The 652,593-nt window shown below is 69.1% G+C and carries 632 protein-coding genes, 18 tRNA genes, 2 other RNA genes, 3 pseudogenes and 1 riboswitch (1 of these 656 running past the window's edge); of the genes and pseudogenes, 435 read left to right on the top strand and 220 right to left on the bottom strand.

Annotated elements, in window-relative coordinates; translation table 11 throughout:
- Positions 1–268: 268 nt before the first annotated feature.
- On the bottom strand, positions 269–2,941 hold the full coding sequence (locus AB6V29_RS04020; protein WP_267786820.1) for a phosphoenolpyruvate carboxylase: 2,673 nt from the start codon (positions 2,939–2,941) through the stop codon (positions 269–271).
- Between the two features lie 384 nt (positions 2,942–3,325).
- Between AB6V29_RS04020 and AB6V29_RS04015 the strand changes: the two genes are divergently transcribed.
- Together AB6V29_RS04015 and hisS are read left to right on the top strand one after the other, a co-directional pair.
- Positions 3,326–3,943 carry a MazG family protein gene (locus AB6V29_RS04015; protein WP_307317976.1) on the top strand — a complete coding sequence of 206 codons (618 nt, stop codon included), beginning with the start codon at positions 3,326–3,328 and terminating at the stop codon, positions 3,941–3,943.
- Between the two features lie 136 nt (positions 3,944–4,079).
- Positions 4,080–5,327 (top strand): histidine--tRNA ligase, encoded by a 1,248-nt coding sequence (gene hisS / locus AB6V29_RS04010; RefSeq protein WP_369357171.1) that lies wholly within the window; start codon positions 4,080–4,082, stop codon positions 5,325–5,327.
- A 66-nt stretch (positions 5,328–5,393) separates the two neighbouring features.
- On the opposite strand, the gene AB6V29_RS04005 is transcribed toward hisS, so the two are convergent.
- The gene (locus tag AB6V29_RS04005) at positions 5,394–6,251 is read right to left on the bottom strand and encodes a helix-turn-helix transcriptional regulator (protein WP_369357142.1); all 858 of its coding nucleotides are present in this window, start codon (positions 6,249–6,251) and stop codon (positions 5,394–5,396) included.
- Between the two features lie 127 nt (positions 6,252–6,378).
- Between AB6V29_RS04005 and AB6V29_RS04000 the strand changes: the two genes are divergently transcribed.
- From AB6V29_RS04000 to AB6V29_RS03950, 11 genes are all read left to right on the top strand, one after another.
- Positions 6,379–7,824 (top strand): MFS transporter, encoded by a 1,446-nt coding sequence (locus AB6V29_RS04000; protein WP_369357140.1) that lies wholly within the window; start codon positions 6,379–6,381, stop codon positions 7,822–7,824.
- A 98-nt stretch (positions 7,825–7,922) separates the two neighbouring features.
- A complete protein-coding gene (locus tag AB6V29_RS03995; RefSeq protein WP_369357139.1) occupies positions 7,923–8,732 on the top strand; it encodes an SGNH/GDSL hydrolase family protein in 810 nt (269 codons plus the stop codon).
- Between the two features lie 213 nt (positions 8,733–8,945).
- The gene (locus AB6V29_RS03990; protein WP_369357137.1) at positions 8,946–9,746 is read left to right on the top strand and encodes a cytochrome c oxidase assembly protein; all 801 of its coding nucleotides are present in this window, start codon (positions 8,946–8,948) and stop codon (positions 9,744–9,746) included.
- Between the two features lie 31 nt (positions 9,747–9,777).
- Complete coding sequence (locus tag AB6V29_RS03985) at positions 9,778–10,455, top strand: O-methyltransferase (protein WP_369357136.1); 678 nt, start codon at positions 9,778–9,780, stop codon at positions 10,453–10,455.
- A gap of 97 nt (positions 10,456–10,552) precedes the next feature.
- Positions 10,553–11,833 (top strand): phosphopyruvate hydratase, encoded by a 1,281-nt coding sequence (eno, locus tag AB6V29_RS03980; RefSeq protein WP_210074229.1) that lies wholly within the window; start codon positions 10,553–10,555, stop codon positions 11,831–11,833.
- A 172-nt stretch (positions 11,834–12,005) separates the two neighbouring features.
- Complete coding sequence (locus tag AB6V29_RS03975) at positions 12,006–12,623, top strand: septum formation initiator family protein (RefSeq protein WP_369357134.1); 618 nt, start codon at positions 12,006–12,008, stop codon at positions 12,621–12,623.
- Between the two features lie 45 nt (positions 12,624–12,668).
- Entirely contained in the window at positions 12,669–13,187 is a 519-nt protein-coding gene (locus AB6V29_RS03970; protein WP_210074231.1) for a DUF501 domain-containing protein, read from the top strand.
- Positions 13,184–14,539, top strand: a complete 1,356-nt coding sequence (locus AB6V29_RS03965) for a S8 family serine peptidase (protein ID WP_307317543.1) — start codon at positions 13,184–13,186, stop codon at positions 14,537–14,539. Before AB6V29_RS03970 ends, AB6V29_RS03965 begins: the two co-directional genes overlap by 4 nt.
- Before the next feature lie 8 nt (positions 14,540–14,547).
- Entirely contained in the window at positions 14,548–15,939 is a 1,392-nt protein-coding gene (locus tag AB6V29_RS03960) for an NAD(P)/FAD-dependent oxidoreductase (protein WP_307317973.1), read from the top strand.
- 186 nt (positions 15,940–16,125) lie between these two features.
- A tRNA-Leu gene (locus AB6V29_RS03955) sits at positions 16,126–16,198 on the top strand.
- A gap of 110 nt (positions 16,199–16,308) precedes the next feature.
- Positions 16,309–16,878: a LemA family protein gene (locus AB6V29_RS03950; RefSeq protein ID WP_115917600.1), complete on the top strand. Its 570-nt coding sequence runs from the start codon at positions 16,309–16,311 to the stop codon at positions 16,876–16,878.
- Positions 16,879–16,917: 39 nt separating this feature from the next.
- Here AB6V29_RS03950 and AB6V29_RS03945 read toward each other — a convergent pair whose 3' ends face one another.
- Positions 16,918–18,159, bottom strand: a complete 1,242-nt coding sequence (locus tag AB6V29_RS03945) for a winged helix-turn-helix domain-containing protein (RefSeq protein ID WP_369357131.1) — start codon at positions 18,157–18,159, stop codon at positions 16,918–16,920.
- A gap of 70 nt (positions 18,160–18,229) precedes the next feature.
- Between AB6V29_RS03945 and AB6V29_RS03940 the strand changes: the two genes are divergently transcribed.
- Together AB6V29_RS03940 and ilvA are read left to right on the top strand one after the other, a co-directional pair.
- The gene (locus AB6V29_RS03940; protein ID WP_210074237.1) at positions 18,230–19,420 is read left to right on the top strand and encodes an AI-2E family transporter; all 1,191 of its coding nucleotides are present in this window, start codon (positions 18,230–18,232) and stop codon (positions 19,418–19,420) included.
- Positions 19,417–20,646: a threonine ammonia-lyase gene (gene ilvA, locus AB6V29_RS03935; RefSeq protein ID WP_210074239.1), complete on the top strand. Its 1,230-nt coding sequence runs from the start codon at positions 19,417–19,419 to the stop codon at positions 20,644–20,646. Before AB6V29_RS03940 ends, ilvA begins: the two co-directional genes overlap by 4 nt.
- 132 nt (positions 20,647–20,778) lie before the next feature.
- Here ilvA and greA read toward each other — a convergent pair whose 3' ends face one another.
- Together greA and AB6V29_RS03925 are read right to left on the bottom strand one after the other, a co-directional pair.
- Complete coding sequence (gene greA / locus AB6V29_RS03930) at positions 20,779–21,270, bottom strand: transcription elongation factor GreA (protein WP_103210960.1); 492 nt, start codon at positions 21,268–21,270, stop codon at positions 20,779–20,781.
- A gap of 104 nt (positions 21,271–21,374) precedes the next feature.
- Positions 21,375–21,770: a DUF4307 domain-containing protein gene (locus tag AB6V29_RS03925; RefSeq protein ID WP_267786838.1), complete on the bottom strand. Its 396-nt coding sequence runs from the start codon at positions 21,768–21,770 to the stop codon at positions 21,375–21,377.
- Positions 21,771–21,833: 63 nt separating this feature from the next.
- Between AB6V29_RS03925 and AB6V29_RS03920 the strand changes: the two genes are divergently transcribed.
- A complete protein-coding gene (locus tag AB6V29_RS03920; RefSeq protein ID WP_210074243.1) occupies positions 21,834–22,109 on the top strand; it encodes a hypothetical protein in 276 nt (91 codons plus the stop codon).
- A gap of 87 nt (positions 22,110–22,196) precedes the next feature.
- Here AB6V29_RS03920 and AB6V29_RS03915 read toward each other — a convergent pair whose 3' ends face one another.
- Positions 22,197–22,889, bottom strand: coding sequence for a hemolysin III family protein (locus AB6V29_RS03915; RefSeq protein ID WP_369357168.1), 693 nt, complete (start codon positions 22,887–22,889; stop codon positions 22,197–22,199).
- 164 nt (positions 22,890–23,053) lie between these two features.
- On the opposite strand from AB6V29_RS03915, the gene AB6V29_RS03910 reads away from it, so the two are divergent.
- Both AB6V29_RS03910 and AB6V29_RS03905 read left to right on the top strand, forming a co-directional pair.
- Positions 23,054–23,827, top strand: coding sequence for an isoprenyl transferase (locus AB6V29_RS03910; RefSeq protein ID WP_267789395.1), 774 nt, complete (start codon positions 23,054–23,056; stop codon positions 23,825–23,827).
- A 280-nt stretch (positions 23,828–24,107) separates the two neighbouring features.
- Complete coding sequence (locus AB6V29_RS03905) at positions 24,108–25,394, top strand: PhoH family protein (RefSeq protein ID WP_210075308.1); 1,287 nt, start codon at positions 24,108–24,110, stop codon at positions 25,392–25,394.
- Between the two features lie 386 nt (positions 25,395–25,780).
- On the opposite strand, the gene AB6V29_RS03900 is transcribed toward AB6V29_RS03905, so the two are convergent.
- The 7 genes from AB6V29_RS03900 to xseA are packed head-to-tail and all read right to left on the bottom strand — an operon-like array spanning position 25,781 to position 32,273.
- Positions 25,781–26,437, bottom strand: coding sequence for a response regulator transcription factor (locus AB6V29_RS03900; protein WP_210074244.1), 657 nt, complete (start codon positions 26,435–26,437; stop codon positions 25,781–25,783).
- Positions 26,434–27,849 (bottom strand): cell wall metabolism sensor histidine kinase WalK, encoded by a 1,416-nt coding sequence (locus AB6V29_RS03895; protein ID WP_267786842.1) that lies wholly within the window; start codon positions 27,847–27,849, stop codon positions 26,434–26,436. The genes AB6V29_RS03900 and AB6V29_RS03895 overlap by 4 nt, the downstream gene beginning before the upstream one ends.
- A gap of 49 nt (positions 27,850–27,898) precedes the next feature.
- Positions 27,899–29,293, bottom strand: coding sequence for a class II fumarate hydratase (locus tag AB6V29_RS03890; protein ID WP_369357128.1), 1,395 nt, complete (start codon positions 29,291–29,293; stop codon positions 27,899–27,901).
- A 32-nt stretch (positions 29,294–29,325) separates the two neighbouring features.
- Positions 29,326–30,000, bottom strand: a complete 675-nt coding sequence (locus tag AB6V29_RS03885) for a carbonic anhydrase (RefSeq protein ID WP_210075310.1) — start codon at positions 29,998–30,000, stop codon at positions 29,326–29,328.
- An 8-nt stretch (positions 30,001–30,008) separates the two neighbouring features.
- Positions 30,009–30,641 (bottom strand): DUF4245 family protein, encoded by a 633-nt coding sequence (locus AB6V29_RS03880; protein WP_307317529.1) that lies wholly within the window; start codon positions 30,639–30,641, stop codon positions 30,009–30,011.
- Positions 30,641–30,868 carry an exodeoxyribonuclease VII small subunit gene (locus AB6V29_RS03875; RefSeq protein ID WP_210074251.1) on the bottom strand — a complete coding sequence of 76 codons (228 nt, stop codon included), beginning with the start codon at positions 30,866–30,868 and terminating at the stop codon, positions 30,641–30,643. The genes AB6V29_RS03880 and AB6V29_RS03875 overlap by 1 nt, the downstream gene beginning before the upstream one ends.
- A gap of 10 nt (positions 30,869–30,878) precedes the next feature.
- Positions 30,879–32,273 (bottom strand): exodeoxyribonuclease VII large subunit, encoded by a 1,395-nt coding sequence (xseA, locus tag AB6V29_RS03870; RefSeq protein WP_369357125.1) that lies wholly within the window; start codon positions 32,271–32,273, stop codon positions 30,879–30,881.
- 65 nt (positions 32,274–32,338) lie between these two features.
- Here xseA and AB6V29_RS03865 point away from each other — a divergent pair, with 65 nt between their 5' ends.
- Genes AB6V29_RS03865 through AB6V29_RS03845 form a run of 5 tightly spaced genes read left to right on the top strand, consistent with a single transcriptional unit; the run spans position 32,339 to position 35,825 of the window.
- Positions 32,339–33,400 (top strand): 4-hydroxy-3-methylbut-2-enyl diphosphate reductase, encoded by a 1,062-nt coding sequence (locus AB6V29_RS03865; RefSeq protein WP_210074255.1) that lies wholly within the window; start codon positions 32,339–32,341, stop codon positions 33,398–33,400.
- Positions 33,397–33,981 carry a DUF6264 family protein gene (locus tag AB6V29_RS03860; protein WP_369357123.1) on the top strand — a complete coding sequence of 195 codons (585 nt, stop codon included), beginning with the start codon at positions 33,397–33,399 and terminating at the stop codon, positions 33,979–33,981. The genes AB6V29_RS03865 and AB6V29_RS03860 overlap by 4 nt, the downstream gene beginning before the upstream one ends.
- Positions 33,982–34,036: 55 nt before the next feature.
- The gene (locus AB6V29_RS03855) at positions 34,037–34,540 is read left to right on the top strand and encodes a sigma-70 family RNA polymerase sigma factor (RefSeq protein WP_369357121.1); all 504 of its coding nucleotides are present in this window, start codon (positions 34,037–34,039) and stop codon (positions 34,538–34,540) included.
- Entirely contained in the window at positions 34,537–35,235 is a 699-nt protein-coding gene (locus AB6V29_RS03850) for a zf-HC2 domain-containing protein (RefSeq protein ID WP_369357119.1), read from the top strand. The genes AB6V29_RS03855 and AB6V29_RS03850 overlap by 4 nt, the downstream gene beginning before the upstream one ends.
- Positions 35,236–35,279: 44 nt before the next feature.
- Positions 35,280–35,825, top strand: a complete 546-nt coding sequence (locus AB6V29_RS03845) for an MOSC domain-containing protein (RefSeq protein ID WP_369357117.1) — start codon at positions 35,280–35,282, stop codon at positions 35,823–35,825.
- Positions 35,826–36,010: 185 nt separating this feature from the next.
- Here the strand turns inward: AB6V29_RS03845 and fbaA are convergent, their stop codons facing one another.
- The gene (gene fbaA / locus AB6V29_RS03840; RefSeq protein WP_210074264.1) at positions 36,011–37,039 is read right to left on the bottom strand and encodes a class II fructose-bisphosphate aldolase; all 1,029 of its coding nucleotides are present in this window, start codon (positions 37,037–37,039) and stop codon (positions 36,011–36,013) included.
- Between the two features lie 177 nt (positions 37,040–37,216).
- Between fbaA and glpX the strand changes: the two genes are divergently transcribed.
- A complete protein-coding gene (gene glpX / locus AB6V29_RS03835; protein WP_210074266.1) occupies positions 37,217–38,206 on the top strand; it encodes a class II fructose-bisphosphatase in 990 nt (329 codons plus the stop codon).
- Between the two features lie 475 nt (positions 38,207–38,681).
- On the top strand, positions 38,682–38,891 hold the full coding sequence (locus AB6V29_RS03830; RefSeq protein WP_210074268.1) for a UDP-N-acetylmuramyl pentapeptide phosphotransferase: 210 nt from the start codon (positions 38,682–38,684) through the stop codon (positions 38,889–38,891).
- A 57-nt stretch (positions 38,892–38,948) separates the two neighbouring features.
- Here the strand turns inward: AB6V29_RS03830 and AB6V29_RS03825 are convergent, their stop codons facing one another.
- Both AB6V29_RS03825 and AB6V29_RS03820 read right to left on the bottom strand, forming a co-directional pair.
- On the bottom strand, positions 38,949–40,274 hold the full coding sequence (locus tag AB6V29_RS03825; RefSeq protein ID WP_369357116.1) for a DNA recombination protein RmuC: 1,326 nt from the start codon (positions 40,272–40,274) through the stop codon (positions 38,949–38,951).
- Positions 40,275–40,328: 54 nt separating this feature from the next.
- Entirely contained in the window at positions 40,329–40,922 is a 594-nt protein-coding gene (locus tag AB6V29_RS03820) for a 3'-5' exonuclease (protein ID WP_369357114.1), read from the bottom strand.
- 267 nt (positions 40,923–41,189) lie between these two features.
- Here AB6V29_RS03820 and AB6V29_RS03815 point away from each other — a divergent pair, with 267 nt between their 5' ends.
- From AB6V29_RS03815 to AB6V29_RS03770, 10 genes and pseudogenes are all read left to right on the top strand, one after another.
- Positions 41,190–41,939: a class I SAM-dependent methyltransferase gene (locus tag AB6V29_RS03815; protein WP_369357112.1), complete on the top strand. Its 750-nt coding sequence runs from the start codon at positions 41,190–41,192 to the stop codon at positions 41,937–41,939.
- 40 nt (positions 41,940–41,979) lie between these two features.
- A complete protein-coding gene (gene ychF / locus AB6V29_RS03810; RefSeq protein ID WP_369357110.1) occupies positions 41,980–43,071 on the top strand; it encodes a redox-regulated ATPase YchF in 1,092 nt (363 codons plus the stop codon).
- A gap of 151 nt (positions 43,072–43,222) precedes the next feature.
- Positions 43,223–43,420 (top strand): hypothetical protein, encoded by a 198-nt coding sequence (locus AB6V29_RS03805; protein ID WP_369357109.1) that lies wholly within the window; start codon positions 43,223–43,225, stop codon positions 43,418–43,420.
- Between the two features lie 99 nt (positions 43,421–43,519).
- Positions 43,520–44,614 carry a hypothetical protein gene (locus AB6V29_RS03800; protein WP_369357107.1) on the top strand — a complete coding sequence of 365 codons (1,095 nt, stop codon included), beginning with the start codon at positions 43,520–43,522 and terminating at the stop codon, positions 44,612–44,614.
- A 1-nt stretch (position 44,615) separates the two neighbouring features.
- Positions 44,616–45,065 carry a hypothetical protein gene (locus tag AB6V29_RS03795; RefSeq protein ID WP_369357105.1) on the top strand — a complete coding sequence of 150 codons (450 nt, stop codon included), beginning with the start codon at positions 44,616–44,618 and terminating at the stop codon, positions 45,063–45,065.
- On the top strand, positions 45,062–45,598 hold the full coding sequence (locus tag AB6V29_RS03790; RefSeq protein WP_322476077.1) for a hypothetical protein: 537 nt from the start codon (positions 45,062–45,064) through the stop codon (positions 45,596–45,598). Before AB6V29_RS03795 ends, AB6V29_RS03790 begins: the two co-directional genes overlap by 4 nt.
- A gap of 42 nt (positions 45,599–45,640) precedes the next feature.
- A pseudogene (locus AB6V29_RS03785) lies at positions 45,641–45,775 on the top strand (DUF933 domain-containing protein); the annotation flags it as partial.
- 154 nt (positions 45,776–45,929) lie between these two features.
- Positions 45,930–46,097: a hypothetical protein gene (locus AB6V29_RS03780; protein WP_322476076.1), complete on the top strand. Its 168-nt coding sequence runs from the start codon at positions 45,930–45,932 to the stop codon at positions 46,095–46,097.
- Positions 46,098–46,146: 49 nt separating this feature from the next.
- Entirely contained in the window at positions 46,147–46,557 is a 411-nt protein-coding gene (locus tag AB6V29_RS03775; RefSeq protein WP_369357103.1) for a hypothetical protein, read from the top strand.
- 23 nt (positions 46,558–46,580) lie between these two features.
- The gene (locus AB6V29_RS03770) at positions 46,581–47,402 is read left to right on the top strand and encodes a hypothetical protein (RefSeq protein ID WP_369357101.1); all 822 of its coding nucleotides are present in this window, start codon (positions 46,581–46,583) and stop codon (positions 47,400–47,402) included.
- A gap of 7 nt (positions 47,403–47,409) precedes the next feature.
- Here the strand turns inward: AB6V29_RS03770 and AB6V29_RS03765 are convergent, their stop codons facing one another.
- The 3 genes from AB6V29_RS03765 to AB6V29_RS03755 all read right to left on the bottom strand — a co-directional run bounded on the left by AB6V29_RS03765 (position 47,410) and on the right by AB6V29_RS03755 (position 50,472).
- Positions 47,410–48,348, bottom strand: a complete 939-nt coding sequence (locus tag AB6V29_RS03765; RefSeq protein WP_369357099.1) for an ADP-ribosylglycohydrolase family protein — start codon at positions 48,346–48,348, stop codon at positions 47,410–47,412.
- A gap of 25 nt (positions 48,349–48,373) precedes the next feature.
- A complete protein-coding gene (locus AB6V29_RS03760; RefSeq protein ID WP_369357097.1) occupies positions 48,374–48,916 on the bottom strand; it encodes a hypothetical protein in 543 nt (180 codons plus the stop codon).
- Positions 48,917–49,164: 248 nt separating this feature from the next.
- Positions 49,165–50,472 (bottom strand): D-alanyl-D-alanine carboxypeptidase family protein, encoded by a 1,308-nt coding sequence (locus tag AB6V29_RS03755; protein WP_369357095.1) that lies wholly within the window; start codon positions 50,470–50,472, stop codon positions 49,165–49,167.
- Positions 50,473–50,625: 153 nt separating this feature from the next.
- Here AB6V29_RS03755 and AB6V29_RS03750 point away from each other — a divergent pair, with 153 nt between their 5' ends.
- Together AB6V29_RS03750 and AB6V29_RS03745 are read left to right on the top strand one after the other, a co-directional pair.
- A complete protein-coding gene (locus tag AB6V29_RS03750) occupies positions 50,626–50,796 on the top strand; it encodes a CsbD family protein (RefSeq protein ID WP_103210933.1) in 171 nt (56 codons plus the stop codon).
- 113 nt (positions 50,797–50,909) lie between these two features.
- A complete protein-coding gene (locus tag AB6V29_RS03745; RefSeq protein ID WP_307455406.1) occupies positions 50,910–51,878 on the top strand; it encodes an aldose 1-epimerase family protein in 969 nt (322 codons plus the stop codon).
- A gap of 65 nt (positions 51,879–51,943) precedes the next feature.
- Here AB6V29_RS03745 and AB6V29_RS03740 read toward each other — a convergent pair whose 3' ends face one another.
- The gene (locus AB6V29_RS03740; RefSeq protein ID WP_210074305.1) at positions 51,944–52,354 is read right to left on the bottom strand and encodes a glucose-6-phosphate dehydrogenase; all 411 of its coding nucleotides are present in this window, start codon (positions 52,352–52,354) and stop codon (positions 51,944–51,946) included.
- A 172-nt stretch (positions 52,355–52,526) separates the two neighbouring features.
- Here AB6V29_RS03740 and AB6V29_RS03735 point away from each other — a divergent pair, with 172 nt between their 5' ends.
- Both AB6V29_RS03735 and AB6V29_RS03730 read left to right on the top strand, forming a co-directional pair.
- A complete protein-coding gene (locus AB6V29_RS03735) occupies positions 52,527–53,933 on the top strand; it encodes an SPFH domain-containing protein (protein ID WP_369357092.1) in 1,407 nt (468 codons plus the stop codon).
- 12 nt (positions 53,934–53,945) lie between these two features.
- On the top strand, positions 53,946–54,770 hold the full coding sequence (locus tag AB6V29_RS03730; RefSeq protein WP_369357090.1) for a DNA-formamidopyrimidine glycosylase family protein: 825 nt from the start codon (positions 53,946–53,948) through the stop codon (positions 54,768–54,770).
- Positions 54,771–54,916: 146 nt separating this feature from the next.
- Here the strand turns inward: AB6V29_RS03730 and AB6V29_RS03725 are convergent, their stop codons facing one another.
- Positions 54,917–55,465, bottom strand: a complete 549-nt coding sequence (locus tag AB6V29_RS03725) for a type 1 glutamine amidotransferase domain-containing protein (RefSeq protein ID WP_307317483.1) — start codon at positions 55,463–55,465, stop codon at positions 54,917–54,919.
- Between the two features lie 138 nt (positions 55,466–55,603).
- Here AB6V29_RS03725 and AB6V29_RS03720 point away from each other — a divergent pair, with 138 nt between their 5' ends.
- On the top strand, positions 55,604–55,744 hold the full coding sequence (locus AB6V29_RS03720; RefSeq protein WP_210074312.1) for a hypothetical protein: 141 nt from the start codon (positions 55,604–55,606) through the stop codon (positions 55,742–55,744).
- A gap of 148 nt (positions 55,745–55,892) precedes the next feature.
- Here the strand turns inward: AB6V29_RS03720 and AB6V29_RS03715 are convergent, their stop codons facing one another.
- Complete coding sequence (locus AB6V29_RS03715) at positions 55,893–57,386, bottom strand: MDR family MFS transporter (protein WP_369357088.1); 1,494 nt, start codon at positions 57,384–57,386, stop codon at positions 55,893–55,895.
- A 195-nt stretch (positions 57,387–57,581) separates the two neighbouring features.
- On the opposite strand from AB6V29_RS03715, the gene AB6V29_RS03710 reads away from it, so the two are divergent.
- Positions 57,582–59,522: an ABC transporter ATP-binding protein gene (locus AB6V29_RS03710; RefSeq protein WP_369357087.1), complete on the top strand. Its 1,941-nt coding sequence runs from the start codon at positions 57,582–57,584 to the stop codon at positions 59,520–59,522.
- Between the two features lie 218 nt (positions 59,523–59,740).
- Here AB6V29_RS03710 and AB6V29_RS03705 read toward each other — a convergent pair whose 3' ends face one another.
- The 6 genes from AB6V29_RS03705 to AB6V29_RS03680 are packed head-to-tail and all read right to left on the bottom strand — an operon-like array spanning position 59,741 to position 66,179.
- Positions 59,741–60,637 (bottom strand): glycosyltransferase family 2 protein, encoded by an 897-nt coding sequence (locus AB6V29_RS03705; protein WP_369357085.1) that lies wholly within the window; start codon positions 60,635–60,637, stop codon positions 59,741–59,743.
- The gene (locus tag AB6V29_RS03700; protein WP_369357083.1) at positions 60,634–61,764 is read right to left on the bottom strand and encodes a cysteine desulfurase family protein; all 1,131 of its coding nucleotides are present in this window, start codon (positions 61,762–61,764) and stop codon (positions 60,634–60,636) included. Before AB6V29_RS03700 ends, AB6V29_RS03705 begins: the two co-directional genes overlap by 4 nt.
- Positions 61,761–62,618 carry a carboxylating nicotinate-nucleotide diphosphorylase gene (nadC, locus tag AB6V29_RS03695; protein WP_369357082.1) on the bottom strand — a complete coding sequence of 286 codons (858 nt, stop codon included), beginning with the start codon at positions 62,616–62,618 and terminating at the stop codon, positions 61,761–61,763. Before nadC ends, AB6V29_RS03700 begins: the two co-directional genes overlap by 4 nt.
- Positions 62,612–64,105, bottom strand: a complete 1,494-nt coding sequence (gene nadB / locus AB6V29_RS03690) for an L-aspartate oxidase (RefSeq protein WP_369357081.1) — start codon at positions 64,103–64,105, stop codon at positions 62,612–62,614. Before nadB ends, nadC begins: the two co-directional genes overlap by 7 nt.
- Complete coding sequence (gene nadA, locus AB6V29_RS03685) at positions 64,102–65,433, bottom strand: quinolinate synthase NadA (RefSeq protein WP_369357080.1); 1,332 nt, start codon at positions 65,431–65,433, stop codon at positions 64,102–64,104. Before nadA ends, nadB begins: the two co-directional genes overlap by 4 nt.
- Positions 65,434–65,444: 11 nt before the next feature.
- A complete protein-coding gene (locus AB6V29_RS03680; protein ID WP_267786877.1) occupies positions 65,445–66,179 on the bottom strand; it encodes an NUDIX domain-containing protein in 735 nt (244 codons plus the stop codon).
- Between the two features lie 130 nt (positions 66,180–66,309).
- On the opposite strand from AB6V29_RS03680, the gene AB6V29_RS03675 reads away from it, so the two are divergent.
- From AB6V29_RS03675 to AB6V29_RS03640, 8 genes are all read left to right on the top strand, one after another.
- Positions 66,310–67,485: a MarP family serine protease gene (locus AB6V29_RS03675; RefSeq protein WP_267786878.1), complete on the top strand. Its 1,176-nt coding sequence runs from the start codon at positions 66,310–66,312 to the stop codon at positions 67,483–67,485.
- A 157-nt stretch (positions 67,486–67,642) separates the two neighbouring features.
- Positions 67,643–67,939: a hypothetical protein gene (locus tag AB6V29_RS03670; RefSeq protein ID WP_369357078.1), complete on the top strand. Its 297-nt coding sequence runs from the start codon at positions 67,643–67,645 to the stop codon at positions 67,937–67,939.
- A complete protein-coding gene (locus tag AB6V29_RS03665) occupies positions 67,936–69,765 on the top strand; it encodes an alpha/beta hydrolase (protein WP_369357076.1) in 1,830 nt (609 codons plus the stop codon). The genes AB6V29_RS03670 and AB6V29_RS03665 overlap by 4 nt, the downstream gene beginning before the upstream one ends.
- An 88-nt stretch (positions 69,766–69,853) precedes the next feature.
- Complete coding sequence (locus tag AB6V29_RS03660) at positions 69,854–70,243, top strand: hypothetical protein (RefSeq protein ID WP_369357074.1); 390 nt, start codon at positions 69,854–69,856, stop codon at positions 70,241–70,243.
- A 60-nt stretch (positions 70,244–70,303) separates the two neighbouring features.
- A riboswitch (glycine riboswitch) is annotated at positions 70,304–70,398 on the top strand.
- Between the two features lie 161 nt (positions 70,399–70,559).
- Complete coding sequence (gcvT, locus tag AB6V29_RS03655; RefSeq protein WP_369357072.1) at positions 70,560–71,693, top strand: glycine cleavage system aminomethyltransferase GcvT; 1,134 nt, start codon at positions 70,560–70,562, stop codon at positions 71,691–71,693.
- Positions 71,690–72,064, top strand: a complete 375-nt coding sequence (gcvH, locus tag AB6V29_RS03650) for a glycine cleavage system protein GcvH (RefSeq protein WP_210074337.1) — start codon at positions 71,690–71,692, stop codon at positions 72,062–72,064. The genes gcvT and gcvH overlap by 4 nt, the downstream gene beginning before the upstream one ends.
- A complete protein-coding gene (gene gcvP / locus AB6V29_RS03645) occupies positions 72,061–74,940 on the top strand; it encodes an aminomethyl-transferring glycine dehydrogenase (protein ID WP_369357070.1) in 2,880 nt (959 codons plus the stop codon). Before gcvH ends, gcvP begins: the two co-directional genes overlap by 4 nt.
- 208 nt (positions 74,941–75,148) lie before the next feature.
- The gene (locus tag AB6V29_RS03640) at positions 75,149–76,831 is read left to right on the top strand and encodes an ABC transporter substrate-binding protein (protein WP_307317457.1); all 1,683 of its coding nucleotides are present in this window, start codon (positions 75,149–75,151) and stop codon (positions 76,829–76,831) included.
- Positions 76,832–76,834: 3 nt separating this feature from the next.
- On the opposite strand, the gene AB6V29_RS03635 is transcribed toward AB6V29_RS03640, so the two are convergent.
- Positions 76,835–77,689, bottom strand: coding sequence for a CPBP family intramembrane glutamic endopeptidase (locus tag AB6V29_RS03635; RefSeq protein WP_369357068.1), 855 nt, complete (start codon positions 77,687–77,689; stop codon positions 76,835–76,837).
- 164 nt (positions 77,690–77,853) lie between these two features.
- Here AB6V29_RS03635 and AB6V29_RS03630 point away from each other — a divergent pair, with 164 nt between their 5' ends.
- The 10 genes from AB6V29_RS03630 to typA all read left to right on the top strand — a co-directional run bounded on the left by AB6V29_RS03630 (position 77,854) and on the right by typA (position 91,818).
- Positions 77,854–79,473 (top strand): ABC transporter substrate-binding protein, encoded by a 1,620-nt coding sequence (locus AB6V29_RS03630; RefSeq protein ID WP_307317454.1) that lies wholly within the window; start codon positions 77,854–77,856, stop codon positions 79,471–79,473.
- A 164-nt stretch (positions 79,474–79,637) separates the two neighbouring features.
- Complete coding sequence (locus AB6V29_RS03625) at positions 79,638–80,567, top strand: ABC transporter permease (RefSeq protein ID WP_103210912.1); 930 nt, start codon at positions 79,638–79,640, stop codon at positions 80,565–80,567.
- A complete protein-coding gene (locus AB6V29_RS03620; protein ID WP_210074345.1) occupies positions 80,557–81,504 on the top strand; it encodes an ABC transporter permease in 948 nt (315 codons plus the stop codon). The genes AB6V29_RS03625 and AB6V29_RS03620 overlap by 11 nt, the downstream gene beginning before the upstream one ends.
- Positions 81,501–83,165 (top strand): ABC transporter ATP-binding protein, encoded by a 1,665-nt coding sequence (locus AB6V29_RS03615; RefSeq protein ID WP_307317450.1) that lies wholly within the window; start codon positions 81,501–81,503, stop codon positions 83,163–83,165. Before AB6V29_RS03620 ends, AB6V29_RS03615 begins: the two co-directional genes overlap by 4 nt.
- Before the next feature lie 38 nt (positions 83,166–83,203).
- Entirely contained in the window at positions 83,204–83,752 is a 549-nt protein-coding gene (locus AB6V29_RS03610) for a PH domain-containing protein (protein ID WP_369357064.1), read from the top strand.
- A 221-nt stretch (positions 83,753–83,973) separates the two neighbouring features.
- Entirely contained in the window at positions 83,974–84,954 is a 981-nt protein-coding gene (locus AB6V29_RS03605; RefSeq protein WP_210074350.1) for an ABC transporter permease, read from the top strand.
- 1 nt (position 84,955) lies between these two features.
- Positions 84,956–85,879 carry an ABC transporter permease gene (locus AB6V29_RS03600; protein ID WP_307317445.1) on the top strand — a complete coding sequence of 308 codons (924 nt, stop codon included), beginning with the start codon at positions 84,956–84,958 and terminating at the stop codon, positions 85,877–85,879.
- A 16-nt stretch (positions 85,880–85,895) separates the two neighbouring features.
- A complete protein-coding gene (locus AB6V29_RS03595) occupies positions 85,896–88,064 on the top strand; it encodes an ABC transporter ATP-binding protein (RefSeq protein WP_307317970.1) in 2,169 nt (722 codons plus the stop codon).
- A gap of 4 nt (positions 88,065–88,068) precedes the next feature.
- Positions 88,069–89,748 carry an ABC transporter family substrate-binding protein gene (locus tag AB6V29_RS03590; RefSeq protein ID WP_369357062.1) on the top strand — a complete coding sequence of 560 codons (1,680 nt, stop codon included), beginning with the start codon at positions 88,069–88,071 and terminating at the stop codon, positions 89,746–89,748.
- Between the two features lie 156 nt (positions 89,749–89,904).
- Positions 89,905–91,818 carry a translational GTPase TypA gene (gene typA / locus AB6V29_RS03585; protein WP_210074354.1) on the top strand — a complete coding sequence of 638 codons (1,914 nt, stop codon included), beginning with the start codon at positions 89,905–89,907 and terminating at the stop codon, positions 91,816–91,818.
- Between the two features lie 311 nt (positions 91,819–92,129).
- On the opposite strand, the gene AB6V29_RS03580 is transcribed toward typA, so the two are convergent.
- Positions 92,130–92,681, bottom strand: coding sequence for a helix-turn-helix domain-containing protein (locus AB6V29_RS03580; RefSeq protein WP_210074356.1), 552 nt, complete (start codon positions 92,679–92,681; stop codon positions 92,130–92,132).
- A gap of 65 nt (positions 92,682–92,746) precedes the next feature.
- Here AB6V29_RS03580 and AB6V29_RS03575 point away from each other — a divergent pair, with 65 nt between their 5' ends.
- The 5 genes from AB6V29_RS03575 to dapC are packed head-to-tail and all read left to right on the top strand — an operon-like array spanning position 92,747 to position 95,699.
- Entirely contained in the window at positions 92,747–93,463 is a 717-nt protein-coding gene (locus tag AB6V29_RS03575) for an AzlC family ABC transporter permease (RefSeq protein WP_369357060.1), read from the top strand.
- Positions 93,460–93,774 carry an AzlD domain-containing protein gene (locus AB6V29_RS03570; RefSeq protein ID WP_210074358.1) on the top strand — a complete coding sequence of 105 codons (315 nt, stop codon included), beginning with the start codon at positions 93,460–93,462 and terminating at the stop codon, positions 93,772–93,774. Before AB6V29_RS03575 ends, AB6V29_RS03570 begins: the two co-directional genes overlap by 4 nt.
- Positions 93,775–93,819: 45 nt before the next feature.
- Positions 93,820–94,218, top strand: a complete 399-nt coding sequence (locus tag AB6V29_RS03565; RefSeq protein WP_210074360.1) for a DUF6113 family protein — start codon at positions 93,820–93,822, stop codon at positions 94,216–94,218.
- Positions 94,219–94,271: 53 nt separating this feature from the next.
- Positions 94,272–94,592, top strand: a complete 321-nt coding sequence (fdxA, locus tag AB6V29_RS03560; protein ID WP_307317433.1) for a ferredoxin — start codon at positions 94,272–94,274, stop codon at positions 94,590–94,592.
- A gap of 3 nt (positions 94,593–94,595) precedes the next feature.
- Positions 94,596–95,699, top strand: coding sequence for a succinyldiaminopimelate transaminase (gene dapC / locus AB6V29_RS03555; protein WP_267786911.1), 1,104 nt, complete (start codon positions 94,596–94,598; stop codon positions 95,697–95,699).
- Between the two features lies 1 nt (position 95,700).
- Here the strand turns inward: dapC and AB6V29_RS03550 are convergent, their stop codons facing one another.
- From AB6V29_RS03550 to AB6V29_RS03525, 6 genes are read right to left on the bottom strand one after another with little or no spacing between them, the layout of a single operon-like run.
- On the bottom strand, positions 95,701–97,434 hold the full coding sequence (locus AB6V29_RS03550) for an ABC transporter ATP-binding protein (RefSeq protein ID WP_369357057.1): 1,734 nt from the start codon (positions 97,432–97,434) through the stop codon (positions 95,701–95,703).
- The gene (locus tag AB6V29_RS03545) at positions 97,431–98,999 is read right to left on the bottom strand and encodes an ABC transporter transmembrane domain-containing protein (RefSeq protein ID WP_369357056.1); all 1,569 of its coding nucleotides are present in this window, start codon (positions 98,997–98,999) and stop codon (positions 97,431–97,433) included. The genes AB6V29_RS03550 and AB6V29_RS03545 overlap by 4 nt, the downstream gene beginning before the upstream one ends.
- Before the next feature lie 50 nt (positions 99,000–99,049).
- Positions 99,050–99,853 (bottom strand): ABC transporter ATP-binding protein, encoded by an 804-nt coding sequence (locus tag AB6V29_RS03540; RefSeq protein WP_210074368.1) that lies wholly within the window; start codon positions 99,851–99,853, stop codon positions 99,050–99,052.
- On the bottom strand, positions 99,850–100,941 hold the full coding sequence (locus AB6V29_RS03535; RefSeq protein WP_267786914.1) for an iron chelate uptake ABC transporter family permease subunit: 1,092 nt from the start codon (positions 100,939–100,941) through the stop codon (positions 99,850–99,852). Before AB6V29_RS03535 ends, AB6V29_RS03540 begins: the two co-directional genes overlap by 4 nt.
- Positions 100,938–101,993 carry an iron ABC transporter permease gene (locus tag AB6V29_RS03530; RefSeq protein ID WP_210074372.1) on the bottom strand — a complete coding sequence of 352 codons (1,056 nt, stop codon included), beginning with the start codon at positions 101,991–101,993 and terminating at the stop codon, positions 100,938–100,940. Before AB6V29_RS03530 ends, AB6V29_RS03535 begins: the two co-directional genes overlap by 4 nt.
- 7 nt (positions 101,994–102,000) lie before the next feature.
- On the bottom strand, positions 102,001–103,056 hold the full coding sequence (locus AB6V29_RS03525; RefSeq protein ID WP_307317418.1) for an ABC transporter substrate-binding protein: 1,056 nt from the start codon (positions 103,054–103,056) through the stop codon (positions 102,001–102,003).
- A gap of 82 nt (positions 103,057–103,138) precedes the next feature.
- On the opposite strand from AB6V29_RS03525, the gene AB6V29_RS03520 reads away from it, so the two are divergent.
- On the top strand, positions 103,139–103,975 hold the full coding sequence (locus AB6V29_RS03520) for an AraC family transcriptional regulator (RefSeq protein ID WP_307317415.1): 837 nt from the start codon (positions 103,139–103,141) through the stop codon (positions 103,973–103,975).
- Between the two features lie 343 nt (positions 103,976–104,318).
- A complete protein-coding gene (locus AB6V29_RS03515) occupies positions 104,319–105,614 on the top strand; it encodes a citrate synthase (protein WP_115918874.1) in 1,296 nt (431 codons plus the stop codon).
- 668 nt (positions 105,615–106,282) lie between these two features.
- Here AB6V29_RS03515 and dapD read toward each other — a convergent pair.
- Positions 106,283–107,203: a 2,3,4,5-tetrahydropyridine-2,6-dicarboxylate N-succinyltransferase gene (gene dapD / locus AB6V29_RS03510; RefSeq protein ID WP_267786920.1), complete on the bottom strand. Its 921-nt coding sequence runs from the start codon at positions 107,201–107,203 to the stop codon at positions 106,283–106,285.
- Between the two features lie 42 nt (positions 107,204–107,245).
- Between dapD and dapE the strand changes: the two genes are divergently transcribed.
- From dapE to AB6V29_RS03495, 3 genes are all read left to right on the top strand, one after another.
- A complete protein-coding gene (gene dapE / locus AB6V29_RS03505; protein WP_309668649.1) occupies positions 107,246–108,322 on the top strand; it encodes a succinyl-diaminopimelate desuccinylase in 1,077 nt (358 codons plus the stop codon).
- Positions 108,319–109,542: a hypothetical protein gene (locus tag AB6V29_RS03500; RefSeq protein ID WP_267786923.1), complete on the top strand. Its 1,224-nt coding sequence runs from the start codon at positions 108,319–108,321 to the stop codon at positions 109,540–109,542. The genes dapE and AB6V29_RS03500 overlap by 4 nt, the downstream gene beginning before the upstream one ends.
- 93 nt (positions 109,543–109,635) lie before the next feature.
- Positions 109,636–109,806 (top strand): DUF3117 domain-containing protein, encoded by a 171-nt coding sequence (locus AB6V29_RS03495; RefSeq protein ID WP_074615842.1) that lies wholly within the window; start codon positions 109,636–109,638, stop codon positions 109,804–109,806.
- Positions 109,807–109,870: 64 nt separating this feature from the next.
- Here AB6V29_RS03495 and AB6V29_RS03490 read toward each other — a convergent pair whose 3' ends face one another.
- Positions 109,871–110,506, bottom strand: a complete 636-nt coding sequence (locus AB6V29_RS03490) for an O-methyltransferase (protein WP_210074385.1) — start codon at positions 110,504–110,506, stop codon at positions 109,871–109,873.
- A 72-nt stretch (positions 110,507–110,578) separates the two neighbouring features.
- On the opposite strand from AB6V29_RS03490, the gene AB6V29_RS03485 reads away from it, so the two are divergent.
- Entirely contained in the window at positions 110,579–110,950 is a 372-nt protein-coding gene (locus tag AB6V29_RS03485) for a Sec-independent protein translocase TatB (protein WP_210074387.1), read from the top strand.
- Between the two features lie 254 nt (positions 110,951–111,204).
- On the opposite strand, the gene AB6V29_RS03480 is transcribed toward AB6V29_RS03485, so the two are convergent.
- The 3 genes from AB6V29_RS03480 to AB6V29_RS03470 are packed head-to-tail and all read right to left on the bottom strand — an operon-like array spanning position 111,205 to position 114,196.
- Positions 111,205–112,353 carry an Mrp/NBP35 family ATP-binding protein gene (locus AB6V29_RS03480; RefSeq protein WP_369357051.1) on the bottom strand — a complete coding sequence of 383 codons (1,149 nt, stop codon included), beginning with the start codon at positions 112,351–112,353 and terminating at the stop codon, positions 111,205–111,207.
- Positions 112,350–112,877 (bottom strand): DUF1003 domain-containing protein, encoded by a 528-nt coding sequence (locus AB6V29_RS03475; protein ID WP_210074399.1) that lies wholly within the window; start codon positions 112,875–112,877, stop codon positions 112,350–112,352. The genes AB6V29_RS03480 and AB6V29_RS03475 overlap by 4 nt, the downstream gene beginning before the upstream one ends.
- The gene (locus AB6V29_RS03470) at positions 112,877–114,196 is read right to left on the bottom strand and encodes a CBS domain-containing protein (protein WP_369357048.1); all 1,320 of its coding nucleotides are present in this window, start codon (positions 114,194–114,196) and stop codon (positions 112,877–112,879) included. Before AB6V29_RS03470 ends, AB6V29_RS03475 begins: the two co-directional genes overlap by 1 nt.
- A gap of 71 nt (positions 114,197–114,267) precedes the next feature.
- Here AB6V29_RS03470 and AB6V29_RS03465 point away from each other — a divergent pair, with 71 nt between their 5' ends.
- Together AB6V29_RS03465 and AB6V29_RS03460 are read left to right on the top strand one after the other, a co-directional pair.
- Positions 114,268–115,017, top strand: coding sequence for a general stress protein (locus AB6V29_RS03465; protein WP_369357047.1), 750 nt, complete (start codon positions 114,268–114,270; stop codon positions 115,015–115,017).
- Positions 115,014–115,682 (top strand): alpha/beta family hydrolase, encoded by a 669-nt coding sequence (locus tag AB6V29_RS03460; protein ID WP_267786929.1) that lies wholly within the window; start codon positions 115,014–115,016, stop codon positions 115,680–115,682. Before AB6V29_RS03465 ends, AB6V29_RS03460 begins: the two co-directional genes overlap by 4 nt.
- A gap of 5 nt (positions 115,683–115,687) precedes the next feature.
- Here AB6V29_RS03460 and AB6V29_RS03455 read toward each other — a convergent pair whose 3' ends face one another.
- From AB6V29_RS03455 to AB6V29_RS03445, 3 genes are all read right to left on the bottom strand, one after another.
- Positions 115,688–117,463, bottom strand: a complete 1,776-nt coding sequence (locus AB6V29_RS03455) for a gamma-glutamyltransferase family protein (RefSeq protein ID WP_369357045.1) — start codon at positions 117,461–117,463, stop codon at positions 115,688–115,690.
- Positions 117,460–118,923, bottom strand: a complete 1,464-nt coding sequence (locus AB6V29_RS03450; protein ID WP_369357044.1) for an aminopeptidase P family protein — start codon at positions 118,921–118,923, stop codon at positions 117,460–117,462. Before AB6V29_RS03450 ends, AB6V29_RS03455 begins: the two co-directional genes overlap by 4 nt.
- A gap of 168 nt (positions 118,924–119,091) precedes the next feature.
- Positions 119,092–120,123, bottom strand: coding sequence for an endonuclease/exonuclease/phosphatase family protein (locus AB6V29_RS03445; protein ID WP_369357042.1), 1,032 nt, complete (start codon positions 120,121–120,123; stop codon positions 119,092–119,094).
- Between the two features lie 87 nt (positions 120,124–120,210).
- Here AB6V29_RS03445 and AB6V29_RS03440 point away from each other — a divergent pair, with 87 nt between their 5' ends.
- Complete coding sequence (locus tag AB6V29_RS03440; protein WP_210074410.1) at positions 120,211–121,071, top strand: PHP domain-containing protein; 861 nt, start codon at positions 120,211–120,213, stop codon at positions 121,069–121,071.
- Positions 121,072–121,637: 566 nt separating this feature from the next.
- On the opposite strand, the gene AB6V29_RS03435 is transcribed toward AB6V29_RS03440, so the two are convergent.
- On the bottom strand, positions 121,638–123,092 hold the full coding sequence (locus AB6V29_RS03435; protein WP_267786933.1) for a DEAD/DEAH box helicase: 1,455 nt from the start codon (positions 123,090–123,092) through the stop codon (positions 121,638–121,640).
- A 150-nt stretch (positions 123,093–123,242) separates the two neighbouring features.
- On the opposite strand from AB6V29_RS03435, the gene AB6V29_RS03430 reads away from it, so the two are divergent.
- Positions 123,243–123,959, top strand: a complete 717-nt coding sequence (locus AB6V29_RS03430) for a ferritin-like fold-containing protein (protein WP_210074414.1) — start codon at positions 123,243–123,245, stop codon at positions 123,957–123,959.
- A 108-nt stretch (positions 123,960–124,067) separates the two neighbouring features.
- Here AB6V29_RS03430 and AB6V29_RS03425 read toward each other — a convergent pair whose 3' ends face one another.
- Complete coding sequence (locus tag AB6V29_RS03425; RefSeq protein ID WP_369357041.1) at positions 124,068–124,355, bottom strand: hypothetical protein; 288 nt, start codon at positions 124,353–124,355, stop codon at positions 124,068–124,070.
- Between the two features lie 10 nt (positions 124,356–124,365).
- Positions 124,366–124,590 (bottom strand): DUF3107 domain-containing protein, encoded by a 225-nt coding sequence (locus AB6V29_RS03420; protein WP_144835131.1) that lies wholly within the window; start codon positions 124,588–124,590, stop codon positions 124,366–124,368.
- 186 nt (positions 124,591–124,776) lie between these two features.
- Between AB6V29_RS03420 and AB6V29_RS03415 the strand changes: the two genes are divergently transcribed.
- Positions 124,777–127,923, top strand: a complete 3,147-nt coding sequence (locus AB6V29_RS03415) for an ATP-dependent helicase (RefSeq protein WP_369357040.1) — start codon at positions 124,777–124,779, stop codon at positions 127,921–127,923.
- A complete protein-coding gene (locus tag AB6V29_RS03410) occupies positions 127,920–131,207 on the top strand; it encodes a UvrD-helicase domain-containing protein (RefSeq protein ID WP_369357039.1) in 3,288 nt (1,095 codons plus the stop codon). The genes AB6V29_RS03415 and AB6V29_RS03410 overlap by 4 nt, the downstream gene beginning before the upstream one ends.
- A gap of 233 nt (positions 131,208–131,440) precedes the next feature.
- Here AB6V29_RS03410 and AB6V29_RS03405 read toward each other — a convergent pair whose 3' ends face one another.
- Positions 131,441–132,934 carry a phosphotransferase gene (locus tag AB6V29_RS03405; protein ID WP_369357038.1) on the bottom strand — a complete coding sequence of 498 codons (1,494 nt, stop codon included), beginning with the start codon at positions 132,932–132,934 and terminating at the stop codon, positions 131,441–131,443.
- Between the two features lie 107 nt (positions 132,935–133,041).
- Here AB6V29_RS03405 and nudC point away from each other — a divergent pair, with 107 nt between their 5' ends.
- Positions 133,042–133,953: an NAD(+) diphosphatase gene (gene nudC, locus AB6V29_RS03400; RefSeq protein ID WP_267786940.1), complete on the top strand. Its 912-nt coding sequence runs from the start codon at positions 133,042–133,044 to the stop codon at positions 133,951–133,953.
- Positions 133,950–135,701, top strand: a complete 1,752-nt coding sequence (locus AB6V29_RS03395) for an ATP-dependent helicase (protein ID WP_369357036.1) — start codon at positions 133,950–133,952, stop codon at positions 135,699–135,701. Before nudC ends, AB6V29_RS03395 begins: the two co-directional genes overlap by 4 nt.
- A gap of 791 nt (positions 135,702–136,492) precedes the next feature.
- On the opposite strand, the gene AB6V29_RS03390 is transcribed toward AB6V29_RS03395, so the two are convergent.
- Positions 136,493–137,983: a zinc-dependent metalloprotease gene (locus AB6V29_RS03390; protein WP_267786942.1), complete on the bottom strand. Its 1,491-nt coding sequence runs from the start codon at positions 137,981–137,983 to the stop codon at positions 136,493–136,495.
- A 127-nt stretch (positions 137,984–138,110) separates the two neighbouring features.
- Between AB6V29_RS03390 and AB6V29_RS03385 the strand changes: the two genes are divergently transcribed.
- Together AB6V29_RS03385 and AB6V29_RS03380 are read left to right on the top strand one after the other, a co-directional pair.
- Positions 138,111–139,238, top strand: coding sequence for a PDZ domain-containing protein (locus tag AB6V29_RS03385; RefSeq protein ID WP_369357034.1), 1,128 nt, complete (start codon positions 138,111–138,113; stop codon positions 139,236–139,238).
- Between the two features lie 48 nt (positions 139,239–139,286).
- Complete coding sequence (locus AB6V29_RS03380) at positions 139,287–142,232, top strand: UPF0182 family protein (protein ID WP_369357032.1); 2,946 nt, start codon at positions 139,287–139,289, stop codon at positions 142,230–142,232.
- 570 nt (positions 142,233–142,802) lie between these two features.
- On the opposite strand, the gene AB6V29_RS03375 is transcribed toward AB6V29_RS03380, so the two are convergent.
- Genes AB6V29_RS03375 through idi form a run of 7 tightly spaced genes read right to left on the bottom strand, consistent with a single transcriptional unit; the run spans position 142,803 to position 148,390 of the window.
- Positions 142,803–143,696 (bottom strand): prenyltransferase, encoded by an 894-nt coding sequence (locus AB6V29_RS03375; protein ID WP_307317367.1) that lies wholly within the window; start codon positions 143,694–143,696, stop codon positions 142,803–142,805.
- Positions 143,693–144,007, bottom strand: a complete 315-nt coding sequence (locus AB6V29_RS03370) for a lycopene cyclase domain-containing protein (protein ID WP_307317364.1) — start codon at positions 144,005–144,007, stop codon at positions 143,693–143,695. Before AB6V29_RS03370 ends, AB6V29_RS03375 begins: the two co-directional genes overlap by 4 nt.
- Complete coding sequence (locus tag AB6V29_RS03365) at positions 144,004–144,354, bottom strand: lycopene cyclase domain-containing protein (protein WP_369357031.1); 351 nt, start codon at positions 144,352–144,354, stop codon at positions 144,004–144,006. Before AB6V29_RS03365 ends, AB6V29_RS03370 begins: the two co-directional genes overlap by 4 nt.
- Before the next feature lies 1 nt (position 144,355).
- A complete protein-coding gene (crtI, locus tag AB6V29_RS03360) occupies positions 144,356–145,912 on the bottom strand; it encodes a phytoene desaturase family protein (RefSeq protein WP_210074437.1) in 1,557 nt (518 codons plus the stop codon).
- The gene (locus tag AB6V29_RS03355) at positions 145,909–146,778 is read right to left on the bottom strand and encodes a phytoene/squalene synthase family protein (protein WP_369357029.1); all 870 of its coding nucleotides are present in this window, start codon (positions 146,776–146,778) and stop codon (positions 145,909–145,911) included. The genes crtI and AB6V29_RS03355 overlap by 4 nt, the downstream gene beginning before the upstream one ends.
- The gene (locus AB6V29_RS03350) at positions 146,775–147,842 is read right to left on the bottom strand and encodes a polyprenyl synthetase family protein (protein WP_307455284.1); all 1,068 of its coding nucleotides are present in this window, start codon (positions 147,840–147,842) and stop codon (positions 146,775–146,777) included. Before AB6V29_RS03350 ends, AB6V29_RS03355 begins: the two co-directional genes overlap by 4 nt.
- Positions 147,839–148,390 (bottom strand): isopentenyl-diphosphate Delta-isomerase, encoded by a 552-nt coding sequence (idi, locus tag AB6V29_RS03345; protein ID WP_210074443.1) that lies wholly within the window; start codon positions 148,388–148,390, stop codon positions 147,839–147,841. Before idi ends, AB6V29_RS03350 begins: the two co-directional genes overlap by 4 nt.
- A 111-nt stretch (positions 148,391–148,501) precedes the next feature.
- Here idi and AB6V29_RS03340 point away from each other — a divergent pair, with 111 nt between their 5' ends.
- A complete protein-coding gene (locus tag AB6V29_RS03340) occupies positions 148,502–148,933 on the top strand; it encodes a MarR family winged helix-turn-helix transcriptional regulator (protein WP_369357026.1) in 432 nt (143 codons plus the stop codon).
- On the opposite strand, the gene AB6V29_RS03335 is transcribed toward AB6V29_RS03340, so the two are convergent.
- The 7 genes from AB6V29_RS03335 to AB6V29_RS03305 form a co-directional block, all read right to left on the bottom strand.
- A complete protein-coding gene (locus AB6V29_RS03335; protein ID WP_369357024.1) occupies positions 148,917–149,582 on the bottom strand; it encodes a formylglycine-generating enzyme family protein in 666 nt (221 codons plus the stop codon). The two genes, AB6V29_RS03340 and AB6V29_RS03335, sit on opposite strands and share 17 nt — an antisense overlap.
- The gene (locus AB6V29_RS03330; protein WP_369357022.1) at positions 149,579–150,499 is read right to left on the bottom strand and encodes an SMP-30/gluconolactonase/LRE family protein; all 921 of its coding nucleotides are present in this window, start codon (positions 150,497–150,499) and stop codon (positions 149,579–149,581) included. Before AB6V29_RS03330 ends, AB6V29_RS03335 begins: the two co-directional genes overlap by 4 nt.
- A 49-nt stretch (positions 150,500–150,548) precedes the next feature.
- Positions 150,549–151,037 carry a hypothetical protein gene (locus AB6V29_RS03325; protein WP_369357020.1) on the bottom strand — a complete coding sequence of 163 codons (489 nt, stop codon included), beginning with the start codon at positions 151,035–151,037 and terminating at the stop codon, positions 150,549–150,551.
- 133 nt (positions 151,038–151,170) lie between these two features.
- Positions 151,171–151,683 carry an LPXTG cell wall anchor domain-containing protein gene (locus AB6V29_RS03320; RefSeq protein ID WP_307317340.1) on the bottom strand — a complete coding sequence of 171 codons (513 nt, stop codon included), beginning with the start codon at positions 151,681–151,683 and terminating at the stop codon, positions 151,171–151,173.
- Between the two features lie 220 nt (positions 151,684–151,903).
- Positions 151,904–153,733 (bottom strand): DUF4012 domain-containing protein, encoded by a 1,830-nt coding sequence (locus AB6V29_RS03315; RefSeq protein ID WP_369357018.1) that lies wholly within the window; start codon positions 153,731–153,733, stop codon positions 151,904–151,906.
- A gap of 54 nt (positions 153,734–153,787) precedes the next feature.
- The gene (locus tag AB6V29_RS03310; RefSeq protein ID WP_369357016.1) at positions 153,788–155,287 is read right to left on the bottom strand and encodes a polysaccharide biosynthesis tyrosine autokinase; all 1,500 of its coding nucleotides are present in this window, start codon (positions 155,285–155,287) and stop codon (positions 153,788–153,790) included.
- A 153-nt stretch (positions 155,288–155,440) separates the two neighbouring features.
- Positions 155,441–156,061, bottom strand: a complete 621-nt coding sequence (locus tag AB6V29_RS03305) for a low molecular weight phosphatase family protein (protein ID WP_369357014.1) — start codon at positions 156,059–156,061, stop codon at positions 155,441–155,443.
- 204 nt (positions 156,062–156,265) lie between these two features.
- Between AB6V29_RS03305 and AB6V29_RS03300 the strand changes: the two genes are divergently transcribed.
- The gene (locus AB6V29_RS03300) at positions 156,266–156,934 is read left to right on the top strand and encodes a lysostaphin resistance A-like protein (RefSeq protein ID WP_369357012.1); all 669 of its coding nucleotides are present in this window, start codon (positions 156,266–156,268) and stop codon (positions 156,932–156,934) included.
- Between the two features lie 123 nt (positions 156,935–157,057).
- On the opposite strand, the gene AB6V29_RS03295 is transcribed toward AB6V29_RS03300, so the two are convergent.
- The 9 genes from AB6V29_RS03295 to AB6V29_RS03255 all read right to left on the bottom strand — a co-directional run bounded on the left by AB6V29_RS03295 (position 157,058) and on the right by AB6V29_RS03255 (position 167,190).
- Complete coding sequence (locus tag AB6V29_RS03295) at positions 157,058–158,062, bottom strand: polysaccharide pyruvyl transferase family protein (RefSeq protein ID WP_369357010.1); 1,005 nt, start codon at positions 158,060–158,062, stop codon at positions 157,058–157,060.
- 30 nt (positions 158,063–158,092) lie between these two features.
- Positions 158,093–159,280, bottom strand: coding sequence for an oligosaccharide flippase family protein (locus AB6V29_RS03290; protein ID WP_369357009.1), 1,188 nt, complete (start codon positions 159,278–159,280; stop codon positions 158,093–158,095).
- Positions 159,277–160,596, bottom strand: a complete 1,320-nt coding sequence (locus tag AB6V29_RS03285; protein ID WP_369357007.1) for an O-antigen ligase family protein — start codon at positions 160,594–160,596, stop codon at positions 159,277–159,279. The genes AB6V29_RS03290 and AB6V29_RS03285 overlap by 4 nt, the downstream gene beginning before the upstream one ends.
- Positions 160,596–161,540, bottom strand: coding sequence for a hypothetical protein (locus AB6V29_RS03280; RefSeq protein ID WP_369357005.1), 945 nt, complete (start codon positions 161,538–161,540; stop codon positions 160,596–160,598). The genes AB6V29_RS03285 and AB6V29_RS03280 overlap by 1 nt, the downstream gene beginning before the upstream one ends.
- 211 nt (positions 161,541–161,751) lie before the next feature.
- The gene (locus AB6V29_RS03275) at positions 161,752–162,837 is read right to left on the bottom strand and encodes a glycosyltransferase family 4 protein (protein ID WP_369357004.1); all 1,086 of its coding nucleotides are present in this window, start codon (positions 162,835–162,837) and stop codon (positions 161,752–161,754) included.
- Positions 162,837–163,592 (bottom strand): glycosyltransferase, encoded by a 756-nt coding sequence (locus AB6V29_RS03270; RefSeq protein WP_369357164.1) that lies wholly within the window; start codon positions 163,590–163,592, stop codon positions 162,837–162,839. Before AB6V29_RS03270 ends, AB6V29_RS03275 begins: the two co-directional genes overlap by 1 nt.
- A gap of 275 nt (positions 163,593–163,867) precedes the next feature.
- Positions 163,868–164,932 (bottom strand): glycosyltransferase, encoded by a 1,065-nt coding sequence (locus AB6V29_RS03265; protein ID WP_369357002.1) that lies wholly within the window; start codon positions 164,930–164,932, stop codon positions 163,868–163,870.
- The gene (locus AB6V29_RS03260) at positions 164,932–166,053 is read right to left on the bottom strand and encodes a glycosyltransferase (RefSeq protein ID WP_369356997.1); all 1,122 of its coding nucleotides are present in this window, start codon (positions 166,051–166,053) and stop codon (positions 164,932–164,934) included. The genes AB6V29_RS03265 and AB6V29_RS03260 overlap by 1 nt, the downstream gene beginning before the upstream one ends.
- Positions 166,054–167,116: 1,063 nt before the next feature.
- Positions 167,117–167,190, bottom strand: a tRNA-Met gene (locus tag AB6V29_RS03255).
- A 406-nt stretch (positions 167,191–167,596) separates the two neighbouring features.
- On the opposite strand from AB6V29_RS03255, the gene AB6V29_RS03250 reads away from it, so the two are divergent.
- Positions 167,597–168,403, top strand: a complete 807-nt coding sequence (locus tag AB6V29_RS03250; protein ID WP_369356995.1) for a carbon-nitrogen hydrolase family protein — start codon at positions 167,597–167,599, stop codon at positions 168,401–168,403.
- 717 nt (positions 168,404–169,120) lie between these two features.
- On the opposite strand, the gene AB6V29_RS03245 is transcribed toward AB6V29_RS03250, so the two are convergent.
- Positions 169,121–170,326 carry an aminotransferase class I/II-fold pyridoxal phosphate-dependent enzyme gene (locus AB6V29_RS03245; RefSeq protein WP_369356993.1) on the bottom strand — a complete coding sequence of 402 codons (1,206 nt, stop codon included), beginning with the start codon at positions 170,324–170,326 and terminating at the stop codon, positions 169,121–169,123.
- A 148-nt stretch (positions 170,327–170,474) separates the two neighbouring features.
- On the opposite strand from AB6V29_RS03245, the gene AB6V29_RS03240 reads away from it, so the two are divergent.
- On the top strand, positions 170,475–172,007 hold the full coding sequence (locus tag AB6V29_RS03240; protein WP_369356991.1) for a S1C family serine protease: 1,533 nt from the start codon (positions 170,475–170,477) through the stop codon (positions 172,005–172,007).
- Positions 172,008–172,082: 75 nt separating this feature from the next.
- Here the strand turns inward: AB6V29_RS03240 and AB6V29_RS03235 are convergent, their stop codons facing one another.
- Complete coding sequence (locus AB6V29_RS03235) at positions 172,083–173,426, bottom strand: aminoglycoside phosphotransferase (protein ID WP_369356989.1); 1,344 nt, start codon at positions 173,424–173,426, stop codon at positions 172,083–172,085.
- A gap of 77 nt (positions 173,427–173,503) precedes the next feature.
- Positions 173,504–174,442: a hypothetical protein gene (locus AB6V29_RS03230; RefSeq protein ID WP_369356987.1), complete on the bottom strand. Its 939-nt coding sequence runs from the start codon at positions 174,440–174,442 to the stop codon at positions 173,504–173,506.
- Between the two features lie 262 nt (positions 174,443–174,704).
- On the opposite strand from AB6V29_RS03230, the gene AB6V29_RS03225 reads away from it, so the two are divergent.
- Genes AB6V29_RS03225 through AB6V29_RS03215 form a run of 3 tightly spaced genes read left to right on the top strand, consistent with a single transcriptional unit; the run spans position 174,705 to position 178,738 of the window.
- Entirely contained in the window at positions 174,705–176,882 is a 2,178-nt protein-coding gene (locus AB6V29_RS03225) for an ATP-binding cassette domain-containing protein (protein WP_369356985.1), read from the top strand.
- Positions 176,883–176,893: 11 nt separating this feature from the next.
- Positions 176,894–178,420, top strand: coding sequence for a hypothetical protein (locus AB6V29_RS03220; protein ID WP_369356983.1), 1,527 nt, complete (start codon positions 176,894–176,896; stop codon positions 178,418–178,420).
- Positions 178,421–178,471: 51 nt separating this feature from the next.
- The gene (locus AB6V29_RS03215) at positions 178,472–178,738 is read left to right on the top strand and encodes a DUF3039 domain-containing protein (RefSeq protein WP_056230575.1); all 267 of its coding nucleotides are present in this window, start codon (positions 178,472–178,474) and stop codon (positions 178,736–178,738) included.
- 137 nt (positions 178,739–178,875) lie between these two features.
- Here AB6V29_RS03215 and AB6V29_RS03210 read toward each other — a convergent pair whose 3' ends face one another.
- Positions 178,876–180,201 carry a nicotinate phosphoribosyltransferase gene (locus AB6V29_RS03210; RefSeq protein ID WP_369356981.1) on the bottom strand — a complete coding sequence of 442 codons (1,326 nt, stop codon included), beginning with the start codon at positions 180,199–180,201 and terminating at the stop codon, positions 178,876–178,878.
- Positions 180,202–180,618: 417 nt separating this feature from the next.
- Between AB6V29_RS03210 and murI the strand changes: the two genes are divergently transcribed.
- From murI to AB6V29_RS03185, 5 genes are all read left to right on the top strand, one after another.
- Positions 180,619–181,437 carry a glutamate racemase gene (gene murI, locus AB6V29_RS03205; protein WP_267787002.1) on the top strand — a complete coding sequence of 273 codons (819 nt, stop codon included), beginning with the start codon at positions 180,619–180,621 and terminating at the stop codon, positions 181,435–181,437.
- Positions 181,438–181,472: 35 nt separating this feature from the next.
- Positions 181,473–182,198: a ribonuclease PH gene (rph, locus tag AB6V29_RS03200; protein WP_210074494.1), complete on the top strand. Its 726-nt coding sequence runs from the start codon at positions 181,473–181,475 to the stop codon at positions 182,196–182,198.
- A gap of 1 nt (position 182,199) precedes the next feature.
- Positions 182,200–182,796 carry an RdgB/HAM1 family non-canonical purine NTP pyrophosphatase gene (gene rdgB, locus AB6V29_RS03195; protein ID WP_369356979.1) on the top strand — a complete coding sequence of 199 codons (597 nt, stop codon included), beginning with the start codon at positions 182,200–182,202 and terminating at the stop codon, positions 182,794–182,796.
- Between the two features lie 80 nt (positions 182,797–182,876).
- On the top strand, positions 182,877–183,794 hold the full coding sequence (locus AB6V29_RS03190; protein WP_210074498.1) for a cation diffusion facilitator family transporter: 918 nt from the start codon (positions 182,877–182,879) through the stop codon (positions 183,792–183,794).
- Positions 183,795–183,851: 57 nt separating this feature from the next.
- Positions 183,852–184,553, top strand: a complete 702-nt coding sequence (locus AB6V29_RS03185) for a GNAT family N-acetyltransferase (RefSeq protein WP_369356978.1) — start codon at positions 183,852–183,854, stop codon at positions 184,551–184,553.
- 15 nt (positions 184,554–184,568) lie between these two features.
- On the opposite strand, the gene AB6V29_RS03180 is transcribed toward AB6V29_RS03185, so the two are convergent.
- On the bottom strand, positions 184,569–187,001 hold the full coding sequence (locus tag AB6V29_RS03180; protein WP_369356976.1) for an ATP-dependent DNA ligase: 2,433 nt from the start codon (positions 186,999–187,001) through the stop codon (positions 184,569–184,571).
- A gap of 181 nt (positions 187,002–187,182) precedes the next feature.
- Here AB6V29_RS03180 and AB6V29_RS03175 point away from each other — a divergent pair, with 181 nt between their 5' ends.
- Complete coding sequence (locus AB6V29_RS03175; protein WP_369356974.1) at positions 187,183–188,064, top strand: Ku protein; 882 nt, start codon at positions 187,183–187,185, stop codon at positions 188,062–188,064.
- Here the strand turns inward: AB6V29_RS03175 and AB6V29_RS03170 are convergent.
- Together AB6V29_RS03170 and AB6V29_RS03165 are read right to left on the bottom strand one after the other, a co-directional pair.
- A complete protein-coding gene (locus AB6V29_RS03170) occupies positions 188,061–188,810 on the bottom strand; it encodes a DedA family protein (protein WP_210074507.1) in 750 nt (249 codons plus the stop codon). The two genes, AB6V29_RS03175 and AB6V29_RS03170, sit on opposite strands and share 4 nt — an antisense overlap.
- 48 nt (positions 188,811–188,858) lie before the next feature.
- Positions 188,859–188,940, bottom strand: a tRNA-Leu gene (locus AB6V29_RS03165).
- 127 nt (positions 188,941–189,067) lie between these two features.
- Between AB6V29_RS03165 and AB6V29_RS03160 the strand changes: the two genes are divergently transcribed.
- Complete coding sequence (locus tag AB6V29_RS03160; RefSeq protein ID WP_369357162.1) at positions 189,068–190,087, top strand: NADPH:quinone reductase; 1,020 nt, start codon at positions 189,068–189,070, stop codon at positions 190,085–190,087.
- Positions 190,088–190,174: 87 nt separating this feature from the next.
- Here the strand turns inward: AB6V29_RS03160 and AB6V29_RS03155 are convergent, their stop codons facing one another.
- Positions 190,175–191,413 carry an MFS transporter gene (locus tag AB6V29_RS03155; protein WP_369357160.1) on the bottom strand — a complete coding sequence of 413 codons (1,239 nt, stop codon included), beginning with the start codon at positions 191,411–191,413 and terminating at the stop codon, positions 190,175–190,177.
- A gap of 71 nt (positions 191,414–191,484) precedes the next feature.
- On the opposite strand from AB6V29_RS03155, the gene prfB reads away from it, so the two are divergent.
- The 4 genes from prfB (at position 191,485) to smpB (ending at position 195,218) form a co-directional block, all read left to right on the top strand.
- A complete protein-coding gene (gene prfB / locus AB6V29_RS03150; protein ID WP_210074509.1) occupies positions 191,485–192,594 on the top strand; it encodes a peptide chain release factor 2 in 1,110 nt (369 codons plus the stop codon).
- Positions 192,595–192,719: 125 nt separating this feature from the next.
- Complete coding sequence (gene ftsE, locus AB6V29_RS03145; RefSeq protein WP_369356972.1) at positions 192,720–193,742, top strand: cell division ATP-binding protein FtsE; 1,023 nt, start codon at positions 192,720–192,722, stop codon at positions 193,740–193,742.
- The gene (gene ftsX / locus AB6V29_RS03140; RefSeq protein ID WP_210074513.1) at positions 193,739–194,656 is read left to right on the top strand and encodes a permease-like cell division protein FtsX; all 918 of its coding nucleotides are present in this window, start codon (positions 193,739–193,741) and stop codon (positions 194,654–194,656) included. Before ftsE ends, ftsX begins: the two co-directional genes overlap by 4 nt.
- Before the next feature lie 85 nt (positions 194,657–194,741).
- A complete protein-coding gene (smpB, locus tag AB6V29_RS03135; RefSeq protein WP_094734236.1) occupies positions 194,742–195,218 on the top strand; it encodes an SsrA-binding protein SmpB in 477 nt (158 codons plus the stop codon).
- A gap of 21 nt (positions 195,219–195,239) precedes the next feature.
- Here the strand turns inward: smpB and AB6V29_RS03130 are convergent, their stop codons facing one another.
- On the bottom strand, positions 195,240–195,893 hold the full coding sequence (locus AB6V29_RS03130; protein ID WP_369356970.1) for an SIMPL domain-containing protein: 654 nt from the start codon (positions 195,891–195,893) through the stop codon (positions 195,240–195,242).
- A gap of 148 nt (positions 195,894–196,041) precedes the next feature.
- Here AB6V29_RS03130 and ssrA point away from each other — a divergent pair.
- Positions 196,042–196,411: a transfer-messenger RNA gene (ssrA, locus tag AB6V29_RS03125) on the top strand.
- A gap of 84 nt (positions 196,412–196,495) precedes the next feature.
- On the opposite strand, the gene AB6V29_RS03120 is transcribed toward ssrA, so the two are convergent.
- Positions 196,496–197,035: a YaeQ family protein gene (locus AB6V29_RS03120; RefSeq protein ID WP_369356967.1), complete on the bottom strand. Its 540-nt coding sequence runs from the start codon at positions 197,033–197,035 to the stop codon at positions 196,496–196,498.
- A gap of 82 nt (positions 197,036–197,117) precedes the next feature.
- Between AB6V29_RS03120 and AB6V29_RS03115 the strand changes: the two genes are divergently transcribed.
- Positions 197,118–197,372 (top strand): hypothetical protein, encoded by a 255-nt coding sequence (locus AB6V29_RS03115; protein WP_307317257.1) that lies wholly within the window; start codon positions 197,118–197,120, stop codon positions 197,370–197,372.
- 19 nt (positions 197,373–197,391) lie between these two features.
- On the opposite strand, the gene AB6V29_RS03110 is transcribed toward AB6V29_RS03115, so the two are convergent.
- Together AB6V29_RS03110 and AB6V29_RS03105 are read right to left on the bottom strand one after the other, a co-directional pair.
- Positions 197,392–197,958, bottom strand: a complete 567-nt coding sequence (locus tag AB6V29_RS03110; protein WP_307317255.1) for a hypothetical protein — start codon at positions 197,956–197,958, stop codon at positions 197,392–197,394.
- Positions 197,958–198,782, bottom strand: a complete 825-nt coding sequence (locus AB6V29_RS03105) for an inositol monophosphatase (protein WP_369356965.1) — start codon at positions 198,780–198,782, stop codon at positions 197,958–197,960. The genes AB6V29_RS03110 and AB6V29_RS03105 overlap by 1 nt, the downstream gene beginning before the upstream one ends.
- A gap of 103 nt (positions 198,783–198,885) precedes the next feature.
- Here AB6V29_RS03105 and AB6V29_RS03100 point away from each other — a divergent pair.
- Positions 198,886–198,958, top strand: a tRNA-Lys gene (locus AB6V29_RS03100).
- Between the two features lie 64 nt (positions 198,959–199,022).
- Here the strand turns inward: AB6V29_RS03100 and AB6V29_RS03095 are convergent.
- Positions 199,023–199,340 carry a hypothetical protein gene (locus AB6V29_RS03095; protein WP_307317250.1) on the bottom strand — a complete coding sequence of 106 codons (318 nt, stop codon included), beginning with the start codon at positions 199,338–199,340 and terminating at the stop codon, positions 199,023–199,025.
- 151 nt (positions 199,341–199,491) lie between these two features.
- The gene (locus AB6V29_RS03090) at positions 199,492–200,406 is read right to left on the bottom strand and encodes a hypothetical protein (protein WP_369356964.1); all 915 of its coding nucleotides are present in this window, start codon (positions 200,404–200,406) and stop codon (positions 199,492–199,494) included.
- Positions 200,407–200,565: 159 nt separating this feature from the next.
- On the opposite strand from AB6V29_RS03090, the gene AB6V29_RS03085 reads away from it, so the two are divergent.
- Positions 200,566–201,105 (top strand): NUDIX domain-containing protein, encoded by a 540-nt coding sequence (locus AB6V29_RS03085; RefSeq protein WP_369356962.1) that lies wholly within the window; start codon positions 200,566–200,568, stop codon positions 201,103–201,105.
- Here AB6V29_RS03085 and AB6V29_RS03080 read toward each other — a convergent pair.
- The 4 genes from AB6V29_RS03080 to AB6V29_RS03065 form a co-directional block, all read right to left on the bottom strand.
- The gene (locus tag AB6V29_RS03080) at positions 201,086–201,508 is read right to left on the bottom strand and encodes a hypothetical protein (protein ID WP_369356960.1); all 423 of its coding nucleotides are present in this window, start codon (positions 201,506–201,508) and stop codon (positions 201,086–201,088) included. The two genes, AB6V29_RS03085 and AB6V29_RS03080, sit on opposite strands and share 20 nt — an antisense overlap.
- Positions 201,509–201,718: 210 nt before the next feature.
- A complete protein-coding gene (locus AB6V29_RS03075) occupies positions 201,719–202,960 on the bottom strand; it encodes an MFS transporter (RefSeq protein ID WP_369356958.1) in 1,242 nt (413 codons plus the stop codon).
- Positions 202,957–203,484, bottom strand: a complete 528-nt coding sequence (locus AB6V29_RS03070) for a MarR family winged helix-turn-helix transcriptional regulator (protein WP_369356956.1) — start codon at positions 203,482–203,484, stop codon at positions 202,957–202,959. The genes AB6V29_RS03075 and AB6V29_RS03070 overlap by 4 nt, the downstream gene beginning before the upstream one ends.
- Positions 203,485–203,532: 48 nt before the next feature.
- A complete protein-coding gene (locus AB6V29_RS03065; protein WP_210074537.1) occupies positions 203,533–204,315 on the bottom strand; it encodes an IclR family transcriptional regulator in 783 nt (260 codons plus the stop codon).
- 103 nt (positions 204,316–204,418) lie between these two features.
- Here AB6V29_RS03065 and AB6V29_RS03060 point away from each other — a divergent pair, with 103 nt between their 5' ends.
- Genes AB6V29_RS03060 through AB6V29_RS03050 form a run of 3 tightly spaced genes read left to right on the top strand, consistent with a single transcriptional unit; the run spans position 204,419 to position 207,026 of the window.
- Entirely contained in the window at positions 204,419–205,189 is a 771-nt protein-coding gene (locus AB6V29_RS03060; protein ID WP_369356954.1) for a CoA transferase subunit A, read from the top strand.
- The gene (locus AB6V29_RS03055) at positions 205,189–205,842 is read left to right on the top strand and encodes a 3-oxoacid CoA-transferase subunit B (RefSeq protein WP_307317237.1); all 654 of its coding nucleotides are present in this window, start codon (positions 205,189–205,191) and stop codon (positions 205,840–205,842) included. The genes AB6V29_RS03060 and AB6V29_RS03055 overlap by 1 nt, the downstream gene beginning before the upstream one ends.
- Positions 205,839–207,026: an acetyl-CoA C-acetyltransferase gene (locus AB6V29_RS03050; protein ID WP_369356952.1), complete on the top strand. Its 1,188-nt coding sequence runs from the start codon at positions 205,839–205,841 to the stop codon at positions 207,024–207,026. The genes AB6V29_RS03055 and AB6V29_RS03050 overlap by 4 nt, the downstream gene beginning before the upstream one ends.
- 73 nt (positions 207,027–207,099) lie before the next feature.
- Here the strand turns inward: AB6V29_RS03050 and AB6V29_RS03045 are convergent, their stop codons facing one another.
- Entirely contained in the window at positions 207,100–207,354 is a 255-nt protein-coding gene (locus tag AB6V29_RS03045; RefSeq protein ID WP_210074544.1) for a hypothetical protein, read from the bottom strand.
- A gap of 144 nt (positions 207,355–207,498) precedes the next feature.
- Between AB6V29_RS03045 and AB6V29_RS03040 the strand changes: the two genes are divergently transcribed.
- From AB6V29_RS03040 to AB6V29_RS02995, 10 genes are all read left to right on the top strand, one after another.
- Positions 207,499–208,989 (top strand): trehalose-6-phosphate synthase, encoded by a 1,491-nt coding sequence (locus AB6V29_RS03040; RefSeq protein WP_369356951.1) that lies wholly within the window; start codon positions 207,499–207,501, stop codon positions 208,987–208,989.
- Entirely contained in the window at positions 208,986–209,765 is a 780-nt protein-coding gene (otsB, locus tag AB6V29_RS03035) for a trehalose-phosphatase (protein ID WP_369356950.1), read from the top strand. The genes AB6V29_RS03040 and otsB overlap by 4 nt, the downstream gene beginning before the upstream one ends.
- 64 nt (positions 209,766–209,829) lie before the next feature.
- Positions 209,830–211,548 (top strand): dihydroxy-acid dehydratase, encoded by a 1,719-nt coding sequence (ilvD, locus tag AB6V29_RS03030; RefSeq protein ID WP_210074548.1) that lies wholly within the window; start codon positions 209,830–209,832, stop codon positions 211,546–211,548.
- Between the two features lie 45 nt (positions 211,549–211,593).
- Positions 211,594–213,402: an acetolactate synthase large subunit gene (locus AB6V29_RS03025; RefSeq protein WP_210074551.1), complete on the top strand. Its 1,809-nt coding sequence runs from the start codon at positions 211,594–211,596 to the stop codon at positions 213,400–213,402.
- A 1-nt stretch (position 213,403) separates the two neighbouring features.
- Positions 213,404–213,913: an acetolactate synthase small subunit gene (gene ilvN / locus AB6V29_RS03020; protein ID WP_150957382.1), complete on the top strand. Its 510-nt coding sequence runs from the start codon at positions 213,404–213,406 to the stop codon at positions 213,911–213,913.
- A 68-nt stretch (positions 213,914–213,981) separates the two neighbouring features.
- The gene (ilvC, locus tag AB6V29_RS03015) at positions 213,982–215,007 is read left to right on the top strand and encodes a ketol-acid reductoisomerase (RefSeq protein WP_056230637.1); all 1,026 of its coding nucleotides are present in this window, start codon (positions 213,982–213,984) and stop codon (positions 215,005–215,007) included.
- A gap of 143 nt (positions 215,008–215,150) precedes the next feature.
- Entirely contained in the window at positions 215,151–215,693 is a 543-nt protein-coding gene (locus AB6V29_RS03010) for a DNA polymerase III subunit gamma/tau (RefSeq protein WP_307317227.1), read from the top strand.
- Positions 215,690–216,028 (top strand): bacitracin resistance protein, encoded by a 339-nt coding sequence (locus AB6V29_RS03005; RefSeq protein ID WP_267787059.1) that lies wholly within the window; start codon positions 215,690–215,692, stop codon positions 216,026–216,028. Before AB6V29_RS03010 ends, AB6V29_RS03005 begins: the two co-directional genes overlap by 4 nt.
- 318 nt (positions 216,029–216,346) lie before the next feature.
- Positions 216,347–217,951 (top strand): phosphoglycerate dehydrogenase, encoded by a 1,605-nt coding sequence (serA, locus tag AB6V29_RS03000; protein WP_369356947.1) that lies wholly within the window; start codon positions 216,347–216,349, stop codon positions 217,949–217,951.
- A gap of 113 nt (positions 217,952–218,064) precedes the next feature.
- Positions 218,065–218,268 carry a hypothetical protein gene (locus AB6V29_RS02995; RefSeq protein WP_210074559.1) on the top strand — a complete coding sequence of 68 codons (204 nt, stop codon included), beginning with the start codon at positions 218,065–218,067 and terminating at the stop codon, positions 218,266–218,268.
- Here AB6V29_RS02995 and AB6V29_RS02990 read toward each other — a convergent pair.
- Positions 218,265–218,807 (bottom strand): TetR/AcrR family transcriptional regulator, encoded by a 543-nt coding sequence (locus AB6V29_RS02990; protein ID WP_307455182.1) that lies wholly within the window; start codon positions 218,805–218,807, stop codon positions 218,265–218,267. The two genes, AB6V29_RS02995 and AB6V29_RS02990, sit on opposite strands and share 4 nt — an antisense overlap.
- A 78-nt stretch (positions 218,808–218,885) precedes the next feature.
- Between AB6V29_RS02990 and AB6V29_RS02985 the strand changes: the two genes are divergently transcribed.
- The 5 genes from AB6V29_RS02985 to AB6V29_RS02965 all read left to right on the top strand — a co-directional run bounded on the left by AB6V29_RS02985 (position 218,886) and on the right by AB6V29_RS02965 (position 225,304).
- Complete coding sequence (locus AB6V29_RS02985; protein ID WP_369356945.1) at positions 218,886–220,424, top strand: MFS transporter; 1,539 nt, start codon at positions 218,886–218,888, stop codon at positions 220,422–220,424.
- Between the two features lie 24 nt (positions 220,425–220,448).
- Entirely contained in the window at positions 220,449–221,498 is a 1,050-nt protein-coding gene (locus AB6V29_RS02980) for a 3-isopropylmalate dehydrogenase (protein WP_369356944.1), read from the top strand.
- A gap of 54 nt (positions 221,499–221,552) precedes the next feature.
- On the top strand, positions 221,553–222,659 hold the full coding sequence (locus tag AB6V29_RS02975) for a branched-chain amino acid aminotransferase (protein ID WP_210074566.1): 1,107 nt from the start codon (positions 221,553–221,555) through the stop codon (positions 222,657–222,659).
- Between the two features lie 619 nt (positions 222,660–223,278).
- Complete coding sequence (locus tag AB6V29_RS02970) at positions 223,279–224,046, top strand: fumarylacetoacetate hydrolase family protein (protein WP_307317213.1); 768 nt, start codon at positions 223,279–223,281, stop codon at positions 224,044–224,046.
- On the top strand, positions 224,039–225,304 hold the full coding sequence (locus tag AB6V29_RS02965) for an MFS transporter (protein WP_369356942.1): 1,266 nt from the start codon (positions 224,039–224,041) through the stop codon (positions 225,302–225,304). Before AB6V29_RS02970 ends, AB6V29_RS02965 begins: the two co-directional genes overlap by 8 nt.
- Positions 225,305–225,377: 73 nt before the next feature.
- On the opposite strand, the gene AB6V29_RS02960 is transcribed toward AB6V29_RS02965, so the two are convergent.
- A complete protein-coding gene (locus AB6V29_RS02960) occupies positions 225,378–226,466 on the bottom strand; it encodes an aminotransferase class V-fold PLP-dependent enzyme (RefSeq protein ID WP_369356940.1) in 1,089 nt (362 codons plus the stop codon).
- A gap of 80 nt (positions 226,467–226,546) precedes the next feature.
- On the opposite strand from AB6V29_RS02960, the gene AB6V29_RS02955 reads away from it, so the two are divergent.
- The 6 genes from AB6V29_RS02955 to AB6V29_RS02930 all read left to right on the top strand — a co-directional run bounded on the left by AB6V29_RS02955 (position 226,547) and on the right by AB6V29_RS02930 (position 231,159).
- Entirely contained in the window at positions 226,547–227,509 is a 963-nt protein-coding gene (locus tag AB6V29_RS02955; protein ID WP_369356939.1) for a LysR family transcriptional regulator, read from the top strand.
- Between the two features lie 10 nt (positions 227,510–227,519).
- Positions 227,520–229,028 carry a glutamate--tRNA ligase gene (gene gltX / locus AB6V29_RS02950; RefSeq protein ID WP_369356937.1) on the top strand — a complete coding sequence of 503 codons (1,509 nt, stop codon included), beginning with the start codon at positions 227,520–227,522 and terminating at the stop codon, positions 229,026–229,028.
- A 310-nt stretch (positions 229,029–229,338) separates the two neighbouring features.
- Positions 229,339–229,410 (top strand) — tRNA-Gln (locus AB6V29_RS02945).
- Positions 229,411–229,522: 112 nt separating this feature from the next.
- Positions 229,523–230,434, top strand: a complete 912-nt coding sequence (locus AB6V29_RS02940; RefSeq protein ID WP_369356936.1) for a PHB depolymerase family esterase — start codon at positions 229,523–229,525, stop codon at positions 230,432–230,434.
- A gap of 27 nt (positions 230,435–230,461) precedes the next feature.
- A complete protein-coding gene (locus AB6V29_RS02935) occupies positions 230,462–230,644 on the top strand; it encodes a hypothetical protein (RefSeq protein WP_267787071.1) in 183 nt (60 codons plus the stop codon).
- 92 nt (positions 230,645–230,736) lie between these two features.
- Positions 230,737–231,159 (top strand): hypothetical protein, encoded by a 423-nt coding sequence (locus tag AB6V29_RS02930; protein WP_210074582.1) that lies wholly within the window; start codon positions 230,737–230,739, stop codon positions 231,157–231,159.
- Positions 231,160–231,174: 15 nt separating this feature from the next.
- Here the strand turns inward: AB6V29_RS02930 and AB6V29_RS02925 are convergent, their stop codons facing one another.
- Genes AB6V29_RS02925 through AB6V29_RS02915 form a run of 3 tightly spaced genes read right to left on the bottom strand, consistent with a single transcriptional unit; the run spans position 231,175 to position 234,043 of the window.
- Positions 231,175–231,948: an ABC transporter ATP-binding protein gene (locus AB6V29_RS02925; RefSeq protein WP_369356934.1), complete on the bottom strand. Its 774-nt coding sequence runs from the start codon at positions 231,946–231,948 to the stop codon at positions 231,175–231,177.
- Positions 231,945–232,949 (bottom strand): iron ABC transporter permease, encoded by a 1,005-nt coding sequence (locus tag AB6V29_RS02920; protein WP_267789402.1) that lies wholly within the window; start codon positions 232,947–232,949, stop codon positions 231,945–231,947. The genes AB6V29_RS02925 and AB6V29_RS02920 overlap by 4 nt, the downstream gene beginning before the upstream one ends.
- A gap of 47 nt (positions 232,950–232,996) precedes the next feature.
- Positions 232,997–234,043 carry an ABC transporter substrate-binding protein gene (locus tag AB6V29_RS02915; RefSeq protein WP_369356933.1) on the bottom strand — a complete coding sequence of 349 codons (1,047 nt, stop codon included), beginning with the start codon at positions 234,041–234,043 and terminating at the stop codon, positions 232,997–232,999.
- Between the two features lie 202 nt (positions 234,044–234,245).
- Here AB6V29_RS02915 and AB6V29_RS02910 point away from each other — a divergent pair, with 202 nt between their 5' ends.
- Genes AB6V29_RS02910 through AB6V29_RS02895 form a run of 4 tightly spaced genes read left to right on the top strand, consistent with a single transcriptional unit; the run spans position 234,246 to position 238,375 of the window.
- Entirely contained in the window at positions 234,246–235,031 is a 786-nt protein-coding gene (locus tag AB6V29_RS02910; protein ID WP_210074589.1) for a DeoR/GlpR family DNA-binding transcription regulator, read from the top strand.
- Positions 235,028–235,993, top strand: a complete 966-nt coding sequence (locus AB6V29_RS02905) for a 1-phosphofructokinase family hexose kinase (protein ID WP_369356932.1) — start codon at positions 235,028–235,030, stop codon at positions 235,991–235,993. Before AB6V29_RS02910 ends, AB6V29_RS02905 begins: the two co-directional genes overlap by 4 nt.
- 18 nt (positions 235,994–236,011) lie before the next feature.
- On the top strand, positions 236,012–238,078 hold the full coding sequence (locus tag AB6V29_RS02900; RefSeq protein WP_369356930.1) for a fructose-specific PTS transporter subunit EIIC: 2,067 nt from the start codon (positions 236,012–236,014) through the stop codon (positions 238,076–238,078).
- Between the two features lie 27 nt (positions 238,079–238,105).
- A complete protein-coding gene (locus AB6V29_RS02895) occupies positions 238,106–238,375 on the top strand; it encodes an HPr family phosphocarrier protein (protein ID WP_055836516.1) in 270 nt (89 codons plus the stop codon).
- Positions 238,376–238,545: 170 nt separating this feature from the next.
- Here the strand turns inward: AB6V29_RS02895 and AB6V29_RS02890 are convergent, their stop codons facing one another.
- Positions 238,546–239,184 carry an MBL fold metallo-hydrolase gene (locus tag AB6V29_RS02890; protein ID WP_141377205.1) on the bottom strand — a complete coding sequence of 213 codons (639 nt, stop codon included), beginning with the start codon at positions 239,182–239,184 and terminating at the stop codon, positions 238,546–238,548.
- Positions 239,185–239,371: 187 nt separating this feature from the next.
- Between AB6V29_RS02890 and AB6V29_RS02885 the strand changes: the two genes are divergently transcribed.
- Positions 239,372–239,447, top strand: a tRNA-Glu gene (locus AB6V29_RS02885).
- 982 nt (positions 239,448–240,429) lie between these two features.
- On the opposite strand, the gene AB6V29_RS02880 is transcribed toward AB6V29_RS02885, so the two are convergent.
- The 6 genes from AB6V29_RS02880 to AB6V29_RS02855 form a co-directional block, all read right to left on the bottom strand.
- Positions 240,430–240,903 carry a hypothetical protein gene (locus AB6V29_RS02880; protein ID WP_267787077.1) on the bottom strand — a complete coding sequence of 158 codons (474 nt, stop codon included), beginning with the start codon at positions 240,901–240,903 and terminating at the stop codon, positions 240,430–240,432.
- The gene (locus AB6V29_RS02875) at positions 240,900–242,306 is read right to left on the bottom strand and encodes a hypothetical protein (protein WP_369356929.1); all 1,407 of its coding nucleotides are present in this window, start codon (positions 242,304–242,306) and stop codon (positions 240,900–240,902) included. Before AB6V29_RS02875 ends, AB6V29_RS02880 begins: the two co-directional genes overlap by 4 nt.
- A 3-nt stretch (positions 242,307–242,309) precedes the next feature.
- On the bottom strand, positions 242,310–242,594 hold the full coding sequence (locus tag AB6V29_RS02870; RefSeq protein WP_103208846.1) for a WXG100 family type VII secretion target: 285 nt from the start codon (positions 242,592–242,594) through the stop codon (positions 242,310–242,312).
- Between the two features lie 146 nt (positions 242,595–242,740).
- Complete coding sequence (locus AB6V29_RS02865; protein WP_369356927.1) at positions 242,741–242,914, bottom strand: WXG100 family type VII secretion target; 174 nt, start codon at positions 242,912–242,914, stop codon at positions 242,741–242,743.
- Between the two features lie 277 nt (positions 242,915–243,191).
- On the bottom strand, positions 243,192–244,253 hold the full coding sequence (locus AB6V29_RS02860) for a DUF4349 domain-containing protein (RefSeq protein WP_369356925.1): 1,062 nt from the start codon (positions 244,251–244,253) through the stop codon (positions 243,192–243,194).
- Positions 244,250–244,804, bottom strand: coding sequence for an RNA polymerase sigma factor (locus AB6V29_RS02855; RefSeq protein WP_369356924.1), 555 nt, complete (start codon positions 244,802–244,804; stop codon positions 244,250–244,252). The genes AB6V29_RS02860 and AB6V29_RS02855 overlap by 4 nt, the downstream gene beginning before the upstream one ends.
- A gap of 177 nt (positions 244,805–244,981) precedes the next feature.
- Here AB6V29_RS02855 and AB6V29_RS02850 point away from each other — a divergent pair, with 177 nt between their 5' ends.
- Positions 244,982–246,049, top strand: coding sequence for a TerC family protein (locus tag AB6V29_RS02850; RefSeq protein ID WP_307461062.1), 1,068 nt, complete (start codon positions 244,982–244,984; stop codon positions 246,047–246,049).
- 13 nt (positions 246,050–246,062) lie between these two features.
- Here AB6V29_RS02850 and AB6V29_RS02845 read toward each other — a convergent pair whose 3' ends face one another.
- Complete coding sequence (locus AB6V29_RS02845; RefSeq protein WP_369356922.1) at positions 246,063–247,376, bottom strand: LLM class flavin-dependent oxidoreductase; 1,314 nt, start codon at positions 247,374–247,376, stop codon at positions 246,063–246,065.
- Positions 247,373–248,683: an O-acetylhomoserine aminocarboxypropyltransferase/cysteine synthase family protein gene (locus tag AB6V29_RS02840; RefSeq protein WP_369356920.1), complete on the bottom strand. Its 1,311-nt coding sequence runs from the start codon at positions 248,681–248,683 to the stop codon at positions 247,373–247,375. The genes AB6V29_RS02845 and AB6V29_RS02840 overlap by 4 nt, the downstream gene beginning before the upstream one ends.
- A 306-nt stretch (positions 248,684–248,989) precedes the next feature.
- Between AB6V29_RS02840 and leuC the strand changes: the two genes are divergently transcribed.
- The 6 genes from leuC to AB6V29_RS02810 all read left to right on the top strand — a co-directional run bounded on the left by leuC (position 248,990) and on the right by AB6V29_RS02810 (position 255,368).
- Positions 248,990–250,471, top strand: coding sequence for a 3-isopropylmalate dehydratase large subunit (gene leuC, locus AB6V29_RS02835; RefSeq protein WP_267787082.1), 1,482 nt, complete (start codon positions 248,990–248,992; stop codon positions 250,469–250,471).
- Position 250,472: 1 nt separating this feature from the next.
- Positions 250,473–251,069, top strand: a complete 597-nt coding sequence (gene leuD / locus AB6V29_RS02830) for a 3-isopropylmalate dehydratase small subunit (RefSeq protein ID WP_369356918.1) — start codon at positions 250,473–250,475, stop codon at positions 251,067–251,069.
- 62 nt (positions 251,070–251,131) lie between these two features.
- Positions 251,132–252,505: a UDP-N-acetylglucosamine 1-carboxyvinyltransferase gene (murA, locus tag AB6V29_RS02825; RefSeq protein WP_094736418.1), complete on the top strand. Its 1,374-nt coding sequence runs from the start codon at positions 251,132–251,134 to the stop codon at positions 252,503–252,505.
- Between the two features lie 5 nt (positions 252,506–252,510).
- Entirely contained in the window at positions 252,511–253,251 is a 741-nt protein-coding gene (locus AB6V29_RS02820) for a 1-acyl-sn-glycerol-3-phosphate acyltransferase (protein WP_094736419.1), read from the top strand.
- On the top strand, positions 253,241–254,383 hold the full coding sequence (locus tag AB6V29_RS02815) for an NAD(P)H-dependent glycerol-3-phosphate dehydrogenase (protein WP_369356915.1): 1,143 nt from the start codon (positions 253,241–253,243) through the stop codon (positions 254,381–254,383). Before AB6V29_RS02820 ends, AB6V29_RS02815 begins: the two co-directional genes overlap by 11 nt.
- A complete protein-coding gene (locus AB6V29_RS02810) occupies positions 254,283–255,368 on the top strand; it encodes a D-alanine--D-alanine ligase family protein (protein WP_210074613.1) in 1,086 nt (361 codons plus the stop codon). The genes AB6V29_RS02815 and AB6V29_RS02810 overlap by 101 nt, the downstream gene beginning before the upstream one ends.
- A 109-nt stretch (positions 255,369–255,477) precedes the next feature.
- Here the strand turns inward: AB6V29_RS02810 and AB6V29_RS02805 are convergent, their stop codons facing one another.
- Positions 255,478–255,987 (bottom strand): DUF3515 family protein, encoded by a 510-nt coding sequence (locus tag AB6V29_RS02805; protein ID WP_307317174.1) that lies wholly within the window; start codon positions 255,985–255,987, stop codon positions 255,478–255,480.
- Positions 255,988–256,012: 25 nt separating this feature from the next.
- On the opposite strand from AB6V29_RS02805, the gene thiL reads away from it, so the two are divergent.
- The gene (thiL, locus tag AB6V29_RS02800) at positions 256,013–257,017 is read left to right on the top strand and encodes a thiamine-phosphate kinase (protein WP_369356913.1); all 1,005 of its coding nucleotides are present in this window, start codon (positions 256,013–256,015) and stop codon (positions 257,015–257,017) included.
- Positions 257,018–257,020: 3 nt separating this feature from the next.
- Here the strand turns inward: thiL and AB6V29_RS02795 are convergent, their stop codons facing one another.
- Positions 257,021–257,587: an RsmD family RNA methyltransferase gene (locus AB6V29_RS02795; RefSeq protein ID WP_210074620.1), complete on the bottom strand. Its 567-nt coding sequence runs from the start codon at positions 257,585–257,587 to the stop codon at positions 257,021–257,023.
- A gap of 81 nt (positions 257,588–257,668) precedes the next feature.
- On the opposite strand from AB6V29_RS02795, the gene AB6V29_RS02790 reads away from it, so the two are divergent.
- From AB6V29_RS02790 to AB6V29_RS02745, 10 genes are all read left to right on the top strand, one after another.
- Entirely contained in the window at positions 257,669–259,843 is a 2,175-nt protein-coding gene (locus AB6V29_RS02790; protein WP_369356911.1) for an ATP-dependent DNA helicase RecG, read from the top strand.
- Positions 259,844–259,884: 41 nt separating this feature from the next.
- Positions 259,885–260,382 (top strand): pantetheine-phosphate adenylyltransferase, encoded by a 498-nt coding sequence (coaD, locus tag AB6V29_RS02785; RefSeq protein ID WP_103208883.1) that lies wholly within the window; start codon positions 259,885–259,887, stop codon positions 260,380–260,382.
- A 231-nt stretch (positions 260,383–260,613) separates the two neighbouring features.
- Positions 260,614–261,108 (top strand): DUF177 domain-containing protein, encoded by a 495-nt coding sequence (locus AB6V29_RS02780; RefSeq protein WP_103208886.1) that lies wholly within the window; start codon positions 260,614–260,616, stop codon positions 261,106–261,108.
- Positions 261,109–261,110: 2 nt separating this feature from the next.
- Entirely contained in the window at positions 261,111–261,320 is a 210-nt protein-coding gene (rpmF, locus tag AB6V29_RS02775) for a 50S ribosomal protein L32 (RefSeq protein ID WP_013586329.1), read from the top strand.
- A 10-nt stretch (positions 261,321–261,330) separates the two neighbouring features.
- Positions 261,331–262,023 carry a ribonuclease III gene (gene rnc, locus AB6V29_RS02770; protein WP_267787088.1) on the top strand — a complete coding sequence of 231 codons (693 nt, stop codon included), beginning with the start codon at positions 261,331–261,333 and terminating at the stop codon, positions 262,021–262,023.
- The gene (gene mutM / locus AB6V29_RS02765; protein ID WP_267787089.1) at positions 262,016–262,906 is read left to right on the top strand and encodes a bifunctional DNA-formamidopyrimidine glycosylase/DNA-(apurinic or apyrimidinic site) lyase; all 891 of its coding nucleotides are present in this window, start codon (positions 262,016–262,018) and stop codon (positions 262,904–262,906) included. Before rnc ends, mutM begins: the two co-directional genes overlap by 8 nt.
- A gap of 98 nt (positions 262,907–263,004) precedes the next feature.
- The gene (locus tag AB6V29_RS02760; RefSeq protein ID WP_369356905.1) at positions 263,005–263,292 is read left to right on the top strand and encodes a hypothetical protein; all 288 of its coding nucleotides are present in this window, start codon (positions 263,005–263,007) and stop codon (positions 263,290–263,292) included.
- Positions 263,292–265,112, top strand: a complete 1,821-nt coding sequence (locus AB6V29_RS02755; protein WP_369356904.1) for an alpha/beta hydrolase — start codon at positions 263,292–263,294, stop codon at positions 265,110–265,112. Before AB6V29_RS02760 ends, AB6V29_RS02755 begins: the two co-directional genes overlap by 1 nt.
- A 26-nt stretch (positions 265,113–265,138) precedes the next feature.
- Positions 265,139–265,639: a hypothetical protein gene (locus AB6V29_RS02750; RefSeq protein WP_369356902.1), complete on the top strand. Its 501-nt coding sequence runs from the start codon at positions 265,139–265,141 to the stop codon at positions 265,637–265,639.
- The gene (locus tag AB6V29_RS02745) at positions 265,636–265,920 is read left to right on the top strand and encodes a WXG100 family type VII secretion target (RefSeq protein WP_369356901.1); all 285 of its coding nucleotides are present in this window, start codon (positions 265,636–265,638) and stop codon (positions 265,918–265,920) included. Before AB6V29_RS02750 ends, AB6V29_RS02745 begins: the two co-directional genes overlap by 4 nt.
- A gap of 42 nt (positions 265,921–265,962) precedes the next feature.
- Here AB6V29_RS02745 and AB6V29_RS02740 read toward each other — a convergent pair whose 3' ends face one another.
- Positions 265,963–267,042, bottom strand: coding sequence for a GNAT family N-acetyltransferase (locus AB6V29_RS02740; protein ID WP_369356899.1), 1,080 nt, complete (start codon positions 267,040–267,042; stop codon positions 265,963–265,965).
- A 67-nt stretch (positions 267,043–267,109) separates the two neighbouring features.
- The gene (locus AB6V29_RS02735; protein ID WP_267787094.1) at positions 267,110–267,397 is read right to left on the bottom strand and encodes a hypothetical protein; all 288 of its coding nucleotides are present in this window, start codon (positions 267,395–267,397) and stop codon (positions 267,110–267,112) included.
- A 454-nt stretch (positions 267,398–267,851) separates the two neighbouring features.
- Between AB6V29_RS02735 and smc the strand changes: the two genes are divergently transcribed.
- The 8 genes from smc (at position 267,852) to AB6V29_RS02695 (ending at position 277,399) form a co-directional block, all read left to right on the top strand.
- Entirely contained in the window at positions 267,852–271,403 is a 3,552-nt protein-coding gene (gene smc / locus AB6V29_RS02730; protein ID WP_369356897.1) for a chromosome segregation protein SMC, read from the top strand.
- Between the two features lie 4 nt (positions 271,404–271,407).
- On the top strand, positions 271,408–272,280 hold the full coding sequence (gene ftsY, locus AB6V29_RS02725) for a signal recognition particle-docking protein FtsY (protein WP_210074646.1): 873 nt from the start codon (positions 271,408–271,410) through the stop codon (positions 272,278–272,280).
- Between the two features lie 69 nt (positions 272,281–272,349).
- Positions 272,350–272,850: a DUF2004 domain-containing protein gene (locus AB6V29_RS02720; protein WP_103208919.1), complete on the top strand. Its 501-nt coding sequence runs from the start codon at positions 272,350–272,352 to the stop codon at positions 272,848–272,850.
- Between the two features lie 4 nt (positions 272,851–272,854).
- Positions 272,855–273,283: an MSMEG_6728 family protein gene (locus tag AB6V29_RS02715; RefSeq protein ID WP_369356896.1), complete on the top strand. Its 429-nt coding sequence runs from the start codon at positions 272,855–272,857 to the stop codon at positions 273,281–273,283.
- A gap of 196 nt (positions 273,284–273,479) precedes the next feature.
- Positions 273,480–274,523 (top strand): iron-siderophore ABC transporter substrate-binding protein, encoded by a 1,044-nt coding sequence (locus AB6V29_RS02710; protein WP_267787098.1) that lies wholly within the window; start codon positions 273,480–273,482, stop codon positions 274,521–274,523.
- Positions 274,513–275,556, top strand: coding sequence for a FecCD family ABC transporter permease (locus AB6V29_RS02705; protein ID WP_369356895.1), 1,044 nt, complete (start codon positions 274,513–274,515; stop codon positions 275,554–275,556). Before AB6V29_RS02710 ends, AB6V29_RS02705 begins: the two co-directional genes overlap by 11 nt.
- Entirely contained in the window at positions 275,553–276,584 is a 1,032-nt protein-coding gene (locus AB6V29_RS02700) for an iron chelate uptake ABC transporter family permease subunit (protein ID WP_267787100.1), read from the top strand. Before AB6V29_RS02705 ends, AB6V29_RS02700 begins: the two co-directional genes overlap by 4 nt.
- Positions 276,581–277,399, top strand: a complete 819-nt coding sequence (locus AB6V29_RS02695; RefSeq protein ID WP_369356893.1) for an ABC transporter ATP-binding protein — start codon at positions 276,581–276,583, stop codon at positions 277,397–277,399. The genes AB6V29_RS02700 and AB6V29_RS02695 overlap by 4 nt, the downstream gene beginning before the upstream one ends.
- A gap of 81 nt (positions 277,400–277,480) precedes the next feature.
- On the opposite strand, the gene lipA is transcribed toward AB6V29_RS02695, so the two are convergent.
- Complete coding sequence (gene lipA, locus AB6V29_RS02690) at positions 277,481–278,515, bottom strand: lipoyl synthase (protein WP_369356891.1); 1,035 nt, start codon at positions 278,513–278,515, stop codon at positions 277,481–277,483.
- The gene (gene lipB / locus AB6V29_RS02685) at positions 278,512–279,150 is read right to left on the bottom strand and encodes a lipoyl(octanoyl) transferase LipB (protein ID WP_369356889.1); all 639 of its coding nucleotides are present in this window, start codon (positions 279,148–279,150) and stop codon (positions 278,512–278,514) included. Before lipB ends, lipA begins: the two co-directional genes overlap by 4 nt.
- 63 nt (positions 279,151–279,213) lie before the next feature.
- On the opposite strand from lipB, the gene AB6V29_RS02680 reads away from it, so the two are divergent.
- Both AB6V29_RS02680 and ffh read left to right on the top strand, forming a co-directional pair.
- Positions 279,214–279,762, top strand: a complete 549-nt coding sequence (locus AB6V29_RS02680) for a TetR/AcrR family transcriptional regulator (RefSeq protein WP_267787104.1) — start codon at positions 279,214–279,216, stop codon at positions 279,760–279,762.
- Positions 279,763–279,814: 52 nt separating this feature from the next.
- The gene (gene ffh, locus AB6V29_RS02675) at positions 279,815–281,359 is read left to right on the top strand and encodes a signal recognition particle protein (RefSeq protein ID WP_210074668.1); all 1,545 of its coding nucleotides are present in this window, start codon (positions 279,815–279,817) and stop codon (positions 281,357–281,359) included.
- 32 nt (positions 281,360–281,391) lie between these two features.
- Here the strand turns inward: ffh and AB6V29_RS02670 are convergent, their stop codons facing one another.
- Positions 281,392–282,117: an SGNH/GDSL hydrolase family protein gene (locus AB6V29_RS02670; RefSeq protein ID WP_267787105.1), complete on the bottom strand. Its 726-nt coding sequence runs from the start codon at positions 282,115–282,117 to the stop codon at positions 281,392–281,394.
- A 50-nt stretch (positions 282,118–282,167) separates the two neighbouring features.
- Complete coding sequence (locus AB6V29_RS02665; protein ID WP_369356887.1) at positions 282,168–283,331, bottom strand: glutamate--cysteine ligase; 1,164 nt, start codon at positions 283,329–283,331, stop codon at positions 282,168–282,170.
- 224 nt (positions 283,332–283,555) lie between these two features.
- On the opposite strand from AB6V29_RS02665, the gene rpsP reads away from it, so the two are divergent.
- Genes rpsP through trmD form a run of 4 tightly spaced genes read left to right on the top strand, consistent with a single transcriptional unit; the run spans position 283,556 to position 285,543 of the window.
- Complete coding sequence (gene rpsP / locus AB6V29_RS02660; protein ID WP_056230889.1) at positions 283,556–283,969, top strand: 30S ribosomal protein S16; 414 nt, start codon at positions 283,556–283,558, stop codon at positions 283,967–283,969.
- Between the two features lie 5 nt (positions 283,970–283,974).
- Positions 283,975–284,205: an RNA-binding protein gene (locus AB6V29_RS02655; protein ID WP_369356885.1), complete on the top strand. Its 231-nt coding sequence runs from the start codon at positions 283,975–283,977 to the stop codon at positions 284,203–284,205.
- On the top strand, positions 284,205–284,852 hold the full coding sequence (rimM, locus tag AB6V29_RS02650) for a ribosome maturation factor RimM (RefSeq protein ID WP_369356883.1): 648 nt from the start codon (positions 284,205–284,207) through the stop codon (positions 284,850–284,852). The genes AB6V29_RS02655 and rimM overlap by 1 nt, the downstream gene beginning before the upstream one ends.
- Before the next feature lies 1 nt (position 284,853).
- Complete coding sequence (gene trmD, locus AB6V29_RS02645; RefSeq protein WP_210074679.1) at positions 284,854–285,543, top strand: tRNA (guanosine(37)-N1)-methyltransferase TrmD; 690 nt, start codon at positions 284,854–284,856, stop codon at positions 285,541–285,543.
- Positions 285,544–285,759: 216 nt separating this feature from the next.
- Here trmD and map read toward each other — a convergent pair whose 3' ends face one another.
- Positions 285,760–286,542 carry a type I methionyl aminopeptidase gene (gene map, locus AB6V29_RS02640; protein WP_210074681.1) on the bottom strand — a complete coding sequence of 261 codons (783 nt, stop codon included), beginning with the start codon at positions 286,540–286,542 and terminating at the stop codon, positions 285,760–285,762.
- Between the two features lie 118 nt (positions 286,543–286,660).
- Between map and AB6V29_RS02635 the strand changes: the two genes are divergently transcribed.
- From AB6V29_RS02635 to AB6V29_RS02565, 15 genes and pseudogenes are all read left to right on the top strand, one after another.
- Positions 286,661–287,152, top strand: a complete 492-nt coding sequence (locus AB6V29_RS02635; RefSeq protein WP_307317120.1) for an MFS transporter permease — start codon at positions 286,661–286,663, stop codon at positions 287,150–287,152.
- A gap of 186 nt (positions 287,153–287,338) precedes the next feature.
- On the top strand, positions 287,339–287,686 hold the full coding sequence (gene rplS, locus AB6V29_RS02630; protein WP_267787110.1) for a 50S ribosomal protein L19: 348 nt from the start codon (positions 287,339–287,341) through the stop codon (positions 287,684–287,686).
- Positions 287,687–287,830: 144 nt separating this feature from the next.
- Positions 287,831–288,580: a signal peptidase I gene (lepB, locus tag AB6V29_RS02625; RefSeq protein WP_267787111.1), complete on the top strand. Its 750-nt coding sequence runs from the start codon at positions 287,831–287,833 to the stop codon at positions 288,578–288,580.
- The gene (locus AB6V29_RS02620) at positions 288,577–289,230 is read left to right on the top strand and encodes a ribonuclease HII (protein WP_369356882.1); all 654 of its coding nucleotides are present in this window, start codon (positions 288,577–288,579) and stop codon (positions 289,228–289,230) included. Before lepB ends, AB6V29_RS02620 begins: the two co-directional genes overlap by 4 nt.
- Positions 289,231–289,315: 85 nt before the next feature.
- Complete coding sequence (locus AB6V29_RS02615; RefSeq protein WP_055836674.1) at positions 289,316–289,639, top strand: DUF2469 family protein; 324 nt, start codon at positions 289,316–289,318, stop codon at positions 289,637–289,639.
- Positions 289,640–289,731: 92 nt separating this feature from the next.
- Positions 289,732–290,094: a YraN family protein gene (locus tag AB6V29_RS02610; protein WP_369356879.1), complete on the top strand. Its 363-nt coding sequence runs from the start codon at positions 289,732–289,734 to the stop codon at positions 290,092–290,094.
- A pseudogene (locus AB6V29_RS02605) lies at positions 290,091–290,342 on the top strand (magnesium chelatase domain-containing protein); the annotation flags it as partial. The gene AB6V29_RS02610 and the pseudogene AB6V29_RS02605, both read left to right, overlap by 4 nt.
- Positions 290,343–290,360: 18 nt before the next feature.
- Complete coding sequence (locus tag AB6V29_RS02600; RefSeq protein ID WP_369356877.1) at positions 290,361–291,866, top strand: recombinase family protein; 1,506 nt, start codon at positions 290,361–290,363, stop codon at positions 291,864–291,866.
- A gap of 31 nt (positions 291,867–291,897) precedes the next feature.
- A complete protein-coding gene (locus AB6V29_RS02595; protein WP_369356875.1) occupies positions 291,898–292,944 on the top strand; it encodes a DUF262 domain-containing protein in 1,047 nt (348 codons plus the stop codon).
- The gene (locus AB6V29_RS02590) at positions 292,944–293,558 is read left to right on the top strand and encodes a hypothetical protein (RefSeq protein WP_369356874.1); all 615 of its coding nucleotides are present in this window, start codon (positions 292,944–292,946) and stop codon (positions 293,556–293,558) included. The genes AB6V29_RS02595 and AB6V29_RS02590 overlap by 1 nt, the downstream gene beginning before the upstream one ends.
- A 465-nt stretch (positions 293,559–294,023) precedes the next feature.
- A complete protein-coding gene (locus AB6V29_RS02585) occupies positions 294,024–294,350 on the top strand; it encodes a hypothetical protein (RefSeq protein WP_369356872.1) in 327 nt (108 codons plus the stop codon).
- A gap of 127 nt (positions 294,351–294,477) precedes the next feature.
- Entirely contained in the window at positions 294,478–294,765 is a 288-nt protein-coding gene (locus AB6V29_RS02580; protein WP_369356870.1) for a hypothetical protein, read from the top strand.
- Positions 294,752–296,041 carry an AAA family ATPase gene (locus tag AB6V29_RS02575; RefSeq protein WP_369356869.1) on the top strand — a complete coding sequence of 430 codons (1,290 nt, stop codon included), beginning with the start codon at positions 294,752–294,754 and terminating at the stop codon, positions 296,039–296,041. The genes AB6V29_RS02580 and AB6V29_RS02575 overlap by 14 nt, the downstream gene beginning before the upstream one ends.
- A 454-nt stretch (positions 296,042–296,495) precedes the next feature.
- A complete protein-coding gene (locus tag AB6V29_RS02570; protein WP_369356867.1) occupies positions 296,496–296,747 on the top strand; it encodes a hypothetical protein in 252 nt (83 codons plus the stop codon).
- A gap of 523 nt (positions 296,748–297,270) precedes the next feature.
- Entirely contained in the window at positions 297,271–298,224 is a 954-nt protein-coding gene (locus AB6V29_RS02565; RefSeq protein WP_369356865.1) for a hypothetical protein, read from the top strand.
- A gap of 205 nt (positions 298,225–298,429) precedes the next feature.
- On the opposite strand, the gene AB6V29_RS02560 is transcribed toward AB6V29_RS02565, so the two are convergent.
- Positions 298,430–299,434 carry a hypothetical protein gene (locus tag AB6V29_RS02560; protein WP_369356863.1) on the bottom strand — a complete coding sequence of 335 codons (1,005 nt, stop codon included), beginning with the start codon at positions 299,432–299,434 and terminating at the stop codon, positions 298,430–298,432.
- Between the two features lie 150 nt (positions 299,435–299,584).
- On the opposite strand from AB6V29_RS02560, the gene AB6V29_RS02555 reads away from it, so the two are divergent.
- The 4 genes from AB6V29_RS02555 to AB6V29_RS02540 all read left to right on the top strand — a co-directional run bounded on the left by AB6V29_RS02555 (position 299,585) and on the right by AB6V29_RS02540 (position 303,824).
- The gene (locus AB6V29_RS02555; RefSeq protein WP_369356861.1) at positions 299,585–300,892 is read left to right on the top strand and encodes a YifB family Mg chelatase-like AAA ATPase; all 1,308 of its coding nucleotides are present in this window, start codon (positions 299,585–299,587) and stop codon (positions 300,890–300,892) included.
- The gene (gene dprA, locus AB6V29_RS02550; RefSeq protein ID WP_369356860.1) at positions 300,889–302,046 is read left to right on the top strand and encodes a DNA-processing protein DprA; all 1,158 of its coding nucleotides are present in this window, start codon (positions 300,889–300,891) and stop codon (positions 302,044–302,046) included. The genes AB6V29_RS02555 and dprA overlap by 4 nt, the downstream gene beginning before the upstream one ends.
- A 56-nt stretch (positions 302,047–302,102) precedes the next feature.
- Positions 302,103–303,092 carry a tyrosine recombinase XerC gene (locus AB6V29_RS02545; protein WP_369356857.1) on the top strand — a complete coding sequence of 330 codons (990 nt, stop codon included), beginning with the start codon at positions 302,103–302,105 and terminating at the stop codon, positions 303,090–303,092.
- A gap of 114 nt (positions 303,093–303,206) precedes the next feature.
- Positions 303,207–303,824, top strand: a complete 618-nt coding sequence (locus tag AB6V29_RS02540; RefSeq protein ID WP_307317111.1) for a DUF3060 domain-containing protein — start codon at positions 303,207–303,209, stop codon at positions 303,822–303,824.
- A gap of 7 nt (positions 303,825–303,831) precedes the next feature.
- Here AB6V29_RS02540 and AB6V29_RS02535 read toward each other — a convergent pair whose 3' ends face one another.
- Positions 303,832–304,329 carry a murein hydrolase activator EnvC gene (locus tag AB6V29_RS02535; protein WP_267787117.1) on the bottom strand — a complete coding sequence of 166 codons (498 nt, stop codon included), beginning with the start codon at positions 304,327–304,329 and terminating at the stop codon, positions 303,832–303,834.
- 315 nt (positions 304,330–304,644) lie between these two features.
- Here AB6V29_RS02535 and rpsB point away from each other — a divergent pair, with 315 nt between their 5' ends.
- The 9 genes from rpsB (at position 304,645) to AB6V29_RS02490 (ending at position 311,410) form a co-directional block, all read left to right on the top strand.
- Positions 304,645–305,523, top strand: a complete 879-nt coding sequence (gene rpsB, locus AB6V29_RS02530) for a 30S ribosomal protein S2 (protein ID WP_210074704.1) — start codon at positions 304,645–304,647, stop codon at positions 305,521–305,523.
- Positions 305,524–305,676: 153 nt separating this feature from the next.
- On the top strand, positions 305,677–306,504 hold the full coding sequence (tsf, locus tag AB6V29_RS02525; RefSeq protein WP_103208967.1) for a translation elongation factor Ts: 828 nt from the start codon (positions 305,677–305,679) through the stop codon (positions 306,502–306,504).
- 144 nt (positions 306,505–306,648) lie between these two features.
- Positions 306,649–307,368, top strand: coding sequence for a UMP kinase (gene pyrH / locus AB6V29_RS02520; RefSeq protein WP_210074706.1), 720 nt, complete (start codon positions 306,649–306,651; stop codon positions 307,366–307,368).
- A 75-nt stretch (positions 307,369–307,443) separates the two neighbouring features.
- Positions 307,444–307,998 carry a ribosome recycling factor gene (frr, locus tag AB6V29_RS02515; RefSeq protein ID WP_210074708.1) on the top strand — a complete coding sequence of 185 codons (555 nt, stop codon included), beginning with the start codon at positions 307,444–307,446 and terminating at the stop codon, positions 307,996–307,998.
- A 5-nt stretch (positions 307,999–308,003) separates the two neighbouring features.
- Complete coding sequence (locus AB6V29_RS02510) at positions 308,004–309,056, top strand: phosphatidate cytidylyltransferase (RefSeq protein ID WP_369356854.1); 1,053 nt, start codon at positions 308,004–308,006, stop codon at positions 309,054–309,056.
- Positions 309,053–309,628: a DivIVA domain-containing protein gene (locus AB6V29_RS02505; protein ID WP_210074711.1), complete on the top strand. Its 576-nt coding sequence runs from the start codon at positions 309,053–309,055 to the stop codon at positions 309,626–309,628. Before AB6V29_RS02510 ends, AB6V29_RS02505 begins: the two co-directional genes overlap by 4 nt.
- A gap of 235 nt (positions 309,629–309,863) precedes the next feature.
- A complete protein-coding gene (locus tag AB6V29_RS02500; RefSeq protein ID WP_369356853.1) occupies positions 309,864–310,391 on the top strand; it encodes a transglycosylase SLT domain-containing protein in 528 nt (175 codons plus the stop codon).
- Positions 310,392–310,400: 9 nt separating this feature from the next.
- Positions 310,401–310,688, top strand: coding sequence for a hypothetical protein (locus tag AB6V29_RS02495; protein WP_210074716.1), 288 nt, complete (start codon positions 310,401–310,403; stop codon positions 310,686–310,688).
- Entirely contained in the window at positions 310,688–311,410 is a 723-nt protein-coding gene (locus AB6V29_RS02490; RefSeq protein WP_210074718.1) for an alpha/beta hydrolase, read from the top strand. The genes AB6V29_RS02495 and AB6V29_RS02490 overlap by 1 nt, the downstream gene beginning before the upstream one ends.
- Positions 311,411–311,413: 3 nt before the next feature.
- On the opposite strand, the gene AB6V29_RS02485 is transcribed toward AB6V29_RS02490, so the two are convergent.
- On the bottom strand, positions 311,414–312,490 hold the full coding sequence (locus AB6V29_RS02485) for an AI-2E family transporter (RefSeq protein WP_210075358.1): 1,077 nt from the start codon (positions 312,488–312,490) through the stop codon (positions 311,414–311,416).
- A 169-nt stretch (positions 312,491–312,659) separates the two neighbouring features.
- Between AB6V29_RS02485 and AB6V29_RS02480 the strand changes: the two genes are divergently transcribed.
- Together AB6V29_RS02480 and AB6V29_RS02475 are read left to right on the top strand one after the other, a co-directional pair.
- Entirely contained in the window at positions 312,660–314,471 is a 1,812-nt protein-coding gene (locus tag AB6V29_RS02480) for a glycosyl transferase (protein WP_369356850.1), read from the top strand.
- Positions 314,468–315,418: a tetratricopeptide repeat protein gene (locus AB6V29_RS02475; RefSeq protein ID WP_369356849.1), complete on the top strand. Its 951-nt coding sequence runs from the start codon at positions 314,468–314,470 to the stop codon at positions 315,416–315,418. Before AB6V29_RS02480 ends, AB6V29_RS02475 begins: the two co-directional genes overlap by 4 nt.
- A gap of 135 nt (positions 315,419–315,553) precedes the next feature.
- Here AB6V29_RS02475 and glgB read toward each other — a convergent pair whose 3' ends face one another.
- From glgB to glgX, 3 genes are all read right to left on the bottom strand, one after another.
- Positions 315,554–317,692, bottom strand: coding sequence for a 1,4-alpha-glucan branching protein GlgB (gene glgB / locus AB6V29_RS02470; protein ID WP_369356847.1), 2,139 nt, complete (start codon positions 317,690–317,692; stop codon positions 315,554–315,556).
- Positions 317,689–319,656: a maltotransferase domain-containing protein gene (locus AB6V29_RS02465; RefSeq protein WP_369357158.1), complete on the bottom strand. Its 1,968-nt coding sequence runs from the start codon at positions 319,654–319,656 to the stop codon at positions 317,689–317,691. Before AB6V29_RS02465 ends, glgB begins: the two co-directional genes overlap by 4 nt.
- Positions 319,657–319,841: 185 nt before the next feature.
- On the bottom strand, positions 319,842–321,920 hold the full coding sequence (gene glgX, locus AB6V29_RS02460) for a glycogen debranching protein GlgX (protein WP_369356845.1): 2,079 nt from the start codon (positions 321,918–321,920) through the stop codon (positions 319,842–319,844).
- 46 nt (positions 321,921–321,966) lie between these two features.
- Here glgX and AB6V29_RS02455 point away from each other — a divergent pair, with 46 nt between their 5' ends.
- The 3 genes from AB6V29_RS02455 to ligA all read left to right on the top strand — a co-directional run bounded on the left by AB6V29_RS02455 (position 321,967) and on the right by ligA (position 326,765).
- On the top strand, positions 321,967–323,151 hold the full coding sequence (locus AB6V29_RS02455) for a cysteine desulfurase family protein (protein ID WP_369356844.1): 1,185 nt from the start codon (positions 321,967–321,969) through the stop codon (positions 323,149–323,151).
- Between the two features lie 9 nt (positions 323,152–323,160).
- Positions 323,161–324,258 carry a tRNA 2-thiouridine(34) synthase MnmA gene (gene mnmA / locus AB6V29_RS02450; protein ID WP_369356842.1) on the top strand — a complete coding sequence of 366 codons (1,098 nt, stop codon included), beginning with the start codon at positions 323,161–323,163 and terminating at the stop codon, positions 324,256–324,258.
- Positions 324,259–324,323: 65 nt separating this feature from the next.
- Entirely contained in the window at positions 324,324–326,765 is a 2,442-nt protein-coding gene (gene ligA / locus AB6V29_RS02445) for an NAD-dependent DNA ligase LigA (RefSeq protein WP_369356841.1), read from the top strand.
- Positions 326,766–326,824: 59 nt separating this feature from the next.
- Here ligA and AB6V29_RS02440 read toward each other — a convergent pair whose 3' ends face one another.
- Both AB6V29_RS02440 and AB6V29_RS02435 read right to left on the bottom strand, forming a co-directional pair.
- Positions 326,825–327,325 carry a hypothetical protein gene (locus AB6V29_RS02440; RefSeq protein ID WP_369356839.1) on the bottom strand — a complete coding sequence of 167 codons (501 nt, stop codon included), beginning with the start codon at positions 327,323–327,325 and terminating at the stop codon, positions 326,825–326,827.
- 132 nt (positions 327,326–327,457) lie between these two features.
- Positions 327,458–329,137: a long-chain-fatty-acid--CoA ligase gene (locus AB6V29_RS02435; RefSeq protein WP_369356837.1), complete on the bottom strand. Its 1,680-nt coding sequence runs from the start codon at positions 329,135–329,137 to the stop codon at positions 327,458–327,460.
- A gap of 73 nt (positions 329,138–329,210) precedes the next feature.
- Here AB6V29_RS02435 and gatC point away from each other — a divergent pair, with 73 nt between their 5' ends.
- The 7 genes from gatC (at position 329,211) to AB6V29_RS02400 (ending at position 335,392) form a co-directional block, all read left to right on the top strand.
- Positions 329,211–329,510 carry an Asp-tRNA(Asn)/Glu-tRNA(Gln) amidotransferase subunit GatC gene (gatC, locus tag AB6V29_RS02430; protein ID WP_210074739.1) on the top strand — a complete coding sequence of 100 codons (300 nt, stop codon included), beginning with the start codon at positions 329,211–329,213 and terminating at the stop codon, positions 329,508–329,510.
- The gene (gatA, locus tag AB6V29_RS02425) at positions 329,507–331,027 is read left to right on the top strand and encodes an Asp-tRNA(Asn)/Glu-tRNA(Gln) amidotransferase subunit GatA (RefSeq protein WP_369356835.1); all 1,521 of its coding nucleotides are present in this window, start codon (positions 329,507–329,509) and stop codon (positions 331,025–331,027) included. The genes gatC and gatA overlap by 4 nt, the downstream gene beginning before the upstream one ends.
- Positions 331,027–332,544, top strand: coding sequence for an Asp-tRNA(Asn)/Glu-tRNA(Gln) amidotransferase subunit GatB (gene gatB / locus AB6V29_RS02420; protein ID WP_267787129.1), 1,518 nt, complete (start codon positions 331,027–331,029; stop codon positions 332,542–332,544). Before gatA ends, gatB begins: the two co-directional genes overlap by 1 nt.
- Positions 332,545–332,664: 120 nt before the next feature.
- Complete coding sequence (gene dinB / locus AB6V29_RS02415; RefSeq protein WP_369356832.1) at positions 332,665–333,921, top strand: DNA polymerase IV; 1,257 nt, start codon at positions 332,665–332,667, stop codon at positions 333,919–333,921.
- Between the two features lie 101 nt (positions 333,922–334,022).
- Positions 334,023–334,343, top strand: a complete 321-nt coding sequence (locus AB6V29_RS02410) for a hypothetical protein (protein ID WP_369356831.1) — start codon at positions 334,023–334,025, stop codon at positions 334,341–334,343.
- Positions 334,306–334,911 carry a hypothetical protein gene (locus AB6V29_RS02405; protein WP_369356829.1) on the top strand — a complete coding sequence of 202 codons (606 nt, stop codon included), beginning with the start codon at positions 334,306–334,308 and terminating at the stop codon, positions 334,909–334,911. The genes AB6V29_RS02410 and AB6V29_RS02405 overlap by 38 nt, the downstream gene beginning before the upstream one ends.
- Positions 334,912–334,936: 25 nt before the next feature.
- On the top strand, positions 334,937–335,392 hold the full coding sequence (locus AB6V29_RS02400) for a hypothetical protein (RefSeq protein ID WP_369356827.1): 456 nt from the start codon (positions 334,937–334,939) through the stop codon (positions 335,390–335,392).
- Positions 335,393–335,404: 12 nt separating this feature from the next.
- Here AB6V29_RS02400 and AB6V29_RS02395 read toward each other — a convergent pair whose 3' ends face one another.
- From AB6V29_RS02395 to AB6V29_RS02370, 6 genes are all read right to left on the bottom strand, one after another.
- The gene (locus AB6V29_RS02395; RefSeq protein WP_267787133.1) at positions 335,405–335,887 is read right to left on the bottom strand and encodes a DUF2017 family protein; all 483 of its coding nucleotides are present in this window, start codon (positions 335,885–335,887) and stop codon (positions 335,405–335,407) included.
- A complete protein-coding gene (gene clpS, locus AB6V29_RS02390) occupies positions 335,884–336,192 on the bottom strand; it encodes an ATP-dependent Clp protease adapter ClpS (protein ID WP_307317068.1) in 309 nt (102 codons plus the stop codon). The genes AB6V29_RS02395 and clpS overlap by 4 nt, the downstream gene beginning before the upstream one ends.
- The gene (locus tag AB6V29_RS02385) at positions 336,183–336,524 is read right to left on the bottom strand and encodes a metallopeptidase family protein (RefSeq protein ID WP_267789405.1); all 342 of its coding nucleotides are present in this window, start codon (positions 336,522–336,524) and stop codon (positions 336,183–336,185) included. Before AB6V29_RS02385 ends, clpS begins: the two co-directional genes overlap by 10 nt.
- Before the next feature lie 177 nt (positions 336,525–336,701).
- A tRNA-His gene (locus tag AB6V29_RS02380) sits at positions 336,702–336,777 on the bottom strand.
- A gap of 36 nt (positions 336,778–336,813) precedes the next feature.
- Positions 336,814–337,440, bottom strand: coding sequence for an oligoribonuclease (orn, locus tag AB6V29_RS02375; RefSeq protein WP_267787135.1), 627 nt, complete (start codon positions 337,438–337,440; stop codon positions 336,814–336,816).
- Between the two features lie 35 nt (positions 337,441–337,475).
- Positions 337,476–337,551, bottom strand: a tRNA-Arg gene (locus AB6V29_RS02370).
- Between the two features lie 101 nt (positions 337,552–337,652).
- On the opposite strand from AB6V29_RS02370, the gene AB6V29_RS02365 reads away from it, so the two are divergent.
- The gene (locus tag AB6V29_RS02365; protein WP_210074742.1) at positions 337,653–337,862 is read left to right on the top strand and encodes a methyltransferase; all 210 of its coding nucleotides are present in this window, start codon (positions 337,653–337,655) and stop codon (positions 337,860–337,862) included.
- Positions 337,863–337,903: 41 nt separating this feature from the next.
- Here AB6V29_RS02365 and AB6V29_RS02360 read toward each other — a convergent pair whose 3' ends face one another.
- Positions 337,904–338,512 carry a YitT family protein gene (locus tag AB6V29_RS02360; RefSeq protein WP_369356824.1) on the bottom strand — a complete coding sequence of 203 codons (609 nt, stop codon included), beginning with the start codon at positions 338,510–338,512 and terminating at the stop codon, positions 337,904–337,906.
- Between the two features lie 61 nt (positions 338,513–338,573).
- Here AB6V29_RS02360 and AB6V29_RS02355 point away from each other — a divergent pair, with 61 nt between their 5' ends.
- A complete protein-coding gene (locus tag AB6V29_RS02355; protein ID WP_369356822.1) occupies positions 338,574–339,992 on the top strand; it encodes a PLP-dependent aminotransferase family protein in 1,419 nt (472 codons plus the stop codon).
- Between the two features lie 52 nt (positions 339,993–340,044).
- Here the strand turns inward: AB6V29_RS02355 and AB6V29_RS02350 are convergent, their stop codons facing one another.
- Positions 340,045–340,302: a hypothetical protein gene (locus AB6V29_RS02350; RefSeq protein ID WP_210074748.1), complete on the bottom strand. Its 258-nt coding sequence runs from the start codon at positions 340,300–340,302 to the stop codon at positions 340,045–340,047.
- Between the two features lie 205 nt (positions 340,303–340,507).
- Between AB6V29_RS02350 and AB6V29_RS02345 the strand changes: the two genes are divergently transcribed.
- From AB6V29_RS02345 to AB6V29_RS02330, 4 genes are all read left to right on the top strand, one after another.
- Positions 340,508–341,041 carry a single-stranded DNA-binding protein gene (locus tag AB6V29_RS02345; RefSeq protein WP_369356820.1) on the top strand — a complete coding sequence of 178 codons (534 nt, stop codon included), beginning with the start codon at positions 340,508–340,510 and terminating at the stop codon, positions 341,039–341,041.
- A 91-nt stretch (positions 341,042–341,132) separates the two neighbouring features.
- Entirely contained in the window at positions 341,133–341,630 is a 498-nt protein-coding gene (locus tag AB6V29_RS02340) for a hypothetical protein (protein WP_369356818.1), read from the top strand.
- Positions 341,631–341,686: 56 nt separating this feature from the next.
- Positions 341,687–343,366, top strand: coding sequence for an energy-dependent translational throttle protein EttA (gene ettA, locus AB6V29_RS02335; protein ID WP_369356816.1), 1,680 nt, complete (start codon positions 341,687–341,689; stop codon positions 343,364–343,366).
- 10 nt (positions 343,367–343,376) lie between these two features.
- Positions 343,377–343,904, top strand: a complete 528-nt coding sequence (locus AB6V29_RS02330) for a thioesterase family protein (RefSeq protein ID WP_267787140.1) — start codon at positions 343,377–343,379, stop codon at positions 343,902–343,904.
- A gap of 136 nt (positions 343,905–344,040) precedes the next feature.
- Here the strand turns inward: AB6V29_RS02330 and AB6V29_RS02325 are convergent, their stop codons facing one another.
- Positions 344,041–344,910: an acyl-CoA thioesterase gene (locus AB6V29_RS02325; protein WP_369356813.1), complete on the bottom strand. Its 870-nt coding sequence runs from the start codon at positions 344,908–344,910 to the stop codon at positions 344,041–344,043.
- A gap of 53 nt (positions 344,911–344,963) precedes the next feature.
- Here AB6V29_RS02325 and AB6V29_RS02320 point away from each other — a divergent pair, with 53 nt between their 5' ends.
- Positions 344,964–345,632 carry a hypothetical protein gene (locus tag AB6V29_RS02320; protein ID WP_210074759.1) on the top strand — a complete coding sequence of 223 codons (669 nt, stop codon included), beginning with the start codon at positions 344,964–344,966 and terminating at the stop codon, positions 345,630–345,632.
- A gap of 171 nt (positions 345,633–345,803) precedes the next feature.
- A complete protein-coding gene (locus tag AB6V29_RS02315; protein ID WP_369356811.1) occupies positions 345,804–346,640 on the top strand; it encodes a cation-transporting ATPase in 837 nt (278 codons plus the stop codon).
- Here the strand turns inward: AB6V29_RS02315 and AB6V29_RS02310 are convergent, their stop codons facing one another.
- From AB6V29_RS02310 to pepN, 5 genes are all read right to left on the bottom strand, one after another.
- A complete protein-coding gene (locus tag AB6V29_RS02310) occupies positions 346,641–347,090 on the bottom strand; it encodes a globin (RefSeq protein ID WP_267787143.1) in 450 nt (149 codons plus the stop codon).
- Complete coding sequence (locus tag AB6V29_RS02305) at positions 347,087–348,331, bottom strand: mechanosensitive ion channel family protein (protein ID WP_267787144.1); 1,245 nt, start codon at positions 348,329–348,331, stop codon at positions 347,087–347,089. Before AB6V29_RS02305 ends, AB6V29_RS02310 begins: the two co-directional genes overlap by 4 nt.
- Positions 348,332–348,397: 66 nt before the next feature.
- Complete coding sequence (locus tag AB6V29_RS02300) at positions 348,398–349,198, bottom strand: ABC transporter permease subunit (RefSeq protein ID WP_267787145.1); 801 nt, start codon at positions 349,196–349,198, stop codon at positions 348,398–348,400.
- The gene (locus AB6V29_RS02295; RefSeq protein WP_267787146.1) at positions 349,195–350,106 is read right to left on the bottom strand and encodes an ABC transporter ATP-binding protein; all 912 of its coding nucleotides are present in this window, start codon (positions 350,104–350,106) and stop codon (positions 349,195–349,197) included. The genes AB6V29_RS02300 and AB6V29_RS02295 overlap by 4 nt, the downstream gene beginning before the upstream one ends.
- Before the next feature lie 132 nt (positions 350,107–350,238).
- Positions 350,239–352,788 carry an aminopeptidase N gene (pepN, locus tag AB6V29_RS02290; protein ID WP_369356807.1) on the bottom strand — a complete coding sequence of 850 codons (2,550 nt, stop codon included), beginning with the start codon at positions 352,786–352,788 and terminating at the stop codon, positions 350,239–350,241.
- A 126-nt stretch (positions 352,789–352,914) separates the two neighbouring features.
- Between pepN and AB6V29_RS02285 the strand changes: the two genes are divergently transcribed.
- The 5 genes from AB6V29_RS02285 (at position 352,915) to AB6V29_RS02265 (ending at position 357,908) form a co-directional block, all read left to right on the top strand.
- The gene (locus AB6V29_RS02285; protein ID WP_369356805.1) at positions 352,915–354,102 is read left to right on the top strand and encodes a ferrochelatase; all 1,188 of its coding nucleotides are present in this window, start codon (positions 352,915–352,917) and stop codon (positions 354,100–354,102) included.
- A gap of 89 nt (positions 354,103–354,191) precedes the next feature.
- Entirely contained in the window at positions 354,192–354,734 is a 543-nt protein-coding gene (locus AB6V29_RS02280; RefSeq protein WP_369356803.1) for a ribose-5-phosphate isomerase, read from the top strand.
- The gene (locus AB6V29_RS02275; RefSeq protein WP_267787148.1) at positions 354,734–355,726 is read left to right on the top strand and encodes an Fpg/Nei family DNA glycosylase; all 993 of its coding nucleotides are present in this window, start codon (positions 354,734–354,736) and stop codon (positions 355,724–355,726) included. Before AB6V29_RS02280 ends, AB6V29_RS02275 begins: the two co-directional genes overlap by 1 nt.
- Before the next feature lie 65 nt (positions 355,727–355,791).
- On the top strand, positions 355,792–356,418 hold the full coding sequence (locus AB6V29_RS02270; protein WP_369356801.1) for an FMN-binding negative transcriptional regulator: 627 nt from the start codon (positions 355,792–355,794) through the stop codon (positions 356,416–356,418).
- Positions 356,415–357,908 carry an amidohydrolase gene (locus AB6V29_RS02265; RefSeq protein ID WP_369356798.1) on the top strand — a complete coding sequence of 498 codons (1,494 nt, stop codon included), beginning with the start codon at positions 356,415–356,417 and terminating at the stop codon, positions 357,906–357,908. The genes AB6V29_RS02270 and AB6V29_RS02265 overlap by 4 nt, the downstream gene beginning before the upstream one ends.
- Positions 357,909–358,036: 128 nt before the next feature.
- On the opposite strand, the gene AB6V29_RS02260 is transcribed toward AB6V29_RS02265, so the two are convergent.
- Positions 358,037–358,522, bottom strand: a complete 486-nt coding sequence (locus AB6V29_RS02260) for a Dps family protein (RefSeq protein ID WP_210074780.1) — start codon at positions 358,520–358,522, stop codon at positions 358,037–358,039.
- A gap of 353 nt (positions 358,523–358,875) precedes the next feature.
- On the opposite strand from AB6V29_RS02260, the gene AB6V29_RS02255 reads away from it, so the two are divergent.
- A complete protein-coding gene (locus tag AB6V29_RS02255; protein WP_369356796.1) occupies positions 358,876–359,445 on the top strand; it encodes a gamma carbonic anhydrase family protein in 570 nt (189 codons plus the stop codon).
- A gap of 37 nt (positions 359,446–359,482) precedes the next feature.
- Positions 359,483–359,842: a hypothetical protein gene (locus tag AB6V29_RS02250; protein WP_369356794.1), complete on the top strand. Its 360-nt coding sequence runs from the start codon at positions 359,483–359,485 to the stop codon at positions 359,840–359,842.
- Positions 359,843–359,881: 39 nt separating this feature from the next.
- Here the strand turns inward: AB6V29_RS02250 and AB6V29_RS02245 are convergent.
- Positions 359,882–359,955, bottom strand: a tRNA-Gly gene (locus tag AB6V29_RS02245).
- A gap of 193 nt (positions 359,956–360,148) precedes the next feature.
- Between AB6V29_RS02245 and AB6V29_RS02240 the strand changes: the two genes are divergently transcribed.
- From AB6V29_RS02240 to AB6V29_RS02200, 9 genes are all read left to right on the top strand, one after another.
- A tRNA-Pro gene (locus AB6V29_RS02240) sits at positions 360,149–360,222 on the top strand.
- 73 nt (positions 360,223–360,295) lie between these two features.
- On the top strand, positions 360,296–361,798 hold the full coding sequence (tig, locus tag AB6V29_RS02235) for a trigger factor (protein ID WP_369356792.1): 1,503 nt from the start codon (positions 360,296–360,298) through the stop codon (positions 361,796–361,798).
- Between the two features lie 162 nt (positions 361,799–361,960).
- Positions 361,961–362,449 carry a tetratricopeptide repeat protein gene (locus AB6V29_RS02230; protein WP_307460771.1) on the top strand — a complete coding sequence of 163 codons (489 nt, stop codon included), beginning with the start codon at positions 361,961–361,963 and terminating at the stop codon, positions 362,447–362,449.
- 77 nt (positions 362,450–362,526) lie between these two features.
- A complete protein-coding gene (locus AB6V29_RS02225; RefSeq protein ID WP_174799692.1) occupies positions 362,527–363,114 on the top strand; it encodes an ATP-dependent Clp protease proteolytic subunit in 588 nt (195 codons plus the stop codon).
- Between the two features lie 23 nt (positions 363,115–363,137).
- The gene (locus AB6V29_RS02220; RefSeq protein ID WP_267787155.1) at positions 363,138–363,800 is read left to right on the top strand and encodes an ATP-dependent Clp protease proteolytic subunit; all 663 of its coding nucleotides are present in this window, start codon (positions 363,138–363,140) and stop codon (positions 363,798–363,800) included.
- 362 nt (positions 363,801–364,162) lie between these two features.
- Positions 364,163–365,431: an ATP-dependent Clp protease ATP-binding subunit ClpX gene (gene clpX, locus AB6V29_RS02215; protein ID WP_267787156.1), complete on the top strand. Its 1,269-nt coding sequence runs from the start codon at positions 364,163–364,165 to the stop codon at positions 365,429–365,431.
- A 42-nt stretch (positions 365,432–365,473) separates the two neighbouring features.
- On the top strand, positions 365,474–365,833 hold the full coding sequence (locus AB6V29_RS02210; protein WP_369356789.1) for a hypothetical protein: 360 nt from the start codon (positions 365,474–365,476) through the stop codon (positions 365,831–365,833).
- Between the two features lie 2 nt (positions 365,834–365,835).
- A complete protein-coding gene (locus tag AB6V29_RS02205; protein WP_369356787.1) occupies positions 365,836–366,399 on the top strand; it encodes a hypothetical protein in 564 nt (187 codons plus the stop codon).
- A gap of 22 nt (positions 366,400–366,421) precedes the next feature.
- The gene (locus AB6V29_RS02200) at positions 366,422–366,931 is read left to right on the top strand and encodes a GNAT family N-acetyltransferase (protein ID WP_369356785.1); all 510 of its coding nucleotides are present in this window, start codon (positions 366,422–366,424) and stop codon (positions 366,929–366,931) included.
- 51 nt (positions 366,932–366,982) lie between these two features.
- Here the strand turns inward: AB6V29_RS02200 and AB6V29_RS02195 are convergent, their stop codons facing one another.
- Complete coding sequence (locus AB6V29_RS02195; RefSeq protein ID WP_369356783.1) at positions 366,983–369,034, bottom strand: M3 family metallopeptidase; 2,052 nt, start codon at positions 369,032–369,034, stop codon at positions 366,983–366,985.
- Positions 369,035–369,113: 79 nt separating this feature from the next.
- Here AB6V29_RS02195 and AB6V29_RS02190 point away from each other — a divergent pair, with 79 nt between their 5' ends.
- Both AB6V29_RS02190 and AB6V29_RS02185 read left to right on the top strand, forming a co-directional pair.
- Positions 369,114–369,710 carry a helix-turn-helix domain-containing protein gene (locus tag AB6V29_RS02190; RefSeq protein ID WP_369356781.1) on the top strand — a complete coding sequence of 199 codons (597 nt, stop codon included), beginning with the start codon at positions 369,114–369,116 and terminating at the stop codon, positions 369,708–369,710.
- Complete coding sequence (locus AB6V29_RS02185) at positions 369,707–369,919, top strand: hypothetical protein (RefSeq protein WP_267787162.1); 213 nt, start codon at positions 369,707–369,709, stop codon at positions 369,917–369,919. The genes AB6V29_RS02190 and AB6V29_RS02185 overlap by 4 nt, the downstream gene beginning before the upstream one ends.
- Before the next feature lie 211 nt (positions 369,920–370,130).
- On the opposite strand, the gene AB6V29_RS02180 is transcribed toward AB6V29_RS02185, so the two are convergent.
- The gene (locus tag AB6V29_RS02180; RefSeq protein ID WP_115918078.1) at positions 370,131–370,379 is read right to left on the bottom strand and encodes a hypothetical protein; all 249 of its coding nucleotides are present in this window, start codon (positions 370,377–370,379) and stop codon (positions 370,131–370,133) included.
- Positions 370,379–372,946, bottom strand: coding sequence for a valine--tRNA ligase (gene valS, locus AB6V29_RS02175; RefSeq protein WP_369356778.1), 2,568 nt, complete (start codon positions 372,944–372,946; stop codon positions 370,379–370,381). Before valS ends, AB6V29_RS02180 begins: the two co-directional genes overlap by 1 nt.
- A gap of 520 nt (positions 372,947–373,466) precedes the next feature.
- On the opposite strand from valS, the gene AB6V29_RS02170 reads away from it, so the two are divergent.
- The 8 genes from AB6V29_RS02170 to ndk all read left to right on the top strand — a co-directional run bounded on the left by AB6V29_RS02170 (position 373,467) and on the right by ndk (position 384,551).
- A complete protein-coding gene (locus AB6V29_RS02170) occupies positions 373,467–375,080 on the top strand; it encodes an ABC transporter substrate-binding protein (protein WP_369356776.1) in 1,614 nt (537 codons plus the stop codon).
- Positions 375,081–375,108: 28 nt separating this feature from the next.
- The gene (locus AB6V29_RS02165; RefSeq protein ID WP_369356774.1) at positions 375,109–376,086 is read left to right on the top strand and encodes an ABC transporter permease; all 978 of its coding nucleotides are present in this window, start codon (positions 375,109–375,111) and stop codon (positions 376,084–376,086) included.
- Entirely contained in the window at positions 376,083–376,925 is an 843-nt protein-coding gene (locus AB6V29_RS02160; protein ID WP_369356772.1) for an ABC transporter permease, read from the top strand. Before AB6V29_RS02165 ends, AB6V29_RS02160 begins: the two co-directional genes overlap by 4 nt.
- Entirely contained in the window at positions 376,922–378,469 is a 1,548-nt protein-coding gene (locus AB6V29_RS02155) for a dipeptide ABC transporter ATP-binding protein (RefSeq protein WP_369356770.1), read from the top strand. Before AB6V29_RS02160 ends, AB6V29_RS02155 begins: the two co-directional genes overlap by 4 nt.
- 465 nt (positions 378,470–378,934) lie before the next feature.
- A complete protein-coding gene (gene ileS / locus AB6V29_RS02150) occupies positions 378,935–382,372 on the top strand; it encodes an isoleucine--tRNA ligase (RefSeq protein ID WP_369356768.1) in 3,438 nt (1,145 codons plus the stop codon).
- Positions 382,369–383,721: a folylpolyglutamate synthase/dihydrofolate synthase family protein gene (locus AB6V29_RS02145; protein ID WP_369356766.1), complete on the top strand. Its 1,353-nt coding sequence runs from the start codon at positions 382,369–382,371 to the stop codon at positions 383,719–383,721. Before ileS ends, AB6V29_RS02145 begins: the two co-directional genes overlap by 4 nt.
- Positions 383,718–384,131 (top strand): DUF4233 domain-containing protein, encoded by a 414-nt coding sequence (locus AB6V29_RS02140; RefSeq protein ID WP_307460724.1) that lies wholly within the window; start codon positions 383,718–383,720, stop codon positions 384,129–384,131. The genes AB6V29_RS02145 and AB6V29_RS02140 overlap by 4 nt, the downstream gene beginning before the upstream one ends.
- A 3-nt stretch (positions 384,132–384,134) precedes the next feature.
- Positions 384,135–384,551, top strand: coding sequence for a nucleoside-diphosphate kinase (gene ndk / locus AB6V29_RS02135; protein ID WP_210074824.1), 417 nt, complete (start codon positions 384,135–384,137; stop codon positions 384,549–384,551).
- 242 nt (positions 384,552–384,793) lie between these two features.
- Here the strand turns inward: ndk and AB6V29_RS02130 are convergent, their stop codons facing one another.
- Together AB6V29_RS02130 and AB6V29_RS02125 are read right to left on the bottom strand one after the other, a co-directional pair.
- Positions 384,794–385,390 (bottom strand): vitamin K epoxide reductase family protein, encoded by a 597-nt coding sequence (locus AB6V29_RS02130; protein WP_307316996.1) that lies wholly within the window; start codon positions 385,388–385,390, stop codon positions 384,794–384,796.
- A 145-nt stretch (positions 385,391–385,535) separates the two neighbouring features.
- Positions 385,536–385,943 carry a hypothetical protein gene (locus AB6V29_RS02125; protein ID WP_267787172.1) on the bottom strand — a complete coding sequence of 136 codons (408 nt, stop codon included), beginning with the start codon at positions 385,941–385,943 and terminating at the stop codon, positions 385,536–385,538.
- Between the two features lie 516 nt (positions 385,944–386,459).
- Between AB6V29_RS02125 and AB6V29_RS02120 the strand changes: the two genes are divergently transcribed.
- Positions 386,460–389,039, top strand: a complete 2,580-nt coding sequence (locus AB6V29_RS02120; RefSeq protein ID WP_369356763.1) for an Rne/Rng family ribonuclease — start codon at positions 386,460–386,462, stop codon at positions 389,037–389,039.
- A 71-nt stretch (positions 389,040–389,110) separates the two neighbouring features.
- On the opposite strand, the gene AB6V29_RS02115 is transcribed toward AB6V29_RS02120, so the two are convergent.
- Complete coding sequence (locus AB6V29_RS02115; RefSeq protein ID WP_369356762.1) at positions 389,111–389,386, bottom strand: DUF4031 domain-containing protein; 276 nt, start codon at positions 389,384–389,386, stop codon at positions 389,111–389,113.
- Between the two features lie 214 nt (positions 389,387–389,600).
- On the opposite strand from AB6V29_RS02115, the gene rplU reads away from it, so the two are divergent.
- The 10 genes from rplU (at position 389,601) to AB6V29_RS02065 (ending at position 397,603) form a co-directional block, all read left to right on the top strand.
- Positions 389,601–389,909 carry a 50S ribosomal protein L21 gene (gene rplU / locus AB6V29_RS02110; protein WP_055836929.1) on the top strand — a complete coding sequence of 103 codons (309 nt, stop codon included), beginning with the start codon at positions 389,601–389,603 and terminating at the stop codon, positions 389,907–389,909.
- Between the two features lie 18 nt (positions 389,910–389,927).
- Positions 389,928–390,188, top strand: coding sequence for a 50S ribosomal protein L27 (gene rpmA, locus AB6V29_RS02105; RefSeq protein ID WP_055836932.1), 261 nt, complete (start codon positions 389,928–389,930; stop codon positions 390,186–390,188).
- Between the two features lie 93 nt (positions 390,189–390,281).
- Entirely contained in the window at positions 390,282–391,826 is a 1,545-nt protein-coding gene (obgE, locus tag AB6V29_RS02100; RefSeq protein ID WP_307316987.1) for a GTPase ObgE, read from the top strand.
- Positions 391,823–392,668, top strand: a complete 846-nt coding sequence (proB, locus tag AB6V29_RS02095) for a glutamate 5-kinase (RefSeq protein ID WP_267787174.1) — start codon at positions 391,823–391,825, stop codon at positions 392,666–392,668. The genes obgE and proB overlap by 4 nt, the downstream gene beginning before the upstream one ends.
- Complete coding sequence (locus AB6V29_RS02090; RefSeq protein ID WP_369356757.1) at positions 392,665–393,924, top strand: glutamate-5-semialdehyde dehydrogenase; 1,260 nt, start codon at positions 392,665–392,667, stop codon at positions 393,922–393,924. The genes proB and AB6V29_RS02090 overlap by 4 nt, the downstream gene beginning before the upstream one ends.
- Positions 393,925–393,974: 50 nt before the next feature.
- Positions 393,975–394,199 (top strand): hypothetical protein, encoded by a 225-nt coding sequence (locus AB6V29_RS02085; protein WP_210074846.1) that lies wholly within the window; start codon positions 393,975–393,977, stop codon positions 394,197–394,199.
- Between the two features lie 10 nt (positions 394,200–394,209).
- Positions 394,210–394,806: a nicotinate-nucleotide adenylyltransferase gene (gene nadD, locus AB6V29_RS02080; protein ID WP_210074848.1), complete on the top strand. Its 597-nt coding sequence runs from the start codon at positions 394,210–394,212 to the stop codon at positions 394,804–394,806.
- A complete protein-coding gene (locus AB6V29_RS02075; protein ID WP_369356755.1) occupies positions 394,803–395,888 on the top strand; it encodes a hypothetical protein in 1,086 nt (361 codons plus the stop codon). Before nadD ends, AB6V29_RS02075 begins: the two co-directional genes overlap by 4 nt.
- The gene (gene rsfS, locus AB6V29_RS02070; RefSeq protein WP_210074852.1) at positions 395,885–396,265 is read left to right on the top strand and encodes a ribosome silencing factor; all 381 of its coding nucleotides are present in this window, start codon (positions 395,885–395,887) and stop codon (positions 396,263–396,265) included. The genes AB6V29_RS02075 and rsfS overlap by 4 nt, the downstream gene beginning before the upstream one ends.
- Positions 396,266–396,355: 90 nt before the next feature.
- Entirely contained in the window at positions 396,356–397,603 is a 1,248-nt protein-coding gene (locus AB6V29_RS02065; RefSeq protein ID WP_369356753.1) for an LCP family protein, read from the top strand.
- A 280-nt stretch (positions 397,604–397,883) separates the two neighbouring features.
- On the opposite strand, the gene AB6V29_RS02060 is transcribed toward AB6V29_RS02065, so the two are convergent.
- The 5 genes from AB6V29_RS02060 to AB6V29_RS02040 all read right to left on the bottom strand — a co-directional run bounded on the left by AB6V29_RS02060 (position 397,884) and on the right by AB6V29_RS02040 (position 401,502).
- Positions 397,884–397,956: transfer RNA gene (locus tag AB6V29_RS02060), tRNA-Ala, on the bottom strand.
- 40 nt (positions 397,957–397,996) lie between these two features.
- Positions 397,997–398,905: a 3-methyladenine DNA glycosylase gene (locus AB6V29_RS02055; protein WP_307316978.1), complete on the bottom strand. Its 909-nt coding sequence runs from the start codon at positions 398,903–398,905 to the stop codon at positions 397,997–397,999.
- Positions 398,902–399,612, bottom strand: a complete 711-nt coding sequence (locus tag AB6V29_RS02050; RefSeq protein ID WP_267787180.1) for an SOS response-associated peptidase — start codon at positions 399,610–399,612, stop codon at positions 398,902–398,904. The genes AB6V29_RS02055 and AB6V29_RS02050 overlap by 4 nt, the downstream gene beginning before the upstream one ends.
- A 172-nt stretch (positions 399,613–399,784) precedes the next feature.
- Complete coding sequence (locus tag AB6V29_RS02045) at positions 399,785–400,816, bottom strand: App1 family protein (protein ID WP_210074856.1); 1,032 nt, start codon at positions 400,814–400,816, stop codon at positions 399,785–399,787.
- Between the two features lie 5 nt (positions 400,817–400,821).
- A complete protein-coding gene (locus AB6V29_RS02040; protein WP_210074858.1) occupies positions 400,822–401,502 on the bottom strand; it encodes a DedA family protein in 681 nt (226 codons plus the stop codon).
- Positions 401,503–401,544: 42 nt separating this feature from the next.
- On the opposite strand from AB6V29_RS02040, the gene pabB reads away from it, so the two are divergent.
- Positions 401,545–402,783 (top strand): aminodeoxychorismate synthase component I, encoded by a 1,239-nt coding sequence (gene pabB, locus AB6V29_RS02035; protein ID WP_369356751.1) that lies wholly within the window; start codon positions 401,545–401,547, stop codon positions 402,781–402,783.
- 65 nt (positions 402,784–402,848) lie between these two features.
- Positions 402,849–405,422, top strand: a complete 2,574-nt coding sequence (gene leuS / locus AB6V29_RS02030) for a leucine--tRNA ligase (protein ID WP_369356749.1) — start codon at positions 402,849–402,851, stop codon at positions 405,420–405,422.
- A gap of 85 nt (positions 405,423–405,507) precedes the next feature.
- Here leuS and AB6V29_RS02025 read toward each other — a convergent pair whose 3' ends face one another.
- The gene (locus AB6V29_RS02025) at positions 405,508–406,005 is read right to left on the bottom strand and encodes a DUF2087 domain-containing protein (RefSeq protein WP_307460683.1); all 498 of its coding nucleotides are present in this window, start codon (positions 406,003–406,005) and stop codon (positions 405,508–405,510) included.
- A gap of 107 nt (positions 406,006–406,112) precedes the next feature.
- On the opposite strand from AB6V29_RS02025, the gene AB6V29_RS02020 reads away from it, so the two are divergent.
- The 3 genes from AB6V29_RS02020 (at position 406,113) to holA (ending at position 410,191) form a co-directional block, all read left to right on the top strand.
- Entirely contained in the window at positions 406,113–406,814 is a 702-nt protein-coding gene (locus AB6V29_RS02020; RefSeq protein ID WP_369356747.1) for a helix-hairpin-helix domain-containing protein, read from the top strand.
- Positions 406,815–406,888: 74 nt separating this feature from the next.
- Positions 406,889–409,144 carry a ComEC/Rec2 family competence protein gene (locus AB6V29_RS02015; RefSeq protein WP_369356746.1) on the top strand — a complete coding sequence of 752 codons (2,256 nt, stop codon included), beginning with the start codon at positions 406,889–406,891 and terminating at the stop codon, positions 409,142–409,144.
- Positions 409,145–409,153: 9 nt separating this feature from the next.
- Positions 409,154–410,191, top strand: coding sequence for a DNA polymerase III subunit delta (gene holA / locus AB6V29_RS02010; protein ID WP_369356744.1), 1,038 nt, complete (start codon positions 409,154–409,156; stop codon positions 410,189–410,191).
- Between the two features lie 72 nt (positions 410,192–410,263).
- Here holA and AB6V29_RS02005 read toward each other — a convergent pair whose 3' ends face one another.
- On the bottom strand, positions 410,264–411,040 hold the full coding sequence (locus tag AB6V29_RS02005; protein WP_369356742.1) for an alpha/beta fold hydrolase: 777 nt from the start codon (positions 411,038–411,040) through the stop codon (positions 410,264–410,266).
- A complete protein-coding gene (locus AB6V29_RS02000) occupies positions 411,040–411,567 on the bottom strand; it encodes a phenolic acid decarboxylase (protein ID WP_369356740.1) in 528 nt (175 codons plus the stop codon). The genes AB6V29_RS02005 and AB6V29_RS02000 overlap by 1 nt, the downstream gene beginning before the upstream one ends.
- Before the next feature lie 61 nt (positions 411,568–411,628).
- Here AB6V29_RS02000 and AB6V29_RS01995 point away from each other — a divergent pair, with 61 nt between their 5' ends.
- The gene (locus AB6V29_RS01995; protein WP_369356739.1) at positions 411,629–412,078 is read left to right on the top strand and encodes a MarR family winged helix-turn-helix transcriptional regulator; all 450 of its coding nucleotides are present in this window, start codon (positions 411,629–411,631) and stop codon (positions 412,076–412,078) included.
- A gap of 105 nt (positions 412,079–412,183) precedes the next feature.
- On the opposite strand, the gene rpsT is transcribed toward AB6V29_RS01995, so the two are convergent.
- Positions 412,184–412,444, bottom strand: a complete 261-nt coding sequence (gene rpsT / locus AB6V29_RS01990; RefSeq protein ID WP_210074874.1) for a 30S ribosomal protein S20 — start codon at positions 412,442–412,444, stop codon at positions 412,184–412,186.
- 119 nt (positions 412,445–412,563) lie between these two features.
- Positions 412,564–413,286 carry an alpha/beta fold hydrolase gene (locus tag AB6V29_RS01985; protein WP_369356736.1) on the bottom strand — a complete coding sequence of 241 codons (723 nt, stop codon included), beginning with the start codon at positions 413,284–413,286 and terminating at the stop codon, positions 412,564–412,566.
- Positions 413,287–413,373: 87 nt separating this feature from the next.
- Here AB6V29_RS01985 and lepA point away from each other — a divergent pair, with 87 nt between their 5' ends.
- The 15 genes from lepA to AB6V29_RS01910 all read left to right on the top strand — a co-directional run bounded on the left by lepA (position 413,374) and on the right by AB6V29_RS01910 (position 428,700).
- Positions 413,374–415,218, top strand: a complete 1,845-nt coding sequence (gene lepA, locus AB6V29_RS01980; RefSeq protein WP_210074878.1) for a translation elongation factor 4 — start codon at positions 413,374–413,376, stop codon at positions 415,216–415,218.
- Positions 415,219–415,243: 25 nt separating this feature from the next.
- A complete protein-coding gene (locus tag AB6V29_RS01975) occupies positions 415,244–415,888 on the top strand; it encodes a DUF1990 family protein (RefSeq protein ID WP_369356734.1) in 645 nt (214 codons plus the stop codon).
- The gene (hemW, locus tag AB6V29_RS01970; RefSeq protein ID WP_267787191.1) at positions 415,888–417,105 is read left to right on the top strand and encodes a radical SAM family heme chaperone HemW; all 1,218 of its coding nucleotides are present in this window, start codon (positions 415,888–415,890) and stop codon (positions 417,103–417,105) included. Before AB6V29_RS01975 ends, hemW begins: the two co-directional genes overlap by 1 nt.
- A gap of 84 nt (positions 417,106–417,189) precedes the next feature.
- Positions 417,190–418,230 (top strand): heat-inducible transcriptional repressor HrcA, encoded by a 1,041-nt coding sequence (gene hrcA / locus AB6V29_RS01965; RefSeq protein WP_267787192.1) that lies wholly within the window; start codon positions 417,190–417,192, stop codon positions 418,228–418,230.
- Positions 418,231–418,292: 62 nt separating this feature from the next.
- Positions 418,293–419,417 (top strand): molecular chaperone DnaJ, encoded by a 1,125-nt coding sequence (dnaJ, locus tag AB6V29_RS01960; RefSeq protein WP_267787193.1) that lies wholly within the window; start codon positions 418,293–418,295, stop codon positions 419,415–419,417.
- A gap of 2 nt (positions 419,418–419,419) precedes the next feature.
- Positions 419,420–420,154 (top strand): 16S rRNA (uracil(1498)-N(3))-methyltransferase, encoded by a 735-nt coding sequence (locus AB6V29_RS01955; RefSeq protein WP_369356732.1) that lies wholly within the window; start codon positions 419,420–419,422, stop codon positions 420,152–420,154.
- A 147-nt stretch (positions 420,155–420,301) separates the two neighbouring features.
- Positions 420,302–420,649, top strand: coding sequence for an HIT domain-containing protein (locus tag AB6V29_RS01950; protein WP_307316954.1), 348 nt, complete (start codon positions 420,302–420,304; stop codon positions 420,647–420,649).
- Positions 420,650–420,698: 49 nt separating this feature from the next.
- Complete coding sequence (locus AB6V29_RS01945; protein WP_369357156.1) at positions 420,699–421,721, top strand: PhoH family protein; 1,023 nt, start codon at positions 420,699–420,701, stop codon at positions 421,719–421,721.
- Entirely contained in the window at positions 421,718–422,185 is a 468-nt protein-coding gene (ybeY, locus tag AB6V29_RS01940) for an rRNA maturation RNase YbeY (protein WP_210074894.1), read from the top strand. Before AB6V29_RS01945 ends, ybeY begins: the two co-directional genes overlap by 4 nt.
- Positions 422,182–423,492, top strand: a complete 1,311-nt coding sequence (locus AB6V29_RS01935; protein WP_369356730.1) for a hemolysin family protein — start codon at positions 422,182–422,184, stop codon at positions 423,490–423,492. Before ybeY ends, AB6V29_RS01935 begins: the two co-directional genes overlap by 4 nt.
- Positions 423,489–424,382, top strand: a complete 894-nt coding sequence (era, locus tag AB6V29_RS01930) for a GTPase Era (RefSeq protein WP_267787197.1) — start codon at positions 423,489–423,491, stop codon at positions 424,380–424,382. The genes AB6V29_RS01935 and era overlap by 4 nt, the downstream gene beginning before the upstream one ends.
- Before the next feature lie 70 nt (positions 424,383–424,452).
- Positions 424,453–425,400: a zinc-binding alcohol dehydrogenase family protein gene (locus AB6V29_RS01925; RefSeq protein ID WP_369356729.1), complete on the top strand. Its 948-nt coding sequence runs from the start codon at positions 424,453–424,455 to the stop codon at positions 425,398–425,400.
- Positions 425,397–425,990 carry a GNAT family N-acetyltransferase gene (locus AB6V29_RS01920; protein WP_369356727.1) on the top strand — a complete coding sequence of 198 codons (594 nt, stop codon included), beginning with the start codon at positions 425,397–425,399 and terminating at the stop codon, positions 425,988–425,990. The genes AB6V29_RS01925 and AB6V29_RS01920 overlap by 4 nt, the downstream gene beginning before the upstream one ends.
- 138 nt (positions 425,991–426,128) lie before the next feature.
- Positions 426,129–427,889, top strand: a complete 1,761-nt coding sequence (gene leuA / locus AB6V29_RS01915) for a 2-isopropylmalate synthase (RefSeq protein WP_369356726.1) — start codon at positions 426,129–426,131, stop codon at positions 427,887–427,889.
- A gap of 22 nt (positions 427,890–427,911) precedes the next feature.
- A complete protein-coding gene (locus AB6V29_RS01910; protein ID WP_369356725.1) occupies positions 427,912–428,700 on the top strand; it encodes a methyltransferase domain-containing protein in 789 nt (262 codons plus the stop codon).
- A gap of 21 nt (positions 428,701–428,721) precedes the next feature.
- Here the strand turns inward: AB6V29_RS01910 and AB6V29_RS01905 are convergent, their stop codons facing one another.
- The gene (locus AB6V29_RS01905) at positions 428,722–429,420 is read right to left on the bottom strand and encodes an SDR family oxidoreductase (RefSeq protein ID WP_369356724.1); all 699 of its coding nucleotides are present in this window, start codon (positions 429,418–429,420) and stop codon (positions 428,722–428,724) included.
- Positions 429,421–429,488: 68 nt separating this feature from the next.
- Between AB6V29_RS01905 and AB6V29_RS01900 the strand changes: the two genes are divergently transcribed.
- The gene (locus AB6V29_RS01900) at positions 429,489–430,028 is read left to right on the top strand and encodes a TetR/AcrR family transcriptional regulator (RefSeq protein ID WP_369356722.1); all 540 of its coding nucleotides are present in this window, start codon (positions 429,489–429,491) and stop codon (positions 430,026–430,028) included.
- A gap of 46 nt (positions 430,029–430,074) precedes the next feature.
- Entirely contained in the window at positions 430,075–430,857 is a 783-nt protein-coding gene (locus AB6V29_RS01895; protein ID WP_369356720.1) for an MOSC domain-containing protein, read from the top strand.
- Positions 430,858–430,878: 21 nt separating this feature from the next.
- On the opposite strand, the gene AB6V29_RS01890 is transcribed toward AB6V29_RS01895, so the two are convergent.
- Positions 430,879–431,577: a trimeric intracellular cation channel family protein gene (locus AB6V29_RS01890; RefSeq protein WP_267787204.1), complete on the bottom strand. Its 699-nt coding sequence runs from the start codon at positions 431,575–431,577 to the stop codon at positions 430,879–430,881.
- A 298-nt stretch (positions 431,578–431,875) separates the two neighbouring features.
- Between AB6V29_RS01890 and AB6V29_RS01885 the strand changes: the two genes are divergently transcribed.
- From AB6V29_RS01885 to AB6V29_RS01845, 9 genes are all read left to right on the top strand, one after another.
- Entirely contained in the window at positions 431,876–432,451 is a 576-nt protein-coding gene (locus tag AB6V29_RS01885) for a hypothetical protein (RefSeq protein WP_369356718.1), read from the top strand.
- Positions 432,452–432,514: 63 nt separating this feature from the next.
- Entirely contained in the window at positions 432,515–433,243 is a 729-nt protein-coding gene (recO, locus tag AB6V29_RS01880) for a DNA repair protein RecO (protein WP_267787206.1), read from the top strand.
- A complete protein-coding gene (locus AB6V29_RS01875; protein WP_369356716.1) occupies positions 433,240–434,043 on the top strand; it encodes an isoprenyl transferase in 804 nt (267 codons plus the stop codon). The genes recO and AB6V29_RS01875 overlap by 4 nt, the downstream gene beginning before the upstream one ends.
- 49 nt (positions 434,044–434,092) lie before the next feature.
- Positions 434,093–434,776, top strand: coding sequence for a DsbA family protein (locus AB6V29_RS01870; RefSeq protein WP_267787207.1), 684 nt, complete (start codon positions 434,093–434,095; stop codon positions 434,774–434,776).
- 91 nt (positions 434,777–434,867) lie between these two features.
- Positions 434,868–436,022 carry a tRNA dihydrouridine synthase DusB gene (gene dusB, locus AB6V29_RS01865; protein ID WP_267789410.1) on the top strand — a complete coding sequence of 385 codons (1,155 nt, stop codon included), beginning with the start codon at positions 434,868–434,870 and terminating at the stop codon, positions 436,020–436,022.
- Complete coding sequence (locus tag AB6V29_RS01860) at positions 436,012–437,346, top strand: deoxyguanosinetriphosphate triphosphohydrolase (protein ID WP_369356714.1); 1,335 nt, start codon at positions 436,012–436,014, stop codon at positions 437,344–437,346. The genes dusB and AB6V29_RS01860 overlap by 11 nt, the downstream gene beginning before the upstream one ends.
- Entirely contained in the window at positions 437,346–439,184 is a 1,839-nt protein-coding gene (gene dnaG / locus AB6V29_RS01855; protein WP_267787209.1) for a DNA primase, read from the top strand. Before AB6V29_RS01860 ends, dnaG begins: the two co-directional genes overlap by 1 nt.
- Before the next feature lie 56 nt (positions 439,185–439,240).
- Entirely contained in the window at positions 439,241–440,014 is a 774-nt protein-coding gene (locus AB6V29_RS01850) for an ATP-binding cassette domain-containing protein (RefSeq protein ID WP_369356712.1), read from the top strand.
- Between the two features lie 62 nt (positions 440,015–440,076).
- Positions 440,077–440,152, top strand: a tRNA-Asn gene (locus AB6V29_RS01845).
- A gap of 193 nt (positions 440,153–440,345) precedes the next feature.
- On the opposite strand, the gene AB6V29_RS01840 is transcribed toward AB6V29_RS01845, so the two are convergent.
- Positions 440,346–441,962, bottom strand: coding sequence for a serine/threonine-protein kinase (locus tag AB6V29_RS01840; RefSeq protein WP_369356710.1), 1,617 nt, complete (start codon positions 441,960–441,962; stop codon positions 440,346–440,348).
- A gap of 263 nt (positions 441,963–442,225) precedes the next feature.
- Here AB6V29_RS01840 and AB6V29_RS01835 point away from each other — a divergent pair, with 263 nt between their 5' ends.
- The 6 genes from AB6V29_RS01835 (at position 442,226) to AB6V29_RS01810 (ending at position 448,625) form a co-directional block, all read left to right on the top strand.
- Complete coding sequence (locus AB6V29_RS01835) at positions 442,226–444,562, top strand: acyltransferase family protein (RefSeq protein WP_369356708.1); 2,337 nt, start codon at positions 442,226–442,228, stop codon at positions 444,560–444,562.
- 44 nt (positions 444,563–444,606) lie between these two features.
- Positions 444,607–445,539: a glutaminase A gene (glsA, locus tag AB6V29_RS01830; protein WP_369356706.1), complete on the top strand. Its 933-nt coding sequence runs from the start codon at positions 444,607–444,609 to the stop codon at positions 445,537–445,539.
- Between the two features lie 55 nt (positions 445,540–445,594).
- Positions 445,595–446,212 (top strand): SRPBCC family protein, encoded by a 618-nt coding sequence (locus AB6V29_RS01825; protein WP_307460604.1) that lies wholly within the window; start codon positions 445,595–445,597, stop codon positions 446,210–446,212.
- On the top strand, positions 446,209–446,877 hold the full coding sequence (locus AB6V29_RS01820) for a DUF4166 domain-containing protein (RefSeq protein WP_369356704.1): 669 nt from the start codon (positions 446,209–446,211) through the stop codon (positions 446,875–446,877). The genes AB6V29_RS01825 and AB6V29_RS01820 overlap by 4 nt, the downstream gene beginning before the upstream one ends.
- Positions 446,878–446,946: 69 nt before the next feature.
- Positions 446,947–447,321 (top strand): tRNA-dihydrouridine synthase, encoded by a 375-nt coding sequence (locus tag AB6V29_RS01815; protein ID WP_210074937.1) that lies wholly within the window; start codon positions 446,947–446,949, stop codon positions 447,319–447,321.
- Complete coding sequence (locus AB6V29_RS01810; protein WP_369356702.1) at positions 447,321–448,625, top strand: glutathionylspermidine synthase family protein; 1,305 nt, start codon at positions 447,321–447,323, stop codon at positions 448,623–448,625. The genes AB6V29_RS01815 and AB6V29_RS01810 overlap by 1 nt, the downstream gene beginning before the upstream one ends.
- Before the next feature lie 24 nt (positions 448,626–448,649).
- Here the strand turns inward: AB6V29_RS01810 and def are convergent, their stop codons facing one another.
- On the bottom strand, positions 448,650–449,216 hold the full coding sequence (def, locus tag AB6V29_RS01805) for a peptide deformylase (RefSeq protein WP_210074941.1): 567 nt from the start codon (positions 449,214–449,216) through the stop codon (positions 448,650–448,652).
- Positions 449,217–449,257: 41 nt separating this feature from the next.
- On the opposite strand from def, the gene AB6V29_RS01800 reads away from it, so the two are divergent.
- Complete coding sequence (locus AB6V29_RS01800; protein WP_267787217.1) at positions 449,258–450,220, top strand: DMT family transporter; 963 nt, start codon at positions 449,258–449,260, stop codon at positions 450,218–450,220.
- A 568-nt stretch (positions 450,221–450,788) separates the two neighbouring features.
- On the opposite strand, the gene AB6V29_RS01795 is transcribed toward AB6V29_RS01800, so the two are convergent.
- The 5 genes from AB6V29_RS01795 to AB6V29_RS01775 are packed head-to-tail and all read right to left on the bottom strand — an operon-like array spanning position 450,789 to position 453,781.
- On the bottom strand, positions 450,789–451,244 hold the full coding sequence (locus AB6V29_RS01795) for a hypothetical protein (protein WP_267787218.1): 456 nt from the start codon (positions 451,242–451,244) through the stop codon (positions 450,789–450,791).
- Positions 451,241–451,498: a hypothetical protein gene (locus tag AB6V29_RS01790; protein WP_267787219.1), complete on the bottom strand. Its 258-nt coding sequence runs from the start codon at positions 451,496–451,498 to the stop codon at positions 451,241–451,243. Before AB6V29_RS01790 ends, AB6V29_RS01795 begins: the two co-directional genes overlap by 4 nt.
- Positions 451,499–451,539: 41 nt before the next feature.
- Positions 451,540–451,905: a YbaB/EbfC family nucleoid-associated protein gene (locus tag AB6V29_RS01785; protein ID WP_267787220.1), complete on the bottom strand. Its 366-nt coding sequence runs from the start codon at positions 451,903–451,905 to the stop codon at positions 451,540–451,542.
- 2 nt (positions 451,906–451,907) lie between these two features.
- Entirely contained in the window at positions 451,908–453,494 is a 1,587-nt protein-coding gene (locus AB6V29_RS01780; RefSeq protein ID WP_369356700.1) for a hypothetical protein, read from the bottom strand.
- A complete protein-coding gene (locus AB6V29_RS01775; RefSeq protein WP_307316904.1) occupies positions 453,491–453,781 on the bottom strand; it encodes a hypothetical protein in 291 nt (96 codons plus the stop codon). The genes AB6V29_RS01780 and AB6V29_RS01775 overlap by 4 nt, the downstream gene beginning before the upstream one ends.
- 135 nt (positions 453,782–453,916) lie before the next feature.
- On the opposite strand from AB6V29_RS01775, the gene AB6V29_RS01770 reads away from it, so the two are divergent.
- Positions 453,917–453,990: transfer RNA gene (locus AB6V29_RS01770), tRNA-Ile, on the top strand.
- Between the two features lie 60 nt (positions 453,991–454,050).
- Here AB6V29_RS01770 and AB6V29_RS01765 read toward each other — a convergent pair.
- From AB6V29_RS01765 to AB6V29_RS01735, 7 genes are all read right to left on the bottom strand, one after another.
- Positions 454,051–454,413, bottom strand: coding sequence for a hypothetical protein (locus AB6V29_RS01765; protein WP_307316900.1), 363 nt, complete (start codon positions 454,411–454,413; stop codon positions 454,051–454,053).
- Between the two features lie 437 nt (positions 454,414–454,850).
- On the bottom strand, positions 454,851–455,669 hold the full coding sequence (locus AB6V29_RS01760; protein WP_210074962.1) for an SDR family oxidoreductase: 819 nt from the start codon (positions 455,667–455,669) through the stop codon (positions 454,851–454,853).
- 145 nt (positions 455,670–455,814) lie between these two features.
- Complete coding sequence (locus AB6V29_RS01755) at positions 455,815–456,837, bottom strand: CNNM domain-containing protein (protein ID WP_369356698.1); 1,023 nt, start codon at positions 456,835–456,837, stop codon at positions 455,815–455,817.
- Positions 456,834–458,237: a hemolysin family protein gene (locus AB6V29_RS01750; protein ID WP_307316891.1), complete on the bottom strand. Its 1,404-nt coding sequence runs from the start codon at positions 458,235–458,237 to the stop codon at positions 456,834–456,836. Before AB6V29_RS01750 ends, AB6V29_RS01755 begins: the two co-directional genes overlap by 4 nt.
- A 169-nt stretch (positions 458,238–458,406) precedes the next feature.
- Positions 458,407–459,162 carry a hypothetical protein gene (locus tag AB6V29_RS01745; protein ID WP_369356696.1) on the bottom strand — a complete coding sequence of 252 codons (756 nt, stop codon included), beginning with the start codon at positions 459,160–459,162 and terminating at the stop codon, positions 458,407–458,409.
- Complete coding sequence (locus tag AB6V29_RS01740) at positions 459,159–459,593, bottom strand: DUF6114 domain-containing protein (RefSeq protein WP_369356694.1); 435 nt, start codon at positions 459,591–459,593, stop codon at positions 459,159–459,161. The genes AB6V29_RS01745 and AB6V29_RS01740 overlap by 4 nt, the downstream gene beginning before the upstream one ends.
- An 11-nt stretch (positions 459,594–459,604) precedes the next feature.
- Complete coding sequence (locus AB6V29_RS01735) at positions 459,605–460,201, bottom strand: DUF6230 family protein (RefSeq protein ID WP_210074971.1); 597 nt, start codon at positions 460,199–460,201, stop codon at positions 459,605–459,607.
- Positions 460,202–460,312: 111 nt separating this feature from the next.
- Here AB6V29_RS01735 and AB6V29_RS01730 point away from each other — a divergent pair, with 111 nt between their 5' ends.
- Together AB6V29_RS01730 and AB6V29_RS01725 are read left to right on the top strand one after the other, a co-directional pair.
- Positions 460,313–460,930, top strand: a complete 618-nt coding sequence (locus AB6V29_RS01730; RefSeq protein WP_267787228.1) for a TetR/AcrR family transcriptional regulator — start codon at positions 460,313–460,315, stop codon at positions 460,928–460,930.
- Between the two features lie 135 nt (positions 460,931–461,065).
- Positions 461,066–461,401 (top strand): ATP-dependent DNA ligase, encoded by a 336-nt coding sequence (locus tag AB6V29_RS01725; RefSeq protein WP_210074975.1) that lies wholly within the window; start codon positions 461,066–461,068, stop codon positions 461,399–461,401.
- A gap of 14 nt (positions 461,402–461,415) precedes the next feature.
- Here AB6V29_RS01725 and AB6V29_RS01720 read toward each other — a convergent pair whose 3' ends face one another.
- Together AB6V29_RS01720 and AB6V29_RS01715 are read right to left on the bottom strand one after the other, a co-directional pair.
- Positions 461,416–462,843 (bottom strand): ATP-binding protein, encoded by a 1,428-nt coding sequence (locus AB6V29_RS01720; protein WP_369356692.1) that lies wholly within the window; start codon positions 462,841–462,843, stop codon positions 461,416–461,418.
- Positions 462,840–463,514, bottom strand: a complete 675-nt coding sequence (locus AB6V29_RS01715; protein WP_369356691.1) for a response regulator transcription factor — start codon at positions 463,512–463,514, stop codon at positions 462,840–462,842. Before AB6V29_RS01715 ends, AB6V29_RS01720 begins: the two co-directional genes overlap by 4 nt.
- Positions 463,515–463,659: 145 nt before the next feature.
- On the opposite strand from AB6V29_RS01715, the gene AB6V29_RS01710 reads away from it, so the two are divergent.
- From AB6V29_RS01710 to AB6V29_RS01700, 3 genes are all read left to right on the top strand, one after another.
- Positions 463,660–464,196 (top strand): hypothetical protein, encoded by a 537-nt coding sequence (locus tag AB6V29_RS01710; protein ID WP_267787231.1) that lies wholly within the window; start codon positions 463,660–463,662, stop codon positions 464,194–464,196.
- A 76-nt stretch (positions 464,197–464,272) separates the two neighbouring features.
- Positions 464,273–465,142 carry a hypothetical protein gene (locus AB6V29_RS01705; RefSeq protein ID WP_307316878.1) on the top strand — a complete coding sequence of 290 codons (870 nt, stop codon included), beginning with the start codon at positions 464,273–464,275 and terminating at the stop codon, positions 465,140–465,142.
- A 159-nt stretch (positions 465,143–465,301) separates the two neighbouring features.
- Entirely contained in the window at positions 465,302–465,805 is a 504-nt protein-coding gene (locus AB6V29_RS01700; RefSeq protein ID WP_210074985.1) for a DUF3145 domain-containing protein, read from the top strand.
- Positions 465,806–465,960: 155 nt separating this feature from the next.
- Here the strand turns inward: AB6V29_RS01700 and AB6V29_RS01695 are convergent, their stop codons facing one another.
- From AB6V29_RS01695 to aceE, 6 genes are all read right to left on the bottom strand, one after another.
- Entirely contained in the window at positions 465,961–467,199 is a 1,239-nt protein-coding gene (locus AB6V29_RS01695) for a beta-ketoacyl synthase (protein ID WP_210074987.1), read from the bottom strand.
- A 68-nt stretch (positions 467,200–467,267) separates the two neighbouring features.
- The gene (locus AB6V29_RS01690; protein ID WP_022880558.1) at positions 467,268–467,516 is read right to left on the bottom strand and encodes an acyl carrier protein; all 249 of its coding nucleotides are present in this window, start codon (positions 467,514–467,516) and stop codon (positions 467,268–467,270) included.
- A 68-nt stretch (positions 467,517–467,584) separates the two neighbouring features.
- Positions 467,585–468,589, bottom strand: coding sequence for a beta-ketoacyl-ACP synthase III (locus tag AB6V29_RS01685; RefSeq protein ID WP_267787234.1), 1,005 nt, complete (start codon positions 468,587–468,589; stop codon positions 467,585–467,587).
- Positions 468,586–469,506, bottom strand: coding sequence for an ACP S-malonyltransferase (locus AB6V29_RS01680; protein ID WP_369356687.1), 921 nt, complete (start codon positions 469,504–469,506; stop codon positions 468,586–468,588). Before AB6V29_RS01680 ends, AB6V29_RS01685 begins: the two co-directional genes overlap by 4 nt.
- Before the next feature lie 82 nt (positions 469,507–469,588).
- Positions 469,589–470,809 carry a PucR family transcriptional regulator gene (locus AB6V29_RS01675; RefSeq protein WP_369357154.1) on the bottom strand — a complete coding sequence of 407 codons (1,221 nt, stop codon included), beginning with the start codon at positions 470,807–470,809 and terminating at the stop codon, positions 469,589–469,591.
- 76 nt (positions 470,810–470,885) lie between these two features.
- Positions 470,886–473,612 (bottom strand): pyruvate dehydrogenase (acetyl-transferring), homodimeric type, encoded by a 2,727-nt coding sequence (aceE, locus tag AB6V29_RS01670; protein ID WP_307316871.1) that lies wholly within the window; start codon positions 473,610–473,612, stop codon positions 470,886–470,888.
- Positions 473,613–473,863: 251 nt separating this feature from the next.
- Here aceE and AB6V29_RS01665 point away from each other — a divergent pair, with 251 nt between their 5' ends.
- Positions 473,864–474,559: a hypothetical protein gene (locus AB6V29_RS01665; RefSeq protein ID WP_369356685.1), complete on the top strand. Its 696-nt coding sequence runs from the start codon at positions 473,864–473,866 to the stop codon at positions 474,557–474,559.
- Positions 474,560–474,562: 3 nt separating this feature from the next.
- Here AB6V29_RS01665 and AB6V29_RS01660 read toward each other — a convergent pair.
- Positions 474,563–474,635: transfer RNA gene (locus AB6V29_RS01660), tRNA-Val, on the bottom strand.
- Positions 474,636–474,898: 263 nt separating this feature from the next.
- On the opposite strand from AB6V29_RS01660, the gene AB6V29_RS01655 reads away from it, so the two are divergent.
- The 4 genes from AB6V29_RS01655 (at position 474,899) to AB6V29_RS01640 (ending at position 478,236) form a co-directional block, all read left to right on the top strand.
- A complete protein-coding gene (locus AB6V29_RS01655) occupies positions 474,899–475,627 on the top strand; it encodes a zinc ribbon domain-containing protein (RefSeq protein WP_307316867.1) in 729 nt (242 codons plus the stop codon).
- A 12-nt stretch (positions 475,628–475,639) separates the two neighbouring features.
- Positions 475,640–477,346, top strand: a complete 1,707-nt coding sequence (locus tag AB6V29_RS01650; protein ID WP_369356684.1) for a bifunctional 3'-5' exonuclease/DNA polymerase — start codon at positions 475,640–475,642, stop codon at positions 477,344–477,346.
- A 37-nt stretch (positions 477,347–477,383) separates the two neighbouring features.
- Positions 477,384–477,750, top strand: an RNA gene (gene rnpB / locus AB6V29_RS01645) — RNase P RNA component class A.
- A gap of 195 nt (positions 477,751–477,945) precedes the next feature.
- Positions 477,946–478,236 (top strand): hypothetical protein, encoded by a 291-nt coding sequence (locus AB6V29_RS01640; RefSeq protein ID WP_210075002.1) that lies wholly within the window; start codon positions 477,946–477,948, stop codon positions 478,234–478,236.
- A gap of 77 nt (positions 478,237–478,313) precedes the next feature.
- Here the strand turns inward: AB6V29_RS01640 and ppgK are convergent, their stop codons facing one another.
- Complete coding sequence (ppgK, locus tag AB6V29_RS01635; RefSeq protein WP_369356682.1) at positions 478,314–479,099, bottom strand: polyphosphate--glucose phosphotransferase; 786 nt, start codon at positions 479,097–479,099, stop codon at positions 478,314–478,316.
- Between the two features lie 96 nt (positions 479,100–479,195).
- Between ppgK and AB6V29_RS01630 the strand changes: the two genes are divergently transcribed.
- The 3 genes from AB6V29_RS01630 to AB6V29_RS01620 are packed head-to-tail and all read left to right on the top strand — an operon-like array spanning position 479,196 to position 483,766.
- Positions 479,196–479,399, top strand: coding sequence for an SPOR domain-containing protein (locus AB6V29_RS01630; RefSeq protein WP_210075006.1), 204 nt, complete (start codon positions 479,196–479,198; stop codon positions 479,397–479,399).
- 25 nt (positions 479,400–479,424) lie between these two features.
- On the top strand, positions 479,425–480,765 hold the full coding sequence (glnA, locus tag AB6V29_RS01625; protein WP_210075378.1) for a type I glutamate--ammonia ligase: 1,341 nt from the start codon (positions 479,425–479,427) through the stop codon (positions 480,763–480,765).
- Between the two features lie 10 nt (positions 480,766–480,775).
- Positions 480,776–483,766, top strand: a complete 2,991-nt coding sequence (locus AB6V29_RS01620) for a bifunctional [glutamine synthetase] adenylyltransferase/[glutamine synthetase]-adenylyl-L-tyrosine phosphorylase (RefSeq protein WP_369356681.1) — start codon at positions 480,776–480,778, stop codon at positions 483,764–483,766.
- A 46-nt stretch (positions 483,767–483,812) separates the two neighbouring features.
- On the opposite strand, the gene AB6V29_RS01615 is transcribed toward AB6V29_RS01620, so the two are convergent.
- Positions 483,813–485,513 (bottom strand): long-chain-fatty-acid--CoA ligase, encoded by a 1,701-nt coding sequence (locus AB6V29_RS01615; RefSeq protein WP_369356680.1) that lies wholly within the window; start codon positions 485,511–485,513, stop codon positions 483,813–483,815.
- An 88-nt stretch (positions 485,514–485,601) separates the two neighbouring features.
- Here AB6V29_RS01615 and AB6V29_RS01610 point away from each other — a divergent pair, with 88 nt between their 5' ends.
- Genes AB6V29_RS01610 through AB6V29_RS01600 form a run of 3 tightly spaced genes read left to right on the top strand, consistent with a single transcriptional unit; the run spans position 485,602 to position 487,115 of the window.
- Positions 485,602–486,444 carry a GNAT family N-acetyltransferase gene (locus AB6V29_RS01610; RefSeq protein ID WP_369356679.1) on the top strand — a complete coding sequence of 281 codons (843 nt, stop codon included), beginning with the start codon at positions 485,602–485,604 and terminating at the stop codon, positions 486,442–486,444.
- Complete coding sequence (locus tag AB6V29_RS01605; RefSeq protein WP_369356678.1) at positions 486,441–486,776, top strand: hypothetical protein; 336 nt, start codon at positions 486,441–486,443, stop codon at positions 486,774–486,776. Before AB6V29_RS01610 ends, AB6V29_RS01605 begins: the two co-directional genes overlap by 4 nt.
- A 27-nt stretch (positions 486,777–486,803) precedes the next feature.
- Positions 486,804–487,115 (top strand): DUF2277 domain-containing protein, encoded by a 312-nt coding sequence (locus tag AB6V29_RS01600; RefSeq protein ID WP_369356677.1) that lies wholly within the window; start codon positions 486,804–486,806, stop codon positions 487,113–487,115.
- 361 nt (positions 487,116–487,476) lie between these two features.
- On the opposite strand, the gene AB6V29_RS01595 is transcribed toward AB6V29_RS01600, so the two are convergent.
- Positions 487,477–487,914, bottom strand: coding sequence for a helix-turn-helix domain-containing protein (locus AB6V29_RS01595; RefSeq protein WP_369356676.1), 438 nt, complete (start codon positions 487,912–487,914; stop codon positions 487,477–487,479).
- Here AB6V29_RS01595 and AB6V29_RS01590 point away from each other — a divergent pair.
- On the top strand, positions 487,865–488,419 hold the full coding sequence (locus AB6V29_RS01590) for a helix-turn-helix domain-containing protein (RefSeq protein WP_369356675.1): 555 nt from the start codon (positions 487,865–487,867) through the stop codon (positions 488,417–488,419). The genes AB6V29_RS01595 and AB6V29_RS01590 overlap by 50 nt on opposite strands.
- Before the next feature lie 7 nt (positions 488,420–488,426).
- Here AB6V29_RS01590 and AB6V29_RS01585 read toward each other — a convergent pair whose 3' ends face one another.
- Both AB6V29_RS01585 and AB6V29_RS01580 read right to left on the bottom strand, forming a co-directional pair.
- Positions 488,427–489,497, bottom strand: a complete 1,071-nt coding sequence (locus AB6V29_RS01585) for a tyrosine-type recombinase/integrase (protein WP_369356674.1) — start codon at positions 489,495–489,497, stop codon at positions 488,427–488,429.
- Entirely contained in the window at positions 489,472–490,185 is a 714-nt protein-coding gene (locus AB6V29_RS01580) for a helix-turn-helix domain-containing protein (RefSeq protein ID WP_369356672.1), read from the bottom strand. The genes AB6V29_RS01585 and AB6V29_RS01580 overlap by 26 nt, the downstream gene beginning before the upstream one ends.
- 125 nt (positions 490,186–490,310) lie before the next feature.
- On the opposite strand from AB6V29_RS01580, the gene AB6V29_RS01575 reads away from it, so the two are divergent.
- The 8 genes from AB6V29_RS01575 (at position 490,311) to AB6V29_RS01540 (ending at position 495,635) form a co-directional block, all read left to right on the top strand.
- A complete protein-coding gene (locus tag AB6V29_RS01575; protein WP_369356670.1) occupies positions 490,311–490,484 on the top strand; it encodes a hypothetical protein in 174 nt (57 codons plus the stop codon).
- A 1-nt stretch (position 490,485) separates the two neighbouring features.
- Positions 490,486–491,421, top strand: coding sequence for a hypothetical protein (locus tag AB6V29_RS01570; RefSeq protein WP_369356669.1), 936 nt, complete (start codon positions 490,486–490,488; stop codon positions 491,419–491,421).
- A gap of 3 nt (positions 491,422–491,424) precedes the next feature.
- Positions 491,425–491,802 carry a helix-turn-helix domain-containing protein gene (locus tag AB6V29_RS01565; protein WP_369356667.1) on the top strand — a complete coding sequence of 126 codons (378 nt, stop codon included), beginning with the start codon at positions 491,425–491,427 and terminating at the stop codon, positions 491,800–491,802.
- Positions 491,799–492,251 carry a hypothetical protein gene (locus AB6V29_RS01560; RefSeq protein ID WP_369356666.1) on the top strand — a complete coding sequence of 151 codons (453 nt, stop codon included), beginning with the start codon at positions 491,799–491,801 and terminating at the stop codon, positions 492,249–492,251. The genes AB6V29_RS01565 and AB6V29_RS01560 overlap by 4 nt, the downstream gene beginning before the upstream one ends.
- 494 nt (positions 492,252–492,745) lie before the next feature.
- Positions 492,746–493,336 (top strand): hypothetical protein, encoded by a 591-nt coding sequence (locus tag AB6V29_RS01555; protein ID WP_369356665.1) that lies wholly within the window; start codon positions 492,746–492,748, stop codon positions 493,334–493,336.
- A gap of 88 nt (positions 493,337–493,424) precedes the next feature.
- Complete coding sequence (locus AB6V29_RS01550; RefSeq protein WP_369356663.1) at positions 493,425–494,258, top strand: Rha family transcriptional regulator; 834 nt, start codon at positions 493,425–493,427, stop codon at positions 494,256–494,258.
- Positions 494,255–494,671 (top strand): DNA translocase FtsK, encoded by a 417-nt coding sequence (locus tag AB6V29_RS01545; RefSeq protein WP_369356662.1) that lies wholly within the window; start codon positions 494,255–494,257, stop codon positions 494,669–494,671. Before AB6V29_RS01550 ends, AB6V29_RS01545 begins: the two co-directional genes overlap by 4 nt.
- Positions 494,664–495,635, top strand: a complete 972-nt coding sequence (locus AB6V29_RS01540; RefSeq protein WP_369356661.1) for a hypothetical protein — start codon at positions 494,664–494,666, stop codon at positions 495,633–495,635. Before AB6V29_RS01545 ends, AB6V29_RS01540 begins: the two co-directional genes overlap by 8 nt.
- Positions 495,636–495,943: 308 nt before the next feature.
- On the opposite strand, the gene AB6V29_RS01535 is transcribed toward AB6V29_RS01540, so the two are convergent.
- Positions 495,944–496,159, bottom strand: a complete 216-nt coding sequence (locus AB6V29_RS01535; RefSeq protein ID WP_369356659.1) for a hypothetical protein — start codon at positions 496,157–496,159, stop codon at positions 495,944–495,946.
- Positions 496,160–496,269: 110 nt separating this feature from the next.
- Here AB6V29_RS01535 and AB6V29_RS01530 point away from each other — a divergent pair, with 110 nt between their 5' ends.
- From AB6V29_RS01530 to AB6V29_RS01500, 7 genes are all read left to right on the top strand, one after another.
- The gene (locus tag AB6V29_RS01530; RefSeq protein WP_369356658.1) at positions 496,270–496,554 is read left to right on the top strand and encodes a hypothetical protein; all 285 of its coding nucleotides are present in this window, start codon (positions 496,270–496,272) and stop codon (positions 496,552–496,554) included.
- 11 nt (positions 496,555–496,565) lie between these two features.
- Entirely contained in the window at positions 496,566–496,874 is a 309-nt protein-coding gene (locus AB6V29_RS01525) for a hypothetical protein (protein ID WP_369356656.1), read from the top strand.
- 271 nt (positions 496,875–497,145) lie between these two features.
- Positions 497,146–497,382 carry a hypothetical protein gene (locus AB6V29_RS01520; RefSeq protein WP_369356655.1) on the top strand — a complete coding sequence of 79 codons (237 nt, stop codon included), beginning with the start codon at positions 497,146–497,148 and terminating at the stop codon, positions 497,380–497,382.
- Positions 497,383–498,610: 1,228 nt separating this feature from the next.
- Positions 498,611–498,967 (top strand): hypothetical protein, encoded by a 357-nt coding sequence (locus tag AB6V29_RS01515; protein WP_369356654.1) that lies wholly within the window; start codon positions 498,611–498,613, stop codon positions 498,965–498,967.
- A gap of 2 nt (positions 498,968–498,969) precedes the next feature.
- Positions 498,970–499,200, top strand: a complete 231-nt coding sequence (locus AB6V29_RS01510) for a hypothetical protein (protein ID WP_369356652.1) — start codon at positions 498,970–498,972, stop codon at positions 499,198–499,200.
- The gene (locus AB6V29_RS01505; RefSeq protein WP_369356651.1) at positions 499,197–499,385 is read left to right on the top strand and encodes a hypothetical protein; all 189 of its coding nucleotides are present in this window, start codon (positions 499,197–499,199) and stop codon (positions 499,383–499,385) included. Before AB6V29_RS01510 ends, AB6V29_RS01505 begins: the two co-directional genes overlap by 4 nt.
- Positions 499,386–499,514: 129 nt before the next feature.
- Complete coding sequence (locus tag AB6V29_RS01500) at positions 499,515–500,093, top strand: hypothetical protein (RefSeq protein ID WP_369356650.1); 579 nt, start codon at positions 499,515–499,517, stop codon at positions 500,091–500,093.
- 10 nt (positions 500,094–500,103) lie between these two features.
- Here the strand turns inward: AB6V29_RS01500 and AB6V29_RS01495 are convergent, their stop codons facing one another.
- Entirely contained in the window at positions 500,104–500,340 is a 237-nt protein-coding gene (locus AB6V29_RS01495) for a hypothetical protein (RefSeq protein WP_369356649.1), read from the bottom strand.
- 12 nt (positions 500,341–500,352) lie between these two features.
- Here AB6V29_RS01495 and AB6V29_RS01490 point away from each other — a divergent pair, with 12 nt between their 5' ends.
- From AB6V29_RS01490 to AB6V29_RS01380, 23 genes are all read left to right on the top strand, one after another.
- A complete protein-coding gene (locus AB6V29_RS01490; RefSeq protein WP_369356647.1) occupies positions 500,353–501,606 on the top strand; it encodes a hypothetical protein in 1,254 nt (417 codons plus the stop codon).
- 13 nt (positions 501,607–501,619) lie between these two features.
- A complete protein-coding gene (locus AB6V29_RS01485; protein WP_369356646.1) occupies positions 501,620–502,891 on the top strand; it encodes a hypothetical protein in 1,272 nt (423 codons plus the stop codon).
- Positions 502,888–504,144, top strand: a complete 1,257-nt coding sequence (locus AB6V29_RS01480) for a head maturation protease, ClpP-related (protein WP_369356645.1) — start codon at positions 502,888–502,890, stop codon at positions 504,142–504,144. The genes AB6V29_RS01485 and AB6V29_RS01480 overlap by 4 nt, the downstream gene beginning before the upstream one ends.
- Before the next feature lies 1 nt (position 504,145).
- Entirely contained in the window at positions 504,146–504,511 is a 366-nt protein-coding gene (locus AB6V29_RS01475) for a DUF2190 family protein (RefSeq protein WP_369356644.1), read from the top strand.
- Between the two features lie 11 nt (positions 504,512–504,522).
- On the top strand, positions 504,523–505,437 hold the full coding sequence (locus AB6V29_RS01470; protein WP_369356643.1) for a hypothetical protein: 915 nt from the start codon (positions 504,523–504,525) through the stop codon (positions 505,435–505,437).
- A complete protein-coding gene (locus AB6V29_RS01465) occupies positions 505,437–505,745 on the top strand; it encodes a hypothetical protein (protein ID WP_369356641.1) in 309 nt (102 codons plus the stop codon). The genes AB6V29_RS01470 and AB6V29_RS01465 overlap by 1 nt, the downstream gene beginning before the upstream one ends.
- 21 nt (positions 505,746–505,766) lie before the next feature.
- Positions 505,767–506,126, top strand: coding sequence for a hypothetical protein (locus tag AB6V29_RS01460; protein ID WP_369356639.1), 360 nt, complete (start codon positions 505,767–505,769; stop codon positions 506,124–506,126).
- Complete coding sequence (locus AB6V29_RS01455; protein ID WP_369356637.1) at positions 506,123–506,485, top strand: hypothetical protein; 363 nt, start codon at positions 506,123–506,125, stop codon at positions 506,483–506,485. Before AB6V29_RS01460 ends, AB6V29_RS01455 begins: the two co-directional genes overlap by 4 nt.
- Before the next feature lie 16 nt (positions 506,486–506,501).
- Positions 506,502–506,792 carry an HK97 gp10 family phage protein gene (locus AB6V29_RS01450; RefSeq protein WP_369356635.1) on the top strand — a complete coding sequence of 97 codons (291 nt, stop codon included), beginning with the start codon at positions 506,502–506,504 and terminating at the stop codon, positions 506,790–506,792.
- Entirely contained in the window at positions 506,789–507,208 is a 420-nt protein-coding gene (locus AB6V29_RS01445) for a hypothetical protein (RefSeq protein ID WP_369356634.1), read from the top strand. The genes AB6V29_RS01450 and AB6V29_RS01445 overlap by 4 nt, the downstream gene beginning before the upstream one ends.
- A 49-nt stretch (positions 507,209–507,257) precedes the next feature.
- Positions 507,258–507,836 (top strand): hypothetical protein, encoded by a 579-nt coding sequence (locus tag AB6V29_RS01440; RefSeq protein ID WP_369356633.1) that lies wholly within the window; start codon positions 507,258–507,260, stop codon positions 507,834–507,836.
- Between the two features lie 91 nt (positions 507,837–507,927).
- On the top strand, positions 507,928–508,314 hold the full coding sequence (locus AB6V29_RS01435; protein WP_369356632.1) for a hypothetical protein: 387 nt from the start codon (positions 507,928–507,930) through the stop codon (positions 508,312–508,314).
- Positions 508,311–508,682: a hypothetical protein gene (locus AB6V29_RS01430; protein WP_369356630.1), complete on the top strand. Its 372-nt coding sequence runs from the start codon at positions 508,311–508,313 to the stop codon at positions 508,680–508,682. Before AB6V29_RS01435 ends, AB6V29_RS01430 begins: the two co-directional genes overlap by 4 nt.
- Positions 508,683–508,691: 9 nt before the next feature.
- Positions 508,692–512,348 carry a tape measure protein gene (locus tag AB6V29_RS01425; RefSeq protein ID WP_369356628.1) on the top strand — a complete coding sequence of 1,219 codons (3,657 nt, stop codon included), beginning with the start codon at positions 508,692–508,694 and terminating at the stop codon, positions 512,346–512,348.
- Complete coding sequence (locus AB6V29_RS01420; protein WP_369356626.1) at positions 512,348–513,298, top strand: hypothetical protein; 951 nt, start codon at positions 512,348–512,350, stop codon at positions 513,296–513,298. Before AB6V29_RS01425 ends, AB6V29_RS01420 begins: the two co-directional genes overlap by 1 nt.
- A gap of 11 nt (positions 513,299–513,309) precedes the next feature.
- Entirely contained in the window at positions 513,310–514,425 is a 1,116-nt protein-coding gene (locus AB6V29_RS01415) for a hypothetical protein (RefSeq protein WP_369356625.1), read from the top strand.
- A complete protein-coding gene (locus AB6V29_RS01410) occupies positions 514,425–515,351 on the top strand; it encodes a hypothetical protein (protein WP_369356623.1) in 927 nt (308 codons plus the stop codon). The genes AB6V29_RS01415 and AB6V29_RS01410 overlap by 1 nt, the downstream gene beginning before the upstream one ends.
- The gene (locus AB6V29_RS01405; RefSeq protein ID WP_369356621.1) at positions 515,351–516,349 is read left to right on the top strand and encodes a hypothetical protein; all 999 of its coding nucleotides are present in this window, start codon (positions 515,351–515,353) and stop codon (positions 516,347–516,349) included. The genes AB6V29_RS01410 and AB6V29_RS01405 overlap by 1 nt, the downstream gene beginning before the upstream one ends.
- Entirely contained in the window at positions 516,346–516,756 is a 411-nt protein-coding gene (locus AB6V29_RS01400) for a hypothetical protein (protein ID WP_369356619.1), read from the top strand. The genes AB6V29_RS01405 and AB6V29_RS01400 overlap by 4 nt, the downstream gene beginning before the upstream one ends.
- A gap of 3 nt (positions 516,757–516,759) precedes the next feature.
- A complete protein-coding gene (locus tag AB6V29_RS01395; RefSeq protein WP_369356618.1) occupies positions 516,760–517,254 on the top strand; it encodes a hypothetical protein in 495 nt (164 codons plus the stop codon).
- Positions 517,254–517,556 carry a hypothetical protein gene (locus AB6V29_RS01390; protein ID WP_369356616.1) on the top strand — a complete coding sequence of 101 codons (303 nt, stop codon included), beginning with the start codon at positions 517,254–517,256 and terminating at the stop codon, positions 517,554–517,556. The genes AB6V29_RS01395 and AB6V29_RS01390 overlap by 1 nt, the downstream gene beginning before the upstream one ends.
- A 44-nt stretch (positions 517,557–517,600) precedes the next feature.
- Positions 517,601–517,987: a hypothetical protein gene (locus AB6V29_RS01385; RefSeq protein WP_369356615.1), complete on the top strand. Its 387-nt coding sequence runs from the start codon at positions 517,601–517,603 to the stop codon at positions 517,985–517,987.
- 93 nt (positions 517,988–518,080) lie between these two features.
- The gene (locus AB6V29_RS01380; protein ID WP_369356614.1) at positions 518,081–519,715 is read left to right on the top strand and encodes an SGNH/GDSL hydrolase family protein; all 1,635 of its coding nucleotides are present in this window, start codon (positions 518,081–518,083) and stop codon (positions 519,713–519,715) included.
- A 323-nt stretch (positions 519,716–520,038) separates the two neighbouring features.
- Here the strand turns inward: AB6V29_RS01380 and AB6V29_RS01375 are convergent, their stop codons facing one another.
- The 3 genes from AB6V29_RS01375 to AB6V29_RS01365 form a co-directional block, all read right to left on the bottom strand.
- Positions 520,039–520,305 (bottom strand): hypothetical protein, encoded by a 267-nt coding sequence (locus tag AB6V29_RS01375; protein WP_369356612.1) that lies wholly within the window; start codon positions 520,303–520,305, stop codon positions 520,039–520,041.
- A gap of 46 nt (positions 520,306–520,351) precedes the next feature.
- Positions 520,352–520,681 carry a hypothetical protein gene (locus tag AB6V29_RS01370; protein WP_369356610.1) on the bottom strand — a complete coding sequence of 110 codons (330 nt, stop codon included), beginning with the start codon at positions 520,679–520,681 and terminating at the stop codon, positions 520,352–520,354.
- Positions 520,682–520,752: 71 nt separating this feature from the next.
- Complete coding sequence (locus AB6V29_RS01365; RefSeq protein ID WP_369356608.1) at positions 520,753–521,160, bottom strand: hypothetical protein; 408 nt, start codon at positions 521,158–521,160, stop codon at positions 520,753–520,755.
- A 69-nt stretch (positions 521,161–521,229) separates the two neighbouring features.
- Here AB6V29_RS01365 and AB6V29_RS01360 point away from each other — a divergent pair, with 69 nt between their 5' ends.
- Positions 521,230–521,772 carry a hypothetical protein gene (locus tag AB6V29_RS01360; protein ID WP_369356606.1) on the top strand — a complete coding sequence of 181 codons (543 nt, stop codon included), beginning with the start codon at positions 521,230–521,232 and terminating at the stop codon, positions 521,770–521,772.
- Between the two features lie 635 nt (positions 521,773–522,407).
- Here the strand turns inward: AB6V29_RS01360 and AB6V29_RS01355 are convergent.
- Complete coding sequence (locus tag AB6V29_RS01355) at positions 522,408–522,551, bottom strand: hypothetical protein (RefSeq protein WP_369356604.1); 144 nt, start codon at positions 522,549–522,551, stop codon at positions 522,408–522,410.
- Positions 522,552–523,351: 800 nt separating this feature from the next.
- Here AB6V29_RS01355 and AB6V29_RS01350 point away from each other — a divergent pair.
- A complete protein-coding gene (locus AB6V29_RS01350; RefSeq protein WP_369356603.1) occupies positions 523,352–523,537 on the top strand; it encodes a hypothetical protein in 186 nt (61 codons plus the stop codon).
- Positions 523,538–524,096: 559 nt separating this feature from the next.
- Here AB6V29_RS01350 and AB6V29_RS01345 read toward each other — a convergent pair.
- From AB6V29_RS01345 to AB6V29_RS01335, 3 genes are read right to left on the bottom strand one after another with little or no spacing between them, the layout of a single operon-like run.
- Complete coding sequence (locus tag AB6V29_RS01345) at positions 524,097–524,342, bottom strand: hypothetical protein (protein WP_369356601.1); 246 nt, start codon at positions 524,340–524,342, stop codon at positions 524,097–524,099.
- Positions 524,339–525,262, bottom strand: a complete 924-nt coding sequence (locus AB6V29_RS01340) for a hypothetical protein (protein ID WP_369356599.1) — start codon at positions 525,260–525,262, stop codon at positions 524,339–524,341. Before AB6V29_RS01340 ends, AB6V29_RS01345 begins: the two co-directional genes overlap by 4 nt.
- 36 nt (positions 525,263–525,298) lie before the next feature.
- On the bottom strand, positions 525,299–525,565 hold the full coding sequence (locus AB6V29_RS01335; protein ID WP_369356597.1) for a hypothetical protein: 267 nt from the start codon (positions 525,563–525,565) through the stop codon (positions 525,299–525,301).
- Between the two features lie 384 nt (positions 525,566–525,949).
- Here AB6V29_RS01335 and AB6V29_RS01330 point away from each other — a divergent pair, with 384 nt between their 5' ends.
- Complete coding sequence (locus AB6V29_RS01330; protein ID WP_369356595.1) at positions 525,950–526,561, top strand: hypothetical protein; 612 nt, start codon at positions 525,950–525,952, stop codon at positions 526,559–526,561.
- 188 nt (positions 526,562–526,749) lie between these two features.
- Here AB6V29_RS01330 and glnA (AB6V29_RS01325) read toward each other — a convergent pair whose 3' ends face one another.
- Positions 526,750–528,174, bottom strand: a complete 1,425-nt coding sequence (glnA, locus tag AB6V29_RS01325; protein ID WP_103209374.1) for a type I glutamate--ammonia ligase — start codon at positions 528,172–528,174, stop codon at positions 526,750–526,752.
- Positions 528,175–528,307: 133 nt separating this feature from the next.
- On the opposite strand from glnA (AB6V29_RS01325), the gene AB6V29_RS01320 reads away from it, so the two are divergent.
- Complete coding sequence (locus AB6V29_RS01320) at positions 528,308–528,736, top strand: RDD family protein (RefSeq protein ID WP_369356593.1); 429 nt, start codon at positions 528,308–528,310, stop codon at positions 528,734–528,736.
- Between the two features lie 56 nt (positions 528,737–528,792).
- Here AB6V29_RS01320 and AB6V29_RS01315 read toward each other — a convergent pair whose 3' ends face one another.
- Positions 528,793–529,503 carry a DUF4191 domain-containing protein gene (locus AB6V29_RS01315; protein ID WP_210075018.1) on the bottom strand — a complete coding sequence of 237 codons (711 nt, stop codon included), beginning with the start codon at positions 529,501–529,503 and terminating at the stop codon, positions 528,793–528,795.
- A gap of 117 nt (positions 529,504–529,620) precedes the next feature.
- On the opposite strand from AB6V29_RS01315, the gene AB6V29_RS01310 reads away from it, so the two are divergent.
- Entirely contained in the window at positions 529,621–530,628 is a 1,008-nt protein-coding gene (locus AB6V29_RS01310) for a hypothetical protein (protein ID WP_369356591.1), read from the top strand.
- Positions 530,629–530,645: 17 nt separating this feature from the next.
- Here AB6V29_RS01310 and sucB read toward each other — a convergent pair whose 3' ends face one another.
- From sucB to AB6V29_RS01295, 3 genes are read right to left on the bottom strand one after another with little or no spacing between them, the layout of a single operon-like run.
- Entirely contained in the window at positions 530,646–532,361 is a 1,716-nt protein-coding gene (sucB, locus tag AB6V29_RS01305) for a 2-oxoglutarate dehydrogenase, E2 component, dihydrolipoamide succinyltransferase (RefSeq protein WP_369356589.1), read from the bottom strand.
- A gap of 53 nt (positions 532,362–532,414) precedes the next feature.
- Positions 532,415–533,788, bottom strand: a complete 1,374-nt coding sequence (gene lpdA / locus AB6V29_RS01300; protein WP_369356587.1) for a dihydrolipoyl dehydrogenase — start codon at positions 533,786–533,788, stop codon at positions 532,415–532,417.
- On the bottom strand, positions 533,785–535,251 hold the full coding sequence (locus AB6V29_RS01295) for a leucyl aminopeptidase (RefSeq protein WP_267787250.1): 1,467 nt from the start codon (positions 535,249–535,251) through the stop codon (positions 533,785–533,787). The genes lpdA and AB6V29_RS01295 overlap by 4 nt, the downstream gene beginning before the upstream one ends.
- Before the next feature lie 84 nt (positions 535,252–535,335).
- Here AB6V29_RS01295 and AB6V29_RS01290 point away from each other — a divergent pair, with 84 nt between their 5' ends.
- From AB6V29_RS01290 to AB6V29_RS01280, 3 genes are all read left to right on the top strand, one after another.
- The gene (locus AB6V29_RS01290) at positions 535,336–536,262 is read left to right on the top strand and encodes a PAC2 family protein (protein ID WP_210075029.1); all 927 of its coding nucleotides are present in this window, start codon (positions 535,336–535,338) and stop codon (positions 536,260–536,262) included.
- Positions 536,263–536,521: 259 nt separating this feature from the next.
- On the top strand, positions 536,522–537,844 hold the full coding sequence (locus tag AB6V29_RS01285; protein WP_210075030.1) for an RNA polymerase sigma factor: 1,323 nt from the start codon (positions 536,522–536,524) through the stop codon (positions 537,842–537,844).
- On the top strand, positions 537,841–538,539 hold the full coding sequence (locus AB6V29_RS01280) for a coenzyme F420-0:L-glutamate ligase (protein WP_210075033.1): 699 nt from the start codon (positions 537,841–537,843) through the stop codon (positions 538,537–538,539). The genes AB6V29_RS01285 and AB6V29_RS01280 overlap by 4 nt, the downstream gene beginning before the upstream one ends.
- Before the next feature lie 174 nt (positions 538,540–538,713).
- On the opposite strand, the gene AB6V29_RS01275 is transcribed toward AB6V29_RS01280, so the two are convergent.
- Positions 538,714–539,736 (bottom strand): sugar-transfer associated ATP-grasp domain-containing protein, encoded by a 1,023-nt coding sequence (locus tag AB6V29_RS01275; protein ID WP_210075035.1) that lies wholly within the window; start codon positions 539,734–539,736, stop codon positions 538,714–538,716.
- A 44-nt stretch (positions 539,737–539,780) separates the two neighbouring features.
- Here AB6V29_RS01275 and AB6V29_RS01270 point away from each other — a divergent pair, with 44 nt between their 5' ends.
- Together AB6V29_RS01270 and AB6V29_RS01265 are read left to right on the top strand one after the other, a co-directional pair.
- Positions 539,781–540,431 carry an alanine racemase C-terminal domain-containing protein gene (locus tag AB6V29_RS01270; protein WP_369356584.1) on the top strand — a complete coding sequence of 217 codons (651 nt, stop codon included), beginning with the start codon at positions 539,781–539,783 and terminating at the stop codon, positions 540,429–540,431.
- Positions 540,428–541,471, top strand: a complete 1,044-nt coding sequence (locus tag AB6V29_RS01265) for an alanine racemase (protein ID WP_369356582.1) — start codon at positions 540,428–540,430, stop codon at positions 541,469–541,471. Before AB6V29_RS01270 ends, AB6V29_RS01265 begins: the two co-directional genes overlap by 4 nt.
- Before the next feature lie 58 nt (positions 541,472–541,529).
- Here AB6V29_RS01265 and AB6V29_RS01260 read toward each other — a convergent pair whose 3' ends face one another.
- Complete coding sequence (locus AB6V29_RS01260; RefSeq protein ID WP_115918381.1) at positions 541,530–541,751, bottom strand: hypothetical protein; 222 nt, start codon at positions 541,749–541,751, stop codon at positions 541,530–541,532.
- Between the two features lie 162 nt (positions 541,752–541,913).
- Here AB6V29_RS01260 and AB6V29_RS01255 point away from each other — a divergent pair, with 162 nt between their 5' ends.
- Positions 541,914–543,986 carry a type IIA DNA topoisomerase subunit B gene (locus tag AB6V29_RS01255; protein ID WP_369357152.1) on the top strand — a complete coding sequence of 691 codons (2,073 nt, stop codon included), beginning with the start codon at positions 541,914–541,916 and terminating at the stop codon, positions 543,984–543,986.
- Between the two features lie 285 nt (positions 543,987–544,271).
- On the opposite strand, the gene AB6V29_RS01250 is transcribed toward AB6V29_RS01255, so the two are convergent.
- Positions 544,272–546,734 carry a DNA topoisomerase (ATP-hydrolyzing) subunit A gene (locus AB6V29_RS01250; protein WP_369356580.1) on the bottom strand — a complete coding sequence of 821 codons (2,463 nt, stop codon included), beginning with the start codon at positions 546,732–546,734 and terminating at the stop codon, positions 544,272–544,274.
- Between the two features lie 71 nt (positions 546,735–546,805).
- On the opposite strand from AB6V29_RS01250, the gene AB6V29_RS01245 reads away from it, so the two are divergent.
- Entirely contained in the window at positions 546,806–547,933 is a 1,128-nt protein-coding gene (locus AB6V29_RS01245) for an alkaline phosphatase family protein (protein ID WP_307316823.1), read from the top strand.
- Between the two features lie 88 nt (positions 547,934–548,021).
- Here the strand turns inward: AB6V29_RS01245 and sepH are convergent, their stop codons facing one another.
- Entirely contained in the window at positions 548,022–549,050 is a 1,029-nt protein-coding gene (gene sepH / locus AB6V29_RS01240) for a septation protein SepH (protein ID WP_307316821.1), read from the bottom strand.
- A gap of 221 nt (positions 549,051–549,271) precedes the next feature.
- On the opposite strand from sepH, the gene AB6V29_RS01235 reads away from it, so the two are divergent.
- Positions 549,272–549,565 carry a DUF4193 domain-containing protein gene (locus tag AB6V29_RS01235; protein ID WP_055837222.1) on the top strand — a complete coding sequence of 98 codons (294 nt, stop codon included), beginning with the start codon at positions 549,272–549,274 and terminating at the stop codon, positions 549,563–549,565.
- Here the strand turns inward: AB6V29_RS01235 and AB6V29_RS01230 are convergent.
- Positions 549,540–550,031 carry a DUF3093 domain-containing protein gene (locus AB6V29_RS01230; protein WP_210075047.1) on the bottom strand — a complete coding sequence of 164 codons (492 nt, stop codon included), beginning with the start codon at positions 550,029–550,031 and terminating at the stop codon, positions 549,540–549,542. The two genes, AB6V29_RS01235 and AB6V29_RS01230, sit on opposite strands and share 26 nt — an antisense overlap.
- Before the next feature lie 12 nt (positions 550,032–550,043).
- Here AB6V29_RS01230 and dut point away from each other — a divergent pair, with 12 nt between their 5' ends.
- The 5 genes from dut (at position 550,044) to dxs (ending at position 556,977) form a co-directional block, all read left to right on the top strand.
- Positions 550,044–550,499: a dUTP diphosphatase gene (gene dut, locus AB6V29_RS01225; protein WP_369356577.1), complete on the top strand. Its 456-nt coding sequence runs from the start codon at positions 550,044–550,046 to the stop codon at positions 550,497–550,499.
- Positions 550,496–551,134 (top strand): DUF3710 domain-containing protein, encoded by a 639-nt coding sequence (locus AB6V29_RS01220; RefSeq protein WP_369356576.1) that lies wholly within the window; start codon positions 550,496–550,498, stop codon positions 551,132–551,134. The genes dut and AB6V29_RS01220 overlap by 4 nt, the downstream gene beginning before the upstream one ends.
- Entirely contained in the window at positions 551,131–551,886 is a 756-nt protein-coding gene (locus AB6V29_RS01215) for a DUF3159 domain-containing protein (protein ID WP_369356574.1), read from the top strand. The genes AB6V29_RS01220 and AB6V29_RS01215 overlap by 4 nt, the downstream gene beginning before the upstream one ends.
- Positions 551,887–552,019: 133 nt before the next feature.
- Positions 552,020–554,860: an aconitate hydratase AcnA gene (acnA, locus tag AB6V29_RS01210; protein ID WP_307460476.1), complete on the top strand. Its 2,841-nt coding sequence runs from the start codon at positions 552,020–552,022 to the stop codon at positions 554,858–554,860.
- A 167-nt stretch (positions 554,861–555,027) separates the two neighbouring features.
- A complete protein-coding gene (gene dxs / locus AB6V29_RS01205; protein ID WP_369356571.1) occupies positions 555,028–556,977 on the top strand; it encodes a 1-deoxy-D-xylulose-5-phosphate synthase in 1,950 nt (649 codons plus the stop codon).
- A 240-nt stretch (positions 556,978–557,217) separates the two neighbouring features.
- Here dxs and AB6V29_RS01200 read toward each other — a convergent pair whose 3' ends face one another.
- The 4 genes from AB6V29_RS01200 to AB6V29_RS01185 form a co-directional block, all read right to left on the bottom strand.
- Positions 557,218–559,356 carry a 3-hydroxyacyl-CoA dehydrogenase NAD-binding domain-containing protein gene (locus AB6V29_RS01200; protein WP_369356569.1) on the bottom strand — a complete coding sequence of 713 codons (2,139 nt, stop codon included), beginning with the start codon at positions 559,354–559,356 and terminating at the stop codon, positions 557,218–557,220.
- Complete coding sequence (locus tag AB6V29_RS01195) at positions 559,353–560,561, bottom strand: thiolase family protein (RefSeq protein ID WP_210075059.1); 1,209 nt, start codon at positions 560,559–560,561, stop codon at positions 559,353–559,355. The genes AB6V29_RS01200 and AB6V29_RS01195 overlap by 4 nt, the downstream gene beginning before the upstream one ends.
- 71 nt (positions 560,562–560,632) lie before the next feature.
- Positions 560,633–561,829: an HRDC domain-containing protein gene (locus AB6V29_RS01190; RefSeq protein ID WP_267787261.1), complete on the bottom strand. Its 1,197-nt coding sequence runs from the start codon at positions 561,827–561,829 to the stop codon at positions 560,633–560,635.
- Positions 561,822–562,412 (bottom strand): DUF3000 domain-containing protein, encoded by a 591-nt coding sequence (locus AB6V29_RS01185; RefSeq protein WP_210075064.1) that lies wholly within the window; start codon positions 562,410–562,412, stop codon positions 561,822–561,824. The genes AB6V29_RS01190 and AB6V29_RS01185 overlap by 8 nt, the downstream gene beginning before the upstream one ends.
- Before the next feature lie 25 nt (positions 562,413–562,437).
- Here AB6V29_RS01185 and AB6V29_RS01180 point away from each other — a divergent pair, with 25 nt between their 5' ends.
- Entirely contained in the window at positions 562,438–563,643 is a 1,206-nt protein-coding gene (locus tag AB6V29_RS01180; protein ID WP_369356566.1) for an alpha/beta hydrolase family protein, read from the top strand.
- 33 nt (positions 563,644–563,676) lie between these two features.
- Here AB6V29_RS01180 and AB6V29_RS01175 read toward each other — a convergent pair whose 3' ends face one another.
- Both AB6V29_RS01175 and AB6V29_RS01170 read right to left on the bottom strand, forming a co-directional pair.
- On the bottom strand, positions 563,677–564,117 hold the full coding sequence (locus tag AB6V29_RS01175) for a SufE family protein (RefSeq protein ID WP_267787264.1): 441 nt from the start codon (positions 564,115–564,117) through the stop codon (positions 563,677–563,679).
- A gap of 34 nt (positions 564,118–564,151) precedes the next feature.
- Positions 564,152–565,054, bottom strand: a complete 903-nt coding sequence (locus tag AB6V29_RS01170) for a sulfurtransferase (protein WP_210075070.1) — start codon at positions 565,052–565,054, stop codon at positions 564,152–564,154.
- 118 nt (positions 565,055–565,172) lie between these two features.
- Between AB6V29_RS01170 and zapE the strand changes: the two genes are divergently transcribed.
- The 6 genes from zapE (at position 565,173) to AB6V29_RS01140 (ending at position 570,315) form a co-directional block, all read left to right on the top strand.
- A complete protein-coding gene (gene zapE / locus AB6V29_RS01165) occupies positions 565,173–566,210 on the top strand; it encodes a cell division protein ZapE (RefSeq protein WP_369356564.1) in 1,038 nt (345 codons plus the stop codon).
- A 165-nt stretch (positions 566,211–566,375) separates the two neighbouring features.
- On the top strand, positions 566,376–567,650 hold the full coding sequence (locus AB6V29_RS01160) for an ammonium transporter (RefSeq protein WP_267787267.1): 1,275 nt from the start codon (positions 566,376–566,378) through the stop codon (positions 567,648–567,650).
- Between the two features lie 73 nt (positions 567,651–567,723).
- Entirely contained in the window at positions 567,724–568,239 is a 516-nt protein-coding gene (locus AB6V29_RS01155; RefSeq protein ID WP_267787268.1) for a type II toxin-antitoxin system PemK/MazF family toxin, read from the top strand.
- 132 nt (positions 568,240–568,371) lie between these two features.
- On the top strand, positions 568,372–568,752 hold the full coding sequence (locus AB6V29_RS01150; protein WP_267787269.1) for a hypothetical protein: 381 nt from the start codon (positions 568,372–568,374) through the stop codon (positions 568,750–568,752).
- Positions 568,742–569,062, top strand: a complete 321-nt coding sequence (locus AB6V29_RS01145) for a type VII secretion target (protein ID WP_210075081.1) — start codon at positions 568,742–568,744, stop codon at positions 569,060–569,062. Before AB6V29_RS01150 ends, AB6V29_RS01145 begins: the two co-directional genes overlap by 11 nt.
- The gene (locus tag AB6V29_RS01140) at positions 569,062–570,315 is read left to right on the top strand and encodes a hypothetical protein (protein ID WP_369356561.1); all 1,254 of its coding nucleotides are present in this window, start codon (positions 569,062–569,064) and stop codon (positions 570,313–570,315) included. Before AB6V29_RS01145 ends, AB6V29_RS01140 begins: the two co-directional genes overlap by 1 nt.
- 205 nt (positions 570,316–570,520) lie before the next feature.
- On the opposite strand, the gene AB6V29_RS01135 is transcribed toward AB6V29_RS01140, so the two are convergent.
- Positions 570,521–570,593, bottom strand: a tRNA-Val gene (locus AB6V29_RS01135).
- A gap of 152 nt (positions 570,594–570,745) precedes the next feature.
- Between AB6V29_RS01135 and AB6V29_RS01130 the strand changes: the two genes are divergently transcribed.
- The 6 genes from AB6V29_RS01130 (at position 570,746) to AB6V29_RS01105 (ending at position 574,340) form a co-directional block, all read left to right on the top strand.
- Positions 570,746–570,818, top strand: a tRNA-Gly gene (locus AB6V29_RS01130).
- Between the two features lie 66 nt (positions 570,819–570,884).
- Positions 570,885–570,955 (top strand) — tRNA-Cys (locus AB6V29_RS01125).
- A gap of 27 nt (positions 570,956–570,982) precedes the next feature.
- Positions 570,983–571,057 (top strand) — tRNA-Val (locus AB6V29_RS01120).
- Positions 571,058–571,552: 495 nt separating this feature from the next.
- Positions 571,553–573,352, top strand: a complete 1,800-nt coding sequence (locus tag AB6V29_RS01115) for a PPOX class F420-dependent oxidoreductase (protein WP_369356559.1) — start codon at positions 571,553–571,555, stop codon at positions 573,350–573,352.
- A gap of 171 nt (positions 573,353–573,523) precedes the next feature.
- Positions 573,524–573,907 carry an ATP-dependent DNA ligase gene (locus AB6V29_RS01110; protein ID WP_267787322.1) on the top strand — a complete coding sequence of 128 codons (384 nt, stop codon included), beginning with the start codon at positions 573,524–573,526 and terminating at the stop codon, positions 573,905–573,907.
- Between the two features lie 7 nt (positions 573,908–573,914).
- Positions 573,915–574,340 (top strand): TIGR03618 family F420-dependent PPOX class oxidoreductase, encoded by a 426-nt coding sequence (locus AB6V29_RS01105; protein ID WP_267787323.1) that lies wholly within the window; start codon positions 573,915–573,917, stop codon positions 574,338–574,340.
- 4 nt (positions 574,341–574,344) lie between these two features.
- On the opposite strand, the gene AB6V29_RS01100 is transcribed toward AB6V29_RS01105, so the two are convergent.
- Positions 574,345–575,496: an SLC13 family permease gene (locus tag AB6V29_RS01100; protein ID WP_369356556.1), complete on the bottom strand. Its 1,152-nt coding sequence runs from the start codon at positions 575,494–575,496 to the stop codon at positions 574,345–574,347.
- Positions 575,497–575,578: 82 nt separating this feature from the next.
- Here AB6V29_RS01100 and thrS point away from each other — a divergent pair, with 82 nt between their 5' ends.
- Together thrS and AB6V29_RS01090 are read left to right on the top strand one after the other, a co-directional pair.
- Positions 575,579–577,564, top strand: coding sequence for a threonine--tRNA ligase (gene thrS / locus AB6V29_RS01095; RefSeq protein WP_307316784.1), 1,986 nt, complete (start codon positions 575,579–575,581; stop codon positions 577,562–577,564).
- Positions 577,565–577,671: 107 nt separating this feature from the next.
- Positions 577,672–578,184, top strand: coding sequence for an HIT domain-containing protein (locus AB6V29_RS01090; RefSeq protein WP_307317952.1), 513 nt, complete (start codon positions 577,672–577,674; stop codon positions 578,182–578,184).
- Between the two features lie 57 nt (positions 578,185–578,241).
- Here the strand turns inward: AB6V29_RS01090 and AB6V29_RS01085 are convergent, their stop codons facing one another.
- Complete coding sequence (locus AB6V29_RS01085; RefSeq protein ID WP_307316782.1) at positions 578,242–579,222, bottom strand: RICIN domain-containing protein; 981 nt, start codon at positions 579,220–579,222, stop codon at positions 578,242–578,244.
- Positions 579,223–579,664: 442 nt separating this feature from the next.
- Here AB6V29_RS01085 and AB6V29_RS01080 point away from each other — a divergent pair, with 442 nt between their 5' ends.
- Entirely contained in the window at positions 579,665–580,270 is a 606-nt protein-coding gene (locus AB6V29_RS01080; protein WP_369356554.1) for a hypothetical protein, read from the top strand.
- Positions 580,271–580,276: 6 nt separating this feature from the next.
- Here the strand turns inward: AB6V29_RS01080 and pdxY are convergent, their stop codons facing one another.
- The gene (gene pdxY, locus AB6V29_RS01075) at positions 580,277–581,128 is read right to left on the bottom strand and encodes a pyridoxal kinase PdxY (RefSeq protein ID WP_369356553.1); all 852 of its coding nucleotides are present in this window, start codon (positions 581,126–581,128) and stop codon (positions 580,277–580,279) included.
- Entirely contained in the window at positions 581,125–582,465 is a 1,341-nt protein-coding gene (locus AB6V29_RS01070; RefSeq protein WP_369356551.1) for an aminotransferase class I/II-fold pyridoxal phosphate-dependent enzyme, read from the bottom strand. The genes pdxY and AB6V29_RS01070 overlap by 4 nt, the downstream gene beginning before the upstream one ends.
- A 116-nt stretch (positions 582,466–582,581) precedes the next feature.
- On the opposite strand from AB6V29_RS01070, the gene pdxS reads away from it, so the two are divergent.
- From pdxS to AB6V29_RS01020, 10 genes are all read left to right on the top strand, one after another.
- Positions 582,582–583,466 carry a pyridoxal 5'-phosphate synthase lyase subunit PdxS gene (gene pdxS / locus AB6V29_RS01065; RefSeq protein WP_210075101.1) on the top strand — a complete coding sequence of 295 codons (885 nt, stop codon included), beginning with the start codon at positions 582,582–582,584 and terminating at the stop codon, positions 583,464–583,466.
- Positions 583,456–584,073 carry a pyridoxal 5'-phosphate synthase glutaminase subunit PdxT gene (pdxT, locus tag AB6V29_RS01060; protein WP_369356548.1) on the top strand — a complete coding sequence of 206 codons (618 nt, stop codon included), beginning with the start codon at positions 583,456–583,458 and terminating at the stop codon, positions 584,071–584,073. The genes pdxS and pdxT overlap by 11 nt, the downstream gene beginning before the upstream one ends.
- Before the next feature lie 10 nt (positions 584,074–584,083).
- Positions 584,084–584,842 carry a YebC/PmpR family DNA-binding transcriptional regulator gene (locus AB6V29_RS01055; protein WP_210075105.1) on the top strand — a complete coding sequence of 253 codons (759 nt, stop codon included), beginning with the start codon at positions 584,084–584,086 and terminating at the stop codon, positions 584,840–584,842.
- 48 nt (positions 584,843–584,890) lie between these two features.
- Positions 584,891–585,493, top strand: a complete 603-nt coding sequence (gene ruvC / locus AB6V29_RS01050; RefSeq protein ID WP_369356546.1) for a crossover junction endodeoxyribonuclease RuvC — start codon at positions 584,891–584,893, stop codon at positions 585,491–585,493.
- 9 nt (positions 585,494–585,502) lie between these two features.
- Positions 585,503–586,123: a Holliday junction branch migration protein RuvA gene (gene ruvA, locus AB6V29_RS01045; RefSeq protein ID WP_369356544.1), complete on the top strand. Its 621-nt coding sequence runs from the start codon at positions 585,503–585,505 to the stop codon at positions 586,121–586,123.
- Positions 586,116–587,162, top strand: coding sequence for a Holliday junction branch migration DNA helicase RuvB (ruvB, locus tag AB6V29_RS01040; protein ID WP_056231660.1), 1,047 nt, complete (start codon positions 586,116–586,118; stop codon positions 587,160–587,162). Before ruvA ends, ruvB begins: the two co-directional genes overlap by 8 nt.
- A gap of 80 nt (positions 587,163–587,242) precedes the next feature.
- Positions 587,243–587,686, top strand: a complete 444-nt coding sequence (gene yajC / locus AB6V29_RS01035) for a preprotein translocase subunit YajC (protein WP_210075113.1) — start codon at positions 587,243–587,245, stop codon at positions 587,684–587,686.
- 47 nt (positions 587,687–587,733) lie between these two features.
- Complete coding sequence (gene secD / locus AB6V29_RS01030) at positions 587,734–589,443, top strand: protein translocase subunit SecD (RefSeq protein WP_210075115.1); 1,710 nt, start codon at positions 587,734–587,736, stop codon at positions 589,441–589,443.
- Positions 589,443–590,429, top strand: a complete 987-nt coding sequence (gene secF / locus AB6V29_RS01025; protein ID WP_210075118.1) for a protein translocase subunit SecF — start codon at positions 589,443–589,445, stop codon at positions 590,427–590,429. The genes secD and secF overlap by 1 nt, the downstream gene beginning before the upstream one ends.
- A gap of 100 nt (positions 590,430–590,529) precedes the next feature.
- A complete protein-coding gene (locus AB6V29_RS01020; protein WP_267787331.1) occupies positions 590,530–592,779 on the top strand; it encodes a bifunctional (p)ppGpp synthetase/guanosine-3',5'-bis(diphosphate) 3'-pyrophosphohydrolase in 2,250 nt (749 codons plus the stop codon).
- 8 nt (positions 592,780–592,787) lie between these two features.
- Here the strand turns inward: AB6V29_RS01020 and AB6V29_RS01015 are convergent, their stop codons facing one another.
- The 3 genes from AB6V29_RS01015 to AB6V29_RS01005 form a co-directional block, all read right to left on the bottom strand.
- Positions 592,788–593,330, bottom strand: a complete 543-nt coding sequence (locus tag AB6V29_RS01015; RefSeq protein WP_369356541.1) for a hypothetical protein — start codon at positions 593,328–593,330, stop codon at positions 592,788–592,790.
- 64 nt (positions 593,331–593,394) lie between these two features.
- Positions 593,395–594,660, bottom strand: coding sequence for a DUF349 domain-containing protein (locus AB6V29_RS01010; RefSeq protein ID WP_369357150.1), 1,266 nt, complete (start codon positions 594,658–594,660; stop codon positions 593,395–593,397).
- A gap of 492 nt (positions 594,661–595,152) precedes the next feature.
- Positions 595,153–595,470 carry a dioxygenase gene (locus AB6V29_RS01005; RefSeq protein ID WP_267787333.1) on the bottom strand — a complete coding sequence of 106 codons (318 nt, stop codon included), beginning with the start codon at positions 595,468–595,470 and terminating at the stop codon, positions 595,153–595,155.
- A gap of 81 nt (positions 595,471–595,551) precedes the next feature.
- On the opposite strand from AB6V29_RS01005, the gene AB6V29_RS01000 reads away from it, so the two are divergent.
- The 11 genes from AB6V29_RS01000 (at position 595,552) to AB6V29_RS00950 (ending at position 607,730) form a co-directional block, all read left to right on the top strand.
- Entirely contained in the window at positions 595,552–596,955 is a 1,404-nt protein-coding gene (locus AB6V29_RS01000) for a replication-associated recombination protein A (RefSeq protein ID WP_369356540.1), read from the top strand.
- Between the two features lie 186 nt (positions 596,956–597,141).
- Entirely contained in the window at positions 597,142–597,771 is a 630-nt protein-coding gene (rpsD, locus tag AB6V29_RS00995; protein ID WP_056231683.1) for a 30S ribosomal protein S4, read from the top strand.
- Between the two features lie 154 nt (positions 597,772–597,925).
- Positions 597,926–598,360 carry a hypothetical protein gene (locus AB6V29_RS00990; protein WP_369356538.1) on the top strand — a complete coding sequence of 145 codons (435 nt, stop codon included), beginning with the start codon at positions 597,926–597,928 and terminating at the stop codon, positions 598,358–598,360.
- 62 nt (positions 598,361–598,422) lie between these two features.
- Positions 598,423–601,092 carry an alanine--tRNA ligase gene (gene alaS, locus AB6V29_RS00985; protein ID WP_369356537.1) on the top strand — a complete coding sequence of 890 codons (2,670 nt, stop codon included), beginning with the start codon at positions 598,423–598,425 and terminating at the stop codon, positions 601,090–601,092.
- Positions 601,089–601,562, top strand: a complete 474-nt coding sequence (gene ruvX, locus AB6V29_RS00980; protein WP_210075131.1) for a Holliday junction resolvase RuvX — start codon at positions 601,089–601,091, stop codon at positions 601,560–601,562. Before alaS ends, ruvX begins: the two co-directional genes overlap by 4 nt.
- 625 nt (positions 601,563–602,187) lie before the next feature.
- Entirely contained in the window at positions 602,188–603,531 is a 1,344-nt protein-coding gene (gene mltG / locus AB6V29_RS00975; protein WP_369356534.1) for an endolytic transglycosylase MltG, read from the top strand.
- Complete coding sequence (locus AB6V29_RS00970; protein WP_369356532.1) at positions 603,525–604,364, top strand: shikimate dehydrogenase; 840 nt, start codon at positions 603,525–603,527, stop codon at positions 604,362–604,364. Before mltG ends, AB6V29_RS00970 begins: the two co-directional genes overlap by 7 nt.
- Positions 604,365–604,368: 4 nt before the next feature.
- On the top strand, positions 604,369–605,595 hold the full coding sequence (gene aroC, locus AB6V29_RS00965; RefSeq protein ID WP_210075137.1) for a chorismate synthase: 1,227 nt from the start codon (positions 604,369–604,371) through the stop codon (positions 605,593–605,595).
- The gene (locus AB6V29_RS00960) at positions 605,582–606,124 is read left to right on the top strand and encodes a shikimate kinase (RefSeq protein WP_210075139.1); all 543 of its coding nucleotides are present in this window, start codon (positions 605,582–605,584) and stop codon (positions 606,122–606,124) included. Before aroC ends, AB6V29_RS00960 begins: the two co-directional genes overlap by 14 nt.
- Positions 606,121–607,197, top strand: a complete 1,077-nt coding sequence (gene aroB / locus AB6V29_RS00955) for a 3-dehydroquinate synthase (protein WP_267787341.1) — start codon at positions 606,121–606,123, stop codon at positions 607,195–607,197. Before AB6V29_RS00960 ends, aroB begins: the two co-directional genes overlap by 4 nt.
- On the top strand, positions 607,194–607,730 hold the full coding sequence (locus AB6V29_RS00950) for a GNAT family N-acetyltransferase (RefSeq protein ID WP_369356530.1): 537 nt from the start codon (positions 607,194–607,196) through the stop codon (positions 607,728–607,730). The genes aroB and AB6V29_RS00950 overlap by 4 nt, the downstream gene beginning before the upstream one ends.
- A gap of 239 nt (positions 607,731–607,969) precedes the next feature.
- On the opposite strand, the gene AB6V29_RS00945 is transcribed toward AB6V29_RS00950, so the two are convergent.
- The 3 genes from AB6V29_RS00945 to AB6V29_RS00935 form a co-directional block, all read right to left on the bottom strand.
- Entirely contained in the window at positions 607,970–609,289 is a 1,320-nt protein-coding gene (locus tag AB6V29_RS00945; protein WP_210075144.1) for an MFS transporter, read from the bottom strand.
- 14 nt (positions 609,290–609,303) lie between these two features.
- Positions 609,304–610,197: a shikimate dehydrogenase gene (locus AB6V29_RS00940; protein ID WP_267787343.1), complete on the bottom strand. Its 894-nt coding sequence runs from the start codon at positions 610,195–610,197 to the stop codon at positions 609,304–609,306.
- A gap of 145 nt (positions 610,198–610,342) precedes the next feature.
- Positions 610,343–610,975, bottom strand: coding sequence for a TetR/AcrR family transcriptional regulator (locus AB6V29_RS00935; RefSeq protein ID WP_210075148.1), 633 nt, complete (start codon positions 610,973–610,975; stop codon positions 610,343–610,345).
- A gap of 62 nt (positions 610,976–611,037) precedes the next feature.
- Between AB6V29_RS00935 and AB6V29_RS00930 the strand changes: the two genes are divergently transcribed.
- The 37 genes and pseudogenes from AB6V29_RS00930 to AB6V29_RS00750 form a co-directional block, all read left to right on the top strand.
- Entirely contained in the window at positions 611,038–612,855 is a 1,818-nt protein-coding gene (locus AB6V29_RS00930) for a TIM barrel protein (protein ID WP_369356527.1), read from the top strand.
- A gap of 13 nt (positions 612,856–612,868) precedes the next feature.
- Positions 612,869–613,327, top strand: a complete 459-nt coding sequence (locus AB6V29_RS00925) for a type II 3-dehydroquinate dehydratase (protein ID WP_369356526.1) — start codon at positions 612,869–612,871, stop codon at positions 613,325–613,327.
- A gap of 72 nt (positions 613,328–613,399) precedes the next feature.
- Complete coding sequence (gene efp / locus AB6V29_RS00920; protein WP_056231743.1) at positions 613,400–613,960, top strand: elongation factor P; 561 nt, start codon at positions 613,400–613,402, stop codon at positions 613,958–613,960.
- Positions 613,961–613,962: 2 nt separating this feature from the next.
- A complete protein-coding gene (nusB, locus tag AB6V29_RS00915; RefSeq protein ID WP_267787346.1) occupies positions 613,963–614,373 on the top strand; it encodes a transcription antitermination factor NusB in 411 nt (136 codons plus the stop codon).
- Positions 614,374–614,614: 241 nt separating this feature from the next.
- Positions 614,615–617,563: a DEAD/DEAH box helicase gene (locus AB6V29_RS00910; RefSeq protein ID WP_369356525.1), complete on the top strand. Its 2,949-nt coding sequence runs from the start codon at positions 614,615–614,617 to the stop codon at positions 617,561–617,563.
- Positions 617,564–617,633: 70 nt separating this feature from the next.
- Positions 617,634–618,179, top strand: coding sequence for a hypothetical protein (locus tag AB6V29_RS00905; protein ID WP_369356523.1), 546 nt, complete (start codon positions 617,634–617,636; stop codon positions 618,177–618,179).
- 97 nt (positions 618,180–618,276) lie between these two features.
- Positions 618,277–619,860, top strand: a complete 1,584-nt coding sequence (locus AB6V29_RS00900; RefSeq protein ID WP_369356521.1) for a Rieske 2Fe-2S domain-containing protein — start codon at positions 618,277–618,279, stop codon at positions 619,858–619,860.
- Between the two features lie 3 nt (positions 619,861–619,863).
- A pseudogene (locus AB6V29_RS00895) lies at positions 619,864–620,272 on the top strand (VOC family protein).
- 219 nt (positions 620,273–620,491) lie between these two features.
- Entirely contained in the window at positions 620,492–621,022 is a 531-nt protein-coding gene (gene pyrR, locus AB6V29_RS00890; protein WP_210075161.1) for a bifunctional pyr operon transcriptional regulator/uracil phosphoribosyltransferase PyrR, read from the top strand.
- Positions 621,019–621,987 carry an aspartate carbamoyltransferase catalytic subunit gene (locus AB6V29_RS00885; RefSeq protein ID WP_210075163.1) on the top strand — a complete coding sequence of 323 codons (969 nt, stop codon included), beginning with the start codon at positions 621,019–621,021 and terminating at the stop codon, positions 621,985–621,987. The genes pyrR and AB6V29_RS00885 overlap by 4 nt, the downstream gene beginning before the upstream one ends.
- Complete coding sequence (locus AB6V29_RS00880) at positions 621,984–623,306, top strand: dihydroorotase (protein ID WP_369356518.1); 1,323 nt, start codon at positions 621,984–621,986, stop codon at positions 623,304–623,306. The genes AB6V29_RS00885 and AB6V29_RS00880 overlap by 4 nt, the downstream gene beginning before the upstream one ends.
- A complete protein-coding gene (locus AB6V29_RS00875) occupies positions 623,303–623,806 on the top strand; it encodes a hypothetical protein (RefSeq protein ID WP_369356516.1) in 504 nt (167 codons plus the stop codon). The genes AB6V29_RS00880 and AB6V29_RS00875 overlap by 4 nt, the downstream gene beginning before the upstream one ends.
- Complete coding sequence (gene carA, locus AB6V29_RS00870) at positions 623,803–624,975, top strand: glutamine-hydrolyzing carbamoyl-phosphate synthase small subunit (protein ID WP_369356515.1); 1,173 nt, start codon at positions 623,803–623,805, stop codon at positions 624,973–624,975. Before AB6V29_RS00875 ends, carA begins: the two co-directional genes overlap by 4 nt.
- Entirely contained in the window at positions 624,968–628,255 is a 3,288-nt protein-coding gene (gene carB / locus AB6V29_RS00865) for a carbamoyl-phosphate synthase large subunit (protein WP_369356513.1), read from the top strand. The genes carA and carB overlap by 8 nt, the downstream gene beginning before the upstream one ends.
- Positions 628,252–629,112 carry an orotidine-5'-phosphate decarboxylase gene (gene pyrF, locus AB6V29_RS00860; protein WP_369356511.1) on the top strand — a complete coding sequence of 287 codons (861 nt, stop codon included), beginning with the start codon at positions 628,252–628,254 and terminating at the stop codon, positions 629,110–629,112. The genes carB and pyrF overlap by 4 nt, the downstream gene beginning before the upstream one ends.
- Positions 629,105–630,010, top strand: coding sequence for a guanylate kinase (gmk, locus tag AB6V29_RS00855; RefSeq protein WP_369356509.1), 906 nt, complete (start codon positions 629,105–629,107; stop codon positions 630,008–630,010). Before pyrF ends, gmk begins: the two co-directional genes overlap by 8 nt.
- Positions 630,011–630,138: 128 nt before the next feature.
- A complete protein-coding gene (locus tag AB6V29_RS00850; RefSeq protein ID WP_369356508.1) occupies positions 630,139–630,966 on the top strand; it encodes an ABC transporter ATP-binding protein in 828 nt (275 codons plus the stop codon).
- Positions 630,963–632,006, top strand: a complete 1,044-nt coding sequence (locus AB6V29_RS00845; RefSeq protein ID WP_369356506.1) for an aliphatic sulfonate ABC transporter substrate-binding protein — start codon at positions 630,963–630,965, stop codon at positions 632,004–632,006. The genes AB6V29_RS00850 and AB6V29_RS00845 overlap by 4 nt, the downstream gene beginning before the upstream one ends.
- Complete coding sequence (locus tag AB6V29_RS00840) at positions 632,003–632,857, top strand: ABC transporter permease (protein WP_369356505.1); 855 nt, start codon at positions 632,003–632,005, stop codon at positions 632,855–632,857. Before AB6V29_RS00845 ends, AB6V29_RS00840 begins: the two co-directional genes overlap by 4 nt.
- A gap of 103 nt (positions 632,858–632,960) precedes the next feature.
- Entirely contained in the window at positions 632,961–633,215 is a 255-nt protein-coding gene (rpoZ, locus tag AB6V29_RS00835; RefSeq protein ID WP_055837405.1) for a DNA-directed RNA polymerase subunit omega, read from the top strand.
- 116 nt (positions 633,216–633,331) lie between these two features.
- The gene (gene metK, locus AB6V29_RS00830; RefSeq protein WP_267787360.1) at positions 633,332–634,525 is read left to right on the top strand and encodes a methionine adenosyltransferase; all 1,194 of its coding nucleotides are present in this window, start codon (positions 633,332–633,334) and stop codon (positions 634,523–634,525) included.
- 76 nt (positions 634,526–634,601) lie between these two features.
- Positions 634,602–636,584, top strand: coding sequence for a primosomal protein N' (locus tag AB6V29_RS00825; protein ID WP_369356502.1), 1,983 nt, complete (start codon positions 634,602–634,604; stop codon positions 636,582–636,584).
- Positions 636,585–636,634: 50 nt separating this feature from the next.
- Positions 636,635–637,552, top strand: coding sequence for a methionyl-tRNA formyltransferase (fmt, locus tag AB6V29_RS00820; RefSeq protein WP_307316688.1), 918 nt, complete (start codon positions 636,635–636,637; stop codon positions 637,550–637,552).
- Positions 637,549–638,919, top strand: coding sequence for a transcription antitermination factor NusB (locus AB6V29_RS00815; RefSeq protein ID WP_369356500.1), 1,371 nt, complete (start codon positions 637,549–637,551; stop codon positions 638,917–638,919). Before fmt ends, AB6V29_RS00815 begins: the two co-directional genes overlap by 4 nt.
- 85 nt (positions 638,920–639,004) lie before the next feature.
- Positions 639,005–639,676 carry a ribulose-phosphate 3-epimerase gene (gene rpe, locus AB6V29_RS00810; protein WP_210075188.1) on the top strand — a complete coding sequence of 224 codons (672 nt, stop codon included), beginning with the start codon at positions 639,005–639,007 and terminating at the stop codon, positions 639,674–639,676.
- Positions 639,677–640,306: 630 nt separating this feature from the next.
- Complete coding sequence (locus AB6V29_RS00805; RefSeq protein ID WP_094732978.1) at positions 640,307–640,570, top strand: phosphoribosyl-ATP diphosphatase; 264 nt, start codon at positions 640,307–640,309, stop codon at positions 640,568–640,570.
- Positions 640,571–640,616: 46 nt separating this feature from the next.
- On the top strand, positions 640,617–641,459 hold the full coding sequence (hisG, locus tag AB6V29_RS00800; protein WP_210075190.1) for an ATP phosphoribosyltransferase: 843 nt from the start codon (positions 640,617–640,619) through the stop codon (positions 641,457–641,459).
- On the top strand, positions 641,459–642,223 hold the full coding sequence (gene hisF, locus AB6V29_RS00795) for an imidazole glycerol phosphate synthase subunit HisF (RefSeq protein WP_267787364.1): 765 nt from the start codon (positions 641,459–641,461) through the stop codon (positions 642,221–642,223). The genes hisG and hisF overlap by 1 nt, the downstream gene beginning before the upstream one ends.
- Positions 642,220–642,558 carry a phosphoribosyl-AMP cyclohydrolase gene (gene hisI / locus AB6V29_RS00790; protein WP_210075193.1) on the top strand — a complete coding sequence of 113 codons (339 nt, stop codon included), beginning with the start codon at positions 642,220–642,222 and terminating at the stop codon, positions 642,556–642,558. Before hisF ends, hisI begins: the two co-directional genes overlap by 4 nt.
- Positions 642,558–643,145: a Trp biosynthesis-associated membrane protein gene (locus AB6V29_RS00785; protein WP_210075195.1), complete on the top strand. Its 588-nt coding sequence runs from the start codon at positions 642,558–642,560 to the stop codon at positions 643,143–643,145. The genes hisI and AB6V29_RS00785 overlap by 1 nt, the downstream gene beginning before the upstream one ends.
- 241 nt (positions 643,146–643,386) lie before the next feature.
- On the top strand, positions 643,387–643,617 hold the full coding sequence (locus AB6V29_RS00780) for a DUF6704 family protein (protein ID WP_103209588.1): 231 nt from the start codon (positions 643,387–643,389) through the stop codon (positions 643,615–643,617).
- Complete coding sequence (gene trpC / locus AB6V29_RS00775) at positions 643,617–644,396, top strand: indole-3-glycerol phosphate synthase TrpC (protein ID WP_307316677.1); 780 nt, start codon at positions 643,617–643,619, stop codon at positions 644,394–644,396. The genes AB6V29_RS00780 and trpC overlap by 1 nt, the downstream gene beginning before the upstream one ends.
- The gene (gene trpB, locus AB6V29_RS00770) at positions 644,393–645,736 is read left to right on the top strand and encodes a tryptophan synthase subunit beta (protein WP_369356498.1); all 1,344 of its coding nucleotides are present in this window, start codon (positions 644,393–644,395) and stop codon (positions 645,734–645,736) included. Before trpC ends, trpB begins: the two co-directional genes overlap by 4 nt.
- Positions 645,733–646,524, top strand: a complete 792-nt coding sequence (gene trpA, locus AB6V29_RS00765; RefSeq protein WP_369356496.1) for a tryptophan synthase subunit alpha — start codon at positions 645,733–645,735, stop codon at positions 646,522–646,524. The genes trpB and trpA overlap by 4 nt, the downstream gene beginning before the upstream one ends.
- Before the next feature lie 10 nt (positions 646,525–646,534).
- Positions 646,535–647,539 carry a prolipoprotein diacylglyceryl transferase gene (lgt, locus tag AB6V29_RS00760; protein ID WP_369356494.1) on the top strand — a complete coding sequence of 335 codons (1,005 nt, stop codon included), beginning with the start codon at positions 646,535–646,537 and terminating at the stop codon, positions 647,537–647,539.
- 52 nt (positions 647,540–647,591) lie between these two features.
- Positions 647,592–652,169, top strand: coding sequence for a glutamate synthase large subunit (gene gltB / locus AB6V29_RS00755; protein ID WP_210075205.1), 4,578 nt, complete (start codon positions 647,592–647,594; stop codon positions 652,167–652,169).
- Positions 652,162–652,593: the 5' end (the start) of a glutamate synthase subunit beta gene (locus AB6V29_RS00750; protein ID WP_369356492.1), read on the top strand. Its footprint extends 1,035 nt past the window's final position; only the first 432 of its 1,467 coding nucleotides appear in the window; the start codon lies at positions 652,162–652,164; the stop codon falls past the right edge of the window. Before gltB ends, AB6V29_RS00750 begins: the two co-directional genes overlap by 8 nt.

Here is a 652,593-nt window from a genome sequence, read left to right as displayed (position 1 = left end):
CGCATGTGAGCCTGCCGCGTGCTCGCTACCTGTGGTTGCGTGCCATCCACGGTGACGGGGCTGGCCATGCCCCGGCCCTCGTCTCGTCGACATTCTCCACTCATCCTCCGCGCCGCGGGTGCGTTCGATCGAGGCACACGCGAGGTCGTTCGCGTCGTGGTTCGCCGACGGGTTCGGACCGGTGGAGCACCTCGAGGAATCGCCTCGTCAACGCAGAACGCGCCGGCTCCCGCGAGGGGAGCCGGCGCGTTCTGCGAGGGATCTTGTCTCAGCCGGTGTTCTGCAGACCGGCCGCGACTCCGCTCACCGAGAGGAGCAGGAGGCGCTGATGTTCCGCATCCGGAGTCGGGTTGTCGGCGTCCGCGTCGCGGAGGGCGCGCAGAGCTCGCAGCTGAAGCAGCGAGAGGGCGTCGACGTAGGGGCTGCGCATCTTCACCGCACGCTGGAGGATCGGCTTGTTGCTCAGCAGATCGCCGCCGGTGATGCGCTCGACCCACGACCGCGTCAGAAGCATCTCGTCCATGACGAGCTGAGCGAGATCGTCTCGATCGCCGAGAGCGAGGTAACGGCGCGCGATGCGCTCGTCGGCCTTCGCGAGGCTCATCGCCACGTTGTCGATCATCGTGCGGAACAACGGCCACTGCTCGTACGCGTCACGGAGACGTTCTTCGTCGCCGACGGCCTGGAGCGCGGTGCCGAGACCGAACCAGCCGGCGAGGTTGATGCGCGCCTGCGTCCATGAGAACACCCACGGGATGGCGCGGAGGTCCTCCAGGGACTCGACCGACAGACCGCGGCGGGCGGGGCGGGATCCGAGGGCGAGATGTCCGAGCTCTTCCATCGGCGTGACGGTGGCGAACCACGGCGCGAAGCCGGGCGCCTTCACCAGGGCGAAGAAACGCTCGCGTGAGGCGACGTCCATCGTGCTCGCCACATCCGCGAACGCTTCTGCCGCGCCGCGATTGCGTCGTTCGATGGAGGGAGAGGATGCCGTCAGTACGGCAGCCGCCACCTGGTCGATGTGACGCATCGCGATATCGGCGTCGCCGTAACGGGCGAAGATGACCTCGCCCTGCTCGGTGAGCTTGAACCGGCCGTCGACGGAGTGCGGGGGTTGCGCGAGGATGGCGGAGTTCGCCGGTCCGCCACCACGGCCCAGAGCACCACCGCGACCGTGGAAGAGCGTCAATTCGATGCCCTCCGCCTCAGCCCACGTAGAGATCTCGGCCTGCGCCTCGTACAGCGCGAGGTTGGCTGCGACGGGGCCGACGTCCTTCGAGGAGTCGGAGTACCCCAGCATGACCTCGAGGCGTCTGCCGGTGGCATCCAGTCGGCTGACGAACGAGGGGTGCGAAACGATCTCGGCAAGGATGCCGGGGGCCGCCTGCAGGTCGGCGAACGTCTCGAACAGCGGGATCACGTCGAGAACGGGGAGGGCTTCGCCGGGGCCCACCGCGTAGGTGGCCAGCTCGTGCACATTCGCCAGGTCTTCGGCCGACTGGGTGAACGAGACGATGTAGCGACCGGCGGCGCGGGGGCCGAATCGCTCCTGGACGTATGCGATCGAGCGGAAGACCTCGAGCACCTCGTCGGTCTGCTCGCTCCGCGCGCCGCCGGATCGGAGTTCCTGGAGCACCTTACGGTGCACGGCGGAGTGCTGGCGCACCTCGAGTTCGGTGAGGTGGAAGCCGTACGTCTCGACCTGCCAGACGAGACGCTGGAGGGACCCGTACGCCTGACGGGCGGCGCCAGCGGCGACCAACGAGTCCTGCACCAGGCGCAGGTCCGTGAGCAGGTGCTCGGGGTCGCGGTAGGCCAGGTCGGCGTTGCGCGTGCGCGTCGCGGCGATCTTGCGTGCGAGCAGCAGCAGGATCCGGCGGTGCGGCTCGTCGGGCGAGCGCTCGGCGATCTCGGCCGCGGCGTCCTCGTCGGCGGCGCGCAGACGGTGCCAGAGAGCGATCAGAGCATCGCTGGGCGGGGTGCTCTCGGCATCCAGCGTCAGACCTCGGCCCACACGCTGAGTGGTGCGTTCGAGCCCGAGCAGGACGTGCTCGCTCGCGATCGCCGCGGCTTTGCGGGTGACGGATGCCGTGACGAAGGGGTTGCCGTCGCGGTCGCCGCCGACCCAGGAGCCGACGCGCACGAACGGCTTCACGATCGGGGCGCGGGATCCGGCGTTCTCGCCCTGCAGGATGTCGTCGATGCGGCGGTACACACGGGGCACGGCGGTGTACAGGGTCTCGTCGAAGACCGACATGACCGAGCGGACCTCGTCGACGGGCGAGGGCTTCTCGCGCCGCAGAGGAGCGGTGCGCCACAGCGTGTCGATCTCTTCGAGCATCCGGCGTTCCGTGCGACGGCTCTCGGTTCCTCCCTCGGAGGCGTCGTCGTGCTCCGAGAGCAGCTCCGAGAGGCGCCGGATGCTGGTCGAGATGGCGCGACGGCGGGCCTCGGTGGGGTGGGCGGTGAAGACCGGGTGGAAGCGGAGGGCCTGGAGACGCGCGAGCGCGGTCTCTTGGCCCACCTCGGTCGCGAGACGCTCGAAGGCGCTCGCGATGGTGTCGGGAACGCCGCTGCGCGACGGTTGATCGCCGCGCTCTCTCAGCACGCGTACGCGCTGGTGCTCTTCGACGAGGTTGACGAGGTGGAAGTAGGCCGTGAACGCCCGCGCCACTTCGTCGGCTCGCTCGATCGAGAAACCGTCGGCGATCGCGGCGGCGCGTTCGAACGCCTCGGGCGTTTCGTCGGTGTAGGCCTGGATCGTCGCCGAGCGCAAGCGCTCGACGTCGTCGTACAGTCCGGGGGAGCCGCTCTCCTGAAGGACGCGGCCGAGGAGCGATCCGAGCAGGCGCACGTCGGCGCGCATCTGCTCGGGGAGCTCCTGGCCCGCTTCGAAGCGGCCCACGAGGTCGATGGCCTCGGTCGGGGTCAGTTCACGCACACGCCCCAGATTATCGGCGTCGAGCGTGCACCGATTCACGTGTAACGGCATGCGTCGGTTTCGCGCGCCGAACTCCGGAGTTTCTCCGGTCGCGAGGCGTCAGGACCGCAGCAATCGAGGCGACGGGGGCGTGGCATCCGGAAATCTCCGGCTTCAACGACGCACCGAGGGGCGTTACGGGGAGGAAGCGCGTCCGGGCGACGGGTCGCGCATCGACGGCCGGGGGCGTTCACTCGGCGAGAAGCCGGCGGAGCAGATGACCGCATGGCAGATGCCGGGGGGGCGTGAGCGTCCTCCCGGGGGATACTCGTGGCGAGCGGTGCCGTCCGGCCCGCGGAGGGAGGAACCGTGAGTGACGACGCCCTGCGGGAGGCAGCCGAGACAATGCGCGCGGTGCGCGAACGCTGCGCCTGGACCCAGACGATCGACCACCGCGACCTCGTGCCGTACCTGGTCGAGGAGAGCGCGGAGGTCATCGACGCGGTGGAGTCCGGCACGCGCGCCGACCTGCGCGAGGAACTCGGCGACCTGTTGTGGCAGGTGCTGTTCCACGCGGAGATCGCCGCGGGACACGCGAGCGACCCCTTCGACATCGACGACGTGGCTCGGGGACTCACCGAGAAGATGGTGCGGCGGCATCCGCACGTATTCGCGGATGCCGTGGCATTCACACCCGAGGAAGTCCTCGTGCACTGGAACGCGGCCAAGGCGGCCGAGAAGAGCACACGCACCAGTGTGCTCGACGGGGTCAGCGACCACATGCCCGCCCTGGCCCTGGCGCAGAAGCTGGTGGGGAAGGCGGCGCAGGTGGGGGCGCAGGCGCCGCCGCATCGTCTGGCGGACCCCGTGAGCGAGGCCGAATTGGGCGACGCTCTGTTGACTCTCGTGCAGCTTGCTCGCGCCCGAGGCTGGGACGCCGAACGCGCGCTGCGGGAGCGTCTGCGGACACTGCGCGCCGAGGTGCGCGCGGCCGAGGGACGCGGCGAGGCCGCGTCGGGGTAAGTGATTCGCGGGCGGTGAGTGGCTGTCGTCGGCGTCTCGGCCCCCGGCCGCGCCGCCGCGGAAACAGGGCCCGCGCGGAGCATCGCCCCGACCCTGGAACAATGGACTCGTGGCATCCGTGAACCCGCCGCGCGGCATGCGCGACTTCCTCCCCGCAGACAAGGCCCGCCGCGAGCGCGTGCTCGCCGTCATCCGCGAGCGTTACCGCGCGCACGGTTTCGACGAGATCGAGACCCCGGTCATGGAGGATTACGACCGCCTTCACGCCGGCCTCGGCGGCGACAACGAGAAGCTCTCGTTCAGCATCCTCAAGCGGGGGATGGATGCCGACGGCATCCGCGCCGCCGCGGATGACCAAGCGGCGCTCGCCGATCTCGGCTTGCGCTACGACCTCACGGTCCCGCTCGCCCGGTTCTACGCAACCCACCGCGCGCAGCTGCCGACGGTGTTCCGGTCGGTTCAGATCGCACCGGTGTGGCGCGCCGAGCGGCCCCAGAAGGGGCGTTACCGCCAGTTCATGCAGTGCGACATCGACATCATCGGCGACGCGTCGGCGCGGGCCGAAGCCGAGCTCATGATCGCGAGCCTCGACGTGCTCGACGCGCTCGGGCTCGTGGGCGGATCGATCCGCGTCAACGATCGTCGCGCTCTCGACTCGATGCTGGACGTGTTCGGCTTCGCGCCGGACCAGCGACCGGGCGTTCTCATCACGATCGACAAGCTCGACAAGGTGGGTCCCTCGGGAGTCGTCGCCGAGCTCCGCGGACGCGGCGTGAACGCGTCCGCCGTGGACGCCTTCGCGGCGTACCTCGACCGTCCCGCGTCGGTCCCGTCGTTCGATGAGGCAGGCATCCGCGCCACGTTGCCCGACGGCATCCCCGACGAGATCGTCGCTCACCTCGTCGACCTCGGCGACACCGTCGCCGCGGCACGCGGTGGAGAGGTGCCGCTCGTCTTCGACCCCTTCCTGGTGCGGGGCATGGGCTACTACACCGGCACGATCTTCGAGCTCGCCCACCCGAGCGTCGACTACTCGCTGGGCGGCGGTGGACGCTACGACGGCATGATCGGCCGCTTCCTCGGCCAGCAGGTGCCGGCTGTCGGCTTCTCGATCGGCTTCGAGCGCATCGTCGACCTGCTGCCCGAGACCGGCAGCGAAGGCGAGCGCTCCGTGGTCCTCGTGCACGACCGCGATGTGCCGTTCGCCCAACTGCTGTCGCTCAAGACGGCCCTGATCGGCGGGGGAGCGCGCGTACGCGTCGAGCAGCGGCCGAAGAACATGAAGGCCCTGCTCGAGCGCTCCACCGCCGACGGCTACGCGTCGTTCGCGACCGTGAACGTCGATACGACGCCCGAGACGCTGGAGATCAAGCCGCTCTCGTGAGAGCGGGAGGTCGACGGATGCCGGGACCCCGACGCCGCTGAGCGCTCCGGGTCTCGCGGGCCGGCGTCAGGCCACCGCGCTGATCAACGCCTCCGTCGGGCTCTCGGCGGCGAGGCGTTCCAGGCGCGCCGCTGTCTCGGCATCCCGCGGAGAGAACCACACGACGCGAGAGCCGAGTCCGTCGTCGATCCACAGGCTCGACATCTCCAGGTGCAGTTCGCCGACGCGGGCATGCAGGAGGTGCTTGTTGGCATTGCGCTCGCCCCCGACGTCGCCCAGACGCCAGAGCTCGGCGAAGCGCGGGGACTCTTCTTCGAACTCGGCGATGAAGCGCTGCCACGAGGGCTCTTCGTGGTGGCGGCCGTAGGCGGCGCGGAGGCGCGCCGCGATCCGCCGCTGAGCGTGGTCGAGGTCGACGTGCGAGCGCTGCCACTCGGAGTCGGTGAAGAGCAGCACGGCGCAATTGCGTCGCTCGGCCGGCATGTCGTCGAGGTCGTCGAAGAGGTACCGATAGGCGCGGTTGTATGCGCGGATGTCGAAACGCGCGGTTTGCACGGCCGCGGGGTAGGGCAGGAGCTTCTCGAGCAGGTCGAGGTGGGTCGCACCGACGCAGTGCCGCGCCTCGCGGTCTGGCACGGGGAGGTCGGCGAGGGCGAACAGGTGATCGCGCTCGTCGTCGCTCAGGCGGAGCGCGCGGGCGATGGCTGCGACGACCTGGGCGGACGCCGCGATCGGGCGACCCTGTTCGAGCCAGGTGTACCAGGTGAGGCCGACTCCGGCGAGTTGGGCGACTTCTTCGCGGCGAAGGCCCGCGACGCGGCGCCGTGTTCCCTCGGGCAGCCCGACGTCGGCGGGACGCAGGCGCGCTCGCCGACTGCGCAGGAACCCCGCGAATTCGGCGCGGACATCGTCGGATCGAGTCACGGCATCCCTCCCTCTCCGGCGATCATAGGACGGGCGTGCGACCTCCCGCCCGCCGCAGGGGAGTGCTGGCAGTACCAGGATGAGCGCACTCCTGGTACCAGGATGGATCGATCTCCATGCTGGCACCATGACGACTTCCGCACACCCCGCCTCGGGGACCGCCCCCGTGCCGATCCGCCCGGGAACGGTCGTCGAGGTACCCACCTGGCGTTATCTCGGCTTCCTGCTCGGCCCCGGCGTGGGGACGTTCGCCTTCAACGCGGTGACGGTGATCCTGCCGACCCTGCGCGAGCGGTTCGGCGCCGGGGATGTCGCCCTCGAACTCGTGATCGCGGGATACGGCATCCCCTTCGCCGTCCTGCTCATCCTGGGCGGGAGGCTCGGTGACCGCTTCGGTCGGCACCGGCTGTTCGTGGTGGGGATGGCTCTGTTCCTCGTCTCCGCGGTCGCGTGCGCTCTCGCGCCCTCCATCGAGACGCTGATCGCCGCCCGGGTGGTGCAGGGTGTCGGCGCAGCGCTGTGCACGCCGCAGGTGCTCGCGACGATCCAGGCGACCTCGCAGGGCGCCGCCCGCACGCGCGCGATCGCCGCGTTCGGGGCGAGCGGAGGGATCGGCGCAGCCGTCGGTCAGGTCGCGGGCGGTGCCCTGGCGGCGCTCTCCTTCGGTCCGGTCGAGGGGTGGCGTGCCGTGTTCGTGGTCGTCGCCCTCATCGCCGTCGCCGCGATCGCCCTCGCCCCCCTGGCGCCGCGCTCTCGCGCGCACGAGGTCGTCGCGATCGACCTGGTCGGCACGGCGGCGCTGGGACTCGGCATCCTCGCCGCCTCCGTCGCCTTGACCTTCGGGCCGGTCTGGAACTGGTCGTGGCCGGTGGCGGTGGCCCTGGTGATCGCGGCCGTGTCCCTGGTGGCGATGTGGAAGCACCAGAACGCGATCGAGCGATCCGGACGGGTGCCGCTGCTGCCGCCGAGCGTGCTGAGGCTGCGTCCCCTGCAGTTGGGCCTCCTCGCCGCGGGTCTCTTTTTCGCGGGGTACTCGGCGCTGCTGTACGTCTTCCCGCGAGCCGTCGAAGCGGGGGGACTGAGCTCGCTCGAGGCCGGGATGGCGTTGCTGCCCTTCGCCGTGGTGTTCGCGGGCGTCTCACTCGCCGTCGCGCGCATCCAGGCTCGGCTCGGTGACTCGACGCTCGTCCTCGGCGTTTCGGTGCAGATCGTCGCGCTCGCGGGGATGGCCGCGACCCTCGTCTTCGCGTGGGGGAACGACATCGGTCTGTGGCTGCAGCCCGCTCTGGTGCTGCTCGGAGCGGGTCAGGCGCTCATCTTCTCGCCGTTGACCCAGCTCGTGGTCCGCGAGGTTCCGGTCGAGGCCGCCGGCCTGTCGGGCGGCATGTTCAGCACCGCCCAGCAGCTCGCCCTGTCGTTCGGTGTCATCGTCATCGGCGGTGTCGTCACCCTCACCGGTGTCGGGGGCCGAACGGAGCTGCTCGCGGGACTCGCCCTCGACATCGCGCTCGCCGTGGCGGTGCTCGTTCTCGCCATGGCGCTGCGCGCGCGGGGGCGCCGCGTGTCGCTCTAGCTCGACGGCACCGTTCCGGTCGATGCCAGGAAGCCGCCGTCGTCCGAGCGTCACGGCCCGGCCACCCGGCGTTCACCGCGGGCGGGTGTCATCGGAGGATGCGCGCGCGTCGACCGGTGACCCTGACGGCGGCGTCCGTGGTGGCGCTCGCCGGAGCGGGGGCGGTGGGACTGCGCACCCTCATCACCCGACAGGCCGCGATCGCCCGTCGCCGCATCGGCAAGCCCCTCGGCGAGCAGGCGCTCGATGCTGACCGGGTGTGGCGACGGAAGAAGCACCCGGGCGAGCCGGTCGAGCTGCTCGTGCTCGGTGACTCGATCGCCGCGGGGCTCGGCGCTGGCCACCGGCGCGACACGCTCGGGGCGCGGCTCGCCAAGGGCATCGCTCGAGAGGCAGGGCGACCGGTGCGCCTTCGCACCGCCGCGGTGGTCGGATCGGAGACCTCGGCCCTCGCTGCACAGGTGGCCTCGCTCCCCCCGGAGTATCGGCCGGATGCCGCCGTCATCGTCGTGGGCGGCAACGACGTGACGCACCGGATCCCGGCATCCCGTTCGGCGGGGCAGCTCGAACACGTCGTGCGCGCCCGCGGCGTGCCCGTCGTGGTCGGCACGTGCCCCGACCTCGGCACCCTGCGCGCGATCCCGCAGCCGCTGCGCGCGCTCGCCGCCCGGTCGTCTCGGCAGCTGGCCGCGGCCCAAGCGACCGCCGTTCACCGTGCGGGCGGCCGGGTGGTCGGGCTCGCGCGCGCCGTGGGGCCGGTGTTCGCGGAGCGCCCCGACGAGATGTTCAGCGTCGACCGCTTCCACCCCAGCGCCCTCGGGTACCGCCGAACGGCGGAGGCGCTGCTACCCGCCGTGCTGGCAGCACTCGAGCAGGCCCGGGCGCCGGAGGACGCCGGCCGCGGCTGACCTGCCCGGGGCGTGCCGAACTCCTGAGTCGCGCATCGGACGCGCGGCCCCGGCGTGCGCGCCCGGCCGCCGAGGCGCCGCGCGCGTCGGAGTCTCCGGAGTTCGGCCCGCCCCGATCCCCGGCAGACGCATAGCTCTCGGATCTACCGTTCTTCCACGCCTCCCATCGAAGTCTTCCTCAGCACCTGGCGCGCCGATCCGATCACGCTCGGCGTGCTCTTCGTCGCATCCTCGGCCTATCTCCTCGGGGTTCGGCGCGTTCGCCGTCGCGGGCAGCGGTGGCCGGTGCTGCGCACAGTCGGTTTCTTCGCTCTCGGATTGCTGCCCTACGCGGTGATCGAGCTCGGGTTCTTCGGCGTCTACTCGTCGGAGCTGCGCTGGGCGTTCTCGACGCGCGTCGCCCTGCTCATCTTCGCGATCCCCGCAGGCATCGCCGCCGGGCGCCCGCTCGATCTCGTCCCGTCGCGCCTCCGGGAGCGCTTCCTCGCCTCGCGCCTGACGCGGGTCTTCGGCAACGCCATGGTCGCCACGGTCGTGATCGCCGCGGTGTTCTGCCTGTTCTTGACGCCGGCCGCCGGCATCCTGCGCGTGAATCCCGTCGTGGAGGCGTCGCTCGGGATCGTCGTGCCCCTCGTCGGGCTCGCGATGGTGCTGCCGATGATGGCTCTCGGCGCCGTCCACACGGGCACGTTCATCGCGATCGAATTCCTGCTCGCGTTCGTCGAGCTGCTCATCGACTCCGTCCCCGGGCTTCTCCTCCGGCTCAATGACAACGTGCTGGATCTGGTTCCGGATGCCGCGCGATCGGTGTCGTGGTGGCCGTCACTGCTGCACGACCAGCACCTCGCGGGCGACATGATCTGGTTCATCGCCGAGTTCGCCGACGTGCCGATCCTCGTCATCCTCATGATCCGGTGGATGCGCAGCGACCGTGTGGAAGCGAAGGGCTTCGACGACCTCTCCGACGAGGAATACGACGAGATGACCCGCGCGCATCTGCGCGGAGAGCGTTGACCGACTCCTCTCACGCCGTCAGGCTGGGGGAGTGCCCACCCCCGAAGACGTCGACGCCTTCCTGACCGAGACCCTGGTCGGGGCGGACCCCGCGGGAGAGTCCGTTCTCGCGGCCCAGCACGACGCGGGATTGCCGGCGATCGAGGTCGCCCCCGTGAACGCGAAGTTCCTGCATCTGCTCACACGCATCGCCGGTGCACGCCGCGTGCTCGAGATCGGCACGCTGGGCGGATACTCCACGCTCTGGTTCGCGCGGGCCGTGGGGGCGCAGGGGCGGGTCGTGACGATCGAGGCCGAGCAGGTGAACGCCGAGATCGCGCAGCGCAACCTCGAACGAACCGGCGTCGCGGACCGGGTCGAGGTCCTCGTGGGTCGCGGTGCCGACGTTCTGCCGACGCTGCAGGGCCGGGAGCCCTTCGACCTCGTCTTCATCGACGCCGACAAGGAGTCGAACGAGCTGTACCTCGACTGGGCCGCACGTCTCGGGCGGTCGGGAACGGTTGTCGTGCTCGACAACGTCGTGCGCGGGGGCGACGTCGCCGACGCCGACACGGTCGATGCCAAGGTTCGGGGCGCTCGCCGCGGCATCCTCATGCTCGGTTCCGATCCCCGCTTCGACGCCACGGCGCTGCAGACCCTCGATCGCAAGGGGTGGGACGGGATTGCCCTCGCCATCGTGGTGGATCCGGCGGACACCGACTCGGATTGACACAGCGGCTCACGAGTGTCGGAGCCGGTCACTAGACTCGACCACGGACCGATGTCGCTCCGCCCCCTCCCACTCAAGAACCAACGAGGAGTCCTTCGTGGCACTTATCGAGGCTGTCAACGCGCGCGAGATTCTGGATTCGCGCGGTAACCCGACCGTCGAGGTGGAGGTGCTCCTCGACGACGGAATCGTCCAGCGGGCCGCTGTCCCCTCCGGCGCGTCCACCGGAGCGTTCGAGGCCTACGAGCTGCGCGACGGCGACAAGAGCCGCTACAGCGGCAAGGGCGTCCTCAAGGCCGTCGCCGCGGTCGTCGACGAGCTGGGCCCCGCCATCGAGGGCGTCGAGGCCAGCGAGCAGCGCATCATCGACGAGATCCTCATCGAGACCGACGGCACCGAGAACAAGTCGCGCACCGGCGCCAACGCCATCCTGGGCGTCTCGCTGGCTGTCGCCAAGGCCGCCGCCGACAGCGCCGACCTTCCCCTGTTCCGCTACCTGGGCGGTCCCAACGCGCACCTGCTGCCCGTTCCGCTGTTCAACGTCATCAACGGTGGCGAGCACGCCGACAACGGCATCGACTTCCAGGAGTTCTTCCTGGCCCCCATCGGAGCCGAGACGTATGGCGAGTCCCTCCGCTGGGGTACCGAGGTCTACCACGTCCTCAAGGGCGAACTGAAGTCCGCGGGGTACAACACCGGACTCGGCGACGAGGGCGGCTTCGCCCCCGACCTGCCCAGCAACCGCGAGGGCCTCGACTTCCTGATCCGCGCGATCGAGAAGGCCGGCTTCACCCCGGGCAAGGACATCGCCGTCGGCCTCGACGTCGCCGCGACCGAGTTCTACAAGGACGGCGTCTACACCGTCGAGGGCAAGGAGTGGAGCGTCGACACCCTCGTCGACTACTTCGCCGATCTCGTCGCGAACTTCCCGATCGTCACCATCGAAGACGCCCTCGCCGAGGACGACTGGGACGGCTGGAAGAAGCTGACGGATGCCATCGGCTCCAAGGTGCAGCTTGTCGGCGACGACCTGTTCGTCACCAACCCGAAGCGCCTGCAGCAGGGCATCGACCTCGGCGTCGCCAACTCGCTGCTGGTCAAGGTGAACCAGATCGGCACGCTGTCCGAGACGCTCGATGCCATCTCGCTGGCGACCCGCTCGGGCTACACCTCGATGCTGTCGCACCGCTCGGGCGAGACCGAAGACACCACGATCGCCGACCTCGCCGTCGCCGTCAACGCCGGCCAGATCAAGACCGGCGCCCCCGCGCGCAGCGAGCGCGTCGCCAAGTACAACCAGCTGCTCCGCATCGAGGAAGACCTCGGCGACGCCGCGGTCTTCGCGGGCCGCTCGGCGTTCCCCCGTTTCAAGGGCTGATCGTCTGACACACGAAGAGGGGGAGCCGGCTGGCTCCCCCTCTTCCGTCGTTCCGCTCCCTTTTGGCTGAGCGGACGCCGAGCCCCCGGCGCGTCCCCGGGAGCCCTTATCGCCGCGACGTAGAATCGCCTGCGGTTCGAGATCCGATCCGGGTGACGAGGGAAGGGATGCCGTGCAGCGACCGACACTGCCTCCTCGACGCCCCGTGGCATCCGAGGCCCCGAAGGCGGCGAAGAAGACCCCGAAGAGCGCGCCGAAGACGACGACCCGACCGGTGCGCTCCTCGGCCCGGCCGACCGTCGAGGAACGCCGCGTCGACGTGCGCGAGTGGCTCGGACGCGTCCGCATCTCGGGTTTCGTCGTGATCATGCTCGGGCTCGTGGTGCTCGGCACCTTCGTGCTCGTGCCGACCGTGGGCACCTACATGGACCAGCGTCAGCAGATCCAGGCGCTCCGCAGCGCCGTGCAGCTGAGCCAGTCCGAGGTCGCCGATCTGCAGACGCAGCGCGACCGGTGGTCCGACCCCGCGTACATCCGGACGCAGGCACGCGAGCGCCTCGGCTACACCTTTCCCGGCGAGGTCGTCTACCTGATCGACAACGACCTTCCGGCTTCAGCAACCCCTCAGGAGCAGGACGACGTCAGCGGCGACGTGGGCCAGACCCGCACCGACTGGATGGCGCAGCTCGTGCGCTCGCTCACATCGTCGGCGGCGACACCCGTTGCGGTTCCCGATGTCACGGTCGGCGTTCCCGACCCGACGCCCGCGCCGGACGCGCCGGCGGGCTGACGCGGGCTCGGCGGGCTGTCGGAGACGCCGGGTACCCTGGAGGCGATGACTACCGCAACGCTCCCTCCCGCCTCCGACGCCGACGTGGCCGTGCTTCGATCCCAGCTCGGCCGTGTTCCGCGCGGAGTCGTGGGAATCGCTGCGCGCTGCGTGTGCGGCAATCCGACGGTGGTGGCGACCTCGCCGCGGCTCGACGACGGAAGTCCGTTCCCCACCTTCTACTACCTCACCCACCCCGCCGCGACTGCCGCGATGTCGGTGCTCGAGGCGGGCCACGTCATGAAGGAGTTCTCGGACGAGCTCGCCGAGGACGAAGAGCTGCAGCAGCAGTACCTCGCGGCGCACGAGGCGTACCTCCGCGACCGCGCCGCCTACGGCGAGCCCGAGGAGATCGCGGGCATCTCGGCCGGGGGCATGCCCACGCGCGTGAAGTGCCTGCACGCTCTCGCGGGTCACGCGCTGGCGGCGGGCCCCGGCGTCAACCCGATCGGCGACCGCGCCCTCGCGCGCGGCACCTGGTCGCCCGAGCGGTGCCAGTGCGAAAGCCCCGGGACCGGCGGATGAAGCGCGTCGCCGCCGCCGTGGCATCCGTCATCGTGATGACGCTGCTGTCCGGCGCGACGGCGATGCCCGCGATGGCCACGACGGTTCCCGCATCGGCCTCGCCCCAGGCACCGACGAACCCCGTGCCGGAGGATCCCACGGACTCGGTCCGTGCCGGCGAGTACTGGATCGACCAGTACGGCGTGCGCGAGGCATGGAAGACCACCCGCGGCGCAGGCCAGAAGATCGCGGTCATCGACACCGGTATCGGACGCGGTCCCGCCGAGTTCAACGGGGCGGTCGTCGGCGGAACCGACGTGTCGGGCGTGGGGGCCTCCGATGGACGCACCCCGGTGGGGGCGGTCGACGCCAACCACGGCAGCTGGGTGGGCTCGCTCGCCGCAGCCCGCGGGACCGGCAACGGCCGCGGCATGATCGGCGTCGCGCCCGAGGCCGAGCTGCTGTCGATCTCGGTCGGGTTCGGAGCCTCGAGCGCGAAGCCCTTCACGGACCAGATCGCGGATGCCATCCGCTGGGCGGTCGACAACGGTGCGACCGTCATCAACATGTCGTTGACGACGAACACTCTCGACTGGGACACCAGCTGGGACACGGCGTTCGAGTACGCCTTCGACCACGACGTGGTGATCGTGGTGGCCGCCGGCAACCGGGGGAGCGGCACCGACCGCGTGGGGGCCCCGGCTACCATCCCCGGCGTGCTGGCCGTCGGCGGCGTCGATCCGACCGGCGCGGCGAGCAATGACGCGTCGACCCAGGGCATCACGATCGGTCTCTCCGCCCCGAGCGAGCGGCTCATCGGCGTCTCGGCGGACGGTTCGCTGGTGCAGTGGAACGGTACGAGCGGCGCGGCTCCCATCGTCGCCGGTATCGCGGCCCTCGTTCGCGCCGCGCATCCCGGAATGGATGCCAACAACGTCCTGAACCGCCTGATCCAAACGGCGAAGCCGGCTGCCGGCGCGTCGGCTCGTCCCGACAAGCTGTACGGCTACGGCCTGGTGGATGCCGCGGCCGCGGTGTCGGCGCGGGTCGAGACCGTATCGGAGAACCCGCTCGGGAGCTTGAAGGAATGGATCCGTCTGTATCGACGTGCGGATTCGCAGCCCTCGCCCGAGCCGACCTCGACGCCGGTGGTCATCCCGCCGCTCCCGCCCGTCGAGGCGGCGCCCGCTGCGGGCTCGCCCCTGCTGCCGTCTCGCGATAGCGTGCTCTACGGGTCGCTGCCGCTCGGTGCTGCCACACTGGCCGCTATAATGATTGCGCTCGGTGTCACTGCTGCTGCCCGGCGAATCCGACAGGCGCGCGCCTCCCGCGAGCCGAGCCGCACCACAAACGAGGAGTCCCTCACATCGTGACCACAAACGTGCCCAGAATCCTCATCGTCGGTGGGGGCTATGCAGGTTTCTACACCGCCTGGAAGCTCGAGAAGCTGCTCGGCCGAGGCGAGGCCGAAGTCACGCTCGTCGACCCGCTGCCGTACATGACGTACCAGCCCTTCCTCCCCGAGGTCGCTGCGGGCGAGATCGAGCCCCGCCACGTCGTGGTCGGCCTCCGCCGCCACCTCAAGCGCACCACGGTCATCGCCGGCAAGGTCACGGGCATCTCGCACGCCACCAAGACCGCGACGATCACGCCGATCGCCGGTGACGACACCTTCGAGCAGAGCTACGACCACATCGTCGTCACCGCCGGTGCCGTCTCGCGCACCTTCCCGATCCCCGGCATCGCCGACAACGCGATCGGGCTCAAGACCATCGAAGAGGCCGTTGCGATCCGTGACCGCCTCACGTCGAACTTCGACAAAGCGTCGGTCCTTCCCGCCGGTCCCGAGCGCGACCGTCTGCTGACCGTCGTCGTCGTCGGTGGCGGCTTCGCCGGTATCGAGGTCTTCGCCGAGCTTCGCGCCTACGCGTCTTCGCTGCTCAAGCAGTACCCGACGCTGGCATTCGATGACACGCACTTCCACCTCATCGAAGCCATGGGCCGCATCATGCCCGAGGTCTCGCAGAAGACGAGCGAGTGGGTTCTCGCCGACCTCGCGAAGAAGGGTGCCTTCGTGCACCTCGACACGCAGGTCAAGGGTGCCGTCGATGGCGTCGTCGAGCTGTCGACGGGCGAGAACCTGCCGACCGACCTGATCATCTGGACCGCCGGCGTCATGGCCAACCCCACGGTCGTCCGCGGCAGCGACCTGCCCGTCGAGGAGCGCGGTCGCATCCGCACCCGCCCCGACCTGCGTGTCGGTACCGATGAAGAGATCGTCGAGGGAGCCTGGGCCGCCGGTGACGTGTCGGCCGTGCCCGATCTGTCGGGTGGCGGCGTGGGCGGCTTCTGCGTTCCGAACGCCCAGCACGCGGTCCGCCAGGGCAAGCTCATGGCGAAGAACCTCGTGGCCGTGCTCCGCGGCGAGGAGCCCAAGGAGTACAACCACAAGAACCTCGGCGCCGTCGCCGGCCTGGGTCTGTACAACGGCGCGTTCCAGTCGGGCAACATCGCCCTGACCGGTCTGATCGCCTGGTTCGCACACCGCGGCTACCACGGTCTCGCTATGCCCACGTGGGAGCGCAAGTTCCGCGTGATCGGCGACTGGATGCAGAACTTCGTCCACGGCCGCGAGGTCGTGTCGCTCGAGGCCGTGCAGAAGCCTCGCGCAGCCTTCGAGGAGTTCGCCGCTCGCCCGCGTCCGGCCGCTCCCGCCGCCGAGACGCCCGCAGCTCCGGTCGAGAAGAAGGCCGAGCCCGTCGCGGCCAAGTAAGACTGTCCGTTCCGAGACCCTCGCGCCCTTCCGGGTGCGGGGGTCTCGGCGTTCCCGGGGCGTCAGGTGCCGTCGTGCGGAGCCCGGGACCGCGAGGCCGGGCGTTGGCATCGGCGGTCGACGTGTCTCCGCTGTTCTCCGCGGGACGGTCGACGGGCGACACCCGCGATACGGTGGAGGGCACGGGCCCCCGTAGCCCAATGGCAGAGGCAGGCGACTTAAAATCGCTTCAGTGTGGGTTCGAGTCCCACCGGGGGTACCCATCTCCTCTTGCGTGCGCATCGCCTGGGAGTACCTGTCTCCACCCGTAACGCGGCGCGACCCGCCGTTACAATGGAGGGCAATCTTCCGAACGGAGTGTGGGGACTTATGTGGGAGTGGCTCGTACCGGTCATCGTGATCGTCGGCATTCTGGTCATCGCTGGCATCTACCTGTGGGCCACCTACAACAGCCTCGTCGCGCTCAATGTGCGCGTCGACGAGGCGTGGAGCGACATCACGGTTCAGCTCAAACGCCGCGCCGACCTGCTGCCGAACTTGATCGAGACGGTGAAGGGCTACGCGGCGCACGAGAAGGCCGTGTTCGAGAACGTCACGCGCGCTCGGGCCGAGACGCTGTCGGCGCAGAGCCCCGCCGAAGCCGGTGTCGCTGAAGGACACATGCAGCAGGCGCTGAAGTCGCTGTTCGCAGTCGCCGAGGCGTACCCGCAGCTCCAGGCGAGCCAGAACTTCCTGCAGCTCCAGCACTCGATCGTCGACACCGAGGACAAGATCCAGGCATCGCGCCGGTTCTACAACGGCGGCGTACGCGAGTTGAACACCAAGATCAAGGTGTTCCCGAACAACCTCTTCGCCCGTCAGCTCGGCTTCCACGAGCGGGAGTTCTTCGAGGTCATCGACGGCGCAGCGATCGCCGAACCGCCACGCGTGCAGTTCTGAGTCAACGCGCCCCCTCCGCTTCGGCAGAGGGGGCGCGTTTCAGTTGACGCGACCGTCGGGGTGTTCGTGCCGCTCGGCGCGCAGGGCCCCGGCCAGATCTTCCGCCGCGTCGCCCCACCGCGAGACCGTGACGCGGTCGAGGCCCTGCCAGCGCGCCGCCGTGAGCAGCTCCGCGGCGAGGCGCTCGGCGGCGTTCGACGGCGCCCCGCGCTCCCACCACGCGGACTGAACGCGCAGAGCGCGTGACGCGCGGTCGGCCTTGAGATCGATGCGTCCCACGACGTCGTCTCCCACGAGGACGGGCAGCGAGTAGTAGCCGAAGCGGCGTTGCGGCGCGGGGGTGTAGATCTCGATGCGGTAGTCGAAGTCGAACAGCCGCTCGGCGCGGTCGCGGAACCACACCACGGGGTCGAACGGGGTGAGGATGGCTGCGGCATCGACCTTGCGCGGCCGGGCGGCGTCGCGGTGCAGCCATGCCTTGGCCGGTCGACCGGCGACCTGCCAGCCCTCGACGGAGACGGGGATGAGTTCGCCGGCGTCGACCAGATCGTGGATGCCGGCCATCACCGCCGGTCGATCGCGGATGCGCCAGTAGTCGGCGAGGTCGGCCGCCGTGGCGACGCCGTACGCGATGGCGGCGCGACGCACGAGCTCTCTGATCGCCTCGGCGCGGGGAACGGAGGTCTCGAGCGCCGCCGGTGGAAGGACACCGGAGACGAGGGCGTAGCGCCGCTCGAAGCCGCGCCGGCCGGCGATGGCGACATCGCCGAACAACCAGAGGCGCTCCAGGCCGTTCTTGACGTCGTCCCACCCCCACCAAGAGCCGCGAGAGCCGCTGCGGGCGTCGTGTTCGATCTCGGCGGGACGGAGTGGACCGCGGTCGGCCAGCTCGTCGCGCAACCACCGCAGAAGAGGCTGGTTCGCCTCGGCCCACGCGTCGCGCTCGTACTTGGCCCGGAGCTCGTCGCGACGGAACTGCAGCAGGGGCCAGTCGTCGACCGAGACGAGGGATGCCACGTGCGCCCAGGATTCGACCCATTTCGGCCTGCGCGAGAAGGCGAGCTTGTCGAGCAGTGCGGGGTCGTAGCCGCCCAGTCGCGCGAACAGGGGCATGTAGTGCGAGCGGGAGAAGACGTTGACGGAGTCGATCTGCAGGATGCGCATGCGCTGCAGCGCACCGGTGATCTGACGCGTTCCCACCGTGGCGGGGCGCGGCCGGGCGAAGCCCTGAGCCGCTAGGGCGATGCGGCGAGCGTCGGCGCGGCGGAGCGTCGTGGTCATGCGTTTCACCGTACCCACACCCTCCGACATCGCCGCCAGAGCGCAGTCGGCGCGGCGGTAGGCTGGCGGGATGAGCGGAACCGGTCCCGACGAGCGAGGGTCCTTCCTCGACGCCCTCAAGCGGCGCACCGTGTCGAGCGACCTGCAGCCGCCCGTCCCACCGGGTCTGCGGCAGGCGACGGCGTACGCGTGGCGGTTGCTGGTGATCGCCGCGGCGCTCGCGGTGGTGATCTTCGTCGTCATCCAGCTGAAGCTGCTGGTGATCCCGCTGCTGGTCGCCGTGCTGATCTCGGCACTGGTGTGGCCCGGTTTCTCTTTCCTGCTGCGGCACCGCTGGCCGAAGTGGCTCGCCATCATCGTCACGGTGCTGGGCACGCTCGCGATCATCGCGGGTCTGGTGTGGGTCGCCGTGTGGCAGATCTCGCGGCAGTTCGGGTCGGTGCGCAAGCAGACCGAGGCATCCGTCCAGCAATTCCGCGAGTACTTGATCAGCGGCCCCCTGCATCTGAGCGCTCAGCAGATCGACGACGGGCTCACGCGGGCGGGGACCTTCCTGCAGCAGCAGGGCGAGGTCATCTGGACCGGGGCCCTCACGATCGGCTCCACCATCGGGCACGTCGCGACCGGCGTGCTGTTGACGCTCTTCATCCTGCTGTGCCTGCTCGCCGACGGGGGCGGCATCTGGCGGTGGACGACGCGCCTCTTCCCGCGCGCCGCCCGACCAGCGGTCGACGGTGCAGGTCGAGCCGGCTGGCGGACCATCAAGAGCTACGCCCGCACCCAACTGCTCGTCGCGACGATCGACGCGATCGGCATCGGTCTCGGCGCCTTCCTGCTCGGCGTGCCCCTGTCGATCCCGATCGGTGTGCTCGTCTTCCTCGGCGCGTTCATCCCGTTCGTCGGCGCGGTCGCGACCGGGGCGCTCGCGGTCTTCATCGCCCTCGTCTACAACGGCCCGCTCATCGCCCTGTTCATGCTCATCGTCGTCCTCGGGGTACAGCAGTTCGAGAGCCATGTGCTCCACCCGATCCTGATGGGCTCGGCCGTCAAGGTGCACCCTCTCGCGGTGGTGCTCGTCGTCGCAGGAGGCGCGATGATCGGCGGCATCGCCGGCGCCCTGTTCGCGGTGCCCCTCGCCGCATTCGTCAACGTCGTCGCCGTCTACCTCAGCACGAAAGCGTGGAAGCGCGACGGTGAGACCCTGGCATCCCCGGATCTGATCTGGCGGACCGTCCCGCGCGAGCGCGGAAGGAGATCATGAACGACACTCCCACCCTGGCCGAGTTCGAGGATGCCGCGCAGAACCTGCGCGGCATCATCACGCGAACGCCCCTCGACGAGTCGCTGCACCTGACCGAGCTCCTCGGTGTGCCGGTCAACCTCAAGCTCGAGAACCTGCAGCGCACCGGATCGTTCAAGATCCGCGGAGCGACCTACCGCCTGTCCCGTCTCACCGAGGAGGAGCGGGCGCGCGGGGTCGTCGCAGCGTCCGCGGGTAACCACGCGCAGGGCGTGGCGCTCGCCGCGCAGCAGCTCGGTATCGCAGCCACGATCTTCATGCCCCTGGGTGTTCCGGTCCCCAAGCTCCTCGCCACGCGCGGATACGGTGCCGAGGTGATCCTCGAGGGCGCGACCGTCGAGACGCCGCTGCGCCTCGCCGCCGAGTTCGCCGAGCGCACGGGTGCCGTGCTCATCCACCCCTTCGACCACCGCGACATCGTCGTGGGGCAGGGGACCCTGGGCCTCGAGCTCGTCGAGGACATGCCCGATCTCGAGACGGTCATCGTCGGCATCGGCGGGGGAGGGCTCGCCGCGGGAGTCGCCGCCGCCGTGAAGGCGCGTGCCGCAGCCGAGGGCCGAGCGGTGCGCATCATCGGCGTGCAGGCGCACAACTCCGCCGCCTACCCCTCGTCGCTCGCCGCGGGGTATCCGATGCAGGTCGAGACCACCCCGACGATCGCCGACGGCATCGCGGTCGCCCGCCCCGGCGACCTGCCGTTCGAACTCATCCGGCAGTACGTCGACGAGGTCGTGACTGTCACCGAGGACGACATCGCCCGCGCGCTGCTCGTGCTCCTCGAGCGCGCCAAGCAGGTCGTCGAGCCCGCCGGAGCCGTGGGCGTGGCGGCGATCCTCGCCGGCAAGGTGAAGGCCAGCGGCCCCACGGTGACGATCCTCTCGGGCGGCAACATCGACCCCCTCCTGTTGCAGCGGGTCGTGGCGCACGGGCTCTCGGCATCCGGTCGCTACATGTCGCTGCGGATCCCGCTGCCCGACCGCCCGGGCCAGCTCGCCCGGGTATCGGAACTGCTCGCAGGCGTCGGCGCGAACGTCATCGAGGTGCTGCACACCCGCCACGGACAGGGCCTGCAGATCAGCGAGGTGATTCTCCAGCTCAGCGTCGAGACACGCGGTGAGGAGCATCGGGCGCTGGTGATCGCGACGCTCGAGAACGCCGGGTTCATCGCGACCGTCGTTCCGAACTGACGCGTCAGGGCCTCGACCGGGAGGCTGGTCGAGGCGCGTCCAGCGTGGTCGCACGGCCCGGCCGCGGCGGTCCGGAAACACCGCGAGCCGCCCACCCCGGCAGCGGGGGAGCGGCTCGCGAACGAAGGCGGGTTACTGACCCGAGTAGGTCTCGACCTTGACGACCTCGACCTGGATCTCTTTCCCGTTGGGCGCGGTGTACGAGCCCTTGTCGCCCTCTTTGAGGCCCATGACGGCCGTGCCGAGAGGCGAGGCCTCGCTGTAGACGTCGAGCTCGGAGTTGGCCGCGATCTCGCGGTTGCCGAGCAGGAACTTCTCTTCGCCGCCGGCGACGATCGCCGTGACGACGGTGCCCGACTCGACCACGCCGTGGCTCTCGGGCGCCTCGCCGACCTTCGCGTCTTTCAAGAGAGCCTGGAGGGTGCGGATGCGCGCCTCCTGCTTGCCCTGCTCGTCTTTCGCGGCGTGGTAACCGCCGTTCTCCTTGAGGTCGCCCTCTTCGCGCGCGGCCTCGATGCGCTTCGCGATCTCTTCGCGGCCCGTGGTCGAGAGGTGCTCCAGCTCGCTGTGGAGGCGGTCGTAGGCGTCTTGCGTGAGGAACGTCACCTGAGCGTCGTTGGACACGGGTACTCCTTCGTCGAGGCGCTGACGGCGGTGTCTGCAGCCGTCGGCGGGGGATATGTCGAACGCCCCGGCATCGAGCCGGGGCGCGTCGTGATTCCGCGAGTTTACGGCACCCAACAGGCGTTGACAAAACCTGTGGTCGCCAACGACAGGGTCGGAATCGTTTCCGTGAAGGCGCGAGATGCGTCGTCGGATGCCGGGTACTGCACCACCCTCCAGCCCACGGTGCCGTGGTCCTCGTCGCGGGCCTCGAGGGCGCACGCGACCGGTTCTCCCACAGGGGCGGTGATCTGGAAGCTGCTCGAGACGGTCTTGTCGTCGATGACGGTGAAGCCGGTGTCGGTGGCGGTCACCGAGGCGGCGCTGTTCGTGAACGTCGTATAGCCGAGATACCCGATGGCGCCGAGGGCGAGCACCGCGACGATCGCCCAGCCGACGATGCGTCGCCGGGGCGAACGCGTACGCCCGTACCGGTCGTCGAGCAGGGCTTGCGTCGTCATGGTCTCCCCGGGCTTTAGGCTGGAGTACCAGGCTACGCGCTTCCGTCCGGACCGAAGGACTCCATGCACTCCGTGATCGTCGCTCTCGCGACCACACCCTCCCCGGTCGTCACGCCCGACGAATCGATCGTCACCCCCGGGCCGCTCGGCTTCGCCGCAATCGCTTTCATCGGCATCGCCGTGTTTCTCCTGGTATGGGACATGTTGCGTCGTATCCGCCGCGGTCGTTACCGCGAAGAGGTCAACGCCGAACTGGATGCCGAAGAACAGGCGCGCGCGGCTCAGGACGCCACCACGACCGACGACCAGGACATCGACCCGGCCGCTCCCCGCAACTGACTACCGGTCGTGAGGGGGCGGCATCCGGTATCGGTCGCCCGATGTCGACGTGTCGTGCCGAGGGCCTGAGCAGCCGCGTCGAGTCGTTCAGCCTCCGTGGTACGCCGGAGCGAGAGCGATGAGCAGGCACGCCGTCCAGTGGCAAAGAAACGCCAGCACGGTGCACACGTGGAAGATCTCGTGGAAGCCGAAGTGCCCGGGCCAGGGGTTGGGCTTCTTGAGCGCGTAGACGATCGCACCCCCGGTGTAGAGCAGGCCGCCCACGACGACCAGCACCATCATCGCGACGTTCGCCGCGAGCAGGTCGCCCAGATACATCACGGCCGCCCACCCGAGCGCGAGATAGAGCGCGACGTAGAGCCAGCGCGGCGCGTTGATCCAGAAGACGCGGAACAGGATGCCGAGGATCGCCCCGCCCCACACGATCGACAGCAGCAGCACGGTCTTCTGTGTCGGGAGAGCCAGCACGGCGAGGGGCGTGTAGGTCCCCGCGATCAGCAGCAGGATGTTCGCGTGGTCGATGCGCTTGAGCACCGCGAGGGTCCGGGGCTTCCAATGGAAGCGGTGGTACAGCGCCGAATTGCCGAACAACAGCATCGATGTAGCCATGAACACGGCTGCGGCCCACTTGCCCGCGGTCCCCTGCGCCAGGGCGATCAGCACGATGCCGGCGGCGATCGCGACGGGGAAGGTCGCGGCGTGGATCCAGCCGCGCCAGGTGGGCTTGAGATCGACCTGCGCGCCCACGGCGCCCGCTTCCAGAAGGGGGAGCTGGGGCATGTCGGGGCCATCTGCGGGGGGCGAGCTCGTCACGACTCCGACCCTACGTCTGCGAGCATGCTTCGCGCGGAACATGGGGAATCCGCTCACCGTTCCCCCAGGGAGGATGACCCGTTTCCGAGGTCGAGGCAGCCTCGACGCGGTAGCGTAGGCGCGTGGCGCGCATGCGGAAGAACGAGGGGCGGGGACCGCTCTACCGTCTCTACATCTCGCGCCTTCGCCGTCGCATGCCGGCCACCGTGCCGCACCACGTCGCCATGATGATCGACGGCAACCGCCGGTGGGCGCGTCAGCTGGGCTTCGACAGCGCGGCGCACGGTCATCGGGCCGGCGCCGCGAAGATGCACGAGTTCCTCCGCTGGTGCGACGACCTCGGTATCGAGGTCGTGTCGCTGTACCTGCTGTCGAACGACAATCTGGTCAAGCGCGACAGCCAGGAGCTGCAGGATCTGCTCGAGATCATCGCCGAACTCGCCGCCGAACTGTCGCACGAGCCGAATTGGCGGGTCAAGCACGTGGGGCGGGCCGAGGGGCTGCCCACCGAGCTCGCCGAGGTGCTGCACGAGGCCACGGAGCGTACGCGCGGCCACGACGGACTGCACGTGAATCTCGCCGTCGGCTATGGCGGGCGTAGCGAGATCGTGGATGCCGTGCGCTCGATCATCGCGAAGCACGACCAGTCGGGCGGGTCTCTCGAGGAACTCGCCGCGAGCCTCACGCCCGAGCAGATCGGGGAGCACCTGTACACGGGGGGACAGGCCGATCCCGACCTCGTGATCCGCACCTCCGGTGAGCAGCGCCTCAGCGACTTCCTGCTCTGGCAGTCGGCGCACTCGGAGTTCTACTTCGTCGAGGCGCTCGGCCCCGACCTGCGCGAGGTGGACTTCCTCCGCGCGATCCGCGACTTCGCGGCGCGCGATCGCCGCTTCGGACAGTAAACGATCTCGACGACGGGATCGGCGTGAACATGCTGTTTACGAACTCGTCACTTTCGCGGCGTGTTAACGACCCCGGGTGGTGTCGACGGGCCGTACGGTGATCTCATCGGACACGGAGTCCGGTCGAGTCGACCTTCGGATCGCGACTCGTGACCCACAGGTCGACTCGTGAAAACCGGGTGAACACCCGGGTCGGGAGTGGGTTGTGACTGCACGAGCACCGTACGACCAGCATCACGTCGTCGAGAGCACCGAGTCCGAAGCGGGAGTCGATCAGGCCCTGCGCACGTACGTCCTGGACACCTCCGTCCTGCTGAGCGATCCGCGGGCGTTCTTCCGCTTCGCGGAGAACTCGGTGGTGATCCCCGTCGTGGTGATCACCGAGCTCGAGGGAAAACGTCACGACCCCGAGATCGGGTATTTCGCCCGCCAGGCGCTCCGTCACCTCGACGAACTCCGAATCGAGCACGGCCGCCTGGACTTCCCCGTCCCGGTCGGCACCGGTGGCACCCTTCGCGTCGAGCTGAACAACACCGACCAGCAGGTACTGCCCTCGGGCATGCGCACGGGTGGCAACGACAGCCGCATCCTGGCCGTCGCGATGAACCTCGCCCAGGACGGCGCCGAGGTCACCGTGGTGTCGAAGGACCTCCCGATGCGGGTGAAGGCGGCATCCCTCGGACTGAGTACCGAGGAGTATCTCGCCGAGCAGGCCATGGATTCCGGTTGGACCGGAATCGCGTCGATCGATCTATCGGGCGACGAGATCTCCGATCTCTACGAGACCGAGGTCGGCGTCAGCGAGGTGGTGAAGGGCCTGCCGATCAACACCGGACTCGTCATCCACTCCGAGCGCGGCTCGGCGCTCGGCCGTGTCACCGGCAAGGGGGAGTACCGCCTGGTGCGCGGTGATCGCGACGCCTTCGGACTGCACGGCCGGTCCGCCGAGCAGCGCATCGCCCTCGACCTGCTTCTCGACCCCGAGGTGGGCATCGTCTCGCTCGGGGGTCGTGCCGGTACGGGCAAGTCGGCGCTGGCGCTGTGCGCCGCCCTCGAGGCCGTGCTGGAGCGTCAGCAGCAGAAGAAGATCATCGTCTTCCGACCGCTGTTCGCCGTGGGCGGGCAGGAGCTGGGTTACCTTCCCGGCGATCAGGCCGAGAAGATGGGTCCCTGGGGCCAGGCGGTCTTCGACACCCTCGGCTCGGTCGTGTCGGGCAACGTCCTCGAAGAGGTGCTCGCGCGGGGTCTGCTCGAGGTTCTCCCGCTCACGCATATCCGCGGTCGTTCGTTGCATGATGCTTTCGTCATCGTCGACGAGGCGCAGTCTCTCGAGCGGAACGTCCTGCTCACCGTGCTCAGCCGCATCGGCCAGAACTCGCGCGTGGTGCTCACGCATGACGTCGGGCAGCGCGACAACCTGCGCGTCGGTCGCCACGACGGTGTCGCCTCGGTGATCGAGACGCTGAAGGGCCACGGCCTCTTCGGCCACGTGACGCTCACGCGGTCCGAGCGTTCGGCCATCGCAGCCCTCGTGACGGAGCTGCTGGAGGCGGGCGAGCTGTCGTAACGGTGACGGAAGAGGGGCCGGGATGCCGTGGCATCCCGGCCCCTCTTCCGTGATGTGGGAGCGACACGGGCATGCCCGGGTCGAAGCGGTTTGCGTTCGCGCTCAGAACGGCGGGGTACGCATCGTTCGACCAGGCAAATCCGGGTGCGGCGGCGCCGGCGCCTTGATGAGAGGGTTCTCATTTTGGGCTCTCCGCCTTCTCACGATGGCCCGTCAGAGTAGAGCCATCGACGAGGGAGACCTCGTCACCCGCCTCGGCGGTTCCCCCAGGAAAAACACGAGAACGTCACGTGCAGGTCACCGCTCTTCGGGTGAGTCGGAAGACCACAGTGAGCGTCTCCCCAAAACCCCCGGTTCCCCCGCCGGGGGTTTTCGGGTTGTACGCGTCATTCCCAGCGATAACCCGCGCCGCGCACGGTGACGATATGGGATTGGCCGATCTTGGCCCTCAGATAGCGCACGTACACGTCGACGACGTTCGACGAGGGGTCGAAGTCCATTCCCCACACGCGGCTCAAGAGCTGCTCACGGCTGAGCACCTGACCGGCATGGCGGATGAACTCCTCGGCCAACGAGAACTCCCTCGCGCTGAGATCGATCTCCCGGCTGCCGACGGTGGCCCGCCGGGCGAGCACGTCGAGCGAGACGTCACCATGTGCCACGGTCATCGGGCCGACGGTGACGGGTTCTCGCATGCGCGAACGCACCCGGGCGAGGAGCTCGTCGAACTTGAACGGCTTGGCGACGTAGTCGTTTGCGCCGGCGTCGAGCCCGTCGACCGTATCGCGCGTGCTCGTGCGGGCGGTGAGCATGATGACGGGGATCTGCGAGCCCTGCCCACGGAGGCTCCGCAGCACCTCGAAGCCGTCCATCGTCGGTAGGCCGACGTCGAGCAGGACGAGGTCGATGTCGCCTGACAGGGCGGTGTCGAGAGCCTCGGCGCCGTCGGAGATGATGAGGGTCTGATACCCGGCGGCCTCCAGCCCCTTCGAGACGAACGCCGAGATGCGTTCCTCGTCTTCCGCGATGAGGATGCGTGTCATCCGGTGGCCTCTCTCTGCATGACGACGTCACCGGCGCGCACGGGCGTCGGTAGCTCAGCGGGGGACTGCGCCCCGGTCACGGGGATGTGCAGGGCGACCGTCGCGCCGCCGCCGGGGGTGTCACCGACGGTGCAGTGCCCGTCGTGTGCCTTGGCGATGGCATCCACGATCGACAACCCGAGCCCCGATCCGTCTACCCCGCGCCCCGTCGACAGGCGGTCGAAGCGGCGGAACACGCGGTGGCGGGCGGCGGGGGGAATGCCGGGGCCGTGATCGCGCACCCACAGGTGCGCCGTGACGTCGTCGGCGGTGCTGCCGATCTCGATCGGAGTGCCCTCGGGGGTGTACTTCGCCGCGTTGTCGGCGAGCTGCAGCCAGGCCTGCACGAGGCGATCTGCGTCGCCGTGGATGCGCACGCGCGCGCGCTGCTCGACGGTCCACGTGTGCCCCGGGATCGCGCCCGCGAGTTCCGCGACGCGGTCGGTGAGGGCTCCCACATCGATGACCGCGGCCTCGAGCGCTCCGCTCTCGACATCGGCCAGGGTGTCGATGTCGTCGACGAGCCGGGCGAGGCGGTCGAGCTCGGCGATGCCGAGGTCACGCGTCTCGGTCACGTCGTGGGGGTCGGCCGGGTCCATCATCTCGAGGTGGCCCCGGACGATCGTGATGGGGGTCTTCAGCTCGTGCCGCACGTCGTCGAGCAATTGCCGCTGCGCGTCCACGGACATCGCCAGTCGATCGAGCATCGAGTTGACCGAGGTCGTCAGGTCGGAGATCTCATCGTTGCCGTGCGCGCGCAAACGCATGCCGAGGTCGTCGATGGTGATGGCGTCGGTGGTGTCGCGCAGGCGCCGGAGGGGCGAGAACAGGCGCCCCGTGACGAACCAGCCGGCGACGGCGACCAGCAGCAGTACCACGAGCCCCGAGACCCCGTAGGTGAGCGTCGAGAGCGTCACCAGTTCCATGCGCTGGTCGATGGAGATGACCTGGACGGCGACTCCGTCTCGCGTCTGCACCGCGGCATACAGCACGGGTCCGTGGGTGCTGTCGACGCGGCCCCGGTCGTTGCCGAGACTGATCTCATCGGCGAGGGATGCCACGAGTGCGGCGTCGTCGCCGATCGACAGCCCCGGTGGGGACGGCGTACTCGCGAGTACTCGACCCCCGTCGAGCGCCACGGTGCCGTCGGTCCGGCCGGGAACGGCCGCGGCGACGAGCGTGGCGGCATCCTGGCTGCTCGTCGACAGGGTCGAGACGAATCCGTCGAGCTGGCGCTCGGCGTTGGCCACGACGCGCTCGCTCTGCACGAGGAACGTCACGCCGCCGGCGATGATCATGCCGAGCAGCACGACGCCGAGGATCGCGCCGAGGAAGCGCACGCGCGTCGAGACGGGTCTCGTCGTGCGGCTCATCCTCTGATTATGGCGCGCCTCGGCGTCGTGGTTGTGCGGGTGGGGGTGATCAGCCCGGGTGGGTCATCGACAGCAGGTCGAGTTTGGCGTCGAGAACCTCTTCGGTGATCTCGCCGCGCTCGACGTAGCCGAGGTCGACGACCGCCTCGCGTACCGTGATGCCCTTGGCGACCGCGTGCTTCGCGATCTTCGCCGCGGCCTCGTAACCGATGACCTTGTTCAGCGGGGTGACGATCGAGGGGGACATGCCCGCGAACGCCTCGGCGCGCGCGACGTTGGCCTCGAGACCGTCGATGGTCTTGTCGGCGAGGACCCGCATGGCGTTCGAGAGCAGACGGATGGACTCCAGGAGCGCGGTGCCCATCACCGGGATGGCGACGTTGAGCTCGAACGAGCCCGAGGCGCCCGCCCATGCGACGGTCGCGTCGTTGCCGATGACCCGCGCGCACACCATGAGCGTCGCCTCGGGGACGACCGGGTTGACCTTGCCGGGCATGATCGAGGAGCCCGGCTGCAGGTCGGGGATGTGCAGCTCGCCCAGACCGGTGTTGGGGCCGGAGCCCATCCAGCGGATGTCGTTGTTGATCTTGGTCAGCGAGACCGCGATCGTGCGGAGGGCGCCGGATGCCTCGACGAGACCGTCGCGGTTCGCCTGGGCCTCGAAGTGGTCCTCGGCCTCGGTGATGGGCAGCTGGGTCTCGGCCGCGAGCAGCTCGATGACCTTCTGCGGGAAGCCGAGGGGCGTGTTGATGCCGGTGCCGACCGCCGTGCCGCCGAGGGGGACCTCGCCGACGCGGGGGAGCACGGACTCGACGCGCTCGATGCCGAGGCGCATCTGGCGGGCGTAGCCGCCGAACTCCTGGCCGAGGGTGACGGGGGTGGCGTCCATGAGGTGGGTGCGGCCCGACTTCACGATGCCCTTCCACGCCTCGGCCTTGGTCTCGAGCGCCGCCGACAGGTGCTGGAGCGCCGGGATCAGGTCGGTGATGAGCGCCTGGGTGACGGCGATGTGCACCGAGGTGGGGAAGACGTCGTTCGACGACTGCGAGGCGTTGACGTGGTCGTTGGGGTGGACCGTGTCGCCGAGGATACGGGTGGCCAGGGTCGCGAGCACCTCGTTCATGTTCATGTTCGAGGAGGTCCCGCTGCCGGTCTGGTAGGTGTCGACCGGGAAATGTGCGTCGTGCGTGCCGGTGATGACCTCGTCGGCGGCCTGGGCGATGGCGTCCGCGATGTCTCCGTCGAGGGTGCCGAGCTCTTTGTTGGCGAGGGCGGCGGCCTTCTTGATGCGCGCGAGGGCGGCGATCTGCGTCGACTCGAGGCCCGAGCCCGAGATGGGGAAGTTCTCGACCGCGCGCTGCGTCTGCGCGGCGTAGAGGGCGTCCTTGGGTACCCGCACCTCACCCATGGTGTCGTGTTCGATGCGGTACTCGATGTCGGTCACGTCGTCGTTCCTCCGGGTCGTTCGTTCGGTTGTCAGATGCGGGCGTCTTCGACCCGAGGGTCGTCGACGCGGGGGTCGTCGACATCGCCCACGATGACGACGGGGAAGGCTTCGCCCTCATCGAGGCGGTAGTTGGCGCCGACGACGGCGGTACGACCCTCGGCCACGGCTTCGCTGATCAGCTCGGACGCGCGCAGCAACTCGCCCACCGTGTGACGGAGGTGCTCGCGGCCCACGAGTTCTGGGTCGACGACGTCGGGGAGGTGGCCGTCCACGGCGGAGGCTCGCTGGACGCGGCGCACGGCCGGGACGATGGGCGCGATCTGCCGCCAGATGTAAGCGGGGAGGGTCGGGGCGTCGACGCCCGTGCTCTCGATGGCCGCGCCCACCGCCCCGCAGGCGTCGTGCGCGAGCACCACGATGAGGGGAACCTCGAGCACGCCCACGGCGTACTCGAGGCTGCCGATCACCGAGTCGGAGATGACCTGACCGGCGTTTCGCACGACGAAGAGATCGCCGAGGCCCTCGTCGAAGATGATCTCGGCCGCGAGGCGCGAGTCGGAGCACCCGAAGAGTGCGGCCGTCGGATGCTGCGAGCTCGCGAGCTCGGTGCGACGTTCGACGTCTTGGCGCGGGTGCGCGGGGGCGCCGGAGACGAAGCGCTCGTTGCCCTCCACCATCTGCTGCCAGACCTGACGGGGAGTCATGCGCTCGCTCACGGAATCTCTCTCAACTGCTCGATCTGAGACGTGACGGACGAGGCCGCCAACGCTGCGGTCTCGGGGGCGGCGTCGCCGTAGACGAGAACGTAGTCGGGCCCGGCCGGGGTGGCGAGGGCATAGTCGATGTTCCCGGTGCCGGAGGGATTCGACGGGCGGTACACGTTCCACGTGATGCCGTCGATCTCTGTGGTCTCGGTGCTACGGGTGCCGTCGAGCACCTGAGCGACCCACGTCTCGTCGGCCTCGAAACCCTGCGCGACGCGGAGGAAACCGCTCTCGCCCGAGCGAACGTAGACCATGGTCCACGCCTCGGTGCCGCCGACGCCCTCGGTGCTCGCCTGGTTGACGCGCCACCCGTCGCCGAGGGAGGGGGAGAGCACCGGTCGACCCAGGTCGCTCTGCATCTCGGACGCGAGGGCCGAGACGTCGATGTCGGGGCGGGGGGCCGGCTCGCCGCGAGGGACGGCCGCGACCACGATCAGCACCACACCGACGGTGACGATGAGCGCCGCGATCAGATTGCGGAAGGTCTTGCTGGAGCGGTACCGACGCGAGGACTCGGCCTTGCGGTCGGCCGCCTCTTGCGGGGTCTCGGGTCGGCCGAGGTGGGCGACGACGCGAGCCATCAGTCGTCACCCTCGCCGCGGGCGGCGTCGAGGCGACGCTTCGCGCCGAGCAGCCATTCCTCGCAGCGGGCGTAGAGCTTCTCGCCGCGTTCCCACAGTGCGAGCGACTCTTCGAGGGTCGGGGCGCCCTGCTCGAGCTCGGCGACCACGCGCACGAGTTCGTCGCGGGCCTGCTCGAACGACAGGTTCGCGACGTCGACGGCGGGGCCGGGGGTCGTCGCGGTCATGGCATCCATTCTAGGCGCGCCCCGCCGACACCCCGTCGCCGGGTGCCTCGTCGTCGAGCGGACGATCGACGGATGCCGAGGATTCGGCCGGCTCCGCGCTCTCACGGCTGCGGGTCGCGGCTCCGTGGACGACGGCGTCGGGGACGCCGCCCTCCGAGCGGGCGGTCAGCGTTCCTTCTTCGATCGTGAGTCGCAGGGCGGTGCCGGCGGGTGCCTGGGCCGCGTCGCGCAGGACCGAGCCGTCGGGCAGCTGGGCGATCGCGTAGCCGCGGGCGAGCGTCGCCAACGGCGAGAGCGCGCGCAACCCCGCGCCCAGTTCGCTCGTGCGCCGCCGCTCGGCCTCGATGCGGCGGTCGACGATGTCGCGCCCGCGGTTCGAGAGCATCCACAGCTCCTGGGCGCGGGAGGTGAGCATGGAATGGGGAGTGCGCAGGGCCGGTCGCGAACGAATCTGCTCGAGCTGCGCGATGTCGTGCAGCACGCGTTGGGTGAGACGCCCCGTGAGCCGGGCGCGCAGCTGCGAGACGAGCGCCCGCTGCTCGCTCACGTCGGGCACCACCCGCTTGGCGGCGTCGGTGGGCGTCGAGGCGCGCACGTCCGCGACCTCGTCGAGGAGCGGCCGGTCGTTCTCGTGCCCGATGGCGCTGACGACGGGAGTGGATGCCGCGGCCACCGCGCGCAGCAAGCGCTCGTCGCTGAAACCGAGCAGCGTTTGCGGGTCTCCGCCGCCGCGCGCGATCACGATCACGTCGACCTCGGGGTCGGCATCCAGGATCTTCAGGGCCGCGAGGGTCTCGGGGACGCACCGGTCGCCCTGGACGGCGGCGTGCTGGGTGCGAAAGCGCACGCGAGGCCAGCGGAGCTCGGCGTTTCGGTGGACGTCCTTCTCGGCGTCGGAGTTCTCGCCCGTGATGAGACCGATGCAGTGGGGGAGGAACGGCAGCTTCTTCTTGCGCACCGGGTCGAACAGGCCCTCGGAGCGCAGCTGGACACGGAGGCGCTCCAAGCGCTCGAGCTGTTCTCCGAGCCCCACGTGCCGCATCGCCGAGATCGCGAACGAGAAATCGCCGGTGCGGGGGAAGTAGTCGGCCTTCACGCACGCGACGACGTGGTCGCCCACCTTCAGGTCTTTCGGCAAGCGGTTGAGGGTGCTCGACCAGATGCGGAAAGCGACCGTCGACTCGGTGCCGAGGTCTTTGAGGCGCCCGAAAACGTTGCCACCGCGGCGGTTGAACGAGGTGATCTCGCCCTCGACCCAGACCGAGCCCCAGCGCTCGATGAAGCCGCGGATCGTGTCGTTCAGTCGCGACACCGACGTGGGGGCGTCGGTGCTCGAGTCGCGGGGGTGCACGCTGTCGGCGGGCGGGGCCTGGCCCGCGATGGTCTCGGGCTGAAACGAAGTCATGGTCTCCGGAGGGTCGAGGGGGGCGGTTCGGCCGGTGCTCAGGGGCGTCCCGGTAGAATCGAGGGGTGAGCTCACCTGCCGTCCACCTGCCCGTTCCCCGTATCCCGGGTCGACGCGGGCGGCTCCAGGATATCCCCGTGAAGGGCCAGAAGAAGGTGCTGCTGGCGGCGCCCCGAGGCTACTGCGCCGGTGTCGACCGCGCGGTCATCGCCGTCGAGAAGGCCCTCGAGCGTTACGGCGCCCCGGTCTACGTGCGCAAGCAGATCGTGCACAACATCCACGTCGTGACCGAACTCGAGAAGAAGGGTGCGATCTTCGTCGAAGAGGTCGACGAGGTTCCCTCGGGCGCCCACGTCGTGTTCAGTGCCCACGGTGTGTCGCCGGCCGTCGTGTCCGCGGCATCCGACCGGGGCCTGCAGGCGATCGATGCGACGTGCCCGCTCGTGACCAAGGTGCACCGCGAGGCCGTGCGCTTCGCCCGTGACGACTTCGAGATCCTGCTGATCGGTCACGAGGGGCACGAAGAGGTCGAGGGCACGGCCGGCGAGGCCCCCGAGCACGTGACGGTGGTGAACTCTCCCGACCACGCCGACACCATCGAGGTGCGCGACCCCTCGAAGGTGGTGTGGCTCTCGCAGACCACGCTGTCTGTCGACGAGACGATGGAGACCGTGCGGCGCCTGCGCGAGCGCTTCCCGCAGCTGCAGGATCCGCCCTCCGACGACATCTGCTACGCCACTCAGAACCGGCAGGTCGCGATCAAGAAGGTCGCCGTCGGTGCGGACCTCGTCATCGTGGTGGGTTCGGCGAACAGCTCCAACAGCGTCCGGCTGGTCGAGGTCGCCCTCGAGCACGGCGCCAAGGCCGCCTACCGTGTCGACTACGTCGACGAGGTCAAGCAGGAGTGGCTCGAGGGAGTCGAGACGGTCGGCGTCACCAGCGGCGCCTCGGTCCCCGAGGTCCTGGTGACCGAGGTGCTCGACGAGCTCGCGGGAGCGGGCTACCGCGATATCGAAGAGGTGCGCACCGCCGAGGAAGACCTCATCTTCTCGCTCCCCAAGGAGCTGCGGCAGGATTCCAGCGGCAAGCGCGACGAGCGCGCGCTGGGCGGCCGGGGGCGCGCGTGAGCGACGCCGAGCCGCGCACTCCGGCCGACGAGGCCCGCCCTCGTCCGCAGTACGGCGAATACGCCACCCCCGAAGAGCAGCGCGCGCGCATCCGGCGTCCCGAGGTGACCGAGGCCCTCGAGGCCGGCGTAGCCCCGCAGCCGGAACCGGTCGTCGAACAGCGTGCCGCGGCGAAGCCCTCGCCGATGCCCGTCCCCACCACCCGCGGCGGGCAGATCGACCGGATCGTGACGTTCGGCCTGCTCATCTACGGTCTGTTCTCGGTCGTCACCAGCATCATCCAGCTGCTCAACTTCCCCGAGTACGCGAACAACTTCGCCCGGGTCTTCCGGGTCGATGCGACGTTCACGAACCTCACGGCCGGATATCTCTGGGGCGCCGCGGCCGCGGCCGTCACCGGCATCGGATGGCTGCTCACGGCGATGTTCACCTGGCGGTCCATGAAGCGCGGGCGTATCTCGTTCTGGATCCCCATCGTCGGGGCGCTGGTCAGCACGGTCATCGCCGCCGTCCTGTCTCTGGTCGGCATGGCGAGTGATCCGCAGTTCTTGTCGGCCGTCATGGGCAGCGTCTCGAACTGAACCGTTCTGCGCGGCATCCCGTGTTCCTAGAAGAAGAGGGAGAGGGGATGCCGCGGTGCGAGACGAACACGCGCAGCTGACCGCGCTGTACGACGCGCACGCGACCCCCGTCTGGCGCTACGTCGTGAGCCTCACCGGTGATCACGCGGGAGCCGACGATCTCGTACAAGAGACGCTGCTGCGCGCTTGGCGGACGCCTCGGGTGATGAGCGACGATCCCGCGAAGCTGCGGTCGTGGATGTACACCGTCGCCCGCAACCTCGTCATCGACGAAGCGCGCAGCGCGCGGCGTCGGCACGAGCATCCGGTCGACGAACTGCCCGAGGTCGTCCGCGACGACGACACCGACGCGATGTTCGACGCCCTCCTCGTGGAAGAGGCGCTCGCCACCCTGACTCCTGACCACCGCGCCGTCATCGTCAGCGCTTACTACGGTGGGCGCAGCGTCGCTCAGGCCGCCGAGGAGCTCGGCATCCCGGCCGGAACCGTCAAATCGCGACTGCATTACGCGGTGCGGGCATTGCGGCTCGCGCTGCAGGAGAGGGGGGTGACCCGATGAACGACGAACACGATCGCCTGTCGATGTCAGACGGCGCCTACGTGCTGGGGGCCCTGTGTGCCTCGGACCGCGCCGAATTCGAGGCTCACCTGGCGGTGTGCGCCGAATGCCGCGCGTCTGTGGCCGAGCTCGCTCCCACCGCGGGCCTTCTTTCCCGGCTTTCCCCCGAGCGGGCTCGAGCGCTCAGCGCGACGACCGGACCTATTCCGCTGGCCTCACCCGACCCGGCTCTGCGGGGACGCGTCGTCGAGGCCGCCCGACGTCGTCGCACGCGCCGCGTGGCAGTGTGGACGCTCGCGGCATCCATCGCCCTGGTCGCCGTCGCGGTGCCGAGCGTCTTCGCCGTGAACAGTGCGGTGCAGCAGTCCTCGGGGACGGTCTATGCCCTCGACGACGTGGCCGGCGCGCCACTCGAAGCCTCGGTCAAGCTCACGTCGGCGCCCTGGGGCACTCGCATCGACCTCGTCTGCCAGTACACGGGGCAGGTGCTCGACGCCCCTCCGGGCGACTGGCCCTACGCTCTCGCGATCACCGACGACTCGGGCACGACGAGCGTGCTCTCGACCTGGCGCGCCGACCCGGGCTCGACCACCGAGCTGAGCGCCGGCACCGACCTCTCCGCCTCCAACATCGGTGCGGTCGAGATCCGATCGCTCGACGGCGACACCGTCGTGATGCGGCGGGAGTTCGAGTGACCCGCTCGTCTGCCCGTCGTCCTCCGACGATCTAGCATCGATCCATGCCTCACCTCGTTGCCGTCTGCGCCGTCCACAGCCTGCACCCGGATTCCGGATCCGTCGGGGTGACGGCGATCGACAAGCGCGCCATCGAGGGGAGCGTGCGCGTCGGCAAGCTCGGCATCCGCTCCGACGTGCAGGCGAGTCGAAAGCACCACGGCGGGCCGGACAAGGCGGTCTACGCCTACGCCGAGGAAGACGCGACGTTCTGGGAGCGTGAGCTGGATCGCGAGCTGCATCCCGGCTGGTTCGGCGAGAACCTGCGCATCGCGGGACTCGACGTCAATGGTGCGCGTGTCGGCGAGATCTGGCGCATCGGCGACACCGTCGAGGTCGAGGTGACGATGCCGCGCACCCCGTGCGCGACCTTCGCGCGATGGGTCGGCGGCTCGACGGCGCGGGGCTGGGTGAAGCGCTTCTCCGACGAGGGGCGGCTCGGCGCGTACCTTCGGGTCCGTCGCGCGGGCGACGTGCGAGCCGGGGATGCCATCGAGGTGCTGTCCTCGCCCGAGGGGGCGCCCACCGTGCTCGAGGTGTACCGGAGCTGAGCCGCGTCGTCTCACGGGTGGTCGGCGCGCCGAGACGGCATTTCGCTGACAGTTCGGTTGCAGCCTGACGCCGGATCGTCAGCGAGATGCTTTTTCGCCGGACCGAAACGCCCGGCCCGGGGCTCGGCATCCGGAAACGACGAACGCCCCGGCTCGAGCCGGGGCGTTCGCGCAGACGTGTTCGGTCAGTGCTGGGACTGGCCGTACGAGCCGAGCTGCTTCGTGGCCTCGACCACGCGGACGGCCATCGCCGACTCGGCGACCTTGCCCCAGGCGCGGGGGTCGTAGAGCTTCTTGTTGCCGACCTCTCCGTCGAGCTTGAGCACGCCCTCGTAGTTCGAGAACATGTAGCCCGCGATCGAGCGCGTGAAGGCGTACTGGGTGTCGGTGTCGATGTTCATCTTCACGACGCCGTTGGCGACCGCGAGGGCGATCTCTTCGTCGGTCGAGCCGCTGCCGCCGTGGAACACGAGGTCGAGGGGCTTGGCGCCGGTGCCGAACTTGGCGGCGATGCCCTCCTGGATCTCACCGAGCAGCTCGGGGCGGAGCTTGACGCCACCGGGCTTGTACACACCGTGCACGTTGCCGAAGGTGAGGGCCGAGATGTAACGACCGTTCTCGCCGAGACCGAGGCGCTCGACGGCCTTGGACACGTCAGCGACGGTCGTGTAGAGAGCCTCGTTCGAGCCCTCGTGCTGCACGCCGTCTTCTTCGCCGCCGACGACGCCGACCTCGATCTCGAGGATGGCGTTGATGTTCTTCATGCGGGGAAGGAGCTCCGCCGCGATGTCGATGTTCTCGTCGAGAGGAACGGCCGAGCCGTCCCACATGTGCGACTGGAAGATCGGGTTGCGGCCGGCCTTGACCTCTTCCTCAGAGGCTTCGAGCAGCGGCAGGACGAAGCCGGGCAGGGCGTCCTTGGGGCAGTGGTCGGTGTGGAGGGCGACCGTGATGGGGTAGTTCTTCGCGACCTCGGTCACGTACTTGGCGAATGCGAGAGCTCCGGTGGCGCGGGCCTTGACGGTGTGGCCTGCGAAGTAGTCGGCACCGCCCGTGGTGACCTGCAGGATGCCGTCGGAGCCGGCCTCGGTCAGGCCCTGGAGCACGGAGTTGATGGTCTGCGAGCTCGAGACGTTGATCGCGGGGTACGCGAAGCCGCCGGCCTTCGCGCGGTCCAGCATGTCGGCGTACTGCTCAGGGGAAGCGACGGGCATGGAGGTGCTCCTTGGTGTTGTCGGGACACCGTCACTCTAGCGAAGCCACCGGATCGTGACGCGGCGGGCACGGCAGGAAGAGGACACTTCTGCCGAACCGTTAAGAACCGTGATTCCTTCGTTGCACATCCGGTCAAATCCGGCGATTGTCCACGCTTTGCTGGATACAGTGGCCGCATGGTGAGCCTGACTGCCGACATGAGCCCTTTGCACCCCGACCGCAACCTGGCGCTCGAGCTGGTGAGAGCGACCGAGGCGGCGTCCATCCGTGCGGTCCCGTTCATCGGCCGGGGCGACAAGGAAGCCGCTGACGGAGCGGCCGTCGACGCGATGCGCGCGTTCTTCAGCACGGTCAACTTCGACGGAACGATCGTGATCGGTGAGGGCGAGAAGGACAACGCGCCCATGCTCTACAACGGTGAGCGCGTCGGCAGCGGCCGCGGACCCCAGTGCGATGTGGCCGTCGACCCGATCGACGGCACGTCGCTGACCGCCGCGGGGCGCCAGAACGCCCTCTCGGTCATCGCCGTCTCGGATCAGGGCACGATGCTCGACGCATCGAGCGTCTTCTACATGGACAAGCTCGTCACGGGCCCGGCCGGAGTCGGCGTCGTCGACATCCGACTCCCCATCGCCGAGAACATCCGCCTCCTGGCGAAGGCGCTCGGCAAGCCCGTCGACGAGATCGTGGTGTCGGTGTTGAACCGTCCGCGGCACGAGAAGCTCATCGCCGAGATCCGCGAAGCCGGGGCCGGCACGCGGCTCATGAGCGACGGTGACGTCGCCGGCGGCATCAACGCCGCCCGCCACAACGCCCGCACCGACATGTGCGTCGGCATCGGCGGCAGCCCCGAGGGCATCGTGACCGCGTGCGCGATCAAGGCTCTGGGCGGCCACATCCAGGGTGTCCTGGCCCCGCGCAACGACGACGAGAAGGAGAAGGGCCGGGATGCCGGCCTCCAGGTCGACGGCGAGGTCTACGAGGCCGATGGTCTGGTGAAGGGCAAGAACACGATCTTCGTCGCGACGGGCGTCACCGACGGCCAGCTCGTGCAGGGTGTGCGTCGCGAGGGGGACTTCCTGTACACCGAGAGCGTCGTGCTGCGTGGCGCCTCGGGAACGCTTCGCCGCATCTCGTCGGAGCACCTGACGTCGAAGTGGCTGTGACGTTTGGGCTGACGCTTCGGCGTTGAGTCGCTGGGCGGACGCCACGGCGTTGACGTCACGGCGCTGACGCCACGGTGCTGACGCCACGGTGCTGATGTGCGAGTGCTGACGCCACGGCGCTGGGGTCTCGCTAGGACTCTGGAGTCGGTGTCGCGATGTCGTCGTGAGCTTGTGTTGGGGGCTTTCCGTCCGAGACACCTCTGATCGTGAGACTGCATCTCGCTGACAGATCGGTTGCAAGTCGCAACTGTCTTGTCAGCGGAATGCCGTCCCGGCGGTGGGGCGGGGGCCCGGCGTCCGAGCACGCTCCGGCGCCCGGGGGAACCGGCGACGTGCCGAGAGTCCCGCGATGTGCAGATACAGCCGGGCGTGTCGTGACGCAAGCGTGACCGGCCCGGGAGGCCGTGTCTGGCAGAATCGAACGCAGTGTCAACGGCGACGCTGTGTTCTTCCGAGACCCGAAGGGGGATCGTCCATGGCAGCTCCGACGAATCACACCGCACCTCAGACAGGTGCACAGGCGGTCATCGCCAGCGCGGTCGATCCCGCGCGTCGACCGGACGTGCTGTTGCGCGTGCGTCGCGACGAGGGTCACGAGGTCAGCGCGTGGTGGATGGTCGGCGCGTTCGTCGCCGTTTCGACCGCCGTGGTCAGCCTGCTGAGCTGGGTTCCCGGCGGCGCCTGAGCCGCACCGCCGTCGTTCCGCTCGCTCCTGTGAACGCGGCGATGGGCGCGTGACCCTCTACGACTCGTCGTCGAAGAGACCCGCCCGCTCGCGAATGGCTCCCACATCGGCGTGCGCCGTCGCCTGGTCGCCCGCGGTGTCTTCCCGTGGAGCGTCGCCGTCCCCCATCTCGATCATCTCGGGCGCCGTCCACCGACGCGGTGCCGCTTCGAGAGCGGCGGGCGCGGAAACCGCGTCGAGCTTCGTCTCGTCGATACCGGGAAACTTGCGCGCCGTCACGAGTACCCGCGACTCCAACGATCCGGCGAACCGGTTGTAGCTGTCGACGGTCTTCTCGATCGCCCGTCGCAGGTCGTTCGCGTGCTCGGCGAGCTTTCCGACGCGTTCGTACAGCTCCGTGCCCAGCGCGAAGAGCGTCCGGGCTTCGTCGGACACGTCCTGCTGGGTCCAGGTGAACGCGACGGTCTTGAGCACCGCCCACAGGTTGACGGGGGAGGCAAGAGCCACGCGTCGCGTGAAGGCGTAATCGAGGAGGGTCGGGTCTTCGTCGAGGGCCGACGCGAGCAGCGACTCGCTCGGGAGGAAGCACACGACGAACTCCGGGCTCGTGGTGAGGCCCGCCCAGTACGCCTTCTTCGCCAGAGCATCGACGTGCGCGCGCACCGCTCTCGCGTGCTTGGCGAGAAGCGCCGCACGACGGGCCCCCTCGTCGCCGTGCGCCGTCACCGGAATCGCGCTCGCCTGCAGATACGCGTCGAGGGGGGCCTTGGCATCCACCGCCAGGGACTTGCCTCCGGGGAGGCGCACCACCATGTCGGGGCGACCAGCACCGGCGTCGCTCGAGATCGCCGTCTGCAGGTCGAAGTCGACGTAGCGCGTGAGCCCGGCGGCTTCGACGACCCGGCGCAGCTGGGTCTCGCCCCAGACGCCCCGCGTGGTCCCGGAGCGCATGGCAGAGGCGAGCGACTCGGTGGTCGCGCGAAGGGCCTCGTCGGCTTCGCGGGACAGCCGTAGCTGCTCGCCGAGGGCGGAGTACTGCTCGACCCGGTCGCGCTCGAGGCCATCGACCTTGCGCTGCATGGCGTCGAGCGTCTCGCGTACCGGGTCGAGCGCGCGCAGTACGGTCTGCTCCCGGCGCTCGCGCTCTTCGCGGGCCGCTTGGTCGGCGCGCGATTGACCCACGAGCTCGCGGTACAGCGAGATCTGGTGGTCGAGCTGCGCCTGCACGCCGTCGCGCGCGGTCTCGGCCGCGGCCACCCGTGCGCCCAGGGCCTGCTCGCCGACGGCGTGGCGGGCGGCGGTGCGCGAGGAACCCACGAAGCACCCGCCGACGACGCCGACGGCGAGGGCGAGGATCGCGAAGACGAGAGCGATGGCATCCATGGGGTCAGCTTGCACCAGACCTCCGACATCGCCGGAGAGACTGTCCGATGGGGGTTAGGCGACCGCCCGCTCGGCGGGCTCGGCGACGATCTGCGAGACCCGCACGCCCAGATGCGCAGCCAGGGCGTGCACGTCATCGACGCCCGCGCGGCGGGCGCAGTCGATCGTGATCTCGGCACAGGCGACGGCGTCGGCGAGAGCGTCGTGGTGCGCGAAGGGGGAGCAACCCGCCTCGGCGGCGACAAGCGGAAGGCGGTACGAATCGAGCGTGTACGTCTTGCGAGACATCTGCACACTGCACATGTAGCGGTACGGCGGGCACTCGTCGCCGGTCGCGGCGCACGCGCGACGCAGCACCGACATGTCGAAGCCTGCGTTGTGCGCGACCAGGACGTCGGCTCCCGCGAAAGCGGTCAGACGCTCGAGCTGCGCCGACCAGTCGGGGGCGTTCACCACGTCGGAGGGCTGAATGCCGTGGATCCCGACGTTGATCGGGGCGAAGTGGTCGTGACCGGCGGGAGGCTTTATCACCCAGGCCGCGGTTGCGACGACACGGCCGTCGCGGACACGGGCAAGACCCACCGCGCACGCCGACGCACCACTGGAGTTCGCCGTCTCGAAGTCGATCGCGGTGAAGTCCAAAGCCACGAGACCACACTGCGGCGGGACCGCCGTGTCGCGGAGGAGGCGCGCCGGGGCGGGTTCGCACAGCCGCTGATGTATGCCCGACCCCGGAGGCGGCCTGCCCGTGCCGTCGCGCGGAGATCATCGACGACACGCCGGCCTCTGGCATCCGCCCACGTCGTGTCGCCCCCAACTCCGCGGGACGGATCGCGGGCGGCGGGTCGTTCGCGCCCCGCCACCCCTTTCGACCGCGAACGGGGCATGTCGGAGGGGCGGCGTAGGGTCGGGGACATGACCGATCGCGAGAAGTCGACCTCGTTCGGGCAGGCGGCCTCCGCCTACGAATCCGGGCGTCCGGGGTATCCCGCCGAGGCCGTGGCGTGGTTGCTTGCGCCCGTGCGGGAGCCGGGCCGCGCGCTCCGCGTGGCCGACGTCGGCGCGGGGACGGGCAAGCTCACACGCGCCGTCGTCGAGCTCGGCGCCGACGTGGTGGCGGTGGATCCGGACGCCGACATGCTCGCGATCCTGCGAGAGAACGCGCGGGGCGTGCCCACGTTCGTCGGGACGGCCGAGAATCTGCCCCTGCCCGATTCCGGCCTGGACGCCGTCGTCATGGGTCAAGCCTGGCACTGGGTCGACGTCGAGCCGGCGTCTCTCGAGACCGCCCGCGTGCTGCGCAGCGGGGGAGTGCTCGGGCTCATCTGGAACATCCGCGACGAGCGCGTCGACTGGGTGCGGCGGCTCACCGCGGCCATGGGCGGCTCGAACGCCGAGGCCCTTCTCGCCACGGGCGGCCCACGCGTCGCCGAGCCCTACGCCCACCTCGAGCACCGCGAGTGGTCATGGGAACGGCGCATCACCCTGCCGCAGTTGCGTGACCTGGTCGTCTCGCGCAGCGACATCATCACGGCCAGCCCCGAGAAGCGCGCGGGCATCGAGGCCGCGGTCGACGGGGTCGTGGCATCCGTTCCCGAACTCGCCGACGGAGGGTCGGTCGCGTTGCCGTACGTGACCCACGCGTTGCGCGCGCGGCGGCCGTGACGCGAGTGGCCGGTCTCCGGGCCGGGTAACCTGGACTCCCGTGGCTCTTACCATCGGAATCGTCGGCCTTCCCAACGTCGGAAAATCGACCCTCTTCAACGCTCTGACCAAGAACTCGGTGCTCGCGGCGAACTACCCGTTCGCCACCATCGAGCCCAACGTCGGGGTCGTGAACCTTCCCGATGTGCGCCTGCAGAAGCTCGCCGACGTGTTCGGCAGCGAGCGGCTCGTGCCCGCTGCGGTGTCGTTCGTCGACATCGCCGGCATCGTCCGCGGCGCGAGCGAGGGCGAGGGCCTCGGCAACCAGTTCCTCGCGAACATCCGTGAAGCGGATGCCATCGCTCAGGTCGTCCGCGGATTCGCCGACGACGATGTGGTCCACGTCGACGGTTCGGTCAACCCGACCAATGACATGGAGACCATCAACGCCGAGCTGCAGCTCGCCGACCTCCAAACGCTCGAGAAGGCCATCACCCGGTACGAAAAAGAGGTCAAGGGCAAGAAGCTCGACCCCTCGGTGCTCGAAGCCGCGAAGGCCGCGCAAGACGCCCTACAGCGCGGCGTGCTGCTGTCGGCATCCGGAATCGACCTCTCGCCGATCCGCGAACTGGGACTGCTTACCGCGAAGCCGTTCATCTTCGTCTTCAATGTCGACGAGGCAGTCCTCACCGATCAGGCTCGCAAGGACGAGCTCGCCGCGCTGGTCGCACCCGCCACGGCCGTGTTCCTCGACGCGAAGATCGAGTCGGAACTCATCGACCTCGACCCTGAGGACGCGGCCGAGCTGCTCGCGTCGACCGGACAGGACGAGTCGGGCCTCGACCAGCTCGCCCGCATCGGGTTCGACACACTGGGCCTGCAGACCTACCTCACCGCAGGCCCCAAGGAAGCGCGTGCCTGGACGATTCCGCAGGGCGCGAAGGCGCCGCAGGCCGCTGGTGTCATCCACACTGACTTCGAGAAGGGCTTCATCAAGGCCGAGGTCATCTCGTTCGACGACCTCGTCGAGCTCGGCTCGGTCGCCGAGGCCCGCGCGAAGGGCAAGGCGCGTCTCGAGGGCAAGGACTACGTCATGCAGGATGGCGACGTGGTGGAGTTCCGCTTCGGATCAACATCTACCTCGAAGAACTGACCGGCACGCGATGCGGGCTTCTGCCTCAGTGAACCTGGTAACACGACTCAGACACCGGAGAGCGCTTCGGGCTCTCCTGCGTGCTCACTATGAAACACCGTGGCCGGAGAGCGTCGAGCGGGGTCTCGATTTCGGTGAGATCGACCCGGTGATGGCAGATGCGGACATCTACGGCTGGGCGGTCGCCTCTCTGAATGGCGACCTTAATCAGGACGATTGGCGTCGGCTATCGGCGCTCATTGACCGCGTGGAGCGCTCCATCCCCGTGCTACCCGAAGCCGGTCGCGACTACTTCAACCGACTCGCCAAGTTGGGGCGGAGTGCCGTGGAGTTCCGCTTCAACAATTGAGCGATCGGCGCGATGCCCAGGTCTGCGATGAGGGCGGGAGTATCGACGGGGCGGATATCGACCCCGTAAGCTGACGAACCACTTCGGGGGGAGAGGCTCATGACCATTCAGGTTGATACGTCGGTGGTTCGAGGGGGCGGCGAAGCGTGTTTGCAGCTCGCTGATGACGTGGGTCGTGCGCTGGAATACTTCGATAACCACATCGACAAGGCCCAGTCGTGGGCGGGTGGCGCGTTGATTCAGTGGCTTCTTTCGGAGCATAGTTCTTATGCGTCCAGGGTTGATTCCGGGCTCGTGCGATCGAAGGCGTTGATGATCGCCTCAGGCGGGGCTTTAGACGATGTCGCTCGGCGCTTCGACGAAAACGAGTACGACGCTCAGGTCAGCGTTCGCGACCTGTTCGATGATCTTGATCCCAGCGTGGCGACGGCGCCGATCGACGGGAGCACCGAGCGTCAGAGCATCGCCCTCGGTTCTCCGAGCGCGGCGCTTGCGCCACCCGAGTCTTCCGTGGCTGACCCAGCTTTCGCCGTCGTGTGGAACATCATCAACTGGCCGGACTACATCTCCTTGTCCTACTGGGGTCGGCAGCTTCTAAATGCGATATTCCAGATCGTTGCGCCGTCCCTCACTGGAGGTCAGGACCTGTTCGAATTTCTCGCCCAGAAGCTCGGCGGCGATTGGGACAAGGTCGCGCTGGCGGGAAGCGCTTTCGGTCATCTCGGAGATTTTTTTGACGGCCTTGCCGATACGGTCCACAACCTTGCGGTAGATGTATTCGCCGCCTGGACCAGCGGAGAGAGCGCCGACCGTGCTGGCGAGTACTTTGCAGAACTTGCGGCGGCGTTCGCCGCCCAACCGGAGGTGTACGGCGACCTCGCGTCGAAGTACTCCAATGCGGCGTGGGCAGCTTTCGGAGCGTGTCAGGGCTTGCTGTCTGCGCTCGATGCGGCCGTCGATGCGCTCGTCGTTTTTCTGATGGGATTCGCCTCTGTCGGCGAGGCGCTCGCGGCCATCTTCAGCGGGGGTGCGACAGCTGTGCCGGCGGTCGTCTCTGCCGTGATCGCGGTTGTGGAGGCATTTTCAAGTGCGTGGGGTGCCATGATGACGACGCTCTCGCTGACGATCGCGGTAGGGGCGACCCTCGGCTCTGCCACCACCACCATTGAATTCGTCCCGCTCCCGGAGGTCTGACGTGAATCTTCCTGACGTCTCGGCGGCGCTGCTGCGCACGACCGGCGACGACTTCGTCTCGAATCTGAAGAAACGATTGCTCGCGCTCGCCGACGCGACCGACGACGAGGCGTATGCCAGTCGACTACGACTGATCGCCAGCGGCAAGCGACCTCTACGGACGCTGCTGCACGACCCTCAATGGCGCGAGTCGTTCGACTCCCGCATGCCCGAAACCGTGGAGCTGCCCGTCATAGAGCCGGAGCAGCGCCGCGCCCTCGACGAGGCCGTCGAACAGGCTCGCCGTCGCATGCTGATGCCGACGCGAGAGGAAGTCGCTTCCGATGTCGCCGACGTTATGCGCCGTGCTGTGGCTACACGGGACGCGATCAGCGACGACGAGCGCAGTGGCTGGCAAGTCGTGCACGATCCGGGTAATGATGCGAACGACCCCGCAGCGTTCAAGCGATGAATCCCGAAACGTCTGTCATTGCGCGCTACAACGAGGCCAAGCGTGCAGCGGTCGAACACACTCTGCGGAAGGTGGTGCGCGCACAGGGAGTCGCGGCGGTAGCTCTTGCAGTGGTCTGGGGATTCGTCACGCTGCTGCCGATTGCGGTCGTGGCCGCGGACGGACAGGTGATGGCGACGCTCGTGCTCGCATTGACGCTCGTGGTCCCTCTGGCAATCGGCGCGTTGGGCGTGCGCCAGCTCAGGCGAAGGCCGCGTATGCCCGAGGTCGCGGTCGCGATCACCCCGACGAGCGTGCAGTTCCCCGCCCTCGAACGACCGTCTGCTCTCGCTCCCCGGGTGCGTGCTGAGCAGTGGGTCCGCGAGGGCACGACCGCCGAGATCCGCCCGCCGTCCGGTCTGTTTCAGACGCCGCTTGTCGTCTTCACTCGGCAGGACGGCCGCAAGCTGCTGCGCCGCACGGTCTCCGCCGAGAACCTGGATATTGATCCGCGGATCCTCGTCGATGCGCTCGGCGGAACGGGTTCCGCCTAGCGCGATCATCCCGGGCTTCCGCGCCATGCGGCCGGCGGCTCCGAGGTCGGGTTCATCGAGGCGGAGGTCACCTCGTTCGATGGCCTCGTCGAGGTTGGCTCGGTTGCCGAGGCCCGAGCGAAGGGTAAGGACAACGTCATGCAGGATGGCGACGTGGCGGAGTTCCGTCACAGTTAAGCACCACGGGTCGATGAGATTTCTGCGTTCGCGCGTTCTTCGCAGAGCGCTGCGTGCGCACTTCAGCGTTGCGTGGCCTGAGGTCGTAGAGCGTGGAGCCGAAGCGGACGAGCTTGATCTCGTGATGGCTAATGCAGACATCTAGGGGCGGGCTGTGACTTCGCTGCGTAGAGGACTCACTGAAACGGAGCGTGCGGAATTTCGTTCCCTCACCGACCGCCTGGAAGAAGTGCTCCTTGCTCTGCCTGAAGATGCTCGCGAGTACTTTGCCAGGTTGGTGACGTTGGCCCGAATCGCAGTGGAGTTCCGCTTCAACGATTGAACGGGACTGTTCCCCGGACTTCTGCCTATGGGCAGGTAGCTTCGTCGTCGTGACGGAACCGAGGGATTATGAACCGCTCGATCCTTCGTTGAGCTCCTACCACCACGCGGTCTGGACGCTTTCCGTGGACGGTGAGCTCCGAGGTCATGTCGCGTGTGTGGTGTCGGAGATGATGTTTCCTCGGAGAGCCCCGTGGCTGTGGTTCCTGGTCGTCTGGATCGATGGGCGGAGGGAGTTCCCCTTCGAGGATTACGGGTCGGGCTGGTACACCCTCCGCGAGATCGATGCGGGTTTTCTCGACTACCACCTGCCGAGCGTGACGGCGGAGAGGCGATTCTTGTGGCGCCGCATCCGGGTAGATCAGCATGGCGCGCCTCAAAAATTCGAACTCGAGAAGCTCTCCGCATCAGTCGCCCGACGTCGCTGGGAGGAGCTTGGGCTCAGTGACGACCAATTCTGACGGACCCCGCTAGGGTCGGGCACGTGACCACCCCCGAGCCCGCCCGCATCGAAGACCTCGCCTCCTTCGCCGCAACGAATGGCTGGACCTACGAGGCCACCGCGGAGCCTCCCGCGCTCTCGGGTGACATGGGGGAGTACGCCACGGCGGGCAACGTCCAGGACCGCATCACCGGGCCGGGGTGGCAGGCCGGCCGGATCGTCGGCGGGGCGAGGAAGGCCGAGAACGTCCGCCAGAGCGGGATCGTCACGATTCGGACGAGCGTGTCGGTGAACGTGCCGGTGAAGAGCATCAACCTCGGCTACCTGGCGATCCGGTTGCCCAGACAGCTGCCGCACTTCGTGCTCGATGCGCGGAGCAACGACGGCATCCTGTCGTCTCTGCAGCACCGACCGCAGCGCAAGCAGCGACTCTCGCTCGAGGGCGACTTCGACGCGCACTTCCATCTCTTCGCACCGAGAGGGTACGAGCGCGACGCTCTGTACGTCTTCACGCCCGACCTCATGGGTCTGTTGATCGACGAGACAGGCGATCTCGACGTCGAGGTGCGCGACGACATGCTGATCGTCTACCGCCCGGGTGGCTTCGACCTGCACGACCCCGCAGTCTGGGAGCGCTTCGCCCGCATCCGGGCCACGGTGGGCCGGAAAGCGTGGACCCAGACCGACGGGTATAGCGACGATCGCGCGGCGCCGGGGCTGTCGGCATCCGTCGGTCCCGAGGGGCGCCGGCTGAAGCGCAGCCTGCCGCGCTGGGTGTGGATCGGGATCGGGATCGCCGCGGCTGCCGTGCTCGTTCCGGTGGGGATCCTGATCACGGTGTTCAGCGTGGCGACCTCGCTCTGAGGCGACGTCAGGCCCCCACGGCCTCCCGCGCCCGACGCGCGAGCTCGGAGCCGTCGATGCCCGGCCACCCATGAAGCCCTTCGGCGTGCGAGGGCGGCAGCGCCTCGGCGCCCCAGACCGCACCCGCCAGCGAACCGGCGATCGCGGCGACGGTGTCAGTGTCGTTTCCTCCACGGACGGCACGCTCGATCGCGTCTAGAGGCGAGGCCGCACCGGCAACCGCCGAAAGTGCACCCTGGAACGCCCGTACGATCCAGCCGTTCGCCTGCTGGAAGTCCCGCGGATGGCGGCCCTCGGTCGCCTCGATCAGGTCGGCCCAGTGATCCCGGCGCTCGGCGGGCACGAGGTCGAGCTGCGCGCGCATGTCGAGCTCTCCCGTCAGGATGCCGTGGCGGACGGCCCCGCACCACAGGGCGCACGCGTCGAGATTGTCGTCTTCCCAGTGGGTCAGGCGGGCGACGGCACCGGCCGCCGCGGCCATCTCCGCGCGGGCACGCTCGAGGTAGCCGAGGGCCAGGGGTCCGGTGCGCATGAGCGAGCCGTTGCCTCCGCTGCGACCCGATGCGTCGTGCACGGCACGAGAGGCCGCGGTGATGGCATCCATTCGTCCGCCGGCGGGGATGCGGGACAACACCTGACGCGTCTGCGCTCCGACGTCGAGCGCGTCGCGAGCCCATTCCTGCCAGCGGCGGACGATGGTCTCAAGCGACCCGGCGTCTTCGAGCCGGTGGCCGGCGGCGAGTTCGTCGAGGATCGGGACGGCCATGCTCGTGTCGTCGGTCCACTCGCGCTCGCCGTGGCCGAAGTGGCCGCGGCCGAAAGCGGGGATGACGTCGTCGGCGAGCGCGGGGCCGAACTCGTACGCCGAGCCGAGGGCGTCGCCCGCGGCGGAGACGAGCACCGCACCGACAGCGCGATCGACCTGGGCGGGGGAGAGGCTGGTCATGAGGTCAGCCTAGGAGGGCGCCCTCTCAGATGTCGCTGAAGTCGTTCGCCGGCAGGATGATCTGGACCACCGAGTCGCCGTCGAGCACGAGCATCACGTACTCGCGGCCGACCTCGCCCGGGCGCTGCAACGACTGCGTCCCGGGGGCATCGCGCGTGTCCAGCCGCAGCTCGGTGGAGTCGAAGCCCTCCGTGGCGCCCGCCGCGACGGCTTCGGCGCGGGTCGAGCCGACACCGATGCCCCCCGTGGTGACGATCGGATGGCCGGACACCGTGGGCGTGGACACGCGAACGGAGGCGGCCCGTGTGGATCCGTCGTTCGGCACGGTCAGCGTGAACCCGGGCCACTCAAGAGCGGTGAGCTCGAGGGCGCCGCCGTAGGGGCCTTGCACTGCCGACCGCGTGGGAGCCGTGCCGAGCGCCGCCGTCCAGGCGTCCACGGCGTTCAGCGTGTAGTCGAGGGTCGACCCCGCGGCGATGGAGGCGCCGTCGAGAGAGACGATCAGGACGGCATCGCTCGCCGGTGCTACCGCGCCCGCGGTGGGCGAAGGCGTCGGGGTCGGCTTCACGGTCGGTGTGAACGCCGGCGTGGCCGCGTCCGTCGTCACCGGTTCCGGAGCCGGCGGCGGGACGCAGGCGCTGAGCCCGAGGGCGGAAACAACCGCGATCGTCAGGATAAGAACCGAGCGCCTCATCCTCGAACGCTACCGGCGGAGCGGGTCGCTCTCAACGGGCCGCGGGTGCATTCGCTCGTCCAGAGCTCGGGGTCTTGGCATCCTTTCGATGCGTCCTCGACGAACGGGGGCGTTCTCGGCGCTCAGCCCAGCTCGCTCGGATGGGTGAGGCGCCACCACAGGGTCGGCTCCTCGATCGCTCCCGAGATCTTGACGCTGGCGGAAGTCGTCTTCGGGCCGGCGGTCCAGACGACCGAACCGACCACCTCGCCGTCGGCGTAGTTCTGGGGGGTCGTCGTATCGAGGGTCACCGTCACCGGGGTGTCCGACCAGGTCCGGACCTTGGTGGTCTGCGCGAGCACGAGCGAGGCCTTCGATCCCCACGGCGTGGTGATCGTGCCGACGTCGTCGCCGACGGTTCCCAGCGGGATGTCGTGGAACCCGTCGCTGATGCTCTGCAGCAGCCCCCGCACATCTGCGTCGGTGCTCTCATGGGTCTCGCCGCTGAGCCGCACGCCCGTGATCTTCAAGGGAGAACCGATTCCCACGTCGAGCGACGAAGTGAACAGCAGATTGAAGGTGCCGTCACCGAGGTTGCCGGTCTTCAGACCCGTGATACCGAGCGTGCCCAACAGATCGTTGGTGTTGTAGACGGTGCCGACGCCGGTGATCTGCGCCGAGCGGGTGCCGGTGATCTGGGCGATGACGGGGTTCGCTTGCGCGAGTCCCGCGAGCGTGAGCAGATCCGTCGGGGTGCTGGCATTGCGCGGGTCGATGCCCGTGGCATCCACGATCCTGGTGTCGTTCAGGCCGTTCTTGCTCAGCCACGAACGGGCCGCCGACACGTACGCCCCCTCGGAACCGAAACCCCACCGGGCGACGGCGACGGCGTAGTTGGCGGCCGATGGTAGAAGCATGGTCGTGAGCGAGTCGTGCAGCGACAGCTTGAGCCCATCGGGCATCGGTGCGATGACCGCACCCTGCACGTAGAACTGGTCGTAGAGGTCGGTGTCGGCCTCGGTGTACGAGACGGTCGGACCGGGGTCCGTGGGGCCGGTCAGCGGGTGGGCGTCGAGGACGACGAGGGCGGTGATGAGCTTCGAAATGCTCGCGAGCGAGCGTGCCTCGTTCCCGCCCGAGGCGACGAAAGACTGGGCCGCATCGGGACCCAGGTACTCGGAGCCGCCGTCCACGCGCACCAGCGTCTCTCCGCCGGAGGGCACAGCGAGGGATGCCGGAGCGCCGGCGTTCGCGGTGGGAGCGTGCGAGGTGACGGTCGGGGCAGGCAGAGCTGCCGCAGACGCCCACCACACGTATCCGCCGCTTCCGCCGAGCACGACGAGTGTGACGACGAGGAACACGATGAGGACGACACGACCGGCCCGGCCGCTGCGCGGAGGCTCGTCGGGTGCCTTCTCGAGGAGATCGCCCAAGTCGGCGAGAGTGCTCACGAAAGTCCCCCACGGATGCCCACGTTCTGAATCTATTCATATCCGTGCCTCACCACGACCTGAATTTCAAGCCCCCCTTCGCCCGCGGGGTCGCCGACCTAGCGTGGACGCACATCGGGAGATACCCGAAGACCACAACGGGAGGAGCCGACCATGGGACTCGACGACAAGATCAAGAACGCCGCGGAGAACATTGCTGGCAAGGCGAAAGAAGCCACCGGCAAGGCGACGGACAACGAGCGCCTCGAAGCCGAGGGCCAGGCCGACCAGACCAAGGCTCACGTCAAGAAGGCCGGCGAAGACGTCAAGGACGCCTTCAAGTAAGTCGCCCTCCCCGAAATGCCTCGACCCCCGCGGGTCGGGGCATTTCGTCTGTTCGGATGAAATCGACGCACGGGATGCCGGGGTGCACCTGCCGCGGCCGGGATAATGGCGACATGACCGCTGCCGTTCCCACCGAGACCCCCACCGTGGTCTCGGGTACCCCCGTCGTTCTGCGCGCCCACGGCTACGAAGCCGCGATCGCGAGCGTCGGCGCCTCCCTCCGTTCTCTCACGCACGAGGGCCGCGACCTCGTCGTCCCCTTCGACGCCGACGAGCTGCGCCCCGCCTACCGCGGCACGACCCTCGCGCCCTGGCCGAACCGGGTGGTCGACGGCATCCATCACTTCGACGGTCTCGAGCATCAGCTGCCGTTGACCGAGCCGAACCGCGGCCACGCGCTGCACGGACTGCTGTCGTGGGTGGACTGGAACGTGCTCGAGGCGTCCGACGATGCGGTGACGCTCACTGCGACCGTCACCGCACAGGCCGGTTACCCCTGGTGGCTGGTGGTCTCGACCACGTACCGATTGGATGCCGGCGGCCTCACCCAGACCGTTCGCGCCACGAACCTGTCGGATACGCCGGCGCCGTGGGGCACCGGACCCCACCCGTATCTCGTCGCGGGTCCGGCGACGCTCGACGAGTGGACGCTCGGCCTGCCGGCCGACACCGTGCTCGAGGTCACGCCGGACCGGCTCGCGCCGGTGGCGCTGGCCTCCGTCACCTCCGACGCGGAGCGATTCGACTTCCGCGAGGAGCGGGTGCTGGGTGCCGTCGAGATCGACCACGCCTACACGGGGCTGATCCGGGATGCCGACGGCCGCGCGACCGTCACGCTCACCGATCCTTCGGGCAGCGGTGTGGCCATGAGCTGGGCGGGGGAGTGCGCGTGGGTGCAGATTCACACGGCCGACCTGCCGGACGGCCCGGGGACGCCGGGTCACCGCGCCGGCCTCGCCGTCGAGCCGATGACCTGCGCGCCCGACGCGTTCAACGACGACGCGTACGACTTCGACACGGGTGTCGTCTCGCTCGACCCCGGCGCCTCGCACGAAGCCGGGTGGACGATCTCGGCGCGCTGAGACCCTCGCAACGACAGAACCGCCCCGGAGCGATCCGGGGCGGTTCTGTTCGTACGGGCGGTCGGTCAGACGACCTGCGCGCCGCACATTCCGCAGTCGCCACCGGCCGAGACCTCGACGAAGCAGTCGGGGCACATCGCGCGCGTGGGGCGATCGGTGATCGGGGTGGGCTTCAGGCTGGGGGCGCGACGCTCCTTGGGCGCCGACGCGGCGCGGGCGCGGCGAGCCTCGATCGTCGGGGCGGGCGGCGGCGGGGGAGCGGCGGGCTTGTGCTCTTCGCAGTAGAACCGGACGAACCCGCCGTGGTGCTTGGGGTGGCGGTGCTTGACCGCCCACAGCTCGGTCCGGTCGTACAGCGGACCATCGGTGCCGCAGGCGACGCAGCGGGTGGCTTCGCCGGGAACGACCTCGGCGACGAGCACGGGAGCATCGAAGCGGATGGCATCTCGCCAGTCCTGCGACGAAACGATCTTCATGGGGGACCCTTCTGGGGCGGTTCGGGCCGCCCACTCTCAACGGTACGCTCCTCCCCACCCCGCCGGGGACGAGAATCGTGCGCGGAAGGGGTGGACAGCGCCCGAAGGCGCCCGGATAGGTTGGAGGGAATTCCCCCGCGCCGCGGTTCGCGGCGCCTGTCGAAGGAGAACCATGGAATTTGCTGCTCTGGGGGCGATCGGCATCGTCGTGGTCATCGCACTCGTCGTTGTCGTCGTCGTCCTCTTGATCGTCGCGGGCTTGATACGCGGGTGGTACCGCGTTGCCAAGGCCGACGAAGCGCTGGTCATCGTCGGAAAGCGGCAGAGGGGGGCCGACGGGGAGTCCTCGCGCATCACCGTCATCACCGGTGGCGGCGCCATCGTGAATCCGCTGACGCAGCGCGGCGAAATGATCTCGTTGCGCGCACGTCAGATCAAGATGGAGCCCACGGCTCAGTCGTCGAACGGCGTCACGGTCAACGTCAGCGGCGTGGCCCTGGTGAAGATCGGTTCCGACCCCGAACAGGTGCGTCGCGCGGCCGAGCGTTTCGCCTCCCAGGACAAAGCGATCGAGCAGTTCACGACCGAGCAGCTCGAAGGCGCCTTGCGCGGGGTTGTCGCGACGCTGACCGTCGAAGAACTGATGCGCGATCGTCAGCGACTTTCGGACCAGATCGCCGAGGGCATCAAGGGTGACCTGTCGTCGCAGGGGCTGATTCTGGACTCCTTCCAGATTCAAGGCGTCACCGACAGCAACGGCTACATTTCGGCCCTGGGCGCGACCGAGGTCGAGCGCGTCAAGCGCGAGGCCGAGGTCGCCCGCATCAATGCCGTCCGCGAGATCCGCGCCCGTCAGATCGCCACCGACGAGGCAAACCTGATCGAGCAGACCAAGCTCGACAAGAACAGCGCGGCGGCGAAGGCCGAGGTCGGTCGGGCCAACGCCGAGGCCGAGCAGGCCGAGGCCCTCACGCGCGCCGAGCGTCGTCAGGCCGTTCTGCAGCAGGAGGCGCAGAACACCCAGGCCCGCTTGGAGTCCGAGGTCTCGCGCGTCGCCGACGCCGACCTGTACCAGCGTCAGAAGGATGCCGACGCCGAGGCCTATGCGCAGATCAAGGCCGCCCAGGCCCGTGCCGAGATCGCCGAGCAAGAGGCGGCCGCCGTTCGCGTGCGCGCGGAGGCCGACGCCCAGGCCGTCCGTCTCGCCGGTGAAGCCCGTGCCGAGGCGATCCGCGCCGAGGCCGAAGCCCTGTCTCACAATCAGGAGGCCCTGCTCGCGCAGCGCGCCCTCGAGGCTCTCGTGCCGATGATGGCCGAGTTCGCCAAGGGGTACGACCGGGTCGGTAACATCACCGTCCTCGGAGGGGAGGGCGCGAGCGGTCATCTCGCGGCGGAGTCGGCCACCGGCCTGCGTTCGTCGTTCGAGGCCGTGCGCGCGGCGACCGGCATCGACCTGACGCAGATCATTCAGGGCCGCGTCATGGCGGATTCGTTCGCGCACTCTCGACAGGCGGACGAGCCCACCTCGACGCCCTCGAACCCGGCCCCGAGCACGCCCCCGGCGTCGGCGGAGTCGTGATCGCGGTGACCCGTGCCTGAGGCTCCCGAGGTCGAAGCGCTCGCGCTGTTCCTGCGCGAGAGACTGACCGGTCGTCAGGTGACGGGCGTCGAGCTCGTCGAGGGGCGTGCGCTGAAAACCCGTGCGCGTCCCCTCGACGAGATCGTGGGCCGGACGATGACCGCAATCACCCGCCACGGCAAGCACATCGACCTCGATCTCGGCGGCGTGCACGTGGGGGTGGGCTTCGGCCGCGCCGGTTGGGCGACGTGGGACGAGTCCGCGCCGAACGATGAGCCTGCGCCCCTTGCGGCCGTGATCGCTCGGGTGACCTTCGAGCACGGGATCCTGGGTATCACCGATGCCGGCGAGTGGCTCTCGGTGCAGTTGCACGTCGTCGACGCGGCCGACGAGGTGCCCTCGGTCGCGAAGCTCGGACCGGATGCCGCCAGCCCGGCCTACTCGCGCGAGATGCTCTCCGAGGCCCTCGGCCGTCGGCGCAAGCAGCTCAAGGCGTTGCTGCAGGAGCAGGAGACTCTCGCGGGGATCGGTAACGCGTACTCCGATGAGATCCTCTTCGCCGCGCGGTTGCGTCCGACGGCCCACGCGGCCGCACTGAGCGAGGACGACGTCACGCGGCTTCACCATGCTCTGCACGACACCCTCACCGCTGCGGTGCTCGCGCGTCGCGGCGTGCCGATCGCAGAGCAGAAGGCGGCGAAAGTCGCGGCGATGCGCGTGCACGGGCGCACGGGTGAGCCGTGCCCGGACTGCGGTGGAGTGATCGAGGACATCCCCGGTACCAAAGGTGGCGGGCAGTGGTGCCCCGTGTGTCAGGCGCTGCCGGCCGACGATTGAGCGGCAGAGTCGCTCTCGTGGATGCTGGCGAGTGCGCGAGAGGGAGCGAAGGTGATCGCTCGGCGAGTCCTCTCGGCCGCCGTGTGGCAGGCCGGGAAGGAGCGAAGGCCCCGGAACGATGTCCGGGGCCCTCGCCGACAAAGGGGTCAGGCAGTCTGTCGCGAGTGCGTGCCCTCTGCGACCTCTTCGACGAGCTTCGCGGTGAACGCGGGCAGGTCGTCGGGGTTGCGGCTCGAGACGAGGCCCTGGTCGACGTGTACTTCTTCGTCGACCCAGGTGGCGCCGGCGTTGCGCAGGTCGGTCTGCAGCGTCGGGTAGCTCGTGAGCGTGCGGCCCTTCAGAACGTCGGCCTCGGTGAGGATCCACCCGCCGTGGCAGATGACGGCGACCGGCTTGTGCTGGTCGAAGAAGTCGCGGGTGAAGGACACGGCATCCTTCACGATGCGGATGTCGTCGGCGTTCTGCACGCCGCCGGGCAGGACGAGAGCATCGAAGTCACCCGCGGAGGCACCCGCGACCGAGAGGTCGACCTTCTGCTGGTGGCCGTTCTCGCCCGTGATGCTGCCTTCGCTCGGCGAGACCAGAACGGCCTCGGCGCCGGCGGAGGTCACGGCATCCCACGGGCTGGTGAGCTCGCTGTCCTCGAAGCCGTCGGTGAGCAGGAATGCGATGCGCTTGCCGCTGAGATCAGTCATGGAAAGCCTCTCTTTCTCGATCGGGGTTCCCACGCTAGAAAGCGTCTCGACCGGAGGGGCGGGGGTTGCGGATGCCGGAGCGCGGCGTTATCGCCGACGCCGGCCCCGGTGACCGCGCGCAGGCGTAGCATGGGGCGCATGTCCGCTGACACCACGTCCGACGCGACCACCGCGTCCAAGCCGCTGATCGCGCTGCTGAACGCTCCCGCTGTCGAGGGTGAGAGCGACGACAAGCCCGCCGCGTCGCAGTGCTGCGGCGGCGGTTCCTGTTCTCTCTGAGTCCGCGCCGCACGCGTCATATCGCGCCCGCGTCGTCCATCCCGACGTGTCCGTCGCCTTGACGCGGTTGTGCGCGTGCCCCGACACGACGGCGGTTCGTCGGGCCGGGAGGGCGAGACCGATCAGTCGACCCCGACTTCGTGTGGACTCAATGCGCGCTGACGGGCGCGTCGGTCTCTTCCGCCTCCGCCGGCTTGCGCACGAAGCACGCGAGGACGACGGCGGCCGAGGCGATCACGGCTCCGACGAGGAACGACGCGTGCACACCTGACGCGACGGCGCCGGCCTGGTCGACACCACCGGCGAGGGCGGTGCTCGAGAAGACGGTCATGATCGCGACGAAACCGGCCGTGCCCGCGGCTCCGGCGACCTGCTGAGCGGTGCCCACGACGGCGCTGCCGTGCGAGTACAGGCGGCGTGGGAGAGAGCCCAGCGCGGAGGTCATCAACGGGGTGAAGACCAGGCCGAGTCCGAGGTTGAGGCCGAGGTAGACCGTGACGATCCACCAGATGGGGGTGCCCAGGTCGAAGGTCAGAGCCATCGTCCACAGCACGGCGGCGGCGATCAGCATTCCGGGGATGACGAGGGGAGTCGGCCCGAAGCGATCGAAGAGGCGGCCGACGATCGGCGCCATGACGCCCATGAGCACGCCGCCCGGGAGCAGCATGAGGCCGACCGTGAGGCTGCTGAGGCCGAGCGCCTGCTGCAGGAAGATGGGCAGCAGGATGAGCGAGCCGAACAGAGCGGCCATCACGATCGCGACCAGGGGTACCGCGAGCCGGAACGACGGGCTCTGGAACACGCGCAGGTCGAGCAGCGCGGAGTCGGACCGCTGCAGTCGGAGCTGACGGATGACGAACACGGTGACGAAGACCGCTCCGACGGCGAGGGGGATCCACACCGGCACGGACGCGTGCCCGGAGGCCGATTCTCCGATGGCGCTGAGGCCGTAGACCAGGCCACCGAAGCCGATCGCCGACAGGACGACGGAGAGCACGTCGAAGCGCGCGTCCGGGCGGGTCTGGGTGACGTTGCGGACCCAGCGGGCGCCGAGCGCGATGGAGAGCAGAGCGATAGGGAGAATCAGCCAGAAGATCGCGTGCCAGGTCAGGACCGACAGGATGAGCCCCGACACCGTCGGGCCCACGGCGGGTGCGACGGCGATGACGATCGTCACCACGCCCATGATGCGACCGCGTCGGTTCGCCGGGACGAGGTTCAGCACCGTGGTGAACAGCAGCGGCATCATCACGCCGGTGCCCATCGCCTGAATGATGCGACCCGCCAGCAGGACCCCGAACACCGGCGCGAGCGCGGCGACCAGGGTGCCCAGCGCGAAGACGCTCATCGCGCTGAAGAACACCACGCGAATGGGGAAGCGCTCGAGGAGGAAGCCGGTCAGGGGGATGATGACGGCCATCGTCAACAAGAACGCCGAGGTGAGCCACTGACCGGTGGCGGCGCTGATGCCGAAGTCGGCCATGATCGCCGGGAGCGCGACCGACATCGTGGTTTCGTTGAGGATGACGACGAACGCGGCGACGACGAGCAGGGCGATCACCGGGCCGGCACGGTGCGACGACGCCGAGGACGTGGCGGAAGTTCTCGATCGGGAGACGGGGACGGTGCCGGTTGCGGCCATGACGAGGTCCTTTGCGTGCGGGGGGCTTCGTGGCGCCGCGGATGGCGACTGCCTCGGGCACAACGGGCGCGCGGCCCGAGGTATTCCGACATCGAGACGATCGGACGGGCCGCACTCCGGTAGCGACCCTATCGAGGGTCTCCGACATCACCGGGGCGAGAGCCGGTGTCGGCGGTCGGACGTAGGCTGACGAACATGAGCATGGGGATGGGCGGCAGCATGTTCCGCGGCGTGGACGCGGACATGCAGCGCCGCCGCAACGCTCAGGCTCCGCGGGTGCAGAACCTCGGGCGCCGTGTCGTCGACCTGTTCCGGCCCTATCGCGGGCGCATCGCGTTCACCGCGCTGCTCGTCGTCGTCGGCGCGGCCGTGGCCGTCATCCCGCCGCTGCTCGTGCAGCGCATCTTCGACGACGCGCTGTTCCCCGTCGATGGATCGAGCCCCGACCTGCAGCTCCTCGCGGTCCTCGTGAGCGTCATGATCGGTCTGTTCCTCGTCTCGGCCGCACTCAACGTCGGTCAGACCTGGCTCACCGCGACCGTGGGAAACCGGGTCACGGGCGACCTGCGCACGCGTCTGTTCGACCACCTCCAGAACATGGAGCTCGGCTTCTTCACGCGCACGAAGACGGGCGTCATCCAGTCACGACTTCAGAACGACGTGGGCGGCGTCTCGGGGGTGCTGACGAACACCGTCACCAGCATCCTCGGCAACGCCGTCACGGTCATCGCGTCGCTCGTGGCGATGATCCTCATCGACTGGCGTCTCACCCTCATCGCCGTCGCGCTCATGCCGTTCCTGCTCTTCGTCCAGCGCCGTGTCGGCCAGGTGCGGGCGCGCATCGCGGGAGAGACGCAGGAGTCGCTGTCCGAACTGTCGGCGATCACGCAAGAGACGCTGAGCGTGTCCGGCATCCTGCTGTCGAAGTCCTTCAACCGTCAGCGCACCGAGTCCGCGCGCTTCGACGCCGAGAACGACAACCAGGTGCGTCTACAGGTGCGCCGGGCCATGAGCGGTCAGGGCTTCTTCGCCGTCGTCCAGGTGATCATGTCGAGTGTTCCGGCGGTCATCTACCTCGTGGCCGGGTACCTCATCGGCGGGGGAGCGGGAGCGATCACAGCCGGAACGATCGTCGCCTTCACCACGGTGCAGGCGCGGTTGCTCATGCCCTTGATGGGGCTCATGCGCGTCGCCCTCGACGTGCAGACCTCTTCGGCGCTGTTCGCCCGCATCTTCGAGTACCTCGACCTGCGTCCGGCGATCGTCGACGTGCCCGATGCCCTGCCCGTCTCGGCGGCCCCCGGCCCCGTGGGGCGCATCGAGTTCCGCGACGTCGAGTTCCGCTACCCCGATGCATCCGTGCAGGCGCGGCCCACGCTCGACGGAGTCTCGTTCACCGTCGAGCCGGGGCAGCACGTCGCCTTCGTCGGCCCCTCGGGAGCGGGAAAGACGACGATCCTCTATCTCACCCCTCGTATGTACGAGGCGACCGGCGGAGCGGTGATGTTCTCCGGAGCAGACGTGCGCACCCTCGAGCGGGCATCGATCATCGACGAGATCGGCATCGTCTCGCAAGAGACGTACCTCTTCCACGCGAGCGTGCGCGAGAATCTGCGTTACGCCCGGCCCGACGCCACCGATGACGAGATCGAAGCCGCCTGCCGCGCGGCCAACATCCACCACGTGATCGCCTCGTTCGAGGCGGGGTACGACACCATCGTCGGCGAGCGCGGGTACCGGCTCTCGGGCGGCGAGAAGCAGCGCATCGCCATCGCGCGCGTGCTGCTGAAAGACCCGCCGGTGTTGTTGCTCGACGAGGCGACGAGCGCCCTCGACACCGTGTCGGAGCGCATCGTGCAAGAAGCGCTCGAGACCGCCTCGCGCGGGCGCACGACGCTGTCGATCGCACACCGACTCTCGACGGTCATCAGCGCCGACCGGATCCACGTCGTAGATGCCGGTCGCATCGTCGAATCGGGGACGCATTCCGAGCTGCTGGCTGCGGGGGGTCTGTACTCGAGCCTCGCGGCCGAGCAGCTCGCCGCCTCGTTCGTCCTCGCCGAAGAGCAGCACGACGCCGCGGGTCTCGCGCACGCCGCGCTCCCCGTCCGTCGCGCCGACGAGGCGCCTGCCTGAGCTGCGACGGTTCTGTCTGGTTCCGGTTCCGGTATCGGGTTCGTGAGACGGCATACCGCTGACAATCCGGTGTCAGCCTGCAGCGGAGATGTCAGCGTCTTGCAGTCTCGCGAACTCGCGCCGGCGCAAACCCGGCCGGCGCGAATCCGGCCGGCGTGAACCCGGCCGGCCCGAACCCGGCCGGCGCGAATCCGGCCGGCGCTGTGGCCGAGAGAGTGTCAGCCGGGCAGCGTCTCGAGGAACGCCTCGAGCGCGATGCCGTAGGCCGGGTCGGGGTGCGTCTCGGCGATGCGGTGCAGCGGCGGAAGGTCGAGCGTGCGGATCAGGGCTCCGCGCTCCTTCACCGCAGCCTCGGCCCCGGCCTCGCGCAGCACCGCGATCCCCTCACCGAGCGCGTCGAGATAGTCGCGCAACACGTCGAGCTCACCGAGCCGCTGGGTGATCGACCCGCCCTCTCGGCGCTGACGCCAGTCGACGACGACGTCGGGGATGACATCGAACGCGGTTGCCCCCGTGTACATGCGCTGCGTGAGCACCTGGTCCTCGTAGTAGCGCCCCTCGGGGAAACGCAGGCCGTTCGCCCGCCAGAACTCCGCGCGGCTCATCTTCGACCACGCCACGATGTTGCCCGAGGCCGCGGGATGCTCCGCGATCGTCGTGCGCGCGCGGGCGGGAGAAGTGGATGCCGTGACCCACGGCTGCACCTCGCCCGCGGTGTAGCCGGGGGTGTCGGCATCCGGCCGCAGACGGACGTATGCGCCGACGGCGAAGTCGCTGCCGGTGCGATCGAGCGTGTCGGCCAGGCGCGTGAGCGCGTCGGGGCGGAAGCGGTCGTCGGCGTCGAGGAACGCGATGTAGGGCGTGTCGACATGCGAGAGGCCGGTGTTGCGCGCGGCACCCAGCCCACGTTGTTCGGTGTGCCGTTCGAGCCGGAAACGCGGGTCGGCGGAGGCGGCATCGGCGAAGATGCGGGCCGTGTCGTCGGTCGAGGCGTCGTCGACGAGGACGGCGGTCCAGTGCCGGTGCGTCTGTGCGCGCAACGACCCGAGGGCTTCCTCCGCGAAGGGGGCGACGTCGAATCCGGGGACGATGACGGTGACGGGGGTGGAACTCACCCGCGCGAGCCTACGGCGGTTACGGCGACGGCGACGGCATCTGCGACGGCGTCGAGAGAACCGGTCCATCTGTGCGGCAGCGTGAAGCGCACGGCGGTGCGGGCGTCGTCGTGATCGAGACCCACGGCGAGGAGCACGTGCGAGGCCTCGTCGCTGCCCGCAGCACACGCCGAGCCGCTCGACGAGACGACTCCGCGACGCTCCAGCTCGAGCAACACGGTCTCGCCGTTCGTGCCCGGGAAGACGAAGCTGGCGGTACCGGGGAGTCTGCGCTCCGGGTGGCCGGTGAGACGCGCGCCGGGCACCGTGGCGAGCACGCGCGCGGTGAAGGCCTCGCGCAGGGCTCCCACCCGCAGGGCATCGGCGGTGCGCTCCGCCTCGGCGAGCGTCAGCGCCGTGGCGATGGCCACCGCCCCCGCGACGTCGGGGGTGCCCGAGCGTCGACCGCGTTCCTGCCCGCCCCCGTGCAGCAGAGGCTCGAACGGGAGGCGCCCGCGAACGGCGAGGATCCCGGTGCCCTTCGGCGCACCGATCTTGTGGCCGGCGACGGTCATGGCATCCGCTCCGAGTCCCGCCAGGGGGAGCCACCCGGCGGCCTGAACGGCGTCGAGATGGAGGGGAATCCCACGTTCGTGAGCGACGGCGGCGAGGGCCGCGGCGTCCTGAACCGTTCCGATCTCGTTGTTGGCGTAGCCCACGCTGACGAGCGCCGTGTCGTCGCGCAGCGTTTCGGCGAGCGCCTCGGGCATCAGCGTGCCGGTGTCGTCGACCGGAGCGTGGGTCACGCGCACCCCGTGCAGGCGTAACAGGTAGTCGGCCGAGGCCAGCACGGACTCGTGCTCGATCGCCGTCGTGACGAGGTGCGAACGCCCCGACCCCAGCACGAGCCCCTTGATCGCGGCGTTGTTCGACTCGGTGCCGCCGGAGGTGAAGACCACGTCTCCCGCGCGGAAGCCGAGGACGGCCGCGACCTGCGCGCGAGCCTCGTCGAGAGCGGATGCCGCAGCTTCACCGACCTCGTGGTGGCTCGACGGGTTGCCGAAGAACCGCGTGAGGAAGGGGGCCATGGCCTCGAGCACCTCGGGGCGCACGGGGGTGGTGGAGGCGTTGTCCAGGTACAGGCTCACGCCGTCTCGATGCGGATGTCCAGGCCCAGATCGAGGGCGGATGCCGAGTGCGTCAGCGCGCCGACCGAGATGACATCGACGCCGGTCTCGGCGATGGCGCGCACGGTCTGAAGCGTCACGCCCCCCGAGGCCTCGACCTGGGCTGCTCCGGCGACACGGGCGACACCGGTGCGCAGATCGTCGAGTGAGAAGTTGTCGAGCATGATCGTGCCGACGCCGGCGGCGAGCACCGCGTCGATCTGCTCGAGCCGGTCGACCTCGACCTCGACGTGCGTGGTGTGGGGGAGTCGCGCGATGGCGCTCTCGAGTGCCTGCGTCACCGACAGTCCGCTCGCGGTCAGCACCGCGAGGTGGTTGTCCTTGGCCATGACGGCATCCGACAGCGAGAAGCGATGGTTGTGGCCGCCGCCGGCGCGGACGGCCTGACGTTCGATCGCGCGCAGGCCCGGCGTGGTCTTGCGTGTGTCGACGATGCGGGCGCCGGTGTGGGCGACCTCGGCGACGTAGCGCGCGGTGAGGGTTGCGATCCCCGACATGCGCTGCACGAAGTTGAGACCGACGCGCTCGGCCGTGAGCACGCCTCGCGCGGGTCCGGTGACCACGGCGAGGGTGTCGCCGGGAGCGAACCGCTCGCCGTCGGCGATCTGCATCTCGACGGTGATCGAGGAGTCGGTGAGCGTGAAGGCGGCGACGAACACCGCAGAGCCGCTGAACACGCCCTCGACGCGGGAGACGAGCTCGGCGCGCGCGGTCGCGTGTTCCGGGATGAGCGTCTCGCTGGTGAGGTCGCCCCAGGGGGCGTCCTCGTCGAGGGCTGCCGAGACGATCCGATCGATCGTGGCGCGGGTCAGCATGCGAGGACCTCCTGGGGTTCGATGAGGGATGCCGAGGGCTCGGTATCGGAGCGGAAGTGCGCGCCCACCGAGGTCTCGCGCGCACGGGCCGCGGCCACGACGCGCGTGGCGAGGAGGAGGAGGTTCGCATCTTCGACGCTGCGCGGTGCGGCGTCGGCATCCCACGCGGCGAGCACCGCGGCGGCGCGCCCCAGGCCCGCGGCCTCGCGCACGAGACCCGCCTCGGCCCACATGAGCTCCTGCAGGGCGCGGCGCGAGAAGGGGGGAGCGTCCACCGCGGGGGCGACGTCGAGAGGCGGGACCTCGCGCACGGGGAAGCCCGGCCACTCGCCGCCGCGAGCCACGGCGTCTCCGGCTCGCGCTCCGAACACCGCTCCTTCGAGGAGCGAGTTGGACGCCAAGCGGTTCGCCCCGTGCACGCCGGTGCGCGCCGCCTCTCCGACCGCGTAGAGCCCGGGCACGGTGGTCCGTCCGTCGAGATCGGTGACGATCCCGCCCATGAGGTAGTGCGCCGCGGGGGTCACGGGGATCGGATCGCGGCTCCAGTCGAGCCCGCGATCGCGTACCGCGGCGTCGATCGTGGGAAAGCGCCGTGCGAGTCGCTCGGAGCCCAGGGCAGTGGCATCCAGCCGGACGGGCCGACCGTCCTGTGTGGTCATCGCCCGGGCGTTGGCGCGGGCGACGATGTCGCGCGGGGCGAGTTCGCCGTCGGGGTGGGAATCGAAGGTGAACCGGCGGCCGGTGTCGTCGATGAGCACGGCGCCCTCTCCGCGCACCGCCTCCGAGACGAGGAACGGGATGCCGACGGCCAGGGCCGTGGGATGGAACTGCACGAACTCGAGGTCGGCGACAGCGGCTCCCGCGCGCAACGCCGCGGCGATCCCGTCCCCGGTGGCGCCGAGGGGGTTGGTGGTGTGGGAGTAGAGCTGGCCCGCGCCTCCGGTGGCGAGGATGACCGCGTCGGCATCGAGGCGCTCGCCGCCGTCGAGCTCGACGCCCGTCACCCGGCCCCCCGCGACGACCAGGTCGCGCAGAAGGGCGTGCTCGCGAACCTCGATAGCTGCGGCACGCACGGCTGCACCGAGAGCGGCCTGAATGGCGGCTCCGGTCGCGTCGCCGCCGGCGTGCAGCACACGGGGGACCGCATGAGCGGCCTCGAGCCCGCGCGAGAAGTCGCCGTCGTCGGCGCGGTCGAAACCGACCCCGCGCGCGACGAGCTCCGCGATCCGCTGCGGTCCTTCGCCGACCAGCACGTCGACGGCGGCGGGGTCGCTAAGTCCCGCGCCCGCGGTGATCGTGTCGGCCGCGTGCGAGCCCACCGAGTCGGTGGGGGAGGTCACCGCGGCGATCCCGCCCTGCGCCCACCGCGTGTTCGTGTCGGGCAGGGCGCCCTTCGTCACGACCGTGACACGGCATCCGTTCTCGAATGCGTGCAGCGCCGCCGTGAGACCGGCGATGCCGCTGCCCACCACGACGACGGTGATCACTTCACCGCACCGTTCGGCTTCGCAGCGAGCATGCGCTCGAGCGCGACGGTGGCGGGCTCGGCGACGTCGGTGGGGACGGTGATGCGGTTGACGACGGTGCCTTCGACGAGCGACTCGAGCACCCACGCGAGATAGCCCGGGTGGATGCGGTACATCGTCGAACAGGGGCAGACGACCGGGTCGAGGCAGAAGATCTCGTGCTGCGGGTACTGGGCGGCCAAGCGCTGCACGAGGTTGATCTCGGTGCCGATCGCGAAGGTGGTGGGTTCGGTCGCCGCGGCGATGGCCCTGCGGATGATGTCCGTCGAACCCGCCTCATCGGCGGCATCGACCACGTCCATCGGGCATTCCGGGTGCACGATCACGCGGACGCCGGGGTGCTCGGCGCGCGCCTTGTCGATCTGGTCGACGGTGAAGCGGCGGTGCACCGAGCAGAAGCCGTGCCACAGGATGACGCGGCTGTCGATGATCTGAGCGTCGGAGGAGCCGCCGAGGGGCTTGCGCGGGTTCCACATCGGCATCTGCTCGAGGGGCACACCCATCGCCTTGGCGGTGTTCCGGCCCAGGTGCTGATCCGGGAAGAACAGCACCCGGCGTCCCCGTGCGAACGCCCACTCGAGCACCGTACGGGCGTTGGAGGAGGTGCAGACGATCCCGCCGTGACGCCCCACGAAGCCCTTGATGGCCGCGCTCGAGTTCATATACGTCACCGGGATCACGGGGACCAAGCCCTCGGCATCCGGGGTCTCGAGATCACCCAGCACGTCTTCGAGCTGTTCCCAGCACTCCTCGACCTGGTCGATGTCGGCCATGTCGGCCATGGAGCAGCCGGCGGCGAGGTTCGGGAGAATCACCGCCTGCTCGGGGCGCGAGAGCAGGTCGGCGGTCTCGGCCATGAAGTGCACCCCGCAGAACACGATGGCCTCGGCCTCGGGGCGGTCCTTCGCGGCGTTGGCGAGCTGGAACGAGTCGCCCACGTAGTCGGCGTGTCGCACGACCTCTTCGCGCTGGTAGAAGTGCCCGAGCACGACGACTCGGTCGCCGAGCGTCTCTTTCGCCGCGCGGATGCGGGCGTCGAGCTCGTCGTCGGACGGGTCGCGGTATTGCTGCGGCAGCTCGCCCTGCCGAGGCGCTCCGGTGGGGATGACGTCGCCCATCGACGAGCCGGGGCCGTAGCCGGGGCGCGTGTCGAAATCCCAGGGCCCGGCCGCGAGATCGGTGGTGCAGGTCGCGTCGGTGGAGGCGCCGGCGACGATCGCCTGGATCGCGTGGTCGACGCTCGGGTCGATCGCGGGACGGGGCTGCAGGGTGAGGGGGGTGGCGGACATGGGCGTTCCGATCAGTGACGGGAGCGGAGCGGGCCGCGGTCGGCCAGCTCCACATCGCGGTTGTAGCGGTACAGGCGGGCGGGACGATGGCTTCCGGTGCGGAAGCGCTCGGTCGGGATGAGCGTGTCGGAGATGTCGACCTGCCGACGGAAGTTGGCGGGATCGAGTCGTCTGCCGAGAATCGACTCGGTCACCTCGCGCAGGTCGGCGAGCGTGAACTCGTCGGGCAGCAACCCGTGCGCGATGCGGCTGTAACCGGCCTTGTTGCGCAGGCGCCAGAGCGTGTACTCGACGATGTCGTTGTGGTCGAAAGCCAGGGCCGGCAGGTCGGTCGCGTCGAACCATTCCACATTCTCGGGCGCATCGCCCTCCCGCGCGTGCGCGGCGACCTGCGCATCGACCTCGTCGGAGCGCAACAGCGCCCAGTACACGATCGAGACCACGCGCGTGGGGGAGCGGTCGACGGCCCCGAACGCGTAGAGCTGCTCGAGATAGCTGGGGGTGAGGCCGGTCGTCTCGGCGAGGGTGCGGGATGCCGCTGTGTCGAGCTCTTCGGTTGCGTCGAGCCAGCCGCCGGGCAGCGCCCACCTCCCATCGAACGGGTCGCGGGTGCGGCGGACGAGGGGGAGGGACAGGACCGGTTCGTCGTGTTCGTTCCGGCGGACGCTGAAGATGACGGTCGACACCGCGACGCGCACGTCGGCGTCGCGGGACTCGGGGCGAGGGGTTCGTGTCATGGTGACCATATCTCCGGGATCGATCTTAGTGTCATCTCGACTCGAAGGGCGAATCCCCGATGCCGGGACGCGCGGTCCGCGCGTCGAAAGGGTTCTCCCAGACGGGCGATCTAGCCTCGATGCGAATACAGGAGGTCGGATGCCGATCGTCGACATCGCCCTGATCGCCCTTCTGGCGGTCGCACTCGTCGCGGGGCTCTCTCGGGGCTTTCTCGCCACCATCGGCTTCTTCGCGGGCCTCGCCCTCGGCGCCGTCGCCGCCTATTGGGCGCTTCCGTTCGTGGGGCAGTGGGTCACCGACCTCGCCTGGCGCGGACCCGCCATGATCGGCGCGGGCATCGCGCTGCTCGTGATCGGCTCGGGCCTCGGCAGTGCCGTGGGCGGTTTCTTCCGTCGAGGAGCCGACCGCATCAAGCTGCGCATCCCCGAGCGACTCCTCGGCGGGGTGGTCAACGTCGCGGCCGCCGCGCTCGCGATCTCGTTCGTCGCCGGCTCCCTCACCCCGGTCGGGGTCCCCGTCGTCTCCGCAGCTCTCGGCTCCTCCGCGGTGGTGCGCACGATCGACAACCTGACGCCCGCTCCCGTGCGCGGCGCGCTCGCCGAGTTGCGCGGAACGATCTTCGCCGACGGTATCCCTCGCCTGGGCGAACTCATCCAGATCGGCCCCGTGCCGACCACCCCGAGCATCGCCCTCGACGATCCTGCGCTGACGCAGGCGGCGCAATCGGTGGCGCGGATCTCGGGCACCGCGTACGCCTGCGGCATCACCTCGAGCGGCTCGGGCTTCGTGGTCGCCGACGATCGCGTGGTCACCAACGCGCACGTCGTCGCGGGGGTCGACACCCCGCTCGTGGAGCTCCCGGGCCGCCCGGCGCGCGAGGGGCGCGTCGTCTACTTCGACCCGATCGACGACATCGCCGTGATCTCGGTCGATGGACTGGACGCCGCGGCTCTGCCGATCGCCGAGACGCTCGCGGTGGGGGCTCCCGCCGTGGTGCAGGGCTACCCGGGCGGCGGTCCGTTCACCTCCGGCAGCGCGCAGATCCTGTCGGAGGGCACGGTCCCCGTCCCCGACATCTACGACGACTCCCGAGCTCCGCGCGACATCTACGCGTTGGCCGGTATCGTGCGCCCGGGTAATTCGGGCGGACCGCTGCTGACCACCTCGGGTCAGGTCGCGGGCATCGTCTTCGCCCGTTCCGACACCGATGACGACGTCGGCTACGCCATGACCCCGGCCGAGCTGGAACCCGTGATGGCCCAGATGGGGTCGTTGTCGGCACCCGTGGCGTCCGGGAGCTGCACGCGCGGCTGAGCCGCCTCCGCGCCTGGGGCGGTGGGGAGCGCCAACACGCTGCCTGCTTCGGTGTGCGCTTCCCGCTCCGCCGGCGACGAGGGCCGTCGGCCGTGGGGCGGGTGAAATTTCCCTCTAGCGCCCTGTATAGCTGCGTGATCTGTCTATGCTCCTGCGCATGGGGGACATCTCGATATCCGTCGATGAGGTGCGGCGGGTGGCGGCGAAGATGGTCGGCGTCGTTCCCGACGAGCCCGACGTCTTGGGCTTCTCCGTCGCCGATCAGCCCGATCTGAGTCTCGCCCTGGCGGAGTTCGTCGGGTGCATGAATGACTGCACCGCCGAGCGTCGCCGTGGTGTCGAGGCACTCGTGACGGGGTTGCGCGAGGTCGCGGACATGTTCGAGAACCTGGATGCCACCAGCCAGGCCGACGTGCGTGCGTTGGGCGCCGTCGAGGGGTGGGTCATCGAATGACCGCCGAGCTCGGTGAGACCCGAGACCCGTCCGCCCTCATCCCCGGCGATGTCGCCTCTCTGTACCGGGCGGCCTCCGTGTGGCGGGTGCGCGAGCAGAACGCCGACGAGGTCGGGACGGCGCTCCGTGCGACGCAGTCGATCTCGGGCTGGACCGGCGAAGCGGCCGATGCCTATGGGACGCGTGTGAGGGCGGTGGCGTCCGGTTGGTCGGCCATGGCGACCGCCTTCCGGCACGGCGAATCGGCACTCGAAGACGTCGCCGCCGCGATCGATGCTGCACGGGCAAGGGCGGGAGACGCCGTCGATCTGTGGGACAGAGCCGACGCGCTCGACGCTGCGGCTTTCCAAGAGCCATCCGCCACGCCCCCCGGTTGGCTCGGGCCGGACCGACGAGCGTTCCTCGGCTCCGGACCGCGAGCAGAGGCCAAAGCGGTCCTCGCGGATGCGCGTGCGGCACTCCGCGATGCCGCGCAGAAGGCGGCTGCCAAGCTTCGCGCCGCCATCGCCGTGCCCGGCCTCGGCGCCGACGAGTGGGCGGCTCTCTTGACGGGTTGTGCGAACCCCGGCCAGGTGCTCGATGCTCTCGCCGGCGCGGACGCCGGGAGTCTGGCCGCTCTTCTGCGGGCCCGGCCGAGCCTCGCCGGGATTCTCGCCCAGGCAGAGCCGGCGGCAGTCGCGCCCTGGTGGGCGCAGCTTGACGCGGCGCAGAAAGACGCGCTCATCCACGCCGCGCCGGCGATCATCGGCAACCTCGGGGGAGTCGCCTACACCGCTCGCGACGAGGCGAACCGCATCTGGCTCGAGGACCAGCTCGCAGACGCACGCGCGGCGCTGGCCGAGGCGGAGAAGCCGCCGACATACGACGAGATCGTCGGGGGACAGGCCGCCGCCGAGGCGTATGCCGAGCGGCTCGATCGTGCGCGCTCTCGGGTGGAGGGTCTTGAGAATATCGAGTCGTCGCTGACGTCACCCGCCGGCGGCACCCCTCGGCATCTCATCACTCTCACGGGGGACTCGCCCCCTCTCGCCGCGATATCCATCGGCGATCTCGACACCGCGGACAACATCACATACGCGGTTCCTGGCATGGGAACGACGACCGAGGGGATGGACGGTTGGTCGCGCGCCGCTCAGAACCTTCTCGATCAGCAAGACCGCGCGGATCCGGGCCATTCCCATGCGACCGTGGCCTGGATCGGGTACAAGACCCCGCCCGTGCCGATCATGGAGGGAGGCTTCGACGTCATGCATAACGACCTGGCTGACGCGGGAGCAGCGAACCTCGCTCGTGACTTGCGTTCCCTTGACCACGTCAACTCCGGAGCGCAAGTAAACATTGTGGCGCATTCCTACGGGACCACCACGGCGTCTCTGGCTCTGACTCAAGACCAGGTCCACGTCGACTCCTTCGTCACGCTAGGTTCAGCAGGTTTGCCGACGAACATTGATTCGGCGTCGGACATACATGCGGATTCCGTGTTCTCGGGGCAGGCCCAGGACGTTTGGGCGGTAGATCCTGCTCGAGGCGATCAGTGGGCGTGGACAGGGCGTCTGGCTCCTGACCATTCCGTCAATCCGATCAGCCCGGATTTTGGATCACACGCATTCAGCGTCGCCGGAGACGGAGCGCTGCACGCGGTCAACGATCATGGCGCAGTCACCTCGGATGAGGGGGGTTATCTTGACAAGCAGACGGAGTCTTTGCGCAACGTGGCCCTCGCCACGACCGGACGTGGTGATCTCGTGTCGCCTTATGTTCCGCCAGCTCCGACCCCGCTGCAGAAAGCGCTGATCGAAGGATTGACGAATGGCTTCTCGAACTAGTCGGCCCGTCCTTGCGATGGTGCTCGGAGCGCTCGTCCTCATCTCACCGATCACTTTGGCCGGCTGTGCGCAATCGAAGGAAGACAGCATGACTCCCGCTGAGGCCCGTGACGCTCTCGTCTCAACCATCGAAGACAGTGCGGCCCAGCTCAATGTCGCGGGGTGGCACCGCGATCACGCGCCCGAGGTCGGCGATTGCGGCAATCAACAAGGGCAGCGCGTCAATTACTCATATGGCTACGGGGCACCCGCTCCGGACAGTGACCGGGGTGCCGACGCCAAGGTCATCGCCGACTACTGGCGTTCGCTCGGCATGCAGGTGCGCGTCGTCGATACGCCGCTCTACGTCGTGTACGCCTCGGGCGGGACCGTGGCGGGTCTGTCGTTCTCAACGGCCCCCGGCGACTACTACATCGCAGGCACCTCCCTCTGCGTCCCTGGAGACGCCCGAGAATTACGGAAGCAGGACAACGGCTGAACATCTCACGACACTCTCCCAAGCTCCGCTAGGCTGACCCCACAAGTCCACACCGGCCCCATGATCGATGCGGGAGAGCTCCGGCGAATTCAGCCGGGCACCGAAGGAGCAAGCCTCCCCGCCAATCTCTCAGGTACGCGTACCGCGTCGATCGGGCCACTCTGGAAAGAGACCCGGATGCACCGTCCCGGGTCCACCGACGGTGAAAGCCCGCGCTCGTCCTCGACCGCGCGGGTGAAACTCTCAGGTCCATGACAGAGGGGGAGTTCTCCAGGCGCCGCCCGGCGTCTGTCCGTCATCGCGAACGGCAGAACTCATGACCGAAACCCCCGCTCCACCGCGCACGTCGCCACTGAACGATCGGCACGAGGCCCTCGGCGCCTCGTTCACCGACTTCGGCGGTTGGAACATGCCCGTGCGCTACACCTCCGACCTCGCCGAACACCGCGCCGTGCGTGAAGCCGCCGGCCTGTTCGACATCTCGCACATGGCCGAGTTCCGCGTCGACGGGGAGGCAGCCGCCGCGTTCCTGGACTACGTGCTCGCCGGGCGTCTCTCGACCATGAAGATCGGCAAGGCGAAGTACTCTCTGGTCCTCGCCGAGAGCGGCGGCATCGTCGACGACGTCATCGTCTACCGCACGGGGGAGCGGAGCTTTCTCGTCATCTCCAACGCGGGAAACCGGGATGCCGTGGCCTCGGCCTTCGGCCTCGCCCAGCGCACGTGGATCTCGGCGGCCGACGGCCTCTTCGTCGAAGACGTCACCGACGACTTCGCCCTCATCGCCCTCCAGGGCCCCGAGGCGCGCGGCATCCTGAGCTCCACCCCGGGAGTGGAGATCACCGGAACCGCCCTCGACGAGCTCGGCTACTACGCCTGGACCGAGGGGACCTTCGACGGCGTGCCGCTCTTCGTGGCCCGCACCGGCTACACGGGCGAAGACGGTTACGAGCTCATGATCCCCACCGCGAACGCGGCCGCCCTGTGGGACGCCGCGCTCGCCGCGGGCTCCGATCGGGGCCTCGTTCCGTGCGGTCTCGCCGCGCGCGACACACTCCGCCTCGAGGCGGGCATGCCGCTGTACGGCCACGAGCTCTCGCGCGACATCGTGCCCGCGCAGGCGGGTCTCGGGCGCGTCGTCGCCGTCGACAAGGAGTCGTTCGTCGGCAAGGACGGACTGTCGTCCGGCCCCGCCGACGCCCCGGTGCTCGTGGGTCTCGTGTCGGAAGGCCGTCGCGCAGGCCGCGCCGGCTACACCGTGCTGCTCGGCGACGACACCGTCGGAGAAATCACCAGCGGAGCCCTCAGCCCCACTCTCGGCCACCCCGTCGCGATGGCGTTCGTCGCCCCCGCGGCATCCGAACTCGGAACCGAACTGACCATCGACGTGCGCGGAACCCGCATCCCCGCGACCGTCACCGCCCTTCCCTTCTATCGGAGAAACGCATGACCGACCTCACCGCCCTCAGCTACACGTCCGAGCACGAGTGGATCGCCCTCGAGGGCGACATCGCCACCGTCGGCATCACCGACTTCGCCGCCGACAAGCTCGGCGACGTCGTCTTCGTCGAGCTGCCCGGCGCCGATTCGACCGTCTCGGCCGGCGACGTCTGCGGCGAGATCGAGTCGACCAAGTCGGTCGGTGAGCTCTACGCGCCCCTCAACGGCACGGTCGTCGAGGTCAACGACGCCGTGGTCGACGACCCCTCGCTCGTCAACGCCGAGCCGTTCGCGGGCGGCTGGCTCATCAAGATCCGCGTCGAGGGCGACCTTCCGGCAGACCTGCTCGACCGCGCCGCCTACGAGGACCTCACCGCATGAGCACCCTTCTTCCTCCTCGCACGGACGCGGGCACTCCGGCGGCGTTCACCGACCGCCACATCGGCATCGGCGCCGACGCGCAGGCGCACATGCTCGAGGTCGTCGGCTACGACAGCGTCGAGGCGCTCGTCGAGACCGCCGTCCCGGCCTCCATCCACGTGCAGGCCCGTGCCACCAGCGCGATCCCCACCGCGGCCACCGAGGCCGAGGCCCTGGCAGAGCTGCGGGAGCTGGCATCCGCCAACCGCTCCGCCCGCCCGATGATCGGTCTCGGCTACTACGACACCTTCACGCCGTCGGTGATCGCGCGGAACGTCCTCGAGAATCCGTCCTGGTACACCGCGTACACGCCGTATCAGCCGGAGATCTCGCAGGGCCGGCTCGAAGCGCTCATCAACTTCCAGACGATGGTGACCGACCTGACGGGCCTCGCCACGGCGAACGCCTCGATGCTGGATGAGTCCACCGCCGTCGTCGAGGGCATGCTCGTCGCCCGCCGCGCCTCGAAGGCGAAGACCGACGTCTTCCTCGTCGACGTCGATGCTCTGCCGCAGACCAGGGCGCTGCTGCACCACCGCGCCGCAGCCGTCGGTGTCCGCATCGTCGAGACCTCGTTCGAGGGCGACCTGCCGGAGGCGTTCGGCGCGTTCGTGCAGTACCCCGGCGCGACCGGCCGCATCTGGGACTTCTCCGCCGTCGCCGAGGCTGTACACGCCACCGGCGGTCTCGTCGTGGCCGCCGCCGACCTGCTCGCCCTGACCCTGCTGCGTTCGCCGGGCTCGCTCGGCGCCGATGTCGCGGTCGGCACGACCCAGCGCTTCGGCGTGCCGCTCGGCTTCGGCGGTCCGCACGCCGGCTACATGGCCGTGCGCGCGGGTCTCGAGCGCCAGCTGCCGGGTCGCCTGGTGGGGGTTTCGCAGGATGCCGTCGGCGCCCCCGCCTACCGCCTGTCGCTGCAGACGCGCGAGCAGCACATCCGCCGCGAGAAGGCGACCTCCAACATCTGCACCGCCCAGGTGCTGCTGGCCGTGATGGCGGCGATGTACGCGGTGTACCACGGGCCCGACGGGCTCCGCGCGATCGCGACGCAGGTCGCGCGCAAGGCCGACGCTCTGGCATCCGTACTCCGCTCTCATGACCTGACGCTCGTGAGCGACGCGTTCTTCGACACGGTGCGCGTGCACGTTCCCGGGCGCGCGCAGGACGTCGTCGACCGCGCCCGCGAGCGCGGTTATCAGCTGCTGTGGGTCGACGACGCGACCGTGGCCGTCTCGGTGGACGAGACGACGACGGATGCCGATATCTCGGTCGTTCTGGACGCTTTTGGTCTCGCCGCCGGCGAGCTGCCCGATGGGGTGGCGCTGCGGGGGATCGATGACGCTCTGCACCGCGACGACGAGTTCCTCACGCACCCCGTCTTCCACGCTCATCGCAGCGAGACGACGATGATGCGGTACCTCAAGACCCTCGCCGATCGCGACTACGCGCTCGATCGCGGCATGATCCCGTTGGGCTCGTGCACGATGAAGCTGAACGCGGCCACCGAGATGGCGGCGGTGTCGTGGCCGGAGTTCTCGCGCGTGCACCCCTTCGCGCCCGGGGCCGACGTGCACGGCTACCTCGAGATGATCGACCAGCTCGAGCGTTGGCTCGCCGAGGTCACCGGGTACGACGCGGTGTCGCTGCAACCGAACGCCGGGTCGCAGGGCGAGCTCGCCGGGCTTCTCGCGATCCGCGGGTACCACCTCGCGAACGGCGACACCGAGCGCACGGTGTGCCTCATCCCGTCGTCGGCGCACGGCACCAACGCCGCTTCCGCGATCCTCGCGGGCATGAAGGTCGTCGTCGTCGCGTGCGACGAGGCCGGCAACGTCGACCTCGGCGACCTGCGGGCCAAGATCGCGCAGCACGCGGCCGAGCTGTCAGCCCTGATGATCACGTACCCCTCGACCCACGGGGTGTACGAGCACGATGTGCTCGAGATCACGCAGGCCGTGCACGATGCCGGCGGACAGGTGTACGTCGACGGCGCCAACCTCAACGCGCTGCTCGGTTTCGCCCGCTTCGGCGACCTGGGCGGCGACGTCTCGCACCTGAACCTGCACAAGACGTTCGCCATCCCGCACGGCGGGGGCGGCCCGGGCGTGGGACCGGTGGCGGCGAAGGCTCACCTGGCGCCCTATCTGCCCTCTCACCCGTTCTCGCAGCGCGCCGACCACGCCGGCGGCACGTTCGACGGCGGTCCGGTTTCGGCTGCCCCGCACGGCTCGGCGGGCATTCTGCCCATCTCGTGGGCGTACGTCCGCATGATGGGCGCAGAAGGGCTCCGCCAGGCCACAGCCGCGGCGGTGCTCTCGGCGAACTACATCGCCGCGCGCCTGCGCGAGCACTACCCGGTGCTGTACGCGGGTGAGGGCGGCCTCGTCGCGCACGAGTGCATCCTCGACCTGCGTCCCCTCAAGGAGCAGACCGGCGTCACCGTCGACGACGTCGCCAAGCGCCTCATCGACTACGGCTTCCACGCACCCACGATGTCGTTCCCGGTCGCTGGCACCCTGATGGTCGAGCCGACCGAGAGCGAAGACCTCGCCGAGCTGGACCGATTCGTGGATGCCATGATCGCGATCAAGCACGAGGCCCTTGCGGTGGCCGCGGGGGAGTGGCCCGCCGACGACAACCCCCTCGTGAACGCCCCGCACACCGCGGAGACCGTGGTCGTGGGGGAGTGGGAGCACCCGTACTCGCGCGAGACCGCGGTGTATCCCGTGCGCTCCCTGATCCGCGGCAAGTACTGGCCCCCGGTGCGCCGCATCGACCAGGCCTACGGCGACCGCAACCTCGTCTGCTCGTGCCCGCCGCCGGAGGCGTTCGCCTGACCCCTGCCCGTCCCTCGACGAGACGGCATCCCCCCAACGCTCCTTCCGCACCTCGCGGTGGGGGCTGAACGGGATGCCGTTTCGTCGTTCTAGGGGGACCCGCAGCAGACCGGGGAGATCCTCAGGAGGCGTTTAGTAAAGTGCCCCTGTGCACCACGGGCTGAACGACGTTCCTCGACCGAATCCACGCCGTGGCGGCCCGGGACGGGTGATCGCCCTCCTCGTCGCCGCAGGTCTCGCGCTGGCCGGTTGCTCGGCCACCGACCCGGCGCCTGAGCCGGCGAAGGAACAGCGCACGAGCCTGACCGTCGGCGTCGTCGGCTCCCTCACCAGCTTCAACGCCGCCAGCGCCACCGGCGACACCGCTGCCAATCGGGCGGTGTCGGCCCTTCTCGACGAGAAGCTGGGCTCCCTCGACGGCAACCTGCAGGTCGTGCCGAACAACGGGCTCGGACGCATCACCCGCGTCGACGGTGACCCGCTCACCGTCAGCTACGAGCTGTTCTCTGACCGGGTCTGGTCGGACGGCACCCCGGTGACCCTCGACGACCTGCTGTTCGGGTGGGCCGTCACCTCGCACTTCTTCGACGACGCCACCTATGACGCCAATGGGCAGCTGGTCTCGGGCACGCGCTACTTCGACACCGCTCTGCCGGCCGACCCGAACGCTCGGACGACGCGGCCCCGCCTCGATCGGGCGAACGACACGCTCATACTCACGTACGACCAGCCTTTCGCCGACTGGAACAGGCAGTGGCTGCTCGACCGGCCCGTGCACGTCGTCGCGCAGCGAGCGGGTGTGAGCGTGAAGGATCTGCTCACCGCCATCCTCACCGTGCCCGAGGGCGACCCGAAGGCGCCGGTTGCGCCGAACCCCGTGCTGGCCGCCGCCGCGCAGGCGTGGAACACCGGTTTCGACGTCGCACCGGGGACCACCCCCGATCCCGCCGGTGTCGTGTCCTCGGGCCCGTGGACCGTCTCCGAGATCACGGCCGACACCCTGCAGCTCGCTCGACGCGACAGCTACCAGGGCGCGCATTTCCCGGGCCTCGAAGGCCTCACCGTCCGGTTCTTCCCGGATCGGGCAGCGCAGTTGTCGGCGCTCGAAGCGGGCACGGTGGATGTGGCCAACGTCGGCGATCTCGACGTCGCCGAACGCAAGACCCTGACCGACGCGGGACTCAACGTGCAGGTGGGGCCCACGTCCGAAACGCTGCAACTGCGGTTCGCCACGACGACGGCTTCCGACCTCCGGCAGGCGACGACTCTGTCGCTCGACCGTTCGTCCCTCGTCCAGGACGTCCTCGGTGCTGTCCGCCCCGACGCGCAGCCCCTGCAGTCCTTCCTCTCCTCACCGGCGACCGGCCAGCTCTACAACGACCTCGTGTCGGGGAACGGGGCACCCGGGACCGGGGCCGACGTGAACGCCGCCCGCTCCGCCCTCGGCGACCGAGCGGCCGTGCTCCGCGTCGCCTACGACACCACCGACGCGACGGCGGCGCTGGTCTTCCCCCGCCTCGTGTCGATGGCCGCCAAGGCCGGGATCGCCGTCCGCGCGGCGACGGCGACGGAGGTCCCGGATGCCACCCTCACCTGGGTCGGCGAGGATGAGAGCCTCTACCGCTCGGCACGCGACCGCATCGCCGAGGGCATCGATGGAGGCGACACCGAGGAGCTCTTCGACGACCTCACCACGCACACCGATCCCGTCGACGTGCTGTCGGAGGCGAAGCTCATCGACCGCTCGCTGTTCGCCGCCTACGCGGGAGTGCCGCTGCTCGAGCGGACGGGCGCCGTGGTCAACGCCGCGGGTGTCGGGGGAGTGACCTACACCTCCGAGCCCAACGGGCTGCCACCGGCGTTCTGGACGTGGTCGCCGCCTCAGTCCTGATTCTCAGGAGCTCGGAGACGGCGCGGGGGTGGGAGCGAAGATCCCGGGCCACCACGCTGCCGCGAGGGGGTATCCCACGAAGGCGACGATGTCGATGATCGTGTGCGCGATGACGAGGGGCATCACGCGCCCCCACCGCTTGTAGCACCAGCCGAAGACCAGTCCCATGACCACGTTGCCGAGCGCCGAGGGCCATCCTTGGTACAGGTGGTAACTGCCACGCAGCAGGGCCGTGGACGCGATGATCCACGTCCACGACCAGCCGAGACGTCTCAGGCGGTCGAAGAGGAACCCCAGGAAGATGACCTCTTCGGTGAGACCGGCGCGCAACGCCGCAAGGATGAGCAGCGCGATGACCCACCACGACGAGTCCAGGGGAGCGGGGATCACCGCGATGCTCTGGCCGAGTGCGCGGCCGATGGCGTACACGCCGATTCCCGGGGCGCCGATCAAGATCACCAGCAGGATCCCTCGGGCGGTGTCACCGCCGAAACGGCGGAAATCGAGGCCGATGCGGCGCAGCGCGTTGTTCGCCGGCTCCCACAGCAGGTAGACGGCCAGGGCCACCAGGGCCAGCGAGAAGAAGATGTCGAGGAACTGATAAATCGCGTCCCACAGCGGCTCGGCACTGCGCGAGGGATTCAGCTGCGTCTGCTGCTGCGAGATCGGAGCGCGCGTCGCCGCACGCACGAAGGAGACGACCGAGTAGATCGCGGACTGACCGACGCTGACGAGCAGCACGATGGCGATCTCCCACCCGAGCCGGCGTCGTCGGTAGGAGTCCGTGCGCTCGATGGCCGGAGGATACGTCCAGTCCGCGGCATCGCGTGACCGGCCCGGCTTGTCAGATTGCTCCATGGAGAGCCTCTCGAGTAAATGCTGTGTAACGTTTTTCAGAGGAGTTTGGGGCACCTGGGTAAACGTGCCTAGTGTGTTCTCATCCTGCCCGACGGATCTTTCACGCGCCTTGTGCTGCGCGAAAGCCCTGCATGGGCGACGATCATCCCTTCCCTGGAGGAACTGTGAAGCGCAACAAGATTGCCCTCTCCGGCCTCGCCCTGCTGGGAGCTGTCGGGCTTATGCTCGCCGGCTGCTCGGGCGGCGGAGACAACGGCGGCGGCTCGTCATCGGGCGGCGACGCCACGGCGATCATTCGGACGAACGGCTCCGAGCCGCAGAACCCGCTGATCCCCACCAACACCAACGAGGTCGGTGGAGGAAAGATCCTCGACTCGATCTTCGCGGGTCTGGTCTACTACGACGGAACCGGCGCCCCGGTCAACGACATGGCGGAGTCCATCGTCACCAACGACCCCCAGAACCTCACGGTGACCCTGAAGAAGGGCCAGAAGTTCACGGACGGCACCGAGGTCAAGGCCGACAACTTCATCAAGGCGTGGAACTACGGCGCTCAGCTGTCGAACAACCAGGTCAGCAGCTCGTTCTTCGAGGACATCGTGGGCTTCAGCTACGACGCTGACTCCGAGCTCACGGGTCTGCAGAAGGTCGACGACTACACCTTCACGATCGCACTGTCGAAGCCGGCCGCCGACTTCGCGCTGCGCCTGGGCTACTCGGCGTTCTTCCCGCTGCCCGACGTCGCGTTCAACGACATGGCCGCTTTCGGTGAGAACCCGATCGGCAACGGCCCCTACAAGCTCAAGGGCGAGGGTGCCTGGCAGCACAACGTGCAGATCGACCTCGTCAAGAACGACGACTACCAGGGCGGTCGCACGGTCGAGAACGGTGGTCTCTCGATCATCTTCTACGCCACCCAGGATGCCGCGTACGCCGACCTGCTCGGTGGCAACGTCGACGTGATCGACGGCGTTCCCTCGTCGTCGCTGGCCACGTTCCAGTCCGACCTGGGCGACCGCGCGGTCAACCAGCCGGCGGCGATCTTCCAGTCGTTCACGATCCCCGAGCGTCTCGCGCACTTCAGCGGCGAAGAGGGCAAGCTCCGTCGCCAGGCCATCTCGATGGCCATCAACCGCGACGAGATCACCAAGACGATCTTCCAGGGCTCGCGCACCCCGGCCAGCGACTTCACCTCGCCGGTCATCGCGGGCTGGTCGGACTCGCTGTCGGGCTCCGACGTGCTGAAGTTCGACGCGGACAAGGCGAAGCAGCTGTGGGCCCAGGCCGACGCCATCTCGCCCTGGACCGGCTCGCTTCAGATCGCCTACAACGCCGACGGCGGACACCAGTCCTGGGTCGACGCGGTGACGAACTCGCTGAAGAACACCCTCGGCATCGACTCCTCCGGTGCGCCCTACCCGACGTTCAAGGAACTGCGCTCGGCGGTCACCAACCGCAGCATCGAGACCACCTTCCGTTCGGGCTGGCAGGCCGACTACCCCGGTGCGTACAACTTCCTCGCACCGCTGTACGCCACGGGTGCCTCGTCGAACGACGGTGACTACTCGAACCCCGAGTTCGACGCGCAGATCACGGCCGGCATCGCCGAGACCGACCTCGAGGCGCAGAACGCCGACTTCGCGAAGGCCCAGGAGATCCTGCTGAAGGACCTCCCGGCCATCCCGCTCTGGTACTCCAACGTCACCGGCGGCTACGCCGAGGGCGTCAACAACGTCCAGTTCGGGTGGAACTCGGTTCCGCTGTACTACGAGATCACGAAGTAACCCTTCCGATCTCACCCGCGAGGCGGTGACGGATTCGTCACCGCCTCGCGGTCTGCCAGCCAGGCCTCATCACGACGTGTGATAAAACGGCACGGGCCCTTTCGTGGCCCACGCCCCCCTAAAAACGTCGGATGAGGCGTTTCCCACGTTCGAAAAGAGAGCGGATGCTCGGCTACATCCTCAGACGTCTGCTGCAGGTCCTCCCCGTGTTCTTCGGGGCCACCCTGCTGATCTACTTCATGGTCTTCGCCATGCCGGGGGACCCGATCCTCGGCCTCTTCGGCGACAAGACCCCCGCGCCCCAGGTCGTCGAAGCCCTGCGCGCGCAGTACCACCTCGACCAGCCCTTCATCGTCCAGTACTTCCTGTACATCGGCGGGATCTTCCGCGGCGACCTCGGCACCACCTTCTCGGGCCAGTCCGTCAACGAGGTGCTTGCGCGCACGCTCCCCGTGACCGGTCGCCTCGCGGTGATGGCCCTGGCCATCGAGCTCGTCCTGGCCGTCGTGGTCGGCACCATCTCGGCGATCCGCAAGGGCAAGCTGTTCGACAACGTGGCGCTCATCGTCGCCCTGTTGTTCGTCGCCCTGCCGATCTTCGTGGCGTGCTTCCTCGCCCAGTACTTCCTGGCGATCCAGCTCGGCTGGTTCAAACCCACGGTGGGTGCCCAGAACAACTGGGGCGATCTGTGGTTGCCGGCCATCGTGTTGGGCTTCAGCCTCTTCGCCACGAGCATGCGCCTGATGCGCGGCTCGGTCATCGACACCCTGAACCAGGACTGGGTGCGCACCGCGTACAGCAAGGGCCTGTCGCGTCGCCGCGTCATCCCCGTGCACGTGCTGCGCAACTCGCTCATCCCGGTCATCACGAACTCCGCGACGAACTTCGGTGTGCTCCTCGTCGGCGCCACCGTCACCGAGGGCATCTTCAACATCCCCGGTGTCGGTAACACGCTGTATCAGGCCACCATCCGCGGCGAGGGACCCACGGTCGTCTCGTTCGTGACCGTCTTTGTCATCATCTACGTGCTGGTCAACCTCGTCGTCGACCTCCTGTACGGCCTCCTGGACCCGAGGATCCGCTATGTCAAGTAGTCAGTTCCCGGCGCCGCACTACGTCGCGCCGATCAAGACCGAGACCATCTCGGTCGACGCCGTTCGCGTCGCCGCCCGCAAGAGCAACCTGTGGCTCGACGCGTGGCGCGACCTCCGTCGTCGCCCCACGTTCTGGATCGCTCTGGCCGTCATGGCCGTCGTCATCCTCATGGCCGTGTGGCCGACCCTCTTCACCCAGGTGCCGCCCAACAACGACTGCCAGCTGTCGAACAGCAACGCCGGTCCCACATCGGGTCACATCCTGGGCTTCACCTTCCAGGGCTGCGACACCTTCTCGCGCATCGTCTGGGGTGCCCGCACGTCGCTGTCGGTCGGTCTGCTCGCAACCGCGATCGGCACCATCATCGGCCTCATCATGGGCGCGCTGTCCGGCTTCTACGGCGGATGGCTCGACGCGGTCATCTCGCGCGTCGGCGACATCTTCTTCTCGATCCCCTACATCCTCGCGGCCATCGTCGTGATGAGCGTGTTCTCGCAGTACCGCAACGTGTTCACCCTGGCGTTCGCGATCGGCGGGTTCGCGTGGGCGTCGACGGCGCGCGTCGTGCGTGCCGAGGTGCTGCGCGTGCGTCAGGCCGACTACGTCGCCGCGTCGCAGGCGCTGGGGCAGACGCGTTTCAAGACGCTCCTGACCCACGTCATCCCGAATGCCATCGCCCCGTTGCTCGTGGTCACCACGATCAGCCTCGCCGCGGCCATCGTCGCGGAGGCCACGCTGTCGTTCCTCGGCGTCGGCCTGGGCGGCGACACCATGTCGTGGGGTAACGACATCAGCCAGGCGCAGCAGTCGCTGCGTATCGCGCCGCAGGCGCTGATCTGGCCGTCCGTCGCCCTGACCGTCACGGTGCTGGCCTTCATCCTGCTGGGCGAGCTCATCCGAGACGCCATCGACCCGAGAGCGAGGGCCCGCCGATGAGCGACGCCACCATGACGCCGCTGCTGTCCGTGCGCGACCTGAAGGTCGCGTTCGAGGGAGAAGGCGGCACGCGCGAGGTCCTCCACGGAGTGAGCCTCGACGTCTACCCCGGTCAGACCGTCGCGATCGTGGGCGAGTCGGGCTCGGGCAAGTCGACCACGGCCTCGGCGGTCATCGGTCTGCTTCCCGGCACCGGTCACGTCACCGGCGGCAGTATCACCCTCGACGGGCGCGAGCTGACCGACCTCAGCCAGACGCAGTTCGAGTCCGTGCGCGGCAAGGACATCGGATACGTCCCGCAGGACCCGATGTCGAACCTCAACCCGGTGTGGAGCATCGGCTTCCAGGTCAAGGAAGCGATCCGTGCGAACGGCATCGCCACCGGGCGCAAGGAGGTCGAGCAGCGCGCGATCGAGGTGCTGAAGCAGGCCGGTCTGGCAGACGCCGAGCGCCGACTGCACCAGTACCCGCACCAGTTCTCGGGCGGTATGCGCCAGCGCGCGCTCATCGGCATCGGCCTCGCGGCCGACCCGAAGCTGCTCATCGCCGACGAGCCGACCTCGGCCCTCGACGTCACCGTGCAGCGCGTGATCCTCGACCACATGGCATCCCTCACCCGTGAGCGGGGCACCTCGGTGCTGCTCATCACGCACGACCTGGGGCTCGCTGCCGAGCGCGCCGACACGATCGTCGTGATGAACCAGGGCGAGATCGTCGAGTCGGGTCCGAGCCGCGAGATCCTCGAGAACCCGCAGCACCCGTATACGCAGCGACTGGTGGCGGCCGCCCCCAGCATCGCGTCGCAGCGCATCCAGGCGACGGTCGAGGATCGCGGCATCCTGCGCGAGTCCGACATCGACGCTCCCGCGACGGTCAAGGTCACCGACCTCGTCAAGGAGTACAAGATCCGCCAGGGCGGGTTCCGCAGCGAGCAGTTCCGCGCCGTCGACGGGGTCTCTTTCGAGATCCCGCGCGGCAAGACGCTCGCCCTGGTCGGCGAGTCGGGTTCGGGTAAGTCGACGATCGCGAAGATGGTGCTCAAGCTCGAGGAGCCCACCTCGGGTTCGATCGAGGTCGACGGCGTCAACACCGGCAAGCTGAGCGCGAAGGACACCTTCAACCTCCGCCGCCGCATGCAGCCGGTCTTCCAGGACCCCTACGGCTCCCTCGACCCGCTGCGCAGCATCGGCAACCTCATCGCCGAGCCGCTCAACATCCACAAGGTGGGTGACGGTGCCTCGCGCCGCGCTCGCGTGGAGGAGCTGCTCGAGCAGGTCGCTCTGCCGCAGGAGCTGGCATCCCGTTATCCGAACGAGCTGTCCGGCGGACAGCGCCAGCGCGTCGCCATCGCGCGAGCGCTCGCTCTCAAGCCCGACATCCTCGTGCTCGACGAGGCGGTCTCGGCGCTCGACGTGCTCGTACAGGCGCAGATCCTCCAGTTGCTGGCGGAGCTGCAGTCCGAGCTGGGGCTGACGTACCTGTTCATCACGCACGACCTCGCCGTCGTCCGCGTCGCCGCCGACCTGGTGTGCGTCATGGAGCGCGGCAAGCTCGTGGAGCAGGGCACGGTCGACGAGATCTTCGCCCAGCCGTCGCAGGAGTACACGCAGCGCCTGCTCGACGCCATTCCCGGCGCCTCCCTCTCGCTGGGCGGCGCGTGACGCGCGATGAGCGCTTCCGGGGCGCGGAGCACCCACGGGTGTTCCGCGCCCCGTCGTCGATCGTCGGCCTGATCGTCGGCGCGGTGCTCGCGGTCGTCCTCTTGGGGGATGCCGCGCTCCGCGCCGGCGTCGGCGAGATGCTGCTGCTGGCGCCGTGGGTGCTGTTGGCGCTGTGGGCCGTCTACGCCCTGCTGTTCGCCCCTCACGTGCGTATCGATGCCGACGGCATCCGGATCCACAATCCGCTGCGCGTCGTCGACATCGCGTGGGCGCGCGTGGCCGACATCGACATGCGCTGGCAGCTCGAAGTGCGCACGGACGAACCACGCGTCGTGAAGGCCTTCGGCGGCCCCGTCGCCGGTCGCCCCGGTCGTCCGGCGCTTCGACGCGACGACTCCCGGGGGAGACGCGAACCTCCCGCGATCCGGGACCTGCAGCTCATTCAGGAGGCCTGGGAGAGCGCGCGCCGCACGGCGTCCGAGAGCGGCGTCGTGCGTCGCTCGTGGGACATTCCCTCGGTCATTTCCCTGCTGGTTCTGCTCTGCTGGGTTATCATCGCTTTGTTCATCTCAGGCGGTCTCGGCTGAGCGCGATGCTGCGCTCGACGGACACCGCAGTGGCAAAGCGCCATGTAAGAGCTTTGTTACGGTCGTGAAAAGTGTGTTCCCCCGGCACTCGTTTCATGGGAAGCCGACGTAGGGTCGCTGAAGATCCTTAGCCAGGCAAACGAATAGGCGGGGATCTCGAAGGCGAGAGGACCACCCATGATGCTGACCCCCGATGTGCTCCGGACGGGCTCGCGCACCTCATGACGCTGTACGTTCTGCGACGGTTCGTGAACTACGCCGTCCTGAGCCTGCTGGCGACGTGCCTCGCGTACGTACTCGGCAGCGCCCTGCTGCGGCCCCAGGATCGCTTCTACGGCATGAACCCGCGGCCGCCGGAGGAGTCCATCATCGCGAGCCTCAACGCTCTCGGCGCCAATCCCGACGTTCCGATCCTCGTGCGCCTGTGGAACTGGCTCGTGAACCTGTTCACAAAGTTCTCGCTCGGCAACACCATCGGCGGTCAGGACGTCATGACCGAGATCGCCACGCGCGCCGGCACGAGCCTGCGCCTGCTGTTGATCGGGTCGCTGATCGGCGCGGTGGTCGGTGTGCTCATCGGCGTGTGGGGGGCGGTGCGCCAGTACCGCGCCACCGACCAGGTGACGACCTACGCCTCCTACCTGGTCTTCGCGACGCCGACCTTCGTCATCGGCGTGCTGCTGATGATCGGGGCGACCAACCTGAACAACGCCGCGGGCACGCAGCTCATCCGCTTCACGGGGGAGTACACCGCGGGCGTCGAGGGGTTCTGGCCGATGATCGCCGACCGCGCGGTGCACCTGCTGCTGCCCACCCTCGCTCTGGTGCTCATCAGCGCGGCCTCGTACTCGCGCTACCAGCGCAGCATGATGCTCGACGTCCTCGGCGCCGACTACATCCGCACGGCCCGCGCGAAGGGACTGCCGCGTACGCAGGCGCTCTTCCGTCACGGCGTGCGCATCGCGCTCATCCCGATGTCGACGTTCTTCGCGTACAGCTTCGGCACGCTCATCGCCGGTTCGACCATGCTCGAGATCGTCTTCTCGTGGCGAGGCATGGGGCAGTTCCAGCTCAACGCCGTCACCCAGCAGGACATCAACGCCGTGGCGGGGTCGACCCTGTTCGTCGCCGTGCTGGTCCTGCTGTCATCGACCCTGTCCGAGGTGCTCTACGCCGCACTCGACCCGAGAGTGAGGAGCTGACATGACCATGCAGGAAGAAGCCCTCGACGGCACGCTCGTCGCCACGAGCCCCGTCACCCGCGATCGCAAGCCGCTGTCGCGCGGCGCCCTGGTGCGCGCGCGTCTGCGAAAGATGCCCCGCTTCTGGGTCGGTGCGAGCATTCTCGTCTTCATCGTGCTCTGGGCCTTCATCGGCCCGCTGCTCTACCCCTACGACGCGACCCAGCGCGACTTCCTCAACGTCGGCCTCGGGCCCACGCAGCTGCACTGGTTCGGCACCAACGGCATCGGGCAGGACATCTACGCCCAGACGCTGGTCGGCCTGCAGAAGTCGCTCATCATCGGCGCCCTCGCCGGCATCGGTGCGACGCTGATCGCGGCGGCCGTGGGTTCGCTCGCCGGCTACCTGGGCGGCAAGATCGATGCCGTCATCGGGTGGTTGATCCACCTGCTGCTCGTCATCCCGTCGTTCTTCATCCTCGTGCTGCTGAGCCCGCTGACGCGCGGCCTGTCGTGGCTCGCGCTGACGTTCTTCCTCGCGGTATTCAGCTGGATGATCCTCGCCCAGGTCGTGCGCAACCAGACCCGGTCGTTGCGCAACCGCGACTTCGTGCGTGCCGCGCGGTACATGGGCATGCCCACCCGGCAGATCCTCGGGCGCCACATCATCCCCAACATCGCGTCGCTGCTCATCATTGACGCGACCCTCGGCATTGTCTCGGCCATCATGGCCGAGACCTCGCTCAGCTACTTCGGCTTCGGCGTCCAGGCGCCCGACGTCTCGCTCGGCACGCTGCTGGCGTCGGGCACGTCGGCCGCGGTGACCCGCCCGTGGCTGTTCGTGTACCCCGCCGGCGTGCTGATCGTGCTGCTCCTGGCCATCAGCCTCATCGGCGACGCCTTGCGCGACGCCATCGACCCCACCTCGGGAGCGAACCGTGACTGACACCCGATCCGCCACCATGCTGTCCTCGACCGGCCGCTCGCCGCTGCTGTCGGTCCGCGACCTCAGCGTCACCTTTCCTCAGCGCGAAGGCGATCCCGTCCGCGCGGTCCGCGGCATCTCGTACGACGTGCACGAGGGCGAGTTCCTCGGCATCGTGGGGGAGTCGGGCTCCGGCAAGAGCGTGTCATCGCTCGCGGTGATGGGGCTGCTGCCCTCGAACGCGAAGGTCGAGGGCGACATCCTCTACGACGGGCGCTCGCTCCTCGGCATGAACGACGGCCAGCTCTCCAAGATCCGCGGCGCCGAGCTCGCGATGGTGTTCCAGGATCCGCTGTCGGCGCTGACCCCCGTCTACACGGTGGGCGACCAGATCTCCGAGGGGCTGCGACTGCATGACCGCGCCCTGAGCGCTCCGGCGGCGCACGCCCGCAGCGTCGAGCTGCTCAAGCTCGTCGGCATCCCGGATGCCGAGCGTCGGGCCCGCGCGTACCCGCACGAGTTCTCGGGCGGTATGCGCCAGCGTGCCATGATCGCCATGGCGATCGCGAACGACCCGCGCGTGATCATCGCGGATGAGCCGACCACCGCTTTGGACGTGACCATCCAGGCGCAGATCCTCGAGGTGCTGCAGAAGGCCCGTGAGGTGACGGGCGCCGCCGTCGTGCTGATCACGCACGACCTCGGCGTGGTCGCAGGGCACGCGGACCGCGTCGCCGTCATGTACGCCGGCAAGCTCGTCGAGCGCGGCACGGTCGACGAGATCTTCCACGACCCGCACATGCCGTACACGGTGGGGCTTCTGCGCTCGGTGCCGAACATGCAGACCGCGGGTTCCCAGCGGCTCGTGCCGCTCGAGGGACGCCCGCCGTCCCTCGCGGCATTGCCGAAGGGCTGCCCGTTCGCGGCACGCTGCCCGATCGCGATCGACGCGTGTCACGACGTCGAGCCCGCGCTCGAGGTGCACGGAACGGTGCCCGACCACGTCGCCGCCTGCATCCGTTCCGGCGAGATCGCCTCGGGCGCCCTGTCGCGGCCCGACATCTTCCCGCGGCCCGAGGCGCTCGGTGAGATCCCGCCGCTGCGCCCCGACGTGACCCCCGCCGTCGAGGTCACCGACCTCGTGAAGCACTTCCCGCTCATGAAGGGTTCGGTCTTCCCGCGCCGCGTCGGCACGGTGCGCGCCGTGGACGGGATCTCGTTCTCGATCCAGCCGGGCCGGACGATGGGCTTGGTGGGGGAGTCGGGCTGCGGCAAGACCACGACGATCCTCGAGATCATGGAGATGGTCGCGCCGCAAAGCGGCAGCATCCGCATCAACGGCACCGATGTCGCCACGGTCGGTCGCAAGGACAAGGCCGTGCTGCGCAAGGGCATCCAGATCGTCTTCCAGGACCCGATGGGCGCCATCGATCCGCGCCTGCCGGTCGGCGAGGTCATCACCGAGCCGTTGCTGGTGCAGGGCGTACCCCGGTCCGAGCGCGACCGCAAGATGCGCGAGCTGCTCGATTTGGTCGGTCTCGATCCGAACATGTCCGACCGCTACCCGCACGAATTCTCGGGCGGACAGCGCCAGCGCATCGGCATCGCCCGGGCTCTGGCGACCGACCCCGCGGTCGTCGTCCTCGACGAACCGGTCTCGGCGCTCGACGTGTCGATCCAGGCCGGTGTCATCAACCTGCTCGAAGACCTGAAGGAGCGACTCGGACTCTCGTTCCTATTCGTCGCGCACGACCTCGCCGTCGTCCGTCAGATCGCGGACGACGTCTCGGTCATGTACCTCGGACGCATCGTCGAGCAGGGACCCGTCGACGAGGTGTTCGACGACCCACGGCATCCGTACACGAAGGCCCTCATCTCGGCGGCTCCCATTCCCGATCCGCGCATCGAGCGTGCGCGCACGCGCATCCTGCTCGACGGCGATTTGCCGAGCCCCACGCAGGAGATCTCCGGATGCCGTTTCCGCACGCGGTGCCCGCTCTACCGCCTGCTGCCCGACGCCGACCGGCGCCGGTGCGACAACGACGACCCGGGCTTGCGTCCTCAGGCGCACTCCCAGGTGGCGTGCCACTACGCCGAACGGTCCGACCTCGTCCTCGAGACGGTGTCGGCCGGTTCCCCCCGAACGTCCCCGACCGACGGCACCACGTCGACGGGGGCCCTTCCCGATCACCAACGAGAGGATTGATCACATGAGAATGCGTAAAGCGAAGGCTCTCAGCGCTCTCGCGCTGCTGAGTGCCGCCGCCCTGGCGATCGCCGGGTGCGCGCCGGGCAACACCGCAGCGCCGTCGGCCAACCCCGAAGACCAGAACTCGCTGCCGTCGACCGCGTGGGTGCGCGCCGACGCCGCAGACGTCAAGGACGGCGGCACGCTGACTCTCGCGGTCGACTCCATGCCCGTGAACTGGAACAACTTCCAGATCGACGGCAACGAGGTCAACACGAACAACATCGTCGCGGCGATGCAGGGTGGCCCCATCCGCATCGGCGAGGACGGCAAGCCCGTCGTCGACCAGAACTACGCTTCCTCCGTCGAGCTGACCAGCACCGACCCCCAGAAGGTCGAGATCAAGCTCAACCCGGATGCCAAGTGGGAAGACGGCACGCCGATCACCGTGGCCGACTACCAGGCCACCTGGAAGGCGAACAACGGAAGCAACCCCGCCTACGTCGTCATCTCGACCACCGGGTGGGACCAGATCTCCTCGGTCGAGCAGGGCACCGACCAGTTCGACGTCGTCATCACGTTCTCGTCGGTCTTCGCGGACTGGCAGAGCCTGTTCGGTCAGGTCCTGCCCGCGAGTGTCGCGAACGACCCGAACACGTTCAACACCGGGTACCTCACGAAGGCGCTTCCCTCGTCGGGCCCCTTCAAGCTCGCGAGCTTCGACTCGACGGCCGGAGTCGCGACCCTCGACCACAACCCCAACTGGTGGGGCCCGAAGCCCAAGCTCGACACGGTGGTCTTCCGCGCCGTGAGCCAGAGCCAGCAGGGCACCTCGTTCAGCAACGGCGAGATCGACGCGCTGAACATCAGCTCGAACGCCGACCTCTACCAGACGGCCCAGAACGTCCCGGGTGCCGAGATCCAGGCCTCGAACGGTCTGACCTGGACGCACATCACGATGCGCGCCTCGAGCGGACCGCTCGCCGACGTCAACGTCCGCAAGGCCGTGGCATCCATCGTCAACCGCGGACAGATCGCGAACAACGCGAACTCGCCGGTGGGCGTCCCCGCCATCACCCAGGGCAGCTACATCTTCATGCCCGGCCAGGACGGCTACACCGACGACTCCCTGCCGTACGACGTCGACGCGGGTACCAAGTACCTCGAGGCCGCCGGCTACACCAAGGACGGCGACTCCTGGAAGAAGGACGGCACCGCCCTGTCGTTCAAGGTGACGGTTCCGGCCGACACCACGACGAACATCCAGCGCGCCGAGCAGATCCAGGCGGACCTGGCCGAGGTCGGTATCCCCGTCGAGCTCGTCTCGGTCCCCGTCGGCAGCTACTTCTCGGACTACATCATCAAGGGCGACTTCGAGATGGTGACGTTCTCGTGGCAGGGCACCGCGTACCCGATCTCGTCGACCCGGTCGCTGTTCACCCCGGTCGACTCGGCGCAGAACTACACCGGTATCGCCGACCCGCGTCTGGACGCCCTGTGGGCCAAGGCCAACGCGGAGCTCGACCCCGACGCGCGCCTGCAGACCGCCCAGGAGATCGACAAGGTGCTCTGGGAGTCCGTGCCGATCATCCCGATCGCGCCGCTGCCGAACGTCTACGCCGTCAAGCAGGGCCTCGTGAACTGGGGCGCGACCCAGTTCGAGACCATCGACTGGACCATCGTGGGCTTCGCCAACTCGTGATCCGTTGACCGAGAGGGGCGGGATCCCGCGGGATCCCGCCCCTTTTTCACGCCGCCGCGCTTCCTGAACGTCTCCTGCCCGGGAGTGTCGTAGGCGCCCGGTAGACTAGGCAGGCCCGATTCCGGGCATCACCCCGAATTTTCCTGGAGACCCTCCATGGCGCACGCCCTTCGTCCTGACCTCCGTAACGTCGCGATCGTCGCGCACGTCGACCACGGCAAGACGACCCTCGTCGACGCCATGCTCCGCCAGACCGGCTCGTTCGGCGACCACGCGCACGTCGAAGAGCGCGCGATGGACTCGAACGATCTCGAGCGCGAAAAGGGCATCACGATCCTCGCCAAGAACACGGCGATCACGTACAACGGCATCCACTCGGACGTGCCGGTGACGATCAACGTCATCGACACCCCCGGTCACGCCGACTTCGGCGGCGAGGTCGAGCGCGGTCTGTCCATGGTCGACGGCGTCGTGCTGCTCGTCGACGCGTCCGAGGGCCCGCTGCCCCAGACGCGCTTCGTGCTGCGCAAGGCTCTCGAGGCGAAGCTCCCCGTGATCCTGCTGGTCAACAAGACCGATCGCCCCGACGCGCGCATCGCCGAGGTCGAAGAAGAGGCGCACGACCTCCTGCTCGGCCTCGCGTCCGATCTCGTCGACGACGTGCCCGACCTCGATGTCGACGCCCTGCTCGACGTGCCGGTCGTGTACGCCTCCGGCCGCGCGGGCGCCGCTTCGCTCAACCGCCCCGACAACGGGTCGCTGCCCGACAACGACGACCTCGAGCCCCTGTTCGCCGCGATCCTCGAGCACGTCCCGGCTCCGGCCTTCGACGACGAGGCGCCCCTGCAGGCCTGGGTCACCAACCTCGACTCCTCGCCGTTCCTCGGCCGCCTCGCGCTGCTGCGCGTCTTCAACGGCACGCTGAAGAAGGGGCAGACCGTGGCCTGGGTGCGCGCCGACGGCACCACCAGCAATGCTCGTGTCACCGAGCTGCTCAAGACCCGCGCCCTCGAGCGCTACCCCGCCGAAGACGCCGGCCCCGGCGACATCGTCGCCATCGCCGGATTCCCCGACATCACCATCGGCGAGACCATCGCCGACCCCGAAGACGTCCGCCCGCTCAAGGCGATCACGGTCGACGACCCGGCCATCTCGATGACCATCGGCACCAACACCTCGCCCCTCATGGGCAAGGTCAAGGGCCACAAGCTCACCGCGCGCATGGTCAAGGATCGCCTCGACCGCGAGCTCATCGGTAACGTCTCGCTCAAGGTCGTCGACATCGGACGCCCCGACGCGTGGGAGGTCCAGGGTCGCGGCGAGCTCGCGCTGGCCATCCTCGTCGAGAACATGCGCCGCGAGGGCTTCGAGCTCACGGTCGGCAAGCCGCAGGTGGTCACCAAGCGCGGTGAAGACGGCAAGCTCAAGGAGCCCTTCGAGCACCTGACCATCGATGCCCCCGAAGAGCACCTCGGCGCGATCACGCAGCTCATGGCCGCCCGTAAGGGCCGCATGGACAACATGACCAACCACGGCACCGGCTGGGTGCGCATGGAGTTCGTCGTCCCCTCGCGCGGTCTCATTGGCTTCCGCAGCGAGTTCCTCACGATCACCCGCGGTACCGGTATCGCCAACGCCATCTCGCACGGCTACGACGACTGGGCGGGTTCGATCACCACCCGTCAGAACGGCTCGATCGTGGCCGACCGCATGGGTGTCGTGACCCCCTTCGCGATGATCGCTCTGCAGGAGCGCATGAGCTTCTTCGTGCAGCCCACCGAAGAGGTCTACGAGGGCATGGTCATCGGCGAGAACTCCCGCGCCGACGACATGGACGTCAACATCACCAAGGAGAAGAAGCTGACGAACATGCGTTCGTCGACCTCCGACTCCTTCGAGTCGATGACGCCCCCGCGCCTGCTGACGCTGGAGGAGTCGCTCGAGTTCGCGCGCGACGACGAATGCGTCGAGGTCACGCCCGAGAAGGTGCGCATCCGCAAGGTCGTGCTCGACGCGACCGAGCGCGGCCGCACCGCCTCGCGCCTGAAGCGTCAGGATGCCAACGCCTGAGCGATCCCGCTCGCGAACGGCCCCGCCCAGCCCCGTGCTGAGCGGGGCCGTTCGGCTTTTTCCGCCCGTTGAGTGTCCAGAACACCCGGACCGGTCTGAACTCCGTCTCGGGTGTCTTGGACACTCGACCGGCTGCCGACGGTGCCGTCGCGTCATGACGGGAACGCGACGGCGCTGGACGTGCGAGCGCGCCGTCGGTGCCGGGCGACGACCGACGTCGAGTGTTCAGAAGGCGCCGTGCCGGGGTGCGATGGCTCGGCGTGTCATGGACACTCGATCGGGATGCCGGCCCCGGCCCCGGGCGATGGCCGTCAGCGCGACTCGACGACGCACACGGCGCTCATGCCGGGTGTGAGCGCCTCGAACACGTGCGGGGAGTCGCCGGCGTACGAGAGGTAGTCGCCGGGGGAGAGCTCGTAGGGGGCATCGGCGGGGCCGACGAGGCCGCGACCCGACACCATGACGAGGTGCTCGACCGTCCCCCGGGGGTGAGGGTCGGATCGGCGGGGCTGTCCGGGCTCGGCGGAGAGCAGGTAGATGTCGCGGCGCGCGTGCGGCGGACTCGCCGACAGCAGCACGGCGACGTACTCCGATGCCGAGGACGCCACGGCGGTTCCCGCTTCTCCGGCGCGGATCAGGGTGGGGGAGTGCGCGCCCTCATCGACGAGGTCGGCGAAGGTGATCCCGAGAGCGGAGGCCAGGGCCCAGAGCGTTTCGACACTCGGGTTCCCGCCGCCGTTCTCGAGCTGTGACACGGTCGCTTTGGCGACTCCGGCGCGCCGCGCCAGCTCGGACACGCTGAGATCGCGTCTCTCCCGCTCGCGTCGCAGGCTCGCGGCGATGCGGTTGCTCAGATCGCTCATGTGTTCATTATCGCTGCCGATCGTTCGATTTGACGAACACGTCACTATCGTTCACGATGATGCTCATGCGTTCGTTCTACCGAACACCCGAGGGGGTGGCGACCCGGCAGGGGCTCGCGGTCGCCCTCGCCACGAGTGCCTACGGCATCTCGTTCGGGGCCCTGTCCGTGGCATCCGGTCTCGACATCTGGCAGACCTGCGTGCTGAGCCTGCTGATGTTCACGGGGGGATCGCAGTTCGCCTTCGTCGGCGTCGTCGCCGCCGGGGGAGCGGCCGCCGCTCCCGCGGCCATCGCCTCCTCGGCTCTGCTGGGCGTTCGCAACGCGGCGTACGCGATGCGCATGGCTCCGGTCGTCGCGGGTGGGTTCTGGCGCAAGCTGTCGGCGACGCACTTCACGATCGACGAGTCGGTGGCCGTCGGCCTCGCCCAGGATGCGCCCCGCGCACGCCAGGCCGGCTTCTGGGTGACGGGGATCGCGATCTGGGTCGGGTGGAACCTCTCGACCCTGCTGGGAGCGCTTCTCGGCGACGTGCTCGGCGACCCGCGCTCCTACGGTCTCGACGCCGCCGCGGCGGCCGCGTTCCTCGCCCTGCTCTGGCCGCGCCTGCGCGGACGACAGCCCCTGGCCGTCGCGGCGGGAGCGGCGGTCGTCGCGGCGCTGCTCACGCCCTGGCTCATGCCGGGCATCCCGGTGATCGCTGCGGCCGGAGTCGCCGTCGCGGTGGGCCTGTTCGACCCGCGGGGCGCAAAGGCGTCGACGGAAGAGGAACGGATGCCATGACCCTGTGGACCGCGGTGCTCCTGGCATCCGTCATCTGCGTCGCGCTCAAGGCGATCGGGTACCTGCTTCCGGCGCACTGGCTCGACTCTCCCCGTCCGGCCCGCGTTGCGGACCTCCTCACCGTCGCCCTGCTCGCGGCGCTCGTGATGGTGCAGACGCTGGGGGCGGGGGCGGCCGTCGTGGTCGATGCGCGGCTCCCGGCCGTCGGTGTCGCCGCCCTGCTGCTGTGGGCGCGTGCGCCGTTCCTCGTCGTGGTGGCCGCCGCCGCCGTCACTGCCGCGCTGCTGCGGCTCTGGGGGTGGGCGGCGTGAGGGGGCTCGCGCTGCGCGCATAGTCGTCCCGCCTAGACTCGGGCGGTGACTTCCACGATTCTTCGCGTCGTCGGCTGGGTGGTTGCCCTGCTCGTCGGAGCCTTCTACGGAGCCGCCGGTACCGTCGGCCAGGCCTTCCTCGTCGGCCCGGTGCCGGTCGGTCTGATCCTCGCGACGATCGGCAGCGCCGCGCTGCTCATCGCCTTGCGCACCCTCACCGGCGACCGCGTCAACGCCCTCGCCGGCGGGCTCGGCATCACCGCCGCGACCTATCTCTTCTCGCAGGTGGGCCCGGGCGGCTCCGCGATCGTGGCGGCGCCCACGGCGGGCACGGAATGGATTCCGCTGGTGTGGACGGTCGTCGGCCCCGCCCTGATGGTGCTCGTGGCGTTGTGGCCCGACTTCTCCAAGCTCCAGACCCCCGCGCGTCCGGTCGAATCTTAGGCCCGAGGGCCCGTCGGCGGAGGCGATCGCCTCGGCGCGATTAGACTGGGCGGGTGACTTACGTGATCGCCCTCCCGTGTGTCGATGTCAAAGACCGCGCCTGCATCGATGAGTGTCCCGTCGACTGCATCTACGAGGGTGAACGATCGCTCTACATCCACCCCGACGAGTGCGTCGACTGTGGTGCCTGCGAGCCGGTCTGCCCCGTCGAAGCCATCTACTACGAGGACGACCTCCCCGAAGAGTGGGCCGACTACTACAAGGCCAACGTCGAGTTCTTCGATGACATCGGATCGCCCGGTGGAGCGGCCAAGGTCGGCGTGATCGCCAAGGACCACCCCGTCATCACCGCGCTGCCCCCGCAGAGCCACTGAGCCGTGGGCGTCGCCGACCTCGCCGACTACCCGTGGGACGCCGTCGCCCCCTATGCGGAGCGCGCGCGGCGACACCCCGACGGCATCGTGGATCTGTCGATCGGCTCGCCCGTCGATCCGACCCCCGTCGTGATCGCCGAGGCCCTGGCCGACGCGACCGATGCGCACGCCTACCCGGCCACGGCGGGCACTCCGGCGCTGCGTGAGGCGATCGCCGACTGGTACGAGCGCCGCCGCGGCGTTCCGGGTCTGAGCGCGGTGAACGTCCTGCCGACCGTGGGCTCGAAAGAGCTCGTGGCCCTGCTGCCGCTGCTTCTGGGCCTCGGCCCGGGCGATGCCGTCGTGCACCCCCGAGCGGCCTACCCCACCTACGAGGTCGGCGCGCGTCTCGTCGGCGCCGAGCCCGTGGCATCCGACGATCCCTCCGAGTGGCCCGCCCACACGCGTCTGGTCTGGATCAACTCGCCGGGCAACCCCGACGGCCGCGTCCTGTCGACGGACGAGCTTCGGGATGCCGTGACCCGGGCGCGCGAGATCGGTGCCGTCCTGGCCTCCGACGAGTGCTACGCCGAGCTCGGCTGGGATGCCCCGTGGGACGCGCAGCCCGTCCCGAGCGTTCTCGATCCGGCCGTCGTGGACGGCGATCTCACGGATGTGCTCTCGGTCTACTCGCTGAGCAAACAGTCGAATCTCGCCGGGTATCGTGCGGCGTTCCTGGCCGGTGACGCCGCTCTCGTGGCGCGTCTGCTGAACGGGCGGAAGCACCTCGGTCTCATGCCGCCCGCGCCCGTGCAGCGCGCGATGACCGTCGCTCTCGGCGACGATGCGCACGTGGCAGAGCAGCGCGAACGCTACGCTCGCCGTCGGGCGGTCCTCAAGCCCGCCGTCGAGGCCGCCGGCTTCACCATCGACCGCAGCGAGGGCGGCCTGTACCTGTGGGCGACCGAGGGGCGCGACGCCTGGGAGAGCGTGGACCGACTCGCCGACCTCGGCATCCTGGTCGGTCCCGGGCACTTCTACGGCGCGCACTTCCCGAACCACGTGCGCTTCTCGCTGACGGCGACAGACGAGCGCATCGCCGCCGCGGCCGAGCGCTTGACGCCCTGATTCAGCTCGAGCGGTTCCACGCCTCCCAGAGGCGCGCGTAGGGGCCGCCGGCCTCGCGCAGCTGGTCGTGCGTGCCCTCTTCGCGGATGCGGCCGGCCTCGAGCAGCACGACGCGGTCGGCGCGGGCGGCCTGGCTGAGCCGGTGCGCGACGACGAGGGCGGTGCGTCCCTCCACGATCGCGAGCGCGGCATCCTCGAGTCGGCCAGCCTCGGCCGATCCGGCCTCGGCCGTCGCCTCGTCGAGCACGACGACGGCGGGGTCGCTCAAGGACACGCGCGCGAGGGCGATCAGCTGTGCCTCGGCGGGCGAGAGCGGGGTGCCCGAGGCGCCGACGGGTTCGTCCAGCCCCCGGGGGAGGCGCGCCACGAGGCCGCCCGCGCCCACGCGCCGCAGCGCCTCGACGAGATCGTCGTCGCCCGCGTCGGGGGCGGCCAGGGTGAGGTTCTCGCGCAGGTCGGTGTCGAAGACGTGCACGTCCTGCGTGACGAGGGCCACCCTGCCGGGGCGACGCACCCGGCCCGCGACCGGATCGTGGACACCCGCGGCGATGGCCGCAAGCGTGGACTTGCCGGTCCCTGAGGCGCCGACCACGGCCACGGTGGTGCCCGAGGCGACGCGCACCGACACGTCGTGCAGCACCGGGTGACCACTTTCGTAGGCGCGCGTGATGCCCTGCAGCACGAGGTCGTCGTCTGCTGCGGTGCCGCGGTCCGGCCGCTCGTCGTCGCGGCGCGCGACGGGCGCGTTCTGCGCCCCGGCGCGGATCACGCCGACGATGCGCGAAAGCGAGGCGAGGGCCGACTGCAGGTCGTCGACGACGAACAGGAGCTGGTTGATCGGCCCGAACAGGCGCAGGAAAAGCAGCATTGCCGCGGTCGTGCCGCCGATCGTTCCCGCCCCGTTCGCCACCAGGACGAAGCCGGCGACGAGCAGCCCGGCCATGCCGAGGAACTCGGCCGCGTTCAGGCGCGCGAAGAACAGGTTCTGGATGCCGCGCGCGCGCATGCTCCACCGCACGACCGCCCAGGACGCCGTCGAGATGCGCGACAGGTGGGCGGATTCCGTGCGGTAGGCGCGTACGGTCTCGAGTCCCCGGAGCGCGTCGAGCAGGTGCTGAGCGCGATCGGACATGGCGGCGCGTTCGGCCGCGTACACCGCGGGCGCAGCGCGCAGGTACCGGCGCACGGCGAAGACGTGCAGGGGCGTCACCACGACGAGCGCGACGGCGTACCACGGGTCGATGACGGCCATGCCGACGAGCGTCACCACGATCGTGAAGGCGGACCCGACCAGCGCCGGCACGACCTGCGGGATCGCGCCCGAGACCTCCGCGACGTCGTCTCCGGCCCGGGCGACGAGATCTCCGGTGCCCGCGCGTTCGATGCGCGCCGGCGGCAGGTGCAGGGCGGTGTCGACCATGCGCTCGCGCAGGGAGGCGAGGGCGTGCTCGAACAGCCGCGAGGCCGATACCGTCCCGACGGCCGTGAGCACCGACGCCAGCACGACGGCACCGGCCATCACCGCCGCGAGCGTCCAGGCCAGTCCCGGATCATCGCCACCCGCGCCGATCGCATCGACGACCGCGCCGAGCGCGAGCGGACCGACGACGCCGGCGGCCGCGGCGGCGAGCACGACGACGAAGAGTGCGGGCAGCCGCCACCAGCCCCGGGGGAACGCGCGCCACATCTCTCGCGCGACCGCCCCGGCGGGGGCGAGGGGCAGCGGAACGCTCACGCGTCGTCTCCTTCGGCGACGTGCACGACGCGATCGGCGACGGCGGCGAATGCGGGCGCGCGAGTGACGACGAGGGTGCGACGGTGGCGACGAGACGCGTGCACCCCTTCGGCGATGCGCGCCTCGGTGACGGCGTCGACCGCGGTCGTCGGGTCGTGCAGCACGAGCAGATCGGGGTCGTGTGCGAGTGCCCGGGCCAGAGCGACGCGTTGACGCTGGCCCCCCGAGAGTGCCGTGCCGTTCTCGCCGACGCGACTGTCGAGCCCCTGGGGAAGGATTCCGGCGAGATCGTCGCACGCGGCCGCGCGCAGAGCGGCCGCCAGGGTCTCGGCATCCGCTCCCGGCGGGGCGACGTTCTCGGTCACGGTTCCGGCGAACAGGTGCGCCACGTGCGGGGCGTGGAGGGCATCCGGATGCCGTGCGCGCAGGGCAGCGGCGACCGCCACGGACCGTTCGCCGGCGCACGCGACGACGACGAACTCGCCCGGGCGAACGGCGAGGTCGTCAGCGAGGTCGTCGGTGGGCGAACCGGCCGCGAGCAGGCTCTGTTCGGCCGGGCGCGCGGGCGCGCGGGACGCTTCGACGCCCTCGACGTCGGGTTCGGTGTCGCGGAGCACGTCGAGCAGGCGTGCCGCGGACGCCGTCGACGAGGCCCACCACGCCCCGGTGTACAGCGCCAGCACCCGGAGCGGGTCGATGAGGAACTGCGCGAGGCCCACGACCGCGACGAAGGCGCCGACGCTCAGCGATCCCGACAGTGCGAGGACGGCCGCGCAGACGGCGATCGCGGTGAGGAACAGGCCCGTCACGATGCTCATCGCCCCGCCGAACACGCCCTCGGCCCGTCGGGCGCGCACGGTGTCGGCCAGAGCGGTCCGGCTGGCCTGTCGGTAGCGGCGCGCGGCCTCGGCCTCGGCGCCGATACCGCGGATGACACGGTAGCCGCTGAGCAGGTCGGCCGCCCGGCCGGCGGCGGCGGCCGCGGCCCGCTGCTCGGCGCCGCTGCGGTCGCGCAGGGTCCGGCCCGCACGCTCGGTGAGCCACAGCAGCAACGGAGCGCCCACGAGCACGGCCAGCCCGAGGGGCCACGACAGGGTGAGCAGCACCGCGCCGCCGAAGAGCACCGCGGCCAGCTGACCGACCGGGTACACGCCGATGGACACGGCCTCCGAAAGACGATTCGCATCCGAGGTGGCGAGCGAGAGGGCGACGCCCGGCTGCTCCGAGGGGCGGCCCGCGCGTGGCGCCCGCCGCATCAGATGAGCGGCGACCGTCGTGCGCAGGCGATGCTGCACCGCGAGCGTGCCGAGCTCGGCCAGTCGCGAACCGAAGCGCCACGAGAACGACAGCATCAGGAAGTCGGCCGCCAGCACGCCGAGCCATAGCACCAGCTGCAGCGGATCGCCGGTGGCGACCGCCCGCTCGATGGCGAGACCCATGATGACGGGGACGAGGGCCTCGCCCACCTGATGCGTGATCGACAGCGCGGCGGCGGGAACCGAGTAGCGGGGAGCAGCCCGCACCACCCGCCACGTCAGCCCGCGTGGCGTGGTCCGATCGGTCACGGGCAGTGCACGCGTGGGAATCGGCTCCGTAGGCGCCTGAAGCAGCATCCTCATCGCGGCGCCGTTCGATCCCGTCCGAGGGCGGACACGGCGGGCGACCCCGAGACGGGATCGGGGGTGACCACGCAGCGCAGCCCGAAGACCTCCTCGACCATCTCTGCCGTCACGACCTCGGCCGGGGCGCCCTCGGCGACGACGCATCCGTCTTTCACGGCGATGAGATGGGTGCCGTAGCGGGCCGCCTGGTTGAGGTCGTGGAGCACCGCGACGAGGGTGCGCCCCTGGGCGTTGAGATCGGTGAGCAGTTCCATCAGCTCGATCTGGTGCGCGATGTCGAGGAACGTCGTGGGTTCGTCGAGCAGCAGGATGGGCGTCTGCTGGGCCAGGGCCATGGCGATCCAGACGCGCTGGCGCTGGCCGCCGGAGAGTTCCGACACGAGCCGCCCCGACAGATCGGCCGTGCCCGTGGCATCCATCGCCTCGGTCACCGCCGCTTCGTCGTCGATCGACCACTGCCGCAAGAACCCCTGGTGCGGATGCCGTCCGCGGGCGACGAGGTCGATGACCGTTATGCCGTCGGGGGCGAGCGAGGTCTGCGGCAGCAGACCCACCGCGCGCGCCAGCTCCTTCGGCTGGTACTCGCCCAGCGGCCGGTCGTCGAGGCGCACCACGCCCGCGGTCGGCGCGAGCAGGCGGGCGAGCGCGCGCAGCAGGGTCGATTTGCCGCTGGCGTTCGCCCCCACGATCACGGTGAACGATCCGTCGGGGATGGCGATCGATAGGTTCTCGGAGATCACCCGCCGGTCGTAGCCGATCGTGAGGCCCTGGGCGGTGAGGCGGGCGGGAGCGGTCATGCGCGTCTCCGGGTTTCGTGGATGAGGAGCCAGACGAGGTAGAGCCCGCCGACGACGACCGTGACCAGGCCCACGGGCAGGGGAATGGGCAGCACGTGCTGGGCGACGATGTCGGACGCGAGCAGCACGACCGCCCCGACGAGCGCCGATGGTGCGAGAGCGATGCCCGCGGTGCGGGTCAGACGGAGGGCGATCTGCGGGGCGGCCAACGCCACGAAGGCGATCGGACCGGCGGACGCGGTGACCGCGGCGGTGAGTGCGACGGCGCAGACGACCAGCCCCAGCCTCGATTTCTCGACCCGGATGCCGAGTGCCCGGGCGGCATCGTCGCCGAGCTCGAGGCGCGACAGAGCACGGGAGAACAGCCCCAGCGCAGCGCACGCGGCGACGATGACCCCGGTGGCGGGCAGCACCTGAGACCAGCCGACCGGCGAGAGCGAACCCGCGCCCCACACCGCGGCGATCATCGCGACCTCGACCTTCGCGCGCAGCAGCAGGTACGTGCTGAGCGCCTGCAGCATGGCGGAGACACCGATGCCCACCACGATCAGACGGAAACCCTGGATGCCGCGGCGGTACGCGAGCGCGTAGACGAGAGCAGCCGCGACGAGACCGCCGCCGATCGCGCCTCCCGACACCGCGACAGTGCCGGCACCGGCCCCGACCAGGAGGATGACGCTGAGCCCGCCGGCGTACGAGCCCGCGGACAGACCGATGACGTCGGGGCTGGCCAGCGGATTGCGGGTGAGCGACTGGAACACCGCGCCCGAGACGCCCAGGGCGGCACCGAAGATCAGGGCCGCGAGCACGCGCGGCAGACGCCACTCGCGCACGACGGTGGCGGTGAAGCCGCCGTCGATCCCGAGCAGGGCGCCGACCACCTGGCCGGGGGTGAGCGCCAGGTCGCCCAGGCACAGGGCGAGGATCGCCAGCGCGAGGGCGACCGCGGCGATGGCGCCGCCGACCGCGAGGGTGCGCACGCGCAGGCGCAGCGACAGCAGCCCGTGGCGCACGACGACGGTGCGGGGGCCGCCCGCGAGACCGCGACCTGCTTCCGGCCGATTGGAGCCGGGGGAGAGGGCGGTCACAGGCTGCTCGCCTTCGCGCGCCGGACGAGCGCGATGAGCACGGGCGCGCCCACGAACGCGGTGACGATGCCCACGGGAACCTCGCTCGGCCACAGCACCACCCGCCCGATCACATCGGAGAGCAGCAGCACGGTGGGGGCGATGACCATCGTGTACGGCAGGATCCAGCGCTGGTCGGGGCCGACGATCCAGCGCGCGACGTGCGGGGCCATGAGCCCGACGAAGGCGATGGGGCCGGCGATCGCGGTCGCCGACCCTGCGAGCACGGTGATCGCGACGACCGACAGCACGCGCGTGCGCACGAGGCGCGTGCCGAGGGAGGCGGCCAGGTCGTCGCCGAGGCCCAGGGCGTTCAGCGACCGCGCGCACGCGAGGGCAACGACGACGCCGGTTCCGACGAAGGGCAGCACGGGAACGATGACGTCCCAGCCGCGCTCCACGAACGACCCGGCGCTCCAGCCGCGCAGTCGCGCGAAGGTCACCGGATCCAGCAGCATCATCGCGCTGGTGATCCCCATCAGGACGGCTCCGACGGCCACACCGGCCAGGGTCAGGCGCACCGGGTCGGGCCCGCCGCGTCCGACACCGCCGATCGCGTACACCGTCACCGTGACCAGCAGTGCGCCTCCGAAAGCCCACGGCAGGAACTGCAGTGCCGTCACGGCCCCCAGCACGACGCCGACGGCGACGAACAGGGCTGCTCCGGCATCCACCCCCAGGATGCCGGGATCGCCCAGCGGATTGCGGGTGAAGGCCTGGATCAGGGCGCCGGCGAGGCCCAGGGCCACTCCGGCGACGATCGCGGCGATCGTGCGCGGCAGGCGCAGGTCGAGCACGATCTGATCGCCGACACCGCCGTCGGGGCTGGTCAGCGCGTGCCATATCTCGGTGGGGCCGAGCGCGTTCGAGCCGACCGCGATGCTCAGGCCCGCCGCGAGGGCGAGTGCCAGCACGGCGATGACGAGACCGGCGGCCCGCCGACGCCGTGGGAGCGAGGGGAGGCGGTCGCGCCGCGCGCTGGGGCGCGACGCGACCGACGGCGAGGGCGTCACCGGAGGATCAGCCCTCGACGCTCTGCGGCGAGGTCCCCGCGACGGCCTTTTCGAGGCGCGGCACGAGCTCGTCGAGAACGTACTTCTGGCTCAGCGGCGTGAGGAAGTAGATGGCTCCGGCCAGCTCCGCGTCGGTGTACACGGCTCGGCCGCCGGCGACCGCGCTCAACGAGCGGGTCGTGCCGAAGTCGAGCAGCGCGGGCAGCGACTCAGCGCTCTCGGTGGCGAAGACGATGACGTCGGCGTCGATGAGCGACATGTTCTCACCCGAGATGAGCGCCTGCGCGCCCTTCTGCTGCACGTACTTGTCGAGCCCCGGCGTGATCACGAAGCCCAGATCGGTGAGGAAATCGGTGTTCAAGCCGTCGGGGTAGACGTAGATGCTGCCCTGCCACGGGCCGCCCTGCGAGAACGACGCGGTCTTGCCCGCGAACTCGGGGTGCGCCGCGGCGGCTGCCGCGTACTTCTCTTCGATTCCGGTGATCAGGCTCTCGCCCTCGGCGCTGCGCCCCATCGCCTGCGCGATCTGACGGGTCTGTCCCTTCCAGTCCGAGAAGTAGCCCTCGGTGCCGGCGACGCTCGCGATCGTGGGGGCGATGGCGCTGAGCTTGGTGTAGTCGTCGGCGGTCAGCTTGGCGTTCGTGCCGACGATGAGATCGGGCTCGAGAGAGGCGATCTTCTCGAACTCGAGGCCGTCGGTCGCGGAGAGCACGGTGGGCTCGGCGCCGTTGAGCAGATCCGTGGCCCAGGGCCAGACGGCGTAGGGCTGTTCGCCGTACCACTCGGTCGTGGCGACCGGGGGCGTGCCGAGCTCGAGCAGGACGTCCTGCTCGGTCAGGCCGACCACGACGACACGTTGCGGCTCGGCCGTGACGGTCGTCTCGCCGAACTGGTGGGTGACCGTCACGGGGAAGGTGTCGCTCGGCTGTGTCGAGTAGGTGGCGTTGCGGGCGCCGGCCTCGGCAGTGCTGCCACAGCCGGCGAGCAGGGCCGCGGCGACGGCGAGGACGGAGCCCAGTGCGGCGAGGCGTACGGGGCGGGAGCGATGGCGGGGAGCAGGCATGCGGACTCTCGGGTCGATGGGACGGGCGCCGCTAGGTTAGCCTTGCCTTACCTTGCCCGCCATCGTCGTGAGGAGACATTCCATGCTGGATCACGACACCGTGATGTCGCGTAGCGAACATCCCGGTTCGACGGATGCCGTATCCGAGGCCACCCATAGTCGCCACTGGACATCGGCGGAATTCGCGGTGATCTCGACGTCGGTCAGCGCCGGCGCCGGTTTCGACCCGCACCGCCACGAGGAGGATCAGCTCGCCTGGATGGCGTCCGGCTCCATGGAGGTCTCGGTCGGGGCCGACCGTTGGCACCTGCGCCGCGACCACCAGGTCTGGATCCCCGCCGGCGTCCTCCACGAGATGCGCTTCACCGAACCGGGGGAACTCGTCAGTGCCTACGTCGACCAGCGTCACCGGCCCGCGCGCACGGGGTGGGAGCGCGCCCGGGTGCTCGCCCTCGACCCGCTCGGCGGCGCCCTGCTGAGCCACCTCGCCGCGGGTGATCGTGCAGAGGGGCGCCGCCAGTCGTGCTTCGCGATCCTGAGCGACCTCGTCGCCGAGGCTCCCGTCGCGCGCGAGGTCGTCGCGCTGCCCCAGGACCCGCGGGCACGGGCCGTTGCCGTCGCCCTGCTGGACCGGCCCGACGACGAGCGCGACCTGGACGCCTGGGCGGCCGAGGTGGGTGTGAGCGCCAGAACCGTCGCGCGGGCCTTCGTCGCCGACACCGGGCGCACCTTCCGCGAGTGGCGCGTGCGCGCGCGCCTGCACGCCGCAGTGGGGCTTCTGCTGCAGGGAGAACCGGTGCACGTCGTGGCCCCCGCGGTCGGATACGACTCGGTCAGCAGTTTCATCTCGGCATTCCGCCGTCGTTTCGGGGTGACTCCGGCCGTCTACGCCGGGCGATCGCGCGAGATGCCCGACTGAGACGGGACCGAGAGCGGCGACGTCACGCCGAGAATCGCTCGAGATGTTCACCCCGTCGGATGCCGGGCAGTCGCGGCTCCCGCGCGACAGCGTCGATCACGGCTCGTCGTCCTCCATCGCCGCCGTGGCGACGGTCTCGGCCGAGGAGGGCAACCTCCTCAGGCGGTGTCATCCGTACGTCGGTGGGCCTACTAGGCTGTAAAAGCCTTGTGCTCGGGTGACCCTCCGGGCGAAGGCCGACCAGGATGACACCCCCGTGGCATCCATCGGTCGAGAAGATCGCGGGGTGCCGCAAGCCCCCGCGTTCGACCACACGGGCGACCAGAAATCGCAAGGAGGCGCGGTGAGCGACGCGGGCACGCAGCAGGACAAGGCCACTCTCACGGTAGGGGGCACCACCGCCGAATTCCCGGTCCTGCGAGGCACCGACGGCGTTCCGAGCATCGACATCGCGTCGCTGACGAAGCAGACCGGTCACACCACGCTCGACTATGGTTTCGTCAACACGGCGTCGACCAAGTCCGACATCACCTACATCGACGGTGACCAGGGCATCCTCCGCTACCGCGGCTACCCGATCGAGCAGCTGGCGAAGAACAGCACCTACCTCGAGGTCGCGTGGCTGCTCATCTACGGCGAGCTGCCGTCGGCATCCGAGCTGGCGTCCTTCGACGAGCGCATCCGCCGTCACACGCTGCTGCACGAAGACCTCAAGAGCCTGTTCTCGGCTCTGCCCCCGACCGCGCACCCCATGTCGGTGCTGTCGGCCGCGACGGCCGCGCTCTCGACCTACTACGAGGCAGAGTCCGACCCGCACAACCCCGAGCACGTTGAGCTCAACACGGTGCGCATGCTCGCGAAGCTCCCCGTGATCGCGGCCTACGCGCACAAGAAGAGCATCGGTCAGGCCTTCCTCTACCCCGACAACTCGCTCGGCTTCGTCGACAACTTCCTCAAGCTGAACTTCGGCGTGCACAGCGAGCCCTTCGAGGCCAACCCCGTCATGACGAAGGCCCTCGACCTGCTGCTCATGCTTCACGAGGACCACGAGCAGAACGCGTCGACCTCGACCGTGCGCCTCGTCGGCTCGACAGGGGCCAACCAGTTCGCTTCGATCTCGGCCGGTATCCAGGCGCTCTCGGGTCCCCTGCACGGCGGCGCGAACGAAGCCGTGCTGCAGATGCTCGCGCGCATCCGCGACTCGGGCGAGAGCGTCGAGCGCTTCGTCGAGCGGGTGAAGAACAAGGAGCAGGGCGTCAAGCTCATGGGCTTCGGTCACCGCGTCTACAAGAACTACGACCCGCGCGCCAAGCTCGTCAAGGAGTCGGCCGACGAGGTGCTCGAGGCCCTCGGCGTCAGCGACCCGTTGCTCGACCTCGCCAAAGAGCTCGAGCAGATCGCTCTCGAGGACGACTACTTCAAGGAGCGTCGCCTCTACCCGAACGTCGACTTCTACACCGGCGTGATCTACAAGGCGATGGGGTTCCCCACGCGCATGTTCACCGTGCTGTTCGCGATCGGACGCCTGCCCGGCTGGCTCGCGCAGTGGCGCGAGGCCATTACCGACCCGCAGACCAAGATCGGTCGCCCGCAGCAGCTGTACACGGGTGCCGCCGAGCGGAACTATCCCGGCGTCTGACCGGATCCGAAACGCCCCGTCCCTCTCGCGAGGGGCGGGGCGTTTCGCCGTGCGCGGGGCGAGCGCCAAGGGCGCGGCGCTGCGCGCGGCGGGTTCCGCGGGTGCGGCGCTGGGCCTCGTGGGCCCTGGTGGGTAGGGCGCTGCGCGCGGTGGGCTCATCGGTGGCTGCGGCTGCACGCATAAACGCTCTTGGCGCGCGCAAACGCGAGGAGAGCGTGTTTGTGTACGCGGGGAGCGTTTATGCGTGAGGGGCGGATGCCGTGGGCCGGGCGCGTCGCGCCCCGGGTGCAGCGCTGCGCGCGGTGGGCTCGTGTGGGTAGGGCGCTGCGCGCGGCGGGCACGTCGGTGGGTTCGGCTGCACGCATAAACGCTCTTGGCGCGCGTAAACGCGAGGAGAGCGTGTTTGTGCGCGCGGGGAGCGTTTATGCGTGAGGGGCGGATGCCGCGGGCCGGCCGCGTCGCGCCCCGGGTACAGCGTTGCGCGCGGTGGGCCCCCGGTGGGTTCGGCCGCGGCATAAACACTCTCACCGCGCGTAAACGCGCTGTGCTCGCGTTTCTGAGCGCGGATCGCGTTTATGCGCGGGGTGGGGAGGCAGCGGGACGTCGACGCAGCGCGACACCCCGCGGCGACGCAATGCCCGCACCGCCCCGGCCCGAGCGATCGCGCCTTATGCGTGCAGCGCCTCGTTGAGGGTGACGCCGACACCCGCGCGGGCCGAGGCCTCGACGGTGCCGGTGAGCGAGTTGCGGCGGAACAGGATGCCGTCGCGGCCGGAAAGCTCCCCGGCCTTGATCGTCTCGTCACCGACCTTCACCTTGGTTCCCGCGGTGACGTACAGACCCGCCTCGACGACGCAGTCGTCGCCGAGCGAGATACCGATACCCGCGTTCGCGCCGAGCAGCGTGCGCGCTCCGATCGAGACGCGGTGGGTGCCGCCGCCCGACAGTGTGCCCATGATCGAGGCGCCGCCGCCGATGTCGGTGCCGTCACCGATGACGACGCCCTGCGACACGCGGCCCTCGATCATCGAGGAGCCGAGCGTGCCGGCGTTGAAGTTGACGAAGCCCTCGTGCATCACGGTCGTGCCGGGGGAGAGGTGCGCGCCCAGGCGCACACGCGAAGCGTCGGCGATGCGCACGCCCGCGGGGAGCACGTAGTCGGTGAGGCGGGGGAACTTGTCGAGACCCTGCAGCTCGATACCGTGACGCTTCAGCTGCGGCAGCAGCCGGGCCGCGTCGTCGGGGTGCACGGGGCCGGCGTTGGTCCAGGCGACGTTGGGGAGGTGGCCGAAGATCCCGTCGAGGTTGATCTCGTTGGGGCGCACGAGCAGGTGCGACAGCGCGTGCAGACGCAGGTAGGCATCGATCGTCGAGGCGGGGGCCTCGTCGGCGTCGATCGTGAGGGACACCGTCTCGACGACGACTCCGCGTCGCTCATCGGGGCCCGTGGAGGATGCGAGCGCCGCCTTCTCGGCATCCAGGTCGTTCGAGTCGCCCAGGACCGGCTTCGGGAACCAGGCATCGAGCACCGTCCCCCCGGTGGTTCGTGTCGAGAGGCCGGCAGCGCTGATGCGTCGTTCGTTGCTCACGGTCCCAGGGTAGTGGGGCACCGCCTGTGCGAAGATCGGGGCATGCTCGCGCTCGACCTCACCCAGTCCTCGGCCGCCCTCACCCGAGCGGTCTGCGACATCCACAGCGTCTCGGGAGATGAGACCCCTCTCGCGGATGCCATCGAGGCCGCCGTCTCCGCGTACGTCCATCTCGAGGTCATCCGCGATGGCGACACCATCGTCGCCCGCACCAATCTGGGGCGCGAGCGCCGGGTCGTGATCGCCGGGCACATCGACACCGTGCCGATCAACCGGAACCTCCCCGTCGAGGACCGCACGGTCGACGGGGTCGACGTCATCTGGGGGCGCGGGACGGTCGACATGAAGGCCGGCGTCGCGGTGCAGCTCAAGCTCGCCGCCGAGCTCACCGAGCCCCCGGTCGACATCACGTGGATGTGGTACGACCACGAAGAGGTCGACTCCGCCCTGAACGGCCTCGGCCGGCTGTCACGCAACCGCCCGGATCTGTTCGAGGGCGACTTCGCCATCCTCGGCGAGCCCAGCAACGGCGAGGTCGAGGGCGGCTGCAACGGAACGCTTCGCGCGATCGTGCGCACCGAGGGCGTCCGCGCGCACAGCGCCCGCTCGTGGATCGGCGAGAACGCGATCCACAAGGCGGCGCCGATCCTCGCACGCCTGGCCGAGTACCGCGCCCGCGAGATCGAGGTCGAGGGTCTCGTCTACCGCGAGGGCCTCAATGCCGTGAGCATCTCGGGCGGTGTCGCGGGCAACGTCATCCCCGACGCGTGCGCCGTCGAGGTCAACTACCGCTTCGCTCCGAGCCGCGACGCCGCGGCTGCGATCCGCGTCGTCACCGACGTGTTCACCGGCTTCGACGTCGAGATCGTCGACGTGGCCGAGGGCGCTCGCCCGGGCCTCGACGCGGCTCTCGCGAGAGACTTCGTGGATGCCGTGGGCGCGACGCCGAAACCCAAGTACGGCTGGACCGATGTGGCGCGGTTCTCGGCCCTCGGCATCCCGGCCGTCAACTACGGCCCCGGCGACCCGCATCTCGCGCACCACGACGAGGAGCGCGTGCCGCTCGCGCAGATCGACGCCGTCGAGCAAGGCCTGCGTGCCTGGTTGAGCGGGTCGTGACCACCGCGGCCACGACGCGCACGCGGGTCGCCTGGGGGGAGCGTCTGCCCCTGGCGGCGCGCATCGCGATCGTCTACATCGCTGCGCGCGTGGTCACGACGGGCTTCTTCCTTCTCGCGTCAGCGCTGTCGGGCCCGGGTTCGCGCTACGGCATCGCGCCCTCGCTCGAGAAGCTCGCCCTGGGGTGGGACGCGCAGTGGTACTGGCTCGCCGCGGTGTCGGGGTACCCGGTGGATCTGCCGATCGCCGCGGGCGGTCACGTCGCCGAGAACGCCTGGGCGTTCATGCCCCTGTATTCGTACCTCTCGGCCGGGCTGGGCTTCCTGCTCGGGTCGTGGGGCGCGGGGGCCATAACGATCTCGCTGGCCGCGGGCTACGGAGCCTGTCTCGTGCTGCACTCCCTGCTGCGCGAGCGCATCGGCGCGTCGGCTGCGATGTGGGCCGTGGTCTTCTTCGCGTGCGGGCCGCTGGCAGCCCTGTTCCAGGTGGGGTACGCCGAGGCGTTGTTCCTCTTCTTACTCTTCCTCGCTATCCGGTGTGTTCAGCGGCGGCAATGGACCTGGCTCTACCTGCTCGTTCCCGCGATGGGTTTCACACGCCCCGGCATCCTGGCTTTCGCCCTGTTCCTCGGGCTCTACGGCATCCATCGCTTCCTCCATCGTCGGACGGATCCGCTGCCGACGCGCGATATCGCGCACCTCGTGGCCCTGGGCGGACTCTCGGTCGTCGTGGGCTTCGCGTGGCAGGCGATCGCGGGCTTCGTCACCGGCGACCCCGGCGCGTATCTCGCCACCGAGCTCGCGTGGCGACGCAACTGGCTCGGCGATTCGAGCGGCGGGTTCCTCCCCGTCGACGGGTTCGTGCAGGCCGCGGGATTCTGGTTCGCCCGCTGGGGGCTGGGCGCGGCGACGGGATACGTTTTCCTGGCAGTGCTCGTGCTGGCCGTGGCCGCGCTGTTGCTGTTCTCCCCGCAGGTGAAGCGCCTCGGCATCGAGGTGCGACTGTGGTCGGCGAGCTACCTGGTCTACCTGCTGCTGGTGTTCTTCCCGCAGTCGAGCATCTTCCGGTTGCTGGTGCCGATCTCGCCGTTGTGGGGGGCTCTCGCGGTGCCGCAATCACGCCGATGGCGGATCGGCGTCCTCGCTCTCGCTCTGCTCGGACAGTGGTGGTGGATCTACAACATGTACGCCCTCGCGAACGCGTACTGGCAGATTCCCTGATCCCCGTTCACGTCCGTCGACCACGCGGTACGACCCGCCGCGCAGGATACCGGTAAACTTCTCAGGCAGACCAACGACGAAAAGGGGGCCGCGATGGCAGCCATGAAGCCGCGTACCGGCGACGGACCGATGGAGGCCGTGAAGGAGGGCCGGTTGATCATCGTGCGCGTGCCGCTCGAGGGTGGCGGGCGACTCGTCGTCTCGGTGAACGACGCCGAGGCGAAGGAACTCTACGACGTGCTCGGTGGTGTCGTCACCGCCTGACGACCATCGACGCAGAAAAGGCCGGTCCCTTCGGGGGCCGGCCTTCTTCGTGCGTTCGGAAGACTCAGACCTCGGTCGGCCGCGTCGTGAGCTGCAGCAGCCCTTCGCCGGTGGTCGACAGTGCGCCGATGACGGCGGGGGAGGACTGCACCTCCTGGATGAGCGAACGGTAGGCCGTGGTCACCGGGTCGCGGCGCACCGGGTCGGCCGCACCGTGCGCGAGGACACGGGGGATGAGCACCGTTCCGCCGGCGCGCACGAGGCGCAGACCGTGCTCGACGTACTCGATGACGCCCTCGGGGTCGGCGTCGATGAAGACGATGTCGTACGACGCCTCGTTCATGCGCGGCAGGACATCCGAGGCCCGACCGGTGATGAACCGGGCGCGCGCGGCGGGTACGCGGGCGTCGATGAACGCGGAGCGGGCGGCCCCGAGGTGCTCCGGCTCGCTGTCGATCGTCGTGATCGTCGCACGGGGCGAGCCGTGCAGCAGCCACAGGCCCGAGACTCCGCCTCCGGTGCCGACCTCGACGATGTTGAGAGCACGGGATGCCGCCGAGATCACGGCTGCCTGGGCTCCGACCGCGGGGCTGATCGGCGCCGCTCCGAGCTCGAGCGCGTGCGCCCGGGCGCGAGCGATGTGCTCGGGCTCGACCGTCGACTCCTGCACGAACCGTTCGTTCGCCTCATGACCGCTCACGTGGACCTCCTCAGATCAGGCTAGACGGCCGATGGTCGCTCGCCCCCTAGGCGAGGCCGGTAATCTGGTCCCATGTTCTTCGGCCTCACGATCGAGAAGCTGATGCTGATCGGCGTGATCGCAGCGGTCCTCGTCGGCCCCGAGCGCCTCCCGCGCTACGCGGAGGCGTTGGCCAAATTCACCAAGCGTGCGAAAGAGACGCTTCAGGGTGCGCGCACGCGCATGCGCGACGAGATGGGCCCGGAGTTCGACGACGTCGACTGGAAGAAGCTCGACCCGCGTCAGTACGACCCGCGCCGCATCATCCGCGAGGCGCTGCTCGACGACACCCCGACGGCGACCATGCGTGCCGCGGGCGCCGCCGCTCTCGCAGCGCGCGAGAAACCGGCATCCACCCCCTTCGTGGCGGGCGAGCTCCCGCCGTTCGACGACGAGGCGACCTGACGCGGATTCCGGCGGCTGCCCCGGGAGGAGGTCCCTGAGGCTGTCGAAGAGGCCGGAACTGGTCGGGGCGGCGTCAGACCGCGTGTCACCAGAACAGGGGATGTCACCGGAACAGGCCGATCCGCCACGAATCGTCCTGTTCTCGTGGCGGCGCCCTGTTCTCGTGACGGGAGCGGCTCGGCGGGGCGGCGCGGCGGAGAGCGCGATCCGGATGCCGTGGCCCGGGGTCGCACCGTGACGGGTGGCGGCGAGGGTCAGACGTTCAGGCGGAGCACCTTGCCCGCGAGACCCCGCGGTCGCACGGCCAATGCCGAGGCGGCGGCGTCGATCGCGCGAGCGGCCGGGTCGTCGGGCTGCGACAGGACCACGGGTCGTCCGTCGTCACCGCCGGCGCGGAGCGCGGGGCTGAGCGGCACGGATGCCAGCAGCGGCACGCGCACGTCGTCGCTCGACAGGGCGCGGGCCACCTCCTCGCCGCCGCCCGCGCCGAACAGGTCAAGCACGGTGCCGTCGGGGAGGGTCATGGCCGCCATGTTCTCGATCACCCCGATCGGATGCTGGCCGGTCTGACGCGCGACGAGCCCCGAGCGGACGGCCACCTCGGCGGCCGCCGCCTGCGGGGTCGTGACGACCAGCACATCGGCATGGGGGAGCAGCTGCCCCACCGAGATCGCGACGTCGCCCGTGCCCGGAGGCATGTCGAGCAGCAGCACGTCGAGGTCGCCGAAGAACACGTCGGTGAGGAACTGCTGAACGGTGCGGTGCAGCATCGGTCCGCGCCAGGCGACGGCTCCCGCGGCGTCCTCTCCGGGTCGCCGCAGGAACATGCCGATCGAGATGACCTTCACCCCGTACGCCACGGGTGGCAGGATCAGGTCGTCGAGCTTGGTGGGGGCCGGCGGCAGGCCGTCGTCGTCGACGAGGCCGAGAAGGCCCGGGATCGAGAATCCGTGCACGTCCGCGTCGATCAGCCCGACGCGAAGCCCCTTCGCCGCGAGCGCCACGGCGAGGTTCGCGGTGATGGTCGACTTGCCCACTCCGCCCTTACCGCTCGTGACGGCGATCACGCGCGTGAGCGAGTCCGGGCCGAAAGGCATCTCGCGCTTCGCGCGCCCACCGCGCAGCTTCTCGGTGAGGGCCTTGCGCTCGTCGGGCGACATCACCCCGACCCGCACGTCGACCGCGTCGATGCCGGCGACCGAGGCCGCGGCATCCCGGACGTCTTTCTCGATGCGATCCGCGGCGGGGCAGCCGACGATCGTCAGGGCGATGCCCACCTCGGCGGACGCACCCGAGACCGTGATCTCGCGAACCATGTCGAGCTCGCCGAGCGGCCGTCGCAGTTCCGGATCGGTGACGGCGGCGACCGCTCGGCGAACGCTCTCGGCGAGGGCGTCGGTCACGAGGCGGGCCGAGGAGCGTCGTCGTGGTCGTCGAGGCGCTCGAGCGCCGCTTTCAGTTCGGCGCGCAGCGTGTCCTTCGTGATGACCTCGTCGGTCAGGTCGCGCACGGCCATGCGCAGCGCCACGATCTCGCGGGCGAGGTACTCGGTGTCGGCGAGGTTTCGCTCGGCACGCTGACGGTCCTGCTCGATCTGCACGCGGTCGCGGTCGTCCTGTCGGTTCTGCGCGAGCAGGATCAGGGGAGCGGCGTACGAGGCCTGGAGCGAGAGCACGAGCGTCAGCGCGGTGAAGCCGATCGCTGCGGAGTCGAAACGCAACTCGTCGGGCGCGATCGAGTTCCAGCCCATCCACACCACGCAGAACAGCGTCAGCGACAGCAGGAAGGTGGGCGTCCCCATCGCGCGGGCGACCCACTCGGTGAACCGTCCGAAGCGGTCGCGCGAGGGCTGCGGCGCGCGCGGGGCCAGGACGCCGGTGCGGCCGCGCGGGGCGTCGAGAGCGGGCTTGCGGTTGTTGCGTGCCATCAGCGCCTCCTCTGGGTCTGCGGGGTGATCTGGGGGATGCTCGCGGTCGCGATGGACCTCGTGGTCGTCCGGGGTCTCGGATCGTCGCTGTCGTGCGTGCGCCAGTCGTCGGGCAGCAGGTAGTCGAGCACGTCGTCGACGCTCACGCAGCCGACGAGCCGGTGCGCCTGATCGACCACGGGCAGCGACACGAGGTTGTAGCTCGCGAGCAGACGGGCGACCTCGGCCGCGGTGGCGTCTGCGGTGACCGGCTCGAGCGTGTCGTCGATGATCGCGCCCAGGCGCTCGTGCGGCGGGTACCGCAGCATGCGCTGGAAGTGGACCGTGCCGAGCAGGCGCCCGGTGGGCGTCTCGTACGGAGGCAGGGTGATGAAGACGGATGCCGCGAGGGCGGGGTGCAGTTCGTGCCGCCGGATGAGAGCCAGGGCCTCGGCGACCGTCGCGTCGGCCGAGAGCACGATCGGCTCCGGCGTCATGAGACCACCGGCGGTGTCGGGGCCGTACTGCAGGAGGGCGCGGACGTCGTCGGCCTCTTCCGGCTCCATGAGGTCGAGCAGCTGCTCGGAGCGCGACTCGGGGAGCTGACCGAGAAGGTCGGCCGCGTCGTCGGGCTCCATGGCATCGAGGATGTCGGCGGCGCGTTCGTCCCCGAGCTGCTCGAGGATGTGCACCTGCTCGTCCTCGGGCATCTCCTCGAGGGCGTCGGCCAGGCGGTCGTCGCTCAGCTCTTCGGCGACCTCGATGAGGCGCTCCTCGGGAAGATCGAGCAGCGTGTTGGCGAGGTCGGCCGGCTTGAGCTCGGAGTAGGTCGCAACCAGCTGCTCGGCGGACTGCGCCTCGCCGGGCGTCTGGTTCTCGCGCACCTCGCCCCACGCGGCGAAGGTCGTCGCGCCCTTGGCGAAGGGCGACGCGCTCGTGCGCGGGCGGCGGAGGAACAGCTGCCCCACGTCCCACTCGCCCAGGCGGTTGCGCTCGATCGCGACGTCCTCGATCACGGCGGTGCCGGAACCGTCGACGAGGCGCACGCGACGGCCGAGCATCTCCGCCATGACACGCACCTCGCCCCCGCGCTGTTGGAAGCGGCGCACGTTGATCAGGCCGGTCGTGATGACCTGACCGGCCTGTATGGAGGTGACGCGCCCGATGGACACGAACACATGTCGTCGTCCGGGAATCTCGACGACGAGCCCCACGACGCGCGGCGCGGCGGACGCGCGGTAGATCACCACGACGTCGCGCACCTTACCCAGACGGTCTCCCGCCGGGTCGAACACCGTGCAGCCCGCCAAGCGGGCGACGAATACCCTTTGCGTGCTCACTGGACCAGCGTAGTCCGCACCTCCTATGCAACACCGGTGGAACGGTCAGGCGCGCGTGACAGGATGGTGAAATGAGTATGTTCGCGCAGCGTCCGGGTGCCGGCCGCGACGAGGTCGGCGAGAAGATCGCCTCGTTCCCGACCTACGAGCAGGCGCAGAAGGCCGTGTCCTCTCTCATCGCCGGAGAAGTACCCGCTCGCGACATCGCGATCGTCGGCTCGGGTCTGCGTTCCATCGAGCGCATCACCGGCAAGCTCGGCTACGCCACGGCGGCCCGCTCGGGAGCGCTGAACGGCCTCATGCTCGGCCTGCTGTTCGCTTTCATCTTTGTGCTCGGGATGCCGACCGTGCAGATCTCCGCCTTCGTCGGCGTTCTGCTGGTCGGTATGGCGCTCGGCATGATCCTCAGCATCGGCACGTATTCGATCGTGCGCCGACGTCGGGACTTCGCCTCGGTCATGCAGGTCACCGCCGACCACTACGACGTGTGCGTCGCGGCCCCGAGCGTCCACAAGGCCCGCGGGATCGTCGGCCCCTCGGGTGCCGGCACCGGTCGCAGCGGTGCCTCGCGCCCGGCGGCGCCCGACACCTCCCCGCCGCAGTACGGCGAGCGCGTCGCCCCGGGCACGGCCGCGCCGGTCGCCCCTCCGCGTCCGCCCGCGCCGACTCAGGCCCCCGCCCCGCGCGACGACGAGCCGCCGCGGTACGGCGAGCGGATCGCGCCGCCGGCTGAGCGCCCCGCGGACGACCAGCGAGACGCCGAGCGTCCCGCCGACGCTCGCGACGGCTCCGACGAGCACCCCGCCCCCACCGAGCGGTGAGCGCCGAGCCCGTCCGCATCGCCGTCGCGCTGCCGACGGGCGACACCGAGGTGTCGGGGCTGTGGTCCGCTGCCCCCGACTCCTCGGCGACCGTCGCTTTGGCGCACGGGGCGGGCGCCGGCATGGAACACCCGTTCTTGACGGGTCTCTCCGATGCGCTGGTGACCGAGGGGGTCTCGGTCCTGCGATTCGTGTTCCCCTACGTCGAGGCGGGCCGGCGTATGCCCGGACCCGCCGCGCACGCCCTCGCCACCTGGGTCGGCGTGCAGGCCTGGCTCGCTTCGGCCGAGCCCGGACCCTTCACCGCCGCGGGTAAGTCGTACGGCGGGCGCATGGCATCCGTCGCCGCCGCCGAGGGTGTGATCTCTCCCGCGGGCCTGGCGTACCTGGGCTATCCGCTGCATCCGCCGGGGCGACCCGAGAAGCCGCGCCGCGAGCACCTCCCGCGCATCACGGTGCCCCAGCTCTTCGTCGAGGGCGAGAACGACCCGTTCATCGATCCGCGGGAGCAGTTCGAAGAGGTGGTCGCGTCGTGCCAGGACGCCCGCGTGCACTGGGTCGCCGGCGGCAATCACTCCTTCGAAGTCAAAGGCGCGCGCCGCCCGGCCGACGAGATCGGCGCCGGGCTGGCGAGCGTCGTCGCCGGGTTCGCGCGGGGGGTTTAGCCGCGTCAGCGACCGGCGGCGTACCCCTGCGCACCGCGCGGGTTCGCGGCTGCCCACAGCAGTCCGTCGGTGTCGCGACCGACCGCGCTGACGCGCCCGAGAGCCCAGTCCCCGGCCCGGCGCACGCGGTGTCCGCGCCGCTCGAGGCCGGCGATCAGGTCTTCGCCCAGGCGATCTTCTACCACCGCTCCCGCCGGCGACCACGTGCGCGGCCAGAACGAGTCGACGAGCGCCGTGGTGTGCAGGGTCGGGGCATCGATCGCCTGTTGCGGGGAGTAGCCGCCGACGAGCAGGCGCAGCAGCACGGGGAGCTGCCACTGGTCTTGCTGGTCGCCGCCGGGGGAGCCGAGCGCGACGACCTCGTCGCCGCGCGTCAGCAACGTCGGGGTGAGGGTGGTCCGCGGGCGGCGACCGGGAACGAGGGATGCCGGGTGCCCGGGCTCCAGCACCACCATCTGCAGTCGCGTGCCCAGGCAGAACCCGAGTTCGGGGACGGTGGGGGAGGACTGCAGCCAGCCGCCGGACGGGGTGGCCGAGATCGCGTTGCCCCAGCGATCGATCACGTCGAGGTGGCAGGTGTCCCCTCGGGTCTGGCCCGAGCGATCGACCGTCGGTTCCCCCGTGGACCCGGACGCGACCCGCTGCGTCGTGCGCAGCGGAGGCAGGACCGGCTCGCGACCATCGGGGGAGCCGGGGCGAAGTTCGGCGGAGGCATCCGGCCCGAGGAGGGCGCGCCGTGTCGCGACGTACTCGTCGCTCAGCAGGGCGGCGGCCTCTGCGGCTTCGTCGGTGTCGCCGAACCACGCATCGCGATCGGCATAGGCGAGCTTCTGCGCCTCGAGCAGCAGGTGCGCCCCCTCCACCGAGCCGGGATCCACGTCGTCCGCGTCCTCGATCAGACGGAGCGTGTGGAGCAGAGCCGGTCCCTGCGACCAGGCGCCCGCCTTGAACACGTCCCATCCGCGGAACGACACCGACACGGCGGTTTCGAACGACGCGCGCCACGACGCGAGGTCTGCGGTCGTCAGGATGCCGGGATGATCGCCGCCATCGGCGTGCCGGTGCGGCTCGTGCAGGAACGTCGCCGTCCGGGGGAGCACCTCGCTCATCCAGCGCTCGCGCGCGGCGTCGATACGCGACTCCCGGTCGGCGGCGTCGTGGCCCGCGGCCACGAGCGAGTCGAGCACATCGGCCCACGCCGTATTGCGGACCAGCGTGTCGGGTGCGGGCGGCTCGCCGGTCGGCATCCACTGGTCTTTCGACGAAGACCAATGGTCGCGGAACAGGTCGGCGACGCGGCCGATCGTGGCGGCGGCTCCCGCGACTAGCGGGTGTCCGTCGCGCGCGTAGCCCGTGGCGAAGGAGAGGACGTCGGCGAGCTCCCACGTGCCGTGATCGCGCAGCAGCAGCAACCACGCGTCGACGCCGCCGGGCACCGTCGCCGCGAGGCCGCCCGAGCCCGGGACCAGGTCGAGCCCGCGTCCGAGGAAGTGCTCGATGGTGGCGGCGGCCGGTGCCGGGCCCTGACCCATGAGAACGACGGGCGCAGCCGCTCCGGCCGGTCGCACGAGGGCGACCAGGTCACCCCCGGGGCCGTTCAGGTGCGGCTCGACGACGTGCAGCACGAAGCCGGCCGCGACGGCGGCGTCGAACGCGTTTCCTCCGCGCTCGAGCACCGCCTGCGCGGTGGCCGTCGCCGTCCAATGCGTCGACGCCGACATCCCGAAGGTGCCTCGCAGCGTCGGCCGGGTGGTGAACGATGCCGGCGGCGTGAACGTCATCGCGACAGCCGGGCGATCCACTCCTCGACCTCGTCGGCCGTGCGGGGAATGCCCGCCGACAGGTTCACCGGACCGTCTGCCGTCATGACGATGTCGTCCTCGATGCGCGCGCCGATGCCGCGGTACTCCTCGGGGACGGTGAGGTCGTCGATCTGGAAGTACAGACCGGGCTCGATCGTGAACGCCATGCCGGGCTCGAGCAGACCGTCGTAGTACATGTCGCGACGGGCCTGGGCGCAGTCGTGGACGTCGATTCCGAGGTGGTGGCTCGTGCCGTGCACCATGTAGCGACGGTGCTGGCCGCCCTTGTCGGCGTCGAGGGCCTCCTCGGCCGTGACGGGGAGCAGGCCCCACTCGGCGACGCGCGCAGCGATGACCTCCATCGCGGCCTCGTGCAGGCGCCGGAACGGTACGCCGATCTTCGCGGCGGCGAAGGAGGCGTCTGCGGCCTCGCGGACCGTCTCGTAGATGCGGCGCTGGATGTCCGTGAAGGTGCCCGAGACCGGCAGCGTGCGGGTGATGTCGGCGGTGTAGAGGCTGTCGACCTCGACGCCGGCGTCGACGAGGATCAGATCTCCGGGCTTGACCGCGCCGTCGTTGCGCGTCCAGTGCAGGTAGCAGGCGTGCGGGCCCGAGGCGGCGATGGTGTCGTAGCCGACGCTGTTGCCGTCGGAGCGGGCGCGCTGGTGGAACACGCCCTCGACCAGACGCTCGCCGCGCGGGTGCGCAATGATGCGGGGGAGCTCGGCGACGATGTCGTCGAACCCGCGGCCGGTGACCTCGACGGCCAGGGCCAGCTCGGCGAGCTCGTACTCGTCCTTCACCAGGCGCAGCTCCGAGACGAACCGGGTGACCTCGTCGTCGTCGCCGACCGTACGGTCGTTCTCGCCGACCTGGAAGTCCTCGAGGTGCGCGGTGGCCAGGTCCAGATCGGCGGCGACGCCGTCGAGGGCGGGGCGGGGGCCGATCCAGAATTCGCCGACCGTGGCATCCGAGTAGAACTCCGCCGTGGTGCGGTCGGCACGCTCGCGGAAGTACAGCACGGCCTCGTGACCGTCGTCACGCGGTTCGAAGACGAGGACGGCGTCGGGCTCGGCGTCGCTGCCCCAGCCGGTGAGGTGCGCGAAGGCGGAGTGCGCGCGGAAGGGGTAGTCGGTGTCGTTGCTGCGTTGCTTCAGCCCACCGGCGGGTATGACGACGCGCTGGCCGGGGAAGGCCTCCGACACGCGGGCACGGCGACGTGCGGCCCAGGCGGCCTGCTCGCGCGGCTCGGGGAGCGCGGCGGGGTGCTCGGCCCACCCGGTCGAGATCGTGTCGAGGAATCCGCGCGGGAACGGGGCCTTGCGGTTGCTGGGGGCGTCGAGCTCGACGTCCGCGGACTGCGGTTCGGCAGTCTGCGATTCGGGGATCTGAGGCTCGGCGGTCGTCGCGGTCGTGTCGCTGGTGGAGGGGGCGTCCATCGTTCCAGTCTCGCACCGTCGGGCGTCGCGTGCACGACGCCGATCGGCGCGCGCGGCCGGGTGCGCCGTGGCGGGGGTTTCGTCCTGCGCCGAACCGGGGCGTCCCGCCCGCGCCGATGCCGTGGAGTCGGCATCCGGTCGAGGAGGGGACGTGCTTCGCGGGCGCGGTCAGCCGCCCGTGCGCTCGAGCTGCACGACGATCGGGCGGTGGTCGCTGCCCGAGCCGTCGAGCGTGCGCATGACGACCGACGCCGAGACCGTCCAGTCGGGTGTGGCCATGACGTGATCGATTGGCGCGCCCAGCAGGGCGGGAGCGCTCGTCGGCCAGGTGCCCACACCGCCGTTGCCGCTCTCGGACGCGGCGTCGTGGCAGCGGCCCAGGGTGCCACCGTCGACGCCCATCCCGGTCATGTGATCGAGGGTCGCGTTGAAGTCGCCCGCGAGGATCACGTTGTCGGTCGCGCACTGGTCGGCTAGCCACTGCAGGTCGCTGCGCCACTGCGTCATGTACTCCTGTCGCGGCGCGACGGCGTGGGCGGCCACGATGATCGGGCCATCTCCCGAGACGGGCATGGCCACGGCGCTCGGGACAGTCGAGGTGTTGCTCGATCCGTCGAGCGAGGACTGGATGACGGAGTACTCGCCCAGCTCGGGCTTGATGAGGACGGTGGTGGAGGTGGCATCCCATCCGGTGATGCCGTACTCGCCGTACTCGGCGTGATGCGCCCACATCGGCTGACCCATGTCGCGCATGAGCTCGGCGACCTCGGCCCCCGTCTCGATCGTGGTCTCGGGGAGGGTCACGACGTCGGCCTGCATACCCACCGCGAACTGCGCGATCGACTCGGCCGAGGTGGCCGAACCGGCGGTGTTCCACGTCATGATGCGCAGGCTCGACGCCGTCTTGGCCGGCATCTCCTCCGAGCCCAGGCCGCGCTGCGAGAGGAGCGAGACGTTGACACCGCCCGCGAGAGCGAAGACGAGCGCGAGGACGAAGGCGAGGGCCCGGATCGGGCGCATCAGCGCGAACAGCAGCATAAGCAGCGTCGCGGCGATGAAGGCGGCCGCCAGCGGCGCACGGAACGAGATGACCTGCGCCAGGGGGAAGGTGCGCTCGGCCCCGAACGCCGAGGGCCACGTGAGCACCGCGGCACCCGCCGCGAAAGCGAGCGCGACCAGGAGACCGACCAGACGACGCACGCACCCGACCATAGGGGAGCCGTCTGAGAGATCCACGGATGCCGGTTGAGCGCGACCTCCGCGAATACGGGGCGCTACGCTCGACGGGTGCAGCGTGAACGGCGATTCGAGGGTCCGAGCGACCTGCACCTGCATTCCTCGCACTCCGACGGAACCGAGCCGCCCGCGCAGGTCATGGCCGCCGCCCACCGTCACGGCCTGCACACCGCCGCCCTCACCGACCACGACACGACGTCGGGGTGGGCAGAGGCCGCTGAGGCGGCGACCTCGCTCGGGATGACGTTCGTGCCCGGCATGGAGCTGTCGGCCCGGCATCGGTGGCGCAGCGTCCATCTGCTGGCCTACCTCGTCGACCCCGACGACACGGCGCTTCGCGCCATGACCGACCGCATCCGCTCCTCGCGGCTGGATCGGGCGCAGATCATGGCCGAGCGCATCTCCCACGATTACGACATCGCGTGGGACGACATCCTCGCCCAGACCACCGACGGCGCGACCGTCGGGCGTCCGCACATCGCCGACGCTCTCGTCGCCCGCGGCATCGTCGCCGACCGGACCGAGGCGTTCGCCGGCATCCTGCATCCCTCCGGCGACTACTACGTCGCGCTGTACGCCCCCGACCCGGTGACCGCGGTCGAGCTCGTCGTCGGCGCGGGCGGCGTGCCGATCATCGCTCACCCGGCGGGGCGGTCGCTGCTGCCCGACAGCGTGCTGCACGCGATGCTCGACGCGGGCCTGGCGGGCTTCGAGCTCGCGCACCGCGAGAACCTGCCCGAGCCCACGGCCCTGCTCGCCGATCTCGCCGCCGAGCGCGACCTCATCGTCACCGGCTCGAGCGACTACCACGGGCTCGGCAAGCCCAACGTCCCGGGCGAGAACACGACGGCTGACGACATGGTCGCGCGGATCTTCGCCCTGGGCCGCGGGACGGCGCCGGTCTTCCCGTAGGGGCTGCCCCGCTGAGTGGCTGAGTTTCCGGGCGTCGCGTGCGGATGGGCGGGCGGCGGGGGCGGTGCGGGCGTCTGTCGCTCGGCGTGGGTGTCTGCCATTCGGCGCGCGTCGTGATGTGCAGCGGTGGCGGTAGGTCACGCATAAACGCTGTCAGCGCGCGGAAACGCGGGGAGCGCGCGTTTCTGCGTGCGGAGGGCGTTTATGCGTGTCGGGCGCGGGGAGAAGGCGTGCCGGAGCGTTCGGTGTGAGTTGCGGCCGGTGCAGGAGCGGCCGCGGTGGGAGCGGGCCGGGGTGGTCGGGCGGGGGCGGGCGGGGGCGGTGTGCAGCGCTGGCGGTGCGTCACGCATAAACACTGTCTGCGCCAGGAAACGCGGGGAGCGCGTGTTTTTGCGTGCGGAGGGCGTTTATGCGTGGGTCGGTGACCGCGTGGCGGCGCCGCGCGCCTGGTCGCGTCGGTCCGCGCCGAGCAACCGACGCCCGAGGTCGACGATTCCGGATGCCGGTTCATACGCGAACGGCGCCGACCCCGCGGTGGGGGTCGGCGCCGTTCCGTGTAAGACGCGTCAGGCGACGGGGGCCGTCGGCGTTCCCGAGCTGCCGCCTCCGCGGCGACGGCGGCGACGGCGCGGGGCTGCGTTGCCGTCGTGGTGCTCCTTGCCGGCACCGTCGTGCGTGCCGGCGCCACCCTCTTCGCGCGAGGCGCTGTCGCCGGCGGGGGCGGTGCTCTCGGACGACGAACCACCGCGTCGGCGACGGCGCGGGGCGCGGGTGCCCTCGGCATCCGGGCTCTCGTTCTTCTTCTCGACCTGCTTGGGCGCGACGGCCTTCGGCGCCGTCACGAGGCGGCCCTTGGTGCCCTCGGGGATGTTGAGGTCGGTGTAGAGGTGCGGGCTCGACGAGTAGGTCTCGGTGGGCTCGGGCTGGCCGAACTCCAAAGCGCGGTTGATGAGCGCCCACTTGTGCAGGTCGTCCCAGTCGACGAAGGTCACGGCGATACCGGTGTTGCCGGCGCGACCGGTACGACCGGCGCGGTGCAGGTAGGTCTTCTCGTCGTCGGGGATCGTGTGGTTGATCACGTGGGTGACGTCGTTGACGTCGATACCGCGGGCGGCGACGTCGGTGGCGATCAGGACGTCCTTCTTCCCGGCCTTGAACGCGGCCATCGAGCGCTCGCGGGCCTCCTGGCTCATGTCACCGTGGACGGCGGCGGCGTTGAAGCCGCGGTCGCCGAGCTCGTCGACGAGCTTCTGCGCAGCGCGCTTCGTGCGCGTGAAGATGACCGCCTTCTCGCGACCCTCCGACTGCAGGATGCGGGCGATGACCTCGTCCTTGTCGAGCGAGTGCGCGCGGTAGACCAGGTGCTTGATGTTCGCCTGCGTCAGGCCCTCGTCGGGGTCGTTGGCGCGCATGTGGATGGGGTTCGACATGAAGCGACGCGCGAGGGCGACGATGGGGCCGGGCATGGTCGCCGAGAACAGCTGCGTGTGACGCACGGGCGGGACCTTCGAGAAGATCTTCTCGATGTCGGCGAGGAAGCCCAGGTCGAGCATCTTGTCGGCCTCGTCGAGCACGACCTCGGTCGCGTTCGACAGGTCGAGCAGGCGCTGGTTCGCGAGGTCGATGAGGCGACCGGGCGTTCCGACGACGATCTGCGCGCCGGCCTTGAGCTGGTCGATCTGCCCCTCGTACGCCTTGCCGCCGTAGATGGCGACGACGCTGGTCGAGCGGTTGCTGGTGAGCATGTCCATGTCTTCGTAGACCTGGACGGCGAGCTCGCGCGTGGGGACGACGATGAGTGCCTTGACGCCGGGCTCGGGGTTGAGCCCCAGGCGCTGGACCACGGGGATGCCGAAGCCGAAGGTCTTCCCGGTGCCGGTCTTGGCCTGACCGATGATGTCCTGGCCGGGGAGGCCGAGGGGAATCGTCTGCTCCTGGATGGGGAAGGCATCGACGATGCCCTTGGAGGCCAGGGCATCGACGATGTCCTGGTCGATGCCGAGATCGGCGAAAGTCGTCATAGTGCGTGCCTGTTCCGGCGGCGAGAGACCGCCTGGGGGAGTCGTATCCACGCCTCACTCGTCCACAGGCGCGGGGCCCCGATCCGACGCCGGGGCTTCTCCACTCTACCCGGCGTGTCTCGGCAGCCCCCGACGCCTAGGCTGTCGTACGTGTTCGAGTGGTTCCGTCGTCGCCAGCGCCCGGTGGGCCGTACGCTCCAGCTGCGCTCGCGCGGAGACCTGGGCGAGGCCATGCGCGTCGACTTCGCCGAGCTCGCCCCCGAGATCGAGACGTTTCTCGGTCAAGCCGCCTATCTGCAGCTCGGGTTCTTCGAGACGCTCAGCGAGCTGATCGCCCTGACCCCCGAACTCGCCGAGAAGGAGTCGCTCTCCCGCGCGGCGGGAGCGGCGCTCATCAAGCACCAGGAGCTCGTCGCGCTGATCCGCGAACGCGGGGCCGATCCGACGCAGCTCATGCTGCCGTTCCGCGAGTCGCTCGACGCCTTCCGCCGCAACACGCACGGCGTTCGCCCCCAAGAGACCATGCTCACGGTGCACATCACGGCGGGACTCCTCGACGACTTCTATCTCGCGCTGTCGTCGAGCTACGGCGACACCGGTCGCCGGGTCGCGCGCATCCTGCAGGCCGATGACGACCGTCAGGCGATCGTCGACATCCTCGGAGCGACGATCGAGAGCGACGAGGAGTGGCGCTGGCTACTGGCGCTCTGGGGGCGTCGTCTCGTCGGCGACACCCTGCTCGTCGCCCGCACGGCCCTCCGCCACGGACACCTCGACCGCGCCGAGGAGGCCAAGGTCGAGCCCGTGTTCAGCGAGCTGATGGGTGCTCACGCGAGGCGGATGGATGCCATGGGGCTCGCCGCGTAACGAGCGTCACCACGGTCTGCGCGACGGGGTGAGGCACCACGCCTGTCAATGCACCGCACAGTGTCTGGACGACGCCGGGTGCCGGCATCCGCCGGCCTCTCGAGAGACTCAGACGCCCAGGCGCACGCGATCGGCCTCGTCGCGGGCGAGGCGCGAACGAGTGATCAACGGCACGAGCGCGAGAGTCGTGGCGGCCGGCGCCAGGACGGCGACGATCCACAGGATCGGCGAGTCGACCCCGAGACCCATCCACGTCAAGGCGGTCCACACGACCGCCGCCGCGGCCGCGCCCGCCAGAGGGGCGAGAACGACGCCGCGGAGGTGGCGGTGCGGCAGCGCGAAGTGCACGGCGAGGCCGATGACCGCGCCGATGATCAGACCGAGCAGGATCTGCACGGTTCGAGTGTCAGGCGACGAAGCCGACGCGGCGCGACTCTTCGGTGCCGAGTTCGACGAACGCGAGGTTGGCGGTCGGAACGAGGTAGGAGTTGCCCTTCACATCGGTGAAGGACACGTGGCTGGCGGAGTTGTCGAGGGCGGCGGCGACGGCCGACTTCACGGCGTCCGAGCTCTCGTTCGTCTCGAAGTTCAGCTCGCGGCCGGTGTTGGTGATTCCGATGCGGATCTCCACGATGCGTCCTTTCCCCGCGGGCCGCGGTCGGCCCGGCGCGTGATTCGACTCTAGGGCAGGCATCCGACACCCGAGCTCGCGGGAGGGCCCGCTTCGCGGACGGCGAACGCGCCTCGCGCCGACGGCGACCGGAGCGGACGCGGCGTCGAACCCGGCGATGTCGGAGGTCGCGATTAGCGTGGAGACATGCATATCCCGGATGCCGTCGCCCTCGACGCATCTCCCGCTCGGGGAGGTGCGCTCGACGCCGAGCAGCGCGTCGTCGTCGACTGGCCCGCGACCGCGAGCGGTGTGGTCGTCGGGGCTCCCGGCTCGGGCAAGACGACCACGCTGCTCGCTCGTGTGCGTGAGCTCGTGGCATCCGGAGTCGACCCCGACGAGGTGTTGGTGCTCACGCCCACGCGACCCGCGGCGACGGCCTTGCGCGATCCCCTCGCCCTCGCCGTCGCGCGGGCGACCTCGGGCGCTCTCGCCCGGTCGGTGGCGTCGTTCGCGTTCCAGCTCGTCCGCGGCGCCGAAGTCCGGCGGGGGGTCGAACCCCCGCAGCTTCTCACCGGCGGAGACGAAGACCAGATCATCCGCGATCTGCTCGAGGGCGATGCCCTCGACGAGCTCGAGGGCGCGTCGCGTTGGCCCGCGTGGCTCGGGCCCGTCATTCGAGCGACCCGCGGTTTCCGGGGCGACCTCCGGGCGTTCCTCGCGGAGTGCACCGACCTGGGCATCGGCTCCGACGACCTGATCCAGCTGGCGCAGCGGTGGGAGCTGCCGGTCTGGGCCTCTCTCGCGTCGTTCGCCGACGAGTACCGGGCCGTGCGCTCGGCGATGCGCGGCACGCACCGCGACGCGGCCGACCTCGCTCGCGAGGCCGTCGCCGTGCTCGACGAGGCCCGCGCGGATCGCGCGCTTCTGGGGCGGTTCGCCACGTTGCGCTGCATCCTCGTCGACGACGCGCAAGAGCTCACCGCCGGCGGTATCGATCTGCTGCGCGCGTGTCGAGCCCTCGGCATCGGGGTGGTCGCGTTCGGCGACCCCGACGTCGGGTCGGGAGCCTTCCGCGGAGCGACGCCCGAGAACTTCGCTCGCCTCGCCCGTGAGCTCGGTACCGTCGCCGCTCTCGGAGAGCCCCACCGCGGGACACCGGAGCAGATCGACCTCGTCCGTCGCGTGGTGACGCGCATCGGTGCGGCCGGGATCGTCGCGCACCGACGTGCTCCCTCGGGCGCCGCGCCGCAGGGCTCGGTCCGCACCTACCTGCTGCGGTCGCCGGCGGAGGAAGCCGACGCCATCGCCCGCCTGCTGCGCGAACGGCACGTTCTCGAGGGCGTCCCGTGGGGCTCGTGCGCCGTGATCGCGCATGACTCGCGGCAGGTCGCGACCCTCGAAGCCGAGCTCGCCGCACGAGAGGTGCCCGCGCGCGCGAGCGGTCCCGGGCTGGCCCTGGGCGTGCAGCGGCCGGTCCGCGATCTCGTCGGACTGGTCGAGCTCGGCATGAAAGATCCCGACGAATGGGTCGCCGACGAGGTGGTCGACGCGCTGATCGGCACCTTCGGCGGCCTCGATCCGATCGAGCTGCGGCGCCTGCGCACGGCGCTCCGCCACGACGAGGTCGGTGCCGGGGGCGCGCGCACCGCGACCGAGCTGCTCGTCTCCGGCGTGCGTTTCCCACTCGAGCTCGAGGCCGTCGACACGCGCGAAGCACGCCGCGCCGCACGGCTGGGCGAGACCCTCGCCGCACTCCGCGCGCAGGCGCTGTCGCACGCGACCCCGCACGAACTGCTGTGGACCGCGTGGGAGCGCAGCGGCCTGTCGCGGACCTGGCGCGAGGCGGTGCGCGGGCACGGGCCGATCGCCGAGCAGGCGGAGCGCGACCTCGACGCGATCGTCGCGCTGTTCCAGGCCGCGAAGCGGTTCACCGAGCGTGAGCCCGACGGGGAGGCCTCTGTCTTCCTGCGCGCGGTGCTCGACAGCGACGTCGCCGAAGACCGCATCGAACTGCCCGCCGTGGTCGACACGGTCCGCGTGCTGACCCCCGCGGCCGCCGCCGGTACGGGGTTCGACACCGTCATCGTCGCCGGGGTGCAGGACGGCGTTTGGCCCAACACCCGTCTGCGCGGCGGCCTGCTTGAAACGTGGCGACTCGTCGACGCGGTGCAGAACCCCGACCTCCCCGCCGCGGGCACGCTCGATCGCCGCCGTGCGGCGATGCACGATGAGCTACGCCTCTTCGTCCGCGCCCTCAGCAGGGCGGGGTCACTACTGGTGGTCACCGCGGTCGACGACGACGACACCGGTCCCAGCGTGCTGTTCGAGATGCTCCCGACGCCTGAGCCGGCGGCATCCATTCCCGAGCATCCCCTGTCGCTCCGCGGTCTCGTGGCGCGGCATCGCCGCTCGCTCACCGCGCCGCGCGTCGCCGTTGCCGATCGCACCCACGCGGCCGGACAGTTGGCGCTGCTCGCCGCAGCGGGTGTCGCCGGCGCCGCGCCCGAGGAGTGGTACGGCGTGGCTGCTCCCACGTCGTCGGCGCCGTTGCGCGATCTGACGCGCGAAGACGTCCGCGTCTCGCCGTCGCGCCTGCACGCCCTCGAGGAGTGCGAGCTGGACTGGGTCATCGCCGACCTCGGCGGCGACCGGGGCGGGACGACGGCGGGCATCGGCACCATCATCCATGCGGCGCTCGAGACGGCTGCATCGTCGTCCGAAGACGACCTCTGGGCGGTGGTCGACGAGCGCTGGGGCGAGTTGGCGTTCGACGCGGTCTGGCGCGAGCGCGCCGAACGAACGCGAGCGCGCGAGCTCGTGCGGCGTCTGGCCGCCTATCTGCGCCGGTTCGATGATGCGGGCGGACGCCTGATCGGAGCCGAGCGGCACTTCGAGGTGCCGATCCCCATTCCCGATGCCGGCGAACACGGCGCCGTGCTGAGCGGCGACATCGACCGCGTCGAGGTGACGCCCTCGGGGGAGGTCGTGATCGTCGACCTCAAGACGGGTAAGAGCGAACCCCAGACGGATGCCAAGGTCGCCGACAACCCGCAGCTCGCCGCGTACCAGTTGGCGTTCTCGTCCGGGGCGATCGAGCAGGTTGCCGGGTTGCCGTCGGGCGGTGCGAAACTGCTCGTCCTTCGCCCCACCGCGGCGAAGAAGGACTACGCGGAGCCGACGCAGAAGCCGTTCGACGACGAACAGCGCGGCCAGTTCGTCGAACGCGTGCAGCGGGCGGTCGAGGTGATGCGCGGCACCAGTTTCGCCGCGCCGTACGAGGTGCACTGCCGGGACGAGTTCTCTTACGGGTTGTGCCGCATCCACACGGTGTCGGCGGTGAGCGCATCGTGACCGTCGTGCTTTCCGCGGCGACCATCGCCGCCGCCCTCGGACAGTTCCCGCCCACGATCGAGCAGACCGCGGTGATCGAAGCGCCTCTCGCGCCCGCCCTCGTCGTCGCCGGTGCGGGTAGCGGCAAGACCGAGACCATGGCCGGTCGCGTGGTCTGGCTCGTCGCGAACGGACTGGTCCGTCGCGACGAGGTACTCGGGCTGACCTTCACCCGAAAGGCCGCGGGCGAGCTCGCCGAGCGCATCCAGCGGCGGTTGCAGCGTCTGTCGGAGTTCGAGACGCGCGGACTGCTGGGTGCTCTTCCGGCGCTGCACGAGGCGGGTCGCCTGTCGGTGTTCGCCGAACTCGCACGGGTCGAAGGGGCGCGCGCAGATGCCGCCCGTCTCGAGGTTCTCGACACCCTCGCCGCCGAGGTCGGCGCGGACGACCCCGGCCTCGACGACGGCGACCAGCTGTTGCACCGGCCCACCGTGTCGACCTACAACAGCTTCGCCGACTCGATCGTGCGTGAGCACGGCCTGCGCATCGGCCGCGACTCCGAGGCTGCCGTGCTCTCGGAGTCCGCGGCCTGGCTGCTCATGCGCCGGGTCGTGTTCACCTCCGATGACCCAGGCCTGGAGGAACGGCAGGAGTCGCCTCGCACACTCATCGACGCGGCTCTGCGCATTGCTCGCGACGGCGTCGACAATCTCGTCGACCTCGACGAGCTCGCCGCGTTCCCCGACGAGTTCGCTCGTATCGTCGAGCGTCCGTCGACCTCGGCACGCGTCACCGTCTACAAAGAGGTGGCCGACGCCGCGTCGCGTGTGTCGGCTCTGTCGTTGCTCGCGCGCCTCGCCGCCGACTACGACCGCGAGAAGGCGCGCCTGGGCGTCATGGACTTCGCCGACCAGGTGGCGGGGGCCCTGCGCATCGCGCAGGAGCATCCCGCGGTCGTCGAGGAGCTGAGAGCGCGCTACCGTGTGGTCCTGCTCGATGAGTACCAGGACACGTCGGTCGTCCAGACCGACCTGTTGGCCACCCTCTTCGGGGGTACCGGTGTCATGGCGGTCGGCGACCCGCACCAGGCGATCTACGCGTGGCGGGGTGCGAGCGCGGGAAACCTCGGTGGCTTCCCCGATGCCTTCGCTCCGGAGGGCGGATGCCAGCGCTTCGCGCTGCTCACCAGTTGGCGCAACAGTGCCCGTGTGCTCGACGCCGCCAATGCCGTGCTCGCGCCCCTCGCCCACCGGGCGGCCGTGGCCGTAGAAGAGCTGCGGTCACGTCCCGGCGCGCCCGAGGGTGTGGTCGAGGTCGCCTTCGAGAACGATCTCGACGCCGAGGCCGACCGCGTCGCGTCGTGGTTCGTCGGCGTCCGTGCGGCGCGCGCCGCCGAGGGGCGCGGGACGACCGGCGCCGTGCTCTTCCGCAGCAAGAAGCACATGGTGCGCTTCGGTGATGCGCTCGGGCGGCGTGGCATCCCTCACCGCATCCTCGGGCTCGGCGGCCTGCTGACGACCCCGGAGGTCGTCGACGTGGTGTCGGTGCTGCGGGTCATCAGCGACCCCGAGGCGGGGTCGGCTCTGATCCGTCTGCTCTCCGGACCGCGGTGGGCGGTGGGGTTGGCCGATCTGCGCGCCCTCGCTCAAGTCGCGAGGCGGCTAGCGACACACGACGTCGCCCTGCAACCGCTCGCCCCCGAGGTCGTGGACCGCCTGCGCTCGACGCCGGGGGCCGATCGCGCGTCGCTGGTCGACGCTCTCGATTTCGTCACCCGCCAGACCGACGGCCACGGGTGGCTGACCGACATCACTCCCGAAGGCCGTGCGCGCCTCCGGGAAGCCGGTGCGGTGTTCGCAGCCCTCCGCAGGAGCGTCGGTGCCCCGATCCCCGAGCTCATCCGCCTCATCGAGGCGGAGCTGCGTCTCGACATCGAACTCGCCGCGAACGAGGCACGCGGCCCCGCTCGTATCGCCTCGGCGCAACTGCGCGCTTTCGTCGACGAGATCCGCGGGTTCCTGGCGGCGGACGAGTCCGGCTCCGTCTCGAGCCTGTTGGCGTGGCTCGATCACGCCGAGCAGGCCGACGAGTTCGCGCCGCGTACCGAGCCGCCCGAGGACGACGTCGTCCAGCTCCTCACGATCCACGGTTCGAAGGGCCTGGAGTGGGATGCCGTGGCCGTCGTGCGCCTCGTGACCGACGAATTGCCCTCGCTTCCGCGTGACACGAAGGGGTGGCTGGGTTTTGGCATCCTCCCCTCGCAGTTCCGAGGCGATTCTGCGTGGCTTCCGGTGTTCGGATGGCGCGGGGCCCAGACGCAGCAAGAGCTGAAGGCGGCGATCGACGCGTTCGTCGCCGACAACCGAGCCCGCCAGCTCGAAGAGGACCGACGCCTCGCCTACGTGGCGTTCACCCGAGCCCGCGACCACCTCATGCTCTCGGGCTCGAGTTGGTCGGGCACGAAGCGCCCTCGCCGGCCCAGCGTCTTCCTCGACGAGGCCGCTGAGGCGCTCGGGGCGGAGCTGTTCATCGACGAGGCGGGAGACGACCCCTACGACGGTGAGCGACGCCTGCTGCACTGGCCGCTCGACCCGCTCGGGGCCCGACGCACGGCGATCTCGGCCGCGGTCGGGGCCGTCACCGCTGCGCGCGCGGCGACGCCGGTCGACGCCGATGACGACCTCGAGCTGCTGCTCGCGGAGCGTGCCGAGCGGCTCCGGCCCGTGCATACGCCGGCTCCGACGCGTATCCCAGCCTCTCGTTTCAAGGATTTCGTCGACGACTACGGACGCGCGGTCGAGGATCTTCGCCGGCCCATGCCGGAGCGCCCCTATCGGCAGACGCGCCTCGGAACGCTCTTCCACGCCTGGGTCGAGCAGCGCTCCGGGCTGGTCGGAGCGGGTGTCGGGCTCGACGACGACGGTCTGTGGGGCGATGACGAAGCGGGAGCGTCCGCAGCTGATGCCGTCGAACTGCAGCGGTTGCGGGAATGCTTCGAACGCTCGGAGTGGGCCGCACTGCGGCCTCTCGAGGTCGAGACCGAGATCGACTTCGTCACGACGCGCCTCGACGGGCGCGAGCACGTCGTCATCTGCAAGCTGGATGCCGTGTACCGCCGCGGCGAGCGGTACGAGATCGTCGACTGGAAGACGGGGCGCCCACCCGCCAGCGAGTCCGAGCGTCGTTCGCGCATGCTGCAGCTCGAGCTCTATCGCGAGGCCTATCACGCCAAGCACGGTATCGACCTCGACCTGATCGACGTCGCCCTCTTCTACGTCGGCGATGAGCTGGTGCTGCGGGGGTGAGGGCGCGGGCCGTCCAGACCGGGAAACGTACGCGTGAGAGGTTTCGGGCAGCGACGCGCAAAAGCGCTGCTCGGATCTGCCGACTCGGTCACAGCCCGGTCACGTGACCCGGTCGCACCCCGCGCGGCTCGAGGCAGGATGTGCCGGTTGAGGCGCGAGAAAGAGCCGCCCCCGGCCACCGTCGCGAACTAGGTCGACGGCGATGAGCGGCCGCAGCAGAGCGACGGCGCCCGTCAGGCCCCGTCGCCGGAGACGCCCCAGCGGCGCAGCGCGGCGCGGCTCGCGCGAGCGGCGTCTTCTTCGTCGTCGGTGTGCGCGGCGCCGAAATCGCGCGAGGCGTCGGACGCGGTTGCGTCCGTACCCGGTGCGCCCTCTTCGCGGACGGCGGGCTCGGCGGGGTCTGTCGACACGGCAGAGCGTGACCACAGCGAGGTCGCGTCGGTGTCGCCGCTCAGCGCGGGAGCCTGGCCACGGTCGTTTCGGGTCTCGGGCGTCTTGTCCTCCCACCCGTCGAGGTCGAGGGGCTCGGTCTCGCCGGGCTCGACGCTGTCGGGGACGGGCAGCCGGTCGACGTGGATCGCGCCGCTGTCGGCATCCGACTCTTTCGCGTTCGCGAGGGCTTCGGCGAGCGCTTCGGCGGCGGTGGCGCGGTCGCGCTCCGCCGACAGGTACAGCGACAACGCTTCGGGGTCGTAGGCGTCGGTCTGCATCGAGGTGTCGACGGCGGCCGGGGCAGAGACCGGGGGAACGCTCTCGACGAGGGCCATCGCGTCGTCGATGTCGCTTCGCGAGTCGGGCACGATGTGGTCGCCGCGCACGCCGTCGGCCAGGGCATCGAGCAACGCGACGGCGTCGGCGACGACGTCGGTCTCGCCGGCGTCGTGTCCGTGCACGAGCCAGCGCGCGAATTCGAGCTCCGCGTAGAACCGCGCGCGTTCGCGCAGCAGGGGGTCGGGGGAGCGATCGCCGGCCGCGGCGTATCCGGCATGGACGTCGTCGGCGGCGAGGGGAGCGGATGCCAACCAGCGCAGGTCGACGGCCGGATCGCCGACGCTGAGGCCGGCCCAGTCCAGGATGCCGACCACGTGGGGGATCTCGTCCTCATCGTCGGCGAGGAGGATGGATGAGCTCGTCGCGCCGCCCAGGACGACCGCCGACTCGAAGCGCCACAGCTCGTCGACGTCGAGGGCGCGGCGCCACCGCAGCATGAGGTCGTCGCTGACGCGACCGGTGGCGTCAGCGCGGTCGAGGAGTCGTTTGACGTCGTCCCGCACCTGCTCGGGAGAGCGCACGGGCAACCCGTCGGTGCGGACGATCGACACGGGGAGCGCGTGGACTGCGGCCAGCGCCCCGCCGATCGCCGGCGCGTACCCGGGGCCCTTGGGGAGGTGCGCCGGATCGATGCGGTAGCCGTCGATGCGATCGACGATGAGGACACGCTGCGTTCCGGAACCGCTCTCGCCGATCACCTCGGGCACGGCGAAGGGGAGGAGGGCGCGAACGCCCGCCGTCAGAGCGTGCAGCGCTCGTGACTCCGCGGCGAGGTCGGGAGCGCCTTCTTCGCCGGCGGGCATGCGGATGACGACCTCGCGCCCGTCGGCGGTGCGGGCCAGCGCGGCATCGAAACGGCCGGCGGCGTTCTCGGTCAGAGCGCTGACGTTCGAGAAGGCTGCGCCGGGCAGGGCCGTCGTCGCCGACGCGGCTAAAATGAGGGGCGAGCGTGCCATGCCCCCAGGGTAGGTCGGGCCTTCCTTCACCGGCCCGCGCCACGCCCTTCACCGAGCAGGTCGGTCTGGCGACCGCCCACCCGTGCCCGCCGTCAGAGAGGTGTTCGATGCCGCGTCCCGCGTCTTCGCCGTCCGAGGTCCCGTTGACCGTCGACCGCGCGGGCGGTGAGCGCGACGACGAGACCCTGCTCGAGCGCGTCCTGTCTGAACCGAGCACCCTGGTCCTCGCCATCCGTCGCGATGCGGCGCCGCTGCGCGACGGACACTTGGTCTTGGGCTCGCAGGCGCGGATCGGGAGAGAGCACGTCCAGGAGTGGGCGTTTCTCGGCCGCACTCCCGATCACACCGCGGTCGTCCTCGCGGCCCTGACCGCCGGCGCCCCCGACGACCTCGTTCCGGATGCCGAGTGGGCACCCCTCCGCGCGGCCGGAGGCGACCTGCCCGACGGTGAAGCCGAACTGCTCACCACCGCCGTCGCTCTGGCGGGGTGGCTGCGCGATGCCGCGTTCTGCCCGGCGTGCGGCTCGGCGACAGAGCTGCGCCACGCCGGCTGGTCGCGGCACTGTCCTGTCTGCGGGCGTGAGCACTTCCCGCGCACCGATCCGGCGGTGATCGTGCTGGTGACCTCGGCGACCGGTGACGATCGGATCCTTCTCGGCGCGAACGCCGCCTGGGGAGGTGACCGGTACTCCTGCTTCGCCGGGTTCGCCGAGGCGGGGGAGTCGCTCGAGGATGCGGTCACCCGCGAGGTCGGCGAGGAAGCCGGTGTTCGTCTCCGCGACATCGCGTACCGCGGTTCGCAGGCCTGGCCGTACCCCCGTTCGCTCATGCTGGGCTTTCGAGCGGTCGTCGTCGACGACGCTGAAGCGGAAGCCGACGGTGAGGAGATCGTCGAGGTCCGCTGGTTCGACCGCGAAGAGATCGGCGCCGCCCTTCGCGGCGAGGGCACGGCGATGCTCCCGGGCCCGGCATCCATCGCTCGTCGCTTGATCGACGACTGGTACCGGGGCGTCGCATGACCGCGCCGCTCGAGGGACTCGACGAGCACCAGCTCGAGGCGGCGCGTGCGCTTCGCGGTCCGGTCTGCGTTCTCGCGGGTGCGGGCACCGGCAAGACGCGCGTGATCACGCGCCGCATCGCTCACGGTGTCGACACGGGCGCCTACTCGCCGCAGCGCGTGATGGCCGTGACGTTCACCGCCAAGGCCGCGGGGGAGATGCGCGGGCGTCTGCGTGCGCTCGGGGTCGCGGGGGTCTCGGCCCGCACGTTCCACGCCGCCGCTCTCGCGCAGGTCAATTTCTTCTGGCCGACGCTCGCCGGTGATCAGGCGCCTTCGATCATCGACAACAAGGTGCGCATGCTCGCGCACGCGGCCGACGGCGTGGGACTGGCCCCCGACACCGCGACTCTGCGCGACGTCGCGTCGGCGATCGAGTGGCGCAAGGTGACTCTGCGCTCCATCGAGCAGTACGCGGCGGACCGCCCCGACGGCGTCGGTCGTCTCAGCGTCGACCAGGTCGTGGCCCTGCAGAGCGCGTACGAGAAGCTCAAGGACGAGCGCCGCCAGATGGACTTCGAAGACGTCCTGCTGACCTGCGCCGGCATGATCGAGGCCGAACCGCGGGTCGCCGCGGCCGTACGCGAGCAGTATCGGCACTTCACCGTGGATGAGTACCAGGACGTCTCGCCGCTGCAGAACCGCCTGCTCGAGCTCTGGCTGGGCGATCGTCGCGACCTGTGCGTCGTCGGTGACGCGAGCCAGACGGTGTACTCGTTCACCGGCGCCGACGCGCGGTACCTGCTCGAGTTCGAGCGCACGCATGAAGATGCGCGTGTCGTGCGTCTCGAGCGCAACTACCGCTCGACGGCTTCGGTGCTCGCCGTCGCCAACGACCTCATGAGGGGTCGCGCCGGCGCCCTCGAGCTCGTCGCGGCCAGCGAAGACGACACGCCCACGCCGACCGTGCGCGCCTTCGACGACGATGAAGACGAGGCCTCTGCGGTCGCGGCCTCGATCCGCGACTCGCTCGCGCGCGGCGTCGATCCCCACGACATCGCGGTTCTGTACCGCTCGCACGCGCAGTCCGCGGGGTTGATCTCGGCCCTCGCGAAGGTGGGTGTCGCGGCGTCCGTCCTGGGCGGCCGCAAGTTCTTCGACCTTCCCGAGGTTCGGCAGGCTCTCATGGCGCTTCGCGCCGCGTCCGTGGCGCCGCTCGAGACCGGGTTCCTTCCGACCGTCCGCGACGTGCTCCGCAGCGTCGGGCTCACCGACGACCCGCCCGAGGCGGGCGGCGCGCTCCGCGAGGCGTGGGAGGCGCGCGCCGCCATCCTGCGCCTGGCGGAGGAAGCGCCGCACGGCACCGACCTGCGCGCGTTCACCGACGATCTGCAGGCGCGTGCGCGCGATCAGCACGAGCCGACGACGCGGACGGTGACGCTCGCGACGCTGCACGCGGCGAAGGGGCTGGAGTGGGATCACGTGTACCTCGTGGGATTCAGCGAAGGGCTGCTGCCGATCTCGTACGCCAAGACCTTCGAAGCGGTCGACGAAGAGCGGCGCCTCGCGTACGTGGGCGTCACGCGGGCCGCACGAACGCTGTCCGTGAGCTGGGCACGGGGTCGAGGGCGGATGGAACGGTCCCCGTCGCGCTTTCTTCGAGAGATCGGCAGTGGCAGTCTGCGCTCGGCCGATGCAGCGCCCAGGCCCGCCGGAACGAATCGGCGCGCAGGCGCAGCGAGCGCGTCGTCTGCCCGATCGGAGCGGTGAGCAGGAACCGCGCCGCCCGTCCGGCCTCGGCCGCCAGCGCCACGTCGATCTCGGGCCGCGGTCGTCCCACCAGCTGAGCGGCGACGGTCGCCCACTCCGGGTCGTCGCGGCGCTGGTCCGCGTCGAGACACGCGAGGCACGCCGTCTGTCCCGGCACCACGACGGGCCCGATCCGGGCACTCGACCCGTCGAGCACGAGCGGCAGGTGCGTCACGTCGTCGCGGACGAGCGGCCCCGCTCTGCGGGGGTCGACCCGGTGTGCGGCCAGCAGCACCACCCGTGTTCCGGGAGCGACGCTCTCGGTCGCCGTCCCCGCCCACGCCACGACGCGGGTGCGCGGGGGCAATGCCGCCAAGACGGCTCGGGCGGCTCGCGGCGGCAGGTCATCGTCGACCTGAAGGGCGAGGGGCGGATGCCGTGACCTTCGCGCCAACGCCGGAGCCACCGCCGCGAGCAGAGCGTCGGCGGCTCCGTCCTCGGCCCCGTGCACGCGGGCGAGACCCCGGACCGCGGCCGCACTCGTCCCGTCCGCCAGCGCCGCGACGACGACGTCGACCCACGAGCCGGTGAAGGGCGAGACGGCTACCGCGGGGGCGCCGAACTGCACGCTCCCATCGGAACGCCACAGCGGGGGAGCAGCGGAATCGAGTCTGATCATCGCCCGATCATCGCGTCTGCGGAGATCTCGGATGCCGTTGTCCCCAGGGCGAAAAATGCGTGACGCCCGTGTGGAGGAATGTCATCCTCCCCACGGGCGTCACGACACGACGGGCTTCAGCCCGCCGAAGTGCTCACACCGGCCGCTGATCTCCCGGCGCCGCTCCGTCGTCGCCGCCGCCGAGGGGACCGTCGCCATGCTCCCGCGTCCCACCCGCATCCGTGCCGTCGTCCGGGGTCCCGGCATCCGGGCTCCCGCTTCCCGAACCACCGTCGCGCCGCCCGCCGTCGGCCTCTTCGGCCAACAGCTGCGCGAGGGCGTCGTCCATCGCGTCCGACGGAGCCGCTTCTCCGCGGGAGGCCGCGGTCAGTCGCGCGATCAACGCCGCGGGGTCGTCGATGTCTTCCGACGAGGGCATGAGGTCGGGGTAGTCCCACAGCCCGTCTCGACCGTCGACGCCCACGGCGTCGGTGACGGCGCGCCACATGGCCGCGGCTTCCCGCATGCGGCGGGGGCGCAGTTCGAGGCCGACGAGCGAGCCGAGCGCCTGTTCGGCGGGCCCGCCCACCGCGCGACGACGACGAACCGCCTCGGCGATGCGAGCGGCCGAGGGCAGGCGCGAGGTCGCGTCCTCGGTGACCACGTCGACCCAGCCTTCGATCGTCGCGAGCAGGTTCTCGAGGCGCGTGAGAGCTGCGGTCTGCTCTTCGGAGCGCTCGGGCAGCAGCGCACCGCTCTCGAGGGCGCCGCGCAGCTCTTCGGGCTGCGAGGGGTCGAAGCGCGAGGCGAGGTCCTCGAGGGCGTCGGTGTCGACGCGGATCCCGTGCGCGAAGTCGCGCACCTGCGAGATCACGTGCAGGCGCAGCCAGCGCGCGTGACGGAACAGGCGCGCGTGCGCCAGCTCGCGCGTGGCCAGGTACAGCGCCAGCTGATCCTCGGGGATCTCGAGGTCGCGGCCGAAGTCGGCGAAGTTCTGCGGAAGGATCGCCGCGTCGCCGTCGGGCATGACCGGGATGCCGACATCTCCGCCACCCACGACCTCGGTGGACAGCCGGCCGACGACCTGGCCGAGCTGCGTGGCGAAGAGCGAACCGCCCACGGTGCGCATGAGGCGACCGGCACCGGCGATCATGTCCTGCATGTCGTCGGGTGCCTGCTGGCCGAGGGCGGCGGTGAGCGCGTCGGCGATGCTCGTGGCGACGGGTTCGGCGAGCTCCTGCCAGATCGGGAGGGTCGCACTCACCCACGCGCCGCGCGTGACGGCGCGCGGGGGGCGCGGCAAGTCGCTGATCGAGGTCGCCTCGCCCAGCCACAGGGCCGCGAGGGTGAACGCCTGGTCGAGGTCGGTGCGCTGACCGGTGGTCACGCCGAGGCCGTCCTGGTTGGCGATGTGCAGGGCCTGGCGCTCGGCCAGGCTCCAGTCGACACCCTCCTGCGTGCCGGCGAAGGCGCCCTGCAACTGGTTCATGACGGCCTGCAGCATGGCGGGGTCGATCTGCATGCCCGACAGACGGGAGAGCTGCTCGGGGTCGATGCCGCTGACGTCTCCGGACATGAGACGGCGCATGAGTTCCTGGAACTCGTCCTCGGGGCTCCGGTCGCCGCCGGGGTTGTCGTCTGCCACGTGAGCCGCCTTTCAGCCAGGTCTGGGGGAACGGGTTCTACGCTAGTCGCACGCTTCCCCGCATCAGTCGGCTCGGCCCCCGGGCCGCTTACGCCGCGCGCGAACGACCCGGCAAAGGATTGAGACCGTGACCCTGTTCGATGAGAACGTCTCCGTCGTGCCCGCCCCGCGTCAGCGGTGGCGGCGCGGCACCGTCGTGGGCGTGTGGTCTCTCACCATCGCGGTCGTCGTGCTGTTCGTGATGACGTTCCTGCCCTCGGCATACGTCATCCAGCAGCCGGGCCCGGTCTACAACACCCTCGGCACCACGGCCTCCGCCGACGGCCAGCAGGTTCCGCTCATCTCAGTGCCCGAGGGCGACGAGAAGGACTCCACCAGCAGCGGTCAGCTCGACCTGCTCACCGTGCAGGTCAGCGGCAACCGCGAGCACACCCCGTCGTGGATCGAGCTGGCCTCGGCCTGGTTCGACAGCTCGCGCGCCGTCGTGCCGATCGATCGCATCTTCCCCGCGGGGCAGAGCACCGAGCAGCGCAACAGCGAGAACGCCGCCCTCATGACCGACTCTCAGCTCGAGGCGAGCGCGGCCGCTCTCCGCGAGCTCGGCTACGACGTCCCGCAGCAGATCGCGGTCGGCACGATCGACGACTCCGGCGCCGCGAAAGACAAGCTGCAGCAGAACGATGTCATCACCTCGGTCGACGGCACCGCCGTCTCGAACATCGACGACATCCGCGCTGCGGTGCAGAAGGCCGCGGGTCAGGCCGTGAGCGTCGGTTATGAGCGTGACGGCACGGCATCCACGATCTCTATCACTCCCCGTCAGACCGAGGTGAACGGCCAGACGCAGTACCTGCTGGGCGTGGGGCTGATGATGACGTTCGACCTCCCCGTCGACGTGAAGATCCAGCTCAACGATGTCGGCGGCCCCAGCGCCGGCATGATGTTCGCCCTCGGGATCATCGACAAGATGTCGCCCGGCGACCTCACCGGCGGCCAGCACATCGCCGGCACCGGCACGATCGACGCCGACGGGAACGTGGGCCCGATCGGCGGCATCCGTCAGAAGCTCTACGGAGCGCGGGATGCCGGGGCCACCTGGTTCCTCGCCCCCGAGGAGAACTGCAACGAGGTCGTGGGCCACGTGCCCGACGGCATCCGAGTGTTCTCCACCTCGACCTTGAAGCAGTCGCTCACCGTGCTCGAGACCATCCGCGACGGAGGGGATCTCGACGCCCTGCCGACGTGTACTTCGTGATCGATCTTTCACGGCGAACCCCAGGCAGGGCGCGCCTAGGATGGACGGGTGACCACGACCTCGGCGCCGAATCAGGCCACGCCCCCTAACCGCTCCCGACGGATCATCTCGATCACCCTGGCGGTGATCGCGGTTCTCGTCGTGGCGTTCTTCGTCTTCGCGAACCTGTACTCCGACTGGCTGTGGTTCTCGCAGCTGGGCTTCACCACCGTGCTGACCACCCAGTGGCTCGCCCGCAGCGTGATGTTCGTGGTCGGTTTCCTCGCGATGGCGTTGCCCGTGTGGGGTGTCATCCAGCTCGCCTACCGGCTCCGCCCGGTGTATGCGCGTCTGAGCTCGCAGCTCGACCGCTACCAGGAGGTCGTCGAGCCGCTGCGCCGCCTCGCCATGTGGGGCATTCCGATCTTCTTCGGCTTCTTCGCCGGCTTCGCCGCCTCCGCCCAGTGGGAGACCACGTGGCTGTGGCTGAACGGCGTCTCCACGTCCACCACCGACCCCCAGTTCGGTCTCGACACCGGTTTCTATCTGTTCGGGATGCCGTTCTACGCCGCTGCCCTCGGGTTCGCGTCGGCCGTGGTGCTGGTGTGCCTCCTGCTCACGGGTGTGGTGTCGTACCTCTACGGCTCGGTGCGGGTCGGCCAGCGAGAGCTCCGCATCTCGAAGGCCGCGCGCATCCAGCTCGCGATCCTCGCCGGTGTGTACCTGCTGCTGCAGGGTGCGAGCCTCTGGCTCGACCGTTTCCGCACGCTCGTCGAGCCGTCGGAGCGCATCACGGGCCCCGGTTACGTCGGCACCAATGCCGTCATCCCCGGCCAGACGATCCTCGCGATCGCGGCCGTCATCGTGGCCCTGGCGTTCTTCGTCACGGCCTTCCTCGGTCGCTGGCGCTACCCGCTGATCGGTACCGCGTTGCTGGTCGTCTCGGCGATCGTGGTGGGAGCTGCCATCCCCTGGGCGGTCACCACGTTCCAGGTGCGCCCGAACGAGCTCGCCCTCGAGAGCCAGTACTACCAGCGCAACCTCGACGGGACGAAGGCCGCCTACGGCCTCGACAGCATCGAGAAAGAGAACTTCCAGGCGACGACGACCGCGCAGGCGGGTCAGCTGCGCAACGATGCCGAGTCCACCGCGCAGCTGCGCATCATGGACCCGGCGATCATCGGGCCGACGGTCCGCCAGCTCGAGCAGTACCGCGCGTACTACCAGTTCAACACCCCGCTCGACGTCGACCGCTACACGATCAACGGCCAGACGCAGGACACGGTGGTCTCGCTCCGCGAGCTCAACATCGGCCAGCTCGGCGACGCGGCCTCGTGGCAGAACACGACCCTCGTCTACACCCACGGCTACGGCATGGTCGCAGCCGCCGGTAACGAGCGCACCGCCGACGGCGACCCGGTCTTCCTCGAGCAGGCCATTCCCGGCACCGGCTTCCTGACCGACCTCAACTACGAGCCCCGGGTGTACTTCGGTGAGCAGTCGCCGCCGTACTCCATCGTCGGTGGACCCGAGGGTGGCGAGCCGATCGAGCTCGACTACCCGCTCGGCGCCGACGGCGGTACCGAGACGCGTACGACCTTCGCCGGCAACGGCGGACCGAGTGTCGGAAACGTCTTCAACCGCCTCATCTACGCGCTGAAGTTCCAGTCGGAGCAGATCCTCTTCTCGGACTACGTCAACTCCGACTCGCAGATCCTCTACGACCGTGATCCCAAGCAGCGCGTGCAGAAGCTCGCGCCGTACCTGACGCTCGACAGCGACCCGTACCCCACGGTCGTCGACGGGCGCATCAAGTGGGTCATCGACGGCTACACCACGAGTGCGAACTACCCGTACTCCTCGGGCGTCTCGCTGTCGCGGGCCATCGCCGACTCGAACAACCCCGCTCCGACCTACGCGCTGGACGACATCAACTACATCCGCAACTCGGTCAAGGCGACGGTCGACGCTTACGACGGCTCGGTGAGCCTGTACGCGTGGGACGACCAGGACCCGCTGCTCAAGGCGTGGCAGAACGTCTACCCCACGACCCTCAAGCCGTGGACCGACATGTCTGCCGACCTCATGAGCCACGTGCGCTACCCGACCGACCTCATGAAGGTCCAGCGCTCGATGCTCGGTGTCTATCACGTCGATGACGCCCGTTCGTTCTTCCAGCAGGACAACCGTTGGACGACCCCGAACGACCCGCAGGACCCGGCGACCTTCCAGCCGCCGTACTACCTGACGATGAAGATGCCGAACCAGGACGACCCGTCGTACTCGATGTTCACGAGCTTCATCCCGGCATCCCAGGGCGGACAGGCGAGAAACGTGCTCACGGGCTATCTCGCCGTCGACTCCAACGCCGGTAATCAGCAGGGCACCAAGCGCCCGGACTACGGCAAACTCCGGATGCTCGTCATCGATGCGTCCACGACGGTCCCCGGACCCGGCCAGGTGCAGAACACCTTCGACTCCGATACGAACGTCTCGTCTCAGATCAACATCTTGAAACAGGGGCAGTCGCAGGTGCTCAACGGAAACCTGCTGACGCTCCCGGTCGGCGGTGGCCTGCTGTACGTGCAGCCGGTGTTCGTCCAGTCGTCCGGTGATACGAAGCTGCCGCAGCTCAGACGCGTGCTCGTCGCGTTCGGTAACAAGATCGCGTTCGAGAACACGCTGAGCGAGGCACTCGACACGCTGTTCGGCGGTGATTCCGGAGCCAACACCGGCGACGAGACCGTCACCCCGAGCGACCAGAACAGCGGCACGGGCGGATCATCGGGTACTCCGGCTCCGACGGGCGACTACGCGGCTGCCCTGCAAGAGGCGCGAGATGCCCTGACCGCGCGTCAGGCAGCGCTGACCAGCGGCGACCTCGCGGGCTTCGCGACGCAGGATGCCCGTCTCACCGCGGCGGTCCAGCGCCTGCTGGACCTCGAGTCCCAGGGCCAGGGCGGCACGGCGACGACCTCGCCGACCCCCGCCCCGTCGGCCACGCCCGCGGGCTGATCCACTCCCTCGACGCCCGCGCCCCGCATCTTCGCGGGGCGCGGGCGTCGTCGTTTCGCGCGGGCCGTTCGCGTCGCGCCGGACCACGCCATCCTGGATGTGCCGCGGTCGTCCCCCGGTCGAGTGCCCAGAGCACGCCGCACGCCGCGCCCCGCACCCGGCGTGTCATGGACACTCGCCGCCGGGGTTCCGGCATCCGGTCCCCGCGTCCCGAGCCGTGCCCGCGCCGCCGCCCCGGTCGAGTGTCCAGAACACGCCGCATGCCTCGCCCCGCATCCGGCGTAACTTGGACACTCAACGCCGGGGTGCCGGCATCCGGTCCCCGCGTCCCGCTCCGCGCCCGGCGTCCCGCGCCGCGCCCGGCGTGCCGGCGCCCGGCCCGCGCCGGCCCGCGTCCCGCGCCGTGCCCGAGGTGCACCCCGCGTGAACGACGTTGAGTGTCCAAAACACCCGGACGGTTTCGGATTTCGTCCGGGTGTTTTGGACACTCAACGGGGGACACCGGATGCCGGCGCCCGCCCGCCGCGCGGAACCCACCGCCCCTCGCACACCCGCGCGCCCCGCCCGCGCTCACGCGGTGAGGAACCACCACCAGATCAGCAGCATCGTCGTGCCGAAACCGGCGATCTGGTTCAGCCACAAGAAGCGGTTCCAGCCCGCGGTGGCGCGGTCGCTGTCGGCATCCGTGACGTTGCGGTACGGCCAGCACACCACCAGATAGGGCACCACCAGCACGGCGGCCAGCGGGCCGGGCCAGGCGGTGAACAGCATGGCCACGCCGGCCAGGGCGTATGCGACGAGGGCGAAGCGCACGGTCCAGCGGGCTCCGCGAGCGGTCGCGATCGACGAGATGTCGGCCGCGCGGTCGGCCTCGACGTCCTGCACGGCGCCGAAAGCGTGAGAGGCGATACCCCACAACGCGAAAGCGACCAGCACGAACACGAGCTGCGGCGTCCACACGGCCCCGGCGAGCACCAGGCCGTACACCGCGGGAGAGAAGAAGTGGATGCTGCTCGTCATCGAGTCCGCGAACGGCCGCTCCTTGAGCCGCAGGGGCGGCGCGGAGTAGAACACGACGAAGAACAGGCTCAGCGCCAGCACGAGCCACGACAGCGGCGACCCGATCACCACCAGGTACGCCACGAACGGCAGGCATGTCAGCGCCGAGGCCCACAGCGTGATCGTGTGCATCCGTTTGTCGAGCACGGCGCCGTGCGTGCCGCCCTTGCGGGGGTTGCGTAGGTCGGACTCGTAGTCGAACACGTCGTTCACGCCGTACATCGCGAGGTTGTAGGGAACGAGGAAGAACAAGATGCCGATGATCAGCGGCGCATCGATCGTCCGCGTGGTCAGCAGATAGGCGGCCGCGAAAGGGAATGCGGTGTTGATCCAGCTGACCGGTCGCGACGACACGAACAGCTCCCGCAGCACGCGGCCGGGGGTGAGGGCAGCGGGAGCGGTCATGCGGTGTCCTTCGAGGGCAGGGGAGCGAATAGGGTGTGCAGCGCCGGTAGCAGGAATGCCGCACACAGGGGATAGGCGAAGTCCTCGATGGGCGCGAGCCCGAGCTTCAGGCCGCTCAGGTGCTCCTGAGGATACGAGAACAGGTCGACGGCGATCATGAGGTTGTCGAACACGAGCGTGAGTGCCACCAGGACGAGTGCGGTGAGACCGGAAGATGTCATGCGCTCCCGGAACCGCGGCCGCTTCACCGTTGCGAGAGTGACGATGACGGTCACCACGACGAACGGCAGCACGATGAGCGGATACGTCACCCGGGTCGCCTCTCGACCGCGGCGGCGCCGGAGCGTCGAGACGCCGCCCGCCGCTCGAAGACGGCGAACATCACCACCGCCAGATAGCTCAGGAACAGCAGGAAGAACACTTCCTCGAGCGGCAGGTGCGGCGCGAGCACGATCCCGACGAACAGCGGGCTCTCGCCCTTCACGAACACGCCCGTCATGATCCCGACGAGGTCCCACGCGAGGAAGAACACCGTCCCCGCCACCACGGCCAGAGCGGTGCGCCACGGAGCGACCCGCAGCGCGAGCGAGTACTTCCAGTCGATCAGCATCATGCCCGTCAACGAGAAGAGGATCGCGCCCAGGTAGATCCCGGGCATGTCAGACCGCCGCGCGCGCGGGTTCCGCCAGGGGACCGGCCGTGGTGTCGCCGGTCAGGCGCTTGACCACGAGCTCGGCAGAGATGAGGCACATCGGCAGGCCGATGCCCGGCAGCACCGAGGTTCCCGCGTAGTAGAGGTTGTCGACCTTGCGCGAGCGGTTCTTGGGGCGGAAGATCGCGCTCTGATTCAGAGTGTGCGCCAGTCCCAGCGAGTTGCCGTGCCACGCGTGCAGGTCTTCCTTGAAGTCCTCGGGCGCGATCGTCTTGCGCACGACGATCCGGTCGGCCAGATCCGGGATGCCGGTCCACTCGCCGATCTGGGCGATGACACGGTCCGCGGCCTTCTCGATGCGCTCGTCGCCGGCGCCCGAGACGCCGCCACGCCCACTGTCGGGGTCGGCGGGCACGGGGACGAGGACGAACAGGTTCTCGTGGCCCTCGGGGGCGACGGAGTCGTCCGAGGCGCTGGGGCGGCAGATGTAGATCGACGCGGGGTCGGGGATGCGCTTGTTCTCGCCGAAGATGGCGTCGAAGTTCGTGTGCCAGTCGTCGGTGAACAGCAGCGTGTGGTGGGTGAGCTGCGGCAGCTCGCCCTTCACTCCGAGCAGCAGCAGCAGGGCGCCGGGGCTCGGCACCTTGTCCTTCCACCACTTCTCGGGGTACTGGCGGTCCTTCGCCTCGAGCAGATCGTTCTCGGTGTGGTGCAGATCGGCACCCGAGACCACGGCATCCGCTGCGATCACTCGACCGTCGGCGAGCCGCACGCCGCGAGCGGTGCCCGACTCGGTGATGATCGCCTCGACGGGGGCCGAGGTCTCGATCGTGACGCCGCGCTCGCGCGCCAGCTTCTCGATGGCCGTGATGATCTCGGTCATGCCGCCCTTGGGGTACAGCACGCCGTCTCCCAGGTCGAGGTGGCTCATGAGGTGGTAGAGGCTCGGCACCTCGAAGGGCGATCCGCCGAGGAACACCGCGGGGTACGCGAGGATCTGCTGCAGCCGGGTGTTCTTGAAGTCCGTGGTGACGCGCTTCCACAGCGTGCGCGTCAGCAGCGGGATCAGGGTGGGAAGGCGCTTCACGAGCGCGGGGTCGCGCAGGCCCTTGGTCGACGAGTAGGGGTCGTAGAGGAACTTCGACGTCGACAGCTCGTAGGCGTCCTTCGCCGAGTCGAGGTAGGCCTCGAGGTTCGCACCCGAACCGGGCTCGTGCTCTTCGAACAGCGCGCGCACGGCCTCGCGGCCCGAGACGATGTCAATCGGCTCTCCCTTTCCGGGAGGGCCGTAGACGCGGTACGCCGGGTCGAGGCGCACCAGGTCGAGCTGTTCGTCGGCGCTCGTTCCGAGCAGGCGGAAGAAGTGGTCGAACACCTCGGGCATGAGGTACCAGCTGGGTCCGGTGTCGAAGCGGAAGCCGTCCTTCTCCCACGAGCCCGCTCTTCCGCCGAGGGCGTCTCGCGCCTCGAACAGGTGGACGTCGTGTCCTCGGTCAGCGAGGAGAGCTGCGGTACCGAGACCGGCGATCCCGCCTCCGACGACGACGATGCGCTGGGCGCTCATGAGCGTGAACCTTTCGGGGGGCGGCCCAGGAGGGCGCGGGCGGCGAGGGTGGCTTTGACACCGTCGGGGACGCGGACGCGCGGGGAGCCGGCGGGGGAGGAGCGAAGGCGTCGAGACAGCTCGGCGAACAGGTCGTGCGCCGTCGTGACGGCGGCGCGGCAGTCGGGCGGCAGATGGGGGATGACGGATGCCGCGGCGGCGAGGTCGGCGTCGATCCGGTCGAGCACGGCCACACGTCGTTCGTCGTCGGCGGCGCCGTCGAGATAGTCACGGCCGAGGCGGGTGGCGTCGTCGGCCAGGTCGCGGAGGAAGTTCACGTCCTGGAAGGCCGCACCCAGGCGCCGCGCGCCGTCGACCAGGTCGGCGGCGGGCTTCGCGGGGGCCGACATTCCCGCGTTCAGGAACACCTGCAAGCACATCAGCCCCACGACCTCGGCCGAGCCGTAGACGTAGGCGTCGTGCGACAGATCGTCGTGTGCCGCGGTGTCGAGGTCGGTGCGCATCGACGCGAAGAACGGGGCGATCAGCTCGTCGGTGATCCCGCACTCGCGCGCCGTCCGGGCGAAGGCGTGGACGACGAGGTTGGCGCTGAAGCCGGTGGCGATGGCATCCCGAACCTCGCTCTCGAGGCCGTCGAGCACCGCGCGCTCCCGTTCGGGGCTGAGGCCGGCGTCGTGGGCTGGTCCGTCGACGATCTCGTCGGCGACGCGGACGAGTGCGTAGATGTTGCGCACGTGCGGGCGGGGACGAGCGCCGAGCAGGCGCGCGGCGATGCCGAACGAGGTGGAGTAGCGGTTGATGACCGCGGCGGCGGCGTCATCCGCCGTCTGGGAGTACAGCTCGAGGCCCGTGGGCGCGTGACTCACGGAATGCGCTCCTGCACGGCGCGCACCAGGCCGCGGAGCATGTCTCGGCAGGCCTCGGGCAGGGTCGACGCCTCGATGATGCCGAGCGTGTCTTCGAGGGTGTCGAAGATGAGGCACTCGAGATCGGCGCGGGCGCCGGACAGCGCCAGGGCGTCCTGCGCCGCGCGTACGGCGATGGGGCCGGTGTGAGCTTGGGCGAGAGCCTCGCTGACCTCGGGCCAGTACGGCGACTGGCGCGCGAGCGAGATGAGGTGGGTCTTCTTGGCTTCGCGCAGGTCGCAGCCCTCTTCTTTGCCCGAGAGGGAGGACGAGCCGAACGCGCCGATCAGGTCGTCGACGAGCTGGTACGCCAGCCCCAGCTTCTGGCCGAATCGCTCGAGCGCGTAGATCGAGGGGGTCGGTGCTCCGGCGATGAGGGCTCCGGCCTGCAGCGGCGCCGAGAACGAGTACGCGGCGGTCTTGTCGCGCGTGGTTCGCAGAATGGCGTCGGCATCGACTTCGCCCGGCGAGACGGAGTGCTCGACGTCCGAGAGCTCGCCCATGGCCGAGATCAGCACGGCGTCGTCGAGCATCTCGAGCAGCGGCAGGCGCATGTGATCCGGAAGCTGCGCCAGAGCGATCATGCGTCCGGCCTCGTGCAGCAGCAGGTCTCCGGCGAGGATCGCGGCGGCGTCTCCGAGCAGGGCCGAGCCCTCGGCATCCGCGCCCTTCTTCGCCCCGCGGTCGCGGAACTCGCCGGCCACGTTGGGCAGGCCGCGGCGCTCGGTGTCGTGATCGATCACGTCGTCGTGGATGACGAAGGCGGTGTGCAGCAGTTCGAAGGCCGCGGCCACCTGGTACACGCCGATGCGGTGCTCGTCGTCGCCGCCGAGAGTGCTGAAGGCCGAGACCACGAGAAGGGGGCGGAAGCGCTTGCCGCCCTCGGTCGCGCGGCGGATGGCGGATGCCAGGTATCGAGCGCCGTCGCCGAGGTTGGTGGAGCGGCGCTGGAGGCGGGAGAGCGCCCCATCGATCTCGCGGTCGATGCCCTGGCGGGCGACGGGGGAGGAGTCGAGGCTGATCATGAGGCGCGCCTCACCTGTCGAGGGGTCTGGAAGAGGTGCAGCTGCTGCGCCTGCAGCACGAGCCACGGGCTGAAGGCCCAGGGCGTGGACTCGAGGGAGGACGCCAGTTCGAGCGGGTCGACCCAGCGGAACTCCGCCACCTCGTCGGGATTGGGCTCGGGGTCGACGTCGGCGCGGGCGACGTAGACGGGGCAGATCTCGTGCTCGACGATGCCGCTGGCATCGACCGCCCGGTACCGGAAGGTCGGCAGTGCCAGTTCGAGATCGCGGATCGCGAGACCCACCTCGAACTCGGCGCGGCGGTGGACCGCCGACAGCGCGGGCTCGGAGGGGCCGGGGTGCCCGCAGAACGAGTTGGTCCAGACGCCGGGCCAGGTCTTCTTGTGCAGCGCGCGACGCGTGACGAGAACCTCGCCCGCGGTGTTGACGACATGACACGAGAACGCCAGGTGCAATGGGGTATCGGTGTCGTGCACGGTAGCCTTGGGCGCCGTGCCGATCTCGTTTCCGAAGTCGTCCAGGAGGACGACATACTCGGTCTCGCTCATCGTGCCTCCCGTTTGCTAGTTTAGCTAGCGATGTAGCCTTGACTATACCGACGCCGAAAGGGGGTGTCCACCGTGACGAAAGCCGTGTCGACCTCTGGTACGAGGCCCGCCGTGACCCACACATTACGCGCCGTTCAGACACTCAGCGACGCCCTCGACCGCATGCATTCGGGCATGAAAGGCGAGATGGATATGAATGCCAGCGACCTCGCGACGCTGCGCATGCTCACCATCCGCGAGCACCGCGGTCAGATGGTCAGCCCTCACGACGTGGCGACCCACCTGCGCATCTCGACCGCATCGACGACGAAGCTCATCGATCGTCTGGTCGCCTCGGGGCACCTGGAGCGTCTTCCGCACCCCTCCGACGGGCGCGCCCGCGTCGTGGTGCTGACCGAGAAGTCGCGGCGTGAGTTCTTCCAGCATTTCGGCGTGCACCTGGGCGCCATGCGCGAAGTGGCCGACCGCTTCGACGACGATGAGCTCGGGACCATCAACGCCTTCCTCGATTCGCTCACCGAGTCGATCACGACAGAGGACTGACGCGGTTCGTCCCCCGCGCCACGCGCACGCCCACGTCGTCGAACGCCTCCCGCTGCAGCCCACCCCGCCGTGCCGCCGCGCGCACCTGTGCCGGCGCATCCGACCACCCGCCGCCGCGGAACACGCGCGCGTCGCTCTCGCCCTCCGGGTCGTACGGGTCGGCGCACCATTCCCACACGTTGCCCAGGGTGTCGAAGAGTCCGTGGAGGTTCGGCATCCGTCCTCCCACCTCGGCGGGAAAACGCAGGCCGTCAGCGGCCGTCCACGCCACTTCGCGGACGGGTCCGTAGGCCGACGACGTCGAGCCCGCACGGCAGGCGTACTCCCACTCGTCTTCGGTGGGTAGGCGGAAACCGTCGGATTCGGGGTCGCCCGTGACGACCTCGCCGTCGAACGAATAGACCGGGTCGAGTCCCTCCCACTCGCTCAGCGCGTTGCACAGCCGTATCGCCCGCAGCCAGCTCAGGTGCGTCGCGGGTCGCCGCGGATAGCGAGAGGGGATGCCGAGCAGCTCGGCCATCTGCTCCTCGGTGATGGGGTAGACGCCGATCTCGAAGGCGTCGACGACGATCTCGCGCCGCTGCGCCCCACGGAGATCGCCACGCAGCACACGGCCCGCGGGGATCCGCGCCATCTCGACGTCGGTCACGACAGCTCCACCATCCACAGGTCGCTGTCGCCCGTGACGAACAGTCGTTTCTCGTCGGCGTCGAATGCGCAGTTGCTCACGACGTGCGGGGTGGGGATCACGCCCAGGCGTGCGCCCGTCTCGTCGACGATGACCACGCCCGCCTCGCTCGAGATCCAGAGCCAGTCGCGGCTGTCGACGACGAATCCGTCCGGGATGCCGGCATCCACCGTGGCGAAGGTGCGCGGGGCGCCGACCGCCTGGCCGTCCCAGTCGCACGCGACGACGCGCGGGAGGGCGTGGGCGTTCGACTCCGCGACGTAGAGCGTCTTCTCGTCGCGGCTGAAAGCCAGACCGTTGGGCTGGTCGAGGTCGATCATGCGCTCGAGTCCGTCGCCGTCGCGCCAGCGGTACACGCTCTGGTGGCGAAGCGCGGGATCGGCCGGGTACCCCTCGCGCGGGTCCGAGATGCCGTAGGTGGGGTCGGTGAACCAGATCCAGCCGTCGGATGCCACGACCAGGTCGTTCGGTGAGTTCAGCGGTTCGCCCTCGAAGGCGTCGACCAGCAGCTCGGTGCCGGTTTCGTCGGTGCGACTGATGCCGCGGCGACCGTGCTCGGCCTGCAGGAGGCGGCCCTCGGCATCCATCGCGTTCCCGTTGGCGAAGTTCGACCGATCGCGCACGGTGACGATGCTGCCGTCCTCGCGCCAGGCGAGGGTTCGGCGACCGATCACGTCACTGAACACCAGGCAACGCTCTTCGGGCCACCAGACCGGACCCTCGGCCCACGTGGCGTCGGCGTACAGCGACATCAGGCGCGAACTGCTCGGAAGGACCGCGGCGAGCCGCTCGTCCCACACCCGCGGGCGTGCGACCTCGACCGGCTCGGGGGAGCGAGGGCTTTGCAGGATCTGACCGTCGAGGAAGATACGGGGCATGACACAAGTCAAACGTGTGAGCGGGGTGGGGCGAGCCGGGTTGACGGGCTCAACCGAAGGGGTGGGGAGTCGGCGCGGCCGGCGACGACGCGAACTGGATGAGCACCTGCAGGCACGGCTCGTCTCCGACGGTGCCCGAGAGGTGCCCGGCCGCGCCGTCGAGCTCATCGGTGTCGGTGTCCTGCCCGAAATGGATGTCGCCGGGGCCCATCTCGACACGCGAGCCGTCCTGCGTCTGGAGGAACCAGCGCCCCCGCAGCGGAATCACCCACTGCGGATGAGGCGACGGATGCCACTGCCCCACCCACCCCACCGGGAGCGCGGCGAACAGCACCGCCGACACCTCGCCGGGGAAGGGCCGTATCCACTGGGGGTCGGCTCCGCCGCCCACGCTCTGCAGTCCGAAGCCGCGCAGCACCGACTCATCGAGACGACTCTTGCCGTCGAGCCCCGTCCACATGTGGACGAAGGGCAGCGTGGGCGGGATGTCGGCGTCGCGTCCGTCGTTGTCGAGGGCCGTGGTGGTGGTCGTGTCCATGCGTCGAGTCAACCGCGCGCGACGCGGGGGAGCGGAGGGTTGACGACAGGGGCGGATGCCGGGTGCCGGCGCCAACGATGAAGGGGCGCCGCCGACCGAAGTCGACGGCGCCCCTTCAGGAACGCGGTGTGCGTCAGGCCTTGCCCTCGGCGCGGTTGCGACGAACCGTGGTGGCCACGGCGATCGTGCCACCGGCGAGAGCGAGAGCGCCGCCGCCGACCCAGAGGCCCAGCATCGAGCTCGCGTCGAAGCCGGTCGCGGGGAGGCCGGTGCTGCCGCCCGCGTTGTTGCCGGCGGTGCCACCCGTGGGGGTGGCGGACAGGGTGTAGGTGCCGCGGCGGTCGGCGGGGAGCGTCACGCTGACGGTTGCCGAGCCGGAGGCGTCGGCGACCTTCGTGATCGACTTCGAGCTGACGGGCAGGTTCGCCGTGGCGAGACCGGCCTGGTTGGCGTTGTAGCCGACGAGGATGAAGTTGACGGTGGCGCCCGGAGCGACGTTGAACGTGACCGGACCATTGTTGGTGATCGTCACGGTCTGCGTGCCGGGAGCGGTGGGGACGTATGCCTGGGCCACGGCGGGAGCTGCGAACAGCAGCGCGCCGGCGAGGGCGGCGGAGACGCCAGCCTTCTTGAGGGAGAGCTTCATGAGTGCCTGCTTTCGAATCCGGGCTACCGGGAGGTGGTGGTCCGCGTCCGTGCTATCCCGATGGAGCTGCAAGGGGAAGGACAACAATGAAGCGGTGGGCTGTGATGAGACCCTTCCTGAGTATTGCCTAAGCGTTCCCTGCATTGCAAACTAGCTAGGTTTCCAGTGCGTAAATTTCCGCTGACGCGCAATCTGAGGCGCATTTACGCAGTGGGATTGTTCACTGAAGGGTCGCCGCCCCCGACGTTTCGCAGGCTGCTTTCACCGTCGGATCCACTTCGGCGTCGGCGGTGGGCGTGACGAGAGCTTCTGCTTTCGACGCCGTCGTCGTCGCGCGGACGGTTACGGTGAAGTCGGCGGACGCCTGCGGAAGAAGCTGGAACCCGAACGTCAACACCTGTCGTCCTTCGAACGACCCGGTAGGAGACACCGTTCCCGTCGCAGTACCGCCGGACACGAGTTCGTACCCTTCGGGGAGGTAGACGTTGCTCACGACCGTGGCGGTTCCGGGCGCGGTGCCGAACGCACCGTTCGCGGTGACGTACTTCGGCAGGGATGTGGCCGCGTCGGCCGGAGCGGTGTTCGTGAAGTTGACCCGCAGGGTCAGCTGACGCTGGCCGTTTCGTCCGTCGGGTTCGCACTGGTCCCAGACGAGCGAAACATCGGGCTTGACGTAGTAGCTCATCTTCGAGCCGCCACCGTCGTTGAGGTATACGCCGAACCGGGCCGTGTCGCCATCTGTCGCAGGCAGCTCGCCTGCAACGGACGATCCTTCGAGAAGGGCTTGCTCTTCGGGATCGGCGCTCCACATCAACACGCGGCGTTGGTCTGCCGCGGTTGCGAGGCTGGTCAGGAGGCTCACCGTCGAACCTCGGCCCTCGAGGAAGGCGTGGAAGACGGCCCCGGTCGCGCCGGCGAAGAATGCGTCCTGTGCGGCGGGCTCCGTGTACCTCTCGTACACAGAGCTGAGCAGCGTCGTCACGGCGTTGTCTGCGGACAACGTCTCGCCGTCGGGCAGCGCGACAGGTCCCGTTGCGCGCAGAAGATAGGACAGAACAACCGGGTCGAGAGCGATTACGCCGTCGACCTCGACGCCGGTTCGTTGTTTGTACATCTCACGGGCCAACGGCCCGTCAAAGGTGAAGTCCGGTATCTGCGTGAGGTTCTGGAAGAAGCGCGCGGGGCGGGTCTCGTAGATATTCTGCACGTCGGCCGGAAGGTCTACGACCGGATTCTTGATGCCATTCGACAGTGAGGTGCCGGATTCGGTGTTGGCGAGGCTGATCGCGCCCCGGTCGGTCTTGAGCAGAATCGCCGTCCCGGCGATACCGCCCAACGATCGCCACTCTGCATTGTTCTGGACCAGAACCAGGTAATCGCGTTCACCGTTCTGGCCCAGAACATCGGGAAGAAGACGCGTCGCGCGCGACAGCGCATCGAGACTGTTCGCCGCCTGCTCGAAGACGCCGGTCGACTTCTCCACCGCGCGCCCCAACACACCCACGAGAGGCGTACGGTTCACGCCCTCCAGTTCCTCGGCAGCAGCCGCGGCCACTGCGGCGGCAGACTGGGCTGGTTGTGCGAGGACGGCGAGGCCGGTCGTATCGATACGACCGTCGACCGGCTTGAGCGCATCGAAAGAGGTGTCCTGCGCCGCCGTCACCAGAGGTAAGAGCGCGTCGCTCAGGAGGGCGTCGCCTGCCGATGCGACCGCCGCGAAAGCTTGCAGTTGCGGGCCGACCCATGGCGACCCTTCGGCGAGATGCCAGATCGGATCCGACGTGAGGTCATGCGCGGCTGAGGCGTCACTTGCCAACCGGGCGAGGGTGGCTCCCGCGGCGCCCGGGTCGGACGCCAGCGCCGAGGAGGCCTCGCTGATCCCGGCTTCGATACGCGAGAGATGTTGATACGCCATCCACCCGCGTATGCCCACCCAGGTAGCGAAGACAACGAGGAGGACGATGAACGCACCGACGATCCAGGCAACGATGCGACCGGCCACCAGCATCGCCGGGGGCAGGGGGGAGGAACTCACGCTGACGCCCTTCATCTCGACTTGGTCGCAGGTTCAGTTTCTCGCCGGGACCCGAGGTACGAACCCGGTTCAGGTTTCGCGCTGCGCTTCGCGTGACGTGCGACGCGGAGAGAAGCCCAGTTCGTCCAGCGAGAGGTCGTCGGAGCCGGCTGTGTCGGCGACGCTCTTGTCTCTCTTGCGAGAGAACCGGCTGGTCTTGGCCGGCATCTCGCGATAGCCGTAGCCATAGCCGTAACCGTAGGCCGAGTAGTAGGAGTCCGGCCCGCGCGTCGGGACCATCGACATGATGAAACCGGCGAGCTTCGCCCCGACGGTGTTGAGCGCCTCGGTGGCTCCTGTCAGCTGGTGCTTGGTGGTCTTTCCCGCGGAAACGACCATCAACGCACCACTCGTGGCTCGGGCAAGGATCGCGGCGTCGGTGACAGGCAACAACGGGGGAGCGTCGCAGAGGACGACGTCGAAGTCCCGTTCGAGCATCTCGAGCAGCATGGTCATCTGTTGGGACCCCAGCAGCTCACTCGGGTTGGGTGGGATCTTCCCGGCGGGCAGCACGTAGAGGCTACGGCCACCCCAGGGGAGCATGACCTCGTTCACTTTGGCGCGGCCGATGAGAACGTCGGTCAACCCGGCTCCGCCCTCGATGCTGAGGTACTCAGCGACCTTGGGCTTGCGGAGGTCGGTGTCAAGGAGAGCGACTCGCTTGCCGGCGTCGGCCAGTGCGATTGCGAGGTTGATCGTGGTCGTCGACTTGCCCTCGCTCGGAATCGAGCTGGTCACCACGAAGCTTGAGCGCCCACCCATGTCGAGGAACTGAAGGTTCGTCCGAAGGGCGCGGAACGACTCGGCACGCGGACTCAGCGGATCCGCGTGAACGATGAGAGGGCGTTCCTTCGCTTTGGCGTCGTACGCGATCGCGCCGATGGCGGGGGCGTGCGTCACCTGCTCCGCGTCTCGCGGCGTCCGCACACGATTGTCGAGCGTCGTCCTGAGCACCGCCGTTCCCAAGCCCAGCACTAGTCCGACGAGTGTCCCGAGGAGCAGATTGAGTGCAACGTTGGGCGATGTCGGCTCGAGCGCGGGCTGCGCGTCGCTCACGCGAGTGAGCCGAACGGGGCTCGCGCCCCCGTCGACAGCAGGCTCAAGCTGCGGGACGACGGTCGACAGGCTCGTGGCGACGGAATTGGCAATCAATGATGCTCGTGTCGGATCAGAATCCAACACGGTGATCGAGATCAGCGTCGAGTTCAAAGCCGCGGCGGCCTTGACCTCCTTCGAGAGTGCTTCAGCCGTCGTAGACAGCCCCAATTCTCCGATGACGGGGTCGAGCACACTCGGTGTGGCGACCAGCCCCACGTATGTATTGATACGGGCTTGCGTGAATGTCGATCCCTGCTGCAGCTCCGCTGTCGTGCTGCCCCCCTGGGTGGAGACGAAGATCGTGCTGGACGATTCGTAAGCGGGCGTACGCGTCAAAGTGAACGCCGTCGCCCCCGCCAATCCGAGCATCGTGAGCACCAGGATGAGAAGCCAATTCTTGCGGAGGATGCGGATGTAGTCGCTGAGCTCCATGGTGCCTTTCGAGGACGCGCTGTCCAAACAGGACTGCGCTCGGGGGTCAAGCACATTGTGACACAAGGAATGAATTGAGCCGGGTGAGCACCTGATCGGTTCGCGCCTGCGTCTCCCGGGAATCGGTAAGGGAGACAAAAGAACGGCGGGTCTTCAGATTGTTCGCTCGGGTGCCTGCTCGCGGAGCGCGAGGCGTGCGAGTCGCTCAACGGCTGGCAGCGCCGAAAGAATCTGGAACGCCGACCTTTCGTATGTATTTCTGGATCGACGGTACGGGTCCACCACGTCGTCGTCCTCGGGTGATGCAGGTGGTTCGACCAAACCGCGGCGGGTGGCGGCGAAGGTGAGCATCTGCGCGGCCCGTGATCCCGCGCTCGAGTCGCTCGAGCGCTCTGCGACATCGAGCAACGTCTCGTCGCCCACTCCGTCGACGAGACGGGCTAGCTCGCGCAGCGTGAAGGCACGGCTCATCAGTCCTGGTTGCAACTCGACGATCTGGCGCCGGTGACTTCGGTCCATCGCGATCGTCCAATCCGCCCAGAGAAGCTGTCTCGCATCGAGCAGGGTCGCTTCGTGACCCGCGAGGCCCTCGGGCTCGCATCCGTTCTGCAGGGCCAGGCGCACGGCCTCGGACGTCATCGGCTCACCGCTTCGCGCTCGCGTGCCCGCGCTGGCCACTCGAACGCGACTGTTCATGAGGCGGCTCGCCAAGAGTTTCTCGGCGAGCGGTGAACGGCAGATGTTGCCGGTGCAGATGACGAGGATGTTGAGCATTGCTGTCCTCACTCTGTGCGAATGGAATTGGGTTCAGACTCTGCCCGGTATGTTGACGACGTGCACATTGAGCTTAACGACGGTGATGAGCTGTCGTCGCGCACGAGCCATTCCACCGTTGGAGCATCGGACGCTCGATCACCGCGGCGGCCTCGTCGTGAGCCGCGACGAGGCCGAACGGACTGGCGACTCGGCGGTCGAGCCGTGAGCAGATGGAACAAACGCGTCCTCGTGGTCTCACTGGGTGGTGCGGTGTTCGCAATCGGTGCAGGACTGGTTGCGCGTACTTTATGGCCCGCGAACAGCGGGTCTCTGTCGCTCTTGCTCACATGGATCGGATTGGCGTCTGCGATCGTCTACGCGTTCGCGCGGGGGAGGCCCGCAGGGCTCACGCGACTGCGGCCTGTCGATCTCGTCCTCGCGGTCGGTCTGGGGGTTGGGCTGAGGCTTCTACAGGGGGTGGTCAGCGGAACGAGCTCGACAGCCTTTCCTCAACCCTTCTCACCCACCGACCTGGACTTCTCGTCTTGGCTGTGGGGCGAGTTGCTCCCTGCAGGGTTGGGCGGACCCGTCGTCGAAGAGCTCTTCTTCAGAGCGGTACTGCTGGTGTCCGTATTTCAGGCCCTTCGACGAACCCTCGGATCCTTGTCTGCGGGGGTCACAGCGCTCCTGATCTCGGCGGGCAGTTTCGTATTGCTTCACTCCGCCTTCGCGCCGGTGGCCCTCCCCGAGGGGATCATGCTTTTCTCGCTCGGAGCCACGTGTGCCGGCCTCGTCCTTCTGACGGGACGGATATGGGGGGCAGTTTGTCTTCACATTGTGTACAACGTCACGTTCCTGCTCATATCCTTGGCCGGTGGCTTGCTGGCCTGACAATCGCTGAGTCGACGTCGGCTGCGCCGAATTCCGACGACCTCGCGGGCACGTTGGAAAATGGCGCATGACGAACAAAAACCGACCGGCAGTGGTCGGTGAGCTGAGCGGGGCCTTGCATCCTCACCAGGGTGTCGGCGGGGGGTCTGTGACTGCACGGCTCGCCACCGCTCCGAGCGCCCGGAAGATGGCGGGTTCTAGGATCGTGCGGTCGCTCGCCTCCGCCATGTCGAGAGAGCGGAACCCCAGCCTTGCTGCCTGCTGGGCGACCTTGGGGTCGTATGCGATTCCCACAACGGGACGTCCCATGCTGGCGCCTAGGAGGCAGCCATGCAGGCGCATCGAGATCACCGCTCGACTTCGAGAGATGATTTCCTCGACCTCTCGTGCCCGTTCAGGACCCACGATGATGTGCGCACAGTCGAACAGCGGTCGTAGCGCCTCGCGGTCGTCGTCGTCCCTCATCCCACTCATCGCGAAAAGAGCGACGCGGAGTTTGTGGGATTTCACGACAGACGCGATTGACCGCGCGATCCCAGCCACCGCGTCGGGGCTTGAGGAATACTCCCACTGACGGAGGTTTATGGACAGGTCGAACTCGATGTCCTGGGAATCCTCCGTTTCGTCGAGCCTGTTCCACGTCACAACGTCACCCGACACCTCGATCGACGATTCGGGTACGCCTATGTCTACGAGTCGTTTCTTCGACTCGTCATCGCGCACGTGGGTGAAGGACGCGTGCGCCAGCGCCGATCGGTAGTCGCGCGCCGTCCTGGAAGATCTGATGGGGCCCACGCCAAGGCCGATGAATCCATATGGCTTCTGCAACGAACATGCGACGTGCGCGATGCGCGTGAAAGGACGATAGAAGTGCGGGCGCCTGTCGTCGAGCAGGCCGCCCCCTCCGATCAGAACCCAGTCCGCGTGAGCAACCTCGCGGATGACGCCTGCCCTGCTCCGGATGGAGCCGCTCAACACCACACCTGGACCAACGGCCTCCAGATCGGGGCCGCCGACCAGCCGCGACGACGCCCCTCCCGCTGCTGCCCACTCACGCAGGCGCAGCGCGATCAAGTCGTCGCCGACGTTCGACCATCCCGCTGCTCCGACGAACAACACTCGTTTCATGGCAAACCTCGAAGCTCGAAGGGGCGGAACTCAAAGGCTGCCGCGCGAGAACAGCATCCGCTGTGCAACCAGTGCCACCAGGAAAATGCACTCGCTGACGCTGATAGCCAATACAAACACGGATGTTGAGAGCGGGGAGAAAAGTAACGCGAACGTGATCTGCGAAAGCAGGGCCAGGGCATATGCGAGCCCCGTGCTCACGAATCTGCGCTCGGCCAGCGCTGCGGATGTGAGGACGGTGCACGCGAAAGAGAACGGAACCTGGGCGCCGACAGCTTGTACGGCGCCGACATACGGTTCCGCCTCAGGTCCGAACAGCAGCGGAACGTACGTGGGGGCGAGCAACGCGTTCGCCGTTGCGAGGACGGCCCCGCCCAAGAATGCGACGCTTGCGAGGATGAATAGCCGCTTACGGGAGGGTGGGACTGCGGCGAATCTGGGGAGCAGCATAGAACCGACGATGATGGAAGGAATTACCATCAGAATAAGCATCCGCGACGCCAGGCCGGTACCTTCGAAGTGCCGGCCAGAAGCGAGGTTCTGACTCAGGATGAGCAGGCACGCTGAGTAGGAATGGACGACAAGGGTATAGAACAACAGTGCTGCGTATGATCGACCGTCGCTCACGAAGTGTGAAATGCGGGGAAGCCCCACGATGTCACGAATTCTGACCTTGGCTTGCGCGTTCACGATGAACATCGTGAGAAGGAGCCCTGCCGGGTAGACGAGAGCGACCACTCCGAGTGGGAGGCCGAGGATCGCCAGGAGGATACCGACCGAGGCGACCAGCAAATTTCCCGCAATCTGACCCACGGCGATCTTGCGCGCCTCGAGTCGCGCTTGCAGGACGTACGTCGTCGTGGCCGCGATGACCACCGGCGTGAGGCAAAGGCTGAAGGCGAGCATCATGTCGGTTTGCGTCGCGATAATCGGGACCATAACGATTGACGCGACGACAGAGATCCAAAGCTGGGCTCTTGCCGTATCGTGCACGACCTGACGGGAATCTTCGCCTCGCGCTATTCGTTGTACGGCTGATGTTCCCAGACCAGCGTCGCCGGCCACGGTAGCGAAGCCTATGAGTGACTGCGCGAGACCGAGCATAGCTAATTGCTCCAGTCCAAGCGTCCTAGCGACGATGAACGTCAGCGAGAAAGCGAGAAGGCGTGCGGCGAGCTGAGCCACCAGCAAATAGGCGCCGTCTGACAAGAACTTCACGAAGATCTTTTCTCTGTGAACCTTCCGGCGTAGTCGGAAGACGTTATAAAGAGCTCAATCGGCTGTTTCTCCACCGGTCTCGGCCGTTCCCTGCAAATGCCCCACGCGAGTCCAACGAACAACCACGTCTCCAAGAACCACAGCGCGCTCGTGGCGACAGAGAACAGGAGATAAGGCACCGCAAAAGTAAGAACCAGGCCGAGACGTCTCCTTGAGACGAGGCGGGACACTGTCAGGGCAGCCGAGACGGCGACGAGAGCAAGAGCGAGAAGGCCCCCATCGTAGACAATCTGGAGCGGGAGGTTGCCGATGTAACCAGGGAGGGCGAGTTCTGGTCGGGTGAGGTCGTAGTTGCGTTGTCCGAAACTGTTGAAACCTAAACCGGGGAACAGTTGCCCAGAAGCAAGCCATTCGTTGAAGGCTCCAGCGTTCACCCTCTCGCGAAGGCCCCCTGTACCGGTCGTGGTGTCGAAGAGATCCAAGAATTTGCTGAAACCGACGTCGCCGCTGGTGAGGAGCACCGGGACGGCAGGGATCGCCAGGAGTGCAGACGCAACAACGAGGCGGCGTGACTGAGGGCGAAACACGGCGGCGAGTATGAGGCCGACGCAATAGGCCACGAGCGCAGCGCGGGTGTGGGTGGTGAACAGCGCGATCGGGGTGAGGATGATCGAGAGGTAGCGCAGCGGTGCGGAGATCAGGCGCCGCGGGTTCCACACGGCGACGAGCCCCCAGAGGCATAGCAGCCCCGCGAGGATATTGGCCTCGAGAGCGGCTACGTAAGACGCGTAACCTCCGTACGCGGGATCGATCTGTACCCCGATGTCCGCCACCCCAGCAAACGTCGCCAGCGACCACAGAGCGATGGCAAGGGCGCCGCAGAGAAGGTTGACGGCCACGCCCACTTTGACAATGGTCTGCCAAGTCTCGGAATGCTGTGCGACCCATACGGCGCTCAATACGTTCACAGCGCACCAGATCAAGACGGAAAACGAGGACGCGGGCTCGGGGGAGTTGAAGGCGGATGCCAGCCCGACACCGACGAGCCATGCCGCAACAAGGCTCAACGACACCCAACTTGCCAGGGGCATCGAGCGAGCAGCCCCTTGCTCTCGTCTCCTGAGGAGATCTCCGACGAGCGCCACGGCGCAGATGAGACCGATGACGACTTCGAGTCTGATATTGGCGCCAGCCGCATCCAGAGCGGGCCGTGTGACGAACATGCTCGCTACGAGGAGACCGCCCAGCAATCTCGGGCGCTGGGGGAGAGTCATCGCTCCCAGTAGAACCAACGCAATGAGGACAACAACGCCCATCAGCCGTCCTCGCCCATGAACATGTGGGAAAGTACTCGCTCTGCGCGATGCGCGGATGAGATCTCGTAGAGATCCCCGCGAGCCGGTGGACGATCAGGGAGAAGCTCATTCAACGTGGTGCTCCACTCGACGGCGTCTTCCGCCAACACAACGTGCTCCGGGAACTTCTTCGCCAGAGCCAACATCGAGGGAAGAGGGGTGGCGAGTGTCGTGAGGCCAGCTGCCAAGTAATCGTATGCTTTCAAGAAATTGCTCGCGCGGTTGTAGGGGGAATCTACGAAAGGCACGACACCTACCTGGTGCGATGCCATCTGCCGGATGGCATCCGCGTAGTCGATGGGGCCGAGCGACCGCACATTGGCGGAATTTCGGAGGTTCTCGGTCGGTTCGCCGCCGGCAAGAGTGAACGTCCAATCCGGCCGCAACTGCACGACCCGTTCGAAGAGGTCGACGTCTATGCGCGAGTTCCATCCGCCGACGTAGATGGCCGTCTTGCTCGCTCGGGGAATGTTCACGTCCGCCAGATAGCCGTCGACACGGTCCAGAGAGACCCCATTCCCGACAACCGCGATCGGAGCGTTCTTCGGATCGTCGTGAGCCGCCGAGTCCAATTCGATTGCGATGCTCTCGGACACGCTCGTGGTTGTGGCGCAGCGCGCGCGCGTTGCGACGGATAGCTCCAGGTTGCGTCTAGCTTGGCGAGTGCCCGATAGATACTCGTATCCCCAGTGGCGGTCCACGACATCGAAGTGCGAGTGAGACCAGACGGGCCAGCTGCATATCTCTGGAAACATCCACCAATATGCGATGAGGCTCGGTCGCGTCAGGCCGATCTCGTCGATGGCCCGACGAATGGCCGCACCGACGAGTCGAAGGGCCAGGAGGCGCGAAACCTCCGGGCGCACCGTCGGAAGCATGGACGTGATGCCCGGAGTGACGAGCACGTGCGCAGTCTTCGAGAGCGAGAGCAGCCCGGGCCGCAGGCCCGTGGCCTTGCGGCCTCCCTTTCTCAAGCCGAGTAGCGCAGTCAGCCCCGAAGATTGGTGCTGTCTGCAGACGTAGAGCGTGGTTGCCGTCTTGCTGAGCTCCGCGAACATCTGAAGCGACGTTTGATTCGCGCCAGTTTCGTATGGTGGACCCCCGAGAATGACGTACTCAGGTCGCGGCGACACGGGCATTCCATACATTCATTTTCGAGAGCACTTGAGCCCGCTTCTCCAGAGTGAGTTCGGATCTCACTCGTTCGAGCGATGGGCGGGGGCGCGCATCGGGTTCTGTGTCGAACCATTTTGCGAGAGCCTCCGTGATTGCCCTATCTTCGTCGACACCTCGATCCACCGATACGCCGCCGACGAGTGCCAGAGCTTCGGACGCGCCCCCGTCGGCGAAGCCAATTGATGGAATCCCTCTCAGAGCGGCCTCGACGGGGACCAGTCCGAATGGCTCAGGTCGACTCGGGAAGCATGCTACGAGTCCGACATCAGAGGGCAGAGCGGAAAGACTCTTTATCTCACCCGCGTAGTGAACGCGGGCGTCCGTAGCGACCACGCTCAAGAGCGAACTCAGGTGCTGCTCCTGGCCCGGGTATGGTGAACCCGCGAGGATCAGAGTGGCCTCGGGCGGAGCGACACGAATGAACGCCCGTGCCACCGCCAGGTGCCCTTTATGCCCGTTCACCCGGGCGACCACCGCTACTTTCGATGAGATCGACGGTTCGCGAGGCTCGTCGGTGACCTCTTCCAGATCGACGACCGGGTACGTGACTCGAATCCGTTCCGCTTCGACCCCGGTCGAGACAAGCCAAGACTTCACCGCTTCACTGCAGCTCGTCAGGTCGTATGAACCGCTCCGCAGCAGGCTCTTCACCAGTACCGTGCCCAGGCGTCCAGGCAGCAGTTCGTGAACGGCAAGATAAAATCGACGCCGGAAAAGTCTCAAGGGTACGGAGTAGTGCGCGACAGCGAGCGTCCAGAGTACGACGACGTCGGCCTTTCGCGCCGCCCTCGGGAGCTGAAGGGATCGCAGGGAATCCCGCAACGCGCTTTTGCGGAGGACGGACATCGATGGCTCGATGTGGACCACCACTCGCAAGCGCCCCAGCAGGGCGGTGAGCGGGCCATCGGCCGGCAGTATCACCGTGACCGAGTGACCTAACCTACGCAGGGCGCGAACTTCGTCCAGGAGGACTCGGCTGGCGCCGTAGACGTCATTGCTTCCGTGGATTATCGCCACCGAAGACATCAGGAAAACTCTCCGATCAGAGCGCTCCACGAGCTGCGGAACTGAGAAGCCGGCCGTGACGCGGCAAGTGCCAGTCCGTCGCGGGCGGAGGACTGCCACGTCTGAGGATCGACCACGAGATCCTCGAGTTGCGTCATGAGCAATGAAGCGTCCTGAGACAGAGTCTGCGACGGTGTGATGGTGACGGCGGTGACTTCATTGAGCGATCCGCGCCCCGTGTGTGCGACGGGCAAGCCGGCAGCGGCTGCCTCGACCGCAGGAAGGCAATAGCCCTCATCTACTGATGCCACTATCAGCGCAAACGAAGTGTCGTAAAGGTGATCGAGCTCTGTAGCCGAGACGTCCTCATGTAGTTTTACCCAATCGTTTCCGGAATCCCACTCGCGAAGCGCCCTGTTGATAGCTTCGGTGTCGTTCCCGGGTCGTAGAACGAGATTGAGAGCGAAGTCCTGCTCGAGTTTGCGTCGCAGCCTGGCCACCACCTCGATCGCCATCGGTATTCGCTTGTGGCGATCGCCGGACGCCACCATGAGGAATCCCGCGCGATGCGCCCCGGGGCGCGGGTCTTCCCGAATGGGTGGGGCTGGCCAGGGTATGACCCGGATATCAGCTCTTGGCCACCTCTTCGCGATCTGACTGGCACTGTGCGCCGATGGCGTGACAATGACGTCTGCGAGTCGCGCTGAGACACCGAACGTGGTGCGCGCGTAGGCGACGAAAACCTTCGCGAATAGACGTTCATGGTCCAAGACCATCGTGTCGTGCATGACGACGATCGACCGCTGAGAGCGAAGCTTCCCACCAGTGTTCGTAGCGTGCACTATCACCTTCTCGCCGCATCTCGCCGCGGATACGGGAACTCGCAAGAAGTCCCACGCGAGCATGTTCGCGACTCGAGCGATTTTGGAGGTCGGCTCTGCCCGCGGGCTAACAGTACGCACATTGACCCCGACGAGGGCCTCTTCGATCAGCCTTGCTCCGCGACTGGATCCACTCCGTCCTCGCACGCCGATGAAATCGTTGAGCAGGGTCACTGAGAACCGAACTTCATGTAGGCGGACTGGAGTTGAGCGCGGAACTCCGTGCCGTCGAACCGCAGACTTGCGGACGCGGCTCTCTCGCGCGCAGATCTCATCTCGTTATCGTCCGTGGCCCACAGTGTGACCTGGGCGACTATCTGCTGGAGGGAGTCGGAGGGGAGTGCTGAATCTAGGTTCCCCTGCCTCCACGGCGAAGGGTCTTCCATGAGAAACGTGGGTTCCGAGACCATCTCAGAGATAGCGCTGTTCTGAAAAGCGACGACGGGCGCCCCTGCCGCCATCGCCTCCAGGGGTGGCATGCCCTGTCCTTCATAGGCTGAGGGATAGAAGAAGGCAACCGCGTTCTTGTAGACGGCCGCTAGTTCGGTGTCGGAGAGGTTGTCGAATCTGAAAACGTGATCGGTGAGGGGGAAGGCGGAGGTGCCCCTTCCTACGACCACCGTATAAATGTCTTCGTTCGCGAGAGCTTTCGCCACGGCCGGGATCCAGTGGAACCGCTTCCTGGGATCCGGGGTGCGGAGGTCCACCATCGCGACGATGTATTTCAGGCCGTCGATTGCGCGGGTCGTACCGGGGAGATCTTTCGGCGCGTCGAAGTAAGCCCTCGATACCGGTAGCGAGCAGATGTCTATCCTGTCGCGCGACATCTTGAGTTTGTCCTGAACTCGCGCTGCGGTGAATTCAGAGTTAGCAAGAATCCTGTCGGACCTGCGAGCGTTGAAGAAGAGGGCGCGGCTCTTCAATCCGAGCTTCGAGTATTGCTTCAGGTCCAGGGGGATCGTGTCTTGAACAGTGCAGAGCCACTTACTGGATTTCAGAAGCGGGAGGTGATGCACGGCCGTCGCGTGATACACGTCCGGCGGGGGTTTCATTCGACCCAGCTGCCGCTGGACGGCGAAAAGGTCCGTGCCGTCGTCGCGCGCTGAGCCTGACACGTTCACAACGCTGATACCGGGTGTGGAGTGAGCCGCCGCTGCAATCGTGGTCGCGTATCTTCCGAGTCCCCTGTCAGCACCCGGGCCGCTCAGCGAAAATTGGTCGAGCGCGATCCGCATCAGGATTTGTCCTCTTTCCGGCTTCCGACCAGTGCGAGCAGTGCCGAGTGGTATGCGGCGCACACCTGGCTCCACGAGTAGTGTTCGGCAGCCCTCGCGCGGTTGGCATCCGCGACTTCCTCCAGGTCCTCGCGTTCCATCATTTCTGAGAGAGCGTCGTTGACCGCGGTGGGATCGGCGTCGACGAAAACGGCGTTGCTGCCCAGGACTTCCCGGTTGTAGACGGTGTCCCGAGCGACAACCGGCGCGCCAGCAGCCATGGCTTGAACCAGGGCTGGGTTCGTTCCGCCAACGGAATGGCCATGGAAGTACGCGCCAGCATTCTTCCAGAGCGACAGGAGTCGAGCGTCGTCGCGCACATGGCCCAGCCAATGAACTCGAGGGTGGCTGGTGTCCAGTCGCTGCGCCCAATCATCGAACTCGCCGCCATAACCGCTGGAGCCGACGATGACGACGTCCCACCGGCTCGCGAGCGTCGGGGTTGCGGTGAAGAATTCCTTGATGGTGTTCTCGGGCACGAATCGCGCGACGACGAGGACATATCCTCGCGCTGTGAGTCCGGGTTCTACCGGCAGCTCGGGGGGAGTCGCCTCCCCGCCGTAGGGAATGAAGGTGCCATCGCGTTGGAAATCCGATTTCCAACGCGTTCCGATCGCCTCCGCGTCGAAGACGAGCTCGTTCGCCCAGCGAGCGGTGCAGCGGGCTCCCAGCCTGAAGACTGCTTTCGCAAGACGGCCCCATTTTGCGCGGTCCCACTCGATACCGTCGACGTTGACGAGGGTGGGTATGCCGCGGAGCCTGAGGAGCGGGAGCCAGAAGCCGTTGGCCACGTTCATGACCAGAGCGACGTCCGGTTTGCGGATCGCCGTTCTCAACATGGAGGTGAAACCGTAGCTCAACGTGCTCAGCTGCTTGGTGTCGAAGCCAGCAGTCGTTATCGACTTGATGCGCGGGTCTCCGACAGGCCCCGCAGACGGCTCGCGACGTGAGCGCCCATAGACGGAAACGTCCCACTCCTGATCCGCCAGATACGGGGCAAGCTTTCGGACAGCCGTTTCGAAGCCTCCGTAGTAGCTCGGGTAGCCGCGGGTGCCGACGATGTCTACTCTCAGCTGCGTCACGTCAATCCGTCCTTCTGGCCGCCGTGAGGACGTCCATCGTTGGTTGCGACCTCGTCGTAGCTGGGGGTGGATCCTGTGGCCCGGGCCGAAGGCGGAGGGTAAGCACCAATGAATGTGTATTGCTTGGGGTTGGCCCGAGGTCACTCTGTTCAGCAGCGCTCGCGTTTCACCATGTCGCTGTCCGAGAATGCTCACAACTTCTGTTGCTGCATCCTGCCTCCGTGGCCGGGGGTTGCTCTAGGTATTCTGACTCTGGATCGAACGATAACAGGCTTGTACGGAGCCTGATGTCACTTTCAAATGAACGCTGCATTTCTCGTCATCTCGCGACGCTCACGCGGAAGGGGGCGTCGACGCACTGTGAGTCCGAGAGCCGGGCGCCGCCTTGCGTTGCTTCTGCTCCGGCGGCGGGTTTGCGGAGTGGTCGGCGAGCTTGCTGATGTGGCCGCATGCGGAGCACGGAGGGCCGGGGCGGAGCTCACGTCGAGCCGTCGCTGACCTGTTCGAGCTACCCCAGGGGATGGGGTTTTGACGATTGCCGCGACGGCGCGGACGAGGGCCTCGTAACGCAACCTGCTGGGCAAGCGGGAGGCCCCGGATCGGCCAACAAGTGGTGCTTGCGCTACGTCACACGGGCCATGCGGCGAGGGTCACTTGGACGCGCGTCTGGAAAGGCGCGTTACGAGATAGATGACACGGCCGACGATCGCGACAACGGCGATGTCAACCAGGCGAAGCCCGCAGCGACCGGATCGGAACTTTGCGGTTGCGTTTCGTTTCTCGTACCTCGAGTGACGTTTCACGGCTGGATAATAACAGCTTCCGTAATGTAGGCATTGGGTTCTCGGTATGCGATTGTTTGTCATCGCTGACCCGGAGGTCGTGCCACTGGCGCCGCGCCGCTGAAAAGGTCGCGCACCTGGGGCGTGGGAGTCAATCCGCGGCGCCGCGCCGGCGCACCTTCGGGTACGCGCGGAGAGCGTGAAGTCGAAGACCGAGGCTCGCAGAAAGCACGGCAGATGACAGAAGGCCCCGGATCTTCCGATCCGGGGCCTTCTTCTTGTTGCGGGGGCAGGATTTGAACCTACGACCTCTGGGTTATGAGCCCAGCGAGCTACCGAGCTGCTCCACCCCGCGGCACAAGAGAAAACATTACCTGCGGATGAACAAACCCGCAAATCCGGACGTACGCCCCGGGAGTGTCGCGAAAGAATAGCGCTGGTGAGCGAAGATATCGCCAGTTGCGCCGACGGGCGCCGCGCAGTTTTGCTCAGCAGGCCGATCACGGGGAAGCGGGACTGTGCGACGGCGGGTTCGTGAGGGCTTTCGTCCGACCTCGGGGCGCCGAGCGTCGCTCGCCGCACCGAGCCCGCTACGAGGAGCGTCCGACCGAGCGGCTGCTACCCGTCAGCGCGCTGGCTTTCGTCCTCGTCTTCGCTGGCTTCAGTGAGATCGTGCGGTCGGGGTCGTGCGTGACGCGGTCATCCTCGTACTGTGGATTCGGTGCCGACGATCGTCGGGCGCCGGGGAGGGAGATCGCTCCATGAGTCACGACACCGTTGCAGTCGCCGTGGCGCAGTTCGCGCCCTCGGCCTCGCGGGAGGGCAACCTCGCCGATATCGCCGGCCTCGCCCGCACGGCCGCCGCCCGTGGAGCCTGCGTCGTGGTCTTCCCGGAGTACTCCAGCTACTTCGTCGACCCGTTCGACGCCTCGCTCGCTGAGAACGCCGAAGACCTCGACGGCCCGTTCGTGCGCGCGCTGATTACCCTGGCGACCGAGCTCGACGTCGTCCTGGTCGCGGGCCTTGTAGAGAAGGCTGACGACGGTCGTCGCGTGCGGAACGCGGTCGTGGCAGTCGGCGCCGATGGCATCCGTTCCGTTTATCGGAAGCTGCACCTCTATGACGCCTTCGGGCAGCGCGAATCCGACTGGGTCGAACCGGGCGAGACCACCCCGCCGCAGACGTTCGAGGTGCGGGGCCTGCGATTCGGGCTGATGACCTGTTACGACCTGCGCTTTCCCGAGGTGTCTCGCACCCTGGCTGACGCGGGAGCTGATGTGGCGCTGGTTCCGGCGGAGTGGGTTCGAGGGCCGCTCAAGGAGTACCACTGGACGACGTTGCTCACCGCTAGGGCGATCGAGAACACGTTTTTCGTGGCCGCGGCCGACCACCCGCCGCCGCTCGGTGTGGGGCACTCGATGATCATCGACCCGCAGGGAGTCATCCTGGCTCAGGTGGGTACGATGACCGACGTCGCGGTGGCGCATATCGATGTGGCCGCTATCGCGCGAGTGCGGCGTGTGAATCCTGCGTTGGAGCTGCGGCGATACCGGGTCACGCCGCGCTGATGAGTTCGCGCTCGGGGCGTCACGTCGTTAGCGGTCGTCACCAGCCCGAGCCGTTGAGTTCGATCCCGTCCGCGCGGTCGACCACGCGAAGCTGATGCGCGGGTCCAGAACACGGGCAGAACGTTCGCGTCATCGACGCCGTCTCGGAGTACTCGAAGCTCGCGCACGATGTCCATGCGCACCGCCCGGGCGTGACACGTTCCACGAACACCGTGAATTTGCTGCGTCGCAGCCCGACGGCTGCGTGGACGCAGGCTCGACACGATCCGGTCGACGCGGAGGTCAACCCGTCAGAGCTGGCCACGGGCTTGCGCTCTCACTGCGGCGACGACGGACTCGTGGGACGGATGGACGAACAGCACCCCGACGCCCTGGTGGAAGCTACCAGGCCGGATTGCGAAGGTGTAGCGAACCTCGACGGTCGGATCGTCGCGAAGTACCCGACGTATCACTTCTTTTACGCCCTCGGTCACACGGCCTCCAACCAACGCGGGTTCGTCATGGCGCACCGCTACGTTTTCACGTGTGAGACCTGCGATGCGGGTTTGTTGACCATTCGACAATATTTCGTATTTTGTCCGCAACAAACGTCACGCTTTCGGAGGGAAAGGGGGCGGCTTCTGTGTGGTCGACATCTCTCCCGGACGACGGGGTGCTTCGACGGCGGGAAGCGTGTACTCGTCGACGCTCAGCGATTGTCTGCGCGCCTCGGCCGCCTCAGTTGAACGTCATCCCCGCCAACCGCTCCGCCGCATCCTGCAGCACCTCCACCCGCTTGCACGCGGCGAACCGCACGAGCGTCGCGTAGTCGGGACGGTGCTCGGGCGTCACGAAAGCGGTGAGCGGAATACCGACCACCCCGGCGCGGGCGGGCAGTTCGCGGCAGAACGCGTCGGCGTCAGTGGCGCCGAGTGGGGCGGCATCCACCACCGTGAAGTACGACCCCGCGGGGGTGGAGACCTCGAACCCGGCAGCGCGCAGCCCCGTGCCCAGCAGGGCGGCCTTGGCCGCCATCTCGGACGCGACCGAGGCAAAGAACGCGTCGGGGAGGCGCAGGCCCACCGCGATCGCCGGTTGAAAAGGCGAACCGCCCACATAGGTGAGGTACTGCTTGACGGCGAGCACGGCGGTGACGAGGTCGGCGGGGCCGGTGACCCATCCGGTCTTCCACCCGGTCAGCGAGAACGTCTTGCCGCCCGACGAGATCGACAGCGTCCGCTCCGCGGCTCCGGGAAGGGTGGCGATCGGCACGTGCGGTCCGTCGAACACCAGGTGCTCGTAGACCTCGTCGGTGACGATGATGGCGTCGTGCCGATGGGCCAGGCGCACCACCTCGTCGAGCACCTCGCGCGAGAAGACCGTGCCGGTCGGGTTGTGCGGGTCGTTCACGAGGATCACGCGGGTGCGATCGGTGACGGCCGCTGCCAGCTGCGCGAGGTCGGGCTGGAAGTCGGGCCACCGCAGGGGCACCGGCACGAGTTTCGCGCCCGACAGGGCCACGCAGGCCGCGTACGAGTCGTAGTACGGCTCGAACACCACGACCTCGTCGTCGGGGGAGTCCACGAGCGCCAGCAGGGTCGCGGCGAGCGCCTCGGTCGCGCCGACCGTCACCAGCACCTCGCGCTGCGGGTCGAGCTCGATCCCGTAGAAGCGCCTCTGGTGCTCGGCGACGGCGGCCAACAGGTCGGGAAAGCCGCGTCCCGGGGCGTATTGATTGACGCCCGACGAGATGGCCGAGCGGGCGGCATCCAGAACCGCGTCCGGTCCGTCCTCGTCGGGAAAGCCCTGGCCGAGATTGAGAGCGCCGGTCGCGGTGGCGAGGGCGCTCATCTCGGCGAAGATCGTCGGAACCGATGAGCCGTCGGGCGCGAGCAGTCCCGCGCCTCGAGCGGTGCGCTGCCAGGCGCCGGGAATGTGTCGCATGGATCCAGGATGCCGCACCCTCGCGCAGCGCAAGCGGGAATGCCGCGCGGGTCTCTCCTGCTAGACCCATAGAGACGGCCCACGCCCGTCATAGGTGGTCCACAGGAACGGTGGTCATCGTAGAAGCACCTGGAACAAGGAGCATCCCATGAGCGACACCACGGACAACCGTCCCGAGGGCAACGACAACAGCCACCAGAACAACTCGGCCGCGAACGGCGCCGTTCCCGCGTCGCCGCAGCCCGAGTCCACCACCCCCGCCGCCCCGCGCTACGACGCGCCGCCGGTCCCCACCCGTTCGCCGGCCTCGGCCGCCGCGGCCTGGCCGCCGCCCGCCGCGGGTGCTGCCGCGCCCCAGCAGCCCGGTTACGCCTCGGCCCCCTCGGGCGCCACCTCGCCGACCGGTCAGGCCTTCGGCCCCGCTGCGACCGACGCGCACCCCACGCTGGCGATGCCGTCCTCGGCATCCACCGCTCCCCGCAAGAAGAGCGCGGCACCGCGGATCGCCGCTCTGCTGGTCGCGGCCGCCCTCGTCGGCGGTGGCGCAGGTCTTGGCGGCACCTACGCCGGCCTCAGCCTCTGGGGCGGATCGAACTCCTCGGTCGCCTCGGGGCCGCAGGCGATCACCGTCAACAACCCCGACAGCGTCAACAACACCTCCGCGGTCGCCGCGAAGGTCGTCCCGAGCGTCGTGACCATCAGCGCCACGGCCGGGCAGTCGGGCGGCACCGGTTCGGGCGTCATCCTCAGCCAGGACGGCTACGTGCTCACCAACACTCACGTGGTCACCCTCGACGGCCAGAGCGGCAGCGCGAGCATCTCGGTCACCACGTCGGACGGCAAGGTCTACGCGGCCAAGGTGGTCGGAACCGACCCCACCTACGACCTCGCGGTCATCAAGCTCGAGAACGCTTCGGGGCTGACCCCGATCGAGTGGGCCGATTCGTCGAAGCTCAATGTCGGCGACAACACCATCGCCGTCGGCGCTCCCCTCGACCTGCCCAACACGGTCACCACGGGTATCGTCAGCGCCCTGAACCGCTCGATCCAGGTCGCTTCGTCGGCCGCTCCGAGCGACGGTTCCGACCAGCAGCAGCAGGAGCCCGGCCAGGAGAGCCCGTTCCGCTTCGACTTCGGTCAGGGCCAGCAGCAGCAGTCGACCAGTCAGACGATCAAGATCGCCGTCATCCAGACCGACGCCGCCATCAACCCCGGCAACTCGGGCGGGGCGCTCGTCGACAACCAGGGCAAGCTCATCGGCATCAACGTCGCCATCGCGAGCGCCGGCGGGTCGTCCTCGGGCGGGCAGTCGGGCAACATCGGCGTCGGCTTCTCGATCCCCTCCGACATCGCCAAGCGCGTCTCCCAGGAGATCATCGACAACGGCTCCGCCACGCACGGCCTGCTGGGTGCCTCGGTTCAGGATGCCGCGTCCATCCAGGGCGCCACCACGACCGGTGCCTACATCGCCGACGTGTCCAGCGGCGGCGCGGCCCAGGCCGCCGGGCTGCAGAAGGGTGACGTGATCACCAAGTTCAACGGCGTCCCGATCACGAACTCCATCGACCTGACCGCCCAGGTGCGCGCTCTCGCCGCCGGCAGCAAGGCCGAGGTCACGTACAACCGCGGCAACGCCGAGAAGACCGCCGAGGTGACCCTGGGGTCCATGCCCACGAACTGACCCCGCCGTTCGCGCGAAGAACGCCACCCCGCTGAATCCCAGCGGGGTGGCGTTCTTCGTGGGTTTCGGGCCCCGTCAGTGCAGGGGTGCCAACCGCCCGATCGCCGCGAGGGGGATGCCCACCCAGTCCGGGCGGTTGCGCGTCTCGTAGATCGCCTCGTACACGGCTTTGTCGAGCTCGAAGGCCTTCAACAGAGCGTCGTCGTCGGTGCGGGGGCGGCCGGTCGTCGCGGCGTACCCGTCGAGGAACGCCTGCTGCGCAGCGATGACCCACGCGCGCACGGCTTCTCCGTCGTCGTCGGCGACCGCGCCCGAGACGTAGTCGAACGAGCGGAGCATTCCCGCGACATCGCGCACGGCGACGTCGGGCTGCAGACGCTCGTTGATCGGGCGAAGCGGCTCGCCCTCGAAGTCCAGGAGCACCCAGCCGTTCGAGGTGGTGTCGAGCACCTGCCCGAGGTGCAGATCGCCGTGAATGCGCTGAAGAGCCGGCCACCTCACGTCGAGGGCCCTGTCGTAGACCTCGTGGATCTGCTCCTCGTAGGGCTTGAGAGCGGGCACCTCCATCAGTGCGATGGTCAGGCGGCGCTCCCAGGCGCTGTTCACCGACGACTTGTCGGCCGCACTCGGGGGGAATGTCGAGAACCGCTCGGCCAGGGCCACGTGCATGCCGGCGACACTCGCTCCGAGGGCGTACGCACGCTCCGAGAAGTCGTCGCCTGCGGCGGCGGCATCGAGCGCGACGCGCCACGCATCTTCGACGCCCTCGAAGAACTCCTGCGCGAAGGCGAGCGAACCGCTGACGGGAACGCCCTCCGGGGTCATCCAGATTCCGCGTACCTCACCGATCGCTCCGGGCACGAATGAGGCCCCGCCGGCGGCCAGCGCGGACTGGAGCTCGACGTCGGGATTAATCCCCGGATTCACCTGACGGAACAACTTACAGATGACGGGTACACCCGGTTCTTCACCCTCGAGACGGTAGATGATCGAGGTGTTCGACTGCTCGCCGCTGAGCACGCGGGCCGTCGTACGCGAGGCCAACGGGCGCCCGTTGGTCGCCCCGAGCGGGATGCCCCGGAAGCCGTCCTCCGGCGCCCCCACCTCGCCGCCCGCGGTGACCAGCGCGTACAGCGCGTCGGTGAAGGCGGGGTCGGTGGTGGCATCCGTCCATACCTGTCCCTCCGCTGCGGCGCCGATCAGGCTCCCCGGCGGAACCGAGCCCTCCGCCCGGCGTGCGACGGGCACCTGGTACACGATCGCCGGTTGCACGGCTTCGTCGCGCACCAGCAGCACTCGCGCGTCGGCGGCGTCGAGCGGCCAGTCGGCCACGAGAGTCAGCCGCGGGTCGCGGCCCTTTGTTCCGTACCAGCGCTGACGCGGCATCCAGACAGCGAGGAGTTCGAGGAGGTCGCCCATGCGGGCAGGCTAACGCGCCGTCGAGTCCTTCGTGCAGGTCTTGCGCGCGGCCCCTCGTCGGTGAGAGAGGGCGAGATTCAGGATGCCGACCTCTCGTCGTCGCCGCCCGGCTCGAGCTCGGGGGACTCTGAGCGGTGCTCGTGGCGCGAGAGGGCCCTGCGGGCGATCGCGCCGGTTCGGCGTCCCGCCCCCGCGAGGGCGTCACCGGCACGACGAATCCCGCCGAACGCGGCCCGCTCGAGGGGCTCGGTACCGGGCCGCGGCTCGAGGTCTGCGGGGAGGGTCGACGGGGGAGCGCCGAACGCGCGACGGGCATTGACCAGGACGCGACGACCCAGGATGTTGTTTCCCGCGCCGCCCACGACGGCGCCGACGCCGAAGGGGAGGGCCTTGCCGATCCACGAGGCACCGCCGCGCGCGGCGAACTGACGCACGAACGTCGTCTTGAGCCGGTCGACGAGGGGGCCGACCATCGCGCGCGGCAGCGTCTTGGTCACCATCTCGCCCCAGTAACTGGAACGCGAGCCCCCACGTCCGGCGGCCTGAGAGGCCAGCTGCGAGACGAGGTCGATGCCCTCCTTGCCGAGCATCAGCGCGAGCACCAGCGCGCGGCCGCGATCGGGGTCTTCGACCACGACCCCGTGCACCTCGGCGACCGACTGCGCGTACAGAGCGGTCGCCTCGAGAAAGCCCACCGTCTCGACGCCGCTGAGCGCCAGGGTGACGCCGGTCCCGATACCGGGGACGACGGCGGTCGCTCCCACCGCGGCCCCGCCGGTGGTGACGGCCGCGAGATAGCGCCGCTCGAGGATCTTCAGGATGTCGTCGACGCCGGCATCCGGATGCCGCAGACGAATGCTGCGCAGGTGCGCGAGCACCGCGGGGCGCTGGACCGACAGCACGCGGTCGTGCATGCGGATGGTGCGCGGGTGCTCCTCCGACCCCACCGGGGGTAGGCCGCCCTTCCAGGGGGCGTCGTCGGGCAGGGTGTGAATGCGGTGCACCTTCTCAGCCATGCCTCCATCCTCACCCGGAGGACGGATCGGGCGGGGGTGCTTGACGGCCGCGGGGCGCGGTGCGGCGTGCACAGCCACGAAGTGCGGTTGCGAGTCGACCCCGAGAGCGCCTGCGCACGTACGCGCCCGGGATGTCGAAGAGGACGTCATCCGTTCAGATGAAATGTTTTGCGGGGATCCACCGGCCTTTCGTTATCTGTGAGTGTGTGGGGCGCGCGACTGAGCGTCGGTCGGTGTCGGAGGGGGTTGGTAGTTTGGTGCGATGACAGCGTCGCTGCCGGAGCCCCCCGAAAAGTCCTCTTCAGATACCGAGGGCGCGGCGGCGAGCGCCGAAGCCGCGGTGTCACCCCCGGCCAAGCCCCGCGCGCCGCGTGCGACCACGCCGCGAGCTCCGCGGCGCCCGGCGGCGAAGGCTGCGGACGCCGATTCGGCAGAGACGCCCCAGGCGACCGCCCCGCCGCGCACCCCGCGGACGACTGCCGCGCGCGCCGCCTCGGCCGCGGAGACGACCGGCCGGACGCCCGCGGCGAAGAAAGCGACCGCGCCGAAGAAGCCTGCCGCGCCGAGGAAGCCTGCTGCTCCCCGCACGACGGCGGCGAAGGCTGCGGGGACGAAGGCGGCGGCGGCGAAGCCCGCCGCTCCCAAGAAGCCCGCGGCTCCGCGTCAGACGGCTGCGGCGAAGGCCGCGGCTGCCAAGGCGGCAGCGGAGGCGGCTGCTCTCGAGCAGTCGCGGGCCGAGGCGACCGTGAGCGCGCCGGACGTCGCCATGCCGCCGCTTCTGCCCGATGACATCGTGGTGCCGCCGCGCCCGCCGCTACCGGCTGTCGGCGCGACGACCGAGAGCGACGACGCCAATGCAGAGCCCGACCAGGCGGTCGCCGAGCCGGACGCGGTGGTCACACCGGATGCGGCGAGCTCCGCTCCGGCTGAGGATTCCGCCGAGAACTCGTCCGCTGCCGGTGACGCCGAGTCGGAGACCGTTGCCGACCCGAGCCCCGCCGATGTCGCTGTCGAGGAGCCGGTCGTCGATCCGGCTCCCGCCGATGTCGCGGTCGCCGATCCGATCGTCGCCGACGTCGTCGTCGAAGAACGGGTCGCCGATACGACTCCCGCCGATGTCGCCGTCGAGGAGCCGGCCGCGCAAACCGTGGCCGACCCGACGCGGGCCGACGTCGCCGTCGAGGAGCCCGCGACTGACGCAGTAGACACGCCCCAGCAGACCGACCCGTCGTCCTCACTGGTCACGTCGTCGTCCACCGAGGTCGTCACCGAGACGCCGCTCGAGCACGACCTCCCTGCCGACTCGGCAGCTCCGGCCGCCACCCCGCCGAGCGAGGGGTCACCCGCGAGCGCCGACGGCGTGAGCGAGCAGGAAGACCCCACCCCCGCCGACGTGCGCGTCGACGAGGCCGAGCCCGCGGACTCCGAGACCGCCCCGTTCGTCGCTCCGGAGTCGACCGAGGTGCCCGAGACCACCGGCGTCGATGCGGCGGGCGCCGAAGACGACGGACAGACCGCCGTCCTCGACGCATCTCCGGCCGAGACGCTCGAGCGCGCCGTCGACCCCGAGCCCCGCTCCGAGCTGGACGAGCCCGTCACCCAGGTCGACGACGCGCTCGTACCTACCGCGGTGGATGCGCAGCCGGTCGATGCGCCCACGGCATCCGACGACGAAACCGCCGTCCCGGCTCTCGCCCTGCGCACGATCACGAAGAGCTTCGGCGAACTGCGTGCCGTGGACGCGATCGATCTGACCGTGCCCGCGGGGGCGTTCTACGGCCTGGTCGGACCGAACGGCGCCGGAAAGACCACGACCCTGTCGATCATCGCGGGCCTCCTGCGTCCTGACCGCGGCACCGTCACGATCAACGGTGTCGACGCGGCCAAGCGCTCGCGCGAGGCCAAGAAGCTCATCGGCGTGCTGCCCGACCGGCTGCGCACCTTCGACCGGCTCACCGGCCGTCAACTGCTGTCGTATTACGGCGCGCTGCGCGGGCTGCCCGCCCCGCTGGTCGAGAGCCGCACCGCCGACCTCGCTCGTGCCTTCGACCTCGTCGAAGCGCTCTCGCGCCCGGTGTCGGACTACTCCGCCGGTATGACCAAGAAGGTCATGCTCGCGGGGGCCATGATCCACTCGCCGCGTCTGCTCGTGCTCGACGAGCCCTTCGAGGCCGTCGACCCGGTGTCGAGCGGCGTGATCCTCGACATCCTCGGCACCTACGTCGAACACGGCGGCACGGTCATCCTTTCGAGCCACGGCATGGAGCTCGTCGAGCGCGTGTGCTCACGCGTCGCCGTCATCGTGTCGGGTCAGGTGCTCGCCGAGGGCACCATCGACGAGGTGCGCGGCGAGGGAACGCTCGAACAGCGCTTCCGCGAACTCTCCGGTGGTCTCGGCGACGTGGAGGGACTCGAGTGGTTGCACACGTTCTCCGCCTGAGACTCGCCATGATGCTGGGCGCTCTCCGGGGCGACCGGCGCGAGGTCGTCCGGCGCGCCATCGGCGTCGTCATCCTCGTTGCCGCCACCATCGTGGCGGCGACGAGCGCCGCCGGTCTGGCGGATGCCAGCCCCCTCACCACCGCTGTCGTCACGGTGCTCGCGGGGTCGGCGGTGACGCTCGGCTTCGCGGTCGGTCCGCCCGTGACCGCCTCGATCGACCCCCTCGACCCGCGCCGCTTCGCCGTCGTCGGGCCCGAGCCCCGCCCCCTGGCCGGCGCGCTGCTGCTGGCCGGGTTTCTCTCCGTGCCGGTGCTGGTCGTGCTCGTGCTCGGGGTCAGCCTCGCCCTCGCGTGGGGCGCGCACGGCGCCTCGGCCTGGGCGAGTGCGGCATCGGTCGTTCTGGGGCTCGCGACCTGTGTGCTGTTCGCTCGCGTGAGCATGGCGCTCGGCGCCCTCGTGCAGCGACCGCGGCAGTCGCGCGAACTCGTCGGGGTGTATCTCATCGCCGTTCTCGTCGTCGTCGTGCCGGTGGGTGTCTTCCTCGGATCGCTCGAGTGGCGGGGGGTCGTGCCGTCGCAGCTCGCCTCGGCGGCAGAGGTGCTCGCGTGGACCCCGATCGGGGCTGCGTGGGGTATCGCCCTCGCACCGTCGGCGGGAGCGGCCGTCGGCAGCCTCGTCGTGGCCCTCGCAACCGTCGCAGCTCTGGGACTCGCCTGGTTCGCCCTCGTCAACGTCCTGCTCACCACCACCCGTCGTCCGGCCGCGGTGCGCGAGCGCGGCGGCCTCGGCTGGTTCGCGATCCTGCCGGGCACGCCGGGGGGAGCGGTCGCCGCCCGCAGTCTCTCGTACTGGTTGCGCGACCGCCGGTACATCGTCAACGTCGTCATCGTGCCGATCGCCGCCGTCGTCTCGACGGTGCCGTTGCTCGTCGCCGGCGTCCCGTTCGAGCTCGCCGTCCTGCTGCCGGTGCCGATCATGGCGCTGTTCTTCGGGTGGCTGCCGCACAACGACCTCGCGTACGACTCCACCGCGCTCTGGATGCACATCGCCAGCGGCATGCGCGGGGCTCCCGACCGCATCGGGCGTCTGGTGCCCGTGCTGCTCATCGGCATCCCGATCCTCGCCGTCACCCTGCCGCTCGCCATCGTCGCGCACGGGCGCTGGGCGATCTTCCCGGCGATGGTCGGGGTGTGCGCGGCTCTGTTCCTGGCGGGGCTGGGACTGTCGAGCATCTCCTCGGTGGTGGCGCCCTACGCGGTCTCTCGACCGGGGGACAGCCCCTTCCAGCAACCGCAGCGCACGGGCTCGGGCGGCGTCGTCGCCCAGGGGCTCGTCATGGCCGGCGCGATCGTCGCGGCCTCGCCTGCGGCATGGCTCACGTGGCGGGCGATCAACGGCGAGACCGTCGACACGGTGCTCGCGCTCTGGGTCGGCATCGGCGCCGGAGCGATCGTGCTCGTCGTCGGCGTCGCGATCGGTGCGGCTCTGTTCGAGCGCCGCGGAACGCGTCTCATGGAGTTCGCCGAAGCGACCTGACCTGGCTCGCGACCGACCCGTCAGGGCTGACCGCGGCTACACTGGCTCTCCATGAGCACGCCTCTCGACAGTCCTGACAGCGGGGGTCTCGCGACCCTGGATCGTGAGCTCGAAGAGCTCATCCGCGAAGAGAACATCGAGCCCGGTGATCACGAGCGCTTCTCCCATTACGTGAAGAAGGACAAGATCCTCGAGTCCGCCCTCAGCGGCAAGCCGGTGCGCGCCCTCTGCGGCAAGAAGTGGACGCCGGGGCGCGACCCCGAGAAGTTCCCCGTCTGCCCGCAGTGCAAAGAGATCTACGAATCCCTCATCAACTGAGGCCTTCCCGCTCCTCGTGAGGGGCCGAAAGCGTCGCCCCGGCCAGCGCTCGGCGACGCTCTCCGGCCCCTCACGCACGTCCGCCGCGTGAGGGGCCCGTGCGCCCCGGACCCGCCGCTCAGCGCGCGCGCCGGGGCTCACCGCGTTTCGCGGTACTCCGTCGGCAGCGCCGGGTCGGCCTTGCTCAGCGCCAGGGCGCGCACGGGCAGTTCCTCACGCACGCGGGAGTGATGGGCCCGCGCCGCCTGGACTCCGGCCGAGCCGAGAGCACCGGCATCCGCCTCGCCGTCCTCCATGAGCGTCGCCTGCAGCGCACGCGCATCGGGGTGTTCGGCCGCGGTCGAGAGTTCTTCGAAGCCGTCGCTGACGACGATGAGCTCCGAGGTCGCGGTGCCGGAGTCCAGGGTGCGGAACGCGGCCTTCCGCCCCCCGTGCGAGGCCTTCTGCGCGGATGCCTTGGCCACGGCCACCCACGAGCCGTCGGCGGCCTCTCGGGCCACGAGCTTGAAGACCAGCCCCGCGGTCGGGACGCCCGAGCCTGTCGCGACCGAGGTGCCCACGCCGTACGAGTCGACGGGTGAGGCCGCCAGGGCGGCGAGAGCGTACTCGTCGAGGTCGCTGGTCACCGTGATGCGGGTGCTCGTGGCGCCCAGTTCATCGAGCAGCGCGCGCACCTCGCCCGCGACGATCGGCAGGTCGCCGGAGTCGATGCGCACCCCGCCCAGGTCGGTGCCGGCGACGCGGACGGCGGTCTTGACCCCCTCGGTGATGTCGTACGTGTCGATCAGCAGAGTCGTCCCGGCGCCGAGAGCGTCGATCTGCGACCGGAAGGCGTCTTCTTCGCTGTCGTGCAGCAGCGTCCAGGCGTGAGCGGCGGTGCCCATGGTCGGCACACCCCAGCGGCGACCGGCCTCGAGGTTGCTGGTGGCCGAGAACCCGGCGATGTACGCCGCGCGCGCCGCGGCAACCGCGGCCTCTTCGCTCGCACGGCGCGACCCCATCTCGGCGAGTGGTCGGTCGCCCGCGGCCACGCTCATGCGGGCGGCGGCGGTGGCGACGGCGGAGTCGTAGTTCAGGATGCTGAGTGCGAGCGTCTCGAGCAGTACGGCCTCGGCGAACGTTCCCTCGATCGTGAGCAGGGGAGACCCGGGGAAATAGACCTCGCCCTCGCGATATCCCGTCACCGACCCCGTGAAGCGGTAGTCGGCGAGGAAGTCGAGGGTTCCGCCATCGACCACCCGGTTGTCGCGGAGGAAGCGCAGTTCGTCGTCGCCGAAGCGGAAGTCGCGGATCGCTTCGAGCAACCGGCCGGTCCCGGCGACCACGCCGAACCGGCGCCCGCCCGAGAGGCGGCGCCCGAACACTTCGAAGACGCACCGGCGCGAGGCCGTGCCGTCGCGGAGGGCCGCGTCGAGCATCGTGAGTTCGTAACGGTCGGTGTGCAGGGCGGTGCTGCGGCTCATGGCGCCAGCCTATTCCGGCCCCGTGGCCGTGCCCGCGCGGACTCCCGCGCTTGACAGTCGCCGCCCGGCGTACCGAACTCCTGAACTTTCGGGGGGATGCGAGCCATGGATGCCGTGGCACCGCGAACCGTCGGATTTCCTCAGGAGTTTCGCACGCCGCGCGTCCCCGGCCACTCCTGTGCCGGGCCACCCCCGCCCCCGGCCACCCCCGCGCCGGCCACCCCCGCGCCGCGCCCGCGCCGGCAACCAGCCCGAGCGCCCGCACCCGCGCCGCGTCGTGCGAAACTCCTGACTTTCCGACCGTGAGACGGCCGAACGGCAGCACATGGCGCCTCTTCGCCTCGTTTCTCAGGAGTTCGACACCACCCGATGTCGGAGACCAGCCCGGTCCACCCCCTCCCGATAGGCTGGAGCCCTATGAACGACGCGCCGATCGGGATCTTCGACTCAGGAGTCGGCGGACTCACCGTCGCCCGGGCCGTCTCTCAGCAGCTGCCGCGCGAGTCCATCCTCTACATCGGCGACACCGCCCGCTCGCCCTACGGCCCGAAGCCGATCGCCGACGTTCGCAAGTACTCGCTCGAGGTGCTCGACACCCTCGTCGAGCAGGGCGTCAAGATGCTCGTGATCGCGTGCAACACCGCCTCGGCCGCAATGCTCCGCGACGCGCGCGAGCGCTACGACGTGCCGGTGGTCGAGGTCATCGGCCCCGCCGTCCGCACCGCGATGTCGACCACCCGCAACGGTCGCATCGGCGTGATCGGCACCGTCGGCACCATCGGCTCCCGCGCGTATCAGGACATGCTCGAGGTCAACGAGCGCCTGACGGTCTTCGCCGAGGCCTGCCCGCGCTTCGTCGAGTTCGTCGAGGCCGGGGTCACCGACTCGCCCGAAGTCCTCGCCACCGCCGAGCAGTACCTCGCGCCGCTCCGCCACGCCGGCGTGGACACCCTCGTGCTCGGCTGCACCCACTACCCGTTCCTCGAGGGCGCCATCAGCTACGTCATGGGCCCCGAGGTCAGCCTCGTCTCGAGCGACAGCGAAACCGCGAAAGACGTCTATCGCCAGCTCGTGTCGCGCGACCTTCTCGCGACACCGGATGCCGTGCCCACCGCCCGCTACGAAGCCACGGGCTCATCGGCCGACGACTTCGTGCGCCTCGCTCACCGCCTCATGGGCCGCGAGGTGCGCGAGGTGCAGCTCGTGCAGACCGGCGCCATCGACCTGCCACGCTGAGTCGCGGCATCCATTCCCGTTCCCCTGGAGGACCCATGACCCGCAAAGACGGTCGCACCAACGACCAGCTCCGTCCCGTCACCATCGAGCGCGGCTGGTCGGCTCACGCCGAGGGCTCAGCCCTCGTCACGTTCGGCGGCACCAAGGTGCTGTGCACCGCGTCGTTCACGAACGGCGTTCCGCGCTGGCTGACCGGCAAGGGCAAGGGTTGGGTCACGGCGGAGTACGCGATGCTCCCGCGCGCGACGAACAGCCGCAACGACCGCGAGTCGATCAAGGGCAAGGTCGGCGGGCGCACGCACGAGATCTCGCGCCTGATCGGCCGTGCCCTGCGTGCGGTGGTCGACACGAAGGCGCTGGGCGAGAACACCATCGTCATCGACTGCGATGTGCTGCAGGCCGACGGCGGCACGCGCACCGCGGCGATCACCGGCGCGTATGTCGCCCTGGCGGATGCCATCGCCTGGGGACGCGAGAAGAAGTTCATCGGTCAGCGTGCCGAGGTGCTGCGTGACTCGGTCGCCGCGGTGTCGGTGGGCATCATCGACGGCGAGCCGATGCTCGACCTGGCGTACGTCGAGGACGTGCGCGCCGAGACCGACATGAACGTCGTCGTCACCGGTCGCGGTCTGTTCGTCGAGGTGCAGGGGACGGCCGAGGGCGCGCCGTTCGACAAGCGCGAGCTCGATCAGCTGCTCGAGCTGGGCGTGAACGGCTGCGCCGAGCTGCGCGGCATCCAGGTCTCGACGCTCGAGGGCTGAGATGGCTCGCATCGTCCTGGCCACGCACAATCCGCACAAGGTCGAGGAGTTCCAGGCGATCGTCGCCGAGGTGCGCCCCGACCTCGAGGTCATGGGGTACGACGGCCCGGAGCCGGTCGAAGACGGCGTGACGTTCGCGGCGAACGCGCTGATCAAGGCGCGCGCGGCGGCGGCGCACACGGGTCTGCCGTCTCTGGCCGACGACTCCGGCGTGGCCGTCGACGTACTGGGCGGTTCGCCGGGGGTGTTCTCGGCCTACTGGGCGGGGCACAAGAAAGACGCCACGGCGAATCTCGAGCTGCTGCTCGACCAGCTCTCGGACGTCGCCGACCCGCACCGCACCGCGCAGTTCGTCTCGGTCATCGCGCTCGTGCATCCCGATGGCACCGAGCAGACGGTCGAGGGCCGCTGGCCCGGCCGCCTCGCCACGGCCCCGGCCGGTCCCGGCGGCTTCGGCTACGACCCGGTCTTCATCCCCGACGGCCAGCCCGCGGGGCGGGAGCGCACGGTCGGTGAGTGGTCCGCGGCCGAGAAGAACGCCGAGTCGCACCGAGCCCGCGCTTTCCGCGAGCTGACACCGCTTCTTCGGGGGCTCTGAGAACGAGACCGACACCGGTTCTCATTCCCGACTTGGCCGAACCACCGCGGCGGAGCCTGTGCCCGTTCTAGCCTGAGACTATGCACGATCACGCGCCCTCCGGCGGCATCCGAGATGCCAGCAATCGGCGCCTGCTCGCGACCGCCCTGGCCCTGACGGCCACGGTGATGCTCGTGCAGATCGTCGGGGCTGTCCTGACCGGCTCGCTCGCCCTGCTCGCCGACGCCGCGCACATGTTCACCGACGCGGCCGCTCTGGTGGTCGCGCTCATCGCCACCGCGATCGCCGCGCGCCCGGCCGATGATCGTCGCACCTTCGGTTACCAGCGTGCCGAGGTGCTGGGGGCCCTCGCCAACGGCGTGATCCTCATCGTGCTGTGCGCGTGGGTCGGCGTCGAGGCGGTGCAACGTCTGCTCGCCCCGGCCGAGACCGAGGTGCAGGGCGGACTGATGCTGGTGGTGGCCACCGTCGGCATGATCGCCAACGCCGTGTCGATGTTCCTGCTCTCTCGCGCGCAGAAGCGCAGCATCAACGTGCGCGGCGCCTATCTCGAGGTGCTGGGCGATCTCGTCGGATCGATCGCGGTGATCATCGCGGCCCTTGTCATCGTGACGACGGGCTTCATGCAGGCGGATGCCATCGCCTCGCTGCTGATCGCGGTGCTCATCGTCCCGCGGGCGATCGGTCTGCTGCGCGAGGTCGTCGTGGTCTTGACGGAATCGGCCCCGGTGGGGGTGCACGTGGCCGAGATCCGCGAGCACCTGCGCGAGGCCGACGGGGTGGTCGACGTGCACGACGTGCACGTGTGGCAGCTCACACGCGGAGCGCCGGTGTTCAGCGCTCACGTGATCGTGGAAGATGCCGCGCTCGCCGATGGGCGCGCCGCCGCGATCCTCGCTTCGCTCCAGACGTGTCTCGCCGACCATTTCGACGTCGAGCACTCCACTTTCCAGCTGGAGCCCGCGGGGCACGTGGAGCACGATTCGCGTCACGCGTGAATGTCGGTGCCGTCCGGTAGCCTTCGGACAGGCGCCCGCACCCCCGGAAGGTTCCTCATGTTCTCGTCACTCGTCATCGACCATTGGCTGCCGTCTCCCGCGAGCGCGTTCTCTGATGACGACGCGATCGTCGTCGTCGATCCGGAGGCGCCCGAGAACCGGTCCGTCTCGATCCTGCGCATCGGCGACGGGGCGACGGTCGTCTCGCTGAGCCCCGAGCGAGCGGATCAGCTCGGTGTGTCCGACGGAGAACGTCTCGCCGCCGATGAGGTTCTGGAGCGCATCGACGCGGCGGGCATCGCGCTGCACGACCCCGACCACCTCTTCTACCTTCCGGTCGAAGAGCATGCCAACGTCACCGCACCCGAGCCGCAGGCGAACACGCGCCGGCTGACGGCCGAAGACGCCGACGCCTTCGCCGCCCTCGTCGCGGCGGCGCCCGAAGACGAGCTCGACGAGGCGTTCGTCGAGCTCGATCACTGGCTCGTGTTCGGCACGTTCGTCGACGGCACGCTGGCTGCTGCGGCGAGCATGTATCCCTGGAGGGGCACGCGCCTCGCCGACCTCGGCGTGATCACTCTTCCGGAGTTCCGCGGCCGCGGCCTGGCGAGGGCGACTGTGCTGGCGATGGCCGCCGATGCGCTGGAGCGCGGCTACGAGCCGCAGTACCGGTGTCAGCTCGACAACGCCCCGTCGGTGGCTCTCGCGCTGGCATCCGGATTCCGCCGTTTCGGCGAGTGGATCGTCGTCGACGACTGAACGGCATCACGGCGTTCAGTTCTCGCGCACGACCTCCGCGGGCGACTTGTCGGGGCGGAGGCCGCGCCACCGCGCCTGGCGGAGGATCCCGCCGGGGGTGAACTCCGCGAACTCGACCTCTGCCACCAGGGTGGGGTACACCCACAGGGCGTCGCGCGCGTCGGCGGCCGGCACACCGACGAAGGGGTTCGCATCGGCGCGTAGCGGCTCGAGTGCCTTCGTCAGTCGAGCGAGGGTCTGCTCGCCGAAGCCGGAGCCCACCCGCCCCGCGTACTGCAGTCCGCCCGCCGTGGGCACCCCCACCAGCAGCGAACCGATCGTGCCGGAACGGTTTCCTCTACCGGGTCGGATCCCGCCGATCACGACCTCCTGCGTGCGCGAGTGCTTGACCTTCAGCCACCGCTCGGATCGCACCCCGCGGCGGTAGGTCGAGCCCGGGTCCTTCACGACGACCCCTTCGAGCCCGAACCGGCCGCTCGTGGAGACCGCGGCATCCACGTCGTCGAACACGGGAGGCACGACGACCGGACCCCCGGCCTCGGCGGCCAGCTCCTCGAGCACGTCGCGCCGCTCCAACAGGGGGAGGGATGCCACATCCCGCCCACCCGCCGACAGCACATCGAAGAGGTAGAGGTGAACGGGGGTGCGCTCGGCCTCGCGGGCGATCTCGCGCGCCTTCGCGAGGTTCATGCGTCTCTGCAGAAGCGGAAAGCTCGGCCGTCCCTGCTCGTCGAGCGCGACGATCTCTCCGTCGAAGACGGCCGGGTCGGGACCGAGACCCAGGTCGACGCTCGTGAGCTCGGGATAGGCGTCCGTCAGGTCGTTGCCGTTGCGCGATCGAAGGCGCAGCCGTTCGCCGTCCCAGATTCCCAGACCCCGGATGCCGTCCCACTTCATCTCGACCCAGGGCGTGCCGCCCCAGCGCTCGGCGGCGGCGCGGGCGATCCCCGGCGTCGCGGAGGTGGCGAGCATGGGCTCGATGTCGCCGTCCCTGTCGACGCTCGGTGGGACCTCGGTCGATGCAGGGGGATCAGCGGAGCCGTGGTCCAGGGCCACCACGGGGGCTCCACCGCTCTGCGGTCGGCCCGCGGCATCCGTCTTCATGCGGTGCAGCAGCCACTGCGATCTCTCACCCTGCCCCTCGGTGCGGATGAGGGCGAGTCGCACGCGGCCGAGCGGTCCGTCGGCTCTGCCCTCGAGGGTGGCGATGACCTCGTCGTCGCGCCACTTCTCGAGCTCGTACGTACCGGTGTCCCAGACGGTCATGGTGCCCGCGCCGTACTCGCCGCGGGGGATCTCGCCGGCGAAGTCGAGGTATTGCAGCGGGTGGTCCTCGGTCATGACGGCGAGGCTGTTCTTCGCTGTGGTGGGCGGCACACCCCGGGGGACGGCCCAGCTGACGAGCACGCCGTCGCGTTCGAGGCGGAGGTCCCAGTGCAGACGTGAGGCGTGGTGCTCTTGGATGACGAACCGGGGGAGCCCCTCGGCGGCGGGCGCGCCGTGGGGAGCCTCGGGCACCGGCTCGGGGGTCTTTCCGGCTGTGCGCTTCGCGATGTAGGCGCGCAGGGGCCCGTGCGCCGCGTCGACAGAGGCGAGTGGGTCGTCGGTTCTCCCGAGGACCTCGGTGAACAACAGGTGCCGCAGGTCGGGGTCGTCCAGCTCGTCCCAGGTGCGCGGGGCGGCGACGTAGGGGCGCGGGCGGCCGCGCAGCGAGTACGGCGCGATCGTCGTCTTCGAGCCGTTGTTCTGACTCCAATCGATGAACACCTTGCCGGGGCGTGCAGCCTTCGACATCTGGCTGACGACGAGGTCGGGGTGATCGGCCTCGATCGCGCGCGCGAGCTCCTTCGCGACGACGCTGACCGCGTCGCTGGACTGGCGCCCGTCGAGGCGGGCGTACAGATGGATGCCTTTGCTCCCACTCGTCACGGGCAACGGGTCGAGCCCCATGCCTTGCAGGATCGCGCGCGCCCACCGCGCGACCTCGGCGCACTCGGCCAAGCCCACGCCCGGACCGGGGTCGAGATCGAGCACGAGCCGGTCGGGGTTCTGCCTCTCGCCGTCGCTCGAGAAACGCCACTGCGGCACGTGCAACTCGAGGCTGGCGACCTGCGCGAGGTAGACGAGGGCGGGGAGGTCGTCTACGAGCGGGTAGTCCTTGGCGCCCGAGGAGTGGTCGATCGGAAAGCGCCGCACCCATGCCGGAGCACCGGGCTCGAGGGCCTTGGCGAAGAACGGTTCGCCGGGGTCGGCATCCGTGCCCACTCCGTCGGGCCAGCGCTTGCGCGTGAGCGGACGGTCGGCGACGTGCGGGAGAAGCAGGGGGGCGATCCGCGAGTAGTAGTCGATCACCTCGCCCTTGGTGGTGCCGGTCTCGGGGTAGAGCACCTTGTCGAGGTTCGACAGGCGCAGGCGACGACCGCCGATGCGCACCGTCTGCTCCGTCATCGCCCCAGCGTAGAGCGGAGGGGGAGAGGGATGCCGAGGGGGTTGCGGCGAACTCGGGGTTCCGGTGGCTTCGAGACGCTCGGCCACCCGGGGGCCAGGTCCGAGGTCTGCTCGAAGGGGCCGGACACGTTCGCGCGCAAGGGTCTCGGCATCCACCGCTCTCCCGGTGTTCACTGGGCACATGCGATCGATCTGGAAGGGCGCCCTGACGTTCGGCCTCGTCAACGTGCCCGTGAAGGTGTACTCGGCGACCGAGGACCACGACGTCTCGTTGCATCAGGTGCACAACAAGGACGGCGGCCGCATCCGGTATCAGCGCGTCTGCGAGGTGGACGGCGAGGTCGTGCCGTACCAGGACATCGACAAGGCCTACGACGACGGCGAGCAGACGGTCGTGCTGACCAAGGACGATCTGGCGTCGCTGCCGAGCGAGCGCAGCCGGGAGATCGAGGTCGTGGAGTTCGTGCCGAGCGACCAGGTCGACCTGCTGACGCTCGACAAGGCGTACTACCTCGAGCCCGACTCGTCGTCGCCCAAGGCGTACGTGCTGCTGCGCAAGACCCTCGAGCAGACCGACCGCACGGCGATCGTGCGGTTCTCGCTGCGACAGAAGACCCGGCTGGCGGCTCTTCGCGTCCGCGGGGACGTGCTGGTGCTGCAGACACTGCTCTGGGCCGACGAGGTGCGCGAGGCGGCTTTCCCGGCTCTCGATGAGAGTGTGCGCATCTCGGCGAAGGAGCTCGAGATGTCGGCGTCACTCGTCGAGAGCTTCTCGAAGGACTTCGAGCCTGAGGAGTTCACCGACGCGTACCAGGCGGAGCTGCGCACCCTGATCGACGCGAAGCTCGAGCAGGGCGATGCGATCGATACCGACGCCACCTTCGGAAAGCAGGAAGAGGAGGACGGCGGCGAGGTCATCGATCTGATGGAGGCGCTGCGGGCGAGCGTGGAGCGCAGCCGGGCGGCACGATCGGGCGCTGCGGCCACCGACGGCACCGCCGAAAAGAAGAAGGCCGCCGGCACGAAGCCGGCGGCCAAGAAGAGAAACTCGAAGGCGTCTTAGCGAGCGGGCTGATCGCCGTCTTCGAGGGTCTTCGGGTCGAGGGTGAGCGATTCGGCCTCGGCCGCGGTGACGGCGCCCTCGCGCTTGGCGGCGGCGCGCTCACGGAAGTAGTGGATCGCGATGAAGATCACGGTGCCGGCGACGGCGGCGAGCAGGATGACGTCGATGTACTCGGTCACGATGTCGCGGACGAACGGAATGTAGCCCACCAGGTAGCCCAGCATCGTCAAGCCGATGCCCCAGATGATCGCGCCGATCAGGTTGTAGAGCGAGTACTTGCGCCACGGCATGTGACCGACACCGGCGGCAATCGGCGCGAAGGTGCGCACCACGGGCACGAAGCGCGCCAGGATCACGGTCAGTCCGCCGAAGCGCTCGAAGAACGCGTTCGTGCGTTCGACGTTCTTCTTGCTGAACAACCCGGACTCTTTGCGCTCGAAGATCGAAGGCCCGGCCTTATGGCCGATGAGGTAGCCCACCTCACCGCCGATGAATGCCGCGACACCGATCGCGAGAGCCACCCACCAGGCGTTGATCCCGAAGACGCCGTGCGGAGCCGCGTCGGTGGAGTGCGACAGCAGACCCGCCATGATCAGCAGGGTGTCGCCCGGCAGCAGGAAGCCGATCAGCAGACCGGTCTCGGCGAAGATGATGAAGCAGACGACCAGCAGCGCCCAGGGCTGGGAGTTGGTGATGATCGTCGCGGGGTCGAGCCACGGGAGCAGCGCGCTGGTGGTGTGGATCACATCGGTCCCGTCGGGTCGGAATGTCGGTGCAGGGGATGACTACTACCGTGCGGAAGGGGGGACTTGAACCCCCACGCCCGAAGGCACAGGAACCTAAATCCTGCGTGTCTACCGATTTCACCACTCCCGCGAGTCTGATCATTGTAGGCGGGTGGAGTGCGCGCACGTTGTGAAGCCGCCGTCAACCCCGGGAGTCGTCCCCCCTCGCCGACGCGCCGCGGGGAATGCTGAACGACATGGCATCCGTTCTCTCCTTCATGAAAGCGATCACGTACTCCCAGCCCGGTGACTCGTCCGTCCTCTCGCTCGAGGACCGCCCGTTGCCCGAACCCGCCGCGGGAGAGGTGCGCGTACGCCTGACCGTGTCGGGGGTGAACCCGACCGACTGGAAGGCCCGCGCCACCACCGGCCGCCCGCTTCCCTTCGACGAGGTCACGCCCAACCACGACGGAGCGGGAGTGGTGGATGCCGTCGGCGAGGGCGTCGACGTCCTGTCGGTCGGTCAGCGGGTGTGGGTGTATCTCGCGGCCCACCAGCGCCCGTTCGGCACGGCGGCGGAGTATACGGTCCTGCCCGCGTCGCGGGCCGTGCCGCTGCCCGACAGCGCATCGTTCGAGCTCGGCGCGAGCCTCGGCGTTCCGGCGATGACCGCGCACCGCGCCCTCACCGTGCACGAGGACGGCCCCTCGCGCCTCGCTCCCGGGGCGCTCACCGGACGCACTGTCCTGGTGCAGGGCGGTGCCGGAGCCGTGGGGCACGCCGCCATTCAGCTCGCCGCTTGGGCCGGAGCCACGGTCATCGCCACCGTCAGCAGCGACGAGAAAGAGGCACTGGCCCGTTCTGCCGGCGCCCACCACGTGCTGCAGTACCCGAGCGAGTCGCTGGCCGCCGATATCCGGGAACTCGCGCCGAAGGGTGTCGAGCACATCGTCGAGGTCGCCATCGCCGACAACGCCGGTCTCGATGTCGAGGTCGTCGCCAATCACGGAACGATCGGGTACTACGCCGACAACGGCGGGGCGGAGTTCACGGCCCGCGTGCGCGAGAGCTTCGCGAAGAACGTGCGCTGGCAGGGCCTGCTGCTGTACACGGTGGGGGAGCGGGCGCTGCTCGCCGCCGCCGAAGACGTCGCCGCCGCCGTCGCCGACGGAGCGCTCCCGGTCGGGGAGGACGCCGGGCTCCCGCTCACGTGGTTCGTGCTGGACGACACTGCCGCGGCGCACGACGCCGTCGAGCAGGGTGCGCTGGGCAAGGTGCTGATCCGCGTCGCGGAGTAAGTGCGCCCTCCCGCGTGAGGGTCTGAATCTGTCGCCGAGGGGTGCCTGAAGCGACAGGAAGTGGCCCCTCACGCGGGTGTGGTGCGGTCAGCGGGAGCGCGGCACGTATCGGGGCACCCACCGGATGAAGCCCGCGGCGCCGAGCACCGCGACCAGACCCATCGCGCCGACACCGACCGACAGGGACGCGACGGCCGTCAAGGCCGAGACGATCAACGGGGCCACCGCGCCACCGGCATCCGTCAGGGTCCGCCATGATCCGAGGAACGCCGCGGGGTCGGTCGGAGGCGCCACATCGGCGCCGAGAGTGAGCAGGATGCCGCTGGACAGGCCGTTGCCGACGCCCAGAACCGCCGCGAACATCGCGTACCACATGGCCGCCGACGACAGATCGTGCGTGAACGACAGGGCGAAGAAGCCCGCGCCCATGAGGACCATGGCGGGAAGGGCCGCCCACAGGCGACCGAAGCGGTCCATGACCTGGCCGCTCGCGTAGAAGAGGGCGAAGTCGATCGCCCCCGAGACACCCACGACCACGGCGATCGTGCCGGCATCCAGTCCGAGGGAGACGCCCCACAGGGGCAGGACCACCTGGCGTGCCGAGCGAACGGCCGACAGCGACGAGGCGGCGAGGCCCAGGCGCGCGAGCACGCCGCGGTACCGCCACATCGTGCGGAACACCCCGACCCGCTCAACGGTGGGGATCGCTCCGGTGACGGGTTCGCCCGTGTCTTCCGCGTCGCGCGAGTCGCCCGCTCCGCGGCGGGTGGGCGAGCCCGCGCCCACGGGGACGGCCTTCTCGGGATCCGGGCCGAAGAACACGAGCAGGATCGTCGCGACCTGGCAGACGGCGAAGAAGACGATGGACGCCGTCTCGGAGCCGAAGATCGCCAAGAGGGCTGCCGAGATGAACGGGCCGACGAACATGCCCAGGCGGAACGTGCCGCCCAGGAGCGACAGAGCGCGAGCGCGGAAGGTCAGGGGGACGCGCGTGGTCATGAACGAGTGACGCGCGAGGGCGAACGAGGCCGCGCAGAAGCCGATGAGGAACACCGCGGCGGTGAAGAACGCCAGCGACTGCGCGAAGACGATGCCGAGGAGTCCGGCGAGCACGATGATGCCGGCGACCCCCATCGTCAGGCGCTCGCCGAAGCGGGCGACGGCCCATCCGGCGGGGATGTTCCCGCACAGCTGACCGACCACGAGAGCGGCCGCCACGAGCGCGGCCAGGGCGACGTCGGCGCCGAGGCGGTTCGCGATCACGGGGATGAGGGGGATCACGGCGCCTTCGCCCACGGCGAAGAGCAGCGTGGGGCCGTAGATCATCGGTGCGAAGCGCACCAGCACGTTCCGGGGAGAGTCGGCTGTCACTGTCTCCACGATAGGCTTGATGTCAAATGCTCGAACTCGATTTGACCGCCGACATCCAGGCGCTGCGCTCGACCTTCGCCGATATCCAGGCCGTGGTCGACGTCGACGCACTCAAAGCCGACATCGATCGCCTGAGCGAAGAGGCCGGTGCTCCCGACCTCTGGGACGACGTCGAGAACGCTCAGAAGGTCACCAGCCGTCTCAGCCACCGCCAGGCGGAGCTCAAGCGCGTCTCGGAGATCGAGCAGCGGCTCGACGACCTCGAGGTGCTGGTGGGTCTCGCCATCGAGATGGACGACGAGGAGTCCGCCGACGAGGCTCGTCGCGAACTCGCCTCGCTGAAAGACGTGATCGGCCAGCTCGAGGTGCAGACGCTTCTCGACGGCGAGTACGACCCGCGTTCGGCGGTCGTCACGATCCGCTCGGGTGCCGGCGGCGACGACGCCACCGACTTCGCCGAGATGCTGCTGCGCATGTACCTGCGTTGGGCCGAGCGTCACAAGTACCCCGTCAAGGTTATGGACACCTCTTACGCCGAAGGCGCCGGCATCAAGTCGGCCACCTTCGAGGTCGACGTGCCCTACGCCTACGGCACGCTGTCGGTCGAGGCCGGCACGCACCGTCTCGCGCGCATCAGCCCCTTCGGTGGCGCCGACAAGCGCCAGACGAGCTTCGCCGCGGTCGAGGTCATCCCCGTGATGGAAGAAGCCGTCGAGGTCGAAGTCCCCGAGGGCGACATCCGCGTCGACGTCTTCCGTTCCTCGGGCCCGGGTGGTCAGTCGGTCAACACCACCGACTCCGCCGTGCGCATCACGCACCTTCCCACGGGCCTGGTCGTCTCGATGCAGAACGAGAAGTCGCAGATCCAGAACCGCGCGGCCGCCATGCGCGTGCTGCAGACCCGCCTGCTGCTGCTCAAGCGCGAAGAAGAGGCCGCGAAGAAGAAAGAGCTCGCCGGCACGATCACCGCGAGCTGGGGCGATCAGATGCGCTCCTACTTCCTCTACGGTCAGCAGCTCGTGAAAGACCTGCGCACCGGCTACGAGGTCGGAAACCCCGCGGTCGTCTTCGACGGCGACCTCGACGGTCTGATCGCGGCCGGCATCCGCTGGCGCAAGCGCAAGGACGACGACTGAGCTTTCCCCGCGGGGGAGAGAGCCCTATGGATGCCGCTGACCCGGCATCCATAGGGCTCTCTCGGTTTCGCGACACGGCGCGTCCTCTCGGCCGGATTGGGACCCGCGCTTAGGCTCATCGAGCCATGATCCGGTTCGAGAACGTCACCAAGCGGTATCGCGGCACCGCGAAGCCCGCCCTGAACGCCGTCGACTTCGAAGTGCAGCGGGGGGAGTTTGTCTTCCTCGTCGGCGCTTCGGGCTCCGGCAAGTCGTCGTGCCTGCAGCTCATCCTGCGCGCCGAGACCCCCAGCGACGGCCGTGTCGTCGTACTCGGTCGCGACCTGCGCACGCTGTCGAACCGCAAGGTTCCCTACTTCCGCCGTCACATCGGTTCGGTGTTCCAGGACTTCCGCCTGCTGCCGAACAAGACGGTGCACCAGAACGTCGCCTTCACGCTGCAGGTGACCGGCGCCTCGCGCGGGTTCATCCAGCAGGCCGTGCCCGAGGTGCTGGCGCTCGTCGGCCTCGACGGCAAAGAGAAGCGTCTTCCGCACGAGCTGTCGGGTGGAGAACAGCAGCGCGTGGCGATCGCGCGCGCACTCGTCAACCGCCCGCAGGTACTGCTCGCCGACGAGCCGACCGGAAACCTCGACCCCGGCACGTCGATCGACATCATGCGCCTGCTCGCGCGCATCAACGCCGGTGGCACGACCGTCGTCATGGCCACCCACGAGGCGGGCTTCGTCGACCAGATGCAGCGTCGCGTGATCGAGCTGCGCGGCGGTGAGATGGTGCGTGACGAACGTCACGGTGGCTACGGCGACACATCGAGCCTTCCGCGACTCGCGCCCGAGGTCGAGCGCGGTGCGGCGGCTGTGGCCGCTCTCACCGCCGTTCTCGAGGTGCAGCGCGAGGTCACCGGGCTCACGGGTCCGGTCGAGCCGCTGACGAAGCCCGCTGTCGCGGAACCTGCTCCCGCGGCATCCGAGGCTTCCGCCCAGAACTCCGAGCCCGAGGCGCCCGTCGCCGCCGAGCCCCGTGAGCCTGGCACGAACACACGCTCCATCCCGGTCACCCGCCCCGACGTCGACGCTCTCGGTCTTGCCGACCGGCTCGGACTGGGCGAGAAGAGAGACCGCAACGACGAAGTGGGGCCCACGTCATGAGGTTCGGGCTCATCCTCTCGGAGGCCTTCACCGGTCTTCGTCGCAACGCGTCGATGGTGATCTCGGTCATCCTCGTCACCTTCGTGTCGCTGACCTTCGTCGGGGCCGCGATGCTCATGCAGATGCAGATCGGCAAGATGCAGTCGTACTGGGCCGACCGCGCCCAGGTGGCGGTGTTCATGTGCGCGGCTTCATCGAACGCTCCGACCTGCGTGGCCGGGGAGCCGGCGACCCAGGACCAGATCGACGCCGTCAAGGCGACGCTCGACGGTCAGGCGCTCGCACCGCTGATCCGCGACTACACGTTCCAGACCAGCGACCAGGTCTTCGAGAACGCGAAGCAGCAGTTGCCCGAAGACATCGCCGGCGTCGTGACGGCGGATCAGTTCAACGCGACCTTCAGCATCAACCTGGTCGACCAGAGCCAGTCCGACGTCATCGCCGAGGCTTTCAGCGGGCAGAACGGTGTCGAAGCGGTCACCGATCAGCTGCAGTACCTCGAACCCCTTTTCCAAGCCCTCACCGTCGCGACCTACGTCGCGGTGGGGATCGCCGGGCTCATGCTGATCGCGGCCGTGCTGCTGATCGCCACGACCATCCGGCTCTCGGCGTTCGCGAGACGCAAGGAGCTCGGGATCATGCGTCTGGTGGGTGCGTCCAACCGTTTCATCCAGACGCCGTTCATCGTCGAGGGTGTGCTGGCCGCACTCATCGGTTCGGCGCTCGCGAGCGTGGCGGTGTGGGCGATCGTCGGCGTCGGGGTGAATCAGTACCTCAGAGACCGGATCGGCTTCATCACCTCGTGGGTGGACTTCGGCGACGTGGCGATCGTGATCCCGCTTCTGGTCGTGATCGGCATCGTGCTCGCGGCACTGAGTGCCAGCTTCGCCATCCGCCGCTGGCTGCGCGCCTAGCAGCTCGCGGTATCGCGCGCGGCCGGCATCCGGTGTGGGTAAACTGTAAGGCTCTGTGTGCCCATGATCATGAGGAGGTGGCACCATGCCTCGTGAGCAGGGTGAGAAGCTCATCGCGTCGAACAAGAAGGCGCGTCACGACTACGCCATCGAGAAGACGTACGAAGCCGGATTGGTGCTCACGGGCACCGAGGTGAAGTCGCTGCGGCAAGGACGCGCGAACCTCACCGACGGCTACGCCTACATCGACGGCGGCCAGGCCTTCCTTGACGCCGTCCACATCCCCGAGTACTCGCAGGGCCACTGGACCAACCACTCGGCCAAGCGCACGCGCAAGCTGCTGCTGCACAAGGAAGAGATCATCAAGCTCTCGCACGCGGTGTCGGCGGGCGGATACACGCTCGTTCCGCTTCGGCTGTACTTCCTCGACGGGCGCGCGAAAGTCGAGATCGCGGTCGCCAAGGGCAAGCGCGAGTTCGAGAAGCGTCAGACGATCCGCGAGCGCGAGGACAAGCGCGAGGCCGAGCGCGCGATGCGCACGAAGAACCGCCTCGGCGACTGACCTTTTCGCCTGCGGGGCGCGTCACTCGGCGCGGAAGCGCCCTTCGACCACCGAGGTGACGACGATCTCGGGCGGCTGCAGGCTGAACGACGGTCCGGTGGCGGACGCGGCCATCAGGCGCGCGCCCATCGGAGCCGGAGTCTCGGGGTGGGCGGCGAGCAAGCCGGCATCCGCGATCTCGACGGCGGAGACGGATGCCAGCCCCAGAGCGTCCGCATACGCCGTCGCCCGCTCCACGGCGACGTGCACGGCGTCGGCGGCGACCTCTCGCTCGACTCGGGCGCGGGTGGTGGGGGACAGGCGCCACTCCACGGCGGTGACCTGCACGTCGTCGGATTCGGCGACATCGCCCAGCCACCACGACAGGGCTCCCGCGTCGGTGAAGGTGGCGGACAGCTCCACCGCGGCGTGATGGACGAGGGGGAGCTGCGCGCCTTCGTTGTTCCAGGGGCGGTCGGACCAGACCGACACACGGGCGCTCGACCACTCGGACACCTCGCCGGAGCGGAGGTGGGCGACCAGCCCGTCTTGCACGCTCGCGGCGCGCTCTTGAGCCCGCTCGACGACAGGACCGCGCACGGGGCCATCGGTCGAGACGGTCACCCGGGCGGCGGCCTCTTCGGCGCGGACGCGGGCGTTGCTCTCGCCCCGGACGGTGATGACGACCTCACTCATGCGGTGAGCCTACGGGACGGGGGTGGGATCCCGTCGAGCGGGAATCACCCGGGCCCGGGATCCGTTATAGACTGTGATGCTCGGGTGCTTCGGTTCCCGAGGTGGCAATTCAACAGAGTGACAACGGCCGCTCCATCACGGAGTTCCCGGGGCTGATCGGTTTCGACAGCGCCTGCGAACCCGCGAGAAGCGGGCCGAGGATGTGGGGTTATCTCGTAAACGCTCCCTGCAAAACAATAAGTGCCAATGCTAAGCGCACTGACTTCGCCCTCGCTGCGTAAGCGAGCCCGATAGTCCGTCAGACCGTGTGTGACCCCGCCACGGAATCTGGCGTCATTTAGGGGTCTTGCTGTGTGACGGCGTCTGGACGTCACGCGGGACTTTTCCCAGGCTGGGCTTGTCGACTTAGGTGTCTGTGACAAAGGTCGGAGCCGAGCAGAACGTCTGCACAGACTGCGCCCGGAGAAAACGCGGAGACCCAGCGTTGGACGGGGGTTCGATTCCCCCCAGCTCCACGAGCCGTTGTCACGAAGAGGTTGTCACGAAGAGAAAGCCCCCGCTCCCGCCCGTTTCGGTGGGAGCGGGGGCTTTCTCGCGTTCGCTCAGCCCGCGGTGCGGGTGTGGATGTCGCTCTCGCCCGAGACACCGTTGAGCTCGAGGTAGATGCGCCCCTCGGTGCGGGTGAGGGTGGCGGTGTTGCGGCGTTCGATGGCGTCGGCGAGCTTCTCGACGAAGCCGGGTTCGAAGCTGTGCAGCAGCACCTGGTCGGCGCGGTGGATGCGCTTGCCGGCCCAGGGCGCTGCGACCTTGTCGGGGTCGCGGTGCGTGTAGACGGCGACTCTCTCGGCCTTCATGCTGCCGGTGTGCAGGCGGGCGGCATCCGGAGCCCCGACCTCGACCCAGGCGACGAGCGCACCGGTGAGATCGCGGACCATCACGGCGGGCTCGTCGGTGGCGGCGACACCCTCGCTGAAGCCGATGCCCTCCTCGTACTCGAGGCAGTACGCCAGCACGCGCGTCAGCATGTACGGAGCGGTCTCGGACGGATGCCGGGCGACGCGCAACGGCAGTTCGTCGTACACGCCGCGGTCGACGTCGGAAAGTTGCACCGTGAAGGTGTGAATGGTCGAGCCGATAGCCACGAGGATCGAGCCTACGTTGTCGCGTCCGTCCTGTCGGGCAGGAGGGAACCCGTGGTCCTCGTGAACCGGCTAGCGTCGGGGCATGCCCGACCCGCGTAGCTCCCGCATCGACATCGGTTCGTTCCGCCTCGAGCCCTTGCCGGATTTGGCGCGCTGGCGGGCCGTGGCACGTGAAGACGGCGGTCCGGTAGAAGGCGGGTGGAGCGATTGGGTCGCTCTGGCCCACCGGGTGCTGCGAGCCGACGAGCTGTGGCGGGAGCGCGAAGCGCGCGGAGACGCGTGGGACGAGGGATTCGCGGCAGGACAGGATGCCGCGGCGGTGAACCCGTACCGATGAGTCGGCGCGGGCGCACCCCTTACTGCGGCGTCTCGACGAGGAGCAGGCTCTGGCGGGTGTCGGCGAACTTCACCCAGCCGTCACCGAAGAGGTAGGTCAAGCCGTAGCCGTCCGCACCGCGACCGCCGAGCCAGTCGGGATTCTCGGTGACGTAGTCTCCGGTGGCGTCGCGCTCGAGCTTCCAGCCCGAGGCGACGAGGTCTTTCTCGGCCTGTTGCGCGGTCGCGTCGTCGATGGGGGCCCAGCCGAAGATCTGCACGCGGTCCGAGGCGACCTTCGCGTCGCCCCACTTGCACTGGATGCCCTCGTCGAGCGCGGTGGCCCCGATGCGGAACGGCTCCTCTTGATACGTCCAGCCCAGACTCTTGAAGTCGTCTGCGGTGGACTTCGGGATGATGTTCTCGCACGTCGGATCGATCGGAGCCGTCGTCGGAGTCGCGTTGGCGGCGGAATCGGGAGCGGGTACCTCGGTCGCCGTGGCGCTGGCGGCGACGCTCGGCGCGGCGTCGGGCGTCGAGGTGCAGCCGGAGAGGGCGAGCGCCGCGAGCAGGCCGGCGGTGATCAGCAGGGGCTTGTGTGGGCGCATCAGCGGGGGCCGTCCTCGTGGAGCAGGGCGAAGAAGTCGTCGTGCAGAACGCCGTTCGTCGCGAGCGAGGATCCCGCGTTGAGACGGTCGGTGCCGTCGAAAGCGGTGAAGCGACCTCCGGCCTCGCGGACGATCGGGGCGATCGCGGCGATGTCGTACTCTTTCACGCCGAACTCGGCGACGAGCTCAAGGCGACCCTCGGCGAGCCACATGTAGGGGAGGGCGTCGCCGTACGCGCGGTCGCGCCACACGGCCCTCGCGAGCTTCTCGAGGGTGGGGACGAGGTCGACGTCGTCCCACTGCTCGATGCTCTGGAAGCTGATGCTGGATGCCGAGACCTCATCGATCGCGGACACGGAGATGCGGCGGGTGTGGCCGTCGGCGGTGGCAGTCCAGGCGCCGTGTCCGACGGCGGCCCACCAGCGTCGGCCGATAGCGGGCTGGCTGACCACGCCGACCCGGGGGACGCCGTCCACCGTCAGCGCGATGAGAGTCGCCCACACGGGGATCCCCCGCATGTAGTTGTGCGTGCCGTCGATGGGGTCGATGACCCAGCGTCGGGAGGTGTCACCCGAGGTGCCGTACTCCTCACCGAGGACGGAGTCGCCGGGGCGCTCGGCATCCAGGATCTGACGGATGGCCCGCTCGGTGGCGAGGTCGGCCTCGGTGACGTGCGTGCGGTCGGGCTTCGTATCGATCCGCAGGTCAGCCGAGTCGAAGCGTTCCATCGTCACCGCATCGGCGGCATCGGCCAGACGAAGGGCGAGCGCGAGATCATCGGTCAGGTCCGCGAGGGGCGCGGCGGGCTCTTCGATGGAGGACACGGCTCAAGGATAACGGGCGCTCCTGGCTCGATTTGGTGTGCTCGAGTCACGCCTGGTAATGTCATTCCTCGGCGCGGAGAGCGAAACTTCGGCCGAAAAGAACGCACCTCTAGCTCAATCGGCAGAGCAACTGACTCTTAATCAGTGGGTTCTGGGTTCAAGTCCCAGGGGGTGCACAAGTTACCGCCCCGCACCAGGCATCACTGGTGCGGGGCGGTTCGTCGTTCTGCGGATGCAAGATCACTTCAGAAGCGAGCGGTCGAATCGAGTCGGCCAAGCAAGCGCTGCACCCCTGATGATGACTACCCAGCCCAGGAAGAACGCGGCCAACCCTCCGACGAGCGTGAGCGCGGGCCAGAAGAAGTCATAGGCCGGTATCGGCTTCGGAGCGGCTTCGGTGAAGATGGGCACGTAGCTGAACCATGCCCCGAACACCTGGACACTCATGCCGATCATCTGAGACCCCTTAATCACGGTGAGCACCGTGCCCCCCACGAGAAGGGCTGCCCCGCCGATCAGGAGGCCGGTGATAGCCAAGCCGCGCTGCCCAGCCTTCATGTGCCCCCCAAAGGAATCGCGTGCGGCGATTCTGGCACGCGCCGCATGCGTGATCGCGTACGCGACGTGCGAAGAACCGTGAAGACAGTGTGGGGCCTTCGCGCCTCAGTTCTCGGCGGGGGTCTCATTCGCCTTGGCACGCGCCCATGCGTCAGTCGGCGCGTTGCTCCGTCTGTTCCGCGATGAGCGCGATCTCGTGCGGCTGCCATCCGTACTCGTAGGGCAGATACGTCGTGAGCACCTGCATCGGTGACGAGAGGGTCGTAGAGATGCCGTGGCGCGCGTTCCGGGCGTCGGGGTCTCGATCGCGGACGGCGGCCTGAAGTTCGGACACGAGTTCTCGGGCGCGCAGGATCCCGTAGGCGTCGACCACGAGACGCCAGTCCGCGATGGTCAAGGTCGTCCATGCTCGTGAGGCGGCGGTGGTCTCTCGGGCGACGGGCAGGAAAAGCAGGAGAATCGCGGCGGCGACGCATGCGTTGGCGAGGAGTGCCGCAGCCAAGGTGCTCACACCGAACGGCGCCGCGCCGAAGGCGGCGTCAGGTCCGCTCGTCAGATACGCCAGTGCCCGCGTCGCGCAGTGGAGTGCGTAGAAGGCTGTCGCGACGGCGATGACGATCCGAGGCGGCCGGGGTAAGACCGTGTTGCTCAGCGCCAGTGTCGCGCAGGCAACGCCGGTGAGAGTCAGCGTGCACAGCAGCACGATGCGGGCTACGTCCGGTGGAAGCAACACCGAACTCGTGGCGACCGTCAGCCCCGCGACGAGTGTTGCGCCCGCTGCGGAGCGTGCGAGACGCTGCCGCGCCATGGTCATTGCGACGCACATGAGGCCGATGGACAGAACGAACGCGGTGTCGGCGGGGAAGGTGGCGGAGACGACGTTCACATCGCGGTCTCCGATGAGACGCATGACGGCCGACCCGACGGACAGCGCCGCGGCCGCGGCGGCGATTCTCAACGCCGCGGCGCGGGGATCCAGGGGGCGGGGTCGGACGAAGGCGTACGCAGCGACGACGACGGCGACAGCGACAGAGACGACGACGACGCCCACCGACAGCAGCAGCATGGTTCCCCGTGACCCCCCGGCTCGGAACGCTACTGCGGGATTCTGTGCCGTTCAAATCAAGCACTGCTCGCCCGCGCAATCCTCCTGTACGGGGTTCCGGGGCCCGGCAGGATGGAGCGATGCGCTGCACGCGGCGCACGACGAACCCGGGAGGTTCCCATGGCCGACGACGAGATGTGGGATGTCACCGACATCCAAGGCACCCCGACGGGGACGCTGCACCGACGCGGCGATGGTCCCGTGCCGGCGGGGTCGTTCCACATCGTGGCATCCGTGTGCCTGGTGTCGTCGAGTGGGCGGGTGCTGATGAGCTTGCGGGCCGCGGGCAAGGACTACCCGTTGGCGTGGGAGTTCCCCGCCGGCAGCGCCCTGCGCGGAGAGACCAGTCGTACGGGCGCGGTGCGCGAACTCGCCGAAGAGACCGGGATGGTGCGGGCTCCCGACGATCTCGTGCTCGTCGGACGCGTCGTGGAAGAGAGCGCCCTGTTCGACCTGTGGGTGGCTCGCATCGAGGGCGAGCCGGTGCCCGTGCCCGACCCGGAAGAGGTTCAGGATGCCGAGTGGGTCACCCTCGACGTCGTGCACCAGCGGTGGCAGGACGGTGTTTTCGCGACACCCTGGAACGCCCGGTTCGATCAGCTGTGGGAGACGCTGGGTCAACGGGTCGCAGAGATGCACGTCACCGCCGACGGCGTCTAGAACGGCATCGGGCAAACCTCTTCCCAGGACGCCCACGAAGCATCCCCTCCGCGGCGATTCGCCGGACGGAGGGGATGTTCGTGGCGACGAATCCGCCGAGGGTGTCGAACGTCCGCGTCACTGCTCCGGCGGGAAGGAGCCCGCCCAGCCGCTGTGAGATCCGGTCGACGGCGGTGCCGCCCTCGAGCATGACGATGTAGTCGTCTTCTGATTCGGGTGCGGCCACCGCTGCCGGGGCGACGCACAGAGCGGTCAGCGCTCCGGCGACGGTGACGACGGCGGAGGCGATGGTCCGACGCGTTCGGGGAGGGGTCGTCGATGACATGGGGATCCTCTCTCGCCCGACGAGGCGGGCAGGCTCGGCGTCGACCGGGGGAGCGACGCTGACTCCGGGGGAAGTCATGCACCGAAGGTACGGCCCTGAGTGACCGATCGGAGAGGATCTGGGGGAGATTTAACGTTTCCGAAACGGGACAACGTCTTCGTTAAACGTCGCCCCGAGGGGACGGGCGAGCAGCCGACGTCCGCGCACGGTCGGCGTCCGTCGACCGGGATGCACGGAGGGGCCGTACCTTGCGGCCGGCCCCTCCGTGTCGGGTTTTGCTGCTCGACGTCAGGCTGCGTCCCCGATGAGAACGGCGGCGCCCTCGTCAGCGGCATCCGGGTGCGATCCATCGACGTGTGCGAGAAGACGTCGTCCGAAGAAGATGCACGCGGCCGAGATCACGACCGACGCCGCGGCCATGACGTAGGGCACTCCGGCGCCGTAGGCGTGCCACAGCAGCGCAGCGAGCGGCGGGGCGACCGCGCCACCCAGGAAGCGCACCGCGGAGTACGCCGACGACGCCACCGATCGCGGCAGGTCGGTCGCTTCCATCACGGCTTCGGTGAGCGCGGTGTTGACGACACCGAGCACCAGACCGCCCACGATGATGCAGACGACCAGCGCCACGGCCGACGACACGATGAACGCCGCGACGAGGAGGTCGAGGGCGAGCAGAGGCAGCGCGATCAGCAGCACCGTCGTCAGGCGCAAGCGACGCAGCAGCAGGGGAGCGACCCACACACTCGTGATCGCAAGTCCCAGGCCCCAGCCGAAGAAGGTCAGGCCGATGCCCATCGCCCCGAAGCCGAGAGGGAAGGGCGAGAACGCCAGCAGCGTGAAGAATCCGATGTTGTAGAACAGCGCGGTCGCGGCGAGGATCGCCAGCGCCGGACGGCCCAGGGCTCGGAAGGGCGCGCTGAAGGGGAGGGGTTTGCGCTCGGGGGCGGGGCCCCGAAGCAGTGCGAGCACCGCGAGGAACGCGATCGCCATCAGCACCACGACGCCGAAGAACGGCCCGCGCCAGCTGACCTCGCCCAGGATGCCGCCGAGCAGCGGCCCCACGGCGATACCGAGACCCAGAGCGGCTTCGTAGAGGATGATCGCGGCCGAGCTCCCACCGGAGGCGGCGCCCACGATGGTTGCCAGCGCCGTCGAGATGAACAGGGCATTGCCCAGGCCCCAGCCGGCGCGGAAGCCGATGACGGCGTCGACGCTGCCGCTGATGGCGCAGAAGAAGGCGAAGACGACGATCAGGCCGAGACCGACCAGCAGCGTCGCCTTTGCTCCGATGCGGCTCGAGATCCAGCTCGTGACGAGCATCGCAAGGCCCGTGACCACGAGGTAGCTGGTGAACAGCAGCTCGGTCTCGACGGGGGATGCCTTCAGCGACTCGGCGATCGCGGGAAGGATCGGGTCCACCAGCCCGATGCCCATGAAGGCCACGACGCACGCGAAGGCGACGGCCCACACCTGCGCGGGCTGTTTCCAGACGCTGGGCGCTTTGCTGACTACTGCGGTACCGGCAGTCACCGGACCACCTCCTGTTCTTCTGCGTCACCCGCGAGGGCTCCGCGATCATCGGTCGTATCGGCGTCGTCTTCGTCGTCGGGGGTTTCGTGGTGTCCTGTCCCGGTCGGCGTCATTCCCACGCGCAGCGAAAGGGCAGAGGCAGCGAGACTCACGGCATCCCACTCGCTCTGCGTGAGGTCGGCGACGTGGGGTGCGAGGGCGGTGCGGAACTGCTCGTACCAGCCGGCCAGCGCTGCGATCCCCTTCGCGGTCGCGGCGATGACACTCACGCGTGAGTCATCGGGGTGGCGGCGTCGCTCCACGAGTCCGGCCGCGTCCATCTGGTGGACGAGCCGGGTCATGCCGGGTTGCGTCACACGGCTCAACGTGGCGAGGTCACCCAGGCGCTGAGGGCCGTGATCGCGCAACAGGGTGAGCGTGCGCCACTGGGCGGCGGGAGCTTCGTTCTTCGTGTCCAGAGCGGCGATCCGGGTGAGCGCATGTACGGCGAGCAGGAGGGTCTGCAGGTCATCGTCACGAGTCACACGAAGAAGTATACCCCCGATATATACCTGGGGTATCTATCTCGGTGGTCAGCGAGACGAGATCCGTGACGACAGCTCGTGGGCGTGCGCGAGCAGGATCCTCCCCAGCTCCGCGAGGCGCTCGCCGCCGAATCGGAACTCCACGCCCGTCAGGCTCAGCGCCCATTGCGGATCTCCCGCCCGCGTGAAGACGGCTGCCCCGACACCCCAGCTGCCCTCGACGATCAGTCCCGGATTCACCGCGTATCCGCGAGCCTGCGTATCGCCGATCCGGGCACGCAGTCGCGCGGGGGAGTGCGATGCTCCCCATCGTCGTGCGAGCTCCGGATGCCGCTCGAGATACGCGTCGACCTCGTGCGCAGGCAGGAACGCCAGGATCGCCAACCCCGCCGAGGCCACCCCGAGGGGGAATCGCACCCCCTCCGACAAGACGAACGAGCGGATCGGGAAACTTCCGTCCTCGCGCACCAGGCACACCGTCTCGTCCCCGCGCCGCACCGAGAGGAATGCACTCTCCTCGGTGCGCACGGCGAGGGATCGCACGATGTCGCGAGCGGTCGCGGTGATGTCGAAACGGGATGCCGCGACACTGCCCATCAGATACAGCTCCGGCCCCGGCAGCCATCGACCCGTCGTCTCGTCGCGGTCGACGAGCCCCTCCACCCGGAGCGCGCTCAACAGCCGGTGCGTGGTCGGTCGGGTCAGGTCGGCGTCGCGCGCGAGATCGCCCACCCACGCGCCGCCGTCGCCGGAAGCCGTCACGAGTCGGAGGAGCCGGGCAGCCCGAGAGATCGCCTGAGCGCCGGGTACGGAACCGGGTGCGGTGTCCACGATGTGGACGCTACGCCCCGCGGCATCCACATGACAAGCGCGGGGTCGCGGACGCCGCGGGCTGGGCGGCACGGTGGAGTTGCACCACGACAGAGGAGTTCGCGTGATCGACAAGACCTTCGCCACCGCCGCCGAAGCGGTCGCCGACATCGCCGACGGCGCGTCGCTCGCCGTCGGCGGCTTCGGCCTTTCCGGCAACCCCATCGCCCTCATCGAGGCGGTGCTCGCCCGGGGGACCCGCGATCTCTCGGTGGTGTCGAACAACTGCGGCGTCGACGACTGGGGGCTCGGAATCCTGCTGGGTGCCGGACGCATCCGCAAGATGACCTCGTCGTACGTCGGCGAGAACAAGGAGTTCGAGCGCCGGTTCCTCTCCGGCGAGCTCGAGCTCGAGCTCACCCCGCAGGGCACCCTCGCCGAGAAGCTCCGCGCGGGCGGTGCGGGTATCGCGGCGTTCTTCACGCAGACCGGTGTCGGCACGCAGGTCGCCGAGGGCGGGCTCCCGCGACGCTACGACGGGTCCGGCGGTGTCACGGTGGCCTCGCCGGCAAAGGACGTCCGCACGTTCGTGGTGGACGGCGAGCCGCGCGAGTTCGTGCTGGAAGAGGCGATCACCACCGACTTCTCGCTCGTGCACGCCTGGAAGGGCGACCGCCACGGCAACCTCGTGTTCCGCAGGGCCGCGCGCAGCTTCAACCCGCTCGCCGCGATGGCGGGGCGCACCTGCATCGTGCAGGTCGAGCGCCTCGTCGAGCCCGGAGAGATCGATCCGGATGCCGTGCACCTGCCCGGCGTGTTCGTGCACCGCATCGTCGAGGTCGGCGAGATCGAGAAGCGCATCGAGAAGCGCACCGTGCGAGAGGAAACCCGCTGATGCCCCTGTCCCGCACCGAGATGGCCGCTCGCGCCGCGCTCGAACTCGTCGACGGCTCTTACGTCAACCTCGGCATCGGCCTGCCCACTCTCGTGCCGAACCACGTCCCCGATGGCGTGACCGTCGTGCTGCAGTCCGAGAACGGCATCCTCGGCGTCGGCCCGTATCCCACCGAGGAGAACGTGGATGCCGACCTCATCAACGCCGGCAAAGAAACGGTCACCACCCTCGCCGGCGCCGCCTTCTTCGACTCGGCGCTGAGCTTCGCCATGATCCGCAGCGGCAAGATCGACGCCGCCATCCTCGGGGCGATGCAGGTGTCGGCATCCGGAGATCTGGCGAACTGGATGATCCCCGGCAAGATGGTCAAGGGCCCGGGAGGGGCGATGGACCTGGTCCACGGCGCCGCGCGCGTGATCGTGCTGATGGAGCACGTGGCCCGGGACGGCTCTCCCAAGATCGTCGACTCGTGCTCCCTGCCGCTCACCGGCCGCGGCGTCGTCGATCGCGTCATCACCGACCTTGCCGTCATCGACGTGACCGAGGATGGACTCGTGCTCGTCGAGCTCGCTCCCGGGGTGAGCGTCGACGAGGTGCGGGCCGCCACCGAGCCTGCCTTGATCGTCCGACTCACCGAGGAGCAGAACGCATGACCGCTCAGAACGACGTCGTCATCGTCGCCGCCGCCCGCACCCCCCAGGGACGCCTGAAGGGTCAACTCGCGCCGCTGACCGCCGTGCAGTTGGGCGCCGCCGCCATCCGGGGAGCGCTCGAGCGCGGCGGCATCCCGGCCGACACGGTCGACGCCGTGCTCGTCGGGCAGGTGCTGCAGGCCGGGACCGGCCAGAATGCCGCGCGCCAGGCCGCGGTCGCCGCGGGCATCGGGTGGGACGTGCACAGCGCCACGATCAACAAGGTCTGCCTCTCGGGACTCACGGCGGTCATCGACGCCGCCCGCATGCTGCGCCTCGGCGACTCCACGGTCGTGGTCGCCGCGGGCATGGAGTCCATGACCCGCGCCCCGCACCTGCTGATGGACTCGCGAGAGGGCTACGCGTACGGCTCGGTCGAGGTGCTCGACCACCTCGCGTACGACGGCCTGACCGACGCGTACGACCGCGAGAGCATGGGCGCCTCGACCGAGCGCGCGAACGCCCGGTACGAGGTCACCCGACAGCAACAGGATGCCGTGGCTGCCCGCTCCCACCAGCGCGCCGCCGCAGCGCAAGCGGCCGGCGTGTTCGACGCCGAGATCGTTCCGGTCGAGATCCCGCAGCGAAAGGGCGACCCGGTCGTCGTCACCGCCGACGAGGGGATTCGTGCCGACACGACGGTCGAGACGCTCTCGCGGCTGCGCCCCGCCTTCGCCGAGGGCGGGTCGATCACCGCGGGCAACGCCTCGCAGATCTCCGACGGGGCCTCCGCCCTGGTCATGACCACGCGCGAGGTCGCCGGGGAGCACGGCTGGGATGTCCTGGCCGTCGTCGGGGCGGCCGGTCAGGTCGCCGGCCCCGACAACTCCCTGCACGACCAGCCGGCCCGCGCGATCGCCCGGGCGCTCGAGAAGCAGGGGTTTGCGGCATCCGACCTCGATCTCGTCGAGATCAACGAAGCCTTCGGTGCGGTCGTCGCCCGTTCGCAGGCCGAGCTCGGGATCCCCGACGACGTCGTCAACCCGCACGGGGGCGGCATCGCGATCGGGCATCCGATCGGCGCCTCCGGCAACCGTCTCGTGGTGCACGCCGTGCACGAGCTCGTTCGGCGGGGGAGCGGCACGGCCGCGGTGGCGCTGTGCGGCGGCGGCGGTCAGGGCGACGCGCTGATCCTGACGCGCTGACCCCAGCCCGCAGATACGGCGAACGGATGCCGCGACCCCGAGGTCACGGCATCCGTTCGGCTTTTGCTCCGGGTCAGCGCGCGAGGCGCTTCTTGAACAGCTTCTCTTGCTTCTTGGAGACGGGGGAGTCGCCCGCGATCACGCGGCCGCGGCGCGCGCGACGCGTGTCGACGACCGCGCCGATGGCGAGAGCCAGCGTGATGCCCCAGCTGAGCCAGGCCAGCGCCGTGCGCCAGGTGAACGGTTCGTCGTTCTTGAGACCCCGCAAGAGGGTGACGCCGCCGGTGATGGCGCTGAGAAGACCGGTTCCGAAGATGTACTGCCGCATGCGCCCAACCTACCGAGCGGGGCGCCTCGGCGGCGGACCTTGACAGCAGCGGGCCGATTCCCGGAGTGCCCTCGCGCACTCCGTCCACCCCCTCGACGCGATCGCGCCCGCTGTTAGCCTGAGGAAGATCCCCGAGGAGGACCTGTGACCCAGGCCGATTTCGTCGTCGTCGCCAACCGACTGCCCGTCGATCGCACCCCCGATGGAGAGGGGTGGAGACGCTCGCCCGGCGGGCTGGTCACCGCCCTCGAACCCGTCATGCGTCGCGCCGAGGGCGCGTGGGTGGGCTGGGCGGGACAAGCCGACGCCACCGTCGAGCCCTTCGACTTCGAGGGCACGCACCTCGTACCGGTGCCCCTGTCGGCCTCCGACGTGCAGCTGTACTACGAGGGCTTCTCGAACGACACCATCTGGCCGCTGTACCACGACGTCATCGCCGCGCCCACGTACAAGCGCGCCTGGTGGGACGCCTACGTCAAGGTCAACGAGCGGTTCGCCAAAGCCGCGGCCGACGTCACCGCCGAGGGCGGGATCGTCTGGGTGCAGGACTATCAGCTGCAGCTCGTCCCTAAGCTGCTGCGCGAGCTTCGCCCCGACCTCACCATCGGGTACTTCCACCACATCCCCTTCCCCGCCTACGGCCTGTACTCCCAGCTGCCGTGGCGCAAGCAGGTACTCGAGGGACTGCTCGGCGCCGACGTCATCGGCTTCCAACGGGTGGCCGACGCGGGCAACTTCGCCCGGGCGGTGCGGCGCCAGTTGCGGTACGAGACCAAGGCCAGCGGCATCCTGGTCCCGGACGCCTCGGGCGGCACGCGCGTCGCTCTCGCGAAGGCCTTCCCCATCTCGATCGACGCCGACTCGTACATCGAGCTGGCGCAGAAGCCCGAGATCCAGCAGCGGGCGAGAGAGATCCGCGAGGGACTCGGCAACCCGCGCAAGATCCTGCTCGGCGTCGACCGCCTCGACTACACCAAGGGCATCCGCCACCGCCTGAAGGCCTGGGGGGAGCTGCTCGAGGACGGCCGCGCGACGGTCGAAGACGCCACTCTCGTGCAGGTCGCGAGCCCCAGCCGCGAACGCGTCGACGCGTACATGCAGCTGCGCGACGAGATCGAGATGACGGTCGGTCGCATCAACGGCGACTACGACACCACGACCCACACCGCGATCCGCTACCTGCACCAGTCGTACCCGCGTGAAGAGATGGTGGCGCTGTTCCTCGCCGCCGACGTCATGCTGGTCACCGCGCTGCGCGACGGCATGAACCTCGTCGCCAAGGAGTACGTGGCCAGCCGCACCGACAACCGCGGAGTGCTGGTGCTGAGCGAGTTCGCGGGTGCCGCCGACGAGATGGGCAGCGCGCTGCTCATCAATCCGCACGACATCGACGGTCTGAAGGATCAGATCCTGCGAGCCATCGACATGCCGGCCGCCGAGCAGGGCCGCCGCATGCGCGCCCTGCGCAAGCGGGTGCGCGACCACGACGTCGAGGACTGGTCGCGCGAGTTCCTCGATGCGCTGTCCGTCTTCCACGAGAAGTCCTCCAGCGCCGCCGCGGCCGCCGAGGTCGGCGAGGACGACGACGGCTCGGTTCCCGAACGCGAGTCCATCGACGAGACGGATGCCGAGTGACCGCCGCCGACGCGGCGATCGAGGCCGTCGCCACGACCGACACCCTGCTGATCGCGCTCGACTTCGACGGAACCCTGTCGCCCCTGGTCGATGAGCCGATGTCGGCGCGGATGACTCCGGGTGCCCGCGCCGCGGTCGACGCCCTCGCCGCGCTGCCGGGCACCGTCGTCGCGCTCGTCTCGGGCCGTTCGCTGGGGCACCTTCGCGAGATCTCCGAGCACGACGACGCCTCGCCGATCTGGCTCGCCGGTTCGCACGGCGCACAGTTCTGGGTCCCCGGCGCGGGCATCGAGGCCGCAGGCGACGACGACGCCGACCTCGCGCTGCGCGACCGCCTCCAGAACGAGGTCGCCGACCGTACCGCTCACATGCACGGTGTCTGGATCGAACCGAAGGAGTACGGCCTCGGCGTGCACACGCGCACCGCGGATGCCGATACCGCCGACGCCGCGCGATCGCTCGTCGACCAGCTGCTCGCGGCGGAGGCGCCGTCGTGGCGTCGTCGCACCGGTCACGACATCCTCGAGTTCTCGTTCCGCCACGAGGGCAAGGACTCGGCCGTCGCGCACCTGCGCGCCCGGGTCGGTGCGACGGCCGTGCTCTTCGCCGGCGACGACGTCACCGATGAAGATGCGCTGAATTCGCTGGAAGCCGGTGACCTGGGTGTGCGCGTCGGCGGGGGAGAGACCGCCGCGACGCTTCGCGTGCAGGACATCGACGCTTTCGTGGCGGTACTGGAGGCCGTCGCCCGGCTGCGCCGATCGCACATCCGCTGAACAGTTGCCGGTTCGACCGGCTCCGTTCGCGTCACGCCCTCGGCGCGCGCAATAGACTTCGACAATGCCCGCACCGCAGAATCCGAACACCGGCGAGTTCGACATCAAGCCCCGCAGTCGCGTCGTCACCGACGGCATCGAAGCCACCACCTCTCGCGGAATGCTCCGCGCGGTCGGCATGGGCGACGAGGACTGGGACAAGCCCCAGATCGGCATCGCGTCGAGCTGGAACGAGATCACCCCCTGCAACCTCAGCCTCGATCGGCTCGCGCAGGGCGCGAAAGAGGGGGTGCACGCCGGCGGCGGGTACCCGCTGCAGTTCGGCACCATCTCCGTCTCCGACGGCATCTCGATGGGCCACGAGGGCATGCACTTCTCGCTCGTCTCGCGCGAGGTCATCGCCGACAGCGTCGAGACCGTCATGATGGCCGAGCGCCTCGACGGCTCCGTGCTGCTCGCGGGCTGCGACAAGTCGATCCCGGGCATGCTCATGGCATCCGCTCGACTCGATCTGTCGAGCGTCTTCCTCTACGCGGGTTCGATCGCGCCGGGCTGGGTCAAGCTCAGCGACGGCACCGAGAAGGACGTGACGATCATCGACTCGTTCGAGGCCGTGGGCGCATGCCTCGCGGGCAAGATGAGCGAGGCCGACCTCAAGCGCATCGAGTGCGCGATCGCCCCCGGTGAGGGCGCGTGCGGCGGCATGTACACGGCCAACACGATGGCCTCGGTCGCCGAGGCCCTGGGCCTCAGCCTTCCCGGTTCGGCTGCGCCGCCGTCGGCGGACCGCCGCCGCGACTACTTCGCGCACCGCTCGGGCGAGGCCGTGGTCAACCTGCTGCGCCAGGGCATCACCACGCGCGACATCCTCACCAAAGAGGCGTTCGAGAACGCCATCGCCCTCGCCATGGCGCTCGGCGGCTCGACCAACGTCGTGCTGCACCTGCTCGCCATCGCCAACGAGGCCGAGGTCGAGCTCAACCTGCACGACTTCAACCGCATCGGCGACCGCACGCCGCACGTGGCCGACATGAAGCCCTTCGGTCAGTACGTCATGAACGACGTCGACCGTCACGGCGGCATCCCCGTCATCATGAAGGCGATGCTCGACGAGGGCCTGCTCCACGGCGACGCGCTCACCGTCACGGGCAAGACGCTCGCCGAGAACCTCGCCGACCTCGCCCCCGACCCGGTCGACGGCAAGGTCATCCACTCGTTCGACAACCCGATCCACGCCACCGGCGGTATCACGATCCTCCACGGCTCGATGGCCCCCGAAGGTGCCGTGGTGAAGTCGGCCGGCTTCGACGGCAACGTCTTCGAGGGTCCCGCCCGCGTGTTCGAGCGCGAGCGCGGCGCGATGGACGCCCTCGAGGCGGGCGAGATCGTCGCCGGCGACGTCGTCGTCATCCGCTACGAGGGCCCCAAGGGCGGCCCCGGCATGCGCGAGATGCTCGCCATCACGGCCGCCATCAAGGGCGCGGGGCTCGGAAAAGATGTACTACTGTTGACGGACGGACGATTCTCAGGCGGCACAACCGGCCTGTGCATCGGCCACATAGCTCCCGAAGCGGTGGACGCAGGTCCCATCGCCTTCGTGCGCGATGGTGATCTGATACGGGTCGATATCGCCGCTCGCACTCTCGACTTGATCGTCGATGAGGCCGAGCTGAGTTCCCGCCGCGAAGGCTGGGAACCGCTCCCCCCGCGCTATACCCGTGGCGTTCTGGCCAAGTACTCCAAGCTCGTGCACTCCGCCGCGGAGGGCGCTGTCACGGGCTGACGGCCGTCCCCCTTTTCACCTTCTCCCGGTTCTCGAGGTACTCCCATGTCCATCGATTCCCCTACGGCGGCCATTCCCCGGCCGCCCGCCCGCACCGCTCCGGCGCCCGTGATGACGGGAGCACAGGCGGTCGTCCGATCGCTCGACCTGCTCGGCGTCACCGATGTGTTCGGCCTCCCGGGCGGCGCGATCATGCCTGTCTACGACCCGCTCATGGACGACGAGCACGTGCGCCACATCCTCGTGCGTCACGAGCAGGGCGCCGGCCACGCCGCCGAGGGCTACGCCGCCGCCTCGGGCAAGGTCGGCGTCGCCATCGCGACGTCCGGGCCCGGCGCGACCAACCTCGTCACCGCGATCGCCGACGCCTACATGGACTCGGTGCCGCTCGTCTGCATCACCGGCCAGGTGTTCTCGACCCTCATGGGAACGGACGCCTTCCAGGAGGCCGACATCGTCGGCATCACCATGCCAATCACCAAGCACTCCTTCCTGGTGAAGTCGGCCGACGAGATCCCCGGCGCGATCGCCGCGGCCTTCGAGATCGCCTCGACCGGTCGGCCCGGGCCCGTCCTCGTCGACATCACCAAGGACGCGCAGCAGGCCGAGGCGCCGTTCGTCTGGCCGCCGAAGATCGAGCTGCCCGGGTACCGCCCGGTGACCAAGGCGCACGGCAAGCAGATCCAGGCCGCGGCCCAGCTGCTCGCCACCGCGCAGAAGCCCGTGCTCTACGTGGGCGGCGGCGCGATCCGCTCCAACGCCTCCGCCGAGCTCAAGGTGCTCGCCGAGGCGACCGGGGCTCCCGTCGTCACGACGCTCATGGCGCGCGGGGCCTTCCCCGACTCCCACGAGCAGCACCTCGGCATGCCGGGCATGCACGGCACCGTGCCCGCGGTGCTGGCCCTGCAGGAGAGCGACCTGATCGTCTCGCTCGGTGCCCGGTTCGACGACCGCGTGACCGGTAAGGCGGCGCTGTTCGCCCCCCACGCGCAGGTGGTGCACGTCGACATCGACCCCGCCGAGATCTCCAAGATCCGCACGGCCGACGTCCCGATCGTGGGTGACCTGCGCGAGGTCCTCATCGACCTCGATGCCGCGTTCCGCGCCGCCGACGCCGAGCACCCGCACGACTACACCGAGTGGTGGACGTACCTGAACGGGCTCCGCGAGGAGTTCCCGCTCGGCTACACGCCCACCACCGACGGTCTGCTCTCGCCCCAGCACGTCATCCAGCGCATTGGCGAGATGACCGGACCCGAGGGCGTCTACGCCTCGGGCGTCGGTCAGCACCAAATGTGGGCGGCGCAGTTCATCAAGTACGAGCGCCCCAACGCGTGGCTGAACTCCGGCGGCGCCGGCACCATGGGCTATGCGGTTCCCGCGGCCATGGGTGCGAAGGTGGCCCAGCCCGAGCGCGCCGTGTGGGCGATCGACGGGGACGGCTGCTTCCAGATGACCAACCAGGAGCTCGCGACCTGCGTCATCAACGACATCCCGATCAAGGTCGCGATCATCAACAACTCCTCGCTCGGCATGGTGCGCCAGTGGCAGACGCTGTTCTTCGACGGCCGCCACTCCAACACCGACCTGAACACGGGACACGGCACGCGCCGCGTCCCCGACTTCGTCAAGCTCGCCGAGGCCTACGGGTGCCTGGCGATCCGCGTCGAGAAAGAAGACGAGATCGACGCGGCCATCCAGCTCGCGCTCGACACGAACGACCGCCCGGTCGTGATCGACTTCGTCGTGAGCGCCGATGCGATGGTCTGGCCGATGGTCCCGCAGGGCGTCAGCAACAGCTACGTCCAGTACGCGCGCGACCACTCGCCCACGTTCAACGAGCAGGAGGACTGAGATGTCTCGTCACGTTCTGAGCCTCCTCGTCGAGGACAAGCCGGGTCTGCTCACGCGCGTCGCGGGCCTTTTCGCCCGTCGCGGCTTCAACATCGAGTCGCTCGCCGTGGGCGTCACCGAGGTGCCGGGTCTCTCGCGCATCACGGTCGTCGTCGACGTCGAGGGTCTCCCGCTCGAGCAGGTGACCAAGCAGCTGAACAAGCTGATCAACGTCATCAAGATCGTCGAGCTCGACGCCGCCAGCTCCGTGCAGCGCGAGCACGTGCTCGTCAAGGTGCGCGCCGACAACGCCAGCCGCTCCAACGTGCTCGAGGTCGTCAACCTCTTCCGCGCCTCGGTCGTCGACTACGCCCACGACGCCGTCGTGATCGAGATCACGGGCGACAAGGGCAAGGTCGATGCCTTCCTCAAGGCGATCGAGCCCTTCGGGGTGAAGGAGCTCGCGCAGTCGGGCCTTCTCGCCGTCGGCCGCGGTGGCAAGAGCATCACCGAGCGCGTTCTGCGCGGCTGAGAAATTCCCCAACTTCCACTCACCAGCGGCCCCTGAGCGGGGGCCACGATTCAAGGAGAAACATCCTCATGGCAGAGATCTTCTACGACGACGACGCCGACCTCTCGATCATCCAGGGCAAGAAGGTCGCGATCGTCGGCTACGGCTCGCAGGGTCACGCGCACGCGCAGAACCTCCGCGACTCCGGCGTCGAGGTCGTCATCGCGCTCAAGGACGGCTCGAAGTCGGCCGCCAAGGCGCAGGAAGACGGCTTCGAGGTCAAGAACGTCGCCGACGCCGCCGAGTGGGCCGATCTCATCATGATCCTGGCGCCCGACCAGCACCAGCGTTCGATCTTCGCCGACTCGATCAAGGACAAGCTCACCGAGGGCAAGACGCTCGCCTTCGCGCACGGCTTCAACATCCGCTTCGGCTACATCGACGCTCCCGAGGGTGTCGACGTCATCCTCGTCGCTCCCAAGGCCCCCGGTCACACCGTGCGTCGCGAGTACGTCGCGGGCCGCGGCATCCCCGACATCATCGCCGTCGAGCGCGACGCCTCGGGCTCGGCCTGGGACACCGCCCTCTCGTACGCGAAGGCGATCGGCGGCACCCGCGCGGGCGTCATCAAGACGACGTTCACCGAAGAGACCGAGACCGACCTGTTCGGCGAGCAGGCCGTGCTCTGCGGTGGCATGAGCCACCTCGTCCAGGCGGGCTTCGAGACCCTGGTCGAGGCCGGATACCAGCCCCAGATCGCGTACTTCGAGGTGCTGCACGAGCTCAAGCTCATCGTCGACCTGATGTGGGAGGGCGGCATCGCCAAGCAGCGCTGGTCGATCTCCGACACCGCCGAGTACGGCGACTACGTCTCGGGCCCCCGCGTCATCTCGTCCGACGTGAAGGCCAGCATGAAGGCCGTCCTCTCCGACATCCAGTCGGGGGCGTTCGCCGAGCGCTTCATCGCCGACCAGGACAAGGGCGCGCCCGAGTTCCTCGAGCTCCGCGAGAAGGAGCAGGGTCACCCGATCGAGGCGACCGGTAAGGAGCTGCGCGGTCTGTTCGCGTGGAAGCAGCAGGACACCGACTACGTCGAAGGCTCGGCCGCGCGCTGAGTTCCTCGTCTTCGAACGCCCCGGGATCTCACGATCCCGGGGCGTTCGCCTTTTCCGCGGCGCCGTTCGGATCCGGATGCCGCGGACCCCGGTGACCGGCGGGGCGCGACCCGGTCGCGGGGGAGCGCCGCTAGCGTGGTCGCGTGAGCACTCCGCGCGATGACGACGCCCTGTCCTGGGGCGGTGACGACGACCCCACCCTCGACGTCGGTGAGAAACATGCGCCGACGCGTCCCGCCGGCGGTGAGCCGCGGGTCGAAGCCGAGCCCCTCGAGCCTCTGCAGCCCGAAGCGCCTGCTGCGGCCCCGGTCACCCGGCATCCCGAGCCTGCTCCTTCCGAGCCGACCGCCGTCGAGGCGACCGAGGACGAGGACCCGGATGCCGCGCACGCGGCACCCCTCGGAAACGTGGGCCTCGTCGGGATCGGCATGGTCGCGGCGACCTTCCTGCTGTTCGCGATCGGGTGGCTGCTCGCGGGATTGCGCTTGAACGGACTGGGGCTTCCCATCCCGTCGGTGACGGTGATCGCGCTCACCATCGGCGCGGCTCTCGCGCCCGTCGTCTGGTTCGTCGCCGTGCTCGCGCTGACGCGCAGCTGGCGCACGTGGCAGCGCTTCCTGCTGCTGATCGTCGGTATCGTGCTGCTCGTTCCCTGGCCGTTCCTGTCGTTGGGAGCCTTCGCATGAGCACTGCCGCCCGTACCCGCCACCTGCCGACCTGGCTGCTCGTGGCCATCTCCGGTCTCTTCGGTCTCTTCTACGCCTACGTCGTGTGGAGTTCGGTCGCCCTGCTCGTCCAGCAGGTCAACGGCCCGCTCGGGCTCAACGGCCTGGGCTGGTTCGTGTACATCCTGCCGATCGTGTTCCCGCTCCTCGCCTTCGGTATCGCCTTCGCGATCGGCCAGCGCCGTAAGGCGGGGGAGCTCGCCATCGCTCTGCTCGCGGGGCTGACGCTGTCGGCGGCGTTCTGGCTCGCCGTCGTGGGCTACGGCACGACCTCGTACGGGCTGTACGGCGGCTGATCCGCGGGGGTCGCGGCATCCGGGATCCGGTGCCCAACGGGCGCGCGTCGCCTCAGGTCGCTGGTCTCTTCTGGTCGCGAGACTGCATCTCGCTGACATCTGCGTGTCAGGCTGACGCGGGTTTGTCAGTGAGTTGCCCGTTCGCGCTCTCGGTTGCCGCGGGTGTCGGGCGCGCCGTCGTCCGCCGTCACACGGTCGGGGGCGCCCTCGCCCCCGCGCTAGGCTGACAGACGGCCCGCACGGGTCGCGCGCCCGGTTCGCGCCGGTGATGTGCGACGGTGCGCGGCAGCCCCCAGCACCGTTTCGAAGGACGCATCCGTGACGAAGCCCGTCGTGCTCATCGCCGAAGAACTCTCTCCCGCCACGATCGACGCGCTCGGCCCCGACTTCGACGTGCGCAGCGTCGACGGGACCGATCGCCCCGCATTGCTCTCGGCCCTGGCCGAGGCGCACGCGGTTCTCGTGCGCTCGGCCACCCAGATCGATGCCGAGGCCCTCGCGGCCGCGCCGTCTCTCAAGGTCGTCGCTCGCGCCGGTGTCGGCCTCGACAACGTCGACATCAAGTCGGCCACCGCGGCCGGCGTCATGGTCGTCAACGCGCCGACCTCGAACATCATCTCGGCGGCCGAGCTCACCGTCGGGCACGTGCTGAGCCTCGCTCGCCGCATCCCCGCGGCGCACGCCTCGCTCGCCCAGGGCCTCTGGAAGCGCAGCTCCTTCACCGGCACCGAGCTGTTCGAGAAGACCATCGGCATCATCGGCCTCGGCCGCATCGGTGCACTCATCGCGGCGCGCCTGCAGGGCTTCGACATGCGTGTCATCGCGTACGACCCCTACGTCACCGCCGCTCGGGCGCAGCAGCTCGGTGTTCAGCTCGTCTCACTCGACGAACTGCTCGAGCAGAGCGACTTCGTCACGATCCACATGCCGAAGACGCCCGAGACGACCGGCATGATCGGTGCCGAGCAGCTGCGCCGCATGAAGAAGACCGCGTACGTCATCAACGTCGCGCGCGGAGGTCTCATCGACGAGGAGGCGCTCTTCGAGGCGCTCACCGGCGGCGAGATCGCCGGAGCGGGTCTCGACGTGTTCTCGACCGAGCCCCCGGCCGAGGGCGGCCCCGCGCGCAAGCTCCTCGACCTCCCCAACGTCGTGGTCACTCCGCACCTCGGCGCGAGCACCGAGGAGGCGCAGGAGAAGGCCGGCGTCTCGGTCGCGCGCTCGGTCAAGCTTGCGCTCGAGGGAGATCTCGTTCCGGATGCCGTGAACGTCGCCGGTGGCGCGATCGACCCGTTCGTTCGCCCCGGTATCGCCCTCGTCGAGATGCTCGGACAGTTCTTCAGCGGTCTCGCCGACAGCGCTCTCACGAGCCTCGACATCGAGGTGCGCGGAGAGCTCGCGCAGTACGACGTGAGCGTCTACCGCCTGGCCGCGCTCAAGGGGTACTTCAGCCGTATCGTCAGCGAGAGCGTGTCGTACGTCAACGCCCCGCTGTTCGCCGAGCAGCGCGGTGTCGAGGCGCGCCTGGTCGTCGAGGCCGAGAGCCCGCTGTACCGCAACATCACGATCCTCCGCGGCACGCTGGCCGACGGGTCGACCCTCGAGGTCGCGGGCACGCTCGCCGGCACGCGGATGGTGCCGAAGGTCGTCTCGATCAACGGCTACGAGATCGAGGTGCCCATCGAGCAGCACCACGTCGTCATGCGCTACGCCGATCGCCCCGGCATCGTCGCCATCTACGGCCAGAAGCTGGGCGAGGCCGGCATCAACATCGCGGGTCTCCAGGTGGCGGCTCCGGATGCCACGGGCCGGGCGCTCTCGGTGCTCACCGTCGATTCGCCCGTCCCCGACGAGATCCTCGGCGCGATGCGCGAGGCGGTCGGCGCCGACCTGTTCCGCCAGATCGACATCGTCGAGGGCTGAGGGTCCGATCGTTCGGGGAGGGGGTCGCTTCGGCGGCCCCCTCCTTCGGCGTTCTGGGCGGGCGCGTCGGAGATTCAGGGCCCGCGCAAAACCGAGGGGTTCACACTGCGCGAGTGGCCCTCGTCCTTCGCGTCGTCTCCGCCGGTTTCGGCATCCTGTTCCTCGTCGCGGGGGTGGCCGATGTCGTGCGTCGCACTCCGTGGGGGTTTCTCGGCGTGATCGGGGGAGTGCTGATCCTGCTCGGGGTCGTCATCGACCTGCGGCGTGAGCGCCGGGAGCGTCGCAGCGCGCGCGAGAGGGCGCGGGGGGACCTCTAGGTCGCCGAGGCGACGACTCGGGCGATCAGTGCGTCGAGGTCCGCTCCTTCGAGTGCCGGACCGGCGACCGCGTTCAGATCGAGGACGGCGTTGAAGTACAGGCCGTCGCTCACCAGCAGCACCATCTGCAGCGCCGTCTCGTCGCGGGTGTGTGCGCGGAGGCTCTCTTCCCAGAGCTCTCGAACTCGTCGGAGGGATGCCGAGGCGGCATCGCTGCCGTTCTGCGCGAGGCGTGACACCGCGAGGATCGTCAGGTCGAGGGGGGAGCCGGTGTTCTGCGACGAGCGCAGGTGCGCCGCGACGACGCCCTCGTTCGACCTCTCGATTTCGGCGACGTCTTCCTCGGCGAGCCGCTCGAGCCGCTCCACGAGCGCCGCCTCGAGAGCGCTCTTCGAACTGAAGTGATAGAGCAGACCACCCTTCGACACCCCGGCTGCGCGAGCGGTGGCATCCATCGTCGCGGCGCGCTCGCCCTCGTCGACGAGGATGCGGCTGAAGGCGTCGAGGACGGCTTCGCGGGCGAGAGGGGGGCGGCTCATGACTCCTCGATCGTAGTGGCGGGCGCCGGGTTCACTCTGTTACTATACCGGCTGGACGGTTAAGAAAGGGATTCGCGCATGCTCACCTCGTCGTTGCCCACCTCGGAGATCACCGTGGCTCGCGCCGGGTGGCGTGGATGGTTCGCACTGACGGTGCTCATGCTTCCCGTGTTGCTCGTCTCGGTCGACAACACGGTCCTGAGCTTCGCGTTGCCCGAGATCGCGCTGTCTCTGCGCCCCTCGAGCATCGAACAGCTGTGGATCATCGACGTCTACCCGCTCGTGCTCGCCGGGCTTCTCGTGACCATGGGTACCCTGGGCGACCGCTTCGGACGTCGCCGCATGCTGTTGATCGGGGCGACCGGCTTCGCGGCCGTGTCCGCGCTGTCGGCGTTCGCGCCCACCGCGGCTCTGCTGATCACGGGCCGCGCGCTCATGGGTGTTTTCGGCGCCATGCTCATGCCGTCGACCCTCTCGTTGCTGCGGAGCATCTTCCGCGACCGTGACCAGCGTCGGATCGCGATCGCCGTCTGGGCCTCCGGTTTCTCGGCGGGAGCGGCCCTAGGCCCCATCGTCGGCGGCTTCCTGCTCGAGCACTTCACGTGGGGTTCCGTCTTCCTCATGGCTGTTCCCGTACTCGTACCGCTCCTGGTCCTCGCCCCGTTCTTCGTGCCCGAGAGCCGCGACCCGAAGCCGGGCCGGTTCGACCCCCTCAGCGTCGTCCTCTCGCTCGCGACCATGGTGCCGATCGTCTACGGCATCAAGAAGCTCGCCGTCGACGGTCCGATGTCGCTGGCCCCGGTGCTCTTCGTCCTCGGAGTGGTCTTCGGGTGGTTGTTCGTCCGCCGCCAGCGCCGCTTGGCGACGCCCATGCTCGACATGACACTGTTCCGCCAGGGCACGTTCTCGGGTGCGATCCTGGTCAACCTGCTCAGCGTCGTGGGCCTAGTCGGCTTCCTCTACTTCGTCGCCCAGCACCTGCAGCTGGTGGCCGGCCTCTCGCCGATGGTCGCGGGCTTCGCCCTGTTGCCCGGCCTCGTGCTCATGATCATCGCGGGGCTCGTGGTGGTCCCCGTGGCCAAGCGCTTCGCGCCGCGGATCGTCGTGCCCGTCGCTCTGTCGTTCTCGGTCGTCGCGTACATCATGGTCGCCCTCTCGACGTCCGACCTGACGCTGTTGATCGTCGCCTTCGCGCTGCTGGGTGTCGGCATCGGCGCCGCCGAGACCGTCTCGAACGAGCTGATCCTCTCCAGTGCCCCCTCGGCGAAGGCGGGTGCGGCCAGCGCGGTCTCCGAGACCGCCTACGAGGTCGGCGCCGTCCTCGGCACCGCCGTGCTCGGCGGCATCCTCGCCGCGTTCTATCGGGCGCAGCTCGTTCTGCCCGCCGGGCTTCCGGATGCCGCGGCTCACGCTGCCCGCGAGACCCTCGCCGGAGCGGTCTCCGTCGCCGACACCCTCGACGACGTCGCGCTGGCCGAGGCCCTGCGCGCCGCAGCCGCCCACGCCTTCGACTCGGGCGTCGTCGTCACCGCCCTCATCGGTGCGGCGCTCATCGTCGTGGCCGCGGTCGTCGCTGCCACTACCCTGGGAGGATCCCGCAGCGCGTCGAAGAAGTGACGTGCCCGAGCTCTGAGGAGAGCGATGTCGCGTGTCGTGAAGCTGGCCGTCATCCCCGGTGACGGCGTCGGTCCCGAGGTCGTCGCCGAGGCCGTGAAGGTGCTCGACGCCGTCACCGCCGGATCCGACGTGTCGTTCGACAAGACGCCGTTCTCGCTGGGGGCCGGTCGCTTCCTCGAGACCGGAGACACTCTCACCGACGACGACCTCACCGCGATCGCCGCACACGACGCGATCCTGCTCGGCGCCGTCGGGGGAGTGCCCGGCGACCCCCGCCTGAAAGACGCGAACATCGAGCGCGGACTGCTGCTCAAACTCCGCTTCGAGCTCGACCATTACGTCAACCTGCGCCCGTCGAAGCTCTACCCGGGGGCCACCGGACCGCTTGCGGAGCCGGGCGAGATCGACTTCGTCGTGGTGCGCGAAGGAACGGAGGGGCCGTACGTCGGCAACGGCGGATCGATCCGCCGCGGCACGCCCCACGAGGTCGCGAACGAGACCTCGGTCAACACCGCCTACGGCGTCGAGCGCGTGGTCCGCTACGCCTTCGCTCTCGCCGAGCGCCGCCGCCACAAGCTCACGCTCGTGCACAAGACGAATGTGCTCGTGCACGCGGGTGGCATGTGGAAGCGGATCGTGGATGCCGTGGCATCCGAGTTCCCCGGGGTCGACGTAGACTACCTGCACGTCGACGCGGCAACCATCTTCCTGGTCACGAACCCGAGCCGCTTCGATGTGATCGTCACCGACAACCTCTTCGGCGACATCCTGACCGACCTGGCCGGCGCCGTCACCGGTGGCATCGGCCTCGCCGCTTCGGGCAACATCAACCCCGACGGTGCGTTCCCCTCGATGTTCGAGCCCGTGCACGGTTCGGCGCCCGACATCGCGGGAAGCCAGAAGGCCGACCCCACGGCCGCGATCCTCTCCGTCGCCCTCCTGCTCGACCACCTCGGGCTCACCGACGAGGCCGCCCGCGTGACCCGCGCGGTCGAGGACGACATCGCCAGCCGCGACGGGGTCCGCACCACCGCCCAGATCGGCGACGCCATCGCCGAGCGCGTCCAGGCGTAACCTGGACCGATCGGCGAGCATCGCCTCCGGCACTCGAGAAGCTTTGGACAACGAATGACCACCATCGACACCGATCCCGACACCGGACTCGAGCCCCTCGAGTTCTCCGTCACGCGCAACCTCGCCGCCAAGAACGCGGCCGACCGCGACGCGATCCTCGCCAACCCCGGCTTCGGGCAGAGCTTCACCGACCACATGGTCGACATCTGCTGGTCGGTCCGCGGCGGCTGGCACCGCCCGCGCGTCTCGCCCTACGGCCCGATCTCGCTCGACCCGGCCGCGGCGGTGCTGCACTATGGCCAGGAGATCTTCGAGGGCATCAAGGCCTACCGCCACGCCGACGGCTCGGTTCACACCTTCCGCCCCGACCAGAACGGCCGCCGTCTGCAGCGTTCGGCCCGCCGACTCGCGCTCCCCGAGCTGCCGGTGCCGTACTTCCTGCAGTCGCTCAAGGAGCTCATCGCCCTCGACGGCGCGTGGGTCCCCTCGGGCGACGACCAGAGCCTGTATCTGCGCCCGTTCATGTTCGCGAAAGAGGCGTTCCTCGGCGTCCGCCCCGCGCACAAGGTCGCCTACTACCTGATCGCCAGTCCCGCCGGCGCCTACTTCAAGGGCGGGGTGAAGCCCGTCTCGATCTGGCTCAGCGAGGACTACTCGCGTGCCGGTAAGGGCGGCACGGGTGCGGCCAAGACCGGCGGCAACTACGCCGCGAGTCTGCTTCCTCAGTCCGAGGCGTACGAGAACGAGTGCGACCAGGTCGTCTTCCTCGACCAGGACCGCAACGTCGAAGAGCTCGGCGGCATGAACGTCGTCTTCGTCTACAAGGACGGTACGATCGTCACACCGCAGTCCGACTCGATCCTCGAGGGAATCACGCGCGACTCGCTCCTGCAGCTCGCACGCGACCGCGGTCACCACGTCGTGGGACGCAACGTCTCGCTCGACGAGTGGCGCGAGGGAGTGGCATCCGGAGACATCGTCGAGGTGTTCGCGTGCGGCACCGCCGCGGTCGTCACCCCGATCGGCGTGCTCAAGGGTCGCGACTTCATCGACGAGCAGCCCACCGGCACGCTCGCGCTCGAACTGCGCGAGGAACTCACGAACATCCAGTACGGCCGCGCCGAAGACAAGCACGGCTGGCTGTACCGCCTCGACGCATAAGCGTCGCGCGGACGGAGGGGCTCCCGGACACCGGGGGCCCCTCCGTCGTCTCCGCTCACCGTCCACGACGGCGTGCGGTGAGGCCCTGTACCGGCAAGCGTGTAGAAACGCGCTCCGCGCTCATAAACGCGTGGTGCGCGTGTTTCTGAGCGCGGAGCGCGTTTATGCCCGGGGTGGCGGGGGAGCGGCCTCGGGTTCCACGCATAAACGCGATCTCCGACGGGAAACGCGTGGTGCGCGTGTTTCTGAGCGCGGAGCGCGTTTATGCGTGGGGTGGCGAGGCGCGGTGTTGTGCCTGGGGTGGCGAGGCGCGGGGTTGTGCTTGGGGTGGCGGGGCGCGGTGTTGTGCCTGGGGTGGCGGGACGCGGTGTGGTGCCCGAGGTAGCGGGCTCCGGCGCGGTTGTCGTGCGCCGAGCGTGGCGGCGGCGGGGGAGCGGCCTCGGGTTCCACGTATAAACGCGATCTGCGACGGGAAACGCGTGGTGCGCGCGTTTCTGCGCGCGGATCGCGTTTATGCGTGGGTGAGCGGCGTCACGCCGGGCGCGCGTGCGGCGGCCGAGCGCGAGTGAGGCCTCGGCGGACCCGGTGCGATGTCGGGGGCCGCGGATAGGCTGGCTCCGTGAAGATCGCTCGATTCAGCTATCAGGATGCCATTCGCTACGGAATCGTCGACGAGGGCGAGCTCGTGGTCCTCGCCGGAGACCCGATGTTCGCCGGGTTCGACACGACGGGCGAGCGCGTGCCTCTGGCCGACGTGGTCCTGCTCGCGCCGGTAATCCCGCGTTCGAAGGTCGTCTGCATCGGCAAGAACTACCACGATCACGCCGCGGAGATGGGTGGCGAGGCGCCGGCCGAACCGCTGATGTTCCTCAAGCCGAACACGTCGGTCGTCGGCCCGGACGACGTCATCGTGCGCCCCACGAGCCTGAGCTCGCACACCGACTACGAGGGCGAGCTCGCCGTCGTGATCGGCCGCATCGCGAAGAACGTCCCCGCCGAGCGCGCGAGCGACTACATCTTCGGCTACACGGTCGCCAACGACATCACGGCACGCGATCTGCAGCGCACCGACGGCCAATGGTCGCGCGCAAAGGGCTTCGACACCTTCTGCCCCGTGGGCCCGGTGATCGAGACCGACCTCGACCTCGACGCGGCCCGGATCACGACGCGCGTCAACGGCGAGGTGCGTCAACAGGGTCCGGTCTCCGACATGATCCACGGCATCGGCGCGCTCGTCGCCTACGCCTCCGCGGTGTTCACGCTCCTCCCCGGCGACCTCATCCTCACGGGCACGCCGGCCGGCGTCGGTCCGTTCGAAGCGGGCGACACCGTAGAGGTCGAGGTGAGTGGCATCGGCATCCTGCGCAATACGGCGCGCGATGCCTGATTCCCGCGTGGCGGCGGGGGCGGTGCTCACCGAGCGCGACCTCGCCGTCACGCAGCGCCGCACGGTCCGCGTGCTGGCAGCGGGGCAGGTGCTCACGGGCGTCGCCTTCGGGGCGACCCTCTCGCTCGGAGCGCTCCTCGCCGCCGACCTGTCGGGGCAGGAGGCCCTTTCGGGCCTGGCCACGGCCTCGGTCACGTTGGGTGCGGCCCTCACGGCGATCCCGCTCGCCCGGCTGGCCGGTCGTCGAGGCCGCCGGGTGGCGCTCACCACGGGCAACGTCGCGGCCCTGGTCGGCATCGCCGTGGTCATCGCGGCCGCCGCACTCCGGCTCTTCCCCCTGCTGCTGGTGGGGATCGCGCTCATCGGCGCGGGGAACGCCGCGACCCTGCAGTCGCGTTTCGCCGCCATCGACCTCGCCCGCACCGCCCGCCGCGGGCGTGACCTGGCCACGGTGGTCTGGGCCACCACGATCGGCGGAGTGGTCGGCCCCCTGTTGCTCGCGCCCGGCGAGCTCATCGGAGCCAGCGTCGGGATGCCGCGCCTGACCGGCGCCTACCTCTTCTCGTTCGCCGCCCAGGTCTGCGCCTTCGCGTTGTACGTGCTCGTCCTGCGGCCCGACCCGCTGTTGCTGGCCCAACGTCTGGAACGGGACGCCTCGGCATCCGTCACCGCTTCCGCACCGCAGGCGGATCGACCGGGTCTCGCGCGCTTCGCGATACTGGCCGTCGCGGCGTCGCACGTGACCATGGCCTCGGTCATGGCGATGACTCCGGTGCACCTCTCGCACATCGTCGCTCCGGATGCCGTGACCTTCGCCGTCGGCATCACGATCGCCGCACACGTGTTCGGGATGTACGGCCTCTCACCCGTGTTCGGCGCTCTGGCCGATCGTCTCGGACGCATCGGCGTGATCGTCCTCGGTCAGGTGCTGCTCGCGGCGTCGCTGGCGGTTGCGGCGACCCTGCCCGACTCGCAGGCCGGTGTGCTCGTCGCCCTCGTGCTGCTCGGCCTCGGGTGGAGCGCGGCGACCGTCTCGGGATCGGCGCTGCTCACCGAGGCGACGCCTCTCGCGCTTCGCCCGCGTCGTCAGGGCCGCAGCGACACGCTCATGACGGCCTGTGCGGCCGCGGGCTCGGTGCTGGCGGGCCTGGTCCTCGGGGCGGTCGGCTACGACGGTCTGGCGTTCTGGGCGCTGGTGCCGGTCGCCGCCGTCTGCGTGGGCGCGGTCGTGGTCGGTAGGAGCCGCGCCTCGGCATGAGCCTCGGGGAGAAGTCGGCGGTTCCCCGCAGGGCTGCTGCCGGCGCCCCTCACCGACGGCGGCCCGGGGCGGCTCAGATCGCGTAGACCAGGCCGTCGAACGCCGACAGGTCCTCGTCGCCACGCACACCGAGTGCGTGCAGCGCCCGGTCGACGTCGAGTTCGTCGTTGAAGACGTGGAACGCCACGCGGGCGCGACCCGCGCGGCCCGACGCCGTGATCCCGTGGGCGGTGAGCTGAGCGAGCGCTTCGCCCGTGGCATCCGGCCAGGTGACGATCGCCGAGGGACGCTCGGGGTGTTCGAGTCCGAGGCCGTCGCGGAAGCGCGCCGCCAGGCCCGTCACGTGCGCGTAGGTCGCGGTGATGTCGGCGTCGGCGAAGAGAGCCAGGGCGGGGGCCGCCCCGACGAACGCCTGCCAGGCGGGCGAGACATCGAACCGGCGGGCATCGGCGGCGAGCGTGCCCCCGGTGCCGTAGCACGACGACCACGGGTCGTCGCCGGAGTACCAGCCGGCCTGAACGGGACGGATCTCGCCCGCGAACGCGGGCGAGAGAGTGAGGAACGACACCCCGCGCGGGCAGCAGAGCCACTTGTAGGCGTGGCAGACGGTCGCGTCGAACATCGTCGCGTCGACGGGAAGCCACCCGGCGGCCTGGGTGAGGTCGCAGAGCGTGCGGGCGCCGGCACGGGCGGCCGCGGCGGCGATGCCCGCGGCATCCGCGACCTCTCCGGTCGCCGACTGCACGAGCGAGAACGCGACGAGCCACGTGTCGGGGGAGATCGCGGCGGCCAGCTCCTGCAAGGGGGCGGTGCGCAGGCGCACGCCTCGACCCGCGTGAGCGAAGGGGGCGACGAGAGACGAGAAGTCCCCCTCGGCGCAGAGCACCTCGGCGCCGTCCGGCACCGATGCGGCGAGGAGCGAGACCTGCACCGACGTCTGCGAGCCGATCGCGACGTCACCGACCGGGCAGCTCACGAGGTGCGCGTACGAGGCCCGGGCCTGTTCGACGGCCTGCGACGCGGCGACGACATCGGGGCGACCGGATGCCGCGGACTCGAGGTCGGCGCGGACCGCGGCCACCGTGGCGCGCGAGGGGAGTCCGAGAGTGCAGGCCGCGAGGTAGTCGCGGCCACCGGCGAAGTGCGAGGCGAGGCTGCTCATGCCATCAGGATCGCGCCCTCAATGACATTGCACTAGAGCAGGTGTTGCATGAGAAGCATCACATCTGCTTATGTGTGGGCATGGCCGCCACCGATGACTCCCTCGACGCGAACGCCCTGCGCGTGGTCAAGGCGATCGCCGACACCGGGTCGATCACCGCGGCCGCCCGGATCCTCGGCTACAGCCAGCCGGCGGTGAGTCAGCAGCTGCGCCGGCTCGAGCGGCGTGCGGGAATGCCAATCGTCGAGCGCGTCGGACGAGGCGTGCGTCTCACCGAGGCGGGGTCGATCCTCGCCCGCCACGCCGCCGCCGTCACCACCGCGCTCGACGCGGCCGCCGCAGACCTGGCCGAGCTGCGGGGCCTGCGGGCCGGTCGCGTACGGATCGCCGCGTTCCCGTCGGCGTCATCGACGGTCGTTCCGCGCGTCATCGCCGCCGTGACCGCTCGCCGACCGGGTGTGTCCATCAGCTTCGTCGAGGCCGAGCCGCCCGAGGCCATCGCCGCCGTTCGCGAGAACCGCGCCGACATCGCCCTCACCTACAGCTACCCCGGCGACCGCCGCGAACACCTGGAGTCCGCGGCATCCGGACTCGCGGCCCGACTCATCGGCGCCGACGATACCGTGGTGGTCGTTCCCGCTGACCACCCCGCGGCAGCCCATGACCCCATCGATCTCTCGCGACTCGCGGGGGAGCGGTGGATCGCGGGCTGCCCGCAGTGCCGCGGCCATCTGCTCGAGGCGTGCGGACGCTCGGGGTTCACCCCCGACATCGCTTTCGAGACCGACAACTTCATCGCCGTCGAGAACCTCGTCGCCCAGGGGGTGGGCATGGCGATCCTGCCGCGGATGGCCGTGGTATCCCTCCCGATGCTGTCGGGCATCGCGGCGCCGCGGCTGCCCGCCGCCGAAGCGCGGACCCTGCACGTGATCACCGCTCGGGGAGCCGAGCACGTGCCCGCGGTCGGAGCCGCACTCGAGGTCATGGGCGAGGTCCTGGACGATCATCTGCGGCACTCGGGAAGCGCCACCGCCCGCCGATAGGATCAAGGGGATGTCTGCCACGCCCGATCCCCGCACCACGACCGCCACCGGCGCCGACGTTCGCGTCCGCTTCTGCCCCTCACCCACGGGGTTGCCGCACGTCGGTCTCATCCGCACCGTCCTGTTCAACTGGGCCTACGCCCGGCACAACGGCGGCAAGCTCATCTTTCGTATCGAAGACACCGACGCCGCGCGCGACAGCGAAGAGAGCTACCAGCAGCTCCTCGAGGCACTGCGGTGGATGAACATCGACTGGGACGAAGGCGTCGAGGTCGGCGGCCCGCACGCGCCGTACCGGCAGTCGCAGCGCCACGAGATCTACCGCGGCGTGCTCGACAAGCTCATCGCCGCGGGAGCGGTGTACGAGAGCTACTCCACCGCCGAAGAGATCGACGCGCGCAACGAGGCCAACGGCCGCGCCAAGCAGCTCGGCTACGACAACTACGACCGCGACCTCACGGACGAGCAGAAGGCCGCCTTCCGTGCCGAGGGGCGCGAGCCCGCGTGGCGCGTGCGCGTTCCCGACGAGGACCTCACCTTCGTCGACCTCATCCGCGGCGAGGTGACCTTCCCCGCCGGATCCTTCCCCGACTTCGTCATCGTGCGCGCCGGGGGGATTCCGCTCTACACCTTCGTGAACCCGGTCGACGACGCGCTCATGGGCATCACCCACGTGATCCGCGGCGAAGACCTCATGCCCTCCACTGCCCGCCAGCTCGCGCTCTACCGCGCGCTGCTCGATGCCGGCGTCACCGATTACATGCCGCGATTCGGCCACATGCCGCTCGTGCTCGGCGAGACCGGCAACAAGAAGCTGTCCAAGCGCGACCCTCAGGCCGATCTCTTCCTGCAGCGCGAGAAGGGCTTCATCCACGAGGGGCTGCTGAACTACCTCTCGCTTCTCGGCTGGTCGCTCTCGGCCGACCGTGACGTGTTCTCGCTCGACGAGATGATCGCCGCCTTCGACATCGCCGACGTGAACCCCAACCCCGCCCGCTTCGACCAGAAGAAGGCCGAGGCCATCAACGGCGATCACATCCGCATGCTGGATGCCGCAGACTTCGCGGCCCGCATCGTCCCCTACCTCGCGGGTGCGGGTTACATCGCCGAGCAGCCGAGCGGCGAGCACCGCGCGATCATCGCCCAGGCGGCGCCGCTCGTCCAGGAGCGCGTGCAGCTGCTGGGGGAGGTGCCGGGCATGCTCGGCTTCCTCTTCGTCTCGGACGTCGACTACGCCGAGGACGCGCTCAAGGGCCTTCCCTCGAACGCGGCCGAGGTGCTCGCGGCATCCGTCCGCGCTCTCGAGGGCGTCGACGACTTCACCGCCGCCGCGGTGCAGGAGGCCCTGTCGGGCGCCCTGGTCGACGACCTGGGGCTCAAGCCGCGTGTCGCCTACGGCCCGCCCCGCGTCGCCCTCACCGGCCGCCGCATCTCGCCGCCGCTGTTCGAGTCGATGGAACTGCTCGGTAAGGCCGAGTCGATCCGTCGCCTCGACGCCCTGGTGGCGCACCTGGGCTGAGACGCTCGACCTCGATCCCCGTGGCCTCGTCGACCTCGATCCCCGTGGCCTCGTCGGCCACGGGGATCGCTGCTGTGGGGGCCGTGCGCGGGGAAGGGGCGACAAGCGGCACGGAACGCTCAGAGCGGGATGCGTCTCCGACGATCCCGCGCGAAATTCGCGAGGTTCTTTCGCGTGCGCGCGTTCGTCTCGTGGCCCGAACCTCGAGCCCCGGGACGCGCCCGGGACGCGTGGCGCGGGGCTCTGGTTTGGCGCTGGGCCCGGTCTCGCGTAAGCTTGATCCTCGGCACGAGTTACGGCTCGAAGCCATTGGGGTATGGTGTAATTGGCAACACGGCGGTTTCTGGTTCCGTTGTTCTTGGTTCGAGTCCAGGTACCCCAGCTTCGTGAAAAGGCCCGATGATCTCTGAGATCTCGGGCCTTTCGCCTATCCCCGTCACGGCACGGCAGACGGTCGGGAGAGCCCGTTCCGAGGCGAACCGTAGGATGACCCGATGCGCCTCCGCCCGCTCGTCGTCCTCGCCGCGATCCTCGGCGGGCTCGCCCTCTCGGGATGCAGCGAGAGCCCCGCGGAGCCGGCGCCGGCGTCGGGCTGCGGCATAATCCCGTCGCTCGAGTCGGGCACGAGCACACCGCTCGCAGTGACCGTCGACGGCGCACCCCGTACGTTCAGCATGTACGTCCCGGCGGCCACGACGAACACCTCACCCACACCCCTCATCCTCGCCTTCGCCGGATACCGTATGCCGACCGGCGAAGTGGAGCGACTCAGCGGTCTCGACGACAGCGGCGCGGTCGTCGTCTACCCCCAGCCGGCAGACACCGCGGCAGGAACCGGCTGGCAGGGCGCGCACTACTCCTCGGGCGCCGACGACGTCGCCTTCGTCTCTGCGCTGCTCGACGACGTGGAGTCCCGTCTCTGCATCGACCGCGAGCGCGTCTTCGCCGCCGGCATCTCGAACGGCGGCGGGTTCGTCTCTCTGCTGTCGTGCGCTCTCCCCGAGCGCATCGCCGCCTTCGCCGTGGTGTCGGGGGCGATCTACCCCGCGACCAATCCGCCCTGCCCGAGCGCACCCCCTGTCCCCGTGATCGCGTTCCACGGCACCGCCGACGAGGTCATCCCGTACGACGGCGGTACGCGCCACGATGCGACCGTCGCGCCGGTGTCGCTGTGGCTGTCGCAGCTGGCGATCCGCAACGGCTGCGCGTCCGACCCGCGCCCGGAGACCGTCGCCGGGGGAGTCGAGAGGCCGACCTGGACCGGATGCCGCGCCCCCGGTGCTCTCGTGCACTACCGGATCGACGGGGGTGGGCACGTCTGGCCCGGCGCGGCCGGTTCGGGCTCGACGGCGGTCTCGGCCACCGCCCTGATCGAAACGTTCTTCACAGCCCACCCTCTGCCGTGAACCGCGGAGCGGGGAGAGGATAGACCCATGGGACTCTTCGTACAGCGACCCGAAGAACCGAGCGAGTGGGCGGGGCTTCCCGGCGAGCCCGCGCGGCCGAAGACCCGGGCGGAACTGCTGCCGGATGACGAGCAACCCGCGGCGGTGCCGGGGCTGCTCGACCTCGACAGCTCGGCGGTCACCTCGATCGAGATCCCGATCGGCGACTGAGTCTGCGCGCGTTCGGCGTCGTCAAAGACTTCGAGGGCTAGCATCCGATCGAGAGTCGCGATCCGCGTCTCCGTTCGCGAAAGAAGGTCTTCGTGAAGCGCTCCCTCGCTTTCCGGCTCGCCGCGGTCGTCGCCGCGGGCGTGGTGCTCGCTGGCTGCACGCCCGCGGCCTCCGACGCCCCGGCCGTGCCCGCGGCCGAGGCCCCGAGTCCCGCCGCCTCGGTGGACGATCAGGCCTTTGCGCCGACGGTCGCCTCGCCCGAAGACCTCGACGGCAAAGAGGCGACGGTGAAGATCGGCACCTCGCTCGTGGTCGCCGTGCCCGACGGCACCGAGGCGGAGTGGACCGGGTCGACGGGCGATGTCGCGATCGCCGACTTCTCGCCGGGAGGGCCGTCCGAGGGCTCGGTCTTCCGGCCCGGGTTCCTGCCCCACGCCGTCGGCAAGACTCCCGCCACCCTTACGGGCCCCGACGGTAAGACGATCCGCTTCACCCTCTCCGTCGTGGCGCCCTGAGCCTCAGAAGAGGGGTCAGGATGCCAGCGGCCCGTCGAACAGGATCGTGGAGCGTCCGGTCTCGGCATCCGGGATCACTCGCGCCTTCACCTCGTAGACGTCGGCGATGAGCGCCGGGGTGAGCACCTCGGCGGGAGCCCCCGCCGCCACGACGCGGCCGGCGCGGAGCACGAGCACGCTGTCGCAGTAGGTCGCGGCGAGATTGAGGTCGTGCAGCGCGATGATGCTCGTCACGGGGAGGGCGGCCACGAGGGCCAGGACGTCGAGCTGATGACGGATGTCGAGGTGGTTCGTGGGCTCGTCGAGCAGCAGCTCGCGGGGCTCCTGGGCGAGAGCGCGGGCGATCTGGGCGCGCTGGCGTTCGCCTCCCGAGAGGGTGTGCCAGAGGCGATCGGCCTTGTCGGTGAGGCCCACGCGCTCGAGCGCCGCATCGATCGCGGCCTCGTCGCCGGTGGTGGAGCCGCCCCATACCGGACGGTGCGGTGTGCGGCCGAGGCGCACGACGTCGCGCACGACGATGTCGGCGTCGGTTTCGGCGTGCTGCGTGACCACGGCGACGGATCGCGCCACCTCGCGGCGACGCCACCCGCCCAGCGGTCGATCGTCGAGCAGCACCTCGCCCGAGTCGGGGCGCGCGGCACCCTGCAGCAGACGCAGCAGCGACGATTTGCCCGAGCCGTTCGGACCGAGAAGGCCCACGGTCGAGCCGGGTTCGGGGCGAATCGACACGTCGTCGACGACCAGGGCACCGCCCCGCGTCCAGCGGACCTCGCGGGTTTCGAGCGTCATGCGCGGCCCCTCCGTCGAACGAGCAGGGCCACGAATACCGGGACGCCGACCAGCGCCGTTCCGACCCCCACCGGCAGGGGCGTGGGGGCGAAGAGGGTGCGGGTCGCGGCATCTACCCACACCATGAACACGGCGCCGACGACCGCCGCGAGCGGAACGACGCGCACGTGACGCTGACCCACCATCAGCCGGACCGCGTGCGGTACGACGAGTCCCACGAAACCGACCGCGCCGACCACGCTGACGAGCGCGGCCGTCATCAGGGCCGTCACGATGAGCAGGCCGATGCGCGTACGAGCGACCGGGATGCCGAGGGAGGCGGCCACATCGTCGCCGAACGTGAAGGCATCGAGGGCGCGCGCGGCGAACAGGCACACGGCGCCGCCGACGACGACCACGACGGCGCAGAGCGCGACCTTGTCCCACCGCATGCCCTCGAGCGAGCCGAGGAGCCAGAACATCACCCCGCGCGTCTCGTCGCTGTCGGCCACGGCGAACACCACGAGCGAGGTCAGCGCCGAGAAGAATTGCGTGCTGGCGACACCGGCGAGGATCACGCCGGAGGTGCCGCCCGAGGTGAAGCGCGAGAGCAGCAGCACGAGGCCGAAGGCCACGAGCGCGCCGACGAAGGCCCCGCCCGAGAGGCCGAGCACTCCGCCGCCGATTCCGAGCACACCGATCACGACGGCACCGGTCGATGCTCCCGACGAGACCCCGAGCACGAACGGCTCGGCGAGGGGGTTGCGCAGCAGCGACTGCATGACGACACCGCACAGGGCGAGTCCTGCGCCTGCGCACGCCGCGACGAGGGCGCGGGGGAGGCGCTCCTCCCACACGATCGCGTTCTTGGCGGCCTTGACCGGGATGTCGGTCAGACCCAGGTGGTTCAGCAGCACGTCGCGCACGTTGACCAGTGACACGTCGGCCGGTCCCAGCGTGACGGCGACGCCGACGGAGATCACCAGCACCACGAGCCCGACGAGGGCGAGCACGATGCCCAGTCCCGCGGAGCCCCGACCGAGCCGGGCTCGCGAGACGACGCTCGCGCTCAGAGCGTGCTCCCGTTCTCGTCCCACCACGCGCGGATCTTGTCGAGTGCGTCGACGAAGCGGATCGAGGGGTTGAGCTCGGCGCCGTGCAACGCGATGTAGCGCTTGTTCTTCACGGCGGTCATGGTGCTCGTCAGGGGGTCGCTCTCGAGGAAGGCGATCTTGTCGGCGAGCCGGTCGCCCGGGAAGCGGTCGCGCTGCAGGTCGCCGAGGACGAGAACGTCGGGGTCGGCCGAGACCACGCTTTCCCAGCCCACCGCGGGCCAGTCGTCCGTCTGCGACGCGAACACGTTGGTCATCTTGGTGGTAGATGCCAGCAGCGCCGCGTTCGAGAAGCCTCCGGCCACGTACGGGGTCTTGGTGTCGGCGAACCAGAAGGCCACGGTGTGACCTTCGAAGTCGATGCCCTCGGTTGCCGCCGCGGCCCGCTGCTGCAGTGACTGGACCAGCGCTTCGCCACGGTCGGACACGTCGAAGATGCGCGCGAGGTCGCGGATCTCGCCGTAGAGCGTGTCGACTGTGAGGGGTGAGGTGCGCTTGCCGCCGGCGTTGATGCTCACGTCGCCGTCGCAGTCGGTGGGGGAGAGGTACGAGGCGATCCCCGTCTCCGCGAAGCGGTCGCGCGTGGCGACGCCGCCCTGAGCGAAATGGCGGCCGAACGAGGCGGTCACGAAGTCGGGGTCGGTGCCGAGGACGACCTCGTATGAGGGGGCGTTGTCGGACAGACGGGGGACCGCCGCGTTCGCCTCGGCGAGCGAGTCGAGCACCGGGTCGGTCCAGGATGCCGTGCCGACCATCCGGTCCTGCAGGCCCAGTGACAGCAGGATCTCGGTGGAGTCCTGGTCCAGGGACACGACGCGGCTGGGCGCCTTGTCGACCGTGATCTCGCGCCCGCAGTTCTGAAGCGTCAGCGGGTAGGCGGTGGCGCCCTCCCCGGTCGAGGAGGCCGAGGCTTCGGGGACGACCTCCGAGGCACCGCACCCGGTCAGCAGGGTTACAGCGGTCAAGACAACGAGCGGGAAGGCGAGGGCGCGGGCGCGTGGCATCCGGGAACTCCGTAGGGATCGTGGAACGAGCGGCCCGACGGTGGACCACGGGTAAGGATAGCCTCACTTGCTGCGCGGGCCGGACCGGTCTCTTCGTTCGTGTGGGAGTCCCGTCGCCCGCGGCGTCGTGTGCGGTGTCGCGAGTCTGTTGCCGTGTGTGGTTTCGTGTTGTATCGTGTGGGAATCTTCGAAGGGGATCCCCGTGTACGCAATGGAGCGCCAGCAGCTCATCGAGCGCGAACTGCGCGAGATCGGACGTGTCAGCGTCGTCGATCTCGCTCGCCGCTTCGACGTGACCACGGAGACCGTCCGCCGCGACCTCGACCGGCTTGAGGGGCTCGGTTCTCTCCGTCGCGTCCACGGCGGCGCGGTCGACATCGGTCGTGCCAGTACGGCGGAGTCCCCGCTCACCGAGCGTCGGGAGCGTCACCGAGACGCGAAGCGTGCCATCGCCGCCGAGGCCGTGGCCCTGCTCGGCTCCGATTTTCGCGGCTCGATCTTCCTCGACGCCGGTACCACGTCCGCAGCTGTCGCCTCGCTCCTGCCGTCCGCTCTCGGTGCGGGTATCAGCGCCGTCGAGGTCGTGACGCACTCGCTCGAGGCCGCGCACCTGCTCGCCGGCGAAGAACGCCTGTCGCTCACCACGATCGGCGGGCGCGTCCGAGGCGTCACCGCGGCCGCGGTCGGCGCCCACACGGTGCGCACCATCGGCCAGCTCCGCCCCGACATCGCGTTCGTGGGGACGAACGGTCTGAGCGTGGAGTTCGGCCTGAGCACCCCCGACCCCGACGAGGCCGCCGTCAAGGCGGCGATCATCCAGTCCGCCCGTCGCGTCGTTCTCGTCGCCGACGCGGCCAAGTTCGGCGAAGAACTGCTCGTGCGCTTCGCCCGACTCGACGAGCTCGACGTGCTCGTCACCGACGCCGCCCCTCCCGCGGCGCTTTCCGAGGCCCTCGAGGCCGCTGACATCGAGGTGCGCGTCGCATGATCGTCACTCTGACCGCCAACCCCTCCGCCGACCGCGCCGTCGTGCTGTCCGAGGCCCTCCAGCCCGGTGAGCTGCAGCGCGCTGTGTCCTCGCGCGAAGACGCCGGAGGCAAAGGCGTGAACGTCGCCCGCGTGGTCTCGGCCGCCGGCGCACCCGCGCGCGCGGTGGTGCCGGTCAATGCCCACGACCCGTATCGCATGCTCCTCGAAGACACCGGTATCGCGCTCGACGTGATCGAGGTGGCAGGCCGTGCCCGCGCCAACCTCACGATCACCGATCCCGCGGGTGAGACCACGAAGCTCAACCTCCCCGGCGCCGAGCTCTCTGCCGCCGAGGCCGAGGCCGTCGTCGCGGGAGTCGTCGCCGCCTCCGAAGGAGCCACCTGGCTGGTTCTGGCGGGGTCGCTGCCTCCCGGCGTCCCGACCTCCTTCTACGTGGATCTCATCACCGCCGTGCGTGCGCGGTGGGGGAGCGCCGCTCCGCTCATCGCGGTCGATGCCTCGGGTCCCGCCCTTGCCGCGGTCGTCGAGACCGCGCACCCCGACCTCATCAAGCCCAACCACGAAGAACTCGCCGAGCTCGTAGGAGAAGACCCGGCATCCGACGACGATGTCCTGGCCGCGGCGTCGCGCCGCGCGCAGTCGCTGGTTCCGGACCGTGTGGCATCCGCCCTCGTGACCCTCGGCGCCGACGGCGCCCTGCTGTTCACGGCCGAGGGAACCTGGCGCGGACGCGCCCCCAAGATCCAGGTCGCCAGCACCGTCGGCGCGGGCGACAGCTCGCTCGCCGGCTACCTGCTGGCCGACCTCGAAGGGGCTTCGGCCCCCGACCGTCTCGCGCGCAGCATCGCCTACGGAGCGGCCGCCGCCACTCTTCCGGGCACGCAGGCGCCGACTCCCGACGATCTGCCCGCGGGTGCGATCGCCGTCACCGAATTCCCCACCCCCATCGCAACATCCTGACCACGGAGGTCACTGACAATGTCCGACATCATCACTCCGGAGCTCGTCACCCTCGACGTGCCCCTGGGCACCGACAAGCAGTCGGTGATCCGCGCTCTGGCCGAGCGCGTCGTCGCGCAGGGCCGCGCGCGCAGTGCGCAAGAGCTGTTCGACGACGCCTGGGCCCGCGAGCAGAAGGACGAGACCGGCCTGCCCGGCGGCATCGGCATCCCGCACGCGCGCAGCGCCTCGGTCACCGAGCCCACGCTCGCCTTCGCCCGTCTGACCCCCGGCGTCGACTTCGGCGCCCCTGACGGCCCCGCCGACATCGTGTTCCTCATCGCGGCTCCCGAAGGTGCCGACGAGGCCCACCTCTCGGTGCTGTCGCAGCTCGCGCGCAGCCTCATGAACAACGACTTCATGTCGGGCCTGCGTTCGGCGCAGACGCCCACCGAAGCCGTCCGGATCATCACGGATGCCATCGCCCCGGCCGAGTCGCCGGTCGCGGCCGAAGCCCCCGCCGCCGCGGCGCCGGCTACGACGCGCGCCGAGGCCCGTACGGCCGTGAAGACGAAGAAGATCGTCGCCGTCACCGCCTGCGCGACCGGCATCGCGCACACCTTCATGGCGGCCGACGCGCTCACCGCCGCGGGCGCCGAGACCGAGGGGGTCGAGCTCGTCGTCGAGCCCCAGGGCTCCAGCGGCTACAAGGCGCTCCCGCAGAGCGTCATCGACGACGCCGACGCCGTGATCTTCGCGGTCGACGTCGACGTGCGCGAGCCCCAGCGCTTCGCCGGCAAGCCCGTCGTCCGCGCGGGCGTCAAGCGCGGCATCGAGCAGCCGAAGCAGCTCATCGCCGAGGCCCTCACCGCGAGCGACAACCCGAACTCCGCACGCGTGCAGGGCGGTGCCGCCGCGGCATCCGCGTCCGATGCTCCCGTGGCGCAGCAGTCGGTGGGCCGTCGCATCCAGCGGTGGCTGCTCACCGGTGTCAGCTACATGATCCCGTTCGTCGCCGGCGGTGGTCTGCTCATCGCCCTGGGCTTCCTGCTCGGCGGCTACGAGGTCACCAAGAACGCCTCGAACGTCATCATCCAGAACTCGCTCTGGGACCTCCCGACCGAGGGCATCACCTCGTCGTTCGGTCCGGTGGGGCAGTACCTCGGTTCGGTCGCCTTCATGATCGGTGCGACCTCGATGGGCTTCATCGTGGCCGTTCTCGCGGGCTTCATCGCGTACGCCATCGCCGACCGCCCCGGTATCGCCCCCGGCTTCGTCGCGGGTGCCGTGGCCGTCCTGATGAACGCCGGCTTCATCGGCGGCATCATCGGCGGTCTGCTCGCGGGCTTCATCGCCTGGTGGCTCGGTCGCTTCGACGCCCCGCGGTGGCTGCGCGGCCTCATGCCCGTCGTGATCGTGCCGTTCCTGGGATCGATCTTCGCCTCGGGCCTGATGATCCTCTTCCTCGGCCGACCGATCGCCGCCCTCATGGCCGCCCTCACCGACGGTCTGACCTCGCTCGCCGCCAGCGGCGCAGGTGCCATCGTGCTCGGTGTCATCCTCGGTCTGATGATGTGCTTCGACCTCGGTGGACCCGTCAACAAGGTCGCATACGTCTTCGCCACGACCGGCCTGGCCGCCGCGACCCAGACGAACACCACGCCGTACCTCATCATGGCCGCGGTCATGGCCGCCGGTATGGTCCCGCCGCTCGCGATGGCCCTCGCCTCGACGCTGCTCGCCCGCAAGAAGTTCACCCCGGTCGAGCGCGAGAACGGCGCAGCCGCGTGGCTGCTCGGCGCCTCGTTCATCTCCGAGGGCGCGATCCCGTTCGCCGCTGCCGACCCGCTGCGCGTGATCCCTGCCTCGATGGTGGGCGGCGCGATCACGGGTGGTCTGAGCATGCTGCTCTCGGTGCAGTCGTTCGCCCCCCACGGCGGGATCTTCGTCTTCTTCGCGATCAACCCCTTCTGGGGTTTCGCCCTCGCAATCGTGGCAGGTACCGTCGTGACTGCGTTGATCGTCGTCGCCCTCAAGGGCATCGGCCGCAGCACGCAGGACGCCGCCGTCGCTGAGGCTGCTCCCGCAGCCACGGTCGCCGCGTAACACCCCGTCGAATCGGAAGGATTCACCATGGCAGAACGTCAGGCCACCATCGCGAGCGCCTCGGGCCTCCACGCACGCCCCGCGAAGCTCTTCGTGCAGGCCGTGCAGGAGAAGAAGATCCCCGTCACGATCGCCGCCGAGGGCGGTGCCGACCTCAACGCCGGCAGCATCCTCTCGCTCATGGGCCTCGGTGCCGGTCACGGCACCGTTGTGACGCTGAAGGCCGAGGGCGACGGCGCCGAGCAGGCGCTCGACGAGCTCGTCGCCCTTCTCGAGACCGATCTCGACGCGCAGTAACGCACCTCTTCACAGAACACCGGATGCCACGGCCCCAGGGCTCGTGGCATCCGGTGTTTCTGCGAGATCGAGGCGTACGAAACTCCTGAGAAGTCAACCACGGATGTTGGTGTTCGGCGGTTCGGGACGCACGCCCGTGAACTTCTCAGGAGTTTGGCACGCTGTGGCCGTCAGACCTCGACGGAGTCGCCCGGCTTCAGGTCGACGAACGAGCCGCCGTTCTGCTCCACGGCCCAGGTGAGGCGCGCGTCGCCCATCTGCTTTCCGGCGACCGAGAGGGTCATGTCGTGGGTAGCGAAGACGCGTTCGGGCTTGACCGCGAGCACGTAGTCGATGGCGTCGCCGACCTTGAGCCACGGGGCGCCGACGGGGGCGGCGAGCAGCTCGACCTTCTTGTGCTTGGGGACCGCGAACGAATCGCCCGGGTAGTACACCGCGTCGTTGACGAGAACGCCGACGTTGTCGACCACGGGGATGGAGGAGTGGATGACCTCGTGCTTCCCGCCGAAGAACTCCAGGTGGAAGGGCCCGAGGTCGAGGGTGTCGCCCGGGTGCACCACGGTGACGTCGAAACCGGCCGCGGCGTCGCGCACCCCTTCGGGGCCGTAGATCGGCACGCCGGGGTGGGCCTTCTGCAGGCGGGTGAGGTGCTCGGGCGTCCAGTGGTCGGCGTGCTCGTGGGTGATGACGATGCCGTCGAGGTTCGTCAGCTCTTCGAGGGGCGAGGTGAAGCTGCCCGGGTCGATCACGAGCGAGTGACCGGATTCGGCGAGGACGAGGGCGGCGTGTTCGTGCTTCGTGAGGCGCATGAGACGAGTCAACTCCTGCACGCCGGAGTGGAGCAAGCGCTGGCGCGGTGGGTGAACAGCGTCTAACGGCTCTTCCGCGCGAGGCCATCTCGCGGTACCGTGGCCGGACACGCCCGAGAAGTCGACGCCTCGGCCTCGATTTTGCGTGGGCGTCAACTGTCATGCATACTTGAATGGTTGACGACGCGGCCCCATCGTATAGCGGCCTAGTACGCCGCCCTCTCACGGCGGTAACGCGGGTTCGAATCCCGCTGGGGTCACCAACACGAAAATGCCTCGACCGAATGGTCGGGGCATTTTCGTGTTGGCAGGGGATGCCCGGACTTCGCAACAGAATCGGAGACGTGCACCACCATCGGATGCCAGGACTCCCGGCATCCGATTCTGTTGCTTCGATCCGAATCCGGTGCGGAGTAAGCGCGGCTCAGCTTTCGCGTGCGGCTCGGCGGCACCGCACCAGGGGGCGCACCCCCCCACACCACCGCCAGGACCACGCCCGCCACCGCGATCCACGGCAGCAGGAACCCGAGGCCGACGACGATCCCGTTCAGCGGGAGCGCCCTTATACCGACGGACGCTCGTCTCATGCGAGAGAAGCTGATGAGTCTGCTCGTCGCTGTGTGGCCTGATGCCATCACGGTCGCCGTGTCATCGGCCTACGCGCCGAGCTAACCGCCGCGAATGTCAATATCAAGGCAGCTCTGCCGTATCACCCAGCGGTGAAAGGAGTGCTGGCTGTAGCCAACGCCAGCCCTGGTGCGCCGCCTACGCGGTGGGCCGAGTGGACAGCTTGTTCGAGCACATTGTCATCGCGACCGCACAGAGAGACGTGGCCTGACTGGGATTCGTGGGAATTGAAGTGTCGTGGCGAACCGGCTGCGTGCCCCGCCTGAGAACTCGGGGCGTCTCGGAGTTCTCAGGACCGATATCGAGGGGTTCGTCATGCCTCGCCCGGCTCACGCAGTGGAGGCTTTCAGAGGGCGCGCGACAGCAGCTTGGCGGGGCCGGTTGCCTTCCTCGATATCGGCCCGCGGAGCCAGTTCTGCGGCATTGCTTCGCTGATCCCGAAATCGGTCACGATCTGTTCGATGGTGACGCCGCTTTGAGGCCCACGGGCGGCCACCGAAACGCCCTCGCCAAGCCCCTGGGATTGGGACGGGCCGCGACGGCGTCCTCCCCGCCAGCACCTGACGGAACGAGCGATCAGTTGTCACCAATCCGTTCCGCTCGCCCGCTCGTTCTTCCCTAAAGAGTGGCCAGAGCAAAAGCTTCCTGGACAGCCGCCCCAAGCTGCGCCGCCGTGGGGCTATCCAGCCTGACCCGATGGTCAGTGAGCGGAGTGAAGCCGCTTCGTGCGCCGCCATTGTGGGCGGGCGTTACCAGGACGTGCGTCAGTGCACCAGCTTCATAGAAACCGTGCACCTTTACCTCTCGAACCCCCTTCGCGTATGCAGCGTAGGAGGGGAGCTTCAACCACTCCAGTAGTTCAGCGTCAGGCGGGTTGTGTCGTAGGTCACGGGCAGGCAGCACGGTGGACGCGGCCTCGTCGGTCGCTGCCATGACGGTCTGTCCAAGCGAAATGTCGTCATCGGCATCCGTAAGGACCTTTGGGAGACCGCTCAGAATCATCGCACCCTCCGTCGTGCGGGCCATCACATGGACGAGAAGAGTGCCGTCCGGTCGTAGGTCGATGTTGACCACTCCGTAGGTTTGACTCACCGAATGACCTCCACAGTCAGGCGTACGCCCTTCTCTAGTGCGTAGTCCTTCATGCTATTCAGAACAGCCTGCTGCTCAGCCGTCGCCGTGCGGGGAACCGCGAGCTGCAACTCGCGACCTTGTATGGCGATATCGTCGATTTCTCGACCGCCCCAGGTCGCACCCTTGAACTCAGCAAGTCTATCGATGTACCCCCTCAGGGTGCCGCGGAGACGAGACGGAACGAGATACGTCTTCGAAGCTAGATCGATGCTCTTGATGCTCGTCGCGACGCCGGTCGCGTCGTTGAACCGGTCGATGGTGGGGAAGGACGCCGGGAGGTTGCCTCCCAGGCGAGCCTCAATGGCGAATCCCCGAGGGGAGGGGCCGAAGGGCCAAGGGGACTTAGCGAGTTTGTCCGCCAGCGCGGTCAGCTTCTCCGCTGCGCCGGTGACGCTGGCTGTGGCTGCGACGGAGGGCGTCCGGGCGGCTATCGCCCGGAGTCCGTCGCTCGTTGCGTCGAGGGAGCGCCAGGCGAGACCTGCGGCGGCGGCCCTCGCACCTTCGGCTAGGCGTACGACGATTTCGACGAACCGGACCGTGTACTTACTGGCGTTGAAGACAGCGACGCCGTGTCCAACGAGCAGGCCCGCCCCTTCCGTAGCCGCGCCAGCGGCTAGGGCGATTGCTTCGATGGCTGCGGTCTCTGCGAGGAGGAGAGCGACTTGTTTGCGCAGTTCGTTCTGCGCATCGTCGATGTGCTGAGCGAGAGTTTCGGCGGAATCCGCGATGGCCCGTGCCTGCGCGGCGATGTCGGTCAGCGAATCGCCTACGGTGATGCAGACGCCTCGGGCGGAGTCCACCTCCGGCGACTCCTCATCCGCAAGCGCGGTTAGGGCAGACGATATCGAGGGCCAGGCGCTTTCGAGCTTGGTGGCGCAGTGTCTCCAGGCGAGTGCGAGGACGCGCAGTTTCGTAGGGTCGCCGTCCGGCCAAATGACCGCTACATACTTCTGAATGTCTAACCAGCCGTTTGGTGGGCCGAGCGAGCCACCCGCGACGCTGGGAACGGAGACGCAGACACCGAACGCCGGCGCATCGACGGCTATCGGCGCCTGGAGCATAGCGCCGAGCGCGTTCGAGTCCGCATCCGCGGACGCGTGATTCAGGCCCGTCTGCCTGAGCAACCCGCTCACGGTGAGCGCGGCGGCCACCGCGTCGTTGATGGCCTGAGCAACGGCGGGAGCGGTCTGGTCGTACGCCTGCGCCCACGCTGCCCCCGAGGGGTCATTGCCCGCGATGCGTCCTGAGTCAGCGAGGATAGCGCCGAGGGCAGATTCAGCGTCGCTGAGCGTCCGGGCGACGTTAGCGCCGAATTTCGTCGACGCCGCGTACCAGGCGTCGGGGTCGACGGTGATGAGCACTGGTCACCCCCACATCCGTGAGTTGGCATCCACCGCCGCGTCGTAGTTCGCTCGTGCGCCGTCGAGCAGTCGGCGCATCCCGGCCAGAGCCTCCGCCATCTCGCGAGAGTCGTCGGCCCAGGCGGTGTGGGCGAGCGTGTGGGCGTCCGACGCTTCACCGTCCCACGTCCCGTGAAGGCGATGAGAGGCTGCGTTCGCGTCTTCGAGAGCCTGCGTGACGCTGCGGGTGATGCTTGTCAGCTCCTCGACGAACTCTGAAAGCTGCGCGAGATGGACCGAGTGCCTCATCGCTGACCGCCCGCAGGCAGATTCGATCCCAGGGCGCGGGCGGCATCGCGGCTGGCCTGCTCAGCGGCGGCAATGTCAGCGGTTGCGCCTCGCAACGCGGCGGTCAGGCGGGAGAGTTCCTCCGTACTTCCCGTTGCTGCTGTGAACTACGCGTCGAAGAGCGGCCGGAACGCGGAGGCCGCATCCCCTGTCCACCCGACGGCGAGGAGGTCTTCGACGCGCTCGCGCACTTGCCGGACTCGAGCGGATAGGTCGTCCGAAGCCTCATCGAGACGCGTCGTCTCCGAAACGAGCGCCTGAAAATCAGCCCGAATTTCCATGCGGCCAGGGTACACACGTGCAGTCACCTCAGAAAGGTAACCGGGAGGCGCTGTGCGCCTCACATGCGGCTCAGTAGGGCAAGGGATCTGAGCGAGCACCCGTCACCGCAAATGGCTCCTGCGGGCGCTCGCGGAACCGGGAGAAAAGCGTTTACGAGCTTCTCGGGGTGGGCGCGCACCGCGACAGGTTCGGATACGTCGAACGGATTCGGATGCCGAGGCTCCCCGCATCCGATTCCGTTGCTCCGATCCGAATGCGGTGCGGAAGAAGCGCGGTTCAGCTTTCGCGTTCGGCTCGGCGGCGCCGCACCAGGAGGCGCACCCCCCAGACCACCGCCAGGACCACGCCCGCCACCGCGATCCATGGCAGCAGGAACCCGAGGCCGATCACGATCCCGTTGAGCGTGGCCACCAGTCCGTTCCAGCCGGCGCCGAGCCCGTCGCCGAAACCGGCGGGGTCGGCGGCGACGGCGGGGGAGCGCTCGACGAGGTGCACGCTCAGAGACGACATCGCGACCTGCGACTCGACCGACTGCAGCACCTGGCGGTCGGAGTCGAGCTGCGCCTGGCGCTCGGCGAGAGCGGACTCGGCGGTAATCAGGTCCGACACCGACCCGGCCTGCGCCAACAGCTGCGTCAAGCGCGCCACCGAGGCCTCGCCGGCCGCGACGCGAGCGCGCAAGTCGACCGTCTGCTCGGTCACGTCGGAGCGGCTGACCGTCGTGGCGGTGACCTCACCGACCTGGCGCAGGTCGTCCATCGTGCTCGTGAGGGCGGCCGCCGGAACGCGCACGGTGATCCATGCCGAGGATGCCGCGGGACCCGTTAACGCGCCCTCGTACGGCACCGCGCCGATCGCGCCGCCCAGCTGCGAAGACTCGACGTATCCGCCCGCCCCGGTCGCGGAGGCGCCGATCGCGGCGATCGCCACAGCGATGTCGTCCGCCTCGACGGTGCTCGACGCGGTGGCGACGATGTCTCGGGTCGCCGTGTCGCGCGCCGCTGCATCGCCCGCAGCGGCCTCGGAAGACGAGGCTGACCCCCCGGCATCCTGACCCGGGTCCACCGGTACGAGAGGTGGGTTCTGGGCGGCTCCGCTCGAATGCTGCTCGCTGGCCCCGACGATGGCGCTCGATCCGCTGGACTCCGAGGTGGCGGTCAGCGAGGGGCCCACGAACGCGGCGACCGCGACCACGGCGGCCGCGGCCCCGGCGCCCGTCCAGATCCCGCGACGACGGCGGCGCGTACGCTTGCGCTCGTCGGCGATCCGGCCGAAGACGGCGGTCTCTATGGCATCCATCCGCTCGTCGGGGAGCGGGGGAAGCGTGGGCGTGGTCATGGGGACTCCGTCTCGATCGCGGTGGCGCGCACCCGGGAGCGGATGCGGGAGAGGCGGTTGCGAACGGTGCCGTGCGAGACGCCCAGCGAGGCGGCTGCGGCCGCGTACCCGTAGCCCTCTGCGGCGCACAGCCGGAAGATCTCGCGATCGAGGTCGCTCAGCCGGTCGACGGCGGCGAGGATCGCTGCCACGGTGTGGGCCTGCACCACCTGAGCCTCGACGTCGACGAGGGAGGGGATCTCGTCGTCGAGCGCTGCGTGTGATCCGTGGCGACGGCGCGCCCTCAGACGGTTCTGCGCCTGCAAACGGCAGACGGTCGCGAGCCAGGGCAGCAGGGACTCGCCCTCGAGCCGCAGCGACGGGATCTTCCGCCAGGCGACCACGAAGGTCTCCTGCACGACGTCCTCCGCGTCCGCGGCTTCGCCGACGAGCCCGAGGGCGATCCAGTAGACCGGCCGCGCGTATGCCCGGTACAGCTCGCGATACGCGACCTCCGACCCGCCGGCGGCGCGCGCCACGAGGGCCCTGTCGTCGATGACTCCGTGGGTCATGGCATCCGTTCCGCCCTCCGGGTGAGCCCCGGGAAAGCACTCTCTCACTCAGGGGTGTCCGGGCGCGCCGGATCGTCTCACGGATGTACGCACGCAATGCGCTCTACGTGCACAAGCCCCTGTGCGAACGGGGCCGACGGATAAACTCGAGCGTTTCCCCCGATGAAAGGCCCCGCGATGGAGCTGCAGCTCGACCCCCTCTTCCAGACGATCACGCTCGTCGTGCTCGTGCTGATCCTGGTCGCTGACCTGCTGATCATCCTCAAGCGCCCGCACATCCCGGCGGCGAAGGAATCGACGCTCTGGGTCGTGTTCTATGTAACGCTCGCGTTGATCTTCGCGGGTGTTCTGTGGATCGTGGCCGGGGGCGAGGTCGCGGGGCAGTTCGTGGCGGGCTGGCTGACCGAATACAGCCTGTCGATCGACAACCTCTTCGTGTTCGTGCTGATCATGGGGCAGTTCGCGGTGCCGCGCCGGTACCAGCAGGAAGTGTTGATGGTGGGCATCATCATCGCGCTCATCCTGCGCGGCGCCTTCATCCTGGTCGGCGCGACCATCATCGAGAACTTCAGCCCGATCTTCTACCTCTTCGGCGCGTTCCTCGTGTACACGGCGATCCGCCAGGCGTTCCCGGGCGACGACCACGATGACGACTCGCAGAAAGAGAACCTCATCGTGCGGACGCTGCGTCGCGTGCTGCCGATGAGCGACGCGTACGACGGCAAGAAGGTCATCACTCGGGTCAGCGGCAAGAAGCTCTTCACCCCGATGATCATCGTGTTCGTCGCGATCGGCGTGACCGACCTGCTGTTCGCGATCGACTCGATCCCCGCGATCTTCGGCATCACGCAGAGCCCGTTCATCGTCTTCACCGCGAACCTCTTCGCGCTGATGGGGCTGCGCCAGCTCTACTTCCTGCTCGGTGACCTGCTCGATCGCCTGAAGTTCCTGCACTACGGGATCGCGTTCATCCTCGCGTTCATCGGCGTGAAGCTGATCCTGCACGCGATGCACGTCAACGAGCTGTCGTTCGTCAACGGGGGCGAGCCGATCGAGTGGGCTCCCGAGATCTCGACGTGGGTGTCGCTCGCCGTGATCGTGCTGTCGATGGCGGTCGCGACGATCGCGAGCCTCATCGCCGCGCGCCGAGAGCCCGCGTCCGTCGAGGGGCCCCAGGATGCCGCGGCCGATGTCGCCGACGAGAAGGGGACGCCGCCGACGGTGGAGCAGCCCGAGCGCGACTGACGCGCCCGGGGACCTAGAACGCCCGCAGGTTCGCCTGCAGGCCACCGTCGACGAACTCCTCACGGAGGATGCCGCGCCGGCGGAGGATCGGCACGAGGTCGTCGAGCACGCGGTGCACGGTGACCGGATGCAGGTCGCCCCACAGCAGCACGCCGTCGTTGCCCCACTCTCCGAGTTCCTCGATGCGGTCGGCGAACTCGTCGGCCGTCCCCACGAAGCCGGAGCCGTCGTTGAGGCGTCCGAGCCGCGCGTGCGCACCCAGGAGCGTCCGCAGCGGCGCGTTCTCGTCGTGTTTCCCGACGAGCCGCTTGATGCTGCCCTCCGACACGTGCTCGCCGAAGATCGACCGGTCGAGAGGCTTGTCGAGGTCGAGGCCGGTGAGATCGGTCTCGAGATCGCTCGACTGCTTGCGCGCGATGGCGACGAGCGCGTCCTCGGAGGGGTCGGCGGATGCCGCGACCAGGCGATCGGCTTCTTCCGGGGAAGACACGAGCACGGGCTGGATCGCGAAGAGGATCTTGATGTCGGACGCGGCGCGCCCCGCAGCCTCGGCTGCCGCGTGGATGCGTGCGCGGTAGGCCCGGATGCTCTGCTCGTCGAGAGGCGCGAGGGCCACCTGCACGTCGGAGTTGTGTCCCGCGAACGACAGGCCGCGACCGGATCCGCCGGGGGAGACGATCGCGGGCGCGCCGTCGGTGAAGGGCACCGCGTTCAGCGGTCCGTCGAAGCCGAAGTGCTCACCCCGGTGCTGCACCGCCTCGAGCTTCGTACCGTCGGCGTAGATCCCCGTCTCTTCGTCGGCGACGAGGGCGCCCTCGCCCCAGCTGTCCCAGAGCTTCCGGATGCCGTCGAGCCACTCCTCGGCCCGGTCGTAGGCCGCGTCGTGCCCGAGCTGCGGCGCGGTCGAGAAGTGGCGCGCGCTACCGGTGTCGGTCACGACGTTCAGGCCGAGACGGTGGCCGCTCAGGTGCTGCAGCGTCGCGAACTGCCGGGCGGCGGTATACGGCAGATAGGCGGCCGGGTTGACCGTCGGCACCACGCCCAGGTGCTGCGTCGCCGCGAACAGGTACGGCGCGAGCAGCAGCGGGTCGTGCTTGGGTCCGCCGAAGGCGTGACGCACCCGCAGGTCGATCGTGTCGGCGCTGCCGAGCGAGGGCGCGTCCTCGATGATCAGCAGGTCGAATCCGGCCTGCTCGAGCGTCCGCGCCGAGTCTTGGTAGAGCCCCGGCTCGCTCCAGCGGTGGTTCCAGCGCAGGTAGGGGTGCCCCCATCCGTGCGGACCGAAGCCGCGCGCGAGGAACCAGCCGAAGTGCTGCAGACGGCTCACAGCACGACCGTCTCGCGCTCGACCACGGGGACGCCCACGAGGGCCTGCTCGAGGTCGGCGAGCAGGTCGTCGATGTCTTCGATGCCGATCGACAGCCGGATCGTGCCGGGGGACACCCCCGCGCGCCGGCGTTCCTCGACCGTCCGGGCCGAGTGCGAGGTGCTCTGCGGGTGCAGCACGAGCGAGCGGACGTCGCCGAGGTGGGTCATGTGCGTGATGAGCTCGACCGACTGCACGACGTGGCGCGCTGCCTCGAGGCCGCCGCGCAGGGTCACGGTGAACACCGACCCGGTGCCGCGCGTGAGGTAGCGCCGACCGAGGTCGAAGTCCGGGTGCGACTCGAGACCCACGTGGTCGACGCGCTCGACCTCGGGGCGCTGTTCGAGCCATCGGGCGACGGCCAGGGCGTTCTGCGACTGACGTTCCACGCGCAGGCTCAGCGTCTCGATGCCCTGACCGATGAGGAAGGCGTTCAACGGCGACGGCGAGGGACCGAACCGCGGCGCGGCACTCTCGCGGATGTAGGCCCCGCGGGCGCGGGCGCCGTGCCGCTCTGCGAAGCTCGCCCCGCCGAGGCGGTCGGTCTGCACGAGATGGGGGAAGAGATGACCGGATGCCGCGGCGTCGAAGCGACCGTCGTCGACGATCACCCCGCCGAGCACCGCACCCTGCCCCGCGAGGAACTTGCTCGCCGAGTGCACGACGACGGCGGCGCCGTGCTCAAGGGGCCGCAGGAGATAGGGCGTGGTGAACGTGCTGTCGACGACGAGGGGGATGCCGCGCTCCCGCCCGATCGCCGAGACGGCGGCGATGTCGAGAACGTCGTTGCGGGCGTTCGAGAGCGTCTCGGCGAACAGTGCGCGCGTGCGGGGGGTGATGGCATCCCGCCATGCGGCGAGATCGCCCGTGGGCACGAAGGTGGTCTCGATGCCGAGCCGCGCGAGGTTGTCGAGGAGCAGGCCGCGCGTGCCCTCGTAGATGTGCTCCGAGACGACGACGTGATCGCCGGCCCCGGCCAGGGCCAGCAGGGCGACGGTGACGGCCGCTTGCCCGCTCGAGACGAGAACGGCCTGGTCGCCGCCCTCGAGGCAAGCGAGGCGCTCCTCGACGGCCTGGATCGTGGGGTTGCCGGTGCGCGTGTAACCGAAGCCGGTGCCGGTGCCGAAGTGTTCGGCCGAGGCGTCGAGAGTGTCGAAGGTGAAGCCCGCCGTGAGGTAGATCGGCGTGGCCCGCGGCGAGGCGTGGGCGGTGGCCGAGCCCGCGTGCACCTGACGCGTCGAAAATCCGATGTCGGCGTTCGCGGCCATGGGTCACGCTCCGTTTCGCGGGGGCGGGGCGGGCTCGCGGGTCGGGCCCGTTCCCGAGGGGTGTTCGGGATCGGCCCAGGCTCGCACGGGGGAGTCGTCGGCGACGAAATGTGCGGCGCTCTGTTACGGGCGGCACCCACGTCGCGGACGCCGTGGCGCGGCCGGCACGGGTGAGCCCGGTGGTATCGTGACCGGGTGCGGATCGCTCGCCTCCTCCTTAGCGGCCGCGACGAGACCTTGTCCTAGGCCTTTCTCGTCGCGGAGTTCGTCGCGGGCCTCACACCCCTTCCGAGGAGAAACGCAAACATGAGCAGCACCCCGATCGATGGCATCCGGATCCCGGACCGCCCCCGCACCCTGGCCGAGAAGGTCTGGGACGACCACCTCGTGGTCAAGGGCGAGAACGGCCAGCCCGATCTGATCTACATCGACCTCCACCTCGTGCACGAGGTCACCAGCCCCCAGGCCTTCGACGGTCTGCGCGCCGAGGGGCGCCCCGTGCGGCGGCTCGATCTGACGATCGCCACCGAGGACCACAACACCCCGACGCTCGACATCGACAAGCCGATCGCCGACCTGACCAGCCGCACGCAGATCGACACCCTGCGCCGAAACGCCGAGGAGTTCGGCGTGCGCATCCACTCGCTCGGCGACAAAGAGCAGGGCATTGTCCACGTCGTGGGCCCGCAGCTCGGGCTCACCATGCCGGGCATCACCGTCGTATGCGGCGACTCGCACACCTCTACCCACGGTGCGTTCGGCGCGATGGCGTTCGGCATCGGCACGAGCGAGGTCGAGCACGTGCTCGCCACGCAGACACTGCCGCTGAAACCGTTCAAGACGATGGCGATCACCGTCGAGGGCGACCTCAAGCCCGGCGTCACCGCGAAAGACATCATCCTCGCGATCATCGCCAAGATCGGCGCCAACGGCGGGCAGGGCTACGTGCTCGAGTTCCGCGGCAGCGCCATCCGCTCCCTCTCGATGGAGGGACGCATGACGATGTGCAACATGTCGATCGAGGCCGGCGCACGAGCCGGCATGATCGCCCCCGATGAGACGACCTTCGCCTACGTCAAGGACAAGCCCCACGCCCCGCAGGGCCGGGACTGGGACGACGCGGTCGCTTACTGGCGCACCCTGCCCAGCGACGAGGGCGCCGTCTACGACGCCGAGGTCTTCCTCGACGCGAACGAGCTCGAGCCCTTCGTCACGTGGGGCACGAACCCGGGCCAGGGCGTCTCGCTGTCGGACGTCGTTCCGACGCCGTCCGAGATCGCCGACCCCAACGAGCGTGCCGCCGCCGAGCGCGCCCTCGAGTACATGGACCTTCAGGCCGGCACGCCGATGAAGGACATCCCCGTGGATGCCGTGTTCATGGGCTCGTGCACGAACAGCCGTATCGAGGACCTCCGTGCCTTCGCCTCCGTCATCCAGGGCCGCACCAAGGCCGAGAACGTCCGCGTCATGGTCGTTCCCGGATCGGCGCGCGTGCGCCTCGAGGCCGAGGCAGAAGGCCTCGACAAGGTCTTCGTCGACTTCGGTGCCGAGTGGCGCTTCGCCGGGTGCTCGATGTGCCTGGGCATGAACCCCGATCAGCTGGCTCCGGGGGAGCGCTGCGCGTCGACCTCCAACCGCAACTTCGAGGGCCGCCAGGGCAAGGGCGGGCGCACCCACCTCGTCTCGCCGCTGGTCGCGGCCGCGACCGCCGTGCGCGGAACCCTGTCCAGCCCCGCGGACCTCGATCCCGTCCGCACCGAGACCGTTTCGACCGGGGCGGAGGCCTGACATGGAGAAGTTCACCACGCACACCGGTGTCGCCGCACCGCTGAAGCGCTCGGCGGTCGACACCGACCAGATCATCCCGGCCGTCTTCCTCAAGCGCGTCACCAAGACCGGCTTCGACGACGCCCTGTTCGCCAACTGGCGCCAGGACCCGGACTTCGTCCTGAACCAGGACGCCTACCGCTCGGCATCCGTCCTCGTCGCCGGCCCCGACTTCGGGACGGGTTCGAGTCGCGAGCACGCCGTGTGGGCGCTGCGCGATTACGGCTTCCAGGTGGTGCTCAGCCCCAAGTTCGCCGACATCTTCCGCGGGAACTCGGGCAAGCAGGGCCTGGTCACGGGCGTGATCACCGAAGACGAGGTCGAGCAGATCTGGGCGGTGATCGAGGCGAATCCGGGCATCGAGATGACCGTGGACCTTACCGCGAAGACCGCCACGGTGGGCGACCTCCAGGTCTCGTTCGAGATCGACGATTACACTAGGTGGCGGCTTCTCGAAGGGCTCGACGACATCGGGCTCACGCTGCGTGACGAAGACAAGATCACGCAGTTCGAGGCGCGCCGCGAGGCATGGCGGCCGCAGACCCTCCCGGTCCGCTGAGCCCGATCGACCCGATCGGGTCGATCTGCCGCCCCTCGTCCACGAAGTGAGGTCCACCCCCCATGAGCACACTCGTCACCGATTCCGGAGACCACAACCCCGGACAGCCGGACTGGGAGGCGGCAGAGACCCTCTCCATCCGCGGCGGTCGACCCCTGCGGGGGACCGTCGAGGTCAAGGGCGCGAAGAACCTGGTGACGAAGGCCATGGTGGCGGCGCTCCTGGGCGAGACCACGAGCACCCTGCGCGACGTGCCGATGATCAGCGACGTGAAGGTCGTGCGTTCGCTCCTCGAGGTGCACGGCGTCACCGTGACCGAGGGCGACGAAGAGGGAACGCTCCACCTCGACCCCTCCGGAGCGGTCGCCGCGCACTTCGAAGAGATCGACGCCCACGCGGGCGCCTCGCGCATCCCGATCCTGTTCTGCGGTCCGCTGCTGCACCTGCTCGGTGAGGCGCTCATCCCCGACCTCGGCGGATGCCGCATCGGCGACCGTCCCATCAACTTCCACATGGACGCCCTGCGCGCGTTCGGTGCGGTCGTCGACAAGAGCTACGAGGGCATCCGCATCACCGCCCCCAACGGCCTGCACGGCGCGAACATCACGCTGCCCTACCCGAGCGTCGGCGCGACCGAGCAGGTTCTGCTCACCGCTGTCCGGGCCAAGGGCGTGACCGAGCTGCGCAACGCGGCGATCGAGCCCGAGATCATGGACCTCATCGCGGTGCTGCAGAAGATGGGCGCGATCATCTCGTACGAGCCCAACCGCGTCATCTTCATCGAGGGTGTCGACAAGCTCGTCGGCTACGACCACCGCGCGATCTTCGACCGGAACGAGGCCGCGTCCTGGGCGTGCGCGGCCCTGGCCACCGACGGCGAGATCTTCGCGAAGGGCGCCCGGCAGCAGGACATGCTGACCTTCCTCAACGTCTTCCGCAAGGCCGGTGGGTGGTTTGACGTCCGTGAGGACGGCATCCTCTTCCGTCGTGGGGACTCGCTCAAGCCCGTCATGGTCGAGACCGACGTGCACCCCGGCTTCATGACCGACTGGCAGCAGCCGCTGATCGTCGCGCTCACGCAGGCTCCGGGCACCTCGACCGTGCACGAGACCGTGTACGAGAACCGTCTGGGCTTCACCGAGGCGCTCAACAAGATGGGCGCCGACATCGTCGTGCACCCCAAGGGCATCGAGAGCCCCGACCGCCGCGTGCCCCGCCGCGACCTCGAGCAGGCCGCCGTCATCAACGGCCCGACACCGCTGCACGGCGCCGATGTCGAGGTGCCCGATCTCCGCGGTGGGTACAGCTATGTGATCGCGGCCCTGGCCGCCGAGGGCGAGTCGACGGTGCGCAACATCGGCATCATCCGCCGCGGGTACGAGAAGTTCCTCGAGAAGCTCACCGCTCTCGACGCCGACTTCGACGTCGTGGGCTGACGCCGGTGGCCTCGAACCCCGAGAAGAGCCGCCCGAGCGCCTTCTGGCCGCTTGCGGCGATCATCGTCCCTGTCACGGGACTCTTCGCCCGGATCGAGATCCGTGGCGCCGAGAACCTCCCGCGTGAGGGGGCGTACGTGCTCGCTCCGAACCACAACTCGGAGTTCGACCCGGTGATCGTCGCCGTCGCCGTGTGGCGTCTGGGCCGGGCCCCGCGGTTCATGGCCAAGGAGAGCCTGTTCAAGGTCCCCGTGCTGGGGGCCGCGCTGCGGGCCACCGGCATGGTGCCGGTGCCTCGGGCCTCGACGAGCGCGAACCAGTCCATGAAGGCGGCGGAGCAGATCGCGCGAGACGGACGCGGCGTCATCGTCTACGCCGAGGGCACGCTCACGCGCGACCCCGAGCTATGGCCCATGCGCGGCAAGACGGGCGCGGTGCGCCTGGCCCTAGCCGGCGACCTGCCGCTGATCCCCATGGCGCAGTGGGGGGTGCAGCAGATCCTTCCCCGCTACGGCAAGCTGAAGTTCCCCCGCCGTTCGCACGTGATCGTCGAGTTCGGCCCCGCGATGGACATGAGCGCGTACGCGGCGACTCCCACGCAGCCGGCGACGCTGACGAAGGCGACCGACGCGATGATGAACGAGGTCACGGCCATGCTCTCCGGCATCCGCGGTCTTCCGGCCCCCGCGGAGCGGTGGAACCCGTCGCAGCACGGGCAGAACGAAACGGGCCGCCTTGAGTCGTAAGAGCGCCCTGCCCGTCGCGGGCCCGAAGGTCGCCGTCGTCGGCGCCGGAAGCTGGGGAACGACGTTCGGCAAGATCCTCGCCGACGGCGGCGCCTCGGTGGTCATGTGGGCGCGCCGTCCCGAGCTCGCCGCCGAGATCACCGAGTCCAAGCGCAACAGTCGGTACCTCCCGGGCATCAACCTCCCGCGCACGATGACGGCGACGACCGACCTGGCCGAGGCGCTGAACGGTGCGGAGCAGATCTATCTCTCGGTGCCGAGCCAGTCGCTGCGCGAGAACCTCGCCGCCATCAAGCCGCTCGTCGAGCGCACCGACGTGCCGATCGTCTCGCTCATGAAAGGCGTCGAGAAGTCGACCGGCCTGCGCATGAGCCAGGTCATCGAACAGGTTCTGCAGTGCGACCCCGCCCGCATCGCGGTGGCATCCGGTCCGAACCTCGCCCTCGAGATCGCGCGCGAGCAGCCGACCGCAGCCGTCATCAGCTCGCTCAGCCCCGAGACCGCCGAGGCCGTCGCCCGTCGCGCGCGCAACCGGTACTTCCGCTCGTTCGTGAACACCGACGTGATCGGCACCGAGTTCGGCGGGGTGCTGAAGAACCTCATCGCGGTGGCGATCGGCATCGTCGACGGCGTCGGGTACGGCGAGAACACGAAGGCGTCGATCATCACGCGCGGGCTCGTCGAGATGACCGACTTCGCGGTCGCGCAGGGCGCGCAGCCCGAGACGCTCCAGGGCCTGGCGGGCCTCGGCGACCTCATCGCGACGTGCCAGTCGCCGCTGAGCCGCAACAACACCGCGGGGCGCCTGCTCGGCCAGGGCTACGGCTACAAAGAGGTCGTCGCCCAGATGCAGCAGACCGCCGAGGGGCTGGCATCCGTGGCTCCCGTGCTCCAGCTCGCGAAGCAGGTCGGCGTCGACATGCCCATCGTGCAGCAGGTGAAGATGGTGCTCGACGGGACGATGGATCCGCGGGACATCGCACCGCACCTGACGACAGACGACGACCAGCCGCAGGGCGAGAGGACGCAGAATGACCAAACCGGTGGTGGTGGTGCTCTTCGGCGGGCGCTCCAGCGAGCATTCGATCAGTTCCGCCACGGCGGGCGGGGTGCTGCGGGCGATCGACCGTGACCGCTTCCGGGTGATCCCGGTCGGCATCACCCGTGACGGCGCCTTCGTCCTCGAAGACGACGACCCCGACAAGTTCGCGCTCATCCCCGACGCGCTGCCCGAGGTGCGCGACAACGGCACGCGCGTGCGTCTGCCCGACTCGACGCTGTCGCGGGAGTGGACCGTGACCGATGGCGGGGGCACGCGCTCGCTCGGAGACGTCGATGTCGTGCTGCCGATCCTGCACGGGCGGTTCGGCGAGGACGGCACGGTGCAGGGTCTGCTCGAGCTGCTCGGCATCCCGTACGCGGGCGGTGGTGTGCTCATGTCGGCGATCGGCATGAACAAGCACGTGACCAAGCAGGTGCTCCGCGCGGCGAACGTGCCGGTCGTGCCGTGGGTCGCCGTCACCCGCGCCGACCTCGCTCGCGACCGCGAGCTGTGGCAGCGCCGTATCCGCGCCCTCGACCTGCCCGTGTTCGTCAAGCCGAACGAGGCCGGATCCAGCGTGGGCGTGACGAAGGTCTCGCGCTGGGAGGACCTCGATGCCGCCTTCGACACCGCCTTCGCGGAAGACGGCCTCGTGCTCGTCGAGCAGGCGATCGTCGGTCGCGAGGTCGAGTGCGGTGTGTTGCCCGGGCGCGACGGCGGACCGGTACGCGTGAGCGTGGCCGGCGAGATCGTTGTGACGGGCCGGGAGTTCTACGATTTCGAGGCGAAGTATCTGGGAGCGGCGGGCGTCGACCTGGTGTGCCCTGCCGATCTGAGCGACGGCGAGTTGGCCGCGATGCAGCGGATCGCCGCACAGGCGTTCGAGGCGATCGGCGGGCAGGGCCTGGCACGCGTCGACTTCTTCTACACCGGCACCGAGTTCTACGTGAACGAGGTGAACACCATGCCCGGGTTCACCCCGATCTCGATGTTCCCCACGTGCTGGATCGCGTCGGGACTGTCGTACCCCGATCTCATCAGCGACCTGCTCGACGCAGCGCTCGAGAGGGCCTGAGCCGCCACCCGGCGTGCCCGGCAGGTCGGCCGGTAAAAACGCCGTCGCCGGGGTCGATCGCGTCGGCGTGGCGGGATGGTCCCGCCCTCGTGCTGCGTCTCCGCGCCTGTCAGGGCGTGGGCGTCGGAGTCGGCGACGCCGTCGCGTCGGATGCCGAGGTGCACACCGCCCCGGTCGCGGGCAGATACGAGCGGATGAGGGGCCCGAGAGCCTGCGCGACGTCGGCGCTGCTCGCGGCCGAGTAGTCGAGATAGATCTGGACGGCGGGGCTGCGGCCGAAGGTCGTGAGCGTATAGCGGTTCTCGGACGCCTGTGACTCGTCGACGAGCCAGTCCACGCCGTCGAACGCTCGGCATGGCAGGGTCGAGGGGCCCGGCGTCTCGAGACCGCAGGTCATGAGGATCGCCGAGGGATCCCCCCACGCTCCGGTCGACTGCGCGTCGGTCCACCGCCGCTCCTGGCCGGAGATCGTCTTCGGCAGGCGCGAGGTGATCTCGGCGCAGGCGGGGTTGTTCGCGTCCTTCGCCGGCTGCATCGCGACCGTGGTGCTGCACGCCGCGAGTCCCGGGAGGAGAGCTGCGGCGGCGAGGAGCGCGAGGAGGCGGGAGGAGCGGGGCACCCCTCCAGGCTAATAGCGTGGGGGAGTGACCGACGCCGAGACCACCCGTGTAACCACTGTGGGCGACCTGAGCGAGGGGCAGATCCTGCGCGGCATCCTGGATCGCCTTCCGCCCTCGACCGCGCCGGTCGGCCCCGGCGACGATGCCGCGGTGCTGGCCGTTCCCGACGGGCGGGTCGTGGCGACGACCGACACCCTCGTGCACGGCCCGGACTTCCGCCTGGCATGGTCGTCGCCGTTCGACCTCGGCTTCAAGTCGGCGGCGGTCAACCTGGCCGACGTGGCCGCGATGGGCGCGCGACCCATCGCCCTGCTCGTCGCTCTCGCGATGCCCGACGACACGCCGATCTCCTTCGTCCGCGGGTTCGCCGACGGTCTCGCCTCCGCGTGTGCGGAGCTCGCCCCCGACTGCGCGGTCGAGGGCGGAGACCTCACCGTGTCGGACACGCTCACGATCGCCGTGACCGCCCTCGGCAGCCTCGACGGCCGCGACCCCGTGCGTCGATCGGGTGCGCGTGTCGACGACGGCGTGTACGTGATCGGCGAGCTCGGCGAGGCCGCACGGGGGCTGGACGTGCTGTTCGACAGGTTCACGGATGCCGCGGGCACCCCCGTCGCTGTCACGACCGAGGCCCGCAAGGCTCTCGACGCCGACGACGCGCGCGGACTGGCACGTCAACTGACGCCCCGTCCTCCGATCGCCGAAGCCCTTCGGGCGGCGGACGCGGGGGCCACCGCGATGATGGACATCTCGGACGGCCTGGTGCTCGACGCCACGCGCTTGGCGGACGCGTCGGGCGTGACGATCGCCCTGGACTCCGCGACCCTCGGTGCGGACCCTGGACGCGCTCTCGGCGGGGGAGAAGACCACGGGTTCCTCGTCACCTTCCCGATGGATGCCGACCCGCTCGGTCGCCGCGTGGGAACGGTCGTGACGCGCGGGGACCACGCGCTGACCGTCGATGGTCGACCGTGGATAGGTCGCTCGGGGTGGGACCCCTACCGCGACTGGGATGCCGGACGCGGCTGAGGCTCAAGCGCCTCGCGGCCGACCCCACCACATGGTCGTGTCGCCGTAGGCGCGGTCGCGCTCGGCTTCCAAGCCCGCGGCGGCCCAGTCGGGGGCGGCCGAGCGCTTCGCGCGTTCCACGATGACCGTCGCATCGGCACTGAGCCGAGGGGCGAGAGCGACCAGGGCTCTGGTGAGCTCGTCGTCGGAGAGGTCGTAGGGCGGATCGAGGAAGACGAGATCCCACTCGAGGCCAGATGCCGTGAGAAACGTCGTGACACTCGCGCGGTGCACCCGAGCGGGGGCGGCGACGCCGGCGGTTCGAACCCGATCGGCGTTGCGACGGATCAGGGTGGCGGCGGGGGCCGAGAACTCGACGAGGTCGGCGGAGGCGGCGCCGCGGCTCAGGCTCTCCAGCCCCAGCGCCCCGGACCCCGCGTACAGGTCGGCCACGCGCGCGTCGTCGAGGAGCCCGGCGGACTCGAGAGAACCGAACAGCGACTCGCGGACGCGGTCGCTCGTGGGACGAGTGCCCTTGGGTGGGACGTCGAGGACGGTGCCTCCGGCGCGGCCCGAGATGATGCGCGTCACCTCTTCAGCCTAGAGTCCCCGGCGCCGGGGCCCGGTGCGCGCACGCACGGCGATGTCCGAGGGCCTGCCTAGACTCAGATCATGCCCGGATTCTCGCTCGCCTCGCGTCTGGACGGCGCCATCGGGGGCAAGACGGCGACGGCATTCGACAAGGCTTTCGGCGTGAAGACGGTGGGCGAGCTCCTCGAGCACTATCCCCGTCGGTATGCGCGGCGAGGCGAACTCACCCCCATCGACTCGCTGCCGCTCGGTGAGCCGGTCACGATCGTCGCCGAGGTCGTCAGCGCGAACGAGCGTCGTATGCAGAACCGCCGCGGCTCGCTCCTCGAGGTCGTCATCAGCGACGGCGACGGACGCATGTCGCTGACCTTCTTCAATCAGCCGTGGCGCTTGAAAGACCTCACGCCGGGCCGCCGCGGCATCTTCTCGGGCAAGGTGGGCGAGTACCGTCGGCAGACGCAGCTGACGAACCCCGACTACGAGCTGTTCGACGACATCGCCGAAGCCCGTGCCGAGGCTGAGGTCACGGCGAAGCGGCCCATTCCGATCTATCCCGCGACGAGTTCGATCCCGAGCACTCTCGTGCAGAAGACGATCTCCCTCGTGCTCGACGGACTCGGAGAGATCGAGGATCCTCTGCCCGACGACGTGCGGTCGCGCAGACGACTCCTTCCCGCCCGGGCGGCGTTCGAGCAGATCCACCGTCCCGAGAGCGACGACGACATCCCTCCCGCGATCGCGACGCTGCGCATGCACGAGGCCTTCGTCCTGCAGACCGCGCTGCTCCAGCAGCGGCAGTTCGTGCGGGCCCTGTCGGCGACGAAACGCCGCGCTGCGCCCGGCGGGCTCCTCGAACGCTTCGACGCGATCCTGCCGTTCGAGTTGACCCCGGACCAGCGGAGCGTCGGTGCGCAGCTCGCAGCCGACCTCGTCGCGGACTGGCCGATGAACCGTCTCGTGCAGGGTGAGGTCGGCTCGGGTAAGACGCTCGTGGCGCTGCGTGCCATGCTCCAGGTCGCCGAGTCCGGCGGTCAGTCCGCCCTCATCGCCCCCACCGAGGTGCTGGCCGGCCAGCACCTGCGCTCGATCGCCCGCATGTTGGGGCCCGAGCTCGCCCCCGAGATCATGCCGACGCTCCTCACCGGGCAGATGCCCGCTGCCGAACGGCGCAAGGCCGCGCTGCGCGTCGCGTCGGGTCAGGCGCGCATCGTCGTGGGGACCCACGCGCTGCTGAGCGCGACCACCACCTTCGCCGACTTGGGCTTCGTCGTCGTCGACGAGCAGCACCGCTTCGGCGTCGATCAGCGAGAGGCGCTCCGCTCCAAGGGCAGCTCCCCGCACACGCTCGTCCTCACCGCCACTCCGATTCCTCGTACGGTGGCGATGACGGTGTTCGGCGATCTCGACGTCTCGACCATCCGCACCATGCCGGCCGGGCGTGCCGGCATCCAGTCCTTCGTCGCGCCGCTGGCCGAAAAACCCGCGTGGTTCGCCCGCGTGTGGGATCGCGTCGCCGAAGAGGTCGCGCTGGGCCGCCAGGCCTTCGTCGTGTGCGCCGCCATCGACTCCGACCAGCTCACCGCCGACGAGAAGACCGACGAACCGGCCGACGCGCCCGCCGCCGCGGCCGAGGGCGCGCGCACGCGCTGGGGCGTCGTGCAGGTCGAGGCTCTCCTCTCGCGATTGCCGACGTTCACCGGCATCCGAGTGCAGATTCTGCACGGCAAGATGCCCTCCGACGAGAAGGACGCCGTCATGCAGGCCTTCGCGCGCGGCGACATCGACGTGCTGGTCGCCACCACCGTGATCGAGGTCGGTGTCGACGTGCCGAACGCCTCGACCATGGTGATCCTCGAAGCGGACCGCTTCGGCGTCTCGCAGCTGCATCAGCTCCGCGGTCGCGTCGGCCGGGGCGGCCTCCCGGGCCTGTGCCTGCTGGTGACCGAGGCCTCGCCCGGGACGTCGGCGCGCGCGCGCGTCGAGGCCGTCGCTGCAACGCTCGACGGCTTCGCCCTCGCCGAGGTCGACCTCGACCTGCGCGGAGAAGGCGACGTGCTCGGCGGTGCGCAGTCGGGGGCGCGCTCTTCGCTGCGCCTGCTGCGGGTCGTCACCGACGCCGATCTCATCACCGAGGCACGCGCCGAGGGCGAGCGGATTCTCGCCGACGACCCGGCCCTGCTGCGGCATCCCGGTCTCGCCGCCGCTCTCGAACGCCGCGTGGGTGTCGAGGAGCGCGCCGCTCTGGCGAAGTCCTGACCGGCGAGCCGCTCTGAGGGCCGCGTCGGTAGGCTGACGGCATGGACCCCCGGATCGCCGTCGTTCCCGGCTCATTCGACCCGCCCACCCTCGGCCACCTCGACGTCATCCGTCGAGCGGCCGGCCTGTTCGATCAGCTGCATGTGCTCGTCGTCCACAACCCGGGCAAAGAAGCGATGCTCCCCATCGCCCAGCGGCAGAGCCTGCTCGAGCGGTCGATCGCCGAGGCGGGCGTCGAGGGCGATGTGATCGTCGCCGCGTGGAGCATGGGTCTGCTCGTCGACTACTGCACAGAGGTGGGGGCGAAGGTGCTGGTGAAGGGCATTCGCTCTCAGGTCGACGTGGCCTACGAGACGCCGATGGCCATCGTCAATCGCGATCTCGCGCACGTCGAGACGGTGTTCCTGCTGCCCGACCCCTCCCACGCGCTCGTCTCGAGCTCGCTCGTACGTCAGGTGGCCGGCCTCGGCGGCGACGTGTCGCCCTACGTCCCGCCCGCCGTCGCGCGCTTCCTCGACACCGGCGCCCGCGGCATCTGACCCGCGCCGTCCCCTCCACGCATAAACGCGATCCGCGCAGAGAAACGCGCGCTCCTCGCGTTTGTGGGCGCTCAGAGCGTTTATGCGTGATGTGAGTGCTCAGAGTGCGGCGCCGGCGCGTCCGCCCGGCCCTTGCTCAGGGGCGCACGGGTAGCATTGACGACCGTGAGAACTCGCCGACCCGGACCCTTCCAGCTCCCCATACGCGACATCGAGCGCCACCCGGGCGAGATGCGCGAACACACCCTCGACATCCCCACCCCCGAGAAATGGGGTGAGGGCCTGCTCTCCGTCCCCGAGGCTGAGATGCTCGAACTCGATGTGCGTCTCGAATCCGTCCACGAGGGGATCCTCGTGTCGGGCACGGTGGACACCAGCGCCACGGGAGTGTGCGGACGCTGCCTCATCGACATCGTCGAGCCTGTCGAAGTCGAGTTCCAGGAACTTTTCGCGTATCCTGGGGACGAAGCGAGTGACTTCGACGTTCAAGACGACCACGTGGATCTTGAAAATCTGGTCCGGGATGCCATTGTCCTGTCGCTTCCGTTCCAGCCGGTGTGTCAGCCGGACTGCCCCGGGCTCGACCCGAACACGGGCGAGAGGCTGACGGAAAGCCCCGGCACCACGGAGCAGGAGCCTGTCGATCCTCGATGGGCTGCGCTCCAGCAGTACACCCCAGACGACGGCGATGCGCTCCGCGCCGCCCCCAAGACAGAGAAGAGCTAGTCATGGCAGGTAACCCCCCGAAGCGGAAGGTCTCCCGCTCGAACACCCGCTCGCGTCGTGCGCAGTGGAAGGCTGAAGCCCCCGCGCTGGTCAAGACCATCGAGAACGGCAAGGTCGTCTACAGCCGTCCCCACCAGGCGAAGGTCGTCACCGACTCGCAGGGCACCGAGCTCTTCCTCGAGTACAAGGGCCGCAAGGTCGCCGACGTCTGATCGGCGATTCGTGACGCGGAAGAACGTCGAGCGCACAGCGCTCACCGAGAAGCTCGGGGTCGAGATCGACCCCGAGCTTCTTTCTCTTGCTTTGACGCACCGCTCGTTCGCCTACGAGAACGGCGGCATCCCGCACAATGAGCGTCTCGAGTTCCTCGGCGACTCGGTGCTGGGCCAGGCGGTGACGGTCCGGCTGTTCACACGGCATCCCGACCTCGACGAAGGAAGCCTCGCGAAACGTCGCGCGAGCGTCGTGTCGACGGTGGCGTTGGCCGAGGTCGCCCGCACGATCGGTCTCGGCGACCACGTGCGACTGGGTCGGGGCGAGATCCTCACCGGTGGGCGCGACAAGGATTCGATCCTCGCCGACACCATGGAGGCCCTCATCGGGGCGACGTTCTTGTCAGCCGGCCCCGACGCGGCGACCGGCATGGTGCTTCGCCTGGTCGAACCGCTCTTAGCCGACCCGGAGCGCTACGGCGCGGCGATGGACCCGAAGACGAGCCTGCAAGAGATCGCTGCCCGCCTGGGACTGGCGGCACCCGTGTACGTGGTTGAGGCCACCGGTCCCGACCACGACCGACGCTTCACCGCCACGGTCACGACGGGCGACGTCGTCACCACGGGCGTCGGATCGAGCAAGAAGCACGCCGAGATGGCAGCGGCGCTGACCGCGTGGCGCGAGCTCGACGCGCGTGCCTGAGCTTCCCGAGGTTGAGGTTGTCCGCGCCGGCCTCGAACCCGCCGTGTCCGGTGCACTCGTCGCCTCTGTCGACGTGCGCGACGAGCGGGCGCTGACCCGGCACACCGGGGGAGCGGCGCACTTCGAGGCGGAGCTGACCGGCCGGCGCATCGCGTCCGCCGTGCGGCGAGGCAAATTCCTCTGGATGCCGATGGCCGACGATGAGGCCATCGTCACCCATCTCGGGATGAGCGGCCAGATGCTCCTGCGTACCCCCGGGGCGCCGGAGGAGCGGCATGAACGCATCCGCATCGAGTTGGAGCATCCGGTGCACGGGTCGCTTTCGGTCGTCTTCGCCGACCAGCGCACTTTCGGCTCGCTCGCCGTCGACCGGCTCGTCGATACTCCCGATGGTGCCGCGGGCGGTCGAGGCTCGGAGCTCGCCCGCGTGCCGACGCAGGTCGCGCACATCGGTCGAGATCCCCTCGACCCTGCGTTCGATGTCGCGCGATTCCGCGCGCGATTGACGCGGACCTCCTCGGGGATCAAGCGCGTGCTGCTGGATCAGACGGTGGCGAGCGGTATCGGCAACATCTACGCCGACGAGTCGCTGTGGGCCGCGCGTATCCACCCTGAGACCGCGGCATCCGATCTTCCGACGCGTGCTGTCAATCGGCTACTCGGCGAGGTGCAGGCGGTCCTCGAGAAGGCCCTTGCCGAGGGTGGGACCAGCTTCGACGCGCAATACGTGAACGTGAACGGTCAGGCCGGCTACTTCGCCCACTCGCTGAATGCCTACGGGCGTACAGGCCAGCCGTGTCCGCGGTGCGGGCGCCCCATCGTGCGGGTGTCGTTCATGAACCGGTCGAGCCACTTCTGCCCGCACTGCCAGAAGCGGCGCTGAAAGTAGCACGGGCCGCCCGCTTCTGAGCAGCTGAGTCGTCGGGTGATTTTTATCATCGTGCTCGTCGGTGGCGTTGCGTAATCGGTACAGTGTTGGCGATGAACGGCTGGTCAGTGGATCCGGAAGGGCTGCGTTTCGCGGCTTCGGTCGTCCGGTATGCCGCACAGATCACTGAGCCGGAGACGGTAACGGCGGCGACCGCACGTGTCGGCGATGCTGAGCTCGCCGCGGCGTTGTCGGCGTTCATGCAGGCTCTGACAGGTGGGTGGATGCAGCGGGTGTCCGCGACCGAGGGTGTGTGTCAGACGTTGGCGGCCTCGGCGACGTTGTATGAGACAGCCGATGAAGAAGGTGTTCGTGACGTGCGCCAGGCGGACCATTTCTGATGGCGGAACTGGGGCAGACCTCCGATCCGATGTCCTTGGTGCCGGGCTCGGTCGGAGACGTCCAGGCGATTGTCGAGCTGTGCGCCCGGCGCTCGCGTGTCGCACGGCAGGCCGCCGAGACGGTGGGCAGGAAGAAGAACATCGACGACTGGGTGGGACAGTCCGCCGACGCCTACACCGCCCGCGTGACCCAGGTGGCGACCGCGTGGTCCGACGCGGACGAGGCGTTGGCCCGTGTCGGCGCCGCGATGCGCGCATACGCTTCGGCGTTGGCGGGGGCACAGGCGAGAGCTGCGACCGCGATCGAGGGTTGGGATTATGCGCGGTCCCTTCAACGCACGGAGCAGACGGCCGGTGCGGAGTCGCCGGGCTTCGTCGAGCCGTTCTCCGGCGCGTGGCCCCTCGTGTTCGCCGGGGGCGCCGACACAACTCCGCCGCGCACGAGTGCGGAGGCGTTCGCAACGGCTGACAGCTGGCTTGCCGAGGGGCGGAGATGGGTGGCCGATGCGGCACTTACCGCAATCGCGGCTGTGGCTGGTGCGACCGCGGTGCTCCGTGCCGACAGCGGATCCGTGTGGGCGTCGGCGAGCGCAGCCCTCGGAAGCGGACCGGTGACGCCGGCGACGGCGCTGTCGGTCCTGAAGTCGTTGCGCGGCGACGACCTCACGTCGCTGCTGTCGGCGCGTCCCGACCTCGCCGCTCTTCTCTCGCAGGCGTCGCCCGTCGATGTCGCGAGCTGGTGGTCGGGTCTCGACGGTGACCAGCAGGAAGCGCTGGTCCACGCTGCCCCCGCCGTCATCGGCAACCTCGGCGGAGTGGCCTACCGCGCGCGTGATGAGGCCAATCGCATCGTGCTCGACCAAGCGATCGCGGATGCCAAGCGCAGCCCCCTCGACAAGTCGGAGCAGATCGCGGCACTAGAGGCGTTGAAGAAGTCAGCCCAGAGCCACACGTTGGTGTCGGTTGTGCTTGACGAACCTCCGCTCGCGCAGGTCGCCGTCGGCGACCTGGATGCCGCGAGGAATGTGTCGTTCATCGTGCCGGGGATGAATTCGAACGTGGCGGGTGACATGGCGACTTACGTCGATGCTGCGAAGCAACTCCAGTACGCGCAGCGCCGTGCAGGCGGCGGAGAGCTCGGCGACTACGCTGTTATCGCGTGGCTGGGCTACCACCCCCCGACGAACGATATGCCGGTGGACGTCGCATTCAACGGGAAAGCCGAGGCGGGCGCACCCGCCTTATCGAAAGACCTCACGTCGATGGCTGCTGTTCACGAAGCATCGGGCATCCCTGCCTCGGTTTCGGTCATCGCCCACTCTTACGGCACTAATGTCGCGGCGCTCGCACTCACCGACGCTCACGCGGACCACGTCGTCCTGCTCGGTTCGGCCGGTGTAGACAATCAAGTAGACAACGTCGCGGACCTGAATGTGCCTCCCGGACAGGTGTTCGCATCTCAAGCCCGTCACGACGGCTGGGCGCCTGTCGGGCAGATCACCTCGTACGTCGTCCTAGACGGACGCGTCGACCCGACAGCGGCATCGTTCGGGGCGCGCGAGTTCTCGTCGGAAGCTGGCATCGCCCCCGGTGGCGCGACGTTGCGTGCGGTTGACAAACACGGACCGTTCGGCGACGGCTCGGAGACATTCAGCTACTTCGATGCGAACACGACCGCGCAGTTCAACACGGCGTTGGCAACGACGGGCCGCGGGGACGAGGTCATCGTCGACCAACCGCTGACAGAATCAGACCTCATCGGGCCGCATCACTCGAGCGGATCGAATGAGTACCCGGTCAGGTGGAACGGCATTCGTTGACTATGAACAGACGCACTTACATCGCGATGAGCGCGCTGCTCGTCGTCCTGCTCACCGCTTGCTCACCCGGTGGCGACCAGAACTCGAAGGGACCCGACGTGACCCCAGAAGATGTCAAGGCGCAGATCCTCGATCTCTACGAGGCGAGCGCAGCCGCGGTCGCGGCTGAGGGCTGGAAAGTAGATGACGCCTCGTGGCTAGCTTGCGCCGACGACTCCGCGGGACCGCGTGTGAAGTTGTCGTTTGCCGCGTCCCGCTCCGAGCCATTGCCGAGCGCTGCCGCTGATCTCATAGCAAACGCGCAGAAAGTGTGGCAGGAGCGAGGACACGACGTGACGGTCGAGCGCGACACGAACCTGACTCCGCCACGGTGGATTCTTTCTGATCCGCCTTACCTCACGGGCACCGAACCGGATGGCAGCTACTATCTGCTGGACGTCAGCGATCGCGCTGTCTACTTCCAGGCCACCAGTGCCTGCGTACCCGGCGACATCTTCGAACTCACGAGCCCCACGCCGACCCAATGACCCTCAGGTTCGATCCCCAGCGGCACGCTGAGACGATCGCCGCTTTGCGACGGGTGATCGCTGGCATCCAGGATCAGCTGGACGGCCTCGATCGGGAGGTCACCGCACTGCGTGGGCAGTGGTCGGGTGCCGCGCAGGCGGCGTACGAGCGTACTCACCGAGAATGGGCGGACTCCATCGGTCGCTTGCATTCCGCGCTGGGTGATGCGACGGGGGCGGCGCAAACCGCCGGCGACCGTCTCACCCAGACCGAGGCAGATGTGACCGCACTGTGGGCATGACGCGAGAGGGGGAGGGGACTCCAGACCCGTCCCCCTCTCGGGTCACAGCACCTTCTTCCACACTCCCTCGTACGAGATCGGCGCGAAGCCGATGGCTTCGTTGATCGAGAGCATGGGGCGGTTCTCCTCGGCGTTGTAGGTCAGCACGCGGGGCGACTCCGGTGCGACGTCGTGCCACGCGAGGAGTCCCGCGCACTTCACGAGCATGCCGAGTCGGTGGCCGCGGTGGGCCGCGACGACGAGGGTGTCTTCCTGGCTGGTGGCAGCGGTGCGGTCCTTGCCGATGACGAGTTCGTTGAAGGCCGCAAGTTCGCCGGTGTCGACGTGCTGGGCGGCGGTGACGAGCATGTGCCGTCCGGCGTCGGTGTAGCCGGCTTCGTAGCGGCGCACTCGACCGGCATCCCACACCTCCTCGTCGAACTCGAGGTCCGCCGAGGGGGCGTCGGTCACCATGCGCGACTTCATCCACGCAAACGCGTCCACGAACTCGTCGGGCGTGGGCAGAGTCCACTGCACGATCCGGTAGCCCGAGGCCGCCTGTTCGGCCTCAGCGAACAGTTCCTCTAGGCGCGGTCGTGCTCCGGCGAGATCCAGCGAGCTCACGCGCACGATCTGTTCGAGCGAGAATTCGGATGCCAGAAGAAACCGCGCCGCGTGATCCCGCGGGATCGAGCCGAATCCCGTCGGTGCGTCGAGGCGCGGTCCGTCCGCGGCGGGATGTTCGGCCCACGACTGCAGGACGATACGCCCGTGCTCTCGTGCGGTGTTCTCGATGAGGGCGTAGGCGGCACGACCGATGCCGTTGCCCCATGCGGAGCGGCGCAGTTCGATGAGCCAGAACCCGGTGCGGGCGCCCTCCTCCTGCGGGAAGTCGAGACCCACGCGCCCGACGACCTCGCCGTGGTGGACGGCGATCCATGCGAATCGCTTCATCTCAGGTCGGGGTTGGTAGAGCGGGAGGAGCTCGTCGGCGGGCATGAACGAATCGTCGTGCCCCGAGATCTCGGCATAGACCAGGTTGCGGAGGCGGACCATCTCGCGGAAGTCCGCGGCATCCGGATCGTCGATGTGGGCGGGGATGTGAAGCGGGCGCAGCTCGAGGCCGGCGGGGAAGGAAGTCATTCGAAGGTCTTTCGTCGGATGAGACGGGGGAGGGGTGGGGCCGGCCGAGAGGCCGACCCCACCGGGATCAGAACGGCGGGCGGCTGAACGCCGCGGCGCTCTGCCAGGCCCGCTCGCGGCGGTCCCGCTCGGCGGCCGCGTCGCGAGCTCGCAGGGCTTCGACCGCGCGGTGGTCGAGGGCGCGGGCCCGGTTGGCGTGCCGGTTGAGCAGCCAGAGCCCCAGACGCAGCGACAGGCGGTCGAGCAGACCCAGCGGCCGGTAGGCCGTCGTGTCGAACGTGATCGTGGAGGGAGTGGGAGGGGTGGAAGGCGCGGCCGAGGAGTGCTGCGGCGCGCGCGTGAACAGGGCGTTCATGCGGAAGCTCCGTAAAGAAGATCTGGCGAGGAGGAAGCGCGTCGAGCAGACAGCTCACGCGGGGGCGGACGCAGAGGGTCCGGGTGGCCGACGTCGAGGAGACGGGCTCACGGGAAGCGGAGACGACAAGGCGTCTCGACGCGACGAACTAGCCCTGACGAGGGGGCATGCCGACGGCGGTGGTCACTCCCGTGGCGTATGCGGAGAGCACGGGGACGGCGATGAAGCCGGTGGCGGTGAAGCCGGTCGTGGTGCGAATCATGGAAGTAACCTCCTTTCGACGTCGGTTGCGACCTCAGACGCTAGCGAAGGCTGTCAGCGAATGTCAAGCTTCCGCTCAGATTGGGGCGGGTGCCGGGCGCGTCGAACCGCGCCCACCGGCCCGCCGCCGCGGAATCCTGCGGTTTCTCGGATACCGTGAACACGCGGTTCGATGGAGCGGAGGGCGGGTGACATGCACCTGAAGAGCGTGACGCTCAAGGGCTTCAAGTCCTTCGCGCAGTCGACCACCTTCGCCCTCGAGCCGGGCGTGACATGCATCGTCGGACCGAACGGGTCGGGCAAGTCCAACGTCGTCGACGCCCTGGCCTGGGTGATGGGGGAGCAGGGGGCGAAGACCCTTCGCGGCGGCAAGATGGAGGACGTCATCTTCGCCGGCACCTCGACGCGGGGACCCCTGGGGCGGGCCGAGGTCCAGCTGACGATCGACAACGCCGACGGTGCTCTGCCGATCGACTACAGCGAGGTGACGATCAGTCGCACGCTGTTCCGCACCGGCGCGAGCGAGTACGCCATCAACGGGCAGACGTGCCGCCTGCTCGACGTGCAGGAGTTGCTGAGCGATTCGGGCCTCGGGCGCGAGATGCACGTGATCATCGGGCAGGGCCGCCTCGACACCGTGCTCCAGGCATCGGCGGAGGACCGTCGCGGGTTCATCGAGGAAGCCGCAGGAATCCTCAAGCATCGCCGACGCAAAGAGAAGACCGTCCGCAAGCTCGAGGCGATGGAGACGAACCTCACGCGCTTGAGCGATCTCGCCGGCGAACTGCGCCGGCAGCTCAAGCCGCTGGGCAAGCAGGCCGAGATCGCTCGAGAGGCAGCGACGATCGCCGCGGTGGTCCGGGACGCGAAAGCGCGCCTCTACGCCGACGAGCTCGTGCGTCTGCGCGCGGAACTCGCCGACGCCGCTCGAGCCGAGAGTGAGCGCCACACCGAGCGGCTGGGCCTGCAGGAGCAGTCGGAGGGGCTGCGCGGTCGGGTGGAGCGCCTCGAGAACGACCAGCGCTCCGACGCCGTCGACCGCGCGCGCGGTGTCGCCTTCGCGCTCGAGCAGGTGCAGGAGCGACTCCGGGGGCTCTACACACTGGCCGGCCAGCGCCTGACGCTCCTCGGCGACGACGAGACGGACGGGTCGGGCTTCGCCCCCACGGTGACACAGTCGATGATCGACGACGTCCGCGCCGAGATCGACGACATCGCCGCGGGCCTCGGAGAGGCTCAGGATGCCGCGGCAGAGGCGTCCCGAGCGGTGACGCGTGCCCGCGCCGACCTCGACGCGCTCGACGTCGACATCGCAGCACAGAGTGCGCTGGTGTCGGAACACGACATGAAGATCACGAGCCTGCGGGGAGCGGCGGATGCGGCGAGCTCGGCGCTTGCCGCCGTGCGTGCCGGTGTCGACCGTCAGCAGCGGGCGCTCGACGCCGCGCTGATCCGACGGGCGGAAGCCGAGCAAGCCGTCGCCGAGCTGGATCCCGACGTGGTCCCCGAGGCCTCGACGGCCGAGCACGCGGCCGCCTACGAGCGCGCTCAGCGCGACGCCAACGACGTCGAGGCGCGCGTGTCCGGCCTGCGTGAACGCCTACACGCCGCCGAGCGTGAGCGCGACGCGCTCACCGCGCAGACCACCGCTCTCGGCCGCGCCCTGGATGTCCGCAACGCGGCCGCCGATCTGATCTCGGCCGGGGGTTCCGGCATCCGGGGTCTCGTCGGCGACGACCTGAAGGTCAGGGCCGGATACGAAGCGGCGGTGGCCGCGGTGCTCGGAACCCTCGCGGAAGGGTTGCTCGTCGACGACGCGGAAGCGGCGTTCACCGCGGCCCGCACGGCCGCCGAGGCCGACCTGGGTCTGGTCGAGATCGCTCTGGCCGACGCCCCCGGGCCGGGGGAGTCCCTCCCGGCGCTCGAGGGTGCGGTGCTCGCAGCGGATGTCGTCACGGCCTCGCCCGGGGTGCTCGGCATCCTGGCTCGCGTCCTCATCGTCGAAGACCTCGACGCCGCGCGATCGGCGCAGTCGAGTCTGGCGGACGGGCTCACGGTCGTGACCCGCTCTGGCGAGGTCGTGACCGCGCGGACCGTTCGCGCCGGCTCGGGCTCGGGCCGGTCGCGCCTCGAACTCGCTGCCGAGCGCGACGCCGCCGTGGAACGGCTCGACGAGGTCGTCGTGATCGTGGATTCGCTGAGAGAAGCCCTCGCCGACGAACAGCGTCTGCAGGTCGATGCGCGCCAGCGCACGAAAGACGCCCTTTCGACCCTTCGCGCGCATGACGCAGCCCTGGCCGCTCACGCGGAGAAGGTCAACCGCGTGACCGTGCGCCACGAAGCCGCGGTCGCCGAGTGCGACCGTCTGGTCGCGGGGCTCGCGCAGACCGAGAGCGCGGTCGCCGAGGCGGAGGACGCGGCACGTCGGGCCGACGATGCGCTGGCCCGGGCCCTCGACGCGCCACGCCCGCTCCTCGACGCCTCGGCGCGCGAAGGAATGGCGGCAGAGGTCGACGCCGCGCGCGAGACCGAGATGCGCGCCCGCCTCGGCATTGAGACGCTGAAAGAGCGCGTCCGCGCCGGTGAGGCTCGCATCGTGCAGATCGAGCAGCAACGTGAGCGCGAGCGAACCGCGGCCGCCGAGGCGGCACGCCGTGCTGTGCTTCGCCGGGCGCAGCGTGAGATCGCCGCTGAGGTCGCGGGCCACCTCCCGGCCCTGCTCGACTCGGTCGATCGCTCGGTCAGTCAGGCGCGGGTGGAGCTGGCGGCCGCGGAGTCCGCCCGCACGGCGATCACGGAGGAGCTCTCTCGTGCGCGAGCCGACGAGTCCCTCGTGCGAGAGCGTCTGGCACGGCTCACCGAAAGCGTGCACGGGCTCGAGCTGCAGATGCACGAGAAGAAGCTCCACGTGACCGGTCTTCTCGAGCGTGCTCAGTCCGAGCTCGCGTTGGACGAGCACATTCTCGTTTCGGAGTACGGCCCCGACCAGCCCATCCCCACCGAGAACGCGGAGGAGGGCATGCCCTTCGATCGCGCCGCTCAGAAGCGCCGGCTCCAGGATGCCGAGCGCAAGCTGTCGCAGCTCGGCCGGGTGAACCCGCTGGCCCTGGAGGAATTCGCCGCGCTCGAGCAGCGCCACGCCTTCCTCACCGAGCAGCTCGCCGACCTGCAGCAGACGCGCGCCGATCTGCAGACGATCATCGCCGACCTCGACGAGCGCATGCAGACGATCTTCGTCGCGGCCTTCGAAGACACGCGTGCGGCCTTCACGGAGATCTTCCCGATTCTCTTCCCGGGAGGGGCCGGCAGCATCTCTCTCACCGATCCCGAGCACCCGCTGACCACCGGCATCGAGGTCGCGGTGCGTCCGGTCGGCAAGAAGATCGAGCGGCTCTCGCTGTTGTCGGGCGGAGAACGCTCGCTCGCGGCGGTGGCGTTCCTCACCTCGATCTTCACGGCGCGCCCGAGCCCGTTCTACATCCTCGACGAGGTGGAGGCGGCGCTCGACGACGCCAACCTGGGTCGTCTGCTCGGGGTCTTCGAGAAGCTCCGCGCGAGTAGCCAGCTCATCGTCATCACCCACCAGAAGCGCACCATGGAGATCGCCGACGCGCTCTACGGGGTGTCCATGCGTCAGGACGGGGTCTCGGCGGTCGTGGGCCAGAGGGTCGGCGATCGCGCCATCGCGCGAGCGACGCAGGACCCCGTCGCGAGGACCTCCGACGAAGCCGCCCCCGTAAGCTGAAGCAATGGCTGAGAACTCCTGGTCGCTGGGCCGCGCGCTGCGCGGGCTGTTCGTCAAGCCCACGATCGACGAGACCACGTGGGACGACCTCGAAACGGCGCTGCTGACGGCCGATTTCGGTCCCGATGTGACCGAGCGTCTGGTCGAGGAGCTCCGCGAGAAGGTCGAGCGCTTCCGTACGACCGACCCGCGTGATCTGCAGCGCATGCTCAAAGAGACCCTCGAGGAGCACTTCGCCAAGTTCGACACGACCCTTCGCCTCACCGAGCGTCCGGCGGTCGTGCTCGTCGTCGGTGTGAACGGTGTGGGCAAGACCACGACCATCGGAAAGTTCGCGAAGTTCCTGCAGCGCTACGGTCGCACCGTCACGGTGGGGGCCGCCGACACCTTCCGGGCCGCGGCGGTCGACCAGCTCGCGACCTGGGCCGAGCGTGGGGGAGCGACGATCGTGCGCCCACAGCACGAGGGCCAGGATCCGGCATCCGTGGCCTTCCAGACCGTCGCCCACGCGAAAGAGACCGGTACCGAGATCGTGCTCGTGGACACGGCGGGTCGACTTCATACCAAGGGCGGGCTCATGGACGAGCTCGGCAAGATCAAGCGCGTCATCGAGAAGCAGGCGCCGATCGCCGAGGTCCTCCTCGTCCTGGATGCCACCACGGGTCAGAACGGGCTGATGCAGGCGCAGGCATTCCTCGACAGCGCGGGGGTCACCGGCCTCGTGCTGACGAAGCTCGACGGTTCCGCGAAGGGCGGCTTCGTTCTCGCGGTGCAGGAGCGCACCGGCATCCCGGTCAAACTCCTCGGCCAGGGCGAGGGCATCAACGACCTCACGGGTTTCACCCCGCACGTGTTCGCAGCTTCTCTCGTTGACTGACTCATACCGCACACACCCACCTGGGCGGGTCGTCTTCCCCAACACCGGGCGGAATGCTTACATGGAGTCATGGCCATCGAGCACGACTTCTTCGGACTCCTCGAGTCGGGCCCGGACGGGTCGATCTTCTGGAGCGAGAACGTCGAGTTCGGCGATCAGAGCGTCACGGTCGATCTGACGGCCCCCGATCAGGACGACGTGTCGGCCGAGGCGCTCGACGTCGCGGCATCCATGGTCTCGTCGCTCGAGGCCATCGACCTCGCCGCGCGGAACGCCATGGTCAACGAACTCGATTCGCGCACCAGCGAGGTGACCGAGTACATCCTCCAGCAGCAGGCCACCCTAGGTGAAGAGCTCGAGGACCTGCTCACGGACGTCTCGGGTGACACGCACATCGACGTCATCAAGGCGCTGCAGCTGATGAGCATGACGATCCTCGCCGATGAGCACGGGGGAGCAGACCCCTTCGCGGTGCTGGAGTACGCTCTCGACCCCGACGCGACCGACGACGTCCTTCTGGTCAACCTGGCCTCCGACGGCAGCGTCCAGTCGGTCACGAGCGCCGACTGAGCGCGTGCAGACCTTTCTGCCGTATCCCTCGTTCGTCGACTCCGCCCGTGTGCTCGATCCGAAGCGCCTCGGCAAGCAGCGGGTCGAGACCTTTCAACTGCTGCGCGCGCTGACGGTTCCTGACCACGGCTGGCGCCACCACCCCGCGGCCAAGATGTGGGACGGTCACCTTCCCGCCCTCGTCTCGTACGGTCTGGCGATGACCGACGAGTGGATCTCGCAGGGGCGCGAGGACACCGTCCGCGAGAAGATCCGCGACTTCGCGCCCGAGGTGGACGGCCTCGAACAGGGCGATCTCGACCTGCCGCCGTGGATCGGGGACGAGGCGTTCCACCTCGCCCACCGTTCCAACCTCATCCGCAAGGACGCCGAGTTCTACGTACCGCGCTTCGGCGACATACGGGACGACCTCCCGTATGTCTGGCCGGCCTGAGGCGACCGCGTCGTTCGCTGTTCTCCGCGGGCGATCGACGCGCGAGACGTCGGGCGGGTCGAAGGCCGTCTGAGCGACGCAGCCTTGCGGGAGACGCCGTCGGTGGTGCCGACGTGCGAACCACGCCCCACTCCACTAAGGTGAGGCTGTCCTAACCTCAAGCTGTCGAGGTTTACCCGACCCTCGAAGGAGTCCCATGTCCGTGCGCTCGCGCCGTCGCACCCGTCTCATCGGAGCCGCCACCCTCATCGTCACCGGCATGATCGCCGTGGCCGGCTGCGCGGGCACGACGTCGTCGTCGCCGGAGTCCGCCGCCCCGGCCGCCGCGGGGTTCCCGGTGACCATCGACTCCTCCCTCGGGCAGACCGTCATCGACGCCAAGCCCGAACGGGTCGCCACGTGGGGCTGGTCGTCTCAGGATGCCGCGCTCGCGCTCGGCGTGGTGCCGGTGGCCATGCCCGCGTTCGCCTACGGCGGTGTGGACGGCATCCTCCCCTGGGACAAGGACGCCATCGACGAGCTCGGCGGCCAGACCCCGCAGCTGCTCTCGGGCGGCGACAACGGCACGCCGAACGTGGAGGAGTTCGTCCAGGCCAAGCCGGACGTGATCCTCGCCCCCTACTCCGGACTGACCCAGGAGCAGTTCGACGAGCTCAGCAAGATCGCACCCGTGGTGGCGTACCCCGACAAGCCGTGGGCCACGTCCTGGCAGGACCAGACGAAGATCATCGGTCAGGCCCTGGGGCTGTCCGACGAGGCCGACGCACTCATCGCTCGGACGAACGACGAGATCACGACGCTGGCCGCGAAGTACCCCGCGCTGCAGGGCAAGACCTTCGTCTACGGCGCGAACAACCAGCCCGAGACGTTCAACGTCTTCCGCGCCGACGACCCGCGCGTGCAGCTTCTCACGCAGCTCGGCATGGCCGTCGCACCCAGCGTCGAGGCCAATGTGCCCGCTTCCGATGCATCGAGCTACTTCTACAAGGTCAGCTTCGAAAACCTCGGATCGTTGAGCTCCGACGTGCTCGTCGCCTACTTCGGAACACAGGATGCCGCCGACGCCTTCGTCGCAGACCCCCTCGTCGCCGCCATGCCGCAGGTGAAGGAGGGGCGGTTCGCCCCCATCGTCGGAGAATCGTTCGTGATGGCCTCGAGCGCTCCCACGGCGTTGTCGATCCCGTGGATGCTCGACCAGTACGTTCCGCAGCTGGCCGCCGTCGCCGAGCGTGTCGGCTGAGGTCGCCCTCGCAGACGGCGCCGCGCGAGTCCTCCTCGCGCGTCGCCGTCTCGCCGCCACGGGGATCGTCATCGGCGCGCTCGTCCTCGTCACCGGCCTCGGTATCGCCGTCGGCTCGGCCGACATCCGGCCGGAGACGGTCTGGGCGGCGTTGACCCACTACGACCCCGCCAGCGCCGAGCACATCGCCATCGTCGACAAGCGCGTTCCGCGCACGGTGGTCGGCCTGCTGGTCGGGGCGGCCCTCGGCGTCGCCGGCGCGATCGCCCAGGGGGTGACGCGCAACCCGTTGGCCGATCCCGGCATCCTGGGCATCAATCAGGGTGCCGCCCTCGCGGTGGTGGTCGCCATCACCGTGTTCGGCGCCGTCGGCTCGGCCCAGTACATGTGGTTCGCGTGGATCGGCGGCGCGCTGGCCGCGGCGGTCGTGTGGGCGGTGTCCTCCGGCGGTCGCGACGGGGCGACACCCGCCAAACTGGCACTCGCCGGTGCCGCACTCAGCGCCGCCCTGGCCGGCCTGGTCTCGGCGGTCCTCCTCGTTCGACAGGATGCGCTCGATGCGCTGCGCTTCTGGCAGGTCGGTGCACTCGCGGGGCGCGGCCTCGACGTACTGATCCCGGTGCTGCCGGTCCTGGTCGTCGCGCTGCTGGCGGGGCTCGCGTCCGGCCGGGTGTTGAACCTGTTCGCCCTCGGAGACGACACCGCCGCGGGCCTGGGCGTGCGCGTCCGGCGCGCGCGGCTGGTGGCCGGGCTCATCGTCGTGGCCCTCGCGGGCGGGGCGACCGCTGTCGCCGGTCCCATCGCGTTCGTGGGGCTGGTCGTGCCGCATGTCGTCCGGCTGCTGGTGGGGGTCGACTATCGCTGGATCCTCGCGTACTCCGCACCGGTGGGGGCGGCGTTCCTCGTCGCAGCCGACGTGGTGGCGCGGGTCGTCGCTCGACCGGGTGAAGTGCAGGTCGGGGTCATCGTCGCGGTGGTCGGTGCTCCCGTGTTCATCGCACTCGTGCGTCGCATGAAGGCGGTGGGTCTGTGACCGCGGTGACGGCGCGCCTGCGACGCGCCGAGCGGCGCCGCGTCCTGGCGGTGGTCGCGGGTGCGGTGGGCGTGGTGGTCGCGCTGTCGGCGGTCGCGTTGTCTCTGGGCGCCGCGGCCCTCACCCCGGCCGAGGTGTGGAGTGCGCTCACCGGCACGGGCAGCCGCATCGCGACCTATGTGGTCTGGGAATTGCGCATGCCCCGCGCTGCGGCGGCGGTGATCGTGGGCGCCGCGCTCGGCCTTGCCGGTGCGGTCTTCCAGGTCGTGTTGCGCAATCCGCTGGCGAGTCCCGACGTGCTGGGGGTGACCGCGTCGGCCGGTGCGGTGGGGGTGTTCGCCGTGCTGATGCTCTCCGTGAGCGGTGTGACCCTGACCGTGCTCGTCGTGATCGGCGGCATCGCGGCGGCAGTCCTGATCGGCGCCCTGGCCTGGCGACGCGGCATCCACGCTCTGCGACTGGTGCTCGTGGGCGTGGGTGTGGCCGCGCTGGCATCGGCCGTGACGGGGTACCTGCTCACGCTGTCCGATCTACGCGACGTCAGCGTGGCCTACACCTGGCTGGTCGGCAATCTCAGCGGAGCGGCGTGGCCGGTGGTCGGCTCGACCGGGGTCATCGCTCTCATCGGGGCGCTGGTGCTCACGCTGCAGCGGCGCGGGTTGCGGGCGCTCGAGCTCGACGACGCGAGCGCGACCGCCCTGGGCTTCCGCGTCGAACGCACCCGAGTCGGCGTCCTCGCCACCGCGGTGGTCCTCGCCGCCGTCGCCGTTTCGGCTGCCGGCCCGATCGGATTCGTCGCACTCGTGGCGCCCCAGTTGGCGCGCCGGATCGGAGGCACCGGCCCGCTCTCGCTCTGGGCCGCCGCGGCCGTGGGAGCGGCGCTGGTGAGCACGTCCGACCTGCTGGGGCAGTACGCGATACCGGGGGTGGACCTGCCCGTGGGGGTCGTGACCGGCATCGTCGGCGCCCCGTATCTCGTGTGGCTTCTGGCACGAGGAACCCGAACCCGTCCGGGAGGACTCACATGAACGACGGCCCCGTCGACCTGCGTGCCGAGGGCGTCTTCCTCGCCTACGACGCGCGACCCGTGGTCGAAGACCTCACTCTCGCGATCCCCCCGGGACGCATCTCCGTCATCGTGGGCGCGAACGCCTGCGGCAAGTCCACCCTGCTGCGGGCGATGGCACGCTTGATCACGCCCTCCGCGGGGACGGTTCTCCTCGACGGCGCCGACATCAGATCCCGGCCCACTGCCGAGGTCGCGCGGCGGCTCGGTCTGCTGCCGCAGTCGCCGATAGCGCCCGAGGGCGTCACGGTGGCCGACCTGGTCGGTCGGGGGCGGTATCCCCACCAGAGCTGGTTGCGACGGCGCGCGAGCGGAGACGATGAGATCGTCGACGCGGCGATGGCGACGACCGGAGTGCTGGATCTGGCCGCTCGGTCGGTCGACTCGTTGTCGGGCGGGCAGCGGCAGCGCGTGTGGATAGCGATGGCGCTGGCGCAGCAGACCGACGTTCTGCTGCTCGACGAGCCGACCACGTACCTCGACGTGAGCCACCAGATCGAGGTGCTCGACCTGCTCGCCGAGCTCAATCGCGAGCGGGGCGTCACCATCGTCATGGTGCTGCACGAGCTCTCGCTCGCGTGTCGCTACGCCGATCACCTCATCGCTATGAGAGACGGCCGAATCGTGCGCGAGGGAGCACCGGAACGGATCGTCGACGTCGACCTCGTGCGCGAGGTCTTCGGGATCGAGTCCGTCGTCGTGGCCGATCCCGCATCGGGCATGCCGCTGGTCTCGCCGATCAGCCGATACCGTCGGCAGCCTGCTCGGGGCGACTGATCCCGAGCTTCTTCGTCCGAGGTCGGCACGGAGCGGGACGATCGCCGGCCGCCCCCGCCGGCAACGCAGCCGCGTGAGACCTCAGACCGCCTGAGCGAACCCGGCGTCCGCTGCCGCGATGTCTTTCGCCAGGTGCCCGAGGTGGGGCGGGATCTCCCGCCCCTTCGACACCATCGACTGCGCCCACAGGCGCCCGGCGCGGTACGACGAGCGCACGAGGGGACCGGCGAGAACGCCGAGGAACCCGATGCGCTCGGCTTCTTCCTTGAACTCGACGAACTCGGCCGGCTTGACCCAGCGCTGTACCGGCAGGTGTCGCGGGGTCGGGCGCAGGTACTGGGTGATCGTGATGATGTCGGTGCCCGCGGCGCGCAGGTCTTCGAGGGCCTGGACGACCTCCTCCGGCTCCTCGCCCATGCCGAGGATGAGGTTCGACTTCGTGATGAGCCCCGCGTCTCGGGCAGCGGTGAGCACCCCGAGCGAGCGCTCGTAGCGGAAGGCGGGGCGGATCCGCTTGAAGATGCGGGGGACCGTCTCGACGTTGTGCGCGAACACCTCGGGACGCGACGAGAAGACCTCGTCGAGGTGGGAGGGGTTTCCCGAGAAGTCGGTCGCGAGGATCTCGACCCCGGTGCCCGGGTTCTCGGCGTGGATGCGGCGCACCGTCTCGGCGTGCAACCACGCGCCCTCGTCGGGCAGGTCGTCTCGGGCGACGCCGGTGACGGTCGCGTACCGCAGCTGCATGCGCGTGACGCTCTCCGCCACCCGACGCGGTTCGTCGCGGTCGTAGTCGGCGGGTTTGCCGGTATCGATCTGGCAGAAATCGCACCGGCGGGTGCACTGCGAGCCACCGATGAGGAAGGTCGCCTCGCGGTCCTCCCAGCATTCGAAGATGTTGGGGCAGCCGGCCTCCTGGCACACCGTGTGCAGCTCCTCGGTCTTCACGAGGCTCTGCAGGGCGGTGTACTCCGGGCCCATCCTGGCCTTGGTCTTGATCCACTCCGGCTTGCGTTCGATCGGCGTCTCGGCGTTGCGCACCTCGAGGCGCAGGAGCTTCCGCCCGTTCGGAGCGGTGGATGCCGGGACGTCGGCGTTCCCGGTCCCGCAGGCGCTCATGCGGCCACCGCCGCGTACTCAGCGCGGAACACGCGCTCGATCGTCGGAACGAGATCGGCGGGGGAGACATCGGCACCCAGCACCTCGCTGACGGTGGTCACTCCGGCATCCGTGATCCCGCATGGCACAATGCGCCGGAAACCGGCGAGGGTGTTGTCGCAGTTGACGGCGAAGCCGTGCATCGTCACTCCTTTTTCGACGCGGACACCGATCGCCGCGACCTTGTCGATGCCGAGGGGGCGGCGAACCCAGACGCCGCTGCGGCCCTCGACGCGGAAACCGTCGACGCCGAGAGGGGCGAGGGCGGTGATGAGCAGAGCCTCGAGTCGGCGCACGTGCGCGACGACGTCGAGGGGCTCGGGCAGACGCACGATCGGGTAGCCCACGAGTTGCCCGGGGCCGTGCCAGGTGATCTTGCCCCCGCGATCGACGTCGACGACCGGCGTGCCGTCGTCGGGACGCTCGTGCGCCTCGGTGCGCTTGCCCGCCGTGTAGACGGCCTCGTGCTCGAGCAGCAGCAGGGTGTCGGCACGCGCTCCCGCCACGACGTCGGCGTGGATGCGACGCTGGTGCGCCCAGCCGTCGAGGTAGGGGACGTAGTGCGGGGCCAGGCCCACGTGGTGAATGTCGATCATCGATGGCTCCGATGTTGGATTGGGTCCAACAATACACAGCGGGTGCGCCCCTAGGCTGGGGTCGTGACCGCCGAGCCTCGAAGTGGACGACCGCGCGCATCGTCGCGCGAAGTGCTCTCGGAGGCGGCCTGCGAGCTGTTCCTCGAGCAGGGGTACGACGCCACGAGCGTCTCGGAGATCACCCGGCGCGCGGGCGTCAGCCGCTCGAGCTTCTTCAACTACTTCTCGGCGAAGAGCGATGTCCTGTGGTCGGGGTTCGACGAGCAATCCGCCCGCGCGACCGCTCTGCTCCACGACGGCGTGGACGTGACCGCGGCACTCACGGCGATCGGCGACGAGCTCGCCCCCGATGCCCTGGCGCTGGCGATCACCAATGCCGAGGCGATGGGCATCGCGAGCGAACTCGATCGCGAACGCGCTATCCGCCAGTTCCGGTTGCAGAGCGAGATCTCGGCGCGACTCGTGCGCGATGGCATCCCTCCTCTGCTCTCACAGGTGCGCGCGGGGGCGCTGTCGGCGGCGGTGCTGGCAGCGGTGTGGGCGTGGGCGGACCGTACGGCCGCGGGCCGCTCGCTCGCCGAGACGCTCGCAGAAGCGCTCTCCGCGGCGTGAGAGCGCACGGCGGGCGGCGAACGCGCCCTGCCCCGCGTAAACTCGACTCATCATGGCGACTTTCGGCACCCTCTCCGACCGGCTCACAGAGACCTTCCGCAATCTCCGGAAGAAGGGCCAGCTCACGCCCGCCGACGTCGACGGGACGGTGCGCGAGATCCGCCGCGCCCTTCTCGACGCGGACGTCGCGCTGCCCGTGGTCAAGGAGTTCACCGCCGCCGTCCGCGAGCGCGCCCTCGGTGACGAGGTCAATCGCGCGCTGAACCCGGCACAGCAGGTCGTGCAGATCGTCAACGACGAGCTCATCGGCATCCTGGGCGGCCAGCAGCGTCGTCTGCAGTTCGCGAAGAACCCGCCGACCGTTATCATGCTCGCCGGCCTCCAGGGCTCGGGTAAGACCACTTTCGCGGGCAAGCTCGCCAAGATGCTCGAGAAGGACGGCCACACCCCGCTCCTCGTTGCGTGCGACCTCCAGCGCCCCAACGCCGTCAACCAGCTCCAGGTCGTCGCCGAGCGCGCCGGAGCCGCCGTGTACGCGCCCGAGCCGGGCAACGGCGTCGGCGACCCGGTGAAGGTCGCCCGCGACGGCGTCGCCTACGCGACGCGTCAGCAGCACGACATCGTCATCATCGACACCGCCGGCCGCCTCGGCGTCGATGCCGAGCTGATGAAGCAGGCTTCCGACATCCGCACCGCGACGCAGCCCGACGAGGTGCTGTTCGTCATCGACGCCATGATCGGTCAGGATGCCGTGAACACGGCCAAGGCGTTCCAGGACGGCGTGGACTTCACCGGCGTGGTGCTGTCGAAGCTCGACGGTGACGCCCGAGGCGGTGCCGCGCTCTCGGTGGCCTCGGTGACCGGCCGCCCCATCATCTTCGCGTCCACGGGTGAGGGTCTCGACGACGTCGAGCCCTTCCACCCCGACCGCATGGCGTCGCGCATCCTCGACCTCGGTGACATCCTCACCCTGATCGAGCAGGCGCAGTCTGCTTTCGACGAGGCCGAGGCGATGAAGGTCGCCGAGAAGCTCGCGACAGAGACCTTCACCCTCGAGGACTTCCTCGAGCAGATGCAGCAGATGAAGAAGATGGGCTCCATGAAGAAGATGCTCGGGATGCTCCCGGGCATGGGAAACATGAAGCAACAGCTCGAGAACTTCGACGAGCGCGAGATCGACCGAACCGAGGCGATCATCCGCTCGATGACGGTCGCGGAGCGCCGGAACCCCAAGATGCTGAACGGCTCTCGGCGCCTGCGCATCGCGCGCGGTTCGGGTATGACGGTCACGGACGTCAACCAGCTCGTGCAGCGGTTCGAGCAGGCGGCGAAGATGATGAAGACGGTCGCGCGCGGAGGTGTGCCCAACATCCCCGGCATGGGTCCCGTCGGCGGAAAGCCCGGCGCCTCGTCGAAGCGCGGCAAGCAGCAGAAGGCCAAGGGCTCGCGTTCGGGCAACCCGGCCAAGCGCGCGGCCGAGAACGCCGGCATCGCGGCCTCTGCCCCGGCCACCGGCTCGGGCTTCGGACTGGGCGGTCAGGCGGCTCCGAGCGAGGCCGACCTCGCCGAGCTGCAGAAGATGCTCGGTCGCGGCTGACCCGTGTCGCCGGGGTCGGCCCGGCATCTGCGTCAGGGCAGGACGTCTGCGTCCTGCAAGGCCGACATGACGGTCTGCTCGATCGCACGCTGGCCCCGCGGGGTGGGGTGGACGTCGTCCTCCTGCATCCACTCGGGGTGACCGGCGAGGGGCTGGCCGACATCGATGAAGGTTCCCCCCACCTTGTCGACGGCGTCCTTGAGGGCGTCGGAGGTGACTTTCGTGTCGCCGGGGACCTCGGGGTCATCGTTCCAGATGGTGCTGAGGCCGACGATGCGCGCATCGGGAGCGGCTGCGCGCAACTGGTCCACGGTGTCCGCGGTGTCCGTGCGGATCTCGTCTTCGTCTTCCCAGAAGTCGTTGCTCGAGGACTCGACGATGAGCAGCTGCGGCTGAAGGGCGGCGACCGCGGGCATGAGGCCGGCATAGGTCGTGCCGCAATCGCCCTGGACGACGAAGCCCATGCCCGGGCAGGCCAGGTTCGTGAGCCAGACATGAGCTCGCCCGGCGAGAAGCGTCGGCCAGGCCTGCTGCGGCTCCAAGCCGAAGCCCGACATGAGGGAGTCTCCGAGGGTCACCACGCGCAGCGGCGTCGAGGAGGTCGACGAGGGCGAGGGACTGGCCTCGAGGATGGGCGCGGCGAACGTGGGGGCGGCTGCGGGCTGAGGAAGACCGGATGCGCAGCCGACGAGCGTCGCGAGGACGCCCGCGGAGAGGGCTGTCAGCGCGGCCACCCTGATCCGGCGTCCGAAGGTCATGACGCGATCCTAGGAGTGTCCACCTATGAACGAGCGCCGAGGTTCGCTCCCTAGACGCGCAGGGCCGCGAGATGCTCGCGCAGGGTAGGGCCTCCGCGGAACTCGCGAATGAGGTGCCGGACGACCTCGCGCAGATCGCCGTCGGCGGCCTGTGCCACCGCGATCTGGCGCGCTGAGCTGCCGCCCGTGGCCAGGATCGTCTCGAGACTCGCGAACTCCTTCGCGCACTTCAGCTCGAGAGCGACGTCGGCGAGCTCGTCCATGGTCTCGCGCAGGTGATCGACGACGGGGCGCTGCGTGCCCTCACGATCGACGATCACTCGCGCATCGAGGCCGTACCGGGCTGCGCGCCACTTGTTCTCGCGGGCGTACCAGGGCGGGATCCCGGGCAGCTCTCGCCCCTCGTCGAGCAACCGCGAGAAGTGCTCGACCAGCGTCTGCGCGAGAGAGGCGACCGCGGCCAGCTCCGGGAGGGTCGACATCCCATCGCAGGCGCGGATCTCGACGGTGCCCCACTTGGGCGCCGGTCGGATGTCCCAGCGCACTTCGCTGGCATCCGCCATCACCCCGGTGCGGACCATGTCGTCGAGGTAGCTCTCGAAGTCCCCCCAGGACTCCAGCTGCCAGGGGAGACCTGCGGTCGGCAGCTGCTGGAAGACGAGGGCGCGATTCGAGGCGTAGCCGGTGCGCTCGCCCGCCCAGAACGGACTGGATGCCGACAGCGCCTGGAGATGGGGGAGGTACACGGTCAACGCGTTGACGATCGGCACGACCTTCTCGACGTCGTCGACGCCGATGTGTACGTGGATGCCCCAGATCATCATGTTGCGCCCCCACCACTGGGTGCGTTCGATGAGGGAGTGGTACCGCGTCTTGTCGGTGACCTCCTGGTCGAACCACTGCGCGAAAGGGTGGCTGCCGGCGCACAGGAGCTCGACGCCGCGCGGCTCGGTCTCTTCGCGCACCGCGCAGATGGCGTCGGCGATGTCGTCGACGGCCTCGGCGACGGTGTGGCCGACGCCGCTGGTCACCTCGACGGTGTTGGTCAGCAGTTCGCCCGTGACGGTGAAGCGCTCGAGGGCGGTCTTCTCCTCGAGCTGGTCGAGGATCTCCGGTGCGCGGGGGACCAGGTCGCCCGTCTCGCGGTCGGCGAGCATGAGCTCCCACTCCAGACCCACGGACGAGCGTGTCGATGCAGCGAACGGCAGCCTCATGCGGCTCAGTCTGACACGGGGGTCGGATGCCGGGATCCTCCGCTACGCTCCGTGTCGCGGCGCGTCGCGTGTCACCGCGGGGTCCGGGGATCTGGCAGAATAGAGGGCTGGACCCGCCACTCGACCCTCTATCCAGTGTCGGTCCACCCTTTTGAGCTTCCGCCGGGTGTGCACCCCACTCTCCAGGCGTTCGGTTCGTTCCTTTTTCATCATTTGGAGTCATCGTGGCTGTCAAGATCCGTCTCAAGCGCCTCGGAAAGATCCGTGCGCCCTACTACCGCATCGTCGTCGCCGACTCGCGCACCAAGCGCGATGGTCGTGTCATCGAGGAGATCGGCAAGTACCACCCGACCGAGGAGCCCTCGTTCATCGAGGTCGACTCGGAGCGCGCGCAGTACTGGCTCTCCGTGGGCGCCCAGCCCACCGAGCAGGTTGCCGCCATCCTCAAGCTCACGGGCGACTGGGGCAAGTTCAAGGGCGACAAGAACGCCGTCTCGACCGTCAAGGTGCGCGAGCCCAAGGCCGCGTTCGAGGCGGATGCCTCGAAGAAGTCGGTCGTCAAGCCCAAGGCCGAGAAGAAGGCCGAAGCTCCCGCCGAGGCGCCCGCTGAGGACGCCGCCGAGACCTCGGCCGAGTAATTCCCGTGCTGTCTGCCGCGCTCGACCACGTCGTCAAGGGGATCGTCGATCACCCGGATGCCGTGACCATCCGTTCCAGCTCCTCGCCTCGCGGTGACGTGCTGGAGGTTCGCGTGCACCCCGATGACCGGGGTCGCGTGATCGGGCGCGGCGGACGCACCGCCAAAGCACTGCGCACGCTCGTGTCGGCTCTCGCCGACGGACGCCGTGTGCGCGTCGATGTCGCCGACGACTGATGGCGAACGGCGACATTGCGGGCGCTCAGCCCGCCAAGACCCAGCTCCGCGTCGGCCGCCTCGTCAAGGCCCACGGCCTGAAGGGCGCGTTCAAGCTCGAGCTGTACACCGACGATCCCGACGGCCGTTTCACGCCGGGGAGCACCTTCACCCTGCAGGTTCCCGAATCCTCGCCGTGGCACGGCCGAGAGCTGACGGTCCGTGAGTTCCGATGGATGAACTCGCACCCGGTCGCCTTCTTCGAGGGTGTCGACGACCGCAACGCCGCAGAAGAGCTCGTCAAGGCGATCCTCTGGATCGACCAGGACTCCGAGGCCGCCCCCGCTGAAGACGACGCCTGGTACGACCACCAGCTGGTCGGTCTGGATGTCGTGCGCGACGGGGCCGTCATCGGTCGGGTCGCGCGTGTCGACCACTTCCCGGCTCAGGACCTCCTCATCGTCCGCATGGTCGGCGAGGACCGCGAGGTGCTCGTCCCCTTCGTCGGTGCCATCGTGCCCGAGGTCGACATCGCCGGTGGCCGTATCGTCGTCACGCCCCCCGCGGGATTGTTCGAGGAGCTCCCGGCCGAGGCCGGCGACGAGCCCGAGCCCGCCTCGGTGTCGGACGACTCCGACGACGAGAACACCGATACCTCCGAGGACTGACGTGCGCATCGACGTCGTCTCGATCTTCCCGACGATCTTCGACGCTCTCGAGGTCTCGCTGCTCGGCAAGGCCCGGCAGAGCGGGCTGCTCGACGTGCGCATCCGGGATCTGCGCGCGTACACGCACGACCGACACCGCACGGTCGACGACACCCCCTACGGTGGCGGTGCCGGCATGGTGATGAAACCCGAGCCCTGGGGCGAGGCTCTCGATGACGTGACGCGCGACGCCGAGTCTCGCCCTGTCATCATCTTCCCCTCGCCCGCGGGCGAACGGTTCACGCAGGCGACAGCCCGCGAGCTTTCCACCGCACCGCACCTCGTGTTCGGTTGCGGGCGATACGAAGGCATCGACGAGCGCGTCTTCGATTACGCGGCCGAACTCGGTGACGTGCGCCTGATATCGCTCGGCGACTACGTGCTGAACGGCGGTGAGGTCGCCGTCATGGCGATGGTCGAAGCGATCGGGCGCCTCATTCCCGGTGTCGTCGGCAACCCCGAGAGCCTGGTCGAGGAGTCGCACGAGGACGGCCTGCTCGAATACCCCTCGTTCACCAAGCCGGCCGCGTGGCGCGGGCGCGAGGTGCCTCCCGTGCTTCTCAGCGGCAACCACGGCGCTGTGGCTACCTGGCGGCGTGAGCAGCAGGTGCAGCGCACCCGCGAGCGTCGACCCGACCTGCTCGCCGACTGACGCTCGTCGCCGCGCCGCGCCGCGCCGCGCCGCGCCGCGGCATGCGGGATCTGCGGCTCTGTCTGACGTTCGCCGAGCCCCCGGGTCGGCGTGCTCTCGCATTCTCCGCGGTGCAGCCGGAGAAGAGCGAGCGGTTCTTCGGAGGTTCGCCGCCGCAGGACGGGCCGGACATGACGGATGCCGCGACCTCGAGGCCGCGGCATCCGGAGACGTTCTTCAGTCGACGCCGAGGAACGAGCGGTCGGTGAGCACGATCGGGCCCTCGGCCGTGATCGCCACCGTGTGCTCGGAATGCGCGCCACGCGAGCCGTCGGCGCTGCGAAGCGTCCAGCCGTCGGGGTCGGTGACGAGTTCATCGGTGGTCTGCAGGAACCAGGGCTCGAGGGCGAGGACGAGACCCGCGCGCAGGGGGTAGCCGCGTCCGGCCTTGCCGTCGTTGGCGACGTGGGGGTCGCCGTGCATGGTGCGGCCGACACCGTGACCGCCGAAGTCGAGGTTGATGCTGAGGTCGTCCGCGTGGGCGACGGAGGCGATCGCGGCGGAGATGTCGCCGATCTTGTGCCCGACGGTCGCCGCCTCGATCGCCGCGGCGAGAGCGCGCTGGGTCGTGTCGATGAGTGCGAGGTCCTCGTCGCGCGCGGTACCCACGACGAATGAGACGGCCGAGTCGGCGACCCAGCCGTCGACCGACGCAGCGAAGTCGAGCGACACGAGGTCGCCGTCTCGCAGCGTGTAGTCGTGGGGGAGCCCGTGCAGCACGGCGTCGTTGATCGAGGTGCAGAGCACCTTGCCGAAGGGGCTCGCGCCGAACGAGGGGTGGTAATCGATGTAGCACGACTCGGCCCCCGCCGAGCGGATCATCTCGTGCGCGCGCCGGTCCAGCTGCAGGAGGTTCGTTCCCACCTTCGTCTCGGCACGCAGCGTGGCCAGCACCTCCGCGACGAAGCGTCCGGCGGGGCGCATCGCGTCTATCTCGGCCGGGGTGCGCAGTTCGATCATGGGTGGTTCCTCTCGCGTCGAACCTCCATTCTCCCCGATGCGCGGGGCGGCCGCCCGACCGGACGTCGCCATAGGTTTCTCAGAGGCGAAGCACATGGTGGAGCCCTAGCATCGGGTCATGGCGCTGCGAAGACTGTTCCTCCACTGGCTGTTCCCGGCCGCTTTCGTTCTGCCGCTGTGGTTGTTCGTCGGGTGGATCGTGTTCTCCGGGGGCAGCGCTTGGGGGCTGTTGTGGCTCTTCGTCGCGGTGCCGGCCGTGTTCATCTCGCAGCTCGTTCTGTCGTTGCTGATCCGTGCGCGCGGCAGCGTGCGTGAGAATCGCGCGGTGTCGTGGCGGGATTTGGCCGGTCTCGGACTCTGGCACGTCGTGATCGTCGCCCTCGGGCTGTTCGACTCCCGCGTCTTCTTCCCTCTCCTCGTGCTGTCGATCGTGGGCGCGCTCGTGTTGTTCTGGTCGACGCTCGCGCAGCTGTGGAGCGAGGCGCGCGGCGCGATGACCGTGCTGCACACGCCCGACGGTACGGCCTACATCCCGCCCGCGCGCGAGCGTACGACCCGGCCGACGGATGCCGAGGTCATCGTCGTGACCGAGTCCCGTCGCGCCGAGTGACGCGCGACTCCCGGACCCCGTCGGGCGAATCGTTTTGGCTGGTCGGCCCCGGCGTGGCAGAATGGTCGATTGTGCCCTGACCGGCTCTGCCTCAGGGGAGTCAGCCGCTCTCGCGGCTTCGGGTACGCCTCACCTTTTCCCTCTTATCGTGCGATCGACCTGTGGCGGTCGCAGGAAGTGATGATCATGCAGATCCTCGACTCCGTCGACGCGGCTTCGCTCCGCTCCGACATCCCCACCTTCGGCCCCGGCGACACCGTCAAGGTCCACGTCAACATCACCGAAGGCAACCGCTCGCGTATCCAGGTGTTCCAGGGCGTCGTCATCGGCCGCTCGGGCGACGGCGTTCGCGAGACCTTCTGCGTCCGCAAGGTCAGCTTCCAGGTCGGCGTCGAGCGCACCTTCCCGGTCCACAGCCCCGTGATCGACCACATCGAGGTCGTCACGCGCGGTGACGTGCGTCGCGCCAAGCTGTACTACCTGCGCAGCCTGCGTGGCAAGAAGGCGAAGATCAAGGAGAAGCGCGACCGCTGAGTCCGCTCTCTCGAACGCCCCGTGGGTCTCACCCCCGGGGCGTTCGGCGTTCTCACGGCGAGGCCGGTCACGGGGCGGCTCCGCGATGTGCGACCCTGGTTCCTGCGGTTCGGTCGGTGTGCGTCGGACCCGGTGAAGGAACACATGAGCGATCAGACCGCCTCGACCTCGGATGCCGTGGCATCCCGCCCCGCCGGACGACGTCGACGCGGATGGGGAGCGTTCTTGCGCGACCTCCTCGTGATCGTGCTGATCGCGCTCGTGGTGTCGTTCCTCGTCAAGACGTTCGTCGTGCGCTCGTTCTACATCCCGTCGGCGTCGATGGAGAACACGCTGATGATCAAGGACCGGATCCTCGTGGACGAGTTGACTCCGCGTTTCGGTCAGTACTCGCGGGGTGACGTCGTCGTGTTCCGCGATCCGGGCGGGTGGCTGCCCCCGAGCCCCTCCGAGCAGCGGTCGCCGGTCGTCGAGGGCGCGGACTGGGTGCTCTCGCTCTTCGGCCTGTCCGCTCCCGACAGCGACGACCACCTCATCAAGCGGGTCATCGGCACCGCGGGCGACCACGTGGTCTGCTGCAATGCCCTGGGGCAGACGACCGTGAACGGCGTGCCCATCGACGAGAGCTACGTGCGTCTCGCCCCCGGCGCTACCGCCCCCGAGCCCGTTCCGTACGACATCACGGTGCCCGACGGTTCGCTCTGGGTGCTCGGCGACAACCGCAACAGCTCGCGCGATTCGCGCTTCAACCAGGACCAGCCGGGGCAGGGCTTCGTTCCCGTCGACAACGTCGTGGGTCGTGCCTTCCTCATCACCTGGCCGTTCACGCGCTTCGGTCTGATCGACTTCCATCACGAGGTGTTCGCGGGGGTTCCCGCGCCGGCGGCGAAGTGATCGAACCCACTCTCACCCTCGAGCGTCGCCTGCTCAAGGAGCACGCGATCGTCATCGCGTGCGACGAGGTCGGGCGCGGAGCCCTGGCGGGTCCCGTCGCGGTGGGGGCCGCGGTGATCGATCCGACGCGCTCGCGCAAGAGGGTGCCGCAGGGGCTGCGAGATTCCAAGCTCGTGCCCGAGGCGCGTCGCCCCGACGTCGCCGCGCGCGCGGCAGCCTTCGTGCAGCACAGCGCCGTCGGATGGGCGAGCTCGGTCGAGGTCGACGAGATCGGCATCATCCGGGCACTGGGGCTGGCCGCGGTCCGTGCCATCGCCGATCTACGCGCGCACGGCGTCGTGCCCGAACACGCCGTGGTGATCCTCGACGGCAACCACGACTACATCACGCCCGCGGGGGAGTCCGGTCTGACCGTGCGTCCGATCATCAAGGCCGACCGTGACTGCGCGAGCGCCGCCGCGGCATCCGTCATCGCCAAGGTCGCCCGCGACACGCTGATGACGGGCTTGCACGAGGACCATCCGGCGTACGGGTGGGCTCGGAACAAGGGGTACGCGAGCCTCGACCATCGCGACGCGATCACCGCGTACGGCATGAGCGTGCACCACCGGCACTCCTGGGCGATCGCCGCCGCCCCGACGCTGTTCTGACTCTCGTGAACGTCGCCCGCGGGACTCGCCCGAGCGAGACCACCGTGCGGCCGGGATGACGGCGCCCGCCTAGGATGGAACAACCATGGATGACGACGTCTTCGAGGACTACGACCGCGAACTCGAGCTGGCCCTGTACCGCGAGTACCGCGATGTCGTGCGCCAATTCACCTATGTGATCGAGACCGAGCGCCGGTTCTATCTCGCGAACGACGTCAACGTCGTCCGCCGCGACACCGAGCACGACTTCTACTTCGAGATCTCGATGACGGACGTCTGGGTGTGGGACATCTACCGCGCGGACCGGTTCGTGAAGTCGGTGCGCGTGCTCACCTTCAAAGACGTCAACGTCGAGGAGCTCTCGCGCCACGACTTCCAGCTTCCGGACGAGCTCTCTCTCGACAACTGAGACTCCTCCACAGAGGGGCGGTTCACGCCGCTGTCCCCGGATAGCCGTTCGCGTGCCGCGGGCCGGGTGAGACGGATGCCACGCTCTCGGGCATGGCAACGAAAGACGAGCTCGGCAGGGCCGGCGAAGACCGCGCCGCCGCGTACCTGACGGACGACGGCCACCGCATCCTCTCGCGCAACTGGCGGTGCGCTCACGGCGAGATCGACATCGTCGCGGTGCGCGGCGAGACGTTGGTGGTGGTCGAGGTCAAGACCCGGCGGACCGAGGACTACGGTCATCCCTTCGAGGCGATCGACGCCCGCAAGGCGCAGCGTCTGTGGCGCCTGGCGATGGCGTGGCTCGCGGCCCACCCGGACGAGGCGCGAGGCCGGCGGCTCCGGGTCGATGCGATCGGTCTGATCGGAGCCGATCCCGCGCACGCTCGCCTCGAGCACCTCGAGGACGCGCTGTGACCCTCGCGCGCACCTGGGCCGTCGCTCTGTCGGGGCTGCACGGAGACCTCGTCGAGGTCGAGGCCGACGTGTCATCGCAGACCCCGGAGTTCTCGATCATCGGGCTCGCCGACAAGGCCCTGGGCGAGGCCGGACGGCGCGTGCGCGGCGCGTGCACGAACCGCGGTCTCGACCTGCCGAAGCGGCGGATCACCGTCAACCTCTCTCCGGCGAGTCTGCCCAAGCGCGGGTCGGGATTCGACGTGTCGAAACTGTAGAATTGACGTATGGCAGCCCAAGCGTCCGCAGCCCCCCTCCGAGCAGCGGTCTACACCCGCATCTCGAACGATCCCGAGGGTCGGGAGAAGGGCGTTGAGCGTCAGGAGCAAGACTGTCGTGCTCTCGCGGAGCAGTACGGCTACGACGTGGTGGCGGTCTTCGAGGAGAACGATGTCAGCGCCTCTACGCGGAGCCGCAAACCGCGACCGCAGTACGACGAGCTAATGGCGCGCGCGAAGGCCGGTCAGATCGACGTGATCCTCGCCTACTCGAACAGCCGGCTCACACGCCGACCGATGGAGGTCGAGGACATCATCCGCTTGCACGAGCATCACGGCATCCGTGTCCGCACCGTGGTCTCGGGCGATGATGACCTGAGCACTGCCGATGGCCGGATGGTCGCTCGCATCAAGGGCAATGTCGACGCCGCCGAGGCTGAGCGCACCAGTGAGCGCGTGCGGCGTGCGAAGGCCCAGGCTGTCGCCGAGGGGCGCTACCGCGGCGGGAAGCGGCCGTACGGCTTCGAGAAGGACGGCGTGACCGTGGTGCCCGTCGAATCTGCTGTCATTCGCGAGGCCACGTCAGCCGTGCTCGCCGGTCGATCCGTGCGAGCAATCGCACGCGAGCTGAATGAGCGCGGTGTGAAGACTTCGCAGGGCGCCGAGTGGACCCAGATGAGCCTGCGCGACGTGCTGATCCGGCCGCGCAACGCGGGTCTGCTCTCGAAGGGGCAGATTACTCACGGAGACTTCGAGATCATCGGAGCCGCCGTCTGGGACGCGATTGTCCCCGAGGAAACTTGGCGCGCACTCTTCGACTTGCTCACCGAGCCCTCGCGGCGGACGAACGCGGCGAACAACGACACACGATGGCTGGGTTCGGGGCTCTACGTGTGTGGCAAGCCCACTGGGGAGGTTGATGCAGCGGGGCATCCGATCAAGTGCGGTGCCCGAATGCGCACGAGCGCGTCGGGTGCGACGGCATCCCGCCCCAATCACGTACGAAAGGTCCACTATCGCTGTGCGGCGTCGGCACACATGCACGTCATGCAGGCGGCCACGGATGACCACGTCATGAGTGAGGTCGCCAAGCTCGTGCGCGATCCACGTATTGCCTCGCACCTGCAACCGGCAGCGGTTGACCTGTCCGCGGAGCGTGAGGAGCGTGCCGATCTAACGCGACGTCTCGAGTCCTTCGAGCGGGACTACGCTCTCGGCCACATCACCGGACCGCAGTTGGCGAAGTCGACGGCTCTCGTCGAGGCGCAGATCGCGAAGGTGGACGACAGACTCGCGAAGGCAATCCGCCGCAACGCCTCGAGCCCCATCTTTAACGCGGCCGATCCTGGGGCGGCGTTCCTGGCCGCGCCCATTGACGTGCAGCGCTCGGTCCTCGCGAGCGTCCTTCAGGTCGAGATCGTGCCCGCCGTTCGTACCGGTGTGTCTTGGTCCACGGACCGGGTACGGCTCTACCCGCTAGAAGTCGCGGACGTTGCTGGCAGGGTCGAGCGGTAGTCTGAGCGGAGGTTCGGCCCAAGGAGACGTAATGAAGAGCTTCGATTCGCGCGTCTACAGCGTCGGCGATTATCGCGAGTGGGACGCAAATGGACAGCTTGTGCTGTCGCCCCGATTCCAGCGTCGAGATGTTTGGTCGGAGACGGCGCGTTCGTATCTGATGGACACGATCGTTCGCGGCCTACCCATCCCGAAGATCTTCATTCGCCAGATCATCGATCCCGCCACGGGCCGCAGTCGCCGCGAGGTTGTCGATGGTCAGCAGCGTCTACGAACAATTCTGTCTTTCGTTCGCGATGGATTCGCCATCCGTAAGGGCCATAACGCGGAATTTGGTGGCGTGCTTTTCAGCGCCCTCCCCGAAGACAAACAGCTCGCGATTCTCAACTACGAACTGTCCACCGACCTGCTCGTAAACCTCCCAGACGCGCAGATTCTTGACATATTCAGTCGGCTGAACTCTCACGCCGTTGTCCTCAATGAGCAGGAGAAGATCAACGCCAGCCACTTCAGCGATTTCAAGAACGTCGCTGACGAGCTGGCGCACGAGAACTTCGAGTACTGGATGAAGAACAAGATCTTGCGAGAAACGCAGGTAGTCCGCATGGCGGACGTCTCGCTGACCGCCGATCTGCTCATCGCCATGTGTGAAGGCATCCAGAGCAAGAAGCAGATACGTGCGTTTTACGCGCAGTACGAGCGCGATTTTCTCCATGATCCGGAACAGCTTGTTCGTGAATTCATGCACACGCTGGCCACAATATCCCGCATCTATCCTGAGGGTGTCGCGAGGAGTGAATATCATCGCGTTCACCTGTTCTACAGTCTGTTCACCGCGGTCTATCACGTCCTATACGGGCTGCGTAACCTTCCGCCGGTGCAGGTGGACTTCGACGATCTGAACATCGACCAGCTACGCAATCGCCTCGACCACATCGAAGAGGTGTTTTCGTCGGACGAACCCCAAGACCTGTCGGCTGTGGATCGAGGCTTCTTGAACGACAGCCGGCGCGCTACAACTGACACCTCAGTTCGTGAGCGTCGCACCCTTTACCTGGTCCAACTGATGCTCGGCTGATGAAGGAAATTCTGGCCGCCGGGCTTGCGCGACTTGTCGAGATGCGAGGCATGCTCGTGAGCGCCCACAGCCTCGACTCAAGTGGCGCGTATGAACGCAGCCTGGCCGAGCGTGAGTTGATTTCCAACGCGTGCTTTCTGTCGGTTTTTATCGCGCTTGAAGAATTTTACGAGGCGGCGTTCGCTCACTACCTCGTAGGGCGGATGAGCACGGCGAGATGGAAGCCCAGCAAGTATGGCCGCCCGCCGTCGACCGATCATGCTCAGAAGATGCTTATCGGTACTCAGCGCTACGTGGACTGGTCTACGCCTTCAACCGTGGTGCGTTTGGCTGATCTCTACTTCGTCGACGGGGAACCCTTTCGAACGCCAATCGCGTCGGCCCAAGAGCATCTAAACCGCATGAAGACAGTGCGGAATGCGACGGCTCATATCTCAGTGACCACGCAGGCCGCGCTCGACGCCGTTCACGCTAAGTGGACAGGGTCAGCGGCTACCGGCGTCACCGCGTATGGCACGTTGATGTCCACTGGACTCTCGGGTTCGCATTCGTTCTACGGGTATACGGAGACAGTTGTGCAGGCGATCATGCTGGACATCGCAAATCGCTCGTAGCGACTGAGCCCGGTTGTCCAGATCACGAACCCGTACCTGCCCCTTCGTGATGTCCGTCGTCGGTTCATCGTTCTCTGCGCCCTGCAGGCGCTGTGAAAAGCCGCAGGGTGGCGACGGTGCGCGGGTGCGGGTTTGCGCCTGCGCTGGGGCGCGTGACGCGTTCTGAAAGCACGAAAACCTGCACTCGGGCGGCGGCGTGACCCTGCGAATTTTGGTAGAATTGATGCATCGCAGACGAGGCCGGACGGCCACAGTCTGCGGCCTGATTGTCTCCCTCGAAAAGGGACACACCCCGCCGACCGGCGCACCCGGCACATGCGGTAGGACACAGGTTGACACACGAACGCTTCGCCGCTCCCGCTGACGTGAACGGCTGAAGGTGCACAGCGAAGTCGCTGCCTCGTTGCCGAGGGACCAGCACGGAGAAGGCAACGAACGGCGCACGGCTCTCTGGAGCTATTTGCCATGTTCACCAACCTCGAGTGCGGCACTGTGTCGCCTTCGTACCTCCACTCGATCGCTGGATCAGCCGAGGGCTCAGCCCCAGTAGCGGCCACCTATCTCACCCACTCTGAGCTCGCCGCGCACTACAACAACACCGTGCGCACGATCTACTCGTGGCACGAACGCGGGCTCATCGAAGGCTTCGATGACGACGGCACGATCAAGTTCCATCTCGAAGCCGTCGACTTGGCAATGCGTATGAACCCGCGGGCCATGCGGGATGGGCGAAGGCGGGGCCGCGGTGTCGTCAAGCCGATGCCCGTGCGCGCCGAGGTGGTCGACCGGTGACCGCTCTCGTTCCGTCGGCGACCGGCTACGCCTCAGTCGACGAGTTCCCACCTCTCACGAACGAACAGGTTGCACGCGTGTCTGCCCTATTGTCCCTCGTGCAACTGCCTCCCCGAGGGGTGAAGTCATGACCGATGCGGGCGGGCCGGTCGAGCTAGCGCCGATCCTGCACCCACACCACTCAAGCCGCATCGCGCGAGAGCGTGAGTGTCCGGTGTGTGGTCGCTCTTTCCGGCCGTGGTCAGGCTCGCAGGGCTACTTCTGCACCCGACGCTGCACAGGGCGCGCTCGCTCGCTCGGTATCAAGGGCGTGCGTGAGCGCGAGCCGGAGCGTCACAACCCGTTCAATCTCGGCACACCGGGGGAAGAGCTAGAGAAGTTTCTGGAAAGGCTGGCAGCAGATGACCTCTACTGAACGCACGGTGTTGGTGCACGAGGGTAGGACGTGGGAGCCGTTCGTCGTTGGCAATACGTCCTGGCACAGGCTCCGGCTGGACAACCCGGATGAGGCGCGCCGCGTCATCGCGCAGGGCTCGCTCGTGACGCCCGAGGGTGAAGAGCTGGCCCCGCTCATCGCCAAGCGCGTGAAGGCACGTCTTCTGCGGGCGTACGCAGACAGGCCGCGTCCGGGCGTCGCCACTGAGGAGGAAGGGCGGTGGCTGGTCGACGACGTCTGGCGGTGGGGCCATAAACCGCTGCTCGCAGGGCAGCCGCGCGCCGGGAAGTCGACCCTCGTTGCGGATCTGATCGGCTCGTTGCTTGTGCCGGGGCGTCAATTCCTCGACCACTACGCACCCGTGGACCTGACGGACGCCGAGCGCGAGCGTGGCGTCTGGCTGATCAACGCCGAGAACCCCGAGCCGGAGCTTCGGACCGTGTTGGAATCAGCGGGCCTCGAGTGGTGGCCGGATGACCTAGCGGATGGTGCCGGCCGATACTTTGCCGAGGGCGAGTCGCCAGGCTGGCTGCTCGTCGACCACCTTGAACGGCTCGGCGGGCCCCGCTCGTTCGACCTTCGCATCCCCGAGGTGTACGACATGTGGGTGAGCCGCATCATGGACCTGTCCTGTGCCACCTGTGACGGCCGGGATGAGGCACCACCGCTGGTGGTGATCGTGGACGGGCTGACGGCGATCCTCGGCTCCGACACGACAGGCTATGGCGCGTGGAACGCCCGGTTCCGCGACCTCATGCAGGAGATCGAGGTGCCGAACGCCCTCGTGGTGGCTCACTCCCCGATGGGCGGGGGAGAGGCCATGAACGGAGTCGAATCCGTCGCGGGAGCAGACGGCTCCTGGAAGTACCAGATGAGCAACGTTCACGACCCAAAGGCGCACCGCACGTTCTCCGGCTCGCGACGGCTCATTCAAGGCGGCATCGAAGGTGGGCGGGTGACCTTTGAGGGCGGACGCCTCCGACTGAACGCGAGTCGCAAGCCCGTGGGCGTCGATACCTCCGATGGGGTGAGCCCTCGGAGCGCGGCGGCCAAGCCGAGTGAGTGGGAGACGTCCGTGCTCGCACGGCTGCGTAAGGCGGGGTCAGCTGGTCTGATGAAGACCGAGGTGACTGGTCGTGGCAAGGAGGGCACTCACCGCCGCGAGGCTCTAGATGCCCTGGAACGCCGCGGTGTGGTCAACATGCGTCCCGACGGTAAGGGTCACCGCTACTTCCTCGCCGTCATCCCAGGCTGAGTGTCACAGTGTCACCGTGTCACGGTGTCCTACGGAGTGGTGAGAGTGTCTTTGACACTCTCACTCCTATAGACACGGTGACACGGTGACACTGACGCTCAGCGGAGCGGGCAGGACGCAGGCGCGGGAGCAAAAGTGGCGAAGTGCTCCGCGATTGCTGCGCGGTACTCGTGCTGGCGGCCCTCGGTCCGCAGCCGCTCAGCGAGTCGGAGAGAGCGGGTCGCCTGAGCGGTTCGCGACGGCTGCCACCGCGCGCCCATCGTCATCGACATGGTGGCGCCGGTCATCGTCTGGATTGTCGTACCACGATCAGTCATCTCGACCTCCGGGTCAAAAAGTTTGTAGTGATACAACCGTATACCCCCGGGGGGTACCGTAGTACGCTGGGCGTAAAGGAACCTACGGGTTCACACCGCGGATGGCAGTAGGGCCTCGCCAAACCAGAGGCGAAGCCATGTCCCCACGACCCAACGACCGAAGCACCCTCGAACGCCGACGCACCTCGGACGCCGAGCCCGACCCTCGGAATCACGAGCAGCCGCCCCCGGCACTGGTGCGCGAGCGCCTTCGTGGCTCCTCGGTCCTCGTGCCCGGAGCGATCACGGTCCCGTGCCCCGACCACGGCGCCGACGTGGGGGAGCCCTGCACCCGCACCGCTCGCGGCGTCTGCGCGGAACGCATCAAGCGACGGGCGGCCACCCGATGAACGGCCCCAGCCGTCTCGAACACGAGGCCGCCATGCGCCGAGCACTCACGCGATCCTCCTCGCACGGTCACGAGTCGGTCGTTCACACACGCACTCAGGAACGAATCGAGGCTGCCGCGCGCATTCACGTCGGCGGTCAGATGCCCCCACTGGACGGAGCAGCCAAATGACCCGCCGGTACCCGCCCACGTCCATCACGGTCGGGCACGCCGAGACCGAGCTTGCCGAGTGGCACCGTCGTGCCGCAGCGCCCCACTTCGTTCCGACGGAGACTGTCGTATCGGCACCCGAACCTCAGGTCCAAGCTCGCCCGAAGCCCACCCGCTCGGCAGCGGGACCCGTGGATCGCCCCGTGCTCTCAGCGCGTCAGGGATCTACTTCGAAGCGTCGTAGCCCCGCGCCTACGAACGCAGTCAAGCACGCCCCGACCAGGCCGGCCCCGGCGCGCAGTGCGGCCGACGAGCCGGACCAAGCCACCATCGACCGCGTGCTCGATTTCGTGTTCAACGGCAAGGAGTAGACCATGACCACCACCGACCAGCCCTCCTGGGCACCGTGCGTGTCCTGCGGCATCCGCGTCGAGGGCCCCTTTGGGGCCGATGATCTCGAAGCGGTTTCTGCCTGGGGCAACGAGAACAGCGGCGGCTACCGAGAGGAGTCAGAGTTTGCGGTAGCCCGGTGCGGCGTCTGCGCCCAGATCCGGACGGCCGCAGGCGACCTGCTGCGCGCACATCCCAGCGTTCGTGCCAGCATCGGCTCTCCAGAAATCGCACTGCATCGGTTGGAGCTCGCTCTCAACGCGCTAGACGCCCTGGGAGTCACCGATCCGCGAGTGATCGACCGTCTTACAGACCGGGCGGCTGACGTGCACGCGTTGTTGAGCCACATGACCGTCCCCGGCGGTGTTGCCCGCTGGGTGCATCAGCTGGTCGGCGTGCACCCGAATCAGGCGTCGAAGACACAGGTCCGCGGCCAGCGATGGGCGCACGTGACCTCGGAGCAGAAGGCGGCTCTCCGTCGAGCGTGGGTGGAGCTTGCGGCAGAGCGCTACGAGCAGCCGCGCCCAGTCCTATGCCCGTCGGACGACGGGCTTCCCTCAGGGTGCCTCTTGTGCGGTGTCGCGGCGGTCAAGGTCTTGCCATCTGAGGCGCGCCGGAACGGCGTGTGGGCTGAATCCTCCGCTGACCCGGTGACCATCGGAGGGCTGGGCGCGGCTGAGTCGGTCGACGGCTACGTCTGCCCACGATGCGACCTGGCGATAGACCAGGCACGCGGCGTCGGACAGTCCTCGATGCGGCTGAGCGTGCTTGACTACCTCGGGGTGCCCGGACACAACAGAACTGTGACCGAGGTGGACGGTTTGGTCGGCTGGGGTGTGCTTCCTCGGGGGACAACGCCGAATAGTGAGCCGTGGCAGCACGTAGACCTGTCCCACCTTCGGGAGGCGACGAAGCACCTTGTGGCGGTGGCCGGCTGACGCTCAATCCACGAGCGTGCCGTGCCCGATCACGGGGAGGTCGCACCCACGACAGCGCCACGCCCGCCCATCGGGATAGCACCGGGTGCCGCAGGCGGGACAGTCGGGGTCCGTGGGGGAGAGGCCGTCATCGTCCATCTCCGGATCGTCTCATGGCGGGTCGGGGCCGGGAGAGTTATCCCCAGCTACAGCCCTAGCCCTAGGGCTATCGGAGCTTCGCTGCCTGCTCGAAGATCGGCTGGATCAGATTCGTCGGGCCTTCGTCGCCGGATGACTTCCCGTCCGGAGGTGACTCCAGCACCCTCTTGCCGAAGAGGGCGTACATCGTTTGGCGGGCTTCGGGATCCTCGATTTCGATGACAAATCCGCGAAAGGCCTTCAACTGAATTTGTATCCCGTGTGCCCAGGTCGCAAGCCGTGTGTAATTGCCGGCCTGTCGTCCGAGATATCCGGCCAGGACACCAAAAGCAGACAGGATCGCAATTCGATATGTGACTGCGTACCAGTCAACGTTCCCGTTCGCTGATGGGCTATGACCGATTACGTAAGTCCCAGCAAGGACGATGATAATTCCTAAGGTCACAAGCGTTCCGATTCGAAAGGCCCATGCGACGGTGTTGTTGTTCTCGGCCGTCGTTGCGAAGCTCTGCTCGAGAGCCCCGGTGGCAGACTTTGTCGCGGCTTTTTCGGCTTGAGCCAGGGCCTCCCGGGCTTCGCTCGCTGCGCGCTTTGCCTCGGTGACGGCGCCCCTCGCGCTGTCGAGAGCGTGATCCATGTTGTCGAATCGTTGGGTCACATGGGCCATCACGCTCCACGCAATGTCGGATGAGTCGATTGCGCGGTCGATTTTTCTCTGAAGTATCCGTTCGTCTCTTCCCGCTACGCCGCTGTCTCCTCGGACAACGAACATGCTTTCGAACACATGGAGCGCGCCGCCCATTGCTCGAAGTGCGCTCCGCTGCGCAGACCCGTGAGTTTGGCCGTAGCCCTCGTACTGGCTCTGAACCGTAGTGCCGTACTCTGCCACGGTCCGTCGTTCTTCCTCGGTCAACTTGGCTCTGGTAGCCCACTCCAAGCAGGAGGCCCACGCGTCCAGAAGGGGAACGATGGCAATGTCCGGCACGTCGGCGGGATGGTCCGTGCGAGCCTCGCTCAGCTGCTTGAAGAAGTAGCGTTGAAGATCTGAAATAGTCGCGGTGTCGTCGCTCAAGGTTCCCCCTCATTGCGGTGCGTCTGGCGCACCCTGCCTAACCAGGGAGCCTAGAGCCACGAACATCAGGGGCAAACGCGGCGCCAACACAATGCGTGCGAAGTTGCGACACAGATTGGGTGCAAAGCCGAGATCCCGAAAAAATACCCGATGAAAACACGTCAAAACGCAAGTTTTGACGTGGCCATCGCCGTCGCCGCTCTCGCCACGTCGGTGCGGATGGACGCCGCACGCGTCGCAGAGACCGTGCACATCGGCGAGCTCGGGCTCGATGGCCGTCTCCGACCCGTCCCCGGAGTGCTGCCCGCGGTGGTCGCGGCACAGCGGGCGGGACACCGGCGGGTAGTGGTTCCGGCGGCGAACGCCGCGGAGGCCGGACTCATCGACGGCGTCGAAGTGTTCGCGGCCGGCTGCCTCCCCGAAGTGGTGCGGTGGCACGGCGGGAACAGCGATGCCGTCGACCTCGAGCCGGTCTCGGCACCGGCGACGGGCGCGGGGGAAGACGAGTGTCTCGAGCTCGCCGACGTCGTGGGGCAGAGGGATGCGGTCGACGCGCTGGTGGTCGCCGCCGCGGGCGGGCACCACCTGTTGATGAGCGGACCCCCGGGTGCGGGGAAGACCATGCTGGCGCGACGGCTCCCCGGCATCCTGCCGCCCTTGGACGACGAGGCAGCGCTGTCGGTCGCTTCGATCCGCTCGTTGTCGGGCGAGGCTGTGACGCGTCTGTCGCGGACGCCTCCGTTCGAGAGCCCTCACCACGGGGCGACCGCCGCAGCGTTGATCGGCGGCGGATCGGGCGTCGTGCGACCGGGGGCCATCGCCCGCGCGAGTGAGGGGGTGCTGTTTCTCGACGAGGGCGGCGAGTTTCCGGCGTCCGTTCTCGACGCCCTCCGGCAGCCGCTCGAGAGCGGTGTGATCCAGGTGCACCGGTCCGGGGTCTCCGCGACGTATCCGGCGCGGTTCCAGCTCGTCGTGGCGACGAACCCCTGTCCCTGCGGTCAGTACGGGGTAGCGGGCGGTTCGTGCGAGTGCGCTCCGCAGGCAATCCGGCGATACACGCGGCGTCTCTCCGGCCCGCTTCTCGACCGCATCGACATCGACCTGCGGCTACAACGTGTGTCGACCACCCGTCACGAGGGCAGCGCGCGATCGATGTCATCCGAGGAGGCACGCGCCATCGTGGCGCGTGCGCGTGCGCGCGCCGCGCAGAGATGGGCGCAGACGCCCTGGCGCCGAAACGCCGACGTCCCGGGGACGTGGCTGCGCGGACCCGCGGCTCCTCCGCCCGCTGTGCTGCGGCCCCTCGACACGGCCCTGCGTCGCGGTGCCCTGACCTTGCGCGGGTACGACCGGCTGCTGCGCGTTGCCTGGACGGTCGCCGATATCGCCGGTCACGACGCGCTGCGATCCGAAGACGTCGGTCGCGCTCTGTTTCTGCGCCGGGGAGCGGTCGCGTGACGGCGTTCGTCGTCGATCCCGGGCAGGCTCGCCGGGCGCTCGCGGGGCTCAGAGAGACCGACGAGGAGGTCGAGGAGGCCTACGCCCGGGCCGTCTGGAGCGTCCTCGCCGAACCGGGCGACGGATCGGCGGGTGCGCTCATCGCGACGCACGGGGCAGTGGATGCCCTACGCGTCGCCACCGAGATGCAGGACGCGCAGTTCCGGGCCGCGAGAGCGCGCTGGCTTCCGCGCTTGCAGCCGGAGGCCATCACCGCGGTGCTCGACGCCGCGCGTCGCGCGGGTGCCTCGCTCGTCGTGCCGGGGGATGACCGTTGGCCCACGCGGCTCGACGACCTCGGCGATCACGCGCCGGCGGCTCTCTGGCGTCGTGGGGGAGATGTGGCGAGCGATCGTCCCGCCGTCGCGCTGGTGGGTGCTCGGGCGTCCACGGCCTACGGCGAGGGCGTGGCGGCCGACCTCGCCGCGGAACTGTCTGCCGCCGGCGTCGTCGTCGTCTCGGGTGCGGCCTACGGGATCGACGGGGCGGCCCATCGCGCCGCGTTGTCGGCGGGGGGTAAGACGCTCGCCTTCCTCGCCGGGGGTGTGGATCGCGCTTATCCCCGCGGGCACGAGAGCCTGCTGTCGAGGATCGCAAGCGAGGGCGCGGTGTGGAGTGAGACGCCCTGCGGTGCGGCACCCACCAAGTGGAGGTTCCTCGCGAGGAACCGTCTGATAGCGGCGATAGCCGATGCGGTCGTGGTCGTCGAGGCCGGCTGGCGGAGCGGCTCGCTCAACACAGCCGCTCACGCGGCGAGCCTCGGCCGCGCGCTCGGTGCGGTACCCGGGCCCGTCACGAGCGCCGCCTCCGCGGGATGCCACCGGGTACTCCGCGAGTTCGGTGGGGTGTGCGTGACGTCGTCGGCGGACGTTCTCGAGATGATCGGGACGCACGTGCAAGAGCCGCAGAACCCGACGGATCGGACGGACGAGACGACGAGGGTGTTCGACGCGCTCTCCCCGCGCGCGGCTCGTTCGACGGTCGAGATCGCACGTCGGAGCGGGTTGTCGGTGGATGAAGCGGGCGTGCTCCTCGGCTTCGCCGAGCTCGAGGGAAGAGTCCGCCGCGATGACGACGGTCTCTGGACGGCGGCGCGCTCGCGGGGGGAGCGATGAACGAGATCTCGCGCGTCGTCGAACCATCGAGGGCGATCGGCGGGCAGTCTGGATGAATGCACCTGACGGAAGCCGTGGAGGGATACCTGGCCCATCTGTCCGACGTGCGTCGGCTTTCCGTCGCGACGGTGCGGTCGTATCGGTCCGACCTCGCCCACCTCGCCTCGGCCCTGGGCGATCGTGTCCTGGCGGACGTCGATGTCGAAGACCTGCGTGAGTGGCAGTGGCAGGCCGCGAAATCAGGGCAGTCGAAGGCGACCGCGGCGCGTCGGGCGTCGACGGTCAGAGGGCTCTTCGCGTGGGCGGTCGAGGAGGAGATCGTCGCCTCCGATCCCTCGCAGCGGCTCGTGTCACCCAAACGCGGACGAACGCTTCCCGTGGTGGCCACGGCGGATGCGATGGAGCGCGTGCTCGCCGCCACCGCGGAGCACGCGGCCGGCGGAGATCCGGTCGCCCTCCGCGATCATGCCCTGCTCGAACTGCTGTACGGCTCCGGCGCTCGTGTGTCCGAGGTGTGCGCGCTGGACCTCGACGACGTCGATCACGAGCGACGGACCCTCCTGCTGCGAGGTAAGGGCGACAAGGACCGAGTGGTCCCGTTCGGGCTCCCCGCGGCTCGTGCGCTGGAGGCCTATCTCGTGCGAGCACGTCCGGCGCTGCGGGCTCGTGCGTTGGAAGCCTCCACGACTCCCGACGCGGGGGGCGACGGTGCCGCGACGCGGGGCCCGAACGGTCGCGGAAAGGCGCGCGAGGTGGCCCCTGGCGCCGGTCGCGCCGTCTTCCTCGGCGCGAGAGGGGCCCGGCTCGGGCCGCGGGCCGTTCACACGCTCGTTACGAGGACGGTCGCGCCGAGCGTCGGCACGGAGGTGCTCGGCCCCCACGCCCTCCGCCACTCCGCGGCGACCCACCTGCTCGACGGCGGGGCGGATCTGCGCGCCGTGCAGGAGATCCTCGGCCACGCGAGCTTGGGCACGACCCAGATCTACACGCATGTCTCGGCCGAGCGTCTGCGCGAGGCCTACCGTCTCGCCCACCCCCGAGCCTGACAGACGGGGTCTCGCGCGGTGTCTTCCGCGTACTCGGCCCGCGCAGCTCGGCAGCGCGCTCGCGTCGACGGCGCCTCGCGTGCGCACGTGCGCCCCACCCCTTAGCGTGGACTCGTGGACCTTCACCGTCTAGCGCCCGCCGCGATCGGCGTGATCGGCCTCGCCGTCGCGCTCAGCGCCTGCAGCCTGACACCCGAGCCGGTCGAGACCCGTCTGCCTCCCGGACTCGCCGTCTCGAGCCCGCCGCCCGCTGCGGCGGTTCCGTCTCCGTCCGTCGTGACGGCGTCTCCCGTGCCGGCCCAGATCGGTGTCTCGACCAGTCCTCCCGGGGACGCTCCGGCTGGCGCGCTTTCGTGCGGCGACGGCGGCAGCCAGTCGGTGTCAGGGGCCGAGCAGACCGTCCGCATCGTCGGCACCTGCTCCGAACTCACCGTGTCGGGCTCCGCCCTCTCGGTCGACGCTTCGGCGGCATCCATCCGCACCCTCCGCATCTCAGGAGACCGCGCTCGAGTGGATGCCGCGGCGATCGACGTGCTCGTCCTCCAGGGCAACGACGGTTCTGTCCGCGCCGCCGGAGCCATCGGCAGCATCGATCTGAGCGGAGATCGCTCGACGGTCGACGCGGGAGGCGCGGTCTCGTCCGTCACCGTCCGCGGTCAGGACAACGTCATCCGCGCCACGGGGGGAGTGAGCGCACAGACGGTCGAGGGTCGGGGCAACCAGATCGGCTGAGCGCGGCTCAGCAGCATGGCAGGAGCACGGCCCGCGGTACCCCACCCAGCAGCCTCAGAGGGTTGACGTAGTCGCTCTGGAACCGGACGCCGAAGTGGACGGTGCCGGGCGTCGCGTGACCGCCCGCGGAGACCCTGCCCACGAGCGCTGCCCGCGCGACCGTGTCGCCCACGGCGAGCTCGGTGACGACCGGCTCGAAAGTCGTCACGAGCCCGCCCCCGTGGTCGATCGTGAGGATGTCGCGACCGGCGACCATCCCGACGAAGGCGATCCGTCCATCTGCGGGGGATCTAACCGCGTCGGCGCGCAGATCGATGCCGCGGTGCCCCGGACCGTACGCGTGCGCGGGGGCGACGAACGCTCGAGTCACCTGCGCGGGTGTCGCCGGCCACACCCATCCGAGATGGGCGAGCGGATCGGTTTCCGCGGCCTCTGCTCGTGGCGGTACGAGCACGACCGCGATCAGGACGACCAGGCCCAGAGAGCGAAGCAATGTCGAAAACATCCCGGAAGTCTTCCGCGCTCCGCGTTCCGGCCGCGGGCGGGGAGGTGCCACCGGGGAGAGTCCGCGCCCCGCACGCGGCTGGGGAGGAGCAGTCCTGTATGCTGGACCCTGCATCTCGCTCGTCGAGATGACTCCGCGTGCCCACAGCGCAACGCGACGCCCCTCGGGGTGGCGCACCGCGCGGCATCCACACCCCATGGTCCTCCGCTTCGGCGGTCGGCGGGTGTGCGCCGGGCACCAGGCTCGTCAGACGGACCGTCCGACGCGAACAACCACAACCACGGCGCGAAAGCGCCCAGAAACAGGAGTACGACCATGGCCGTCGTCACCATCCGCCAGCTGCTCGACAGCGGCGTTCACTTCGGACACCAGACCCGCCGGTGGAACCCGAAGGTGAAGCGCTTCATCCTGACCGAGCGCTCGGGCATCCACATCATCGACCTGCAGCAGTCGCTCGGGTACATCGACAAGGCGTACGAGTTCGTCAAGGAGACCGTCGCGCACGGCGGCACCATCCTCTTCGTCGGCACCAAGAAGCAGGCGCAGGAAGTCCTCGCCGAGCAGGCGACCCGCGTGGGCCAGCCCTACGTGAACCAGCGCTGGCTCGGTGGCCTCCTCACCAACTTCCAGACGGTGTCGAAGCGCCTCGCCCGCATGAAGGAGCTCGAGGAGCTCGACTACGAGAACCCGGCCGAGAGCGGCTTCACCAAGAAGGAGCTGCTGCTCAAGAAGCGCGAGCTCGACAAGCTGCACAAGTCGCTCGGTGGTATCCGCAACCTGCAGAAGACCCCGTCGGCCATCTGGGTCGTCGACGCCAAGCGCGAGCACCTCGCGGTCGACGAGGCCAAGAAGCTCGGCATCCCCGTGATCGGCATCCTCGACACGAACGCCGACCCCGACGAGTTCCAGTACCCGATCCCCGGTAACGACGACGCGATCCGCTCCGTGAGCCTGCTCACGCGCATCATCGCCGACGCCGCCGCCGAGGGCCTGATCCAGCGTCACCAGCCCGCCGGCGAGGAAGAGGCCGCCGAGCCCCTCGCCGAGTGGGAGCGCGAGCTTCTCGAGGCGCCCGCCGAGTCGACCGAGGCTCCCGCCGCCGAGTCGACCGAGGCGCCCGTCGCCGAGTCGGCCGAGGCTCCGGCCGCCGAGTCGACCGAGGCCGCCGACGCCGAGGCCACCGACAGCAAGTAAGCCGCGAGGCAATCCGTTCGTCTACGTGTGAACGGTGCGTCACCCGCACAGGCTACGATCCGGCGGGGTCGTGACAGCTCCCTCTTCGCAGGGCAGCGGCACGGCCCCGCCGGGCTCACATCGAGAACGAAAACGACAAGGAGACGCCACACCATGGCAAACTTCACGATCGCCGACATCAAGGCGCTGCGCGAGCAGCTCGGCACGGGCATGGTCGACACGAAGAAGGCGCTCGAAGAGGCTGACGGCGACGTCGAGAAGGCCGTCGAGATCCTGCGCCTCAAGGGCGCCAAGGGCAACGCCAAGCGCGCCGACCGTTCGACCAGCGAGGGCCTCGTCGCCGCTCGCGAGAACGACGGTTCCGTGACGCTGCTCGAGCTCGCCTGCGAGACCGACTTCGTCGCCAAGAACGAGCGCTTCATCGCGCTGGCCGACAAGGTCGTCGACGCGGCCGCCGCCGCCGGTGCCGACTCGGTCGAGGCCGCCCTGGCCGCCGACGCCGACGGCAAGACCGTCGAGCAGCTCATCTCGGACGAGGCTGCGATCATCGGCGAGAAGGTCGAGCTCCGTCGCGTGCGCACCATCTCGGGCGACAAGTTCGAGGTCTACCTGCACAAGACCAGCAAGGACCTGCCCCCGCAGGTCGGCGTGGTCCTCGCCTACTCGGGCGACGACGCCGAGACCGCTCGCTCGATCGCGCAGCACATCTCGTTCGCGAACCCCTCGTACCTCACTCGCGACGCCGTGCCCGAGGCCGACGTCGAGAAGGAGCGCGAGATCGTCACCGAGATCTCCCGCAACGAGGGCAAGCCCGAGGCCGCACTGCCGAAGATCGTCGAGGGACGCGTCAACGCGTTCTTCAAGCAGGTCTCGCTGCTCGACCAGGACTACGCGAAGGACAACAAGCTGTCCGTCGCCAAGGTCGCGTCCGACGCCGGTCTCACGCTGACCGACTTCGCCCGCTTCAAGGTCGGCGCGTAACCCTTAGACAGGCTCAGGGCCCGTCATGAGGCCCGGGATGCCACGGCATCCCGGGCCTTTTCCCTGCCCGCTACCCATATCGGTTCCGTCGTATCGGTCGCAGGTGCGGGGGGATAGTTTGTTCAAGACGAGAGGACATCACACGTGATCGATGAATCCACCAAGCGCCGCCGAGTACTGCTGAAGCTGTCGGGGGAGGCGTTCGGCGGCGGCCAACTGGGCGTGAATCCCGACGTCGTGGGACAGATCGCCCGCGAGATCGCCGAGGCGGTGGACCGCGTCGACATCGCCATCGTCGTGGGCGGCGGGAACTTCTTCCGGGGTGCCGAGCTCAGCCAGCGCGGGATGGACCGCGGGCGCGCCGACTACATGGGCATGCTCGGCACGGTGATGAACTCCCTCGCACTGCAGGACTTCCTCGAGCAGGCCGGTGCCGCCACCCGCGTGCAGTCCGCCATCTCGATGACGCAGGTGGCGGAGCCCTACATCCCGCGCCGCGCGGTGCGTCACCTCGAGAAGGGCCGCGTCGTGATCTTCGGTGCGGGTGCGGGCCTTCCCTACTTCTCGACCGACACGGTCGCCGCCCAGCGCGCGTTGGAGATCGGCGCGACCGAGGTCCTCGTCGCCAAGAACGGCGTCGACGGCGTCTACACCGCCGACCCGAACGTGGATCCGGATGCGACCAAGCTCGACCACGTCACCTACGGTGATGCGCTGCAGAAGGGACTCAAGGTCGTGGACTCCACCGCGTTCAGCCTCTGCATGGACAACGGTATGGACATGCGCGTGTTCGGCATGGAGCCCGCGGGGAACGTCACGCGGGCCCTGCTCGGCGAGACGATCGGCACGCTCGTCACCGCATGACGCGCCGCGGGAGCCCGGGGAGCCGGGCTCGCGCGCGACTAGACTGATCAGTCAGTCCCAACGAATGGAGTCACCGTGATTTCCGATGTCCTCGCCGATGCCGGAGCGCGTATGGATCGCGCCGTGGAGGCCGCCAAGGAAGACTTCGCGACGGTCCGTACCGGGCGCGCGAACCCCCAGATGTTCCAGAAGGTGATGGTCGACTACTACGGGTCGCCCACCCCTCTCGCCCAGCTGGCTTCGCTGAACAACCCCGAGGCACGCACTCTCGTCATCAACCCGTACGACAAGTCGGCGTTGAAGGCCATCGAGCAGGCCATCCGCGACATGCCGAACCTCGGGGTCAACCCGACCAACGACGGCACGATCGTGCGCGTCACGATGCCCGAGCTCACCCAGGACCGCCGCAAGGAGTACGTGAAGATCGTGCGCGGCAAGGGCGAGGACGCCAAGGTGCAGGTGCGCAACCTCCGCCGCAAGGCCAAGGACGACCTCGACGCGCTGAAGAGCGACGTCGGAGAAGACGAACTCGTTCGCGCCGAGAAAGAGCTCGACGCGGTCACGCGCACGCACGTCGACCTGATCGACGAGGCGCTCAAGCGCAAAGAGGCAGAGCTCCTCGAGGTCTGACACCCATGCCCGACGCCCCCGAAATCGGCGAAGGCGAGCCGGTCCTCCCGACCGCCTCGCCTCGCCGGCTCGATCCGGCGCGCCGTTCGCCGAACACGGGCGAGGGTGTGAACGCGATCGAGTCGCAGTTGCGCGCCATGCGATCGGACGCCGAGCAGCACATCGCCAATGCCCGTGCGGAGTTCGATCAGGCGAATGAGCGGCTCAAGCAACGCACCGGCCGTGACCTCATCGTCGCGACCCTGATCGGTGTGGGCATCGGTGCGATCGTCGTCGCCTCGCTGATCTTCATCAAGTGGTTGTTCGTGCTGTTCGCCGCGGCCGCCATGGTGCTCGGCGTCCTGGAGTTCTCGCGGGCACTGCAGGTGTCGGGTCGACGCGTCGATGTCGTTCCCCAGCTCGTCATGGGCTTCCTGCTGCTGCTCAGCGGATTCTTCCTCGGGCCATGGGTGCACTGGGTCGCGACCCTGGCGGCCGTCGTCGTGGTCATCGTGTGGCGGCTCACCGCGCAGATGTTCGCCTCTGACGGGCGCGCGCACATCGAGGTCATCGGCGACGTGCTGGTCGCGAGCTTCGTTCAGCTGTACGTGCCGTTCCTCACGAGCGTCGCGATGATCCTGCTCGCACAGCCCCGCGGCGAGTGGTGGGTGCTCGCGTTCCTGATCCTTGCGGTGGCTGCCGATACCGGGGCCTACGTCTCGGGCCTGACGTTCGGCCGGGGTGGGCGGCATCCGATGGCCCCTCGCATCAGTCCGAAGAAGACCTGGGAGGGCTTCGCGGGCGCGTGCGTCGCCGCTCTCCTCGCCGGTGCCCTGCTCGCTGCCTTCATGCTGCAGGTGCCGTGGTGGGCCGGGCTCATCTTCGGTGCCGTCGTACTCGCGACGGCGACAGTCGGCGATCTCGGCGAGTCGATGCTCAAGCGCGATCTGGGAATCAAGGACATGAGCTCGTGGCTCCCCGGTCACGGGGGAGTGCTCGACCGGCTCGATTCGATTCTTCCGTCGGCGACCGCTGCCCTCGTGATGTTCTATCTGCTCGCCCCGTTGGGAGTGTCATGACCGAGACGCCGATCCACGACACCGCGGCCGCGACACCGTTCCCGACGACCTCGGGTCGCACCAAGGGGTACGAGAAGCGTGCCGTGGACGTGTTCCTGGCCCGTGCCCGTGAAGCCTTCGAGGCCGATGATCTGGGTGCGTTGCGTTCGTCCGAGGTGCGCGCCGCCGCGTTCCCGCTCGTCAAGGGCGGGTACCGGGTGGAAGTGGTCGACGCCGCCCTCGGCCGCGTCGAAGACGCTTTCGCGGCGCGCGAGCGCGAGTACGCCCTGTCTCGTCTCGGTGCCCGCGCCTGGGTCGCCGAAACCCGCGACACGGCGCAGGTGGTCCTTGACCGACTCCGTCGACCGCGCGGTTCGCGATTCGACCGTGTGGGTGTTCTCCGTTACGGCTACCGCGTGGACGAGGTCGACGTCGTCGCGGAGCGTGTCGCGCGCTATCTCGCCGCGGGTGATCCGGTGACGCCCGAGCAGGTCCGCTCCGTCGCCTTCCGGATGCAGCGGGGCGGGTATCGCGAGACGCAGGTCGATGCGGTGCTCGACGCGGTCGTCGAAGTGATGCTCGCTGTCGGATGACTCCCGCGCGTGGCATCCTCGCTCGGGCCTCGGTAGAATCGGGCGCACTGTGACTTCTGGTTCGGAACTTTCGCGCGCATCCGCCTCCCGTGCCGCCCGCCGGGGCGCGTGGGTCGACGTGGTCCCGCCGACGCTCCCTCGTCGTTCCGGTCCGCGGTGGTCGCGCCGTCGTGGGGTGGTCGGTGTCTTCGGAGCCGCCGCCGCCGTTCTGTTCGTGGGAGCCTACGTGGGCCCCATGGGGGCCTCACTTCTGCCCGCGCAGGCCGAGGAGCCGCACACCGTCACGCTGTACGCCGAGGGGCTCGGCGATACGCAAGCCGTCTCGACCTCGGGAGAGAAGCAGGCTCCGCAGCTCGATCGCGCGAGCTACAACGTCTACGTGAAGCCCAAGCCGACCCCGACGCCCACCCCGGCTCCGTCGCGCTCGAAAGACGCGGGCTCGGGTTCGTCGTCTGGCAACTCCGGCCCCGTGCTGTATTCCGGCGGCGGGGCTCCCGCCGAGTGGATGGGCGCAGCCGGCATCTCCGAAGCCGACATGGGCTACGTCGACTACATCGTCAGTCGCGAGAGCGGCTGGAACCCGAACGCGACGAACCGGTCGTCGGGAGCGTGCGGCCTGGTCCAGGCCCTGCCGTGCAGCAAGGTCCCCGGCAACGGCTACGACCCGGTCGACAACCTGCGTTGGGGAACCGGTTACGCCACCGGTCGCTACGGCGGCTGGGCCGGCGCGTACGCGTTCTGGACCGCCAACCACTGGTGGTGAGCGGCATCCATGCCCCGCTCCCGTAAGAGACGCCCCGATTCGTCGCGCAGCGACGACTCTCTCGACCGTTTGATCGCGGGGTGGAAGCGCACCGAGGTCAAACGCGGCGGCGAGTGGACGGTGCAGCCCATCTCCGCTGCCCAGGCGGTCAAGGACTACCTGTGTCCGGGCTGCGGTCGCACCGTCGAGGCCGGAACCGCTCATCTGGTCGTCTGGCGCGCCGATGGCGTTCTCGGAGACGCTGCCGACCTCGCCGCCCGGCGTCATTGGCACACGCACTGTTGGAGGATCGCCTGATGGAGATTCGCGGACCCGTTCTGCTGCCCGCCCGCCGTGAGGAGGTCGAGCTGCGCACGGTCGACGAGCTGACCCTCGTGGGCGAACTCGCTCTTCCCGCCGATGGCGAGCCGGTCGCGACCCTCGTCACTCTGCATCCGCTGCCCACCGCGGGCGGATTCATGGACTCGCACATCCTGCGCAAGGCCGCTGGCCGGCTTCCGGCGCTTGCGAACCTCGCCGTGCTGCGGTTCAACACCCGCGGCACCACGTCTGCGCGGGGAACGAGCGAGGGCGCCTTCGACGGGGGCGCGAAGGAGTGCTTCGACGTGGCTGCGGCCGTCGACTTCGTGCGGGAGCGCGGTCTTCCGCGCCCCTGGCTCGTGGGGTGGTCGTTCGGCACCGAGCTCGCCCTGAAGTACGGACGCGATCACGACATCGAGGGCGTCATCCTGCTCTCACCCCCGCTGCACCGCGCGACGGCCGAAGAGGTCGGCGCCTGGGCGGGCGATGCACGCCGGATGGTCGTGCTGGTGCCCGAGTTCGACGACTACCTGCGTCCCGCCGAGGCCCGTGAGCGTTTCTCATCCGTTCCGGATGCCACCCTCATCGCGGTCGACGGCGGCAAGCATCTGTGGGTCGGCGAGACGCAGACGCGCCGCGTGCTGACCGAGATCGTCGCTGCGGTGAACCCCGACGCCCTGCCGTTGCCGACCGAGTGGGACGGCGAGCTCGGGGGCTGAGGATCAGCGCTCGTTCTGCCGCGGGATGATGACCTCGCGGTAGATGATGAGGATGCTCGCCGCCACCGGGATCGCGATGAGCGCGCCCAGCAGGTTCAGCAGCGCGCCGCCGGCCAGTGCCGAGATGACCACGACCGACCCCGGCACCGACACGGCGCGGTTCATGATGCGCGGGGAGATCACGTACGCCTCGATCTGCATGTAGACGAGGTAGTAGATCGCCGCGGCCACGATCGCCCAGGTGGGTGTGCCGAGGCCGGGGATGAGGCAGGTCAGGACGATGATCGTCGAACCCGTGAGCGTGCCGACGAGGGGGATCAGCGAGAAGAAGAACGCGATCACCGCGAGGACGGCGGGGAAGGGGGCGTTGATGATGGACAGGAAGATCGCGCTCAGCACGCCGTTGATGACGCCGAGGCTGACCTGTCCCATGACGTAATAGCCGACGGAGTCGGTGATCTTCTCGGCCAACTCGATGAAACGAGCACGTTTCGACGCCGGAACCAGTTGATAGACGGCCGACTTCAGCGAGGGGGTGGATGCCGTGAAGTAGATCGTGAGGATCAGCACGATGAAGGCGCCGCCGAGGCCGGCCGCGACCGCGCCGCCGATGGTCAGCAGACTGTTGCCGATCATGGTGGAGATGCTTCCGACATCCAGCGTCGAGAACCAGTGCTGGATACCCGCCCAGACCTCGTCGATCTTGAGCCAGGGGAGCGTCTGCGACACCCAGGTCTGCACGTCGGTGACGATCTCGTTCCATCGGCCGGGCTGCAGCAACTGCTCGATCTGCGTGACGAGCTGGGCGATCTGGCTGACGATGATGGGCACGACCATGAAGATGATGCCGGCGAAGACGCCGAGCACCGCCAGGATCGTGACGAGCACGGCCGCCCAGCGGGGGAGCCCGCGACGCTCGAGGAACGAGACCACGGGGTCCAGGCCCAGGGAGAGGAACAGCGCCGTTCCGACGTACAGCAGGATCGTCGAGAGGTTCTGCACGCTTCCGATGAGCAGCAGGCCGACTCCCACGCCGAGGGTGGCGAGCAGAGCGACCCGGAAGGGGTTGTGGATCTTCATGCCGAACGACTCCCGCATCAGCCGGGCAGGTGCGCCCGTGTCGTCAGGATACTGAGCCGACAGCCGTCTGAGCGCGCGACGGGCCTTGCCGAGAACTTTCAGGCACCCTCGGATAGTCTGAAATGTCGATTCGGTGGCGCCCGAGCCACCGGTGGGGATGGTGTGAAGCGTGAGATTCGTCTGGGCCGTGGTGGCATTCGTCATCGCTGCGGCCATGATCGGTGCCGGTATCGCTCAAAGGACCGTGTTCCACGGACCCTCGGAGACCTCGGCGAACGTGCAGACCGAGGGATCGACGGCGTTCACGTTGATCGACGGAGCGGTGCTGAACAGCGTCCCGGGTGCTCAGACGCTACGCGTCCAGGGCGACGGCGCCGTGTTCGCTTCGTACGGGCGCACCGCCGATGTCAAGGCGTGGCTCGCCGACGTCGCCTACACCTCCGTCACGCTCGACGGCGAGGGAACGGTGCAGACCTCCGAGGTCGAGCCGACGGTGACACCCGCCTCCGGCGCCGCGACGACCGGACGCTCTCCCGTGGACTCCGATCTCTGGCTCGATGAGTTCGAGCAGACCGGGTCGCTGTCGACCACCCTTCAGCTCCCGAGCGACATGAGCGTCCTCGTCGCCTCCGACGGGACCGCCCCGGCGCCCGCGAACATCAGCCTCACCTGGCCGATCGACGATTCCACGCCGTGGGCCGGTCCCCTCATCGTCGGCGGTGGGATCGTCCTGTTGATCGGCCTGATTCTCTACCTGCTGGGCATCCGCCATGTGCGTCGCCAGCGTCGTCCGCGCCGCAAGGGCCTGCCGCTGCCCGTGACCGAGCCGATCTCGACGATCGGCGCGGATGGCGAGAGCAAGGGGGTCGTGACCCAGAGCCCCGGGCGCCGGGCAGGCGCGCGCGTACGCGGCGCCCTCGGTGGTCGTCGTGCGCTGGTGGCCGTGCCGGCTCTGGGCGTGTCGGTGGCCCTTCTCGCGGGCTGCTCCGCCGATGCCTGGCCGCAGCTCGCCGCGACGGATTCGCCGAGCCCCACACCCACGGTGATCGTCCCGGAGGGACAGTTCCCGCCCGCGGTGACCGAGGCTCAGGCCCAGCGCATCGTCTCGAAGGTCTCGTCGACCGTTGCCCAGGCGGACGCCTCGCTCGACGCGAACGCGGTCGCCGAGCGCCTCTCGGGTCCCGCCCTGGCCGAGCGCCAGACCAACTACAAGCTGCGCGCCGCGATCGCCGATCGTCCGGCTCTGCCCGCGATTCCCGCGGAGCCCGTGCAGATCGTCCTCCCGCAGACCACGGGAACGTGGCCCCGCACCCTGATGACGGTGGTGGAGTCGGCGGATGCCGCGACCCCGACGACCACGATCATGATGATGACGCAGCAGACGCCGTGGGAAGAGTACAAGGCCTCCTACGTCGGCAATCTCGAAGCGTCCACCAACCTCCCCGAGCTGGCGGCTCCGTACGTGGGCGCGACCCAGGTCCCGCCGGACTCCTCGTTTCTGGTGATGGCGCCCGAGAAGGTCGCCGCGGCCTACGCCGACGTCATCAACAACGGTCAGAACAGCGCTTCGTTCGCGAAGTTCGACACGGCTAACGATCTCCTGCTGTCCGCGATCCAGGACAACAAGACCAAGCGCACCGACGAGCTGAACCAGACCGGTGCGGGAACGGCGGAGATCAGCTTCTCGGCCTCGGCGGGAGCGGCTACTCCGATCGCGCTGGCCACGCTCGACACGGGTGCCATCGTCGCCGTCAACGTGTACGAGAGCGACACGGCGAAGCCCACGAACAAAGACGCCGTGATCAAGCTGGACAACAACCCCGCGGTCAAGGCCCTCACCGGTGTCGACCAGTCCGCGACAGGCTTCACCACGACATACTCCGACCAGGTCTTCTTCTACGTGCCCAGCCAGGGCTCCGATGACCAGATCCGCCTGCTCGGCTACCGATCCAGCCTCCTCGAAGCGAAGGTGTCCCCGTGAGCACTCCCGCCCCCGGTTCCGTGATGCGCGGTGCCGTCGACCTCTCGTCGCTGCGTAACCGTCCGCAGCCGCCCGCCGCTCCCGCAGCCGGCGCCCCCGCCGCGCCGGCGGACGCGGTCGGCGCCCTGCCGCTCGTGTTCGACGTGACGGACGAGACGTTCGGCGAGGTGCTCGAGCTCTCTGGCACCGTGCCGGTGGTCATCGATCTGTGGGCCGAGTGGTGCGGACCGTGCAAGCAGCTCAGCCCCGTCCTCGAGAAAGTCGTCACCGAGCTCGCCGGTCGACTCGTGCTGGCCAAGGTCGACGTCGATGCGAACCCGCAGCTCGCGCAGGGCTTCCGGGCTCAGTCGATTCCGATGGTGCTCGCCCTCGTCGCCGGTCAACCGGTTCCCCTCTTCACCGGCGCCGTGCCCGAGCAGCAGGTGCGCGACGTGTTCGCCCAGCTTCTTCAGCTCGCCGCCCAGCACGGTGTGACCGGCACCGTGCCGGTCGAGGCGAGCCCCGCCACCGACGCCCCCGTTGCCGAGCCGGAGCTGCCCCCGCTGCATGCCGAGGCCTTCGCCGCCATCGAAGAGGGCGACTACGCGCGCGCGATCCGCGCCTACGAGCAGGCTCTCGCCGAGAACCCCCGCGATGCCGATGCCCGCGCAGGTCTCGGACAGGTTCGCCTTCTCGATCGCGTCCAGGGTGCCGACCTCCAGGCGGCACGCGCTGCCGCGGCCGCGGATCCGAAGGGTCTCGAGGCGCAGTTCCTCGTCGCAGACCTCGATGTCGCGGGCGGCCACGTCGACGACGCCTTCGGTCGCCTGCTCGACCTGTTCGCCGCTCTGCCGACCGACGAGCGCGCTCCGGTTCGCGAGCGCCTGCTCGACCTCTTTGGGCTCGTCGGAGACGAAGACGCCCGCGTCATCCGCGCGCGCTCGCGTCTGGCGTCACTGCTCTTCTGACGCCGGACGGTTTACGGCCCCGCCCTCCCGCAGGAGGACGGGGCCGTTCGTCGTTCGCGAAGGTGCACACATGAGAGACCCCCGGGTACCGGGACGCGGCTTGCGGTCCAGTACCCGGGGTCTGTCGTGTCGGTGTCAGCTCCCCGCGCGGTGGTGGAGCCAGAGAACGCCGAGGGGCGGAAGGGTCAGGGTGGCGCTTCCGCGACCGTCCGTGTCGACGGCGCCGAAGTTTCCTTGACCCGAACCGCCGAACACTTCGGCATCGCTGTTGAGGATCTCGCTCCAGGTCCCCGATTCGGGCAGATCCAGCGGGAAATCGGTCAGCGGGACGCCCGAGAAGTTGCAGACGACCACGATGGTGTTGCCGTGATGATCGCGGCGCGCGAACGCGAGCACGTTCGGGTTCCACGCGGGAGCGCCGAGACGCGAGAATGCCGCACCGTCGTGATCGCGCGACCAGAGGGCCGCCTGATCCTTGTAGACGCGGTTCAGCTCGGCGACGAAGGAGTGCAGCTGCTTGTGAGAGGGCTGGTCGAGCATCCACCAATCGATGCTGCGGGACTCCGACCATTCCGACATCTGGCCGAACTCCTGGCCCATGAACAGCAGCTGCTTTCCGGGATGGCCCCACATGTAGGCCAGGAACGCGCGCATGTTGGCGAGCTTCTGCCAGTGGTCTCCCGGCATCCGGCCGAAGAGGCTGCCCTTGCCGTGCACGACCTCGTCGTGACTGATCGGCAGGACGAAGTTCTCGCTGAACGAGTACACGAAGGAGAACGACAGCTCGCCCTCGTGATGGGAGCGGTACATCGGGTCGCGCCCGATGTACTGCAGCGAGTCGTTCATCCAGCCCATGTTCCACTTGAACCCGAAGCCGAGGCCCGCGTGAGAGGTGGGGGCGGTGACCCCCGGGAAGCTGGTCGACTCCTCGGCTATCAGGGCGATGCCCGGGTAGCGCTTGTAAGAAGTCGCGTTGACTTCCTGCAGGAAGCGGATGGCTTCGAGGTTCTCACGTCCACCGAACTGGTTGGGTGCCCATTCACCGTCGTTGCGGGAGTAGTCGAGGTAGAGCATGGAGGCCACGGCATCCACCCGCAGGCCGTCGACGTGGAACTCCTCGAACCAGTACAGCGCGTTGGCGACGAGGAAGTTGCGCACCTCGTTGCGGCCGTAGTCGAAGATGAGCGTTCCCCAGTCCTTGTGCTCTCCGCGACGGGGATCGGGGTGCTCGTACAGCGCCTCGCCGTCGAAGCGCGCGAGGGCGAAGTCGTCCTTGGGGAAGTGCCCGGGGACCCAGTCCATGATCACGCCGATACCGGCTCGGTGCAGGCGGTCGATCAGGTAGCGCAAGTCGTCGGGGGAGCCGAAACGGCTGGTGGGGGCGTAGTAGCCCGACACCTGGTAGCCCCACGATCCGCCGAAGGGGTGTTCGGCGAGGGGCAGGAACTCGACGTGGGTGAAGCCCTGAGCACCCACGTAGTCGATGATCTCGTCGGCGGCCTCGCGGTACGACAGGCCCTGCTTCCACGAGCCGAGGTGGAGCTCGTAGATCGACATCGGCCGGTCGAGCGGTGCGGTGCGCGAACGCTCTTCGATCCACTCGTCGTCGGCCCAGTCGTACTCGGATGCGGTGACGACGGATGCCGTGGCGGGAGGCACCTCGGCGAGACGGGCCATGGGGTCGGCCTTCTCGATCCACTGGCCGGCGCGGGTGAGGATCTCGAACTTGTAACGGGTGCCGACGCCGATACCGGGGACGAAGACCTCCCAGACACCGCTGCCGCCCATCGAGCGCATGGCGTGTCCGGCCCCGTCCCAGCCGTTGAAGTCGCCGATCACACGCAGGGCGCGCGCATCGGGGGCCCAGACGGTGAAAGCGGTGCCGGCCGAACCGTCGAGCTCTCGCACGTGCGCACCCAGGACGCGCCAGAGCTCTTCGTGGCGGCCCTCGGTGATGAGGTGCAGGTCGAGCTCGCCGAGGGAGGGCGCGTGGCGGTACCCGTCGTCGGACACGTGCTCGGAACCGTCGTACGACGCACGCACGGTGTAGGCGCCGGGGTAGGTCTCGACGGGCGCCTCCCAGATGCCTCCGCGCACGTGCTCCAACGCAACCGCCGTACCGTCGGCGAACTCGGCGACCACCTCGCGGGCGAGGGGGCGCCGCGAGCGGATGACCCACCCGGCGCCCGTCTCGTGCACACCCAGCACACTGTGCGGGTCGTGGTGGGCGCCGTGGGCGACGGCGTCCAGGATCTCGGGGGGAAGAGAGGTCATCGGTTCTCCTTGACGTGCAGGATGTGCACCGGCTCGACGAAGGCGTCGAGGCGCACGAAGTTGTGGTCGGCCCAGGTCCAGACCTGGCCCGTCACGAGGTCCTCGACCTCGTACGAGACGCCGGGTTCGATGCCGAACACGGTCGTGTCGAGGTGCACGGTGCTCTCGCGGGCGGAATGCGGATCGACGTTCGCGACGACGATGATCGTGTCGCTGGAACCGGTGGGGGAGAGCTCTGCGGCCAGGTGCTTGGAGTAGACGAGGATCGAGTCGTCGTCACTCCAGTGGATGTCGAGGTTGCGCAGCTGCAGCAGGGCCGGGTGCGCACGGCGCGCCGCGTTGAGCATCCGAATGTACGGGGCGAGCGAGTCGCCCGCGGCCTCGGCGCCGGCCCAGTCGCGGAACTTGTACTCGAACTTCTCGTTGTCGATGTTCTCTTCGGCACCCGGGCGCGCGACGTTCTCGAACAGCTCGTAGCCCGCGTACACCCCGTAGGTGGGCGCCGCCGTCGCGGCGATCGCGGCGCGGATCTTGTACGCCGGGCGGCCGCCGAACTGCAGGTACTCGGTGAGGATGTCGGGAGTGTTGACGAAGAGGTTGGGCCGCAGGAAGTCGGAGGTTTCGTGAGCGAGGCCGCCGAGGAACTCCTCGAGCTCCTCCTTCGTGTTGCGCCACGTGAAGTACGTGTAGCTCTGCTGGAACCCGGCCATCGCGAGTCCCTGCAGGGGGGCGGGGCGCGTGAACGCCTCGGCGAGGAACACCGCTCCGGGTTCCTCGGCGCTGACGGTGGCGATGAGCCACTCCCAGAACTGCAGGGGCTTGGTGTGGGGGTTGTCGACGCGGAAGATCGTGACGCCCTGCGCGATCCAATGGCGCACGATTCGCAGGACCTCTGCGCGGATACCCTCAGGGTCGTTGTCGAAGTTGATCGGGTAGATGTCCTGGTACTTCTTGGGCGGGTTCTCGGCGAACGCGATCGAGCCATCGGGCAGCGTCGTGAACCACTCGGGGTGCTCCGTGACCCAGGGATGGTCGGGCGAGGCTTGGAGCGCCAGGTCGAGAGCGACCTCGATGTCGTTCTCACGGGCGGCCTGCACGAAGGCGCGGAAATCGTCGAGCGTTCCGAGGTCGGGATGCACGGCGTCGTGCCCGCCCGCGGCGGCGCCGATCGCCCAGGGCGAGCCCGGGTCGCCCGGCTCGGTGACGAGGGTGTTGTTCGGGCCCTTGCGGTTGGTCTGTCCGATCGGGTGGATCGGCGGGAGGTAGAGGACGTCGAAGCCCATGTCGGCGACGGCCGGGAGACGCTCGGCGGCGGTGCGGAAGGTGCCGCTGACCACACTGCCGTCCTCGGCGCGACGCGCACCCTCGGACCGGGGGAAGAATTCGTACCAGGCGCCGACGCCGGCGCGTTCGCGTTCCACGAGCAGCTCGGCATCCCGTCCGACCGATACCAGGCCCATCATCGGGCGCGCTTCGAAAAGCGACGCGATCTCGGGATCGCGGACGATCTGGAGGGCGGTGTCGTCGTGCACGTCCGGGTCGCGCAGCGCGCGGGCCGCGTCGTAGAGACGGTCTTTGTCGCTGCCCGGGCGCTTCTTCTCGCCGCGAGCGCGGTCGAACAGCTGCGCGCCCATCTCGCGCATGAGCGCGACGTCGACGCCTGCCGCGATCTTGAGCTCGGCGGCGTGCTCCCAGGTGGCGAAGTCGTCGGCGAAGGACTCGAACCGGAACCGCCAGATTCCCTGCTCGAGGGGTGCCACGAGTGTCGACCAGCGGTCGAAGCCGTCGTTCAGCGGGCTCAGACGGTGCAGCGATTCGTCGCCCGACGGCGAGAACAGGCGCACCTGCACGCCGATGCGGTCGTGGCCCTCGCGGAAAGCGGTGACGGTGAACGGCACGGCCTCGCCCACGTACGCGGAAGGCCGGAAGCGGCCACCCGGAACGCTCGGATGCGGCAGCGCCATGGGGATGCGCGGGGTGACCACGCTGCGCGAGGTGGGCGTCGGCTTGACCGGACGCACGGGAATCGAGGCGGCGCTGCGCCAGGGCAGCTCGGGCGAGGGAGTCGTCGTGGTGGCCACGGTCCGAACCTATCGCGGGCCACCGACGTTGCCGTACGGTTTCGCTCGGCCTTGACAGCGGGCCCGGATCAGTCGACGCGGAACAGGCGCATGCTGGCCCCGGCGACGGGGACCACGTCTCCGGGAGCGAAACGCTCGGCCTGGTCGGACGGCCTCTCGTCTGCGCTCGACCACAGCGAGACGTACCGGGCGCCCTCGAGCTCGGGGAGGACGATCTCGGTGGCTGCCTCGGTGCCGTGGACGACGAGCAGCACGCGGTTGGGCTCCTCGTCCTCGGGCGTCGAGGTCGCCAGATACTGCAGCGTCCGGTGCGCGGGGTCGTTCCAGCCGTCGATCGACATCGTCTCGCCGCGTTCGTCGAACCACTCCATGACGGATGCCGAGGGGATGACCTCGCCGAGCCGGGCGAATCGTCGCGGGCGCAGCGCGGGGTTCTCGCGCCGGAGCTGCGTGAGCCGCTGCGTGTGCGCGAAGAGATCGCGCTGCCACGGCGCCAGGTCCCACGAGAGCCAGGTGAGCGCGGAGTCGTGGCAGTAGGCGTTGTTGTTCCCGCGCTGCGTGCGCCCCATCTCGTCGCCGGCCGTGATCATGGGCACTCCCGCCGAGAGCAGCAGAGTACCCATGAGGTTGCGCATGGCTTTGCGTCGGGTGGCGAGCACGCGCTCGTCGTCGGTGCGCCCTTCGGCGCCGTGGTTGAAGGACCGGTTCGTGTCGGCCCCGTCGCGATTCTGCTCGCCGTTGCCGAGGTTGTGCTTGACGTCGTACGACACGAGGTCACGCAGTGTGAAACCGTCGTGAGCGGTGACGAAATTGACGCTCGCGAGCGGGCCGCGCTCCTCGCTGAAGGTGTTGGACGACCCCGCGAGCCGCGTGGCGAAGCCTCCGATCCCGACGGGGGCGGTGGCGGCCCGACGTGCGTAGTCGATGTCGCTCAGCCAGAAGTTGCGGACGCGGTCGCGGTATCGATCGTTCCACTCGAGCCAGCCCTCGCCGAAGTTGCCGGTCTGCCAGCCGCCCATCCCGACGTCCCACGGTTCGGCGATCAGCTTGGTGCTCGCCAATCGCTCGTCGTCGCGGATCGCCTGGAGCAGGGGATGCTCGGGCGTGAACGAATGGTGCTCGTCGCGACCGAGGGTGACCGCCAGATCGAAGCGGAAGCCGTCGATCTGGACCTCTTCGCTCCAGTACCTCAACGAATCCAGGATCAGACGCGCGGCGGCGTCCGTCGAGGTGTTCACGGCGTTGCCGCAGCCGGTCTCGTCGATGTACGCGCCCTCGGCTGTCTGCCGGTAGTAGGCCCTGTTGTCGAGGCCGCGCAGGCTCGTGCGGGGGCCGCCGATGCCCTCTTCCGCCGTGTGGTTGTAGACGACGTCGAGAAGAACCTCCAGGCCCGCCTCGTGGAGGAGTTTCACCATGCCCTTGAACTCGCGCAGCACCGCTTCGGGCCCCTCGGCGCGGCTCGCCGCTGTGGCGTAGGGAGCGTGGGGGGTGAAGAAGTTCAGCGAGTTGTAGCCCCAGTAGTTCGACAGTCCGAGCTGCAGCAGCCGCGGCTCGGTGGCGAAGGCGTGCACCGGCAGCAGCTCGACGCTGGTCACGCCGAGGGAGAGCAGGTGGTCGATCATCGCGGGGTGCGCGAGACCCGCATACGTTCCGTGGAGGGCGGGCGGAATGAACGGATGCCGCTTGGTGAGGCCCTTCACGTGACCCTCGTAGATGACCGTGCGGTCGAGGGGCACGCGCGGCTTGGCCGAGCTGCCCCAGTCGAAGGATCCGTCCACGACCACCGAGCGCCAATCACCGTAGCTACCCGACACGAGCCCGCGGGAGTACGGCTCGATGAGAAGCGACTGCGGGTTGAAGGTGTGTCCGGGCCCGTGCGGTCCGCCGACGCGGATCGCGTACCGGGCGCCGGGGCGGAGCAGGGCGGTGGTCGCCTCGAAGACGCCCTCGCCGACGGGGTCCATGGTGATCGTCTCGGTCGCCCAATCGAGGTCGAGGTCGTCGAAGACGAGCAGCTGCATCGCGTCGGCCGACCCGGACCAGACGCGCAGCGTGCCGCCGTCGGGACCGAGGCGCACCCCCAGATCGTCGAGGGACGAGCTGAGCAGGGCGGGGCGGGCGGGCAGGACAGTCTCGGGTCGGGACATGCGTCTTAGGCTAGTGAAAGGCGCGGGAGATACGGGGAGGGTGAGGATGCGGGTTTACCTCGATCACGCGGCGACCACCCCTCTGCGCCCCAAAGCGCGCGAAGCGTGGCTCGCTGCCCACGACGTGCTCGGCAACCCCTCGTCGATCCACGGCGCGGGGCAGGACGCCCGGCGTCTCCTCGAAGACGCGCGCGAGAGCGTCGCCGCGGTCCTGGGGTGCCAGCCCATCGAGGTGGTCTTCACCTCGGGTGGCACCGAGTCCGCCAACCTCGCCCTGAAGGGCCTGTGGTGGTCGCGTCAGCCGGCGACGGACGCGATCGTGCTGCCCGACGGGGAGCACCACGCGACGCTGGACGCCGTGGGGTGGCTCGCTGCGACGCAGGACGCGCAGGTGCGCGCCGCGCCCCTCGATCCGCTCGGACGCATCGACGTCGAGGCGTTCTCGACCGTTCTGCCCGGTGCTGCCCTCGCCACCGCGCTCGTGGCGAGCAACGAGGTGGGAACGATCCAGGATGCCGCCGATCTGGCCTTGCGCGCGCACGAGGCCGGAGTGCCGCTGCACCTGGACGCCGTCTCGGCGCTCGGCCAGATCACGGTGGACTTCGCCGCCTGGCGCGGGGCGGGCACCGATCCTTCCGGGCTGGTCGCGATGTCGGTGTCGGCTCACAAGGTCGGCGGTCCGGTCGGCGTCGGTGCAGCGGTCGTCTCGCGACACGCCCGCCTCACGCCCCTCGTCCACGGCGGCGGGCAGCAGCGCAGCCTCCGTGCCGGCACCCAGGACGTCGCGGGAGCCGCCGCCTTCGCCGCCGCGATCACGGCGGCCGAGCACGAGCGCCGCGACGAAACCGTGCGTCTCGAGGCCCTGCGGGATCGCCTGGTGGCCGGCATCCGCTCGTCCATCCCTTCGGCCCGACTGCTCGGGCATCCCACCGAGCGTCTCCCCGGTAACGCGCACGTGCTCTTCCCGGATGCCGCGGGCGAGACGCTGCTCTTCCTGCTCGACATGGAGCAGATCGCGGTGTCGACGGGGTCCGCGTGTCAGGCCGGGGTCGCGGAGCCCTCGCACGTGGTTCTGGCTCTCGGGCTGGACGATCGTGCGGCGCGCTCGGTTCTGCGATTCACGCTCGGCCGCACCTCGACGGACGCCGACGTCGACGCCGTGCTCTCCCGTCTGCCCGATGCGTACGCCCGGGCCGTCGCATCCGGCGCCCGTTCAGACCGACGTTCGTAGACTGGGACGATGCGAGTTCTGGCGGCGATGAGCGGTGGGGTCGACTCCGCGGTGGCTGCGGCCCGCGCGGTGGAGGCGGGTCACGACGTGGTCGGCGTACACCTGGCGCTGTCGCGCGCCGGGGGGACTCTCCGCGCCGGTAGCCGCGGCTGCTGCACGATCGAAGACGCCATGGACGCACGGCGTGCCGCCGACAAGCTCGGCATGCCCTTCTACGTCTGGGATTTCTCGGAGCGGTTCCGCGACGACGTGATCGATGACTTCGTGGCGGAGTACCGTGCCGGGCGCACCCCGAATCCCTGCATGCGCTGCAACGAGAAGATCAAGTTCGCCGCGCTTCTGGAGCGCGCGCTGGAGCTCGGCTTCGACGCCGTGTGCACGGGTCACTACGCCACGCTCGTCGATACGCCCGACGGGCGCGAGCTGCATCGGGCTTCCGACAACGCGAAGGACCAGTCCTACGTGCTGGGCGTGCTCACGGCCGAGCAGCTCGCCCACACCTACTTCCCGCTCGGTTCGACGCCCTCGAAGGCGCTCGTGCGCGCCGAGGCGGAGGAGCGCGGGCTGTCGGTGGCGCAGAAGCCCGACAGCCACGACATCTGCTTCATCCCCGACGGCGACACCCGCGGCTGGCTCGCCGACAAGGTCGGTGCCGAGCGCGGAGAGATCCTCGATCGCACAGGTGCGGTGGTCGGCACGCACGAGGGGGCGCACGCCTTCACGGTCGGTCAGCGTCGCGGCCTGCAACTGGGGGTTCCCGCGGCCGACGGCAAACCGCGATTCGTGCTCGAGGTCCGCCCGATCAACAACACGGTCGTGGTCGGCCCCAAGGAGGCGCTCGCGTGCTCCGAGATCGCGGGGGAGCGCTTCACCTGGGCGGGTCGGGCACCCTCGTCGACCTCTTTCGCGTGTCACGCGCAGATCCGCGCGCACGCCGATCCCGTCCCGGCGACGGCCGAGCTCGTCGACGGTGTGCTGACGGTGCGTCCCGAGGCGCCGTTCGACGGTGTGGCGCCCGGGCAGACCGCGGTGCTCTACGACGGCACGCGCGTGCTCGGGCAGTTCACGATCGATCGGACGGTGTCGGCGGTTCCGGTCGAGGCGTGACCGGTGAGGGACTGGGTGGTGCAAGGCCCTCCGAGGATGTCGGAACCCCTCCCTAAGCTGGATGAGTGACCGAGCACGATCAGCTTCCCGACCTCACCCTCGATGAGGCACGCGCCGAGGCGGGCGAACTCACGCAGCGCATCGTCGGCGCGCGCGACGCCTACTACGGGCACGATGCCGAGGTCGTCGACGACGCGACCTACGACGGGTGGATGCACCGGCTCGAGGCGCTCGAACGCCTTCACCCCGAGCTGCAGGGGCAGGACAGCCCCACGCTGTCGGTGGGCGCGGCCGAGGCCACCGATCTCGCGACGATCGAGCACGCCGAGCGCATGCTCAGCCTCGACAACGTCTTCTCTCCCGACGAGCTTCGCGACTGGGCCGTCAAGACCGAGGCCGCCGCGGGCCGAAAGGTGCACTGGCTGAGCGAGTTGAAGATCGACGGGCTCGCGATCAGCCTGCGTTACGAGAACGGGGTGCTCACCTCGGCCGCGACGCGCGGCGACGGGCGGGTGGGCGAGATCGTGACCGAGAACGCGCTGCGCCTTGCCGACATCCCGCGTGAGCTCTCGGGTGAGGGCCACCCCGCGATCGTCGAGGTGCGAGGCGAGGTCTTCATCCCCGTCGCGTCCTTCGAGGACCTCAATCGCCGGCAGGGCGAGCTCCGGGAGCGCGCGCTGGCCGAGGCGCGCGAGCGTGCGGCCGGTCGTCGCGGTGGACGCGCGTTCGACGAAGAGAAGGCCGAGATCGCCGCGGCGCGGCGGTTCCCCGCCTTCGCGAACCCTCGCAATGCGGCCAGCGGCGGTCTGCGTCAGCAGATCGACAAGAAGAGCGGCCTCGAGCTCGAGGCGGGGCTTGCGCGGATCGCCTCGCTCAAGCTTTACGTGCACGGCATCGGAGCCTGGCAGAACCCGCCCGTCGCAGCGCAGAGCGAGATCTACGACCTGCTGGCTTCCTGGGGCCTGCCCACCTCGCCGTACAGTCGCGTCGAGTCGTCGATCGACGGGGTACTCGCCTTCGTGGCGCACCACGGCGAGCACCGACACGACGTCGAGCACGAGATCGACGGAGTGGTCGTCAAGGTCGACGAGCTCGCGCTGCACGACGAGCTCGGGGCCACCAGCCGCGCACCGCGCTGGGCGATCGCCTACAAGTACCCGCCCGAGCAGGTGAACACGAAGCTCCTCGACATCGTCGTCTCGGTCGGACGCACCGGTCGTGCGACGCCCTTCGCGGTCATGGAACCCGCCAAGGTCGCCGGCAGCGTCGTCCGCCAGGCCACCCTGCACAACCAGGACGTGGTGAAGGTCAAGGGCGTGCTCATCGGCGACACGGTCGTGCTGCGCAAGGCCGGCGACGTCATCCCCGAGGTTCTGGGGCCCGTGGTCGAGCTGCGCGACGGCAGCGAACGCGCATTCGTCATGCCCGCGGACTGCCCCGAGTGCGGCACCCCCTTGCGACCGGCGAAAGAGGGCGACATCGACCTGCGGTGCCCGAACGCTCGTTCCTGCCCCGCCCAGGTGCGTGGACGTGTAGAGCACATCGGCTCGCGTGGAGCGCTCGACGTCGAAGCTCTCGGCGAGGTCACCGCGGCAGCGCTGACCCAACCCGAGGTCCCCGACCAGCCACCGCTCGACACCGAGGCGGGGCTGTTCGATCTGACCGTCGACGAGCTCGTGCCCATCGAGGTGATCGTGCGCGACTCCGAAACGGGCGAGCGCAAGGTCGACCCCGACACCGGCGAGCTCGTGCGTCGCCTGCCGTTCCAGAAGCTCTCGCCCGCGACGTACCCCCCGGGCACCGAAGACCTCGATCCTGCGGAGCGCCGTCGGCGCGGCATCCGCAAGGACTATCGCGAGGTTCGCCCCTCCGAGCAGGCGACGAAGCTGATCGCCGAGCTCGACAAGGCCAAGACCAAGGACCTCTGGCGACTGCTCGTCTCGCTGAACATCCGTCACGTCGGCCCCGTCGCGGCCCGCGCTCTGGCCCAGTGGTTCGGGTCCCTCGACGCCATCCGCGCGGCGTCGCGCGAAGAACTCGCCGCCGTCGAGGGCGTGGGGGGGATCATCGCGGACGCCGTGATCGATTGGTTCGAGGTCGACTGGCACCGCGAGATCGTCGAACGGTGGGCCGCGGCCGGGGTGCGCTTCTCGATCCCGGGTCACCCCGGGCCGGGGGCCGCGGAGGCCGCGGGCGGAGTGCTCTCGGGCGTGACCGTCGTGGCCACGGGCTCGCTCGAGGGTTATACCCGCGAGGGCGCGCAAGAGGCGATCCTGTCGGCGGGCGGAAAGGCCGCATCGAGCGTGTCGAAGAAGACCGACTTCGTCGCCGCGGGGCCGGGCGCCGGGTCGAAGCTCGCGAAGGCCGAAGAGCTGGGCGTGCGGATCCTCGATGCCGCGCAGTTCCGCATCCTCGTCGAGCAGGGACCCGCGGCCCTGGACGGCGCGACAGACGGGGTCGAGGCGGGCAGCTCCGAGCCAGACGAGCGCGCCGCGTCCGCAGGCTGAGAGAACGAGAGAGGGCGGGAGCCGAAGCCCCCGCCCTCTCTGCTCGGTCGTGTCCGGCGTCAGCCGGCGCAGGCCGTTGCAGCCTCGGTGAAGCTCGACTGCAGAGTGCTGATCTGGTCGCTCAGCCCGCTGGCCTTCGACGGGTCCGCGACGACGGTCTCGAGGTACGCGGCGTAGTTGCTGAGCGCACCGCTGGCCTTCTGCGCCGCGGGCGCGATCTCTTCGTTGGTGATCGACGAGAACTGGGTGCCGACGTCGGATGCGAGCTGCTTGAACGCCGTGAGCGTCGCCTGCGGGTCGGAACTGTCGACCGTGCTGCCCGCACCGCTGACCGCCTGGAACTGCTCGCGGACGATGTCGCAGGCCTCCGCCTTCGACTGGTCGCCCGCGGGAGCGGCGGGCGCTGCGGGCGCCGTGGTCTCTTGCGTGGTGGTGGTACCGCCGTCGTTCGTGCTGTTGTCGCTCGACTCGGCGGTGTTCGACGCGCCGCCCGAGCAGCCGGCGAGTAGGAGCAGCGCCGAGGCTGCGACGAGAGCGAACGGAGTGCGCTTGATGATCATGTGATTCCCCCCAAGGTCACACCCGGGCACGACACGGCCCGGATTCGCCCACCGTATCGACCCCGTGGCCGGCCATGCCAATTCGACCCCTGCCCTTGCGCGACGAGCTCGGGTGTAGCAGGGACCGGGTCCTCAGCCCTCGAGGAGCCTGTCGCGCACCTGGCGCCGGAGCACCTTGCCGATGAGGGAGCGGGGGAGTTCGTCGACCACGACGATCCGCTTCGGCACCTTGTACGGCGTCAGGATGCCGCGGGCGAACGCCCGCACCGCCTCGCCGTCGAACTCGCCCGGCGACGACGGCACCACCGCGGCGATGACCTCTTCGCCCGAGTGCTCGCTCGGCACGCCGACGACCGCGACATCCACGACCGAGGGGTGCTGACGCAGCACGTTCTCGACCTCGGTGGGGGCGACGTTGAAGCCGCCCGTGATGATGAGCTCCTTGATGCGGTCGACGATCCGGACGAACCCGCCGTCGTCGATCGTGACGATGTCTCCGGTGCGGAACCACCCGTCGACGAAGACCGCCTCGGTCTCTTCGGGTTTGCCGTAGTAGCCGGAGAAGACCTGCGGACCGCGCACGAGCAGTTCTCCGCGCTCGACGTCCGTGCGGGGATCGTCGGGGTCGACCACGCGGCACTCGGTGCCGGGAAGGGGCAGGCCGACGGTGCCCGCGACCCGGTTGTCGGCCACGGGGTTGGCCATGAGCACGGGGGAGCACTCGCTCAACCCGTAACCCTCGACGAGGAACCCGCCGGTGGCCTGCTCGAAGGGGACGACCAGGGAGTGCGGGAGCGCCATGGCCCCCGAGATCGCGACATCCGTGCCGGTGAGGGACACCCCCTTCTCGTTCGCGGCCGCGAGCAGGCGCTCGGCGATCGGCGGCACCAGCGGAAGGAACGTCGCGGGGTGCTTGTTCGTCACCTTGAGCACGAGGTCGGGGTCGAACTTCGGGAACAGCACGAGACGCGCGCCCATCGACATCGCGAAAGTCAGGCACAACGTCAGGCCGTAGGCGTGGAACATCGGCAGCACCGCGTAGACGACGCAGCCCTCGCCGCGCACGATCTGCGGTACCCAGGCCCGCGCTTGCGCGGCGTTGGCGAGGAGGTTCGCGTGGGTGAGCATCGCCCCCTTGGGGGTCCCGGTCGTACCGCTCGTGTACTGGATGATCGCCAGATCCGTCGAGCCCGGCCGAGGGTGCGCCTCGGGAAGGGGCTGGTGGCGTGTCAGGTCGGCCCAGCGGTCGGCATCCTGGGTCTTCGTCGTCAGGGCGGCACGGGCCTCGCGCGCCCTGGCAATCGGCAGACGCAGGGCGAGTCGGGTGCGCAGCGGCATAGCGGTGGTCACGTCGACCGAGACGAGCGTGCCGACCTTCAGATCTGCGGGAAATTCCTGCACGGTCGCGACGACCTTGCTCCACACGATGGCGTGCTTGGCGCCGTGGTCCTCGAACTGCTTGCGGAGCTCCCGCGGCGTGTAGAGCGGATTGTGCTCGACCACGACCGCACCCAGTCGCAGCACGGCGTAGAACGCCACGATGTGCTGCGGGCAGTTCGGCAATACGAGGGCGACCGGATCCCCCGCCTTGACGCCGCGCTCTGCGAGAGCACCGGCGACGCGGGCGATCTGGTCGGACATCTCGGCGTAGGAGGTCTCACGGCCGAAGAACTGCAGGGCCGGGGCGTCGGGGTAATCCCGCACCGAGGCGTCGACGATGTCGACGAGCGACCCGTCCTGGGGCGCCAGGTCTTCGGGCACCCCCGCGGCATAGCTCGAGGTCCAGGGGCGCGGCGGATCGAAGCTCGTCACCCCGCCAGCCTATGGGCGCGTACGCGGCGGGGTCGAGGCGGGCGCGGCACCGCGCGCGAACTAGACTTGCCGGGTGTCTGAAATCACTCCTGATCTCGTGCGCCATCTCGGTGTGCTCGCCCGGATCCAGTTGAGCGACGAGGAGGTCCAGAGCCTCACCGGTCAGCTGGATGCCATCGTCGACAACATCGCGAAGGTGTCCGAGGTGGCGACCCCCGAGGTCGTCGCGACGAGCCACCCGATCCCGCTCGAGAACGTCTTCCGCCCCGACGTCGTGCAGCAGCAGCTCACGCGCGATCAGGTGCTGCAGAACGCCCCCGACCAGGCCGATGGCCGATTCCGCGTGACCGCGATCCTGGGAGAAGAGCAGTGACCGACCTCACCCGTCTGACAGCGGCCGATCTGGCCGCCAAGATCTCGTCGTCCGAGGTGTCGAGCGTCGAAGCGACGCAGGCTCACCTCGATCGCATCGCCGCCGTCGACGGCGACGTCCACGCCTTCCTGCACGTCAGCGACCACGCTCTCGAGGTCGCGGCCGACATCGACCGCCGTCGCGCGGCCGGCGAGCAGCTCCACGAGCTCGCGGGCGTTCCGCTGGCGATCAAAGACGTTCTCGTCACGACGGACATGCCCTCCACCAGCGGGTCGAAGATCCTCGAGGGCTACATGTCGCCCTACGACGCCACCGTCGTGGCGCGCTCTCGCGCCGCCGGTCTCGTGCCGCTCGGCAAGACCAACATGGACGAGTTCGCCATGGGCTCGTCGACGGAGTTCTCCGCCTACGGCGCCACGCACAACCCGTGGGATCTCGACCGCATCCCCGGTGGCTCGGGAGGAGGCTCCGCCGCCGCCGTCGCCGCGTTCGAGGCGCCCCTCGCCCTCGGCTCCGACACCGGCGGCTCGATCCGCCAGCCGGCGCACGTCACGGGCACCGTGGGAGTGAAGCCGACCTACGGCGGCGTGAGCCGTTACGGCGCGATCGCCCTGGCATCCAGCCTCGATCAGGTGGGGCCCGTCACACGCACCGTGCTCGATGCGGGGCTTCTGCACGACGTCATCGGCGGGCACGACGCGAACGATTCGACCTCGCTCTCCGACGCGTGGCCGTCGTTCGCCGCCGCCGCCCGCGAGGGCGCGACCGGAGAGGTCCTCAAGGGCCTCAAGGTCGGCGTCATCCGCGAACTCGACGACCGCGGCTTCCAGAAGGGCGTCTCGGACTCGTTCCGCGCCTCGCTGGCCGCCATGGAGGCGCAGGGCGCCGAGATTGTCGAGATCAGCGCTCCGCACTTCGAGTACGGCGTCGCCGCGTATTACCTCATCCTCCCCGCCGAAGCCTCGAGCAACCTCGCGAAGTTCGACTCGGTGCGCTTCGGGATGCGGGTGAACCCGCAGGGGGCAGCCACCGTCGAGAACGTCATGGCGCTCACGCGAGACGCGGGCTTCGGCCCCGAGGTCAAGCGTCGCATCATCCTGGGCACCTACGCCCTGTCCGCGGGCTACTACGACGCCTACTACGGCAGCGCGCAGAAGGTCCGCACGCTCATCCAGCAGGACTTCGACGCCGCTTTCGCGCAGGTCGACGTGATCGCGACGCCGTCGGCACCGACCACGGCCTTCCGACTGGGCGAGAAGATCGACGACCCGCTGCAGATGTACCTGAACGACGTGACGACGATCCCGGCGAACCTCGCGGGAGTCCCCGGCATCTCGGTGCCGAGCGGTCTCGCCGCCGAAGACGGCCTGCCCGTCGGCATCCAGTTCCTCGCCCCCGCTCGCGAGGACGCGCGTCTGTACCGCGTCGGTGCGGCGCTCGAGGCGCTGCTCGTCGACCAATGGGGCGGACCACTGCTCGACAAAGCCCCTTCCCTCACGAACGGAGCGTCGCTCTGATGGCGAAAGACGCACTCATGGACTTCGACGAGGCGCTCGAGATGTTCGAGCCCGTCCTCGGCTTCGAGGTGCACGTCGAGCTGAACACGGCCACGAAGATGTTCTCGGCCGCACCCAACCCCGCGAACGAGGCCAACCACGGTGCCGAGCCGAACACGCTCGTCGCGCCGGTCGACATGGGTCTTCCCGGAGCCCTTCCCGTGGTGAACGCCGAGGCGATCCGCTCGTCGATCAGCCTGGGCCTGGCGCTGGGGTGCTCGATCGCTGCGTCGAGCCGGTTCGCGCGGAAGAACTACTTCTATCCCGATCTCGGTAAGAACTATCAGATCTCCCAGTACGACGAGCCGATCGCCTTCGAGGGCTCGGTCGAGGTCGAACTCGAAGACGGCACCATCGTGACCGTGCCCATCGAGCGTGCGCACATGGAAGAAGACGCGGGCAAGCTGACCCACATGGGCGGCGCGACCGGTCGCATCCAGGGCGCCGAGTACTCGCTGGTCGACTACAACCGCGCGGGCGTCCCCCTCGTCGAGATCGTCACCAAGCCGATCTTCGGCGCCGAGCACGCCGCTCCCGCTCTGGCGAAGGCGTACGTGGCGACCATCCGCGACATCGTGCGCGGTCTGGGTATCTCCGAGGCCAAGCTCGAGCGCGGCAACCTCCGCTGCGACGCCAACGTCTCGTTGCGCCCCCGCGGCCAGGAGAAGCTGGGCACGCGCACCGAGACGAAGAACGTCAACTCGATGCGTTCGGTGGAGCGTGCGGTGCGCTACGAGATCCAGCGTCAGGCGGCGATCCTCGCCAAGGGCGGCACCATCACGCAAGAGACGCGTCACTGGCACGAGGACACGGGTCGCACCTCGCCGGGTCGTCCGAAGTCGGATGCCGACGACTACCGTTACTTCCCCGAGCCCGACCTGCTGCCGGTCGTGCCCGCTCCCGAGCTGATCGAGGAGCTGCGCGCCGCACTGCCGGAGCCACCGGCGGCACGTCGTCGTCGGCTCAAGGCCGAGTGGGGCTTCACCGACCTCGAGTTCCAGGACGTCGCCAACGGCGGACTGCTCGACGCGGTGGCCGACACGATCGCCGCGGGTGCTGCGCCGGCTTCTGCTCGCAAGTGGTGGACGGGGGAGATCACCCGCGTCGCCAACGCGCAGGAGCGCGACGCCGCCGATCTCGTATCGCCCGAGAACGTCGCCGCCCTGCAGAAGCTGATCGACGCCGGGACCCTCACCGACAAGCTGGCGCGCCAGGTGCTCGAGGGTGTCATCGCCGGCGAGGGCACCCCGCAGGAGGTCGTCGACGCCCGCGGTCTCGCCGTCGTCTCGGATGACGGAGCGCTCATCGCGGCGATCGACGATGCCCTGGCGGCTCAGCCCGACGTACTCGCGAAGATCCGTGACGGCAAGGTTCAGGCCGCCGGCGCCGTCATCGGCGCGGTCATGAAGGCGATGAAGGGCCAGGCCGACGCCGCGCGCGTGCGCGAGCTCGTCCTGGAGCGCGCCGCCGCGCAGTAGGACTCCGGATGCCACGACCTCGGCCGTCTCGTGCGGCTCGGGGTCGTGGCATCCGTTGTTCGCGGTGTTCCCTCTGCGGGGCCGGATCCGATGTCGGAGGTCCGGGAGAGAATGGATGCCATGGGACGAGGTGATGGGACGGGACGCATCGTCTCGCGCCCCGACGCCGACGACACGGGTGCGGGTATTCTGCACGTCGACATGGACGCGTTCTTCGCTTCCGTCGCGGTCCTCGACGATCCGTCGCTCGCGGGGAAGCCGCTGATCATCGGCGGCTCCGAGGGGCGCGGTGTCGTCTCGAGCGCCTCGTACGAAGCGCGCCGATACGGCGTCAAGTCGGCGATGCCGGTGGCCATCGCGCTGCGACTGTGCCCGACGGCGATCGTCGTGAATCCGCCGTATCACCGGTACACAGAGATGTCGCGACAGGTCATGGGGATCTTCCACGACGTTACGCCGCTGGTCGAGCCGCTCTCGATCGACGAGGCCTTTCTCGACGTACGCGGCGCGAGACGACTCTGGGGGAGTCCCGGCACGATCGCCCGCGACCTTCGCGCGCGGGTGAAGGCCGAGACGGGGCTCACCTGCAGTATCGGCGTCGCCGCGACCAAACACGTCGCCAAGATGGCCTCGACGATCTCGAAGCCCGACGGACTGCTGGTCGTCGCGGCCGCCGACACCGAGGCGTTCCTTCGCCCTCGGTCGGTGCGGGCGCTGTGGGGCGTCGGGCCGAAGGCCGCCGAAGCACTCGAATCGCGCGGCATCCGTCTTGTCTCCGACGTCCTCGACACCCCGCGGCACGCGCTCGACCAGGTCCTCGGTGCGGCGATGGGGGAGCGGATCTGGCACCTCTCGCGCGGGATCGACGCTCGCGAGGTACACACGGGCCGCACCGAGAAGAGCATTGGGCACGAAGAGACGTTCCACACCGACATCTCCGACACGCGCCTGTTGCACGTCGAGCTGCGACGGCTGGCCGATCGGGTCGGGGCGCGTCTTCGCGGGCAGCAGTATGAGGCGTCGACGATCTCGATCAAGGTGCGCTTCTCGGACTTCACGACCCTCAGCCGTTCGCGCACGCTGAAGGAGCCGACATCGGTCGGCCAGCGCATCGGCGACGCGGCGATCGAGCTCTTCGACGGGCTCGAGCGCCGGCAGGCCGTGCGCCTCGTCGGTGTCCGCGGAGAGAATCTGAAGCCCGCGGTGATGGCTGCGACCCTGTGGGATGACGACGCCGAGTGGCGCCGCGTCGAAGGCGCCCTCGACGGTGCCACGGCGCGCTTCGGTCGGGGGGCGGTGACACGGGGATCGCTTCTGGGGCCGTCGCGCGGAGGGGGAGCGCTGCCGACGAATCCCCGCCCGTCGTACGATCACTGACCCGCCACCTGTCGTGGAGGGCTCCGTCGGCTTCTGGTACACGGCCGGACGCCGTATGCAACACCCTGGGCCGGTCGCCGGCGGGCCGCTACGGTGGGCTCATGCCCAACATCGCATTGGAACTCGGCAAGCAGGCCACGAGCTTCGGCGTCAACTCCGCCTATGGCGAGCAGCAGGACGTCGACGGTGTGCGCATCGTCCCCGTCGCCCTCGTCTGGGCCGGGTACGGCGGCGGCTCCGACGAGCAGGGGAACGGCGGCGGCGGCGGGGGCGGTTACACCCTTCCGCTCGGCGCCTACATCCGTCGTGGCGACGATCTGCGGTTCGACCCGAACCTCGTCTCGCTCTTGGCCGTCGGCATCCCGTTCGTGTGGGTAGCAGGCCGTGCCCTCAGCCGTGTCATCCGCGCTCTCAAGAAGTAGCGCAGACCCGGTCGACGACGCTCTCACGGCGGCCCTCGCCGCGGTGAGAGCGCAAATCGTCGCGGTCGGGGCCGCGAATCCGGTCGTCGCCCTCGACGGCCGTAGCGGGGCGGGGAAGAGCTCTCTGGCCCGACGGCTCGTTGCGGCGTGGCCCGGGCGCGGGCGCGTGCAACTGGTCGCGCTCGACGATGTGTATCCCGGGTGGGACGGGCTCGCCGCCGGCGTCGAGTACGCACGGCAGACGATCCTGTCGCCGCACGCTCGTGGTCTCGTCGGCGTATGGGAGAGATGGGACTGGGAGACCGGCTCGCGCGCGGAGCCGTACGCCGTCGATCCTTCGTTGCCGCTCGTCGTGGAAGGGGCAGGACTCCTGACGCCCGAGGTCGCCCGCCTCGCCGACGTCTCGGTGTGGGTCGATGCGCCGCTCCCGTCGCGCAAGGCGCGCGCCCTCGGGCGAGATGGCGACACCTACCGTCCGCATTGGGCCCGGTGGGCCGCCCAGGAGGACCGCCACCTCGCAGCTCACGACCCGGCGGGCCTCGCCGACCTCGTCCTGTCCATTCCCTGATCATTGGTGGCGAGTGGGGATGCCGGTGAGCGGGAAGAGACGTCTGTGGTTCGCCGCGTTCGCGACGATCGTCGTGGTGGCGTCGATCACCTCTCGGGCGGTTTCAGAGCCGCCCCGCCCGCTCCAGCGCGAGGGGGACAGGTCCGCGGCCGCCTTCGCAGATGAGACGGTGCTCGATCACCTGCGCTCGTTGGTTCGGGTCTCGGACCATCCCTCTCGCGAGGCGGCGGCGTTCCTCGCCCGCGCCGCAACGGAGCTGGGGGACCTCTTCCCGTTCGATCTCGTGCTGCTGTCGCAGAAGGGCGATACCTTCGTGGTGGCTTCGTACCGCGTCGAGGAAGGTTCCGACCTGCTGCGTCTTACGGGCGACTATTGGGGTCGAGCGTGCCGGGAGTACGTCGTGGCGACGGATCGCGTCACGACGTCCGCCGTCGCCTGCCCGCCAGGGACACCGGAACGGCCCCGCGGGCGCGGCGACTGACGACCTATCGCGTCAGGCCCTGCCGAGGGCGCCGATGAGCCCGTCCAGTCGGTAGCCGATCCAGTCGTACACGCCGAACCGGGGATCATCCGAGTCGTGGTCGTCGTCGTTCTGGATGCCGAGACGGGTCGCCATGACCAGCCGCAGCGCCGAGAGGGTCCGCATCCAGGCGAGCGCCTCCGTTTCGCCGAGGGCCACGGCGATCGCCGCGTCCGGGTCGCTCTCGGGGTCGAGGTCGGCCCCGTCCAGACCGAGCGTGTGCAGCACCGTCGCGACGTCCTGGGATCGGCGCTCCAGGAGGTCCTCGCCCGTGAGGCGGCGGAACTCACGGCTCGCGTCGGCGTCGTCGGGGTAGGCGTCGGGAAGCAGACGCTCGATGGCGGGGTCGGCTTCGGAGCGGGAGTCCGCCAGGAGGTCGCGGAACTGTCCGACGATGCCGGCCAGGTGCAGGGCTTCGAGGCCGCTGATCTCCAGCACGACGATTCGCTCGTTCACGCGGGGTCCTTCCTGAGCGTGGCCCACAGGCCGAAGTCGTGCATCGCCTGCACGTGCGCTTCCATCACCTCGCGGGGGCCGCGAGCCACGACCGCGTGACCGTCGTGGTGAACCGCGAGCATGAGTCTGTTCGCGGTGGGGGCGTCGAACCCGAAGTACGTGCGGAAGATGTGCGTGACGTAGCTCATGAGGTTTACGGGGTCGTTCCACACGACCGTCTGCCACGACGCCGGCGGTGCGGCAGTGAGGCTCGTGTCGAGATCGACGTCGAGATCGGGAGTGGCCAGGCCCGCCATCACGCCCACCCCAGCTCGTGCAGGCGCTCGTCGTCGATGCCGTAGAAGTGTGCGATCTCGTGGACCAGAGTGGTGTGGATCTCATCGCGCAGCTGGGTCTCGTCGTCGCACGCGGCGAGGTGAGGCTCGCGGTAGACGATGATCCGGTCGGGGAGTTCGCCGACCCCGTACCTCTCGCGCTCGGTGAGTGCCCAGCCGTCGTACAGGCCGAGCAGATCGAGAGACCCGTCCTCCGGGCGGTCTTCGACGACGAAGATCACGTTGTCCAGACCGTCGACCATGTCGTCGGGCAGCTGGTCCAGCTCATCGATCACGAGCTTCTCGAACGACGCTGCGTCCATCTCGAGCGTCGGGCGCGCGTCGACATCGTCGTTCACGGCGGGCCTCCCGGGGTCTCGAGCCGTCTGAGGGATGCCGGCGGCTCGCCGTGGCATCCTTCGTCGATTCTACGGCGCGGGGGAGTGCGGGGTTCGGATGACGAAGGCCCGGCGAGCGATGCTCTGCCGGGCCTTCGGGAATGGGGTGGCTAACGGGACTTGAACCCGCGACCCCCGCGACCACAACGCGGTGCTCTACCGACTGAGCTATAGCCACCATGTGCATGCCGAAGCAGACAACTGAACGATTATGTCATACGTCCAGCGCAAACGACGACACGGCCGTGGCCGAGACGGCCTTGGCCTCTTCGCTCGTCGGACCGGGCTGCGGCACGAAGACCGCGGCACGGTAGTAGGCGAGTTCGCGGATCGATTCGCGAATGTCGGCCAGCGCGCGGTGCCCGCCGTTCTTCGCCGGGGCCTGGAAGTAGGCGCGCGGGTACCAGCGGCGCGACAACTCCTTGATGCTGGACACATCGACATTGCGGTAGTGCAGCCAGCGATCGACCCGCGGCATGTACTTCGCCAAGAACATGCGATCCGTGCCGATCGTGTTGCCCGCGAGGGGTGCTTTGCCCTCGACCGGTGCGAAGCGCTGGATGTACTCGAGGGTCTGGAACTCGGCATCCGCCAGGCTCACACCGTTCGGGATCTCGTCGAGAAGCCCGGAGGAGCGGTGCATCTCGGTGACGAACTCGCCCATGTTGGCGAGAGCGGAGTCGTCGGGCTTGATGACGATCTGGAACCCCGGGTCGAGCACGTTCAGCTCGAAATCGGTGATGACGACCGCGATCTCTACCAGCTCGTCGACGCCGAGGTCGAGGCCCGTCATCTCGCAGTCGATCCAGACGAGCCGGTCGTTCTCGGAGGCGTTTACCATTCCCACATCCTACTGAGGGGTTCCGACACCGGTTCTGGTCCCCCAGACACGATTCGAACGTGTGACCGGCGGATTAGAAGGCCGCTGCTCTATCCACTGAGCTACTGGGGGTCGAACCCAGGATATCGCCCGGTCCCGCCACGCCGCGCCAGCCCCTGGCGCGTCCGTCGGGGCGGCGGTACATTCCGGGCATCGAGAGCAAAGGAGCGCTCATGTCCGAGACGGCGACACGACGAATCTGGGTGGCCTACGGGCCCAACGGAGTCGTGGGCAAGATCCAGAAGGATGCAGACGGCTATCGCGTCCACATGGCGGGTAAAGACGCCCCGTTGGGGGTGTACCCCTCGATGGAGATCGCGAAGAACGCGGTGCACTCCCACCTGAAGCCCGGGAGCGAGCGGCCGGAGTTCCGCGAGCACTGAGGGTGGCCGGCCCGGTCGCGTAGGGCTTCTCCCGCGCTTAATCAGGCGTTCGCCGCGGCGCGCGGACGACTCACGGGCTTCGGCGTGGCGAAGAGGGGCAGAGCGAGGTGGACCAGCGGTCCGATGCCCAGGGCGAACACGACGGTACCGATTCCCACGGTGCCGCCGAGGAGCCACCCCAGAGTCAGCACGGATCCCTCGACGCCGAGCCGGCAGGCCCAGATAGGCCAGCCGAAGCGCAGGTTCATGCCCGTCATGAGCCCGTCTCTGGGGCCGGGTCCGAAGTGGGCTCCGATGTAGAGCCCGGATGCCACGGCCACCAGCACGACCCCGGCGACCAGCATGAGCGCCTGGAGCCAGAATGCGTCGGGGTGGGGGAGGAACCCCAGGGCCAGCTGAAGGCTCGTGCCCACCAGCAGGATGTTGGCCACGGTTCCGACACCCGGCTTCTGACGCAGCGGGATCCACAGGAGCAGGACGCCCACTCCGACGATGTTCGTGATCCAGCCGATCCCGATCCCGGTGACGCGGGAGAGGCCCTGCGCGAACACGGTCCAGGGGTCGACGCCCAGGCCGGCGGCGACGGTGACGGCACAGCCGAGGCCGTACAACACGAGTCCGACGAGGAGGCGGGCGATCCGAGAAGGCATGGACAGATCCAATCATGCGATTGGCTTTTGGGAAGGATGCCAATTCGACTATGGTGGCCGCATGGACTCGCGCGTATCGGCTAGGACGCTCGCCTCGTCTCTCGGCGGATGGCGAGGCAAGGGCCCGGCCTACGAGGCCCTCGCCGATGGGGTTCGCCTGCTCTGTCTGGACAACCGGCTCGCTCCCGCCACCGCGCTCCCCGCCGAGCGCGAGCTCGCCGCAGCGCTCGGGGTGAGCCGGACGACGGTGGCGGCCGCCTATCAGAGCCTTCGCGATACCGGGCACATCGAAAGCCTCCGCGGCAGCGGCAGCGTGACCCTGCCCCTGCGCCGCACCGACCCCGGCCGTCACGAGCTCGATGCCGAAACGATCGACCTGCAGCAGGCGAGCCCGGCGGCGTGGCCCGGTCTGCCGGGCGTCATGGCCGAGGTCGTTCAAGACGCCCCCGCGCTCGTCGCGCGGATCGGCTACGACGTCGTCGGCGATCTCGGGCTGCGCCAGGCGATCGCCGAGCACTATCGCGATCGGGGGTTCCCGACCTCGCCCGATCAGATTCTGGTGACCACGGGCGCTCAGAGCGCCATCCATCTGATTGCCTCGGTCCTGCTCCACCGGGCGGATCGGGTCATGATCGAGACTCCCACCTACCCGCACGCCGCCGAAGCCTTCCGCCGTGTCGGCGCCCGCCTCGTGGGGGTGCCCGTCGCGCCCGCTCAGGGGTGGGATCTGGAGCGAGCGGAGCAGACGTTCGCGCGAGCCCTGCCTTCGCTGGCCTATCTCATGCCGGATTTCCACAACCCGACCGGCAGGACGATGACCGCCGCGGAGACCGAGGCGTTTCTCATCGGCGCGCGTTCGGTCGGCACGCTCCTGGTGATCGACGAGACCACCGCCCAGCTGGACATCGACCGCGCAGTCGGCCCGGCGCCCTTCACGGACGATGAGCGCGTCATCCGTGTCGGATCCCTCGGCAAGACGGTGTGGGGCGGATTGCGTATCGGATGGGTACGCGCGGCGCCCGACATCGTGCGTCGACTGGCGAGTGGTCGCCCCGTGCACGATCTGGGCACCCCCGAGCTCGAACAGGCCGTCGCCGCCCGGCTGATTCCTCGTCTCGGTGAGATCGCGGCGCAGCGTGGGACGCTCCTGCGAGCCGGTCGCGACTGCCTCGTTCCAGAACTGCGGCGGGTGTTCCCCGAGTGGGACGTCCCCGACGTGCACGGCGGCGTGTCGCTGTGGGTGGGGATCGGCGAGCCGCTCAGCACTCCATTGGTCATGTCCGCGCGTGCGCGCGGACTGGCCTTGTCGGCGGGGTCGCGGTTCGCGGTCGAAGGGGGGCATGACCGACGATTGCGCGTCCCGTTCACCGCGGCCCCGTCGACCCTGCAGCGGGCTGTCGCGCTTCTGCGCGAGGCATGGGACGACGTCCGCGGGGGAGGCGCGATTCCCTCGCGCACAGACTTCGCGACCGTGGTGTGAGCCCCGATACGACTTCGCGCGAGGAGCTGCGTCCTGAACCCGGCCCCGGGCCTCAGCGCAGGTAACGGAGGCACTCGACAGCGTCTGCGGAGGACCAGAACTCCCCGAGGCGCCGGAAGCTTCCGGAAGCGGTGTGAAACCGCTCCGCGGCGTATCGCCAGCCCCCGTCGGCGGCGATCGCGCGGATGTGGCCGACCACGATGCCGCGCGGATCGGCGATGCGCCACAGGCCCGCGGCGACATGCGTCGCCGCTCCCCACCCGGCCGGACGCGGGGCCGGAGCGAGATCGTTCCACAGTGCCGTGCTCATGCGACGACGGTAGAACCAACCTCCGACATTGACCGGGGCGAGCGAGTGAGTGCCTCCTCCCCAGGTGAGAAACCGCCCGATCCCTCCACAAAGTTGCGGAACCGCCTCGAAGGACCGGCCCGGTCCGGTCATTCTGGGCCTGGCTCCGGCATCCGTCGGGCACACGGATGCCGGAGCGCACACCACGTCGAGAGGAACCACGAACATGAGCGATCACATCACCCTGGTGGGCAACATCGTCGGAGAACTGGAGCAGCGCTCCACGCGCGGGGGAGGTCCCATCGCGGCGTTCCGCCTCGCAGTCGGAGAGCGCAAGCTCGACCGCGAGCGGGGGGAGTGGGTGGACGGTCACACGAACTACTACAACGTCTCCGCGTTCGGTGACCTGGGGGCACACGCACTGCACTCGCTCAGAAAGGGCCAGCGGGTCGTTCTGACCGGTCGCTTGCGTCTGCGCGAGTGGGAGAACGAGGTCAAACGCGGCATCAGCGCAGACGTGGTGGCCGACGCCATCGGCCATGATCTGCGCTGGGGCACTACGCGCTTCGAGAAGGCGGCCAAAGCGTCGGGATCCCCCGCCGCGACAGGGGATGAGGCGGCGGATCCGTCGGCGGAGGAGGCCTGGGCGATTCCCGGTGGAGCAGACGAGGGTGCACCCGGCCTCGAGATGGCCGGTGCGGGTGCGGCCCCGGCCGACGGCGGTTCGTCGTCGGAGGCGGGGTCGAGCGGTCCGTTCTGACGCGGGTCTTCGAGGCGGCGCGGGGCCGGGGCCACGCACGTCCGCGTGCGGCAGCCAGGAGCAGCGCGGGAGGGTACGTAGACTCGGTCGCGTGTCTCGCCTTCTCGGTCGTCCCCTCGCCGCCCTGACCCTCGTCGCGGTGCTGGGCCTCGCGGGCTGCACCGGCCAGTCGCCCACCCCCGGTCCCGTCGAGACGACGGAACCGTCCGCCTCCGTCGTCGACACGCCCTCTTCGACTCCCACGGCCGCCGCGACGCCGACGCTGGTCGCGGGGGGAACGGCGGAAGAGAACCTGCCGTTCTTCACGCAGGTCGTCCGCGGCGTCTGGTCGGGGCCGAACCAGGTCGCCGGACGCGCCTACATCGACGCCCTGGCGGCGGCGGGCTTCGACAAGGCAGCGATGCAGGTCACTGCCGACCAGACGACCGTCGGCAACCCCGCGGAGAGCATCGAGTTCTCGGTCCGGCTCGGCGACCAGTGTCTCGTCGGCCAAGTCGGTCCCTCGATCGGCAACCCCGTCACCGCGGTGCTGCCGGGCCTGTCGTCCGGCGGGTGCCTGATCGGCCAGACGAGGGCGATCGACTGGTGACGCAGGGCTGACGGCACGTCAGCGGAATGTCCCATCGCCCCTAGACTGAGAGGGTTATGGCGGAATACATCTACTCCATGGTCCGCGCTCGCAAGTCTGTGGGCGACAAGCTGATTCTCGACGACGTCACGATGTCGTTCCTGCCCGGTGCCAAGATCGGCATGGTCGGACCGAACGGTGCGGGTAAGTCGACGATCCTGAAGATCATGGCCGGGCTCGACGTTCCGTCCAACGGAGAAGCGCGGCTCAGCCCGGGCTTCACCGTCGGGATCCTCATGCAGGAGCCCGAGCTCGACGACACCAAGACCGTGCTGGAGAACATCCAGGACGGCGTGGCGATCAAGCCCAAACTCGATCGCTTCAACGAGATCTCGGCCCTCATGGCCGATCCGGACGCCGACTTCGACGCGCTCCTCGCCGAGATGGGCACGCTGCAGGAAGAGATCGACGCCGCCGACGGCTGGGATCTCGACTCGCAGCTCGCCCAGGCGATGGACGCCCTACGCACCCCGCCGGCCGACGCCTCCGTCGCTCCGCTCTCCGGTGGAGAGCGTCGTCGTGTCGCGCTGGCGAAGCTCCTGCTGCAGAAGCCCGACCTGCTGCTTCTCGACGAGCCCACCAACCACCTCGACGCCGAGAGCGTGCTGTGGCTCGAGCAGCACTTGAAGGCCTACAAGGGCGCGGTCATCGCGATCACCCACGACCGGTACTTCCTCGACAACGTCGCGGAGTGGATCGCCGAGGTCGACCGTGGTCATCTATACCCCTACGAAGGCAACTACTCGACGTACCTCGAGAAGAAGGGTCAGCGTCTCGAGGTCCAGGGCAAGAAGGACGCCAAACTCGCCAAGCGCCTCAAAGAGGAGCTGGAGTGGGTGCGCTCCAACGCCAAGGGCCGCCAGGTCAAGTCGAAGGCGCGCCTGGCTCGTTACGAGGAGATGGCGGCCGAGGCCGAGCGCACGCGCAAGTTGGACTTCGACGAGATCCAGATCCCCGCGGGTCCGCGTCTCGGCGGCATCGTCATCGACGCCAAGAAGCTCGAGAAGAGCTTCGGTGACCGCTCGCTCATCAGCAACCTCAGCTTCAACCTGCCCCCGAACGGCATCGTCGGTGTCATCGGCCCGAACGGTGTGGGAAAGACCACGCTCTTCAAGACGATCGTGGGTCTCGAGCCGCTCGACGGTGGTTCGCTCAAGATCGGCGAAACGGTCAAGATCAGCTACGTCGACCAGTCCCGCGCCGCGATCGACCCCGAGAAGACTCTGTGGGAGGTCGTCTCCGACGGACTCGACATCATCACCGTCGGCAAGACGGAGATCCCGTCGCGCGCCTACGTGTCGAAGTTCGGATTCAAGGGACCCGACCAGCAGAAGAAGGCCGGGGTGCTCTCCGGCGGTGAGCGCAACCGCCTGAACCTCGCCATGACGCTCAAGGAGGGCGGCAACCTGCTGCTCCTCGACGAGCCCACCAACGACCTCGATGTCGAAACCCTGAGCTCGCTCGAGAACGCCCTTCTCGAGTTCCCCGGTTGCGCCGTGGTCATCACGCACGACCGGTGGTTCCTCGACCGCATCGCCACGCACATCCTCGCCTACGAGGGCACCGAGGATCACCCCGACCAGTGGCACTGGTTCGAGGGCAACTTCGAGGCGTACGAGGCCAACAAGATCGAACGCCTCGGCGCCGATGCGGCCAATCCGTCGCGGTCCTCCTACCGCAAGCTCACGCGTGACTGACGATTCCGCCATGAGCACTCCCGACGAGGGTCCGGCCGCTGCCGGGCCCTCGCGGGTGCACGTGCCGATCCACCTCCGGTGGGGCGATCTCGATGCGCTCGGGCATGTCAACAACACCTCGATGCTGAAGCTGCTCGAAGAGGCGCGCCTGCGCGCCTTCTGGTTCAGCGACGGCGAAGGCGAGCCCCTGCCGACGGCGGTGTTCGACATGGACGTGCTCGAGAGCGGCGGCGACCGGGCCACGCTGATCGCGCGTCAAGAGATCGAGTATCTGCGTCCCGTGCCCTACAGCCAGCGTCCCCTCGACGTGCGGATGTGGATCGGTGCGATGGGCGGCTCCAGCGCCGACATCTGCTACGAGGTCTACAGCCCCGTCGGAGACGCCGAGCGCGTTCTCTACGCCCGGGCCACCGCTGTGACGGTGCTCGTCGACACGGCGACCGGTCGGCCGACCCGCTGGACCGAGGCGGAGCGTGCGGCCTGGGCGCCGTACACCGGAGACCCGATCGAGTACCGCCGCCGTTCCTCACGCGGCTGACGCCGACATCGCCCCAGAGCTTCGAGCTCGCCCGCTGTTCTCCATCGGCGATCTCCCGGTTCTCGGCGGGTGCGACGCACCGCCGGCCTCGAGCCTCGCCTCGCGAACGCAGTCGCCGGGGTTCCGGCATCCGGGATCAGTCTCGCGGAACGCGCACCATGACCTCTTGCGCGACACTGGCCAACAGGGCGCCGTCACGCGTGTAGATCCTGCCCGTCGCGAGACCGCGGCCACCGCGGGCGTTGGGGGACTCCTGCACGTACAGCAACCAGTCGTCGACACGGCCGGGGCGGTGCCACCACATCGCGTGGTCCAGGCTCGCGACCTTGAGCCCGGGGGCGTTCCACGCCACGCCGTGCGCGCGCATGATCGACTCCTGGATCGTGAGGTCGCTCAGGTACGCGAGAGCGGCGCGGTGAACGGCCGGGTCGTCGGTGATCGCCCGACGCAGCTTCATCCACACCGCCTGTCGCGGAACCTGCGGACCGTCCGCAGACGCATACAGCGGCGAGGTCACGTGCCGGACATCGACAGGGCTCTCTGAGAAGATCCGTCGGCTGACCGGGTGCAGGGCGTCGACGTCGAGGACGGGGGCGTCCTCGGGCTGCGGGATGCCGCCGGGCATCGGCTCGAAGTGCTCGAGACCCGGGTCCTCGTCCTGGAACGACGCGATCATCGAGAAGATGGGCACACCCGACTGGAACGCCTGGGTCCGCCGGGTCGAGAAGGAACGACCGTCGTGGATGCGATCGACAGAGAAGGTGATCCCGTCCGTCGGATCCCCGGGGCGAAGGAAGTAGCCGTGCATCGAGTGCACGGATCGCTCGGGCGGGAGGGTTCGCGAGGCGGCCACGACCGTCTGTGCGAGAACTTGTCCGCCATAGACGCGCCCGGTCGGCATGGGCTGCGACACCCCCGTGAAGATGTCTTCGGTCGTGCGCGCTCCCGCGTCGCGCAGGTCGAGCACGGCGAGCAGCGACGCCACGGGATCGACGGCCTCGGACACACTGACTCCCGTTCCGGCGCGATGAACCCGCACCGCTTGATAGTTTAGGGCGGGTGTCCGCGCGCCTGTTGTTCCCCGACCCGCAGGCGGCAGCCGACCTGCTCACTTTCGCCGCCCGAACGATCCGCCTCGGTGACGGCACCGTGCGACTGCGCGCCGACGGGGGAGTACTCGTCGCGACGGCCGCACCGCTCGCCCCGCGGGGGCTGCTCGATGCGACCCCGACGGTCCTGGGCCTTCGCGTGTCGGCCATCGACCCCGAGCTCGAATGCGACGTGGTCGTCGACGCCTCGGCCCTGCTTCCCGCTCCCGACGACGCCTCCGCCGTCGTGCTGCCCGAGACCGCGACGTCTCCCGCCTGGGCCGGCATCTCGCCCCCTCGCGGAGGGTGGGAACAGACGGATGCCGTCGACGCGGCCGTTCTGGCATCCCGAGCCCAGTACGGCGTCGCCGCCGTCGCCGACGCGCTCCCCGCCGACGCGGGTGAAGACGTCGTGCGGCTCGTGCGGGCTCAGGTGTGGGGTCAGCCCGACGACGCTCTCGGCGGACTGCCGCTGGGTACGGCCTTCGCGGCTTTCGCCCTGGGTTTCATCGCCGGGTCCGAAGAAGCCCCCGTGCGTCGCAGCGGCGCCTGGACGCGCGTGAGCCTCGCGCGTGGCCACGTGCTGGTGCGCGGGCCGGTGCGTTCCGGACTCACCGCCGTCCGCGCGACGGGCAGCTGATCCAGCAAGCGCACAGCTGGCGTCATTACGCTGAAGAACAGCAAGGGGAGTACTCCCGTCGCGGCGTATCCGTCATCACGAGTCCACGGTTGGATTCCGGGTACGTCGGTCCGTAAGGGCGGAGGAGACCTTGACGTCGCGGCCGCGTGCCGCCCGTCGAGAGGTTCCTCCATGATCTCGTTCTCCCGTCTGTTCGATCTCGCTTCCAAGGCTGCGGGCAAGGCCTCGTCGTCGCAGCGCACGCCGGGCGCCGCCGGCGGCAAGGACTGGCGCGACATGGTGCGCTCGGCGGCTGACGCGGTCACGGGCGATCGCCGCACGAATCCCCCGCACGCGGCGGCGCCGAACGGCTATGCCCCGCCCGCGTCGCAGGGCCGTTACGCCCCGCCGGCCTCTTCTCGTACGTCATCCACGCTGTCGACCGAGGACCGCGCGGCAATCGCCCGTTACGACTACCTCGTGCGCACGGCCGAGCCCGATCGGGTGGAGCAGATGCACCGTGAGGCCTTCGCCCGCCTCACCCCGGCCCAACGCGCGCTGGTGAAGGAGCGGATGGATGCCGATCTGGCTCCGCACGAGCGTCCCCGCACCGACGCCGCCGATGATCTCGCGCGCACCGCTGCTCGGGCGGAGGCCGCGCGGCCCGGACGCATGTCGGGGCTGTTGGCCAAGGCCGGGCGCGGAGGCCTCGTCGGTGCCGGCATCGTGGGGGCCGGGGGACTGCTGGCCGCAGTGGCCGGCGGCGCGGTCGTCAGCGCCGTCGCCGGCCCGCTGCTGGCTCAGGCCGGGCAGCTGGGCGTCGACTTCACGGGACTCGCGGAGGGCGTCGACCTGGAGGCCATGGCATCCGGAGTCGATCTCACCTCGCTCGCGGAGGGCACGGGGATCGGCGAGTGGGCGGGAGGCGCACAGGACGCCGTCTCGGGAGCGGGTGAGCAGATCAGCGGCTTCGGTGAGGGGCTGTCCAACCTCGACATCCCCGGATTCGGAGACTTCCTCGGGCGGTGATCAGTCGATCGCGCGGACCGGGAGCCCGGTATCGGGTCGCCCGCCTTGCTGCGGGCCGATACCGCGTGACTCGAAGGTGTTGACCATCGCGTAGGCCGCCCGTTCGAGGTAGTCCCACAGGGGTGCTTCGAACGCGGGCGGCAGGGCGATCTCGTCGACGGCCGTGCGCATGTGCCGCAGCCACCGGTCGCGGGCGTCGGGGTCGACGTGGAAGGGCATATGGCGCATCCGCAGGCGCGGGTGCCCGCGCGTCTCACCGTAGGTGGTCGGGCCACCCCAGTACTGCGCGAGGAACAGGGTCAGCCGCTCGGCTGCAGGGCCGAGGTCCTCCTCGGGGTACATCGGCTTCAGTACCTCGTCCGAGGCGACCCCGCGGTAGAACGCATCGACCAATCGACGGAAGGTGTCCATGCCCCCGACCTGGTCGTAGAAGTTCACAGGCTCGGTCATGTCTGGTCCTTGTCGTCGGCGCGCACGGCCGGGGGCGTGGGCTTGGGCGTGTCGGCTCCGGGGGCGGGAGGCAGGTCCACTACGGCGGTGGGCGTGTCGTCGCGGACGGTCTTCTTCTTCACCTTGGATGTCGAAGTGTCCGCCGCATGATCCTCCACGATCTCGGACACGTCCAGCTTGCTGCGGCGGGGCCGCCAGATGGGCCGGCTCGCGCCGACGGTGACCTGGGTCTCCTTGGTCTTGGGCGGGTGTGCGCCGCGCACGCTCTGTGCGCCCTCGGCGCCTGTCAGAACGATCGAGTTCAGCTGCGGGAGGGCGATGCCCATCGCGTCGATCGCCTTCTTCAGACGCGCGCGCAGCTCTCGGGCCACGTCGTCCTTCGCGCTCGAGCGTGTCTTCATCACGAGCCGGATGACGAGGGCATCGCCGCTGATGGATTCGAGGCCCCAGATCTCGGGCTGCTCGATGATGCGCGAGCGCCACTTCGTCTCTTTCGCCATCGTCTTCGCCGCGGTGAGCATGGCCTTCTCGACGTCGTCGATATCGGCGTCCACGGGCACGGCGAGGTCGATGATGACGCGGGACCAGCCCTGCGACATGTTGCCGATGCGGGTGATCTCGCCGTTGCGGACGTACCAGAGCGTGCCGTTGACGTCGCGGACGTGGGTGATGCGGACGCTGACGAACTCGACGATGCCCGTCGCGAGTCCGAGATCGACGACGTCGCCGATGCCGATTTGGTCTTCGGCGACGATGAAGATCCCGTTGAGGACGTCTTTGACGATGTTCTGCGCGCCGAAGCCGAGACCGGCGCCGATCGCCGCGGTGAGCAGGGTCAGCGAGGCGAGGGCGTTCGGAGCGACGATGCTGGCGATCCAGACGAGGGCGACGATCACGAGGATGACGTTCACGATGTTCTGCAGGATCGTGCCGAGCGTGCGCGTGCGCTGCACGAGGCGCACCGCGTTGAGCGGAGAGCGATCGAGGGCTTGCGTGTCGTCCACACGCGCCTTGCTCTTGGCCCCGTTGACGATGCGATCGACCACGCGCCGAATGATCAGGCGAAGCAGCCAGGCACCCACGGCCACACCCACGATGATCCCGAGGATCTGCAGCAGCGTGCCGCCGAAGCTCAGCAGCTGGCCGCCGATCCAGCCCCACGTGTCCGGGTTGGCGAGATCGCTCGGCGACGTGATCGAGGGCGACGGGGTCGGTTCGGGGTTTTCGGCGAGAACGAACATCGGCTTCAGCCTAACGACGGATGCCTCGGCGCCGGCTGAGCGTCGAGGCATCCGTGTGGACGACGCTCAGGCGTCGCGCGAGCGCAGGGCGACCCACCCCAGCAGCAGCGGGCCCACGACCCAGCCGGCCATCGTGAGGGCGGGCTCGAGGAGGTCTTGGGCACCGGGCTGCGTGAGGGAGCCCGCCGCGCTGACCGGGAGGTACTTGCCGGCCTCGACGACCCACATCCAGTCCGGACCGGCGATCGAGAACAGGCTGAGCATGATCGGCAGGACGAAGAGCACCCCCACGGTCACGGCGATCGCGCCGGCGCCGCTACGCAGCAGGAATCCGAATCCGACGCCCATGAGGGTGAAGCAGGCCATCGACAGCACGCCGAGGGCCAGTGGGACGAGGGAATCGGCCGGGCGCGCCCAATCGATGCTGGTGCCCGACAGGGGAGCGGTGGCCGCGATCGCGACGGCGTAGATGACCACCGTGGTCCCCATCATGGTGAGAGCCACGACGATCGCCTTCGCCAGCAGCACGGCGCCCCGGCGCGGCTGGGCGGTGAGCGTCGACCGGATCATCCCGGTGGAGTACTCCCCGGTCACCACGATCGCGCCCAGGATGCCGGCGACGAGCATCGTGAACTGGGTGGGCGCCAGGATGACGTTGGTTGGCGCCATGCTCCCACCCATGCCGCTGGTGGCCAGGGCGATCAAGAGCGAGATGCCGACGGACAAGGCGGCCGTGACCCCGAGCGACCACCACGTCGAGCGCAGGGTGAGGATCTTGATCGCCTCGCTCCGGAGGAGGTGGGCGAAGCTCAGACGGTGTCCGGTGGTGTGGGTGGCCCGGCGGGGAGCGGCGGCGAGAGCGGTCATGCGATCTCCTTGGTCTTGTACTCGACGGAGTCGTCGGTGAGGGCGAGGTAGGCGTCTTCGAGAGATCCGACGCGCGGGCTGAGCTCGTAGAGGGGGATGCCGTGGGCTGCGGCGATGTCGCCGACGGTCTCGGGGGTGATCCCGGTGATCTGGGCCGCGCCCGGTTCGACGGCCGAGATGGTGGCATCCGGGATCTCGAGGGCGGTGACGAGCTCGCCCAGGCGAGGAGAGCGCACGAGCAGTGTGGTCGTGGTCCAGGTGCGCACGAGTTCGGGCAGGGGCGCGTCGGCGAGCACGCGGCCGCGACCGAGGACGATCACGTGATCCGCGGTCTGCGACATCTCGCTCATCAGGTGGCTCGACAGCAGCACCGTGCGACCCTCGGCGGCGAGGTGCCGCACGAACTGGCGCACCCAGCGCACTCCCTCGGGGTCGAGGCCGTTGACCGGCTCGTCGAGGATGAGCGTGTGCGGGTCGCCGAGCAGGGCCGCTGCGATCCCGAGCCGCTGGCCCATGCCGAGCGAGAATCCGCCTGCGCGCTTTCCGGCGACGGTGCCGATACCGGTGAGCTCGATGACCTCGTCGACGCGCTGCGCACCGATGCCGTGCGTGGCGGCCATCGCGCGAAGGTGGTTGCGCGCCGATCGGCCGGTGTGGACGGCCTTCGCATCCAGCAGCACGCCGACCTCGGTGAGGGGGGAGCGCAGCTGACGGTAGTCCTGGCCGCCCACGGTGACGCGTCCCGCGGTGGGGCGGTCGAGCCCCACGATCATGCGCATCGTCGTCGACTTACCCGCACCGTTCGGTCCGAGGAAGCCGGTCACCCGGCCCGGGGCCACCGTGAACGAGATGCCGTCGACGGCGGTCTTGTCGCCGTATCGCTTGGTGAGGTTCTCTGCAACGATCATGCCTCCACGCTATGAAGCACGCCTCAGCCACCGCGTCCCTCGAAAGGATGACTCGCGCCGTCGCGAGGATGATCCCGAGAACGACGAATGCCCCCTCCCCGGAGGGAGAGGGCATTCGATCGGGGCGGACGCTCAGGCTGCGTCGCGCTCCTGCACGGCCAGCGCGCGCTCGACACCGGCGAGGTTCTCACCGACGAGGCGACGCAGCGCGGGCGCGGCGTCGGCGTTCTGCGACAGCCATGCGCGCGTCGCGTCACGCAGAGCCGTGTTCGCCAGCGCGGCCGGGTACAGCCCCACGATCAGGTAGTTCGCGATCTGGTAGCTGCGCGACTCCCAGATGGGCAGCAGCATCGCGAAGTACGGCTCGACGAAATCGGCGAGCACATCGACCGTCGCCGGGTTCGTGAAGCCGGCAGCCGTAGAGCGAACGATCGTGTTGGGGGCGTCGGTGCGCTCGATGAGCGAGTCCCAGGCCTCCTGCTTCGCCGCGTGCGAGGGCAGCGACGCCTTGGCCATGGCCGCAAACTCACCGCCCTTGGCGGTGTTGTCGGCGGCGCGGGCTTCGTCGATGTCAGCGGCGGTTGCGGCACCCGCGGAGGCGAGCGACACCAACAGCTGCCACGACAGGTCGGTGTCGATCTCGAGGCCCTCGAGCGTCCTGTCGCCCTCGCGCAGGGCCCGCACCGTCTCGGCGTGCGCCGGGGTGGTGGCGGCCGAGGCGAAGGCGGTGACGAACTGCAGCTGGCTGTCGCTGCCGGCCTCCGCCGCCTGCGCGAGTGCCCAGAGCCCGTCGGCGACGCGCTCGCGCGCGGCCTCGCGGGTCGTCGGGGCGACGTAGGAGTTGGCGGCGAGCTGCAGCTGACCGAGGGTCGTGCGCACGGTGGTCGACTCGGTCTCGGAGCCGATGTTCTGCAGGACGAGGTCGAGGTAGTCGGTCGCGGAGGACTCGGCATCCCGGGTCTGATCCCACGCCGCGCCCCAGACGAGCGAGCGTGCGAGGGGGTCGGAGATGTCCTTCAGGTGCGCGATGGCCGTGGCCAGCGAACGCTCGTCGAGGCGGATCTTCGCGTAGGCGAGGTCGTCATCGTTGAGCAGCACGAGATCGGGGCGACGGATGCCGCGCAGCTCCGCGACCTCGGTACGGTCCCCGTCGACGTCGATCTCGACCCGGTGCACGCGCTCGAGCGCCCCCGCGTCGTTCAGCGAGTAGAAACCGACTCCGAGGCGGTGCGGACGAATCGTCGGGTAGTCCGCCGGGGCGGTCTGCACGATGGCGAAACGCGTGATCGTGCCGTCGGGGCCCTCTTCGATGAGCGGGGCGAGGGTGTTGACGCCCGCCGTCTCGAGCCACTTCTTCGACCAGTCGCCCAGGTCGCGACCGCTGGTGGCCTCGAGCTCGACGAGCAGGTCGCCGACCTCGGTGTTGGACCACTGGTGCTTCTGGAAGTACGCGGCGACACCGGCGAAGAACTGCTCGATGCCCACCCACGCGGCGAGCTGCTTGAGCACCGAACCGCCCTTGGCGTACGTGATGCCGTCGAAGTTCACCTGCACGTCTTCGAGGTCGTTGATCTCGGCGACGACCGGGTGGGTCGAGGGCAGCTGGTCCTGACGGTAGGCCCAGGTCTTCTCCATCGCGTTGAAGGTCGTCCATGCGGCCTCCCACTCGGTGGCCTCGGCGGTGGCGATGGTGGACGCCCACTCGGCGAACGACTCGTTCAGCCAGAGGTCGTTCCACCACTTCATGGTGACCAGGTCGCCGAACCACATGTGCGCGAGCTCATGCAGGATCGTGACGACGCGGCGCTCCTTGACGGCGTCGGTCACCTTGCTGCGGAAGACGTAGGTCTCGGTGAAGGTCACCGCGCCCGCGTTCTCCATCGCGCCGGCATTGAACTCGGGCACGAAGAGCTGGTCGTACTTCGCGAAGGGGTAGGGGAAGCCGAACTTGTCCTCGAAGTAGGCGAATCCCTGACGGGTCTTCTCGAAGACGTAGTCGGCATCCAGGTACTGCCACAGGCTCTTGCGGGCGAACACGCCGAGCGGGATGACGCGGCCGTCGGCGCTGGTGAGCTCGCTGTAGGTGGCCTCATAGGGGCCGGCGACGAGGGCGGTGATGTACGAGGAGATGCGCGGGGTCGCGGGGAAGTCCCAGCGGGCGGTGTCGTCGGACACGGGGACCGGGTCGGGGGTCGGCGAGTTCGAGACGACCTTCCAACGCGCGGGGGCGGTGACCGAGAAGGTGAACTCGGCCTTGAGGTCGGGCTGCTCGAACACCGTGTACATACGGCGCGAATCGGGCACCTCGAACTGCGAGTACAGATACACCTCGCCGTCGACGGGGTCGACGAAGCGGTGCAGGCCCTCACCGGTGTTGGTGTACTCGCAGTCGGCCTCGACGACGAGTTCGTTCTGCGCGGCGAGGTCGTCGAGCGCGATGCGAGAATCGGCGAACACCGTGGCGGGGTCGAGCGAACGGCCGTTGAGCGTCACCGAATGCACCTTGCGCGCGACGAGGTCGATGAAGGTCGACGACCCCTCGGTAGCGGCGAAGGACACGACGGTGCGGGAGGAGAACACCTCTTCACCGCGGGTGAGGTCGAGCTGCACATCGTAGGAGTGCGTGTCGACGATCGCGCGGCGCTCCTGCGCTTCGATGCGGGTGAGGTTCTCTCCTGGCACTGGCGTACTCCCGGGGGTCTGGGTGGAATTGTCGCGGGTGACGCGGTTGACGTCGCTGACAACCGTATAAGCCTAGTAGCGAGATATCTCGCCTCGCGCTCGTCAGCCAGGTGGGAAGATGTGATCGTGAGCACGACCGACACGGACACCAGCCCTGACACCGTCCTTTACGCGTCGTCCGCCGCAGCGTCCGGACCCAAGTGGGTCGAGACGCCGGTGGCATACGACGGCATCCTCCTCGCCGGCTTCGGCGGGCCCGAGGGCCAAGACGACGTCATCCCGTTCCTGCGCAACGTCACGCGCGGGCGCGGCATCCCCGACGAGCGCCTCGAAGAGGTGGCACACCACTACCGGCACTTCGGCGGCGTGAGCCCGATCAACCAGCACAACCGCGAGCTGAAGGCCGCGCTCGAAGCCGAGATCTCCGAACGAGGCCTGGGTCTTCCGGTCTACTGGGGCAACCGCAACTGGGAGCCGTATCTCGAAGAGGCCGTGACAGAGGCAGCCGAGGCCGGAGACACGACTCTGCTGGCCATCGCGACGAGCGCCTACAGCTCGTTCTCGAGCTGCCGCCAGTACCGCGAGGACTACGCGCGCGTTCTCGAGGCGACCGGCCTCGGCGAGACGGTGACCATCGACAAGGTCCGCCAGTTCTTCGACCACCCCGGCTTCGTCACCACGTTCGTGCGTGGAGTGACGGATGCCGTTTCGGCGTACGTCGCCGACGGAATCGCGCCCGAGAAGATCCGTGTGCTGTTCTCGACGCACTCCATCCCCACCGCCGACGCGCAGCGTTCGGGCCCCCGTGACGTCGACTTCGGCGAGGGCGGGGCCTATGAGGCGCAGCACAAGGCCGTCGCCGCGTTCGTCATGGCCGAGGTGGCCGCCGCCGTCGCCGACGTCGAGTGGGAGCTCGTCTACCAGTCGCGCTCGGGCCCGCCCACGCAGCCCTGGCTCGAGCCCGACGTCAACGACGTCATCGCGGAGCTGCCCGGGCGCGGCGCCGAGGCCGTGGTGATCGTGCCGCTCGGCTTCGTCAGCGACCACATGGAGGTGCTCTGGGACCTCGACACCGAGGCCATGGAGGCGGCCGAAGAGGCCGGTATCCGCGCGGTGCGCACGCCGACTCCGGGCATCGACCCGGCGTACGTCTCGGGCTTGGTCGACCTCGTGGAGGAGCGGCTGAAGGGCACGCCGAAGTCCGAGCGACCGCACCTCACCGACCTCGGTCCCTGGTACGACGTCTGCCGCCCCGGATGCTGCGAGAACATCCGTGCCGGCTTCAAGCCCGTCGCCGCGGGGCTGCGCCCCTGATCATCCTCGACGCCGCCCGTTCCTTTCGAGGAGCGGGCGGCGTCGTCATGTCCGCCCGCGATGTCGGACCCTCTCAATAGACTTGCCGCATGCGTATCCACATCGGCACCGATCACGCCGGTCTCGAGTTCTCCACCCAGATCCAGCACCACCTCGCCGAGCAGGGCCACGAGGTCATCGACCACGGTCCGATCGAGTACGACGCTCTCGACGACTACCCCTCGTTCTGCATCCGCGCAGGTCAGGCGGTCGTCCGCGACCAGGCCGCGGGCGTCGACGCCCTCGGGGTCGTGTTCGGCGGTTCGGGCAACGGCGAGCAGATCGCCGCGAACAAGGTGCTCGGAGTGCGCGCCGCGCTCGTGTGGAACATCTCCACGGCAGAGCTCGCCCGCGAGCACAACGACGCCAACGTCATCTCGATCGGTGCGCGTCAGCACACCTTCGACGAGGCCGCGTCGTTCATCGACCGTTTCATCGCCACCCCCTTCTCGGGCGAAGAGCGCCACGCGCGCCGTATCGGCCAGCTCGCCGCCTACGAGCAGGACGGGGTGCTGTTGCCCGACCCTCGCGCCGGCGAGAAGCCGAACACGATGACCGACGCCAGCGACTCGTTCGACCCCGAGGCAGGCTGATGCCCGAAGGGCATTCCGTCCACCGCATCGCGCGTCAGTTCGAGCGCAACATCGTGGGCCGGACCGTCGCGGCGTCCAGTCCTCAGGGGCGTTTCGTCGAGGGTGCTGCGGTGATCGACGGTCGAGAGGCGCTCGAGGTCCGCGCCGTGGCGAAGCAGATGTTCCTCCGGTTCGACGGCGACGTGTGGTTGCGCGTCCATCTCGGCATGTACGGCGCGTGGGACTTCTCGGGTGAGGTGGTCGTCGACGCCACGATCGCCTCGGCCAACGGCCGGATGGGCCACACGAATCAGCGCGGCACCGTGCTCGACGACGAGCCCATCTTGGATGCGGCGGGCGAGAACTCGCTGAGCTCGATCGGGGCCCCGCGGCGTACTCGCGTGCGCATGTCGGAGCAGACGACCGGGCTCGAAGAGCAGACGGAGTGGCCGCCGCCCGTCGTCGGCGCGGTGCGGCTGCGTCTGCTGACCGAGACGACCTGCGCCGACCTGCGCGGACCGACCGCGTGCGCGCTGCAGACGCCCGACGAGGTGGCGGCGACGATCGCCAAGCTCGGGCCCGATCCGCTCGTCGACGACCTCGCCGAGGGCGAGGAGCAGTTCACGGCGACCGTGCGCAAGAAGCCCACGGCCATCGGCCTGCTGCTCATGGATCAGTCCGTCGTCAGCGGGATCGGCAACGTCTACCGCGCCGAGTTGCTCTTCCGCGCACGGCAGAACCCGCACACCCCCGGTCGCGACGTGCCGGAGGAGGTCGTCCGAGGGCTGTGGCGCGATTGGGCCCGGCTTCTGCCGATCGGCGTCGAGACCGGTCAGATGATGACGATGGACGACCTCGACCCCGAGGCCTACCGTCGCGCGATGGCCCACCGCGACGACCGGCACTGGGTGTACCACCGGGCGGGGCTGCCCTGCCGGGTGTGCGGGACGACGGTGCTGATGGAGGAGGCCGCGGGGCGCAAGCTCTACTGGTGCCCGAACTGCCAGGCGTAGCCGCGTGGGCGTCCGAGTCGTTGAGCCTGTCGTACGGCCGGCTCCCCGCGTTCTAGGCTGATCCGGTGCGTCAAAACCCGAGCTTCGCGATGACCGACGTCGGTGAGATCCGCCGTCTCATCGATCTCAACCCGTGGGTCACTCTCGTCAGCCAGGGCGAGGAGGGCCTCGTCGCCTCGCACTACGCCGTCATGCTCGACGAAGACCGCGACGACCTCACGATCGTGGGGCACGTCGGCAAGCCCGACGACGCGATCCTGGGTCTCGGTGCTCGTGAACTGCTCGTCGTGGTTCAGGGCCCGCACGGCTACATCACACCGCGCTGGTACGGCGAGGTGGCGGCCGTGCCCACGTGGAACTTCGTCTCGGCCCATCTCCGTGGCATCCCGGAACTTCTTTCTCCCGAGGAGAACCTGCGCGTCCTCGACAGACTGGTCGACCGATTCGAAGGTCACGGAGACGACGCCCGCGGCCTCTACACGCTGCCGAACGACGTCACGTTCGTCGAGCGCCTCGAGCGGGGCACGGTGGGGTTCCGCCTCTCTCCGACGCACGTGACGGCCAAGCGCAAGCTCAGCCAGAACCGCACGGTCGAGGTCGTCGAGACGATCATCGACGGTCTGACCGCCGAGGGGCGCCACGAGCTCGCCGACGAGATGCGGCGCGCCGCCGACGCCCGGGTCCGTCCGTGATCGGCGAGGAGGCGGGGTTCGTCCGTGCGGTGCGGGTGGCCGGCCCGGGGCGGGAGTTCCTCCCCACCACCGAACCGGTCGACATCGTCGTCGCCGATGGGCGTATCGCCGACATCGCCCCCACGGGAAACCTGCGTCCCACCGGCTTCGTCGTCGACGGCGAGGGCGGGTGGCTCCTCCCAGGGCTGTGGGACCACCACGTGCACGTGTTGCAATGGGCTCTCGCCGTCGACCGCGTCGCCCTCGGCGAGGTGGCGAACGCGCGCGACGCCGCCGCGATCATGGCCCTCGCCCCCGAGACCGACGGGCGCCGTATCGGCACGGGCTTCCGCGACGGCCTCTGGCCTGATTCGCCGAGCCTCGACGTGCTGGATGCCACGACCGGCGGCGTCCCCACCTATCTGATCAACGCCGACGTGCACAGCGTGTGGATGAACACGGCGGCCTTCCGCCGCGAGGGCTTCGAGCTCGTGGCATCCGGGGTCGTCGTCGAAGAGGACGCGTTCGAGATCTCGCGGCGGCTCAACGCCGTCGCCCCCGAAGTGGCGGACGCGGCCGTCGAGCGAATGGCGCACGCGGCGGCGGCGCGGGGCGTCGTCGGCCTCGTCGACCTCGACATGACCTGGAACGACGAGCCGTGGCAGCGACGTTCCGCACGCGGGTTCGACGCGCTGAGGGTGTCGTACGGAACGTATCCGCAGGACCTCGACCGCGCCATCGCCGAAGGACTGCGCACCGGCGACCCCGTCCGCGGGTCGACGAACGGCCTCGTTCGCGTCGGACCGCTCAAGGCCATCACCGACGGCTCGCTGGGGACCCGAACCGCCGCTTGCACTCACCACTATCCGGGCGAGGTCGGCAATCACGGCCTGCTCACGGTTCCGCCGGACGAGCTCGTCGAGATGATGACGCGCGCGACGGCCGCGGGGCTGGAGTGCGCGATCCACGCGATCGGTGATCTCGCCAACGCCCACGCCCTCGACGCCTACGCCCGCACCGGCGCGGTCGGCACGATCGAGCACGCCCAGCTCGTCGCGCACGCCGACATTCCGCGCTTCGCCCGTCTGGGAGTCGCCGCGAGCGTGCAGCCCGAACACGCGCTGGACGATCGGGACATGACGGATGCCATCTGGGCCGAGCAATCCGCCCAGCCCTACCCGCTCCGCGCCCTCGCCGACAGCGGCGCCAACCTGCGCTTCGGCTCCGACGCGCCGGTCGCGCACCTCGATCCCTGGGCAGCCATGGCATCTGCGGTCTTCCGCACGCGCGATGGTCGGGACGCGTGGCAGCCGCACCAGCGGGTGGACATCGACACCGCCATCGCGGCATCCACCGCCGGGGGGTCGACGGCCGCGGCGGAGATTTCACCCGGCGCGGTCGCCGACGTGGTCATCGTCGGCGCGGATCCGCTCACGGCCGACGAGCGGGGCCTTCGGTCGATGCCGGTTCGCACGACGCTCCTGGCCGGACGCGTGACGCACGGCGTCTGAACTCTTCCGCGCGGGGGCTTCCCGTCGCCTTCGCGCGTTCGCCGACAGGAGCCGGCTTTCGGCGGCTCCCGCGTCCGGAAACGACGAAGGGGGCGATGCCGAAGCACCGCCCCCTTCGCAGAGACGTCTTACGCGGCGAGGTGCGCGAAGAGGAACCAGCGGTCCTTGTCGAGACCGCGCTTGATCTCGATCGCGACGTCCTGGCTCGACATGTCGATCTCGTCGAGACCCTCGATGGCGGTCTCGATGTCGACGAGCACGGCGTCGATGTCGGCGATGACCGCGCGGATGACCACGTCGGACTGCGCGAAGCCGGCGGGAACCTCGGTGGCCTTGGCCTTGGCGGCGACCGTCGACAGGCGCGAGTCGATGGGAAGACCCAGGGCGACGATGCGCTCGGCGGCCAGGTCGGCCCAGTCCTGCGCGTGAGCGACCACCGAGTCGAGCAGCTCGTGAACGCCGATGAAGTTGGAGCCGCGGACGTGCCAGTGGGCCTGCTTGCCGTTGACGACGAGGGCCTCGAGGCCGATCACGACGGGGGAGAGGAACTGGGCGGTGCCGGCGGCCATCGTGGGGTCGACGGTGGTGGCGGCGGGGGTCTGAACGGTGCTCATTTTTTTTGCTCCTTAGGCGACGTTCGAAGTCTCGATGGATGCAACGCTACTCACGTGAGAGCATTCCGCAAGCAAGATGAGGCTCGGCTAAATACCCGGTGAATAGGCAAACCTCACCTACTTTCAGCACTGCCCGCGAGGGGTGCCGCACCCGCTATCGATTCGCCCAAGACGCGTCCGCCTCGCTGCCGGCGGGCGCGCAGCACGCCCGAGCACCGACCGCCGGGAATCGCTGGCGCAGGGATTGCTCGCTCTCGCGTGTCGCGCCCAGCGGGTTCGTGTCGAACCCGACCCCTCGGCGGGCCGCCACACCGTTCGTCCGCGCCGAGCCTCAGACGCGTTAGCCTCGGCCCATGCCGATCGCCTCCGATGCCGCTGTCCTGGCCCTTCCCGACGCTGCTCCGAGCCTTCACGACACGGCTTTCGTGGCATCCGGTGCGCGCATCATCGGGGCCGTGACACTGCAGGAGGGGGCAAGCGTCTGGTACAACGCCGTCGTGCGCGGCGATAGTGCGTCGATCACGGTCGGACCCCGCAGCAACCTGCAGGACAACGTGTCTGTTCACGTCGACCGCGGACGGCCGGTCACCATCGGGGCCGATGTCTCGGTGGGGCACAACGCCGTCGTGCACGGCTGCACCATCGGCGACGGCTCGCTGATCGGGATGGGCAGTGTCGTGCTGTCGGGGGCCGAGATCGGACCCGGATGCCTCGTCGCCGGGGGAGCGGTGGTGCTGGAGGGCGCCGTCATCCCCGCGGGCTCACTGGTCGCGGGCGTCCCCGGCAAGGTGCGTCGCGCCCTGACCGACGAGGAACGCGACGGCATCCTGCGCAATGCGCAGACGTACCTCGCCCATACCGCCCGCCACGCGTTGGCGACACCGATTCCGGATGCCGACACCCCGGCGATATCGGTCAGCTGAGCTGTCTCGCGGCGCGCGGTCGGCGTAGTCTCGCCGAATGCAGATCACGTCTCTGGAACCGAACGAGATCTTCGTCTTCGGCTCGAACGCCGCGGGCGCTCACGGGGGCGGAGCAGCGCGCTTCGCCCTGGACCGCTTCGGCGCGGCGTGGGGGCAGAGTGAGGGCCTCCAAGGCCGGTCCTACGGCATCGACACGATGTCGGGGCTCGGCGTTCTGGAAGAGCAGGCCCGGCTTTTCTTGGCGTTCGCGCGGACGCATTCCGAACTGCGTTTTCTCGTGACCGAGGTCGGATGCGGGATCGCCGGCTATCGTCCGCAACAGGTGGCGGCCTTCTTCGCCGGTGCGGGCGCGAACGTCGTGCTGCCGGAATCGTTTCAGGCTGCGCTGAGCGCGTGAGGAGAAAATCGCAACGACGAATCGCTCGCTCGCGGAATGTGGAGGGGCTGACGAGAATCGAACTCGCATCATCTGTTTGGAAGACAGAGGCTTTACCACTAAGCTACAGCCCCGAATTTTCGCGGATCTTTCGAGGAACCGTGAAGTCGGACGACTCCAACTCTACGACACCTCGACGCTCCTCGCGAACGCGCGACGAGACATCCAGGCGTCCTGGATGGCAAGGGGGCCGGTGAAATCGGCGTAGCCAAGGGGATCGACTAGACTTTCAGCGGTCGTTTCGTCGGCGCGTGCCGCGCGCCGCCCCGGGGCGTAGCTCAGCTTGGTAGAGCGCCCGCTTTGGGAGCGGGAGGCCGCAGGTTCAAATCCTGTCGCCCCGACGTCACGGCCCCACAGACCACAGGCCTAGCCGGCCCCCGCGTGCGCGCGGGCCACACGAGGAGAACGAACCGCATGGTCAACAGCACCGTCGAGAAGCTCAGCCCCACCCGGGTCAAGCTGCACATCACGGTTTCGCCTGACGAGCTGAAGCCGAGCATCGCCCACGCCTACGAGCACATCGCCCGTGACGTGCAGATCCCCGGCTTCCGCAAGGGCAAGGTCCCCGCGCCGATCATCGACCAGCGCATGGGCCGTGGTGCCGTCATCGAGCACGCCGTCAACGAGGGTCTCGACGGGTTCTACCGCGAGGCCGTCGAGGCCAACGAGCTGCGAGTGATCGGTCGTCCCAACGCCGAGATCGTGGAGCTCCCCGAGCTCAAGGACTTCTCCGGCGACCTGATCGTCGACGTCGAGGTCGACGTGCGTCCCGAGTTCGACCTTCCCGCGTACGACTCGATCACGGTGACGGTCGACGCCGCCGAGGTCGACGAGGCCGGCATCGACGCCGAGCTCGACCGCCTGCGCGCGCGCTTTGGCACGCTTATCACGGTCGACCGCCCCGCCAAGACGGGTGACTTCGTCGAGCTCGACCTCGTCGCCACGATCGACGGCAACGAGATCGACCGCGCCGAGGGCGTGTCGTACGAGATCGGCTCCGGCGAGCTGCTCGAGGGCATCGACGAGGCCATCGAGTCGCTCACGGCAGACGAGCAGACCACGTTCCGCTCGAAGCTGGTCGGTGGCGAGCACGCCGGTGAAGAGGCCGAGGTCTCGGTCACCATCACCGCCGTCAAGGAGCGCGAGCTCCCCGAGGCCGATGACGACTTCGCGCAGATGGCGTCGGAGTTCGACACCATCGCCGAGCTCCGCGAGTCGCTGAGCGAGCGCGTCTCGCAGCAGTCCGTGTTCACGCAGGGCTCCGCCGCGCGTGACAAGTTCATCGAGGCGCTCCTCGAGGCCGTCGAGATCCCCGTGCCCCCGCAGCTCATCGAGGACGAGGTGCACCAGCACCTCGAGGGCGAGAACCGCCTCGAAGACGACGAGCACCGCGCCGAGGTCACCGAGGCGAGCGAGAAGCAGTTCCGCACGCAGATGGTCCTCGACAAGATCGCCGAAGACGCCAACGTCCAGGTGTCGCAGGACGAGCTGACGCAGTACCTCATCCAGTCGGCCGCGCAGTACAACATGGCGCCGCAGGACTTCGTCAACGCGCTGCAGCAGGGCAATCAGCTGCCCGCGCTCGTCGGTGAGGTCGCCCGCAACAAGGCCCTCGCGATCGCGCTCGGCAAGGTTTCGGTCGTCGACACCAACGGCAAGCCCGTCGACCTGACCGGCTTCGTCGCCGTCGAGGGCGAAGAGCCCGCCGAGGGCGACGACGACGCCGACGAGGCTCCCGCCGCCGAGGACGCTCCCGCGAAGGCTCCCGCCAAGAAGCGCGCCCCCGCCAAGAAGAAGGCCGCCGAGCCCGCCGCCGACGAGGCTCCCGCCGCTGAGGAAGCGCCCGCGAAGGCTCCCGCCAAGAAGCGTGCGCCGGCCAAGAAGAAGGTCGCCGACGAGGCCGCAGACAGCGAGTAAGTCGATACGAGGGGGCGGATGCCGTGGCATCCGCCCCCTTTTTTCGTTCCCGGAAGCCGCGCAGGCCGTCCGGTCCCGTCGGTCGAGTGCCCAGAACACGCCGCACAGGCGCCGCGCCCCACGGCATGTTCTGGATACTCAACATGAGAGAGAGCACGTGCGATGAACGACTGGCAGAGCCGAGTGGATGCCGTCTGGGCCGATGAGGCGCTCAGCCCTGAGGCCGTGATCGAACGCATCGACGCGCTGGCTGCCGAGCGGCCCGCGGATGACGCGGTCGCGCTGTTCGAGCGAGCCGGAGCGCGTGACTCCGCCGGCGTCGAGGACGAGGCCGAGCAGCTCTATCGTCGCGCCCTCGAGCTCGGACTCGACGACGAGCGCCGCACGCGCGCGACGATCCAGCTCGCGAGCACGATCCGCAATCTCGGCAAGACCGCGGAGGCACTCGCTATGCTCGAGGCCGAGTACGAGCGCGAGCCTCGCGGACCGCTGCACGATGCGGCCGCCGCCTTCTACGCGCTCGCTCTCGTGTCGAATGCAGAGCCCGAGCGGGCGGCATCCGTCGCTCTGCAGGCCCTCGCCCCGCACCTGCCGCGCTATACCCGCTCCGTGACCGGATACGCGCGAGAAATCGCCGAACAACCGCGCTGATCCGCCCGCGGCGAACACGGCATCCCGCCCTGGAACGCGCCGGTAGATTCGTTTCAGATCACGGAAGAGGAGCACACATGCCCGAACCCCTTATGGCAACGAGCGTCTTCGACAGACTGCTCAAGGACCGCATCATCTGGCTCGGTTCCGAGGTGCGCGACGACAACGCCAACGAGATCTGCGCCAAGATCCTGCTGCTTGCCGCAGAAGACCCGCAGAAGGACATCTACCTCTACATCAACTCGCCCGGTGGCTCGATCACGGCCGGTATGGCGATCTACGACACCATGCAGTTCGTGCCGAACGACATCGTCACCGTCGGTATCGGCATGGCGGCCTCGATGGGTCAGCTTCTGCTCACCAGCGGCACCAAGGGCAAGCGCTACATCACGCCCAACGCCCGCGTGCTGCTGCACCAGCCGCACGGCGGGTTCGGCGGGACGTCCAGCGACATCCAGACGCAGGCGCAGCTCATCCTCGACATGAAGCGTCGCCTCGCCGAGATCACCGCGGCGCAGACCGGCAAGAGCGTCGAGCAGATCAACGCCGACGGAGACCGCGACCGCTGGTTCACCGCCCAGGAAGCTCTCGAGTACGGCTTCGTCGACCACATGCGCGAGCACGCCACCGACGTCACCGGCGGCGGCGGAACCGCAGCGGTCTGAGCCGAGAGGAAAAGGACACCGACATGAACATCCCCACTTTCGGCGGCACCGCAGCGCACATGCCCTCGAGCCGCTACGTCCTCCCTCAGTTCGAGGAGCGCACGGCTTACGGCTACAAGCGTCAGGACCCGTACAACAAGCTGTTCGAAGACCGCGTGATCTTCCTCGGCGTGCAGGTCGACGACGCGTCGGCCGACGACGTCATGGCGCAGCTTCTCGTGCTCGAGTCGCAGGACCCCGACCGCGACATCATCATGTACATCAACTCGCCCGGTGGCTCGTTCACGGCCATGACGGCGATCTACGACACGATGCAGTACGTCTCGCCGCAGATCCAGACCGTCGTGCTCGGACAGGCAGCCTCCGCGGCATCCGTGCTGCTGGCCGCCGGCGCCCCCGGCAAGCGTCTCGCTCTGCCGAACGCTCGCATCTTGATCCACCAGCCCGCGATGGGCGAGGCCGGTCACGGACAGGCGTCCGACATCGAGATCCAGGCGCAGGAGATCCTCCGCATGCGCACCTGGCTCGAAGAGACCATGGCGCGCCACACCGGCCAGGACGTCGCGAAGGTCAACAAGGACATCGATCGCGACAAGATCCTCTCCGCCGCCGAGGCGATGGAGTACGGCATCGTCGACCAGGTGCTCACGACCCGCAAGCGCACCCCGGCGGCCCTCACCGCCTGACGCGCTCGCGCCACGATCAGCCCCGCAGACCCGTTTCGGTCTGCGGGGCTTCGTCGTGTGGGCGGGCGCCTCGTCGTGTGCGGCGGGCCCCACGGATCGCGAGACGGCACCTCGCCGACAACCCGACGACAAGCTGCGGCGGAGATGTCGGCATGATGCAGTTTCTGGGCCGTCGGGCACCGCGTCGAGGTGGCGATCGCAGAGGTTCGGGGAGCGTGAAGATCCGGTGGGTGACCGGATGCCGTATGTCCGCCGTCGGCGATCATGACGCCGCCGCGCGCGCGAATGCCCGTGGATCACCCGGGCTCGGGTTAGGCTCGGGTAACACACCGGCGGGGGCCGGGTGACGGGAGGAACCGGCCATGGCACGTATCGGTGAGAGCGCCGACCTGTTCAAGTGCTCCTTCTGCGGCAAGAGCCAGAAGCAGGTACAGCAACTGATCGCCGGTCCGGGCGTCTACATCTGCGACGAGTGCGTCGAGCTGTGCAACGAGATCATCGAAGAGCGCATGGCCGAGTCGTCGGCCGGCGAGGTCGCCGAGTTCGACCTGCCGAAGCCGCGCGAGATCTTCTCGTTCCTCGAGGAGTACGTCGTCGGTCAGGAGCCCGCCAAGCGCGCTCTCGCCGTCGCCGTCTACAACCACTACAAGCGCGTCCGCTCGCACGGCACCCTGCAGCCCGCCGAGGCCCGTGCCGAAGAGATCGACATCGCCAAGAGCAACATCCTGCTGCTCGGACCCACCGGCTGCGGTAAGACGTACCTCGCCCAGACGCTCGCGAAGCGTCTGAACGTGCCGTTCGCGGTGGCGGATGCCACGGCCCTCACCGAGGCCGGCTACGTCGGTGAAGACGTCGAGAACATCCTCCTCAAACTGCTGCAGGCCGCCGACTTCGACGTGAAGCGCGCCGAGACCGGCATCATCTACATCGACGAGGTCGACAAGATCGCCCGCAAGGCCGAGAACCCCTCGATCACACGCGACGTCTCGGGAGAGGGCGTGCAGCAGGCGCTGCTGAAGATCCTCGAGGGAACCGTCGCGTCGGTGCCGCCGCAGGGCGGCCGCAAGCACCCGCACCAGGAATTCATCCAGATCGACACGACGAACGTCTTGTTCATCGTCGCCGGGGCCTTCGCGGGCCTCGAGGAGATCATCTCGGCCCGCGTGGGCAAGCACGGCGTGGGCTTCGGCGCGCCGCTGCAGCGCAAGGAAGACGCGCCCGACCTCTTCAGCGAGGCGCTTCCCGAAGACCTGCACAAGTTCGGTCTGATCCCCGAGTTCATCGGTCGCCTGCCCGTCGTGGCATCCGTCTCGCCGCTCGACCAGGACGCGCTGATGGAGATCCTCACCGCGCCGCGCAACGCGCTGGTCAAGCAGTACCAGCGCATGTTCGAGCTCGACGGGGTGCAGCTCGAGTTCGAAGAGGATGCCCTCCGCGCCATCGCCGACCTCGCCGTCCTGCGTAAGACGGGTGCGCGCGGGTTGCGTGCGATCCTCGAAGACGTCCTGGGGCCGATCATGTTCGACGTGCCCTCGGCTGACGACATCGCCAAGGTCGTCATCACCCGTGCGGCCGTCGAGGATCGCGCGCAGCCCACCATCGTGCTGGCACAGAAGCGACGGAGCGCGTAACTCAGCTTCGCTGACATTCGACCTACGGACCGGGGGGACCGAGTGGATGTCGACACCGACCAGCTTTCGCTTGCGCAGCAGGTCTTGGAGAGGCAAGCCGGGCACGGGCAGGCGATCGGGGAACATCTCGGAACATATGCCCGCCTGAATGCAGGAGAACTGGGGCTGATTCTGCAGCTGTTCCAGCCGATCAGCGATGGCATCGTCGACGTCGGAAAGCGCGTCGCCGACATGTCTTCGCAGGCCTTCGGTATCGGCACCGAGCGGATGGGCGAGACCATCGACGCCTACCGCGCGGTCGAGCAGTCTGCGCGCTTGGCCGATGTCGGCCGCGCGGCCGCTGACGCAGCCCGGGCGTACCGCGAGGCCGACGAGGCCGTGGGGCGGGCGTGGTCGCTGTGATCATGCGCGGATCCGGTGAAGACGCCCACGTCGGTCCCGTCCGGTGGAACGGACTGACGCGGGGCGGGGCGCGGATGTTGGTGCACGACGACCCCGCCTCGACGGTACGCCGCGCGACCGACGCGCTCATCGCGGCGGGATTCTCCGACGGGGGTGACACCTTCGCCACGGCGATCCGGGACAGCGGGTCGGAGTGGGTCGCCCGCGACGTCCGCCTCGGCGACATCGCAAAGTCCCGGAAGCGCGGAGTCGTCGAATTCTTCGCGGACGGAACGGGCTTCGACTTCTTCCCCCGGTTCTGGAGGGGGGCCACCCCCACCGTGGTCGTTGCGTGCGCACGACGGATGCCCGAGGGCGCCGAATTGCTCATCTATCCCCATTACTCGGTGCGCGGCGGCGCGGATCGCAACGATGCGGCCCCCCTCGTCCGTCGCGCGGTGGAAGGCCTTTCGAACGCGTACAGCGCATCGGTTGCGCTCATCTCCAGCGAGAAGCTGCTGTCCATCAAGAACGACGGCTCACCGGCATCCCAAGCCGTCGTGCGCGAGGTGCTCGGCTGGCGCTGACGCACGCGGCAGGATGGAGATCATGCTCTCCGACCTCGATCTCCCCGCGACGCTGACCACCCGCATCGGCGAGGTGACCGTCCGCCGGGCGAGGCCGGCCGATCTGCCCGCGTTGATGCCGCTCCTCGCCGACGACCCCATCAGCGCCGCGCGCGGGGACCGCGCCGACGCCGGAGACGAGGCGACCTACGACACGGCCCTGCGGAGCGTTTTGGACGCCTCGCTGAACGACCTGCTCGTCGTCGACGACGCCGGGGGAGTGCTGATCGGCACTCTCCAACTGACTCTCATTCCCGGCATGGCACGTCAGGGCGCTACCCGCCTGCTCGTCGAGGCGGTTCGGGTGTCGTCGAGCCGGCGGTCGGGCGGCATCGGCAGCGCCGTGATGCGCTGGGTCATGGACGTGGCCGCTCCGGCGACCGGCGCCACCCTCGTGCAGCTGACCTCCGACGCCGCGCGCGTCGATGCCCACCGGTTCTACACGCGGCTCGGCTTCGTCGGCTCGCACATCGGGTTCAAGTACGCGCTGTGACGAGATCGGGCCCGAGCGCACGACGCGCCCGGGCCCGAGGTTCGACCGGCCTCAGCCCGTGAGACCGCGACGCTCCAGCAGCGGTTGGATCTCGGCATCGCGACCCCTGAAATCCCGGTAGGCGGCGAGCGGATCGCCCGAACCGCCGACCCCCAGCAGGCGCCGGCGGAAGCGGTCGCCATTGTCACGCGTGAGTCCGCCGTTCTCACGGAACCACTCCACGGTGTCGGCGTCGAGCACTTCGCTCCAGATGTACGAGTAGTAGCCGGCGCTGTAGCCGCCCGAGAACACGTGCGCGAAGTACGTCGAGGCGTAGCGGGTGGGCACGGCGGGGTTGTCGAGCCCGATGTCGCTCAGGGCCGCTGCCTCGAACGACGCGACGTCGATATCGGCCGAGGCCTCGTCGACGGAGAGAGCGTGCCACGCCTGGTCGATCCAGGATGCCGCGAGGTACTCGCTCGTGGCGAAGCCCTGGTTGAACGCCTCCGACGCGTGCAGCCGCTCGACGACGTCGGCCGGGAGGGGCTCTCCGGTGTCGATGTGGCGGGCATAGTGCGCGAGGATCTCGGGCCAGAGGATCCACATCTCGTTGACCTGGCTCGGGAACTCGACGAAGTCGCGGTAGACGGCCGTACCCGCGAAGTGCGGGTAGGTGACGGTGGCGAACAGGCCGTGCAGGGCGTGCCCGAACTCGTGGAAGAGGGTGGTGACCTCATCCAGGGTCAGCAGTGTCGGGGTGCCCGGGGCGGGCTTGTTCACGTTCAGGTTGTTGACCACGACGGGGGCCGTGCCTCGGAGGGCCGACTGCGTGACGATCGAGTTCATCCAGGCGCCGCCGCGCTTGGTGTCGCGGGTGTACAGGTCGAGCAGGAACAGCCCGAGCTCACCGCCGTCGGCGTTGTGCACCTCGAACACGCGGACGTCGGGGTGGTAGCCCTGCAGGTCGTGACGCTCGGTGATGCGGATGCCGTAGAGCTGCTCGGCCGCGTAGAACACGCCGTCGCGCAGTACGCGCTCCACTTCGAACCAGGGGCGCAGGGCTGCGCGGTCGAGGTCGTAGCGCTTCGCGCGCACCTTCTCGGTGTAGAACGCCCAATCGTGCGCCTCGATCCGGATGCCGTCGGCATCGGCGATCGCCTGGAGCGCCTCCTGCTCGGAGCGGGCATTGGCGGCAGCGGGGGCGGCGAGTCGACGGAGCAGGTCGCGCACGGCATCCGGGGATCCCGCCGTCTGGTCGGCGAGGACCGCGGCAGCGTGCGAGGGATAGCCGAGCAGGGCCGCGCGCTCGGCTCGCAGGCGCACGATCTCGCGAAGCACCGGGCGGTTGTCGTGGTCGTTACCGCGGATGGCCCGGGAGCGCGAGGCCTCGAGAAGGCGGCGGCGGCTCTCGCGATTCTTCAGCGAGGCGAGGAGCGGGTGGCCCGTGTAGAGCGTGAGGGTGACGACGTAGCGGCCGTCGAGCCCGCGGTCGGTGGCGGCCTGGGCGGCGGCCGAGAGCTCGCCGTCGCTGAGGCCGTCGAGTTCCGCTGCGGTGTCGAAGGCGACGGCGAGGTCGTTGGTGTCGGCGAGGAGGTTCTTCTCGAATGCGTTCGTCAGCACGGACAGGCGCTGGTTGAGGTCGGTCAGGCGCTGCTTCTGTTCGTCGTCGAGTCCGGCGCCGGCGAGCGACATCTCGCGATGGTGGCGCTCGACGAGGTAACGGCTCTCGTCGTCGAGGGCGAGAGCGTCGAGCTGCGCGTGCACGGCGGCGACGCGGGCGAAGAGCGCTGCGTCGAGCTGGATCGCATCGCTGTGAGCCGCCATCAGCGGGGCGAGCTCTTCTTCGACGGCCTGGATCTCTGCAGTGCCGTCGGCGGACGCGACGGTGTAGAACGCACGGGCGACGCGATCGAGCAGCTCGCCGCTTCGTTCGAGGGCGATCAGGGTGTTCTCGAAGGTGGGCGCGTCGGTCTGGGCGGTGATGGCGTCGACCTCGGCCCGCTGCGCCGCGAAGGCAGCGTGGAAAGCGGGGAGGTAATGCTCGACGGCGATGCTGCCGTAGGGCGGCAGGTCGTAGGGGAGCGAGGGCGGCGCGAGGAGGGGATTGTTCACGGCATCCGTCATCGCTCCAGCCTATGCGCCGCCACCGCTCCTGTGCAGAGAAAGGGTTGCAAACAATCACTTGCAAAGATACCTTTGCACCATGACCGATCAATCGTCTTCGCGCGCCGAACGGGTCCTGGATGCCGGGGCGCTCCGAGCTCTCGCCCACCCTCTCCGCGTGCGGCTGTACGACATCCTCAGCCAGTACGGCCCCCAGACGGCGAGCAGCCTCGCCGAGCTCACGGGCGAGTCGACGGGATCCACGAGCTACCACCTGCGCGCCCTGGCCCAGCACGACCTCATCCGCGAGGTCACCGACCGTGGAACCGCGCGCGAGCGATGGTGGGAACGCCCGGCCGGAATGGTGACGCTCACCAACCCCGACATGCAGAACACCCCCGCGGGTCGAACCGTGATGGAGGCGGTGCAGTCCGAAACCCTCACCCTTCGTCACCAGCAGTTGATGCATTTCGCCAATCACGGCTGGGATGAAGCGGAGGAGTGGCGGGATGCCGCGATCATCTCGACCGCGACCGCCCGGTTGACCGCGGCGCAGTCGCAGGACCTCGTCCGGCGGATCCACGCGCTCGTCGACGAAACCGTGGCCCGCTACCGCGACCAGACCGGCGACGGCGTGCGCCCCGTCACGATCCGCAACGACATCTTTCCGCTTCCGACCGAGAGGGGCTCCGCATGAGCGCCATCACGCAGACCATCGCCGTCTCCGCCCGGCCGACGCTCCTCGAAAACGCCCTCCTTGTGAGCGCCCAGGCCATGTCGACCGTCGCCGAGCGTCGCATTCGCCGACGCATCTCCCGCGTCGAGGCCGAGCCGGCTCGTCGTGCCGGGATCGCGGCATCCCGCGCGATGTCGGGCGACGTCGCGCGGTACCTGCTGCCCCGGTAGGTCGATTCGGCGCGCGGAACTTGAGGGTCGAGCGCGCTCGGGGAGAAGGGTCTGCCGGCGGGGGATCACCCGAGCGGACTCGTCCTCCGCAGCCCGGCTCTGCTCCGCCCCGGATCACTCGCCATCCGGACATGCCGTCGTCGGCACGAGAGCACGGAGCCCGTCGGCGCACAAACGCGTCGACGGGCTCTGTGTTCCGAGGCGGTCCTCGTCAGGCGAACTCGGCGTCGTCGTCGTAGCGCACGACGACCTCGCCCGCGGCATCCTGGGTGACGATGACGCCGGTGTCGAGCTCGGCGACGGGGCGCCCCTCGAGGAACGTCAGCGTCCACCGCGGGGCGGGGGCGCTGAGACCGTCGGGGTTGAGCGCGGCCTCGACGGCGGCGATCTGCGCGTGCAGCGCCTCGGGAACGGCCTTCGGCGGCTGCTCGCGGGCGGTCCAGCGGGTTCCGAGTTGCATCAGGCCTCCTGGGGTGCGAACACGATGTCGGTCACGGTGGTGGTGTCGGCTTCAGCGAACGAGATCGTCTCGATCCGGCCCACGGCGCGCAGGTCGCCCTCGGCGAGGCGCAGCGCCTCGACGTGCGGACCCGACACGGTGAGCGAGGTCACCGGCGTCTTCTGCGAGGCCTTCGCCTCGGTCTTGGCGCGACGGATGCCGATCAGCGCGGCGCTCACGGCGGTGAGCACCGCGGGATCACCCTCGATGCCGAGCGGCTCGGGCCACGCGGCGGTGTGCACCGAGCCCTCCTCGAACCAGGACCACACCTCTTCGGACGCGAACGACAGCACGGGCGCGAACAGGCGCACCAGCGTCGACAGGGCCGTGCGCAGCGCGAGCGCCGCCGAGGCCTGGCCCACGTCGGTCTGGTCGTACGCGCGCTCCTTGACGAGCTCGAGGTAGTCGTCGCAGAACGTCCAGAAGAACGACTCCGTGATCTCGAGCGCCCGCGCGTGGTCGTAGGCCTCGAACGCGGTGGTCGCGTCGCGCACCACGGCATCCAGGGTCGCGAGCATCGACGCGTCGAGCGCGTGCGTCACCTCGGCACCCTCGGGCACGGGGAACGACAGCACGAATTTCGCCGCGTTCAGCAGCTTGATCGCGAGGCGCCGTCCGATCTTCACCTGCGTGGGGTTCTGCGGGTCGAACGCCGCGTCGGTGCCGAGGCGGCTCGACGCCGACCAATAGCGCACGGCGTCGGAGCCGTGCTGCTTGAGGATGTCGGCGGGCGTGACGACGTTGCCCTTCGACTTCGACATCTTCTTGCGGTCGGGGTCGACGATGAACCCCGAGATGGCGGCATCCGACCACGGGCTCCGGTCGTCTTCGAGGGCGCTTCGCAGCATGGTCGAGAAGAGCCAGGTGCGGATGATGTCCTGGCCCTGCGGGCGCAGGTCGAACGGCGAGACGAGGTTCCACAGCTCCTCGTCGCGCTGCCAACCGCCCGCAAGCTGTGGGGTGAGCGACGACGTCGCCCACGTGTCGAGGATGTCGCGCTCGGGGTCGAAGCCGCCGGGGACGCCACGCTGATCCTCGGTGTAGCCCGGGGGAACGTCGGTCGTCGGATCGACGGGAAGCGCAGCCAGGTCGGGGGTGAGCACGCGCGAGTAGTCCCGCTCGCCGTTGTCGTCGAGCGCGTACCAGACCGGGATCGGCACGCCGAAGAAGCGCTGGCGCGACACGAGCCAGTCGCCGGTGAGACCGTTCGTCCAGTTCTCGAAGCGCACGCGCATGAAGTCCGGATGCCACGACATCCCGCGACCGAGAGAGATCAGGCGCTCGCGCAGCTCGGCGTCGCGCGCGCCGTTGCGGATGTACCACTGGCGCGTCGACACGATCTCGAGCGGCCGGTCGCCCTTCTCGAAGAACTTCACCGGGTGGGTGAAGGGCTTGGGAGCGCCCTCCATGGCTCCGGACTCCTGCAGCAGCTCGACGATGCGCTTCTTGGCGCTGAACACGGTCTTGCCCGCGAGCTCGTCGTACGCCGCCTTCGCGGCATCCGTCACGATCACGTCGGGAGCCTCGGCGACGATCCGCCCGTCCTTGCCGATGATCGTGCGGTTCGGCAGGTCGAGCTCGCGCCACCAGATGATGTCGGTCACGTCGCCGAAGGTGCAGATCATGGCGATGCCCGATCCCTTGTCCTTCTGCGCGAGGGGGTGCGCGAGTACCGGCACCTCGACGTCGAACAGCGGGGTGCGCACGGTCGTGCCGAAAAGCGGCTGGTAGCGCTCGTCGTCGGGGTTCGCCACCAGAGCCACGCAGGCAGGCAGCAGCTCGGGGCGGGTGGTCTCGATGAACACGTCGCCCGAGCCGTCGGTCTTGGCGAAGCCCACCCGGTGGTAGGCCGCGGGCTGGTCGCGGTCCTCGAGCTCGGCCTGGGCGATCGCGGAGCGGAAGTCGACGTCCCACAGCGTCGGCGCCATCGACTGGTACGCCTCGCCGCGCTCGATGTTGCGCAGGAACGCCAGCTGGCTCGTGCGGATCGAGTCGTCGGAGATCGTGCGATAGGTCTGCGTCCAGTCGACGCTCAGGCCCAGTTCGCGGAAGAGCTCCTCGAACTGCTTCTCGTCCTCGATCGTGAGCTGCTCGCACAGCTCGATGAAGTTGCGGCGGCTGATGGGCACCTGATCGGCGGCCTTGCTGCTCTTGTTGTCGCCGCCCGCGAACGGCGGGGTGAAGTCGGCGTCGTAGGGGAGCGAGGGGTCGCAGCGCACGCCGTAGTAGTTCTGCACGCGGCGCTCGGTGGGCAGGCCGTTGTCGTCCCAGCCCATCGGGTAGAACACGGTCTTGCCGCGCATGCGCTCGAAACGCACCTTCACGTCGGTGTGCGTGAACGAGAACACGTGGCCGATGTGGAGGCTTCCGGATGCCGTCGGCGGCGGGGTGTCCACCGAGTACACGCCCTGGCGGCCGGCTTCGGCGGCGCGCAGGCGGTCGAAGACGTACGTCCCGCGCTCACGCCAGGCGGCGTCCCACTTCTGCTCGAGGCCTTCCAGGGCGGGCTTGTCGGGAATGGTGGCCATGGGTGTACTCCTCGAGCGATATGGGCGGCACTGTGTGAGCGTGCCTGATGGGTGTGGCATCCAGGATACCGGGGCGATGCGTGCCGCGCGGCCTCCCGCGGGCCCGTGTTCGGCGCTCTTTCGGTGCGTCACGCAGATTCAGTCCATCGGGGCGGATGCCGACGGAAGTTGTGCGGATCGCTGAGGGTGCGTGGGGGTGGTGTGCGGGTGGTTGCGCAAGCTCGGCGATTCGCGCATGTTCAGTGGTGGCAGGTGGACGCGGGCGGAGGTTGTGCGGATCGCTGAGGTTGTGCGGGGACGAGCGCGAGATGCCCGACGCGCAGAGTCATCGAATCGCGCAACCTCAAACAGCACAGACGGGTGCCGACGGAGGTCGTGCGGATCACTGAGGTTGTGCGACGCCGGAATCCCATCGGTCCCCATCCGGCCGCTACCGACGCACGCCCCGGCGACTTTCCGCACTCGGTCCAGGAACGCGGGTAAGCTGAAGCTTCCCCACCAAAGACTTCGAGGTTTCGTCATGCCTTCACAGCTCTCCCGCCGCGTGCTCTCGGCGGTCGCCGTCGCGGCCGTCGCCGCCCTCTCGCTCTCGGCGTGTGCGGGGTCCGACCCCGCGTCCGAGGGCGATGGCGAGATCGTCTGGGCGATCGAGGGTGCGAACCTCTCGGCCGGCCACATGGACCCGCAGACCAGCCAGCTCGACGTGTCTGCCATGGTGCAGCGCGCCGTGCTCGACTCGCTGGTGTTCCAGGAGGCCGACGGCACGTTCTCGCCGTGGCTCGCCGAGTCGTGGGACGTCGAGGACGGAGGCGCAAGCTACCTGTTCCGCCTGCGTACCGACGTGACGTTCCACGACGGCACCGCGTTCGACGCGGCCGCGGTCAAGGCGAACTTCGATCGCATCGCCGACCCCGACACCGCCTCGGCTCAGGCCGCGAGCATGCTGGGCGGAGAGCTGTACGCCGGCACCGACGTGGTCGACGAGCACACCGTGCGCGTGCGCTTCACCCAGGCCTACGCGCCGTTCCTCCAGGCGGCGAGCACCGCGCTGCTCGGTTTCTATTCGCCGAAGGTGCTCGAAGACAAGGCCGATCAGCTCAAGGCCGGCGGACCCGGCGTGAATGTCGGCACCGGGCCCTTCGAGCTCACCGAGTACACGCCCGACCAGGACATCGTGTACACCCGCAACGACGACTACACCTGGGGCCCCGACGGCGGCGGCAAGCCGGCGTTCAAGACCCTCCGTGTCGACATCCTCCCCGAGGCTTCGGTGCGCCTCGGCGCGCTTTCGAGCGGCCAGGCCGACGTCGTGACCAACCTCCCCCCGAACCTCGTCGGGCAGGTGCCCTCCGACGACACGGTCGAGTCGATCGCCTACCCCGGTCTGCCGTACTCGCTGTTCCTCAACGAGAAGTACGGCGTCTTCGCCGACCAGAAGGTGCGTCAGGCGTTCTCGAAGGCGATCGACGTCGATTCCGCGGTGCAGGAGATCTTCTACGGCCAGTACCCGCGCGCGTGGAGCATCCTCGGGGCCACGACGCCCGGCTACGACGCGAGCCTCGAGAAGACGTGGCCGTTCGACCAGGCGGCCGCCAACGCCCTTCTCGACGAGGCGGGCTGGACGGGACGGGATGCCGACGGCATCCGCACGAAGAACGGTCAGCGTCTCACCGCGCGCTGGATCGCGTGGACGCCGGTGCCCGACGACCGCGCTGCGCTGGCGAATGCCGTCCAGAGCGACCTGAAGGCCGTCGGCTTCGACCTGCAGCGCGAGGTGCTCGAGCCCGGCGCCTACAACGAGCAGTACGGTCCCAAGACCTACGACGTCACCGACTGGGGCTTCTCAGGCGTCGATGCCGACCTGCTGCGCAGCCACCTCGCCACCGATGGATTCCAGAACGCCTCCCAGGTGAGCGATCCGGCGATGGATGCCCTTCTCGAGCAGGGCGCCTCGACGACCGATCCGGCTGCGCGCAACGCGATCTACGCGCAGGTGCAGCAGTGGAACGCGCAGCAGGCCGCGATCGTGCCGCTGTACAGCCCCGCATTGATCAGCGCCGTCACCCCGAAGGTTTCGGGTCTGGCCTTCGACCTCTACGGTCGTCCGCTGTTCGCGACGGCGTCCGTCGGCTGAGACGCCGAGATTCGGACACACTAGGCGGATGCCACGTTCTCGCTCCCGTGCCCTTCTGAGGCGTCTCGGCGGGATCGTGGCATCTGTCGTTCTCGTGCTGTGGGGCGCGGCGACGTTGGCGTTCGTGGCGTTTCGGATCATCCCGGGAGACCCCGTCGACGTCATGCTGGGCCCGCAGGCGCAGGTGAGCGAGACCGTGAAGGCGGGGATCCGGAGCGACCTCGGTCTGGATCGCCCCGTGTCCGAGCAATACGCCGCATTCCTCGGGCGACTCTCTCGCGGTGACCTGGGGGAGTCGTACCAACTGCGCCTTCCGGTGTCCGAGGTGATCGGCCGCCAGCTCGGGCCCACTTTGCAGCTATCGGCGCTCGCGCTCGTGATCGCCGCGCTGCTGGCACTGGCGACGGCGCTGCTCGTACGCGGACGGCGCGGGCGGGCCGTTGCCTCGGGCGTCGAGCTCGTCGTCCTGTCGTCACCGGTGTTCTGGACGGGGCTCGTGCTGCTGAGCGTCTTCTCGTTCCAGCTCGGGTGGTTCCCGGTGGCGGGAGGGCGGGATGCCGCATCCCTCGTCCTGCCGGCGGTGACCCTGGCCCTGCCGGTCGCGGCGCTGCTGTCGCAGGTGCTGCGCGACGGGATCGAGGCGGCGGAGCGCGAGCCGTTCCTGCTCACCGTGCGCGCCCGCGGTGCCGCTCGGCGACGAGAGACCCTGCACCACACGCTGCGTCACGCGGCGGTCGGGGCGGTCACCCTCGCCGCCTATCTCGTCGGATCCCTCCTCGGTGGCGCCGTGCTGGTCGAGACGGTGTTCGCGCGGCCCGGCATCGGCCGCGTGACGCTCGCGGCGATCACCGACCGCGATCTCCCGGTGATCACCGGCGTCATCCTGCTGAGCGCCCTCGTCTTCGTCGCTGTCAACACGGTCGTCGACCTGGTCGCGCCCCTCCTCGACCCGCGTCTGCGGTTCGCCGGTGCGGCGCTGCGCGTGCGGAGCGGAGTGCCCGCGTGAGCGCCGCCCTCACCGAGACGCGTCGGACACGGCCGGGCAGAGTCGTCGCCCTGACGATCGCGGGCGCGGTGCTCTCGCTCATCGCCGCTGCCGCCGTGGCGCCGGGTCTTCTCGCGACACACGACCCGCTGCTGACCGACGTCCGCGCCACCCTCCAGTCGCCGAGCGCAGCCCACTGGTTCGGCACCGATCAGAGCGGTCGCGACGTGTACTCGCGTGTCGTCTACGGAGCCGGCCCCTCGGTGGGGATCGGTCTGCTCGCGACGGGACTCGCCCTGGTGTTCGGCCTGATCGCGGGCTCGCTCTCAGCCGTCGCCCCGCGCTGGATCGACGCCGCCGCGATGCGGGTCGTGGACGTGCTGCTGGCCTTCCCCGAGTTCCTCGTCGCCCTCCTGGTGGTGGCGGTGCTGGGACCGGGGGCCGCGAACATCGCCGTGGCCGTGACGATCGCGGCCGTTCCCGTGTACATCCGACTGGCGCGGGCGCAGACCCGATCGCTCGCGGCGGCCGAGCACGTCGAGGCCGCGCGCATCATCGGCGTCCCCGCGGTCGTCGTACACGTGCGGCACGTCCTCCCCGGCGTGCTGGGTGCGGTGAGCGTGCTCGCCACGATCGGCATCGGCACGAGCATCCTCGCAGCGGCGGGCCTGAGCTTCCTCGGCCTCGGCCCCACCGAGCCCGCACCCGAATGGGGGCTCATGCTCTCGGCGGGCCGCAATCTGCTCCTGCAGGCTCCGTGGGTCGCGGTGTTCCCGGGCCTGGCCATCACCGCGACCGTCGTGAGCGTGAGCGTCATAGGCCGCATCCTGCGCGCGCGATCCGAGGAGCGGGGCGCATGAGCGGCGTCCGCGTGCGCGGCTTGCGCATCGGCGGCCCCGAGGGGGCGATCGTTCGTCACCTCGACCTCGACGTCGCTCCGGGGGAGTGCGTCGCAATCGTGGGCGAGTCGGGCGCGGGCAAGTCGCTGAGCGCGCGCGCCCTGCTGGGACTCGTTCCCGACGGCCTGTCATGGTCCGCAGACGAGCTCGAGATCGACGGTACCGCCGCTCGGTCGCTGACGGAGCGGCAGTGGCGTACTCTTCGGGGGCGGCGCATCGCCCTCGTGTCGCAGGACGCGCTCGTCTCGCTCGACCCCCTTCGCCGGATCGGCGCCGAGGTCGCCGAGCCGGTGCGCATCCACGAGCCCTCGGTGCGCGGTGACGCGGTGGCGGCGCGCGTGCGCGACAGCCTCGAGCGTGTGTCGATGCCCGAGCCCGACGAGCGCGCGCGCCAGTACCCGCACGAGCTCTCGGGCGGACTGCGCCAACGCGCCCTGATCGCCTCGGCCCTGTCGGCGAGGCCCACCGTCCTGGTGGCCGACGAGCCCACCACGGCCCTGGATGCCACCGTCCAGGCCCGCGTGCTCGAGCTGATTCGCCGTATCGCCGACGAGGGCGTCGCCGTGGTGTTCATCAGTCACGACCTCGGAGCCGTGGCGCGGGTGGCCGACCGGGTCGTCGTGATGCACGAGGGACGCGTCGTCGAGACCGGCGTCACCGCCGAGGTGCTGGCATCCCCTCGCGATCCCGTCACGCGAGAACTCGTCGCGGCGGTGTCTCACGAGCCGCTCGGGCGCACCCCGCGCACCGATGCTCCGCTGTTCACCGCCCACGGCGTGACCAAGCGCTTCGGCGAAAGGGTCGCCGTCGACGATGTCTCGTTCGAGATCCGCCGCGGTCGCACTCTCGCGGTGGTGGGGGAGTCGGGATCGGGCAAGACGACGCTCGCTCGTCTCGCCGTCGGCGTGACCATCGCGGATGAGGGGACTCTCGCGTTCGACCATCGCCCCTGGACGCCCGAGGTGGCCCGCGGGGCGGATCGACGCCGGGTACAGCTCGTGCAACAGAACCCGTGGGGTGCCCTCGACCCCCGCTGGAGCGTCGGTCGCACCCTGACCGAGGCCGTCGCTGCGGGTGGGGTGCCGCGTCCTGAGCGACGGCGCGCCGTCACCGACCTTCTCGAGGAGGTCGGACTGTCGCCGGCGTTCGTCCGTCGCCGGCCCGCGCAGCTCTCGGGCGGCCAACGTCAGCGGGTCGCCATCGCCCGAGCCCTCGCCGTGTCACCGGATCTGCTCGTGCTCGACGAGCCGGTGTCCGCCCTCGACGCCTCGGTGCGCGCGAAGATCCTCGAGCGTCTCCTCGCCCTGCAGCGCGAGCGCGACCTGGCCATGATCTTCGTCACCCACGACCTCGACGTCGTGGCCGCGATCGCCGACGACGTGATCGTGATGAAGGACGGACGCGTCGTGGACTCGGGCACGGTGTCGTGCGTCTTCGCCGCGCCGCGGCATCCGTTCACCCGGGAACTGCTGGCGGCCGCGGGTGTCCGCCCGCCGGGCGCCTGAGTCCGCGTTCGCCGGGTTGCGGCCCGAACGGAGGGTCGAGTGTCCAGAACACCCGGACGATATCGGCCCTACGTCCGGGTTTCTTGGACACTCGAGGGCAGTTCAGGTCGCGCAGGATGGAGAGGACGTTCGGAACGCTCGGCGCGGCGGGATCCGTGCGGGGGGCGAGTGTCCAGAACACCCGGACGACACCGGCCCCGCGTCCGGGTTTCGTGGACACTCGATCGTCAGGCATCGACCGCAGCGCGGGCCGCGCGGCTCGCGTAGACTGAACGAACACGCATCGATCCGGCCATCACCGGGGAGCTCGCGGAAGAAACGGGTCCAGGCCCGGAGTAGAACCGCGCGGGGCAGGCCCGTCACAGCCGCAGTGAGAGCGGCGCCCTCGTGAGAGGGCGCAATGCAGGGTGGTACCGCGGTCCGAAGGGATCGTCCCGGCGAGCGAACCTCGACCCGCGGAGAGACATGACCTACCCTCGCCCCTCATCCTTCGGCCCGGCCGCCGACGCGTCGAACGCGGCCCCGGATGCCACGACTCCGGCATCCGGCCAGAGCGCCGCGTCCACGGCCTCCGTCGTCCCGAGCCCGCGCTTTCCGGCGATCGAGAACGACACGCTCGCGTTCTGGAAGAGCGATGACACCTTCCGCGCGTCGATCGCCAACCGCGAGGGCGCCGAGGAATGGGTGTTCTACGACGGACCGCCGTTCGCCAACGGCCTGCCGCACTACGGCCACCTGCTCACCGGTTACGCCAAGGACGTCTTCCCGCGCTTCCAGACCATGCGCGGCAAGAAGGTCGACCGCGTGTTCGGCTGGGACACCCACGGCCTGCCCGCCGAGCTCGAGGCGATGAAGCAGCTCGGGATCACCGAGAAAGACGAGATCGAGCGCATGGGGGTTTCGACCTTCAACGCCAAGGCCCGCGAGTCGGTGCTCGAGTACACGCGCGAGTGGCAGGACTACGTCACGCGCCAGGCCCGCTGGGTCGACTTCGAGCGCGGGTACAAGACGCTCGACACGACCTACATGGAGAGCGTGCTCTGGGCCTTCAAGACCCTGCACGACAAGGGACTCGCGTACGAGGGCTACCGCGTGCTGCCGTACTGCTGGCGCGATGAGACGCCCCTGTCGACGCACGAGCTGCGCATGGACGACGACGTCTACAAGATGCGGCAGGACCCCTCGGTCACCGTGACCTTCCCCCTCGTCGGGGCCAAGGCCGAGGCGATGGGCCTGACCGGCGTCCGCGCGCTCGCATGGACGACGACGCCGTGGACCCTGCCGACCAACCTCGCGCTGGCGGTGGGCCCCGGCATCCGTTATGCCGTCATCGAGGGCGGACCGAACGGCGCCGCCGACGTGCACCGTGCCCCCGACGGCACGCCCGACGAGGCGTTCGAGGCCGTCGCGCACCGCTACCTGCTGGCGGAAGACCTGCTGCCGAACTACGCCAAGGACCTCGGGTACGAGAGCGCGGATGCCGCCCGCGAGGCCGTGCAGACCACGATCCTGGGCGCCGAGCTCGAGGGCGTGTCGTACGACCGCCTCTTCGACTACTACGCCGACGCGTCGGTGTGGGGGACGAAGGATGCCTGGAAGATCCTCGTCGACGACTACGTCACCGTCAGCGACGGCACGGGCATCGTGCACCAGGCCCCCGCCTACGGTGAGGACGACAAGCGCCTCGCGGATGCCGCGGGCCTGCCGACGATCATCTCGCTCGACGACGGCGGCCGGTTCCTGTCGGCGGTGACCGACGTCGCGGGGGAGCTGTGGCTGGACGCCAACCGCCCACTCATCCGCCTGCTGAAGCAGGAGGGCCGGTTGCTCCGCGAGGCGTCGTACGAGCACTCGTACCCCCACTGCTGGCGCTGCCGGAACCCCCTCATCTACAAGGCCGTGTCGAGCTGGTTCGTGCGCGTGACCGACATCAAAGACGACCTGCTGGCCAACAACCAGCAGATCACCTGGGTGCCCGAGAACGTCAAGGAGGGCCAGTTCGGCAAGTGGCTCGAGGGCGCGCGCGACTGGTCGATCAGCCGCAACCGCTACTGGGGCTCGCCGATCCCGGTGTGGAAGAGCGACGACCCGAACTACCCGCGCGTCGATGTCTACGGCTCGCTCGCCGACATGGAGGCCGACTTCGGTCGCCTGCCGCTGAACGCCGACGGAGAGGTGGACCTGCACCGCCCCTACATCGACGACCTCACGCGCCCGAACCCCGACGACCCGACGGGGCAGTCGACGATGCGCCGTATCGAAGATGTGCTGGACGTCTGGTTCGACTCGGGCTCGATGCCGTTCGCGCAGGTGCACTACCCATTCGAGAACCACGAGTGGTTCGACGAGCACGCCCCGGCCGACTTCATCGTCGAGTACATCGGGCAGACCCGCGGCTGGTTCTACGTCATGCACGTGCTCTCGACCGCGCTGTTCGACCGCCCGGCGTACACCGGCGTCTCGTGCCACGGCATCGTGCTCGGCAACGACGGACAGAAGATGTCGAAGTCGCTGCGCAACTACCCCGACGTGCGCGAGGTCTTCGACCGCGACGGCTCGGACGCCATGCGGTGGTTCCTGATGTCTAGTTCGGTGCTGCGCGGTGGGAACCTCGTCGTGACCGAGGAGGGCATCCGCTCGGGCGTGCGCGAGTTCCTGTTGCCGCTGTGGAACGCGTGGTATTTCTTCGCCACGTACGCCAACGCGTCGGGCCCCGAGGGCTACACCGCCGAGTGGCGCACCGACTCCGCCGACGTGCTCGATCGGTACATCCTCGCGCTGACCGGCGATCTGGTGCGCGAGGTCGCCACCGACCTCGAGGGCCTCGATTCCACGACCGCCGCCGAGCGTCTGCGCGACTTCGCCGAGGTGCTGACCAACTGGTACATCCGCCGTTCGCGGGATCGCTTCTGGGTGGGCGCGACGGACGATCCGTCGAGCCGCGAGGCCTTCGACACGCTCTACACGGTGCTCGAGACCCTCACCCGCGTCGCAGCTCCCCTGCTGCCGCTCGTCACCGAGCGCGTGTGGCAGGGCCTCACCGGCGGGCGGAGCGTCCACCTGACCGACTGGCCCGACGCGTCTGCGTTCCCCGCGGCCGAAGACATCCGCACCGCGATGGACACGGTGCGCGAGGTCTCGAGCGTCGCCAACGCACTGCGCAAGCGCGAGGGCAAGCGCGTGCGTCTACCGCTCCCGCGTCTGACGGTGGTGACCCCGGATGCCTCGGGTCTGGCGCAGTTCGACGACATCCTCCGAGAAGAGCTCAACGTCAAGAGCGTCGAACAGGTCGCGCTGCGAGAGGGCACGGCGGCGGAGTATGGCATCACGCACCGTCTGTCGGTGAACGCCCGCGCCGCGGGGCCTCGCCTCGGCAAACAGGTGCAGCAGGCGATCAAGGCCGCTCGTGAGGGCGATTGGAGCGAGACCGACGGTCGGGTCGTCGCCGGAGGCATCGCGCTCGAGCCCTCCGAGTACGACCTCGTCGTCGAGACCGCGGGACGCCCCGAAGGCGAAGCGCTGGCGGTGCTGGCCGGCGGTGGTTTCGTGCTGCTCGACACCGTCACCACCCCGGAGCTCGAGGCCGAGGGCTTGGCCCGCGACATGATCCGCGGCATCCAGGACACCCGCAAGGCTGCGGGCTTCGACGTGAGCGATCGGATCTTCCTGTCACTGACCTTCGTCGACGGCGCTGACGCGCGAGCCGTCGCTCAGGCGTTCGACGTGGCCGGGGTGGCATCCGAGACTCTCGCCGAGAGTGTCGTTCTCGCCGGAGCAGAGGGGCGGCTCATCCAGCGCGGCAGCGCGATGCCGGCCGAGTTCGAGACGCAGATCGCTGCCAAGACCTACGCGAACGTCGGCGCCGTCACTGTGGCCGTCGCGCGGATCGGAGCCCCCGCATGAGCGACCGCACCAGGGCCGACGCCGTCTACAGCGCGCTGCTCGAGCGGCAGGGCGAGCAGTGGGTGCAGCCCCGCGTCGAGCGCACGCGTCGCGTGCTCGAGCTGCTCGCCGACCCGCAGCGGACCTACCGGGTGGTCCACGTCACCGGTACGAACGGCAAGACCTCGACCAGCCGCATGATCGAGAGCCTGCTGCGAGCGATGGGTCTGCGCACGGGGCTGTTCACGAGCCCCCATCTGGAACGCTTCACGGAGCGCATCCTCATCGACGGCGAGCCCGTTTCGGATGCCGCGATCGCCGATGCGTGGGACGAGATCCAGCCGTTCGTTGAGATGGTGGACGCCGAACTGACCGCGGCCGAGGACGCGCCGCTGACGTTCTTCGAGCTGCTGACCGTGCTCGCGTTCGTCGCGTGCGCCGACGCGCCGATCGATGTGCTCGTGCTCGAGGTCGGTATGGGAGGGGAGTGGGACTCCACGAACACCGCCGACGGCGATGTCGCGGTCTTCGCGCCGATCGACATCGACCACACCGACCGTCTCGGCACCACCATCGCCGAGATCGCCACGGTGAAGGCCGGGATCATCAAGCCGGGAGCCGCGGTGGTGTCGGCTGCGCAGACCGAGGACGCACTCCGCGTCATCCGCGCGCGCGCCGCGAAAGAGGGGGCGACCGTGGCCGTGGCCGGCCACGAGTTCGACCTGGTGGGGCAGACCCTCGCCGTGGGCGGGCAGCAGCTCGACATCCGCGGGGTCGCCGGGACGTATCCCGAGGTCTACCTGCCGCTGTACGGAGCACACCAGGGCGCCAACGCGGCGCTCGCGGTCGCCGCCGTCGAGTCGCTGATCGGCGGTGGCACCCAGCCCCTCGCGGCCGACGTGATCGCCGACGGTCTCGGCAACGCCACCTCGCCCGGCCGCCTTCAGCTCATCGGTACCGCTCCGACCGTCTTCGTCGACGCCGCGCACAACCCGCACGGGGCGCGCGCTCTGGTCGCCGCCCTCGATGAGTCGTTCGACATCGACGAGTGGGGCGCCGTGGTCGGCATCCTCGACGGCAAGGATGCCGCCGGCATCATGTCGGCCCTCGTCCCGGGGGTCTCCCGTGTGTTCGCCACGGCTCCCGCCAGTGACCGTGCGACCGATCCCGACGTGATCGCCGACGTCGCGGAGGCGGCGGACCTCCCGGTCACCGTGCACCCGACGCTGGAGGACGCCGCCGACGCCGCCCGCTCGTGGGCCGCCGAGTCCGACCGCCGCGCCGTCGTCATCGCCGGTTCCGTCGTGCTCGCCGGCGAGGCGCTGCGTCTCGCCGACCTCGAGGACTGGAAGGCCGGGTGGCAGGGATGAGCCCCCGCGAACCTCGCGCCCCGCGCCCCCGTCGTCAACGCGGCGCTCAGGAGTCTCTCGGCGCCGTCGTGCTCGGCTTCGAATCGATCATCGTCTTCCTCGGCGGCCTCGTGGTCTACGGCCTCAAGGTGCTGCCCTTCGGCATCGAGCCCTGGTGGGGGATCGTCGGCGGCGTCGTCATGGCTGTGGCAATGGTCGCCGTCTCGGGCTCGCTCCGCCACCGGTGGGCGCTGTTCGCGGGGTGGGGACTCCAGATCGTGCTGCTGCTCGGCGGCTTCCTCGTGCCGGCCCTGGCCGTCGTGGCTCTCATTTTCGGCGGCATGTGGGCGTATGCGACCATCAAGGGAGCAGCGCTCGATCGACAGAACGCCCGACGCGCCGCTTCCCCCGACCTCTCGAACGGAGAATGACCCATGGCTACCGAAGAGACCCTCGTCCTCGTCAAGCCCGACGGCGTCGCTCGCGGCCTCACCGGCGCGATCCTCGCCCGCATCGAGGCGAAGGGCTACGCCCTCGTCGACATCCGCCTCGTCGAGCCCGACCGTGAAACCCTGGCCCACCACTACGCCGAGCACGAGGGAAAGCCGTTCTACGAGCCGCTGCTCGAGTTCATGATGTCCGGCCCGTCGGTCGCCATCCGCCTCGCCGGAAACCGCGTCATCGAGGGCTTCCGCTCGCTCGCCGGAACGACCGACCCGACCACCGCCGCCCCCGGCACCATCCGCGGCGACTTCGGTCGCGACTGGGGCCTCAAGGTGCAGCAGAACCTCGTCCACGGGTCCGACAGCGTCGAGTCCGCCGAGCGCGAGCTCGCGATCTGGTTCGCCTGATCCCGGATGCCGTGAAGGCCGCCGCCCCGAGAGGGTGGCGGCCTTCGTCGTTCGGCGTCGAGGCGGCTGAGCCTGTCGAAACGCCCGGCCCTGATTCTCATCCGCACACGGGCGAGCCGGGGGAGCCTGTCAGGGTCTTCTGCGCTTTGGAGCGCTTCACCCACCCCGTGATTCGCGCAACCTCAGCGGCATCCAGGTCTATCTGGCGGAGGTTCTGCGAATCTCGGAGGATCTGCGTCGGCTCAGAGCTGCGAGAGCACGTCCAGGCGCACCTGCGCCAGCACCGCGACGACGGCGAACGCGACGATCGTCATGAGCGGCACCCACGCCATGAGCCTGTCGGCGAACTCTTGCACGCGCGGGCGCGGGATGACTCCCTCGCGCAGAACGTGCAGCGTGACGACGAAGAACGACGGGATCACCACGGACCACGTCACCATGCACCACGGGCACAGCGTCGCCAGCACGAAGAGGCTCTGCCCGATGAGCCAGATCACGAAGCACAGGGCGAAGACGAAGCCGAGCCAGAACAGGGCCCAGAACCACCGCGCGAAGCGCGCGCCAGCCAGTAGCGCCATACCGACCACGATGGGTGCGATCCACGCAGCGAGTCCGATGATCGGGTTAGGAAAGCCGAAGACGCTGCCCTGGGCCGACTGCAGATTCGTCGAGCACTGGACCAGCACACTGAAGTCACAGGATGCCGCGGCCCCCGGGTTCATGAGCTGGTGGAAGCGTTCCATGGTGAGCGAGAACGCCGCCCACCACCCCACGATCCCGGCGAAGATCAGCCAGATCGCGACCACGACCGGACGACGGGGGGTGACGGTTTCGCTCATGCGGCGATTCTCTCATCGCGCCGCTATGCGGTCGCCTCGAACAGGTTCACTCGTGTGTTGTGAAGACGCTGTGCGAGGCGTCTTGCCAGTGCGGCCTGTTTTTTCCGTACGCCACCGTCGATCTCGACGAGTTGATCTGCTGCGGTCATCGTCCCGCCCCCTCGGAGATCGTCCTCGCCTCATCCATGGTGATGCTCGTGCCGTCGTAACTGGGCGCTGCGCCCAGACGGGTGAGCGCCGACTTCACGTCGATCTTCTGGTTGTCGCTGTCCCGGAAGGCCACATCGAGAGACCTCATGTTCAGAACGCGCCCGTCGAATGCGACTCTGATCACGTCGCGCACGAAGTCCGGCGATGCCTTCGTCTTCTCGGCGGCCGGGAGGTCGACGGTTTCACCGACCGTCAGCGTCTCGGTGAACCCGTCCAGGCTGACGTCGGCGTAGGCGTCGGAGATCCCGAGACTGGCCGCTTTCAGCGCGGCGGGGATGTCGGTCTTGTACGAATCGTCGTGAGACGGCAGTTGGCTGCACCCGGCCGCAAGGCTGGCGGCCAACGCAAGGCCAACGACCGCAGCGATCCGCCCCCGACGCGTCGTGCCGTCAGCCCCAATCCGCGCGCCCCGGCGAGATCGGCGTCGCTGTAAGCGGTCGCGAGGTCGTCCCGAGCCGCCTCGTGCGACAGTTCTCTCGCTTTCGCCGTCTGGGTTTGCACACGTGCGCGTGCCTGCTCCGAAGCGGTGAGTGGGCCGTCGGACAAGGTTATGGTGGCCCCCTTCGCCGGAGCTTCGACCATATCGAGGCCCCGTTTCGTGCGAGAAGTCTCTGTGGATAAGTGCAGGCAACCGCGACGGTCGTGGGCGTTCCCGGCACTTCGTGCGATAATGAAGGCTGATGTGACCGCGGCCGCGCCGCAGGAACATCACCCAGAAGACTTCGGGCGATGACCGCCCTTCGCAGCACGAGCCGCAGGCCGGCTGCAGACCGAGTGAGTTCGCGGCCCCGCCGGGTGCGGCGCCGCATGAGATTTCGTCGGACGACGCGCGGTGTCGTCCGCCAGGGAGTACCCCGACATGGCCGATGTGACAGACGAACAGAATCCCGCCGACGAGACGGCGATCTCTCCCGAGACCGAGGCTCCTTCCTCCGACGCGACGCCCGCGGTCGACGAAGAAGAGGCAGCGGTCCAGGATGCCGAGGACGCGGCCGCCGACGACACCGAGGCGCCCGCGGTGCTGGACGTGGAGGACATCCCCGCGGCCGACGATGACGACGAGACCGCACAGGTCGCCGCCCCCGAGCAGCAGGCTGCCGAGCCCGTCCCCGCCGCGGAGATCGACGCACCGCCCGCGGACGCCGAGAGCTCGGCATCCGGTGCCGTCTCGGACGACTCCGCTCAGGCCGAGAAGGCCACGGCGGAACCCGCCGCCGCTTCGGAGCAGCCCGAGGCCCCCGCCGTGCCCGAGAAGCCCGGCCGCCCGACCGCCGTGTCTCTGGGCCTGCTCCCCGCGAACTTCGTGTCGGCCGTCTCGACGGCCCTGCACTTCTACGCTCCCGCCCTCCCTCCCGTCGTCATCCGCGACGACTTCGACGACCGCGACGACGAGGGCCCCTCCGAGCGCGTCTCGGCCAACGCTCGCCGCCGCAACCGCCGCCGCGGGGGACCCAACGACAACCGCGACGAGCCCCTCGAGTCCCCGGCCGCACCTCCCGTGCGCCAGCGCGCAGTCGAGGTCATCACCGAGCCGCAGCGCATCAAGGGGTCGACGCGTCTCGAGGCCAAGAAGCAGCGTCGTCGCGACGGTCGCGAAGCCGGTCGCCGACGCCCCGTCGTCACCGAGGCCGAGTTCCTCGCCCGTCGCGAGGCCGTCGACCGCGTGATGGTCGTGCGCTCGAAGGCCGGTCGTATCCAGATCGCCGTCCTCGAAGACAACGTGCTCGTGGAGCACTACGTCGCGCGCAATCAGGACGCCTCTCTCATCGGCAACGTGTACCTCGGTCGCGTTCAGAACGTGCTGCCCAGCATGGAGGCCGCCTTCGTCGACATCGGACGCGGCCGCAATGCCGTGCTCTACTCCGGCGAGGTCGATTGGGACGGCGTCGAGACCAACAACCAGCCCCGACGCATCGAGCTCGCGCTCAAGTCGGGCGACCGCGTGCTCGTGCAGGTCACGAAGGACCCGGTGGGTCACAAGGGCGCACGACTGACGAGCCAGATCTCGCTGCCCGGCCGCTATCTCGTCTACGTGCCCAACGGCACGATGAACGGCATCTCCCGCAAGCTTCCCGACACCGAGCGTGCGCGCCTGAAGAAGATCCTCAAAGAGGTGCTGCCCGAGTCTTCCGGCGTCATCGTGCGCACCGCGGCCGAGGGCGCCACCGAGGAGCAGCTGACCCTCGACGTGCAGCGCCTCACGTCGCAGTGGGAGCACGTGTCGAGCCAGGTCAAGACCATCCAGGCCCCCGCCCTGCTGCACTCCGAGCCCGATCTTCTGGTCAAGATCGTCCGCGATGTCTTCAACGAGGACTTCACGCGCATGCTCATCCAGGGCGACGAGGCATTGCAGACCATCTCCTGGTACCTGCAGGGCGTCGCCCCCGACCTGCTCGAGCGGGTCGAGAAGTACGAAGGCGAGCAGGATCCGTTCGACGCGTTCCGGGTCACCGAGCAGATCGAGAAGGCCCTCGACCGCAAGGTCTGGCTGCCCTCCGGCGGTTCGCTCGTGATCGACCGCACCGAGGCCATGACCGTCGTCGACGTCAACACCGGCAAGTTCGTCGGCTCCGGCGGCAACCTCGAAGAGACCGTCACCAAGAACAACCTCGAAGCGGCCGAAGAGATCGTGCGCCAGCTGCGCCTGCGCGACATCGGCGGCATCATCGTGGTCGACTTCATCGACATGGTGCTCGAGTCCAACCGCGATCTCGTGCTGCGTCGTCTGATCGAATGCCTCAGCCGCGACCGCACGAAGCACCAGGTCGCCGAAGTCACTTCTCTCGGCCTCGTACAGATGACGAGGAAGAAGCTCGGCCTCGGCCTGCTCGAGACCTTCAGCGAGGCGTGCGAGGTGTGCGCCGGTCGCGGAGTCATCGTGCACCACGACCCCGTCGCGAAGCACCGCCCCGCAGGCTCCTCAAACGGCGGCGGCAACGGCAACGGCTCCTCGAACCGTCGCGGTCGAGGCTCCAACAACGGCTCCAACGGCTCCAACGGCAATGCCACGTCCGGCGGCGGCAATGCGGCGCAGAACGGCGGCAACGGAAACGGCGGGGGAGCGGCGGCCCAGGCCGGCGGCACCCACGTGATCACCGAGGGCGTCAAGTCGGCTCTCGCGCAGATCGCGGCATCGACCGTCAAGCCCACCATCGACGACCCCTCGATCGTCGAGGCGGCGGTCGTGGCATCCGTCGAGGCCGTTCTCGATGCCAAGACCGAGGCCGCTGCCGAGGCTCCCGCGCCGGTTCGCGAGAAGCGGCCGCGCAAGAAGCGCGAGCCCAAGGCTCCGCGCACCGAGAAGGACGCCCTGCTCGAATCGGTCTTGGAGGCCCTGCCCGAACCCAAGGCTCCGGGACAGGGGCGCTCGCGCCGCCGCGTGACCACCGCCGCCCTGACCGGCACGCCGGTGAACGCGCAGCCGTCGTCCGAATCCTGAGTTCGCTTCTGATCGTTTGAGGGGTCATCTTCTGTCGCGGAGCTCTGCTCGCAGCGGCCGAAGATGGCCCCTCACGGCTGAGGGCGCCGTTCCCGAGCCGTGATCCGCAGTCCCGAGGCTCGCAGGCGTCGCACGAGTTCCTTGCCGCCCACATGCTCGGCCCCCGCGCGAACGAGGTCGGCGTGCCGCTCGTCGGGCACGTCGTAATGATCGAGGTCGAACGCTCGGGAGGGGATTCCGGCTGCCGCGGCGAAGGCGTGGAGCTCCGCGAGATCGCTGTCGCTGACCAAATGAGCCCACAGCCGTCCATGCGCGGGCCACTGCGGGTCGTCGATCAGAATTGCCATCCCGCGATCCTACGGTCGACACGCGGGTCGAATGCTTTTGCCGGATGCCGCCGGGTGAGCTAAACTTGACCCTTGGTGCGTCGCGTCCACTCCTGATAAGAGCGTGACCCCGCGGGTTCTGCCCGCCGGATCGCACCGAGACTTGGGTCTTCAGACCCTCCCGACGTCATCAGACAACCGGAGCTCCGCGCTCCCGAACGAAAACAGGTGTGAAGTGGTTTACGCAGTTGTGCGCGCCGGCGGCCGCCAGGAGAAGGTCCAGGTCGGCACGGTCGTCGTGCTCGACCGCCAGAAGGCGAAGATCGGCGAGAGCATTCAGCTGCCCGCCGTCCTGTTCGTCGACGGCGACGCGGTCACGACCGACGCCGACAAGCTCGCGAAGGTCTCGGTCACGGCCGAGGTGCTCGGCGAGGAGCGCGGTCCGAAGATCGTGATCCAGAAGTTCAAGAACAAGACCGGCTACAAGAAGCGCCAGGGACACCGTCAGGACCTCACGCGCGTCAAGATCACCGGCATCAAGTAAGAGCCAGGAGACGCAGAGATGGCACACAAAAAGGGCGCAAGCTCCACCCGTAACGGTCGTGATTCCAACGCACAGCGCCTCGGCGTGAAGCGCTTCGGCGGCCAGGTCGTCCTCGCCGGCGAGATCATCGTCCGCCAGCGCGGCACGCACTTCCACCCCGGCGCCAACGTCGGCCGCGGCGGCGACGACACGCTGTTCGCCCTGGCCCCCGGCGCCGTCCAGTTCGGCGCGAAGGGCGGCCGCAAGGTCGTCAACATCGTCACCGCAGCAGCGGAGTAATTCCCGCGCTTCGGCGCACGAGGGGGTGGGCGCTGCCCACCCCCTCTTCTTTTTTCGAGTCGGCTCGGCCGGCCACACCCGGAAGGACCCGCCATGGTCACCTTCGTCGACCGCGTGACCCTGCACCTGCGTGCGGGAAAGGGCGGCAACGGCTGCGTCTCGGTGCGCCGTGAGAAGTTCAAGCCGCTGGCCGGTCCCGACGGCGGCAACGGGGGCAGCGGCGGCGACGTCGTGCTCGTCGCCGACCCGCAGACGACCACCCTGCTCTCGTACCACCACTCGCCGCACCGCTCCGCGGGCAACGGCGGGTTCGGCATGGGCGACCACCGCTCCGGCGCCCTGGGCGAGGACCAGGAGCTCCCGGTGCCGCTCGGCACCGTCGTGAAGGATCTCGACGGCAACGTCCTCGTCGACATGCTCACCCCCGGCATGCGCTTCGTCGCCGCGCCGGGTGGTCTCGGCGGCCTCGGCAACGCGGCACTCGCCTCTCCCAAACGCAAAGCCCCCGGCTTCGCTCTTCTGGGCACTCCCGGTTACGAGGGCGATGTCGTCCTCGAGCTCAAGACCGTCGCCGATGTGGCATTGGTCGGCTTCCCTTCGGCGGGCAAGTCGAGCCTGATCGCCGCGGTGTCGGCCGCGCGCCCCAAGATCGCCGACTACCCGTTCACGACGCTGCACCCGAACCTGGGCGTCGTGCAGGCGGGCGACGCCCGCTTCACGATCGCCGACGTCCCCGGCCTCATCGAGGGCGCGAGCGAGGGCAAGGGTCTGGGTCTGGAGTTCCTGCGTCACGTCGAGCGCTGCACGGCCCTCGTCCACGTGCTCGACTGCGCCACGCTCGACCCGGGCCGCGACCCGCTGAGCGACCTCGACATCATCCTGGCCGAGCTCGCCGCGTACCCGGTTCCCGACGGGCAGATCCCGCTGCTCGAGCGGCCCCAGATCATCGCGCTGAACAAGGTCGACGTCCCCGAGGCGCACGAGCTCGCCGACTTCGTGCGGCCCGACCTCGAGGCCCGCGGCTTCCGCGTGTTCGAGATCTCGACCGTCAGTCGCGCCGGGCTCCGCGAACTCACCTTCGCTCTCGGCGAGATCGTCGAGCAGCACCGTCTCGCCACGATCGATCAGGCTCCCGCCGAGCGCGTCGTCATCCGGCCGCGCGGCGCGGAGAAGGACTTCACGATCAAGGTCGAGGGCGGCACCTACGGTCCCGTGTACCGCATCCTCGGCGACAAGCCGGTCAAGTGGGTCCAGCAGACCGATTTCCAGAACGAGGAGGCTGTGGGCTACCTCGCCGACCGCCTCGCGCGCCTGGGCGTCGAGGACGGCTTGTTCCGTGCCGGCGCGGTCGCCGGTGCGACCGTCGTCATCGGTCCGGGCGACGGCATCGTCTTCGACTGGGAGCCCACCCTGACCTCGGCCGCCGAGCTCATGACGGCCCCGCGCGGCACCGACCCCCGTCTCGTGCAGAACTCGCGTCGGACCTCCTCCGAGCGTCGCGCCGAGTATCACGAGCGCATGGATGCCAAGGCCGACGCCCGAGCCGAGCTCGAGGCCGAACGCCGCGCGGCGCGTGCCGTGGGCATCTCTCCCGACGGTGATTCGTCCCCGCTCTCGCCCGAGGACGAGGACCGGTGACCGCGACGACGCGCGCCGACATCCCCGGCGCCGCTCGCGTCGTGGTGAAGGTCGGTTCGTCGTCGATCAGCGGAGACGGCGCGCACCGCATCGACACGATCGTCGAGGCACTCTCGCGCGCTCACGGCGAGGGTACCGAGGTCGTCCTCGTGTCGTCGGGGGCGATCGCGACCGCTCTTCCGCTCCTCGACCTTCAGGGTCGCCCGAACGACCTCGCCACCCAGCAGGCCGCCGCGGCGGTCGGACAGAACGTCCTCATGTGGCGGTATCAGACCTCGCTCGACCGCTTCGGTCTGCTCGCGGGGCAGGTGCTGCTCACCGCGGGCGATCTCGAGAACGCCACCCACCGCTCGAACGCGCGCCGCGCCATGGAGCGGTTGCTGGGGCTCGGAATCCTGCCCATCGTCAACGAGAACGACACCGTGGCCACCCACGAGATCCGCTTCGGCGACAACGATCGGCTGGCCGCTCTCGTGGCGCAGCTGATCGGGGCGGACGTGCTCGTCCTGCTCAGCGACATCGAGACGCTCTTCACCCTCCCGCCCAGCGAGCCGGGTGCACGCCCCATCACCGACGTCGCCTGGGGCGACGACCTGTCGGACTTCGAGTTCGGCGCGGGCGTCGTCAACGGCGTGGGCACCGGGGGAGCGGCCACCAAGGCCTCCGCGGCCAAGCTCGCCTCGACCGCGGGCGTGGGCGTCCTCGTCACGAGCGCCGACCTTGTGGCATCCGCTCTCGCGGGGGAGTCGGTGGGCACCTGGTTCGCCCCCAACCCCGACCCCGTGACCCTGTCCACCGGTCCCGTGGGCGCCCTGACGCGCGCCGGTACACTGAGCGCATGACCGTGATCGCCGCCTCCGTGGACGAGCGCCTGCGTCTGGCCAAAGACGCGGCGCGCGAGATCGGACTCCTCGACTCCGCTCGCAAAAGCGCGCTCCTGCACGCGGTGGCCGACCTTCTCGAGGCGTCGTCCGCCGAGATCGTCGCCGCCAACGCCGAAGACCTCGAAAGAGGGCGGGAAGATTCCATCGGCGAGGCGCTCCTGGACCGCCTCCGTCTCGACGACACGCGCGTGTCGGCCCTGGCCGCCGCGGTTCGCGACGTGGCCGATCTCCCCGACCCGGTCGGTCGCGTGCTCGACAGCCGCACCCTCCCCAACGGCCTCTCGCTCGAGAAGGTCGCCGTTCCCTTCGGCGTCGTCGGGTCCATCTACGAGGCCCGACCCAACGTCACCGTCGACATCGCCTCGCTCGCGCTGCGCTCCGGCAATGCCGTCGTGCTGCGCGGAGGGTCGGCAGCGCAGAGCAGCAACGCGACGCTCGTGCGCATCATGCGCGACGCGCTGGCGAGCCAGGGCGTGAACCCCGAGGCCATCCAGAGCGTCGACGATTTCGGTCGCGACGGCGCGAAGGCCCTCATGAACGCCCGAGGCCTGGTCGACGTGCTCGTTCCGCGCGGCAGCGCCGGACTCATCGAGACCGTCGTCACCGAGTCCACCGTCCCCGTCATCGAGACCGGTGCAGGCGTCGTGCACGTCTACCTGGACGCCACCGCCCGCGACGACTGGGCCCGCGACATCGTGCTCAACGCCAAGACGCAGCGCCCGAGCGTCTGCAACGCCGTCGAGACGGTGCTCGTGCACCGTGCGGCGGCCGGTCGGCTGCTACCGGAGCTGCTGGCGTCCCTGGCCGATGCCGGCGTGACCGTGCACGGCGACGACGACACGCGTGCGCACGATGCGCGCGTCGTCGCGGCGACCGACGACGACTGGTCGCGCGAGTACGGCACCCTCGACCTCGCCGTCCGTGTCGTCGACGACCTCGACGAGGCGTTGGCGCACATCCGCCGATACTCGACGCACCACACCGAGTCGATCATCACCGACAACCCCGCGGCGGCCGACCGCTTTCTCGCCGAGGTCGACTCTGCGGTGGTGCTGGTGAACGCCTCGACGCGTTTCACCGACGGAGGCGAGTTCGGCTTCGGCGCCGAGGTCGGCATCTCCACGCAGAAACTCCACGCCCGCGGACCCATGAGCCTCGCCGAGCTGACGAGCACCAAGTGGCTCGGGCGCGGCGACGGCCAGGTACGCGCCTGACCGCCTAAAATGGGACGCGCGCCTCGCGCAGACCTCTGATCGGAGCACTGATGACTTTCGTCGCACTTCTGGCCCACGCCGCAGAAGAAGGCGCCCACCACGGCGGCAACGTCCAGGCCCAGACCTTCTGGTATGGCGCCGTGGCGTTCCTGGTTTTCGTCGCCCTGAGCCTCGTGACGCTGTCGTACCGCAACGTGTCGAACCGTCACGCGCACAAGGCGGCGGCGTACACCCAGAAGCACGGGACGCCCACCCCCGAGGCGCACGGCCACTGAGGCCCACCGTATGTCGGTGACGCGCGCCCCTCGCATCGGGGTCATGGGTGGGACGTTCGATCCCATCCATCACGGTCACCTGGTCGCTGCCAGCGAGGTCGCTCAATCGTTCGACCTCGACGAGGTCGTCTTCGTTCCGACGGGTCGCCCGTGGCAGAAGGACGACGTCACCGAGAGCGAGCACCGCTACCTCATGACGGTGATCGCCACGGCATCCAATCCGCAGTTCACCGTGAGTCGCGTCGACATCGATCGCGCGGGACCCACGTACACGATCGACACCCTGCGCGACCTGCAGGAGCAGCGCCCCGGTGCGGAGTTGTTCTTCATTACCGGCGCCGACGCGGTCGCCCAGATCCTCAGCTGGCGCAATCACCAGGAGCTGTGGGATCTCGCGCACTTCGTCGCCGTCTCCCGACCCGGCCACGTCCTCACCACCGAGGGCCTTCCCGCCGAGAACGTGAGCCAGCTGGAGATCCCGGCCCTGTCGATCTCGTCCACAGACTGCCGCGCCCGTGTGCGCCGGGGCCACCCCGTGTGGTACCTCGTGCCCGACGGCGTCGTGCAGTACATCGCGAAGCACCACCTCTACCGGAGCACAGCATGAGCACTCCCGAGAACCCCGAGACTCCCGCGCTGACCCGTCGTCAGCTGCGCGAGCTCCGCCAGACCGGCGCGACGCCCATCATCGTCCCGCAGCGCGAGGGCGAGACTCCGGATGCCGAAACCCCGGCCGCCGCGGCCGGAGCCCCCGAGTCGGTGGTCGTCGATCGCGTTCCCGAGCCTGCTGCGGCGCAGGAGCCCCCGGTCGACTCGTCCGCGGTCGAGGAGTCCTCCACCGAGACGGAGCAGGAGCATCAGCCCGCCGTCTCGGAAGAGCCGACGCCCGCCGCCACGCGCGATGAGCCCTTCGCCCCTGCCCTGCGCCCGGCCTCCTTCGACGGAGGTTTCGGCGATGGCGACTTCGGTGTCACCGGCCTGACCCGTCGTCAGGTGCGCGCGCAGGAGAAGATCCGGACCGCCGCGGTACCTGTGATCAGCTCCGACCTCCAGTCGTCGTTGTCCCACCAGAGCGCCGCGCCGGAGCCGCAGGTCGAGGACGAGTCCGCCCAGCCCGCCATCTTCCGTCCGGCAGCGCCAGACGCCGCTGACGCTCCGACCGCCGCGGACGCCGGTCCCGGCGCCTCGGTGGTGAATCCCGCCCTCGGTTCCGAGCTGCTCGACGGGGCGACGCCCGAGGTCACGCTGCCCGACTCGTTCGACCAGCTCCTTTCGCGCAACACCGCCGCCAGCGGTGCGGTGTCGACCCCCAACGCGCTCATTCTGTCGCAGACCCCCGCCGGCGTTCCGCTGGTCGGCCCCGTCACCGCGACCGGCGAGGTCATGATCACCGGCACCTTCGAGCTGCCCGAGGGCCTGGGCTCGGTCGGACACGCACCCGGCACCACCGACGGCCGTGACGCCGACGCGGTGCTTCTCGACGGCGAGCTTCCGCCCGCCTCGTCACCCACCCCGATCGCTGCAAGTGCCGCGATCAGCACGGTCAAGCAGCCCGGCGAGATCATTCGTCCGCCGGCGCCCGAGAAGGGCAGCAAGCTCCTCATCGGGCTCATCATCACGACCGGTGCTCTCTTCCTGGCGGTGGCCGTCACTCTCGGCCTCGCCTTCACGACAGGAGTCTTCCGATGACAGCCACCGACAACGGTCGCGAGATGGCGCAGATCGCCGCCCTCGCCGCCGACGCGAAGGGCGGCGACGATATCGTCGCCCTCGACGTCTCCGAGCCACTTCCGCTCGTCGACATCTTCCTCCTCGTCACCGGTCGCAACGAGCGCAACGTCGCCGCGATCGCCGACGAGATCGAAGAGAAGCTCCTCGAGCACGGGCACAAGCGCGTTCGTCGCGAGGGCCGACAGGAATCCCGCTGGGTCCTGCTCGACTTCGGAGACCTCGTCGTCCACGTCTTCCACGAGGAAGAGCGCGTCTACTACGGCCTGGAGCGCCTCTGGAAGGACTGCCCGGTCGTTCCGATCGAGCTTCCCACGCCGGCCCACGCCGCCGACTGACACCGATCACGTCGACGCCCTCTGCCCGATGGCAGAGGGCGTTCTCGTTCGTACGCCGGATTCATAGACGCCAGAGCGCATGCTGGGTCGGTGTCACCGACCTCGCACCGTGTCCGCCGCAACAGTCGCCGGCTCCTGCTCATCGTCGCCGCCATCGTCACCACGGCGGTCGTCGGCACCGTGGCCTTCGTCGCCGTCAATCTCGTCGGGGCGGCCGATGGCATCCATCATTCCGATGCGGTCCTGCCGACCGCCGCACCGGGCATCGCCCAGGACGAGGGAGAGCAGAACATTCTCATCATGGGGCTCGACAGCCGCGTGGACGAGGACGGGAAGCCGTACCCGAAGGAGATCTACGACGCGATCCACGCGGAGGACGCCTCGGTCGGCGGGTACAACACGAACGTGCTGATGTACGTGCACATCCCCGCCGGTGGCGGACAAGCGGTCGCCGTCTCCATCCCACGCGACGACTACGTCGATTACGCGGGAGCCCCCGGGGGAACGAAGAAGGGCAAGATCAAGGAGGCCTACGGGCGGGCTTTCGCCGCCAAGAACGACGAGCTCCGCGCGGCGGGTGTGTCGGACGACGAGGCTTACCAGCAGGCCCGCGACTCCGCCCGTACCGAGGAGATGCAGACGGTATCGCAGTTCCTGGGCGGTGTGCCGATCGACCATTTCGTCGAAGTGACGATGGCAGCGTTCTACCGGGTCGCCCAGGCCGTGCAGCCGATCTCGGTGTGCCTCAACCACGCGACCGCCGATACGTACTCCGGTGCGAACTTCGCGGCGGGGGCGCAGCAGATCGACGCCTCACAGGCGATGGCCTTCGTGCGTCAGCGTCGCGACACGGAATACCGCAACGTCTTCCTCACCGACCTCGACCGCACGCGCCGCCAGCAGGCGTTCATGGTGTCGCTCGCACTCAAACTCCGCGATGCTCAGACGTTCACCGACTTCGGACGCCTGCAAGATCTTCTCGACACCGCGAAGCAATTCGTCGCCGTCGACAAGGGCTTCGATCTGCTCAGCCTCGCCTCGACCGCCCAGCGCCTCGCCGGGGGAGACGTCACGTTCCAGACTCTGCCGGTCGAGCGTTTCGGCACGATCGACGGCGAGAGCGTGAACATCGTCGACCAGAAAGCCATCGCGGCCCAGGTCAGCACCTTGCTGCACCCCGCCCCGGCTGCGACCCCGGACGCCGGGACGGATGCCGAAACCCCACCGAGCGACGCTCCCTCGGCGTCCGCGCCGGCGGCATCGCCCAGTCCGACGTCGTCTGTGTACACCGACTCGCAGCAGCCGATGCGCGCGGGGTCGGTGCCTTGCGTTAACTGAGGCGGTTTCCTCCTGCCGCTCGCCGTGCCGCTCGCCAGGTCGACGCCCGGGCGCGGCGGAGGCCGATCGGCGAGGTGTCTGCGAGGTTCGCGGAGGCCGGGTACGAGATGCGAGCGCCATCGGGCGCTGGCAGCGCTACACGCGAGCGGACCCGGGCGAATGACGGAAACCGGATGCTCACCGCTGACACCCGAGAGGGGTGCCGCGCGGTGAACGCGAGGCGGGTGAGCCCGACGGAAACGAAGAAGGCCTCCGCCGAAGCGGAGGCCTTCTTTCTAGGTGGACCTGAGGGGACTCGAACCCCTGACCCCCTGCATGCCATGCAGGTGCGCTACCAGCTGCGCCACAGGCCCGTTTTTTGTTTTCCGCCCCGTTTGAGGCAACTCCATGAGCTTACAACACAGATTGCGACGGCAAGAAATCGGTGCAGCCGGGCGTGTCGTCGGGGCCCGTCACGGCCGTGATGACGGCGCGTCTGAGTGCCTGACCGCGCTCGCTCAACCCACGCTGCCGGGCGACGTACTCCGCCTTTCCCTCGGGCGTCTCGATGGCCACCGGAACATAGCCCCAACCGGTGAGGTCGTAGGGGGAGGCCTGCATGTCGAGCGTGCGGATATCGCGCGCGAGCTCGAAGGCATCGAGCAACAGGGCACCGGGGACCAGCGGCCCGAGCTTCACCGCCCACTTGTAGACGTCCATGCCCGCGTGCAGACACCCCGGCTGCTCGCGCGCGACCTGGTCGTCGCGACGGAGCGGCGTGCGGTTGAGCGGTACGGCCTCGGGAGTGAAGAAACGGAAGGCGTCGAAGTGCGTGCACTTGAGGTCGTGAGCCTCGACCACCGCGTCGGTGCCGTCACGTCCGAGACGCAGCGGTACGGCGTGCCGCACCTCGTCAGCGCGATACGCCATCGCCCACTCGTGCAGCCCGAAGCACCCGAACTGCGCCGGCCGGTCGCGGGTCGCCCGCAGCAGGTTGACGACACCGCGGTACATCGAACCTCTCTCGGCGCGGAAGCGCGCTGCGTCCACCTCGACGCCGTCGCCCTCCGCCCGGTACCAGCGCCAGCCGGCCCGTTCGTCGGCCTGTTCGAGCAGGACGCCCGGACCCGGGTGCCATCGCCGCAGGATGGCAGGTTTGTAGGAGTAGTACGTGAAGAGGAAGTCCTCGACCGGATGCTTCTGTGCCCGGCTTGCACGAGCGCGGTGATCGGCGGTGAGCGCGTCGGCGCGGAGCGCGTGTGCCTCGGCGTCCGCCGTCCACCGTTCGCGCGTCAGGACCTCCCGGGTCGCGAGCAGGGTCACGCGACCGGCTCGATGAGTTCGGGGGAGTCATTGCGCACGTTTCCGACCGCGGACGACACCACGTGATCGTCGAGAGTCTCGACCATGTCGGGTGCTGCGTCGATAGCGGCATCGAGGACGTCTCCGACGTTCTCGGTCGTCGGGTCGAGCCAGGCATCGGCGAAGTCGGGATCCATGAACAGCGGCATGCGGTCGTGGATGGACCCCAGTCGCCCGATCGCGTCGCGCGTGAGGATCGTGCAGCTCAGTACCCATCTCGCCGGGTCGTCGGCGGCGAGGGCGGGATTCTTCCACCACTCGTAGAGGCCCGCGAAGAACAGCGGCGACCCGTCGGCGGGGTGGATGTAGTGGGGGGTCTTGCCCTCTTCGGTGGTCTTCCATTCGTAGTACCCGGATGCCGGGATCACGGCGCGCCGTTTGATGAGCGCATCGCGGAACATCGGCTTGTCCTCGACGTCTTCGCTACGGGCGTTGAATGCCCGCGCGCCGACCTTGACGTCTTTCGCCCAGCCGGGAACGAGGCCCCACCGCGCGACCTCGAGGCGACGCACCGGGGGCTCGCTCTTGATCGAGTCGAGCACGATGCCGATCTGGGAGGTGGGCGCGATGTTGTACGAGGGCTGCGGCAACTCGTCGGCCTGGACGTCGACGCGCAGCACCCCCACGAGCTCTGAGGCCACGTTGGCTACGACGAATCGACCGCACATGTTCCCACCGTACGCGTCCCCTCCGACATCGAATCACGCCGGGAGCGGCCGCGTACGACCTCGACGGTGCACCACGTCCGCCGCACGAGAACGGATACGTCGACACCGGATGCCGTCGACGGCGCGCACGCCAGCGGGGTAAGCCCGGCGCCGGGCGCCGCGGCATCCGGAATCAGGCGTCGTTCGAGATGACGCCCGTGCTGCGGAGGCGGTCGAGAAGACCCGCACCGTCGGACTCGGTCACCCACGGCACCTCGGCAGCCGAATGGTCGTCGACCACCGTGCGGCCACCGGCGAGAACGGCTTCGGCGGGGAGGAGTTTGCGGATCGCGACCGCGGCGACGTTCTGCGGGTGCTCGATGGCGAACCCGGTGTAGATGGCGTCGTCGTGCTGGCCGTCGTCGCCCACCAGCAGCCACTTCACCCGCGGGAACTCCGCGGCGAGTCGGCGGAGGTTCTGCTCCTTGTGCTCTCGGCCGCTGCGGAACCACCGATCGTGGGTGGGGCCCCAGTCGGTGAGGAGGAAGGACCCCGAGGGGAAGAGGTGGCGTCGCATGAAACGCGTCAGCGTCGGTGCGACGTTCCAGGCGCCGGTCGAGAGGTAGATCACCGGAGTGCCCGGGTGCTCGCGGGTGAGCCGTTCGAGCATGACGGCCATGCCGGGCACGGGCTGGCGTGCGTGCTCGTCGACGACGAAGGAGTTCCACGCGGCGAGCAGCGGTCGCGGCAGCAGCGTGACCATGACGGTGTCGTCGATGTCGCTGACTACGCCGAACCGCACGTCCGACCCCACGATGAACACGCGCGTCTCGGCGGGCTCGCTTCCCTCCACCGACATCGTGATGCTCTGCCAGCCGGGGGAGAGGGTCGCGGGCAGCTTCGCATCGATCACCCCGCCGCGGTCCGCGACGACGCGGTGCGTGACGCCGTCGATGACGATGTCGACCTGGCCGAAGCCGACGGGTACGGCCGCGAAGCTCCGCCACCCGCGGAGGCTGGCGAATTCCCCCGTCGAGGTGCGCTTGATCGGCGGGGCGATGAGCACCCGGCCGAGGACGCGGACCCACTCCTCGGTGCCGTACCCCGGAAAGCCGGTGACGGCGGGGCGCAGGCCGCGCGCGCGCGCTCGACGTTCGCGCCAGCGGTGGAAACGGCGCTCGAGTCGGGCGAACCAGAGCACTTTGGCGCGAGGGGAACGAGGCATCGCCCTCAGTCTTTCACGTCACCGTCCACCGGTTCGAGGGGGGTGGCCTCGTCGGCGAGGTGTCGGCGCTCCACACGCTCGATGACCTTCTTGCCGATGAAGACCAGCACGAGGAAGACGACGAGGATGCCGACGAAGACGTAGCCCGCGTAATGGATGCGGTCGGAGAGCTCGCGGTAGGTGCCCGCGGCCGATGCCGCGACCGTGACGTACAGACCGGCCCACACGATGCACGCGGGCGTCGTCCACGCGAGGAAACGACGGTAGCTGTAGCCGCTCATGCCCACCGTCAGCGGCACCAGCGAGTGCAGCACGGGGAGGAACCGCGACAGGAAGATGGCGGGTCCGCCGCGACGGCGCAGGTACCGGTCCGCGCGCTCCCAGTTGCGTTCGCCGAGCTTCTGCCCGACACGCGAGGCACGGATGCGTGGCCCGAAGTACCGGCCGAGCCAGAATCCGAGGCTCTCGCCGATCAGGGCCCCGACCACGATCGCCGCGGCCAGCACGACCCCTTCGATCGGGGAGGCGACCGCGGTTCCCGCGACGATCACCATGGTGTCACCCGGAACGATGAGCCCCACGAGCACGCTGGTCTCGAGGACCATGGCCACGCCCGCAACCACCGTGCGCAGCACCGGATCGACGTCGCGGACCAGGTCGAGCAGCGACGTGAGAATCTCGTTCACCTCCGTCAGCCTAGGCCAGCCGCCTCGCTCTAGCCTGGGAGCGTGCCTCCATCCGTTCCGCCGCTCACCCTGACGCGGTGGATCGACCCCGAGGCGGTGTTCCTGCACGTCTTCGCCGCCGCGGGCGACGCGTTCTGGCTCGACGCGGGCGCAGCGGCCTCGACGGGCTGGAGTTGGATGGGCACGGGACGTCTCGACGAAGCTCCCGTGGGTCTGCACCGCCGTGCCGCGGGGCCCGGCGACGCGGTCGACGACGCCGGTGCGTTCCGCGGCGGCTGGGTCGGCTGGCGCTCGTACGAGGGCCGGGACGCCTGGCTGCGCGTCGACACCTTCCTTGCTTTCGACCACGCCCGGCGACGCGTGCACGTCTTCGGCGATGCCGACCTCGCCGCCCGGGTCGCCGCCACGCCGGCGGCTGCGGCGGTGGATGCCGCGGCGGACCGGGGCACGGCATCCGCCCGTGTGAGTCCCGAGCGGTACGTCGAGCTCATCGAAGCGTGCCGCGATCGGATCCGCGAGGGCGATGCCTACCAGTTGTGTCTCACCACGCGTTTCACGGTTCCCGGCGAAGTCGACGCAGTCGACGTGTTCCGGCGGCTGCGGCAGGTCTCTGCCTCGCACCATGCGGGTTTCATCCGCATCGGCGACATGACGCTGGTGAGCGCTTCTCCCGAGCGCTTCCTCGAGGTGCGCGGTGGCCGCGTGCACACCCACCCCATCAAGGGCACGCGTCCCCGATCCACGGATCCCGCTCGCGATCGCGCCCTCGCCGACGAGCTGCGGGCCGATGCCAAGGAGCAGGCCGAGAACGTCATGATCGTCGACCTGATGCGCAACGATCTCTCGCGCGTCTGCGAACCGTCGACGGTCGGTGTCGACCGATTGCTCGAGGTCGAGACGTACCCGACCGTGCACCAATTGGTGAGCGAGGTGTCGGGCCGGCTCCTGCCCGGCACGACGATCGAAGAGGTGCTGGCCGCGGCGTTCCCCGCCGGCAGCATGACCGGTGCACCCAAGCGTTCCGCGATGCAGATCCTGCGCCGCCTCGAAGGGGCCGAGCGCGGCGTCTACTCGGGCGCCTTCGGGTGGATCGGCGACGACGGGGCGGCGGACCTCGCGATGGTCATCCGCAGCGTCGTCGTGGAGCGGGATGCCGCCTGGGTCGGCGCCGGGGGAGGCATCACGTGGCGCTCGGTCGCGGCCTCCGAGGTCGCCGAGGTGGGGATCAAGGCGCGAGCGCCGCTCGCCGCTCTCGGTGCCCGGGTGCCGCCCGGGTGGTGACGGCGGGTCCGATAGCCTGGGAGTTGGTCCCCGCGGCCTCCCGACCTTCACGATTGGCTTCACCCGTGTCTCAGAACTCCGCACCAGACCCCCGCGAGGGGGGCTTCGACACCCACGCCATCCAGGCGAAGTGGCAGCAGGCTTGGGCCGAGAAAGACCCGTTCCGCGCCGGGGGCGACGACGACACGCGCCCCCGCAAGTACGTGCTCGCGATGTTCCCGTACCCCTCGGGCGACCTGCACATGGGTCACGCCGAGAACTACCTCTACTCCGACATCGTGGCGCGCTTCTGGCGTCACCGCGGCTACAACGTGCTCAACCCCATCGGGTGGGACTCGTTCGGCCTGCCGGCCGAGAACGCGGCGATCAAGCGAGGCGCCGACCCCGTCGAATGGACCTACGCCAACATCGCCCAGCAGAAGGCGAGCCTGAAGGACTACGGCGTCTCGTTCGACTGGAGCCGCGTGCTGCACACGAGCGACCCCGAGTACTACCGCTGGAACCAGTGGCTGTTCCAGAAGCTCTACGACAAGGGCCTGGCGTACCGCAAGGACGCGCTGGTCAACTGGGACCCGGTGGATCAGACCGTGCTCGCCAACGAGCAGGTCCTTCCCGACGGCACGAGCGAGCGCAGCGGCGCCGTGGTGGTCAAGAAGAAGCTGACGCAGTGGTTCCTGCGCATCACCGACTACGCCGACCGCCTGCTCGACGACCTGAACCAGCTCGAGGGCTTCTGGCCGAGCAAGGTCATCCAGATGCAGCGCAACTGGATCGGCCGTTCGGTCGGCGCCGACATCGAGTTCGAGATCGAGGGCCGTGACGAGAAGATCACGGTCTTCTCGACGCGCCCCGATACCCTGCACGGCGCGACGTTCTTCGTCGTGGCGCCCGAGTCCGACCTGGCGGCCGAGCTCGCGGCATCCGCTGATCAGGGCGTGCGAGAGACGTTCGAGGCGTACCTGGCACAGGTGCAGCGCGCGACCGACATCGAGCGTCAGGCGACCGACCGCCCCAAGACCGGGGTGTTCCTCGGGCACTACGCGATCAACCCCATCAACGGCGAGAAGCTGCCGATCTGGGCCGCCGACTACGTGCTGGCCGACTACGGTCACGGCGCGGTCATGGCCGTGCCCGCGCACGACCAGCGCGACCTCGACTTCGCCCGCGCTTTCGACCTGCCCGTCAAGGTCGTCGTCGACACCACGGCGCCCATCACCGGTGCCATTCCCGTCATCGAACTCGACGACGAGGGTGTGCCGATCGACCCGCTCGGCGACGTCGACGACCTGGATCCGGTGAAGACCGGCATCGCGCTCACCGGAGACGGTCGCATGATGAACTCGGGGTCGCTGAACGGTCTGTCCAAGCGCCACGCGATCGCGCGCATGATCGAGGAGCTCGAGGCGAAGGGGGTCGGTCGCGCCGCCAAGACGTACCGTCTGCGCGACTGGCTGATCTCGCGTCAGCGCTACTGGGGCACGCCCATCCCGATGTTGCACGGCGAAGACGGGTCGATCACGCCCGTGCCCGCCGACCAGCTGCCGGTGACGCTGCCCTCGGTCGAGGGCCTTGACCTCAAGCCGAAGGGCACCTCCCCGCTGGGGGCGGCGACCGAATGGGTGCAGGTCACCGATCCCGAGACGGGCCAGACGCTGCTGCGCGACCCCGACACGATGGACACCTTCGTCGACAGCTCGTGGTACTACCTGCGCTTCCTGTCGCCGAACAGCGAGACCGAGGCGTTCTCGGGTCGTGAGGCCAACAAGTGGGGCCCCGTCGACTTCTACATCGGCGGCGTCGAGCACGCGATCCTGCACCTGCTGTACGCGCGCTTCATCACCAAGGCGCTGTTCGACATGGGTCTGGTGGAGTTCACCGAGCCGTTCTCGAGCCTCATCAACCAGGGCATGGTCATCCTCGACGGCACGAAGATGTCGAAGAGCAAGGGCAACCTCGTGCTGTTCCAGGAGGAGCTCGACGCCCACGGTGCCGACGCGCTGCGCGTCGCGCTCGCCTTCGCGGGCCCCGTGGAAGACGACAAGGACTGGAACGACGTCTCGACCACGGGTGCGGCGAAGTTCCTCGCCCGCGCCCTGCGCATCGCGCACGACGTCGACAGCGAGACCGACGTGGTCTGGGCCGAGGGAGACGCGTCGCTGCGTCGAGTGACGCACCGTCTGCTCGCCGATGCCGCGAACCTCGTCGAGCAGACGAAGTTCAACGTCGTCGTCGCCCGCCTGATGGAGCTGGTCAACGCCACCCGAAAGGCGATCGACGGAAAGGCCGGCGCGAGCGACCCCGCCGTCCGCGAGGCAGCCGAGGTCATCGCGATGACCCTCGACCTGTTCGCCCCGCACACCGCGGAAGAGATGTGGGCGACGCTCGGCTACGACGCCTTCGTGGGACTCGCGACCTGGCGCCAGGCCGACCCGACGCTGCTCGTGGAAGACACCGTCACCGCCGTCGTGCAGATCGACGGCAAGGTGCGCGGCACGCTCGAGGTCTCGGCCAAGATCGGCGCCGACGAGCTCGAGGCCCTCGCCCGCGGCGACGAGCGCATCGTCCGCGCCCTGGGCGAGCGCGAGATCGTGCGCGCGGTGGTGCGTCCGCCGAAGGTGGTCAGCTTCTCGACCAAGTAGGTTCTCGTTCCGGATGCCACGTTCCCGACGCTCTGCGGAGTGCGGGGGCGTGGCATCCGTCGTTCTCGGGGCGGTGTCTCGTGATTCAGCGAGGGCGGGAGTAGATCGTTCCGTCGCGGGCGCGATCGAGAAGCCCGGCGTCGACGAGGTAGCGACGCATGGCCGCGACGTCGTCGACGACCTCCGCGAGCCGGTCGTTGAGGGCTCCCTCGCTCAGCGTCTCGCCGGGCTGCATCATCCGCTCGGCGATACGCGCGAGAACCTCGTCGCGATCGGCGGCCCGGGATGGGTACGTCACGAGCCGACCGTCGACGAAGAAGCGGTTCGCACCTGTCGGGCGGGGCGGCGAGGGTGCGGCGGCGAGAGCCACACGGAAGACGTCGGGCTCGATGCGCCACCCCGCCCCGTCGGGCGAGATGAGGCCCGCCTCACGCAGGGAGTCGAGGACGCGCCTCCGCTTTCCGGGCGACAGCGCGTCCAGCGCCGGCTCGACGGATGTGTCGAGCACGATCCGCGCGTAGACCTCGCGCGCGCTGTCGTCGGCGAGAGCGGAGACCAGGGCGCGCCAGGCGTTCGGAGACACCGCTCCAGGGTATGCGCGGGTTCTGCACATCGGGCGATAGCAACCGCCTGTCCACGGAACGGCAGTTTCCGCCCGCGCGGCGGGGCCCGTCTGCCTAGCGTCGTCGCGTGACCGATACGCCCCTTCCCGAAACCGCGATGGCCTCGCGTGCCGTGGGCGATGCGTCCCCGCAGGCTGCAGCGGCACCGGGGGAGCGCGGGGCCGAACCTCCGTCGAACGGTGCCCTGCAGCCGCGCACCCGCCTGGGGATCGGCGCTGTCATCGTGCTGGTTCTCCTCGCGTTCGCCGTGACGATCTTCATCGGGATGCTGCGGGGTGCGACCGGCGCGGAGGTCATCGAGCCCACGGCATCGCCCTCTTCCTCCTCCCGGGCGATACCGGCGGCGACGGGGCTGTACGCCCACGTCACGGGAGCGGTCCGTGAGCCGGGACTGTATCGCTTGGACGCCGGTGACCGGGTCGCCGATGCGATCGCCCGAGCCGGGGGCTTCGCCGAAGACGCGCAGCGCGACGGGGTGAACCTCGCCCGTCCCGTGGCCGACGGCGAGCAGATCGTCGTCCCCGTCGTCGGGGCCGAGACGGCCGCTCCCGCCTCGGGCGCGGGCGGCGGCTCGAGCGGGCCGCTCGACCTCAACACCGCGACCCGCGACCAGCTCGACGAGCTTCCCCGCGTCGGACCGGCGATGGCCGACCGCATCCTCGCGTGGCGCGAGGCGAACGGACGATTCACCAGCGTCGACGATCTGCTCTCCGTGCCGGGAATCGGCGAGAAGATGCTCGCCGGGCTGCGAGACCTGGTGCGCGTGTGAGGGGTCGCCCCGGGGCGCGCCGGCGCTCTCTCCGTGCGGTCTCCGTCGCCGCGGCGACCTGGACCACGGCCGGCGTGGCCACCCTGATCCCGGATGCCGCCCCGCTCACGGTGGCCCTCGCTCTGGCGGCCTGCGTGGCCACCGCGCTCCTCGCGTGGCGTGGCGTGGCGCTGCTCGCCGTCGTTGCCGTGGCTCTCGCGTGCTCGTCCGCGACCGCGGGGGCCGTTGCGTCCGTGGGTCCGACCCGTTCCCAGATCGCTGCGCTCGAAGCCGGCGGGGGGAGGCAACTCGCCCTCGCGGTGATCGTCACCGGACGCATCGATGGGTCGCCCGACGGCGGCGCGTGGTTCGACGCGGTCGCTTCGAGCGTCCGCGCGGGAAAGCTGAGCGTGACGGGCACGATCCCCACGCGCGTCCTCGTCGACGCGGAGGGGCGGGCCGCGCTGGCCGTCGCGAGCATGGGCAGCGAGGTCCGGCTGACAGGGAGGGCCGTCCCTTCCGACCCGGGGGAGCGAGCCGCGCTCGTCGTGCGGGCGACCTCGATCGAGTCCGCCTCGACTCCGACAGGGATGTGGGCGTTCTTCGAGGGGCTCCGCGACGGACTCGTCGCCTCGACGCGCGGCCTTCCGCAGCCGGGGGCGGGTCTTGTGCCGGGTCTCGCGGTGGGTGATACCTCGAGCCTCGACCCAGCCACTGAAGCCGCGATGAATGCGTCCTCGCTCTCGCACCTCACCGCGGTGTCGGGGGCGAACTGCGCGATCGTCGTCGGTGCGGCGTTCGCTCTCCTGGCGCTCTGCGGTGCCTCCCGCGTCGTGCGGGTGGTTGGCGCGATGCTCGTGCTCACGGCCTTCGTCACCCTCGTCACACCCGAGCCGAGTGTCGTCCGCGCCGCCGCGATGGCAGCGGTGGCCATGCTCGCGCTGGCGCTCGGGCGCCCCGCGATCGGTGTCGCGGTGCTGCTGGTGGTCGACCCGTGGCTCTCCCGGTCCCTCGGCTTCGCCCTCTCCGCCGCGGCCACCGGTGCCCTGCTCGTGCTCGCCCGACCGCTGGCCGGCGGCCTGGAGCGCTGGATGCCACGCGCCCTCGCGCTCGCCCTCGCCGTGCCCACCTCGGCCCAGCTCGTGTGCGGACCGCTGATCGTGCTCATCGACCCGCACGTGCCCCTGCTCGGCGTCGCGGCGAATCTCGTCGCCGACCCTGCCGCCGCTCCGGCGACGATCGCGGGGGCCCTGGCCTGCATCGCCCCGTTTCCTTGGCTTCGGAACGGACTGACGGCCCTCGCCTGGGTTCCGGCGGCGTGGATCGCCGCCGTCGCGCACACCACCGCGGCGGTGACGGCGCAGAACCTGCCGTGGCCCGACGGGCTCACGGGGGCCGCGCTGCTGGCCGTGGTGGGTGCGGCCATCAGCGTCTGCGTCGTGCGGCCCCGGCGGCTTCCCCGGATCACCGCGCTCTCCTCTGCCGCCGTCGCCGTCGTCCTCGGCCTCGTGCTGGGCCAGACGGCCGTGCGCACGGTCGCGGGCCCCCTGACCGTACCCAGCGCGTGGCAAGTCGCGATGTGCGATGTGGGTCAGGGCGACGCGACGCTGTGGCGATCGGGCGACGCCGTCGCTCTCGTGGACACCGGGCCCGAGCCCGAAGCCCTGACGCGGTGCCTGCAGACGTTCGGGGTGGACCGTCTGGCCCTCGTCGTCCTCACGCACTTCGACCTCGACCACGTCGGCGGATCGTCGGCAGTAGTGGGCCGGGCCGATCTCGTCGTCCACGGCCCACCCGATGGCGCGGCCGACAAACGTTTGCTCGACCGGTTCGCCGCCGCGGGGGCGCGGATCCGACCCGCCGGGATCGGGCTGACGGGATCCGTCGGCACGACGCGGTGGCAGGTGCTCGGGCCGCCACCGAACGCCGACCCCGGCAACGACGCGTCCGTCGCCCTCGATGTGGTCGGAACGGGCTTTCCCCGCACCGTCCTGCTCGGCGATCTCGGTGAGCAGGCGCAGTCCGCCCTCCGGCGCCGCATCGATGTTCCGCGCGTGCAGGTGGTGAAGGTCTCGCACCACGGCAGCGCCGACCAGGATGCGCTGCTCTACCGAGGCCTTCTCCCGAGGATCGGGCTCATCGGTGTGGGCGCCGACAACGACTACGGTCATCCGACCGCGAAGCTCCTCGGCATCCTGACGTCTCTCGGCACCACCGCCGCGCGCACCGATCGCGACGGCGCCCTAGCCGTCTGGCTCGACGGTGAGGGGCGGGTGACACTATGGCGAGAGCGGGCGGGTGCGGATGGCGGGAGTCCCGCGTCGACCGGCGATGTCGGAACCGATCGGTAGGCTGGGAGAGTGACCCCGGCTCCCCGACGCACCGCGCCTGCCAAGGCGAAGTCGGCCATCCCGCAGGTGTCGTGGCGGTCTCCCCAGCCCGCGCCCCTCGTCCTGGTCTCCGGCCCCGAAGAGGTCTGCGCCGAGCGCGCGATCGCGGGCATCCGATCGATGCTCAAGAGCGAAGACCCGAGCCTCGAGGTCACCGACATCCGCGCCGACGACTACGCCGCCGGCACCCTGCTCAGCGTCACGTCGCCCTCGCTGTTCGGCGAACCGCGCCTCGTGCGGGTCAGCGGCGTCGAGAAATGCAGCGACACCTTCCTCACCGAGGCGGTGTCGTACCTCGCCCACCCGCAAGAGGGTGCCACGGTCGTCCTTCGTCACACGGGTGCGAGCGTGCGCGGCAAGAAGCTGCTCGACGGCATCCGCGCGGGTCAGGGGAACGGCATCGAGATCGCCTGCCCCGCGGTCAAGCGAGACTCGGATCGCTTCGACTTCGCGGTCGGCGAGTTCAAGGCCGCGCAGAAGCGCATCGCCCCCGTCGCCCTCCGCTCGCTCGTCTCCGCGTTCGCCGACGACCTCACCGAGCTCGCCGCCGCCTGCCAGCAGCTCATCTCCGACGTCCCCGGCGACATCGACGAGCGCACGGTCGAGCGCTACTACGGGGGGCGCGTCGAGACCTCGGCCTTCACCGTGGCCGACACCGCCATCGCCGGGCAGTACGGGCCCGCTCTTCTCGCGCTGCGGCACGCGCTGGCATCCGGAGCCGATCCCGTGCCCCTCGTCGCCGCCGTCGCCATGAAGCTGCGCACCATGGCCCGTGTCGCGGGAACCCGGGAGTCGTCGTCGATGCTCGCGCAGCGCCTCGGCATGAAGGACTGGCAGGTCGACCGTGCCCGCCGCGACCTCGTCGGGTGGACCGGCAACACGCTGGGCATGGCGATCCACGCCACCGCACGCGCCGACGCCGAGGTCAAGGGCGCATCGCGAGACCCCGTCTTCGCTCTCGAGCGCATGATCACGATCATCGCGACACGGGCACCCTACGGCGGCTGATCGGCCGTCTGCGCGTGCGGATCGCTCCGACCCGCCGCAGCGCGCCTGTGCGACGCTACGGCGGGGTCGGAGTCAGGTCGCAGATGCTATCCGCGCATCGAGGATCTCGAGCAGACGCCGCCGCCACGGAGTCGCCGACCACCCGTGGTCCGCGCCGTCCACGACGGTGAGCGACGCGCCCGGCAGCAGGTCCGCGTATCGCGTGCCGTATTCCACCGGCACGATCATGTCCTGCGTTCCGTGCACGACATCGGCGTGACCGGTGTACTTCGCGACCGGGCCGTACACGTCGAGCCCCGCGGTCACCTCGTCGATGAACGCCATGCCCAGCGGCATCCCCCCGAAATCGAACCAGCCCTGTTCGCGAGCCGGTGCGAGGGGCTGGCCCTGGATGGCGTCGTGCACCGTGATGTCGTCGACGACGACGCCCGCCGGAGACCACAGCGTCAACGTGCGAACCAGCTCGGGCACGTGAGCCGCGGCGAGAGCGGACTCCACCGCGCCGAGGCTGTGCGCCACGACATCGACGGGCCCCTCGACGGCGAAGGCACGGATCATGCCGACCACCTGATGGACCTCGTCGCCGATCGTGATGTCGGCGAAGTCCCCGTCGCTCATGCCCTGGCCGAGCCGGCTGTAGCTGCGAACCACGGCGCCACGATCGACGAGGTGACGCGCCGTCTGCACGAACAGCTGATGCCCGCCCGTCGCGTCGGCACTGAAGCCGTGAACCAGGAGCACTCGCGGCGCGTCGGCGGAGGCGCCGGCGACGGGCTCCCACTGCCATCCGCGCAGAGTGCGACCGCCGTGGGAGAGGCTGAGGGGCGTGAGTCGCGGGTCGGCGGCCATCAGTTCGTCCGCTCCGACCAGCCGGCGGGCAGGTCGCCCGGGGCGGTGTCGATCACGGTCTCGTCGTTCTCGCCGACGTGCTCGAAGAGCGTGATGCGGGCGAACTCCGGAACGACGTAGATCGGGTAGGTGGGACCCTCGTCGCGGTAGCGCTGCATGTCGTCGAGGTGGTCGTTCTGGAAGAGCACGGTCTTGTGCCCGTCGAGCTCGATCCAGCGGGGGAAGAAGATGGTGCCGTGCAGCACCCGAGACGCGGGGAGCACGTTCACGACGACGCTCGTACCCGTCGGCTCGTTCCACGAGACCTTGTAGACACCCGGAGCGAGCGCGACGAGGTCCACCGTCTGATCCTTCACCCAGCGACCGCCGACGTGGCCGCTGTGGATGCGATAGTCGATCGTTGTGGCGTTCTTGACGTACATCTCGTACTGCCAGCCGTTGGCGTAGGTGTAGATGAAGCGGTGGCCGACGATGCCGGAAAGATCCTGGGTCGGCTCGGGGTGGGCGACGGTGGTGGTGATATCCATGCGATGATTTTGTGACCAAATTAGTTTTCTGTCAAACACTTCGGGCTCGTACACTTGCCCCATGGCTGAGGGCACCTCGATCACCGCGCGACTGCTGAGCGACCGGCTCGGCCCCCTCCGCCGCGCCGTCTCGCGGGCTTCCCGGTCATCCGCCGCTCTGCCCGACATCCCCGACGCGCAGATCGAGGTCATGCGCTGCCTTTCGACGACCGGCACCCGCAGCCCGTCGGAGCTCGCCGACGCGCTCGGTCTCGCGCGGTCGACCGTCAGCAACCTGCTGTCGCAGATGGAGCGGAGCGAACTCGTCGAACGACGTCTCGTCTCGGGAGACGGGCGCCGCACGCAGGTCGGGCTGACCGCCCTCGCGGCCGCGCGACTGCGCGCCTTCGACGACGCCGCGACCGCGGTGCTCGTCGCCGCGCTCCAGGATCTCCCCGACGGCGATGCCGCGGCCATCGCCGCAGCCCTCCCCGCACTCGAACGCCTGCACGACCGCGTCGTCGACCGGTGAGTCGACGCGGCCGATGCGGGCCGCCAGAGGTCGAGCCAGATCAGGTCGACGCACAGCAAAAGGCCCGCCCCGCGCAATGCGGAGCGGGCCTCGAGGATCGGCGACTCAGAGAGCGGCGACCGACTTCGCGATGGCCGACTTGCGGTTCGCGGCCTGGTTCTGGTGGATGACACCCTTGCTCACGGCCTTGTCGAGCTTCTTGGTCGCGGTGGCGAGTGCCTTGAGGGCAGCTTCCTTGTCACCGGCGACGACGGCCTCGTTGGTGCGACGCACGTGCGTGCGGAGTTCGCTCTTGACGGCCTTGTTGCGCTCGCGCGCCTTCTCGTTGGTCTTGTTGCGCTTGATCTGCGACTTGATGTTCGCCACGTCGAGGGTCTTTCGTTTGAGTGAGTATGGGATTGTGCCGGGCGAGCGGTAGAGGGGCGCTGCACCGGCGATCGTGGAGGTCGGGAAAAACCCCACACGCAAGCCAAGGACCGAGTCTATCAGGTCGCTGCCTCGATCGTGGTGAGCGCCACCTCCAACAGCGCGTTGAACACGCGTGGTCGCATCGCCGTGACGAGGTGCGTCGTGCGCGGGACCACGACGAGCTCCGCGTGGCGCGCGACGGCGAGGAACAACCTCTCGTTCATCCGCAGTTGGTCCCATTGCCCGTTCACGAACCACAGGGGCACGTCGATCCGGCGGAGGGATGCCAGCAGGTCCAGCGTCGAAAGCGACGCCAGGGCCGTGTCCTGCGCGTCGAAGGCGTACCCGCCGGCTCCGAAATCAGGCCGCGTCTCCGGAGGGAGCGTGCGATCGAGCACGCGGTTCGTCAGGCCCAGGCCGCGATCGGGAAGGCTGTCGAAGCGTCGCGTGAAGAACCGGTAGGCAGACAGCCCGATTCCGCGGGGGATCGAGGTGCAAGACGCCGCCACGAACCCCGCCACCGGAGGCCGATCCTCGCTGCCGACGTAATCGATGCCCAGCAGCCCACCCATCGAGTGCCCCACCAGCAGCACGGGGCCGAGCGTCGCGGCATCCCGAACCGCGCCATCGATCGTCGCGAACGCCGCATCGAGCGAGAACACCTCACCCCGACGTGTGCCGTGACCCGGGAGGTCGACCGCCGTGACGGCCGTGCCCCGTTCCCGAAGGTAGGAGACCTGCGCGCGCCACATCGTCGACGACGTGCGGATGCCGTGTACGAGCACGACCTGAACCGCCATGGCATCCAGGGTAGAAGGCTCCGGATGCCGGAACCCTGAGCACCCGCGGACGGGGATGTCGGCGCACCACCGTAGAATCGACGGAACATGTCACCGCGCGCCCTGAAGCCCCTCGAGCCGTCTGCCACTCCGCCGGAGCAGATCCGCAACTTCTGCATCATCGCTCACATCGACCACGGCAAGTCGACGTTGGCCGACCGCATGCTGCAGATCACCGGCGTGGTCAGCGACCGCGATATGCGGGCGCAGTACCTCGACCGCATGGACATCGAGCGCGAGCGCGGCATCACGATCAAGTCGCAGGCCGTGCGCATGCCGTGGTCGACCACCGACGGCACCTTCGCCCTCAACATGATCGACACCCCCGGGCACGTCGACTTCACCTATGAGGTCAGTCGGTCTCTCGCCGCCTGCGAGGGCGCGATCCTGCTGGTCGACGCCGCTCAGGGCATCGAGGCTCAGACGCTGGCCAACCTGTACCTGGCGCTCGAGAACGACCTGACGATCATCCCGGTGCTGAACAAGATCGATCTGCCCGCGGCCGACCCCGACAAGTACGCCGCCGAGCTCGCCGGCCTCATCGGCGGCGACCCTGCCGACGTGCTGCGCGTGAGCGGGAAGACCGGCATGGGCGTCGAGGAGCTGCTCGACCTGATCGTCGAGAAGATCCCGGCCCCGGTCGGCAAGGCCGACGCCCCGGCACGCGCGATGATCTTCGACTCGGTCTACGACGCCTACCGCGGCGTCGTCACCTACGTGCGCATGATCGACGGTTCGTTGCAGCCGCGCGAACGACTGCAGATGATGTCGACCGGCGCGACGCACGAGGCCCTCGAGATCGGCGTGTCCAGCCCCGAGCCGGTGCCCACCAAGGGTCTCGGCGTGGGCGAGGTCGGTTACCTCATCACGGGCGTGAAGGACGTACGCCAGTCCAAGGTGGGCGACACGATCACGACGCACCGCAAGCCCGCCACCGATGCGCTCCCCGGCTACACCGATCCGAAGCCCATGGTCTTCTCGGGCATCTACCCGATCGACGGCAGCGACTACGCCGAGCTGCGCGAGGCGCTCGACAAGCTGAAGCTCTCCGACGCCTCGCTGCAGTACGAGCCCGAGACGTCCGTCGCTCTCGGCTTCGGCTTCCGCTGCGGGTTCCTGGGCCTCCTGCACCTCGAGATCATCACCGAGCGTCTCTCGCGCGAGTTCGGGCTCGACCTGATCACCACCGCGCCGTCGGTGACGTACGAGGTCACCACCGACACCGGTGAGACCGTCTCGGTCACCAACCCCAGCGAGTACCCCGACGGGCGCGTCGCCTCGGTCTCGGAGCCGATCGTCAAGGTCGGCATCCTGCTTCCGAAGGATTACGTCGGCACCGTCATGGAGCTCTGCCAGACGCGCCGCGGCACCCTGCTCGGCATGGAGTACCTCAGCGAGGACCGCGTCGAGCTGCGCTACCACATGCCCCTCGGCGAGATCGTGTTCGACTTCTTCGACCACCTCAAGTCGCGCACCCAGGGTTACGCGAGCCTCGACTACGAACCGGCCGGTCAGCAGACCGCCGACCTGGTCAAGGTCGACATCCTGCTGCAGGGCGACAAGGTCGACGCGTTCAGCTCGATCGTGCACCGCGAGAAGGCCTATGCGTACGGCACGCTCATGGCCGAGCGCCTGCGCAAACTCATCCCGCGCCAGCAGTTCGAGGTGCCCATCCAGGCCGCGATCGGTGCGCGCATCATCGCGCGCGAGACGATCCGCGCCATCCGCAAAGACGTCCTGGCCAAGTGCTACGGCGGTGACATCACCCGAAAGCGCAAGCTCCTCGAAAAGCAGAAAGAGGGCAAGAAGCGCATGAAGATGGTGGGCCGCGTCGAGGTTCCGCAGGAGGCGTTCATCGCCGCCCTGTCCGGCGACGTCGAGACCAAGAAGTAACGCACCACACCGAGAGGGGTGAACCATGCGCAGGCAGAACTTCACCGATGACACGGTCGACTACGCGGCTGTCGGCGCCACCCAGGCGCACGATCTGATGCAGTACCCGCCCGAGAACTCCGTTCCCGCAGAGGACGCGTGGCGCATCGGCAGCGGTGAGGAGCGCTTCGCCTCGGCGAGCGAGCTGCTGCTGTCGTGGGCGCCGCTGCGTGCCGGCGAGCTGAGCATCAGCGATGTGCGCCCGGCATCGGGCGAGGGGTACTCGGGCGTCGGCTTCGACGCCGACGGCGCACCCGTCGCGCCGAGCAGCCTCGAGGCCGAGCAGCGTTTCGCCGCCGACGGCACGCCCTTTGTCAGCCCTGGGACGGGTGTCCGCCTGCACGGCAAGGTCGACGGTCACCGCGCCGACGCCGAGCTGCGCGTCATCTCGGTCTTCGAAGAACCGCGCCGCGTCGGGTTCATCCTCGGCACGGTCGGTCACTCGATCGTCAGCGGCGAAGAGCTGTTCGCGGTCGAGTGGCGCGACAACGACGAGGTCTGGCTCGTGGTCCGCGCGTTCGATCGCCCCACCGCTCCCACCTACCGCCTCTTCACCAGCCGCGTGCGCCGCCGCCGCAAGGCGCTGTTCGCCCGGTACCTGCGCGCCATCTCGCCGCTGTACGCGTCCTGATGGGCGGTCCCCTCCCGCTCGGAGACCCCGCCCCCGTCGACGGACACCTGCCGGCCGACCTCGACATCGACCCGGCGGCCGATTTCGGCGTGTACCTGCACGTTCCCTTCTGCCGGGTGCGCTGCGGCTACTGCGATTTCAACACGTACACCGCGAGTGAGCTGCGCGGCGCCCGGCAAGACGACTTCGCCGACACGCTCGCCGCCGAAGTACGCCTGGCGGGGGGAGTGATGGATGCCGCGGGCGGCCGTCGCCCGGCATCCACCGTGTTCTTCGGAGGGGGCACGCCCACGCTTCTGCCGCCGGGCGATCTGGCGCGGATGCTCGCAGCGGTGCGCGACGAGTTCGGGATCGACGCCGCTGCCGAGGTCACCGTCGAGGCGAACCCCGACACGGTCGACGACGCCGTCGCGCGCACGCTCGCCGACGCCGGAGTCACCCGCCTGTCGATCGGCATGCAGTCGGCGCGGCCGCACGTGCTCGCGGTCCTCGACCGCACGCACGACCCCCTGAACGTCGCCACCGCCGTGGCCGCAGCTCGCCGGGCCGGCCTCGACGTGTCGGTCGACCTCATCTACGGGGCGCCGGGGGAGTCGCTCGACGACTGGCGTGCGTCGCTCGAGGCTGCCATCGCGCTCGAACCCGACCACATCTCGGCGTACGCGCTGATCGTCGAAGACGGCACGAAGCTCGCGCGCCAGATCCGCTCGGGCGACGTGGCCATGCCCGACGACGATCTGCAGGCCGACATGTACGAGCTGGCCGACGAGCTGCTCGGTGCCGCCGGCTTCGACTGGTATGAGGTGTCGAACTGGTCGCGAGGCGTCTCGCACCGCTCGCGGCACAACCTCGCCTACTGGCGCGGGAGCGACTGGTGGGGGTTCGGCCCCGGTGCGCACAGTCACGTCGGCGGCCTGCGCTGGTGGAACGTGAAGCACCCCGCGGCGTACGCGCAGCGCCTGGCCGCGCTCGAGTCTCCGGCCGCGGCGCGGGAACGCCCCGACGAGACGGCGCGCCGACTCGAGTCGGTGCTGCTGCGCAGCCGTATCCGCGAGGGGCTGGCGGTCTCGGAGATCCTCGGCGAAGGGCGTAAGGCGGTGGCATCCCTCATCGCCGACGGCCTGATCGAGGGCCGGGATGCCGTGCGGGGACGCATCGTGCTGACCTTGCGCGGGCGCCTGCTGGCGGATGCCGTGGTGCGAGCGCTCACGGTCTGATCCGCGAGCCCCCGGCACCGTGTCGGACCGATCCCGTAGAATTGGCACTCCGCAGATGCGAGTGCCAGACGGGAGGAGCAGCTCATGGTGTCGGAACGAGGCCTCCAGGTGCTCCGCGCGATCGTCCAGGATTACGTCGATACGCGCGAACCCGTCGGCAGCAAGGCGATCGTCGACCGCCACGCGTTCGGGGTGTCGGCGGCGACGATCCGCAACGACATGGCACTGCTCGAGGACGAAGAGCTCATCGTCGCCCCGCACACCTCGTCGGGGCGCGTCCCCACCGACAAGGGTTACCGCGTCTTCGTCGATCACCTCGCAGAACTCCGTCCGCTCTCGGGCGCCCAGCGCAGCGCGATCACCTCGTTCCTCGACGAAGCGGGCGATCTCGACGACCTGCTCGCCCGCACCGTCCGCGCGCTCACGCAGCTGACCGGACAAGTCGCGATCGTGCAGTATCCCTCGTTCGCCCGTGCCAACGTGACCCACGTCGAGCTCGTCGCCCTCGGCGGACCGCGCGTGCTGGTGATCCTCGTCACCGACACCGGCCGGGTGTCGCAACGGATCGCTCTCGTGCCCGCCGAGCCGAGCGAGGCAGACATCGTGCAGCTGCGCGCCCGCGTGGGGGCGGTGCTGGTCGGACGCAGCGTCGCCGACAGCTCGCACCAGGTGCAGGCGGTGCTCGCCGACGGACCACGGCCCGGTGTCGCCCTCGACGCGATCTCCGACGCGGTGCTGCGCATCGTGGGCGAAGAGCTCGAGGAGTTCCGCCAGGACCGCCTCGTCATGGCCGGGGCCGCGACGCTCGCCCGGCGCGAGTCCGACTTCCGCGGCAGCATCTACCCGCTGCTCGAGGCCATCGAGGAGCAGGTGACGCTCCTGCGTCTGATGAGCGAGATGGTCGCCGACGAGAAGGGCCTGTCGGCCAGCATCGGCCGAGAGAACGAGCCCTTCGGTCTCGTCGAGGCCTCAGTGCTGGCCAGTCGCTACGACGGCTCGACGGGCGGAGCGCGTGTCGGCCTGCTGGGCCCTACCCGCATGGATTACTCCTCCAATCTCGCGGCGGTCCGCGCCGTCGCGCACTATCTGACCCGGATGCTCGAAGACGACGACACGTCTCGCTGACGACGAACTCTCCGAGCACCCCACCCGAGAACGACCCCGCGCAAGCGGACAGGAAGGCGATTGTGGCTGACCACTACGAGGTCCTCGGCGTCGAACGCGACGCCAGCCCCGAAGACATCAAGAAGGCGTATCGCCGTCTGGCGCGCCAGCTGCACCCCGATGTGAACCCCGGAGACGACGCCTCAGAGCGCTTCAAGCTCGTCACCCACGCCTACGACGTGCTGAGCGACCCGGAGCAGCGTCGCCGCTACGACATGGGGGGCGACCAGAGCCCCTTCGGCGGCGGGGGAGCGGCCGGCTTCGGAGGCTTCAGCGACATCTTCGAGACGTTCTTCGGTGGCGGCGGTCAGGGCGGCGGCGGCCGCGGACCCCGTCCGCGTTCGCGTCGTGAGCGCGGCCAGGATGCCCTCGTGCGCGTCACCCTCGACCTGGGCGACGTCGTCTTCGGTACCCACCGCGACCTCGAGGTCGACACCGCCGTGCTGTGCGAGACCTGCCAGGGAGCCTGCACGCAGCCCGGCACCAGCGAGGTCACCTGCGACATCTGCCACGGCTCCGGCCACGTGCAGCGCACGGTGCGCAGCCTGCTCGGCAACGTCGTCACCAGCGCTCCCTGCAGTGTCTGCCAGGGTCACGGCACGACCATTCCGTACCCGTGCGGCACCTGCCAGGGGCAGGGGCGCGTGCGCGCCCGCCGCACGGTGTCGGTCGACATCCCCGCCGGTGTGGAGTCGGGCCTGCGCCTGCAGCTGCCCGGCTCCGGCGAGGTCGGGCCCGCGGGCGGTCCCAACGGCGACCTCTATCTCGAGATCACCGTCGAGACGCACGAGTCCTTCAGCCGAGAGGGCGATGATCTGGTCGCAACCCTCGAGGTGTCGATGCCGGATGCCATCCTCGGCACGAACACCACGATCCAGTCCCTCGACGGCAGCGTCGACCTCGAGGTGCGACCGGGCGTGCAATCCGGCGACGTCCTGACCATCAAGGGCCGCGGGATCACGCCGCTGCGGGGGAGCCAGCGCGGAGACCTCCGCGTCGGCGTGCACGTCGTCACCCCCACCCGCCTCGACCACAAGGAGCGCGCCCTCATCGAGGAGTTCGCGAAGCGCACGAAGGCCCCGAAGCCCCGCCTGGCCGAGCACCAGCAGGGCATGTTCAGCAAGTTCCGCGACCGCTTCCGGCACTGATCGTGGCACTGCACTTCGTCACCGACGACGCCGGTTCCGCCCGACCAGGAGACACCGTCGAGCTCACCGGCGCCGAGGCGCACCACGCCTCGGCCGTCCGGCGCGTGCGCGTCGACGAGGCGGTGACGCTCGGCGACGGTCGCGGTGTGTGGCTGTCGGGCATCGTGACCGCGGCGACCCCGAAACAGGTCGACGTGCGCGTCACCGGGCGCGACGAGTTGCCCGCGCCCTCTCCGCGCTTCGTGCTCGTCCAGGCCCTCGCCAAGGGCGACCGCGACGAACTCGCCGTTCAGGCAGCCACCGAGCTCGGTGTCGATGCGATCGTGCCGTGGCAGGCGGCGCGAAGCGTCTCGCGCTGGGATTCGAAGGCCGAGAAGGGTCTCGCGCGCTGGCGCGCCATCGTCCGCGAAGCGGCGAAGCAGGCTCACCGTGCCTGGATACCCGAGGTCCGGGCGGTTGCGCGCACCGCCGACCTCGTCGAGGCTGCGGGCACCGCTGCGATCCTGGTGCTCGAGCCGTCGGCATCCGCTCGCCTCACCGAGGTGGCCGCGGAGGCGTCGGACGGCCGCGAGGTGCTGCTTGTCGTCGGCCCGGAGGGCGGGATCGCGCCCGAGGAGCTCTCAGCGCTCGTGGCGGCCGGCGCGCGGCTCGTGCGCCTCGGAGACACGGTGCTGCGGACATCGACCGCGGGGGCTGCGGCGATCTCGGTGCTGTCAGCGGCATACGGGCGCTGGTGACGGCGTTCCGTCTTTCCGCTCCGGCGCTCGCGGGGCTCGAGGCCCGACGTCTCAGCCCCGATCTCCGGGCCGTGCCGGCGCCTCGGAGAGCGACGGATGCCGGAACCCCCGACCTGGGTGTCGGAGGCCGTCACTAGACTGGATGCTATGAGCGAACCGTCGATCTTCACGCGCATCCTGCGGGGCGAGATCCCCGCCGAGATCGTGGCCGAGACCGAGAACGCCTTCGCGATCCGCGACATCGCGCCGCAGGCGCCGGTGCACCTGCTCGTCATCCCCAAGACGCAGCAGTACTGCAACGTCGTCGAGCTGGCCGCGGGCGATCCCGACCTGCTCGCCGAGATCATCGGGCTCGCCCACTCGGTTGCCGCCGCGCACGCCGACGGCGACTTCCGCCTCATCTTCAACACCGGCGAGGGCGCCGGCCAGACCGTCTTCCATGTGCACGCCCACGTCCTCGCGGGTGGCCTGAACGAAAAGAGCTTGGGTGGCTGATTCCGCCGAAGAAACCGTCTCCGACCACATCCAGGTCGACGGCGTGGCCATGGTGCAGCTTCTCGGCCCGCAGGATCGCCTCCTCCGCGTGGTCGAGAAGGAACACCCCGACGTCGACGTGCACGTGCGCGGCAACGAGATCACCCTGTCGGGCGCACCCGGTGCGGTGCGCGCGGCCCGCGGCCTCGTCGACGAACTGCTCAGCATGACCCGCTCGGGGCAGGTCCTCGACCCGTCCGACGTGTCGAGCTCGAACCGCATGCTCTCCGACGGCGGTCCCCGACCCTCCGAGGTGATGGGCGAGGCGATCCTCTCGTCGCGCGGCAAGACCATCCGTCCCAAGACCGCGGGCCAGAAAGAGTACGTCGACGCGATCGACGAGAACACCATCGTCTTCGGCATCGGCCCCGCCGGTACCGGCAAGACCTATCTGGCCATGGCCAAGGCGGTGCAGGCGCTGCAGCGCAAAGAAGTCAACCGCATCATCCTGACGCGGCCGGCCGTCGAGGCGGGGGAGCGGCTCGGGTTCCTCCCGGGCACGCTCACCGACAAGATCGACCCGTATCTGCGCCCGCTCTACGACGCGCTCAACGAGATGATGGACCCCGACATCGTCCCCAAGCTCATGGCGACCGGCACGATCGAGGTCGCGCCGCTGGCGTACATGCGCGGTCGCACGTTGAACGACTCCTTCGTCGTGCTCGACGAGGCGCAGAACACCACGCCCGAGCAGATGAAGATGTTCCTCACGCGCCTCGGCTTCGGCACGCGCATGGTCGTGACCGGTGACATCACGCAGGTCGATCTCCCGCAGGGCGCCTCGGGACTGCGACTCGTCACGCGCGTACTCGACGACATCGACGACATCCATTTCTCCCGCCTCACCAGCGACGACGTCGTGCGCCACAACCTCGTGGGCCGCATCGTCGACGCCTACAGCGAGTACGACGAGAAGCGCCTTGCCGCACGTCGCGAACGCGACGAGGCATCCGAATTCGCCACCCGTGCGGAGCGACGCGGCCCGAGCGCCGCCGGTCCCCGCGATCACCTCCCGAGACGAAACCGCTCATGACGATCGAGATCAACAACGAGTCCGACCACCAGATCGACGAGCAGGTCCTGCTGCGTCTGATGGAGTACAACCTCGCGGAGCTGCACGTCAGCGCCGACGCCGACGTGGCCATCGTGCTCGTCGACGAGGGCGCCATGGAATCCCTGCACGTGCAGTGGATGGACGAGCCCGGCCCCACCGATGTGCTCAGCTTTCCGATGGACGAGCTGCGTCCCGGTTCCGAAGACGCCCCCACGCCCGCGGGCTTGCTCGGCGACATCGTTCTCTGCCCGGCTGTGGCCGAAACCCAGGCCGTCGCTGCGAAGCACTCCACACAGGACGAGCTGATCCTGCTCACGACCCACGGGCTCCTGCACCTCCTCGGCTTCGACCACGCCGAGCCCGACGAGGAGCGCGAGATGTTCGGCCTGCAGCGCGAGCTCATCACCGGCTTCCAGGCCGTCGAGCGCCAGCGCCGCGCATGACCGAGGCCCTGCTCCTCGTAGCCGCCTTCCTCCTCGTCGCCTTCGGCGGCCTGATGGCGGCATTCGAGGCGGCGCTGGGCGTGACTTCGCGAGTCGACCTGATCGAGCTCGGGTCGGGCGGCCGCAACGCGCGGTCTCTGCGTCGCATCGGCGACGACACGAACGCCCACGTCACCGCCGTCTCCTTCATCCGCGTCCTCGCCGAGACGACCGCGGCTGTGCTGGTCGCCGCGGCCTTCATGCTCATCTTCGACGACATCCTGCTCGCGGTCCTCGCGGCGGCCGTGCTGATGACGGGTATCTCCTTCGTCGCCGTCGGCGCGAGTCCGCGCTCCGTCGGACGGCAGCACGCTCGCGGGCTGCTCCGCGGGGGAGCGCCGGTCATCCGCGGCATGCGCATCCTGCTCGGACCCCTCGCCCACGGCCTTGTAGCGGTGGGCAACCGCGTGACGCCCGGTGTCGCCCACTCGACCTCGTTCGCGTCCGAGGAGCAGCTGCTCAGCATCATCGACGAGGCCGCCGAGAACGAATTGATCGAGCAGGACGATCGCGAGCTCATCCACTCGGTGTTCGACTTCACCGACCGCTACGTGCGCGAAGTCATGGTCCCCCGCACCGACATGGTGAGCGTGGATGCCACGGCCACCTCCCGCGAGGCACTCGCACTGTTCCTCGAGAAGGGGGTCTCCCGCATCCCCCTCGCCGACGACGACGCGGACGACGTCGTCGGCGTGCTGTACCTCAAGGACCTCGTCCAGTTCGGCTTCCGTGACGAGGCCGGTTGGCGAGACGCCCCGATTCGGCGCATCGCGCGTCCGGCCGTCTTCGTCCCCGAGTCGATGAAGGCAGAGACCCTTCTCCAGCAGATGAAGAAGGACGCCGTGCACGTCTGCCTCGTCGTCGACGAGTACGGCGGAGTCGCGGGCCTGGTGACCCTCGAAGACCTGATCGAAGAGCTCGTGGGCGAGATCGCCGACGAGTACGACGCCCCGTCCACCGAGATCGTCGAGCTGGGCGACAGCCGTTACCGCGTCAACGCGCGCCTCGGCCTCGACGAGGTCGGCGACCTGTTCGGTCTCGAACTCGACGACGAAGACGTGGATTCCATCGGCGGCCTTCTGGGCAAGGCCCTGGGCCGCATCCCACAGCCGGGCGCGACGGCCGAGCACTCCGGTCTCGTCATGACCGGGGGCGCCTCGCGCGGTCGCAACCGCGGTATCGCCACGGTGATCGTGGAGCGGGCTGAGACGATGGACGAAGAAGACGCCGAGGCAGAGCCCTCGCCGCGTGAGAGGAACGACAGATGACCGACACCCGATCCGGCTTCGTGACCTTCGTGGGCCGGCCGAACGTCGGCAAGTCCACGCTGACCAACGCCCTGGTGGGCGAGAAGGTCGCCATCACGAGCGACAAGCCGCAGACCACCCGCCGCGCCATCCGCGGCATCGTCAACCGTCCCGGCGGTCAGCTCGTGGTCGTCGACACTCCCGGCATCCATCGTCCTCGCACCCTTCTCGGTCAGCGTCTGAACGATCTCGTCGAACAGGTGCTCGGCGACGTCGACGTGATCGCGTTCTGCGCCCCCGCGACCGAGAAGGTCGGTCCCGGCGATCGCCGCATCGCCGAATCGCTCTCGGGTTACCCGCGCGCGAAGAAGGTGGCCCTCGTCACGAAGACTGATGCCGCGACGCGCGATCAGATCACCGAGCGACTCATCGAGGTCGACGCGCTTCGCGAGGACTGGGCTGCGGTCATCCCGCTCTCAGCCGTCACGAACGACCAGCTCGACGTGCTGAGCGACGAGCTCCTCGCCCTCATGCCGGTCGGCCCCGCGCTGTACGCAGACGACGTGGTCACCGACGAGGCCCTCGAGGACCGCATCGCCGAGATCATCCGCGAGGCAGCCCTTCACGGCGTTCGCGACGAACTCCCGCACTCGATCGCGGTGACCGTGGACGACGTCGCTCCGCGCGAGGACAGCGACCTCACCGACGTCTGGGCGAACATCGTCGTCGAGCGCGACAGCCAGAAGGCGATCATCATCGGCAAGAAGGGTTCGCGCCTGGCCGACGTGGGAGCGCGCGCCCGCGCCGGCATCGAGCCGCTCGTCGGCGGTCGCGTCTATCTGTCCCTGCACGTCCGCGTCGCCAAGGAATGGCAGCGCGACCCGAAGCAGCTCGGTCGCCTCGGCTTCTGACCGCCCCTCTCCGAACCTGTCGTGCCCGGTCGCGGCTCGGCGGCGAACACCCGCAACGAAAGGCGTGACCATGGCGATGAGGTGGACGGCCCCGGCTCCGGGCCCGATCGACACGTGGAGCTTCGACGAGGTCGAGCTCGCGCCTCCCGGCCCGGGTGAAGTGAGCGTCCGGGTGCACGCGGCGGGTGTCAATCCCGCGGACGCCAAGCACGTCGCCACCGCGCGGCCCGGCGCCGAGTTCCCCGTGCCGATCGGCTATGAGCTGTCCGGCGAGGTGATCGCCGTCGGCCCCGATGCCCTCGGCGGCTCGGGCCCGCTTCACGTCGGCGATGAGGTCGTCGCTTTCCGCGTGCACGGCGCCTACGCCACCGAACTCACGGTCCCCGCGCGCGACGTCTTCGCAAAGCCGGCGAACCTCTCGCACCCCGAGGCCGCGAACCTCCTGCTCGCCGGCACCACCGCCGCCGAGATGATCCAGGTCACCCGTGTCGTCGAGGGCGACACCGTCCTGCTCCATGCCGCCTCCGGTGCGGTGGGCGTCAGCCTGCTCCAGCAGGCGCGCGAACTCGGTGTCCGAGTCATCGGGACGGTGGGGCCGGATGCCGAGGACTCGGCCGACCGCGTCCGTCGCTACGGCGGCATTCCGGTGGCCTACGGCGTCGGTCTGCGCGAGCGCGTCGAAGCGGCGGCAGAAGGCGCCCCCATCGCCGCAGCGTGGGACGCCGTCGGCACCGACGAGGCGTTCGACGTCTCCCTCGCCCTCGTCGCCGAGCGCGACCGCATCGTCACGATCGTCGACCCCGAGCGCGCGAAGAAGGACGGCGTGCTGTGGATCGCCGGTTCGCGCCCCGAGAGCGCCCGCTTCCGTGACATCGCCCGTGCCCGGGTGCTCGAGCTGGCGGCATCCGGTGATCTCGAAGTCCCCCTCGCTCGGACGTACTCCCTCACCGAGGCGGTCGAGGCCGTCGGTTTCGTCATGGACGGCCACCCCGGCGGGAAGGTCGCGCTGCTGCCGTGAGTGGGTCACCGTTCTCTCTGCCCCCGGCGCCGGAGTCGCTCCAGGTCGTTCGCGAGCGCGTGCGTCTGCGTCCGTTCGAGGAGAGCGACCTCGAGGCTATGGCGACCTACCGCGGCGACGCCGACGTCTGTCGCTTCTTGCCGTTCGAGCCGCAGTCGCCCGACGACATCCGCCGCCGCAACGGCCACCTCATGGGAGGGACCTCGCTCGAGGGCGCGCGCGGCGGCGTCATGCTCGTCATCGAGAACGACGGCACGGTGATCGGTGACCTCGTGCTCTTCCACCTCGACATCGAGGCAGGATCCGCCGAGATCGGGTGGGTCGTGAGCCCGGCGGCATCGGGTCGCGGTCTCGCTACCGAGGCGGTGCGCGCGCTCATCGACACGGCGTTCGAGGTCTATGGCCTCCGGCGTCTCGTCGCCCAGATCGACGCCGACAATGCGCGTTCCGTGGCGCTGGCCGAGCGCCTCGGCCTGCGTCGCGAGGCGCATTTCGTCGAGAACGAGTGGTTCAAGGGACGGTGGAGCGACCTGCTCGTCTACGCCGTTCTCGATCGCGAGTGGATGTCCGGGGACGCGAGCGGCGCGTGAGGGACTGCTACGATCGCTGCATGCGCTTCGGTGGCCAGCTTCTTCTTAGTTGCCGCGACGAGTCCTCGATCTAAGGGCCTTCCTCGTCGCGGAGATCGTCGTCGGCCCCACCGAACGAATCTAAAGAAGCGACACATCATGAAGAACACCCAGAAGCCCACGTCCGCTCCGGTACACAAGTACCGTCCGTTCCACGAGCAGATCGCGGTCGATCTGCCCGATCGCACCTGGCCGTCGAAGCGGATCGAGGTCGCCCCCCGCTGGTGCGCCGTCGATCTGCGTGACGGCAACCAGGCGCTCATCGACCCGATGAGCCCGGAGCGCAAGCGCGTGATGTTCGATCTGCTCGTGAAGATGGGGTACAAGGAGATCGAGGTCGGGTTCCCAAGCGCGAGCCAGACCGACTTCGATTTCGTGCGTCAGCTGATCGAAGAGGATCTGATCCCCGAGGACGTCACCATCCAGGTGCTGACCCAGGCGCGAGAGCACCTGATCGCCCGCACGTACGAGGCGATCGCCGGCGCCAAGCAGGCGATCGTGCACCTGTACAACTCCACGAGCGTCTTGCAGCGCGAGGTGGTGTTCCGCACCGACCAGCAGGGCATCGTCGACATCGCTCTCGAGGGCGCGCGGCTGTGCAAGCAGTACGAGAAGACCATCCCGCAGACCGAGGTCTTCTACGAGTACTCGCCCGAGAGCTACACCGGGACGGAGCTCGAGTTCGCGCTGCGCATCTGCAACGAGGTGCTCGAGGTCTTCGAGCCCACTCCCGAGCGCAAGGTCATCCTGAACCTGCCGGCCACGGTCGAGATGGCCACCCCCAACGTCTACGCCGACTCGATCGAGTGGATGTCGCGCCACCTGAACCACCGCGAGAACGTCATCCTGTCGCTGCACCCACACAACGACCGAGGCACGGCCGTGGCCGCCGCAGAGCTGGGGTACCTGGCCGGCGCCGATCGCATCGAGGGCTGCCTGTTCGGCAACGGTGAGCGCACCGGCAACGTCGACCTCGTCGCCCTGGGCGTCAACCTGTTGACGCAGGGCATCGACCCGCAGATCGACTTCCGCGACATCGACCAGGTCAAGCGCACCGTCGAGTACTGCAACCAGCTGCCCGTTCCCGAGCGCAGCCCCTGGGCCGGCGACCTGGTGTTCACCGCGTTCAGCGGATCGCATCAGGATGCCATCAAGAAGGGCTTCGAGGCGATGCAGGCCCGCGCGGACGCAGAGGGCAAGAGCGTCGACGACATCGAGTGGGCGGTTCCCTACCTGCCGATCGACCCGAAGGATCTGGGGCGCTCGTACGAGGCCGTCATCCGCGTCAACTCGCAGTCCGGCAAGGGCGGGGTCGCCTACCTGCTGAAGGCCGATCACGCGATCGACCTGCCCCGCAAGCTCCAGATCGAGTTCTCCGGCGTCGTGCAGGCCCGCACCGATGCTGAGGGCGGCGAGGTCTCCAGCAGCCAGATCTGGGACATCTTCACCGACGAGTACCTGCCGTCGACGGACGACGACCAGCGTTGGGGCCGCTTCGAACTGCTCTCGACCCGCTCGGCGAGCGACATGTCGGGGGATGTGCACCTCGACATCACGCTGCGCGACGGCGACTCGAGCCACCCCGCGTCGGCTGTGGGAAACGGTCCGGTCGCTGCCTTCCTCGAGATCGTGCGATCGCAGGGTTTCGAGGTGACGCTGTACGACTACGTCGAGCATGCTCTCAGCTCGGGCGGTGACGCGCAGGCCGCCGCCTACGTCGAACTGCAGGTCGACGACCAGCGGTTGTGGGGCGTCGGCATCGACGGAGACATCTCTACCGCCTCGCTCAAGGCGATCGTCTCGGGTGTCAATCGCGCGATCCGCACGCGGCAGTCGTCCGACGCCCTCGCCGGCGTCTGACTCCGGTCCGGAGCGAACGGCCGTGGCCTACGCCCACGGACACCACGAAAGCGTGCTGCGCTCTCACGCCGCACGCACCGTCGCCGACTCGGCGGCGTACCTGGTGTCCTCGCTGTCCGCCGGCGCCCGCATCCTCGATGTGGGCGCCGGCCCCGGCACCATCACCGTCGACCTCGCCGACCGGGTCTTCCCGGGTCGGGTCGTCGGAGTGGATGCCGCCGCCGACGTGATCGAGATCGCCCGCGCCACCGCGGGGGACCGCCAGAACGTCGAGTTCCGCACCGGCGACGCGTACGCCCTCGACGTGCCCGACGGGTCGTTCGACATCGTGCACGCCCACCAGGTGCTGCAGCACCTCGCCCGCCCGGTCGAGGCGCTGCGCGAGTTCCGCAGGGTCGCCGGCCCCGACGGCCTGGTCGCGGTGCGCGACGTCGATTATGGCGGCGTGATCTGGCATCCGCGGATCCCCGCCCTCGACGACTGGCTCGAGGTCTATCACGGAGTGCACCGCGGGGTGTCGGGGGAGCCCGACGCCGGCCGGGTCCTGAAGGCCTGGGCCCGTGAGGCCGGTTTCACGCGTATCGAGACGAGTGCGAGCGTGTGGGTCTTCGACACCCCCGACAAACGCGCCTGGTGGGGTGGGATGTGGGCCGACCGCGTGCTCGCCTCGGCCTTCGCGGGACACGCGAAGAGGCTCGGACTCGCCGATGACGAGACGTTACAGCGGATCTCCGACGCGTGGCGCGAATGGGCGGCGGACGCCGACGGGTGGATCCTGCTGCCGCACGGCGAGGTGCTCGCCCGCTCGTGAATTCACCCGCGTGCGGCCGTGTCACCACGGCACGGTCGCACCGTGGCGGTCCAGGTAGTGCAGTCCCGGCGTCCCGTGCTGAGCCTCTATCGTGTCGACGAGCGGGGGAATGGCCTCGGCGATGTCGAGACCTGCACTCTCGCCGCCCATGTCGGTGCGGATCCAGCCGGGTGCCAGCAAGAGCAGCGTCTTCGGTTCGGCGGCGTGCCGCGCGGCGTAGCTCCGCATCAGCTGGTTCAGCGCCGCCTTCGACGCGCGGTAGACCTCGAAACCGCCGGAGGTGTTGTTCGCGACGCTGCCCTGGCCGGATGACATCACCGCGACGGTGCCCGTCTGAGGGACGAGGGCCGCGAGACGCTCCACGACACGCATGGTGCCCAGCGCGTTCGTCAACATGGTCCGCGTGAATGCGTCATCGGCGATGTCGGACGCCGGTTCGTCGACGGGTGCGAGAGAAATGCCCGCGACGACGAACAGCAGGTCGAACTGATCTCTCCCCAGCCGGTGCGCCAAAGCCGATATCTGCAGGGCATCGGTGACGTCGACATGCTCGACGGCGACCGGGAACCGCTCGGTCAGGGCGCGAAGCGTCTCGCTCTCGGCGTCACGGACCGTCGCGACGACCTCGACGCCCCGACGGGCGTACTCCTCGACGAGGGCGAGGCCGAGTCCCCGCGAGGCTCCGACGATCAACGCCCGGCGAGTGTGTGCTTCTGTCATGGCATCCTCCGCTCAACAAGTGATGAGCGAAACAGTACGCCTTCGCTCAACGTTTGTAGAGTGGAGATATGGAACGCACAGGGACGCGAGCCGAGAAGCGCGCCGCAACAGCCGACCGCATCCTCGAGGCCGCGCGCGAGGAGTTCGCCGAACGGGGGCCGGCCGGCGCGACGATTCGCCGGATCGCCGGTCGTGCGGGAGTCGACCCGTCGCTCGTGATGCAGCACTACGGCTCGAAGAGCGCTCTGTTCGCTCTGGCGGTACGACCCGTCGCCGAGCTCGACGAGGCGGACGGCAAGGTGGGCGTCCATCTGGAGCAGGTGCTGCTCGCTCGGTTCCATGAGCTCGACGCCCCCACCCGCGTGCTGATGCGCTCGATGCTGAGCTCACCGGAGGCCGCGGATGCGATGAGCGCCTATCTCGACGAGCGAGCCTCGGCCCTTGCCGCGGGCGGCGATCGAGACCGGCACCAGCGAGCGGCGATCCTCGTCGCATCGATCATGGGCGTGACCATCGCGCGGCACTTCCTCGACGTCCCCGCTCTTCGCGACATCGACGCGGAAACGGCGGCGCAGATCCTCGGAGAGATGCTTCCGGGCGGCGACTGAGCTCCGCTCGGACGCGTTCCGCGACGTCGGATGCCAGGATGAACAGGTGATCCGCGTCGACGCCCTCTACCGCTATCCCGTCAAAGGCTTCACACCCGAGAGACGCGACGCTCTCGTCATCCAAGACGACGGCCGCGTGCAGGGGGACCGCTCGCTCGTGTTCCGCTTCGCCGACGCCCTCGAGCCGGCGGACGCGACGTTCCCGAAGAGCCGCGGTCTCGCGCTGATGACGTTCCCCACGCTCGCACGGGTCGATCTGACCTTCGACGACGAGTCGCAGACGCTCCGGCTGCGGGTCGACGACATCGACGTCGAGGCCGATCTCAGTGAGAGCGGGCGCGCACGCCTGTCCGAGGCGGTGACGGCGTACCTGCGCACGACGAGCGACGCGAAGTTGCTGGAGGCCGACGGCATCCTGCCCCTCGGTCTTCTGGGCGACGGCCGCACGGCGCGCTTCCAGGACCGCCCGCGTGGTTTCGTCTCGCTCCACGGCGCGGCCTCGGTCGCCGCCCTGGATGCCACGGTCCCCGCGCCGGTGGACGATCGACGCTTCCGCTCGAACATCGTCGTCAAGGGCACCGCCGCCTGGGCGGAGCTCGACTGGAACGCTCGCGTGCGCATCGGTGAGGTGGTGTTCGAGGTGCAGAAGCCGATCGAGCGGTGCGCGGCGATCACCGCGAACCCGGACACGGGCGTGCGCGATGCGCGCCTGCTCCGCGTGCTCACGTCCGAGTTCGGCCAGGACGAGCCGACCCTCGGCATCCTGCTGCTCCCCGTCGAGGGCGGCGGCACGATCCGCACGGGCGACGAGGTTGTCGTCGACGCGTGACGCACGGCCCCGGTTCGGCGCTCAGGACGCGTCGTCGGGTCGGATGATCGGGATGCCGGTGGTCTCGACCGCGACCTTGCGGCGGTAGAGCTTTCGCTGCTCGGGCAGGGAGAGGTCGAAGATCACCGCGAGCACGCGGATGACGGTCGTCACGATAAGGCCGATCACCGCCGCCAGCGGAAGCGGGACGCCGAACGCCGCGGTCGTGGCGAGCACGACGCAGCCGCCCCCGGCGGCCACCGCGTAGAGCGAGCCGACGTGCATGATCGCGACCGGGAGACCCATGAGCACATCTCGCAGCACGCTTCCGCCCGCCGCGGAGAGAACCCCCACGAACACGGCGGGCACCGCCGGCATCCCCAATGCCAGGGCCTTGGACGTGCCGAAGGCGCCGAACAGACCGATCACGACGGCATCGAGCATGATGATCGCGCGGTTCAGCCGTTGGAAGATCCCCGACAGGAGCATTCCCACGATCGACGCCAGGGTCGCGGTGATGAGGTACCAGTTGCTCTGGAGCGTCGCGGGGGTGAGCCCGAGCAGCAGATCACGGATGAGACCGCCGCCCATCCCGAGCAGGATGCCGATGATCGCCACACCCAGCAGATCGAGGCGTCGCTGGCCCTGGAACCCCGAGGCGAACAGCGCCCCCTGAACACCGCCGAGGGCGACGGCGGTGAGATCCGCCCACAGGGGGATGACGAAGACCGAGGGGTTCACGGCATCCATTCTCCGGGAGTGACGCGAGCGGAGCGGACAGGCGCGTCAGAGTCTGCCGAGTTCGGCACGCTGCGGTCGCCGCGCTGGCTCCTCGGCCGCGCTCAGCCGGGCGGGCGACGCGACCGGGACCGCTGAGGATGCTGCGATATCACCGCACGCGGGTGCGCGTCCAGCGGCCGCGCGCGAGCGGTCGGTGAGGTTTCATCGTGACAGGGGGCCGTTTCGTGCTGCCGAGAACGTCGAGGCGGTCACGAACCGCAGAAGAGGTGTGCAGATGCACTGGGGGGCGAATTCGAGCGTGGCCGTGGCCGCTCTCATCGCGGGAGTGATCACGACCGTCGTCACGGCGATCATCCGACGGTCGCCGTCGCGCGCGACGGCCCGGGCCACACGAGAGGGCGTGCTCTTCGTGGTCTCGACGCGGATGTGGCAGCGCGTGTTGATCCGCACGGTCGGCATCGCGGTGCTTTCGCTCGGAGTGATCCTGCTGCTCGCGGCCGTCTTCGTGCGCGACCCCGAGATCGGCATGGTGATCGCGGGGGCGGCGATGCTGGCGGGAGGAATTCTGTTCCTCCTCCTCGCCCGGGGCATGAAACGTATGCGTCTGGAGGTCACTCCCGACTCGGTGTGGTCGTTCGGGCTCGTGCGCGGCCCCCAGCAGGTGCCGATCGCGGAAGTCACCGCTCTGGCCCCGAACCCGGGCGATCGGTTCGGGGGGATCCTCGCGCTGACGGGGAGCAAGACCCGCTTCGGGGCGACGCGCCTCATGCTGGGGTATCCGCAGTTCATCGACTTCCTGCAGCAGAGCCGCCCCGACCTGCCCGTCCCCGACGGTTCCTGGCCTCTTCAGGGACGGCAGAGTCCCGCTCGCTGACCGCGGGCGGCGCGTCACGGCCCCGCGCGGCCTCTTCTCGGGGGCCCGGGCGGATAATGGACTGTGCCCACCTACCGCGACGAGGTCGTGGTCCTGCGTACCCACAAGCTCGGGGAGGCGGACCGCATCCTCACTCTGCTGAGCCGTCGCAACGGCAAGATCCGCGCGGTCGCGAAGGGCGTACGACGCACCTCCTCGAAGTTCGGGTCTCGGCTCGAGCCGTTCATGGTCGCCGATGTGCAGCTGTCGACGGGACGCAACCTCGACATCGTGCAGCAGGCCGAGTCGCTCGGGTCGTACGGGGCCGACATCGTCACCGACTACGACCGCTACACCACCGCCAGCGCGATGGTCGAGACCGCCGACCGACTGAACGAGGCCGAGGCGACCCCGCAGCAGTATCTCCTGCTGGTCGGCGGCCTGCGCTCACTCGCCCGCGGAGAGCACGCCGAACGCAGCGTGCTCGACGCGTACCTGCTGCGCGCCATGGCTCTCTCCGGCTGGGCGCCGGGGTTGACCGAGTGCGCGCGCTGCGGCACGGTCGGCGATCACGACTACTTCCTGCCCCAGCTCGGGGGTGTCATCTGCTCCACCTGCGCCCCGGCGGGCTCACCCCGTGTGGCGCGCGACACGGTCGACGTGCTCCGCGCGCTCATGGCGGGGGAGTGGGAGGTCGTCGACGCCGCCCCGGGCCGAACGACCGCGGCGGCCTCCGGTCTCGTGGCGGCCTACGCGCAGTTCCATCTCGAACGTGGCATCCGTTCCCTCTCGCACCTGGAGTCGCATCGATGACCCCCAAACCGTTCACGCACCGCGACGCCGTGCCGTACCGCCCCCTCGACTGGACCGGCGAGTATCCGCCGAGCTACCCCAAGGGGTCCGTCCCCGAGCACGTCGCGATCGTGATGGACGGCAACGGCCGCTGGGCCAATCGGCAGGGCCTCACGCGCGTCGAGGGGCACCGGGCGGGCGAGGCCGCTCTGCTCGACGTCGTCGCCGGCGCCATCCAGGCGGGGGTGAAGCACCTGTCGGTCTACGCCTTCTCTACCGAGAACTGGTCGCGTTCCCCCGACGAGGTGCGCTTTCTCATGGGCTTCAATCGCGAGGTGCTGCACCGCCGCCGCGACCAGCTGAACGAATGGGGGGTGCGGATCCGCTGGTCGGGCCGGAAGCCCCGCCTGTGGGGTTCGGTGATCAAGGAGCTCCAGCACGCGGAGCGGCTCACCGAGGGCAACTCGACCCTCACGCTCACCATGTGCGTCAACTACGGCGGACGCGTCGAGATCGTCGATGCCATGCGCCGCATCGGCGACGACATCGCGGCCGGAAAGCTCAAGCCGTCCGCGGTGACCGAGAAGCTCATCCGCAAGAATCTGTATCAGCCCGACATGCCCGACGTCGATCTGTTCCTGCGCTCAAGCGGCGAGCAACGCACCTCGAACTTCCTCCTGTGGGAGTCGGCGTACGCCGAGATGGTGTTCCTGGACACCCTCTGGCCCGACTTCCGTCGCTCGCACCTGTGGGACGCGATCGGTCTGTACCTCTCGCGCGATCGCCGCTTCGGCGGGGCGGTGGACACCCCCACCGCGTGACGGATGCCGCGAACGGAATAGATCGACTCATCGAACGGTTGCACGCGATATGACGGATGCCATCAAGATCGACGTGTGGAGCGACATCGCCTGCCCCTGGTGCTACATCGGCAAGCGGAACCTCGAGAACGGCCTGGCCGCGACCGCGTCGGATGACGACGCCCCGGTCGTCGAGATCGAGTACCACTCGTTCGAGCTCTCGCCCGACACCCCCGAGGACTTCGACGGGGGAGAGGTCGATTACCTCTCGCAGCACAAAGGCATCTCTCCCGAATCGGCGCGCGAGATGCTCGACCGCGTGACCGGCGTCGCCGCAGAAGCCGGTCTCGAGTACCGCTTCGACATCCTGAAGCACACGAACACCGTCAAGGCGCACGAGCTGTTGCACTTCGCCAAAGAGAACGGCCGCCAGCTGGAGCTGGCCGAGCTGCTCATGTCGGCGTACTTCCTCGAGGGCCGCCACGTCGGCCGCGACGACGATCTCGTCGCTCTCGCCGTCGAGGCCGGGCTCGACCAGGATGCCGCCCGCGAGGCCCTCGCATCGCAGCGCTACCGACCCGCTGTGCGCGCCGACCAGGCTCAGGCGCAGCAGTACGGCATCACCGGCGTTCCCTTCTTCGTCATCGACGGCAAGTACGGCGTGAGCGGCGCTCAGCCCGTCGAGGCGTTCACGCAGATCGCCCGCCAGGTGTGGGGCGAGCGCCGCGAGGCAGCCGAGACCGCCGACGCGTGAGGCTCCTCCCCAGCGGTGCCCGTTCCCGGTTCATCGGGATCGGGCACCGCTGTCGTTATCCGTCTGGGAGAATGGTGCAGTGAACACGGCAATGGCTCCGACGCGGTCGCTCCGCATCGGCAACATCGAACTCGACGCTCCCGTCGTGCTCGCCCCGATGGCCGGCATCACGAACACGGCGTTTCGTCGCCTGTGTCGCGAATACGGTGCCGGGCTCTACGTGAGCGAGATGATCACGACACGCGCACTGGTGGAGCGCAACGACACCACCATGCGTCTGATCCGCCACCACGAGTCCGAGACCCCGCGGTCGATCCAGCTCTACGGCGTCGACCCCGCGACGGTCGAGACGGCCGTGAAGATGATCGTCGACGAGGACCACGCCGACCATGTCGACCTCAACTTCGGCTGCCCGGTGCCCAAGGTCACGCGCCGAGGCGGGGGAGCCGCTCTCCCCTGGAAGACGTCGCTCTTCCGCGAGATCGTGGAGCGCGCTGTGACCGCCGCGGGCGACATCCCGCTCACGATCAAGATGCGAAAGGGCATCGACGCCGACCACCTCACCTACCTCGAGGCCGGACGCATCGCCGAGGGCGCGGGAGTGGCGTCCATCGCGTTGCACGCCCGCACGGCATCCGAGTTCTACTCGGGCCACGCCGACTGGGCGGCGATCACCAAGCTCAAAGAGACGGTCACGAGCGTTCCCGTCCTCGGCAACGGCGACATCTGGTCGGCGGACGACGCCGTGCGCATGATGGACGAGACCGGCTGCGACGGCGTGGTCGTCGGTCGCGGCTGCCTCGGTCGGCCTTGGCTGTTCGGCGACCTCGCTCGCGCGCTCGGCGGCCCCGACGCGGCGCACGGCGACCCCGTCGACGCCACCCTGGGCTTCGTGGCCCGCGCTTTCCGCCGTCACGCCGAGTTGCTCGTCGAGTTCTTCGACGACGAGGGGCGCGGATGCCGTGACATCCGCAAGCACGTCGCCTGGTACTTCAAGGGGTACCCGGTCGGTGGAGAACTGCGCGCAGCCCTCGCGACCGCCTCGACCCTCGACGAGATCGACGAACTCCTCGCCACGATGGAGCTCGACGCGCCCTACCCCGGGGCCGCGGCCGAGGGACAGCGGGGTCGCGCCGGTACGCCCAAGCGCCCCGCCCTCCCCGACGGGTGGCTCGAGTCCCGCGAGATCGGTCACGAGGCCGGCCGCGAACTGGCCGCAGCGGAATTGCACCACAGTGGCGGGTGAGCTCTCGCCGGCGGTCGCTCGACCGGTCGGCTACGACGACGCCGATGCGGCACGCTTCCACGTCGAGAACCACCGATCCCAGCGCGATGACTTCGCGCGCGACCGCGCGCGCGTGCTGCACTCGGCGGCTCTTCGGCGTCTGGCCGCGAAGACGCAGGTGCTGAGCCCCGCAAGCCCCGCCGACTTCGCCCGCAACCGCCTCACGCATTCGCTCGAGGTCGCCCAGGTGGGCCGCGAATTGGCCACCGCCCTGCAGCTGTCGCCCGACGTCGTCGACACCGCCTGCCTGAGTCACGACCTGGGTCACCCGCCCTTCGGCCACAACGGAGAGCGCGCGCTCAACGACTGGGCGGCCGACATCGGCGGCTTCGAGGGCAACGCGCAGACGCTGCGCATCCTCACCCGCCTCGAGCCGAAGACCTTCGGCGCCGACGGCGAGCCCTTCGGCCTCAACCTCACCCGCTCGAGCCTCGACGCCACTTGCAAGTACCCGTGGACCATCGACGAGCCCGTCCCCGACCCGGGTGGGCGTCTCAAGTTCGGCGTCTACCCCGACGACGAGCCCGTGTTCCACTGGATGCGCGGGGGAGCCCCCGCCCGTCGGCGCTGCGTCGAGGCCGAGGTCATGGATCTCTCGGACGACATCGCCTACTCGGTGCACGACTTCGAAGACGCCGTGGTCAACCGCTACGTTGATCCCGTTCGTCTGGCATCCCGCGTCGGCCGAGAAGGATTGCTCGATGCGATCCAGAGCTGGGTGGGCTACGACTTCGTGCGCGACGACCTCGCGGCGGGCCTCGAACGGCTCATGGCCATGCCCGAGTGGATCCACTCCTTCGACGGCACGCGTCCCGCGCTCGCGCGGCTCAAGAACCTCACCTCCGACCTCATCGGTCGCTTCGCCCGCGCCGCGACCGCGGCGACCCGCGAGGCGTATCCCGCCGATCAGCTGACCCGGTATCGCGCGCACGTCATCGTGCCCGCCGAGGTCGAGGTCGAGATGGCGGTGCTCAAAGGCATCATCGGCGCGACGGTCGTCTCGATCGACGGCCGCAAGGTGCTGTATCGCGAGCAGCGCCACGTGCTCAAGCGCTTGGCATCCGCTCTCTGGGAGAACCCGGGGGCGCTCGACGCCCTGCACGCGCCCGACTTCGCCGCGGCGGTCGACGACCAGGCCCGGCGTCGGGTCGTCGTCGACCAGGTCGCGAGCCTCACCGACCAGCTCGCGATCGCGTGGCACGGACGACTCGTCGGAGAAGTGGATGCCGCGGAGCTCGGCGTCTGGGCACCCGGCGCGCGTAGCGCGCGAGGAGCGGATGCCTGATGCCCCGCATCCGCCAGTCCGACGTCGAAGAGGTCAAAGCGCGGGTCAACATCGCCGACGTCGTCGGTGAGCGCGTCGCGCTGAAATCCGCCGGCGTCGGCTCGATGAAGGGACTGTGCCCGTTCCACGACGAGCGCAGCCCCAGCTTCCACGTGCGCCCGCAGGTCGGCTACTACCACTGCTTCGGCTGCGGCGAGTCGGGAGACGTGTACTCGTTCCTTCGGGCGATGGACCACGTGTCGTTCACCGAGGCCGTCGAGCGCATGGCGGCGCGCGTCGGCTACACCCTCCACTACGAAGACGGCGGCCCCGCCCCCGAGACCACGGGGCGTTCGCGGCTGTACGCGGCCAACGCCGCCGCGGCGGAGTACTTCCGCGCCCAGCTCATGACGCCCGAAGCAGACACGGGGCGGCGCTTCCTCGGCGATCGCGGCTTCGACGCCGGAGCCGCCGCGCACTTCGGAGTCGGCTACGCCCCGAAGGGCTGGTCGCACCTCATGGATCACCTGCTCGCGCAGAAGTTCACCCGCGACGAGCTGCTGCAGGCGGGGCTCGTGTCCCAGGGACAGCGCGGTGTCTACGACCGGTTCCGCGGTCGTCTCGTGTGGCCGATCCGCGACGTCACCGGACAGGTCATCGGCTTCGGCGCGCGCAAACTCTTCGACGACGACCAGGGGCCGAAGTACCTCAACACCCCCGAGACGCCGATCTACAAGAAGGCGCAGGTCCTCTACGGCCTCGACCTCGCCAAGCGCGACATCTCGCGCTCGCACCGGGTCGTGGTCGTCGAGGGGTACACCGACGTCATGGCGTGCCATCTCGCCGGCATCACCACGGCCATCGCGTCGTGCGGCACGGCTTTCGGCACGGACCACATCACGGTGCTGCGTCGGGTCATGGGCGACGACAGCTCTTCGGGCGAAGTGGTCTTCACCTTCGATCCCGATGCCGCGGGGCAGAAGGCGGCGCTGCGCGCTTTCGCAGACGAGAAGCGCTTCGCCGCGCAGACGTACGTCGCCGTCGCCCCCGAGGGCCTGGATCCATGCGACCTGCGCCTCCAGCGCGGCGACGGTGCGGTGCGGGCGCTCATGGAGAACAAGGCGCCGATGTTCGAGTTCGTCATCGACCAGCGCCTGAAGGATTTCGACCTCTCCAGTGTCGAGGGCCGTGCCGGTGCTCTTCGCGCGGCCGCCCCGATCGTCGCCGACATCCGCGATCCCGCCCTGCGTCCGGGGTACGTGCGCGTACTCGCGCGCCGTCTCGGCCTCGACATGCCGGAGGTGCAGACGGCCGTCGAGCGTGCGGCTCGCGGTGCGGACCGCGCCGAGAAGCGTGAGACCCGCAAGGACTCCGAGCACGCACCGATCGCGATCTCGGTCACCATGGCGTCTCTGCCGAACAACCGCGACGTCGCCCTCGAGCGCGGTGCGATGATGGCGTTCCTGCAGTACGGGCATCGCATCGAGCCCGATGTCTTCCTGCGAGCGCTCCAGACGCCGTTCACGCATCCCGCTCTCGAGGCGGTGCGCAGCTCTCTGGCATCCACCGATCTGTCGCAGCCCGGCTGGGCCGTCGCCGCCGTCGAAGCCGTGCGCGAGCCGTTCCGCTCGCTGGCTGCCGAACTCTTGACCGCAGAATTCCCAGCACGCACCGAAGAGGGCGCCGTCGCCTCGGCGAACGACCTCGCCCGGGGTCTGCTGGTGCGCGAACTCGAGCGTGAGAAGAGCGAGCTGCTCCGCGGAATCCAGCGGGTGCCCGCCGATTCCGATGAGGGCAAGCGCCTGCGGTTCCGGCTGCGCGAGCTCGACGCCGACCGTCAGCGACTCATCGTCTCCTGAACGGGCACTGCCGCGCGCCGCTGGCATCCCTCGTACTCGTCAGGGAGGATGAGTCAATGCCCCGGACACTCGACACCGACGTCGCCCTTCGAGCCGATGACCTGTCCCTGGCGCGTAGCGGCGTGCGCGTGATCGACGGGATCACCTTCACCCTTCCCGCGGCGCGCACGATGGTCGTCCAGGGCTCGACGGGTTCGGGCAAGAGCTCGCTCGTCTCGCTGCTGGCCGGTCACCCCGACGACGGGCTCACGGTGGTCGGGGGAGACGCCCGCGTGCACGGCATCTCGGCGCGGCGTCCGGGGCGCGCCCGTCGCGAGTGGGTCTTTCACACCGGTTACCTGCCACAGGGGGCGGGTGCAGCGCTGCCCTCACGCTTGACCGTGCAGGACGTGATCGCCGAGCCGATCACCAGTCGCGACCGCAAGGTCAACACGCGGGCGCTCGCGGTGCGCGTAGCCACGCTCCTCGACGAGATGGAACTCCCGCTCGGCACGGCACCGAAGTACCCCTACGAGCTGAGCGCGGGCATGCGTCAGCGCGTCGCTCTGGCGCGGGCTCTCGTCCTGGAGCCGCGGCTGTTCGTCGCCGACGACCTGTACGCCAACCTCGATCTCGAGGTGCGCGCGGCTGCGCGCGCGTCGATCACGCGCCGGCGCGACGAACGCGGAATGGCCTCGCTCATCGTGACGAACGACGCCGATGCCCCGAAAGATCTGGATGCCGATGTGCTCGTCCTGCACGCGGGCCACGCCGTGGGACTCGGTCATGGCGACCAGGCTGTGCAGTGGACGCCCGACGGCACGCCCGAGCGGCGGATTTCGGCGGGCTGATTTTTCCGCCGCCCCCGCGTGCTGTTAGTATCGTGGGGTTGCCCGCCGCAAGGTGAGCATGATCCTCGGTAGCTCAATTGGCAGAGCAATCGGCTGTTAACCGATAGGTTCTTGGTTCGAGTCCAAGCCGGGGAGCCAACCGAAGGCCCGACGCGTCAGCGTCGGGCCTTCGTCGTTCGCAGGCGGCGCGCAGCGGCAGATCTTTTCGCTCACGATTGGTCGAGAGCTGGGCCGCCGAGCCGCACCGAGCCCGTGCCGCCACTCGGGGCATGCCTCGCACGCTCGTCCCGGTCGCTGCCCGCATGCACCGTCCGAGGTCCCGGACGGTCGGCTAACCCGACGGAGCTTCCCCGCCCTTGCCACTGCCCTGGCCCTTCCCCCCGCCCGGACCTTTACCGTTCGCCGAGCCGTTGCCCTTGCCGGGGCCCGCGACCCCGGGAGTGGCCCCACCATCCGTCGGCTCCGGGGAGGGCGAGGCGCTCGGCATCGGCACGCCGGATCCGCCGCCTCCGGGCACCGTCGCTCCGGGCTCCGGCTCGACGATCGCGAGACCGCCGCCGCCGGGGGCGTCCCCATCCGGCTGTGACGCCCCGCCCTCCGGTACTTTCGCAACGGGCGAGGCCGGGGCGGGCTGCACGGGCTGGGGTGCGACCGGAACGGGAGAGGGCGGTGGGGTCTCGGCATCCGTGCTCGAGACGGGCTCGACCGATGAGGGCGCGTTCTCCGCGACGAGAGGGGCTGACGTCGAGGACGGCGCGGGTGTGTCGATGCGGTCCGTGGCCGGGTCGGGCACCGCGCCCAGCGAGAACGCCATCACGTACCCGCCCACGAGGAGGGCGGCGCCGGCTGTGGCACCGAGCCAGAGCCGCCGGAACGACCGGCGTCGACGCGTCGATGGCACGAACGAGCTCCCGGATCCGGCTCCGACGGACGCCGCGGCGGCGACCGGGGCGGTCTCGTCGGTCTCCGTCGCACGCGCGACCCGGGCCGCCGGAGCCGGCCCGCCGTGAGCCGCCGCCGCTGACACGGGCACGGTCATCGCCGCGGTCGGCAGCACCCAAGACGCACGCGCCGCCGGTCCACCCGCCACTGCCACGGGCGTCTCGTCTACGAGCGCCTGCATCCGCTTCGCGACGCTCGCCGCGGTCGGCCGGTCGTCCGGGTGGAAGGCGGTCATCGACGTCAGCAGCGACTGCCACCGGCTGCCGTACGTCTCCGGGACCTCCGGCTGACGGGCCAGACGAGCAAGCAGCGTCTCCTGGAGCGTTCCGCCGCCGAAGGGATGGAGTCGGGTGAGAGCTTCGATGGCGAGCAACCCCAGCGCGTACACGTCCGACGCCGCGCGGGGAGGCTCGCCGCGCAATTGTTCCGGTGCGAGGTAGGCGGCCGTCCCGATGACCGTGCCGGGAGTGGTCAGGCGCGTCGCGCCGATCAGCCGGGCGACCCCGAAATCGGCGAGCACGGCTTCGACCGGGCGAGCCTCGCCCCGCACCGGGCGGAGCAGGACGTTCGACGGCTTGACGTCGCGGTGCATGATCCCGGCGTCGTGGACGACGGCGAGGGCGCCGGCGAGATCGGCGACGATCCCCGCCACCTCGACCGTCGAGAGCGGCCCCTCTTCGATGCGTCGTTGCAGCGAGGGGCCGTTCACCAGCTCCATCACCAGGTAGACGTGGTCATCGCCGGTGAGCCGAGCGTCGTACAGGGTCACGAGCGAGGGATGATCGACCGTCGCGAGAGCGCGCGCCTCCGAAATGCGGCGCAGAGGGTCGGGCTCATCACTCGCGTCCGCGTAGAAGATCTTCAACGCGACGTCTCGCGCGAGGACCTCATCGCGCGCGCGGAAGACACGCCCCATCCCGCCGGCACCGATCCTCTCGCGCAGGATGTAACGCCCGCCCAGGATGTCGCCCGCATGGGGCATCGAGTGACCGAGCGCGTGACTCATCGCATCCTTCGAGCAGGACCGCCTGACGGCGAGAAGAGCGGATGCCGGGGCGCCTCCGCTGCGTCGCACACTATGCCCGCGCGGCCCCGCACGATCAGGGGTAGCGGCACCGCGGGGGGACCCGCATAATGCCCGCTCGGTTCGTGGTGCGCGCCTTCGTTCCCCGTCCCGCTCCACTGCGCCGCAGGGCCGCCCGCCGCGCCCGTGGGAGCGGTTCCACTAAGCTCTCTCCGGCCGCCGACGCCGGCCCGAGAGGATCCGACGTGCCCGCACCCGCCTCTCGCGTGCGCCGCGATCTCCAGGGCCTCCGGGCGATCGCCGTCTTGGCGGTCGTTGCCACGCACCTCACGGGCTGGCCCCGGGGCGGCTTCGTCGGCGTCGACGTGTTCTTCGTCCTGTCGGGTTTCCTCGTCACCGGCATCCTGTTGTCCGACCTGGAGAACGAGGGGACGCTGCGGCTCGGGGCTTTCTTCGCACGCCGCGTGAAGCGCCTCCTGCCCGCCGCGCTCGCCGTCCTCGCGGCCGTGGTCGGGGCGGCATTCATGATCTTCTCGCCCGTACGAGCGGAAAGCATCCTCTTCGACGCCCTGTCCGCGGTGGGTCTCGTGTCGAACTGGCACTTCGGCCTCGCTGGTCGCGACTACTTCGCCGTCTCGGACGTCTCGCCGCTCCAGCACTTCTGGTCGCTCTCCGTCGAGGAGCAGTTCTCGGTGGCGTGGCCTTTCCTCGTGCTGCTCGCGGTCGCCACGCTGCCGGTCGCGGCGCGACGCGCGCGGCCGGGCCGCGTTGCCGTGGGCCTGCTCGCGGGAGCCGTCGTCGTGGCCTCCGGAGTCGCTGCCCTCCTCCAGACGCCCGCCGATCCGAGCCTGGCCTACTTCTCGACCGTGACACGAGCCGGTGAGCTCGCCACGGGTGCGGTGATCGCCGCCGCCGCTCCCGTGCTCGCGCGCATCCCGGCAGCCGCTCGCGGATCCCTCGCCTGGATCGGGGTGGCCGTGATCACGGCGGCGTTTTTCTTCATCGATCCCGGGGCGCCTTTCCCCGCGCCCGTCGCCGCGCTCCCCGTACTCGGCGCGGCGCTCGTGATCGGCGCAGGCATCGGCGGCGACCCGCGTCACCGCCACCTCTTCGTCCTCACCAACCCGCTCGCCGTGACGATCGGTGACCTCTCGTACTCGCTGTACCTCTGGCACCTGCCCGTGATCGTCTTCGCCGGAGTTCTGCTGGCTCCCGGACCGGCCGCGACAGCGATCACGGTCCTCGCCATGCTCGTCCTGACGGTCGCGACCTACCTCGGCATCGAGCAGCCGCTCCATCGCGCACCCTGGGCGACCCGCGGCCCCGTGGAACAGCCGAAACCCGCCGCACCCACCCCGTCGAAACCCGTACCCGCCGAGCGTCGGTCGAGCGCACTCGCCTCGCGACCCGCCGGGTACGTCCCCGGCAAGAGGTACTACCCCGGATCTCGCTCCACGAGCGCCGTTGTGCCCGAGCTAGCGGTGGCGACCGCTTCGGCACCCCGCCCGCCGGATGGAGACGAACGGATGCCGGTACCCCCGGCATCCATCGACGCCGGCACCGCACCCCCGTGGGCCGCTTGGCGCGCCCGCTTCGCCCCACGCGTGGCGATGGCCGGGGCCACGCTCGCCATCGGCGCCGGAGCGACGGCGCTCGCGGTGATGCTGGCGTACGGCGCTCCGACCCTCCCGGGACTACCGGCCGCGGTGCCTGCCCCGGTCGATGTCGCCGCCGAAGCCGGAGACGCGCTCAGTGTGTTGCAGGGCGAGCTCGCCGCCGCGAGCACCGCCACCTCGTGGCCCGAGCTGCACCCCTCCCTTGACGAGGCGCAGCGCGCTTCGTCGTCGGCGAACCGCGCTCACGACTGCTTCACCCCGGGCGTGCCCCTCGACGCCGGGCGGTGCACCTGGGGGTCCGCCGACGCCCCGCGGCACCTGTACCTCGTGGGCGACTCGAGCGCCATGGCGTACGCCCCCGCCTTCGCAAAGCTCGCCGACGACAGCGGGGGAGCGTGGCGTGTGACCACGGTCGGGATGTACGGATGCCGCTTCACCGACGTTCTGGTCGAGAGCCGCGATCCGTCGGTCATGGCCGTGTGCGGGCAGCGCAAAGCCGACGTGGCGGCGATGGTCGGTGCCTCACCCGCCGACCTGCTCGTGGTGTCGAACGCGTTCACCCTGGGCCGCTCGGTCGACGGGCGGGATCTGGATGCCGGCGAGTTGGTCTCGGCCATCGCGTCCGAGGTCACGGGCTGGGCTCCCGCGGGCCACACGGTGTACTTGGCGCCCCCGCCGCACGGAGTCGATCTCGGGCGGTGCGTGTCGCCACTCACGGGCCCCTCGTCGTGTCTCGCGGGCATCGACGACGTGTGGATGCAGATGCAGACGGCGACCGAGGCCCACGCGGCGCTCACCGGCGACCTCGCGATCAGCGCTCTGCCCTTCAGCTGCTGGCAGGGCGTGTGTCCCGCCTTCGCGGGACACACGCCGGTGCGCTATGACGACACCCACATCACGCCCGCGTTCGCGGAACGGCTGGCCCCGATCCTGCGCGGCGCCCTCGCGGAACGGGGTCTGTACTGACGGGGACGGGCCCGAACCCCCGGCGAGCCTGCGAGGCTGGGGGAGTGACCTCGCCTCCCGCTGCCGCTTCGTACGACCTCGACGCCCTGCGGTCCCGCCTGCTGCCCGAACGCAGGGGGCGAATCGACGACAGCATCCCGCAGCTCGCCGACGCCCACCCCGACCTCTGCGCCCTCGCCCTCGCCCTCCCCGATGGTTCGGTGCACGCGAGCCGACAGGCCGATGTCTCGTTCAGCGTGCAGTCCGCGGTCAAGCCGTTCCTGTTTGCTCTGGCACTCGTCGACACCGAGGGTGCGGCCCTCGATCGCGTCGGCATCGAACCCACCGGCGAATCGTTCGACGCCATCAAGCTCGAGAGCGGCACGGGCCGACCGCCGAACCCCATGGTCAACGCCGGCGCACTGCTGACCGCCTCGCTCGTCGCCGGGTCGAGCGCCGAGGCGCGCAGCGCCCGCATCGCGCGGGGGCTCGCGGCGTTCGCGGGACGCGAGCTCGAGGTCGACGAAGACGTGGCCCACAACGAACACCTCCTCGGCGACCGTAATCACGCCCTGGCCCACCTGATGCGCGCGGAGGGCACCCTCGAGCCCTCGGCCGACGACGCGGTCGCCGTCTACGCCCGAGCCTGCGCGACGTTGGTGGATGCCGAGACCCTGGCCGTCATGGGCGCGACGCTCGCGCTCGGGGGGATCAACCCCCGGACGGGGGAACGGGTCCTGCCCGAGCGGGTCGCGCGAGACGTCATCTCGGTGATGGCGACCTGCGGGATGTACGACGGCTCGGGCCGGTGGATGCGCGCGGTCGGCATTCCGGCCAAGTCGAGTGTCTCCGGCGCGATCGTGCTGTCCTCACCCGGCCGCCTCGGCGCGGCCGTGGTGAGTCCACCGCTCGACGAACAGGGCACGAGCGTCCGCGGCTGCCTCGCGAGCGAAGCCCTGAGCGAAGACCTCGCGCTGCACTCTTTCTCGTCGCGCTGACGACACCCGATGCGCCCTGTACCGCGTCTCCGCCCGATCGGCCTAGGCTGACGCCATGGGGGCACGGGGGATCTATGTCGCGACCACCATCCGCGCGACGCTCGACGAGGTCTGGACGGCGACGCAGGAGCCGTCGCAGCACGTGAGATGGGACGTCCGCTTCTCGCGGATCACACCCACGACGAGCACGGGGGAGGACGCCGCGCGGTTCGTCTACGAACGACGGACGCCCGTGCACACCGTCCGCGGTGACGGCATCAGCATCGGGGAGACGTCGCGACTCGATGGCACCCGCACCTCCGCGCTGCGCTTCACCACCCAGGACAGGCTGTCACCGCTTCGCGACGGTCGCGGCTATTGGCGCTACGAGCCGGTCGACGACGGCATCCGCTTCTCGACCGGATACGACTACGAGGCCGGGTGGGGCCCCCTCGACGTGATCGTGCGTCCCCTGGTCGGCTGGGCGACCGCGTGGAGCTTCGACCGCCTGCGCATCTGGCTCGAAACCGGCGTCGAGCCGGAACGCTGGTCGATCCGGCACGCCATCGCCTTCTGGCGGACGGACCGCCCCCGCGCCTCGCGCTGCGCGCGAATCCCCCCGCATCGACGGCGCGCCCTCGACGACGCCCCCGCCACGCTTGCGGCGCTGCCCGCACCGGGAGCGCACCGATGACGTCGATCTTCGCGCAGGCGATGGGCTCTGATTTCGACCGCCTGCACCCGATGATGCAGCGACGCTTCGGCGTCGGCCTCGACGAGGGCCAGGCGTGCGTCGGTCGCGGAGTCATGAGCGAGATCCGGCGCGGGCCCTGGTGGACCGTCCCGTTCCTCCAGATCGGCAAACTGCGGAACATCCTCGTGCCGACGGTGGGCGAGAACGTCCCCTTCACCATCTGGAACAGCCCGTACCTCGACCCTTTCGGCCGAGAGACGGTCACCTTCGTGCGGGAGTACGAGGTGAAAGGTCGGCCCGCCCGGTTCGACGCGACGATGATCCTGAACGACGGCCGCGTGATCGACTACCTCGGCACGCACCAGCATCTCGCGGTCGACCTCGACCTGAGCGTCGACGACGAGGGCGGCCTGCTCCTGCGGTCGGGGGAGCAGCGCTTCTACGAGGGACCGGTCGGGTTCCGCTTCCCCCAGCTCTTCAGCGGCCGGGCCACCCTCCGCGAACGCTTCGACGACGGCGACGGTCGTTTCCACGTGGACCTGCGCGTCGACAACGACCGTTTCGGCTTCCTCTTCGGCTACCGCGGAAGCTTCACCTGCGAGTGGATGCCGGCCTCCGGCGCCCCGTCGCATGTCTTCCCCCGCCGACATGAATCCCGCGTCTGAAACCACCCGAACGAGGGTGTGAGAACATCGGCGCAGTGTCGCCGGATCGGCATTTCCGAAGGAGCCCCCATGCAGCCAGTCGTGCGTCGTCGCGCGTCGCGCACCGTCACCGTCGGCGTCGTCGCCGCCCTCGCCGCCACCCTCACCGGGTGCGGACAGGGGACGAACGTCTCGGACGACTACGCCCAGATCTGCCGAGACAACTCGACCGAGAAGCGCTTGCCCGACGACGATTGCAACAACCACGGCGGAAGCGCCCACTGGTACTACCTGCCGCTCGGCTCGAGCAGCCGAACGGTACCCGCCGTGGGGCAGCCGGCGACCGGCGGCTCCGACAGCATCCCCTCGGGGAAGACCGCTGCCCGCGGCATCTCGAGCGACGGCGACAGCGTCTCGCGCGGTGGTTTCGGCGGATCGGGATCCGACGGAAGCCACGGCAGCTGATGCGGCGCATCGAGCTCGACCCGCGGCCCGACTGGCAGCGCACTATCAAGCAGTCCGGCCTCATCTACTCGCACTCCGTCCGCGACGACGGAACGGCGGTGGAGTACTGGAACGACGGCGCTGCGTACGTCTTCACGCTCCCGGAGGTCGAAGAACTCGAGAAGCAAACCGAAGAGCTGCATCGCATGAGTCTCGAGGCGGCCAAGTACATGGCATCCGGTGCACTCGGTCACCTGGGGCTCAGCCCGAAAGCGTTCGAGCTCGCCCAGTGGTCGCTCGAGCAGAACGAACCCGACGTCTACGCCCGCTTCGACCTCGCCTACGCCGGCGACGGCTCACCCGCGAAGATGCTCGAGTACAACGGCGACACCCCCACCGGTCTGATCGAGGCGTCGGTCACCCAGTGGTTCTGGTTGCAGGATCGGATCAACAGCGGAGTCCTCCCTGCCGACACCGACCAGTGGAACGGCCTGCACGAGGCCCTGGTGGAGCGCTGGCGGACCCTGTTGCACCGCTCGTTGAACGAGGGGGAGGGCGGACGCCTCTTCGTCGCCCACTCGGATGCCGACACCTACGGCGAGGACTGGGACACCGTCGCCTACATGCGCGACGTCGCCGGAGAAGCCGGATGGGAGCACACCGGCATCGAGATGAAGGAGATCGGCTGGCACCACGGCGCGCGGCAGTTCGTCGGCGTTCCCGAGCCGTGGGGCTCCTCGCGCAGCATCGCGGCGCTTGCCGGTGACACCCCGGGCACGCAGTACCCCGTCATCCGCAACCTCTTCAAGCTCTACCCCTGGGAGGACCTCGTCTCGGGAGAGGATCGCGTCGTCGGCGACCAGGAGTTCGGCGCGCTGCTCATTGCGGGTCGCGGACTCTTCGGCCGCTGGTACGAACCGGCGTGGAAGATGTTCCTCTCGAACAAGCTCCTGCTCGTCGCCCTCTGGCGATTGTTCCCCGGCCACCCCAACCTACTGCCGGCCTACGCCGACGGCCCGAACGGCATGACCGACTTCGTCGTCAAACCCGTCTTCGGTCGAGAAGGCGACGGCATCCAGGTGCACCGCAGTGACGGCAGCATCACTTCGAACGGCCATGAGTACCGCCGCGAGGGCATAGGCCGGGAGCGCGTGTGGCAGGAGTACCACGAGCTCCCCGATTTCCCCGGGAAGAACGGCAGCAACCACCCCGTGCTCGGCTCATGGGTGATCGACCAGGAAGCGTTCGGCGTCGGCATCCGCGAATCCGACGGACCGATCACGGACTACTTCTGTCGCTTCGCGCCGAACATCATCGAGAGCTGACGGCGCCGCCCCGCGGCTGGCCGTTCACGCGTCGATGTCGTCGACACCCGGCATCCACGAGATACCAGGCTTGCCCCACTTGCGCTTCTTCGCGATCTTCGCCGCCACCCGACCGTCTTCCTCGTCGAGACGATCCACATACAGGATGCCGTCGAGGTGATCGAACTCGTGCTGCAGGATGCGCGCGCGCCAACCCGTGACCTCGATACGGACCGCGTGGCCGTCGAGATCGGTGCCGGTGAGCAGTGCCGCATCGGACCGGCGCAACGGAAAGCGCTCGCCGGGGAACGAGAGGCACCCCTCGCTCTCTTCGTCGGGGTCGGGGTAGCCGGGTTCCATCGGGCGAATCCACAGCTCGGGGTTGATCACGACGCCGCGCCAGGGCTGCCCCTCGTCGTCTTCGTACGTGTACGTGAAGATGCGCAGTCCCACCCCGACCTGCGGAGCCGCAAGGCCCACACCGGGAGCGGCGTCCATCGTCTCGAACATGTCGGCAACGAGGGTGCGCACCTCATCGGTGATCTCGTCGACGCGGGCAGCGGGAGCGTGCAGCACGGGATCACCCATGATGCGAATCGGGAGTACGGCCACGTCACCAGCCTATCCAGGGGGCGGCGGGCTATCGTCGGAGGGTGATCCCGCTCGATGCCACCCTCAGCGACGGAATCGACCAGCTCGTCGGTGTGTTCCGCGATCCCCGTATCCTCCTCGGCATCCCGCTGGCCCTGCTCGGTGCGGTGTTCATGTCGTTCGGAGCGCAGTATCAGCACCGCGGAGTGCAGAAGGTCGAGCGCCTCTCGGGCAAGACCACCGGTGGCCTCTCGCGCAAGCAGCTCACGTCCCTGTTGACGCGTCCCTCGTGGGTTGCGGGCACGGTCATGCTGGGCCTGGCGATCGTGTGCCAGCTCTCGGCGCTGTCGGTGGCCCCGCTGATCCTCGTGCAGCCGCTCGGCGCCATCGCCCTCGTCATCACGACGGTGCTGAACGCCCGCGTCTCGGGACAGAAGCCGACGCGGCAGTCGCTCATCGCGATCGCACTGTGCGTGGGCGGCATCTTCATCTTCGTGACGATCGCGGCGTTCTTCGCCACCGAGCACGTGGTCACCGAGCGCGAGCTGTGGATCATCCTCGGTATCCTGGCCGTCGTCGTCATCGTCTTCGGCGTGTTCTGGGTGCTCGTACGCCGGCGCGCTCAGGCGTTGTTCTACATCATGGCCGCGGGCGTGATCTACGGTTTCGTCGCGACGCTCGCCAAGGTCGTCATCAGCCGCGCGCAGGCCGGCAACTTCGAGTGGCTGACGATGCTGTGCCTGGTAGCGCTGCTCGCCGCCGTCGCCGTGGGCGCCTACTTCGTGCAGACGGCGTACTCGGTCGGCCCGCCCGACCTCGTCATCGCGGGCCTCACCGTGATCGACCCGATCGTGGCCGTGTTGATCGGTCTGCTGGTGCTCGGCGAGGCGTCGACGGCCCCCGCATGGGCGCTCATCGGCTTCGTCATCGCCGGCGCGATCGCGACCTGGGGCGTGATCCAGTTGACCAAGCACCACCCTCAGGTGACGGCGGACGGGAAGCTGGCGAAGCCTCGGGTGCAGTGAGGGCGTCTTTGTCTAGGCCTCACGGCGGCCCCGTCGTCGGTGAGACCCGCCGTGGAGGAGGCCGCACCGCCTGAGTGCCGATGTGCTCGCGCGATTCACCCTCTGGCGTAGGAAGTCCCTCCCTCCGCAACCAACGTCAAGAAATCCCCGTCGAGAGACTTGTGAAGCCCTCGATCGGCGGCCTCGTTGTCAAACGAGACACCTGGACCCGCTTGATCGTCGGCGTAGAGGCGGAGACTCGTGATCTTCATGTCCCCTGCATTATCGGCCGTCACCTCGAGAACGCGCGTCTGGGGGCCGATTCTCACTTCGGCACCAGCGGAGTCGAGACCGTCAGGAGACACACGCACACTGACGGTAAGGCTCCCCGCCGAGCAAGGCGTGCTGACCACCTCTACACCCTCGATGCCTTCTCCAGCTGACTCAAGCGCTGCAGACGGGCGATTCGCCTTCTCCTCCGCGCTCAGCCCGCCGGTACACGACGTTAGGCACAATGCCGGGGCACCTGCCGCGGTAACGAGGCCGACAGCGCCCTCCCTCAGGGCGCGACCGCCGCGCGATGGGCTCACTACTTCGACAACTGCTCGAGCTTCGCGCCCGACAGAGAGAGCGAGCGTCCACGGACGGCGTCGCCGATTCCCAAGTCGGTAGCGGCCGTCACCATCGAGACATCGACGCCGTCGGCATCTTGCGCATAGAAACCTGCAGCTCCGACGCGCATATTCTCAGCACCGCGCGCCATCACCCCGAGGATGGGGCCAAGCGTCTGAGCGGACACGCTGAGCCCCGGCTCGATCACGCTATCTTCGAGCGTCACGGTGACGGTCAGATCCCCTGAAAACGAATCCTGATACGACACCTCCGCTTGAGATACCCCGAGCCCTCCGCTCTCTAGTTCTGCCGCCAACTGAGCTGCTCGCTCGTCTTGAGTGGGCCCGCCCATCGAGAAACAGCCCGCGAGCGTCATCGCTGCCGCTGCGACCGCCATTGTCGAGATGACACGTCCGGTGAATCGCGTACTCATGAGCCGAGAGCCCTCGCGCCTGCGAGGTCGCAGGTGTCGTAGACGTCGGCAAGCTTCCGGATCACGGCGGCATTGCGAGCCAGCCGCTCTCTGCGGGTATCCGTTTCGGCGAGGACTCGGGCGCTGGAAGCAATCGCAGCCTCCGATGCTTCGCCACTTGTCGTCGCGCGCAGTGACTCGATCGCCTTCTTCAGGTCGGCGGAGGTCTGCTCCAGTTCTGTCGCCTGGGCCTCCAGTCGCGCAGCCTGATCCAAGAGAGGACCCAGACGGACATCGAGACGAGATGACACCGCCATCACCGCGCCGGGGCGCGCCGGGCCCGGAGGTCGGCGACAAGAGAGGAGCCCTCGCCGAGGAGAACAGCTGCCCGGTCCGCAGCGGCCTCTCGAGCGGCGGACTGCGCGGCCTCGATGGTGCGAGTGAGGGCGGTGTCGAGTCCGGCGCCGAGCTCCGCGCCCGGGGACACCCGAACCTGCGTGATTGAGCCCTCAGCCGTGGCAGTGACCTCGCATTCGTTGCGCGGGCTGCGGACCGTCACCGAGACGTTACGCAGCTCCTCGAGACCGACGTCCAGATTCGCATGGGCGGCCCGGGCGGCCGCCACTTGAGCATCCAGACGCGCTCGCGCCGCCTCTACGCGTGCGTCGATGTCATCAATCATCATCACTCTCCTGTCCGCGCAACGTAGACCTCCTCGACCGAGCCGTTGAGGAAGCTCCAGTCATTCCGGAAGCCACCGCCGTTGTCGATGTAATCCTGCAGGTCGTCAGTGTAGTTACGTGCGTTGTGCGTCTGACCGGGGCTCATGGAGCCGTCGGGATCACCCAGGACAACCCAATCCACATTGTCAGGAAGATGCGGCGTGACTGTGACAGACGGTCCCATCGGTCCGTTGATGACGTGAGGTTGCGGGACCAGTGGCGTCTGGAGGTCGAGCTTCGCCACCGGGTCTGAGACGTGCTCGACCTGCATGACCGGGATGTTATCCGGGATATTGAACCCGTCGATCGGGGAGCCGTTTGTGACGACACCGATGGTGTTGTACGGCACCGAGCCATCGGCAGCGAGGTTGCCTGCCATGATCCCGCCCTGGCTGAATCCCGACCAGACCACATCCGATCCGGGTGGAACCCCCGCGTCCTGCATGGCCTGCATCACCGCGCGTTCGTATTGGGTTCGCAACACGGGGTTGTCCATGATCATGAGGGCGATGTTGCTGTCGAGATCGTTCATCGGTCCGGCATCGCGGTACGTGTCCGCCCACTCGCCGCCCATGAGTCCCTTCAGAATGCCCCAGTCCTGCGTCGAGGGCAGATTGACGAGGGTGTACGTCGACCCATCGGGGCGACGAACGGTCGTCACACTGATCGCCGTTTGCTGATCTTTGCCTAGACCGTCGATCAGTTCGTTCCCCTGCAGCAGATCAGCGGGAGAACTGATCTCGCTGCGGTTCATAAGATCGTCGTAGAACTGACTCTCCACCGCATCTTCAGGGAACAGCTCGCTTACCCGGGGGTCCGATCGCAGCATGTCTCCCAACCCCGTGCCTAAGAGGTAGCCCAGCGCGCCGCCTGTCGCCATCGCGATTCCCGGGAGCATCCGGCCGAGAAAGTCCCGAAAAAATGTGAACCAGTCTTGGACGATCGGCCCGAGCTCCGCCAGCAGTCGAGCGAGCTGACCCAATGCGGTCACAAGCTGCTGCACAAGGTCCCGCGCCAAGACGATGACGTCCCACGCCGCGTCCGCGAACTCGCGGATGGCGTCGAGCTTGTCGAACGGGTTCAGGGTGAAGCTGGTCAACGAATCCGCCAAACGCGCCAGGGCGTTCAGCAGGCCGCAGATCGCGTCGCGACACGCCGTGACGAGAGTCGACGCGAGGGCCAGCGCAGACGACGCGGCACCCGCCCAGTCCTGCACGTCCGTCAACACCCGCGAGACGTCTTCGTACCGCTGGCGCAGGGCCCGCACGGTCCGGCCATCGAGGTCGTCGAGAGCCCGCGCGGCGGACGCAAGGTCGAGCGTCAGGTCCGACACCGACGACTCCACCGTGCGCCACTCCGACGAACGCATCGCGATGGCCCCCGGATCGCCCTGCAGCTCGTCCATCCACTGGGGGAGCGGCTGCACGTAGGTGATCAGCCAGCCGGCGAAGCCGGGGATGCCATCGCACCCTCCACCCGAAGAACGCGACGCGCCCGCAGCCCATGACTCGCTGCGCAGCTGCGCAGCGACGGCGGCAGCGCCGCTCACGACTCGAACTCCTGCATCACCGCGACGGCCTGTTCCTCGACCTCGTCGAACGACTCGCGGGCGACCTGCACACCCTTCTGCATCGTCGCAACGAGCTCTCGCGCACTCGACAGCAACTGCGCGGTGTTGCTCGCCAGACCGTTCGCGGCCCCGACGACGATTCCCGACGCCAGAACGCCGAATGCGGAGCCGGGGAGCGGTGCTCCGGCGGCGGACGCCGCGGCATCCAGCGAATCGCTCACGCGTCCCAGTGTCGACGCCTGTTCTGCCAGGACGTCGGTGTCCATGATGATGTGTGTTCTTCCCGCCACGGGGCCCCCGCTCGTGTCAGCTTTGCCAACACCATAGCGAAACCCTTCGCCGCTTCGCAGGGGAGCTCACCAACTGTGAATAACCGGATGCCGGTAGGCTCTAAGCCGCTGGGGGCGGTGGCCAAGCTGGTAAAGGCAGCGGGCTCATAACCCGACGATCGTGGGTTCAAGTCCCACCCGCCCTACGCGAGACCCCCGACAGGCATGGCCTGGTCGGGGGTCTTTTCTCTGTTCAAGTGGCAGACTCAGCCCACCATGTAGGGCCTGATCAGCAAGAACTGCGAGAAGAACAGGATCACCGTGGCCAGGATCACCCCGAGCGCGACATAGCCGCAGATGAGCCCCACGACCGCCATGGCGCGCCCCACCCCATAGCGCCGGGCCGTACCGAGTCCGAGGTGGGCGAGGACGACCGTCGCCACTGCAAGAGGGAAAGCCGTGAAGATCGCGACGATGCCGACGTAGGGCAACGGCACGAAGGCGGCGTTCAGGACTGCGATGGGTCCGAGCACCACGGAGGCGATGGCGGTTCCGTTCGTCACCGCCGGGAGCGGGCGCGGCGGCGGAAGAAAAGGCGGCTGCTGCGGGGGCATGGCGGGCATCGTCATGCCCCGACCCTAGCGGGACGCGCCGCGACCACGAGCGGATGAACGCCGATGTCGGAGGCGCCCATTACCGTCACAGCCGCGGCAGAGAGAGCAGGCGTCATGGGCCCGGAGACAGCGGTCGGAGGGCCGCGAGGTTTCTTACGCGGTCGGCCTATACCGAGAATCCTCCCGCGTTCCCGGCGACACCATCCGGATCGCAACGCCGGTATCGCACTCAGCCAGGTGCCGCCAGCCGCCAGAGGGCGAACGCCGTGCGGGTCGCGAGGCCGTTCTTCCAGCGCTCGAGATCGGGCCTCACGTCGTCCTCCCCGAGTTGCGCACCGAGCCTCGCGCGCCACGCTCAGCGGTCCGGCGGCAACGGGGCACGGCCCGCGCACCGGGGCGCTCGACAGACACCCCACCGCACAAGCCGCACCCCGGAGGAGCGAGCGCCCGGCTTACGAGCCGTGCGCCTCCTCCGACACCGGCTGCCACTCGCGCCACGTCTGCAGACGCGACTCGTAGTCGCGCTCGGCGATGCCCAGGGGCGCCTTGCCGAAGAAAATACGCAGCGGCGGGTTCTCGGCATCCACCACCTTCAGGATCGCCGCGCGCGTCGCCTCGGGCTTACCGGGGTCGGCAGCAGAGGGGCGCTTGGCCGCCTGCTCCCGCACCTCGGCGTAGGCGTCGATCTCGTCGCTGCGTTGAGCCGAGGGGCCCGACCAGTCAGTTGAGTAGCCGCCGGGCTCGATGAGGGTTACGTGGATGCCGAAGCCCGCGACCTCCTGAGAGAGTGACTGCGAGAGACCCTCGAGCGCCCACTTCGACGCGTGGTAGGCACCGACGGTGGGGAAGGCGCTGATGCCGCCGATGCTCGACACCTGGATGATGTGGCCCGAACCCTGCTTCCGCATGATCGGCAGCGCGGCCTGGGTGACCCAGAGCGCGCCGAAGAAGTTGGTCTCGAGCTGCGCCCGGACCTCGTCCTCGGTCAGCTCTTCCACCATGCCGAAGTGCCCGTAGCCGGCGTTGTTGATGACGATGTCGAGCTGGCCGAACTTCTCGTGGGCCTTGGCCACGGCGTCGATATCGGCGGAACGGTCGGTCACATCGAGCTGGAGGGGAAGGAACGAGTCGGGGTAGCTGTCGACCAGCGCCTTCACGTCGTCGAGGTTTCGAGCAGTGCCGGCGACGTTGTCACCGCGCTCCAAAGCCGCTTCGGCCCACTCGCGGCCGAAGCCCTTCGATGCGCCGGTGATGAACCACGTCTTGCTCATGAGTGTCCTCCGAGAGAGATAGGGGGTGAACGCGGGCGACGGTACGCCGCGGATTTCAGAATCTCCTCGGGTTGACACCCGACCACCGCACGGCAAGGTGAGAGCCCCGCCCGCGGTGAACGGACGGGGCTCTCGTGGCACCGGGTCAGCGGGCGGCAGGCGCCAGCTCTCCCGGCCCGGGCAGGATCTCCCGCAGCAGATCGTCGAGCGTCACGACGCCGATCAGACGCTCGCCCTCCACGACCGTCGCCAGCTGGACACGACCGCGCCGCATGCGTGCCAGAGCGTCGTAAGCGGATGCCGCGGGCTCGAGCACCAGAGGATCACGGGCGATCTCGAGCGCCGGCGTCCCGGGGTCGACGGCGAGCGTGTCCCGCACGTGCGCGACGCGCGAGGACGCTCCCGCCCCGACGAGGATTCGCAGGTGCGTCGACGAGGCGGCGACGGCCTGGATGTCGGCGACCGTGGCATCCGTCGGCACGCTCGTGGGGGAGCGGTCGGTGCGCACGATGTCACCCACCGTCAGAGTGCCCAGAGCGATCGCCTGAGCGATCGGCTCGGAGTACTGCCTCTCGAGGGTGCCCGCCTGGCGGGAATGTGCCACGAGCTCGCGAATGGTGTCGGCGTCCTGTCCGCCCGCGGCGGCCTTGTCGACCGGCTCGACACCCGACGCCTTCACGAGACGGTTCGCGATGTGATTGATCCACAGCAGGAACGGACGCAACGGCCAGGTGAGGGCGCGGGCCAGGATGCCGGTGGCCTTCGCCGCGGTTTCGGGGTGCGCGATCGCCCACGACTTCGGCGCCATCTCTCCGATCACGAGGTGAAGGAAGGTCACGACGATCAACGCGAGCATGAAGGCGATGATGTCGGCGAGTACGTACGGCAGACCCCACGTCTCGAACACGGGGGCCAGCGCGTAGTCGATCGCGGGCTTGGTGATGGCACCGAGCAAGAAGGTGCACGCCGTGATGCCGAGCTGCGCGAACGCCAGCATCACGGTGAGCTCGTTCACACCGCGCAGAGCCGCGCGCGCCGAGGCGCTCGTGGCGGCCTGCTCTTCGAGGCGGTGGCGACGAGCGGCGAGCAGGGCGAACTCGACGATGACGAAGAAGGCGCTGGCGACGATGAGCGCGGTTGTGATGATCGCGACGGTCCAGCCGTTCATCGGGCCACCTCCTCGTCGATCGCGGATGCTTCCACGGCGGGCTCGGAATCTCGATCCACCTCGTGCAGGCGGATCTTCAACTGGGAGGGCACGTGCCGGTCGACCTCGACGACCTCGACGGCGAGCCAGCGCTCGAGGTCGAGCCCCTGCACGGTCTCGGACGCGCGCTCGGGCAGATCGATCCGGATGACGCTGCCGACCGCCGGCAGATCCCCGTGGGTCTCGATGACGAGGCCGGCCACGGTCTCGACCTCGCTCTCGGCGAGGTCGTGGCCCAGCAGACGCTCGAGCTCGTCGAGGTGCAGGTCGCCGGGAACCGTCCAGGCATCGTCGCCGTCGGCCGAGACCTCGGCGACCTCGACGTCGTGCTCGTCGGACAGCTCTCCGATGACTTCCTCCGTCAGGTCTTCGATCGTCAGGATGCCGTCGAAGTTGCCGTACTCGTCGACCACGCACGCGAGTTCGTTGCGGGAGCGACGCATGCGGTCGAGGGCGACGGGGAGCAGCATCGAGGTCGGGATCACGACGGCGGCGCGCATGACGGATGCCACGGGGGCATCGTCGGCGGGCTGCTCGCGCAGCACGTCGATGAGTTCGATGACGCCGACGGGGGAGTACTCGTCGCCGATCACGGGGTAGCGGGTGTGACCGGTGGCCATGAGCGCGCGCACCTCGCCGACCGTGGTGTCGGGGGTGACCGAGTCGATCTGGGAACGCGGGATCATGGCGTGCTCGACGTCGCGCTGCGGGAAGTCGAGGATGCGGTCGATGATCATCGATAGGTCGTCGGGAAGGTCGCCACTGACGCGGGACTCTTCGATGATCGCCTCGAGGTCACGCGCGGTGGCGCTCTCGTCGACGTCTTCGAGGGGCTCGATGCGCAGCAGCCTCAGCAGCGCGTTGGCGGCGACGTCGAACACGGTGATGAGCCAGCCGAACAGCAGCAGGTAGATGCGGGTGGGCACCGCGAGGGCGCGGGCCAGAGGCTCCGGGCTGGCGATGGCGAGGTTCTTCGGGTACAGCTCGCCGAAGATCATCGTGACGACGGTGGCCAGCAGCAACGCGCCGATGGTGCCGATGAGGACCGAGACGGCCGGATCGATACCCACCCCTCCCAGGAGGGTGCCGAGCGACTCACCGATCAACGGCTCGGCGACGTAGCCGATCAGCAGTCCCGTGACGGTGATGCCCAGCTGGGCACCCGACAGCATGAACGAGGTGCGCTTGGTGATGGCGAGCACGCGCTTCGCCTGAGCGTCGCCCTTCTCGGCTTTCGCCGCGAGCCGCGAACGATCGACGGACATGTACGCGAACTCCTGCGCGACGAAGAAGCCGCAGGCGGCGATGATCGCCAGGGTCACGATGATCCCCAACAGAAGCGTCAGGGCCGCGGCCAGCATCAGATCTCACCCCCTCTCGGAAAGAGGGGGCTCGAAGATCGGCCCTCCTGGTCGGTGGAGGTGCGGTGATGGCTCACGGGTTTTCTCTCTCGTGGGTCGGTGATCACTGATCACGTCGACTGTATCGAGCAGCGTCCCGCTCAGGCTGGGGATTCGCCCGACCCTGAGCTCACCCCGGTTCGGTGATCTTCTGGTCGGTATTCGTGTAGACGATCGAATCGGCTGTGGTACCGACGAGCCCCAGGGTGAGGCGCGCCAGCCCGGGTGCGATGCCGTCGGCCGGTGGGGGAGTATCGGCCCCGAGGGTGAGGGTCTTGCCGTCCGCGGTGGTGGCCGACAGCGAGTTCAGGTACACCGAGACGTGCCCTGACAACGTCATGCGGTCGGCGGTCGTGACGAGCGCTGGACCCGTCTCGCGGCGAACCGTGAGGGCGAAGCCCTCGATCGTGATCTCGTCCGCCGTCATCTTCAGCGCGGTGATACGAGTGCCGTCGGCCAGCGGCACCGTGACCACACTGATGAGGGGGATGCCTCGGAAGGACAGCGACTGGGCGCCCAGCTGTGGCGACGGCTGAGTGAACACCGGCGCGCGCTCGTCGGCGACGGCTGCCTGTGCGGGCGGCGTGGTCGAATCAGCGGAGGGGGCAGACGGCGCGGGGGTCGGGGAGTCCTCGGGCGTCGACGGCGTAGCGGGCGTCGAGGTGCCGGCACCGGGAAGCTTTGGCAGGCCCGGCACGGTGAGCCCGGGTGTCGGCGTCGGTGTCGACGTCGAGGAGGGCGCGGGTTCGCCGCACGGGAAGAGGATCGGAATGCACAACCGGGCAGGGCGAGGACCGTCGTCGGCCGAGGCCGCGGCTGCGCCGGTCGACCCGCCGAGCACCAGGATGGCAGCGGTGAGCGCAGCCGTAGCCCGGGCCCGCCTCATCGCTCGACCCCGGTGGCAGCGCTCTCCGCCTCCTCGACGGTCGGTGCCGAGGCTCGCGGCGCGGAGGCGGTCGGCGGCGCCCACGACACGGCCACGATCCCACCCACCGTGCTCACCAGCATCCCGAGCAGGAAGCCACCGAGATTGACGCCGACCAGGGAGTAGACCGCGACGGCGAGGGCGATGACACCGTAGAAGATGCGGTGTGCCGGCATCAGGACGAGCAGGATGCCGAGCAGCACCAGAACCACCGGAATCACCGTGGCCTGAAGACCCTCGATCCCGAGCTGGATGTGCAGTTGCCCGATGTCGAGCTGCCCGGAGAAGAACATCTCGACGCCGCCGAGTGCGACCAGGACGCCGCCCACGAGGGGACGGCTCCGCCGCCAGGTTCGAAAGCGCGCCGACGAGGAGAGGTCGGGGGAGGTCATGACGACTCCGATCAGAAGCAGGTCTTCGAGCCGTCGGTCAGCTCGAGCTTCATGCCGGTGAGGGTGAAGACCGAGGCCTGCGTGCTCCACGCGGTCTGCTTGAGATGTGCGATCGAGATGGTGTCGGCATCCTGAGCGAAGTCCCCCGGGGTGCCTTTGGCCGAGGTGTTGACCGTCGAGGCGTCCACGCCGATGCGGATGTTGCCGAACGAGGAGTCGCCCTGGAGGCCCGTCATGCCGATCTGCAGGTCGGAGGCGGATGCCGGGGCGCCGCCACCACCCGCGGTGATCAGGACGCCCACCTTGCCCAGGGGAGTGTCGCTGACGACCGACTGACAGAGGTCGGCGAGAGTGGCCGACCGGATGTTGGCGATCGCGACGTTGTGCTGGCCTCCGGCGGTGTCGCTGGTGACGCCGGCGTATTGCGAGAAGCCGGTGCCCTCCAGCTGTGAGGCGCTGATCTGGAACTGGCTGCCCGACACGGCGAAGGACACGGGCACCGCGCCCTGGGCGACACCGGTGAGAAGAAGGCTCGCGACGGCGGCGACGGGCACGGTCGCCAGGGCGACCCGGCCGGTGCGGGAGCGGGTCAGGTTACGGAACTTCATCGATCCTCCTGCGGAAAGCGAGCCCGGCGCCGTCGCCGAGCGAAGCCAGGCTACGCCGCATTGACAGAGTGTCAATAGTTGGAGACAGCATTGCTTCGTTAGAGTTCCCTCATGTCGAGCGACCGTCGCACGCGCCTCACGCCGGATCAGAGGCGCGCCCAGCTCGTCGCCTCGGGTGTCGCGTTTCTCGCCGAGAAGCCGCTCGACGACCTCACGATGGAAGTGCTCTCCGAGCGCGTCGGCGTCTCACGCGGCCTTGTCTTCCACTACTTCGGCTCGCGCCAGGGCCTGCACCGAGAGGTCGTGATCACGGCCGCGGCGGCGCTGCTGGAGGCGTCCGTCCCGCGGGAAGACCTCGACCCGCGGGAGCGGCTCGACGACACGCTCGCCCGCATCGTCGCCTTCGTTCGCGAGCACCGGGGCACCTTCTTCTCTCTCGTGCGCGGCGTCGCCTCCGGCGACCCGGAGGTGAGGAGCGAGGTCGATCGCGCTCGAGACGTGACCGCGGGCTGGGTGACCGACGGCTTCCTCGAACTCGGTTCCGGCGATTCCCCTCTGCTTCGAGTGGCCCTGCGCTCGTGGGTGAACTTCGCCGAAGAGGTGCTCGTCGAACTCGCTCTCGGCACCGAGATGCCGGCGGCGGAGATCGTCGCCTTCCTGTCGCGCTCGGCCTTCGGCGTGCTGGCGTCGGTGGTGGGAGAGCCCGCTGGGCCGACGCCACGGGCCTGATCGCCGCGGCGAATCCTCCGGCAATCCGCTCCCGCCCTCGCGACGAATGGCACAATAGAAGGGCCCCCATTGCTGCGCCCCAGCGCGGTCCCTTTGAAACACGGTTCGATTCGTCGAGCCAGAAAAGGATCTGTGATGGGACGTCTTATCTACCGTGATCGCGCGTCGTTCGACATCGACGACCGCATCCTCGCTCACCTCCGCATCGTCGTGATGAACAAGCTCCGCCGTAACGAGGGCTTCATGCTGCAACTGCCTGTCAACGAAGGCGTGCGACAGGCCAGCCTGTGGATCCACGCCTCGAACGCGCTCGTCATGCAGTTCTACGGCGGACGAGAGCCGGCGATCGATCGCGCGCTCGTCGATCAGATGATGCACGACGCCAGCGGCGCCGACGGGCTCACCCTGACCGCCGCGGGAATCGCCCCCGCGACCACGGCCCCGCACCGGCAGCCCATCGGCGGTCGATGACGGGGCTCAGGCCCTCACCCCTCGAGCGGCAGCGTCACCTCGAATCGCGCGCCGACCCCACCGTCGACGCATCTCACGTCGCCGCCGTGCGCTCGCGCGATCCCTCGCGCGATCGGCAATCCGAGACCGACACCGCCGGATGCCGCCCGCGCGGCGTCCAAACGGACGAGACGCTCGAAGATGCGCTCGCGCTCGGCCGCCGGAACGCCCGGGCCGTCATCGGTGACGGACACCACCGCGATCGCGCCGCGCACGGCGACAGCCACGGTCACGGTGCCGGTTCCCCCGGTTGCCCGCGCCGCGTTCTCGATGAGGTTCGACAACACCTGGGCGAGGCGGTCGGGGTCGGCGTGCACCGGCACCGCGGCATCCGGAGTCTGCGCGCGAAGGACGAGGGAGGGGTGTACGAGCGGGGCGCGGCCCACTTCGGCCTCGACGAGCGCCCGCAGGTCGAGATCCGTGCGCGAGAGCTCGAGACCGCGATCGACGCGGGCCATCGTCAGCAGGTCGTCGACGAGGCGTGAAGCCCGCGCCGCCTCGCGTGCCACGTGCGCGGCGAGCACCTCGCGCTCGGGTCCGTCGAGGTCGGCGCGCACGAGCGTGTCGGCGGCCGCCCGGATGCCGGCGACCGGTGTCCGCAACTCGTGCGCCGCGTCCGACAGGAACGCCCGCAGGCGCTGCTCGGCGTCCAGAGCGGCCCGCTCGGCGCCCACCACGTCGTCGAGCATGTCGTCGAGGGCGGTGGCGACGCGTCCGATCTCGGTATCGGAGCGGGTGGGGTGCAGACGCCGTTGGCGCTCCCCGGAGCCGATCGCGCGAGCGACGCTCGACACCTGATCGAGGGGCCTCAGGCTCCGTCGCACGACGAGGGTGACCGCGCCTGCCGCGAGCACGAGGACGCCGATCGACGACAGCGCCATGATCCATCGCACCTGAGCGAGCGTGTCGTCGACGCCCGCCGCCGACGCCGTCAGGGTCAGACTCGAGCCGTCGCTGAGCGTCGAACGCAGCGTCACGAGCTCATCGTCACCCGTGACCTCGGATGCGATGACGCTCACGTCGCTCGAGACCGTGGGCTGAGGGGTGGAACGGGCACCGGGACCGGCGCCGGGGCCTCCGGGTCCACCCGGTGGAGCTTCGCGCAACTGCTCGGGGCTGGGGCCGGCGACCACCGAGTCGCCCCCCGCGCTGTCGATGCGGACGGCGAGCCCCTGGTCGGACAATCGCTCGGCCAGGTCGGCGTCATCGACCGTTCCCACCAGGGAGGCGGCGGCCGCAGCGCGATCCCGTAAGCGCTCCTCGATCTGGCCGCGCAGGCGGGCCCCCAAGGCCACGTCGACGACGACGGCGAGCACGACCAGCAGCAGCGCCACCAGGGCCACCACCGCCACGATCGTCCGCCGGCGCAGCGATCCCGACTTCAGCGGGGGCGAGGGTCTCACCGTTCCTCGCTCAAGCGGTAGCCGAGGCCGCGCACGGTGTGGATCAGCCGCGGTCCACGCTGCTCCATCTTACGGCGGAGCGCGCTCAGGTGCACCTCGACGAGATTGGGGTCGTAGTCCTCGTAACCCCAGACCTGGGTGAGGATCTGCGCCTTCGAGAGGGTTCGTCCGCGACTCTCGGCGAGCAGGTGCAGCAGCCGGAACTCCGTGGCCGTCAACTCGAGAGACACTCCACCGGGATGTGCCGTCGCGGCATCCGGATCGACCACCAGATCTCCCACCGACACGGTCTGCGGCAGCCTTCCGCGCCGCCGAAGCACCGCGCCGCTGCGCGCGACGAGCTCGGCCATCGTGAACGGCTTCACCACGTAGTCGTCGGCACCCTCCGCGAACCCCCGCAGGCGATCATCGACCTCGTCTCGCGCGGTCAGCATGATGACCGCCGTGTCGCCCGTGGCCCGCACGATCGGGAGCAACCGGATGCCGCTGGGCCCCGGCATCATCCAGTCGATGATCACGAGGTCGGGGCGGAACGACGCCAACCGGTCGGCGAGGTCCGTGCCGTCGGGCGCCGCCTCGGCGACGAAACCGTCGGCGCGCAGAGCCGTGGTGACGGCGACGCGGATCGTCTCGTCGTCGTCGAGGACGAGCACGCGGGCAGCGAGGGACATCCGGGCGACGATACGGTCACCGGCTGAACGGGACTTATGGCTTGCGTATGCGAACCGGGCGGGTGAGCGGGCTTCAGGTTCGCTTCAGTCCCGGCTCGAAGTCTGGTTCCAGAGCCGGTGACCGACACCGGACGGAAAGAGAACCATGAACGACGACAATCCCACCCTGCCGCTGCCGCGTCAGGAGGAGACCCGCGAACCCCGCCGCCGCTCCTGGCGCGGGCCGGCGCTCATCGCCGGCGCCGTGATCGTGGCCGCGGGCCTCACCGGCGGAACCGCTGCGCTCGCGGCGCAGAGCAACGGGACGGGCCCGCTGGCGGCCTCCTCGACCTCGGCCCCCAGCGCCGACGGCGGCTCGACGGGCCCCGGCACCAGCACTCCCGGGACGGCCCCCACCCCGGATGCCATGCCCTCGGCCCCCGCCGACGGCAGCACCCCGACGCCTCCCGCCGACGGCACCGCTCCTGCCGCCCCCGGCGGAGGCAAGGGACCGGGCGAATGCGGCCCCGGTGCGCCCAAGGGCGACGCCGCCAAGCCCGCGCCGCCCGCCGACGGCACGGCTCCCACTCCGCCCGCCGAGGGGGACAAGCCCACGCCGCCCGCACCCCCGGCCGACGGCACGGCTCCCACCCCGCCCGCCGAGGGCACCACGCCGACGCCGCCCGCCACGCCGGGCAGTTGAGCGCCACCCCGCGCTGACCGCGCGCCACGCCCTTCGCGTGCAGCGCGCGGTCAGCGCGGTGAGGCACGATCGACGGGTGGCGAGAACACGCAGGCGGCGCCGCCGCACGCCCCGGCAACGGCTCATCCGCCGACGGCGTCTGGTCTTCGGCGCCGTTGCCGCGGTGCTCGTCGGCCTGGTCGCCCTCGCGGTCGTCCCGCTCGTCTCGCTCACCACCGCGTGGAACACCGAGGCGCGTCGCGCGGCCATCGACCTCACGTCCTTCGACCCGGGCCATCTGATCGACGACGAGCAGTTCTACGACGGCGACGCGCTCACCGCTGATCAGATCCAGACCTTCCTCGACGATCAGGTGGGGGAGTGTCGCAACAGCGACTGTCTGTCCGTCCTGCGCTCCGAACTGCCGGCACGAGGACCGGTCGTCTCGGATGCCACGGGCCGCACGGTCTGCGAGGGCTACGACGGGGGAGAGCTCACGGCCGCCCAGATCATCGACCGCCTGCAGCGCGCGTGCGGCATCTCGGCGAAGGTGCTCCTGGTCACCCTGCAGAAGGAGCAGAGCCTCGTCTCGGGTCGCACCGCCCGGGCCCCCTCACCCGAACAACTCGGGGCGGCGATGGGCGCCCGATGCCCCGACACCGCCCCCTGCGACGCCGGGGCCGCCGGCTTCGGTGCACAGGTCGCCCAGGCCGCGACCGACCTGAAGTCCTACAGCGCTTCCGACTTCATGCGGCAACCGGGTACGCACTACCTCGCCTACTCGCCCGACCCCTCCTGCGGGGGTTCGGAGGTCACCATCGCGAACGCTGCCACCGCGGCCTTGTACAACTACACGCCTTATCAGCCGAACGCCGCGGCCCTGGCCGCGCGCTGGGGAGTCGGAGACTCCTGCTCGGCATACGGCAACCGCAACTTCGCGCTCTATTGGGCTCTCTGGTTCGGCTGAATCGACCCGTCGAGCACCACGGGTCGACGCGCGGGGCCCGTGGCGAAATCACAGTGTTGTGATTTCGTTATGCACGGGCGATAATGGCCGGACAACCGAACAATCGCCAACACTCCATCACAGGTCGTAGGGGAAGACGTACCTGACGAAGGAGAAACCATGGCGATCACGTCTTCGCGCGGAGTGATCCTGATCCACTCCGCGCCCCGCGCGTTGTGCCCCCACCTCGAGTGGGCGGTGGGACGCGCTCTCGGCCGCGCGGTCAACTTCGACTGGACCGAGCAGCCCGTTCTCACGGGCAGTCGTCGCGCGGAGTTCTACTGGGAAGGCCCCGTCGGCTCCGGTGCCGCCCTCGCGAGTGCGATCCGCGGCTGGGAGCACCTCCGTTTCGAGGTGAGCGAGGACCCCACGCCCCGCAGTGACGGCGGCCGCTGGATGCACACGCCGGGACTCGGCATCCACTTCGCTCAGACCGATTCCGCGGGCAACGTCGTCATTGCCGAGGACCGCGTGCGCTACGCGATGGAGGTCGCCGCGGGCGACGCTCTCGAATTGCAACGCGAGCTCGACGTCGCCCTGGGCTCCGCCTGGGACGAAGAGCTCGAGCCCTTCCGCCATGCCGGCGACGACCAGCAGATCGTCTGGCTGCACAAGGTGGGTTGAGACCGTCGGGCGGGGGAGGCGCCACTACCGGAGGTCGGTGACCACACCCGGCACCGGGACCGCGTATCCCTCGCCTGACAAGACGAGAGCCCCCTGGCATCCCCGATTGCAGTCGGGGGGATGCCAGGGGGCTCTCGCCGTGCGGAAGACCGCGCTCAGACCGAGGCGATGGCCACGACGGCGTTGTGACCGCCGAAGCCGAAGGAGTTGCTGATCGCGAGCTGGTCGCCGGCTCCGAGCTCGACGGCCGAGCCGGACAGGGCGAACGGGACCTCCGGGTCCTGCTCGGTCAGGTTGATCGTCGGCGGGGCGACGCGATTCTGAAGCGCCAGCACCGTGAAGATCGCCTCGAGGGCACCGGTTCCACCGAGCAGGTGACCGGTGGAGGCCTTGGTGGCCGACACCGGGATCTCGTCGACACGGGCGCCGAACACGGCGCGTAGAGCCTTGTACTCGTTCGGGTCGCCGACCGGGGTCGAGGTGGCGTGGGCGTTGATGTGGGTGACGTCGTCGACCGACGCGCCCGCCATCTCGAGCGCCATGTGCACGGCTCGTGCGGCGCCGTGACCCTCGGGATCGTTGGCGGTGATGTGATACGAATCCGCCGTGACGCCGCCGCCCACGATCGAGGCGTAGATCTTCGCGCCGCGGGCCTTCGCGTGTTCCTCGGTCTCGAGGATGAGGACACCGGCGCCCTCGCCCATGACGAAGCCGTCGCGGTCGATGCTGGCCGGGCGGGACGCCGTCTCGGGGGAGTCGTTGCGCTTGGAGAGCGCCTGCATCGACGCGAACGAGGCGATCGTGATGGGGTGGATCGCCGACTCGGTGCCACCGGCGATCACGACGTCGGCCAGGCCGTCGCGGATGTGCTGCACGGCGTTCACGATCGACTCGGTGCTCGAGGCACAGGCCGAGGCGACCGTGCGGGCGAACGCGCGGGCGTTGAAGTGCAGGGAGAGGTTGCCGGCGGCCGCGTTGGGCATGAGCATGGGCACCGTCATCGGCATGACGCGCCGCGGGCCCTTCTCGCGCAGGGTGTCCCACGCGTCGAGCAGCGTCCAGACGCCGCCGATACCGGTGGCGAAGTCGACGCCGAGACGGTCGGGGTCGATGTCGGGGGAGCCGGCGTCTTCCCAGGCCTCTTTCGCCGCCACCATCGCGAGCTGCGACGAAGGGTCGAGGCGCTTGGCGACGGGGCGCTCGAGCACGGTCTCCGGGCGCACCAGGGCCTCGGCGGCGAAGGTGACGGGCAGGTTGTACTGCTCGACCCACTCGTGCTCGAGGGAACGGGCGCCGGAGGTTCCGGCGAGCAGGGCGGACCAGCTCTCGGGTGCCGTGCCGCCGATGGGCGAAGTGGCTCCGATGCCGGTGACGACGATGCGGGGTGTGCTCATGAGCGAGAAATCCTTGGTGCGGCCGACAGGTCGTGACCGGTGGGGGCCGGAGCCCCCACCGGGAGGTGTCAGGACTGGTTCGACGTGATGAAGGTCACGGCGTCGCCGACGGTCTTGAGGTTCTTGACCTCGTCGTCGGGAATGGTGACGCCGAACTTCTCCTCGGCGTTGACCACGATCGTCATCATCGAGATGGAGTCGATGTCGAGGTCGTCGGTGAAGGACTTCTCGAGCGCGACCTCGTCGGCCGAAATGCCCGTCTCGTCGGTGATGAGCTCGGCAAGGCCGGCGAGAACCTCGTCGTTGGTGAATGCCATGATGTCTCCTGTTTCTTGGGGGCGGGGCCTGTCGGGCCCCGATCAGTCTAGAGTTCGACGGCGCTGCGTCAGGGCAGCACGACGACCTGCGCGCCGAACACCAGTCCGGCTCCGAAGCCGATCTGCAGCGCGAGGCCGCCGCTGAGCTCGGGGTGTTCCTCGAGCAAGCGGTGGGTGGCGAGGGGAATGGACGCCGCAGACGTGTTGCCGGTGGTCTCGATGTCGCGACCGATCACGACGGTCTCGGGAAGACCCAGCTGCTTGGCGAACTCGTCGATGATGCGCATGTTCGCCTGGTGCGGCACGAAGGCGGCGAGGTCGGCGGGCTCGATGCCCGCGGCCTCGATGGCCTGGCGCGCCACCTTGACCATCTCCCAGACGGCCCAGCGGAAGACCGTGGGGCCCTCCTGACGCAGGGTCGGCCAGGCGGCGACCCCGTCGCGGAAGTCGGTGAGGGTGGCGTTCATGCCCACCGCATCCGCCTTCGAGCCATCCGAGCCCCAGATGGTGGGGCCGATGCCGGGGGTGTCGCTCGGGCCCACGACCACGGCGCCCGCGCCGTCGCCGAGCAGGAACGAGATGCTGCGGTCGGTGGGATCGACGACGTCGCTGAGCTTTTCGGCACCGACGACGACGACGTGCTTCGCAAGGCCCGCCCGCACGAGCGCGTCGGCCTGACCGACGCCGTACGCGAAGCCCGCGCAGGCGGCGTTGAGGTCGTACGCGGCAGCGGGGTTCGCCCCGATCCGGTCGGCCACGATGGCCGAGGCGGACGGCGTCTGCTTGGGGTTGCTGATGGTCGCCACGATCACCGCGTCGATGTCTTCGGGCGCCACGCCCGACTTCTCGACGGCCTCGCGCGCGGCCGTGGTGGCCAGGTCGATGGCATCCGTCTCTTTGTTCGCGCGAACGCGCGTGACGATGCCGGTGCGCTGGCGGATCCACTCGTCGCTCGAGTCGATCGGGCCGACGAGGTCGTCGTTGGGCACGAAGTTCTCGCCGCGGGCGGCGCCGTACGAGTAGATGCGCGTGTGCGCGGGTCCCTGCAGCTGGCGGAGGGTGGGGGTGCTCATGCCTGTTCTTCTTTCAGCAGGGAGACGGCCGCGTCGAGGTCGTCGGGGGTCTTGACCGCGACGGTCGGGGTGCCGCGGAGGGCGCGCTTGGCGAGCCCGGTGAGGGCGCCGGCGGGGGACATCTCGATGATGCCGGTCACGCCGTGCTCGGCGAACGAGAGCATGCAGCGGTCCCAGCGCACGGGGGAGGCGACCTGCGCGACGACGAGGTCGAGGGCGCGACGTCCCTCGGCGACGACGGAGCCGTCGGAGTTCGTCCAGAGCGTCGTGCTCGGGTCGGAGACTGCGACGTCGGCCGCGGCGGCGCGGAGGGTCTCGACGGCGGGCTCCATGAAACGGGTGTGAAACGCTCCCGCGACCTGCAGTGCGATGACGCGCGCACCGCGCGGCGCCTCGGAGGCGAGCTCTGCCAACGCCGAGAGTTCACCGGCCGCCACGATCTGTCCACCGCCGTTGTAGTTGGCCGGGGTGAGGCCGAGCACGTCCAGTCGCTCGAGCACGGTCTGCTCGTCGCCGCCCACGACGGCGCTCATGCCGGTCTCGACGGCCGCGGCGGCCTCGGCCATCGCGCGGCCGCGGAGTCCGACCAGCCGCAGCGCGTCGTCGTCGGAGAGCACACCGGATGCCGCCAGTGCGGCGATCTCGCCGACGGAGTGCCCCGCGACCCCGTGCACCGACGCGCCGGCGCGGTCGTTCAGCGCGGCCCACGACAGCAGGCTCGCCGCCACGATCAGCGGCTGCGCCACGCTCGTGTCGCGGATGCGATCGGCATCCCACTCGGTACCGGCGGCGATGAGATCGACGCCCGCCTGCTCGGAATAGGCGGCGAGACGATCACGCGCCCCGTCGAGTTCGAGCCAGGGCGAGAGGAACCCGGGGGTCTGAGAGCCCTGTCCGGGGAAGACGGCGATGATCACCGTTCCATCCTGTCAAGGATCGGGCACGCGCTTCTGGAGATATCGACACAGAAATACGGCGTGTCTTTGTGCGCGCCGTGCATCAACGCGCCAGAGGCGACCGTCGGCCCACCGGACTCCGGCGGCGCGTGGCATCCGTTCCGATCGATCCGAGGATGAGCGCGGTCTGCAGGATGAGCGCTTCTCGCGGACCCGTGGCATCCCACCCGATGACCTCCGACACGCGCTTGAGGCGGTACCGCACGGTGTTGGGATGCACGTACAGCTCGCGGGCCGTGGCCTCGAGCGAGCGGCCGTTGTCGAGGTAACTCCACAGGGTCGCGACGAGATCCGCGCTGTGCGCGTGCAGGGGCTGGTACACGCGGTCGACCAAGGTCTGCTTGGCCACGGCGTCGCCGGCGAGGGCGCGCTCGGGCAACAGGTCGTCGGCCTCGACCGGGCGCGGGGCGTGGCGCCAGGCACGGGCCACGGCGAAGCCGGCAAGGGCCGCACGAGCGCTCTGCCCCGCGTCGACCAGCGCGGGCACGGCGGGCCCGAGCACGAGATGCCCGGTGCCGAAGCCCGGCTCGAGGCGCCTCGCGATCTCGGGGAACGGCAGTTCGGCATTCTCTTCGCCGGCACGGGCGGGCAGCTCGGCCCGGCCGACCACGAGCACTAGGCGGGAACCCTGCACACCGATGAGCACGTCGACGCCGAGCTTGCGCGCGGTACGCCGTACCTGGTCGACGTCGAGCTGCGGGGGAGTCGTGCCCACCAGGACCGCGACTTCTCCGTGGCCGTGCCACCCGAGGGCGGCGATACGGCTGGGGAGTTCGTCGTCGGCCTCGCCGGTGAGGATCGAGTCTACGACGAGGGCTTCGAGACGCGCATCCCAGAGCCCCCGCGCCTCGGCGGCACGCGCGTACACGTCGGCGGCGGCGAAGGCGACCTCGCGCGAATACGACAGCATCGCCTCGCGCACCTTCTCGCTGCGACCGGCCACGCGCTCCTCCATGACCTCGACGGTCACGCGGACGAGCTGAAGTGTCTGCGTCAGGCTGACGCTGCGCAGCAGCTCACGGGGAGCGGCGGCGAAGATGTCCGCGGCGATGGCGGGAGTGGATGCCGGCTCCTCGAACCACTGCAGGAACGAGGTGATCCCCGCCTGGGCGACGAGCCCGACGGCTGATCGCCGAGCGGGGGGCATCTCGGCGTACCACGGCAGCGTCTCTTCGAGGCGCTGGATCGTCGCCGTGGCCAGATCGCCCGAGATACGCCGGAGCCAGGTGAGGGTGTCGGCCTTCTCCTGCGCGGCGGCGGCCACCGAGCCCGCAGACCGGTCGGGTCCGGCCCCGCCCGTGGAGGCGGAACCGGACCCGTCGGTGGTGCTCGTCACGTGATCAGGCCTCGCCGCCCGCGTTGCCGGTCGTTCCAGCGTTGACGTCGTGGAGACGGTACTTCTCGATCGCCTGTCCGACGACCGCGCGGTCGACCTTGCCCTCTTCGGCCAGCGCCTGCAGGGTGCGGACGACCATCGAAGGACCATCGATCTTGAAGAAGCGACGTGCGGCGGCACGGGTGTCCGAGAAGCCGAAGCCGTCGGCCCCGAGGGTCCAGTAGTTCTGCGGGACCCACTGACGGATCTGGTCCTGGACCGCGTGCATCCAGTCGCTGACCGCGATGACCGGGCCCTGGGCTTCCTTCAGCTTGTCCGTGAGGTACGGCACGCGAGGCTCTTCCTCGGGGTGCAGGAAGTTGTGCTCGTCGGCGGCCAGGCCGTCGCGGCGCAGTTCGCTCCACGAGGTGACCGACCACACGTCGGCGACCACGCCCCAGTCGTCCTTCAGCAGACGCTGGGCCTCGAAAGCCCACGGCACGCCGACACCCGAGGCGAGCAGCTGCGCACGGGGGCCGTCGCCCTCGCCCGAGGAGATGTGGTGGATGCCGCGGACGATGCCATCGACGTCGACGCCCTCGGGCTCGGCCGGCTGCACGTAGGGCTCGTTGTAGACCGTCATGTAGTACATGACGTTGGGGTCGGGGTGGTTCCCGCCGTACATCCGCTCGATACCCGAGCGCACGATGTGCGAGATCTCATAGCCGTAAGCCGGGTCGTACGACACCGTGGCCGGGTTGGTCGACGCGAGCAGCTGCGAGTGACCGTCGGCGTGCTGCAGGCCCTCACCGGTCAGGGTGGTGCGACCGGCGGTGGCGCCGATGATGAAACCGCGCGCCATCTGGTCGCCCGCGGCCCACTGGGCGTCACCCGTGCGCTGGAAGCCGAACATCGAGTAGAAGACGTACACCGGGATGAGCGGCTCGCCGTGGGTCGAGTACGCCGTGCCCGCCGCGGTGAACGCCGCGAGAGCGCCCGCCTCGTTGATGCCGACGTGCACGATCTGACCCTGCGGGCTCTCCTTGTACGCCAGCAGCAGCTCGCGGTCGACGGAGGTGTAGTGCTGGCCCTTGGGGTTGTAGATCTTCGCCGTCGGGAAGTACGCGTCCATACCGAACGTGCGCGCCTCGTCGGGGATGATCGGCACGATGCGGTGACCGAAGTCCTTGACCCGCAGCAGATCCTTCAGCAGACGCACGAACGCCATGGTCGTGGCGATCTCTTGCGTGCCCGAGCCCTTCTTGGGCAGCGCGTACGCGGCATCCCCCGGCAGTTCGAGACCGACGTGGGTGGTGCGACGCTCGGGAAGGAAACCGCCGAGCGCACGACGACGCTCGAGCATGTACTTGATCGTCTCGTCCTGCTCACCGGGGTTGTAGTACGGCGGCTGGTACGGGTTCTCGTCGAGCTGCGCGTCGGTGACGGGGATGTCCATCGCGTCGCGGAACGCCTTGAGGTCGTCGAGCGTCAGCTTCTTCATCTGGTGGGTCGCGTTGCGGCCCTCGAAGTGCGGACCGAGGCCGTAGCCCTTGATCGTCTTCGCCAGGATGACGGTGGGCTGGCCCTTGTGCTCCTTGGCCGCCTTGAAGGCCGCGTAGACCTTGCGGTAGTCGTGGCCACCGCGCTTGAGGCCCCAGACCTGCTCGTCGGTGTAGTCCTTGACGAGCTCGAGAGCGCGGGGGTCGCGACCGAAGAAGTTCTCGCGGACATACGCGCCGTTCTCGGCCTTGTAGGTCTGGTAGTCGCCGTCGGGCGTGCTGTTCATGAGGTTGAGCAGCGCGCCCTCGGTGTCGCGGGCGAGGAGGTCGTCCCACTCGCGGCCCCAGACGACCTTGATGACGTTCCAGCCGGCACCGCGGAAGAAGCTTTCGAGCTCCTGGATGATCTTGCCGTTACCGCGGACGGGGCCGTCGAGACGCTGGAGGTTGCAGTTGACGATGAAGGTCAGGTTGTCGAGACCCTCGTTCGCCGCGACCTGCAGCTGACCGCGGCTCTCGACCTCGTCCATCTCGCCGTCGCCGAGGTAGGCCCAGACGTGCGAGTCGCCGACGTCCTTGATGCCGCGGTTGGAGAGGTACTTGTTCGACATCGCCTGGTAGATCGCGTTGATCGGGCCGAGGCCCATCGACACGGTCGGGAACTGCCAGAACTCCGGCATGAGGCGCGGGTGCGGGTACGACGGGATGCCGTTGGGCGCCTGCGACTTCTCCTGACGGAAGCCGTCGAGCTGCGCCTCGGTCAGACGACCCTCGAGGTACGCGCGGGCGTAGGCGCCGGGGGAGGCGTGGCCCTGCACGAAGATCTGGTCGCCGCCCGACGGGTCGTCGAGACCGCGGAAGAAGTGGTTGAAGCCCACCTCGTACAGCGCGGCCGACGACGCGTAGGTCGAGATGTGGCCGCCGACGCCGATACCGGGACGCTGGGCGCGGTGCACGGTGACCGCGGCGTTCCAGCGGATCCACTTGCGGTAGCGCCGCTCGAGCTCCTCGTCACCGGGGAACTCGGGCTCGTTCTTCTGCGAGATCGTGTTGATGTAGTCGGTGGTCGGAACCATCGGCACATTCAGGTGGAGTTCTTTGGAGCCCTTCAGAAGGCTCAGCATGATCTCGCGAGCGCGAGCCGGACCCTTCGCCTGGACCAGCTGTCGCAGGGATTCCTGCCACTCCCCGGTCTCTTCCGGGTCGCTGTCCTGCGGCCCCTGCGAATACGGATCCTGGTCGTGAACAGTCACGGAAGACCTTTCGTCGTCTGGCAGGTCATGCCAGAGAATCGCCATACGAGTGCGGCAACCCTTGTCTGCTCCGCACAATCAACCAGCGTCCAGCCTAGCGAGTCGCGGCGACATCGGATGCGCCACGGCCGCGACGAACCGGCCCGCGCCGCGCAGACGCTTCGACGTCGAGACGAGCTCCGGCCTATCAAGACCGCCTGAAGCCACCGCGTCGGGCGAGGCGTGCGGGGGCGCGGGTCTAACCTGACCGCGTGAGCACGCACGAGAGCGAAGGCTTCCGCACCCGACCGGAGCATCGCTGGCCGGTCCTGATCGCCCTGGCCGTCGGCACGGGCCTGTACGCGGTGCTGCCGAACGAGACGTCGGGCGTGCTCCGCTACGTCGTCGTCGGCGCCGGCGTGCTGTGCACGATCCCCATGGTGGTGACGAACCCCTCACGCCTGTCGCGCGAATCCGCCGTGGGCCGGGGCTTCGCCCTCGCCTTCACCGCCGTGCTGCTGCTGGCGAACCAGGTGGCGTTCTTCCTGCTCATCCAGCAGTTGCTGCGCGGAGAGGGCAGCGGCGCCGGAACCCTGCTCGGGGCTGCGCAGGTGTGGGCCATCAACGTCATCGGCTACGCCGTCGTCTACTGGGAGATGGATCGCGGCGGCCCGATCGCCCGCCGCCGGGACGCCCGTGACGAACTGCCGCCAGCGGACTTCCAGTTCCCCCAGGACTCGGATCGGGATGCCGTGAGCGAGGTGGCCCGCCGTTCCTCCGAGACCGAGGACTGGGCGCCCGGGTACATCGACTACCTCTACTTCTCGGCATCCAACGCCATGGCGTTCAGCCCCACCGACGTCATGCCGCTCAGCACGCGAGCGAAGCTGTTCATGATGGTTCAGGCGGTGTCGGGTTTCATCCTGCTCGCGCTCGTGATCTCGCGCAGCGTGAACATCTTGAACTAGAGGTGGGCCCTGCCGGGATCGAACCGACGACATCCACGGTGTAAACGTGGCGCTCTACCAGCTGAGCTAAAGGCCCTGGATGCATCGAGTCTAGCGTCCGCCCGGCTCCTGGCCCGCGCCACCGCCGCCGCGAGGTCACGTGAACCGGGCGAGGGCACGGGGCATGTCGTGCGTCCTCGCCCAGGTCGCGTGATCTGGTCCTCTCACGGTCGCGGCTCGTCGCCGAGGCCGTGAGATCTGGACCATCGACAGCTCCGGCCGCCGCGCACCACAGACCTCGCCCGCTGGCGCGGCGGTCGCGTACCGCCGATGTCGGAGCCCCGGGGTAGCGTGGAACCCGTGAATGCCGATCCCGCCGACCAGCGCAAACTGCTCGACCTCTCCGACCTCGACGCCCGCATCCGTCGTGACGAGAAGGTCTCGGCCAACCCGCCGCAGGCCGAGCGCGTGCGCGAGCTCCTCGCGCAGCGGGCGACGCTCACGCAAGAGCTGTCGACCCGCGCCAACGCGCGCGATGACATCACCGCCGAGCTGAAGCGTCTCGAGTCCGACGTGGCCGTCGTCGACGCCCGCATCGCGCGCGACACCGAGCGCCTCGCCGCCTCGTCGAACGCCAAGCAGGCGCAGGGCTTCGAGAGCGAGCTGGCCTCGCTCAAGCGGCGCAAGGGTGACCTCGAAGACTTGGAGATCGCGCTCATGGAGCGCCTCGAGACCGCCGACGCCGCGGTCTCGGAGCAAGAGGCCCTCATCTCCGAGACGAATGCCCTGGGCACGCGGTTGAGCGCTGAGGCGAAAACCACCGTCTCCGATGCGACGACGCGCCTCGAGGGCGCCCGCCGCGATCGCGACGCGGTGGCCGCCTCGGTTCCCGCCGACCTGCTGGGACTGTACGAGCGTCTCGCCGCCCGTGGCAACGGAGCCGGGCTCCTTCGTGCCGGCGCCTGCGAGGCGTGCCGCATGGTGCTCCCGCCGAGCGATGTCGCCACGGTGCGCCGCGCCCAGACCGACGAGGTCGTGTTCTGTCCCGAGTGCGGCGCCATTCTCGTTCGCACCGAAGAGTCACGATGACCCGAGACGGCCGTGCCGTCTGACACGGTCGTCGTCGGCACCACCTCCGCCGGGCGGATCGCCCTGATCGATCTGGATTCAGAAGGCTTATCGACGCGCACGATCGAGATCGCCGCAAACGAGCTGGCCTCCGTCGTCTCGACGCGCGAAGCAGCGGGTGAGATCCGCTGGGTATGGGCGGATTCCGCCGCGCTGTACGCCCGACTCCTGGCGGCCGGCGTGCGGGTGGCGCGGGCCTGGGACCTGCGCCTGGTCCACGCCATCCTCCGCGACGCCTCCGCGGTCGTCGACGACCACGGCCTCCGCGCGGCCATGACCTGGGATGCCACCGCCTCGGCCCCCGCAGCCGGCGACACCCTCTTCGATCTCGGGGAGTCGGCATCCGGGGTTCCCGAGAGTGCAGACGCGGCCCTCGCCGAGTACCGGCGGCAGGGAGCGGCCATCGCATCGTCGACGAGTCCCGGGGCGCTGCGCCTGCTCTGCGCCGCAGAGTCGGCCGGGGCCCTCATCGCCGTCGAACTGCACGCGGCGGGCGTGCCGTGGAGCACCGCAGCGCACGAGAAGTTGCTTGAGAGCGAGCTCGGCCCGCGGCGAGGCGGCGGGCTTCCGGAAACCGTCGAGAAGACGGCAGCGGCCGTGCGCGCGGCCCTCGGCGATCCCGCCGCCTCGCTGGATTCACAGCCGCGGCTGCTGCGGTCGCTGCATCGCGCGGGACTCCTCGTCCAATCCACGAGTCGGTGGGAGCTGGCAGAGCACGACCACCCGGTCGTCGCCCCGCTCGTCACCTACAAGAAGCTCATGCGGCTCTACACCGCGAACGGCTGGGCGTGGCTCAACGAGTGGGTCAGCGACGGACGCTTCCGACCCGTCTACGTTCCCGCGGGGGTCGTGACGGGCCGCTGGGCATCGTCGGGCGGGGGAGCGTTGCAGATCCCGCGCAATCTCCGCACCGCGGTGCGTGCCGACCCGGGATGGACACTCGTCACCGCCGACGTCGCCCAGCTCGAACCGCGCGTCCTCGCCGCGATGGCGCGCGACACGGCCCTGGCCGAGGCGGCAGCCGGTCGCGATCTGTACGCCGGGATCGTCGAGCGCGGCGCGGTCGCCAGCCGCGCCGAGGCGAAGCTCGCGATGCTGGGCGCCATGTACGGCGCCACGACCGGGGAGAGCGGTCGACTCCTACCACGCCTTCGCCGCACCTTCCCCCGGGCCATGCAGCTCGTCGACGACGCCGCACGCACGGGGGAGGACGGCGGGGTGGTCCGCACCTGGCTCGGACGAACCTCACCCGCAGCCGGCGAATCGTGGCGCGGCCTGCAGTCGCGGGCGAGCGACGCAGCGGCATCCGGAATCGACGAGACACGCGCGCGTCGCTCCGCCCGAGACCGGGGAAGATTCACGCGCAACTTCATCGTGCAGGGCACGGCGGCCGAGTGGGCGCTGGCGTGGCTGGCCGATCTCCGCTCCCGTCTCGCGAAGCTTCCCCCGGTGGATGCCGCCCACGCAGCGCCTGCGTCGGGCCCGGTGTTCGCGCGCTCTGCGCACCTGGCGTTCTTCCTGCACGACGAGATCGTCGTGCACACACCGCTCGAGCAGGCCGAAGCCGTGGCTGAGGCGGTGCGCGAGTCGGCCGCGTCGGCAGGACGCCTGCTGTTCGGGACCTTTCCCATAGACTTCCCGCTCGACCTTCGCATCGGCGAGACGGCGGAGAAGGGCTGAGCGGTCGGGGCCGCGCCGGTAGACTGGCGATCGCGAATGGGTCGGCTGGACGGTCGCGTCACGGGTTCGCCCGTGCCGAGGAACGTCCGGGCTCCACAGGGCAGGACGGTGGGTAACGCCCACCCGGAGCAATCCGCGAGACAGTGCCACAGAGAGCAGACCGCCTCGGCCCTTCGGGACCGGGGTAAGGGTGAAAGGGTGGTGTAAGAGACCACCGGGGTCGTGGTGACACGACCCGCGAGGTAAACCTCGTCCGGAGCAAGGCCAGACAGGGGATGACGACGCGGCTCGCCGAGTCCCCGGGTAGGCCGCTGGAGCGGCACGGCAACGTGTCGCCGAGAGAGATGACCGTCCACGGGGTTTCGGCCCCCGGACAGAACCCGGCGTACAGGCCGGCCCATTCGCGCTTTTCCACGCCGGCTCGCCCTTCTCACCGGCGTCACCGCAGACCTGGCCCGAACAGACGCCGCGCGAGGGACACGCGCGCCGGAGGGCCGTCGAGGCCGAGCTCGAGCGCAAGACCGTCGGCTCGTCGAACCGATGTCGAGTGTCGCACATATGTTCTACACTCGAGCACGGCCGGGAAAGGGGTCCGGCGCATGGGTACGAGGGTCAGCGACGAGATGGTCGCCCGGGTGCTGGCATCCATCGCCCCCTGCACGCTGCAGCCCGAGACGTGGGGGGCGCGAGCGATCGACTGGTATCCGCAGAAGCGACCGGTGTGGGCATGGGTGACCTGGCCGAACCGCGCCGCGACCCGCGAGCCCGCCTGGGCGACGGGTGGCAACGACCGCGTCGTCATGCTCGAGGTGCCGTGCGAGGGCGGGCACTGGGCGCCCGTCGTGTGGCGGAACGCGGTGAGTGTGCGCCGGGTGGACGAGGCAGCCTGATCCGGCCGACACGGGGCATGGATGCAATCTCGTGCCGCGCCGCCCCGGCGGCACCCGTCTTCGGACGCCGACGGGACCTACTTGACCGCGGGCAGGGCCTCGGGCACCGGCACGGCGAGCGAGGCCGCACCGATGATGCCCGCGTTGTTGCGGTGCTTCGCCGGCACGATCGGCGCGCGGAGCTTCAGCAGCGGCAGGAAGTTCTCGGAGTGCTTCGAGACCCCGCCGCCGACGACGATGAGGTCAGGGCTGAAAAGGAACTCGACGTAGTCGTAGTACCACTGCAGACGCTTCGCCCACTTCTCCCACGACAGCTCCTCGCGCTCCATCGCGGAGTAGGCCGCGAAGTGCTCGGCGTCCTTCTTGTGGCCGGCGCGCTGCAGGTGACCCAGCTCGCTGTTGGGCACGAGCACGCCGTCGTAGATCATGGCCGACCCGATACCGGTGCCGAGCGTCGTGAGGATGACGAGACCGTCGACGCCCTTCGCCGCGCCGTAGCGGACCTCGGCGATGCCGGCGACGTCGGCGTCGTTGGCGAACTGGATGTCGCGCGAGAGTCCGTGCTCGAAGAACTTCTCGGCCTCGAAGCCGATCCACGACTTCGACACGTTCGCGGCCGACAGGGTGCGGCCGCCCTTCACGATGGCCGGGAAAGCCACGCCCAGCGGCAGATCCGCGGGAACTTCGAGGGTCTCGAGCACCTGGTGCACGGCCGCCAGCACGTCGGCAGGCTCCGCGCCCGCGGGGGTTGCGACCTTGACGCGGTCGCTCACGAGCTCCCCGGCATCCAGATCCACGATCCCGGCTTTGATGCCGGTTCCGCCGATGTCCACTCCGACCGCACGAGACGCATTCGTTGCCATACCCCTCAGCCTATCCAGCCGCACGGTCGGGATCAGTAGGATCGGGGGAGCACCGGCGGTTCGCGCCGAGACGCGAGACCCACGTGAGGAGCGATCGTGAGCGACGAAGACAAGAAGTACTGGTACAACCTCGAGACCGGCAAGGTCGAGCAGGGGTACGAGTCGCCCGCGGTGGATCGTGCCGGTCCCTTCGACACCGCCGAAGAAGCGGCCAACGCGCCGCAGCTCATGAAGGAGCGGTCGAAGCAGTGGGCCGAAGAAGACGCCCGCGACGACTGGGGCTCCGGCTCCGCCCGCTGAACGCCCACCGAAACGAGGGATGACGATGGACAAGCAGCGCGATTTCGTCTTGCGCACGATCGAGGAGCGGGGCGTCAAGTTCGTCCGCCTCTGGTTCACCGACGTGGTCGGCACGCTGAAGTCGGTGGCGATCGCCCCGGCTGAGGTCGAGGGCGCCTTCACCGAGGGGCTCGGCTTCGACGGCTCGGCGATCGAGGGGCTCACGCGCTCCTACGAGTCGGACCTGCTGGCGCACCCCGATCCCACAACCTTCCAGATCCTGCCGTGGCGCGGAGAGATCGACCCGACGGCGCGCATGTTCTGCGACATCACGACGCCCGACGGCCAGCCCGCCGTCGCCGACCCCCGGCACGTGCTCAAGCGGACGCTCGCGAAGGCGGCCGACGCCGGGTTCACGTTCTACACGCACCCCGAGATCGAGTTCTACCTGCTGAAGTCGTCGCAGCTCGGCGCGGACGGACGCCCGCAGCCCGTCGACTCGGCCGGATACTTCGACAACGTCCCCGGCGGCACGGCGCACGACTTCCGCCGCCGTTCGGTGCGCATGCTCGAAGACCTCGGCATCTCGGTCGAGTTCAGCCACCACGAGGGCGGTCCCGGTCAGAACGAGATCGACCTGCGGTATGCCGACGCGCTCACCACGGCCGACAACATCATGACCTTCCGCACGGTGGTGAAGGAGGTCGCGATCGAGCAGGGCGTGTACGCCACCTTCATGCCCAAGCCCATCAGCGGCCAGCCCGGCAGCGGCATGCACACGCACCTGTCGCTCTTCGAGGGCGACATGAACGCCTTCTACGAAGAGGGCGGGCAGTATCAGCTCTCGAAGGTCGGTCGCCACTTCATCGCGGGCCTGCTCCGCCACGCGAACGAGATCTCGGCCGTGACGAACCAGTTCGTCAACTCTTACAAGCGCCTTTGGGGCGGCGACGAGGCACCGAGCTTCATCTGCTGGGGCCACAACAACCGCTCCGCTCTCGTGCGCGTGCCGCTGTACAAGCCCAACAAGGGCCAGTCGACCCGCGTCGAGTACCGCGCCCTCGACTCCGCCGCGAACCCCTACCTGTCGTACGCGCTCATGCTCGCGGCCGGGCTCAAGGGCATCGAGCAGGAGTACGAGCTCCCTGCCGAGGCGGAGGACAACGTGTGGTCGCTCAGCGACACCGAGCGCCGTGCCCTCGGCTATGCGCCGCTTCCTGCGAGCCTCGACCACGCCCTCGAGTACCTCGAGGAGTCGGAACTCGTCGCCGAGACGCTGGGCGAGACGGTCTTCAAGTACGTGCTGCTCAACAAGCGTCGCGAGTGGCAGCAGTACCGCGCCCAGGTGACGCCGTTCGAGCTCGCGAGCAACCTCGAAGCACTCTGACGGTCGTTCCATGACCTCGGGCGATCGCTCCACCGCGCTCACCGCCCTGGCTCGCACCGGCTTCTCGCGGCTCACCGAAGCAGACACCCTGCTCAGTGAGCTCGAGGAGTCGGTGGGAGTCGAGCGGGCGGATGCCATGCAGCTCGCGCAGCGCGTCGCGGATCCCGACCGTGCGCTCCTGTCGATCCTGCAGGTCGCCCGCCGTGATCGTGACGCGGTTCGCACGACGGCCGCCGACGCCGGCGCGTGGCGGGCCCTGTGGGATCTGGCCGGCGCCTCCGACGGGTTCGCTGAGTTCTACCTCCGCCACCCCGACGAGCTCGCCCACCTGTCGGGTGCCGGTCTGACGCTGCCGGACGAGCCCACCATGAGGGCCGAGCTCCTGGCATCCGTCGGCGATGTCGAGGGTTTCGCGTCGGATTCCTCGGATGCCGCGTGGGTCGCGTTGCGCGTGCGCTATCGCCGCTTGCTGGCCCGGATCGCGGCGTACGACCTCGGCCAGGACGACCCGGCGGGGGCGATCCCCGTCGTTTCCTCCTCGCTCGCCGATCTGGCGGGAGCCGCCCTCGAAGCCGCGCTGAGCGTGGCTCGGGCGCGGGTGTCCGGTGCCGGGCCGGGGTCGTTTCCGCGCGAACAGGTGGAGGCGACCCGGTTCGCCATCATCGCAATGGGCAAGACCGGCGCACGCGAGCTGAACTACGTCAGCGACGTCGACGTGATCTTCGTCGGGGGATCCGCCGACGAAGACGTGGTCTCCGAGGCGAGGGCGATCGATATCGGCACGCGCCTCGCCGTTCAGACGATGCGCGGCATCTCGGGACCCGAGATCGAGCCGCCCCTGTGGGAGGTCGACCCGAATCTGCGCCCCGAGGGCAAGCAGGGCGCGCTGGTGCGCAGCCTCGCCTCGCACGAGCAGTACTACGCCCGGTGGGCCAAGAGCTGGGAGTTCCAGGCACTGCTGAAGGCCCGGGCCATCGCGGGGGACGCGACGCTCGGCGCTGAGTACGTCGCGGCGGTCCAACCGCTCGTCTGGCACAGCGCCGCGCGCGAGAACTTCGTCGAGGGCGTGCAGCGCATGCGCGAGCGCGTGACCGACCACATTCCCGCAGCCGAGGTCAACCGTCAGCTCAAGCTCGGCCCCGGCGGTATCCGCGACGTCGAGTTCACCGTGCAGCTGCTGCAGCTCGTGCACGGTCTCACCGACGAGCGCATCCGCCAGCGCGGCACGCTCGAGGCGCTAGACGCTCTCGTGGCCGAGGGCTACATCGGTCGCACCGAGGCCGAGGCCTTCGGCCGCGACTATCGTCTGCTGCGGCTGCTCGAGCACCGCCTTCAGCTCCGGGGTCTGCGCCGGACGGCCCTGCTGCCCGAGAAGGACGACGATCTCCGGGTACTCGCACGAGCGTCCCGCCTGGCCGACTCGGCATCCGGAGTGCAGGCGGTGTGGGAGGGCATCAAACGCGAGGTGCGCGACATCCACGTGCGCCTGTTCTACCGCCCCCTGCTCTCGGCCGTCGCCGCCCTCCCCGAGGGGGAACGGACGCTCTCGACCGAGCAGGCGCGCGACCGGCTCGCCGCGATCGGCTTCCGCGACCCGGCCGGCGCGCTGCGCCACATCGCGGCGCTGACCAGCGGGCTCAGCCGCAAGGCCACCATCCAGCGGCACCTCATGCCGATCATGATCCGCTGGTTCGCCGACGGCGTCGACCCCGACTACGGTCTGCTCGTCTTCCGCCGCATCAGCGAGCGGCTCGGAAACACCCCGTGGTTCTTGCGCATGCTGCGCGACTCGGCGGGCGCTGCCGAGAGCCTCACACGCGTGTTGTCCGGCTCGAGGTACATCGGCGAGCTCATGGAGTGGATCCCCGAGTCGGTCGCCTGGCTCGACGACGACGCCCTGCTGCGTCCCCGCTCGGGCAAGGCCCTCGAAGAAGAGGCGCGAGCGATCCAGACGCGGTGGCAGAACATCGATGACGCGATGCGCTCGGTGCGCGCCCTCCGCCGCCGCGAGATGCTGCGCGTCGCGATGGCCGCGGTGCTCGGCACCGTGTCGCTGGAGGAACTCTCCGACGCTCTCACCACCATCACCGAGGTCACGATCCAGGCCACCCTGCGCGCCGTGCGCCGGGTCGTCGTGCCGCCCGAGGACGACGACCTCGACTTCGCGGTCATCGCGATGGGACGCTTCGGCGGCCGGGAGATCGGATTCGGTTCCGATGCCGACGTCATGTACGTCTACCGCGCGAACGGCGTCGACCCTCAGCGGGCGGGCCAACTCGCGCTCAAGCTCGTAGCGGGCCTGCGCGAGCATTCGGAAGACCACCGCCTGCCGCTCGACCTGGACGCCGAGCTGCGCCCCGAGGGGCGTAGCGGTCCCTTGGCCCGCTCTCTCGATGCGTACGCCGAGTACTACCGGCGATGGTCGCTGTCGTGGGAGGCGCAGGCTTTGCTGCGCGCCCGCGGCGTGGCCGGCAGCGTGAAACTCATCGGGGCGTTCCTCGACCTCGCCGACGAGGTGCGCTACCCCGAGTCGGCCGACCCGAACGGCCTGCGCGAGATTCGCCGGATCAAAGCCCGTGTCGAGAACGAACGTCTGCCGCAGGGCGCGGACCCGGCGCGACACCTCAAGCTCGGCCCGGGCTCGATCAGCGACGTGGAGTGGCTCGTGCAACTCCTGCAGCTGCAGCACGCTCGCGCGACCCCCGCGATGCGCACGACGTCTACCCTCGAGGCGCTCGAAGCGGCCGTCGATGCGGGTCACATCGAGAGCGACGCGGCCGACAAACTCGCAGCGGCGTGGCACCTGGCGAGCCGTCTGCGCTCCGCGAACACCCTGCTGTCGGGGCAGACGAGCAACGTCCTCCCCGTCGACCGCGCCAAACTCGACGGCATCGGCCGCATCCTCGAGTACGCGCCGCGCTCCGCGACGCAGGTCGAAGAGGACTACTTCGGCGCCACCCGCCGCGCCCGCCGCGTCTTCGACAAGCTCTTCTACGGCTGACGGCCGCAAGCGAAGGGATGCCGCGAGACCGCGGCATCCCTTCCTCTCATGCTTTGGACATCAGGCGTTCGCGGACCTCACGGCGCTGCACCTTGCCAATGAGCGAGCGGGGCAGGTCGTCGACGATGACGACTCGACGCGGAACCTTGTAGGCCGCGAGTCGCGCCTTGCAAAAGTCGCGGATGACGTCGGGCTCGACATGCACACCCTCCCGCAGCACGATCGCCGCGGCGACGTCTTCTTGGCCGCTGGACTTCGGAAGGGCGACTACGGCTGCTCCCGCGATGTCGGGGTGCGAGGTGAGGACGTCTTCGACCTCGCTCGGCGAGACGTTGAAGCCGCCGGTGATGATGATCTCTTTCAGTCGGTCGACGATGGTGACGAATCCGTCGGGCGAGACCGTGGCGATGTCGCCCGTCCGCAGCCAGCCGCCGTCGAGCAGCGTGGCCGCCGTGTCGGACGGACGGTTCCAGTACCCCTGGAAGACCTGGGGGCCGCGCAGCAGCAGCTCACCGGCCTCGCCCTGCGGTCGGTCGACCGTGGGGTCTTCGGGGTCCACGACGCGGATGTCGGTGCTGGGGAACGGCACGCCCACCGTTCCAGGGCGACGCGACGGTCCGATCGGGTTGCCGAGGGCCACGGGCGAGGACTCCGTCATGCCGTAGCCCTCGACGAGCAATCCGCCGGTGGCGGCCTCCCAGCGATCCACGGTGGCGACAGGCAGACTCATCGCGCCCGAGATCGCGAACCGCACGCTGCTCAGATCGAGGGTGCCGCGGGCTGCCGCGCGCGCGAGCTGATCGTAGATGGGGGGAACCGCCGGAAGGAACGTCGGCGGACTCTTCTTCGCCGCCGCCGACACCAGCTCGAGGTCGTACTTGGGAAACAACACGAGTTTCGCGCCGATACTCATCGCGAACGTGAGGCAGAGCGTGAGTCCGTAGGCGTGGAAGAGTGGGAGCACGCCATAGAAGGTCTCTTCACCGTCGCGCAGGCCCGGTACCCACGCGCGACCCTGCATCGCGTTCGCGCGGAGGTTGGAATGCGTGAGGACCGCACCCTTAGGCGTTCCTGTGGTGCCGCTGGTGTATTGCAACAGCGCGATGTCGTCGAGAACCGGCCCCGCGTGCTTACGCGAGAGCGTGCCGTGCGTCAGCAGCTTCTCCCACGCGAGCGGCCGCTTCGAGCGCGGGGTGCTCGTGAGCTGCTCACGCGCGGCCTTCGCCTTCGCGATGGGCAGACGCAGCGCCAGGCGCTTGGCGAGCGGGAGCGCGGCCGTGATGTCGACGCTGACGATCTTCTCGAGCGCGAGGTCGGCGGGGAACTCCGCGACCGTATCAGCCAGCTTGTCCCAGACGATGGCGAACCGCGCGCCGTGGTCCTCGAACTGGTGGCGGAGCTCGCGCGGGGTGTAGATCGGGTTGTGCTCGATGACAATGGCACCGAGTCGGAGCGCAGCGTAGAAGGCGACCACGTGCTGCGGGGAGTTCGGAAGCACGAGAGCGACGCGGTCCCCGGCCCTCACGCCGAGGCGCCGTAGTCCCTCGGCAGCCCGGGAGACCTGGTCGCCGAGCTCGCGATAGGTGGTGGGCGCGCCGAAGAATTCGAGTGCGGTCTTCTTGCCGAACTGGGCGACCGACGCGGCCAGCATTTCGGGGAGCGTCTGCGAGGGCTCGTCGATCTCGAGGGGGACACCCTCGGCGTAGGAGGCAGACCACGGACGCGAGGCGTAGGGAGACTCGGGCATGCTCCCATCCTTGCGTGCCCCTCCGACATGGCGGCGGAGGTTGACCTGAAGGGATGCCGCGAAGTCGGCGACCTGGTTCGATGGGGGAGTGCACTTCCGACCGCTGGCCGACGATGACCTCGCCGTCCCTCCCTCCTGGTGGGCTGATCGCTCACTCACCCGCGACCGTTGGCGCGACGACGAGACCCGATCAGCGGTTGTCGTCGACGGGGGCGAGATCGTCGCCGCGGGAGCGATCTGGCTCTCGCGACTGCACGAAGATCGATTCTGGCTCGAGATTGTCGTGGACCCCGAACGACGCCGACGGGGCATCGGAACCGCGCTGACACAGCACCTGTCGACGCTGCGCTCGCGCGACCTGCCCTTCATGGCACGCGGCTACGTCGACGACGAGAGCATGCACTTCGCCGATACGTTGGGTGCTCGCACAATCCAGACCGTCCCGCCGGCGCGCGCGAGTCTCGACGCACTGACGGAGCTGCGCACCCACCCCGGGGTGCAACCGCTCGCCGGTGCCGACAGCTCGCGCATCGAGTCGGCGTACGCGGAGCTGTACCGCTGGACGCACGAAACCTGGAGCCCGGTGCGAGCCGGTTTCGAAACCTCTCTCGCCGAGGGTCTCTGGGACGAGCTGGACGTCGAGGCCTCGGCTCTCGCGGTCGACGAATCGGGCCGCATCCGAGCCCTCGCTCTCACGTTCCGCGGCACCGACCCCGCGCTGATCGTCGCCGAGACGATCGCGCGCAACGAGCCGGAAGGGGAGCACTTGGTCGAGGGGTGCATCCGCCGCGCGATGACGATCCTCGCCCATCGCGGTCTCACCATGGTCGATTTCGACGGACACGTGAGCGACCCGCGCTTCCTCCCCGCCCTCTCGCGCCTGCGTCCGGCCGGGCGCTGGTTCCGCCTCGTCGAGATCCCGGCCCCGTGAGTCGCGCCGGGGGGCGGTGGACCAGAGAGCTGGATCGGCAGTTACGCGCGCGCGGACGCACCTGGGCGGTGCTCCTGATCCTGGGTACGGTCGTGTTCGGGTCGCTCCTTGGCGCGTACGTGCTCTCAATCCTCGCGGACCTCAGCGCCGGCAGCATCGACTGGGACGAGGCGCTCGGCTCCGGCCGAAGGCACATCCCCGCCGGGGTCATGGTCTGGGTGGGCGGCCCGTTCGCCGTGCTCAGCCTCGTCTACGGCGCCGCTCTCACCGTGCGCCTGGTCCGCGCCTGGCGGGACATGTCCCGCGAGGAAACGCAGCGCCCCTCGCGATGAGCGGTCGATCGGCCTAGCCTGTCGGGCATGTGCCTCAACATCGTTCCCCTGCACAACTTCACACCCCCGGCGACGGATGCCGAGTGCCACGACGCCGCGCTGCAGTTCGTCCGGAAGATCGCGGGGACGACGTCGCCGTCGCGGGCGAATACGGACGTCTTCAATCGCGCCGTGGGCGAGATCGCGGCATCCGTCCGGCATCTGCTCGACGACCTCGTGACCAGCGCGCCGCCGAAGGTTCGCGAGATCGAGGCGGCGAAGCGTCAGGCCCGCTCCGCCGAGCGCTACGAGGCGATCCGTGCGTTCCAAGAGCAGAAACGCGCTGCGCGCGCGAACTGAGACCGTATGCCGTGGTTACCGGCATCGCGGAGACCAACGAAGACGCCCGCCCCCGCGAAACGGCGGGGACGGGCGTCGACGTGGACGATCGGTCGATCAGACCCCGAAGTACAGCTCGTACGAAACCGGTCCTGCTGGGGGATGTTGGGGGTCACAGTATGCCGCGTGATTACGGGGTTTCAGTGATGTGAGGTGTGGGCAGAAAATGGCGGACACTGGGAATTCTGCGGACTTTTCGCGGACTCGGCAGCAACCTTCGCGTCGTATCTCTCGATCGCGTCGCGAAGGATGATCGCTGCGGCTGTCAGCCGCTCGTCTAGCGTCATGGCCTGGGTGTCACGCTCAAGGCGGTGCATGTGATTCATCGCGTTCGCTTCGCTGACCAGGAACGTCCCGGCTGCTTCCAGAGATCGACTGGTTCACGAAGCGCTCGGAGGACTTCGGCAACCTCGAATCTCCACTGCCGCCCCACGCTCATGCTGGGAATCTCGTCAGCCCTGGCCATCCGGTAGACAGAGGCGGTTGAGCAGCTGAGGAGTTTGGCGAGCTCAGACGCTCCGACGATATGCGAAGTCACTGCGACCTCGGCGGTGCCCTTTGCCGGCGCAGGTGGCACCACCGGCGCATTGAGGCCGGGTTGGCGACCTCGAACGGCATTACGGGGGCTCTCCTGCGGAGCAGGGGGTTGGTAACCGGTTAGCCTGTGCTGCAGGCGGTCGTAGACGACGGAGGTGTCGGCTTTCGCGAAGATGCCGCGATCGCGCAAGATGTCGGCCAAGACCGCCCGAGGCGTGCACATCCAGCGGCTCCCGATTTGGAAAGCCGGGACGCGTCCCGTTCGCGCCCAGAGTTTGAACGTCTCCCGTTTGACCCCCAGGGCATCGGCCATGTCTGAAACGGTGATGGGTAGTGCTCGTTGGGCGGCTGACCACCCCGGAAGGGGGTCCCATGTGAGCCTGCGCGAATCTACGGTCATGCTGGCAACCTTCCAGGTCAGCGGAGAGGCGGCAAGAGTCCATTTGGGCAACACTCGCCGTGTCCACATTGGGGCATCGTGTTGCGCCGAGGCTGCGGCAACGCTCCAACCGTTTAACGTGCGCGGTATGCACTGTGAAGCCGAAGATGTGTCCAAGTGGAAACGTGGGTTCAGTCGCGACCAGGCCGCCGATTATTGCGGAGTGAGCGTTTACAAAGTCGCGATGGCCGTGCGGCACAACGTTCTACCAGCCCGCCGGCTCGGGAAGGACGTTGTCGTTTTTCGTGAGGACCTCGACAGATGGATGGACGGATGGCAGTCCACCTGACACATGGTCACTGACTCGATGCGTTGTCGTCCACAATCGATGGGCCTCGGCGCGCTTCGAGGACAGCACCTACTGCGGCCCGGGACGTGTCGTCCGTGTCGGGCCAGAGGTGGGCGTAGGTGCGCAGCGTGACCATCGGTGTCGCGTGGCGCATGCGTGTTTGCACGACTTTGATGTCGAGCCCGGCAGCGATGAGCAGGCTCGCGAAGTAATGACGGAGGTCCTGGATCCGGAATCCGTCCGGGAGTCCCTCTATCGTGGCGCGCGTCGTCGCCCAGACATCGTTGAGGTGCCATGCGGTGACGCCGCGGCCGAAGACACCTGGGACGATGTGAGTTTCTCCGGCGTCAGCCTTGAGCATCTCGGCAAGGTCCGCGGGGATGGGGACGACGCCGGCTGACGCCTCCGTCTTTAGTTCGGCGCCGTCGTGTTGAGCGCGCACCTCAATCGACGGGGAGTCCCAGTCGACGTCCGAACGGGTTAGGGCGGCGATTTCTCCGGGCCGGAGTCCGACGAACGCGCCGAGGAGCAGCATGTTGCGGTAGGCGCGGGGGAGGGCGTCGTACAAAGCCCACACCTGCGCGGTGGTCGCTACGTACGGGCGTTGCAACGCAGCCGGAGGGCTAGTCCGCCTCGAGATGGGGGAGCGTGGCACGACGCCGTCGTGGACAGCGTCGGTGAATACCTGGCTGAGACGGCGGTGGATGGCGTAGACGTAGGACCGGGCGTACTTCTCGGAGAGCTCGGCCATCCAGGTCTTCACGTCGGATGCGCGGATGCTCCGCAGCTGACGCGTGCCAAACTTCGCGCGGATGAGCTTGAGATGCGTGGCCGCGGATCTCACCGTGCCCGGGCGATTACCGGCGTAGCCGGCCTCCCACTTGTCCAGCCATTCCCCGACGGTCATCTTGGACGTGCGCGGATCCACCCACGTTCCCGCCTGCATCGCCGCCGTAGCGTCGTCCAGCCACGCCTGCGCGTCGCGCTTCAGCTTCGCGTGCTTCGCGTACTCCTTACCGTCTGGGCCGACGTAGCGCGCACGCCACACACCGTCAGGGCGTTGCTTTATCGACGCCATCGGCCTGCTGAATCTCTGCGTTTCTCCACATGTAAGCCGCGTCATACAGAGGACCAGGCTCACCGCCCAGTTCGCGCAGCTGATTCGCCCCCTCGCTCCATCGAGCCGCCTCGGTGCCAATCTGCTCGACCAAGAAGAGGGCGTAATTGGCACGTTCGCCCTCGACGATCTGCTCGTACAGGAGCTCACGAATCTCAGGAGACTTATGGGTGTAGCCATTGCTCAGGAGGATTGCAATTCTTTCCTCCAGTCCGCTTCCCTTCAGGACTGAGAAGAACAGGTTCGCGGCTAGAGAAGAGACCCGCGACTGAGCCTCCGTCAACTTTCCGGTCGCGTCGAGCACATCGGCGACGAAGTCCGTGGCGGGCTCGTCATGGACGTCCCAGAGAGTATCCCCGGTGCCCACGAGAGTGCGGACGGCCTCGGCTACGTCCATCTCTTGCCGCCCCACCATCACTCCGGCTCGCGGCTTCTCGATCTGGTATACCAGCGCGGCCAGAGGGACCCCAAGGGCGTCCCCGATCGCAACCAGTTCAGAAAACGTCAGGTCTGTTTTGCGATTGCGTTCGATGTTGACAATGACGGCTCGACTGATGCCCGCTCGATCTGCCAGCTCCTGCATGTTCATGCCGTTCATGAGGCGGAACTGTTTGATCCGCGCGTTCACGGTCTCACCGAGATGTGCCATACAGACACCCTAAGGGGGCTTGGTGGATATTCTTGCCACCCCCGTGCTAGTGTTCCCGGCAACGGATCCAGCCGACACGATATACACCCTCAACATGCCATATGGGCACACTAAATGGAGGACTCATGACTACCACGATTCCGAAGGTCTACTTCTGCACGGAAGTGGCAACGGAGATCCGTCGCACGGAAGCTGCCGTGCGCTGGCTCTGGTCTACCAAGGCGCTCAAATCGCGCTTGGTCGGAGGCCGCCGTGTCAGTACGGCCGAGGACATTGCCGCTTTCTTGACGGGCATCTGAAGTGACCAAAACAAAAGCCCTCCGCCCGGGTGCAACCGGGCCAGAGGGCAATAACCAAACCACCACCGAGCTAGCAGAAGGATCAGTCATGAACACCGTACCGCAGACCATCGATATCCACGACTCCCTGCGCGAGCTCTACTTCACGGATGGCGAGTTCGACATCCGCGAAGGCTACACCGGCGCTGTCGGGCTGCCCGAGGGTGACCCACACCGTGTGGACCAGGACGAGACGCGGAGCTACAAGCGTGGGAAGGACGCGTACGAGGGATTCGCCGTCGTGCGGGCATTCGATCTGCGAACCGGCGAGGAGGTCAAGGGGCCCGAGGGGTGGCTCGAGGAACAGCTCGGCGACTGGGACGCGCAGTCGTTTTGGATCCGCAGCCTGCCGAACACGTACGTCGTCAACGGTGAGCACCTGTTCGTCTCCGGTGGCGGATGGGTGATCACCGGCATGACGAACACGGGGGAACTCGAGTTCACCGCCTGGTCGAAGCTCAAAGCCGAGATTCAGGAGGAGGAGGAGGACGAGACTCGCGAGGAGTGGCTCGGCGCGAACGCGGCGAATATCGCCGCGGTACAGCCCGCCTGGGCGGACGCGAGTCTGACGTGGGTCGACCTCGTGACGGTCGACGACGACGGCGAGATCACACCCGACATGATGGAGTTCCGCCGCACAGTCGGGGGTGTGTCGATTGAGCAGTCGTGCGCGATCGACGACGGCGTGTTCTCGCTCATGGGCGAACCGGAGATCCGCATCACCACCGTTCAGGACGGTCACGACGGGTTGCCGGGAGGCGACGCCGCCCGCATTGGGGTGGACATGGTGGCTGCAGCAGCGATGCTCGGCAACTACGCAACCGTGTCCGACCTGCATAACGCGGCAGGAGCGGCGCGGTTGAACACGGGCAGCCTGCTCGAGCAGACGGGGCTCTGACTCATGGCGAGGAAGCAGCGCCCGTTCACGCGCGAGATCGGCACAGCTCTACTCTCCCTACGCAAGGCGCGCAAGATGTCGCAGGCCCGCGTCTCCGCACGGATGGGCGGGGAGGGTGTCGACATGTCACGACAGGCGATTTCCCGCATCGAGCGCGGCGAAATGGACATCACGATGGGTGCGCTCAGCGCGTTCTCCCGCGTGTATCGGGTCGACGTCCTGGATGTCTTGGCCACAGCCGAGACCGGCTGGCTCACCGTCGATGAACCCGACCGAGTGCTTGCACACATCACCGACCGCGGCGAAGACGAGTGGCTCGTCGACACCCGCGGGCTGCGCGCCCAGCGCATCCACGCGACACGAGAGCAGGCCAACCGTTGAAAACCATCACCATTCCTGACCTCGATCCGTTCGACCAGGAGAGCGCCGAGGAGTATATCCACCGCGCTGCCGACCCATTCACGGGTGAGTTCTCGGCGATTTTCGTCGAGCCTCTGGATGACCCCAGCCTGAGCCGCGGCATGGCGCGCGCGCTAGCTCTCCGCCTCCTTCACTTGGCCGGCCTATGGGACTACGAAGAAGCCGAACGGGACAACCCCGAGTTCGTGGCCAATATGGTCACCCTCGATAAGGGCGAGCCCGGATGCTCCGACCCGATCGTCATCATGGACGCCCGGAACACCGTCACCCACTCAATGAGCGCCGCGTCGGCGCGCGCAGTCGCCCGGGCGCTGAACGGACTCGCCGACCACGTCGAGGCCCAGGCACCGGCGCCCACGATGGGCGGACGCGACAACGTCATCGCCTTGCACAAGGAGGGCCGGCATTGAGCCCGATGAATGGTAGTAGCGTTCCTCGCCGGGGCCGGATGGATCGTGTCACCTGCGCGACCTGCGGCAGGACGGCCACCGCGGCCACGGTCAAGCGCGAGGGTTGGAAGCCCATCGCGCAGGGAGCACGCATCGTCGCCGCGGTCTGCGGGAAGTGCGGATCATGACCCGGTCGCGCTGGGGAACGGTCTACGCGGTGTGGTGGCCGCAGCACCGCATCCTGAAGGTTGGCATCACCACGAACGAGCGGCGCCGATTCCGGGCCCTGTGCCTCAACACGGGAGGGCAGGTCATTTACGCGCAGCGCGGCCTGCCGTACGCGGCCGAAAGAGCCGCCCTGCGCGCGTTGCGCGCCCGCTACCGCCAGGCCTTCGCCAGCGAGCAGGATGCACGTGTCCTGCTCGCTGGCGGGCGGGGGTTCACCGAGACGTTCATCATTGCGAGCGGCGACTACCACCCGCCCATGCTCGCGGTCATCAAGGAGCTAGAGGCGTATGGGCTTCGAGAAGCAGAAGCCGCTACCCACCGAGCTGTGGACCGTCGAGAGCATGATGCTGCTCGACCCGGCGGTGAAGTGGACGGCAGTGGGGTTGAGGGCGTACGCGGACGACCAGGGAAGACAAACCCGAACGGACTGGACGTTGCGTCGTGCGCTATACCCGCGCGACGAACTGTCACGGGAGGAGTTCGACTCGCACCTACTGCAGCTGGCGATCGCCGATGTGATCGTGTTGTACGAGGTGAACGGGACCGAGTACTACGCGATGGTCAGCATGCCGGCGGGCCAGCACCCGAAGCCGTCAATGTTCCCACCTCCACCCGAGAGCATCAAGACGTCATCAAGACAGCTTCAAGACGACGTCTTGGCTTGGGAGGGAGAGGGAGAGAGGGAGGGTGGGGGAGTGGGTGCGAGCGAGAGCGACGCATCAAGAAACGCTCCGTCTCCTTTCTGCCCGACACATCAACACACCCTCGGAACGGACGAGCCCTGCAAGGCCTGCGGACGTCGACGACTAGCCCTGGCGGAGTATTGGAAGCTCAACAGGGGTACGAGCGAGACCGACCCCTCGAAGGGCACCGATTGAGCCAACGCCTTGTCCATAGCCGTGGACGCTCATCGCCACGTCATCATGGCCACGACCGAGGGCGCCGCGAGAGGATCGAGGTGTCGTCATGAATGGCGTTCAGATCATCGATCGCGATGGCCGCATGCTGGTGTCGTCGGAGACGATCGCTGCGGGAGCTGGTGTTCAGCACAAGAATGTCCTCGAACTGGTCGAGAACAGTCGGGCGGACTTCGAGGATTTCGGCCCTATTGCGTTCGAGACGCGGATGGGTGTTCCTCTCCCGCAGGGCGGATTCGCTCGGTCGACGCGAATCGCGATGCTGAACGAGGAGCAAGCAACCCTGCTGATGACGTACCAGCGCAACACCGAGCAGGTACGCGGGTTCAAGAAGGCTCTAGTCCGCGCGTTCTTCGAGATGAGAAAGGCGCAGGCGGCGTCGTCCGCGCCCGTCGCGCTGACCCGGCGAGATCTCGCTCTCGCCGTCATCGCAGCTGAGGACGAAGCGGACAGGCAGCGAGAGCGCGCCGAGAGAGCGGAGAGCGTCGAGAAGGCCATCATCTCGAGTGAGGGCCTGAGCGTGCGCGAGTTCCACAAGCACTACTTCGCTGACACGTCGGAGCGGGAGTTCAACCAGGTGCTCTACACCTCGGGCTTGCTCATCAATCAGCGAGGAAAGGGCGAACCGCGACGCGACGGCTCGTTCCGTGACGGCGGTCAACACCGCCACCCCGGGCACGCCGGCAAACGCTTCTTCTACCTGGACGCCGGCATAGCGGGCAACGGCCACCGGTTCGCGCAAACCCGAGTCCGACCCGGTGAACCGGAGATCGCGCTCGTCCGCTACCTGGCAGGCCGGGGATTGAGTGCCACGCGCGCTATCGCGGACACAGCCGCTCTAGGGACGAACATCCACCGAAGCACGCGAGAGGTGTACGCATGACGACTGACCTGCTCGATGCAGTAAATACGCTGACCAAGGAGCAGCACGAGAACATCGCCCAGAAGAACGACGACGGACGCTGGTTGAAGGCGCACACGGTGACGCACCCGTGCCTGCTGCAGCGGATGCATGACACCGTGACGCCCTCCTCGAAACGGGACACGTCGTCGGCATCATCCGCGTCGACCCGTGCACCGCTCAACCTCGAATTGGCGACCTACATCGTGATCACCCGCCAATTCGGATCGACATCGCTGCTGCAGCGCACTCTGTGGGTCGGCTACCGGCGAGCCGTCGCGATCATGAACGAGTTCGAAGCGCGGGGCATCGTCGGGCCCGCCGATGGAGCGAAGCCGCGCGAGGTGCTCGTGCGAGCCGAGAGCATCAGCGTGAAGGAGATTGTTCATGGCTGAGCGCGCATGTATCCGTGGCTGCACGGTGCGGGATGTGCACTTCGCGACATGCCCGTGGTTGGGCGTCGAGGAGGGCTCGGAGCGCGCCGCGGCGATGCTCGCGGACGGTATCCGCCCGTGCTCGGGGTGCGCCCCACGCGTGGCCCGGGATGGTGTGCTGCTGTGCGAGGGCTGCTTCCGCCGCATCCGTCGCATGCTAGGGGAGTCGGCTGACCTGATCGCGCACCTCCGCTCCCTGGCTGATCCGCTGAAGGCTGCGGTCTACGACCGGGTCATGGTGTCGTCGTCGCAGCCGGATCTACCGGCCCCGGTGCCGGCGGACCTCATCGACGCGTCGGACGATTTGATGCGGATGCTGCAGGGGTGGGCGGTCGTGGTCGACCCGGCCCTCGCCGGGCGCGCGGGACTCGCGGCAGGGACGGAGACGGCGGCCGCGTTCGACGACGCCGACCTGTACATGCAGGCGATCCTGGCCGACTTCGACCACCTGGCGAACCGGGAGGAGATCACTGCCCTCGCGGATGCTGTGCTGCACCGTCACGCGGGGGAGCCGGAGTGGTGGTCGGTGGTCGACGCGCTGGGGAAGTGGCCGCTGGATGATCAGCCGCGGTGGGCGAAGAACCCGTGCCCGGAGTGCGACTGCAAGACGGTGCGTGTGCGGCCGCCGCGCCGGAAGGGTGATGCGGCGGTGTACCGGTGCACGACGTGCGAGTGGGAGTCGGACGATCGTGAGGATGACGGGTTCTGGGCGGAGGCGTTTGCCGAGCTCGTGCCCGACACGAACCCGCCCGCGCTCGTTGGCCGCGACGCGCCGGCGCCCGCTCGACCGCCACTGCCCGTCGCCGTGGCGCCCCGTACCGGGCTGAGAGCCCTCCCGCAGATCCCCCCGGTCCTCCCGCCGTCGGCGGTGTGCTCGGAGTGCTTCACGGCGCGCGCGGTGAACGGGGCGTGCGCATGTGGCTGACACAGGAGCAGGCCGCGGACCGGGCGGGGGTGACTTCCCGCACAATCCGCAACTGGGTGGCGTGGGGGGAGATCAAGCCCCGCCTGGGCCGGTTCGCGGAGGCGGACGTAGTCGCGACGGAGAAGCGGATGCGCGCGCGCCGCGGCCGCCGGCGGACCAGCTGATGCCCTGTCCGTGCAGCACCCTCTGCGGGTTCTGCGGGCTGATCGTGCACGACAACCGATGCGGGTGGCCAGTGACGCACGCCACGGCCAGAGGCGAAGAGCTCCCCAGCGGCGGCATCGCCAGGCTGGGGAGCTCGACCGTGATCACTCCTCGCCGTCGTCCCAAAAGCTGTAAGCGATCGGCGCACCCGGAGTCCAGACGATCTTCACGCCGTCTCCCTTGTCGTCGGTCAACTCGAGGACCGATGAACCCGCGCCGACGTTCGCTACCTGCTGAATCATGGCGATCGACTCGTCGATGGTGTCGGGGGGAATCCGGTATTCCTGTCCGCCAAAGTGCACCCTTGCCTGCTTTGCCATGCTGCGTCCTTCGCTCAGTCGGCCCCCAATGGCCGATCGTCACAGTATGGCGGGCCTCCGTGACGGGCAGACCGTCGAAGGCGTGCGATTGGCTTCATGTGCCGGACCCGGTGAGCCTCGCCGAGTGGCGCCGGGACCGCCTCGAGCAGGCGGCCCGGGAGGTCGAGATCGTGAAGCTGACCGGCCCCCGTTCGATCACGACGCCCTTCCAGCCCAACCGCGTCGGCATGAACGTCGACGAGGACGCCGCCGCCGCACGCCTGGCCGCCGCGCTCGAGCGCTTCGACGACGACATCGCCGCCGCCATCCTCCCCGGTGCGATCTCATACCGCCCTGCCGAGGCCACGCAAGAGCAGCGCGACGTGGCACGACGCGCCAAGGCGGCGGGGGCGTGATAGTGGCCGCGATGCTGCCCACGGTCGACGGCTTCGTGCACGGGCTGGTGCAGGTGGAGCCCGTGTTCGTCGTCCAGTGCGACGGGTGCGGGCGCGTGGCCCTCGGCGAGACCGACCCGCGCGGAAAGCGCACGACGCTGGTGATCATGTTCTGCGGCATCATCTTCGGCCACGCCGCCAGCGACAAGCGCCGCATGTGCGCACGCTGCCGCCTCGAGGCGGGGTGGGAGGACTACGACACCCGACAGTGCCGCAGCGATCGCCGCGTCTTCGACTTCTACGAGCGCCACATGATCGAGCGCGACGCGCCGCTGTTCTGAGCGTTTCCAGCGTTTCCACCTGCCGTGCTACGCTGTGCGTGCACTCGAATACTGTCCAAGCCCTGCCGATACCGGCGGGGCTTTCGTCGTTCCTGGGTGCGATCGCTTCTTGCCTGGTGCCCCGGGTGGGATCTCGTCTCATTCGCCGTATGTTCTCCGATGACTGCACGAACACGCATCGAAGGTCGAAGCTGTGAACACGTCGCTCGAGGAGAAGAGGACACGACCGAAGCCCTCGACCGCGGCGGGCCAGCGCCGATAGCCTGCAGCAATGACTGATTCTGATCGCGAGATTCACCTCTTCATGGGCACTGCCCCGGACCTGATGGACTACACGTTCCCGAAAGACAGCCTCGCCTGGGTCGCGATTAAGCGGCAGATCGATAACGCAATCGACCAGGGCAGGGGGGTAATCGCTATTCCGCTCGGCAAGGAAAAGGGGTCTGCAAACTACGTCTATAGCCCGAATCTCACAATCCGTTGGGTGGAGCGTCCCGTAGCGTCGTGATTCGGTGGTGGTGTCGCTTGCGCGGTTGGTGCTGAGTTGACGCCTGCGAGATCACTGGATCTAAATGAATGCCCTCGGTTGAGACCGGGGGCATTCGTCGTTCCTGGTCCGCTGGTTTCCCTCGGAGTTGGTGCTCTTCGCCGAGGGGCTCGTCCCGACACCACACGCTCACATCCCTTCGCCACGCCCTGCGGTGCGGCTGACGGTCCCGCCAGGATGCCCTCTATGTCGATGGGCTAGCGGGGTTCAAGCCGTCAGGCCCCCGTCGGCATCGTGCATCCGAGGAGCGGTGATGGGCGTCGGGGCGCTGTTGTCCCGTGCAGGGGTCCGCGTCGTAGCGGAACCATCGTCGACCCGGTCGGCGCCTCTGTTCGGGATCCATCGTGAAGCGCGGGCATCCGGGTGCGGGCGAGACCCCGGATGCTCGCGGCAAAGCCGAGGGGGTCGCCATGGCTGAGGGCATCGTGATGCTGCTGCTGGCCGTGGCGGTAGCCCCGCCGATCGCGTGGTGTGGTCGCGGAGTCCGAGTGTCGGGCCGGTCGTGGTTCGACATCGTGACCCACGCGCCTCGCCCCGCGAACCGTGCAGCCCGGAGGGTGCGATGAACGCTCGGGCCGAGGTGTCCACTTCTGGACAGGTGAATGACGTCGAGGACGATGACGACGACACCGTACTCCGGGGGGGGCGACTGATGGGTAGCCGCAGCATCCGCGACGGCAAGGGTCACCGCGCCTACCGGCGCGCGCAGGCTGCCCTGAGGCGCCGAACCGCGACGCAGCACCTCCCGTGTGGGCATGGCTCCACGTCGGGGTGGGGCTGTGGCGAGCAGATCGACACCACACTCCCACCCACCCACAGGCGCAGCTTCACCGCTGACCACGACGAGGCCCTAGCTAACGGCGGCAGGCTCGTCGGTCAGGTGCTGGTGCCCATGCATCGAGACTGCAACGCCCGCAAGGGCGACAATGCGACCCCCGAGGTGTGGGCCGCTACCTAGACCGCCGCGCGCGAGAGATTGCATGGACGGGCCGAGGTCTCACGGCCTGCGGAGGCCCGCCTCAGGGACCGTCGCGCGCGGCAACATACATGATCGGACTGGTGTGGTGGCTGGCTGCTGAGAACGCAGCGTAAGGCATGGCCATCGACCCGAAAGGGTCATACCCCTCGGGGTGGCAGGTTCGAATCCTGCGTGACGATCAGCAATTACGAGCATCCGAGGAGGTCACCCATGACCATCAGCCACCGCGTCGACGTGGTCATGGCGGGCGACCGCATCGAGGGGTACGAGGACGTCGCCGACTTCCTCGGCCAGGCAGACGCCATCGAGACCGTCGACGTCGCCCCCGATGCCGGCCGCCGGATCGTCATCGTCGCCCGCACGAAGGTGCTCGGTGCTGAGCTCGCCGAGGCGCGCAAGGTCACCCCTGTGGCCATCGTCACGCCTCGCTCGCCTCACGCCGCACGCGGCATTTGGGCTGACGACATCGTGTGGGCCGACGACTTGACGACTGAGGAACGCGCCAGCCTCGAGCCGCACCTGCTCCCGCTTCTCGCGACGACGCGACAGACCGAAGTGGGGGAGTGAACATGGCGGTGCACTTCGGCAACGTGCCCACGCGCATCATGGTGGGCATCGGCCACGCCGAACCGGGCGAGGTCGCACGCATTGACTTCGAACTGACGGCGAGCACCCAGGACGGCAAGACCGTCGTGCAGGGCAACTCGCGCCGCTTCCGTCGTCGTCTCGCCCTCGCCTTCCTTCGCGTTGCATGGATCGCCTGGACCGCCCGCGACGACGGGGCCGAGGACGACCGATGATCACGCGCTTCCTGGTGCGTCGACGCGACGCCGCTGGTGGCGCCTGGTGGCAGGCCGTCGCCCGAGTGCCCATGCGCCGGTACGACCCGAAGCAGGAAGCTCGCGCACGACGCGCTGAGCGCCGCGTAGCCGCCTGGGACGCCCTTCTGACTACCTGGGTCGACCTGACCCGCCCCAACCGCTGACAGCCCGCCAGGGCGGCCCGGATAAAATCCAGGGTCGCCCTGGCACTGCCCACCTCCCGCGCGGTCCTGGCGCATCTCTCTCCACGCGAAACGGACCAGATGGGTCGATTTCGCCAGGAGGTGGAGGAGATGCCGAAGGCTGAGGCTCCGTGCGGCACCTACACCGCCTTCCTGCGCCACCGTCGGCGTGGAGAGCCGATCGACGACGCGTGCGATGCGGCCCGTGAGCAGCGAAACGCTGAGCGTCGCGCTTCTCGGGCACCGGCGCGGGTGTCGTTCACCCCGGATGCCCCGGATTCATTGGGTCTCGGGGATCGAGGGCGCGCGTTCTATGACGCGCTCACCGGGGGCATTGAGGTGCCTGCGGAGCGTCTCGCGCTCATCGTTGAGGCGGCTCGAATGGCTGATCGTCTCGAGCAGATCAATGACGTCATTGCGGGTAAGGGTGTGCTGAAACTGATGCACTTCCGGGTGCCGGGCGTTCTCGACCCGGCGAGTGGTGTGATTCGGGTCGAGATGAGCGTCGATCACGTCATGGGCGAGGCGCGTCAGTTGCAGCTCGCGTTCGAGCGGATCGCTCGCAGCGTGTTCAAGGACGTCGACGCGCTGCGGGAGAAGAGCGGCGGGGAAGGTGGGGGGCTCGATGAGTTCTTCGGCGCTCCCAACGTTGTCGGGATCTCAACGGCCACGGCTCGAAAGCCGGCCTGAAGCTGTTGGGTCACATGGCGCGCACGTTCTGCGGTTCCTGCAGGCGTGCGGGCTGACGCTCGACGAGTGGCAGGCGTACGTCATCGGTGGCCTGTTCGATGTAGGGCCTGATCAGACGTGGGCGGCGACTGAGTTCGGCGCTCTCATCAGCAGGCAGAACGGTAAGGGGGAAATCCTCGTCGGATACGACCTGGCACACCTGTTCCTGTTCCCGCGGCCTGATAACCGTCGGAAGACGATCCTCCACACCGCGCACGAGATGAAGACCGCGATCGACGGGTTCCAGCGTCTCGTCGGCGTGATCGAGGCCAACCCCAAGCTGATGGCGCGCGTGGCGAACATCTACACCGCCAACGGGCAGGAGGGCGTCGTCCTGAAGAAGCGTCCCCGGCAGCTGCTCGCCGATCGCATCCGCTTCATCGCCCGGTCAAAGAGCTCGGGGCGTGGATTCACCGCCGACGTGCTGGTGTACGACGAGGCACAGGAGTTGAGTCTGCAGGCGCAGCGCGCGTTGACCTACACGCAGTCTCAGGTGCAGAACCGGCAGGAGCTCTTCACCGGCACCGTGCCCGAGGAGGGCGTCAACGACGGTGAAGTGTGGCAGGGCGTCCGCGATCGTGGACGATCTGGTCGCGGCAAGCGCACCGGGTGGATGGAGTGGACGCCGGAAGGGTCTGAGGATCCGAAGCGGGTCGATGACATCGACCTGGGGGACCCGCAGGTGTGGGCCGACTCGAACCCCAGCCTCGGCATCCGCATGCCAACGCAGTCGGTCATCGACCAGTACGAACGCGCGATGGAGACCGACCCGGACGGGTTTGCCCGTGAGCGTCTGTCGATCTGGCCGAACCCAAGACCGGTAGAAGCGGTCTCGCTTTCCGATCTCGACCTTGAGGTGTGGAGTCGTCACACTCATCCGGACGCGGCTGTGGAGGGCGACGGCATTGTGCTCGCGCTCGCGCTGACGCGTGGGGGCGGCGCGGCCACGATTGGTAAGGCCGTCCGCATCGACGACGACAGCATCGCCGTCGAGCACCATCACTCCGCGGCCGGCACGATGTGGATCGCTCCGATGCTGAAGCAGATGAAGACAGAGCTCGGAAACCCGACGCTCGTGCTGGACTCCAAGAACGCCGCGCCTGTACTCTCCGCCCTCGACGCGGCCAAGATCAAGTACCTCGTCATGAACCTCGACGAGATCGCCGCCGCGCACGCGCTGTTCATCGAGTGGGTGAACGCCGGAATGGTCCCGCACCGCGACCAGGCCGAGGTGACGAAGTCCCTCGAGTTCGCGACCACCCGCAACATCGGGCGCTCCGGCATGACGTGGGAGCAGTCCGACCCGACGAAGCCCGTGACGATCGCGCAAGCCGTCACGTGGGCGCTGTGGGGCGTACTCAAGTCCGAGGCGACACCGAAGAAGCAGATGCCCGCCGCGCCGGCACCACGCGTCGTGAAGCGCACCGACAGCGGATACCGCGACGAGGTTGACCTCGCCACGTTCCAGTTCTAGAAGGAGGTCCGCCTTGGCCGAGCTCGGATATCAGGCGGACACCGGAGTCGTCACGTGGGGCACCCTCATCAGCTGGGTAGCCGAGCGCAACCCGGATCTCGCGTGGCCCAACTCGATCGACGTGTTCGACCGCATGCGCCGCGAAGACCCGCAGGTGAAGTCGGTGCTTCGGGCGGTCACTCTTCCGATCATGCGCACCGACTGGGTCATCGACGGCGCCGGATGCCGGCCAGAGGTGGTCGAGCACGTCGCCCGCGACCTCGGACTGCCCATCAAGGGCAAGCCGTTTGTCGCCCCGCGCCGCCGCAAGGACCGGTTCTCGTTCAAAGACTTCCTGCGTCTCTCGCTGCTCGAGCTGGTCTACGGGCACAGCGTCTTCGAGCAGGTCTACTCGATCGACAGCGACGGCAGCACGCACCTACGCAAGCTCGCGTGGCGACCACCGCGCACCATCTCGAAGTTCGACGTCGCGAAGGACGGCGGGCTGAACGCGGTCGAGCAGTACGGCACCGCAGGCGGAGCCGACATCCGCATCCCCGTCGACCGTCTCGTGGTGTTCGTCAACGAACGCGAGGGCGCCAACTGGGTCGGCGAGTCGTTGCTGCGCGCGGCCTACAAGATGTTCGTGCTCAAGGATCGCGTGCTGCGCATCCAGGCGCTCACCGCCGAGCGAAACGGGCTGGGGTTGCCGGTTGTCACGACCGCGCAGCCGCCAGAAAGCGCCGAGTTCGCCGAGGCGACCGAGTGGCTCGACAAGCAGATCGAGAACGCCGAGGAGATCGCGAGGCAGGCTCGCAGCGGTGATGCCGCAGGCGTGGGGCTACCACATGGCGCCACGATGCAGTTCGTCGGCGTCACCGGGAAGCTGCCCGACACGGACCAGTTCATTCGGTACTACGACGAGCAGATCGCTCGCGCGGTCCTGGCGAACTTCCTCAACCTCGGCGGCAACAACTCCAAGGGTTCGTACGCGCTGAGCGATGTGCTCGGGTCGTTCTTCACGGACTCGCTGAACACCATCGCTGAGCAGGTCGCCGACATCGTCGACCAGCACGTCATCGAAGACCTCGTTGACCTGAATTACGGCAGCGAAGAGCCCGCACCACGGCTTGTGCCTGGGCCCATCGGTGAGCGGCAGCAGATCACCGCCGAGGTCATCAAGGCGCTCGTGGACTGCAAGGCACTCATCGTCGATGAGCCGTTGCGCGCGTTCGTCCGCGACCGGTGGGGGATTCCCATCGAAGACCTCACCACTGCAGAACAGCCCGCCGAGGAGGCAGCATGAAGCACAACCGGTACTGGGGTAGCGTGCCGCGTCCGCAGTCGAAGGCCGAGTTCTTCAACGCGGTCGCCGCAGAACGCGCGGACGGCGGCGGGACTGTGGCCACCATCCGCATGTACGGGCCGATCGACTCGTGGGGTGGATGGTGGGGCATCTCGACGAAGGACATCGGCAAGGTGCTCGATGCCCTTCCCGACAGCGTCGACCAGATCATCCTCCGCATCAACTCGCCGGGTGGCGAGGTGTCCGAGGGCATGGCGATTCTGAACATGCTGCGGGCGCACAAGGCAAAAGTCACCGCCGTGGTTGATGGTCGTGCGTGCTCTGCCGCGTCGTTCATCGCTGCGGGGTGCGACGAGTCGGTCATGTCACCCGGGACGCTGCAGATGATCCACTCGCCCTGGGGATTCGCGATCGGCAACGCCCGCGACATGCAGAAGGCCGCGTCCGTCCTGAATGTGCACGAGGCATCGCTCATCGAGGTCTACACCGCCAAAGCGGGCGAGAAGGACTGGCCCGCGCTGCTGGCGGACGAAACGTGGCTGACCGGACCTCAGGCGGTCGAGCTCGGACTCGCTGATCGTGTCGCAGTCATCCCCGACGCCGGAGAAGCGGAAACGGCTGGGTCCGAGCCCGTGATCATCACGGTCGACCCGGAAGAAGACGACGACTTTGACGACATCGACGACGCTGCTTCGCCGCTGATTGCGGCACGTGTCGCCGCGTCCCTGAAACTCCCGAGCTCGTCCGAGCCGGGTGACCCCAACCAGAAGGAGGCGCTCGCGATGAGCGACACCATCAAGGCTGGACTGATCGAACGGCTCGGCGTGAAGGACGCCGACATCTCGGACGAGGCGCTGCTCGCAGCGGTCGACGAGGCGCTCGATGAGCAGGCCGACACCGAGGACGCTCCCGCCGTCGCGACGCTGCCCAAGGGCTTCGTGGCCGTCGACGAGAACGTCTGGGCCGAGACCCAGGCCAACGCCCGCCAGGGCGCCGAGGCGCGCGCACAGCAGGAAAAGGACCGCCGCGACGGCATCGTCGCAGCGGCGCTGCGCACCGGGCAGATCAGCACCGCCTCTGCCTCGGCGATCCGCGAGCAGCTCGACACCGACGAGAAGGGCACCGTCGCGTTCCTCGCGACCGTTCCGAAGAACAGCGTCCCCGTCGAGCCGGTCGGCGTCTCCGACACGCTCACCAGCACGGACGACGCGCTCTACAGCGCCATGTACGGCGCGACCGAAAAGGAGGCCTGAGATGGCTGACTACCTGCCCAAGTTCAAGCCCGGCCAGGCGGTGACCTTCACCGCGTCGGCCGATGTCATCGGCGGTCGCCTGGTCGCCATCACGGGCAACCGCACCGTCGGACCGGCTGGCGCCGACTCGGCCGCCGTCGTCGGCGTCGCCGGGCTCGACGCCAAGACGGGCGAGCGCGTCACCGTGTTCACCCGAGCCGGTTCTGTGCACCGCCTCACCGCCAGCGGCCCCATCGTCGCCGGTGTGAAGGTCTCGTCGGCCGCGGCCGGCAAGATCCAGACGATCGGCTCGACCACCAACCCCGTCGGCCTCGCGCTCGAGGCCGCCGCCGCCACCGACGACGTCATCGACGTCCTGTTCATCTGAGGGGAGTCCAGATGTCGTACACCTACCCGGTGGCGCACCCCACGGGGACGCTCACCACGGAGCAGCTGCACCTGTTCCTGTCCAACCGGAGCCTCATCGCTCGCCGCGTCGCGGACATCACCAAGATGCGGTTCATCGCCGACTACCTCCTGCAGGGTCGCCTCGACGCGACCGGCGGCGGCATCTTCTACGAGACCGGCGAGCCCGTGTTCTCGTCCGAGGATCCCGAGGCGATCTCGCCCCTCGGTGAGTACCCCCTCGTCGTGCTCGACGACGGCACCGTGGTGTCGGCGAAGACCGACAAGTGGGGCCTCGACACGATGGTGTCCGACGAGAAGATCGCCCGCCAGGGTCGCGTCTACGTCGACCGCGGCATCCTCCGCGTTGCTAACACCATCGTGCGGTTCGTCGACTCCGTCGCCATGGCCGTCATCCAGTCGAAGGTGTCCAGCACCTACACCTCGGACACGTGGGACACCGCCGGCGCGGCCGTCGAGGCCATCCTCTCCATCCAGGGTGAGCGCGCCGACCTGGGACTGGGGCTCGAGCTCGACACGGTCGTGCTTCGCCCCACCCAGTACGCCAAGGTCATCCGTCTTCTGATCGACGACAAGGCGCTGCCCCGCGAGTCCGGTCAGACGGCCATCCAGGGCAACCTGCCGGTCGACGCTCTCGGTGTGACGTGGGCGACCACGCCGCACTTCCAGGGAGCGAACCCGCTGCTCGTCGACCGCGACAACCTCGGCGGCATGGCCGACGAGAAGCTCGGCGGACCCGGCTACGCCTCGGCCGGCAATGTCGGCGTCGAGACCAAGTCGATCCGTGACGACGACGCCGAGGGCTACAAGCTGCGCGGCCGCCGCGTCACGGTGCCCGTGGTGCTCGAGCCGCTCGCCGGTGTCCAGCTGACGGGAACGGGTCTCTGATGGCCGGACAGCAGGCTCCTCAGACGGAGGAGCAGAAGGCCGCAGCAGCGAAGGCTGCCGCCGAGAAGGCGGCGAAGGAGCAAGCCGAAGCCGCTTCGGCCGCCGAAGAAGCTGAAGCCGCGCGTGCGGCCGAGGCCGAGAAGGCGACCGAAGGGTTGCAGGTCATCGGGCCCGTGGCGGTTCTGCCGCTGAAATCGGGCGGCGAGCGGTACGTGTACCGCGGCACCCCGGTGAACACCAAGGAGTTCACCTCCGAGGGAATCGAGCACGCCAAGGCCATCGGCCTGGTCGGCACCTCCAAGAAGTAAGCGAGACAGGGGGCGGTGGAGATGATCACACCCGAGGACTTCCCCGGCGTGGACGAAGACGCGGCACGCCGCATCATCGTCGCGGCCCGATCCATCGCCCCCTGCATCGACGTCTTCCCCGACGAGTCGGAGGAGAAGAAGAACGCTCTCGCAATCCTGCGCGGCGTGGCCGCAGAAGCACCCGCCGCCGGGTCGCGCCGCGTGCGCGCGCAGCGCATCGGATCCGCGTCCGTTGACTACTGGGACGCCAACACCTGGCGCGCGGAAGACCGAGCTGCGTTGCGCTCGCTCTGCCCGGCCGCCACCGCATCGGGCGCACCTCGCGGTAGCTTCCCCACAGACCGACCGCTCGCAAAACTCTGGCCGGAGCACTACGCATGAGCTTCCCCCACGGCCGCACCGTGTACCGGCTGCGTGCCGGACTCATGCCGGACCCCTACAACCCGTCGGAGCAGATCCGCGAGGACTGGGAGCACCCGGACATCCTCCCCATCGAGGGGGCGTTCATCGCGCAGACGTCGACTTCGCTGCTCGGCGACGCGAATCGTGCGCAGGCGGTCGAAGCCAAGTCGCTGTTCTGTGACGGTGACCGCGACATCCAGAAGGGCGACCGCATCCGCGACGGCGAGGAGGGCGGCCCGATCTACACGATCGAGGGCATTCCGCCCGCAGCCGACACGAACCCGTTCACCGGATGGACGCCGGAGCGAGAGATCCCGCTGACCCGATCGGTCGGCTGACCGAAGGGAGTCGCCCATGCCGCGCAGCGGTAACACCGTCGTCGAGTTCAACCCGCGGTTCTTTGAGACCGTGCTGCGTGAGCCTCGCGTCGAGGCGCTGGTCGACGGCGTCACCGAGGACGTTCTGAAGGCCGCTCAAACGAACGCGCCCGTCGACACGATGGACTACCGGAACGGCCTGCACATCGAGCATCGAGACTCGCGGTACCGCCGCGTGGCCCGTGTCGTCGGGTCGGACGAGAAGACCCTGCTGATCGAGTCGAGGACGGGCAACCTCGGCCGCGCGGTGAAGGCAGCGAAGCGGTGAGGGTCACACCTCCCGATGTGCAGACCTGGCTCATCGGTCACGTCCGCGCGCTCGCACTTGCCGAGGGCATCGCGGTCGACGTCGCGCACGTCGAGCCGCCGGATCTCGCGCTCCCGCTCAGGCGGCCCCTGGTTGTCATTCGAGACGACTCCGGCTCTCGTCTCGATCACACGACATTCGACCGATCAATCGGCGCGTCCGTCCTCGGCGGCTCCAAGGGAAACCCGAAGCCCGCCAACGACGTCGCCTCCTGGCTCGGCTCGATCCTCTTCGACTCAGACCTCCCGCTTGCCGACGGTTCCCCGATCGCATCGGTCGAGTGGGACGGCTGCAACGGACCGTATCCGGTCCTCGAAACGCTCGACGTCGCTCGCCGGTACTTGACCGCGCAGTACGTCGCTGCCGGCTCCTGGTGAGCCACCCCATCCACACATGAGCCCGCGTCGCGGGAGAAGGGAGAGGACCGTGACCGCGGACTCTCAGGGAAACGACCTCGACGCCGTTCAGGTCCCCATCACCGGCCTCGCCGCGTTCGCGCCGGTGCTCGAGGCGAACATCATCGAGAAGGCCGAACTCGGTGCGAGCCCCCTCGCACTGCCGGCCGCGTACAAGCGCCTCGGCCTGTACAAGCAGGACGGTGGCCCCGCCGCGTCCCGCGAGTCGGGCGACGCGATCGAGTTCTACCAGAAGGGCTACACCCTCGCCGGGGACGGAACCCGCACGGTCGTCATCGGTCTCGCGGAGGATAACGACGCCGTGCGTTCCCTCACCGAGGGTGGCACGCCCGACGCGAACGGTGTCATCGAGGTTTCGTCGTCGCTGCCGAACAACCGCTTCATCCTGCTCGTGGTAACGAAGTACCGCAACGGCAAGGAGAAGCGTCAGATCGGCGTCGCCTCGGTCACCGCGATCGAGCAGGACCAGTCGGAACGCGGCGCCGTCGAGGGCCAGAACGTGACCTTCACCTGGCAGGAAGACGAGCTGTTCAACGGCGCGCCCTTCTGGCAGTGGGGACCCGCCATCCCGGGCGACACCACGCCCTGACGCAGACGACTGGCCGGGGTGTCGTCGGGTCACCCCGGCCAGTCCTTCCCACCCGACACCCGACACCACCCGATGAACGAAGGAGGCCACTGTGGCCGCACGCACCAAGCCCACCACCGCCGACGCGACCCCCGAAGTCGTCTACGACTTCGACGGGTGGACCGAGGAAGACGAGTCGAAGGCCATCGCCGCCATCGCGCCGGAGGTGAAGTACATCATCGTCGAGCGTTCGTTCGTCGGGAAGTTCTTCGACGGCACGATTGTGAAGGCCACCCTCGCGCTCAGCCTCGACGACGTCGACGCCCTCCAAGCCGAGTACGGCAACGAGATCGACCAGTTCCGCTCCCTGATCCAGGTCGTCGGCGGTGACGAGAACGTCAAGGCGCTGAGCAAGCAGGACATCTCCGACGTCGCGCAGATGGCGATGAAGTACTTCGAGGTACTGCAGCGCATCCAGGGGGCAACCCGCCCGGAATGATCGCCGTCGCCCGGCTGATCCGAGAGCACCGCGACGCGGTCGTGTGGACCCTGCGCGCGTCGTGCGGGGTCAGCATCTCGGAACTGGGCGACGGCCTCACATGGGGTGAAGCGCACAGCCTCCTCACCCGCGCCGCCGGCGACTCTGCCACCGCGCTCGGCGCCGAACTCGCCGGATGGGCGTACCCCGCGAGCATGCCGGAACTGCTGACCATCCTGATCAGCGCCGGCGGCGAGAAAGCCCTCGTGAAGGCCGCGATGGGCGCGATGCCGTGGGCGATGAAAACCCCGCGGGGGTCGGACGCCACCGCGGAAGAAGTGGCGACCGCGCAAGCAGAGCTCGAGGACAGCATCGTCTTCGCCGACTGAGGAGGTGCCATGTCGTCCGAGGTCGGATCCGGTCACGTCAGCGTCTTCCCCGTCATGACCGGGTTCAAGACCCGCGTCACCCGCGGCACCCAGGAAGCGGGTGCCGCGGGGGCGAAGACCTTCGACCGCGGGTTCAAGGGCGCGGGCGCATCCGCCGGCCGGACCCTCGGACGTGACCTGAAGGGCGCGCTGGCACAGTCCGCGAAAGACCTTGGCACCGCGGAGGTGTCGAAGTTCACCGGTGAGGTCGCCTCCGCATCCGCGGCCCTCGCGAAGGCACGCCTCAAGCAGCAGGATGACGCTGGCCGCGTCCGCGTCGCCGAGACGCGCCTGCAGGAGGCAATCGCGAAGTCGGGGGAGGGGTCTTCTCAGGCGGTCGCCGCCGAGGAACGCCTGAACTCCGTCCGTCGCGCCGCGCAGACCACGACGGATGCCGTCGCCGCGGCGACCCTCCGTCTACGCAACGCGCAGGAGTCGCTCCGTGCCGCGCAGACGGCGGTGGCCGACTCGTCAGTGGCAGCATCCGGCGGTGTCCGGCAGCTGCTCGCCAACTTCCGCTCCGGGTTCGCCGACGCTCGCGCCGCGCAGTCTGCGTTCAGCGGTGTCACGGGCTCGCTGGGCGGTCTTTCTCGAGCTCTGCTGGACGTGACAGGGTTCACCTACCTGGGGCGTCTGGCGAAGGCTGGGGCGCAGCAGGCGGCAGCTGCGTTCACGTCCATGGCGACAATGGTCGGCGGTGGGCTTGCGAAAGCTCTGACTGCGACCCGCTCGTGGGCTGCGGGTGTCGGTGCGACTGTGCGGGGTGCGTTCAGCCCGTTCACGCAGTACGCGTCGGCGGCGGGCACACTCCTCGCATCCCCGTTCGTCAACCTCGGCACCCGGGTAGCTTCCTACCTGATCCCGGTGACGACGCAGGTATCTGGGCTGTTCACCAAGCTGGGCCAGTCGGTCGCTCCCGCGTTCTCTCGCGCGACCTCCGGTATCGCATCGGCTGTCGCCGGCATCGCTGGGCCCGTGGGGTCTGCAGCGACGCGCGCGTTCAGCGGCATCGTCAGCGCGGCACGGTCCGCCGGTTCCGCAGCGGGGAACGCTCTCGGGTCGAGCATCCAGAACGTTGCCACCGCGGCCGTCACCGTGGCTGCGGCGGGTATCGGCATCGCGTTTGCGAAGGGCTTCGCCCGCCTGAGTGCGATCGATACGGCTCGCGCGAAGCTCACCGGTCTCGGGAACGACGCCGCCACTGTGCAGCAGATCATGGGCGATGCTCTCGCCTCGGTGCGCGGCACGGCCTTTGGGCTCGGCGAAGCGGCCACGGTCGCGGCATCCGCGGTGGCCGCTGGCATCAAGCCGGGTGAGCAGCTGCAGAAGCACCTGAAGTCGATCGCGAACAACGCCTCCGCGGCGGGCATCTCCATGGAGGAGATGGGGTCGATCTTCAACAAGGCCGCGACTCAGGCCAACGGTGTGCAGAACGACGTCATCTCGCAGCTCGCCGACCGCGGCATTCCCATCTACCAGGCACTCGCCAAGCAGATGGGCGTCACAGCCGGTGAAGTGTTCAAGATGGCCTCGGAGGGGAAGGTCGACTTCGAGACTTTCTCGAAGGCCGCGACCGCAGCGGCGGGCACAGTCGCTGACGAGATGGGCCGTACCGTCCCCGGCGCCGCGAAGAACTTCCTCGCCTCGATGGGCCGTATCGGCGCGAACGCGCTGCAGCCCATCTACGGCAAGATCGGTCCTCTGATTCAGGCCGCCACCTCGGCTCTGGGACCGATCGAGGAACGAGCGAAAGTCCTCGGCGACGTTCTGCTGACGGTGCTCGGGCCCGCGCTCGACTCCGTCACAGGGTTCCTCACCCGGATCGGTGAGGGCGCGTCGATCTTCTCCGGCGCGCTCGCGGGACTGCAAGGAATCGTCGGTCCGCTCGTGGGCGCATTCGCCGCGCTCGGCGCCGGTGGGCTCGCAACGCTGCTGACACGCATCCCCCTGCTGACGGCCCTGTTCCCCGGACTCATCGGGGCACTGGGTCTTCTTGGTGGCCCCCTGGGCATCGCAGCGGCAGCGTTCGCCGGGTACGCGCTCAGCGGTGGGGACATCTCGAGCCTGGTCGGGTCGATCACCACCGTCGTGCAAAACGTCGTGGCCGCGTTGCCTGGGCTTGTTCAGCAGATAGCGACGTTCGTTCCGCTGCTGGTGCGCGACATTCTCGCGCAGGTCCCCATGCTGCTGTCCGTCGCGTCGCAGCTCGTGTCGATCCTCGTGCAGGGGATCATCACCGCCCTCCCCATCCTGATGAACGGGGCGCTCGCGCTCGTCACTGGTCTGCTCACCGCGATCGTCGCGAACCTGCCACAGATCGTCGAGGGTGGTATTCGCCTCGTCACGACGCTGCTCAACGGCATCGTGCAGGCTCTGCCGCTCGTTCTCGACGGCATCGTCATGCTGGTCACAGGGATCGTCAGTGTCCTGGGCGGGATGCTTCCCTTGCTGGTTGAGGGGGCGACGACCCTCTTCCTCGGCCTGGTACAAGCCGTGATCACGGTGCTGCCAGAGCTTCTGGCGACCATCGTGGGTGCTCTGCCGGGTATCGTCGCGGCACTCATTTCGATGCTGCCCGTGATCCAAGCGGCAGCGATCCAACTGTTTCTACAGCTCATCCTGGGTCTCCTGCAGGTCATCCCGCAGCTCGTCACCACCTTGGTCGGCGCGCTGCCGGGAATCATCGCCGCCCTGCTCGGGATGCTCCCGCTGCTGCTGACGACGGCGATCCAGCTGTTTCTGCAGCTGGTGCTCGGGCTCGTGCAGGTCATCCCGCAGCTGCTCACCACCCTGGTGGGGATGCTGCCGGAGGTGCTCAGCACGCTCATCGGGATGATCCCGACGCTGCTGACCACGGTCATCGACCTGTTCCTGCAACTCGTCCTCGGGCTGCTGACGGTGATCCCGCAGCTGCTCGTCGCGATCGTGGGGATGCTGCCGCAGATCGTGTCCACCCTGATCAGCCTCATCCCGACGCTGATCAAGGCCGGCGTCGAACTGTTCAAGGCGCTCGTCACCGCGGTGCCGCAGATCATCCCTCAGCTGAAGGACACGCTGCGGGACATGGGTCCGACGATGGTCGACGCGATCGTCGCGCTCGGTCCGGCGCTGCTCGAGGCGGGCAAGGAGATCATCCGGTCCTTCATCGACGGCATCGGTTCGATGATCGGGGAGGTCGGGAACACGCTCGGCGGTCTCATGGACTTCGTCGGCGGGTTCTTCCCGCACTCCCCGGCCAAGCGCGGTCCCCTGTCGGGGCGTGGTTGGTACGCGCTCCGAACCGGTGGTCAGGCGATCGGGCAGCAGCTCGCTGACGGTATCGGCGACGGGCAGCGTGAAGTGGAACTCGCGTCGGCTCGGATGACGGCCGCAGCACAGTCGGAGGCGGCTCGTGTGGCGTCGTTCATTGGGTCGGTGTCTTCGACGCTGACCGCGACGGGTGCTCAGGGCGCCGCGGGCGGCGCTACCGGCTCGAACGGCGACGGAACAGGCGTCCCGGGTGGTGACACGTACAACTTCTTCGGGACGACGCGTACGGCGGCTGAGGAGCTGATCTACGAGGCGAACAAGAAGAAGCGACGCAAGCTCTCCGCTGCGGGGACGCTGACGACGGTGGGGGTGAGCTGATGTACCCAGTGGTGCTCGGCTCACCCCCGGTCGCGCCTCCCGTCCCCGTCCGGCAGTGGCAGGGCATGTCCATCACCTGGACCGGGTCGGACGGTTCCGTGTGGGACCTGACCGACCCAGACGGTGGTGTCGTGCTCGTCCGCGACGGGGTCGAAGGGCTGCACTTCCCCCGCATCGAAAAACACACGACCCGCTCACGCGCGTTCCCGGGTCACCGGCTCCGCGGGTGGCAGACCAACGCGCGCGACGTGCTCTGGAAGGTGTACATCTGGGCCGACGGGACGAACGCGTGGCTCGACCGGATCACGCGGTTCTTCGCCACCATCCACCCGGAGAACGAGGGCATCTGGTCGGTGCAGGTCGGTGACCGGCCTGCCAGGACGCTTCGCCTCACCGGGGTGTTCGACGAACCGCACTCGTATGACCGTGACCCCACCCTCCGCGGGTGGCAGGTGTACTCAATCGCGCTGGAAGCCGCGCAACCGTACTGGCAGGGGGAGCGGGTCCGTCGAGGCCCGTGGGAGTCGCCCACCCCGGTCGGGTTCATCCCCGAGGGCGGTGGCCCGGAGTTCGGGATCTCGTCGTCGGCGAACTTCGCCACGGCCGCGATCCCCAACCTGGGTGATGTGGATGCGTACGGCATCTGGTGGGTGCGGGATGCTCTCTCGCAGATCGAGCTCGGCGTCGGTGACACGCTCATCCGGCCGACGTTCGACCTCATCGAGGGGCAGATGCTCCGAATCGACACGGACCCCCGCAACCCGACCGCGCAGCTCGGACCCGCCGTCGACGACACGGACGACTTCGTCGGTGACGACGTGACCCGGCAGCTCGGGTTGCAGGACTACGCCCGCATCCCACCGGGCGCGTCCGTGCCGTTGCACGTCGCAGCGGTCGGTGCCGGCGCGGTCATGTTCGACCTCACGCCGCTGCACTTCCGCGCCTTTTGAGAGGAGCCACCGTGGACGGTTTGCGCTTCGTCGTCGACGACAAGACCGGGGCGTACCTCCGGGACGTGTCGGGCTTCGACGCGCAGGCCGTGCTCGCTCCCAACGTCATCCCCGCCGCCGAGTTCACCGCCCCGAGCGATCATGCGGTCGCACCGCTGGTGACGCTCGACGGGGCGCGGTGCCGGGTGTTCTTCCGCGGGGAGGAACAGTTCCGAGGTCTCATCCAGGAGACCCCCGGGGAGGGGCCGGACGGCACCGTCACCGCCCGCGTCGTCGGGGATCTACAGTGCCTCTGGTCCTGGTACGGGCGGCAGGTGCCGACGGCACCGATCGTTAACCAGTACCAGGACTACCGCACCTACTCGGGGCCGTCTGAGACGGTGTTCAAGAACGCGCTGCGGGAGAACTTCACCCGCCTGGGCGTGCCGTGGACCGTGGCGCCCGACCTGGGACGCGGGTCTCAGGTCCAGACACAGTTCCGCATGCACCCGCTCGCCGACAAGCTCATCCCGCTGCTCGACGCCGACAACCTCACCGTGGTGCTCACATACATCGACGACGAGAACGGCCGGCAGACGGGGGTGGTCGTCGACGTGCGCGAACCAGACACCGTCCCCGGTGTGCTGACGCTCGAGACCGGCATCCCCGACAGCTACACGTACACCCGGCAGGCGCCGACCATGACCCGCGTGGTCGTCGGCGGCCGCGGGGAGGGCGTGGAGCGGGAGTTCATCGAGGTCATCCACCAGGCACGGGAAGCCGAGTGGGGGATGATCCGCGAGGGCTTCGTCGACGGCCGCAACACCGAGGAAGGCGCGGACCTCACCGTCGACGCGTACGAGGCGCTCGCAGACGGCGCCGCCCGCGTCGGGCTGAACACCACCCTCGTCGAGACCGCCCGGTTCGTCTACGGGAAGACATACCAGGTTGGGGATCTCGTGTCCGTCGATGTGGCGCCGGTGCAGACCGTGCAGCGCATCTCCGTCGCCATCACCGAAACCGCCGACGAGGGCGTCACCGTCACCCCCCGCATCGGGGAGCTCGACGAAACCGAAGACACCGACGCTCGCCTGTGGCGGGCCGTCGCGCGATTGTCGCGCGGCATCCGAGACCAAGGGAGACGCTGATGCCGTCTGTGAACATTCCCCTCAGCGCCGGGTACGGTCGCCGCGGCCCCGACGACACCTCCGCCGGCACCGTCTATGCGCCCGAGTGGTCGGCTCTCGTGTCGAACGCGGGCGGGCACGACTATGGCGTCATCGGGCAGGATTCGTGGAAGGTCACCCGCGGTGCCCTCGACCGGGAGATCGTCATCGCCGCCGGCCGGGGTTTCGGGAAGGGTGTCATCGACACGACCGACCAGGCGTCCCGGTTCCAGCTTCCGGCGCCGTCGTCCGGGTCGGTGTGGCACCTGATCGTCGCGCACCGTGACTGGGCGGCGCGGCAGTCGTCGTTCACCAACCTCGTCGGCAACAGCAACGCGCAACTTCCCGCCCGGGACGTGACCCCCGGTCTGCTGGATGACCAGCCGATCGCCCTGGTACGGGTCACCGCGGGCCAGTCGCAGGTGACGGAGATCCGCGACCTGCGAGTCTGGGATGCCCTCGCCGTCGACGACCTGGTCCTGCAGTACCTGAACCGGCTCGGCTCCAGCGTCACCATCGGTGGCGTCCTGTGGCGGCGGGACATCAACACCCTCGGGAATCCCGTGTGGGTGCGGAACCGCACCGTCGACACGGTCACCGATAACAACGTCCTGGCCGGTGCCCCGTGGGACAAGCGGAGCCCCATCCTGTCGAAGTTCCTCTCGGGAAGCCCCCAGGTCGCCGCCGGCAGCCTGACCACCCTGGGAATCCCCGACGGCGGGTTCCCCAACGGGGGAGTGCTGCACGTCTCCGTGCAGATCACGTCGGGGAACTCCGCGAAGATGTGCACGGTCGCGGAGATCACGACCACGTACATCAAGCTGCAGCTGCTGGACGAGTTCGGAGAGCCCCTCCCCAGCGGAACCGCTGTCCCGCTGTCCGTGCGCGTGGACGGGTGGGTGAGCTGATGACGCAGCGCTACCGCGGCCGCAACGGGCAGGTGCCCGAGTCCGAGCTGACCATCTTCCACCGCGGGAAGAACCGAGTCGATGGGGACTGGTACTGGGGCCTCCCGCCCGCGACCTACGCGAAGCACCTCAACCTGCTGACGCTCGCGCGTCGCCGCGGGCGGGGCGAGCTGTCGCCGTCGGACGGGTGGGGAACGTACCGCCCGCGCGCCGCGCAGGAGATCGCGCGCCGCATCTACGGCAACGGTGCAGCCGTCGTCGGTACCTCGAGCCACGGGCTCTACTGGGAGGGCCACGACACCGCCGCCGTCGACTACTCCAACTGGGGCGAGATCTACGGCTGGGACATCCTCGCGTTCGCCGCCGACTGCCGAGCGGTCGGCCTCACCCCGCTGATGATCGTGCCCGCTCGTGGCTACCCCTACGAGCCGTGGCACGTCATCGATCTGAATCCGCTCGGCCCCGCGCCCGCCCTCCTCGGCCTCGGCGCGATCACCTTCGACCCGCAGGGAGACGACATGTACGACGACAAAGCCCGCGAGGAGCTGATCCACCGTCTCGACGTGGTGATGACGCCCGCGATCGCGCGCATCGAACAGATGGTGCAGCAGGCGCGCGGAGGCGCGTACTCCTTCATCAACATCGAGGGCTCCGACGACATTGTCGTGGTGTCCCTCATCAACGGGAACATGCACCGCATCGGCAACCCGTACCACGCGTCCCTGCTCGATCGGGTGAAGCGCGGGTACTTCGACACCGCGGACATGCTCACCGCCGAGCTCGACATCGTGCGCGGCTACCTCGTCGCCATCAACCCGCCCCCGACTGCGATCGTCGACAGTGACGCCCTGATCGCCGAGCTCTCACGCATCCTCCCCGCGGAGGCTCAGGGTGAGCACCGCGTCGAGGTCGACCCTGCGTCGGTAAAAGCCGCCGTGGACGCCGCGATCGACGCGCACACCTCGACCATCGCGTTCGTGCAGAAGCCCGCATCGTGACCGTCATCCCCACGGCGTGGCGGGAGAAGCTCACCGACATCTGGTTGGCGGAGACGTTCACGGTGATCATCGCGATCGTGTCCGCCACCTACGGGGTGGTCGTCATCGTCACCGCGCACGACCTGCTCAAGGCCGTGTCGTTCCGTCAGGCGTTCGCGTGGGCACCTCCGTACGTGTGGGGCCTCACGATGGTCGTCCTCGGCGTTTTCATGCTCGGGCTTCTCGCGCACTCTCGTCTCGCCGCGGCCGTCCCCGCCGGTCTGCTCGCGCTCGCGTGGATCGCGTGGGCGCTGCCGATCATCCAGTCGCCCGGGTTCCTGTGGACGGCGTTCGTGATCTACGCCGGCATGGCGGCGTTCACTCTGGCGACGGCGCTCGCGCTGCTCGTTCCTCGACGGAAGGCGTGACCCATGGATGCGAGCAAGCCGGTCCGGTTCACGTCCCCGGCCAACGCGTGGGCGACCGGGGCGCAGTTGCTCGCGTTCGTCGTGCCGGTGTTGTCCGTCGCTGAGGTGTACCAGCCGGTCGCGCTCGAGGCCGTGAGCCCGATCCTCGCGGATGTGTGGCAGTGGCTGCTGCTCATCGTCGCGGTGATTGCGATCGCCGCGTCGGTGGGGGTGCAGGTCATCACCGCTCGAGGTGGTGCGCTGATCGTCGCGATGTCGCGTTTGGAGGCGGTGGCGACGTTGCTGATGGCGTTCTGTTTCGGAGCGTTGTGGGGCGCGCTGGTGCGGGAGTACGGCTTCGGCGCGAACCCGCTGACGCAGGCGATGGTCGGGGTGCTCGCTCTCGCCGCCTTAGCCCGTGTCGTGCAGATCGTGTGGGAGATGTGGAAGTACCACCGTGCTCTGCGCGCTGGGAAGACCGTCCCCGTGGAGGCGCTCGCACAGCCGAAGGAGAGCTGATGCAGCCCGACCAGATCGGTGCGCTCCTGACCGCCGCTGGCATCGTCATCGGCTCCCTCGCCGCGCTCATCACCGCGATCGGCGCGCTGATCAAGGCCGCACGGAAGCCAGGCGGGGATGAGCCGGCGCCGCAGGTCGGTATTACCGCAACCGTCCCAGCCGACGACATCGACATCCGGGCGTGGGAGGACCTCAAGCAGCGCCTCAAGGACCGGGACGACGAGCTGCGCGCCATGACCGCCGACCGCGACAAATGGATGCTCCGCGCGCTCGGCGTCGACGAAGACACCCACCCCATCTGACCCCGGCGCCGTGTCGGGGTCTTCGTCTTGAAAGGACACCCCGCATGGAAACTGCTCTCCCTCCCATCTGGTACGCCAGCAAGCGAGTGCTCCGCACCATCGTGCAGGCCCTGGTCGTGCTCGTCCCCGTCGTCAACGGCGTCGGGCTCGCCGTAGTCGGGTATCTGCGTGAGCAGACCGACATCGTCATCCCCGGCACCGTGTTCGTCGTGCTGAACGCGATCGTCGCGGTGACGGCGCTGCTCATGGGTCTCGCGGCGAAGATCATGGCCGTCGCCGGTGTGAACGACCTGCTGGGTCGTATCGGGCTGGGTTCGGTGCCGCAGTCGCAGATCGTCGGCCGCGAGGCATCCACGGGTGCGGTGATCGTCGCCGCGGACCCGAAGTCGCTCACGACCCGCGCCGCGTACTGGGCGTCGCGTCGCGGCTGATGCTCCGTCTCCTGGTGGCGGTCCTCATCGTGGGGGCCGCCACCGTCTACTTCTCGCCTCGGCGTCACGCCGGCACCTGAAAGGAACCCGCCCATGGCCGTCGTCGGATACTTCCCCGCGACCCTCGCCGTCGACAGCAACACCGGCACCCGTCTCCGCAACGCTGAGGCGCAGGTGTTCGCCATGACGGACACGTCGTTCACGACGCCGCTGGCGATCACCGATGTGTCGGGGGTGCCGTTCACCGGCAACAAGCTCATCTCGAACAGTGACGGGATCTACCCGGAGTTCAAGCCCCCGGCGGGGGTGACGCAGGTGATCGTGAAGTCGGGGCAGGCGCTCACCCCGATGACGTCGATCGCTGTCGCCGCGGAGGCGGCGGAGAAGGCCGCGTCAGACGCTGCGGGGTCGGCTACCGACGCCGGAGCGGCAAAGGCCGACGCCGTCAAGGCGAAGGACGACGCCGTCGCCGCGCAGCAGGCCGCGGAGGCCGTCGGTGCGACGACGGACGATCAGATCGAGTCGCGAATCAAGGACTCTACGTCGAAGACCTCGGTGGCCCTTACGAGCGCATTCGGCGCGGCGGCGGTAGCGCAGTCGCCCGAGGTTACGGCGAAGATCAGCTCCGTCGGATCGGGGCTGTTCCCGCCCAAGGCGACTGTGCCGATCGCGCCGTCCACCGGACACCTGCGCCCATACGATCCTGCTCTGCAGGCATACAACCTCCGACCCGACAACCTGCGGAAGATGCGGGCTGCTCTGGCGAACGCCCGGGCAGGGGCGAACCTGCTCCGCAAGATCGTCCTCTGCGGAGACTCCACTGCGAAGGGGGTCGGATCGACGAACACCCTGACGAAGTCGGTACACGGACTCCTTCGCGCAGATCTCGTGCGCGCCGGGTACACCATGACCGGTACAGGCCTCGTCTGGGCGTTCTCGGGCACCGGTGGCGAAGACCCGCGGTGGACGTACGAGACCGGGTGGGGCCCGTTCTCCGAGCCGATCATGCAGTGCAACTCCGTGAACAAGAAAGCAACGTTCGTCAGCGATCAGCCCGGGACTGTCGTCAGCATCGTCTCGCTGAACAACAACGCCGCGGCGACATGGTCGTACTCGATCGACGGCGGCGCCGAGGTCACCGTCACCCCGAGCGGCGCGCAGACCGTGCAGATCACGAACGTCACGGGCCTGGCGAACACGACGCACACGGTCGTGATCAAGTCGCTCACCGCGAACGCCACGTTCCTTTGCGGCATCGAGGTGCGCGGCACGGCCGGCCTCTCCCTCAGCCGCCTGGGCATCGGCGGTGCCACCGCGGCGACGTGGAACACGACCACCTGGTACTCGCCGCGGAAGATCCTCGAGGCGTACGCCCCCGATGCGTTCATCCTGCAGCTCGAGACGAACGACGCCCGCACCGGCGTCGCAACCCCCGTCGCGACCTACGGCACCCGCATGGACGAGATCGTCGCGTGGATGCTGGGCAGGGGCGACGTCGCGCTGATGACGGGCTACATGGTCGAGAACGTCGACCTCACGCCCTACACCGAGAAGCTCTACGCGATCGCGGATGCCCGCAACGTGTCCCTGTTCGATCTGACCGAACGGTGGGGAAGCTTCGCGACCGCGAACTCCCTCAACCTTCAGCCGGATGCTCTGCACCCGGGCGACACCGGCTACGCGGACGCGGTCGCCGGTCTCAAGGCGTTCCTCGGTCTTGCCGCCTGAGATGAAGTGTTCAGCCGTGAACCCACGTATGGAAGAACTCTTCCTCGCATTCGTCGGAGCAGTAGTCCCAGCCCTGTTGCTTCGGCTGCTTCTTGCACTCCATGCACAGGCTCTTGCGGTGCGAGACCCACTCCATAAGGCGGTAGATCGGTGGGCGCTGCTCCATGACAGAGGAGCATACGTCCACTCGACATTTCACCGCTAGCCGCGCCCCCTCTCAATGTATGGGTGGGCGGCTCGCGTCGCGACAACGCCCCCGGTGTCCCTCTTCGGAGGTGACACCGGGGGCGTTTTGTCGTTATGGAGTCGTCTTGGCGGCCAGCTTAGATCTGAGGAGGGGAGTACCTAAGGATCGGGACGACGAGCGTGCCGCCCTCGGAACGCCACCGTCCCATCGCAGGGGTGTAGCCCTCCGCTCGGAGGATGCCCTCGACTTTCGCAGCGTCGTCGGCGTCAGCGAGTGATCCTGAGAAGCCGGGCATCTCGACCATCCCTCCACCTGGACGTTCGGGGGTGACCGGGAGTCGAAGGCGCCAGATGCGGGCGTCTTGGCTGTAGCTGATCAGCGCAGTGAGAACGTCGTCGGTCATGGCCGAAGCTTAGACGGACCGCACGTGTAGCAGGATCGGACGACCTCTACCGGGTGAGAACACCTGGCTGGTCAATCAGGAAGAGAAATGCGACAGCGAATGCGGCCACGGTCGCGGCAGTAAATCCGACGCTCTTCCCCAGGGCATCGAGATGCTTGCTGCCGTTGTGGGCCCACAAGCGAATGCCGGCCCCAACTGCGCCGAGGATGGCCGCCCACACGCCGAAGACTTTGAACGACTGAAGTGGTTGGTCTTGGTGCTGCGAGAAATAGTGCGCAGGCACGGCCACCGCAGCAATCATGAAACCGAGAGCTATCCATACCCAATACCTCTCAAGCAGGGACGGGATTGCCGTCTCCTGATCCTTCACAGTCATAGTGCCCCCTGGTCTTCTTGCCGCGAGTCTTCGCTTGGTGAACGATACTCGAGTGTTGAATGCGTAGCTTCTCAACCACCCAGCGCAGCAGTGACGATCGGCCCGATGGCAGCTGCCGCTGCGGCGGGCACACCCTTGTCCACCAGGCCTCTCACAAGACGCGACAAGGCGCCCTTGTCCGGGGAGGGTTTTCTGAGCTCCGCGATGATGGCGTCCAGCTGCGCCGCAGCTTCGCCGACCTGAGCGTCCACGGTGTTCCCCATGGCGGGACTGACGCTCAGGTGGGTGCTGACATCCACTCCGATGACCGTGTCGAAGTTGCCGCGTAAGGGACCAAGGACGGGGGCGACCACGGTGGTGCCGCTTCCGCCGCCAATCTGTGTTCCAATGAGGTTCTCGATGGTCACCGTTTGCTGCGGGTTCGTGACAATCGATGTCCGCACTGCCTCAATTGCCTTGATGGCGTCTGTCTTCTTCATGGCGTGAAGCTATCTCGCTTTGGTCCCAGTTGTCGCCCTACTCGCCCGCGCGCACCTAGGCTCTGGCCCATGCGCGACGCCGACCGCCAGCACCTCAGCGAACTGCTCCATACGACGTCGCACGGGACCCTCACTCGATCGGACGCAGTGTCCCTGCTCATCATGACGAGGGGCCAAGCCTCTCGGGGATCTTCATTGCGAGACCTCGGCGACGGCATCGCTCACGACGAACGTAACCGTGGCGAGGCATTTGAAGAGCTGCGTCTTTTCGCTAGACAGGTCGTTCGCACTGCCCTGCATGGTGGGCAGATAGAGGCAAAAACGCTGTATCCGATCGACCCCATCATTGAGAGTCTGGCCGGCGTCGCCCGGAAGGTAGCGGTGCCCTTTGAGGTTCGGGCGGCTTACGCTCGACGGCAGACCGTCGCGGATTCTCTAGCGGCTGCGGTGGATGGAACGACGTTCACAATCAACAAGATGGTACGCGCGGAGTTGAAAAGTAACCCACCCCAGTGGGTAATAACCCCCCTATGGGACGTACGTGGTGACGCGCTTCGTCTCTACAGAGAGATCGGATTTGCTGGGCCGCTCTTTCTCCCGTGGACGTTCTGAGTCTGCGCCGGTCCGGCCTATGCGAGCCTGTGGATAGCTTCCGCCGCCCGTTCGTGGTTCATGCCTGGTCACCAGTCGGGTGATGGTCGAGGCCAGCGGGCGTTGTCCTCTCTGAAGGTGACGCCGGGACCTTAGTCTTCGCGGGCGTCCCCGAAGAGGGGACATCATTCATTACAAGCCCCCAGATAGGTTCGTGACCGAGACAATCCAATTTGGGGGAAAGCGTTGAAGTTTCGCAAAATGGTCACAGCGGTTCTTGGTGGAGTGATCGTCGCGGCGGGTCTGATGGGGGCACCTGGCGTAGCTATCGCGGCTCCCGCGACAGCTACTGACGTCTCCGTCGCCGCGGCTCCGACGCCGTGCGATGGGGCGGCGAACGTGCGATTCACGCAGTCGGGCGGCACGTCGACAGTGAAGAACTGCCGCACCGCATCCATCCGCGTGAAGTTCACCGGTAATCAGGTGGGTGCGGGTGTGGTCGATTCGTCGTGCCGCACGCTAAGCCCTGGTGCGTCGACCTCAATCCAGGACGCTCTGCTCGTTCACTGGAAGCAGTGGTCCTACTGCTGAGAGCACGAAAGACGCCCCCGGGTGTCCCTCTTCGGAGGTGACGCCGGGGGCGTTTCGTCGTTGCGTCAGCGGCTGGCGGGTGCAGCTCGCAGGCCGTCCTCCATGTAGAAGCTGACCGCGCCGTTCACATCGGCGACGCCGTAGATGTGCCGGTTCTTCGCGACGTCGCGGATATCGACGACCTTGCCTCGGGCGCCGTCGGTGGGCATGACGTCATCGTCAATCTGGAATCTAGGAATGCTCATGCCCCCGAGCATGTCGGAGAACAAGCAGGGAGCGCTAGCCAGACAATCCGACGAGGGCGGTGGCTCGTCGTCAGGCGAGCATCTTGAAGATGTCTTCTGCCGACCCCTTACGCGTCCGAGATCGCGCAGCTGGTCGATGATGCGCTGGCGTGCGGCCGACAGTTCTCCGCGTGCTTCGATGTCGGAAAGAGTGGACGGTGTCGGAAGACGCTTCGTGGACTCTTACCCATCCGCACGGGCGCGTCGGTGAGGACGAACCCGGCCGGCGCTTGCTGCTCGAGCAGGGTGTGTGCCTCTTTGAGGGAGCGGGCCTCCACCTCAGCGGTGGTGGTCTCGCGGGGGCGGATGGTTCCGATCAGCACCGGTCCATCGTACGAGCCTGTGGATAACTTCCGACGCCGTCCCGCGCTTCGTGCTGGGATGACCGGCATGGATCACATCACCGTCCCAGCCATCATCCGCACAACATCCGAGCCCGACGCCATGACGCTCGAGGTCAGCGTCACGGACGGGTGAGTCACGATCGAACCAGCCGAGGTCGGCGGCCCCACTCTCACGGTCGACGCGTGCACATGGCAACGCCTCGTGGCAGCCAGCGCCCGCCTCGGCACCTAACGCGGCGCCTGCGGGGCGTACGCGGGCAACGTGCTGACCATGTCCGGCGCAAGGGAGGCGCGAGGAGTCGCATCTCTCTGCCTGACGGCTGGGAGGGGGCGTTCTGTCGTGCACGCAGCAACACGCGAGTTGTGCTCTAGTCTCCGATCATGAACTCACCACTCGACTACCTGATCGCGATCTTCGAGCAAGGCGGGCCATTCCTGCTGAGCCTGGCAGCGTTCATCATCAGTGCGGTCGGGGTTCTCGCCCTCACCGGCCCCATTCGAAGCCTCATCCGAGCCAAGACGGCTGAGATAGAAGCGCGACGGCCCGGATCCGGAGACAAACCGTGATCCAGGACTCCTAGCGACTGCACGGTCGGGGCGCGTCCCTGCACTCCTCGGTTGTTGTTGTTGAGCAAAAAATTCGCAATATTGTTTCCCAGTGGAGTTCTGAGAAACAGTTTGGACGGGCGTCATCTCTGATGTTGTCGCGGCCGGCGTGATTGGCGTCTTCGCTTGGGTGCGCAAGAGCACGCGCCCCAGCCACTCCGTGACTATCGTGTCCGGCGTGGTTGAGTACGAAATATGGCCGCTGGGTAACCAGCCAGGCGCGAGGCGCTGGGTCTGAGCCGAGGAAAGCCCGGCAAGACGTCACGAACGTGCCGCAGGATCCACCCGTCGGGTACCTGCGACCGCAGTGAGGTCATGTCGGCGGCTTCGAAGGCTCGGCGGCGGCCGCGGAGGTACGTCAGCTCGCGATCGGCGTCAACAAACGATCGCGCTCGAGGGCAGCGGCAAGGTCGGAGGTAGCTATCGGAGTACCAATACGCAGATGATGAGAGCGTAGAAGAACGCGTTGAAATCGAACGTGCCCCGGACTTTGACAGCCGTGGAGGTGAGGCGGCGCAGTTTAAGCTCCCGCGGCGGCCAGGCCGGACAACGCGGAGCCGAGGGACTTCTCGAAGTAACGCGCGTGGGTCCGCTTGAGAGCAACAAGCGACGGCGCACTCAAGACCGCAACTTCCTCGGTGCTGCTGGCGACCCGCTCGGCGGCGAAGCGAGCCTGCAGGGCATTCTCGCTCGCGCTGGTGCCGCTGAACTCCTGGATGGTGGCAGCGCCGGTCTCACGGTTGTAGATAACAACGAACTGGCTCACGAGACCTCCTGACCTTCATCCATCGCCTCGAGCAGGGCGAACACGCGCTGCAGGCGTTGGATCGATTGTCGCATGGAAACACGCAACTGGGACAGCGTTGGCTCGGACTCCGCCCTGATCCCAGCGTACTCCTCACGCATGGAAGGGCTGATCCTCGCTGCGCTTTCCTTGAGCACGTCATAGTTCACGTAGCCGAGACCCGCCCTGCGGGTCTCTTCTTCGGTTTCCGCGATTGCTAAGGACAGGTTTTGCATCTGATCCAAGATCGCCGTCTTGACCGCGAGCTTCTCTTCGTCCGGCTCGGCGAGCGGTAGACCGTACCTCGGTTCCCTTCCCCAGCGGTCGCATAGGAGCTCCATGAACTGCGCCCATTCGTGCTGCATCTGTGTGCGGAACTGGATTTCTGCGGGCGCTCCACTCAGGCGCACCTCAAGATGTAGCGCTCGATACCCGAACATCGGGCTGGACAGGCGGTCTATGAGGCGTGTCTCCCCAAAACCCCACTCCTGCAATGGAGCGGCCGAGATGGCCTCTTGGATCACGCCTGCCATCATCTCGAGCTCTAGGAGTGAGCAATCTGCAACCACTCTGATACCAGCTACGTCGCGGATAGAGGGCAGCTTGATGTGCGGTTCGCGACGCAGCTTCTCCACAAGAGTCGCGCGCGTCTTGGTCCGCCCAGTGCTCGCTACAGCGAGTCGCGGGAGAGCCCCGGATGCCGCGACCAGCAACCGGTCCATGAGATCCTGCAGAATTACACGTCGTGTGTCGGCATCGATAATGAACGCCTGGTACAGGTCTTCCTGTGCGGGAGTCAGCGGGTCCGCGCTCGCGAGACTGCTCCCGAGACGTTGTAGCGCCTTGGTTCCTAGTTGAGCTCGCTCATAACGCGGGATGACCGTCGGGCTGTCGGAGCTCACCCGACCAACGTTATCCGCCCGCGGATCATGGGCGCTTCAACTCCGAGATCCCCAGTCCGCTGCCGGCGGCCCTGGGTTGCCCATCGTCGCGAGATAGGCGGCGTGCACCTTATGGCAGGCGAGCCGAAGGTTGTGCGCCCATCCGATGACCTCACCGCGAACCGTCACCCGGTAGGCGACCTGCTCACCGTTCATCACGCGACGGATCTCGATACGCCCGTACTCGCGGCCTTGCGGATCGACCATCCGCCATGTGCCGGTTGGGCCCTCGACGGCGGCCATGATGGGGTGCCAGGTATCCACGTGCGCCGGATCCTTCCTCCGGCCGAGAGGACATCAGCCTACGGCGGACCGCCGACATCGGGCCCGCCGAGAGAGCCGGGTAACCCCTGTCGTCGGAGATCAGACGAACACCGAGGATCTCGAGGAGTTCGGAGGGGTGGGATCGCAAACGCGACCCTTCGGCGCTCGCACCTCGCAGCCCCTAGGCGGTGGCCGGGATACGCACTGGACGTTGCGCGTCGCCTATGAGCCCGCATTCGCTCATGCGTTGCACTCACCCCATGACTCCGAAAGAGTTGCCGCAGGAGCCGGTGTAGCGATCCGCGGAGCATCAGTCAAATGGGCCTCGACGAGAGACTGCGGCGGCCGCTATCGCTATCACAACAGTGTTCGCAGGAGGCCATCATGGAGCGCGAGATCAACTGGTTGAATCCGAACGAGTTGGAGGTCATCGCACCAGGGTTGTCGGCGTCTCGTCTGCGGAGCCTCCGCGCCTCCGAAGCCGGTCCGACTGCATGGGAACTGAGCGACGGGTCATCCCTTTACGACGAGCTCGAGTTTCGGCGCTGGCTAGAGGGCACCGTCGATCAAGTGTGGGTATACGGCCCGCCTTTGGCTCGACTTCCGCTGCCATCAAAGGCACGCGAGTACCGGTACCGAGACGCCACGCTCGATGAGCTTCGTCGCCGCACGTACATCACGAAGGAGCAGCTGGTCGCGCTGGTGCCCGGTCTCACGCCGTATAAGGCACAGCAAATGAGGTCCTCCGGGAGTGGGCCGCGGTTTCTGCGACCCACACCCCACACCATCATTTACGTGGCGGAGGAGGCGGTCTGGTGGTCACGTGAGGTGCCCAGCCTGTCCTGGGTGCATGAGGTCGGCTACACGCGCCAAGGAGAAGTGCGCCGGAAGCTGACACCGCCGGTCGGGATCAACATCCCGCTGACCGAGATGGAACTCTCGCGCATCCGTTCGCGCCAGGCAATCCGAGGCCGGTGTGAGCCCTCAAACGGCTGACTTGGTAGTGGAGCGCGCACTTCGCAATCCTCTGAACGCTACGTCTCGCGGTGCGCGACGCCTGCGCGCACCGCTCGGGGCGGCGCGAAAGAGCCCTCCGGGTGTTGACCCGGAGGGCTCTTCGTCAGATTTTGCGGACTATATGCGGACCGGAAGGGCGCGCAACCGCGGAATCCCGCGTCGGTTCCCTAGACCCCGAAGTACAGCTCGTACTCGAAGGGGTGCGGGCGCTGGGCGATCGGCTGGATCTCGTTCTCGATCTTGTACTCGATCCAGGTGTCGATGAGCTCCTGCGTGAAGACGCCACCGGCGAGCAGGAACTCGTGGTCGGCGCGCAGAGCCTCGAGCGAGTCGAGGAGCGAGTTCGGAACCTGCGGGATGTTCTTGGCCTCTTCGGCGGGGAGCTCGTAGAGGTCCTTGTCGACGGGCTCGTGCGGCTCGATGCGGTTCTTGATGCCGTCGATACCGGCCATGAGCTGAGCCGCGAACGCGAGGTACGGGTTGCCCGAGGCGTCGGGCGCGCGGAACTCGATGCGCTTGGCCTTGGGGTTGGTGCCCGTGATCGGGATGCGGATGGCAGCGGAGCGGTTACCGGCCGAGTACACCAGGTTGACCGGCGCCTCGAAGCCCTTCACCAGACGGTGGTAGCTGTTGAGGGTCGGGTTGGTGAAGGCGAGGACGGCGGGCGCGTGCGCCAGCAGACCACCGATGTACCAGCGGGCGATGTCGGAGAGCCCGCCGTAGCCGGTCTCGTCGTAGAACAGCGGCTTGCCGTCGTTCCACAGCGACTGGTGGGTGTGCATGCCCGAGCCGTTGTCACCGAAGAGCGGCTTCGGCATGAAGGTCGCAACCTTGCCCCACTGCTCGCAGGTGTTCTTGACGATGTACTTGAACTTCAGGATGTCGTCGGCCGCGTGCAGCATCGTGTCGAAGCGGTAGTTGATCTCCTGCTGACCACCCGTGCCGACCTCGTGGTGCGAGCGCTCGAGTGCGAAGCCCGCCTCGATCAGCTTGAGGGTGATGTCGTCGCGGAGGTCCGCCGTCTTGTCGACGGGGGAGACGGGGAAGTAGCCGCCCTTGTACGGGGTCTTGTTGGCGAGGTTTCCGCCCTCTTCTTCGCGACCGGTGTTCCAGGCGCCTTCCTCGGAGTCGACCGAGTAAAAGCTCGAGTTCTGCTTCACTTCGTAACGCACGTCGTCGAAGATGTAGAACTCGGCCTCGGGGGCGAAGAACGCGGTGTCGGCGATGCCGGTGGAGGCGAGGTACTTCTCGGCCTTCTTGGCGACCTGGCGCGGGTCCTTGCCGTAGATCTCACCGTTGCGCGGGTTGTAGATGTCGAAGATCATGACGAGGGTCTTGGCCTCGCGGAACTGGTCGACGTACGCCGTGGTCACGTCGGGGATCAGCTGCATGTCCGACTCGTGGATGTTCGCGAACCCGCGGATCGACGAGCCATCGAACAGCTGTCCGACGGTGAAGAACTCCTCGTCGACGGTCGAGGCGGGGATGTTGAAGTGCTGCTGCACACCAGGAAGATCCGTGAAACGGATGTCGAGGAACTTGACGTCCTCGTCCTGGATGAACTTGAGCACCTCGGACGAATCTTTGAACATGAAGACTCCAGAGGTAGAACATTCGGGATCATGCCGGCCTCGGCCAGCCTCCTCGACCCTACCCAGAACCGGTGTCCCGGTCATATCTCGCATGTTTCGGGGATGTTACGGGGCCCCGATTACGCTGGATGCCGTGAGCCTCCCCGCCGAGAACGATTATCCGGGCCAGCGGCTCGGCCTTCCCCGCGAGGGTCGCGGCTCCATCGCCCGGCCGGGGCGCCGGATCGCGGCGCTGTTGATCGACGTCGCGAGCGCCGGTCTGATCGGATACGCATTCTTCTCCGCCCCCGACCCTGTGACGGGTGTTCCGTTCGCCAACCCGATCGCGACGAACCTCATCTTCTTCGCCGTGCAGATCCTGTTCATCCCGCTCTTGGGCGGAAGCCCGGGGCACCGGATCATGGGGATGCGGCTCGAGCTGGCATCCGGGGGCTGGGTGGGCGTCTGGCGTCCGATCGTCCGTACCGTACTGCTGGCCGTGATCATCCCCGCGGTCGTCTGGGACGCCGATCAGCGTGGCCTGCACGACAAGGTGGTCGGCACGGTTCTCGTCCGCACCTGAACCCGAGAGCACCGATGAGAAAGGCCCCCGCCACAGCGGGGGCCTTTCTCATCGAATCAACGGGGGCGCGGTGAGCGCATCTTGGTCGGGTCGACACCCTTCGGGATCGGCAACGACGACAGGCCCTGCGACACCGACGACACACGCTTGATGACGGCAGCCATCGTCGAGCGGTCGACCTTCTTGGGCAGCGCCTTGATGGTCGAGGCCAGCTTGGCGATCGGTACCTCGTCGTCGCCGTGACCGACGTAGAGCACGGTGACGGGGACGCCCGCCGCGACACGCGTCACGCGGGAACGCTCCTCGCCGACGAGACGCGTCAGTCGGCTGCGGTTGCCCTCGCCGATGAGCACGACGCCACCGCGGCCGATGGCGCGGTAGACGGCCTCCTGCGTGCGGGGGTTGACGCCGATCGGCGCCTCCGAGGCCTGCCAGTTACGACCGAGAGACGACGACAGCACGTGCCCGGTCGCGCCGGGCATGCCGTCGATCTTCTTGTACATGGCCGTCGTCGAGAGACGCGTCATGGTGATCATCGAAGCCAGGATGCCGGCCAGCAGACCCGTCACACCCCAGAGGATGACGCTCCACGCCGCCAGCGGCGGGATGAGGAAGCCGACGAGCACGCCGAGGGCGATGCCCACCAGCACGATTCCGGCCAGCAGGAACGGCAGCCACCGGTACTCCTTCTGCGTGAAGGTGTACAGGGTTTTCAGCTGCGAGAAGAAGCCCGGACGCTTCTCGGGCGTGGTGGTGCGAGCGGCCATGAAATTGATTCTATCTTTGCCGCGAGACCTTCCTCCCCAGCGGACGGTTCCGCCGGATGGTCCCCGCTTCCGACTTTTCTCGACACGCGGTCGGAGCGGTTCCGCCACCATCGCGGGATGAGCAGCTCCACGGCATCCGTTCTCGCCGAACCGTTCGATGCGTACCTGCGGCGTCGCGCGCGCAGCACCGTCCCTCTCACCGCGGGGGAGGCGGTGACCGCGGCCGTCGGCCTCCTTCGCGGATGCCGCGGGGCAGCCGCCGCTCGAGAGGGAACGACGTGGTGGCTGACGGCGACCGGCTGCCCCGTGGCCGTGGACGACCCGGGCGGACAGGACGGCGTCGCCGCGACGGCGGAGAGCCTCGCGCACCTCGCCGAGATCGCCGCAGACCCGTCCACCCGCGACATCCTCGGTCGAGCACGAGAGAGCGTCCTGACCCGCCCTCCCCGGGATTGGGATGCCGTCGAAAGACGCCTCTTCTCGCACGCGGCGCCGCTGCCTCTCGTCCTCGGCCCGCTCATTCCGTCCGTCGAAGCGGCTCCGCCTCCAGCCGAGCGCGAAGGTGCGATGGCGCGTGTGCTCGAGTTGGTCGACGCCGATCTGGCCGAGGCGACGCGCAGCGCTCTCGGGGGGATCCGCGAGCGTTGGCGCACGTCACGGATGCTTCGACTCGCGACCGTCGGAGGGGGCCTCGCCGTGATCGCGGTCATCGGCTTCTCGCTCATTCCGGTGGAGCACAGCTCGGCGCCGGCCGCATCCGAACGGACGCTGATGGCTCCCGCACCGACCTTCTCCACGCCGTGGCTGTCGGACCCGCCGCCGGTGGATGAAAGACGCCCGCTCTCCGATGACGTCGAAGAGATCGCGCGGAGGCTCTTCACGGACATCGCCGGATGCCGCGACGACAAGGCCTGCGCGTCGTCCTATGAGGAGAATTCGGTGTTCCCGCGGGAGCCTCTCCTCGCGGATGCCGCCGCGGGGGAGATCGAGGTGGTCGACGACTTCGGGGGAGTGACCGTCGTACGCGTCGACGCTGCAGGATCGACGCAGTACGTCACTCTCGTGCGGCAGAACGAGAGATGGCTGGTCCGCGCCGCCAGAACGGTCGCGGACCAGCCATCATGAGCTGGTGCTCGGCGGGATCAGATCCCGAGATCACCCTCGAACTGCGCCGCCTCGAGGCGAGCCTTGACCGTCCCGAGGAAACGGGCTGCGTCGGCGCCATCGATGATGCGGTGATCGTACGACAGCGCGAGGTACACGTACGAGCGCACCGCGATGGCGTCCTTTCCGTCGACCGAGACGATTCCCGGCTTCTTCACCACGGCGCCGAGGCCGAGGATCGCCGACTGGGGCAGGAACACGATGGGCGTGTCGAACAGCGCGCCGCGCGAACCGGTGTTGGTCAGCGTGAAGGTGCCACCGGCGAGCTCGTCGGGCTTCAGCTTGTTGTCACGCGTGCGGGCAGCGAGGTCAGCGATCTCGCGCGCGAGCTGGGCGATGTTCTTGTCACCGGCGTCCTTGACCACCGGCGTCAGCAGGCCGCGCTCGGTGTCGACGGCGATCGAGACGTTCTCGTGAGCCGGGTAGACGATCTCGTCGCCCTCGACCGTGGAGTTGATGATCGGGTAGGCCTTGAGGCCCTCGATAGCCGCGATGGCGAAGAACGGCAGGAACGAGAGCTTGTCGCCCGTCTTCTGCTGGAACTCGCCCTTCATGCGATCGCGCAGGGCGGCGAGCTTCGTCACGTCGACCTCGACGACAGTGGTCAGCTGGGCCGTGGCCTGCATCGATGCGACGGCGCGCTCGGCGATGACCTTGCGCAGACGCGACATCTTCTGCGTGGTACCGCGAAGAGGCGAGACCTCGACGGGGGCGGCAGCGGCGGGAGCCGCAGCGGCGGGAGCCGCAGCCGGAGCCGACTTCGCGGCCTCGGCGGCCTTGAGAACGTCTTCCTTGCGGATGCGTCCACCGACGCCGCTGCCCTTGACCGAGGCCAGGTCGACGCCCTGCTGCTGAGCGAGGCGACGCACGAGCGGGGTCACGTAGGTGATGTCGTCGTTCGACGACGCGGCGGGAGCCTGCTCGACGGGCTTCTCGGCGGCGGGGGCGGGAGCCGCAGGCTTCTCTTCCGCGGCGGGGGCGGGCTGCTCGGCAGGCTTCTGCTCGGCCGCGGGCTGTTCCACCGGCTTCTCTTCGGCGGCGGGCGCCGGGGCCTCGGGCTGAGCGGCCGGGGCCGCACCGCTGCCGATGCGCGCGAGAGCGGCACCGACGTTGACCGTCTCGTCCTCCTGCACGAGGATCTCCTGCAGCGTGCCGGCGATCGGCGAAGGGATCTCGGTGTCGACCTTGTCGGTCGAGATCTCGAGGAGGGGCTCGTCGACCGCGACGTCATCGCCGACGGCCTTCAGCCAACGGGTGACGGTGCCCTCGGTGACGCTCTCACCGAGCTCCGGAAGCTTCACTTCGGTCGAGTCGCCGGCGGCGGCCGGAGCCGACTGCTCGGCGGGAGCCGCCTGCGCGGCCGGAGCGGACTCGGCGGGAGCGGCCTCTTCCGCGGGCGCGGACTCCTGCTCGGCGGGAGCCGCCTGCGGGGCGTCGTCGGACGACGCAGCGCCCGAGCCGTCGCCGATCTTCGCGAGGACCGCGCCGACCTCGACCGTCTCGTCTTCTTGGACCAGGATCTCCTCGATCACGCCCGAGATGGGCGAGGGGATCTCGGTGTCGACCTTGTCGGTCGAGATCTCCAGCAGACCCTCGTCCTCCTGGACGGTGTCACCGACCTGCTTGAGCCAGCGGGTGACCGTTCCCTCGGTGACGCTCTCGCCGAGAGCGGGGAGGACGACGGAAGTGCTCATGGGTATGTCTCCTTCGTACCGGATGCGGTACCTAGCTTAGTGACCGGTTGCGGTCAGAGTGCGTGCAGGGGCTTGCCCGCGAGGGCCAGGAAGGCCTCGCCGAGCGCCTCGCTCTGGGTGGGGTGTGCGTGGACGAACGGCGCGATGTCCTCGGGGTGGGCTTCCCAGCCCACCGCGAGTTGCGCTTCCGAGATCAATTCGCCGACGCGATCGCCCACCAGGTGGGCACCGACGACGGGCCCGTCGACACGCCGGACGATCTTTACGATGCCCGAGGTACCGATGATCTCGCTGCGGCCGTTTCCGGCCAGGTTGTATTCGTACGCCTTCACGGCATCGGATCCGTAACGATCCTGAGCCTGCGCCTCGGTCAGTCCGACGGACGCGACCTCGGGGTGGGAGTAGGCGACGCGGGGTACGTCGACATCGGGAACGAGCACGGGCGAAAGACCCGCGATCTCCTCCGCGACGAAGATGCCCTGCTGGAAGCCGCGGTGCGCGAGTTGCAGACCCGGCACGATGTCGCCCACGGCCCACACGTGAGCAGCGGCGGTGCGCAGACGCTCGTCGGTCTGGACGAAGCCTCGGTCGAGCACGACCCCGGCCTCTTCGTAACCGAGCCCGGCGGTGACGGGACCTCGCCCGACCGCGACCAGGACGTAGTCGGCCACGAGTTCCGAACCGTCGTCGAGGGTCACCGTCACGGAGCCCGCGGTCTGCGCGAGCGAGGCGAAGCGTCGACCCAGCTGGAAAGCGATCCCGCGCTTGCGGAACGCCCGCTCGAGAGCCTTGCTGGATGCCACGTCCTCCGCCGGCAGCAGATGCGGAAGCGCCTCGATGATCGTGACGTCCACGCCGAACGAACGCCAGACACTGGCGAACTCGACGCCGATCACGCCTCCGCCGAGAACGATCACGCGCTCGGGGATCACGTCGAGCTCGAGCGCCTGCTCGCTCGTCAGCACACGTCCACCGACATCGAGACCGGGCAGGCTGCGGCTGTACGAGCCGGTCGCGAGAATGACGTCGGTGCCGCGATAGAGGTCGTCGCCGACGCGCACCGCGGGTCCGGCCTCGAGGAAGCCCTCGCCGCGGACCACGCGGATGCCGCGGGCCGAGATCAACCCCTCGAGCCCCTTGAACTTCTTGGCGACGATCCCCTCGCGGTACGAGCGCACCCGCACCGGGTCGATGCCCGAGAAGGTCACGTCGACGCCGATATCGGCCGCGCCGCGGGCGGCGTCGGCGACCTCTCCGGCGTGCAGCAGCGCTTTGGTGGGGATGCAGCCGCGGTGCAGGCACGTTCCGCCGAGCTTGTCCTTCTCGACGAGCACCACATCTTTGCCCAGCTCGGCGAGGCGCAGAGCTGCGGCGTACCCGCCGCTTCCCCCGCCGAGCACGACGACGTCGGCGGTGTACTCGGTCACCGCGCGCCGTCCGTGGCCAGCATCTCCACGAGCGAGCGGACCGTTGCTCCCGTCACGCCCTTGTCGGTGTAGCCGAACGGCGCGGACTTGTTCATTCCCACTCCGGCGATGTCGAGGTGCACCCACGGGATGCGGGGGGCGTCGGCCTCCGCAGAGACGCGGCCGACGAAGTGACGGAGGAAGAGCCCGGCGAACAGCGAGCCGCCCGCGGGGTCTCCGATCTTCGCGTTCTGCAGGTCCGCGATGGGGGAGTCGAGGTCATCGACCATGTGGTCGGGCAGCGGCAGCTGCCAGGCGAGTTCTGCCGTGCGGGCCGATGCCGCGAGGTACTTCGCCACCGCGTCGTCGTCGCCCATCACGCCGGTGTGGCGGTTGCCGAGCGCCACGGTGATGGCGCCCGTCAGGGTGGCGACGTCGACGATGAGATCGGGGTTCTCGCGGCTAGCCGCAGCGAGGCCGTCGGCGAGCACCAGGCGCCCCTCGGCGTCGGTGTTCAGCACCTCGACCGTGGTGCCGTCGAGGGTGCGCAGCACGTCGCCCGGGCGCGTCGCACGGCCCGACGGCATGTTGTCGGCGATGCAGAGCCAGGCGCTGACGTGGACGGGCAACTGCATCTCGGCCGCGGCCTTGAGTACCGCCAGCACCGTCGCGGCGCCGCACATGTCGTATTTCATTCCGACCATCGATGCCGGCGGCTTCAGGGAGAGACCACCGGTGTCGAACGTGATGCCCTTGCCGACCAGAGCGACGTGGCGCTCGGCACCGGCGGGGGAGTAGTCGAGGCGCACCATGCGCGGCGGGCGATCCGACCCCTGACCCACGCCGAGGATGCCGCCGTAACCACCCTCGCGCAGGGCGGTCTCGTCGAGCACCTCGACCTCGACGGGGAGACCCTCGACGGCCTTGACGGCGGCGTCGGCGAAGTCGGACGGGCCGAGCCACTCGGCGGGCGTCGTGACGAGGTCCTTCACCAGAGCCACGGCTCCGGCGACGGCCGCGACCGCCGCGGCGTCGGCGTCAGCGGGCGCCTCCTCGGCGACGACGGTCACGCGGGTGGCGCGCACCTTCGCGGCCTTCTTCTTGTAGTCGGCGAAACGGTAACCGCCCAGGGCGGCGCCCTCGGCGATCGGGCGCCAGGCGGAGGAGGCGAGCGACTGCACGGCGATGTGCTCGAAGCCGGTCAGCTGACGAAGACCGGTGCCCGCGGCGTCGCGAAGCGCGGCCTCGGTGGGGTTCGCGCCCGCACCTGCGACGGCGACCGGTGTCGCCACTCCCGGGACGTGAACCCGCTGGAACGATCCGGCGGCACCGGTGAAGCCGACCGCCGACAGAGCCGACCCGAGACCTTCCCAACCGTCGGGATCCGGGGATCCCTCCGAAAGGGTGGGAACGATCAGCAGGATCGCATCGGCGTCGGACTCGAGAGCGGGGGCGTGGGTGTACGCCACGGAGGGAAACGGCATGGCATCCATCCTAGGTTCGAGCGTGTTCGCTAGGAGCGGGACGCACCGCGACCGACGCATCCGGCACGCTCGTAGAGTGGAGACATGCGCTCCTCCGCCCCGCTGTACGACCGCGCCCCCGCGGCGCCACCCGTGCCGTCGGGCCTGCCGCTCGTGATCGCCTTGACCGGTTTCACGGATGCCGGTGGGGCGGTGACCCGCCTGGTCGAGTACTTCCGCAACGACGTGCAGCCCAACGCCCTCTTCGTCTTCGACAACGACTCGCTTCTGGACTACCGCGCGCGTCGCCCGGCGATCACCTTCGTCGAAGACCACCTCACCGACTTCCGTCCGGCGCGCCTCGAGCTCTCGCTCGCGCACGACTCACTCGGACAGCCGTTCCTCCTTCTTGCGGGGTACGAGCCCGACTTCCTCTGGGAAGCGTTCGCCGAAACCGTTCTCGAGCTGTCGGCGGGTCTGCAGGTGTCGTCGATCACCTGGGTGCACGCCATCCCCATGCCGGTGCCGCACACGCGCCCCATCGGTACCACCGTCAGCGGGACGCGCCCCGATCTCGCCGAGGCCCACTCCGTCTGGCGTCCGCACACGCAGGTCCCCTCGACCGCGGGCCATCTGCTCGAGTACCGCTTCGCGGAAGCCGGCGCCAAGGTCGCCGGTTTCGCGCTTCTCGTTCCGCACTATCTCGGTGATACCGAGTACCCCGCTGCGGCCCTCGCCGCCCTCGACAGCCTCACGGTCGCAACCGGTCTGGTGTTCGCAGGCGAAGTGCTCCGCGAAGAGAACCGCGAGTTCCTCGGCAAGGTGACCGAGCAGGTCGAGGCGAGCGACGAGCTGACCCGCATGCTGGAGAACCTCGAGGAGCGCTACGACGCCTACATGGCGGGCTCCACGCAGGCCACCCCGATCATCCACACGGGCGATCTCCCCAGCGCCGACGAACTGGCCGCCGAACTGGAGCGATTCCTCGCCACCCGGCCCGGCGACGACGATCGCCGCGGCAAGCTCGGCTGAGATCGGTCCTGCACCGCACGTTCCCGGTTGCCGAGAAGACGGCATCCGGGAATGCCTTCCTGCTCGCGGACGTTGTCTACGCATAGATCCCAGGCCCACGTCAAGTCCCGGTCCGGGAATGTGAGACAATGAAGAACCTGACCCGTTGTCAACCGGACCAGGAGCCCCCGCTCCTCGGTTCGGGACTTGACAAGGGTCTTACTAGTGTCCGAGAACGACCGGTGGCCGTGCAGCGTGCGTTCCCGGTGAAAGGCGAAACGTGGCAGACACGACAACCAAGACCCGCTCCCGGAGTGCGAAGGACACCGAACTCGAGAACTCCGAGGAGACCGTGACGGCGTCGAAGACGACGACCGCCAAGAAGGCCCCCGCGAAGAAGGCTCCGGCCAAGGCCAAGGCGGCTCCCGCCAAGGCGAAGACGAAGGCCAAGAAGGACGACGACCTCGAAGAAGACGAGGAAGACGTCGAAGTGGGCGATGTCGAGATCGACGACGCCGACGACAGCGACGACTCCGACGACGCGGCCAAGACAGACGCGAAGAAGTCCGACGACGACGACGAGGACGAGACCCCGGCGGCGCCCGCCGAGGCCCTCCCCACCGGCGCGATCGTCATCTCGTCGAGCGACGAGGACGACGTCCCCGTCTACTCCGCGCAGATCACGGGCGCGACCGCCGACCCGGTCAAGGACTACCTGAAGCAGATCGGCAAGGTTCCGCTGCTGAACGCGGCCGAAGAGGTCGAGCTCGCCATGCGCATCGAGGCGGGTCTGTTCGCCGAAGAGAAGCTGTCGAACATGACCGCGGCCGAGAAGACGAGCCAGCTCGGTCTCGATCTGCAGTGGGTCGCCCGTGACGGTCAGCGCGCCAAGAGCCACCTGCTCGGCGCCAACCTCCGCCTGGTCGTCTCGCTCGCCAAGCGCTACACCGGTCGCGGCATGCAGTTCCTCGACCTGATCCAGGAAGGCAACCTGGGCCTCATCCGTGCCGTCGAGAAGTTCGACTACACCAAGGGCTTCAAGTTCTCGACTTACGCCACCTGGTGGATCCGTCAGGCGATCACCCGCGCCATGGCCGACCAGGCCCGCACGATCCGTATCCCCGTGCACATGGTCGAGGTCATCAACAAGCTGGCCCGCGTCCAGCGTCAGATGCTGCAGGACCTCGGTCGCGAACCCACTCCGGAAGAACTGTCGCGCGAACTCGACATGACCCCCGAGAAGGTCATCGAGGTGCAGAAGTACGGCCGCGAGCCCATCTCCCTGCACACCCCTCTCGGCGAGGACGGCGACAGCGAGTTCGGTGACCTCATCGAGGACACCGAGGCCGTCGTCCCGGCCGACGCGGTGGGCTTCACCATGCTGCAGCGCCAGCTCGAGTCGCTCCTCGACTCGCTGAGCGAGCGCGAGGCCGGCGTGATCCGCATGCGCTTCGGCCTCGGCGACGGTCAGCCCAAGACCCTCGACCAGATCGGCGACACGTTCGGCGTCACGCGCGAGCGTATCCGTCAGATCGAGTCGAAGACGATGGCGAAGCTGCGTCACCCGAGCCGTTCGCAGTCGCTTCGGGACTACCTCGAATGAGCGCGGAGGCCAACGCCGGCAAGGCGCTCACCGTCACCGTCGAGGGCACCTCGTACGCTCGCATCCCGATCCGCACGCGGGTCGTCATGCCGGGTGACGACCTCGACGCCTTCATCCTCGAGTACGCGAAGGATGCCGTGCAGCCGGGCGACCTGCTGTTCGTCACCGAGAAGATCGTCGCCATCACGCAGGGTCGTTCGTTCAAACTCGACACCATCAAGCCCCGAAAGCTGGCTCTGTTCCTGTCGAAGTACGTCACTCGCACGCCGTACGGCATCGGTCTCGGCATGCCCGAGACCATGGAGATGGCCCTGCGCGAATGCGGAACGCCCCGCATCCTGTTCGCCGCCGCCGTCTCGGCCGTGACCAAGGCGATGGGTCGCAAGGGCGACTTCTACCGCATCGCCGGCGACAAGGCGCGCGCGATCGACGGCCCCACCAAGGGCACGATCCCGCCGTACAACCAGGCCGTCGTCCTCGGCCCTGAGCGTCCTCGCGAGGTCGCCGCGCGCCTGAAGTCGCTGCTCGGCGGTGACCTGCAGGTTGCCGTGGTCGACATCAACGACCTCGGTGGCAACATCCTCGGCTCCACGATGGACAAGGCCGGCGAGAAGCGTCTCGTCGCAATCCTGAAGGACAACCCGCTCGGCCAGGGACACGAGTCCACGCCGCTGGGTATCGTCCGCCACAGCTGAGACCATCCGACGAGAAGGCCCGCTCCCGTTCCGGGGAGCGGGCCTTCTCGCTGTCCGGATGCCGCGGGGCACGCGGCGAAGACGGCGACCGCCCACGTGCGCCGGGCACCGGATCCAGAGCCCACGCGAGAGGCCCGCCCCCGACGCGGGAAGCGGGCCTTCGGACGCTCGGGCTCAGAACCCGATGGCGGCCTGGTAGCGCGGCTTGTGGCCGGTGCGGATTCCGGTGACGCTCGGCTTGTTCTCGTACACGCCGGCGCCCCAGTTGCCCTCGACGAGCACGGGTCCGTCGGGGCCGACGACGATGTCCCAGCCGACGTACTGCACCTGGGGCACGACGCGCGCGACCCGGTCGACGAACGCCTTCACGTCGTCGATCATCGGCAGCTGGAAGTCGGCGATGCGCGCTCCCGAGTCGGGGTGCAGCTCGTGCACATGCCCGTGCGAGTCGTAGCCGGCGCCGAGGGCGTGGCCGTTCTCGTCGAGCATCGTGTAGAAGCCGCCGAAGGTCATCTGGTCGCTGACCGCTCCGCGGCCGAACTTCTGCGCCATCGCGAGGATGTGCGTCTTGTCTCCATCGAAGAAGGCCGTGACGCGCGTGGTGTTGACCGTGCCGGGGCAGACGGCCGCGAGGTCGTCGTGCTGGCGGATGACCTCTTCGACGAGGATCTCGCCGCGCTCGAGCAGCCCGCGGTGGAACTGCTCCCAGTCCTCGACCTCGGCCGCGTGGTAGCGGTGCACGCCGGTTCCGGCCTGACCGACCGGCTCCTTCGTGACGATGGTGCCGAGACGCTCGGTGAAGGCGCGCAGCTCGTCGGCGTTGTCTGCGTCGACCACCATCCACTCGCGGCGGAGGAACTCGCTGAACGTGCGGTCGAACTCGACCTTGTCCTGGAAGAGGCCGCGGTAGTCGGGGTGGTCGTACTTCTGCGAGATCTGGTTCGACACCGGATGCGTCATGTAGGTGGCGCGCTCGGCGGGGGTGAGGATCGCGAAGTCGTAGTCGATGTAGTCCTGGAAGCCGACGTTCTTCACACCCGCTTGGAACAGCATGTCGGCGACGACGAGCGGCAGGGCCTTGCCGTGCTGGGCCGAGGCTTCTTTGGCGCGTTCGACGACGGATCCGACGTCGATGCGGCGGGCGCGTCCGGCGAGGTAGCGAAGGCGCGTGACGGGGGAGAAACCCTGCTGAGGCATGTGGCTCCGGGGTCGGGGAAGGAGGACCCCGTTAGTCTAAAGGGGTGACCTCCACGCTCCCTGCCCGCTTGCCCGCGGCCGGGGGAGTGGCGCCCGTGGCGCTCGTCTCGGAGTCCGCCCTGCGTCAGAACGCCCCGCTCGCCCTCGCGGCCGGCACCGGCTCACGCGCCGACGACGTCTTCGCCGCCGATGCCTGGGGCCACGGCGCGGAGTGGGTGGCATCCGTGCTCTCGGATCTCGGGATGGATGCCGCACCCCTCGACGCCGCGGTCCTGTTCGGCCTGCCCGGCTCGCACGCTCGCCCCGTGCTGTCGCTGCGCGGTCGAGCGCTCGGCACCAAGCCCCTGCTGCGCGGCGAGGGCGTCTCGTACGGGTACACGCACCGAGCGCCCCTCGACACCACCGTCGCCCTGGTGACCGGCGGCTACGCCCAGGGCGTCGTGCGATCCCTGGGCAACGCGGTCTCGGTCTCGATCGACGGCCGACGTCATCGCATCGTCGGGCGCGTCGCCATGGACGTCTGCGTCGTCGACGTCGAAGACGCCGTCGTGCCGCGCGGCTCCGAGGTGGTCTTCTTCGGCGACCCTGTCGCGGGTCACCCCTCGCTGCGGGAGTGGACGGATGCCACCGGCCTCACCCCGGCCGAGATCATCGCCGTCGTGGGGGTCCGCGCGGATCGGAGGGTGACCGCGTGAGCGCCGTCTACCGCGTCGACCTCGACGCTCTCGCCCGGAATCTCCGCCGCGTGCGCGAGGCCGTCGCCCCCGCCACTGCCATGCTCGTCGTCAAGGACGACGCCTACGCCCACGGGCTCGAACCGATCGTGAGGCGTGCCGTCGAAGAGGGCGTTCGCTGGATCGGCGCCTTCGACGTGGTCACCGGAACCGAGGTCCGCCGCATCGCTGGACCCGACGTCCGCATCTTCGTGTGGCTCATCGGCGGGAGCGACGACCTCGCCGCGGGCGTCGATGCCGACCTCGACCTCGGTATCGGCGACGAAGCGCTGCTCGACGATCTCGCGGGTCTCCGCCTCGAGCGCCCCGCACGCGTGCACCTCAAGATCGACACGGGCCTGCACCGAAACGGGATCCGTCCCGAGCGGTGGAACGCCGCACTCGCGCAGACCGCCGCGCTGGTCGCCGACGGCCGCGCCGTGTTCGAGGGCATCTGGTCCCACATCTCGGAAGCCTCGGATGCCGATGACGACGACGCCCGTGCGGTGTTCTTGGCGGCGCGGGAGACCGCGCGCGCCGCGGGGCTCGATCCCCGCTTCTCCCATCTGGCAGCCAGTGCGGCGGGTTTCGCCCGGGGCGAGTTCCGGGAGGATCTGGTGCGCGTCGGGGCGTTCTCGTACGGCATCCGTCCCGCCGGCGGACCCAGCGAGGTCGAGCTGGGCATAGAGCCGATCAGCCGCCTCACCGCCACGGTGACCGCCGTCGACGCCGCGGGCGTCCACCTCGACGTCGGAAGCCTGCACGGGCTGCCGAGCGCCCTCGGCGGACGTTTCGACGCGCCCACGCCGGAGGGGCCTCGCCGCGTCGAGGCCATCACCCCGACCGAGACGGTGCTCGCCCCGTGGGCGGGTGCCGCTCCCGGTGACGAGATCGTGCTGTTCGGCTCGGGCGCCCTCTACGGCGTCACCGACCTCGCCGAACTCATCGACACGATCGGCGAAGAGATCGCGTTGCGCGTGTCTCCCACCGTGCCGAGGTCCTATCTCACCGATCGAGCCTGAGACGCGAAACGGGCCCCGACGCACAAGGTGCGCGGGGCCCGTTTTCGATGACGCGGTCTTACTCGGCGGCGTTCAGTCGCGCCGTCTCGTCGTGCCACGAGGTGGCGACGCTGCGGAGCTTCTCTTCGTACTTGCGGCCGTGGTGCGCACAGAACAGCAGCTCGCTGCCGTTGACCGTCGCGGCGATGTACGCCTGTGCGCCGCAGGAGTCGCAGCGATCCGCCGCCGTCAGGCGGTGGTCGAGGACGGCTGACGCTTCGGGTGCAGTCGTGGTGGTCATGTCGGGTGCCCTCCTCAGGTGGTCGTGGGCGAGTCTCCATATACAACCACGCGGATGTTTCCCCTATGCCGCGGCTTGATCACATTTCGCTGTGCGCGTACGGTGACCCGACCCGCCTGTGTGTCTGGCAGTGGATGTCGGTGCCCCCGATTACGCTCAGAGATCGTGACGTCCGAGTACTCAGCCCATCATCTGCAGGTCCTCGAGGGCCTCGAAGCCGTGCGTAAGCGCCCGGGCATGTACATCGGGTCCACCGACTCCCGCGGTCTCATGCACTGCCTGTGGGAGATCATCGACAACTCCGTCGACGAAGCCCTCGGCGGACACGGCTCGCGCATCGACATCGTGCTGCACGCCGACGGCAGCGTCGAGGTGCGCGACCGCGCCCGCGGCATCCCGGTCGACGTCGAGCCCCGCACCGGCCTGACCGGTGTCGAGGTGGTCTTCACCAAGCTTCACGCAGGTGGCAAGTTCGGCGGCGGATCCTACGCTGCCTCCGGCGGTCTGCACGGCGTCGGCGCCTCAGTCGTGAACGCGCTCTCCGAGCGCCTCGACGTCGAGGTCGACCGTGGCGGCAAGACCTACGCGATGTCGTTCCACCGCGGCGAGCCCGGTCTCTTCGCGGGCGACACCCCCGACTCCACGTTCACGCCGTTCGAACGCAGCAGCGAGCTGCGCGTGATCGGCAAAGCGCCGCGCGGTGTCACCGGCACGCGCATCCGTTACTGGGCCGACCGACAGATCTTCACCAAAGACGCCGCCTTCGGCCTCGATGAACTCGTGCAGCGCGTGCGCCAGACCGCGTTCCTCGTGCCGGGACTCGAGATCGTCGTGCAGGACGAACGGGGCGAGGAGCGCGTCGAGACCAGCTACCGCTTCGACGGCGGGATCTCGGAGTTCGCGGAGTTCCTCGCACCCGACGCCGCCGTCACCGACACCTGGCGTCTCACCGGCACCGGTACCTTCACCGAGACCGTCCCCGTGCTGCAGCCCGGCGGATCGATGATCCCCACCGAGGTCGAGCGCGAGTGCGAGGTCGACATCGCGGTGCGCTGGGGCACCGGCTACGACACGACGACCCGCTCGTTCGTCAACATCATCGCCACCCCCAAGGGCGGCACGCACCAGCAGGGCTTCGAGCAGGGCCTGATGAAGGTGCTGCGTTCGCAGGTCGAGCAGAACGCCCGAAAGCTCAAGGTCGGCAGCGACAAGATCGAGAAAGACGACCTGCTCGCCGGTCTCACCGCCGTCATGACCGTGCGCCTTCCCGAGCCGCAGTTCGAGGGCCAGACCAAAGAGATCCTCGGCACTCCCGCGGTTCGGCAGATCGTGGCATCCGTCGTTCAGAAAGAACTGTCGGCCCGCTTCGCCTCGCCCAAGCGCGACGACAAGGCGCAGACCGCTCAGCTGCTCGAGAAGATCGTCTCCGAGATGAAGGCGCGCATCTCGGCGCGCACCCACAAAGAGACCCAGCGTCGAAAGAACGCCCTCGAGTCCTCCTCGCTTCCCGCGAAGCTCGTCGACTGCCGTTCCAACGACGTCAACGACTCCGAGCTGTTCATCGTCGAGGGCGACTCCGCCCTCGGCACGGCGAAGCTCGCCCGCAACAGCGAGTTCCAAGCGCTCCTGCCCATCCGCGGCAAGATCCTCAACACGCAGAAAGCCTCGATCAGCGACATGCTGTCGAACGCCGAGTGCGCCTCGATCATCCAGGTGATCGGCGCGGGCTCGGGTCGATCGTTCGATCTCGACGCGGCCCGCTACGGCAAGATCATCCTGATGAGCGACGCCGACGTCGACGGCGCGCACATCCGAACACTGCTGCTGACGTTGTTCTTCCGGTACATGCGCCCGCTCGTCGAGGAGGGCCGGGTCTTCGCCGCCGTACCACCGCTGCACCGCGTGATCGTCATGAACCCGGGCACCAAGCCCAACGAGACGATCTACACCTACAGCGAGCAGGAGCTCCACACCCTGCTCACCAAGCTCAAGCGCGGCAACAAGCGTTGGCAAGAGCCGGTGCAGCGGTACAAGGGCCTCGGCGAGATGGATGCCGATCAACTCGCGACGACGACCATGGATCGCGGCGGCCGCATGCTGCGCCGCGTTCGCGTGCAGGACATGGAGGCCGCGGCATCTGTCTTCGATCTGCTCATGGGCAGCGACGTCGCCCCGCGCCGCGAGTTCATCATTGACTCGAGCGACCGCCTCGCGCGCGAGCGCATCGACGTCTGACGCCCTTTTCGTCGGCGCCCCACTCGGGTGCGCCTCTGTGCCGGACCGTCGGGCGGACTCGGGGCTCGACACGCCGCCCCTGCCGCCCCTGCCCGCGCGCGCCACCGACGAACTCCGCACGACGGCACATCGCCACACCCAGAGAGGGCGCTCCCACTGCCGGCCCGAAAGGTACCGTCGGGCGGACTCTCACCCCGACACGCCTCCCCAGCCACCCCTGCCCCGGCGCGCCACCGATCAACTCCGCACGACGGCACAAGGCGAGCCGACGGGGAGCAGCCGGGCTCAGCGCACGACGGTCCCGATCGCGCCGATGACGGCCTCGAGCGGCTGACCCGACGCGTCGCGCTTCGCGCCGGACTCGGGCAGGGCCCGCACCGAACCATCGGTGCCGACGGCGCGCGGATCGGAGCCGACCCAGGCGAGCACGAGGGCGTGCTCGCCGCGGAGCAGACGCTGCGCACGCACGCCACCGGTGGCGCGGCCCTTCGCGGGGAACTCGGTGAACGCCGACACCTTCGCGCTGCCCGCGTCCGTGCCCGGGAGTGCATCCGACGAACCCGCGACCGTGACCACGACGGCGTCGAACGCCGAGGCACCGACCACGGCGAACGAGATCACCCGGGCGCCGTCGGAAAGACGGATACCGGCCATACCTCCCGCGGATCGTCCCTGCGGTCGCACGGATGAGGCCTCGAAACGCAGCAGTTGCGCGTCGCTCGCGACGAAGACGAGCTCGGCGTTGTCGCCGGCGGGGGCAGCGCCGACCACACGGTCACCGTCGCGGAGCGAGATGATCTCGATCTCGTCCTTCGTACCCAACTCGGTCGCTGCGACGCGCTTGACGACCCCCTGCTCGGTGCCGAGGGCGATCGTGGGGGAGTCGACCAGCGGCACGAGAGCCACGACCTTCTCGCCCTTCCCGAGAGCGAGGTACTGCTCGACCTTGGTACCGGCAGCGACCTGCACGGAGTTGGCGGGAACCGAGGGCAGGTCGACGGGGGAGAAGCGGACGAGGCGTCCGGCCGACGTGACCGCTGCGATGTCGCCGCGGGTGGTCGTGTCGACGGACGAGCGGATGGCGTCGTGCTTCGACCGACGCGCGGGCGGGACCACGCCGCCGGCGGGGGCGTCGGCCACGAGCTCAGCGCGGACCATGCGGCCGGTGGCCGAGAGATACACACGGCACGGTGCGTCCGCGATCTGCAGGTCCGCGGCGGCGGCCTTCGCCGAACGGGGCTGCACGGGTCCGCCGTTGAGCAGCATGGTGCGCCGCGGGGTGCCGTGCGCCTCGGCCGCGGCATCGAGTTCTCTGGCCACCTGCTGGCGCAGCAGCGTCTCGCTTCCGAGCAGTTCGACGAGCTGGGCGATCTCGGCGTTCAACTGATCGCGCTCGGCCTCGAGCTCGATGCGCGAGAACTTCGTCAGCCGGCGCAGGCGCAGTTCGAGGATGTACTCGGCCTGCGGGTGCGAGAGGTCGAACACCTCTTGCAGCTTGGTGCGCGCCTGCTCACCGTCGTCGGAGGAGCGGATGACCTGGATGACCTCGTCGATGTCGAGGATCGCGATGAGCAGACCCTCGACGAGGTGCAGACGCTCCCGTTTGCGGGCCAATCGGTACTCGCTGCGTCGCGTGACGACACGAATGCGATGATCGATGTAGACGCGCAGCATCTCGCGCAGACCGAGTGTCTGCGGCTGCCCATCGACGAGCGCGACGTTGTTGATGCCGAACGAGTCCTCGAGCGGGGTCAGCCGGTACAACTGCTCGAGAACGGCTTTCGGGTCGAATCCGGTCTTGATCCCGATGACGAGGCGCAGACCGTTGTTGCGGTCGGTGAGGTCGGTGACGTCGGCGATGCCCGTGAGCTTCTTCGCCTGCACGGCGTCTTTGATCTTCTCGATCACGCGCTCGGGGCCGACGAGATACGGCAGCTCGGTGATCACGATGCCGGTGCGACGCGGACCGAGCGACTCGATCGACGCCTTCGCGCGGGTGCGGAACGTTCCGCGGCCGTTCGTGTAGGCATCTTTGATGCCGTCGAGGCCGACGATGATTCCGCCCGAGGGCAGGTCGGGGCCGGGGACGAACTCCATGAGCTCTTCGACCGTGGCCTCGGGGTGCTGCAGCAGGTGAATGGCTGCGGCGACGACCTCGATGAGGTTGTGCGGCGCCATGTTCGTGGCCATGCCGACCGCGATGCCCGTCGCCCCGTTCACGAGGAGGTTCGGGAACGCCGCCGGAAGAACCTCGGGCTGCTGGAACTGTCCGTCGTAGTTGGGGATGAAATCGACGACGTCCTCGTCGAGGTTCTCGGTCAGCGCCAGCGCCGCTGCCGCCAAGCGCGCCTCGGTGTAACGCGGGGCGGCGGGCCCGTCGTCGAGCGAGCCGAAGTTGCCGTGGCCGTCGACCAGGGGAACCCGCAGCGAGAAGTACTGCGCCAGCCGGACGAGAGCGTCGTAGATCGGCGCGTCGCCGTGGGGGTGCAGCTTTCCCATGACCTCGCCCACGACACGCGCACTCTTGACGTGACCGCGGTCGGGCCGAAGGCCCATCTCCGCCATCTGGTAGAGGATGCGGCGCTGCACCGGCTTGAGTCCGTCGCGCGCATCGGGCAGGGCGCGCGAGTAGATGACCGAGTAGGCGTACTCGAGGAACGACCCCTGCATCTCGGTCGAGACATCGACGTCTTCGATGCGCTCGACGACGGATGAGTTCGAGGAAGAGGAGGAACGGGAATCGGGCATAGGTACGGCCTCGGGTCGGGCGGGCGTCGCGTCTCGACGGGGATCGGGACTCCTGTGGAAGACTGGGCCCGATGTCACTCAGCCTACCGGCGGACCCGCCGCGCTCTCGGAGCCTCACCGGTGTGGTGCCCCAGTCGATCGACGCCCTGAGGGGCGAGTCGGAGTGGTTCGCTCCCGCCCGCAGCGCCATCGTGATGCTCGTGGACGGGCTCGGCGCACACAACCTGGCGGCCCGGCGCGGCCACGCGCGGTTCCTGGGCTCGGTGGGCGGTCGCAAGGACGTCGCACGCACGGTGTTCCCCTCGACCACGGCCGCGGCGCTCACGAGCCTGCTGACCGGCGCGGAGCCCGGCAGCCACGGCATCGTGGGCTACCGCACCCGCATTCCCGGCACCGACATCGCGGCCAATCAGCTGCACGGGTGGGAGACCGACAGCCTCGACCCGCTCACCTGGCAGAGACGCACTCCGCTTTTCGCCCTGCGCGCCGACGCCGGGCTCCGCAGCTTCGTCGTCTCACGACCGAGCTATACCGGCACGGGCTTCACCGAGGCGACGCTGCGCGGGGCGGAGTTCGCCTCGTCCGACGACATCGACGAGCGCGTACGTCTGGCGGCCGATCTGGCCGCACGGCATCCGGGATCTCTGACCTACCTGTACGCCCCCGAGCTCGATACCGCGGGTCACCGGGACGGGTGGGAGTCCGACCGATGGACCGACGCCCTCGAGCGGGTGGATGCCGCGGCCCGCCGCCTCGCCGAGTCCATCGACCCGCGCACGGGCGTCGTCGTCACGGCCGATCACGGCATGGTCGACGTCCCCGCCCACAAGCACGTCCTGCTCCGAGAGGGGGACCCGTTGCTCGAGGGCGTCGCTCTCATCGGCGGCGAGCCCCGAATGCTCCACCTGTACACCCACGCGGGGCGAGCGGATGCCGTGGCCGCGCTGTGGCGGGAGACCGAGGCGGCACGGGCCTGGGTGCTCACGCGCGACGAGGCCATCGCGGCCGGCCTCTTCGGCGACGTCGACGCCGAGGTCCACCCGCGCATCGGGGACGTGCTCGTCGCCGCGCGCGGACGTTTCGCGTACTACGACGACCGCGAGCCCGACAAGCGCCCGCAGCGCATGGTGGGCCAGCACGGCTCGCTCACCGACGAAGAGCGCACGGTGCCGCTCCTCCGTCTGGGCGCGTTCGCCTGAGCACAGCAGGATGGCCGGGGGGCCGCATCCGTCTCGGGCGGACACGGGTCGGCTGACCGACGAACCGGCCGAGAAAGTCGATCCCTCGTCAGCTCTCGTCGGAGCGAGCGCCGAAGACGATCTCGTCCCACGACGGCATCGACGGGCGCCCCTTCGCGCGGCGACCGTTGTCGGCCTGGGGACGCTCGGGTTCACTCGGCGTCTCTTGGCTCTCGTCGACGTAGCCCGGCTCGACGGCGTCGAACAGGGCGACCGGCGGGCTCGAGGGACGCGGCTCCGGCTCGGCGACCTCGGAGGCACCGGGCAGCGGCTCGCGCTGACCCCGACGGCGACGGAGCGCCTCGAGCAGGTCGGCGGTCTCGGCCGAGGTGACGGGCGCATCGGGTGCACGCTTGATGGCGGCAGCCTGAACGGCGGTGGCGACGGGACCGGTGGCCTCCACACCCGGCTCGTCGTCGATGTCGATGCGCCGAGGCCCGAAGGCTCCGCTGTCGAAGCGGGAGTCGTCCTTCGAGACGTTGTCGAGGGCGCGAAGGCGGGGGATCAGTCCCTCGGGAAGCGAACCCTGGCGCGACAACTGGATGGCGTCCGAGTTCTGCGGCGAGAGGACGCTGCGACGCGGGTCGAAGCTCCAGCGCGCGTCGTGGTCGATGCCGTTGGCGGTGAACTCCAGCTTGACGGACCAGCCCGAGCTCTCTTTCCAGCTCGTCCAACGCTCCGCTGACGCACCGGCCTCGGCGAGCTTGGCACGCACGGCCGCCCCGAAGGTGATGGGGGAGTCGTGCTCGAGCGTGCCGCCCAGCAGCACCGGCACGGCGAGGGCTTGAGCCACGACGTGCTCGCGCTCGGCGAGGACGGGACCCTCGAAGCGTTCCACGTCTTCGACGCGGGCGTTCAGAAGCGTCGCCACCTCACGAGCCGACATGCCGGCGCGAATGTGCGCCTGAATTTCTCGGGGGCTCGGGCGCGGGGCACGGTCGTCGTCCTCACGGTCCCGACGCGCACGGCGCGCTTCAGCGCGCAGCACCTCATCGAGCGCGAGGGCGAAGCGCTCGCCCGCCTGCGTCGCCACGACGAGGACGTCATCTTCGGTTCCGATGACTTTGAGCTGTTCCATACGAAACACCCCTCCGATCTGCGGTCAGCGTTCATGCTGTCACGCGTGCCGCCCGCAACCGGGAATATCGCGGGCGCGCCGCGAGTTTCCCGTCAGGCCTGACACGCTCGCCCCTCTCGGAGCATTTGCTTATCGAGGACGGGTCATGCAAACTATGGCCGCCCGATCGGGCACCCGATGGGGCATAGCACCACGAAATCCGGAAGTAGAGACCTGCACGCATGGCAACCGATTACGACGCACCGCGCAAGACCGAGGACGACAGCGAGTCGATCGAGGCCCTCAAAGAGCGCGTGCCCGACAAGGCGTCGGGGTCGATCGACAACGAGGATGCCGATAACCCCTCGGGCTTCGAACTGCCCGGCGCCGACCTCTCCGACATCGAGCTCGATGTCGTCGTGCTTCCCGCTCAGGAAGACGAGTTCACCTGCATGAACTGCTTCCTCGTGAAGCACCGTTCCCAGATCGCCGAAGAGAGCGGCCCCGGCTTCATCTGCCTGGAGTGCGCAGCCTGACCTGAGCACGCTGGATCGCCGCGACCAGGCGATCCGGCGTGCGGGTGGACACCACCCACGACGGGGTCGGGTCGTCGGGATCGGTCACGGGAACCGTGACGATGCCGTCGATACCGCCGCGGATCACGTGCCAGGCCCGGTGGTCGAGACCACTCCCACGGGCGGTACGAGCCTCTTCGGCGACGACGCCGACGGGCGCACCCAGGAGGTCGACCGGGATGTGCGCGCGTCCCGCGCGCAGTTCACCGTCACGGATCTCGATCACGGGGGCGATCGCCAGCAGACCCGACACGATCCCCACCGACACCACGAGCCCGATGAACAGAGCCAGGGTCGTGTCGAGCGGCGAGAAGACGACCGCCGCCATCGGACCGCACACGGCTGCGGCGACCAGCGCCCACAGCGACGGGCTGAGACGCTCTCGATACTCGGCTGCGGTGCGGATGCCGCACCCCCTCTTCTGCATTACCCTCGTGGGGTGACCGAAACGGTGGACGTCCTCATTGTCGCATCCGAGCCTCCGGTCTTCGCCCACCCCGGCGACGCCGGAGCCGACCTGACCGCCGCCGAGGCGGTTCGACTGGAACCCGGGCGCCGCGCCCTCGTCTCGACGGGGGTGCGCATCGCGCTTCCCGAGGGGTATGCCGCGTTCGTCGTGCCGCGCAGCGGCCTGGCCGCCAAGCACGGCATCACGATCGTGAACGCGCCGGGGACGATCGACGCCGGTTACCGCGGCGAGATCAAGGTCGCCCTTTTGAACACCGACCTCGACGAGGCCTATGACATCGCGGTCGGAGACCGCATCGCCCAGCTCATCGTGATGCCCGTCCCGGCCGTGCGCTTCGTCCCCGTCGACGACCTGCCCGACAGCGTGCGCGGTCAAGGCGGCTTCGGATCGAGCGGATACCAGACTCTGCAAGGGAGCACCCGATGACCGACGACGAGTCCCAGACCACGCCCGAGACCACCGAAGACGATCAGTCCGGCGCCGAGGCGGTGCCGGCGACCAAGAGCGCCCCGGCCGACCGCGAGAGCGCGGGCCCGTTCGACGAGGCCGAGGCCAACCCCGTGCGCCCCTACATCGACCTGGGCGGGATCAAGATCCTGCCGCGCGAGGGCCTGAACCTCCGCCTCGAGGTCGAGGAGCAGACCAAGCGCATCGTGGCCGTCGGCCTCGACTACGCCGACTCGACCCTGCAGGTGCAGCCGTTCGCCGCTCCGCGCTCGAGCGGCCTGTGGGAAGAGACGCGCGACCAGATCCGCCAGCAGGTCAAGCAGCAGGGCGGCCGTGTCGAGGAGCGCGAGGGACCGCTCGGCCCCGAACTGCTCGCCGAGGTTCCCGTCGCCGGTGCGGACGGTGCGAGCAAACGCCTCGCTCGTTTCGTCGGTGTCGACGGGCCCCGCTGGTTCCTCCGCGGCGTCGTCGGGGGAGCGGCGACGAACGACGTCGAGGCCGCCGCGGCCGTCGAGGATCTTTTCCGCTCGATCGTCGTGGTGCGCGGGTCGTCCCCGATGCCTCCGCGTGATCTCATCCCCCTCCGGATGCCGTCGAGCCCCGGAACGGCATGAGCGACGACCCCACCCGCGCGGCGCGAGAAGACGACCGCGTCCCCCTCGATCCGCCGTCCGCGGCGGAGAGCGTGAGCGCGGCTCTCGGAAACGCCGCACGCCGCGCGGGCCTCGACCCGGCGAAGCACACCTCGACCGGCGCGGCCGTGTGGTCGGCGATGGGCGGGGTGCGCGGCATCCTGGAATCCGTTCTTCCTTCTCTCGCGTTCGTGGTGCTGTTCACGGTCACGATCGACCCCGAGACACGCCAGGGGAACCTGTGGTTGAGTCTCGGCGTCTCGGTCGGGCTGGCCGTCGCCTTCACGCTCGCGAGACTCATCGCCAAGTCACCGCCGAGCGCTGCGATCGGCGGGCTGCTCGCGACGGCGGGAGCAGCCGTGCTGTCGCTGGTGACCGGGCGCGGTCAAGACAACTTCGTGCCGGGGTTCTTCACCAACGGCGCATACGGCACGGCGTTCCTGGTGTCGGCGCTGATCGGCTGGCCGCTGATCGGCCTGGTGGCGGGCTACCTGCTCGGCGAGGGCACCCGCTGGCGCGCCGATCGCCGTAAGCGCCGCGCCTACACGTGGCTCTCGATCGCGTGGGCGGCCCTGTTCGCCGCGCGTCTCGCGGTGCAGCTGCCGCTGTACTTCGCGGGAGACGTGACGGCGCTGGGGACGCTCAAGATCGTCATGGGCCTACCGTTGTTCGCGCCGATGCTGGCGGTGACGTGGCTCGTCGTCCGCGCCCTCCACCCTCGTCGAGAGTCCTGATATTATCTTGACATCAAGATAAATCCGCTGCCTCGAGCGGTTAGGTCGACCTTCCTGGAATCGACCTCTCCCCGCGGGGAAGATGGAGAAATGCGGGCCGACGCCTGCGCATTCGCCGACGAAGGAGACGATCGTGTCCACGGTTGACAGCTTCGGTGCCAAGAGCACCCTGACGGTCGGCAGCACCGACTACGAGATCTTCCGCATCGACACGGTCGCCGGTCACGAGAAGCTCCCGTTCAGCCTCAAGGTGCTGCTCGAGAACCTTCTGCGTACCGAGGACGGCGCCAACGTCACCAAGGAGCAGATCGAGGCGCTCGGCTCGTGGGACCCCACGGCCGAGCCCGACACCGAGATCCAGTTCACCCCGGCGCGCGTGGTCATGCAGGACTTCACCGGTGTGCCCTGCATCGTCGACCTCGCCACCATGCGCGAGGCCGTCACCGCTCTCGGCGGCGACCCGAACAAGATCAACCCGCTCTCGCCCGCCGAGATGGTCATCGACCACTCGGTCATCGCCGACCTGTTCGGTAGCGAGAACGCCCTCGAGCGCAACGTCGAGATCGAGTACGAGCGCAACGGCGAGCGGTACCAGTTCCTTCGCTGGGGCCAGTCGGCCTTCGACGACTTCAAGGTCGTCCCCCCGGGAACCGGCATCGTGCACCAGGTCAACATCGAGCACCTCGCCAAGGTCATCTACGACCGCTCCGTCGATGGCGTGCTGCGCGCGTACCCCGACACCTGTGTCGGCACCGACTCGCACACCACCATGGTCAACGGCCTGGGCGTTCTCGGTTGGGGCGTCGGCGGCATCGAAGCCGAGGCGGCCATGCTCGGCCAGCCCGTGTCGATGCTCATCCCGCGCGTCGTCGGCTTCAAGCTCAGCGGTGAGATCCCCGCGGGCGTGACCGCGACCGACGTCGTGCTCACGATCACCGACATGCTGCGCAAGCACGGCGTCGTCGGAAAGTTCGTGGAGTTCTACGGCGAGGGTGTGGCCTCGGTTCCGCTCGCCAACCGCGCCACCATCGGAAACATGAGCCCCGAGTTCGGCTCCACCGCCGCGATGTTCCCCATCGACGACGTCACGCTCGAGTACCTGCGTCTGACCGGTCGCGACGAGCAGACCGTCGCCCTGGTCGAGGCGTACGCCAAAGAGCAGAAGCTCTGGCACGACGCCGACCGCGAGCTGGCCTTCAGCGAGTACATGGAGCTCGACCTGTCGACGGTCGTCCCCTCGATCGCCGGCCCCAAGCGCCCGCAGGACCGCATCCTCCTCTCCGAGGCGAAGTCGCAGTTCGAGAAGGACATCCTCAACTACGCCGGCGGCGCGACCTCGGACTCCGTCGTCGACCTCGAGGTCGACGGCACGTTCCCGGCCTCGGACCCCGGTTCGGTCCCCGGCCAAGAGCACGAGCACGTCACCGAGACCGAGGTGCTCGTCTCGTCGGGTCACCCCGCGAACGCCTCCAACCCGGTGCGCGTCACCACGCCGGAGGGCCAGTCGTACCTGCTCGACAATGGCGCGGTCACTCTGGCAGCCATCACCTCGTGCACGAACACCTCGAACCCCTCGGTCATGATCGCGGCCGGCCTCCTCGCCAAGAACGCCGTCGACAAGGGCCTCAAGCGCAAGCCCTGGGTCAAGACCACGCTCGGCCCGGGCTCGAAGGTCGTCACCGACTACTACGAGAAGTCCGGTCTCGACAAGGCACTCGAGGGCCTCGACTTCTACACCGTCGGCTACGGCTGCACGATCTGCATCGGCAACTCGGGTCCGCTCATCGAAGAGGTCTCCGAGGCCATCAACGAGAACGACCTCGCCGTCACGGCCGTCCTCTCGGGCAACCGCAACTTCGAGGGTCGCATCAGCCCCGATGTGAAGATGAACTACCTGGCCTCGCCGCCGCTGGTGGTCGCCTACGCCCTCGCCGGCTCGATGAACTTCGACTTCGAGACCGACGCCCTCGGCAAGGACCAGAACGGCGAAGACGTCTTCCTCAAGGACATCTGGCCCGCCCCCGACCAGGTGCAGACGATCATCGACGCATCGATCTCGCGCGAGCAGTTCATCCAGCAGTACGCCACCGTGTTCGAGGGCGACGAGCGTTGGAAGAACCTGCCTACCCCGACCGGCCCGGTCTTCGAGTGGGATGCCGACTCGACCTACGTGCGCAAGGCCCCCTACTTCGACGGCATGACCATGCAGCCGGATGCCGTGCGCGACATCACCGGTGCGCGCGTGATGGCGACGCTCGGCGACTCGGTCACCACCGACCACATCAGCCCGGCCGGAAACATCAAGGCGGGCACCCCCGCTGCGCAGTACCTCATGGAGCACGGCGTCGCGCAGAAGGACTTCAACTCGTACGGCTCGCGCCGTGGCAACCACGAAGTCATGATCCGCGGTACCTTCGCCAACATCCGCCTGAAGAACGAGCTCACCGCGGCCGTCAACGACGGCACGGTGGTCGAGGGTGGTTACACCCGCGACTTCACCCAGGAGGGCGGCCCGAAGTCGTACATCTTCGACGCGAGCCAGAACTACCAGCAGCAGGGCACCCCGCTGGTGATCTTCGGGGGCAAGGAGTACGGCTCCGGCTCGTCGCGTGACTGGGCGGCCAAGGGCACGAACCTGCTGGGCGTCAAGGCCGTCATCACCGAGAGCTTCGAGCGCATCCACCGCTCGAACCTCATCGGCATGGGCGTCGTTCCGCTGCAGTTCCCGGCCGGCGAGAGCTGGAAGTCGCTGGGCCTCGACGGCACCGAGATCGTCTCGATCGAGGGCCTCGAGCAGCTCAACGAGGGTGTGACGCCGAAGACGGTCAAGGTCACCGCCGAGCCGAGCGAGTTCTCGCCCGAGGGCAAGCAGACCGTGACGTTCGACGCCGTGGTCCGCATCGACACCCCCGGTGAGGCCGACTACTACCGCAACGGCGGAATCCTGCAGTACGTGCTGCGTTCGCTGGTCTGACCCGCAGGCGAAGTGCCCCGGAAGCCTCGCGCTTTCGGGGCACTTCGCTTTCCGCAGAGACCACGTGGACGCGATCCGCGCAAGCCGTTGCCGGGCCCGTTCACCCCTCGGAGACTAGAATCGACCCGTACGCGCGGACCCCGCGCGCATCGCACGAGAGGAGTCTTATGGCTCTCCTACCCGGCATTCACGGTCCCCGTGACCTCGACGGGCTGACCCCCGACCAGCTACGGCAGCTGGCCGCAGAAGTCCGCTCCTTCCTCATCGAGAACGTCTCCCGCACGGGCGGACACCTCGGACCCAACCTCGGCGTCGTCGAACTGACGATCGCTCTGCACAAGGTCTTCGACTCGCCGTCCGACCCGATCATCTTCGACACCGGGCACCAGTCCTACGTGCACAAGATGCTCACCGGGCGTCAGGACTTCACGGCCCTGCGTTCGCGCGGCGGCCTCGCGGGCTACCCGCAGCGCTCCGAGAGCGCTCACGATGTCGTCGAGTCGTCGCACGCCTCGAGCTCCCTCAGCTGGGCGGACGGCGTCTCGCGTGCCTTCAGTCGCACCGGTCGCCGCGACCGCCACGTCGTCGCCGTCGTCGGCGACGGCGCACTCACGGGCGGAATGACCTGGGAAGCACTGAACAACATCAGCGACGACAACGAGCGCAACCTCGTCATCGTCGTGAACGACAACGGTCGGTCCTACGCGCCGACCATCGGCGGCATGGCGCGCTACCTCAACCGTGTACGCACGAACGACGCCTACCGCACGCTGCACCGCGGGTCCGACACGCTCTTCCGGCGCCTCGGCCCGGCTGCCCGCGCCGTCTATCGCGGCGTGCGCGGCGGCACCCACGGCTTCCTGTCGCGTTTCACCAACAACGAGGCGCTGTACAGCAACCTCGACATCAAATACCTCGGCCCCATCGACGGACACGACTTCGAGTCGCTCATCGAGACGCTCGAGCTCGCCAAGTCGTACGGTGCGCCCGTCATCGTCCACGCCATCACCGACAAGGGCAGCGGCTACGCGCCGGCGATGAGCGACGAGGCCGACCAGTTCCACGCCGTCGGCAAGATCGACCCCCTCACCGGTGAGGCTCTCGGCGCGGCCGGCGGTCTCCAGTGGACCGACGTGTTCGCCGAAGAACTGGTGAAGGTCGGAGCTGAGCGCGACGACGTCATCGCCATGACCGCCGCGATGCTGCGCCCGACCGGGCTGCAGAAGTTCGCCGAGCGCTTCCCCGAGCGGGTGTACGACGTGGGCATCGCGGAGCAGCACGCCGTGGCATCCGCCGCCGGTCTCGCCTTCGGCGGTCTGCACCCGGTCGTCGCGATCTACGCGACGTTCATGAATCGCGCGTTCGACCAGGTCATGATGGACGTCGCCCTGCACAAGGCAGGCGTCACCTTCGTGCTCGACCGCGCCGGGGTCACCGGTCCCGACGGCCCGAGCCATCACGGCATCTGGGATCTCGCGATGCTGCAGCTCGTTCCCGGCATCCGGATCGCGGCTCCGCGCGATGCCGCGCGGCTTCGCGAGGAGTTCCGCGAGGCCACGGCGATCGAGGATGCCCCCACGGTCGTGCGCTACCCCAAGGGCAAGGTCAACGACGACGTTGAGGCCATCGAACGCCTGCACGACGGCGTCGACGTCCTGAGCCGCGGCACGAGCGAAGACGTGCTGCTCGTCGGCATCGGTCCGATGGTGCACCTCGCCCTCGAGGTCGCGGAGCGTCTCAAGGCGCAGGGAATCGGGGCGACGGTGATCGACCCGCGCTGGGCGATCCCCGTGCAGCCCTCCGTCATCGAGCTCGCCCGCGCGCACCGCCTGGTGATCACGATCGAAGACGGCATCCGCGTCGGCGGCGTCGGCACACGCGTGCGCCAGGTGCTGCGCGAAGCCGGGGTCGACACGGCTGTCGACGAGCTCGGGATCCCCGACGAGTTCATCGATCACGCCACGCGCGAGCAGATCCTCGAGGATGCCGGCCTCACCGCCGCCAAGATCGCCCACGATGTCGTGGCCCAGGTGCTCGGCACACGGATCCCCATGGCACGGCAGACGCCGACCGGCTCGATCCCCACGATCGAGGCATGGGAGAACTCGCGCCCCTGAGGCGATAGCACCATCGGGACCGGGCCGGGATGCCGTTATCTCGGCCCGGTCTTGCATCTCCGGCGGCCGTCCGACGGTCGCCAGAACAGGAGAGTGCATCGAGAACAGGACGGAACCGCCCGATTCGGCCTGTTCTCGTCGCACAGCCTGTTCTCGTGACGCGCCCCACCCTGCGTCACGAGAACACGAACGACGGCGGCGCCGCCCCCGAAGGGACGGCGCCGCTGTCGTGTCCGGGGCTCAGGCCCCGATACCCCGGATCGGCGGGTGATGGAACGTGTCGCCGAAGGCACGCTCGGACGCCCCCTCGCGGTCGAGGTAGGGCGAGGCACCGCCATCGATGAACGGCCAACCGGCGCCGAGGATCAGGCACAGGTCGATGTCCTGCACCTCGGGGACCACGCCCTCGTCGAGCATGATCCCGATCTCCTGAGCGAGGCCGTCCTGCACGCGGGCGAGGATCGTCTCGGGCGCGACCGGCGCCTTCCCGGTGACGAGCACCTTCTGCGCGGCCTTGGTCCAGCCGGTCACCCGACCGCCCTTGTCTTTCTCGACGACCTCGGGGAGCGCGGCGAGCTCGTGGAAGTTCTCGGACGAGAAGAACCGGTCGGGGAAGGCGTGCGCCATCGTGTCCTGCACGTGCGCGGCGACTTTCCACCCGACGAGGTCGATGAGTTGGAACGGCCCCATCGGCAGACCGAGAGGCGCGAAAGCCTTCTCCACGACGGCGATGGGCGTTCCCTCGTACACCGCCCTCGCCGCTTCGCCCATGACCTTCGCCAGCAGACGGTTCACGACGAAGCCGGGGGCGTCGGCGGTGAGCACTGCGTTCTTGCCGAGGCCCTTCGCCACGACGAACGCCGTCGAGAGGGCGGCGTCGCTGGTGGCATCCGTCTTCACGACCTCGATGAGCGGCATGACCGCGACGGGGTTGAAGAAGTGGAAGCCGACGAGCCGCTCGGGGTGCTGCAGCACCGAACCGATCTCGGCGACCGACAGCGACGAGGTGTTGGTCGCCAGAATGGCGTCTTCGGACACGATCTTCTCGATCGCCGAGAAGACGTCCTGCTTGACGCCGACCTCTTCGAACACGGCCTCGATGACGAAGTCGCAGTCCGCGAACTCCGAGCGGTCGGTCGTGCCGTGCACGAGCGCGCGCAGCTGGTTGGCCGTGTCGCCGTCCAGACGCCCCTTGGCCTCGAGCTTGCCGATCTCGTCGTGGATGGATGCCACGCCCTTGTCGACACGACCCTGGTCCAGGTCGGTGATGATCACGGGCACGCGCAGCCTGCGCACGAACAGCAGCGCGAACTGCGAGGCCATGAGCCCCGCGCCGATGACGCCGACCTTCGTGACCTTCTTCGCCAACGCCTTGTCGGGGGCTCCGACCGGACGCTTCGCGCGCTTCTGCACCAGGTCGAAGGCGTACATGGATGCCGCGAACTGGTCGCCCGTGATGAGGTCGGCGAGAGCCTCGTCCTCACGCGCGAAGCCCTCGGCTTTGGTCCCGCTCTTCGCCTTGTCGAGCAGGTCGAGTGCGACGTAGGGGGAGCGGGGGACGGTACCGATCTTCGACTCGAGCATGCCGCGGGCCATCTTGATGGCGATGGGCCACTTCGTGAGGCGCTCGAGCTTGCCCGGCTCGTTCTTCCGCTCGACGCGGACCCGACCGGTCAGCACGCCATCCGCCCAGCGGAGCGAATCCTCGAGGTAGGAGGCGGCGGGGAAGATGGCGTCCATGATCCCGAGGTCGAATGCCTGCTGCGGCTTGAGCATGCGGTTCTGCTTGAGCGGGTTCGAGATGACGACCTCGAGCGCGTTCTCGATGCCGATGAGGTTCGGCAGCAGGTAGGCACCGCCCCAGCCGGGGATGAGGCCGAGGAACACCTCCGGCAACGCGACGGCTGCGGCTGAGGCGTCGACCGTGCGATACGTCGAGTTCAACGCGATCTCGAGACCGCCGCCGAGGGCGAGACCGTTCACGAAGGCGAACGAGGGCACGCCAAGCTCGGACAGTGAGCCGATAACCTGGTGGCCGCGCTGCGCAATGAGACGGGCGACGTCCTTCGAGGGCAGCTTGGCGACGTCGGACAGGTCGGCGCCGGCGGCGAGGATGTACTGCTTGCCGGTGATCGCGACGGCGTGGATCTCGCCCGCAGCGGCACGCTCCTGGAGCGTCTGGAGCGTGCGCCCGAGTTGGGCGAGCGTCCCCGGCCCCAGCGTGTTCGGCCGCGTGTGATCGCGACCGTTGTCGAGCGTGATCAGAGCCAGCACGTTGCCCGAGGGCAGTCGCACGTCGCGGACGGGGGAGTGGGTGACCACCTCATCGCCGGTCAGGGCGTCCAGAGGCGTGAAGTCGATCGCGGTGTAGTCGGTCACTTGCGCTTCTTCTTTCCGTCGAAGAACGGGTTCTCCCAGATGACCGAGCCGCCCTGGCCCAGGCCCACGCACATGGCGGTGAGGCCGTAACGGACGTCGGGACGCTCGGCGAACTGCGCGGCCAGCTGGATCATGAGACGGACTCCGGATGCCGCGAGCGGGTGGCCCAGGGCGATCGCACCGCCCCACGGGTTCACCCGGGGGTCGTCATCGGCGATGCCGAAGTGATCGAGCAACGAGATCACCTGGATGGCGAAGGCCTCGTTGAGCTCGAACAGACCGATGTCGTCGATCGTGAGTCCGGCTTTCTTCAGAGCCTTCTCGGTCGAGGGAATCGGTCCGATGCCCATGATCTCGGGCTCGACCCCCGCGAAGGCGAACGACACCATGCGCATCTTCGGCGCGAGACCGAACTCCTTAACGGCGTCGCTTCCCGCCAGCAGGCTGATCGTCGCACCGTCGGTGAGGGGCGACGAGGTGCCGGCGGTGACGCGACCGTGTGGGCGGAACGGGGTCTTCAGCGTCGCGAGGCCCTCGAGAGTGGTCTCGGGCCGACGGCCCTCGTCCTCCGTCGCCAGGCCCCACGCACCGTCGGCGTCCTTGACCGCGACCGATACGAGGTCGGGCTGGATCTTGCCGGCGTCGTAGGCGGCCTGCACCTTGTGCTGGCTCGCGACGCCGAAGCGGTCGGCACGTTCTTTCGTGAGGTGCGGGAACCGGTCGTGGATGCGTTCCGCCGTCACGCCCATGTTGAGCGCACCCGGGTCGACGAGCTTCTCCGCGACGAAGCGGGGGTTGGGATCGACGTTGCCGCCGATGGGGTGTCGACCCATGTGCTCGACGCCGCCGGCGAGGGCGAGGTCGTACATGCCCACGCCGATCGACGCGCCCATGGTGGTGACGCTCGTCATGGCGCCGGCGCACATGCGCTCGACCGCCAGACCGGGCACGGTCATGGGCAGCCCGGCCAGGATCGCCGCAGTCCGCCCCAGGGTCAGTCCCTGATCACCGGTCTGCGACGTCGCCGCGATGGCCACGTCGTCGATCCGGTCCTTCGGCACGTCTGCGTTGCGCTCCATCAACCCGATGATCGCCTTGACCACGAGGTCGTCGGCGCGGGTGTTCCAGTACATGCCCTTTTCGCCGGCGCGCCCGAAGGGGGTACGCATTCCATCGACGAAGAAGACGTCCGTCATCTCGGCCACTCTGCCTCCAAAGTTTGGGATGACCCCAGCCTAGGAAGGCGAGATTGCTGCGCGGAATCGGTTGTCCGAACCTACGAATCGGTGGCGGAACCGTCGTCGTCGGTGTTGAGGGAAGCTACAAAGCTATCGGCGATCACCTGTGAGGTCTGGTCAATCTGCCAGGGGCGTGCGCCGAGCTCCGCGAGGGCTGCCCCGACAGAATCGGCGGTGAGCTCGGCCGGCGGCGCCCAGGCCAGACGGCGCAGGGTCTCGGGTGTGAGCAGATTCTCGGTCGGCATCCGCAGCTCTTCCGCCCGTGCCTCGACAGCCGGGCGGGCCTTCTTCAATCGGCGGTCGGCCTCGGGGTTGCGGTCCGCCCACGCGCGCGGCGGGGGGAGGGTGTCGCTGGGCACGCGATCGGCGGGCAGATCCGTCGATTCGCGACCGGCGACGATGGCGTTCCACCAGCGGTCCAGCTGGGTACGGCTGGCGCGACCGTTGAACTCTTTCACGCCCGCGAGCGCCTGCTTGCTCGCCGGGTCGGCAAGCACGGCCGCGACGAGGGCGCGATCGGGTACGAGTCGGCCGGGCGCGATGTCCTGCTCGCGGGCGTAGTCCTCGCGCGCCTGCCAGAGCGACCGGGCGACGGCCAGCGAGCGGCGACCGCGCACGCTGTGCAGCCCGCTCAACCGCCGCCACGGGTCGTCGCGCGGGGGCTTCGGCTCACGATCGAGAACGGCCTGGAACTCCTGGCGTGCGATCTCGGTCTTGTCCTGCTCGGTCAGCTCGGCGTCGAGCACGTCGCGCACGTCGATCAGGTGCTCGACATCGAGGGCCGCGTATTCGAGCCAGGATGCCGGCAGGGGGCGCGTCGACCAGTCGGCGGCGGAGTGGGCCTTGGCCAGCGTGATGCCCAACGTCTGCTCGACGACCGCCCCGAGACCGACGCGCTCGTGCCCGAGCAGGCGCGAGCCCAGCTCGGTGTCGAAGATACGCGGGGGCTCGAGCCCTCGTTCACGCAGAGACGGCAGGTCCTGGCTCGCGGCGTGGAACACCCATTCGACGTCGCCGATGGCGTCTTGAAGGGGCGAGAAGTCCTCGATCGTCGAGGGGTCGAAGAGGAAGACCCCGGCCTCGCGGCGGAAGACCTGGATGAGGTAGGCGCGCTGCGAGTAACGGAAGCCGGAGGCACGCTCGACGTCGACTGCGACGGGGCCGCTCCCCGCGTTCAGGGTCTCGCAGGCGGCGAGGAAGCCCGCGGCATCCTCGATGACGATGTACTCAACCACGCGTGGGCCTCCGGGCTCCGAGAACAGCGACGCCCTCCGACCCCGGGGGGAGGCCTGCGAGCATGCACACGAGCTCCGCCCACGCCTCGAGGTGCGGGCGGAAGGGACCGCGCGGCGACCACGACGCGCGAAGTTCGATCTGCGACCCCTCGCCCTGCGAGGCCAGGGCCCCGAAGCCGGTCGAGAGGGTCTTGGTGGCGGTGCCCGATTCCGAGTGGCGATCGGCACCGCGCGAGTCGAGCGCATCGATGAGCCACGACCAGGCGACCTCGGCCAGCAGGGGGTCCACGCCGATCTCAGGCTCGAGAGGCGCCTGCGCGAAACAGACGATGCGCCAGGCACCGCCCCACGGCTCGGGCTCCTCGGGGTCGTGCAGCAGGATGAACCGCCCGGTCCCGAAAGGCGAGTCGGTGGCGTGCTCCTCGGGCCGCACGTCTCCCGCCAGAGCGAGAGAGAAGGGGGCCAAGCCGGAGGGAGACGGAATCTGCCGGACGACCAGATCGTCGCGGAAAGTCGTGTCGCGCACCTCTTCGACGGCTCGCGCGAAGGGGCTGTCGGCCTCCGCCGGGCGCTGGTCACTCACGGCCACAGACTAGAGTGAGGCCTCGATGAACGCTCCCAGGCGCGCCGCGGGTTCCCGCGCATCGCAGCGCTCGACCACCGGTGTGCGCGCCACCCTCGCGGCCCTCGGCATCGCCCTCGCCGCCTCCGCGACGACGCTGGGGGCGGTCTCGCTCCGCATGGCGCGCACGGTCGTCCGCCCCGCCGGGCGACGCCCCGACACGCGTATCGTGCGTCTCGACGCCGCGTCGCAGACGATCACCCTCGAGCGCACGCCCGACACGACGCTGCCCGGCCGATACGGTCTTTTCACCGTCGGCTCGGTGGACTATGTGCGACTCGGCTCGATCGTCGGAGAAGACGAGACCACCGTCACCCGCAAACTCCTCACGCATGTCCCCGCCGACGGCGATCTCGCCTCGGAGGCGGCCTTCAGCGGGTGGTACTTCGACAAGCCCGAAGACCTCATGCTCCCGTTCCAGGCGCTCGAGGTCGACGCCGGGGTCGGCTCGTGCCCCGCCTGGGAGTTCCCCGCCGAGGGCGACTCCGACGTCTGGGTCGTTCAGGTGCACGGGCGCGGAACGACGCGGTCCGAGGCCCTCCGCGCCGTCCCGGTCTTCCACACGCTCGGCATCTCGAGCCTCGTGGTGTCGTACCGCAACGACGGAGATGCCCCTCGCAGCCCCTCGGGCACGTACGCCCTGGGCGCGACCGAATGGCGCGACGTCGACGCCGCGATCGGCTACGCCCGCCGTCGGGGGGCGCGCCGCGTGCTGTTGATGGGGTGGTCGATGGGGGGAGCGTTGTCGCTCCAGGCCGCCCTCGAATCGCCCCACGCCGACGTCATCGCCGGTCTCGTCCTCGAGTCGCCCGTGGTGGACTGGCGCACGGTTCTCGACTTCCAGGGTCGCGCGATGCACCTGCCCACGCCCGTCATCGCGATGGCCGAACGCGTACTCGTCTCCACCTGGGGAGCGACCGCGCTGCGCAGCGGCGAACCAATCCCTCTCGATCGCCTCGACGTGGTGTCGAGGGCGGTCGAGCTCCGGCATCCCGTGCTCATTCTCCACAGCGACGACGACGGCTTCGTCCCCGCCGACGCCTCGCACGCTCTCGCGAAGGCGCGTCCCGACCTCGTCACGATGGAGACCTTCACGGTCGCCCGGCACACGAAGCTGTGGAACTACGACGAGACGCGGTGGACCACCGCAATCCAAGACTGGGTGCGCGGGCAGGGCCTCTCTCGGGAGTGATTCCGGATGCCGGCCCCCGGCGACGCGTGCGGCTCAGGCGTCGCGCTTCGCGCGCACCTGACGCTTGGCGCGCATGAGCATGCCCGTCATGCCGGCGATGCGGAGCGGACTGACGGCGCGCGTGAGACCGATGCTCTGTGGGAAGTCGTCGGGCACGGCGAGGGCCTCCTCGGCGCTGAGACCGGTCAGCCCCTGCGCGAGGATGCTCGCGAAGCCGCGCGTGGTCGGCGCCTCGGCCGGAGCGGTGGCGTGCATCGCGACGCGGTCGTCGCCGTCGACCGTGACGATGATGAACACGGGGGACTGGCACTCCACCACGCGCTCGCGCAACTCGGGGTGATCGGCCAACTCCTCGGGAACCTCGGGCAGCTCCTGCGAGAACTCCAGCAGCAGCTGCAAGCGGTCGGGCTCGTCGAGCTCGAGGAACTCGTCGCGGATCTCGGCGAAGCGGGCGGGGAGATTGTTGTCGGACATCACCGTCATCCTCCCACGCCCGCGTCGGCTGCGGTCAGCGCGAGGGCACCTCGCCGGGCTCCGACCCCGAGACGATCGGCACGCGCACCGCGCTGCCCCACTCCGTCCACGACCCGTCGTAGTTGCGGACGTCGTCGAAGCCGAGCAGGTGCTTCAGCACGAACCACGTGTGGCTCGAGCGCTCACCGATGCGGCAGTAGGCCACGATCTTGTCGCCATCGGCGAGCCCCGCACCGTCGCGGTAGATGGCGTCGAGCTCCTCGCGCGACTTGAAACCGCCGTCCTCGGCGACGGCCTTGCCCCACGGCACGCTCTGGGCGCTGGGGATGTGGCCGGCGCGGAGCGCACCCTCTTCGGGGTAGGCAGGCGCGGTGGTGCGCTCGCCGGAGTACTCCTCGGGGGAGCGCACGTCGATGAGCGGATTGCCGAGGTGGGCGAGCACGTCGTCCTTGTAGGCGCGAAGCGCGGAGTCGTCGCGCTCGACGACAGGGTAGTCGGTGCGCTCGACGACCGTCTTGTCGGTGGTGATCGGGCGTCCCTCGGCGATCCACTTGTCGCGGCCGCCGTCGAGCAGACGCACGTCTTCATGGCCGAACAGGGAGAACACCCACAGCGCGTACGCGGCCCACCAGTTGTTCTTGTCGCCGTAGATGACGACGGTGTCGTCGCGCGAGATGCCCTTGGCGCTCAGAAGCTCGGCGAAGCCCGCACCGTCGACGTAATCGCGCACGACCGGGTCGTTCAGTTCGGTGTGCCAGTCGACCTTCACCGAGCCGGGGATGTGACCCGTCTCGTACAGCAGCACGTCTTCGTCGGACTCGACGACCACGAGGCCCGGCTGACCGAGGCGCTCTTCCAGCCACTCAGCCGTGACGAGTCGTCCGGGCTCGGCGTAGTCGGCGAACTTGGGGGAGGTGGTGTCGAACTCGACGGTCACGGGTACTCCTCGGTCAAGGCGATGGACGGTGCGGCATAGGGTGGACACCGCACCATCGACCCTAGATCCGCGGCATGGGGCACGCACCCTCCCCGTAAGACTTGGACACAGGACGGCCATGACCTCCACTCCCGCCACGACCGGCCTCATCCACCTGACCGACCGCGAGCCCGCGGTATCGGGCGCCGACATGGTCAACGCCCTCGTCCCGCCGCCGCAGTTCGACGCCGCGACCTTCGAGTCGTACCGCGCCGACGACGCCTACCCCTCGCAGCAGGAGGCCAAGGTGCTGCTGCAGGAGTTCTCCGGAAAGCAGGCCGCTCCCGCCAAGAAGGGCGGCTTCTTCCGTCGCGCCGAGAAGGTCGCCCCCGTCAAGCCCGGTGTGTACCTCGACGGCGGCTTCGGCGTCGGAAAGACCCACCTCCTGGCCGCGATCTATCACGCGATGCCCGCTCGCCGGAAGTACTTCGGCTCCTTCATCGAGTACACCGCGCTGGTCGGCGTACTGGGCTATGCCAAGGCCGTCGAGCTCTTCCGCGGCTCAGATCTTCTCTGCATCGACGAGTTCGAACTCGACGACCCGGGCGACACGATGGTCATGACGCGCCTGCTCGGTGAGCTCGTGGCATCCGGAACCCGGCTCGCCGCCACTTCGAACACCCCGCCCAATGCCCTGGGCGAGGGGCGCTTCGCGGCCCAGGACTTCCTCCGCGAGATCCAGTCGATGGCCGACAGCTTCCGCACGGTCCGCATCGACGGCACGGACTTCCGTCAGCGCGCGATCGACGGAGAAGCCAAGGTCCTGACCGACGAGGGTTATCGAGAGGCGATGGATGCCGCAGCCTCCGGCTCGGTCGTCGCCGACGACGCATTCCTGGACCTCGTCGACCACCTCGCTCGGGTTCACCCCTCACGCTTCATCCGGCTGATCGACGGGGTCGACGTGATCGGCCTGCGCGACGTGCAGGTGCTGCACGACCAGTCGGCGGCACTGCGTCTGGTCGCTTTCGTCGATCGCGCCTACGACGCGCAGATTCCGATCCGGGCCACCGGCGTGCCGTTGAACACGGTGTTCAGCGAGGAGATGCTGGGCGGCGGGTACCGCAAGAAGTACCTGCGCGCGGTCTCGCGCCTCGTCGCGCTCACGCACTCCTGAGGCGAGTTCATCGCCGGTTCGCGGGCGCAGGAAACGCGATGTTTACCTGAGCGGCCCGGCTGTAACACCCCCGAAACACGGGGCGAACGGCGACGGAACCGGGGCTGTGGACACTGAGGGGACCCGACGCTTTACCTGCGTCCCTGCAGAGAGGTTCCCTCCGAGATGGATCAAGGCAACACCGCATTCATCCTGATAGCAGCCGCCCTCGTGCTGCTCATGACGCCAGGACTCGCATTCTTCTACGGCGGTCTCGTCAAGGCCAAGAGCGTCATCAGCATGATGATGATGAGCTTCGGCGCGATGGGTCTCATGGGCGTGCTGTGGGTGCTCTACGGCTACGCGATCGCGTTCCCCGCGACCGACGCCGGGGTCACCAACGCCCCGTGGCACATCGACGGCGCTGACTTCGGCCTCGCGAACGTTCTCACCACCCCCGAGGGCGCCGCGTACCCGCCGCTCGCCTTCGTCGCCTTCCAGGCCACCTTCGCCATCATCACCGTCGCCCTCGTCTCGGGTGCGATCGCCGACCGCGCCAAGTTCGGCGCGTGGATGATCTTCGCCGGCATCTGGGCCACGGTCGTCTACTTCCCCGTCGCGAGCTGGGTCTTCAACTTCGGCCTCGCCGAGGACGGCTCCTTCAGCTACGGCGGCTGGATCACGCACGGTCTGCAGGACGTCTTCGGCGTCGGCGCGATCGACTTCGCCGGTGGAACCGCCGTGCACATCAACGCCGGTGCCGCGGCCCTCGCGCTCGCCCTCGTCCTCGGCAAGCGCGTCGGCTTCCAGAAGGGCGCCCACGTCCCGCACAACCCGCCGTTCGTCCTCCTCGGCGCGGGCCTGCTGTGGTTCGGCTGGTTCGGCTTCAACGCCGGCTCCGAGCTCGCGGCCGACAACACCGCCGCCCTGGCCTTCGTGAACACGATCGCCGCTCCCGCCGCAGCCCTGCTCGCGTGGCTGATCGTCGAGAAGATCAAGGACGGCAAGCCCACGTCGGTCGGCGCCGCCTCCGGTGCCGTCGCCGGTCTCGTCGCGATCACCCCGGCCTGCGCGGCTCTCACGCCGATCTGGGCCATCGTGCTGGGCCTGCTCGCCGGTGCGGTCTGCGCCCTCGCCATCGAGCTCAAGTTCAAGCTCGGCTTCGACGACTCGCTCGACGTCGTCGGCATCCACCTCGTGGGTGGTCTGCTCGGTACGCTCTACCTCGGCATCTTCGCCAACACGAGCGGCCTCATCTACAGCGGCTCGTTCAACCAGCTCATCGTCCAGGCGATCGCCGCCCTCGCGGTCCTGGTCTACTCCTTCGTGCTGGCCTTCATCATCGGCTTCGCGATCGAGAAGACGATCGGCTTCCGCGTGAAGAACGAGGACGAGATCGCCGGTATCGACACCGTCGTGCACGGCGAAGAGGGCTACGTGCTCTCCGACGTCCGCGGCTGACACCCGCCTCACCCCGAACGGGGCGTCGCCGATTCGTCGGTGGCGCCCCGTTCGTCGTGCCTAGGGTGTGGGTATGGGAACCACGTCTCGTCTGCTGTCGGCCTTTCTCGGGATGTTCCGTTCCGCGCCGCCCACGCGTCGATCCACCCCGGCGCAGCCCACACCGCGTCAGAGCGCCCCTCGTGGCACGGAGACGGTCGAGATCGATCCCCCGAGGCGCTTGACCCTCTCGTACGCGCCGAAGCGCGACAACGCCCCCGACGGCGGAGAGATCGTCTGGACGTGGGTGCCGTACGAGGAGCGCGACGGGCGGGGCAAGGATCGCCCCGTCCTCGTCCTCGGGCGAGCGGATGCCACCCGCTCCTACGCAGTGAGGTTGACCAGCAAGCCGCACGACGGCGACCGGCAGTACCTGTCCCTCGGCACGGGGGAGTGGGATCCCCAGCGACGCCCCTCGTGGATCGACGTCGAGCAGGTGTATCTGGTGCACGACGCGGGTATGCGGCGCGAGGCCGCCGCACTCGACCGCAAGCGCTTCGATGCCGTCGCCGACGCTCTCGCGGCGCGCTACGGGTGGGCACGCTCCTGACGCGGATCCTTCGCCTGATCTCGTCACCCGCCGAGGAACGCTTCGTGAGACCCACGTGAGATTCCTCTCATCTGACGCGATTTTCGACGGATGAGCATTCGTTCTCGCGCGCGCTGTCGATAAATTTCTGCCGTGCCGTTGGATCCCGAAGAGTCGTTCGCGCAGGTGGAAGCCGATGTTCGTCGTGCCGAGCTGCGAGCCGCGCAGATGCCGGCCTTCGAGGCCGCGGTCGACGGCGTTCGCGGTACGGGCCGCTCGCGCGGCAGAGACATCGTCGCGCAGGTGGACTCCGCGGGCCGCGTCGTCGACCTTCGACTGAGCGAAGCGGCTCTGGCGCGCGGAGCCCAGCGCCTCGCGACGGAGATCCTGTCGACCATCCGCCAGGCCGAGGCCGATGCGCGAGAGAGCACCCTGCGCGCCGTGTCCGACCTGCTGGGCGCCGACGACCCCATCGTCGCGCAGTTGCGCGACGCCGAATCCGCCTCACCCGAGAGGACTCTTCATGGCCGATGACATCGCCGTCGACTTCGATCGACTCCGACAGCACGCCGCTTTCGTCGACTCCCTCGTGGGCGACGTGGGGTCGGCTCTCTCCGTCCTCCGCGGCGGCAATCTCCTCCCCGAGGCGTTCGGTCTGCTGTGCGCCTTCCTCGTCCCCCCGGGACTCGCCCTGTCGGCGGCCGCGACCGGACTCCTCGGCGAAGACCAGTCGCTTCTGGTGCGCACCGCCGGCGAGCTCCGCCAGACCGCCGACCAATGGGAGCAATTCGAGAGCGACACCATCGCGACCATCCGCTCGCTCGAGTCTGCGATGGGTGCCTGATGAGCACCGTCGTCGCGCCCGGCACCACTTTCTCCGGCAGCCGCGTCATCGAATCGGGCCGCGCTCTCTCCGAGGCCGTCAAGAGCGGCAATTGGCTCGATGGCGGCATGGCCTTCCTCGACACCCTCGGCGACGCGGCCGCGGCTCTCACCGACCCGATCGGCACGCTCACCGCCTGTGGCCTCGGGTGGGTCATGGAGCACCTCAAGCCGCTGAGCACCTGGCTCGACCAGCTTGCGGGAAGCGCGTCGAACGTCGCCTCCGTCGCATCGCAGTGGGTTTCCGCCGGGTCGTCGATGCGGCAGGCCGGTGCCGACCTCACCCGTCGCCTGAGCGATCTCGACGGCATGACCGGGGGCAGCATCACCGCCTACGTGCGCTTCGCCACCGATGCGGCTGCGCACCTCGGCGCTTCGGGGGAGTGGGCCGAGGCCGCCGCCAGCGGCCTGACCTCGGCCTCCACGCTCGTGACGAAGATGCAGGGCGTGGTCAAGTCGGCGATCTCGAAGGTCGTCGCGACGGCGATCGAGGCGATGGCCGTGGTCGCCGCCTCGTTCGGCCTCGGCATGGGGTACGCCATCGCGCGCGTGGTCATGAAGGTCAACGAGATGGTCAACAAGGTGGTTCGTCCCTTGCGCGCCGTTCTCGGCTCGGTGAAGGCCCTCACGGGTCTGGTTCAGCAGCTGCGGGGCGTCTTCGACCGCACCTCGACCACCACCGCGGCCGCTCTGCAGACGGGCGCACAGTCGATCCGAATCGATGCGGGAAGCGTCGTGGATGCGTCCGACGCCACGCGCTACGGCAACAGCGCCGCCCACGACCTGACGGTTCGCAACGAACGCGCGAACGGCGTCGTGTACCGCCCGTTCACGGTCTCGGGCGAGCACGCCTCGGGGGACTTCCACCTGAGCGGCGCGCAGCCGCTCTCCGGCGCGCCCACGCCCGACGGCTCGGTCGTGGGACACGCTTCCCTCGGCGGGGCCGGCGGCGGTGGCTCTCTCGGCGGCATGTCGACGGTGGATGCCAGGGCGATGACCGGCGTCCCCGGCAGCGGCAGCGGACTCCTCATCGGGGGTACCGCCGGGGGAGCGGCCATGGCCGCGACGTCGATGACGTCGGCTCAGGGAACGGGACCCGGAGGCCTCCGCCCTCCGCTCACGGGAGCGGGCACCTCGCACGGCGCAGGAGCAGGGAGCCGGCAGAAGCTCGGCCAACGGCGCCGGGATCTGCGCGTGGTCATCGAAGACGACTGACGCGCCCCACGACGACGCCCCGGCGCTCGACCTCACGATGGTCGGGCGCCGGGGCGCGGCCATGAGTGCGGCCTGCTGATCGCGCGAACACATCGAGGTGGTCTCGGATCGGCTCGCGGCACACGACCGGGACACCCGACCCGATGCTCAGAGCCGCACCGCCCGCGAAAACAGAAGACCCCCGGGAGAACCGGGGGTCTGACTGTGGGCGATGCCGGACTCGAACCGACGACCTCTTCCGTGTGAAGGAAGCGCGCTACCAACTGCGCCAATCGCCCTCATCCCGAACGGGACTCATCGATCGTACCGGATGCCGAGAGGTGCTTCGAACCAGTGACGGGAGACACGCGCGGGGGGCGCCTCGTTTTGCGCCCGCGCTGAGATCGGGTAATGTCTTACGAGTGCTCGGGGCAAGCCCCGGGAACGAAATGCGGATGTAGCGCAGTTGGTAGCGCACAACCTTGCCAAGGTTGGGGTCGCGAGTTCGAGTCTCGTCATCCGCTCGAGTGGAGGGATCTCCGTCTGGGAAACCGATGGAGCATCACGACACGTGGGTCGAACCACATCACGGTGGCGTGGCCGAGCGGCTAGGCACCGGCCTGCAAAGCCGTTTACACGGGTTCGAATCCCGTCGCCACCTCGCCTCACAATAGAACAGCCTGTATAGGCGCGATTGGCGCAGCGGTAGCGCGCTTCCCTGACACGGAAGAGGTCACTGGTTCGATCCCAGTATCGCGCACCACCTGAGAAGCCCCCGGTTCGCCGGGGGTTTCGTCGTTTCCGGGTGCGGCACAAGACCGGCCGACGACGTGAATGCGACGTACCGTGCAGGATTGTCGCGACGCTCTGGCCGACGACGTTCGCACGACTGTCGCGCAACGGCGCACTCATGCACGAGTCGGTAACCCGCACCCCGAGTTCGGGAGCTGCGCCGAGGGGAGCTCTACCGAGCCGGTCAGGCGGAGAGCCATCGGACCGAGTGGTCGTTCCCGCCGCCAGTAAGGGGGGCTGCGGAGTGCCTGGCGGCGGGAACAACACGAGACTACGTCGTGTCCACCATTTGGGGGACACGTTGGGTCGAGTCTTGTGGTGTCCTTGCGCTGATCTTGCGCTCGCTTTGCGCCGAGAACGTCGCGCGCACAGCGGGCGCATCGTCGAGGCTCAGTATCGTGACCTGGCACCCCGCGGCCCGCCGCCGACGCCCGAACCGCCTCGCGGAACAGGAAGCGAGACCCCCGTGAACAATGAAGCCCCCCTCTTCTCGACCCCGTCGGGTCCGATTCGCGGACGCCGTGAGGGCGCGGTTCTGCGCGCCAGCGGTATCCCCTATGCGCGCGCGAACCGCTTCGATCCCCCGGAACCGCTCGAGGACCGACCCGCACATGACGTGTTCGACGCGATCGCCCCATCTCCCGCCTCACCACAGGCGCCCACCCCGCTGATCGATGCTCTCGGTGACCAGACAGGGGGGCTGCCGATCCGTGAGGACTGCCAGCACCTCTCCATCACCGTGCCCGCCGATCGGGGGACCGACGACGCACCCCTTCCGGTGATGGTGTGGATCCACGGTGGCGGGTACACGAGTGGGGCGGGTGACCTTCCGGTGTACGACCCCGCCGTGCTCGCGCACGAACAGCGGGTCATCGTCGTGACGGTCACCTACCGCCTCGGCGTTCTGGGTTATCTCGGCGACGGTGCGGGACGGCCGGCGAACCTCGGTCTGCTCGACCAGCTGGCGGCCCTCGAATGGGTGCAGCGCAACATCGCGGGCTTCGGGGGAGACCCCGCGCGTGTGACGGCCTTCGGGCAGTCCGCCGGCGGCGACGCGGTCCTGCACCTCATGGCGATCGATCGGGCCCGCGGGCTGTTCGCTCGAGCGATCGTTCAGAGCGCCCCGATGGGAACCATGGGCGCACGCGTCAAGCTCGCGGCGGCGATGAGTGCCGCATCCGCCGAACTCACACCCATCACGCCGGTGGGGGAGCTGGCACGCATTCAGGCGGCCGCCCTGCGGGTCTCGCGCGGCTTCGGGCGTTTCTCTCTCATGCCGTTCGCGCCTCAGCCGGGATTCACCCCGCTCCCTCCCGAGAAACAGATCCGCGAGAGGTGGCTCGAGCGCGCCCCCGGCATCCCTCTGCTCATCGGCGTGACGGCCGAAGAGACGCGGCTCTTCCTGCCGGGGATCTCGGTTCTCGACGGCCTTCGATCCCTCCCGCCGCTCTACGCGCTCGCCTCGATCGCGCTCGACACGGCCATGAACGCCATCGTCTACGGCCACCCCGCTCGTCGGCTCGCCCGTGACTATCGCCGTGCGGGCGGGACGGCGCTTCGTTACGTCTTCCGGTGGCGGGCGAATGACCTCTACCGCGCGTCCCACGCGATCGAGGTGCCCTTCGTCTTCGGCACGGAGTCGACCGGTGCGCATCTCCCCCCGTACGCGGGAGCAAGGCCCGATGAACTCGCCGCCGTCGGGAAGAGCGTTCGCGCGCTGTGGGGCAGCTTCGCACACGGACGGACGGGAGAGATGGCATCCGTCCCCGAGGTTCTCGATCTGTACGGGGATCGAGGCGGGCCGTCAGCGCAACCCACCCCGGCGGAGAGCGCCGCGCACTACGGTGACACCATGACCGTCCCCGATGCCCAGTGGCGCGAGCTCGCCGCCACGCCGTTCGTCTCTCTCGGTACCTACCGCCGCAACGGCGCCCTCGTGGCCGTTCCCGTGTGGATCGCCCGCGACGGGGACGAGCTGGTCGTCACGAGCGAGCGTTCGACGGGCAAGGTCAAGCGTCTGCGCAACGACTCCCGCGTCACGCTGCAGCCCTGCAGCCGCATGGGGAAGGTCGAACCGGACGCCATCCGCGTCGAGGCCGAGGGACGCATCGCCGGACCCGCCACCGACGACGCCCGCGCGAATGCCGCGCTCAAAAGCAAATACGGGTTGCAGTACCGCGCCATCCTCGGCTTCGAGGCCTTCGCCAGGCGGATCCAGCGGAAGCCCGGTGACCGCGTCATCATCCGCATCTCGCGCGACGCCTGATCGGCGGCATCCGCCGCGCTATCCCGAACGCGCAGTCCACCGCAAGGGGTTTGCGCGCGAGAGGGTTTCGAGAGACCGTTCACACAGAGAGCGGTTGCCGGCCCCCGGATCCCGCGTTCCCCTTCTCGCCGAGAGGCGCAGGGCCGTGGGCGGCGGCGACGGGAGTGGAAAATGGGCAAGTTCATCTACGACAGCAACATCAAGGTCGATTTCGAAGACCGGCTGCTGGCCCACCTGCAGGCGGTCATCATGGCCAAGGTCCGGCGAGGCGAGAGCTTCCCCTTCACGTGGAAAGACGACATCAGCACCGGCGGCGGACGCACCACGGTCTACATCCACCCGCACGTGTCGCTGGTGTTCAAGTTCCACGGCAGCCGCACGCCGCAGCTCAGCACGGCCTGGCTGCACGCGCTGACCTACAACGCCAACTCGGGTCGAGGGCTCTATGTCGTGACCGAGCCCGACGAGTTCGTTCCCCGCGAGAGCGTGCGGCGCGAAGAGATGGTGTTCAGCGAAGTTCCGAACGACCAAGCCCCCCACTCCATCCGCGGCTGAGCGGGGAATGGATGCCGAGCCCTCGGCGGTTACCTCCGGTATGAGCAATTGGGCCACCACCAAGCCGTACTTCGAGACCGATGCCGTGGCGCACCTGGCGACACTCATGCGCGACGGATCGCCCCACTCGATCCCGCTCTGGGTCGGGGTGGATGGCGAACGGCTCATGCTATTCACCGAGGTCGACACCCTCAAGGACCGCAACCTGCAGCGCGACCCTCGCGTGGCCATCTCGGTCACGGCATCCGACAACAGCTACTCGATGGCGTTCGTGCGTGGCGTGGCCGTGGAACGGATCGACGGCGACGCCGCCCTGCCGTACGTCGATCGCATCGCACGGCTCTACACGGGCGAGGACTACGGTCTGCGCGAGGGACTGGCGGTCTGGTTCATCGAGCCCGGCAAGGCGTGGTCGCGTACCTACGAGGATTGACCGCTCACCACACGAGCGGCAGGACGCCCAGCAACAGGATCAGCGGCGCGATCACCGCGCCGAGCAGGACGAATCGGCTCCACCGCACCTCGACGCCCGCCGCGACGAGACGGTCGTGCCACAGCAGGGTCGCCAACGACGCCCAAGGCGTGACGATCGGACCGGCGTTCACACCGATCAGCAGCGCAGCCAGTCGCGCGGGAGAGTCCGCCACCGACTCGAGGGCCAGGTAGGCGGGCAGGTTGTTGATGCCGTTCGCCGCGAGGGCGCCGACACCCGCCACCTGCCAGAGCGACACGAGGTCGTCGCCCGAGCCGGCCAGCACCGCGGTGACCCGCCCGATCCCGAGGGCCTCGAGCGCCCCCACGGCCAGGAACAGCCCGCCGGCGAACACCAGCAGAGACCAGGGCACCAGACGGATGCCGAGGGCTCGCGGCGCGCGCCAGGCGAACGCGGCGATCAGGACGAGGGCCGCTCCCGTGGCCGGCATCCAGGGTTCGAGTCCGATGACCAGCAGGGGAAGCAGAGCGACGGTCACCACCGCCGAGACGCGTAGCAGGAGGCGATCCGAGACCTCGGGGGAGGCGGCATCCGGGTATGTCTTCGGCAGGCGGCGCAGGAACACGAGCGTCAGCACGATGACCGACACGGCGATGGCGATGAGCGCCGAGGGACCCAGCAGCGCGAGGAACGCGACGGGGTCGTGACCGCCGCCGAGCGCCTCGGATGCCAGCAGGTTGGTGAGGTTCGACACCGGCAGCACCAGCGAGGCGGTGTTGGCGAGCACGACGGTGACGAAGGCGAAGGGAAGCGGATCCAGTCGCCGCGCCACGGCCATGGCGACGACCACGGGAGTGAGCAGCACCGCGGTCGTGTCCAGCGACAGGAACGCCGTCGCCACCGTGGCGAGGGCCACGACCAGCACCCACAGCAAGGCGGTGCGCCCGCGAGCGATCCTCGCCAAGCGCGCGGCCACGACGTCGAACAACCCCGCCTTCGAGGCCAGTTCGGCGACGATCGTCACGGCGACGACGAAAAGCAGGATGGGCCAGACGCGGTCGGCGACGGCGAGGGCGGCGTCGGCGGGGAAGACGCCGGTGAGCAGCGCGATGAGCCCGAGCACCCAGAGCACGCCGCCGATGATGGCCAAAGTCACCGCTCCACTATGAGGCACGTCGCGTGCGGTCGAGACCACGCCCGCCCGGTAGCCTGGAAACGACCCCTTCAGGAGATGTTCTGTGACTGATTTCCCCGCCGATGGCTTCGCCCTCTTCCCCGACCGTTCGGTCGTCGCTCTGCGCGTCAACGGGGAGTTGAAAGACCTGGCCACGACCGTGACGGCCGACGACCGGGTGGAGCCGGTCACGGTCGACAGCGCCGACGGCCTGTCGATCCTGCGCCACTCGACCGCGCACGTGCTCGCTCAGGCCGTGCAGCGTGTCAAGCCCCAGGCGAACCTCGGCATCGGCCCCCCCGTCACCGACGGCTTCTACTACGACTTCCAGGTCGACGAGCCCTTCACCCCCGAGGACCTCAAGGTCATCAAGAAGGAGATGGAGCGCATCGTCCGCGAGAACCAGCGGTTCGTGCGCCGTGTCGTCAGCGACGACGAGGCCCGGGCGGAGTTGTCCGACGAACCGTTCAAGCTCGAGCTGATCGGGCTCAAGGGCGGCTCGGCCGAGGCGGCCGAGGGCGCGTCCGTCGAGGTCGGCGCCGGCGAGCTGACAATCTACGACAACGTCACCCGAGACGGCGAGACCGCTTGGAAAGACCTCTGCCGCGGCCCCCACGTTCCGGGCACCCGCCTCATCGGAAACGGTTGGGACCTCACGCGCATCGCCGGTGCCTACTGGCGCGGCAGCGAGAAGAACCCGCAACTGCAGCGCATCTACGGCACCGCGTGGCCCACCAAGGACGAACTGCGCGCCTACCAGCACCGTCTCGAAGAGGCCGCGAAGCGCGACCACCGCAAGCTCGGCAAAGAGCTCGACCTCTTCTCGTTCCCCGACGAGATCGGTCCGGGCTTGGCGGTGTTCCACCCCAAGGGCGGCATCATCCGCTACGAGATCGAGCGCTACATGCGCGAGCGCCTGCTCGCCAGCGGCTACGAGGTCGTCAACACCCCGCACATCACCAAGGGCGACCTGTTCATGACGAGCGGTCACCTGCAGTGGTACGCCGACGGCATGTACCCCCCGATGGTTCTCGACGAGGTCGTGGATGCCGACGGGCACGTGTCGCGCGAGGGCCAGGAGTACTACCTGAAGCCCATGAACTGCCCGTTCCACAACCTGGTCTTCCGTTCGCGCGGACGCAGCTACCGCGAGCTGCCTCTGCGCCTGAGCGAATTCGGGTCCGTCTACCGCTACGAGAAGAGCGGAACCCTCTCGGGTCTCACGCGCGTGCGCGGCATGACTCAGGACGACACGCACATCTACGTCACGGCCGAACAGGTCAAGGGCGAGCTGACCCACAGCCTCGACTTCGTGCTGCAGACCCTGCGCGACTACGGTCTCAACGACTTCTACCTCGAGCTGTCGACCAAGGAAGACGGCAACCCGAAGTTCATCGGCGACGACGCGCTCTGGACCGAGGCGACCGAGACCCTCCGCGAGGTCGCCGAGGCCTCCGGCCTCGAGCTCGTGCCCGACCCGGGCGGGGCGGCCTTCTACGGTCCCAAGATCTCGGTGCAGGCGCGCGACGCGATCGGACGCACCTGGCAGATGTCGACCATCCAGCTCGACTTCAACCAGCCCGAGCGCTTCGAGCTCGAGTACACCGGCCCCGACGGCGAGAAGCACCGCCCCGTCATGATCCACCGTGCCCTGTTCGGCTCGGTGGAGCGCTTCTTCGCCATCCTGCTCGAGCACTACGCCGGAGCCTTCCCGGTGTGGCTCGCGCCCGTGCAGGTCGTGGCCGTTCCCGTGGCCGCCGAGTACGGCGACTACCTCCAGGGCATCGTGGCCGACCTCAAGACCCGAGGCGTACGCGCCGAGGCCGATCACAGCGACGACCGCATGCAGAAGAAGATCCGCACGCACACCACGCAGAAGGTGCCGCTCATGCTGATCGCGGGGGAGCAGGACCGCGCGGGCGGCACGGTCTCGTTCCGCTTCCGCGACGGCACCCAGCTCAACGGCATCCCCGTCGACGAGGCTGTCGCGCGCATCACCGGGGCGATCTCGGCCCGGACACTCGTCAACACCGCCGAGGATCTCGCGTGACCACCGATCCGGATGCCGTCGCGGCGGACTCGTCGCCGGTAGCCGGCCCGACACCCGCCAGCGACGGGTCCGGATCGGTCACGACCGGCGCCGAACTCGTCGACGCCGTGACGCTCACGGGCGTGCCCGACGAGTTCCAGCGCCTGTGGACTCCGCACCGCATGGCGTACATCTCGGCGGGCCGGGAGCCTATGGAGCAGAACTGCCCGTTCTGCGCCGCCCCCGACAAGTCCGACGAGGACGGTCTGATCGTCGCGCGCGGGAGGACCGCTTACGTGCTGCTGAACCTGTTCCCGTACAACTCGGGCCACCTGCTGGTGTGCCCTTACCGCCACATCGCGACGTACGACCAGGCCACCGACGAAGAGGTCGCCGAGATCGGCGCGCTCACGCAGCGCGGCATGCGGGTGCTCCGGGCGGTGTCGAACTGCGACGGCTTCAACCTGGGGATGAACCAGGGCGCGATCGCGGGAGCCGGCGTCGACGGGCACCTGCACCAGCACATCGTTCCCCGCTGGGCGTCGGACGCGAACTTCTTCCCGATCATCGCGAAGACGAAGGCGCTGCCCCAGCTGCTCGGCGACGTGCGCCGCACGGTCTCCGACGCCTGGGGAGAGTGAACACGGCGGTGCCGGTCCGCGGATCGTCTTCGCGAACCGGCACCGTCGTTTCAGGCGTTACAGACCGTCATGGTGCATCGCCTGGATGAGCCGCACGTTGCGGTCGAACGCGGTCTCACTGAACTCGTCCGAGTAGTTCAGCCCGTACGGCCACATGTGGCTGCCGCCGCAGTTGATCCGCGCGTCCGGACCATCCCACGACTTCAGCAGGGGTAGGGCGGAGGGCCAATCCTGCGCGTCGCATTTGGCCTGAAAGTGGCCGGCTGTGCCTACCCCGACGGTGTGCGAGATCTCGTGTAGCGCCGTCCCCTCGACCATGTAGGAACGATTGCTTCCGAAGCGGATGTCACCGTTGATGCTGGCCTCGGCCGTGGGGACGCCGGGTGCGTAGGAGACATTCAGGTGCCGCCAGGTGTTGTTGAACTTGTTGTACCGGGCAAGCGCACGGTCCATCGCGTCCCTGATGCGGGCGTAGGCATCGAGCTCATCGGCCGACGGGCTCGACGACTCGTAGAGGGTGTAGGTCATCTTCGACACGTTCGGGTCCGTAAGGCGCCAGCGCTGGACGCCGGTGCCGTCACAGGTGACCTGCGACAGCAGCCCCCCGTCGGCAGGGGACGCGACACTCTGCAGGCAGAGGTTGTTGTACTTGTTGCGGATCTCGGTCCAGCCGCCTCCGACGTCGGTCAGCTGCCACTGCTGCACGTCGCCGCCCCAGCACGACCACTGACGCACCTCCGATCCGCTCGTGGTGGCGAAGTTGTAGTTGTCGAGGCAGAGGTTGCTGAACCTGTTCTTGATCTCGGCGTAGCCGTTTCCGAGATCGGTGATCGCCCAGAGCTGATTCTGGCCCTCGAGGCAGGTCCACTGGCGCACCTCGGCACCCGGCTGAGTATCGAAGGCGTAGTCGTCCATGCACAGGGTGTTCTGCTGATTGCGAATCTCTTGGTTCGTGCCCGTGCCGACCGGCGCGGTCGGTGCGGCCGAGGCGGGGGAGGCTGAGCCGAACACGGCGAGACAGAGGGCAAGGGATGTCAAGAGCGCGCTGCCCAGGCTCCATCCTCGACCTCTTGCTCGGGACGTCGTCGTCCGAGACATGTGAGTACCTTTCGTTGTGCCGGACCGCCACGAGGCGAGCCCGGGTGGGGCGGGGGAACGCCGCGCGCCGCAGGCGGGGAGTGCCGGCCGGAAGCGCACGACAGCGCGTCGTCGGGGAGGGGGTTGCCCGGCAGACCGCGACCCCTGACGGGATCTGCGGAGACGCGTTCTCGCGGGGCGTCGACTCCAGTGTTAACGCTCACATACCCGCTTGGGTGCGATCTTCTCGTCGCGAACCGGCCTCTGTCAAGGCGTCTTTGGACGTCATGCGTAACGCGTCGGACGAGAGCGCTCCCAGAACCTCGAGCGACCACGTATCGAGCAAACCGGGGTTATGCACAACCCCCGTCCGCGACGAGAGCGTTCCCGATAGCGTCACGGCATGAGCTCTCGGACTCGCCCTCTGGTTCTTTCCCTCACGCTCGCCGCCGTCCTCCTCGGGACGACAGCCTGCATCCCGCTGCCGAGCCCGCTCGGGCCCGACGGCGCCGCGGGGCGGCCGACCTCCGCTCCCGACGGCACGCAGAGTCCGGTGCCCGAGGAGTCGACCACCGCCGATCCCGACGACGTGTCCGACGTCTTCGCGGAGCGGGAGGAGTACTTCCGCGAGCAGCAGCTTCCGATGGACGGTTCACCGCTGGTCGCGGTCACGCCCGCCCAGAAAGAATTCATCGCCGAGCAGCGGGCATACGTCGAGCAGCAGGGTTCGGCCTGGACGTCGGCCGACGAGAGCCTGGCACTGGCCCTCGCCGGAGACGCGTGCGAGACGGCGATCCTCAATCGCCATCAGGTCGATGCCTCGACCATGAACACACACGTCGCGACCTCCCCGCTGTTCGCCCAACTCATCCCGAGCGACCTCCAGGGCGCCGCGCGCACACAGGCCGAGAAGCCCATCGCGAGCGTCATGGTCTTCGGCGCGACCTTCATGTGCCCCGCCGACGGCGACGCTTGGGTCGCCGCGTATCGAGAGGTGTACGGCGGCTGAGCCGCGTCAGCGCACCTGGCGGACGGCGAACTGCAGACGGGGGTTCGCGTAGGCCTCCTGCGACTCGATGAGTCGCAGTTCGCGCGATCCGGATTCGAAGGTGTTCGAGAGCAGATCGAAGACACTCGACGCCGTGCGCGCCAGGGCGTCGGCCGCGTCGCCGCTGCGGCAGTAGTGGGCGGTGAAGAGCGCCGCCGTCACATCTCCGGAGCCGTTGGCCTTCATGGGGATGAGAGGCGTCTGCACGATCCACGCGCCGGCGTCGTCGACGACCATCATCTCGATGGTGTCGGCCTCTCGGTCGGGGCGTTCCACGCTCGTGACGAGGATCGTCCGCGGACCCCGCTCGCGCACGAGGTCGGCCGAGGCGAGGGTCGAGTCGATGCCGTCGGGCTCGGTGCCGGTGAGGAATCCGAGTTCGAACTGGTTCGGCGTCAGGATGTCGGCCACCGGCACGACACGCTCTCGCAACAGCTCGGGAATCGCGGGCGCCACGAAGCAGCCCGACTTGGCGTTGCCCATGACGGGGTCGCAGGCGTAGACGGCATCCGGATTCGCCCTCTTGACCCGCTCGACGACGTCGATGATGACGTCGGCGATGCCCTCGCCGCCCTGGTAACCCGAGAGGACCACGTCGATCTCGGGGAAAACGCCGCGCTCCTCGATACCGGTGAGCACGTCGGCGACGTCGGCGGGAGAGATGAGGGGTCCGCGCCAGGCGCCGTAGCCGGTGTGATTGGAGAAGTTGACCGTGTAGACGGGCAGAACCTCGACGCCGATGCGCTGGAGGGGGAAGACGGCGGCGGAGTTGCCGACGTGCCCGAACGCGACGGCCGACTGGATCGAGAGAACCTTCATGCCTCGATCCTCCCACCTCGGACGCCCGGACGGAGTGCGCCCGCGGCGACGGCGAGGTCGTCGGCGAGGGCGGCGGCCGAGGCCTCGTCGAGGTCGTGCACCGTCAGGCGCAAGAAGGCGCCGGCGTGGTCGGGGGAGAGGAAGAACGGATCCCCCTCGCGTACCAGCCAGCCGCGGTGCATGAGCTCCTCGCGGACGGACGCGGCCGGAACCGGCAGCGGCACCCAGAGGTTGAGGCCGTCGCCCGGAGCCACCGGCAGTCCCCGTTCGGTGAGGGCTGCCGCGAACGCGGCGTTGCGCGCGGCGTAGTGCTCGGCGGCCGCCTCGATGTCGGCTCGAACGGAATCGTCGGTCACGAGGGCGAGGGTCATGCGCTGCAAAATGTGGCTCACCCACGTCGTGCCCGGTGTGAGACGGACGGCGAGACCATCGGCCGTGTCGGGATCGGATGCCGTGACCGCGAGGCACGTGTCGGGCCCGAGGAACTTCGACATCGACCGGATGCGCGCCCACCGGCGTTGCGAGGGACCGATGACCGAGTGCAGGGGAGCACGCGACAACAGCGAGAAGTGGTCGTCCTCGATCACCAGCACGTAGGGGTGCTCCGCGAGCACCTCCCGCAGGGCCGCGGCGCGCTCGGCGCTCAGGCTCGCCCCCGTGGGGTTGTGCGCACGGGGCGTACAGATCACGGCGCGAACGCCGGCCTCGAGGGCTGCGCGCAGTCCCCCGACGGTCATGCCCTCGGCATCCACCGCCACCGGCACCGCGCGATACCCGCCGGTGCGGACCGTGTGCAGCGCCGACAAGAAGCACGGGTCCTCCAGCGCCACGGCGTCGTCACGCTGCAGGACCTGCGCGAGGAGGCGCTCGATCGCGTCACTCGCGCCGCTGGTGACGGTGATCAGCAGATCGTCATGGGGCAGCTGGTCGGCCATCCAGCCGCGGGCCCAGGCCTCCAAGCCCGGGTCGATGACCGGCTCCCCGTAGAGCACCGGGCGCGTCGAGCGCGCCAGGGCCGCGGTGGGGTCGGGAATGAGCGCGGGGTCGGGGTTACCGGTACCCACGTCGCGCAGGACGGTATCGGGCGTGTAGCCCTCCTGAGCGACGGCGGTACGGTCGGCGACACGCGTGCCGCCGCGGCCTCGCGCCTCGACGAGCCCCGCCTGCGCAAGCTGGCGGTAGGCCGCGACGACCGTGTTCCGGTTCACGCCGAGGTCGGCGGCGACGGCCCGCACCGACGGGAGGAGCGTCCCCGGTGAGAGCTCGCCCCGCTCAATCCGCTCGCGCAGGTCGGCGGCGATGCCGGATGCCGATCGGCCGGTCATATCGATGGTCATAGCCCCCCTGAGTCGAGACCAGCCTATGTCCTGCGCCATGCTACGGTTTGGCCTAAGCCAATTAGACGCGCCCCGAAGCGCGCATCTCGCGCCCCCGGGCGCCGAACGGAGTGGACATGACCGACACCGGAACCTCCCGCGTCAAGCGCGGACTCGCCGAGATGCTCAAGGGCGGCGTCATCATGGACGTCGTCACCGCCGACCAGGCGCGCATCGCCGAGGACGCCGGCGCCGTAGCCGTCATGGCGCTCGAGCGTGTGCCCGCCGACATCCGCGCCCAGGGCGGCGTGGCGCGCATGAGCGACCCCGACCTGATCGACGACATCATCGCGTCGGTGTCGATCCCGGTCATGGCCAAGGCCCGCATCGGCCACTTCGTCGAGGCGCAGATCCTTCAGGAGCTCGGCGTCGACTACATCGACGAATCCGAGGTGCTCTCGCCCGCCGACTACGTCAACCACATCGACAAGTACGACTTCACCGTGCCGTTCGTGTGCGGGGCGACCAACCTGGGCGAGGCGCTGCGCCGCATCACCGAGGGCGCGGCGATGATCCGCTCGAAGGGCGAGGCCGGCACCGGCGACGTGTCCGAGGCCACCAAGCACATCCGCACCATCCGGGGCGAGATCAACGCCCTGCGCGCCAAGACCAAGGACGAGCTGTACGTCGCCGCCAAGGAGCTGCAGGCACCCTACGACCTGGTTGCCGAGATCGCCGAGACCGGCGAGCTGCCCGTCGTGCTGTTCACGGCCGGGGGCGTGGCCACTCCCGCGGACGCTGCGATGATGATGCAGCTCGGCGCCGACGGCGTCTTCGTGGGCTCGGGCATCTTCAAGTCGGGCAACCCCGCCCAGCGCGCGGCGGCCATCGTGAAGGCCACGACCTTCCACGACGACCCCAAGATCGTGGCCGAGGCCTCGCGCGGACTCGGTGAGGCGATGGTCGGCATCAACGTCGCCGACCTCCCCGCCCCGCACCGCCTCGCCGAGCGTGGCTGGTAAGCCCCGCGTCGGCGTTCTCGCACTCCAGGGAGACGTGCGAGAGCATCTCGCGGTCCTGACCGCCCTCGGCGCCGACGCACGCCCCGTGCGCCGGCCCGAGGAGCTCGCCGCCGTGGAAGGCCTCGTCCTTCCCGGCGGCGAGTCGAGCGTCATCGACAAGCTCGCGCGCGCCTTCGGCCTCTTCGACCCCATCCGCGAGGCGATCGCGTCCGGGATGCCGATGTACGGCACGTGCGCGGGACTCATCCTGCTCGCCGACCGCATCGACGGCGCCATCACCGGCCAGCGGACCTTCGGGGGCATCGACGCGCGCGTCGCCCGCAACGTCTTCGGCAGCCAGACCGCCTCGTTCGAGACCGACCTCGACGTCCCCGTCCTGGGTGATCCGCCGGTGCACGCCGTCTTCATCCGTGCGCCCGCGGTCGTCGAGTGGGGACCGGATGCCGAGCCCCTGGCATCCCTTCCCGATGGACGTGTCGTGGCGATCGAGCAGGGCGCACTGCTGGGCACCGCGTTCCACCCCGAATCGACGGGGGAGACGCGCTTCCACCGCCGACTCCTGGACCACGTGTCCACCCGACACAGCACGCGCGCGCCCGCGCTCTAGACTGGAAGCCATGTCCGGACACTCCAAATGGGCCACGACCAAGCACAAGAAGGCGGTCATCGACTCCCGCCGCGCCAAGTCGTGGGCCAAGCTCATCAAGAACATCGAGGTCGCCGCGAAGCTCGGTGGAGCCGACCTCCAGGGCAACCCCACCCTCTTCGACGCCGTGCTCAAGGCCAAGAAGACCTCGGTCCCCAAAGACAACATCGACCGCGCGATCAAGCGCGGTGCCGGTATCGGCGGCGAAGCCGTCGAGTACACCTCGATCATGTACGAGGGCTACGGACCCAACGGGGTGGCCTTCCTCATCGAGTGTCTGACCGACAACAAGAACCGCGCCGCAGCCGAGGTGCGCACAGCCCTCAGCCGTAACGGCGGCACCCTCGCCGACCCGGGCAGCGTCGCCTACAACTTCAGCCGCAAGGGCGTCATCGTGGTCCCCTCCGAGGGCACCACCGAAGACGACGTCATGCTCGCGGTCCTCGAGGCCGGAGCCGAAGAGGTCGAGCCGCACGGCGAGGGCTTCGGCGTCATCACCGAGGCCTCCGACCTCGTGTCGGTGCGCAGCGCTCTGCAGGATGCCGGCATCGAGTACGACTCCGCCGACGTCGAGTTCGTCCCCTCCCTCAAGGTCGAGGTCGACGCCGACACCGCCCGCAAGGTGTTCCGCCTCATCGACGCTCTGGAAGACAGCGACGACGTGCAGAACGTGTACACCAACTTCGACATGACGGCCGAGGTCCAGGCCGAGCTCGAGAACGACGAGTAAGGGCGCGCCCTCTCCTCGGCACGGCCCCCGGCGCTTAGCGTGGGGGCCGTGTCTCGTTCCCTCCGCGTCCTCGGCATCGACCCCGGACTGACCCGCTGCGGCCTCGGCGTCGTTGACGTCTCGCCGAACCGCACGGCCTCTCTCGTGCACGTGGGCGTCGCGCGGTCTGCACCGACGGATCCGATCGAGAAGCGCCTCGCGGCGATCGCCGCCGGCATCCGCGAGGTGCTCGTCCGACACCAGCCGCACGTCGTCGCCGTCGAGCGCGTCTTCGCCCAGAACAACCTGCACTCGGTGATGGGCACCGCCCAAGCCAGCGGCATCGCGTTGCTGCTCGCCGCCGAACACGGGCTCGCCGCCGCGACCCACACGCCCAGCGAGGTCAAGGCCGCGATCACCGGTTACGGCTCCGCCGACAAGCTGCAGGTGCAGACGATGGTCGCGCGGGTGCTGCGTCTCGGCTCCCTTCCGCAGCCCGCGGACGCCGCCGATGCCCTGGCCATCGCCCTGTGCCACGCCTGGCGCGGGGGAGATGCCGCAGCGTCGGGCGACGACACTCTGACACCCGCGCAGAAAGCCTGGCGGGATGCCGAGAAGAAGCGCACCCCGCCGACGCGTGTCGCTCGAACACATGTACGAACGGGCGCGTAAGCTGGTCCGATGATCTCCTCGCTGCACGGTACGGCGGCTCACGTCGCCGACGACTCGCTGGTCATCGTGGTGGGAGGTGTCGGCTTCGCCGTCGCGGTGACCGCCCAGCTGGCACGCACGGTGCACGTCGGCGACGACGTCCACCTGCACACCAACCTCATCGTGCGCGAGGACGCGCTGTCGCTCTACGGGTTCGAGGCCCGTGAAGAACTCACCGTCTTCACGCAACTGATCAGCGTCACCGGCGTCGGCCCGAAGTCCGCCCTCGGCGTGCTGTCGTCGCTGACCGTGCCGCAGATCGCCCAGGCCGTGGCCGACGACGACGACGCACCGTTCCGCCGCGTCTCGGGCATCGGCCCCAAGACCGCGAAGCTCATCGTCGTGCAGCTGGCCGGCAAGCTGCAGGTCGCGCCGTCCGCGGCTCCCGCCGCCGCCTCGCCGCACGGACAGATTCCCGCGCAGGTCACGCAGGCGCTCGTGGGCCTGGGCTGGACGGAACGAACCGCGGCCGAGGCCGTGGCATCCGTCGCCGAATCCGCCTCCGAGGCCGACCGCGCCTCGGTCCAGTCGCTCCTCCGCCTCACTCTCGCTCTGCTGGGTCCCGCCCGGAAGGAGAGCGTGAGTGGCTGACGTCCGCGACGCCGGAACGCCCGACGACGAGGTCGAACTCGCTATCGAAGGCGCCCTGCGCCCCACCTCGCTCGCCGAGTTCGTCGGTCAGCAGAAGGTGCGCGGCCAGTTGCAGCTGCTGCTCGACGCCGCCCGGATCCAGCAGCGCTCGCCCGATCACATCCTGCTCTCGGGTCCTCCGGGGCTCGGCAAGACCACCCTCGCGATGATCGTGGCCCACGAGAGCGGTCGGCCGCTGCGCCTGTCGAGCGGTCCCGCGATCCAGCACGCGGGCGACCTCGCCGCCCTGCTGTCGTCGCTCACGCCGGGGGAGGTGCTCTTCATCGACGAGATCCACCGCATGGCGCGCTCGGCGGAAGAGATGCTCTATCTCGCGATGGAGGACTTCCGCATCGACATCATGGTGGGAAAGGGCGCGGGCGCGACCAGCATCCCCCTCGACCTCGCTCCCTTCACCCTCGTGGGCGCCACGACACGCGCGGGCCTGCTGCCCAACCCGCTGCGCGACCGCTTCGGCTTCACCGCCCACCTCGAGTACTACGAGCCGGAAGAGCTGGAGCGGGTCGTCTCACGCTCGGCATCCATGCTCGATGTCGGCCTGCCGGGCACCGCGCGCTCCGAGATCGCCCGCCGTTCGCGAGGAACTCCCCGTATCGCCAACCGCCTGCTGCGGCGTGTCCGGGATTACCTGGTCGTGAACGGCCCGTCGACCGGTACCGACGAGGGTCACGCCGACGTGCGCACGGTCGGCGCCGCCCTCGATCTCTACGATGTGGATGCCATCGGGCTCGACCGTCTCGACCGGGCCGTCCTCGACGCCCTCGTGCGCCGATTCCGCGGGGGACCGGTGGGGCTCAGCACCCTGGCCGTGGCCGTGGGAGAAGAGCCGGAGACCATCGAGTCGGTCGTCGAGCCGTACCTCGTGCGCATCGGATTCATGGGTCGGACCCCGCGCGGCCGTGTGGCGACTCCCGAGGCGTACGACCACCTCGGAGCACCCCATCCCGACGGCATGCTCCGGTTCAGCCAGGGGTCATGACCTATACTCGGCGGGGGATTCCCCGACCCACGCTAGGCAGTGCCGCACGGCGCGCCTGATCTGAAAGGTGCACCGCCTCCATGGACTCCAGTTTCCTCCTGCTCATCCTGTTCGCCGGACTGCTCGTCTTCATGTTCCTGAGCTCCCGCCGGCGCATGAAGAAGCAGAAGGCCGAGCTCGAGCAGAAGGCTCGCGAGACGGTCCCCGGCGCCGAGGTCCTGCTGCAGGGCGGCCTCTACGGCACCATCGTCGAGTACGACGCCGAAGACCTCGACAAGCCCGCGCACGTCGAGATCGCCCCCGGCGTTGTCATCAAGGTGCACAGCCAGGCCATCCTGCGCATCGTCGACCCCGCCGCGGGCACGGTGACCGAGGACGAGTACATCGAAGCCGAGGAGACCGAGGCCGAGTACGTCGCCGGTGTCGCCGATGGCGACATCACCTCGATCAGCGACGACCAGCGCGCCGCCCGCCAGCACGCCGCCGACGCAGAGCGCGATGACAAGGACCGCCCCGCGGTCTGATCGCCCCTCCCGCCGTTTCGTTCACCGCCGCACAGAAAGCCGACTCCGTGGCGCCCTCGACTCCTGTCCGTCACGCCTGGCGCGTTTTGACCGGATTGCTCGCCATCACCGGCGTGCTCTTCGGCATCAACGCGCTGGGCGTGTACGTCTTCAACGCCAGTTCCTGGACCCCTGAGCTCGCGCTCGACCTCCAGGGCGGCACGCAGATCATCCTGCAAGCCCAGACCACCGACGGCGCCGCGCCCGACAGCGAACAGCTGGCTCAGGCCGTCACGATCATCCGCCAACGCGTCGACGCCTCGGGCGTGGGTGAAGCCGACGTGGCCACCGAGGGTGGCCGCAACATCGTCGTGCAGATCCCCGGCCAGGCCGATGAGGCCACGCGCCAGCGCATCCAGAGCTCGGCCCAGCTGCAGTTGCGCCCGGTGCTGTTCAGCGGCTCGCCGGCGACCTCGTTCGTGGGTCAGGACGGTGTCTCCACGCCGTACCCGACGCCCGACCCGAGCCTGCCGTCGACGCCGACCGCCTCGCCGACCAATGCGAGCGACCCGGCCTACATCACCCCGGCTCTGCAGGCGCAGTTCCTCGCGTACGACTGCGCGAACCCGCCGAGCAATCCCGCCCAGGCTCCGGCCGATCAGCCGATGATCACGTGCGGCACGAACGACGGGCAGAAGTACATCCTCGGCCCCGTCGAGCTCGACGGCACCGACATCTCCAACGCCACCAACGGCCAGGAGCAGAACACCGGCCAGTGGGCCGTCAACCTCGTCTTCAACGACCAGGGCACGCAGAAGTTCGCCGAGATCAGCCAGCGCCTCTACGGAGCGCAGCCGCCGCTGAACCAGTTCGCGTTCGTGCTCGACGGCTCCGTGCTGTCGGCACCGTCCATGAACGGCATCATCGTCGACGGTCGCCCCAGCATCACCGGCTCGTTCACGCAGGAGTCCTCGAAGGCCCTCGCCGACCAGCTGAAGTACGGTGCTCTGCCGCTGAGCTTCCAGGTGGTCAGCTCCGACACCGTGTCGGCGACGCTCGGTTCGCAGCAGTTGCAGGTCGGCTTCATCGCCGGCCTCATCGGCCTCGGTCTCGTCGCGATCTACTCGCTCATCGTCTACCGCGCGCTCGGGACGGTCATCATCGCCTCGCTCGGCGTGATGGCGGTGCTGACGTATCTCGCGCTGTGCGTCCTGGCGTGGCGAGCGGGCTTCCGCCTCTCGCTCGCGGGCGTCGCGGGTCTGATCGTGACGATCGGCTTCACCGCCGACTCGTTCATCGTCTACTTCGAAAGAATCAGAGACGAATTGCGCGATGGCAAGTCGATCACCGCTGCCGTCGAAGACGGCTGGTCGCGCGCCAAGCGCACGATCTACATCTCGAAGTCGATCAACATCCTCGCGGCCGTCGTGCTGTACATCCTCGCGGATGCCACGGTGAAGGGCTTCGCGTTCACGCTCGGCCTCACGACCGCGATCGACATCTTGATCTTCATCCTGTTCACGCACCCCGTGATGCAGTTGCTCGCTCGCACGCGCTTCTTCGGCTCGGGTCACCCCCTCTCGGGGATGGACCCCAACGCCCTCGGCGCCGTGTACCGCGGTCGCGCGCAGTTCCGGGCTCCCGTGGTCGACGCGGGCCGGGTGAAGAAGTCTCGCGGCGAGGCGCAGCGTCGGCAGACGATCGCCGAACGCAAGCAGGCCGAACTGGCGGCCGCCAGCCGCGGTGATAGCCGCTCCACGAAGGAGGGAGACGACTGATGCGCTCCATGTCGCAGCTCGGTAACGACCTCTACTCGGGGAAGACGTCCTTCCCCTTCGTGCAGCGTCGTCGCCTGTGGTTCATCATCGCCGCGGTCCTCGTGATCGGCGCGGCCCTCGTGCCGCTGTTCCGCCCCGTGCAGTTCTCGATCGAGTTCACCGGCGGCTCGCAGTTCACGGTGTCCAACCCGTCGACGTTCGACCAGGCTCTGGCCACGCAGGCCGTCACCTCGGTCGTCCCGGATGCCGCGACGCGCGTCACCACGATCAGTGATCAGTCCGTGCGCGTGCAGACCGACCAGCTGGACAACGACCAGACGCAGGCGGTCTCGGCCGCCCTCGCGACGGCATACGACGTTCCCGCCTCGGAGATCACGAACTCGTTCATCGGACCCACCTGGGGCAACGACGTCACCCGACAGTCGCTCTGGGGTCTGTCGATCTTCCTCGCGCTGACCTTCCTGATCCTGGCGCTCTACTTCCGCACGTGGAAGATGTCGGTCGCCGCGATCATCGGTCTCGTCGACGTGCTCGTCATCACCATCGGTGTCTACGCCGTCTTCGGCTTCGAGATCTCGCCGGCCGCCGTCATCGGCTTCTTGACCATCCTCTCCTACGCCCTCTACGACACCACCGTCGTCTTCGACAAGGTGAGAGAGAACACCAGAGACGACGGCGAGATCTCCGGTCGCACGTTCGCGGAGTCGGTCAACCTCGCCGCCAACCAGACGCTGATCAGATCGATCAACACCACGGTGGTCGCGATCCTGCCCGTCGGCGCGATCCTCTTCATCGGTGTGCCGCTCGGCGCGCGCACGCTCAGCGACATCTCGCTGTCGATCTTCGTCGGCACGATCGTCGCCGCGTATTCGACGCTCTTCGTCGCCGTCCCGATGTACGCCCTGCTGCGCGAGAAGGAGAAGCCGATCGCTCAGCGCGACGCACGTGTCGTGGCGGCTCGCGAGAAGGCGGGTGTCCCGGCCTGAGGCCGGGGCTCCGCCCCCGGGGTCCCACCCGCGGACCCCGCCTTGGACTCCTGTCTCGAGGCATAGACTTGATCGACTGGCCGTAAGGAAGGGGTGGCACATGGCTGAGACCACTTCCTCCGCGCCGCCGCCGTCTTCGCTCCGGCGTCTGGTGCCGCGCATCTTCTCGCGCGCCGCTCGCCGCGACGACGTCGACAAGCTGTTGCGGACGGTGCGTACGCACCACCCCAAGGGCGACCTGGCGATCATCGAGCGGGCGTATGCCGTCGCCGACAAGGCGCATGACGGGCAGAAGCGTCAGAGCGGTGAGCCGTACATCACGCACCCGCTCGCCGTCGCGCAGATCCTCGCCGAACTCGGCTTGGGACCGAAGGCCATCGCCGCCGCTCTGCTGCACGACACCGTCGAAGACACGGGGTACCCCCTCGACGAGCTCGCCGCCGACTTCGGCGACGAGGTCGCGATGCTCGTCGACGGCGTGACCAAGCTCGACAAGGTCAAGTACGGAGACAGCGCGCAGGCAGAGACCGTGCGGAAGATGATCGTGGCGATGTCGAAAGACATCCGCGTCCTGCTCATCAAGCTCGCCGATCGCCTGCACAACGCCCGGACCTGGGGCTTCGTGCCCCCGCACAAGGCCGCGAAGAAGGCCACCGAGACTCTCGAAATCTACGCGCCCCTCGCGCACCGCCTCGGTATCCAGGCGATCAAGAGCGAGCTCGAAGACCTCTCTTTCGCGGTGATGCATCCCAAGCTCTACGCCGAGATCGACAGCCTGGTCAAGCAGCGTACGCCGCAGCGCGAGCAGTACGTCCAGAACGTCATCGACGCCGTCGACGCCGACCTGCGCGAACTGCGCGTCCGCGGCCGCGTGATGGGACGCCCGAAGCAGCTCTACTCCGTGTACCAGAAGATGGTCGTTCGAGGTCGCGAGTTCGACGACATCTACGACCTCATCGGTATTCGCATCCTCGTCGGCACCGTCCGCGACTGCTACGCGGTGCTCGGCGCCATCCACGCGCGGTGGACGCCCCTGCCGGGGCGATTCAAGGACTACATCGCCACGCCGAAATTCAACCTGTACCAGTCGCTGCACACCACGGTGATCGGCCCGGGCGGACGCACGGTCGAGATCCAGATCCGCACGCACGAGATGCACCAGCAGGCGGAGTTCGGTGTCGCCGCGCACTGGAAGTACAAGGAGCGGATGGCGGGCGGCAAAGCCGACGCCAAGGCCGTCGACGCCGACATGGCCTGGATCGCGCACATCTCGGACTGGCAGGCCGAGACCGCCGACCCGGGGGAGTTCCTCGACTCGCTGCGCTTCGAGATCGGCGCGAAAGAGGTCTACGTCTTCACGCCGAAGGGCCGTGTGGTCGGCCTGCCGACCGGCGCGACCCCGGTCGACTTCGCCTACGCCGTGCACACCGAGATCGGCCACCGCACCATGGGGGCCAAGGTCAACGGACGCCTGGTGCCGCTCGAATCGACGCTGCAGAGCGGTGACGTCGTCGAGGTCTTCACCTCCAAGAACCCCGACGCGGGTCCGAGCCAGGACTGGCTCGGCTTCGTCAAGAGCACCCGCGCGCGCAACAAGATCCGCGGGTGGTTCACCAAGGAACGTCGCGAAGAAGCCATCGAACAGGGCAAGGACTCCATCGCCCGTGCCATGCGCCGGCAGAACCTGCCACTGCAGCGGCTGATGAACCAGGACTCGTTTACCGAGGTCGCTCGCCTCTTCCACTACGAAGACGTCTCCGCCCTGTACGCCGCCGTCGGCGAGGGCCACGTCTCGACGCAGTCCGTGATCGAGAAGGTCACGGCGCTCGTCAACGTCGAAGAGACCAACACCGGGCCCATCGACATCCCCGTCGGTCGCAGCCGTGCCCCGCGCGGTGGCGATTCGGGCGTGCTCGTACGCGGTGCCCCCGACATCCTCGTCAAGCTCGCCAAGTGCTGTACGCCGGTGCCGGGAGACGAGATCGTCGGTTTCGTCACGCGGGGGAGCGGCGTCTCGGTTCACCGCGGCGACTGCACCAACGTCAAGGCGCTGAAGGAAGAGCCCGACCGACTGATCGACGTGGAGTGGGCACCCACCACGAAGAGCGTCTTCCTCGTACAGATCCAGGTCGAGGCCCTCGACCGCTCGGGGCTCCTGAGCGATGTGACCCGTGTGCTGAGCGAGCATCACGTCAACATCCTGTCGGCCACCGTGTCGACCACGAACGACCGTCTGGCGCTCAGCAAGTTCGTGTTCGAGATGGGTGACACCGTGCACCTCGACCGCGTGCTCAACGCCGTACGACGCATCGACGCCGTCTACGACGTCTACCGCGTGACCTCCTCCTAGCCGCCGCATCAGCGTTCCGAGTCCGCGGTCGCGAGCAGCGCGATCCCTCTCCGTCCGTAGGGGAAGGTCGGATGCCGATCGAGCCACGCTTGCGCATCGCTTCTCGCTCGCGGATCGGACGCCGCCCACGCGACCGCCGCAGCGCGCTGATGCTCGTCGTCGGAGCGGGCGAGGTCGGCCAGCGTGCGTCCCGGTGTGCTGAGGTGTACGCCGGCGAGCGACGTCGTATCTGCGGGTGGCAGGCGCACGTCGTGATACACCGCACGGGTCCCGTCATGGGCCCGTGTCCGCCTCGTCACGACCCGCTGAAGGTGATGTCGTGTCGGCTCGGTCGGAATCCCTCCGTGCACCCACGCGGCGGTCAGGCGCACTCCCGCCCATCGCTCCCCGAGAAGGGGCAGCAGGCTACGGGCGCGCATCCACGCCGTCTCGACCGCGTCGGCGGGCATGAACCCCTCGCCGAGGGGCACCAGCAGCCCGTCGAGACACGCAGCGCTCAGTTCGCTCAACGCGAGACGCTCCCCGGGGAAGAACAGAAAGGGCGACACCATCCCGTCAGTGTGACGGGGCGGTGTCGCCCGTGACGGTCGGAACCGTCGACCTGTGGAGAACCGATCAGCCGCCGAGGGCGCGGAGCCAGGTGCGGCGCGCTTCGAGAGCCTCCGATGCCTGAGCCGCGGCGCGCTTGTCGCCGCGCGACTCGGCCTCGGCGAGTTCGGCCTCGAGCTTGTCGATCGCGTCGGTCAGCTGGCGCGTCATGTCGTTGGCACGCGCCTTCTGCTCGGGGTCGTTCCGCTTCCAGTCGGCGTCCTCGCGGGTGCGCACACTCTGCTCGATCTTGCGGAGCTCGTCGTCGAGGACACGCTCCTTGTCGCGGGGGAAGATCCGGCCGATCTCGTCCCACTCGCGCTGGATGGAGGTGAGCTTCTGGCGGGCGGTCGCGAGGTTCTTCTCGTCGACGATGGGTGCGGCCTTCTCGAGCAGGGCACGCTTCTGCTCGATCTTCTCCTTCGAGGCCTCGGCGTCGGCGGACTCACGCTCGATGCGCGCTCCGTAGAGGGCATCTCCCGCAGCCTTGAAACGAGCCCAGAGCGCGTCGTCGACCTTGCGGCCGGCGCGGCCCGAGGCCTTCCACGCGTCGAGCAGGTCGCGGTATGCCCCGATGCCGTCCTCGCCACGCGGCGCGAGGGCCTCGGCGCGCTCGACGAGACGCGTCTTCGCCTCGCGGGCGGACTTGTGGACCTCGTCGAGCGAAGAGAAGAACTCGCGGCGGTGACGGTCGACCGTGGCGCGGGCGTCGCGGAAGCGGCGCCAGAGCTGCTGAGCGGTCGACTTCGACAGACGGGGGCCGTTCTGCTGGTGAGCCTGCCACCGGTCGAACAGAGCCGTCATCTCGGCGGTCATCTGCTTCCACTGCACCGTCTGCGGGTCACGAGCGGCGAGGGCCTCGGCCTCTTCGACGATCGCGGTCCGCTCGCGCACAGCTTCTTCGGTGGCCTGCTTGGCGGCGACGGCCTCGGTCTCGCTCGCCTCGGCGAGCTCAGAGGTGAGGGCATCCACGCGAGCGGTCAGGGCCGCGAGATCGCCCACCGCGGCCGCACCGTCGAGCTTGCTGCGAAGGGTCTTCGCCGTCGAACGGAGGTCGGATGCCGACGCCCCACCGCGACGATGACGCGTCTCGAGCAGGGTGACCTCGCCGGCGAGATCCGAGAACTTGCGCTGATAGTAAGCGAGAGCTTCGGCGGGCGTGCCGTCGGGGTACTGCCCCACGACGCGCCAGTCCTCACCCTCGCGGACCGAGACGGTGCCCTCTTCGTCGACGCGACCCCACGGCTGCGCGGTCGAAGTGGACGCGGTCTTTCCCGGAGGCGGTCCGGGGATGCGCGCGCCGGGCCGCGGAGCGGCCGGCTGCGCGGGCGCGGACGGGGTGCTGGGCGCCTCAGCCGCGTCGGAGGAGGCCTCGACCTCGGCGGTCGCACCGTCGTCGATCGCGTCATCGCCGGAGGGAGCATCGGCGGTGGACGCCGGCTCAGCGGCATCCGATGACTGCTCTGCGATCGGCACCTCACCCGCGGGAGCTTCGTGCTCCTCGACGGGCGCGGCGGCCTCGTCGGAGGAGGCGCTCGGGGCCGAAGATGCATCGGTCTCCGCCTCGACCGAGGTCGTGGCAGTGGGATCGACCTCGACGGCGTTCTCGTCGTCGCGCGGGTCGGAGGTCTCGGGAGTGGGGACGGAAGTCACGGGTAGCACCTCATCGCGGCAGAACCGCCTGGGGGAGAAGGACCCTCCGAGCCTAGTACGCGCGACCCCGGGGTTACAGGATCGAGCCCTGCCGATCGCAACGCGGCCGTTCCCACCGCACGGCGCGAGAGGTCAAGGAGTGGTCGACTCCGACGGCACGGGAGCGGGGACCTCCGTCGGGGCGGGCGTCGCGGGGGTATCGGTCGACGAGGGTGCCGGGTCCGGTGCGCCCGGGCCCGCGACGAAGTAGGCGGTCTGTGCGCCGACCGCACCGGCGATCAGGACGAGCCCGACCACGAGACCGATGAGGTTGTCGCGTGTGCGGCGTCGCCCCTGACGCTCGTGGAGCTCGAGCCGCGCCTGATACGCGCGAGCACGCTCGCGCTGCTCTCGCGCCTGCCGGTCTTTTCCGCGCGCCGCCACATCGACCTCCTCCGCCCGTCCGGGCACGTCGATCCTACAAAGAGCCGTCCCGCGACCGGGTTCGCCGCTCGCGGACACGGTGTCGGAGGCCGCGGTTAGCCTGGAGTGGTGACCCCATCTTCCGCGCTCTTCCAGGGCCAGACACCGCTCGCGGTGCGCATGCGCCCCGTGAGCCTCGACGAGGTCGCCGGCCAGGGGCATCTGCTGCGGCCCGGGTCCCCGCTGGTCACCCTCGCGACGACCGACTCCTCGGCATCCGTCACCGCCGCCTCGGTGATCTTGTGGGGCCCGCCCGGAACGGGCAAGACCACGCTCGCCCAGGCGATCGCGCGGTCGTCGGGGCGCCGCTTCGTCGAGCTCTCAGCGATCACGGCGGGTGTGAAAGACGTTCGCGAGGTCATGCAAGAAGCGCTCACGCAGCGAGACCTCTACGGGCAGTCCACGATCCTCTTCCTCGACGAGATCCACCGCTTCACGAAGGCCCAGCAGGACGCCCTGCTGCCGGGGGTCGAGAACGGGTGGGTCGTGCTCATCGCCGCGACCACCGAGAACCCCTCGTTCTCGGTCATCTCGCCGTTGCTGTCGCGTTCTCTCCTGCTCACGCTCCGTCCCCTCGGCGACGACGACCTGGGCGCCCTCGTAGACCGAGCCGTGACCGACCCCCGCGGTCTGGCCGGCCGCGTCGTGCTCGAGGACGACGCTCGCGCCGCCCTGGTCCGCCTGGCATCCGGAGACGCCCGTCGCGCTCTCACCGCCCTCGAAGCCGCGGCCTCGGTCGCGGGCGACGACGGCGTCGCCCCCGCGCCGGCATCCGGCGGAGACGACGATGACGACGAGCAGGATCCGGGACCGTTCGTCGACGACGGGGGAGAGCTCCCCGTGATCACCGCCGACCACATCGCCCAGGCCGTGGACCGCGCTCTGCTGCGTTACGACCGCCAGGGCGACGAGCACTACGACGTGATCAGCGCCTTCATCAAGTCGGTGCGAGGTTCGGATCCGGATGCCGCGATCCACTACCTCGCGCGGATGATCGAGGCGGGGGAGGATCCCCGTTTCATCGCGCGGCGTCTGGTGATCTCCGCCGCGGAAGATATCGGCATGGCCGATCCGCAGGCGCTGCAGATCGCCGTCGCGGCGGCGGACGCCGTCGCCTTCATCGGCATGCCCGAGGGCCGCATCCCCCTCGCCGAAGCGACGGTGTACCTCGCGACGACCGCCAAGTCGAACGCCGCCTACAACGCCATCAATGCCGCGATCGCCGACGTACGCGCCGGTGGTTTCGGACGCGTGCCGATGCACCTCCGCGACGCGCACTACCCGGGCGCCAAGCGCCTGGGACACGGCAAGGGGTACAAGTACGCGCACGACAGCGAGATCGGCATCGTGGCGCAGCAGTACCTGCCCGACGAACTCCGGGGCAGGCGCTACTACGAGCCCACGAATCACGGCACCGAGCGCGACGTCTCCGCGCGCCTGGAGAAGATCCGACGCATCCTCGACGGGAAGTGAGCGTGCAGAGGGCACGCGCGGGTGGCTCTGATAGCATGAACCGGCTCGAAACAGGGTTTTCGGGCATCCCCTCCTTCCTGTGATCACCTTCCGGTGCGCCCCGGCGTGCGCTTCGGATCGGGCGGAAGGGGGCGATACGCCCGTGAGCCGTGAAAGGCGCGGCCACGTCATCGGAAGGAGAACTTCGTGACCACGAAGTCTCAGGACCGCCGCAAGGTGCGTCTGTCGCGCGCCCTCGGCGTCGCACTCACCCCCAAGGCCGCCCGCTACCTCGAGAAGCGTCCCTACGCTCCCGGTGAGCACGGTCGCACCAAGCGCAAGGCCGACAGCGACTACGCCGTCCGTCTCCGCGAGAAGCAGCGCCTGCGCGAGCAGTACGGCATCCGCGAGAAGCAGCTGCGCATCGCGTTCAACGAGGCCCGCCGCACCGACGGCCTGACCGGTGAGAACCTGGTCGAGCTGCTCGAGATGCGTCTGGACGCCCTCGTCGTGCGTTCGGGCTTCGCCCGCACCACCGCGCAGGCTCGCCAGCTCGTCGTGCACCGCCACATCATGGTCGACGGCCAGCTCGTGGACCGCCCGTCGTTCCGCGTGAAGCCGGGTCAGCTGATCCACGTCAAGACCAAGAGCGAGGGTCTCGAGCCCTTCCAGGTCGCCGCCGCCGGTGGGCACGCCGAAGTACTGCCCCCCGTTCCGGGCTACCTCGAGGTCGACCTCTCGACGCTGCAGGCGAAGCTCGTTCGTCGCCCCAAGCGCGCCGAGGTGCCCGTCACGTGTGACGTGCAGCTCGTCGTCGAGTACTACGCCGCCCGCTGACCTCAGCGAGCACAGAAGGGCGCCGGGTTCTCCCGGCGCCCTTTCTGGTTCTCGGGTCGCGCTTGCGCGCGACCCATCGCCGATTCCGATCCGATTCCGGGGGAGCTGCCCGAGATGACCCGCGTCGCGGCGGGACTCGCCGAGGAGCGTGCACGTGTTCGAGCCTCGCGCCGCCGCACGAGCCGGTGGCGACCTCGGCGACCGAGTCCGCGGCATCCGACCGGCGGACGCGCGCTCCGCGGGGGCCCTCGCCTACGATGGGGGAATGCCGCGACCGCGGCGTCGTATCGAGGAAGAAGTGGTGATCGTGAGAAGCCTCGTCTGGTTCGCGTTGGGCATCGTCGGCGGTTTCGTCGCCGCCCACCTCGTCAACAAGGACCCCCGCGGGCAGGAGGTGCTCGCGCAGCTCGACTCCCGCATCGGCGAGTTCACCGACCGTATGAGCGACGCCTACCACGCGCAGGAGACCCGCCTCTCCGAGATCATCGACGACGCGAAGAGCGTCGCGTCCTCGGCGGTCGAGAAGTCCGCCGACGCCGTCGACGACGCCGCCCGCGCCGCCGAGAAGGCCGTTTCCCCCTCCGACTGACCCCCTCCGGCCTCCCGCCCCCACCCGTGGGGCGGATCCGCATGCGTACGGAAAGACCCGCCATGAAAACCGCCGAGATCGCCCAGCGCTTCCTCGACTTCTTCGAGAAGAAGAACCACACGATCGTCCCCTCGGCCTCGCTCGTCACCGACGACCCGGCCCTGCTGTTCACCGTGGCGGGCATGGTGCCCTTCATCCCGTATCTGAGCGGGGTCGTTCCGCCGCCCTATCCGCGCGCTGCCGACGTGCAGAAGTGCATCCGCACCAACGACATCGAAGAAGTCGGCAAGACCCCGCGTCACGGCACCTTCTTCCAGATGCTCGGCAACTGGTCGTTCGGCGACTACTTCAAGGAAGACGCGATCCGCTTCGCCTGGGAGCTGCTGACGGCCCCCGAGTCGGAGGGCGGCCTCGCGTTCGATCCGAAGGACCTCTGGGTCACGGTCTACGAGGAGGACGACGAAGCCCGCGACCTCTGGCTCGAGCTCAGCTCTCTGCCCGACGAGCGCATCCAGCGCCTGGGCAAGGACACGAACTACTGGTCGACCGGTCTGCCCGGCCCGGCCGGTCCCTGCTCGGAGATCTTCTTCGACCGCGGTCCCGAGTACGGCATCGACGGAGGCCCCGCCACCGACGACGACCGCTACGTCGAGATCTGGAACCTCGTGTTCATGCAGTACGAGATCACCAACGTGCGCTCGAAGTACGACTTCGACATCGTCGGGGAGCTGCCCGCGAAGAACATCGACACCGGCATGGGCCTGGAGCGCATCGCGTTCATCAAGCAGGGCGTCGACAACATGTACGAGACCGACCAGGTGCGCCCCGTGCTGGATCTGGCCGCCAAGCTCGCGGGCAAGGCGTACGGCCAGGAGTCGCACGACGACGACGTGCGCCTGCGCATCGTCGCCGACCACGTGCGCTCATCCCTCATGCTGCTCGCCGACGGCGTCACCCCCTCGAACGAGGGCCGCGGCTACATCCTGCGCCGCATCATGCGTCGCGCGATCCGCTCGATGCGCCTCCTCGGCGTCGACGGCCCCACGTTCCCGGAGCTGTTCGCCGCCTCACGCGACGCGATGAAAGAGTCCTACCCCGAGGTCGAGGCCGATTACGCGCGCCTCTCGGCCTACGCGATCGCCGAGGAGCAGACGTTCCTCCGCACGCTCGCGGCCGGATCCGCGATCCTCGACCAGTCGGTCGTCGAGGCCAAGAACGGCGGCGGAACCACGCTGTCGGGCTCCGAGGCGTTCCTGCTGCACGACACCTACGGCTTCCCGATCGACCTCACGCTCGAGATCGCCGAAGAGGCCGGGCTGTCCGTCGACCGCGGCGCCTTCGACCAGCTGATGCTCGAGCAGCGCACACGTGCCAAGGCCGACGCCCGCGCCCGCAAGGGCACGATCGCCGACCAGAGCGCCTACCGCGAGTTCCGCGCCCACGGCGAGACCGTCTTCACCGGCTACACCGAGATGCAGACGGAATCCCGGGTTCTCGGCATCCTGATCCAGGGGGTCGGAACCGACCGCGCGGCCGAGGGCCAGATCGCCGAGGTGATCCTCGCCGAGACCGCCCTGTACGCCGAGTCGGGTGGCCAGGTCGCCGACAAGGGCGTCATCGTCGGTCCCGGCTACGAGCTCGAGGTGCTCGACGTGCAGCGTCCCGTTCCGGGTCTCGTCAGCCACACCGTCGAGGTCACGACCGGTGAGGTCTCGGTCGGCGCCCCCGCCACGACCGTCGTCGACGCGCTCAACCGCCACGCCGCCCAGCAGGCGCACACCGCGACTCACCTGGTGCACGCGGCGATCCGCGACACCCTCGGCAAGACGGCGACGCAGACCGGTTCGCTCAATCGCTCGGGTTACATGCGCTTCGACTTCAGCTGGGGCTCCGCGCTGTCGCCCGAGACCCGCACCGAGATCGAGGACATCGCCAACAACGCGGTGCGCGACAACCTCGAGGTCACCACGCGCGTGATGTCGCTCGACGAGGCGAAAGCCGCGGGCGCCATGGCGCTGTTCGGCGAGAAGTACGGCGACACCGTGCGCATGGTCGACATCGGCGGCCCCTGGTCGCGTGAGCTGTGCGGTGGCACCCACGTGTCTCGCAGCGCCGAGGTCGGCCTGGTCAACCTCGTGGGCGAGCAGTCGGTCGGTGCGTCGAACCGCCGCGTGGAAGCCCTCGTGGGCCTCGACGCCTTCCGTGACCTCGCCGCCGAGCGCGCGATCGTCTCTCAGCTCAGCTCGAGCCTGAAGACGCCGCGCGAGCAGCTGCCCACCCGCATCGCCGAGTTGGCCGCGAGCCTCAAGGCCGCCGAGAAGAAGATCGCGGCGTTCGAGGCGCAGGCCCTCGCCGGTCGCCTGCCCCAGCTGGTGGAGTCGGCCGTCGCCGTCGGCACCGTGCGGGTGGTCGCACAGAGCCTGGGGGAGGGCGCCTCGGCAGACGACGTGCGCTCGCTCGCGCTGCAGGTGCGCGACCGCCTGGGCAGCGACCCCGCGGTCGTCGCTCTCGCGAGCACCACCGGCGGCCGCGCCACGGTGGTCGTCGTCACCAACGACGCCGCGCGCGAACGGGGGCTCGCCGCGGGCGCCCTCGCCAAGGCGGCGGCCGGTGTGCTCGGCGGCGGTGGCGGAGGTCGTCCCGACGTCGCCCAGGGCGGCGGGACGGATGCCGCGGCCCTGCCGCAGGCGCTCGAGGGAATCGTCTCGGACGTGAGGACGACGATCGCGTGACGTCGTTTCGTCGCGGCATCCGATTCGGGATCGACGTCGGGCGCGCGCGCGTCGGCGTGGCTCGGTCAGACCCGGACGGGGTGCTCGCCGTTCCCGTCGAGACGGTGCCTCGAAAGGGCGAGCCGATTCGCCGCATCGCGGCTCTGGCGGCCGAGTACGAGGCATTCGAGATCCTGGTGGGGCTGCCGCTGAACCTGCGCGGTGAAGACACGCCGTCGACGACCGACGCCCGTGCCTTCGCCGCGGCGCTGGCCGCGGCTCTGCCGATGCCCGTCCGCCTGGTCGATGAACGCCTGAGCACCGTTTCAGCGCACAGTGTTCTCCGCGAAGCAGGGCGTTCTCAGCGGGATTCTCGTAGCATTGTGGACCAAGTCGCCGCCGTGGTGCTTCTGCAGCAGGCGATCGATGTGGAGCGACAGTCCGGCGAGCCGGCCGGACCCGCCGTAACACCGGGACAGGAGCCCGCCTGACATGCCCGAGAACCAGCACCCCGAAAACGATCCGTTCGCGGATCTTTACGGTCGTCTGCCCGACCCGCGCACCGGTACGCGCTCCGCTCGCCTCCCCGGCGGCGAGGATGCCGCTCCGCCGTCGCGCCGGGCCGCCCGCGAGGCCCGACGCGCGGCGACCGAGGCCACGCCGACCGTGTCCGCGGAGCAGGCGGTCGAAGGCGCGTCCACCGCACCCGCCGATCGCGGGGCCGAAGCCACGGCCACACCGCGAGTCGCGGACGCGCCGCCGCCACTGGAGCCGGCCGCTCCCGCCGAACATCCGACAGCCTTCCCCGCCGAGCCGTCGGGTGCTTCGCGCCCCGGCTCGACGCCCGCGCCTCGTTCCGCAGCCGAGCAGGCGGCAGGGAGGGAGTCTGCGTCCGTGCGACGCACCGATTCCCCTTCGCCGCAGACCACGCGAGACGCCGCTTCCGCTGGCGGCCGCGACGAGGCGGCGCCGGGGCCGCGTCGCAGCGGTGCTCCCGCCGCGGCCTCCGCGACGGCGCCGGAACCGTCGGCCTCAGACCGTGCCACGCGCGCTGTGCGAGATCAGGCGCCTCGCACGACCTCCGCGCAGAGCACTCCCTCCTCGCCCTCCGGCGCCATGCAGCCCGCCCGTGACACGCAATCCGCAGCCTGGCAGGCCGCAGCCCGCCGCGCGGACGCTCCCCGTTCCGGATCCGAGTCTCGCCGCAACGAGCCGTCGCGCGACCGCGAACCCGCCCTCGTCGGAGCCGGAGCGGGAACGGCGGCCGCAGCCTCCGCCACGCCTCGCAGCACGGCATCCGGATCTCTCGAAGACCTCTTCACCGGTGAGACCACCACGCAGCAGATCGGCTGGGCACCGCAGAAGCCTCCGAAGCGGCGCCGTGGTGGGGGTCGCTGGATCGCTCTCGCCATCGTGTTGATCCTCGTCGGTGGTGTCGCCGGCGGCGGCTTCGCGCTGTGGAACACCTACGGCGAACGTATCCAGGCGTTCCTCGGCAACGGCGAGCCGCTCGAGTACGAAGCGGGACAGGCGACCGGCGAAGCACGCGTCACGATCGTGTCGGGTGACACGGGCCAGTCCGTTTCGCCGAAGCTCTTCGAGGCGGGCGTGACGAAGGCGACCAACTCGCTCTACAAGTACATGGTCGACAACGCGGTGGGCTTCACGTTCCAGCCCGGCGTCTACAAGCTGCAGCAGCAGATGACCTCGGAGGCGGTGATCGCCGCGCTCCGCGACCCGGCCAACCGTCTCGACAACTCGGTGCAGCTGCGCGAGGGTCTCACCCTGACGCAGTCGCTGGACATCATCTCGGAGCAGGCCGGCATCGCGCGCGCCGATCTCGATGCCGCGGTCGCGACCCCCTCGACCTACGGGGTCTCCGCCTCGACCCTCGAGGGCTGGATCTTCCCCGCGACCTACGATTTCGACGACGGAGTCACCGCCCCACAGGTCATCGATCGAATGGTCAAGCGCACGATCGAGTCGCTCGACAAGGCCGGCGTGGCGCCGAACGATCGAGAGCGCATCCTCACCATCGCCTCGATCATCGAACGCGAAGCCCGCAGCAGCGAGGACTTCTACAAGGTCTCACGCGTGATCGAGAACCGTCTGCAACCCGACAACACCGAGACGCACGGTCTGCTGCAGATGGACTCCACGGCGCAGTACGGCGCGAACGAGCTCGACGCCGGAGCCTCGTCGTCGAGCGCGAACGCCCTCAACAGCGACAATCCCTACAACACCTACAAGTATCCCGGGCTCCCCGTCGGGCCGATCGCCAACGCCGGAGACCTCGCGATCGACGCCGCGATGCACCCCGTCGACGGCCCCTGGTACTACTTCACGACAGTGAACCTGTCGACGGGCGAGACGGTGTTCTCGACCACCTACGCCGACCAGGAGAAGGCGGTCGCGCAGTTCCAGCAGTGGTGCCGCGAGAACCCGAACGGCGGATGCTGACCGGACCTCGCCGCCGTCTGGCCGTCTGGGGCGACCCGATCGCGCATTCGCGGTCGCCCCGGCTGCACGCGGCGGCGTACGGCGCGCTCGGCCTCGACTGGGACTACGGGCGCCGACGGGTGGACGAGGCGAACTTCGCCTCCGCGGTGGAAGAACTGGATGCCGTCTGGCGCGGGCTCTCGCTCACCATGCCGCTCAAGCACGCGGCCGCTCGCGCCGCCGTCTCGCTCGACGACGACGCGCGGCTGACCGGCGCCGTGAACACCTTCCTGCTGGCCGAGGGCGGCCCCCGCGGTTTCAACACCGACGTGGGCGGCCTGGCCCGTGCCCTCGACGAGATCGGCGTGCGCGAGCCCGGGGCGATTCGCGTGCTCGGCGCCGGAGCCACAGCGACCTCCGCGGTGGTCGCCGCCGCCCGTGCGGGAGCCGGTCTCATCGAGGTCCGCGCGCGGCGGCCCGAGGCGGCCGCCCCCCTCGGCGCCCTCGCCGACCCTTTGGGGGTCGTCGTTCGCGTCGTCGCCCTCAACGACCCCGAGCTGTCACCGGTGGACGCCACCATCGCGGCTCTGCCCGGGGGCACCGATCTCGGCGGCGTCGCCGACGATCTGGCATCCGTCTCCGGTCCGCTCGTCGACGTCGTCTACGGCGGCTGGCCGACTCCGCTCGCTCAGGCGTGGGCACGCGCGGGCGGCGAGGCGCACGACGGTCTCGCGATGCTGCTGCACCAAGCTCTGCTGCAGGTGCGCGTCTTCGTCGGGGAAGACCCCGAGATCGCCCTCGAACGCGAGACCGAGGTGCTGGCCGCAATGCGCACCGCGCTCGTGGGAGACTAGGACCATGCTTCGCGTTCTCACCGCCGGCGAGTCCCACGGCCCCGAGCTGATCGCCCTCATGGAAGGGATGCCGGCCGGCGTCCCCATCTCTTCGGCGCAGATCCGCGCAGAACTGGCGCGCCGTCGCCTGGGATACGGTCGCGGTTCGCGCATGAAGTTCGAAGAGGACGAGCTGTCGCTGTCCACGGGCATCGTGCACGGCTTCACGATCGGAAGCCCCATCGCCCTGCGCATCGGCAACACCGAGTGGCCGAAGTGGACCGAGGTGATGAGCCCCGAGCCCGTCGAGCTGTCCGACCGCTCGCGCGGCCGCGGCGCCGCTCTCACGCGCCCCCGTCCCGGCCACGCCGACCTCGTCGGCATGCAGAAGTACGGCTTCGACGAAGCCCGGCCCATCCTCGAGCGCGCCTCGGCCCGCGAGACGGCCGCGCGCGTCGCACTGGGTGCCGTCGCCCGCTCGTTCCTCAACGAGCTCGGCATCCGACTGGTCAGCCACACCCTCTCGATCGGCCCCGTGCGCGTCCCCGACGACGCGGAGTTCCCCACGCCCGACGATGTCGACCGCCTCGACGCCGATCCGCTGCGCTGCTTCCACGCCGAGACGAGCGCGGCCATGGTCGCCGAGGTCGACGACGCCAAGAAGACGGGCGACACCCTCGGCGGTGTCGTCGAGGTGCTCGCCTACGGCCTTCCGCCGGGGCTCGGCTCCCACGTGCAGTGGGATCGTCGACTGGATGCCAAGCTCGCTCAGGCGCTGATGAGCATCCAGGCGATCAAGGGGGTGGAAGTCGGCGACGGCTTCCTCACCACCACCCGCCGTGGATCGCAGGCACACGACGAGCTGTTCGCCACGGGCGACGGGATCACGCGGTCGTCCGACCGCGCGGGCGGCACCGAGGGCGGCATGTCCACGGGTACCGTGCTGCGCGTGCGTGCCGGGATGAAGCCGATCGCGACGATCCCCAAGGCCCTCCGCACGGTCGATGTGGCCACCGGCGACACCGCCGCCGCCCACCACCAGCGTTCCGACGTCTGCGCGGTTCCGGCGGCCGGTGTCGTGGCCGAAGCCATGGTCGCGATCACCCTCGCCGACGCGGTGCTCGAGAAGTTCGGCGGCGACAACATCGTCGAGACCCGCCGCAACGTCGAAACGTACCTCGCGAACCTCCCCGAGACGCTGCGCACGACCGACGCGTCCGACGCGGCGCTGCTCGCGCATGACCTCGCCTGAGCAGCCGACCGCGGGTTCGGCCGTCGTGCTCATCGGTCCGATGGGCGCGGGGAAGACCAGCGTCGGGCGCCGCGTGGCGCGAGCGCTGGGCACGCCCTTCACCGACACCGACAAGCTCGTCGTCCGCGACCACGGCCCGATCCCGGCGCTGTTCGTCGCCCACGGCGAGCCGCACTTCCGTGCCCTTGAGCGCGAGGCGGTCGTCGAGGCCCTGGCCCGCGGCGGAGTGGTCGCGCTCGGCGGGGGAGCGGTCCTCGACCCGCTGACGCGCGCGCGCCTTCGCGAGCACCGTGTCGTGCTGCTGACCGTGGCGCCGCACGTCGTGGCATCCCGGATCCACGGCGACGAACGGCCGTTGCTCGGCGGAGAAGACCCCGTCGCGCGCTGGCAGCGCATCTTCGAAGAACGGCGGCCCGTGTACGAGCAGACCGCCGACATCGCTTTCGACACCTCGTCCGGCCCGCTCGCACGGGTCGTCGACGACATCGTGGCCTGGGCACGCCGTGTGCCGGCCGGAGAGACGGTATGACCGACACCACCACCATCAGCGTCGCCGGCGAGCCCGGCTACGACATCACGATCGGACGGGGCCTTCTCGCCTCGCTCGGCGAGGCACTGCCCGCGGGGGCGCAGAAGGTGCTGGTGGTCCACCCGCCGACGCTCGCGAAGCAGGCCGAAGAGCTTCGCGCCCAGCTCGTGGGCGATCGTCAGGTGCTGCTCGCCGAGATCCCGGATGCCGAGGCCGGAAAGCGCGTCGAGGTTGCGGCGTTCTGCTGGCAGGTCATGGGGCAGGCCGACTTCACCCGCACAGACGTCGTCGTCGGGTTCGGCGGCGGCGCGGTGACCGACCTCGCCGGTTTCGTCGCCGCGACCTGGCTGCGCGGCGTCGCTCTCGTGCAGGTGCCCACGACGGTGCTGGGGATGGTCGATGCCGCCGTGGGCGGCAAGACCGGCATCAACACCGCCGAGGGCAAGAACCTCGTCGGGGCATTCTGGCCGCCGGTCGCCGTGGTGTGCGACCTCGACCTGCTCGACACGCTCTCGAAGAACGAAGCGACCGCCGGCTTCGCCGAGGTGGTCAAGGCGGGCTTCATCTGGCATCCGGAGATCCTCGATCTCATCGAGGCCGATCCGGAGGGGATCGTGAACCCCCGCGGAGACGGCTTCCGTCGCTGCGTCGAGCTCGCGATCGACATGAAGGCGCGCGTGGTCGGCGAGGACCTGCGAGAGGCCGGACTGCGCGAGGTGCTCAACTACGGGCACACGCTGGGACACGCGATCGAGCACGCCGAGCGGTACCGCTGGCGTCACGGCGCGGCGATCTCGGTCGGCATGGTGTTCGCCGCCGAGCTGTCGCGGCTCGCGGGGCGCCTCTCGGATGACGTGGCTCAGCGCCACCGCACGGTGCTGGAGTCTCTCGGGCTTCCGACGACGTATCGAGCGGGGGCGTTCCAGACCCTGAAGGCGACCATGCAGCGCGATAAGAAGAGTCGGGGCAGCATGTTGCGCTTCATCGTGCTCGACGACCTCGCGCGTCCCACCGTGCTGCAGGCGCCCGACGAATCGCTGCTCTTCGCGGCGTATCAGGAGGTCGGTGCGTGAGCATCGCCGTGCGCCGCGTGCGCGCGGATGAGGGTGCCCGCGTGCGCGAGCTCCGGCTGCGTGCGGTGAGCGACCCGGTGGCATCCATCGCCTTCCTCACCACCCGCGAGGAGGAGCTCGAGCGCGACTCGGCGTTCTGGGACGAGCGCGCGGCGGGCGGTGCCGCGGGGCAGGCCGCGGCGATGTTCGTGGCCGAAGACGGCGACGCGTGGGTCGGATCGGTGACCGTGCTGGTGCGCCGTGCGGGCGACGTCGACCACACGGGGCGGCGGCTGAGCGCGGGGCGCGCCGACGTCGTCGGCGTGTACGTCGCCCCCGAGGCGCGGGGGACCGGAGCGATCGACACTCTTCTCGACGCCGCCGCGCGCTGGAGCGCCGAACAGGGCTTCGAGACGCTGTCACTCGACGTGCACGTCGACAATGCCCGCGCTCAGGCCGTGTACCGGCGCGCGGGATTCACGTCGACCGGCGAGACGTTCACGGGGCCGATCGGCGCCGAACTCGCGATGAGCCGGTCGCTGCGCACGCTCTGACGCGCACGCCGCTGCGCGGACGGGCGCACGCAGGTCGGATTCCCGAGCCGAAATCGGACCACCCCGCCCGCGTCTTCGAACCCGTTGCGAGTCTCCGGATCGATGAGGCGCGCGAGTGCCGAGGCGGTCGCATCCGGTCCTGATTCCGTCTCTCATGCGACGTCGAGCGTGGTCTTTCGAGATCACCCGTGCGCGCGAAAGCCCCGCCTTCCGGAGAGGACGGGGCTTTCGCGTGCCGATCAGACCGTCGCGGGGGCGCGGCGCTCAGCGGCGAGGCCGAGCTGATCGGTCGGGACGTCCTTCGTCTCGCGGGCGGTGAGGGCGCTCACCGAGGCAATCACGGCGATGACGGCGGTGAAGACGCTGATGACGACCCAGCCGCCGGCCGATCCGCCGCCGAGGGCGGCGACGATGCTCGGGGCGAAACCGGCCATGAGGAAGCCGAGCTGGGTGCCGATCGCCATACCCGAGAAGCGGACGCGGACGCTGAACATCTCGCCGTAGAACGAGGGCCACACGGCGTTGGCCGCCGCGTATCCGCACGAGAACGTGAGGATCGCCAGACCGAAGGTGACGAGGTTGTTCCCGGCCCCCATCGACAGCATGTAGAACGGCATGAACGCCGCCGACGACAGCGCGCCGTAGATGAAGACGGGCTTGCGTCCGATGCGGTCGGCGAGCGTGCCGAACAGCGGCTGCGTGAACAGTGCGACGACGTTGGCCACGACGACGAGCCACAGGGTGACGCTCGCGTCCAGACCCTCTTCCTTGCCGTAGGCGATCGCGAGGGTGCCGAACACGGTCGAGACCGCGGCGATGAACGCGCAGCAGATCACCCGGAGCACGTCGCGCCAGTGGTTCTTCAGCAGCGGTACCAGCGGCATGCGGGCGATCTGGCCGTCGGCCTTGGCCTGCTCGAACTCGGGCGTCTCGTGCAAGCTCCGTCGGATGAAGAACGCCACGACCACGACGACGGCGCTCAGCCAGAACGGAACGCGCCAGCCCCACGAGAACTTGATGTCATCGGGCAGGGCGACCACCGGGATGAAGATCAACGCGGCGAGGATCTGTCCACCCTGGGTGCCGGTCAGCGTCCACGAGGTGAAGAACGAGCGACGCGAATCCGGGGCGTGCTCGAGGGTGAGAGACGACGCTCCCGCCTGCTCGCCGGCGGCCGAGAGCCCTTGGGCGAGACGGCAGAGCACCAGCAGCACCGGGGCGAACCAGCCGATCTGCGCGAAGCCGGGGAGGCAGCCGATGACGAAGGTCGACAGCCCCATGAGCAGCAAGGTGAACATCAGCACCTTCTGGCGTCCGATGCGATCCCCGAAGTGACCGAGGATGACGGCGCCGAAGGGCCGGGCGATGTACGCGAAACCGAAAGTCGCGAATGACATCACGAGTGCGGCCTGATCGCCCGAGGGGAAGAACACCGTGGGGAAGATGAGGGCGGCGGCGGAACCGAACAGGAAGAAGTCGTAGTACTCCACGGCGCTCCCCATGAAGCTGGCGGTGGCCGCCCTCACGGGAGTCTTCCGCGTCGTTGCGGTGGTGGTCATGGACGAATGCTCCTTTAGCGGGCGAGGGCCGGGTCGACAGGAGTGTCGGCGGCCACGAGGTCGAGGAAGTGGGCGCTCATGCGGTCGGGATCGGGTCGCGTCCCGGTGATAAGGGCGAATGCGTCGACGGCCTGGTGGACCGCCATGCGTCCGCCGCTGAGGGTGCGGCACCCGCGCTCGCGTGCGGTGACGAGCAGCTCGGTGTCGAGCGGACGGTACACGATGTCGGCGACCCACAGCTCAGGGCGCAGCAGCCCGGCATCGAGCGGAAGGCCGGGGTGCTCGGCCATGCCGACCGGCGTGCAGTGCACGAGCCCGTCGGCGTCGGCGAGCACCGCGGGAAGATCGGCGACAGAGGCCGTCTCGACCGCGGCGAGAGGATGACGCCGGCCCAGGTCGTCCGCGAGAGCCGTCGCGCGAGCGGGGTCGAGGTCGACGATGCTCAGGTGCGCGGTTCCGAGACGCAACAGGGCATCGGCGACCGCCGAACCGGCCCCTCCGGCGCCGAGTTGGACGACGTGCCGGGTGCCGGCATCGGGGAGTCCGTCGCCGAAGGCCGCGGCGAAGCCCGTCGTATCGGTGTTGTAGCCCACTCGACCGGCGGGTGTGAACAGCACCGTGTTGACGGCGCCGAGAGCGGCGGCGACCGGATCGACGCGGTCGAGATGGGCGAGCACGCTCTGCTTGCAGGGGTGCGTGACGTTGACGGCGTCGTACCCGAGGCGCTCGGCCCAGGCGAGCACGTCGCCGATGCGGTCGGGGTCGATCCCGAGGGCGGTGAGGTCGAGAGGGCGGTACACGTAGGTGAGCCCGAGAGCGCGAGCCTCGGCCATGTGCATCGGCGGCGTCAGCGAGGGCAGGACCCCCGTGCCGATGAGGCCGACGAGATACGGGTGAGCGTCGTTCACGGTACTCCTTCGTGTCCGCGACGCGGTTATGTACTAACCGGTACGTTCAGAGAAAACCATGCCTCGCAAACGGTGTCAACGATCGATTCCGAATGCGGCAGCTGCTCGCCGCCGTCGGCGCCCGGGGCGAAAGACCCCGACCACCTCAGCGCGAGGACGCCGTCAGCCACCCGACCACGACGTCGCCGATGACCGCGCGCAGGTGCGTCCGTCGGTCGGGGGAGGCGAGGTCGACATCGAAGAGGTGCCCGAAGGTGTACTGGTTCGCGACCTGGAACACGCAGTACGAGCTGATCACGAGGTGCACGTCGATCGCGTCGACGTCGGCGCGGAAGATCCCCGCCGCGCGACCGCGCTCGAGGATCTCGTCGAGCAGCCCCTTCGCGGGCTGCGACAGGGTCCGCAGGCCCTCGATCTGGCGGATGAAGGCCCCGCGGTGGATGTTCTCGATGGCGACGAGACGGATGAAGGCGTCGTGGCCGACGTGGTGGTCGTAGGTGAGTTCGGCGAGGGCGCGAATGGCATCCACCGGGTCGGCGTGGTCGACGTCGATCGCGCGCTCGGCCTCGCGGATGCCGCGGTACGCCTCTTCGAGAACGGCTCGATACAGACCGTCCTTGCTGCCGAAGTAGTAATAGATCATGCGCTTGGTGGTGCGCGTGCGGGCCGCGATCTCATCGACGCGGGCACCCGAGTAACCGTCTTCGGCGAACACCTCGGTCGCCACGGCCAGCAGCTCGGAGCGGGTGCGCTCGGCGTCTCGACGTGCCTCGGCCATGGCCCCAACCTAGTGGACGGGGGAGTGGACCCCGTTTGTACTAACTGGTACATTCGGCCGCCATGAGGACCTCGATGGCGACCGTCTGCATCAGCGGCACCCTGGCCGACAAGCTCCACGCGTGCGCCGATGCCGGCTTCGACGGCGTCGAGATCTTCGAGCCCGACCTGCTCGCCGCCCCGGAGAGCCCCGAAGAGATCGCCGCCCTCGCCGGCAGGTTGGGCCTCGCTCTCGACCTGTACCAGCCGATGCGCGACGTCGAGGGAGTCGATGAGCCGGCCTTCGCCGCGGTCCTCCGCCGGGCGGAGGCGAAGTTCCGCCTCATGAACCGCCTCGGAATCGACCTCGTGCTGTGCTGCAGCAACGTCGCGACCGCGACGATCGACGACGACGCCGTCTCGGCCGCGCAGTTGCGGCGACTCGGCGACCTCGCCCGGGGCTACGGCATCCGGATCGCCTTCGAGGCTTTGGCGTGGGGGCGCTTCGTCGACGACTACCGCCGCGCGTGGCGCATCGTCGAGCTCGCCGACCACCCGGCCGTGGGGGTCTGCCTGGACTCGTTCCACATCCTCTCGCGCGGGCACGATCCCGCGGCCATCGCCGACATCCCGCCCGAGAAGATCTTCTTCGTCCAGCTCGCCGATGCCCCGCGGCTGAGCATGGACGTGCTCTCGTGGAGTCGGCACCACCGCCTGTTCCCGGGCGAGGGCGACTTCGACCTGGTCGATTTCACCGCGCGCATCGTCACGGCCGGATACACCGGTCCGTGGTCGCTGGAGGTGTTCAACGACACCTTCCGTCAGACCGACGCGCGCCGCACGGCCCGCCACGCGCGCCGTTCGCTGCGCTGGCTCGAAGACGCCGTGTCGAGGGTGTTCCCGGATGCCGTGGACCGCGACGACCTGTCGATGCTCCCCGACTCCGCGGCTCCCTCGGGAGTCGACTTCGTCGAGATCAAGGCGGAGGACACCTCGGCCGTCGAGGAGCTTCTCGGTCAGCTCGGGTTCACCTCGCGTGGACGCCACCGTACGAAGCCGGTGACGCTGTGGACGGCCGGCAACGCCCGCCTCGTGCTCAACGAGCAGCACGCGCGCGGCTGGGAGCCGCGACTGGCCGCGGTGGGCCTCGAGGTCGACGACGCCGAGGCGGTGGACCTGCGCATGGACGAGCTGCACGTGCCGCGCGCCTACCGCCGCACCTACGCGAGCGAAGAACGCCTCGACGGCGCCGTCGCCCCCGACGGCACCGAGGTCTACTGGGCTCAGGCCGCCGACGAGGGCGAGCCCGCCTGGGTCGCCGAATTCGAGCACGGCGAGCCCGAGCGTGCCAGTGCCGTGGTGGGCGTCGACCATGTGAGCCTGTCGCAGCCCTGGCAGGCCATCGAGGAAGCCACGCTGTTCTACACCGCCGGCTTCGCCCTGCGCGTCGACAGCAGCACCGAGGTGCCGGGGCCGCAGGGTCTCGTCGCCAGCCGCGTGCTCGGCGCCCCCGGCGGTGGGGTGCGACTTCCCCTCAACGTCGCCCCTCCGATCCTGGCCGGCGAGCGTGCCGGCGCCGCCCTGCCCCAGCACGTCGCGTTCGCGTGCAGCGACGTACGGGCTCTGGCCCGGTCCGCCCGCGAACGGGGCTTCGTCCCGCTGGCGATGCCGCGCAACTACTACGACGACCTCGCGGCGCGTTTCGAGATGACGGATGCCGCTGTCGATGAGCTGCGCGAGCTGCATCTGGGCTACGACCGCGACTACGCGGGGGAGTACCTGCACTTCTACACGCGCACGATCGGCGAGGTCTTCCTCGAGTTCGTCGAGCGCGTCGACGGGTACACGGGCTACGGCGCGGGCACGGCCCCCGTGCGGCTCAGCGCCCAGGGACGGCGCTGATAGCGTGCCTGGCATGACCACCCCCCGCCGTCTCCTGCTCGTCAACGGTCCGAACCTCAACCTGCTCGGGACGCGCCAGCCCGAGATCTACGGCCGCGAGACCCTCGCCGACGTGGAGCGCGTGACGACGGAAGCCGCCGACGGGCACGGCCTGGAGGTCCGCGCCGTCCAGAGCAATCACGAGGGCGTGCTGATCGATGCGATCCACGCCGCGCGTCTGGACTGCGCCGGGATCGTGATCAACGCCGGAGGGCTGACGCACACCTCTGTCGCGCTGCGGGATGCGCTGGCATCCGTCGCCCTTCCCGTCGCCGAGGTGCACATCTCGAACATCAAGGAGCGCGAGAGCTTCCGGAACTTCTCCTACATCGAAGACGTCGCCGTGGTGCACGTCATCGGCGAAGGGGTGCCCGGCTACGCCCGCGCCGTCGACCTTCTGGTCGAGGTCCTCTCGTGGCGGGCCGACGGCTGACGGCGGGGATCGCGTAGACTCAGACGTCGGGCTCTCGCCCACTTCGACTCACGAAACGGAATATCGGCACTCATGGCATCCACTGCAGACATCAAGAACGGCGTCGTCCTGAACATCGACGGTCAGCTCTGGAGCGTCGTGGAGTTCCAGCACGTCAAGCCCGGAAAGGGCGGCGCGTTCGTCCGCACGAAGCTGAAGAACGTCATGAGCGGCAAGGTCGTCGACAAGACCTTCAACGCCGGCGCCAAGATCGAGACCGAGAACGTCGACCGCCGCGACTTCACGTACCTCTACAACGACGGCGACGGCTTCGTCTTCATGGACGTCGCCGACTACGACCAGATCACGGTCGGTGCCGCCACGGTCGGCGACGCCGCCAACTTCCTGCTCGAGAACCAGCAGGTCCAGATCGCGCTCAACAACGGCAACCCGCTGTACGTCGAGATGCCGCCGTCCGTCATCCTCGAGGTGACGTACACCGAGCCCGGCCTGCAGGGCGACCGCTCGTCGGCCGGTACCAAGCCCGCCACCGTCGAGACCGGCTACGAGATGCAGGTTCCCCTGTTCCTCGAGACCGGCACCAAGATCAAGGTCGACACTCGCACCGGCGAGTACCTCGGCCGCATCAGCTGACGTTGAGCGCCCGCACCAAGGCGCGCAAGCGCGCCCTCGACATCCTCTTCCAGGCCGACGTGCGCGGCGAGGAGCTGTCGATCATGCTGGCCACCGAGGCCAAGCGCGCGGCGAACGAGCCCGCTCGCGAGTCTTCGTGGCTCTATGCCCGCGACATCGTGGACGGCGTGATCGACAACCGCGACGCGATCGACGAGCAGATCACCACCTTCTCGAAGGATTGGTCGCTGCAGCGCATGCCCGCCGTCGACCGTGCGCTGCTGCGCATGGGCACGTGGGAGATCCTCTACAACGACGAGGTGCCCACGGCCGTCGCGATCGACGAGGCCGTCGAGCTCGCCAAGGAGTTCTCGACCGACGACTCCGGCTCGTTCGTGCACGGCGTGCTGGCGCGGATCGCGCGATCGTCCTGACCCCTTCCGACGTGTTCCGACGCGGCCCCGACCTCCCGTCGGCGGCCGCGTCGCGTCGTTTCGACTCGCGGGGCGGCACCGTTTCGCCTGCCGCGGCCCCCACCCCACGCATAAACGCTCTGCGCGCGCATAAACGCGAGGACACCGCGTTTATGCGCGCGGACCGCGTTTCTGCGCGCCGAGAGGTCACCGGGGGCGACGTTCCGGCCGCGATGTCGGAGGTCCGCGGAAGGATCGTGCCGTGACCTCGTGGCGCGACCTCGTCCCCGAGGGCGCGCGGACCGCGTTCGAGCCGCTCGCCCTCGGCGTCGAGCTGCGCCAGCGCGAGGCCTACGACCCGTCGCGCTGGGAGGCGCGAGCGGTGGTGCCCGTCACGCCGCGATCGCTGGCGAAACGGCAGGACGACCTGCAGCTGGTCGCCCGCCCCCTCGTGCGCGGGTCGCGAGACGCGTGGATCCGCGCGGATGCCACGTGGGATGCCGTCCGGCGGTCCTCCGGCCGGTTCTACCCCGCACACGTGAGGTGGTTCGCCGAGCTCCACGCCCTGGCGCAGGCCCTGCGCACGGCGGGTCCCTTCGCCCCGTCGGGGGACACCGTGGCGCTCGACGCCGTCGACTCGCCGCTGCTGTGGCCGCACCTGGCCGCGGCCGAGGGTCTCGGCATCCCTCTCGTTCCGATGCACGCGCAGCAGCGTGTGCGCCTCGCGCGCGGAGCGACGGCCCGTGTGGCCCTCGACGCGGTGGGTCAGGGAGCACTGCGCGTGTCGGCGGCCCTCGAGCTCGACGGGCGGTCGACGGATGCCGCGCACGCCCGCGCCATCGGCGACTCGGGGCTGTTTGCCTATGCGATCGACGTCGACCCGGTGCCGATCGTGCTGGCCGCCGTCGATCTGCCCGCACCGCTGCCGTCGCTGCTCGGGGCGCCGCCGGTCGATGTGCCGCCGTCCGAGGCCGCCGAGTTCGTGGCGGAGGTCTATCCCCGACTCGCTCGGCGCGCGCCCCTGTCGGTGGGGGCGGGGGTTCCGGCCCCTCCGCCGGCACGCCCGACCCTCGAGGTGGCGGTCGGCTACGAGGACGACGTCGTGACCTACCGGCTCACCTGGGCGTATCCCGGCGGTCTCCGTGCCGTCTACGGCTCAGACGCGGACGACGGCGAACGGGAGGTGCGCGCCGAGGCCCAGATCGGTGAGCGGTTCGCGACGGCGTGGGCGGCGGCTACCGACCTGCCGATCGCGGCGAGCGCGATCCTGCGCGATGCCGATGCCGCCGTCTTCGCGACGCGCGTGCTGCCCGCCGTCGATGTGCTCGACGAGGTGCGGGTGCGCACGACCGGCACCGCCCCGGCGTTCCGCGAGCTGCGGGGCGACCCGTCGCTGCGCATCACCGCGGTGGAATCCCTCGACCGCGACTGGTTCGATCTGGGGATCGTCGTGACCATCGAGGGACGCACGATCCCGTTCGGGATGCTGTTCTCGGCCCTGTCGCGCGGGAGGACACGGGTCAAGCTCTCGGACGGCGCGTGGTTCTCTCTCGCGCATCCCGCCCTGCAGCGTCTGCGGGAACTGTTGGAAGAGGCCGCGGCCCTCGACGAGTGGGAGACGGGTCCACGTCTTTCGCGTACCCACCTGTCGCTGTGGGCCGAGTTCGAAGACCTGGCCGACCAGTCCGACGCCGCCGTCGAATGGCGCGGTCTCGCTCGGGCCCTGCGCGATGTCGCCGACGTACCGGACGTGCCGACGCCCGCCGGATTCCGCGCCGAGCTGCGCCCGTACCAGCGCGAGGGGCTGTCGTGGCTCGCGTTGCTGCACGCGCACCGGCTCGGCGGCATCCTGGCCGATGACATGGGTCTCGGCAAGACGCTGCAGCTGCTCGCGCTGGTCGCGCACACGCGTGCGCTCGGCCAGACCCGCCCCTGGCTCGTGGTCGCCCCCACGTCTGTGCTGCCCACGTGGCGCGACGAAGCCGCGCGTTTCGCCCCCGATCTGCGGGTCGCCCTGGTCGAGGCCACGTCGGTGCGTCGCACGCGGACGGTCGCCGAGATCGCCGCGGGCGTCGACGTCGTGGTCGCCCCCTACGGGGTCGTGCGCACGGATGCCGAGGAGTTCGGCGTGCCGCACTGGGGCGGTGTCGTCCTCGACGAGGCGCAGTTCGTGAAGAATCCCGCGACGCGGATCCATCGCGCGATCGCGTCGCTGACCACGGATGCCGTGTTCGCGGCGACGGGGACCCCGATCGAGAACGGCCTCGACGACCTCTGGGCGCTGCTGGCGCTCACCGCCCCCGGGCTGTTCCCCTCGATCCGGCAGTTCCGCGAGGACTACACACGCGCGATCGAGCAGCTGCCCTCGGATGCCCCGACCGCGATCTCGGCCGCGGCGGCGAGCGTGAACCGCGAGAAGACGCTCGAACGCCTGCGTCGGCGGGTGCGGCCGTTCCTGCTGCGGCGGACGAAGGACGTGGTGGCGTCCGATCTCCCTCCCAAGCAGGAGCAGGAGATCGCCGTCCCCCTCGGCCCCGCCCATCAGGAGCTCTACGACCGGGTCCTGCAGCGCGAGCGGCAGAAGGTGCTGGGTCTTCTCGACGACCTCGATCGGCAGCGTTTCATCGTGTTCCGTTCGCTCACGCTCCTGCGCATGCTCGCGCTGGCCCCGGGGCTGGTCGACGAGCGCGACGCGCACCTCGGGTCGGCGAAGCTCGACGTCCTGCTCGAGCGACTCGTCGAGGTCGCCGCCGAGGGGCACCGTGCCCTGGTGTTCAGTCAGTTCACGTCGTTCCTCGACCTCGCCGCCGAGAGATTGGATGCCGCGGGTCTGTCGTACGCGCACCTCGACGGCTCCACCGTCCGGCGCGCAGATGTGGTCGACGGGTTCCGCGGGGGAGACGCCCCGGTGTTCCTGATCAGTCTCAAGGCGGGCGGGTTCGGCCTCACCCTCACCGAGGCCGAGTACGTGTTCGTGCTCGACCCCTGGTGGAACCCCGCGGCGGAGTCGCAGGCCATCGACCGCGCGCACCGCATCGGGCAGACGAAGAGCGTGTTCGTCTACCGGCTGATCGCCGCGGGCACGGTGGAAGAGAAGGTGCGGGCCCTGCAGCAGCGCAAGGCTGCGCTGTTCGACGCGGTGATCGACGACGACGATGCGTTCGCGGCGTCGTTGGACGCCGACGACATCCGGGGGCTGCTCGGGCCGTGAGGCTGCCGCGCTTCGCCTATCGCGCGGGCTGTGCCACAGTGGGCCTACCGACGAGGCAAGGGGGCGCGGGATGGCCGGTCCGACACCACTCGGGGAACCCGGGTATCACCCCCCGTCGTTCCCCCTTTTCGAGGCGGTCCTCGCCGACGGCATGGCCCAGCCGCACCGCTGGCTGCTCGGCTGGAATGGACTGGTCACCGAACCGGCGACCGACGTGACCCTCGCCGCGCGATCGGCCGATGAGGTCGCGCTCGTGACCTCGTCGAGGTGGAGCTCGGAGCTGGACGCGCGTCTGGCGGCATCCTCCCTCGTCGCGGCCTTGCATCCCGCGACGAACGGCTTCACCCCCGCGGCGCTGAGGACGTTCGCCCAGGACGACTCGTCGTGGACGGAAGCGCAAGTACGGGTGGACGGACATGCCCGGCGCGGCGCGACAGCTACCCTGCGGGGGGTCACGGTCGTCTGCAGCGCCGTCGGCGCATCTGTCGTCGTCGCCGCCTCACGTGCGACCGTATCGCTGCGGCGAGTGAAGCCCGACGGTGCCGATGCCTACGCCGCGAGCCCCTTCACCTCTCACGCCAACGGCGCGCTCCCGGCGGGGCCGCGCCTGCACTGACCGCGGCGACCGCGTTGTTTCGACGCCCCGCTCTCCCCAAACCCGTTCAGCCGCCCCCGCGTAGACTCTTCTGGTTCGCCAACGACACAGGAGCGGCATGAAGATCACCGGCCTCGGCCACGCGGGAATGTTCATCGAGACGCGCGGCGGCAGCATCATCTGCGACCCCGTCATCGGCCCGAGCTTCTTCGGCTCGTGGTTCCCGTTCCCCGACAACCGCGCTCTCGACTGGGAGCGCTTCGGCAAGGCGGACTTCCTCTACATCTCGCACCGCCACCGCGATCACTTCGACCCGGCGATGCTCGAGCGGTACGTGTCGAAGGACATCAAGGTCCTGCTGCCCGAGTACCCCACCGACGACCTCGAGCAGGATCTCGTCGCGCTCGGCTACACGAACCTCGTCCGCACCGAAGCCGGCGTTCCCCTGCAGTTCGGTGACCTGAAGCTGATGGTGACGCCGCTGCGCGCACCCTCCGACGGCCCGATCGGCGATTCGTCGCTGTCGCTCGACGACGGCACCGCGTCGATCCTCAATCAGAACGACTCTCACCCGCTCGACCTCGACAAGCTTTTCGACTTCGGCAAGCCCGATGCGTACTTCACCCAGGTTTCCGGTGCCATCTGGTGGCCCATGGTCTACGACCTGCCCCAGGATGCCAAGCAGAACTTCGCGCAGCTCAAGCGCGACGCTCAGAACAAGCGGGCGATGTACTACATCGACAAGGTCGACGCCGAGCACGTGTTCCCGATGGCCGGTCCGCCGATGTTCCTGCGCGAGGAGCTGTTCCGCTACAACGGGACCGGCCTCGAGAACGACTCGATCTTCACCGACCAGCGCGAGTTCCTCGCGCACATGAAGCAGCAGCGCCCCGACCAGAAGGGCTACCTCTTCTTGCCGGGCACCGAGGTCGAGGTGCACGGGTCGGACGTGACCGTGACGCAGACCCTGTATTCGGATGCCGAGATCGAGCGTGTCTTCGGCGACAAGTGGAACTACCTGGCCGAGCAGCGCGACAGCCGTCAGGCAGAGGTGCGGGCCGAGGAGGCCACTCGCGCGGAGGTCATCCCCCCGGCGGAGATGCTCGCCGCGATCAAGGGGTGGTGGGAGCCGCTGCTGCGTCGTGCCCGCACGATTCGCAACGGTGTCGGCGGCATGGTGCGCTTCCGCATCGGCGAGCTCGACATGGTCGTGGACTTCCCCAAGGCGAAGGTCCGGGAGTACGCGGGCGAAGAGTGCATCTACTGGTACACGATCCCCGCCGACCTCGTGTCGACGAACATCCGGGATCACGAGATCGACTGGTCGAACTCGATCTTCCTGTCGATGCAGTTCGAGGTGGGTCGTTCGGGCAAGTTCAACGAGTTCCTCACGACGTTCCTCAAGTGCCTGTCGCGCGACCGCATCGAGTACGTCGAGAACTGGTACGCCGAGCAGTCGGATCAGACCGAGGATGCCGAGATCGACGGGTGGACCGTTCAGCGCCGCTGCCCGCACCTGCGCGCGGATCTCACCAAGACCGGCAAGATCGAGAACGGCGTGCTGACGTGCTCGCTGCACGACTGGAAGTGGGACCTGGCCAGCGGTCGCTGCTTGACCACGACGGGTCACCCGATCCGTTCCACGCCCAGCGGCGAGCGCGCCGAGGCCGAGCGGGCTGCCGCCGAAATCGCCGCTGGCTGACCCGTGCCGGGGTTCCATCACGTCGAGGTCTGGGTCGCCGACCCGGTCGTGGCGCGCGCGGACTGGGGGGGGTGCTCGACCAGCTCGGATTCGAGCGCAGCGCCGAGTGGACCGAGGGGGAGTCGTGGGCCGCGGGGGAGTCCTACCTCACCCTCACCACGTCACCGAACCTGTCCCGTCCCGATCACGACCGTCGCGCCCCGGGTGTGAACCACCTGGCATTCCGCGGGGGTTCTCAAGCGCGCGTCGACGAGATCATGGCGTCGTGCTCGGATCACGGTTGGCGGCCCTCTACCAGGAGCGCTATCCGTTCGCCGGCGGTCCGGCCCACTACGCCAGATGGATGGAGAACTCCGCCGGTTTCAAAGCAGAGATCGTCGCCGACGAGGACGAGACCACGACCCGCGACTGACGCGTCCCGCGAAGGCGGCGCCAGCCGAATGACATGGCACGCTTCTCGCCGGATGCGCGGGTGCGGCCGACGGCGACGGGGTCGCCGAGCTACCCCGCTGATACGGACCCCCGCCGCACAGCTTCTCTCCACGGCATCCGGCCGGCCCACCCGCTAGACTGGTCCGAGAACCACAGCAACCTTTAACCCCGTCCCGTGAGGCGGAGAAGGGAGCGGCGGATGAATACGCGCACCGTCATGCACGATGCCGATATCGCCCGCGCTTTGACGCGCATATCGCACGAGATCCTGGAGTCCAACAAAGGACCGGAGGGACTCGTCCTCCTCGGCATCCCGACCCGCGGCGTCACGCTCGCGAATCGGATCGGCCCTCTCGTCAGCGAGTTCGGCGGTGCTCCCGTCGCGGTCGGCTCCCTCGACGTGACGATGTACCGCGACGATCTGCACCGCAATCCCACGCGGTCCCCGCGGAAGACCGAGATCCCCGCCGGGGGCATCGACGGCAAGACTGTCGTGCTGATCGACGACGTGCTGTTCTCGGGCCGCAGCATCCGTGCCGCCCTCGATGCTCTGCAGGACATCGGCCGCCCCGCCGCCGTGCGCCTTGCGACGCTGATCGACCGCGGTCACCGCGAACTGCCGATCCGCCCCGACTTCGTGGGCAAGAACCTCCCCAGCGCCCGTGACGAGCGTGTCAACGTGCGCCTCGCCGAGATCGACGGCGTCGAGGAGGTGACGATCGAATCATGAGGCACCTCCTCGACACGCAGCGCCTCGGGCGCGATGACGCCCTGCAGATCCTCGACGTCGCCGAAGACATGGCCGACACCCAGCGTCGCGAGGTCAAGAAGCTTCCGACCCTGCGCGGAAAGACCGTCGTCAACCTCTTCTTCGAGGACTCCACGCGCACGCGCATCTCGTTCGAGGCCGCCGCCAAGCGCCTCTCCGCCGACGTCATCAACTTCTCGGCGAAGGGCTCGAGCGTCAGCAAGGGCGAGTCGCTCCAGGACACCGCGCAGACCCTTCAGGCGATGGGGGCGGATGCCGTGGTCATCCGCCACGGAGCCTCCGGCGCTCCTCGGACCCTCGCGACCTCCGGCTGGATCAGCGCGGGCGTGGTGAACGCCGGCGACGGCACGCACGAGCACCCGACCCAGGCCCTGCTGGACGCGTTCACGATCCGCAAGCGCCTGTTCGGCGACGACAGCCGCGGCCGCGACCTCAGCGGCATCCGGGTGACGATCGTCGGCGACGTGCTGCACTCGCGCGTCGCGCGCTCGAACGTCTGGCTGCTGCACACCCTGGGCGCCCAGGTCACCCTTGTCGCCCCGCCCACGCTCGTGCCGCAGGACGTCAGCGGTTGGCCCGTGGAGATCGACTACGACCTCGATCATGCGATCGCAGCGGGTCCGGACGCCCTCATGATGCTCCGCATCCAGCTCGAGCGCATGAGTGCCGCGTATTTCCCGACTGAACGGGAGTATTCCCGCCGGTACGGTCTCGACGCGCGGCGTTTGCAGGCTCTGCCGGACGGTAGCATTGTCCTGCACCCCGGTCCGATGAACCGGGGTCTGGAGATCTCCGCCGAAGCCGCCGATTCGCCTCGTTCGACGGTGCTCGAGCAGGTCACGAACGGTGTCTCCGTGCGGATGGCCGTTCTCTACCTGCTTCTGGCGGGCGAACGGCCCCACACCGAGAAAGAGGACCTCCGATGAGCCACGCCACCCCCCAGACGCTTCTGGTGCGCGGCGCGCGCATCGAGGGCCACGATGCCACGGATCTCCTCGTGCGCGACGGGGTCGTCGCCGAGACCGGTTCCGGTCTGTCACACGCGGGCGCCACGGTCGTCGACGCCGATGGGCTCATCGCCCTGCCCGGTCTGGTCGATCTGCACGTGCACCTTCGCGAACCGGGGTACGAGGCGTCCGAGACGATCCTGACCGGCTCCCGGGCGGCCGCCGCCGGTGGCTTCACCACCGTCTTCGCCATGCCCAACACCTCGCCCGTGGCCGACACCGCGGGCGTGGTCGAGCAGGAGCTCGCCCTCGGCGAGGCCGCCGGCTATGTGCACGTGCAGCCGATCGGCGCCGTGACCGTGGGACAGAAGGGCGAACGTCTCGCCGAGCTCGGCGCGATGGCCGATTCGCGCGCTCGCGTCCGCGTCTTCAGCGACGACGGGTTCTGCGTCTTCGACCCGCTCATCATGCGTCGCGCGCTGGAGTACGTGAAGGCGTTCGACGGCGTCATCGCCCAGCACGCCCAGGACCCCCGCCTGACCGAGGGCGCCCAGATGAACGAGGGCTCCGTCTCGGCCGAGCTCGGTCTCGCCGGCTGGCCCGCGGTCGCCGAGGAATCGATCATCGCCCGCGACGTCCTGCTGGCCGAGCACGTGGGCTCGCGCCTGCACGTGTGCCACCTCAGCACCGCGGGTTCGGTCGACATCATCCGCTGGGCCAAGAAGCGGGGCGTCAACGTCACCGCCGAGGTCACCCCGCATCACCTGCTGCTGACCGACGAGCTCGTGCGCGACTACGACGCCCGCTTCAAGGTCAACCCGCCGCTGCGCCGCGAAGAGGACGTCCTCGCGGTGCGCGAGGGCCTGGCCGACGGCACGATCGACATCGTGGCCACCGACCACGCTCCGCACCCCACCGAGGCGAAGGCCTGCGAGTGGGCGGCGGCGGCCAACGGCATGGTCGGGCTCGAGAGCGCCCTGCGGGTCGTCCATCAGGCGATGATCGAGACGGGCCTGATGACCTGGGCCGACGTCGCCCGGGTGATGTCGGCGACCCCGGCGCGCATCGGTCGCCTCGACGGCCACGGCACGCCCGTGGCCGAGGGACAGCCCGCCACCTTCACGCTCTACGACCCGCGCCCCTCGCGTGCGTTCGGACTCGACGATCTCGCGGGACGCAGCACGAATTCGCCCTACCTCGGCCGGGAGCTGCCCGGAGAGGTGCGCTGGACCGTGCGTGCCGGCATCCCGACCGTCGCCGACGGTGCCGTGCTCGACGCCCCCGGAGCGCTCTCGTGAGCCGCGAGGGCGCCCTGCTCGTCATGGTCGGCGTGGCCGTCGTCCTGCTCGCCCTGCTCGCGTGGGCCTGGGTACGACGAACGCGGCGCGATGCGCGCTACTCCGCCCCCGTGGGGGAGCTGCCCGAAGGCTCCGTCGAGACGGCGGTGTTCTCGGGGCTCTACGTCGCCACGACCCGGCACGACGAGCCGCTCGAGCGGCTCGCCATCAAGGGTCTCGGCTTCCGCTCCCGCCTCGACGTCACCGTCACCACGGCCGGCGTCGCGCTCGACCTCCGAGGCCAGCCACGCATCGTGCTCGACCGCGACCGACTGGTGGATGCCGCTCAAGCCACCGTCGCCATCGACCGCGTGGTCGAGCGCGACGGCCTGACGCGCGTCAGCTGGCGCATCGACGACGAGACCGTCGTCGACACCTACCTCCGACCCCAGGAGGCCTCGGCGAAAGCCCTCGCCGACGCCATCCGTCCCCTCATCACCACGACAGGAAGCGACGCATGACCGCCCTGATCAGTTCCTCGCGCCTCACGCGAGACCCCGCCGTCCTCGTGCTCGAAGACGGCACCCGCTACACCGGCCGTGCCTACGGCGCACGCGGCGAGACCCTCGGCGAGGTCGTCTTCGCCACCGGCATGACCGGCTATCAAGAGACCATCACCGACCCCTCGTACGCGGGTCAGATCGTCCTGCAGACCGCGCCCCACATCGGCAACACCGGCGTGAACGACGAAGACCCCGAGTCGCGTCGCATCTGGGTCGCCGGCTACGTCGTGCGCGACCCCTCGCGCATGGTGTCGAACTGGCGCGCCGACCGTTCGCTCGACGACGCCCTCGTCGAGGACGGGATCGTCGGCATCGCGGGTATCGACACCCGCGCCGTCACCCGGCGCATCCGCTCCTCGGGCAGCATGCGCGGCGGCGTCTTCTCGGGCGAGGCGGCGAACCTCGCGCCCGACGAGCAGCTGCGCCGCGTGCTCGAGGCCCCGGGCATGGCGGGCCGCAACCTCTCGGCCGAGGTCTCGGTCAGCGAGGTCGAGGTCACCCCGGCCACGGCCGAGCGCATCGGCAACCTCGCGGTGCTCGACCTGGGCGTCAAGCAGTCCACGATCGTGAACCTCGCCGCCCGCGGGTTCGACGTGCACGTCTTCCCGCAGTCCGCCACGATCGACGACATCCGCGCGATCGAGCCCGTCGCGGCGTTCTACTCGAACGGCCCCGGCGACCCCGCGGCATCCGATCAGCACGTCGAGCTGCTGCGCGCCGTGCTCGGCGACGGCCTGCCCTTCTTCGGCATCTGCTTCGGCAACCAGCTGCTGGGCCGCGCCCTCGGCTTCGGCACCTACAAGCTGCCCTTCGGCCACCGCGGCATCAACCAGCCGGTGCTCGACAAGACCACCGGCCGCGTCGAGATCACCTCGCAGAACCACGGCTTCGCCGTCGACGCCCCGCTCGACCAGGTCGTTGACAGCCCGAACGGCTTCGGCCGCGTCGAGGTGAGCCACATCGGCCTCAACGACAACGTCGTCGAGGGGCTACGCGCCCTCGACATCCCCGCGTTCAGCGTCCAGTACCACCCCGAGGCGGCCTCGGGCCCGCACGACGCCAACTACCTGTTCGACCGCTTCCGCGAGATGGTTCTCGCGACGATGGAGACCAAGAAGAATGCCTAAGCGCGACGACATCAACTCCGTCCTCGTCATCGGCTCCGGCCCGATCGTCATCGGTCAGGCCTGCGAGTTCGACTACTCCGGCACCCAGGCGTGCCGCGTGCTCCGCGAAGAGGGGGTGCGCGTCATCCTCGTCAACTCCAACCCCGCGACGATCATGACCGACCCCGACTTCGCCGACGCGACCTACATCGAGCCGATCACCCCCGAGGTCATCGAGTCGATCATCGCCAAAGAGAAGCCGGATGCCGTTCTCCCCACGCTCGGCGGCCAGACGGCGCTGAACGCGGCGATCCAGCTCCACAAGCGCGGCATCCTCGAGAAGTACGACGTCGAGCTCATCGGCGCCGACTTCGACGCGATCAACCGCGGTGAGGACCGCCAGATCTTCAAGGAGCTCGTCATCGAGGCGGGCGCCGACGTGGCGGCATCCGTCATCTGCCACTCCATGGACGAACTCCTCGCCGGTGCCGAGAAGCTGGGCTACCCGCTGGTCGTCCGCCCCTCCTTCACGATGGGCGGCCTGGGCTCGGGCTTCGCCTACGACGAGGCCGACCTCCGCCGCATCGGCGGCGCGGGCCTGCACGACTCGCCCACCAACGAGGTGCTCCTCGAAGAGTCGATCCTCGGGTGGAAAGAGTACGAGCTCGAGCTCATGCGCGACACCGCCGACAACACGGTGGTCGTCTGCTCGATCGAGAACGTCGATCCGGTCGGCGTCCACACCGGCGACTCGATCACCGTGGCGCCCGCCCTCACGCTGACCGACCGCGAGTTCCAGCGCCTGCGCGACATCGGCATCGACATCATCCGCGCCGTGGGCGTCGACACCGGCGGCTGCAACATCCAGTTCGCCGTCGACCCCGCGACCGGCCGCATCATCGTGATCGAGATGAACCCGCGCGTCTCGCGCTCCTCGGCGCTCGCGTCGAAGGCGACGGGCTTCCCGATCGCGAAGATCGCCGCCAAGCTCGCGATCGGCTACCGTCTCGACGAGATCCCCAACGACATCACCAAGGTCACGCCGGCGAGCTTCGAGCCCACGCTCGACTACGTCGTGGTGAAGGTGCCGCGCTTCAACTTCGAGAAGTTCCCGGCCGCCGACACCACCCTCACCACCACCATGAAGTCGGTGGGCGAGGCCATGGCGATCGGCCGCAACTACACCACGGCGCTGCAGAAGGCCCTGCGCTCTCTCGAGAAGCGCGGGTCGAGCTTCCACTGGGGCGAGGAGTCGCGCTCGGTCGACGAGCTGCTCAAGGTCTCGAAGACGCCGACCGACGGCCGCATCGTCGTCCTGCAGCAGGCGCTGCGCAAGGGCGCGACGGCGGAGCAGGCCTTCGAGGCGACCAAGATCGATCCGTGGTTCATCGATCAGATGGTCCTCATCAACGAGGTCGCGGACTTCATCGGCGAGGCATCGGAGCTGGATGCCGAGACTCTCCGCACGGCGAAAGAGCACGGTTTCAGCGACGCCCAGATCGCCGAGATCCGCGGGATCGACGAGGCCGCGGTGCGCGAGAGCCGTTACGCGCTCGACGTGCGCCCGGTCTACAAGACCGTCGACACGTGCGCGGGGGAGTTCCCGGCGCTCACGCCGTACCACTACTCCTCGTACGACGCCGAGACCGAGGTCACCCCCTCCGACCGCACCAAGGTCGTCATCATCGGCTCGGGCCCCAACCGCATCGGTCAGGGCGTCGAGTTCGACTACTCCTGCGTGCACGCGTCGTTCGCTCTGTCGGCTGCCGGGTACGAGACCGTCATGGTCAACTGCAACCCCGAGACGGTCTCGACCGACTACGACACCTCCGACCGCCTGTACTTCGAGCCGTTGACGCTCGAGGACGTGCTCGAGGTGCTGCATGCCGAGTCCCAGTCGGGTCGGATCCTCGGCGTCGTGTGTCAGCTCGGCGGTCAGACGCCGCTGGGCCTGGCCAAGGGGATCGAGGCCGCCGGCTACACGATCCTCGGCACCAGCCCCGAGGCGATCGACCTCGCCGAGGAGCGCGAGCTGTTCTCGCGCCTGCTCGACGAGGCCGGTCTCGTCGCCCCGCGCAACGGAACGGCGATCGATGTCGAGGGCGCGGTCACCGTGGCCGAGGAGATCGGCTACCCCGTGCTGGTTCGCCCGAGCTTCGTGCTCGGCGGTCGCGGCATGGAGATCGTGTACTCCACCGAGGCGCTGCGCGACTACTTCGTTCGCGTCGCCGACCAGGCGATCATCGGCCCCGGGCTCCCGCTGCTCGTGGACCGTTTCCTCGACGACGCGATCGAGCTCGACGTCGACGCGTTGTACGACGGCACCGACCTGTACATCGGCGGCGTCATGGAGCACCTCGAAGAGGCCGGCATCCACTCCGGTGACTCCTCGTGCACGCTTCCGCCGGTCTCGCTCGGTCGCACAGAGGTCGACCGCGTCCGCGAGGCGACCCTCGCGATCGCGAAGGGCGTCGGCGTCCGCGGTCTGCTGAACGTGCAGTTCGCGATCTCGGCGGGAGTCCTCTACGTCATCGAAGCGAACCCCCGCGCCAGCCGCACCGTGCCCTTCGTGTCGAAGGCCCTGGGCATCCCGCTCGCGAAGGCCGCCAGCCGGATCATGGTCGGCAACACCATCGCCGAGCTCGTCGCCGAGGGGCTGCTCCCCGAGCAGGACGGCTCGCGCGTGCCGCTCGACGCCCCCGTCGCCGTCAAGGAGGCCGTGCTGCCGTTCAAGCGGTTCCGCACCGCCGACGGTCACACCGTCGACTCGGTCCTCGGACCCGAGATGCGCTCCACCGGTGAGGTCATGGGCATCGACCGCGACTTCCCGACGGCGTTCGCGAAGTCGCAGGAAGCCGCGTACGGCGGTATGCCGACCTCCGGCACCGTCTTCATCTCGGTCGCCGACGCCGACAAGCGCGCCGTCATCCTGCCCGCCCACCGCCTGCAGGAGCTCGGCTTCGAGCTCATGGCGACCGAGGGCACCGCCGAGATCCTGGCCCGCAACGGCATCCGGGTCAAGGTCGTCGAGAAGTACTCCGAGACGCAGGGGTCCGACCAGCAGAACGTGGTCGACCTGATCAACGCCGGCGAGATCGACATGATCGTCAACACGCCCTCGGGCGGCACGGCCCGTGCCGACGGGTACGAGATCCGCGCAGCCGCGGTGGCCGCCGACAAGGCCCTGTTCACCACGATGGCCGTGCTCGGCGCCGCGGTGAGCGCCCTGGGCGCGATGAAGGACGGCTTCGGAGTGCGCAGCCTTCAGGAGTACGCCGTGGATCGCGCGGGGCGTCTGTGAGCGACACCTTCGGACAGCGGCTCAGCGCCGCCCTCGACCTGCACGGCTCCCTGTGCGTCGGCATCGACCCCCACGCCGCGCTGCTGTCGGCGTGGGGGCTGGATGCCACGGCCGAGGGCGCGCGCGAGTTCGGCCTGCGAGTGGTCGAGGCCGCCCGCGGGCGGGTCGGCGTGGTCAAGCCGCAGGTGGCGTTCTTCGAGCGCTACGGCTCCCGCGGTTTCGCCGCACTGGAGGACGTGATGGCGGGCGCCCGCGACGCCGGGCTCCTGGTGATCGCCGACGCCAAGCGCGGTGACATCGGTACGACCATGGAGGGCTACGCCCACGCGTGGCTCGAACCCGGCTCGCCCCTCGAGGCGGATGCCGTGACCCTATCGCCGTACATGGGTGCCGACTCGTTGCGCGACACGCTGTCGCTCGCGGTGCACCACGGAAAGGGCGCGTTCGTGCTGACCGCGACGAGCAACCCCGAGGCGCGTGCGCTGCAGAGCGCGATCGTCGACGACGCGCAAGCCGTGGGCGATCACGAGCATGTCGCCGCGCGCGTGGCGCACGACGTCAACCAGGCCAACATCGGCGCACCCGGGGCCCTGGGTCCCGTGGGAGTCGTCGTCGGAGCCACGGTGGACCGCACCGCTTTCGGCCTCGGAGACGTGGCTCTGGCGGGCATGCCGATCCTCGCCCCGGGTTTCGGCGCGCAGGGGGCAGCCCCTGCCGATCTGCGCCGCCTCTTCGGTTACGTCGCGAAGGCCGTCGTGGCCAACGAGAGCCGAAGCATCCTCGCGGTCGGACCCGACCGTCTCGCCACCCGCATCGATGAGCGCGCCGCGCTCTACCGGGAGTCCCTGCATGGCTGAAAACCGTCGCCCACCCGAGGTCGACCGCGCCGCCGCCTCGCGCCGCGCCGTCGAGGCCCGTCGCGAGCGCGCCGCGCTCAAGCGCGACGTGTCGACGCGCGTCATCTCGCCGCAGGAGCTGCTGCGCCGGGGACTCGCCGACCCGCTCTCCGCGGCCGGTGCGATGCGCGTGACGGAGTTCCTCACGGCGATCCCCGCGATCGGCGAGAGCAAGCGCGACCGCATCCTCGCCTCGCTCTCGATCTCGCCGGTGAAACGCCTCGGCGGCCTCGGCACGCGCCAGCGCGACGCCCTGCGGCAGTACCTCGACACGCGCTGGCCCGAGCCCGGGCCGCGTGAGGGCCGCAGTCGTCTCATCGTGCTCGCCGGACCCACCGCGGTCGGCAAGGGCACGGTCGCCGCCCACATCAAGCAGAACTACCCCGAGATCCACCTCTCGGTCTCGGCCACCACCCGTGCGCCGCGCCCGGGCGAGGTCGAGGGCGAGCACTATTACTTCGTCGACGACGCCGAGTTCGACCGTCTGGTCGCCTCGGGCGAGCTGCTGGAGTGGGCCGTCGTGCACAACAAGAACCGCTATGGCACTCCGCGCGCACCCATCGAGCGGGTGCTCGCCGACGGCGGCACCGCCCTGCTCGAGATCGATCTGCAGGGTGCCCGTCAGGTGCGCGCCGCCGATCCTTCGGCGACCCTGGTCTTCCTGCTGCCGCCGAGCTGGGACGAGCTCGTCCAGCGTCTGGTCGGGCGCGGGACCGAGGATGCCGAGGAGCGTGCCCGACGATTGCGCACGGCGCGTGTCGAACTCGCGGCCCAGAACGAGTTCGACTACCGCGTCGTGAACGAGAACGTCGACTCGGCCGCTGCGGAGGTCGTCGCCCTGGCGGCGGCACAGCGCTGAGCGGTCACCGGCGCGCACCGTCGGTCGACGGCGGGATGGACTCCCGCGACCTCGCTGCCGGTCCCCGCGAGGTTGCGCCACGTTACACCTGACTCGGCGGACGACGGCGATGCCGCCAGGGTGGGGGCATGCCCCTTGCCGTTCGTCCTCCCGCTGTCGGTCGTAGCGCCGCGCCCCGCGAAACCGTATCGCTCCGAGGCGTCGAGCGCACCTTCGGCGCGACGCGCACCGTGCTGCGCGGCATCCAGCTCGATCTGGCGCCCGCCGAGATCGTCACCGTCATCGGTCCATCGGGCTGCGGCAAGTCGACGCTCCTGCGCCTCCTCGGCGGGTTGGACAGCCCCACCGCCGGCCGCATCACCGTCGACGGCACGGCCGTGCGCGCCACCGATGCCCGCACAGCGATGGCGTTCCAGGAGCCGCGCCTGCTGCCCTGGCGCACCCTCGCCCAGAACGTCGCGCTCGGGCTCCCGCGCAGCACCGACCGGCGCTCCGGAACGGCGCGCGTGGCCGAGCTGCTCGACCTCGTCGGGCTCGAGGCCGCTGCGGCGCACCGTCCGCGCGAGGTCTCCGGAGGAATGGCGCAGCGCGCCTCGCTCGCGCGAGCGCTCGCCCGCGACCCCGAGGTCCTGCTGCTCGACGAGCCGTTCGGCGCCCTCGACGCCCTCACCCGGCTGCGTATGCAGGACCTGCTGCTCGAGATCCACGCATCCCGCCCCACCACCATCGTGCTCGTCACGCACGACGTGGAGGAGGCGCTGTACCTCGCCGACCGGGTCGTGCTCCTGCGTGCGCTCGGCGACGACGATGCCGCGTCATCCGTCTCGCGCGTGATCGAGGTACCGGGCGCCCGTCCTCGCGATCGCGCCGACCACACCCTGACCGCCCTGCGCGTCGAACTCCTGAACGGGCTCGGCGTGCACACTGTCCATCACTCTCGCCAGGAGACCCCATGAGCCCCCTGTCCCGCCGCCTCGTCCCCGCCACCGCGATCGCGGGGGCGCTCGTCCTCGTGCTCACCGGATGCCTCGCCGGCGAGAACGCTCCCTCCTCGGCCGGAGCAGGCGGTGCCTCCGCGGCGGGGGAGTGGTCGACCGACACCGTGACCTTGGACTTCGCCACCTACAACCCGCTCAGCCTGATCGTGCGCGACCAGGGACTCGTCGAGAAGGCCCTCGGCGACGCGGTGACGGTCGAATGGGTGCAGTCGGCCGGCTCGAACAAGGCCAACGAGTTCCTGCGGGCGGGATCCATCGACGTCGGCTCCACCGCGGGGTCGGCTGCCCTGCTGGCCCGAGCCAACGGATCGCCCATCAAGGTCATCGACATCTACTCCCAGCCCGAATGGTCGGCCCTGGTCGTCTCCGCCGACAGCGACATCACCTCGGTCGCCGACCTCGCCGGCACGTCGATAGCTGCGACGCCGGGTACGGATCCGTACTTCTTCCTCCTGCAGGCGCTCGAGACCGCCGGACTCGGGCTCGGCGACGTGCAGCTGCAGAACCTGCAGCATGCCGACGGTCGCGCGGCCCTGGCCGCCGGTTCGGTCGACGCCTGGGCGGGATTGGACCCGATCATGGCCGCCGCGGAGGCTGAGTCGGGCGCGAAGCTGCTGTATCGCAACGTCGATTTCAACTCCTATGGTTTCCTCAACGCGACCGAGGACTTCATCGACAACCATCCCGACGTCGCACAGGTGATCGTCGACGCATACGAGCAGGCCCGCACGTGGGCACTCGAGAACCCCGACGAGACCGCAGCGCTGCTCGCGGAGGTCGCCGGCATCGATCCGGCGGTGGCCACCACCGTCATCGGCGAACGCTCGAACCTCGATGTGAGCGGTATCCCCGGCGACGATCAGCTCGCGGTGCTGCGCGTGATCGCCCCCGTGCTCGTCCAGTCCGATGCCGTGCAGGGTGGTGACCAGGCCGTGCAGACGGCCCTCGAGTCGATCGTGCACGACGACTTCGCCCGCTCCGCGACGGGCGATCGATGACCGCCGGCGCCAGCCGCTTCGCGGTCGAGACGCGGACGGGGCGCACCGGGGTCGCAGACCAGGGGGGAGTCACCGTGGCGGCGACGCGCTCGTTCTGGTCGCGGCCGGCTGTGCACGTGGTCGGGGGACTCGTCATCCCCGTCCTGCTTCTCGCGGTCTGGCAGATCACCACCTCGGTCGGGCTCGTGCCGGTGTACCGGCTGCCTCCGCCCGCGTCCGTCGTCACCGCCGCCGTCGGTCTGGCGGAGTCCGGGGAGTTGTGGCGTCATATCACCATCTCGGTGCAGCGGGTGCTGGTCGGCTTCACCGTGGGTTCGCTCGTCGGGCTGGCGGTCGCGGCCCTGGTGGGCCTCACCCGTGCGGGGGACGTGCTGTTGAGCCCCACTCTCGCCGCCATCCGTGCGATCCCCTCACTCGCTCTCGTTCCGCTCCTGCTGCTGTGGATGGGGATCGGCGAGGATTCGAAGGTCACCCTCATCGCCGTCGGCGCCTTCTTCCCGATCTTCACGACCGTGGCCGGCGCCCTGCGTCACGTCGACGCGCAGCTCGTCGAGATGGGGCGCTCCTTCAGCCTGCGCGGCTGGGAGTTGTTCCGCGCGGTGCAGCTGCCGGCCGTCGTGCCCTCCCTCGTCTCGGGACTGCGGCTGGCGATGGCGCAGTCATGGCTCTTCCTGGTCGCTTCCGAGCTCATCGCCGCGTCGATGGGCCTCGGATTCCTCCTGACGCTGTCGCAGCAGAACGGCCGCGTCGACCGCATCCTGCTGACCATCGCGCTGCTGGCGGTTCTGGGGGCGCTGTCCAACGCCATCCTCAGCGTGATCGAGAAGCGTCTGCTGCGCCGCTGGACGTGACGGCGGTCCCGACGCGATATTGCAGCCCGGCGCGGTAGACTGGTCGAATGCTTCGGCGCTCCCGGCGCCGCATCCACCTCATCCGCCGCACCAGGAGGTTCCCATGGCCGGACGTGACAAGGGCATTATCGACCCGCCCATCGACGCTCTGCTCGACAAGGTCGACTCGAAGTACCAGCTCGTCATCTACGCGTCCAAGCGCGCGCGTCAGATCAACGACTACTACTCCGACCTGCACGAGGGAAACCTCTTCGACAACGTGGGCCCGCTCGTGGACTCCACCGTCGAGGACAAGCCCCTGACGATCGCTCTGCACGAGATCCACGAAGACAAGCTGCGCCTGCGCGCTGCGGAGTGATCCCCAGCCTGCGCACTTTCGCGATCTGTTCACAGATGTGACGATGCCCCGGGCGGCCGATCGCCGCCCGGGGCATACTTGTGCCCATCCCCGCCCCACACTTCTCCGGAGTCGCCTTGACCGACCTGCGCCTTTTCACGTCCGAGTCCGTCACCGAGGGTCACCCCGACAAGATCTGCGATCAGATCTCCGACAGCATCCTCGATGCCATCCTCACCGAGGACCCCACCGGTCGCGTGGCCGTCGAGACGCTCGTGACGACCGGCCTCGTGCACGTGGCCGGCGAGGTGTCCACGAGCGCCTACGTCGAGATCCCGGCGATCGTTCGCGACGTGGTCAACCGCATCGGGTACACCTCGAGCGACACCGGCTTCGACGGTGAGTCGTGCGGCGTCTCCGTCTCGATCGGGGCGCAGTCGTCCGACATCGCCGCGGGCGTCAACAAGGCGTTCGAGCAGCGCGAGCGCGGCTCCGTCGACCCGCGCGACCTCCAGGGTGCCGGCGATCAGGGCATCATGTTCGGCTTCGCCACCAACGAAACCCCCCAGCTCATGCCGATGGCCGCCTGGACCGCCCACCGCATCGCCGAACGTCTGGCATCCGTCCGCAAGGACGGATCGCTGCCGTTCCTGCGCCCCGACGGCAAGACGCAGGTCACCCTCGGCTACGACGGCCTCGTGCCCCGCACGGTCGACTCCGTCGTTCTGTCGACCCAGCACCACCCCGACATCTCGCAAGAAGACCTGCGCGCCGAGGTGCAGGCCGCGGTCATCGACCCCGTGCTGGCCGAGACCGGCCTCGAACTGCCCGACGTGAAGTACTACATCAACCCTGCCGGTCCGTTCGTCATCGGCGGCCCGAAGGGCGATGCAGGCCTCACGGGCCGCAAGATCATCATCGACACCTACGGCGGCGCGTCGCGCCACGGCGGAGGCGCCTTCAGCGGCAAGGACCCGTCGAAGGTCGACCGCTCGGCGGCGTACGCCATGCGATGGGTCGCGAAGAACGCGGTCGCCGCGGGTCTCGCCGACCGGCTCGAGGTGCAGGTCGCCTACGCGATCGGCAAGGCCAACCCCGTGGGCCTGTACGTGGAGTCGTTCGGCACCGCACACGTCACCGACGAGGCCATCGTGCGCGCGATCCGCGAGGTGTTCGATCTGCGTCCGGCCGCGATCGTCGACCAGCTCGACCTGCTGCGGCCGATCTACGCGCGAACCGCGACGTACGGTCACTTCGGCCGCGAACTGCCCGACTTCACGTGGGAACGCACCGACCGCGTCGACGAGCTGCGTACTGCCGCCGGACTCTGACGGTGACCGGGGGAGTGCGCTCCGCCCGCCCACAGGTCTTCCCGCGCGACGGCGTTCACGGCGGGGGAGTCTCCTCGTGAGCGAGCGTCGCGTGGCGCGCGTGCAGCTGGAGTCGCCCGTGCCGCAGCTCGACCGGCTGTTCGACTACGCCGTCCCTCATCCGCTGGTCGCCGACATCGCCCCGGGCGTCCGGGTCAAGGTGCCGTTGCGCTCGGCGGGGAGGATGATGGACGCCTTCGTCATCGAGGTGGTGGCCGACGACGGCTCGGAGAGACCGCTGTCAGCGGTCGAGGCGGTCGTCTCGCCCATGTCGGTGCTGCCCGAGCGGCTCTACACGCTGGCGCGGCGGGTGGCCGATCGTGCGGCGGGGTCGGTGAGCGACGTGCTGCGCCTCGCGGTGCCCAAACGCATGGTCCGCGCCGAGAAGGCGTGGGCTGCCGCGCCCGCACCCACCCCGCCCGAGGTCGTTCCCGCCGCCCTCGAGCGCGCCACGGCGACCCTCGCTCCGTACGCGGGCCTGGCCGCCGCCCTCGACGCGGGGGAGCGGATCGCCCTCGACGCGCCTCCCCATCCGCACGCCGAACTGCCGCGCGGAGCCTGGGCCGACCTCCTCGCGTCCGCCGCGGTGCACACCCTCGCCCGCGGGCGCAGCGCCGTGCTCGTGGTCCCCGACTACCGCGACCAGGCGCAGCTCATGGCGGCGCTGGGCGAACTCGTGAGCCCGGATGCCATCGTCCGCGACGACTCCGACCAGTCCGGCCCGGCTCGCTATGCGCAGTACCTCCGCACCCTCGCTCCGGTGCCGTGCATCGTCGTCGGCCGCCGTTCGGGCGTCTACGCCCCCGCGCACGACACCGCTCTCGTGGCGATCTGGGACGACGGCGACACGCTTCTCGCCGAGCCCCTCGCCCCCGGTGTCCACGCGCGCGATGCGGCCCTCGTGCGCCAGGAGATCGAGGGCTCGGCCCTGCTGTTCGCCGGGCACACCCGCACCACCGATGTCCAGCGGCTGGTCGAGGTCGGATACGTCCGCGACATCCCCCAGACGCGCAGGCCGAGCCCGCGCGTGGTGCTCAGCGCGACGCGAGAGGGAGAACAGCGGCAGTCGCGCGTTCCGTCGTCGGCGTTCGCCGCCGCCCGCGAGGCTCTGCAGCACGGTCCGGTGCTCGTGCAGGTCGCTCGTCCCGGGTACGCGCCCTCTCTCGTGTGCGCCGATTGCCGGCGCCCCGCGCGCTGTCAGCACTGCGCGGGCCCCCTGCGCGCGGCCCGGCCCGGCGCGACTCCCGTGTGCGCCTGGTGCGGCCGCAGCGCCCACGCCTGGGCGTGCGGACACTGCGGCTCGACCAAGCTGCGCATGGCCTCCTCGGGCAGCGAGCGCACCGCCGACGAGCTCGGCCGCGCTTTCCCGAACACGCGCGTGATCGTCGCCGACGGCGCCCACCCGGTGGCCGAGGTCGACGCCGCCCCCGCTCTGGTGATCGCCACGCGCGGCGCGGAGCCCCTCGCTCGCGGAGGCTATCGCGCCGTCATCCTGCTCGACGGCGACCGGATGCTGCAGAACGAGGCCCTGCGCATCGCCGAGCACTGTCTGCGATGGTGGTCGAATGCCGCGGCCCTCGCCGCCCCCGGCGCTCCGGTGCACCTCGTGGGAGTCGCCGGCCCCGTCGCCCGGGCCCTCGCCACCTGGACCCAGCCCGCCTACGCCCGCGCCGAACTGCTCGAGCGGCTTCCCCTGCGCATGCCCCCGGCCGTGCGCGTGGCCAGCGTCGACGGACACGCCCGGAGCGTCGACGTGCTGCTCGAGTCGCTGCGTGAGAGCGTGCCCGACCTCGACGCTCTCGCGATCCTGGGCCCGGTCGACACCTCCGCCGACCCCGACACCTCGACCTCGCGCGCCCTCGTGCGCTTCGACTACGCCCACGGTCGCGCCGTGGCCGATGCGCTGCGCGCGGGGGTCATCGCCGATGCCCTCCGGGCGCGCAAGTCGCGCAAGGATCGCGGCCCCAAGCCGCGCAGTACGCTCAGAGTCCGCCTCGACATCCCCGAGCCCGACCTCTGAGCGGCGGCACCCCACCCCGTCCGTCCGTTCCCGAGAGTCTGAGGAGACCCATGCGCCTCGTCTTCGCCGGCACACCCGCCGTCGCCGTCCCGTCGCTGCGAGCCCTGGCATCCGGCCCGCACGAGATCGCGGCTGTCGTCACCCGCAGCGACGCCCCGCTCGGGCGCAAGCGCGTCCTCACGCCGTCACCGGTCGCGCAGGCGGCCGCCGAGCTCGGCATTCCGATCATCAAGGCCGACCGGCTCGACGCCGACGTCACCGAACGCATCACCGCCCTCGACGCCCAGCTGGGTGTGATCGTGGCCTATGGCGGTCTCGTTCGCGAACCGCTGCTGTCGACCCCCGCGCACGGGTGGATCAACCTGCACTTCTCCCTGCTGCCTCGCTGGCGCGGCGCGGCCCCCGTGCAGCGCGCCCTCATGGCCGGTGACACGGCGACGGGAGCGAGCGTCTTCCAGCTGGTGGCCGCGCTCGACGCCGGAGACGTGTTCGCCGAAGAGCGCTACGACATCCCGGCCGGGGCCACTTCGGCCGACCTGCTCGACTCCCTCGCCGAGATCGGCGCCCCCCTGCTCGCGCGTGTCGTCGACGGTATCGCCGACGGCTCTGCGGTCGCCGTCCCACAGCAGGGCGACCCCACCCTGGCCCCCAAGCTCACGCTCGAAGACGGCGCCCTCGACCTGACGCGGGATGCCGAGAGCCTCCTGCACCAGATCGCCGGAGTCACCCCCGAGCCCGGCGCGCACACCACGCTCGAGGGGGCGCGCTTCAAGGTGCTGCGCGCGACTCCCGCCGAGGCCCCGCCGCTGCCGCCCGGCCGGGTCGTGGCATCCGGAAAAGACGTTCTGGTCGGCACCGGGACCACTCCTCTCCGCCTCGAGACGGTCCAGCCGTCCGGCAAGGGCGCGATGCCCGCCGGTGACTGGTTCCGGGGCCTGCGTTCGAGCGAACCGGTGCTGGGCGCATGAGCGTGCAGGGAGCACGCGCCGTCGCCTTCGAGGTGCTGCGGGCAGTGTCGGGGGACGAGGCCTACGCCAACCTCCTGCTGCCGCACGCGATCGCTCGACAGCGGCTGGATGCCAAGGACGCCGGACTCGCGACCGAGCTGACCTACGGAACCCTCCGTCGACGCGGAACGTACGACGCGATCATCGCGGTGGCCGCCGACCGCACGGTCGACCGCATCGACCCCGCGGTCCTCGACGCCCTGCGCCTCGGTGTGCACCAGCTGCTCTCGACCCGCGTGGCCTCCCACGCCGCGGTGAACGAATCGGTCGAGCTCGCCCGCCGTCACGGCGGCGGCAAGGGGGCTGCGGGCTTCGCGAATGCGGTCCTGCGCCGCGTCTCGCGCGACAACCCCGGAGAGTGGATGCAGCGCATCGCCGCCGGCGCCCGCAGCGACGACGAGCGCATCGGCCTGACCACCTCGCATCCCGTATGGATCGTGCGGGCGCTGCGCCGCGCGTTGACCGCCGAGGGCCGCGCCGACGAGCTCGAGGGACTGCTCGAAGCCGACAACGTCGCCCCGCGCGTCGCGATGATCGCCCTGCCGGGCCTCGCCGAGGTACCCGAAGACGCGACCGCCACGAGATTCGCTCCGACCGCCTTCACCACGCGCGGGGGAGACCCCGAAGGCCTCATCCGTTCCTCGCACGGCCGTATCCGCGTGCAGGACGAAGGCTCGCAGCTCGCAGCGCTGGCCCTCAGCCGAGCGCTGCCGGTTCGAGAGGGGGAGCGGTGGCTGGACCTGTGCGCGGGCCCCGGCGGCAAGACCGCGCTGCTCGCGGCCGAGGCGCTGGCGCACCGCGCGCACCTCGACGCCAACGAGATCGCGCCGGCCCGAGCGGGACTGGTGCGCCAGGCCGTGGCATCCGTCCCCCTCGAGGTCGAGGTGAGCGAAGAGGACGGGCGCGTTCGCGCGGCCCGGATGCCGGGCGAGTACGACCGCATCCTCGTCGACGCCCCGTGCACGGGGATCGGCGCGCTGCGTCGTCGTCCCGAGGCCCGGTGGCGCAAGATCCCCGCCGACGTGCCGGATCTCACCGCCCTGCAGCAGGAGCTCGTGCTCGCGGCGTTCGAGGCACTCAAGCCCGGCGGGGTGGTGGCGTACGTCACGTGCTCGCCGCACCTCGCCGAGACCTCGGGGGTGCTCGCCGAGGTCAAGCGCGCGCTCGGCGAGGCCGCCGAAGAGCTCGATGCCCGCGCCGTGGTGCGTTCGATCGCGCAGGACGAGATCGATCTGCCCGAGCAGGCCGACGGTTCGCTCCGCGCGCAGCTGTGGCCCCACCGCCACGGCACCGACGCGATGTCGATCGCCCTGCTCCGAAAGCGCTGACTCCGACTTCCCGCGCGTGCGTCGCCGGGACCCGCCGCCGCGCGGCGGCCGGGAGCGACAGCCGCCGCGCGCCCATAATGGTCGGGTGCCTACCGACGCCCCGCGCATCAACCCGAGCATCCTCGCCGCCGACTTCGTGAACATGGAAGCCGAGCTCGCGCGCATCGCGGGTGCCGATTTCGTGCACGTCGACGTGATGGACAACCACTTCGTGCCGAACCTCACCTTCGGTCCCCAGATGGTCGGCCGCATCCAGGAGACCAGCCCCGTCCCACTCGACGTTCATCTCATGATCGACGACCCCGACCGTTGGGCACCGGACTACGCCGAGCTCGGGGCCGCTTCCGTGACCTTCCACCTGGAGGCCGCGGCATCCCCGATCGCCCTCGCCCGCCGGCTGCGTTCGATCGGCGCTCGCGCCGGAGTGGCGGTCAAACCCGGCACGCCCGTCGAGAACCTCTTCGAGTCGCTGAACGAGTTCGACCAGATCCTCGTCATGACCGTCGAGCCCGGCTTCGGCGGCCAGTCGTTCATGCCCGAGACCATGCCCAAGCTCCGCGCCCTCGCCGACGAGGCGAAGCGCCGCGGCTCGAGCGTGTGGCTGCAGGTCGACGGCGGCATCGGCGAGTCGACCATCGCGCAGGCGGCCGAGGCGGGGGCCGACACCTTCGTCGCCGGTTCCGCCGTCTTCGGCGCCGATGACCCCGACCGCGCGATCCAGTCCCTCCGCGCCACCGCCGCCCGCCACCGCCACTGACGGTCGCGCCCGCTCGGTCCGCCGGCTCCGGGCCAGGCCGCATCTCACGCATAAACGCTCTGCGCGCGTGAAAACGCGTTCTCCCCGTGTTTATGCGCGCGGAGAGCGTTTGTGCGCCCGGGAGCCCGCTCCGGCCGCATCCGGCACCGGCCCGCACCCCGCGCCGGCCCACCGCCCACGCCCCACGCCGGCCCACCACCCGCGCCCCAGGCCCCGCGCCGGCCCAGCGCCCGCACCCCGCGCCGCGCGGCGGCCCGCCGCCCGCTTCACACACGCAGAAACACGATCCACGCGCACAAACACGCGCTCCCCGCGTTTATGCGCGCGGAGAGCGTTTATGCGCGCCCGGGAGCCCGCTCCGGCCGCATCCGGCGCCGGCCCGCACCCGCGCCCGCCCACTGCCCACGCCCCACGCCGGCCCACCGCCCCACGCACTGCGCCCCACGCGTAGCACCCCGCGCGGCGGCCCGCCGCCCGCACCCCGCACGCATAAACACGATCCACGCGCACAAACACGCGCTCCCCGCGTTTATGCGCGCGCAGAGCGTTTATGCGTGAGAGCACCGGGATGCCGGGACCCCGACGCCCGGGCGGACAGCCCCACCCCCGCCGACCCGATACCCTGGACAGGTGAAGACCTTCGACGACCTGTTCGCGGAACTCAGCGCCAAGGCCGTCGAGCGACCCGAGGGGTCGGGCACCGTCGCGCAACTCGACGCCGGCGTGCACGCGATCGGCAAGAAGATCGTCGAAGAGGCCGCCGAGGTGTGGATGGCCGCCGAGTACGAGTCCGACGAGGCCGCGGCCGAGGAGATCTCGCAGCTGCTCTACCACCTGCAGACGCTCATGCTCGCGAAGGGCCTGTCGCTCGAGGACGTCTACCGACATCTCTGAGCCACGCCCCGCCTCCCACAGCTCACCCCACACGAAAGCCCCCGTCATGCTGCGAATCGCCGTGCCGAACAAGGGGTCGCTCGCCGAGACCGCCGCCGAGATGCTCTCGGAGGCCGGATATACCGGACGACGCGACTCGAAAGACCTGTACACCGTCGACCCCGCCAACGAGGTCGAGTTCTTCTACCTCCGCCCGCGCGACATCGCGACCTACGTCGGCTCCGGAGCGCTCGACGTCGGCATCACGGGCCGCGACCTGCTGCTCGACGCCCGCATGCCCGGCGCGCGCGAGGTCGAGTCGCTCGGCTTCGCCGGCTCCACCTTCCGCTTCGCCGGTCGTCCCGGTCGCTTCACCGACGTCCAGGACCTCGAGGGTCTCCGCGTCGCCACGGCCTACCCCGGGCTGGTCGATGCGTTCCTCGACGAGCGCGGCATCGCCGTTGACATCGTCCCGCTCGATGGAGCCGTCGAGTCGGCCGTCCAGCTCGGTGTCGCGGATGCCGTGGCCGACGTCGTCTCGACCGGAACGACGCTGCGTCAGGCGGGGCTCGAGATCTTCGGGCCGGTGCTCCTCGAGAGCGACGCCGTCCTCATCTCGGGTCCGAACGAGGTCGAGGGCACCGAGACGCTGCTGCGTCGCCTGCGCGGCGTGCTGGCCGCGCGCAAGTACGTCCTCGTCGACTACGACCTTCCCGCGAACCTCGTCGACCAGGCCATCGCCGTCGCTCCCGGCCTCGAGTCCCCGACGATCTCGCCGCTGCGCGACCCCGAGTGGGTCGCCGTGCGAGTGATGAGCCCGCGCCGCGACGTGAACCGCGTCATGGACGAGCTCTACGCGATCGGCGCACGCGCGATCCTCGTCACCGAGATCCTCGCCGCGAGGCTCTGATGACCCTCGCGCGTCGCGTCATCCCGTGCCTCGACGTCGCGGGCGGCCGCGTCGTGAAGGGCGTGAACTTCCTCGACCTGCGCGACATGGGTGACCCGGTCGAGCTCGCGAAGCTCTACTTCGACCAGGGTGCCGACGAGGTCACCTTCCTCGACGTCACCGCCACGGTCGACGAGCGATCGACGACGTACGATGTCGTCCGCCGCACCGCCGAACAGGTCTTCATCCCGTTGACGGTCGGCGGGGGAGTGCGCTCTGCCGATGACGTCGCGCGGCTCTTGGCGGTCGGCGCCGACAAGATCGGCGTGAACTCCGCCGCGATCGCGCGCCCCGACCTGGTCGGCGAGATCGCCGACCGCTTCGGCGCGCAGGTGATCGTGCTCTCGCTCGATGTGAAGCGCTCGGCATCCACCCCCTCGGGTTTCGTGGTGACCACCCACGGCGGCCGCACCGAGACGACCCTCGACGCCCTCGAATGGGCGCGCGAGGCCGTCGAGCGCGGTGCCGGCGAGCTGCTCGTCAACTCGATCGACGCCGACGGCACGAAGCAGGGCTTCGACCTCGAACTCGTCCGCCTCATGCGCCAGGTCGCCGCCGTCCCGGTCATCGCGTCGGGAGGAGCTGGCGCGCTCGAGCACTTCGCCCCGGCGATCCAGGCCGGCGCCGACGCCGTGCTCGCGGCATCCGTCTTCCACTCCGGTCAGTTGAGCGTCGGACAGGTCAAGGACGCCATGGCGGCCGAAGGGATCGAGGTGCGCCGATGAGCGTCGACCGCGTGAAGTACGACGCCGACGGCCTGGTCGCCGCGGTGATCCAGCAGTTCGACTCCCGCGAGGTGCTCATGGTGGGGTGGATGGATGCCGAGGCCCTGAACCGCACGCTCACCACCGGCCGTGTGACCTTCTGGTCGCGCTCGCGCCAGGAGTACTGGCGCAAGGGCGACACCTCGGGTCACATCCAGCTCGTCAAGGGGGCGCGTCTCGACTGCGACGGCGACACCCTGCTCATCGAGGTGGACCAGATCGGTGCCGCATGCCACACGGGAGACCACACCTGTTTCGACGCCGACGACCTGCAGCCGGTCGTGGGGGAGCGCTGATGCGTCGCGCCCGTTCCTCGGCGGTGCTGGCGATGCTCCTGGCCGGAGCCATCTGCGTGATTGCCTCGACGCAGACCTGGATCGACGTCACCCTCGACGACGGCGCCCAGCAGACCCTGGCCGTCCCGGGGGCCGAAGCGCTGCCGGTCCTCACGCCGCTGAGCCTCGCCGCTCTCGCCCTGGGCGCCGCCCTCTCGATCGTCGGGCCCGTGCTGCGCTACGTCTTCGGCGCACTCGGCGTGCTGATCGCGGTCTTCCTCGGCGTCGGCACCGCGCAGATCCTCTTCGCGACCCCGGTCTCGGCGACGGCGGCGACCGTCACCGATGCGACGGGTATCTCGGGAACGGATGCCGTGGCCTCCCTCGTCTCGAGCTTGGCGCTGACACCGTGGCCGACGGTGACGCTGCTCGCGCAGATCGTTCTGCTCGCGGCATCCCTGTTCACCCTCGTCACCGCGCGCCGCTGGGCGTCGGGGGCGAGCCGCAAGTACCGCACCGCGACCGAGGCGGGGGCCGAGACAGGCCGCCCGCACGACGCGATCGACTCGTGGGACGACCTCTCGCGCGGCGACGACCCGACCGCCTGAGGTTCCGCACGCTCCCGGCTCCCGCCGGGGTCGCCGACACCCGGGCGTCCCGTGTCCCTCGGTCCCGGGACCCCTCACGACGAACACCTGCCTGACGGCGCCGTTCCGCTCGCGCAGGCGTCTGCCCGGCAGAACCACGAGACGTCGCGACATCGAGACGTCGGCGCGGGGACCGCACCCGCGTTTCGGTAGACTGATCGGACGCTTTCCCCCGCGCTCGCGCGCGACTGTAAGGAGCCCCATGAGCAACCCCATCGGCGACCCCGGCCACGGACACTCGCCCGCCGCCTGGACGGCCGTGATCATCATGCTCGTCGCTTTCACGCTCGGCACGCTGTTCTTCTGGCTCGACATGCCCGTCCTGGTATGGGCCTCGGTGGGTCTGCTCCTGGTCGGCGCGATCGTCGGCTGGGCCATGACCAAGGCCGGCTACGGCGCGAACGGCGCGAAGTCCAACCCGAAGGCTCACTGATGGCACTGGCCGATCTCACGGCCGGGGCGGTAGAAGACGCCGAGGAACGCGCCCAGTCGCGCCCCCTCGCCGAGGTCGAGCGCGATGCTCTCGCACAGACGCCTGCGCGCGATGCGCTGGCGATGCTCGCCCCCGCCGACCGCGTGAAGATCATCGCCGAGGTCAAGCGCGCGAGCCCGTCCCGCGGCGATCTCGCGGCGATTCCCGACCCCGCTCGCCAGGCCCGCCTGTACGAAGAGGGCGGGGCGTCCGCGATCTCCGTTCTCACCGAGCGTCGCAAGTTCAAGGGCAGTCTCGCCGACCTCGAGGCCGTGCGATCGGCTGTGAGCGTCCCCGTGCTGCGCAAGGACTTCATCGCGACGCCCTACCAGGTGCTTGAGGCGCGTGCGTCCGGCGCCGACCTCGTGCTGTTGATCGTGGCGGCCCTCGAGCAGAAGACGCTCGCCGAGCTCTACGGCCTCGTCACCGACCTGGGCATGACCGCGCTGGTCGAGACGCACTCCGCCGACGAACTCCAGCGTGCGTCCGAGCTGGGCGCCAAGCTCATCGGCGTCAACGCCCGCAACCTCTCAACTTTCGAGCTCGACCGCGATTTGTTCGGCTCTCTCGCCGATCGTTTCCCGGCCGATGCGATCAAGATCGCCGAGTCCGCCGTCCTCGCTCCCGCCGATGTCGCGCACTACCGTGCTGCGGGTGCCGATGTCGTGCTCGTGGGCGAGGCTCTCGTGACCGGCGACCCGGTCGCCACGCTCCGTGCGTTCCTCCAGGAGACGACATGACCACCGCTCCCACCCAGAACCTTCGCGGTCAGAAGGGGCCGTTCTTCGGCGACTTCGGCGGCCGGTACATGCCCGAGTCGCTGATCGCGGCGATCGACGAGCTGACCGCGGTCTACGAGTCGGCCATGGCCGATCCCGAGTTCCACGCCGAGTTGCGCGCTCTGCTGCACGACTATGCGGGCCGTCCGTCGGTGCTCACCGAGGTACCGCGTTTCGCCGAGCACGCCGGCGGCGCACGCGTGTTCCTCAAGCGCGAAGACCTCAATCACACCGGCTCGCACAAGATCAACAACGTGCTGGGGCAGGCGCTGCTCACCAAACGTCTCGGCAAGACCCGTGTGATCGCCGAGACCGGCGCCGGCCAGCACGGTGTCGCCACCGCGACGGCCGCCGCCCTGTTCGGCCTCGAGTGCGTCGTCTACATGGGCGAGGTCGACACCGAGCGCCAGGCTCTCAACGTCGCGCGCATGCGTCTTCTCGGCGCCGAGGTCATCCCCGTCACGACCGGGTCGCGCACCCTCAAGGACGCGATCAACGAGGCGTACCGCGACTGGGTCGCCTCGGTCGAGACGACCAACTACATCTTCGGCACGGCCGCCGGCCCCCACCCCTTCCCGGCGATGGTCCGTGACTTCCAGAAGATCATCGGCGAAGAGACCCGCGCCGAGTTCCTCGAGCGCCTCGGCCGTCTCCCCGACGCCGTCTTCGCGTGCGTCGGCGGCGGCTCGAACGCGATCGGCATGTTCGATGCGTTCCTCGACGACGAGGGCGTCGCCCTCTACGGAGTGGAGGCCGCCGGCGACGGCGTCGACACCCCCCAGCACGCCGCCTCCATCGAGCGCGGTCGTCCCGGCGTGCTGCACGGCGCGCGCACCTATGTGCTGCAGGACGAAGACGGCCAGACCATCGAGTCCCACTCGATCTCGGCCGGACTCGACTACCCGGGCGTGGGTCCCGAGCACGCGTGGCTCGCCGACATCGGCCGCGCGCAGTACATCCCCGCCACCGACGACGAGGCCATGCAGGCCCTGCGCCTGCTCTCTCGCACCGAGGGCATCATCCCGGCGATCGAGTCGGCCCACGCCCTGGCCGGCGCTCTCCGCGTCGGTCGCGAGCTGGGCCCGGATGCCGTGATCGCCATCAACCTCTCGGGTCGCGGCGACAAGGACATGGACACCGCCGCCCGCTACTTCGACCTGTACGACGCCGAGCAGGCTTCGCCGTCGCCCGAGGGCGCCCCGCAGACGCGCGCGGCAGAGGCCGTGGCATCCGCTCCCGGCTCTCCCGTCGACGTCACCGCCGCACCCGATGCCGCGAGCGGTGCCGGGGTCGAGCTGTGACCTCGCGCGTCTCCGCGGCGATCGAGGCCGCCCACGCCGAAGGGCGCGGCGCTTTCGTCGGGTACCTCCCCGCGGGGTACCCCGACGTCGCCTCGAGCGTCGAAGCGATCGTCGCCCTCGCTGAAGCCGGTGCCGACGTCATCGAGCTCGGACCTCCCTACAGCGATCCGGTGATGGACGGTCTGGTAATCCAGGAGGCCACGCAGACGGCGCTCGCCAACGGGTTCCGCATGCGCGATCTCTTCACGATCATCCGGGAGGTCACCGCGCGCATCGACGTGCCGATCCTCGTCATGACCTACTGGAACCTCGTCGAGCAGTACGGCGTCGACCGCTACGCCGACGAACTCGTCGCGGCCGGCGGGGCGGGACTCATCACGCCCGACATCACCCCCGACGCCGCAGCTGTCTGGATCGCCGCGAGCGAGCGCTCGGGCCTCGACCGGATCTTCCTCGCCGCCCCCACCTCGTCGGACGAGCGTCTGAAGATGATCGTGGAGGCATCGACGGGCTTCGTGTACACGGTGTCGACCATGGGCATCACGGGGGAGCGGGCGCAGCTCGATGCCGCGGCCCGCGGGCTCGTGGAGCGCCTGCGATCCTTCGGCGCGAAGCACGCGTGCGTGGGCATCGGCATCTCGAACGCCGAGCAGGTCGCCGGTGTCGTCGAGTACGCCGACGGAGCGATCGTGGGCACCGCGCTGGTCAAGGCGCTCCGCGACGGCGGCGTCGAGGGTCTGTCGACTCTCGCGCGCGAGCTGTCTGCGGGCACCGCGCGGCGCGCCTAGACTCGAACCCATGACGTTCGCCCTCTCGAGCGCCGCCTCCGGCGTGCTCGCCAGCATCCCGAGCCCGACCATCTCGTACGTCGACCTCGGTCCGCTCCGCATCCACTTCTATGCCCTGTGCATCGTCGCGGGCATCATCGTCGCGGTCTTCCTGACGAACGCGCGCCTGACGCGTCGGGGTGCCGAGAAGTGGGTCGTGATCGACATCTGCCTGCTGGCGGTTCCGCTCGCGATCGTCGTCGCACGCATCTACCATGTGGCCACGCACGCCGGTTTCTACTTCGGCCCCGGCTCCAACCCGTGGAACATCACGCAGCCGGGCTCCGTCTGGGCCATCTGGGAGGGCGGCATCGCCATCTACGGCGCCCTCATCGGCGGTGCGATCGGCGCCATCCTCGGATGCCGATGGACCGGCATCCGCTTCTGGACCTTCGCCGACGCGCTGGCTCCCGGACTGATCATCGCGCAGGCCATGGGCCGCTTCGGCAACTGGTTCAACCAGGAGCTCTTCGGCCAGCCCACCGACCTCCCGTGGGGCCTCGAGATCGCCGCGGGCAACCCGGCCATCCCCGTCGGACTGCCATCGGGCACGCTTTTCCAGCCGACTTTCGCGTACGAGGTCATCTGGAACCTGCTGGGCGCCGCGGTCATCCTGTACGTCGGGAAGCGCTTCACCCTGCAGTGGGGGAAGCAGTTCGCGATCTACCTCGTCTGGTACTCCGCGGGCCGTATCGTCTGGGAATCCATCCGCGTCGACCCGAGCGACATCATCCTGGGCCTGCGTACCAACGTGTGGGCGGCCATCTTCGGCGTCATCCTCGGCATCGTGATCTTCGCCGTGCAGTCGCGTCGTCACCACGGCTACGAGCCGTCGCCGTACGTGCCCGGGCGCGAATCGAAGGCTTCGGGGGCTGTAGACTCAGGCGACCCCTCTGACTTCGTCGACGTGAGCGAGCCGCCCGCGACGAGCGACACCGTCGGCACCAGCGCCACAAGCAGCCCCGCCACGAACTAATTTCCTGGGCCGACGTCGTCCCATTCGAAGCATCAACGTGAGGACGGTTGATATGGCTTCCAGCCTGCGTTCCGATACCGTCGGAGGCGCATTCCCCGCCCGCCAGGGAATGTACGACCCGTCGTTCGAGAAAGACGCCTGTGGCCTCGCCATGGTCGCCACTCTCCGCGGCGAAGCCGGACACGACATCATCGATCTGGCGCTGACGGCGCTGCGCAACCTCGAGCACCGCGGTGCCATCGGCTCCGACGCGGGCACCGGTGACGGTGCCGGCATCCTGACCCAGATGCCCGACGCGTTCCTGCGCGCGGTCGTCGGCTTCGACCTTCCGCCGGTGGGGGAGTACGCCGCCGGAATGGTGTTCCTGCCGCTCGGCCACGACGAGCGCGCCGCGATGAAGGCGGGGATCGAAGAGATCGCGCGCCACGAGAACCTCGAGGTGCTGGGCTGGCGCGAGGTGCCGGTCGAGCACGAGAACCTCGGCAAGCTCGCCTACGAGGCCCGCCCGGCATTCGAGCAGCTCTTCGTCTCGCGCCCCGCCACGGGCGACCAGCCGGCGCTCTCGGGCATCGCGCTCGACCGTCGGGTGTACCGCCTGCGCAAGCGCGCGCGGCACGAGCTCGAGGCGTACTTCGTGTCGCTGTCGAGTCGGACGCTCGGCTACAAGGGCATGGTCACGACGCTCCAGCTCGAGCCGTTCTACCCCGACCTGCAGGACGAGCGCTTCGCATCCGAGCTCGCGGTCGTGCACTCGCGGTACTCGACCAACACCTTCCCGTCGTGGCCGCTCGCGCAGCCGCTGCGCATGCTCGCGCACAACGGCGAGATCAACACCGTCAAGGGCAACCGCAACTGGATGCGGGCGCGCCAGTCGCAGCTCGAGTCGGAGCTGATCGGCGACGTACGCCCGCTGCTGCCCATCTGCACCGAGGGCGCCAGCGACTCGGCATCCTTCGACGAGGTCCTCGAGCTGCTGACCCTCACCGGCCGCAGCCTGCCCCACGCGATCATGATGATGGTCCCCGAGGCGTACGAGAAGCAGGCGACGATCGACCCCGCCCTGCGCGCCTTCTACGACTTCCACTCCATGCAGATGGAGCCCTGGGACGGACCCGCCGCCCTCATCTTCACCGACGGCACCCTCGTCGGTGCGACCCTCGACCGCAACGGCCTGCGTCCGGGGCGCTGGACCGAGACCACCGACGGCCTCGTCGTCATCGGCTCGGAGACCGGCGTGCTCGACTTCGCGCCGGAGCGCATCAAGCGCCGCGGACGCCTTCAGCCCGGTCGCATGTTCCTCGTGGACACCGCCCAGCGCCGCATCGTCGATGACGAGGAGATCAAGTCCGACCTCGCCGCCCTCCACCCGTGGGGCGAGTGGGTCGACAAGGGTCGGGTGAAGCTCAGCGAGCTGCCCGAGCGCGAGCACATCGTGCACCCCATCGCCTCGATCACGCGTCGACAGCGCACCTTCGGCTACACCGAAGAAGAAGTGCGCATCCTGCTGACGCCGATGGGCCAGGGGGGTGCCGAACCTCTCGGCGCGATGGGCAGCGACGCCCCCGTCGCGGTGCTCAGCGACCGCCCGCGCCTGTTGTTCGACTACTTCTCCCAGCAGTTCGCGCAGGTCACCAACCCGCCGCTGGACTCGATCCGAGAAGAGGTCGTGACCTCGCTGTCGCTGGGTCTCGGCCCCGAGCGCAACCTCCTCGACTGGGGTCCCGAGCACACCCGCACGGTGACGCTCGACTTCCCCGTGATCGACAACGACGAGCTGGCCAAGATCCAGCACATCGACACGGCCCTGCCGGGGCGGTCGTCGGTGACGATCCGCGGCCTGTACCGCGTCGAGGCCGGGCACAAGGGGCTGCAGAAGCGCCTCACGCAGATGTGCACCGAGGTCGACCAGGCCATCGAGGACGGCGCCGAGTTCATCGTGCTCAGCGATCGCGACTCGAACAAGGATCTGGCCCCGATCCCGTCGCTGCTCATGCTCGCGGCCGTCCACCACCACCTCATCCGCAAAGAGACGCGCATGAAGGTGGGTCTCGTGGTCGAGGCCGGCGACGTGCGCGAGGTGCACCACGTGGCGACCCTCATCGGCTACGGCGCGTCGGCGGTCAACCCGTACCTCGCGATGGAGACCGTCGAGTACCTCGTGCGCGCCGGCTTCATCACGAACGTCACCCCCGAGAAGGCCGTCAAGAACCTGATCTACGCGCTCGGCAAGGGCGTGCTGAAGATCATGTCGAAGATGGGCATCTCGACGGTGTCGTCGTACGCGGGCGCCCAGGTGTTCGAGGCCGTGGGCCTGTCGCGCGACTTCATCGACGCCTACTTCACCGGCACCGAGACCAAGCTCGGCGGTGTGGGCCTCGACGTCATCGCGGCCGAGAACGCCGCACGCCACGAGTACGCCTACCCGCAGGACGCGGCGGCGCGGGCGCACGAGCGGCTGTGGACCGGCGGCGAGTACCAGTGGCGCCGCGACGGGGCCCCGCACCTGTTCAACCCCGACACGGTGTTCCGTCTGCAGCACGCTACGCGCGAGCGCCGGTACGACATCTTCCGCGAGTACACGCAGCTGATCGACGACCAGGCGCACGAGCTCAAGACCCTCCGCGGTCTCTTCGGGCTGCGCACCGGCACCCGCCCCGCGGTGCCCATCGACGAGGTCGAGCCGGTCTCGGCCATCGTCAAGCGGTTCTCGACCGGTGCCATGAGCTACGGCTCGATCTCGAAAGAGGCGCACGAGGTGCTCGCCGTCGCGATGAACCGCATCGGCGGCAAGTCGAACACCGGCGAGGGCGGAGAAGACGTCGACCGTCTGCTCGACCCCGAGCGCCGCAGCGCCATCAAGCAGGTGGCATCCGGTCGCTTCGGAGTGACGAGCCTGTACCTCACCAAGGCCGACGACATCCAGATCAAGCTCGCGCAGGGCGCCAAGCCCGGCGAGGGAGGTCAGCTGCCGCCGACCAAGGTGTACCCGTGGGTGGCGCGCACGCGTCACGCGACCGCCGGCGTCGGGCTCATCTCGCCGCCGCCGCACCACGACATCTACTCGATCGAAGACCTCAAGCAGCTCATCTTCGACCTCAAGCGCGCCAACCCCTCGGCTCGCATCCACACGAAGCTCGTCAGCCAGTCGGGCATCGGTGCGGTCGCGGCGGGTGTCGCCAAGGCGCTGAGCGACGTCATCCTGGTCTCGGGCCAGGACGGCGGCACGGGCGCGAGCCCGATGAACTCGCTCAAGCACGCGGGCACCCCGTGGGAACTGGGTCTGGCCGAGACGCAGCAGACGCTCATGCTCAACGGCATGCGCGACCGCGTGGTCGTGCAGGTCGACGGGCAGATGAAGACCGGGCGAGACGTCATCATCGGCGCGCTGCTCGGCGCCGAGGAGTTCGGCTTCGCCACCGCCCCGCTCGTCGTCTCGGGCTGCATCATGATGCGCGTGTGCCACCTCGACACCTGCCCCGTCGGCGTCGCGACGCAGAACCCGGTGCTGCGCGAACGCTTCACCGGCAAGGCCGAGTACGTCATCAACTTCATGGAGTTCATCGCCCAGGAGGTACGCGAGTACCTCGCCGCGATGGGCTTCCGCTCGATCGACGAGATCGTGGGACGTTCGGAGCTGCTGGATGCCAATGAGGCGATCCAGCACTGGAAGGCTCGGGGCCTCAACCTGTCGCCGATCCTCGAAGGACCCCGCTTCGCCGAGGACGAGCCGCGCCGCCACGCCCGCAACCAGGACCACGAGCTCGAGGACCACTTCGACGTACAGCTCATCGAGCGCGCGCAGGACGTCATCGCCAACGGCGGTCAGCTCACGATCGACCTGCCGATCCGCAACACCGCCCGCGCGGTGGGGACCATGCTCGGCCACCACGTCACCAAGGCGCGGGGCGAGCACGGTCTGCCGGAGAACTCGATCGACGTGCGTCTGACGGGCTCGGCCGGACAATCGTTCGGCGCGTTCATGCCCGCAGGCATCACGCTGCGCCTGGAGGGCGACTCGAACGACTACGTCGGCAAGGGCCTGTCGGGAGGAACGATCGTCGTCCGCCCGCCTCGTGGCTCGACGTTCGCGGCATCCGAGAACGTCATCGCCGGAAACGTCATCGGCTACGGCGCCACGCAGGGGCAGATGTTCCTGAACGGCGTCGTCGGCGAGCGGTTCCTCGTCCGCAACTCGGGTGCCACCGCGGTCGTCGAGGGCGTGGGCGACCACGCGCTCGAGTACATGACCGGCGGCCTCGCCGTGATCCTCGGCGCCACGGGTCGTAACCTCGGCGCCGGAATGTCGGGCGGCCAGGCCTACGTCTACAAGCTCGACCGTGATCTGGTGAACCGCGAGGCCATGGCATCCGGTGAGCTCGAGCTCGGTTCCCTCGGATCGGGGGATGCCGAGATCCTCCGCGACCTGCTCGAGAAGCACGTCGCAGAGACCGATTCCACGCTGGCCCGTCGTCTGCTCGACGACTTCGAGGCCGAGGTGGACAACTTCGTCCGGGTGCTGCCGCGCGATTACGCCGCTGTGCTGCAGACCCGCCAGGAGGCGGTCACCGAGGGGCTCGACCCCGACGGCGACGTCGTCTGGAAGCGCATTCTGGAGGTGACGGGTGGCTGACCCGAAGGGCTTTCTCAAGGTCACGGAGCGCGAGCTCCCTCAGCGCCGGCCGGTGCCGGTGCGCATCATGGACTGGAAAGAGGTGTACGAGCCGGGTGATTCGGCCGTCATCAAGCGCCAGGCCGGTCGGTGCATGGACTGCGGCATCCCGTTCTGTCACAAGGGCTGTCCGCTCGGGAACCTGATCCCCGAGTGGAACGACCTCACGTGGCGCGGCGAGGGCCGCGCGGCGATCGAGCGCCTGCACGCGACGAACAACTTCCCGGAGTTCACCGGTCGGCTGTGCCCCGCGCCGTGCGAGAGCTCGTGCGTGCTCGGCATCAATCAGCCGGCCGTGACGATCAAGCAGGTCGAGGTCTCGATCATCGACGAGGCGTTCGGCAACGGCTGGGTCGAGCCCGAGCCGCCCGAGCGCCTGACCGGC

It is taken from the genome of Microbacterium sp. 20-116 (assembly GCF_041079415.1).
Taxonomy (GTDB): Bacteria; Actinomycetota; Actinomycetes; order Actinomycetales; family Microbacteriaceae; genus Microbacterium.
The sequence above is the reverse complement of the archived record's forward strand: the minus strand, read 5'-3'. Positions and strand labels throughout refer to the sequence as shown.

Excerpts from the sequence above, each read along its gene's own strand:
- AB6V29_RS04015 (WP_307317976.1), top strand. The coding sequence starts at position 3,326 with ATGCGCGCGGTGCGCGAACGCTGCGCCTGGACCCAGACGATCGACCAC.
- hisS (WP_369357171.1), top strand. The coding sequence starts at position 4,080 with ATGCGCGACTTCCTCCCCGCAGACAAGGCCCGCCGCGAGCGCGTGCTC.
- AB6V29_RS04000 (WP_369357140.1), top strand. The coding sequence starts at position 6,379 with ATGACGACTTCCGCACACCCCGCCTCGGGGACCGCCCCCGTGCCGATC.
- AB6V29_RS03995 (WP_369357139.1), top strand. The coding sequence starts at position 7,923 with ATGCGCGCGCGTCGACCGGTGACCCTGACGGCGGCGTCCGTGGTGGCG.
- AB6V29_RS03970 (WP_210074231.1), top strand. The coding sequence starts at position 12,669 with ATGACTACCGCAACGCTCCCTCCCGCCTCCGACGCCGACGTGGCCGTG.
- AB6V29_RS03965 (WP_307317543.1), top strand. The coding sequence starts at position 13,184 with ATGAAGCGCGTCGCCGCCGCCGTGGCATCCGTCATCGTGATGACGCTG.
- AB6V29_RS03950 (WP_115917600.1), top strand. The coding sequence starts at position 16,309 with ATGTGGGAGTGGCTCGTACCGGTCATCGTGATCGTCGGCATTCTGGTC.
- AB6V29_RS03945 (WP_369357131.1), bottom strand. The coding sequence starts at position 18,159 with ATGACCACGACGCTCCGCCGCGCCGACGCTCGCCGCATCGCCCTAGCG.
- AB6V29_RS03940 (WP_210074237.1), top strand. The coding sequence starts at position 18,230 with ATGAGCGGAACCGGTCCCGACGAGCGAGGGTCCTTCCTCGACGCCCTC.
- ilvA (WP_210074239.1), top strand. The coding sequence starts at position 19,417 with ATGAACGACACTCCCACCCTGGCCGAGTTCGAGGATGCCGCGCAGAAC.
- AB6V29_RS03925 (WP_267786838.1), bottom strand. The coding sequence starts at position 21,770 with ATGACGACGCAAGCCCTGCTCGACGACCGGTACGGGCGTACGCGTTCG.
- AB6V29_RS03920 (WP_210074243.1), top strand. The coding sequence starts at position 21,834 with ATGCACTCCGTGATCGTCGCTCTCGCGACCACACCCTCCCCGGTCGTC.
- AB6V29_RS03915 (WP_369357168.1), bottom strand. The coding sequence starts at position 22,889 with ATGCCCCAGCTCCCCCTTCTGGAAGCGGGCGCCGTGGGCGCGCAGGTC.
- AB6V29_RS03910 (WP_267789395.1), top strand. The coding sequence starts at position 23,054 with ATGCGGAAGAACGAGGGGCGGGGACCGCTCTACCGTCTCTACATCTCG.
- AB6V29_RS03900 (WP_210074244.1), bottom strand. The coding sequence starts at position 26,437 with ATGACACGCATCCTCATCGCGGAAGACGAGGAACGCATCTCGGCGTTC.
- AB6V29_RS03895 (WP_267786842.1), bottom strand. The coding sequence starts at position 27,849 with ATGAGCCGCACGACGAGACCCGTCTCGACGCGCGTGCGCTTCCTCGGC.
- AB6V29_RS03885 (WP_210075310.1), bottom strand. The coding sequence starts at position 30,000 with ATGACTCCCCGTCAGGTCTGGCAGCAGATGGTGGAGGGCAACGAGCGC.
- AB6V29_RS03880 (WP_307317529.1), bottom strand. The coding sequence starts at position 30,641 with ATGGCTCGCGTCGTCGCCCACCTCGGCCGACCCGAGACCCCGCAAGAG.
- AB6V29_RS03875 (WP_210074251.1), bottom strand. The coding sequence starts at position 30,868 with ATGACCGCGACGACCCCCGGCCCCGCCGTCGACGTCGCGAACCTGTCG.
- xseA (WP_369357125.1), bottom strand. The coding sequence starts at position 32,273 with ATGACTTCGTTTCAGCCCGAGACCATCGCGGGCCAGGCCCCGCCCGCC.
- AB6V29_RS03850 (WP_369357119.1), top strand. The coding sequence starts at position 34,537 with ATGAACGACGAACACGATCGCCTGTCGATGTCAGACGGCGCCTACGTG.
- AB6V29_RS03845 (WP_369357117.1), top strand. The coding sequence starts at position 35,280 with ATGCCTCACCTCGTTGCCGTCTGCGCCGTCCACAGCCTGCACCCGGAT.
- fbaA (WP_210074264.1), bottom strand. The coding sequence starts at position 37,039 with ATGCCCGTCGCTTCCCCTGAGCAGTACGCCGACATGCTGGACCGCGCG.
- glpX (WP_210074266.1), top strand. The coding sequence starts at position 37,217 with ATGGTGAGCCTGACTGCCGACATGAGCCCTTTGCACCCCGACCGCAAC.
- AB6V29_RS03830 (WP_210074268.1), top strand. The coding sequence starts at position 38,682 with ATGGCAGCTCCGACGAATCACACCGCACCTCAGACAGGTGCACAGGCG.
- AB6V29_RS03825 (WP_369357116.1), bottom strand. The coding sequence starts at position 40,274 with ATGGATGCCATCGCTCTCGTCTTCGCGATCCTCGCCCTCGCCGTCGGC.
- AB6V29_RS03815 (WP_369357112.1), top strand. The coding sequence starts at position 41,190 with ATGACCGATCGCGAGAAGTCGACCTCGTTCGGGCAGGCGGCCTCCGCC.
- AB6V29_RS03805 (WP_369357109.1), top strand. The coding sequence starts at position 43,223 with ATGGCAGATGCGGACATCTACGGCTGGGCGGTCGCCTCTCTGAATGGC.
- AB6V29_RS03800 (WP_369357107.1), top strand. The coding sequence starts at position 43,520 with ATGACCATTCAGGTTGATACGTCGGTGGTTCGAGGGGGCGGCGAAGCG.
- AB6V29_RS03790 (WP_322476077.1), top strand. The coding sequence starts at position 45,062 with ATGAATCCCGAAACGTCTGTCATTGCGCGCTACAACGAGGCCAAGCGT.
- AB6V29_RS03765 (WP_369357099.1), bottom strand. The coding sequence starts at position 48,348 with ATGACCAGCCTCTCCCCCGCCCAGGTCGATCGCGCTGTCGGTGCGGTG.
- AB6V29_RS03750 (WP_103210933.1), top strand. The coding sequence starts at position 50,626 with ATGGGACTCGACGACAAGATCAAGAACGCCGCGGAGAACATTGCTGGC.
- AB6V29_RS03745 (WP_307455406.1), top strand. The coding sequence starts at position 50,910 with ATGACCGCTGCCGTTCCCACCGAGACCCCCACCGTGGTCTCGGGTACC.
- AB6V29_RS03740 (WP_210074305.1), bottom strand. The coding sequence starts at position 52,354 with ATGAAGATCGTTTCGTCGCAGGACTGGCGAGATGCCATCCGCTTCGAT.
- AB6V29_RS03735 (WP_369357092.1), top strand. The coding sequence starts at position 52,527 with ATGGAATTTGCTGCTCTGGGGGCGATCGGCATCGTCGTGGTCATCGCA.
- AB6V29_RS03725 (WP_307317483.1), bottom strand. The coding sequence starts at position 55,465 with ATGACTGATCTCAGCGGCAAGCGCATCGCATTCCTGCTCACCGACGGC.
- AB6V29_RS03720 (WP_210074312.1), top strand. The coding sequence starts at position 55,604 with ATGTCCGCTGACACCACGTCCGACGCGACCACCGCGTCCAAGCCGCTG.
- AB6V29_RS03715 (WP_369357088.1), bottom strand. The coding sequence starts at position 57,386 with ATGGCCGCAACCGGCACCGTCCCCGTCTCCCGATCGAGAACTTCCGCC.
- AB6V29_RS03710 (WP_369357087.1), top strand. The coding sequence starts at position 57,582 with ATGAGCATGGGGATGGGCGGCAGCATGTTCCGCGGCGTGGACGCGGAC.
- nadC (WP_369357082.1), bottom strand. The coding sequence starts at position 62,618 with ATGCTGACCCGCGCCACGATCGATCGGATCGTCTCGGCAGCCCTCGAC.
- nadA (WP_369357080.1), bottom strand. The coding sequence starts at position 65,433 with ATGTCCGCCACCCCCCTCACCCTGCAGCCCCGTCCCGCGATCGACCCG.
- AB6V29_RS03680 (WP_267786877.1), bottom strand. The coding sequence starts at position 66,179 with ATGGTCACCATGACACGAACCCCTCGCCCCGAGTCCCGCGACGCCGAC.
- AB6V29_RS03675 (WP_267786878.1), top strand. The coding sequence starts at position 66,310 with ATGCCGATCGTCGACATCGCCCTGATCGCCCTTCTGGCGGTCGCACTC.
- AB6V29_RS03670 (WP_369357078.1), top strand. The coding sequence starts at position 67,643 with ATGGGGGACATCTCGATATCCGTCGATGAGGTGCGGCGGGTGGCGGCG.
- AB6V29_RS03665 (WP_369357076.1), top strand. The coding sequence starts at position 67,936 with ATGACCGCCGAGCTCGGTGAGACCCGAGACCCGTCCGCCCTCATCCCC.
- AB6V29_RS03660 (WP_369357074.1), top strand. The coding sequence starts at position 69,854 with ATGACTCCCGCTGAGGCCCGTGACGCTCTCGTCTCAACCATCGAAGAC.
- gcvT (WP_369357072.1), top strand. The coding sequence starts at position 70,560 with ATGACCGAAACCCCCGCTCCACCGCGCACGTCGCCACTGAACGATCGG.
- gcvH (WP_210074337.1), top strand. The coding sequence starts at position 71,690 with ATGACCGACCTCACCGCCCTCAGCTACACGTCCGAGCACGAGTGGATC.
- gcvP (WP_369357070.1), top strand. The coding sequence starts at position 72,061 with ATGAGCACCCTTCTTCCTCCTCGCACGGACGCGGGCACTCCGGCGGCG.
- AB6V29_RS03635 (WP_369357068.1), bottom strand. The coding sequence starts at position 77,689 with ATGGAGCAATCTGACAAGCCGGGCCGGTCACGCGATGCCGCGGACTGG.
- AB6V29_RS03625 (WP_103210912.1), top strand. The coding sequence starts at position 79,638 with ATGCTCGGCTACATCCTCAGACGTCTGCTGCAGGTCCTCCCCGTGTTC.
- AB6V29_RS03620 (WP_210074345.1), top strand. The coding sequence starts at position 80,557 with ATGTCAAGTAGTCAGTTCCCGGCGCCGCACTACGTCGCGCCGATCAAG.
- AB6V29_RS03615 (WP_307317450.1), top strand. The coding sequence starts at position 81,501 with ATGAGCGACGCCACCATGACGCCGCTGCTGTCCGTGCGCGACCTGAAG.
- AB6V29_RS03605 (WP_210074350.1), top strand. The coding sequence starts at position 83,974 with ATGACGCTGTACGTTCTGCGACGGTTCGTGAACTACGCCGTCCTGAGC.
- AB6V29_RS03600 (WP_307317445.1), top strand. The coding sequence starts at position 84,956 with ATGACCATGCAGGAAGAAGCCCTCGACGGCACGCTCGTCGCCACGAGC.
- AB6V29_RS03595 (WP_307317970.1), top strand. The coding sequence starts at position 85,896 with ATGCTGTCCTCGACCGGCCGCTCGCCGCTGCTGTCGGTCCGCGACCTC.
- AB6V29_RS03590 (WP_369357062.1), top strand. The coding sequence starts at position 88,069 with ATGAGAATGCGTAAAGCGAAGGCTCTCAGCGCTCTCGCGCTGCTGAGT.
- typA (WP_210074354.1), top strand. The coding sequence starts at position 89,905 with ATGGCGCACGCCCTTCGTCCTGACCTCCGTAACGTCGCGATCGTCGCG.
- AB6V29_RS03580 (WP_210074356.1), bottom strand. The coding sequence starts at position 92,681 with ATGAGCGATCTGAGCAACCGCATCGCCGCGAGCCTGCGACGCGAGCGG.
- AB6V29_RS03575 (WP_369357060.1), top strand. The coding sequence starts at position 92,747 with ATGCGTTCGTTCTACCGAACACCCGAGGGGGTGGCGACCCGGCAGGGG.
- AB6V29_RS03570 (WP_210074358.1), top strand. The coding sequence starts at position 93,460 with ATGACCCTGTGGACCGCGGTGCTCCTGGCATCCGTCATCTGCGTCGCG.
- AB6V29_RS03540 (WP_210074368.1), bottom strand. The coding sequence starts at position 99,853 with ATGACCGCTCCCGCCCGCCTCACCGCCCAGGGCCTCACGATCGGCTAC.
- AB6V29_RS03525 (WP_307317418.1), bottom strand. The coding sequence starts at position 103,056 with ATGCCTGCTCCCCGCCATCGCTCCCGCCCCGTACGCCTCGCCGCACTG.
- AB6V29_RS03520 (WP_307317415.1), top strand. The coding sequence starts at position 103,139 with ATGCTGGATCACGACACCGTGATGTCGCGTAGCGAACATCCCGGTTCG.
- dapE (WP_309668649.1), top strand. The coding sequence starts at position 107,246 with ATGCTCGCGCTCGACCTCACCCAGTCCTCGGCCGCCCTCACCCGAGCG.
- AB6V29_RS03495 (WP_074615842.1), top strand. The coding sequence starts at position 109,636 with ATGGCAGCCATGAAGCCGCGTACCGGCGACGGACCGATGGAGGCCGTG.
- AB6V29_RS03485 (WP_210074387.1), top strand. The coding sequence starts at position 110,579 with ATGTTCTTCGGCCTCACGATCGAGAAGCTGATGCTGATCGGCGTGATC.
- AB6V29_RS03475 (WP_210074399.1), bottom strand. The coding sequence starts at position 112,877 with ATGGCACGCAACAACCGCAAGCCCGCTCTCGACGCCCCGCGCGGCCGC.
- AB6V29_RS03465 (WP_369357047.1), top strand. The coding sequence starts at position 114,268 with ATGAGTATGTTCGCGCAGCGTCCGGGTGCCGGCCGCGACGAGGTCGGC.
- AB6V29_RS03455 (WP_369357045.1), bottom strand. The coding sequence starts at position 117,463 with ATGACGTTCACGCCGCCGGCATCGTTCACCACCCGGCCGACGCTGCGA.
- AB6V29_RS03450 (WP_369357044.1), bottom strand. The coding sequence starts at position 118,923 with ATGGACGCCCCCTCCACCAGCGACACGACCGCGACGACCGCCGAGCCT.
- AB6V29_RS03435 (WP_267786933.1), bottom strand. The coding sequence starts at position 123,092 with ATGACGACTTTCGCCGATCTCGGCATCGACCAGGACATCGTCGATGCC.
- AB6V29_RS03415 (WP_369357040.1), top strand. The coding sequence starts at position 124,777 with ATGCATATCCCGGATGCCGTCGCCCTCGACGCATCTCCCGCTCGGGGA.
- AB6V29_RS03405 (WP_369357038.1), bottom strand. The coding sequence starts at position 132,934 with ATGGCACGCTCGCCCCTCATTTTAGCCGCGTCGGCGACGACGGCCCTG.
- nudC (WP_267786940.1), top strand. The coding sequence starts at position 133,042 with ATGCCGCGTCCCGCGTCTTCGCCGTCCGAGGTCCCGTTGACCGTCGAC.
- AB6V29_RS03395 (WP_369357036.1), top strand. The coding sequence starts at position 133,950 with ATGACCGCGCCGCTCGAGGGACTCGACGAGCACCAGCTCGAGGCGGCG.
- AB6V29_RS03375 (WP_307317367.1), bottom strand. The coding sequence starts at position 143,696 with ATGACCGCTCCCGCTGCCCTCACCCCCGGCCGCGTGCTGCGGGAGCTG.
- AB6V29_RS03365 (WP_369357031.1), bottom strand. The coding sequence starts at position 144,354 with ATGCCCGGGATCTACCTGGGCGCGATCCTCTTCTCGTTGACGGGCATG.
- crtI (WP_210074437.1), bottom strand. The coding sequence starts at position 145,912 with ATGAGCGCCCAGCGCATCGTCGTCGTCGGAGGCGGGATCGCCGGTCTC.
- AB6V29_RS03350 (WP_307455284.1), bottom strand. The coding sequence starts at position 147,842 with ATGATCAGCCTCGACTCCTCCCCCGTCGCCCGCCAGGGCATCGACCGC.
- idi (WP_210074443.1), bottom strand. The coding sequence starts at position 148,390 with ATGAGCGAGACCGAGTATGTCGTCCTCCTGGACGACTTCGGAAACGAG.
- AB6V29_RS03330 (WP_369357022.1), bottom strand. The coding sequence starts at position 150,499 with ATGCCCCGTATCTTCCTCGACGGTCAGATCCTGCAAAGCCCTCGCTCC.
- AB6V29_RS03325 (WP_369357020.1), bottom strand. The coding sequence starts at position 151,037 with ATGGACACGACCACCACCACGGCCCTCGACAACGACGGACGCGACGCC.
- AB6V29_RS03320 (WP_307317340.1), bottom strand. The coding sequence starts at position 151,683 with ATGAAGCTCTCCCTCAAGAAGGCTGGCGTCTCCGCCGCCCTCGCCGGC.
- AB6V29_RS03315 (WP_369357018.1), bottom strand. The coding sequence starts at position 153,733 with ATGAAGGGCGTCAGCGTGAGTTCCTCCCCCCTGCCCCCGGCGATGCTG.
- AB6V29_RS03310 (WP_369357016.1), bottom strand. The coding sequence starts at position 155,287 with ATGGAGCTCAGCGACTACATCCGCATCCTCCGCAAGAATTGGCTTCTC.
- AB6V29_RS03305 (WP_369357014.1), bottom strand. The coding sequence starts at position 156,061 with ATGCTCAACATCCTCGTCATCTGCACCGGCAACATCTGCCGTTCACCG.
- AB6V29_RS03295 (WP_369357010.1), bottom strand. The coding sequence starts at position 158,062 with ATGAAACGAGTGTTGTTCGTCGGAGCAGCGGGATGGTCGAACGTCGGC.
- AB6V29_RS03285 (WP_369357007.1), bottom strand. The coding sequence starts at position 160,596 with ATGGGCGTTGTTGTCCTCATTGCGTTGGTTCTACTGGGAGCGATGACT.
- AB6V29_RS03275 (WP_369357004.1), bottom strand. The coding sequence starts at position 162,837 with ATGTCTTCGGTGGCGATAATCCACGGAAGCAATGACGTCTACGGCGCC.
- AB6V29_RS03270 (WP_369357164.1), bottom strand. The coding sequence starts at position 163,592 with ATGGTCTTGGACCATGAACGTCTATTCGCGAAGGTTTTCGTCGCCTAC.
- AB6V29_RS03265 (WP_369357002.1), bottom strand. The coding sequence starts at position 164,932 with ATGCGGATCGCGCTCGACCAATTTTCGCTGAGCGGCCCGGGTGCTGAC.
- AB6V29_RS03250 (WP_369356995.1), top strand. The coding sequence starts at position 167,597 with ATGAGTCACGACACCGTTGCAGTCGCCGTGGCGCAGTTCGCGCCCTCG.
- AB6V29_RS03245 (WP_369356993.1), bottom strand. The coding sequence starts at position 170,326 with ATGCGACACATTCCCGGCGCCTGGCAGCGCACCGCTCGAGGCGCGGGA.
- AB6V29_RS03240 (WP_369356991.1), top strand. The coding sequence starts at position 170,475 with ATGAGCGACACCACGGACAACCGTCCCGAGGGCAACGACAACAGCCAC.
- AB6V29_RS03235 (WP_369356989.1), bottom strand. The coding sequence starts at position 173,426 with ATGGGCGACCTCCTCGAACTCCTCGCTGTCTGGATGCCGCGTCAGCGC.
- AB6V29_RS03230 (WP_369356987.1), bottom strand. The coding sequence starts at position 174,442 with ATGGCTGAGAAGGTGCACCGCATTCACACCCTGCCCGACGACGCCCCC.
- AB6V29_RS03225 (WP_369356985.1), top strand. The coding sequence starts at position 174,705 with ATGACAGCGTCGCTGCCGGAGCCCCCCGAAAAGTCCTCTTCAGATACC.
- AB6V29_RS03220 (WP_369356983.1), top strand. The coding sequence starts at position 176,894 with ATGCTGGGCGCTCTCCGGGGCGACCGGCGCGAGGTCGTCCGGCGCGCC.
- AB6V29_RS03215 (WP_056230575.1), top strand. The coding sequence starts at position 178,472 with ATGAGCACGCCTCTCGACAGTCCTGACAGCGGGGGTCTCGCGACCCTG.
- AB6V29_RS03210 (WP_369356981.1), bottom strand. The coding sequence starts at position 180,201 with ATGAGCCGCAGCACCGCCCTGCACACCGACCGTTACGAACTCACGATG.
- murI (WP_267787002.1), top strand. The coding sequence starts at position 180,619 with ATGAACGACGCGCCGATCGGGATCTTCGACTCAGGAGTCGGCGGACTC.
- rph (WP_210074494.1), top strand. The coding sequence starts at position 181,473 with ATGACCCGCAAAGACGGTCGCACCAACGACCAGCTCCGTCCCGTCACC.
- rdgB (WP_369356979.1), top strand. The coding sequence starts at position 182,200 with ATGGCTCGCATCGTCCTGGCCACGCACAATCCGCACAAGGTCGAGGAG.
- AB6V29_RS03190 (WP_210074498.1), top strand. The coding sequence starts at position 182,877 with ATGCACGATCACGCGCCCTCCGGCGGCATCCGAGATGCCAGCAATCGG.
- AB6V29_RS03185 (WP_369356978.1), top strand. The coding sequence starts at position 183,852 with ATGTTCTCGTCACTCGTCATCGACCATTGGCTGCCGTCTCCCGCGAGC.
- AB6V29_RS03180 (WP_369356976.1), bottom strand. The coding sequence starts at position 187,001 with ATGACGGAGCAGACGGTGCGCATCGGCGGTCGTCGCCTGCGCCTGTCG.
- AB6V29_RS03175 (WP_369356974.1), top strand. The coding sequence starts at position 187,183 with ATGCGATCGATCTGGAAGGGCGCCCTGACGTTCGGCCTCGTCAACGTG.
- AB6V29_RS03160 (WP_369357162.1), top strand. The coding sequence starts at position 189,068 with ATGAAAGCGATCACGTACTCCCAGCCCGGTGACTCGTCCGTCCTCTCG.
- AB6V29_RS03155 (WP_369357160.1), bottom strand. The coding sequence starts at position 191,413 with ATGATCTACGGCCCCACGCTGCTCTTCGCCGTGGGCGAAGGCGCCGTG.
- prfB (WP_210074509.1), top strand. The coding sequence starts at position 191,485 with ATGCTCGAACTCGATTTGACCGCCGACATCCAGGCGCTGCGCTCGACC.
- ftsE (WP_369356972.1), top strand. The coding sequence starts at position 192,720 with ATGATCCGGTTCGAGAACGTCACCAAGCGGTATCGCGGCACCGCGAAG.
- ftsX (WP_210074513.1), top strand. The coding sequence starts at position 193,739 with ATGAGGTTCGGGCTCATCCTCTCGGAGGCCTTCACCGGTCTTCGTCGC.
- smpB (WP_094734236.1), top strand. The coding sequence starts at position 194,742 with ATGCCTCGTGAGCAGGGTGAGAAGCTCATCGCGTCGAACAAGAAGGCG.
- AB6V29_RS03130 (WP_369356970.1), bottom strand. The coding sequence starts at position 195,893 with ATGAGTGAGGTCGTCATCACCGTCCGGGGCGAGAGCAACGCCCGCGTC.
- AB6V29_RS03115 (WP_307317257.1), top strand. The coding sequence starts at position 197,118 with ATGCCCGACCCGCGTAGCTCCCGCATCGACATCGGTTCGTTCCGCCTC.
- AB6V29_RS03110 (WP_307317255.1), bottom strand. The coding sequence starts at position 197,958 with ATGCGCCCACACAAGCCCCTGCTGATCACCGCCGGCCTGCTCGCGGCG.
- AB6V29_RS03095 (WP_307317250.1), bottom strand. The coding sequence starts at position 199,340 with ATGAAGGCTGGGCAGCGCGGCTTGGCTATCACCGGCCTCCTGATCGGC.
- AB6V29_RS03090 (WP_369356964.1), bottom strand. The coding sequence starts at position 200,406 with ATGCTGCTGCTGTCGGTGGGCGTCGTCGTCGTCTCTGTCGCTGTCGCC.
- AB6V29_RS03085 (WP_369356962.1), top strand. The coding sequence starts at position 200,566 with ATGGCCGACGACGAGATGTGGGATGTCACCGACATCCAAGGCACCCCG.
- AB6V29_RS03080 (WP_369356960.1), bottom strand. The coding sequence starts at position 201,508 with ATGACTTCCCCCGGAGTCAGCGTCGCTCCCCCGGTCGACGCCGAGCCT.
- AB6V29_RS03055 (WP_307317237.1), top strand. The coding sequence starts at position 205,189 with ATGCCCCTGTCCCGCACCGAGATGGCCGCTCGCGCCGCGCTCGAACTC.
- AB6V29_RS03050 (WP_369356952.1), top strand. The coding sequence starts at position 205,839 with ATGACCGCTCAGAACGACGTCGTCATCGTCGCCGCCGCCCGCACCCCC.
- AB6V29_RS03045 (WP_210074544.1), bottom strand. The coding sequence starts at position 207,354 with ATGCGGCAGTACATCTTCGGAACCGGTCTTCTCAGCGCCATCACCGGC.
- ilvD (WP_210074548.1), top strand. The coding sequence starts at position 209,830 with ATGCCCGCACCGCAGAATCCGAACACCGGCGAGTTCGACATCAAGCCC.
- AB6V29_RS03025 (WP_210074551.1), top strand. The coding sequence starts at position 211,594 with ATGTCCATCGATTCCCCTACGGCGGCCATTCCCCGGCCGCCCGCCCGC.
- ilvN (WP_150957382.1), top strand. The coding sequence starts at position 213,404 with ATGTCTCGTCACGTTCTGAGCCTCCTCGTCGAGGACAAGCCGGGTCTG.
- ilvC (WP_056230637.1), top strand. The coding sequence starts at position 213,982 with ATGGCAGAGATCTTCTACGACGACGACGCCGACCTCTCGATCATCCAG.
- AB6V29_RS03005 (WP_267787059.1), top strand. The coding sequence starts at position 215,690 with ATGAGCACTGCCGCCCGTACCCGCCACCTGCCGACCTGGCTGCTCGTG.
- AB6V29_RS02990 (WP_307455182.1), bottom strand. The coding sequence starts at position 218,807 with ATGAGCCGCCCCCCTCTCGCCCGCGAAGCCGTCCTCGACGCCTTCAGC.
- AB6V29_RS02985 (WP_369356945.1), top strand. The coding sequence starts at position 218,886 with ATGCTCACCTCGTCGTTGCCCACCTCGGAGATCACCGTGGCTCGCGCC.
- AB6V29_RS02980 (WP_369356944.1), top strand. The coding sequence starts at position 220,449 with ATGTCGCGTGTCGTGAAGCTGGCCGTCATCCCCGGTGACGGCGTCGGT.
- AB6V29_RS02975 (WP_210074566.1), top strand. The coding sequence starts at position 221,553 with ATGACCACCATCGACACCGATCCCGACACCGGACTCGAGCCCCTCGAG.
- AB6V29_RS02965 (WP_369356942.1), top strand. The coding sequence starts at position 224,039 with ATGCCTGATTCCCGCGTGGCGGCGGGGGCGGTGCTCACCGAGCGCGAC.
- AB6V29_RS02960 (WP_369356940.1), bottom strand. The coding sequence starts at position 226,466 with ATGAGCAGCCTCGCCTCGCACTTCGCCGGTGGCCGCGACTACCTCGCG.
- AB6V29_RS02955 (WP_369356939.1), top strand. The coding sequence starts at position 226,547 with ATGGCCGCCACCGATGACTCCCTCGACGCGAACGCCCTGCGCGTGGTC.
- gltX (WP_369356937.1), top strand. The coding sequence starts at position 227,520 with ATGTCTGCCACGCCCGATCCCCGCACCACGACCGCCACCGGCGCCGAC.
- AB6V29_RS02940 (WP_369356936.1), top strand. The coding sequence starts at position 229,523 with ATGCGCCTCCGCCCGCTCGTCGTCCTCGCCGCGATCCTCGGCGGGCTC.
- AB6V29_RS02935 (WP_267787071.1), top strand. The coding sequence starts at position 230,462 with ATGGGACTCTTCGTACAGCGACCCGAAGAACCGAGCGAGTGGGCGGGG.
- AB6V29_RS02925 (WP_369356934.1), bottom strand. The coding sequence starts at position 231,948 with ATGACGCTCGAAACCCGCGAGGTCCGCTGGACGCGGGGCGGTGCCCTG.
- AB6V29_RS02915 (WP_369356933.1), bottom strand. The coding sequence starts at position 234,043 with ATGCCACGCGCCCGCGCCCTCGCCTTCCCGCTCGTTGTCTTGACCGCT.
- AB6V29_RS02905 (WP_369356932.1), top strand. The coding sequence starts at position 235,028 with ATGATCGTCACTCTGACCGCCAACCCCTCCGCCGACCGCGCCGTCGTG.
- AB6V29_RS02900 (WP_369356930.1), top strand. The coding sequence starts at position 236,012 with ATGTCCGACATCATCACTCCGGAGCTCGTCACCCTCGACGTGCCCCTG.
- AB6V29_RS02895 (WP_055836516.1), top strand. The coding sequence starts at position 238,106 with ATGGCAGAACGTCAGGCCACCATCGCGAGCGCCTCGGGCCTCCACGCA.
- AB6V29_RS02890 (WP_141377205.1), bottom strand. The coding sequence starts at position 239,184 with ATGCGCCTCACGAAGCACGAACACGCCGCCCTCGTCCTCGCCGAATCC.
- AB6V29_RS02870 (WP_103208846.1), bottom strand. The coding sequence starts at position 242,594 with ATGAGGCACTCGGTCCATCTCGCGCAGCTTTCAGAGTTCGTCGAGGAG.
- AB6V29_RS02865 (WP_369356927.1), bottom strand. The coding sequence starts at position 242,914 with ATGGAAATTCGGGCTGATTTTCAGGCGCTCGTTTCGGAGACGACGCGT.
- AB6V29_RS02860 (WP_369356925.1), bottom strand. The coding sequence starts at position 244,253 with ATGACCACGCCCACGCTTCCCCCGCTCCCCGACGAGCGGATGGATGCC.
- AB6V29_RS02855 (WP_369356924.1), bottom strand. The coding sequence starts at position 244,804 with ATGACCCACGGAGTCATCGACGACAGGGCCCTCGTGGCGCGCGCCGCC.
- AB6V29_RS02850 (WP_307461062.1), top strand. The coding sequence starts at position 244,982 with ATGGAGCTGCAGCTCGACCCCCTCTTCCAGACGATCACGCTCGTCGTG.
- AB6V29_RS02840 (WP_369356920.1), bottom strand. The coding sequence starts at position 248,683 with ATGGCCGCGAACGCCGACATCGGATTTTCGACGCGTCAGGTGCACGCG.
- leuC (WP_267787082.1), top strand. The coding sequence starts at position 248,990 with ATGAGCAGCACCCCGATCGATGGCATCCGGATCCCGGACCGCCCCCGC.
- leuD (WP_369356918.1), top strand. The coding sequence starts at position 250,473 with ATGGAGAAGTTCACCACGCACACCGGTGTCGCCGCACCGCTGAAGCGC.
- murA (WP_094736418.1), top strand. The coding sequence starts at position 251,132 with ATGAGCACACTCGTCACCGATTCCGGAGACCACAACCCCGGACAGCCG.
- AB6V29_RS02810 (WP_210074613.1), top strand. The coding sequence starts at position 254,283 with ATGACCAAACCGGTGGTGGTGGTGCTCTTCGGCGGGCGCTCCAGCGAG.
- AB6V29_RS02790 (WP_369356911.1), top strand. The coding sequence starts at position 257,669 with ATGCCCGGATTCTCGCTCGCCTCGCGTCTGGACGGCGCCATCGGGGGC.
- coaD (WP_103208883.1), top strand. The coding sequence starts at position 259,885 with ATGGACCCCCGGATCGCCGTCGTTCCCGGCTCATTCGACCCGCCCACC.
- AB6V29_RS02780 (WP_103208886.1), top strand. The coding sequence starts at position 260,614 with ATGCGCGAACACACCCTCGACATCCCCACCCCCGAGAAATGGGGTGAG.
- rpmF (WP_013586329.1), top strand. The coding sequence starts at position 261,111 with ATGGCAGGTAACCCCCCGAAGCGGAAGGTCTCCCGCTCGAACACCCGC.
- AB6V29_RS02760 (WP_369356905.1), top strand. The coding sequence starts at position 263,005 with ATGAACGGCTGGTCAGTGGATCCGGAAGGGCTGCGTTTCGCGGCTTCG.
- AB6V29_RS02755 (WP_369356904.1), top strand. The coding sequence starts at position 263,292 with ATGGCGGAACTGGGGCAGACCTCCGATCCGATGTCCTTGGTGCCGGGC.
- AB6V29_RS02750 (WP_369356902.1), top strand. The coding sequence starts at position 265,139 with ATGAGCGCGCTGCTCGTCGTCCTGCTCACCGCTTGCTCACCCGGTGGC.
- AB6V29_RS02745 (WP_369356901.1), top strand. The coding sequence starts at position 265,636 with ATGACCCTCAGGTTCGATCCCCAGCGGCACGCTGAGACGATCGCCGCT.
- AB6V29_RS02740 (WP_369356899.1), bottom strand. The coding sequence starts at position 267,042 with ATGACTTCCTTCCCCGCCGGCCTCGAGCTGCGCCCGCTTCACATCCCC.
- AB6V29_RS02735 (WP_267787094.1), bottom strand. The coding sequence starts at position 267,397 with ATGAACGCCCTGTTCACGCGCGCGCCGCAGCACTCCTCGGCCGCGCCT.
- smc (WP_369356897.1), top strand. The coding sequence starts at position 267,852 with ATGCACCTGAAGAGCGTGACGCTCAAGGGCTTCAAGTCCTTCGCGCAG.
- ftsY (WP_210074646.1), top strand. The coding sequence starts at position 271,408 with ATGGCTGAGAACTCCTGGTCGCTGGGCCGCGCGCTGCGCGGGCTGTTC.
- AB6V29_RS02720 (WP_103208919.1), top strand. The coding sequence starts at position 272,350 with ATGGCCATCGAGCACGACTTCTTCGGACTCCTCGAGTCGGGCCCGGAC.
- AB6V29_RS02710 (WP_267787098.1), top strand. The coding sequence starts at position 273,480 with ATGTCCGTGCGCTCGCGCCGTCGCACCCGTCTCATCGGAGCCGCCACC.
- AB6V29_RS02695 (WP_369356893.1), top strand. The coding sequence starts at position 276,581 with ATGAACGACGGCCCCGTCGACCTGCGTGCCGAGGGCGTCTTCCTCGCC.
- lipA (WP_369356891.1), bottom strand. The coding sequence starts at position 278,515 with ATGAGCGCCTGCGGGACCGGGAACGCCGACGTCCCGGCATCCACCGCT.
- lipB (WP_369356889.1), bottom strand. The coding sequence starts at position 279,150 with ATGATCGACATTCACCACGTGGGCCTGGCCCCGCACTACGTCCCCTAC.
- ffh (WP_210074668.1), top strand. The coding sequence starts at position 279,815 with ATGGCGACTTTCGGCACCCTCTCCGACCGGCTCACAGAGACCTTCCGC.
- AB6V29_RS02670 (WP_267787105.1), bottom strand. The coding sequence starts at position 282,117 with ATGACCTTCGGACGCCGGATCAGGGTGGCCGCGCTGACAGCCCTCTCC.
- AB6V29_RS02665 (WP_369356887.1), bottom strand. The coding sequence starts at position 283,331 with ATGAGGCTGCCGTTCGCTGCATCGACACGCTCGTCCGTGGGTCTGGAG.
- rimM (WP_369356883.1), top strand. The coding sequence starts at position 284,205 with ATGGCGAACGGCGACATTGCGGGCGCTCAGCCCGCCAAGACCCAGCTC.
- map (WP_210074681.1), bottom strand. The coding sequence starts at position 286,542 with ATGATCGAACTGCGCACCCCGGCCGAGATAGACGCGATGCGCCCCGCC.
- AB6V29_RS02635 (WP_307317120.1), top strand. The coding sequence starts at position 286,661 with ATGGCGCTGCGAAGACTGTTCCTCCACTGGCTGTTCCCGGCCGCTTTC.
- rplS (WP_267787110.1), top strand. The coding sequence starts at position 287,339 with ATGCAGATCCTCGACTCCGTCGACGCGGCTTCGCTCCGCTCCGACATC.
- lepB (WP_267787111.1), top strand. The coding sequence starts at position 287,831 with ATGAGCGATCAGACCGCCTCGACCTCGGATGCCGTGGCATCCCGCCCC.
- AB6V29_RS02615 (WP_055836674.1), top strand. The coding sequence starts at position 289,316 with ATGGATGACGACGTCTTCGAGGACTACGACCGCGAACTCGAGCTGGCC.
- AB6V29_RS02610 (WP_369356879.1), top strand. The coding sequence starts at position 289,732 with ATGGCAACGAAAGACGAGCTCGGCAGGGCCGGCGAAGACCGCGCCGCC.
- AB6V29_RS02600 (WP_369356877.1), top strand. The coding sequence starts at position 290,361 with ATGGCAGCCCAAGCGTCCGCAGCCCCCCTCCGAGCAGCGGTCTACACC.
- AB6V29_RS02595 (WP_369356875.1), top strand. The coding sequence starts at position 291,898 with ATGAAGAGCTTCGATTCGCGCGTCTACAGCGTCGGCGATTATCGCGAG.
- AB6V29_RS02590 (WP_369356874.1), top strand. The coding sequence starts at position 292,944 with ATGAAGGAAATTCTGGCCGCCGGGCTTGCGCGACTTGTCGAGATGCGA.
- AB6V29_RS02585 (WP_369356872.1), top strand. The coding sequence starts at position 294,024 with ATGTTCACCAACCTCGAGTGCGGCACTGTGTCGCCTTCGTACCTCCAC.
- AB6V29_RS02580 (WP_369356870.1), top strand. The coding sequence starts at position 294,478 with ATGACCGATGCGGGCGGGCCGGTCGAGCTAGCGCCGATCCTGCACCCA.
- AB6V29_RS02575 (WP_369356869.1), top strand. The coding sequence starts at position 294,752 with ATGACCTCTACTGAACGCACGGTGTTGGTGCACGAGGGTAGGACGTGG.
- AB6V29_RS02570 (WP_369356867.1), top strand. The coding sequence starts at position 296,496 with ATGTCCCCACGACCCAACGACCGAAGCACCCTCGAACGCCGACGCACC.
- AB6V29_RS02565 (WP_369356865.1), top strand. The coding sequence starts at position 297,271 with ATGACCACCACCGACCAGCCCTCCTGGGCACCGTGCGTGTCCTGCGGC.
- AB6V29_RS02555 (WP_369356861.1), top strand. The coding sequence starts at position 299,585 with ATGAAAACACGTCAAAACGCAAGTTTTGACGTGGCCATCGCCGTCGCC.
- AB6V29_RS02545 (WP_369356857.1), top strand. The coding sequence starts at position 302,103 with ATGCACCTGACGGAAGCCGTGGAGGGATACCTGGCCCATCTGTCCGAC.
- AB6V29_RS02535 (WP_267787117.1), bottom strand. The coding sequence starts at position 304,329 with ATGTTTTCGACATTGCTTCGCTCTCTGGGCCTGGTCGTCCTGATCGCG.
- rpsB (WP_210074704.1), top strand. The coding sequence starts at position 304,645 with ATGGCCGTCGTCACCATCCGCCAGCTGCTCGACAGCGGCGTTCACTTC.
- tsf (WP_103208967.1), top strand. The coding sequence starts at position 305,677 with ATGGCAAACTTCACGATCGCCGACATCAAGGCGCTGCGCGAGCAGCTC.
- AB6V29_RS02510 (WP_369356854.1), top strand. The coding sequence starts at position 308,004 with ATGCCCGACGCCCCCGAAATCGGCGAAGGCGAGCCGGTCCTCCCGACC.
- AB6V29_RS02505 (WP_210074711.1), top strand. The coding sequence starts at position 309,053 with ATGACCGAGACGCCGATCCACGACACCGCGGCCGCGACACCGTTCCCG.
- AB6V29_RS02500 (WP_369356853.1), top strand. The coding sequence starts at position 309,864 with ATGGGGGCCTCACTTCTGCCCGCGCAGGCCGAGGAGCCGCACACCGTC.
- AB6V29_RS02495 (WP_210074716.1), top strand. The coding sequence starts at position 310,401 with ATGCCCCGCTCCCGTAAGAGACGCCCCGATTCGTCGCGCAGCGACGAC.
- AB6V29_RS02490 (WP_210074718.1), top strand. The coding sequence starts at position 310,688 with ATGGAGATTCGCGGACCCGTTCTGCTGCCCGCCCGCCGTGAGGAGGTC.
- AB6V29_RS02485 (WP_210075358.1), bottom strand. The coding sequence starts at position 312,490 with ATGAAGATCCACAACCCCTTCCGGGTCGCTCTGCTCGCCACCCTCGGC.
- glgB (WP_369356847.1), bottom strand. The coding sequence starts at position 317,692 with ATGACCTCTCTTCCCCCCGAGATCCTGGACGCCGTCGCCCACGGCGCC.
- AB6V29_RS02465 (WP_369357158.1), bottom strand. The coding sequence starts at position 319,656 with ATGGCGCTGCCGCATCCGAGCGTTCCGGGTGGCCGCTTCCGGCCTTCC.
- glgX (WP_369356845.1), bottom strand. The coding sequence starts at position 321,920 with ATGTCCCGACCCGAGACTGTCCTGCCCGCCCGCCCCGCCCTGCTCAGC.
- AB6V29_RS02455 (WP_369356844.1), top strand. The coding sequence starts at position 321,967 with ATGCGGGTTTACCTCGATCACGCGGCGACCACCCCTCTGCGCCCCAAA.
- mnmA (WP_369356842.1), top strand. The coding sequence starts at position 323,161 with ATGCGAGTTCTGGCGGCGATGAGCGGTGGGGTCGACTCCGCGGTGGCT.
- AB6V29_RS02440 (WP_369356839.1), bottom strand. The coding sequence starts at position 327,325 with ATGATCATCAAGCGCACTCCGTTCGCTCTCGTCGCAGCCTCGGCGCTG.
- gatB (WP_267787129.1), top strand. The coding sequence starts at position 331,027 with ATGGCGAAAGACGCACTCATGGACTTCGACGAGGCGCTCGAGATGTTC.
- dinB (WP_369356832.1), top strand. The coding sequence starts at position 332,665 with ATGGGACGAGGTGATGGGACGGGACGCATCGTCTCGCGCCCCGACGCC.
- AB6V29_RS02410 (WP_369356831.1), top strand. The coding sequence starts at position 334,023 with ATGCCCAACATCGCATTGGAACTCGGCAAGCAGGCCACGAGCTTCGGC.
- AB6V29_RS02385 (WP_267789405.1), bottom strand. The coding sequence starts at position 336,524 with ATGGACGCAGCGTCGTTCGAGAAGCTCGTGATCGATGAGCTGGACCAG.
- orn (WP_267787135.1), bottom strand. The coding sequence starts at position 337,440 with ATGGTAAACGCCTCCGAGAACGACCGGCTCGTCTGGATCGACTGCGAG.
- AB6V29_RS02365 (WP_210074742.1), top strand. The coding sequence starts at position 337,653 with ATGTCCGAGACGGCGACACGACGAATCTGGGTGGCCTACGGGCCCAAC.
- AB6V29_RS02360 (WP_369356824.1), bottom strand. The coding sequence starts at position 338,512 with ATGCCTTCTCGGATCGCCCGCCTCCTCGTCGGACTCGTGTTGTACGGC.
- AB6V29_RS02355 (WP_369356822.1), top strand. The coding sequence starts at position 338,574 with ATGGACTCGCGCGTATCGGCTAGGACGCTCGCCTCGTCTCTCGGCGGA.
- AB6V29_RS02350 (WP_210074748.1), bottom strand. The coding sequence starts at position 340,302 with ATGAGCACGGCACTGTGGAACGATCTCGCTCCGGCCCCGCGTCCGGCC.
- AB6V29_RS02345 (WP_369356820.1), top strand. The coding sequence starts at position 340,508 with ATGAGCGATCACATCACCCTGGTGGGCAACATCGTCGGAGAACTGGAG.
- ettA (WP_369356816.1), top strand. The coding sequence starts at position 341,687 with ATGGCGGAATACATCTACTCCATGGTCCGCGCTCGCAAGTCTGTGGGC.
- AB6V29_RS02330 (WP_267787140.1), top strand. The coding sequence starts at position 343,377 with ATGAGCACTCCCGACGAGGGTCCGGCCGCTGCCGGGCCCTCGCGGGTG.
- AB6V29_RS02315 (WP_369356811.1), top strand. The coding sequence starts at position 345,804 with ATGATCTCGTTCTCCCGTCTGTTCGATCTCGCTTCCAAGGCTGCGGGC.
- AB6V29_RS02310 (WP_267787143.1), bottom strand. The coding sequence starts at position 347,090 with ATGACCGAGCCTGTGAACTTCTACGACCAGGTCGGGGGCATGGACACC.
- AB6V29_RS02305 (WP_267787144.1), bottom strand. The coding sequence starts at position 348,331 with ATGTTCGTTCTCGCCGAAAACCCCGAACCGACCCCGTCGCCCTCGATC.
- AB6V29_RS02300 (WP_267787145.1), bottom strand. The coding sequence starts at position 349,198 with ATGACCGCTCTCGCCGCCGCTCCCCGCCGGGCCACCCACACCACCGGA.
- AB6V29_RS02295 (WP_267787146.1), bottom strand. The coding sequence starts at position 350,106 with ATGATCGTTGCAGAGAACCTCACCAAGCGATACGGCGACAAGACCGCC.
- AB6V29_RS02280 (WP_369356803.1), top strand. The coding sequence starts at position 354,192 with ATGCGTATCCACATCGGCACCGATCACGCCGGTCTCGAGTTCTCCACC.
- AB6V29_RS02275 (WP_267787148.1), top strand. The coding sequence starts at position 354,734 with ATGCCCGAAGGGCATTCCGTCCACCGCATCGCGCGTCAGTTCGAGCGC.
- AB6V29_RS02260 (WP_210074780.1), bottom strand. The coding sequence starts at position 358,522 with ATGAGCACCGTTCAGACCCCCGCCGCCACCACCGTCGACCCCACGATG.
- AB6V29_RS02255 (WP_369356796.1), top strand. The coding sequence starts at position 358,876 with ATGCCGATCGCCTCCGATGCCGCTGTCCTGGCCCTTCCCGACGCTGCT.
- AB6V29_RS02250 (WP_369356794.1), top strand. The coding sequence starts at position 359,483 with ATGCAGATCACGTCTCTGGAACCGAACGAGATCTTCGTCTTCGGCTCG.
- tig (WP_369356792.1), top strand. The coding sequence starts at position 360,296 with ATGGTCAACAGCACCGTCGAGAAGCTCAGCCCCACCCGGGTCAAGCTG.
- AB6V29_RS02230 (WP_307460771.1), top strand. The coding sequence starts at position 361,961 with ATGAACGACTGGCAGAGCCGAGTGGATGCCGTCTGGGCCGATGAGGCG.
- AB6V29_RS02225 (WP_174799692.1), top strand. The coding sequence starts at position 362,527 with ATGCCCGAACCCCTTATGGCAACGAGCGTCTTCGACAGACTGCTCAAG.
- AB6V29_RS02220 (WP_267787155.1), top strand. The coding sequence starts at position 363,138 with ATGAACATCCCCACTTTCGGCGGCACCGCAGCGCACATGCCCTCGAGC.
- clpX (WP_267787156.1), top strand. The coding sequence starts at position 364,163 with ATGGCACGTATCGGTGAGAGCGCCGACCTGTTCAAGTGCTCCTTCTGC.
- AB6V29_RS02205 (WP_369356787.1), top strand. The coding sequence starts at position 365,836 with ATGCGCGGATCCGGTGAAGACGCCCACGTCGGTCCCGTCCGGTGGAAC.
- AB6V29_RS02200 (WP_369356785.1), top strand. The coding sequence starts at position 366,422 with ATGCTCTCCGACCTCGATCTCCCCGCGACGCTGACCACCCGCATCGGC.
- AB6V29_RS02195 (WP_369356783.1), bottom strand. The coding sequence starts at position 369,034 with ATGACGGATGCCGTGAACAATCCCCTCCTCGCGCCGCCCTCGCTCCCC.
- AB6V29_RS02190 (WP_369356781.1), top strand. The coding sequence starts at position 369,114 with ATGACCGATCAATCGTCTTCGCGCGCCGAACGGGTCCTGGATGCCGGG.
- AB6V29_RS02185 (WP_267787162.1), top strand. The coding sequence starts at position 369,707 with ATGAGCGCCATCACGCAGACCATCGCCGTCTCCGCCCGGCCGACGCTC.
- AB6V29_RS02180 (WP_115918078.1), bottom strand. The coding sequence starts at position 370,379 with ATGCAACTCGGAACCCGCTGGACCGCCCGCGAGCAGCCGCCGAAGGCC.
- valS (WP_369356778.1), bottom strand. The coding sequence starts at position 372,946 with ATGGCCACCATTCCCGACAAGCCCGCCCTGGAAGGCCTCGAGCAGAAG.
- AB6V29_RS02170 (WP_369356776.1), top strand. The coding sequence starts at position 373,467 with ATGCCTTCACAGCTCTCCCGCCGCGTGCTCTCGGCGGTCGCCGTCGCG.
- AB6V29_RS02165 (WP_369356774.1), top strand. The coding sequence starts at position 375,109 with ATGCCACGTTCTCGCTCCCGTGCCCTTCTGAGGCGTCTCGGCGGGATC.
- AB6V29_RS02155 (WP_369356770.1), top strand. The coding sequence starts at position 376,922 with ATGAGCGGCGTCCGCGTGCGCGGCTTGCGCATCGGCGGCCCCGAGGGG.
- ileS (WP_369356768.1), top strand. The coding sequence starts at position 378,935 with ATGACCTACCCTCGCCCCTCATCCTTCGGCCCGGCCGCCGACGCGTCG.
- AB6V29_RS02145 (WP_369356766.1), top strand. The coding sequence starts at position 382,369 with ATGAGCGACCGCACCAGGGCCGACGCCGTCTACAGCGCGCTGCTCGAG.
- AB6V29_RS02140 (WP_307460724.1), top strand. The coding sequence starts at position 383,718 with ATGAGCCCCCGCGAACCTCGCGCCCCGCGCCCCCGTCGTCAACGCGGC.
- ndk (WP_210074824.1), top strand. The coding sequence starts at position 384,135 with ATGGCTACCGAAGAGACCCTCGTCCTCGTCAAGCCCGACGGCGTCGCT.
- AB6V29_RS02130 (WP_307316996.1), bottom strand. The coding sequence starts at position 385,390 with ATGAGCGAAACCGTCACCCCCCGTCGTCCGGTCGTGGTCGCGATCTGG.
- AB6V29_RS02120 (WP_369356763.1), top strand. The coding sequence starts at position 386,460 with ATGGCCGATGTGACAGACGAACAGAATCCCGCCGACGAGACGGCGATC.
- AB6V29_RS02115 (WP_369356762.1), bottom strand. The coding sequence starts at position 389,386 with ATGGCAATTCTGATCGACGACCCGCAGTGGCCCGCGCATGGACGGCTG.
- rpmA (WP_055836932.1), top strand. The coding sequence starts at position 389,928 with ATGGCACACAAAAAGGGCGCAAGCTCCACCCGTAACGGTCGTGATTCC.
- obgE (WP_307316987.1), top strand. The coding sequence starts at position 390,282 with ATGGTCACCTTCGTCGACCGCGTGACCCTGCACCTGCGTGCGGGAAAG.
- AB6V29_RS02090 (WP_369356757.1), top strand. The coding sequence starts at position 392,665 with ATGACCGTGATCGCCGCCTCCGTGGACGAGCGCCTGCGTCTGGCCAAA.
- AB6V29_RS02085 (WP_210074846.1), top strand. The coding sequence starts at position 393,975 with ATGACTTTCGTCGCACTTCTGGCCCACGCCGCAGAAGAAGGCGCCCAC.
- nadD (WP_210074848.1), top strand. The coding sequence starts at position 394,210 with ATGTCGGTGACGCGCGCCCCTCGCATCGGGGTCATGGGTGGGACGTTC.
- AB6V29_RS02075 (WP_369356755.1), top strand. The coding sequence starts at position 394,803 with ATGAGCACTCCCGAGAACCCCGAGACTCCCGCGCTGACCCGTCGTCAG.
- rsfS (WP_210074852.1), top strand. The coding sequence starts at position 395,885 with ATGACAGCCACCGACAACGGTCGCGAGATGGCGCAGATCGCCGCCCTC.
- AB6V29_RS02050 (WP_267787180.1), bottom strand. The coding sequence starts at position 399,612 with ATGTGCGGTCGATTCGTCGTAGCCAACGTGGCCTCAGAGCTCGTGGGG.
- AB6V29_RS02045 (WP_210074856.1), bottom strand. The coding sequence starts at position 400,816 with ATGCCTCGTTCCCCTCGCGCCAAAGTGCTCTGGTTCGCCCGACTCGAG.
- AB6V29_RS02005 (WP_369356742.1), bottom strand. The coding sequence starts at position 411,040 with ATGGCCGCCGACCCGCGACTCACGCCCCTCAGCCTCTCCCACGGCGGT.
- AB6V29_RS02000 (WP_369356740.1), bottom strand. The coding sequence starts at position 411,567 with ATGGATATCACCACCACCGTCGCCCACCCCGAGCCGACCCAGGATCTT.
- AB6V29_RS01995 (WP_369356739.1), top strand. The coding sequence starts at position 411,629 with ATGGCTGAGGGCACCTCGATCACCGCGCGACTGCTGAGCGACCGGCTC.
- AB6V29_RS01985 (WP_369356736.1), bottom strand. The coding sequence starts at position 413,286 with ATGGCGGTTCAGGTCGTGCTCGTACACGGCATCCGCACGTCGTCGACG.
- lepA (WP_210074878.1), top strand. The coding sequence starts at position 413,374 with ATGTCACCGCGCGCCCTGAAGCCCCTCGAGCCGTCTGCCACTCCGCCG.
- AB6V29_RS01975 (WP_369356734.1), top strand. The coding sequence starts at position 415,244 with ATGCGCAGGCAGAACTTCACCGATGACACGGTCGACTACGCGGCTGTC.
- hemW (WP_267787191.1), top strand. The coding sequence starts at position 415,888 with ATGGGCGGTCCCCTCCCGCTCGGAGACCCCGCCCCCGTCGACGGACAC.
- hrcA (WP_267787192.1), top strand. The coding sequence starts at position 417,190 with ATGGTGTCGGAACGAGGCCTCCAGGTGCTCCGCGCGATCGTCCAGGAT.
- AB6V29_RS01950 (WP_307316954.1), top strand. The coding sequence starts at position 420,302 with ATGAGCGAACCGTCGATCTTCACGCGCATCCTGCGGGGCGAGATCCCC.
- AB6V29_RS01945 (WP_369357156.1), top strand. The coding sequence starts at position 420,699 with ATGGTGCAGCTTCTCGGCCCGCAGGATCGCCTCCTCCGCGTGGTCGAG.
- ybeY (WP_210074894.1), top strand. The coding sequence starts at position 421,718 with ATGACGATCGAGATCAACAACGAGTCCGACCACCAGATCGACGAGCAG.
- AB6V29_RS01935 (WP_369356730.1), top strand. The coding sequence starts at position 422,182 with ATGACCGAGGCCCTGCTCCTCGTAGCCGCCTTCCTCCTCGTCGCCTTC.
- era (WP_267787197.1), top strand. The coding sequence starts at position 423,489 with ATGACCGACACCCGATCCGGCTTCGTGACCTTCGTGGGCCGGCCGAAC.
- AB6V29_RS01925 (WP_369356729.1), top strand. The coding sequence starts at position 424,453 with ATGGCGATGAGGTGGACGGCCCCGGCTCCGGGCCCGATCGACACGTGG.
- leuA (WP_369356726.1), top strand. The coding sequence starts at position 426,129 with ATGAAGAACACCCAGAAGCCCACGTCCGCTCCGGTACACAAGTACCGT.
- AB6V29_RS01905 (WP_369356724.1), bottom strand. The coding sequence starts at position 429,420 with ATGACAGAAGCACACACTCGCCGGGCGTTGATCGTCGGAGCCTCGCGG.
- AB6V29_RS01900 (WP_369356722.1), top strand. The coding sequence starts at position 429,489 with ATGGAACGCACAGGGACGCGAGCCGAGAAGCGCGCCGCAACAGCCGAC.
- AB6V29_RS01875 (WP_369356716.1), top strand. The coding sequence starts at position 433,240 with ATGACCCCCAAACCGTTCACGCACCGCGACGCCGTGCCGTACCGCCCC.
- AB6V29_RS01870 (WP_267787207.1), top strand. The coding sequence starts at position 434,093 with ATGACGGATGCCATCAAGATCGACGTGTGGAGCGACATCGCCTGCCCC.
- dusB (WP_267789410.1), top strand. The coding sequence starts at position 434,868 with ATGGCTCCGACGCGGTCGCTCCGCATCGGCAACATCGAACTCGACGCT.
- dnaG (WP_267787209.1), top strand. The coding sequence starts at position 437,346 with ATGCCCCGCATCCGCCAGTCCGACGTCGAAGAGGTCAAAGCGCGGGTC.
- AB6V29_RS01850 (WP_369356712.1), top strand. The coding sequence starts at position 439,241 with ATGCCCCGGACACTCGACACCGACGTCGCCCTTCGAGCCGATGACCTG.
- AB6V29_RS01840 (WP_369356710.1), bottom strand. The coding sequence starts at position 441,962 with ATGAGTCACGCGCTCGGTCACTCGATGCCCCATGCGGGCGACATCCTG.
- AB6V29_RS01825 (WP_307460604.1), top strand. The coding sequence starts at position 445,595 with ATGGGGGCACGGGGGATCTATGTCGCGACCACCATCCGCGCGACGCTC.
- AB6V29_RS01820 (WP_369356704.1), top strand. The coding sequence starts at position 446,209 with ATGACGTCGATCTTCGCGCAGGCGATGGGCTCTGATTTCGACCGCCTG.
- AB6V29_RS01815 (WP_210074937.1), top strand. The coding sequence starts at position 446,947 with ATGCAGCCAGTCGTGCGTCGTCGCGCGTCGCGCACCGTCACCGTCGGC.
- AB6V29_RS01810 (WP_369356702.1), top strand. The coding sequence starts at position 447,321 with ATGCGGCGCATCGAGCTCGACCCGCGGCCCGACTGGCAGCGCACTATC.
- AB6V29_RS01795 (WP_267787218.1), bottom strand. The coding sequence starts at position 451,244 with ATGAGTACGCGATTCACCGGACGTGTCATCTCGACAATGGCGGTCGCA.
- AB6V29_RS01785 (WP_267787220.1), bottom strand. The coding sequence starts at position 451,905 with ATGATTGATGACATCGACGCACGCGTAGAGGCGGCGCGAGCGCGTCTG.
- AB6V29_RS01775 (WP_307316904.1), bottom strand. The coding sequence starts at position 453,781 with ATGGACACCGACGTCCTGGCAGAACAGGCGTCGACACTGGGACGCGTG.
- AB6V29_RS01765 (WP_307316900.1), bottom strand. The coding sequence starts at position 454,413 with ATGACGATGCCCGCCATGCCCCCGCAGCAGCCGCCTTTTCTTCCGCCG.
- AB6V29_RS01760 (WP_210074962.1), bottom strand. The coding sequence starts at position 455,669 with ATGAGCAAGACGTGGTTCATCACCGGCGCATCGAAGGGCTTCGGCCGC.
- AB6V29_RS01755 (WP_369356698.1), bottom strand. The coding sequence starts at position 456,837 with ATGAACGGCTGGACCGTCGCGATCATCACAACCGCGCTCATCGTCGCC.
- AB6V29_RS01750 (WP_307316891.1), bottom strand. The coding sequence starts at position 458,237 with ATGCTGGCCGCGGCCCTGACGCTTCTGTTGGGGATCATCGTGACCCTG.
- AB6V29_RS01745 (WP_369356696.1), bottom strand. The coding sequence starts at position 459,162 with ATGAGGCGGGCCCGGGCTACGGCTGCGCTCACCGCTGCCATCCTGGTG.
- AB6V29_RS01740 (WP_369356694.1), bottom strand. The coding sequence starts at position 459,593 with ATGACCTCCCCCGACCTCTCCTCGTCGGCGCGCTTTCGAACCTGGCGG.
- AB6V29_RS01735 (WP_210074971.1), bottom strand. The coding sequence starts at position 460,201 with ATGAAGTTCCGTAACCTGACCCGCTCCCGCACCGGCCGGGTCGCCCTG.
- AB6V29_RS01730 (WP_267787228.1), top strand. The coding sequence starts at position 460,313 with ATGTCGAGCGACCGTCGCACGCGCCTCACGCCGGATCAGAGGCGCGCC.
- AB6V29_RS01725 (WP_210074975.1), top strand. The coding sequence starts at position 461,066 with ATGGGACGTCTTATCTACCGTGATCGCGCGTCGTTCGACATCGACGAC.
- AB6V29_RS01715 (WP_369356691.1), bottom strand. The coding sequence starts at position 463,514 with ATGTCCCTCGCTGCCCGCGTGCTCGTCCTCGACGACGACGAGACGATC.
- AB6V29_RS01710 (WP_267787231.1), top strand. The coding sequence starts at position 463,660 with ATGAACGACGACAATCCCACCCTGCCGCTGCCGCGTCAGGAGGAGACC.
- AB6V29_RS01700 (WP_210074985.1), top strand. The coding sequence starts at position 465,302 with ATGGCGATCACGTCTTCGCGCGGAGTGATCCTGATCCACTCCGCGCCC.
- AB6V29_RS01695 (WP_210074987.1), bottom strand. The coding sequence starts at position 467,199 with ATGAGCACACCCCGCATCGTCGTCACCGGCATCGGAGCCACTTCGCCC.
- AB6V29_RS01690 (WP_022880558.1), bottom strand. The coding sequence starts at position 467,516 with ATGGCATTCACCAACGACGAGGTTCTCGCCGGCCTTGCCGAGCTCATC.
- AB6V29_RS01685 (WP_267787234.1), bottom strand. The coding sequence starts at position 468,589 with ATGAGCACCCCCACCCTCCGCCAGCTGCAGGGACCCGCGCACACGCGC.
- AB6V29_RS01640 (WP_210075002.1), top strand. The coding sequence starts at position 477,946 with ATGGGTACGAGGGTCAGCGACGAGATGGTCGCCCGGGTGCTGGCATCC.
- ppgK (WP_369356682.1), bottom strand. The coding sequence starts at position 479,099 with ATGGCAACGAATGCGTCTCGTGCGGTCGGAGTGGACATCGGCGGAACC.
- glnA (WP_210075378.1), top strand. The coding sequence starts at position 479,425 with ATGGACAAGCAGCGCGATTTCGTCTTGCGCACGATCGAGGAGCGGGGC.
- AB6V29_RS01620 (WP_369356681.1), top strand. The coding sequence starts at position 480,776 with ATGACCTCGGGCGATCGCTCCACCGCGCTCACCGCCCTGGCTCGCACC.
- AB6V29_RS01615 (WP_369356680.1), bottom strand. The coding sequence starts at position 485,513 with ATGCCCGAGTCTCCCTACGCCTCGCGTCCGTGGTCTGCCTCCTACGCC.
- AB6V29_RS01600 (WP_369356677.1), top strand. The coding sequence starts at position 486,804 with ATGTGCCTCAACATCGTTCCCCTGCACAACTTCACACCCCCGGCGACG.
- AB6V29_RS01590 (WP_369356675.1), top strand. The coding sequence starts at position 487,865 with ATGCCGCGATCGCGCAAGATGTCGGCCAAGACCGCCCGAGGCGTGCAC.
- AB6V29_RS01595 (WP_369356676.1), bottom strand. The coding sequence starts at position 487,914 with ATGTGCACGCCTCGGGCGGTCTTGGCCGACATCTTGCGCGATCGCGGC.
- AB6V29_RS01585 (WP_369356674.1), bottom strand. The coding sequence starts at position 489,497 with ATGGCGTCGATAAAGCAACGCCCTGACGGTGTGTGGCGTGCGCGCTAC.
- AB6V29_RS01580 (WP_369356672.1), bottom strand. The coding sequence starts at position 490,185 with ATGGCACATCTCGGTGAGACCGTGAACGCGCGGATCAAACAGTTCCGC.
- AB6V29_RS01575 (WP_369356670.1), top strand. The coding sequence starts at position 490,311 with ATGACTACCACGATTCCGAAGGTCTACTTCTGCACGGAAGTGGCAACG.
- AB6V29_RS01565 (WP_369356667.1), top strand. The coding sequence starts at position 491,425 with ATGGCGAGGAAGCAGCGCCCGTTCACGCGCGAGATCGGCACAGCTCTA.
- AB6V29_RS01555 (WP_369356665.1), top strand. The coding sequence starts at position 492,746 with ATGGGCTTCGAGAAGCAGAAGCCGCTACCCACCGAGCTGTGGACCGTC.
- AB6V29_RS01550 (WP_369356663.1), top strand. The coding sequence starts at position 493,425 with ATGAATGGCGTTCAGATCATCGATCGCGATGGCCGCATGCTGGTGTCG.
- AB6V29_RS01545 (WP_369356662.1), top strand. The coding sequence starts at position 494,255 with ATGACGACTGACCTGCTCGATGCAGTAAATACGCTGACCAAGGAGCAG.
- AB6V29_RS01540 (WP_369356661.1), top strand. The coding sequence starts at position 494,664 with ATGGCTGAGCGCGCATGTATCCGTGGCTGCACGGTGCGGGATGTGCAC.
- AB6V29_RS01535 (WP_369356659.1), bottom strand. The coding sequence starts at position 496,159 with ATGGCAAAGCAGGCAAGGGTGCACTTTGGCGGACAGGAATACCGGATT.
- AB6V29_RS01525 (WP_369356656.1), top strand. The coding sequence starts at position 496,566 with ATGCTGCCCACGGTCGACGGCTTCGTGCACGGGCTGGTGCAGGTGGAG.
- AB6V29_RS01520 (WP_369356655.1), top strand. The coding sequence starts at position 497,146 with ATGACTGATTCTGATCGCGAGATTCACCTCTTCATGGGCACTGCCCCG.
- AB6V29_RS01515 (WP_369356654.1), top strand. The coding sequence starts at position 498,611 with ATGACCATCAGCCACCGCGTCGACGTGGTCATGGCGGGCGACCGCATC.
- AB6V29_RS01510 (WP_369356652.1), top strand. The coding sequence starts at position 498,970 with ATGGCGGTGCACTTCGGCAACGTGCCCACGCGCATCATGGTGGGCATC.
- AB6V29_RS01505 (WP_369356651.1), top strand. The coding sequence starts at position 499,197 with ATGATCACGCGCTTCCTGGTGCGTCGACGCGACGCCGCTGGTGGCGCC.
- AB6V29_RS01500 (WP_369356650.1), top strand. The coding sequence starts at position 499,515 with ATGCCGAAGGCTGAGGCTCCGTGCGGCACCTACACCGCCTTCCTGCGC.
- AB6V29_RS01490 (WP_369356647.1), top strand. The coding sequence starts at position 500,353 with ATGAAGACCGCGATCGACGGGTTCCAGCGTCTCGTCGGCGTGATCGAG.
- AB6V29_RS01480 (WP_369356645.1), top strand. The coding sequence starts at position 502,888 with ATGAAGCACAACCGGTACTGGGGTAGCGTGCCGCGTCCGCAGTCGAAG.
- AB6V29_RS01475 (WP_369356644.1), top strand. The coding sequence starts at position 504,146 with ATGGCTGACTACCTGCCCAAGTTCAAGCCCGGCCAGGCGGTGACCTTC.
- AB6V29_RS01470 (WP_369356643.1), top strand. The coding sequence starts at position 504,523 with ATGTCGTACACCTACCCGGTGGCGCACCCCACGGGGACGCTCACCACG.
- AB6V29_RS01465 (WP_369356641.1), top strand. The coding sequence starts at position 505,437 with ATGGCCGGACAGCAGGCTCCTCAGACGGAGGAGCAGAAGGCCGCAGCA.
- AB6V29_RS01460 (WP_369356639.1), top strand. The coding sequence starts at position 505,767 with ATGATCACACCCGAGGACTTCCCCGGCGTGGACGAAGACGCGGCACGC.
- AB6V29_RS01455 (WP_369356637.1), top strand. The coding sequence starts at position 506,123 with ATGAGCTTCCCCCACGGCCGCACCGTGTACCGGCTGCGTGCCGGACTC.
- AB6V29_RS01450 (WP_369356635.1), top strand. The coding sequence starts at position 506,502 with ATGCCGCGCAGCGGTAACACCGTCGTCGAGTTCAACCCGCGGTTCTTT.
- AB6V29_RS01430 (WP_369356630.1), top strand. The coding sequence starts at position 508,311 with ATGATCGCCGTCGCCCGGCTGATCCGAGAGCACCGCGACGCGGTCGTG.
- AB6V29_RS01425 (WP_369356628.1), top strand. The coding sequence starts at position 508,692 with ATGTCGTCCGAGGTCGGATCCGGTCACGTCAGCGTCTTCCCCGTCATG.
- AB6V29_RS01420 (WP_369356626.1), top strand. The coding sequence starts at position 512,348 with ATGTACCCAGTGGTGCTCGGCTCACCCCCGGTCGCGCCTCCCGTCCCC.
- AB6V29_RS01410 (WP_369356623.1), top strand. The coding sequence starts at position 514,425 with ATGCCGTCTGTGAACATTCCCCTCAGCGCCGGGTACGGTCGCCGCGGC.
- AB6V29_RS01405 (WP_369356621.1), top strand. The coding sequence starts at position 515,351 with ATGACGCAGCGCTACCGCGGCCGCAACGGGCAGGTGCCCGAGTCCGAG.
- AB6V29_RS01395 (WP_369356618.1), top strand. The coding sequence starts at position 516,760 with ATGGATGCGAGCAAGCCGGTCCGGTTCACGTCCCCGGCCAACGCGTGG.
- AB6V29_RS01390 (WP_369356616.1), top strand. The coding sequence starts at position 517,254 with ATGCAGCCCGACCAGATCGGTGCGCTCCTGACCGCCGCTGGCATCGTC.
- AB6V29_RS01385 (WP_369356615.1), top strand. The coding sequence starts at position 517,601 with ATGGAAACTGCTCTCCCTCCCATCTGGTACGCCAGCAAGCGAGTGCTC.
- AB6V29_RS01380 (WP_369356614.1), top strand. The coding sequence starts at position 518,081 with ATGGCCGTCGTCGGATACTTCCCCGCGACCCTCGCCGTCGACAGCAAC.
- AB6V29_RS01375 (WP_369356612.1), bottom strand. The coding sequence starts at position 520,305 with ATGACCGACGACGTTCTCACTGCGCTGATCAGCTACAGCCAAGACGCC.
- AB6V29_RS01370 (WP_369356610.1), bottom strand. The coding sequence starts at position 520,681 with ATGACTGTGAAGGATCAGGAGACGGCAATCCCGTCCCTGCTTGAGAGG.
- AB6V29_RS01365 (WP_369356608.1), bottom strand. The coding sequence starts at position 521,160 with ATGAAGAAGACAGACGCCATCAAGGCAATTGAGGCAGTGCGGACATCG.
- AB6V29_RS01360 (WP_369356606.1), top strand. The coding sequence starts at position 521,230 with ATGCGCGACGCCGACCGCCAGCACCTCAGCGAACTGCTCCATACGACG.
- AB6V29_RS01355 (WP_369356604.1), bottom strand. The coding sequence starts at position 522,551 with ATGCCCACCGACGGCGCCCGAGGCAAGGTCGTCGATATCCGCGACGTC.
- AB6V29_RS01350 (WP_369356603.1), top strand. The coding sequence starts at position 523,352 with ATGAACTCACCACTCGACTACCTGATCGCGATCTTCGAGCAAGGCGGG.
- AB6V29_RS01330 (WP_369356595.1), top strand. The coding sequence starts at position 525,950 with ATGGAGCGCGAGATCAACTGGTTGAATCCGAACGAGTTGGAGGTCATC.
- glnA (WP_103209374.1), bottom strand. The coding sequence starts at position 528,174 with ATGTTCAAAGATTCGTCCGAGGTGCTCAAGTTCATCCAGGACGAGGAC.
- AB6V29_RS01315 (WP_210075018.1), bottom strand. The coding sequence starts at position 529,503 with ATGGCCGCTCGCACCACCACGCCCGAGAAGCGTCCGGGCTTCTTCTCG.
- AB6V29_RS01310 (WP_369356591.1), top strand. The coding sequence starts at position 529,621 with ATGAGCAGCTCCACGGCATCCGTTCTCGCCGAACCGTTCGATGCGTAC.
- sucB (WP_369356589.1), bottom strand. The coding sequence starts at position 532,361 with ATGAGCACTTCCGTCGTCCTCCCCGCTCTCGGCGAGAGCGTCACCGAG.
- AB6V29_RS01295 (WP_267787250.1), bottom strand. The coding sequence starts at position 535,251 with ATGCCGTTTCCCTCCGTGGCGTACACCCACGCCCCCGCTCTCGAGTCC.
- AB6V29_RS01290 (WP_210075029.1), top strand. The coding sequence starts at position 535,336 with ATGCGCTCCTCCGCCCCGCTGTACGACCGCGCCCCCGCGGCGCCACCC.
- AB6V29_RS01280 (WP_210075033.1), top strand. The coding sequence starts at position 537,841 with ATGAGCGCGGAGGCCAACGCCGGCAAGGCGCTCACCGTCACCGTCGAG.
- AB6V29_RS01275 (WP_210075035.1), bottom strand. The coding sequence starts at position 539,736 with ATGCCTCAGCAGGGTTTCTCCCCCGTCACGCGCCTTCGCTACCTCGCC.
- AB6V29_RS01260 (WP_115918381.1), bottom strand. The coding sequence starts at position 541,751 with ATGACCACCACGACTGCACCCGAAGCGTCAGCCGTCCTCGACCACCGC.
- AB6V29_RS01250 (WP_369356580.1), bottom strand. The coding sequence starts at position 546,734 with ATGCCCGATTCCCGTTCCTCCTCTTCCTCGAACTCATCCGTCGTCGAG.
- AB6V29_RS01245 (WP_307316823.1), top strand. The coding sequence starts at position 546,806 with ATGTCACTCAGCCTACCGGCGGACCCGCCGCGCTCTCGGAGCCTCACC.
- sepH (WP_307316821.1), bottom strand. The coding sequence starts at position 549,050 with ATGGAACAGCTCAAAGTCATCGGAACCGAAGATGACGTCCTCGTCGTG.
- AB6V29_RS01235 (WP_055837222.1), top strand. The coding sequence starts at position 549,272 with ATGGCAACCGATTACGACGCACCGCGCAAGACCGAGGACGACAGCGAG.
- AB6V29_RS01230 (WP_210075047.1), bottom strand. The coding sequence starts at position 550,031 with ATGCAGAAGAGGGGGTGCGGCATCCGCACCGCAGCCGAGTATCGAGAG.
- AB6V29_RS01220 (WP_369356576.1), top strand. The coding sequence starts at position 550,496 with ATGACCGACGACGAGTCCCAGACCACGCCCGAGACCACCGAAGACGAT.
- AB6V29_RS01215 (WP_369356574.1), top strand. The coding sequence starts at position 551,131 with ATGAGCGACGACCCCACCCGCGCGGCGCGAGAAGACGACCGCGTCCCC.
- dxs (WP_369356571.1), top strand. The coding sequence starts at position 555,028 with ATGGCTCTCCTACCCGGCATTCACGGTCCCCGTGACCTCGACGGGCTG.
- AB6V29_RS01180 (WP_369356566.1), top strand. The coding sequence starts at position 562,438 with ATGAACGCTCCCAGGCGCGCCGCGGGTTCCCGCGCATCGCAGCGCTCG.
- AB6V29_RS01175 (WP_267787264.1), bottom strand. The coding sequence starts at position 564,117 with ATGTCCGACAACAATCTCCCCGCCCGCTTCGCCGAGATCCGCGACGAG.
- zapE (WP_369356564.1), top strand. The coding sequence starts at position 565,173 with ATGACCTCCACTCCCGCCACGACCGGCCTCATCCACCTGACCGACCGC.
- AB6V29_RS01160 (WP_267787267.1), top strand. The coding sequence starts at position 566,376 with ATGGATCAAGGCAACACCGCATTCATCCTGATAGCAGCCGCCCTCGTG.
- AB6V29_RS01155 (WP_267787268.1), top strand. The coding sequence starts at position 567,724 with ATGGGAACCACGTCTCGTCTGCTGTCGGCCTTTCTCGGGATGTTCCGT.
- AB6V29_RS01145 (WP_210075081.1), top strand. The coding sequence starts at position 568,742 with ATGGCCGATGACATCGCCGTCGACTTCGATCGACTCCGACAGCACGCC.
- AB6V29_RS01140 (WP_369356561.1), top strand. The coding sequence starts at position 569,062 with ATGAGCACCGTCGTCGCGCCCGGCACCACTTTCTCCGGCAGCCGCGTC.
- AB6V29_RS01110 (WP_267787322.1), top strand. The coding sequence starts at position 573,524 with ATGGGCAAGTTCATCTACGACAGCAACATCAAGGTCGATTTCGAAGAC.
- AB6V29_RS01105 (WP_267787323.1), top strand. The coding sequence starts at position 573,915 with ATGGATGCCGAGCCCTCGGCGGTTACCTCCGGTATGAGCAATTGGGCC.
- AB6V29_RS01080 (WP_369356554.1), top strand. The coding sequence starts at position 579,665 with ATGAGCTCTCGGACTCGCCCTCTGGTTCTTTCCCTCACGCTCGCCGCC.
- pdxY (WP_369356553.1), bottom strand. The coding sequence starts at position 581,128 with ATGAAGGTTCTCTCGATCCAGTCGGCCGTCGCGTTCGGGCACGTCGGC.
- AB6V29_RS01070 (WP_369356551.1), bottom strand. The coding sequence starts at position 582,465 with ATGACCATCGATATGACCGGCCGATCGGCATCCGGCATCGCCGCCGAC.
- pdxS (WP_210075101.1), top strand. The coding sequence starts at position 582,582 with ATGACCGACACCGGAACCTCCCGCGTCAAGCGCGGACTCGCCGAGATG.
- AB6V29_RS01055 (WP_210075105.1), top strand. The coding sequence starts at position 584,084 with ATGTCCGGACACTCCAAATGGGCCACGACCAAGCACAAGAAGGCGGTC.
- ruvA (WP_369356544.1), top strand. The coding sequence starts at position 585,503 with ATGATCTCCTCGCTGCACGGTACGGCGGCTCACGTCGCCGACGACTCG.
- yajC (WP_210075113.1), top strand. The coding sequence starts at position 587,243 with ATGGACTCCAGTTTCCTCCTGCTCATCCTGTTCGCCGGACTGCTCGTC.
- secF (WP_210075118.1), top strand. The coding sequence starts at position 589,443 with ATGCGCTCCATGTCGCAGCTCGGTAACGACCTCTACTCGGGGAAGACG.
- AB6V29_RS01020 (WP_267787331.1), top strand. The coding sequence starts at position 590,530 with ATGGCTGAGACCACTTCCTCCGCGCCGCCGCCGTCTTCGCTCCGGCGT.
- AB6V29_RS01015 (WP_369356541.1), bottom strand. The coding sequence starts at position 593,330 with ATGGTGTCGCCCTTTCTGTTCTTCCCCGGGGAGCGTCTCGCGTTGAGC.
- alaS (WP_369356537.1), top strand. The coding sequence starts at position 598,423 with ATGAAAACCGCCGAGATCGCCCAGCGCTTCCTCGACTTCTTCGAGAAG.
- mltG (WP_369356534.1), top strand. The coding sequence starts at position 602,188 with ATGCAGCCCGCCCGTGACACGCAATCCGCAGCCTGGCAGGCCGCAGCC.
- AB6V29_RS00970 (WP_369356532.1), top strand. The coding sequence starts at position 603,525 with ATGCTGACCGGACCTCGCCGCCGTCTGGCCGTCTGGGGCGACCCGATC.
- aroC (WP_210075137.1), top strand. The coding sequence starts at position 604,369 with ATGCTTCGCGTTCTCACCGCCGGCGAGTCCCACGGCCCCGAGCTGATC.
- AB6V29_RS00960 (WP_210075139.1), top strand. The coding sequence starts at position 605,582 with ATGACCTCGCCTGAGCAGCCGACCGCGGGTTCGGCCGTCGTGCTCATC.
- aroB (WP_267787341.1), top strand. The coding sequence starts at position 606,121 with ATGACCGACACCACCACCATCAGCGTCGCCGGCGAGCCCGGCTACGAC.
- AB6V29_RS00945 (WP_210075144.1), bottom strand. The coding sequence starts at position 609,289 with ATGACCACCACCGCAACGACGCGGAAGACTCCCGTGAGGGCGGCCACC.
- AB6V29_RS00935 (WP_210075148.1), bottom strand. The coding sequence starts at position 610,975 with ATGGCCGAGGCACGTCGAGACGCCGAGCGCACCCGCTCCGAGCTGCTG.
- AB6V29_RS00930 (WP_369356527.1), top strand. The coding sequence starts at position 611,038 with ATGAGGACCTCGATGGCGACCGTCTGCATCAGCGGCACCCTGGCCGAC.
- AB6V29_RS00925 (WP_369356526.1), top strand. The coding sequence starts at position 612,869 with ATGACCACCCCCCGCCGTCTCCTGCTCGTCAACGGTCCGAACCTCAAC.
- efp (WP_056231743.1), top strand. The coding sequence starts at position 613,400 with ATGGCATCCACTGCAGACATCAAGAACGGCGTCGTCCTGAACATCGAC.
- AB6V29_RS00905 (WP_369356523.1), top strand. The coding sequence starts at position 617,634 with ATGGCCGGTCCGACACCACTCGGGGAACCCGGGTATCACCCCCCGTCG.
- AB6V29_RS00900 (WP_369356521.1), top strand. The coding sequence starts at position 618,277 with ATGAAGATCACCGGCCTCGGCCACGCGGGAATGTTCATCGAGACGCGC.
- pyrR (WP_210075161.1), top strand. The coding sequence starts at position 620,492 with ATGAATACGCGCACCGTCATGCACGATGCCGATATCGCCCGCGCTTTG.
- AB6V29_RS00885 (WP_210075163.1), top strand. The coding sequence starts at position 621,019 with ATGAGGCACCTCCTCGACACGCAGCGCCTCGGGCGCGATGACGCCCTG.
- AB6V29_RS00880 (WP_369356518.1), top strand. The coding sequence starts at position 621,984 with ATGAGCCACGCCACCCCCCAGACGCTTCTGGTGCGCGGCGCGCGCATC.
- carA (WP_369356515.1), top strand. The coding sequence starts at position 623,803 with ATGACCGCCCTGATCAGTTCCTCGCGCCTCACGCGAGACCCCGCCGTC.
- carB (WP_369356513.1), top strand. The coding sequence starts at position 624,968 with ATGCCTAAGCGCGACGACATCAACTCCGTCCTCGTCATCGGCTCCGGC.
- gmk (WP_369356509.1), top strand. The coding sequence starts at position 629,105 with ATGGCTGAAAACCGTCGCCCACCCGAGGTCGACCGCGCCGCCGCCTCG.
- AB6V29_RS00850 (WP_369356508.1), top strand. The coding sequence starts at position 630,139 with ATGCCCCTTGCCGTTCGTCCTCCCGCTGTCGGTCGTAGCGCCGCGCCC.
- AB6V29_RS00845 (WP_369356506.1), top strand. The coding sequence starts at position 630,963 with ATGAGCCCCCTGTCCCGCCGCCTCGTCCCCGCCACCGCGATCGCGGGG.
- AB6V29_RS00840 (WP_369356505.1), top strand. The coding sequence starts at position 632,003 with ATGACCGCCGGCGCCAGCCGCTTCGCGGTCGAGACGCGGACGGGGCGC.
- rpoZ (WP_055837405.1), top strand. The coding sequence starts at position 632,961 with ATGGCCGGACGTGACAAGGGCATTATCGACCCGCCCATCGACGCTCTG.
- fmt (WP_307316688.1), top strand. The coding sequence starts at position 636,635 with ATGCGCCTCGTCTTCGCCGGCACACCCGCCGTCGCCGTCCCGTCGCTG.
- AB6V29_RS00815 (WP_369356500.1), top strand. The coding sequence starts at position 637,549 with ATGAGCGTGCAGGGAGCACGCGCCGTCGCCTTCGAGGTGCTGCGGGCA.
- hisG (WP_210075190.1), top strand. The coding sequence starts at position 640,617 with ATGCTGCGAATCGCCGTGCCGAACAAGGGGTCGCTCGCCGAGACCGCC.
- hisF (WP_267787364.1), top strand. The coding sequence starts at position 641,459 with ATGACCCTCGCGCGTCGCGTCATCCCGTGCCTCGACGTCGCGGGCGGC.
- hisI (WP_210075193.1), top strand. The coding sequence starts at position 642,220 with ATGAGCGTCGACCGCGTGAAGTACGACGCCGACGGCCTGGTCGCCGCG.
- AB6V29_RS00785 (WP_210075195.1), top strand. The coding sequence starts at position 642,558 with ATGCGTCGCGCCCGTTCCTCGGCGGTGCTGGCGATGCTCCTGGCCGGA.
- AB6V29_RS00780 (WP_103209588.1), top strand. The coding sequence starts at position 643,387 with ATGAGCAACCCCATCGGCGACCCCGGCCACGGACACTCGCCCGCCGCC.
- trpC (WP_307316677.1), top strand. The coding sequence starts at position 643,617 with ATGGCACTGGCCGATCTCACGGCCGGGGCGGTAGAAGACGCCGAGGAA.
- trpB (WP_369356498.1), top strand. The coding sequence starts at position 644,393 with ATGACCACCGCTCCCACCCAGAACCTTCGCGGTCAGAAGGGGCCGTTC.
- lgt (WP_369356494.1), top strand. The coding sequence starts at position 646,535 with ATGACGTTCGCCCTCTCGAGCGCCGCCTCCGGCGTGCTCGCCAGCATC.
- gltB (WP_210075205.1), top strand. The coding sequence starts at position 647,592 with ATGGCTTCCAGCCTGCGTTCCGATACCGTCGGAGGCGCATTCCCCGCC.